The sequence below is a fragment of the Bacillus sp. N6 genome (genome assembly GCF_052805735.1).
Genome location: NZ_CM127843.1, coordinates 966,469 through 1,889,214 on the forward strand (window position 1 = coordinate 966,469; position 922,746 = coordinate 1,889,214).

932 protein-coding genes, 1 tRNA gene, 3 other RNA genes, 21 pseudogenes, 12 riboswitches and 11 other annotated features (2 of these 980 cut by a window edge) are annotated in these 922,746 nt (G+C 34.9%); of the genes and pseudogenes, 695 read left to right on the plus strand and 262 right to left on the minus strand.

Annotation, left to right across the window (positions count from 1 at the left end; genetic code table 11):
* Positions 1 to 319, plus strand: partial view of an alpha/beta fold hydrolase gene (locus ACUXVC_RS04975; RefSeq protein ID WP_048565187.1) — the final stretch only. The gene continues 590 nt to the left of window position 1, outside the view; 319 of the gene's 909 nt are visible here — the last part of the coding sequence; its start codon lies beyond the left edge, outside the window; the stop codon is at positions 317 to 319.
* A 331-nt stretch (positions 320 to 650) separates the two neighbouring features.
* On the opposite strand, the gene ACUXVC_RS04980 is transcribed toward ACUXVC_RS04975, so the two are convergent.
* Both ACUXVC_RS04980 and ACUXVC_RS04985 read right to left on the minus strand, forming a co-directional pair.
* Complete coding sequence (locus ACUXVC_RS04980) at positions 651 to 890, minus strand: DUF2798 domain-containing protein (protein WP_000700210.1); 240 nt, start codon at positions 888 to 890, stop codon at positions 651 to 653.
* 299 nt (positions 891 to 1,189) lie between these two features.
* Positions 1,190 to 1,297, minus strand: coding sequence for a YjcZ family sporulation protein (locus ACUXVC_RS04985; protein WP_000505670.1), 108 nt, complete (start codon positions 1,295 to 1,297; stop codon positions 1,190 to 1,192).
* Between the two features lie 356 nt (positions 1,298 to 1,653).
* Here ACUXVC_RS04985 and ACUXVC_RS04990 point away from each other — a divergent pair, with 356 nt between their 5' ends.
* Positions 1,654 to 2,067, plus strand: a complete 414-nt coding sequence (locus tag ACUXVC_RS04990; RefSeq protein WP_000120208.1) for a hypothetical protein — start codon at positions 1,654 to 1,656, stop codon at positions 2,065 to 2,067.
* 105 nt (positions 2,068 to 2,172) lie between these two features.
* Positions 2,173 to 3,527, plus strand: a protein-coding gene (locus tag ACUXVC_RS04995; protein WP_446025950.1) for an IS3 family transposase whose coding sequence is annotated in 2 segments (ribosomal slippage) — positions 2,173 to 2,626 and positions 2,626 to 3,527 — 1,356 coding nt in all. Because the reading frame shifts where the segments join, the coding sequence is not laid out codon by codon here.
* 71 nt (positions 3,528 to 3,598) lie between these two features.
* Here the strand turns inward: ACUXVC_RS04995 and ACUXVC_RS05000 are convergent.
* Positions 3,599 to 4,054: a hypothetical protein gene (locus ACUXVC_RS05000; RefSeq protein ID WP_053565104.1), complete on the minus strand. Its 456-nt coding sequence runs from the start codon at positions 4,052 to 4,054 to the stop codon at positions 3,599 to 3,601.
* Positions 4,055 to 4,267: 213 nt separating this feature from the next.
* On the opposite strand from ACUXVC_RS05000, the gene ACUXVC_RS05005 reads away from it, so the two are divergent.
* From ACUXVC_RS05005 to ACUXVC_RS05020, 4 genes are all read left to right on the plus strand, one after another.
* Entirely contained in the window at positions 4,268 to 4,657 is a 390-nt protein-coding gene (locus tag ACUXVC_RS05005; protein WP_053565103.1) for a general stress protein, read from the plus strand.
* 50 nt (positions 4,658 to 4,707) lie between these two features.
* Positions 4,708 to 4,908: a CsbD family protein gene (locus tag ACUXVC_RS05010; protein WP_053565102.1), complete on the plus strand. Its 201-nt coding sequence runs from the start codon at positions 4,708 to 4,710 to the stop codon at positions 4,906 to 4,908.
* Between the two features lie 75 nt (positions 4,909 to 4,983).
* Positions 4,984 to 5,235 carry a GlsB/YeaQ/YmgE family stress response membrane protein gene (locus tag ACUXVC_RS05015; protein WP_000522903.1) on the plus strand — a complete coding sequence of 84 codons (252 nt, stop codon included), beginning with the start codon at positions 4,984 to 4,986 and terminating at the stop codon, positions 5,233 to 5,235.
* A 316-nt stretch (positions 5,236 to 5,551) separates the two neighbouring features.
* Complete coding sequence (locus tag ACUXVC_RS05020; protein WP_446025951.1) at positions 5,552 to 7,021, plus strand: RNA-guided endonuclease InsQ/TnpB family protein; 1,470 nt, start codon at positions 5,552 to 5,554, stop codon at positions 7,019 to 7,021.
* A 33-nt stretch (positions 7,022 to 7,054) separates the two neighbouring features.
* On the opposite strand, the pseudogene ACUXVC_RS05025 reads toward ACUXVC_RS05020, so the two are convergent.
* Positions 7,055 to 7,192 (minus strand): annotated as a pseudogene (locus ACUXVC_RS05025) (methyltransferase); the annotation flags it as partial.
* Between the two features lie 348 nt (positions 7,193 to 7,540).
* Between ACUXVC_RS05025 and rsbV the strand changes: the two are divergent.
* The 5 genes from rsbV (at position 7,541) to ACUXVC_RS05050 (ending at position 10,936) form a co-directional block, all read left to right on the plus strand.
* Positions 7,541 to 7,879: an anti sigma b factor antagonist RsbV gene (rsbV, locus tag ACUXVC_RS05030; RefSeq protein WP_002182514.1), complete on the plus strand. Its 339-nt coding sequence runs from the start codon at positions 7,541 to 7,543 to the stop codon at positions 7,877 to 7,879.
* A 6-nt stretch (positions 7,880 to 7,885) separates the two neighbouring features.
* Entirely contained in the window at positions 7,886 to 8,368 is a 483-nt protein-coding gene (rsbW, locus tag ACUXVC_RS05035; RefSeq protein ID WP_000970576.1) for an anti-sigma B factor RsbW, read from the plus strand.
* Positions 8,331 to 9,107 carry an RNA polymerase sigma factor SigB gene (sigB, locus tag ACUXVC_RS05040; RefSeq protein WP_089170539.1) on the plus strand — a complete coding sequence of 259 codons (777 nt, stop codon included), beginning with the start codon at positions 8,331 to 8,333 and terminating at the stop codon, positions 9,105 to 9,107. The genes rsbW and sigB overlap by 38 nt, the downstream gene beginning before the upstream one ends.
* 70 nt (positions 9,108 to 9,177) lie before the next feature.
* Positions 9,178 to 9,618: a ferritin-like domain-containing protein gene (locus ACUXVC_RS05045; RefSeq protein ID WP_000017741.1), complete on the plus strand. Its 441-nt coding sequence runs from the start codon at positions 9,178 to 9,180 to the stop codon at positions 9,616 to 9,618.
* A 175-nt stretch (positions 9,619 to 9,793) separates the two neighbouring features.
* Positions 9,794 to 10,936: a fused response regulator/phosphatase gene (locus ACUXVC_RS05050; RefSeq protein ID WP_089170540.1), complete on the plus strand. Its 1,143-nt coding sequence runs from the start codon at positions 9,794 to 9,796 to the stop codon at positions 10,934 to 10,936.
* Positions 10,937 to 10,975: 39 nt separating this feature from the next.
* On the opposite strand, the gene ACUXVC_RS05055 is transcribed toward ACUXVC_RS05050, so the two are convergent.
* From ACUXVC_RS05055 to ACUXVC_RS05065, 3 genes are all read right to left on the minus strand, one after another.
* Positions 10,976 to 11,833, minus strand: a complete 858-nt coding sequence (locus tag ACUXVC_RS05055) for a CheR family methyltransferase (RefSeq protein WP_095691296.1) — start codon at positions 11,831 to 11,833, stop codon at positions 10,976 to 10,978.
* Between the two features lie 16 nt (positions 11,834 to 11,849).
* Positions 11,850 to 14,540: an ATP-binding protein gene (locus ACUXVC_RS05060; RefSeq protein ID WP_071739516.1), complete on the minus strand. Its 2,691-nt coding sequence runs from the start codon at positions 14,538 to 14,540 to the stop codon at positions 11,850 to 11,852.
* Positions 14,541 to 14,744: 204 nt separating this feature from the next.
* Positions 14,745 to 14,996, minus strand: a complete 252-nt coding sequence (locus tag ACUXVC_RS05065; RefSeq protein WP_000991356.1) for a hypothetical protein — start codon at positions 14,994 to 14,996, stop codon at positions 14,745 to 14,747.
* Positions 14,997 to 15,232: 236 nt separating this feature from the next.
* On the opposite strand from ACUXVC_RS05065, the gene ACUXVC_RS05070 reads away from it, so the two are divergent.
* The 5 genes from ACUXVC_RS05070 (at position 15,233) to ACUXVC_RS05090 (ending at position 17,236) form a co-directional block, all read left to right on the plus strand.
* Positions 15,233 to 15,373 carry a hypothetical protein gene (locus ACUXVC_RS05070; protein WP_001004567.1) on the plus strand — a complete coding sequence of 47 codons (141 nt, stop codon included), beginning with the start codon at positions 15,233 to 15,235 and terminating at the stop codon, positions 15,371 to 15,373.
* A 36-nt stretch (positions 15,374 to 15,409) separates the two neighbouring features.
* Positions 15,410 to 15,940: a general stress protein gene (locus tag ACUXVC_RS05075; RefSeq protein ID WP_001100102.1), complete on the plus strand. Its 531-nt coding sequence runs from the start codon at positions 15,410 to 15,412 to the stop codon at positions 15,938 to 15,940.
* Positions 15,941 to 16,079: 139 nt separating this feature from the next.
* On the plus strand, positions 16,080 to 16,283 hold the full coding sequence (locus tag ACUXVC_RS05080; protein WP_141543517.1) for a DUF4028 family protein: 204 nt from the start codon (positions 16,080 to 16,082) through the stop codon (positions 16,281 to 16,283).
* A 142-nt stretch (positions 16,284 to 16,425) separates the two neighbouring features.
* Positions 16,426 to 16,737: a YbjQ family protein gene (locus tag ACUXVC_RS05085; RefSeq protein WP_000637510.1), complete on the plus strand. Its 312-nt coding sequence runs from the start codon at positions 16,426 to 16,428 to the stop codon at positions 16,735 to 16,737.
* A gap of 352 nt (positions 16,738 to 17,089) precedes the next feature.
* Positions 17,090 to 17,236 (plus strand): hypothetical protein, encoded by a 147-nt coding sequence (locus tag ACUXVC_RS05090; RefSeq protein WP_000498632.1) that lies wholly within the window; start codon positions 17,090 to 17,092, stop codon positions 17,234 to 17,236.
* Between the two features lie 96 nt (positions 17,237 to 17,332).
* Here ACUXVC_RS05090 and ACUXVC_RS05095 read toward each other — a convergent pair whose 3' ends face one another.
* The gene (locus ACUXVC_RS05095) at positions 17,333 to 17,638 is read right to left on the minus strand and encodes a hypothetical protein (RefSeq protein ID WP_095691295.1); all 306 of its coding nucleotides are present in this window, start codon (positions 17,636 to 17,638) and stop codon (positions 17,333 to 17,335) included.
* 91 nt (positions 17,639 to 17,729) lie between these two features.
* Positions 17,730 to 18,722, minus strand: a complete 993-nt coding sequence (locus ACUXVC_RS05100) for a zinc-dependent alcohol dehydrogenase family protein (protein ID WP_098126488.1) — start codon at positions 18,720 to 18,722, stop codon at positions 17,730 to 17,732.
* 150 nt (positions 18,723 to 18,872) lie between these two features.
* On the opposite strand from ACUXVC_RS05100, the gene bsh reads away from it, so the two are divergent.
* Positions 18,873 to 19,859 (plus strand): choloylglycine hydrolase, encoded by a 987-nt coding sequence (gene bsh, locus ACUXVC_RS05105; RefSeq protein ID WP_446025952.1) that lies wholly within the window; start codon positions 18,873 to 18,875, stop codon positions 19,857 to 19,859.
* A gap of 59 nt (positions 19,860 to 19,918) precedes the next feature.
* On the opposite strand, the gene ACUXVC_RS05110 is transcribed toward bsh, so the two are convergent.
* Positions 19,919 to 20,059: a YflJ family protein gene (locus ACUXVC_RS05110; protein ID WP_000273536.1), complete on the minus strand. Its 141-nt coding sequence runs from the start codon at positions 20,057 to 20,059 to the stop codon at positions 19,919 to 19,921.
* A gap of 154 nt (positions 20,060 to 20,213) precedes the next feature.
* Here ACUXVC_RS05110 and ACUXVC_RS05115 point away from each other — a divergent pair, with 154 nt between their 5' ends.
* Positions 20,214 to 20,576, plus strand: a complete 363-nt coding sequence (locus ACUXVC_RS05115; RefSeq protein WP_000582776.1) for a hypothetical protein — start codon at positions 20,214 to 20,216, stop codon at positions 20,574 to 20,576.
* A gap of 26 nt (positions 20,577 to 20,602) precedes the next feature.
* Here ACUXVC_RS05115 and ACUXVC_RS05120 read toward each other — a convergent pair whose 3' ends face one another.
* Complete coding sequence (locus ACUXVC_RS05120) at positions 20,603 to 20,788, minus strand: YhzD family protein (protein WP_098126490.1); 186 nt, start codon at positions 20,786 to 20,788, stop codon at positions 20,603 to 20,605.
* Positions 20,789 to 20,996: 208 nt separating this feature from the next.
* On the opposite strand from ACUXVC_RS05120, the gene ACUXVC_RS05125 reads away from it, so the two are divergent.
* The 4 genes from ACUXVC_RS05125 to ACUXVC_RS05140 all read left to right on the plus strand — a co-directional run bounded on the left by ACUXVC_RS05125 (position 20,997) and on the right by ACUXVC_RS05140 (position 26,779).
* Positions 20,997 to 22,238 carry a metallophosphoesterase family protein gene (locus ACUXVC_RS05125; protein WP_095691293.1) on the plus strand — a complete coding sequence of 414 codons (1,242 nt, stop codon included), beginning with the start codon at positions 20,997 to 20,999 and terminating at the stop codon, positions 22,236 to 22,238.
* Positions 22,235 to 25,159 carry an AAA family ATPase gene (locus tag ACUXVC_RS05130; RefSeq protein WP_446025953.1) on the plus strand — a complete coding sequence of 975 codons (2,925 nt, stop codon included), beginning with the start codon at positions 22,235 to 22,237 and terminating at the stop codon, positions 25,157 to 25,159. Before ACUXVC_RS05125 ends, ACUXVC_RS05130 begins: the two co-directional genes overlap by 4 nt.
* Positions 25,160 to 25,200: 41 nt before the next feature.
* Positions 25,201 to 26,145: a 3'-5' exoribonuclease YhaM gene (gene yhaM, locus ACUXVC_RS05135; protein WP_000726652.1), complete on the plus strand. Its 945-nt coding sequence runs from the start codon at positions 25,201 to 25,203 to the stop codon at positions 26,143 to 26,145.
* Positions 26,146 to 26,446: 301 nt separating this feature from the next.
* Positions 26,447 to 26,779 (plus strand): DUF1904 family protein, encoded by a 333-nt coding sequence (locus tag ACUXVC_RS05140; RefSeq protein ID WP_001120259.1) that lies wholly within the window; start codon positions 26,447 to 26,449, stop codon positions 26,777 to 26,779.
* 308 nt (positions 26,780 to 27,087) lie between these two features.
* On the opposite strand, the gene ACUXVC_RS05145 is transcribed toward ACUXVC_RS05140, so the two are convergent.
* Positions 27,088 to 27,714, minus strand: coding sequence for a LysE family translocator (locus ACUXVC_RS05145; protein WP_000433006.1), 627 nt, complete (start codon positions 27,712 to 27,714; stop codon positions 27,088 to 27,090).
* Between the two features lie 946 nt (positions 27,715 to 28,660).
* Between ACUXVC_RS05145 and ACUXVC_RS05150 the strand changes: the two genes are divergently transcribed.
* From ACUXVC_RS05150 to ACUXVC_RS05225, 16 genes and pseudogenes are all read left to right on the plus strand, one after another.
* Positions 28,661 to 29,605, plus strand: a complete 945-nt coding sequence (locus tag ACUXVC_RS05150; protein WP_446025954.1) for a ring-cleaving dioxygenase — start codon at positions 28,661 to 28,663, stop codon at positions 29,603 to 29,605.
* A gap of 43 nt (positions 29,606 to 29,648) precedes the next feature.
* A complete protein-coding gene (locus ACUXVC_RS05155; RefSeq protein WP_001072581.1) occupies positions 29,649 to 30,626 on the plus strand; it encodes a ring-cleaving dioxygenase in 978 nt (325 codons plus the stop codon).
* Positions 30,627 to 30,881: 255 nt separating this feature from the next.
* Complete coding sequence (locus tag ACUXVC_RS05160) at positions 30,882 to 31,970, plus strand: response regulator aspartate phosphatase (RefSeq protein WP_446025955.1); 1,089 nt, start codon at positions 30,882 to 30,884, stop codon at positions 31,968 to 31,970.
* Positions 31,970 to 32,218, plus strand: coding sequence for a hypothetical protein (locus ACUXVC_RS05165; protein ID WP_098126494.1), 249 nt, complete (start codon positions 31,970 to 31,972; stop codon positions 32,216 to 32,218). Before ACUXVC_RS05160 ends, ACUXVC_RS05165 begins: the two co-directional genes overlap by 1 nt.
* Positions 32,219 to 32,458: 240 nt before the next feature.
* A complete protein-coding gene (locus ACUXVC_RS05170) occupies positions 32,459 to 33,331 on the plus strand; it encodes an alpha/beta fold hydrolase (protein ID WP_033695684.1) in 873 nt (290 codons plus the stop codon).
* A gap of 78 nt (positions 33,332 to 33,409) precedes the next feature.
* Positions 33,410 to 33,610 (plus strand): sporulation YhaL family protein, encoded by a 201-nt coding sequence (locus ACUXVC_RS05175; protein ID WP_000449223.1) that lies wholly within the window; start codon positions 33,410 to 33,412, stop codon positions 33,608 to 33,610.
* A gap of 215 nt (positions 33,611 to 33,825) precedes the next feature.
* Positions 33,826 to 34,056: a hypothetical protein gene (locus ACUXVC_RS05180; protein WP_001093032.1), complete on the plus strand. Its 231-nt coding sequence runs from the start codon at positions 33,826 to 33,828 to the stop codon at positions 34,054 to 34,056.
* Between the two features lie 364 nt (positions 34,057 to 34,420).
* Positions 34,421 to 35,617: an oxalate decarboxylase family bicupin gene (locus tag ACUXVC_RS05185; protein ID WP_161114069.1), complete on the plus strand. Its 1,197-nt coding sequence runs from the start codon at positions 34,421 to 34,423 to the stop codon at positions 35,615 to 35,617.
* A 263-nt stretch (positions 35,618 to 35,880) separates the two neighbouring features.
* Positions 35,881 to 36,354, plus strand: a complete 474-nt coding sequence (locus ACUXVC_RS05190) for a helix-turn-helix domain-containing protein (protein ID WP_446025956.1) — start codon at positions 35,881 to 35,883, stop codon at positions 36,352 to 36,354.
* Positions 36,355 to 37,042: 688 nt separating this feature from the next.
* Positions 37,043 to 38,172 (plus strand): annotated as a pseudogene (locus tag ACUXVC_RS05195) (RNA-guided endonuclease InsQ/TnpB family protein).
* A 153-nt stretch (positions 38,173 to 38,325) separates the two neighbouring features.
* Positions 38,326 to 38,886: a glycerol uptake operon antiterminator GlpP gene (glpP, locus tag ACUXVC_RS05200; RefSeq protein ID WP_000394286.1), complete on the plus strand. Its 561-nt coding sequence runs from the start codon at positions 38,326 to 38,328 to the stop codon at positions 38,884 to 38,886.
* 228 nt (positions 38,887 to 39,114) lie between these two features.
* On the plus strand, positions 39,115 to 39,936 hold the full coding sequence (glpF, locus tag ACUXVC_RS05205; RefSeq protein WP_095691286.1) for a glycerol uptake facilitator protein GlpF: 822 nt from the start codon (positions 39,115 to 39,117) through the stop codon (positions 39,934 to 39,936).
* A gap of 13 nt (positions 39,937 to 39,949) precedes the next feature.
* Positions 39,950 to 41,440 carry a glycerol kinase GlpK gene (glpK, locus tag ACUXVC_RS05210; RefSeq protein ID WP_446025957.1) on the plus strand — a complete coding sequence of 497 codons (1,491 nt, stop codon included), beginning with the start codon at positions 39,950 to 39,952 and terminating at the stop codon, positions 41,438 to 41,440.
* A gap of 133 nt (positions 41,441 to 41,573) precedes the next feature.
* The gene (gene glpD / locus ACUXVC_RS05215) at positions 41,574 to 43,256 is read left to right on the plus strand and encodes an aerobic glycerol-3-phosphate dehydrogenase (protein ID WP_000672829.1); all 1,683 of its coding nucleotides are present in this window, start codon (positions 41,574 to 41,576) and stop codon (positions 43,254 to 43,256) included.
* 121 nt (positions 43,257 to 43,377) lie between these two features.
* Positions 43,378 to 43,710 (plus strand): PadR family transcriptional regulator, encoded by a 333-nt coding sequence (locus ACUXVC_RS05220; RefSeq protein WP_000356630.1) that lies wholly within the window; start codon positions 43,378 to 43,380, stop codon positions 43,708 to 43,710.
* The gene (locus ACUXVC_RS05225; RefSeq protein ID WP_144465837.1) at positions 43,703 to 44,479 is read left to right on the plus strand and encodes a VanZ family protein; all 777 of its coding nucleotides are present in this window, start codon (positions 43,703 to 43,705) and stop codon (positions 44,477 to 44,479) included. Before ACUXVC_RS05220 ends, ACUXVC_RS05225 begins: the two co-directional genes overlap by 8 nt.
* A 442-nt stretch (positions 44,480 to 44,921) precedes the next feature.
* Here ACUXVC_RS05225 and ACUXVC_RS05230 read toward each other — a convergent pair whose 3' ends face one another.
* Positions 44,922 to 45,086 (minus strand): hypothetical protein, encoded by a 165-nt coding sequence (locus ACUXVC_RS05230; RefSeq protein WP_000561154.1) that lies wholly within the window; start codon positions 45,084 to 45,086, stop codon positions 44,922 to 44,924.
* A gap of 612 nt (positions 45,087 to 45,698) precedes the next feature.
* Between ACUXVC_RS05230 and ACUXVC_RS05235 the strand changes: the two genes are divergently transcribed.
* From ACUXVC_RS05235 to ACUXVC_RS05245, 3 genes are read left to right on the plus strand one after another with little or no spacing between them, the layout of a single operon-like run.
* Positions 45,699 to 46,232, plus strand: coding sequence for a sigma-70 family RNA polymerase sigma factor (locus ACUXVC_RS05235; protein ID WP_446025958.1), 534 nt, complete (start codon positions 45,699 to 45,701; stop codon positions 46,230 to 46,232).
* Between the two features lie 4 nt (positions 46,233 to 46,236).
* Complete coding sequence (locus tag ACUXVC_RS05240; RefSeq protein ID WP_000390160.1) at positions 46,237 to 46,644, plus strand: PadR family transcriptional regulator; 408 nt, start codon at positions 46,237 to 46,239, stop codon at positions 46,642 to 46,644.
* Positions 46,645 to 46,651: 7 nt separating this feature from the next.
* Complete coding sequence (locus tag ACUXVC_RS05245; protein ID WP_446025959.1) at positions 46,652 to 47,905, plus strand: FtsW/RodA/SpoVE family cell cycle protein; 1,254 nt, start codon at positions 46,652 to 46,654, stop codon at positions 47,903 to 47,905.
* Between the two features lie 4 nt (positions 47,906 to 47,909).
* On the opposite strand, the gene helD is transcribed toward ACUXVC_RS05245, so the two are convergent.
* On the minus strand, positions 47,910 to 50,246 hold the full coding sequence (gene helD, locus ACUXVC_RS05250; protein WP_043935327.1) for an RNA polymerase recycling motor HelD: 2,337 nt from the start codon (positions 50,244 to 50,246) through the stop codon (positions 47,910 to 47,912).
* A gap of 276 nt (positions 50,247 to 50,522) precedes the next feature.
* Between helD and ACUXVC_RS05255 the strand changes: the two genes are divergently transcribed.
* Positions 50,523 to 50,768, plus strand: a complete 246-nt coding sequence (locus tag ACUXVC_RS05255) for a cytoplasmic protein (RefSeq protein ID WP_144465835.1) — start codon at positions 50,523 to 50,525, stop codon at positions 50,766 to 50,768.
* Positions 50,769 to 50,971: 203 nt separating this feature from the next.
* Here the strand turns inward: ACUXVC_RS05255 and prsA (ACUXVC_RS05260) are convergent, their stop codons facing one another.
* Both prsA (ACUXVC_RS05260) and ACUXVC_RS05265 read right to left on the minus strand, forming a co-directional pair.
* Positions 50,972 to 51,844, minus strand: coding sequence for a peptidylprolyl isomerase PrsA (gene prsA, locus ACUXVC_RS05260; protein WP_016124241.1), 873 nt, complete (start codon positions 51,842 to 51,844; stop codon positions 50,972 to 50,974).
* Positions 51,845 to 52,267: 423 nt separating this feature from the next.
* A complete protein-coding gene (locus ACUXVC_RS05265) occupies positions 52,268 to 52,462 on the minus strand; it encodes a hypothetical protein (protein ID WP_000172690.1) in 195 nt (64 codons plus the stop codon).
* A gap of 115 nt (positions 52,463 to 52,577) precedes the next feature.
* On the opposite strand from ACUXVC_RS05265, the gene ACUXVC_RS05270 reads away from it, so the two are divergent.
* Positions 52,578 to 52,913 carry a DUF1878 family protein gene (locus ACUXVC_RS05270; protein ID WP_064532789.1) on the plus strand — a complete coding sequence of 112 codons (336 nt, stop codon included), beginning with the start codon at positions 52,578 to 52,580 and terminating at the stop codon, positions 52,911 to 52,913.
* Between the two features lie 5 nt (positions 52,914 to 52,918).
* Here the strand turns inward: ACUXVC_RS05270 and ACUXVC_RS05275 are convergent, their stop codons facing one another.
* From ACUXVC_RS05275 to ACUXVC_RS05285, 3 genes are all read right to left on the minus strand, one after another.
* Positions 52,919 to 53,476 (minus strand): HTH-type transcriptional regulator Hpr, encoded by a 558-nt coding sequence (locus ACUXVC_RS05275; protein WP_000834924.1) that lies wholly within the window; start codon positions 53,474 to 53,476, stop codon positions 52,919 to 52,921.
* Positions 53,477 to 53,774: 298 nt separating this feature from the next.
* On the minus strand, positions 53,775 to 54,137 hold the full coding sequence (locus ACUXVC_RS05280; protein ID WP_000030302.1) for a YtxH domain-containing protein: 363 nt from the start codon (positions 54,135 to 54,137) through the stop codon (positions 53,775 to 53,777).
* Between the two features lie 180 nt (positions 54,138 to 54,317).
* The gene (locus ACUXVC_RS05285; protein ID WP_001016835.1) at positions 54,318 to 54,752 is read right to left on the minus strand and encodes an HIT family protein; all 435 of its coding nucleotides are present in this window, start codon (positions 54,750 to 54,752) and stop codon (positions 54,318 to 54,320) included.
* 562 nt (positions 54,753 to 55,314) lie between these two features.
* Between ACUXVC_RS05285 and ecsA the strand changes: the two genes are divergently transcribed.
* Genes ecsA through ecsC form a run of 3 tightly spaced genes read left to right on the plus strand, consistent with a single transcriptional unit; the run spans position 55,315 to position 57,983 of the window.
* Positions 55,315 to 56,058 (plus strand): ABC transporter ATP-binding protein EcsA, encoded by a 744-nt coding sequence (ecsA, locus tag ACUXVC_RS05290; RefSeq protein ID WP_001292597.1) that lies wholly within the window; start codon positions 55,315 to 55,317, stop codon positions 56,056 to 56,058.
* Positions 56,051 to 57,262: an ABC transporter permease EcsB gene (gene ecsB, locus ACUXVC_RS05295; protein ID WP_446025960.1), complete on the plus strand. Its 1,212-nt coding sequence runs from the start codon at positions 56,051 to 56,053 to the stop codon at positions 57,260 to 57,262. Before ecsA ends, ecsB begins: the two co-directional genes overlap by 8 nt.
* Positions 57,263 to 57,275: 13 nt before the next feature.
* The gene (ecsC, locus tag ACUXVC_RS05300; RefSeq protein WP_000634126.1) at positions 57,276 to 57,983 is read left to right on the plus strand and encodes an ecs operon protein EcsC; all 708 of its coding nucleotides are present in this window, start codon (positions 57,276 to 57,278) and stop codon (positions 57,981 to 57,983) included.
* A 40-nt stretch (positions 57,984 to 58,023) separates the two neighbouring features.
* On the opposite strand, the gene ACUXVC_RS05305 is transcribed toward ecsC, so the two are convergent.
* On the minus strand, positions 58,024 to 58,149 hold the full coding sequence (locus tag ACUXVC_RS05305; RefSeq protein WP_144465833.1) for a YjcZ family sporulation protein: 126 nt from the start codon (positions 58,147 to 58,149) through the stop codon (positions 58,024 to 58,026).
* Positions 58,150 to 58,304: 155 nt separating this feature from the next.
* Here ACUXVC_RS05305 and ACUXVC_RS05310 point away from each other — a divergent pair, with 155 nt between their 5' ends.
* The 7 genes and pseudogenes from ACUXVC_RS05310 (at position 58,305) to ACUXVC_RS05340 (ending at position 62,799) form a co-directional block, all read left to right on the plus strand.
* Positions 58,305 to 58,886 carry a TetR/AcrR family transcriptional regulator gene (locus ACUXVC_RS05310; protein ID WP_016082590.1) on the plus strand — a complete coding sequence of 194 codons (582 nt, stop codon included), beginning with the start codon at positions 58,305 to 58,307 and terminating at the stop codon, positions 58,884 to 58,886.
* Positions 58,887 to 58,888: 2 nt separating this feature from the next.
* Positions 58,889 to 59,056: a hypothetical protein gene (locus tag ACUXVC_RS05315; RefSeq protein WP_000783815.1), complete on the plus strand. Its 168-nt coding sequence runs from the start codon at positions 58,889 to 58,891 to the stop codon at positions 59,054 to 59,056.
* Between the two features lie 79 nt (positions 59,057 to 59,135).
* Positions 59,136 to 59,612, plus strand: a complete 477-nt coding sequence (locus ACUXVC_RS05320) for a PH domain-containing protein (protein ID WP_144465832.1) — start codon at positions 59,136 to 59,138, stop codon at positions 59,610 to 59,612.
* Positions 59,605 to 61,056: a PH domain-containing protein gene (locus ACUXVC_RS05325; RefSeq protein WP_053565075.1), complete on the plus strand. Its 1,452-nt coding sequence runs from the start codon at positions 59,605 to 59,607 to the stop codon at positions 61,054 to 61,056. Before ACUXVC_RS05320 ends, ACUXVC_RS05325 begins: the two co-directional genes overlap by 8 nt.
* Before the next feature lie 199 nt (positions 61,057 to 61,255).
* A complete protein-coding gene (locus tag ACUXVC_RS05330; protein ID WP_098126587.1) occupies positions 61,256 to 61,909 on the plus strand; it encodes a DUF975 family protein in 654 nt (217 codons plus the stop codon).
* A 183-nt stretch (positions 61,910 to 62,092) separates the two neighbouring features.
* The gene (locus ACUXVC_RS05335; protein ID WP_078400421.1) at positions 62,093 to 62,536 is read left to right on the plus strand and encodes a hypothetical protein; all 444 of its coding nucleotides are present in this window, start codon (positions 62,093 to 62,095) and stop codon (positions 62,534 to 62,536) included.
* Positions 62,533 to 62,799, plus strand: a pseudogene (locus ACUXVC_RS05340) (CPCC family cysteine-rich protein). The gene ACUXVC_RS05335 and the pseudogene ACUXVC_RS05340 overlap by 4 nt, the downstream one beginning before the upstream one ends.
* Before the next feature lie 73 nt (positions 62,800 to 62,872).
* Here the strand turns inward: ACUXVC_RS05340 and ACUXVC_RS05345 are convergent.
* Positions 62,873 to 63,256 (minus strand): hypothetical protein, encoded by a 384-nt coding sequence (locus ACUXVC_RS05345; protein ID WP_000714567.1) that lies wholly within the window; start codon positions 63,254 to 63,256, stop codon positions 62,873 to 62,875.
* Positions 63,257 to 63,587: 331 nt separating this feature from the next.
* On the opposite strand from ACUXVC_RS05345, the gene ACUXVC_RS05350 reads away from it, so the two are divergent.
* The 8 genes from ACUXVC_RS05350 (at position 63,588) to ACUXVC_RS05385 (ending at position 78,657) form a co-directional block, all read left to right on the plus strand.
* Positions 63,588 to 64,124 carry a TetR/AcrR family transcriptional regulator gene (locus tag ACUXVC_RS05350; RefSeq protein ID WP_095691274.1) on the plus strand — a complete coding sequence of 179 codons (537 nt, stop codon included), beginning with the start codon at positions 63,588 to 63,590 and terminating at the stop codon, positions 64,122 to 64,124.
* A 172-nt stretch (positions 64,125 to 64,296) separates the two neighbouring features.
* A riboswitch (cyclic di-GMP riboswitch) is annotated at positions 64,297 to 64,389 on the plus strand.
* Between the two features lie 59 nt (positions 64,390 to 64,448).
* On the plus strand, positions 64,449 to 71,801 hold the full coding sequence (locus ACUXVC_RS05355; protein ID WP_446025961.1) for a SpaA isopeptide-forming pilin-related protein: 7,353 nt from the start codon (positions 64,449 to 64,451) through the stop codon (positions 71,799 to 71,801).
* Between the two features lie 785 nt (positions 71,802 to 72,586).
* Positions 72,587 to 73,555, plus strand: a complete 969-nt coding sequence (locus ACUXVC_RS05360) for a hypothetical protein (RefSeq protein WP_144465817.1) — start codon at positions 72,587 to 72,589, stop codon at positions 73,553 to 73,555.
* Positions 73,556 to 74,032: 477 nt separating this feature from the next.
* A complete protein-coding gene (locus ACUXVC_RS05365; protein ID WP_144465816.1) occupies positions 74,033 to 74,770 on the plus strand; it encodes a 2OG-Fe dioxygenase family protein in 738 nt (245 codons plus the stop codon).
* Positions 74,767 to 75,513: an SDR family NAD(P)-dependent oxidoreductase gene (locus ACUXVC_RS05370; RefSeq protein WP_001208939.1), complete on the plus strand. Its 747-nt coding sequence runs from the start codon at positions 74,767 to 74,769 to the stop codon at positions 75,511 to 75,513. Before ACUXVC_RS05365 ends, ACUXVC_RS05370 begins: the two co-directional genes overlap by 4 nt.
* Before the next feature lie 88 nt (positions 75,514 to 75,601).
* Positions 75,602 to 76,543, plus strand: coding sequence for a DMT family transporter (locus ACUXVC_RS05375; RefSeq protein ID WP_000939632.1), 942 nt, complete (start codon positions 75,602 to 75,604; stop codon positions 76,541 to 76,543).
* Between the two features lie 226 nt (positions 76,544 to 76,769).
* Positions 76,770 to 77,246 (plus strand): PH domain-containing protein, encoded by a 477-nt coding sequence (locus tag ACUXVC_RS05380; protein WP_001182719.1) that lies wholly within the window; start codon positions 76,770 to 76,772, stop codon positions 77,244 to 77,246.
* Positions 77,239 to 78,657: a PH domain-containing protein gene (locus tag ACUXVC_RS05385; protein ID WP_075720109.1), complete on the plus strand. Its 1,419-nt coding sequence runs from the start codon at positions 77,239 to 77,241 to the stop codon at positions 78,655 to 78,657. The genes ACUXVC_RS05380 and ACUXVC_RS05385 overlap by 8 nt, the downstream gene beginning before the upstream one ends.
* A gap of 211 nt (positions 78,658 to 78,868) precedes the next feature.
* On the opposite strand, the gene hmoB is transcribed toward ACUXVC_RS05385, so the two are convergent.
* Positions 78,869 to 79,366, minus strand: coding sequence for a heme-degrading monooxygenase HmoB (hmoB, locus tag ACUXVC_RS05390; protein WP_000644097.1), 498 nt, complete (start codon positions 79,364 to 79,366; stop codon positions 78,869 to 78,871).
* A 127-nt stretch (positions 79,367 to 79,493) separates the two neighbouring features.
* On the opposite strand from hmoB, the gene ACUXVC_RS05395 reads away from it, so the two are divergent.
* From ACUXVC_RS05395 to hemY, 4 genes are all read left to right on the plus strand, one after another.
* A complete protein-coding gene (locus tag ACUXVC_RS05395) occupies positions 79,494 to 81,611 on the plus strand; it encodes a transglycosylase domain-containing protein (protein WP_144465814.1) in 2,118 nt (705 codons plus the stop codon).
* 177 nt (positions 81,612 to 81,788) lie between these two features.
* Positions 81,789 to 82,835, plus strand: a complete 1,047-nt coding sequence (gene hemE / locus ACUXVC_RS05400) for a uroporphyrinogen decarboxylase (RefSeq protein ID WP_000252605.1) — start codon at positions 81,789 to 81,791, stop codon at positions 82,833 to 82,835.
* A 14-nt stretch (positions 82,836 to 82,849) separates the two neighbouring features.
* A complete protein-coding gene (gene hemH, locus ACUXVC_RS05405; RefSeq protein ID WP_089170562.1) occupies positions 82,850 to 83,785 on the plus strand; it encodes a ferrochelatase in 936 nt (311 codons plus the stop codon).
* Between the two features lie 19 nt (positions 83,786 to 83,804).
* Positions 83,805 to 85,226, plus strand: coding sequence for a protoporphyrinogen oxidase (gene hemY, locus ACUXVC_RS05410; protein WP_144465813.1), 1,422 nt, complete (start codon positions 83,805 to 83,807; stop codon positions 85,224 to 85,226).
* A 56-nt stretch (positions 85,227 to 85,282) separates the two neighbouring features.
* On the opposite strand, the gene ACUXVC_RS05415 is transcribed toward hemY, so the two are convergent.
* Positions 85,283 to 86,635, minus strand: coding sequence for a DUF4026 domain-containing protein (locus ACUXVC_RS05415; RefSeq protein WP_095691268.1), 1,353 nt, complete (start codon positions 86,633 to 86,635; stop codon positions 85,283 to 85,285).
* A gap of 241 nt (positions 86,636 to 86,876) precedes the next feature.
* Here ACUXVC_RS05415 and ACUXVC_RS05420 point away from each other — a divergent pair, with 241 nt between their 5' ends.
* The 3 genes from ACUXVC_RS05420 to ACUXVC_RS05430 all read left to right on the plus strand — a co-directional run bounded on the left by ACUXVC_RS05420 (position 86,877) and on the right by ACUXVC_RS05430 (position 90,528).
* Positions 86,877 to 89,243, plus strand: coding sequence for a DUF6359 domain-containing protein (locus ACUXVC_RS05420; protein WP_144465812.1), 2,367 nt, complete (start codon positions 86,877 to 86,879; stop codon positions 89,241 to 89,243).
* Between the two features lie 132 nt (positions 89,244 to 89,375).
* Positions 89,376 to 89,675 (plus strand): hypothetical protein, encoded by a 300-nt coding sequence (locus ACUXVC_RS05425; RefSeq protein WP_141241107.1) that lies wholly within the window; start codon positions 89,376 to 89,378, stop codon positions 89,673 to 89,675.
* A gap of 16 nt (positions 89,676 to 89,691) precedes the next feature.
* Positions 89,692 to 90,528 carry an alpha/beta fold hydrolase gene (locus ACUXVC_RS05430; protein WP_048656896.1) on the plus strand — a complete coding sequence of 279 codons (837 nt, stop codon included), beginning with the start codon at positions 89,692 to 89,694 and terminating at the stop codon, positions 90,526 to 90,528.
* Positions 90,529 to 90,587: 59 nt separating this feature from the next.
* Here the strand turns inward: ACUXVC_RS05430 and ACUXVC_RS05435 are convergent, their stop codons facing one another.
* Positions 90,588 to 91,442, minus strand: a complete 855-nt coding sequence (locus ACUXVC_RS05435; RefSeq protein WP_071739496.1) for a hypothetical protein — start codon at positions 91,440 to 91,442, stop codon at positions 90,588 to 90,590.
* Between the two features lie 229 nt (positions 91,443 to 91,671).
* Between ACUXVC_RS05435 and ACUXVC_RS05440 the strand changes: the two genes are divergently transcribed.
* From ACUXVC_RS05440 to ACUXVC_RS05465, 6 genes are all read left to right on the plus strand, one after another.
* Complete coding sequence (locus ACUXVC_RS05440; protein ID WP_000184509.1) at positions 91,672 to 92,073, plus strand: BlaI/MecI/CopY family transcriptional regulator; 402 nt, start codon at positions 91,672 to 91,674, stop codon at positions 92,071 to 92,073.
* A 2-nt stretch (positions 92,074 to 92,075) separates the two neighbouring features.
* Positions 92,076 to 93,974 (plus strand): M56 family metallopeptidase, encoded by a 1,899-nt coding sequence (locus ACUXVC_RS05445; RefSeq protein WP_144465811.1) that lies wholly within the window; start codon positions 92,076 to 92,078, stop codon positions 93,972 to 93,974.
* 213 nt (positions 93,975 to 94,187) lie between these two features.
* Complete coding sequence (locus ACUXVC_RS05450; protein ID WP_000963381.1) at positions 94,188 to 94,760, plus strand: TetR/AcrR family transcriptional regulator; 573 nt, start codon at positions 94,188 to 94,190, stop codon at positions 94,758 to 94,760.
* A 219-nt stretch (positions 94,761 to 94,979) separates the two neighbouring features.
* Entirely contained in the window at positions 94,980 to 97,751 is a 2,772-nt protein-coding gene (locus ACUXVC_RS05455; RefSeq protein WP_144465810.1) for a YhgE/Pip domain-containing protein, read from the plus strand.
* 146 nt (positions 97,752 to 97,897) lie between these two features.
* Positions 97,898 to 98,110, plus strand: a complete 213-nt coding sequence (locus ACUXVC_RS05460) for a hypothetical protein (RefSeq protein ID WP_001986098.1) — start codon at positions 97,898 to 97,900, stop codon at positions 98,108 to 98,110.
* A 4-nt stretch (positions 98,111 to 98,114) separates the two neighbouring features.
* Positions 98,115 to 98,420: a DUF2087 domain-containing protein gene (locus ACUXVC_RS05465; protein ID WP_141241106.1), complete on the plus strand. Its 306-nt coding sequence runs from the start codon at positions 98,115 to 98,117 to the stop codon at positions 98,418 to 98,420.
* Between the two features lie 26 nt (positions 98,421 to 98,446).
* Here the strand turns inward: ACUXVC_RS05465 and ACUXVC_RS05470 are convergent, their stop codons facing one another.
* The gene (locus ACUXVC_RS05470; protein ID WP_001068226.1) at positions 98,447 to 98,800 is read right to left on the minus strand and encodes a PH domain-containing protein; all 354 of its coding nucleotides are present in this window, start codon (positions 98,798 to 98,800) and stop codon (positions 98,447 to 98,449) included.
* A 133-nt stretch (positions 98,801 to 98,933) separates the two neighbouring features.
* Here ACUXVC_RS05470 and ACUXVC_RS05475 point away from each other — a divergent pair, with 133 nt between their 5' ends.
* Complete coding sequence (locus ACUXVC_RS05475; RefSeq protein WP_089170570.1) at positions 98,934 to 99,443, plus strand: GNAT family N-acetyltransferase; 510 nt, start codon at positions 98,934 to 98,936, stop codon at positions 99,441 to 99,443.
* A gap of 194 nt (positions 99,444 to 99,637) precedes the next feature.
* Complete coding sequence (locus tag ACUXVC_RS05480) at positions 99,638 to 100,651, plus strand: LacI family DNA-binding transcriptional regulator (RefSeq protein WP_000103715.1); 1,014 nt, start codon at positions 99,638 to 99,640, stop codon at positions 100,649 to 100,651.
* Positions 100,652 to 100,690: 39 nt separating this feature from the next.
* On the opposite strand, the gene yhfH is transcribed toward ACUXVC_RS05480, so the two are convergent.
* Positions 100,691 to 100,819 (minus strand): protein YhfH, encoded by a 129-nt coding sequence (gene yhfH / locus ACUXVC_RS05485; RefSeq protein ID WP_000567010.1) that lies wholly within the window; start codon positions 100,817 to 100,819, stop codon positions 100,691 to 100,693.
* A 203-nt stretch (positions 100,820 to 101,022) separates the two neighbouring features.
* Here yhfH and ACUXVC_RS05490 point away from each other — a divergent pair, with 203 nt between their 5' ends.
* From ACUXVC_RS05490 to ACUXVC_RS05530, 9 genes are all read left to right on the plus strand, one after another.
* Positions 101,023 to 101,757, plus strand: coding sequence for an MBL fold metallo-hydrolase (locus ACUXVC_RS05490; protein WP_095691263.1), 735 nt, complete (start codon positions 101,023 to 101,025; stop codon positions 101,755 to 101,757).
* A gap of 9 nt (positions 101,758 to 101,766) precedes the next feature.
* Positions 101,767 to 102,756, plus strand: a complete 990-nt coding sequence (locus tag ACUXVC_RS05495; protein WP_059304035.1) for a lipoate--protein ligase — start codon at positions 101,767 to 101,769, stop codon at positions 102,754 to 102,756.
* A gap of 260 nt (positions 102,757 to 103,016) precedes the next feature.
* Positions 103,017 to 103,445: a hypothetical protein gene (locus tag ACUXVC_RS05500; RefSeq protein ID WP_029442086.1), complete on the plus strand. Its 429-nt coding sequence runs from the start codon at positions 103,017 to 103,019 to the stop codon at positions 103,443 to 103,445.
* A gap of 161 nt (positions 103,446 to 103,606) precedes the next feature.
* The gene (locus tag ACUXVC_RS05505; RefSeq protein ID WP_053565058.1) at positions 103,607 to 105,139 is read left to right on the plus strand and encodes a fatty acid--CoA ligase family protein; all 1,533 of its coding nucleotides are present in this window, start codon (positions 103,607 to 103,609) and stop codon (positions 105,137 to 105,139) included.
* Between the two features lie 167 nt (positions 105,140 to 105,306).
* On the plus strand, positions 105,307 to 105,483 hold the full coding sequence (locus ACUXVC_RS05510; protein WP_002195255.1) for a hypothetical protein: 177 nt from the start codon (positions 105,307 to 105,309) through the stop codon (positions 105,481 to 105,483).
* Positions 105,484 to 105,657: 174 nt separating this feature from the next.
* Entirely contained in the window at positions 105,658 to 106,713 is a 1,056-nt protein-coding gene (locus ACUXVC_RS05515; RefSeq protein WP_029442088.1) for a sulfate ABC transporter substrate-binding protein, read from the plus strand.
* A gap of 32 nt (positions 106,714 to 106,745) precedes the next feature.
* Positions 106,746 to 107,573 carry a sulfate ABC transporter permease subunit CysT gene (cysT, locus tag ACUXVC_RS05520; RefSeq protein WP_001227879.1) on the plus strand — a complete coding sequence of 276 codons (828 nt, stop codon included), beginning with the start codon at positions 106,746 to 106,748 and terminating at the stop codon, positions 107,571 to 107,573.
* An 11-nt stretch (positions 107,574 to 107,584) separates the two neighbouring features.
* Positions 107,585 to 108,442 carry a sulfate ABC transporter permease subunit CysW gene (cysW, locus tag ACUXVC_RS05525; protein ID WP_144465809.1) on the plus strand — a complete coding sequence of 286 codons (858 nt, stop codon included), beginning with the start codon at positions 107,585 to 107,587 and terminating at the stop codon, positions 108,440 to 108,442.
* Positions 108,443 to 108,455: 13 nt separating this feature from the next.
* Positions 108,456 to 109,529, plus strand: coding sequence for a sulfate/molybdate ABC transporter ATP-binding protein (locus ACUXVC_RS05530; protein WP_095691260.1), 1,074 nt, complete (start codon positions 108,456 to 108,458; stop codon positions 109,527 to 109,529).
* Between the two features lie 209 nt (positions 109,530 to 109,738).
* Here ACUXVC_RS05530 and ACUXVC_RS05535 read toward each other — a convergent pair whose 3' ends face one another.
* On the minus strand, positions 109,739 to 110,326 hold the full coding sequence (locus ACUXVC_RS05535; protein WP_000566764.1) for a hypothetical protein: 588 nt from the start codon (positions 110,324 to 110,326) through the stop codon (positions 109,739 to 109,741).
* A gap of 339 nt (positions 110,327 to 110,665) precedes the next feature.
* Here ACUXVC_RS05535 and ACUXVC_RS05540 point away from each other — a divergent pair.
* The 8 genes and pseudogenes from ACUXVC_RS05540 to ACUXVC_RS05575 form a co-directional block, all read left to right on the plus strand.
* Positions 110,666 to 111,109, plus strand: a pseudogene (locus ACUXVC_RS05540) (RHS repeat-associated core domain-containing protein); the annotation flags it as partial.
* 484 nt (positions 111,110 to 111,593) lie between these two features.
* Entirely contained in the window at positions 111,594 to 111,812 is a 219-nt protein-coding gene (locus ACUXVC_RS05545; protein ID WP_043936595.1) for a hypothetical protein, read from the plus strand.
* A 49-nt stretch (positions 111,813 to 111,861) separates the two neighbouring features.
* Positions 111,862 to 112,341 (plus strand): hypothetical protein, encoded by a 480-nt coding sequence (locus ACUXVC_RS05550; RefSeq protein ID WP_016082555.1) that lies wholly within the window; start codon positions 111,862 to 111,864, stop codon positions 112,339 to 112,341.
* Between the two features lie 222 nt (positions 112,342 to 112,563).
* Positions 112,564 to 112,872 carry a ribonuclease E inhibitor RraB gene (locus ACUXVC_RS05555; protein WP_050842816.1) on the plus strand — a complete coding sequence of 103 codons (309 nt, stop codon included), beginning with the start codon at positions 112,564 to 112,566 and terminating at the stop codon, positions 112,870 to 112,872.
* Between the two features lie 260 nt (positions 112,873 to 113,132).
* A complete protein-coding gene (locus ACUXVC_RS05560; RefSeq protein ID WP_144465808.1) occupies positions 113,133 to 113,597 on the plus strand; it encodes a DUF6882 domain-containing protein in 465 nt (154 codons plus the stop codon).
* Positions 113,598 to 113,827: 230 nt separating this feature from the next.
* Positions 113,828 to 114,385: a hypothetical protein gene (locus tag ACUXVC_RS05565; RefSeq protein WP_094194604.1), complete on the plus strand. Its 558-nt coding sequence runs from the start codon at positions 113,828 to 113,830 to the stop codon at positions 114,383 to 114,385.
* Between the two features lie 40 nt (positions 114,386 to 114,425).
* Entirely contained in the window at positions 114,426 to 114,584 is a 159-nt protein-coding gene (locus tag ACUXVC_RS05570; RefSeq protein ID WP_162871155.1) for a hypothetical protein, read from the plus strand.
* Between the two features lie 10 nt (positions 114,585 to 114,594).
* Positions 114,595 to 115,077, plus strand: coding sequence for a hypothetical protein (locus ACUXVC_RS05575; RefSeq protein WP_001005735.1), 483 nt, complete (start codon positions 114,595 to 114,597; stop codon positions 115,075 to 115,077).
* Between the two features lie 345 nt (positions 115,078 to 115,422).
* Here the strand turns inward: ACUXVC_RS05575 and cytK2 are convergent, their stop codons facing one another.
* On the minus strand, positions 115,423 to 116,433 hold the full coding sequence (cytK2, locus tag ACUXVC_RS05580; RefSeq protein WP_000830627.1) for a beta-channel forming cytolysin CytK2: 1,011 nt from the start codon (positions 116,431 to 116,433) through the stop codon (positions 115,423 to 115,425).
* Positions 116,434 to 116,576: 143 nt separating this feature from the next.
* A pseudogene (locus ACUXVC_RS05585) lies at positions 116,577 to 116,690 on the minus strand (TetR family transcriptional regulator); the annotation flags it as partial.
* 34 nt (positions 116,691 to 116,724) lie between these two features.
* Here ACUXVC_RS05585 and ACUXVC_RS05590 point away from each other — a divergent pair.
* Together ACUXVC_RS05590 and ACUXVC_RS05595 are read left to right on the plus strand one after the other, a co-directional pair.
* Positions 116,725 to 117,831 carry a metallophosphoesterase gene (locus tag ACUXVC_RS05590; protein ID WP_446025962.1) on the plus strand — a complete coding sequence of 369 codons (1,107 nt, stop codon included), beginning with the start codon at positions 116,725 to 116,727 and terminating at the stop codon, positions 117,829 to 117,831.
* A 134-nt stretch (positions 117,832 to 117,965) separates the two neighbouring features.
* Positions 117,966 to 118,943: an HD domain-containing protein gene (locus ACUXVC_RS05595; protein WP_144465807.1), complete on the plus strand. Its 978-nt coding sequence runs from the start codon at positions 117,966 to 117,968 to the stop codon at positions 118,941 to 118,943.
* Between the two features lie 39 nt (positions 118,944 to 118,982).
* Here ACUXVC_RS05595 and ACUXVC_RS05600 read toward each other — a convergent pair whose 3' ends face one another.
* On the minus strand, positions 118,983 to 119,315 hold the full coding sequence (locus ACUXVC_RS05600; RefSeq protein ID WP_064532861.1) for a winged helix-turn-helix transcriptional regulator: 333 nt from the start codon (positions 119,313 to 119,315) through the stop codon (positions 118,983 to 118,985).
* 135 nt (positions 119,316 to 119,450) lie between these two features.
* Between ACUXVC_RS05600 and ACUXVC_RS05605 the strand changes: the two genes are divergently transcribed.
* Positions 119,451 to 120,830: an MFS transporter gene (locus ACUXVC_RS05605; protein ID WP_098127187.1), complete on the plus strand. Its 1,380-nt coding sequence runs from the start codon at positions 119,451 to 119,453 to the stop codon at positions 120,828 to 120,830.
* 42 nt (positions 120,831 to 120,872) lie between these two features.
* On the opposite strand, the gene ACUXVC_RS05610 is transcribed toward ACUXVC_RS05605, so the two are convergent.
* Both ACUXVC_RS05610 and ACUXVC_RS05615 read right to left on the minus strand, forming a co-directional pair.
* Positions 120,873 to 121,991 (minus strand): anti-sigma factor, encoded by a 1,119-nt coding sequence (locus ACUXVC_RS05610; RefSeq protein WP_098127188.1) that lies wholly within the window; start codon positions 121,989 to 121,991, stop codon positions 120,873 to 120,875.
* Between the two features lie 5 nt (positions 121,992 to 121,996).
* Positions 121,997 to 122,500 carry an RNA polymerase sigma factor gene (locus tag ACUXVC_RS05615; RefSeq protein WP_142947150.1) on the minus strand — a complete coding sequence of 168 codons (504 nt, stop codon included), beginning with the start codon at positions 122,498 to 122,500 and terminating at the stop codon, positions 121,997 to 121,999.
* A 118-nt stretch (positions 122,501 to 122,618) separates the two neighbouring features.
* Between ACUXVC_RS05615 and ACUXVC_RS05620 the strand changes: the two genes are divergently transcribed.
* Positions 122,619 to 123,521: an AraC family transcriptional regulator gene (locus ACUXVC_RS05620; RefSeq protein ID WP_000446842.1), complete on the plus strand. Its 903-nt coding sequence runs from the start codon at positions 122,619 to 122,621 to the stop codon at positions 123,519 to 123,521.
* Positions 123,522 to 123,581: 60 nt separating this feature from the next.
* Positions 123,582 to 123,947 carry a VOC family protein gene (locus ACUXVC_RS05625; protein WP_095691249.1) on the plus strand — a complete coding sequence of 122 codons (366 nt, stop codon included), beginning with the start codon at positions 123,582 to 123,584 and terminating at the stop codon, positions 123,945 to 123,947.
* A 263-nt stretch (positions 123,948 to 124,210) separates the two neighbouring features.
* On the opposite strand, the gene ACUXVC_RS05630 is transcribed toward ACUXVC_RS05625, so the two are convergent.
* Together ACUXVC_RS05630 and ACUXVC_RS05635 are read right to left on the minus strand one after the other, a co-directional pair.
* Complete coding sequence (locus ACUXVC_RS05630; RefSeq protein ID WP_001010445.1) at positions 124,211 to 125,953, minus strand: sensor histidine kinase; 1,743 nt, start codon at positions 125,951 to 125,953, stop codon at positions 124,211 to 124,213.
* Between the two features lie 9 nt (positions 125,954 to 125,962).
* Positions 125,963 to 126,667 carry a response regulator transcription factor gene (locus ACUXVC_RS05635; RefSeq protein ID WP_095691248.1) on the minus strand — a complete coding sequence of 235 codons (705 nt, stop codon included), beginning with the start codon at positions 126,665 to 126,667 and terminating at the stop codon, positions 125,963 to 125,965.
* 140 nt (positions 126,668 to 126,807) lie between these two features.
* Here ACUXVC_RS05635 and ACUXVC_RS05640 point away from each other — a divergent pair, with 140 nt between their 5' ends.
* The 11 genes and pseudogenes from ACUXVC_RS05640 (at position 126,808) to aceA (ending at position 137,010) form a co-directional block, all read left to right on the plus strand.
* On the plus strand, positions 126,808 to 127,656 hold the full coding sequence (locus ACUXVC_RS05640; RefSeq protein ID WP_141241105.1) for a CPBP family intramembrane glutamic endopeptidase: 849 nt from the start codon (positions 126,808 to 126,810) through the stop codon (positions 127,654 to 127,656).
* Between the two features lies 1 nt (position 127,657).
* Positions 127,658 to 128,014: pseudogene (locus tag ACUXVC_RS05645) on the plus strand (hypothetical protein).
* Positions 128,015 to 128,045: 31 nt separating this feature from the next.
* Positions 128,046 to 128,345: a DUF2101 family protein gene (locus ACUXVC_RS05650; RefSeq protein WP_016082517.1), complete on the plus strand. Its 300-nt coding sequence runs from the start codon at positions 128,046 to 128,048 to the stop codon at positions 128,343 to 128,345.
* 240 nt (positions 128,346 to 128,585) lie between these two features.
* On the plus strand, positions 128,586 to 129,854 hold the full coding sequence (locus tag ACUXVC_RS05655; RefSeq protein ID WP_001233315.1) for a M48 family metallopeptidase: 1,269 nt from the start codon (positions 128,586 to 128,588) through the stop codon (positions 129,852 to 129,854).
* Between the two features lie 134 nt (positions 129,855 to 129,988).
* Positions 129,989 to 130,768, plus strand: a pseudogene (locus tag ACUXVC_RS05660) (MCP four helix bundle domain-containing protein); the annotation flags it as partial.
* A gap of 156 nt (positions 130,769 to 130,924) precedes the next feature.
* Positions 130,925 to 131,716: a methyl-accepting chemotaxis protein gene (locus ACUXVC_RS05665; RefSeq protein WP_404978265.1), complete on the plus strand. Its 792-nt coding sequence runs from the start codon at positions 130,925 to 130,927 to the stop codon at positions 131,714 to 131,716.
* 59 nt (positions 131,717 to 131,775) lie between these two features.
* A pseudogene (locus tag ACUXVC_RS05670) lies at positions 131,776 to 132,056 on the plus strand (EamA family transporter); the annotation flags it as partial.
* 281 nt (positions 132,057 to 132,337) lie between these two features.
* On the plus strand, positions 132,338 to 132,994 hold the full coding sequence (locus ACUXVC_RS05675; protein WP_141241104.1) for an S-layer homology domain-containing protein: 657 nt from the start codon (positions 132,338 to 132,340) through the stop codon (positions 132,992 to 132,994).
* Between the two features lie 138 nt (positions 132,995 to 133,132).
* Entirely contained in the window at positions 133,133 to 133,900 is a 768-nt protein-coding gene (locus ACUXVC_RS05680) for an S-layer homology domain-containing protein (RefSeq protein ID WP_446025963.1), read from the plus strand.
* A gap of 219 nt (positions 133,901 to 134,119) precedes the next feature.
* Complete coding sequence (gene aceB, locus ACUXVC_RS05685) at positions 134,120 to 135,709, plus strand: malate synthase A (protein ID WP_144465806.1); 1,590 nt, start codon at positions 134,120 to 134,122, stop codon at positions 135,707 to 135,709.
* 23 nt (positions 135,710 to 135,732) lie between these two features.
* Entirely contained in the window at positions 135,733 to 137,010 is a 1,278-nt protein-coding gene (gene aceA, locus ACUXVC_RS05690) for an isocitrate lyase (protein ID WP_000787346.1), read from the plus strand.
* A gap of 108 nt (positions 137,011 to 137,118) precedes the next feature.
* On the opposite strand, the gene ACUXVC_RS05695 is transcribed toward aceA, so the two are convergent.
* Positions 137,119 to 137,910 carry a phosphotransferase gene (locus tag ACUXVC_RS05695; RefSeq protein ID WP_446025964.1) on the minus strand — a complete coding sequence of 264 codons (792 nt, stop codon included), beginning with the start codon at positions 137,908 to 137,910 and terminating at the stop codon, positions 137,119 to 137,121.
* Positions 137,911 to 137,929: 19 nt separating this feature from the next.
* On the minus strand, positions 137,930 to 138,424 hold the full coding sequence (locus ACUXVC_RS05700) for a DUF6584 family protein (RefSeq protein WP_095691243.1): 495 nt from the start codon (positions 138,422 to 138,424) through the stop codon (positions 137,930 to 137,932).
* Positions 138,425 to 138,706: 282 nt separating this feature from the next.
* Here ACUXVC_RS05700 and cspA point away from each other — a divergent pair, with 282 nt between their 5' ends.
* A complete protein-coding gene (cspA, locus tag ACUXVC_RS05705) occupies positions 138,707 to 138,910 on the plus strand; it encodes an RNA chaperone/antiterminator CspA (protein ID WP_000301522.1) in 204 nt (67 codons plus the stop codon).
* A 197-nt stretch (positions 138,911 to 139,107) separates the two neighbouring features.
* On the opposite strand, the gene ACUXVC_RS05710 is transcribed toward cspA, so the two are convergent.
* Both ACUXVC_RS05710 and ACUXVC_RS05715 read right to left on the minus strand, forming a co-directional pair.
* Complete coding sequence (locus tag ACUXVC_RS05710; protein WP_095691242.1) at positions 139,108 to 139,311, minus strand: hypothetical protein; 204 nt, start codon at positions 139,309 to 139,311, stop codon at positions 139,108 to 139,110.
* Positions 139,312 to 139,659: 348 nt separating this feature from the next.
* Positions 139,660 to 139,845, minus strand: coding sequence for a hypothetical protein (locus ACUXVC_RS05715; RefSeq protein WP_000391373.1), 186 nt, complete (start codon positions 139,843 to 139,845; stop codon positions 139,660 to 139,662).
* Between the two features lie 284 nt (positions 139,846 to 140,129).
* Here ACUXVC_RS05715 and ACUXVC_RS05720 point away from each other — a divergent pair, with 284 nt between their 5' ends.
* Positions 140,130 to 140,711, plus strand: a complete 582-nt coding sequence (locus tag ACUXVC_RS05720; RefSeq protein ID WP_095691241.1) for a competence protein ComK — start codon at positions 140,130 to 140,132, stop codon at positions 140,709 to 140,711.
* 70 nt (positions 140,712 to 140,781) lie between these two features.
* On the opposite strand, the gene ACUXVC_RS05725 is transcribed toward ACUXVC_RS05720, so the two are convergent.
* Positions 140,782 to 141,081: a hypothetical protein gene (locus tag ACUXVC_RS05725; RefSeq protein WP_000655757.1), complete on the minus strand. Its 300-nt coding sequence runs from the start codon at positions 141,079 to 141,081 to the stop codon at positions 140,782 to 140,784.
* Between the two features lie 352 nt (positions 141,082 to 141,433).
* On the opposite strand from ACUXVC_RS05725, the gene ACUXVC_RS05730 reads away from it, so the two are divergent.
* From ACUXVC_RS05730 to ACUXVC_RS05750, 5 genes are all read left to right on the plus strand, one after another.
* Positions 141,434 to 142,027: a TVP38/TMEM64 family protein gene (locus ACUXVC_RS05730; protein ID WP_095691240.1), complete on the plus strand. Its 594-nt coding sequence runs from the start codon at positions 141,434 to 141,436 to the stop codon at positions 142,025 to 142,027.
* Between the two features lie 56 nt (positions 142,028 to 142,083).
* Positions 142,084 to 142,647, plus strand: coding sequence for a signal peptidase I (gene lepB, locus ACUXVC_RS05735; RefSeq protein ID WP_000751897.1), 564 nt, complete (start codon positions 142,084 to 142,086; stop codon positions 142,645 to 142,647).
* Between the two features lie 116 nt (positions 142,648 to 142,763).
* Positions 142,764 to 146,279 (plus strand): helicase-exonuclease AddAB subunit AddB, encoded by a 3,516-nt coding sequence (gene addB / locus ACUXVC_RS05740; protein WP_446025965.1) that lies wholly within the window; start codon positions 142,764 to 142,766, stop codon positions 146,277 to 146,279.
* Positions 146,276 to 150,001, plus strand: a complete 3,726-nt coding sequence (addA, locus tag ACUXVC_RS05745) for a helicase-exonuclease AddAB subunit AddA (RefSeq protein WP_095691239.1) — start codon at positions 146,276 to 146,278, stop codon at positions 149,999 to 150,001. Before addB ends, addA begins: the two co-directional genes overlap by 4 nt.
* Before the next feature lie 23 nt (positions 150,002 to 150,024).
* Entirely contained in the window at positions 150,025 to 150,303 is a 279-nt protein-coding gene (locus ACUXVC_RS05750; protein WP_095691238.1) for an RNA polymerase alpha subunit C-terminal domain-containing protein, read from the plus strand.
* A gap of 136 nt (positions 150,304 to 150,439) precedes the next feature.
* On the opposite strand, the gene gerPF is transcribed toward ACUXVC_RS05750, so the two are convergent.
* The 7 genes from gerPF to ACUXVC_RS05785 form a co-directional block, all read right to left on the minus strand.
* The gene (gene gerPF / locus ACUXVC_RS05755; RefSeq protein WP_001141566.1) at positions 150,440 to 150,655 is read right to left on the minus strand and encodes a spore germination protein GerPF; all 216 of its coding nucleotides are present in this window, start codon (positions 150,653 to 150,655) and stop codon (positions 150,440 to 150,442) included.
* A 42-nt stretch (positions 150,656 to 150,697) separates the two neighbouring features.
* Entirely contained in the window at positions 150,698 to 151,084 is a 387-nt protein-coding gene (locus tag ACUXVC_RS05760) for a spore germination protein GerPE (protein WP_095691237.1), read from the minus strand.
* A 15-nt stretch (positions 151,085 to 151,099) separates the two neighbouring features.
* Complete coding sequence (gene gerPD, locus ACUXVC_RS05765; protein ID WP_001052807.1) at positions 151,100 to 151,294, minus strand: spore germination protein GerPD; 195 nt, start codon at positions 151,292 to 151,294, stop codon at positions 151,100 to 151,102.
* A 6-nt stretch (positions 151,295 to 151,300) separates the two neighbouring features.
* Complete coding sequence (gerPC, locus tag ACUXVC_RS05770) at positions 151,301 to 151,915, minus strand: spore germination protein GerPC (RefSeq protein ID WP_089170592.1); 615 nt, start codon at positions 151,913 to 151,915, stop codon at positions 151,301 to 151,303.
* A 67-nt stretch (positions 151,916 to 151,982) separates the two neighbouring features.
* On the minus strand, positions 151,983 to 152,189 hold the full coding sequence (gerPB, locus tag ACUXVC_RS05775) for a spore germination protein GerPB (RefSeq protein WP_001012508.1): 207 nt from the start codon (positions 152,187 to 152,189) through the stop codon (positions 151,983 to 151,985).
* 14 nt (positions 152,190 to 152,203) lie between these two features.
* Complete coding sequence (gene gerPA, locus ACUXVC_RS05780; RefSeq protein ID WP_001111187.1) at positions 152,204 to 152,425, minus strand: spore germination protein GerPA; 222 nt, start codon at positions 152,423 to 152,425, stop codon at positions 152,204 to 152,206.
* A gap of 96 nt (positions 152,426 to 152,521) precedes the next feature.
* A complete protein-coding gene (locus ACUXVC_RS05785; protein ID WP_000462857.1) occupies positions 152,522 to 152,701 on the minus strand; it encodes an aspartyl-phosphate phosphatase Spo0E family protein in 180 nt (59 codons plus the stop codon).
* 247 nt (positions 152,702 to 152,948) lie between these two features.
* Between ACUXVC_RS05785 and ACUXVC_RS05790 the strand changes: the two genes are divergently transcribed.
* Positions 152,949 to 153,848, plus strand: coding sequence for a fumarylacetoacetate hydrolase family protein (locus ACUXVC_RS05790; protein WP_064532885.1), 900 nt, complete (start codon positions 152,949 to 152,951; stop codon positions 153,846 to 153,848).
* Positions 153,849 to 153,882: 34 nt separating this feature from the next.
* On the opposite strand, the gene ACUXVC_RS05795 is transcribed toward ACUXVC_RS05790, so the two are convergent.
* Together ACUXVC_RS05795 and rocD are read right to left on the minus strand one after the other, a co-directional pair.
* Positions 153,883 to 154,164, minus strand: a complete 282-nt coding sequence (locus tag ACUXVC_RS05795) for a hypothetical protein (RefSeq protein ID WP_000926859.1) — start codon at positions 154,162 to 154,164, stop codon at positions 153,883 to 153,885.
* Between the two features lie 110 nt (positions 154,165 to 154,274).
* Entirely contained in the window at positions 154,275 to 155,465 is a 1,191-nt protein-coding gene (rocD, locus tag ACUXVC_RS05800) for an ornithine aminotransferase (protein WP_000616660.1), read from the minus strand.
* Between the two features lie 150 nt (positions 155,466 to 155,615).
* On the opposite strand from rocD, the gene ACUXVC_RS05805 reads away from it, so the two are divergent.
* Positions 155,616 to 155,981 (plus strand): YisL family protein, encoded by a 366-nt coding sequence (locus tag ACUXVC_RS05805; RefSeq protein WP_000233490.1) that lies wholly within the window; start codon positions 155,616 to 155,618, stop codon positions 155,979 to 155,981.
* Between the two features lie 61 nt (positions 155,982 to 156,042).
* Here ACUXVC_RS05805 and ACUXVC_RS05810 read toward each other — a convergent pair whose 3' ends face one another.
* The gene (locus ACUXVC_RS05810; RefSeq protein ID WP_000616066.1) at positions 156,043 to 156,597 is read right to left on the minus strand and encodes a DUF2777 domain-containing protein; all 555 of its coding nucleotides are present in this window, start codon (positions 156,595 to 156,597) and stop codon (positions 156,043 to 156,045) included.
* A 238-nt stretch (positions 156,598 to 156,835) separates the two neighbouring features.
* On the opposite strand from ACUXVC_RS05810, the gene asnB (ACUXVC_RS05815) reads away from it, so the two are divergent.
* The 3 genes from asnB (ACUXVC_RS05815) (at position 156,836) to katB (ending at position 161,355) form a co-directional block, all read left to right on the plus strand.
* Positions 156,836 to 158,683 (plus strand): asparagine synthase (glutamine-hydrolyzing), encoded by a 1,848-nt coding sequence (asnB, locus tag ACUXVC_RS05815; protein WP_000333991.1) that lies wholly within the window; start codon positions 156,836 to 156,838, stop codon positions 158,681 to 158,683.
* A gap of 186 nt (positions 158,684 to 158,869) precedes the next feature.
* Positions 158,870 to 159,829: a ferrochelatase gene (gene hemH, locus ACUXVC_RS05820; RefSeq protein ID WP_144465548.1), complete on the plus strand. Its 960-nt coding sequence runs from the start codon at positions 158,870 to 158,872 to the stop codon at positions 159,827 to 159,829.
* A gap of 59 nt (positions 159,830 to 159,888) precedes the next feature.
* A complete protein-coding gene (katB, locus tag ACUXVC_RS05825; RefSeq protein ID WP_001069184.1) occupies positions 159,889 to 161,355 on the plus strand; it encodes a catalase KatB in 1,467 nt (488 codons plus the stop codon).
* Positions 161,356 to 161,625: 270 nt separating this feature from the next.
* Here katB and ACUXVC_RS05830 read toward each other — a convergent pair whose 3' ends face one another.
* Positions 161,626 to 162,858 (minus strand): ammonium transporter, encoded by a 1,233-nt coding sequence (locus ACUXVC_RS05830; RefSeq protein ID WP_001055850.1) that lies wholly within the window; start codon positions 162,856 to 162,858, stop codon positions 161,626 to 161,628.
* Between the two features lie 213 nt (positions 162,859 to 163,071).
* On the opposite strand from ACUXVC_RS05830, the gene ACUXVC_RS05835 reads away from it, so the two are divergent.
* Together ACUXVC_RS05835 and ACUXVC_RS05840 are read left to right on the plus strand one after the other, a co-directional pair.
* Positions 163,072 to 164,373 (plus strand): alpha-amylase family glycosyl hydrolase, encoded by a 1,302-nt coding sequence (locus tag ACUXVC_RS05835; protein ID WP_078400954.1) that lies wholly within the window; start codon positions 163,072 to 163,074, stop codon positions 164,371 to 164,373.
* A gap of 226 nt (positions 164,374 to 164,599) precedes the next feature.
* Positions 164,600 to 165,496 (plus strand): helix-turn-helix domain-containing protein, encoded by an 897-nt coding sequence (locus ACUXVC_RS05840; RefSeq protein ID WP_000397875.1) that lies wholly within the window; start codon positions 164,600 to 164,602, stop codon positions 165,494 to 165,496.
* Between the two features lie 768 nt (positions 165,497 to 166,264).
* Here the strand turns inward: ACUXVC_RS05840 and ACUXVC_RS05845 are convergent.
* Entirely contained in the window at positions 166,265 to 166,756 is a 492-nt protein-coding gene (locus ACUXVC_RS05845; RefSeq protein ID WP_001040146.1) for a YajQ family cyclic di-GMP-binding protein, read from the minus strand.
* A 230-nt stretch (positions 166,757 to 166,986) separates the two neighbouring features.
* Between ACUXVC_RS05845 and ACUXVC_RS05850 the strand changes: the two genes are divergently transcribed.
* Complete coding sequence (locus tag ACUXVC_RS05850) at positions 166,987 to 167,841, plus strand: CvfB family protein (protein ID WP_144465547.1); 855 nt, start codon at positions 166,987 to 166,989, stop codon at positions 167,839 to 167,841.
* Positions 167,842 to 167,893: 52 nt separating this feature from the next.
* Here ACUXVC_RS05850 and prsA (ACUXVC_RS05855) read toward each other — a convergent pair whose 3' ends face one another.
* A complete protein-coding gene (gene prsA / locus ACUXVC_RS05855) occupies positions 167,894 to 168,751 on the minus strand; it encodes a peptidylprolyl isomerase PrsA (protein WP_063546784.1) in 858 nt (285 codons plus the stop codon).
* A 129-nt stretch (positions 168,752 to 168,880) separates the two neighbouring features.
* Positions 168,881 to 169,012, minus strand: a complete 132-nt coding sequence (locus ACUXVC_RS05860; RefSeq protein WP_001120851.1) for a DUF3941 domain-containing protein — start codon at positions 169,010 to 169,012, stop codon at positions 168,881 to 168,883.
* Between the two features lie 100 nt (positions 169,013 to 169,112).
* Between ACUXVC_RS05860 and ACUXVC_RS05865 the strand changes: the two genes are divergently transcribed.
* Complete coding sequence (locus tag ACUXVC_RS05865) at positions 169,113 to 169,970, plus strand: YitT family protein (RefSeq protein ID WP_000364431.1); 858 nt, start codon at positions 169,113 to 169,115, stop codon at positions 169,968 to 169,970.
* A 25-nt stretch (positions 169,971 to 169,995) separates the two neighbouring features.
* On the opposite strand, the gene ACUXVC_RS05870 is transcribed toward ACUXVC_RS05865, so the two are convergent.
* The 3 genes from ACUXVC_RS05870 to ACUXVC_RS05880 form a co-directional block, all read right to left on the minus strand.
* A complete protein-coding gene (locus ACUXVC_RS05870) occupies positions 169,996 to 170,193 on the minus strand; it encodes a DUF3813 domain-containing protein (RefSeq protein ID WP_144465546.1) in 198 nt (65 codons plus the stop codon).
* Positions 170,194 to 170,334 (minus strand): hypothetical protein, encoded by a 141-nt coding sequence (locus ACUXVC_RS05875; RefSeq protein WP_000516816.1) that lies wholly within the window; start codon positions 170,332 to 170,334, stop codon positions 170,194 to 170,196. It abuts the gene before it with no gap.
* A 105-nt stretch (positions 170,335 to 170,439) separates the two neighbouring features.
* Positions 170,440 to 171,249 (minus strand): Cof-type HAD-IIB family hydrolase, encoded by an 810-nt coding sequence (locus ACUXVC_RS05880; RefSeq protein ID WP_001041231.1) that lies wholly within the window; start codon positions 171,247 to 171,249, stop codon positions 170,440 to 170,442.
* 492 nt (positions 171,250 to 171,741) lie between these two features.
* Between ACUXVC_RS05880 and ACUXVC_RS05885 the strand changes: the two genes are divergently transcribed.
* A complete protein-coding gene (locus tag ACUXVC_RS05885; RefSeq protein ID WP_000531422.1) occupies positions 171,742 to 171,921 on the plus strand; it encodes a YjzC family protein in 180 nt (59 codons plus the stop codon).
* Between the two features lie 210 nt (positions 171,922 to 172,131).
* Positions 172,132 to 174,732, plus strand: coding sequence for an ATP-dependent chaperone ClpB (gene clpB / locus ACUXVC_RS05890; protein ID WP_064532900.1), 2,601 nt, complete (start codon positions 172,132 to 172,134; stop codon positions 174,730 to 174,732).
* A gap of 38 nt (positions 174,733 to 174,770) precedes the next feature.
* Here clpB and ACUXVC_RS05895 read toward each other — a convergent pair whose 3' ends face one another.
* Positions 174,771 to 174,953 (minus strand): YjzD family protein, encoded by a 183-nt coding sequence (locus ACUXVC_RS05895; protein ID WP_001211116.1) that lies wholly within the window; start codon positions 174,951 to 174,953, stop codon positions 174,771 to 174,773.
* A 156-nt stretch (positions 174,954 to 175,109) separates the two neighbouring features.
* Here ACUXVC_RS05895 and ACUXVC_RS05900 point away from each other — a divergent pair, with 156 nt between their 5' ends.
* The 7 genes from ACUXVC_RS05900 (at position 175,110) to ACUXVC_RS05930 (ending at position 181,355) form a co-directional block, all read left to right on the plus strand.
* Positions 175,110 to 175,844: a hydrolase gene (locus ACUXVC_RS05900; protein WP_000028690.1), complete on the plus strand. Its 735-nt coding sequence runs from the start codon at positions 175,110 to 175,112 to the stop codon at positions 175,842 to 175,844.
* A 29-nt stretch (positions 175,845 to 175,873) separates the two neighbouring features.
* Positions 175,874 to 176,746: an NAD-dependent epimerase/dehydratase family protein gene (locus ACUXVC_RS05905; protein WP_142947048.1), complete on the plus strand. Its 873-nt coding sequence runs from the start codon at positions 175,874 to 175,876 to the stop codon at positions 176,744 to 176,746.
* A gap of 54 nt (positions 176,747 to 176,800) precedes the next feature.
* On the plus strand, positions 176,801 to 176,977 hold the full coding sequence (locus ACUXVC_RS05910; RefSeq protein WP_001986215.1) for a ComZ family protein: 177 nt from the start codon (positions 176,801 to 176,803) through the stop codon (positions 176,975 to 176,977).
* Between the two features lie 390 nt (positions 176,978 to 177,367).
* The gene (gene fabH, locus ACUXVC_RS05915) at positions 177,368 to 178,300 is read left to right on the plus strand and encodes a beta-ketoacyl-ACP synthase III (RefSeq protein ID WP_001100533.1); all 933 of its coding nucleotides are present in this window, start codon (positions 177,368 to 177,370) and stop codon (positions 178,298 to 178,300) included.
* Positions 178,301 to 178,331: 31 nt separating this feature from the next.
* Positions 178,332 to 179,570 carry a beta-ketoacyl-ACP synthase II gene (fabF, locus tag ACUXVC_RS05920; RefSeq protein ID WP_000412656.1) on the plus strand — a complete coding sequence of 413 codons (1,239 nt, stop codon included), beginning with the start codon at positions 178,332 to 178,334 and terminating at the stop codon, positions 179,568 to 179,570.
* 106 nt (positions 179,571 to 179,676) lie between these two features.
* Positions 179,677 to 180,465: a DUF2268 domain-containing protein gene (locus ACUXVC_RS05925; protein WP_053565023.1), complete on the plus strand. Its 789-nt coding sequence runs from the start codon at positions 179,677 to 179,679 to the stop codon at positions 180,463 to 180,465.
* A 143-nt stretch (positions 180,466 to 180,608) separates the two neighbouring features.
* Positions 180,609 to 181,355: a YjbA family protein gene (locus ACUXVC_RS05930; RefSeq protein WP_000966129.1), complete on the plus strand. Its 747-nt coding sequence runs from the start codon at positions 180,609 to 180,611 to the stop codon at positions 181,353 to 181,355.
* Positions 181,356 to 181,458: 103 nt separating this feature from the next.
* On the opposite strand, the gene trpS is transcribed toward ACUXVC_RS05930, so the two are convergent.
* Positions 181,459 to 182,448, minus strand: coding sequence for a tryptophan--tRNA ligase (trpS, locus tag ACUXVC_RS05935; RefSeq protein WP_000110989.1), 990 nt, complete (start codon positions 182,446 to 182,448; stop codon positions 181,459 to 181,461).
* A 75-nt stretch (positions 182,449 to 182,523) separates the two neighbouring features.
* Positions 182,524 to 182,740 (minus strand) — a binding site (T-box leader).
* A gap of 105 nt (positions 182,741 to 182,845) precedes the next feature.
* Positions 182,846 to 183,226: a DUF3899 domain-containing protein gene (locus tag ACUXVC_RS05940; protein ID WP_071731608.1), complete on the minus strand. Its 381-nt coding sequence runs from the start codon at positions 183,224 to 183,226 to the stop codon at positions 182,846 to 182,848.
* Positions 183,227 to 183,545: 319 nt separating this feature from the next.
* Here ACUXVC_RS05940 and ACUXVC_RS05945 point away from each other — a divergent pair, with 319 nt between their 5' ends.
* The 5 genes from ACUXVC_RS05945 to ACUXVC_RS05965 all read left to right on the plus strand — a co-directional run bounded on the left by ACUXVC_RS05945 (position 183,546) and on the right by ACUXVC_RS05965 (position 189,261).
* On the plus strand, positions 183,546 to 185,201 hold the full coding sequence (locus ACUXVC_RS05945; protein ID WP_144465545.1) for a peptide ABC transporter substrate-binding protein: 1,656 nt from the start codon (positions 183,546 to 183,548) through the stop codon (positions 185,199 to 185,201).
* 127 nt (positions 185,202 to 185,328) lie between these two features.
* A complete protein-coding gene (opp3b, locus tag ACUXVC_RS05950; protein WP_000534166.1) occupies positions 185,329 to 186,258 on the plus strand; it encodes an oligopeptide ABC transporter permease in 930 nt (309 codons plus the stop codon).
* Positions 186,255 to 187,271 carry an oligopeptide ABC transporter permease gene (gene opp3C / locus ACUXVC_RS05955; protein WP_000974103.1) on the plus strand — a complete coding sequence of 339 codons (1,017 nt, stop codon included), beginning with the start codon at positions 186,255 to 186,257 and terminating at the stop codon, positions 187,269 to 187,271. Before opp3b ends, opp3C begins: the two co-directional genes overlap by 4 nt.
* Before the next feature lie 18 nt (positions 187,272 to 187,289).
* Positions 187,290 to 188,333: an ABC transporter ATP-binding protein gene (locus ACUXVC_RS05960; RefSeq protein WP_000854346.1), complete on the plus strand. Its 1,044-nt coding sequence runs from the start codon at positions 187,290 to 187,292 to the stop codon at positions 188,331 to 188,333.
* Positions 188,326 to 189,261: an ABC transporter ATP-binding protein gene (locus ACUXVC_RS05965; protein WP_016082471.1), complete on the plus strand. Its 936-nt coding sequence runs from the start codon at positions 188,326 to 188,328 to the stop codon at positions 189,259 to 189,261. The genes ACUXVC_RS05960 and ACUXVC_RS05965 overlap by 8 nt, the downstream gene beginning before the upstream one ends.
* Before the next feature lie 118 nt (positions 189,262 to 189,379).
* Here the strand turns inward: ACUXVC_RS05965 and ACUXVC_RS05970 are convergent, their stop codons facing one another.
* The gene (locus tag ACUXVC_RS05970; RefSeq protein ID WP_003291568.1) at positions 189,380 to 190,825 is read right to left on the minus strand and encodes an MATE family efflux transporter; all 1,446 of its coding nucleotides are present in this window, start codon (positions 190,823 to 190,825) and stop codon (positions 189,380 to 189,382) included.
* 353 nt (positions 190,826 to 191,178) lie between these two features.
* Between ACUXVC_RS05970 and ACUXVC_RS05975 the strand changes: the two genes are divergently transcribed.
* Positions 191,179 to 192,825 (plus strand): peptide ABC transporter substrate-binding protein, encoded by a 1,647-nt coding sequence (locus ACUXVC_RS05975; protein WP_144465544.1) that lies wholly within the window; start codon positions 191,179 to 191,181, stop codon positions 192,823 to 192,825.
* A 27-nt stretch (positions 192,826 to 192,852) separates the two neighbouring features.
* On the opposite strand, the gene ACUXVC_RS05980 is transcribed toward ACUXVC_RS05975, so the two are convergent.
* Complete coding sequence (locus ACUXVC_RS05980; protein ID WP_000559971.1) at positions 192,853 to 193,056, minus strand: hypothetical protein; 204 nt, start codon at positions 193,054 to 193,056, stop codon at positions 192,853 to 192,855.
* Between the two features lie 593 nt (positions 193,057 to 193,649).
* Here ACUXVC_RS05980 and spx point away from each other — a divergent pair.
* Complete coding sequence (gene spx / locus ACUXVC_RS05985) at positions 193,650 to 194,045, plus strand: transcriptional regulator Spx (RefSeq protein ID WP_000258267.1); 396 nt, start codon at positions 193,650 to 193,652, stop codon at positions 194,043 to 194,045.
* A gap of 49 nt (positions 194,046 to 194,094) precedes the next feature.
* Here the strand turns inward: spx and ACUXVC_RS05990 are convergent, their stop codons facing one another.
* Entirely contained in the window at positions 194,095 to 194,769 is a 675-nt protein-coding gene (locus ACUXVC_RS05990; protein ID WP_069355211.1) for a TerC family protein, read from the minus strand.
* Positions 194,770 to 195,114: 345 nt separating this feature from the next.
* On the opposite strand from ACUXVC_RS05990, the gene mecA reads away from it, so the two are divergent.
* From mecA to pepF, 4 genes are all read left to right on the plus strand, one after another.
* Complete coding sequence (mecA, locus tag ACUXVC_RS05995; RefSeq protein ID WP_000350715.1) at positions 195,115 to 195,798, plus strand: adaptor protein MecA; 684 nt, start codon at positions 195,115 to 195,117, stop codon at positions 195,796 to 195,798.
* A gap of 72 nt (positions 195,799 to 195,870) precedes the next feature.
* The gene (locus tag ACUXVC_RS06000) at positions 195,871 to 197,415 is read left to right on the plus strand and encodes a cardiolipin synthase (RefSeq protein ID WP_000799191.1); all 1,545 of its coding nucleotides are present in this window, start codon (positions 195,871 to 195,873) and stop codon (positions 197,413 to 197,415) included.
* An 80-nt stretch (positions 197,416 to 197,495) separates the two neighbouring features.
* A complete protein-coding gene (locus tag ACUXVC_RS06005) occupies positions 197,496 to 198,740 on the plus strand; it encodes a competence protein CoiA (RefSeq protein ID WP_098126001.1) in 1,245 nt (414 codons plus the stop codon).
* Positions 198,741 to 198,790: 50 nt separating this feature from the next.
* Positions 198,791 to 200,617, plus strand: coding sequence for an oligoendopeptidase F (pepF, locus tag ACUXVC_RS06010; RefSeq protein WP_089170608.1), 1,827 nt, complete (start codon positions 198,791 to 198,793; stop codon positions 200,615 to 200,617).
* Positions 200,618 to 200,747: 130 nt separating this feature from the next.
* Here the strand turns inward: pepF and ACUXVC_RS06015 are convergent, their stop codons facing one another.
* The 4 genes from ACUXVC_RS06015 to ACUXVC_RS06030 form a co-directional block, all read right to left on the minus strand.
* Positions 200,748 to 200,921 carry a hypothetical protein gene (locus tag ACUXVC_RS06015; protein ID WP_000750354.1) on the minus strand — a complete coding sequence of 58 codons (174 nt, stop codon included), beginning with the start codon at positions 200,919 to 200,921 and terminating at the stop codon, positions 200,748 to 200,750.
* Positions 200,922 to 201,150: 229 nt separating this feature from the next.
* Positions 201,151 to 202,044, minus strand: a complete 894-nt coding sequence (locus tag ACUXVC_RS06020) for a ClpXP adapter SpxH family protein (protein ID WP_053565015.1) — start codon at positions 202,042 to 202,044, stop codon at positions 201,151 to 201,153.
* Complete coding sequence (locus ACUXVC_RS06025; RefSeq protein ID WP_000043386.1) at positions 202,044 to 202,442, minus strand: globin domain-containing protein; 399 nt, start codon at positions 202,440 to 202,442, stop codon at positions 202,044 to 202,046. Before ACUXVC_RS06025 ends, ACUXVC_RS06020 begins: the two co-directional genes overlap by 1 nt.
* Before the next feature lie 168 nt (positions 202,443 to 202,610).
* Positions 202,611 to 203,189, minus strand: coding sequence for a CYTH domain-containing protein (locus ACUXVC_RS06030; RefSeq protein ID WP_000191118.1), 579 nt, complete (start codon positions 203,187 to 203,189; stop codon positions 202,611 to 202,613).
* A gap of 144 nt (positions 203,190 to 203,333) precedes the next feature.
* Here ACUXVC_RS06030 and ACUXVC_RS06035 point away from each other — a divergent pair, with 144 nt between their 5' ends.
* Genes ACUXVC_RS06035 through ACUXVC_RS06050 form a run of 4 tightly spaced genes read left to right on the plus strand, consistent with a single transcriptional unit; the run spans position 203,334 to position 206,098 of the window.
* Complete coding sequence (locus ACUXVC_RS06035; RefSeq protein ID WP_001180005.1) at positions 203,334 to 203,705, plus strand: UPF0738 family protein; 372 nt, start codon at positions 203,334 to 203,336, stop codon at positions 203,703 to 203,705.
* Between the two features lie 30 nt (positions 203,706 to 203,735).
* Complete coding sequence (locus tag ACUXVC_RS06040; RefSeq protein WP_001081482.1) at positions 203,736 to 204,374, plus strand: GTP pyrophosphokinase; 639 nt, start codon at positions 203,736 to 203,738, stop codon at positions 204,372 to 204,374.
* An 18-nt stretch (positions 204,375 to 204,392) separates the two neighbouring features.
* Entirely contained in the window at positions 204,393 to 205,190 is a 798-nt protein-coding gene (locus ACUXVC_RS06045; RefSeq protein WP_000673190.1) for an NAD kinase, read from the plus strand.
* A 14-nt stretch (positions 205,191 to 205,204) separates the two neighbouring features.
* Positions 205,205 to 206,098: an RluA family pseudouridine synthase gene (locus ACUXVC_RS06050; protein WP_095691228.1), complete on the plus strand. Its 894-nt coding sequence runs from the start codon at positions 205,205 to 205,207 to the stop codon at positions 206,096 to 206,098.
* Positions 206,099 to 206,146: 48 nt separating this feature from the next.
* On the opposite strand, the gene ACUXVC_RS06055 is transcribed toward ACUXVC_RS06050, so the two are convergent.
* The 7 genes from ACUXVC_RS06055 to ACUXVC_RS06085 all read right to left on the minus strand — a co-directional run bounded on the left by ACUXVC_RS06055 (position 206,147) and on the right by ACUXVC_RS06085 (position 213,459).
* Positions 206,147 to 207,535: a peptidase G2 autoproteolytic cleavage domain-containing protein gene (locus ACUXVC_RS06055; RefSeq protein ID WP_053565013.1), complete on the minus strand. Its 1,389-nt coding sequence runs from the start codon at positions 207,533 to 207,535 to the stop codon at positions 206,147 to 206,149.
* A 123-nt stretch (positions 207,536 to 207,658) separates the two neighbouring features.
* The gene (gene prpE, locus ACUXVC_RS06060) at positions 207,659 to 208,399 is read right to left on the minus strand and encodes a bis(5'-nucleosyl)-tetraphosphatase PrpE (RefSeq protein WP_000872701.1); all 741 of its coding nucleotides are present in this window, start codon (positions 208,397 to 208,399) and stop codon (positions 207,659 to 207,661) included.
* A 76-nt stretch (positions 208,400 to 208,475) separates the two neighbouring features.
* Positions 208,476 to 209,636, minus strand: a complete 1,161-nt coding sequence (locus tag ACUXVC_RS06065; RefSeq protein ID WP_095691225.1) for an FtsW/RodA/SpoVE family cell cycle protein — start codon at positions 209,634 to 209,636, stop codon at positions 208,476 to 208,478.
* 118 nt (positions 209,637 to 209,754) lie between these two features.
* On the minus strand, positions 209,755 to 210,681 hold the full coding sequence (locus ACUXVC_RS06070; protein ID WP_098126019.1) for a glycosyltransferase family 2 protein: 927 nt from the start codon (positions 210,679 to 210,681) through the stop codon (positions 209,755 to 209,757).
* Positions 210,682 to 210,694: 13 nt separating this feature from the next.
* Positions 210,695 to 211,447: a class I SAM-dependent methyltransferase gene (locus ACUXVC_RS06075; RefSeq protein ID WP_095691224.1), complete on the minus strand. Its 753-nt coding sequence runs from the start codon at positions 211,445 to 211,447 to the stop codon at positions 210,695 to 210,697.
* A 183-nt stretch (positions 211,448 to 211,630) separates the two neighbouring features.
* Positions 211,631 to 212,476, minus strand: a complete 846-nt coding sequence (locus ACUXVC_RS06080) for a TylF/MycF family methyltransferase (protein ID WP_098126002.1) — start codon at positions 212,474 to 212,476, stop codon at positions 211,631 to 211,633.
* A 122-nt stretch (positions 212,477 to 212,598) separates the two neighbouring features.
* Positions 212,599 to 213,459 carry a collagen-like protein gene (locus ACUXVC_RS06085; RefSeq protein WP_144465543.1) on the minus strand — a complete coding sequence of 287 codons (861 nt, stop codon included), beginning with the start codon at positions 213,457 to 213,459 and terminating at the stop codon, positions 212,599 to 212,601.
* Between the two features lie 165 nt (positions 213,460 to 213,624).
* Between ACUXVC_RS06085 and ACUXVC_RS06090 the strand changes: the two genes are divergently transcribed.
* The 10 genes from ACUXVC_RS06090 to ACUXVC_RS06135 all read left to right on the plus strand — a co-directional run bounded on the left by ACUXVC_RS06090 (position 213,625) and on the right by ACUXVC_RS06135 (position 221,727).
* Positions 213,625 to 214,722 (plus strand): glycosyltransferase, encoded by a 1,098-nt coding sequence (locus tag ACUXVC_RS06090; protein ID WP_078401509.1) that lies wholly within the window; start codon positions 213,625 to 213,627, stop codon positions 214,720 to 214,722.
* A gap of 211 nt (positions 214,723 to 214,933) precedes the next feature.
* A complete protein-coding gene (locus ACUXVC_RS06095) occupies positions 214,934 to 215,623 on the plus strand; it encodes a class I SAM-dependent methyltransferase (RefSeq protein ID WP_001078430.1) in 690 nt (229 codons plus the stop codon).
* Positions 215,620 to 216,306, plus strand: a complete 687-nt coding sequence (locus ACUXVC_RS06100; RefSeq protein WP_001271180.1) for a glycosyltransferase family protein — start codon at positions 215,620 to 215,622, stop codon at positions 216,304 to 216,306. The genes ACUXVC_RS06095 and ACUXVC_RS06100 overlap by 4 nt, the downstream gene beginning before the upstream one ends.
* A 14-nt stretch (positions 216,307 to 216,320) precedes the next feature.
* Positions 216,321 to 217,001, plus strand: a complete 681-nt coding sequence (locus ACUXVC_RS06105; protein WP_000651524.1) for a glycosyltransferase family protein — start codon at positions 216,321 to 216,323, stop codon at positions 216,999 to 217,001.
* Positions 217,002 to 217,015: 14 nt separating this feature from the next.
* The gene (locus ACUXVC_RS06110) at positions 217,016 to 217,753 is read left to right on the plus strand and encodes a sugar phosphate nucleotidyltransferase (RefSeq protein ID WP_000676160.1); all 738 of its coding nucleotides are present in this window, start codon (positions 217,016 to 217,018) and stop codon (positions 217,751 to 217,753) included.
* Positions 217,754 to 217,761: 8 nt separating this feature from the next.
* The gene (gene rfbC, locus ACUXVC_RS06115; RefSeq protein ID WP_088024967.1) at positions 217,762 to 218,307 is read left to right on the plus strand and encodes a dTDP-4-dehydrorhamnose 3,5-epimerase; all 546 of its coding nucleotides are present in this window, start codon (positions 217,762 to 217,764) and stop codon (positions 218,305 to 218,307) included.
* Between the two features lie 15 nt (positions 218,308 to 218,322).
* Entirely contained in the window at positions 218,323 to 219,294 is a 972-nt protein-coding gene (gene rfbB, locus ACUXVC_RS06120) for a dTDP-glucose 4,6-dehydratase (RefSeq protein ID WP_016082449.1), read from the plus strand.
* Positions 219,295 to 219,306: 12 nt separating this feature from the next.
* Entirely contained in the window at positions 219,307 to 220,161 is an 855-nt protein-coding gene (rfbD, locus tag ACUXVC_RS06125) for a dTDP-4-dehydrorhamnose reductase (protein WP_000664653.1), read from the plus strand.
* Positions 220,162 to 220,269: 108 nt separating this feature from the next.
* Positions 220,270 to 221,040, plus strand: a complete 771-nt coding sequence (gene fabI / locus ACUXVC_RS06130; RefSeq protein WP_098976215.1) for an enoyl-ACP reductase FabI — start codon at positions 220,270 to 220,272, stop codon at positions 221,038 to 221,040.
* Between the two features lie 141 nt (positions 221,041 to 221,181).
* Positions 221,182 to 221,727, plus strand: a complete 546-nt coding sequence (locus tag ACUXVC_RS06135) for a spore coat CotO family protein (RefSeq protein WP_080117245.1) — start codon at positions 221,182 to 221,184, stop codon at positions 221,725 to 221,727.
* A 48-nt stretch (positions 221,728 to 221,775) separates the two neighbouring features.
* Here ACUXVC_RS06135 and exsY read toward each other — a convergent pair whose 3' ends face one another.
* Positions 221,776 to 222,240 (minus strand): exosporium assembly protein ExsY, encoded by a 465-nt coding sequence (exsY, locus tag ACUXVC_RS06140; protein ID WP_001277739.1) that lies wholly within the window; start codon positions 222,238 to 222,240, stop codon positions 221,776 to 221,778.
* Between the two features lie 125 nt (positions 222,241 to 222,365).
* On the opposite strand from exsY, the gene ACUXVC_RS06145 reads away from it, so the two are divergent.
* Together ACUXVC_RS06145 and ACUXVC_RS06150 are read left to right on the plus strand one after the other, a co-directional pair.
* Positions 222,366 to 222,725, plus strand: coding sequence for a DUF1360 domain-containing protein (locus ACUXVC_RS06145; protein ID WP_000899664.1), 360 nt, complete (start codon positions 222,366 to 222,368; stop codon positions 222,723 to 222,725).
* Between the two features lie 101 nt (positions 222,726 to 222,826).
* Positions 222,827 to 223,012 carry a hypothetical protein gene (locus tag ACUXVC_RS06150; protein ID WP_029948404.1) on the plus strand — a complete coding sequence of 62 codons (186 nt, stop codon included), beginning with the start codon at positions 222,827 to 222,829 and terminating at the stop codon, positions 223,010 to 223,012.
* A 75-nt stretch (positions 223,013 to 223,087) separates the two neighbouring features.
* Here the strand turns inward: ACUXVC_RS06150 and exsF are convergent, their stop codons facing one another.
* From exsF to ACUXVC_RS06180, 6 genes are all read right to left on the minus strand, one after another.
* Complete coding sequence (gene exsF / locus ACUXVC_RS06155; RefSeq protein ID WP_000492943.1) at positions 223,088 to 223,591, minus strand: exosporium protein ExsF; 504 nt, start codon at positions 223,589 to 223,591, stop codon at positions 223,088 to 223,090.
* A 167-nt stretch (positions 223,592 to 223,758) separates the two neighbouring features.
* Positions 223,759 to 224,226, minus strand: coding sequence for a spore coat protein CotY (gene cotY / locus ACUXVC_RS06160; protein WP_001277719.1), 468 nt, complete (start codon positions 224,224 to 224,226; stop codon positions 223,759 to 223,761).
* A 142-nt stretch (positions 224,227 to 224,368) separates the two neighbouring features.
* Complete coding sequence (locus ACUXVC_RS06165) at positions 224,369 to 226,435, minus strand: ATP-dependent helicase (protein ID WP_000191194.1); 2,067 nt, start codon at positions 226,433 to 226,435, stop codon at positions 224,369 to 224,371.
* 99 nt (positions 226,436 to 226,534) lie between these two features.
* A complete protein-coding gene (locus ACUXVC_RS06170; protein ID WP_000543305.1) occupies positions 226,535 to 226,957 on the minus strand; it encodes a GNAT family N-acetyltransferase in 423 nt (140 codons plus the stop codon).
* Position 226,958: 1 nt separating this feature from the next.
* Positions 226,959 to 227,477: a YjcG family protein gene (locus tag ACUXVC_RS06175; protein ID WP_000765871.1), complete on the minus strand. Its 519-nt coding sequence runs from the start codon at positions 227,475 to 227,477 to the stop codon at positions 226,959 to 226,961.
* Positions 227,478 to 227,570: 93 nt separating this feature from the next.
* Positions 227,571 to 228,302 carry an alpha/beta hydrolase gene (locus tag ACUXVC_RS06180; protein ID WP_000084015.1) on the minus strand — a complete coding sequence of 244 codons (732 nt, stop codon included), beginning with the start codon at positions 228,300 to 228,302 and terminating at the stop codon, positions 227,571 to 227,573.
* A gap of 204 nt (positions 228,303 to 228,506) precedes the next feature.
* On the opposite strand from ACUXVC_RS06180, the gene ACUXVC_RS06185 reads away from it, so the two are divergent.
* Both ACUXVC_RS06185 and ACUXVC_RS06190 read left to right on the plus strand, forming a co-directional pair.
* Positions 228,507 to 229,418, plus strand: coding sequence for a DMT family transporter (locus ACUXVC_RS06185; protein ID WP_016082441.1), 912 nt, complete (start codon positions 228,507 to 228,509; stop codon positions 229,416 to 229,418).
* A gap of 74 nt (positions 229,419 to 229,492) precedes the next feature.
* A complete protein-coding gene (locus ACUXVC_RS06190) occupies positions 229,493 to 230,065 on the plus strand; it encodes a Crp/Fnr family transcriptional regulator (protein WP_075718259.1) in 573 nt (190 codons plus the stop codon).
* On the opposite strand, the gene ACUXVC_RS06195 is transcribed toward ACUXVC_RS06190, so the two are convergent.
* Entirely contained in the window at positions 230,058 to 230,726 is a 669-nt protein-coding gene (locus ACUXVC_RS06195) for a DUF4386 domain-containing protein (RefSeq protein ID WP_089170618.1), read from the minus strand. The genes ACUXVC_RS06190 and ACUXVC_RS06195 overlap by 8 nt on opposite strands.
* An 87-nt stretch (positions 230,727 to 230,813) precedes the next feature.
* On the opposite strand from ACUXVC_RS06195, the gene ACUXVC_RS06200 reads away from it, so the two are divergent.
* Positions 230,814 to 231,209, plus strand: coding sequence for a PH domain-containing protein (locus ACUXVC_RS06200; protein ID WP_075718263.1), 396 nt, complete (start codon positions 230,814 to 230,816; stop codon positions 231,207 to 231,209).
* Positions 231,210 to 231,233: 24 nt separating this feature from the next.
* On the opposite strand, the gene ACUXVC_RS06205 is transcribed toward ACUXVC_RS06200, so the two are convergent.
* Positions 231,234 to 231,632, minus strand: a complete 399-nt coding sequence (locus ACUXVC_RS06205; protein WP_075718265.1) for an Ig-like domain-containing protein — start codon at positions 231,630 to 231,632, stop codon at positions 231,234 to 231,236.
* Positions 231,633 to 231,788: 156 nt separating this feature from the next.
* Positions 231,789 to 233,267, minus strand: coding sequence for a sodium/proline symporter PutP (gene putP, locus ACUXVC_RS06210; protein ID WP_000107210.1), 1,479 nt, complete (start codon positions 233,265 to 233,267; stop codon positions 231,789 to 231,791).
* Positions 233,268 to 233,720: 453 nt separating this feature from the next.
* Positions 233,721 to 233,958, plus strand: a binding site (T-box leader).
* Between the two features lie 42 nt (positions 233,959 to 234,000).
* Positions 234,001 to 234,245: a binding site (T-box leader), on the plus strand.
* A gap of 52 nt (positions 234,246 to 234,297) precedes the next feature.
* Between putP and trpE the strand changes: the two genes are divergently transcribed.
* The 9 genes from trpE (at position 234,298) to ACUXVC_RS06255 (ending at position 242,713) form a co-directional block, all read left to right on the plus strand.
* Positions 234,298 to 235,716, plus strand: coding sequence for an anthranilate synthase component I (gene trpE, locus ACUXVC_RS06215; RefSeq protein WP_141558550.1), 1,419 nt, complete (start codon positions 234,298 to 234,300; stop codon positions 235,714 to 235,716).
* A complete protein-coding gene (locus ACUXVC_RS06220; protein WP_098976214.1) occupies positions 235,713 to 236,300 on the plus strand; it encodes an aminodeoxychorismate/anthranilate synthase component II in 588 nt (195 codons plus the stop codon). Before trpE ends, ACUXVC_RS06220 begins: the two co-directional genes overlap by 4 nt.
* Positions 236,297 to 237,322 carry an anthranilate phosphoribosyltransferase gene (trpD, locus tag ACUXVC_RS06225; protein ID WP_089170622.1) on the plus strand — a complete coding sequence of 342 codons (1,026 nt, stop codon included), beginning with the start codon at positions 236,297 to 236,299 and terminating at the stop codon, positions 237,320 to 237,322. The genes ACUXVC_RS06220 and trpD overlap by 4 nt, the downstream gene beginning before the upstream one ends.
* A 1-nt stretch (position 237,323) precedes the next feature.
* Entirely contained in the window at positions 237,324 to 238,085 is a 762-nt protein-coding gene (gene trpC / locus ACUXVC_RS06230; protein ID WP_089170623.1) for an indole-3-glycerol phosphate synthase TrpC, read from the plus strand.
* On the plus strand, positions 238,082 to 238,696 hold the full coding sequence (locus ACUXVC_RS06235; RefSeq protein ID WP_095691219.1) for a phosphoribosylanthranilate isomerase: 615 nt from the start codon (positions 238,082 to 238,084) through the stop codon (positions 238,694 to 238,696). Before trpC ends, ACUXVC_RS06235 begins: the two co-directional genes overlap by 4 nt.
* Entirely contained in the window at positions 238,693 to 239,886 is a 1,194-nt protein-coding gene (gene trpB, locus ACUXVC_RS06240) for a tryptophan synthase subunit beta (protein WP_095691218.1), read from the plus strand. Before ACUXVC_RS06235 ends, trpB begins: the two co-directional genes overlap by 4 nt.
* A gap of 3 nt (positions 239,887 to 239,889) precedes the next feature.
* Positions 239,890 to 240,666 carry a tryptophan synthase subunit alpha gene (gene trpA / locus ACUXVC_RS06245; RefSeq protein ID WP_095691217.1) on the plus strand — a complete coding sequence of 259 codons (777 nt, stop codon included), beginning with the start codon at positions 239,890 to 239,892 and terminating at the stop codon, positions 240,664 to 240,666.
* Positions 240,667 to 240,739: 73 nt separating this feature from the next.
* Positions 240,740 to 241,099, plus strand: a complete 360-nt coding sequence (locus tag ACUXVC_RS06250) for a DUF4029 domain-containing protein (RefSeq protein WP_000946131.1) — start codon at positions 240,740 to 240,742, stop codon at positions 241,097 to 241,099.
* Positions 241,100 to 241,213: 114 nt separating this feature from the next.
* Positions 241,214 to 242,713, plus strand: a complete 1,500-nt coding sequence (locus ACUXVC_RS06255; RefSeq protein ID WP_098976213.1) for an L-lactate permease — start codon at positions 241,214 to 241,216, stop codon at positions 242,711 to 242,713.
* A 263-nt stretch (positions 242,714 to 242,976) separates the two neighbouring features.
* On the opposite strand, the gene ACUXVC_RS06260 is transcribed toward ACUXVC_RS06255, so the two are convergent.
* Positions 242,977 to 244,092 carry an RNA-guided endonuclease InsQ/TnpB family protein gene (locus ACUXVC_RS06260; protein WP_001142359.1) on the minus strand — a complete coding sequence of 372 codons (1,116 nt, stop codon included), beginning with the start codon at positions 244,090 to 244,092 and terminating at the stop codon, positions 242,977 to 242,979.
* A gap of 248 nt (positions 244,093 to 244,340) precedes the next feature.
* Between ACUXVC_RS06260 and ACUXVC_RS06265 the strand changes: the two genes are divergently transcribed.
* Positions 244,341 to 245,024, plus strand: a complete 684-nt coding sequence (locus tag ACUXVC_RS06265; RefSeq protein ID WP_098976212.1) for a DUF2278 family protein — start codon at positions 244,341 to 244,343, stop codon at positions 245,022 to 245,024.
* 14 nt (positions 245,025 to 245,038) lie between these two features.
* On the opposite strand, the gene ACUXVC_RS06270 is transcribed toward ACUXVC_RS06265, so the two are convergent.
* Positions 245,039 to 245,872, minus strand: a complete 834-nt coding sequence (locus tag ACUXVC_RS06270) for a hypothetical protein (RefSeq protein ID WP_000424522.1) — start codon at positions 245,870 to 245,872, stop codon at positions 245,039 to 245,041.
* 196 nt (positions 245,873 to 246,068) lie between these two features.
* Between ACUXVC_RS06270 and ACUXVC_RS06275 the strand changes: the two genes are divergently transcribed.
* Complete coding sequence (locus tag ACUXVC_RS06275) at positions 246,069 to 246,854, plus strand: zinc ribbon domain-containing protein (RefSeq protein ID WP_000650084.1); 786 nt, start codon at positions 246,069 to 246,071, stop codon at positions 246,852 to 246,854.
* Between the two features lie 19 nt (positions 246,855 to 246,873).
* Complete coding sequence (locus tag ACUXVC_RS06280) at positions 246,874 to 248,109, plus strand: TcaA 3rd/4th domain-containing protein (RefSeq protein ID WP_095691213.1); 1,236 nt, start codon at positions 246,874 to 246,876, stop codon at positions 248,107 to 248,109.
* Between the two features lie 46 nt (positions 248,110 to 248,155).
* On the opposite strand, the gene ACUXVC_RS06285 is transcribed toward ACUXVC_RS06280, so the two are convergent.
* On the minus strand, positions 248,156 to 248,578 hold the full coding sequence (locus ACUXVC_RS06285; protein ID WP_095691212.1) for a hypothetical protein: 423 nt from the start codon (positions 248,576 to 248,578) through the stop codon (positions 248,156 to 248,158).
* A gap of 200 nt (positions 248,579 to 248,778) precedes the next feature.
* On the opposite strand from ACUXVC_RS06285, the gene ACUXVC_RS06290 reads away from it, so the two are divergent.
* From ACUXVC_RS06290 to ACUXVC_RS06300, 3 genes are all read left to right on the plus strand, one after another.
* Positions 248,779 to 250,113, plus strand: a complete 1,335-nt coding sequence (locus tag ACUXVC_RS06290; protein ID WP_095691211.1) for an FAD-dependent oxidoreductase — start codon at positions 248,779 to 248,781, stop codon at positions 250,111 to 250,113.
* Positions 250,114 to 250,213: 100 nt separating this feature from the next.
* Complete coding sequence (locus ACUXVC_RS06295; protein WP_095691210.1) at positions 250,214 to 250,702, plus strand: GNAT family N-acetyltransferase; 489 nt, start codon at positions 250,214 to 250,216, stop codon at positions 250,700 to 250,702.
* A gap of 296 nt (positions 250,703 to 250,998) precedes the next feature.
* A complete protein-coding gene (locus ACUXVC_RS06300; RefSeq protein ID WP_095691209.1) occupies positions 250,999 to 251,409 on the plus strand; it encodes a DUF3908 family protein in 411 nt (136 codons plus the stop codon).
* A 29-nt stretch (positions 251,410 to 251,438) separates the two neighbouring features.
* Here ACUXVC_RS06300 and ACUXVC_RS06305 read toward each other — a convergent pair whose 3' ends face one another.
* From ACUXVC_RS06305 to odhA, 6 genes are all read right to left on the minus strand, one after another.
* Positions 251,439 to 252,029 carry a class I SAM-dependent methyltransferase gene (locus ACUXVC_RS06305; protein ID WP_063546875.1) on the minus strand — a complete coding sequence of 197 codons (591 nt, stop codon included), beginning with the start codon at positions 252,027 to 252,029 and terminating at the stop codon, positions 251,439 to 251,441.
* Positions 252,030 to 252,121: 92 nt separating this feature from the next.
* Complete coding sequence (locus ACUXVC_RS06310; protein ID WP_340784495.1) at positions 252,122 to 253,663, minus strand: SagB family peptide dehydrogenase; 1,542 nt, start codon at positions 253,661 to 253,663, stop codon at positions 252,122 to 252,124.
* A gap of 15 nt (positions 253,664 to 253,678) precedes the next feature.
* Complete coding sequence (locus ACUXVC_RS06315; RefSeq protein WP_095691207.1) at positions 253,679 to 255,628, minus strand: TOMM precursor leader peptide-binding protein; 1,950 nt, start codon at positions 255,626 to 255,628, stop codon at positions 253,679 to 253,681.
* Positions 255,625 to 257,544: a putative thiazole-containing bacteriocin maturation protein gene (locus tag ACUXVC_RS06320; RefSeq protein WP_340784492.1), complete on the minus strand. Its 1,920-nt coding sequence runs from the start codon at positions 257,542 to 257,544 to the stop codon at positions 255,625 to 255,627. The genes ACUXVC_RS06315 and ACUXVC_RS06320 overlap by 4 nt, the downstream gene beginning before the upstream one ends.
* A 123-nt stretch (positions 257,545 to 257,667) precedes the next feature.
* Positions 257,668 to 258,927: a 2-oxoglutarate dehydrogenase complex dihydrolipoyllysine-residue succinyltransferase gene (odhB, locus tag ACUXVC_RS06325; RefSeq protein WP_098126014.1), complete on the minus strand. Its 1,260-nt coding sequence runs from the start codon at positions 258,925 to 258,927 to the stop codon at positions 257,668 to 257,670.
* Positions 258,928 to 259,060: 133 nt separating this feature from the next.
* Positions 259,061 to 261,928 (minus strand): 2-oxoglutarate dehydrogenase E1 component, encoded by a 2,868-nt coding sequence (odhA, locus tag ACUXVC_RS06330; protein WP_446025966.1) that lies wholly within the window; start codon positions 261,926 to 261,928, stop codon positions 259,061 to 259,063.
* Between the two features lie 823 nt (positions 261,929 to 262,751).
* Between odhA and ACUXVC_RS06335 the strand changes: the two genes are divergently transcribed.
* The 11 genes and pseudogenes from ACUXVC_RS06335 (at position 262,752) to ACUXVC_RS06385 (ending at position 270,497) form a co-directional block, all read left to right on the plus strand.
* Positions 262,752 to 262,961 (plus strand): helix-turn-helix transcriptional regulator, encoded by a 210-nt coding sequence (locus ACUXVC_RS06335; protein WP_000428506.1) that lies wholly within the window; start codon positions 262,752 to 262,754, stop codon positions 262,959 to 262,961.
* A gap of 2 nt (positions 262,962 to 262,963) precedes the next feature.
* Complete coding sequence (locus ACUXVC_RS06340) at positions 262,964 to 263,341, plus strand: hypothetical protein (RefSeq protein ID WP_048564894.1); 378 nt, start codon at positions 262,964 to 262,966, stop codon at positions 263,339 to 263,341.
* A gap of 28 nt (positions 263,342 to 263,369) precedes the next feature.
* A complete protein-coding gene (locus ACUXVC_RS06345) occupies positions 263,370 to 263,552 on the plus strand; it encodes a DUF3976 domain-containing protein (protein ID WP_001178303.1) in 183 nt (60 codons plus the stop codon).
* Positions 263,553 to 263,685: 133 nt separating this feature from the next.
* Positions 263,686 to 264,048: a hypothetical protein gene (locus ACUXVC_RS06350; RefSeq protein ID WP_446025967.1), complete on the plus strand. Its 363-nt coding sequence runs from the start codon at positions 263,686 to 263,688 to the stop codon at positions 264,046 to 264,048.
* A gap of 16 nt (positions 264,049 to 264,064) precedes the next feature.
* Positions 264,065 to 264,313, plus strand: a pseudogene (locus ACUXVC_RS06355) (hypothetical protein).
* A gap of 81 nt (positions 264,314 to 264,394) precedes the next feature.
* The gene (locus ACUXVC_RS06360) at positions 264,395 to 264,940 is read left to right on the plus strand and encodes a hypothetical protein (RefSeq protein ID WP_141241100.1); all 546 of its coding nucleotides are present in this window, start codon (positions 264,395 to 264,397) and stop codon (positions 264,938 to 264,940) included.
* Between the two features lie 158 nt (positions 264,941 to 265,098).
* Entirely contained in the window at positions 265,099 to 265,695 is a 597-nt protein-coding gene (locus tag ACUXVC_RS06365) for a DUF4878 domain-containing protein (protein ID WP_001169496.1), read from the plus strand.
* A 710-nt stretch (positions 265,696 to 266,405) separates the two neighbouring features.
* The gene (locus ACUXVC_RS06370) at positions 266,406 to 266,540 is read left to right on the plus strand and encodes an SDR family oxidoreductase (RefSeq protein ID WP_255300913.1); all 135 of its coding nucleotides are present in this window, start codon (positions 266,406 to 266,408) and stop codon (positions 266,538 to 266,540) included.
* 32 nt (positions 266,541 to 266,572) lie between these two features.
* Entirely contained in the window at positions 266,573 to 267,472 is a 900-nt protein-coding gene (locus ACUXVC_RS06375) for an ABC transporter ATP-binding protein (protein WP_095691200.1), read from the plus strand.
* Positions 267,465 to 268,706 carry an ABC transporter permease gene (locus ACUXVC_RS06380; RefSeq protein WP_446025968.1) on the plus strand — a complete coding sequence of 414 codons (1,242 nt, stop codon included), beginning with the start codon at positions 267,465 to 267,467 and terminating at the stop codon, positions 268,704 to 268,706. The genes ACUXVC_RS06375 and ACUXVC_RS06380 overlap by 8 nt, the downstream gene beginning before the upstream one ends.
* Positions 268,707 to 269,222: 516 nt before the next feature.
* Positions 269,223 to 270,497 (plus strand): HEPN domain-containing protein, encoded by a 1,275-nt coding sequence (locus ACUXVC_RS06385; protein WP_446025969.1) that lies wholly within the window; start codon positions 269,223 to 269,225, stop codon positions 270,495 to 270,497.
* 98 nt (positions 270,498 to 270,595) lie between these two features.
* Here the strand turns inward: ACUXVC_RS06385 and ACUXVC_RS06390 are convergent, their stop codons facing one another.
* Together ACUXVC_RS06390 and ACUXVC_RS06395 are read right to left on the minus strand one after the other, a co-directional pair.
* Positions 270,596 to 270,904, minus strand: a complete 309-nt coding sequence (locus ACUXVC_RS06390) for a hypothetical protein (RefSeq protein ID WP_446025970.1) — start codon at positions 270,902 to 270,904, stop codon at positions 270,596 to 270,598.
* Between the two features lie 170 nt (positions 270,905 to 271,074).
* Positions 271,075 to 271,434: a hypothetical protein gene (locus ACUXVC_RS06395; protein WP_446025971.1), complete on the minus strand. Its 360-nt coding sequence runs from the start codon at positions 271,432 to 271,434 to the stop codon at positions 271,075 to 271,077.
* A 186-nt stretch (positions 271,435 to 271,620) separates the two neighbouring features.
* Between ACUXVC_RS06395 and ACUXVC_RS06400 the strand changes: the two genes are divergently transcribed.
* A complete protein-coding gene (locus ACUXVC_RS06400; RefSeq protein ID WP_446025972.1) occupies positions 271,621 to 272,115 on the plus strand; it encodes a DUF6998 domain-containing protein in 495 nt (164 codons plus the stop codon).
* A 32-nt stretch (positions 272,116 to 272,147) separates the two neighbouring features.
* On the opposite strand, the gene ACUXVC_RS06405 is transcribed toward ACUXVC_RS06400, so the two are convergent.
* The 4 genes from ACUXVC_RS06405 to ACUXVC_RS06420 form a co-directional block, all read right to left on the minus strand.
* Complete coding sequence (locus ACUXVC_RS06405; RefSeq protein WP_446025973.1) at positions 272,148 to 272,624, minus strand: hypothetical protein; 477 nt, start codon at positions 272,622 to 272,624, stop codon at positions 272,148 to 272,150.
* Positions 272,625 to 272,712: 88 nt separating this feature from the next.
* Positions 272,713 to 272,907, minus strand: coding sequence for a hypothetical protein (locus ACUXVC_RS06410; protein WP_446025974.1), 195 nt, complete (start codon positions 272,905 to 272,907; stop codon positions 272,713 to 272,715).
* A complete protein-coding gene (locus ACUXVC_RS06415) occupies positions 272,882 to 273,094 on the minus strand; it encodes a hypothetical protein (RefSeq protein ID WP_446025975.1) in 213 nt (70 codons plus the stop codon). The genes ACUXVC_RS06410 and ACUXVC_RS06415 overlap by 26 nt, the downstream gene beginning before the upstream one ends.
* A gap of 160 nt (positions 273,095 to 273,254) precedes the next feature.
* Positions 273,255 to 273,500 carry a hypothetical protein gene (locus ACUXVC_RS06420; RefSeq protein ID WP_220778856.1) on the minus strand — a complete coding sequence of 82 codons (246 nt, stop codon included), beginning with the start codon at positions 273,498 to 273,500 and terminating at the stop codon, positions 273,255 to 273,257.
* 217 nt (positions 273,501 to 273,717) lie between these two features.
* Between ACUXVC_RS06420 and ACUXVC_RS06425 the strand changes: the two genes are divergently transcribed.
* From ACUXVC_RS06425 to ACUXVC_RS06465, 9 genes are all read left to right on the plus strand, one after another.
* The gene (locus ACUXVC_RS06425; RefSeq protein ID WP_446025976.1) at positions 273,718 to 275,505 is read left to right on the plus strand and encodes a DEAD/DEAH box helicase family protein; all 1,788 of its coding nucleotides are present in this window, start codon (positions 273,718 to 273,720) and stop codon (positions 275,503 to 275,505) included.
* A 109-nt stretch (positions 275,506 to 275,614) separates the two neighbouring features.
* A complete protein-coding gene (locus tag ACUXVC_RS06430) occupies positions 275,615 to 276,298 on the plus strand; it encodes a hypothetical protein (RefSeq protein ID WP_446025977.1) in 684 nt (227 codons plus the stop codon).
* A gap of 137 nt (positions 276,299 to 276,435) precedes the next feature.
* Entirely contained in the window at positions 276,436 to 276,612 is a 177-nt protein-coding gene (locus tag ACUXVC_RS06435; protein ID WP_446025978.1) for a hypothetical protein, read from the plus strand.
* A 258-nt stretch (positions 276,613 to 276,870) separates the two neighbouring features.
* Positions 276,871 to 277,365 (plus strand): hypothetical protein, encoded by a 495-nt coding sequence (locus ACUXVC_RS06440; RefSeq protein WP_446025979.1) that lies wholly within the window; start codon positions 276,871 to 276,873, stop codon positions 277,363 to 277,365.
* Between the two features lie 12 nt (positions 277,366 to 277,377).
* Positions 277,378 to 277,503: a hypothetical protein gene (locus ACUXVC_RS06445; protein ID WP_446025980.1), complete on the plus strand. Its 126-nt coding sequence runs from the start codon at positions 277,378 to 277,380 to the stop codon at positions 277,501 to 277,503.
* A 6-nt stretch (positions 277,504 to 277,509) separates the two neighbouring features.
* The gene (locus ACUXVC_RS06450) at positions 277,510 to 279,132 is read left to right on the plus strand and encodes a terminase TerL endonuclease subunit (protein ID WP_446025981.1); all 1,623 of its coding nucleotides are present in this window, start codon (positions 277,510 to 277,512) and stop codon (positions 279,130 to 279,132) included.
* A 1-nt stretch (position 279,133) separates the two neighbouring features.
* Entirely contained in the window at positions 279,134 to 279,508 is a 375-nt protein-coding gene (locus tag ACUXVC_RS06455; protein ID WP_446025982.1) for an HNH endonuclease, read from the plus strand.
* Positions 279,509 to 279,604: 96 nt separating this feature from the next.
* Positions 279,605 to 279,805 carry a hypothetical protein gene (locus ACUXVC_RS06460; RefSeq protein ID WP_446025983.1) on the plus strand — a complete coding sequence of 67 codons (201 nt, stop codon included), beginning with the start codon at positions 279,605 to 279,607 and terminating at the stop codon, positions 279,803 to 279,805.
* A 215-nt stretch (positions 279,806 to 280,020) separates the two neighbouring features.
* Entirely contained in the window at positions 280,021 to 281,334 is a 1,314-nt protein-coding gene (locus tag ACUXVC_RS06465) for a phage portal protein (RefSeq protein ID WP_446025984.1), read from the plus strand.
* A gap of 193 nt (positions 281,335 to 281,527) precedes the next feature.
* Here the strand turns inward: ACUXVC_RS06465 and ACUXVC_RS06470 are convergent, their stop codons facing one another.
* The 7 genes from ACUXVC_RS06470 to ACUXVC_RS06500 form a co-directional block, all read right to left on the minus strand.
* Complete coding sequence (locus ACUXVC_RS06470; RefSeq protein WP_446026150.1) at positions 281,528 to 282,379, minus strand: pentapeptide repeat-containing protein; 852 nt, start codon at positions 282,377 to 282,379, stop codon at positions 281,528 to 281,530.
* A 629-nt stretch (positions 282,380 to 283,008) separates the two neighbouring features.
* Positions 283,009 to 283,707: a hypothetical protein gene (locus tag ACUXVC_RS06475; RefSeq protein ID WP_446025985.1), complete on the minus strand. Its 699-nt coding sequence runs from the start codon at positions 283,705 to 283,707 to the stop codon at positions 283,009 to 283,011.
* A gap of 123 nt (positions 283,708 to 283,830) precedes the next feature.
* Complete coding sequence (locus tag ACUXVC_RS06480) at positions 283,831 to 284,916, minus strand: tyrosine-type recombinase/integrase (protein ID WP_446025986.1); 1,086 nt, start codon at positions 284,914 to 284,916, stop codon at positions 283,831 to 283,833.
* A gap of 119 nt (positions 284,917 to 285,035) precedes the next feature.
* Positions 285,036 to 285,108: transfer RNA gene (locus tag ACUXVC_RS06485), tRNA-Val, on the minus strand.
* A gap of 269 nt (positions 285,109 to 285,377) precedes the next feature.
* Positions 285,378 to 285,845 (minus strand): hypothetical protein, encoded by a 468-nt coding sequence (locus tag ACUXVC_RS06490; RefSeq protein WP_069355251.1) that lies wholly within the window; start codon positions 285,843 to 285,845, stop codon positions 285,378 to 285,380.
* Positions 285,846 to 286,434: 589 nt separating this feature from the next.
* A complete protein-coding gene (locus ACUXVC_RS06495) occupies positions 286,435 to 286,656 on the minus strand; it encodes a hypothetical protein (RefSeq protein WP_000090211.1) in 222 nt (73 codons plus the stop codon).
* Between the two features lie 167 nt (positions 286,657 to 286,823).
* Positions 286,824 to 287,579 (minus strand): class I SAM-dependent methyltransferase, encoded by a 756-nt coding sequence (locus tag ACUXVC_RS06500; protein WP_446025987.1) that lies wholly within the window; start codon positions 287,577 to 287,579, stop codon positions 286,824 to 286,826.
* 521 nt (positions 287,580 to 288,100) lie between these two features.
* On the opposite strand from ACUXVC_RS06500, the gene ACUXVC_RS06505 reads away from it, so the two are divergent.
* The 6 genes from ACUXVC_RS06505 to calY all read left to right on the plus strand — a co-directional run bounded on the left by ACUXVC_RS06505 (position 288,101) and on the right by calY (position 293,110).
* Positions 288,101 to 288,328, plus strand: a complete 228-nt coding sequence (locus ACUXVC_RS06505) for a hypothetical protein (protein WP_000251856.1) — start codon at positions 288,101 to 288,103, stop codon at positions 288,326 to 288,328.
* A 152-nt stretch (positions 288,329 to 288,480) separates the two neighbouring features.
* Complete coding sequence (locus ACUXVC_RS06510; RefSeq protein ID WP_088024907.1) at positions 288,481 to 289,767, plus strand: D-alanyl-D-alanine carboxypeptidase family protein; 1,287 nt, start codon at positions 288,481 to 288,483, stop codon at positions 289,765 to 289,767.
* A 202-nt stretch (positions 289,768 to 289,969) separates the two neighbouring features.
* The gene (gene sipW / locus ACUXVC_RS06515) at positions 289,970 to 290,539 is read left to right on the plus strand and encodes a signal peptidase I SipW (protein ID WP_000767792.1); all 570 of its coding nucleotides are present in this window, start codon (positions 289,970 to 289,972) and stop codon (positions 290,537 to 290,539) included.
* A gap of 62 nt (positions 290,540 to 290,601) precedes the next feature.
* Entirely contained in the window at positions 290,602 to 291,189 is a 588-nt protein-coding gene (locus ACUXVC_RS06520; protein ID WP_000172852.1) for a CalY family protein, read from the plus strand.
* A 119-nt stretch (positions 291,190 to 291,308) separates the two neighbouring features.
* The gene (locus ACUXVC_RS06525; protein WP_446025988.1) at positions 291,309 to 292,130 is read left to right on the plus strand and encodes a DUF4047 domain-containing protein; all 822 of its coding nucleotides are present in this window, start codon (positions 291,309 to 291,311) and stop codon (positions 292,128 to 292,130) included.
* Between the two features lie 386 nt (positions 292,131 to 292,516).
* A complete protein-coding gene (gene calY / locus ACUXVC_RS06530; RefSeq protein ID WP_000053714.1) occupies positions 292,517 to 293,110 on the plus strand; it encodes a biofilm matrix protein CalY in 594 nt (197 codons plus the stop codon).
* Between the two features lie 67 nt (positions 293,111 to 293,177).
* On the opposite strand, the gene ACUXVC_RS06535 is transcribed toward calY, so the two are convergent.
* Both ACUXVC_RS06535 and ACUXVC_RS06540 read right to left on the minus strand, forming a co-directional pair.
* Positions 293,178 to 293,501 carry a helix-turn-helix domain-containing protein gene (locus ACUXVC_RS06535; RefSeq protein ID WP_000578884.1) on the minus strand — a complete coding sequence of 108 codons (324 nt, stop codon included), beginning with the start codon at positions 293,499 to 293,501 and terminating at the stop codon, positions 293,178 to 293,180.
* 79 nt (positions 293,502 to 293,580) lie between these two features.
* The gene (locus ACUXVC_RS06540) at positions 293,581 to 293,715 is read right to left on the minus strand and encodes an anti-repressor SinI family protein (protein ID WP_000276219.1); all 135 of its coding nucleotides are present in this window, start codon (positions 293,713 to 293,715) and stop codon (positions 293,581 to 293,583) included.
* A gap of 342 nt (positions 293,716 to 294,057) precedes the next feature.
* Between ACUXVC_RS06540 and inhA1 the strand changes: the two genes are divergently transcribed.
* The 11 genes from inhA1 to ACUXVC_RS06595 all read left to right on the plus strand — a co-directional run bounded on the left by inhA1 (position 294,058) and on the right by ACUXVC_RS06595 (position 307,197).
* Positions 294,058 to 296,445 (plus strand): M6 family metalloprotease immune inhibitor InhA1, encoded by a 2,388-nt coding sequence (inhA1, locus tag ACUXVC_RS06545; RefSeq protein WP_446025989.1) that lies wholly within the window; start codon positions 294,058 to 294,060, stop codon positions 296,443 to 296,445.
* Positions 296,446 to 296,616: 171 nt separating this feature from the next.
* Positions 296,617 to 297,984 carry an aldehyde dehydrogenase gene (locus ACUXVC_RS06550; protein ID WP_089170656.1) on the plus strand — a complete coding sequence of 456 codons (1,368 nt, stop codon included), beginning with the start codon at positions 296,617 to 296,619 and terminating at the stop codon, positions 297,982 to 297,984.
* A gap of 239 nt (positions 297,985 to 298,223) precedes the next feature.
* Positions 298,224 to 299,207: a spermidine/putrescine ABC transporter ATP-binding protein PotA gene (gene potA / locus ACUXVC_RS06555; protein ID WP_000720333.1), complete on the plus strand. Its 984-nt coding sequence runs from the start codon at positions 298,224 to 298,226 to the stop codon at positions 299,205 to 299,207.
* On the plus strand, positions 299,204 to 300,052 hold the full coding sequence (potB, locus tag ACUXVC_RS06560; protein ID WP_000715500.1) for a spermidine/putrescine ABC transporter permease PotB: 849 nt from the start codon (positions 299,204 to 299,206) through the stop codon (positions 300,050 to 300,052). The genes potA and potB overlap by 4 nt, the downstream gene beginning before the upstream one ends.
* A 6-nt stretch (positions 300,053 to 300,058) precedes the next feature.
* Positions 300,059 to 300,859: a spermidine/putrescine ABC transporter permease PotC gene (gene potC / locus ACUXVC_RS06565; protein WP_000714190.1), complete on the plus strand. Its 801-nt coding sequence runs from the start codon at positions 300,059 to 300,061 to the stop codon at positions 300,857 to 300,859.
* Positions 300,860 to 300,897: 38 nt separating this feature from the next.
* Complete coding sequence (gene potD / locus ACUXVC_RS06570; protein WP_000772490.1) at positions 300,898 to 301,947, plus strand: spermidine/putrescine ABC transporter substrate-binding protein PotD; 1,050 nt, start codon at positions 300,898 to 300,900, stop codon at positions 301,945 to 301,947.
* 59 nt (positions 301,948 to 302,006) lie between these two features.
* Positions 302,007 to 302,654 (plus strand): phosphatase PAP2 family protein, encoded by a 648-nt coding sequence (locus ACUXVC_RS06575; RefSeq protein WP_446025990.1) that lies wholly within the window; start codon positions 302,007 to 302,009, stop codon positions 302,652 to 302,654.
* A 111-nt stretch (positions 302,655 to 302,765) separates the two neighbouring features.
* Positions 302,766 to 304,958 carry an MMPL family transporter gene (locus tag ACUXVC_RS06580; protein WP_446025991.1) on the plus strand — a complete coding sequence of 731 codons (2,193 nt, stop codon included), beginning with the start codon at positions 302,766 to 302,768 and terminating at the stop codon, positions 304,956 to 304,958.
* Positions 304,959 to 305,059: 101 nt separating this feature from the next.
* Entirely contained in the window at positions 305,060 to 305,476 is a 417-nt protein-coding gene (locus ACUXVC_RS06585) for a hypothetical protein (RefSeq protein WP_000490302.1), read from the plus strand.
* 100 nt (positions 305,477 to 305,576) lie between these two features.
* The gene (locus ACUXVC_RS06590; protein WP_088024900.1) at positions 305,577 to 306,500 is read left to right on the plus strand and encodes an RluA family pseudouridine synthase; all 924 of its coding nucleotides are present in this window, start codon (positions 305,577 to 305,579) and stop codon (positions 306,498 to 306,500) included.
* 91 nt (positions 306,501 to 306,591) lie between these two features.
* Positions 306,592 to 307,197: a DUF1648 domain-containing protein gene (locus ACUXVC_RS06595; RefSeq protein WP_000599010.1), complete on the plus strand. Its 606-nt coding sequence runs from the start codon at positions 306,592 to 306,594 to the stop codon at positions 307,195 to 307,197.
* 40 nt (positions 307,198 to 307,237) lie between these two features.
* On the opposite strand, the gene ACUXVC_RS06600 is transcribed toward ACUXVC_RS06595, so the two are convergent.
* The 4 genes from ACUXVC_RS06600 to ACUXVC_RS06615 form a co-directional block, all read right to left on the minus strand.
* Positions 307,238 to 308,065: a CAP domain-containing protein gene (locus ACUXVC_RS06600; protein ID WP_053564947.1), complete on the minus strand. Its 828-nt coding sequence runs from the start codon at positions 308,063 to 308,065 to the stop codon at positions 307,238 to 307,240.
* 465 nt (positions 308,066 to 308,530) lie between these two features.
* Positions 308,531 to 309,859 (minus strand): (Fe-S)-binding protein, encoded by a 1,329-nt coding sequence (locus ACUXVC_RS06605; protein WP_446025992.1) that lies wholly within the window; start codon positions 309,857 to 309,859, stop codon positions 308,531 to 308,533.
* On the minus strand, positions 309,856 to 311,268 hold the full coding sequence (gene glcD, locus ACUXVC_RS06610; RefSeq protein WP_098679401.1) for a glycolate oxidase subunit GlcD: 1,413 nt from the start codon (positions 311,266 to 311,268) through the stop codon (positions 309,856 to 309,858). Before glcD ends, ACUXVC_RS06605 begins: the two co-directional genes overlap by 4 nt.
* A gap of 117 nt (positions 311,269 to 311,385) precedes the next feature.
* Positions 311,386 to 312,501 (minus strand): CdaR family transcriptional regulator, encoded by a 1,116-nt coding sequence (locus tag ACUXVC_RS06615; RefSeq protein WP_095691193.1) that lies wholly within the window; start codon positions 312,499 to 312,501, stop codon positions 311,386 to 311,388.
* Between the two features lie 136 nt (positions 312,502 to 312,637).
* Here ACUXVC_RS06615 and ACUXVC_RS06620 point away from each other — a divergent pair, with 136 nt between their 5' ends.
* From ACUXVC_RS06620 to ACUXVC_RS06660, 9 genes are all read left to right on the plus strand, one after another.
* Positions 312,638 to 313,612 (plus strand): YncE family protein, encoded by a 975-nt coding sequence (locus ACUXVC_RS06620; protein ID WP_095691192.1) that lies wholly within the window; start codon positions 312,638 to 312,640, stop codon positions 313,610 to 313,612.
* Complete coding sequence (locus ACUXVC_RS06625) at positions 313,605 to 314,276, plus strand: response regulator transcription factor (RefSeq protein WP_016082390.1); 672 nt, start codon at positions 313,605 to 313,607, stop codon at positions 314,274 to 314,276. The genes ACUXVC_RS06620 and ACUXVC_RS06625 overlap by 8 nt, the downstream gene beginning before the upstream one ends.
* A 3-nt stretch (positions 314,277 to 314,279) precedes the next feature.
* A complete protein-coding gene (locus tag ACUXVC_RS06630) occupies positions 314,280 to 315,680 on the plus strand; it encodes a sensor histidine kinase (protein ID WP_053564942.1) in 1,401 nt (466 codons plus the stop codon).
* A 382-nt stretch (positions 315,681 to 316,062) separates the two neighbouring features.
* Positions 316,063 to 316,752 (plus strand): FadR/GntR family transcriptional regulator, encoded by a 690-nt coding sequence (locus tag ACUXVC_RS06635; protein WP_254904515.1) that lies wholly within the window; start codon positions 316,063 to 316,065, stop codon positions 316,750 to 316,752.
* A gap of 168 nt (positions 316,753 to 316,920) precedes the next feature.
* Entirely contained in the window at positions 316,921 to 317,640 is a 720-nt protein-coding gene (locus ACUXVC_RS06640; protein ID WP_000869147.1) for a (Fe-S)-binding protein, read from the plus strand.
* A 16-nt stretch (positions 317,641 to 317,656) separates the two neighbouring features.
* Positions 317,657 to 319,078 carry a LutB/LldF family L-lactate oxidation iron-sulfur protein gene (locus ACUXVC_RS06645; RefSeq protein WP_000061930.1) on the plus strand — a complete coding sequence of 474 codons (1,422 nt, stop codon included), beginning with the start codon at positions 317,657 to 317,659 and terminating at the stop codon, positions 319,076 to 319,078.
* A complete protein-coding gene (locus ACUXVC_RS06650) occupies positions 319,078 to 319,788 on the plus strand; it encodes a LutC/YkgG family protein (protein ID WP_000147182.1) in 711 nt (236 codons plus the stop codon). The genes ACUXVC_RS06645 and ACUXVC_RS06650 overlap by 1 nt, the downstream gene beginning before the upstream one ends.
* 112 nt (positions 319,789 to 319,900) lie before the next feature.
* Positions 319,901 to 320,623, plus strand: coding sequence for a prepilin peptidase (locus tag ACUXVC_RS06655; protein WP_000495719.1), 723 nt, complete (start codon positions 319,901 to 319,903; stop codon positions 320,621 to 320,623).
* 14 nt (positions 320,624 to 320,637) lie between these two features.
* On the plus strand, positions 320,638 to 320,949 hold the full coding sequence (locus tag ACUXVC_RS06660; RefSeq protein ID WP_001103762.1) for a cyclic-phosphate processing receiver domain-containing protein: 312 nt from the start codon (positions 320,638 to 320,640) through the stop codon (positions 320,947 to 320,949).
* Between the two features lie 27 nt (positions 320,950 to 320,976).
* Here the strand turns inward: ACUXVC_RS06660 and ACUXVC_RS06665 are convergent, their stop codons facing one another.
* The 7 genes from ACUXVC_RS06665 to phaQ all read right to left on the minus strand — a co-directional run bounded on the left by ACUXVC_RS06665 (position 320,977) and on the right by phaQ (position 326,452).
* A complete protein-coding gene (locus tag ACUXVC_RS06665; RefSeq protein WP_075718809.1) occupies positions 320,977 to 321,828 on the minus strand; it encodes a formate/nitrite transporter family protein in 852 nt (283 codons plus the stop codon).
* Positions 321,829 to 322,030: 202 nt separating this feature from the next.
* Complete coding sequence (locus ACUXVC_RS06670; protein ID WP_116366117.1) at positions 322,031 to 322,825, minus strand: TerC family protein; 795 nt, start codon at positions 322,823 to 322,825, stop codon at positions 322,031 to 322,033.
* Positions 322,826 to 322,915: 90 nt separating this feature from the next.
* A riboswitch (yybP-ykoY riboswitch) is annotated at positions 322,916 to 323,081 on the minus strand.
* A gap of 38 nt (positions 323,082 to 323,119) precedes the next feature.
* The gene (locus ACUXVC_RS06675) at positions 323,120 to 324,439 is read right to left on the minus strand and encodes a TrkH family potassium uptake protein (protein WP_098126043.1); all 1,320 of its coding nucleotides are present in this window, start codon (positions 324,437 to 324,439) and stop codon (positions 323,120 to 323,122) included.
* A 114-nt stretch (positions 324,440 to 324,553) separates the two neighbouring features.
* Positions 324,554 to 324,739: an alpha/beta-type small acid-soluble spore protein gene (locus ACUXVC_RS06680; RefSeq protein WP_000241212.1), complete on the minus strand. Its 186-nt coding sequence runs from the start codon at positions 324,737 to 324,739 to the stop codon at positions 324,554 to 324,556.
* A 148-nt stretch (positions 324,740 to 324,887) separates the two neighbouring features.
* The gene (locus ACUXVC_RS06685; RefSeq protein ID WP_001067916.1) at positions 324,888 to 325,331 is read right to left on the minus strand and encodes a MaoC family dehydratase; all 444 of its coding nucleotides are present in this window, start codon (positions 325,329 to 325,331) and stop codon (positions 324,888 to 324,890) included.
* Between the two features lie 101 nt (positions 325,332 to 325,432).
* A complete protein-coding gene (phaP, locus tag ACUXVC_RS06690) occupies positions 325,433 to 325,957 on the minus strand; it encodes a polyhydroxyalkanoic acid inclusion protein PhaP (protein ID WP_087965320.1) in 525 nt (174 codons plus the stop codon).
* Between the two features lie 42 nt (positions 325,958 to 325,999).
* Entirely contained in the window at positions 326,000 to 326,452 is a 453-nt protein-coding gene (gene phaQ, locus ACUXVC_RS06695) for a poly-beta-hydroxybutyrate-responsive repressor (protein ID WP_000939954.1), read from the minus strand.
* A 198-nt stretch (positions 326,453 to 326,650) separates the two neighbouring features.
* On the opposite strand from phaQ, the gene phaR reads away from it, so the two are divergent.
* From phaR to ACUXVC_RS06720, 5 genes are all read left to right on the plus strand, one after another.
* Positions 326,651 to 327,133 carry a polyhydroxyalkanoic acid synthase subunit PhaR gene (gene phaR / locus ACUXVC_RS06700; protein ID WP_000566942.1) on the plus strand — a complete coding sequence of 161 codons (483 nt, stop codon included), beginning with the start codon at positions 326,651 to 326,653 and terminating at the stop codon, positions 327,131 to 327,133.
* Between the two features lie 150 nt (positions 327,134 to 327,283).
* On the plus strand, positions 327,284 to 328,027 hold the full coding sequence (locus tag ACUXVC_RS06705; protein WP_000250407.1) for an acetoacetyl-CoA reductase: 744 nt from the start codon (positions 327,284 to 327,286) through the stop codon (positions 328,025 to 328,027).
* A gap of 83 nt (positions 328,028 to 328,110) precedes the next feature.
* Positions 328,111 to 329,196, plus strand: coding sequence for a class III poly(R)-hydroxyalkanoic acid synthase subunit PhaC (gene phaC, locus ACUXVC_RS06710; protein ID WP_000206336.1), 1,086 nt, complete (start codon positions 328,111 to 328,113; stop codon positions 329,194 to 329,196).
* 94 nt (positions 329,197 to 329,290) lie between these two features.
* Positions 329,291 to 330,484, plus strand: coding sequence for an NAD(P)/FAD-dependent oxidoreductase (locus ACUXVC_RS06715; protein WP_098126041.1), 1,194 nt, complete (start codon positions 329,291 to 329,293; stop codon positions 330,482 to 330,484).
* A gap of 23 nt (positions 330,485 to 330,507) precedes the next feature.
* Positions 330,508 to 331,857, plus strand: a complete 1,350-nt coding sequence (locus ACUXVC_RS06720) for a TrkH family potassium uptake protein (protein WP_001204706.1) — start codon at positions 330,508 to 330,510, stop codon at positions 331,855 to 331,857.
* A 38-nt stretch (positions 331,858 to 331,895) separates the two neighbouring features.
* Here the strand turns inward: ACUXVC_RS06720 and ACUXVC_RS06725 are convergent, their stop codons facing one another.
* Positions 331,896 to 332,231, minus strand: a complete 336-nt coding sequence (locus tag ACUXVC_RS06725) for a DUF3905 domain-containing protein (protein ID WP_000726028.1) — start codon at positions 332,229 to 332,231, stop codon at positions 331,896 to 331,898.
* 163 nt (positions 332,232 to 332,394) lie between these two features.
* Here ACUXVC_RS06725 and ACUXVC_RS06730 point away from each other — a divergent pair, with 163 nt between their 5' ends.
* The 11 genes from ACUXVC_RS06730 (at position 332,395) to cbpA (ending at position 344,948) form a co-directional block, all read left to right on the plus strand.
* A complete protein-coding gene (locus ACUXVC_RS06730; protein ID WP_162200384.1) occupies positions 332,395 to 332,532 on the plus strand; it encodes a hypothetical protein in 138 nt (45 codons plus the stop codon).
* 228 nt (positions 332,533 to 332,760) lie between these two features.
* Positions 332,761 to 333,837, plus strand: coding sequence for a putative 2-aminoethylphosphonate ABC transporter substrate-binding protein (locus tag ACUXVC_RS06735; protein ID WP_000750893.1), 1,077 nt, complete (start codon positions 332,761 to 332,763; stop codon positions 333,835 to 333,837).
* A gap of 19 nt (positions 333,838 to 333,856) precedes the next feature.
* The gene (locus tag ACUXVC_RS06740; protein ID WP_000006196.1) at positions 333,857 to 334,858 is read left to right on the plus strand and encodes a putative 2-aminoethylphosphonate ABC transporter ATP-binding protein; all 1,002 of its coding nucleotides are present in this window, start codon (positions 333,857 to 333,859) and stop codon (positions 334,856 to 334,858) included.
* The gene (locus ACUXVC_RS06745) at positions 334,859 to 336,616 is read left to right on the plus strand and encodes a putative 2-aminoethylphosphonate ABC transporter permease subunit (RefSeq protein ID WP_144465519.1); all 1,758 of its coding nucleotides are present in this window, start codon (positions 334,859 to 334,861) and stop codon (positions 336,614 to 336,616) included.
* A gap of 21 nt (positions 336,617 to 336,637) precedes the next feature.
* Positions 336,638 to 337,432 carry a phosphonoacetaldehyde hydrolase gene (gene phnX / locus ACUXVC_RS06750; RefSeq protein WP_095691189.1) on the plus strand — a complete coding sequence of 265 codons (795 nt, stop codon included), beginning with the start codon at positions 336,638 to 336,640 and terminating at the stop codon, positions 337,430 to 337,432.
* Positions 337,433 to 337,447: 15 nt separating this feature from the next.
* Positions 337,448 to 338,545, plus strand: a complete 1,098-nt coding sequence (phnW, locus tag ACUXVC_RS06755; RefSeq protein ID WP_095691188.1) for a 2-aminoethylphosphonate--pyruvate transaminase — start codon at positions 337,448 to 337,450, stop codon at positions 338,543 to 338,545.
* The gene (locus tag ACUXVC_RS06760) at positions 338,542 to 339,726 is read left to right on the plus strand and encodes a saccharopine dehydrogenase family protein (RefSeq protein WP_144465518.1); all 1,185 of its coding nucleotides are present in this window, start codon (positions 338,542 to 338,544) and stop codon (positions 339,724 to 339,726) included. Before phnW ends, ACUXVC_RS06760 begins: the two co-directional genes overlap by 4 nt.
* A gap of 40 nt (positions 339,727 to 339,766) precedes the next feature.
* A complete protein-coding gene (locus ACUXVC_RS06765) occupies positions 339,767 to 340,549 on the plus strand; it encodes a DeoR/GlpR family DNA-binding transcription regulator (RefSeq protein WP_000117666.1) in 783 nt (260 codons plus the stop codon).
* A 420-nt stretch (positions 340,550 to 340,969) separates the two neighbouring features.
* Positions 340,970 to 343,270: an NEAT domain-containing leucine-rich repeat protein gene (locus tag ACUXVC_RS06770; protein ID WP_144465517.1), complete on the plus strand. Its 2,301-nt coding sequence runs from the start codon at positions 340,970 to 340,972 to the stop codon at positions 343,268 to 343,270.
* Positions 343,271 to 343,568: 298 nt separating this feature from the next.
* Positions 343,569 to 344,198 carry a class II aldolase/adducin family protein gene (locus tag ACUXVC_RS06775; protein ID WP_000896010.1) on the plus strand — a complete coding sequence of 210 codons (630 nt, stop codon included), beginning with the start codon at positions 343,569 to 343,571 and terminating at the stop codon, positions 344,196 to 344,198.
* Between the two features lie 126 nt (positions 344,199 to 344,324).
* Positions 344,325 to 344,948: a cyclic di-AMP binding protein CbpA gene (cbpA, locus tag ACUXVC_RS06780; RefSeq protein ID WP_016082373.1), complete on the plus strand. Its 624-nt coding sequence runs from the start codon at positions 344,325 to 344,327 to the stop codon at positions 344,946 to 344,948.
* 155 nt (positions 344,949 to 345,103) lie between these two features.
* On the opposite strand, the gene ACUXVC_RS06785 is transcribed toward cbpA, so the two are convergent.
* Positions 345,104 to 345,874, minus strand: coding sequence for a divergent polysaccharide deacetylase family protein (locus ACUXVC_RS06785; protein WP_001234111.1), 771 nt, complete (start codon positions 345,872 to 345,874; stop codon positions 345,104 to 345,106).
* Positions 345,875 to 346,355: 481 nt separating this feature from the next.
* On the opposite strand from ACUXVC_RS06785, the gene ACUXVC_RS06790 reads away from it, so the two are divergent.
* Positions 346,356 to 346,637 carry an aspartyl-phosphate phosphatase Spo0E family protein gene (locus ACUXVC_RS06790; RefSeq protein ID WP_000495536.1) on the plus strand — a complete coding sequence of 94 codons (282 nt, stop codon included), beginning with the start codon at positions 346,356 to 346,358 and terminating at the stop codon, positions 346,635 to 346,637.
* A 29-nt stretch (positions 346,638 to 346,666) separates the two neighbouring features.
* Here the strand turns inward: ACUXVC_RS06790 and ACUXVC_RS06795 are convergent, their stop codons facing one another.
* A complete protein-coding gene (locus tag ACUXVC_RS06795) occupies positions 346,667 to 348,163 on the minus strand; it encodes a DUF3149 domain-containing protein (RefSeq protein WP_098975726.1) in 1,497 nt (498 codons plus the stop codon).
* A 195-nt stretch (positions 348,164 to 348,358) separates the two neighbouring features.
* Between ACUXVC_RS06795 and ACUXVC_RS06800 the strand changes: the two genes are divergently transcribed.
* The 4 genes from ACUXVC_RS06800 to ACUXVC_RS06815 all read left to right on the plus strand — a co-directional run bounded on the left by ACUXVC_RS06800 (position 348,359) and on the right by ACUXVC_RS06815 (position 351,551).
* The gene (locus ACUXVC_RS06800; protein ID WP_000203336.1) at positions 348,359 to 348,805 is read left to right on the plus strand and encodes a MarR family winged helix-turn-helix transcriptional regulator; all 447 of its coding nucleotides are present in this window, start codon (positions 348,359 to 348,361) and stop codon (positions 348,803 to 348,805) included.
* Between the two features lie 159 nt (positions 348,806 to 348,964).
* On the plus strand, positions 348,965 to 350,659 hold the full coding sequence (locus tag ACUXVC_RS06805) for a M3 family oligoendopeptidase (protein WP_063546912.1): 1,695 nt from the start codon (positions 348,965 to 348,967) through the stop codon (positions 350,657 to 350,659).
* 139 nt (positions 350,660 to 350,798) lie between these two features.
* Positions 350,799 to 351,332: a DinB family protein gene (locus tag ACUXVC_RS06810; protein WP_000941977.1), complete on the plus strand. Its 534-nt coding sequence runs from the start codon at positions 350,799 to 350,801 to the stop codon at positions 351,330 to 351,332.
* 102 nt (positions 351,333 to 351,434) lie between these two features.
* Positions 351,435 to 351,551 (plus strand): DUF6254 family protein, encoded by a 117-nt coding sequence (locus ACUXVC_RS06815; protein WP_000038355.1) that lies wholly within the window; start codon positions 351,435 to 351,437, stop codon positions 351,549 to 351,551.
* Between the two features lie 11 nt (positions 351,552 to 351,562).
* On the opposite strand, the gene kinB is transcribed toward ACUXVC_RS06815, so the two are convergent.
* A complete protein-coding gene (gene kinB, locus ACUXVC_RS06820) occupies positions 351,563 to 352,771 on the minus strand; it encodes a sporulation sensor histidine kinase KinB (RefSeq protein WP_000964151.1) in 1,209 nt (402 codons plus the stop codon).
* Positions 352,772 to 352,977: 206 nt separating this feature from the next.
* A riboswitch (PreQ1 riboswitch) is annotated at positions 352,978 to 353,021 on the plus strand.
* Positions 353,022 to 353,114: 93 nt separating this feature from the next.
* Between kinB and queC the strand changes: the two genes are divergently transcribed.
* The 4 genes from queC to queF are packed head-to-tail and all read left to right on the plus strand — an operon-like array spanning position 353,115 to position 355,493.
* Positions 353,115 to 353,777: a 7-cyano-7-deazaguanine synthase QueC gene (gene queC / locus ACUXVC_RS06825; protein ID WP_000711595.1), complete on the plus strand. Its 663-nt coding sequence runs from the start codon at positions 353,115 to 353,117 to the stop codon at positions 353,775 to 353,777.
* Positions 353,777 to 354,268: a 6-carboxytetrahydropterin synthase QueD gene (gene queD / locus ACUXVC_RS06830; protein WP_000368414.1), complete on the plus strand. Its 492-nt coding sequence runs from the start codon at positions 353,777 to 353,779 to the stop codon at positions 354,266 to 354,268. The genes queC and queD overlap by 1 nt, the downstream gene beginning before the upstream one ends.
* Positions 354,261 to 354,977 (plus strand): 7-carboxy-7-deazaguanine synthase QueE, encoded by a 717-nt coding sequence (gene queE, locus ACUXVC_RS06835; protein WP_000036299.1) that lies wholly within the window; start codon positions 354,261 to 354,263, stop codon positions 354,975 to 354,977. Before queD ends, queE begins: the two co-directional genes overlap by 8 nt.
* 18 nt (positions 354,978 to 354,995) lie before the next feature.
* Positions 354,996 to 355,493, plus strand: coding sequence for a preQ(1) synthase (gene queF, locus ACUXVC_RS06840; RefSeq protein ID WP_001986050.1), 498 nt, complete (start codon positions 354,996 to 354,998; stop codon positions 355,491 to 355,493).
* Between the two features lie 48 nt (positions 355,494 to 355,541).
* Here the strand turns inward: queF and ACUXVC_RS06845 are convergent, their stop codons facing one another.
* Complete coding sequence (locus ACUXVC_RS06845; RefSeq protein WP_001165082.1) at positions 355,542 to 355,727, minus strand: YkvS family protein; 186 nt, start codon at positions 355,725 to 355,727, stop codon at positions 355,542 to 355,544.
* 505 nt (positions 355,728 to 356,232) lie between these two features.
* On the opposite strand from ACUXVC_RS06845, the gene ACUXVC_RS06850 reads away from it, so the two are divergent.
* Positions 356,233 to 356,835 carry a hypothetical protein gene (locus ACUXVC_RS06850; protein ID WP_000703093.1) on the plus strand — a complete coding sequence of 201 codons (603 nt, stop codon included), beginning with the start codon at positions 356,233 to 356,235 and terminating at the stop codon, positions 356,833 to 356,835.
* A 35-nt stretch (positions 356,836 to 356,870) separates the two neighbouring features.
* On the opposite strand, the gene ACUXVC_RS06855 is transcribed toward ACUXVC_RS06850, so the two are convergent.
* On the minus strand, positions 356,871 to 357,449 hold the full coding sequence (locus ACUXVC_RS06855; protein ID WP_000619547.1) for a GNAT family N-acetyltransferase: 579 nt from the start codon (positions 357,447 to 357,449) through the stop codon (positions 356,871 to 356,873).
* A gap of 334 nt (positions 357,450 to 357,783) precedes the next feature.
* On the opposite strand from ACUXVC_RS06855, the gene ACUXVC_RS06860 reads away from it, so the two are divergent.
* The 11 genes from ACUXVC_RS06860 to ACUXVC_RS06910 all read left to right on the plus strand — a co-directional run bounded on the left by ACUXVC_RS06860 (position 357,784) and on the right by ACUXVC_RS06910 (position 367,377).
* Positions 357,784 to 357,978 carry a hypothetical protein gene (locus tag ACUXVC_RS06860; protein WP_000356686.1) on the plus strand — a complete coding sequence of 65 codons (195 nt, stop codon included), beginning with the start codon at positions 357,784 to 357,786 and terminating at the stop codon, positions 357,976 to 357,978.
* 99 nt (positions 357,979 to 358,077) lie between these two features.
* Positions 358,078 to 358,395: a hypothetical protein gene (locus tag ACUXVC_RS06865; protein WP_095691184.1), complete on the plus strand. Its 318-nt coding sequence runs from the start codon at positions 358,078 to 358,080 to the stop codon at positions 358,393 to 358,395.
* A gap of 477 nt (positions 358,396 to 358,872) precedes the next feature.
* Positions 358,873 to 359,232 (plus strand): class Ib ribonucleoside-diphosphate reductase assembly flavoprotein NrdI, encoded by a 360-nt coding sequence (gene nrdI, locus ACUXVC_RS06870; protein ID WP_000959447.1) that lies wholly within the window; start codon positions 358,873 to 358,875, stop codon positions 359,230 to 359,232.
* On the plus strand, positions 359,219 to 361,303 hold the full coding sequence (gene nrdE, locus ACUXVC_RS06875) for a class 1b ribonucleoside-diphosphate reductase subunit alpha (protein ID WP_001215839.1): 2,085 nt from the start codon (positions 359,219 to 359,221) through the stop codon (positions 361,301 to 361,303). The genes nrdI and nrdE overlap by 14 nt, the downstream gene beginning before the upstream one ends.
* A gap of 81 nt (positions 361,304 to 361,384) precedes the next feature.
* Complete coding sequence (nrdF, locus tag ACUXVC_RS06880) at positions 361,385 to 362,353, plus strand: class 1b ribonucleoside-diphosphate reductase subunit beta (RefSeq protein WP_001203025.1); 969 nt, start codon at positions 361,385 to 361,387, stop codon at positions 362,351 to 362,353.
* Positions 362,354 to 362,568: 215 nt separating this feature from the next.
* Positions 362,569 to 362,949, plus strand: coding sequence for a GntR family transcriptional regulator (locus tag ACUXVC_RS06885; RefSeq protein ID WP_000687503.1), 381 nt, complete (start codon positions 362,569 to 362,571; stop codon positions 362,947 to 362,949).
* On the plus strand, positions 362,946 to 363,644 hold the full coding sequence (locus ACUXVC_RS06890) for an ABC transporter ATP-binding protein (RefSeq protein ID WP_000137747.1): 699 nt from the start codon (positions 362,946 to 362,948) through the stop codon (positions 363,642 to 363,644). The genes ACUXVC_RS06885 and ACUXVC_RS06890 overlap by 4 nt, the downstream gene beginning before the upstream one ends.
* The gene (locus tag ACUXVC_RS06895) at positions 363,641 to 364,423 is read left to right on the plus strand and encodes an ABC transporter permease (protein ID WP_095691181.1); all 783 of its coding nucleotides are present in this window, start codon (positions 363,641 to 363,643) and stop codon (positions 364,421 to 364,423) included. Before ACUXVC_RS06890 ends, ACUXVC_RS06895 begins: the two co-directional genes overlap by 4 nt.
* 14 nt (positions 364,424 to 364,437) lie before the next feature.
* Entirely contained in the window at positions 364,438 to 365,340 is a 903-nt protein-coding gene (locus ACUXVC_RS06900; protein ID WP_000528788.1) for an ABC transporter ATP-binding protein, read from the plus strand.
* Positions 365,340 to 366,116 (plus strand): ABC transporter permease, encoded by a 777-nt coding sequence (locus tag ACUXVC_RS06905; protein ID WP_095691180.1) that lies wholly within the window; start codon positions 365,340 to 365,342, stop codon positions 366,114 to 366,116. The genes ACUXVC_RS06900 and ACUXVC_RS06905 overlap by 1 nt, the downstream gene beginning before the upstream one ends.
* A 247-nt stretch (positions 366,117 to 366,363) precedes the next feature.
* Entirely contained in the window at positions 366,364 to 367,377 is a 1,014-nt protein-coding gene (locus tag ACUXVC_RS06910; RefSeq protein WP_098975728.1) for a CPBP family intramembrane glutamic endopeptidase, read from the plus strand.
* Between the two features lie 28 nt (positions 367,378 to 367,405).
* Here ACUXVC_RS06910 and ACUXVC_RS06915 read toward each other — a convergent pair whose 3' ends face one another.
* Both ACUXVC_RS06915 and ACUXVC_RS06920 read right to left on the minus strand, forming a co-directional pair.
* Positions 367,406 to 367,588, minus strand: coding sequence for a DUF3913 family protein (locus tag ACUXVC_RS06915; RefSeq protein ID WP_000707107.1), 183 nt, complete (start codon positions 367,586 to 367,588; stop codon positions 367,406 to 367,408).
* Between the two features lie 100 nt (positions 367,589 to 367,688).
* Positions 367,689 to 368,141: an Lrp/AsnC family transcriptional regulator gene (locus tag ACUXVC_RS06920; protein WP_001175498.1), complete on the minus strand. Its 453-nt coding sequence runs from the start codon at positions 368,139 to 368,141 to the stop codon at positions 367,689 to 367,691.
* 126 nt (positions 368,142 to 368,267) lie between these two features.
* Between ACUXVC_RS06920 and ACUXVC_RS06925 the strand changes: the two genes are divergently transcribed.
* The 3 genes from ACUXVC_RS06925 to ACUXVC_RS06935 all read left to right on the plus strand — a co-directional run bounded on the left by ACUXVC_RS06925 (position 368,268) and on the right by ACUXVC_RS06935 (position 369,728).
* Positions 368,268 to 368,678: a carboxymuconolactone decarboxylase family protein gene (locus ACUXVC_RS06925; protein ID WP_016082359.1), complete on the plus strand. Its 411-nt coding sequence runs from the start codon at positions 368,268 to 368,270 to the stop codon at positions 368,676 to 368,678.
* A gap of 10 nt (positions 368,679 to 368,688) precedes the next feature.
* Entirely contained in the window at positions 368,689 to 369,243 is a 555-nt protein-coding gene (locus tag ACUXVC_RS06930; RefSeq protein WP_141558497.1) for a cysteine hydrolase family protein, read from the plus strand.
* 86 nt (positions 369,244 to 369,329) lie between these two features.
* Positions 369,330 to 369,728 (plus strand): SseB family protein, encoded by a 399-nt coding sequence (locus tag ACUXVC_RS06935; RefSeq protein WP_000435265.1) that lies wholly within the window; start codon positions 369,330 to 369,332, stop codon positions 369,726 to 369,728.
* 33 nt (positions 369,729 to 369,761) lie between these two features.
* Here the strand turns inward: ACUXVC_RS06935 and ACUXVC_RS06940 are convergent, their stop codons facing one another.
* Positions 369,762 to 370,682 carry a S66 peptidase family protein gene (locus ACUXVC_RS06940; protein WP_098680115.1) on the minus strand — a complete coding sequence of 307 codons (921 nt, stop codon included), beginning with the start codon at positions 370,680 to 370,682 and terminating at the stop codon, positions 369,762 to 369,764.
* Positions 370,683 to 370,797: 115 nt separating this feature from the next.
* Between ACUXVC_RS06940 and ACUXVC_RS06945 the strand changes: the two genes are divergently transcribed.
* Entirely contained in the window at positions 370,798 to 371,886 is a 1,089-nt protein-coding gene (locus ACUXVC_RS06945; RefSeq protein ID WP_144465514.1) for an NAD(P)H-dependent flavin oxidoreductase, read from the plus strand.
* 21 nt (positions 371,887 to 371,907) lie between these two features.
* On the opposite strand, the gene dltD is transcribed toward ACUXVC_RS06945, so the two are convergent.
* The 5 genes from dltD to ACUXVC_RS06970 form a co-directional block, all read right to left on the minus strand.
* Positions 371,908 to 373,083 carry a D-alanyl-lipoteichoic acid biosynthesis protein DltD gene (gene dltD, locus ACUXVC_RS06950; protein ID WP_001030287.1) on the minus strand — a complete coding sequence of 392 codons (1,176 nt, stop codon included), beginning with the start codon at positions 373,081 to 373,083 and terminating at the stop codon, positions 371,908 to 371,910.
* Entirely contained in the window at positions 373,080 to 373,319 is a 240-nt protein-coding gene (dltC, locus tag ACUXVC_RS06955; RefSeq protein ID WP_000807310.1) for a D-alanine--poly(phosphoribitol) ligase subunit DltC, read from the minus strand. Before dltC ends, dltD begins: the two co-directional genes overlap by 4 nt.
* A 68-nt stretch (positions 373,320 to 373,387) precedes the next feature.
* Positions 373,388 to 374,554, minus strand: a complete 1,167-nt coding sequence (gene dltB / locus ACUXVC_RS06960) for a D-alanyl-lipoteichoic acid biosynthesis protein DltB (protein WP_053564929.1) — start codon at positions 374,552 to 374,554, stop codon at positions 373,388 to 373,390.
* Positions 374,551 to 376,065 (minus strand): D-alanine--poly(phosphoribitol) ligase subunit DltA, encoded by a 1,515-nt coding sequence (gene dltA, locus ACUXVC_RS06965; RefSeq protein WP_000770502.1) that lies wholly within the window; start codon positions 376,063 to 376,065, stop codon positions 374,551 to 374,553. The genes dltB and dltA overlap by 4 nt, the downstream gene beginning before the upstream one ends.
* 12 nt (positions 376,066 to 376,077) lie before the next feature.
* Positions 376,078 to 376,224 carry a teichoic acid D-Ala incorporation-associated protein DltX gene (locus tag ACUXVC_RS06970; protein WP_000440293.1) on the minus strand — a complete coding sequence of 49 codons (147 nt, stop codon included), beginning with the start codon at positions 376,222 to 376,224 and terminating at the stop codon, positions 376,078 to 376,080.
* A 337-nt stretch (positions 376,225 to 376,561) separates the two neighbouring features.
* Here ACUXVC_RS06970 and ACUXVC_RS06975 point away from each other — a divergent pair, with 337 nt between their 5' ends.
* From ACUXVC_RS06975 to ACUXVC_RS06995, 5 genes are all read left to right on the plus strand, one after another.
* Positions 376,562 to 377,731 (plus strand): amidohydrolase, encoded by a 1,170-nt coding sequence (locus ACUXVC_RS06975; RefSeq protein ID WP_095691176.1) that lies wholly within the window; start codon positions 376,562 to 376,564, stop codon positions 377,729 to 377,731.
* A 224-nt stretch (positions 377,732 to 377,955) separates the two neighbouring features.
* Positions 377,956 to 378,132 (plus strand): hypothetical protein, encoded by a 177-nt coding sequence (locus ACUXVC_RS06980; protein WP_000929009.1) that lies wholly within the window; start codon positions 377,956 to 377,958, stop codon positions 378,130 to 378,132.
* On the plus strand, positions 378,125 to 378,571 hold the full coding sequence (locus ACUXVC_RS06985) for a flavodoxin (protein ID WP_000041153.1): 447 nt from the start codon (positions 378,125 to 378,127) through the stop codon (positions 378,569 to 378,571). Before ACUXVC_RS06980 ends, ACUXVC_RS06985 begins: the two co-directional genes overlap by 8 nt.
* 24 nt (positions 378,572 to 378,595) lie before the next feature.
* The gene (locus tag ACUXVC_RS06990) at positions 378,596 to 379,369 is read left to right on the plus strand and encodes a hypothetical protein (RefSeq protein ID WP_095691175.1); all 774 of its coding nucleotides are present in this window, start codon (positions 378,596 to 378,598) and stop codon (positions 379,367 to 379,369) included.
* Between the two features lie 152 nt (positions 379,370 to 379,521).
* Positions 379,522 to 379,683 (plus strand): hypothetical protein, encoded by a 162-nt coding sequence (locus tag ACUXVC_RS06995; protein ID WP_000651086.1) that lies wholly within the window; start codon positions 379,522 to 379,524, stop codon positions 379,681 to 379,683.
* Between the two features lie 2 nt (positions 379,684 to 379,685).
* Here the strand turns inward: ACUXVC_RS06995 and ACUXVC_RS07000 are convergent, their stop codons facing one another.
* Complete coding sequence (locus ACUXVC_RS07000) at positions 379,686 to 380,588, minus strand: aminoglycoside phosphotransferase family protein (protein ID WP_053564926.1); 903 nt, start codon at positions 380,586 to 380,588, stop codon at positions 379,686 to 379,688.
* An 83-nt stretch (positions 380,589 to 380,671) separates the two neighbouring features.
* Here ACUXVC_RS07000 and ACUXVC_RS07005 point away from each other — a divergent pair, with 83 nt between their 5' ends.
* Entirely contained in the window at positions 380,672 to 381,190 is a 519-nt protein-coding gene (locus tag ACUXVC_RS07005) for a biotin transporter BioY (RefSeq protein WP_095691174.1), read from the plus strand.
* Between the two features lie 81 nt (positions 381,191 to 381,271).
* On the opposite strand, the gene ACUXVC_RS07010 is transcribed toward ACUXVC_RS07005, so the two are convergent.
* The 3 genes from ACUXVC_RS07010 to ACUXVC_RS07020 all read right to left on the minus strand — a co-directional run bounded on the left by ACUXVC_RS07010 (position 381,272) and on the right by ACUXVC_RS07020 (position 383,048).
* Positions 381,272 to 381,421, minus strand: coding sequence for a hypothetical protein (locus ACUXVC_RS07010; RefSeq protein WP_000744623.1), 150 nt, complete (start codon positions 381,419 to 381,421; stop codon positions 381,272 to 381,274).
* Positions 381,422 to 381,439: 18 nt separating this feature from the next.
* Positions 381,440 to 381,613 carry a hypothetical protein gene (locus tag ACUXVC_RS07015; protein ID WP_000341062.1) on the minus strand — a complete coding sequence of 58 codons (174 nt, stop codon included), beginning with the start codon at positions 381,611 to 381,613 and terminating at the stop codon, positions 381,440 to 381,442.
* Positions 381,614 to 381,689: 76 nt separating this feature from the next.
* Complete coding sequence (locus ACUXVC_RS07020; RefSeq protein ID WP_029441800.1) at positions 381,690 to 383,048, minus strand: MATE family efflux transporter; 1,359 nt, start codon at positions 383,046 to 383,048, stop codon at positions 381,690 to 381,692.
* Between the two features lie 186 nt (positions 383,049 to 383,234).
* Between ACUXVC_RS07020 and uppP the strand changes: the two genes are divergently transcribed.
* The gene (gene uppP, locus ACUXVC_RS07025; protein WP_000796253.1) at positions 383,235 to 384,026 is read left to right on the plus strand and encodes a bacitracin resistance undecaprenyl-diphosphatase; all 792 of its coding nucleotides are present in this window, start codon (positions 383,235 to 383,237) and stop codon (positions 384,024 to 384,026) included.
* A gap of 32 nt (positions 384,027 to 384,058) precedes the next feature.
* Here uppP and ACUXVC_RS07030 read toward each other — a convergent pair whose 3' ends face one another.
* On the minus strand, positions 384,059 to 384,646 hold the full coding sequence (locus ACUXVC_RS07030; protein ID WP_002040836.1) for a thioredoxin family protein: 588 nt from the start codon (positions 384,644 to 384,646) through the stop codon (positions 384,059 to 384,061).
* Positions 384,647 to 384,679: 33 nt separating this feature from the next.
* Positions 384,680 to 385,110 (minus strand): annotated as a pseudogene (locus ACUXVC_RS07035) (YrvL family regulatory protein).
* Positions 385,111 to 385,271: 161 nt separating this feature from the next.
* Here ACUXVC_RS07035 and ACUXVC_RS07040 point away from each other — a divergent pair.
* Complete coding sequence (locus ACUXVC_RS07040; protein ID WP_000081434.1) at positions 385,272 to 385,691, plus strand: MarR family winged helix-turn-helix transcriptional regulator; 420 nt, start codon at positions 385,272 to 385,274, stop codon at positions 385,689 to 385,691.
* 155 nt (positions 385,692 to 385,846) lie between these two features.
* Positions 385,847 to 386,002, plus strand: coding sequence for an imidazoleglycerol-phosphate dehydratase (locus ACUXVC_RS07045; RefSeq protein ID WP_095691172.1), 156 nt, complete (start codon positions 385,847 to 385,849; stop codon positions 386,000 to 386,002).
* 22 nt (positions 386,003 to 386,024) lie between these two features.
* Here the strand turns inward: ACUXVC_RS07045 and ACUXVC_RS07050 are convergent, their stop codons facing one another.
* Positions 386,025 to 387,260 (minus strand): dicarboxylate/amino acid:cation symporter, encoded by a 1,236-nt coding sequence (locus ACUXVC_RS07050; protein WP_095691171.1) that lies wholly within the window; start codon positions 387,258 to 387,260, stop codon positions 386,025 to 386,027.
* A gap of 1,186 nt (positions 387,261 to 388,446) precedes the next feature.
* Here ACUXVC_RS07050 and ACUXVC_RS07055 point away from each other — a divergent pair.
* Complete coding sequence (locus ACUXVC_RS07055) at positions 388,447 to 389,790, plus strand: TrkH family potassium uptake protein (protein ID WP_090975918.1); 1,344 nt, start codon at positions 388,447 to 388,449, stop codon at positions 389,788 to 389,790.
* Positions 389,791 to 389,825: 35 nt separating this feature from the next.
* On the opposite strand, the gene ACUXVC_RS07060 is transcribed toward ACUXVC_RS07055, so the two are convergent.
* A complete protein-coding gene (locus tag ACUXVC_RS07060; RefSeq protein WP_000136546.1) occupies positions 389,826 to 390,200 on the minus strand; it encodes a hypothetical protein in 375 nt (124 codons plus the stop codon).
* A gap of 128 nt (positions 390,201 to 390,328) precedes the next feature.
* On the opposite strand from ACUXVC_RS07060, the gene ytfJ reads away from it, so the two are divergent.
* Together ytfJ and ACUXVC_RS07070 are read left to right on the plus strand one after the other, a co-directional pair.
* Positions 390,329 to 390,796: a GerW family sporulation protein gene (gene ytfJ, locus ACUXVC_RS07065; protein WP_002093915.1), complete on the plus strand. Its 468-nt coding sequence runs from the start codon at positions 390,329 to 390,331 to the stop codon at positions 390,794 to 390,796.
* 108 nt (positions 390,797 to 390,904) lie between these two features.
* On the plus strand, positions 390,905 to 390,994 hold the full coding sequence (locus tag ACUXVC_RS07070) for a hypothetical protein (protein ID WP_000608227.1): 90 nt from the start codon (positions 390,905 to 390,907) through the stop codon (positions 390,992 to 390,994).
* A gap of 352 nt (positions 390,995 to 391,346) precedes the next feature.
* Here ACUXVC_RS07070 and ACUXVC_RS07075 read toward each other — a convergent pair whose 3' ends face one another.
* Both ACUXVC_RS07075 and ACUXVC_RS07080 read right to left on the minus strand, forming a co-directional pair.
* Positions 391,347 to 391,586 carry a YkuS family protein gene (locus ACUXVC_RS07075; protein WP_000101021.1) on the minus strand — a complete coding sequence of 80 codons (240 nt, stop codon included), beginning with the start codon at positions 391,584 to 391,586 and terminating at the stop codon, positions 391,347 to 391,349.
* A gap of 82 nt (positions 391,587 to 391,668) precedes the next feature.
* The gene (locus ACUXVC_RS07080) at positions 391,669 to 391,908 is read right to left on the minus strand and encodes a DUF3911 family protein (protein ID WP_000752514.1); all 240 of its coding nucleotides are present in this window, start codon (positions 391,906 to 391,908) and stop codon (positions 391,669 to 391,671) included.
* A gap of 414 nt (positions 391,909 to 392,322) precedes the next feature.
* Between ACUXVC_RS07080 and ilvE (ACUXVC_RS07085) the strand changes: the two genes are divergently transcribed.
* From ilvE (ACUXVC_RS07085) to ACUXVC_RS07180, 20 genes are all read left to right on the plus strand, one after another.
* On the plus strand, positions 392,323 to 393,219 hold the full coding sequence (gene ilvE, locus ACUXVC_RS07085) for a branched-chain-amino-acid transaminase (protein ID WP_001005486.1): 897 nt from the start codon (positions 392,323 to 392,325) through the stop codon (positions 393,217 to 393,219).
* A 15-nt stretch (positions 393,220 to 393,234) separates the two neighbouring features.
* Positions 393,235 to 393,462 (plus strand) — a binding site (T-box leader).
* Between the two features lie 72 nt (positions 393,463 to 393,534).
* Entirely contained in the window at positions 393,535 to 395,235 is a 1,701-nt protein-coding gene (gene ilvB, locus ACUXVC_RS07090; protein ID WP_144465512.1) for an acetolactate synthase large subunit, read from the plus strand.
* Positions 395,232 to 395,741 (plus strand): acetolactate synthase small subunit, encoded by a 510-nt coding sequence (gene ilvN, locus ACUXVC_RS07095; protein WP_098975734.1) that lies wholly within the window; start codon positions 395,232 to 395,234, stop codon positions 395,739 to 395,741. The genes ilvB (ACUXVC_RS07090) and ilvN overlap by 4 nt, the downstream gene beginning before the upstream one ends.
* 26 nt (positions 395,742 to 395,767) lie before the next feature.
* The gene (gene ilvC / locus ACUXVC_RS07100) at positions 395,768 to 396,778 is read left to right on the plus strand and encodes a ketol-acid reductoisomerase (RefSeq protein ID WP_001151740.1); all 1,011 of its coding nucleotides are present in this window, start codon (positions 395,768 to 395,770) and stop codon (positions 396,776 to 396,778) included.
* Position 396,779: 1 nt separating this feature from the next.
* Positions 396,780 to 398,300: a 2-isopropylmalate synthase gene (gene leuA, locus ACUXVC_RS07105; RefSeq protein WP_000809593.1), complete on the plus strand. Its 1,521-nt coding sequence runs from the start codon at positions 396,780 to 396,782 to the stop codon at positions 398,298 to 398,300.
* Positions 398,301 to 398,377: 77 nt separating this feature from the next.
* On the plus strand, positions 398,378 to 399,442 hold the full coding sequence (gene leuB, locus ACUXVC_RS07110) for a 3-isopropylmalate dehydrogenase (RefSeq protein WP_144465511.1): 1,065 nt from the start codon (positions 398,378 to 398,380) through the stop codon (positions 399,440 to 399,442).
* On the plus strand, positions 399,442 to 400,836 hold the full coding sequence (gene leuC / locus ACUXVC_RS07115) for a 3-isopropylmalate dehydratase large subunit (RefSeq protein WP_144465510.1): 1,395 nt from the start codon (positions 399,442 to 399,444) through the stop codon (positions 400,834 to 400,836). Before leuB ends, leuC begins: the two co-directional genes overlap by 1 nt.
* A complete protein-coding gene (gene leuD / locus ACUXVC_RS07120; protein ID WP_000433187.1) occupies positions 400,814 to 401,395 on the plus strand; it encodes a 3-isopropylmalate dehydratase small subunit in 582 nt (193 codons plus the stop codon). The genes leuC and leuD overlap by 23 nt, the downstream gene beginning before the upstream one ends.
* Positions 401,396 to 401,705: 310 nt before the next feature.
* Positions 401,706 to 402,968 carry an ATP phosphoribosyltransferase regulatory subunit gene (locus ACUXVC_RS07125; protein WP_000170292.1) on the plus strand — a complete coding sequence of 421 codons (1,263 nt, stop codon included), beginning with the start codon at positions 401,706 to 401,708 and terminating at the stop codon, positions 402,966 to 402,968.
* Positions 402,944 to 403,579 carry an ATP phosphoribosyltransferase gene (gene hisG / locus ACUXVC_RS07130; protein WP_029441809.1) on the plus strand — a complete coding sequence of 212 codons (636 nt, stop codon included), beginning with the start codon at positions 402,944 to 402,946 and terminating at the stop codon, positions 403,577 to 403,579. The genes ACUXVC_RS07125 and hisG overlap by 25 nt, the downstream gene beginning before the upstream one ends.
* Before the next feature lie 11 nt (positions 403,580 to 403,590).
* Positions 403,591 to 404,880: a histidinol dehydrogenase gene (hisD, locus tag ACUXVC_RS07135; protein WP_144465509.1), complete on the plus strand. Its 1,290-nt coding sequence runs from the start codon at positions 403,591 to 403,593 to the stop codon at positions 404,878 to 404,880.
* Positions 404,880 to 405,464 carry an imidazoleglycerol-phosphate dehydratase HisB gene (hisB, locus tag ACUXVC_RS07140; protein ID WP_053564914.1) on the plus strand — a complete coding sequence of 195 codons (585 nt, stop codon included), beginning with the start codon at positions 404,880 to 404,882 and terminating at the stop codon, positions 405,462 to 405,464. Before hisD ends, hisB begins: the two co-directional genes overlap by 1 nt.
* Entirely contained in the window at positions 405,465 to 406,094 is a 630-nt protein-coding gene (hisH, locus tag ACUXVC_RS07145; RefSeq protein WP_053564913.1) for an imidazole glycerol phosphate synthase subunit HisH, read from the plus strand.
* Complete coding sequence (gene hisA, locus ACUXVC_RS07150) at positions 406,067 to 406,786, plus strand: 1-(5-phosphoribosyl)-5-[(5-phosphoribosylamino)methylideneamino]imidazole-4-carboxamide isomerase (RefSeq protein ID WP_000402295.1); 720 nt, start codon at positions 406,067 to 406,069, stop codon at positions 406,784 to 406,786. Before hisH ends, hisA begins: the two co-directional genes overlap by 28 nt.
* Positions 406,780 to 407,538, plus strand: coding sequence for an imidazoleglycerol phosphate synthase cyclase subunit (hisF, locus tag ACUXVC_RS07155; RefSeq protein ID WP_023521478.1), 759 nt, complete (start codon positions 406,780 to 406,782; stop codon positions 407,536 to 407,538). The genes hisA and hisF overlap by 7 nt, the downstream gene beginning before the upstream one ends.
* Positions 407,535 to 407,840: a phosphoribosyl-AMP cyclohydrolase gene (hisI, locus tag ACUXVC_RS07160; RefSeq protein WP_000803964.1), complete on the plus strand. Its 306-nt coding sequence runs from the start codon at positions 407,535 to 407,537 to the stop codon at positions 407,838 to 407,840. The genes hisF and hisI overlap by 4 nt, the downstream gene beginning before the upstream one ends.
* 10 nt (positions 407,841 to 407,850) lie before the next feature.
* Entirely contained in the window at positions 407,851 to 408,174 is a 324-nt protein-coding gene (gene hisE, locus ACUXVC_RS07165; protein WP_000426355.1) for a phosphoribosyl-ATP diphosphatase, read from the plus strand.
* A 12-nt stretch (positions 408,175 to 408,186) separates the two neighbouring features.
* Complete coding sequence (locus ACUXVC_RS07170) at positions 408,187 to 409,203, plus strand: histidinol phosphate phosphatase domain-containing protein (protein WP_098975739.1); 1,017 nt, start codon at positions 408,187 to 408,189, stop codon at positions 409,201 to 409,203.
* A gap of 68 nt (positions 409,204 to 409,271) precedes the next feature.
* Entirely contained in the window at positions 409,272 to 409,439 is a 168-nt protein-coding gene (locus ACUXVC_RS07175) for a DUF4025 domain-containing protein (protein WP_001118893.1), read from the plus strand.
* Positions 409,440 to 409,583: 144 nt separating this feature from the next.
* Positions 409,584 to 410,555, plus strand: coding sequence for an NAD(P)-dependent oxidoreductase (locus ACUXVC_RS07180; RefSeq protein WP_053564912.1), 972 nt, complete (start codon positions 409,584 to 409,586; stop codon positions 410,553 to 410,555).
* A gap of 30 nt (positions 410,556 to 410,585) precedes the next feature.
* Here ACUXVC_RS07180 and pssA read toward each other — a convergent pair whose 3' ends face one another.
* Positions 410,586 to 411,287 carry a CDP-diacylglycerol--serine O-phosphatidyltransferase gene (gene pssA / locus ACUXVC_RS07185; protein ID WP_000285417.1) on the minus strand — a complete coding sequence of 234 codons (702 nt, stop codon included), beginning with the start codon at positions 411,285 to 411,287 and terminating at the stop codon, positions 410,586 to 410,588.
* Between the two features lie 188 nt (positions 411,288 to 411,475).
* Positions 411,476 to 413,362 (minus strand): LTA synthase family protein, encoded by a 1,887-nt coding sequence (locus ACUXVC_RS07190; protein WP_000939084.1) that lies wholly within the window; start codon positions 413,360 to 413,362, stop codon positions 411,476 to 411,478.
* A 254-nt stretch (positions 413,363 to 413,616) separates the two neighbouring features.
* Between ACUXVC_RS07190 and ACUXVC_RS07195 the strand changes: the two genes are divergently transcribed.
* The 12 genes from ACUXVC_RS07195 to ACUXVC_RS07250 all read left to right on the plus strand — a co-directional run bounded on the left by ACUXVC_RS07195 (position 413,617) and on the right by ACUXVC_RS07250 (position 424,780).
* The gene (locus tag ACUXVC_RS07195; protein ID WP_064531938.1) at positions 413,617 to 414,012 is read left to right on the plus strand and encodes a DUF3888 domain-containing protein; all 396 of its coding nucleotides are present in this window, start codon (positions 413,617 to 413,619) and stop codon (positions 414,010 to 414,012) included.
* Between the two features lie 89 nt (positions 414,013 to 414,101).
* Positions 414,102 to 414,283, plus strand: a riboswitch (Lysine riboswitch).
* A 180-nt stretch (positions 414,284 to 414,463) separates the two neighbouring features.
* Entirely contained in the window at positions 414,464 to 415,780 is a 1,317-nt protein-coding gene (gene lysA, locus ACUXVC_RS07200) for a diaminopimelate decarboxylase (RefSeq protein WP_000280643.1), read from the plus strand.
* A 115-nt stretch (positions 415,781 to 415,895) separates the two neighbouring features.
* Positions 415,896 to 416,004: riboswitch (SAM riboswitch) on the plus strand.
* A gap of 72 nt (positions 416,005 to 416,076) precedes the next feature.
* A complete protein-coding gene (locus ACUXVC_RS07205) occupies positions 416,077 to 416,220 on the plus strand; it encodes a YezD family protein (RefSeq protein ID WP_000538896.1) in 144 nt (47 codons plus the stop codon).
* Positions 416,221 to 416,307: 87 nt separating this feature from the next.
* Positions 416,308 to 417,012, plus strand: coding sequence for a phosphoadenylyl-sulfate reductase (locus ACUXVC_RS07210; RefSeq protein WP_098852291.1), 705 nt, complete (start codon positions 416,308 to 416,310; stop codon positions 417,010 to 417,012).
* Between the two features lie 38 nt (positions 417,013 to 417,050).
* Positions 417,051 to 418,187, plus strand: a complete 1,137-nt coding sequence (gene sat / locus ACUXVC_RS07215) for a sulfate adenylyltransferase (RefSeq protein ID WP_064531921.1) — start codon at positions 417,051 to 417,053, stop codon at positions 418,185 to 418,187.
* Positions 418,188 to 418,199: 12 nt separating this feature from the next.
* Entirely contained in the window at positions 418,200 to 418,811 is a 612-nt protein-coding gene (gene cysC / locus ACUXVC_RS07220) for an adenylyl-sulfate kinase (protein WP_029441817.1), read from the plus strand.
* 148 nt (positions 418,812 to 418,959) lie between these two features.
* Positions 418,960 to 420,582, plus strand: coding sequence for a nitrite/sulfite reductase (locus tag ACUXVC_RS07225; RefSeq protein WP_000119611.1), 1,623 nt, complete (start codon positions 418,960 to 418,962; stop codon positions 420,580 to 420,582).
* Positions 420,583 to 420,592: 10 nt separating this feature from the next.
* Positions 420,593 to 420,793 carry a DUF3906 family protein gene (locus ACUXVC_RS07230; RefSeq protein ID WP_000366918.1) on the plus strand — a complete coding sequence of 67 codons (201 nt, stop codon included), beginning with the start codon at positions 420,593 to 420,595 and terminating at the stop codon, positions 420,791 to 420,793.
* A gap of 84 nt (positions 420,794 to 420,877) precedes the next feature.
* On the plus strand, positions 420,878 to 421,654 hold the full coding sequence (cobA, locus tag ACUXVC_RS07235) for a uroporphyrinogen-III C-methyltransferase (RefSeq protein WP_000521256.1): 777 nt from the start codon (positions 420,878 to 420,880) through the stop codon (positions 421,652 to 421,654).
* A 1-nt stretch (position 421,655) separates the two neighbouring features.
* Positions 421,656 to 422,411 (plus strand): sirohydrochlorin chelatase, encoded by a 756-nt coding sequence (locus ACUXVC_RS07240; protein WP_000648881.1) that lies wholly within the window; start codon positions 421,656 to 421,658, stop codon positions 422,409 to 422,411.
* Positions 422,386 to 423,000 (plus strand): NAD(P)-binding protein, encoded by a 615-nt coding sequence (locus ACUXVC_RS07245; protein WP_053564909.1) that lies wholly within the window; start codon positions 422,386 to 422,388, stop codon positions 422,998 to 423,000. The genes ACUXVC_RS07240 and ACUXVC_RS07245 overlap by 26 nt, the downstream gene beginning before the upstream one ends.
* A gap of 64 nt (positions 423,001 to 423,064) precedes the next feature.
* Positions 423,065 to 423,313, plus strand: a binding site (T-box leader).
* Between the two features lie 111 nt (positions 423,314 to 423,424).
* Complete coding sequence (locus ACUXVC_RS07250; RefSeq protein ID WP_053564908.1) at positions 423,425 to 424,780, plus strand: sodium-dependent transporter; 1,356 nt, start codon at positions 423,425 to 423,427, stop codon at positions 424,778 to 424,780.
* Between the two features lie 27 nt (positions 424,781 to 424,807).
* Here the strand turns inward: ACUXVC_RS07250 and ACUXVC_RS07255 are convergent, their stop codons facing one another.
* Both ACUXVC_RS07255 and ACUXVC_RS07260 read right to left on the minus strand, forming a co-directional pair.
* Positions 424,808 to 424,966, minus strand: coding sequence for a hypothetical protein (locus ACUXVC_RS07255; protein ID WP_176470994.1), 159 nt, complete (start codon positions 424,964 to 424,966; stop codon positions 424,808 to 424,810).
* A gap of 101 nt (positions 424,967 to 425,067) precedes the next feature.
* Positions 425,068 to 426,342 carry a murein hydrolase activator EnvC family protein gene (locus tag ACUXVC_RS07260; RefSeq protein WP_000726083.1) on the minus strand — a complete coding sequence of 425 codons (1,275 nt, stop codon included), beginning with the start codon at positions 426,340 to 426,342 and terminating at the stop codon, positions 425,068 to 425,070.
* A gap of 495 nt (positions 426,343 to 426,837) precedes the next feature.
* Between ACUXVC_RS07260 and gltP the strand changes: the two genes are divergently transcribed.
* The 9 genes from gltP (at position 426,838) to ACUXVC_RS07305 (ending at position 434,536) form a co-directional block, all read left to right on the plus strand.
* The gene (gene gltP, locus ACUXVC_RS07265) at positions 426,838 to 428,112 is read left to right on the plus strand and encodes a glutamate/aspartate:proton symporter GltP (protein ID WP_000821126.1); all 1,275 of its coding nucleotides are present in this window, start codon (positions 426,838 to 426,840) and stop codon (positions 428,110 to 428,112) included.
* Positions 428,113 to 428,180: 68 nt separating this feature from the next.
* Complete coding sequence (locus ACUXVC_RS07270; protein ID WP_144465508.1) at positions 428,181 to 428,699, plus strand: DUF402 domain-containing protein; 519 nt, start codon at positions 428,181 to 428,183, stop codon at positions 428,697 to 428,699.
* 120 nt (positions 428,700 to 428,819) lie between these two features.
* A riboswitch (SAM riboswitch) is annotated at positions 428,820 to 428,925 on the plus strand.
* A 94-nt stretch (positions 428,926 to 429,019) separates the two neighbouring features.
* A complete protein-coding gene (locus ACUXVC_RS07275; RefSeq protein WP_000665496.1) occupies positions 429,020 to 430,336 on the plus strand; it encodes a Na+/H+ antiporter NhaC family protein in 1,317 nt (438 codons plus the stop codon).
* A gap of 182 nt (positions 430,337 to 430,518) precedes the next feature.
* Positions 430,519 to 430,875 (plus strand): lmo0954 family membrane protein, encoded by a 357-nt coding sequence (locus ACUXVC_RS07280; RefSeq protein ID WP_000808640.1) that lies wholly within the window; start codon positions 430,519 to 430,521, stop codon positions 430,873 to 430,875.
* Positions 430,876 to 430,922: 47 nt separating this feature from the next.
* Complete coding sequence (locus tag ACUXVC_RS07285; RefSeq protein WP_000814127.1) at positions 430,923 to 431,585, plus strand: PspA/IM30 family protein; 663 nt, start codon at positions 430,923 to 430,925, stop codon at positions 431,583 to 431,585.
* A 106-nt stretch (positions 431,586 to 431,691) separates the two neighbouring features.
* Positions 431,692 to 432,432 (plus strand): cell wall-active antibiotics response protein LiaF, encoded by a 741-nt coding sequence (gene liaF, locus ACUXVC_RS07290; RefSeq protein ID WP_000716094.1) that lies wholly within the window; start codon positions 431,692 to 431,694, stop codon positions 432,430 to 432,432.
* The gene (locus ACUXVC_RS07295) at positions 432,432 to 433,487 is read left to right on the plus strand and encodes a sensor histidine kinase (RefSeq protein WP_000744326.1); all 1,056 of its coding nucleotides are present in this window, start codon (positions 432,432 to 432,434) and stop codon (positions 433,485 to 433,487) included. Before liaF ends, ACUXVC_RS07295 begins: the two co-directional genes overlap by 1 nt.
* Positions 433,484 to 434,116: a response regulator gene (locus ACUXVC_RS07300; protein ID WP_000598707.1), complete on the plus strand. Its 633-nt coding sequence runs from the start codon at positions 433,484 to 433,486 to the stop codon at positions 434,114 to 434,116. The genes ACUXVC_RS07295 and ACUXVC_RS07300 overlap by 4 nt, the downstream gene beginning before the upstream one ends.
* 81 nt (positions 434,117 to 434,197) lie before the next feature.
* On the plus strand, positions 434,198 to 434,536 hold the full coding sequence (locus ACUXVC_RS07305; RefSeq protein ID WP_072939635.1) for a DUF3922 domain-containing protein: 339 nt from the start codon (positions 434,198 to 434,200) through the stop codon (positions 434,534 to 434,536).
* Positions 434,537 to 434,560: 24 nt separating this feature from the next.
* Here ACUXVC_RS07305 and brnQ3 read toward each other — a convergent pair whose 3' ends face one another.
* Positions 434,561 to 435,916: a branched-chain amino acid transport system II carrier protein BrnQ3 gene (gene brnQ3 / locus ACUXVC_RS07310; protein ID WP_053564907.1), complete on the minus strand. Its 1,356-nt coding sequence runs from the start codon at positions 435,914 to 435,916 to the stop codon at positions 434,561 to 434,563.
* A gap of 56 nt (positions 435,917 to 435,972) precedes the next feature.
* Positions 435,973 to 436,231 (minus strand) — a binding site (T-box leader).
* 272 nt (positions 436,232 to 436,503) lie between these two features.
* On the opposite strand from brnQ3, the gene ACUXVC_RS07315 reads away from it, so the two are divergent.
* Positions 436,504 to 436,713 carry a hypothetical protein gene (locus tag ACUXVC_RS07315; RefSeq protein WP_000880630.1) on the plus strand — a complete coding sequence of 70 codons (210 nt, stop codon included), beginning with the start codon at positions 436,504 to 436,506 and terminating at the stop codon, positions 436,711 to 436,713.
* Positions 436,714 to 436,753: 40 nt separating this feature from the next.
* Here ACUXVC_RS07315 and ACUXVC_RS07320 read toward each other — a convergent pair whose 3' ends face one another.
* Positions 436,754 to 437,530 carry a class I SAM-dependent methyltransferase gene (locus ACUXVC_RS07320; RefSeq protein WP_095691167.1) on the minus strand — a complete coding sequence of 259 codons (777 nt, stop codon included), beginning with the start codon at positions 437,528 to 437,530 and terminating at the stop codon, positions 436,754 to 436,756.
* A 108-nt stretch (positions 437,531 to 437,638) separates the two neighbouring features.
* On the opposite strand from ACUXVC_RS07320, the gene ACUXVC_RS07325 reads away from it, so the two are divergent.
* Entirely contained in the window at positions 437,639 to 438,490 is an 852-nt protein-coding gene (locus ACUXVC_RS07325; RefSeq protein WP_141241097.1) for a hypothetical protein, read from the plus strand.
* Positions 438,491 to 438,687: 197 nt separating this feature from the next.
* On the opposite strand, the gene ACUXVC_RS07330 is transcribed toward ACUXVC_RS07325, so the two are convergent.
* Entirely contained in the window at positions 438,688 to 438,885 is a 198-nt protein-coding gene (locus tag ACUXVC_RS07330) for a hypothetical protein (RefSeq protein WP_001053359.1), read from the minus strand.
* A 150-nt stretch (positions 438,886 to 439,035) separates the two neighbouring features.
* Here ACUXVC_RS07330 and ACUXVC_RS07335 point away from each other — a divergent pair, with 150 nt between their 5' ends.
* From ACUXVC_RS07335 to hmpA, 3 genes are all read left to right on the plus strand, one after another.
* The gene (locus ACUXVC_RS07335; RefSeq protein WP_064531931.1) at positions 439,036 to 440,133 is read left to right on the plus strand and encodes a site-2 protease family protein; all 1,098 of its coding nucleotides are present in this window, start codon (positions 439,036 to 439,038) and stop codon (positions 440,131 to 440,133) included.
* 114 nt (positions 440,134 to 440,247) lie between these two features.
* Positions 440,248 to 440,766 carry a hypothetical protein gene (locus ACUXVC_RS07340; RefSeq protein WP_053564903.1) on the plus strand — a complete coding sequence of 173 codons (519 nt, stop codon included), beginning with the start codon at positions 440,248 to 440,250 and terminating at the stop codon, positions 440,764 to 440,766.
* Between the two features lie 159 nt (positions 440,767 to 440,925).
* Positions 440,926 to 442,134 carry an NO-inducible flavohemoprotein gene (gene hmpA / locus ACUXVC_RS07345; RefSeq protein WP_069355305.1) on the plus strand — a complete coding sequence of 403 codons (1,209 nt, stop codon included), beginning with the start codon at positions 440,926 to 440,928 and terminating at the stop codon, positions 442,132 to 442,134.
* 32 nt (positions 442,135 to 442,166) lie between these two features.
* On the opposite strand, the gene ACUXVC_RS07350 is transcribed toward hmpA, so the two are convergent.
* Positions 442,167 to 442,679 carry a Crp/Fnr family transcriptional regulator gene (locus tag ACUXVC_RS07350; RefSeq protein ID WP_000600585.1) on the minus strand — a complete coding sequence of 171 codons (513 nt, stop codon included), beginning with the start codon at positions 442,677 to 442,679 and terminating at the stop codon, positions 442,167 to 442,169.
* A 170-nt stretch (positions 442,680 to 442,849) separates the two neighbouring features.
* Here ACUXVC_RS07350 and ACUXVC_RS07355 point away from each other — a divergent pair, with 170 nt between their 5' ends.
* Positions 442,850 to 443,077: a hypothetical protein gene (locus tag ACUXVC_RS07355; RefSeq protein WP_000883009.1), complete on the plus strand. Its 228-nt coding sequence runs from the start codon at positions 442,850 to 442,852 to the stop codon at positions 443,075 to 443,077.
* Between the two features lie 293 nt (positions 443,078 to 443,370).
* Here ACUXVC_RS07355 and ACUXVC_RS07360 read toward each other — a convergent pair whose 3' ends face one another.
* The 3 genes from ACUXVC_RS07360 to ACUXVC_RS07370 form a co-directional block, all read right to left on the minus strand.
* Entirely contained in the window at positions 443,371 to 444,171 is an 801-nt protein-coding gene (locus ACUXVC_RS07360) for a sulfite exporter TauE/SafE family protein (protein ID WP_053564902.1), read from the minus strand.
* 117 nt (positions 444,172 to 444,288) lie between these two features.
* Complete coding sequence (locus tag ACUXVC_RS07365; RefSeq protein ID WP_000380276.1) at positions 444,289 to 445,287, minus strand: inorganic phosphate transporter; 999 nt, start codon at positions 445,285 to 445,287, stop codon at positions 444,289 to 444,291.
* 11 nt (positions 445,288 to 445,298) lie between these two features.
* Positions 445,299 to 445,919, minus strand: a complete 621-nt coding sequence (locus ACUXVC_RS07370; protein ID WP_000231445.1) for a DUF47 domain-containing protein — start codon at positions 445,917 to 445,919, stop codon at positions 445,299 to 445,301.
* Between the two features lie 311 nt (positions 445,920 to 446,230).
* Here ACUXVC_RS07370 and ACUXVC_RS07375 point away from each other — a divergent pair, with 311 nt between their 5' ends.
* A complete protein-coding gene (locus ACUXVC_RS07375) occupies positions 446,231 to 448,273 on the plus strand; it encodes a transglycosylase domain-containing protein (RefSeq protein WP_446025993.1) in 2,043 nt (680 codons plus the stop codon).
* Between the two features lie 79 nt (positions 448,274 to 448,352).
* Here the strand turns inward: ACUXVC_RS07375 and ACUXVC_RS07380 are convergent, their stop codons facing one another.
* From ACUXVC_RS07380 to ACUXVC_RS07390, 3 genes and pseudogenes are all read right to left on the minus strand, one after another.
* Entirely contained in the window at positions 448,353 to 448,781 is a 429-nt protein-coding gene (locus ACUXVC_RS07380; RefSeq protein WP_064531936.1) for a hypothetical protein, read from the minus strand.
* A gap of 195 nt (positions 448,782 to 448,976) precedes the next feature.
* Positions 448,977 to 450,210, minus strand: a pseudogene (locus ACUXVC_RS07385) (Gly-Xaa-Xaa repeat protein).
* A gap of 248 nt (positions 450,211 to 450,458) precedes the next feature.
* Entirely contained in the window at positions 450,459 to 451,724 is a 1,266-nt protein-coding gene (locus ACUXVC_RS07390; RefSeq protein ID WP_053564899.1) for an ATP-binding protein, read from the minus strand.
* A 139-nt stretch (positions 451,725 to 451,863) separates the two neighbouring features.
* Between ACUXVC_RS07390 and ACUXVC_RS07395 the strand changes: the two genes are divergently transcribed.
* Positions 451,864 to 452,709 (plus strand): DUF72 domain-containing protein, encoded by an 846-nt coding sequence (locus tag ACUXVC_RS07395; RefSeq protein ID WP_000897363.1) that lies wholly within the window; start codon positions 451,864 to 451,866, stop codon positions 452,707 to 452,709.
* Positions 452,710 to 452,922: 213 nt separating this feature from the next.
* Here ACUXVC_RS07395 and ACUXVC_RS07400 read toward each other — a convergent pair whose 3' ends face one another.
* From ACUXVC_RS07400 to deoD, 4 genes are all read right to left on the minus strand, one after another.
* A complete protein-coding gene (locus ACUXVC_RS07400; RefSeq protein WP_001094860.1) occupies positions 452,923 to 453,117 on the minus strand; it encodes a DUF3924 domain-containing protein in 195 nt (64 codons plus the stop codon).
* Positions 453,118 to 453,238: 121 nt separating this feature from the next.
* Complete coding sequence (locus ACUXVC_RS07405) at positions 453,239 to 453,769, minus strand: tyrosine-type recombinase/integrase (RefSeq protein WP_000806236.1); 531 nt, start codon at positions 453,767 to 453,769, stop codon at positions 453,239 to 453,241.
* Between the two features lie 107 nt (positions 453,770 to 453,876).
* On the minus strand, positions 453,877 to 455,691 hold the full coding sequence (locus ACUXVC_RS07410) for a sensor histidine kinase (RefSeq protein ID WP_069355308.1): 1,815 nt from the start codon (positions 455,689 to 455,691) through the stop codon (positions 453,877 to 453,879).
* A gap of 309 nt (positions 455,692 to 456,000) precedes the next feature.
* Positions 456,001 to 456,708: a purine-nucleoside phosphorylase gene (deoD, locus tag ACUXVC_RS07415; protein WP_000110707.1), complete on the minus strand. Its 708-nt coding sequence runs from the start codon at positions 456,706 to 456,708 to the stop codon at positions 456,001 to 456,003.
* Positions 456,709 to 456,884: 176 nt separating this feature from the next.
* Between deoD and ACUXVC_RS07420 the strand changes: the two genes are divergently transcribed.
* On the plus strand, positions 456,885 to 457,673 hold the full coding sequence (locus ACUXVC_RS07420) for a hypothetical protein (protein ID WP_000232602.1): 789 nt from the start codon (positions 456,885 to 456,887) through the stop codon (positions 457,671 to 457,673).
* A 4-nt stretch (positions 457,674 to 457,677) separates the two neighbouring features.
* Here the strand turns inward: ACUXVC_RS07420 and mprF are convergent, their stop codons facing one another.
* Complete coding sequence (gene mprF, locus ACUXVC_RS07425; RefSeq protein WP_000010853.1) at positions 457,678 to 460,257, minus strand: bifunctional lysylphosphatidylglycerol flippase/synthetase MprF; 2,580 nt, start codon at positions 460,255 to 460,257, stop codon at positions 457,678 to 457,680.
* 184 nt (positions 460,258 to 460,441) lie between these two features.
* On the opposite strand from mprF, the gene ACUXVC_RS07430 reads away from it, so the two are divergent.
* The 14 genes from ACUXVC_RS07430 (at position 460,442) to ACUXVC_RS07495 (ending at position 473,493) form a co-directional block, all read left to right on the plus strand.
* Positions 460,442 to 460,831, plus strand: a complete 390-nt coding sequence (locus ACUXVC_RS07430; RefSeq protein ID WP_053564895.1) for a hypothetical protein — start codon at positions 460,442 to 460,444, stop codon at positions 460,829 to 460,831.
* A 22-nt stretch (positions 460,832 to 460,853) separates the two neighbouring features.
* The gene (locus ACUXVC_RS07435) at positions 460,854 to 461,345 is read left to right on the plus strand and encodes a YpuI family protein (protein WP_000067551.1); all 492 of its coding nucleotides are present in this window, start codon (positions 460,854 to 460,856) and stop codon (positions 461,343 to 461,345) included.
* A gap of 105 nt (positions 461,346 to 461,450) precedes the next feature.
* Positions 461,451 to 462,365, plus strand: a complete 915-nt coding sequence (locus ACUXVC_RS07440) for a superoxide dismutase (RefSeq protein WP_001075742.1) — start codon at positions 461,451 to 461,453, stop codon at positions 462,363 to 462,365.
* A gap of 112 nt (positions 462,366 to 462,477) precedes the next feature.
* Positions 462,478 to 463,602 carry a D-alanyl-D-alanine carboxypeptidase family protein gene (locus ACUXVC_RS07445; RefSeq protein ID WP_001252626.1) on the plus strand — a complete coding sequence of 375 codons (1,125 nt, stop codon included), beginning with the start codon at positions 462,478 to 462,480 and terminating at the stop codon, positions 463,600 to 463,602.
* A complete protein-coding gene (gene spmA / locus ACUXVC_RS07450) occupies positions 463,595 to 464,191 on the plus strand; it encodes a spore maturation protein SpmA (RefSeq protein WP_000247810.1) in 597 nt (198 codons plus the stop codon). Before ACUXVC_RS07445 ends, spmA begins: the two co-directional genes overlap by 8 nt.
* A complete protein-coding gene (gene spmB, locus ACUXVC_RS07455) occupies positions 464,188 to 464,718 on the plus strand; it encodes a spore maturation protein SpmB (protein ID WP_000029514.1) in 531 nt (176 codons plus the stop codon). The genes spmA and spmB overlap by 4 nt, the downstream gene beginning before the upstream one ends.
* A 289-nt stretch (positions 464,719 to 465,007) precedes the next feature.
* Positions 465,008 to 465,736, plus strand: coding sequence for a 23S rRNA pseudouridine(2605) synthase RluB (rluB, locus tag ACUXVC_RS07460; protein ID WP_000440553.1), 729 nt, complete (start codon positions 465,008 to 465,010; stop codon positions 465,734 to 465,736).
* Between the two features lie 106 nt (positions 465,737 to 465,842).
* Positions 465,843 to 466,364 carry a thiol-disulfide oxidoreductase ResA gene (gene resA / locus ACUXVC_RS07465; RefSeq protein WP_000742194.1) on the plus strand — a complete coding sequence of 174 codons (522 nt, stop codon included), beginning with the start codon at positions 465,843 to 465,845 and terminating at the stop codon, positions 466,362 to 466,364.
* A gap of 121 nt (positions 466,365 to 466,485) precedes the next feature.
* Positions 466,486 to 468,111: a cytochrome c biogenesis protein ResB gene (gene resB / locus ACUXVC_RS07470; RefSeq protein ID WP_000910517.1), complete on the plus strand. Its 1,626-nt coding sequence runs from the start codon at positions 466,486 to 466,488 to the stop codon at positions 468,109 to 468,111.
* 14 nt (positions 468,112 to 468,125) lie between these two features.
* A complete protein-coding gene (resC, locus tag ACUXVC_RS07475) occupies positions 468,126 to 469,283 on the plus strand; it encodes a cytochrome c biogenesis protein ResC (RefSeq protein WP_000250087.1) in 1,158 nt (385 codons plus the stop codon).
* Between the two features lie 302 nt (positions 469,284 to 469,585).
* Positions 469,586 to 470,302, plus strand: coding sequence for a DNA-binding response regulator ResD (gene resD, locus ACUXVC_RS07480; protein WP_000426861.1), 717 nt, complete (start codon positions 469,586 to 469,588; stop codon positions 470,300 to 470,302).
* Entirely contained in the window at positions 470,302 to 472,077 is a 1,776-nt protein-coding gene (resE, locus tag ACUXVC_RS07485; RefSeq protein WP_000964683.1) for a sensor histidine kinase ResE, read from the plus strand. The genes resD and resE overlap by 1 nt, the downstream gene beginning before the upstream one ends.
* A gap of 136 nt (positions 472,078 to 472,213) precedes the next feature.
* Positions 472,214 to 472,795, plus strand: coding sequence for a cob(I)yrinic acid a,c-diamide adenosyltransferase (locus ACUXVC_RS07490; protein WP_053564894.1), 582 nt, complete (start codon positions 472,214 to 472,216; stop codon positions 472,793 to 472,795).
* Positions 472,796 to 472,878: 83 nt separating this feature from the next.
* The gene (locus ACUXVC_RS07495; RefSeq protein WP_095691163.1) at positions 472,879 to 473,493 is read left to right on the plus strand and encodes a peptidoglycan DD-metalloendopeptidase family protein; all 615 of its coding nucleotides are present in this window, start codon (positions 472,879 to 472,881) and stop codon (positions 473,491 to 473,493) included.
* Between the two features lie 153 nt (positions 473,494 to 473,646).
* Here the strand turns inward: ACUXVC_RS07495 and ACUXVC_RS07500 are convergent, their stop codons facing one another.
* Positions 473,647 to 474,333: a hypothetical protein gene (locus ACUXVC_RS07500; RefSeq protein ID WP_000711798.1), complete on the minus strand. Its 687-nt coding sequence runs from the start codon at positions 474,331 to 474,333 to the stop codon at positions 473,647 to 473,649.
* A gap of 248 nt (positions 474,334 to 474,581) precedes the next feature.
* A riboswitch (FMN riboswitch) is annotated at positions 474,582 to 474,721 on the plus strand.
* A 162-nt stretch (positions 474,722 to 474,883) separates the two neighbouring features.
* Here ACUXVC_RS07500 and ACUXVC_RS07505 point away from each other — a divergent pair.
* The gene (locus ACUXVC_RS07505) at positions 474,884 to 475,462 is read left to right on the plus strand and encodes an ECF transporter S component (protein WP_095691162.1); all 579 of its coding nucleotides are present in this window, start codon (positions 474,884 to 474,886) and stop codon (positions 475,460 to 475,462) included.
* 121 nt (positions 475,463 to 475,583) lie between these two features.
* Here the strand turns inward: ACUXVC_RS07505 and ACUXVC_RS07510 are convergent, their stop codons facing one another.
* The gene (locus ACUXVC_RS07510) at positions 475,584 to 475,832 is read right to left on the minus strand and encodes a ferredoxin (protein ID WP_001151993.1); all 249 of its coding nucleotides are present in this window, start codon (positions 475,830 to 475,832) and stop codon (positions 475,584 to 475,586) included.
* A 298-nt stretch (positions 475,833 to 476,130) separates the two neighbouring features.
* Here ACUXVC_RS07510 and ACUXVC_RS07515 point away from each other — a divergent pair, with 298 nt between their 5' ends.
* The 12 genes from ACUXVC_RS07515 to ACUXVC_RS07570 all read left to right on the plus strand — a co-directional run bounded on the left by ACUXVC_RS07515 (position 476,131) and on the right by ACUXVC_RS07570 (position 486,102).
* Positions 476,131 to 477,192, plus strand: a complete 1,062-nt coding sequence (locus ACUXVC_RS07515) for a helix-turn-helix domain-containing protein (RefSeq protein ID WP_446025994.1) — start codon at positions 476,131 to 476,133, stop codon at positions 477,190 to 477,192.
* Entirely contained in the window at positions 477,182 to 478,711 is a 1,530-nt protein-coding gene (gene recQ, locus ACUXVC_RS07520; protein WP_000762977.1) for an ATP-dependent DNA helicase RecQ, read from the plus strand. Before ACUXVC_RS07515 ends, recQ begins: the two co-directional genes overlap by 11 nt.
* Entirely contained in the window at positions 478,711 to 479,274 is a 564-nt protein-coding gene (locus ACUXVC_RS07525; protein WP_001025783.1) for a CPBP family intramembrane glutamic endopeptidase, read from the plus strand. Before recQ ends, ACUXVC_RS07525 begins: the two co-directional genes overlap by 1 nt.
* A 22-nt stretch (positions 479,275 to 479,296) precedes the next feature.
* A complete protein-coding gene (locus ACUXVC_RS07530; RefSeq protein ID WP_001231555.1) occupies positions 479,297 to 479,776 on the plus strand; it encodes a LysM peptidoglycan-binding domain-containing protein in 480 nt (159 codons plus the stop codon).
* A 67-nt stretch (positions 479,777 to 479,843) separates the two neighbouring features.
* Entirely contained in the window at positions 479,844 to 480,620 is a 777-nt protein-coding gene (locus ACUXVC_RS07535) for a metallophosphoesterase (RefSeq protein WP_000637796.1), read from the plus strand.
* On the plus strand, positions 480,620 to 481,495 hold the full coding sequence (locus tag ACUXVC_RS07540) for a MerR family transcriptional regulator (protein ID WP_446025995.1): 876 nt from the start codon (positions 480,620 to 480,622) through the stop codon (positions 481,493 to 481,495). The genes ACUXVC_RS07535 and ACUXVC_RS07540 overlap by 1 nt, the downstream gene beginning before the upstream one ends.
* A 77-nt stretch (positions 481,496 to 481,572) precedes the next feature.
* Complete coding sequence (locus ACUXVC_RS07545) at positions 481,573 to 482,181, plus strand: genetic competence negative regulator (protein WP_001235398.1); 609 nt, start codon at positions 481,573 to 481,575, stop codon at positions 482,179 to 482,181.
* Between the two features lie 311 nt (positions 482,182 to 482,492).
* Positions 482,493 to 483,779: an NAD-specific glutamate dehydrogenase gene (gene gudB, locus ACUXVC_RS07550; protein WP_000225172.1), complete on the plus strand. Its 1,287-nt coding sequence runs from the start codon at positions 482,493 to 482,495 to the stop codon at positions 483,777 to 483,779.
* An 80-nt stretch (positions 483,780 to 483,859) separates the two neighbouring features.
* Positions 483,860 to 484,069 carry a hypothetical protein gene (locus tag ACUXVC_RS07555; protein ID WP_000426766.1) on the plus strand — a complete coding sequence of 70 codons (210 nt, stop codon included), beginning with the start codon at positions 483,860 to 483,862 and terminating at the stop codon, positions 484,067 to 484,069.
* 97 nt (positions 484,070 to 484,166) lie between these two features.
* Positions 484,167 to 484,403: a DUF3961 domain-containing protein gene (locus tag ACUXVC_RS07560; protein WP_144465827.1), complete on the plus strand. Its 237-nt coding sequence runs from the start codon at positions 484,167 to 484,169 to the stop codon at positions 484,401 to 484,403.
* A 79-nt stretch (positions 484,404 to 484,482) separates the two neighbouring features.
* Positions 484,483 to 485,013 (plus strand): peptidoglycan recognition protein family protein, encoded by a 531-nt coding sequence (locus tag ACUXVC_RS07565; RefSeq protein ID WP_001240655.1) that lies wholly within the window; start codon positions 484,483 to 484,485, stop codon positions 485,011 to 485,013.
* Positions 485,014 to 485,121: 108 nt separating this feature from the next.
* Positions 485,122 to 486,102, plus strand: coding sequence for a YpdA family putative bacillithiol disulfide reductase (locus ACUXVC_RS07570; protein WP_001168518.1), 981 nt, complete (start codon positions 485,122 to 485,124; stop codon positions 486,100 to 486,102).
* Between the two features lie 35 nt (positions 486,103 to 486,137).
* Here ACUXVC_RS07570 and ansA read toward each other — a convergent pair whose 3' ends face one another.
* Positions 486,138 to 487,112 (minus strand): asparaginase, encoded by a 975-nt coding sequence (gene ansA / locus ACUXVC_RS07575; protein ID WP_144465826.1) that lies wholly within the window; start codon positions 487,110 to 487,112, stop codon positions 486,138 to 486,140.
* Positions 487,113 to 487,291: 179 nt separating this feature from the next.
* Here ansA and ACUXVC_RS07580 point away from each other — a divergent pair, with 179 nt between their 5' ends.
* The 4 genes from ACUXVC_RS07580 to ACUXVC_RS07595 all read left to right on the plus strand — a co-directional run bounded on the left by ACUXVC_RS07580 (position 487,292) and on the right by ACUXVC_RS07595 (position 490,818).
* Positions 487,292 to 487,465 carry a YpfB family protein gene (locus ACUXVC_RS07580; protein WP_023521499.1) on the plus strand — a complete coding sequence of 58 codons (174 nt, stop codon included), beginning with the start codon at positions 487,292 to 487,294 and terminating at the stop codon, positions 487,463 to 487,465.
* Positions 487,466 to 487,594: 129 nt separating this feature from the next.
* Positions 487,595 to 488,272 (plus strand): (d)CMP kinase, encoded by a 678-nt coding sequence (cmk, locus tag ACUXVC_RS07585; RefSeq protein ID WP_095691160.1) that lies wholly within the window; start codon positions 487,595 to 487,597, stop codon positions 488,270 to 488,272.
* A 335-nt stretch (positions 488,273 to 488,607) separates the two neighbouring features.
* On the plus strand, positions 488,608 to 489,756 hold the full coding sequence (gene rpsA / locus ACUXVC_RS07590; RefSeq protein WP_098975849.1) for a 30S ribosomal protein S1: 1,149 nt from the start codon (positions 488,608 to 488,610) through the stop codon (positions 489,754 to 489,756).
* A gap of 12 nt (positions 489,757 to 489,768) precedes the next feature.
* On the plus strand, positions 489,769 to 490,818 hold the full coding sequence (locus tag ACUXVC_RS07595) for a type 2 isopentenyl-diphosphate Delta-isomerase (RefSeq protein WP_095691159.1): 1,050 nt from the start codon (positions 489,769 to 489,771) through the stop codon (positions 490,816 to 490,818).
* A gap of 285 nt (positions 490,819 to 491,103) precedes the next feature.
* Here the strand turns inward: ACUXVC_RS07595 and ACUXVC_RS07600 are convergent, their stop codons facing one another.
* On the minus strand, positions 491,104 to 491,238 hold the full coding sequence (locus ACUXVC_RS07600; protein WP_000513900.1) for a YpzI family protein: 135 nt from the start codon (positions 491,236 to 491,238) through the stop codon (positions 491,104 to 491,106).
* Positions 491,239 to 491,355: 117 nt separating this feature from the next.
* Between ACUXVC_RS07600 and ACUXVC_RS07605 the strand changes: the two genes are divergently transcribed.
* From ACUXVC_RS07605 to ACUXVC_RS07745, 29 genes are all read left to right on the plus strand, one after another.
* The gene (locus tag ACUXVC_RS07605; protein WP_002093921.1) at positions 491,356 to 491,967 is read left to right on the plus strand and encodes a YphA family membrane protein; all 612 of its coding nucleotides are present in this window, start codon (positions 491,356 to 491,358) and stop codon (positions 491,965 to 491,967) included.
* Positions 491,960 to 492,853, plus strand: coding sequence for a YIEGIA family protein (locus ACUXVC_RS07610; RefSeq protein ID WP_000141599.1), 894 nt, complete (start codon positions 491,960 to 491,962; stop codon positions 492,851 to 492,853). Before ACUXVC_RS07605 ends, ACUXVC_RS07610 begins: the two co-directional genes overlap by 8 nt.
* A complete protein-coding gene (locus tag ACUXVC_RS07615) occupies positions 492,850 to 493,035 on the plus strand; it encodes a capping complex subunit for YIEGIA (protein ID WP_000979048.1) in 186 nt (61 codons plus the stop codon). The genes ACUXVC_RS07610 and ACUXVC_RS07615 overlap by 4 nt, the downstream gene beginning before the upstream one ends.
* A gap of 124 nt (positions 493,036 to 493,159) precedes the next feature.
* On the plus strand, positions 493,160 to 494,470 hold the full coding sequence (gene der / locus ACUXVC_RS07620) for a ribosome biogenesis GTPase Der (RefSeq protein ID WP_001125890.1): 1,311 nt from the start codon (positions 493,160 to 493,162) through the stop codon (positions 494,468 to 494,470).
* A gap of 18 nt (positions 494,471 to 494,488) precedes the next feature.
* A complete protein-coding gene (locus ACUXVC_RS07625; protein WP_000161783.1) occupies positions 494,489 to 495,511 on the plus strand; it encodes an NAD(P)H-dependent glycerol-3-phosphate dehydrogenase in 1,023 nt (340 codons plus the stop codon).
* A 115-nt stretch (positions 495,512 to 495,626) separates the two neighbouring features.
* On the plus strand, positions 495,627 to 495,878 hold the full coding sequence (locus tag ACUXVC_RS07630; protein ID WP_000369753.1) for a stage VI sporulation protein F: 252 nt from the start codon (positions 495,627 to 495,629) through the stop codon (positions 495,876 to 495,878).
* 267 nt (positions 495,879 to 496,145) lie between these two features.
* A complete protein-coding gene (locus ACUXVC_RS07635) occupies positions 496,146 to 496,349 on the plus strand; it encodes a DUF2768 domain-containing protein (protein ID WP_001289005.1) in 204 nt (67 codons plus the stop codon).
* A 63-nt stretch (positions 496,350 to 496,412) separates the two neighbouring features.
* Positions 496,413 to 497,126, plus strand: a complete 714-nt coding sequence (locus tag ACUXVC_RS07640; RefSeq protein WP_141241096.1) for a hypothetical protein — start codon at positions 496,413 to 496,415, stop codon at positions 497,124 to 497,126.
* Between the two features lie 242 nt (positions 497,127 to 497,368).
* Positions 497,369 to 498,847, plus strand: a complete 1,479-nt coding sequence (spoIVA, locus tag ACUXVC_RS07645; protein ID WP_000416519.1) for a stage IV sporulation protein A — start codon at positions 497,369 to 497,371, stop codon at positions 498,845 to 498,847.
* Between the two features lie 297 nt (positions 498,848 to 499,144).
* Positions 499,145 to 499,417 (plus strand): HU family DNA-binding protein, encoded by a 273-nt coding sequence (locus ACUXVC_RS07650; RefSeq protein WP_001043860.1) that lies wholly within the window; start codon positions 499,145 to 499,147, stop codon positions 499,415 to 499,417.
* A 120-nt stretch (positions 499,418 to 499,537) separates the two neighbouring features.
* Entirely contained in the window at positions 499,538 to 500,107 is a 570-nt protein-coding gene (gene folE, locus ACUXVC_RS07655) for a GTP cyclohydrolase I FolE (RefSeq protein WP_001151481.1), read from the plus strand.
* A gap of 183 nt (positions 500,108 to 500,290) precedes the next feature.
* The gene (locus ACUXVC_RS07660) at positions 500,291 to 501,025 is read left to right on the plus strand and encodes a heptaprenyl diphosphate synthase component 1 (protein ID WP_053564889.1); all 735 of its coding nucleotides are present in this window, start codon (positions 500,291 to 500,293) and stop codon (positions 501,023 to 501,025) included.
* A 38-nt stretch (positions 501,026 to 501,063) separates the two neighbouring features.
* Positions 501,064 to 501,777: a 2-heptaprenyl-1,4-naphthoquinone methyltransferase gene (gene menG, locus ACUXVC_RS07665; RefSeq protein ID WP_001187668.1), complete on the plus strand. Its 714-nt coding sequence runs from the start codon at positions 501,064 to 501,066 to the stop codon at positions 501,775 to 501,777.
* Between the two features lie 38 nt (positions 501,778 to 501,815).
* Positions 501,816 to 502,778, plus strand: coding sequence for a heptaprenyl diphosphate synthase component II (hepT, locus tag ACUXVC_RS07670; RefSeq protein ID WP_000776079.1), 963 nt, complete (start codon positions 501,816 to 501,818; stop codon positions 502,776 to 502,778).
* Between the two features lie 124 nt (positions 502,779 to 502,902).
* The gene (ndk, locus tag ACUXVC_RS07675; RefSeq protein ID WP_000415883.1) at positions 502,903 to 503,349 is read left to right on the plus strand and encodes a nucleoside-diphosphate kinase; all 447 of its coding nucleotides are present in this window, start codon (positions 502,903 to 502,905) and stop codon (positions 503,347 to 503,349) included.
* A gap of 264 nt (positions 503,350 to 503,613) precedes the next feature.
* A complete protein-coding gene (aroC, locus tag ACUXVC_RS07680; RefSeq protein WP_144465825.1) occupies positions 503,614 to 504,786 on the plus strand; it encodes a chorismate synthase in 1,173 nt (390 codons plus the stop codon).
* Positions 504,786 to 505,871: a 3-dehydroquinate synthase gene (aroB, locus tag ACUXVC_RS07685; protein ID WP_000526809.1), complete on the plus strand. Its 1,086-nt coding sequence runs from the start codon at positions 504,786 to 504,788 to the stop codon at positions 505,869 to 505,871. The genes aroC and aroB overlap by 1 nt, the downstream gene beginning before the upstream one ends.
* Positions 505,872 to 506,003: 132 nt before the next feature.
* A complete protein-coding gene (gene hisC / locus ACUXVC_RS07690; protein WP_089170704.1) occupies positions 506,004 to 507,116 on the plus strand; it encodes a histidinol-phosphate transaminase in 1,113 nt (370 codons plus the stop codon).
* Positions 507,117 to 507,444: 328 nt separating this feature from the next.
* On the plus strand, positions 507,445 to 508,707 hold the full coding sequence (locus tag ACUXVC_RS07695) for a tetratricopeptide repeat protein (RefSeq protein ID WP_001168673.1): 1,263 nt from the start codon (positions 507,445 to 507,447) through the stop codon (positions 508,705 to 508,707).
* A 73-nt stretch (positions 508,708 to 508,780) separates the two neighbouring features.
* Positions 508,781 to 509,317 carry a ReoY family proteolytic degradation factor gene (locus tag ACUXVC_RS07700; RefSeq protein WP_001095925.1) on the plus strand — a complete coding sequence of 179 codons (537 nt, stop codon included), beginning with the start codon at positions 508,781 to 508,783 and terminating at the stop codon, positions 509,315 to 509,317.
* A 154-nt stretch (positions 509,318 to 509,471) separates the two neighbouring features.
* Entirely contained in the window at positions 509,472 to 509,930 is a 459-nt protein-coding gene (locus tag ACUXVC_RS07705; protein WP_000872170.1) for a YpiF family protein, read from the plus strand.
* Positions 509,931 to 510,070: 140 nt separating this feature from the next.
* Positions 510,071 to 510,583 carry a menaquinol-cytochrome c reductase iron-sulfur subunit gene (gene qcrA / locus ACUXVC_RS07710; RefSeq protein ID WP_001290420.1) on the plus strand — a complete coding sequence of 171 codons (513 nt, stop codon included), beginning with the start codon at positions 510,071 to 510,073 and terminating at the stop codon, positions 510,581 to 510,583.
* Positions 510,584 to 511,258, plus strand: coding sequence for a menaquinol-cytochrome c reductase cytochrome b subunit (gene qcrB, locus ACUXVC_RS07715; RefSeq protein ID WP_000932700.1), 675 nt, complete (start codon positions 510,584 to 510,586; stop codon positions 511,256 to 511,258).
* Between the two features lie 43 nt (positions 511,259 to 511,301).
* Positions 511,302 to 512,069 carry a menaquinol-cytochrome c reductase cytochrome b/c subunit gene (gene qcrC, locus ACUXVC_RS07720; RefSeq protein ID WP_000554603.1) on the plus strand — a complete coding sequence of 256 codons (768 nt, stop codon included), beginning with the start codon at positions 511,302 to 511,304 and terminating at the stop codon, positions 512,067 to 512,069.
* A gap of 119 nt (positions 512,070 to 512,188) precedes the next feature.
* A complete protein-coding gene (locus ACUXVC_RS07725) occupies positions 512,189 to 512,779 on the plus strand; it encodes a DUF1405 domain-containing protein (protein ID WP_141241095.1) in 591 nt (196 codons plus the stop codon).
* 25 nt (positions 512,780 to 512,804) lie between these two features.
* Positions 512,805 to 513,491 carry a lipoprotein intramolecular transacylase Lit gene (gene lit / locus ACUXVC_RS07730; RefSeq protein WP_098975846.1) on the plus strand — a complete coding sequence of 229 codons (687 nt, stop codon included), beginning with the start codon at positions 512,805 to 512,807 and terminating at the stop codon, positions 513,489 to 513,491.
* A gap of 106 nt (positions 513,492 to 513,597) precedes the next feature.
* Positions 513,598 to 514,386 carry a sporulation protein YpjB gene (ypjB, locus tag ACUXVC_RS07735; RefSeq protein WP_000831589.1) on the plus strand — a complete coding sequence of 263 codons (789 nt, stop codon included), beginning with the start codon at positions 513,598 to 513,600 and terminating at the stop codon, positions 514,384 to 514,386.
* A gap of 101 nt (positions 514,387 to 514,487) precedes the next feature.
* On the plus strand, positions 514,488 to 515,171 hold the full coding sequence (locus ACUXVC_RS07740; protein WP_011109966.1) for a zinc metallopeptidase: 684 nt from the start codon (positions 514,488 to 514,490) through the stop codon (positions 515,169 to 515,171).
* Between the two features lie 101 nt (positions 515,172 to 515,272).
* The gene (locus tag ACUXVC_RS07745; RefSeq protein WP_000876861.1) at positions 515,273 to 515,914 is read left to right on the plus strand and encodes a uracil-DNA glycosylase; all 642 of its coding nucleotides are present in this window, start codon (positions 515,273 to 515,275) and stop codon (positions 515,912 to 515,914) included.
* A 28-nt stretch (positions 515,915 to 515,942) separates the two neighbouring features.
* On the opposite strand, the gene ACUXVC_RS07750 is transcribed toward ACUXVC_RS07745, so the two are convergent.
* Entirely contained in the window at positions 515,943 to 516,824 is an 882-nt protein-coding gene (locus tag ACUXVC_RS07750; protein ID WP_098975845.1) for a YitT family protein, read from the minus strand.
* A 263-nt stretch (positions 516,825 to 517,087) separates the two neighbouring features.
* On the opposite strand from ACUXVC_RS07750, the gene ACUXVC_RS07755 reads away from it, so the two are divergent.
* The 7 genes from ACUXVC_RS07755 to ACUXVC_RS07785 are packed head-to-tail and all read left to right on the plus strand — an operon-like array spanning position 517,088 to position 522,642.
* Positions 517,088 to 517,429: a nucleotide pyrophosphohydrolase gene (locus tag ACUXVC_RS07755; RefSeq protein WP_002108639.1), complete on the plus strand. Its 342-nt coding sequence runs from the start codon at positions 517,088 to 517,090 to the stop codon at positions 517,427 to 517,429.
* Positions 517,429 to 518,229 (plus strand): dihydrodipicolinate reductase, encoded by an 801-nt coding sequence (gene dapB, locus ACUXVC_RS07760; protein ID WP_000658808.1) that lies wholly within the window; start codon positions 517,429 to 517,431, stop codon positions 518,227 to 518,229. The genes ACUXVC_RS07755 and dapB overlap by 1 nt, the downstream gene beginning before the upstream one ends.
* 14 nt (positions 518,230 to 518,243) lie before the next feature.
* Positions 518,244 to 518,639: a methylglyoxal synthase gene (gene mgsA, locus ACUXVC_RS07765; RefSeq protein WP_000684765.1), complete on the plus strand. Its 396-nt coding sequence runs from the start codon at positions 518,244 to 518,246 to the stop codon at positions 518,637 to 518,639.
* A gap of 11 nt (positions 518,640 to 518,650) precedes the next feature.
* Complete coding sequence (gene bshB1 / locus ACUXVC_RS07770; protein WP_000015660.1) at positions 518,651 to 519,355, plus strand: bacillithiol biosynthesis deacetylase BshB1; 705 nt, start codon at positions 518,651 to 518,653, stop codon at positions 519,353 to 519,355.
* On the plus strand, positions 519,352 to 520,497 hold the full coding sequence (gene bshA, locus ACUXVC_RS07775; RefSeq protein ID WP_000768317.1) for an N-acetyl-alpha-D-glucosaminyl L-malate synthase BshA: 1,146 nt from the start codon (positions 519,352 to 519,354) through the stop codon (positions 520,495 to 520,497). The genes bshB1 and bshA overlap by 4 nt, the downstream gene beginning before the upstream one ends.
* Complete coding sequence (locus tag ACUXVC_RS07780; RefSeq protein WP_000439311.1) at positions 520,484 to 521,677, plus strand: CCA tRNA nucleotidyltransferase; 1,194 nt, start codon at positions 520,484 to 520,486, stop codon at positions 521,675 to 521,677. The genes bshA and ACUXVC_RS07780 overlap by 14 nt, the downstream gene beginning before the upstream one ends.
* Positions 521,662 to 522,642, plus strand: a complete 981-nt coding sequence (locus ACUXVC_RS07785) for a biotin--[acetyl-CoA-carboxylase] ligase (protein ID WP_001192056.1) — start codon at positions 521,662 to 521,664, stop codon at positions 522,640 to 522,642. The genes ACUXVC_RS07780 and ACUXVC_RS07785 overlap by 16 nt, the downstream gene beginning before the upstream one ends.
* Before the next feature lie 127 nt (positions 522,643 to 522,769).
* Here ACUXVC_RS07785 and ACUXVC_RS07790 read toward each other — a convergent pair whose 3' ends face one another.
* Positions 522,770 to 523,159: a cupredoxin domain-containing protein gene (locus tag ACUXVC_RS07790; RefSeq protein ID WP_000062382.1), complete on the minus strand. Its 390-nt coding sequence runs from the start codon at positions 523,157 to 523,159 to the stop codon at positions 522,770 to 522,772.
* Positions 523,160 to 523,736: 577 nt separating this feature from the next.
* Here ACUXVC_RS07790 and panB point away from each other — a divergent pair.
* The 10 genes from panB (at position 523,737) to ACUXVC_RS07840 (ending at position 532,904) form a co-directional block, all read left to right on the plus strand.
* Positions 523,737 to 524,573: a 3-methyl-2-oxobutanoate hydroxymethyltransferase gene (panB, locus tag ACUXVC_RS07795; protein ID WP_000851108.1), complete on the plus strand. Its 837-nt coding sequence runs from the start codon at positions 523,737 to 523,739 to the stop codon at positions 524,571 to 524,573.
* The gene (gene panC / locus ACUXVC_RS07800) at positions 524,573 to 525,421 is read left to right on the plus strand and encodes a pantoate--beta-alanine ligase (protein WP_098975843.1); all 849 of its coding nucleotides are present in this window, start codon (positions 524,573 to 524,575) and stop codon (positions 525,419 to 525,421) included. Before panB ends, panC begins: the two co-directional genes overlap by 1 nt.
* A gap of 12 nt (positions 525,422 to 525,433) precedes the next feature.
* The gene (panD, locus tag ACUXVC_RS07805; protein WP_000490186.1) at positions 525,434 to 525,817 is read left to right on the plus strand and encodes an aspartate 1-decarboxylase; all 384 of its coding nucleotides are present in this window, start codon (positions 525,434 to 525,436) and stop codon (positions 525,815 to 525,817) included.
* A 131-nt stretch (positions 525,818 to 525,948) separates the two neighbouring features.
* Complete coding sequence (gene dinG / locus ACUXVC_RS07810; protein ID WP_000044967.1) at positions 525,949 to 528,753, plus strand: ATP-dependent DNA helicase DinG; 2,805 nt, start codon at positions 525,949 to 525,951, stop codon at positions 528,751 to 528,753.
* Between the two features lie 250 nt (positions 528,754 to 529,003).
* Entirely contained in the window at positions 529,004 to 529,174 is a 171-nt protein-coding gene (locus tag ACUXVC_RS07815; RefSeq protein ID WP_000412179.1) for a YpmA family protein, read from the plus strand.
* A 7-nt stretch (positions 529,175 to 529,181) separates the two neighbouring features.
* Positions 529,182 to 529,685, plus strand: coding sequence for a cell wall elongation regulator TseB-like domain-containing protein (locus tag ACUXVC_RS07820; protein ID WP_000758740.1), 504 nt, complete (start codon positions 529,182 to 529,184; stop codon positions 529,683 to 529,685).
* An 18-nt stretch (positions 529,686 to 529,703) separates the two neighbouring features.
* Positions 529,704 to 530,891 (plus strand): aspartate transaminase AspB, encoded by a 1,188-nt coding sequence (gene aspB, locus ACUXVC_RS07825; RefSeq protein WP_000761571.1) that lies wholly within the window; start codon positions 529,704 to 529,706, stop codon positions 530,889 to 530,891.
* Positions 530,892 to 531,011: 120 nt separating this feature from the next.
* Entirely contained in the window at positions 531,012 to 531,719 is a 708-nt protein-coding gene (gene dnaD, locus ACUXVC_RS07830; RefSeq protein ID WP_000728542.1) for a DNA replication protein DnaD, read from the plus strand.
* Between the two features lie 15 nt (positions 531,720 to 531,734).
* Positions 531,735 to 532,382 (plus strand): endonuclease III, encoded by a 648-nt coding sequence (gene nth, locus ACUXVC_RS07835; protein WP_000933035.1) that lies wholly within the window; start codon positions 531,735 to 531,737, stop codon positions 532,380 to 532,382.
* 3 nt (positions 532,383 to 532,385) lie between these two features.
* The gene (locus ACUXVC_RS07840) at positions 532,386 to 532,904 is read left to right on the plus strand and encodes a YpoC family protein (RefSeq protein ID WP_029441862.1); all 519 of its coding nucleotides are present in this window, start codon (positions 532,386 to 532,388) and stop codon (positions 532,902 to 532,904) included.
* Between the two features lie 25 nt (positions 532,905 to 532,929).
* On the opposite strand, the gene ACUXVC_RS07845 is transcribed toward ACUXVC_RS07840, so the two are convergent.
* Positions 532,930 to 535,626 carry a PBP1A family penicillin-binding protein gene (locus tag ACUXVC_RS07845; protein ID WP_053564880.1) on the minus strand — a complete coding sequence of 899 codons (2,697 nt, stop codon included), beginning with the start codon at positions 535,624 to 535,626 and terminating at the stop codon, positions 532,930 to 532,932.
* Positions 535,627 to 535,692: 66 nt separating this feature from the next.
* On the minus strand, positions 535,693 to 536,295 hold the full coding sequence (gene recU, locus ACUXVC_RS07850; protein ID WP_000155599.1) for a Holliday junction resolvase RecU: 603 nt from the start codon (positions 536,293 to 536,295) through the stop codon (positions 535,693 to 535,695).
* 103 nt (positions 536,296 to 536,398) lie between these two features.
* Between recU and ACUXVC_RS07855 the strand changes: the two genes are divergently transcribed.
* Positions 536,399 to 537,424 (plus strand): DUF2515 domain-containing protein, encoded by a 1,026-nt coding sequence (locus tag ACUXVC_RS07855; RefSeq protein WP_089170712.1) that lies wholly within the window; start codon positions 536,399 to 536,401, stop codon positions 537,422 to 537,424.
* A gap of 151 nt (positions 537,425 to 537,575) precedes the next feature.
* On the opposite strand, the gene ACUXVC_RS07860 is transcribed toward ACUXVC_RS07855, so the two are convergent.
* Entirely contained in the window at positions 537,576 to 537,755 is a 180-nt protein-coding gene (locus tag ACUXVC_RS07860; RefSeq protein WP_001987054.1) for a hypothetical protein, read from the minus strand.
* Between the two features lie 85 nt (positions 537,756 to 537,840).
* On the opposite strand from ACUXVC_RS07860, the gene ACUXVC_RS07865 reads away from it, so the two are divergent.
* Positions 537,841 to 538,083, plus strand: a complete 243-nt coding sequence (locus tag ACUXVC_RS07865; protein ID WP_001252036.1) for a hypothetical protein — start codon at positions 537,841 to 537,843, stop codon at positions 538,081 to 538,083.
* A gap of 15 nt (positions 538,084 to 538,098) precedes the next feature.
* Positions 538,099 to 538,443: a YppE family protein gene (locus ACUXVC_RS07870; protein ID WP_000786937.1), complete on the plus strand. Its 345-nt coding sequence runs from the start codon at positions 538,099 to 538,101 to the stop codon at positions 538,441 to 538,443.
* Positions 538,444 to 538,469: 26 nt separating this feature from the next.
* Here the strand turns inward: ACUXVC_RS07870 and ACUXVC_RS07875 are convergent, their stop codons facing one another.
* A complete protein-coding gene (locus ACUXVC_RS07875) occupies positions 538,470 to 538,661 on the minus strand; it encodes a YppF family protein (protein ID WP_000242652.1) in 192 nt (63 codons plus the stop codon).
* 177 nt (positions 538,662 to 538,838) lie between these two features.
* Between ACUXVC_RS07875 and ACUXVC_RS07880 the strand changes: the two genes are divergently transcribed.
* The 13 genes from ACUXVC_RS07880 (at position 538,839) to pbuX (ending at position 550,456) form a co-directional block, all read left to right on the plus strand.
* The gene (locus ACUXVC_RS07880) at positions 538,839 to 539,396 is read left to right on the plus strand and encodes a YppG family protein (RefSeq protein ID WP_000487718.1); all 558 of its coding nucleotides are present in this window, start codon (positions 538,839 to 538,841) and stop codon (positions 539,394 to 539,396) included.
* A 156-nt stretch (positions 539,397 to 539,552) separates the two neighbouring features.
* On the plus strand, positions 539,553 to 540,002 hold the full coding sequence (locus ACUXVC_RS07885; RefSeq protein ID WP_060630213.1) for a spore coat protein: 450 nt from the start codon (positions 539,553 to 539,555) through the stop codon (positions 540,000 to 540,002).
* Positions 540,003 to 540,058: 56 nt separating this feature from the next.
* Entirely contained in the window at positions 540,059 to 540,613 is a 555-nt protein-coding gene (locus ACUXVC_RS07890) for a DUF1273 domain-containing protein (RefSeq protein ID WP_000862916.1), read from the plus strand.
* Positions 540,614 to 540,710: 97 nt separating this feature from the next.
* Positions 540,711 to 541,046, plus strand: a complete 336-nt coding sequence (gene gpsB / locus ACUXVC_RS07895; protein ID WP_000622431.1) for a cell division regulator GpsB — start codon at positions 540,711 to 540,713, stop codon at positions 541,044 to 541,046.
* An 86-nt stretch (positions 541,047 to 541,132) separates the two neighbouring features.
* Positions 541,133 to 541,523: RNase P RNA component class B (gene rnpB / locus ACUXVC_RS07900), an RNA gene on the plus strand.
* Positions 541,524 to 541,703: 180 nt separating this feature from the next.
* Entirely contained in the window at positions 541,704 to 542,843 is a 1,140-nt protein-coding gene (locus tag ACUXVC_RS07905; RefSeq protein WP_000521224.1) for a THUMP domain-containing class I SAM-dependent RNA methyltransferase, read from the plus strand.
* A gap of 61 nt (positions 542,844 to 542,904) precedes the next feature.
* On the plus strand, positions 542,905 to 543,087 hold the full coding sequence (locus ACUXVC_RS07910; RefSeq protein WP_000368570.1) for a DUF3921 domain-containing protein: 183 nt from the start codon (positions 542,905 to 542,907) through the stop codon (positions 543,085 to 543,087).
* A gap of 139 nt (positions 543,088 to 543,226) precedes the next feature.
* The gene (locus tag ACUXVC_RS07915; RefSeq protein ID WP_000493700.1) at positions 543,227 to 545,164 is read left to right on the plus strand and encodes an ATP-dependent DNA helicase; all 1,938 of its coding nucleotides are present in this window, start codon (positions 543,227 to 543,229) and stop codon (positions 545,162 to 545,164) included.
* A gap of 101 nt (positions 545,165 to 545,265) precedes the next feature.
* Entirely contained in the window at positions 545,266 to 546,783 is a 1,518-nt protein-coding gene (gene ypwA, locus ACUXVC_RS07920) for a carboxypeptidase (RefSeq protein ID WP_023521517.1), read from the plus strand.
* A 48-nt stretch (positions 546,784 to 546,831) separates the two neighbouring features.
* On the plus strand, positions 546,832 to 547,305 hold the full coding sequence (locus ACUXVC_RS07925) for a GNAT family N-acetyltransferase (RefSeq protein WP_044307512.1): 474 nt from the start codon (positions 546,832 to 546,834) through the stop codon (positions 547,303 to 547,305).
* Positions 547,306 to 547,464: 159 nt separating this feature from the next.
* Positions 547,465 to 548,211 (plus strand): type I methionyl aminopeptidase, encoded by a 747-nt coding sequence (locus ACUXVC_RS07930; RefSeq protein ID WP_098976751.1) that lies wholly within the window; start codon positions 547,465 to 547,467, stop codon positions 548,209 to 548,211.
* Between the two features lie 116 nt (positions 548,212 to 548,327).
* A riboswitch (purine riboswitch) is annotated at positions 548,328 to 548,429 on the plus strand.
* Positions 548,430 to 548,536: 107 nt separating this feature from the next.
* Positions 548,537 to 549,130 carry a xanthine phosphoribosyltransferase gene (locus ACUXVC_RS07935; protein ID WP_000866496.1) on the plus strand — a complete coding sequence of 198 codons (594 nt, stop codon included), beginning with the start codon at positions 548,537 to 548,539 and terminating at the stop codon, positions 549,128 to 549,130.
* A 3-nt stretch (positions 549,131 to 549,133) separates the two neighbouring features.
* Positions 549,134 to 550,456, plus strand: coding sequence for a xanthine permease PbuX (gene pbuX, locus ACUXVC_RS07940; protein ID WP_000809230.1), 1,323 nt, complete (start codon positions 549,134 to 549,136; stop codon positions 550,454 to 550,456).
* A gap of 15 nt (positions 550,457 to 550,471) precedes the next feature.
* Here the strand turns inward: pbuX and ACUXVC_RS07945 are convergent, their stop codons facing one another.
* On the minus strand, positions 550,472 to 551,635 hold the full coding sequence (locus ACUXVC_RS07945; protein WP_000193179.1) for a DUF418 domain-containing protein: 1,164 nt from the start codon (positions 551,633 to 551,635) through the stop codon (positions 550,472 to 550,474).
* A 549-nt stretch (positions 551,636 to 552,184) separates the two neighbouring features.
* On the opposite strand from ACUXVC_RS07945, the gene ACUXVC_RS07950 reads away from it, so the two are divergent.
* Positions 552,185 to 555,844: a dynamin family protein gene (locus ACUXVC_RS07950; RefSeq protein ID WP_340784368.1), complete on the plus strand. Its 3,660-nt coding sequence runs from the start codon at positions 552,185 to 552,187 to the stop codon at positions 555,842 to 555,844.
* A gap of 3 nt (positions 555,845 to 555,847) precedes the next feature.
* Here the strand turns inward: ACUXVC_RS07950 and ACUXVC_RS07955 are convergent, their stop codons facing one another.
* A complete protein-coding gene (locus ACUXVC_RS07955) occupies positions 555,848 to 556,102 on the minus strand; it encodes a DUF3931 domain-containing protein (RefSeq protein ID WP_000369740.1) in 255 nt (84 codons plus the stop codon).
* A 72-nt stretch (positions 556,103 to 556,174) separates the two neighbouring features.
* On the opposite strand from ACUXVC_RS07955, the gene ACUXVC_RS07960 reads away from it, so the two are divergent.
* The 5 genes from ACUXVC_RS07960 (at position 556,175) to ssrS (ACUXVC_RS07980) (ending at position 558,276) form a co-directional block, all read left to right on the plus strand.
* Complete coding sequence (locus tag ACUXVC_RS07960) at positions 556,175 to 556,633, plus strand: GNAT family N-acetyltransferase (protein ID WP_000011410.1); 459 nt, start codon at positions 556,175 to 556,177, stop codon at positions 556,631 to 556,633.
* Positions 556,634 to 556,663: 30 nt separating this feature from the next.
* Positions 556,664 to 556,936, plus strand: a complete 273-nt coding sequence (locus ACUXVC_RS07965; RefSeq protein WP_000451820.1) for a YpbS family protein — start codon at positions 556,664 to 556,666, stop codon at positions 556,934 to 556,936.
* Positions 556,937 to 556,938: 2 nt separating this feature from the next.
* Positions 556,939 to 557,772 carry a sulfurtransferase gene (locus ACUXVC_RS07970; RefSeq protein ID WP_053564871.1) on the plus strand — a complete coding sequence of 278 codons (834 nt, stop codon included), beginning with the start codon at positions 556,939 to 556,941 and terminating at the stop codon, positions 557,770 to 557,772.
* 116 nt (positions 557,773 to 557,888) lie between these two features.
* Positions 557,889 to 558,071: non-coding RNA, 6S RNA (ssrS, locus tag ACUXVC_RS07975), on the plus strand.
* Between the two features lie 21 nt (positions 558,072 to 558,092).
* Positions 558,093 to 558,276: non-coding RNA, 6S RNA (gene ssrS, locus ACUXVC_RS07980), on the plus strand.
* Positions 558,277 to 558,330: 54 nt separating this feature from the next.
* Here ssrS (ACUXVC_RS07980) and ACUXVC_RS07985 read toward each other — a convergent pair.
* Positions 558,331 to 558,780, minus strand: a complete 450-nt coding sequence (locus ACUXVC_RS07985) for a hypothetical protein (RefSeq protein ID WP_053564870.1) — start codon at positions 558,778 to 558,780, stop codon at positions 558,331 to 558,333.
* Between the two features lie 83 nt (positions 558,781 to 558,863).
* Between ACUXVC_RS07985 and ACUXVC_RS07990 the strand changes: the two genes are divergently transcribed.
* The 15 genes from ACUXVC_RS07990 (at position 558,864) to ACUXVC_RS08060 (ending at position 573,437) form a co-directional block, all read left to right on the plus strand.
* A complete protein-coding gene (locus ACUXVC_RS07990; RefSeq protein ID WP_000169030.1) occupies positions 558,864 to 559,175 on the plus strand; it encodes a hypothetical protein in 312 nt (103 codons plus the stop codon).
* Positions 559,176 to 559,178: 3 nt separating this feature from the next.
* Positions 559,179 to 560,417, plus strand: a complete 1,239-nt coding sequence (locus ACUXVC_RS07995) for a glutathionylspermidine synthase family protein (protein ID WP_095691148.1) — start codon at positions 559,179 to 559,181, stop codon at positions 560,415 to 560,417.
* Entirely contained in the window at positions 560,410 to 560,796 is a 387-nt protein-coding gene (locus ACUXVC_RS08000) for a DUF350 domain-containing protein (RefSeq protein ID WP_000606862.1), read from the plus strand. Before ACUXVC_RS07995 ends, ACUXVC_RS08000 begins: the two co-directional genes overlap by 8 nt.
* 213 nt (positions 560,797 to 561,009) lie before the next feature.
* A riboswitch (M-box (ykoK) riboswitch) is annotated at positions 561,010 to 561,175 on the plus strand.
* 335 nt (positions 561,176 to 561,510) lie between these two features.
* On the plus strand, positions 561,511 to 562,236 hold the full coding sequence (locus ACUXVC_RS08005; protein WP_000964944.1) for a P-type ATPase: 726 nt from the start codon (positions 561,511 to 561,513) through the stop codon (positions 562,234 to 562,236).
* A gap of 132 nt (positions 562,237 to 562,368) precedes the next feature.
* Positions 562,369 to 563,235 (plus strand): 5'-3' exonuclease, encoded by an 867-nt coding sequence (locus ACUXVC_RS08010; RefSeq protein WP_000757069.1) that lies wholly within the window; start codon positions 562,369 to 562,371, stop codon positions 563,233 to 563,235.
* A 355-nt stretch (positions 563,236 to 563,590) separates the two neighbouring features.
* Positions 563,591 to 563,731 carry an FbpB family small basic protein gene (locus ACUXVC_RS08015; protein ID WP_001228048.1) on the plus strand — a complete coding sequence of 47 codons (141 nt, stop codon included), beginning with the start codon at positions 563,591 to 563,593 and terminating at the stop codon, positions 563,729 to 563,731.
* Between the two features lie 328 nt (positions 563,732 to 564,059).
* Complete coding sequence (locus ACUXVC_RS08020; protein WP_340784363.1) at positions 564,060 to 565,253, plus strand: acyltransferase family protein; 1,194 nt, start codon at positions 564,060 to 564,062, stop codon at positions 565,251 to 565,253.
* Positions 565,254 to 565,997: a YveK family protein gene (locus ACUXVC_RS08025; RefSeq protein WP_000807062.1), complete on the plus strand. Its 744-nt coding sequence runs from the start codon at positions 565,254 to 565,256 to the stop codon at positions 565,995 to 565,997.
* The gene (locus ACUXVC_RS08030; RefSeq protein WP_049108365.1) at positions 565,984 to 566,604 is read left to right on the plus strand and encodes a CpsD/CapB family tyrosine-protein kinase; all 621 of its coding nucleotides are present in this window, start codon (positions 565,984 to 565,986) and stop codon (positions 566,602 to 566,604) included. The genes ACUXVC_RS08025 and ACUXVC_RS08030 overlap by 14 nt, the downstream gene beginning before the upstream one ends.
* 18 nt (positions 566,605 to 566,622) lie before the next feature.
* A complete protein-coding gene (locus tag ACUXVC_RS08035) occupies positions 566,623 to 567,261 on the plus strand; it encodes a sugar transferase (RefSeq protein ID WP_000617645.1) in 639 nt (212 codons plus the stop codon).
* Positions 567,262 to 567,317: 56 nt separating this feature from the next.
* Positions 567,318 to 568,754, plus strand: coding sequence for an oligosaccharide flippase family protein (locus ACUXVC_RS08040; RefSeq protein WP_141241093.1), 1,437 nt, complete (start codon positions 567,318 to 567,320; stop codon positions 568,752 to 568,754).
* 3 nt (positions 568,755 to 568,757) lie between these two features.
* Complete coding sequence (locus tag ACUXVC_RS08045) at positions 568,758 to 569,972, plus strand: O-antigen ligase family protein (protein ID WP_144465362.1); 1,215 nt, start codon at positions 568,758 to 568,760, stop codon at positions 569,970 to 569,972.
* Positions 569,947 to 570,747, plus strand: coding sequence for a glycosyltransferase family 2 protein (locus ACUXVC_RS08050; protein ID WP_144465363.1), 801 nt, complete (start codon positions 569,947 to 569,949; stop codon positions 570,745 to 570,747). Before ACUXVC_RS08045 ends, ACUXVC_RS08050 begins: the two co-directional genes overlap by 26 nt.
* Positions 570,744 to 571,796 (plus strand): glycosyltransferase family 4 protein, encoded by a 1,053-nt coding sequence (locus ACUXVC_RS08055; protein ID WP_098125850.1) that lies wholly within the window; start codon positions 570,744 to 570,746, stop codon positions 571,794 to 571,796. Before ACUXVC_RS08050 ends, ACUXVC_RS08055 begins: the two co-directional genes overlap by 4 nt.
* A gap of 93 nt (positions 571,797 to 571,889) precedes the next feature.
* On the plus strand, positions 571,890 to 573,437 hold the full coding sequence (locus tag ACUXVC_RS08060) for a hypothetical protein (protein ID WP_144465364.1): 1,548 nt from the start codon (positions 571,890 to 571,892) through the stop codon (positions 573,435 to 573,437).
* 112 nt (positions 573,438 to 573,549) lie between these two features.
* On the opposite strand, the gene ACUXVC_RS08065 is transcribed toward ACUXVC_RS08060, so the two are convergent.
* Entirely contained in the window at positions 573,550 to 588,582 is a 15,033-nt protein-coding gene (locus ACUXVC_RS08065; RefSeq protein ID WP_375852812.1) for a DUF7507 domain-containing protein, read from the minus strand.
* 122 nt (positions 588,583 to 588,704) lie between these two features.
* Between ACUXVC_RS08065 and ACUXVC_RS08070 the strand changes: the two genes are divergently transcribed.
* Positions 588,705 to 589,565 (plus strand): GNAT family N-acetyltransferase, encoded by an 861-nt coding sequence (locus ACUXVC_RS08070; protein WP_095691141.1) that lies wholly within the window; start codon positions 588,705 to 588,707, stop codon positions 589,563 to 589,565.
* A 43-nt stretch (positions 589,566 to 589,608) separates the two neighbouring features.
* On the opposite strand, the gene ACUXVC_RS08075 is transcribed toward ACUXVC_RS08070, so the two are convergent.
* Entirely contained in the window at positions 589,609 to 590,169 is a 561-nt protein-coding gene (locus tag ACUXVC_RS08075) for a cysteine hydrolase family protein (protein ID WP_095691140.1), read from the minus strand.
* 182 nt (positions 590,170 to 590,351) lie between these two features.
* Between ACUXVC_RS08075 and ACUXVC_RS08080 the strand changes: the two genes are divergently transcribed.
* Positions 590,352 to 590,612, plus strand: a complete 261-nt coding sequence (locus ACUXVC_RS08080; RefSeq protein WP_001195212.1) for a DUF6123 family protein — start codon at positions 590,352 to 590,354, stop codon at positions 590,610 to 590,612.
* A 2-nt stretch (positions 590,613 to 590,614) separates the two neighbouring features.
* Here the strand turns inward: ACUXVC_RS08080 and ACUXVC_RS08085 are convergent, their stop codons facing one another.
* The 3 genes from ACUXVC_RS08085 to ACUXVC_RS08095 form a co-directional block, all read right to left on the minus strand.
* Entirely contained in the window at positions 590,615 to 591,520 is a 906-nt protein-coding gene (locus ACUXVC_RS08085; RefSeq protein WP_000712599.1) for a DMT family transporter, read from the minus strand.
* A gap of 13 nt (positions 591,521 to 591,533) precedes the next feature.
* On the minus strand, positions 591,534 to 591,920 hold the full coding sequence (locus ACUXVC_RS08090; RefSeq protein ID WP_327888050.1) for a reverse transcriptase-like protein: 387 nt from the start codon (positions 591,918 to 591,920) through the stop codon (positions 591,534 to 591,536).
* Positions 591,921 to 591,988: 68 nt separating this feature from the next.
* The gene (locus ACUXVC_RS08095) at positions 591,989 to 592,861 is read right to left on the minus strand and encodes an aldose 1-epimerase family protein (RefSeq protein WP_053564860.1); all 873 of its coding nucleotides are present in this window, start codon (positions 592,859 to 592,861) and stop codon (positions 591,989 to 591,991) included.
* Between the two features lie 132 nt (positions 592,862 to 592,993).
* A riboswitch (PreQ1 riboswitch) is annotated at positions 592,994 to 593,038 on the plus strand.
* A 6-nt stretch (positions 593,039 to 593,044) separates the two neighbouring features.
* On the opposite strand from ACUXVC_RS08095, the gene ACUXVC_RS08100 reads away from it, so the two are divergent.
* From ACUXVC_RS08100 to ACUXVC_RS08110, 3 genes are all read left to right on the plus strand, one after another.
* Positions 593,045 to 593,530 (plus strand): QueT transporter family protein, encoded by a 486-nt coding sequence (locus ACUXVC_RS08100; RefSeq protein ID WP_001026480.1) that lies wholly within the window; start codon positions 593,045 to 593,047, stop codon positions 593,528 to 593,530.
* 151 nt (positions 593,531 to 593,681) lie between these two features.
* A complete protein-coding gene (locus ACUXVC_RS08105; protein ID WP_000875548.1) occupies positions 593,682 to 594,341 on the plus strand; it encodes a ribonuclease H family protein in 660 nt (219 codons plus the stop codon).
* A 12-nt stretch (positions 594,342 to 594,353) separates the two neighbouring features.
* Positions 594,354 to 594,530 carry a zinc-finger domain-containing protein gene (locus ACUXVC_RS08110; protein WP_000358801.1) on the plus strand — a complete coding sequence of 59 codons (177 nt, stop codon included), beginning with the start codon at positions 594,354 to 594,356 and terminating at the stop codon, positions 594,528 to 594,530.
* 34 nt (positions 594,531 to 594,564) lie between these two features.
* On the opposite strand, the gene ACUXVC_RS08115 is transcribed toward ACUXVC_RS08110, so the two are convergent.
* Together ACUXVC_RS08115 and cspB are read right to left on the minus strand one after the other, a co-directional pair.
* Positions 594,565 to 594,813, minus strand: a complete 249-nt coding sequence (locus ACUXVC_RS08115; protein ID WP_000534400.1) for a DUF2564 family protein — start codon at positions 594,811 to 594,813, stop codon at positions 594,565 to 594,567.
* Positions 594,814 to 594,932: 119 nt separating this feature from the next.
* The gene (gene cspB, locus ACUXVC_RS08120) at positions 594,933 to 595,130 is read right to left on the minus strand and encodes a cold shock-like protein CspB (protein ID WP_001161731.1); all 198 of its coding nucleotides are present in this window, start codon (positions 595,128 to 595,130) and stop codon (positions 594,933 to 594,935) included.
* A 262-nt stretch (positions 595,131 to 595,392) separates the two neighbouring features.
* Between cspB and ACUXVC_RS08125 the strand changes: the two genes are divergently transcribed.
* The 8 genes from ACUXVC_RS08125 to ACUXVC_RS08160 all read left to right on the plus strand — a co-directional run bounded on the left by ACUXVC_RS08125 (position 595,393) and on the right by ACUXVC_RS08160 (position 601,901).
* Entirely contained in the window at positions 595,393 to 596,121 is a 729-nt protein-coding gene (locus ACUXVC_RS08125) for a YqcI/YcgG family protein (RefSeq protein WP_016513074.1), read from the plus strand.
* A 14-nt stretch (positions 596,122 to 596,135) separates the two neighbouring features.
* Positions 596,136 to 596,879, plus strand: a complete 744-nt coding sequence (locus ACUXVC_RS08130; protein WP_016513073.1) for a LysE family transporter — start codon at positions 596,136 to 596,138, stop codon at positions 596,877 to 596,879.
* A gap of 19 nt (positions 596,880 to 596,898) precedes the next feature.
* Positions 596,899 to 597,192 carry a hypothetical protein gene (locus tag ACUXVC_RS08135; RefSeq protein WP_000286361.1) on the plus strand — a complete coding sequence of 98 codons (294 nt, stop codon included), beginning with the start codon at positions 596,899 to 596,901 and terminating at the stop codon, positions 597,190 to 597,192.
* 78 nt (positions 597,193 to 597,270) lie between these two features.
* Positions 597,271 to 597,900 (plus strand): sterol desaturase family protein, encoded by a 630-nt coding sequence (locus tag ACUXVC_RS08140; RefSeq protein WP_065228563.1) that lies wholly within the window; start codon positions 597,271 to 597,273, stop codon positions 597,898 to 597,900.
* A gap of 222 nt (positions 597,901 to 598,122) precedes the next feature.
* Complete coding sequence (locus ACUXVC_RS08145) at positions 598,123 to 598,464, plus strand: DUF485 domain-containing protein (protein ID WP_088021865.1); 342 nt, start codon at positions 598,123 to 598,125, stop codon at positions 598,462 to 598,464.
* 2 nt (positions 598,465 to 598,466) lie between these two features.
* Positions 598,467 to 600,017, plus strand: coding sequence for a solute symporter family protein (locus ACUXVC_RS08150; RefSeq protein WP_016082206.1), 1,551 nt, complete (start codon positions 598,467 to 598,469; stop codon positions 600,015 to 600,017).
* Between the two features lie 191 nt (positions 600,018 to 600,208).
* Entirely contained in the window at positions 600,209 to 601,558 is a 1,350-nt protein-coding gene (locus ACUXVC_RS08155; RefSeq protein ID WP_140155649.1) for an aspartate aminotransferase family protein, read from the plus strand.
* A gap of 64 nt (positions 601,559 to 601,622) precedes the next feature.
* Positions 601,623 to 601,901 carry a DUF3986 family protein gene (locus ACUXVC_RS08160; RefSeq protein WP_000417068.1) on the plus strand — a complete coding sequence of 93 codons (279 nt, stop codon included), beginning with the start codon at positions 601,623 to 601,625 and terminating at the stop codon, positions 601,899 to 601,901.
* 62 nt (positions 601,902 to 601,963) lie between these two features.
* Here the strand turns inward: ACUXVC_RS08160 and ACUXVC_RS08165 are convergent, their stop codons facing one another.
* A complete protein-coding gene (locus ACUXVC_RS08165) occupies positions 601,964 to 603,127 on the minus strand; it encodes a cation:proton antiporter (RefSeq protein WP_000393901.1) in 1,164 nt (387 codons plus the stop codon).
* 269 nt (positions 603,128 to 603,396) lie between these two features.
* On the opposite strand from ACUXVC_RS08165, the gene ACUXVC_RS08170 reads away from it, so the two are divergent.
* A complete protein-coding gene (locus tag ACUXVC_RS08170; RefSeq protein ID WP_053564856.1) occupies positions 603,397 to 604,227 on the plus strand; it encodes a MerR family transcriptional regulator in 831 nt (276 codons plus the stop codon).
* A 137-nt stretch (positions 604,228 to 604,364) separates the two neighbouring features.
* Positions 604,365 to 605,720, plus strand: a complete 1,356-nt coding sequence (locus ACUXVC_RS08175; protein WP_098126071.1) for an MATE family efflux transporter — start codon at positions 604,365 to 604,367, stop codon at positions 605,718 to 605,720.
* Between the two features lie 34 nt (positions 605,721 to 605,754).
* Here ACUXVC_RS08175 and ACUXVC_RS08180 read toward each other — a convergent pair whose 3' ends face one another.
* On the minus strand, positions 605,755 to 606,420 hold the full coding sequence (locus ACUXVC_RS08180) for a DUF421 domain-containing protein (RefSeq protein ID WP_000923922.1): 666 nt from the start codon (positions 606,418 to 606,420) through the stop codon (positions 605,755 to 605,757).
* A 161-nt stretch (positions 606,421 to 606,581) separates the two neighbouring features.
* On the opposite strand from ACUXVC_RS08180, the gene ACUXVC_RS08185 reads away from it, so the two are divergent.
* The 5 genes from ACUXVC_RS08185 (at position 606,582) to ACUXVC_RS08205 (ending at position 609,887) form a co-directional block, all read left to right on the plus strand.
* Entirely contained in the window at positions 606,582 to 607,160 is a 579-nt protein-coding gene (locus ACUXVC_RS08185) for a YdcF family protein (RefSeq protein WP_016082201.1), read from the plus strand.
* A 148-nt stretch (positions 607,161 to 607,308) separates the two neighbouring features.
* Positions 607,309 to 607,626: a DUF4870 domain-containing protein gene (locus ACUXVC_RS08190; RefSeq protein WP_000678056.1), complete on the plus strand. Its 318-nt coding sequence runs from the start codon at positions 607,309 to 607,311 to the stop codon at positions 607,624 to 607,626.
* Between the two features lie 152 nt (positions 607,627 to 607,778).
* Complete coding sequence (nfsA, locus tag ACUXVC_RS08195) at positions 607,779 to 608,513, plus strand: oxygen-insensitive NADPH nitroreductase (protein WP_088021862.1); 735 nt, start codon at positions 607,779 to 607,781, stop codon at positions 608,511 to 608,513.
* A 215-nt stretch (positions 608,514 to 608,728) separates the two neighbouring features.
* Complete coding sequence (locus ACUXVC_RS08200) at positions 608,729 to 609,274, plus strand: sigma-70 family RNA polymerase sigma factor (RefSeq protein WP_003274080.1); 546 nt, start codon at positions 608,729 to 608,731, stop codon at positions 609,272 to 609,274.
* A gap of 1 nt (position 609,275) precedes the next feature.
* Positions 609,276 to 609,887, plus strand: a complete 612-nt coding sequence (locus ACUXVC_RS08205) for a flagellar motor switch protein FliG (RefSeq protein WP_098126963.1) — start codon at positions 609,276 to 609,278, stop codon at positions 609,885 to 609,887.
* A 79-nt stretch (positions 609,888 to 609,966) separates the two neighbouring features.
* Here ACUXVC_RS08205 and ACUXVC_RS08210 read toward each other — a convergent pair whose 3' ends face one another.
* From ACUXVC_RS08210 to ACUXVC_RS08235, 6 genes are all read right to left on the minus strand, one after another.
* The gene (locus tag ACUXVC_RS08210) at positions 609,967 to 610,692 is read right to left on the minus strand and encodes a sulfite exporter TauE/SafE family protein (protein WP_098126965.1); all 726 of its coding nucleotides are present in this window, start codon (positions 610,690 to 610,692) and stop codon (positions 609,967 to 609,969) included.
* A gap of 106 nt (positions 610,693 to 610,798) precedes the next feature.
* The gene (locus ACUXVC_RS08215) at positions 610,799 to 612,019 is read right to left on the minus strand and encodes an MFS transporter (protein ID WP_098126967.1); all 1,221 of its coding nucleotides are present in this window, start codon (positions 612,017 to 612,019) and stop codon (positions 610,799 to 610,801) included.
* A 19-nt stretch (positions 612,020 to 612,038) separates the two neighbouring features.
* A complete protein-coding gene (locus ACUXVC_RS08220; protein WP_000459090.1) occupies positions 612,039 to 612,488 on the minus strand; it encodes an ArsR/SmtB family transcription factor in 450 nt (149 codons plus the stop codon).
* A gap of 128 nt (positions 612,489 to 612,616) precedes the next feature.
* A complete protein-coding gene (locus tag ACUXVC_RS08225) occupies positions 612,617 to 613,831 on the minus strand; it encodes an MFS transporter (protein ID WP_061660305.1) in 1,215 nt (404 codons plus the stop codon).
* A 7-nt stretch (positions 613,832 to 613,838) separates the two neighbouring features.
* Positions 613,839 to 614,306, minus strand: a complete 468-nt coding sequence (locus tag ACUXVC_RS08230; protein ID WP_375853507.1) for a VOC family protein — start codon at positions 614,304 to 614,306, stop codon at positions 613,839 to 613,841.
* 167 nt (positions 614,307 to 614,473) lie between these two features.
* Positions 614,474 to 614,593 carry a YjcZ family sporulation protein gene (locus ACUXVC_RS08235; RefSeq protein WP_000120179.1) on the minus strand — a complete coding sequence of 40 codons (120 nt, stop codon included), beginning with the start codon at positions 614,591 to 614,593 and terminating at the stop codon, positions 614,474 to 614,476.
* 233 nt (positions 614,594 to 614,826) lie between these two features.
* Between ACUXVC_RS08235 and ACUXVC_RS08240 the strand changes: the two genes are divergently transcribed.
* Both ACUXVC_RS08240 and hfq read left to right on the plus strand, forming a co-directional pair.
* Positions 614,827 to 615,045 (plus strand): aspartyl-phosphate phosphatase Spo0E family protein, encoded by a 219-nt coding sequence (locus tag ACUXVC_RS08240; RefSeq protein ID WP_000291691.1) that lies wholly within the window; start codon positions 614,827 to 614,829, stop codon positions 615,043 to 615,045.
* 53 nt (positions 615,046 to 615,098) lie between these two features.
* Positions 615,099 to 615,287, plus strand: coding sequence for an RNA chaperone Hfq (gene hfq, locus ACUXVC_RS08245; RefSeq protein ID WP_000400665.1), 189 nt, complete (start codon positions 615,099 to 615,101; stop codon positions 615,285 to 615,287).
* 27 nt (positions 615,288 to 615,314) lie between these two features.
* Here hfq and ACUXVC_RS08250 read toward each other — a convergent pair whose 3' ends face one another.
* The gene (locus ACUXVC_RS08250) at positions 615,315 to 615,917 is read right to left on the minus strand and encodes an HD domain-containing protein (RefSeq protein WP_000400762.1); all 603 of its coding nucleotides are present in this window, start codon (positions 615,915 to 615,917) and stop codon (positions 615,315 to 615,317) included.
* A 172-nt stretch (positions 615,918 to 616,089) separates the two neighbouring features.
* Here ACUXVC_RS08250 and ACUXVC_RS08255 point away from each other — a divergent pair, with 172 nt between their 5' ends.
* The 7 genes from ACUXVC_RS08255 to ACUXVC_RS08285 all read left to right on the plus strand — a co-directional run bounded on the left by ACUXVC_RS08255 (position 616,090) and on the right by ACUXVC_RS08285 (position 624,263).
* On the plus strand, positions 616,090 to 616,923 hold the full coding sequence (locus ACUXVC_RS08255; RefSeq protein WP_000504186.1) for a flagellar motor protein MotP: 834 nt from the start codon (positions 616,090 to 616,092) through the stop codon (positions 616,921 to 616,923).
* Between the two features lie 19 nt (positions 616,924 to 616,942).
* Entirely contained in the window at positions 616,943 to 617,620 is a 678-nt protein-coding gene (locus ACUXVC_RS08260) for an OmpA family protein (RefSeq protein WP_000033627.1), read from the plus strand.
* A gap of 150 nt (positions 617,621 to 617,770) precedes the next feature.
* Positions 617,771 to 618,139, plus strand: a complete 369-nt coding sequence (locus tag ACUXVC_RS08265) for a response regulator (RefSeq protein WP_000940568.1) — start codon at positions 617,771 to 617,773, stop codon at positions 618,137 to 618,139.
* Between the two features lie 129 nt (positions 618,140 to 618,268).
* Positions 618,269 to 620,287, plus strand: coding sequence for a chemotaxis protein CheA (locus ACUXVC_RS08270; RefSeq protein WP_069355332.1), 2,019 nt, complete (start codon positions 618,269 to 618,271; stop codon positions 620,285 to 620,287).
* A gap of 173 nt (positions 620,288 to 620,460) precedes the next feature.
* The gene (locus tag ACUXVC_RS08275; RefSeq protein ID WP_001115016.1) at positions 620,461 to 622,098 is read left to right on the plus strand and encodes a flagellar motor switch protein; all 1,638 of its coding nucleotides are present in this window, start codon (positions 620,461 to 620,463) and stop codon (positions 622,096 to 622,098) included.
* A 29-nt stretch (positions 622,099 to 622,127) separates the two neighbouring features.
* Positions 622,128 to 623,519, plus strand: a complete 1,392-nt coding sequence (locus tag ACUXVC_RS08280) for a transglycosylase (RefSeq protein WP_088021859.1) — start codon at positions 622,128 to 622,130, stop codon at positions 623,517 to 623,519.
* A gap of 27 nt (positions 623,520 to 623,546) precedes the next feature.
* A complete protein-coding gene (locus ACUXVC_RS08285; protein ID WP_016082186.1) occupies positions 623,547 to 624,263 on the plus strand; it encodes a hypothetical protein in 717 nt (238 codons plus the stop codon).
* A 31-nt stretch (positions 624,264 to 624,294) separates the two neighbouring features.
* Here the strand turns inward: ACUXVC_RS08285 and cheR are convergent, their stop codons facing one another.
* Complete coding sequence (gene cheR, locus ACUXVC_RS08290; protein WP_140163670.1) at positions 624,295 to 625,077, minus strand: protein-glutamate O-methyltransferase CheR; 783 nt, start codon at positions 625,075 to 625,077, stop codon at positions 624,295 to 624,297.
* A gap of 39 nt (positions 625,078 to 625,116) precedes the next feature.
* Positions 625,117 to 625,614 (minus strand): flagellar motor switch protein FliG, encoded by a 498-nt coding sequence (locus tag ACUXVC_RS08295; protein ID WP_001020110.1) that lies wholly within the window; start codon positions 625,612 to 625,614, stop codon positions 625,117 to 625,119.
* A 143-nt stretch (positions 625,615 to 625,757) separates the two neighbouring features.
* Here ACUXVC_RS08295 and ACUXVC_RS08300 point away from each other — a divergent pair, with 143 nt between their 5' ends.
* The 22 genes from ACUXVC_RS08300 (at position 625,758) to ACUXVC_RS08405 (ending at position 644,358) form a co-directional block, all read left to right on the plus strand.
* Positions 625,758 to 626,222, plus strand: a complete 465-nt coding sequence (locus tag ACUXVC_RS08300) for a YaaR family protein (protein ID WP_000946323.1) — start codon at positions 625,758 to 625,760, stop codon at positions 626,220 to 626,222.
* A 15-nt stretch (positions 626,223 to 626,237) separates the two neighbouring features.
* Positions 626,238 to 626,690: a hypothetical protein gene (locus ACUXVC_RS08305; protein ID WP_144465366.1), complete on the plus strand. Its 453-nt coding sequence runs from the start codon at positions 626,238 to 626,240 to the stop codon at positions 626,688 to 626,690.
* A 17-nt stretch (positions 626,691 to 626,707) separates the two neighbouring features.
* Positions 626,708 to 628,006 carry a flagellar hook-associated protein FlgK gene (gene flgK / locus ACUXVC_RS08310; RefSeq protein WP_016082184.1) on the plus strand — a complete coding sequence of 433 codons (1,299 nt, stop codon included), beginning with the start codon at positions 626,708 to 626,710 and terminating at the stop codon, positions 628,004 to 628,006.
* 41 nt (positions 628,007 to 628,047) lie between these two features.
* Positions 628,048 to 628,911: a flagellar hook-associated protein 3 gene (locus tag ACUXVC_RS08315; protein WP_001266403.1), complete on the plus strand. Its 864-nt coding sequence runs from the start codon at positions 628,048 to 628,050 to the stop codon at positions 628,909 to 628,911.
* A 19-nt stretch (positions 628,912 to 628,930) separates the two neighbouring features.
* Positions 628,931 to 630,310, plus strand: coding sequence for a flagellar hook-associated protein 2 (locus ACUXVC_RS08320; RefSeq protein ID WP_098126985.1), 1,380 nt, complete (start codon positions 628,931 to 628,933; stop codon positions 630,308 to 630,310).
* Positions 630,311 to 630,332: 22 nt separating this feature from the next.
* Complete coding sequence (locus ACUXVC_RS08325; RefSeq protein ID WP_001149516.1) at positions 630,333 to 630,701, plus strand: flagellar export chaperone FliS; 369 nt, start codon at positions 630,333 to 630,335, stop codon at positions 630,699 to 630,701.
* The gene (locus ACUXVC_RS08330; RefSeq protein ID WP_001058088.1) at positions 630,691 to 630,963 is read left to right on the plus strand and encodes a hypothetical protein; all 273 of its coding nucleotides are present in this window, start codon (positions 630,691 to 630,693) and stop codon (positions 630,961 to 630,963) included. Before ACUXVC_RS08325 ends, ACUXVC_RS08330 begins: the two co-directional genes overlap by 11 nt.
* Positions 630,964 to 631,236: 273 nt before the next feature.
* The gene (gene flgB, locus ACUXVC_RS08335; protein WP_375853494.1) at positions 631,237 to 631,740 is read left to right on the plus strand and encodes a flagellar basal body rod protein FlgB; all 504 of its coding nucleotides are present in this window, start codon (positions 631,237 to 631,239) and stop codon (positions 631,738 to 631,740) included.
* 21 nt (positions 631,741 to 631,761) lie between these two features.
* Complete coding sequence (flgC, locus tag ACUXVC_RS08340; RefSeq protein WP_000484680.1) at positions 631,762 to 632,175, plus strand: flagellar basal body rod protein FlgC; 414 nt, start codon at positions 631,762 to 631,764, stop codon at positions 632,173 to 632,175.
* A 16-nt stretch (positions 632,176 to 632,191) separates the two neighbouring features.
* Entirely contained in the window at positions 632,192 to 632,491 is a 300-nt protein-coding gene (gene fliE / locus ACUXVC_RS08345; protein WP_016082181.1) for a flagellar hook-basal body complex protein FliE, read from the plus strand.
* 22 nt (positions 632,492 to 632,513) lie between these two features.
* Entirely contained in the window at positions 632,514 to 634,091 is a 1,578-nt protein-coding gene (gene fliF, locus ACUXVC_RS08350) for a flagellar basal-body MS-ring/collar protein FliF (protein ID WP_095691130.1), read from the plus strand.
* A gap of 13 nt (positions 634,092 to 634,104) precedes the next feature.
* Positions 634,105 to 635,109: a flagellar motor switch protein FliG gene (fliG, locus tag ACUXVC_RS08355; RefSeq protein ID WP_000883364.1), complete on the plus strand. Its 1,005-nt coding sequence runs from the start codon at positions 634,105 to 634,107 to the stop codon at positions 635,107 to 635,109.
* On the plus strand, positions 635,096 to 635,785 hold the full coding sequence (locus ACUXVC_RS08360) for a FliH/SctL family protein (protein WP_144465367.1): 690 nt from the start codon (positions 635,096 to 635,098) through the stop codon (positions 635,783 to 635,785). Before fliG ends, ACUXVC_RS08360 begins: the two co-directional genes overlap by 14 nt.
* Complete coding sequence (gene fliI, locus ACUXVC_RS08365; RefSeq protein ID WP_000088687.1) at positions 635,782 to 637,086, plus strand: flagellar protein export ATPase FliI; 1,305 nt, start codon at positions 635,782 to 635,784, stop codon at positions 637,084 to 637,086. The genes ACUXVC_RS08360 and fliI overlap by 4 nt, the downstream gene beginning before the upstream one ends.
* Positions 637,087 to 637,202: 116 nt before the next feature.
* Positions 637,203 to 637,613 carry a hypothetical protein gene (locus ACUXVC_RS08370; RefSeq protein WP_000360860.1) on the plus strand — a complete coding sequence of 137 codons (411 nt, stop codon included), beginning with the start codon at positions 637,203 to 637,205 and terminating at the stop codon, positions 637,611 to 637,613.
* Between the two features lie 10 nt (positions 637,614 to 637,623).
* A complete protein-coding gene (locus tag ACUXVC_RS08375; protein ID WP_140155646.1) occupies positions 637,624 to 638,733 on the plus strand; it encodes a flagellar hook-length control protein FliK in 1,110 nt (369 codons plus the stop codon).
* 3 nt (positions 638,734 to 638,736) lie between these two features.
* Complete coding sequence (locus tag ACUXVC_RS08380) at positions 638,737 to 639,315, plus strand: flagellar hook assembly protein FlgD (RefSeq protein WP_001143462.1); 579 nt, start codon at positions 638,737 to 638,739, stop codon at positions 639,313 to 639,315.
* Positions 639,316 to 639,331: 16 nt separating this feature from the next.
* Positions 639,332 to 640,555 (plus strand): flagellar hook protein FlgE, encoded by a 1,224-nt coding sequence (locus ACUXVC_RS08385; RefSeq protein WP_000588324.1) that lies wholly within the window; start codon positions 639,332 to 639,334, stop codon positions 640,553 to 640,555.
* A 49-nt stretch (positions 640,556 to 640,604) separates the two neighbouring features.
* Positions 640,605 to 640,940, plus strand: a complete 336-nt coding sequence (locus tag ACUXVC_RS08390) for a DUF3964 family protein (RefSeq protein WP_000198166.1) — start codon at positions 640,605 to 640,607, stop codon at positions 640,938 to 640,940.
* A 214-nt stretch (positions 640,941 to 641,154) separates the two neighbouring features.
* Complete coding sequence (locus tag ACUXVC_RS08395) at positions 641,155 to 641,640, plus strand: hypothetical protein (protein WP_063546972.1); 486 nt, start codon at positions 641,155 to 641,157, stop codon at positions 641,638 to 641,640.
* 123 nt (positions 641,641 to 641,763) lie between these two features.
* Entirely contained in the window at positions 641,764 to 642,672 is a 909-nt protein-coding gene (locus ACUXVC_RS08400) for a chemotaxis protein (RefSeq protein WP_000075943.1), read from the plus strand.
* 738 nt (positions 642,673 to 643,410) lie between these two features.
* Positions 643,411 to 644,358 carry a DNA-binding domain-containing protein gene (locus tag ACUXVC_RS08405; protein ID WP_000274679.1) on the plus strand — a complete coding sequence of 316 codons (948 nt, stop codon included), beginning with the start codon at positions 643,411 to 643,413 and terminating at the stop codon, positions 644,356 to 644,358.
* 95 nt (positions 644,359 to 644,453) lie between these two features.
* On the opposite strand, the gene ACUXVC_RS08410 is transcribed toward ACUXVC_RS08405, so the two are convergent.
* Positions 644,454 to 645,254 carry a flagellin N-terminal helical domain-containing protein gene (locus ACUXVC_RS08410; protein ID WP_089170745.1) on the minus strand — a complete coding sequence of 267 codons (801 nt, stop codon included), beginning with the start codon at positions 645,252 to 645,254 and terminating at the stop codon, positions 644,454 to 644,456.
* A gap of 252 nt (positions 645,255 to 645,506) precedes the next feature.
* Positions 645,507 to 646,595, minus strand: a complete 1,089-nt coding sequence (locus ACUXVC_RS08415) for a flagellin N-terminal helical domain-containing protein (RefSeq protein ID WP_098447243.1) — start codon at positions 646,593 to 646,595, stop codon at positions 645,507 to 645,509.
* Between the two features lie 734 nt (positions 646,596 to 647,329).
* Here ACUXVC_RS08415 and ACUXVC_RS08420 point away from each other — a divergent pair.
* The 18 genes and pseudogenes from ACUXVC_RS08420 to ACUXVC_RS08505 form a co-directional block, all read left to right on the plus strand.
* Positions 647,330 to 647,617, plus strand: a pseudogene (locus tag ACUXVC_RS08420) (lytic transglycosylase domain-containing protein); the annotation flags it as partial.
* Between the two features lie 83 nt (positions 647,618 to 647,700).
* Positions 647,701 to 647,925: a flagellar motor switch protein FliN gene (locus ACUXVC_RS08425; protein ID WP_000775712.1), complete on the plus strand. Its 225-nt coding sequence runs from the start codon at positions 647,701 to 647,703 to the stop codon at positions 647,923 to 647,925.
* Between the two features lie 14 nt (positions 647,926 to 647,939).
* Positions 647,940 to 648,926, plus strand: a complete 987-nt coding sequence (fliM, locus tag ACUXVC_RS08430; protein WP_000012361.1) for a flagellar motor switch protein FliM — start codon at positions 647,940 to 647,942, stop codon at positions 648,924 to 648,926.
* Between the two features lie 10 nt (positions 648,927 to 648,936).
* Positions 648,937 to 649,296 (plus strand): flagellar motor switch protein FliN, encoded by a 360-nt coding sequence (gene fliN / locus ACUXVC_RS08435; RefSeq protein WP_000680010.1) that lies wholly within the window; start codon positions 648,937 to 648,939, stop codon positions 649,294 to 649,296.
* Positions 649,297 to 649,308: 12 nt separating this feature from the next.
* The gene (locus tag ACUXVC_RS08440) at positions 649,309 to 649,629 is read left to right on the plus strand and encodes a hypothetical protein (protein ID WP_000121178.1); all 321 of its coding nucleotides are present in this window, start codon (positions 649,309 to 649,311) and stop codon (positions 649,627 to 649,629) included.
* Positions 649,626 to 650,384 carry a flagellar type III secretion system pore protein FliP gene (locus ACUXVC_RS08445; protein ID WP_001220582.1) on the plus strand — a complete coding sequence of 253 codons (759 nt, stop codon included), beginning with the start codon at positions 649,626 to 649,628 and terminating at the stop codon, positions 650,382 to 650,384. Before ACUXVC_RS08440 ends, ACUXVC_RS08445 begins: the two co-directional genes overlap by 4 nt.
* A 33-nt stretch (positions 650,385 to 650,417) precedes the next feature.
* Complete coding sequence (locus ACUXVC_RS08450; RefSeq protein WP_001098080.1) at positions 650,418 to 650,693, plus strand: flagellar biosynthetic protein FliQ; 276 nt, start codon at positions 650,418 to 650,420, stop codon at positions 650,691 to 650,693.
* Positions 650,694 to 650,708: 15 nt separating this feature from the next.
* Positions 650,709 to 651,470 (plus strand): flagellar biosynthetic protein FliR, encoded by a 762-nt coding sequence (locus tag ACUXVC_RS08455; RefSeq protein WP_001055718.1) that lies wholly within the window; start codon positions 650,709 to 650,711, stop codon positions 651,468 to 651,470.
* Between the two features lie 10 nt (positions 651,471 to 651,480).
* Positions 651,481 to 652,527, plus strand: a complete 1,047-nt coding sequence (gene flhB / locus ACUXVC_RS08460; RefSeq protein WP_144465369.1) for a flagellar type III secretion system protein FlhB — start codon at positions 651,481 to 651,483, stop codon at positions 652,525 to 652,527.
* Between the two features lie 23 nt (positions 652,528 to 652,550).
* Entirely contained in the window at positions 652,551 to 654,617 is a 2,067-nt protein-coding gene (flhA, locus tag ACUXVC_RS08465; RefSeq protein WP_095691125.1) for a flagellar biosynthesis protein FlhA, read from the plus strand.
* Between the two features lie 14 nt (positions 654,618 to 654,631).
* Positions 654,632 to 655,942, plus strand: a complete 1,311-nt coding sequence (gene flhF / locus ACUXVC_RS08470; RefSeq protein WP_095691124.1) for a flagellar biosynthesis protein FlhF — start codon at positions 654,632 to 654,634, stop codon at positions 655,940 to 655,942.
* Between the two features lie 42 nt (positions 655,943 to 655,984).
* Complete coding sequence (locus ACUXVC_RS08475; protein WP_001013934.1) at positions 655,985 to 656,758, plus strand: flagellar basal-body rod protein FlgG; 774 nt, start codon at positions 655,985 to 655,987, stop codon at positions 656,756 to 656,758.
* Between the two features lie 153 nt (positions 656,759 to 656,911).
* Positions 656,912 to 658,210 (plus strand): NtaA/DmoA family FMN-dependent monooxygenase, encoded by a 1,299-nt coding sequence (locus ACUXVC_RS08480; protein WP_098126998.1) that lies wholly within the window; start codon positions 656,912 to 656,914, stop codon positions 658,208 to 658,210.
* A gap of 138 nt (positions 658,211 to 658,348) precedes the next feature.
* Positions 658,349 to 659,059, plus strand: coding sequence for an alanyl-tRNA editing protein (locus ACUXVC_RS08485; protein ID WP_000205375.1), 711 nt, complete (start codon positions 658,349 to 658,351; stop codon positions 659,057 to 659,059).
* 17 nt (positions 659,060 to 659,076) lie between these two features.
* Positions 659,077 to 659,913, plus strand: coding sequence for a TrmB family transcriptional regulator (locus ACUXVC_RS08490; protein ID WP_016513054.1), 837 nt, complete (start codon positions 659,077 to 659,079; stop codon positions 659,911 to 659,913).
* Complete coding sequence (locus tag ACUXVC_RS08495; RefSeq protein ID WP_048656975.1) at positions 659,906 to 660,631, plus strand: AzlC family ABC transporter permease; 726 nt, start codon at positions 659,906 to 659,908, stop codon at positions 660,629 to 660,631. Before ACUXVC_RS08490 ends, ACUXVC_RS08495 begins: the two co-directional genes overlap by 8 nt.
* On the plus strand, positions 660,622 to 660,933 hold the full coding sequence (locus ACUXVC_RS08500) for an AzlD domain-containing protein (RefSeq protein ID WP_023521614.1): 312 nt from the start codon (positions 660,622 to 660,624) through the stop codon (positions 660,931 to 660,933). Before ACUXVC_RS08495 ends, ACUXVC_RS08500 begins: the two co-directional genes overlap by 10 nt.
* Before the next feature lie 62 nt (positions 660,934 to 660,995).
* Positions 660,996 to 661,166 carry a DUF3951 domain-containing protein gene (locus ACUXVC_RS08505; RefSeq protein ID WP_000602245.1) on the plus strand — a complete coding sequence of 57 codons (171 nt, stop codon included), beginning with the start codon at positions 660,996 to 660,998 and terminating at the stop codon, positions 661,164 to 661,166.
* 25 nt (positions 661,167 to 661,191) lie between these two features.
* Here ACUXVC_RS08505 and ACUXVC_RS08510 read toward each other — a convergent pair whose 3' ends face one another.
* The 6 genes from ACUXVC_RS08510 to ACUXVC_RS08535 form a co-directional block, all read right to left on the minus strand.
* On the minus strand, positions 661,192 to 661,551 hold the full coding sequence (locus ACUXVC_RS08510) for a hypothetical protein (protein WP_095691121.1): 360 nt from the start codon (positions 661,549 to 661,551) through the stop codon (positions 661,192 to 661,194).
* Between the two features lie 118 nt (positions 661,552 to 661,669).
* A complete protein-coding gene (locus tag ACUXVC_RS08515) occupies positions 661,670 to 662,254 on the minus strand; it encodes a dienelactone hydrolase family protein (protein ID WP_078401707.1) in 585 nt (194 codons plus the stop codon).
* A 2-nt stretch (positions 662,255 to 662,256) separates the two neighbouring features.
* A complete protein-coding gene (locus tag ACUXVC_RS08520; RefSeq protein ID WP_000426496.1) occupies positions 662,257 to 662,592 on the minus strand; it encodes an antibiotic biosynthesis monooxygenase family protein in 336 nt (111 codons plus the stop codon).
* 70 nt (positions 662,593 to 662,662) lie between these two features.
* Complete coding sequence (locus ACUXVC_RS08525; RefSeq protein ID WP_144465370.1) at positions 662,663 to 664,888, minus strand: glycosyltransferase; 2,226 nt, start codon at positions 664,886 to 664,888, stop codon at positions 662,663 to 662,665.
* Between the two features lie 217 nt (positions 664,889 to 665,105).
* A complete protein-coding gene (locus ACUXVC_RS08530; RefSeq protein ID WP_001025734.1) occupies positions 665,106 to 665,285 on the minus strand; it encodes an H-type small acid-soluble spore protein in 180 nt (59 codons plus the stop codon).
* A 66-nt stretch (positions 665,286 to 665,351) separates the two neighbouring features.
* Positions 665,352 to 666,566 (minus strand): helix-turn-helix domain-containing protein, encoded by a 1,215-nt coding sequence (locus ACUXVC_RS08535; RefSeq protein ID WP_095691119.1) that lies wholly within the window; start codon positions 666,564 to 666,566, stop codon positions 665,352 to 665,354.
* A gap of 119 nt (positions 666,567 to 666,685) precedes the next feature.
* On the opposite strand from ACUXVC_RS08535, the gene ACUXVC_RS08540 reads away from it, so the two are divergent.
* Both ACUXVC_RS08540 and ACUXVC_RS08545 read left to right on the plus strand, forming a co-directional pair.
* Positions 666,686 to 667,954 carry an MFS transporter gene (locus ACUXVC_RS08540; RefSeq protein WP_029441922.1) on the plus strand — a complete coding sequence of 423 codons (1,269 nt, stop codon included), beginning with the start codon at positions 666,686 to 666,688 and terminating at the stop codon, positions 667,952 to 667,954.
* 126 nt (positions 667,955 to 668,080) lie between these two features.
* Positions 668,081 to 668,605: a DUF4398 domain-containing protein gene (locus ACUXVC_RS08545; RefSeq protein WP_000736436.1), complete on the plus strand. Its 525-nt coding sequence runs from the start codon at positions 668,081 to 668,083 to the stop codon at positions 668,603 to 668,605.
* Positions 668,606 to 668,645: 40 nt separating this feature from the next.
* Here the strand turns inward: ACUXVC_RS08545 and ACUXVC_RS08550 are convergent, their stop codons facing one another.
* Positions 668,646 to 669,539 carry a LysR family transcriptional regulator gene (locus tag ACUXVC_RS08550; protein WP_001050611.1) on the minus strand — a complete coding sequence of 298 codons (894 nt, stop codon included), beginning with the start codon at positions 669,537 to 669,539 and terminating at the stop codon, positions 668,646 to 668,648.
* Positions 669,540 to 669,701: 162 nt separating this feature from the next.
* Here ACUXVC_RS08550 and ACUXVC_RS08555 point away from each other — a divergent pair, with 162 nt between their 5' ends.
* Genes ACUXVC_RS08555 through ACUXVC_RS08575 form a run of 5 tightly spaced genes read left to right on the plus strand, consistent with a single transcriptional unit; the run spans position 669,702 to position 675,493 of the window.
* Complete coding sequence (locus ACUXVC_RS08555; protein WP_069355356.1) at positions 669,702 to 670,694, plus strand: ABC transporter ATP-binding protein; 993 nt, start codon at positions 669,702 to 669,704, stop codon at positions 670,692 to 670,694.
* On the plus strand, positions 670,672 to 671,697 hold the full coding sequence (locus ACUXVC_RS08560) for an ABC transporter substrate-binding protein (RefSeq protein ID WP_071714477.1): 1,026 nt from the start codon (positions 670,672 to 670,674) through the stop codon (positions 671,695 to 671,697). Before ACUXVC_RS08555 ends, ACUXVC_RS08560 begins: the two co-directional genes overlap by 23 nt.
* Positions 671,698 to 671,709: 12 nt before the next feature.
* On the plus strand, positions 671,710 to 673,380 hold the full coding sequence (locus ACUXVC_RS08565; RefSeq protein WP_069355358.1) for an ABC transporter permease: 1,671 nt from the start codon (positions 671,710 to 671,712) through the stop codon (positions 673,378 to 673,380).
* A complete protein-coding gene (locus ACUXVC_RS08570; protein WP_142238867.1) occupies positions 673,377 to 674,639 on the plus strand; it encodes an MBL fold metallo-hydrolase in 1,263 nt (420 codons plus the stop codon). The genes ACUXVC_RS08565 and ACUXVC_RS08570 overlap by 4 nt, the downstream gene beginning before the upstream one ends.
* Positions 674,640 to 674,659: 20 nt before the next feature.
* Positions 674,660 to 675,493, plus strand: a complete 834-nt coding sequence (locus tag ACUXVC_RS08575; RefSeq protein WP_000755327.1) for a hypothetical protein — start codon at positions 674,660 to 674,662, stop codon at positions 675,491 to 675,493.
* A gap of 49 nt (positions 675,494 to 675,542) precedes the next feature.
* Here ACUXVC_RS08575 and ACUXVC_RS08580 read toward each other — a convergent pair whose 3' ends face one another.
* Positions 675,543 to 675,965, minus strand: coding sequence for a YfmQ family protein (locus ACUXVC_RS08580; protein WP_000214586.1), 423 nt, complete (start codon positions 675,963 to 675,965; stop codon positions 675,543 to 675,545).
* A gap of 40 nt (positions 675,966 to 676,005) precedes the next feature.
* Here ACUXVC_RS08580 and ACUXVC_RS08585 point away from each other — a divergent pair, with 40 nt between their 5' ends.
* The 5 genes from ACUXVC_RS08585 to ACUXVC_RS08605 all read left to right on the plus strand — a co-directional run bounded on the left by ACUXVC_RS08585 (position 676,006) and on the right by ACUXVC_RS08605 (position 678,771).
* The gene (locus ACUXVC_RS08585) at positions 676,006 to 676,122 is read left to right on the plus strand and encodes a hypothetical protein (protein ID WP_001987133.1); all 117 of its coding nucleotides are present in this window, start codon (positions 676,006 to 676,008) and stop codon (positions 676,120 to 676,122) included.
* 65 nt (positions 676,123 to 676,187) lie between these two features.
* Complete coding sequence (locus tag ACUXVC_RS08590) at positions 676,188 to 676,349, plus strand: hypothetical protein (protein ID WP_000108701.1); 162 nt, start codon at positions 676,188 to 676,190, stop codon at positions 676,347 to 676,349.
* Between the two features lie 177 nt (positions 676,350 to 676,526).
* Complete coding sequence (locus tag ACUXVC_RS08595) at positions 676,527 to 677,618, plus strand: serine hydrolase (RefSeq protein WP_144465371.1); 1,092 nt, start codon at positions 676,527 to 676,529, stop codon at positions 677,616 to 677,618.
* A 116-nt stretch (positions 677,619 to 677,734) separates the two neighbouring features.
* Entirely contained in the window at positions 677,735 to 678,310 is a 576-nt protein-coding gene (locus ACUXVC_RS08600; protein ID WP_095691113.1) for a histidine phosphatase family protein, read from the plus strand.
* A gap of 89 nt (positions 678,311 to 678,399) precedes the next feature.
* Complete coding sequence (locus ACUXVC_RS08605; protein ID WP_000461779.1) at positions 678,400 to 678,771, plus strand: hypothetical protein; 372 nt, start codon at positions 678,400 to 678,402, stop codon at positions 678,769 to 678,771.
* An 18-nt stretch (positions 678,772 to 678,789) separates the two neighbouring features.
* Here ACUXVC_RS08605 and ACUXVC_RS08610 read toward each other — a convergent pair whose 3' ends face one another.
* Genes ACUXVC_RS08610 through ACUXVC_RS08620 form a run of 3 tightly spaced genes read right to left on the minus strand, consistent with a single transcriptional unit; the run spans position 678,790 to position 680,406 of the window.
* Positions 678,790 to 679,722, minus strand: a complete 933-nt coding sequence (locus ACUXVC_RS08610) for an alpha/beta fold hydrolase (protein ID WP_144465372.1) — start codon at positions 679,720 to 679,722, stop codon at positions 678,790 to 678,792.
* Positions 679,683 to 680,012: a DUF3147 family protein gene (locus ACUXVC_RS08615; RefSeq protein ID WP_000545616.1), complete on the minus strand. Its 330-nt coding sequence runs from the start codon at positions 680,010 to 680,012 to the stop codon at positions 679,683 to 679,685. Before ACUXVC_RS08615 ends, ACUXVC_RS08610 begins: the two co-directional genes overlap by 40 nt.
* The gene (locus ACUXVC_RS08620; protein WP_053564811.1) at positions 679,996 to 680,406 is read right to left on the minus strand and encodes a MarR family winged helix-turn-helix transcriptional regulator; all 411 of its coding nucleotides are present in this window, start codon (positions 680,404 to 680,406) and stop codon (positions 679,996 to 679,998) included. Before ACUXVC_RS08620 ends, ACUXVC_RS08615 begins: the two co-directional genes overlap by 17 nt.
* A 122-nt stretch (positions 680,407 to 680,528) precedes the next feature.
* Between ACUXVC_RS08620 and ACUXVC_RS08625 the strand changes: the two genes are divergently transcribed.
* On the plus strand, positions 680,529 to 681,356 hold the full coding sequence (locus tag ACUXVC_RS08625; RefSeq protein ID WP_002040904.1) for a protein phosphatase 2C domain-containing protein: 828 nt from the start codon (positions 680,529 to 680,531) through the stop codon (positions 681,354 to 681,356).
* A 42-nt stretch (positions 681,357 to 681,398) separates the two neighbouring features.
* On the opposite strand, the gene asnB (ACUXVC_RS08630) is transcribed toward ACUXVC_RS08625, so the two are convergent.
* Positions 681,399 to 683,222, minus strand: coding sequence for an asparagine synthase (glutamine-hydrolyzing) (gene asnB / locus ACUXVC_RS08630; RefSeq protein WP_144465373.1), 1,824 nt, complete (start codon positions 683,220 to 683,222; stop codon positions 681,399 to 681,401).
* Between the two features lie 262 nt (positions 683,223 to 683,484).
* Here asnB (ACUXVC_RS08630) and ACUXVC_RS08635 point away from each other — a divergent pair, with 262 nt between their 5' ends.
* Both ACUXVC_RS08635 and ACUXVC_RS08640 read left to right on the plus strand, forming a co-directional pair.
* Positions 683,485 to 684,051, plus strand: coding sequence for a sigma-70 family RNA polymerase sigma factor (locus ACUXVC_RS08635; RefSeq protein WP_000840007.1), 567 nt, complete (start codon positions 683,485 to 683,487; stop codon positions 684,049 to 684,051).
* Positions 684,048 to 685,154: a DUF4179 domain-containing protein gene (locus ACUXVC_RS08640; protein WP_144465374.1), complete on the plus strand. Its 1,107-nt coding sequence runs from the start codon at positions 684,048 to 684,050 to the stop codon at positions 685,152 to 685,154. The genes ACUXVC_RS08635 and ACUXVC_RS08640 overlap by 4 nt, the downstream gene beginning before the upstream one ends.
* A gap of 41 nt (positions 685,155 to 685,195) precedes the next feature.
* On the opposite strand, the gene ACUXVC_RS08645 is transcribed toward ACUXVC_RS08640, so the two are convergent.
* Positions 685,196 to 686,269 carry a WD40/YVTN/BNR-like repeat-containing protein gene (locus ACUXVC_RS08645; RefSeq protein ID WP_000825318.1) on the minus strand — a complete coding sequence of 358 codons (1,074 nt, stop codon included), beginning with the start codon at positions 686,267 to 686,269 and terminating at the stop codon, positions 685,196 to 685,198.
* Between the two features lie 210 nt (positions 686,270 to 686,479).
* On the opposite strand from ACUXVC_RS08645, the gene ACUXVC_RS08650 reads away from it, so the two are divergent.
* Positions 686,480 to 687,379 (plus strand): cation diffusion facilitator family transporter, encoded by a 900-nt coding sequence (locus tag ACUXVC_RS08650; protein ID WP_088022572.1) that lies wholly within the window; start codon positions 686,480 to 686,482, stop codon positions 687,377 to 687,379.
* A 193-nt stretch (positions 687,380 to 687,572) separates the two neighbouring features.
* Positions 687,573 to 687,743 (plus strand): Fur-regulated basic protein FbpA, encoded by a 171-nt coding sequence (fbpA, locus tag ACUXVC_RS08655; protein ID WP_000098302.1) that lies wholly within the window; start codon positions 687,573 to 687,575, stop codon positions 687,741 to 687,743.
* Positions 687,744 to 687,799: 56 nt separating this feature from the next.
* Here the strand turns inward: fbpA and ACUXVC_RS08660 are convergent, their stop codons facing one another.
* Together ACUXVC_RS08660 and ACUXVC_RS08665 are read right to left on the minus strand one after the other, a co-directional pair.
* Positions 687,800 to 688,471 (minus strand): GntR family transcriptional regulator, encoded by a 672-nt coding sequence (locus tag ACUXVC_RS08660; RefSeq protein ID WP_002023787.1) that lies wholly within the window; start codon positions 688,469 to 688,471, stop codon positions 687,800 to 687,802.
* Positions 688,472 to 688,487: 16 nt separating this feature from the next.
* Complete coding sequence (locus ACUXVC_RS08665) at positions 688,488 to 689,453, minus strand: DMT family transporter (RefSeq protein WP_144465375.1); 966 nt, start codon at positions 689,451 to 689,453, stop codon at positions 688,488 to 688,490.
* 135 nt (positions 689,454 to 689,588) lie between these two features.
* On the opposite strand from ACUXVC_RS08665, the gene ACUXVC_RS08670 reads away from it, so the two are divergent.
* Entirely contained in the window at positions 689,589 to 689,900 is a 312-nt protein-coding gene (locus ACUXVC_RS08670; RefSeq protein ID WP_061660317.1) for a DUF3784 domain-containing protein, read from the plus strand.
* 35 nt (positions 689,901 to 689,935) lie between these two features.
* On the opposite strand, the gene ACUXVC_RS08675 is transcribed toward ACUXVC_RS08670, so the two are convergent.
* Positions 689,936 to 691,123: a GTP-binding protein gene (locus ACUXVC_RS08675; RefSeq protein ID WP_000757668.1), complete on the minus strand. Its 1,188-nt coding sequence runs from the start codon at positions 691,121 to 691,123 to the stop codon at positions 689,936 to 689,938.
* A gap of 168 nt (positions 691,124 to 691,291) precedes the next feature.
* Between ACUXVC_RS08675 and ACUXVC_RS08680 the strand changes: the two genes are divergently transcribed.
* The 4 genes from ACUXVC_RS08680 (at position 691,292) to nhaC (ending at position 695,830) form a co-directional block, all read left to right on the plus strand.
* On the plus strand, positions 691,292 to 692,284 hold the full coding sequence (locus ACUXVC_RS08680; RefSeq protein ID WP_186313192.1) for a permease: 993 nt from the start codon (positions 691,292 to 691,294) through the stop codon (positions 692,282 to 692,284).
* A gap of 13 nt (positions 692,285 to 692,297) precedes the next feature.
* Positions 692,298 to 693,188: a TIGR03943 family putative permease subunit gene (locus ACUXVC_RS08685; RefSeq protein WP_098128012.1), complete on the plus strand. Its 891-nt coding sequence runs from the start codon at positions 692,298 to 692,300 to the stop codon at positions 693,186 to 693,188.
* Between the two features lie 115 nt (positions 693,189 to 693,303).
* The gene (locus ACUXVC_RS08690; protein WP_065224052.1) at positions 693,304 to 693,963 is read left to right on the plus strand and encodes a class I SAM-dependent methyltransferase; all 660 of its coding nucleotides are present in this window, start codon (positions 693,304 to 693,306) and stop codon (positions 693,961 to 693,963) included.
* 463 nt (positions 693,964 to 694,426) lie between these two features.
* Positions 694,427 to 695,830 (plus strand): Na+/H+ antiporter NhaC, encoded by a 1,404-nt coding sequence (gene nhaC / locus ACUXVC_RS08695; RefSeq protein WP_000843986.1) that lies wholly within the window; start codon positions 694,427 to 694,429, stop codon positions 695,828 to 695,830.
* A 38-nt stretch (positions 695,831 to 695,868) separates the two neighbouring features.
* On the opposite strand, the gene ACUXVC_RS08700 is transcribed toward nhaC, so the two are convergent.
* Positions 695,869 to 696,249: a MerR family transcriptional regulator gene (locus ACUXVC_RS08700; RefSeq protein WP_002153132.1), complete on the minus strand. Its 381-nt coding sequence runs from the start codon at positions 696,247 to 696,249 to the stop codon at positions 695,869 to 695,871.
* A gap of 16 nt (positions 696,250 to 696,265) precedes the next feature.
* Positions 696,266 to 696,976: an SDR family NAD(P)-dependent oxidoreductase gene (locus ACUXVC_RS08705; protein ID WP_000759552.1), complete on the minus strand. Its 711-nt coding sequence runs from the start codon at positions 696,974 to 696,976 to the stop codon at positions 696,266 to 696,268.
* A gap of 191 nt (positions 696,977 to 697,167) precedes the next feature.
* On the opposite strand from ACUXVC_RS08705, the gene fumC reads away from it, so the two are divergent.
* A complete protein-coding gene (fumC, locus tag ACUXVC_RS08710) occupies positions 697,168 to 698,556 on the plus strand; it encodes a class II fumarate hydratase (RefSeq protein WP_000456608.1) in 1,389 nt (462 codons plus the stop codon).
* Positions 698,557 to 698,651: 95 nt separating this feature from the next.
* Here fumC and ACUXVC_RS08715 read toward each other — a convergent pair whose 3' ends face one another.
* Complete coding sequence (locus tag ACUXVC_RS08715) at positions 698,652 to 699,074, minus strand: PH domain-containing protein (RefSeq protein ID WP_144465377.1); 423 nt, start codon at positions 699,072 to 699,074, stop codon at positions 698,652 to 698,654.
* A 163-nt stretch (positions 699,075 to 699,237) separates the two neighbouring features.
* On the opposite strand from ACUXVC_RS08715, the gene ACUXVC_RS08720 reads away from it, so the two are divergent.
* The 3 genes from ACUXVC_RS08720 (at position 699,238) to ACUXVC_RS08730 (ending at position 702,036) form a co-directional block, all read left to right on the plus strand.
* Positions 699,238 to 699,399, plus strand: coding sequence for a hypothetical protein (locus ACUXVC_RS08720; protein ID WP_000221432.1), 162 nt, complete (start codon positions 699,238 to 699,240; stop codon positions 699,397 to 699,399).
* Between the two features lie 365 nt (positions 699,400 to 699,764).
* Positions 699,765 to 700,529 (plus strand): DUF2087 domain-containing protein, encoded by a 765-nt coding sequence (locus tag ACUXVC_RS08725; protein ID WP_001280271.1) that lies wholly within the window; start codon positions 699,765 to 699,767, stop codon positions 700,527 to 700,529.
* A 97-nt stretch (positions 700,530 to 700,626) separates the two neighbouring features.
* Positions 700,627 to 702,036 (plus strand): MATE family efflux transporter, encoded by a 1,410-nt coding sequence (locus tag ACUXVC_RS08730; RefSeq protein WP_000804127.1) that lies wholly within the window; start codon positions 700,627 to 700,629, stop codon positions 702,034 to 702,036.
* A gap of 57 nt (positions 702,037 to 702,093) precedes the next feature.
* On the opposite strand, the gene ACUXVC_RS08735 is transcribed toward ACUXVC_RS08730, so the two are convergent.
* A complete protein-coding gene (locus tag ACUXVC_RS08735; protein ID WP_000762116.1) occupies positions 702,094 to 702,792 on the minus strand; it encodes a peptidase E in 699 nt (232 codons plus the stop codon).
* Between the two features lie 392 nt (positions 702,793 to 703,184).
* On the opposite strand from ACUXVC_RS08735, the gene ACUXVC_RS08740 reads away from it, so the two are divergent.
* The 6 genes from ACUXVC_RS08740 to ACUXVC_RS08765 all read left to right on the plus strand — a co-directional run bounded on the left by ACUXVC_RS08740 (position 703,185) and on the right by ACUXVC_RS08765 (position 706,959).
* Complete coding sequence (locus tag ACUXVC_RS08740) at positions 703,185 to 703,583, plus strand: DUF3942 family protein (protein WP_000347529.1); 399 nt, start codon at positions 703,185 to 703,187, stop codon at positions 703,581 to 703,583.
* 107 nt (positions 703,584 to 703,690) lie between these two features.
* Positions 703,691 to 704,104 (plus strand): BlaI/MecI/CopY family transcriptional regulator, encoded by a 414-nt coding sequence (locus ACUXVC_RS08745; RefSeq protein ID WP_000495053.1) that lies wholly within the window; start codon positions 703,691 to 703,693, stop codon positions 704,102 to 704,104.
* 4 nt (positions 704,105 to 704,108) lie between these two features.
* Entirely contained in the window at positions 704,109 to 704,921 is an 813-nt protein-coding gene (locus ACUXVC_RS08750) for a M56 family metallopeptidase (RefSeq protein ID WP_098127813.1), read from the plus strand.
* A gap of 53 nt (positions 704,922 to 704,974) precedes the next feature.
* Positions 704,975 to 705,688, plus strand: coding sequence for a cytochrome c-type biogenesis protein CcdA (gene ccdA / locus ACUXVC_RS08755; RefSeq protein ID WP_000990443.1), 714 nt, complete (start codon positions 704,975 to 704,977; stop codon positions 705,686 to 705,688).
* Between the two features lie 18 nt (positions 705,689 to 705,706).
* Positions 705,707 to 706,261, plus strand: a complete 555-nt coding sequence (locus ACUXVC_RS08760; RefSeq protein ID WP_000733187.1) for a TlpA family protein disulfide reductase — start codon at positions 705,707 to 705,709, stop codon at positions 706,259 to 706,261.
* A gap of 17 nt (positions 706,262 to 706,278) precedes the next feature.
* Positions 706,279 to 706,959 (plus strand): prolipoprotein diacylglyceryl transferase family protein, encoded by a 681-nt coding sequence (locus ACUXVC_RS08765; RefSeq protein WP_098127815.1) that lies wholly within the window; start codon positions 706,279 to 706,281, stop codon positions 706,957 to 706,959.
* Between the two features lie 117 nt (positions 706,960 to 707,076).
* On the opposite strand, the gene ACUXVC_RS08770 is transcribed toward ACUXVC_RS08765, so the two are convergent.
* The gene (locus ACUXVC_RS08770; protein WP_000724012.1) at positions 707,077 to 707,214 is read right to left on the minus strand and encodes a hypothetical protein; all 138 of its coding nucleotides are present in this window, start codon (positions 707,212 to 707,214) and stop codon (positions 707,077 to 707,079) included.
* A complete protein-coding gene (locus ACUXVC_RS08775; RefSeq protein WP_000114849.1) occupies positions 707,214 to 708,308 on the minus strand; it encodes a response regulator aspartate phosphatase in 1,095 nt (364 codons plus the stop codon). The genes ACUXVC_RS08770 and ACUXVC_RS08775 overlap by 1 nt, the downstream gene beginning before the upstream one ends.
* A gap of 143 nt (positions 708,309 to 708,451) precedes the next feature.
* Between ACUXVC_RS08775 and ACUXVC_RS08780 the strand changes: the two genes are divergently transcribed.
* On the plus strand, positions 708,452 to 708,628 hold the full coding sequence (locus tag ACUXVC_RS08780; RefSeq protein WP_002025592.1) for a hypothetical protein: 177 nt from the start codon (positions 708,452 to 708,454) through the stop codon (positions 708,626 to 708,628).
* 39 nt (positions 708,629 to 708,667) lie between these two features.
* Here the strand turns inward: ACUXVC_RS08780 and ACUXVC_RS08785 are convergent, their stop codons facing one another.
* Positions 708,668 to 709,213 carry a helix-turn-helix domain-containing protein gene (locus tag ACUXVC_RS08785; protein ID WP_098127817.1) on the minus strand — a complete coding sequence of 182 codons (546 nt, stop codon included), beginning with the start codon at positions 709,211 to 709,213 and terminating at the stop codon, positions 708,668 to 708,670.
* Between the two features lie 145 nt (positions 709,214 to 709,358).
* On the opposite strand from ACUXVC_RS08785, the gene ACUXVC_RS08790 reads away from it, so the two are divergent.
* Both ACUXVC_RS08790 and ACUXVC_RS08795 read left to right on the plus strand, forming a co-directional pair.
* Positions 709,359 to 710,690 carry a D-serine ammonia-lyase gene (locus tag ACUXVC_RS08790; protein ID WP_098127362.1) on the plus strand — a complete coding sequence of 444 codons (1,332 nt, stop codon included), beginning with the start codon at positions 709,359 to 709,361 and terminating at the stop codon, positions 710,688 to 710,690.
* A 154-nt stretch (positions 710,691 to 710,844) separates the two neighbouring features.
* Complete coding sequence (locus ACUXVC_RS08795; RefSeq protein WP_050843214.1) at positions 710,845 to 712,092, plus strand: DUF445 domain-containing protein; 1,248 nt, start codon at positions 710,845 to 710,847, stop codon at positions 712,090 to 712,092.
* A 32-nt stretch (positions 712,093 to 712,124) separates the two neighbouring features.
* Here ACUXVC_RS08795 and exsE read toward each other — a convergent pair whose 3' ends face one another.
* Genes exsE through ACUXVC_RS08815 form a run of 4 tightly spaced genes read right to left on the minus strand, consistent with a single transcriptional unit; the run spans position 712,125 to position 715,126 of the window.
* Entirely contained in the window at positions 712,125 to 713,081 is a 957-nt protein-coding gene (gene exsE, locus ACUXVC_RS08800) for an exosporium protein ExsE (protein WP_446025996.1), read from the minus strand.
* Positions 713,078 to 714,148 (minus strand): hypothetical protein, encoded by a 1,071-nt coding sequence (locus ACUXVC_RS08805; protein WP_446025997.1) that lies wholly within the window; start codon positions 714,146 to 714,148, stop codon positions 713,078 to 713,080. Before ACUXVC_RS08805 ends, exsE begins: the two co-directional genes overlap by 4 nt.
* Positions 714,141 to 714,584: a hypothetical protein gene (locus ACUXVC_RS08810; protein ID WP_016082116.1), complete on the minus strand. Its 444-nt coding sequence runs from the start codon at positions 714,582 to 714,584 to the stop codon at positions 714,141 to 714,143. Before ACUXVC_RS08810 ends, ACUXVC_RS08805 begins: the two co-directional genes overlap by 8 nt.
* Positions 714,581 to 715,126 carry an RNA polymerase sigma factor gene (locus ACUXVC_RS08815; RefSeq protein WP_306236426.1) on the minus strand — a complete coding sequence of 182 codons (546 nt, stop codon included), beginning with the start codon at positions 715,124 to 715,126 and terminating at the stop codon, positions 714,581 to 714,583. The genes ACUXVC_RS08810 and ACUXVC_RS08815 overlap by 4 nt, the downstream gene beginning before the upstream one ends.
* Positions 715,127 to 715,345: 219 nt before the next feature.
* Between ACUXVC_RS08815 and ACUXVC_RS08820 the strand changes: the two genes are divergently transcribed.
* The 5 genes from ACUXVC_RS08820 to ACUXVC_RS08840 all read left to right on the plus strand — a co-directional run bounded on the left by ACUXVC_RS08820 (position 715,346) and on the right by ACUXVC_RS08840 (position 720,460).
* Positions 715,346 to 715,984: a response regulator transcription factor gene (locus ACUXVC_RS08820; protein WP_000694106.1), complete on the plus strand. Its 639-nt coding sequence runs from the start codon at positions 715,346 to 715,348 to the stop codon at positions 715,982 to 715,984.
* A gap of 4 nt (positions 715,985 to 715,988) precedes the next feature.
* Positions 715,989 to 717,089 carry a sensor histidine kinase gene (locus tag ACUXVC_RS08825; protein WP_446025998.1) on the plus strand — a complete coding sequence of 367 codons (1,101 nt, stop codon included), beginning with the start codon at positions 715,989 to 715,991 and terminating at the stop codon, positions 717,087 to 717,089.
* A 138-nt stretch (positions 717,090 to 717,227) separates the two neighbouring features.
* Positions 717,228 to 718,166 (plus strand): ABC transporter ATP-binding protein, encoded by a 939-nt coding sequence (locus ACUXVC_RS08830; RefSeq protein ID WP_088023064.1) that lies wholly within the window; start codon positions 717,228 to 717,230, stop codon positions 718,164 to 718,166.
* Positions 718,167 to 718,203: 37 nt separating this feature from the next.
* Positions 718,204 to 719,313, plus strand: coding sequence for an ABC transporter permease (locus tag ACUXVC_RS08835; protein WP_340784237.1), 1,110 nt, complete (start codon positions 718,204 to 718,206; stop codon positions 719,311 to 719,313).
* Position 719,314: 1 nt separating this feature from the next.
* A complete protein-coding gene (locus ACUXVC_RS08840; RefSeq protein WP_000651881.1) occupies positions 719,315 to 720,460 on the plus strand; it encodes an ABC transporter permease in 1,146 nt (381 codons plus the stop codon).
* 44 nt (positions 720,461 to 720,504) lie between these two features.
* Here ACUXVC_RS08840 and ACUXVC_RS08845 read toward each other — a convergent pair whose 3' ends face one another.
* Complete coding sequence (locus tag ACUXVC_RS08845; RefSeq protein WP_446025999.1) at positions 720,505 to 721,443, minus strand: esterase/lipase family protein; 939 nt, start codon at positions 721,441 to 721,443, stop codon at positions 720,505 to 720,507.
* A 110-nt stretch (positions 721,444 to 721,553) separates the two neighbouring features.
* Here ACUXVC_RS08845 and cls point away from each other — a divergent pair, with 110 nt between their 5' ends.
* Positions 721,554 to 722,765 carry a cardiolipin synthase gene (gene cls, locus ACUXVC_RS08850; protein WP_340784232.1) on the plus strand — a complete coding sequence of 404 codons (1,212 nt, stop codon included), beginning with the start codon at positions 721,554 to 721,556 and terminating at the stop codon, positions 722,763 to 722,765.
* 53 nt (positions 722,766 to 722,818) lie between these two features.
* Here the strand turns inward: cls and pyrH are convergent, their stop codons facing one another.
* On the minus strand, positions 722,819 to 723,562 hold the full coding sequence (pyrH, locus tag ACUXVC_RS08855) for a UMP kinase (RefSeq protein WP_001248059.1): 744 nt from the start codon (positions 723,560 to 723,562) through the stop codon (positions 722,819 to 722,821).
* A gap of 376 nt (positions 723,563 to 723,938) precedes the next feature.
* Here pyrH and ACUXVC_RS08860 point away from each other — a divergent pair, with 376 nt between their 5' ends.
* The 6 genes from ACUXVC_RS08860 (at position 723,939) to ACUXVC_RS08885 (ending at position 734,073) form a co-directional block, all read left to right on the plus strand.
* Positions 723,939 to 725,210, plus strand: coding sequence for a cation:dicarboxylate symporter family transporter (locus tag ACUXVC_RS08860; RefSeq protein WP_446026000.1), 1,272 nt, complete (start codon positions 723,939 to 723,941; stop codon positions 725,208 to 725,210).
* Between the two features lie 24 nt (positions 725,211 to 725,234).
* Positions 725,235 to 726,674, plus strand: coding sequence for an aspartate ammonia-lyase (gene aspA, locus ACUXVC_RS08865; RefSeq protein WP_000224194.1), 1,440 nt, complete (start codon positions 725,235 to 725,237; stop codon positions 726,672 to 726,674).
* 75 nt (positions 726,675 to 726,749) lie between these two features.
* Entirely contained in the window at positions 726,750 to 728,462 is a 1,713-nt protein-coding gene (gene malS / locus ACUXVC_RS08870) for an oxaloacetate-decarboxylating malate dehydrogenase (RefSeq protein ID WP_053565517.1), read from the plus strand.
* Between the two features lie 64 nt (positions 728,463 to 728,526).
* A complete protein-coding gene (locus ACUXVC_RS08875) occupies positions 728,527 to 729,825 on the plus strand; it encodes a sensor histidine kinase (RefSeq protein WP_086409228.1) in 1,299 nt (432 codons plus the stop codon).
* Between the two features lie 2 nt (positions 729,826 to 729,827).
* A complete protein-coding gene (locus ACUXVC_RS08880; protein WP_340784225.1) occupies positions 729,828 to 730,760 on the plus strand; it encodes a response regulator in 933 nt (310 codons plus the stop codon).
* Between the two features lie 118 nt (positions 730,761 to 730,878).
* Positions 730,879 to 734,073, plus strand: a complete 3,195-nt coding sequence (locus tag ACUXVC_RS08885; protein ID WP_446026001.1) for an SNF2 helicase associated domain-containing protein — start codon at positions 730,879 to 730,881, stop codon at positions 734,071 to 734,073.
* A 101-nt stretch (positions 734,074 to 734,174) separates the two neighbouring features.
* Here ACUXVC_RS08885 and ACUXVC_RS08890 read toward each other — a convergent pair whose 3' ends face one another.
* Positions 734,175 to 734,309, minus strand: a complete 135-nt coding sequence (locus tag ACUXVC_RS08890; protein ID WP_000047588.1) for a DUF3934 domain-containing protein — start codon at positions 734,307 to 734,309, stop codon at positions 734,175 to 734,177.
* A gap of 406 nt (positions 734,310 to 734,715) precedes the next feature.
* Positions 734,716 to 734,974, plus strand: a binding site (T-box leader).
* Between the two features lie 70 nt (positions 734,975 to 735,044).
* Between ACUXVC_RS08890 and asnA the strand changes: the two genes are divergently transcribed.
* Positions 735,045 to 736,028 carry an aspartate--ammonia ligase gene (asnA, locus tag ACUXVC_RS08895; protein ID WP_098127355.1) on the plus strand — a complete coding sequence of 328 codons (984 nt, stop codon included), beginning with the start codon at positions 735,045 to 735,047 and terminating at the stop codon, positions 736,026 to 736,028.
* A 137-nt stretch (positions 736,029 to 736,165) separates the two neighbouring features.
* Complete coding sequence (locus ACUXVC_RS08900) at positions 736,166 to 736,615, plus strand: helix-turn-helix domain-containing protein (protein ID WP_089170779.1); 450 nt, start codon at positions 736,166 to 736,168, stop codon at positions 736,613 to 736,615.
* Between the two features lie 266 nt (positions 736,616 to 736,881).
* Here ACUXVC_RS08900 and ACUXVC_RS08905 read toward each other — a convergent pair whose 3' ends face one another.
* Positions 736,882 to 737,334, minus strand: coding sequence for a VOC family protein (locus ACUXVC_RS08905; RefSeq protein WP_088023022.1), 453 nt, complete (start codon positions 737,332 to 737,334; stop codon positions 736,882 to 736,884).
* Between the two features lie 228 nt (positions 737,335 to 737,562).
* Positions 737,563 to 738,792, minus strand: coding sequence for an aspartate kinase (locus tag ACUXVC_RS08910; RefSeq protein WP_446026002.1), 1,230 nt, complete (start codon positions 738,790 to 738,792; stop codon positions 737,563 to 737,565).
* Positions 738,793 to 738,994: 202 nt separating this feature from the next.
* Positions 738,995 to 739,181, minus strand: a riboswitch (Lysine riboswitch).
* Between the two features lie 192 nt (positions 739,182 to 739,373).
* On the opposite strand from ACUXVC_RS08910, the gene ACUXVC_RS08915 reads away from it, so the two are divergent.
* Genes ACUXVC_RS08915 through ACUXVC_RS08925 form a run of 3 tightly spaced genes read left to right on the plus strand, consistent with a single transcriptional unit; the run spans position 739,374 to position 742,529 of the window.
* Positions 739,374 to 740,282: a DoxX-like family protein gene (locus ACUXVC_RS08915; protein WP_089170781.1), complete on the plus strand. Its 909-nt coding sequence runs from the start codon at positions 739,374 to 739,376 to the stop codon at positions 740,280 to 740,282.
* 4 nt (positions 740,283 to 740,286) lie between these two features.
* Positions 740,287 to 740,898 carry a DUF4166 domain-containing protein gene (locus tag ACUXVC_RS08920; protein WP_098127353.1) on the plus strand — a complete coding sequence of 204 codons (612 nt, stop codon included), beginning with the start codon at positions 740,287 to 740,289 and terminating at the stop codon, positions 740,896 to 740,898.
* 5 nt (positions 740,899 to 740,903) lie between these two features.
* Entirely contained in the window at positions 740,904 to 742,529 is a 1,626-nt protein-coding gene (locus tag ACUXVC_RS08925; protein ID WP_098127352.1) for a YndJ family protein, read from the plus strand.
* A 29-nt stretch (positions 742,530 to 742,558) separates the two neighbouring features.
* Here the strand turns inward: ACUXVC_RS08925 and ACUXVC_RS08930 are convergent.
* A pseudogene (locus ACUXVC_RS08930) lies at positions 742,559 to 742,714 on the minus strand (DNA mismatch repair protein MutT); the annotation flags it as partial.
* A gap of 29 nt (positions 742,715 to 742,743) precedes the next feature.
* The gene (locus tag ACUXVC_RS08935; RefSeq protein WP_000823337.1) at positions 742,744 to 743,208 is read right to left on the minus strand and encodes a hypothetical protein; all 465 of its coding nucleotides are present in this window, start codon (positions 743,206 to 743,208) and stop codon (positions 742,744 to 742,746) included.
* A gap of 405 nt (positions 743,209 to 743,613) precedes the next feature.
* On the opposite strand from ACUXVC_RS08935, the gene ACUXVC_RS08940 reads away from it, so the two are divergent.
* The 3 genes from ACUXVC_RS08940 to ACUXVC_RS08950 all read left to right on the plus strand — a co-directional run bounded on the left by ACUXVC_RS08940 (position 743,614) and on the right by ACUXVC_RS08950 (position 746,894).
* Positions 743,614 to 744,417 (plus strand): polyphosphate kinase 2 family protein, encoded by an 804-nt coding sequence (locus ACUXVC_RS08940; protein ID WP_090976136.1) that lies wholly within the window; start codon positions 743,614 to 743,616, stop codon positions 744,415 to 744,417.
* Between the two features lie 152 nt (positions 744,418 to 744,569).
* Positions 744,570 to 745,109, plus strand: a complete 540-nt coding sequence (locus ACUXVC_RS08945; protein WP_000678346.1) for a PadR family transcriptional regulator — start codon at positions 744,570 to 744,572, stop codon at positions 745,107 to 745,109.
* Between the two features lie 36 nt (positions 745,110 to 745,145).
* Positions 745,146 to 746,894, plus strand: a complete 1,749-nt coding sequence (locus ACUXVC_RS08950; protein ID WP_446026003.1) for an MFS transporter — start codon at positions 745,146 to 745,148, stop codon at positions 746,892 to 746,894.
* A gap of 36 nt (positions 746,895 to 746,930) precedes the next feature.
* On the opposite strand, the gene ACUXVC_RS08955 is transcribed toward ACUXVC_RS08950, so the two are convergent.
* Positions 746,931 to 748,796 (minus strand): hypothetical protein, encoded by a 1,866-nt coding sequence (locus tag ACUXVC_RS08955; protein WP_095691092.1) that lies wholly within the window; start codon positions 748,794 to 748,796, stop codon positions 746,931 to 746,933.
* Positions 748,797 to 748,970: 174 nt separating this feature from the next.
* Between ACUXVC_RS08955 and ACUXVC_RS08960 the strand changes: the two genes are divergently transcribed.
* Positions 748,971 to 750,245, plus strand: a complete 1,275-nt coding sequence (locus ACUXVC_RS08960) for an MFS transporter (protein ID WP_016082095.1) — start codon at positions 748,971 to 748,973, stop codon at positions 750,243 to 750,245.
* Between the two features lie 46 nt (positions 750,246 to 750,291).
* Here the strand turns inward: ACUXVC_RS08960 and ACUXVC_RS08965 are convergent, their stop codons facing one another.
* A complete protein-coding gene (locus ACUXVC_RS08965) occupies positions 750,292 to 751,275 on the minus strand; it encodes a ketoacyl-ACP synthase III (protein ID WP_340784208.1) in 984 nt (327 codons plus the stop codon).
* A 200-nt stretch (positions 751,276 to 751,475) separates the two neighbouring features.
* Between ACUXVC_RS08965 and ACUXVC_RS08970 the strand changes: the two genes are divergently transcribed.
* The 7 genes from ACUXVC_RS08970 to ACUXVC_RS09000 all read left to right on the plus strand — a co-directional run bounded on the left by ACUXVC_RS08970 (position 751,476) and on the right by ACUXVC_RS09000 (position 759,619).
* Positions 751,476 to 752,012, plus strand: a complete 537-nt coding sequence (locus ACUXVC_RS08970; RefSeq protein ID WP_340785039.1) for a cobalamin biosynthesis protein CbiN — start codon at positions 751,476 to 751,478, stop codon at positions 752,010 to 752,012.
* A gap of 483 nt (positions 752,013 to 752,495) precedes the next feature.
* Positions 752,496 to 753,755 (plus strand): GTPase HflX, encoded by a 1,260-nt coding sequence (gene hflX, locus ACUXVC_RS08975; RefSeq protein ID WP_000393283.1) that lies wholly within the window; start codon positions 752,496 to 752,498, stop codon positions 753,753 to 753,755.
* Positions 753,756 to 753,968: 213 nt separating this feature from the next.
* Positions 753,969 to 755,180, plus strand: a complete 1,212-nt coding sequence (locus ACUXVC_RS08980; RefSeq protein WP_001149399.1) for an MFS transporter — start codon at positions 753,969 to 753,971, stop codon at positions 755,178 to 755,180.
* A gap of 10 nt (positions 755,181 to 755,190) precedes the next feature.
* Positions 755,191 to 756,108 (plus strand): cysteine synthase A, encoded by a 918-nt coding sequence (cysK, locus tag ACUXVC_RS08985; protein WP_098975773.1) that lies wholly within the window; start codon positions 755,191 to 755,193, stop codon positions 756,106 to 756,108.
* A gap of 77 nt (positions 756,109 to 756,185) precedes the next feature.
* Positions 756,186 to 756,698 (plus strand): GNAT family N-acetyltransferase, encoded by a 513-nt coding sequence (locus tag ACUXVC_RS08990; protein ID WP_098975772.1) that lies wholly within the window; start codon positions 756,186 to 756,188, stop codon positions 756,696 to 756,698.
* Positions 756,699 to 756,790: 92 nt separating this feature from the next.
* Positions 756,791 to 757,618 carry a DUF4037 domain-containing protein gene (locus ACUXVC_RS08995; RefSeq protein ID WP_053564775.1) on the plus strand — a complete coding sequence of 276 codons (828 nt, stop codon included), beginning with the start codon at positions 756,791 to 756,793 and terminating at the stop codon, positions 757,616 to 757,618.
* A gap of 144 nt (positions 757,619 to 757,762) precedes the next feature.
* Positions 757,763 to 757,985: a binding site (T-box leader), on the plus strand.
* A 296-nt stretch (positions 757,986 to 758,281) separates the two neighbouring features.
* A complete protein-coding gene (locus tag ACUXVC_RS09000) occupies positions 758,282 to 759,619 on the plus strand; it encodes a sodium-dependent transporter (RefSeq protein WP_001088187.1) in 1,338 nt (445 codons plus the stop codon).
* A gap of 39 nt (positions 759,620 to 759,658) precedes the next feature.
* Here ACUXVC_RS09000 and ACUXVC_RS09005 read toward each other — a convergent pair whose 3' ends face one another.
* The gene (locus ACUXVC_RS09005) at positions 759,659 to 760,363 is read right to left on the minus strand and encodes a polysaccharide deacetylase family protein (RefSeq protein ID WP_098975770.1); all 705 of its coding nucleotides are present in this window, start codon (positions 760,361 to 760,363) and stop codon (positions 759,659 to 759,661) included.
* A gap of 326 nt (positions 760,364 to 760,689) precedes the next feature.
* On the opposite strand from ACUXVC_RS09005, the gene ACUXVC_RS09010 reads away from it, so the two are divergent.
* From ACUXVC_RS09010 to ACUXVC_RS09030, 5 genes are all read left to right on the plus strand, one after another.
* On the plus strand, positions 760,690 to 760,953 hold the full coding sequence (locus ACUXVC_RS09010; RefSeq protein ID WP_000878325.1) for a CD3324 family protein: 264 nt from the start codon (positions 760,690 to 760,692) through the stop codon (positions 760,951 to 760,953).
* Positions 760,954 to 761,113: 160 nt separating this feature from the next.
* Entirely contained in the window at positions 761,114 to 761,800 is a 687-nt protein-coding gene (locus tag ACUXVC_RS09015) for a DUF421 domain-containing protein (protein ID WP_001015543.1), read from the plus strand.
* 110 nt (positions 761,801 to 761,910) lie between these two features.
* Positions 761,911 to 762,552, plus strand: a complete 642-nt coding sequence (locus ACUXVC_RS09020) for a FusB/FusC family EF-G-binding protein (RefSeq protein WP_000387074.1) — start codon at positions 761,911 to 761,913, stop codon at positions 762,550 to 762,552.
* A 142-nt stretch (positions 762,553 to 762,694) separates the two neighbouring features.
* Entirely contained in the window at positions 762,695 to 763,582 is an 888-nt protein-coding gene (locus tag ACUXVC_RS09025) for an RCC1 domain-containing protein (RefSeq protein WP_340784202.1), read from the plus strand.
* Between the two features lie 225 nt (positions 763,583 to 763,807).
* Positions 763,808 to 764,008: a hypothetical protein gene (locus ACUXVC_RS09030; RefSeq protein ID WP_340784200.1), complete on the plus strand. Its 201-nt coding sequence runs from the start codon at positions 763,808 to 763,810 to the stop codon at positions 764,006 to 764,008.
* A gap of 163 nt (positions 764,009 to 764,171) precedes the next feature.
* On the opposite strand, the gene msrA is transcribed toward ACUXVC_RS09030, so the two are convergent.
* Positions 764,172 to 764,708, minus strand: coding sequence for a peptide-methionine (S)-S-oxide reductase MsrA (gene msrA / locus ACUXVC_RS09035; protein ID WP_001291883.1), 537 nt, complete (start codon positions 764,706 to 764,708; stop codon positions 764,172 to 764,174).
* A 90-nt stretch (positions 764,709 to 764,798) separates the two neighbouring features.
* Positions 764,799 to 765,557, minus strand: a complete 759-nt coding sequence (locus ACUXVC_RS09040; RefSeq protein WP_340784198.1) for an SDR family oxidoreductase — start codon at positions 765,555 to 765,557, stop codon at positions 764,799 to 764,801.
* Between the two features lie 545 nt (positions 765,558 to 766,102).
* Positions 766,103 to 766,342: a binding site (T-box leader), on the plus strand.
* Between the two features lie 151 nt (positions 766,343 to 766,493).
* On the opposite strand from ACUXVC_RS09040, the gene ilvE (ACUXVC_RS09045) reads away from it, so the two are divergent.
* The 6 genes from ilvE (ACUXVC_RS09045) to ilvA are packed head-to-tail and all read left to right on the plus strand — an operon-like array spanning position 766,494 to position 773,394.
* Complete coding sequence (ilvE, locus tag ACUXVC_RS09045; protein WP_000528161.1) at positions 766,494 to 767,393, plus strand: branched-chain-amino-acid transaminase; 900 nt, start codon at positions 766,494 to 766,496, stop codon at positions 767,391 to 767,393.
* A gap of 22 nt (positions 767,394 to 767,415) precedes the next feature.
* Positions 767,416 to 769,131, plus strand: coding sequence for an acetolactate synthase large subunit (gene ilvB / locus ACUXVC_RS09050; RefSeq protein WP_340785036.1), 1,716 nt, complete (start codon positions 767,416 to 767,418; stop codon positions 769,129 to 769,131).
* Positions 769,128 to 769,358 (plus strand): ACT domain-containing protein, encoded by a 231-nt coding sequence (locus ACUXVC_RS09055; protein WP_000019909.1) that lies wholly within the window; start codon positions 769,128 to 769,130, stop codon positions 769,356 to 769,358. Before ilvB (ACUXVC_RS09050) ends, ACUXVC_RS09055 begins: the two co-directional genes overlap by 4 nt.
* A gap of 14 nt (positions 769,359 to 769,372) precedes the next feature.
* On the plus strand, positions 769,373 to 770,380 hold the full coding sequence (gene ilvC, locus ACUXVC_RS09060) for a ketol-acid reductoisomerase (protein WP_000861143.1): 1,008 nt from the start codon (positions 769,373 to 769,375) through the stop codon (positions 770,378 to 770,380).
* Between the two features lie 46 nt (positions 770,381 to 770,426).
* On the plus strand, positions 770,427 to 772,100 hold the full coding sequence (gene ilvD / locus ACUXVC_RS09065) for a dihydroxy-acid dehydratase (RefSeq protein ID WP_001255815.1): 1,674 nt from the start codon (positions 770,427 to 770,429) through the stop codon (positions 772,098 to 772,100).
* Between the two features lie 31 nt (positions 772,101 to 772,131).
* The gene (gene ilvA / locus ACUXVC_RS09070; RefSeq protein ID WP_098127342.1) at positions 772,132 to 773,394 is read left to right on the plus strand and encodes a threonine ammonia-lyase IlvA; all 1,263 of its coding nucleotides are present in this window, start codon (positions 772,132 to 772,134) and stop codon (positions 773,392 to 773,394) included.
* 80 nt (positions 773,395 to 773,474) lie between these two features.
* Here the strand turns inward: ilvA and ACUXVC_RS09075 are convergent, their stop codons facing one another.
* Positions 773,475 to 773,702 (minus strand): hypothetical protein, encoded by a 228-nt coding sequence (locus ACUXVC_RS09075; RefSeq protein ID WP_095691084.1) that lies wholly within the window; start codon positions 773,700 to 773,702, stop codon positions 773,475 to 773,477.
* Positions 773,703 to 773,754: 52 nt separating this feature from the next.
* On the minus strand, positions 773,755 to 774,858 hold the full coding sequence (locus ACUXVC_RS09080) for a CapA family protein (RefSeq protein WP_446026004.1): 1,104 nt from the start codon (positions 774,856 to 774,858) through the stop codon (positions 773,755 to 773,757).
* Between the two features lie 203 nt (positions 774,859 to 775,061).
* Here ACUXVC_RS09080 and ACUXVC_RS09085 point away from each other — a divergent pair, with 203 nt between their 5' ends.
* Positions 775,062 to 775,778 carry a DUF554 domain-containing protein gene (locus tag ACUXVC_RS09085; protein ID WP_078993440.1) on the plus strand — a complete coding sequence of 239 codons (717 nt, stop codon included), beginning with the start codon at positions 775,062 to 775,064 and terminating at the stop codon, positions 775,776 to 775,778.
* 168 nt (positions 775,779 to 775,946) lie between these two features.
* On the plus strand, positions 775,947 to 777,161 hold the full coding sequence (locus tag ACUXVC_RS09090) for a multidrug efflux MFS transporter (protein ID WP_000179302.1): 1,215 nt from the start codon (positions 775,947 to 775,949) through the stop codon (positions 777,159 to 777,161).
* Positions 777,162 to 777,215: 54 nt separating this feature from the next.
* Here ACUXVC_RS09090 and ACUXVC_RS09095 read toward each other — a convergent pair whose 3' ends face one another.
* Positions 777,216 to 777,977, minus strand: coding sequence for a DODA-type extradiol aromatic ring-opening family dioxygenase (locus tag ACUXVC_RS09095; RefSeq protein ID WP_016513025.1), 762 nt, complete (start codon positions 777,975 to 777,977; stop codon positions 777,216 to 777,218).
* Between the two features lie 211 nt (positions 777,978 to 778,188).
* Here ACUXVC_RS09095 and ACUXVC_RS09100 point away from each other — a divergent pair, with 211 nt between their 5' ends.
* The 8 genes from ACUXVC_RS09100 (at position 778,189) to ACUXVC_RS09135 (ending at position 786,640) form a co-directional block, all read left to right on the plus strand.
* Entirely contained in the window at positions 778,189 to 779,112 is a 924-nt protein-coding gene (locus ACUXVC_RS09100) for an alpha/beta hydrolase (RefSeq protein WP_001102583.1), read from the plus strand.
* 154 nt (positions 779,113 to 779,266) lie between these two features.
* Positions 779,267 to 779,956: a 5'-methylthioadenosine/adenosylhomocysteine nucleosidase gene (locus ACUXVC_RS09105; RefSeq protein WP_016082075.1), complete on the plus strand. Its 690-nt coding sequence runs from the start codon at positions 779,267 to 779,269 to the stop codon at positions 779,954 to 779,956.
* 168 nt (positions 779,957 to 780,124) lie between these two features.
* Positions 780,125 to 780,769, plus strand: a complete 645-nt coding sequence (locus ACUXVC_RS09110; protein WP_029441983.1) for a LytTR family DNA-binding domain-containing protein — start codon at positions 780,125 to 780,127, stop codon at positions 780,767 to 780,769.
* Positions 780,770 to 780,896: 127 nt separating this feature from the next.
* On the plus strand, positions 780,897 to 782,411 hold the full coding sequence (locus ACUXVC_RS09115) for an acetyl-CoA hydrolase/transferase family protein (protein ID WP_078993438.1): 1,515 nt from the start codon (positions 780,897 to 780,899) through the stop codon (positions 782,409 to 782,411).
* A 237-nt stretch (positions 782,412 to 782,648) separates the two neighbouring features.
* Positions 782,649 to 783,092, plus strand: a complete 444-nt coding sequence (locus ACUXVC_RS09120) for a GNAT family N-acetyltransferase (RefSeq protein WP_144465398.1) — start codon at positions 782,649 to 782,651, stop codon at positions 783,090 to 783,092.
* Between the two features lie 27 nt (positions 783,093 to 783,119).
* Entirely contained in the window at positions 783,120 to 783,479 is a 360-nt protein-coding gene (locus ACUXVC_RS09125) for a YunG family protein (RefSeq protein ID WP_048565312.1), read from the plus strand.
* 53 nt (positions 783,480 to 783,532) lie between these two features.
* The gene (locus tag ACUXVC_RS09130) at positions 783,533 to 784,858 is read left to right on the plus strand and encodes a bifunctional S-methyl-5'-thioadenosine deaminase/S-adenosylhomocysteine deaminase (protein ID WP_141558499.1); all 1,326 of its coding nucleotides are present in this window, start codon (positions 783,533 to 783,535) and stop codon (positions 784,856 to 784,858) included.
* Positions 784,859 to 785,011: 153 nt separating this feature from the next.
* Positions 785,012 to 786,640, plus strand: a complete 1,629-nt coding sequence (locus tag ACUXVC_RS09135; RefSeq protein ID WP_446026005.1) for a peptide ABC transporter substrate-binding protein — start codon at positions 785,012 to 785,014, stop codon at positions 786,638 to 786,640.
* 51 nt (positions 786,641 to 786,691) lie between these two features.
* Here the strand turns inward: ACUXVC_RS09135 and ACUXVC_RS09140 are convergent, their stop codons facing one another.
* The gene (locus ACUXVC_RS09140) at positions 786,692 to 787,222 is read right to left on the minus strand and encodes a GNAT family N-acetyltransferase (protein WP_446026006.1); all 531 of its coding nucleotides are present in this window, start codon (positions 787,220 to 787,222) and stop codon (positions 786,692 to 786,694) included.
* A 201-nt stretch (positions 787,223 to 787,423) separates the two neighbouring features.
* Positions 787,424 to 788,719, minus strand: coding sequence for an Nramp family divalent metal transporter (locus tag ACUXVC_RS09145; protein ID WP_097961192.1), 1,296 nt, complete (start codon positions 788,717 to 788,719; stop codon positions 787,424 to 787,426).
* Between the two features lie 478 nt (positions 788,720 to 789,197).
* Here ACUXVC_RS09145 and trhO point away from each other — a divergent pair, with 478 nt between their 5' ends.
* Entirely contained in the window at positions 789,198 to 790,157 is a 960-nt protein-coding gene (gene trhO / locus ACUXVC_RS09150) for an oxygen-dependent tRNA uridine(34) hydroxylase TrhO (protein ID WP_063547058.1), read from the plus strand.
* A gap of 210 nt (positions 790,158 to 790,367) precedes the next feature.
* On the opposite strand, the gene ACUXVC_RS09155 is transcribed toward trhO, so the two are convergent.
* Positions 790,368 to 791,843: a hypothetical protein gene (locus ACUXVC_RS09155; RefSeq protein WP_144465400.1), complete on the minus strand. Its 1,476-nt coding sequence runs from the start codon at positions 791,841 to 791,843 to the stop codon at positions 790,368 to 790,370.
* A gap of 175 nt (positions 791,844 to 792,018) precedes the next feature.
* On the opposite strand from ACUXVC_RS09155, the gene panE reads away from it, so the two are divergent.
* Positions 792,019 to 792,963: a 2-dehydropantoate 2-reductase gene (gene panE / locus ACUXVC_RS09160; RefSeq protein ID WP_001221912.1), complete on the plus strand. Its 945-nt coding sequence runs from the start codon at positions 792,019 to 792,021 to the stop codon at positions 792,961 to 792,963.
* A 63-nt stretch (positions 792,964 to 793,026) separates the two neighbouring features.
* On the opposite strand, the gene ACUXVC_RS09165 is transcribed toward panE, so the two are convergent.
* A complete protein-coding gene (locus ACUXVC_RS09165; protein WP_000031873.1) occupies positions 793,027 to 793,155 on the minus strand; it encodes a hypothetical protein in 129 nt (42 codons plus the stop codon).
* A gap of 139 nt (positions 793,156 to 793,294) precedes the next feature.
* A riboswitch (cyclic di-AMP (ydaO/yuaA leader) is annotated at positions 793,295 to 793,441 on the plus strand.
* A 144-nt stretch (positions 793,442 to 793,585) separates the two neighbouring features.
* On the opposite strand from ACUXVC_RS09165, the gene ACUXVC_RS09170 reads away from it, so the two are divergent.
* The 8 genes from ACUXVC_RS09170 (at position 793,586) to ACUXVC_RS09205 (ending at position 804,485) form a co-directional block, all read left to right on the plus strand.
* Positions 793,586 to 795,412 carry an APC family permease gene (locus tag ACUXVC_RS09170; protein ID WP_106822400.1) on the plus strand — a complete coding sequence of 609 codons (1,827 nt, stop codon included), beginning with the start codon at positions 793,586 to 793,588 and terminating at the stop codon, positions 795,410 to 795,412.
* 598 nt (positions 795,413 to 796,010) lie between these two features.
* Entirely contained in the window at positions 796,011 to 797,171 is a 1,161-nt protein-coding gene (gene nheA, locus ACUXVC_RS09175) for a non-hemolytic enterotoxin NHE subunit A (protein ID WP_000751827.1), read from the plus strand.
* A 37-nt stretch (positions 797,172 to 797,208) separates the two neighbouring features.
* Complete coding sequence (nheB, locus tag ACUXVC_RS09180; RefSeq protein ID WP_000162968.1) at positions 797,209 to 798,417, plus strand: non-hemolytic enterotoxin NHE subunit B; 1,209 nt, start codon at positions 797,209 to 797,211, stop codon at positions 798,415 to 798,417.
* A 107-nt stretch (positions 798,418 to 798,524) separates the two neighbouring features.
* The gene (nheC, locus tag ACUXVC_RS09185) at positions 798,525 to 799,604 is read left to right on the plus strand and encodes a non-hemolytic enterotoxin NHE subunit C (RefSeq protein ID WP_088025333.1); all 1,080 of its coding nucleotides are present in this window, start codon (positions 798,525 to 798,527) and stop codon (positions 799,602 to 799,604) included.
* Positions 799,605 to 800,203: 599 nt separating this feature from the next.
* Complete coding sequence (locus ACUXVC_RS09190) at positions 800,204 to 801,433, plus strand: aminopeptidase (protein WP_078401675.1); 1,230 nt, start codon at positions 800,204 to 800,206, stop codon at positions 801,431 to 801,433.
* 146 nt (positions 801,434 to 801,579) lie between these two features.
* Positions 801,580 to 802,950: an alpha/beta hydrolase family protein gene (locus ACUXVC_RS09195; RefSeq protein ID WP_088025331.1), complete on the plus strand. Its 1,371-nt coding sequence runs from the start codon at positions 801,580 to 801,582 to the stop codon at positions 802,948 to 802,950.
* A 263-nt stretch (positions 802,951 to 803,213) separates the two neighbouring features.
* Positions 803,214 to 803,798, plus strand: coding sequence for a TetR/AcrR family transcriptional regulator (locus tag ACUXVC_RS09200; protein ID WP_446026007.1), 585 nt, complete (start codon positions 803,214 to 803,216; stop codon positions 803,796 to 803,798).
* A 63-nt stretch (positions 803,799 to 803,861) separates the two neighbouring features.
* Positions 803,862 to 804,485 (plus strand): GNAT family N-acetyltransferase, encoded by a 624-nt coding sequence (locus ACUXVC_RS09205; RefSeq protein WP_001033856.1) that lies wholly within the window; start codon positions 803,862 to 803,864, stop codon positions 804,483 to 804,485.
* Between the two features lie 284 nt (positions 804,486 to 804,769).
* On the opposite strand, the gene ACUXVC_RS09210 is transcribed toward ACUXVC_RS09205, so the two are convergent.
* Positions 804,770 to 805,081, minus strand: a complete 312-nt coding sequence (locus ACUXVC_RS09210) for a heavy metal-binding domain-containing protein (protein WP_000637505.1) — start codon at positions 805,079 to 805,081, stop codon at positions 804,770 to 804,772.
* A gap of 139 nt (positions 805,082 to 805,220) precedes the next feature.
* Positions 805,221 to 805,886: a CPBP family intramembrane glutamic endopeptidase gene (locus tag ACUXVC_RS09215; RefSeq protein WP_016082056.1), complete on the minus strand. Its 666-nt coding sequence runs from the start codon at positions 805,884 to 805,886 to the stop codon at positions 805,221 to 805,223.
* 625 nt (positions 805,887 to 806,511) lie between these two features.
* Between ACUXVC_RS09215 and ACUXVC_RS09220 the strand changes: the two genes are divergently transcribed.
* The 8 genes from ACUXVC_RS09220 (at position 806,512) to ACUXVC_RS09255 (ending at position 814,583) form a co-directional block, all read left to right on the plus strand.
* Positions 806,512 to 807,102 (plus strand): TetR/AcrR family transcriptional regulator, encoded by a 591-nt coding sequence (locus tag ACUXVC_RS09220; protein ID WP_016082055.1) that lies wholly within the window; start codon positions 806,512 to 806,514, stop codon positions 807,100 to 807,102.
* 370 nt (positions 807,103 to 807,472) lie between these two features.
* The gene (locus ACUXVC_RS09225; protein ID WP_016082054.1) at positions 807,473 to 808,420 is read left to right on the plus strand and encodes a sugar-binding transcriptional regulator; all 948 of its coding nucleotides are present in this window, start codon (positions 807,473 to 807,475) and stop codon (positions 808,418 to 808,420) included.
* 304 nt (positions 808,421 to 808,724) lie between these two features.
* Positions 808,725 to 809,396 (plus strand): deoxyribose-phosphate aldolase, encoded by a 672-nt coding sequence (gene deoC, locus ACUXVC_RS09230; protein ID WP_001017440.1) that lies wholly within the window; start codon positions 808,725 to 808,727, stop codon positions 809,394 to 809,396.
* A gap of 99 nt (positions 809,397 to 809,495) precedes the next feature.
* Positions 809,496 to 810,677, plus strand: a complete 1,182-nt coding sequence (locus ACUXVC_RS09235; RefSeq protein WP_000876188.1) for a NupC/NupG family nucleoside CNT transporter — start codon at positions 809,496 to 809,498, stop codon at positions 810,675 to 810,677.
* A 36-nt stretch (positions 810,678 to 810,713) separates the two neighbouring features.
* The gene (locus ACUXVC_RS09240; protein WP_002093946.1) at positions 810,714 to 812,015 is read left to right on the plus strand and encodes a pyrimidine-nucleoside phosphorylase; all 1,302 of its coding nucleotides are present in this window, start codon (positions 810,714 to 810,716) and stop codon (positions 812,013 to 812,015) included.
* A gap of 33 nt (positions 812,016 to 812,048) precedes the next feature.
* The gene (locus ACUXVC_RS09245) at positions 812,049 to 812,444 is read left to right on the plus strand and encodes a cytidine deaminase (RefSeq protein ID WP_000358533.1); all 396 of its coding nucleotides are present in this window, start codon (positions 812,049 to 812,051) and stop codon (positions 812,442 to 812,444) included.
* 76 nt (positions 812,445 to 812,520) lie between these two features.
* A protein-coding gene (locus ACUXVC_RS09250; protein WP_097856517.1) for an IS3-like element ISBce18 family transposase occupies positions 812,521 to 813,878 on the plus strand; the annotation gives its coding sequence in 2 pieces (ribosomal slippage) (positions 812,521 to 812,977 and positions 812,977 to 813,878; 1,359 coding nt in all).
* A gap of 225 nt (positions 813,879 to 814,103) precedes the next feature.
* Positions 814,104 to 814,583 carry a CcdC family protein gene (locus ACUXVC_RS09255; RefSeq protein ID WP_000561074.1) on the plus strand — a complete coding sequence of 160 codons (480 nt, stop codon included), beginning with the start codon at positions 814,104 to 814,106 and terminating at the stop codon, positions 814,581 to 814,583.
* 47 nt (positions 814,584 to 814,630) lie between these two features.
* Here the strand turns inward: ACUXVC_RS09255 and ACUXVC_RS09260 are convergent, their stop codons facing one another.
* Complete coding sequence (locus ACUXVC_RS09260; RefSeq protein WP_000789783.1) at positions 814,631 to 814,861, minus strand: DUF896 domain-containing protein; 231 nt, start codon at positions 814,859 to 814,861, stop codon at positions 814,631 to 814,633.
* 239 nt (positions 814,862 to 815,100) lie between these two features.
* Here ACUXVC_RS09260 and ACUXVC_RS09265 point away from each other — a divergent pair.
* A pseudogene (locus ACUXVC_RS09265) lies at positions 815,101 to 816,019 on the plus strand (hypothetical protein).
* A gap of 72 nt (positions 816,020 to 816,091) precedes the next feature.
* Here the strand turns inward: ACUXVC_RS09265 and ACUXVC_RS09270 are convergent.
* Entirely contained in the window at positions 816,092 to 816,799 is a 708-nt protein-coding gene (locus ACUXVC_RS09270) for an alpha/beta fold hydrolase (protein ID WP_098127473.1), read from the minus strand.
* Between the two features lie 143 nt (positions 816,800 to 816,942).
* On the opposite strand from ACUXVC_RS09270, the gene ACUXVC_RS09275 reads away from it, so the two are divergent.
* A complete protein-coding gene (locus ACUXVC_RS09275) occupies positions 816,943 to 817,815 on the plus strand; it encodes a LysR family transcriptional regulator (protein ID WP_001100328.1) in 873 nt (290 codons plus the stop codon).
* Between the two features lie 54 nt (positions 817,816 to 817,869).
* Here ACUXVC_RS09275 and ACUXVC_RS09280 read toward each other — a convergent pair whose 3' ends face one another.
* Both ACUXVC_RS09280 and ACUXVC_RS09285 read right to left on the minus strand, forming a co-directional pair.
* Positions 817,870 to 818,586 carry a sulfite exporter TauE/SafE family protein gene (locus ACUXVC_RS09280; RefSeq protein WP_257143276.1) on the minus strand — a complete coding sequence of 239 codons (717 nt, stop codon included), beginning with the start codon at positions 818,584 to 818,586 and terminating at the stop codon, positions 817,870 to 817,872.
* Between the two features lie 15 nt (positions 818,587 to 818,601).
* The gene (locus ACUXVC_RS09285) at positions 818,602 to 819,585 is read right to left on the minus strand and encodes a F510_1955 family glycosylhydrolase (RefSeq protein ID WP_069355411.1); all 984 of its coding nucleotides are present in this window, start codon (positions 819,583 to 819,585) and stop codon (positions 818,602 to 818,604) included.
* Positions 819,586 to 819,805: 220 nt separating this feature from the next.
* On the opposite strand from ACUXVC_RS09285, the gene ACUXVC_RS09290 reads away from it, so the two are divergent.
* Positions 819,806 to 821,089, plus strand: a complete 1,284-nt coding sequence (locus ACUXVC_RS09290) for an aminopeptidase P family protein (RefSeq protein WP_446026008.1) — start codon at positions 819,806 to 819,808, stop codon at positions 821,087 to 821,089.
* A gap of 94 nt (positions 821,090 to 821,183) precedes the next feature.
* On the opposite strand, the gene ACUXVC_RS09295 is transcribed toward ACUXVC_RS09290, so the two are convergent.
* A complete protein-coding gene (locus ACUXVC_RS09295; protein ID WP_000687268.1) occupies positions 821,184 to 821,819 on the minus strand; it encodes a pentapeptide repeat-containing protein in 636 nt (211 codons plus the stop codon).
* Positions 821,820 to 822,181: 362 nt separating this feature from the next.
* Here ACUXVC_RS09295 and ACUXVC_RS09300 point away from each other — a divergent pair, with 362 nt between their 5' ends.
* Positions 822,182 to 823,822: a multicopper oxidase family protein gene (locus tag ACUXVC_RS09300; RefSeq protein ID WP_446026009.1), complete on the plus strand. Its 1,641-nt coding sequence runs from the start codon at positions 822,182 to 822,184 to the stop codon at positions 823,820 to 823,822.
* Positions 823,823 to 823,873: 51 nt separating this feature from the next.
* Here the strand turns inward: ACUXVC_RS09300 and ACUXVC_RS09305 are convergent, their stop codons facing one another.
* Complete coding sequence (locus ACUXVC_RS09305) at positions 823,874 to 824,413, minus strand: hypothetical protein (protein ID WP_075720165.1); 540 nt, start codon at positions 824,411 to 824,413, stop codon at positions 823,874 to 823,876.
* Between the two features lie 955 nt (positions 824,414 to 825,368).
* Here ACUXVC_RS09305 and ACUXVC_RS09310 point away from each other — a divergent pair.
* The 7 genes and pseudogenes from ACUXVC_RS09310 (at position 825,369) to ACUXVC_RS09340 (ending at position 835,482) form a co-directional block, all read left to right on the plus strand.
* Positions 825,369 to 825,686, plus strand: coding sequence for a hypothetical protein (locus tag ACUXVC_RS09310; RefSeq protein WP_000400341.1), 318 nt, complete (start codon positions 825,369 to 825,371; stop codon positions 825,684 to 825,686).
* A 724-nt stretch (positions 825,687 to 826,410) separates the two neighbouring features.
* A complete protein-coding gene (locus ACUXVC_RS09315) occupies positions 826,411 to 827,754 on the plus strand; it encodes a DUF262 domain-containing protein (protein WP_446026010.1) in 1,344 nt (447 codons plus the stop codon).
* 83 nt (positions 827,755 to 827,837) lie between these two features.
* A pseudogene (locus ACUXVC_RS09320) lies at positions 827,838 to 827,987 on the plus strand (type I restriction endonuclease); the annotation flags it as partial.
* 190 nt (positions 827,988 to 828,177) lie between these two features.
* Positions 828,178 to 828,645 carry a PIN-like domain-containing protein gene (locus tag ACUXVC_RS09325; RefSeq protein WP_002162854.1) on the plus strand — a complete coding sequence of 156 codons (468 nt, stop codon included), beginning with the start codon at positions 828,178 to 828,180 and terminating at the stop codon, positions 828,643 to 828,645.
* Positions 828,612 to 829,675, plus strand: a pseudogene (locus tag ACUXVC_RS09330) (PIN-like domain-containing protein). Before ACUXVC_RS09325 ends, ACUXVC_RS09330 begins: the two are co-directional and overlap by 34 nt.
* Before the next feature lie 62 nt (positions 829,676 to 829,737).
* Complete coding sequence (locus ACUXVC_RS09335) at positions 829,738 to 831,324, plus strand: protein kinase domain-containing protein (RefSeq protein ID WP_446026011.1); 1,587 nt, start codon at positions 829,738 to 829,740, stop codon at positions 831,322 to 831,324.
* Positions 831,325 to 831,663: 339 nt separating this feature from the next.
* Positions 831,664 to 835,482, plus strand: coding sequence for an SIR2 family NAD-dependent protein deacylase (locus ACUXVC_RS09340; RefSeq protein WP_446026012.1), 3,819 nt, complete (start codon positions 831,664 to 831,666; stop codon positions 835,480 to 835,482).
* A gap of 829 nt (positions 835,483 to 836,311) precedes the next feature.
* Here the strand turns inward: ACUXVC_RS09340 and ACUXVC_RS09345 are convergent.
* From ACUXVC_RS09345 to ACUXVC_RS09355, 3 genes and pseudogenes are all read right to left on the minus strand, one after another.
* A complete protein-coding gene (locus ACUXVC_RS09345) occupies positions 836,312 to 837,001 on the minus strand; it encodes a hypothetical protein (RefSeq protein ID WP_100650766.1) in 690 nt (229 codons plus the stop codon).
* 248 nt (positions 837,002 to 837,249) lie between these two features.
* Positions 837,250 to 838,056 (minus strand): alpha/beta fold hydrolase, encoded by an 807-nt coding sequence (locus tag ACUXVC_RS09350; RefSeq protein WP_446026013.1) that lies wholly within the window; start codon positions 838,054 to 838,056, stop codon positions 837,250 to 837,252.
* A gap of 321 nt (positions 838,057 to 838,377) precedes the next feature.
* Positions 838,378 to 838,536: pseudogene (locus ACUXVC_RS09355) on the minus strand (DUF6262 family protein); the annotation flags it as partial.
* A gap of 79 nt (positions 838,537 to 838,615) precedes the next feature.
* On the opposite strand from ACUXVC_RS09355, the gene ACUXVC_RS09360 reads away from it, so the two are divergent.
* The 4 genes from ACUXVC_RS09360 to ACUXVC_RS09375 all read left to right on the plus strand — a co-directional run bounded on the left by ACUXVC_RS09360 (position 838,616) and on the right by ACUXVC_RS09375 (position 842,489).
* Complete coding sequence (locus ACUXVC_RS09360) at positions 838,616 to 839,968, plus strand: phospholipase D-like domain-containing protein (protein WP_100650770.1); 1,353 nt, start codon at positions 838,616 to 838,618, stop codon at positions 839,966 to 839,968.
* Positions 839,969 to 840,360: 392 nt separating this feature from the next.
* A complete protein-coding gene (locus tag ACUXVC_RS09365; protein WP_100650773.1) occupies positions 840,361 to 841,500 on the plus strand; it encodes a hypothetical protein in 1,140 nt (379 codons plus the stop codon).
* A 42-nt stretch (positions 841,501 to 841,542) separates the two neighbouring features.
* The gene (locus tag ACUXVC_RS09370; protein WP_001021127.1) at positions 841,543 to 841,851 is read left to right on the plus strand and encodes a hypothetical protein; all 309 of its coding nucleotides are present in this window, start codon (positions 841,543 to 841,545) and stop codon (positions 841,849 to 841,851) included.
* Between the two features lie 278 nt (positions 841,852 to 842,129).
* Positions 842,130 to 842,489 (plus strand): hypothetical protein, encoded by a 360-nt coding sequence (locus ACUXVC_RS09375; RefSeq protein WP_100650777.1) that lies wholly within the window; start codon positions 842,130 to 842,132, stop codon positions 842,487 to 842,489.
* Positions 842,490 to 842,582: 93 nt separating this feature from the next.
* On the opposite strand, the gene ACUXVC_RS09380 is transcribed toward ACUXVC_RS09375, so the two are convergent.
* A complete protein-coding gene (locus ACUXVC_RS09380) occupies positions 842,583 to 843,029 on the minus strand; it encodes a hypothetical protein (protein WP_000097770.1) in 447 nt (148 codons plus the stop codon).
* Between the two features lie 485 nt (positions 843,030 to 843,514).
* Between ACUXVC_RS09380 and ACUXVC_RS09385 the strand changes: the two genes are divergently transcribed.
* The 4 genes from ACUXVC_RS09385 to ACUXVC_RS09400 all read left to right on the plus strand — a co-directional run bounded on the left by ACUXVC_RS09385 (position 843,515) and on the right by ACUXVC_RS09400 (position 850,239).
* Positions 843,515 to 843,829, plus strand: coding sequence for a hypothetical protein (locus ACUXVC_RS09385; protein WP_446026014.1), 315 nt, complete (start codon positions 843,515 to 843,517; stop codon positions 843,827 to 843,829).
* 156 nt (positions 843,830 to 843,985) lie between these two features.
* On the plus strand, positions 843,986 to 845,626 hold the full coding sequence (locus ACUXVC_RS09390; RefSeq protein ID WP_100650781.1) for a hypothetical protein: 1,641 nt from the start codon (positions 843,986 to 843,988) through the stop codon (positions 845,624 to 845,626).
* 1,014 nt (positions 845,627 to 846,640) lie between these two features.
* The gene (gene topB / locus ACUXVC_RS09395) at positions 846,641 to 848,785 is read left to right on the plus strand and encodes a DNA topoisomerase III (protein WP_000766771.1); all 2,145 of its coding nucleotides are present in this window, start codon (positions 846,641 to 846,643) and stop codon (positions 848,783 to 848,785) included.
* A 206-nt stretch (positions 848,786 to 848,991) separates the two neighbouring features.
* Positions 848,992 to 850,239, plus strand: a complete 1,248-nt coding sequence (locus tag ACUXVC_RS09400) for a DUF4153 domain-containing protein (RefSeq protein WP_446026015.1) — start codon at positions 848,992 to 848,994, stop codon at positions 850,237 to 850,239.
* Between the two features lie 204 nt (positions 850,240 to 850,443).
* On the opposite strand, the gene ACUXVC_RS09405 is transcribed toward ACUXVC_RS09400, so the two are convergent.
* Positions 850,444 to 851,409 (minus strand): arsenic resistance protein, encoded by a 966-nt coding sequence (locus ACUXVC_RS09405; protein WP_061660355.1) that lies wholly within the window; start codon positions 851,407 to 851,409, stop codon positions 850,444 to 850,446.
* Positions 851,410 to 851,701: 292 nt separating this feature from the next.
* Here ACUXVC_RS09405 and ACUXVC_RS09410 point away from each other — a divergent pair, with 292 nt between their 5' ends.
* From ACUXVC_RS09410 to ACUXVC_RS09430, 5 genes are all read left to right on the plus strand, one after another.
* Positions 851,702 to 852,394, plus strand: a complete 693-nt coding sequence (locus tag ACUXVC_RS09410) for an FMN-dependent NADH-azoreductase (RefSeq protein ID WP_000522528.1) — start codon at positions 851,702 to 851,704, stop codon at positions 852,392 to 852,394.
* A 238-nt stretch (positions 852,395 to 852,632) separates the two neighbouring features.
* Complete coding sequence (gene brnQ, locus ACUXVC_RS09415) at positions 852,633 to 853,988, plus strand: branched-chain amino acid transport system II carrier protein (RefSeq protein ID WP_001284784.1); 1,356 nt, start codon at positions 852,633 to 852,635, stop codon at positions 853,986 to 853,988.
* 85 nt (positions 853,989 to 854,073) lie between these two features.
* Positions 854,074 to 854,493: a VOC family protein gene (locus ACUXVC_RS09420; RefSeq protein WP_000750850.1), complete on the plus strand. Its 420-nt coding sequence runs from the start codon at positions 854,074 to 854,076 to the stop codon at positions 854,491 to 854,493.
* Between the two features lie 329 nt (positions 854,494 to 854,822).
* Positions 854,823 to 856,472 carry a copper resistance CopC/CopD family protein gene (locus ACUXVC_RS09425; protein WP_446026016.1) on the plus strand — a complete coding sequence of 550 codons (1,650 nt, stop codon included), beginning with the start codon at positions 854,823 to 854,825 and terminating at the stop codon, positions 856,470 to 856,472.
* A 34-nt stretch (positions 856,473 to 856,506) separates the two neighbouring features.
* Positions 856,507 to 857,127 (plus strand): YcnI family copper-binding membrane protein, encoded by a 621-nt coding sequence (locus tag ACUXVC_RS09430; RefSeq protein WP_065228652.1) that lies wholly within the window; start codon positions 856,507 to 856,509, stop codon positions 857,125 to 857,127.
* Between the two features lie 42 nt (positions 857,128 to 857,169).
* On the opposite strand, the gene ACUXVC_RS09435 is transcribed toward ACUXVC_RS09430, so the two are convergent.
* A complete protein-coding gene (locus ACUXVC_RS09435) occupies positions 857,170 to 858,075 on the minus strand; it encodes a DMT family transporter (protein WP_446026017.1) in 906 nt (301 codons plus the stop codon).
* A gap of 97 nt (positions 858,076 to 858,172) precedes the next feature.
* Between ACUXVC_RS09435 and ACUXVC_RS09440 the strand changes: the two genes are divergently transcribed.
* The 9 genes and pseudogenes from ACUXVC_RS09440 to ACUXVC_RS09480 all read left to right on the plus strand — a co-directional run bounded on the left by ACUXVC_RS09440 (position 858,173) and on the right by ACUXVC_RS09480 (position 864,891).
* Positions 858,173 to 859,042 (plus strand): LysR family transcriptional regulator, encoded by an 870-nt coding sequence (locus ACUXVC_RS09440; protein WP_016082033.1) that lies wholly within the window; start codon positions 858,173 to 858,175, stop codon positions 859,040 to 859,042.
* A 121-nt stretch (positions 859,043 to 859,163) separates the two neighbouring features.
* Positions 859,164 to 859,595, plus strand: coding sequence for an Rrf2 family transcriptional regulator (locus tag ACUXVC_RS09445; protein ID WP_016082032.1), 432 nt, complete (start codon positions 859,164 to 859,166; stop codon positions 859,593 to 859,595).
* A gap of 71 nt (positions 859,596 to 859,666) precedes the next feature.
* A complete protein-coding gene (locus ACUXVC_RS09450; RefSeq protein WP_000216673.1) occupies positions 859,667 to 860,317 on the plus strand; it encodes a DsbA family oxidoreductase in 651 nt (216 codons plus the stop codon).
* Between the two features lie 57 nt (positions 860,318 to 860,374).
* Positions 860,375 to 860,977 (plus strand): nitroreductase family protein, encoded by a 603-nt coding sequence (locus tag ACUXVC_RS09455; protein ID WP_144465411.1) that lies wholly within the window; start codon positions 860,375 to 860,377, stop codon positions 860,975 to 860,977.
* Between the two features lie 126 nt (positions 860,978 to 861,103).
* Positions 861,104 to 861,235 (plus strand): hypothetical protein, encoded by a 132-nt coding sequence (locus ACUXVC_RS09460; protein WP_000997344.1) that lies wholly within the window; start codon positions 861,104 to 861,106, stop codon positions 861,233 to 861,235.
* Between the two features lie 469 nt (positions 861,236 to 861,704).
* Positions 861,705 to 862,109: pseudogene (gene tnpA, locus ACUXVC_RS09465) on the plus strand (IS200/IS605 family transposase).
* Positions 862,110 to 862,112: 3 nt separating this feature from the next.
* On the plus strand, positions 862,113 to 863,201 hold the full coding sequence (tnpB, locus tag ACUXVC_RS09470) for an IS200/IS605 family element RNA-guided endonuclease TnpB (protein WP_069355419.1): 1,089 nt from the start codon (positions 862,113 to 862,115) through the stop codon (positions 863,199 to 863,201).
* Positions 863,202 to 863,327: 126 nt separating this feature from the next.
* Positions 863,328 to 863,696: pseudogene (locus tag ACUXVC_RS09475) on the plus strand (amidase family protein); the annotation flags it as partial.
* A gap of 181 nt (positions 863,697 to 863,877) precedes the next feature.
* Complete coding sequence (locus ACUXVC_RS09480) at positions 863,878 to 864,891, plus strand: AI-2E family transporter (protein WP_446026018.1); 1,014 nt, start codon at positions 863,878 to 863,880, stop codon at positions 864,889 to 864,891.
* Positions 864,892 to 864,980: 89 nt separating this feature from the next.
* Here the strand turns inward: ACUXVC_RS09480 and ACUXVC_RS09485 are convergent, their stop codons facing one another.
* Positions 864,981 to 865,925, minus strand: coding sequence for an L-lactate dehydrogenase (locus ACUXVC_RS09485; protein ID WP_000715327.1), 945 nt, complete (start codon positions 865,923 to 865,925; stop codon positions 864,981 to 864,983).
* Between the two features lie 200 nt (positions 865,926 to 866,125).
* Between ACUXVC_RS09485 and ACUXVC_RS09490 the strand changes: the two genes are divergently transcribed.
* From ACUXVC_RS09490 to ACUXVC_RS09520, 7 genes are all read left to right on the plus strand, one after another.
* Entirely contained in the window at positions 866,126 to 867,562 is a 1,437-nt protein-coding gene (locus ACUXVC_RS09490; protein ID WP_075719609.1) for a flavin monoamine oxidase family protein, read from the plus strand.
* 106 nt (positions 867,563 to 867,668) lie between these two features.
* A complete protein-coding gene (locus ACUXVC_RS09495; RefSeq protein ID WP_001044939.1) occupies positions 867,669 to 868,592 on the plus strand; it encodes a CobW family GTP-binding protein in 924 nt (307 codons plus the stop codon).
* A gap of 262 nt (positions 868,593 to 868,854) precedes the next feature.
* Positions 868,855 to 870,072 (plus strand): substrate-binding domain-containing protein, encoded by a 1,218-nt coding sequence (locus ACUXVC_RS09500; protein ID WP_098126087.1) that lies wholly within the window; start codon positions 868,855 to 868,857, stop codon positions 870,070 to 870,072.
* Positions 870,073 to 870,161: 89 nt separating this feature from the next.
* Positions 870,162 to 870,935, plus strand: coding sequence for an ABC transporter ATP-binding protein (locus ACUXVC_RS09505; protein ID WP_446026019.1), 774 nt, complete (start codon positions 870,162 to 870,164; stop codon positions 870,933 to 870,935).
* The gene (locus ACUXVC_RS09510) at positions 870,913 to 871,614 is read left to right on the plus strand and encodes a branched-chain amino acid ABC transporter ATP-binding protein (RefSeq protein ID WP_098126086.1); all 702 of its coding nucleotides are present in this window, start codon (positions 870,913 to 870,915) and stop codon (positions 871,612 to 871,614) included. The genes ACUXVC_RS09505 and ACUXVC_RS09510 overlap by 23 nt, the downstream gene beginning before the upstream one ends.
* Positions 871,615 to 871,635: 21 nt before the next feature.
* Positions 871,636 to 872,496 (plus strand): branched-chain amino acid ABC transporter permease, encoded by an 861-nt coding sequence (locus tag ACUXVC_RS09515; protein WP_089170816.1) that lies wholly within the window; start codon positions 871,636 to 871,638, stop codon positions 872,494 to 872,496.
* Between the two features lie 49 nt (positions 872,497 to 872,545).
* Entirely contained in the window at positions 872,546 to 873,499 is a 954-nt protein-coding gene (locus ACUXVC_RS09520; RefSeq protein WP_141558597.1) for a branched-chain amino acid ABC transporter permease, read from the plus strand.
* A gap of 93 nt (positions 873,500 to 873,592) precedes the next feature.
* On the opposite strand, the gene ACUXVC_RS09525 is transcribed toward ACUXVC_RS09520, so the two are convergent.
* The gene (locus ACUXVC_RS09525) at positions 873,593 to 874,381 is read right to left on the minus strand and encodes a LysR family transcriptional regulator (RefSeq protein ID WP_446026020.1); all 789 of its coding nucleotides are present in this window, start codon (positions 874,379 to 874,381) and stop codon (positions 873,593 to 873,595) included.
* 120 nt (positions 874,382 to 874,501) lie between these two features.
* On the opposite strand from ACUXVC_RS09525, the gene ACUXVC_RS09530 reads away from it, so the two are divergent.
* The 15 genes from ACUXVC_RS09530 (at position 874,502) to ACUXVC_RS09600 (ending at position 890,639) form a co-directional block, all read left to right on the plus strand.
* Positions 874,502 to 875,050, plus strand: coding sequence for a DUF4865 family protein (locus ACUXVC_RS09530; RefSeq protein WP_098126083.1), 549 nt, complete (start codon positions 874,502 to 874,504; stop codon positions 875,048 to 875,050).
* Between the two features lie 42 nt (positions 875,051 to 875,092).
* The gene (locus ACUXVC_RS09535) at positions 875,093 to 875,512 is read left to right on the plus strand and encodes a tautomerase family protein (RefSeq protein ID WP_023521709.1); all 420 of its coding nucleotides are present in this window, start codon (positions 875,093 to 875,095) and stop codon (positions 875,510 to 875,512) included.
* A complete protein-coding gene (locus ACUXVC_RS09540; RefSeq protein WP_000787201.1) occupies positions 875,502 to 875,825 on the plus strand; it encodes a carboxymuconolactone decarboxylase family protein in 324 nt (107 codons plus the stop codon). Before ACUXVC_RS09535 ends, ACUXVC_RS09540 begins: the two co-directional genes overlap by 11 nt.
* A gap of 153 nt (positions 875,826 to 875,978) precedes the next feature.
* Positions 875,979 to 876,422, plus strand: a complete 444-nt coding sequence (locus ACUXVC_RS09545) for a MarR family winged helix-turn-helix transcriptional regulator (RefSeq protein WP_098976642.1) — start codon at positions 875,979 to 875,981, stop codon at positions 876,420 to 876,422.
* Between the two features lie 120 nt (positions 876,423 to 876,542).
* Positions 876,543 to 877,598: an LLM class flavin-dependent oxidoreductase gene (locus ACUXVC_RS09550; RefSeq protein ID WP_098976643.1), complete on the plus strand. Its 1,056-nt coding sequence runs from the start codon at positions 876,543 to 876,545 to the stop codon at positions 877,596 to 877,598.
* Between the two features lie 591 nt (positions 877,599 to 878,189).
* Positions 878,190 to 879,593: a cytochrome ubiquinol oxidase subunit I gene (gene cydA, locus ACUXVC_RS09555; RefSeq protein ID WP_061660361.1), complete on the plus strand. Its 1,404-nt coding sequence runs from the start codon at positions 878,190 to 878,192 to the stop codon at positions 879,591 to 879,593.
* Positions 879,580 to 880,596 carry a cytochrome d ubiquinol oxidase subunit II gene (cydB, locus tag ACUXVC_RS09560; protein WP_144465415.1) on the plus strand — a complete coding sequence of 339 codons (1,017 nt, stop codon included), beginning with the start codon at positions 879,580 to 879,582 and terminating at the stop codon, positions 880,594 to 880,596. The genes cydA and cydB overlap by 14 nt, the downstream gene beginning before the upstream one ends.
* Entirely contained in the window at positions 880,596 to 882,317 is a 1,722-nt protein-coding gene (cydD, locus tag ACUXVC_RS09565) for a thiol reductant ABC exporter subunit CydD (RefSeq protein ID WP_144465416.1), read from the plus strand. The genes cydB and cydD overlap by 1 nt, the downstream gene beginning before the upstream one ends.
* A complete protein-coding gene (gene cydC, locus ACUXVC_RS09570; RefSeq protein WP_098126081.1) occupies positions 882,314 to 884,038 on the plus strand; it encodes a thiol reductant ABC exporter subunit CydC in 1,725 nt (574 codons plus the stop codon). The genes cydD and cydC overlap by 4 nt, the downstream gene beginning before the upstream one ends.
* Before the next feature lie 131 nt (positions 884,039 to 884,169).
* Positions 884,170 to 885,318, plus strand: a complete 1,149-nt coding sequence (locus ACUXVC_RS09575) for a hypothetical protein (RefSeq protein WP_098126080.1) — start codon at positions 884,170 to 884,172, stop codon at positions 885,316 to 885,318.
* 107 nt (positions 885,319 to 885,425) lie between these two features.
* Positions 885,426 to 887,987, plus strand: a complete 2,562-nt coding sequence (locus ACUXVC_RS09580) for a glycosyltransferase (RefSeq protein ID WP_098126079.1) — start codon at positions 885,426 to 885,428, stop codon at positions 887,985 to 887,987.
* A gap of 19 nt (positions 887,988 to 888,006) precedes the next feature.
* The gene (locus tag ACUXVC_RS09585) at positions 888,007 to 889,137 is read left to right on the plus strand and encodes a DegT/DnrJ/EryC1/StrS aminotransferase family protein (protein WP_078993415.1); all 1,131 of its coding nucleotides are present in this window, start codon (positions 888,007 to 888,009) and stop codon (positions 889,135 to 889,137) included.
* Positions 889,130 to 889,696 (plus strand): acyltransferase, encoded by a 567-nt coding sequence (locus ACUXVC_RS09590; RefSeq protein ID WP_001084185.1) that lies wholly within the window; start codon positions 889,130 to 889,132, stop codon positions 889,694 to 889,696. Before ACUXVC_RS09585 ends, ACUXVC_RS09590 begins: the two co-directional genes overlap by 8 nt.
* Positions 889,697 to 889,880: 184 nt before the next feature.
* The gene (locus tag ACUXVC_RS09595; RefSeq protein WP_000459099.1) at positions 889,881 to 890,102 is read left to right on the plus strand and encodes a hypothetical protein; all 222 of its coding nucleotides are present in this window, start codon (positions 889,881 to 889,883) and stop codon (positions 890,100 to 890,102) included.
* A 90-nt stretch (positions 890,103 to 890,192) separates the two neighbouring features.
* The gene (locus ACUXVC_RS09600; protein ID WP_000695203.1) at positions 890,193 to 890,639 is read left to right on the plus strand and encodes a DUF6376 family protein; all 447 of its coding nucleotides are present in this window, start codon (positions 890,193 to 890,195) and stop codon (positions 890,637 to 890,639) included.
* A gap of 101 nt (positions 890,640 to 890,740) precedes the next feature.
* Here the strand turns inward: ACUXVC_RS09600 and ACUXVC_RS09605 are convergent.
* Together ACUXVC_RS09605 and ACUXVC_RS09610 are read right to left on the minus strand one after the other, a co-directional pair.
* Positions 890,741 to 890,995, minus strand: a pseudogene (locus ACUXVC_RS09605) (hypothetical protein); the annotation flags it as partial.
* The gene (locus tag ACUXVC_RS09610; RefSeq protein WP_098126078.1) at positions 890,992 to 891,993 is read right to left on the minus strand and encodes a S66 family peptidase; all 1,002 of its coding nucleotides are present in this window, start codon (positions 891,991 to 891,993) and stop codon (positions 890,992 to 890,994) included. The gene ACUXVC_RS09610 and the pseudogene ACUXVC_RS09605, both read right to left, overlap by 4 nt.
* A 206-nt stretch (positions 891,994 to 892,199) precedes the next feature.
* Between ACUXVC_RS09610 and ACUXVC_RS09615 the strand changes: the two genes are divergently transcribed.
* Both ACUXVC_RS09615 and ACUXVC_RS09620 read left to right on the plus strand, forming a co-directional pair.
* On the plus strand, positions 892,200 to 893,153 hold the full coding sequence (locus ACUXVC_RS09615) for a D-alanyl-D-alanine carboxypeptidase family protein (RefSeq protein ID WP_446026021.1): 954 nt from the start codon (positions 892,200 to 892,202) through the stop codon (positions 893,151 to 893,153).
* 242 nt (positions 893,154 to 893,395) lie between these two features.
* The gene (locus tag ACUXVC_RS09620; RefSeq protein ID WP_002093949.1) at positions 893,396 to 893,998 is read left to right on the plus strand and encodes a nitroreductase family protein; all 603 of its coding nucleotides are present in this window, start codon (positions 893,396 to 893,398) and stop codon (positions 893,996 to 893,998) included.
* A gap of 46 nt (positions 893,999 to 894,044) precedes the next feature.
* Here ACUXVC_RS09620 and ACUXVC_RS09625 read toward each other — a convergent pair whose 3' ends face one another.
* The gene (locus tag ACUXVC_RS09625) at positions 894,045 to 894,215 is read right to left on the minus strand and encodes a hypothetical protein (RefSeq protein WP_063547083.1); all 171 of its coding nucleotides are present in this window, start codon (positions 894,213 to 894,215) and stop codon (positions 894,045 to 894,047) included.
* Between the two features lie 742 nt (positions 894,216 to 894,957).
* On the opposite strand from ACUXVC_RS09625, the gene entFM reads away from it, so the two are divergent.
* Positions 894,958 to 896,244 carry an enterotoxin EntFM gene (gene entFM, locus ACUXVC_RS09630; RefSeq protein ID WP_098360771.1) on the plus strand — a complete coding sequence of 429 codons (1,287 nt, stop codon included), beginning with the start codon at positions 894,958 to 894,960 and terminating at the stop codon, positions 896,242 to 896,244.
* Positions 896,245 to 896,343: 99 nt separating this feature from the next.
* On the opposite strand, the gene ACUXVC_RS09635 is transcribed toward entFM, so the two are convergent.
* Entirely contained in the window at positions 896,344 to 897,108 is a 765-nt protein-coding gene (locus tag ACUXVC_RS09635; RefSeq protein WP_078993412.1) for an alpha/beta fold hydrolase, read from the minus strand.
* A 240-nt stretch (positions 897,109 to 897,348) separates the two neighbouring features.
* On the opposite strand from ACUXVC_RS09635, the gene ACUXVC_RS09640 reads away from it, so the two are divergent.
* Genes ACUXVC_RS09640 through hitS form a run of 3 tightly spaced genes read left to right on the plus strand, consistent with a single transcriptional unit; the run spans position 897,349 to position 900,897 of the window.
* Positions 897,349 to 899,109, plus strand: a complete 1,761-nt coding sequence (locus ACUXVC_RS09640) for an ABC transporter ATP-binding protein (protein ID WP_446026022.1) — start codon at positions 897,349 to 897,351, stop codon at positions 899,107 to 899,109.
* A gap of 40 nt (positions 899,110 to 899,149) precedes the next feature.
* Positions 899,150 to 899,827: an envelope stress response regulator transcription factor HitR gene (gene hitR, locus ACUXVC_RS09645; RefSeq protein WP_000612415.1), complete on the plus strand. Its 678-nt coding sequence runs from the start codon at positions 899,150 to 899,152 to the stop codon at positions 899,825 to 899,827.
* Positions 899,824 to 900,897, plus strand: coding sequence for an envelope stress sensor histidine kinase HitS (gene hitS / locus ACUXVC_RS09650; RefSeq protein WP_141558596.1), 1,074 nt, complete (start codon positions 899,824 to 899,826; stop codon positions 900,895 to 900,897). The genes hitR and hitS overlap by 4 nt, the downstream gene beginning before the upstream one ends.
* A gap of 24 nt (positions 900,898 to 900,921) precedes the next feature.
* Here the strand turns inward: hitS and ACUXVC_RS09655 are convergent.
* Positions 900,922 to 900,990: pseudogene (locus tag ACUXVC_RS09655) on the minus strand (DUF3139 domain-containing protein); the annotation flags it as partial.
* 196 nt (positions 900,991 to 901,186) lie between these two features.
* Between ACUXVC_RS09655 and ACUXVC_RS09660 the strand changes: the two are divergent.
* The 5 genes from ACUXVC_RS09660 (at position 901,187) to ACUXVC_RS09680 (ending at position 905,087) form a co-directional block, all read left to right on the plus strand.
* Positions 901,187 to 901,906 carry a 3-ketoacyl-ACP reductase gene (locus ACUXVC_RS09660; RefSeq protein ID WP_000818985.1) on the plus strand — a complete coding sequence of 240 codons (720 nt, stop codon included), beginning with the start codon at positions 901,187 to 901,189 and terminating at the stop codon, positions 901,904 to 901,906.
* A gap of 147 nt (positions 901,907 to 902,053) precedes the next feature.
* Entirely contained in the window at positions 902,054 to 902,725 is a 672-nt protein-coding gene (locus ACUXVC_RS09665) for an O-methyltransferase (protein ID WP_098126076.1), read from the plus strand.
* A gap of 133 nt (positions 902,726 to 902,858) precedes the next feature.
* On the plus strand, positions 902,859 to 903,731 hold the full coding sequence (locus ACUXVC_RS09670) for an aminoglycoside 6-adenylyltransferase (RefSeq protein ID WP_098126075.1): 873 nt from the start codon (positions 902,859 to 902,861) through the stop codon (positions 903,729 to 903,731).
* Positions 903,732 to 903,849: 118 nt separating this feature from the next.
* On the plus strand, positions 903,850 to 904,677 hold the full coding sequence (locus ACUXVC_RS09675; protein WP_000291203.1) for a peptidoglycan-N-acetylglucosamine deacetylase: 828 nt from the start codon (positions 903,850 to 903,852) through the stop codon (positions 904,675 to 904,677).
* Between the two features lie 71 nt (positions 904,678 to 904,748).
* Positions 904,749 to 905,087 carry an SdpI family protein gene (locus tag ACUXVC_RS09680; protein ID WP_025118474.1) on the plus strand — a complete coding sequence of 113 codons (339 nt, stop codon included), beginning with the start codon at positions 904,749 to 904,751 and terminating at the stop codon, positions 905,085 to 905,087.
* Between the two features lie 51 nt (positions 905,088 to 905,138).
* On the opposite strand, the gene ACUXVC_RS09685 is transcribed toward ACUXVC_RS09680, so the two are convergent.
* A complete protein-coding gene (locus tag ACUXVC_RS09685; RefSeq protein ID WP_053564720.1) occupies positions 905,139 to 905,744 on the minus strand; it encodes an NUDIX hydrolase in 606 nt (201 codons plus the stop codon).
* 81 nt (positions 905,745 to 905,825) lie between these two features.
* Here ACUXVC_RS09685 and ACUXVC_RS09690 point away from each other — a divergent pair, with 81 nt between their 5' ends.
* From ACUXVC_RS09690 to ACUXVC_RS09755, 14 genes are all read left to right on the plus strand, one after another.
* Positions 905,826 to 906,464 carry a pyridoxamine 5'-phosphate oxidase family protein gene (locus tag ACUXVC_RS09690; protein WP_053564719.1) on the plus strand — a complete coding sequence of 213 codons (639 nt, stop codon included), beginning with the start codon at positions 905,826 to 905,828 and terminating at the stop codon, positions 906,462 to 906,464.
* 233 nt (positions 906,465 to 906,697) lie between these two features.
* Positions 906,698 to 906,929 (plus strand) — a binding site (T-box leader).
* A gap of 115 nt (positions 906,930 to 907,044) precedes the next feature.
* Positions 907,045 to 907,276 (plus strand) — a binding site (T-box leader).
* Between the two features lie 154 nt (positions 907,277 to 907,430).
* Entirely contained in the window at positions 907,431 to 908,726 is a 1,296-nt protein-coding gene (locus ACUXVC_RS09695) for a homoserine dehydrogenase (protein ID WP_001066894.1), read from the plus strand.
* On the plus strand, positions 908,719 to 909,777 hold the full coding sequence (gene thrC, locus ACUXVC_RS09700; protein ID WP_053564718.1) for a threonine synthase: 1,059 nt from the start codon (positions 908,719 to 908,721) through the stop codon (positions 909,775 to 909,777). Before ACUXVC_RS09695 ends, thrC begins: the two co-directional genes overlap by 8 nt.
* On the plus strand, positions 909,774 to 910,667 hold the full coding sequence (thrB, locus tag ACUXVC_RS09705) for a homoserine kinase (protein ID WP_000612682.1): 894 nt from the start codon (positions 909,774 to 909,776) through the stop codon (positions 910,665 to 910,667). The genes thrC and thrB overlap by 4 nt, the downstream gene beginning before the upstream one ends.
* Positions 910,668 to 910,800: 133 nt before the next feature.
* Complete coding sequence (locus ACUXVC_RS09710; RefSeq protein ID WP_088025281.1) at positions 910,801 to 911,010, plus strand: DUF6366 family protein; 210 nt, start codon at positions 910,801 to 910,803, stop codon at positions 911,008 to 911,010.
* 207 nt (positions 911,011 to 911,217) lie between these two features.
* Positions 911,218 to 913,521 carry a glycoside hydrolase gene (locus ACUXVC_RS09715; protein WP_098976649.1) on the plus strand — a complete coding sequence of 768 codons (2,304 nt, stop codon included), beginning with the start codon at positions 911,218 to 911,220 and terminating at the stop codon, positions 913,519 to 913,521.
* A 320-nt stretch (positions 913,522 to 913,841) separates the two neighbouring features.
* Positions 913,842 to 914,843 (plus strand): LCP family protein, encoded by a 1,002-nt coding sequence (locus tag ACUXVC_RS09720; RefSeq protein WP_002093954.1) that lies wholly within the window; start codon positions 913,842 to 913,844, stop codon positions 914,841 to 914,843.
* Between the two features lie 577 nt (positions 914,844 to 915,420).
* Positions 915,421 to 916,242: a peptidoglycan-N-acetylglucosamine deacetylase gene (locus tag ACUXVC_RS09725; RefSeq protein WP_000409482.1), complete on the plus strand. Its 822-nt coding sequence runs from the start codon at positions 915,421 to 915,423 to the stop codon at positions 916,240 to 916,242.
* Between the two features lie 14 nt (positions 916,243 to 916,256).
* Positions 916,257 to 916,913 carry a YkyA family protein gene (locus tag ACUXVC_RS09730; protein WP_089170829.1) on the plus strand — a complete coding sequence of 219 codons (657 nt, stop codon included), beginning with the start codon at positions 916,257 to 916,259 and terminating at the stop codon, positions 916,911 to 916,913.
* A 159-nt stretch (positions 916,914 to 917,072) separates the two neighbouring features.
* Entirely contained in the window at positions 917,073 to 917,753 is a 681-nt protein-coding gene (locus ACUXVC_RS09735) for an MgtC/SapB family protein (RefSeq protein ID WP_000119510.1), read from the plus strand.
* A 92-nt stretch (positions 917,754 to 917,845) separates the two neighbouring features.
* On the plus strand, positions 917,846 to 918,388 hold the full coding sequence (locus tag ACUXVC_RS09740) for a GNAT family N-acetyltransferase (RefSeq protein WP_061661211.1): 543 nt from the start codon (positions 917,846 to 917,848) through the stop codon (positions 918,386 to 918,388).
* A 315-nt stretch (positions 918,389 to 918,703) separates the two neighbouring features.
* Positions 918,704 to 920,512: an IucA/IucC family protein gene (locus ACUXVC_RS09745; protein WP_098127525.1), complete on the plus strand. Its 1,809-nt coding sequence runs from the start codon at positions 918,704 to 918,706 to the stop codon at positions 920,510 to 920,512.
* Positions 920,513 to 920,572: 60 nt separating this feature from the next.
* Positions 920,573 to 922,411: an IucA/IucC family protein gene (locus ACUXVC_RS09750; protein ID WP_144465423.1), complete on the plus strand. Its 1,839-nt coding sequence runs from the start codon at positions 920,573 to 920,575 to the stop codon at positions 922,409 to 922,411.
* Positions 922,398 to 922,746 carry the beginning of an AMP-binding protein gene (locus tag ACUXVC_RS09755; protein ID WP_098127526.1) on the plus strand. It continues 890 nt past the right edge of the window, so 349 of the gene's 1,239 nt are visible here — the first part of the coding sequence; it begins with the start codon at positions 922,398 to 922,400; its stop codon lies beyond the right edge, outside the window. Before ACUXVC_RS09750 ends, ACUXVC_RS09755 begins: the two co-directional genes overlap by 14 nt.

Here is a 922,746-nt window from a genome sequence, read left to right on the forward strand (position 1 = left end):
AGGAGCAGAAGCAAGTGACGATGAGCCTATCGCTAAGTTAATCGAGTCGGGTATGCGTAACTATAAACTGAAAACACCAGCGCCTGATTTATTTAGTAAAGAAGACTTAAAAAGTATTGATATTCCAGTGCTTGCACTTATGGCTGAAAAAAGTACAATGCACAATTCGGTAAAAGCAGTTGAAACTGGAAAAAAATACGTTAAAGATATTGATATAGTTAATTGGAAAAATGCATCTCACGCAATCAATGGTGAGTTCTCTAACGAGGTTAATGCTAGGATCCTTGATTTTGTAGAAAAGCATTCTAAGGATAACTAAGTTGAAAGTGGAAAATATGTTGTCATAACAACTTCATCTCTATATAGCTATTTAGGGGGTTTAGCCCATTTTTTATTTTGGCATAGTTTAATTCTTCTACTTTCATGAATATGTATAATTACATAAAATTTCAGTGAAAAAGAGAGTATAATTTCGTATTGTGTAATAAAGATAAAGCCCGCCTACGGAAATAGGTGGGCTTTTTTTACTTATAAAGAAAAGACAACCTATAAGATGTCTTCCTTCGATTTGAAACATTTTACTAGGTTAAGTTTTTGTGATAATAAACTCTTTTAATTGGAATGAACCGGAGTAGTACATCACTTTATTCTTAAGCATCATTCTCAACAAAAGTGAAGATTTTCATTATCTTTTTAACTACAAAGGGTAATAATTTAGAAGCTAAAAATGCAAGTACGAAAGCAATTCCCCATGTTTTCATCCATGATTTGAGAAATAAAGCTGTATATCCAACATTCATTGAAACCATGACGAAAGAGATAATACTAGATATACCTAAAATCATAAAGATATTAAAAATTATTGGTTCGAATTTTTTATTGATTTTCAAAATTAACACCTATTTTCTATATATGCTTTGCTGCCCAATTTCACCAACATCTAATCTTACAGTTTGAAATCTAGGTTGTCCAGTTTGTTTTACTTTTCTGCAATAGCAATATTATATGGAATAGAGTTTCACCATATTGCTATTAAACTAAAATTTTAAGATTGCACTTAAACGAAATTTATAGTATCGAAGTTCATTTTGGAGGGGGATGTAATACTACATCTTACACTTAAACTGCACATTGCGTATTTTTTATGAAGAAAAGACACTCATATAAAAGTGTCTTTTCCGATAGTTTTTTAGCAGAAGCAAGCAGCTCCAACGATGATTAATAAAATGAACAATACAACTAATAAAGCAAATCCTCCAGCGAAGCCACAGCCACCACAACTACCACCAAAGCCCATAACAGTTCCTCCTTTTAATAGGAAGGGAAAACCAAGGGGTCACTCATGTGTTTTAACGGATTCCATTTACTGTATGCTTTTACGAATGAATGGAGCAGGTCCTTTCCAAAATAGATTTATCCCGCTATTTGTCGGGGAGTAAGACCTCGATTGATGAGGGCAGAATATATTCTTAGAAGGAATTCAAAGGCAAAATAGGAGAGTCTATATCATTCTTTAAAAGCGAATAAATAAAAAACAAAATATCTAAAAATATAGATGGAAATCCGCTTTTATACCTTTCAATAAAAGAATACTAGCATTATATATTATAAGGAATACTTGTCCTTAATTGTAAATGAAAGGGGGGAATTGGTATGAGTTATGGCTATGGTCACCCTCCAAAAAAATGCTGTGAACATCATAATGAAACTTTATCAACGGGTATATTACGTAGACATTCCGCTACGTTATTTCTTACTGTGGATGCTATGAATGTTGATCCTGACGATACTCGTAGAGTAACTGTTGAAATGTTTGATTGGTCATCTGGTTCTCCGGTATTGTTACCATTAATAGACCCTTCAACGCAAACATTGCCACCTAATCGATATGTTACTTTTCGTTCAGCAGCTCTTCCTCCAGCACTTTTTGCTTATGAAGTAAGAATCATTCGTCCGAAAGATAGAGATGTTGTGACGAATGTTTTTGGTCTTAGTGCAATCGTATTTAACCCACAAGAAGGAAATAATGTTTTACAACATGATTTAGCAAAATTAGACCTTAAATAGCTTTTATAAAAGTCTATTTATTGGGCATGAGTAAAAAAAAGAGTAGGATGTTGAACTGCACCCCAATTGTTAGACACAGTCTAACAATTGGGGTGCAGTTTTTCTATGGCTAAATTTACAGCTGATGAAAAAATACAAATCGTTCTACGTTATTTGAACGGAAATGAAAGTTATCGAGAAATGGGTAGATCGCTCGGTATAAGTGACACAATCATTTTGAATTGGGTAAACCAATATAAACAGAATGGTCTGGAAGCTTTTCTAAAACGATGTACAAATTACACACAACAATTTAAACTAGACGTACTAAACTTTATGATTGAAAACGGTATGTCCTTATTTGAGACGGCAGCTATCTTTAATATTCCTGCCCCTTCAACGATTTCTGTTTGGAAAAAACAGCTCGAAACACAAGGAATTGATGCCCTTCAATCTAAGAAAAAGGGGCGTCCATCCATGAAAAAAGATTCAAATAAACAATTAAAACAACCTTTAGCTGAAGGGTCAGTCGAAGCACTTGAAGCACGCATTAAACAGCTTGAGATGGAAAATGAGTACTTAAAAAAGTTAAATGCCTTAGTTCAAAACAAGGAAAAATCACAAAACAAGACAAAGCGCAAGTAGTCTACGAATTAAGGCATAAATATTCGGTGAAGGCACTCGTGGAGCTAGCTACTATTCCTCGAAGCACGTATTATGATTTAGTAAAGAAAATGAATCGTCCAGATGTAGATGCCGATTTGAAAGCTGAGATTAAAGCGATTTATGAGGAAAATGAAGGTCGTTATGGTTACCGTCGCATTCGTGATGAATTAACGAATCGTGGCCAGAAAGTGAACCACAAGAAGGTTCAGCGCATTATGAAAGAGCTTGGGTTAAAGTGTGTTGTGCGTATGAAGAAATATAAATCCTATAAAGGAACAGTCGGTAGAATTGCACCTAATATTTTAGAGCGTAATTTTCATACAGATGCACCGAATCAAAAGTGGGTAACAGACATCACAGAGTTTAAATTGTTTGGAGAAAAACTGTATGTATCACCTGTATTAGATTTGTATAATGGTGAAATTATTACCTATACAATTGGTTCTAGACCGACGTATTCGCTTGTTTCAGGCATGTTAGAGAAAGCATTGGAACGTTTACCTGAAACCCACCAGCTACTGATACATTCGGATCAAGGATGGCATTATCAAATGAGACAGTACGTCCGGACACTTGAATCAAGAGCTATCGTCCAGAGTATGTCTCGAAAAGGCAACTGTTACGACAACGCAGTAATAGAAAATTTCTTTGGGATTATGAAGTCGGAGTTCCTCTACATAAAAGAATTTGAAAATGTAGAGCACTTTAAAATAGAATTAGAAAAATATATAGATTATTATAATACGAAACGGATTAAGGCAAAATTAAAAATGAGCCCGGTACAATACCGGACTCACTTTTATCAAGCTGCCTAATGAAATAACCGTGTCTAACTTTTAGGGGTCACTTCATGTAATCCTACTCTTTTTTTACGTTAACTAGAATTTTAAAAGAAATCCTTCATCATTTTAGCATCTTTAATATTCACTATCACACCTTCTACCTTATCCTTCTTCTCATTTTTAGCGATTGTAATTTGTTCCTTATTATCAACCCATACAAGAAATTCTTCTTTTGAGTCATCTTTATATGTAACGGTAATAGTAGAATGTGCAGATTCTCTCTTTTTTTGATCTAAAGTGATTGTTTTAGGTGTTCCATTTTGAACTGCTGAAACGATAGATTTTATCATTTCTTCGTTATCTGTTTGAGATTTGGAAGTAGTATGATTTGTTGTTTTTAGTATTTCAATGTCTGAAATATTTGCGGAGTTTAATTGAAAGGTATGTTGTGTGTGTTCTTGCTTAACTTGTGAAGCTTTATCTGTAGCCGAGGTGCTTGTACAACCTATTAAAGTGAAAGATAGAGCGGTTAGAGCGCATATAGATATGATTTTTTTCATAGTATCCCTCCTTGAATTTAATTATAACAATTTTCTGTTAATTTAGGTAGTTATTGTAAGGGGAAGATGTTTTAAATTGGTAAATGATGTTGTTCATTTTCTATTAAAATTAAAATTCACATAATTTTTTTCATATTTTATGTTTAACATTTCGAAAATAGGTGTACTACATATAATATAACAAATAATTCATTTTAAAGGAGGAAGTTAAAGATGGAAACGAAGTATAGTAAACCTTTTGTATATGAATTTATTACGGAGAAAGAGGTCATGAATGCGGCGAATGATCTAGTGAAGAAAGGAATAGAACAAAAAGATATTTACGTGTTAACACATGAGAAAGAGAGGACAGATAGAATCGCAGATAATGCAGACGTGAACACGATTGGAATAAAAGAGGAAGGACTTGGGACAAGCATTATTAACGTCTTTCAAAAAACGGGAGATCAGTTAAGAAATAAAATGCAAGAGTTAGGGCTTAATGAGGAAGAAGCGAACTTTTATGAAGAAAAGCTGGATGAAGGAAAAATCTTGTTATTCGTTAAGGATTTAGAAAGAGTCGGTGAATGGTTACAAGAAAGAAGATGCATGTATTCTATTTAATTTTGTACCCTTTACATCTATAAATCTATTACGAAAAGGAGATGGGAAATATGAGTGAGAGCGGGCTGAAAGAACAAATTACTGGTAAAGTTGAAAAGAAAAAAGGGCAATTAAAAGAAGGAATTGGTGAAGTTACAGAAGATAGAGAGTTGAAAAATGAAGGGAAGTGGGAGAAGACGAAGGGAACTATAAAAGAAAAAGTCGGAAAAGTGAAACAAAAGATAAGTGATGGATTGGATAATAAAGAATAATACATGTTTATCAAGCTTTGGTTACATACCAAAGCTTGATAAATCCAATATAAAACGAATATAGGAGGTTTAATTGTGGGACTTATTATTACGTGTATTGTAGGTGGACTTATTGGTGCGTTAGCTGGAATGATTACGGGAAAAGACTTTCCTTTAGGTATAGTTGGTAATGTGATTGCTGGTTTGATTGGATCTTGGGTAGGTAGTGCGTTATTTGGTCATTGGGGTCCTGAATGGGGAGGCATTTTTGTTCTTCCAGCGTTATTAGGTGCAATCGTCTTTATTTTAATCGTTACATTCTTCTCTAGAATGCTACGGAAAGCGTAAGTATGATAATGAATAGTAATCTTAAGTTTATTATATATAACTATAAAGTGAATGAACTGATAAATATACATAAAAAAGCATCCAATTAAACTAATTTGGATGCTTTTTTAATGTAATCTGCATAGGAATAAGCGGGAGATGAAGGCCCCGCTTATTAAAATTACACTTTCTATCATATGCCTTTCGAGAGGACTCCCACTTCTAAACGTAAGTGAAGGTGGTGAGGTGAATCGAAAGAAATATTTTATTTTCAAGAAAATAATAGAAACATACGTTCTGTTTTTGCTATAATATCCTTAACAAGGAGGTGAATAAAATGACAAAGGAAAATCCGTCAAACTATAAAACTCTTCAAATTTGGATTAAAAAAGGGCATCGTATGTATTCTTATTTTCAAGAATGTTGTCATAACGCTAAGAACATGTACAACACCACAAACTTTTATATACGCCAGGTGTACACTGGATTAACACAAGAAAAAGAGTTGCAGCCTTTGCAAAAAGAAGTTCTGGATCATATTCATAAAAATATTGGTAAGATGAATGACACACAACGTCTTGCCTATCGGAAGAAATTGGAAAAAGAGAAACTAAAGCCTAAAGAAGAACAGAAAGAGATTACATGTAATTTGTTTTCAGAACCTAATTTTGAAAAACCTTATGTAGATTACAACTTTCTAGATGCACTATTTAAGGCTATGATTCAAAATGATTATCGAGCTTTGCCTACGCAATGTAGCCAGTCAATCATGAAAGGTTTGTTCCAAAATTGGAAATCTTTTTTTGCTAGTTTAAAAGACTATAAAAAGAATCCAAACAAATATGCTGGAATGCCTAGGATTCCAAAGTATATTCGTTCTTCTGAAAAAGAGATTCTGTATACAAACCAAGATTGCATCATTAAAAACGATAGATTTTTAAAGTTTCCAAAGACGAAATTGCAATTAAATATTGGGAAATTAGGTTTCACTGAAGGTAAACTGAAACAAGTTCGTGTGATTCCAAAATACAATGAATATGTAGTGGAATTGGTAATTGATGTTCCTTCTGAACAACAAATGATTGAAGAGAATGCTCGTTATATGAGTATTGATTTAGGTATTGATAACCTTGCAACCATCGTAACAAACACAGGTATGAAACCTGTCCTTGTTAAGGGCAAACATATCAAAAGCATAAATCAATATTACAATAAAATGAAGAGTCATTTTACAAGCATTCTTAGAAATGGAAAACAAACGAATGAAGGACCTTTTACTTCTAAAAGGATAGAAAAACTTCATCAAAAACGTTACTTGAAAATAAAAGACGTCTTCCATAAAGTTAGTCACCGTATTGTAAAACTAGCTCAAGAAGAAGAAGTTTGTAAAATCGTTATTGGTCAAAACAAAAGCTGGAAACAAAAAACGAATATGGGAAAAAAAAATAACCAATCGTTTTGTCATATCCCACATAGTTTACTGATTCAAATGATTACATACAAAGCAAATGCTGTAGGCATTCAAGTTGTTGTAACTGAAGAATCATATACATCGAAAGCAAGTTTTCTGGATAACGACTTCATTCCAACGTATGGAGAAAATGACCAAAACACAACTTTTTCAGGAAAACGAATAAAGCGCGGCATATATCGTTCAGCAAATAAAACTTTAATTAATGCAGATGTAAATGCTGCGGCTAACATTTTACGAAAAGTAATCCCAAATGCATGGACAAATGGGATAGAGGGGTTAAGCGTGAAACAGCTCGCTAATGTGTTAACTCCCCTGACGTTAATCGTCCGTTAGGTCGAAACGTTAGAAACCCCCACTTCAAGCTTTGCTAAGTGGGGGAGTGTTCATATCAACTACAATTGTATTCGTTAGTATATTAATAATGGAACCAACTAATTTTGTAGCATGATCGTGTCGATAAGAAAATTGAACGAAATCTCCCTTTTTAAAGTTGTGCTCTTCCATAGATAGATCCCCCTAAAAATAATGTTTATAGATTATATATACACAAATTTATAAGGTTTAAACATTTGGTAGTATTTTTTTAGTGTTAAGCTGAGAAAGGTGTAGAAAATTTATCCCGCTTTAACGGGCAGTAAGACCCCCACCTCAAAATTTAGCAGAGCAAAGAAATTAGGTGGGGGATCAACTGCCCATAAAAGTCCGATTGGTTCAACTAATAATCAGTGGGGGATGAAGAAAACCCCCACTGATTAAAGTTTCACTTTATTTATAATAAAAATAAAAAAATATGTTTAAAACTAATTTTTATGGGTAATTAACATAGTAGTAGTTCGAGATAAGGGGGCGGAAATGATGAATTTGGCAATAAATATTTTGCAAAATAATGTAGGTTATACGGTACAACTTAATGGTGAAATTGATGCGTATACGGCATCAGATTTGAAAAATAAGATTATGCCTATTGCAAGCGAAAAAGAGGTTCAGATTGTAGTAGATTTTCATAACGTAGATTATATGGATAGCACCGGTTTAGGTGTTTTTATAGCGCTATTAAAAGCGGTTAAGAAAAATGATGGAAAACTAGAGTTTATTGGTGTATCTAAAAGGTTAAAAAGATTATTTGATATTACAGGGTTAACAGAAATATTAAATTTGAATTCCGATTTTGAAAAAGTAGAAAGAAGGTGACTAGGGATGATGGAGAGATTTGAAAAGATAGAAATGAAAATTCCTGCAAAGGCAGAATATGTGGCTATTATTCGTTTAACAATGGCTGGTGTTGCGAATCGAATGGGCTTTGCTTATGACGATATAGAAGATATGAAAATTGCTATTAGTGAAGCATGTACAAATATTGTACAACATGCATATAAAGAAGACGTTGGAGAAATTGCAATTGTCTTTGGACTATATGAAAATCGATTAGAAATTATGGTTGCGGATAATGGGGTTAGCTTTGATTTTAATAACTTAAAAAGGAAAGTTGGTCCGTATGATATTAGTAAACCAGTAGAACATTTGCCGGAAAATGGTTTAGGTTTATATTTAATTAATACGTTAATGGATGATATACAAATCATGCATGATGAGGGCATGACAGTTTTAATGACAAAATATATACAAAGAGAGCAGGTGGAGAATGATGGAAATCCAATCTCAACCTACGAATCTTACTAAAGAAGACGTTATTAAACTAATTGCAGACTTCCAACAAAACCAATGTGATGAAGCGCAGGAAAGGTTAGTTGAGCATTATAAAAATCTTGTCTATTCCATTGCATATCGCTATTCAAAAGGCGGACCGATGCATGAGGATATTATACAAGTAGGCATGTTAGGGCTCTTAGGCGCAATAAGAAGGTATGATTATTCGATAGGGAATGCCTTTGAGCCTTTTGCAATACCTACAATAGTAGGCGAAATAAAGAAGTATTTACGTGATAAAACTTGGGGCATTCACGTTCCAAGGCGAATTAAAGATTTGGGCGGGAAAATTAAGCTTGCGATAGAGGAGCTAACAGATCACCTACAACGTTCACCGAGGATAATAGAAATCGCAAATCATTTAGGACTATCGGAAGAGGAAGTTCTAGAGATTATGGATGCGAAAAATAATTATCGAGTATCTTCCTTAGATGATGTAGTTGAAAATGCATCTGATGGAAGTTCGGTAGCGAGAATTGAATCTGTAGGTGAAGTAGAGAAAGGATATGAAGAGACAGAAAGGCGTCTCGTTTTAAAGGATATTTTTAACGTATTAAATGACACGGAAAAGAGTGTTATTCATTATATATTTGGAGAAAATTTAAATCAAAAAGATACAGGGGAACGGTTAGGTATTTCACAAATGCACGTTTCTCGTATTAAAAGACAAGCGATAAGTAAATTGAAGCAAGCCGCATTTTTAGATACATAAAAAATTTAAAATAATGATGTTTAAAACATGAGAAAAGGGGTACTTATTAAGTATAGGAGGAGATATGAAAATGTCACACGATGTGAAAGAACTAATCGAAGGATTGAATGAAGATTTAGCAGGAGAATACGCAGCAATTATTATGTATAACCATAATGCAGCTACAGTTTCTGGTATATATAGACAAGTGTTAAAGCCTTTCTTTGAATCTGAAATTAGTGATGAACAAGGACATGCCCTATATTTAGCGGAGAAAATTAAGACGCTAGGTGGTACACCTACTACAATCCCTTTACCAGTGAAACAAGTAGAAGATGTTAGAGAAATGTTAGAATCCGCTAGACAATCAGAATATGAGACAATTAAGCGTTATGAAACGAGAAAAGAACAGGCAGCGAAATTAAATATGACAGAGTTAGTTGTAAAGTTAGAAGATATGATTGCAGATGAAACAAATCATATGGAAGAATTAGATCGTCTTTTAAATGACAAAGCAATGGTATTAAATTAATAGTGGAAATTTATAGAATGAAAGAACAAACTCTCATTTCTGGGGGTTTGTTCTTTTGCTGTATAAAAATTATGTTAGAGTAGGAAATTTTCATTTTGTAACTGAGTATGCAATACTAGAAAAATAGAAAATGATAATAGATTTACATTTTAAATAAGAAAAGGGGAAATAACTTGTGTCCATTTTAATTGTCGATGATAATCCGGTTAACATCTTTGTAATTGAAAAAATTTTAAAACAAGCCGGATATCAGGATCTTGTATCGCTGAATTCTGCACAAGAGCTTTTCGAATACATTCAATTTGGAGAAGATTCTTCCAGGTATAATGAAATTGATTTAATACTATTAGATATTATGATGCCTGAAATTGATGGACTTGAAGTTTGTAGGCGATTACAAAAAGAGGAGAAGTTTAAAGATATTCCTATTATTTTTGTTACAGCTTTAGAGGATGCAAATAAATTGGCCGAAGCTCTTGATATGGGGGCAATGGATTATATTACGAAACCTATAAATAAAGTTGAATTATTAGCACGTATGCGTGTAGCGTTACGCTTGAAATCAGAATTAAATTGGCATAAAGAACAAGAAGAAAATCTTCGGAATGAACTAGATTTAGCTACGCAAGTACAAAGAAACTTATTAAGTAGCCCATTAAGAGAAGATCATATAAAAATTGAAGCAAGTTACTTACCTTCATTTAAACTAGCTGGAGATATGTATTATTGGTATAAAATCGATGAAAATCGCTACGGTATTATATTATTAGATGTGATGGGACATGGTGTATCTGCTTCATTAGTTTGTATGTTTATTTCGTCTGTATTACGTGAAACAATTAAATGTTTAATTGATCCAGAACTCGTTATTAAAGAATTAAATAAATATATGACCCTTTTACATAATGAAAATGATAATATTCCTTATTATTTTACGGCGATATACTTAGTTGTTAATACAGAAGATAGAACAGTTGAATATGTAAATGCAGGGCATCCTTCTGGATATGTTTTAGTTGATGAAACAAATGTAGTTGAACTAGATCGCGGGAGTTGTGCCGTAGGATTTTTTGATGAAATAAAAGTTAAAAAGACAGTTATACCTTTTGAGAAGAGCGCTCAAATATTATTGTTTACAGATGGTGTTCTTGAAGCAATTGCAAATGATGAATTTGAGTCTGAAGAGAAATTACGTACTTTTACAGAAAGAAAATGGGGAGATTTAGAAGGCGAGATAGAAGGGTTTTACAAGGAAGAACAAAAGAAAGCGCAATCAGATGATATGTGTCTAATTATGATACAAACGAATGCGAAATAAAAAGCGTATGAAATCCAAACAGAGGATTTCATACGCTTTTTATTGTATTTTTTGATAAATTTGTTCACTAGGATTAAATTGGGTATAATGCGGCATTATATTTGAAAAACGAAGAGTTTCTTTATTTCCTAAACATAGAAATCCATTGTGACTTAAGCTTTCATAAAATAGTTGCTGCACTTGATTTTGAAGTTTACTTGTAAAGTAAATTAAAACGTTACGACAAAGTATAATATGAAACTCGTTAAAAGATTGATCGGTTACTAAATTATGCTGTGCAAAAATAATGTTTTGTAACAGTGAAGGATTAAAATAAGCAAAACGATTATCTGTTGAATAATAGTTAGAAAATGCTTGTGTACCGCCAGCTTGTAAATAGTTTTTCGTATAAGTTTGCATTTTATTTAACGGGAGGATGCCTTGTTTTGCTTTTTTTAACACATTTGTATTCATATCTGTTGCGTAAATAACCGACTTTTCACTTAATCCTTCTTCGTGAAGTAAGATGGACATCGATAATACTTCTTCACCAGTTGCGCATCCAGCATGCCAAATTCTAATTTCGGGATGCTTTTTTAATTCAGGAATAACATGCTCTCTAAGCGCTTTAAAAAAGGCAGGGTTACGGAACATCTCAGTTACATTAATCGAGAAATCATTTAATAACTGTTCTAAAACCCCTTCCTCGTGAATTACTTTTTCAATTAATTTTGAAATGGTTGGGATATTAGAGAGCTGCATTCGATTACAAATTCTTCTATAAATAGATGTGCGAGCATATTGGCGAAAATCAAATCCTGATAGTTTAAATACCGCTTCCAATAGTAATTCAATTTCTAAGTTCGTGCGCTCATCCGTATCTACTGATGGATCAAAATTATAATACTTATTTTCCACTCCAACTAAACCTCACTTATTTTATTAACCATACACTCATTACCGAATAGAGTTGATGTAGATTTAATGGTTTACTTATATAATCTGAAGCGCCAGCAGATAAACATTTTTCCTTATCATTTGGCATTGCTTTAGCAGTTAATGCGATAATAGGTATTTCATGTAACCCTAAGTTCATTCGGATATTTTCCATCGTTTCATAACCGTCCATATTAGGCATCATAATATCCATTAAAATAAGGTCAATATTTGTATTGCTTTGTAGTATTTCTAAACACTCTATGCCGTTTTGGGCAGTAATAATGTTGGCGTTTTGTTTTTTTAATGCATTTTGTAACGCAAATATATTTCGATGATCATCATCGACAATTAAAATTGTTTTCTCTTGGAAGACGTTATTTGTTTCTGGAGTAACGATGGTTTCTTCAACAACTTCAGCAGGAATAACATCTTCTATCGTTGCTGCGACTTCTAAATTGGATAACTGTATATCATGTAAACCATTTGGAAGGTTAGGAATATATACCGTGAAAGTACTACCTTCTCCTACATTACTCTCTAACGTAATCCAACCACCTAATAATCTCGCAAACTCTTTACAAATAGATAAACCTAATCCTGTACCACCATACTTTCGAATCGTTGCTCCATCTGCCTGTTGAAAGGCTTCGAAAATAAGTTGATGCTGTTCTTTAGCGATACCAATACCAGTATCTTTTACTGAAATTGTAATCCAATCTTTACTTATAGACTGCATATCATGACTCAAATTGGTTGTTTCTATCGAATCAAAATGTAAAGAAACGGATCCTTTTTCTGTGAATTTAAATGCATTGGATAATAAGTTTTTAATAATTTGCTCAATCCGTTTTGCATCTGTATAAAACAGATCAGGAATCGTATCACTGTCCTCAATAGTAAATTCGACATTTTTTTGTGCAGCTATATGTAAAAAGTTTTGATGCATATTGGCTGCCATGTCACTTATGTTCGTTGCCTCAAAAATGATGTCTAGTTTGCCTGCTTCTACTTTAGATAAATCTAGTATGTCATTAATTAAAGTAAGTAAGTCTTTCCCTGATGAATGAATGACAGTTGCTAATTCAATTTCATCGTCGGATAAATTGTTATCATGATTTTCTCTTAACATTTCAGATAATAGTAAAATACTATTTAACGGTGTGCGTAATTCATGTGACATATTTGCTAGGAACTCAGATTTGTATTTTGAGCTGCGTAACAACTCGCTTGCTTTTTCTTCTAATTCTGATTTGGTAATTTGTAAGTCAGCTGTCTTCTGCTCAGCCTCTTCAGTTCTAGACTCTAATTGTTCATTCGTTGTTCGTAATTCTTCTGCTTGCATTTGTAGTTCTTCCGCTTGCGTTTGCAATTCTTCTGATTGAACTTGCAACTCTTCTGTCATTGCTTGTGATTCATGTAAAAGAGTTTGAATTCGCATACGTCCCATAATGCTATGAATTGTTAAACCTAGATTATCAACGGTTTGTTGAATTAAATCTTGATGTAAATCTGAAATCTCAGTTACACTTACTAACTCCATTACTGCGATCACTTCATCCTCAAATAAGATAGGGATGACTAGTAGATTTTTAGGACGTATTTCTAATACTCCACTAGTGACATAACGAAACTCTTCGGGTATGTCACTGAGAATAAAACTTTTCTTTTCTAAGGCAGACTGTCCAATGAAACCTTCACCCATTTTAATGGATTGTTTTCCAATATCAGCACCTTGATCGGCGAAAGAAGCTTTTTTCACATAGTAGACAGTTTCTTCATATTCTTCACGTACATAAAATGCACCGCAAGAAGTTTGCGTTTTTTGTATGATGCCACTAAGAATTTTTTTACCTAACATCTCAATAGAAGATACACCTTGATACATTAAAATTAGTTCTGCAAGCTCAGTTTGTAACCACTCTCTTTTTGATATTTCGTCTAGTAGGTGATTTGTTGTATGAGCAAGATCTTTTATTTCATCATGTGTATTTACATGAATTCTTTCCGTAATTTTTTCTTTAGAAGAAATGGATTTAATAGCTTGAATTACATTTTTAATCGTTTTTGTAATGGCATTCGAAATATAGAGTGAAACGATAATAGAAATACAAGAAAGTAAGAACAATAAACTGTATAACCAAATCTCTAATTTATTATTTTCAGTATCTAATTGTGCAGCTCTTTTTTTCGTTAGTTGCTCCTCAGTGCTCCGGAAGTTAGTTACCTGCGATTGTAATGATTGAATTTGAGTCGTGTCGATTGTTTGTACATTATTACTATTATTATTTGTAATGAGTGGGTGAATCTCTTTATTAATCCAACTAGTAATGTTTTCGTTAATCTGTTTTAATTTTTCTTGCTGAGAGGGGTTATCCTCTAATAAAGCAAAAAGATCTTGATAATGTTTTTCGTAATCCTTTTCCGCAGAGTTAAGGGATTGCACGTAAGTAGGGTTATTAGAAATGATAAACCCTTTCGCTTTATTTTCAATTGTTAGTAACTCTTTCTCCACTTGATTCGTTAAATTGAGAACTTTAAAATCGTGATCAATAATAAAATTACGAGATTTTTGTAAGCTGGAAATCTCATTGTTTAACATAATGAAAGAAACAAGTAAGAACAAAATGATAACTAAATAACCAGCCATAATTTTGTAGCGAATACTAAATTTTGCTTTCGAGTTCATTAAAAATTCCTACCTTCAAGGTTATTAAAACTTTTCTATTTTAAAGAATGAAAAACGTAATATATATTATATCAGTTTTCATAAGGTCAAACTAGAAATCCCCCTATTGTATTAGGGGGTTCTTTTTTAATAGAGGAAATCATTTTGAAATATAAAAACATATATGAAAGGTAGTAGACGAGGGAATAGAGGATAACAAACATTCTAAGAAGGGAAGAGTGTTTTTAAAGCTCTTTTTGCATCTATTCCTTCAAAAATAAATAATACAAGATCTCTCTTTTTTACAGTAAGGAAAAAGGATACTAGAGTGCTTAAGTTTTTAATAGAAGTAAGTGTTCCGTGTTTACTTATAAATACATTCGTTTGAAATGTTGTCATTAAAGCATAAAAATGATGAATCTGAGTTATTGTAGGTGTTTCATTATAAGAAATAGTAGTAGAGTGAATGGCGTTCATCGTAATATTCCTTTCCATATAGTAAGCATAACAATATAAACATACCCGTTTAAAGAAATGTTAAACATATAAATAAGAAAAAATATAAGTATAGTTTTTTACGTTTAGAAAAGGTTAGGAAGGGTATACATATACTACAAAGAGATTGACTGAAGATGAATTGTAAGATGTCTATGTTTAGTAGATTAGTCTATCAAAATATAATTTTACTTTAAATAAAAAGGAGCCTGGTATACATGAATGAAATGATGATTGATATTACATTTGATTTAATTTACTTGTTAAGTAGTTCACTTGTAGTGCTTTTACTATTCGCTTTTTTCGTAAATGGTTATGTTAATAAGAAGATTAGTGTATACAGAAATGAAGAAAAATAAAGATACATTATATAAAACTTTAGGAGGTTAATAGTTATGAATGTAGATAGAAAAATAGTAGGTGTTTTTAGAACAATTGATGATGCGGCACTCGTTATTAATGAATTAAATGAAAAAGGATACTCAGCAGATAACATTTCAGCTATTGCGAAAGATCAAAAGGAAATTGAACATCTGGAAGAAAAATCGGGTGAAAAAGTGAATAGCGAAACTGCACATAAAGCAGATATCTTTTCAGCGACAGGGCTTGTAGCTGGAGGAGTAGCAGGCGGACTCGGTGGTTTATTAACAGGTCTTGGTATACTTGCCGTTTCTGGAATGGGTCCAATCGTAGCAGCGGGACCGATCGCAGCAGCTATTGGAGGAGCTGGTATTGGCGGAGGAGCTGGAAGTTTAATAGGAGCATTTATAGGATTAGGAATTCCAGAAGAACATGCTAAAAAGTATGAAGAATATATTTACGATGGAAATATATTAATTTTAGTAGATGCAAAATTAGATAATAAGTTAGAAATCTATAAAATCTTTGATAAGCATCATGCTTATAACTCTGATTTCTTTAAATAAAATGTAAACAAAGTAAATATCGTTTTTTGATCTTACAAATTTGGCGCGGCCGAGGAGTCGTATGACTATAAGAGAGGAAGGGCTTATAGTAAAAGATCAAGTTCTATCATGCTATTTAAAAGGGAAGAGGTGTCTTTTCGTGATTGTAAAAATATTAAAGGATAGCAGTAATAGTTTCCTTTGTACAGTTCAAAACAAAAATGGAGACCAGTATGTGAAAAAATGGTTTAGTAAACATGAAAATAACAAAGAATTAGGGCGACCAACTTTTAAAGAAGTAGAAAAGGATTGGAAAGAAAATAGAGAATCGTTTATGTATCCCAATAATAAAGCGCTTTATTAAAATTAAACATAATGCGCGCTTTATTATTACAAAACTGTCACATTCCTGTAAGGTAATTCAATGGATTAGATACTTTTTCCATGTCATAATAAAGACATAAGAAAGCTTATCAAAACTACAACTTATTAGGAGAGTGTCAGTCATGATTGTAACAACAACGTCTGGAATTCAAGGTAAAGAAATTATTGAGTATATCGATATTGTAAATGGTGAAGCTATTATGGGTGCAAATATTGTCCGCGATTTATTCGCTTCCGTTCGTGATGTTGTCGGTGGTCGTGCTGGTTCTTACGAAAGCAAGCTAAAAGAAGCTCGTGATATCGCAATGGATGAAATGAAAGAACTTGCAAAACAAAAAGGTGCGAACGCTATCGTTGGTATTGACGTAGATTACGAAGTTGTTCGTGATGGAATGTTAATGGTTGCTGTAAGTGGTACAGCTGTACGTATATAAGTAAATAAAAAACAGGCTCACCCCTTGAAGTTTATGCTTTGAGGGGGTTTTTTGTTTTTAAGTTGTAGAAGTAAACTCCAGTTGCAAGGGTAAAATGAAAAAGAGACAGTGATGCTACATATATGTAGTGTGAGTGCAAACTTTATAATAAATAATAAAGTTGTTATTTGAGATGATGGAAGAATTAGTGGTATAAATAACTTTATAGATAATAATCAAAATAGAGAAGACAGAATGTTCATGGATGGAATGGTTAAGGGAATTTTCCAATCTGTAATAAAAAACGGAGGTACTGAGAACGTTTTACAGATGTCTACTACATAAAATTTATAATGGATTGGGGGCAATTTTTATGTTTTGGTTAGGATGTTTTTTAGGATACATTGTAGGTTCTGTTATTACATGTGCGCTACTTTACTTTGGATATAGATCCAATGAAAATAAAAAAGCGGATATGCAAAAAGGGGAGGAGAGAAAAATCAATAAAAGAGGTGTATAGTAGGCGAAAGGTAAGGTGATAACATTGATGCAAAAATAAAGGACAGTTACATATTTCATATGATTACTATGTACTGTCCCGTTTATTCCTTTTGGATTAGGAAAAATTGTTCCCTGTCTTGCTATAAAATTCATAGGCAAAAAAACCAAATAAATAGCCTATTCCGGATCCTAAACTAACTGAAAGTAGTAATGAATCAGGAGAAAATATGCCAACAATAATACCGATCAAACACCCTAAAAGCATTCCTATTGGTATTAAACTATCTAATAAAACTTGAGCGTTTTTTGATTTTTTCTTACCTAAGTTACCGTTGTTATATTTATGTTTAAGACTTCTAATCACATATACTACAATTCCTCCGATTATTACAACAGGCGTAATTGCTGTGAGTAACCACATGTTAGAATCTCCTTTCGCTTTTTTAATTAAATTACATAAGCTACTTAAAATTCTATGCTACTAAATGGATTGATAGTTGAATGTACTCAATTTAATAACTCGTCAAAAAAACTTTCCCTTTCGTTTTCTCCGCAGATTGCACAACATCAACCGCCGTTTTCACATCCGCTAAGTCATATGTAGAATGGACTTTCATAAAACGTAATTGCTTATTTTCTACTAAGCGAATTAAATGACGAAACGTCTCCTGCCATTTATATGGCGGTACTTCTTTATTCCAATGTCGTAAATGAAATATGTTCGCGTGCACTTTTGCTTTCGTGACAATCTCTGCCCAGTTAACTTGTACACCTGATAGAAGCCCGATCGTTAAAAAGTGCCCGTTTGGATGTACTGAGAAAGCTAATTCATTTCCATCCGGTCCCCCGATAGAATCAATTGCAGCATCCGCGCCGAGCCCGTTCGTTAATTCCATAACGGTTTCATAAAGCGGGGTAGTGGAAGTATCGATTACATATGCAGCACCTAGGCGCAGTAACTCCTCTGTATGCTTATTATTTCTTGTCACGGCAATGAGTCGGAAGTTTAAAATTTGTGATAACTGCGCAAAAAGATGACCAATTGCGGATCCACAAGCATTCACTAATAAAACATCATTACGTTGTAAGTTTAGCGTTTCTGTACATGTAACCCACGCCGTAAGAGGATTAATATACATTTGTGCCGCTGTGAAATCATCGATGGAATCAGGAATAGGAACTACAAAGTCAGCTGATGTTTTCACATATTCTTGCCAAGTACCTTCCCCGCGTAACGGTAACACACGTTTACCGATAAGCTCTCTAGAAACAAAAGCTCCTACATCTTCTACAATACCAACACCTTCATAACCAGGTATGTTAGGTAACGGAATTCTATGAGCGTACGCTCCGGTTATTGGAATTAAGTCAGATGGATTAATCGGTCTAACTAGCATACGGACGAAAACTTCATTATCTTTCAGTGGTTCTATATTTTTATATTCAACTTGTAATACGTCTTTTGGATTGCCAAACTTATGAAATTGAATGCATGTTCCAAGCAAAGTAATTTGCCCCCTTAGTTTCATTGGGTTTATTATAGCATTTTTGGTTAGGGTGGTTATTTTGTTAGTGATAAATAGGGTTTTTAATTTACGTATTTATCAGAATTTTATAAAATGTGTATATAACTATGAAATGGGGGGGATTTCTTCATGTGTACTAGTTTGACGTTACAAACAAAAAATTTCCAGCATCTTTTTGGGAGAACAATGGATTTCACATTAGATATGAATCAAGAAGTAATAATCATTCCTCGGCGTTATCAGTGGAACAATATAACTGGTGAAACGATCCGAGCGAAAAAGGCTGTTGTCGGAATGGGAATTAATTTTGGAGGAAGGGTCATGATGGCGGACGGAGTAAATGAAGCTGGTATGACATGTGCAACTCTCTATTTCCCAGGATTCGCTACTTATAGTAATCATATAGATAGCAATAAAACGAATGTAGCACCATTTGATTTTGTGACTTGGAGCCTCACGCAGTTCAATTCTGTTGAAGAATTAAGAAAATCTATTGATAGCATTGCCTTTATAGATGTGCCATTACCAATTTTAGGAATTACGCCACCGCTACATTGGATTTTAGCAGATAAATCGGGAGAATGTATTGTACTTGAGCCGACAGCTGATGGAATAAAAGTGTATGACAATCCAATAGGAGTGATGACTAATAGTCCGGAGTTTAGTTGGCATTTACAAAATTTAAGACAATATATTGGTCTTAAATCGCAGCCATTTGCGCCAACGGAGTGGGGCGATGTACCATTAAGTGCTTTTGGCCAAGGTTCAGGATCGATGGGACTTCCTGGAGATTTCACACCGCCATCAAGATTTGTACGGGCAGCGTATGGCAAACAAAACATTCAAAGTATAGAGAACGAAGAAGAGGGGATATCGGCTATTTTTCATATTTTATCGAATTGTGAGGTTCCTAAGGGGGCAGTAATAACAGAAGACGGTATATTAGATAATACGATCTATACAAGTGCAATGTGTATGGAGTCTGGAACATATTATTACCATACTTACGATTGTAGACAAATTATAGCCATTCATTTATTCAATGAAGATTTAGATACAGCTGAGATTAAAACGTATCCGTTCCAGCGGAAGCAAAAAATCTTTTATGAAAACTGATAAAAACACCTCCATTGAATTTGCATACTTAGTATGCGAATTCGGGAGGTGTTTTTCTATTAAGCCGAAGCCTTCTTCATTCTCTCAAGTAAACTAGATAACACATGCGTACGATACGATTCTAGTTTTTTACCTTCATAAGTACGGATACCTAATTTTTTAAGTTCTTTTACATACCAACCTTTGCTTCCGAAATACATGTGATCGCTCCCCTTCAACTTTGTTTTTATTTGTTCTGATTGCATATGGAGGTACAGGTAATATAATGAAGGAAATGAATTTCGCGCGAAAATGGTTAACTTTGTTGCAAAAGACATATATACTAAAGATAGTATACAACGAGGTGGACAAGACGTGATTATAGAGAAGCACGAAATTCAAATTGACCAAATTACTAGCGGTAAAGTGAATATCTTTACTTTCTATAGAAATAGAAAGCAAATTGATGATCATTTTTTACGATTGCAAGAACCATCGCTTACAGCAAACTACTTCTTCCATTTTCATTTTGATGCAGAGAGCTTGCATCTACTGCAGGAAGAGTTTCCAGGCGTATATCCGTACGACGGTAGTGAAACGATTCACGACTGGACGGAAAAGATGAAAGCTGAATTGCAACATCAGATCCAAACAGGTAAATGGAATAAACGCGTACGTATTGGTAATCGCATTCTAGATGTGGTGTTTACGTGGTGTGACGAAGATATAGTAGAGTGAAAAAGAAGCGGATGACGCTTCTTTTTTTAGCGCTGGAATAAAACGAGCTTACCTGCAGTAGATGTACAACGATGTGTTTTTTCATGCAATCCTTTTTCTTGTAAAATAGATTCACCTTTTGCTTTCGCTTCTTTTTCAGTTGCCGCCTCGAATGATTCGTCTAATGCTTTTGAACCATCTTTTTCAAAGACTGTTAGAACGTATACTCCCATGAAAATTCCCTCCAATAATTAAAATCAGAATCTTATAATTATTTTGACATAAAACGCTACAATATGCAAAGAAATATATGACATTGCGTGGTAAAATAGAATGAAACTTTAATCATCGAGAATATTTTCATTCTCGATGATGATTAGTTTTCAGCGATATTAATTTTAATAAAATGAAACTTTTGAAAGATAGAAAGGATCGTTATTTGTGAAACAAGTAAAGTTTATACATGCGGCTGATTTGCATTTGGATAGTCCGTTTAAAGGGATGGAGATGAATGTGGCGCAGTCTGTTTGGGAGAGAATGAAGCAAAGTACGTTTGAATCATTTGAGCGTATTGTTGATAAAGCGATTCAAGAGCGCGTTGATTTCGTATTACTAGCTGGGGATTTGTATGATGCGGAGACGAGAAGTTTGAGGGCGCAAGTGTTTGTGCGTGAGCAAATGAAGAGACTTTCGCAGTACGATATCCCTGTTTTTATTATTCACGGTAACCATGATCATTTAGGGGGAAGCTGGGCAGCAATTGAGTTTCCGGAAAATGTTCATGTATTTACTGAGCCTTATGTAGAAGAGAAATCATTTTATAAAAATGGTGAGCTATTAGCTTCTATTTATGGGTTTAGTTATTTGCAGCAAGCGGTAACGGATAATATGACAGCGCAGTATACGAAAATGAGTGATGCGCCTTTTCATATTGGCATGCTTCACGGAAGTGTGGAAGGAGATGCAGAGCATAATCGCTATGCACCGTTTCAAATTCGTGAGTTGAAAGAAAAACAGTTTGATTATTGGGCTCTTGGCCATATACATAAACGTGAAATTTTATCAGAAGAGCCATACATTATTTATCCAGGGAACATACAAGGTCGTCATCGTAAGGAAACAGGTGAGAAGGGTGCGTACCTTATTGAACTTACGAAACAAGGAACGCATTGCTCATTTTTCCATACGGCAGATGTTGTATGGGATGAGATCGAAGTTTGTATTGATGGACTTGAAACTGTTGATGAACTTATGACGAGCATGTCAACTGCGATGAATGAGTGCCGAAGAGAAGAGGAAGGGACGCTTTTAACTGTCGTATTCACAGGGCAGGGCCCACTTTCTCCTTATTTGCGTGATGAAAAGCGTGTGGAAGAGATTTTTCACATTTTAGCATCTGGCGAAGAGCGAAAAGATTTCGTATATGCAATGAAGTGGAAAAATGAGACGGTTTCTTTTGCGGAAATCGAACGTTTGAAAGCGGAAAATCATTTCGTCGGTAGTGTGCTAAAGGAGCTAGAAGCTTTCACAAATATGGACGGCGTGTTGCGCACCATTTGGACATCTCCTGTAGCGCGTAATAGTATTGAATCTTTTACAGAAGACGAGAAGAAAGAGATTCAAAAGGAAGCAGAAAATATTATTTTAGAACAATTATTCCAGCAAGAGAGGGATAAAAAATGAGAATTGAAAAACTCCATATTTATGGGTACGGAAAATTAGAAAATGTGGAAATGGATCTTTCCTTGCTGACGGTACTATACGGTGAAAACGAAGCGGGGAAATCGACAATTCGCTCGTTTATGAAAAGTATTTTGTTCGGTTTTCCGACGAGAGGACAGCGCCGTTATGAGCCGAAAGAAGGCGGGAAGTATGGCGGTGCGCTGACTGTGCAAACAGAGCAGTACGGCCGTTTGAAAATTGAACGATTGCCAAAGACGGCAGCTGGCGAGGTAACCGTTTATTTTGAAGACGGGAAAACGGGCGGCGAGGAGATTTTAAACGATATATTAAGCGGGGTGAATGAAAGTTTATTTGAATCGGTCTTTTCATTTGATATGCATGGTCTTCAAAATATTCATCAGCTCGGCGAAGCGGATATTGGCAATTATTTATTTTCGGCAAGTGCAGTCGGAAGCGATGCGCTATTACAGTTAGATAAAAAGCTAGAAAAAGAAATGGATCAACGCTTTAAACCGAGTGGGCGTAAACCGGAAATTAACGTGTCACTGCAAGAGATGAAGAAGCTTGAAGAGAAGATGAAAGAGTGGCAAGGAAAAATTGGCACGTATGAAAAACAAGTGGAGCAGTTAAAAGAAAGTGAAGAGAAGCTTGCTTCTGTTCGCGTGGAAAAAGAGAATGCAGAAAAGCGAAAGCAAGATTATGAAATATTAGCAGCGCTTGAGCCACTCGTTATTGAAAAGCGTGCGCATGAGAAAGTGTTAGAAAATGAAAAAGGGCAGTTTCCTGTAAAAGGAACGGCGCGCTATGAAGCAATTAAGGCGAAGATGGAGCCGCTTAGGTTACAAGTTGATTCGCTCCATAAGAAAATAGAGACGGTGCAATCGGAAATTGACTCGATTCAAATAGATGAAGAGTTTTTACAAAAAGAAAGTTATGTAGAAGAACTTCGTATGCAGCATTTGTCGTATGAAAATGCACGCCAAGAAATGCGTGATATGACAGGAAGTATTGCGAATATAAAAGAAGAAATCGCAGAGCTAGAGCAACAAATCGGTGCTACTTTTGAAAAAGAAACAGTCCTTTCGTTTGATATGAGTTTGGCAACGAAAGAGCTGATTACGCAAACAGTGCAAAAGGCGCGCGAATTAGAAACGCAAAAAGCACAGCTTGATGATCGTTTTAAAGTAGCGCAAGAGCAATTAGAAGAACAAGAAGAAAATATAAGACAGATTCAGAAACAAATGTTAGTGGATGAAGAGCGAAATACGTTAGTTGAGAAAGAGAAATCGTTCCAAGATGCGGCGTTTATCGGTATGGGCGCAGAGAGAATGAAGCGCAAGTATGAGGAAAAAGCAGGAGCAGCTATGCAAAAGAAAAAGCAGTGGCAAAGAGTTTGTCTTCTGTTACTTCTTATTAACACGCTTGTTTTATTCACGAGTTTATTTATTGATAACCGCCCGCTCTTATTTATTAGTGTTATTGTTTTTGTAGGGATTGTTCTTGCCCTTGTTTTATATAAAGATCCGTCAAGTGGATTACAAGAAGAGCTTCTTACTCTTCAGCAAAGTGCTGGCGGGAGACAAAGTGAAGAAGCGCTGTCTGTGCGCTATCAGTTAGAAAAAGATGAAGAGGTTCGGAAGCTATTTGAGCGTGAGTCTTATAAATTGCAGCAAATGGAGCGAGCTTACGATAAAGTCGTTTCATCGTATGAGGAATGGGAGAGAGAAACGTTCCAGGCGGGAGAACAAGTAGATGCATATAAAACGCGCTATATGTTCCCAGAATTTTATACGTATGCACACATATTGCCAGCGTTTGAGCGTATTGAAAAAATGCAGCAATTATATCGTGAATTAGATAAGCAAGGTACGCGAAAATCTTCATTATATGAAATGATTTCGCATTTTGAACAGAAACTAGAAGCTGTTATCGGTAGTGCGGAGTATAGTAAGCTACACGGGGCACAAAGGCTTATGCAAAATGAGAAAGAGAAGAGACAAACTTGTAAGCAGCTGAAAGAGAAACTGGCGGAATGGCAAGAAGAATATGAGTTTATGCAAGAACAATTAAAGCAATTGCTAGTAGAACGAGACAGTTTATGGCATATTGCAGATGCTACAGATGAAGAGATGTTTTTAGAAGCAGGTAAACTAGCGGAAAAACGTGAAGATGCTGAGAAACAAGTAGTGCGTTTATTACCGCAAATTGATCTGTTAGAACAGCGTTTAAAGAGTTTATCATTAGCTGAACATTACGAAGCTGACGGTTATGAAGAGAAATTAAAGAGAGAAATTACAGTCGTACAAAACTGTCTGGCGCAAGAGAAAGAACTGACAGAGCGCATCGCGAAACATCGTATGGAAATTGCGAATTTAGAAGAAGGTAGTACGTACGGAGATTTAATGCATGAATGGGAAATGAAAAAAGCGCAATTGCGTGAACAAGTGAAGAAATGGGCTGCTTATGCGGCCGCAAAAACGGTGTTAACGAAAACGAAGCAATATTATCATGAAGTGCATCTGCCTCGTATTTTACAAAAATCAGAAGAGTATTTCGTCTATTTAACGGGCGGACGCTATAGTAAAATCTTTTCACCGTCAGAGGCGGAGCCGTTCATTGTTGAACGTAACGACGGTATACGTTTTTACAGTCATGAACTAAGCCAAGCGACAGCGGAGCAGTTATATTTAGCGCTGAGATTTGCACTTGCGAAAACATTTGAACATGATTACCCATTTATTATTGATGATAGTTTCGTGCACTTTGATGCGGTAAGGACGGATCGAACGATTGAACTAATAAAGGAAATCGCAAAAGATAGACAAGTCATCTTCTTTACATGTCATGCGCATTTACTCGCGTATTTTACAGAAAAACAGATTGTAAAATTAACGCATAAGCGTAAAGAAAATGAGTTGTGATATGCTATACTAAAAGTAACTGATTTGGTGGAGGAATTCGAATGAAAAAGAAAATTGCAGAATATGAAGTTGGTGAACAAGTCGATGTTTTCTTGTTAATTAAAACAGCGACAAAAGGTCTAGCAAGTAATGGAAAGCCATTTTTAACAGTAATCTTACAAGATCCAAGTGGAGATATTGAAGCGAAGCTATGGGACGTATCACCAGAAGTTGAGAAACAATATGTAGCAGAAACAATCGTTAAAGTAGCTGGTGATATTTTAAACTACAAAGGACGTATTCAATTACGTGTGAAACAAATCCGTGTTGCGAATGAAAATGAAGTAACAGACATCTCGGATTTCGTAGAAAAAGCACCAGTGAAAAAAGAAGATATGGTTGAGAAAATTACACAATACATATTTGAAATGAGAAATCCGAACATTCAACGTCTAACAAGACATTTGTTAAATAAGCATCAAAACGAATTTTTAGAATATCCAGCAGCGACAAAGAACCATCACGAGTTCGTATCTGGACTAGCTTATCACGTCGTATCGATGCTAGATTTAGCGAAAGCTATTTCAAATCTATACCCATCATTAGATAAAGACTTACTATATGCAGGCGTTATTTTACATGACCTTGGTAAAGTGATTGAACTATCTGGCCCAATTTCTACAACGTATACGTTAGAAGGAAACTTACTAGGACACATTTCTATCATGGTGAACGAAATCGGTAAAGCAGCAGACGAATTGCAAATCGATGCAGAAGAAGTATTAATTCTTCAACACATCGTCCTTTCTCATCACGGAAAAGCGGAATGGGGTAGCCCAAAACCACCATTAGTAAAAGAAGCAGAAATTCTGCATTACATCGATAACTTAGATGCAAAAATGAACATGATGGACCGCGCATTAGGACGTACAAAACCAGGTGAATACACAGAGCGTGTCTTCGCACTTGATAATCGTTCGTTCTATAAACCGACGTTCCATAATTAATAGTGTGAATAAAGTGGCCTCATTAAGTTTTAAAAGCTTAGTGAGGCTGTTTTCTTTATTAAAAATTAAATGAAATAGTTAAGAAGTACGCATGGGGTTAACGAAGAACGATTAAAACATATCTCACCACTAGAATGGGAGCATATCAACTTTAATATGGCAGATACTTAGAATCGCTTCAGCCTGTATAACAGGCCTAAAAATAAGAGTTGAAACTTGTTTAGCATCTATTTTTGTTAAAAGGTGGGAGAATTGTGCTATGATGTGGGCAAATATAAAACTATCTAAAGGAGGGATTTACATGCCGCATATTGTGTTTCGTGGAATTACTACTGAACAATTAAAACACATAAGCAAGCCATTAGTAGAAGAGCTCGCAGAGATTTGTGAGTGTGGTACGGATAATTTTACGTTGGAACTACCAAGTTCTACGTTTGTATTCAATGGAGAAGAAATAGAAGCGTTTCCTCTTATTGAAGTGAAATGGTTCGAGCGTGGACAGGAAATTCGTAATCGATTTGCCAAGGCCATTACTACATATGTAATGGATTTTGGACTTCCAGAAGTAGAGGTTGTATTTACGGTTTTCACAGAATCAGCGTATTATATTAACGGGAAGCATTGTGCAAGTTAGAGCTATTATAAATGTTTTTGTAACATTTATAAGGGATAGAACCACATCGCTATCAAGCTAACTAGACAAAATACCCTCTAAAAAGAGAAAGGCGTTATTCTTTCTGAGAAATCATAGGAAAGGATAACGCCTTTATATCAATTTTAATATAATCGATTCACTTCTTTATAAAAAGTTTGGTTATTTTATTGAAGCTTATTCCACAAACACACCCGTTTGTTCACTTTTTTACTGTTTGAAAGCCATACTTTTTATATTGATTCATTTATTGGAAAAACAGAAAGTTTTAAACTCTCTCTATTACATATTTATTTTTGGAAAAATAGCCTAACTCCAAATACTAATAATACTGTGCCAGTAATACCCTCTATTGTACGGTTCACCTTTTCTTTTCTTAAAAAAGTTCTTAATTGACGTATTAGAGAGATATAAAGTAAATACCATATTGCTGTCAAAGTCGTAAATGTGAATCCCAACAAAAGAAATTGGAAGAAATGACTTTGATTACTCACAATAAATTGGGGTAGAAAACTAAGGAAAAATACAGCCGTTTTTGGGTTTAAGATTGCCGTGGTAAATCCTTGTCTAAAACTTTTAACCGTTCCAATATCCTTAGAGTTTATTTCCACTGAACCTGACATATCTTCTTTTTTAGAAAAGGCACTTTTAATTGACTTTACAGCTAAATAAATTAAATAAAATGCCCCAGCATATTTTATTAATGTAAATAGCATAGCAAATTTCATTAAGATAGCAGAGAGCCCTAGTGTAGCCATTATTGTATGAATCATCATTCCAGATACCGTTCCTAAGACGGTCTTTATCCCACCATTTCTACCATGAGAGATAGTGTTTTTTGTAACTAAAGCAAAACCGGGACCAGGCATCATTATAATAAGGAGTGCTGTAAGGATAAATAGCATATAATTTTCCATGTTCTGGTATTTCCTTTCTGATTTTTAGTTTCGCTTATAGTATAGCTTTTTTCCTTAAAACATTAAATATAAAAAGTGTGATCAGGATAGTATCATAAACTTTCAAGGAGTTGTAATTGAATTATAGAGGGCTTCACTTGAATAATGTTCTTCTGTAAATGAGCGTTTTAATAGAATGTCAATTATATAAATAATCAGATTTTTGAATAAAATGATAACTCAATTAAATAAATTAAGAGCGTTTTTTAATTACTTTTTCTCGGAACACTCTTAATTTTCTTTCGTTTATCGAGGGTATTAGTATCAACTTGACCAAACATTATCCAAAAACTACATTTAACATTTACGAAAGCATATTCGAATAATCATTCATTAAATTTCTTATCAATCAACAAAAATTAATTATCATAAGGAAGAGGTACGTGAACTTCTATTTAAGAAATTACTTATTCTTGAAAAAAATGAATTAACTCCCCATAAATAATTGTAAAGATATAAAATTCTATAATTCCCTCGGAACAAAAAAGTTGTCTTTTATAGCAACGAAGTTCATTTTTATCGTTTTGGGGTAGTGTATTCTTGTTAGCTTGATGTGCATGGAGAGCTTTGAGTCTTTAGCTTGATAGTGATGTGACGCTATCCAGAAATTAATGATTTTACACCCTAAATGTTATTTAACAAAAAAATCTTGAATTCGAGACTTTTCACTTGCTTTTCAATCACTTGAGGTGTAAAGTGATAGTAACGAAAGCGATTGAGTCATATGAAAAACATACACTCAGTTGTTTTCGATTAAAAAACAAAGTAACTTATACAGTAAAAACTAAGATGAATTTACAAAAACATAATTAAGAATAAATTGAAAAGCTAAAAACCATATTAGTTGTGGGAAATGTTATTTTTTTAGTTATCACTTGACTAGTAAAACGAAACGGAGGAATAACCAATGTATAAAATTAAAGGGCATCATCACATTTCAATGGTTACGAAAAATGCAAATGAAAATAATCACTTTTATAAAAACGTGCTTGGCTTGCGTCGTGTGAAAATGACAGTAAACCAAGATGATCCGTCAATGTACCACTTATTTTATGGAGATAAAACAGGAAGTCCAGGTACGGAATTATCATTTTTTGAAATTCCATTAGTAGGAAGAACATATCGCGGTACGAATGCGATTACTCGAATTGGATTACTTGTTCCTTCAGAGGATAGCTTGCATTACTGGAAAGAACGCTTTGAAAAATTTGATGTGAAACATAGTGAAATGACAACATATGCAAATCGTCCTGCTTTGCAATTTGAGGATGCTGAAGGTCTTCGCTTAGTACTACTCGTTTCAAACGGGGAAAAAGTAGAGCACTGGGAAACTTGGGAGAAATCAGAAGTTCCTGCAAAGCATCAAATTCAAGGAATGGGTTCTGTGGAAATGACAGTTCGTAGACTTGATAAAATGGCGAGTACACTTACAGAAATGTTTGGTTATACAGAGGTTAGCCGTAGCGAAGAGGAAGCAATTTTTCAATCCATTAAAGGAGAGGCTTTTGGAGAAATCGTTGTGAAATATTTAGATGGACCTACTGAAAAGCCGGGCCGAGGGAGCATTCACCATTTAGCAATTCGCGTGAAAAACGATGCAGAGCTTGCCTATTGGGAAGAACAGGTGAAACAAAGAGGCTTCCAGTCTTCAGGAATCATCGACCGTTTCTACTTTAAAAGCTTATATTTCCGTGAATCAAACGGAATCCTTTTTGAAATTGCGACAGATGGACCAGGATTTACAGTTGATGGAGATGTGGAACATTTAGGAGAAAAACTTGATTTACCACCGTTCTTAGAAGATCAGCATGCAGAGATTGAAGCGAATTTAGCACCTATTGAAGAGAAGTAATAGGAGAGAAAATATAAATTAAAAACTATTGGAGGAATATAAAATGAACCAATTAAAAGGAATTCACCACGTTACAGCGATTACAAGTAGTGCAGAAAAGAACTATGAGTTTTTCACTCACGTTTTAGGAATGCGTTTAGTTAAGAAAACAGTAAACCAAGATGATATTCAAACGTATCATTTATTCTTTGCAGATGATAAAGGTAGTGCAGGAACAGATATGACATTCTTTGATTTCCCAGGTGTTCCGAAAGGAGTACACGGTACAAATGAAATTTCAAAAACTTCATTCCGTGTTCCGACTGATGCAGCATTAGAGTATTGGGTGAAACGCTTTGACCGTCTTGAAGTAGAACATACAGGAATTAAAGAGCAATTTGGTAAGAAAACTCTTTCTTTCGTTGACTTTGATGACCAACAATATCAATTAATCTCAGATGAACTTGATAAAGGAATCGAATCAGGTACACCGTGGCAAAACGGGCCAGTACCATTAGAATATGCAATCACTGGTTTAGGACCTGTATTTATCCGTATTGCAAACTTTAGCTTCTTCAAAGAAGTGTTAGAAAAAGTTCTATTATTTAAAGAGGTTGCGCAAGAAGGGGAATTCTATTTATTTGAAGTGAACAAAGGCGGAAACGGTGCATCTGTTATTGTAGAACATAATACAGTTCTTCCTGAAGCACAACAAGGTTTTGGTACAGTGCACCATGCGGCATTCCGCGTAGAAGATCGCGCTGTATTAGAAGAATGGATTGAGAGAATCAGTAGCGTAGGACTTCCTTCATCTGGCTATGTAAACCGTCACTTCTTCGAATCATTATATGCAAGAGTTGCACCACAAATTTTATTTGAATTCGCAACAGATGGCCCAGGATTTATGGGAGATGAGCCATACGAAACGCTTGGCGAAAAATTATCTTTACCTCCATTCCTAGAGCCAAAACGTGAAGAAATTGAAAAATTAGTTCGTCCAATTGATACAGTGAGAAGTACGAAGGAATTTATTAAAGAGTAAAAATAGAGATAATAAGTAGGAGAGCAAGTAGTTTTAGCGGAGTGCTGGAATTGCTTGCTTTTTATTTGTCTTGTTAAGTTTTCTGACAATTGTTTCTCAAGTTATTAAAAAGGAAAAGTTTGGTATAATTAATTAAAATATTTAATTTTCTGATAATTATTTTTCAATACATAGAAAAGGAGTGGTAATATACAATTTTGATAATTGTATAAAAATCCTAATTTTGTAATTTTGGAGAAAAGGGGATGCGAGTGTATGGGAGCAGATGTAGTAACGCGGGAGCAAATGAAACATTCTTTAGATGATTGGTATCGTGTAATGTTGCAGCAAAATATAGAGAAGGCTACGGAAATGAAAGAGGAGATTGAAAGTAAGATTAGTGGGTTGGATGTGGATCAGGATGTATTACTTTATCATGCGTTGTTGAATTTTAGATATGATGCATTAGTTGATTGGATTTCAGTTAGAGAAGATAGTTTTGATAAAGTGGAATCTTTCGAAATTCCAACAGAGGGCTTTTTAGCTTATTATTATCACTTTTTTAAAGGGTTTCATTGCACATTAATTTCAAATTATAACGAAGCGAAAGAACAGTATGAGCAAGCTGAGAAGTTATTGAAATATATTGCAGATCCGATAGAACATGCGGAGTTTAATTATCGGATGGGGAATTTCTATTATCATTCTTATCAACAAATCAATGCGATTGATTACTTGAAAAAGGCAAAAGAAGATTTTACGAAGCAATCAGGATATGAGATTAATTTGGCTTTATGTGAGAATATATTGGGGTTATGCTATGTTGATTTAAATCAATTTGAGTTAGCGGAGGAGATATTTAATCATTCACTAAATATTTTTCAACAAATTGACCATGAAAAATATATTTTAATGGTTAGAAATAACTTAGGGTTGCTATATGCAAATCAGAATTTATCAGAATTAGCAATTCGGCATTTATCCGAAGTAACAAAGAAAGCCCCTAATCATTTTAGAGCACTGTACTTGGAAGCTGATGAATATTTAAAAATAAATGAATTTGAAAAAGCTAGTGTCATAATAAGTAAAGGATTACATATTTGTAATCAGTTGAAGAATCAAGAATATCAATACCGATTCATGGTTTTAAATGTAATGAATACAAATGTTGATGCATTAGAGGAGGCTGTTATAGCGGGAGTTTCTTACTTTGAAAGAGAAGAATTGTTTGACTGTATTCAGGAATATACAGAACGCTTAGCAGATCAATTTTATAATATAAACAATCATGAAAAGGCTAGTAAATATTATCGCATGAGTAATGAATCAAGGAAAAAACAGGTGGCAAAAGGGGCGTTAAAATAATGAAAAAAATTGTATTAGCATTAATTGGATTTGCATTTACTTTTTCAGTTTTAGGTTCCCACGATTTTAATACTATTGCTCTTAATAAGGGAGACACAGGCGGAGCACCGGCAAGACTAAAATATGTTAGCTTTAATAAGGGAGACACGGGTGGAGCACCAGCAAGACCAGACTACGTTAACATTGGCGAAACAGGCGGAGCACCAGCAGATAATAGAGGCGACGGCGGCGGAGTAAGCCAACTATAATAACAAAGAAAGGGACTTCAACATGAAGTCCCTTTTTCTATTTTCAGGCCATGTATAGAAAAGAATTGACTTACTTTAAATATGTAACTATAATAGTTACAGAATAACCATTAGTAATAGAAATGAGTTATATTTTTTTAGTATAATTGTAACTGTTCCAGTTACAATTAAAAAGAGAACATAAAATAACCAAAAAATGTAAAAACTTTAAATAGCAACAAGAGAAAGGAGACGGGAACTTTGAAACGGTTTAAGTTTTATATGATTAGCGGTATTGTGCTCGTTTTGTTAATTGTTTGTAATTTCGTCGATAAGCCGATTGCGAAGGTTGGAGAAGTGAAAGATACTGTTATGATGAAGCTGAATACGAAAGAGAGTATGGCGCAAATTGATGGGCAGACGATTTATTTTAAACAAATTGGTGAGGGGAAACCTCCTTTACTTATGCTGCATGGGTTTGGTGGTTCTTCTGATGGGTTTAGTGATATTTATCCGGAACTAGCGCGAGACCATACGATTATTGCGGTTGATATTTTAGGGTTTGGACGTTCTTCTAAGCCAGTTGATTTTCAGTATTCGTTTCCTGCGCAAGTGAATTTATATTATAAGTTAATGAAGAAGCTCGGATACGATCAGTTTGCAGTGCTCGGCCATTCAATGGGCGGAGAGATGTCCCTTAATTTAGCGTATTTATATCCGGATGCAGTGACGCATCTCATCTTGGCGGATGCTACAGGGATAGAGTCTTTCCAGCAAAAAGAAAGTTATGAAGTACCACCACTATCGACGGACTTACAAACTGTAACTGAGATTGCGAAGTATAATAAAAATGAAGTGAAAAATAGTCGTGATGATAAAGAGCATTATGATCAGCTTACGAAAATGAGAGAGCGCCGCATTGCGATGGAAGCAGATAAAATTAAGGTACCGACTTTAATTATATGGGGACGACATGATAAGAGTGTTTCTTGGAAAAATGGTGAACTGTATCATGGGCTATTTGCGAATAGTACGTTTCATATTATTGAAAAAGGATACCACGCACCGTTTCGTCAGGAACCAATTGAGTTTATGGAATATGTACAAGCATTTTTCGCGAAGCATCCACAATAAAAATTTTAAGCATAAATCCACTTCCTTCCTCATAAAGTGAAACTAATAAGGCTTGTCTAAGGAAAGGAATGAAGTGATTTGGAAACATTACCATGGTGGGTGTATCTTGTGATTGTCGGGATTGTACTAAGTGGCTACATGGTTTTATATACTTCGAAAAAAGAGCAAGATATGGATAATGAGTTTATCGAAAAAGAAGGCGAAGTGTATATGAAGCGTTTAGAAGAAGAGCGCGAGAAACGTAATCAGGATAGTGATAAAGATTCGGTATTGCTTTAATAGATTACGTTTAAAGAAGAGAAATATATTGTATTTCTCTTCTTTTTTATTATGTTAAATATTTGTATAAGAGAAAAGTATAGGTTTCGTTTGTTAGCTGTCATTTTAAAATTGAAGACTTATTAAATGAAAAAATTGATATTTGCTTGAGGGTATTTTATATTTAAAATACTAAATATATAGTTTTATTGTTGTTGGAGGAGATAAGAACTAACATGAATACAAAAAAATTTCAAACCTATGTGGCGTTGTCAACAAAAGACTGGAGTGCTGAAACATTTGTAAGAACCTTAGAAGAGATTGTATCTTCGGCAAAAGAATATGAAAATGATTATATTGAAGTCCATCAAGTACTAGAAATGGTAGTAACAGAAGTTGAAGTTGAGTATGTAATCATTCTAAATCATACGAGAAACTTAGATGATTTGGGGAAATACCTTAAATAATAATTTTTAAATCCTTTTTATCGCTGTTAATAATATAAGGGATTTTGATATGGAATTTTAAAAAGAGAGTGTTAATATTGCCACTCTAAAAAAGGGTGTAATCAGAATAGTGATAAAGATTAAGGTAACATGTTGTTATCTATTTTTTATTTTCCGAAGTATATCAGCGATTCGAAATGAGATATCAATTTATCCCGTAAAAGCCCGATCGGTGAGGGCTGATTAAACCTTCACTTTATCAACACAAAACGATAATGATAGGCAGTTGATGTAACTCCATAGTAACTGTAACCATCTAAAGCCCAATTCATACACTATGGTGGAGGATTTTCACCTAATAACCGGATGAAAAAGGGGTGTAATCATGAAGAAACGTACTGTTAATGAAGCGGGAGGGAATGTGCCACAACCAATCCGCAGCGACGGAGCAGGTGCAATTGATTCTGGACCTCGTAATGTTATGCGAGATATTCAAAATCCGAATATGCTTGTTCCGCCTATAACGGATGCAGGATTAGTTCCTAACTTGAAATTTTCATTCTCGGACACTTCTATGATTTTGAAACACGGCGGGTGGTCTCGGGAGATTACTGCTCGGGAACTACCAGTTTCGACGACGATTGCTGGGGTAAATATGAGCTTAACGGCCGGTGGAATACGAGAACTTCATTGGCATAAAGAAGCGGAATGGGCGTATATGCTTTTAGGACGGGCACGCATAACGGCTGTTGATCAAAATGGACGGAATTTTATTGCTGATGTTGGACCAGGTGATCTTTGGTATTTTCCGCCTGGTATTCCGCATTCCATTCAAGGATTGGAACATTGTGAATTTCTACTTGTTTTCGATGATGGACATTTTTCTGATTTATCTACTTTAGCTATTTCTGATTGGTTTGCGCATACGCCAAAAGAAGTATTGTCGGCTAATTTTGGAGTACCTGAGAGTGCTTTTCATTCTATCCCTTCAGGTCAAGTTTATATTTATCAAGGAGAGGTGCCAGGTTCGCTTGAAAGTCAGGAAGTTCAATCACCGAAAGGGGAAGTTCCTTTAACATTTAAACATGAACTGTTAAAACAAAAGCCAATTAAGACTCCTGGTGGTAGCGTTCGAATTGTAGATTCTACAAATTTCCCTATTTCAAAAACAATCGCAGCAGCGCTCGTTGAGGTTGAGCCTGGTGGAATGAGAGAACTTCATTGGCACCCGAATAATGATGAATGGCAATATTATTTGACAGGGGAAGCGAGAATGACTGTGTTTCTTGGAAATGGTACCGCTCGTACATTTGATTATAGAGCTGGCGATGTCGGATATGTACCGTTTGCGACGGGGCATTATATTCAAAATACAGGTACCGAAACATTATGGTTTTTAGAGATGTTCAGAAGCAATCGTTTTGAAGATGTATCGTTAAATCAATGGATGGCACTGACTCCTAAAGAAATAGTGGAGAGTAATATACATGTTGGCCCGCAAGTAATGGATTCTCTGCGTAAGGAGAAGTGGCCTGTTGTGAAATATCCGGGGTTTTCATATAGTCCGAAAAGTGATGAGTAAAAATGAAAATTTGCGTTATTCTTTCTGGAGACTGATAAGAAGGAATGGCGTATTTTTTATGCCTAATCTAGTCTTTATTAGTATCCGTTCTTTGTATTATTGTTCGGGAAATTATTATTGGAGCATAGTATAGGGAAGATACATATAAAATAGCGCCATTATAAGCTGTAACGCATAAGTTGCGCAGGAAATGAAACGATAACTAGCTTTACTCTTCATCATTTATTTGAACATAGTGGGCATAGAGAGGTGATAAACACAGTATGATTTTTAGTGAGCGTTTAAAAGAAGAAAGGGAAAAAAGAAATTGGTCGCAAAATGATTTGGCTGAAAAACTTCATGTGAGTAGGCAATCTGTTTCGAAATGGGAGACGGGAAAGAACTATCCGAGCATTGAAATTATTATTCATTTAAGCGATTTATTCAGTATTACGATTGATGAATTGTTAAGGAGTAACGAAGAGTTGACGCAAAAAGTAATTGAAGATAGTAAACAATTAGCATATCCAAAATGGAAGGTGTTTTTCGATAGTCTATTCACGCTTGGAGTATTTTTGTTTCTTATCAAAATCGTTGTATGGATGCTAAATAAGTTTGCAGGAGCAAGTATTACAATTGTAGCAGATGCACCATATGTAATGAATCTTTTGCCCCTTGCATTCATGATTATAGGTGGTATGGGATCGGATAAGTTGAAGAAAATATATAGAATAGAGGAAATAATTTCTCTGCACTAGCTGTTCTTTCTACTCAAATTGTGTACTATAAAGGATAGATAGGAAGGGTAACTAACTGTTACGATTTATTTAACCATTTATAACCAAAGTTAATTAAATATATCAGTAAGCCCTGCTAGTCAAGTGATTGGCTAGTAGTGAGGGTTAACTGCGGGCAATCCCTAAAGCTGATTGAACTACAACGTGGCTAGAAATGGCGAGCGTGAATGTTGCGAAAGCAGAAAAAATCAATCAGATGGTGCAAGGTTAAATCCTAAACACTAGAACAATGGGTCTTCCGCCTCGAATCATCTAAGTCAAAATGGATAGGATGAACGTTCAACGACTATCTCGTATAACTGACGAGAGTACATCACAAGCCTATGGTGATGGAAAAATCCTCTATCTCTAAAGAGATAAACATATAGTCTGCGCTCATGTGAAAACATGAGAAGTTCATAAGAGAACTGGCTAAGGAATTGCGCCCTTAGTTGAACGAGATACATTTAATTAAATCTATCAAACCTCATTGAATCTATCGAACGTATGTGCCATGGTAGATTCAATGAGGTAAGAATAATAATGAAATTTTTACGAGTTAGTCAAGTATCAGAATTAACAGGTTTGCATCCGAGTAGTCTTACGAGAATGCTGGTGGAACACGCTACGATTCAGAAGAACAAATCTTTATTAAAGGAGTTACATTCTGATGATATTGGCGAAGAAAGTCAGACTAATTCCAACGCCTGAACAAGAACAAGTGCTAAAAAAACATGCCGGTGCTGCAAGATTCGCTTATAACTATTGTAAAAGAATGAGTGATAGATACTATAAGCTATTTGGAAAATCTGTTTCACAGTTAGCTTTACAGAAACGATTTACAAAGATCAAGAAGCGAAAGAAATATGAGTGGTTAAAAGACATTAATGCACAAGTTCCTAAACAGGCTTCAAGAGATTTTGATGCGGCGAGAAAACATTCGTTCAAAAAGTACAAAAATGGTTCTCACACTTCTTATAAATCCAAAAAAGATGTAATCCAAGGATTTTATGCTAATTATGAAAGACTGATTATAGGAAAGAAAGTAGTTCACATTCAGTCTATTGGAGAAGTGAAAACAAGCCAACAACTACCAAGAAATAAAAACCATCCAATCCAAGAGTTACCTTTGATGGTCGTCACTGGTGGATGAGTGTAGGGTTCCAAGAAGACTTTGAATTACAAGAACTAACGAATGAGTCGATTGGTGTGGATGTTGGTTTAAAAGAGCTTTTTGTAGCTTCTAATGGTATGAAAGAACGAAATATAAACAAAGATGCCAAGGTTAAAAAACTTTTGAAAAGGAAAAAGTCAGCACAAAGAGATATGTCTAGGAGATTTAAAAAAGGTGTGAAAATTCAATCTGCTGGATATGAAAAAGCGAAAGCTGAGCACCTGCGGTTATCTAGAAAAATTACGAATATCCGAAATAACCATATCCATCAAGCAACAGCTAAATTGGTGAAAACCAAACCAATGAGAATTGTTGTGGAAGACTTATCTATTTCAAACCTGTTTAAAAACAAAAAACTATCGAGAGCATTTTCATTTCAAAAATTAAACTTCTTCTTTCAATGTTTATCATACAAGTGCGAGAAGTATGGCATTGCGTATGTAAAAGCTGATAAATGGTTCGCTTCAAGCAAGATTTGTTCATGTTGCGGAGTTAAATACGACCATTCAGTTCAACCAGAAGGACAGTGGAGTTTAAAGATTCGTGAGTGGCGTTGTGCTTCATGTAATAGCCATCACGATAGGGATGTAAATGCTGCGATAAATTTATCAAGATGGGTAAAATAAATGCTTGATAATAGGAGGTAACGATACTGCCTCGTGTGGAGTGTTATACCCCTCGTCCCTTCGGGGTTGCGAGAACACGATGAAGCACTAACTCGTGTAAATTTGATTGAATTGTATAGATTTAGTTAAATTTATCGTATCGGGACATTTAGAATGGAATTTCATGAACAGAAGATTTTGCCGGCAGTGAGGCAAATTAAAGATTTGGAAAAGCTATTACATAGTTCGTATGAATATATCGTTATTTTAGATATTCATGTCGGCCAATTGAAGAGTGTTATATCACTTGCGAAGCAATATTGTAAAAAGGTGTTTTTACATGTGGATTTAATTCATGGCTTGCAGAGTGATGGGCATGCGACGGAATATTTATGTCAGGAGTTTAGACCGTACGGGTTACTTTCGACAAAGGCGAGCGTTATTATGAAGGCGAAGCAAAAAGGTGTTGTGGCAATACAACGCATCTTTTTAATCGATTCGAGTGCGATGGAGAAGAGCTGCAATCTTTTAGATAAGACGAAACCGGATTATATTGAGGTGCTTCCAGGAGCAATGACGGATATTATCGCTGAAGTGAAAGAGCGTACTGGTGTACCGATTTTAGCAGGTGGTTTTATTCGTACTGTAGAAGATGTGGAAAGAGCTTTAAACGCTGGTGCGACAGCGATTACGACGTCAAAACGCGAACTATGGAAACATTACCAAAAAAAGTGACGAAAATGTGAAAAAATTCTGTTGACACCGCTTTCATAAGAGGTTAACATTATAGACAAGTTAATAAACGTGACGGAGAAAAGAAGAGATCCACATTTCATTGTTTCTATATAAATTTATATAGAAGCGTGCAAAGCTGTGGGTCTTTTTCTTTTGACAAAAACGAATGGCCATTCATTTTACCTCTATCACATTTGGAAGCGTTTAAATTGATTGTGGAGGGATACTATGTCAGCATTTTTAGGAGAGTTAATAGGGACTGCGTTGTTAATCGTACTTGGTGGCGGCGTTTGTGCTGGTGTAAGTTTAAAGAAATCGTTTGCGAAAGATTCAGGTTGGATTGTTATTACAATGGGCTGGGGCTTAGCAGTAGCGGTTGCAGCGTATGCGGTTGGATCAATTAGTGGGGCACATTTGAATCCAGCTTTAACGATAGGACTAGCATTTAAGGGAGCGTTCCCATGGAGTGACGTACCAGGTTATATCGTAGCACAAATGATTGGGGCAATTATCGGGGCAGTTATCGTATATTTACATTACTTACCACACTGGAAAGAAACAGAAGACCCAGGAACAAAGTTAGGTGTATTTGCAACAGGTCCAGCAATTCCGAACACATTTGCAAACCTTTTAAGTGAAATGATTGGAACATTCGTTTTAGTATTTGGTATATTAGCAATTGGTGCAAATAAATTTGCAGATGGATTAAATCCATTTATCGTAGGTTTCTTAATTGTAAGTATTGGTTTATCATTAGGTGGGACAACAGGATACGCAATTAACCCAGCACGTGATTTAGGTCCGCGTATCGCACACTTCTTCCTTCCGATTGCAGGAAAAGGCGGTTCAAACTGGAAGTATGCATGGATTCCAGTAGTAGGTCCAATTTTAGGTGGATCACTTGCAGGTTTATTCCATCAAGTTGTATTTGAAGGAAAACAAAATTCAGCACTTATTTATGTGATTATCGCAACTGTGATTGTACTAGCAATCTCTTATATGACAAGTAAAAAAAGCGGAAGCAATAAAAATAGTAGAAAAGTAGCATAAGGGGGAAACCGATATGAAAAAATATATTCTTTCATTAGACCAAGGAACAACAAGCTCACGTGCAATTTTATTCAATAAAAAAGGTGAAATTGTTCATTCAGCTCAAAAAGAGTTTACACAACATTTTCCAAAGCCGGGCTGGGTAGAGCATAATGCACAAGAAATTTGGGGATCTATTTTAGCAGTTATCGCAACTTGCTTAAGCGAAGCAGATGTAAAACCAGAACAAATCGCTGGTATCGGTATTACGAACCAACGTGAAACAACGGTTGTATGGGATAAAACAACTAGTAAACCAATTTACAACGCAATCGTATGGCAATCTCGCCAAACAGCTGAAATTTGTGATGAGTTAAAAGAAAAAGGTTATAGCGAAATGGTTCGCGAAAAAACAGGTCTTTTAATTGATGCATACTTCTCTGGTACGAAAGTAAAGTGGATTTTAGATAACGTTGAAGGTGCAAGAGAGAAAGCAGAAAACGGCGATCTATTATTCGGAACAATTGATTCATGGCTTGTATGGAAACTATCTGGTGGTAAAGCACACGTAACAGATTACTCAAACGCATCACGTACGTTAATGTTTAACATTCACGACTTACAGTGGGATGATGAGCTTCTAGAAATGTTAACAATACCAAAGAGTATGCTTCCAGAAGTACGTCCATCATCTGAAATATATGGAGAAACAATTGATTACCACTTCTTCGGTCAAAATGTACCGATTGCAGGTGTAGCTGGTGACCAGCAAGCAGCATTATTTGGACAAGCTTGTTTCGGTGAAGGTATGGCGAAGAACACTTACGGAACTGGTTGCTTTATGTTAATGAACACAGGTGAAAAAGCAGTAGCTTCTGAGCACGGTCTATTAACAACAATTGCATGGGGAATAGATGGTAAAGTAAACTACGCATTAGAAGGAAGTATTTTCGTAGCAGGTTCTGCAATTCAGTGGTTACGCGACGGAATGCGCATGTTTAAAGATGCAAGTGAGAGTGAAGTATATGCTTCTCGCGTTGAATCAACTGACGGTGTATACATTGTACCAGCGTTCGTTGGACTAGGAACACCTTACTGGGATAGTGAAGTACGCGGCGCTATGTTTGGTGTAACACGCGGTACGACGAAAGAGCATTTCATTCGTGCAACGCTAGAATCTTTAGCTTACCAAACGAAAGATGTATTATGTGCAATGGAAGCAGATTCAGGTATTGAACTGAACACATTACGTGTTGATGGCGGAGCAGTTAAAAATAACTTCTTAATGAAGTTCCAAAGTGATATTCTAGATGTTCCTGTAGAGCGTCCAGTGATCAACGAAACAACGGCTCTAGGTGCAGCGTACTTAGCGGGTCTTGCGGTTGGATATTGGAAAAACCAAGATGAAATTAAATCACAGTGGCATATGGACAAACGCTTTGAACCAACGATGGAAGCGGAAACAAGCGAAGAGCTATATGCTGGATGGAAAAAGGCAATTGAAGCAACAAAAGCTTTCAAATAATCATAAACAGTGTTATAATGGTGACAAGTTAATAATTCGGTAGGAGATTTGGAGAGACCACAACGCGCTATAGAGGCGAAATCTATAGCGGAGTTTGTGGTCTCTTTTTTCGTTATCAAAGGGAGGAATTACCATGAAATTTTCAAGTAAACAACGTAAAGACGTATTAAACGGAGTAAATAAACAAGAGTTAGATGTGATCGTAATTGGTGGAGGTATTACTGGTTCTGGTATTGCATTAGATGGAGCAACACGCGGGTTATCAACAATTGTGTTTGAAATGCAGGACTTTGCAGCAGGTACATCAAGTCGTTCAACGAAGCTTGTACACGGTGGTCTACGTTATTTAAAACAACTTGAAGTGAAAATGGTAGCAGAGGTGGGTAAAGAGCGTGCGATCGTATATGAGAACGGTCCCCATGTAACAACACCAGAGTGGATGTTACTTCCGTTCCATACAGGCGGTACGTTCGGATCATTTAGTACATCAATTGGTCTTCGTGTATACGACTTCTTAGCAGGTGTAAAACGAAGCGAGCGCAGAAAGATGTTTAACCGTGAAGAAACATTAAATAAAGAGCCTCTTGTGAAAAAAGAAGGATTAAAAGGCGGCGGTTACTACGTAGAATATCGTACAGATGATGCGCGTCTTACAATTGAAGTAATGAAAGAAGCGATTGAGCATGGTGCGAAAGCTGTTAACTACGCAAAAGTAGACAGTTTCTTATATAAAGATGGAAAAGTATGCGGTGTACGTGTAATTGATTTACTAGACGGTGAAGTATATGAAGTTTACGGTAAGAAAATTGTAAACGCAGCTGGTCCTTGGGTAGATACACTTCGTGAAAAAGATAACTCGAAAAAAGGAAAAGTACTTCAGTTATCAAAAGGTGTTCACTTAGTAATTGATCAAAAACGTTTCCCACTCGGGCAAGCGATTTACTTCGATACACCAGATAAACGTATGGTGTTCGCGATTCCTCGCGGAGGAAAAACATACGTAGGTACAACAGATACGTTCTATGATAAAGACGCAGCTGTACCACAAATGACAACAGAAGATCGCACATACATCATTAATGCGATTAACTACATGTTCCCAAGCGTGAAAATTACAGAGAAAGACATTGAATCAAGCTGGGCTGGTGTACGTCCGTTAATTTATGAAGAAGGTAAGAATGCATCTGAAATTTCTCGTAAAGATGAAATTTGGACTTCTGAATCTGGTTTAATTACAATCGCAGGTGGTAAATTAACAGGATACCGTAAAATGGCTGAAATGGTAGTAGATTACGTAACGAACTTATTACAAAAAGAAGGTCATAGCGCATATCCGAAGAGCGATACGAAACATATGCCAATCTCTGGTGGACATGTAGATGGTTCACACGGATTCCCAGCATTTGTTGCGAAAAAAGCAGACGAAGGTACAAAATCTGGTTTAACGAAAGTACAAGCAGAAGAGTTCGCGAAATTCTACGGCTCTAACGTTGATGTACTGTTCGACTTAGCGAAAAAACATAAAGAAGAAGCGAAAGAATACAACATGCCGCTTGAAGTTCTAATCCCACTTGTATACGCAATGGATTACGAAATGACAGCAAAACCAGTTGACTTCTTCGTACGCCGCAGAGGCGCTGTATTCTTCAACATCCACTGGGTATACGAGTGGAAAGAAGCAGTAATCAACTACATGGCTGCGAAACTAGGCTGGAGCAAAGAAGAACAAATGAAATATACAGCTGAACTAGAAAAAGCACTAACAGACGCTGTAATTCCTGTAGATCAACAAGAACAGGCAGCTGCGTTAGCATAAAATAGAGAACCACCTGAAGGGAAGCCTTTAGGTGGTTTTTTCTTTTTTTATGGAATATTCTTCTAACTATATTGCGTAACGACATATGTTGTTATACGATGTATATAAGGTGGTGGTATTGTTGGATAAAGAAATCTTGAAGGGAAGTATAGATATTTTATTGCTTTCTATCATTGCAAAACGTGATACATACGGATACGAAATAGCTCAAAGTTTAAAGGATGCAAGTGAAGATTTGTATAGTATGGGACAGGGAACTTTGTATCCTGCTTTAAAGAGATTAGAGAAAAAGGAGTTTCTTGAATCTTATTGGAATGAATCTGAGAATGGGATGAAAAGGAAATTCTATACTATTACAGATAAAGGGAAAAAAGAATTGCAGAAGAAAGTGAACTCTTGGGAAAGTGTAACAGCATTAATTCAAGCTTGTCAGAAAGGAGTTATTTATGAGTGAATTTGATGAGTATATTAAGTCTATTTTAGCCTATTCAGAACTTAGTGATATTGAACAGGATGAGTTATTTCTAGAAATGTATGATCACTTGAACAGCTTGAAAGAAGAATATATGGAACAAGGTATGAATGAAAAAGAAGCGATTTATAAAGCGATTCAAAGTTTTGGAGAATCAAAAGTTATTGGCGTAGAGATTAATAAATCGGTATACGAAGTTCCTAGGCCATTAAAGGTGTTATCAAAAGTTTTATGTATTCCTTATATAATCATTTGTTTTATTGTCTTTTTAGGAACGTTTATTTCAACTTCTACATTTGACTCTGTTCGCAGTTTGACAGGTGGTGGGACTGTCTATCATCCCATTGAATTTTGGCAGCAATTTTTACATATATCTGATTTAGAAACGTTATTACAACTTTTTGGAATAACACTTTGGCAAGTTAAAGATTTTATTGCACATCCAGGTCCTTGGGGAAACTCAACTTATTGGTTAAGCGTTTTACAACATATAATATTAGTAGTTCCATTCGGATTTTTCGTTCCAGTGCTGATTAATAAAGTGACTAACTATAAGAAAGCTCGTAAGTGGTATGTTATGACCTTTCTTGTTTGGGAGATATTACATTTACTAACTTTGTCTGATGTTTTTGATGTGTGGCGGATTGCTATAAATATGTTCGGTGCGTCGGTAGGATATCTTTTATTTATAAGCATAATGCAACTGGATAATAAATTTAGGGTTATGCGAAAGAAGATATTTGAAAATTAGCTCGCTATTCTGTAGTTTAAATTATACAAATTTAATTTGATGGTAATAGAGTATCGCTGAAAACATAGGTACTATGTAGTGAGAGGATTTTTTATATTCGTAATAGGTGTTGTTCCTTGTTTAATCCTACTGTTATGAAGCGGGTCCATAATCCGTCTTTATTGGTGCTATAAATGATGAGAGCGGCACAGCTGAACTAGAAAAAGTCTAGATCAACAAGAGCAGGTAGCTGCGTTAGCGTAAAATAGAGAACCACCTGAAGGGGAGCCTTTTAGGTGATTTTTTCTCTTGACTAAAAATAAATAAAATGTGTTACAATGATGATAGAGTATTTAGTGTGAATTTTGCATAAAATAAAAAAGACAGAAGCCTGAGAAACTTCTGCCTTTGTAACCTAACTTGCTATTGTGGTGGTAGTAGGTGCGGTTATAAGACAATTACATTAACGTTTTAGCCGAGAACCGCCCTTACCTTTTCCACGAAGCAGGGTGGTTCTCGCTTTTTTGTATACAGAAATTAGCCATGGACCGACGTATCTTCTACCGATGACAACGCCAGCTCCGGTTAGGATACCATACACTAATTTAATTACAAACATCGCGATCATATTATCACCTCCCCCTTTTTTTCAAAATGGAAGAGATGATTGCCACACCTACTAGTTATAGCTTATTAAGTTACGTATTCATTGTATTATGTTTTAAAATAGGGAACAAGACATATGGATGAAAAGCCCTAGTTTTAAATGGTGGTTGTGTAAATTGTGGTTTATCATATATAACCTGTTTATGAGTTTCCTACAAGTTAAGGTTTTCATGCAATTGCGTTATGTATAGAAGTTTAAATACTACACTTGTATGAAGAATATATTAGTTTTGATATTTTCGATTCATCTTTGTATGGCCATGATATATTAGATTCTTTAAGTGAGCGTTAGAAAGAAGGAGGACTCGATTAAATCGGTTCTCTTTTTAATTTAGCGATGAGGGGAATCTTGATGATATAAAACTAAGACAAAATCCTTATTGTAAACTTAAAGAGCGCCTTGGGAGAAAGACGCTCTTTAGGTGAACGCATTGTAACGACTATTCGGTTTATTATATGTAATTTACTGAGGAAGTGCTTTATAAAAAATGTGATTGCCAATCGTATTTTTTTATACATTTATAAAACTTTTCCATACGGTGCGTCGTCTAATATATGGGAAGGAGGAAATGATGTGGATGAATTAACGATAGAAGCGTTTGAAATAGAAGATAAGGAGGACCTTATCGACGAAATAATGAACAAGTATGGACAAGAAGTCCTACAGCTTGTGTATTCGTATGTGAATAATAAAGAGGTTGCGGAGGATTTAACGCAAGATATATTTGTGAAATGCTATAAATATCTTCATACATATAAAGGGGATTCGAACTTAAAAACATGGTTATGGAGAATTGCAATCAATCATTGTAAGGACTATTTAAAAAGTTGGTATAACAAAAAAGTTATCGTGACAGAGGATGACTTTACGTATATGGAGAGTCAAAAAGAAAGTGTGGAACAAACTGTCATTCAAAATGCGGAGGATCGTGAACTGGCTTCTGCAGTAATGAGTTTACCGATAAAATATCGAGAAGTGATTTATCTATTTTATTATGAGGAATTATCAATTAAAGAGGTTGCTACGGTAATAGAAGTGAAGGAAAACACGATAAAAACGAGACTGAAAAAAGCGAAGGAGCTTTTGAAGAAAGGATTGGAGGAATAATCAAATGGAAGATCGATTAAAAGGTTTGCGAAAATCAATGGAGAACACAACGTTTAAACATTTGAGTTTTTCTGATCAGCACCAAAAGCGGGTGCGCGAAAAAATCAATCAATCGTCCGAAAAGGAAGAAGACATCCTTTTAGCAGTGTTGCAACTTCTTATGAATGAAAAAACAGGTTATGAATTGATGCAGTTACTGCGGGGGAGAGGAATTCAAAAATTCGAAGGTGATGAAGGATCTCTATACACTTTATTGCATCGTCTAGAACAGAATCGCTTTATCCAATCTAGCTGGGATCATGCGGGAGCTAAATATTATCAATTAAATGATAAAGGAAACAAGATGCTGCGAAAGGCAGAGAAGAATGCTACGAAGGCACGATTTATATTAAAAGGATTAGTACAGGAGTGAGGCGGAATTGAACAAAAAAGGGGAGCGTTTTTTAAAAGAAGTTACGAACCATATTAAATCAAAAGAAGCGATGGATTTGGTGGCGATGGAACTAGACTTTCACTTAAAACAGGCGAAGAATATGTGGATGGATAAAGGATTAAGTGAGGAAGTTGCTGAAGATAAGGCTGTTGAACAAATGGGAAGTCCAATTAAGCTTGGCCAGGAACTGAATAAATTACATAAGCCAAAGGTTGATTGGTTCTTAATTGGTTTATTAGTGGCTGCGATGGGGCTAGGATTTTTGCCAGTTTTAGCTCTTGGACATGCTGACTTATTAATGAATAAGGTGATATTTGTAATTCTTGGTGTTACAACAGCGATTGGGATGATGCTATTTGATTATCGGAAGTTAGAGAGACTCGGGTGGCTGTTTTATACAATTGGTGTACTTATCTTGTTAGCTATAAAATGTTTTCCGACTATTTCTGTGAATGGGGAAGCGTTAATAAAAATTGGTCCCATCAAAATTGACTGTTTAATGACAATACCATTCTTTTTTCTAGCCTGGGCTTCATTTTTTAATAACAGTAGATTAAAGTTTATACATCTTTTCATGCTGTACGTATTTTCTTTATATCTATTTTTAACTACATCAATTATGGTGCCGATTTATATTTATATTACGATGGTATTCGTTATGCTTTGGTGGAGTAAGCTAGGAAAGAAAACAGCATGGCTCATTACTATTTTACCAATTTTTCTCTTCATTATTAGGGATTTATTTTCCTGGCCTGCTGTAAAAGAATACCGGATAGCTAGAGTTTTAGGGTTTTTAAACCCAGAGCATGATCTATGGTATTTACGTTTAAAAGAGGCGATGTCGTCGGCAGGTTGGTTTGGTACATATGGAAATATAAAGTCTATCCCTGCTGCGCATACTGATTTTGTATTTGCAAGTTTGACTTACTATTATGGATATGTGCTTGCGCTAGTTCTTGTCATTATTCTTTCTCTTTTTGCAGTAAGAATAATGAACATAGCTTATAAAATAAATGACGGTTATGGTAAATTGCTGCTCGTTGGCGGAGTGACTCTTTTTGTAATCCATTTTATTTGTAACGTTGGCATGATTTTAGGATTATTACCGCGTGCTTCTATATCATTACCTTTTATTAGTTATGGATTAACACCGACTGTATTCCATGCGCTTTTAATGGGGATTGTGTTAAGTGTATATCGACGTAAAGATATTCCTTTTAGAATGAGAAAAACACCTTGAATCATCAAGGTGTTTTAGTTATTAGTTCAAAACTATCCGAATCAGCCCCAAGCACAAAAGGACTAACTTCGCCAACACTATAAAGTTGCAACTCATGCATCGCGCGCGTACAAGCGGTGTAGAACAATCTACGTACGCTCTCATCACTGTATACATCTTCAGAAGTATCATAAATAATAACAGCGTCAAATTCAATACCCTTTGCTAAATAAGCAGGTATCACGACGATGCCTTGCTCATACTCGGCTGAGTTACTCTTCACGAGTTTAATATTCTCGATATGATGGAGTGCTTCGTATGCAGCGGCGCTTTCAGTTGCGGATTTACATATAATTGCGATCGTGTTGTGATTTTGTTTTTGTAGTTCAGCAACTTTAGCAGTAATATGCTCATGAAGTTCGCTGTAATCAGCTACTTTCGTCACTATAGGTTTCTCGCCGTCACGTTCAAAGGCGTGAATGTCTTTTCCTTCTGGTACGAGATTTCGTGTAAATTCAATAATCGGTTTTGTTGAGCGATAGCTACGAGTTAAGTTAATGCCGTTCGTTTCATCTGGTCCGTATAAGCTAGTAAGTGTATTAAAATTCACTGTTTCACTCGCATGGGCAAATATTGCTTGGTTAAAGTCCCCGAGTACCGTCATTTTTGCGGCAGGGAAGAGACGTTTTAAAAACTCGAACTGGAACGGAGAGTAATCTTGTGCTTCATCTACGAGTACATGTTTAATCGATCTATTCGTTTGGAAGCCTTCAATTAATTCTTTTAAAAGTAAAAATGGAGTCGCATCCTCGTAATATAGATTTCCTTCATCGAGCATGTTCACTGTTAATGAGCAAATGTCATCCCATTCTTTCGGTTTTTCTCCAGTAACCCATGATGCATCTATGAAAAGTTGTTTATATATGCCTGTAAAATTGATAAAGCGCAATGTTTGAACGCCTTTACGAAGAGGCTTCAATTTTTTACGGACAATCATACGTCCGAGTACTTTCGTTTCTTTCTCATAATCATTAAAGGAGTTGTCGTCAAACTCGCCTTTTTTCTGCAAGTATTTATAAGCCTTTTGATATTCATCTTTACTAAGTAATTCAATTTCTTCTTCTACCCAAGGCTTTTTCAGTTCTGCTTTTTCAAGTGCATCTATTTGCTTATTTAGCCAATCCGTTAACTTCTCAATTCGACTATGGAAGCGGAGGGAGGAGTCGGTATTGTAAAATTGCTCTGTAATTTCTTTAGCAGAGGCAATCAGTTTTCCTCTAAATTTCATTCCTCTAAATAGCATGCCTGAAGTTTCAAGAGATTGTCTGTACGCTCTAATCATTTCGAAAAATTGAGTGGATGCTTTAAATCGGATGCTCGTATTTCTAATTTTGTAATTTGCGCTATTTGTTTCAGTTAGCATATATTCTAATTGTTCGTAAGGATCTTCCACATCAAATGACTTACTTAGTCTATGATTTAAATATTCTTGGAATGTTACTTGTTGCATATTTTCTTCACCGAGTTCAGGTAGTACGTTAGATACGTAGCTATTGAACATAGAGTTAGGGGAGAAGAGAATAATTTGATCCGCTTTTAGCCATTCGCGATATTTATATAGTAAGTAGGCGATTCGCTGCAGGGCAGCTGATGTTTTACCACTACCAGCAGCTCCTTGAACGATAAGGAGTCGGCCTTCATCGTGACGGATAATTTCATTTTGCTCACGCTGAATCGTAGCGACGATGCTCTGCATATGTTTGTTTGTACCTTTCCCGAGCGCTTGTTGCAGGATTTCATCACCGATTGTGAGGCTCGTATCGAACATGGAATCAATCTCGCCATTTTGAATAATGTATTGTAATTTTTTCTCCACATTACCGCGAATTACGCCGCCTGGTGTGTTGTATTCAGCCGGTCCTGGTGGATAGTCGTAATAAACACTTGAAATTGGGGCGCGCCAGTCATAAATAAGAAAGTTTTCTCCGCTTGCATCAGTAAGGGTAGAAACACCGATATAGATTTGTTCTGCGGCAGGTTCGCCTTCTTCAGTAAAATCGATGCGTCCGAAGTAAGGTGCTTTTTGCATACGTCGCAGCGCGGCAAGTCGATTAAAGGTGTGTTTATGGGTGATTTGTGTAACAGCTAGTGATTGAGCTTGTTGTCTTAAGTTGATAACTGTTTCAAGGTAATCATCAAAAGTATCTGTATTCACTTTAACGTCATCCCAGAAGTGTTTACGGATGTTGATTACTTCTGCCCGGCGTCTGCCAGTTTCGTTTTCCAGCTTATCAATTTGCTGCGTAATCGTTTCGATTACGGTATCCAATCGTTTTTGCTCTAGATCAAGTTTTTTGTTCATACGTAAGCACTCCTTTAAAAGTGAAAAATAGAGGTTGACTGAAGAAAGGTTTTGTTGTACAATTAAAATACGGATAAATACGTTCTGTGTATTTTAGAAAACGTGTTTCTGTACTAATTTAACATAGTTTCTTAATTTAATCAATAATGATGAGATAAACCCTTGGTTCCACGCGTTGTGAATCAAGGGTTTTTTGTTTTTCTGTAAGAAAGAATTGTGATTTTACCGAGGATGATCTAAGTAAAGCGTAGAAAAAATCAGGAATAGGGGATGCTGATGGAAAAATATTTTGAGGAAGCACATCGTTTTTGTTCTCGTAATAGAAAGCACTTAGAAAAGGATGTTATATGTGGTTGTTTCTATTGTTTAGAAATTTTCCATCCAGAAAAAATTACAGAGTGGTGGGATGATGATAACACAGCAGTTTGTCCGCATTGTGGGATTGACTCTATTATAGGGGAAAGTTCAGGATTTAGAATCACAGAAATGTTTTTAAATGAAATGCATAAAAGATGGTTTTAGTTAAACGAATGACAAAATAAACTTTCGGTAACGAAGATAGTGTAAAACTAACTAAGATTTTACACTATCCATAAAATGAAAAAGACGTTATCCTTTCTATAGAATAGAAGAGTCAATCATGTAATTTCATTTACCCAATCTGTACACAATTTCCCCCTGGAAGAGGGGACATAAAAAAGCTCGGGCTTAGCCCGAGCTTTTCATTATTTCTTTTCGTCTTTTTTATCGTCAGCTTTTGGCTCTTTGAAAAGATCTTTTAAATCTTTATCGTCAACTTTTACGTCAGCTTTTTTGATTTCTTTCATCATAAGGTCGTTCATGAATTGTCCATCTTGTACTTTTTCTTGAGCTAGTGATTTTTTAATATCAGCTTTTGCTTTATCGAAAGTTGCATCTGCGTGATTATCAGTTACTTTAATAATATGGTAACCAAATTGTGTTTTTACAGGTTCGCTTACTTCACCTTTTTTCAACTTTTGAGCTGCTTCTTCAAATTCTTTTACCATTTTCCCTGGTCCGAAGAATCCTAAGTCGCCACCTTTTTCTTTTGAACCTGTATCTTCAGAGTATTGTTTTGCTAATTCTTCGAAAGATTTACCTTGAGCAAGTTCATCTTTCACTTTTTTAGCAGTTTCTTCATCTTTTACAAGGATATGACTTGCTTTAATTTCTTTTTTATAATCCTCGAATTTTGCTTTTACATCTTTATCGGTAATTGCTTGTTCAATCGCTTTTTCTTGAGCTAATGAGGCACGGATAGTATTTTTAAATGTTTCTTCTTTCATGCCTTGTTGTTTTAATAGTGTATCGAATTGATCACCAACTTGTTTTTTCGTTTCATCAAACTTTTTGTCTACTTCTTTTTCATCTACTTTGTAGTTTTTAATAAGTACTTTTTCCATAACCATGTTATTTAGTGTTTGTTTACCAGTTGGTGAATTTTTCATTTGTTCATAGAACTCTTCTTTTGTAATGTCACCAGCTTTAGATGTAACGATTTTGTCTGATGATGATGTTCCACATGCTGATAATGCGATTACACTTGTTGCGGCTAAGGCAAGCATAGCTTTCTTCATTCGATAAACACTCCTACTATTATGTATTTTTAATTTATCCTACACCGATGAATTTTAAATTCATAAGAGCCCGATTAAGTCTCACTGATACTTTTGCTTTTTATATTGGTAAAGCGCGCTTAACAGGGCTTACCGTGGCTGAGGATAAAGTTTTGATGAATGTTTTGTTCTATAGTATAAGCAATATGTACAAAATTTAATATATCATATTTCGACGCGTTTTCATATTGATAAAGAAAAATTAACCAGTACGTGTCAGATTTTGAAAGTGTGCCATATTGGGCGTATGCCGCATATACAGAATAGAGGAGGGGATGGGGATGAATTCTCAACTTATTTTATTACTTGTACTGTTTATTTTATTGGTTATTGTAGGTATAATTTGCTTATAGAGGAAAAAAGTGAGGAAGGGGCTTTCCTTCCTCACTTTCCATGAAATATAATTTCTATATAACTAGAAATTAATAAAATTGTTATACATACATTAATAACCCGAAAGACACCGGGCTGGCGGCTCGCAGCTATTTGTTTTCGTTCACACAGTGTATGTGTCATGAAATTCGTGTAAAATATAACAAGAAGTGCGAATGCGACAAAAACAACTGTTATAAGTGTCATGAGGCGAGACCTCCTTTTGGCTAAAATACATATACATATATTGTATCACACGATATTTTGTTCGTGTTACAAAATTCAGAAATAGAAGACTTTGTGTTAGAAAGTGAGGGAGAAAATGGACGTTGTTAGAAGATTAGAACAAGCTGAATACTACGTAGACCTACTATTTAAAATGATTGATGAAGAGAAGTGTCCATTTTATTCTTTGATCATAAAGAAAAAAGCTCGTAAAAAAGATATTGAACGTATACTAAATCTTTGTGAAAAACTGAACGAGCAATATGTAGTGGAGAAAGCAGAAGGGCTTCTTTTGTTCGATGCGCTGTTAGATAAATTTGAAAAAGCGCTTCCACATCAGCTCGAAGTACACGAAACTGCGGAAGCGCTAGCAAAACAAGGTTTATTTAAGCCGCTTATGAATGAATTCTTAAGCATGATTGCGAAAAAATAAATAGATTATTTCTTAACTAACTTTTGATCGGATTCTGTAAAGTTCTCTTCAATATCTTCTAATGATTTCTCAAAAATATCGATAAAGTCTTGTCCGTAAATATTACGCAGGATTGCAATCAGTTCGATATTTTCTGGGAACTTCCCATAAAAATTACGAAGTGCAAGAGCCCCATTAAACACTGAATTATTTTCAGGATCATACTCCTCCATTAAGCGAAGTAGTAATTCTTCCCCTTTGTCTGTAATTTCAATGTACGTATTTCGTTTATCATCTTCCTTTTTTGAGAATACAAGATAGCCGCGTTCTTCCAGCTTTTTCGAGAAGTTAAACGCCGTTGATACGTGCATAACTCCAAACTTAGCAATCTCAGAAATAGAAGCCCCTTTTAAATGATAAGCGATTGTTAAAATATGATGTTCATTAATATTTAAATCGTAAGGTTTAATCCACTGCTGCCAATCTTTCTCTACACATTTCCATAACGCTTTCGATAATTGAGCAATGCGTTGGCTGAAAATCATCGCTTCTTTTACCGAGTAATCTTTTTCTCCACTTTTCATTTACTCACCCACTTTAACATTCTTTTTCATTACTATCTATTATGCCAGTAAAATAAAAATTAATAAAGTCTTTTTGTAAGAATTGTGAAAATTTTTTAACAAAATGACATTCTATACAAATCATGCATAACTATGGAAGCGTTTTATGAGTCATGAATACATGCGTTGTCCTTACATGTTAATTGATAACATATATTGTAAATGCATAAAAACACGGCATATCTATACGATATGCCGTGTCAAGGTCAATTTATATAAAAAATATTTGTTATATGCAAAAAACTAAGCAGGAATTTGTTTACGCTTTTTCTGGAACAGCTTCTTGCAGTTTCTCAATTGACTTTTGGATGTCCAAAATTTCTTTCTCAATATGGCGCTTGTTTTGAGAAATATCTTGTTTCCAGTTAGAAAGCGTGTCTTGCATGTCATCTTTTAATTCTTGGAACACTTCTTTACCTTCTGAAGCAGTTTCAACAATTTGACGCTTTAATAATTTCGTATCAGCTGTAATATCAGCTAAAGTCTTTTTAATATCATTTCCTTTTTCTTTTAACTTGCCGCGCATGTCTTTACCAGAAGAAGGAGTTGAGAAAAGAACGGCTAGTCCAGCAACTGCTCCCCCGCAAATAACACCTGTAATAAAGGATTTAGCTTTTGACATAAAAGGAGACCTCCTTATTTTTTGTTCGTATTCATGATGTAAAACAATATGCATATCTTTCTTATATGTGCTATGCACAAACAATCATCCCTGAGCATTTTAAGTGAAGAAACAAGCCATGCGGAATTTGATGACTTCAGGGAAGTGGCTTGTTATGTATTACGCCTTCTTATAGTGTCATTATTTCACACTATTTGCAATTGTACTTGCGATGTTTTGTAAATTTTCCATAGTGTATTCATTTTGGTGTGATTTCCAAACAGCACCGAAACCATCTTTTTCACCGTAGCGTGGAATTAAATGAAGGTGGAAGTGGAACACAGTTTGTCCAGCTTTTTCACCGTTATTGTTAAGTAGGTTAAAGCCAACTGGATTAAACTCTGCTTTAATCGCGTTTGCGATTTTTGGAACGACAGAAAAAATGTGTGATGCGATTTCTGGCGTTAACGCAAAAATGTCTTGTTTGTGAACTTTCGGAATAACAAGAGTATGTCCTTTTGTTACTTGACTAATATCTAAAAATGCAAGCACATGTTCATCTTCGTATACTTTTGAGCAAGGGATTTGCCCGTCAATGATTTTACAAAAAATACAATTGTCTGCTGTATGATTCATTGATCTCATCCTTTCAAATATCCTTAGCCGTATTTTACCATAATTACATAAGAGAACAAACACGAAAAACAGGAAGCTGACTCAGCTTCCTGTTTTCTGAAGAGGGATTGAAAAAGCATTATCGTAATTTACGTTTCGCAGACACCTCATTTATTTAAGAAATGCACGGTAAATCGGCTAAAGTTTCTGCCGTAGACACCCCATTTTCAAGTGAAATGAATTGCAATCTTTTTTAAAATGAAATTGTTTATTTTTTAAAACAGTATATGCTCTTTCAGAGACACCCCGTTTCGAAAATGAAACAAATAATCTGGTTATGTGTAAATTTCATTGTCCAACATGGACACCCCATTTCATGATGACTTCACTATGTTGTTGTACTCATCAATTGGTGGTTGCTTTTTCAATGTGTTCCTTCTTCACTAATTATGATGTCCGCTTTCGGGAAAATATATGCTAATAAATTTAAAATTTTTTTTTGAGTACATGGATACTATGTAGTACAGCATAATTTTTGGTAAGATGAATATAGAATGAATACTAATGAAGAAAGTGGTGTCGTATGAGCGAGTTATTGCGTGTAGAAAATGTTACAGGAGGATATACGAAACGACCTGTATTAAAAGATGTTTCGTTCTCTGTTAATAAAGGCGAACTTGTCGGCTTAATCGGTTTAAATGGAGCTGGTAAAAGTACGACGATTAAACATATTATCGGTTTAATGGAACCGAAAAAAGGAACTGTCACAATTAATGGGAAAACAATTCGTGATGATATGACAGCATACCGTTCTAGTTTTTCGTTCATCCCAGAAACACCTGTATTATATGATGAGCTAACGCTAGAAGAACATTTGAAGCTAACAGCGATGGCGTACGGTGTCGATGAAAAACAATATGAAGAACGTGTAGGACAACTATTACATGAATTTCGCATGAAAAATCGTTTAAAATGGTTTCCATCTCATTTCTCAAAAGGGATGAAACAAAAAGTAATGATTATGAGCGCGTTTTTAGTTGAGCCATCTCTTTACATAGTAGACGAACCTTTCGTTGGATTAGATCCATTAGCAATTCAATCACTTCTTCAAATGATGGATCAAATGAAAAAGAGTGGAGCCGGTATTTTAATGAGCACACATATTTTAGCGACGGCAGAGCGTTATTGTGATTCGTTCATTATTTTGCATCAAGGTGAAGTAAGAGCGAAGGGAACATTAGCTGAACTACAATCACAGTTTAATATGCCGGGTGCAACGTTAGATGATATTTATATTGCATTAACGAAGGAAGAAGACTATGAATAGCACAGCATTATGGAAAGAACGATTTCGTCACTTTCTAAAAGAAGTTCGTACATATAGTAAATACGTATTTAATGATCATTTGAAATTTATTTTTGTATTTATCATCGGCGCAGGAGCGTATTATTACCAGCAATGGTTACAAACGTTAACATCTTCGTTTCCAACTGCGCTCGTAATGGCAGTATTAATTGGACTCGTGTTAACAGCTGGATCCATTCAAACGTTATTAAAAGAAGCAGATCTCGTTTACTTACTGCCAGTAGAAGCAAAGTTAAAACCTTATTTCACAAAGGCATTTCTCTTTACATTTATGATTCAGTTATACATAATCGCGATCGTAGCAGCTGCGCTTGCTCCGTTATACTTCCAACAAATGAAGCAAACAGGTGCTGGCTACATATGGATTGTCCTCGCATTTGTCATTGTAAAAGCGTGGAATTTATTCGTCGTGTGGGAAAAATCATTTTTAACAGATCAAAATATACAAAGGGCTGATTGGTTTATTCGTTTTATCTTAAACGGTTTATTTGTATACTTCCTTGTAGAACGTACTTCCGTTATGTTTATTGGCGGAATCATACTTCTCATGGTGTTATACCTTGGGCTGCTACATCAAATGGTGAAGGGAAAGCCGCTAAACTGGGAGTATTTAATTTCTGAAGAAGGTAAGAAGATGATGCTGCTGTACCGCATCGCGAACATGTTCGTTGATGTACCAGCATTAAAAGAAAGAGTATCTCGCCGAAAATGGCTGGATTTCATTCTGTCGATAATCGGCGAAAAGCGTACATATTTATACTTATATACGAGAACATTTTTAAGATCAGGTAACTATTTTGGATTATATGTGCGTCTGCTCGCTCTTGGCGGAGTTATTCTTTACTTCATTCCATTTTTATATGGACGATTTATCGTAAGTTTTATTTTCCTATACTTAATCGGTTATCAGCTATTAACTTTATGGAAACATCACCGCATGAAAATTTGGCTTGATTTGTATCCAGTAAAGGTAGATGAAAAGAAGAAAGATTTTCTTACTTTATTAAATGCGATTCTAATCATCGGGAGTATAATCTTTACAGTTATATTTGCACTTGCGACGAAAGATTTCATGATGACGGGAATTTTACTAGTCGTAAGCATAGTATTTAGTATCGGTTTCGTTTATCAATACGGGGCAAAACGTATTGAGCGTTTAAATTGAAGGGAATGAACCTATGATTACATATGAAGAAAAGGTTATAAAAGAACTGGAGCAGTGGAAAGCTACATTCATGAAAGATTCTTCTATGATGACACGGTTCTCAAAGAAAGTGCAGACGAAAGTACAACAGCTTATTCCGGCGAAAGTGCAAAAAGTATTAACAGAAACGATTCGGATGATGGTACAAACAATTAGCGCCGGATCAAACTTTATAAAGCCGAAATTAAAAGAGACGAACTGGTCATTGCAAAGACGAGACGATGAAGTACGTAAAAAAATGGATGAGTACAAAAAAATAGCAGCGGCAGAAGGAGCAGGGACGGGAGCAGGCGGTATTCTCCTTGGCCTTGCTGACTTTCCGCTTTTACTCGGCATTAAAATTAAATTTTTATTCGATGCAGCAACATTGTACGGATTTGATACGAGCGACAAAGAAGAGCGCCTTTTTATCCTTCACGTTTTCCAGCTTGCCTTTTCAAGTGACGACCACCGAAAAGAAATATGGAAAGCCATCGAAACGTGGGATACAGAAGAAGAAAATCATATGGACTGGGAAAAGTTCCAAACAGAGTACCGAGACTATATCGATTTAGCAAAAATGCTTCAGCTCGTACCAATAATCGGTGCCCCGGTCGGCGCGTATGCGAACTATCAATTACTGCAAAGACTTGGGGAAGTAACGATGAATTGTTATCGTATGCGGTTGCTGAATAGGGATTAAAAAGAAGGCGTCCTACATGTGTAATGTAGGACGCCTTTTCTTAGAAGCTAAGTCCGATATAGCTAACTCCAACTATAATCAATACGATAAAAAGTACAATGATTAATGAAAATCCGCTCTTACCAGCTTTTCCCGCTTCACCGCCGCCATTACCACCAAGTCCCATATGATATCCTCCTTATTGCTATATATTGCTTTTACTTTATAACTTTCTGTATTTTCCAATAAACACCTTCTGTAGTGCTAACTAAATTGAAAATCATTTCGTTTTGTTTTATAATTTACTTACCGACCGGTAAGTAAAAATAAGTGAGGTACAGTATGACGAAGAATTTACAAACATCGCAGAACATTGTAGAGGCATCATTTAAACTTATGGCAGAACACGGCATTGAGAAGATGAGTCTTTCCATGATTGCGAAAGAGGTAGGTATTTCAAAACCGGCTATTTACTATCATTTTTCTTCTAAAGAAGCGTTAGTTGATTTTTTATTTGAAGAGATTTTTTCTGATTATCATTTTGCAAATTACTTCGATAAAGAGCAGTATACGAAAGAAAACTTTGCAGAAAAGCTAATCGCAGATGGTTTACATATGCTCTCTGAGTATGAAGGGCAAGAAGGAATACTACGCGTTATCAATGAATTTATCGTAACTGCATCGCGAAATGAAAAGTACCAGAAACGTTTATTTGAAATACAAGAGGATTTCTTACATGGTTTCCACGATTTATTAAAGAAAGGCGCGAGACTGGGCGTTGTGTCACAACATGAAACGGAAGAAAATGCTCATACGCTAGCGCTTGTGATCGATAATATGAGCAACTATATGCTCATGGGATTCCATTTAAAGTATAAAGAAATTTGGATTCGAAATGTGAAAAACGTCATGAAGGAGGAGTAAAGATGAAAATGCAAAAAAACTGGTGGCTCGGTTTTCTTGGATTCATTGGAGTGTATAAAATTCCAGGTATGATTGAAGCTTTTCAAGCGGATGGAAGTTGGATGAAGTTAATCGGTTTCATTTGGTTACTTTGGTTCGGATATTTTATTCCTGAGAAGAAAGAAGATTAAATTTCAAATTTCTGTAAAGTTATGTAAAATGTAGATTAAGAGTATTCATATATTAGATTACTAGATTTGGAGTGGTTACATGGATCCATTGAAAAATGAAATTCACCCTGACATGGCCAAGGTGTGGAAAGTTCGTGCTGTAATTGAAGAAGGGATCGGTATACTCGTCATTTTAGCTTACCTTTTCCTCATGATAAAGTTTGATTGGTGGGCGTGGATTTTGTATGTAATGATTGGGCTGACAGTTGTGTTCGCACCATTTTCGTACTTCTTATTCCCAAAACTACGTCAACGTTATTACAGCTACCAACTAAATGAAGAAGAGCTTGAAATTCAGCATGGTCTTTTTGTCGTAAAGCGCGTATTAGTACCGATGATTCGTGTGCAGCACGTAACGATTGAACAAGGACCAATTATGAGAAAATATGGCTTAGCAGAATTACACATTTCAACAGCAGCAACTTCTCATAGCATCCCAGGCTTAACGATGTATGAAGCGGAAATGTTGAAAACGAAAATCGCAGAATTAGCGAAAGTGAGTGATGAGGATGTATAAGAGGCAGCATCCAATCACGATGTTATTAGAATTAAAAATAACAGATTTTATACCACTCATTATTTTCATGTTTAGCTTAAACGGAAAATTCCCGTTTTGGTATTTAATTCCCGCAGCATTTGGTTTACTCACCGTTTTTTCAGCATTTGAAAAATGGTATTACACAACATATTGGGTTGAAAATAACGTATTACATGTGAAAAAAGGTCTCTTCGTGAAAAAGGAGAGCTACTTAAATAAAGAACGTGTTCAAACGATTAATACAAGTTCTAACGTACTATATCAAATGCTCGGTTTAAAAAAAATTCAGATTGAAACAGCTGGTGGGGGCGATGAAGCAGAAGTTAGCTTAGCTGGTATTACGGCAGAAGAAGCGGCGGAGCTTATTACTTTGCTAAATGAGCCAACTCCAGAAGTGAAAGCAGAAGGAACGTTAGACGAAGCAACAGAAAATGTAGTAGAAAAAGAAATTGTTACAGAAGAAAAACAAGCGACAGAGTATAAATTAACTTGGAAAGAGATTTTATTAGCATCTGTTACATCTGGTCAATTTGGACTATTATTCTCTTTAATCTTTTTCGTTTATCACCAAGTAGATGAGTACATTCCGAAATGGATAGAGAATGGCGTAAAGTCGTATGTAATGGAACATGATATATATGGCTGGATTTTCATGGTAGCCATGTTACTCGTTCTTTCTTGGATTATATCTACAATCGGTTACGCGTTAAAACATGGCGATTTCACAGTGAATCGAAGAAATGACGAAGTTCGCATTTCGCAAGGATTACTTGAGAAAAAAGAGCTCGTACTAAAATTGCATCGTATTCAAGGTATTACGATAAAAGAAAGTATTTTACGCCAACCATTCGGTTATTGTGCTGTGCAAGTAGAAGTGATTCAAAGTAAAGGAATGGGTGACGAAAAAGAAAAGGTTACACTGCACCCAATCATTCGAAAAGATCGAGTACAACAGTTACTCGCCCATTTACAATTACCATACGAACTGAATGCAAACATTATTGCATTACCAAAAGCAGCATTGCGCCGTTATCTCATTGATAGTTTTATCTTTTTCGCTATGCTCGCAATCCCGCTTACTGGAATAAGTATATACTCTGAAAAGCACTTCATCATGTGGGCATTAATTCCGCTCGCGATCCTCATCTTTACACTTGGATACGCAACATTTAAAACAAATGGTTACAGTGTTAACGGAGAACAAATTACACTTGTCTATCGTAGCGTCGGAAAATATACAGGACTTATTAGAAGAAGACATGTCCAATCAATGGAGAAGACACAATCATATTTCCAGCGCCGAGCGGATTTATGTACGTATAAGTTTTCTAGTGCATCATCTAGTTACAAATTAGAGCATACGAGAGTAGAAGATGCGGAGAGAATGCAGGATTGGTATAAGAAGAGAATCAGTGAGGAATAATTTGAGAAAGCTTGCCTATTCTGAAGGGCAAGCTTTTTTGTTATAGGGAAAAGAGTCGTTTAATCCATATATTAGTACAACTACAGCACACATGTATTAATACGTATGCAAAAAGGAGTATGCTTCTATTTCAGGGAAATCTGTGGAATTTTTGATATAAATGGTATACTAAAATATAAATAGTATTAGGAGGTTATATATGATAAGTCAGTTGAAAAGAGAAGCACTTGATGCATTAAAAGGAAGATGGGGATTAGCGGTAGGGGCAACTTTATTAATTGGAATCCTTATTGGAGCTGTTGAAATGCTAACAACAGGTATTTTCTCGGTATTTTGGGGTTGGGAAGAGGCAAGTGATTCACTTACAGTAAGTATTATAGTAATGCTTGTTATTGGTCCATTAACAATAGGTGCCTATTATCTTGTTTTAAATGCAATTCGTGGGACTGATGCTCGCATTGGTCATATATTTAGATGGTTTAGCGATGGAAGTAAGTTGATGAAGTCGTTTTTAACATATTTACTAATGTATGTATACTTGACTCTATGGACATTGCTTCTTATTATTCCAGGTATTATTAAATCATTTTCTTATTCTATGACATATTTTATTTTGAATGATCATCCAGAATATACAGCGAATCAAGCGATTACTGAGAGTCGTCATATGATGAATGGACATAAAATGGATTACTTTTTACTATGCTTAAGTTTCTTAGGCTGGTTCATATTAAGTATTCTTACTATAGGAATCGGTTTCTTATGGTTAGCACCGTATTTCTACGCGACATCAGCCGCATTTTATGAAGAGGTTTCAAAAGAATATTATAAAAAAGAAGGCACTACTTTCTAATAACCACTTATCCCCTAAAGAATATAGGGCACAGATAGTTTAGATGTTCTGTTTAGGGGGGATTTCAGGATAAGGTATAGGTTTTTATATAAAAATTATGCCCTCTATGTTTTAGCATAGAGGGCTATTTTTTTTTGGGTGAAAGTAATGAATAATATATGTGAAACAAAAAAAGTGAGGTGAATGAGAGTGAGCAAATTTTTAATACCGTATTCGTTTTCTATATTAAGTTTCTTTATTTCAGTAACGGCACTTGATTTATATGATAGGATGGGAAACAATAGTGAGCTGGTTTCGCCGAACATAATCGGTAAGATAATTCAATCTACTGCGCAAATGGGAGTCCTTACATTATATTTCGGAGTACCTATCATTTTAGGTGGCTGTCTACTTGGTGAGCTATTGTTTAGAGGTATCATTTTACGATTTAAACTAAGCTATATTCTATCTTTATTATTATATTTACTTTTAGCTTTTAGTATTGTTTCTGTAACGATTGGAATTCCAACTACATATGAGGATTCTAATACTACTTTCATGGTAATAACTATGATTTGCGCTGTTACATTCTTTATGGGCCGGAATATATGGGAGAAAAAAGAAATGAATAATGGAGTAACAGAATGAAATATACATGTCCGTGCTGCGGGTATAGAACAATAGAAGAAGAACCACCAGGTACATATGAAATTTGTAATATATGTTACTGGGAAGATGATGAGGTACAGTTTAACGATCCTGACTTTGAAGGCGGGGCAAATGAAGTCTCGTTAAGATAAGCACAGAAAAACTTCATTGCATTTGGTGCTTGCGAGGAATGTTTTGTGAAATCAGTTAGAAAGCCGACTAGCGAAGATATGAAGGATACTAGTTGGAAGCAAATTAGTTAAATAGATTTAAATAAAAATGTTATTACTCGATGTAACAAGAGTAATAACATTTTTTTATGTAATGATGAAAGAATTAACGGCGTCTTATAAGGTAAAATAATAAAGATGATAACGTAATAGGTAGGCCTGTTTCCAAAAAGGCTTCTAAATTAAAGGATAGAAAATATCGGTCGTTAAACAACATAAAGAAGAAATGATTGTAGGAAATACCTAACACTATAAATAAAGGAATACCGATTTTTAATTCGTGACTTCCTTTTATTTTTCTATAACAAAATTCGCCTATTAAACAACCGATAAGAACAGGAATACTTCCAAGAATTGAAAGCATAATAATAGATACCCAAATCGGCCCCCATGAATCCGCATAATTTGGAACGCTTGTATACTGTAAAACATTCACAATGATAGAAAAAAACAGTAAGCATATTAAATAACTAATAGAAAATTTTTTCAATGGAATCATCCTTATAAAATTTCACTTTATTTTTATGAAAATATAAACCTCTTTAAATTATAGATTAGATGTATAAGGATAATCAATTTTTATACATTTCGTGTTTATGGATATATTTTCAATGAATATAAAAGTATAGATGTATAGTCAACTTTGTATATTTAATGTTATCATATTGAATGATATGGAAATTTTTAATAGAATAAGTAACTAAAAATTCAAAGGTAATGAAGCTTTTGTTGTATAAAGAAAATACTTAGTAGTAATCAACAATATTAAAAATAAGATTCGTATTTATATAAATTTAGTAGAAATGGGGTTTTAAAAAGGAATGAGTATCAGCATAACGCGGCAAAAGATTTTGGCGGCCGCTTCTCAAATTGTGCAATGTAAAGGGGTTGCTAAATTAACCTTAGAAGCAGTGGCAAAAGAGGCGGGTGTAAGTAAAGGTGGATTATTGTATCACTTTGCAAATAAAGAAGCTTTAATAGAAGGTATGATAGTCAGAGGGATAGAGGATTATGAGGGCGCTATTTACAATAGAGTAGCGGAAGACTCAGAGAGGAAAGGGAGATGGGTTCGCTCTTTTGTAGAGGAAAGATTAAGTAATGAGAGAAGAACAGAAGAGTTGTCTAGTAGTATGATGGCAGCATTCATGTTAAAACCTGAATTACTTGAGCCATTACAACAATCATTTCAGCAACTGCAAAAGAATATAGAAAACGATGAGATAGATTCAGTTTGTGCAACAATTATTAGATTAGCAGCAGATGGATTATGGTATTCGGAATATTTAGGGGTTGGCAGACTAAGCCCCGAGTTAAGAGAAAAAGTGATTCAAGCTCTTATTAGTAATTCGTATAAATAGAATATACTAACTATATAATGTGAAAACAATTCACCATTACTTATTTAATGTAGTGGTGAATTGTTTTTTTTATTAGAAAAATAGAACAATTTTATAGAGTATTGAATTATAACCGTCCAGACGGTATAGTAATATTTGGTTTAAGAGGAAAATGAAACAAAAAAAGAATAAAGGATATTTTTAGCACACTATTCGAAAGGATAGGCCGCAAAGCTTAGAGTCTACGGTAATACATATTGGTTACTAAGATCGTCTGGTTGCACATTTTTGATGCAACCGGACGGTCTTTTTTTGTTATATAAATATAAAAAATAGGAGGGAACTATGCAAATGAAAAGTACTAAAAGGCATATTTCAATGGTTTCATTAGTTTTTCTAGTATTATTTTCAGTGCTGAATGTGTGGGCTCCAGTTATTCAAGCTGCTGTGATGAAAAGTCCAGTGGATGAAATTAATATTTCCCGTACTGATGGCACGACATCTGAACCGTATCAAGCCTCAGATGGTATGAAAGTAGAAGTGAAGTGGTCAGCTAAAGAAAAAATAAAAAGTGGAGATCAATTCACAATTGATATGCCAAAAGAGTTTCGAAAAGACCTTATGAATATGAGTTTTCCTTTAAAAGATGCTGAAGGAAAAACAGTTGGTACATGTGAGATGAAAAAGGGTCTATTAACGTGTACTATGGGTGATTACGTAGAAGGAAAGAATAACATTAAAGGTTCTTTATTCGTAGAATTCTACTTTGGTCTAGAAGCATATGATGGTGTTAAAGAAATTCCATTAGAATTTAACGTTGATGGTCAAATCGTCAATAAAGAAGTAAATGTAAGTAATACGACAGAGAGACCGAAGCCACAGCCCAATACAGATAATCTATTGAAATGGGGTTCTTATAATCAAGAAGATCCTTCGATTGCTGATTGGCTTGTATACGTAAATGCAACTGGAACAGAAATGCAAGATCTTAAATTAACAGATACATTAGGACCTGGGCATGAGTTAATTACAGACAGCGTAGTATTAGAAGAGGCTGTATTTGAAGATGGTTATGCACCAACAAATATTAAGCCAGCAGATTTATCTAACATTAAAATTAATGCAACAAAGGCTGGATTTACAATTGAGTTTCCAGACAGTTCAAAAGGTTATATTTTAAGATATAAAACAAAGATTACTAATCCTGCTGCAAAGCCTCATAAAAATACTGTGAAATTAGAAGGTAAAAATATTAAAACTGAAGAAAAAGTAGGACAAGTATTCGTAAGTGGTGGAGGGGGAACCGGTTCAGGTGACGATAATCCACCTAGTATTGAAAAAAATATAGTTGATGAGAATGGCAAGCTTGTAGAGAATGAGCAGCTAACACAAATGGATCAAGTGATTCAATACCAAGTTGGTACACATATACCGAACGATCCTCCTAAATACACATCAATGGTAATTAGTGATGATTTAGAAGATGTTTTAGAAGTATTAGAGGCAAAAGTGTATGATCAAAATGGCCAAGATATTACTTCTAAAGGGACGTTAAAGATAGATAAGCAAAGAAGTGAAGTAACATTTACGTTTGGTGAGAATTTTGACTATAAGTCATATGAAGACCAGATAATTAATCTTAGTATCAAGGCGAAAATTAAAAATAATGCAGACTTATCTTCTTACGTAGATAAGAAGATTCCTAATAAAGCGGAATTACATTTTGATGATAAAATATTAACATCAAAAGAAGTAACTATTACGCCGCCTGAAGCTCCAAAAGATGGTACAGTATCGCTTCATAAAATAGATTCTGAGAATCCGAACAAAGGGTTAAAAGGTGCCGAATTTGAAGTTCGAAATAGTGCAAATGAAGTTGTTGCAAAACTGAAAACGGACGAAAAAGGTTTTTCAGTACCTCAAACTTTAGCTCCTGGGACGTATAAAGTTTATGAAACAGTAGCGCCAGAAGGATATCAAAAATTAACAAGCCCAGTAGAGATTACACTTCAAGCTGGAGAAACAAAAACAATTGAAATTAAAAATACTATGCAAAAGGGTCAAATTGAAGTAAAGAAAATTGATTCGGAAAATGGTGAAAAACCATTAGCAAATGCAGAGTTTGATATAGTAAAAGACGGTGTAGTAGTCGAACATATTGTTACAGATAAAGATGGTAAGGCAATCTCTAAACCGTTAGCACCAGGGAAGTATATTTTAAAAGAAACGAAAGCGCCTGAAGGCTACCAATTAAAAGAAACAGAGTTCGAAGTAAATGTAACAGGGGACGGCATATTCCCAATACAAGTGGAAAATGCAATGGTTGACAAAGGTAATATAGAAATCACAAAACTGGACAAAGAAAACGGGGCAGTATTAGCGGGTGTCGAATTTGAAGTCCAAGATGAGAAAGATGGCGTAGTAAGAAAAGTAGTAACAGATAAAGATGGAAAAGCAAACGTTTCAGATCTATCAGTAGGAAAGTACAAATTAGTAGAGACGAAAAGCTTACCAGGTTACAAAAATCTAGCAGAACCAGTACTATTTGAAATTACAAAAGGTATGACAAAAGCTTTAGTAATAAAAGTAGAAAATGAGCAGTTAGACAAAGGCTCAGTAGAAATTACAAAAATAGATAAAGATAGTCAAAAAGTATTAGAAGGCGTAGTCTTCGAAGTGCAAGATGAGCAAGGCAAAGTAGTAACAGAAGTAAAAACAGATAAAGATGGTAAAGCAAAAATCTCAGATTTATCAGTAGGAAAGTACAAATTAGTAGAGACGAAAAGTTTACCTGGCTACAAAAAGCTAACAGAACCAGTATCATTCGAAATTACAAAAGGTATGACAACAGTCCTATCATTGAAAGTAGAAAATGAACAGTTAGATAAAGGTTCAGTAGAAATTACAAAAGTAGATAAAGACAACAAAAAAGCATTAAAAGGCGTAGTCTTTGAAGTGCAAGATGAAGCTGGAACAGTAGTAAAGGAAGTAAAAACAGATAAAGATGGTAAAGCAAAAATCTCAGATCTATCAGTAGGAAAGTACAAATTAGTAGAGAAAGAAAGTTTACTAGGCTATAAGAAACTAACAGATCCAGTATTATTTGAAATCAAAAAAGGCATGACTGAAGTTCTATCATTAAAAATAGAAAATGAAATGGTAGATACGGGAAATGTAGAGATAACAAAGATAGATAAAGATAATAAAGCACCGTTAGCGGGAGTAACATTCATCGTCCAAGATGAAAAGGGTAATGAAGTTACAAAAGTAACGACAGATAAAGATGGAAAAGCAAATGTTTCAGATTTACCTGTAGGAAAGTATGAATTAGTAGAGGTAGAAAGTTTACCTGGTTATAAAAAGCTAGAAAAACCAGTATCATTTGAAATCAAAAAAGGCATGACCGAGGTTCTATCATTAAAAGTAGAAAATGAAATGGTGGATACAGGGAATGTAGAGATAACAAAAATAGATAAAGATAGTAAAGCTCCATTAGAAAATGTTGTATTTGAAGTACGTGATTCAAAAGGAAAAGTAGTTGCGAAAGTAACGACGGATAAGGAAGGAAAAGCAAACGTTTCAGATTTACCTATTGGGAAGTATGAGTTGGTGGAAGTAGAAACACCGGCAGGATACAAACCACTAGAAAAGCCAGTTTCATTCGAAATTGAAAAGGGTAGAGTAACAGCGCTAAAGCTAACAGTAGAAAATGAATTAGTGGATACAGGAAATGTAGAAATTACAAAAGTAGATAAAGAAAATAAAGATGCTTTAGCTGATGCAGTATTTGAGATTCAAGATGCAGCAGGACAAGTAGTCGCTAAAATAACGACAGATAAAAAAGGACAAGCACAAGTTACTAATTTATCAGTCGGCACATACAAGTTAGTAGAAGTAAAGGCACCAAAAGGGTATAAACAATTAGTAAATCCGATTACTTTCCAAATTGAAAAAGGCATGACAAAATCTCTTGCTTTAACAGTAGAAAACGAAATGTTAGACAAGGGAAATGTGGAAGTAACAAAAGTAGATAAAGATAGTCAAAAAGTATTAGAAGGCGTAGTCTTCGAAGTTCAAGACGACAAAGGCAAAGTAGTAACAGAAGTAACGACAGATAAAGAAGGAAAAGCAAACGTTTCAGATCTATCAGTAGGAAAATACAAATTAGTAGAGACGAAGAGCTTACCAGGTTACAAGAAGTTAACGGAACCAGTATCATTCGAAATTAAAAAAGGTATGACGAAAGTTTTATCATTGAAAGTAGAGAACGAGCTGTTAGATAAAGGTTCAGTAGCGATTACAAAAGTAGACAAAGAAAGTGGCGCAGTATTAGCGGGCGTAACATTCGAAGTGCAAGATGAAAAAGATAAAGTAGTAACAAAAGTAACGACAGATAAAGAAGGAAAAGCAACAATTTCAGATTTATCAGTAGGAAAATATAAGCTAGTAGAGGTAGAGAGCTTACCAGGATATAAAAAACTAGCGAAACCAGTATCGTTTGAAATTAAAAAAGGCATGACAGAAGTCTTATCACTAAAAGTAGAGAATGAACAGTTAGATAAAGGTTCAGTAGAAATTACAAAAGTGGACAAAGACAGCCAGAAGGCATTAGAAGGCGTAACATTCGAAGTGCAAGATGAAAAAGGCAAAGTAGTAACGAAAGTAAAAACAGATAAAGAAGGAAAAGCGAAAATTTCAGATCTATCTGTAGGAAATTACAAACTAGTAGAAGTAGAAAGCTTACCAGGCTACAAAAAGCTAACAGAGCCAGTATCATTCGAAATTAAAAAGGGTATGACAGAAGTCTTATCATTAAAAGTAGAGAATGAACAGTTAGACAAAGGTTCAGTAGAAATTACAAAAGTAGATAAAGATAGCCAAAAAGTATTAGAAGGCGTAGTCTTCGAAGTTCAAGACGACAAAGGTAAAGTAGTAACAGAAGTAACGACAGATAAAGAAGGAAAAGCAAAAGTTTCAGATCTATCAGTAGGAAAATACAAATTAGTAGAGACGAAGAGCTTACCAGGTTATAAAAAATTAACGGAACCAGTATCATTCGAAATCAAAAAAGGTATGACGAAAGTTTTATCATTGAAAGTAGAGAACGAACAGTTAGATAAAGGTTCAGTAGAGATTACAAAAGTGGACAAAGAAAGTGGCGCAGTATTAGCGGGCGTAACATTCGAAGTGCAAGATGAAAAAGATAAAGTAGTAACAAAAGTAACGACAGATAAAGAAGGAAAAGCAAACGTTTCCGATTTATCAGTAGGGAAATATAAGCTAGTAGAGGTAGAAAGCTTACCAGGATATAAAAAATTAGCAAAACCAGTATCGTTTGAAATTAAAAAAGGCATGACAGAAGTCTTATCACTAAAAGTAGAGAATGAACAGTTAGATAAAGGTTCAGTAGAAATTACAAAAGTGGACAAAGACAGCCAGAAGGCATTAGAAGGCGTAACATTCGAAGTGCAAGATGAAAAAGGCAAAGTAGTAACGAAAGTAAAAACAGATAAAGAAGGAAAAGTAAAAATTTCAGATCTATCTGTAGGAAATTACAAACTAGTAGAAGTAGAAAGCTTACCAGGCTACAAAAAGCTAACAGAGCCAGTATCATTCGAAATTAAAAAGGGTATGACAGAAGTCTTATCATTAAAAGTAGAGAATGAACAGTTAGACAAAGGTTCAGTAGAAATTACAAAAGTAGATAAAGATAGTCAAAAAGTATTAGAAGGCGTAGTTTTCGAAGTACAAGACGAACAAGGTAAAGTAGTAACGGAAGTAAAAACAGATAAAAATGGTAAAGCAAAAATCTCAGACTTATCTGTAGGAAAGTACAAATTAGTAGAGAAAGAAAGCTTACCAGGTTATAAAAAATTAACAGAGCCAGTATCATTCGAAATCAAAAAAGGAATGACAGAAGTTCTATCATTAAAAATAGAAAATGAAATGGTAGATACGGGAAATGTAGAAATTACAAAAATAGATAAAGATAATAAGGCACCGTTAGCAGGTGTAGTCTTTGAAGTTCAAGACGACAAAGGCAAGGTGGTAACGAAAGTAACGACAGATAAAGCTGGAAAAGCAACAGTTTCAGATTTATCAGTAGGAAATTACAAGTTAGTAGAAGTAGAGAGTTTACCAGGCTACAAAAAATTAGAAAAGCCTGTACCATTTGAAATTAAAAAAGGTATGACAAAATCTTTAACGTTCACTGTAGAAAATGAAATGGTAGATACGGGGAATGTAGAAATTACAAAAATAGATAAAGACAGTAAAGCACCATTAGAAAATGTTGTATTTGAAGTACGTGATTCAAAAGGAAAAGTAGTTGCAAAAGTAACAACGGATAAAGAAGGAAAAGCAAACGTTTCAGATTTATCTATTGGAAAGTATGAGTTAGTAGAAGTAGAAACACCGGCAGGATACAAACCACTAGAAAAGCCAGTTTCATTCGAAATTGAAAAAGGTAGAGTTACAGCATTACAATTGACTGTAGAAAATGAATTAGTGGATGTAGGAAATGTAGAAATTACAAAAGTAGACAAAGAAACGAAAGATGCTTTAGCTGATGCTGTATTTGAGATTCAAGATGAAGCAGGGCAAGTAGTTGCTAAAATAACGACAGATAAAAAAGGACAAGTACAAGTTAATAATTTATCAGTTGGAACATACAAGTTAGTAGAAGTAAAAGCACCAAAAGGATATAAGCAATTGGTAGATCCGATTACTTTCCAAATTGAAAAAGGCATGACAAAATCTCTTGCTTTAACAGTAGAAAATGAAATGTTAGACAAGGGAAATGTAGAAGTAACAAAAGTAGATAAAGATAGCCAAAAAGTATTAGAAGGCGTAGTCTTCGAAGTACAAGATGAGCAAGGCAAAGTAGTAACAGAAGTAACGACAGATAAAGAAGGAAAAGCAAAAGTTTCAGATCTATCAGTAGGAAAATACAAATTAGTAGAGACGAAGAGCTTACCAGGTTACAAGAAGTTAACGGAACCAGTATCATTCGAAATTAAAAAAGGTATGACAAAAGTCTTATCATTGAAAGTAGAGAATGAAAAGTTAGACAAAGGTTCAGTGGAGATTACAAAAATGGCCGCTGAAAGCAAGGAAGTCTTATCAGGAGCTGTGTTTGAAGTCCATGATGACAAGGGAAAAGTAGTAGTGAAAGTAACAACAGATAAAGATGGAAAGGCAAAAATCGCAGATCTATCTGTAGGTAACTACACACTAGTAGAAGTAGAAGCACCAAAAGGATATGAAAAATTAACTAATCCAATTCCATTTGAAATTACAAATGGAATGATAAATGCAGTTCAATTAGAAGTATTAAACAAATTGAATCATTTAGCACCACCAGGTCCAGAAACACCAGATCCAGAAAAGCCTGGAACACCAGATCCGGAGAAACCTGGAACACCAGATCCAGAAAAACCTGGAACACCGAATCCAGAAAAGCCTGGAACACCGAATCCAGAAAAGCCTGGAACACCAAATCCAGAGAAACCTGGAACACCAAATCCAGAAAAGCCTGGAACACCAGATCCAGAGAAACCTGGAACACCAAATCCAGAAAAGCCTGAAAAAGAATTACCGAAGACAGGGCAGAAAATGCCTGTGGAACCATATATGGGAGCACTTCTTGTAATGATGAGTTTTGGGTTACTCGTATTAGGTAGAAAACAGCAGAGATAATAAAGGTGAAAAGGTATCCTCAAAGTATTTGAGGATACCTTTTTTATTTGACATAAAAAAGGTATTTAGCAAAAGAACTCGATACAAATAAAAACAAAAAGGAATACAAAGTTTACCCTATTTTCTTAATGTGGCTATATCAAAAAAGTTAGTTATATATATTTAATGTGAAAGTAAAAGATTAAAGGCCTTCTTAATGTTTGGATGAAAAAAGAGTTATCTTTGTAATTAATTTGAGTACTTTAGGAAAGAAGTCTATTTCCTAAAGTACTCAAAGGATGATAGTCCAATAGCAGGTGAGAGATGAAAATCGTTTTAGCACTGTAGTAGCACCTTAAAATGTAGATAGGGGAAAATAATGTAAAAAAAACTATTGTATGTTCAAAAACATTATGTTACATTTGTGTTACAGAAAGATTACTAACGATAACGTATGTTACAGTTTGTTTTCTTTTGTCTTTCGTTATGTTACAAAATGAGGTTCGTATCCGATCAATCGAGAATATGTAAAGTTAAAAAAATAGCAACCTAAAAATAGTTTTTCTATGTGTATAAGAGTGTGTGTAGTAAAGGGCCTGGTGAGATCTTTACGCACATTATTAAAAATCCTTTCTGTCTTAAAAGAAGAAGAAACCAACTATTTAGGGGTTTTAAGTAATGATAGTAAATGAAATGTACTTCCTTTCCCACACACAACGTAGTACATATTTACTTTCAGTCTAATTACTACACAGACTTTTATACATATGCTGTTATTGTTTTAGGGATATATAGGAGGAGAGAAAATGAAAAAGTTATTAATGGTAATTGGACTTACGTTTTTAATGTTAGCTGGATGTAGTAATGGTAATTTTGAAAAAGCAATGGATGAAGGAAAGACCGCGTTAACAAATAAAGAATATAAAAATGCCTTATCATCATTTGAACAAGCGCTAGATGAGAAAAAAGATGATTCAGATGCAAAAGTTCTAGTAGAACAAACGAAAGTAATGATTGAAGCTGTAAAGTTAAAAGAAGAAACAAAGATAGAAGAATCAATCAAGTCATTTGAAAAAGTAGAGAACATGAAGAATGGAAATACTACGCTTATAAAACAAGCAAAGGAAGAACGAACAGCATTACTAGCCATCTTAGAACAAAAAAAGAAGTATAGCGAGCAACTGACGAAAAGTGAAGAGTTAATAAGTAAGAAAAATTATGCAGAAGCAAAAGATATATTAAATAAGCTAGTTGCAGAAACAAAAGATAACAAGAAACTTGAAGAATATAATAAAAAAGCGGTAGGATTAGTTACTAAAATTAATGAAGAAGAAAAAAATGCAAAAAGTGAAGCACCAGCGAAGGCACAAAAAAACACTGCAGTAACGACTCAAAAGGTAGCAACAGAAAAGAATCAAAAAGCAGAGACAGAAAAAAATCAAAAGGTAGCGACTGAAAAGAATCAAAAAGCAGAGACAGAAAAAAATCAAAAGGTAGCGACTGAAAAGAACCAAAAAACTGAGACAGAAAAGAATCAGAAGGTAGAGGCAGAAAAAAATCAAAATGCATTTACTTTTGAGAAAGCTAAAGAATATATTAAAAATGAATATAAAGAAGACTATGATTACACGCTAGAGAATACGCAAGTAGAGAATGGAAAGAAATATTATCAAATTAGAGTGCGTACGACATATAAAATAGAAGGCGCAGCTGGACCAGGATTTACTGGAGTATTCAAAGTATTCGAAGATGGTACAATTATTGAACTGCACTAAATTGATGGAAAAGGTATCCTCAAAGTATTTGAGGATACCTTTTTTAGCATAAAAAAAGCATCTAGCAAAAGTACTAGATGCAAATAAAAACACAAGGGAAGACAAAATTCTTCCCTTTTCCCGTATGTAATTATATCAAAAAATTTATAAAAAACTAGCTATATTTAAAATATAATTTTTAAAAAAATTATATACATAAATAATTACAATACTCGAAGTTTTATCTTTCTGAAAAATCCATTTCTTTAATTTTGAATATTAAGACTAATGTTGATAAATCTTCAGATAATTAGAAAATATATCCAAAAGGATATATAATATTGCTTAAGAGATAGTGTTAATGGATTACATATATTTCATTTTGTGTATTAATTGAATATCATAATTTTTAATTTTATTAAGCAAGAATCTCGGTTACTTATTGCATTTCTAACATAGGGTGAGATAGAAAAATACAATAGTGTGGAGGTTTTTATAATGACGTTTGTTCTTAGTAAAATGAGTGGATTTAGCATAGAAGAAAAGGTACATGAATTTGAATCTAAAGGATTCCTTGAAATCTCAAATGAAATCTTTTTACAAGAGGAAGAGAATCATCGCTTATTAACACAAGCACAGTTAGATTATTATAATTTGGAAGATGATGCGTACGGTGAATGCCGTGCTAGATCTTATTCAAGGTATATAAAGTATGTTGATTCACCAGATTATATTTTAGATAATAGTAATGATTACTTCCAATCTAAAGAATATAACTATGATGATGGCGGGAAAGTTAGACAGTTTAATAGCATAAATGATAGCTTTTTATATAATCCTTTAATTCAAAATATGGTGCGTTTCGATACTGAATTTGCATTTAAAACAAATATAATAGATACAAGTAAAGACTTAATTATAGGTTTACATCAAGTAAGATATAAAGCTACTAAAGAAAGACCATCTTTTAGTTCACCTCTTTGGTTACATAAAGATGATGAACCAGTAGTGTTTTTACACCTTATGAATTTAAGTAATACAGCTATTGGTGGAGATAATTTAATAGCTAATTCTCCTCGGGAAATTAATCAGTTTATAAGTTTGAAGGAGCCGTTAGAAACTTTAGTATTTGGACAAAAGGTCTTCCATGCCGTAACGCCACTTGGAACAGAATGTAGTACGGAGGCTTTTCGTGATATTTTATTAGTAACATTTTCTTATAAGGAGACAAAATGAGAGAGAATAAAATAATTATGATTTCTGGAGCCAATAGCGGTATAGGTCATGCTTGTATAAAATATTTTTTAGAAAAATCATTTCATGTAATAGCTCTTGATATTAATAATAATAACTTAATAGATTATATGAAAACAGATATGCCTTTGAAAGTAGTGCAAATTGATTTAAGTAATAGCGAAGCGATTCATAATCTTTTTACTCAATTAGATTTAGAAAAGCTTTCTCCTGATATATTAATAAATGCAGCTGGTATTCGAGAGATAACACCTGTTTTACATTTATCCGATGATATGTTTAAAAAAGTAATTGATGTAAATTTAGTAGCCCCATTTATCCTTTCTAGGGAAGTAGCTAAGCGATGGTGTGAATCGAAAATAAAAGGTTGTATTGTGAATATAGCATCGGTTTCTGGATTAATGGCTGAACCAGAGCGAGCTGCTTATGTGGCATCAAAGCATGCCTTAATCGGATTGACTAAACAGATGGCTATGGAATTTGGGAAGCAAAATATAAGAGTAAATAGTATTTCTCCCGGTGTTATTAGAACTGAACTTACAGAAGAATACTTTAGTAATAAAGCCTTGATGTCTATGATAAAAAGTAATCAATCTTTAGATACTTGGGGGTTGCCGCAGGATATTGTTTCATGTATTGATTACTTGATTTCTGATCAGGCCCGCTTTATTACTGGTTCTAATTTTGTAATTGATGGTGGTTGGACTGCAGGGAAAAATTTGTAATTGAGTGTTTTTGAGGAAAAGCACCTGTCCTTTTTTAGGCTGGTGTTTTTCTCACTATAAACCGAGTTTTTATTGGAGGGGAATTAATTTGCTTCAAAAAAGTTTTAAGCAAGAGAAAACGGTACCGGCCTTAAAGATGATAGCATCAATGGTTATCTTTGGATCAGTTGGATTTTTTTCTGTTCAAACAAACTTACCTTCGTTTGAATTAGTGTTTGTAAGGTGTATTTTTGCGACAATATTTTTAAGTGTATGCTGGTTGCTTACAGGGCAATATAAACAAGATAAATGGGAACGAAAAGAAGTTATTCAAGTTTTAATATGTGGTTTTTTCTTAGTATTTAATTGGGTTTTCTTATTTAAAGCCTTTGAAAATATGTCAGTTACAATTGCTATCTCAGTTTATCATCTTGCACCAGTAATTGTACTGTTAATTGGAAGTATCGTCTTTAAAGAAAAATTAACATTAATATCTATCATTTCAATAGTTGTGTGTTTTGTGGGAGCTTTATTAATTGCTGGTATCGATGGAAGCTTCTCTTTCGGTTCATTAATGTCTTCAGGTATGATATGGGGATTTCTTGCAGCTCTCTTTTATGCATTTACAACTTTATTTGGTAAAGGGATTAACAAAATGAGTGCGTATGCAATGACATTTTTACAAACATTCTTGGGGATATTTCTTTTAATACCATTTATAGATTTAGATGCTTTTAGTGGCCTCACTCAAAGTAATTGGACATATATTATAGCTACTGGTTTTATTCACACAGGGATAGTGTATTATCTGTTTTTTGATAGTTTACGCCATTTATCTACAAAAACAATCTCAATATTAGTTTTTTTAGATCCGGCAGTGGCAATATTATTAGATACTGTACTTACTGGATTCCGTCCAACTTTAATGCAAATAACAGGAATTCTTTTTATTTTTATTGGCATGACTTTAACATTAAAAAAATCTAAAGATAAAAAACTGAGCCAAAAAGAAAAGCGAATTGAAAGCGATGCTAGTATATCTCAACAATAATGAAATATATTGAGTATAAAACGATAAACCTTGCATGAATCATGCAGGGTTTATTTGGTTCAATATAATTCATATTTATAATATGTAATTTTAAAAACTGAGGTATGTTTTTTAACATGCTTTTGATTCAACTATTTTTATTTGACTATAAATTTACAAAATTGTATATAAAACCTTATTTTTTGATAATATATAAGTAATAAATTCATAGAATTGGAGTGATGGGATGCAGCCGTTAGAAAGGGAGATTCATTCTAATATGCTGAAAGTGTGGAGGATTCACGCTTTAATTGGGGCGGCAGTTATACTAACAGTCGTAATTGCGTATTTCTTTTTTATGATTAACTTTAACTGGTGGGGCTGGTTGTTTGGACTATTAGTAACAGGAGCCATTATATTTATTCCACTTGATTATTTTGTGTTTCCAAATTTACGTCAGCGCTATTATAGTTACAGATTAAATGAAGAAGAGATTGAGATTCAAAAGGGAATGTTCGTTGTAAAACGCGTACTTATTCCGATGATCCGTGTGCAGCACGTAACGATTGAGCAAGGTCCGATTATGAGAAAGTATAATTTAGCAGAATTACACATTTCAACAGCCGCAACGTCTCATAGTATTCCAGGTTTAACGAAAGAAGAAGCAGAACAGCTGAAAAGACAAATTGGAGAACTTGCGAAAGTGAGTGATGAGGATGTATAAGAGGCAACATCCGATCACGATATTGTTAGGTATTAGGGTTGCGAGTTTGTTGCCTTTTATTTTGCTTGTTCTATTTCGCTCAGATGGTGAAGTGGAACCTTGGTATTTATTTCATCTTGTTCTCTTGGCCTTATTATTTATTATGGCTATTTTCTCAGCTATAAAATGGTATTTCAAGGTGTATTGGGTTGAAAATAATATTTTACACATAAAGCATGGTGTGTTTGTTAAGAAAGAAAGCTACTTAAATAAAGAACGTGTGCAAAATGTTAGTACATCTTCTAACATCATTTATCAAATACTTGGACTTACAAAATTAAATATAGAAGTTGCAGGCGGCGGTAGTGAGCCAGAAGTGATGTTAGCTGGTATTAAAGAAGATGAAGCGAAGGGACTAATTGCTTTATTACATAAAGAAAGAAGCGTTGTGGCTGAAGAGGTGCCTGCGGGAGAAGGTAGTAAGACAGTTTATCAGTTAACAGCGAAAGAAATTTTATTCGCATCTATTACATCTGGTAGATTTGGATTAGTGTTTTCTATGTTAGTAATCCTTTACACAGAGTTTAATCAATTTCTACCAGAATGGCTCATCAATAAAGTGGAAGCGTATGTGATGGATAACGGTGTATATGAATTAATCGTTATGGCCGCAATTTTAATGGCAATTTCTTGGATTATTTCAACAGCGGGCTATGCGTTAAAATATGCAAACTTTAAAATTGAGCGAAACGGAAATGAAATTCGAATCGTACAAGGGTTATTTGATAAGAAAGAGTTTGTGTTAAAATTACACCGCATTCAAGCAATTACTGTGAAAGAAGGAATACTTCGCCAGCCTATCGGGTATTGTTCTGTCGAAGTAGAAGTCATTCAAAGTATAGAATCCGCTGGGAATGAAGTGATGCTACATCCTTTTATGAAGAAAAAAAATGTGCAGCAGTTACTCGCATATTTACAGTTGCCGTATGAAATGGAGGAGGAAATCGTTCATTTACCGAAAGCGGCATTGCGCCGTTACATCATCATGGGCTGGATTACAAGTGCTGTGCTCGCTGTGCCAATTGCCGGTGCAAGTATATATTTTAAACAGCATATTGCATTGTTCACTCTTATCCCGCTATGTATCGCATTTACAATACTCGCATACGCTCGTTATACTAGCGGCGGTTATATGATGAAAGAAAACCAATTAACAATGGTATACAGAGGTCTTGCGAAATATACAGGAATCATGCGTAGAAGACATGTTCAAGCAGTGGGGTACAATCAATCGTATTTTCAAAAGAAAGACGAGTTATGTACAGCTGTCGTATCGGTAGCGGGGCATCGTTATAAAGTGAAGCACATGCGAAAAGAGGACACACTTCGTATATATAATTGGTACAAAGAAAAAGGAAACACCGGTGTGTAATGGTGTTTCCTTTTTGTTATTAAATGGATATCTTTAGTCGAATCGTTGATATATTTCAAGATGTGATAGATATATTCGAAAAATCGTTGATATATTTCAAGATGTGATAGATATATTCGAAAAATCGTTGATATATTTCAAGATGTGATAGATATATTCGAAAAATCGTTAATATAATTTCACGTACTGCTAGTGTTGTATTACTTTTTAATTAAACTAACACATCAAAAGTAGTCACAAAAGAAGGACGAGAGAAAATACTCTTTTGCTGTTCCGCATGTGGATGCGCTGGAGCTTGTCCTTCTGCTTGCGTGGGACGTTTTTTATGAGCATTTTCGAATGAACGTGATTCTGTCCAGTCTTTAAAGTTTTGCTCTGTTTCCCACATCGTTAAGATGACATATGTATCGTTACTTAATGGGCGTAGAACACGGATCGCTTGGAATCCTGGTTCGTTTTCAATAAGGCCTGCGCGGTTTTTAAAGCGGTTTTCAAATACTGGGCGACCTTCGTCTGTGACAGAAATGTTGTTACAAACGATATAGCCAGATTGTCCTTTAAATTCACCGACAGCATCTAGTACGTCATACTGAAGTGAGCCTTCTACAGATTCTTCTGTATTTTCTTTATAAAACATATTTTTCTCATCATTTTTTGCAGTGAAATGTGATTGTTCTAGAGGTGTTTCGTATGAAATAATCGCCTTCATTTTAATGCCCCCTTAATAGTTTGTTTCTATTATATCAACTCTCTTAAAAAACTTCGAAGATTATATACATAAAGATACTTCTTTTTCAAATAATAAATGTACCATCATTTGGAAAGAAGGACGATGTATGAAGAAAGTAAAGTGGACTTTATTAGGCGGCGTCGCAACGTTTGTAGTAGCAATTGTACTCTATAAACTTATCGTGTTAGCTGGTGGCTATATGATGGATGAAAAGCAGCTCGTTTTCCACTCTTCATCACGTATTGTTGACCAGAAAGGAAAAGAAATTACGAAATTATACGTAGAAAATAGGGAACTCGTACCAGTCGAGCAAATTCCGAAGTATGTGCAGCAAGCGTTTGTTGCGGTGGAAGATTCCCGTTTTTATGAGCATCAAGGAATTGATTATCCGTCTATATTCCGGGCTCTTTATAAAGATACGTTAGCTGGAGAAAAGGTAGAGGGCGGTAGTACCATTACGCAGCAACTTGCTAAAAATGTCTTTTTAACTCGTGAAAAAACATTTACGCGCAAATTGAAGGAAGTCGCAATTTCTCTTCAATTAGAGCAAAAATATACGAAGCAACAAATTCTTGAAATGTATATGAATCATATTTATTTTGGTCATGGGGCTTACGGTATTCAAGCGGCAGCAAAGTTGTATTTTAATAAAAATGTTGAGGATTTAACAGTAGAGGAAGGGGCAATGCTTGCAGGCCTTCCGAAGTCACCAAACGGATATTCACCGTACTACTCTGCAGAGAAGAGTAAGGAACGCCGCGATCTAGTGTTGTCACTTATGCATAAACAAGGCTATTTGACTGCAGAAGAAAGCGTTCGTTATCAAGGGAAGACAATTGCTCTATATAAAAATTTAGATGAGAATGAGCTTGCATATATGCCGTATATTGATATGGTCATAGATGAAGCCGCTCGTTTATACGGATTGTCTCATCAAGAAGTACTTCGCGGAGGATATACGTTTGTCGTACCTATGGATGAAAAAATTCAAAAGGTAGCATATAACCAGTTTCAAGATGCAAGGAATTTTCCTGGGAAAGAAGAAGGGGCGCAAGGTGCGTTTTTATTAATGGATAATCGCACGGGAGGGATTAAAGCGGCGATTGGGGGAAGAAAGTACGTCCCGAGAGGATTTAATCGTGTTTTTGCCAAAAGGCAGCCCGGATCTGTTTTAAAACCACTTATCGTTTATGCACCAGCACTAGAAACGAAAAAGTATAATCCGTATTCTTTATTAACAAATGAAAGAAATTCTTTTGAAGGGTATGAACCTCGAAATTATAATCATGAGTATTCAAAAGAAATGACGATGTATGATGCGATTTTAGAGTCGGCAAACGTACCAGCAGTTTCTTTATTAAATGAGTTAGGGGTAGAAGAAGGAAAGCAGTATTTAGAAAAAGGAAATGTCTATATTGCAGATGCTGGTTTAAGTACAGCGCTTGGCGGATTGAAAAATGGCGTTTCAACATTTGATCTTGTAAAAATGTACCGTTCATTTTTAGCAAATGGAAATATTATCGAGCCGCACGTTATTGATAAAGTATTAAATAGACACGGTGCAGTCATTGGGGAATCTCCAAAAGTAGAGACGAAAATCTTCTCGAAGCAGACAGCATGGTATATGACGAAAATGTTAGAAGGAGTTGTGAAGGAAGGAACAGCGAGAGTTGGTGTATATAACGGTGCGTTAGCTGGGAAAACAGGTACAACTTCATTGCCAAATGACGATAAGGGAGCAAGAGATATGTGGTTCGTCGGCTATACACCGAACTTAGTAGGCGCTGTTTGGATTGGTTATGACCGCACGGATAAGGAGCATCAGTTGCAAGGAGAAAGTGCATCTGCGACAAAATTATTTAAGAAAATTTTAACGAAGGCTAATGTAGAACATAAAGAGAAGTTTATGAAGCCTGAAGGTGTGGAAACAATCGGTGCTCCGATTCGGCTGCGAAGAATTGAAGATGTAAAAATGAAACTATCATTTAGTCCTTTCGGTTTATTTAAAGCAAAATTAAGCTGGACGCCACTTCCAGATAACAGAATTATGTACCGAATCTATAGAGTGGAGAATGGAATTCATACGCATGTTAGCACTGTAAACGGTGCTGGAGAATATGAGGAAAAGTTCGTTAACATATTTTCAAAACCGAGCTTTTACGTTGTACCATATAATACACAAACGAATCGCGAAGGAGAAAAGTCAAAAGTAGCTAAACCATAGTTTTTCTCTGTGTTATAATAAGAATGTTGTGAAAATAGTAAGCGTTTTTAAGAATGTTTGTGTCAATTTAATGAACAACGTACATAATATTATGCATTTTGTTTTTACAAGCTGTATAGTAAAAAAAGATAAATATCGAGCGTATTCGAAGCATTGGTAAGGAAGGGAGCAACGGTCTTGGTAAGAACTATAAATGAGACATTTTTAAAAGCATGTAGGGGGGAACGTACCGATTATGTACCAGCATGGTATATGCGTCAAGCAGGTCGTTCACAGCCGGAATATAGAAAGATTAAAGAAAAGTATTCTTTATTTGAAATTACACATAATCCAGAGTTATGTGCTTACGTTACAAAATTGCCGGTTGATCAATATAACGTAGACGCAGCAATTCTTTATAAAGATATTATGTCACCACTACCTGCAATTGGTGTGGACGTAGAAATTAAATCAGGTATTGGCCCAGTTATCGATAATCCAATCCGTTCTTTACAAGACGTAGAAAAACTAGGGGAAATCAATCCAGAAGATGACGTACCATACATACTAGATACAATTCGTTTATTAACGACAGAAATGTTAGACGTACCGTTAATCGGCTTTTCAGGAGCTCCATTTACATTAGCGAGCTATATGATTGAAGGCGGTCCATCTCGTAACTACCATAATACGAAAGCGTTCATGTATGCAGAGCCAAAAGCTTGGTTCGCTTTAATGGATAAACTAGCAGATATGGTTATTACATATTTAAAAGCGCAAATTAACGCAGGAGCAAAAGCAGTTCAAATTTTCGATTCTTGGGTTGGAACAGTAAATGTAGCAGATTATCGCGTATTTATTAAACCAGCAATGGAGCGTATTTTTGCAGAAGTTCGTAAGATGGGTGTACCGATGATTATGCACGGCGTAGGAGCTGCACACTTAGTGAATGAGTGGCACGACTTACCGCTTGATGTAGTCGGCTTAGACTGGCGCTTACCGATTGAAGAAGCACGTGCACGTGGCGTTCATAAGGCGGTACAAGGTAATATGGACCCTTCATTCTTACTTGCACCATGGTCTGTTATTGAAGAACATGTAAAAGGTATTTTAGATCAAGGGATGAAACAGCCGGGTTATATCTTTAACTTAGGTCACGGTGTATTCCCAGAAGTAAATCCGGATACATTAAAACGTTTAACTACATTTATTCATGAATACTCTAAAGGGCAGTTAGCGAAGTAAAGGAGAATTGCTGTATGAAAAAGAAAATTGGTTTGCTTGTAATGGCATACGGAACGCCATATAAAGAAGAAGATATTGAACGTTACTATACACATATTCGCAGAGGAAGAAAGCCAAGTCCTGAAATGCTGGAAGATTTAACAGAGCGTTACCGTGCAATTGGTGGTATTTCTCCTTTAGCTACTATTACATTAGAGCAAGCTAAGAAGTTAGAGAAGCGTTTAAATGAAGTACAAGATGAAGTAGAGTACCATATGTACCTTGGCTTAAAACATATTGAACCGTTTATTGAAGATGCGGTGAAAGATATGCATAACGACGGAATACAAGATGCAATCGCACTTGTTCTTGCACCTCACTATTCTACGTTTAGCGTGAAATCATACGTTGGACGAGCGCAAGAAGAAGCTGAGAAACTTGGAAACTTAACAATTCACGGCATTGATAGCTGGTATAAAGAGCCGAAATTCATCCAGTACTGGGTTGATGCAGTGAAGGGTATATATAACGGTATGTCAGATGCAGAGCGTGAAAAAGCAGTATTAATCGTATCTGCACATAGCTTACCAGAGAAAATTATTGCAATGGGCGATCCATATCCAAATCAATTAAATGAAACAGCGGACTATATCGCGCGCGGAGCTGAAGTAGCAAACTATGCAGTAGGCTGGCAAAGTGCAGGAAACACACCAGATCCTTGGATTGGTCCAGATGTACAAGATTTAACGAGAGAACTAAATGAAAAGCACGGTTATACTTCATTCGTATATGCACCAGTTGGATTTGTTGCGGAACATTTAGAAGTTTTATATGACAACGACTTTGAGTGTAAAGTTGTAACGGATGAAATTGGTGCGAAATATTATCGTCCAGAAATGCCAAATGCATCGGACGCATTTATTGATTGTTTAACAGATGTTGTATTAAAGAAAAAAGAATCTGTACTGTAAGAAGAAAGGGGGAGCCTGCTTGAGGAAAAAAGTTGTGATCGTCGGCGGAGGCATCACTGGATTAACAGCAATGTATAACTTACAAAAAAATCTTCATGAAAAAAACTTGCCGATTGATACATTACTTATAGAAGCATCGGGTAAACTAGGCGGAAAAATTCAAACCGTTCGAAAAGATGGATTTACAATTGAGCGCGGACCGGATTCTTTCTTAGCACGAAAAGAAAGTGCAGCTAGATTAGTGAAAGAATTAGGTCTCGGCGATGAACTTGTAAATAATCAAGCCGGTCAATCATTTATCCTTGTAAACAATCGGTTACATAAAATGCCGAATGGATCAATGATGGGAATTCCAACGCAAATTACGCCGTTTCTATTTTCCGGGCTGTTCTCCCCAATTGGTAAACTAAGAGCTGGCTTTGATCTATTAATGCCGAGGTCAAAGCCAGTATCTGACCAATCACTCGGACAATTTTTCAGACATCGTCTTGGAAATGAAGTGGTTGAAAACTTAATAGAACCGTTACTATCGGGTATTTATGCAGGGGATATTGATGAAATGAGCTTAATGTCAACATTCCCGCAAATGTATCAAATTGAGCAGAAACATCGCAGTATTTCACTCGGTATGCGTACGCTCGCTCCGAAAGAAGAGAAAGCTGAACCGAAAAAGGGAATGTTCCAAACAGTGAAAACAGGTTTAGAATCTATCGTAAAATCTCTCGAAGCAAAGATGCATGAAGGTACGATAATAAAGGGAACTCGCATTGAAAAAATTGCAAAACAGGGTGATGGTTATACGATTACTCTTAGTAACGGAAAAGAAATAGAAGCGGACGCCATCGTAGTGGCAACTTCGCATAAAGTATTGCCGTCCATGTTTGCTCAGTACAAGCAGTTTCGTTTCTTCCGTAATATTCCATCCACATCCGTTGCGAATGTCGCACTTGCTTTCCCAAAATCTGCAATCCAGCGCGATATTAATGGTACAGGATTTGTCGTATCACGAAATAGCGATTACACCATTACAGCATGTACGTGGACGCATAAAAAATGGCCACATACAACGCCAGAAGGAAAAATACTCCTTCGCTGTTACGTTGGACGTGCTGGTGATGAAGCGGTTGTAGAACAAACTGAAGAAGAACTCGTTCAGCTTGTACTAGAAGATTTAAGAAAGACGATGGATATTACAGAGGATCCAGAGTTTACAATCGTAAGTCGCTGGAAAGAAGCGATGCCCCAATATACAGTAGGTCATAACGAGCGAATGAAAAAGCTCACAACATTTATGGAGAAAGAGTTACCTGGTATATATTTGGCAGGTAGCTCCTATGCTGGTGCTGGACTTCCAGATTGTATTAATCAAGGTGAGGAAGCTGCAAAGCGTGTATTATCTCATTTGGAGAAAGTAATAGATGCTGAATTAATCGCACAATAAACTATAAGAAACGCCTTCAATCATATTGAAGGCGTTTCGTTTATTATATAAAATATTTATTCGCCAATAAACATATATAAGTTATTTGGCTTTATAACGGCATCTCCTGCATAAATAACCCACTCTGTTAAGTTATCAAAATCTAAATGATAACTATTTCCTTCACTCATATCTTTTATAAAATATGGTTCATTAATGAGTATTCCTTGAATGAAATCTTCCGTAATGTTTTGCATTTCAAACCACATATGTTCACTTTTTCCTTCTTCGTAGGAGACACCAAACTTAGCAAGGAAACGAAAATCTTCATTTGATTGTTCAATATGAAAAATGTTACTGAAATACCCGAAAGTATTTTTCGCATTGTAAGCCATACGAGCCGTTTCACTATTTGTTTTATAGAACATGAGCCCTGTAGCTTCCTCGTGTTCTTTGAAAAAACTTTCAATATATTCTTCTGAAGTATTAAATTTGAATAAGAGAACGGATGGAGATTGATGGTATTCATCTCGGGCATCCATTCCGCCTAAGAATGTATTTTGTGCATCTATTGGTTGTAGTTTCACTTCTTCATCCTCGATTGAAGATAATTGGTCCATACTCGTTTTATGCCCTATATAAGATAATCCTTTTTCCCACGGAACAGCGACTGTATGTATAGAACCTTGCTGACTATGCGCGATAACGATAGGCTCATTCATAGGGACTTGTCCATTCTCAACGGCATTATTAGCAAATGTTTGAAAGAGATCGCCAATGCCGTAGTAGGAAGAAATGCGATTTGGAATAATTAACTCTATTTCAGTTACGCCTGCTCTTAAAAGACCATGTGTATGAAACCAATATTGCGTAGGCTCATCATCTTTATCGTCTTCATAAACAGAATGAATAACGTACAAGTCAGGAATGTCAGGTAATAATTCATTTTCAACGTGATATTCAATATAGCTTCTAGATATCACTTTCATTGCTGCACTTGAATCGATTACAAATAACAAATCTGGGGCGAGATTCCATAAAAACTGTAACTGCTGGAAAAAGCAGTCCAGTACATCGCCTACAAATAGCGTACGAGTGAAAATTTCAGTGCCGAAAGCCACATCTTCAAAATTACGATCTACAATTGTAGAATCTTGTCTATTGTACATTTTATATTCTTCTGGGTCGTTCGCCTCATCAATATGCATTTCATACGGTATGACTGTTTCACCCGTATGTAATTCAACAATAAGGCTTGTCTCATCACTATAAACAATTTTTAACTCATCAACTTTAGTAGCGATAATTTCTAGTCGGTGTTTTAACTGCTCAATTGTAATTCTAGTTGGTATAACAGCAATCATATCTGAAAAATGACGTTCTAATGTTCCATTCATAGCTGCGCGGTATGTTTCTGTTTGTACTTCCATCCAATCACTCCTATTCAAATGAATCCATTTTACATGCCAATCAAATATCGATATTTTCTGTTTTCTCTCTCTAACATTATAGAGTGCATTTGTAGAAGGTGTAAAATTATTATTTTGTATTATAGTTTGAAAGCTTGTAAATTAAATAAATCTTTTGTAAAATTTGTCGAAATATAGTTCTATATAACGAATCATTTGTTATGATAGAAATGCTGAGAAAATATGAAATAGGGAGAGGAAAATGACTGTGAAGAAATTGTTAAGCGTCTTTTTATCATTCTTGCTATTGCTTTCATTTACTGGAACTTTAGCGCAAGCAGAAGAAACTGCTTCTATGTCAGTAGAAAAAGCAATTCAAGTATTTAAGCAGCAAGGGAAAACGAAGGGGATTGTGGAAGGATATATTGTTGGATATACGCAAAGTTCTTCTAAATATACGAAGGATCCAGCTAAGTTTGATGATACAAACGTAGCAATTGCAGATTCACCAAACGAAACGAATCCAGACAAAATCATGCCCGTTCAGTTGCCAAAAGGTGATGTGAGAACGGCAGTGAATGTAAAAGATCACCCTGAAAATATCGGGAAGAAAGTTAGTTTGATTGGGACTCTTGAATTATATTTTAGTAACCCAGGTCTAAAATCAGTAACAGCTTATAAGTTTCAAGGTGAAGGACAAAACCGTGTTAGCGATGTAGTAGCTTCACCGAACGGCGGAGAAGTTGCTAAAGGAACAGCGGTAACATTAACGACGAATACAGAAGGCGCAACAATCTACTATACGTTAGATGGCTCTAATCCTACTAATAAAAGCGTTCGTTATAATGGACAAATTATAGTGAATGAAAATAGTGTAGTGAAAGCAATCGCAGAAAAAGAAGGACTTACTTCTTCAGCAATTTCGACATTTTCATTTATTATCGTAAATAATGAACAGGTTCGTATTCATGACATTCAAGGAAAATCACATATGTCTCCTTACAACGGGAAGAAAGTAAACAATGTGGAAGGCGTTGTCACAGCGCTTGATAAAAACGGCTTTTATATAGAAGATAATCAGCCGGATAATGATCCAGCTACTTCAGAAGGTATTTACGTATATAAAAAAGATGCGAATGTAGCAGTAGGGGATCTTATTCAAGTTGATGGAGTAGTAGAAGAATATGTTGGACCAGGATATGCAGAGCGATTTGAAACAGACTTAACGACGACAGAAATTAAGGCGAGTCGCGTTGCTGTAATCGCAAAAAATCAAACTTTACCAGCACCGATTGTACTTGGAGAAAACGGTGTGAAAATCCCGGACCAGATTATTGATAATGATGCATTTGGTTTATTTGATCCAAATGAAGATGCAATCGACTTCTATGAAAGTATAGAAGGTATGCGTGTTACGATGCCAACACCAAAAATTATTACACCTCAGAAAAACGGGAATTTATATGTAACAGTAAAAAATGGTGGAGATAAAATAGTAACACAATATGGGACACCTCTATTAGATGAAAATCAATTAAACCCAGAGCGTCTTTCTGTAAAAGTACCTCGCGATTATGTAGCAAAAGTAGGAGATACTTTCACTGGAGATATAACAGGGGTAGTAGGATATGATTACGGTTCTTTCCGTATTTCGCCAATAACAGAACTGCCAGCTGTAGTGGATGGTGGATTTAAGCAAGTAGGCGCAAATATTCAGCCACGTCTTGATAAGTTAACGGTTGCTACATATAACATTGAAAACTTCTCAGCGAATAAAAAAGAAACAACAGATGAAAAAGTAAAAGCGTTAGCGTATTCTATTAAATACAACTTAAAAATGCCAGATATTATCGGTGTAGAGGAAATGCAAGATAATAACGGATCAATTAATGACGGTACAACAGATGCGTCATTAAGCGCAAAACGTATCATTGATGCAGTTCTAGAAATTCGTGGACCGAAGTATGAGTATGTAGAAATCGCTCCAAACAATAATCAAGACGGAGGAGCACCAGGAGCGAATATTCGCGTCGGCTTCTTCTATAATCCATCACGCGTGAAATTAGCGCCGGTACCGAAGTTACTTGATAAAAATGTTGTTCGTATTGGAGACGAAAATCCATTATTTGAAAGTACACGTAAACCGTTAGCGGCAGAATTTACGTTCCAAGGACAAAACATTGTTGTCGTTGCAAATCACTTAAACTCAAAACTAGGGGATGCAACGCCATTTGGAAAAGTGCAGCCGCTCGTATTAAAAAGTGAAGACAAACGAATTCAGTTAGCACAAGAAGTAAATCATTTCGTGCAAGGAATTCAGAAAAAGAATACGAATGCACCAGTTGTCGTGTTAGGTGATATGAACGATTTCGAGTTCTCTAAACCACTAAAAGCACTAGAGGGAACAATCTTAAAAGATATGTTAAACACAGTGCCGAAAGAGAATCGTTACACTTACATTCACGAAGGAAATGCACAAGTGTTAGATCATATTTTAGTAACAAACAACATCGCACCGCACACAATTGTAGATCCAGTGCACTTAAACTCAAACATAATGAAAGAGCACGGACGTGTAAGCGACCATGACCCAGTACTTGCTCAAATTGATTTGAAGAAAGCTTCTTAAAGAAAGGAACGCTTAGGTGACTAAGCGTTCTTTTTTTTCATTGTTATAGAATAGTATAAAGAGATGATTCCTTTTTTTGTAATCTAATGATAAAATTGATTGAATATTTAGTTTTTTAGAAGGGGGACATCAATGCAGTTACAAATAAATGGAAAGTTAATGAATCAGCTTGCAATTTTTTTTAGTACGATCGTCATGCTTCAGTTTGTAGCTGATGTAACAGGACTTACAAGCAATCTAAATATTACGTATAACTTAATTAATATAACAGCTTCTTATATAACATTTAGTTTGGCGGTTATTTTCACTTTAATAGGTGCAAGAAGAGAATTAAGTAAATATGCAATTGTTTCATTATGTTTAGTAGTAGCGATTAAAGCGATTTATTTTGTAGCGGTTGTTATTTTATGGGGATTGGCTGGTACACCGTAAAAGAGAGGATAATCATATGAATATTGAAAATATACGATTGATAAATGCAAACGGTACGAATCTTTATGTAAAAATGTTAGGAGAAGGTGAACCCATTATATTTCTTCATGGAGGCCCTGGAAGTGAACATCGATTTTTTCTTCCCTATATGGCGCCACTAGCAGAAAAATTCCAACTAGTTTTTTATGATCAAACAGGTTGTGGAGAATCGGAAGAAGCAAAGAATAATCAATATTCTATGAGGGGTGAGGTTGAAAACTTAGAAGCACTGCGTGTGCAATTAGGGTTTGAAAAAATAAATGTATTAGGTGAATCATGGGGATCAATGCTTGCATTATTGTATGCAACTACATATCCCGAACGAGTGAATAAGTTACTTTTAACAGCTGCGATAGGAGTTAATGTAAAAGGGTTAGAAAGATTTGGTGAAGAACTGCAGAAGAGGTTAACAGAAGAAGATAAAGTAATTATTTCTGAAGTAAGCGAGAAGATTAAAATAGGAGAGGCTTCTATATACGAGATGTTACAAGTGTTAGATCCATATTATGTGTTTGCTATGGAAACTTTAACTTATAAACAGAAAACAACTTTTAGTAATGAAGTTAACACAATACTGGGTGCAGATATGGTGAAAAATTATGATGTGACTAAACAAATAGAAAAGCTCTCGGAAATTCCAATATTAATTGCGCAAGGAAGTCATGATATTTTAACCCTTGCCACTATAAAAGAACATTTTATAGAATACATACCTCATATAGAATTTTTAGAGATTGAAAATTGTGGACATTGGACAGTAGTGGAGCAGCCAAAACAAATGTGCAATATCGCGTATAGTTTTTTTGAGAACTAACAATAAGAGCGTAATTCCCAATCTAACTTAGGGAATTACGCTCTTATTCGTTTAATTATTTAGTCTGAAATTGTTTGAAACGCTTTTCTACACCGCTCTCTTTTTTGCAACCTTCGTCTATATTTTTTTCTATCACGTTTTACTCCTTGTATATACATGATTAAGCTAACGAGGAGGAAGAAAGTGCATTGCATCGTTAAAATATACGGAGACATGCCATGCAACGGTTGTTTTGGGTCATATAAATGAAAAGGCGCTCCGCCTATTGTAGGGAATATCGTATTTAGCAGGACGTAAGGAATAGAGGCAACTGCAAATGGGAAAAGAATCGCCATATAGTCCTTTTGTGACCACGCAGATGCTGCAAGTCCTAAAAGGGCCATTAAACCTGCAAATAAAAAATTAATTCCGATATATACAGCAATGTAAGTGAGGGGAGATTCGTAATATAAGTTTGCAAACATCCCATTATCATTTATAATGCCTGAACCAGCAGTCGGTTCTCCGTCTGGAATGGTTAATTTGCAAAATAATAACGATAAGATGAATGGAAATGTATAAAGAAATCCGCCACAAAAGAATGTAACGATATATTTCGTTACTGAATAAGGGAACAAAGAAATCCCTTTACTTACAAACGGTTTAAAACCATCTGATTTATCCGAATTGTAACTTGTACTAAAGGGGAAACTAGCAATAACGGGCATTAATAATAAATAAACATCCATTTCATTGTCGCGAAATCCAATCCATTTAACAGCTGTTGTTACAAAGGCATCCGTTCCATCCCCAATGTAACGAATTACATAATAATAATGGTAAATAAAAATAAGAGCTAGTCCACTAAACATAATAATTAAAGAAACACGATTACAAAAAGCTTGCTTTATATTTAAACGAAGCGCACGCATCATGACTGAAAAAGCCTCCACTGTTTTGATAAACTTGTCTATTTTCTATATTACTATTAATTGTAAAGATTTTCTTGTTTTTTTATTTGATTATTTGAAAAAGAGGAATTTTGTTGTTGTGAAGTAAGGTTTAGCTGGAATTAATTTTTCTAAAATATGGTTGACAATTAAGTATTACATTTGTAATCTTGATTGTAGATTACAAATGTAATACTTAGGAGTGAAACATACGATGACAAATCAATTACCTAAAATATCTGAAGCGGAATTAGAAATTATGAAAGTACTTTGGTCGAGTTCTCCACAAACAGCGAATGAAATTATAGAAGAACTGGAAGATGCAATGGACTGGAAACCGAAAACAATCCGCACATTAATTAATCGATTAGTACAAAAGGAAGCCGTTTCTTACCATCAAGATAAAGGGCGAATGTATGCTTATTATCCGTTAGTATCACAAGATAATTATTTGCAAGTGGAAACGAAATCTTTACTAAAACGTTTTTGCGGTGCAGCGTTTAAACCATTACTTGTTAATTTCTTAAAAGAGGAGAAATTATCTTCAGAAGATATTAATGAATTAAAACGCATTTTAGATGAGAAGACAGAGGAGAATAAGAGGAAGGATCGATAAAAATGATAAACACGCTTATAAATGTATACCTTCCTCATTTTTTTGATTGGCTTATAGAAACGTCACTTATGGCTAGCATATTAGTGGGTTTTATTTTATGTATAAAAATTTTATTTAGAAATAAATTAACACCCCGGTGGCAATATATGCTGTGGATCGTATTAATGGTAAGACTCCTTTTACCGTGGTCGCCAGATAGCTCTTATAGCATTTACTCATTACTTTCCTATCGTTCTAGTGTATCGGAAGTTATTCCAAAAAATATGCCGGCTACTGAGAATATAGTGAACATAGAAAGCGACCGTAAAGTGGAATTGGAATCAAATCCTAAAATGGTGACAAAAACTAGCGAACCGGAAGTAGAAGTAAGTTCGGAACAACAGACTACATTTTCTTTATACAAAATTGCTTTGTATGTGTGGCTAGCTGGGGTCATCGTATTAGCATATATTACGTTTCGTACAAATAGACGGTTATATTCGTACATAAAGAAACAACCGGATATTACGAATGAACAGGTCGTTACAGTGTTTAATCGCTGTAAGCAGTCTATGAAAATAAAGAAGGCAGTTTCGTTACGTCTGGCGGGAAAGATTGCGAGCCCAACTGTGTTTAGTTTCTTTCGTCCGAAAGTATTACTATCAAAAAAACATATGAAAGTATTAAATGAACAACAATTACAATATGTCTTTTACCATGAGTTAGCTCATATTAAGAGAAACGATGTAGCTGTAAATTGGATTATGTACAGTTTAATCCTATTAAATTGGTTCAATCCGATTCTTTGGTACGCCTATTTTTGTATGCGAGAAGATCAAGAATTAGCCTGTGATGCATATGCACTTACTTTTATAGATAAAGAGGAACAAATTGCATACGGTCATACAATTATTACCCTTCTAGAACATTATTCCTATCAAGTACCAAGCCTAGCAAATTTAAGTAGAAATAAACGAACACTAAAAAGGAGAATCGTTATGATTAAAAAATTCCAAAAGAAATCGTATCGCCTTTCTTTACTTGGGATTATTGCTATAGTTGCTATAGCATCCCTTTCTTTATTCAACGCACGTACAACGGAAGGAAAAGAAAAGCAAGAGGATAAAGTAGAGCAGTCAAAGGATGCTTTCCAAAATGCTGTAGATATGCTGTATGGTACAGAAGAAAATGCGAAAAAAGAATATCATTATTCAGCAAGAGTGTATGAACAAAAGACAGATTATATATATTTAGCTGAAAAGGCTTTAACAAAAGATGAATTCCAGCAGTACATAAAATTATCTAAAGAAATTATTAATATACAGAAAAAAGGGGCTCCGAGAGATTCTGACTACGAGTCAACATTTTTTAGAGAAGAGCGTTTATCAAAAGCCGATCGTGACAAATTATATGCACTTTATGATCAAGCAAAACCATTTGATGACAAAGTGCATGAATCTTTAAATTATACGGTTAAGGAAGCGCAGGAACATGTTGATTTTCAAATTAAGAAGCCGACGTACACAATTGAAGGATACAATCTGAAGAATGAAAATGTAAGTTATTTTATTAAGAGAAGACCTGAATTAATTATTAATTTAGAATATACAAACAGGAAAGGGAATTATACAATTTCTCAATCGCAAGTTTTTGGGGAAAGCAAAGACCCATTTAGCCACCAGTTTATAGTGCCTGAAAATATAGAAAAGTACGAACTAGAAGGGAATCAAATATTCTATGCTACTCATCACTCGGATAGTAATTTACAAGGTATGAAGATGATTGTTCCAGCAAAAGGGAAAGATAGTGCATATCAAATTGTCATTATTAATCATAGTTTAGAGAAGCAAGGAGAAGCAGTATTTGATAAGAATGTAAATAAAGAAGAGCTAGAGAAGGTTATGCTTTCTATGTTGAAATAATAAAAAGGTGTTCTTAAGATGTATATCTCAAGAACACCTTTTCCTTTTCTCTTTTCTTCTGATAAACTATGGACAGTATGATATACACTGACTGGAATTTTTTTATACTGGAAATAATAAAAAGAGAACTTGTATAGAATGTAAGCGTGTGGTAATATCAAAGATGTACTGATTGACTATATTATCCAATTGGTCATTTTTGGAGGTGACAATGTGGCGATAGATCGAAAACGTTCTATTATTGAAGCTGCAACAAAGTCTTTTTCAGCGTTCGGTTATAAAGCAACAACGATGGATCAAGTAGCGAAGTTAGCGAATGTAGGAAAAGGAACGATTTATACTTTTTTCAAAAATAAAGAAGAGCTATTTGGTGAAATTATTTCTAATTTAATTACAGAAATGAAGCAAGTTGCAGAAAGTGCAATTCGTTCAGATGTTTCATTTTTTGAAAATGTACATAGAGCATTATATAGCATCTTGGAATTTAGAAAAGAACATCAGCTTATGATTAAATTAATTCAAGAAGAGCGCGATATGGGAACGAAAGAAGTACAAGAAGTTATGCAACAAGTTGATGTGGAAATCGTTTCTGTTATTCAATCGTATTTAAAGATTGCGATTGAAAAAGGTGAAATTAGCAAATGTGATCCAGAAATTACAGCATTTATTATGCTTCGTCTATATGTATCGCTTATTTTTGATTGGGAAAAAAATCATGAACCGCTAGAAAAAGAAAAAATTGCAGAGTTATTTGAACTTTATTTACTAAAAGGATTGTCAAACTAAGATAATCCTTTTAATTTTATAAAAAATGACCAAATGAACAATGTGGTCATATATTTAAGTTAAGGGGGGGGGATATAGAAAAATTATAATCATAATGAGAAAAAGTTGCATAGTAATAAATTCGGGGATAAGGCATATGTATGAACAAGTATAGCCTTTTTGTTTGGGTAAAAATGACTATATGAACATTTTGGTCATTTTATAAAAGGGGGAGAAATTATGAAAGGGAATCAGTTACTTCGGAAAGAGTTCACGGAAATTATAAAAAGTAAAAAAATATTAATTCCAATTATTGCGGTCTTATTCGTACCGATTTTATATGCAGGGATGTTTTTGTGGGCCTTTTGGGATCCGTATAAACAGTTAGATGACTTACCAGTTGCAGTAGTCAATTTAGATAAAGGCGCAGTATTTGATGGGAAACCAATTGAGGTCGGAAAAGGGCTCGTTGATAATTTAAAAGATAATAAAAGTTTTAAATGGGAGTTCGTAAGTGAAAAAGAAGCAAGGAAAGGAATGGAAGGTAGAAAGTATTACATGTTAGTGCGCATTCCAGATGACTTCTCAAGTAACGCTACAACGTTACTAAAAGACAATCCAAAGCCATTAAACTTAGAGTACATTCCAAACGAAAGTTTAAACTTCTTATCTTCACAAATTGGAGGAACAGCCATTGAAAAGATTAAAACTGAAGTATCAAGCACGTTAACGAAAACATATGCAGAGAAAATGTTCGATTCTATTAAAGACGTCTCAAAAGGATTAGCAGATGGAGCGGAAGGGGCAAATAAACTACATGACGGATCAAGTGAATTACATGATGGTTCAAGTAAAGTGACGGATGGCCTTCATACACTTCAAGGGAAATCTGGGGAGATACAGACAGGTGTAGGGAAACTATTTGATGGATCTGGGAAAGTAACAGCAGGTTTAAATACGTTAAATAGCAAAACAGGTGAAATGCAAATAGGTATTGGGAAATTAGTAGATGGGTCAGGAAAAGTAACGAACGGTTTAAATACGTTAAATAGTAAAACAAGTGAGATGCAAGCAGGTATCGGAAAATTAGTAGATGGATCAGGAAAAGTAACAGACGGTTTAAATACGTTAAATAGCAAAACGGGTGAAATGCAAAAAGGAATTGGTGAATTGCATGATGGATCTGAGAAAGTGACCGGTGGTTTGAACAAATTAGTAAGTAAATCCGGTGAATTAAAAACAGGAACAACTGATCTATCAAATGGTATGGGAAAACTTGTTGAAGGGCAAAGTCAATTAGAAAAAGGGTCTCGAGAAATTCAAAAGGGATTGCAAGATTTAAATAGTAACGTACAAAAGTCTGCTGCAGGCTTAGAGGAAATGCAGTCGAAAGTTCCTTCTATATTGAGTACAGTAAATGAGAAAATAGATGGAGCTGGGGCGAATGTAAATCAGTTAAATGAACTTACACAATCAACAGCAGGAGATGCCAAAAATGCAGCACAAGAGGTAGCGAATTTACAAAAGCAAATTGAAAGTTTACCGAAAGAATATCAAGAGCAGTTACAACCATTCATAACAAGTGCTGTAAAAAGTACAGCGACAGTTCAGCAAAAAGCTGCCGGAGTAGCAGGTGGAACAAATAAATTAAATGAAGCAGTAAAACAATTAAAAAGCGAAATAAATCAAAAAACAGGTGATGGACAAAGCAAACTGCCGAATGCAGCGGAATTACAATCCTTAACTGCTGGTATTGAGCAATTATCCAGTGCACAAAAAGGATTTGTTGAAAAATTCCAAGGGTTTGGTGCGAAGTTAAATACTGCTAAAGAAGGCGCAAATAAATTTAAAAACGAGTCTGGTCAATTAATAGATGCGATAAATCAATTAGCAGATGGCTCTGGTCAAGTAACAACAGGCTTAGACACATTATCTGCAGGAGCAAATCAAATGGCAGGTGGTGTAAATCAATTAGCAGATGGATCAAGCCAAGTAACAGGCGGCCTAGGTCAATTATCTGCAGGAGCAAACAAAATGGCAGGTGGAGTAAATCAATTAGCAGATGGATCAAACCAAGTAACAGGCGGTTTAGGTACATTATCTGTAGGAGCAAATCAAATGGCAGGTGGAGTAAATCAATTAGCAGATGGATCCGGTCAAGTAACAACAGGCTTAGGTACATTATCAAATGGCTCAACCCAGCTAATCGACGGCGTAAATAAACTAGCAGACGGCTCAGGAAAAGTAACTGATGGACTAGTGAAAGTAAACGATGGTTCAGGTGAACTTGCTGAGAAACTTGGGGAAGGGGCAGAGAAAACTGGGGAAGTAAAAGGGACAGATAAAACGTATGATATGTTTGCAAGTCCTGTAAAAGTGAAGACAGAGAAAATGGCGGAAGTTCCTAACTACGGAACTGGATTTACGCCGTATTTCTTATCACTCGGTTTATTCGTTGGGGCTCTACTATTATCAATCGTATACCCATTACGTGATACAGTAGGCGTTCCAAAATCAGGATTTAGTTGGTTTATTAGTAAGTTCGGTGTTTTACTATCAGTTGGTATTATTCAAGCGATAGTAGCAGATGTTATATTACTGTTCGGATTGGGTGTAGAAGTACAAAGCATTCCATACTTCATACTTTTTAGTATCATTACAAGTTTAGCATTTATCGTATTAATTCAATGTTTAGTAACAGCATTCGGTGATGCAGGCCGTTTTATTGCCATTATCACATTAATTATGCAGCTTACAACGAGTGCCGGAACATTCCCGCTAGAATTGATTCCGAAGTTTTTACAACCATTCAATGCTTGGTTACCGATGACATACTCTGTATCAGGATTGAAAGCAGTCGTATCGAGTGGAGACTTTGACTTCATGTGGCAAAACATAGGAATGCTCATGATCTTTATCGTTGTATTATCACTTGGAACGATCGCTTCCTTAACTTTGATGCACAAACGACAATTTAAAAATGTTTCGGAAAATCAATCGGTTGAAGCGTAGATAAAAGCACCTTTTTGGTGCTTTTTTTATTTTAATAGAGGGCACATCTTTTCCTTAGTTCATCTATAAATCTTTCTAAAAGCTATAGAAACGAAAGAAAAGGAATTACAACAATTTACAGAGAAACATAGGGTAGAGGAGTTGATATGATGAAAGGCAATCTTACTTATTATTTTATCGTAAATCCGCTAATAATCTTTCTTGTTTATGCCCTTTCACCTATATTGTTTGATAAAGAAGTATATACAAGTATGAAAGATGCATTTGGAATACTTACGTTCTATTATGTGTTAATGGGTGGATATTACTTTATTGATATTTTAAGTGAAAAGATAAAGAAAAAAAGTGATGGAGGATAACAAAATGACTGAAAGTGAAATGAAATTCCGGGATACGACCATTCGTAACTTTTTCGATAAAGAGGATCGTTTAAAATCGATTCCAGGTCAAAAGAAGAAAAAACTAGTATTGTTAGAGCATTTAATTAGCAAGTTAAATGCTGAAAATCAATATACAGAAAAAGAAATTAATACATTTATAAAACAATATCATGATGATTTTTGTACAATTAGACGTGAATTTATTGTACATAGGTTTATGGATAGAGAGGATAATATGTACCGTATAAACGGGAGAGAAGTTTGGACGAAGTGGGAGGAGTTAAAATAATGAATCAGCGAGGGGATCCCCGCTGATTATAAGCCTGTGCTAGTCTTGCTGTTTCTTTGTAGTAAGTCTATGAACGCTTCAACATTCGAACTTGTAATGTATCCAAGCGTTATATATTCATCTTCATAGTAAAATATTATTTTTTTGTCAAAGATTCTTCTCTTCGTTTCTATGGATAGAATTTTTTCATAATCAAATTCGGCAATGAATGTGTTTTTATATTGGCTAAAAAAGAGAAGTCTTTGATTAGTAGCAAGTAACATGCCAGGATACGGGACTTTATGCGTAATCATATAGCCAGTAAGTGAACATTTTAAAGTAGATAAAACCTTTTCTTCTTTATGTAATAGTTGTTTTGCAGCTGTTAAGATTGGATTCATTGCATACATTCCTTTTATTTTGATGTATGAATATTGTATCAAGAGTAAAAAGATTCTCAATATGTAATATTGCATATTGGGCGTTTTATAGTTGTAATATTATTTTTCAAAAGAAAAAGTACGAGGTGATTCAATGATACGGTTAGTAAAAGAGAGTGATGCAGAAGCAATTATGAATATTAGAAAAGAAATTATATTATCGGAAACTACTACAAAATTTTTCATAGTATCCCCAAAGAAGTTACCGAATGATATGAATGCAGAAAGAGAAAAGATACGGAAAAGTAATGAGAAAGGTAATCTTTATATCGTGTATGAAGTAGATGGGAAGGTAGTTGGATTTTTAATTTTCAACCGATATGAACTAGAACGGTTACAACACGCAGGCACAATGGGAATGGGGATTAAAGAGGCGTATTGTAATCAAGGCATAGGCACGAAATTAATTGAATTTCTTATTAGTTGGGCGAAAGGGCAGAAAGGTTTAGAAAAAATTTGTTTAGGTGTAGTTTCTGTTAATGATCGGGCAATTAAAGTGTACAAACGTATGGGCTTTGTAGAAGAAGGCAGACAACGAAAGCAAATTAAATATGAGGATGGATCATATGGAGATGACGTATTGATGGGGTTTTATATTGAATAAAGGATATATGGTATTAAGAAAAGGAATGTACATAACGTAAATTTCTAAAAGCAGTATATTGCCCCTGCATTAACAGACTTTTACCTATGTATAATATTAATATAGTAAAATCATAACAACCGATATTGCAGTTTCCAATAATATACTATATAATCAATTTAAGAAAACGTTTTCATGAAAAGGGGGAGAATTTCGTGTCGACTATAGAGGACGTGGCGAAATTAGCGGGGTTATCAAGGACAACGGTTTCTAGGGTGATTAATAATCATCCATATGTTTCAGATGAGAAGAAAAAAAGGGTTCAATTAGCAATGAAGCATTTAGGCTTCGTTCCTAATTCTGCGGCGAGAAGGCTTCGTAAACAAAAAACGGAAACAATTGCGGTGCTAGTTCCAAGGATTACAAATCCTTTCTTCAGTAGATTTATCGAAGCAATCGAGATTGCTGCTTCTGAACATAAATATAAACTGATTATTTGTCAAACAAGATATTTACCGGAAAAAGAGATGGAGTATTTACAATTATTATCTACGAAGCAAGTAGATGGGATTATTCTATGTTCACTAGAAAATCCGTGGGAAGATGTAGAGCCATACTTACAGCACGGTCCAATCGTGTTGTGTAATGAATATATTGAGGAAGCAAATATTCCAACAGTGAAGTTTGATCATGCGCAAGGAGCATACATAGCTGCGAAGCATGTGTTAGATCAAGGATATCGTAATCTTATTTTTTGCCGTGGTAACGAAACCAAAGTCGTTAGCCAGCAGCGAAAAATGGGCTTTTTACGTGCAATAACTGAGAAGAGCCGCCAAGTAGAAGCGATTGACTTTCTTGAAAACGCTTTCTCTTGGGAAGATGGAAAACGAATATTCCATGAAGTGTTAAAGGACAAAAAAAATCCTACCGCGATTTTGGCAGGAGGCGATGAGGTAGCAGCTGGAATTATCTCAGAGGCGAAACGCCATAACTGGAGCATTCCAGATGATCTCGCTGTTATCGGTTTTGATAATCAAATATTATCGCAGATTACAGAACCAGGTATTACGACAATTGAACAGCCAATTGATGAAATGGCCCGAAAAGTTGTCGACCTAATGATGGATAAAATCCATACGAAAAATTATCGAAAAAAAGAATTGTATGAGTTTGAACTGGAGCTCTTGGTGAAAGGTTCAACGATGAAGGATAAGATGTTATTAGCCTAGTAGACTATGTCTGCTAGGTTTTTTTATGTTCACAAACTACTATTCTTCGTGAACGCAATCGTCACATTTGTTATGGTATGCTTCGTGTTGCTCATCAATTTCTTTCCCACAGTGCGCACAAGTTTTCGTCGGTAAATTTCTGAAAAACTCCATTGGTTGATCAATCATGTCAATCCCTCCATTTCCATTTCTTACTATCATTGTATTAGTACAAAAAATAAAAGTCAACAACTGTTTTATAACAAAATTGAAAATTAATGAAAAAGTTTAGGAAATGGATTATAGTTAACAATGTAGGATGTAAGTAAAAAACTTTCTCAAGTACGGAGAAAAACTGCATTCCTACTCGGTTTTAGAAAGGATGGATACATATGAAAATGACTGTTGTCGGCTTTTGGGGCGGCTTTCCAGAAGCGGGAGAAGCAACGTCGGGGTATTTGTTTGAACACGATGGTTTTCGTTTACTTGTAGACTGTGGTAGTGGTGTACTAGCACAGCTTCAAAAATATATAACACCATCTCATATAGATGCAGTTGTACTGTCACACTATCATCACGATCATGTTGCGGACATTGGGGTATTGCAATATGCGAGATTAATTACGAGTGCGACAACAAGGCAACTACCGGAATTACCAATATACGGTCATACGTTTGACGAGAATGGATTCCATTCTTTAACACATGAACCACATACGAAAGGAATCGCGTACAATCCAGAAGAAACACTTCAAGTTGGACCGTTCTCGATTTCGTTCTTAAAAACTGTTCATCCTGTTACATGCTTTGCGATGCGTATTACAGCTGGAGATGATGCTGTAGTATACAGCGCTGATTCAAGTTATATTCCTGAATTCATTCCATTCACGAAAGATGCTAATCTTTTCATTTGTGAGTGTAATATGTATGCACATCAAGAGGCTGCAAAAGCAGGGCATATGAATAGTACAGAAGTAGCAAGTATTGCAAAAGATGCGAATGTAAAAGAACTTTTATTAACGCACTTACCGCATACAGGCAACCCATCTGATTTAGTAACAGAAGCAAAACAAATTTTCAGTGGCCATATTACGCTAGCGCATAGTGGCTACGTATGGAACTCATGAGGTGATACGATGTTATTTATTGATAATAAAGGAATTACAGATCCTAGAATAAACTTAGCGATTGAAGAATATTGTGTGAAGAATTTAGATATTAACGAAACATATTTACTGTTTTACATTAATGAGCCTTCGATTATCATTGGTAAAAACCAAAACACAGTAGAAGAAATTAATGCAGATTACGTAAAAGAAAAAGGTATTCATGTCGTTCGTCGTCTATCAGGCGGAGGCGCAGTATATCATGATTTAGGAAACTTAAACTTCAGCTTTATTACGAAAGATGATGGAGATAGTTTCAGTAACTTCAAAAAATTTACTGAGCCTGTAACGAAAGCGCTTGGTAAATTAGGCGTAAATGCAGAACTAAGTGGTCGTAACGACATTTTAGCTGAAGGTAGAAAAATTTCAGGTAACGCGCAGTTCTCAACGAAAGGTCGTATGTTCAGTCACGGTACGTTACTATTTGACTCTGAAATCGATCACGTCGTATCAGCGCTAAAAGTAAAAATGGATAAGATTCAATCAAAAGGAATTAAATCAATCCGTAGCCGTGTTGCGAACATTACAGAGTTTCTAAACGAAGAAATGACGACAGAGGAGTTTAGACAACTTCTTCTAGAAACAATTTTCGAAGGAGAAACAGAAATCCCAACGTATGAATTAACAGAAAATGATTGGAAAGAGATCCACAAACTTTCTGAAGAACGTTACCAAAATTGGGATTGGAACTACGGAAAATCACCGAAGTTCAACTTACAACATTCACACCGCTTCCCAGTTGGACAAGTTGATGTTCGTCTTGAAGTGAAAAAAGGAACAGTAACAGAATGTAAAATTTACGGCGACTTCTTCGGTTCACTAGATGTTCATGATATCGAAGAGCGTCTAACAGGTGTTCAGTTCGATAAAGATGCATTCACTGCAGCTTTAGAAGGCGTAGATATCGCACGCTACTTCGGTAACATTACAACAGAAGATTTCTTACATTTATTCTTCTAAAAATGAGGGAGGCTTCCATAACGGGCAGCCTCTTTCTTTTCGCGTAGATTGTCAGGTTTTGTCGGTAAGTCGATATAACTGAAAAATCGCCGATATAAATTGAGTTGCGCTGATATATTTGGAGAATCGCCGATATAAACCGAGTTGCGCTGATATAACTGAAAAATCGCTCATATAATTTCATTTACCACAAAACATAAAATCACAGGACATCTGCCTCTTATAAAGGAATATATATATTCAAAAGGAGGCGGATTGATATGAAAAGGGTGATGTACGTTGTATTATTACTCAGCTTCGTCATCGGAATGACAGCGTGTAACAGTGGATTGCCCTCAAGTCGTACAATTTTGTCTATCGGAAAACCGGCTGAGGATAATGTTATATATTTTACGCATACAGATAACAAACGAAAGATACATGATATACAAGACATGTTTCAAAATAAGAAGTGGAAAAGAAATGAAACATTCAGCACTGTTAATAAAAAGCCAGATGTCGTCTTATCAATAGATGAAAACAACAAAGGGTTACCGACGTTATATGTTACGGTGTATTTTCATGAAGATGGAGCGGACGCTCTTAACTTGCACGGCGAGCATACGACGTTAAATAAAGAGGAACTTAATAAACTTAGAGAAAAGATGAATGCATATTATCCTAAAATGATTTCTGGTCTAGTTTCATAAATTACTTGTAAATAAAATCCCCTTATTTTTCCAAAGTAAACTAAGAGAAGGTGATCTGTCTATATGCAGTTAATAGAATATCACTTGCTACTTTAATTTTCTTTTAATATAATTAATTTAGAATTTTTAAATATTCTAAATTTTATAAAGGTGGGGTTTTTGTGAATCTCGTTCAATCTTTGGCTGAAACGGCAAAAAAGAAGGGGGATAAACCGGCTTATATATTTATGGATCAGTCGGTCTCATATGACCAATTAAACAAAATGGTCACAAGGTTTTCTAGCAATTTAGCAGAAATGGGCATTGGAAAAGGGGACAATGTCGCATTAGTTGTTGGGAACTCACCACATTTTTTGGTCGGTTTATACGGAACAATGAAAGCTGGAGCAACTGTTATTCCAGTTAATCCAATTTATACAGCAGACGAAATGCATTACATTTTACAAAATGGAGATGTAAAAACAATCATCGTACTCGACGTCCTTCTACCTGTTATACAATCTCTTACAACAAGACTTCCTTCATTAGAAAACATCATCATATGCGAAACCTCATCAGATTTTAACCATACAGAAACCGAAAAAATGAAAACGTTTACTAGTTTTGTGGGGGCTGGAGACTTACAATACGAAGGCCCTGAACTAGATGAAGAAGATGTAGCGGTTATCCTATACACTTCAGGTACAACTGGAAAACCGAAAGGCGCTATGTTAACACATAAAAATTTATATAGTAATGCGAACGATGTTGCGTCTTATTTACAATTTACTGCTGACGATCGCGTCGTTGCGGCACTGCCAATGTTCCATGTGTTCTGTTTAACAGTTGCGGTAAATGCACCGATTGTGAACGGGGCAACAATTTTAATGTTACCGAAATTTAGTCCGAAAGAAGTATTCCGTATTTGTCGCACGTACGAACCAACGATTTTTGCTGGCGTACCGACGATGTACAATTATTTATATTTATTTGAAGAAGCAAGCGCAGAAGATGTGAAGACGCTTCGCCTTTGTATTTCCGGTGGCGCATCGATGCCTGTTGCTCTTCTGCAAAACTTTGAAAAACGTTTTAACGTTATTGTTTCAGAAGGATACGGTTTATCAGAGGCATCACCAGTTACTTGTTTCAACCCGCTAGATCGTCCTCGTAAACCAGGATCAATTGGCACAAATATTTGGCATGTAGAAAATAAAATTGTAAATGAACTTGGGGAAGAAGTACCTGTCGGCGCAGTCGGCGAATTAATCGTTCGCGGACCTAACGTTATGAAAGGATACTATAATGCACCAGAAGATACAGCTGCGACATTGAAAGACGGCTGGCTATATACAGGTGACTTAGCGAAAATGGATGAAGAAGGTTACTTCTATATCGTTGATCGTAAAAAAGATATCGTCTTAGTTGGCGGTTATAACGTATACCCTCGTGAAGTAGAAGAAGTATTATATACGCACGAATCAGTAGCGGAAGTTGTTGTAATCGGTGTTCCTGATGAAAACTTAGGAGAAGCAGTGCGAGCTTACGTCGTTCTGAAACAAACGAACGTAACAGAAGAAGAACTAATGCATTACTGTACGTTACATTTAGCGAAATATAAAGTGCCGAAAAGCATTGAGTTTTTAATAGAATTACCGAAGAATACGACTGGTAAGTTGTTAAGAAGAGCATTGAGAGAGAAAGCGATGCAAGTGTAAAAATGAGGCAACCATCTTTGAAGGTGGTTGCCTCATTTTTTTGTGCATTGATTAAGCTGTGGTGCCATATATTTAAAGCTTCATATGACCAACAAGGAGGAGATATACATAGAACAGAAGGGATTAACGCTTACGGCGAGTGCAATATCTTATTTGTGAAATTATGGATGAACTCTGAAAATGATAAGAACGGTAATTTTAATCAAAATGGAGTAATGAACCGTGAATCAATGGCTACGGTGTTAGTAAATGCATATAAATTAGAATGGAATGGAAATAGTAAGTTACCAAAAGAATTTGCTGATTTGAAAAATCATTGGGCTCGAAGTATGCCAATATTTTAGTTTAGTAAGAAAATCCAAATTCCAAGTTGACACATATGAATTACAGAATTAAAATGAAAAGAAATCGAATACAATACATTAGAAGCTAATCAGATAAACTGAAGGCGCACAATGTTCACGTTTGTGAATATATTGTGTGCCTTTTTCAATTGTATAAACTAAGGGGGCTTAACGATGAAAAAGTGGGGTAAGACAGCGTTTATGAAAAGTACAGGTGTTTTATTATCAGCAGTTGTACTTTTATCAGGGTGTGGTTCGGCAACATCCACTAGTAATTCTGAAGGAAGTGGAGATAAACAAACAGTTGAGCTTTTAAATGTTTCGTATGATCCAACGAGGGAGTTATATCAAGATTTCAATAAAGATTTTGCGAAGTATTGGAAAGAGAAGCATGGGCAAACAGTAAATGTAAAACAATCACACGGGGGATCTGGAAGTCAAGCGCGCTCTGTTATTGATGGCTTAGAAGCAGACGTTGTTACACTAGCACTTGCTTATGATATTGATGCGATTAGTAAGAAAAAACAATTAGCAGAAGATTGGCAGAAGCGACTTGCGAATAATTCCACTCCATACACGTCAACAATTGTATTTCTTGTTCGAAAAGGAAACCCGAAAGGCATTAAAGACTGGGATGACTTAACGAAAAAAGGTGTGTCTGTCATTACACCAAACCCAAAAACATCAGGCGGAGCACGTTGGAACTATTTAGCGGCGTGGGGATACGCATTGAAAAAATATAATAATAGTGAAGATAAGGCGAAAGAGTTTGTTAGCCAAATTTATAAAAACGTAGAAGTATTAGATTCAGGAGCGCGCGGAGCAACGACAACATTTGTTGAAAAAGGAATTGGTGACGTATTAATCGCATGGGAAAATGAAGCGTTATTATCTCAAAAAGAGCTTGGAAAAGATAAATTTGAAATTGTAACCCCTTCTATTAGTGTACTTGCAGAACCACCAGTAGCGGTTGTAGATAAAGTCGTTGATAAAAAAGGAACGAAAAAAGTAGCAGAAGGGTATCTTGAATATTTGTACTCAGAAAAAGGACAGGAAATTGCGGCGAAAAACTTTTATCGTCCGCGTAATGAAAAAGTAGCAGAAAAATATGCATCCCAATTTCCGAAAGTTCAATTATTTACAGTGGATGAACTATTTGGTGGCTGGAAAAAAGCACAGGAAAAACACTTTAATGACGGCGGCGTATTCGATAAAATTTATCAAAAATAATGCACTGCTAAAGGGGGATGAGGTGAAAGAGGATGAGGAAGAAGCGTGTTTTACCAGGGTTTGGATTATCGCTTGGATTTACAATGTTGTACATGAGTTTATTCGTACTTATACCACTTTCTATCGTATTTATTCAAACTTCACAGTTAGGTTGGAAGAAGTTCGCTGGGGTTATAACGAACGAGCGTGTGTTGCATTCCTATCAAGTTAGTTTTACAACTTCATTTGCAGCTGCTATTGTAAATGCCATTTTCGGTTTATTAATAGCTTGGGTGCTCGTACGCTACAAATTTCCAGGGAAACGACTATTAGACGGACTCATTGATTTACCGTTTGCACTTCCGACAGCTGTAGCTGGTATTACACTTACAACGCTTTATGCGGAAAATGGATGGATTGGGAAAATATTTAGTCTGTTTCACATAAAAGTAGCTTTTACACCACTCGGAATTATCGTTGCGCTTACTTTTATCGGTTTACCATTTGTCGTTCGAATGGTGCAACCAGTGCTGCAAAATATTGATAAAGAAGTAGAAGAGGCAGCTTCGAGTTTAGGTGCATCCCGCTTGCAAATATTTGTGAAAATCATTTTACCAGAGATCTTTCCCGCTCTTCTTGCAGGTTTTTCACTCGCATTTGCAAGAGCATTAGGAGAATACGGATCTGTCGTTTTCATCGCAGGTAATATGCCGATGAAAACAGAAATTGCGCCACTGATGATTATGACGAAACTAGAACAATATGATTATGCGGGGGCAACAGCTGTAGCGACCGTGATGCTTATTATTTCTCTCCTTTTCCTTCTTCTTATTAATATGATTCAAAGCTGGAGTAGAAGGCATGAACTAAAAAGTGAATAGGAGGAGAGAAAATGGAACCAACATTATTAGAAAAGAAAATAGTAAAAAGCGTATCAGCTAAAAAAGAATCTAAGCTTGTACCAGGCATATTAATTACGATTACAGTTTTATTTTTATCTCTCTTTCTATTACTGCCACTCATAACTATTTTTCTAAAAGCCTTTGAAAGAGGGATGGATGTATACATTGCCGCTATTACAGATCAAGAAGCATTTTCAGCAATTAGATTAACGCTTCTCGTTGCGTTAATCGTTTTGCCGCTTAATACGATATTTGGGGTAGCGGCCGCATGGCTTATTACAAAGTTTCAGTTTAAAGGAAAACAAGTATTACTCTCTCTTATTGAACTGCCGTTTGCTGTGTCACCAGTTATCGCAGGATTAGTATTCGTTTTACTTTTCACACCGAGGGGTGCTCTTGGCGAATGGTTACTTGAACATGGAGTGAAACTCATTTTCTCTGTACCAGGCATTATTATCGCAACAATCTTTGTAACCTTCCCGTTCGTTGCACGTGAACTAATTCCGATTATGCAGGCACACGGGAAAAGTGAAGAAGAAGCAGCTTTATCACTTGGCGCAAATGGCTGGAAAATGTTTTGGCGCGTTACGCTTCCAAATATAAAATGGGGTCTTTTGTACGGCATGATTCTATGTAATGCCCGTGCTATCGGTGAGTTTGGAGCCGTTTCTGTCGTATCAGGTCACGTGCGCGGTATTACGAACACGATGCCGCTCCATATTGAAATTTTGTACAATGAATATCAATTTTCAGCAGCATTTGCAGTAGCGACGTTAATGTCATTAATTGCAGTGTTTACACTCGTTATAAAAAACTGGATTGAATGGCGAATGGAAAAACGACAATAAGAGGGGGATTACGGTGAGTATTCAAATTCAAGGTGTATCAAAGCAATATGGTACATTTCAAGCACTAACAGACATTCATTTGGATATTCCAAAAGGCGAACTTGTTGCCTTATTAGGCCCGTCAGGTTCTGGGAAAACGACGTTATTACGCATTATTGCAGGATTAGAAGAAGCGGATGGAGGCTCTATTTCATTTGATGGAGAAGATTTAACAGACATTCATGTGAAAAACAGGCAAGTCGGTTTCGTCTTTCAGCACTATGCGCTCTTTAAGCATATGAATGTATTTGAGAATGTCGCTTTCGGTTTAAAAGTAAGAAAGAAAAGCTTAAGACCGTCAGCAGAAGCGATAGAAGAAAAGGTCACAGAATTATTAAAGCTCGTAAAAATGGATGGCTTTGCTAAACGTTATCCAGCGCAATTATCTGGTGGACAACGTCAACGTATTGCACTAGCCCGGGCACTTGCAGTCGAACCGAAAATTTTATTACTTGATGAACCGTTCGGTGCACTTGATGCAAAAGTGAGAAAAGAATTACGAAGATGGCTCCGGAAATTACATGACGAATTTCAAATTACGAGCGTATTCGTAACACATGATCAAGAAGAAGCGTTAGACGTTGCAGACCGCATCGTTGTAATGAATGAAGGCTGCATTGAACAAATGGGAACACCGGAAGAAGTATATGAAAACCCAGCAAGTCCGTTTGTATATGACTTTTTAGGAAATGTAAATTTATTTCACGGCCGCGTTCATAAAGGAAAGCTAAATGTAGGATCAATCGAACTAGAAGCACCAGAGCATAAGCACGTTTCCAACGTAGATGGAATAGCCTACGTAAGGCCGCATGACTTATCAATCTCTCGTACGAAACAAAGCGTAGATGCAATCCCGGCCAAAGTATCATACTCTCACGCAGTTGGACCTGTCGTATATGTAGAATTAAAACGAGATGGAACAGATGAGTACTTAGAAGCAGAAATAAGTAAAGAACAGTTCAAGCATCTCAGCATTCAAGCTGGTGATGTTGTATACGTACAGCCGAAAGAAGTGAAGGTGTTTATTCCGGAGGATTTTGTGATTTAAGAGTGTTCACTCTTAAATTACAAAATCTATTAATAAGAAAAGGTCTCCTAAAAGATATTTTAGGAGACCTTTTCTTTGTTTATCGTAATAACTTTTTCTCATATGAAATGTAGTCGGAAGTTTGTATATATAATAGCGGAGCGTGTTCAAACAACTATTTGATACGAGTAGTAATGAAGATATTCTTCCTACGTTCTTACATAAAATTTTTAATTTTGTATATTTGTATCATATGTTTCTGCGACAAACACAAAGTCTACATGCTCTTTATCAATAAAAATACTTGTTTTAGATGGAAGACCTGTTATGGTAGAAACAATATCAACCTCAACAAGGTCAAATCCTACACGATAAGCATCTTCAATTTCAATTCCACCAGTTAGAAAATGCAATCCATCCCCAAATGACTTAAATACAAATACATTTTCTTTCAAACTTTTATTATCCATTTCAATCCATTCTTCGTTAATATAAATCTTAAATGTCGTGCACTTTGGAACACACTCGATGTGATGTATCCCTTTATAACTATTAAGCGAAAACATATAGGTATGAGTTTCTTTAAAGTTAATATCTATCCCGTATTTAAAAGCAAAAGTTTTATATACCATCTCATAAAACAATGGCATTACAATATCATCCCATGCGTCATAGGCAAAAGCATGAATTGGTATTAGATGAGGATATAAACTTACAATCGCTTTTTGAAAATTAAGTAAGATGGTTGTATCTGTAATTTCTTTTAAAGAATCATCTATTTCATGATCATAATCTTTCGAAATTCTGTTATCAATCATATGACAAACTCCTTACATAGTCTTCTATATACTACGTTTTTCCGCATCATCAGTTACGTTCCTTCTTCAACTAAATTGCAAGTTTAACCGATGATTCCAAAAGGCCCTTGTCTTATTTTATCAATCGTTAAATGGGGTGGGGATACTACAAGCATTAATGAGATAAGAAATCGTCTTTTCTTTTTTATGATAGATTTATTTATCTTTAAACTTCAATTATATAATAAAAAAAGTATTCTGTGATTATGTTTAGGAAAATGTTGTTAAATTGTCGGATTTTGTACACGAAATATTCTGAATTTTAAAATTATATTTACTTTACTCTTTCTTTTATTTAAATTTGGATATGCGGGATACATGTATGATAAAGAAATTGGCATGTATTATCTGATTGCACGTTATTACAATCCAGACCATGGTGTGTCCTTATCGGTGAATCCTGATCCAGTGACGCAAAATGGATATACGTATGCAGAGTAGATCCAGATGGTCATTTAGCGTGGTTTGTTCCAGTAGCTAAGCTTGCTGTAAAGCAGCCATTAAAGTACAAATATAAGAAAACAGTAGCAGGTCAAATCACTGAATATACTTAAATATGCTATAAATTAATCAATTGGTCGTAATGGTATAGGAGTATCATCTAAGGCCATTTTAAATGCCGTTAAAACTGGCGAAAAAGTTATACAAAGTGGTGGTAGAACTAAATCTACTAGTAAACAGGCTGTAGTAGTTTTAAATAAAAAAGGTAAAGTAATTACAACTTTTGCTAAGGGTTCAAAATAAACTGGGAAAGGAGAAGATAAGGTTGTTTAAATTAAATAAAGAGATGCAGATTTTATTGAAACAGACATTAGAATCACAAAATAAACATTTACTATGGTTAAATGTTTATGAAGACTTAAGTATGATAGAAACTGAAAAAATAAATTGAGAGATATTATAGTAGATGAATTAATGGAAAAAGGTTTTGATGAACGAGACAATATAAACGATTTGGGAAGAGCATTAGAAGAGCTAATTGATATCTTAGGAAATTTAATACCCTAGAAAATGTTAAGCTGTATTGCAAAGTTTTTAGCAGATGGAAAGTTACGTTAATTACAGAATGAAAGATTATATAACTTTTAACAATGCGCTTAATACGAGTGTAGCTATGATTAGAGAGTTTTGCATGTGTAGAATAACTCCAAAAATATAAGGATATATTCTGAGGGCGTATGATTATATAGTATATTTATTGATTCGAATCTTTAAAAGGAGGGGAAACATGGGGAAAATAATAGGGATTATTCTGATTATAGGTGGTATGATTCCATTAATTTATGCAATGATACAAATCTATCGGCAATGGAAAGAAAAAGGACCTTCTTTTGCTCTTAAATCAATAATTTTCCTAGCCGTAAGCATTTTGCTAGATACTGCAACAACTATTATATTGTGTATGGTAACAGTATTCATTGGTATTTGTTTAATCATCTACACATAATAAGTTCAAGAAGGCTAATTTATCGATTGTTACTAATTGGAGGGATTGGATGAACTTCATTTTATATGGATCTAAACATACAGTTTTAGCTTCCGTTTTTGACTCATTTCAAGGTAGGGAAAAAGAGTTTAATTGGCTTATAACAGACATGGAGATTGTCGCACATCAGGAAGAGAAACTTATCCGAGATTATCCTAAAATGTCGCATCCAATAGTTTGGATAGCAGGTGAAGATCTTTCAAATATCGTAAATAAATATAATCCTCAATTTATTTGGGGCGTACTATCTGCGTTTGATAAATCTATAAACATTGATATTAATAATTTGCTTGTAGAGCCCTATGCAAATGGAAACGAAGGACTCTGGGTACCAAGTCCAAATATCCAGCACCCTCAAGCAAAACTTGAAATTGTTTGTTGGGATTCCAGTTTGATGTTGTTATTAAGTAACGATATAAATATTGATGATAAATTTAGAAATTACTTTAAAGAAGCTAGGGATTTAAATGCCTATAATTCGGAATTTTGATTTTAATGGAGACAACATTAATCCGTTATACGAAACAGATATGAAAAAGGGAACGGTATGCGTACTCTACAAGTAGCGTATTATAAGGTGAAAAGCGGATTCTCTATGAGGAGAATTAGATTATTATTGATTTATAAAAACAATTAGGAATAATAAACTTAATATTATTAAATGAGAATAGGATGGGAATAAATATAACTTTGAGAGAAAAGAAGGTGTATTATGGAGTTTACATTCGAAAAGGTTCAACGTATTGAAGATGCAAATATATATCGTGTTAGTAATGTAACTGATATTTATGAAACAGATTTATTTGATGATTATAATCGTAATGTTGATAATTTAAGTTTACTTGTTCAAGAGAGGATTAATCAGTTTATTGTACATAATGAAGAATTTGAAGATTGGACATGTACTTGTTCTAAAGAAATGTTCTTAATTTATGAGGATATCGTAGAGATGCAAAAGGAATTGAATAAACTGGGTGAAGAGTTTGGGGGATATACAGATGGTTGGGGTGCATTTGTGTAATATTGAATTTATTTATCGTGATAAAATAAATTGGACTGAGTAAAGAAACTATTTATGGAAACAAGAGCTTATATAAGCTCTTGTTTCTTTGTATATATTAAGATAGCTTAGTGGTAGAAACGTATATGATATGTGGGGGGCGGGCTGCCTGTAAAATCCCAATTGGTAAGGGCTGATTAAAGTTTCACTTTATATAGGTTTTGAGAGAGTAAGATATATTGTTTGTAGCGAGGATCTTGAAGGAAGGAAGCGTGTGATAATTGGCAATGACGGATGAACAATTCGAGAATTATCTTGTTATGTGTTATGACAAATTAGAAAGTAAACAGCAAAAATTCATTTCGGATTATAATATCTATAACTTTGATGAGTATTGGTATGATCAAGATCAATGTATATTACAGTTTAAAAAAAATGGTCAAGTGTTACTTGAATTTAGTGTTGTTTTTATAGGGTCCTGGTCTGGAAAGAGTAACAGTTGGATGTGGTCTTGGGCTAATGAGAATGTGGCTGATTATACAAGAAGTAAGTCTAACTGTTTGAAAGATTTACAAAAGATTACAGGAAGTGAGGTTTTTATAAATCCACTTTTTGAATGCGATCAAGAAATGGCGTATGAGCTAGCAGCCTTTTCCATTGAATATTTAGATGCAGAAGGAATGTATATGGCACCAGGTGAGAGAAGTGATGTATTTATGGCTGTTATGTCACCGCGTGCGTTGTGAGTAAGCATATTAAAAATATAGATAAGGTAGAATGAAAAAGGAGTACAGTTTAATAAATTAATAAAAGGTATTATAGTGACCGAATACCATGGTGATAAATGTAAGGGGGATTATATTGCTTGAAGTAAAGTTTTACGATTGGAAAAAAACGTCCTAAAAAACATTATTTGTTTGTACATGAAATTAGAATTTTTGAGCTAATTTTCTCAAAGAAAGTTAGCGAGTTTGAGATGGGATTAAGAGAGATTGAAAAAGTAACTGTCTTTTGTTTAGCTAATGAAAACACTGATATTTCATATGAAGTGAATAGAGCTTTGGGTGAAATTCGTATATATGTTCCATATGATTTTATGGACTTTTTAGCATTAAATTCAGTTGAAGAGAAATACAAAGAGTTTTGCAAATTAGTACGCCAATATGTTGTCCCTGGACTTGAAGAAAACTCTACTCTTTCATCATCTATTGTTAAAGGGTATATAGAGGAATCTTTAGATGAAATTGTGAAGCAAAACTATGAAGGAATATTTTTAGTTGGGAAGACACCTAAGAAAAGCCCAAGCCGTAAGAAGATAGCGATATTAAAAGGGATTCATCGTGTTAAAGGTTTCCAGCTACGATGTGAAGTGTATGATGAAAAGGGATTAAAGATTCGAGATCAACTATTGGTGGAAGAGGTAGGGAATGAAATGGTGTATGCAAGATTTTTGGGTACATTAAAATGGGAAAGTGAAAATCTAATAGTAGTTCAATCTAAATCCAGTAGTTGGAAAGAAGAAATCTATCTTTAATAACAAGGTTGTATAGTAGAAGGAGGGTTGTAGAGCATAAATGAATTTTTTTCGAAAAAATAAATTAAGTGACATTCAGAAAAAATACTATGAACATTTTGGAGAGCCGATTCAATTTGTTAATTATTATAGCCGCGGATCGGTTATGTATTTTCAAACGGATGATACGCTTTATTATGTTAATTTACTGAATGTATGAGGTGATAAATGTGAATGAACGTCTAAAGAAAATTGCAATGTTAAGAGAAAAGGTAGAGGAAAAGGCTACTAGAGAAAAGTTTTTAATGTTATGTCCGTCTATAAAAGAATTTGAGATTATTAGCGGGAAGAAAATTGCTTCATTAGTAAACTTTTTAATTGATGAAACACCGAATCCTATCAAAGTTATGAGTGAATTAAATGCTGAACAAGTTATCAATGAAATAAAAGAATTTGAACGTGAATTAACTAGTTTATTGTCTAAGAAGATTATTGTATGGTATGCACATGAAAATTGGGACTTTGGTGTGCAATTAGAATTAGAAGATTTCATGTTATATACAAAAGAAGTATTACATTTCATTGGATATGACGATGCTCAAAGAGGATTAATTTATTCTAGCCTTATTGTAGTAGATGAAGCAATGAGAAGTGCTTTTTCTTTTCTAAAGAATGAGTATAATGTCGAGATAGTACTATGGAAAGAAGGCTGAATGTATTAGAGTGTTTTGAAACAAATTGGATGAATGGTTGAATTTATTATTAGAAGAAGTGGTGCGTGGTTTAGTGTGATAGAAAGAAAAAGAGAGTCTTCAAGGGATATGTATAAGAGAGTAAAGGAGAGAAAATATGTCTTTTTATAAAGAGGAAATAAAAGGGGATAAATTGATTATAAGTGATGAAAGCATTGATATTTTAATGGATGCTTTTCAAAATAAAGGTGAAGAGATGCCTAAAAATATATCATAAAATTTCATAGCGACGATATTACTCGCGGGATCTTATTATGAATAAGTAAAAAACGAAGAGTCTAAATAGTCCCTTCGTTTTTTTTTACTTTATTTTTTCTCTACCAATTTCTTATTCTTCCAATCTAGTGTGAACAATTTATTAAATGTTTTTTGATCAACGTCTTTTACGTTGTTTCCAACCCAGTTTGCAGTTCCGAATGTGAAGCCTGGACGAAGTTGGTAGTCATCGGCGTGTTTTGTATAAGCGACTTGTAAGTTAGATTGATCTGTATTTTTTTCAGAGATAACAACAGCAATCATACCAGGAGAGAAACCGCTATTTGTTAATGCTGGAAGTTGATCCATCGGTATTAAATTACCTTTTGCATCAGATTCATATAGGTATGTGCGAGAGTACATGAAAAGTTGGTTTCCATATAAAGAATGATAGGAGTCACGTGTGTAAATACCCCAGTTTTGATTGTTATATCCGTTAAAGAATACGTTCCACTTTACGTTTTTGTTTGTTTGGTCAATTAAATTTGTTTTATAACTAGTTTGTTTATAGCTTACAGAGTCAGACCAAGTGACTTGACCAGTTGCACCAGCTTCACCGCTAGGGCCATTAGGCGTTACAGAAGCTTTAACAGAGCCACCAAGTTGATAAGATACGCTAGATGTTACAGTCGTTTCTTCTACAGCATTTGTAGGCGCTACGTTAAAGAAACGAGCGCTGTTATCTTGAAGGTTAAATGCAACATCATATTGTGAAGGATAACGTAATGTTGCACTAGCGCCAGGGATTGGGTAGTTATCAATAGGTGCATCACTTATAGTAGGATTTGCTTTTAGAAAACTACCAGTTGTATTAATAACGGCAATCTGTTTATCAGCGCTTGGGTCATCGATAAAAGTTACCTTTAAAGACATTGTCATATTATCAGCTTGATCATTATTAAATGTATTATAGCTCGTATGTGTTTTTGCGTTTTGTCCGATATCTGTTACAACTTGTGATGTTGTTTGAGCATAAGCAGCAGGTGTTGAAAGAGTTACAGCGCTACTAGCAAAAACAGCGGATAATGCTAAACATTTTAAATATGTTTTAGAACGTTTCATACAATCACTTCCTTTTATCTTTGTCGATATATGTCGTATTTCATTCATATCGTAACATAAAAATAAAACGGAATAGATGTATATGCATAATTGCATAGGTGAGTTTTGAAGGATAAAGATAATAGAATTTCATCCAACACTTAAGACTCTAAAATGCCCATTACAGCCGTTCCTAAAAATTTTAAGACGATATGTTTACCAATGTTTTTATTGGGAAGATTGAAGTGCTTAATATTTACGTTATAAGTGCATAACAAGTTATAATAGAAGAAATCAATAAGGAGGCTGGCTGTGAAGAATCTTCGTTATCTCAATATATTTACCATATTAATTATATACACACTACTTATGTTTTACATCGGCTGGAACGGATGGGTTTGGCTTCATGCAGTATTTGGCTGGGAATCCTGGGGATATTATGCTTTCATAGTCGCATTTATTTCATATGCGTACATCCTCGTGCAAGTGTTTAAGTTTCTGCCATTTCTGCGAACGATAGGTTCGATTTGGTTTGCGGTTATACAATATGCGCTTATGTTGTTCCCATTAGCTGATATTATGGTCTTTCTTTTACAGTTTTCAGTAGAGAAAGAAGCGGCAATTATTTGGACAGGGGCGGCTGTGATAGCTGTATTTATCTTTACCTTTGCGTATGGAGTATTTAATGCGTATAGTCCGGTAGTAAGAAAATACGAAGTGCACATACCGAAAAAGGTAAAGGGGCGTAAAAGTTTACGTATTGCGATGGCTTCTGATATGCATTTCGGTAAACTGTCTGGCGTTTCGCATTTGAAAAGACTTGTTCGTCATGTAAATGAGATGGAACCTGATATTATTTTGCTGCCAGGTGATATTATCGATGATCATCCAGGTGTGTTCATTCACAAGAATATGGGACCAATCATGAAACAAATGAAAGCGCCATTAGGTGTATATGGCGTATTAGGAAACCATGAATACTACGGCAGAGCGGTTCCAGAGTTTTTACAAGAGATGGATAAGATTGATATTCGTATTCTTTTAGATGAAGTGCTTACAATTGAAGATGACTTTTATCTCGTTGGAAGAAGAGATAAAACAGAGCGAGATCGCCAAAGCTTTGAAAAACTTATGAGTACAGTGGATAAATCCATGCCAGTTATCGCAATGGATCATCAGCCATTTGAGTTGAAACAGGCAGCGGATGCTGGTGTAGACTTATTATTATCCGGTCATACGCACCGCGGACAAATGGCTCCCAATCATATTGTAACGAGAAGAATGTACGAGCTAGACTGGGGATACGCACAAAAAGGCGCGTTCCACGCAATTGTTTCTTCTGGATTTGGATTTTGGGGACCACCGCTTAGACTTGGTAGTAGGTCGGAGATTGTGCAGGTAGAAGTTACGTTTGAATAGGGGTTATGAAATAGAGAGCTGATGGCTCTCTATTTTTTTCAATAAAAACAAATAACAATAAATATTTATGTTGGTGCTAATTTCATAAAAGAGATACGATTATAAGACTCGATTAAAATAAAGGGGGATTGTAAGTGATCATATCAGATGTACTATACGGAGAATTTGAAGTGGATCAAGTAGTAGAAGAATTAATTTCAAGTAAGTCTATGCAAAGACTAAAGGGAATTCATCAAGCAGGCGCAAGTTATTTAATGAACGAGAAATGGAATGTAACGCGCTTTGATCATTCAGTTGGTGTTATGTTATTAGTTAAAAAACTAGGTGGTTCAGTAGAAGAACAGATCGCTGGTTTACTGCATGACGTATCGCATACTGCTTTTTCCCACGTGATTGATTACGTTTTTGATAATGAAGATGAAAGTTACCATGAAGAGATATTTAGTTCTGTTGTGAAAAACTCAGAAATTCCAGCGATCCTTGCGAAGCATGGTTATAACTATGAAGATATTTTATTAGATGATTCGAAGTGGACATTACTAGAAAGGTCAGCACCAGAATTATGCGCAGACCGAGTGGATTATACATTACGAGATATGCATACATATGGGTATATTTCTTTAGAAGAAGTTCACAGTTTTTTAGAGGATGTGATCGCAGTAGAGGGGAAAATGGTTCTGCAAAATATCCAAATAGCGGAATGGTTTACAGAAACGTATTACAAAGAAATAATCGATTTCTTTATGGAACCAATGAATATTTACGGAAATGATATGTTAGCGAAAACGTTAAAGTTAGCTCTTCATAAAAAGGTCATTCATGCCGATGATTTTCTTCTTGAAGATGATGAGCTTATTTTGAAACTGCAGCAATGTAGTGAGCCAGAAGTGCATGCTTTATTAAGTAAAGTTCATCCGAATGTAATAGTAAAAGAAGATAGAAACGATTACAATCTGTATCAGAAAAATAAAGTTCGTCTCATTGATCCGCCGTTACTTCGAGAAGGTGAAGTTGTTCTATCGTCTGTTGTGTCAGAAAACATAAGGAAGATGAGTGGGGTCGCTTATGAAAAAGCGGTGAGAGGGATGTATGTGAAAGTGATTGCGGATTAGCAAAAAGAAGGTATCATCACATAAGATGATACCTTCTTTTTATTCATCTAATATTTTCCACTCATTTCCCCAGTCCTTCATCGCGTCAAAAATAGGACGGAGTGTTTCGCCTTTTTTTGTTAGTGAATATTCCACGTGAGGTGGCATAGTTGAATAGATTTTTCTCTTTATAATATTTTCTTGTTCAAGTTCTTTTAAGCGAAGAGAGAGTGTGCGTGGGCTAATGCCACTTAGACGTCTTTCAAGCTCAGCAAAACGTTTAGGACTATAGAACAAATCTCTTAAAATTAAGAAAGTCCACTTTCCACCTATTACAGACATTGTTTTTTCAATGGGACATTTCAATAAAATTTCATCGTTTTTATTTTCCACATAAACACTCCTTACTATATAAAAGTATAGGTACTATATAAAAAATCAGTACTTTTATAATTAAAGTACTTTCTTTATTATAGTTCTAAAGGAATATATAGGTAAATTACTAATTTTTGAAAGGGGAGTTAGCAAGTGGGTGGGGTGGCTAGTAGAAATTCAGATGTTCAAACAAAAGAGAAATCGGGTATTATCATTTTAATCGCTTTGGCAATGGGATTTATTATGGCAACGTTAGATGTAACAGTAGTAAATGTTGCAGTGGTGAATATTCAAGAAACATTAGGACTGGCATTGTATAGCTCGACATGGATTGTCGACGGATATATTTTATCTTTTGCGGCATTATTATTGGCTGGGGGGTCATTAGCCAATCGATTTGGAGCAAAAAAAATATATATGATTGGTTTAATTATTTTTGTGTTCGCATCTCTTTTATGTGCGATTGCTACAACTGGGAACATTCTTGTTATGGGGCGGGTAATTCAAGGTGTTGGAGCGGCTTTATTTATGCCAAGTTCACTTAGTTTATTAGTAGTATCATTCCCGGATGAAAAGAAGAGAGCTAAAATGTTTGGTATATGGTCGGCAATTGTATCCATTGCTTCTGGTACGGGTCCTTTTATTGGTGGCCTTTTAGTAAATACATTTGGCTGGCGAAGCATTTTTATTATAAACCTTCCAATCGGGATGATTGGTATTGTAGTGGCTTTTGTAATTATTCCAAATGTTTTACCGGAAAAGGAGAAAATAAATGTAGCGAATCATTTAATCGGTATAATTGCAATAACATTATTGGCGTTTACTCTAATTGAAGGTCCAAGTTATGGATGGTCCTCGTCTCAAATTTTAGGAGGAATAGTAGGGACGGTATTAACCGCTATTCTCTTTGTTTATGCAGAACGAAAGTCAAAAAACTCGGTTGTGCCAAGAGTGTTGTTCCAAAACGAGACGTTTACCTCAGCAAATATAGTTGGGTTTCTAATAAACTTTGCTTTATTTGGCGGAATATTTATGTTTGGACTCTTTTTACAAAAAGCATACGGAGCAAGTCCATTTGTAGCAGGATTACAACTATTGCCGATGATGAGTGTATTTGTTATTGGAAATTTATTATTTGCAAAAATGGTGACTAAGTTTGGCTCAAAATTGCTATTATTCATAGCGTTATTTATAGCTAGTATAGGATCTGTATTATTAATGTTTCTAGTGAAAAATGTGAGTTATATAGGAATTGCACTCATTTACAGTGTTGTTAATCTTGGAATCGGTATAGCAGTACCTGCCATGACTACAATTGTAATGAAATCTGCCGGTCGTGAAAATGGCAATATGGCTGGAGCAACTTTAAATGTAAATCGTCAAATTGGTGCATTAGTCGGTATAGCGATTATGGGAATCATTTTAAATGAATCATCGAATTGGTACAGAGGGGCAAGCTATAGTTTTTTAGTTATTGGGCTTTCCTATCTATGTGCAGCATTTTTAGTTTGGAAGTTTGTGGAGAGGGAATAAAACAAGTAGAGCATCACTTCTAGATGCTCTACTTGTTTCACATTACTGGTCAAACCAATTCCAAACCTCAATATCTCCAAGAGTCGCATAACGTACGTGCGGGGAGTTTTGTAGTTTTAATAATTCTTTTGACGGCCCAGTAATGACAATGCCGTATACTTTTACACCGTTATCTTTTACATACTGATAGCGTTTATCTAAGTTCAGCTCTTTTTCAGGAGTCTGAGTGGTTTTACTTACAGTTTCTTTATTTATAGAAAGAATACGCATCATTTCGATTACTTCATCTTCTTTTGTCTTTGGGCGTTTTGCTTCATTTTCAGGAAGATTTATATGTTCTCGAAATCCGATAATCTCTCCGCTATGCAAGATAAAATCGTCTTCATTTATTCTTTCTTGTCCTGTGTCTAAAGCGTACCATAAAGGAGTTGGAGGCATTTCTTGTGCTTCAAATGCGCTATATAGAATTGATTCGACTTCTTGTAAAGTGTAAGCTTTATCGAAAGATATCGCTACTTCTGCAACGGTCCCCTCATGTATCTTTCCAAGTGTATCCCAAACTTTTTTAGATGATTCTTTCAAAGAAGCTTCTTCCTTGATTTTTGGATGAACAAAGGAAAGTTTTTTTGAATAGGGTTTATTTTCCCAAGATGGATTTGAGACAGTTACAGACGACAAGAAACTACGCGTTGTTACTGTACCGATTGGAATTTCTTTTTTGCCGACCGTTTTATATAAATCCATTTCATTTTCTGTACGGAAAAAGGGTTTAATCTTTATACTGCCTCCAGCGGAACGACTATTTGGCATTGTTGCTTCTAGTGCGAGTGATGGAATCTCATCTACTTTAGTTAAGTTTTTCATATTATAGAAGTAAAGAGAAGATGAAAAATGACCGATAAAATAGATTGCTATACAAACCGCAAGGACAAAACTAACGGTTTGCCAACGTTGTTTCCATTTTATTTTCCAAAACGGGACTTTAAGGTTTTGTGGTGGTAGTCTTTTCTTTATTGGTTCACTCTTCGAAAGCAACTTATCTAAGTAAGATTCACACTCTTCACAGGTCTCAATATGATTTTCTAACTGTTCTTGTTCATTATGGGTGAGTGTCCCTTTTTCATATTTCTCCCACAGTTTTTTGAATTCTGCACAACCCATCTGTATCACTCCTCTATGTTTCTCGCTTCTTTCCGTCCGCGGTGTAATTCAATTTTCACTTTCGCTAATGAGAGACCAGTCATTTCTGCTATTTCCTTATAGGAGAATCCATAGTAATCTCGTAGTAGCAGGGCATTTCGTCTTTCGAGCGGAATAGAAGATAAACTTTCTAACCAACTAGCGATCTCAAATTTTACGAAATATTCATGTTCTGTACTTGGCACGTTTGGTAAATGGAATTCTTCCACTGTAGTTGTTTTATATTTTTTTTCTTTTCGATACCAATCGATAAAGGCGTTGTAGGCTATTGTAAATAACCACGGCCTAATTTCTTCACCTTTATAATAATCAATATGGACGAGCATGCGGTAAAAGGTTTCCTGCATGAGATCTTCAGCAAAATGAGAATCTCCGGTTAGGGAGAGAAGATAGCGAAATAAATCATGCATATGATCTGAATAAATGTCTTCTAATGATTGTTTGCGTTTCACTAATTTCCCTCCCTTCATACATAACAACGAAATACATATAAAAAAGTTACAATTTTTTATGGAATTATAGTAAAAAACGTCAAGAATTGGATTGCGTTCTCTTTTATCATAATACATATAAGGCGGGTGAACAGAGATGGAAAGCTATGAAACACAAATTCAAAGGTCAATTGATTATATTGAGGAAGATGTAATGGAAAAACAAACGCTGCGTAATTTAGCTCGCATTGCAGGTTTTTCTGAGTCGCATTTTCACCGTGTATTTCAGGCATTAGTAGGTGATACAGTAATGGAGTATGTTCGAAAGAGGAGGTTAGCCCGGGCAGCTTATCAACTTTCTCATACGGATGAAAAAGTTATTGATATCGCGTTTGAACATGGCTTTCAATCTCACGAAACGTTCACGAGAGCCTTTAAAAAATTATTTCAAATGACACCGAGTGAATATCGAAAACAAGAAATCGAAACACCGATGTATTACAGAGTGAATGTAAAGCAAAGAAAATTAAATCCGTATTTAGGGGGCATACAAATGGAATATCGTATTGTAAATAAACCAGAATTTTTAGTGGCGGGTTATGAATTGAAGACGACAAGTAAAGAAGGGAAAAACCATCAAGACATTCCAGTATTTTGGCAAGAATATTTACAAAAAGATCTTGGGACAACAATTCCCAATCGTAAAGATACGAGCCAATGGGTAGAGCTTGGATTATGTACTGATTTTAATTTAGAAACAGGGGACTTCACTTACATTATCGGAATGGAAGTTACAGACTTTGAAAATGTACCAAATGAAATTGCGAAGCGTACTTTCCCGGCAGCAACATATGCAGTATTTACAACGCCGAAAGTTCCTCATGAAGAAATGGTATCGTCTATTCACCAAACTTGGAATGCAGTATTCTCAGAATGGTTCCCGCATTCAGGATATGAACATTGCGGTGTTACGGAGTTTGAACTGTACGATGAGCGTTGCCACGAAGATAAGAGTGAGTTTGCACAAGTAGAGCTTTGGATACCGGTGAAGAAAAAATAATAGGGTAAGAGCGAATCGTTGGGAGATGGTTCGCTTTTTCATAAAAGGGGAAATGGGAAAATGTTCAAAAAACTAGAATGTGTATCTATACATGCGAAAGATATAGAAAGATCAGTTTCTTTCTATAAAGAAATGGGAATGAAGCAAAACTGGATGATAGAAAGAGAACTAGAAGAAGGGGTTATTTGGACGTTAATAGGATTGAAGTTTCCAGATGAGAAAAGTTCGGAGTTAGTAATAAGCAATCATCCGGATATTAATTTTACGGAAGTCGAAGTATTAGTAGAAGATGTACAACAAACGTATGAAAGTTTAAAAGATAATAAAGATGTAAAATGGATTCGCGAACCATTTCCAACAGAATCAGGACATGTTGCAGTAATGGAAGCACCTGAGGAGAATGTGTTTGTGTTAGTAGGGAAATAGCTGAAATATGGAGTGACCTTTCATAGTGAGTTATGAAGGGTTATTTTTAATTTGTATAGTAGTAGAGGAAGTAGGTTAGTATTGTCGGTAAGTCGATATATCTAGAAAATCGCTGATATAATTCGAGTTGCGCCGATATATTCAAAAAATCGCCGATATAATTTCATATACCGCTAAAACACCTCAAAAAAAACGATTCACATAATTTCAATTACCGAAAAATTCTCCCAGAAAAGAAAAAAAGACGCCACATAGCGTCTTTCCTACGAACGAAACGGAAATACAAGAATAATCGTCGTTCCTTTTCCGAGTGCACTATCAACGGAAATTGTCCCGTTATGAGCATGAACGAGCTGTTTTGTAATGGCTAGGCCAAGTCCAGTTCCGATGTTGCTTTCTTCTGTGTTTGTTCCGCGGTAATATCGTTCAAATAGAAGTTCTTTCGTTTTTTCATCCATTCCTTTTCCGTCATCTGAAATGGAGAGTGTAAAGGAATTAGCGTTTTGTGATAATTTTACGATGACAGTAGTTGTTTCGTTATTATGTTTTACAGCATTTACGAGTAAGTTTTCGATAATACGCTGGAACCATTTTTCTTCAATGAAATATTGAATTTTATTTGAGCTCGGTACGAATTCAATATTTTGATTTTGGAGTGTTGGATTGTTAATAAATTGCAATAATACTTTTTGAACGAACTGATTGATTTCAACGTTTACGTGTTGGGCAGGAAGGCTGTTATTTTTTAATTGATACGTTAAGCTTAAATCATCAATTAATGTCGTCATATATTGAGATTTCTCTTTCATAACACTACCAAATTGCTGAATATCACGATCAGTCCAGTTATATTGATTCGATTCGAGTAATAATGCGTAGCCATATATAGAGCTAAGTGGTGTTTTTAAATCATGCGTTAGACCGGTAATCCATTCTTCTCGTGTTTGCTGGAGTACTTGCCTCATCGCATCATTTTTTTTGAGTGTAATAGAAAGGTGTTCTAGTGAACTTGTTACATCTCTAAACAAACGAAATGACCATTTTTCTTTACCAGATCGCCGGAACCTGACAGGTTTTCCTTTTTTACTAATAGGTTCTTCATACTTTCCACCAGCGATATTTTTAAGCCAGCGCATCGCATGTAATAACGGTTTCCCGAATTTATTACCGTACCAAATAGAAAGAATGACTAAATAAACAAATACGATAAGAAGGATTAATCCGCATCCGATGAGAAACTTCTTAGTAAATACATCTTCAATTTCGTCATCTGGATAGTAGTGATCATTTTTCGCAGTCACAACGAGAAGGTTGCCACTATTTGCATCGTAAAAGCTAGACGTGTTTTCTTTATGATTCCACGGTTCTTTTTCATTAAGGGCGATTTGTATTGCTGAAAATGTTTTTTTCTTTCCAGCTGGATAGGCAAAAACCTCTTCGCCATTTTGATTAAATATTTGAAGTGCTGCTTTTTCTTTAGACAGTAACTGTTTTTCTTGATCTGTTAATGTAAACGAATCCATCGTTAAAGAGGAGTGATCCTTTTGAATTGCTGTCAGTAACGCATTGCTTTTTAACATACCACCATAAATAACAAGTACTTTCTTTTCTTCTAATTCAATTTCCCAATATGTAAATTTATAATTACTTTCGATATGATGTTGTATATATGCGACTAAAGATGTCTTCGTATAAGCATTCGGAACATCATTTGGTGTATTAAAGTGGTAGAGGATTTTTCCGTTTTCATCTACAACTTGGAGCCAATCATTTTTCTCCTTTATTAAATCTTGCACTTCAGATTGTAACGAAATATGCCCATCTTCTGAAGAGATGTATCTTGAAATTGTAAAACTATCAGAATCTGGAATATTAGGTTCGTATAAAGTACTAGTAAGAAGAAAAATTAAATAAGTAAAAGCAGCAACTACAGCGATAAGTAATGTAACTAAAACAAAAACGTGTTGCATGATAAATTGAATAATAAGTCGTTTATTAAAATTCATATCGTCACCCTACTTTGTAACGAACTTATAACCAAGCCCGCGAACGGTTTTTATATATTCTGGTTTACTTGGATCGTGTTCAATTTTTTCACGTAGTTTTCGAATGTGGACCATAACAGTGTTGTCATCGCCATTATAGGCAGGTGCTCCCCAAACTTTTTCGTATATTTCCTCTTTCGAAAATACGTAGTTCGGATTCTCGCAAAAGAAGAGTAGTAGTTGAAAGAGTTGAGCGGAACATTCGACAATGTGACCATCCACTGTCAGTTCTGCAGAGTGCTGATCAATTTCAAATCTGCCAAATGAAATCGAGTGTGATTTTTGTTCGTGTGGTACGGTTTGTTTCATATGTCTCCGAAGCTGTGCTTTCATACGTGCTACTACTTCTAATGGATTAAAGGGCTTCGTAATATAATCATCCGCACCGTATGAAAATCCGGATATTTTATCTAAATCAGATGCTTTTGCTGATAGGAAGAAAATTGGACAATCTGTTTGTTGGCGAATGATTGGACAAATATCAAAACCGGATTGTCCAGGAAGCATTACATCTAAAATAATTAAATCGTAATTGTTTTGCTTAGTTAGAGATAAAGCTAGTTCAGCTGATGTTGCAGTTGTAATATGAGAAAAACCTTCTTTTTCAAGAATGGTAGTTAGTAATTGTAAAATTGCTGTTTCATCATCAACAAGTAAAATATTTGCTTGGTACATAAAAATCCCTCCTAATTTTCTCGAATATCATATCATCATTTTGTAACTTATGGAATTTTTAAGGAAATTTTAAGGTTTTCTTTCGCAAAAAATTAAGAATCAAATGATATGATAAAAGTAACATAGGGGAGGAGATGAGTGTGAATCCGTTTCAAGTGATGCGAGCTAGATATTTTTTAATTGTATTTTCACTATTAATTTTAATAGCGAGAAGTAGTGGCGATTTGCTAACAAGTATATTTCATATACAAAATTCTTCTTTTATAAATATCCTTATATTCTATATCCTTCCGATCGTATGGATTTTTTATGAGTATAGAAAGCATCGCATTTCATTTTCATTGTTTGTTAATAAAAATGAAACATTTAACTTGGTGCAAGTTTTATACATTACGGTTATGTTGTGCATGTTTAGTTACGGGTATCTTATTTTGTATATGTATAGTTTTGCATGGATTACACCGGACTTTATTATGAATGCCCTGCATGAACCGATTATAGATAGTACTGGGGGATATGTATATCAAGTCATTAGGGTCGTATTCATCGCACCAATTATCGGGGAGTTTGTTTTTCGCGGATTTTTACTTCAACGTTTTGCAACAAAATGGGGAACGAGCATAGCGACCATCGTTGTAGCAATATTGTTTGCGTTGTTACATGTTGATTTCCTCGGTGCAGCCATATTCAGCATCGTATTATCAATCGTATATATTCGTACGAAAAGTTTACTCATGCCAATTGCAATACATATGTTAAACAATGCATTTGTAATGGGTGCGTCTTTTTTAATAAGTAGAGAAAAAATTATGAGTTTTGCTGATTTCTCAAATTACACGACATTCTTTCCTGGACTTATTATTTTTATAACAGGATTAAACTTAGTACTTATCTTTTTATTTGTTAATCGTAAATATTGGAGTAAAGAAGTGCCAGTTATATATGCAGAGCAGGAAAAGAGCTTTTCAGATATAGTGGGGAGTAAATGAGATGAAGAAGACGGTTGAAAAAATATTAAAAGACATTATAGATGCTACGTCTATTACAGATATGTGTGATAAAAGCGTTTGTCATTGGCTTCAACCTGTAGTAGATACGATTGTGTTTCCAGAGTAGTACTTATTTTCTAGTACTCATTTAAAAGAAAATATTATTTCTCTTCTTATTGTGTTCGGGGTTTTACTAATATTTGGTCTAATTGTAGAAGAAATGATGAAGCGCATCTTCAGAAAGAATGAAGAGAAGTATATGTGGATTCATAAAGTATTCGAGAAAGTAATGGTGGCTTTCCTTTTGTTTTATGGTATAAAAACAATCATTTACTTTATAGCTTTGAAACATCATTAATTCGAAATTTGAAAGGGATGTATAAAATTATATGAATGAAACGATATCATCAAATAAGTTTTTTTATTTGATTTTACTTAGTCTAGTGTTAATAACGACAGTGAATGTTATTTTGCGCTGGGAGGAAGCTTACTTTTTCATGTATTTAGCGCTTCATTTGCTAGGGATTTTATGTATAAGTGGTGGAGTGGTTACTGAAAAAAAGAATGAAGAAAGCGTTAATTATATGTGTGTTATCGGTCTTGTTTTACTTTTAGCTGTACAAGGTATTATGAAATATAGTTCTTTCTCTTTACAAGATTTTAATTTATTAATAGATGTACTTCCTTAAAGAGGCTTTTTATGTTATCTAAAAAGCAAGTAGGGTACGTGTGTTGGTTTGTACGTGCGATCCTTATTCCGGATTATGAACTAAAGAAAGTGTTTAAAGATAGGTAAAACTCTTCTTATGTAGAAGAGTTTTTTTATGTAAATAAAAGGATTTCGAGCAATTCACATAATAAGCTTGTTCTAATTTAGCGTGTACGAACTTACAATAATAATAGACAGGCAGCATAGAGGAGGGAATAGCGTGAGGAAGGTTATTGGTTGGTCGCTTTTTTTGTACGTTGGATTTGCGTTACTTATATATTGGTATTTATTTGGATGGAATCATGAACTTATTCCGGACATGTATAAAGGAACAAGTGCAGATCCAGAAACGTTTATGAGTGCGAGAGAGCTTACGCTAAGCCAAGATTATTCGCGCGTGAAAAATTTACTATACTTTTTAGCGACGCCTCTTGAATGGATTATTTTATTGTTTGTACTTGTGCTAGGTATTTCAAGAAAGTTTGAGAAATGGTCGAAGGAAACGACTAAAATAAGTGTCTTGCAAGTTGCGATTTATTTCTTTTATTTATCATTACTGACAACAGTGCTTGCCTTACCGATGCAATGGATTGGCCGGAAAGTGTCCGTTGATTACGGCATTTCAACGCAAAGCACACAAAGCTGGATTAAAGATCATGTTATCGGTTTTTGGGAAAGTTATGCGACTATGTTAATTGTAGTGACCGTTCTATTATGGCTTATCCGTAAATTTCCGAAGAGATGGTGGCTAGCAGGGTGGGCGCTCTCTGTTCCATTTACAATCTTTTTAACATTCATACAGCCTGTCGTTATTGACCCATTGTATAACGACTTTTCGACGCTGAAAAATAAAGAATTAGAAACGAAAATTTTAGCGATAGCAGACAAAGCGGACATTCCTGCTAAGCACGTATATGAAGTAAATATGTCAGAAAAAACGAATGCATTAAATGCTTACGTAACAGGAATTGGCCCTAACGCCCGTATTGTAATGTGGGATACAACGCTTAAGCAGTTAAAAGATAAAGAGATTTTATTTATCATGGCTCATGAAATGGGGCATTATGTTATGAAGCATATATATTTTGGCGTTGCAAGTTATGTATTGCTATCGTTTATAGGTATGTTTTTAATTAGTCGTATTATAAATATGTGTATTCGCAAATGGGGAGATACATTGCAAATTTCAAAAGTGGCATGTTTCTCCATTTTACCTTTATTTTTCTTAATTTCTTCTATACTCTCATTTGCAGTACAACCAGCAACAAACTATGTTTCACGTATAGAAGAAAGAGCGGCAGATCAATATGCTTTAAATATGACGAAGGATGGGAAATCTGGTGTGAAAACTTTTCAATATTTATCAAAAACAAGTTTAAGCCAAGTAAATCCGCCTGCGTTAGTGAAGTTTTTCTTATACACGCATCCACCAATTTTTGAAAGAATTCATGCATTTGAACAATATGAGAAACAAAGAAAAAAGGAGTAGCTATTATGCTACTTTTTTTTATAGAGATATAAGTTTCATATTGGGAATATTTATCATTGCTTTTTATTGCGATTTTGTAAATAATAAGCTATAAAATTCTAAAAATCTATATATAAAGGAATAAAGGTGAAAAAATGTATTTTTTACAAAATTTAAAAGTGAAATATAAATTATTAGCGCTTATTTCATTAGCAGTTTTAGGTATGGTAATTATGAGCAGTGTAGCAATTAATTCCATTAATAAGATTAAGCACGATACAGAGGTTGTAGTAGATGATTATCAAAATTCCGCAATTTTATTAGAAGGAATGCTTCGTACACAAAATTCACTAGAATATAACTTATTGGAGTTAATTACGGCATCACAAAATGAAGTGGCAAATAAAGAGGGAATAATTAATAATATTGAAAAGGATCTTAAAAAATATGATTCTTTATTAAAAGAATATGATGATGGTTTTAATTTAAGTAAGCAAGAGGATGAACTGTTTCAGAAGATGAAGAAATCTTTGCCAAGTTATATGGAGACATACAAGAAGTTGTTTGACAAAGCGAAGGTAACAAATGAATCTCAAATGGTAAACGAATTTCAAAAAGACTTAAAACCAAAGGGAGTAGAGTTAGCTGGTTATGCAGTGGATCTAGAATCGTATGTTTCAAACTTAGCTGATCAAGTGTTTAAAGATTCTCAAAAAATGATTGATCGATCCGTTATTACCTTTATCATTCTTGTAGTAGTTATTACAATCGTTATATGTATAGTAAGTTATATTATTAGCAAGCTTATAGTTGCTCCTTTACAAACGGTTAGTCGTATGATGGAAAGAGCGAAAGAAGGAGATTTAACTGTACATGGTGATTATACTGCTAAGGATGAATTAGGTGTATTAGTAAGTAATTTTAATGAGATGATTGCAGGGCTAAGAACAAATATGCAAGAAGTAGAGAATAATATTCAGCTTCTATTCCAATATACAGACGGAGTAGCATCTGCGTCAGAAGTATCTAGTAGTGCAGCAAAAAAAATCACTATGGATATTGAAGAAGTCGCAAATGGTGCAGAGAGTCAAATGCAAGCAATGGAACAAACTGCGGGTGCGATGGAAGAGTTGACACAAGGAATGCAGAGTATAGTCAATACATCATCCTCTGTAAATGAATTATCTGCTCAATCAGCATTAGATGCAGAGAGTGGTAACAAATTAATGAAACAAATGATTCAACAGATGGATACAATCCAAAATTCGGTACATAGCGGTGTGAAACAAGTAGAGACTATGAAAGAACAATCAGAAGAAATTGTTAAAATCATTGATGTAATGCAAGGTATTACATCTCAGATTAACTTATTAGCATTAAACGCCGCAATTGAGGCTGCACGTGCTGGTGAAAGTGGTAGAGGATTTGCAATTGTGGCAGATGAAGTGCGGAAATTAGCAGAACAATCTAGTGATTCTGCAAAACAAATTGAGAATCTTATTACTCAAGTTATGGGAACAACGAACCATACGGTACATATGATGGGGAAAGTAGATAATGAGGTACAGGCAGGTACACAAGTAGTAATGCACACAGAAAAAGTATTTGGAACAATTACAGAAAAAGTACAACAAGTATCTGAGCAAATTCAAACGGTATCTATGTCTACAGATGAAATTGCAGCGAGTAGTGAGGAAATCTCGGCTTCTGCAGAAGACATGGCTCAAATTTCCCAAAGATCATCTGACCGAACTGATAGGGTAAAAGAGTCTATTCAACAGCAGGAAAAATCTGTTCAAGAGATTTCGGTTTCAATTGAACATATGCATAACGCAGCAGGAAAACTAAAACAAATAGTTGCCCAATTTACTCTTCAAAAGTAGTAGCATATTTGAGTGTTAATAAATATAAAAAAAGCATCCTCTTTTAATAAAAAAGGATGCTTTTTTTATTGCTACTATTCATAGACTTCGGGCATTTTCAAGGCGATGATTTAGACATACTAGATTTGTATATTACTTATTTTTTGACAGTTTAAGAGATTTATCGACGAGACTCATTTCTGTATTAGTGTTTTTAGATCCTGCTGTTGCCAAACTATTAGACCGGATTTAGATGCAAGTAATAGGGATTATCCTTATATTTGTAGGGATGGCACTAACTTTTCGCAAGGGAAGAGAAGGCGAGTTATCAGTGAAGGGGAATGCTACCTCTGAAATATAAATTATGAATATAGCAATCGCCATTAGGTATCTCTTTTAGGTCCCAATAAAGAGAAGTTGTAAAGTGAAAAGGAGTTTATAAAGAAATTGTAGAATGTTTTAGTATATAACACCTTAGATGTGACAACTTCCTTTTTGAAAAAGAAAGAAGAAGGCATAAAGCAGAAAGGTAGTGGAAATATTTCTCCTAGAAGATTTGCATTTTATCTTACATTCACCAAAAAAGAGTACTCCTGAAACAATGAAATTCATTTTATTTGAATGAAATAGGGAGAGAGGATAATGAAGAAAAAAATATTGGGTGTAATGATGATTGCGACAATGGCAGGAGGTATATTTGCAGGGACGAATGTGACGCCTGTAAAAGCGGAAGAGTATCCACAAATGATTGTGTTTGAAGATGTTCCATACGGATTTTGGGCATATGATGCTATTATGGATTTAGCATATCATAAAATTATATTAGGGTATGGAAACGGGAAGTATGGTGTTGGTGATCTTATAACACGTGAACAAGTAGCTGGGACTATTTACAGAACACTTGAGATAAAAGAAGAAGGGCCAGCAGCGAATCCATATAAAGATGTTTCTGATAGTACAACAACTTTTAAAAAGGAAATTTTGGCGTTAACAAAACGTGGTGTTTTTTCAGGGGATGGCCAAGGGAATTTTAGGCCGAAAGCACCAATCTCTAGAGCGGAAATGGCTGTCATTTTAAAACGAGCATTTAATTTTGAAACGAAACAAAAACATACATTTAAAGATATTCCAAAAGGCCACTGGGCAGAAGAGGCAATTAGTGCGTTACAATCTAATAATGTTGTGAGAGGAACTGGGAATGGCATGTATGAATTAAATCGCCCTGTACCTAGAGAACAATATGCTCAGTTTATTAATAATGCGATTATTAATTATCATTTGAAAGAGGATTGGAAATAGAGTGAAATATGAAAGCACAAATAGAAATATTTGTGCTTTTTTGTTTGTTTAAAAAAGAATTATTATTCGTTTATTTGTATTTTTAATGTTATACATAAGCTTTATAATCAACCCCATAAAAAAGACATGATGTGTAATATGATTCACAAAACCGTCACGAAATGTGTCGAAAAATATATTGTCGCTATACCATTTATTCTGTATATTTTTAAAAAAACATATACATATTGGGGAGATAATTTGATGAGCAAAAAATTATTAAAAACAGCTACAGCATTAACAATTATGGGTGGGGTGTTATTCTCAGCAGAGAGTAACAGTGTAAAAGCGGAAAGTGCACCGTTGCAAAAAACAAATACAATTGTATTTAAAGATGTACCAAAAGGACATTGGGCATATGAGGCAATTCATGAATTAGCGGAACAAGAAATTATTTTGGGATATGGCGATGGAATATTCGGTTTTGGGGATAATGTAACACGTGAGCAAGTTGCAGCTTTAATTTACCGTGTGTTTGATATGGAAGAACAAGATGAATATGAAAACCCATATGGAGATATTGATGAAAATTCAACAAGCTTTATCGAGGAGATAGTGGCTTTAACGGAAATGGGAATTTTCCAGGGAGACGAGAATGGAAACTTTAGACCGAAGGCGACGTTAACGCGTGCGGAAATGGCACAAGTTCTTACGAATGCTTTTGACTTACAGGCCAAGGGATCTCATAACTTTAATGATGTTTCAGCAAATTCATGGGCAACGAATGCAATTAGTGCAGTACAAACAAATGGTATTACAATGGGAATCGGAGAAGGTAAATTCGGTCCGTCTATGAAGGTAACGAGAGAACAATACGCACAGTTTTTACATAGAGCAATATTGCATGATATGGAACAAGGGCAGTAATAAAGTTTAACTAGTCAAAGTGAAATTTAAAAATAATACAAAAAGGTCGTTGTTGTATAACAGCGGCCTTTTTTGTATGAAATAAAGCGCGAAAGAATGGCGTTTTGAAAAAAAACGAAATGAATTTTCAAAAAAAACTTCCTTTTCTGAAGATTTGTTATATAATATAAAACATGAAATCAAATCTGTTATAAAACAGTTTAAGAAGGGGATGCTAATATGTCGACGCAAACTTCACGGGTTACACTCGTTGGAGAAATGTTACCAGCGTACAACGAAATATTGACACCTGAGGTGCTTAGTTTTTTGAAGGAACTACATGAGAATTTTAATGAGCGCCGCATAGAACTTTTACAAAAACGTGTAGAAAAACAAAAAAGAATTGATGCAGGGGAGTTTCCGAAGTTTCTAGAAGAAACAAAACACATACGTGAAGCGGATTGGACAATTGCCAAGCTGCCAAAAGACTTAGAGGATCGCCGCGTAGAGATTACTGGACCGGTAGATAGAAAGATGGTCATTAACGCTTTAAATTCAGGAGCGCATCTTTTTATGGCGGATTTTGAAGATTCGAATTCACCAACTTGGGAAAATGCAGTTGAAGGTCAAATCAACTTACGGGATGCAGTAAAGGGAACGATTTCACATGAAAATGATAAAGGGAAAGAATATAGATTAAATGAGAAAACAGCTGTACTCATTGTACGTCCAAGAGGATGGCATTTAGAGGAAAAGCATATGCAAGTTGATGGGAAAAATATGTCGGGTAGCTTAGTAGATTTCGGCTTGTACTTTTTCCATAATGCGAAAGCTCTTTTAGCAAAAGGAAGCGGCCCATACTTTTACTTACCAAAAATGGAAAGTTATTTAGAAGCGAGATTATGGAATGATGTATTCGTATTTGCTCAAAAATATATCGGCATTCCAAATGGAACGATTAAAGCAACTGTGTTACTGGAAACGATTCACGCTTCGTTTGAAATGGATGAAATTTTATATGAGCTAAAAGATCATTCTGCTGGCTTAAACTGCGGAAGATGGGATTATATTTTTAGCTTTTTAAAGAGTTTCCGTAATCATAATAAATTCTTACTACCAGATAGAGCACAAGTCACGATGACGGCGCCATTTATGCGTTCGTATTCTTTGAAAGTAATTCAAACATGTCACCGCCGTAATGCACCAGCAATTGGAGGAATGGCGGCACAAATTCCGATTAAAAATAATCCAGAAGCAAATGAAGCAGCTTTTGAAAAAGTGCGTGCTGATAAGGAACGCGAAGCTTTAGACGGTCATGACGGGACTTGGGTTGCCCACCCTGGACTTGTACCGGTTGCAATGGAAGTGTTTAATCACATTATGAAAACACCAAATCAAATTTTTAGAAAACGTGAAGAAATATTTGTAACAGAAAACGATTTACTAGAGGTACCGGTGGGAACGATTACAGAAGAGGGCCTTCGTATGAATATTAGCGTAGGTATTCAATATATTGCATCTTGGTTAAGCGGACGGGGAGCAGCACCCATTTATAACTTAATGGAAGATGCGGCAACTGCTGAAATTTCAAGAGCACAAGTATGGCAATGGATTCGTCATGAAGGTGGAAAACTAAATGATGGTCGTAATATTACGCTTGAATTAATGGAAGAGCTAAAAGAAGAAGAATTAGCAAAAATAGAAAGAGAGATTAGTAAGGAAGCCTTTAAGAAAGGGAGATTCCAAGAGGCGACAACGTTGTTTACAGATCTCGTTCGAAATGATGAATTCGTACCATTTTTAACATTACCGGGTTATGAAATTTTATAAAAAATGAAAAGGGGATGGAACAAATGAAAAACGAAAGAATCGAGAAGTTACAAGAAAGCTGGGAATTAGATGAGCGTTGGAAAGGGATCACACGTCCATATTCGGCAGAAGATGTAATTCGCCTGCGTGGGTCAATTGATATTGAACATACGTTAGCGCGTCGCGGTGCTGAGAAGCTTTGGACATCGCTTCATACAGAAGACTATATTAACGCACTTGGCGCATTAACAGGAAACCAAGCGATGCAACAAGTAAAAGCTGGGTTAAAAGCGATTTACTTAAGTGGTTGGCAAGTAGCAGCTGATGCAAACCTTTCTGGACATATGTATCCAGACCAAAGTTTATATCCAGCGAACAGCGTACCTGCTGTAGTAAAACGAATTAATCAAACGCTTCAACGTGCGGATCAAATTCAGCATATGGAAGGAAGCGATGATACAGACTATTTCGTACCGATTGTAGCAGATGCAGAAGCTGGATTTGGTGGGCAATTAAACGTATTCGAACTGATGAAAGGTATGATTGAAGCAGGTGCATCAGGTGTGCATTTTGAAGATCAATTATCTTCAGAGAAAAAATGTGGCCATTTAGGCGGAAAAGTACTACTACCAACGCAAACAGCAGTACGCAATTTAATTTCTGCACGCCTTGCAGCAGATGTAATGGGAGTGCCGACAATTATCGTTGCAAGAACAGATGCGGATGCAGCTGATTTAATTACGAGCGATATCGATCCTGTTGATAAAGCATTTATTACAGGAGAAAGAACACCAGAAGGATTTTACCGTACGAATGCAGGTCTTGATCAAGCAATTGCGCGCGGTTTAGCGTATGCACCGTATGCAGACCTCGTTTGGTGTGAAACGTCGGAACCAAATTTAGAAGATGCAAAACGATTTGCGGACGCAATTCATAAGGAGCATCCAGGGAAGCTACTTGCATATAACTGCTCACCTTCATTCAACTGGAAACAAAAACTAGATGAAAAAACAATTGCAAGCTTCCAAAAGGAAATCGCATCTTACGGTTACAAGTTCCAATTCGTAACACTTGCTGGATTCCATTCATTAAATTACGGTATGTTTGAACTAGCACGTGGCTATAAAGAGCGCGGCATGGCAGCATACTCTGAACTACAACAAGCAGAATTCGCAGCTGAAAAACACGGCTACTCTGCAACACGTCATCAACGCGAAGTAGGAACAGGTTACTTTGATGAAGTTGCACAAGTGATTACAGGCGGAACTTCATCAACGACAGCGTTAAAAGGATCTACAGAAGAAGCACAGTTTACGAAATAAAAGGAAGGGGCACCTTTTTGAAAGGTGCCCCTTGTTAGTTTGTGAACGATTCGAAAAGAGATATCGATTTATCGGCAAAAATGATACTTCCTTTTCTTTATTACTAAATCAACTCCACTCAGCCCTATGATCACGAATAAACTTCATATCTTTCTCATAATGCTCTAGATGTCCTTCATCAATCATTCTTTGGAAATTCAAGTCGCCTTCTTGCGCTTTTCGTTTCATATATGTACATAACCCTTCTAATCGAAGTAACACCATTCCTAAGTAATCTTCATCCATATTTTTATCATAGGACTGAACGAACAAATTCATTCTCTCTTTAATACGATCTGCATGTTGCGATGAGTCATAATGAACGGCTTCACCGGATTCTGTATAATACATTCTACTTAAAGGCACACAAGTATAGAGTGTATAAGCTATATCCCATAGTCTTGGACCAGGAGCAGCAACATCGAAATCAATAATCACTACTGGCTTCTCATTATTAAAAATAATGTTATATATGGCAAAATCATTGTGACATAAAACCTCAATGTTATTTGGCGTGTGATCCATCGGTTTCCAATCATCTAATAACGGAAAATCACTTACAGCATCATGGTAAAGGCGGAGCATCTTTGCGATTTCTTTTAATACATCATTAGATCGCATATATTCTTTTAAAGGATAATTGCCAGCTTCTCCTTCAATAAAGGATAAAATCTCTCTATCTTTTTCATCTACACCTAAAAACTTTGGAGCATAATGAAATCCTTTGTTTTCTAAATGTTGCAATAGCTTATGAATCTTTTCACCGCCCGGCTTTAACTCTCGCCGAACAGTATTTTCAGAACGATATACGTTTGAAACGTTTCCCCCTGTTAGCCTTTCTTCTTTAGCGTAGTTTGACATGTGAAAATTCCCCCTGTGATTAAAAAATCCAATTCCAAATAGTAAATAGACCAACAATGGCAGAAAAGAGAAGGCAAGCAAGGAATGCTAGACAGCCAAAAGGAACTAGCTTATCTTGCCATGTTTCTTTATACTCATAAATTAACTCCTCTGCTACTTTCTTCTGCACTGAAGATAAAGGTTGATCTTTATACAAACCTTTTATATGGTTAGAATCGCCTTTAAACTTTAAAGCACGTGCAATATGATGAGGATTATTTCCCATTGATTTTTCAAATAATAAACATGATTCATGCATAATATCTGTTTTATGCTCCTCTAGATACCAGTAACGTCCAGCCATTTCTGGATATTGTAATGTATAATAAATATCTCCGAGTTGTTTTCGAAGATGTAATTCATTTGGGTATGTAAAGATGAGGCCATGCAATCTATCTCTTGCTTTTCCAAGATTATTATTTTCAATATCTTCTTCAATTCTTTTTAATGTTTTTCTAGGAATTTTATTGGTCATAAACTCCTCCTTATTTGGAATAGAGATAATTATATTTTATAAGAAATACTAAAAATTAGAAATTCTATTTTCGAAAAAGATTGTACATTTTATTTTAATGTGCTATGATGATGTCAGTTGAATAGTTAAATTAAGCAATCCATATGTTATCAAGTGCTGAAAACGAACGAGAAAAAGTATGTGAGAACTAGTTTATGTTTCGTATTTGATAATGTGTGGATTCTTTTTTTAGACAGGAAGACTAAAAAAATTAAATTTGTATTTTCTTAGGAGGAAATAATCATGGCAGTAACAGGACAAGTAAAATGGTTTAACAACGAAAAAGGCTTCGGTTTCATCGAAGTTCCAGGCGAAAACGACGTATTCGTACACTTCTCTGCAATCGAAACTGAAGGTTTCAAATCTCTAGAAGAAGGCCAAAAAGTTAGCTTCGAAATCGAAGAAGGTAACCGTGGACCTCAAGCTAAAAACGTAATCAAACTATAATTTTATAGTTGATGATGGAAAAAAGGATGGCTAATGCCATCCTTTTTTTGTTGTGGGGAAAGTTTTTTCAGAGCCTGTTTTTATATCTAAATCTCTTTTTCTATGTTACAACGGGTGAAAAATTATCTGGAATGCGTATTAGTTTCTGTAGAAGAATTAGTTCAGCAAGAGCATTTACTGCGTATGATAGTAAATAACTATAAATTTGTATTCTCTGTTGAAATGGGGAAATCTTTTCCAGATGGACCTTGAGTAACATCTTTTTTGTTAGCATTGTTGTTGGAATTTTGTACGTTTTGAGATGATGTTTCTAACAGTTGTTCTTGTTCCTTACTAGGGGTATTCAGAGCATCTGAGGGGATGCTATTAACCTGCTGGCTTAATAGGTTTTCTTTATCCATAGTATACAGCTCCTTTTTGGAATTCGATAAAAAGCAATGTAATTATAAATAGCCACTTATATATATTGTGTTTTTGAATGAAATTATATACAAAACTTATATTATAAAGTTAACTAATTAACGAATTGTTAGTGATGGATAAAGATGTACAAATTTGAAGTGTTTAATAAAAATTAAAAGCGAGTAACAAGTACAAATACTATTTCTCATGTTTTAGATAAGGATCATATACAAATTAAAAAAGATGTAGAGAACCTTGGAAGAAAATATAGTTGTTTTTTAGGGTGAAGAAGAATAAATAAAATGATACTACAAATGTAAAAAGGCATTCCATAAAGGAAGGCCTTTTTATTGTTCTTGCCCTGATTTTTTCTTCTCACGTTTTTTACATTCTGGACATTTTGATTTACGAAACGGTTTAGCAAAGAATAGCAGAATGAAAAATAAACCGAATATAATGCTAGCTGAGTTTTTCACGATAATGACGCTGCTATTTTTCATTTGAATCGATGGTTGGATTTCTTTTTCTTCCATAGTGGCCCTCCATATATTGGATTTATATTTTAATTATAGCAAAGTTAGTTGTTGTAATGATGTGAAAATAGGAAGGGATAATAAATATTTATAGGTATTATAAATGCTGTTTTTATAACTTTAAAATTAAATCATTACTATATCGTGATTTTATCATTTAACAAATGTTTGATAAATGATAAAAAAATGTAAAAAAGCGGAACTTGTAAGCTATTTCCTTTTCATAGATGCTAAAATTATATATGCAGCTGCTAATATAAATGGAAAAAAGGAGATAATGGAGTATGGAAAGTAAAGTGGAACGCTATGTCGAAAATTATGTTGTAACGAAAAATACGATGGCCTTACTTCCTGTTATTCTAAGTGAAAAGAAAATTGTTACGCGAGTCGTTGAAATGAATGATTCTTTTTTCGTATTTCAAAAACCTCTAGATATTATAGAAAGAAGTTGCCGCAAGCATGGCTCGAGTTTCTTAGGCAGAAAAGAAGGAACGAAAGAGTTAACTCATATTACACATAAAGCACCAATTGCGATTAGTCCTACAGATCAACTTTATTTTTTTCCTACCTATTCTTACTCTAGAAAAGAGTGCGCTTGGTTGTCTCATTTTTATATTGAAAGTAATAAAGAATTAAAAGATGGAAATCTTATTATTAGATTTATAAATGGCTTTGCTGTGAAATTAGAAATATCAAAAACTAGTTTTGAAAATCAACAAAATCGTACAGCGAAATTACGTACTGAATATGAAGATCGTAGGAAAAAACAAGGGAGCCCTTGTTTTAAAGAGGTTGATAAAAAAGAGGAATCAACATTAAGACCCGCTTATGAGAAGGTGTATGTTGTTAGAGAAGATGAAGTGTAATATAGAAAAAGCTGCCTCTAGAATGTTGCTTTAAGCGACATTCTAGGACAGCTTTTTTGCTATTTAAATATTAATAAGTTTCTTCCTTACGGGCAGCATCCATCATAATGAAGATAGCTGATAAAATATGCAAAATCATTCCTACAAACGGAATCCATGCAAGGCAAGAAGTTACAATTCCTAGCACATTACCGTTAGCACTCATATTAGCTTTTTTAGCCAATACTAAAGTAACGATATGTAATACTAGCATGAAAAGAAGTGGTAACCAAAGTAAAGAAACAACAATAGTTCCTCCGAGTACAGGTATTCCCAGTAAAGCCTCTAAGGCACCAGTAACCCATTTTAATAATTTTACTGTGTCTTTCAAAGTATTTCCTCCTAAAAACATAAAATAAATATATTGCGATATTAAGTATAGCAGATTTATGATGTTATTTTAATAAAAAATGTAAAAAATACTATTTTTTTATAGTTAAATAAATTATTTGCAATATACTATTTTTGAAGGGATATAAGAATATTGTTGGATAGGGTGTTATTAATATGTAATATCTTGTCAAATATTGATAGATTATCATAGCTAAATAATGAAGGAATTCTTATGAAAGATATGGAAACTTTAATAAATACATCTCCATATGTCGTATCTACCATTTCCTCTTTCATATAAGCGATGATACAGTAGGGATAGTATTTAGAGTAAAGGGGTAAAGTGTAGAATGGATTTTCAGACAATCAAAGAGTATTTTTCACCAGAAAATATGGATCATATTGTTGAGAGTTATAAAGCGTTCGGACCACTTCTTGGTATTGGTTTACCGATGATAGAGGCGTTGATTCCAGCATTACCGCTTATTGTATTTGTACTGGCGAATGCTGTTGCATTTGGCTTTTGGCTCGGTTTTCTTTATTCATGGATTGGATCAGTAATGGGTGCATTACTTGTCTTTTTCAGCATCCGCCATTTTGGCCGCAGCCGTTTCTTTTCGTTTGTAAATAAGCATGAGAGAGTACGAAAAGCAATGGGGTGGATTGAAAGGAAAGGATTCGCACCGATTTTTGTTATATTTTGTTTTCCGTTTACACCGTCAGCGCTAATAAATGTTGTCGCTGGTTTATCCCGAATTAGTGTAAAACAGTTTGGACTAGCGTTAGCATTCGGAAAACTTGTGATGATTTTTATTTTAACGTATATCGGTCATGATTTAATGTCATTTATCCATAATCCGGTGAAATCAGTCATTGTAGCGATTGGTATTTTTATTTTATGGTATGTCGGTAAGAAAATTGAAGTAAAATTAGAACTACATTAAGAATAGTCTTCTTTGTAAAGGAAAGCTTCAGTATTAAAGGATAAGGGGAGAAGCAGATGAAGAAAACTTTGAAAAAAGAAGGCATAGAGTGGATACGAACAATTTTAATTGGTGTATTATTAGCTGTATTTTTTCGAACGTTTTTCTTTTCAACGTATGTTGTAGAGGGGAAGTCAATGATGCCGACATTGCAAGATGGCAATATGCTCGTTGTAAATAAGGTGAGTTATCAAGTTGGGGACTTGAACAGATTTGACGTTGTGGTGTTTCATGCGAATAAAAAAGAGGACTATGTAAAGCGAATTATCGGTTTACCTGGAGATCATATTGAATATAAGCATGATAAGTTATATATAAATGGACAATTTATTGATGAGCCGTATTTAGAGAAGTATAAGAAAGAGATAAATGGAAGGCAACTAACAGGCGACTTTACATTAGAAGAGTTAACGAAAGAAAAGCTGGTGCCACCCGGGTTTATTTTTGTAGTAGGTGATAACCGGCTCGGGAGCTGGGATAGTAGACACTTTGGCTTTGTAAAAGCTGATACAGTCGTCGGTAAAGTTGATTTGCGATATTGGCCAATTCAAGAGGTGCAAACGAATTTTTCAAAAGGTTGATATAATGAAGTAGAAGTATAGAAAAGACAAACAACTCAGTTTGTCTTTTTTCGTGTACTATAATACAATTATAGTAGCAAACTAACGTTCGTTATGTAAGTGAAAGGTGGGGTTACATGTCACTTCGATTTGTGATTGGTAGAGCGGGAAGTGGAAAAAGTACACTTTGTTTACGCGAAGTGCAAGAAGAGTTAAAACAGCGCCCGAGAGGGAAAACAATATTATATCTTGTGCCAGAACAGATGACATTCCAGACGCAGCAGGCGTTAATTGGAAGTGAGGATGTAAGAGGTTCTATTCGGGCACAAGTTTTTAGTTTTTCACGATTAGCGTGGAAGGTGCTGCAAGAAGTTGGCGGAGCGAGTCGTCTTCATATTGATGAAGCTGGTGTACATATGTTACTCCGTAAAATTGTAGAGTCTCGTAAAGATGGATTATCGGTGTTCCAAAAAGCAGCGGAGCAAAATGGTTTCTTTGAACATCTTGGCAGTATGATCGCGGAGTTTAAACGTTACAATGTAACGCCATCTAACGTATATGAAATGTGGCAACAATTAGATGCGCATAGTAGCAGTGCCGAACAAAAGTTACTAGCGAATAAAGTGTATGATTTACAGTTACTATACGATGATTTTGAACGTGCTTTAATTGGAAAATACTTAGATTCAGAAGACTACCTGCAATTGCTAGTGGAAAAGCTTCCGCAGTCTGAATATGTAAATGGTGCGGAAATTTATATAGATGGATTTCATTCATTCTCCCCGCAAGAGTTAGAGATTGTAAGACAGCTCATGATTTGCGGAGCGAAAGTTACGATCACGTTAACGATAGATAAAAAAACGTTAGCACAGCCAGTAAATGAACTCGATTTATTTTATGAAACGACGTTAACGTATGAAAAAATAAAACAAGTAGCGCGTGAAGAGAAAATAGAAATTGAAAAAACAATTCCACTTATGGAGCAGCCGCGTTTTCATTCTCCAGCATTAGCGCATTTAGAAGCTCATTATGAAGCGCGTCCGAATGAAAAATTTAACGGTGAAGCGAGTGTAACGATTAGTACAGCTGCGAATTTACGAGCGGAGGTAGAAGGTGTTGCTCGTGAAATTCGTAAACTTGTTGCGGACGAAAAATATCGTTACCGAGATATTGCAGTGCTTCTTCGTAATGGGGAAAGTTATTACGATGTGATGCGAACGTTATTTACAGATTACAATATCCCGCACTTCATCGATGAAAAGCGCCCGATGTCACACCACCCATTGGTAGAATGTATTCGTTCTGCACTCGAGATTATTAGTGGGAATTGGCGTTATGATGCGGTGTTCCGTTGTGTGAAAACAGAGCTTTTATATCCATTAGACGTAAGAAAAGAAGCGATGCGTGAAGAAATGGATGAATTTGAAAATTACTGTTTAGCGTACGGTGTACAAGGAAAGAGATGGACTGCTGAAGATCCATGGATGTATCGCCGTTATCGTTCTCTTGATGATACGAACGGGATGATTACAGACAGTGAACGTGAAATGGAAGAGAAAATAAATAGGCTACGTGACGTTGTAAGAACACCTGTTATTCGCATGCAAAAAAGGTTAAAGCGTGCAGGAACAGTTATGCAAATGTGTGAAGCAGTTTACTTGTTTTTAGAAGAACTGGATGTTCCGAAGAAACTAGAAGAATTACGTATACGTGCAGAAGAAAGTGGAGATTTCTTATTTGCGACAGATCATGAACAAGTATGGGAAGAAGTAATGAGCCTTCTTGATACATTTGTAGAGATGCTTGGGGAAGAGAAAATGTCTCTTTCTATGTTTACTGACGTTATGTCGACAGGTCTTGAGGCACTTCAATTTGCTAACATTCCGCCTTCATTAGACCAAGTGTTAATTGCTAATATTGATCACTCCAGATTATCTGATGTGAGAGCAACGTTTATTATAGGTGTAAATGAGGGTGTCATTCCAGCAGCACCTATGGATGAAGGTATGCTTTCTGATGAGGAAAGAGAAGTTCTTGGTGCGGCAGGGATTGAATTAGCACCAACGACGAGACAAACTTTGTTAGAAGAACAGTTCGTTATGTATCAAATGGTAACGAGAGCATCTGAGAAGTTATACATTTCATGCCCGCTTGCAGATGAAGAAGGAAAGACGTTACTTGCGTCTAGCTTTATTAAGAAAATAAAAAGAATGTTCCCTAATGTGAAAGATTCATTTATTACGAATGACGTAAATGATTTATCACGTTCAGAACAAATTTCATATGTAGCAACGCCAGAAGTAACGTTATCTTACGTTATGCAGCAACTACAAACGTGGAAGCGATACGGATTTGAAGGGAATTTAGACTTTTGGTGGGACGTATATAATTTCTACGTAACTTCAGATGAATGGAAACAAAAAAGTAGCCGCGTCTTATCAAGTTTATTCTACCGAAATCGTGCGAAGAAACTAAGTACAGCAGTAAGTAGAGATTTATACGGAGATATAATTAAAGGAAGCGTCTCTCGTATGGAACTATTTAATCGTTGTGCATACGCTCATTTTGCGCAGCACGGTTTATCGCTTAGAGAGCGTGATATTTTCAAGCTTGATGCGCCAGACATCGGCGAATTATTCCATGCGGCATTAAAGAAAATTGCGGACAAGTTATTGCGTGAAAACCGTACTTGGGCGGATTTATCCATAAAAGAGTGTGAGCATCTTTCTGTTTTAGTAATAGAAGAAATTGCGCCGTTATTACAACGACAAATTTTATTAAGCTCAAACCGTCATTTCTATTTAAAACAAAAACTACAACAAATCATTTTCCGTACGTCAATCATTCTTCGTGAACATGCGAAGTCAAGCGGATTCGTACCAGTTGATTTAGAGGTGCCGTTCGGTATGGGAGGTACAGGGTCACTTCCGCCGATGGAATTCTCATTACCAAATGGTGTGAAGATGGAAGTAGTCGGCCGTATTGACCGTGTTGATAAGGCAGAAGATGAAAACGGGACGTTCTTACGTATTATTGATTATAAATCAAGTTCAAAAGCGTTAGATTTAACGGAAGTGTATTACGGATTAGCACTTCAAATGTTAACGTATTTAGATGTTGTTACTTCGAATGCACAGACGTGGATGAAAAAAGGCCACGCAGCATCACCAGCTGGTGTATTGTATTTCCATATTCATAACCCAATCGTTGAGATGAAAGGTGACGCATCTGAAGCTGAAATTGAAAAAGAAATTTTAAAGAAATTTAAAATGAAAGGACTCGTATTAGGAGATGCTGACGTTGTTCGTTTAATGGATAACAAACTTTCAACAGGAAGCTCAGATATTATTTCTGCTGGCCTGAAAAAAGACGGAAGCTTTAGTGCGCGTTCAAGTATTGCAAGTGAGCAAGAGTTTAACGTACTGCAAAAATATGTACACCATACGTTTGAAAATATCGGAAAAGATATTACAGAAGGTGTTATCGATATTGCTCCTTATAAAATGGGGAATAAAGCAGCATGTACGTTCTGTAACTTCAAATCTGTTTGTCAATTTGATGAGTCACTTGAAGATAATCAGTTCCGATCGTTAAAAGATATGAAAGATAGCGAAGCGATGGAGAAAATAAGAGAGGAGGTTGGCGGAGAATGATAGAAAATTGGCCTAAAAAACCAGAAGGTAGTCAATGGACAGATGACCAGTGGAAAGCTGTTGTAGCGAACGGACGTGATATTTTAGTTGCGGCTGCAGCTGGATCAGGTAAAACAGCAGTATTAGTTGAACGTATTATTAAAAAGATTATTAATGAAGAGAACCCAGTCGATGTCGACCGCCTGCTCGTTGTAACATTTACGAATGCAGCAGCACAAGAGATGAAAAACCGAATCGGAGAAGCGTTAGAAAAGGTATTAATTGATGAACCAGGCTCTCAACACGTAAGAAAGCAGCTGAGCCTATTAAATAAAGCTTCCATTTCAACAATTCACTCATTCTGTTTACAAGTAATTAGAGGATATTACTACATGCTTGATGTTGATCCTCGTTTCCGTATTGCGAATCAAACAGAAAATGAATTGTTAAAAGAAGAAGTGCTAGATGACATATTAGAAGAAGAGTATGGCATCGAAGATAATACGATATTCTTTGAACTCGTTGATCGTTATACGAGTGACCGTAGTGATGATGACTTACAACGTATGATTTTAGCGCTTCATACAGAATCAAGAGCGCATCCAAATCCGGAAAAATGGCTTGATAAATTAGTAGAAGCATATGACGTAGAAGGAAAGACAATTGAGGATTTAGTATATGCTTCTTATTTATTAGAAGATGTGAAATTCCAGCTTGAAACAGCGGAACAGCATATTCGTAAGGCAACTGAACTCGCAATGCTTCCTGACGGTCCAGCGCCTCGCATTGAAACCCTGCAAGCAGATGTAGCTTTACTTGGAACGCTATCATCAGCTGCTCGTGAGTCGTGGACAAGTTTGTATGAAGCGATGCAAAACGTATCATGGCAAACGTTAAAGCGTATTAAGAAAAGTGATTACAATGAAGAGGTTGTAAAACAAGTAGACTCTCTTCGTAATAAAGCGAAAGATGAAGTGAAGAAATTACAGGAAGAGTTATTTAGCCGCAAACCTGAAAGTTTTTTACGAGATTTTCAAGATATGCACCCAGTATTAGAAAAGCTTGTTCAACTTGTAAAAGTATTTACAGAACGTTTCCAAGCGATGAAGCGAGACAAAGGAATGGTCGATTTCACAGATTTAGAGCATTTCTGTTTACAAATTTTAAGTGAACAAAGTGAAAATGGTGAAATGAATCCTTCAGCAGTAGCGCTTCAATATCGTAATAAATTTGCTGAAGTGTTAGTCGATGAATATCAAGATACGAACTTTGTACAGGAATCCATTATTAAATTCGTAACGAAAGATTCTGAGAGTGAAGGAAACTTGTTCATGGTTGGCGACGTAAAGCAGTCAATTTATCGTTTCCGACTAGCCGAACCAGGCTTATTCCTAGGAAAGTATAAACGCTTTACGCAAGAAGGATCGGGCGGCGGAATGAAGATTGACTTAGCGAAAAATTTCCGTAGTCGTCATGAAGTGCTAGCAGGAACGAACTTCATCTTCAAACAAATTATGGGCGAAGAAGTTGGGGAAATCGATTACGATGCTGACGCTGAATTAAAGCTAGGTGCTAGCTATCCAGAAGGTGAAGATGTAGCGGCAGAGCTATTATGTATTCAGCAAACGGAAGAAGAAGTAATGGATGGAGAAGAAGGTGCAGAAGTCGAAAAAGCACAGCTAGAAGCTCGTCTTATGGCGCAGCGTATTAAAGCGATGGTTGATTCAGGTTATGAAGTGTATGATCGTAAAACGGATAGTATGCGCCCTGTACAATACCGTGATTTCGTTATTTTACTCCGCTCGATGCCGTGGGCGCCGCAAATTATGGAAGAGTTAAAATTGCAAGGAATTCCAGTATATGCTGACCTTGCGACTGGTTATTTTGAAGCGACAGAAGTAAATATTATGATGAACGTATTCCGCGTTATTGATAATCCGATGCAAGATATCCCGCTTGCAGCTGTACTTCGTTCACCGATTGTGGGACTAAATGATGAAGACCTTGCGACGCTTCGTGCTCATGGGAAGAAAGGGTCATTTTATGAAGTAATGAGCTCGTTCTTAAAAGGAGCACCGCTTGAAGAAGAGCAAGAACTTCATGATAAATTAGAGTGGTTTTATAATTTACTGCAAGGATGGCGTGAATTTGCCCGTCAACAATCCCTTTCTGATTTAATTTGGAAAGTGTACGGTGAGACAGGTTATTACGACTTCGTTGGCGGTTTACCAGCAGGAAAGCAAAGACAAGCAAACTTACGCGTACTATATGACCGTGCAAGACAATATGAAGCAACATCATTTAGAGGATTATTCCGCTTCTTGCGTTTTATTGAACGTATTTTAGAACGCGGTGATGATATGGGTACGGCAAGAGCTCTCGGTGAACAAGAAGACGTCGTTCGAATTATGACGATTCATAAAAGTAAAGGGCTAGAGTTCCCGGTGGTATTTGTAGCTGGACTCGGTCGTCGTTTTAATACACAAGACTTAATGAAGCGTTTCTTACTGCATAAAGATTTCGGTTTCGGTTCACAATTTATCGATCCGCGTAAACGAATTAAATATACTACATTATCGCAACTTGCAATTAAACGCAAAATGAAAATGGAATTAATCGCGGAAGAAATGCGTGTATTATATGTAGCATTAACGCGTGCGAAAGAGAAGTTAATTTTAATCGGAACAGTTAAGGATGCAAATAAGGAAATGGAAAAATGGCTTGATGCGAGGGAACATAATGAATGGTTATTACCAGATCACATACGTGCCGGAGCGTCTTGTTATTTAGACTGGATTGCACCTTCATTATATAGACATCGTGATAGTGAAATGCTTCTTGAATTAGGACAAGGAAGCATTCCGGATGAAATTTACGGGTATGACACTAGCTGGAAAGTAGAAGTTGTGGACGGTAACACGCTACTTGCACCAGAGCCAGTTCAAGAAGAGAAACAAGAATTGTTAGAAGCGCTTCGTGAGAAAAAGGCTGTTCCCCTGCAAAGTGAACGGAAAGAAGAAGTGTACGACAGATTAATGTGGAAGTACGGATATGAGGATGCGACATCTCATCGTGCGAAGCAATCTGTTACAGAAATAAAGAGAAATTATCAATCTGAAGAAGGTAGCGATAACGCCTTTATTAAAAAACTACGTGCACCAATTAAAACACGTCCGCGCTTTATGGAGAAAAAAGGGTTAACGTACGCAGAGCGTGGAACAGCAGTCCATGCCGTTATGCAGCATGTAGATTTGAAGAAACCGATTACGGCCGAAACGCTACAAGAACAAATCGCAGGAATGGTAAATAAGGAATTATTAACATTCGAGCAGGCGGAAGAAATAGCAATTGAAAAAGTAATTTCATTCTTTGACAGTGACTTAGGTAAAAGGGTATTAGCGGCAAAAAGTGTAGAGCGTGAAGTACCATTTACGATGATGCTTGCAGCAGAAGAAGCATATCAAGATTGGCAAGGGAAGAGTGAAGAAACGATTCTTGTCCAAGGGGTTATCGACTGCATGATTGAAGAGGAAGATGGCATTACGTTAATCGACTTCAAAACAGATACGATTGAAGGGAAATTCCCAGGCGGATTCGAACAAGCAAAACCAATTTTAGAAGATCGATATAAAGTGCAACTTTCGTTATATGCAAAAGCACTTGAGAAAAGCTTACAACATCCTGTCAAAGAGAAATGTTTATACTTCTTTGATGGGAATCACGTTGTAAATATTGAAGGATAGACGACAGAAAGGGGCTATAAAAAATGACAACGTTAAGAACTTGTGAACAGGGACACGAGTATTATAAAAGTAGCGATTGTCCAACTTGCCCAACCTGTGAGAAAGAGAGAAAACCAAAAGAAGGTTTTCTCTCTCTTCTTTCAGCACCAGCAAGAAGAGCATTAGAGCACCACGGAATTCAAACTGTAGAAGAACTCTCAAAATATAGTGAAAAAGAAATATTAAAACTGCATGGTATGGGACCTGCGTCTTTGCCGAAGCTTAGACAAGCTTTGGAGGAGAGCGGATTATCATTTAAATAAAATGAAATAGTGCCTCTTCACTCCTTACTTGTTTATACTACTATTTGTGAACAGTAAAGCTCTTGCTGATTAAAATTTCATTCTAATAATTTGAATTAGATAAAAGAAAAAAGTAGGAGAATATCTCCTACTTTTTTTACGCTGTTCCAATCTGATCTTGATCCGCCACATCAGAATCAAACGTATTTGTTGCACTAACACCGTTAAACGTATTCACGACAAACCCAACATTGGAAGCTCCAGATCCGTTATAGGCTTTCGTGTTTTCTTTCGGAGATACGTTATAAAAATCTCCTAAGTTGAAAGAGCCGTTACTGTTTTGCACGACGAGGTTTCCTACAACCGAAGGCATACCATCCACCTACTTTACTAAGCTTTTTAATTACTATATGAATTATTGTGCGGAAGGTTCATCCGTAATATATTGGCGGATTTGCATAATACGAGAGTTATTAAAACCATAATCAACATTTCCAATTTGAAAGCAACCAGAATTTAAAAGTGTCCGCAATTCAACGTTATTCACTTCAATAAAAGGGCATTCATTTACAACATTTAATTTTACATCTGTCGTTCGTTTTGGTATTGTAATGTGTTCATCTGTAAAGATTTCAAAAGCATCAAAGCGACCTTCTCCCCGTATATAACAAGGAATTTCACGGTGGACGGCAATAGCTCTACTTTTTAGTTCCATTTGGTTTGCATCTCCAACTTGAAATACGGCACTAATCCCTAAAGAAATAATAGAAACATTTTGTACAATGGACACATGATGCAACATAATTTCTCAGTCTCCTTAACCTGGAGTAGGAGGGACATCTGTTACTAATGGTACAAATGGCCCCTCTGTAACTGTTTCAAATGGTGTATCGAGAATAGAAGATAGAATGAGGAGATTTGCATCTCCAATTAAAAAGAGTGCGGACGATGATACACCGTTCATTTTAATCTGTCCGACTTTTAACTCACGGTTTACAACGTTAAGGTTCATACATACTTACTCCTTTCGGAAATTTCCAGGTATGTGCTGAATAAAGGAGAGAAAGGCTTTGTCAATATCTTGTTTCATTGCCTGAATAATGATATCTCGTAAATAATCTGGATCTGTTGAAATACCTTCATATGATTGAACTTGTGATAAATAATAAGGGAGTCGATGCTCCATCTGTTTTTTTATGTCATCCACCATCATTTGTCGATACATTTCATCAAGCGGTGTTCTCTCTTCTTGTTCAAAATGTAGAATACGATTATATGCTTCTTCATCTAAGTATCGATGCATTTCTTGAAGGATACCTTGATAAAAGTCTGGGTTTGTTTCGGTTTCAGGATTTACCTTCAATGTTTCTGTATCCACTTGAAAATCTTCAATTTGTTGTCCTTTTGCTGAAAATGGATTTAAACCAATATTTAAAGTACCATTTAAGTTTTCGACTTTTAATTGATCGAATTTGTATTCCACTTTTCCTACAGAAGAGGAGGGGCGATTTTTTAATTCGTTAAGCTCTTCTTGGAGTTGTCGCACTTGATTTTCTAAATTCAGGATGGCTGCTTGTTGTGTTTGAAGAGCTTGTTGAAGTTGGTGTAAGTAAGTATATATATCTTGATTCATTTGTGAAACCTCCTTTTCAATAGGGAGGGTAAAAATATTCCTGCTATATATTTATGACAAGGATGTCTTAAGAAGAACTAGTTGATGGTTTGATAGAAATAATTTGTCCTTTTGCCTGTAATGGGCGAAGTGGCTCCGTAAATCCGCCTGTATTTGAAAATTTAGATAGGGCTTTAATACTTCCGGCAGTACCAATTTGGAATACAGAAGAGGTTGTGATGCTATCAATTTTAATACTGTTGATGATGATACTTTGGTTTACATAAAAATTCAATTCAATTGCCTCCTTTAAGTTGAGCCAATTATCGCTTGATCGATTACATCTGAATCGTTGACAGTCGTTGCACTTTGATAATTGTAGACAGAAACATTATCTCCAACGTTGAAAGAGCCGGCCCCGGCGAAAGCACGTGAGTAACTAATAGGCCTAATCGCAAATACATCTCCAATATGAAAAATACCACTTGATCCAATATTGACGATACGAATATGTCCGACCATAGCTGGCATACAAAACACCCTTCGTTTTTAAAATTTTCTTTTCTACTATTGTATGGGCGTTTCCAATAAAATGTGTGTTTTTTTGAAATAAAAGAAACACACGCGTTATTGCGTGTGTGTGTTGAACGTTTGAGTAGGGTGTAAATCCGTATGTACATGACAAATTACATTTAAGAGCCTGTCCAGTTCTTGGCTACAATCCACTGTTCTTTGAGAAGTCATTCCATAGCGTTCAGCAAAATAGATCATTTTTTCACGTTTTTTTTCAATAGCTTGCTCAAACATTGAAATCGGCTCCATCTCTAAATGAAATTTTTAGTATATATGTAGTACATATTATACAAAAAATTCATAAAAAAGAAATGCCTTCGCTAAAAAAAGTAAAATTTCTACATTTTATGCTAAATAATGAATAAGTAACGAATAAGATGCGAGAAGAATATTGTAAAAATTAGCGTGCATGAGAAGGTTTTTTTCTTGCGGATGCGAATACAATTAAAGGGCATGAGTTTTAGGATGGAGAGTGGAAATATTGCGTTTTGTAACGGCGAAGAAAGAAGAAAAGGTATTTGTAGGTATTGTGGATGAAGAAGAAGAAAAGGTATTACACTTAAGAGAAGCGCAAAGACAAAAAGGGGAAAAGGTTACAATCCCTATTACAATGTTAGAGTGTATTGAAAGAGGGACTGAATGCTTTGAGAAAGTATGTGAAATTGTAAATTGGGCAAAAGAGAACGGGGAAGCGGCGTATTATCCGTTAACAGAGGTGAAAATATTAGCGCCGATTCCAAGGCCAAGAAAGAATATTTTGTGCGTTGGAAAAAACTATCGTGAGCATGCGGTAGAAATGGGCGGAGTAGAGTCTATTCCAGAAAATATAATGATCTTTACGAAAGCACCAACAACAGTTATTGGCATAAATGAGCAAATTAATGGTCACCCTCATGCAACGGACGAACTAGATTACGAAGGAGAACTAGCTATCATTATTGGTAAGCGAGGGAAGCAAATTAAAAAAGAAAAAGCGCTTGAGCATGTTTTTGGTTATACGATTATAAATGATGTAACAGCTCGAGACATTCAAAGAAAACATAAACAGTTTTTCCTTGGGAAAAGCTTCGATACATTTTGTCCGATGGGACCTTATTTAATTCATAAATCGGTGGTTGAAACGCCGAATGCATTACACATTGAAACGGTAGTAAATGGAGAAGTAAGGCAAACTTCCAACACAAATAAAATGATTTTTTCAATAGAAGAAATTATTTCAACGATAAGCAAAGGAATGACTTTAGAACCAGGCGATATTATCGCAACAGGAACGCCGGCTGGTGTCGGAAAAGGTTTTACACCACCGAGGTTTTTACATGCTGGTGATGAAGTGGTCATTACAGTGGAAAGAATTGGTACTTTGCGAAATGTAGTGAAATGAGAAAAGAGCTATCTTGTATAAAGATAGCTCTTTTCTATGGTCTCGGATTATAGAGATAATCTATAACGGCAAAAGTGTAAAGACCAATTAATGCAAGTGTACAAATGCCAAATAATATAACCGCAAGTGCGCTTTTTTCTCGTCCAAATCCAATAATAGTAAGAATAACAGCAGTCCAAAATGATGCTTTCAGTAGTGTGAGTGTAGTAGGAGTTGAGTAATGAAGCCATGTTGTGGAAAGTAGGAAACTAAAGAATGTAACTAAAATAAAAGCTGTAGCTAAATAGTTAATATGTTTACCATATCTTAGTAGCATATCGCAGCTCCTTTATGAATTTAAAATACAGAAAATTACAATTTCATCTTAATATAATTGAATATAAAAAGAAAGAGGTTGTCCCAACATGTTGGACAACCTCTCTATTATTACGATAATACAGCTTTAATTTTTTGGAATGCCCACTCTAAATCTTCTTCAGAGATTACTAGAGGTGGTGCGATACGAATTACGTTTTCGTGTGTTTCTTTACATAGTAGACCAGCTGCTTTTAGTTGTTCACAGTAAGGACGAGCTGGCTCGTTTAATTCGATACCGATGAATAAACCTTTACCGCGAACTTCAGTGATCATTGGGTTATCAATTTCTTTTAATTGCCCAACTAATTTTTCTCCTAATTGAAGAGAACGCTCTGTTAATTTTTCTTCTTCTAAAACTTCAAGAGCTGCGATAGAAACAGCACATGCAAGTGGGTTACCGCCGAATGTAGAACCATGAGAACCTGGCTCAAATACACCTAAAATGTCGCGGTTTGCTGCAACACAAGAGATCGGGAACACACCGCCACCAAGTGCTTTACCAAGTATGTACATGTCAGGAGTTACATCGTCCCAGTCACAAGCGAATACTTTACCAGTACGGCCTAAGCCTGTTTGGATTTCATCTGCTACGAATAAAACGTTTTCTTTTTTACATACTTCAAGAGCTTCTTTTAAGTAACCAGCTGGTGGGATGTTAATTCCTGCTTCACCTTGAATTGGCTCTAAAATGAATGCTGCTGTGTTTGGTGTAATTGCGGCTTTTAATGCTTCTAAATCACCGTAAGGAATTACAACGATGCCAGGAAGCATTGGACCAAATCCACGCTTGTACTCTTCATTTGAAGACATAGAAACAGAACCCATTGTACGTCCGTGGAAGTTATCTTCACAAACGATGATTTCAGCACGGTTTGCTTCTACTTTCTTCACATCATAAGCCCAGCGACGAACTGTTTTAATTGCAGTTTCAACAGCTTCAGCACCTGTATTCATTGGAAGTACCATTTCTTTATTAGTTAGTTTCGCAACTTTTTCGTACCAAGGACCTAATTGATCGCTATGGAAAGCACGAGAAGTTAACGTAACACGATTAGCTTGGTCAATTAAAGCGTTAATAATTTTCGGGTGACGATGACCTTGGTTTACTGCAGAATATGCACTTAATAAGTCCATATAGCGGTTTCCTTCAGGATCTTCTACCCAAACACCTTCTGCTTTAGAAATAACGATTGGAAGTGGGTGATAGTTATTTGCTCCATATGTGTCTGTAAGTTCGATAATATCCTTAGTTTGAATCATGATTGTTCCCCCTTTTGTTATTACAAGAAGTTTGTAAATACTCTAAATATTATAGCATTTAAATGTAAAAAAGCGAAACATTTCCTGAAAATAAATGAACATGTTATCATATAGAGTGAAAAAGTGTGAAAAGAGGAGGTAAGGGATACGATGGTACATATGCATATTACAGCATGGGCGTTAGGTTTAATTTTATTCTTCGTTGCGTATTCACTTTATTCAGCAGGAAGAAAAGGTAAAGGTGTACATATGGGGCTTCGTCTTATGTACATTATCATTATTGTGACAGGTTTCATGTTGTACATGGGGATTATGAAGACTGCAACAAGTAACATGCACATGTGGTATGGTTTAAAAATGATAGCTGGTATTTTAGTTATCGGTGGAATGGAAATGGTTCTTGTGAAAATGAGCAAGAACAAAGCAACAGGGGCAGTTTGGGGGCTATTTATTGTTGCATTAGTAGCAGTATTTTACCTTGGACTGAAATTACCGATTGGTTGGCAAGTATTCTAATAAAGAAAATAAAACCACCTTATAATCTCAAAGACTTGGGAGCTAAGGTGGTTTTTACTTTTTATGTCGCATCGATATGTAACTCTTCTCCATTTACTTTCGTAAAACGGAACATGTTTTTATTGGATGTAGTGTGACGGACGAAATGATGCTGTAGTGTACAGATCATCTCTTCGTTATCAAACAAAAGAATATTTACTCCTTCGCGTGACTCCTCTTTCGGTAAGAAAGATAAATAATTATGACAATACATGCAATCATATAAAGAGTAGTGAAGTGATTGCAATGATTCGGTTAATAATGTGAACACAGAGTCAGGTAATTCCTCGAGCCATTCATTATAGCTAAGAAGTAATTTTTTTCGAATACGTATCATTTCCCCGTTTTGCAGGTGGTGCTGTTCGTTGGCGATTTGTAATATATCTTGTTCATAGAAACGAGCTGGTAGCCAGTTGTTGTTATATAAAATCTCAAAACCATCTTCGGCAATATCTTCTAATAAAAATGCTTCATCATTTTCATCATCAAAGAATACCCATTCATTGTTTATATATTCTACATTACCGACTGTATGAGCGCGGGGCTGGTTATATAAAATATGGTTACGTTGTATCATACATGATTTCTCCTTTATAAAAAGTAGTTATTCCTGTTATAGACAGTTCGTGCATTCTTTATAACTAGACACATCTAGACATAGGTGGGCATACAATAAAACACGTTTTACTGAGTGAGAATGCTATTCCATATGTGGATAGTAGGTTATCGTCAAGTTTTCCATTTTTTGATCCGCACTCTTAGGGTGGGGATTACTGCACGTTCAAGAAAAGAAATAAGATGGAAGGATGATTTATATGTGCGGGATTACAGGATGGGTGGATTATAAACGCTCATTAGAAGGAGAAAGAGATGTCGTTACGAAGATGGCTGAGACGTTAGCCAAACGTGGGCCGGATGATAATAAAGTTTGGATTAAAGGCAATGTCGCATTTGGGCATAAACGTTTAATCGTTGTGGACCCTGAGGGCGGGAAACAACCGATGACTTGTTTAAAAGATGAAACGAATTACGCCATTTGCTATAACGGTGAACTTTATAACACAGAAGACATTCGAAAGGAATTATTAAGAAGAGGATATACGTTCAAAGGTCATTCTGATACAGAAGTATTATTAGCTTCTTATATTGAATGGAAAGAAGAATGTGTCGATCATTTAAACGGTATATATGCGTTTGCTGTATGGGATGAACAGAAAGAACAAGTATTTATTGCGCGAGATCGACTAGGTGTAAAACCGCTATTTTATAAATATGATAGTGGGCGATTACTATTTGGTTCAGAGTTAAAAGCGATACTGGCTCATCCAGATGTGAAGGCGGAAGTAACGTTAGAAGGGTTATCCGAAATATTCGGCCTCGGACCGTCAAGAACGCCTGGCCATGGTATTTATGCTGGTATAAAAGAATTACGTCCAGGTCATGCGATGACATTTTCAAAGAACGGTTTATGTATATGGAGATATTGGAATGTAGAAAGTAAAAAACATGAAGACTCTTTTGAAGAAACCGTAGAGAAAACGCGCTTTTTATTACAAGATGCCATTACAAGACAGCTTGTTTCTGATGTACCACTATGTACTTTTTTATCAGGTGGTGTAGATTCGAGCGCTATTACAGCTATCGCAGCGAAAGAATACGAGAGATCAGGAAAAGGGCAATTACACACGTATTCTATTGATTACGAAGATAATGACAAATACTTTAAAGCGAATGCGTTCCAGCCAAATTCAGATGCTCCGTTTATTAATTTAATGACTGAGACATTTCAAACAACCCATCATCGCTGCGTCATTTCGAATGAAAAATTAGCAGAGTATTTAACTGAAGCAGTACTCGTTCGTGATTTGCCTGGTATGGCAGATATCGATTCGTCATTATTATGGTTTTGTCGTGAAATTAAACAAGATTTTGTCGTCGGTTTATCTGGGGAATGTGCAGATGAAATATTTGGTGGATATCCGTGGTTTTATAGAGAAGATGATTTACAATCGAGTGCCTTTCCGTGGATGCGCTCTACAGAAGCACGTGAACAACTGCTAAAGAAAGAATGGAGAAATAAATTAAATTTACAACAATATGTACAAAGGCGCTATGAAGAGTCGATTCAAGAAGTTCCTATTTTAGAGGGAGAAAGTCCGCTAGAAGCAAAAAGACGCCAATTATTTTATTTAAATATGGTATGGTTTATGACAACATTATTAGACAGAAAAGACCGCATGAGTATGGGGGCAAGTTTAGAAGTACGTGTTCCATTTGCAGATCATCGTCTTGTCGAATATGCGTGGAATATTCCTTGGGAAATGAAAATGTATAAAAACCGCGAAAAAGGTCTATTACGTAAAGCGTTAGAAGATGTACTTCCACATGACATCTTATATAGAAAGAAGAGTCCTTATCCGAAAACGCACAATCCACACTATACAAAAGCAGTAACAGTATGGCTTCAAAATCTATTAACGGATAAAGGTTCAATTTTACACGAATTGTTTGATAAAGAGCAGTTGAACGGATTAATTCAGTCTGGTGGCAGTGCATTTCAAACACCATGGTTTGGTCAATTGATGACTGGGCCACAGCTTTTAGCTCATTTAGCACAAATTCACGTTTGGTTTAAAGAATATGGGGTAAATATTAAGGAATAAGGGAAAAGCGGCTTACAATTATGTAAGTCGCTTTTTATTAAAGAAATTGTCATATAAAATTCAAAATCACCTTATAAATAATACTTAATTAGAATTATTATTTTGACGTACTTATTATTGCTTGTTATAATTGGAAACAAACGTTCTGAAAAGGATTCTCATTTATAAAATTGAGGTGTTATATAGATGACAAAGAAAAAAATAGGTTTACTCGTAATGGCGTATGGAACACCAGAATCATTAGACGATGTAGAGGCATATTATACACATATCCGTCACGGGCGTAAGCCGTCAGAAGAAGCGCTTGAAGATTTAATTGGGCGCTATAAAGCGATTGGTGGAATTTCGCCGCTTGCAAAAATTACGAAAGAGCAGGCGCATAAATTAACAGATTCAATGAATAACATATTTACAGAGTATGAATTTACTTGTTACTTAGGTTTAAAACATACTGCGCCATTTATAGAAGATGCTGTAGAGGAAATGAAGCGAGATGGAATTGAGCAGGCGATTAGTATCGTATTAGCGCCGCACTATTCTACATTTAGCATTAAAGCGTATAATGACCGTGCTATTCGTCTTTCAAAAGAAATCGGTGGTCCTGTTATTGAACCAATTGAACAATGGTACGATGAGCCGAAGTTTATTTCGTATTGGGCAGACCAAATAAAAGAAACGTTTACAGAAATTGATGATAAAGAGAAAGCAGTCGTAATTTTCTCAGCGCATAGTTTGCCAGAAAAGATTATTGCAGCAGGAGACCCATATGTAGAACAACTAAAGCATACGGCAGATTTAATTGCAGAAGCTGCAAATATTCAAAACTATACAATCGGTTGGCAAAGTGCTGGGAATACTCCAGATCCGTGGATTGGTCCAGATGTGCAAGATTTAACGAAAGATTTATATGAAGAGCATGGGTACGAATCTTTCGTATATTGCCCAGTTGGTTTTGTAGCGGAGCATTTAGAAGTTTTATATGACAACGATTATGAATGTAAAGTTGTAACTGATGAATTAAATGCCAAATATTTCAGACCAAATATGCCGAATGCACAATCTGCATTTATCGACTGTTTGGCTGAAATTGTTTCCAAAAAAGTGAAGGAAATAGTTGACAAAGATTTAGTTTTGAATAATAATTAATTTATAATAATTTTAAATAAATAATAATTACTACGAAAGAAAGAGGAGGATCCCCCTAGATGAATCCAAATAATCGCTTAACAACAAACCAAGGTGCTCCAGTTGGAGACAACCAAAATTCTCGTACAGCTGGTCGTCGTGGACCAGTATTATTAGAAGACTATCATTTAGTAGAAAAACTTGCGCACTTTGATCGTGAACGTATTCCGGAGCGTGTTGTGCATGCACGTGGTGCAGGTGCTCACGGTGTATTCGTAACGAAAAATAGTATGAAGCAATATACGAAAGCGGCATTTTTACAAAATGAAGGAACTGAAACGCCTGTATTTGTTCGTTTTTCAACGGTTATTCATGGTCAAGGTTCTCCTGAAACAGCACGTGACCCACGTGGGTTCGCTGTTAAATTTTATACAGAAGAAGGAAACTACGATATCGTAGGTAATCATTTACCGGTTTTCTTCATTCGTGATGCAATTAAATTCCCTGATATGGTACATTCTTTAAAACCAGCACCTGATACGAATATTCAAACGCCAGATCGTTACTGGGATTTCATGACGTTAACTCCAGAATCTACACACATGATGACATGGGTATTTTCTGATTACGGTACACCAGCAAGTTATCGTGAAATGGAAGGTTTCGGCGTCCATTCATTTAAATGGATTAATGAAGAAGGTAAAATTGTTTACATTAAATACCACTGGAAACCACAGCAAGGTGTACGTAACTTAAATGCGAAAGAAGTGCAAGAAGTACAAGGGAAAGACTTCAATCATGCAACTCGTGACTTGTTCGACGCAATCGAAAAAGGAAATCACCCGAAATGGGATTTACACGTACAAGTTATGCAATTAGATGAAATGGACTCTTTAGACTTTGATCCATTAGATCCAACGAAAGTATGGCCAGAAGATCGCTTCCCATTAATGGAAGTAGGGACGATGACGTTAAATCGTAATCCGAAAAATTTCTTTGCAGAAGTAGAACAAGTAGCGTTCTCTCCAAGTGCAACTGTAAATGGTATTGAGCCATCGGAAGATAAATTATTACAAGGTCGTTTATTCTCTTACCCAGATACACAGCGTTATCGTCTTGGTGCAAATTACTTACAAATTCCTGTAAACTGCCCATACGCAGCTGTTCATAATCAACAACGTGATGGTGCGATGCAAGTAAATCAAAACCCATCTACAATCAACTACGAACCGAGCCGTCATGCAGAGAATCCGGTTGAAGACAAAGCTTACCGCGATTCAACTATGAAAGTAGAAGGCTATGTATCTCGTGAAAAAATCGAGAAACCAAATGACTTCAAACAAGCAGGTGAGCGTTACCGTTCATTCTCTAAAGAAGAGCAAGATAACTTAATTGCAAACTTAACAAATGATCTAAAAGACGTAAATGAACGCACAAAATTATTAGCTGTTTGTAACTTCTTCCGTGCAGATCAAGAATACGGTATGCGTTTAGCGCAGGCATTAAATGTTGATATTACGCAATATGTAGGAAATGCTCCGAAATAAATAGGAAAAGACGACTGTTATGAAACGGTCGTCTTTTTTATGTGTAAAGTTACACGCGGGTATTCTTCAGTTTCGTTATGTCGGAATTTGTTGGTAAATCGATATCTTGTGTCGAAACGTTGATATATTGAAAGAAACAATCGATATATTTGAAAAATCGTTGATATATCCAAAAAACCGTTAATATATTTCCGGTTATACTAGGTGGGGTATTTTGCCCGGTGCGCAAAAAAGAGATGCAATCTATTACTAATAGATTGCATCTCTTTTTTAGTTTGCTCGCTCTGCATGTTCATAAGCTTTCTCACCATGCATCGAAATATCAAGTCCCATATGTTCCTCGTGCTCATCTACCCGAACAGGGAGGAAGAAGTTAATAACTTTAATAATGGCATAAGTCATTATTATTGTGAATGCATATGTTGCTCCAATTGCTACCAGTTGTTTGAACAGTAAAGCGGCATTTCCATAAAATAATCCGTTTGCACCATCTCCGTTTATGGTAGTGGTTGCAAATAGTCCTGTTGCAATACCGCCCCAAGTTCCTCCGATGCCGTGGCATCCAAAGGCATCAAGTGTATCGTCATACCCGAATTTTGTTTTTAAGAAGAAAACGGCGCCAAAGCATAATATACCACCAATTGCTCCGATAAGAAGAGCGGAGAAAGGTGTAACGAACCCGCAAGCTGGTGTAATAGCGACTAGACCAGAAACAACTCCGCAAGCAGCTCCCATCGCAGTCGGTTTTGATTGGAAGAACCATTCAGAAAGCATCCAAGTTAGAGCGGAGGCAGCAGCGGCTATATTTGTATTAATAAATGCAGTTAAAGCTACGTCGTTTAAGGATAATGCGCTGCCGACGTTAAAACCGAACCAGCCAAACCATAATAAGCCTGCGCCTAACATTGTAAATGGCAAATGGTGAGGAGAAGAACCATTTATGTTTTTTCGTTTTCCAAGGAAAATAGCTAATACAAGACCAGCAACTCCGGAAGTGATGTGAACGACGTTTCCGCCAGCGAAGTCTAGTGCCCCAAGTTCCCTTAGCCACCCGCCGACGCCCCATACCCAATGAGCGACAGGATTGTAAACGATCGTTGTCCATAGAAGGATAAAAATAAGAAAGGCAGAAAATCGCATTCTTTCAGCGAATGCACCTGAAATTAAAGCTGGAGTTAAAATGGCGAACATGAGTTGAAACATCATGAATAAATTGTGAGGAATAGTAGATGAGTAGTCTGGATTTGGTGCGTAGGTAACTCCGTTTAGCCCGAACCAATCAAGTGTACCGATAATCCCGTGCCAATCTGGTCCGAATGATAAAGAATAGCCGATAACAATCCATTGAATCGAAACGATAGCCATTGCACTATAACTATGCATCGTTGTACTGAGTACATTTTTGCTGCGAACCATACCTCCATAAAAAAGTGCCAATCCTGGTGTCATTAACATGACCATTACTGTCGTTACAAACATAAAAACCGTATCTCCCATATTCATGATTTTCCCTCCTGTAATGTTAGAAAAAATAACATCATTTTGTTATGTTTCATATCATATTCGAAATTAAACTAAAAATCAACTAAAAATTCAGAAAATTATATACACGATGTTAGGAAATCTAACATGTATTATTTTGTGAGGGTTGAAATCGACATATGCGTTTCATTCAGAAAATTGGTATAATATTCTTACAATTAAAAAACTTGGGGGATGCGTGTGGGAAAAATACGGACTAGGAAACTATTCATTTGTTTTTGCTTAGCTGTTGTTTTGTTTGTACCAATACATACTTTTGCAGACGAAAAAAGAGAGTGGCGAGACGAAGTTATCTATTCCATTATGATTGATCGCTTCAATAATGGAGAACCGAAAAATGACAAACAGTTAGAAGTTGGTAATTTAGAAGGGTATCAAGGCGGGGATATAAGAGGAATTATAAAAAGGTTGGATTACATAAAAGAAATGGGTTTTACTACCGTTATGCTTTCGCCACTTTTTGAAAGTGGAAAGTACGATGGATTAGACGTGCGAAATTTTAAAAAGGTAAATGAACATTTCGGGACAGAAAATGATGTGAAAGAACTTGTAAAAGAAGCTCAGGCAAAAGGAATGAAAGTTGTATTTCAATTTCCGCTTGGAGAAAACGAACAACAGGTAATTGACGCAATGAAATGGTGGATAAAAGAAGTTGATTTAGACGGAAGCTATGTTATACATAGTGAAAAAAAGCCGCGTTCCTTTTGGGATAACGCGCAAAAAGATATGCAAGTGATAAAGAAAGATTTTCGTATTATGACAAAGGAGGATAGCGAATACAACGAAAAAATAGTAGAATCGTTTTCCAAAGCGGATGTATCGGTGAAATCGTTATACGATGTGAGTAAAAAAGAAGGGGAATTTGTTACGTTTTTAGATGATCAAGAAACAAAAAGATATGCGCGTATTGCAAAAGAAAATATGTATTATCCGCCATCACGTTTAAAACTGGCGCTTACATATTTGTTAACATCACCTGGGATTCCGAATTTTTATTACGGAACTGAAATTGCATTAGATGGAGGAAGTGTACCCGATAATAGACGATTAATGGATTTTAAGTCAGACGAAAAATTTATGCAGCACATAACAAAACTAGGTGAACTTAGGCAGGCGAGACCGTCTTTACGACGCGGTACGTTTGAGCTTCTGTATGATAAGAGCGGGATGAGCATACTAAAACGAAAATATAAAGATGAAGTAACTTTAGTAGCAATTAATAATACGAAAGAAACACAAAAAGTCTCCTTACCTGCAAGTGCAATTGGTGAAAAACAAGAGTTAAGAGGATTGTTGCAGGATGAAATTATAAGAGAGGAAAACGGAAAATTTTATCTCGTTTTAAAGCGTGAAGAATCAAACGTGTATAAAGTTAACAGAGAAACAGGTGTGAATTGGTTATTTATCTCCTTAATCGTTGGTGTGAATGTATTATTTATTGCGTTTTTAATTGCAGTTAAAAGGAAACGTAGATGAGATGAGAAGTTACGCACTCTATGTTCATGTCTTCTTATTGGATTTGTAAGTTTGTTCGGTGGGGCCAGGTTAGGGAGAAAGTCTTCTTCCTAGCCTGTTTTTGTGTCAATACGGATAGAGAAAGACCTTTGAAACAAACAATAATTGCAACTATATTAATTTTACATTACATTAAAAGTTAGAGAATACTCTTATACTAATATAGTACTAAATAGTAGGTGGGAAAATGGAATTTTACGATTTGGGTATTACCATTAAAGAGCTTAGAATTAAAAAAAATATATCACAATCCGAATTATGTCATGGAATATGTTCGCAAAGTCAAATTAGCAAAATAGAAAAAGGTATGATTTATCCATCTAGTATATTGTTATATCAATTATCAGAAAGACTTGGTATTGACCCAAATAATATATTTGCATTAACTCAAAACAAAAAGTTGAAATATGTAGAAAATGTAAAATGTGTAATAAAAGATTGCTTAAAGCAAAAACAATATAAAGAACTTTATGAAATCGTGAAAAAAGAGAAAGATGAAAAAAATTTTCAGGCAAAAGAAGATAAACAATTTCTCCTATGGCATGAAGCAATTGCTGTATTTGAGGTGAACAGATCCATAAAAACTGCTTTAAAGCTTTTAAATAATGCATTAAAACTAACTTTAACCAATGTTGATTTTTTATCAGAAAGAGAAATAGATATTATGCAGACAATGTCTATATTTTATGCGGAAAATAAAGAATATGATAAAAGTATTACTATATTAGGAAGATGTTTAACTAATTTTAATAAGTTAGATTTTCCGAGAGATAAAGCGATTAAATTAAAAATCATTTTTAATTTAGCGAAATGTTTAGGTATGACCTATCAATATGAAGAAGCGGTAAAATACATTGATAAGGGCATCAAATTAGCTATTAATCTAAATACTCTATACTTATTAGGTGAACTTTACTATTTAAAAGGATGGAATTTATTAAGATTTAAACAACAGAATGAAGAAGATATTGCAAATAACATGAAAAAAGCATTATTTATATTTGAACTAACAGAAAAAGAAAATCTGATAAAAATGGTTAAAGAAAAATATTTTGAAAACCAAACTGAAAAAAGCCACTCATAATACATTTGGAAATCACTTGAAATATAATAAAACCTACAGGGGAAATCCCTGTAGGTTTTACACTTATAAACTTGCTTCTAAAATATTAGTGTTTAATATAAATTTTTGAATAAGAGTTTACTTAGTGTACTTTTTATTTTGAAGTCTGCATCTTTATTAACAATTTATGCTTCTTTTTAATTACATCCAAATATTGTTAAGATTGAGATGATTCAAGTCGGAGGAAGGCACTTTGAGGTGTCTTTTTTTTATGACCTTTATCATTAACTATTTAATGTTTTTTTAAATGATTACATGACATATTTTTTTTGTACCAAGCTTTGTTGATACAGTTAGACTTATCCGTTAGTGTATTCGTATTATTAGAACATCCTACAGTATTTAGGGAGAATGTGGCCAATAAAAACCATAATATTAATTTCTTCAAATAACCACTTCTAACTCTTTTTTAATTAACATTTTTTAAAATACTTATTAATTTTACATTACATTAAAGGTTGGAAAATATTCTTATACTCATAAATTGTTACGTTTTGGCGAGGAGAGGAATTATGAGTTATAGCAATTTTTAAGATGACTTTGGCCTAGGATGTAATTACTAAGAAAAGTAATTCAAATCGAAGGGAAAACGTCTTAAGGTGTCTTTTCCTTATTTTCAATTTACTTAGTGATTTTTACCGCACATACCCTTTTTTCTATGGTTTGTTCTTGTAATATTGTCTCTACAAGACAAAAAGAAAACTCCTCTAATTAAGAGGAGTTTTCTTTTTAGCGGTAGTTAATGAACTGTACGTCGATTGGTAAATCAGCGCTACGAACAGCTGCGATTACGGCTTGTAAGTCATCACGGCTTTTCGCTGTAACACGTACTTGATCGTCTTGTACTTGTGTTTTTACTTTTAATTTCATTTCTTTAATGATGTTGTTAATTTTTTTAGCGTTATCTTTATCGATACCTTGTTGAAGTGTTGCACGTTGGCGAACAGTGTTGCCAGTTGCAGCTTCAACTTTTCCGTAATCTAAGTTCTTAATTGGAACGTTACGTTTTACAAGTTTAGAAATTAAAACGTCTTTTACTTGGTCTAATTTGAACTCGTCGTCAGAAGTTAAAACTAGTACTTCTTTTTCTAATTTAATATCACTTTTACTTCCTTTAAAGTCATATCGGTTTTGGATTTCTTTTAATGCGATATTAATTGCGTTTGTTACTTCAGGTAATTCTACTTTCGAAACGATGTCAAAAGAACTATCTTTTGCCATAGTTAGCACCTCCAAATAAATTTCTAATCTTGTTATGTACTGTACATACTAAAGTATAGCTGAAAACGAGTCTAGACTTAAGTGTTTTCGTACTTATATTCATGGAACCTCATTTTATTATAGTGAATTTTGGGCAGTTGGACAAATACAGGAAAAATCATGTTATAATTAACTTTTGTTTGGAATGATAAAAAAGATAATTTTATATATATAGAAGGGAATTAAAAAATATGTATTTGCAAATAGGATCGATTGAACAGGTAACTGTTTTACGCGAAACGGAAATCGGATATATGGTTGGGAATGAAGAAGAAGAAATTTTCCTACATAAAAACGAAGTAGCTGGAGAAATTGAAGAAGGCGATACGATTGATGTATTCTTATACCTTGATCACCAAAATCGTATTTCAGCAACAATGAAGGAACCGATTATTACAACTTATGATTGGAACTGGGTAAAGGTTGTAGAAGTTATTCCTAGTTTAGGTGTGTTTGTTGATATTGGTGTGTCAAAAGATATACTAATTCCAGCTGATGAGTTCCCAATTTATATGCCGGTATGGCCAGAAGTAGGCGACGAATTATATTGTACGTTAAAATTAACGAATCGTGATCGTTTAATTGCTCTTCCGGCAAGAGATAGTGATATGCAAGAAATCGTTGTAGATGCGACACCATCTATGCGTAATAAAAACGTAAATGGACGTGTATATCGTTCGCTTCAAGTTGGTTCATTCATACTAACTGATGAGCATTTCCGTGCTTTCTTACACCATACAGAAAGAAAAGAACAAGTTCGCATCGGTGAGCGTGTAACGGGCCGTATTATTGACGTGAAAGATGATGGTACAATTAACATTTCACTTCTTCCTCGTAAAGAAGAAGGAATGGAAGACGATGCGGCAGTAATTTATGCATATATGGAAGAACGAGGCGGAGCAATGCCGTTTTGGGATAAGAGCCATCCGGAAGATATTAAAGAACGCTTTAACATGAGTAAAGCTGCATTTAAGCGCGCACTTGGTAAATTGATGAAAGAAGAAAAAGTTTACCAAGAAGAAGGTTGGACTTACTTTAAGAAATAAGATAGAAGATTAAAAAGCACAACCTTATGTAAAAAGATAAGGTTGTGCTTTTTTAATTTCCTTGCGGTGAAACAAGAGTAAATGTATCTTTCAAATCACTATCGTTTATTTTAATATTCGCCTTTTTTAATTCCTCTTGTAACAATTTTTGGCTGAATGCAGGATCAGCAGTACGTTCTTCCTCTAAGTTTTTGCGAATAGAGTTTTTTACCTCATCGTAAGGTTTTAGATCTTTTTTATCAGTTAATTTAATAACGTGATAACCGTTTGATGATTTTACGGGATTGCTAATTTGTCCAACATTTAGTTTGTAGGCAGCGGTTTCGAATTCAGGAGCCATTGTACCTGAATTGAAGTATCCAAGGTCTCCACCTTTATCTTTTGATAGTAGATCTTGTGATTCTTGTTTTGCTAATTCTTCAAATGAAGCACCAGCATCTAGTTTACTCTTTATTTCTTTCGCTTCATTTTCGTCACTTACTAAAATGTGACTCGCTTTAATTTCTGGCTTATAGTGATCTTTTACGTCTTTTTCTGTAATGCTTTTCTTAATCGCTTCATTCATAGCAAGTTTGAACTTAATTTGATTTTTGAAATCCTCTTCATCTTTTAAACGATTATTTTCTAATACTTTTTTGAATTGATCTCCATATTGTTTTTTTACTTTTTCTACTTCTTTATTTACCTCTTCATCAGGTACTTTATATTTTTTTGTGATGACGTCTTGTGCCATCATTTCGTATAGCATGTCTTTTCCGTAACGATCTTTCAATTGTTTTTCGAAGTCGTCCTTCGTAACAGTCGAGTCTGTTGCTGTGGCGACTGTAGCTGATCCGTTTTTTTGTCCGCAAGCAGATAGCATCAATATACTTATTAGTGCAGTAATAATGAAAATATGTTTCCCTCTCATGCCAACACCTCATCCGAATATGTTATCGCTATTGTAGAATATAGAAGTGAACATGAAGTGAATTTTTAATGTTTTTTTCCTTTAAAATGTAAAAAAGTACATCAACATAATTGTTGATGTACGATGGAATCAAAGGTGATCGGTCTTTTTAGAGTATGCACGTTTACCTTGCTGAATATTTTTTTGCTCTTGCTCATTTTTTTGTGTGCGTTTTGCATTATTATCGCGTGCTTTTTTGTCGTTATCACTCGTATGTGGCATATGTATCAACTCCATTTCTAAACGTTGTACGTTTATCATTTCCTTTTTCGTAAAGACTATGTATAGCGGTGCATTTATGAAGGGTAAAGGTGGATTCGAAATGGATTTGAAGTTGAATTATACTGAACTTATAAAGAAGTTAATCGTTGTAATCATCGCAGGTTTATTAAACGCGATTGGGATGAATTTATTTTTAACGCCAGCGAAAGTGTATGCGAGCGGCTTTGCTGGATTGTCTCAATTATTATCACAAATATTAGGTGATTTTTTATCGATTCACATATCTACGGGAGTATTGTTTAGCTTATTTAATATTCCTGTCGTTATTTTAGCGTGGAAAAAGGTTGGAAAGGCCTTCACCTTTTTTAGTTTTCTTTGTGTTATATTTATGACTTTGTTTCTAGAAATCATCCCTGTTAGAGCGGTTTCGAATGATATCATATTAAATGCGATTTTTGGCGGGATTATTTCGGCAATTGGAGTAGGGATTGCTTTAAAGTGGGGTGCTTCTACAGGTGGATTAGATATTATCGCTATGATTTTATCAAAAATAAAAGATAAGCCTGTCGGTACATACTTTTTCTTTTTTAATGCAATTATCATTATCGCTGCTGGCTATGTATATGGATGGGAAAAAGCGTTATATACGTTAGTGACTTTATATGTATCGACGAGAATTATTGATGCAATTCATACTCGTCATGTAAAGATTACAGCATTAATTGTTACGAAGAATGGGGCGGACGTAAGAAAGGCGATTCACTCGCGATTAGTAAGAGGAATTACAACGATACCAGCAACAGGTGCTTATACGAATGAAAATAAAGAAATGTTAATGATGGTTATTACCCGTTACGAGTTATACGAATTGGAGAGGATTATTAAACAAGTGGACCCAGGTGCATTTACAAATATACTGCAAACAGTTGGGGTGTTCGGATTGTTTCGGAAAGATTAAAGAGGACCGAAGTTGGTCCTCTTTTTTAATGTACATTCGTAATGTTTTGCAATTGCTCTTGCATTTCACGGAGCTGAACTTTTTCAGTAGTTGAAGAGTTTGCGTAAGCGGATTGCAAAGCATTTTTTGCTCTATATACGAGATCTTGTTGCTCAGTACCGCTTGAACAAGATACGGCATTTTCAACAGCATCTCTAGCTTGTTGGAATAGTAAGTTCCCCATTTAAACCCCTCCAAAAGAAGAGTTACTTCTTGCCTTTTCTGCCTCAGCTAATGTACCTCTGTACGGGAATCTTGCATCATGCTTCATAACAGCATCGGCTCCTTGTTGGATAAAACGCTTTGATTTGTTCTTTTTACCCATTCGAAAAACCCCCTTTATTTAGCTGAAAACAATCGACGCGATGTCTCTTGCGTCTACTTATAGTATGGACATTTGGCAGGAAACTATAAGTAGGGAATTTTTAGATTACAACCCAAGAACCTCTTCTAAATATAAAGCGATACCATCTTCTTCGTTCGTTAGCGTCGTATGGTTTGCGAGTGATTTTAATTCAGGGATGGCATTCCCCATTGCGATGCCGTGACCAGCAAATTCAATCATTTCAAAATCATTATCTTCGTCACCGAAAGCGATAATTCGCTCTTGTGGAATGTTGTAATGACTAGAAATTTTTTGTAATCCAACCGCTTTATTTAATCCGCTTTTCACAATCTCAATAATCGGCCAAGGTGCGCCCCATTTTCTATGATCGATTACTTCCGCGTGCATATCCGTTAAATGTTGACGAATTGCAGTGGAATGCTCGTCATGTGCATCAATTAATAAGCAAGTTGGATGATCGTTTAAAATATTTAATAAGTCTCCCGTAAAAATCTTAGGAGAGCCGAATTCGAAAATATGTTTTTTATCTTCATCAATTTCACGAACATACACATCGTCCATTACTTCCGCGTATATATTTTTTACGCCGAAATCAAAGCAAGCTCGTACAATTTCTTGCGCTGTTGCTAGCTCAAGAGGAGAGTGATGTGTTCCCCAGCTTGAATCAAGAGGATGATGTACGTAAGCACCGTTAAAGTTTACGATAGGTGTGTTAAGAGCAAGTTCTTTATAGTAATCATAACTAGCACGGAATGGACGTCCTGTTGAAATAACAACAATATGTCCCTGTTCCTTTGCTTTTGCAATTGTATGTTTCGTTCGAGTGGAAATTATTTTGTTGTCTGTTAATAAAGTACCGTCTAAGTCTAATGCGATTAAATGTTGTTTGTTCATAATTTCACCTCTTATAATAATTTTTTTGTATCTATCTGTATTTCCGTTTTTAATATGCAGAAATAAGAGGTTAGACTCGGTGAAATCACCATAGATGGAAATTTCACTATATATCCATCTTACGTCTCAAAGTGCTGCGGTGTCTACTATTTATCGTTGGAAATTAAGAAAAGTCAACATCTTTTTAGAAAGTTCAAACAATGTTTCTTTCATTATGTACAAATTGTGAAAAGGGTTACATTGCTCGTGTGATGAGACTTATAATGAACATGTAATCTTCTCGTATATGTTTGACTCTCCTTTGAAACTAGCCTAGAGTAGGTTGGTTTCTTTTTTTTTCTACAAGTAGGAAAGAAATCCCTCCTTACGCTTGTATCATTCATATATATGTACAAGGACGAGATGTAGTACTGTTTCCTAAACATGACAGAAAACCTTTCTTTTAAAATGGATATACTAATGAGGCAAAGACGTCATGGAAGGAGAATGAAAATGGGACAAAATCGCAGGTTTCGTTCTGGACAAAAAGCGCCGAATGATGGTATTTATGTAGAAATTGGTGAAACGGGAAGTATGGTGAAAAATCCGCAAATGGTACAATTAACTGCCGGTGAAAAGTTTCCAGATAATACGAATCATAACCGTCAGTGGACATATAAAAGAAAACCGTAACAGAAGCCGCAATCGTTATTGCGGCTTTTTTGTCGTTACACATTATAATTTCATTTACCGTATTTTTAAAACAATATAATGAATGCTTCCTTTTTCTTTTTCCAATAATAAGTTTGAAAATACATAGGCAAAATTATTGTATAAAAAAGTCAGTTGGCGTATAATCAAATCAAAGGTCAAAGAAAGTCAAACTTTTGGAGGGCTGTAAAGATGGACTTAAATCAAATGACAACAAAAACACAAGAGGCGATTATGAGTGCCCAATCTTTAGCGGTATCTCATCATCACCAAGAGGTGGATACTGTTCATCTATTACTTGCATTATTAGAAGAGCAAGATGGATTAGCAGTACGTATATTTCAAAAAATGAATGTTGATATAGAAGCATTAAAGCAAAGCGCTGAAAGCTTAATTAAAAAGAAACCTTCTGTAACAGGGAGCGGTGCAGAGGTTGGAAAATTGTATGTAACGAGCGCTCTGCAACAATTGCTTGTAAGAGCAGGGAAAGAAGCAGAAAAATTGCAGGATGATTACATTTCAGTCGAACATGTATTGCTTGCTTTTTCCGAAGAAAAAGGCGATATAAATCAATTATTTGCAAGATTGCATATTACGAAAGATAACTTATTACAGTCTTTAATGACAGTTCGGGGGAATCAAAGAGTGACTAGTCAAAATCCAGAAGCAACTTATGAAGCGTTAGAAAAATATGGCCGTGATTTAGTGGCAGAAGTCAGAGCCGGGAAAATTGATCCTGTTATCGGCCGAGATAGTGAAATTCGACGCGTTATCCGCATTCTTTCACGTAAAACGAAAAACAATCCTGTTTTAATTGGTGAGCCAGGTGTTGGTAAAACAGCAATCGTTGAAGGATTAGCACAGCGTATTGTGAAAAAGGATGTACCTGAAGGATTGAAAGATAGAACGATTTTTGCGTTAGATATGAGTGCGCTCGTAGCAGGTGCGAAATTCCGTGGTGAGTTCGAAGAGCGTCTGCAAGCTGTATTAAATGAAATTAAAAAGAGTGAAGGACGCATTTTATTATTCATTGATGAACTTCATACAATCGTTGGAGCTGGTAAAACAGAAGGTGCGATGGATGCAGGAAATATGTTAAAACCGATGCTTGCTCGTGGTGAACTGCATTGTATCGGGGCGACAACATTAGATGAATATCGTAAATATATTGAAAAAGATCCAGCACTAGAAAGACGTTTCCAACAAGTATTAGCAGAAGAACCAACTGTTGAAGATACGATTTCCATATTACGTGGATTAAAAGAACGCTTTGAAATTTATCACGGTGTAAATATTCATGACCGTGCGATTGTAGCAGCGTCAGTTTTATCAGATCGATATATTTCAGATCGCTTCTTACCGGATAAAGCGATTGACCTTGTTGATGAAGCGTGCGCAACAATTCGTACAGAAATCGATTCTATGCCGACAGAATTAGATGAAGTAACGCGTCGTATTATGCAGCTGGAAATTGAAGAAGCGGCTCTTGGAAAAGAAACGGATCGTGGTAGCCAAGAGCGTCTAAAAACATTGCAACGTGAATTATCGGATTTAAAAGAAGTTGCAAGTGGTATGAGAGCGAAATGGGAGAAAGAAAAAGAAGACATTCACAAAGTTCGTGACTTACGTGAACATTTAGAACGTCTGCGCCGTGAATTAGAAGAAGCAGAAGGTAATTACGATTTAAATAAAGCAGCCGAACTTCGTCACGGGAAAATTCCTGCAATCGAAAAAGAATTAAAAGAAGCGGAAGAAATGGGCGCGCATAATAAAGAAGAAAATCGTTTATTACGTGAGGAAGTAAGTGAAGAAGAAATTGCAGATATTGTTTCACGCTGGACTGGTATTCCTGTTGCTAAACTTGTTGAAGGCGAACGTGAGAAATTACTACGCTTAGAGCAAATCTTATCAGAGCGTGTCATCGGACAAGAGGAAGCAGTAAGCCTAGTATCAGACGCGGTTCTTCGTGCACGCGCTGGTATTAAAGACCCGAATCGTCCAATTGGTTCCTTCATTTTCTTAGGCCCTACGGGTGTTGGTAAAACAGAACTTGCAAAAACGTTAGCGCAGTCTTTATTCGATAGTGAAGAGCAAATGATTCGTATTGACATGTCTGAGTATATGGAGAAACACGCTGTGTCACGCTTAATTGGTGCGCCTCCTGGATATGTAGGATATGAAGAGGGCGGTCAATTAACAGAAGCGGTAAGACGTAAACCATATTCAGTTATTTTGTTAGACGAAATCGAAAAAGCACATCCAGAAGTATTCAACATTTTATTACAAATGTTAGATGATGGACGCATTACAGATTCACAAGGAAGAACAGTAGACTTTAAAAACACAGTTATTATTATGACTTCAAATATTGGATCTGCTCATTTACTAGAGGGATTAGAAGAAGATGGTTCGATTAAAGAGGAATCAAGAGACCTTGTAATGGGGCAATTAAGAGGACATTTCCGCCCTGAATTTTTAAACCGTGTTGATGAAATTATTTTATTCAAACCTCTTACAACGAATGAAATTAAAGGCATTGTTGATAAAATTGTAAAAGAACTACAAGGCCGTCTAGCTGACCGTCACATTACAGTAGAATTAACAGATGCAGCAAAAGAATTTGTTGTAGAAGCTGGTTTCGACCCAATGTACGGAGCTCGTCCATTAAAACGATACGTACAACGTCAAGTGGAAACGAAATTAGCAAGAGAATTAATTGCAGGAACAATCACAGACAATAGTCACGTAGTTGTTGATGTAGAAAATAACGAATTAGTCGTTCATGTGAAATGAAAATAAAAAAGAGTTCGGATAAAATCCGGACTCTTTTTTTAGTGTTGTTCTACTGGCTCGTTTGGAATTGCAGCTGAAATTGCGAGTACTAATACAGCAAGAACAACTGAGAAAATAGACGCTTGGTTAAAATCGTATGTACCGCCAGTCATAGAGCCAATTACGTAGCTCATCATATGTACAAGTAAGAACGACCAAATTAATGCCCAAATGAAACGCATATTTTACACCTCTATTCGTTCAATCTGTCCTTATTGTAACACAATTGAAAAAAGAATATAGAAAAATATTTGTAGATTTTTCAACGCAAATTTGCATTCCGTTCATACATTATAAAAGAGTGGTTTTATATGTTTAGAAAATAAGGCGGGGGAAAAATGAGTATTACGGAACGTTTTTTTTACTTAGAAAAAGAACCATGTGTCATTTATTTACCGGAGAAGCCAAATGGATTTTCTGTTATGCTCCTCGGTGATTATAACTACTTTATTGAGAATGGTACAAGTTTATGGACACAACATGCGGGTAAATCTTATTTCTTACATGGTCTTATTGAGCAAGGCTACACGGTCTTTTCCTCTAATTTATACGGAAGACATTGGGGGAACGATCAATCTGTTCGTCTGGCAAAACGTTTATATGATGTTGTTTTGAGAAAAGAGACGTTAAATGCGAAGATGCACATTATGGCAGATGGTATGGGAGCGCTTGTGGCACTTGAAATGATGAACAAATATCCTGAATGTATTCGTTCTGTTGTTATGTTAAATCCGTGTTTAGATTTACCAGAATATGTGGGTTTTGAGAAAGAGCATAAGTTTTTTTACAAGAGACTCGTGAAGGAATTAAGTTTGGCGTATGATTCCAAAGAAGAAGAATTAGATTTAAAAATAAATAAGAAATCATTTACGCTTCTTCCATCTTGTGTACCTGTTAAAATTTTCGTATCAACACAAGAAAAAAGAGGAAGAAAACAGCAGTTGCGGAGATATGAGAAAATGAGGCAATTAAATCAATGTGATACTTCTGTCTTATTCCATCTGCAAGATGTGAAATATAAAATGGTTAGGCAAACGACCGATTTCTTTAAAAAATATGAAGAAGAATTGTGAAGCTCCCATATACATAAATGAGGAGCTATTTGTTTCAAAGGGAAAGGGTTGGTGGTATGGAACGCGTGCTGATAATAGGTGCACTTACGTTTGTAGGTTATCACCTTGTGAATAAAATGATCGCAGAAGAAGTAGAAGTGTATGGTCTTGATTTTGATGAATTCGATAGTGTGACCAAAATTAATGAAGAGAAGTTATTGTTAATTGGGCGAAATGCGTTATTTACGTATTATTCGATAAGAGATGAAGATGGATGGAGATCGGTAGAGGAAGAGAGATTCGATACTGTCTACTTTTGCTTATATGAGCCAAATCAGCAATGTGGATTTCGGAATGAAAGAGTCATATTACAATATTTAAAGCGAATTATAAGAATGTGTGAAGAACAAAAAGTGAAGTTAAATTTAATTTCTTCTATTGAAGTAAGTAGTACAGGTGAATCCGAAAATAAGCGCCTATTTTTGAAAGTAGAAGAAGGATTGAAAAAAGGGAATTTAAAATATAGTGTATTTCGAGTTCCTACATTATATGGACCGTGGCAACCATCCTTTATGATGTATCATCAGCTCATTTTATCAGAATTAGACGAGAAAGAGTGCCGTTGTACGAGTGAGGAAAAAGGAAGTGATTTGCTTTACATTGAAGATGTATGTGAATACTTATGGGAAAATGGAACGAACGGGGCGCATCTTGGTATATACAATTTACTTAGTGGTAAACAGTCATTATGGGAAAAAGGTATGAATCTTTTACGCGCGGATGATAAAGTAAATAAAAATAATAATGAAATAAGAGATGAGGCTATTGAAGTCATTTCGATAAAAAGAAATACTCCGTTAGAATACGGTTTAAATAAGCAACTGGCACACATGAAAAAATATAAAGAGTTATACGAAGAGTAGCACGCGTGTTACACTATTGTATGTGAAAGTTTTAATGGAGAGGAAGAGTATAATATGAACGAAAAAAGCATGCAGTTTTTACAAATCGCAATGAAGCATTTACCGGAAGCGAAGGCAATTTTAGATGATAACGGAATTGCACTTGATATGGAGAAAGCACAGCCGGTGTTAGAGTTGTTAATGAAAGTTATGAACGAAGCTTATGAGCTTGGGAAAGCAGATAAAGAATAAAAAGCATCTTTTTAAGATGGAAGAGAGGCCCGAACCGTGGATAGAAGCGGTCAGGGCCTTTTTTATTCTCGCCTGGGGGAAAACCAGAGATATGAATAGGATAAAGGAAAAGTAGTGAAGAGAACTCTCTAGTTTAGAAGAAAAGCAGATAAAGAATAAAATTCTTCTTTTTTGATGGAGGAGAGGCTCGAATCGTGAGTGGAAGCGGTTCGGGCCTTTTTATTTGGAATGAAACACGAAAAGGTATGATTCTGTTTCTTTTAATGAAAAATAAAGTGGATAATGCGTTAGCTTTCTGTTTTATGCGAAATATATTCTAGACAAAAATACATTTATGTTTTAAAATTAGTACCAAGTCATAATAATTGATATAAAACGGAGGGCTGCGATGTGAACGTGGGCATTTTAGGGATCGGAAGATATGTGCCAGAAAAAGTAGTCACAAATCACGATTTAGAGAAAATAATGGATACATCCGATGAATGGATTCGTACGAGAACGGGAATTGCAGAAAGACGCATTGCCGATGATACAATAGATACTTCATATATGGCCGTAGAGGCTGCGAAAAAAGCACTTGAAGATGCAGGGGTTAGCGGAGAAGATATCGATCTTATTTTAGTAGCGACAGTAACACCAGATCGTGCGTTTCCAGCAGTAGCTTGTGTCATTCAAGAAGCGATTGGAGCGAAACATGCAGCTGCAATGGATGTAGGTGCAGCATGCGCTGGTTTTATGTACGGAATGATTACAGCGCAGCAATTTATTCAAACTGGGACTTATAAAAACGTATTAGTAGTTGGTAGTGATAAGCTATCTAAAATTGTAGACTGGAATGATCGAAATACAGCGGTATTATTTGGAGACGGAGCCGGTGCTATCGTAATGGGAGCAGTTTCAGAAGGAAGAGGCGTTCTATCTTTCGAATTAGGAGCAGACGGAAGCGGCGGCAAGCATCTATATCAAGACGAGTATGTTATGATGAATGGCAGAGAAGTCTTTAAATTTGCCGTTCGTCAACTTGGTGAATCTTGTCTTCGTGTTTTAGATAAAGCTGGTCTTACGAAAGAAGATGTGGATTTCTTAGTACCGCATCAAGCAAACATTCGTATTATGGAATCTGCAAGAGAGAGGTTAAATTTACCACAAGAAAAAATGAGTATGACAATTGAGAAGTTCGGTAATACATCAGCTTCTTCAATTCCGATTGCAATGGTAGAGGAATTGCAAAACGGACGTATTCAAGACGGTGATTTAATTATACTTGTTGGTTTTGGCGGCGGATTAACATGGGGAGCAGTTGCTCTTCGTTGGGGTAAATAAGGACTGAGAGAAAAAAAGGAGTGTATTTTGTATGGAAAAAAAGAGGGTCGTAATTACAGGACTAGGAGCTGTTACACCGGTCGGAACAGATGTTGAAACAGCATGGGAAAACATTAAAAAGGGTGTATCTGGAATCGGGCGACTTACAAGAATTGATCCAGAACTATTTCCAGCAAAAGTAGCAGCGGAAATTAACGACTTTGAAGTCGAGAAATATATTGATAAAAAAGAAGCGCGCCGTATGGATCGCTTTACACAATATGCAGTAGCAGCAGCGAAAATGGCAGTTGCAGATGCAAAGCTTGAAATTACAGAAGAAAACGGACCTCGAATTGGTGTATGGATTGGATCTGGTATTGGCGGTATGGAAACATACGAAGAACAATTTAAGATTTTTACTGAGAAAGGCCCACGCCGCGTGAGCCCATTCTTCGTGCCGATGATGATTCCAGATATGGCAGCAGGTCAAGTATCAATCGCAACAGGAGCAAAAGGAATTAACACTTGTTCTGTAACGGCTTGTGCATCTGGTGCAAACTCAATTGGCGATGCATTTAAAGCAATTCAGCGTGGTGATGCTGACGCAATGATTACAGGTGGAGCAGAAGCACCGCTAACAAGTATGGCATTCGCAGGATTTAGCTCAGCGAAAGCATTAACATTTAATGAAGACCCAGCAACGGCTTGCCGTCCGTTTGATAAAAACCGTAGCGGTTTCGTAATGGGTGAAGGTTCAGGTATTTTAATTCTTGAAGAATTAGAACACGCATTAGCTCGTGGTGCTCACATTTACGCGGAAATCGCTGGTTACGGTGCAACTGGTGATGCATTCCATATTACAATGCCTGCTCCTGGTGGTGAAGGCGGAGTGCGTGCAATGCGTCAAGCTTTAGCTGATGCAGGCCTACAGCCAGAAGATATTGATTACATTAATGCGCATGGTACAAGTACGGATGCGAATGAAAAATATGAAACGATGGCAATTAAAGAAACTTTCGGTGAGCACGCGTATAAAGTAGCAATTAGCTCAACGAAATCAATGACAGGTCACTTATTAGGAGCAGCTGGTGCTGTTGAAGCGATTTTCTCTATTAAATCAATTACAGACGGAGTAATTCCTCCAACAATTAACTATGAGACACCAGATCCAGAATGTGACTTAGATTACGTACCGAATCAAGCGAGACATCAAGAAGTAAATGCAGTATTAAGTAACTCATTAGGATTCGGTGGTCATAACGCAGTGTTAGTATTTAAATCGTATAAATAATAGATAAAATAAGGAGTTTTTCCGCATTATATTGCGAAAAAACTCCTTATTTATTTTTACGTCTTTTTCTCCTGTAGCATATACATAAGAAAAAGGAGGGATAAAGATGGGGATTGTTGAAACAGCTGAATGGCTACATTTATATTATGGACGGCCAGAAAAACTTTGTGAGAAATTTACGAAGTATATTCCGTTGCCAAAAGAAAGGTTGTATCGCTTTTTAATTTCAAAAGGGATGTATCGCCCGATCATGCGTGGGGAAAAGGAAATTAAAGAATTAGAGGAAAAGGAAATTTGGAAAGAGTTGAGCCTGGAGTATGATAAATTGAAAAATTGGTTGAAAGGTCCGGATGTCCCTGTCTTTATTTTATTATCAGATTCCTATAATCGAACTGTGCAAGAAGAGTATAACGGTAGGGCTGGATTATCTATGCGTCATGTTATTTTCTTATTCGTATGTGGACGGAATTCGGTAGAAGAATTAAAAGTGTTATTGGCGCATGAATACCATCACATATGCAGGTTACATCAAATTGAGACGAAAGAAACAGAATATACATTACTTGATACAATGATTATGGAAGGGCTAGCTGAGCAAGCAGTGACGGAAAGATATTCAGAAAAAAACAATGCACCGTGGACGGCGTATCTTTCAAAAGAAGAGGCTATTTATTATTGGAAAAATGTTGTACATGAAAGAATAAGTATAAAACGAGGAACAAGGGAACATGACATCTTATTAAATGGCTTTCACTCTTATCCGAAGATGCTTGGCTATGCGCTTGGATTTCATATTGTCAAAGATTGTGTAACTTTGGAAGGAGAAGATACACTTTCTTTATTATCTATAGATGCAAAAGAAATATTGAATAAAGCAAATACATTTCATATATAAAAAAACAGGAATTCTATTTCCTGTTTTTTTAGTATTAATAGAAGAAAAAATAATAATTAGAATATATTTCCTCAAGTGGAATAAAGTTAAGCAAAAATGAACATAATGATTGGTACAAACAGTAGTGAAGTGAGGGGTAGTGAATGTTATATCTACATGATGTATGGGTAAATTGGTTTGAAGGTGAAGAAAATGGGTATAACGTTTGTCATTTTTACGAATGGCGGAAAGATGATACGATTGAGCTATTAGATCAAGTGCCATTATTAAAAGTAGATGCCACATTATATCATTACATCGAGAACGAATTGTTAGAGCTTCCGCAAAAAATGCTGGAAGACGTACATCATAAGGCTTATATTCGTAAAAATCATGAACGTTTGCAGCAAGAGTATTGCTTTGTTGTTACAGATGGGAAAGGCATTATTGCGATTGACACAATTGGTTACAATGTACCAATTCGCAAAAGCAGACTTATACCACGCCAAGAGCAGATGGTATATGAGATGGTAGAAAACGTACAAGCAGAAAAGTATGAGTTCCAAGTAGAAGAAACAGAAAAAGAACATCACATTTTATCACCATCGCCTTTCATTATGAATGGCTTGACTCGTAAAGAAAGACAGCTAAAACAATTATTATTTATGGCGTTAGATCAATTACATACAACGAAAAATACAGCAGAGATTCGCTATTGGTACACAGAGTGGGATCCATCAGCATATGGAACGGTTCAACATATGGAGTTCGAGGATATTTGGGCTAGACTGTATGATGAAGCGAAAGCGGGCTGGTCTGAGAAACATGAACAATTATGCGAGCGTCTCGTAAAAGGACAGCCATTTTTTGAAAAGTTATGGGAAATGGAAAATGAGCAAAAGGTAAATTAAAAAACCGCCAATTGGCGGTTTTTTAATTTTGTAGTAATCTAGTTCCAGCGGCAAGAATGTTCGGTGGCCTCGCATTCTAAACTAGCCGCCTCCGCTTTATATGTTACCTACGTTTTCTGCTTAGTCCCATTGCGTTTTCTACTTTGCGTAGTTGTTTGAATGCAACGCGGTTTGCTTTTTCGGCACCTTTGTCTAGAATTTCGTCTAGTTCTGGTGAGCTGATTAGTTCGTTGTATTTGTCTTGGATTGGACGAATTGCATCTACGACTACTTGTGCTAGGTCGCCTTTGAAGTCTCCGTATCCTTTTCCTTCGTACATTGCTTCGATTTCTTCTACTGTTTTTCCAGAGAATGAGGAGTAGATTGTTAATAAGTTAGAGATGCCAGGTTTGTTTTCTTTATCGAATTTCACAATACCTTCAGAATCAGTTACAGCACTCTTAATTTTCTTTTCAATTGTTTTTGGCTCATCAAGCATACTGATCATTGATTTTGGATTCGGATCAGATTTGCTCATTTTTTTCGTAGGTTCTGTTAATGACATAACGCGAGCTCCTACTTTTGGAATACGAATTTCAGGCATTGTGAAGATTTCACGGTAACGTTTGTTGAAACGCTCTGCTAGGTCACGTGTTAATTCGATATGTTGCTTTTGATCATCACCAACCGGCACGATTTCAGTATTGTAAAGTAAAATATCAGCAGCCATTAATGGTGGATACGTAAGTAATCCAGCTGGAACTGAATCTCTACCAGAAGCTTTATCTTTATATTGCGTCATACGCTCTAATTCTCCAACGTAAGCAACAGATTGCATGATCCAACCTAGTTGAGCGTGTGCTGGTACTTCTGATTGTACAAATAAAGTAGCTTTTTCAGGGTCAATGCCACATGCCACATAAAGTGCAGCAAGACTGCGGATGTTTTTACGAAGTTGTACGGGATCTTGAGGTACTGTAATCGCATGTTGGTTTACAATACAGAAATAACAGTCGTGTTCATTTTGAAGCTCTGTAAACTGCTTCATTGCTCCTAAATAGTTTCCAAGTGTAATCGTTCCACTTGGCTGAATACCAGAAAAGATAACTGACATAAGTAATTCCTCCTAAAATTGAATGCGTGATGGGGGAAGAGAAGGCAAACAAAAAAGCCCATTCATCCCAAAAACCATAGGGACGAATGGACCGCGGTACCACCCTAATTATTTCACTACTGTGAAATCTCTCTAATCCATAATAACGTTTGGATATAACGCCAAAGCCTACTACTCTCGGTTCGGTTTGGTGCTCAAAAGCCCATTCCATACTGTACAATTACTTGTTCACACCGACCACAAGCTCTCTGAAATTGCCTCAATATGTACTCTTCTTTATCATCGCATACATATAAATTTATTTATTGTTACTTGAGCTCTTTTAATATGAAAGAACTAAAGTTTTATAACAAAATGTTTTGCTGATTATTATATCATATGGGATAGTGTTTGCAAACTACATCAAAATAGTAAAGCTAATAAGGGTCGAGAACAACCCAAGAACGATACCTGTAATACAAATTGGATATGTCCATTTGAATGAATATGTTTTATAAATACGTTCTTTCTTATCTGTAGGTTCCTCGACTTCTTCAATTAAAGAGTCAATCTTTTTATTCGTACCAAATACTCTTTGGAATGCGTAAATGGTTACATTGAAAAAACCATTTTGAAATATGTATAAAAAACCGCCGATAAGAATAAAAAACAGTGCAATATAAAACGAGATGTTGACAAAATTCAACAAAAATTGCGATGAAATGAGGAATGCGCCAATACTAGAAGCGATTATCGCTATGAAAATTAGTATACAAGTATGAAAAAAAACTTTATTCAAAATGTTCCCCTCCGTCAAAATATTACTAGAATTATTATACTATAAAAGCTATAATATGTACTAGAATTAATTTTTTGAAAATTATACGCAATTAAAGGTCTGATTTCAAGATGATGGTATCAATGTTAACGTATCCCTTTACAAAAAAATAAAAATATAAACATTTTATTAAAAATTTTAACAAAAAAACAAAAAACTATATTCACAATTGTTATATTATATGTATAATGAAAATTGTAGAAACTTGGAGATTATTCTTTCAATTCTACTTTTTAACAAGTGAGGGTACAGGAAGTGCAAGTAGGGGAGGCAACACAACATGAAGAAAAAGATACCGTTATTAGTTGCATCGACTTTAACTGCAAGTATGTTGCTGGGTGCGTGTAGCTACCAAAAAGATGACGCAAAAGCAAAAGGGAAAGAAAACACTACGAGTAGTAGTAACGGAAAGCAGGTTCTTAATTTAACAGAGTTATCTGAAATTCCGTCAATGGATGCATCGCTAGCATCTGACGCTGCATCTTCTACAGCATTAAATAATACGATGGAAGGTTTATATCGTATCGGCAAAGATCAAAAGAGAGTGCCTGGAATTGCAGAAGATGTTCAAAAGCTAGATGACGGAAAGAAATACATATTTAAATTAAGAAAAGATGCAAAATGGTCGAATGGGGAGCCTGTAACAGCAAAAGACTTTGTGTATTCATGGAAAAGAGCAGTAAATCCAGATACAAAAGCGACGTATTCGTACATTATGTTTGATATTAAAAATGCAGAGAAAATTCATAAAAAAGAATTACCTGCTGACCAATTAGGTGTAAAAGCGATTGATGATTATACATTAGAAGTGGAATTAGACAATCCCGTTCCTTACTTTGTTGATTTAACAGTTTATCCGGTATTTTACCCACTAAATGAAAACTTTGTAAAAGCACAAGGTGATAAGTTTGGGTTAGAGGCAAATACAACATTATATAATGGGCCATTTGTTATGAGTGATTGGAAACATGAGCAAAGCTTCCAGTTTAAGAAGAACCCATCATATTGGGATAATAAAACGGTTAAAATCGAAGAGATTAACTTTAATATTGTAAAAAATACGTCAACTGATGTAAATTTATATGAGACAAACTCGATTGATCGTGCGGCTCTAACTTCAGAATTTGTTGATAAGTTTAGACAAAGCTCAGAATTCCACACAAGAAAAGAAGCAGGGGTTGCTTACCTAAGATTTAATCAAAGTAATCAATACTTAAGTAATAAAAACTTAAGAAAAGCAATTTCAATGTCCTTTGATCGTGATAACATTGCGAAAGTTATTTTAAATAATGGTGCGATTGGAGCTTATGGATTTGTTGGAAAAGATTTCGCTGAAGGTCCGAATAAAAAAGATTTCCGAGCTGAAAATGGAAAGCTAGTTGAAACGAATCCAAAAGAAGCGAAAAAGCTTTGGGAAACAGCGAAGAAAGAGCTTGGCACTGATAAAATCGAACTAGAATTCTTAAACTTTGATAATGAAGATGCAAAAAAGGTTGGTGAATTCTTAAAAGGTGAGATGGAAAAAAACTTACCTGGTTTATCAATTAAAATTAAACAGCAGCCATTTGCACAAAAAAATAAATTAGAAGATTCTCAGCAATATGATATTGCGTTTGGTATTTGGGGCCCAGATTTCCCAGATCCAATCTCATATTTAGATATGTTTGTTACAAATGGTTCTCAAAATAAAACAGGGTATTCTAATCAGAAATATGATGAGTTAATTCTAAAAGCTAAAACAGATACAAAAGATTTACAAGCACGCTGGAATAACCTTTTAGAAGTAGAGAAGATGTTAATTAAAGAGGATGCAGTTATCACTCCAATCTTCCAAAAAGGTTCAGCATATATAGTAAAAGATGCTGTAAAAGATATTATACCAATCAACTATGGTGGTAGATTAACTTACAAATGGGCATCTGTTGAACAAAAATAATCTTTTTTTCCATCGTTTACAGGGGTATATGCCTATGATGGGCATATGCTCTTATTTTAAAAAAATAAAAGTAAGAATATTTTAAACTATCTTATTGCTTTTGAGAAAAACGGGGAGGTGCTTGACTATGGGACGTTATGTATTAAAACGTTTCGTGTACATGGCTTTGACATTATTTTTAATTACTACGCTGACTTTCTTTTTGATGAAATTACTTCCGGGTTCTCCGCTTAAAAACCAGGAGAAGCTATCACCGGCACAAAAAGAAATCATTCTGGAAAAATATGGTTTAAATGATCCGGTACCAGTTCAATACGCACGTTACTTAGGTAACTTAGCAAAAGGTGATTTAGGGGTATCATTCCAATATGATAACCGTCCAGTAACAGATATGATTGTGGATCGCATTGGACCATCAGCACAGCTTGGTTTACAAGCGATTATATTAGGAACATTTATAGGTTTAATTTTAGGAATCGTTGCGGCACTTCGTAACAATACATGGGTCGATTATGGAGCGACAATTATTTCCGTACTCGGGATGTCGGTACCATCATTCGTATTCGCTGCTTTACTACAATATTTCGTAGGGGTAAAACTTGGTTGGTTCCCAGTAGCGTTCTGGAAAGGACCAGAGTTTACAGTAATGCCTACAATTGCTTTATCGATGGCAGTTATCGCAACAATCGCACGTTTCTCTCGTGCAGAATTAATTGAAGTTATGCAAGCCGATTACATTTTAACAGCAAAAGCGAAAGGAATTAGCCAAGGCGTTATCATTGTCAAACACGCACTTCGTAACGCATTAATTCCAGTAGTAACAATTTTAGGACCAATGGTTGCGGCATTAATTACAGGAACACTTGTTATCGAGCAAATTTATGCTGTACCAGGACTTGGGGAACAATTCGTTAAATCTATTACAGTGAATGACTATACAGTTATTATGGGAACTACGATTTTCTATAGTGCGATCTTCATTTTAGTTATTTTCATTGTTGATATTTTATACGGAATTATTGATCCTCGTATTCGTTTAGCGGGAGGGAAAAAATGATGAAAGATGTACAAAAATTATCTCCAGATTTATTTCAACAAGCCAATCAAAATAATGTTGATAATGAAGTCATTGCCCGTCCAAGCTTAACGTTTTGGCAAGATGTAAGAAGACGTTTGTTCCAACATAAAGGTGCGATGATTGGTTTCGTATTATTAAGCCTTATTATATTACTAGCGATTTTTGGACCGATGGTAAGTAAACACTCGTATAAAGAGCAAGATTTAGGTCGTGCGAAAATGCCACCGAAAATTCCTGTTATTGAAAATGTTCATTGGTTACCATTTGACGGTACAGATCAATATGGTGTTGACCAATATGAAAAACGTGATATTAAAGAGTACTTCTGGTTTGGTACAGATGATCTTGGTCGTGATTTATGGACAAGAACATGGGAAGGTACACGCGTATCATTATATATCGCTCTTTTAGCAGCAGCAATTGACTTAGTAATTGGGGTTGCATATGGAGGTATTTCAGCGTTTTATGGTGGCAGAGTAGATAATATTATGCAACGTATTATGGAGATTATTAACGGTATTCCATACTTAATCATCGTTATCTTAATGGTAATCATTATGGGATCTGGTATATGGTCAATTACACTCGCAATGGCAATTACAGGTTGGATAGGGATGTCGCGTATCGTTCGTGGACAAATCCTGAAATTAAAAAACCAAGAATATGTATTAGCATCTCGTACATTAGGTGCAACAAATACACAATTAATTGTAAAACACTTAATCCCGAACGTAATGGGACCTATTATCGTAATGACAATGTTTACAATTCCATCAGCGGTGTTTGGTGAAGCGTTCTTAAGTTTCATCGGTTTAGGAATTCAGCCACCATTTGCGTCACTAGGTTCTCTTGTAAATGATGGTTATAAATCTATTCAAACGTATCCGCATATGATGTTCATCCCTGCGGTTGTCATCAGTATATTAATTTTAGCGTTTAACTTAATGGCAGACGGATTACGCGACGCGTTAGATCCAAAAATGCGTAAGTAAAAGAGGGGAGAGGCAAAGATGAAAACATTGTTAGAGGTAAAAGATTTACAAGTCTCCTTTGATACACATGCAGGTGAAGTACAAGCTGTACGCGGCGTTACTTTTGATTTGAAAAAAGGAGAGACATTGGCGATTGTAGGAGAATCTGGTTCAGGGAAATCAGTTACTTCTAAAGCGTTAATGGGATTAATTCCGAATCCTCCTGGACGCATTAAAAATGGTGAGATCGTATTTGAAGGTCGTGACTTAACGAAATTAACAGAAAAAGAAATGCAGCAAGTACGTGGTAAAGATATCGCGATGATTTTCCAAGATCCAATGACATCATTAAACCCAACGATGACAATTGGAAATCAAATTATGGAAGGCCTTATTAAACACCAAGGGATGAGTAAAGCAGACGCACGTAAAGTTGCTTTAGAATTAATCGACCTTGTAGGTATTCCAAATCCAGAAGCTCGTTTAAAACAATATCCTCACCAATTCTCAGGTGGTATGAGACAGCGTGTAGTTATTGCGATGGCGTTAGCTTGTAACCCGAAATTATTAATTGCCGATGAGCCGACAACAGCGCTAGACGTTACGATTCAGGCACAAATTTTAGAACTTATGAAAGACATTCAGCAAAAAACAGAAGCGGCAATTATTTTCATTACGCATGACTTAGGTGTAGTAGCAAACGTTGCTGACCGAGTGGCAGTTATGTACGCTGGTAAAGTTGTTGAAATTGGAACTGTAGATGAAATTTTCTATAATCCGAAACATCCATATACTTGGGGCTTAATCGCATCTATGCCAAGTTTAGATGGCTCAGAGGAAGAGTTATACGCAATTCCTGGAACGCCTCCGGATTTATTGAAGCCGCCAAAGGGTGATGCTTTTGCACCACGTAATCCACAGGCACTAAAAATTGATTTTGAAATGGACCCACCTTTATTTAAAGTAAGTGATACACACTATGCGGCAACTTGGTTACTTCACGAGCAAGCTCCAGAAGTAAAACCGCCGGCAGTCGTTGAAAAACGTATTCTTCAAATGAAAGCAGGTGAACAACATGACTAAACAACGTGAGAAATTAATTGAAGTAAAAAATGTAAAGCAGCACTTCGACGTGAGTGGTGGTGTTGTCAAAGCGGTTAATGATATTTCATTTGATATTTACCGCGGAGAAACATTTGGTCTTGTAGGAGAATCAGGTTGTGGTAAATCAACTACTGGAAGAACGATTATTCGTTTATATGATGCAACTGCTGGTGAAGTATTGTTCGATGGTGAAAACGTACATGGTAAGAAATCACGCGCAGAATTGAAGAAATTCAACCGTAAAATGCAAATGATTTTCCAAGATCCATACGCATCATTAAATCCTCGTATGACAGTAGGGGATATTATCGCAGAAGGTATTGATATTCACGGATTAGCGAAAAGTAAAAAAGAGCGCATGGACCGTGTTCATGAACTATTAAACACAGTTGGTTTAAATAAAGAGCACGCGAACCGTTTCCCGCACGAATTCTCAGGTGGACAACGTCAGCGTATCGGTATCGCTCGAGCGCTTGCTGTAGAACCAGAATTTATCATTGCGGATGAGCCGATCTCAGCACTTGACGTATCGATTCAGGCGCAAGTTGTAAACTTATTGAAAAAGCTACAAAAAGAAAAAGGTCTAACATACTTATTTATTGCCCATGATTTATCAATGGTAAAATACATTAGTGACCGCATCGGTGTAATGTACCGTGGTCAAATCGTTGAGCTAACAACAAGTGAAGAGTTATATGCGAATCCAGTTCATCCATATACGAAATCACTATTATCAGCAATTCCGCTACCAGATCCAGATTATGAGCGCAATCGTAAACGTATCGTATACGATCCATCGCAGCATGATTACGGTAGCGAAGTGCCAACAATGCGTGAAATTCGCCCAGGACATTTCGTACTATGTTCTGAAGCAGAGTATAAGAAATATAAAGAGATTTATCAATAATAAAAAAAGCCATTCTTCCATTAAGGAAGGATGGCTTTTTTCTATACTATATAAATGAGTTGTCGGTAAGTCGATATAAATTGCATTTATTAATAACTACATCATGATCAAACAAGTACTACTGTGCCTGAACAGAACCAATCTCGTCTTGCTCTTCTGGTTTCACAAGTGCGTAACGTTCCCACGCCCTGCTTTTCCAGCGGAAGAACATAATAATGGCACGCGTCCATTCGTCGATGGCGATCGCTAGCCAAATACCAACGAGCCCCATATCTAAATGAAAGGCGAAAAAGTAACCTAGTGGTAAACTCATTAACACCATAGAGAATGCACCGATTAAAACAGGATATTTTGCATCACCAGCTGCACGAAGCGAATTAATGATGACGATATTCATCGTACGTCCCGTTTCAAGTAGTACACTTAGTAAAAGAACACTTGCGCCTAACCCGATAATGTGCGGATTATCTGTAAACAGTCCCATTAATTGTGTACGGAATGTAATAACGAGAGCGACCATACATAGAGTTACACCAATCGCCCATTTTACACTTTTCCATAAGCGTTCGTATGCTTCATCCTTTTCGCCACCACCAACAAGGCGGCCAATAATAATGGCTGTTCCCATACCAATCGCAATTGCAAATAAATAAGTGAACATGGAAATGTTAGTAGCGTATTGTCTAGCAGCTAATGATTCCGTTCCTAAGTACGTTGCGTAATAAAGGAAGACGATTTGACAAGCTTGATACATCACTTGTTCAAATGCAGATGGAATACCGATTTTTAAAATTTTCCCAATGTATTCTTTGGATAAAGTGAAGTAATATTGTAATTTCACGCGATATTCCATAACGCGGTATAGTAACCAGAAGAAAACAATAAGTGCGATCAATCGACTGATAGCGGAAGAAATTGCAGCCCCTTGTACACCGAGCTCAGGGAAACCAAATTTCCCGAAAATGAGTACGTAGTTTCCAGCGATATGAATAATATTCATTCCGAGTGAAATAAACATCGCTTGCTTTGTAAAACCGTGTACACGGATAATTGCGGCTAATGAGTTAATGATAGCTTGCAGGAAGATAGCTCCTCCGACGATAGATAAGTAGTTTTGCGCATACGTTAGTACATCGCCTTGTAAGTTCATTGCGAGCATCATATGTTTCGAAAATAAAAGAAAACCAGCGCTTATAACGAGCCCAACTATTAAATTTAATGTGACGGCTAATGCTGATATTTTAGATGCTTCCATAAAGCGTCTGGAACCGAGGTATTGAGATACAACGATAGCAGCGCCGTTCCCGATGACTTCTAATACCAAAATCGCAATATGGAGATATTGATTCGCTGCACCAACCCCAGATACAGCATCGTCTGATAATGCACTTAACATGAAAGTATCAGCGATCCCCATCAACATAAAAAGAAAAACTTCTAGAAAAATAGGCCATGTTAATAAGAATAAACTTAATTTCTCTGTCGGCCCATTTTTTTCCTGAATTGCTGTCATGTCCGTCCCCTCTTTACCGATATCTATTTTTAGCAAAATGTATCGTAACATACTTTCTTATCCTTTGCACTCATTTTAGCCTACATATTTTTAATATGAAGGGACTGCTATTTTATGTTAAAAAGGTTGGGATAATTATACATAAAGTATTATAAAATATAAAATTTATTTTTCTCTGATAATTTAGAAAAGTATAAAAAATATCGTTTTTAACACTTTAGTAAGAATAATCAGCAATATGAAACGTTTACAAAGATTTATTTTTTAACAGGAAATTTTAATGAAATAGAAATATAAATATACAAAAAATATATTTGTGTGTATAATATGAATTATTAGAACATATATATATTTCTTTCTGTTTGAAAATGAAAGGGCTAACATTTTTTTTGGAGGGTGGAAGTATGAAAAAAAAGATACCAGTTTTTGTAGCATCAACAGTAGCGATGAGCATGATGTTAGGGGCATGTAGCTATCAAAAAGATGAACCGCAAGCAAACGCAAAAGGGGATAGCGGGAAAAGCGGTGCGAAGCAAGTTATTAATCTAACAGAAGTGTCTGAAATTCCGACAATGGATACAACACTTGCCTCGGATGCTGCTTCTTCAAAAGTTATGAATAATACAATGGAAGGGCTGTATCGACTTGGAAAAGGCGATAAGTTAGTTCCAGGTGTGGCAAAATCTCATACAAAATCAGAAGATGGTAAAAAATATACGTTTAAATTGCGGGAAGACGCTAAATGGTCGAATGGTGACCCTGTAACAGCAAAAGATTTTGCCTATGCATGGCAAAGAGCTGTTAATCCTGATACGGCAGCAAAATCAGGATATATTATGTTAGATGTAAAAAATGCAGAAAAAATTAATAAAAGAGAGCTATCACCGGATCAATTAGGTGTTAAAGCAATAGATGATTATACATTAGAAGTTGAATTGGATAATCCAGTTCCATACTTTCTCGATTTAACTGTGTATCCACTATTTTTCCCATTAAATGAGAAATATATGAAAGAACAGGGAGAAAAATTTGGTTTGGAAGCAAATACAACTCTGTATAACGGTCCATTTGTATTAAATGAATGGAAACATGAACAAAGTTTCAAATTAAAGAAAAATCCAAATTATTGGGATCAAAAAGAAGTGAAGTTAGAAGAAGTTAACTTTAATGTTGTAAAAGATACAGGAGCAGCTGTTAATTTGTATAATACGAATGCGATTGACAGAGTTGGTTTATCAGCGGAGTTAGTTGATAAATATAAAGGACAAAAAGACTTTAAAACAATTAATGATCCAACTGTATTCTTCTTGCGTTTTAACCAAAAAAATCCATCATTAGCTAACAAAAATATTCGTAAGGCTATTTCTAGTGCATACGATCGAGATGGTATTGGAGAGGTTATTTTAAACAACGGTTCTAAGGGAGCTTATGGTTTAGTACCATCTGATTTTGTTAAGGGACCAGATAAGCAAGATTTCAGAAAAGAAAATGGAAAGCTTTCGAAAGTCGATGTGAAGGAAGCTAAAAAATTCTGGGAAGCAGGCAAGAAAGAATTAGGTAAGGATAAAATAGAACTAGAATTTTTAAACTTTGATAATGAAGAATCTAAGAAAATTGGTGAGTATGTAAAGGGAGAATTAGAAAAGAACTTACCAGGTCTAACAGTAACAATTAAGATGCAACCATTTGCGCAAAAATTAAAACTTGAAGATAGTGGACAGTTTGATATTTCATTTACTGGATGGGGACCTGATTTTCCTGATGCAATCACATTCCTTGATATGTTTATAACAGATGGTTCACAAAATAAAATGGCTTATTCTAATGCTCAGTATGATGACATTATTAAAAAGGCAAAGCAAGAAGGCTCAGATGTAAAAGGACGTTGGAATGAACTGTTAAAAGCAGAGAAAATTTTATTTGAGGATGCAGCAATTGCGCCAGTATTCCAACGCGGCAGATCTATATTAGAAAGAGAAACGATTAAAGATGTGTATATCCACAAATATGGCGGTGAATTAAGCTTTAAGTGGGCATCCGTAGAGAAATAAAAAAAGCAGGCTAACCACCTGCTTTTTTTAATACGTGCGTTTTTTATAAATGCCTTTTCCACCAACTTGGTTCCAGCCGGATTGTACATCCAAACTCTTGTTAACAAACTTCATTTTTTCTTTTCCACCAAAGAGCTTTTCACCGATGCTATTTGTAATGACACCAATCAATGCTGTTATTCCGATGATAAGGGCAGCAACCGTAATAAAATCAATAAAAAAAGCAATCATTTGCAAACTCCCCCTTTGCCTGTCTGTATGTTTATTGTATGAGATAAAAAATGAAAAAGAAAGAAATGTCAGAAAAATATTTAATTTACTTTAGAAATCGTGTAGACAGGAGGGAGAATGTTTGTTAAAATAAGAACAAACGTTCCTTTTTATTCTCATTTGTATAGTCTTACATTTCTTAATTGATTTATCAGGAAAAAGTAAGAAAACGTTCTCTTTTTCATAGGGAAGATTATAGATAAATAACTATATATTATATGAAAAATCTAGAGGAAATGAGTATTAAAAGGGTTGAAAGTTATTGTTCAAGTACAGCTAAATTGAGCGTAATCATGTTACATAGCAGTGGAATACACAGAAGAGTTTTCTCAACTAGCAGGAAATTTACTGTATATTTCTTGCAAAATCTATTGTATAATGATTATAGAAGTTACTTATTAAAAGTAATTGTTGTTTATTATAAGTTGTTGCTTACATGAAATGCGATTTTTGTACTTTTCAATAAGACAAGTTATCGCGAAAAATTGCTGAAGTTAGAAATTAAAACTGTATTTAGTACAGAATTTGTACTCTTTAAGGAGAGTGAGCTTTGTATGGTAACATTATATAGTTCTCCAAGCTGTACGTCTTGTAGAAAGGCGAAATTATGGCTAGAGGAAAATCATATTCCCTATACAGAACGTAATATTTTCTCAGATCCATTAACGATTGAGGAAATTAAAGAGATTTTACGTATGACAGAAAGCGGAACGGATGAGATTATTTCTACTCGTTCGAAAGTTTTCCAAGAATTGAATGTAAACTTAGAATCTTTACCACTTCAAGATTTATATAAGATGATTCGTGACTATCCGGGGATTTTACGTCGTCCAATTATGATTGACGAGAAACGCCTTCAAGTTGGTTATAACGAAGACGAAATTCGCCGTTTCTTACCACGTACAGTAAGAACGTTCCAATTACGTGAAGCACAACGTCTTGTAAATTAATTATAATAATATGAAAACCTTCTACCTATTATATAGTAGAAGGTTTTTTTTAATGTTTCACATTGCGTAATCGAACTTGTTTTACGATAAAGCCGATGCATAAAATAGTGAAAATGAACAAATAAGGAATGCTTGCAGTGAAACTTGGGTTGTTATGAAAAAAGATTGCAAGTCTGTCTTCATGTGTAACCATTTTCCCTGCAGTATAGGCAAGAATTGCTGCACCGCAATAAATGAGGAATGGAAATCGTTCCATAAGTATTAAAATAAGTTTACTGCCCCAAATAATAATAGGGATAGAAATGAGTAAGCCGATTATGACGAGTAAAAATCTCCCGTGAGCTGCACCTGCAATGGCAATAACATTATCAAACCCCATAACGAGATCCGCGAAAACAATTGTCCGCACAGCTTGAAATAAAGTTGTTTTTCCTTGAATGGCAGAAAGGTCGTTGCTATCATCAGTTAATAAATTGACTGCAATTAATGTAAGTAAAACCCCGCCAATCAATTGTAGAAATGGAATGTCGAGTAAATAGACAGCTAGTATAGTAAGGACAATTCTTAGTACGATTGCTAAAAGAGTACCGATCAAAATAGCTTTATTTCGTTTCGATTCAGGTAAATTTCGGCTAGCTAGTGCGATGACGATTGCATTGTCACCACCTAATACAACATCGATACCGACAATCATTAGTACGGATGTTAAAAACTCTAAGTCCATTCGTCTGCCTCCATTTATGATGTTTTAATAAGCGAACTGTATGTATGTGATGAAGAAAGTTGTTGTTAAATAATCTCTTCTAATAGAAGTTTCACCTTATTACAGTGTACGGGGGAATGTGGAAATGTATGTCCAAATTTTTTGTAAGTAAGAAATCGCTATAATAATATATTTATGTAGTTGATCGAGTAAAGATAGGCATATAACTATTTTTGTAAAATAAATCGATTTTATTTCCATTCTGGAGAATCTTATCATAAAATGAGAGTACAAGAATCTAATGATTTGTCATATGAGTGGGGAATCCCTTCATAACAATTCTAAGCAGGAAGGGAGAGTTGTATTTTGGATATTGAAAGAATTAATGATCATACGATGAAATTTTTTATTACGTACATTGATATAGAGGATAGAGGATTTAATCGTGAAGAAATTTGGTATGATCGCGAACGAAGTGAAGAGCTCTTTTGGGAGATGATGGACGAAGCTCGTGATCATGACGATTTCTTTATTGATGGGCCGTTATGGATCCAAGTGCAAGCAGTCGATAAAGGGATTGAAGTACTTGTCACGAAAGCAGAGCTTTCAAAGGATGGGCAAAAGCTGGAACTACCGATAGGGGTAGACAAAATTATAGATATTCCTCTAGATGAAGGCATTGAATCATTATTCCAACAAGAGTTAGTCGAAGAGGTAGAAGAACAAACAGGAACAAACTTTAATGAAGATGGTACGTTTGGCTTTTTAATTAAATTTAATGATTTTGAAGATGTCATTTCATTAAGTCATCGTCTTATCTTTGAAGATATAAAAGATGAGCTGTATTCATTTGAGGACCGCTATTATGTATATGTGGAATTCGATGAAGTGCTACATGATGAAGAAGAAATCGATCGTATTTTAAGTATTGTTTTAGAATATGGGGAAGAATCAACTTTAACAATTCATCGTGTAAGTGAGTATGGAAAACAAATTGTGAAAGAGCATGCGCTTGAAACGATTCGCAATAATTTTCCTGCTAAAACGTAGGCCGATTTCTGTAGTATGAAATCGGCTTTTTATATGAAGAATAGGAAAGCTTTCTTAGTTAGGAGGTAAGAGATGAAAAATACGTTAAAGCTGATTTTCTTTATCCTGCTATTGTTCGCATTATTTGTTTCGTTACGTATGTTTATTGATGTAGCATTTTATTCAGATGTGATTGGGATAAAAGATGTTTCGATTTTAGGTATTATTAGTATTTTATTTACAGTATCTGCGTTTTTAATTGGTTGCGTTATTTTCTTAGAAAATCGCCACCCATCTAAAACACTTACATGGTTAATTGTGTTAGGGATTTTTCCTGTGTTTGGCTTCTTTGCTTATTTATTATTTGGACAAAATTTTCGGAGAAAAAGAATGTTTCAAAAGAAGGCGTTACTTGATGAACAGGCGTTTTTACAATATAAAGGGCATGAAGATTACGAAGAACGAATTTTACGCAATCATAAGCATCAAGAACTGTTATTTCGTTTAGCGGATCGATTAGGTGCTTTAAATATTTCGTTTCAAACTGAAACGAGGACATTAACAAATGGAGATGAAACGTTTCAGGCCATTTTAAATGGGTTAAAACGAGCGAAACATCACATTCATATGGAATATTACATTGTGCGTGATGATAAATTAGGAACAGAAATTAAAGATATTTTAATACAAAAATCAAAAGAGGGCGTTGTTGTTCGCTTTTTATATGATGCGGTTGGAAGTTTTAAGTTATCGAAATCGTATATTGAAGAATTAAACGATGCAGGTGTAGAAATGATTCCGTTCTTTCCTGTGCGCTTTCCGATTTTAAACGATAAGATTAATTATCGAAATCATAGGAAAATTGTTGTGATTGATGGGAACGAAGGGTTTGTAGGCGGATTAAATATTGGTGATGAGTATTTAGGAAAAAGTAAATATTTTGGCTTTTGGCGAGACACTCATTTGTATTTACGTGGTGAAGCGGTTCAAAGTTTACAGCTTATTTTCCTTCAAGATTGGTTTTATATGACTGGAGAGGCTGTGCTAGCTCCTGAATATTTACAAGCAAAAGCAGTTGAGGGTGATCATTGGGGAGGAGTGCAGCTAGTTGCAGGCGGCCCCGATAATAAGTGGGAAACGATTAAGCATTTATATTTCGCAATGATCGCTTCTGCTCGGAAATCTATTTGGATTGCAACGCCGTATTTTATTCCGGATGATGATATTTTATCCGCATTAAAGGTTGCTGCACTTGCTGGTATTGATGTCCGTTTGTTGATGCCGAGTAAACCTGATAAGCGCACTGTCTTTTACGCATCGAGATCGTACTTCCCAGAGCTTTTAGACGCAGGAGTAAAGATATATGAATACGAAAAAGGTTTTCTTCATAGTAAAATTGTCATCGTTGATTCTGATTTAGCTTCAATTGGGACAGCTAATATGGATATGAGAAGTTTTCATTTGAATTTTGAAGTAAATGCCTTTTTATATGATACAGATAGCATTAAAAGACTTGTTCAAGACTTTAAAGACGATTTAGAAGAATCCAGTGAAATTCACGTCGATCGTTTTCATAAAAGGCGTCTGCATAGACGAATTGTTGAATCAACGTACCGGTTATTATCGCCATTATTATAAAAAGAGATGTCCGAAATTGGGACATCTCTTTTTTAAAAGGAATTTGTAATAAATTGTAGAATATAAGGAGCTGAAAGGGTGTGATTCCGATATTTATAGCTAAAAGAGAAAACGGAGAAAAAATTCATTTACTCTATAATTGTAATGAAGAGCTTTTGCGCCGTATGCGCCAACAGGAACGATTCTTTTGTGTAGCTTGTGGAAAGGAAGTGCAAATGAAATTAGGGAAACAAAAAAGTTGGCATTTTGCTCATAAAAAAGTGGATTCATGTCTTGCCTTTTATGAAGCGGAATCAACGTATCATATGCACGGTAAAGAATTGTTATATAGATGGTTCAAACGTCAAAACTTTCAGGTGGATATTGAGTACTACCTTCCGGAAATTAAGCAACGACCAGATATTTTTGTAGAGAGGGCGGGCAGAAAAATTGCAATTGAATACCAATGTGCAAACCTTGCTATAGAGCAGCTGTACAAAAGAACCTATTCATATTGGCGAGCTGGTATACAGGTCATTTGGATCGTTGGTGGAAATCAATTGAAAAAGCAATCGGCATATTGGATGAAATTCTCCTCACTTATGGCTTTCTCCTTACAATCTTATCCTCAACCATTTCTTATTTTCTTCTGTTCGAAAGAGAAATCATTTATGAAATGTGCATTTGTCACTCCATTTTCTACAAACATCTTTTTCGCGCATACTGTATATTTACCAATCGATAAAACTACTTTTGAAATGCTTTTTTCTCCCGTTCCTTTCGAGAAAGAGATACTAAGGGAAGAGTGGAAGAAGAGAAAGAACTACTTCCGCAAAAATGCCCTGCCGATTTGGAATTATAATTATAAGTCATTATTACGCCTCTTATATCAATTTAAATGTACCCCAGCGAGTTTTCCTTCTGAAATTGGTGTTCCACTCCCTTCTGGATTTGCTTTTCAAACAAACCCATTTATATGGCAAGCTTTTCTATATATGAAGTGTATAGGGGGGCTTGCAGTAGGAGAGTGTATTTCTCTTCAATATGTGTGTAGTTATGTAAAAAGGTATACGAAAAGGCGGATACTTCCGTACTTTTCACAGCACACATGGAAAGTGGCAGTTACTGAATATATGACATTTTTATGCTATATAGGTGTATTGCATAAAGCGGGAAGTTATACGTACCGAAAAATAAGGGATGTAGTGATGTTAAAAACAGAGGAGGAAATTATGAAATATGATGAGATTTGCTTAATACATGCGCTATCTTTATTTGAGGCAAATTTTAACATGAGAGGAGGAAAAGGGGATATAATAAAGAATGATTGTGAAGGAATTACATAAGAAAAAACGAATTGTACTTAAGTAGAGATATTTAAAGGAGGGCTTAAAGAATGTCTGAACAAAACAAAGCGAAAGCATTACCAGATCGCAACGAGATTGAAGAAGCAAGTACGTGGCGATTAGAAGATATTTTCCAAACGGATGCAGAATGGGAAAAAGAATTCCAGGCTATTAAAGAGCTATTACCGAAGTTAACTGAATTTAAAGGGAAACTTGGTGACTCTGCGGACAATTTACTTGAGGCATTGCAATATGAAGATGAAATTTCAATGCGATTAGGTAAGCTATATACATATGCTCATATGCGTTACGATCAAGATACAACAAACTCCGTATATCAAGCATTAAATGATCGCGCAACAAATTTATATTCACAAGTATCTAGTAGCACAGCGTATATTGTGCCTGAAATTTTATCGATTTCAGAAGATACAATGCAAACATTCTTGAAGGAAAATAGAGATTTAAGTGTATATGAACATGCATTAGAAGAAATTACACGTCAACGCCCGCACGTATTATCAGAAGCTGAGGAGGCTTTATTAGCGGAAGCATCTGAAGTAATGAGTTCATCAAGCAATACATTCGGTATGTTGAATAACGCGGATTTAAAATTCCCATCTATTAAAGGTGAAGACGGAGAAGAAATAGAAATTACACATGGCCGTTACATTCAGTTTTTAGAAAGTGATGATCCTCGTGTTCGCGAAGATGCATTTAAAGCTGTATATGAAACGTATGGGAAATTTAAAAATACATTCGCAAGTACGCTAAGTGGAGCAGTAAAACGTAATAATTTCAATGCGCGTGTTCGTAAATATGATTCTGCTCGCCAAGCTGCACTGAGCAATAATAATATTCCGGAAGCAGTATACGATCAACTCGTTGAAACGGTAAATGACAACTTACATTTATTACACCGTTACATCGATATTCGTAAGCGTGCATTAGGACTTGATGAGCTTCATATGTATGATTTATATACACCACTTGTACCAGAAGTGAAAATGAATGTGAAATACGAAGAAGCACAAGACCTTTTATTAAAATCTTTAAACGTACTTGGTGATGAATATGTTGATATTTTGAAAGAGGCATATGAAAATCGCTGGGTAGATGTGTATGAGAATAAAGGAAAACGAAGCGGGGCATACTCATCTGGTGCATATGGAACAAATCCGTATATTTTAATGAACTGGCATGATAATGTAAATAACTTATTTACACTTGCTCATGAGTTTGGTCATTCAGTGCATAGTTACTATACAAGAAAAACACAACCGCACGTATATGGTGATTATTCCATCTTTGTAGCAGAAGTGGCATCAACTTGTAATGAAGCGCTTCTAAATGATTATTTATTAAAAACGACAGAAGATAAGAAAGAGCGTCTATATTTATTAAATCATTATTTAGAAGGGTTCCGTGGTACTGTATTCCGTCAAACGATGTTTGCAGAGTTTGAACATATTATTCATAAGAAAGTACAAGAAGGACATGCTGTTACGCCAGATATGCTAACGGAAATCTACTATGATTTAAATAAGAAATATTTCGGTGACGCTTTAGTAATCGACGAAGAGATTGGTTTAGAATGGTCTCGTATTCCACACTTCTACTACAACTATTACGTATATCAATACGCAACAGGATTTAGTGCAGCGACAGCTCTATCTAAACAGATTTTAGAAGAAGGACAACCAGCAGTAGAACGTTATATTAACGAGTTCTTAAAAGCAGGAAGCTCTGATTATCCAATTGAAGTGCTGAAAAAAGCAGGAGTAGATATGGCATCTCCTGAACCAGTAAAAGAGGCACTACAAGTATTTGAAGAGAAATTAAATGAATTAGAAGCATTATTATTTGAAGAAAAGTAATGAAAAAAGACGAGGGATTGTATCCTCGTCTTTTTTTGAATAGATTAAATGTCGATATATGTCGAAAAAACAAGGTGAATTTCTTTGTTTTTTCTAACTGAAAGGATAGTTTTACGGCTGATTTTTGAAATTAAAACCCTTTGAATCGTTTTTTATGATTGAAATAAGAGAGAGTGATAACAATGATTCCGAATAAAAGAGGCAAGGCAATAATTTTAGGAAAAGCTTGTAGTAGAGAGAGGATGTACAAGAAAAAAGAAACGATGACAGCTAGAAAGAGAAGAGCAATATAAGATTTTTTCATAAATAAACCCCCTAAATGACCTTTTTTATAGCTTATTCAAAAATGAAAACGTTTAGAATGTGACAAAAGTGTGAAATTCGACAAAAGGGGTTGTCATCTGACGTCGAATCTTGTAATATAATAAGCGTGAACGAATTCACATACAAACATATACCCCTTTGTTTGAACGTGAAAATTTCTCCCATCCCCTTTAATATTTTTATAAGCCGTAAAGAAGAAGACCTGGTGTTTACACCAGGTCTTTTTCTTTTGCTATCCATTTCCAATAACGTTCGCATTTTACTTCTATCATTTGTACTTTTCGTTTCAGTTGTAACTTTTTAAGTTCGCGCTCAATTTCTTGTTGCGGACAGTCATAAATAAATGCTACTTCTTTTGAAGATATAAATTGTGTTGCTTCTAGTAGCACTTCTAAAGGTGGTAATGGTTCTGGCTCAATTTCACATTTTACAAGTTCTTTCAATAATTGTACGTATACATCGTAGGAATAATTTCCAGCGATTTTAATACCTTCTTCATCTGAGTTCGCATGAAAAAAGACGAGGGAGGGTATTTCTGTAATATGCATTTCATTCGTGAATTTCAAGTCACATTGGAAAGCTTTTTTTGCACTAGCAGAATGTAGATCTTTTTTAAATTCTTCTACATCAATATTGCTATCTTTCGCACATGCAAGTAATAGTTCGCAGTCAGGGCTTGATACATTTTCAAGGAAAATGTATTCTTGGAGTTTTCGCAAAAACTTCGAACCTGCTTTTCGGCCTTGCAACTCTGCTGCCTTAATTGCCATCGAAACTAAATATGGTGTTGACGATGCTTCTTGCATATGTACCTTTCCATCGCATGAAAAACCTTGTAAACTTGTTGTCTTTTCCCACACAAATCGAATATTAGCAGGTTTATTCCATTTGTGTGAGGAAGCGTTCGTTCCATCCACTTTTCCTGTTACGATATGACGAATAGAGAAGTATTTCCCGTATTCAAGCCATAGTTTAATAATAAAAGGCTCAATTTCCCAGCAATCTTTACAAAGTGGATCAATAAATAAATATGCTTCTACAGACTTATGCTCACATGCGGAAGGAGATGGCATATTTATATGCTTTGCTTCCTGCTTATCCATTACACTTCACCTGTTTCGTTTGGAGTATTAACCATATGCTGAGCGGTTAATGCTAAACGTTCAAAGACAAACTCTCTTATATGACCATGCACTCCAGTATCATCCATTGCTTGCTCCATGCATGATAGCCAAGCCTCTGCTCGTTTTGGAGTAATCTCAAACGGAAGATGGCGTGCTCTTAACATAGGATGACCATGTTCTTCAGTGTACAAATTAGGACCACCTAAATATTGTGTTAAAAATTGCTTCTGCTTCCTAGCGGTTTCTGTTAAATCTTCCGGGAAGATGGGAGATAAGTCAGGGTGTTTACTGACATAGGAATAAAATGTATCTACTAATATTGCAATGCATTGTTCACCGCCAATTGCTTCAAATGGTGTCATCGGTTGCTTGCTCATCCTTTATAAACTCCTTTTTCCATGAAATGTATATCTATTGTAGCAATGGAATGTTCGAGAGGGCAAATAAACAGCCTTCTCAAAGATTCTTTGCTTATTCTACGGGTGTAAACTTTTTTAGTGAGATGTATCCACTAGTGAAACATATTCACTAGTGGAATTTTCACTTTAGCGTGCTTTGTTTTGTTTGGCAAGGAAAAAGCGTTTTACTTTGTTATTTGTATGGCGAACAGGTATGTTATGTTGCGTTAATAAATGAATAAATGCAGCTTTTCCTGTTTCTTCATCTTGTACTTCAAATTCAATTTCATAATCATCGTGATTGTAATAGAAACTATGATCAAAGACAAGCGTTCCGCCTTTAAATAATGTTTCTGCTCTTTCTGTTGTTAAACTACCCATATATGTTAAAGCAGAAACAGGAATTTGTAATTTGTGTAATTGATCTACTACTGCTCCTTGAATGATTGTGTTTGATTCCATCATCATTTTTGCTTCGTCTTCTGTTACGACTTGATGCGTTTCTAATAAACCGATTTCTGCAGGTTGTTTCAACGTTAACGTATAAGTTTCTCCTTTATGACGAATACGAAGTGCAGAGCCAGCTTCTTTTAACGAGAAGTCAGGTGTTTCAAAGTAGTGATTCACTTGTTTCGTAAATGCTTCAATAGAAAACGATTTACATAATGTATCGAATTCTTCTTTTGTAACGATATTTTTGAATTCAATTTCAATTTCTTGTGTCATTGTATAATCTCCTTTTGAAAAATAATTCTTTACACATTATCGCTTTTTCATAAATTTGGTTCAATGTTTTATTTGTTTGCGTCCATGTTATGATACAATAATACTGTTAAGTAAGACAGGAAGTTGAGATGGAGGAGTTAGAGCATGCAAAATAAAATCCAAGTTAAGAGCGTAGAAAAGAGAGAGAATGCTCTTATTTTTTGTGCGGAAAATAGTGAAATAGAGGTAAAGGAGTTAAGTGCACGTAATCACGTACTTGTAGACTCAGACAATTTATCATTTTTATATATCTTAGAAAATGAATCATCTTTCATTTATGTAAGTATTCCGCATACATGCTGGGAAGCAATGCATGAAGCGATGAATAACGATGTGGTTATGTTCGTTAGCGTGAATGACATTGAAATGGAATTAGAAGGATTAAAAGAAGAAGTAGAATATTTAGTTGAAAATATTGAAGGTAATGCAAATTACGGAGAAGAATTAGTAACTGCTGTAGAAAAAGTATTTCTATAAGCAAATGGATTGATTTTGGTGGTGGTTGAAATGAATCGAAATTGGGAAGAATTTTTAGCACCTTACCACCAAGCGGTGGCAGAGCTGAAAGTGAAACTAAAAGGAATGCGTACTCAATTTGCAATGTTAACAGAGCATTCTCCAATTGAGTTTGTAACAGGAAGGGTAAAGTCGGTTGCAAGTATTATTGATAAAGCGGAGAAGAGAAATGTACCGCTAGACCGATTGAGAGAAGATATGCAGGATATTGCTGGGCTTAGAATGATGTGTCAATTTGTTGATGAGATTAAGCCTGTTGTAGAATATCTTCGAAAACGAAATGACTTTGAAATCGTGGAAGAACGTGATTATGTCACGCAAAAGAAAGATAGCGGTTATCGTTCTTATCATGTTGTCATTAGTTATCCTGTTCAAACGATTCAGGGTGAACAAAAAGTATTGGTAGAAATCCAAATACGCACGCTAGCAATGAACTTTTGGGCAACAATTGAGCATTCTTTAAATTATAAATATAGTGGACGTTTTCCTGAAGATATTAAAATACGCTTGCAACGTGCAGCTGAAGCGGCGTTTTTATTAGATGAAGAAATGTCTTCTATTCGTCTTGAAATTCAAGAAGCGCAAAAGGCTTTTTCAAGAAAGCAAGAAACGAAAGATTCCGAATCATAAACTAAAGGGTGTTGGGCGATGAAATTTACAATTATGTCAAAGGGAGATCAATCATCAGATACACTGGCAAGCACGATGAAAGAGTACTTGCTAGATTTTGGATTTATAATGGATGAAAAGGAACCCGATATTGTAATTTCTGTTGGGGGAGATGGAACGCTTTTGTATGCGTTTCATCGTTATTATAATCGATTGGATGAAACAGCATTTGTTGGTGTACATACAGGACATTTAGGTTTCTATGCAGATTGGTTACCGACAGAAGTAGAGAAATTAGTAATTGCGATTGCAAAAACACCATTCCAAGTGGTGGAATATCCGCTTTTAGAAGTTATTATTCGCTATGTGAATGGAAGTAAAGAGTCACAGTATTTAGCGATGAATGAGGCGACTGTAAAAAGTGCAGAAGGTACATTAGTAACAGAAGTAGAAATACGCGGAGAATATTTTGAAACATTCCGCGGGGACGGCCTTTGTATTTCTACTCCTTCAGGAAGTACTGCGTATAATAAAGCACTTGGCGGAGCAATTATTCACCCATCTATTGAAGCGATTCAAATTGCAGAAATGGCGTCCATTAACAATCGTGTGTTTCGTACTGTAGGATCGCCACTCGTATTGCCGAAGCATCATACATGTGTGTTAAAGCCGGCTGCAGGAATGAACTTACAAATTACAGTGGATCATTTAACAATGGTCCATCAAGATGTGAAATCAATCCAGTATCGTGTCGCAAACGAGAAAGTACGATTTGTTCGTTTCCGCCCGTTCCCGTTCTGGAAACGAGTTCGTGACTCGTTTGTTGCAGATAAATAGAAAGGGTTATATATTTGAACAGATTTACATTGAAATGGGATATAGGGCTGACTGAAGAGGGAACTTTAGTTAGGGAATTTTTGAAAACGAAAGGTATTTCTAAAGCCGCTTTAACGGATATAAAGTTTCACGGCGGGGCAATTGAAGTAAATAGTCAACATGCGAGTGTTCGTCATCAGTTGCGCGCTGGTGAAGAATTAAGTGTCTTTTTTCCAGTCGAGGAAAGAAGTGAAGGGATGATGGCAGAAGATATCCCTTTATGCATTGTATATGAAGATGATGCGATTCTTATCATTGATAAAGAGGCGAACATGTCAACGATTCCATCTAGAGAACATCCGACAGGGAGTGTTGCCAATGCGATTTTATCTCATTATGATAAGCAGCATCTTGCAAGTACAGTGCACATTGTAACACGGTTAGATCGTGATACTTCAGGGCTTATGCTTATTGCAAAAAATCGTTTTGTGCATCATCTTTTATCTAAGCAGCATCAACAAAAATCTGTGAAACGAACGTATGAAGCAATTGTTCACGGTGAGATGGTAGAACGAGAAGGAATGATTGATGCACCAATTGGTCGGAAATCTGATAGCATTATTGAGCGAACGGTTTGTGAGGATGGACAAAGGGCGGTTACTCATTTTAAAGTAATTGATAGTACATATGATAAGACACATGTAGCGCTGGAGCTTGAGACAGGAAGAACGCATCAAATTCGTGTGCATATGGCTCATATAGGACATCCATTACTTGGTGATAACTTATATGGAGGAAGAAGGGATGAAATGAAACGGCAAGCACTTCATAGTAAATCTTTGACGTTTTATCATCCTATTTTAGAGAAAGAAATGTCTTTCACTATAAAAATTCCAAGCGATATGCAAGAGCTACTTAGGAATGCTTAAAAAGGGAACAAAATTCTTATATTATAAAGAATTTTGTTCCCTTTTTTCTTAGCGGAATAATATTAAAATTTGGTTTTCACCCGTACGCTTTATAACGAAAAATCCACTTTCGGCTTTTGTAGCAATGCCATTGTCATTTGGACGACAATATCCATGAGTTTCGCAAGTGCTGTCATCACGTACTAACATTTGCCCAATTAATCCGACAGGAAGCCACTCGGTGCGATCTTTTCTTGCTACATATTTGCAAGCTGGATCCCATTCTGTATTTAAAAGAGGTTGTATTTCTTCTGTTTCCGTCCATACATATTGGCGTTTCCCAAAGTTATCTGTTTTATAGCGTTTTTGCCAACTTAAAGCCCCGCTATTTCCTATAAGTGCAGGGGTTGCACTAGATATTCCTAAAATGAACGAATCGTGTGAAGTAGCTATCCGAATTTTTTCTTCGCTACTAAATGTAACGAAATAACCGACATCAATAGGTTTATGACCTTCTGTTTCAAACATTTGTGCAAAATCCGTTCCGCTTGCATTGTAAGACGCGCCCTCAATGTACATTTCTCCATTATGGGCAAGCCATTTAGCACCGATATTATGGTCGGTGTCGTTTACACCATTTGCAATAAACCAAGAATAAGCTTCTTCTGCAGTGCCGAAGCGCCCCATAATATGGCTACCTGCAAAATGAGCTGTTGATGTATGATGACCTTCCGCATGAGAAGAGGATCCGTTAGCGATAGTTGCGGTTCCTTCTGCGTGTGCTGCTTCGCCTAAAGCAATCGTCTGTTTACCCTCCGCATGAGAATAAGCACCGCCTGCTGTCGTTTCACTTCCCTCACTATGCGAACTATGTCCAGTTGCTTTTGAGTTTGATCCTTCTGCATGAGAGAAAGAACCTTTTGCGTGCGTTAATAAGCCTTCCGCATGTGCTGCCATGCCTTCCGCATGAGAGTGAAGCCCCTCCGCATATGCATATCGGCCGCCCCTTTTAACTTTTGTATTTTCAGGTGTAGGTGTCTCAATTATGAGTGGTTTTTCAGTTTGTATATCATTCGATGAAGCTAATGCTTCTTTTATTTTTTTTACTTTGTTTATAATAGCAGCTGGAATTTCTGGTTCCACTTTTTTATTTATTGCTACAGAAATATTTTCTTCCGCCTTTTCTTCTGTTTGGTTAGAATGTAGTACCTGTTCATCTTGATTTGAGAGCTGTTTATTTTTTTGTTGCATCTTTATTTTTTTACGATCGATTATGCGGCTCATCACAGCATTTTCTAAAGAGACATATGTTGGTTTTACTTTGCTTTTTTTTGATGACTCTTGTTCTTCCAGTTCTTCTATCGCTGCAGCTCGAATACTACACCAGTTGTTAATTCCGTACATGGGCAGATATAAAGGGGGAAATTTTCTTTTTTGTTTAGAAGATTTTTTCTTCATTCTGTCACCTCCTGCGACATTATATGTAGGGTAATTAAAAAAAGATGCACTTTATTGCATCTTTTTTTAATTACTTTACCTAGTTTTATATGATATCTGCCTAAATAATGCTAAGTAAGGTAGTTATGAAATTGGACGGAATTTCTCAGCGACAAAAGGTAACGAAGAAGGGACAGAGATAGTCTCCATTTCAGGATAACGTAATCCGGTTAATTTGCCACCAAATACAGCACCAGTATCAATATTGACTGTCTGATTGACGAATCGAGGTTCTGCTACTGGTGTATGTCCATATACAATCCAAGCTTGCCCCTTGTATTCTTGCGCCCAATCACGACGGACAGGTGAGCCATCGGCATGCTTTTCTCCTGTAATATCGCCATATAATACAAAGGTTTGTACTTTTTTATCTCGTCTTCCTATGTAATCTTGCCGAATCCCAGCGTGACATACGATTACTCTTTTTTCATCTAGTATGTGGTAGAGCGGTGATTGTTCATAAAGAGTGGTAAACTTTTCTTTTATAATGTTTTGCTTACGAGAAGGAAGTGCTTCATATTCAGCAACAGTTGTTTCAAGTCCGTGAGCGACTGTTACATTACGTCCAAGGAAAAATCGATATAGTTTATTACAGTGATTTCCAGGAGCGTAATAAGCTTCTTTTTTATGTATGACAAGTTCCCATACAATTTCGATCATACGTAATGAATGAGGACCACGGTCTGTAATATCGCCAACGAATGCAAGTTTACGTTGGTCAGGGTGAACCGGTAGACCGCTACTCCAGTTATATCCTAGCTTCTCTGTTAAATTTTGAAACTCTTGGAAGCATCCATGAATATCTCCTATAATGTCATATTTCATATTTAAACCTCCATCGTATTTTTCATTAGTATATCTAAAAAAGGATAGAGATAAAAATATAGCGTTTTTTTGTTGTTCATTTAAACATAAAGATTTTCGTTCTTGAGCGAACATTTAAAATGAATCCAATCGCAATCATGTATGTAAGTAGTGAACTTCCTCCGTAGCTCATAAGAGGTAATGTTATCCCTGTAATGGGAAGTAATCCGATTGTCATCCCGATATTTTGGAATACTTGGAAAGTAAACATTCCGATTGTACCAGCGCAAATGTAACTACCGAAAGGGTCATTACTTTCTAAAGCGATATGAATCATTCGAAAAATGAGTAAGAAAAAAAGTGAAATAATGACACTTGCGCCTAGAAATCCAAATTGTTCAGCGACATTAGTGAAAATAAAATCTGTATGTGGTTCTGGAAAATATACTTGTCCATTTTCCCACCCTTTTCCTTGCATTTCTCCGGATCCAGTCGCTAAGAATGCTTGTCTTAATTGATAGCCTTGTGCATCATATTTGTAAGGTGCTAACCATCCGTAGAAGCGATTTAGTTGATATTCTTTTAAAATGTGTGCTTTAAAGAAATCTGTGTGAGTAAAAAAAATATATATTAATGTAGATCCAGCGACGAAAGTACCTGAAACTAATCCGAAAATAAAACGCCATCGTATGCCAGAAACTAGTATCATTGCTGCAAGCATCGCTGAAATGACCATTGTGTTTCCTAAATCTGGTTCTTTTGCAATAAGTAGTAGTGGTGGCAAACTTGTCGCAAATATTTTTCCAAGTAATAAAAAATCGTCACGCACTGTTCTGGAAAAATATTTCTCATTATGATTTGCTATAATTCGTCCAATGACGATAATTAAAAATAATTTCATAATTTCAGAAGGCTGAAAATTTCCGATGCCTGAGAGCCTGTACCAAGCAGTAGCGCCTTTAATTGTAACGGCACCTGGTACTTGAAGTTCTAGTCCTATAAGTAGTACCATTGCAAAGCTATACAAATACCAAGCAATTTTTTGATAACGATCGAAATCGATAATCATAATAACACCAATGGCTATAAATCCAATGAAGTACCATTGGATTTGCTTTAGTACAAAATTGACGTTTTGTAAAAATGGTGGTAAAGAGGTTTGCGCACTTGCAATAGCGCAGCAACTAACAATCCCAATGGCAAATAAAATAAATAGTAATACGTAGTCTATTTGATATTGAGAATTTGGATCTTTCAATGTAGGTATTCCTTTCTACTGCTCTTTATAGTAATGGATTTTATAGTATGAGAAAGAATGTATGAACTATACGAATGATTCGCATATAGCCCATACACTTTTGATTTTGCAGAGTAGTTTAATTGTTTAACTCTTTAATAATTATATCCAAACAATGGGAAAGACGTACATGTGCATCAGGAAAAATATCTAGTTGATGAAGATAGTATTTTAAAGAACTTTTACACCATTGGTAAGCACTAAGTAGAGCTGCTCTATAGTCCGTAGTATTTTGTAAAAAGCCATATTCTTTTGCTGTTATAACGAGGTGTGTGAAATCTTCACAACCTTGAAGGAGCTTATTGTGTATTTGTTGTCCAGCATGGTAGCGAAATTGACTTAAAGGCTCAGAAATGTATATTGCATTTCCTTTAGAAAGTAAAGAAATCCATGAGGCCATATCAACACTACAAGAATATTGTCGCTCTTTAAGGGTACCAAAAGGATCAGTGAGCAATTCTTTTCGGAACAAAGTAGTTGTAGGCTCACCGATAATGTTGTGCCCACCCTTTAACATCCAATTACCTAAAAATATCCCATTTAATGGAGTGTCTTCACTATATAACCTTTGTGTTGGATGGGAATCACCGATTAGATTTCCATGATCATCAATACGTACTCGATAAGAAGTAACAAGAGCAAGATTTTTATTGGGATCTTGCTCAAAATAGGCCATCATTTTTTGTATTTTATGCTTATAAAACACGTCATCGTCCATTAAAAAATTTATATACTCACCATTCGATTTTTCTATGAGCATAAGGTCATTGTGAAATTGTCCTAGAGTAGGGGTATTTCGAATGTATGTTATATTTTTATAATTTGGTAAGTATTGTTCGCGTATTAAAGTTGCTGTTTCATCATTTGTACTATCATCTCCGATGATGATTTCAATATTTGAATAAGTTTGTGCTAATGCACTTTCTAGAGCAATTTTGAAATAATGAGGCCGATTATAAGTGGGAATAAGGATGGAAACGAGAGGTGGATTTTTTTCATTCATCATACATAACTTCCTTTCAGAAGCTTTTTTTTGTAAGAACAATATCTTGGTAACTTGTATATTCATGTCTGCCGCACCATAAACCGTAATGCGGCTTATTGATTATTTCTAGGCCGTACTTATTCAATAGATTGCAAATATCTGTCTCAGGATAAGCAACTGCGAAATTCGGAATATCTTTATTTACAACGTAGCAATTTTCGATTCGATGATAAAAACCTAATGTACTTTGTCCTGCATTTAAATAATAGGACGATTCAGGGTTTATAAGAAAGAATGTAATGAAACATCTCCCGTCTTTTTTTAATACACGTACAATTTCAGATACGTAATGTTCTAATTCTTTTGGGAGAAGATGTGTAAATACAGAAGTTAAAAAGATAAAATCGAATGTTTCGTCTTCATAGGGAAAACGATATTGAGAGGCATCTTCTTTTCCTTCCGGATTATAGAATTGATTGTATATGTCAACATGTTCAAAGTGAAAATTATTACGCATAGTTGAAATGTTATTTTGACACCAAGTAATTCCATCTTTAAACAAATCAAATCCATAATACGCTCCATCATCATTTAAGTAATTCATTAATGGTACAGCCATTCGGCCGACGCCGCAGCCTACATCTAATACTTTTTCATTTGATTTTAAAGCGCCAATTTGAATAAAATGCTTTAGGAACTCTTTTCCAACTTTTTTGAAGTCGCCACCTACATATTGGACGAGTTCAGGAGGGGGGAGTAAAGTCATTTCTTTGTTAAGTTCGCTCATGAGTATACCCCTTTCTTGTATGAGAAGATGCAGTAAATCTATTAATAAAATTTTCAATTTGTAGTGAGAGAACACAGGAAAACAATTGTTATATGTAAGGAGATTCCGAAAAAGAATACTTAATTGGATTAGAAGTGAGAGAAGGATGAGTGAAAATAGAATCTCCTATAGATTAAATCTTTTTTATTCTTTTCTCCAATAAACGCCAAATACATCAATTTTAGTAATAGGGGCTTTTAAATTTCGTTGCTTTCTAAAGTCTGTGACAGCCTCAGCGCATGGTGGTAGCCCGTAGTCATCGATAATTATATAGCCACCTTTAGAAACTTTATCATATAAGTTCATGAGACCATCCATGGTGGATTCGTACATATCACCATCAAGCCGTGCAATTGCTATTTTTTCAATTGGTGCTGTTGGTAAAGTATCTTTAAACCAACCTTTTAAAAATTTCACTTGATCATTTAGTAAATCATATTTTTTGAAATTCTCTTGTACTTGTTCTAAAGAGACGCGTAAGTAATCGAATGTGTGTAAATAATCACCGTAATCTCTTGGATATTGTTCTAGATTCGGTGCTGGCAAACCTTCAAATGAATCTGCAACCCACACATTACGGTCCGTAATGTTGTTTGCTTGTAAAAAACCATTCATAAAAATGCATGATCCTCCGCGCCATACGCCTGTTTCAATAAAATCACCTTCTATATTTTCACGAACAACGGTTTCCATTGCCTCTTGTAATTGGTTCATACGTTCTCGACCAATCATGCTATGTGCTGCTCTTGGCCAATCCATTCCATCATGACGTTCACTTTTTGAGACATTTGGTTTTACAATTTTTAAGTTATGGTTTTCGGCATATTGCTTAATGAATAAAGGGAGAGGGACTGTAACTGGTTCGAATTCTAGTTCTTTCGAAATATGTAGAGATGCGGGTAAGTATGCCTCATATTCTAACCATATTTCAAATAAAATGGTCTTCTTTAGCAATTCGAGATAAAGCTGAACAGCAGATTTACTTTCCATATTTGTGCCTCCTGCAAAATGTCATACAACAATATGATTATGTAGATAGCGAATGTTTCATGATTGAATTTGAAATTGAAAAAGCAGTAAAACTGATATCAGTTTTACTGCTAAGTAAAAAATTAAGCGATTTTTTCAATAATAATAGATGCATTTGTACCAAGAGCTAATGATAGTCCAAGCCCTGTAACGATTACTTCAATTAATGATGGAGTTGTCGTAATTTGCGTAATTGCTTGAACAACGATAGGTGCTCCAACTGAGATTAAAGTGGCCCCAGTACCTGGAACAGATACCCCATTTACTTGGATTGTAAGTCCTCCTAATAGACTTACTGCTGCAGTGTATACGATAACAGTGATTTTATAGAATCCAGTTTGACTAATTACGAAAGTATCAGGATCTAATTGAGAAATTGCTGTACCAAACTGAGATCCAACAGTATTAAATGGTATTGGAGCATTAAGTCCAATATCCAAAGAAATCCCAGCGGAGTTAAATGCATACAATCCTGCTGGAAGCCCTAGTCCGGATGGTCCAGTAGGCCCCGTAGCCCCAGTGTTACCAGTAGGCCCCGTAGGTCCCGTAGCTCCAGTGTCACCAGTAGGCCCCGTAGGTCCAGTAGCTCCAGTGTCACCAGTAGGCCCCGTAGGTCCCGTAGCCCCAGTGTCACCAGTAGGCCCCGTAGGTCCAGTAGCTCCAGTGTCACCAGTAGGCCCCGTAGGTCCCGTAGTCCCAGTGCCACCAGTAGGCCCCGTAGGTCCAGTAGTCCCAGTGCCACCAGTAGGTCCAGTAGGCCCAGTAGGCCCCGTAGGTCCCGTAGGCCCAGTAGGCCCAGTCGGTCCGGTCGGTCCAGTAGGCCCAGTCGGAAGGGTAAACGGTGGTATCGGTGGTAATGTTGGTCCTACAAGATTAGGGTCAAATGCACTAGCTGATAAAGATTCATCGGGATTTAATCCATCTGAATAATTATTATTTGACATAAATTCACCTCCATAAAGCGTTCATTATATAGTAGATGCAAAACCGAAAGAAAATGACACGGACATTTGAATTATTGAAAAGAAATCTTAAACTACTTGAACAATTTAAAAAAATGGAAAGTTTAGTATATGTCTAACATATGATTGATTTGGAAGAGGGTGATTATGTTGAACAAGCAAGGAATTACAATCAGTTTATGTATGATTGTTCGAGATGAGGAGGAGACAATAGCCCGTTGTTTAGACACAGTTGAGAAAATTGTGGATGAAATTATAGTAGTTGATACAGGTTCCGTCGATCGAACGAAAGAAATCGTAGAGAAATACACTTCTAACATATATGATTTCCAGTGGATTGATGATTTTGCAGCAGCAAGAAATTTTTCTTTTTCAAAAGCGACGCAAGAGTATATATTGTGGCTAGATGCAGATGACGTATTATTAGAAGATGCTCAAGAAGCATTGAAACTTTTAAAAAGAGAATTAGATCCTAAAATTGATGCTGTTTCGATGCCTTATCATCTTGCAATGGATTCTAACGGGAAACCTTTATATTGTACAAAAAGAAATCGACTTGTAAAGCGTGAAAAACAATTTCAATGGTTTGGAAAGGTTCATGAGTATTTAGCTATTTCTGGTGAGGTTTTTAGTAGTAATGTTGCTATTACACATAAAAAAGAAAAAAAAGTAACAAATCGTAATTTGAAAATTTTTCAAAATACTGTAGCGGCAGGTGAAGAATTAAGTCCGAGAGATTTATTTTATTACGCAAATGAATCTACGGATAACCAAAAATATGATGATGCAGTTCTTCTATATGAAACATTTCTTAATCAAGACGAAGGATGGTATGAAGAGAAAATTTATGCATGTGGTAAGTTAGGAGATTGCTATGCAAAGCTCGGAATGTGGGAGAAGGCAATCGAATCCTGTGTGAAGTCGTTTCGGTATGACGTCCCTAGAGGAGAGAATTGTACAAGAATAGGATATATATATATGGAACAAGAAAAATATAATGAAGCGATATTTTGGTTTAAACTTGCTACGGAAGTACCAATGGCAACGGAAAGCCCTTTCCATAGTCCAGCTAGCTACACATGGCTACCCTATTTACAAATGTGTATTTGTTATAGCAGGTTAGGGGAGCAGGATAAAGCGTATTATTACAATGAATTAGCAGCTTCTTATGTTCCGAATAATGCTGCAATTGAATATAACCGTAAATATTTTCGGGGAGTTTTTGATAAACCATATAAAGTGTAATAGGTTTCGTTTTTTAGAAATGATTTATCGCTATTCTAACTCTAATAGATTGGTTATATATTAGAGTATCAGTAACGTAACCAATATAAATAAAAGATTTTATACTGCTATTTGCGGGCTAATAATCATTGGGGGATGAAAAAAATCTGCACTTTATAGAATTCATATGAGATTTATATTTCTAATTCAATTTGCATAAGGAGTGTGTGAAATGAATCGCGAAAAAAGTTCTTTATATGAAGAAAAATCCGAGCATTATTATAATGCAGCGAATCCGAATTTATTAAAGCATATAAAAAAGGAATGGAAAGAAGTTCTTGATATTGGTTGCTCGAGCGGTGCATTGGGAGCGGCTATTAAAGAAAATGGTACACGTGTATCAGGAATTGAGGCATTTCCAGAGGCGGCAGAAAAAGCGAAAGAAAGACTAGATCATGTTATTTTAGGGGATATAGAAAAAATAGATCTTCCTTATGAGGAGGGGCAATTTGATTGCGTCATATTTGGGGATGTATTAGAGCATTTATTTGATCCGTGGGCTGTAATAGAAAAAGTAAAGCCATATATAAAGCAAAATGGTGTGATTTTAGCAAGTATACCAAACGTTGCTCATATTTCAGTATTAGCTCCCTTACTTGCTGGAAATTGGACGTATACAGAATATGGTTTATTAGATAAAACACATATTCGTTTCTTTACATTCAATGAAATGCTAAGAATGTTTTTAAAAGCAGGATATTCAATTAGTAAAGTAGATCGTGTATATGTTGATCATAAAATGTATGAACCACTTATTGAGGAGTTATATGGAATTTGTAAAAAATATCGTCTTGGAAGTGGCTTCATGGCTGAGACAGTTGTATTTCAGTATATTATTGAAGCTGAAAAATCACAATTATGAGTGCTGCAGACAAAACAATATTATTTGTTACATGTATAAATGATCGGAAATTGTATGCAAACTGCGTGCGACATATATTGCAATTGTTAGTACCGCCAGGATATATTGTCCAATTTATGCCGATTCGAAATGCGAAAAGTATGACGAGTGGATACAATCAAGCCATTTCGCATCCAGCAAAGTATAAAGTGTATATACATCAAGATGTTTTTATTATAAATAGAGCCTTTTTATACGGATTACTTCAATTATTTGAGGAACATGAACATCTTGGTATGATTGGGATGGTTGGAGCGCAATATGTTCCTCCAACTGGTGTATGGAACGAAGGGCGTGGAATTGTAGGAAAGGTCATTGGTTATATGAATGATTTGTTTTATATGGCAAGTTTAGAACAACCGTATCATGAATCAAAAACATTTATTCCTGTAGAATGTATTGATGGTTTATTAATGGCGACACAATATGATGTTCCGTGGCGAGAAGACTTATTTGACGGATTTGATTTTTATGATGTATCTCAATCGTTTGAATTTAAAAAAGCAGGATATACAGTTGGTGTACCTGTACAGCGCGATGCTTGGTGTATCCATTATCATTTTGATGTGAATATGACGAACTATGAAAAGTATCGAAAAATATTTGTGGAACACTATATGTCAGATATAAATAAGGAAGAATAAAAGGGGGGACAAAAATGAAAGATCATACAATATTAGTCGTTGTTTGTGTAAATAATGAGGAGCTTTTCAAACAATGTGAGAGCCAAATAAGAAACATTTTTGTTCCCCCTGGTTATGTCGTACAAATTTTTCCGATACGAGATGCACAAAGTATGGCGAGTGCATACAACCGAGCCCTTTCATATCCAGCGAAATACAAAGTGTATATACATCAAGATACATATCTTATTAATCGAGACATGTTTTCTACACTTATATCTCTTTTTAAAGAAAATGAAAAGCTTGGTTTAATAGGAGTCGCTGGAGCTCAGTTTTTACCGAATAACGGGATATGGTGGGAAGGAAAAAATTTAGTAGGGAAAGTGATTGAGTATAGAAGACAGAATTATCAATTATTAAATTTAGATCAGGTTTTTTATGGTAATCAACCATTTTTGTCAGTTCAGGCAATTGATGGTTTATTCATGGCAACGCAGTATGATATTCCGTGGCGAGAAGATTTGTTTCAAGGGTTTCACTTTTATGATGTGTCACAGTCTTTAGAGTTTCAAAGGGCTGGTTATTTAATCGGTATCCCAAACCAAGCAAATTTATGGTGTATTCATTACAACGGGGATGAGTTTGATGCGGATACATATGAGAAGTACCGGAAAGTGTTTGTAGAACATTACAAAGATATATTATCTCCATCATAAAGGAGAGATGTAAAGTGAAAGGAATTATTTTAGCAGGTGGTACTGGATCGAGATTATATCCAATAACGAAAGTAACGAATAAACATTTACTTCCTGTTGGCCGGTATCCGATGATTTATCATGCGGTATATAAGCTAAAACAATGTGATATTACAGATATTATGATTATTACAGGTAAAGAGCATATGGGGGATGTTGTTAGCTTTTTAGGAAGTGGTCATGAATTTGGCGTGTCCTTTACGTATCGTGTGCAAGATAAAGCAGGCGGTATTGCACAGGCGTTAGGGCTTTGTGAAGATTTCGTCGGGAATGATCGTATGGTAGTTATATTAGGGGATAATATTTTTTCAGATGATATTCTTCCGTATGTTGAAGAGTTTGCAAATCAAAAAGAAGGTGCGAAAGTGCTATTGCAATCTGTAGAAGATCCCGAAAGATTTGGCGTAGCACATATTCAAAATCGAAAAATAGTTGAAATTGAAGAAAAGCCGAAAGAGCCGAAAAGTTCTTATGCGGTTACGGGAATTTATTTGTATGATTCGAAAGTCTTTTCTTATATTAAAGAATTAAAACCTTCTGCACGGGGAGAACTTGAAATTACAGATATAAATAATTGGTATTTAAAACGAGGGGTACTTACTTATAATGAAATGAGCGGCTGGTGGACTGATGCGGGAACTCATGCTTCGCTTCAAAAGGCGAATACGTTAGCGCGAGATATTAACTTTGGGAAACAGTTTAACGGAGAATAGGTGAGAATATGAAAGTTATAGAAACAAATTTTACCGATGCAAAATTGTTAGAACCGAGGTTATTTGGAGACGAGCGTGGTTTTTTTTCAGAGAGTTATAATAAGCAGGTGCTAGAAACATTAGGGATTACGTATTCATTTGTACAGGATAACGTATCTTATTCGGCTAAGGCTGGAACGATTCGAGGACTACACTTTCAAAAAAAACCGAAAGCACAAACGAAACTCATTCAAGTTATGCAAGGGGCAATTTATGATGTTATCGTTGATTTACGAAAAAAATCACCAACATTTAAACAATGGAAAGGGTATATTTTAAGTGCAGATAACCATCGGCAATTACTAGTGCCAAGAGGGTTTGCACATGGATTTTGCACGCTTGTCCCGCATACTATCGTTATGTATAAAGTAGATGAATATTATAGCGCAGAGCATGACTCTGGATTACTTTGGGAAGATAAAGATTTAGCAATTCCTTGGCCAGTAACCGATCCTATATTGTCTGGTAAGGATCAGATATTACCATTATTAGAGGAATATGAAGATAGTTTTTAAGTAGGAGCGTTGTTTATGAATATATTAGTAACAGGTGGGGCTGGATTTATTGGAAGTAATTTCGTTCATTACATGCTACAAAGTTATGAAACATATAAAATTATTAATTACGATGCATTAACATATAGTGGAAATTTAAATAACGTAAAATCTCTTCAAGATCACCCGAATTACTCTTTTGTAAAAGGAGAAATTCAAAATGGAGAGCTATTAGAACACGTTATAAAAGAGCGAGACGTACAAGTGATTGTAAATTTTGCAGCTGAATCACATGTGGACCGTAGTATTGAAAATCCGATTCCTTTTTATGATACAAATGTAATTGGGACGGTCACTTTATTAGAACTAGTTAAAAAATATTCGCATATAAAACTTGTGCAAGTATCAACGGATGAAGTGTATGGCTCTTTAGGGAAAACAGGGAAGTTCACAGAGATAACGCCGTTAGCTCCAAATAGTCCATATTCTTCCAGTAAGGCGAGCGCGGACATGATAGCTTTATCTTACTATAAAACCTATCAATTACCGGTTATAGTAACGCGTTGTTCTAACAATTATGGGCCGTACCAGTATCCAGAAAAATTAATTCCGTTAATGGTTACGAATGCACTGGAAGGAAAAAAACTACCGTTATATGGTGATGGTTTAAATGTAAGAGATTGGTTACATGTAACGGATCATTGCAGTGCGATTGACGTTGTTCTGCATAAGGGACGTGTAGGAGAAGTATATAATATAGGTGGAAATAATGAAAAAACAAATGTAGAAGTTGTGGAACAAATTATTACTCTTTTAGGAAAAACAAAAAAAGACATTGAATATGTTACAGATCGTTTAGGGCACGATCGTCGTTATGCGATTGATGCAGAGAAAATGAAGAATGAATTTGATTGGGAACCGAAATATACGTTTGAACAAGGATTACAAGAGACGGTGAAATGGTATGAAAAGAATAAGGAATGGTGGAAACCACTAAAAGACCAGTAAGGGGCATGTTAAATGAAAGAGAGGGTTATCATAACAGGAGCAAACGGTCAATTAGGAAAGCAACTATTTGAAGAGTTAGATTCTGAAGAATATGATATATATCCATTTGATAAAAAGTTATTAGATGTGACAAATATATCCCGAATACAACAAGTGGTACAAGAAATAAAACCACATATAATTATTCATTGTGCTGCTTATACGAAAGTAGATCATGCGGAGAAAGAACAGGATCTTGCATATAGAATAAATGCAATCGGAGCTCGAAATGTAGCGGTTGCTTCACAATTAGTAGGAGCGAAGCTAGTTTATATTAGTACTGATTATGTATTTCAAGGTGCCAGACCAGATGGATACGACGAATTTCATAGTCCAGCGCCGATAAATATATATGGAGCCTCTAAGTATGCAGGGGAGCAGTTCGTCAAAGAGTTACATAATAAATATTTTATCGTTCGCACATCGTGGCTATATGGTAAATATGGAAATAATTTTGTGAAAACGATGATGAGATTAGGAAAAGAAAGAGATGAAATATCTGTTGTAGCGGATCAAGTTGGCTCGCCTACGTATGTGGCGGATTTAAATATGGTTATTAATAAGCTCATTCATACTTCTTTATACGGTACATACCACGTATCAAACAGAGGCTCATGCTCTTGGTTTGAATTTGCACAAAAGATATTTTCGTATGCAAATATGAAAGTGAATGTATTACCTGTTTCAACGGAAGAATTCGGGGCTGCAGCTGCGAGGCCAAAATATTCTATCTTTCAACATAACATGCTACGATTAAATGGTTTTTCACAAATGCCTTCTTGGGAAGAAGGATTAGAGCGTTTTTTTATAGAAACCAAAAGTCATTAACAAATTTCTGTTAATGACTTTTTTGTTTGCCTTTAAGCGGTTTTATGGTACTATAATTATAGTATCAGGTACTAATAACAAGTATAAGTATTTCTGGGAGGATATATCATGGAACTATTACAAGGGAAAACATTTGTTGTTATGGGCGTTGCGAACCAAAGAAGTATTGCATGGGGAATTGCTCGCTCTTTGCATAATGCAGGTGCAAAATTAATATTCACATATGCAGGAGAACGTTTAGAAAGAAATGTTCGTGAATTAGCGGACACATTAAAAGGACAAGAATCACTTGTATTACCTTGTGATGTAACGAATGATGAGGAACTTACAGCTTGCTTTGAAACAATTAAACAAGAAGTAGGTACTATTCACGGTGTAGCACATTGTATTGCTTTTGCAAATCGCGATGACTTAAAAGGTGAATTTGTAGATACTTCTCGCGATGGATTTTTACTTGCACAAAATATTAGTGCATTCTCTTTAACAGCTGTAGCAAGAGAAGCGAAGAAAGTAATGACAGAAGGCGGAAATATTTTAACATTAACATACCTTGGCGGCGAGCGCGTTGTGAAAAATTATAACGTTATGGGTGTTGCGAAAGCTTCATTAGAAGCGAGCGTGAAATATTTAGCGAACGATTTAGGTCAACATGGTATTCGCGTCAACGCTATTTCTGCAGGACCAATTCGTACGTTATCTGCAAAAGGTGTAGGCGATTTCAACTCAATCTTAAGAGAAATTGAAGAGCGCGCACCACTTCGTCGTACAACAACTCCAGAAGAAGTTGGCGATACAGCAGTATTCCTATTCAGTGATTTAGCACGTGGAGTAACAGGAGAAAACATTCACGTTGATTCAGGGTATCATATCCTAGGATAAATATAATATTAATTTTTAAAGGACAATCTCTAAATGCTGAGATTGTCCTTTTTATTTGTTCTGAGAAAGAACGATTTTTAACGAAAGTTCTTACCACGTGATGAATATAACTATAATAGTACACGATTTATTCAGCTACGTATGGAAGTGGGAGGGACGAGTGTGAAGAATAAAAATAAAAGTTCAACAGTTGGAAAACCGTTGTTATATATTGCGCAAGTAAGTTTAGAACTTGCTGCACCGAAAATAAAAAGGATTATCCTGACAAACTTTGAAAATGAAGATCAAAAAGAGCAAAGTAATAGACAAGAAAATATTGTAAGCAGTGCTGTGGAAGAGGTATTAGAGCAAGAACAACAAGAAGAGCAGCAAGTGGAAGAAAAAATAGAAGAAGAGGAAAAAGAAGAACATGCAGAACAAGAAGAGCAAGAACCAGAACCAGTAAGAACTGTCCCGTATAATAAATCATTTAAGGATATGAATAATGATGAAAAAATTCATTTTTTACTAAACCGCCCTCATTACATTCCGAAAGTAAGGTGCAGAATAAAAACAGCTACAGTTTCTTATATTGGATCGATCATATCGTATCGTAATGGCATTGTATCTATTATGCCGCAAAATAGTATGAGAGATATTAGGTTGTCTATAGATGATATCCAATCGATTAGTATGGCCGGCTTTTAAATATGTAAAGGTGGTAGAAAGCTTCTACCACCCCAATAGTTTTTTAGTTTACTTTACGATAGAAACATCGCGTAAGCATTGAATCGCACAGAAACAGCTTAAATCAACAGTAAGGCAAGTAGTTGTCGATATTAATCTTGCATTTGGTACAGCTAAAAACGTACAAATTGGATCGTCACCAGGTGGTACCGGAGTACCGTCACCTAATACTACAGTTAATACACGTAGCACAGCACAGCTATCATCATCTACGCTTTCCACACGGAAAATTGGAGATCGGCAGCTAGTAAGGCTTGCTGATGGTGCAAATGCTTCAAAAGGTTCTCCAGTTTTTGTGTATAAAATAAAAGGGCGTGTATTTGCTACTGATGCAGTATTATGTGCACCTAAGAATGGGATTTCACAACCAGATCCACATGTTGTTGTAGAACAATCTTGTAATTCATTGATGAATTTTACAACGTCAACTACACAATGAGAAGAGCCATGGTGTTTATTTTCGTTACAACTCATTAATGTCACTCCTTATCTTCTTGTTTGTATTTACATTAATAAGATATTGGAGTCGAGGAGATTTGGTCACAATCTCAAGACCTTTTTTTTTAAATAGGCGAAAGAGGATAAGGGAAGGTGGAATTATGCTGTTTACAAGCTGGCTTTTATTTTTTATTTTTGCGTTAGCTGCTTTTAGGCTCACTCGTTTAATTGTATATGATAAAATAACAGCCTTTTTGCGAAGACCATTTATTGATGAATTAGAGATTACGGAGCCGGATGGAAGTGTATCAACGTTTACAAAAGTTAAAGGTAATGGATTAAGAAAGTGGATTGGCGAATTATTAAGCTGTTATTGGTGTACAGGTGTATGGGTTAGTGCTTTTTTATTAGTTTTATATAATTGGATTCCTATCGTTGCGGAGCCGTTACTTGCATTATTAGCCATTGCAGGAGCAGCAGCAATCATTGAAACAATTACAGGATATTTTATGGGAGAATAATATATTTTCATAATACGAGAAAAAGCGGAGTTTAAAAGAATGAGGGAACGGAAATAAAGAGTTGTTCATATAGTAAATAGACAGAATTGACAGTAGAGGAGATGTTTGCTGTGAGCAATAATCCAAGGCAAAATTCATATGACCTGCAGCAGTGGTATCATATACAGCAACAACACCAAGCACAACAACAGGCATATCAAGAACAATTACAACAACAAGGATTTGTGAAGAAAAAGGGCTGCAATTGTGGGAAAAAGAAGAATACAATAAAACAATATGAAGAATGAAACACTCATGCTACTGTGAGTGTTTTTTATTATATATAAAAAGCGGTATTTCTGTATTAGAAATACCGCTTTTTACTAACTAATTTGTGCAACTGTTAATGCTGCTGCGCGGATGTCTACAGTTCCAATTAACTGAACTGGCACAATTTGAATTAAGTCACCAGGATTTAAGTTAATAAGAATAACACCACTGGATACATCTACTTCACCAGTACCAATAACGTTAGAACGAACTGCTGTACCTGATCCAGGAATAATGTTAGCTGGCGTATTTAATGATAAGAAGAAACGACCAGCTTCTGGTGCAGTAGGTACGTTATCAAGACTAATTGTTAATGTATAACTGATTTGATAAATACCAGCTCGTAGAATTCGAATGCCATCTCCGACACTTACTGTATCGTTGATTACAGGAACAGTAATATTTGGATTTGGACTTACGCTAGGTAATAATAGTGGTGTAAATAGTGAAGCAAACTGAGGTGCAGAAGCATTGAAAGCAAAACCAAAGGCAGGTAGTGTACTAGCTGGCTTCGCCTCACAATCAATTTTAGTAAATTCGCAATCAGAAGAGAACATGTTTTTCACTCCTTTATCTGTTTCTACTTTCAGTTAATGAAAAGGACAGGTTCTATGTTCTAGACAAGTTCCCAATTTTAAGAAATTTACATAATAATACTCTTTAAGCATGGATTGGGTGGCAGATAATTCTGCCACCCAATCCATGCTTAAATCAGTATTTAGTTTTATATAGAAACATCGCGTAAGCATTGAATCGCGCAGAAGCAACTTAAATCAACAGTAATGCAAGTGGAGGTTGATATTAGTCTTGCATTTGGTACAGCTAAAAACGTACAGATTGGGTCGTCACCAGGTGGTACAGCGGTACCATCACCTAAAACTACAGTTAATACACGCAATACAGCACAGTCATCATCATCTATACTTTCTACGCGGAAAATAGGAGATCGGCAACTAGTAAGGCTTGAAGATGGTGCAAATGCTTCAAAAGGTTCTCCAGTTTTTGTGTATAAAATAAAAGGACGTGTATTAGCTACTGATGCATTGTTATGTGCACCTAAAAATGGAACTTCGCAACCAGATCCACATGTTGTCGTTGCACATTCTTGTAGTTCATGTATAAAACGAACAACATTCGATACACAGTTGAAATCACACTCATGTTGATGATCTTCATTACAATTGCAGCTCATTATGTTCACTCCTTCTCGTGAGTTCTGACATACACTATTACAATATGAGTGGGATATGGTTGATATTACGTTAATTCTTATGATAAAAATAAGGAATTTATATAGGAGGGATGTACATAACGCATTATAAAAAAAGACATCCTTATTTAGTGGATGTCTTTTCAGGTAAATCTTTTCGCACAGTATATAAAAAACGAGATATATCTAATTTCTTTCCTCTGAAAAATTGCGGAGAAGAAATGTAAAGTTCTTCTTTCGCACGTGTAATGGCGACATAAAGTAATCGGCGTTCTTCTTCTAATGCTTCAGAAGTTTCCGTAACACGATCATTTGCATCTTTTAAAGAAGAAGTATGCGGCAGGATCCCATCACTCGCTCCAAGTAAAAAGACACATGGAAATTCAAGGCCTTTTGCGTTATGAATTGACATAAGTGAAACTGCATCTTTTTGCGGCATTGTTTTTAATGCTTCCATTTCTTTTTGACCTTGAATCGCTTCGTCAATAAATTGTAAATAAGCTGGAATATCGGTGAAACGAGTTGCAGACTCCATTAATTCTTCCAACATTTCTTCTTGTATGTCTTTATGCATCGTAAAGGAAGAGCGATCGTTACTTTGTAAGTACTCTAAATATTTTCCTTTACCATGAATGATTTCTTTTAATGCTTTTTTCGGTTCTAATTCTTTAATAAATTTAATAAAATCAATACGCTCATTTACCTTTTTCACTTGAAAAGGTTTTAAGCTCGGATTTAATAATAAGAAATGAAGAAGAGAAGGAAAACGGCCTTCACCATATTTCCATTGTTCACGCTCAATAAATGAAATACAATCATCACGTCCGATATACATCGTCGGCAATATGTTTGAAAGTGATTCTAGTCGAAACGGCTCAATCACGAGTCTTAAATGATCTAATACAGGCTTAATTAAAGAATGTTCATAAAATGATTGGCTCGCCCCGTGTTTAATAAACGGGATTTTATGAATGGTAAGCTGATCAAGTAACGAACGGCTTACAGAATGTGTGCGATACAGTAAACAAAAATCTTTATAATTTCGTTCACCGCTATCCACTTTTTCTTGAATGAGCTGTAAAATTTGATTTGCTTCATCAAGAGTCGTAGCAGGTCTTGCATAAAAAGGTTGTACACCTTCCTCCCGAACGGAGTATAGCTCTTTATCAAAACGTTCTTGATTTAATTTTATAACTTCATTTCCAAGCCCGACGATAAAGGGATTGGATCGATAATTCGTATTTAGTGCAATAATTGTTGTGTTATCAAATTCTTTTGGAAAAGATAAAATAATTTGGTGACTTGCCCCTCGCCAGCCATAGATAGCTTGATCATCATCACCTGCGATGAACAAATTATTTCTTGGTGTGGCTAACAATTTTACAATTTCATATTGTGCATACGATGTATCTTGAAACTCATCTACTTCAATGTAGTGAAAACGTTGTTGTAATTGAGTTAGTAAAGGAGCATTATTTTCTAACATATAATATGTTTCCAATAAGATGTCATCGAAATCAATATAATTGTATCGTTGTTTTACTTCTTCAAAACGTTCATATACTTCTTTAAATTCTTGTTCCACTGGTGTTTTCGCTTTTACATCTTTCGGACGATTTAATTTGTTTTTCTCAAGTGAAATCATCGCGAGTATCGTTTCCGCATCGTAATCGTCTTTTAAACGCAATTCTTTTAAGATTTTCTTTATCATAATTTGTTTATGTTTTTCATTTGCTAAAATTTGCTGATTATACCCTTGACTACGAAGCAATTTTAAGAAAACAGAGTGGAATGTACCAGCAACAACATAGCTACTTGCTGCATGATTCATACCTGGTAACTTCGCAACACGACTTCGGATTTCTTCAGCTGCTTTTTGTGTAAATGTAAGTAATAAAATATTTCGTGGATGAACTTGTTTTACATTTACTAAATAACCAACGCGAGTTGTTAAAACAGATGTTTTCCCGCTTCCAGCACCAGCTAGTGTGAGAACAGGGCCTTCTGTTGTGCGCACGGCTTCTAATTGTTTTTCATTTAAAAAAACATTTTGTTGTTCGAGAGCGCGGAAATAAGCCGCATCTACATCTTCTTCCATAATTAAATGGGTAGATGTTTTCGGAATATGATATGTCGCACGCGGGATATCGGCGTGTGTTAACGATTTTTGTGAAAATTTTTCTTGTGTCATATGTTCACCTTCAAAACTATAGCATCAACATTTAACTTTAGCGGAAGAAAAAGAAAATAGCAATGTAAAAAACAGGAGGGGTCACCTCCTGCTTTCAAATTACAATTCTTTTATCATTACGACGTGCGGGATATTTGCTTCCATAAATACATCAGAACTCGTTACATAGCCAAGTTTTTTATAGAAATCTTCAGCATGTGTTTGAGCATGAAGTTTCAATTTTGGTAGCGAATTTTCTTTTGCATACGCTTCAAGCGCATCCATAACAATTTTTCCGATACCTTTTTTACGATGGGAACCTAGCACGCAAATGCGTTCCATTTTCCCTATACCATCAAGGGTGCGAAAACGTCCAGCACCAACTGGAACATCATTGTCATATATAACAACGTGTGTTGAAGTTTCTTCAAACTCATCGTACTCTTCTTCAGCAGAGACACGTTGTTCATTTACAAACACTTGTTTACGTACAGAGAATGCATCTCTTAGTTGTTCGTCCGTTTGTACAATCTGTGCGTGCAAATTAGTTGTTCCCCTTTCCAAGGTGGAATGTTTCGTGTACAGTCCATGTTCCATTTTCTAATTGATATAGAAGATGGAAACGATCAATTGGTTGTTCATAATAGAAATCTTTCATACGTAATCGACCCAATACATCAGCATGCTCTGCATCTGATAAGCCTTGTCCGATTGTTAAGTGAGGTACGAAAGCATATTCGCGTTCTTGTGTGAATAACCCGCCATGCATTTCTTCATTTAAGAAAGTAAGTTCAGGTGTTTTTTCTACTTTAAAATAAAGGACGTTATTAACAGGTGCGAATGAACCAACTTTCCCAACATGAAGGGTGAAAGGATTCGTTTTACCTGCGATTGTATGTAGCTCGTTTACAATCGATTCTAATTGTTCATCTTGCGTCTCAAAGGGTGTTTTCAATGTAATATGTGGCGGAACTAATGCGTAGTGCGGGTCATAACGCTTACGCAATCCGTTCGCTTTATCTTGAATCATTTTAGATGGAAAAATTACAATGCCTAATTTCATGTTCCAATTCCTCCCTTTGTAAGTCTAGTTAGATTTTGAGATAAATAAATCTCTTTATCTATTATATCAAATTATTCTGAATACTGCTCTCTATTATTTCATTGATAGAATATGAGAGAAGGCTTTCGGTAAATCAGTTTGCCAATATTTCCAAGTATGATTACCTTCAAACTCCTCGTAATGCGTAATGAAATTTCTATCTGTGAGAAGTGTATTTAACTCACGGTTTGGTTCTACGAAATCAGATACTTGTCCATCAGTACGCTTTACAGCCGTTTCTTCTGTACCAATGACGTGATACAGTTCTAATGCTTGTGGATCTTTGAAGTCTTTTGCTAAGTTCATCACTGTCTCATCCACAAATGGTGATTGCATAACGACTTTACCGAATGTATGCGGATACATAAGTGCAGTCATAAAGGAAACTGTTCCGCCAAGAGAATCACCAATTAAAACACGACCTTTTCCCATTTGGTACGTTGGATAATTTTCATCAATATATGGTGCAAGTTCATGAGCAAGGAAACGAATATATGCAGCATTTTTCACTTCACTTGGGAAATATTTTTCTTTACGATCCTGTACATTTTTATATGGAATACCGACAATAATTGTACGGTCAATTTCTTCAGTTTCACGAAGGCGCTCAATTACACGGTGCGCTTTACCAAGCTGAAAATAATCTCTACCATCTTGTGCAATTACAACTGTATGTTTGTGCAGTGGTGTGTAATTTACTGGCAAATAAACGAGAAGCGTAACGTCTTCTTGAAGTGATGCGCTATAAAATGAAATTTCTTCAATTCTCCCTATTGTTTGACTCATGTAGATCCCCCTAAATAAAAATTTACTGTAACGATTGTAAGAGCGACGCTTGTAGTGAAAAAGGAAATAAATATTCACTAATTGGTGCCTTAATTTCTATTTTACCATAATGGTACGAAGAATCTAAAAAATTAGTATTTAAGTTACGAAAGAAAACGGATATAATGAAGTGGGATTTTTGACAGGTGAGAGGGGAGACAGGATTTGAAACAAGAAAAATCAATCGCACTACCATTGGCTATTTCTATAATTGCTATTTCCTTTGCAGCAGTTTTTGTAAAGATGTCCTCAGCACCATCTTCAATATTAAGTATGTACCGCTTATGGATTATCGTACTTATTATGCTGCCTATCGTATGGAAAAAAAGAGAGGAATTTAATAGGATTCAAATGAAAGATTGGGGCTTTTTAATTGGATCTGGTTTCTTTTTAGCACTTCATTTTCTTTTATGGTTTGAATCTTTAAAGCATACAACAGTTGCTAGTTCAACAATTATTTTGGCACTTCAACCGATCGTATCTTTAGTTGGAGGTTTTTTTCTGTTCAAAGAAAGAACAACATATTCAGCCATTGCAACGATGGGAATCGCTATTCTAGGCGTAATGTGCATTGGTTGGGGAGATTTAGGTTTAAGTAAGCAAGCAATTTATGGAGACATATTATCCTTTCTAAGTGTAATAGCAGTTGTCGGTTATTTATTTATCGGGCAAACGACAGTAAAGAAAGTATCACACTGGATTTATAGCTTTACAGTCTTTGCATTCGCAGGTCTTTTTATGGGGATTTATAATGTCATATTGCAAGTACCCTTTACAGGTTATACGAAGTGGGATTGGACCGTTTTTCTTTTACTTGCGGTTGTGCCGACAGTGTCACATGTAATTAATAACTGGCTATTAAATTATGTAAATGCAACGACAATTTCAATGAGTATTTTAGGAGAACCTGTTGGAGCATCTATACTTGCGTTCTTCTTACTTGGAGAAAAATTAAATGCAATGCAAATTATCGGTAGCATGCTCGTATTGTTTGGTGTATCTGTTTTCTTACTGCAGCAACAAAAGCGAACATCAAAAAATGTCGTAAACGAGCCGGTGTATACACAGGAATTATAGTGTTAGGGGAGAAAAGAGAAGTTGTGATACTTCTCTTTTTTTTTTAGAAATACGGGCGTAGAAGGGGGAGGGAAATGGCAGAGATATTAAAGAAGTATATGAAGAATCTTACAACATTAAGTGAAGAAGAGCAGCAAATGATCCTCAGTGAATTACAAATTGAAGAATATAAAAAAGGAACAGTACTCCTAAGACAAGGAAATGTTCCGTTAAAATGTTATTTTGTATTAAAAGGATGTGTTAGGCAACATAGTATAGATGAAGCAGGGAAAGAAGTTACATCAAATTTTTATACAGAAGAACAGGCAATTTCGAATTTCAATCATCATAAACAAGATAAATCTTCATCATATACGTTAACGTGTTTAGAAGATTGTACTGTAGTTGTTGGTGATCTACATAGTGAAAAGGACATGTATAATAAGTATTCACAATTAGAAGAAATGACGCGTAAAATGATCGAGTACAATTTCGGTGAAGTACAAGATGAACTTGCTGTATTTATCTCATCGACACCAGAAGAGCGATATAAAACATTGTTACGGAAACGCCCGTATTTAATTAATCGCGTTCCACAATATCAGCTAGCAAGCTATCTTGGCATGACACCAGAATCATTAAGTAGAATTAAGAAACGGCTTAATTAGAGTGTTTACCACCTTTCAATAGTAGCCATATCGCAAGTCCTAATTCACCTGCAATCATAGGTAATTGGAATAGTGATTGTATGATTGAAATCATTGTATCGTATTGTGTAAACATTGTATTCATAACGTGAATTAGCATATAACCGGTAGCAGCAATGAACAGCAGTATACTAATAAACTTTGGTATCTGTTTAGAGAGAAAAGCTACATATCCTAAAACGAAAAGATGCAATCCAAAAATGATCAATCCTACAGACCAAATGTATTCGAATGCACTGAGAAACAACATCGTATATGTTTCTGGATTCGCAATTGTATTTTTTGAAAGCAACAATGCCAATATTAGATTGAATATTGCAATCCCAAGTATAGCTGTATACATAAGACGAAGCCAAGCTGCTAGTAATGAGAGGCTAGTATGAATTGGTTTTAGAAAGAAATAAAGAGCCCATGCGGCGACAATATCAGTAATAAAAATGGTAATCCATCCGAAGATTTCTGCTTTGAAAAGTGAATTTGAAGTTTGGATATTATGGAATGTTGTACTCGCATCTCCTTGTACAACGAGATTTCCATGAACAAAACCGTAAGAAAAAAATGCAATGAATGCCATAACAAGAAGAGAGGTGCCAGCAAATAAGGCGTACTTTCGTTCAGTCATAATACGTCCTCCTTTTCTAATATTGTTTTCATTGTAATAGGGAAGAGGAGGAGATTCATTGACTTAAATCAAGAGGGGGAAAGTTTAGTGGAATTTCCATCAAAAAAAGATGTATGGTTATATCCGATTTTTTTTGTTGTCATAGGAGCGTGTTTTGCTCCTATATTTGCAGAGAGAGAATATTTTCTTTTATTTTTTACGATTCCGTTAGCCATAGTATTTATTTTTGGGTGGTTTTCAACCAAATATATTGTGGAAGAGGAAATGATTATCATTAGGTCAGGTTTTATTAAAAAACGTATTTTTATACGAGATATAAAACAAATTTCAAATACGAAAAATCCAATAGCAGCCCATGCATTATCATTTGACCGACTTGAAATTGTTTACGATACATATAAAGCAGAAATTATTTCTCCAAGAAATAAAGAACAATTTATTAATCTTGTAAAAAGTAAAAACTCAAATATTGAAATCAAGTAAAAGAGTGGCTACAAAGCCACTCTTTTACTTTGGATTTGTCATATAAGGTTGTACATGAATGACACATAGGTCACGGAATTTGCCTTCAGCAGTTGTGACAATTACGACTGCTCTACCTGCGCTTTTTCCAGTAATTGTCACGGTGTCGCCTTTTGGATATATGGTGATGATATCAGAATTCATATTTGACCAAATAAGCTCTTTATGCGTTGCTTGTATTGGCAAAATGGAAGCTGATAACACAATGTTTTGTCCCGTTTTTATTTTTAATTTATGTTTTTCCATATGAACACCGATGACTGAAATAACAGAAGGAGCAATTGAAATTTTAGGCGGGTTAGGTTGCATGTTTAAACAAGACGCAGAAGTATTTGTGATAGGTGAAAATTTTCGTGTTTGTTGTTGCTGGAAAGCTGCTAACATGTTGGAGTCCCCTTTCTGTATAAGTGCTGATACTCATACTATAAAGGAGTAGTGTTATGTTAAATTTAACGAAACATAAAGAATTTGTTAAATTTGATAAGAAGATTGTCGAACTGTAAAAAATCTCTGCTGTTACGATAACAGCAGAGATTTTTTTTATAAATTATGACGATGTTGTTTTTCGAAATCCTCAAATTGCTCTTCAACTTCTTTTGAAGGTTGTGTTAGTAAACTAACAATTACGATGGCTAGTAAACTAATAGCGAAACCTGGAATCATTTCATATAAGAAATCTTTTAAGAATTTGAATTGAGTCCATATAATAACAGTAGCGGCACCAGAAATCATACCAGCAAGCGCGCCCCATTTCGTCATACGTTTCCAATATAAGCTTAATAAAATAGCAGGTCCAAATGAAGAACCAAAACCAGCCCAAGCGTACCCAACAAGAGCTAAAATCGTATCATTTTGTTTAAACGCTAAAGCGCACCCAACTAAGGCAATAACAAGCACAGCCATACGACCGACAAATACAAGTTCTTTATCAGATGCAGAACGTTTGAAGAATGTACGATATAAGTCTTCCGTTACGGCACTAGAAGTAACGAGTAACTGAGATGAGATTGTACTCATGATCGCTGCTAAAATAGCGGCTAATAAAAATCCAGTAATAAGTGGGTGGAATAAAATTTTTCCAAGTTCAAGGAAAATTGTTTCTGGATTAGATAATGTTAACTCTTGTTGTGAATAGTAAGCAATACCAATAAGACCAGTAAACATAGCTCCAACAACAGAGAAAATCATCCAGCTCATACCAATTCTTCGTGCACTTTTAAGTTCTTTTACAGAAGAAATTGCCATAAAGCGTACGATAATATGAGGTTGTCCGACATAACCAAGGCCCCATGCGAATAGAGAAATCATTCCTAAAGTAGAGGCACCTTTAAAAATATCTAGACGTGTTGGATCTACAGATCGAATTGTATCAAATGCAGGTCCAAGTCCGTTCGAATTCATAATTGTTACGATAGGAACAAGAATAAGAGCGACCACCATAATGATTCCTTGTACGAAGTCTGTCCAACTTACTGCTAAGAAACCACCAAATAATGTGTAAGCGACAACAACGCCTGCAACAATGAATAATCCAACATGATAGTTCATGCCAAATGAATTTTCAAATAATACAGCGCCTGAAACTAATCCTGAAGCTACATAAAAAGTAAAGAAAATCATAATAACAAGTCCGGATACTAAGCGTAGCATATGAGATTTGTCGTGGAAACGGTGTTCCAAAAATTCTGGAATAGTAATAGAGTTGTTTGCAATTTCTGAGTAGGTACGTAAGCGAGGAGCGACATAAAGCCAGTTTGCGTATGCGCCTAGTGTTAGGCCGATCGCAATCCAACTACTACTTAATCCAACGCTAAACATTGCACCGGGTAATCCCATTAAAAGCCAACCACTCATATCGGATGCTCCAGCACTTAATGCTGTTACTGCGGGGCCTAGTGTACGCCCGCCAAGCATATAATCTGTTAAGTTGGACGTTCGTTTGTAGGCGAAATAGCCGATTACTAACATCCCGAGCATGTAAATAGAGATAGAAGTTAAAGTTAACATCTGCGTACTCATGTAGTTCCCCTTTCTTTTGTCAGGTCTTTTGATGCGTTATGCATATTTATCCCGCATTAACAGGCAGTAAACCCCCCACCTTAAAATTGGCTGGGCAAGGAAGTTAGGTGGGAGATCAACTGTCCGTAAATGCCCGATTGGTTCAACTAATAATCAGTGGGGATGAACCCCCTCTACTGATTAAAGTTTCACTTTATAATCTATCATGATTATTCTGAAAAATCCATATAGAAATACGAATTTTCAGAAATGTAAGCGTTTTTTGATGTCATTTTACTTTTTTAATATATAATATTCATACAAAAAACCTTATTTTTAATAGAGTATTTATTATATTTACATAAAAAGAGGTTGTTTTGTCAATATAATATTGAAAGGAAAGAAAAATAAAATTTTTAAAAAAGTATTGACTTGTGAAAAAAGTCAGGTCTATAATGAGTGCAACTTAAAAAAATGCAAGCGTTGATGAAGAAGAGTACACATGATGAACATGTCAGAGAGCTGATGGTTGGTGCGAATCAGTATGGAATTGATGTGGAATGGGCTTCGGAGCTTCCAAACCGAAACGAAAGAAGTAGGCTTTGGCGACATGATCTCATCGATACAAGAGACACGTATTGTTTTTGATACGGTAAAGTGCGTTACATTTGTAACGAATTAAGGTGGCACCACGGGAGTACCCGTCCTTTCTATAGGATGAGTACTCCCTTTTTGTGTATAAAAAATTAAATAAATGAAATCGTTTAAGTAAGAAGAGTACGTATATTGGAGACGTTACAGAGAGCCGGGAATAGGTGGGAGCCCGGTACGGTGCCATATACGGAATGGGCTTACGAGAGGTATGCTGAACAATTATTTTTAGTAGGCAACCCGGGTTCCGCCGTTACAAGGATAAGGTATAAAATTTGTACCTGAACAAAGCGGGATGCTTTTGCATCCAACACGAGGTGGTACCGCGGTATATTTATCGTCCTCTACATATTTTCGATATGTAGGGGACTTTTTTATTTTTCAGAGTGAGGTGAAGGACATGATGACGAAAGAAGAATTTATAAAACAAAAAAAAGAGAGAAAGACATTTTTAGTAATTACTGAAGAAGAAGGAGATAGCATTACGCCAATTTCTTTATATAGACGTATGAAAGGAAAGAAGAAATTTTTATTAGAAAGTTCACAGCTTCATCAAGATAAAGGGCGTTATTCTTACTTAGGATGTAATCCTTATGGAGAAGTAAAAAGCGTTGGTACGGAAGTAGAACGAACGATTTTCGGCCGGGCAGAAAAGTTACAAGGTAACGTACTACAAGTGTTAGAAGAAATAATCGCACCATCACAAGTAGACAGCCCATTTCCATTTTGCGGAGGAGCAGTTGGTTATATTGGATATGATGTCATTCGGCAGTATGAAAACATTGGAGCGGATTTACACGACCCATTAAATATTCCGGAAGTACACCTCTTACTATATCGTGAGTTTATCGTTTACGATCATTTACGCCAAAGGTTGTCGTTTGTATATGTATGCAGGGAAGATGATTCAGCAGATTATGAGGAAGTATACGAAAGGCTACGAGTATACAAAGAGGAAGTGCTACAAGGAGAAGAAACTGAAGTAAATGCAATACAATCCACATTATCATTCACTTCTTCTATAACGGAAAAAGAGTTTTGTGAGATGGTAGAAATGGCGAAAGAACATATAAGAGCCGGAGACATATTCCAAGTCGTACTGTCACAGCGTTTACAAAGTGAATGTATTGGTGATCCATTCGCGTTATACCGAAAACTTCGAATTGCAAATCCATCACCATATATGTTCTATATCGATTTTCAAGATTATGTTGTACTCGGTTCTTCACCGGAAAGTTTGCTATCAGTAAGAGAGAATAAAGTGATGACGAATCCAATTGCTGGTACAAGACCGAGAGGGAAAACGAAGAGGGAAGATGAGGAAATCGCAAAAGAACTGTTAGACAATGAGAAAGAGCGAGCAGAGCATATGATGCTTGTAGATCTTGGGCGAAACGATATTGGTAGAGTGAGCGAAATCGGCTCGGTTACGATAGATAAATATATGAAAGTAGAAAAATACTCTCACGTTATGCACATTGTATCTGAAATTTACGGAACATTGCGAAAACAAATGAGTGGATTTGATGCGTTAGCGTATTGTCTACCAGCAGGAACAGTGTCGGGAGCTCCGAAAATTAGAGCGATGGAAATTATAAATGAGCTAGAGAATGAAAAAAGAAATGTATACGCCGGAGCAGTTGGATACGTTAGTTTTTCAGGAAAACTTGATATGGCGCTCGCCATTCGAACGATGGTCGTAAAGGATGAAAAAGCATACGTTCAAGCAGGAGCAGGAATTGTTTACGATTCAGATCCAGTAGCTGAATATGAAGAAACATTAAATAAAGCGAGAGCGCTTTTGGAGGTTATGAAATGATTGTACTTATCGATAATTACGATTCGTTCACATATAACTTGTACCAACTGTTAGGCGAACATGAAGAAGAAATTGTAGTTGTAAGAAATGATGAAATAACGGTAGAACAGTTAGAAGAGATGAATCCAAGAGGAATTGTACTTTCACCAGGACCAGGAAAACCAGAGGATGCTGGCATTTGTATCGACGTCATCCGCCATTTTTATAAGAACGTTCCCATATTAGGGATTTGTCTAGGCCACCAAGCGATCATAGCTGCATTTGGAGGAGACATTGTTAGAGCAGAACGTATTAAACACGGAAAAACATCGCGTGTGAAACATAACGGAACGTCAATCTTTTCATACGCTACACAGCCGCTAACGGCAATGCGCTATCATTCCCTTGTTGCAGAGCAAACGAGCTTGCCAAAGTGTTTTGACATATTAGCGACAGCGATGGACGACGGAGAAATAATGGCAGTCCGTCACAATTATTATCCGCTCTTCGGATTACAGTTTCATCCGGAATCAATCGCAACAGAAGAAGGCGGAAAGTTAATACGTGCCTTTTTAACAGAAGTAAAAGAGGAGGAAAGAGTATGAATAACTATCTTCGTAAATTAGTGGAGGGGCAACATTTAACAGAAGAGGAAATGTATAGAGCAGGACTACTTTTATTAAGTGAAAACATATTAGAAAGTGAAATTGCAGCTTTCTTAGTCTTACTGAAAGCGAAAGGTGAAACTGCAGAAGAAATATACGGCCTTGTTCGAGCTCTTCGCGAAAAGGCATTGCCGTTTTCGAACCATATACAAGGAGCAATGGACAATTGCGGAACGGGGGGTGACGGTGCCCAAACGTTTAATATTAGTACAACATCGGCATTTGTACTGGCAGGAGCTGGCGTAAAGGTTGCAAAACATGGTAATCGAGCTGTTTCTAGTAAAACAGGAAGTGCGGACTTATTAGAAGAATTAGGTGTAAATATTAGCAGTACGCCAAACGAAATTGATTATTTATTAGAGCATGTCGGCATCGCATTTTTATTCGCACCAGCGATGCACCCAGCATTAAGACGCATTATGAAAATAAGAAAAGAATTGAATGTGCCGACAATTTTTAACTTAATTGGTCCTTTAACAAATCCGGTAAATTTAGAAACACAATTTGTCGGCATTTATAAACGAGATATGTTACTACCAGTTGCGCAAGTATTACAGAAGCTGGGAAGAAAACAAGCGCTTGTCGTAAACGGAAGTGGATTTTTAGATGAAGCATCATTACAAGGAGAGAATCATGTTGTCATTTTAAAAGATAATGAAATAGTAGAAATGAGTATTGATCCAGAAAAGTATGGTTTTTCAAGAGTGAAAAATGAAGAGATTAGAGGAGGGAATTCAAAAGAAAATGCAAAGATTACGGTCGGCGTATTGAGCGGAGAAAAGAGTGTTTATCGCGATACCGTTTTATTAAATGCAGGTCTAGCTCTTTTTGCAAATGGAAAAACGGAAACGATTGAAGAAGGAATTAAACTCGCGGCACATAGCATTGACTCTGGAAAAGCATTAGCCAAATTAAACTTATTAATTGTAGCAAGCAACGAAAAATTAGAAAGGGTGAACTAAAGTGGGGACGATTTTAGATAAAATTGTAGAACAGAAGAAAAAGGAAGTTGCGGAGTTATATGAAATATATACACCAGTAAAAACAAAAAGAAAGACACATTCACTTGTAGAAGCGTTACAGCAGTTTACTGTCATTGCAGAAGTAAAGCGAGCATCACCATCAAAAGGAGATATCAATTTACACGTTGACGTACGAAAACAAGTGGGAAAATATGAGAAATGTGGTGCAGGAGCAGTATCTGTTTTAACAGATGGTCAATTTTTTAAAGGATCGTTTCACGATTTACAAACAGCAAGAGAAGAAAGTAACATTCCGCTTTTATGTAAAGATTTCATAATCGATAAGATTCAAATCGATAGAGCGTATGAAGCGGGAGCAGATATTATTTTACTAATCGTAGCAGCGTTAACGAAAGAGAAGTTAAAAGAGTTGTATAGCTACGTGTTAGAAAAAGGACTGGAAGCGATTGTTGAAGTTCATGATGAACAGGAATTAGAAACTGCGATTGTATTAAATCCGCACGTTATTGGCATTAATAATCGTAATTTAAAAACGTTCGAAGTAGATTTAAGCCAAACTGAAAAGCTTGGAAAAAGATTGAATGAGGAGAAACTACTTTGGATTAGTGAAAGTGGCATTCATTCAAAAGAAGATATTATTCGTGTTAAAAGAGCTGGAGCCAAAGGTGTATTAGTTGGAGAGGCGCTTATGACATCATCTTCTATTAGTAGTTTTTTTGAAGATTGTAAGGTGAATATATGAAAGTGAAAATTTGCGGCATCACTGATGTGGAAACAGCGAAAAGTGCGTGCGAATATGGCGCAGATGCACTCGGATTTGTTTTTGCAGAAAGTAAACGAAAAATCACTCCAAAGAGAGCGAAAGAAATCATTCAGGAGCTTCCAGCCAACGTGTTAAAAATCGGTGTTTTCGTAAATGAATCAGTAGAAGTGATCCAGAAAATTGCAGATGAGTGTGGGTTAACACATGTACAACTACATGGGGATGAAGACAATCATCAAATTAGAAGATTGAATATTCCGTCTGTAAAATCGCTAGGAGTAACTTCAGAGAGTGATATGAAAAACGCCCAAGGGTATGAAGCGGATTATATATTATTTGATAGCCCGAAAGAAAAGTTTCATGGAGGAAATGGAAAGACATTTTCATGGGAACTACTTGGGCATATACCAAAAGAATTGCGAAAGAAAACGATATTAGCTGGTGGATTAAACGCTCTTAATATAGAAGAAGCAATTCGAACTGTTCGGCCTTATATGGTCGATGTGAGCAGCGGAGTAGAGACAGAAGGAAAGAAAGATGTAGAGAAAATAAAACAATTTATTATAAAAGCGAAGGAGTGTTCCAAATGAACTACGCATATCCAGATGAAAAAGGACATTACGGTATATACGGAGGACGATACGTTCCAGAAACGTTAATGCAATCTGTACTAGAACTAGAAGAAGCATATAAAGAAGCGATGCAAGATGAGGCATTTCAAAAGGAATTAAATTATTATTTAAAAACGTACGTCGGAAGAGAAACACCGCTTTATTTCGCTGAAAATCTGACGAAGTATTGCGGAGGTGCAAAGATTTATTTAAAACGTGAAGATTTGAATCATACAGGAGCTCATAAAATTAACAATACAATTGGTCAGGCACTACTTGCGGTGCGAATGGGTAAGAAAAAAGTTGTCGCTGAAACAGGAGCTGGACAACACGGAGTTGCAACAGCTACTGTATGTGCTCTTCTCGGGTTAGAATGCGTCATTTTTATGGGAGAAGAAGATGTAAGACGTCAAAAATTAAATGTGTTCCGAATGGAATTACTCGGAGCGAAAGTAGAAAGTGTAGCGGCAGGTAGCGGTACATTAAAAGATGCAGTAAACGAGGCGCTTCGTTACTGGGTTTCACATGTGCATGATACGCACTACATTATGGGATCTGTTCTCGGACCACATCCATTCCCGCAAATTGTCCGTGATTTCCAAAGTGTAATTGGGAATGAGACGAAGAAACAATATGAAGAATTAGAGGGGAAATTACCAGAAGCAGTTGTTGCTTGCATTGGTGGTGGGAGTAACGCGATGGGAATGTTTTATCCATTTGTACATGATGAAGAAGTTGCTCTTTACGGCGTAGAAGCAGCTGGAAAAGGAGTTCATACAGAAAAGCATGCAGCAACTTTAACGAAAGGAAGCGTTGGAGTTTTACACGGATCAATGATGTATCTTCTGCAAAATGAAGAAGGGCAAATTCAAGAAGCACACTCTATTTCAGCAGGACTTGATTATCCAGGTGTTGGTCCAGAACATAGTTTGCTAAAAGATATTGGCCGCGTTTCTTATCAGTCGATAACAGACGAAGAAGCATTAGAAGCATTTCAATTATTAACGAAAAAAGAAGGCATTATCCCGGCGTTAGAAAGTTCACATGCTGTCGCATACGCATTAAAATTAGCGCCGCAAATGAAGACAGACGAAGGGCTCGTCATTTGTTTATCTGGCCGCGGGGATAAAGATGTAGAGAGTATAAAACGTTATATGGAAGAGGTGTAAAAAATGGGAGTAGAAAAAATTAAAGCAGCGTTTGAAAATGGTAAGAAAGCATTTATTCCGTACGTAATGGGCGGAGATGGTGGCTTTGAAAAATTAAAAGAAAGAATTCGTTTTTTAGATGAAGCAGGAGCGAGCATCGTTGAAATCGGCATTCCGTTTTCGGATCCAGTCGCAGACGGTCCAACGATTCAAAGAGCAGGGAAACGAGCGCTAGATAGCGGTGTAACAGTAAAAGGTATTTTTCAAGCATTAATAGAGGTAAGGAAAGAAGTGCAAATTCCGTTTGTACTCATGACATATTTAAATCCAGTACTCGCATTCGGAAAAGAACGATTTGTAGAGAAGTGCTTAGAGGCCGGTGTGGATGGTATTATCGTTCCAGACTTACCGTATGAAGAACAAAATATTATTGCGCCGTTACTTCGAGAGGCAAACATTGCGCTCATTCCACTCGTTACCGTAACGAGTCCTATTGAAAGAATTGAAAAAATCACGAGTGAATCAGAAGGGTTCGTTTATGCTGTTACAGTAGCGGGCGTAACGGGAGTACGTCAAAACTTTAAAGAGGAGATTCATAGTTACTTAGAAAAAGTAAAATCACACGTCAACTTACCAGTAGTCGCTGGATTCGGCATTTCAACAAAAGAACATGTAGAAGAAATGGCTACAATATGCGACGGAGTTGTCGTTGGAAGTAAGATCATTGAGCTTTTAGAAACTGAAAAGCGAGAAGAAATATGTGAATTAATATATGCAACAAAACAAAAAGAAGAGGCGTAGTCTCTTCTTTTTGTTTTGCGTAATAAATGTTAAAATATACAGAAAATACATATAATTCAGAGGGGGAGAAGGCATGCTAAGACGTAAATTACTATATCTATTTTTAACTGTACCATTATACGCTTGGCTCATTAGCATGACGAAAATAGAGTTAATGGCTCTATTTTTAGGATATGTATTCATCTTTTCCAACTTAAATCGCATTCAAGAACAGTCTATTTTAGAAATATGTCTATTTTCGATTAGTATAGAATTATTTAGTATCGTTTCGATTGTATTATTAAACGAATTATTTCTACGGATTCATTCATTTACATTAATGAAATTTTGGAATATTATATTGCAAGCAATATGTACTTACATTGTGTTTGTTGTGTTGAAAGAAATAGTCGGAAAGCAGACAGTTTTTCAGGATAATAGAAAATGGGAGTGAATGAAAAGGAGCCGTTTGGTTCCTTTTTTGAATCTGTTTTAAAAACAATTGAAAATTATAGCATCTGTTATATAATAGTTAAAAATTGTATTTTAAACGAAATGAGATGATAACATGGCCATATTGTTGGCACTTATCCCAATTATGATGATTTTCATTTGTTTATTTTTATTTAAACAAACGTCATTAAGGTCTTCGTTAATTTCTTATGCTGTATGTGTTGGAATCGTTTTACTCTCGCCAACGTTTCAATTAGGGATAAGTGAAACTGTGCACGCAACGATTAAAGGGTGGTTAATTTGTTTTATTGTCGGGTACGTTTTATTTTTCGGTATTTTTTTATTTCACCTCATGAACAAAATGGGGTACATCGATCAAGTAGCACGTTTTCTAGAAGAAGTTACTCAGGATCGCTTATTACAAATGCTGCTTATGTGTTTTGGCATTTGCCCGCTTATTGAATCAGTAAGTGGATTCGGTATCGGCTTCATGGTTGCAGCACCTATTTTTCTTTCACTAGGATATAAACCATTTCAAGCTGTACTACTCTCATTCATCGGCTTACTAGCTAGTTCATGGGGCGCAATGGCAACTGGTACGATTATCGGTTCGCAGCTAATAAATATGCCTCTTACAACACTTGGCACAAATACAGCGCTATTAAGTATTCCGATGTTTGCTTACTTCGTTATTCTTTCTTTACACGTTGTTGGCGGCTGGCAAGCGGTTATAGAAAAGTGGAAAGAAGGAGTAGGATTCTTTCTATTATTTTCTCTCGGAATCTATCTTTCTAATGCATACGTAAGTGTTGAACTAGCCGGGATATTAAGTTCTATCGTTACGATTACCTTTGGCTTTTTTATCATTAAATTAAAAGGAAAAAGTGGGCAAAATCTTATAACAGAGCATGCGGCTGCAACGGAGAGAGAAGTATCCATTATAAAAATTATTAGCCCTTATATATTTCTAACAGTTTGTATTTTACTTTCTCGCCTCGTTCCAGCATTACATGATTTGTTCAGATCATATGCGGTTCTTGATTTGAAATCATACTCTTACAAACTAGAGTTACTATATTCACCAGGATTTTGGCTCGGTATGACTTGCTTATTTACTATTATTTTCTTCCGCATCCCGTCTAATATTATTAAACAATCACTCTCACAAACGATCAAACAATGGATTCCTTTTGCGATTACGACGACAATGTTTATCGCCATTTCAGAACTAATGGGTGCATCAGGCATGCATTCATTACTCGCAAAGACAGCTGGTGATACATTTGGAACATTTTTCGTTTTCGTTGCGCCGTTTATTGGCGCTATTGGTGGATTTTTAACAGGTAGTAACGCAGGATCAAATGCAATGTTTATAAAACTACAAATGCAAACCGCACAAAACGTAGCACTCCCGTGGCAATATGTCACAACACTTCAAAACACCGCATCATCAGTAGCGACAATCGCTTGTCCATCACGGATTACACTAGGTGCTTACTTATGTAATATCCCTTACCGTGAAAATGAACTATTAAAGAAGACGACGTTAATGATTTTTGGTGCGGTTTTGCTTGTAGTGGTAGAGGTTATTGTTTGGTATATGTTGAGAAATTAAAAATCCTCCTAACATAGGAGGATTTTTTTTATGAATGGATAATGTTTTAAATATGAAAAGCTTCTACTAAGTCAACAACCCGCCACTTAACACCCTTACGGGTCGTTTGAAGTGGGGGCTTGCGTCTGTCGGAGTTCGACAGTGCTTCTACCCTCATAGAGAGCAACTACGCTTATTCCTACCCAGTAGTACGAACGAGCAATGCTCTCCTACCTTAGTATGGTGGAGCATAAGGACGGTTGACTTCGCCCCTACCACAAGAGCTATACTCCTGTGGTAACTACACTGATATGCTTAATTCCCTTACGGTGTAGATTCATCGCACCAATACGGTCATCATTTGATTGGTATTGGCAATTTTTACACTTAAAAGTGTGTAGCTTTTTATTACGATTCGCTTTTTCAATGTTTCCGCACTTAGGGCAAGTTTGGGAAGTATATTTGGGGTCTACCACAATTACCTTTTGTCCATTCAATTCAGCTTTATACTCAAGCATTTGACGGAACTGATAGAAAGCCCAAGATACAGAAACATAGCGGTTTTTCACTCGTACTTTCTCTGTCGCAGAACGAACCCCTGTTAAGTCTTCTAAAACAAACATAGTACCTCTAGGGTATGCCTCAACGAGTGCCTTTGTAATTTGATGGTTTACATCAGTTACATAACGGTTTTCTCTTGATCCAATTTGTTTTATTTTCTTACGAGAAGATGGTGTTTGTCGTGTTTGTAATTGCTTACGAGTAGCTTTAAATTTACCACGCTTATGTTTAACAATATTTCCGTTGTAGAAGGTTGTTTTGCCCTGACTATCATAAGTGGTTGCAAGGAAGTTGATTCCTAAATCAACACCAACGATATTGTTTACATCTGCGAAATCTAATGTTTGGTACTCTTTTGTCATCGGGATATGTAAGAACCACTTTTTGTACTTATGCACTAATTTAGCAGTACCAAATTTCCAAGTGCTGTTGAAGTATTTCTTCATAGCCTTACGCTCATAATTTAGTTTTAGGCGACCTTCAAGCGTGTTTACACTAAATTGGTTTTTGGTTAGTGAATAATCTCGATTCCAGACTAAATCATATTCTGCAAGTTTGAAGTCAATCAAAGACCATTCATGTCCATTTGATTTAGCCGACTTGTAACGAGCAATTACAGTTTTCATCACAGATTGAGCCATTTGACTTTTTAACCTAAATTGATTTCGCAAATCAGAATAATATAAGTTATTGAGATTTACTTGATTAAGGTTCTTTGTTTCAAATATGTGTTTTGATAACCAATTACAAGCCTTGCGGTAAGCGTTCGTTGTTATCTTTAGACTTTCAGCTTGATTATCGGAAACATGGATTTGTATTTTTGCAGTAATTGTAGGCATTATTTTCACCGCCTTTCACTAATTAAATTGTAACAGATTTTTAGTGAAAGCAAACAACTTAAGTAGAGAAAGTAGGAGGCAAGGTGGAAGTTTCAGATACTTGATATGGTACAGAATCTTAGGGTTTTTAACGTACCATACCGTATCTGCCGGCAATTCCTCCCCCACTTATCGTTGGGCTATCGCCCTTCACACGATTGAAGTAGGGGGGATCCTTGCCGATTTTAGATGAATAGGAGATGAAATGTATGCCCTTAAAAAATTACGGCGTGTTAAAAGGTACAGTTATACAATCAAAGATGGGAAAAGGGAAAACACCTCATTATCAAGTTCATTTACAGGGCGAGACTGGAGTAGATTATCGTATTGCTATTAACGTAAAGTCGCAAAGTTATCCGTCAGAAGTTTTATATTTTGCGAGTAACAATATTAGGTCAGAGGCGATTCATATTTTACCGACATTACCATTTGGTTTTACGGAAGTAAAAAATAATGAACCGAAAGTAGCTTTAGATTATGTAAGAGGAAATCTATTTGACTCAAAACAAATGATTCCTTTGCCTCCCGAAAAAGAAGGAGCAGATAATGATTTAAACGAAAAAATAGAACGTTATATAAAGCGAGCGATGGAAGAAAAAGCAATTATTTACGCGTTTGGCGAAAGATGGGGACCAGAAGAAAATACACCAGATTCCTATTTTCATTTCAAACCAGGAAACGGTATACATGATATTCACATGAATCAAGGGAATGTAGAAAAATGGCAAGGTGATGATGGCATATGGCAAGACGGAGGAATACTTATTCACTTTGAAAAGGAAGAAGAATGGATTGGTATCTTTCTTGCCTTCCAATCACAGTCATGGTGTACTGATGAAGAGGGGCATGCTCGTGTGCCTGTTGAGCATTGTGATTATAAGGGGAATAATTAATAAGAAGAGGGCGTTCAAAAAGAACGCCCTCTTCTTATTTTATAAAACGAAAAACTAACGAGTGTAGAAAGACAAGAGAACAGCAGTGCCACACTAGAAAACGCAATGAGATACATATTATATTTCATAACCTGTCCAATTAGCTGATTACTGTCGTATTGAAACAGTCCTGCTATTATGTTGAATAAAAATAACACGATAAACATGACGACAACACCGTCTATTGATCCTTTAATGTCTGGTTTACTTAAAGCGATATGTGCGGAAATGCAAATGGCGATAAATAAAAATAACCAAAAGGAAGGATTCAATAAATTGCCGATTGTAAATAAGCTTTTCAATAATACAAACGTCGACAAGAGCATGTTTTGAATCATTTCTACATTAATAGAAGTAGAAGCAATCGTTTTTTCGAGAGTTGTATTAAATAAAAAATATGATTCTGGTACGAAATAGCGCATTAAAAGGATTAATGCAGTAATACCAGAAATAATAGGCCCAATACCGATAAAGAAATTCCCAATTCGTTGATACACACTTTTTTGATTGTATTGATGTTGTATATAACCTAAAGCCCCTTGACTTGTATCTGTTGGGAAGAACTGAGTCGCCACAATTTTATGACGGAACAGTACGCACATAATGGCATGTCCAAGTTCGTGAATCGGAACACCGATCCAAGCCGTTAATAGGAATCCTTTTCTTCCAAAAGCTCTCGACCAATACATGCGTGTGAGAGATTCTAAATAGCCTAATAGAAATCCAATTACAATGATAACGCCAATTAAAGATAATAATTGGATTACGCTTGTAAGGAGTATTTGAAAAATTGAGTTTACCAATTCCATTTTCTTTCATCCAATCTGTTAAAAATATTATTTATTCTGTTTCATAATAGCATTTTTTTTCAAGATTGCTAGCACATATATTTTCTTTCGGAAGAAGGATTTCAGAATCTTTTTCTTGTAGTCATGTTTTATGTACAAATTCATATATTGAACTTGTAACACCCTATAAGGTATATGCTTAAGGAGGGATAAGAGAATGAAATGTCCGTCATGTCATACAGAACATGCAGTAGAGGCAAAGTTTTGCGGGAATTGTGGACATTCGTTAACGGAAGAAGTAGTGGCAAGTAGTGGCAAAGAAGAAGGGCAGGAACAAGCGCGCGCGGCACAAGAAAAGGAAACGCGTCCAAATGAAACGGTAGAACAAGCGAAGCGGTTTGCGAGCGGCTATTTTCAATTTTTTAAACATGCATTACAAGCACCGACAGCGATTATGAAAAGCGGCACTATTGAAGTGCGAAATGGAATTGTAAGTCTTGTTCTTATTTGTTTTTTAGGAGCATGTATTTTTTATAGAATGATGAGTGCAGCATCAGCAGTTACGAGAACATTTGCACCAGATATATCTACTCCCACGTTTTTTGGAGAATCTATAACGGTCTTTTTCTTTTTATTAATTTTAACTTTATTTGTCGGATTTATTATTTTTGTAAGTGGTAAGATGATGAAATCATCTTTTTCGTTTCTTGAAGTATTTGGTATATGGGGAACGATAGCGACGCCGGCTATTGTCATATTAGTTCTTTCTTTTCTTTTTAGTTTTTTATTAATCTTTTTCTTACCGATATTATTATCGGTAGTTGCAACTTATATAGGGATTAGTATAACTGTAGCCGTATTAAAACTAGACAATGGCGGATTAGATCTCGTTTACACACTTATTATTGCAAATGTTTTAATTGGAATTGCAACGTTCATTGTACTTTGGTCTTACATTAGCACGATAATTCAAGCCTTAACACAGGGAATAACTGGCTTCTAATGAAAAGGTGGTTGACTGAATGAATGTATGTACAAAGTGCGGAGTTCAGTTTGAAGATGGTGTGCAATTTTGTCAAAACTGTGGGACGAAGAGGGGAAGTCCTGTAGTAAAGAAGAACATGAGCGGTGGTACAAAAGTTGGCATTACACTGTTAGCACTATTTGTTATAGCGATTATTGGATTGTATTTGTACGGATCATCGTATTATACGCAGGTGGCACAAGTAGACCGGATGATTACGATTTTACAAGAGCGGGACGGAGAGAAATTAGCTGAGATCGTTACGACAGATGATCCATCGGTTACGATAACGAGAGAGAGTGTAAAGCCTCTATTTTCATATATAAAAGAAAATCCATCTTACGTAAATGAATTAAAAGAATATTTGAGACAAGGTGAAAAACAACGGGACGGAATAGAAAGAGCTGATTTTTCATTAACGAAAGACGGAAAGTATTTCTTTATATTTGATCGATATAAATTGAAAGCGAAGACGTACTATACAACTTTGCTTACAAATGAAAAAGGCGTATCGTTAAAAATGAACGGAAAAGAAATTGATAAGACAGATGACAAAAAGTTTGAGAAGCAATATGGGCCATTTCTTCCGGGAAATCAAGTGTTTCAATCAGAATATAAAAATGACTATGTAAAACTATCTCGTGAGGAAAAGGTTGTACTTATGAAACAAAGCCAAAATAACGTAACGATAGATTTAACGTTGCAAGGTCAATATATTACAGTTCAAACGAACGCGCCTGGTGCAACATTGTACGTAAATCAAAAACCAGTTACAGCGCTTGCAGGAGAAGAAATTACATGGGGGCCTGTAGCGACTGATGGAAGTGCGACGATTTATTTAGAACGAAATGGAGAAAGTGGACGGGAAACGACAAAAGTAGAGACGGTAACGGCACTTTCGTCTTATAATCTTCCATTTCAAAAGAAAAGTACAGAAAAACCAGTTGTTTATAATGTTACCCCGCCACCTACGACTGAGTATGTATATAATGGTTTCATCTTTCCTGATAGTGATATTCGAAAATTAACGAGCGCAGATTTAACATATTTATCGAAAGAGCAGTTGAAAATTGCTAGAAATGAAATATATGCAAGGCATGGACATATTTTTCAAACGAAAGATATGCAAGTGTATTTTGCAAAACAGTCTTGGTATAGAGAAAATCCTTATTTTACAGGAAAGTTAACAGATATCGAAACTTATAATATTGAACTAATCAAATCAAGAGAATAGAGCGCGTGAAAAAGGTACAGTGTATATTGCTGTACCTTTTCTATCGTTATTTGGCTGGACCAGGTTCCCTAGAGAAAAAGATATGAAAGAGAAATGTGACTTTACTTGCCCCTCCTGATGTACTGGCTTGCACATCAGATAAAGAACTAGACGTTAAAGCAGCTTCAGAATGAGGAGGGACGATTATTTTAAGAGCATCATCTGATTCTGAGGATGCAGTAACTGTTATTGTATCGTCAGAAAAATTTAAAATTTTAACAGTACCGACTGGAAAGATGGCCTTGCGAGCATGTGATGCAGAAGCGAAGCGGGTAGCTTTCCAAATAGTTTGTGAGAAAGTGTCATTGTCAGATAACCAAGCACGAGCACTGTATAAAGTTACACTAACGGTAAACTCCTGTTCAAGCGGGAGGGCGGGTTTCGGTTCTATCGGTTCCTCTGGAAGCTGGACGAGAAGGCCGGCGCACATGTATGTTTCACCTACTTTCAACTGGTTACTGTTATAGGATATTAAACATGTTGTTTATAAGACACGACAGGTACCTATTCATACATAAGTTTGTGCACAAAATTTGAAGATGAAATTCTCTTTCTTTACAATGGAAGTAGGTGTTATTTCTATAAAATATGGAAAACGTAAAGAGTATGTAAAAAAGAAGGAGTGGTAAAGTGAACTATGTCATTATTGGCGGAGATGCAGCTGGTATGAGTGCAGCTATGCAAATTATTAGAAACGATGAAACTGCAAATGTTGTGACGCTAGAAAAAGGTGAAATCTATTCATACGCTCAGTGCGGATTACCTTATGTTATTAGCGGTGCTATCGCTTCAACTGAAAAGTTAATCGCGCGCAACGTAAAGACGTTTCGTGAGAAATATGGAATTGATGCGAAAGTGCGTCATGAAGTAACGAAAGTAGATACGGAAAAGAAAATGGTGTACGCAGAGCATACGAAGACGAAGGATGTCTTTGAATTTCCGTATGATCGATTATTAATTGCGACTGGAGTGCGTCCTGTTATGCCAGAATGGGAAGGACGGGAATTACAAGGCGTTCATCTTTTAAAAACAATTCCTGATGCTGAGCGCATATTAAAAACGCTAGAAACGAATAAAGTTGAAGATGTAACGATTATTGGCGGTGGTGCCATTGGACTTGAGATGGCAGAAACATTCGTCGAACTTGGTAAGAAAGTAAGAATGATTGAGCGAAATGATCATATCGGTACGATTTATGATGCAGATATGGCAGAGTACATACATAAAGAAGCAGATAAGCATCATATTGAAATTTTAACGAATGAAAATGTAAAAGCATTTAAAGGAAATGAACGAGTAGAAGCAATCGAAACGGATAAAGGTACGTATAAAGCAGATCTTGTTTTAGTGTCGGTTGGAGTGAAGCCAAATACTGATTTTCTTGAAGGGACAAATATACGTAAGAATCATAAAGGAGCAATCGAAGTAAATGCATATATGCAAACAAATGTGCAAGACGTATATGCAGCCGGTGATTGCGCAACACATTACCACGTTATAAAGGAAATTCATGATCATATCCCACTCGGAACGACTGCCAATAAGCAAGGGCGACTTGCTGGACTGAATATGCTTGATAAACGAAGAGCTTTTAAAGGTACGTTAGGCACAGGCATTATTAAATTTATGGATTTGACACTCGCAAGAACAGGCTTAAATGAAAAAGAAGCAAAAGGGCTACACATTCCGTATAAAACGGTCAAAGTAGATTCTACAAATATGGCGGGCTATTATCCAAATGCAAAACCACTTTACTTGAAATTACTATATCGCTCCGATACGAAACAATTATTGGGCGGACAAGTAATTGGAGAAGAAGGCGTAGATAAACGTATTGATGTGATTGCAATGGCACTTTTCAATAAAATGAGCATTCACGATTTAGAAGATGTCGATTTAAGTTACGCACCACCATATAACAGCGTTTGGGATCCAATTCAGCAAGCGGCAAGGAGAGCAGAATAGCACTTTTTAAAGTGCTATTTTTTTGTTAAAGGGGAATTATCATTTTTGTCGAATGAAGAGGATCGGGAAATAGTTACATATGTGGAAGGGGAGTTTTTTTATGATTGTAGCACTTCAAAAAGTTCAAGAATCAGAAAAAGAAATATTACGTAATTTGTACGCTTTATATCTTCATGACCTTTCTAAGTTCACTATGAATATAACTATCGGAGCGAACGGATTTTTTGAATACGAAGATTTGCATATGTTTTGGAAAAATGACGGAATCACGCCGTATTTTATAAAAGTTAATCATAGTATTGTAGGATTCTTATTACTACTGGAACGTCCGTTTTTGAAGAAGGAAAATGATTTTGGTATTAATGATATTTTCATATTGAATCAATATAAAGGAAAAGGAATCGGTAAACAAGCTGTTGAAAATTTACTAGAAGAGAAAAGAGGACAATATTTCGTTATCGAACTTCTAAAAAATGTACCAGCAGTGTCGTTTTGGAAGAACGTATATAAAAAACTGAACATTGAATTTGATGAGAAAGAGCAGTTAATTGATGATGAAGAATGTCTCGTTCAAACGTTTAAAATTTAATGAAATTGGTGTTCCTTTTATATTACTTTGAAATTTAACCTTATCCCGCTATTTGCGGACAGTAAGACCCCTACCTCAAAATTCAGCGAAAGCAAAGAAGTTAGGTGGGGGATCAACTGCCCGTAAAAGCCCGATTGGTTCAACTAATAATCAGTGGGGATCAAGACCCCTATTGATTAAAGTTTCGCTTTATTTTGAATATACCGTTCCCCCTTGAAAACATATTACTAATCGCTTATATTTTCATATAGTATTTATTTTTTAAACGAAGCAATGAACGAACCAGGGGGCGCAGTATGGCAATTAATATGAAAACAATCGAAGAATGGATTGTTGAATCAAATGCAAGACATGAAGAAGACTTTGGACACGTTGTGGAAGAAATGAAAGAAGTATGTGTCGGACTTGATAACGCGACATTAATTTATACGAAAAATGTATTTTGTTTCGGTAAAAAGGTAGAAGTATTTTTCTTCTTCCAAGACCATGTCGTGATTGGACAAGAAAAAGACGAATATATTGAGATTGAAAAATTAAAGTATGATGACATTACAAATAATAATTTAAAAACAAATGACAAAAATACAACATTAGAATTAAAGTTTGCTAACGGACAATCTATTAATTTAGATAGTTTAAATGATAACTACGGTACGAAAAATTGGTTATTTGCTAGACAAATTAAGAGTATTTTTAAGTTAATCTAGTAAAAAGCAGACCTCAAAGGGTCTGCTTTTTACTTAATTCCTATTACACAAAGGCAACCTCTTTCTTCATAGCATTTCACACTTGTAAATCCTGTTTTATAAAATAGGTTTATTAATTCTTCATTCGTTTTCCATTTCTCCATATGATATTGAATTTTGAAAGTTTCAGCTACTAATAAAAAAGATCCATTCGGTTGTAAGACGCGAAATATTTCTTTTATATCTTGTTCCACATCGGGCCAAAAGTAGTGTGTTTGAAAAGCGGTTATGAGATCGAAGAAGTTTGTATTGTAAGGAATAGAGGAGACACTTGCCTGATGAATGATTACTTTTCCTTTTTTTACGTCCTGTATATTGGCTTTCTTTGAGTTTTCAACAGCTTGATCTGAATAATCAATTCCATATATTTTCCCAAATGGAATTCGTTTTGAAAGAGTATGTATTGTTTTGCCGCCGCCACAACCAATATCTAAAGTAATTGCATCTTTACGTATATGTATTTTTTGTAATCCCCAATTTGTTAGTCTCATATGTGCAGCGTTCATAATACAAAGCATGGAAGAACCAATTGTACCGCGAGGGTTTTTTGCTTGCTGAATTAATCGTTGTAAAATGTTCAAGTTACATTCTCCTTTTATGTAAGAATATATACTCATTTCGCTTTTTATAAATTAAGTCCTTTAAAAAAAGCACGCCGTCTACCGGCGTGCTTCTAATTATGCAAAGCCCCTTTTAACCAATTCCGCGCCCGATACGCCCCAACAGGAATTTGAATGAGAGACGTTTCATTTCCAGCATCAATTCCGTACAATTGATCACATGAATTTGTATCAAAACTTAGTAAAGGATGCCCGCCCATCCCCATAGCAGTTGCAGTAAAAACGAGTTTATGAACGAGGATACCAGCTTCCATTTGGTGAATACGGTATCCTCTATAACCTAATGCACGTGTATAGTAATCTTTCTTTCCGACTACATGTAAGCAAAGTGGTACTTGAAAAAGGTTTACGTTATCCATCGTCATACTAGATTGAAGGAGATAACGAAGGTCCCCATATCGAAGTGGTTGTATGGAATGTGTTTTACTGTTATAAGTGTAAGCACCGTTTTCTATATCTTTTACGTTATAGAAACATCCATATAATGAGACGCGTGCATTTTCATTTACATACTTACCATCAAGGTCGCTGTAATAGGGGAAGGAGAGGCTCGCTTCTTGTAGTAAAGTAGCGAGCTCAGCTGCATCCCATTTCGTTAAAATAAAGTCCGCATCAGGAGAATATCGTTTTTTACAAAGTTGTAGGAAATCATACGATAACCGTTCTACTTTCGGTAGCTGTACAGCGTACGTATTATGTTGATAGTGCTCTTCATGATGTAGTGTTTGGAAGTGTTCTGTCGATTCAATCATAGAAGCTTCATTTATTTTTGTTATCATCGGATGTTCATTTACATGTTTTGAGCGAACGAAATGTTCATGTGCGAGCGGCGGAATTTGTTGCAACAACTCATGAGAAGTAACTGTTTTATTTTCACGGTAATCATTGTGAAACCAATTAGTTTCTGGCTCCGTACTTAAAGGAATAACGGCATACACACTTTCTTCACCTTCTGACAATCCGAGTAAATGGTTCAGTGCACGGTCTAGAAATTGAAAGTATACGCCGTTCGTATAACCGAACTGTTTTGCACATTCTAGTAATTGTCCAATGAGAACCCCGCTATCTAATCCTTGAAGGCGATATGAAAAGTTATTGTATTTAAAGAAGTTTTTCCAAAACATAGTGGATACGAATGCGGCACCGAAACAATCATGTATATTACAGCGATTACCGAGTGCGTCTGCTAAATAAGAATCGAAATTTCCTTCGCGAAGTAAAATAAGTCGATGATGCGCGGCGTCATAATGGTAAATGCCGTCTGGATAATCGTCAATCTTTAAATAGATATACAATTCATTCGGATATAAAGCACCGCCTGAAGGAATGGATCTGCGTAATACATTTCTCTCGCTATTTAGCTGACATAATTGTGTTACACCAAATGAATACCAAAGGTAGTGACCAATCTCATTTAGAGTAGGTGTAGTAGAAGAGTTCGATAAAGATAATGGGATTTCTAAGGAGAGCGGGATGGTAGGTACATTTCGATATAATTTATAAGGAAGCGGTGCGTCTTTCCAGTCCACCTCATGATTCGGCATAATTTCATCAATAGAGAAATGGAGATGATGTAAAAAAGTATCTAGCTGCATGAAATCCCTCCTTTACTATGGAAACGGGTGCGGATGTGGATTTAATTGTTCATTTGTTAACGGTTCAGTGCTATATCCAAGTGTCATCGGTACGGTATAGACTCTATCTAATCCTGTAACACGAGTAAGGTGATGGCCGAATGTCATCGGTAACATGCCTGGAATAATGACTTTTACACAGTGTAGTCCGTTCTTTTCTATAAGGGGAACGGTTTGATCTACAACGATTATTTCAAGATTAGATTGATGCAAACGATTTAAAAGTTGGTGGAGATCGGATGTTAAATCCATATCAAATGACTGTGATACATTCATTTCTTGGAACGTTTGCACCGGTGCATCTTCTCGTAAAAGGAAGTGAAGACGTTCTTCCGTTTCTTTCAATCCGTACAGCATACTGTGGTCTTCCATTTTATTAACGAAATAAGGATCTTGTAAGCATTTTTCATAGTATTCTCTTTTGTGCTCGAGCTCATCGTCTGTTATAAGTAACATGCCTGCGATTTCTTGAATGGCACTTTTTAAAGCTCGAATAGGATCTAAATGAGCGCCTCCCGCACAAACAACGTTCATTCCATTTTCACGTGTATTTTTTGCAATTACCCATAAGCTCGGGATGCCGTGTTCCATCGTCGCATTAAAAGCGTGTAATTCATATCCGGTAATCGTACGTAACCGCTGAATCATTAATTGTAATTCTGTATCATTTGCTGAACTCAGATCAAGGCGGGGAAGAGGTAATTCGGCATACCAAGTGAGTAAGAAGGCATCACGCTCTACAATTTCTAAAATGCCGTGAAAAATCGCTTCTTCTAAACTACCGCCAATTGCACATCCATTTGATGTTTCATACACGAAAGCATCTCGATGACCGAGGCTATAATAAGCAATTGATTCAGGAACTAAAAGCGGTCTGTTTTGTGATAAAGAATATCCCCATACCCAGTTTTGCTCATAATCAGGATCAAACGGCTTAAATGGAAAATTATCACGATTGTAATGTTCATTTGTATGTACACCGAGTGTGAGGGGATTTAGTGCATGTTCCTCTAAATCATGAAAACTACCATGCACATTTGTCTTTTTCCCGCGAGGCGACATACCGCAATATCGTTCTAAACCTTCTAAAATAGCAGTTGCTTCACTCACTGCAAATGAATGAGTTCGGCCTGCAACACCTTCATTTCCAAACATTAATGGCATGTTTATAATGACGTCAGCGAATGGCAATAAAGAATGCTGCATTTTGCCGTTCAACATACCGATCCGATAATCTAAATAGTCTTTCGTTAAAAATGTGTTTAATTCATGAATGGAACGGCAGCGATACGTTTCGGTGCTTACTTTTAAACTCGGTTGTAAAGAAACTTCCGCCGCATCCGCAGTATCATCAGGTAAATTGCTACATACAGGACAGAGAGGATCTGGAAGAAAAGAATGCCGCGTACATTGTAATGTTTGTAAGTTTAGTAAAATAAGTTCATTTTCTAAAGAAGAATGGTTATGAGTTAATATTTTTTCTGTTTCTGCGCAAATAAGATGGCACATTTGTAACATTCCATTTTGGGTGGCACGTACATCACGCCTCGTTCCATTTTCGGCTTTAAAGGCATATTTCCGCTGTAGTTCCCACATTTCTTTTTGATCAAAGCCAGCGATAAAACGGCGTCCATCAGAACAATGGGAACATCCGGGCGTAAGAGGATGAATGTAAGGACCGATAATACCTTCGCCAAATGAAGTAAAACCACGTAGCCACGGAATATGATTTGACCGAAAAATTAGCTCAGCATCATGATGAATAGTAGAAGGAGATCCATCATGTAATACGAGAGCGAGATAAATATTTTCAGGGAGTTCTTCTGTAAGGGTATGCTGACGAATGATGGAATATTGTTTGCATAATTGATCATGTACATAGTCTGCAAGAAGGCCATCCCCTATAAGCAATATATTTTGAGTCATAGACCGTCCTCCTTTGCAATTAATACTCCGTACACACCGTCTAAGTTTTCTTTCAAAAATGGTTCAATCGCTAAATCAAATACGAATGGATAAAAATTATGTTCTTCTAAATGTTGTAAGGCGAGTTGTAAAGATTGTACGCTTGGAATTTCTTCTTCCGCTTGTATTTCCACCCTAAAAGAATCAGTGTCATATAAAATAATAGATGAGTCATACAAAATATTAGCTCTGTAAGGAATTTCTTCATTTTGAACGTGAAAGAGTGATAGTTGTAGTGCGTTTCGTAACGCTAACGTCATATTAATATTAGATGCACCGTACCATCTATCATTTATACCAACCCAAACGGCTGGGAAACTGAGAATCTCTTCACTCATTGCGATTTTAGGTGTTTCATGAATTGTAGAGAGAGCTTCGTAATAAAATCTACAATGTTTATCGTGAATATCAGTTAAATCAATCGTTGTAAGTTCTTCTAGCATATGTGAATGCCGCTCATACAGTTTATTGTTTAAATGTTGCTGTAGTGCCCGGTAAAATCCTTCTGTCATCGTTTCTCCAGCACCGATACCGATATCGTTATGTTCAGGAATAAGGCGGTGAATGATTTCTGCTACATATGTTTCAATTCCTGTTAAACCAGCTTCTCGGCGTGCTTCATTATGAGTCAATCCACTGCAAGTCATAAGAGGCAGAAGGGGAGCTGGGCCATCTGATAGTGGAGTGGCTACTTGAATATAGCATTGTGATAACGGTAATTGATATGAATCTTGTTCATCCCATACATGGAATATACCGGCTTCTTTAGAAGTTAATGAGTCAAAAAATCGGAATACATCAGTTGAAGTATGTTGGTTCGACCGATGCTCAAGTTTTTCAGAAAGATTTTCTATCGTATCAATTGTAAAACTTTCATCAGTTGCAAGAGGATGTTTTATAAAAGAATGCCACGTTCCTTCAAGTGTTTCATAGTTTAATAAAAAGAATTGTGCTTCTTTTTCCCGATGTGAATCATCTGCGACATGCTTAAATAATTCAAAAACGATTACATTTGTTAACATTGCAGATGTAATTGGTGAGAAGGAATCAGATGAATTTTCATTTTGTAAATTCGTTTCATGTAGTCGATGCCATGCGGATTCCCAGCATTCATCACGATTTTCCGTTACGACAGGCCCAGCTATACCGAGTGTAGATAAACAAATAGCTGGTATGAAATTCTTTTTCGTTTCTCTACAAATAGTGTGAACTGTTTGTAAACCATCAATGTCCCCATTTTGAGAAACATATAAAATCCAATCAAAAGGTTCGAATACTTCATGCAAGGGACGGTCAATTGTAGTATCGATTTCTTGAAGGAGTACATTGTTATCAACTTCATATGCACGTTCTATTAGCTCATGTATTCTGTCATAGTTTGTTTCATCCCGATCTGTAACGAGGTAATGAAATGTAGGTAAACCAGATTCTAACAAAGAAGAAACTAAGGAAGTAAGCATATCCCCAGAACCAAGTACAAGTACATTTGCCCCGCGGTACGTTTCGAATTTTAAAGCACCTGAATGAGAATCAGCTTCTAAAAATTCAATTTGTGAAGCATATCTGTCGAGTAATGTACTGTTTAATTCATGAGGTGCATCTTGATTTGCATCACGAACGAAACCATTTTCATATAAAACCTCTCCAATTTCAAATACACGATTTTGATAGGGGAGAGGGAGTCCATCAGTTATTTCTGCTAAAGAATAATTACCGTTAAACATGGGCATTAATTTTTCAATCCAGTCATAAATTCCATCACCGTCCATGCGAAATGAACTGGCGTTATTTCGAAAATAGACACCCCCGTTTGAATCGGGGAGGAAGAAAGTATCCTTATTTACTTTAAGTTTTGCATGAATTGGAAGGTTATTCATTTTAATCCTCCTTACGTTTAGGCATACATTATTACTTTATGTCATGAAATTTGTCCCGTATGAACACAATAAAAAAAGGCTGTAGAATGATTCATTCTACAGCCTTTAATAGATTTTAATCTATCAACCTTCTAATAATAATGACTTTGGATCTTCAAGCATATCTTTAACAGCAACAAGGAAGCTAACTGCTTCTTTACCATCAACAATACGGTGATCGTAAGATAAAGCAATGTACATCATTGGGCGGTTTTCCATACGCTCGTTATCAATTGCAACTGGGCGTACTTGGATTTTATGCATTCCTAAAATACCAACTTGAGGGCTATTTAGGATTGGTGTTGACATTAGAGAACCGAATACACCACCGTTTGTAATTGTAAATGTACCACCTTGTAGTTCTTTTAATGAAAGTTTGTTATCACGTGCTTTCATACCTAAATTACGAATTTCACTTTCGATTTCAGCGAAGTTTAATTGGTTAGCATCGCGTACAACTGGAACAACTAATCCATCTGGAGCTGCTACAGCAATACCGATATCATAGAATTTTTTGATGATAAGCTCGTCACCTTGAATTTCAGCATTTAATAATGGGAATTGTTTTAATGCTGCAACAACTGCTTTTGTGAAGAATGACATGAAGCCAAGACGTACATCATGTTTTTTCTCGAAAGCATCTTTGCGTTCTTTACGTAATTCCATGATCGCGCTCATATCAACTTCGTTAAATGTTGTTAACATTGCAGATGTTTGTTGAACTTCTACAAGACGTTTTGCAATTGTTTGACGGCGGCGGGACATTTTCACGCGCTCAACTGGTTTTTCGAATTCAGTTTTTGCAACTGGAGCAGGAGCTGGACTCTTTGGAGCAGCTGGTGCTTCTTTTGGTGCTGCAGCATGAGCTTGTACATCATGTGGTCTCACGCGTCCAAGTGGATCTGTGCTACGTACGTCGTTTAAGTCGATTCCTAATTCACGAGCCATTTTTCTAGCAGCTGGTGATGCGATAGGACGGTTCGTATTTGGTAAGCCTTGTAGACCCGTAGTTTGTTCAGCATTTGGAGCCGCAGTTTTCGGTGCTTCAGCTGTTTCTTGTTTTGGTTGCTCAGCAGCTGGAGCAGGTGTACTTACTGCAACTGGTGCTCCATTAGCATCTAAAATTGCGATAGTTGCGCCAACTTCAACTGTATCCCCAGGTTCGCCTAGTAACTTCGATACAATACCTGAATCTTCTGCAATGATTTCTACATTGACTTTATCAGTTTCAAGCTCAACAACGCTGCCACCTTTCTCAACTTTGTCGCCTACGTTGATAAGCCATTGTGAAATAGTTCCTTCGGTAATAGATTCTGCAAGCTCAGGTACTTTAATTTCGATCATTTTAAATGTCCTCCCCTTATTTGCCTAACGGTGTGTTTTTTCTTCTTTTGTCTTCGGTAATCTCCATTTGTTAGCCTGGCCTTGGGCAGATATTCTGCCCAAGAAACAAGCTAGAAACCTTCATTGTTACTTTTTAGTTGCTGTAAACTTCAATTTCTTGTTTATCTTGACGGAAGTTATACTTCACATCTAAAGCATGTGCAACAATTAGTTCTTGCTCAGCTTTGTGAGCGAATGGATCGCCTCCAGATGGACTAGAGCGATCAGGACGTCCAATGTAACCTGTTTTCACTTTATCTCCAGCAAGTTCGAACAGAATTGGAGCCATGTAATGCCATGCGCCCATATTACGAGGTTCTTCTTGAACCCAAATGATTTCTTCTAAGTTTTTAAAGCGTTTAATAATAGATTGAACTTTCTCAGCAGGGAATGGGTACAATTGCTCAATACGAACGACATGAACTTCGTCTAAGTTGTACTCATGTTTACCAGACTCGATTTCTGCTGCTAAGTCAATCGCCATTTTACCTGTACTTAAAACAAGACGTTTTACTTTATTTGGTTTCATACCAAGGTTTTCTTGTTCTAAAGCAGGTTGGAATCGTCCTTCGCTTAACTGATTAGCAGTTGAAAGCGTAAGTGGGTGACGTAATAAACTCTTCGGCGTCATCAGTACTAATGGTCGAACAGCTTCTGTTCCTAAGATAGATGCTTGACGACGCAGGATATGGAAGTATTGTGCCGCGCTCGTTAAGTTTGCAACTGTCCAGTTATTCTCAGCAGCTAACTGTAAGAAACGCTCTGGACGTGCACTAGAGTGCTCTGGTCCTTGACCTTCATAACCGTGTGGTAATAGAAGAACTAAACCAGATTTTTGACCCCATTTTGCTCTTCCAGCTGAAACATATTGATCAAATAATGCTTGCGCAGTATTTGAGAAGTCACCATATTGCGCTTCCCACATAACAAGAGTTTCTGGAGCGAATACGTTATAACCATATTCGTAACCAACAACAGCGGCCTCTGATAACGGACTGTTATGAACAGAGAACGAAGCATTAATGTTTGGTAAACGGTGTAACGGTGAATATGTTTCGTTTGTATCAGTATCGTGTAATACTATATGACGGTGTGCGAATGTACCACGCTGTGAATCTTGACCAGTTAAACGAATTGGCGTACCTTCTTGTAAAATAGAAGCGAATGCTAACGATTCAGCAAGTGCCCATTCAATTTTACCGTTCTCTTCAAGAGCATCTTTACGGCGCTCAAGAATTTTCTTCACTTTTGGATATACGTTAAATCCTTCTGGCCAAGATAGTAGACCTTCATTAATTGCACGAAGTGAGTCAATCTCAACACCAGTATCGATTGGTTGAATACCTTTTGCAACAACATCTGGCACTTTAACGTGAATTGTTGCATCACCCGTATCAGCTGGTGGTACTTGTGCATAGTCGGATTTTAATTGCTCTTGTATAAACTGTGTAATTGTTTCAACTTCATCTGCATTTAGAACACCAGCAGTTTGTAATTGATCTGCGTAAATTGCTCTTACAGTTGGGTGATTTTTAATTTTTTTGTACACTTGTGGTTGCGTAACTGCTGGGTCATCCATTTCGTTATGACCGTAGCGGCGGTAACCAATTAAATCGATTAAGAAGTCTTTTTTGAACAACATGCGATATTGAATCGCAAGGTTAGCAGCAGCAAGACAAGCTTCCGGATCATCAGCGTTTACGTGAACAATTGGAATATCGAAACCTTTTGCAAGGTCACTTGAATATTTCGTAGAACGAGAATCATAGCTATCAGTCGTAAAACCAACTGCATTGTTTGCGATAACATGAATCGTTCCGCCTGTTTGATACGCGTTCAATCTGCTTAAGTTCAACGTTTCAGATACAATACCTTGACCAGGGAATGCAGCATCACCATGAACTAAAATTACGAATGATTTTGAAGTATCTTGATCTGGAAGACCAGATTTTTTACGATTCTCTTGAGCGGCACGTGCGAAACCTTCTACTACAGGATTCACGAACTCAAGATGACTCGGGTTATTTGCTAATGTCACGCGAGTGCTAACTTCTTCGTTACTAACGACTTGTTCTCTACCTAGGTGGTATTTTACGTCGCCAGTCCAGCCAGAATTGGCTACTGCGCCTTCTATTTTTGCATGTTTGAACTCAGCAAACATGTGACTATATGGTTTTTCTAATACGTGAGCAAGTACGCTTAGACGACCGCGGTGAGCCATACCAATCATGACATCCTCTACGCCGTTCTTAGCACCTTCTAGAACAATTTCATCTAAAACAGGTACAAGCATATCAACGCCCTCGATAGAGAAACGTTTTTGCCCAACGAATGTTTTATGCAAGAATTGCTCGAAACCTTCAACAGCTGTTAAACGTTTTAAAAGAGCAGTTCGTTTTTTATTTGATAGTGGTTGACGCAATGAATTTGATTCCACCATTTGATGCAACCACGCGCGTTCTTCACTATCTTGTATATGAGAAAATTCATAAGCTAAAGATTTTGTATAAACGTCTTTTAATCTATGAATTACATCAAGTGCAGTGTGAATACCTTCTGGTGCATCTTGCCATACTGTTTTCGCTGGAATCGCTTTCAAGTCAGCATCGCTCAGTCCACTCATTGCTTTCTCAAGAAGTGATTGTCCATTTGCAGCATCTTCCATCGGATTAATGTGAGCCAACGTGTGCCCGAAAGAACGAATCTGCTCAACAAGTTGAACGACTTTAAGAATCTTTTCAATGTTACCTGTGTTTTGAGGAGAAAAATGTGTTGCTGTGTTGTCCCCTGTTACGACATCATCTTGAAACGAAGGAGCTCCAAAAATTTCAAAAAGCTCTTGTAATTCCGGATCAACAGAACCTGCTCCAGTTACGTAAAGATCATACTGCTCAATAACATAACCAAGGTTCGGACCGTGGAACTTGGCCCAAGGGTTTGTCGTTGTATTCTTCCTCGTCATTTGTTTAAACCTCCCAATGCATATAATCCTTTTCCATACAAAGGTGCATTTTGCTCTTTTTCAATAAGTAATGAATCAATAATCAATGTAAATGTTTTCTTTACTCTTATGTTATTACAATAATTTACATAATACCAAACACTATTACTTATCTGTTTTGTAAAAAAACATTCACAATAACTTATCACCCAAGTTAATCTTTCACTTTATAAAGTAATTTTACAGAAAAATGGGGTGGATATATTTGGTATGCCTATACTAATAGCTATAATTGTTGCATTTAAATATAGGTATAATAGTTAGAATGTTTTGATAAAATTTAGTTTGAATTATGTATATTGAAATAATAAGCGCTTTCATAGATATTATACAACAATATAACGGAATATAGTATAAAAAATAAAAAATTATGAATTTAGCGTAAACTTTATTTCGATAGTGTTAACTATCGAAAGGAAAATGAAGGATTTCTACAAAAAAAGTTGTTAAACATAAAAAATGGTTCATAACCCGTTAGTTTCTATAAATATGCCAAAAAACACCGTAAAACCAATAACACATTTCATCTAATAAAGAAGAGAATGAAATATTTTAAAAGGATAAAACAAATATGAAGATATTAAATTTAAAAAAAGGTGAGGAGGAAATATAGTAACGATTACATACAGTGTTCCATGTTTTATTACAAAATAGACGTGCTGAAATCGAACAAGTTTCTTCTATATAAATAGAGTGAAAAATGATTAGAATGAATGTAAAGGAACCTTGACGTAAAGTTTACTTTACATATATACTCGATATATGGGAGGAGGGAGAAATTTCCTTGGAAAATAAAATGGTCGAATACCGAAAGAAATTTGGACTATCTCAAGAAAAACTGGCTGAGAAACTCGGGGTTTCCAGACAAACCATTATCTCAATTGAAAAAGGGAAATACGATCCATCACTTCCGCTAGCATTTGAAATAGCGAAAACATTTCAGACAACGATAGAACATGTATTTATTTATGAAGGAAAAGAAGAGGGGGAATAGGGATGAATTATTCACAAAAGTACTTTGTAATTATGGGTGTTATTTTTCTATTTATGAGTGGATTTATGATATTAACAGGTATAATGACGCATTCTGCACCACCAGCTATAACGTATCCATTGCTTGGAATGATGATTATGAGTTTCTGTCTAAGCTACTTACACCCGCAATTTAAAGAAAAAGACGAGCGAATGAAACTTATTCGTTATAAAGGAATGTTTGTAACCTTTTTTGCATTAACAGCATATTATCTTCTTTTCTCTATCGGCTTAAACTTAAAAATACTTACACTATCTGCTACTGAATTATTGAATATACTTATGGCACTTACAATGAGTACCGTCTTTATCTCATTTGTTGTTTTGGCAAAAAGATATTAAGATGGAAGAGAGAAAGGAAGATTAATATATGCAAATGATGTATGCTTTTGGCATTGGGCTTGTATTATTTTTAGCTGTATTCTTATTTATTCGTAAAGACGTTCAAGGCGGGACGTTAACGAAACGAGGATTTTATAAAATGATCGGCTGTTTAGTTGTTATGTTTATTGCGATTATTGTAATGATTGTTTTAATAAGTCGGTCACTATAAAATTAAAAAATGGAACCTTACTTCGGTAAGGTTTTTTCTTTATTTTTCAACCTAAAAATTACCACTAAATCCATTTACTATAAATGACTTGTATTATATAATCCAATGAAATGATAGATAAGGAGTGTAGTATATGAATAAAAAAACTATCTTCTATTTATTAACTTGTCTACTACTTGTAGCTAGTACTACTTATATAATATGTAACAAACGAGAACAAGTGTCACCTATGTTAGTATGGGACGAACAAGAATACTATGTTACGAATGAATCTGCCAAAATAGAAGAAGTTGGGCAAAAACTTGGCGAAGTAACAAAGAAAATTAAAACAAGTAAAAACCCTACTAAAAATAAAGAATCTAATACATTACAAGAGAAAACAGAAGTATTCACAATGATTGAGGAAGAAAAAAGTGATTACCCGCCTTTAATCATAAAGGAAGCTTATAGTGATAAATATAGGGTAGTGAGGCCGATTTTGAAGCAAGTATTATGATGAAAAGGAGATTCATATGCAGACAGTAATTTCGTATCCGTGGGTGTTAAGAAAAATATTTGTCTTTTTCCTCCTATCGGTGCTGTTTACATTTTGATGAATAGAGGAGCGATACAAAAGAGAGATTTTATATTTATTATTTGCTGCTATGAATATATCACTTTGGTTATTGTTTATGATTTTTGATTGGAGTATGTGGATGGTAGTAGGGCATTATTTGTTTGGAGCAGTTGTTATTGTTTTTTCGAATATGAATAAGAGCTAAGCCAGCAACCTTAAAGTTGCTGGTTTTTATTTTGCTATTTATAATGAAGAAACAAATTTTTAATAGAGAGTAGTGGGCGTTATGAAATGGAAAGAGGGAACGTTTGAAAAAATAGACACGAATAACTCATCTGTTGAGCAACTTATAAACACGTTTAAGGAACAAAACTTAATTGGTGGAGCAATAATAAGCTGTTTTAAAGTGCATAACGAAAATTTTTTTAAAGAAATACCACATTCGAAAGATGGACATGAGCACTTCTTTAGAAGAATCTTCAACTCTTTAGATATAATCAATAACTTAGAAGAGTTAAAAATACATACATCAGACAAATATAAGTTTCGTTTTAAAGAGCAGCTGGCAGTTATGCTTGATGGTAGCATTGCTGCGCAAATTTTGTGGGGCGGAGCATATGAAGGGTTTAAGGAACGACCAGTTATCGCAAAACAATTAGCAGTCAATGTATGTCAATATATGTTCCAAGATCGATACGAAGATATTAAAGTGTTCGAAAGCTATCGCCCTTGGACAGATTGGTTTTACGATGTTGCGTGGGATGTTACTTGGATGGTGTTAGATAGTAGGGAACAGAAAATATGGTTCATTTGTGCTACGGATACAGATTGATAGAAGAGGGACCTTGTAGGAATGCTGCAAGGCCCTTTATCTTTTGGGAATTAATAGAAAACGAATCATATAAATGCTATACTAAAAAATGTTTGTAATGTCAGTTTCATAATATTGTATGATGCTGACTTACTAGAAAAGATAAGAGGAGAATGAGCGTGCAAAAGATAAAGAGATTATTGCTATTAATGATGGTAGTAGGATTAACAGCAGGTGTTTTAGCAGGGTGTGCAAATCCGAAAGATACTACAGAAGAATTTTTAACAGCGATACAAAAAGGTGATGTAGAAAAGGCTCGTACATTTGTTGAGAGTGACAAAGAATTTAATAAACTAAATGAAAAAACAGATGATGCTGAGGCAAAAGCAATGCTAAGTGCAATTACAAAGAACTTTAAATTTGAAAAGCTAGAAGAAGTATCGAAAAAGGATGACAAAGCAGAAGTGAAAGTAAAAATTACATCTGCTGATCTATCCGTTGCTGTAACAAAAGCAGTGGGAGAAGTTATGCCAATGGCGTTCGCTAGTGCCTTTAGTGAAGACAAAGAACAATCTGAAAAAGCTATCGAAAAAACAATGACCTCAACTATCGTCAAAAACTTAGCAGATAAAGATGCAGCAATGGCAACTCGCGAAGTTACATTGAACTTAAAGAAAGACAAAGATGGCGACTATAAAATCGTTGCTGACGATAACTTGAAAGAAGTATTGTTTGCCAATGCGAAGTCTTTGGAGAAGATGTTTGGTGGGAAGTAATTGAATGAGATAAAAAAGAGACACCATATCACGTAAAAGGTTGATATGGTGTCTCTTTTTTATGAACCTGGAGAGGTTTGAACTCACGGTATTAATTCTATAAATTTTATATTATGATTCTTTGATTTAATACATCAAGCTAGTTGTAACAGAGGAGGTACTGTATTCTATGTTTTCTTATGCGGATCCTATAGCGTAGAAAGGTAAAATTTCTGGACCAGATTTTAATTAGTTTTCCTTCAGTTTTAATGAGGAGGTGTGCGAAGATGTTGTGACTATGTCTGCTGAATACTATTAATTGTGAAGTTAAATAAGACAACAATTTATTAGAGGAAGATTAGTTAGTTTAAGTATCAGATTTAGGTGTTTAACAGGGGTACTAATTAATTTCAGTTCTTCCATGAAAAATTAAAGAAAAAGTATGGATAAACAAATTCTTGTTTTAAGTGAATTTTGTGAATGTGGGGGGCCGCTTTAAATAAAGATGGTCAACGCTATGTAAATAATTGAGAGTTTTAAAATATGTAAAATTGCATATTAAATATTTTAAATCTTATGCTAACCTTATAATGCGAAATATAACATTTGTTGGTAATAATTAATTTTTGAAAGATAAAAAATTAATCATTACAGTGGTATACAATTCACTGTCCTATAGCATAAACAATAATAACGAAAGTTATTTGAAGTCCTTTGAAGGAAATAAGTTATTGAAAAAAATTCCATATAGAAAATTTGTTGAAATTTCAGATGTAACAGATGTCATTTTATTTTTAATGTCTGATAAAAGCGATGCCATTAGAGGGCAAAATATTGTGGTTGACTATGGATATACAATTGTATAAATAAATCATCTTGGGAATTAAGGGTGTGGATAATGAGTTTACTAATTAAAGATTTAACAAAGAAATTTGACGAGCATGTTGCAGTGAATAATTTGAATATCGAGATACCAAAAGGTGAAATATTTGGATTCTTGGGCGGGAATGGAGCAGGTAAAACGACTACATTTCGAATGATACTTGGACTTTTATCGAAATCAAGTGGGACCATTTCATGGAATGGTAAACCTATAAATTATGGTGTTACAGATAAAATTGGGTATTTACCAGAAGAACGTGGTCTTTATGCGAAAATGACTGTCAAAGAACAAGTTAACTTTTTTGCAAAACTAAAGAACATGAAAAGTAAAGATGCAGAAAAAGAACTTCACTATTGGCTGGAGCGTTTTAATATTACTGAGCATCTGAACAAAAAGGTAGGAGAACTTTCTAAAGGGAATCAGCAAAAAATCCAGCTGATAACAGCGATTATACATAAGCCTGAACTCTTAATTTTAGATGAACCATTTAGTGGTTTAGACCCAGTAAATGTTGAAATGTTAAAAGACGCTGTTCTTGATATGCAAAAACAAGGGGCGTCAATTCTTTTTAGTTCACATCGTATGGAACATGTGGAAGAGTTATGCCAACACATTTGTATTATGCACAAAGGTGTACCTGTTGTTCAGGGTGACATTGCCAAAATTAAAAGTGATTTTGGTAAAAAGAACGTTGTAATCGTTGGCGATCATGACTTTGACCATTTGAAAGAAATAAAAGGTGTAGAAAGTATGAAGAAACGTAAAAATGCAGTTACTCTTAAAATTTCATATGAAGAAGTGTCACATGTTTTATTTAAAGAGATAACAAAATTAGGGTATGTTAAAAAGTTTGCAGTAGAAGAGCCTACATTAAATGATATCTTTATTGCGAAAGTAGGTGCACAAAATGAGTAGTTTCTGGACAATTTTTTTACAAAACTATAAATCTAAAGTGAAATCAAAATCATATTTTGCTATTACAATAATAGTTTCTATGTTAATTATAGGATTGATGAATTTTGACAAGATTTATAACTTGTTTGCAGGTAACGAGGACGATCAAGTTGTTGTTGTTACAGAAAAAGAAGAATTATATTCAACCATTCATCAAGTGTTTAAAAATGTCGATAGTAAGATACAAGTTAAACGTAGCACGGATAAACAAAAAGCAGAATCAGGTGTTAAAAATGGTGATTATACATATGCAATCGTTGTAGAGGAATTGAATAATAAACAATTAAAGGCTACGTATATAACTGAGACGGATGTAAATCAGCAAGATGTTAGCAAGGTTCAAACGATTTTATCTCAAATACAATCTTCTAACTTCGCCCAGCAATTGAATCTATCGCAAGATGAATTAAAGGTGTTAACAACGCCAGTAGAAATTCATACCAAAACGGTTTCAGATAAGGTTAAAGATGGAGAACATACTGAGGGTGTAGGGATTTTAATTAATGTCTTTATCATGCTAAATTATGTAATGATATTAATGTATGCTGCACAATTAGCGACAGATGTTGCAACAGAGAAATCTTCTCGTGTTATGGAGTTAGTTGTTTCAAGTATTTCGCCTACCAAACATTTATATGCGAAGCTATTCTCGACATTATCGGCTGGTATTACGCAAATCATAATTTGGGGCTTGGTCGCAACTGTTGGATATAAAACAGCAATTAATGATTCGAAAAATGATATTTTAAATAGTATTGATTTAAATTCTGTTGCTCCAACTCTAGTGTTTTATGGGATTCTATTCTTCACATTAGGATTCTTATTATATGGCTCATTATCTTGTCTATTTGGCTCTATCATTACGCGTATAGAGGAATCTTCTCAAGCTGTTATGCCGCTGATGTTTATGTTACTTGCTGCTTTGTATATCGCAATTTATGGAATGTCAAATCCAAGTAGCATGGTTGTTACCATTACTAGTTATGTACCTTTCTTTACTCCTATAGTTATGCTTGTACGAATTGGATTCCTTAATATCCCAGTATGGGAGATTGCGCTAGCATTAGGGATTCTAATCGCAACAATATGTATAATGATTGGTTTAACGAGTCGTGTTTACCGCGGTGGCGTATTAATATATGGTAAAGGTGCATTTAGTAATATCAAAAAGGCAATCAAGTTAGGGCAAAAATAGGATTGGTTTATTCATATTTAAAAAGACTACATAGTTAATCTATGTAGTTTTTTGTTGTTACGATAATTTTTATATATAAATTATTGTATTAAGCTATTTTTCAAAGAGAACTTTAAAAAGATCCCAAAAGAGAGTAAAGAATCGAGTTCTGGCGAACAACGCAGAGCGATGATTGATATAATTTATGTCTTTCTCCAAAATGAAGACAAGAAGTAGGGGGGGAATTTAGTTTTAATAATAATCATTTATTTGCTACATAAAGAAAACCCCTTGAATATCAAGGGGTTTTTCCTATGATCCCGACTGGCCTCGAACCAGCGACCTCCACCCTGTCAAGGTTTGACAGTGAATATAGGGTATTATTATATGTATAATTGTTGATAACTCAACTTTTCCGATAACTCTATTAACACAATTATACATATTTGATTGATACTCTACAAGAAATTTTAACAACAATGTTTGAAGTGATATAATTGAATAAAAATAAGTTAAATTTGATGGGGAGGAAGCTTATTGAAACCAGTTCGTCAAGTTGTAGAAATAACATATAAAGATGAAAGATTTATTGGATATTTAAATTTTGATGAAACAGAAAAATATTTAGAGTTTTTAGTTGAACCATTGAAGAATCGAGATGAGTTGTTAGATTGGGATTCTGTGAAAACATTTAATTGTACATTACATAATGGAAAAGTAATAAGTTGCTTTAAATGCAAATTAGTTAATACACAGAATGATAATCTGATACGTTATAATATATATATTTACGTTGAAGATAATTTTAAAAGATATGATGAATTGAAATTTAATACTATAGCTGCTATATTTCCGAAAGTAAATGTTTGGTTTGTAGGAAAAGAGTTTAAGTATAATTCGAGTTTAGAATATAAAGGACAACAAATTGATTTATCAGTTTATGAAGGGAGAAGTAGTCAGTTCAGTAAACATACTGAACTTTCGGAAAAATATCTGATAGTTCAATTAAAAAGTAATACTGAGATGGACCTAGAGTTGGTTGATGAAATATACTTCAAAATATCTGCTATATTTTCTTTCTTTATAGATAAATATGTTTCATATACTCATTATGTTGCAAGCCGTGAAAAGGTACGCACATATGAAATTTATCAGCGGGGGCAAAATCCAATTAATGACGTAAGATTAGGTCAAATGAATTATTGGATAAGTAAAAAAATGACCGATGAAGAATTTTTTAATATTTTTGTTAGACCGTTAACTCTAGCGCATTTTGATATTTGGTTTAATTATGTTGGTATCTTAAGGTCTAAACAGCTAGTAGAAGAACAATACCTGATTTATGCTCGATGCTTAGAAATAATTTCAAGAGATAATGTAGATACTAAAATATACAAAGATGCAGAACGACGTGCAAAAGGGAAAGTTTACAAAGAATTAATTGAAAGTATGGATTTAGATGAAAATTATAAAGCCAGTTTGATAGAAGCATTTAAATTTAGTAATACGAAAAGCTTTAAAGTACTTTTACTTCAGCTAATTCAAAATTCTTCATTTGCAGGGCAACTTGAACTGTTAATGAAAGGAGTAAAGTTGGATAAACTTGTGGGTAACATAGTAAATATGCGGAATCATCTTACACATGGTACACCATTTGAAAAAATAGATACGGAATCTTTGGTGTTTTATGAAGAATTAATTAAGCAGATGGTAACGTATTTTATTCTTCGAGAACATGGTATAAATGCTCCGTTAAAAATTGAACATTTATATAGTAATTTCGAAAGGTTGCCAGAGCCGTTGATTAAATAGCGGATGATTAATTGTTTGGAGGGCATGGAATGTATGGTTCAATGCCTTCTTTAGTTGAACATAAGACCGCCAACTCATAGAGTCAGCGGTCTTGTATTTTAGAAATCAGGTGTGTTGAATACTTCCGCCACCGAATCAATATATTGTTGAAATCCTTTATCGTATACTGGTTTGAAATTCACATAAAGATACCCTTCTTTTGTAACATGAATTTCTGGGTCAAATGCGATTAAATCAAATACCAAACCTTCAGCAGTTAAGTAATTTACTATGATTGCATCACCGTCAATTAAAAATGATGGCTCAAATTTTTCAGCATTCTCATCTAAATGTTGAATTAACATTCCCGCAAAATTTTCTACTACTTCTTCCACTGTTTTTTCGTTTGTTAAATATAAAATTGTCATTTTAAATATCTCCATTTCGTTTTTGTTTTTCATTACACGACTATTATATTGATTGGTTCAGTTTTGTAAGGTAGCGAAATGAACTTTTTATTTTCATGTCGTAAATTGCGATGAACTTGTGAACAAAAAGAAAACCACCAACTCCAATAAGTCAGTGGTATATTTATAGGTTAATTTAATTTTAATCCCAAGTGATGTGCAAAATGTAATGACTTGATACAATCAACAATTAATCGAGGGGTTTTACTTTCAGCAACTTTTACAACTTCAATCTTTTCGCCTTCCTCGGTATATTTCCCTAATCGCAACGTGAAGGAATCAGCAGTTGCACGCAAAGTTAAAGTGTTGTTCCACCCAAAGAAATCATCTTCGTCCATAAGAATTACTGGTGACGTTACATCATCATACACAAAACGATATTTAATACCTTCCGATTGTAATAACCAAATGATTACTTCATAGTGTTCCAATTGTTTTTCGTAATACCATTTTGTCATGTCCTTAAAATATTCATATGTTTTATTTTTCATTATTCCGTTCTCCCTTTTTTGTTTTAATCACTATACTATTATATTGATATTTAGCAATTTGTAAGGATAAATGACGGAATTTTTAAATATTTTTTAAAGTCGACTTTCTTTATATTACAAGAAAACGAATGACTTTTTTTATAAAATATGGTAATAATTAGATATATTGTGTTAGGGGTGATATGTATGTTATCTAAGGTAAATTATGAATGTATGACTTTCGCTGAAAGATTGGAACATTACAGCCGTTTAATGAAAGCTTTTAAGGATAAAAAAGATATAAGGACAAAAAACTTTGTTGGTGATATTGGCGAAACTGTGGCGATTGACTATTATAACAACACACCTTCATTACCCAATTTACGTTTTGTCGAAATTGGCGCTAAGGACATCGACGCTATTAGTGATACCAATGAGCGATATAGTATAAAAACATCAAGTGGAAGTGCTACGGGAGTATTTAAAGGATTGAACCCGCCAAATTCCAATTTGCCCGAAGAAAAGAAATTTGAATATGCAATTGTCGTGCTCTTCAATGATAATATGAAGCTGAGAGCCATTTACGAATTTGATTGGCAATCGTTTTTAGAAATTAAATTGTGGAGTAATACACATAAGGCGTGGTATATAAATATAAGCGAAAAATCAAAGCGTAAATCCAAAATAATATACGAACGATAACATACATAAAAATAAAAAACACCGTATTATTGTTACGGTGCTTTTTTAAAAGCTTTATCTTCAAATTTATTTAATTTTAACTTTTTCAGGATTGTCTGTTGAAATGCAATATTTAGGTCAACATCTTTTGTACCTATACAGTTAGATAATCCAATTAAAGAGCTACACACCACCATAATGTCCTTTTTCTTTGGGGCTCTGAATACTAAACGATAAAACCAATATGCTCCTTGTAAATTAAATGTAGCGGCTCTTAATTTTGTAGACATCCTCCTCAATTCATTGGATGTATCTTGATAGATTTTTTGTAAATCTTTATTCGAATTTTCAGTGAGTTCTAATGGATTAACAATTATATTTGTACGATAAATTAACCCATCATAAATTTCAGCAATAACCGTTTTATGTTCTTTCATTGGGTCAATAAAAAGCTTTTCAATAAACCTGCCTATTATAAATACAAAAACACCTGAGATTATTGTGATAAATGTTGGCATGAATGTTGTCATCATATGTCCCCCTTGTCTATCCATCATTTTACAAACGGTGACAATTTTCTGCAAGAAAAAAGATGTAAATAACCATATTTACATCTTTTCATTTTATATCCTTTATCATTTCTAAACGTTGTAGTCGATGTTCCTCACGTTCCTGTTCAATCCGTATAGTTTCATCGTCCTTATGAAATACGTCGCCCCACACGGTCATAGCGAACATTAGCATCATTATTATGACCGAAACGAACAACAATATCGTTTTTATTCGTTCAAAATCTACTGTTTTTTTCGCCATGAATATATCTTTCATTCGGATATTTGTCTAAAGCTTGGTCTAACCTTTCATCATGTAGGAACATGTAACATTGCCATTCTGGTTTAATTCGATTACGTGTGGAGTATAGGAACTGGCAATCATTTTTCACAAGATATTGAAACAACGAATATTTGTATACAACCTTCACAGGTTCTTTTCTCTTCATTTGTATTTCCCCTCTCATTGGTAAAACCAACTCCGACAATTTGTCCGAGTTGGAATTTTGTATTTGCGACACTTTGTTGCAGTTGAAATCTAACATCGCCAGTAACGATGTTGAAGGTCATCTCAAATGACCTTGGGATTTAAGGTAATTTCAAATTACCTTAAGATTTAACACCTCTCAAGATGTCCTCAATTCGTTCAGCAGCCAACGAGTCGAACAATTTTATTACACGCAATAAATCACAACTCTGTGTTTCTTCAAGAATTTCCGCTAGTAATCTCGTATCATTTAACAGTCCTAGTTCTACGTAATGTTCCATAGTTGCAATCCCTAAGTATGTATCTTGATGTACATAAAACAGTGTCGTAAGTGCGCCAATTGCAGAGTGAACATTTTGTCTTTTCATTTTTTAACCACCCTCCTAATTTATTCCATTTTATATATTATAATACATTTAGAATTATTCTTAAATAAGAATCGAAAAAATTTTCGTGGCTAAGTTTACATCGCAAAACTTCTCAATATAATAGCGGTGTTATGTAAAAACGAATCGAAAAAATTTTAAACAACACGGACATTAAACGCCCAAGAGTTCGACAACTAGTATATAAGTGCTCGATTACTTGCCGTTTGATGTCCCATACACAGAAAGGATATTTGAAATGAAAAGAAATTACATTACAGACGTTATCACTAAAGAAAATGTGGAAGATATTTTACAACCAGGGTTCAGCCTAATCGCATCACCCACAGGAACAGGCAAATCAACATTCATCATCAACCAATTAATCAAACCTATGTTTGAAAATAAAAAATATGGTTTCGGTCATGGTAAGTATCATAATCATGCGAGTGCAAATTCATTATTACTATCTAATCGGACAGCAGTAAGAATTAAAACCGAGGACGATGTAATACAGCTTTGTAAGCAAATCGAAGCATACGATTCCAAAAGCGTTGATGTAAGCAGTTATCAAAAGGTATCAACAACTAAAGATACAATCATGGCAATCGACGAAGCGGACGTTATTATATGTGATGAATCGCATTATTTTATTTCAGATGCTTGGAATCTTACTACGGTATTAATCATGACAAAACTTATTGAAGTAGCGAAGATAAAGCCTGTCATTCTGTTTACCGCAACACCACAATTGATTCTTGAGCACTTCAAATTTAGAAACATTAAACCGAGTCCATTCTTGGATTACCGAAAAGAATTAGGATGGGAACACAGGATGAATTTTATTTGTTCCAACAAACCATTAAAGGAAATCTTGAAAGACATTCCTGAAGATGAAAAATGGTTGGTATTTGTAGAAGATATGAAAGCACGTGGAATGATGGCAAATTTATGTGAAGAATTAAAAGAAGAAGGATATAACGTAGAATACTATCATTCTATGTGGATTCAACCACGTGATGGTATATTCCGTGGTCTGAAAGATGAAGAGATGCAAGGGAAAATCGGATTACTGGTACAGGACAAGCGTTTTAAAACTCAAGGAGCCCTTGCAAATAAAGCGATTGATAATGGCATTGATTTAAAGGACAAGGACTTGAAACATATCATCCTTTTGAATCAATTCGACCATATACAAATACAACAGATGGTAGGTCGCAAGCGCTTTGACGTAGATGACGAGGACGACAAATTAACAGTATGGTTCACGACAGAAAGCAAGTCGATTTTAAGCAAAATGTACAAAAAGTTAAACGATTCAATCGATATTTGCATTAAGTACAACAATTATCATGATGAAATGTTTGATATGTTCCGAGGTTCCACCATAAAGGAATTTGAAATAAATCAGGCATCATACACCGATGAAAAATTGGAAGAGATAACATTGGAGAAAGTGTACAAAATGTTCTTGGCAAGATATGAAGACGAGGAAATGTATGAAAGAATTGCAAAATTAAAATTGAATCGTCATTACCTACAGAATGAGCATTATGTGGGATTACTCATATTCCAACGAAAGTACATCATTCCATTACTGATAGAGAATCATGTGGAAGAAAAAGATATAACAGGCAATTGGGAAATTGTTAAGAAAAAAGACATTGTACGTAACTATCAAATTCTCGTGCGAGAACTGTTCGACCGTCCATCTAAAATTGAATGGTCGAGTAGTTACGATAACAAGAACCAAGAATTTACCAATCGTGTAGCAGATGAATTACAACCGTATTTGGAATCTCTCGAAGGTGTGCAACTTATGAATGAAACAAAGCGAGAATTTGAAACGCAAATCAGTTATTACTATGGTGCATCAAAGAAAAGTGACAGATTAGCAAGCTTTACAAATATCAACAAATTTATCGAAGAACATGGTTTCGTGGTTAACAAAACACGTAAAACGATTGATAAGGAAAAAACAACAATCTGGACGATTGAAAAAGTATAAATCACATCGGACACGAGACGGACAATAATTTATGCCATATTAATAAGTTGATTGACTTACGTCCGTTTACTGTCCGTAACAAATTATGAAAATCAAAGGAGAAATTACAATGAAAAATAATGAAAATAACATTTGGCACGGATTTGGCGAACCACATTTTGGATTTGAAACAACTTTTACAAAACAAGCGAGAGCAGAGTTTAATCCAGTTAGAGATATGTTTGAAGTTTTGGGAACTCTAGCGAAATATCCGCAGTTATTATTAAATCCGAGGATGACTTTATGCGAGGATGATTTCGTACAAACATTTCATCAAATGGTATTCAGCACAATCAAAAATATCGTTTGTAAAGACAATTCGATTAAAACGTTAACATATGTAGACATCGACAATCATCTATCGACTGATGATGAATTGTATGCACTGTGGGAAAATTGTAACGGTGTTTATTACATGCAAAACGCAATTGAATACTCCAATAAACACACATTCAAAATACATTATCGTGAACTGAAGAAACATACGTTAATGCGACAATTTGCAGATGCTGGTGTTGATATAAGCAGTGTACATGATTACTTGCAAACCGATTTACCGTTATTATCAAGAAGTGAAAAGCGTGTTAGAGCTTTAACTTATGAAGAATTGGAAAATGAATTGATACCATTGGGCAAAGGTAATGATGATATGCAACAGTTACTATCCGACCAACAACAGTTAATCGACACACACATTTCTATATTAATGAGACGCAAACAGGAGTTGCAGTCATTACAGGAAAGGTTGAAATAATTTCGTGGGATACACTTATTCCTCTTTCGTGAGTGTATATACTATATATATATACTATATAGGTACTAAATCAGTATCATATCAATACTATATACATACTATATATGTTCGGAATATTAAACGAGGGAGGATTGTTCATGGAACAGTTAGCAACAGAAGGAAAAGTAGAATCACCGCAAGATATTGTACCATTTAATATGCGTCCAAGACGGTGGATGAAAGATGAACTACAAAATGAAGCAGATAATATAAATGCGTCTCTTCATTCATTTATTCTTATGATTCTAGCAGATTATTTAAATAGGAAGAAATAGGAATTGAATATAAATATTCAATTTAATTATTAGTATATAGTAATTGTATATACCCCCTGTATAGGTGGTTTCTTGTAGAAATGAAGGACGAAAGGACGAGGTAGAGGTTTTGGTAAAAAATTTCCGTCCCCACATTTCAGAATTTTTGAATTTTATATCAAAAACACGTCATTTCTGACATCAAAATATCGTTCAAACATGCACCAGCTTTGGGTTTCTTTGCCCAAGTTGGTGTTTTTTTATGAAAGGAGAATGTACATGGGTGCAACTAAATCAGTACATCAAATGACACGGAAAATGAAAAAAGAAGACCGTGAACTACGTGAAGAAAATGAAGCGGAATTAGTAAAAAAGAAGACGAAACCGAAAATCACACTTCCGTTATCTGATGCAGCAAAAAAAATGTTCAACTCATTAAAAAAGCGTTACGTCCATCTCACTGTAGATGAATCTGACACATTAACTTTATTGGCATATGCGTTAAATGAAATAAGCAAAAACATGGAGGAACAACAACATCATCACATACTGTCTGAAGAATATCGTGACTTGAAAAAGAACATATCCGATTACAACAAACAAGTTATGCAGTATATGTCGGTACTGTCCATTCATTTGAAGGATAAATTACAGCTCTCGAATGAAATGACAAAGATTGCAATTGAGGAAAGAAAACTCGATGCAATGAATGAAACGAACCAACAAACGATTAATCCGAAGCAAGAAAAATTAATGCACATTTTAAATAAATAAGGAGGAACTACAATGAACAAATCTTATGAATATGCAATGCAAGTGGTAAATGGTGAAGTCGTGGCTCCTTCTCAGGTACGGAAACAATGCGAGAACTTCATTCATGAATTTGATACATTGCAACATCAAGATAATTAAAAGTACATGTGGAACACAACAATTGAAAAAACAATTAACGCAGTTATTGACTGTTTAAACTTTGCTCGAGGAGCTAAATCGAATGAGCCTATGTTTGAAAATCTAGCATTATCACAATGGTTCTTAATTCAAAATGCTTTCTGTTGGGTACATAAAAAATATCCTACAATCAGAAAACATCGTGAAGTTATATTCACTGTTGCACGTAAAAATTCTAAATCTGTAATTGCTTGTATTTTCCACATCTTAGGATTCTTCCTTGACGAGGACAACCAAACACATTACATAGGTTCAAATACAAAACAACAAGCAGGAATCATTTTTGATGAACTTGTAGCAATTATAAAAGCATCGCCTGATATATTGCCACTGTTCAACATCAAGAAAACGTATTTGGAGTTCATTCCAAAAAATTGCAAAATCATACCACTGTCAGGTGATGCGTCTAAATCAGATGGAACCATGGTGTATATGGCAAGCGTCGATGAGTTAGGGGCGGATTCAGAAATTTATAAAATGGTATCAAGTTTGGAAACTGGTATGTTCGGACCTAAATCACCATTAATTTTAAAAATCAGTACAAGTTACCCAATCGCAAATGATTACAACTATTGGAAATCAGTTGTTGACGATATGATTGAAAATACCATGTCTGGTAACACGAAAAAACCGCAAATGTTCGGTATGGCATATTTGATTGATGAACCATTCCAAGAAATCATATTAGACGGTAAAAAAGCACGACGTTGGCAAGACCCTACCGTGTGGCCTGAAGCAAATCCTTTATTCAATGACGTTCCATCGCTAAGTGAAAAACTTCATGAAGATTATGCAACAAAAACGCTTCCTAAAGACATTCACTTGTTCAAAACGAAAAACTTGAACATATGGCAATCCGAAAACATAGACGATGGTTCATTCTTTGTAGATAAGGAAACTATCAAAAAGTACAAAATGGTAGACATCGAGGATTGGGAATGGTGGCGTAATAAAAAACAAGTATTTATCGGTATCGACTTAGCACCATCTCGTGACAATTCTTCAATCACATTCGCATGGTACGATGTTAAACACCAAAAAGTATACATCAAAAATATGGTGTATTATGCAAAAAATATGGAAACAGAAAAAATTGAAAGAGAGAGGATTCCGTATGACCAATACAGTAAAAAAGGTTGGTGTAAACCCCTAGGAGAAGAATCAGTAGATTTCGTTGGTATCGGTAAAGATATTCACAAAATCATAACTGACTACAATATTAGCTTGGCAACCATCATGTATGACGTGGCACATAGTTTTGAATTGGTGAGATACATCAATGAAAATATCGAAATGGAAGTCAATGCAACGGTGGTAAAACAAAATTCCAGAGAACTAAGTCCTGTTATTGATACATTGCAAAAGGAAATTTATGACGGAAACGTATTTTATGCTCCAAATAAATTGCTTGTATCGGCATTCATTAATGGAGAGCTCGAGTTCCGACAAGGTAAGTCGTATATCAAGAAAAACTCCAAAGTTAAAAACAAGGTTGATTCACTGTTCGCAACATTTAACGCATACAAAGGCATCATGTTTTATATTCAGTTCAACAGATTCAAACCAAATTTTGACGTGGTAGTGTTTTAATATGAATAACAAACTCTGTGGTGTTTGCGGAGACATTGTTCCAATTAACGAGCAATGTCTTTGTAACAAACCAAATAAGAGTGAGGCCAGTAAAAAACATATCAGTGGTACAAGACGGTTTCAAAAATTACGTAAGTACATTTTAAACCGTGATAATTATACATGCCAACGATGTGTAATCAAGTTCGGCAGAACAGATGAAACGATACATCAAAAGTTACAAGTGCATCATATCAAATCTTGGCGTGACTTCCCTGAACTAGCATTCGAAGAAAGCAATCTGGTCACTTGTTGTAAATCATGCAACCTTGAGTTAGGTAACAAAAACAAATTGGATTTCCCATTGCAGCCACTCCAAAAAATAATTACATTTTAAACGGCATTTTTGCAAAAAAGACCTTTCCCACCTACCGTTTAGCGTATATATACTATGAACACGTCTTTTTCAAAGACGATTGGAAAGGTGGAATTTATGAATTTAACGTTAGAACTGTTAAAACAATTGGACTATCCAAAAGAATTGCTTATCGTATACAACCGTAACAAAATTCAAGAATACAAGAATGCAGGCATGAAACCGAAACAAGCAACTGATAAGCTGAATGACACACTTTCGGAACATGACTTGCCTTTAACAAAATTAACAACAACACGAAATTATTATTATATGTAATGTCGAATGTAGCATATATCATATCATTTTCCTCAAACCTTGCCAGTGATGTGATATATGGTGCATTTGACACTACTTTTCTTTTCGTAAAAGCTTTAATACCGTTTAGAACCCATGGGTTACTCTCTTTTCTCCGTGGGTTCAATAATGATATTAAATTACCGAATCCGTTCATGGCGAGCGGATTTTTGACTTTATACAAGGAGAGGTTTTATATGGGAATATTCGGAACATGGTTCGAAAAAAGAAGTGATAATGATAATTTAAATGCCATTCCACGTGCAGACGCATTTGGGAATTTGTTCGGCACAGAGGAAGTTACGGAAGATAAGCTTATGAAAATTCCAACCGCAAAAAAATGCGTGGATACAATTACAGAAACAATCGCATATTTGCCAGTGTATTTATACAAAGAAAATTCTGATGGCGAAATTGAAAAAGTACACGATAATCGTGTTCATTTGCTAAATCATGAGCCAAATGATTTTACACAAGGAATCAATTTGAAGCGTCATATGGCGAAGGATTTGCTCCTTTATGGACGTTCATACACACGTATTGTGGAAGCAGGAAATACAGTTTTAGCCTTGCATCCTGTTAATGCAACATCTGTTAATGTAACGCATCGTGTTAAATATGGTCATGAAATCATTGGGGCGGATATTATTTTAACCGTTTCCCAAAATGATTCTTTAGGAACAACAAAAGAATTGAAATATAAACCGTATGATTTCGTAATAGCCACACGAGAATCCACAGATGGTTTAACTGGCAAAGGCGTTATCAAACACGGGCAAGACATTTTCAAATTAGCACTTGCTGAAATGGAGTATATGACGAATTATTTTGAAACTGGAGCATTACCAATTGGTCTTTTATATACCGAGAATGGTGTTTTCCTAAATGAGGACCAACAAAATTCGTTAAAATCTGCTTGGCAGAAACTTTACGGTGGAGTTAAAAATGCGTTTAAAACTGTTTTATTACCAGCAGGTATTAAATATCAAGAGCTTTCTCAGCCGAAGCCAACAACACAAGATATGCGAAATTCTTTTGCTATTGATATATGTAAAATCTTCAACGTTCCATATGGGATGATTTCAACTGAAAGTAGCCAATATCAAAGCTTAGAACAGAACAATCGAGCGTTTTTAACAACTACATTATCACCATTCATTGCTTCTATCGAATCAGCACTCGATAAAGCGTTACTACTTGAATCAGAAAAAGAAGAAGGATACTTTTTCCGCTTTGATACAAGTGAATTGTTAAGAACAACAAAAAAAGAACAAGTTGAAATGGTCATCACTGGTATGAAAGGTGGAGTATTCACAATTAACGACGGTCGCAAAATTTTGGACTTGCCACCAATTGCTGAAGACATCCTCGCATTAGTACCTGGTGCACCATATCTAAACATTAACACTGGTAAAACGGAAGTATTCGGTTCGGATACTCCTACACCTTCCGAAAAAACGGAAACAACAAATGAAACAGATACTGAGCAGGACTTGTTATCCATGAACTAGCAAGTTCCTTTTTATTTTATGGGACTTCCATCAGTTATCAAGACCTAAATTGTAAAAAGTCATAAAAAATAAAGGGCGATACATATTAATCATGTCTAATATGTATCGCCCTTTAATTGAATAAGGGATTCCGTATCAATTGAACAGAGATAATCTTCAAAAATCTCCTTCAATACACAAATTATGGACAAAATCAGTTAATCCAATGAGAGGGTCGTTGTATATGAGAAGGTAATATTGTCTTTACATCACCTTTAGCTGAATTAATTTGCATTTGAGTTAAAAACATACTCGTAGATAAGTTTGCTCCCCTTAAATCCGCATCACGCAAATCAGCGCCAATAAAATCAACACCTCTTAAATCTGCATTCCTCATATCTGTAGCAATCAAATATGCTCCCCTTAAATCTATCGCCTTTAAATCTTTACCTCTTAATTTTTTGCCAATCCAGTCGGCTCTTTCATGATTATAATTCTTGGCATTTTTAGTGTCAGGTAACTTTGCAATTAAGCTTTCTCTAATATACTTGCTGGTTTCCGAAAGCAATTTATTCAACGGAAATCTATATATAACTATATCGAGATGTAATAATTTATCAGCATCGAATTTAGTTAAGTTCTGCAATTCTTTTAACTGCACACTCAATTTATCAGACAAAGCATGAGATATGTCATACGACAAGGCTTCTGCCGTGTACGCAATCATTTCATGTATTTGTTCCATAATCGGAAACACTCGGAACATTTTATCTCCAATTTCAGGATTATCTCGCCAACTTTGACCTTTAAAAGTAACTTGAGAAACGACTTGTCCAGCACCTAAACAATCAAACACTGTACAGCCCTTAAAACCTTTCTCTCGTAGGTTACTGTGAATTTGACAACCATAATCAGATTGTAAATTAACACAAGGTGTACCTGCTGGCTTGTTAATTGGAAAATCACTCGATGCTACAATATTAAGCGCTGTGCAACAAAGTCCAAAGCATTTCGTACAATCAGCCGTTAAACTTTCTCTAATATTTTTGGCTGTTTCATTATACATTTTTATAACCATTCCTTTCGCTTCACTCAAAGCATAAGACACTATGATGATTTATTTCAGATTTATTTCAGACTTATCTCCTCTTTAAATTTCTATTTTTTAGTTGAGGAAAAACTACCTGATTCTATTATACAGGATTCTTCAACAATCTGGCCCGCTTGTTGAACAAGTAAGAAACGACCTTGTCACATATGATAATTTACCACCAGGAACAGTAGGTAAATTATTAAGTGTTTCAATTTATGTTATAGGCTTAGGAGCAAGTGTAAATGGAACACAATTAGCATGTGTACTGGTTCATCCAAATGCTTACACTTTAGTCATGGGCGCCCTTGTTTTTTTCTAATAAAATCACTGTTTTACCAAGAAATTTCCCCACATTTTCTTTTTAGCCACGTCTTACAAAATACTAATTTACAATATAATAGTATTATGAAAGGCAGGTGAAAACACGCTCATTTTTCACATTCTCTTACAAACCCAATATTTTTCAAATTCCAAATTTAAAATTTAAAATATCTAAATTTCATTTTTCTCACGTATCGGACGGTTGGTACGTGAGATTTTTTGTATATACCACGGACAGCAAACGGACAGTATTTGAGCACAAGTTAATAAGTTGTCGAACTCTATACCGTTTCGTGTCCGTTATCATTCAACCAATCATAAAAGAATTGACTCATAGGATTCTCATATGTTCGTGTTCCATTACGGAACGATATGCGATTGATTATGTTATTAATTGCTCCACGGATATATGCTCCTATATTACTAATCCCCTTTTTACTTTTAACTTCATCAACCACCTTGGAGAACATTTTCTTACTGATGCCATTTTTACGTGCGAATACATATTCATTGTGTATTACATCATTGTTAACAGTATTATTTAATGTATTATGTTTATCGTTTTCTGTTTCTTTAGAAACAGTATTTTGATGTTCACAAGGGTGCTCTACAGGTTGTTCTTGTTGTGGTTCATCGCATTGTTGCTCCACGATATACACGTTAGCAGATTGTTGCTCGTTTTTACGTTTCGCTTCGTTGATTGATAATAGACCGATTTTCTCCATTAAAGCGAAGAAACGTCGAACAGTCGATAACGATATTTTCATATCAAAGCGTTGAGCAAACATCTTTTGAAATGTACTGTATGCAATGCTGAACACCCCACTTCCCTTTTTCGCTAAGTCGGATATTAAATACACACATCGTATCTGTAAATCACTGTATTCCCATAGTTCGTGTGCTTTCTGAATGAATAATTTTGCATCATATTTTAATTTCGAATAACGTGTTAATTCTTCTGGTTTACCATTTAACAACATGGCTCATTCTCCTTTTCATGGAGAAGAAACTTTGCTACAATTAAATAAGCAAGTCCTTCTCGGATTTGTGCTGAACCGTTTAATCCCAAACTTTGGTCGGTGGGGGAGTAGACGGTTTTATTTTTATTTCCTTCTATTATTACGTTTACGATTGATTACATTTTCACTTCCAAAGAATCCATGAGTAGCATGTTTTTCTTGCACGGTAGTATCCGCTAAATGGCTATAGATGAGCACTGTTCGTAAGTCAGCATGTCCAAGGATTTTCCGCAATGATTCAACGTCACCAGAAGATGATAGATAATGAGTGGCGGCTGAATGACGTATCAAATGTAAATAGAATCGCTTTTTAATTTTGGCTTCAATAGCGTATTTTCGCATATCACGTAATACATTGTTTTTACTTAGCATACGACCGCTTAATGATAGAAAAATTAAATCATCAACATCATCCTCAAACGCTTCATTTTCTTCGAGCAATTGTATTAGCAAACGATATGTTTTATTTGATAATGGTACAGTACGGGTTTTGCGTGATTTGGCATTAGTGGATTGAATAATTACCGCTCGATTTGTATGGTCAATATCTGATGGCGATAACAACAATGCTTCGGTAATACGAAACATGCCATCAACGAGAAGGTGTAACAATACGCAATCACGAAAATGTTTGAAACTCTTATTAGAATACGATTTCGCCACTTTCAATAAGTTGTTTAATTCATCAACTGAGAGAATATCAATTTGTGTGTTATCTTTACGAAATCCCTCGAATTTATTGAATGGATTTTTGCTGATAATTTCTTGGCGTAAACACCAATTTATAAATGTTTTCAAACGTTTAATCCTACTGGAAATCGTTTCATCCGCTAATCCAACAGTTTGAGCACTTTCAGGCACGTAAGCATGACCATCAAAGCGTACATATTCATTTTTTAACCAGTAAACCCAGTCGGAAATGAAGTTTGTTGTAATGTCGGTCATATAAAAGGTTTGAGCATTTTGTGTTTCATGAAATGTTTTAATGCTGTTAAACATAAGAAGGAATTGATTCAATGATTTGGGGCGTAAATTCTGTTTTACTTTGCTATCAACAAATCTTTCAAATACACGCTCAACAGAATTTTCTTTTGAAATTTTGCTAGTTTTTCGTTTGTGGGGTTGTCGTTTTTTTACGATTTCTTTTTCGGTGAAATATGTTAAAGACATAAAAAAACCTCCTTCAGTCTCATTTAGAGTTAAAGGAGGGTTTCAATCAAAACTTGAGCGGTACTCACCGTTAGTTTTGCTCAAAATATGAAATTATCAACAGTTGATACAAAAGGATATGACCCCGGAGAGGTTCGAACTCACGACCTCCACCCTGTCAAGGTGGCGCTCTCCCTGCTGAGCTACGGGATCCCAACTATAAATGTTACCATCAGCAATGTGTTTTCATTTCATTCGTGTAATTGAAGGATTTGTATAATCTGTTGAATATTGTAACATTTGATGTATTTCTATAATAGCAACAAACTTTAATAGTGTAAAGATTTAATTTTCCGAATACTATAATTCCAATTTGTATATAAAAAATAAGCCCCGAAGAGCTTATTTTAATAATAATATCACCGCGATTATCAATGATATTTTCAAAAATACAATCATAAATAATGGGGCTCGTTCATGAGTTATCGTCCTGTAACTGTCATTCCTGCTGTGTAAATTGTATCTACAGAACCGTCAGCACTTACAACTTCAACTTTATAGCGATATGTTCCATTGTCTGAAATGTTTTCGCCATATCCTGTGAAAGTAGAAATTTCATCATTACTTCCAGCTGGAACCCATTGATTTTGCCAATGGAAGAAAGTATCATATTCTCCCCAGTTATCGCCATATTTTTTCTCGATGCTGACATTGTAATGAATATCTTCAGCTCGTTCATTTGTAATTCTTGCAATTACGTTTTGACCGAAGCTATATTCTGTAGCGTGTACTTGAACTGTAACACCATTCAACGTTTCGCTAGGACCACAAATATAACGACAGAACTCGCTTGCTCCGTCAGCATTTGCCTTCGGTGTATCAATGTTCATAGCTGTTAAACCGCCTAAAGCTAAAGCTCCTGTTAATAATACTTTACCAAATGCTTTCACTTAAAATTCCCCCTAAGTATATTTTCAATTCGTTCCATAGATATCACATTAAGTAGTTTTATAACGTTAATCTAATCGAACACTTTTTTCCTCGAGTGCATTCGCTATGAATCTTTCATCTTGTAGTAATCTAATCTCTACATAAAATTTCATAGTTTTGATTCCATATATGTATCATGATTTACATAGAACAAATCTGTTAATACGTTTTGGTTAATTGCTTATCCCACTACTTTTTATTACCTTTTATTGGTAAAACATTGATTTTATTATATACCATTATTATCTATTTACAAGAGAAAATCATACTGTATGCAAAAGTGCATAATAAAAAACACTGCTTGTATTCTGAATTACAGAATACAAGCAGTGTTGAGTTTCAATTAATATTTGATTGGAACCTAATGCTTATACATATATCATCGTTTATTAAAGTCATAATTGATAAACCTTGTCCAGGGGACGCCCTTTCTGCTGAGCTACGGGATCTTCAAGAGGGAAAGTATAAGCGATTATGAGAGTAATGTATGAAGGGATAATGATGAGAAGCGAATTTAGTAGAAAGTAGTCTTTGGATGTAGAGGTTATATTATTTCCGATACCAATCCAAAGGACCTTCATCACTCAAATCAACAAGAAAAGGGAACAAGAAGTGTAAAGGTAAGCTTATAAGTTCTGGCATAGCGTTCACTGTTTTCTTTGATAGATATTGCCTCCCAAAACAATACGGACAATCTTTTTCAAATGCCAAGAGTATCGACCATACGTCTTTTACTTTCCATTTCGTTTTACAATACGTACAACGCGCCATTGAGTTCCTCCTCATTTTAAGGTGTTTTCTAATAGATTCTACTTTATTGTACGAAAGTCATTTGAATTTGATGTGGTAAAATACAAAACAAGCCTAACCCCGTTGTACATGTGGGAAGGGGCTAGGCTTGTTTTAATTTCGATCAAAGTCTCTTTGTATCAGGCTGTTTATACATTGCCTAGATAACTTCGCGTTAAATTCGGGAGAATAATTTTTCCATTTTTACTGTGTTTTTCGAATAGCTCTGATAGGAGAAAAATAAAATTTTTATACTGTTCGTCATTTTCTTTCGGAGCATAAGATGCTGATAAATTCCTTCCCAAAAACCCTCCATAATCAAAAAGTAAATCATTTTGATATTCTTTAAACTCATACTTTCCATCCTTAAAAAAGCTATTAAATACTTCTGGAGTTTCATCTATTCCACCGCTAAATCCTTTAAAGTTTGGACAGGTTTTCTGGCAAATTTCTGCGTTCTCTTTAATAAGTGGACTAGTTAAATCTCTACTATTCCAAACAAGAGCAACATTTGCTTTTTGTTTTAAAATTCGTTGGCATTCGATTTTGAAAGCCTCTTTATTAAACCAATGAAATGCTTGGGCAACAGTTACTAAATCTACACTATTTTCTTTTAAAGTGGTATGTTCAGCAGTTGCTTTTATGGATTGAAAACGAGAATATAGTTTTAACGATTGCTCAGCGATCTTCCTCATATCATCATTTGGTTCAACTCCAATAACATGTAAACCACTTTCAAGCAGCTGGTGGCTAAATATCCCCGTACCTGAACCAATATCAGCCACAATCCGATTCCCTTTCAGTTGGTTAGCTGAAAGCAAGTAATCAATATATTCATTAGGATAACTAGGGCGATATTTTGCATATATATCGGCCCTGTCAGTAAAATTTTCTGTTGTTTTCACAGTACTACCTTCTTTCTTACGATATTATGTACAGAAATAGAAATTAAATATGAATTCCGGCATCAGTCTCTAAGTCTACAATTTAAGAGTCCAGCTAAATAGAAAGCCTCAGTTTCTTTATTCAAATATCCTTTATCCGTTTAGTATACTATTTTAGATAATATCTTCCAAAAGACTAGAATGGCTTACTCAATTATGTTTTAAAGTGTATATTTTTATGGATTTATTTAATAATTTATGAGCGATTGTATGTCGTATTACGTTTACGTAGGTAAGAGATTTTCATTTTTGCTATTTAAATTGGCCAATATATCCTTTTTACAATTTACTGAAAATCATGTATAACAGAGATACATGATTATTTTATCTCGCTATTTGCGGGCAGTAAGATCCCTTACCTCGAAATTTAGCAAAAGTAAAGAAGTTAGGTTGGGGTCGGGATGGCCGTAAAAGTCCGATTGGTGAGGGTTGATTAAAGTTTCACTTTATAAATATTCAGAAGTAGAGGGAGAAAAGTTGTAATGGTAAGAAAAACATTCAAGATGCGCGTGTCTAAAAATAGAACGATTTCGATTAATGGCTCGATTCTTGATGTGGATGTTACACATGATGAATTTTTACAAGAGTTTGTTGAGTGGGTCGATTCTAAAGGTTGGTCGTTTATGGGGATAACGGATGAGATTACGCCCGAGGAAGCTAGTCAAAAGTTAATAGATTCGTTGATTGATGAGAAGGATAAGAAAGAGTAATTCCTTCTTATTTTTATTGTATATTTATGTTCTTTATCGTAAAAATATGATATAGTAAAAAATAGTGAAAATTCTTCCAGTTTAATACAAATTACATATGATTGGTAGATTTATTATTTTGTTAGAGGAGTAAATGGAAAAGGGAGAGTCATATGGTAAATTTTAAGAAAATTTTGGTTTTTATTACAGTTATTTGTTTGTTTTTGTTGACACCTATGACATTGCGTGCTGAGACGAATATTGGAGTAAATCCAGAACAAGTTGCACCACCACCTGCAGAAGGACCGAATGTTTTTAGTCAGTTTGCAACGACAATTGATGCGAAAACAGGAGATGTTTTGTATGACAAAAACGCATATCACCGAGCATATCCTGCTAGTACGACGAAGGTGTTAACAGCGATTTTACTCATGGAGCATACAAAGCCAGAGGATCAATTTACATTTTCACAATTAGCATTAGATCAAGAGAAGAGTAATTATCAAATTGAGTTTCAACCTGGAGAGACAATTAATAGAAATACTGCGCTTATGATTTTAATGGTGCTGAGTGCGAATGATGTGTCGTATGCGATTGCGGAGCGGATTGGCGGGAGTGTTGAGAATTTCGCTAATATGATGAATGAGAAAGCGAAGCAATTAGGGGCGAAAGATAGCCACTTTGTAACACCGAATGGACTGCATGATCCGAACCATTATACGACGCCGTATGATATGGCTATGATTACGAAGGGTGTGCAAAAGTATCCTGAAATTTTACAAGCGATGAATACGAAAAGAACGACAGTTACGACGTCTAGGCAGACGGTGTCTATTTTTAATAAATCTAATTTTTTTGAAAATCCATATAGCATTGGCGGTAAGACAGGGTTTACGAATGAAGCGCGTAATACACTTGTTTTATTAAATGAGAAAGATGGAAATCGTATTATAAGCGTAGTAATGGCTTCTCAAAGACCTGAAATTTATGAAGATTTGAAGCAGATGGCGGAATATTCTTTCGGTCAATTTACGAAGCAAATGGTGCTGGATAAACATAATTGGCATCAAAAAACAACATATTTAAATAAAGATGTTAATTCTGAGTTGGAACAAAGTGCGGAGCTTATGCTTAAGAAAGATGAAGGGAAAAATGTGAAAACTATTTTCCGGGCGGCTTCATTAGATAAAGAATCTTTATATCATAAAGGAATACATCGTGGTGAGGTAGTTGGTGCAGTTGATATTACGAAAAATAATCAAACAATTGCGACGGTAAACGTTCTTTCGACAGAAGATGTCACTTTTACGATGCCTAAAAAAGATACAATTGCATCTGAAGAAAAAGAGTTAGATGTGAAAGTAATAAGTGTTGGGATAGGCGCCCTTGTACTATTTGGAGCCATTTTATATGTAGTACTACGCCGAAATACAAAAGGAATGAAAACAGAAGAAAAATAACGTAGTAGTAAAAAGGCTGTGGAGAGATTTTGTCACAGTCTTTTTTATATGCTAAAAAGATATTTAACTAATAATTGTAAATTTTCTTATTGCAATAACTTAAAGTTCGTTATATCATTTACTTGTGTTCTTGTTAAAGAACGAGGGTAAATGAACATTGCATACTTCAAATAATATAAAACAACGGAGAGGGAGAGAGACGATGAAATTAATATGGAAGATAATTAGCAACGCGATCTCATTTGTTTTATTTGCATTGATGGTTTTTTTAGCTTTTGTAGTTATTTCTTCAAAAGCAAGCGGTGGTGATCCGACAGTGATGGGATATCAATTTAAGAGCGTTCTTTCAGGATCAATGGAGCCGACGTTTTTAACGGGATCAATCATTGCAATAGAACCAAACAAAGATGGTTCTAAATATCAAAAAGGTGATGTTATTACCTTTAAAGAGAAAGATCAAAAAATTATCACTCACCGTATTATCGGTGTGAAAGATACAAATGGAAAAGTAATGTATGAAACAAAAGGGGATAACAACAACGGACCAGATTTAGAGCCAGTACTTGCAGAAAATGTAGTTGGAAAGTATGCAGATATTACAGTTCCGTACGTTGGTTATTTACTGAATTATGCGAATTCAAAAGCGGGAGCAGCATTACTTCTTATTATTCCAGGAGTCTTTTTACTTGGATATTCCGCGATTTCTATTTTTGGGGCTATTCGTAGCATTGACGGAGAAAAGAAAGATAAAAAAGTAGAACAATCCGTCTAGTTCGTTTGGTTATACTTTCCGTTTAGGAAGTTAACAAATATATATATTAAGGGGATATGGACATGACTTTAAAGAAAAAATTAGGAATGGGTATTACATCAGCAGTACTAGGAGCAGCGTTAGTTGGTGGAGGAACATTTGCATTTTTCAGTGATAAAGAAGTGTCAAACAATACATTTGCGGCTGGGACACTGGATTTAGCATTAAATCCATCAACAGTTGTTAACGTATCGAATTTAAAACCTGGGGATACAATTGAAAAAGAATTTAAACTAGAAAATAAAGGCTCTTTAGATATTAAAAAGGTTCTACTGAAAACAGATTATAATGTAGAAGATGTAAAGAAAGATAATAAAGATGATTTTGGTAAACATATTAAAGTAACATTCTTAAAAAATGTAGATAAGCATGAGACAATTGTGAAACAAACTACTTTAGATAAATTAAAAGGTGACACACTTACAGCTGTAGATAATGATTTATCGGCTTGGTTCTGGGATGAAAAAGGTATTTCAGCAGGTAAATCTGATAAATTCAAAGTGAAATTTGAGTTCGTTGATAATGGAAAAGATCAAAATCAATTCCAAGGCGATAAGTTACAATTAAATTGGACGTTTGATGCACAACAAACAGCAGGTGAAGAAAGATAATAACAAAAAGGGCTATCACATGGATAGCCCTTTTTCTATTTTTCTAGTATTTGTCTATCAATTTTAATAGTTCTTTACTATAATATAGATAATGTTCTGTATAAAGAACGTAATGTTCGATGGGAGAGATTAAGATGCTGAAAAGATCGTGTAATTTTAAAAAGATGCTTATATTGCCGTGTATGTGTTCTATTACGTTTTATTTAGGATCTCAAATTATGACGCATACAGAAGCGGCGTTCATTCATGAAACGAAAGTAGAAGCGACGTTTTCTACAGCAATTATATTTCCGAAAACAGTTAATACGTTAAAAGAGCAATCTGAGAAACATAAACAGTTTATTGAGCGTGAGTATGGAACGATGAAGGGAAAATCGAAAGCAACTTCTATTGAAGAAATAAAACAGGCGATTTCTGTATGGCAACAAGGGCGTGAGAAAATTGTTGCTGAGAAGGAAGCTCTGCAAAATGTATATACTGAAATAGAAGCTCCTTACAATCAAATACAAGAAGAATTAAAGGTAAATAAAGATGAGTCGATGCAGCAAGTGTCCGTATATGTAAATGAAGGCTTTCGCAGTATCAAAGAGAAACGTGACTATATTGAGAAAGAAATTAGCTTGAAAGCTATTGATGAGCAAATTCAGGCTCTTCAGCAACAATTAAACATTGCAATTGAAGCGGAAGGACAAAAGAAAGCCGAAGAACAGAAGAAAGTAGAAGAACAGAAGAAAGCCGAAGAACAGAAGAAAGTAGAAGAACAGAAGAAAGCCGAAGAACAAAAGAAAGTAGAAGAACAGAAGAAAGCCGAAGAACAAAAGAAAGTAGAAGAACAGAAGAAAGTAGAAGAACAGAAGAAAGTAGAAGAACAAAAGAAAGCCGAAGAACAGAAGAAAGTAGAAGAACAGAAAAAAGTAGAAGAGCAAAAGAAAGCGGAGTAACTGCTTTAGTGAAACAGCCAGAAAACAAGAATGTGGTGTAAGAGAGAGTGAACGAATAAGCAAGACTAGTAATATTTATACGAGTGTGAGGGAACGTTAGCCCTCACCTCTTTGTTTTTCTTTTTTCTTATAGTATTAAATGATTTGAGTGTGAAAAAAGTTATAAATTATCATTATTTTTTCTGAAAAGTCTAAATAATATTGAGAAATAAAAATAACTGAAAATATTAATAAATATGTGTTGTGTTTATATAGGGTTGTTCGTTATAATGAACATAAGGTTTTTAAAAAAGAACGCATATTAGCTAAGCTAATATAGTTTTCTTTACATCTCTTATTGAAAAATAAGTGATAAAAATATAAAAAAAAGCTAGGGGGAATTGATTGTGAGTCTGAAAAAGAAATTAGGTATGGGAGTTGCATCAGCAGCATTGGGGTTAGCTTTAATTGGTGGAGGAACATTTGCATTCTTTAGCGATAAAGAAGTATCAAACAATACATTTGCAGCTGGGACGTTAGACCTTACATTAAACCCTAAGACGCTTGTAGATATTAAAGATTTAAAACCAGGGGATTCTGTTAAGAAAGAGTTCTTATTACAAAACAGCGGTTCGTTAACTATTAAAGACGTTAAATTAGCAACAAAGTATACTGTTAAAGATGCAAAAGGTGATAATGCTGGTGAAGACTTTGGTAAGCACGTTAAAGTAAAATTCCTTTGGAACTGGGATAAACAAAGTGAGCCTGTATACGAAACAACTTTAGCAGACTTACAAAAAGTTGATCCAGATCTTTTAGCTAAAGACATCTTTGCTCCTGAGTGGGGAGAAAAGGGTGGATTAGCAGCTGGTACAGAGGATTATCTATGGGTACAATTTGAATTTGTAGATAATGGAAAAGATCAAAATATCTTCCAAGGTGATACATTGAATTTAGAATGGACATTCAATGCTAACCAAGAAGCTGGGGAAGAAAAATAATAAAAAAAGCGGGTATCCCCCGCTTTTTTTATAAAGAAAAAGAAGTGCTACTTGTAAGCACTTCTTTCTATTTATTATTTTGCTTCCACTTTGTAAATTCAAGAAATTCACGAAATTGTTCTTTGGAGACACCAGAGTTCATTGCATCTTTAACGAGTTGTGTCCATTCGGAGTCTAGGTTAGTTTCCTTTGTTGTTTCATCATGAAGTAAAGTATCAACTGGAATTTGTAGAACTGCTGCGATCTTTTCAAGAAACTGAATGGAAGGGTTTTTTTGTAAATTTCGTTCTATAGAACTAATGTAAGATTTAGCAACGCCAGCTTTTTCGGCAAGTTCAGTTAATGAAATCCCTTTTTGTAAACGAAGGCGTTTTATACGTTCTCCAATCATATTTGCGCACCTTTCTATCAATATGTAGTTGTCTTATGATGTCATTATTATAACATAAACTTCGTTAAAAAGAACAAACCTATTGAGCCTGACTGGATGGCTTCATACGTTGGAAAAATTGCTCGATGTCTTGCATGGCGATACCAGCATCTAGAGCTTCAAGTATTAAATCAATCCATTCTTGATCCAGTGCGTCTGTCTTATCTTTGTACAAATGTAATTCCTCCCTAATTATCGGTCATAATTGCTGCTACAGAATACATGATAATGCAATCCGATTTTGTGTTTTATATAGTGAATTATCAAATATTGTGTAGATGAAACAAAGATAAAATCCCCATTAAACTCCCTCTATGGAAATTATAAATTGTTCGATAAAAACTTTCAATATTTTCAGAAAACATTGTTGAATTGTGATATATTCGTATGCTAACTATGAAATTTTTACAAATATATTAAAAAAATTACAGAATGTGACTAAATATTGAAAAAATATTGAATTTTTAATAAAATTCAATTTGTAATACATATTATTTATTAGGGGAGGAAATATGGGATGAACAAGAAACCGTTCAAAGTTTTGTCATCAATCGCTTTGACAGCTGTATTAGGCCTTTCATTCGGAGTTGGCACTCAATCTGCATATGCTGAAACGCCTGCGAATAAAACAGCTACGAGCCCAGTTGATGATCATTTAATTCCGGAAGAGCGTTTAGCAGATGCGCTAAAAAAACGTGGGGTAATTGATTCGAAGGCTTCAGAGACAGAAACAAAGAAAGCAGTCGAAAAGTATGTAGAGAACAAAAAGGGTGAAAATCCTGGAAAAGAAGCAGCAAATGGGGACCAGCTTACGAAAGATGCATCCGACTTTTTAAAGAAAGTAAAAGATGCGAAAGCAGACACGAAAGAAAAATTAAATGAACCAGCAACAGGGGCACCTGCAGCGTCAGGCCCAGTTAAAGGCGGACTAAATGGTAAAGTGCCAACTTCTCCAGCAAAACAAAAAGACTATAACGGTGAAGTTCGTAAAGACAAAGTACTCGTTTTACTTGTAGAGTACGCTGACTTTAAACATAATAATATCGACAAAGAGCCTGGATATATGTATTCTAACGATTTTAATAAAGAACATTATGAAAAAATGTTATTCGGTAATGAGCCATTCGCATTAGATGATGGAAGCAAAATCGAAACGTTTAAACAATATTACGAAGAGCAATCTGGCGGTAGTTATACAGTAGACGGAACAGTTACAAAATGGTTAACAGTTCCTGGTAAAGCTGCTGATTACGGTGCAGATGGTGCGACAGGTCATGATAATAAAGGACCAAAAGGACCACGTGATTTAGTAAAAGATGCATTAAAAGCAGCTGTAGATAGTGGTATTGATTTATCAGAGTTCGATCAATTTGATCAATACGATGTAAATGGTGATGGAAATAAAAATCAACCAGATGGTTTAATCGATCACTTAATGATTATTCATGCGGGTGTTGGACAAGAAGCAGGCGGTGGTAAATTAGGCGATGATGCAATTTGGTCGCACCGTTGGACAGTTGGACCAAAGCCATTCCCAATTGAAGGTACACAAGCGAAAGTTCCATATTGGGGCGGAAAGATGGCAGCATTCGACTACACAATTGAACCAGAAGATGGAGCGGTTGGTGTATTCGCACATGAATATGGTCACGATTTAGGTCTTCCAGATGAGTACGATACACAATATAGTGGTCAAGGTGAGCCGATTGAAGCTTGGTCTATTATGAGTGGCGGAAGCTGGGCTGGTAAAATCGCTGGAACGACGCCAACGAGTTTCTCACCACAAAATAAAGAGTTTTTCCAAAAAACAATTGGTGGTAACTGGGCAAATATCGTAGAAGTAGATTACGAGAAATTAAATAAAGGTATCGGTCTAGCGACATATTTGGATCAAAGTGTTACGAAATCAGATCGACCAGGTATGATTCGTGTTAACTTACCAGATAAAGATGTTAAAACAATTGATCCAGCATTTGGTAAACAATATTATTACAGCACAAAAGGTGACGATCTTCATACGAAGATGGAAACACCGTTGTTTGATTTAACGAATGCAACGAATGCAAAATTTGATTTCAAGTCATTATATGAGATTGAAGCAGGTTATGATTTCCTTGAAGTACACGCTGTAACAGAAGATGGTAAACAAACGTTAATTGAAAGACTTGGCGAGAAAGCAACTAGTGGAAATGCAGATTCGACAAATGGAAAATGGATTGACAAATCATATGATTTAAGTCAATTCAAAGGCAAGAAAGTAAAATTAACATTTGATTACATTACTGATGGTGGTTTAGCATTAAATGGATTCGCTCTTGATAATGCTTCATTAACAGTAGATGGTAAAGTAGTATTCTCTGATGATGCAGAAGGTACACCACAATTAAAATTAGATGGTTTCGTTGTATCTAACGGAACAGAAAAGAAAAAACATAACTACTATGTTGAGTGGAGAAACTATGCTGGGGCAGATAACGCGTTGAAATTTGCTCGCGGTCCAGTATTTAACACTGGTATGGTTGTATGGTATGCAGATTCAGCTTATACAGATAACTGGGTTGGTGTACATCCAGGACACGGTTTCCTTGGTGTTGTTGATTCTCATCCAGAAGCAATTGTTGGTACTTTAAATGGTAAACCAACAGTTAAGAGCAGTACACGATTCCAAATCGCTGATGCTGCGTTCTCATTCGACAAAACACCAGCTTGGAAAGTTGTATCTCCAACGCGTGGAACATTTACGTATGATGGCTTAGCAGGCGTACCGAAGTTTGATGATTCTAAAACGTATATTAATCAACAGATTCCAGATGCAGGACGTATTTTACCGAAGCTTGGTTTGAAATTTGAAGTAGTAGGACAAGCTGATGATAATTCTGCAGGTGCTGTTCGTTTATATCGTTAATACAGTAAAACTACCGAGAGATTTTCTTTCGGTAGTTTTTTTGTGAGCAATGAATTTTATATAGCTGAAAAAGTCATATATAATGTAACTTTAAGAATAGAAATTTGTTATATATGAAGTCTATATAAATAATGAAAGAATTGGATAAAAATAGTGGGAGAAGGTGAGTGAATGAGTATTTCCTCTATTGTAAGTAGGCAAAAGGAATATTTTTTAAAAGGGCATACGAGAAGCATCGAAATAAGAAAGAATAATTTGAAGAAGCTTTATGAAGGCATTCAGCATTTTGAAGAAGAAATATTTCAGGCGTTGAAATTAGATTTAAATAAGTCAGTTCACGAGTCGTTTACAACGGAAGTTGGATATGTATTAAAAGAAATTTCCTTTCAATTGAAACATATGTCATCATGGAGTAAACCGAAGCGAGTTCGAACAGCACTCACTCATTTTGGATCAAAAGGAAAAGTAGTGCCAGAACCGTATGGTGTGACGCTTATTATTGCACCGTGGAACTATCCTTTTCAATTAGCAATTGCACCACTTGTAGGGGCACTGGCAGCTGGAAATACAATCGTTTTAAAGCCGTCAGAGTTAACGCCAAGCGTTTCAAAAGTGCTTAAGAGAATGTTAGGTGAATTATTCCCAGAAGAGCTTGTAGCGGTAGTAGAAGGTGGCGTTGAAGAGAGTACATCTTTGCTGAGGGAACCAATTGATTATATTTTCTTTACTGGTAGTGTTGGCGTTGGAAAAGTTGTAATGGAAGCAGCAGCGAAACAGTTGACGCCGCTTACGTTAGAACTTGGCGGGAAAAGTCCTTGTATTGTACATAGAGATGCAAAGATAGAGATGACAGCAAGAAGAATTGTTTGGGGTAAGTTTTTAAATGCAGGGCAGACGTGTGTAGCGCCTGATTATATGTACGTGCATTCTTCCGTGAAAGAACAGCTAGTTGAGGCACTGCGACATGAAATTACAGAGCAGTATAGTAAAGAACCTTTGCAAAATGAAAATTATGTGCGTATTGTAAGTGAGCGTCATTTTGAACGATTATGTGGATTTTTACAAGATGGTCAAGTCGTAATTGGTGGAAACTATGAGAAAGATACATTACATATTGAACCGACAGTACTAGCGGATGTTACATGGCAAGATGCTGTTATGGAAGATGAAATTTTTGGTCCGATTTTACCAATCATAGAGTACGACAATATAGAAGATGTAATTGGCACAATCCAGCAACATCCGAAGCCGTTAGCGTTATATGTATTTTCGGAAGATAAAGAAGTACAAAAGAAAGTGACGAGTAATATTTCATATGGTGGAGGCTGTATTAATGATGTTGTCTACCATCTTGCCACGCCATATTTACCTTTTGGGGGTGTTGGAAGTAGTGGATTAGGGGGTTATCATGGGGAAGAAAGTTTTCGGACTTTTTCACATTATAAAAGCATTTTAGCCCAATCTACAGCATTCGACATGAAAATTCGTTACTCTTCTACAAAAAGTGCTTTAAAATTCATACGAAAGTTGTTAAAATGATGATGGTGTTTATCAGTAGGCGTAGCCGTATGATAATAGCCCCTTCGCAATGGAAGGGGTTTTTCTGTTCGACGTTATGTATCATGCGAAAATGAATCAAACATACTACATAAAGAATAGAAACGAACGCTTGCTAAATAACCATTTTTGTTTGGATCGAAACAAAAAATAGTCTATAGAACATAAATATTTATTCATGAATATAAAAATTTAAAATTTAAGGTAGATAGGACGGGAAAATGAAAAAGATTATTAAAGTTGAAGCAGTTGAAAAACATTTTGGAAATCAAGTGATTATCCCACCTCTTTCTTTAGATATTAAAGAGGGAGAGTTTTTAACAATTTTAGGGCCGAGTGGCTGCGGGAAAACGACTTTACTTCGTATGATCGCAGGATTTGAAACTCCAACTAAAGGGAATCTTTTATTAGATGATGAAAGAATTAACGATTTGCCGCCATATAAGCGTCATATGAACCTAGTGTTCCAACATTACGCACTATTCCCACATATGACAGTAGAGAAGAATATTTGTTTTGGTATGAAAATGCAGAAAGTATCAGCAGCAGAGCAGAAAGAGCGTGCTGAAGAGGCAATGCGTTTAACGCAGTTACTTGAGTTCCGTAATCGTAAACCTGCTAAGCTTTCTGGTGGACAACAGCAGCGTGTTGCAATTGCAAGAGCGATTGTAAATAATCCGCGTGTATTACTATTAGATGAGCCACTTGGAGCGCTTGACTTTAAGTTACGAAAAGACTTGCAACGTGAATTGAAAAACTTACAACGTAATTTAGGAATTACGTTTATATACGTAACGCACGATCAAGAAGAAGCAATGAGCATGAGCGATCGTATCGTCGTTATGAATAAAGGACATATCGAACAAATTGGAACGCCGAAAGAAATTTATAATAAGCCGAAAACATTGTTCGTTGCGACATTCATCGGTGAAAATAATATTGTGAAAAATGGGGAAGGCTATGTAGCAATTCGCCCTGAAAATGTGAAAGTACGTTCGGTTGAAGAACCAATTTTAAAAGAATACCATCTTGGACATATTGAAGATATCGAGTTTGTCGGAAATATGGAGAAGCTTTATGTACGTGATGAGAAAACATCAGAATTATTAATGGCATATCAAACTGCTGAAGAGGCAGCGCAGTGGAGCATTGGAGATAATGTATATGTAGGCTGGGAGCAAGAGGACGAGGTGACCTTAAATTGAAAAAAGGGAAATTACTCGCACTACCTACAGTCGCGTGGCTGTTAATTTTCTTCCTAATCCCGCTCGTATTCGTATTAGGATTCGCCTTCATGCAGCGCGGAGCTTACGGGACAGTAGAAATGCAATTTACGCTGGAGAATATATCCCGTGTGTTTGATCCATTGTACTTAGGAACGTTATGGGAAACTGTTAAGATTGCAGTTATTACTACAGTAATATGTTTATTAATTGGTTATCCATTTGCGTATACAATTACAATTGTTGACCGCAAATATCGTTCTATTCTTTTATTATTGGCAACGATCCCGTTTTGGATTAACTTTCTTGTTCGTTCATACGCATGGATTGTTATTTTACGTTCACAAGGTCTTGTGAATACGTTGTTATTAAAACTCGGCATTATTAGTGAACCGTTAAATTTATTATATAATACGCCTTCTGTAATACTCGGAATGGTCTATTCTTTATTACCATTTATGATTTTACCAGTGTATGCAGCAATTGAGCAGCTGGATAAGCGTAAGCTAGAAGCGGCTTATGATTTAGGAGCAACACCAATAAAGGCATTTTGGAATATAACAGTGCCGATGACAATGTCAGGAATTGCGACTGGTTCTATTTTAGTATTCGTTTCTTCTATCGGAATGTTTGTTGTATCAGACGTGATGGGCGGATCGAAAGTAGCATTAATCGGAAACGTTATTCAAAACCAATTCTTAGGTGCACGTGACTGGCCGTTTGGATCTGCGTTATCGATTATCGTTGTTCTATTCTCTGTTCTGTTAATTTACTTATATTATCGTGCAACGAAAGTATATAAATATAATGAGAACGGAGGGGAATAGGCAAAGATGAAGAAGTTTTTAGTTTCTTATTCTTGGTTAATTTTGTTATTCTTGTATTTTCCAATGATGGTTTTAATGGTCTATTCTTTCAACGACTCTCGCATTAATGCGGAGTGGGAAGGTTTTACATTCCATTGGTATACAGATTTATTTCAAAAACAAGATGTTATTGATGCATTTGTAAATAGTATTACGATTGCAGTTATAACAACGATTGTGACAACGGTACTTGGTGTATTCTTTGCGATTGCTTTACATCGTTATAAATATCGTTTCGAAGGGGCTATTAATGGCCTTGTATATTTACCAATTTTAATTCCTGATATTTTAATGGGATTATCTTTACTAATTCTTTTCAGTCAGCTAGGAATGGAACTTGGACAAACAACGATTATTATTGCACATATTACATTTAGTATTTCGTTTGTTGTTGTTATTTTAGCTGCGCGTCTTTCAAGTATGGGACGTGACTTAGAAGAAGCTGCAAATGATTTAGGAGCAACGCCTTGGCAAACGTTTCGTTTTGTAACGTTCCCAGCAATTGCACCGGGAGTTATTTCAGCAGCATTATTAACATTCACATTATCAATTGATGATTTTGTAATTAGTTTCTTCGTATCAGGACCAGGATCAACAACATTGCCATTATACATTTACAGTATGGTTAAGCGCGGAGTATCACCAGAAATTAATGCTCTTTCTACAATTTTAATTGTTGCTATCGTAGGATTAATGGTTCTATCTGAAATCTTCCGTAACAAAGGTGCAGATGGTGAAGAAAACTCTGGAGGACACCTTCCTTTATAATACGAACGATATAGAAAGTACGAGGGGGTAATAAACCGATGAAATTAATGAAAAGAATAGCTGGCGCAGCAATTAGCTTTAGCCTTGTTGCTGGTGTGCTTGCTGGTTGTGGTGAAAAGAAAGAAGAATTAAATATTTATAGCTGGGCTGACAATTTTGATGAGCAAGTGCTAAGAGATTTTGAAAAGAAGTATAATGTGAAAATTAACTATGATAAGTACGCAAGTAACGAAGAAATGCTTGCGAAATTACAAGCTGGTGGCGCAAAGTATGATTTAATTCAACCATCTGATTACATGGTTAAAACAATGGCAAAAATGGATTTATTAGCGCCGTTAGATAAAAAGAATATCCCAAATATCGAAAACATGGTTTCTAATTTCAAAACACCTGCGTTTGATCCAGAGAATAAATATTCTTTAGTGTACACTTGGGGTGTAACAGGGATTGCATACAATAAAAAGTATGTGAAAGAAGCACCTACAAGCTGGGCTGACTTATGGAATGAGAAATATAAAGGACATGTAACGTTATTAAACGATTCTCGTGAAGTATTAGGAGTGGGTCTTAAGAAGCACGGGTTCTCAAACAGTACAAAAGAAGATGCAGAGTTAAAGACAGCAGCAGATGATTTAAAGAAGCTACTTCCAAACTTATTAGCATTTGATACAGATAACATTAAACAAAAATTCATTACAGAAGATGCTTGGATCGGAACAGTTTGGTCTGGAGATGCAGCATTTATCGCAAAAGATAATAAAGATGTAGAATACGTTGTACCAAAAGAAGGTGGCACAATTTGGGCTGATACGTTAGCAATTCCAAAAGGTGCAAAACATAAAGAGCTTGCTGAGAAGTTTATGAACTACTTACTTGATGAAAAAGTAAGTGTGAAAAACTACGAGTCAATTGGTTACAGTAATCCAAATGAAAAAGCTCATCCTCTTCATAGTAAAGAATACCGTGATAATCACATGATTTTCTTAACGAAAGAAGAGTTAGATCGTACAGAATGGCTTGTTGATGTAGACGATAAGTTAAAAGACTATGATCGTTACTGGACAGAGCTAAAAACAAAAGGTAAATAAGTAAGGAAATGCGGTTTCTAAAGTAGAAATCGCATTTTTTCATAGTAGGAGGAAATCGTTTGAAGAAGAAGTTACATCAGTATGAGGTAATGTGTATCGGTTTGTTATTTGCTGTATTTGGTATTGTTGCTTGGCGCGTACATGCAGGTGGCGTTACAGTGATGGATACATATGTCCGTGGATTAGTAAGAGGGCTACAAACGGAAAGTTCTCTTACATTTTTCTCGTACTTTACAAAATTGGGATCAGCAATTGGGATAGTCGCTACGCTCGTTATAAGTTTGCTTGTTTTTTGGAAGAAGCGTTATTATGCTGCGATGATTGTATATCCAATGGGAATTTTAATAACACATCTTGTGAATAAAGGGATAAAAGAGATTGTAAAGAGAGAACGTCCGTCATTAAATGAAGCACTAGATGCACTTGGATATAGTTTTCCTAGTGGACATGCAATGCTATCGATTATGACATTTGGATTTCTTGCTTATATCATTGCTGCTAATTTGAAAAGCATAGCTGGGAAATGTGTCATAACGATTTTGATGGGGATAGTAATTCTATCGATTGGATTAAGTAGAGTCATTTTAAATGTACATTACCCAACTGATATTTTAGCTGGTTACTGCGTAGGTGGTATTTTGTTAGTTATCGCTATTTATTATCATCGTTTACTTACTGAGAGATTGGGGCTTAATAAAGAGAGATAGAAAAAACGCCTGGAAAAACTATCATTATAGTGTTCCTAGGCGTTTTTTGTTTGTATAAAGATATGATACAGTATAAGTGACAATTGAATTATTTAAAGTAGGTGAAAATGTGTGAAGACAAATGTTCATAAAGTTGATAAGTGGGGGAAGTTAGGAGCTTTTTTGTATCAATTTCGTTATACAGTAATTGTAGCGTTACTGTTGCTTGCAATCGCACTTGGGATTTTTGCTCCAAAGCTACCGGGAGTATTAGGTGGTGACGGTTTCCAAACGGAAGGAGACTATCAAAAAACAAAAGAAATTTTAGATAAAGATTTTAAGAAGTCTCAAGATACGCTTCTGCTCGTTTTTGAGAAAAATAAAGGTGCTTCGCATGAGGAATTTAAAAAGCGAATAGATGAAATTGTAAAGAATATTCAAGAGAAAGAGAACTATGAATCTTTCCATCACCCAATCCAAAATAAAGAAATGCTACAAGATGAAATCGGTTATGCGACAATTTTATTTTCCGGGAAAACAAATAAAGAAAGAATGGAAAAGACATTACAATTTGCTAATGAGATTGAGAAAGAAAGTAATGTAGCATTAAAAGTAACACCTACAGGATTTCCGAAAATTAATCAAGAGATTAATGAAAGAACGCAAAATGATTTAAAAGTAGCAGAAATGATTGGATTACCAATTGCGTTTCTTGTATTACTATTTTCGTTTGGTAGCCTTTTGGCATCAATTTTACCGATTTTGAATGGAGCGCTTAGTGTTATTAGCACGATGGGTATATTGTATTTCATCGGTGTGGATAAAGAACTATCTATTTTCGTGTTAAACGTTGCACCGATGATTGGACTTGCACTATCTATTGATTTTGCGCTATTATTTGTGAACCGTTTTCGAGAGGAAGTTGCTAAACGAACGGTAAAAGAAGCGATAGCAATTACATATCAGACGGCAGGACGTGCAATTGTATTTTCAGGATTATGCGTATTTGTTGGGTTATCCGGTTTGTTTTTCTTTAAGATAGATTATATTCAATCTGTCGCAATTAGCGGAATGATTGTTGTGATTATGAGTATTTTATTCTCACTCACACTTCTTCCAGCGTTATTATCGTTAATCGGTAAAAAAATATTAAAAAAGAATCAAGTAGCACATACGCCGGCAAAAGCATGGCGTAAATTTGCACAATTTGTGATGAAACATCCAATTGCAATGATTGTTGTTGTTACAACATTTATTGTTATTTGCTTATTACCGTTACGTACAGCTAATTTGCAGTTCCCTAGTGTTGAAGCTTTACCTGAAAAGAGTGATACAAGGATTGCATATGAAAAGTATGAAGAAGCATTTAATAAAACTGTCAAAACACACGCTGATGTTACGTTAGTTGTAGAGACGAAAAAAGATATGAAAGAAAAAGAAAGTCTACAAAAGATAGAAGAAGTCGTTCAAAAGTTAAAAGATGATAAAAAAGTACATGAAGTAAGAAGTTTATACGACGGGTTAACTGGAATGAAAGCAGATCAAGTTGCTGGAATATTGCAGTCGCCAGAAGCAGCAAAACTAACTCCTGTATTTGAAGCATACACAAAAGGGAATAAGACGACGATAGAAGTTTTTTTGAAAACAAAACCACGTACAGAGACTGCAAAACAGTGGGTGCGTGACTTTAAAAAGAACTATAAAGAAACGAATGTTACGTATTATCTAGGCGGAATGACGACGTTTCAACAAGAATTAGAAGATGAAATTAAAGATAAAGTTGTAATTGGTATGTCTGTTATATTTGGATCGACCTTTGTTATATTATTATTTGCATTCCGATCTATACTCATTCCAATTAAGGCAATTATTATGAATATACTTAGTTTGAGTGCAACCATTGGAATTGTTGTTTGGTTATTTGAAGGTGGTCATTTCGGTTTAGAAGCGAGTCCGGTTCTGTTTGTCTTACCAATCTTCATTTTTGGCCTCGTATTTGGGCTTAGTATGGATTATGAAGTATTTCTTATTTCACGTATTCACGAGCTCTATGAAGAAACAGGAGATAACGATCAAGCAACGTTAGAAGGGCTCGTTTCAACAAGTAGAATCATTACATCAGCTGCATTAATTATGATTGTTGTAACGGGTGCATTCGCATTTACTGATATTTTACCAGTAAAGCAGATGGGGCTTGGCGTGGCATTAGCAATATTTCTTGATGCAACAATTATTCGTCTTATGCTCGTTCCAAGCTTAATGAAGTTATTTGGAGACTGGAATTGGTGGTTACCATTTCGAAAAAAACGAGAAAAATCATCGTAAAAAAATGCTCATCATATTGATGAGCATTTTTTATGAATAGCAAGACCTACATTTTGCAAATAGTATGTGATAAGAACATTACATACAAGTAGGTGAAGGCAATGTTTCGTTATTTTAAGTTTAAGTTAAATGATACAGTACAGTTTGCAGAGAACGATGGGCATATGTATCGCATTGTCGGTTATCGGTTAGAAAAGGGATTTTATCCAAAAGATGAATGGACTCATATCATTTATGAACTACTTAGAGAATTTGACGGGTATACGATGGATGCAGAGGAGGAAGAACTTGTAAAGGTCGTTCAAGTAGAGGATGAGTATTACAAAATACAAGAAGTATCAGGTTATCGTTATCCAGTAAAAATGAAACAAAAACAACAAGTGATGAAAATAGAAAGGATGGATGATTTATTAGATGCTTACAATGACTATAAAAGGTTGGCGGATTTCTTTAAAGATTTATCGTATGAACAAAAAGCTGAAGAAGTATTGCTAGAAATGAAAAGACTTAGAGCTTGAGGGGCAGTCTATTATAAGACTGTCCTCTATTTTTGACGGTGCACCAAAGTGTGTTTTCCGTTACAATGAGAGAATCAATAGAAATAAGGTGATAAACAGTATGGAAACAAAGAAAAAGGGCGAATGGTGTGAAATTACCGTTCCAGCTAAATGGAATGGTATAAGTATTGAATCGGTATTAAAAGTAGAATGGGAAATACCGAAAAAGCTATTACATCAGCTTCGTATGGAAAAAGGTGTTACGGTTAACGGAGAACAAAGAAGATGGAATGAGCTTTTAAAAGAGAACGATAAGTTACAAGTTCATATGTTTGCGGAGGAAGAGTACGGTGTGGATCCAGAATATGGTGAATTGCATGTAGTATACGAAGATGATCACGTACTCATCGTAAATAAACCAGAGAAAATGGACACACATCCTGCTGAAAAAGGTGGAACCGGGACGCTTGCAAATCTTGTTGCTTTTCATTTTCAAATGCAAGGTTTAGAGACGAAGGTGCGTCATATTCATCGTTTAGATAAAGATACGACAGGTGGTGTCGTATTTGCTAAGCATAGAATTGCTGGTGCAATTATGGATCGTTTATTAATGGAACGAAAAATTAAAAGGACGTACGCAGCGCTCGTTGAAGGGAAAGTAAAGAAGAAACAAGGAACGATTGATGCTGCTATTGGAAGGGATCGCCATCATGCTACAAGGCGTCGTATTTCTCCAAAAGGTGACCAAGCTATCACATATTATAAAGTAGAAAAGTATTTTAAGAAGCAAAACACGACTTTCGTAACGTTACAATTAGAAACGGGTAGAACGCATCAAATTCGTGTTCATATGAGCCATAATGGTAATCCACTAGTTGGGGATGTATTATATGGTGGACAAACAAAATATATGTCCAGTCAAGCATTGCATGCGATGAAGATAAATTTCTTGCATCCAATTACGAAAGAAGCGATTGAAGTTGATGTGCCGTTTCCTACAAAGCTAGATAATAAAATAAGAGAATTTCAAAAAGAAAATGCGTAAAGTATAAGTTTTAATTTGAAAAAAGTAGATTTTTGCAGGGATTTCTCTAAAAGAAGCGAAGCCGTTAAGAGAAAAGAGAGGTGAGAATCACTTGATCAAATATAAGTATGTACTTGGAATATTTTTCGCTTGTCTTTTAGTTACTCTATGTCTCTATCCCTATTTACCAACTCGTATGGCAGTACATTGGAATGTAAATGGTGAGCCAAACGAGTTTATGAGTAAACAAGTTGTTGTAGCATTTATTCCTTGTTTTATTATTTTTTCATATGGATTTTTGTATATTATTTCACATAATATATTTAAGTTTAATGAAAGAGAGCATGGTATTATAGACGGATTTATAAAGAAAATTACGTTATTTATGTTGTTTATTCATATGCTTATCCTCTTTATTAATTTTGAGGATTTGATATCCTTTCAAACAGGATTAACGATTGGGATTAGTATGTTTCTTTTTATGCTGAGTAAAGAATTTAAGAAAATAAAAGGCAAAGAAAAAGACCCAATTAAATTACAAAAAATTCGTTTAGTAAGTAGACGGATTTTTCAAGTGATGGCATGTGGCATATTGTTTTCATTGTTTTTGAACTTAGAGTGGGGATTTTATGTATTGCTTAGTGTAATAAGCTGTGGATCTATGCTATTTATGTTATATATTTTCTATTCATACATAATAGAAAGTTATGAAACTTAAAAAAGAGTCTTCTCATTATGAGAAGACTCTTTTAATCTATTTACTTTGTAATAAATTGTTGTGTCCAGTAGTTGCCGCTTTCTACATAACCAACACCGATGTGAGTGAAGCCGTTATTTAAGATGTTTGCACGGTGTCCAGCGCTGTTCATCCAAGCTTGTACCACTTCTTCAGGTGTACGTTGGCCTTGAGCGATGTTTTCACCTGCAGATGTATAAGAAATACCAAATTTCTTCATCATGTCAAACGGAGACCCGTATGTAGGGCTGTTATGATCAAAGTAGTTGTTTTTTTGCATGTCTTCAGACTTAATACGTGCTACTTTGCTTAATTCAGTATCGATTTTTAGTGCTGGTAAACCTTGTTTTGCACGCTCAGCGTTTGTTAATTCAACAACACGTTGTTCGAACTCGCTTAAAGATTTTGCTTCTTCAGCAGGCTTTTGCTCAGCTGGTTTTTGTTCAGCAGGTTTTTGCGTATTGTTGTTTTCAGCAGGCTTTTGAGCTTCTGGTTTTTGAACTTCTTCAGCAGGCTTTTGCTCGGCAGGTTTTTGCTCAGCAGGCTTTTGAGTTTCTGGCTTAGCTGTTGGTTGCTCAGTTACAACATTTTCAGTAGGTTGTTGACCAGGAATGAAGCAGTTTGGTTGGAAGTTTCCTTGTTGCCATTGTGCTAATGATTCAACTCCCATAGATTGTAAGAATGCTTGTAGTTCTTGTTGGCTCATTTGCTTCATCATCATTTTTGAATGCTGAATATTTTGAACCTTTATGTTAGATGGTTGTACTGTTGCAGCTTGTGCATCTAGAGAAGATACTCCTAAAGTAAGAGCTGTTGCAGCAGCTACAGATAATAAAACACGCTTTTTCATGATGTGTGTCCCCCTATATAAAGTTTTAATTTGTTTTCACACGATTTGTTTTTGACAGCCTGTCTGACTGACAAATTCATCGTAGCATACAATTTGCGAGAAAAAAGATGGAAAAAAATTCATAGACTTTAAAATTACCTAATTTATCCTAAGAGAAGAAGGGAGCAAAAATAAGAGAAATATAGAGTATAAAAGGAATTTATAGTGTTTTTATACTTGGTTTTAAGAGGGGATTTTTGGATAAAGTTACCTAAATAGAAAATGAAGAATCCTATTGTATCAATGGTTTGAGCGATTTTTTGAGGAATATAATGGATTGATTTTTACAAAACTGTAATGTTTCTGTTGTTCTTTTTTATAATAAAGTAACATATTTTTAATGTTGTAGCAGACAAAAAAGCGGCTATCTCTTTACATAGACGAAGGAGATAGCCGTTTTCCTATTATTACGTATGTTACGAGTTATTACGAGTTAGTTTCAATTGCTTCTAATAATAAATCCACAATGTGAATTCCTCTCATTGTATGAGAAAGCCCTTCTCGCTCAATGCCCAATTTCATTTGTAATAAACAACCTGGATTTGCAGTAACAATGGTTGCTGCGTCTGTTTCATGCACACGGTCCATTTTGTAATCTAGAAATTCCATTGATAACTCTGAATGAACAATATTGTAAATACCAGCAGAGCCACAGCAGCGGTCGGCATCTTTCATTTCTCGATATGTTGCACCTTGGATAGCCTCTAGTAACATGCGAGGTTCAGAAGATGTGCGCATAACATTACGTAAATGACAAGAGTCTTGATACGTAATAACCTGCGGCGTGAGTCGTAAGTCAGTTCGCTTATGGAAGTCTAGTTCTACTAGTATAGCAGTAATATCTTTAATCTTAGAAACAAACTGCTTAGCACGTTCAGCCCAATCCGGATCATCCTTTAAAAGATAATCATAGTCTACGAGATAAGCCCCGCAACCACCTGCATTCGTAATAATATAGTCGATGTTTAAATCTTCGAATGCTTTTATATTTCGCTTTGCTAATTCTTTTGCGCCACTCTTTTCACCAGCATGTCCATGCAATGCACCGCAGCAACTTTGTGTTTTCGGAATAACGATATCACAACCAGCTAATTGAAGAAGTTTCATCGTTGCGTTATTTGTTTCTAAAAACATCGTATCCATTAAGCAGCCTGTGAAGAATGCAACTTGTTTTTTCTTTGTACTTTCTGCAGGTAAAAATGAAGGACGATCTTTCATGGCTTTCATTTTAGGGACTTTTGGTAAAACGAGATCCATCGTTGCAAGTGTTTCAGGGAATAACTTCATAATACCTGTTTTATGTGTTAGCGTTTGTAAACCAGAACGTTGATAAAATCCGATTAGTCCGGTTAATGTTCGCATTCGATTTTGATGGGGGAATAATCCTTCAAAAACGACTTTTCGAACAGCTTTCACTGGCATTGAGAATTTTTTATTTTGATTAATAATATCTCGAGCCTCTTCTAATAAATGTCCATAATTTACACCAGATGGACAAACAGGCTCACAAGCACGGCAACCAAGACAAACGTTTAATGTATTTTCAACATCTTCATCTGGTTCGATTAAACCATCAACGACTGCTTTCATTAATGCGATACGTCCGCGTGGTGAATGTGACTCTTTATATCCGGATTGAATGTAGGTAGGACAAGTAGGTAAACAAAAACCGCATCGCATACAGTTAAGTAGCTCATCTTCACTTAATCGTTCTTTAAATTCTTTTTGAATATTTTCTTTATTTAATGTGGTCATCGCTCAACCACCACTCTTTTTCGAGTGTCTTTCGCGAACATTTTTCCAGGGTTCATAATGTTGTTTGGATCGAAAGCTTGCTTTATTCCTTGCATAGCTGCAATACCTTCTTTACCTAATTTCATTTCTAAATATGGAGCTTTCATTGCACCAACACCATGTTCACCAGTAATTGTGCCACCAAGTTCAATTGCTTTCGCAAATATTTCAGCAAAAGCTTGTTCAGCTCGGTGCATTTCTTCTGCATTACGAGCATCTGTCATACAAGTTGGATGTAAGTTACCATCACCAGCGTGTCCAAACGTACAAATAGGAATATTATATTTTTTTGCAATGGCATTAATAGCTTCAACCATTGGAGCGATTTGTGAACGTGGTACAGTCGCATCTTCTAATATTGTAGTAGGTTTTAATCGTGCGAGCGCTGATAGAGCACTACGGCGAGCAGTACGAAGTGCATCTGCTTCTGTTTTATCTTTTGCAATGCGAACATCAACTGCATTCATAGAGCGGCAAACATTAGCCATGTTTTCAATATCTCGATTGACTACTTCGGGAGGGCCGTCTTGTTCAATTAATAAAATTGCTTTTACATCTGTAGGTAAACCGATTTGCGCAAACTCTTCTACTACTTCAATTGTCGGTTGGTCTAAAAACTCCAGTGTTGCTGGAATGATTTTATTTGCAATAATAGAAGAAACAGCACGTGCAGCTTCATTAATATCTTCATATAGTGCAAGCATTGTTTTCTTTGTTTCAGGCATAGGAACAAGTTTTAATATAGCTTCTGTTACCACGCCAAGTGTTCCTTCAGAACCGATAAATAAACGAGTTAAATCGTAACCAGCTACATCTTTTGCTAATTTACCACCAGTGCGAATAATATCGCCATTTGGTAAGACAAGTTCAAGCCCCATTACATAATCACGTGTTACGCCGTATTTCAAACCGCGTAATCCACCTGAGTTTTCATTAATATTACCGCCGATTGTAGAAATTTTCATCGAGCTTGGATCTGGTGGATAAAATAAACCTTTTTCTTCTACCGCTTTAATAATATCAAGTGTAATGACACCAGCTTGTACAGTAATTGTTAAGTTTTCTTCATCAATTTCTAAAATATTGTTCATATGGCGGAAAATAAGGACGATACCGCCTTCAAGTGGACATGTTCCTGCGCAAAGATTTGTTCCAGACCCGCGCACATACACAGGAATTTTGTGAGTGTTACATACTTTTAACACTTCAGCTACTTCATTTGTATTACGAGGAGCAATGACTGCATCAGGCATTGCTTGGAAGTTTGGAGTGGCATCATAACTATAAGTTAAACGCCCCATATTGGATGTATCTACATTATCTTCGCCAACAATAGATACGAATGAATGAATAATTTGTTTTTCTAACATTGGAAATCCCCCTCAAACTGTTAACGTGTTTAGTTATAATAAACAACGTGGTAACAGTGCTTTCATTATAATGATAAAAAAGTCGAGGGATTCTTTCTATGTATAATCATCTAAAGGTTAATCTGTTTTATCGTTCTTTTTTGTATGATCATCTAATAGGAGGAGTGCGAAGTATAAAACGTTTAAGTCTTTGAATTGTTTTGGATCAAGTCCTGTATGTTCTTCAATCTTTTTTAGCCTGTAATGTAATGTGTTAATGTGTATATGTAATTGTTTAGCCGCCTGTTTATAAGATTGGTTATAATCGATAAATAAGCGCAAAGTATGCATAAGCTCAGGAAATGATAATAAGTTTTCGATGGTACGCTCTAGAAATTGTTCACGCGTTTCGGCAGAAATATCTTGTAAACACATTTCTAAACGTAAATCTTCATTAAATACAATTTTTTTCGTTTCCAATGATACAGAAAGAGCGCGTAATGCTTGTTCGTAACATATGTTCATATTGTTTGAGGTAACTGTTTGGCCAATCCCGATATATAAAGGAATAGAAAATAAAGTTTCGCAGTCTTGTTTTAACCGTTTTAAAAATTGATAAGTTTGCTCTTTGGAGCTCGTTGCTGTAAATAAAATAAAACGATCATTTCCCCAACGAACAAATAGATGCTCTTTTGTTAAAATATTACGTATGTGTTGCCATATTTTACGCTGGAGCATCGTGTCATTTTTGCCAATAGAAAACAAAATAAGTTGTTTTTTCTTATATAAATCAATGCCAAGTGTTTTGGCGCGATCGAGAAAACTCGGGGACCACTCTGTATTTTGAAGCCAATCAAAGACGAAAGCTTCATAAGAACGGTGCTCAAGTTCTAGTTGCTCTAAAAAGTAGTTTTCATGAATTAATAATTCCGTCATCTTACGCAATATTTCGCCGTATCGTGAAATATTTTCAGGTTCTCCTGTAATTCCAATGACACCAATTACTTCATCATGAAATAATAAAGGAAGATTCATCCCAGCCTTTACACCTTGCAATTGCCTTTCATCTTCTTTTGTAATGATGACGGTTTTCTTTTGTTTGGCACAGCGGAGTGCACCTTCATGAAATTGACCAATTCTTTCTGTATCTGTACTTGCGATAATAACGCCTTCTATATTAATGATAATAATATTTTCTGTAATTAGTCTGCGTACTTCTCGTACAATTTTATTCGCTAAATCAGGAAATAGCATAATTGACACACCTCAAATTCTATTTGTTGTACATTATATATGTAAATTGAGTAAGAAAGGAAAATTTCACACTTTCCACACATTTATTTGTTATTTTACAATTATAACGAAATCATCCGAAGATGGAGGGAATCTTTTGAGAAAGTATGTTTTTCTTCTCTGTTTTTTATTTCTATTAGTAGGGTGTCAAGGAAGTGCATATACACCAATTGCTAAAGATAAAAATGTTATTATAACAACGAATATAAAAGAAGGCAGTATTAGTTTTATTGATAAAAAAGATAAAAAGTTAATCACGACATGGGAACTAAATGAGCCAATGGCTGGAATCACACTGCTTCCAAATGGTGAGGAAATACTTGTATACGGTAAGCAATTAGAATATATGTATGTATATTCACTAGCGGAAGGAAGGCAAGTGGGAAAATATAAAACTGGAAAGGGCATTGTAAATGTGGTCGTATCAGAAGATAAAAAACAATTATTTGCTGCCGATCAAAATGTTCAAAAGGTAAGGTTCTTTACGATAAATGGGAAAGAGACAGGAAATGTTTCAACAGGCAAAGGACCTATAACGATGGTAGAGTATCATAATCGGTTATCTGTATTAAACTTTTATGATACGAAACTAACGACAATTGATACGAAGAAAAAAGAGGTTGTTCAATCCTTTATGATTCCACCAGCATCAACAGGAGCAACGATTAGTCCTGATGGGAAAGAAATATGGATTGGCGGACATGGTGATGGAAATCAAGTAAATGAGAAAGTGTTAGTATATTCTTTGCAGGGTGGAGAAATGGTACGTTCTTTACATGCTCCATTTATGCCTGTGAATATAACGAAGGATAGTAAGTACGTATATGCATTAAGTCATGGGTCGAATACACTTAGAAAGTTTGATATTAGCACATATAAAGAAATAGCTTCTGTAGAAGTAGGGTCGAATCCATTTGCATTTTTGGAGAGCGGAGCAGAAGGATATGTAGCAAGTTATGATAGTGATGAAGTATGCGTTATGGATATGAAGAATTTGAAAATAAAACAAACAATTAAAGTCGGAAAAGGACCGTTTCAACTCATAGAGAGGGAAGGGAAGGACAATGAATAAATATAGAGTGCTAGTTGTAGATGATGAAAGTGATATGAGGCAGCTTGTTGGAATGTATTTGGATAACTTCGGATATGAGTGGGGAGAAGCTGAAAATGGAAAAGAGGCTCTTAAAAAAATAGAAACAGATCATTATGACTTCGTTGTATTAGATATTATGATGCCAGAAATGGATGGACTTTCAGTTTGTAAAGAAATTAGAAAAACGTCAGATGTACCGATTATATTTTTAACCGCAAAAGGTGAAGAGTGGAATAGGGTGAACGGTTTACGTATGGGAGCAGATGATTATATTGTAAAACCGTTTAGTCCTGGTGAATTGGTTGCCCGTATGGAAGCTGTGCTAAGAAGATATACAAAGCAAGAACAGCAAGAAGAGATTCAATTTGGACCAATTCTTATCAATGAAAAAAGTAGACGAATCGAGGCGGATGGTGAGTCGATTTCTCTTACTGTAAAAGAGTTTGATTTACTATATTTTCTTTGCCAACATACAGGACAAGTATTTAGCCGGGAGCAATTACTTGAAAAGGTATGGGGATATGATTATGCCGGAAGTACAAGAACAGTAGATACGCATGTGAAAACGATGCGCTTGAAGCTTGGAGAAAGTGGAAACTACATTCAAACTGTTTGGGGTGTAGGCTATAAATTCGAGGTGTAATGTATGTTTACAATGGTACAAAAACTTTGGCTTACAGTAGTATGTGCAGTATGTGTAACAGTGTCCTTTCTTTATTTCGTATCTTTATACTCGTATGAAAAATTATACGTTGATAATTTAAAAGGTTCATTAGTAATGGAAGGAAAAAATCTTGCTGCCCAATATGATAAGCACGAAGGAATATCAACTTTTGAAGAGAAAGTAAGATCGTTTGATCAAATATCTAGTTCAGACGTTATTTTCGTGTCTAATCCGCGTGATTTAAGTGCATGTTTGCCTTTTGATGTGCATCATCATTCCCTTATAAGTGAAGGAGATAGGCAAACGCTATTAGATGGGAAAACTGTGACAAAAATAGGATATGAAGAACATTTTGACCGTAATATTATGGGGGTTGTCATCCCTGTATTGGAAAATAAAAAATTAGTCGGAATTGTCTATTCGTATATTCCTTTAAAAAGTATAAAAGATTTAATCTATGATATGGGTCTTATTTTAGCACCGTTAGCAATTGCTATGATTTTAATTACTATATGGGTTGGAAGAAAAATTATAATTGCAATTACGAAGCCACTTTCGCAAATGGAACGGGTTGCAAATCATTTGGCTACGGGAGATTTCTCGGAGCGGATTACAGTTTCTTCAGAGGATGAGATTGGACGACTAGGAAAAGCATTTAATAAAATGGCCAATTCATTAGAAACAGAAGATGTAAAGCGTAAGGAATTTTTAGCAAATGTTTCGCATGAACTTAGAACACCACTTAGTTATATAAAAGGGTATAGCGAGGCTATTTTAGATGGCGTTGCTAAGGGACCGCAGCAGGAAAAAGTAACGCAGCTAATTCATAAAGAAGCAGGTCGTATGCAGCGTCTCGTTCATGACTTGTTAGACTTAGCACAATTAGAAGGTGAGCACTTTCCGTTAAAGAAGCAACCTATCGTTTTTTCACAGCTGATTGAAGACGTATTAGATACGTATGAGATTAAGTTTATAGAAAAGGAACTTCATATTTCAACCAATTTAAATCCAGAGATCATTGTCATGATTGATGAGGATCGTATGCAACAAGTGCTTCATAATGTGTTAGATAATGCGATACGGTATACAAATCAAAACGGAAATATCGTTATAACTTTAGAGCAAATCGATGATTACTGTGAATTGAAAATAAAAGATACAGGAATTGGCATTGATATAGAGCATTTGGAGAATCTTGGGGAACGCTTTTACCGAGTTGATAAAGCGAGAAGTCGTCAACACGGTGGAACAGGTTTAGGCCTTGCTATTGTGAAACAAATTGTTCATATACATGGTGGACAGTGGAAAATTGAAAGTGAAAAAGATAAGGGAACAACGGTTATTATTAAACTGAATGTACAGGATGAGGGGGGCATGTTCTAATTTTTAGGACATGTTCTTTATATTGAAGAAAATATTTATCCCGCTATTTGCCGGACAGTAAGACCCTCACCTCAAAATTCAACGGAAGCAAAGAAGTTAGGTGGAGGCCCTGCTGTCCGTAAAAGCCCGATTGGTGAGGGCTAATAATCAGTGGGGGATGAACAAAACCCCTACTGATTAAAGTTTCACTTTATACGTAAAAATATAAATTAATATGTAATAAATATCGAAAATTTGACTATTTTATGAACAAAACATTTGTACTTCTTATCAATTCGGTCTAAAATAGTTATGATGCAAAGTTCTTATAAATCGTTTCAATTGTTGTTTGGAAGATACTGAGGTGATTTAACTGGAGTACAAATCTATTAAACCGAAAAAAATTTACGAAGAAGTATCTGAAGCTATTTTAACAATGATTAAAAATGGTACGTTAAAACCTGGTGACAAACTACTCCCTGTGCATCAATTAGCTGAGCAGTTTCAAGTTGGTAGATCTGCTGTTCGTGAAGCGCTAAGTGCGCTAAGAGCGATGGGCTTAATTGAGATGAAACAAGGAGAAGGTACATATGTGAAGAACTTCGATTCTTCTTCATTAACGAAATCATTAAACAATAGATTATTAATGAAGAAAGAAGATATTTTGAATTTATTAGAAGTACGAAAGGTGCTTGAAGTGGGGGCAGTTCGAGTAGCGGCGGCAAAACGTACGGAAGATAATTTACAAAATATGAAACATTGGTTAGATGAAATGGCAAAGAGCATTGGAGATGAAAAGGCTGGCGAAAAAGCCGATTTTCAATTCCATATGGGAATTGCAGAGTCTTCGCATAATAACATTTTGCTTGAACTCATGAATCATGTTTCAGAGATGATTGCTGAAACGATTGGTGAATCAAGACGCATTATTTTATATGGTGAACAAACGACATCAGAACGACTTATAGAAGAGCATCAAGTTATATATGATGCGGTGTTAAAACAAGATGTAGAATTAGCGCAGCAAGCAATGCTAGATCATTTAACAAATGTAGAACATATTGTCACAGGTAAAAACGATATAAATTCGTAATTTAATCTTTTAAAAATTTAATTTTCTGATAAAATAGAGAAAGATTAAGTAAGCGTTTTCTTTAGAAGAGGGAGAGGATAGGCCATGGTTGAGCCTATTTCTTCTCTACTCAGTCATCTGATGACCATATGTTTGTTGGCGAAGTTGTAAAAAGGGGGAGTAATAGTTATGAAAGTTACTTTATTTGTTACTTGTTTAGTCGATATGTTCGAAACAAATGTCGGCAAAGCAACAGTTGAAGTGTTGGAGCGTTTAGGTTGTGAAATTGAATTTCCAGAAGCACAAGTTTGTTGTGGCCAGCCTGCTTATAATAGTGGCCATGTAGAAGCAGCAAAAGAGGCGATGAAACATATGATTGAAACTTTCGAAGATGCAGAATATATCGTTACGCCATCTGGTTCGTGTGCGACAATGTTTCATGAGTATCCGCATGTTTTCAAAGATGATCCAAAGTGGGCTAAACGTGCACAAAAAGTTGCTGATAAAACCTATGAATTTACACAGTTTATTGTAGATGTTTTAAAAGTTACAGATGTTGGTGCAAGTTTACCAGGGATAGCTACTATTCATAAATCATGTCATATGACACGTATGCTCGGAATAAAAGAAGCACCAGGAATTTTATTATCAAATGTAAAAGGATTAACTGTGAGAGATTTACCAAACGTGCAAAATTGTTGCGGGTTTGGGGGAACGTTTTCAGTTAAGATGACTCCAATTTCTGAGCAAATGGTAGACGAAAAAGTAGATAGTGTAATGGAAACAGGTGCAGATTATTTAATCGGTGCAGATTGTGGGTGTTTGTTAAACATTGGCGGACGTATTGAGCGTTTAGGAAAAGAAGTAAAAGTAATGCATATTGCTGAGGTACTGAATAGTCGCTCATGAAGGGGGAACATAAGCTATGTCTATGAAAATCAGTGAGAAAAAATTTAATGATCGCGTTGGTGATGGAATTCAAGATTCGTTTATGCGCGGAGCAGTTTCTTCTGCACAAACGCGTTTATATACGAATCGCTTAAAAGCCGCAGATGAATTAGGAAACTGGGAAGAGTGGCGAGAACTAGGTGAACAAATTCGTCAACATACGTTAGAAAATCTTGATTATTATTTAATGCAGTTAAGTGAAAATGTATCAAAAAGAGGCGGACACGTGTACTTTGCGAAGACGAAAGAGGAAGCAGCAAAGTATATTCAAGACGTTGCCAAAAAGAAACAAGCGAAAAAAGTAGTAAAATCAAAGTCGATGGTAACAGAAGAAATCAGTATGAATCATGCGCTTGAAGAGATTGGCTGTGAAGTGTTAGAGAGTGACTTAGGAGAGTATATCTTGCAAGTAGATAACGATCCACCTTCACATATTATTGCACCTGCACTTCATAAAAATAGAACGCAAATTCGCGATGTATTTAAAGAAAAGCTAGGCTATGAAAATTCTGATGACCCGTATGAAATGACAAAGTTTGTTCGTAAACAACTTCGTGAGAAATTTATGGATGCAGAAATTGGTGTAACTGGTTGTAATTTTGCTGTTGCAAATACTGGCTCTCTTTGTTTAGTAACGAATGAAGGTAATGCAGATCTTGTTATGTCAATTCCGAAAACACAAATTGCGGTAATGGGTATGGAACGTATGGTTCCGACAATGGAAGAATTAGATGTTTTAGTTGGTTTACTATGTCGTAGTGCAGTAGGTCAAAAATTAACAAGTTATGTAACAGTAGCAGGACCAATTCAAGAAGAGGAAGTTGATGGACCTGAAGAATTCCATTTAGTTGTTGTTGATAATGGTCGCTCTCAAATTCTGGGATCTGAATTCCGTTCAGTATTACAATGTATTCGTTGCGCTGCTTGTGTTAATGTATGTCCTGTATATCGTCACGTTGGTGGACATTCATATGGATCGATTTACTCAGGACCAATCGGCGCGGTATTAACACCGCTTCTAGGTGGATATGATGATTACAAAGAGCTTCCTTATGCATCTAGTTTATGCGGAGCATGTACAGAAGCTTGTCCAGTAAAAATTCCATTGCATGATTTATTATTAAAACATCGTCAAGTTATTGTTGAGCAAGAAGGTCGTGCACCACTTGCAGAAAAACTAGCGATGAAAATGTTTAGTATGGGTGCTTCTTCAGCTGCTTTATATAAAATGGGATCAAAAATGGCACCAGCGGCAATGAGTCCATTTACATCTGGTAATCGTGTATCAAAAGGTGTTGGACCACTTAAAAACTGGACGGATATTCGGGAATTCCCAGCTCCAAGTAAAGAGCGATTCCGTGATTGGTATAAAGATCATAAGAAAGGCGGGGATAAATAATGACAGGATTAATTCAAAACCGTGATGCCTTTCTAGATAACATTGCAAAAGAACTTGGGCGCGCGCGTAAAACAGAAGGTGTAGAGCGACCAGTATGGAAAAGTAATGTGAATATAGAAACGTTAAAAGATTGTTCACAAGAAGAATTACTAGAAGTGTTTAAAAAGCAATGTACAAACATTCATACAACTGTAGTAGAAACGACAAATGACCGATTAGGTGAAGACCTTCAAAAAGTAATCATGGAAAACGGCGGTGGACCTATTTTATTATCAGCAGATGAGCGTTTTGATGCATATGGTTTAACATCTTTATTTAAAGAAGAACTTCCAAAGCGAGACGTTGAAGTAAACGTATGGGATCCAGAGAGAAAAGACGAAAATATGCGTTTAGCTGAAAAAGCGAATATTGGTATTGCATTTAGTGATTATACATTAGCTGAATCTGGTACAATTGTTGTACAAAGTCATAAAGGGCAAGGACGTTCTTTACACTTTTTACCGACTGTATATTTTGCTATTATTCCACGTGAAACACTTGTGCCTCGTATTACACAAGCAGTTCAGGATATGAACTTACGCGTAGAAAATGGGGAGACAGCGGCATCTTGTATTAACTTTATTACAGGGCCAAGTAACTCGGCTGACATTGAGATGAATCTTGTTGTCGGAGTACATGGACCATTAAAAGCAGTATATTTCATCGTATAAAAGAGGGGAAAGCAGGCCAGAAAATGGCCTGCTTTTTAGTAGAATAAAGGATAATATGAAGTAGAAGTTCTCTCCTTTTTTTGCTATGTTTTTTGGGAAAGGAGAGGAAGGGATGTTCACTTATTTATATGCACTGTTAGCAGGGATGGTGTTTGGTTCTTTTTTTATGCTAGTTGCGATGAGGGTTCCATTAGGTGCGTCTATTATTACCCCGCGTTCACATTGTTATTATTGCAAATATGTGCTAAGGCCAAAAGAACTAATCCCCATCATTTCATTTTATATACAAAGAGGCTGTTGTACGAATTGTAAGAGGAAAATTCCAATTATGTATGTAGCATTTGAATGTATAACAGGAAGTATATTTCTTCTTACCGTGTATATGATTGGAATAGAACGAGAGCTTATTATCATTTTATCCCTTTTTTCGCTACTTCTTATTATTTCAGTTACAGATTACTTATATATGTTAATTCCTGATTGTATTTTAATTTCGTTTGCCGTGTTACTCATTCTTGAAAGTGTTTTTGTACAATTAGTTACTTGGACAGATAGTATAGTTGGTAGTGGTGTTATATTCATTTTGTTATATTGCATGCAAAAGATATATCCAGAAGGGCTTGGCGGAGGTGATATAAAACTACTTTCGTTACTTGGGTTTATAGTAGGAGTGAAAGGCGTTTTTATCATTTTATTTTTAGCATCTTGTTTCAGTCTTTGTTTCTTTGGGGTGGGTATCGTATTAAAACGTATAGAAGTACGAAAACCAATTCCATTTGGTCCTTTTATTAGTCTTGGGGCAATATGTTATGTATTGGCCGCATATTCAAATTAGAGAGGGAATAGAAAATGAACGTATATATGGATGATCAAAGAAGTTGCCCGTTCGGGTATGTGCCCGCAACTACAGTAGAATGTGCTTTGCAAATGGTTCGGGATTATGATGTGAATATTCTTTCCCTTGATTTTAATATGGGGTGGGGAGCAAAAAATGGACTGGATTTTGTAGAAGCTTTTTGTACAGAGGGGTTATATGTAAATGAAATTCACCTTCATACGAATGATGTCATCGGTATGCACAAGATGAAACAGAGAATGGATAAGGGAAAGGAAGAAGGAGAAATTAATCCTCACCTTGTTGTTAAATACGTGGGAAGCTAAAAACTCCAAAGTAAAACTTTGGAGTTTTTAATGTTTCATATGTGCTTGTAAAGGAATAATCTCTTCTTGTTGAGCTGCTGCGATTTCAGTTTCTTCCTGTTGAATTTCAGGTGTTTTTTTTGTTAAGTAGTGGTATACCATACCGACAAATACTGATCCGCCAATAATGTTACCGATTGTAACAGGAATTAAGTTATGAATAGCACCTGAAAAAGAAATTGTCTCAGGATGTGGTGAAACTAAAGATAAAGCAAAGAGTGACAAGTTTGCAATACTATGTTCGTAACCAGATAAGAAGAATGTGAAAACAAGTAGCATCATGACCATTATTTTTGCCGTGTCGCCTTTAACCTGAGATGGTAAGAAGCAAGCAAGACATACGAGCCAGTTACATAAAATGGCTTTAAAGAATAACTGCATTGTAGGTGTGTTCATCTTTCCTTCAACGACTTTATTCATTAAGTGACCGTGATCAATTGCTTCAAAAATTCCAGTTGCGTAAAATAGTAAGGCAAAGAATAACGCGCCGGCTAAGTTACCTGCATAACAAGCAACCCAGTTACGAAGTGTATCAGAAATCGTTGTTTCTTTTCTTAAAGTTGCTACAGTAAAGTACATTGTGTTTCCAGTAAACAATTCAGCACCGCCATATATAATAAGTACGAGAGCAATCCCGAAAAACATAGAAGTAGCTAAATAAGTTGCTGGTGAATCTGCAATGTGAAAAAAGTTACCTAATTTAAAACATAGTACAATAATAAAACCGATATAAATACCCGCAAGTGCAGCACGAATGAAATATTGCATTGGGTTTGTATCTAGCATTTTCTTTTTGCTTTTAGCCAGTTTGACAACATAATCTAGTCCTTGTTCTAGCATGAGTAATACGCTCCTTTAGTAAATCTTCTATAAATACTCCTTATATGAATAAAGTACATGGAATTGTTCTCACTTTCAATAAGTTTGTGCAATGTTTCACAAAAAGGACATACATACGTTAAGAAAACGTTTACAAAAGGTAGTATAATGGAATTTTTTCTGGACATTGAGAGGAAGAAAGGAAAAAGAAAAAGCGCTGTAATTACAGCGCTTTTTCGTCTAAATTCTTTTCTACTTTTACTTCTACTTCTTTTGAGAAGAACCAACCACCAACTGCGATTCCGACTAATACAATCCAGAATGTAAGCTTCCACGGAGTGGATTCTGGGAATGAATGTGGAATTACATTTAATGCAGGGTGTGCTAATGTATAAACTGCTAGCTTCACACCAACCCAACCTACAATTAAGAATGCTGCAGTTTCAAGTCCTGGTTTACGTTTTAAGATTTGTACGAATGCAGTTGCTGCAAATCGCATAATGATTAATCCGATAAGTCCACCTACAAAGATAACAACGAATTGCCCAGTATCTAGACTACCAATTGTACCTAATCCTGTTTTTGGTAAAGTCATTGCTAGTGCAACCGCAGCTAAAATTGAATCAACTGCGAAGGCGATATCAGCAATTTCAACTTTAAATACAGTCCACCAGAAGTTCTCTTGTTTTTTCTTTGCTTCTTTTTCTTCTGTTTCTTCATCTGTATTCTTTTTCACATATGTTTTAAATAAGTGATTACCAGCGATAAACATAAGGTAGATGGCACCGATTGCTTGCACTTGCCATACATCGACTAAGAACGAAATCATAAATAACGATCCAAATCGGAAAACAAATGCCCCCGCTAATCCGTAAAATAGTGCTTTCTTTCGTTTTTCTTCTGGTAAATGTTTTACCATAATTGCAAGAACAAGAGCGTTATCAGCCGCTAAAATCCCTTCAAGTGCAATTAGGATGAGTAATACCCAACCATACTCCAATAATAATGATACATCCATGTACATTCTCCTCTCATCTCTATAAGTTCTAAATAAGTGAAGAATTTCCCCACTATTTAGTTTCCCCATACTCCTGCCTATTAACTTTGGAAGAATTTGGAAATGAATACAAAAAAGACCTCTGCCGTTAATAGGCAAAGGTCTTGCTAGACATATGTAATAAAAATGCCAACAAAGCCGGAAGAACTAAGTTCTACGTAATGACGACTTTGTTTCCAAGAAATATTCTTGGACGCTACTCCCCTTTGGAGATATGTTATTGTATTCTCATTATATGGATAATTGATACGGTTGTCAACCTGTTAAAATATCTTCATTAGGATATTTTATTTTCCGGTTCTTTTTACGAGCAAATGAAAAAGCCAATGTTAAAGGACCCATTTTCCCAAAAAACATCATAAAGATAATAATAGCTTTTCCGATTATAGTTAAGTGGGGTGTTAAGTTCATACTGAGGCCAACAGTGCCGAATGCTGAAAATACTTCGAAAGCACTCATCAATAGAGGAACTCGCTCAGTAATACTCAAAATTAAAATAGCAAAAAAGATAAATGAAATGGAAATAATAGTAATGGTTAATGATTTGACAATGAGAGTATCTTTAATGGATTTTTTAAATACGACAATATCCTCTTGTTCTTGTAAAAATTTAAATACGCCAAAAAATATGATTAAAAATGTTGTTAACTTAATCCCACCACCCGTTGAAGCACTACCAGCACCAATAAACATAAGGAGCATCATTAATAGGAGGGAAGGTTTTGACAATGTAGAAATATCAACAGTATTAAACCCGGCAGTTCGTGTTGAAATTGCTTGAAAATAAGAGGCCATTCCTTCTTCAAATGGGGTAAAACCTCTCATAGAAAGGGAGTTATGGAACTCGAATATAAAAATAAAAAGGGTAGAAATAATGTTGACGATTAGAGTAGAAGTGAGCATAAGTTTTGAATGTAGTGTAAGGTTTTTAAAGTTTTTCTTTCTTTTTATGTCTACAATTACTGTAAAACCAATTCCACCTAAAATGATGAGAGAGGAAATGACGAAATTGACAAGAATGCTATGAGAATGGGACATTAAATTATCGTTCCACACAGAAAAACCAGCATTGTTAAAGGCTGAGATTGAATGGAAAAAACTATAATAGATCCCTTTGGCAACCCCATATTTGGGTACCCATTCAAAAGAAAGAATTAAAGTAGCGATACATTCGACTGTAAAAGAGAATAAAAATAATGCTTTGGCAAGACGGATAACGCCGCCGATATTCGTTTGATTTAATGCTTGTTGTAATAAAATACGGTTTTGAAGACCGATTTTTCTTCCGAGCATAATAGCAATTAAGACCGCAAAGCTCATAATGCCAAGCCCGCCAACTTGTATAAGCGTTAAAATGACACATTGTCCAAATAAAGTAAACACTTTTCCAGTATCCACAACACCAAGTCCAGTAACAGTACAAGCGGAAACGGTTGTAAATAAGGCATCGAGCCATGAAATGGACGTTGTCGTAGCAATTGGCAGTTTTAATAAGCATGTGCCGACAACTGATAATACAATAAAAGATAAAGTAAGAACGCGGGGAGGGCTCATGCTAATATTAATCCGTTTCATGTCACATATTGCTCCTTTCGTTTTGCTTTGATTAGTATGTGAAAAAGCACTATTATGTATGTTGAAAATAGAAAGAGGCAGATAATATCTGCCTCTAAGCCATATGTTATATTATTATCCACGTAATTGTTGTTGAGCTAAAGCAACAAGACGTTTTGTTACTTCACCGCCAACTGAACCGTTAGAACGAGATGCTGTATTAGAACCTAAGCTTACACCAAATTCTTGTGCAATTTCATATTTAAATTGTTCAAGCGCTTGTTCTGCACCTGGAACTAATAATTTGTTTGTTTTTACCATGTTGATACACATCCTTATGAGTAGTCCAGTTCAGCTAAGTTCTTATCTAAACTGGTAACGTTATTTTATGTGGAAATGACATACTCATACGCGGAAGTAATCGGTGCGATTAGAAGTTCTTGGATAGAAAAAAAGAGTAGCAAATTTGCTACTCTTTTTTCAGTATTGTCGCTGTACCTTCCACGACAATATCATCCGATTGATTATATATGTTTGTTTGCAACGTGATGATTTTTTTATCGTCACGCTTCTTAATAACCTCTGCCACAACGCGAAGTGTATCACCGATTTTGACAGGGGCACGGAATGAAACATTTTGGGATAAATAAATCGTATTTTTGCCTGGGAGTTTCGTTCCAAGGATGGTAGAAATAAAACTCGAAACGAGCATACCGTGAGCAATACGTTCTTTAAACATTGTCGTTTTTGCAAAAGAATCTAAAATGTGAATAGGATTCACATCTCCAGTCAATTTTGCAAAATTGATAACATCTTCATCTGTAATTGTTTTTGTAAGGGATGCTTGATCACCGACTTGAATCTCATCATAACGAAGCTCCGGAACAGTTTGTGCTTCTTGAAATGGATTCATTTTGTCCTCCTTCTTTTCCATATCGAAAAATGTTAGCCATCTTGATGTAGTAGGAGGAAGAAAGAGTTTTGTTTGTGCTGCAGTTAGCTCCCACATTTTTCTTATTTGATGGAAGTAAATAGATTTTTTGAGTTTTCCTCGAACTTTTTTGCGAGTTCCAACTGTTTTGACTTGAACTCTTCCAAAAAACCCTCTAACTGTTTTTGAGCCTCTTCACGTTGTAATTGTTGTTGCTCAATAAATTGTTTTGTTGTTTCTTCAAATTGACCGCTTGTTTGTGTAAGAATTGACAAAGATGTTTTTGTAGGAGAAACAGTAAGTTGCTGCATATGAGCAGAAAGTTCTTTCCACTTGTCTTGCCACTCGTTAATTTGATCATTTAAGGAGTTACCAGTTAATTGTTTCACGTAATCTGTATATTGGTTATTGAACTGAGCAGTGAATTGTTGTAGTTCTTTTTCTAGTTCATCTACTCCTGATGTTAATTTATGCAAAGCGTCTTGTTGTTGTTTTAATGTTTCTAAAGTAAGTTGCTCTAATTGTTTCCCAGCTGAAGAAAAAAGGGAAAGTGATTGAGACCAGTTTTTCCAAAATGCATCGACTAATTCGTATGGTTTAGTTTCCATTGTTTGACCCCCAAATGTTTTTTTGCATATTGTGAACGCAGATTACTCTGCTGTACCACCAGGTGAAGATGAAGAATCCTTTTCATCCTTTTCTGGAGAAGTAGAAAATGGAAAGAATGCATTGGTGTATAACGTGAAAAACGTCCGCAACATATTTTGATAATGTTCAAAAGAAGTCGCACATGTTGTTAAATATTGCTCTCCATATTCAGTTAAAGAATAAATTCTTTTTGCCGGCCCTCCATCGCTTGTATCCCAAGTAGAAGAAATAAGGTTTTCTTTTTCTAATTTGCGTAGTGTTCTATAAACATTACCTTGGTCAACAGAAGAAAAGCCGATATCCATTAGCATTTGAATAAGTTTGTAACCATGAAGACTCCAGTCTTTTAGACAGAGAAGTAAGAAGGGAACTAAGAAGTTTTTTGGCATGGAGTTTGGTTGTTTCGCTTGGTTGTTCTCCAAACTTTCGCGTTGTTCTGGTTCATTTTGTAGCATGATTGTGCATCACCTCATGAATCAGTTAGATGGAATTTTTTGCTTATAAGTGCAATTTACACCTATCTGTTTTTAAAGTCAACACATTTGTTAGAAAATAGAAAAAAATAAAATATAGACTTGAAGTTTTATTCAGAATATTAGAAAATAGTGAATAGGTTGAATTGTTTCAAAAACGAAAAAGGGAGTGTAGGTAAAGTGATTGATCAAAAATTCGATCCACTACAAGCATGGAAAAATGCTTATGAACAAACCGAAACATTTTGGGGAAAAGCGCTCAATGAAACAATTAAAACAGAAGAATATTCTGCTTGGATGGGCAGCGTTCTAGATTTGAATTTGTTTTATCAAAAAGCATTAAATGATACGACAAAAAACTATTTAGAACAAGTAAATGTGCCGACGAAAGAGGATATCGCAAGAGTAGCTACGCTTGTTATTAACTTAGAAAATAAAGTAGATAACATTGAGGAGTTTCTAGAGGAGAAAGTAGATTCTTTAGGACAAGCTCCTACATTAAAGCGTGATGTGACAAAAGTGAAACAAGATATTCGTACGCTTGAAACAAAAGTGGATCAAATTTTAGAATTGCTAGAAAAGCAAAATGCAGTACTAGCTAAACTACAAGTACCTGTAAAAGAAGAGGTAAAGCCTGCGAATAAGCCGGAAAATAAAAAATGATAAAAGCGCTTGTTTATAACAGGTAAAAGAGAGAGGGAGAATCTCTTTTCACGTGTAAACAGCGAAACATAATTATATAGGGACTCTACAGTATGAGTACCAAAATGATTCATAACAATCGTTCACAAATTCATTTAAGGGGGAAAAGAAATGGTTCAATTAAATGGAAAAGTAGCAATCGTAACAGGTGGAGCAAAAGGAATTGGAAAAGCAATTACAGTAGCATTAGCACAAGAGGGAGCGAAAGTAGTTATTAACTATAATAGCAGTAAAGAAGCAGCTGAAAACTTAGTAAATGAACTAGGAAAAGACGGACATGACGTTTATGCAGTGCAAGCGGATGTTTCTAAAGTAGAAGATGCAAACCGACTTGTAGAAGAAGCTGTGAATCATTTTGGTAAAGTTGATATTCTTGTTAATAATGCTGGTATTACAAGAGATCGTACATTCAAAAAGTTAAATCGTGAAGATTGGGAGCGCGTAATTGACGTGAATTTAAGTAGCGTATTTAATACGACAAGCGCGGTTCTTCCATACATAACGGAAGCGGAAGAAGGAAGAATTATTAGCATTTCTTCTATTATTGGTCAAGCAGGTGGATTTGGCCAAACAAACTACTCAGCAGCAAAAGCGGGTATGTTAGGATTTACAAAATCATTAGCGTTAGAACTTGCAAAAACAAATGTCACTGTAAATGCAATTTGCCCAGGATTTATTGATACTGAAATGGTAGCAGAAGTGCCAGAAGAAGTACGTCAAAAAATCGTTGCAAAAATCCCGAAAAAACGTTTTGGTCAAGCTGATGAAATTGCAAAAGGTGTAGTATACCTATGCCGTGACGGTGCGTATATCACAGGTCAGCAATTAAACATTAACGGCGGATTATATATGTAATGAAGTAAGAAAAAAGTGCATATCCATAGCAGGAATGCACTTCTTTTTTTAAGAAGGAAATCGACCAAAAAGGAGATAAAAAAATGACTACATTCGCAACAGAATGGGAAAAGCAATTAGAGCTATACCCAGAAGAGTACCGAAAAGCATACCGCCGAGTGAAAAGGGCGAGTGAAATTTTATTACGTGAACCAGAGCCACAAGTAGGATTAACGCCGAAAGAGGTTATTTGGACGAAGAATAAGACGAAGCTTTATCGCTACATTCCAAAACAAGAAAAAACACAAAGAGTTCCAATTCTGTTAATATATGCTCTTATTAATAAACCATATATTATGGATTTAACTCCTGGAAATAGTTTAGTGGAATATCTAGTGGATCGTGGTTTTGATGTGTATATGCTTGATTGGGGCACATTTGGTTTAGAAGATAGTCATTTGAAATTTGATGATTTCGTGTTTGATTATATTGCAAAAGCAGTAAAAAAAGTAATGCGAACTGCAAAATCGGACGAGATTTCTTTACTTGGTTATTGCATGGGTGGAACGCTAACTTCTATTTATGCAGCACTTCATCCGCACATGCCAATTCGTAATTTAATTTTCATGACAAGTCCTTTTGATTTCTCTGAAACAGGATTGTATGGTCCTTTGTTAGATGAGAAATACTTCAATTTAGATAAAGCGGTGGATACATTTGGAAATATTCCGCCAGAAATGATTGATTTCGGAAACAAAATGTTAAAACCAATTACAAACTTTGTCGGTCCATATGTTGCTTTAGTAGATCGTTCAGAGAATGAGCGCTTCGTCGAAAGCTGGAGATTGGTTCAAAAGTGGGTTGGTGATGGTATTCCGTTCCCAGGTGAATCATACAGACAGTGGATTCGTGATTTTTATCAAAATAATAAACTGGTTAAGGGTGAACTCGTTATTCGCGGACAAAAGGTAGACCTTGCAAATATTAAGGCGAATGTCTTAAATATTTCCGGGAAACGTGATCATATCGCTTTGCCATGTCAAGTAGAAGCATTACTAGATCATATTTCTAGTACAGATAAACAATATGTATGTTTACCGACAGGGCATATGTCTATCGTTTACGGTGGAACAGCTGTAAAACAAACATATCCGACGATTGGAAATTGGCTTGAAGAGCGTTCTAATTAAAAATAAAAAATCCAACTAGCCTATGTTAGTTGGATTTTTTTATGGGAAATAACAAAACATAGAAAGGAGAAACTTATATTTTAGGAGTATAATTATGAAACTTATGAACGGTAAGTTGTTTTGGAATACAGGAGTTTCTGTACCTTGTTATCCGCTGTTAGAAAATGATATGATATGTGATGTGCTCGTAGTCGGAAGCGGCGAAGCTGGTGCTCATATAGCGCATTCGTTAGCGAAAATTGGCATGAGTGTTACGCTTATTGAAAAAAGAGCAATTGGGTGTGGTAGCACAGCTGCTAATACAGGTTTACTACAATTCCTTCATGATAAATCGTTAACCTCCCTTATCCATACATTTGGTAAAGAAAAAGGGGTACGAGCATATAAGCTTTGTTATGAAGCGCTAAGAACAATGGAAGAGGTTATACCGACTCTTGATATTGATCCCCATTTTATTCCGCGAAATAGTTTATATTATGCAAGTAAAAGTGAGGATGTCTCATTTTTACAAGAGGAATATAATACGTTACAGAATTATGGATTTCCAGTTGAATATTTTACAGAAGCTGATATTAAGAAACGTTATTCTTTTGCAAAACAAGCAGCGTTATATACGCAAGGTGATGCTGAGGTGAATCCGTATTTATTAGCGCATAGTTTTTTGCATAAAGCAAACCAAATAGGAGCTAATATATATGAACATACAGAGGCAATACATATAAAAAAACGCCAAAATGATTTAATTTGTTACACGAAAACAGGAAATCAAATTGTAGCAAAGAATATTATTATGGCGACAGGTTATGAAGCGCTTTTTGGAAAGAAAGAAAAAAATACAACAGTAGAAACTTCTTATGCAATTGTAACAAATGAAATAGATCAGTTTGAAGGCTGGCATGAGCGATCGTTAATTTGGGAAACGGAACGGCCTTACTTATATTTTCGAACGTATCGAAACCGCATTATTGTAGGCGGATTAGATGAAGCGATGAAAATTCAAACAATCGGTGATACGAAATTATTGCATAAGCGTGATATCCTTATTAATATTGTAAAAGAGATGTTCCCGCAGTATAAAAATATACAGGCAGACTACTATTGGGCAGCAGCATTTGGTGGTACTCATGATGGTCTCCCCATTTTAAAAGAAGACGAAAAGATACATAATTTGTTTTACGCATTGCCGTATGGAGGTAATGGAACTGTATATGGAATGGTCTTTGCCAAATTATTTGAACAGTTATTTACAAATAAAGAAAGGGAAGATTTTTCTTTATTTAATCGATAGAAAAAAGGTAGCGAAGTGATGGAATGAGAGATATAAAAAAGTTTTTACAAAAATTACGTCCAGTACAACTCATTGTTTTATTTTATTTATTAGCAGTAGTTGTATCGGTAATCTTGCTTAGTTTACCGTTTGTTACGAAACCTGGTGTGAAATGGACATTTATAGATGCCCTTTTTACATCGGTTAGTGCGGTAAGTGTTACGGGGCTGTCTGTTATTACGATTTCAGATACGTTTACTACAGCAGGAATTATTGTTTTAGCCCTTATTTTACAATTAGGCGGCTTAGGAATTATGGCGCTTGGTACATTTGTTTGGATCATTACGGGGAAAAAGATTGGTTTGCAAAGAAGAAGATTAATTATGGCAGACCATAATCAAGGAAATTTATCGGGTCTTGTAGAATTGATGCGTTCTATTTTAATTGTAATTATTTCGATAGAACTTATTGGAGCAATCCTATTAGGTACAAGATTTTTACTTTACTTTCCGACTTGGCAAGAAGCTTATTTTCACGGTTTCTTTGCAGCAGTTAGTGCGACTACGAACGGTGGATTTGATTTAACAGGACAATCGTTAATTCCGTATAAAAAAGATTATATTGTTCAAATGATCCATATGTTACTAATTATTTTAGGAGCGATTGGTTTCCCTGTGCTAATGGAAGTGAAACAATTCCTTAGTAAAAGAGGACAACAATTATTTCGTTTTTCATTATTTACAAAATTGACGACAACAACATTTTTTGCACTCGTTGTTGTTGGTACAATTATGATTTTTTTACTGGAGAGAAATCACTTTTTAGTAGGAAAGTCATGGCATGAAACGGTATTTTATACATTATTCCAATCTGTGACGACGCGAAGTGGTGGACTTGCTACGATGGATATACGTGAATTGTCACAACCGACGCTTTTATTTATGAGTATATTAATGTTTATAGGGGCATCTCCCAGTTCGGTTGGGGGCGGAATACGTACAACTACATTTGCTGTTAGTATATTGTCACTATACACCTTTGCAAGGGGCGGTAGAACAGTTAGAGTCTTCAAACGTCAGCTACATGAAGAGGATGTACTAAAAGCATCTGTCGTTATGACGATGGGGATTTTGTTATGTGCTACTGCGCTATTCATTTTATCTATTACGGAAAATGTACCGCTTATGAGCTTAATTGTTGAAGTTTGTTCTGCTTTCGGAACGACGGGACTATCAACAGGTGTTACGCCTGATTTAACAACTGTTGGGAAACTTGTACTCATTGTGCTTATGTTTATCGGACGCGTTGGTATTTTAACATTTATTTTAGCTAGTGGTGGAAGGGAACAACCACCTCGCTATAAATACCCGAAAGAGCGGATTATTATTGGATAGTATGAAACCATTCTACCTACGTTAGGTAGAATGGTTTTTTAGTCGTTAATGCCAAATTGTGGATGCATAAAAGCTTCATTTTTATTATCCACTTCGTTTTTTAGTAACTCTTGATTTTCTTCTGAAATCCACCCAATATCATTTGTCGGATGGATCCACTCATCGCCAGCCATAATGGCAGGATCTACTTCATCACTCCAATTGTTAAGCGGACTGTTCTCGGAATTATATTTACTGTCTCCAATTACAACATTATATTGATTCACAAAAGGTTGTTGCATCGTTTTTCCTGTTCCTTTAAAAGATGGAAAATTCATTTGATGCGGGAGCGTTTCGTCTAAAATTGGTGATTGAATCTTTTCTTTTTTCTTCAAAATTATCGCTCCTTTTTATAATGATTTCTTCATATGTAGTATTTCCATCTAACGCCCCTTATGTACTTGTTAACACTTGCCAGTAATAATTATTTTAAGTTGTTTCAAACTAGAGTAGAAAGTGATTTCTTGAGAGCAGGTGAATGTATTGGTAAAAAGAAAAGTGAAACAAAATGCGGCAATCAATAATAATAAAACTCCGAAAGAAAGCTTACCAGATGCAGAATTTGCATTAGAGTATGAAGGAGAAAATAGCGCAAAGTATGCTAATCGTAATTCAAAAAAAGGGAAACAAAAATGAGGCGTTTTTTACAAACGCCTCATTTTTTTGTGGGATTATAAAGGTTTTTTTAATTATTTGTAAATTTAGTGTTTTCTATTAGCAGAAAAATGCGAAAAAACATAGAAGTAGCAACGTATTACACAAAAACAAACAACAAACAAAAGATTAATGTTGGTTTAATACTGCTTTTACACTAGTTGTTTATATTTGAGTTGTACATAAGATTTGTAAAAGGAGAGAGAAACAGTGAAAAAAACAATCTTTAAAGCTGTAGCGACTGGAATGGTATTTTCGTTATTAATGGGGTGTGGTGCAAAGAAGGAAGAAAGTGCTGGAGCGAAAGTGAAAGATGACAAATTATCTGGATCATTAACTGTTTACACAGCAATTGAAGAAGAGCTTGTACCAATTTATCTTGATTCCTTTAAAAAGAAATATCCTGATGTGAAATTGAACATTGTACGTGATTCAACAGGAGTTATTACTGCGAAATTGCTAGCTGAAGGGAAAAATACACAAGCAGATGTTGTATGGGGAACTGCGGCATCAAGTCTATTAGCTTTAGATAAAAAAGATATGTTAAAAGGATACTCTCCAAAAGGAGCAGATCGTGTTCTTCCACAATTTAAAGATGACAAGCAACCTGAAAAATGGGTAGGAAATACTGCATTTATGACGGGGATTGCTGTAAATAAAGAAGAGTTAAAGAAGAAAAATTTACCGATGCCAGAATCATATGAAGATTTAACGAAACCAGAGTATAAAGGAACACTTGTTATGCCACATCCAGCATCATCTGGAACAGGATTTTTAACAGTTTCTGCATGGCTACAAATCATGGGTGAAGATAAAGGCTGGGATTACATGAAGAAACTTCATGATAATATGGCAAGTTATACGCATTCAGGATCAAAACCAGCGAAATTAGCAGGAGCAGGTGAATATCCAGTCGGTGTATCAATGGTTTATAGTGCTTTAAAAGAGAAACAAAAAGGTGCACCAGTTGAAGTTGTACTGCCGAAAGAAGGATTAGGGTGGGAAGTAGAAGCGAACGCACTTATTAAGAAAGATAATGCGAAAAATGATAAATTAGCACAAGCATTTTTAGATTGGGCAATTACTGATGATGTAATGAAGTTATACTTTGAGAAAAATGGATTTGCGACAATTAAAAATGATTATAAACTTCCAGAGGGATTCCCGAAAGATGTTACTGAAAAATTATATAAAAAGAATGACTTTAAATGGGCAGCAGAAAATCGTGACAAAATTTTAGAAAAATGGGAAAAAGAGTTTGGCCAAAAAGCAGAACCGAAAAAGTAAGTGAGTGGGAGAGAGAAAAATGAGCGAATATTTATCAATTCAACACATTCAAAAACAGTTTGATGCATTTACAGCGTTAAAAGATATTTCTTTTACTGTGAACAAAAATGAGTTTGTTTGTTTATTAGGCCCGAGTGGCTGTGGGAAAACGACGTTGCTTCGCATTTTAGCGGGACTAGAGGAACCAACGACTGGCAGTATAGCTGTGAATGGAAAAGATATTACAGCATTGCCTCCTGGGAAGAGAAACTTCGGAATGGTTTTCCAATCGTATGCTTTATTTCCGAATTTAACAGCACTTGAAAATATTGAATACGGCTTAAAGACAAAAAAATATGGGAAAGCAGAAGTGAAAGAGAAAGCGCTAGATGCGTTAAAACTTGTAGATTTGCTGAATGTAAAAGATAAATATCCTGCTCAAATGTCTGGTGGACAACAGCAGCGAGTAGCACTTGCACGTGCGCTCGCTCTGTCTCCAGATATTTTGTTACTCGATGAGCCGTTATCAGCTTTAGATGCAAAAGTGCGTGAAAAATTACGTAGGGAAATGCGTGATTTGCAAGAGAAAATAGGAATAACGACGATTATGGTAACGCATGATCAAGAAGAGGCATTAACGATGGCTGATAAAATTGTTGTAATGAATCATGCGGAAATTATGCAGATTGGAACACCAGAGGAGATTTATCAAAGACCAGCCAATCCGTTTGTGGCAGATTTTATTGGTTCTATTAATTTCTTTTCGAAAAATAACGAAGAACATGCAATTCGTCCTGAACATGTAACAATTGTACAAAAGGACGGTATTAAAACAGTTGTGGAAAGTATGGAATTTCGCGGATCTGTATATCGGACGGAAGTGCGAGTCGTAGAAGAAAACACACACCTTTATAATGAGAAAATTGTAGTGGATATATTAGCATCAGAAGTAGAAGCAACGGCTATTAGAAAAGGAAAGCCGATTCAAATCTCTTTCTCAGAAAATCATATGTTGTCATATGGAAAGAAGGTCATTGTATAGATGGAGATGTTAGAAAACTATAAGGTAGAAAGTACGAAAAAAAAGATTAAGAGAAGTATAGGGAAAGAGGAATGGATCCAAAGGCTCGTAATTATCGGTATGATTCTTTCCTTCCTTATCATACTTGTATTACCGCTATTACAACTATTTACACAAGCTTTTTATAATAAAGATGGAGTTTTCATTGGTTTAGCGAATTTCAGTAAATATTTCACAACACCAACTTTAGTGCAGTCTTTACAAAATACAGTATGGATTTCGGGCGCAACAACAATTATTTCAGTTGCAATCGCATTCGTTTACGCATATGCAATTGCCCGTACGAATGTTTTTGGAAAGCGCGTATTTCAGTATGTAGCGTTATTACCATTGTTTGCACCAACGATGATGCACGGTATAGCACTTACATATTTATTTGGTAATCAAGGGCTAGTAACGAAAGGAATGTTTGGTTTATTTGAAGGTATACAAATCCCTTTATATGGACCAGTAGGAATTGTAATAGCTGAAGTTATGTATACATTTCCGCAAGCCTTTCTCATATTGCTAATTGCCTTTCAAGGATCTGATTATCGTTTATATGAAGCTTCTAATATGTTAGGAGCCAGTAAAACAAAGCAATTTTTCACGGTTACTTTACCTAGTGTAAAGTACGGATTAATTAGTGCAATGTTTGTTGTGTTTACACTTAGTTTTACTGATTTTGGGGCACCAAAAATTGTTGGTGGGCAATATAATGTGCTTGCTACTGACGTATACAAACAAGTAATTGGACAGCAAAATATGCCGATGGGTGCAACTGTCGGAATGATTTTATTAATCCCAGCTATATTCGCATTTGTAGTTGATCGTATTACGCAAAGAAAGCAGGCGAATTTCTTATCTTCAAAAGCAGTACCATACAGAATAATAGCTAATAAGAAAAGAGATGTAATCTCAATCATATATTGTAGTGTGATTACCCTTATGATCATTCTATTGTTTGTTGCAGTTGGTATTGCTGCAAGTGTGAAAGTATGGCCATATAATATGAGTTTTACATTTGAGCATTTTAATTTTTCAAGTTTAACAGGAGATGGACTTGAAGCATTTAAAAATAGCGTAATTGTTTCAGCAGTTACAGCAGTTATTGGGGCGATTTTAACATTTGTATTCGCATATGCAATTGAGAAAATAGACCAGCTACAATTTTTCAGAAAAACAGGTTACTTTTTCTCTATAGTGCCGTTAGCGATACCAGGTTTAGTACTCGGATTAGGATATGTCTTTTTCTTTAGTCAACCAACGATTCAAATTCTTGGACTATCAGTAACGAATCCGTTTCATTCTTTATACGGAACAATTGCTGTATTAGTACTAGTAAATATCATTCATTTTTATTCTGTAACATTTGTTACGGCAACGACTGCCTTAAAGAAATTAGACCGAGAGTTTGAGCTTGTTTCACAGTCGATGGGTATTCCGTTTTATAAAACATTCTTCCGAGTAACAGTACCAATGTGTTTACCAGCAATTTTAGAAATGGTAATGTACTACTTCGTAAATTCAATGGTAACTGTATCGGCAGTTGTGTTCCTATATGCAGCTGATTTTAAACTAGCTGCCGTATCAATCGTAAATATGGATGATGCAGGAAATGTAGCGCCAGCAGCTGCAATGAGTGTACTTATTGTTGTTACAAATATTGTAGTGAGAGTTGTATATGAATGGGGAACGAAAGCACTTCGTAACCGAACTTCACAATGGCAAAAAAGATAAGTAAGAAGGGTGATGGACAGAATGAAAATTGAAGCAGTTATTTTTGATTGGGCAGGTACGACGGTTGATTACGGATGCTTTGCACCACTAGAAGTATTCATGAAGATTTTTCATAAACGCGGCGTTGAAATTACAGCAGAAGAAGCACGTAAGCCAATGGGATTATTAAAAATAGATCATGTAAGGGCACTAACAGAAATGCCTCGTATTGCGGATGAGTGGAAGCATGTCTTTGGTCACTTACCAACAGAAGCAGACATTCATGAGATGTATGAAGAGTTTGAAGAAATTCTCTTTTCTATTTTGCCAAGTTATGCTACGCCGATTGATGGAATAAAAGAAGTAATCGCTTCTTTACGTGAGAGAGGCATTAAAATCGGTTCAACAACTGGTTATACGAGAGAAATGATGGATATTGTAGCAAAGGAAGCAGCTTTACAAGGATATAAACCTGATTTTCTTGTTACGCCAGATGATGTTCCAGCAGGCCGCCCATACCCATGGATGTGCTATAAAAATGCAATGGAACTTGGTGTGTATCCGATGAACCATATGATAAAAGTAGGGGACACAGTATCAGATATGAAAGAAGGTAGAAATGCTGGAATGTGGACAGTTGGTGTAATTCTTGGAAGTAGTGAGCTCGGTTTAACGGAAGAGGAAGTGGAGAGTATGGATTCGGTAGAGCTTCGTGAAAAAATAGAAATAGTTCGTAATCGGTTTGTTGAAAATGGGGCTCATTTTACGATTGAAACGATGCAGGAGCTCGAAAACGTAATGGAACATATCGAGAAACAAGAACTTATTATTTCATAAAAGGGGTACGGGATCATGAATGAAAATCACTACTTATTATTAACACCAGGACCATTAACGACAACAAAATCAGTAAAAGAAGTTATGCTATACGATTGGTGTACGTGGGATGTTGAATATAATACGATGGTGCAAGAAGTAAGAGCTAAACTTGTATCGTTAGCGACGAAGGAAGAAGAGAAATATACAACAGTGTTAATGCAAGGAAGCGGTACGTTTTCAGTTGAAGCAGTAATTGGCTCTGTTATTCCGGGAAATGGGAAGCTTCTCGTTTGTACAAATGGTGCGTACGGTAAGCGCATTGTACAAATGGCAGAGATGTTACAGATTGATGTAGTGGTCAGCCAAACAGAAGAGTGGGAACCTACTAATATTGTAGAAGTAGAAAAGTTATTGGAAGAAGATAAAGAGATTACGCATATTGCAGTTGTTCATTGTGAAACAACGACAGGCATTATAAATCCAATTGTAGATGTATGTAGATTAGGAAAGCAGTATGGAAAGGTTACAATTGTTGATGCGATGAGTAGTTTCGGCGGGATTGAAATAGAAATTGCTGATTTACAAATTGATTTTTTAATTAGTAGTGCGAATAAGTGTATTCAAGGGGTTCCTGGATTTGGATTTGTAATCGCAAAACGTGATGAATTATTGAAGTGTAAAGGGCAAGGACGCTCTTTATCTCTTGATTTATATGATCAATGGGAAACGATGGAAAAACAAAATGGGAAATGGCGTTTTACTTCACCTACACATGTTGTACATGCTTTTTATCAAGCACTACTTGAACTAGAAAAAGAGGGTGGAGTAAGAGCGCGTTACAATCGATATTACAACAATCAAAAACTACTAGTGAATAGAATGGGAGAAATCGGATTTAAGCCACTAGTAGATGAGAAATATCAATCTCCTATTATTACATCTTTCATTTATCCAAAAGGGGAGTTCGAGTTTCAACAGTTATATAACGAATTAAAATGCTATGGATTTGTTATTTACCCTGGGAAAATTTCGAAAGTAGATACGTTCCGGATTGGAAATATAGGTGATGTACATGAAGAAGATATTAATCGCTTAGTTGATAGTATTGCTAAAGGAGCTGTTATTGGGTGAAAGTATTTTGTTTAGGTGGAGCAGGTAAAATTTGTCGTGAAGCTATTTTGGATTTAGTTCAATTTTCATCTTTTGAGACGATTACTGTAGCCGATTTTAACGAGGAAGAGGGCTGTAAAGTAGTAGAATGGCTCAACGATCCTCGTGTTGATTTTGTAAAAGTAGATGTAACGAATCACGAGGATACGGTTGCAAAAATGAAAGGTTATGACATTGTATTGGACGGTACGACGATAAAGCTAAACGGATTGTCGACTCGCTGTATTGCAGAAGCAGGCTGCCACGGTGTGAACCTAAATGGATTTGGTGAAGAAAATGAATCGCATGCTATATTTGTTCAAAATGAAAAAACATGTTTGCCTGGGTTTGGCATGACGCCAGGTGTAACGCAAATGATGGCAATGCATGCAGCAAATCAACTGGATACTGTAGAGTCTGTCCGCGTAAGTCACGGTTCGTATCGTCCGATTGCTTTTTCTGCTTCAATTACAGAGACAACGACATATGAATATGATCCACATTTACCATCGCGTACAGTGTATGAAGATGGTGAATTTAAACAAGTACTTCCGTTTGCGCGTCCGAGAGAAATAGAATTGCCAGCGCCTTATGGTAAGGAAACGCAGTATATCATTCCGCATTCTGAAACGATTACGTTAGCAAAGGCACTAGAAAATAAAGGTGTCAAACTGATAGAGACGAGAGGAACTTGGCCGAAGCAAAATATGCAACTTGTACGTGCTTTATATGATTACGGCATATTGCGTAATGATCAGATTGAAATAAACGGGAAAGAAATAGGCATTATGGATTGTATTTCGCAGTATTTATTGCAATCGAAAGAAGGACAAGAAACAGAGCTTTATGGTTATGCACTTCATGTAGAAGTAATAGGTATGAAAAATAATGAGAAGCAAAGACATGTGTTATATCATACACATCCGTTATCTGATGGTTCTGTTGTAGGATGGGAAAAATTAAGGGCGTATACGAGAAACGTCGGTATTCCATTTGGGATTGCTGCAGAGTTAATTGCAACTGGAAATGTAAGTAGGGTGGGTGTTGTTACGCCTGAAGAAGCTTTTGAAAATCCACAATTAATTTTTGATGAACTAGCAAAGCGCGGTATTCATATTCATGAAGAAGTTTCTACTTACAAAGAAAATTATAACTTTGTATAAGCAAGGAAGCTTATGAGGGAGATATAAATGAGGTGAATCTATGTCTGTAGTAGGAGAAGAAAGAAAGCGAACCATTCTTGAAAAGGTAGAATTTAAAGGAAAAGTAAAGGTTTCAGAATTAGCGAGAGAATTTGCTGTATCAACAGAAACGATTCGTCGATATTTAGAAGAATTAGATCGTGAAAAGAAGCTGAAAAAAGTGTATGGTGGAGCTGTTCAACTTCCAGGCGCTGGGGTAGAGGCGCCAATGTTAGAAAGAGAAATGCTACATATAGAAGAGAAGAAAAGAATTGGTTATAAAGCAGCGACATTTGTAGAAGATGGTGATGTCATTGCAATTGATGATGGAAGTACACCGCTTCAAATGGTTCCATACCTTGTTCATCGTAAAAACTTAACGATTGTAACAAGTTCATTTCCAGTCGCAACACAATTAATTTCTTCTATTAATAAAAAGATGTTTCACGGTGAAGTTTTATTTATAGGTGGAAAAGTATCTCCAAAGCATTCGCGTGTATCAGGGTCTATTTCTCAGCAAGTAATACAGCAATTCCATTTTCATAAAGCGTTCGTTTCGATTGATGGGTTATTACCTAGTTTTGGAGTTTCCAGCTTTGAATTAGAGAAAGCGAAATTGTCAGAGGCGATGATGAAATTAGCTGAGAAGACATATATTTTATGTGATCATACGAAGGTAGGCGTGAAAGGGAATTATCGTATAGCAGCATTTTCACGTATTCAACATGTAATTTGTGATAAAAAAATGCCATATAGTTTTGAAGAAGAACTTATGAAGCATAATATTCAGTGGACAGTTTGTTAAATAAAGTGAAAGTACCTAAACTCCCGCCTAATTTTTAGGAGGGAGTTTTATTGTCTGCAAATCGTAAAATAAAAGATTTGCATTTATGCAAAAAGTGGACACATTTTCTCATCTCTTTCATATAATTTACCAATACAAAAAAAGTTGGCCGAAGGAAAGAAGGGAGAACATGTCAGAACGAATATATAATAAACTTGTATTGTACGCGAATATTTTGCAAAAAATTGGTGTCATCAATGAGAAGGAAAAAAGTGAAATTCTTCATACGATAGGTAAAAAAGCCCTTTGAATAAAGGGCTTTTTATTTTTTATCTTTAAAAATATAAATTTAATGTAATATTCTCATTGACAATGATAATGATATTCATTATCATTTATTTGTGGGTAATTGATAAGGGTTATCAATTATAAAAATTATATATGATAGGGGATATTATTTTGAAAAAAAATTATATGAAGGCGCTAGTAGTAGCGACAACATTAGCAATTCCATTTGCTACGTATTCTACTCCAGCATTAGCGGCATTAAAAGTTGAAGCAAATCAATCGGTAGCAGCAGCGAGTGATCGCACGTATGATACTGAAATTAAAATATATAAGGACCAAAAAGACGAGCCATCTATGGTTTCTCAATATATAAAAGATCCTAAAGTAACGATTGCAGCTGGTAAAAAAATTGTCACTGTAACAATGCAAGATAGCGATTATTTTCAATATCTTAGAATAGAAGATAGAAACCAGCCTGGTGTATTTCATGATGTGAAGGTTTTGTCAGAAGATAAGAGGAAGAACGGAACGAAAGTAGTCCAATTTGAAATTGGCGAGTTTGAGAAGAAGCACAATATGCAAATGCATATACTTATTCCAGCTATTGGATATGATCACAAATATCAAGTTCAATTTGAAATTAAAGATCCAACTGTAGGTAACAAAGAAACAGAGAAACTAGATGATAACTCTAATTCAGGCAATACGGAAACGGATAATCCAGTTGATAATCAAAATATGATAACAGATAACAAATTAAGAGAACTTGTGAATAAAAAAGTATTTAATAGAAAAGATTTAAATACACCAATTACGAAAGAAGAGTTATTACAAGTAAAGGATTTATTTTTAAATACAAATGAGATACTTGATTATAGTGCATTAAAATATATGCCAAATTTAAAATCTTTAACAGTTGCGAATGCGAAGATAAAAGACCCGTCGTTCTTTGCGAACTTAAAGCAATTAAATCATTTAGCTTTGCGTGGTAATGAATTTGCAGATGTAACGCCACTTGTTAAGATGGATAATTTAGAATCTCTTGATTTAAGTAATAATAAAATTACAAACGTTGCACCACTAACTGAAATGAAAAATGTAAAAAGTTTATATCTATCAGGCAACCAAATAGAAGATGTAACAGCATTAGCGAAAATGGAACAACTAGATTACTTGAATTTAGCAAATAATAAAATTACGAACGTTGCTCCATTAAGCGCTTTGAAAAATGTAACATACTTAACTTTAGCAGGTAATCAAATTGAAGATATTAAAGCGTTATATTCATTACCTTTAACAGATTTAGTATTAACACGTAATAAAGTTAAAGATTTATCCGGCATTGAGCAAATGAAGCAATTAGAAGAATTGTGGATCGGGAAAAATGAAATAAAAGATGTTACTCCTCTAAGTAAGATGACACAGTTAAAACAATTACACTTACCTAACAATGAGTTAAAGGATATTACGCCATTATCAAGTCTAGTAAACTTACAAAAGCTTGATTTAGAAGCGAATTATATTTCAGACTTATCACCAGTGAGCAATTTGAAAAAATTAGTATTTCTAAGTTTTGTTGCAAATGAAATCCGTGATGTCCGACCAGTTATAGAACTAAGTAAGACGGCTTATATTAATGTCCAAAATCAAAAAGTATTTTTAGAGGAAACAGAAGTAAATAAAGAAGTAAAAGTACCTATATATGAAAAAGATGGTGAGGTTTCTACGAAAATCCGTCTGAAGAGCGATAACGGTACGTATAGTAATGGTGTAGTGAAATGGAGTACACCAGGTGAGAAAGTATATGAATTTGGTGTGAAAGATCCATTCGCGGATACAGGAATCTTCTTTACAGGATCTGTTATTCAAAATGTAGTAGAAAGTAAAGACGGTAATACATCTAAAGAAGATGAGAAAACAGAAGTGGTAGAGTTTAAAGATGTGCTAAAAGGACATTGGTCAGAAGAAGCAATTAATTACTTAGCGAAAGAAAAGTTATTTATAGGCTATGGAAATGGTGAATTTGGATTTGGGGATAACATTACTCGTGGACAAGTAGCACTTCTAATACAAAGGTACTTAAAATTAGAAAATAATCTAAAACCAAAAACGACCTTTACAGATACGAAAGGAAATATGTATGAAACGGCTATTGATGCAGTAGTTCAAGCTGGGATTATGACAGGGTATGGAAATGATACATTCCGTCCAGATGGAGTATTAACTCGATATGAAATGTCAGTAGTACTACAAAGAGTATTTCAGTTAAAAGAAAATGAAAATAGTGCAGAGAATTTTAAAGATATACCAAATGGCCATTGGGCGAAAGGATATGTGAAAGCTTTAGTAGATAATAAAATATCAAAAGGTGACGGGGAAGGGAACTTTTTAGGAGATAATTTCGTAACACGTGAACAATACGCACAGTTTTTATATAATGCAATAAAGAAATAAAGTGAAACTTTAATCAGTGGGGGTCTTACTGCCCGGTAAATAGCGGGATAAAAAATGAGGAAAATACGCTATTCTTTAATTAAAGAATAGCGTATTTTTTTATGTGCAAAATGAAATAGGAAATAGATAGGAGTATAGACATATGAATAGCCTATTTTAAAGAAGAACCACGAAACTATATTGACAAAAAAGCGTTCTCATGTGATAATTCAATTAAATTTTTAGAATAATCAAAAAATATTCCTTTTACATAGAAAGGATTCGAACCTTATATGAATATTATGCCGGGGGTGACGAAATGTTATTTTTTCTGAAGAGATGGAATGAATTAAAAGATGTGAAATCTGAATTGGCACTTCGTGATTGGTTTTATGGTACCAAAATTAGTTTATCGCTATGTACGTCAAAAGAGCCGTTAACATTCTTAGTAAATGTTGAGGGAAGAGATAAAGGGCTATTTTCGGAAGAAGATTTTATTGTCGTAAATTGCATGTGCGAGTCAGTATTTGAAAATGAAGAAAAACCAGCTGCAGAGTCATTTATGCATGCAGATATTTATAAAAAAAGTAGTGCAGGATGTATTTTACAAGTGCAGACTGTAGATAGTCATTTAATATCAGAGTTATATGGAGAAGAAGGAGAAGTAACGTTCGATAAACGCAGTGTGGAGCGTGTTTTCGGAAAAGAAGGTATAACAGAAATGACAATTCCAATTGTAGAAGATGAAAAAAAATTCGCTGATTTATTAGAAAGTAATGTTCCGAATTTCATTGAAGGTGGAGGAGTAGTTCTTGTTCATAATTACGGCATGATTGTGTGGGGGAAAACGCCAGAAGAATCAAAAAAATGGCTAGAGGGTATAGAATATTTAATGAACTATCATGTAAAGTTATTAATGATTAAGGGCGCAAGGAGCTCTGTTATATAAAAATGTATGTGATATGGATACAAGTTAATAAATAAATGAAAGCGTTTTAAAAATAATTTCACTCATAAAATATAGGTCTCCTTATTATATATAGATTACATGTTGACATGTAAGGAGGAACATATTTTGCGAGTTAAATATCATTTTCTGCCAAAGCAGCAAGTAACATTTTGCAAAATAAATGATTCTGGTGAAGAGGCACTGCAAATGATGAACGAAACGGGATTTCGAGCCATCCCGGTATTAGCAGAAGATGAGAAGAAATTCACGGGGATTATTTATAAAGTAGATTTATTAGAAAAAAAATGCAATAGCGGATTAGATCATGTAAGTGCAGGAGATATGCTTGACAATTCTAATGCATTTATTTTTGAAAAGGATTCCTTCTTCAGAGCCTTTTATGTAATTCGTCGGCTTCCGTTTTTAGCCGTGCTAAATGATTATAATGAATTTGTCGGTATGTTAACGCATTCGAATATATTTGATGTTATTGAAGATTCATTTGGTATGCGAACAGGTGGTTATATATTAACAATTGCAACACAAGATTGTAAGGGGACGATTAAAGAGCTTGGGACATTGTTAAAAGCATATAATATCGGTGGTTTGTTTACACTCGATAACGGTGATCAATATATCCGTCGGGTTATTGTAAATATATCAGATGAGTTAGATGAAAGAAGATTAAAGCAATTAATCGGAAAAATAGAGAAAAAAGGATTCAGAGTGAGTCATGTAGATTATATTTAAGTTAAAAAAGTACCTATCTGTTATATACAGATAGGTACTTTTTTGTCCCGTTATTTGTGGGCGGTAAGATCCCCACCTCAAAATTCAGTGAAAGCAATGGGGGCTTCCCGTAAAAGCCCGATTGGTGAGGGCTGGTTATATGTGAGTAATAAACTTTATTTTGAAACAGGAGGCGGGGATAATGCTAGATCAGATAAAAAAATAAAGTCTGCATGCTCACGAATTTTAGGGATAGAAGTTTCAATAACGCGTGATGTAATTTCACCTGGGGGGCCCACATGCCCGATAGCTACCATAATAGGCTTTTCTTGAATTTTTTTGATGAGTAATTGGGCTTGTTTTGAAATATGTCCTGCTGTATACACATCATCAAAAAATAGTTGGTTTTCAATAATAGGAACTCCTAATTCTTTTCCGATTTTTGGGACGACACTCTTAGGATTCGTTTTACTATCTAAGTAAAATAAACCGTGTTTTTTACAAGCAGCAAGTATAAGGCGAACAATTCTTTCATCCGCTGTTACTTTTGACCCCATATGATTGTTCATTCCAATTGCATGCGGAACTTCTTGAATAGCTTGTTCAAGTCGGTTGTTTATTTCTTCATCGCTTAAATCGGTTGTAATGGCTTTCGGCCCAAGCCATTCTTTTTTACCTTTAATAGGTTCCATTGGCATATGTATAATAACTTCATGGCCTTTCTTATGGGCAGCTATTGCATCTTCTTTTGTGGAAGGAAGAAAAGGCATAACAGCAACAGTTAGTGGAATTGGAAGTGACAACATTTGATTAGTCCCCTTCATATTATTGCCGAAATCATCAATGACAATAGCAACTTTATTCGTATGAGCAGTTGCTTGAATAGGAAATAAGAAGGACGGTAAAAACAAAACAATGATGAATAATGCAATCGTATATTTTCGCATATAAATATTTCCTTTCTCTTGTTATCCCGCTATTTGTGGGTAGTAAGACTCCCACCTCAACATTGGGCTGGATAGGTGGGAGATTCACTGCCAATAAACGCCCGATTGATGAATGCTAATAATCAGTGGGGCTGAACAAAAAACACTGATGAAAGTTTCACTTTATCAATCATCATTATGTTTTGCTTTTTTATATAAATTAAACAAAAAATGTCGAAGAAAAGTAGGTGGAAAATTAAGAATCCCCGGTTTACGTAGAATTTATAAAAAAAGAAGATGAAAAAAATGTCTATTATTGCGAATGTATTTACAAAGATAGAATAATTTGTAATAATTCTCAAAGTGAGGGTAAAGATTTGTAAATTACAGGGAGAAAATGTTAAATTTTCTGATTCTTCAAATTTGCATATGATTAAGTAGTTAAAAAAATTCAATGGAGAAGTGAAGTTAAGAGCATGGAAGTATAATAAGGGGGATATGGATGTTTACTGTAAAAAGGAAGTACACATTAGAAAAGCTTTCACGTGATATTCATATGAAACGTGAAGAAATGATTCAACTAGGATTAACAAGTGGGCTAAATAGTAGGGAGACAATTCAAGTTAGTCAAGAATTGGACAAGCTTATTTTACAATATCAATGTTATAAAGAAAAACAAACACCGAAATGGTTTTCAATTATAAAAATACCTATTTTCCAAATCGGGTATGAAGGAAAATCAAATAATTTTTGGCGAATGCTTGTGGCTGGTTTTATGAAATAAGTATAATTACCCTTATAGGATAAGGATAATTATACTATGTGTAACGGAATTTCGATATGAACTGTCGTTCCTTCATTTTCTGTACTGTCGATAAAAATATGCCCATTATACATCTCTACAATTCGTTTACATATGACAAGTCCAAGACCTGTTCCAGTATCTTTATTAGTAAAGAACGGATGAAAGAGGTGTTTTTGAATATGTTGTGGAATCCCTTTCCCAGTATCTATAATCTGCAATTGTGCATGTGTTTCATTGTTTTTTACTACAATGGTTAGTGTATCACTAGAAGTCATAGCCTCAATTGCATTTTTTGTAATGTTTAAAACCACTTGTTTCATATGGTCTTTCGAACAACGGATATGAACAGGATGGTCTGGCAAATGTAAATGGAATACAATGTTATGTAAATTCGCCTCAGATTGAATAATTAATGCTACCTCATTTAGAATTGTTCTTACATCATATGTTTGTTCGATGATGGCGGTTGGCTTTCCGAGAATAAGAAATTCACTTACAATTTCATTGATTCGCTCTATTTCTTGTTCAATTACGGAAAAGTAGAACTGATCTTGTTCATCTTTATATTTCTCTTTTAATAGAGCGACGAGTCCTTTAATTCCAGTAAGAGGATTACGGATTTCGTGTGCTGTACTTGCTGCAAAAGTTCCAACTAATTCAATTTTCTGTAGTTCGTTTTGTTGTCTTTCAAGTTTTGTTTGACGTTTTAACAACATATATTGAGCAAGTAAAAATAAAATAGATATTAAAAATAAAGTAGCGATACACTCTATTGCAACCCACTGGTATAAGGTTTTCTGATGAATAGGTAATGGAGAAACAGAGACCTTCCAATTTAATCTTTGGAGTGGGGTAGTAAGCATATTAGAATGCGTATCACTTGTGTCGTTATTATCATCGGTTAGAAAAACTACATCATGTTTATCAGTTACCTCAAAATGGTATTGTGGTTTAATGGCATTTAAAGAAGATGAAATGTAATCAAAGCGTAAACTAGCTAATAATAATCCTGAGAGCTCTTTCTGTTTATTGAATATGGGGGTAGCAATCATAATAGCTTTATGTCCAAGAACGCGATCAGTAATGACTGATGATACAGTGGTTTTTTTAGTTTGTAGCACGTCTTGAATATATTTACGGTCTGAAACATCTATAGGCTTTGATTCATCTTCAGATGAGATTGTAATGACCCCTTCTGGTGTAGCGTAATATAAACCAGAGAAGCGTGCATCGTTCCCATCTGTATCATGTACAATTTGTTTAATGCCGTTTATATTACCAGTCTCGGTGCCTACAACTTTTGCAAGCATGTCTAAAGCAGAAATTGCTTCACCAAGATGATGATCTAAATAATCTCTATATAAAAAGAGAACTGTATGAGCGGATAATTTGTTTTCCTGTTTCATTTTATATGTATGATACGAATAAAATGTAGCACCAATCCCTATTGTCGGTAGGATAACAAGCAATATATATATAATTATGCTTTGGAATTTGACTTTCAAATGTGGTACTCCTTCTTTTTTTATTATCATTATATATAAACTATGTTAAAATTGTCATGTTTTTATTCAAGAATGATTCTTAATATATTAGGGGAGAGGAAATGGATGAGTGAATGCTCATTCGGAATTCACATGAAGTATGAAGTGGCATTTTCTTTTTATTGCTGAGAATTTAAGTGAAGGGTTGAAAGTTGTATGACATCAAATAATGAACGAGAAGATATTTCTCAATCTTTAAAAGTATTTATTGCATTATCTCGTGTACATCGTTCTGTTATGGATACTACAAATAAATCTATACAAAGTAACGGGTTAAATCCAACTGAATTTGCTGTATTAGAACTGCTATATCATAAAGGCGGTCAACCACTCCAGCAAATTGGTGAGCGCATTTTAATAGCCAGTGGCAGCATTACATATGTTGTAGATAAGCTGGAGAAAAAGGGATTAGTAAAGAGAATCCCATGTCCGAATGACAGACGTGTTATTTACGCGCAATTAACTGAGTCTGGCGAGAACTTTATTGCTTCTATTTTTCCGGGGCATGAGAAAGTTATACATCAGTCTTTTGAAATGTTAACGAAAGATGAAAAAGATGAATTACTTGATCTATTAAAAAAAATTGGGAAGTATGAAAAATAATAATATGTTCCAAAGGAGCTTTGGATAAATAAATCCAGGGCTTTTTTATTTGCAATGAACTCAGAGTAGTCACTGCCGAATTTTGTTGAAAATTAAGAGGGAATTCGAGAATACGTATTGAATTATAATAAAGGTATGTAATGGAGAGGAGGCTCGTTCATGTCATTTAAAGACTATGAATATAAACGCCCAAATATTGAAGAGTTAAAAGAGAAATTTACTGTTGCTTTAGAGAAGTTTGATAACGCAAAAACTGTAGAAGAACAAAAACAAGTCATTCATTCAATTAATGAAATTCGCAACGATTTTGGTACAATGGGAAACCTTTGTTACATTCGCCATTCTGTTGATACGACGGATACTTTTTATAAGGAGGAGCAGGATTTCTTTGATGAATTCTCTCCAGTTGTACAAGGATATGGTACAAAATATTATAAGGCACTTATTAATTCTCCATTTCGTGAAGAATTAGAGGCGTATTATGGAAAACAATTATTTGCTCTAGCAGAATGTGATTTAAAAACATATTCAGATGAAGTCGTGAAAGATTTACAATTAGAAAATAAATTATCGTCGCAATATACACAGTTATTAGCATCCGCAAAAATTGACTTTGCTGGAGAAGAAAGAACGTTATCGCAATTGATTCCGTTTATGCAAGGAAAAGAAAGAAGCGAACGTAAAGCAGCAAGTGAAGCATACTACGGATTTTTAGCTGGAAATGAGGAAGAACTAGATCGTATTTATGATGAGCTTGTTAAAGTGAGAACGAAAATCGCAAAATCTTTAGGTTTCAAAACCTTTGTTGAACTTGGATATGCAAGAATGTACCGTACAGATTATAATGCGGAGATGGTGGCTAATTACCGTCAGCAAGTGCTGGATTATATCGTTCCCGTTACAACGGAATTAAGAAAGCGACAACAAGCACGTATCGGTGTAGAGAAGTTAGCTTATTACGACGAAAACTTTGAGTTTGCTACAGGTAACCCAACTCCAAAAGGAGATGCGGATTGGATTGTTGATCATGGAAAGACGATGTATAAAGAGTTATCGGCTGAAACAGATGAATTTTTCAATTTCATGCTAGATAACGATTTATTAGATTTAGTTGCGAAAAAAGGAAAAGCTGGTGGCGGATATTGTACATATATTGAGAATTATAAAGCGCCGTTTATTTTCTCAAACTTCAATGGAACATCTGGTGACATTGATGTATTAACACATGAAGCAGGTCATGCTTTCCAAGTATATGAAAGTCGTAAATTTGAAATTCCAGAATATAATTGGCCAACATATGAGGCATGTGAAATCCACTCTATGAGTATGGAATTCTTTACATGGCCATGGATGAAGCTATTCTTTGAAGAAGATGCAGATAAATATTACTTCTCTCACTTAAGTTCAGCACTTCTGTTTTTACCTTATGGTGTATCTGTTGATGAATATCAACATTATGTATATGAAAATCCTGAAGCATCACCTGAAGAGCGTAAGACAGCGTGGCGTAACATAGAGAAGAAATATTTACCGCATCGTGATTATGAGGATAATGATTATTTAGAGCGCGGTGGTTTTTGGCAACGTCAAGGGCATATTTATAGCTCACCTTTCTATTATATTGATTACACGCTTGCTCAAATTTGTGCGCTACAATTTTGGAAACGTGCAAGAGATAATAGACAAGAGGCATGGGAAGATTATGTGAATCTGTGCCAACAAGGTGGAAGTAAATCGTTCTTAGAATTAGTAGAAGTTGCAAATTTAACATCACCATTTGCTGAAGGCTGTGTGAAAAGTGTTATTACAGAAATTGAAGCATGGTTACATGCGATTGACGACACAAAATTGTAAAAAACATGCGCTTTTTTTCACATGTTTAACATCGACATAATGGGAAAATGATGAGATAATAAAAGAAAATTCAGAATACTAAAGAGGTGTTTCTAATAAGGAGCACCTCTTTTCACCAACAAAAAGGGGGGAAAGAAGTATGCTTCAATCTAATATGGATGTGAGTTTAGAAAGTTTAGTAAGCTCATTACAGTCTACTCGAAGCACGCTATTATCAGAAATTGAAATGTTAAATGATACAGAAGTGAATGTAAAGCCACGCCGTGATAAATGGAGTATTATTCAAATTTTACACCACTTGCATTTAGTTGAACAATCTGTCACGTCTGCCCTTGTATATGCTTTACAAAAAAATGAAAGAAACATGACTCCATTTAAAGACCTCCAACTTACGCTTGATCGCACACATAAACGAGAAGCTCCTCAGCAAATGCAACCAACAGAAACTTTAATGAAAAAACAGCAAGGAATTCAATTACTAGAACATTCACGACAAGAACTATTACATGCGCTTCATAGTGTTATAGATGAAAAAGATCTATTTGAAAATGGATTAAAGCATCCTGTTTTTAATGATCTGAATTTGTATCAATGGGTTCAATTTCTTGATTTGCATGAACAAAGACATCTTACGCAATTAAAAGAGGCGAAACATGCAATTTTGCAGCGCTAAAGTGGAAGAAGTGGGAAACCACTTCTTTTTTTGATACGTGCATAGTTTTCTTTCTTATTTTGGAATACTACATGGAGAAAGAAAAGAAGGAGTTGAAAAAATATGTCTAAGAAGAAGCGAGAAGAAGAGCGCGCCTGGAAAGCGCGTAAAGAAAATCAACAACCGCACGGAAAAGTGAAAGCTTTTGCTGAATTAGTTGAAGGAACAGAAAAAACGTGATGATTATTTCATCACGTTTTTTGTATGAGTGGAAAAGTTAATAAAAAGGTTGTACCGATTCCTTTTTCACTTATAATATCAATTTTTCCATTCATAGCTTGAACAACACTGAATACGACCATCATTCCAAGTCCAGTGCCTTTTTCTTTCGTTGAATAGAAAGGCGAGCCAAGACGTTTTACTTGTTCTGAATCCATACCGACTCCTGTATCTTTTATATATAACTGAATATGCTTATGATCAGGAACTAATGTGAAATAAAGATCACCGCCTTTTGGCATAGCCTCAATGCAATTTTTTAAAATATTTAATAAACATTGATTTAGTTTTTGCTTTTCTCCAGCGATAAAAAAAGAAGTGCTTTGCTTTATATAATGAGTACGTACATTTGTTAAATTAGCAAGCGGTGTAATTAACGACAATGCATGTAGTAATTCTTCTTCTAACTGTAATGTTTGTTCTTTTTCAATGCTTGGTTTAGCAAAGGTTAAATAATCTGTAAGAACATGATTTGCTTGTTCAATGCCGTTAATGGCAATGTCGATATATAATTTTCGTTCCTGCTCAGTGCATGTATCTGATTGTAACAGTTGTAAAAACCCTTTTGTTGAAGTTAATGGATTGCGAATTTCATGAGAGATAGACGCTGCCATTTCACCAATTAAATGAAATTTTTCAGCATTTATAAGTTCGTTTTGGAGACGAACTTGAGTTTGTAATATGTGTAGTAAATATAAAATTAGAATCGTACCAAGCATTGAACATAACTCATACACAATAATATGCGGTATATAATCAGTCTTATTTGTAACCTTTGAAAGGAAGAAGGGTATCCAACTAAATCCGTATGTGAGACTGTAGATAATAGCAAGTGTTATTTTTATACGATTAGAAGTTCGATTGAAAAATTTATATGTTAATAGTAGAACAATAAATAGAAGAACAGAACCGATAAGAGATGGGAAAACACCGATCCCACCTAATAATAAGCGATATATGTTTAATACAACTAAGATAGAACCACCAGCAATAGGCCCTCCCGTTAATGTACCGACAATTAATACAATATGGCGCATATCAAATTGAAAACCATTATTTGTTTTTGCTGCAAATGTAATACAGAGTACGGTAGCGAGGCAACAGAGTACAATGAATATAGCTGAATTTAATTTAGGAGAGCGTTTCCCTTTTTGATTCCAAAATAAATGATATACGAGCATTGTAATCAGGATGAATAATATATTTAAAAAGAGATAAATAATAAAGGATTTCAGTGGGATGCCTCCTCTCTTCTTATATTAAATTAATCATACTATAAAATGAAAGAAATGAAATGATAAATAGCGGAAAAATCAGAAATTTTTACGCTAGTATACAATATGTTACAATAAGCTGTGTCAATGAAAGAAGAAATTCCGTGCACCGCGCGGGAGAGGTTCGCGAACTCCCTCTATAAAAAACTATGGAAACAACAATATCCTTAGGTATTGTTTTGTTTTTTTATTGTGACAGTTCAAGAACGTTCTTTCTTCTTATTTATAGTAGAGAAGGAGAATGAGTGAAATGAAAAAAGAAAAAGCAGTTGTTGTTTTTAGTGGAGGACAAGATAGTACGACATGTTTATTTTGGGCAATAGAGCAGTTTGCAGAGGTAGAAGCTGTAACATTTAATTACAATCAACGTCATAAGCTAGAAATTGATTGTGCAGCGGAAATTGCAAAAGAGCTAGGAATAAAGCATACGGTACTAGATATGAGTCTATTAAATCAACTTGCTCCAAATGCGTTAACGAGAACGGATATGGAGATTACACATGAAGAAGGTGAATTGCCATCGACATTTGTAGATGGACGAAATTTACTCTTCCTATCATTTGCTGCTGTATTAGCAAAACAAGTTGGAGCACGTCATATTGTAACAGGTGTATGTGAAACTGATTTCAGTGGTTATCCAGACTGCCGTGACGTGTTTGTGAAATCGTTAAACGTTACTTTAAATTTATCTATGGATTACCCGTTTGTCATTCACACGCCACTTATGTGGATTGATAAAGCTGAAACATGGAAATTATCAGATGAACTTGGAGCATTTGAGTTTGTTCGGGAAAAAACATTAACATGTTATAACGGAATCATTGGTGATGGTTGCGGTGAATGTCCAGCATGTCAACTTCGTAAAGCAGGATTAGATACGTACCTACAGGAACGCGAAGGAGCGAACAACTAATGGATAACTTTTTTGGATTTCGCATCGTAGAGAATTTGCAAAAAATGGACAAGGATATTCAGCGTAAACAACTCAAATACCATAATAAAAGAGTAATGGTCAGCAAGGAATTTACATTTGATGCAGCACACCATTTACACTGTTATGAAGGGAAATGTAAAAACTTACATGGTCACACATATAAAGTTGTATTTGGAATTAGTGGATATGTAAATGAAATAGGTCTTGCAATTGACTTTGGAGATATAAAAGAAATTTGGAAGAATGAAATCGAAATTTATTTAGATCATCGTTATTTAAACGAAACGTTACCTGCAATGAATACGACTGCTGAAAATATGGTCGTTTGGATTTATGAAAAGATGGCAGAAGCACTAACAAAAGAAAATCGAGTGAACGAATATAAAGGAGCTCGCGTTGAATTTGTTCGTCTATTTGAGACGCCGACTAGTTATGCGGAAGTAAGACGGGAGTGGATGCTTGATGAGTAAAATCCCTGTCTTAGAAATATTCGGTCCGACTATTCAAGGTGAAGGAATGGTTGTAGGGCAAAAGACAATGTTTATCCGTACAGCTGGTTGTGATTATAGCTGTGCTTGGTGTGATTCTGCTTTTACGTGGGATGGATCAGCTAAAGATCAAATTAGACAGATGACACCAGAAGATATTTGGGATGAGCTTGTTGCAATTGGAGGAGAAAATTTTTCTCATGTTACGATTTCAGGCGGAAATCCGGCATTACTGAAAAATATTGAGTTTCTTCTTTCAATATTAAAAGAAAATGGAATGCGAACGGCAATTGAAACGCAAGGGAGTAAATGGCAAGATTGGTTACTTCAAATTGATGAGGTAACAATTTCTCCAAAACCACCAAGTTCGACGATGAAAACAGATTTTCAGAAGTTAGATGCTATTATTCAGAAACTAGCAGGAAAAGATATTAGTTTAAAAGTAGTAGTATTCGATGATCATGATTTTGAATATGCAGTTAAGATGCACGAACGTTATCCAGGTGTACCATTTTTCCTGCAAGTAGGAAACGATGATACAAAAACAGTGGATGATGCGATGCTTATTAAAAAATTATTAGATAAGTATGAGTGGCTGATTGATAAAGCTGTAAATTGTAAAGAGATGAATGATGCAAAAGTATTGCCTCAGCTTCATGCGTTAGTATGGGGAAATAAACGCGGCGTATAACGAGAAGGGATGTTTAAAATGACTGGAAGATTAGATGAAGATTTAAAAGATGTAACATTATTAGGAAATCAAAATACAAAATATTTATTTGAATATAGCCCAGAAATATTAGAGGTATTTGATAATAATCATCCAAACCGTGATTATTTTGTAAAATTCAATTGTCCTGAATTTACAAGTTTATGTCCGAAAACAGGACAACCAGATTTTGCAACAATTTATATTAGCTATATTCCAGAGCAAAAAATGGTAGAGAGTAAATCTTTAAAGTTGTATTTATTTAGTTTCCGCAATCATGGTGATTTCCACGAAGATTGCATGAACGTTATTATGAACGATTTAATTAAATTAATGGATCCACGTTACATTGAGGTATGGGGGAAATTCACACCACGTGGTGGCATTTCAATTGATCCATACTGCAACTACGGTCGCCCAGGGACGAAGTATGAACAAATGGCTGACTACCGCATGATGAACCACGATCTATATCCGGAAACAATTGATAATCGTTAATAGAAAGAAAGGGCCTGTATACTATACAGGCCCTTTCTTTCTATTATATTATGCATTTTGATTAATGACAGTATAGTTTTTATGACTTACAACTGTAAGAGGTTCCATATCTAGTTCTCTAAAATTCTTCATAATTGTTATATCAACAATAACAGAGTTTTGATTTACTTTTTGAACACGGCCTTGCATTCCACCTTTAAATTCGATGATATCTCCAGTTTCTGCGATCTGCATAAGCAACTCTCCTTGTTACAGTTTTCCCAAAAAAAGAATAAATTTGGTTTTTTTTTATTTCCTCCTATTTTGAACCATATTTCCTACTTTGTAAATGTTTCCAAAGTAAAAATTCGAAAAATATTCACTTTTTGTAAGAAAATATGTAGAAAATCCATGTTATTTGAAAAAAATAGCAAAAATGCGGGAATCTTTATATCGAGGTATAATGAAAAAGTAGAATAACCTGCTGAAGTGGGAGAAATTAGAGGCGGTAAAATGATGTTTGAATTTGTGGGGAGTGTTATAGCTTTAATTTTATTTTTATTTTCTTATATGCATTTAAAAAAGATTCGTCAATATGATACGAGTACATATTTTGATGGGATGGATGGTATCCATGCTTCGATAACGCATGATAGTGGTGGGGAGATGTAAAGGTATATGACTTTCTTTTCTTGCGTGGTATGATGTTTAGAACTAGTGCATAATAGAGTTCGTAAGTGATGAATGGAGAGTGAAAAGAATGAAGATTTCTTTTATTCGTCATGGTTGTTTAGGTCGTATAAGAGAACCGATGACAATTAATTCATTTCACGAATGGATGAAACAGTATGATTCCGAGTCAATGATACAAAAAGCTAAAATGCCGATAGAAACAATAGAGGCAATTGAAGCAGCGAAATTTGTCTTAACAAGTGATCAAAGGCGTGCTGTACAATCAGCAGCTGAATTAACGGATTCTTTATCTTTTATGCAAAACTCTCTTTTTAGAGAAGCTGAAGTTCCTTCATACTTTTTTGCTCCGAAGTGGTTGAAATGCACAATTAAGGTATGGATGTTCATTGGGCGCACATTATGGATACTTGGCTACCATAAAGATGTTGAGTCTTATAAGGAAGTAAGAGAGAGGGCAAGGCAAGCGGCTTACCTGTTACATCGTTATGCTCTCGTACATGGAAGTATTGCTCTTGTAGGTCATAATTATTTTAATTCGATGATTGGAACGGAGCTGAGGGCAATGGGATGGTCTGGTTCTCCTATTTTGCATAGAAAGCCATGGGGATGTACAACATATACGTTTCACGAGGCGATGGATGGAAATATATTAAATACGAATTTAACATAAAAGCACACGATTTATATAAATCGTGTGCTTTCTTTTTAAGATATAGAAATTTTGACGTTTAATGGTTTTACGAGATGAGCATAAGGTTCGCCTACTAGCATAACAATTTCATCTTTTTTATAACCTAACTTTTCGTATAGTGAATAGGCGCGTGTGTTTTCTAAATTAACAAGTAAAGCGATTTTTTCATGCCCTTTTTCAGTTGCATAGATTTCGGCAGCTTCAATTAATTTAGAACCAATACCTTTTCCACCGTGTGCACTTGAAACTGATAATGTATCAATGTAATACTCATCAAGCTCAGCTTCTTTTTCTAACGTAATCGATTCATCTTTATGTAATTCTCTTAAGTGATGTACAATTGGTGCGTCAAGCTGTGTTGCTTCACTACCGTGATAAGCGACAATAATTCCAACTGCACTCTCGTCTTGTTCATAAATAAAACAGTTTTCGTAGCTCAGACGGTTATTTTCTTTTGAGAACCATGTCTCAAGTCCTAGTAATACTTCTGCTTCAACTGTGCTACCTGTGATTTTTTCAGCAATTTCATGCAGAGCATTATACAATAAAGGAGCTATTGCCATTGCATCTGTCTTTTTTGCTTTCCGAATCATAGTATCCCTCCTAGTTCTATTTGTATATTGTAGCATAGTGGTATGGAACTTTGCATAATTGAATGCCGAAATGTTTGATATAGAGAAGTAGCTATGTTAGTATATGATATTTAGTGGACATATAGTAAAACGATATTGTTTGCGAAATAACGAAAATAAAATCATGGCATAACAACAAGATAAAGTGAAATGTTAATCAGTAAGATTTTTTGTTTATTCCACGACTGATTAGTAGTCAACACCAATCGGACTACCCGCAAATAGCGGGATAATTTTACAGTTGTTGACCTATAGAATATACGATAGAATAAAATATTGCAGAGAGGTGAAATACATGGATAAAGAATTAGCAAATACAATTTTAGATCAGCTGAAAAATGGTGAAATAACGGAGTATGTTGTTACGAAAGATGTATTTTATACGTTCAGAGAAGTTGTTGTAAATAGAGAAGACTTTAAGCATTTCATTGGTAACGCACAGCGAGGCGGGCAAGTGATTTATACATATTCAGAAACGCCACGTTCATAAAGGGGAATTTTGATCAGCAGGGCATCCCTCACTGATTAGTAACCTTCACCAACTGGACGTTTAATGTGGGATAAATAAAAGATAAAGGAGAGGGGAATTATGGGCGATTTTAAACAAGGCATTTTACCACATTGGGATTATATGTGGAAAGATAGAGCCGGCAATAGATTTATGGGAATGGTTATGTATTCAGAGAAACGAAAATGTTCAGCAAAAATGCTTCAGAAAATAAAAAGAGCATATGAAGAAGCGATAGAAATTAAAGTAACTGTACAAGTTCAACATACATATCAGTATGTTGAAGGAATGATTGTATACTTTGATGAAGAGGCTCCTGTATGTACAATGCTTGATAAAGATGAAAATCCACATCATATATTTGTAAAAGATATTTTGCGTATTGAGCACTCTGAATAAACTTTTCATAAATAAATTGAAGTTCCATAATAATAATCTTTTTCTATAATAGTTATCTTTTAGTATGTAACGAGAGACGAAAGTATATGTATAATATATTTAATAAGGTAAATTTGATAAATGTAATCGTTTTTTAGAGCAGATTATCGTTTCATATCTGTTCTTTTTTGCGTGATGCTGGAGAAATATATTTCTTCAGCATCTACCGTTTTATGACAAAATATATTGTTAACTTTTTTAAAAATAAGGTTAAATTCGTTGACAACTTTTTTGAAAAGCACTTTATTGACATGAGTTTTAGAATGTTGTTTCATAGTCATTGTATTGAAAAAAAACGGCTATCATGTCGAAAAGTAAAAGTTAAAAAAAGAAAGAATTTATACATATATCTTGTGTCTTATTTTGAAACGTAATACAATATATAGAGAAATCAAGAACAACATATAGAGAATATAGATTTGAGAGGGAGGGTCGGAAATGTTAGTTGCATATGATTCTATGACAGGAAACGTGAAGCGTTTCATTCACAAATTAAATATGCCGGCCGTTCAAATTGATGAAGATCTAGTAATAGATGAAGACTTTATTCTTATTACGTATACAACAGGTTTTGGCAATGTACCAGAACGTGTTTTAGACTTTTTAGAGCGCAATAATGAAAAATTAAAAGGCGTATCTGCAAGCGGCAATCGTAACTGGGGAGACATGTTCGGTGCAAGTGCTGACAAGATTTCTACTAAATATGAAGTGCCTATTGTATCAAAATTTGAGTTATCTGGAACAAATAACGATGTAGAATATTTTAAGGAAAGGGTGCGGGAGATTGCGACACATTGAACTGAATAATGAAATCACGCAAATGCAGGACGGTTTTTATCAGCTTCATAAAGATAAAGAGGCATTAGAAGTCTTTATGGAAGAAGCTAGAGAGAATACCGTTCCTTTTAATAGCGTGGCAGAGCGAATGGAGTATATGAAAGAACATGATTACTATTACAACGTTCTGGACGAGTATAGCTTGGAGGAAGTAGAGGAAGTATATAACATCGCTTATGGTGAAAACTTCGAGTTCCAATCTTATATGGCAGCATCTAAGTTCTACAAAGATTATGCGTTAAAAACGAATGATCAAAAACAATACTTAGAAAGCTATGAAGATCGTGTAGCAATTGTTTCATTATACTTAGGACGCGGTGATGTTTCGAAGGCAAGACAATTCGCAAGCATGATTGTAAAACAAAACTACCAACCAGCGACACCAACCTTTTTAAATGCGGGAAGAAGCAGAAGAGGAGAAATGGTGTCTTGTTTCTTGTTAGAGATGGACGATAGCTTAAATTCGATCGGCTTTAACATTAATACTGCGATGCAATTATCGAAAATCGGCGGGGGAGTAGCTTTAAACTTATCTAAGCTACGCGCACGTGGTGAGCAAATTAAAGGTATCGACAACGCTGCAAGTGGTGTAGTACCTGTTATGAAATTGCTTGAAGATTCGTTTTCATATGCGAATCAACTTGGCCAACGAAAAGGTGCCGGTGCAGTATATTTAAACATTTTCCATTGGGATATTATTGAATTCCTTGATACAAAAAAAATAAATGCCGATGAGAAGAGCCGTATTCAGTCTCTATCAATCGGAATTATCGTTCCAAGTAAGTTCTTTGAGCTTGCTGAGAAAAATGAGCCTTTCCATGTTTTCGCACCTTATACGGTTTATAAAGAATATGGCAAGCACTTAGATGATATTGATATTGATGAAATGTACGATGAATTAATGAGCAATCCGAAAGTGAAGAAGAAGCCACTAGATATTAGTGCACGTGATATGCTTATTAAAATCGCTATGATTCAGCTTGAGTCTGGTTACCCATACTTAATGTTTAAATCAAATGCAAATAATCAACATCCATTGAAGGATATTGGAACTGTGAAGATGTCGAACTTATGTACAGAAATCTTCCAGCTTCAAGAAACTTCAGAAATAAATGATTACGGCACAGATGACATTATCCGTCGTGATATTAACTGTAACTTAGGATCGTTAAATATCGTAAACGTAATGGAAAATAAAGAAATTCGTGAAGCAGTTCATGCGGGAATGGAAGCTTTAACAGCTGTTTCTGATATGACGATCATTCCGAATGCACCAACTGTGAAAAAAGCAAATGATGAGCTTCATTCAGTTGGACTTGGAGCAATGAACTTACACGGATATTTAGCAAAAAATAAAATCGCTTATGAAAGTGCAGAAGCGAAAGAATTCGCTCGTACATTCTTTATGATGTTAAATTACTACTCTATTGAGAAAAGTATGGAAATCGCTACAGAAAAAGGCGAGACATTTAAAGACTTCGATAAATCTGATTATGCGAATGGCACATACTTTGAAAAGTATGAAACGACAGATTACAGCCCAGTAACTGAAAAAGTTCAGCAACTATTTGAAGGAATTCATATTCCAACAAAAGAAGATTGGACAAGTTTAAAAGAGCAAGTGCAAAAGAATGGTTTATACAACTCATATCGTCTTGCCATTGCTCCAACACAATCAATCAGTTACGTTCAAAATGCAACTTCAAGCGTAATGCCGATCGTAAGTCAAATCGAATCAAGAACATATGCGAACGCGACAACATATTATCCAATGCCATATTTATCAAAAGATACGTTCTGGTACTATAAATCTTCTTACGATATGAATCAGTTTAAATTAATTGATTTAATCGCAGAAATTCAAGAACATATTGACCAAGGAATTAGTACAATTCTTTACGTTAATAGTGATATTTCAACACGTGAATTAGCACGTTACTACATCTATGCACATAAAAAAGGCTTAAAGAGTCTGTATTATACGAGAACACGTAAATTAAGCGTGGAAGAGTGTGTGGCTTGTACCGTTTAATATAAAAAGTGAGACATGATGAGCAGGGTTTTCTGAACCCTGCTCATGCTTAGTTATCATATTTAGAGAAGGGGCGATTTAATGCGTGCGGTAAACTGGAACAAAAAAGAAGATGATTTTAGTTTAATGTTTTGGAAGCAAAACATCGCTCAGTTTTGGACAGAAGAAGAAATTGCGGTTTCGTCTGACAAAAATACTTGGGTGCAATTATCGAAAGAAGAGCAAATTGCTTATAAGCGTGTATTAGGTGGTTTAACACTTTTAGATACGAAACAAGGTGGCGAAGGAATGCCACTTGTACTTGTTCATCTTGAAAATTTACAAGCGAAAAGTGTATTAGCTTTCATGGGAGCTATGGAAGAAGTACATGCGAAGAGTTACAGTCATATCTTTACAACGTTAGCTACTGAAGAAGAAATTGATGATATTTTTGACTGGGTAGACAATCATCCGTTACTTGAGAAAAAGGCCGGTATTATTACTGGTTACTATCGTCGTTTGTTAAAGCCTGAAGTAACGAAAAAAGAGCTATATATGGCAATGGTAGCAAGTGTGTTCTTAGAAAGTTATTTATTCTATAGTGGATTCTTCTATCCGCTTTACTTAGCTGGTCAAGGAAAACTAACAGCAAGTGGTGAGATTATTAACTTGATAATTCGTGATGAGTCAATTCACGGCGTATTCGTCGGTATTTTAGCACAACAAATCTTCGCAGAACTTTCTGCAGAAGAGCAACAAGAAGTGCAAAAAGAAACACAAGAGTTATTAATGGAACTATATGAAATTGAAATGGCCTATACAGAAGAAATTTACACTTCTATCGGTCTTGTAGAAGATGTAAATCGTTTCGTTCGTTACAATGCAAATAAAGGGCTTATGAACTTAGGACTTGAGCCGAAGTTTGAAGAAGAAGAAATTAACCCAATCGTTTTAAATGGTTTACGTACAGATACGAAAAACCATGATTTCTTTTCTGTAAAAGGAAATGGTTACGTAAAAGCAACGAACGTTGAAAAGTTAGCTGACGATGACTTCGTGTTTAACTTTTAATATAGGATTATAAAGAAAAGCTGTCTTATTCATTGATAAGACAGCTTTTCTTTATAATTTTGTTTACATAACACTATTATTTCTGTATAGCGATTTACGTTTGGGAAGTTCTATTCGGTTAACGGATAGAACTTTTTGTAATTAAATGGGTATTTACAAACTTTTTGTATCGGTGTATTATTTAACTAGTACACCGATACAAAAGGAGGGAAGAAATGAAAATAGAGTTTTCTCCAAATATACCAATTTACATTCAGGTAATGGAATACATAAAAAAAGAGATCGTAACAGGACATTTATTGCCTGGTGATAAAATTCCCTCTGTCCGTGAATTAGCGAGTGAATTACAAGTGAATCCAAATACGATTCAGCGTACATTTCAAGAGCTAGAACGGGATGGAGTTGTTGTAACACGTAGAGGAATGGGACGGTATGTAACGAATGAAGGGGAGAAAATTATGGAGCTGCGAAAAGAGATGGCGAAAGAATTACTTCATTCTTTTATAGATGGAATGGACAATTTAGGTTTTTCAGAAGAAGAAATTCTTACAATTCTTCGTTCTTCATTACATGATAAGAGGGAGGAGAGCCAATGACAGAGCTATTAAAAATAGAAAACTTATGGAAGAGATACGGATTAAAAGCAGTGATCCGTGAATTAAACATAGAGATTACGGAAGGGAAAATAGTTGGGCTTGTTGGAGATAACGGGAGCGGGAAAACGACGTTATTGAAAATGATTGCAGGCTTGCAACACCCTTCTGAAGGTAGTATCACAATAGACGGTAAAAAGGTAGGATTACAGACGAAAGAAATCGTTTCATTCATGTCCGATAAGCCAGTCTTTGATGATTGGATGACTGTAAAAGACGCTTTATTTTTCTACCGGGATTTTTATAAAGACTTCGATATTCAAAAAGCGGTAGATACGATTGCAGAATTTAAAATACCGTTAGAAGAAAAAATTACAGCATTGTCAAAAGGTATGATAGAGAAGCTGCAAATCATTTTAACATTTTCTCGAAAAGCGAAGCTATACGTACTGGATGAGCCATTGGGCGGGATAGATCCTCTTTCTAGAGAACATGTATTGGATCTAATTCTACAGTTCTATAGAGAAGATTGTACGATATTAATTTCCACTCACTTAATAAATGAAATTGAAAATATTTTTGATGAAGTGATCTTTTTAAAAGATGGAGAAATGGTTCTATATGAAAATGTAGAAGAAATTCGTTTTCAGAGAGGAAAAGCAGTTCATGAATTGTTTAAGGAGGTGTTTAGTAAGTGAAGTCAGTACTTTCCTATTTATGGAATGTAAATAAGAAAAGATATATTGTTACTTTTTTATTCTTTGTGCTAATTGAAGCTGTGTTATTTTCACAAATGATTGTAAGAAAAAGTGATGCAGCTATCAGTAGACAAGAGGGTATATTTGGAATCATTATGATTATATTTTTCTTTTATATTGTTTATATGTTTATACAAACAATGAAATCATATTCACGCTTACTAACTAATCCAATGTTACGACTTACAGCAATATCTGGGAAACAATATGTAATTTCTATGCTTATTTTCTCATTTATCGCAATGGCTATATGGTATGGGATATGTGGAATTCTTTTCTACGTAAGTTATATATTAGCTTTTCCTACGACTTCTGTATATGTAGAGGCAAAAGAGATTATGCAAGTAGGCATAATTAATAATTTAATATATACGATAAGCGATTTATTTGATTTTTTGTTTAGTGTTTTACAAATCATATTAGTAATTACTCTAGTTAAGTTACTTACGAAAAAGAAAAAGGCGCAAAATATACTAATCGTTATTATTTTTCTAGTAATAAATATAGCGATTACTTTAGCGACAACCTTGCTAGGAAAATTAGCTCCAGCTTTCCAAGTATTGCGAAGAGTAGAATATCATAGTGAAAGCAAGAGTCTGTTTATTAATATGTTTCAAGAAAATGGATTTAACATTTTTAATATAAGTTTCATGGTAATGGTTAGTGCTCTAATAATATATGTAATTGCTTATATTATCGATAAAAAACTAGAAGTCTAAAGGAGGAATCAGCATTGGGAAACGTAGTAGTAAAGTTAGAGAATGTTCGAAAAAAGATTGGTGGAACGGAAATTATTCGTGGTTTATCATTTGAGGTTCGTGAAGGAGAAGTATACGGATTCCTTGGACCGAACGGTAGCGGTAAGACGACGACGATCCGTATGATGACAGGTCTTATTTCAATGACAGAGGGCGATATTACAATTTGTGGACATAGTATTCGCTCGGAGCGTGAAAAGGCACTAGAGCAAATTGGAGCGATTGTAGAAAATCCTGAACTATATGATTATATGACAGGCATGCAAAACTTAAAGCATTTTGCGAACATGGCCATTACTCCAATTAGTAAAGAGCGCATTGCTGAGATTGTAAAGCTTGTTGAGTTAGAGCATGCAATTCATAAAAAGGTGAAAACATATTCACTTGGTATGAAACAACGTTTAGGAATTGCACAAGCATTACTTCATCAGCCGAAAATCTTAATTTTAGATGAGCCGACAAATGGATTAGATCCAGCTGGTATTCGCCAAATTCGTGATTATTTACAACGTTTAGCGAAAGAAGAGAATATTGCTGTAATCGTATCAAGTCACTTATTGAGTGAAATTGAATTAATGTGTGATCGCGTTGTTATTATTAAACAAGGTGAGTTTGTACAAGAGTACAACTTACATGAAAAAGTGAAACATGATGAGGCAGTCGTTGTAGCGTTTGAAGTAGATGAAGTTCAGAAAGCGAATGAAATCATTAAAGGTAAAGCAAAAGGGAATGTAATTGTAGCATCTGTAACAAAAGACAACATTCCGCAACTTGTAAAAAAACTTGTTCATGCTGATGTGCTTGTATACGGAGTTACTGTTCAAAATAAAACGTTAGAGGATGAGTTCTTAGCGATTACTGGGGGAGTGAAAGCGTAATGTTTAAATTAATTCAAAATGAATTTTTAAAGTTGCATGCGAAAAAAGGTATGTATATTTTAATTGGTGTCATTGCGGCACTCGAAATTTTAGGTACTTTAGCAATGTTGAAGTGGGGAAAAGGTGATGAGTTTAAGGGATCATATTTAGATTATGCAAACTCAGAGATTGGCTTAATTGTTTTATTTACAACGATTTTTGGGATTACACTTGCTGCCCGTACTATTACTGATGAGTTCCAAAAAGGTACAATTAAACAATTGTTAATCCGTCCAAGAAAAAGACTTGCAGTTTTATTTTCTAAATATATTACAGTGTTATTAGCAATGTTATTTATCGTATTAGCTGGTATGCTAATTGCAATGATTATTGGCGGTATTGTAATGGATGGTAGTAAAACAGAATTAACGTTAGGAATCGTAATGAAGTCCACTTTATATCAACTACTTTCACCGTTCTTTTTTGCAACACTTGCATTTTTCCTAGCAAATGTCTTTAGAAAGTCTGTATTACCATTAATTATTACGATGTTCCTATTCTTCTTACAAGGTGCAATTAACATGGTATTAATAATGTTTGCAAAAGGTGTAGCGAAGTTTGTAGTATTCAACCATTTGGATTTAAGAGCTTACGATAGTAATAAATTAATCAATGGTGGAATAGAACCAACATTTACAGAATTTACGTTTACAACTTCATTATTACTTGTAGCTGCATACTTTGTTGTGTTACTTGTAGCATCAAGTGCATTATTCCAAAAACGTGACGTATTATAATAAAAGAAATCCCCGCTTGTAAAAACGGGGATTTTTATTACATAAATTTCACTTGGATTGCAACTTGAAGAACAGCGATATGGTATTTTAAGAGCTATGCTGTTTGAAATGATTTGAGAAAAATAGGAAGGATTTCAACTATATTCATATTATAATTTAGTTATCCTGCTATTTATAGGGAAAGGATTGCCTATAAAGTACTGATTAAAGTTTTATTTTATTTTTACTATCTTTGGGGGTGTTCTATATGCACTATGCATTTTCACGTATAAGGCTACGTAGCTTTTTTGGATGGATGATTATAGGGGTGTTCCTTATAATGATACCATTAGGTCTAGCAAATGTTTCTGAGAATACGATGGAGGTTATTTCACAAATAACTGTATTTTTTGTATTTCCGTTACTTTGGCTATACGTAAAAACAAATAAAAATAATGTTGTATTTAACAGTTTTTTTGATAAGCCAGGACGTTTATCTTGGGGATTAATTGTATTAGCAACGATAATGGGGATGATTTTTTCAGTTGGCATATCTCAGATTCAATTTTACATATTAGCACATACGTTACCGAATTTCTTAGTTACTATGCTAGAAGACGGAAATGTTATTAATACGAGTAACGTATATATGACGATATTTACTTTCATTTCAGCATGTGTGTTAGCACCTATTATGGAAGAGGTTATTTTTAGGGGATTTTTCTTACAGCGAATGGCTCATAAATGGGGAATTAAAAAAGCTGTAATTATATCTTCAATTATTTTTGGCCTAGGACATTTTGATGTTATTGGTGCGTTCATGTTTGGTGTCGTTATGTGTCTTTTATACATAAAGACAAAAAATATATGGACGAATATAGCTGTGCACGCTCTAAATAATTTGATTGCAACAAGTATGCAATTTTTCGGTGGAGAAGAAAGTGGTACAATCTCAATTACTGAATTACAAGCGCAAAGTAATTTATGGATTGGTATCGGTCTTACAGTTGTTGGATTACTATGGTTAATTCCGTATGTTTGGAAACAATGGCGTACAGTAAAAGAAGTTGGCGTGCCACCAGTACGTTTTATAAATGAGCCAAAAGTAGTGAATTCATCACAAGAAAATGAAGTGTATAGTCAAGTGATCGTAACCGATAGATTGATGGCCATAGAGTTACCAGATGAGGCTGTAAATAAGCTTCGGTTAGAAGAAAATGATTATGTAACAGTAGCTGTAGAAGAAGATAAAATCGTTATAAAGAAAGCACATAATAGATAATTAAAAAGTAGCTCTTAGGAGCTACTTTTTAATTTGTAATAATTTCTACACGAAAATTATTACCGTTCTTGACATATTTAATATCTGTAACAGTGCGGACTGTCTTTAAAATCTCCACTTTTTCACCAATTCGCGGGATGGTCGGAACATTGTCCCAAATACCAAGCAAGTCATCTAATTGTGCCGTTTTTTCATAAAACCAGATTTTCAATGTAAAGCCCCTTTCTCGAATTTTATGTATTTTAATACATAATATATTATTTTTATTCTTATTGTAAGGGGTTTTTTTATAATTTATGAATAAAAATAAATTAATCTTCTGGGAAGATATGTTCAATATCAGGAGTAAGAGATACTTCTGATAATACGATATGAGAAACTGTCGTTGCATATGAAGAAACATCATTGATAAATTCTTCAAGTTCAACGAGTGAAGGAACAGAAATTTTTACAATGTAGCATAAGCTTCCTGTTACTCGGTAACAAAAACTTGCAGATGGATAAGACTGAATAAACTGTTGCATACGTGTTGTATCACCATTTTTTAAAGTGATTTCTAAAATACAATCTAAAACTAGTCCTGCTTTTTTATAGTCGATATCGATTGTATATTTTTGAATAACGCCTTCACTTTCAAGTTTACGAACACGTTCTGCAGTAGACGGAGCAGATAAGTTTACTCGTTTCGCCAATTCACGCATAGAAAGGCGACTATCATTATATAATTCATTTAAAATTTTTCGATCAACACGGTCTAGTTGCATTTGTAAATATACCTCCAGTAAAATAATGATTTTTGTAAAGGAAAAATATAAATTAAGATTCATATGAAATGTAAAGTGAACGTTATTTATTTTACAATAAAACAGAAGGAAATAGGAGGGGAAATGATGGAGAGAATTTCATTATCAAATGTAGGAGATACAAAGTTTCAAAAGTTATTAGGGCATAATTCGGATATATTACACTCGTGGAGTAAGTTAGAAGATACACTGTACAATAAAGGAACTCTTTCAGCAGAGTTGAAGGAGCAAGTGAGAAGAACATTAGCGTATGGGAATGAATGTCCGTACTGTATGGCAAAGGGAAGACCTGATGATGTGCAAAAGGCAGAGGAGATTGGTGTAGCCGTTACTTTTGCGCATACATTTGTTCATGACCGAAAAGCAATAGATGATACTATGTTTCACGCTTTAAAACAATATTGGACAGAAAAAGAAATTGTAGAGCTTTGCGCCTATGTTTGCTTTATTACCGCGTCACAACAACTTGGTTTTCTATTTCAATTACAGCCAAATTAAGGGGGAAATGATGACAAATCAAATAGCACTTATCATAATCGATGTACAAAAGGCATTTCAATTACCCGATTGGGGTGAGAGAAATAATATTTTTGCTGAAGAAAACATGAGAATTTTGTTAGAAGAATGGAGAAAAAGGAAACGACCAGTTTTTCATATTCAACATGTAAATAAAGAAAATGCTCAGTCAATGTTTTATGAGAGAGCGGAAACGGTAAACTTTAAAGAAGAAGTGCAACCACTACTTGGTGAAGTGGTTATTCAGAAATTCGTTAACAGCGCGTTCATTGGGACAAATTTAGAAGAGCAATTAAGAAAGAACAAATGTAATGCAGTAGTGGTTGTAGGATTAACGACAAATCATTGCGTGGAAACTACGACACGAATGGCAGGGAATTTAGGATTTACAACATATTTAGTGAGTGATGCAACGGCTACTTTTAACCGTATAGGTTTAGATGGTAAAGAGTATAGTGCAGAAGATATTCACAATATGACACTTGTAAATTTACATGGAGAGTTTGCTACGATTGTGACGACAAAAGAAGTGTTAAAATTATTTTAAGAAAATAATTGCGAATTATGTAGAAAAAAATAAGAATATTTCGTATAATCTAAGTACAATCATTTTGAAAATAGGGGTGGCATCATATGGAGCAAATTTCAGTAAAGAAATTAGAAGAGGTACTTGTTGTAGCAGGGGATGATAAACAGAAGCAAAAGGAATTTTATGAATTGCTCTTATCTACTGAGTTTTATGTTGCTGGTTCACTAGAAGCAGAGGACGGGGCAACAGAAGGAATACTTCGTTTGCGTCATTTCCAAGGAGAAGGTAGATGGATCGTTCCGTTCTTTACACAAATGGAATTTGTAAAAGATGTGTTGCCAGAAGGAACGCCCCTTATTACGATACGTGGGAAAGAGTTATTTGGTAGCATTGAGAAAGATGCTACAGCTGTATTAAATGTTGGCACTGATATAAGTAAAACATTTATTCCAGAAGAAATTGCAGATATCGCATCTGGACGAATTTTTAATTATTATAAGTAAAAGGAAAAGCGTAATCGCTTTTCCTTTTACTTTTTAATTTGAATATGAAGTGGCTATACCAGAAGAAATAGAGACTGTTTTATTATTCGTGTTTATTGTCGCTGTAGCTCCAAGTGGAATACCGATGTTTGGACTTATATGTCCAATTGGTAAATCGAATAGGACAGGTATATGATATGGCGCGAAATATTCATATAATATTGTTTGCAATGATTGAGATGGCTTTGAAGGAGTGCAGTCGTGACAACTTGTGAAAATAACGCCCCTGCATTCATTAAACTTTCCAGATAAAAGTAGCTGATTTAACATACGGTCAATGCGGTACGGTTCTTCACCAATGTCTTCAAGTAATAAAAGTGTATTGTCCGTATTTATCTCGTAGGGCGAACCAATTATACTTGTTAACACAGCTAAATTTCCTCCTACTAACGTACTTGTAACTGTACTGTGAGAGCTAGGTACGATACATTCTGATGCAGATAAAATGGTTGAATACGGATGGAATAGCTGATTAAAAGAGGATAAAGATAGGGAATCAATACCTTTTCCTAGTTCTTCAATCATCGGACCATGAAATGTTATAAGCTTTGCATAACGTGAAAAAGCAGTATGTAAAGCTGTAATGTCGCTATATCCCCAAAAGATTTTTTGATTCTGCCTAATAACTTCATATTGAATGTGAGGAAGAAGACGAGCACTTCCATAACCACCTCGTGCACAAAAAATTGCCTTCACTTCATTATTTGTAAATGCTTCATGTATATCGTCAAGCCGAACTTGATCACTTCCGGCTAAAAATCCATATTTCTCGTAAACACTCTTCCCGATTATTACGGATAACCCCATCTCTTGTAATACATTCACACCTTTTAATACATTTTCGATTGTAGGTGGACCAGATGGTGCAATAATCATTACTGTATCACCTTGTTTTAATGCATTTGGATAAATCATTAAGCTCAGCCTCCTTCTCTTTCAATATATTCGCTTCATTTGAGGTCCAACCCTTGCAAAAGCAGGGGAAAGCTTATCAAATAAAGAAGATATAAAGGAAATAGGAGGGAAAATGATGTTTACAAGTCGAGTAACAGACATATTAAAAATTGAGTATCCCGTCGTTCAAGCCGGTATGGCAGGCACGATTACGACGCCAGAACTTGTTGCAGCAGTAAGTAATAGCGGAGGATTAGGGACGCTTGGAGCGGGCTATATGAGCCCAGAACAAATTCGTGAAGCGATTTATAGAATAAGAGAACTAACAGATAAGCCTTTCGGTGTTAATTTACTTGTAACGAAAGAGATACAAATAGAAGAAGAGAAGATAAATGAGGCGAAAGTATTACTAAGTGGAGTGAATAGAGAATTAGGTATAGAAGTAGAGGGGACGTTAAAGCTTCCAAAAAGCTATAAGGAACAATTACAAGTGCTATTAGATGAAAAAGTACCGGTCGTTAGTTTTGCATTTCAAACGTTAGAAAAAGAAGAAATAAATGATTTAAAAAGAAGTGGAATAAAAGTTATCGGAACAGCTACCCATGTGAAGGAAGCGAAAGTACTTGCTGAGCTAGGAGTAGATATTATTATCGGACAAGGTAGCGAAGCAGGAGGGCATAGAGGAACGTTTATTGGGAAAGAACGAGATGCTATGATTGGTACTTTTGCGTTAGTACCTCAGTTAGTAGAAGCTGTTCCGCATATCCCAATTGTCGCAGCAGGTGGTGTAATGAACGGACAAGGGCTTGTTGCGGCATTGGCACTAGGAGCAGAAGGTGTTCAAATGGGATCGGCCTTTTTAACAAGTGAAGAGAGTGTTACGCACGATGTGTATAAAGAAGCGGTTTTACATAGTACAGATACGAGCACAACGGTAACTCGTGCGTTTTCCGGGAAATATGCACGGGGTATCCGGAATGAATTTATAGAGAGACATGAAGGAAAAGAAGAAGGGCTTCCGATGTATCCAGTGCAAAACGTATTAACTTCTAAAATACGCCAAGAGGCAGCGAAGCAAAATAAGGAAGAATATATGTCACTTTGGGCAGGACAGGCAGCATCGTTGGCACGAATCGAATCAGCTCAGCATGTAGTGGAGCGAGTTATGAAAGAAGCGGGGAATACAATCGAGCAATTACAAAATATATACAAAAAGACCACTTGAGTAATTCAAGCGGTCTTTTCATTAGTTTGCTTTATAAAATTGTTGGATGGCTTCGTCGATGTAAACCCAGCCTTTCCAACCTAAGTGCATATGATCTTTTAAGAAGTATTTATCGTATTCATGATTTGAGAAGTCGGCAATTGGATAACCAGCTTTTTCAATTTGCTCATGAACTTTCTTATAGTATGCTTCGCGGCGTTCTTTCGGGAAGCCAGCGTAGTCGTACCAAGGACCTTTTACAGGAACAGAAATGAAGAGTGGTTTTGCACCAGATTGTTTTAATAAATCAAGTACAATTTGTAAATCTTCATATTCTGGCGATTGGTCATAAGCATCATTTTTTAAGTAACCTTCACGTTGCTTTAATTTTTTCTTAATTTTGCTATTGAAATAATCATCTTCAATACCGTATTCATTAGATCCAGATTCTACTGCACCTGTTTGATCCGCATGTTTACGAGCCTCTTCCCAGTTCATTTGTTTTAATGAAGGATCAAGCTTTTCTTTGTGCGGTTTAATATTAAACATAGCTGTAAATAAATCTTTACGATCTAAAATGTTACGATAAATATAAGCGAAAGGTTTAGCAGCAAGTGCTTTTACTTTATACTTCGTATCATCATAAGCAATGCCTTCAAGCGAAATTTTTAATAAAGTTTCTTTTTTTACAATCTCAAAGTTTAATAAACGCTTTGCAATTTGTTTTTTCATTTCAGGTTTTAAATCATTGTTGAAAATGAAATGGTAACCTTGTTGCTTTGAAAAGTTAGGTGCAAAGTGCGTTTCATCAATACCTTGTGGTACAAACCATTGCGGAGAAAGAACGAATACCATTTTCTTATCTTTCAATTGATCCATTGTAGATGCGAAGTTTAACACATGTACTAGGTCTTGTGTTCCGCCGCGTCCAAGAAGGAATGGTGTGAACCCTTCAGGCTTTACTTTAAAATAATTAGATGGATGGAAAGCATCCATACGTGCGAATTCCGATGAACCGTACATCGGAAGATATTTTGGATTTGCTAACATCTTTTGCTGTAAAATCATACTTTGAATTTTTTCTTCTTTTAAAGAAGTAGCAGCTTGTTCTACTTTTTCATCACTTAAAAGTGGAAGTAGGAAGCGCGTTGGAATAAGTAAGAATACAGCAAAAAGGGCCAATGCTAAAAGCATCGGACCAAATTTTGCTTTGTTCATCGGATTTCTTCCAACTTTTTAATAACCATGTTTGGTGTAGCCCACTCGTCACGGTCAAAATCAGAAATAGAAACTTCAATATCTAAACGCTCTTGGAATTCAACTAATAAAGATACTACAGCGAAAGAATCAAGAATACCTTCTTCAAATAATTGAACATCTAAGTTTTCTTTCACAATATCGTTTTCACATACTTCTTCTAAAATATCTAATACTTGCTCTTTGAATTCTGCCATTTTTAAAATCTCCTTTATATCCGAAATATATTATATGTGCAACTTCTTAATGGAATAAGAAGGGTGCATTAAAAGTATCTGTTAAGGTGTCCAGAGAAAATTAGGAAACCGAAACATACAACGTGGAACGTAATTACAATCGCAAGGACGTGTGTAAATTTATTGTTTGGCCAAAACTTATGCTTTTTGTTTTTTCGTTCGAAAATATCAAATAAAATAAACAGTGCGGCATGATATAGACCATAAATAACATACTGCGCAACAGCGCTTCCTTGGATGTGCCAAATTCCCATAATGAAGAAGTTTAAAAATGCACCGATATACGAAATTGTGTAACGGTTTTTAATTAACTTTTTCTTCGTTGCAAAAAAGACGAAACGCATGTAAATAAAATCACGGAACCAGAATGATAAACTCATGTGCCAGCGGTTCCAGAAGTCTTTAATATTACGACTAAGGAATGGCTTATTAAAGTTTTCTGGCGTTTTAATTCCCATCATATAACTGATACCAATTACGAACGCACTATAACCTGCAAAGTCAAAGAATAATTGCATGCTAGTAGCGTACATAAAAATCACATTAGATAAAAGTGTATCTTGATTGGCGAATACAGCCTTTACAAGATATGTTGTTATCAAGTGCGCGATTATAAATTTATACAGGAAACCTTGGAAAATACGGTTAAACCCTGTATATAGTAACTTTTGATATTCCTCAGCACTAGGCGGCTTTTGAATATCTTTTTGGAATCTACGGTAACGATCGATAGGTCCACTTGAAATCGCAGGGAAGAATAAAACGAATTCCCAGAAATTAAAGAAGGAAAGTTCTTTAATTAAATTATCACGAACTTCAAAGACCATTTGTACAGCTCTAAATGTTACATAAGACATACCTGCGAAAACAATAAAATGCAATTCAGGTACAAATGGTGCGACTTTTGCCAAAATAAGTGGCAAAATCGATAAAATAACAGCTACACAAAACATGAATGTACTATTATTTTGTTTTCTTAAAATTAAATAGCCTTTAATAAGGGCATATTGCCAAATAATAAATGCGGCTAACATAATCGCTTGCTTCGGTTTATCCGAGAAGATAATAGCAATCATGACTAATGTTAAAACGGCATTATATTTACGCAACATTTTACCTTTTAATCCAGCTATGATAGTAGGTATTAATAAAATGCCCACTATAGCGAAAAAATAAAATGATCCATATGCGGTCATGCTGTAACCTCACTCAATAATTTTTTGCGATCTACCTTTCCATTTGGTGTCATTGGAATAGAAGATTGATACATGAATTTACGTGGAATCATGTAGTTTGGTAATCGCTCATTGAGTTCTTTTTTGATTGCAGATGTTAATTTGAATTCTTTTTCAAACGAATGCTCCCCAGGAACAACAACCGCTAATAAATAATCGTATTTCTCACCTTTTTTAATTGGAACGATAACTGCTCCTTCTACGTAAGAACACGCACGAAGGTGATGCTCAATTTCTTCTAATTCCATTCGATAACCATGCAGCTTAATTTGGAAATCAAGACGACCATTATAGAATAGAAGACCATTTTCAACATAGCCAGCATCGCCTGTTTTATAGGCACGCTCACCGTCAATCATAGTAAATGCTTTTTCTGTTAATTCAGGGCTTCCTAAATATCCAACGCTTACGCTTGGACCGACAATTACGATTTCACCTTTTTCACCATCAGGTGCAATCGTGCCATCTTCTTTCATAATAAGAAGGCGACAGTCTGATTTACAATAGCCAACTGGAAGTGATTTGTATTGATCAAGCACTTCTTCTGTCACGTGAATACCTGTTACAGCGACAGTAGCTTCTGTTGGACCATACGTATTCATAATTGTTGCTTTCGGGAAACGCTCAATTAATTTTCTAGCTACTTCATTTGGTAACACTTCACCGCAGAATAAGAATGTTTTCATGTTCGGTAGCATATTCTCAGAGAAAGATGCTTCCATTAAACACATCTCTGCGAAAGAAGGTGTGGAAGTCCATACTTGTATATCCGATTGCTCTAAAGAAGCAAACAAGTCTTTTGGACGCGCAATCATATCTTTATCGATTGCCCAAAGCGTACCACCTGTTACTAATGATGGGTAAATATCCATAACAGATAAATCGAATGAGAAAGGTGCTTGGTTTAAGAATACTTGCCCTGTTTGTAAGTTGAAATCTTCTACAGCCCATTTTGTAAAGCTAACAAGGCAGTTATAAGTAATCTGAACCCCTTTCGGATTACCTGTGCTTCCTGATGTGTAAATAATGTAGAAGTTCTCATCACCTTTTACCGCATGTTCAGGATTTGGAGTGTTCCCTTTATGAGTAAAGAAAATATCTTTTAAGTTGTCTTCACTTACGATGCGAACTGGTAAATCAGTTACAGTTACTGCTGTTGCCGATAAAAGTAATTTCGCACCAGAATTTTCAGCAATACGTTGTACACGATCAGCTGGGATAGATAAATCTACAGGAATGTAAGCATGTCCAGCTTTTACACATCCTAAAAAGTTAATAATCATTTCAGGTTGCATATGGCCATACACCATAATTGGTGAACGATCGTCTGGATACTCAGAAGAAATCCAATGTGCTAACGCATCAGAATCTTCCTTTAATTGTTTGTACGTAATTTTCGCATCTCGCCAAACAAAAGCGGTTTGATCAGGCGTTTCTGCAGCCCACTTTTCAATTTGTTCTAATAACTTCATAACGTTCCCACCCTAGAATTCATTGTAAATAAATGTACTTGTGTTTGTATCATGGAATCCATACAACCAAAGTAATGCAAATAAAATTGCAAGATAATAAACCGTCTTTGCAACCCATTGTGTGAGTGGTCGAGACCATATCTCTTTTAATCTTTCCATGTCTTTCCCTCTCTTAATGAAATAATAGCTCTTTGTAGGTATCATGTCCTACATTATTGTGAAAAAAACAAAATCCCACATTTTAGGTAAAAATAAGTCAAAAGGCTCTTTTCTGATATTAGCACTAAATACTAAAAAAGAAAATCCCTAACTTAGCAATTATATTACATTCAGCATGAATTTGTAATGGGTTTGACATGTAAATAGAAAGTGGATTGTGTGAATACATAAAAGTGGACTATAAGAATACGTAAAAATGCAGTATTTGTTTTTATTAATCATTTAAGACGGAGTAAAATTTAAAATTTCTAGTTCTTTTGAAAAGGAGGAAATTATCATGAATAGAGTGTGGAAGAGTCTAATTTCGGAAGAAAATATCGTGAAATGGAGAAGGCATTTTCATAAGTATCCGGAATTATCATTTCATGAAAAAGAAACTTCGCAATTTATATATGATACATTATGCTCATTTTCTTCTTTTGAAGTAACGAGACCGACGAAGTATAGTGTACTAGCAATCAAAAGGGGTGTGAAGCAAGGGAAAGTAATTGCGATTCGAGCTGATATAGATGCTTTGCCAATTCAAGAGGAGACAAGTAAATCTTATACATCTGTGAATAAAGGAATGATGCATGCATGTGGGCACGATGCTCACGCAGCTATATTATTAAGTACTGCAGAGGTGCTTAATAATATGAAGGAAGAGTTTGTAGGAGAAATTCGTCTATTCTTTCAGCATGCAGAAGAAGTATACCCTGGTGGTGGACAAGAAATGGTCGAGGCGGGTGTTATGGACGGTGTTGATTATGTAATAGGTTTACATGTTATGTCTGGCTTGGAAAGTGGGAATGTAGGAATTGTATATGGACCGATGATGGCAGCACCAGACGTATTTACAGTTGAGATCCAAGGCAAAGGAGGGCATGCGGCGCGGCCAGAAGAAACGATAGATCCTATCGCTATCGGAGCGCAGATTATTACAAATCTACAACATATCGTATCTAGAAATACAAGTGCTTTCATGCAAAGAGTCCTTTCAGTTACGCAGTTTCATGGGGGAGTGGCTGACAATATTATTCCTAGTACAGCAACTTTAATGGGAACTGTTCGTTCATTTAATCAAGCATTGAGGGTGGAAGCAGAAGGGAAAATCGAAAAAATTGTGAAAGGAATTACAGAAGCACATGGAGGATCGTATACATATACGTATCGATATGGATATGATCCGGTTATTAATGATGAATATATTACGAAAATAGTAGAAGAAAGTGCACTACATTTGTTTGGGAATGAGCGTGTTGTGAAGCTTGAACCTTCTATGGGTGGGGAAGATTTTTCAGCATATTTAAGAAAAGCACCCGGTTGTTTCATTAAATTAGGAACAGGTAATGAAAATATATATACTTGTTATCCACATCATCATCCGAAATTTGACGTGGATGAAGCAGCATTAATTTGTGGAGTGGAGCTATTTTTAGAGACTACTATAAGATTACTAAAATCATAGAAAAACAAAAAAAGGCAACTGCGCTCTATCGCAGTTGCTTTTATTTCTTTCCGTCAGAGAGGGCTGAGAAAGAACTATGCTCATTTATAGTATATGAATAGCTAACGGACAAGCTTGTACATTTTAATCATTTTTTTAAAAATAGTTGTTGACATTGATAATCAATGTCAATTAATCTAAATATAGTTGAAATTGATAATTATTATCAATAGGATGGATGCGACATGTTAATGAGAAAAAAATTTCACCTTCTACGGAGGGGATTAAAAGATAAAAATAAAGATGTTGATCAGCATATGGAATGGCAACGAAATGTAATTCGGTCTGAATATGTAGATGAGAAGAAGAGCATTCAAACAGAAAAAGAGATACAAAGTAAAGGGAGAGGTTCAGTTGAGTAAGTTAGTAATGATTTTTGCAAGTATGAGTGGAAATACAGAGGAAATGGCTGACCATATTGCCGGCGTAATTCGTGAAACAGAAAATGAAATTGAAGTTATTGATATTATGGATTCACCAGAAGCTTCTATATTGGAACAGTATGATGGAATTATTTTAGGTGCATACACATGGGGAGATGGTGATCTTCCTGATGATTTCTTAGATTTTTATGATGCAATGGATTCTATTGATTTAACTGGGAAAAAAGCGGCAGTATTCGGATCATGTGATTCGGCTTATCCGAAATACGGAGTGGCGGTTGATATTTTAATAGAAAAGCTACAAGAGCGCGGAGCAGCAGTTGTGTTAGAAGGACTAAAAGTAGAATTAACGCCAGAAGATGAAGATGTAGAAAAATGTTTACAGTTTGGAGCTGAATTTGTAAAACACCTTTCTTAATGGCAGAAGGGAGCTGAAGAGCAAGTGCATGAGAAAATCTCAATCAAAACGATGACAGATTATCATTTGTATGATTTTATGCGGTGTCCGCATAAATTTTATTTTCGTCATATAAAAAGAAGAGAACCTTCTTCATTTGAATGGCAACAAATAGCGCAAATGATTGTGAATCAAATTATTAACGGGTATTACACGCTACCTGCGGGTCAACAAACGAAAATTGTACTTTTAATATTAATAGAAAAGTATTGGAAAAAAGTAAGGATTAATATGTTTGCTTCGAAGACGGAGTACTATATTGTATTAGCGAAGCTAACGGATCACTTATTACAGTTTGTTGAAAGGGATGATAGTCAGACACCACCATTGTTTTTATACGAGAAGTTTCAAACATATATGGAAGAGTTAGGTGTCCACATGTCATTGACATTTGAAGTTGGTGAGTGGAATGCTGAGTCGTTTGTAATTAAAAAGTATGTTGTCGATGCGGATGAGGAAATGCTTGCTCTTTGTCAGAAGCTAATGACAGTATTCAGTTATAAAGCTTTCGGCGTTCTTCCAGGAAAAATTGAAGTTATTAATTTAATAGAAGGAACTAAGTATGAGTACATTCCGAAACAGGAAGATATTATAACTGGAATGGCTGATTTATCTAGAATGAAAGAAATGTTACAGCAACCTGAGCACTATACAGAGCGTCATTTACGTTCTGAGTGTATAAGTTGTGCGTTTCGTAGTGAATGCCAAGGGGAAGAAGTAAAGAAAGAAGCGAAACAGAAGAAAAATATAGTTCATTAAAGGATGCAACTTTGCATCCTTTTTTGTTATTGACATGAAAAGCTTTTCATCATTTACGGTATATTTGTAGCAGATTTTAATAAAGTGAAACTTTAATCAGTGGGGGTCAATCGGGCTACCCGCAAATAGCGGGATAAAGGGAGGAATAATCAATGAAAGATGAAACGAAAGTATTTCAATGGTTAAAAGAACAAAATGCTCCTTTTGAAATTCAACTGCAAATCCTACAGGCATTTCAATTGTATAAAGTTATTGTTGAAATGGATAAAAAGTTAATGATGTATGAGGAGAGAGTATATAGGGAGAGAATGTAATCTCATCCCTGTAATATCGTTTTTAGTTGTTCTGTACTTGTAATGAATTCGAGTTCATTCTCTGATTCAAAGTTATAAATAATATTATGTAGTAAAGGACTATATTGATAAAAGGTAGTAATGCGGTGAATGAGTAATGGATCATGATGAGAAATAAGTGTACTGTACTGTTCATATACAGATGTAGTAAACTCATGTCCGAAATCATAATATAGTCCTGCAAAATCAAAAGCAGGATCGCCAATTTGCGCATCACCAAAATCGATAACACCTGAAATGCGTTTGTTCTGCTTGTTAAATAAAATGTGATGATGTGTAAAATCAGCGTGAATGATTGTATTTTGAAATTTAGATGTAGCTAGACAGGCAAAGAAATTCTCGAATAAACGATTTAAGGCTGATTTCTGGAACGAAGTAAGATTGTTAGTAACATACTGATTTAATTTAGTTTGTAGCTCTTTCCAGTAGGTAAGTGTTTTTTCAATAGGGAATCCTAACGCTGTAACACTTTTTAGAGGAATACTATGTAGAGCAGCAAGGAAAGTTGCTAATTGTGTAATAAGTGCTTTTCGTTCTTGTTTTTCTAGTGTAGTAACTATTTCTGTTTTTAAAGGTTCACCATGAATGAGAGTATAGTAACTACAAAGCGGAATAGCATCAGTCTCCTTTTTATAGAATAGGTGATACTTTGGAACTTTAATTTCATGTAGTGAACAAGAGAGAAGTGTGCATAGTTCTTTTTCTAACGGAATTCGCATTGCATATTCCTGTTTTCGCGGGAAACGAAACAGTAGCTCATCATTTACTATAATTGCTACATTATCCCAACCTTCTTCATTTTGTTTATATGAATGTATAGAAAGATTAGGCAAAGCTTCTTTTATATAATGTTTGTAAGAGTCCATAATTGTTCCTCGTTTCTGAGTTAAGTTATTCTACTTTATGATATCAGAATTTTCTTTCTATATGTTAAAATATAGCTATCATTATGAAGAAGGGCGGGAGTATTACGAAAAAAAGACTGTTAATCATTTCTCTATGTATCGCTTTTGTATTGTTTTGGTCATATAAAGAGGAGGTTTTTGCTACCTTTAAACCGATTGATCAGTACGAGTTAAATAAGGAATTAAAGAACAAAAGTATAGAAAATTTAACTCATAATGAAATGAAAAAGGTAGGAGAGCATTTTGTGACCGAGCAACTATCCGTGTTTGAGTTTAATAATAAAGAAGATGTGAAACGAAAAGGTGAAGAACTATTTTTAAATAGAGGGTATGAACAATTAATAGAAAATTATTATCCCAATCGTTTTCAAAATTTAGAGTATAAATTTACAAGCGAGGAGATACGTGAAGAGACAGATGAGAGTTTTCTCTATCAAGCTGTAGCGTACGTTGCGGGTACTGAAAATGGTAAGAGAAGCGAAATGAAATTGAATTATGAAGTGAAAATTGTAAAGGTTAATAATATATTTATGGTGCTAGAACAAAAGCAGCGCGTACAATAAAGGAAATTCATTGCTCAATAGATCATTTGGGGGTGTACTACTTAATGCGGAATAAAAAGGCCCTCAAGGAATCAAGGACCTTTAAAGATTTTCATTTTGTTGACCAAGTTCTTTTTGAGCAATATATAAATTTCCTTGCTCCACTTGTTTAAGTGTATGAACAGAATCGCCTGCATATCCTTTTTGTGTTTTAACAGTTCTTTTGGAACGATTGGAATTTTGTTTCTTCATATAATAGGCCACCTTTCATCAAAAATAAACGAAAATGATAAGTATGAGTAATACAGCGGCGAAAATGGTAATGCCCATTAAAAACGAAGTGTTTTTATATTTAGGTGGCTTATGTACATCTTGCCGATATCCAGGTGAAATTTCAGGGGCAAATTCTTCATCGAATGATTGCTTTTTTTCTTTGTCGTCCATATGTACCCACCTTTCTTTTTCATTATATTATACGTTACAAGAAAAAATATGCATAAAGAAAACAGCCGCTTTATTATTAGCGGCTGTTTTGTGTTGTATATTTTCGTTGTACTTGAAAGAGACGGATAAGGAGGAAGGCAGCGCCAAATGCTAGACCGATAATAAGACCGATCCAATAACCTTTTGCGGCCCATTCTGTATATGTTGCTAATATGTAACCTAGTGGTAGACCTATTATCCAATAAGCAATTAAAGTCATAATTAGAGCAACATTTACATCTTTATACCCACGCAGAGCTCCTTGTACAGGGGTTGCAATTGCATCTGAAATTTGAAATAAAATCGCAAAGATAAGAAATTCTTTTGCTAAATGATGAACTTTTGCATCTGTCGTATAAATAGAAGCAATTTGATTATCAAAGAAGTAGAGAAGAATTGAATATAATAAAGCAAAGGCAAGGGCTAATCCAATTCCAATCAGTCCGTATTGTTTTGCATTATCGTAACGTTTTGCTCCAACTTCGAATCCGACTGCAATAGTCATTGCCATTGCTAAACTTAGCGGAGTCATATATAACAAGGAAGCAAAGTTCATAGCTGCTTGGTGAGCTGCAATAGTTGTCGTACTAAAATTACTCATCATGAGCGTTACCGCAGCGAAAATACTCGTTTCAAAAAAAATAGCAAATCCGATAGGAACGCCAAGCTTTAAGAATGTTGTCCAACTCGAAAGAGAAGGGCGATATAATTGTTTGAAAATGTTGAAAGAGGCAAAAGGCTCTTTCGTCTGAATAATAATGACTGTAATAATTAAAATGCACCAATATGTTGCAGTGGAAGCAATTGCTGCTCCGACACCACCAAGCTTTGGGAAACCGAAGTTACCAAAAATTAATAGGTAATTTAATATTACGTTAATTGGTAATGATAGTAATGTAATAATCATCGTTGTGCGAGTTTTTCCTAATGCATCAATAAATCCACGTAAAACAGTGTAAGTGAATAAAGGTATAATTCCTATTGCGATAATACTTAAAAATTGAGCTGCAATTCGTTCCACAGGTTCTTCTAAGCGCATGCCGTTTAAAATAGGTGAAACGACGAAGAAACCGATGAGGATAACAACGAAGCTAGCACAAATTGCTAAATAAACTGCTTGTATGACAACGTGGGGAACGTCCTTTTTTTTCTTGGATCCGACGAGTTGTGCAACAATGGGAGTAGTAGCCATTAAAATTCCTGTTAATCCCGTACTAACTGGAAGCCATATACTTGTTCCAATTGCAACACCTGCTAAATCAGTTGGACTTGCATGTCCTGACATTGTTGTATCAAAAAAACTCATCGCAAATAATGACATTTGCGTTACGAAAATCGGAAAAAATAGTAATACAAATTGCTTTAACTTTTGTGAAAATGAAGTAGTTTCTTTCATAAAATCCCCTTTCCATATAAAAAAACAAACTCTTACTATCATACAATTTAATCAAAGATTAGAAAAGAAATACGCGCCTAAAACATATGAAACCAATAAAAAAAGGATGCACTTTGAAAAGGGATAAGGTATTATGATAAGGTGTGAAAAAATTACATATTATTTGTTATTAAGGAGGCACTACTTGTGGCTGATTGGTTAATTGGTTTAATCATGGGTGCTGTTGAAGGGTTAACAGAGTTTCTACCAGTATCATCAACAGGACATATGATTTTAACAGGACATTTAATTGGATTTGACGATGAGAGAGCGAAAGTTTTTGAAGTTGTTATCCAATTGGGATCGATTTTAGCAGTTGTTGTTATATTTTGGAAGCGTCTATGGTCGTTAGTTGGAATAGGTAAAGTAACAGACGGACCATCGTTAAATTTATTACATATTATTATCGGGATGATTCCTGCCGGGATACTTGGCGTATTATTCCATAGCACTATTAAAGAGGTTTTATTTGGTCCAGGACCAGTTGTTATTAGCTTAGTAGCCGGTGGTATTTTAATGATTGTTGCTGAGAAGTTTTCAAAACCAAGTACAGCAAGAACGTTAGATGAAATCACATATAAACAGGCATTTACAATTGGAATGTTTCAATGTTTAGCTCTTTGGCCAGGATTCTCTCGTTCTGGTTCTACAATCAGTGGTGGTTTATTAGCTCGCGTGTCGCATACAGCGGCAGCTGAATATACGTTCATTTTAGCGGTACCGATGATGGTAGCTGCAAGTGGATTAGATTTAATTAAAAGCTGGGATGTATTAAGCTCAGCAGATATAACGCTATTTGTAACAGGATTTGTAACTGCATTCGTTGTTGCGATGCTTGCAATTGTTTCATTCTTGAAATTATTATCTCGTGTGAAACTAACACCGTTCGCTTATTATCGTTTCATTTTAGCTGCGGTATTCTATTTCTTCATTATGTAATAAAAAAACCTGCCGAGCTCGGCAGGTTTTTTTTATTTTACTATTTTTTCCACCATATTTTCCATTACATGCTCCCAAAGAGAAGTATCATCAGCTAATGTAGCACGGAAATTAGCATACATTTCTTTTTGTTTTTCTTCGAATGTTGGATCTTCTTTTTCAGGTAATGTAGCGCGCATTGAAGTTACTAATTCTTGTACTTTTGGAGCGCGTGGTCCAAAGACGGCTTGTTCATTTCCATCTTTATCAATGAAAATAAAGATTGGAATCGCACGTGCTGTTCCATTTGTTAAATATTGATCCATTAATTCTAAGTTTTCGTCGCGAATTAATAAACTCATTTCAATATTTGCAACTTCAGAAATTCGTTTCATAACAGGTACGCATAAAAGAGCATCGCCACACCAATCAGCAGTTAATACGATAACACGCCAGCCGTCATTTTGACGTTCTTCTAATACAGGAAGTAATTCATTTGGAATTAAAAAGTTATTGTAAATGTGTAGTAGCTCGTATTGGTTTACTTGCATTTCATTCACATATGTATCAAAGGACATACCTTTATCAGCCCATTGTTGTAAGTTCATAATTAACACCTCTTTAGTAAGATTTGCTTTCATTGTACCAATTTTTATATAGAAAAGCTTGTATTCTTACTCTTTCTCGTCACTTAATAATTTATTTAAGAGGAAAAAGAATAGTACGACACATAATTCAGCTATGTTGGACATTTGTACGCTTTCTATCCAATCATCAGCAGTATGAATGACGAACCAATCTAGTGTAATTTCAATGAATGAGAAAAGAGTAATAGAAATCCAATTTGGCATGTTTTGTGTCAGTGGATATAGCAGCGCTTTGAAGAAACTGAAGATGAAAAATGTAATACTGTCTAAGAAAGTGATTAATAAAAAAAGAGAAGTAACGCAGTACGTGAACTATACTCTATACCTGTAATTTGAAAGATTCCTACATATATAAAAAATATAAATGCAAAAATTATAATGAGAAAAAGAGCGATAATACTAATGATAATCGTTTTATCTTTTAGGCTGAGATTTGAGAATTTCTCCTCCTCATGCATTAAAATACCCCCTTTTTCTGGAAGTTAACTTCATTTTATCATGAAATACATATTAAAAAACTACGAATTATGGGGAAATAAGGTGACAAAAAGTAAGATTTCATGTAAAATTATTAATAAGGTTTTTATTTAACTAAATGAAATAAAAGGAGCTGTCAAAGTTGTCTCAAAATCGAGAGCAATTAATGGAAGAACTATCGACAAATGTGTTTGCTATGTTTCGCACATTGCGTAATGATATCGGAAAAATATTCGGTGGTTACATACCGTGGAATGAATTCATCGTCCTGAGAATATTAAATCGTACGAATAAAGAAATGGTATCGCGTGTAGCAAATGAATTAAATGTGTCGAATAGTCATATTACAGCTGTTACAGAAAAATTAATTAATAAAGGTTTTGTAACTCGTTCACGTTCTACATCAGATCGCCGAGTTGTGTATTTAGAGATTACAGAACAAGGGAAAGATTTAGTTGCGAAAATGGAAGATGCGAAAAAACAATATTTACAAGAAAGATTCTCTACACTTTCAGAAGATGAAATGAATGTAATGATTTCGATTTCCAAAAAACTTATTTAAGTGATTATAAACAAGAAAACGCTTACGTGATGAAAAAGAAGATCTTCCTTATATATGGAAGGTCTTCTTTCGTGTGTAATAGATGTTAAAAAATAAAATGTGTATGAAAAAAGATAGAGCGCCATACTACTAATACAAGGAAGGGAGGGAGAAATATGACGAATCGTAACGGTAGTAAAGGGAGCGGTAATCAAGGATCACCAAAGTCCGGCCAGTTTAATCAGGAATTTAGCACTGAATTTGAAACTGGTAATGATAATAAAGGGGAAGAATATCGTTCTAAAAAAGGGAGTAAATCAAAAAAGGAGTGAATATATTCACTCCTTTTTTGATTTACGATGCTGCCGATTGATCAGTATTATATTTTTCTTCTGATTTTGCGACAATCATTGCGCAAATTGCATCCCCAGAAATGTTTACAGCTGTTCTAGACATATCTAGAATACGGTCAATGCCGATAATTAAAGCGATACCTTCTACTGGTAGATTTACTTGATTTAAAACCATTGTAAGCATTACAAGTCCAACAGCTGGTACACCAGCAGTACCGATACTAGCTAGTACAGCAGTTAATACGACCATAGCTAATTGCGGTAATGTAAGTTCAACTCCGTATACTTGAGCGATAAATACAGTTGCCACCCCTTGCATAATGGCAGTACCATCCATATTAATAGTTGCCCCTAGTGGTTGTACAAATGAGCTTATCGCTTTTGGAACGCCAAGCTTATCTTGTGCTGTTTTCATTGCAAATGGAAGTGATGCATTAGAGCTAGATGTACTAAATCCAATTGCCATTACTGGTCCGAAATGTTTAAAGAAACGAACAATACTTTCTTTTGCTAATACCTTTAATAAGCCACCATATACAAAGACCCCGTGAATAATGAGTACTAACATAACGACAATCATATACTTGAACATCGCAGCGACGCCTGCAAGCCCCATTTTACCAACGGATGAAGCGAGCAAACCGAATGTTCCAATTGGGGCTAATTTCATAACGAGATTAACGAGATACATCATTAATTCGTTGCCCTGTTCAAGTAATGAATGGATACCTTGAACTCGTTTTCCTAAAATAGCTATACCGAGTCCAATCAATACGGCAAAGGCAATGATTTGTAACATGTTTCCGTCAGCCATCGCTTTTGCTGGGTTATCTGGTACGATATTTAGCAATGTGTCGACGAAAGATGTTTCAGTTTTTGCACCTTCATACTTAAGACCTTCTGTTTTAAAATTACCGCCAGCTCCTGGTTTTATAATAAGTGCAAATGTAACCGCTATAGAGATGGCAACCGCAGTTGTTACGAGAAAGAATGAAATTGATTTTAAACCGATTCTTCCAAGTTGTTTCGGATCTCCAAGGCCGGCAGCACCAAGTACGATAGAAATGAACACAACAGGAACAACTAGCATTTTAATAAGTCGAATAAACAATTGACCAATTGGGTTGAACACATATTGATTTAGTGGCTCAAAGATAGATGGAGCGGCTAAATTTAGAGTGAGTCCAACAACTAGACCTAGAAATAATGCGATTAAGATTGCTTTTGTTTGTTTCAATAAAATCCCCCCTTTTGTTTTTGCGAAATTCCTTCCTAAAGTAATTATACCGAAAAAATCCCTAATTTGACATTTTTTTCTGAATTTTTAGGTTTTTATTTAAGTACAGATAGATTGATTTTGTGTTTGGAAAATAAAATAGACCATCACATAGGATGGTCAAGGGAAGGGGACAATTTATGTCAATTTAATTAGGGATGGAAGTTGCTTTAAGACACTGGGGAATGTCTTATAAATTAGGGAGGAACAACTTCGATACATATACTATAAAAGATAGGTGTGACTCTCATGTGAACATAGGGTGAAAGAGAGAGGGAGTTTTAAATAAAAGATAGAAAGACAAAAAAATAAGACCATCATTTATAAGATGGTCAAGGAAGGGGACAATTTATGTCAATTTAATTAGGGATGGAAGTTGCTTTAAGACACTGGGGAATGTCTTATAAATTAGGGAGGAACAACTTCGATACATATACTATAAAAGATAGGTGTGACTCTCATGTGAACATCGAGTGAAAGAGAGAGGAAGTTTTAAATAAAAGATAGAAAGACAAAAAAATAAGACCATCACATAAGATGGTCAAGGGAAGGGGACAATTTATGTCAATTTAATTAGGGATGGAAGCTATTCAAAGACACTGGGGAATGTCTTATAAATTAGGGAGGAACAGCTTCGATATATATACTATAAAAGGTGGATGTGACCTCTGTGTGAACATCGAGTGAAAGAGAGAGGAAGTTTTAAATAAAAGATAGAAAGACAAAAAAATAAGACCATCACATATAAGATGGTCAAGGGAAGGGGACAATTAATGTCAATTTAATTAGGGATGGAAGCTATTCAAAGACACTGGGGAATGTCTTATAAATTAGGGAGGAACAGCTTCGATACATATACTATAAAAGGTGAATGTGACCTCTATGTGAACATAGAGTGAAAGATATGGGGATTTGAAAAATAGTACATATGAAATTGTTATTGCTAGCAATATTGAGTTAGGATATATAGTTTTCCAGCATAAAAGAAAAAGAAGTCTGAATATAAATAAAAGTTGTAATCTATGAAAAAAAGGATTATGCTCAACTATATTATAAGAATATAAGGTTTGTCCCAATTCTTTAAGGGCTTTTAAAAAGCTTTTTATTTATGAGGGGAAAGCTTCACTTTAATAAGGGAGTTAGTGATATGGAAGTAACAAAAAAACAAGGGCTGTATAATCGTCTTATACGATTAAACCCACCACAAATATTAGCGTTAGGTTTTTTCTGCTTAATTGTGGTTGGCGGTTTGTTATTAAAGTTACCATTCGCAACGAAAGCACAAATTAGTTGGGTAGATGCTTTCTTTACAGCAACGTCAGCAGCGACCGTAACTGGTTTGGGAGTAGTGGATACAGCAAGTACATTTACGATGTTTGGCGAAATTGTTATTATGTTTTTAATTCAAACAGGTGGTCTAGGTCTTATGACAATTGCCATTTTAATTGTTTGGGTATTAGGCAAAAAAATCGGATTACGCCATCGTTTATTAATTGGAGAAGCGTTTAATCAAACAAATATAGGTGGTCTTGTAAAATTAGTAAAGCGTGTCTTTATATTTTCGATTTGTATTGAGCTTATTGGGGTCATCTTTTTATCGTTTCGCTTTATTCCAGAGTTTGGTTTTGGAAAAGGTTTATACTATAGTATTTTTCATGTGATTGCATCTTATAATAATGCAGGCTTTGCTTTATGGCCAGATAATTTAACAAGATATGTAGGAGATCCCATTATTAATATTGGGATTTGCTCTTTAATTGTAATAGGTGGACTCGGTTTTACCGTATTAATTGATATATGGTATAGTCGCAGTTTTCGAAAATTATCACTTCACTCAAAAATAATGATTATTGGAACAGTAGTGCTAAATGTTATAGCAATGATTGTAATTTTTGTATTGGAATATAATAATGTGAAGACGTTAGGGAATTTATCTTTAAATGAAAAACTATGGGCTTCCTTCTTTCAAGGTATTACCCCGCGGACAGCTGGATTTAATACGGTTGACTATGGAGGTATGGAAGAATCATCTATATTATTTACGATGATTTTAATGTTTATTGGTGCAGGAAGTGTATCAACAGGTGGAGGAATTAAATTAACAACGTTTGTTATCTTAATTACATCTGTCCTTTCTTTCTTTAGAAAAAAGGAGGAAATTGTTTTATTTCAGCGTACAATTAAAATGTCGACAGTAACGAGGGCCTTAGCGATTGCTGTTGCCAGTCAAATACTTATTTTTGCAGCGGTATTTATATTAATGCTTACAGAAAACTTCAGCTTTATTCAATTATTATTTGAGACAATATCAGCGTTTGGTACAGTCGGATTAACGATGGGAATTACTGCAAAGCTATCGGCATTCGGAAAATGTATTATTATGTTTGTTATGTTCTGCGGATTAATTGGACCATTAACACTTGTGTTCTCTTTAGCGCGACCAGCAAAACAAAAAATAAAATATCCATCGGAAGATGTGTTTACAGGATAAGGTATCCCGCGTTAAGCGAGATACCTTTTTCTTTTTTAGAAAAGGGAGAACAATAAACCAATAAGTGCTACTCGGAATAAAATTGCGATAAGTGCAGCAATCCCACCGACAACTGCAGCGATACCGCCAGTTACAGTAGCTCCGCGATTATAAGCGTAAATACCGAGTAAAACAGAAACAAGACCAAATAGTGTTGGGAATGTAAATAGCGATAAGATAGATAGCGCAAGAGCGATAAAACCAGCAGTTGATCCAGCAGCGGACGATTTTACAACATCTTTATCGTCTTTATCATCGTAATCATAATCAATGCGTTGTGGTGCAACCTCAGCGGCATACTCTTCTTTATAGTCACTATAATCACTATCTATTCTATCTCTTCTTTTATAATCATCAAATTTCTCAGTCAAAGTCATGGCTCCTTTCATAACAAGGTTCAATAGTAGTATGTATCTCTTTTTCTTTTTTATCCCGCATTAACGGGCAGTAATATCTATTAAAAGGAGGAAAATGTTTTCTTGAAATAGGAAAAGTTAGTATGACTTCCTCTATTTTGGAAAGTATAAAAAGGAATAATGAGGAAAGGGTGCAATACATAATGGAACATCCAATTGAAAATTTAATGAAAACGGCAATGACAAATTTAAAAGAGATGGTAGATGTAAATACAATTGTTGGGAGCCCGGTTTCAACAGCTGACGGAAATGTTGTATTAACAGTATCTCAAGTGGCTTTTGGTTTTGGAGCTGGTGGAAGTGATTTTAAAGGGGGTTTCATTACTGAAAAACATAACGGTGGGCAAAATCAGCATAAAGAGAACAAGCAAGGGCATCCATTTGGAGGAGGAAGCGGGGCTGGGGTTTCTATTAGTCCAGTAGCTTTTTTAGTAGTTGGTTCTAATGGGGTGCAAGTATTACATCTCAACAGCAGTACACATTTAATTGAAAAGGCTTTAAATACTGTACCAAGCACTGTAGATAAATTTGTGAATGGTCGTCAAAAGTGAACTTGCATTTTTTAGGAATTATGATATATTAGAAAAAGTGCGCTTTAGGATGATCGGAATAATTGAAATGTAAATATATATGATGTGTGGAATAAGGGAGAGGAATTTATGATTAATATCAAAAACTTAGTAGTTGGCTTATTTATGTTAGTAAGCGGCTTTGTTGTATATGTAATAAAAGAAAAAGCTCCATTCTAAAACAGACAAACCGTTAATGTCTGTTTTTAATTTGCGGAAAAATATTGACAAGCTATTGTATTGGTGTTAGAATTTTAATTCGTGTCTCGGTTACAGCTAGTGTAAAGTAAATATCTCTTATGAATGCAATACGAAAAGTTTGCGAAAGATCGGGTAATTTTATCAACAACTTTTGTGAACAAACCCTATAAATTGTATTTGTAAGCTATATATGTATACTAGTGAATCAAGGAGCGGTCAGTGGAACCGTAATGATGAGAGAGAGGTAGGGCTTTCATCCAGTATATGTTACTTTCCCGTTAGGTGAATATAAAAAAGAGGACTCCTTTTAAAAGGAGTCCTCTTTCATTTTTTAAGTGCGACTTTCAACTTGTTGACAAATTTCATCCGTTGTTAAACCGTGAGCTGTAATGACTGATCCTTTAATTGATGCATCTGCAATGCCCATCACATTAGAATCTTGCCCAGTTACAACGCAACAATCACACCCTTGTGCATCCTGTTCTGAGTTAAGTGTAACAACTTCATGACCTTGTTGCTGAAGAGCTTGTTGAACGTCTGTTAATGAGTTTTCAACGCCAATTCTAGCCATAATTCTCACCTCCTACCATCTAATTGCTAGTATGCTCAAGTTCACTGCATTTATGAAAAGACGGTAGGAAGTAAATCTTTGTTTAGTCGTTATATACGCCAGTAAGCATTTGACTAACGAATTGATCGTTTAATGTATCTTGGGCAGAAGAAGTATTTGAATGGATGTCGATTGAAGCAATAAAATGATTATGTTCTTGCGTATTTGGTTCTACCTCTACGTAATTATCGAATTTACAAAAACCTTTCGTATCCATTAGATCAAATAATTGCAGCATTTCTACTACCTCTTGTCTCGTTCCTTTAATTTGTACACACGCCATATTTATTTCCTCCTTCATTTTGACAAATTGTTTTTTAAAAATAGGATTATGATTACGAAATGAAAAATATGAATGTTATTTTTAGACAGCGCTATTTTTGTTATTTTCCCCCTTTTTCAGCAAAAGTCGTTATATATTCCCGGATTTATAAAATCGGACGTCCGTTTATTGAATACAATAGATTCGCATCAATTGATGAAAATCCTTCTTTTAAACAAATATTTTTTTAGTGGAAATTGGCGAAAAAAATTTTTTGACTTTTTGTAAACGTTAACAATGTTGTTAAATCAATATAAGTAAAGAAGTACGTACGATTAAAAATTATAAATTTTCTAAAAATTCACTTGATTTATTTAGAAAGGAGAGTAAACTAGGAAACAATAAAAAATTCATAGAACATAGGAGGCGCTTCTAGTGAATGAGCAATGGATTTTCTTAAATGGAGAATTTGTTCCAAAAGATGAGGCAAAAGTTTCAGTATATGATCATGGCTATTTATATGGCGATGGAGTGTTTGAAGGAATTAGAGTTTATAGCGGTAATGTTTTCCGTTTGAGAGAGCATCTTGTCCGGTTGTATGAATCAGCAAAATCAATCCTTTTAGAAATTCCATATTCATTAGATGAAGTAACAAATATTGTTGTTGAGACGATTCGACAAAATAAATTATCTAATGGATACATTCGCCTTGTTGTATCAAGAGGAGCAGGAAATCTTGGATTGGATCCCGATTCATGTAAGAAGCCGAATGTAGTAGTAATTGCAGAACAATTATCTTTATTCCCACAAGAATATTATGAGAAAGGGATTCCAGTTGTAACAGTTGCAACGCGCCGAAATCGTCCCGATGTTTTATCCCCTCAAGTAAAATCTTTAAATTACTTAAACAATATTTTAGTTCGTATTGAAGCGAAATTAGCTGGAGTACAAGAAGCACTTATGTTAAATGATCAAGGATATGTAGCTGAAGGCTCAGGAGATAACGTGTTTATTGTTAAAGGAAATAAATTAATTACACCACCAAGTTCTGCTGGAGCGTTAGAAGGTATTACACGAAACGCCATTTTAGAAATCGGCGAAAAACTTGGATATGACGTAAGAGAAGAGTTATTTACAAGACATGATGTATATGTAGCTGATGAAGTGTTTTTAACAGGAACAGCTGCTGAAGTTATTGCTGTTACGACAGTAGATGGTAGAACGATTGGCTTAGGGCAAACAGGTCCACATACGAACCGTTTATTAGAAGAGTTTCGTAAGTTAGTTGTAGAAGATGGAGAGAAAATTTACGAAGAAAATAAAGTTGGATAACAACTTTTTTAACATAAGAAAGCGTTGATAGGGAGGAGTAGTTGATTGTGAAGCCTCACAGAGAGTCGGTGGTTGCTGAAAACCGATGGTTCACGTCGACGAACATCGCCCTTGAGTGCTAAGCTAAAGCATTTGTCTAGGCTTAGACGGTAGCTCCGTTATTAGCTAGATCCATTTATGGATCACTGAGGCAAGAGTATTCTTGCAAAGAAGGGTGGTACCGCGAAATCTTTCGTCCCTTCAGCACATAGCTGGAGTGTGGACGTAGGATTTTTTTATTGTATAAAAGTTTAAAAAAGGGGGCTTATAAGAACAATGTCTTCAAAAACGGAAGAGAAACTGGCAACTGGTGCACAGCTATTGTTAGAAGCGCTAGAAAAGGAAGGCGTAAAAGTGATTTTCGGTTATCCGGGTGGTGCCGTTTTACCTCTCTATGATGCACTGTATGATTGTGAAATTCCGCATATTTTAACAAGGCATGAGCAAGGGGCAATTCACGCTGCTGAAGGGTATGCCAGAATTACAGGGAACCCAGGGGTTGTAATTGCAACAAGTGGACCAGGTGCTACAAATGTAATTACGGGTCTAGCGGATGCGATGATTGATTCATTGCCACTTGTTGTATTTACAGGCCAAGTAGCAACAACGTTAATTGGGAGCGATGCTTTTCAAGAGGCGGATATTATGGGACTTACGATGCCAGTGACAAAACATAACTATCAAGTGCGAAAGGCCTCAGATTTACCTCGAATTATTAAAGAAGCATTTCATATTGCTAAAACAGGAAGACCAGGACCAGTCGTTATTGACCTTCCGAAAGATATGGTAGTCGAGAAAGGTGAGCGATGTAGCAATGTACAAATGGATTTACCAGGATATAACCCTAATTATGAACCGAATCTACTTCAAATAAACAAATTACTACAAGCAATTGAAACCGCAAAAAAACCGTTAATTTTAGCTGGAGCAGGTATACTGCATGCGAAAGCTTCGAAAGAATTGACAAGTTTTGCCCGTAAATATGAAATCCCTGTTGTGCATACGTTACTTGGACTTGGTGGTTTTCCGCCAGATGATGGGCTATTTCTAGGGATGGGGGGAATGCACGGTTCTTACACAGCCAATATGGCGTTATATGAATGCGACTTACTCATTAATATAGGTGCGAGATTTGACGATCGTCTTACTGGGAATTTAGCTTTTTTTGCTAAAGGGGCGACTGTTGCACATATCGATATTGATCCAGCAGAAATCGGGAAAAATGTGCCAACAGAGATTCCTATTGTTGCAAGTGCTAAGCAGGCGTTAGAAGTATTGCTTCAATCAGAAGGAAAGAAAGAAAATCATCATGAATGGCTCTCTTTATTAAAGAGTAGAAAAGAAAAGTATCCATTCTCTTATAAACGAAATTCTGAAAGTATTAAACCTCAATACGCGATTGATATGCTATATGAAATCACGAAAGGAGAAGCGATTGTAACAACAGACGTTGGGCAACATCAAATGTGGGCAGCACAATACTATCCGTTGAAAAATCCAGATAAATGGGTAACTTCTGGCGGATTAGGAACGATGGGGTTCGGATTTCCAGCAGCAATCGGTGCGCAAATTGCAAAGCGAGATGAACTAGTTATTGCAATTGTTGGTGATGCTGGGTTTCAAATGACTCTGCAAGAATTAAGTGTATTAAAAGAACACGCTTTACCCGTTAAAGTATTTATTTTAAATAATGAAGCTTTAGGAATGGTAAGACAATGGCAAGATGAATTTTACAATCAAAGATATTCACATTCTTTATTGCCATGCCAACCAGATTTCGTCGCTCTTGCGAATGCGTATGGTATAAAAGGTGTTCGTATTGACGATCCACTTCTTGCAAAGAAGCAAATCCAGCATGCGATCAAATTACAAGAGCCAGTCGTAATCGATTGTCGTGTACTTCAATCAGAGAAGGTTATGCCGATGGTTGCACCAGGAAAAGGTGTTCACCAAATGGAGGGAGTGGAAAAAGGGTGAAGAGAATTGTTACAGCGACAGTTCGAAATCAAAGTGGTGTGTTAAACAGAATTACAGGGGTTATGACACGAAGACATTTTAATATTGAAAGTATTTCAGTAGGTCATACAGAATCATCAGATATATCGCGAATGACGATTGTTGTACACGTTGAAAGTGAACAGCAAGTTGAGCAGTTAATTAAACAACTTCATAAGCAAATCGATGTTCTGAAAGTATCAGATATTACAGAAAAAGCAATGATTGCTAGAGAGCTTGCTCTTATTAAAGTAGCAACTTCTGTAGCGAGGGCAGAATTATATAGTTTAATTGAACCATTTCGAGCCGCTGTAATAGATGTTGGGAAGGATTCCATAGTTGTGCAAGTAACAGGTACGCAAGATAAAGTAGAAGCGTTAATTGAATTACTTCGTCCATACGGTTTAAAAGAAATTGCTAGAACAGGTGTAACAGCATTTACACGTAGTATGAAAAAACAAGATAAGCAAGTTATGTTAATTCAATAATCATTTAAATATAGGGGGAAATGAAAATGGCAAAAGTTTATTATGAGAAAGATGTAACAGTAAATGTATTAAAGGAAAAGAAAGTAGCAATCATCGGATATGGCTCGCAAGGTCATGCACATGCGCAAAATTTACGTGATAACGGATTTGATGTAGTAGTAGGTTTAAGAAAAGGTAAGTCTTGGGATAAAGCGAATGAAGATGGGTTTTCTGTATATACAGTAGCAGAAGCAGCGGAAAAAGCTGATGTAGTAATGATTCTATTACCTGATGAATTACAACCAGAAGTATATGAAGCTGAAATTGCACCAAATTTACAGGCTGGAAACTCTCTCGTGTTCGCACATGGATTTAATGTTCACTTTGATCAAGTAAAACCACCAGCTAATGTAGATGTATTTCTAGTAGCGCCAAAAGGACCGGGGCATCTCGTACGCCGTACGTTCGCCGAGGGAGGGGCTGTTCCTGCATTATTTGCAGTATATCAAGATGCAACAGGAGTTGCGACTGAAAAAGCACTTTCTTATGCTGACGGAATTGGAGCAACGAGAGCTGGTGTATTAGAAACGACGTTTAAAGAAGAAACAGAAACAGATTTATTTGGAGAGCAAGCTGTACTCTGCGGCGGAGTAACTGCACTTGTAAAAGCAGGATTTGAAACGTTAGTTGATGCGGGATACCAGCCTGAACTTGCATATTTTGAATGTTTACATGAACTGAAGCTAATCGTTGACCTTATGTATGAAGGTGGACTTGAAAATATGAGATATTCAGTTTCAGATACAGCGCAGTGGGGAGACTTCGTATCAGGACCACGCGTTGTTACTGAAGATACGAAGAAAGCGATGGGGGCAGTATTAGCAGAAATTCAAGATGGTACATTTGCAAGAGGCTGGATTGCAGAGCATAAAGCAGGAAGACCAAATTTCCACGCGACAAATGAAAAAGAGAATGAACATGAAATTGAAGTAGTAGGACGTAAATTACGTGAAATGATGCCATTCGTACAGCCGCGAGTAAAGGTAGGGATTAAATAATATGAAGCAGATTTTGTTCATGGATACAACGCTTCGTGATGGCGAACAATCACCAGGAGTAAATTTAAATGAACAAGAGAAGTTACAAATTGCTAGACAATTAGAGAGGCTTGGTATTCATGTAATGGAAGCTGGATTCGCGGCAGCTTCCGAAGGTGACTTCCAATCGGTAAAACGCATCGCGAATACAATTCAAAATGCTACGGTTATGAGTTTAGCTAGAGCGAAAGAAAGTGACATTCGAAGAGCATATGAAGCTGTGAAAGGTGCTGTATCTCCTCGTCTACACGTATTTCTAGCTACGAGTGATATTCATATGAAATATAAACTTTGTATGTCAAAAGAAGATGTGTTAAATAGTATTCATCGTTCGGTTACGCTTGGAAAATCATTATTTCCGACAGTACAATTTTCTGCAGAAGATGCGACAAGAACATCGAGAGCATTTTTAGCTGAAGCAGTAGAAACTGCGATTCGCGCAGGAGCGAATGTAATTAATATTCCGGATACAGTTGGATATACGAATCCGGAAGAATATTATTCTCTTTTTAAATACTTACAAGAATCCGTTCCATCATATGAAAAAGCGATTTTTTCTTGTCATTGTCACGACGATCTTGGTATGGCAGTAGCAAATTCGTTAGCTGCGGTTGAAGGCGGAGCATTGCAAGTAGAAGGAACGATTAATGGCATTGGAGAAAGAGCAGGGAATGCAGCGTTAGAAGAAGTTGCGGTTGCTCTTCATATTAGAAAAGATTTTTATAAAGCAGAACCTTCGATGACTTTAAAAGAGATTAAGGCAACGAGTACATTAGTAAGCAGGTTAACGGGTATGGTTGTACCGAAAAATAAAGCAATCGTTGGAGCGAATGCATTTGCTCATGAATCAGGCATCCACCAAGATGGGGTTCTAAAAGAAGTAACAACTTATGAAATTATCGAACCAGCGCTTATAGGAGAATCTCAAAATCTCTTTGTACTTGGGAAACATTCTGGCCGTCATGCGTTTACGGAAAAAATGAAAGAGCTTGGTTATGAATTTACAAATGAAGAGCGAGATGCGGCATTCGAAGCATTTAAAAAATTGGCGGATCGTAAAAAGGAAATTACTGAGGAAGATTTACGCGCAATTATGCTTGGTGAAGCAGCATTTGCAGCCCAGCAATATAACATTACGCAATTACAAGTGCATTTCGTATCAAATAGTACACAATGCGCAACAGTTGTGCTGAAGGATGAGGAAGGAAATGTATATGAAGATGCAGCCACTGGTTCTGGTAGTATTGAAGCGATATACAATGCGATTCAAAGAATTTTAGGATTAGAATGTGAATTGGCAGATTATCGCATACAATCTATTACACAAGGTCAAGATGCACTTGCTCACGTTCATGTTGAATTAAAAGAAGGTAGTCACCAAATATCAGGTTTCGGAGTTGCGCAAGACGTATTGGAAGCGTCGGCGAGAGCTTATGTCCATGCAGCAGGGAAATTAAAATCTCTTATAGCGCTTGTGAAATAAATATTTGATAGGTGAGAGAAGCTTTCCTCACCTATCAAATCAAGGTTCTGAAAATTCAGTTAAAAGGAGTGTTAAAAATGGAAAAACGTATCGTTTGTTTAGCTGGTGATGGTGTTGGTCCAGAAGTTATGGAAAGTGCGAAGGAAGTATTGCATATGGTAGAAAGGCTATATGGACATCATTTTCATTTGCAAGATGAGTACTTTGGTGGTGTTGCTATCGATTTAACTGGGCAACCATTACCGCAGCGAACACTTGCCGCCTGTTTAGCGAGTGATGCGGTTTTACTTGGAGCAGTAGGTGGACCAAGGTGGGATAGTGCGAAAGAAAGGCCTGAGAAAGGATTATTAGCATTAAGAAAAGGACTCGGTGTATTTGCGAATGTTCGCCCTGTAACGGTAGAAAGTGCAACTGCACATTTATCACCATTAAAAAATGCTGATGAAATTGATTTCGTTGTCGTTCGTGAATTAACAGGCGGAATTTATTTTTCTTATCCGAAAGAGCGAACGGAAGAAGTGGCGACAGATACACTTACGTATCATCGACATGAAATTGAACGTATCGTTTCGTATGCCTTTCAATTAGCAAATAAGCGGAAGAAAAAAGTAACATCTATTGATAAAGCGAATGTTTTAGAGTCTAGTAAACTATGGAGAAATGTGACAGAAGAAGTAGCACTTCGCTACCCAAATGTGGAAGTAGAACACATTTTAGTAGATGCAGCGGCTATGGAATTAATTCGGAATCCAGGAAGATTTGACGTTATTGTAACGGAAAATTTATTTGGTGATATTTTAAGTGATGAGGCTTCAGTATTAGCTGGATCATTAGGAATGCTTCCATCAGCAAGTCACGCTGAAAAGGGGCCTTCATTATACGAGCCTATTCACGGATCAGCACCGGATATTGCGGGGAAAAATAAGGCGAATCCAATTGCGATGATGCGTTCTGTTGCAATGATGCTTGGGCAATCGTTCGGATTAACGAGAGAAGGATGTGCAATTGAAGAAGCAGTTTCTGCAGTCCTTAAATCTGGAAAATGTACAGCAGATATCAGGGGGACTGAAACGACAACTTCATTTACAAAGGCAGTTATTCAAGAAATGGAAGAGCAAGCGTTAGTAGGGAGAGGAAGATAATGGGGAAAAGGTTACTAGATAAGCTTTGGGAAAGACATGTAGTTGCGACAAATGAAAATGGATTGGATTTATTATATATTGATCTACATCTTGTTCATGAAGTAACGTCACCGCAAGCCTTTGAAGGCTTGCGGCTTACACATCGAACAGTCCGCAGACCAGATTTAACATTTGCAACGATGGATCATAATATTCCAACGAAAGATGTTTGGAATATTACCGACCGCATTGCGAAGCAGCAACTAGATACACTTCGGGAAAACTGTAAACAATTTCAGGTGCCATTAGCGGATATCGGAGATGAAGAGCAAGGGATCGTTCATGTTATAGGACCAGAACTTGGACTCACACAGCCAGGAAAAACGATTGTTTGTGGTGATAGTCATACAGCAACACACGGTGCTTTTGGCGCACTAGCGTTTGGTATTGGTACGAGTGAAGTGGAACATGTATTGGCAACGCAAACGTTATGGCAACGAAAGCCGAAAGCGATGGGCATTGAGTTAAAAGGAAAGTTACCGCAAGGTGTTTATGCGAAAGATATTATTTTACACCTTCTTTCAAAGTACGGAGTAGCAGTTGGAACAGGTTACGTAATGGAGTTTTACGGAGAGGCCATTCATGCTATGGATATGGAAGAGAGGATGACGCTTTGCAATATGGCAATTGAAGGGGGAGCAAAGGCTGGCATTATTGCACCAGATGAAAAAACGGTTGCTTACGTAAAAGGGCGTAAATATGCGCCGAAAGACTATGAATCTATTAAGGAAAAATGGTCAGAACTTTATACAGATTTAGATGCAACTTATGATTTACATATTCTAGTAGATGTTACGGATTTAGCGCCGTACGTTACGTGGGGAACAAATCCTAGTATGGGTGTTCGGATTGATGAGAAATTGCCAGAAAAGCATGATGCAAATGACGAAAGAGCGTTTTCTTATATGGGGTTGAGTCCCGGACAAAGTACGTATGACATTCCAGTTCAACATGTTTTCATTGGATCTTGTACGAATTCTAGGCTTTCTGATTTAGAAATTGCTGCATCTGTCGTGAAAGGTAAAAAAGTAAAAGAAGGTGTGCGAGCACTTGTTGTACCTGGATCTCAAAGGGTAAGAGAAGCAGCGATGCATAAAGGATTACATCGCATATTTGAAGAAGCTGGATTTGAATGGAGAGAGCCCGGATGCTCAATGTGTCTAGGTATGAATCCAGATCAAGTGCCTGAAGGAGAACATTGTGCCTCTACGTCAAATCGCAATTTTGAAGGAAGACAAGGAAAGGGAGCACGAACGCATTTAGTTAGCCCGGCAATGGCGGCAGCGGCTGCGTTACATGGTCATTTTGTTGATATTAGAAAGGAGAGTTATGATGGAGCCATTTCGTATTCATAAAGGTACTGCCGCAGTACTGATGAATGATAACATTGATACAGATCAAATTATTCCGAAGCAATATTTAAAGAGAATTGAAAGAACTGGGTTTGGGAAGTTTTTATTTGATGAGTGGCGATATGATAATAATCGCCAAGAAAACCCTAATTTCCCGCTTAATGCGCAAGAAAGAAAAGGAGCCAGCATATTAATTACAGGTGATAATTTTGGATGTGGCTCGTCTAGAGAACATGCTCCATGGGCGCTTGCTGATTATGGTTTCCGCGTTATTATCGCTGGAGGATTTGCCGATATCTTTTATATGAATTGTATGAAGAATGGCATGTTACCGATTGTAATGGACAAAGATATGCGTGAACAACTTGCAAAAACAGATGCGAGGGAACAAATCACAGTTGATTTAGAAAATGAAATAATTATAACGAATATGCACAGATTCCATTTTACAATCGAGAAAATGTGGAAAGAGAAGTTATTGAATGGTTTAGATGAAATTAGTATTACAATGCAATATGAACAAGAAATAAAAGAGTATGAAAGAAAAGTGGCTTTACATTAAAAAAAGTGACGGAATATTAAAAATGTATTTACATTCAAAATTAACTGTTATATACTATGTGAAAATCAGAGGAGAAAGGGAGTAAGTATTATGAATACAATAAAATCTATTACAATGCTTACACAACTACATCATCATACATGAAACCCTTGAACCTAGCGTGAAAACGTGTAGGTACAAGGGTTATTCCCGTTGTACCTACACTCTACTGAAGAGCCTTGTAGGTATTTTGTCTACAAGGCTCTTTTTATTTTCGGCTTAGGTGAATGAAATAGGCATACATTAGAAGGGGAAAGGTGTGAAAATTTAGATGACAAAATGGAAACGGGCGAACCCGAATGGAACGAGAGATTATTTATTCGAAGAATGTACGTTAATTGAAGAAGTGGAGCAAAAATTAAGGCTTACTTTTTTAGAGAGAGGTTATGAGGAAATAAGAACACCTACAATTGAATTTTATGATGTTTTTGCATTTCAAAATAGACCGATAGATGAAGAGAAGATGTATAAATTTTTTGATGAAAAGGGAAGGATTATCGTTTTACGTCCAGATATGACAATTCCTTTAGCAAGAGTGATTGGAACACAGAGATGGGATACGCCACTTAAAGTGACGTATAGCGGGAATGTATTTCGAGCGAATGAATCCCATTCTGGAAAATATAATGAAATCGTACAAAGTGGTATTGAAGTTATCGGGATTGATAATGTAAGAGCTGAAATTGAATGTGTAATAAGTGTCATTCAAGCACTTCAAAAGTTGAAGGTGCAATCTTTTACAATTGAGATTGGGCAAGTACAGTTATATAAATGTATTGTAAAAAAGCTCTCCATCCATGATGAAGAAGAAAGGGTACTTAGAACGTATATAGAAAGTAAAAATTATGCTGCCCTCTCAAATTTTATCGGAGAAAAGAAATTAGATCGATGCGATGAGACAGTAAGATTACTTGAGAAATTACCAAGGCTATTTGGAAATTTAGAAGTTATTGAGGAGGCAGAAAAGCTTGCTTCAAGTAATGAAATGAAAATGGCAATTGCAAGAGTAAAAGAAATGTATGAAACAATTGAAACGTTAGGATATGGTTCTTACATATCAATTGATTTGGGCATGATTCAACACTTAGATTACTATACGGGTGTTATTTTCAAAGGATATATATATGAAATTGGAGAAGAAATCGTTAGTGGCGGAAGATACGATGAGCTAATTGGGAATTTTGGAGAAATGCTGCCAGCTGTTGGACTCGCGGTACAAGTAAATCAAATTGTGAAGGCGCTGCAAGAGCAGCAAGAACCATATGAACGAAATCAAATTGATATTGTGATTCATTATGAGTTAAATAGATTAGCGGAAGCAGAAAGGTTACGAAATTTACTTCGAAAGGATGGGAAAAATGCTTGGTTATCTCTATTCTCTAATTTAAGCGATACCTTTCAATTTGCAAGAAAAAATAAAATAGGAACGGTCGTTGAGGCAAAGAATGAATATTTAGTGGAATATGTATGGAATGAGAAATGGGTAGTCCAGAAAGAAGGAGAGGCTTCATGCGTAACATTCAAATTGCGTTAACGAAAGGAAGGTTAGAAAAACATGTCATTCCACTTTTTGAGCAGATTGGAATTGATTGTTCCGATCTCAAAAATAAAGGTCGGAAGCTTGTATTTCAAAGTAAAAATACAAATGTTTCATTTATTTTAGTAAAAGCGGTTGATGTTGCTACTTATGTAGAACATGGGGTAGCTGATATTGGGATCGTTGGAAAAGATATTTTAATGGAAAACGAGAAAGATATTTATGAAATGCTGGATTTAGGAGTGGGGATTTGTAAGTTTTGTGTTGCTTCTATTCCTACGTATAATCCGAAGAGTTACCGGAAGAAAAGAATTGCTACGAAATACCCGCATATTACTTCTACTTATTTTCATGATAAGGGAGAGGATGTAGAAATTATTAAAATAGAAGGTTCTGTAGAAATCGCTCCTCTTCTTGGATTGGCAGATGCGATTGTAGATATTGTTGAAACAGGAAAAACATTACAAGAGAATGGACTTATTGTATTTGAGGAAATGCACTCTATATCGGCTCGGATGATTGTAAATAAGGCAGCCTTAAAAACTAAAAAAGACGAAATATTCAGTATTATAAATATGATGGAGCAAGAAATCTTATCAGGGAAATAGGAGGACTTAAAATGAAAGTCATTTATGAAGACTTTAAGGAGGCATTATCTAAAGTAAAAGTGCTAAGAGAAAACGCTAATATAATAGAAGAAACTGTTCAAAGAAGTGTAAGAGAAATCATTAGAAATGTAAGGGAAGGGAAAGATGAAGCTTTATCTTTCTATACAAAAAAGTTTGATGATGTAGAGATGAAAGATTTTCGTGTAAGTGAAGAAGAAATACAGCAAGCGAGTATGTTTGTAGAGAATTCATTTTTAGAAGCTTTAAAAGAGGCGAAGAAAAACATTGTTTCGTATCACGAAAAGCAAAAGAAGCACTCAATATTCGATTGTGAAAGTAAAGGCATAATTAGAGGGCAACTCATTCGGCCGTTAGAAAATGTAGGTGTATATGTACCGGGTGGGACAGCCTCATATCCTTCTTCAGTATTAATGAATGTATTGCCGGCGAAACTCGCAGGTGTGAAAAAGATTGTAATGGTAACACCGCCGAGGAAAGGAGGAATTGATCCGCATATATTAGTTGCTGCAAATCTTGCGGGAGTAGATGAAATTTATACGATAGGTGGCGCGCAAGCAATTGCTGCTTTAGCATACGGGACGGAATCGATTCCGAAAGTGGATAAAATAGTTGGACCGGGAAATTTGTATGTCGCTCTAGCGAAGCGAGAAGTATACGGAATAGTAAATATCGATATGATTGCTGGTCCATCAGAAATTGTAGTTGTCGCGGATGAAACAGGTAATGCAAAATATATCGCAGCGGATTTATTATCGCAAGCAGAGCATGATGAGAGAGCAACGGCGATTTGTATTACAACGAATATGGAACTAGCTAAAGAAGTAGAAAACGAGATAGAAAGACAGTTAGAAATGTTACCAAGAAGTGAAATTGCACGTGAATCAATAAATAGAAATGGAGCCATCTTTATCGTTCCTTCTTTAGAGGAGGCACTAAAGTTATCAAATGAAATTGCTCCAGAACATTTAGAGTTACATATAAAAGAACCGATGAATGCTCTAGATTATGTGAAACATGCAGGTTCTATTTTCCTTGGGTCATATGCACCTGAACCGCTCGGGGATTATTTAGCGGGACCGAATCATGTATTACCAACGAGCGGAACGGCAAGATTTTTTTCTCCGTTATCAGTCGATGATTTCGTGAAAAAATCAAGTTTTATTTCTTATACGGAGGAAGCATTAAAAAATGTACAGCATCACATTGTAGAGCTTGCAAATAAAGAAGGGTTACATGCACATGCGAGAGCAATCCAAATAAGGTTTGAGGAGGAAAAATAATGCGTCAGTCCAGTCAAGTACGTGAGACGACAGAAACAAAAATTAAATTAAATTTGCAGCTTGATGAAAGTACAAATGTATCTATTCAAACAGGGGTTGGTTTTTTCGATCATATGCTTACTTTATTTGCTAGACATGGAAGATTTGGATTGCAAGTTGAAGCAGAAGGGGATGCATTTGTCGATGCACATCACACCGTTGAAGATGTTGGAATTGTACTCGGAAATTGCTTGAAAGAAGCATTGCAAAACAAAGAGGGAATTAATCGTTACGGTTCAGCGTACGTACCGATGGATGAATCTTTAGGATTTGTCGCAATTGATATAAGTGGACGCTCATATTGTGTATTTCAAGGGGAATTAACAAATCCGAAGCTTGGGGATTTTGATACAGAATTGACGGAAGAATTTTTTAGAGCAGTTGCACATGCTGCCAATATTACATTACATGCGCGCGTTCTATACGGAAGTAATACGCATCACAAAATTGAAGCAGTATTTAAAGCTTTTGGTAGAGCGCTTAGAGAAGCGGTCGAAAAAAATGCCAACATTACTGGTGTAAATTCAACGAAAGGGATGTTGTAATTGATTGCCATTATAGATTATGGAATGGGGAATATTCGCAGTGTAGAGCAAGCGTTAAAATATATTGGGGCAGAGTACATTGTAACGAGTGATAAAGAAGAGATATTGAGAAGCGATGGCGTGATTTTACCGGGAGTAGGTGCATTTCCGAAAGCGATGGACGTATTAGAAGAAAGAGATTTAGTGTGTGTACTAAAAGAGGTTTGTGATATAGGAAAACCTCTCCTCGGTATATGTTTGGGCATGCAGCTTTTATTTGAACGAAGTGAGGAACTAAAAGATTGTAGCGGGTTAGGTTTACTACCAGGGGAAATTCGTAAGTTAAAAGTTTCGTATAAAATTCCTCATATGGGATGGAATGAATTAAGGAAGGAAAGAGAATTTCCGCTTTGGAATGGATTAGTGGATGGTTCTTTCGTTTATTATGTTCACTCATATTACGCGGATTGTCCAGATGAAATTGTATGCGGAGTAAGTGATTATGGAATGCAAGTACCAGGGTTTGTAGCGAAAGGAAATGTATTTGGTGCACAGTTTCATCCAGAAAAAAGTGGTGAAATTGGCATGCAAATATTAAAAAATTTTCAAGGGGTGGTAGAAGCATGGAAATCTTCCCAGCTATCGATTTAAAAGAAGGACGATGCGTTAGACTTTATCAAGGAGAGTTTAGTAAAGAAACGGTGATGAATGAAGATCCGGTAGCGCAGGCAATCATATTTGAAAAGCTTGGAGCGGAAATACTACACATTGTTGATTTAGACGGTGCAATTGCTGGCGAGTCGTTAAATTTGCCCGTCATTGAAAAAATCTGTAAGGCGGTACGTATTCCTGTGCAAGTGGGAGGAGGAATTCGTTCACTTGTAGCGGTGGAGAAGTTATTGTCAGTAGGTGTAGAAAAAGTGATTTTAGGAACAGCAGCTCTTTATGATAAGTCATTTTTAGAGGAAGCAGTTCGTCTATATAAAGAGAAAATCATTGTTGGAATTGATGCGAAAAATGGCTTCGTAGCAACGAGAGGTTGGCTTGATCTGTCTGAAATTTCTTATATTAGTTTAGCGAAACAAATGGAAAGTTTAGATGTTCAAACGATTGTGTTTACAGACATTTCGAAAGACGGGACGCTTGCAGGGCCAAATTTTGAACAATTGGCGTTACTTCAAAAAAGTGTGGGCATTCGTCTCATTGCCTCTGGAGGAGTGGCATCTATTCAAGATGTGAAAAAGTTAAATGATATGAATATATATGGTGTCATAATTGGAAAGGCGCTTTACGAGAAAACGATTGATTTAGAAGAAGTGTTACAGGTAACGAAGTTATGTTAGCGAAACGAATTATTCCATGTCTAGATGTGAAAGAAGGGCGAGTCGTAAAGGGTGTAAATTTTATAGGATTACAAGATGTCGGTGATCCGGTTGAAATAGCTGAAGCATATAACGTGGCAGGGGCAGATGAAATCGTATTTTTAGATATTACAGCGACTCATGAAGGAAGAAAAACGATTATAGATGTTGTAGAAAAAACAGCAGCTAAAGTATTTATTCCTCTTACGGTTGGCGGGGGGATTTCAAGTGTGAAAGATATGTACAATTTACTAAGAGCTGGAGCAGACAAAGTTTCAATAAACTCAGCGGCAGTGCGAAATCCGAAGCTAATCGAAGAGGGTGCAGAACACTTTGGATCACAATGTATTGTCGTGGCAATTGACGCTAGAAAAGTAGCAGAAGATAAATGGAACGTATACGTCAACGGCGGAAGAGTTGACACAGGAATGGATGCCATAGAATGGGCGAAGCGTGTTGTTAAGCTCGGGGCGGGTGAAATTTTGTTAACGAGTATGGATGCAGATGGAACGAAAAGTGGATATGATCTTCGTTTAACAGAAGAAATTTCAAAAAGTGTTTCCATTCCAGTCATCGCATCAGGAGGCTGTGGTCATACGGATCACATTATAGAAGTTTTTCAAAAGACAACAGTTGATGCAGCATTAGCGGCATCCATCTTTCATTATGGTGAGGCGACAGTGCAGAGTGTAAAGCGAAAATTAAGAGATGCAAATGTTGAGGTGCGGTTATGAAACCTAATTTTTCAAAAGGATTAATACCGGCAATTGTCATCGAAGAAGGTACGAAAGAAGTTTTAATGCTAGCTTATATGAATGAAGAAGCATATGAAAAAACGTTAGAGACGAAAAGAACATGGTTTTACTCTCGTTCGAGGCAGTCGTTATGGAATAAGGGAGAAACATCAGGGAATGTTCAATATGTGCAATCTCTATACTTAGATTGTGATCAAGATTCAATTGTTGTGAATGTGAAACAAGTAGGACCTGCTTGTCATACGGGGGAGAAGACATGTTTTCACTATCAAATTATATAGGGGGATACATATGGAAAATGCCTTTAAGTTGCTGTATAAAACAATTGAAGAACGAAAGGAAAGCCCACTTCCTGAATCGTATACAAATTATTTATTTTCAAAAGGAGAAGATAAAATTTTAAAGAAAATTGGTGAAGAGTGTGCTGAAGTAATTATCGCATGTAAAAATAATGATAAAGAAGAAGTAGTGAAAGAAATGGTTGATGTATTTTATCACTGTTTCGTTTTATTAGCTGAAAAAAATATCGCATTGGAAGATGTCATGCGAGAGGTGAAAGAACGAAATGGAAAGCTTTCGAGAGTTGGGGATAGAAGGGAAATAGATACATTATAAGGGGGAATGTATATGAAAGTAGATTATCATCTTCACTTAGAAGAAGGACCGTATTCAATAGGATGGCTTGCTAAAATAAATGAAGCGTTGGAATGTTATGAACCGCTTCAAGAAAGGCATTCTATGGATTGGCTTATGAAAACACAAGAGCGTTTGCAAAAACGTGTGAAGGAAGGGCCATTTACAACAGAATGGATAGATCTATATTTAGAAGAAGCTGTGCGAAAAGGAATAAAAGAAGTGGGAATTGTTGATCATCTATATCGTTTTCATGAAGCGAAAGGATATTATGAAAAATATGTAGATATTAGTGATTCTAAGCTCGGTCGTATACAGAAAGAATGGTTAGATCAAGTAAGGGTAGTTTCACTGTATGATTTTACAAAGGCAATTGAAGAGGCGAAAGAACGATGGAGTAAAAGAGGTGTCACACTTAAACTTGGAATTGAAGCGGATTATTTTATTGGTTGTGAAGGAGAGTTAAAAGAATTATTAGCGCTAGGAGACTTTGATTATATAATTGGCTCCGTTCATTTTCTAAATGGCTGGGGATTTGATAATCCAGATACGAAAGAATATTTTGAGGTGCATGACCTACGCGCATTATACGATACGTTTTTTAAAACAGTTGAGAGTGCGATTCGTACCGAGTTATTTGATATTATCGCTCATCTAGATAATATAAAGGTATTTAATTATCGATTGGATGAGAATGAACAGCTTTCTTATTATGAGGAAATTGCCTGTGCGTTAGTAGAAACGAATACGGCAACAGAAATAAATGCAGGATTGTACTATCGTTATCCTGTTCGTGAAATGTGCCCAAGTCCACTATATTTACAAGTATTAGCTAAGTATGGTGTTCCAATTACGATTTCTTCGGATGCCCATTATCCAAATGATTTAGGGAACTATGTACAAGAGAATGTACAAACATTACGAGCGCACGGTGTTACTCAGGTTGCAACATTTACGAAGCGAGCAAGAGTAATGAGGTCGCTTGAAGAAGAAGTAACAAATTCAAAATGAAACGCAATTTTTTGATGAAAACCACCCTTTTTGTTCAAAATAAGAAAGAATGAAAAGGAGGGTAAGAAATGGCGAAACAACAAAATAAACAAAATGTACAAGTTGCACAGCAACAAGCTTATACTTCTGAAACGAATGCTGCATCTCAATCGGTTATTGAGGAGCAAATTAGCGATACGGTTGCAGAAGGAACTATTGATGTGAAGCTCGGAAAAGAATCGCAGGAAAAAGCGTAAGAAGAGGGGAGAGTTGCATCTCCTCTTTTTTCATGGAAAAGTGTCGATTTTCAAAACTATAATCAAATTCCTTGGTTTTTATATGTGGATTTCTTACAATGAAATATAAGAGATATCTTATTTTCTATAGAAGAGGTGTTAGTAGTGGCAAAAATATTAGTAGCGGGAAAAATTCCGGAAATTGGATTAGAACTATTAAAAGATCATGATGTAGAAATGTACGATAAAGAGGAATTAATTTCTATAGATGAATTAACAGAGCGTGTAAAAGATAAAGATGCATTGTTAAGTTTACTTTCGACAAAGGTGCCAAAAGAAGTTATTGATGCAGCGTCTCATTTAAAGATTGTTGCAAACTATGGTGCTGGTTACGACAATATTGATTACACGTATGCGGGTGAAAAAGGAATTGCAGTTACGAATACACCGAAAGTATCAACGGAAGCGACTGCAGAATTAACATTTGCACTTCTTTTAGCAGCGGCGCGTAGAATTCCTGAAGGGGATACGTTATGTCGTACGACTGGATTTAACGGATGGGCACCGTTATTTTTCTTAGGACGAGAAGTCCACGGTAAGACAATCGGAATTATTGGTCTTGGAGAAATCGGGAAGGCTGTTGCAAAACGTGCGAAAGCATTTGGAATGGATGTTTTATATACAGGGCCAAATCGTAAGTTTGAAGCTGAAAGTGAACTGGGAGCAACGTATGTGACGTTGGAAAAATTATTACAAACAGCAGATTTTATTACAATTAACTGTGCTTATAATCCGAAATTACATCATATGATTGATGAAGAGCAGTTTAAAATGATGAAGAAAACAGCGTATATTGTAAATGCTTCACGTGGACCAATTATGAATGAAGCAGCACTTGCTTATGCATTAAAAACGAATGAAATTGAAGGGGCAGCTCTTGATGTGTTTGAATTTGAACCGAAAATTACAGAAGAGCTAAAAGAGTTAAAGAATGTAGTACTTGCTCCACACGTAGGGAATGCAACGTTTGAAACTCGTGATGCGATGGCTGAAATGGCTGTCAGAAATATTTTAGCTGTATTAAACGGCGAAGAGCCAGTAACACCTGTAAATCAAAAGGTATTAGTCACAAAATAAAAAGAAACCTTCCGGACTCGGAAGGTTTTCTTATTTTTCTTTATTCGCTTTTTTAGACGGTCTTTGTCTAATGAATTGAGATAACATGTACAAAATATATAGTGGAATGGCAATGAATAAGAAAACAGAAAAATTGCCAAATCCTGTTTGATACATTGTAATAATGATTCCAACTAAAAATAGTGTAATAATGATGCTATATCGTGGAATTGGTACATCTTTTAAACTTGGGATACGAATGCGGCTCACCATTAAAAATGCGAACGTTACAAATACGGTAATAAGAACGATTTTTGGAATGGTATGTGAAAATAATGTTAAGAAAGCAACAAGCCCTCCCGCTGCTGTAATCGGTACTCCAGTGAAATATTTCATTGAAGTAGAAGATGGTGTTACATTAAATCGTGCTAAACGATATGCTCCGAAAAGAGGGAATAATCCCGCTATGTATAATCCGATGATTCCGTAGTTTGAGAAAGATGTGTAATACATTAAAACAGCAGGTGCTGCACCAAATGTTACGACATCTGCAAGCGAGTCGAGCTCTTTTCCCATTTGTGAATCAACACGTAATAAACGAGCAACACGACCATCAAGACTATCTAACATCATCCCGATAAGTACTAAAATAGCAGCTGATTTATAATATCCTAAAGATGCATAGCCGATTGATAAAAATCCGCTATATAAATTTCCGAGCGTAAATAAGTTTGGAATAGCTGCTCTATACAAAATCTGATCCCTTGCTTTCTGTAATAAATTCTTAATTAGTGTATGAAAGTTTACTTATTTTATCATACCATAAATTTATTCCTCATACGAAAGAAATTACCAATTTGTGAAAGATTTCATAGAAGGATGATTTAAAAATTAAGTGAAAATAAAAAGAGGAAGCAACTTGTATAAAGTTGCTTCCTTTACTATTCAAATTTCGTTGTCATCGTTCCAGTTTTATATTGATTATTAGGATCGAAACGTAATAAATCTCCATAAATTAATTTATCGGAGAGTTTTAATTCTGTTTTTGCTTTTTCAATATACGGCTGACATAGCGTCATATCAGCTTCTTCACCCGTACTTCTTTTGTAGCACATATTTTTTGTATAAACATACTCTTCAGAAACAAAGCTACCATCACGCATTACCATAAGCGGGTCTTTTTCTTTAATAAATAAGTCAGTTCCAAATTCAACGGATTTATTTGTTTTAATACCAAGTAAATGAAGGAGCGTTGGTTTAATATCAATTTGACCAGATACTTTAGAAACAACTTTTCCTTCTTGACCAGGCACATGAATAATAAGAGGAACTCGTTGTAATTGCATAGAATCGAATGGTGTAATAGTATCTTTTCCTAGGAACTGTGCCATAGCTGCATTATGGTTTTCGGAAATACCATAATGATCACCATAAATGACAATAACGGAATTATCATACAGTCCTTCTTCTTTTAATTGTTTAATAAATAATTTAAGAGCTTCATCTGTGTAACGAACAGTTGGGAAGTAGCGGTTTACAACACCACTTTCTGAGTTGAATTCATCAACATATTGGTCTTCCGGATTTAGAAGAAACGGAAAATGATTTGTTAATGTAATAAATTTTGTATAGAACGGTTGCGGTAAAGATTTTAACTTTGGAATAGATTGTTCAAAGAACTGTTTATCTTTTAATCCCCAACCGACAGACATTTGTTCCGTTCCTGCGTAATCATTTAAATTAAAGTAACGATCATATCCAAGCGCAGGATACATTACATCCCGATTCCAAAACGTTTTATCATTTGAATGGAAGACGGCAGAAGAATATCCGTATTTCTTTAATTGTTCTGGTGTCGCTGTGTATTCGTTTGTTGCATGAGTAAAGAATACAGAACCACGATCTAGCGGATAAAGTGAGTTTTCAACGATAAATTCAGCATCAGAAGTTTTGCCTTGTCCAGTTTGATGATAGAAGTTATCGAAATAGAAACTATCCTTAATAAATTCATTTAAAAATGGGGTAATTTCTTTTCCATTTATTTTTTTATTAATAACAAAGCTTTGTGTAGATTCCATTGAAATTAAAATTACATTTTTACCTTTTGCAGCTCCAAATAAGTTTTTATCAACTTGTTTGTCTTTTGAGTCTGTATAGTTTTTGATTTCAGAAAATCCATCCCCACTTGCAAATACACGCTCAGCTGAAGACTTGGATTGAAGTGTAATATCAAATAGATGATATGTGTATAAACCTAAATTCTTTACGACAGTTTGACGGTCAAATGAGCGCGAGAACATTTGTGGTTTATAAATAACTGATACAACAATTTGTAGTGCTAATAAAGCTGTTACACCGCTAAAGAAAGTTCGCTTCTCTGAGCGGGAAAGTGGTGTTTTGTCGCCAAATGATGGGAATTTACGCGAAATAAACATTAAAATAATTGCATCTGCAAATAAAAGTAATGTTTTGTACGTAAAGAGTTCTTTTATACTTGTCCCTAAATCAGCCATATTGTTTGTTTGGAATAAAACCGGGAAAGTAACGAAATCGTTATAGAATCCATAAAACATTGCGTTTCCAAATAAAATAAATGACAGTATAAAACTGATTCCAATTATAATTCGGTTTCGGTGCTTAGATGCAAGTAAAGCTAAGCCGAAAAATAAAAGTAACGCAGCTAGTGGATTAATAAAAAGCATGAATTCTTCAAAGAAATTATCAATTTTAATATCAAATGCTAGCTTGTACACAATATATGTTTTAATCCATAGTAAAACGACTGCAACGAGTGCAAATCGCAGTTTTGGAAACAGATGTTGTAGCATAATATACTCCTCTCCTAAAAAGCATGACAGTTCTTGTGAGTCAGTTTGCTTAACGACTCATTTTATATATACGAACAGTCCTTTGTTATTATGATTATTATACTATGAGTATCATTATACGAAAATAAAAGAGAGTTGTGGGCTTTTTTATAATAATCGAGTAGAAAAAGAGTGGTGGGAGACAATAAAACAGAATTTCTATGTATGATAATTATCGTACGCAGAAAGAATCGCGTGATAATACGGAGGTTATAATGCGAAAATTATTATATTTTATAGCATGTAGTAGTGTTATACTTTTTACCTCACCGAGTGTGTCAATAGCTCAATATGATGCACCTCTTATGGAAGATGCACTTTATTCTGTTTTATTTCCAAAAATAAATAAAGCAATTGAAAAACAATATGGAAGTTTGAAACCGTATCAATGTCCTAAAATTATTAGTTTAAAAAAAGTGTATAGCGGTACATATTTATTTCAAGCAAGTATTGAAGTGACAAAGTATGAACGTGTTGCTGGGAAAATTGCTCCCCCATTTGAGAAGGTAACGATTACATTTAATAACGAAGAAGGCGAATGGGAAGTGAAAAAGATTTCAGTAAAGCGCTTACCAAATGATACAAAATTAAACTGTAAAAAAACAATATAAAAAATTGTTTGACAAATAAAATGGTCCTTTGGTATTGTTAATAGCAACAATTAGATGTTTGAAAATTAAATAGACTTACCTCATCTACTCTCAAAGGTAGAGGCCGCGATAGGAAAGAGTAAGCTATGGGAGATTTCATGGAATCTGTGATCATAGGCTGAAAGGGACTATTGCCGAAATATAAGAATAACCATCTTATTCATATATTGGGACTACATTGAATAAATGTAGTACTGTCATAAGATTTATTTTATGGAGAGCTATTTGGAGATGTTGATGCGGTTTCTTATTTTGAGGAGATAACAACTCGTTTATTTTTTCAATATATATTTTTCCTAATAAGAAACGCGTGTGAACATTGTTCCGCGCGTTTTTTGTCTATCTAAAAGCGTGCTGCAATGAATAGAAGATTGGGGTTATGAGTTTTAGAGGAAATAAGGGAGGAATTTAAATGTATTTACACGGCACAAGCCGAATTAATGGGCAAGGACACTTAGAAATTGGAGGGTGCGATACGACGCAGCTAGCAAAGCAATACGGAACACCACTTTATGTATACGATGAAGAGTCTATTCGAGGAAAATGCCGAGCATTTCATCGTGCTTTTAAAGAAAGTGGTTTCTCTTATCAAGTAGCATATGCAAGCAAGGCGTTCTTGTGCATGGAGATGTGCCGAGTAGCTCGTGAAGAGAATATGTCATTAGACGTTGTTTCTGGAGGAGAATTATATACTGCGCTCCAAGCAGGATTTCCAGCATCACGTATTCATTTTCATGGAAATAATAAAACAGAAGAAGAGATAGTGATGGCTCTTCAGGCGAATATCGGTTGTTTTGTCGTAGATAATTTCTTTGAATTAGAAGTTTTACACGATTTAGCGATGCAACATGGAAAGTTTGTGAACATATTAATTCGTGTAACGCCTGGAGTAGAGGCGCACACACATGAATATATTACAACAGGCCAAGATGATTCGAAATTTGGATTTGGCGTTTCAAACGGTCAAGCGATGCAGGCAATTGGATTTGCTTTACAAAAATCCAATTATAATGTGCTAGGGATTCATTCACATATCGGATCGCAAATATTTGAAACAGCTGGCTTTGTTCGAGCGATTGAAGTTCTTCGCCAATTTTTAGAAGAAGTGAGAGAGCAAACAAACTATGTAGTAAAAGTGTTAAATGTAGGCGGGGGATTTGGAATACGCTACACAGAGTCGGATACACCGTTAACTCTTGAGACATATGTGCGAGCTGTAACAAGTGCAGTGAGAGAACAATTTACTGTATGTGAATATCCATTGCCAGAAATATGGATTGAACCAGGCCGTAGCATTGTAGGTGATGCTGGGACAACAATTTATACAGTTGGATCTGTGAAAGATATTCCTGGTATTCGGAAATATGTATCAGTCGATGGTGGAATGACAGATAATTTAAGACCTGCTTTATATAGTGCGCGTTATGAAGCAATGTTAGCGAATCGAGGGAATGATGAGAATGAGGAACTCGTTTCGATTGCGGGGAAATGTTGTGAGAGCGGAGATATGTTGATTTGGGATATTCATTTACCGAAAGTCGCTTCTGCTGATTTACTAGCAGTTTCCTGTACAGGAGCCTACGGGTACTCGATGGCGAATAATTACAATCGGATTCGAAGACCAGCCGTTGTCTTTGCAAAAGGCGGAACATCGCAAGTAGTTGTGGAACGCGAAACATATGAAAATATTATTGGGAACGATCGCATACGTATTAAAGAGCTTGTTTAAATAGAAAAAGGAGTTGTTCGGATGGGCAATTCCTTTTTTGTAAAATAAAATAATTAAAATATATCGGAAAACTAGGATTGAAAAAAATCAGAATTGTGATAAAATACAAATACAAAGCTTATCAAGAGAAGCGGAGGGAACTGGCCCGAAGAAGCTCGGCAACCTGCTTATAGAAAGCAAGGTGCTAAATCCAGCAAAATGGAATCCATTTTGAAAGATAAGGTAAAATATATTACCGAACAGTCTTTTCGAAATGGGAAAGATTTTTTTTATGAATAAAAAGGGGGGCTGTTCGCGTGGGTGTACGGGAACATTTTGATGAAGTATCCGAGAAGATTGAAGCGATGCTTGCTGATATGAAATATGGCTCAATTACAATTGTTGTGCAAGATGGAAAAGTAATTCAGTTAGAGAAAAGTGAAAAAGTACGTTTAAAGTGAAAAGCGCTGACTAGAAAAACTAGAGGCGGTTTTAACCTATTTTCATTAGGTTAAAACCGTCTTTTTGCTTTTACAGGGGGAAAAAACATGTTGACGTATGAAACGTGGGAAGAAAATGTTGTTTCGTTTTCGGAAGAAGATGAAACAAAAGGCGCGTTATCAGTATTAAATTGGGCTTATGAAGAGTATAAAGATGAAATCGTCTACGCATGTAGCTTTGGGGTGGAAGGTATGGTATTGCTGCACCTTATAAACCAAGTAAATCCATCTGCTAAAGTTGTATTTTTGGATACAAATGTTCATTTTCAAGAAACATATGAATTAATTCAAAGAGTGAGGGAACGATTTCCTTCATTGAATATTATAGAAAAGCAGCCAGAACTTACACTTGATGAACAGGCGAAGTTGCATGGTGAAAAACTGTGGGAGAGCAATCCGAATCTTTGTTGTAAGATTAGAAAAATTTCACCTTTAGAAAAATCATTAGTCGTGGAAAAAGCATGGATATCGGGCTTAAGAAGGGAACAATCAGAAACACGTAAGCATACAAAGTTTATAAATCAAGATCATCGTTTTCAATCTATTAAAGTTTGTCCACTTATTCATTGGACGTGGAAAGAAGTTTGGCGATATGTATACAAACATAGCTTGCCGTATAACCCGTTGCATGATGTTGGCTATCCAAGTATTGGGTGTGAGAAATGTACTTTACCTGTAGGGGATGGTGGCGATTCAAGAGATGGTAGATGGGCTGGGAAAGTGAAAACCGAATGTGGTCTTCATTATCAATAAGATGAATCTTGAAATAAAGCTAAGAGGGGATATAGAAAATGAGCACAGTAAACGAATTAGTAAACCGTATAGATGAGACATATGATATATCACAAATTGAAAAAGAAATTAAATTAGACAACATTGCTTTAAGTGATTTAGAACTATTGGCGACAGGTGGATATAGCCCGCTTACTGGTTTTTTGGGGAAGGAAGATTATGATTCAGTCGTAGAAACGCTTCGTTTAGCAAATGGTAGTGTGTGGAGTATACCAATTACATTACCGGTAACAGAAGAAGTCGCAGAAAGCCTGAAGACCGGAGAGGAAGTAAAGCTTGTCAACAATGGAAATATATATGGTGCTATTAAAATAGAAGATATTTTCGTACCAGATAAAGAAAAAGAAGCGTTACTTGTATATAAAACAACTGATGAGGCTCATCCAGGAGTGAAAAAATTATATGAACGACCAAACGTTTACGTTGGAGGAACTATTATTCTAACAAAACGCTTTGAAAATAATCAATTTCCTTCTTATCATTTAGACCCAATTGAAACGAGAGAAGAATTTAAAAAACGTGGGTGGAAAACAGTAGTCGGATTTCAAACGAGAAACCCGGTACATCGTGCCCATGAGTATATTCAAAAATCTGCTCTTGAAATTGTAGATGGTCTCTTTTTAAATCCACTCGTTGGAGAAACGAAATCGGATGATATTCCTGCTGATGTAAGAATGGAAAGCTATGAAGTACTCCTTCAAAACTATTATCCGAAAAATCGTGTCTTTTTAAGTGTATTTCCTGCTGCAATGCGTTACGCAGGACCAAGAGAAGCGATATTTCACGCGTTAGTAAGAAAGAATTTTGGATGTACCCACTTTATTGTAGGACGTGATCATGCCGGAGTAGGAGATTATTACGGAACATACGAAGCGCAAGAAATCTTCACGAATTTTACGATAGAAGAGTTAGGCATTACACCACTATTCTTTGAACATAGTTTTTACTGCACGAAATGTGAAGCGATGGCTTCAACAAAAACATGTCCGCACGGAAAAGAAGATCATGTTATTTTATCAGGTACGAAAGTAAGAGAATTATTAAGAAACGGTGAGATTCCGCCAAGTACATTTAGTCGTAAAGAAGTAGTAGAAGTGCTAATTAAAGGTTTAAAAAAAGAAGTAGTAACAGAATAGGGAGAGAACGAGATGGATACGAATATTACTTGGCATACAGCTTCGGTTTCAAAAGATGAGAGAAGAGTGAAGAATGGACATCACAGTTTTGTAATTTGGTTTACTGGTTTATCAGCTTCGGGTAAATCTACAGTAGCGAATGCGGTCGCTCGTAAACTGTTTGAAAAGAATATTGGAAATTATGTGCTGGATGGGGATAACATTCGCCACGGTTTAAATAAAGACTTAGGATTTTCTGAAAGTGATCGCATGGAAAATATAAGACGTATTGGCGAAGTGGCAAAGTTATTTGTAGATCAAGGAACAGTTGTCCTTACAGCATTTATTTCACCATTTCGAGTAGACCGCAAACAAGTAAGAGATTTATTAGCGGCAGATGAATTTATTGAAATTTTTGTGAAGTGTCCGATTGAAGAGTGTGAGAAACGTGATCCGAAAGGGCTTTATAAAAAGGCAAGAAAAGGTGATATTAAGGATTTCACAGGTATTGATTCGCCTTATGAAGAGCCAGAGCAAGCAGAATTAATTGTAGAAACGCACAAATATTCTATTGAAGAATGTGCAGAACAAATCGTGAAGTACTTACAAGAGCGTAGTTTTATCCCGCTATTTGCCGGGAAGTAAAATTCCTACCTCAAAGTTCGATTGGGGCAAGGAAGTTAGGTGGGGGTCGGGCTGCCCGTAAATACCCGATTGGTTAAGGCTAATAATCAGCGTGGGATGAACAAAACTCTACTGATTAAAGTTTCACTTTATATAGGGGGATTTAAAAATGAGTTATGAAAAAGTATGGGCTAACAATGAAAAACTAAATCAAACGGAGAAAAATAAATTAGAAAAAGATGGCTTAGAAATTTTTAATGATATTCCTTACTATGCGGAAAATGGATTTGAATCTATTCCGAAAGAAGAGTGGGATGCCTTTAAATGGGCGGGATTGTATTTACAACGTCCAAAAGAAGCTGGTTATTTTATGATGCGGGTAAATATTCCGTCAGGGATTATTACAAATGCACAGGCAGAAGTACTTGCTTCTATCGCTGAGGATTATGGACGTGATGTAATAGATATTACTACGAGACAGGCGATTCAGTTTCACTGGTTAGAAATTCAGCAAATACCAGATATTTTTAAAAGATTAGCAAGAGTTGGATTATCTTCAGCGGGGGCTTGTGGTGATATAACGCGGAATATTACAGGTAATCCGCTTGCTGGAATTGATGCAAATGAACTATTTGATACGACACATATTGTGAAAGAGGTATATGACTATTTCCAACATAATGAAGAGTTTTCTAATTTGCCACGTAAATTTAAAATGTCTATTAGTTCTAATATTTATAACTCAGCAAACGCAGAGATTAACTGTGTTGCATTTACACCTGCTACGAAAGAAATAGATGGTGAGAAAAAAGTTGGTTTTCATATAAAAGTAGGCGGAGGATTATCAGCCCGTCCATATTTAGCTGATGAATTAGATGTGTTCGTTTTACCAGAAGAAGTGAAGGCAGTGGCAATTGCGATTGCTACTATATTCCGTGATTTTGGATATCGTGAGAAACGTCATTTAGCTCGGTTGAAATTTCTTGTTGCGGACTGGGGAGCAGAGAAATTTAAAGAGAAACTAATAGAGTATACAGGGCCTTTACAAAGTAAAGGGGAAAGTGCACTCAAAGGATGGAATGCAGGCTATTTTTATGGTGTTCAAGACCAAAAACAAGAGGGATTAAAATATGTAGGTTTTAATGTACCGGTAGGTCGTTTACATGCAGAAGAAATGTTTGAGATTGCAAGAATCGCAAAGCAATATGGAAATGGACAAATTCGTACATGTAATTCACAAAATTTCATTATTCCGAACGTTCCTCCGGAAAATGTAAAAGGATTACTTAGTGAACCGTTGTTTGAAGCGATATCTGCAAGCCCAAAATCATTTATTGGTCATGCGGTTTCATGTACCGGTATTGAATATTGTAATCTTGCATTAGTAGAAACGAAAGAAAGATTACGAAAAATTGCAGAATACTTAGATACACAAATTGCACTCGATGTTCCAGTTCGAATTCATATGGTAGGCTGCCCGAATTCATGTGGTCAACGTCAAATTGCTGACATTGGGTTACAAGGGGTGAAAATGAAAACGAAGGAAAAGGGAATTGTTGAAGCATTTGAGATATATGTAGGTGGAACGTTGTTAGATGGCGGTGCCTACAATCAAAAGTTAAAAGGAAAAATAGATGGCGAGGATTTACCTGATGTACTCGCATCATTTATAAGTTATTTCAAAGAGAATAAATTACCAGCCGAAACATTTTATGATTTTGTAGGTCGTGTTGGTGTAGACACATTACAAATAGCGTTAAATAACGTGTTAGAAGAAGTCATAGCGTCTTAGGGGGGACAATATGGATTTATATCGATTTGAAGCTGTATTAGTGAGTGATATTGTTCCGATTGTTGTTGTTGCTCAAAGTGAAGAACAGGCATTTAAGCTTGCGGAGATTGAGCTTGAAAAACATTTTTTACCGTTGCCAGAGGTAAAAGAGATTTCTTTGTTTGAAAAAAAGAAGATTCGAAAAGGTGCAGCATTTGTTATTCATGAGTAGAGATTAGTAATACGAAAAAATAAAAACTTCCATTCTTATATACGAATGGAAGTTTCATTTTAATAGTAGAAATGAGGAGAGATGATGGGGAAGGTTTATATTGTTGGAGCGGGTCCTGGCGATCCAGATTTAATTACTGTTAAAGGGTTGAAATGTATTGAGAAGGCAGATGTTATTTTATACGATCGCCTTGTGAATAAAGAGCTGCTTTCACACGCAAAGCCTGACGCGGATTTAATTTATTGCGGGAAACTCCCGAATTATCACACGATGAAGCAAGAAACAATTAATACATTTCTTATTAAGTATGCGAAAAAAGGGAAAGTAGTAACGAGGCTTAAGGGCGGCGATCCATTTGTATTTGGTAGAGGGGGAGAAGAAGCGGAAGCATTAGCAAAGCAAGGTGTACCATTTGAAATCGTCCCAGGTATTTCATCTGGAATAGCTGCACCTGCTTATGCTGGTATTCCAGTGACGCACCGTGATGCAAGTGCAAGTTTTGCTATTGTGACTGGGCATAGGAAAGAAGGTGCTGAAGAAGAAGTGAAATGGGAAAGTTTAGCGAAAGGTGTAGAGACTTTAGCGATATATATGGGGGTTAGTAATTTGCCCTACATATGTGAGCAACTTATGAAGCATGGAAAAGATAAAAGTACGCCAGCTGCTATTATTGAGCAGGGGACGACGTCTATGCAACGTACAGTTGTTGGGACATTAGGAACAATTGTAGATGTTGCGAAAAAAGAGCAAATTCAAAATCCGAGCATGATTGTAATTGGAGAAGTTGTCCGTTTTAGAGAAAAAATCCATTGGTTTGAGAAGCAAACGGAAAATGCTTATCAAGTAAGTGGAGTGTTGTAAAATGAAAGCCGTCTTATATATATGTCATGGAAGTCGTTTGAAGACAGCGAAAGAAGAGGCGATTCAATTTATTACATCGTGTATGAGTCGTATAGAAGCGAATATTCAAGAAGTTTGTTTTTTAGAGTTAGCGAATCCTTCTATTGAAGATGGTTTTCGTACATGTGTGAAGCGTGGGGCCACGGAGATTATTGCCATCCCTGTTTTTTTATTAGCGGCAGGTCATGTGAAGAAAGATATTCCATTTGAATTGGTAAAGCTCAAGAATCAATATCCGAATGTTAAAGTGACTTATGGTAATCCGTTTGGTGTATCAGAAACACTTATCAAATCAGTATATAACGGAAGTGGTATTGAAAAGGAAGGGAAGGCTGAAGTGACCCTTCTGCTCGTTGCAAGAGGAAGTAGTGATCCTGAAGTATTACAAGATATAAAATGGATCGCCTCTTTATTTCAAGCTGAGGAGAAAATTAAAAAAGTTGAGGTTTGTTATTTAGCGGCTGCGGAGCCGAAATTTGAGAGGAAATTGAAGGAAGTTGTAGAACGGGAAGTGGAGAACATCGTTGTGCTACCTTATTTGTTATTTACAGGTTTACTTATGAAACATATTGAGAAAGAAGTGCGCCAATATGCATTGGAAGAGATTAAAATCAGTCCATATTTAGGGAAGAATGAAGCGTTACAAGATATGTTAATTCAGAAAACGACGGAGTTATTGAAAGGAGATCAGTATGTATCCACTTACAGTGCGAGTTAATGAGAAACGCGTTGTTGTTATTGGTGGGGGAAAAGTTGCAGGATTTAAAATTATTCCTTTACTCAAACAAGGTGCGGATATAGTTGTGATCAGTCCAGAATTAGATGCGAATTTAGTAAAACTTGTGGAAGAAAAGAAAATTCGTTGGTATCAAAGAGAATATGAAAAAAGTGATATTAAAAATGCTTTTTTAGTTGTTGCAGCGAGTAGTGATTCAATATTAAATGAACAAGTTGCTGAAGATGCCGCAGAGAATCAATTAGTAAATGTTATTACAAATCCGGAAAGTGGTAATGTTCACTTTCCAGCAGCGATTCATCATGGTTTGCTTAATATAGCAGTTTCTACTGGGGGAGCGAGCCCAAAGCTCGCAAAAAAAATTCGAGATGAGATTGCAAATAAATATGATGAGACATATGAATCGTATTTAGATTTTTTATATGAAGTAAGGGTGAAGTTAAAAGATTTACAGTTAGAAAAGAGAGAACGAAATATATTACTCCAAGAAGTGTTGAAATCAGTATATGTGCAAAACGAGAGAGAAAGAGAAAGTTTTTTGCGAGAATTAGAGGGAAAGGTTTTAAAATAATAAAAGATAAAGTGCGCTTTACAAATATAAAAATATAATTTATAATCACAAGTAACTTCAATAGATGAAATCGATGAGCAAGAAGAGTACGTATATTTGATGCGTTCAGAGAGCTGGGGTTAGGTGGGAGCCCGGTACGATAAATTATACAGAATGGGCTTGCGAGAGGTATGTTGAACATTGTAGTAGGCAACCCGGGTTCCGCCGTTAAAAGGATAGAGTATCGGAATTATTCCTGTACTTGAACAAGTGGGATTTATCAATCCAATTGAGGTGGTACCACGGTATTTACATTACATATATCGTCCTCTACATGCATATTTGCGTGTAGGGGACTTTTTTATTTTCTAAAGGAGGTGTGCGAGTATGAAATGAAAGTGTATAATTAACAAAAGTTTAAATATTCAGAAAAGGAGAATTTATGATGAAAGAAACACAGCAATGGACGTCGAAAATAGGCTTTGTACTCGCAGCAGCCGGAGCCGCAGTAGGTCTTGGTGCGATATGGAAATTTCCATATGTTGCAGGTAATGGCGGGGGAGGCGCATTCTTCCTTGTATTTTTACTGTTAACTTTATTTATAGGTATGCCTCTTCTAATAGCGGAGTTTGTTATTGGACGTAGTACGCAAAAAGAGGCGGTTACAGCTTATAAAGTACTAGTGCCAAATAGCAAATTATATCCTTGGATTGGTCGTATGGGAGTTGTTACTTGTTTTAGTGTACTATCTTTTTATAGCGTTGTAGGTGGATGGATTTTACTTTATTTATATTATAGTGTGACAGGAAGTTTCTGGAATGGAGTAGCTGATTATGGACAATTGTTCGGTGAAACGATTTCAAATCCGTTAAGTGCGATTGGAGCGCAATTTATCTTTATGCTTTGTACGATTTTTGTTGTAAGTAAAGGTGTAGAGAAAGGTATAGAAAAGGCAAGTAAGTACATGATGCCGCTATTATTTATTTTATTTATTGCGATTATTGTTCGTGCGTTAACACTCGATGGTGCTTTTGCTGGAGTAGAGTTCTTCTTAAAACCAGATTTTTCAAAGCTTACAGCAGATACAATTTTATATGCGATGGGACAATCTTTCTTCTCGCTAACTGTAGGTGCCTCGGTAATGGTAACGTATAGTTCATATTTGAAGAAAGAGGAACATTTAGCGAAATCGGCAACATCTATTGTAAGTTTAACTGTTTTTGTTACAGTACTTGCAGGATTAGCAATTTTCCCAGCGATTTTCGCATTAGGAGTTAAACCGACTGAAGGACCGGGATTACTGTTTATCGTCCTTCCAGCAGTATTTGCAAAAATACCATTTGGTCAATTTTTCTTTATTATGTTTTTAATTTTATTCTTCTTTGCGACTTTAACATCAGCAATTTCAATGCTTGAAATTGTAGTAGCATCTGTTGCGAAAGGTAATGAGAAGAAGCGTCCGTCAGCATCATTATTAATTGGTATTCTTATTTTTGCAGTCGGTATTCCATCAGCGTTATCATTTGGGATTATGAGTGACGTGAAAATATTTGGGAAAACATTCTTTGATTTAGTCGACTTTTCGGTAAGTAACGTATTGCTGCCGTTAGGAGTACTAGCTATTTCATTATTTGTACCAAATAAAATGAGTAAAGAGTTGTTGATGAAAGAATTAGAAGTGACGGAAACGAAGGGGAAAACGTTATTTAACATTTGGTTCTTCTTACTTCGTTATGTCATTCCGGTAACTGTAATAATTGTATTTTTAAATGTGATAGGTGTATTTAAAATGTTTGCATAAAAAAAGGCGGGGATCTCCCGTCTTTTTTTATGTTGTTGAATGTAATAGACGATTATACGTTTTATAGGCTGTGGTGACTGCGAGGAATGAACCGATTAAAAATAAAACTGATCCGCCAAATGTAAATATCCGGCCGATAAATGTCGCTCTAGCTTCTTCTATTTTTTGTTGTAATTGCGTATTCATATTGATCACCTCGTAAACTATAGGCATTTAGTTATAGTCTATGTAGAATGCCTATATTGTGTGAAGTGTAAATAAAAAACCTCGGTAGGTACCGAGGTTTTTTATAATCCGATATAAGGAGATGGGTCGACTGCGTTTGTCTTGCCGACATTCCATTCTCCAAGATGAAGTTCGAAGTGTAAATGTTGTCCGTATGATTGGCCCGTGTTCCCCATAAATCCAAGCTGATCGCCTTGTTTTACAGTTTGTCCATTCGATACAGAACGGCTATTCATATGAGCATATACTGTCGTATATGTTTTTCCGTTTATACGGTGAGATAAATACACTACGTTTCCGTAACTAGATGATAATTCTGAGCGAATAACAACGCCATCTGCAGCAGCGATAATTGGAACCGTTCCCGAAGCGGCGATGTCAATTCCTTTATGGTTATCTAAAGAACGTACACCAAATCCGGAAGTTTTTGATCCAGCTGCTGGTTTGATAAAGCCACCGATGTTTGTATCATGTGGTGTTGGAGCTGCTTGAGTTGCTTGAGCAGATTTAGTAGCTTGTTGTTTGCGAGCCTCTTCTGCCTGGCGAGCTTCTTCCGCTTTACGAGCTTCTTCGGCCCGTTTTTCTTCTTCAATTGCTTTTTGCACAGCTTGACGTTGATTTTCTAAAATGCCTTTGGATTCTTCTAATCCTTCAATCTCTGAATCTACTTTTGCTACTTTCGTATGTAGATCGTTAATAAGAGTCTGTTGCTGCTGTTGGTTATTTTGTAATTCTTGTTGTTTTTGTTCTAGTTTTTGCTCAGATTCTTTCAGTTGTTGTTCTTTTTTCTCAACAGCTTCTTTTTCTGTAGTTACAGCATTTTGATCAGATGTTTGTTTTTTTACAATATCTGTATCGTTGTTTAATATTAAACTTACGGAGTACATATTATCAACAAGATCAGCAATGTTTGTAGAGTTTGTTAATACTTCTGTAATGATATTTGTACGCGGTTTTTCTTGCATAGATTGTAATCGTTGTTTAATAACTTCCTGACGTGTATCTATGTTTGTTTGTAATTGTTCTATATGTTTCTTTTTGTCAGTAATTACTTGTTGTGTTTTGCTAATTTCTTTTTTTGTATCGTTTAATTCAGCCTCGTTTTTATTAATAGAAGTAGTTAATTCATCGATTTTCTTCTGTAATTCTTGAATTTCTTTTTCTATTTGTTCTTTCTCGACTGATTTATTTTGTAAGTCACTTTGTTTGCCTTCTAATTCAGATTGAATGTTAGATAATTTATCTTGATTTGTTTCAGCGTATACGGGTGAAAGTAACGGGGAAGCAAAAATCGTTCCTGCTGCTAAAACACTAAACGCTGCAAATTTCTTTTTCATAGTTGTCTGACTCCTTTCCCTATGAATGTTATATATCATAAGAAGAAGAGTGTCTATCGTTGTAATCATAATGTAAAGAAAACTTTATAAAATTGCTAAGTTTTGTCGGAATTTATCATTTTTCAACTTTAATTGTCATAGTACTTACATTTTATTTATGGCTGTAATAAAGGTATATTTTGGGATTAATCTGTAAAATACAGGAGGAAAGTAATAGTTTTTATGGGGTGAAATAGTACTTAGAAAGCTAATAAAACACTAGTAAGGAATCGTTCTCATGTGAGGTTTTCTAACATGGGTTTATTTTTTGTCAAGAAAATTATTTGCATTCGGGCAAAGTTATTTTGTTGTCAGATTTTAAATTTTGATTTATGATTTTTAACAGGGACAAAATGTAGTGAATTGTCGAATAATATGTAATACTCTTAATTTCTTAGTTTTATAGAGATAGAATGAGAGATAGAGTGACACATCGAAGAGGGGGTTACAACAAATATGAAAAGAATAGGACTTGCATGGCAAATATTAATAGGGCTTGCGCTTGGTATTGCGGTTGGGGCGATTTTCTTTGATAATCCAGCTGTTGTGAAGTACTTACAACCAATTGGTGATATTTTCATCCGATTAATTAAAATGATCGTTGTACCGATTGTTGTAGCAAGTATTGTTGTTGGGGTTGCTGGTGTTGGCGATGTAAAAAAACTAGGTCGACTAGGCGGAAAAACAATTATTTACTTTGAAATTATTACAACAATTGCAATTATTGTTGGTCTATTAATAGCGAATATTTTCCAACCAGGAAAAGGCGTAAATATGGAGCAGTTAACAAAGACAGATATTTCGAAATATACACATACGACAGAGCAAGTACAAAGTCATTCATTTGCAGATACGTTTGTAAATATTGTTCCAACAAACATTATGAAGTCATTGGCTGACGGAGATATGCTTGCTATTATCTTCTTCTCTGTACTATTTGGTTTAGGTGTAGCAGCAATTGGTGAAAGAGGAAGACCAGTTCTTCAATTTTTCCAAGGTGTAGCTGACGCAATGTTTTATGTAACAAACCAAGTTATGAAATTTGCACCATTTGGTGTGTTTGCACTAATTGGTGTTACAGTTTCTACATTTGGTCTTGCTTCATTAATTCCATTAGGGAAATTGCTAATTGTCGTATATGGGGCAATGATCTTCTTCGTCGTAGTTGTCTTAGGACTTACAGCGAAAATATTTGGAATTAACATTTTCCAATTCTTTAAGATTTTAAAAGACGAGCTGATCTTAGCGTATTCTACAGCAAGCTCAGAAACAGTTTTACCAAAAATCATGGAGAAAATGGAGAAATTCGGTTGTCCGAAAGCAATTACATCTTTCGTTATTCCGACAGGTTATTCATTTAACTTAGATGGATCAACTTTATATCAAGCAATTGCGGCTATTTTCTTGGCGCAAATGTACGGTATTGATTTATCTATTACACAACAAATTACATTATTACTTGTATTAATGGTTACATCAAAAGGTATCGCAGGTGTACCGGGCGTATCATTCGTTGTATTATTAGCGACACTTGGTACAGTAGGTATTCCACCTGAAGGTTTAGCGTTCATTGCTGGTATTGACCGTATTTTAGATATGGCTCGTACAGCAGTTAACGTTGTAGGAAACTCTTTAGCAGCTGTAGTTATGTCTAAGTGGGAAGGTCAATATGACGCTGAAAAAGGACAAGCTTATTTAAAAGAGATTTCTGAAAAGGGTCAAGCTGCTTAATTATAATATGAACAAGCTCTCACATAATATGTGGGAGCTTTTCTGTATATAGAAGAGGAGTATACATAATGAAACGTAAATATGGTGACGGTTCTTCGTGGAAAAGACTAATAGAAAAGAGTTATAGGCTTAAGCAAGTGGAAGAGGGAATGCTCGGAATACTGGATATAAAAAAGGTGAGAGATCCTAGTTGTAAAGAATATGATGGTAAAGAAATTTGTATTGCAAGTGATGGGTATACGTGGGTTCAATATTTCATTAATGGAAAGAACTTTGCGATTACAGCTATGTTAGATGATAGGCACAATTTAGTGCAATATTATATTGATGTGACGAAAGAATATGAAATAGACGATCGTGGTTTACCGTATTTTGATGATTTATATTTAGATGTAGTATTATTACCTAGCGGTAAGGTGTATGTATTAGATGAAGAGGAGCTAGAGGATGCTTATAAAAGTGGCGATGTCACGAAGGAAGAGTATGAGTTAGCTTGGTACACTACGAAATGGATATTAGCAGCAATAAAAAATAGTGAATTTTATTGGATTTCAATATTGGAAGAAGAAATCGAAAAGTTAAAATGATTATTGTATTCAAATTTTTGTATAATTACCAAAAAAATCTATACAAAAAATAATTGACTTTTGTTTTGTAAGCGAGTAAAGTTAGGGAAGAAATTATTATTAAAAAATAAATATGAAACCTTCTTATAAAGAGAGGCGGAGGGACTGGCCCTACGATGCCTCGGCAGCGGACTCGATTTCAGAGTGCTGTGCCAAATCCAGCAAGCATGTGCTTGAAAGATGAGAAGAGCGTTTCTTATAGATGTATAAGACCTCTTCTCATCGGAAGAGGTCTTTTGTTATTCATTAGAAAAAGGTTGAAACTAGGGAGAGATGGTACTTTGAAAGAAACGAGAGGAAATGGTTTAGCTTTATTACCACTTGGGATATTTTTGGCGCTATTTATTGGTTCTGGAATTATTACAGGTGATTTCTATAAATTGCCGATACTTGTAGCAATTTCAATTGCTGTAGGAGTCGCTTTAGTGATGAATCGTAAAGAAAGTTTTAATGTGAAAGTCGAGCGGTTCGCTAAAGGTGCAGGAAATCCGGATATTATGATTATGGTATTAATTTTTGTGCTTGCAGGTGCATTTTCTGAAACGGCTAAAGGAATGGGCGGAGTAGACTCAACTGTTAATTTAGCGTTAACTATTTTACCGCCAGGATTTATCGTAGCTGGAATCTTTGTTATTGGTGCATTTATTTCATTAGCAATGGGAACTTCAATGGGAACAATTGCAGCATTAGCGCCGATTGCTGTAGGTATTAGTGGTCAAACTGATATCTCAATTGCGCTTGCAATGGCTACTGTTGTTGGGGGAGCGATGTTTGGTGATAATTTATCATTTATTTCAGATACAACAATCGCAGCTGTTCGTTCACAAGGAACAGAAATGAAAGATAAGTTTAAAACGAATTTTTTAATTGTGTTACCAGCGGCTATTATTACAATTGTACTATTAGTAATAGTTACTTCAGGAAGTGACACGCAAATTAAAGCACATAGCTTTGATTGGATAAAGATTTTACCGTACGCAGGAGTACTTATTACAGCGCTACTTGGCTGGAATGTACTTATTGTATTAACTGGTGGAACTGTATTATCTGGTGTTATCGGTCTTATAGATGGAAGTTACACGTTAGAAAGTTTCTTTAAAAGTGTAACGACTGGAATGGGCGGTATGATGGAGTTAGTATTACTTGCTATATTAATTGGCGGTATGGTTGAATTAATCCAATATAATGGTGGTATTCAATATTTAATGAATGTATTAACACGTAATATTCGTTCGAAAAAAGGTGCAGAATTTGGTATTGCTGGTTTAGTAAGTATGACGAATATGTGTACAGCGAATAATACGATTTCGATTATCTTTACAGGCCCGCTTGCAAAAAATATTGCAGATCAATATGAAATAGACCCTCGTAAATCAGCGAGTGTATTAGATCTTTTCTCATGTTGTGTACAAGGATTAATTCCGTACGGTGCCCAAATGTTAACGGCAGCAGGATTTGCAGCGTTATCTCCGGTTGAATTGTTGCCATATGCATTTTATCCAATCTTAGTTGGAGTATGTGGGATTGTTTCTATTTTAATTGGATTTCCAAGATTTTCGAAAGTAGCTGAGAAAAAAGAGTATCATAAAACAGCTTAATTTAATATGAATGTTAGTAATTAAAAAAACGTGCAGAGAATAAACTCTGCACGTTTTTTTGCGTAAAGGGCTGAATATGACTCGGTCTTAAGTCTGAGTTAAAAACGGTTCTTAAGCTCGTTATGGAAAGATGAAAAAATAGTTAAGATAAGAGTATCAAATCGAAGGGAGGCAAGCACAAGATGAAACAATTTCTAGCGTTTATCGCAGCCGGTATTTTGGCTTTAATTGCTCTTGGTAGTCTTGCTGGTATTGTAGGATTCGCAATCGGAGCAGGAGTTGTATATTGGAGCTATAAATCATTTGTGCGAGCTAAGTCATTTTTTGGAAAGTTAGCTTGGGGTATTGTTGGTTTAATCGGTTTATCCATTGCGCTTTCTCATTCACCAGCATTAATCGGTATCGCTGCTTTAGTGGTTTTATACTACGGATACCGTGAGTGGAAAAAAGAAAAAGATGTAGTTGTTGAATCTGCTCCAGAAAGTTCTAAACCATATAGCAACTTTGAAGATGAGTGGAACAAATTAATGAAAAACTAAAACAATAAATCAAATTATAAATAAAGTAGAAGAGAGGAAGATTTATAATGAAACAATCTTTATTCGGACGTGTACGCGATGCAATTTTAGCTGATTTTCATAACGTGTTAGATGAGAAGGAAAGAAAAAATCCAATTGCGATGTTAAACCAATATTTACGTGATAGTGAGCGTGAAATAACAAAAATTGAGAAGTTAATTGAACGTCATAAAACATTAAAATCTAACTTTGCTCGTGAGCTTGAGCAAGCACGTTATTTCGTTAACAAAAGATCAAAGCAAGCTATCATTGCTCAAGAAGCAGGCGAATTACAATTGCACGAACGTGCGTTAGAAGAGGTAGCTTATTATGAAGGGCAAGTAACTCGATTAGAAGAAATGTATGCAGGTGTTGTAGAGCAAATTGATGAGTTAGAGCGTCGTCTTTCTGAAATGAAAAATAAATTAAAAGAAATGCACGCAAAGCGTATGGAACTAATGGCACGTGAAAATATGGCACATGCAAATCGTCGTATGAATACTGCGATGCATAAAATGGATGAAAATAATCCGTTCTTACGATTTGAAGAAATTGAAGATCACATTCGTGACTTAGAAACTCGTATGAATGAAGAACATGAGCGTGACACATTTGATATGAAAATTGCAAAACTTGAGCGTGAAATGAAAGAAAAGAATGATGTATCGTTAACGAAAGAGTTAACAAAATAATAGTAGTATATTATAAAACAGGCTTATGATATAGTGATAGGAGAAAAGGTGTTGGAAAGCAATGCCTTTTCTTCTATGTATATGTGACAAGAAGGGGGGAGCTGAAATGAAGAAACATTTTTCAAAGACACAATTAATGGGGATGCTCCTCATCATATTTGGATTCGGTCTTTTTCTTGATATGATACTTGGACATTTTGAACCAGGTGGTCTCATTTTTGCATTTATTATGCTTATGTTTGGAAGGCATTATCGTAAAAAGAATCGTTATGTACGGGGAAATGTATTTTTATTTGTTGGTGGTATCGTATTTTTATTCTTCTTATTTTCATCAGCAGCATTTGTTCTTGTCGTATTTGCTTGTTTAGCTTTAATTGGTTATCAATTGATTCAACAAGGGCATCAGCAAAAAGCAATGAAGGTTGAAATTAAAGAAAAAGGGATTATAGACGAAGAGAAGCAAATATATCGTACAGAACCATATTTGAAAAATATGTTTGTAGGCAATGTACGAATGATGGATCATATTTATGAACTTGAGGATATTAATGTTCAATACGGTGCTTGTGATGTGGAAATAGATTTAACTACTGCTATGATTCCAGAAGGGGAAACGGTAATTGTTATTCGGGGTGTCGTTGGTAATATTCGTTTATATGTGCCATATGATATTGAACTTTCTTTAAATCATTCTGTTATTGTCGGACGTGTGCTCTTGCCAGGTCATGAAGAGACAGGGTTTAACCGCAATGTTACATTTAGAACAGAGCAGTATAAAGAGGCTCCTCGTCGTATTAAAATTATTTCTTCGCTTGTCGTAGGCGACACGGAAGTGAGGAAAGTATAATGAAGAAACAAAAAAATATTTCGTGGATGTATATTCGTTATTCTATGTTGTCTTCAGTTAGTATCGCACTCATTTGTACAATTGTATATGTATGGAAAAGCGAGCAACAAGTGTATGATTTATTATGGAAGGAATCCATCGCTTCTGTTCCAATTGGCTTGTTTATTATGACTACAAGTTTACTTATTGGGGGAATTGTAGGATATGCAATCGGTTACTATATAGAGCAGCGTATACAAGGATTAAATACGTTTCTATTTGAAGTAGAGCGAGGGAATTTTCCGAGCGATGTTTCGTTTACTGCAGATGATGAATTTCATGAAGTGGAACGAAAAGTGATCGTTCTGGCTCGTCGATTAGAGGAGCAAGCTGGACTCTTTCAAAAAGTAACGAATGAACGAGCTCATTGGAATGAAGAGATGAGACAAGAAGCAATTTCTCAAGAAAGGCATCGTTTAGCAAGGGAGTTGCATGATTCAGTAAGTCAGCAGCTTTTCGCAATGTCGATGATGATGTCAGCGATTAATGAACAAATAACTGAATTTCCAGATGTGACAAAAAAACAATTACAACTTGTTGAAAATATGGTTGTAAATGCTCAATCAGAAATGAGAGCATTGCTCCTTCATTTACGTCCTGTACAATTGGAAGGTAAGAAACTGACAGAAGGTATAGAGGAATTATTAACGGAATTATCGCGAAAACAACATATGAAAATTGAATGGCTTATTGAGCCAATAGAATTAAAAAAAGGTGTAGAAGATCATTTATTCCGTATTGTGCAAGAAGCGTTATCAAACACGTTGCGACACGCGAAGGCAAAGAAAACAGAAGTGCGCCTTCGAAAAATTGATCAATATGCGATTTTAAAAATTATTGATGACGGCGTTGGGTTTGAAGTAGGCGTTAATAAGGCAGGTTCATATGGCCTAAGATCGATGCAAGAGCGTGTTCATGAAATTGGTGGGACACTCAAGGTGCTTAGTTTCCCGGCCAAAGGTACACAAATAGAAGTAAAAGTACCGATTATGATTGAGAGAGGGGGAGAAGTATGATAAAAGTATTGCTTGTCGATGATCATGAAATGGTTCGTATGGGTGTATCGGCATATTTATCTACACAGCCAGATATTGAAGTAGTAGGGGAAGCTGAGAATGGACGAAAAGGATCAGAATTAGCATTGCAATTAAGACCGGATATTATTTTAATGGACCTTGTTATGGATGAGATGGATGGCGTCGAAGCAACACGTGCTATTATTCAAGAATGGCCAGAAGCAAAAATTGTAGTTGTAACAAGCTTTTTAGATGACGAAAAATTGTACCCTGTTATTGAGGCTGGTGCGACCAGTTACTTATTAAAAACATCAAGAGCAAGTGATATTGCCGATGCTGTACGAGCTACTTATGATGGAGAAACAGTATTAGAGCCGAAAGTTACCGGGAAAATGATGTCCCGTATGCGTCAAAAGAAAGAGCAACCTTTGCATGATGACTTAACGGAAAGAGAGTTTGAGATTTTGTTATTAATTGCAGAGGGAAAAAGTAATCAAGAGATTGCGGACGAGTTATTTATTGCACTGAAAACGGTAAAGACACATGTGAGTAACATATTAAATAAATTGAATGTAAGTGATCGTACTCAGGCAGTTATTTATGCATTTAGGCATCAATTAACGAAGTGATAAAGTGAAGCTTTAATTGGCGGGGAATTCCTCGCTGATTATTGGCTCGCTACAATATAGATTTGGCGTTAAAACCATCGAATGTTTTTATTGACGATAAATAATGTAAGCGTTATCATTAAGGTGTTAACAGTACATATAAAGGGGAGAATGTATATGTTAGTTCAAACTATATTCGGAATGGATAAGTCTAAAAAATTAGGGGAGTATGTGAACGCATTACAAGCACTTTGTGAACAATATAATGTTGAAACAGATAAAATTGCGATTATTGAGGCAACAGAGGAATACTATTTATTTTTAGTAAAGCAAGAAGAGCGCTATGATGTTGTCAAGGTAGAAACAGTTGATACAAATATTGAATATTATACGAAAGCTTATAAAATAAGCAGTTTTAATCATACTGCTTATCAAATGTAAAAAAACTCCCTTTTGGGAGTTTTTTTAGGAGGCTTTTACTTCGTTAGATTCGATTAGTAATGGAACTTTTTTCGTACCGCTTAACTTAGCGATTGTAAGGCCAAGAAGAGCTCCTGCTAATGCTGGTATTAGCCAACCGATTCCTTCATTATATAAAGGGATAAATTCAAAATATGGTGTGATGAATGAAACTGAAATACCACCTTGTTTTAATCCATCAAATACGCTCACTACAGCTGATCCGATTAAAGCACATACATAAACAGAGCGATATCCACCGAAGTATTTATGAAGTAACGATAGTAGTACGAGTACAATCGCAATTGGATACACAACAAGTAGAATTGGAACAGAGATTGCGATAATTTTCGTTAAACCTAAGTTGGCAACTAATAATCCTAATGCGCAAATGATACTCGCGAATGTTTTGTATGAAAATGTAGTCAATAATGTTGAAAAATATTGGCTGCACGCAGATACGAGTCCAACGCATGTCGTTAAACAAGCGAGTGTAACGATAAGAGATAATAGGAGCAAACCATACGGACCGAATAATTGTTGTACGATAACAGTAAGTAGCTGTCCACCATTTTTTGCATATCCGAGAGAGACACTAGTTGCCCCCAGCCAGCCGAGTGCACCATATACAAGTACGAGTCCTGTAGCGGCAATAAGCCCTGCTTTTGCTGTGGCGATGGCAATGGACTTACGATCATTCACACCTTTAGAGCGAATTGCATTTACAACGATAATTCCAAATGCAAGTGCTGAAATGGTGTCCATTGTTAAGTACCCTTCCATAAAGCCTTTGAAGATTGGAGAAGTTTGATACTCTTGCATAGCTGGTCCTGATTGCCCAAGTGGTGTAAAGACACTTTTAACAAACAATAAGAAAATTGAGATTAATAAAATAGGTGTTAATATATTTCCAATACGATCGACAAGTTTAGATGGATTTAAGCTCAGCCAAAATACGAAAGTAAAGAATATGATTGTATATACAAATAGCACTAGGCTGCTAGAGCGGATTGTTTCTGGTAAGAAAGAACTAACACCCATTTCATAAGCAACATTTGCAACACGTGGGATGCCCATGGATGGACCGATGGCAATGTATACAACTACTGTAAAGAAAATTCCGAATAATGGATGGACATGACTTGCAAGTTGCTGCATCCCATTTCCTGATAGAGAAATTGCGATAACAGTTAGTAGTGGTAAGCCAACTCCTGTTAGTAAAAATCCAATCATTGCTGGCCAAAAATTTTCACCTGCGTTTTGTCCAAGCATGGGAGGGAAAATTAAATTACCTGCCCCAAAAAATAAAGAAAATAGCATAAGACCCGTGAAAAAAATATGTTTTTTTGATACAGTGTTCATTGTTTTTCCTCCTTTTTTAAATTCATTTGTAAGAACACAAAAAACTCGTCCCTAAAGAAAGGGACGAGTTATATTTACCCGCGATACCACCCTAATTTACACATGTAGAAATAAATCTATATGTATACGGCTTTGCAACGTACAACATGATACGTGTTCCTTGTAACGGGGGACGGCCGGTAAGAACTTACTGTAACATTCGGTTCTACTTCTCGGAGATGATTTTCGGTTACGCACTGAACGTTGGCTTTCAGCAAATCGCCAACTCTCTGGGGAACAGTTCTATAACGTACTCGTTCTCGTCAATGAATTTTTATTCAAGTATTCTGACAGTATTGTTGCATGTTTTTTTTAGAAAGTCAATATGTTTTTTGAAAGATATATTTATATACGGAAATATCGAAAGTAATATTCGTTGTTGCAAAAGGAATAATGAATTGTAAAATGGGAGTAAAAATTTGTGGAGAATTGTAAAATTTATAGAGAAAGTTGATATTTATAGGAGTAAAGAAGGGATTATTTGAATTTACAGAGAATATTACAACAATCCACTTGCTGGAAAGAACAAACCAAAAGAGGTGACTGAAATGCTTGCGATGGGAGTATTATTTGGCATTATTGCTATAATTGGTTTTATGTGGTTATATTATTCGCGTTCGTTTAAACAAGCAGAAGTTTTACTCTTTCAAAAAGGTAGTTTGTTGACAAATCAGTCTAGATATTTAGTATGTCCGAAGTGTGGAAGTGCACAGGCCAGAAGTGGAGGATATCAAGAGTGTTGCAAAATTAGATTATGAAAGAAAGGAAGCCTCACATTATTTTGTGAGGCTTCCTTCCTTACAACTTCATGGCGCTCCAAATTGTCCATCGATCTCTTTCAATAATAGGAGAGACGTTTTGTAATGCGGTCTGTATATGTTGTAGAAGTTGAGAAAGTTCATCATCTGTTAACTCATATAGAATGGATCGACCTGTTCGAGGAGATAAATCTTGTAGCAATGCTTCTACAGAATCATGTATTTTTCGTACTTCCCATTGTGTTTGTGTGGGAAGCAGGTGAAGAGAATGTTTTTGTAATTCTTTCTGTATCGTGTTGGTTTTTGGACGTCTTTTTGACTCTATTTCAATGAGTTTTGGAAATATAGAGAAAAAATATCCACGAATGTGTTCGGGACTTCCTGGAACTGTACAATCTTCAATCGTTCGATCTTGTAAAATAAGTACACCGTTTTTATTTAATATACGAGAAGCTTCACATAAAAATGTAGGAATGTCTTGTAAATGATGAATAACTGCACGAGAAATAACTATGTCGAATGTTTCATTAGGGTATGGGATATTATGTGCATCACCGTGGATGAAAGAAATATTTGGAATGTTGCCGCAATTTTCTTTTGCAGCTTGTAATATTTCTTTTGAAAAATCAAGTCCCACAACATTTTTGGCTCCCATAAGAGCAAGTTCTTTCGTATAAATCCCGCCACCGCAGCCAATATCAATTATTTGCTTGTTTTGTATGTCTGTAATGTTTTTTACCATTTCAGCCCAAGAAATATGAGCGTTTCTTGTTGCGTATGTGTATTTATTATTTGGATCATGAAAATTAATGGACATGATAAAGACCTCCTTTCAATGATTAGTATAACTTATTTAATAGGATGTCACGTTTTTGTTTTATGTATGAAGATTATAAGAATTTCTTATCGTAAAAGGAGGATTAATTTGAAAGGGAAATATGTATTGTTGTTATTTGTTATGTTACTAGCAGCTTGTGGTCAAGCTGAGCAAAAAAAAGAAACAAAAAAAGTAGAAGAGACGGTGAATGAAGTGAAAGAAACAATTGGGGTAACCATTATACAAAAAAAACATAAAGAGAAAAAGTTGCAGGAATCAGAAGCGAAGTTAGTAATAGACATTTTGGATAAAGCTGAGAAACAAGAAATAACCGGAAGCTTCGGTGAACCTGAATATGAAATACAAATTAGTAGAGATGGGAAAAAAGAAACTTATTATGCATGGTTAAGGGGAGAAGATAGACGAGGATGGGTGCAATATAAGAAAGCTATGTATATGTTGAATGAAAAAGATACGGAAAAGCTTTTGGCTATATTTCCAAATGTTTCAGAACAAAAAGAAGATGAGATGCAGGTAGGTCCTTTAACGGAAGTAACAAAAAAAGATTTGCAGATTACTGCGTTTCATATTAAAGCGGGCGATCAAAACGTGAATTATATGGTACGGTATACGATTTCACAATCACTATATAACAAGTTAGTGAAGGAACGAGAGTATTATTTGCAACTCACTTTCCCAGAAAAAGTTCAAAAATTAATTGGAGCAAAAGAGAGTGAAATGATTTTAGGTGAAAAAGTAAAGGAAGGGTATAAGCAATATGAATTGCATGCTACTGTTCCGATAAAAGGTGCTTCAGAATCACAATTAAAATCATTAGAAACATATTACGAAAAGTATGATTTGAAAATATTAAACAGTGAAAAAGAAAAAATAGGCGTGTTTCAAAATATAATTCAAATCGTTAAAGAGTATGGTGAAAAAATGAATTTTCAAAGATAAAGTGAGACTTTAATCGGCAGAGGATGCTCATTTTTCGTTGATTAATAGTCTTTGCCAATTCGGCGTTGATTCCCGCTTAACTTCTTTGTTCCAACTGAATTTTGAGATAAGATCCTTATTGGCTGTAGCTGAATTGAAATTGTATGTAGCCTTTCCTAGGAAATGATAATAGAGAGGGGGGAAGAACACCCTCTCTATTATTTTGCTTTTGCAGATGGCTCATTCATTGATTTTCGTGTAATAAGAAATGAAATCATAAGAGCGGAAAGAATGATAAGAGTGATAAGTAAGTGATTTGGCAACCAATCTAATAATAATACATAGCTCACTGTATAAAAAATAAGAGTTGAAGCTAAAAATGATAAAACACTTATTATGAGAGATTGTAAATTCATTCGTATATACCTCCTTTATTTATATTTTTGGCTAAAAATGGATTAAATAAACATTATTTCTAACAATAGAAAAAAATATGTCATAATAGAGAAAAGAACAAGCTTTGATGAATGAATATGATTCATTAATGAGAGATAAAGGAGAGGAATATGAAAAATAATAAAAAAGGATTATGGGGAATTATTGTTGCGATAGGTCTATTTTTACTGTCTAAGTTAAAGTGGGTATTTGCAATTTTTAAATTAGCAAAGTTTTCAACGGTATTTAGTATGTTTCTATCGCTTGGCGCATACGCAGTTCTATATGGTTGGAAATTTGGAGTGGCGCTCATTTATTTGTTGTTTGTTCATGAAATGGGCCATTTATGGGCTGCGAAAAGAAAGGGGATCCCAACATCGCCAGCAATCTTTATTCCGTTTATGGGGGCCCTTATTGGAATGAAAGAGATGCCGAAAAATGCGAAAGATGAAGCTTACATCGCCTATATGGGGCCGCTTTTCGGACTTCTTTCATTTTTACCAGCGATCCCACTTTATATAATGACGCAAGAGCCGTTTTGGGCGCTTGTTATTTTGCTTGGAAGTATGATTAATTTCTTTAATTTAATTCCTGTTTCGCCGCTAGATGGTGGGCGAATTATTTCAGTTGTCAGTACTAAAATTTGGGGAGCAGGCCTTATTTTATTACTTGGCTATTCAATTTACTTTAAAAGTATTTTGGGAGGATTTATTGTTATTATCGGTTGTATGGAATTATACAGAGTGATAAAGAGAGATGAGCCGATTAAGGAATTAGGGCATAAAATTGATGGAATGAAAGAATATGTTGCTAGGCTTGAAGAGGAATTAAAAGAAACTGGAGCTGTACATCGGACTATATACATGATGCATCATGAGATGAATGCATTAAGACAAAGTGAACGGGAAAAAGAGTTACAAATAGGTGAACTTCAAAAAATGGAAGTGTTAGAGTATCTTTTACCGAAGTTTGAACCGTTAGATTATGTTCCATATGAAGATGAAATAGATGAGTATACTATTCACATAAGAGAAGCATTTGAAGCGTCAGAAAGAAAATTAAATGAATGGAAAACAGAAAAGGAACAACAAGAAAACTATTATAAAGTGGATACGAAAACGAAATGGACAGTATTTGCTTGTTATATCGGATTAATAGCTATACTTGGTTATACAGCTTATGAAGGTTATATTGTTTTACAGGAGCATTTGCCAAGACGAAATGTGTAGAAAAATATTGTCGAAATGATAGGAAGAATTAATACAGGAATTATATTTCTACGAGAGAATGTTACAAGTATAGTCATACATTGTAATATCTTTAGTAGAGAAGGAGTTCTGTATATGAAGAAATTGTTAAGTGTATTCGGGATTATTATCGTAATGATCATTGCGAGTTATAGTCTTATGAAAGTGCTGTTACATTATGCGAATAAGCCTGCTGAGGTAAATACAATAGCTCAAGTAGAAGATGTGCAAGAAGAGACAAAAGTGCTAGATTTTATTCGAATGACACATGAAAGCTATAATAATTTCTTAAATTATGGTAAAGCAGAGAATTATACAGACGGGGATTGGAAGCAATTTAAGCAATGGTTTCAACAACAAGAACCATCTTTAAAAAATATACATACGGAAATAAAGAATGAAAAAATAAAACGCGATGTAAATAGAAGTTATGAAATTGTAAAAAAAGGTGTGGAACTTCAAAATATTGAGTATGTAGTGTATGCCCACCGTGTATATCATGATTTGGATATTATCGTAAATAAATATAGAGGTGAAACGAATATCTGGGGGTATACGGAGTTTGGTGATGGGAAAGATAGAAAGGTAATTGAACAAGCTATACAAACAAAATAATAAGCTAGCTAGAATTCTAGTTAGCTTATTTTCTTTTGTAAATGCAATGTTCATATATTATTCACAAAAACAACGTGTTAATAGTGATTAAAATCACAATCTGCATTATAAGATTCAGTTAAACTAAAAACAGTTAAGGAAATAGAGGAGTGGGATACAATGTTAAGTGCAAAAACAATTGAAATCGTAAAGTCAACAGTACCATTATTACAAGAAAAAGGCGTTGAAATTACAACGAGATTTTATCAAATTTTATTTTCAGAACATCCGGAGTTATTGAATATTTTTAACCATACGAATCAGAAAAAGGGAAGACAACAACAAGCGTTAGCGAATGCTGTTTATGCAGCTGCAACGTACATTGATAATTTAGAAGCAATTATTCCAGTTGTAAAACAAATTGGTCATAAGCATAGAAGTTTAGGTATTAAAGCTGAGCATTATCCGATTGTAGGTACATGTTTACTACGTGCCATTAAAGAAGTCGCAGGTGCACCTGATGAAGTTTTAAATGCATGGGGAGAAGCATATGGTGTCATTGCTGATGCATTTATTAGCATTGAAGCAGAGATGTATGAAGAAGCTGCACATAAAGAAGGTGGATGGAAAGACTTCCGCAACTTTGTGATTGTTAAAAAAGTGAAGGAAAGCGATGTTATTACGTCATTTTATTTGAAACCTGAAGATGGAGGGAAAGTTTCTTCATTCATCCCAGGTCAATATGTAACGGTTCAAATCAATATTGAAGGTGAGACATATACACATAATCGTCAATACAGTTTATCCGATGCACCTGGGAAAGAATATTATCGTATTAGTGTAAAGAAAGAAAAAGGTGTAGATACACCAGACGGTAAAGTGTCTAATTACTTACATGAACATGTAAAAGAAGGAGATGTTTTACCAGTAAGTGCACCAGCGGGAGATTTCGTGTTAAATATGGATTCAACATTACCAGTTGTACTAATTAGTGGTGGAGTAGGGATTACACCGATGATGAGTATGTTAAATACGTTAATTGAACAAGATTCAAAACGTAATGTATATTTTGTTCATGCAGCAATAAATAGTAATACACATGCAATGAAAGAACACGTTAAGGCAGTAGAAAATGAATATGAACAAGTTAAAGCATATACTTGTTATTCTGCACCGACTGAAAAAGATATAGAAATGAAGAACTTTGATAAAGAAGGTTTCGTTGAAAGCGAATGGTTAAAAACTATTATTCCGACAACTGAAGCAGAATTTTATTTTTGTGGTCCAGTAGCATTTATGAAGCATATAAATGCTGCACTAACTGATTTAGGTGTGAAACAAGAGCATATTCATTATGAATTTTTCGGCCCAGCAACAAGCTTACAATAAGACGAATGAGAATAAACAAAAAAACGAGGTATTTATTTTACCTCGTTTTTTATTTGTTCTCGTAATAAACGGTTAACTGTTTCACGGCGTATGCCTATCAGTTGACCAATTTCAGTTTGTGTTAATATTTCATATATAGGAATGTCACCTAAATATAATGTGAACCATTCTTGTAAACGATGAAGACGTTCTTTCGGAGAGACGGTTGTCAATTGATCAATTCGTTGTTGCATCATTCTTAATTTAGATTGCAATTGCATAGCGATGTTGGCATATGATTCGGGATTTGCTTGAAGTCTCTCATACCATTCACTACTAGTGATCGGTTCAACTTCTGTTTTTATTAAAGCGATAGCTGTACCGTGATATTCTTTCGGTGAAATCAAAGAATGATGAGGTATCGTTTCACCTGGAACGATAATGTTGAATAAAAATGGTGTTCCGTCTTCCTCTAGCCGAACTACTTTTAATAAGCCTGTTTTTATAAAGTATAAAGGACCGTCCTCGCCTTGACGGAATAGTACATCTCCTTTGTGTAGAATCAATGTTAGCCCCCCATTAATATGTTTCTATTTCTTCTATTTTAGCGTATATGTATATAGACAATATGCTATTTCAACAGCAATTTCATTGACGAAATGTATGCTATTACAGTAGTATACTATTTAGTGTGTAATAGTACTAGCAATGAATACGCTGTAGGGGGTTTAGTATATTGTTAGATGCGATGAGAATGACGGATATGAGAATTCCGGCGAATGCTATCATTCATGTAGAAGAGATGAAAGGTGGAGTCGTTTTATCCGTTGAAGTAGACGGCCAAATTATTTATACGATGGCTTATGATGAAGAAACAGATAGTTATGCTGAATTATATGATCGAAATGATAAGAGGGCGTGCCAAGTACATGAAGACTTTATGGGATGGTCACTTCTTCACTAAAAAAGATGTCAATATGACATCTTTTTTTATTAAATCGATAGAATATACAAAGAAATGAAATATAAGGATAAAATTTGTAATAATTGATTTTGCATTGTTAGCACTCTGTAACTGCAAGTGAACTATTTTTTCGCTATCATAAAGATAACAGTCGCAGTTATAGGAGTGGTCAACTTGAAGAAAGTACATATTTCAAATTATATGTTATTATGTGTTTGTTTAATTTTATTTGTTCTCCTCGGAGGATTTTTATATTCATGTGTATAAGAAAAACGCATTCTAAAAAGAATACGTTATAAAAGGGAAATAATGATTAATCTAGTTCCAAGAATAATTAACGTAATACGTAATAAATTAATTACGGCGTTACCACTTAGTTTTGTATTAATGTAAGCCCCGATTTTTCCGCCGATCCATGCACCAGGAATAAGGATTAATGCATAAATCCAGCTGACATTTCCAAGTGAGATGTGAGTTGCAGAACTTACAATTGCTGATAGAAATACGATGAACATTGAAGTTGCTACTGCAATATGTGCTGGGAATGCAAAAAGAAGCATCATTGCTGGAACAAGTAAGGCACCGCCACCAATTCCAAATAACCCAGATATAAACCCAACTATAAAGGCAATAAAGATAGCAAGAAACGGTGGGAATTGGTAGTGTACAGTATTTCCATCATTATCTGTAAAAGAACGCTTAATTACAGACGTATTTGAGAGGGAAAGAGGTTTTAATTTGTCTCGAAGCATAAGTAGAATTGAGACGAATATAAGGAAAACCCCAAAGTATAAAGAAAATGTGTCTTGGTTTAAAAATTTATTTGCCCATGACCCGATAATACCACCAGGGCCGCTTCCGATAAATAAAATAAGTCCACTTTTATAATCTACTCGTTTATGCTTCATATAAGTAAGGGTGGAAGATAGCCCTGTAAAAACGACTGTTACCATAGAAGTCCCTACTGCAAGTTGTGGTGATAAACTGTGTAATCCAATTAATAACGGAACAATAATAATTCCGCCTCCAAGCCCAACTAGGCTGCCGACTGTCCCGGCGATTAGTCCGATGAAAAGTAACATGATGTATTCCAAAATTGCCAACTCCTCTAAATAACTTATCCACCAATTATTATACACGCTTTTTAATGAGAAATAGGCTTGTTCACAAAAAAGTCGTCTTCCTAGAAAAATAAGGAAGACGACTTTTGATTAGAAAACAAAATGTAATAGGTAGTAAAATAGAGCAGCTAAAGAAGCTGAAATAGGAAGTGTAATAACCCATGTAATTAACATACGTTTTGCAGTTCCCCATTTTACCCCTTTCACACGGTGAGAAGCACCAACCCCTAAAATAGAAGAAGAGATAACGTGCGTCGTACTAACCGGTAAGTGAATGAATGTTGCACCGAAAATAACAAGTGATGATGATAAATCGGCAGCTACACCATTTACAGGACGAATTTTCATAATTTGTCCACCGACAGTTTTAATAATTTTCCATCCACCGACAGAAGTACCAAGTCCCATTGCGATAGCACAAGATAATTGTACCCAGAACGGAATATCGCTAGAAGTATGATAGTTATTAGCCATAAGAGCCATCGTAATGATTCCCATTGCTTTTTGTGCATCATTCGTACCGTGTGTATAGGCTTGTAATGCTGCAGTGAAAATCTGGAATATACGGAAGTTTTTGTTCGTTTTCGTTAAGTTAAAGTTTTTAAAGACCACTTTAAAAATACTGTATACGATATAACCAATAACGAAAGCGATAATTGGTGAAATGATTAAAGCTTCAAGAATTTTAATGAATCCTTTAAGGTTTAATGAGCTAATACCAGCAGCAGCAATGGCTGCACCTGCGATTGAGCCAATAATTGCATGCGAAGAACTACTTGGGATACCGTAGTACCAAGTAATTAAGTTCCATGCTATCGCCGCAAGTAAAGCAGCTAAAATTACAAGAGAACCATTTTGTAAAGCAAATGGGTCAACGATATCTTTTGTAATCGTTTTTGCTACACCTGTAAATGTCATTGCACCTAAAAAGTTCATAATAGCTGCCATAATAATTGCATGTCTAGGCTTTAGAGCTTTCGTTGAAACAGCCGTTGCAATAGCGTTTGCTGTATCGTGAAATCCATTGATAAAGTCAAAAGCTAAAGCGCAAATGACTACTAAAACGGTCAGTATCAAGAGTGTATCCATGATCAAACTCCTTACGCGTTCTTCATAATAATTGTTTCTAATACGTTTGCAACGCTTTGACAGCTATCAGCTACTTCTTCAAGCTCTTCGTAAATCTCTTTAAATTGAATAATCTTAATCGGATCTTTCTCACGAGAGAATAAGTGCTTAATCGCATGACGACGAATATCATCGCATTGTGATTCGTAATCCTTAATCTTGATTGCGTTCGTACGAATGTCGACTAACTTCTTTTTAGACAGTAGTTCAACAGAATTTGCAATTTCAATTGCACATTGATTAATTGCTTCTACGAATTTAATCATGTATTCATCAGCTTCTGTAATAGAATACATTTCGAACAGACCAGCACTGTGATCTAATCCGTCTAATACATCATCCATACTCATTGCAAGTTGTAGGATGTCCTCACGTTCAATCGGAGTAATAAACGCTTTGTTTAACTCCATAATGATTTCGTGAATAAATGAGTCACCTTTTGACTCATACTCTTTCATGCGCATAGAAAACTCTTTTAAATCGCTAGCATTTTTAATTTTATACTCCACGAAAAATTGCGCGCCTTCTTTTAAATTTTCGGAAACATTCATTAACATTTCAGAAAATTTATCTTTTTTTGATTTAAAGACCATTATTGTTACCCCCACAAAAGTAATATATGTAAAATATATTGGCTAATCAATTCTAACAAAAAACTGTCGTTTTTTAAAACATTTTATCGAAAAGTTTACAAAAACTTAACATAACTCTCGTTGTTCTATTAATAATATTAATATCCAATAGTGAATATCTTACTTGTAGAATGTCCTTTTCTTGCAAAAAGTATGAATGTAAAAGAAAAGCTTTACACTATAGGAATGACTACGTTATTATAATAAATTTAAAAGGCGGTATATTCTTCCTTTTAAAAAGAAGAGTGTAAATAAATGAAGGAAGTGAACGAATGAAATTGAAGAACACTCATTTTAAAAAAATGCTTGAGTGGTTCAATAAGAGGAAGAAACTTCGTAATTCATTAATTGTATTTGGAAGTGTACTCGTTACTCTATTTATTGCTGTAAATATAATAATTTCCATTCAAGACATAACTGAATTAAAACAAGCTGTTCCACAACCGACTTTAATTTATGATGCAAATAATGAGGTCGCAACTAAATTAGCTTCTTCGAAAACAGAAGGTGTTAAAAGAAAAGATATTCCTGATATTATGGTTCAGGCAATTGTTGCAGTAGAAGATAAGGAATTTTTTAACCATCATGGTATTTATTATAGTGGAATTATAAGTGCAGTTTTTAAAAATATTACAGCAGGAGAAGTTGTAGCAGGGGGAAGTACAATTACACAGCAGCTTGCGAAGAATGTATTTCTGACACAAGATCGTACATTTTCTCGTAAAATAAAGGAATACTTTTTAACGAAAAAAATAGAACGTACTTATACAAAAGATGAAATTATTGAAATGTATATGAATCAAATTTATTTTGGGGAAGGTGCTTGGGGGATAAAGAGGGCAGCTAAATCTTATTTTGATAAAGAGGTAAAAGATTTATCAATTTCAGAAGCTGCAACGATCGCGGGCTTAATTAAAGCGCCGTCTGCGTATTCGCCTTATAAAAACTTTAATAAATCAATTGAACGACGTAATGTCGTATTAAGTTTAATGAAGGAACAAGGATATATTTCTGAAGAGCAATACAATAAAGAAAAAGAGTCAGGACTTGTATTAAAACGTGGGGTTGATGATAAATATAAAGGTAAATACTCCCAATATGTAGATTATATAGTTAGGGAAGCGATGGATAAGTATGAATTAACACAAAATGAAATTTTAGCAGGTGGTTATCGTATTTATACTGAGCTGGATCCGAAAAAACAACAAGCTGTAGAAGATGTTGTGAATAATGATAGTTATTTCAAAGATAGTGGCTCAGATCAACTTATGCAAACGGGTGTAGTCCTTATAAATCCCAAAACAGGCGGTGTTCCAGCTTTAGTTGGGGGGAGAGGACCATATCAGTTTTTACAATTTAATCATGCTACGCAATTAAAAAGACAGCCAGGTTCAACATTAAAGCCTCTAGCTGTATATGTACCCGCTTTAGAACAAGGGTATGAGGTATACGATATATTAAAGGATGAACCATTTCATATTAAAGAATATGAACCTAAAAATAGTGATCAGGCTTTTCATGGTAATGTGACAATGTATGAAGCGGTAGCAAAATCGTATAATGTTTCTGCTGTGTGGCTATTAGAACAAATAGGATTAGATAAAGGATTGAAATCTTTAGAGCGATTTGGTATTCCATTAGTACCAGAAGACCGTACGTATCCAATTGCTTTAGGTGGGATGCATGTAGGGACATCACCATTTGTAATGGCCCAAGCATATAGTACATTTGCTAATGATGGGGTTCAAGTAGAGGCTCATGCAATTAGAGAAGTTCAAAATGCTGAAGGGGAAATAATAGGGAAATGGTATAAGAAAGAGACACGAGTGACGAGTGAGAAAATCGCTCAAAAGATGACGTATTTATTAAAAGGTGTTGTAGAAAAGGGAACAGGTGGAAAAGCGAAAGTTAATAATGTTGATACAGCAGGAAAGACAGGGACGACTCAACTTGTAAATGGCCCGAGCGTAGGGGCAAAGGACTCGTGGTTTGTAGGATACACACCAGATTTAGTAGGTGCGATTTGGGTAGGATATGACAAAACAGATAGCGAGCATTATGTTCCGGGTGGTAGCCAAATTACAACGACGATGTTCCGGGATATCATGAAAAAAGCAAATGCAAACCCAGCCCAAAAAGCGTTCCAATTGTCGTTAATATCTGAGGCGGACTATAAAAAACAATTGCAAACAATTGAAGAAGAAAAGCGAAGAAAAGAAGAAGAAAAGAAAAGGCAAGAAGAAGAGCAACAAAGGAAAAAAGAACAGCAAGAGTGGTTTGATAAAGTGAAAGAGTGGATTCCATCATTATGGTAAAAAAAGAGGCGAATTTCATTATTCGCCTCTTTCTCGTGTGAAAAATAAAGTGAGCTCATAATGAGTGAGATAAATGCTACTATTCATTAAGAGTAATGTTCGTACTGCCAAAGGATTGAGAATCGTATGTGACGATTATTGTTCCTTTACTAATCGGTTCGTAAGGTAATTCTTCTTCATAACTACCATTATTTTCATTATGGATAGACAGCGTGATTTCATCAATTCCTTTATTTGTATACTGATCTTTAATCGTTTCAGCAATATGAAGTAGAGTTTCGTAATTAGAAGCTTTCGTAATAAGCATTCCTTTTATAACTTTTTTTTCATTATTTGTGGAATTGGAATAAGGGATGTCGTTTTGTTTCGTATACAAAAGTTTGTATGGAACTGTTTTTCTCTCTGCTTTTGAAATAGTGGAGTATTTTAGAGTTAAAAAAAATCCTACACATAAAATAATGCATACCATAAGAGCAATCCAAATGCGTATCAGTGACATAACTCTCATTTTTCATCCCTCTTTCATATCTTTGACTTCATTATTTATCATACAAAATGAGGATTAAGATAGAGTAAATTTGAGGTAAAGAAACGTAAAGAAGGAGCACTTATCCTCCCAAATAAGTGCTCCTTTTTATTAAAAGAGAGATTTAATAGACAATCAATTAAACATATAACTATAAATATGATTATTTGACGAAAATTAGTAAATTCGGAAGACGGTTAGTACTGCAGTTGTTTCACCTGTATTTGGAATAGAGATAGTATTTGCTGTAGGTTGTACAGAGATTGTTGTACCAGCTGTTAAAGTAATAATCGTTGAGAAAGAAACCGCACTACCGATAACGTTAGTTGAAAAATTACGACTAGGTGGTTGGCCATTAAATGAAAGACCGAAACCAAATGGTGAGGAGCCTGGGAATGTTGTAGATGCGGAGAAGTTAATATCGTATACACCAGTTTCTAAAACAGTTAGAGTATCAGAGCCGTTAAAGGAGAGGTTTGTTAATTCGAATGTTTCATTGAATTGTATATTGCTTCCTGGTGATACTGTTTGTGCATTTGTGTTACCTAAGACAGCTGTAGTTATAGGAATCGGAGTACCCTGCTGGTCCTGTTGCGCCAGTAGCACCTTGAGCGCCAGTAGCACCTTGAGCGCCAGCCGGACCTTGAGCGCCAGTAGCACCTTGAGCGCCCGCTGGACCTTGAGCGCCAGTAGCACCTTGAGCACCCGCTGGACCTTGAGCGCCAGTAGCACCTTGAGCACCCGCCGGACCTTGAATACCTTGAGCACCTTGAGGTCCAGTAGCACCTTGAGCACCTGCTGGTCCCTGAGCACCTTGAGGACCTTGAGCGCCAGTAGCGCCTTGAGCACCCGCCGGACCTTGAGCGCCAGTAGCGCCTTGAGCGCCCGCCGGTCCTTGAGGTCCAGTAGCGCCTTGAGGTCCAGTAGCCCCCGTAGCACCAGTAGTTCCTCCACCTAGGCAACCAGATCCATATTGAACTAAGATAGCTTGAATTTCTGAAATGAGTTTAACGAGATTATCGATAGCACAGCAATCAATTTTGAATAACTTAGCGATATACAATAAATAATTAAGCAGGCTTTGTAGTTCAACGTATAATGCCCCACATGAAAAAGGTGTTGTTCTTAAAATAGTTAACAGATTAGCGATAATAGAATTTGCAATTTGTTTTTGTGCAGGAGACAAATCTAAGCAATTGAGGAATCGTTGGAGATTATTTAAGACGTTAATCAGATTATCAATATTATTTTGAGAAGGGTTTTGGAAGACAGCTTGAATAGCTTGACCAAGAGCTTGAAGAAGTCTAACAAATTCTGTAAGTTCTGACTTAGAGATGTTAATATGGCTACATGCTCTTACTTCGCAACAATCATTACCATAAAATACTTTTCCTTTATTTTTATTGTTCATCTTTTCATTTCTTTCTTTCATAGAATAAATAGTCGTTACTATATATTAAAATGAAATTCAAATTAAATTCGTGATGGACAAACTACTATTTCTCAAAAAATAAGAAGTTTACCTACCTAACACGAATAATAAAAAAGTAGAGAAAAATCTATATGTTTTAAAGAGAATAAATTAGCATAAAAAAACTCCCTTTAATTGTTAGAGTTTGCTTAACAATTAAAGGGAGTTCATAGAACAGCATTATCATTTTATAAGTTAATTGCTTCACGATTTACTTTAGGTAAAATCGGAATAGAAATAGTGAAGGTTGTACCGTCTGGAGCACTAGTCATTTTGAGCGTACCGTTATGATTTTGGATGATTTTTTTTGTTACTGACAAGCCTAGTCCTGTTCCCGAATCCTTCGTTGAGAAGAATGGATCAAAGATATATTCTTGAATAGCTGGAGGAATACCAATTCCATTATCTGTGAAAGTAATCCGAACGAAGTTATCAAGGCGATAACTAGTGATTTGAATAGAAAGAGGTTTGTCGCCTTGAGCATCGACGGCATTTTGAAATAGATTTAAAAACACTTGAACAAGTTCATGTCGATCAATATTGACTAAAATATCATCTAATTCATTAGAGAAGTTATAATCAATTGAAATGTTATGCAAGGAGACTTCACTAGCTAGTAACTGTTGAATATAGTCACGTAAAAATGTATTGATCGGAAACGGTTCTCTTGTAAATTCCCGTGTTTTTGAAACAGCTAAAAATTTTGTAATAATATTATTTGCACGATCTAATTCAGGGATAAGCAAGTTTTTAAATAACTCTTGATTTGATGTAGAAACGCTTTCTTGTAAAAATTGTAAGTATCCTCGTACTGTTGTAAGAGGATTTCGTACTTCGTGTGCAATTCCAGCTGCGATTCGCCCTGCTAACGAAAACTTCTCTGCATCACGTTCTGTATTTAAATAATGAAAGACACTAATAACTCTAAAAATCTCACCGTTATAATCACGAATAATTCGGTTATTTATAATACCGTAATTTTTGTCTAAAACTTCTTCATTATATATTTCTGTTCCCGTTCTTAATGTTTCAATTGCTTTAATTTTTTCTTCCGGCAAGTTTAGTAATTGTTGAATTGGTTTTCCAATAATATCATTGCGTATTACACCGAAATCATCTGCGGCAACTTGATTACATAAAGTAATATTCCCTTTACTATCGACAAAGGTTACATGATGTGAAAAGGCATCAAAAATATGAACAAAGTGTTTTTCAAGTTGTTCAAATAAAAATAATGAATCACAAGTAAGTTGAAAATTAGCTTCTTTATTTTCTTTTGGTATTTCTTGAATGGAATGAGTTGTTCTGGTTTTCTTTATTCGTAAACCAATATGTGGATTTTTGTATGTGAAATGATGTGGTAATTGATTCACAAGTTCTTCATAAAAACGTACTTTATTTTCTAGTTCTTCAATTCGTTTTTCATGAGATACAGTAGCATCGTTTGGAAGCATAAATAAATAACCCCTCATTTTAAAAATTCTTCCATATAGTATATCATATTTTTATAAGGATACTCTTAAAGAAAAGGCTACATGATGCAAAGTGTTTGGAAAGTGAATAGAAGATGAAGTTAAAAAGGGAGGGATATATGTGCTGTTCATTGGAGTGACAGGATGGGGAGATCATAATTCTTTATACATAGATTCCTATGAAAATAGAAATAAATTACGAACATATAGCGAGTATTTTCCTATTGTGGAAGTGGATAGTTCATTTTACGCGATGCAACCTGCACGAAATTATATAAAATGGGCAATGGAAACGCCGAAAGATTTTTCTTTTGTCGTAAAAGCGTATCAAGGAATGACAGGACATATGAAAGGTGAAATTCCTTTTTCTACGTTCGATGAGATGTTTGATTTGTATAAACAGTCTATTCTTCCTTTATTAGAAGCTGATAAATTAAAAACAATTTTATTTCAATATCCACCATGGTTTGATTGCAAAAAGAAAAATGTAGATTTTCTTCGATATACGAAAGAAAAAATGGAAGGTTTACCATGTGCAATAGAATTTCGAAATCAAACATGGTTTTATCCAGAAATGAGAGATAAGACGTTACAGTTTCTAGAACAGGAGAAATGGGTTCATACAATTTGTGATGAACCACAGGCTGGGATAGGTTCTGTGCCACTCGTGTTAGAGGTTACGAATTCAGACATGGCATTAATACGTTTTCACGGTCGAAATGTTCATGGTTGGCTTGATAAAGGGGAAAATTGGAGAGCGGTTCGCTGTTTATATCGCTACAACAATAAAGAACTGGAAGAATGGGTTGAACGACTAGAGCAATTAAAAAAGAAAACAAAGGATATATACGTACTGTTTAACAACAATTCAGGTGGGGATGCAGCAGATAATGCGAAACAGCTTATGAAAATGATGAACATTACATATGGTGAGCCGAAGCCGGAGCAATTAAATTTTTTTGAATGATAATAAACAAGAAAGGCACTGTACAAACAGGGGGAATGTACAGTGCCTTTCTATATGAAAAAGAGGGTAACAATGTTACTGAGCGTTTGGTTGATTCATCAATTGTTGGCTTCATAATAAATGATAATGGTTATCATTATCATTGTCAATGGTTTTTCTAAAAATATATAAAAAACTTTGTATATTTTAAATAGAGATAAAAAAAGAACAGCATTAATGCTGTTCTTTTCCGTTGACAAATTGTTGTAAATCAAAAGGAGTTATCGCCTGGATAAATTCTTTTGAGATAAGTGTTTGAACGAGAGTGCTCTCAGAGATAGAAGCACCTGTTTTCTTTTCATAAGCTTGTTTTAATAAATCAAGTTTTTCAGCCGTTTCTTTTGGTAATTCAATTGTAAGTGTGTTCATAATTTCTCCCCCTTAGTATTAGAGTACCACTACAGTATAGGAGAGACAAGAAAAGAGAATATGAAATATAAAAAAGGTTACCAAATTTTCAAATGGTAACCTTTTTTATGTATAAGAGTTATTAAGCAATACCGATATACTTTAAAGTTTTTGATGGAGTACTGTGATCAAAGAAGTGTTGTAAAAATGCAATATCAACACCTGATTTGTATGCACAATAACCCCAAGTTTTTCGAAGTGTATGTGAGCTAATCCCTTCTAATCCAACTTCTTTTGCAGCTTTGTTTAAAATGTACCATGCATGTTGTCTCGTAATAGATTTTGTTCCTTTTTGAGATTTTAACAATGGTTCATTACGTTTCCAAGTTTTACGTTCTTTCATGTAGTCTTCGATTGCGTGCTGTAAGTCTTCATTTACAGCAAACCATTTATGTTTCTTCACTTTTTCATTGTAAAATAAAATGGAATGGCGAACATTTTCATTTTCATCGATTACATCACTAACTTTTAATTGTAAGATTTCACTTACTTTTAAGCCAGAATTTACAGCTAATACGAATAATAAGCCATCACGTTTCGAAGATTGTAAAAGTATATTTTTGATAGTTTCTAATTGTTTTTCATTTTGAATAGGTTGTCCTGCTTGTTTCATTTCACGCACTCTCCTCTTTTATATGTGTAAAGGAAAGGATTAACTTGTTTCTTACTATAAAGGGAGAGTGTGAATTTCATGTGAACTCCTAGTGAAATTAAGACAAATTATTTGACTTCTTTTACTTTTTGTAAATTGAAATAGAATACAACACTGTTAGTCGTATTATACACACCGTATTCGGCATGATGGAGGTCTAAAATGTTTTTTACAATAGATAATCCGAGACCGGTACCTCCAGTGTGACGGCTACGTGATGCATCTAGACGATAGAAGCGATCCCAAATTTTTTCAAGACTTTCTTCAGGGATAGGGTTTCCTGTATTTTCGATTTCGACTTTTACGGTATCTTCTGCTTCTATAATAGAGACTTGTATTTTTTCTCCATCTGGCGTATAACGGATTGCATTACTTAGTAAGTTCACAACTACTTGCTCAATACGGCTGCGATTTGCTTTAACAAGTATAGAAGGGTCTGCATCGACATTCACTTGTAAATGTTTTTCTTCCATGCTAAATAATAATTTTGTGTAGACTTGTTGCGTTAATTCACCGATTGAGAACGTCGTCATATCTAGTTTGTAAGTACCAGATTCCAACTTTGCTAATTCTAACATTTCAACAATCAGCCTGTTCATATTTTCTGTTTCTTCTAAAATAACATCAGTATAATACGAAGTATCCTTACTAACACCATCTTTAATTCCTTCTGCAAAACTTCTAATTACACTCAGTGGTGTTTTTAATTCGTGTGACACGCCAGAAATGAATTCTTTTCTTGTTTTTTCTAATTGACGTTCACGTTCAATATCTTGTTGTAACTTTGTATTAGCGACATTTAATCGATCGATTCGATCTTTTAAATTTACAGATAATGTATTGATACTGCCAGAAAGCCCGCCAATTTCATCGTCAGCTGTAACAGGTAATTTCTCGCTGAAATCAAAATTAGCCATTTTTTTTGTAACACGATTTATTTTAATTAATGGCTTAACAATGATTTTTGAGTAGTAGAAGGATAACAAAATAATAACGAGAAACACGATGATTAAGGCATAAACATAATAGTCTTTTAAAACGAGCATCGCTTCATTAACGGGCTGCAAAGATGCTATCGCAAAAGCATATTCTGTAATCTTTCCGTTTTCTATAATCGGTTTTACAAAGATACTATTTTTTATATTTTCTCCGCCATCTAATATGAACGTGTTTAATTGGTTCGAGTTAGAAGTGCCATCTCTAATAATATCTGCAAAATATTGAACGGCTTGTAATGTTTCAATATCATTTGCAAGACGAACCTCAGCTTTTGATGGGAGCTGTAACTTAGTTATAACACCTGTAAAGACGATGCGAGTTGTAGATTTGTATCGGCTTGTAAGTCTATTCTTGGAAGGATTACCATTAATTGACTGAAAATCCGAATAGAAATGTTCGTTTTGCCATTGATTATAATTCGTTCCTAATTTTTGTGGTGTGATTATATTATTCTCTTGTACGACTCCATCAACATTAATTATTACATCTTTTTTTAAACCTAAATTTTCGAATTTATTATATTCTTCTGGTGTTAAAAGATTATTGAGTGGAATGGAATACTGTTTATTATTGTTGGGATTAAATACATCGATATAGTAATTGTTATCACTTTTAATAATACCGTTAGAATCCAAAAACTGCATATCGGCATTTGTTTTATCATGAAATTCTTGTTTTAGTTTTCTAACTTTCTCATAACTTTTATCACTTTTGTCATAATTATCTACGAATTTTTCAAAAGCAGTTTGAACTGTTTTTACTTTTTTATTAATATAAAATTTCTCTAAAAATAGAGATTGTCCTAGGAAAAAAAGTAGGAATATTATTGTAAATAAAGTTGATGTTAATAAAAATAGTTTAAAGACGATACTTCTGTTTTTCACTGCGTCACCTCTTATGAGAAATACTGTAAATGATTTCTTTATCCCGCCTTAACAGGTAATAAGACTCCTACTTCAAAATTCGGCAAATACAAGGGAGTTAGGCGGGAGATCAACTGCCCGTAAAATCCTGATTGGTTCAACTAATAATCAATGGAGAATGGGAAAAATCCCCACTGATTAAAGTTTCACTTTATTATAACAAACGTTACAAGAAAGTAGAGGGGAGAAATCTGTCTCTTTATAAAATAGTTATTTATAAAAAGTTACATAAAAAGAACTCGCCAGACGTATGACAAGTTCTTTAGTGTATTATTGTTGAATTGCTGCATCTAAAGCGATTTCAATCATTTCGTTAAATGTAGTTTGACGCTCTTCAGATGTTGTTTCTTCGCCAGTGAAGATGTGATCGCTAACTGTTAATACAGATAATGCATTTACACCGTATTTCGCTGCTAATGTGTAAAGAGCAGTTGTTTCCATTTCTACTGCTAATACACCGTAATCTCCAAGTTTTTTAACCATGTCCATGCTTTCACGATAAAACACATCTGCTGTTAAAACGTTACCGACACGAACGTGTAATCCTTTTTCAGTTCCAGCATCGTAAGCTTTCTTTAAAAGATCAAAGTTTGCAGCTGGTGCAAAATCAAATCCTGGGAATGTTAAACGGTTCATATTAGAATCAGTACAAGCCGTCATTGCGATAATAACATCACGAACTTTTACATCTTTTTGAATTGCACCGCAAGTTCCAACGCGAATTAAATTTTTAACTCCGTAGCTTTGGATTAATTCGTTTACATAAATAGAAATAGAAGGAACACCCATACCTGTACCTTGAACAGATACACGTTTTCCTTTATAAGTTCCAGTGAAACCTAACATACCACGTACGTTATTATAGCAAGTAACATCCTCTAGAAATGTTTCAGCGATATATTTTGCACGTAATGGATCACCAGGTAATAGAATAGATTCAGCGATTTCGCCTTGTTTTGCTTCGATATGTACACTCATGAAAAGTCCTCCTTATAATGTATTGATAGAAATCAATATCATTTGCATTATACACTACGAATCCTTTCAATTAAAATCTTTTTATTATTTGTAATATGTGCAAAATAGGAGGATTTCATAAATCATAATCTAGAATATATACCTTAAGAAGTTTTGTATGAACAGAGACAATAAAAATGGTAGGTGATGTTTTGAAAAATCTTGTCATTGGACTTATTGCGTTAGTACTTATTGTGGCAGGAGGATTTTACATAAAAAAATATCAAGAAAACGAAGAGACTGTAGGAGATGTTCAGGAAGTAAAGTGGGATGTGTCAAATGGAAAGGGAAATGAGAAAGTAGATATTGTATTTCAGTTGTTAAACAAAAAGAATAATGAAATTCGTGGTGTAAATGATCAAATTCGGGCAGTGATTGTAGATGGACAGTTAAAACACATACAACAAATTAAACCTACATTTGCAGGGAACGGGTCATATAAGTTATCTTCCAAAATAGCGAAAGACGAAGAATATACAATATTTTTATACGAAGATAAAAATAAGTCCGTAGAGTCATTCGCTAGGAAAGATTTTGGTAGAACGAAAGAGGAGAACAATAAGAAAAAAGTGAAATTTCCAATCGACAGTGTACTTACAAAAAAAATAGGAGAGTATGAAGTTTCTCTTTTATTTGGTGCATTACATCCGAATGAACCAGTTACGTTAACATTTCAGTTTCAAGCGAAAAAGGGTGAAAAATTGAAATTACATTCAGAGAGAGGAGAAGTAGAGTCACTCTATATCGTGGATGAAACGAAGGAGAACTTTTTATACGCTATGCCTGTAGATACGGATGAGCAATTACAATACCGGATTACATTTCCTGCCGAGGGCACGTATAAAATGTGGGGGAATTTCTATATAAATGGTAAGAAGTATGAAAAAGAATTTATTGTACAAGTTCAAAAAAGAAAAAACAGCTAAGAATTTAGCTGTTTTTTCTTTTTCCTATTAATTTTGTTACAGAGAGCATTGTAATTGGTAAAGAATGATTCTTCCTAAATGCTAAATATTTACCGCTCCATGCTGGTTTATATTTTTCTTTAAAATGGCGTAATCCGCTGAAACTATACGTATAACGAACGTTATTAAAGATTGCAGCAGCCACTCGTTCAGACCAGAAAGACTGTGTGGATAAACCAACATTTGAAAGTGGTGCCATACCAATATTAAAGGAGTGGTATTCATTTTCTTTTGCCCACTGGAATAAGTGGATGAAAATTGCGTCCATAATGCCGCTAGGCGCATCTGGATAATATCGCATTAAATCGACAGATAATGATCCGTTTTGATATACGGGCATGAATGTTGTGAATGCAATAATTTTTCCATCTGCATCAGATAATGTTGCAATAGGAGCACGACTAATATATTCACGATCGAAGTATCCGAGTGAAAAACCTTTCTCTTTTTTTCCACCAAGCCATGCATCTGAAACTTTTCTTAACTCTTCATATAATTCGTCTGAGAAAGGTGGCTCGTGAATAGAGAATGTATAGCCTTCTCTTTCAAAACGGTTGAAAGTAGCTCGCATGCCAGCGCGTTTCTTTCCTGTTATTGTAAATGTATTTAAATCAACAACAGCTTCTTCACCGAGCTTAAAGAAGTTATAACCAAAATCGTGATATAAACTCATCCATTTACTTTCAATTTGGTAGAATACACAAATGTATCCAAATCGATCAGCCTCAGCTAAAAACTCTTGCAGTACAGTACGATAGGAGGAAGGGTCCCCAATTGGATCACCTAGTACAATAAGTCGTTTTCCAGTTATTGAGAAGAGAATGAGTGCTTTTCCATCACTACTGAAAAAGAACTGCTTATCTCCTAAAAAACCTAAATGACTAAGTACGTTTCCACCATGTTCATCTAAGAAGTTTTGTAATCTTTTATCATTAGCTGGTTGCCCGGGAAATTCATTTCGATAACGATTTGCAATGAGTGAACCAATTAGTAAAAAAGTAGGAACAAAAAAGGCAGCTGCTAATGCACTTCGTTTCACTTGTGTAATATTACGAACGACAAAATCAGGTTTGAAAGCTTCCTTTGCACCTGCAAATAAAATACCTAAGTTTTTATATAAATATAACGTTACAAGTAGGAATATAAAAACTTTTACGATATCGGAAAGTGAGACTTCCATTTTCTCACGTACAAACCTTTTACGAAGCATATACAATACAGCGAGTACGATTAATAAAATAAACGTTTCTTCAACATCAATTCCTTTTAGTGTATTAAAAATAGCCGCTCCAATTAAAGAAACAATCGTCATATAATAAGAACGTTTTGTTCCGTAATATATCCCCCGTGAAAGAATGAGTAGGAGAATACCGAATGTTAGCGATAAGCTAAAAGAAAATTGAATAAGGTGTTTTGGAGCTAGAATATGTAAGGCGTGTGCCCGATTTATACTTGTCGGTAGAATGGTTGATAAAATAACCATTAAGCCAGCAAATACTGTTAAAGCAGCAGATGCCCAAGAACCTAACTTTCCTAGAAAGTCACGCTGCAAAGTCCATATAACACCAGTTGTCTCTAATGCAGGCGCAATAAAAGGTTTATCTTCAAACTTTTTAATGGCTACTCCTGTCATTTCAAAAGCTGCAAAAATGAGACCAAGGCAGAATGGTAAGATGTAATAGACGAGACGATATAATAACATAGCAGGGAGTAAAACACCTGTATCGATGCCGTATTGCCCAAGCCCAGTTAAGAAGACAAGATCAAATGATCCAAGGCCACCAGGAACAAGACTAACGACACCAGCTAAAGCAGCAATGACATATACGCCTAAAAACTTTTGGAATTCGATTTCAATGCCAAATAATAATAATATGACGTACATAACAATACCAGCAGATACCCATTCGACTAATGAAACTAATGAGTATAAAACGGTTGGGTTTTTCTCCTCTTCTTCTTGTCCCTCTGTTTGCGTCGCTTTTCTATTTTTTAATTTAGAAAACCCGATATATATAGGAACGAAAAGAGCAAAGAAGATAAGAACAGGCCATAGCCATGGTTTTTCATGCAAAATAAATCTCGTGTCTAATATTCCGATAAGACCAAGAAATGAAAGAATGGCTAATCCATTAATAAAGGCAGTTGTCATCCAAGCGATACTTTTAATAAGTTTTCCATTTTCTTTTATGTATGGACGATAAAGCATTGTGCGTACGCCGGCTCCAACGAGACCACCAAACCCGATAAATCCATTTAAAGTATTAGCAATCCACGAGATACGGAAAATCTTTTGGACAGGAATATCAGCTTTTAAGTAACGAAGCATAACATAGTCATAAAAGAACATTGTTGATACAGCGAATGCACCAAGTGTAATTGCTAAAAAGACTCCTCCAGTTGGAATGTTTTTAATTGTATCAATCGCTTCTAAAAAAGAAATGCCCGCTAATTCTTTTTTTGCTTGAAAGAATACAATTGTTAATACAACAAATGGGAAGATAATTTTCCCGATTTGTAAGAAACGTTTCCATGAAAACGACATAAATACAACTCTCCTTGTGTAAGAAAACTGAGACAATAATATTATTATGACAAACTTCAAGAAAAATAAAAAGGTAAATTCCTGTATAGGGGAGCTATTTTTTATATAGGTATATTTAAAAGAATATTTTGTTTATCAGAAAATTAAGTTAGAATAAGATAAAAGAAGGAGGAGGGGGGAGTATATGATTATAAAAGGTTATGTAGGATATGAGTTAGAAAAAGCGAAACCTAATACATCAGAGGATTTTTTTAACAGATCTGAAGTGACATATATATTAAATGATAAAGAGAAAACTTTTTCGGTTTTATACGTTCGATATTTTGAAGAAGTTTTACAAGAAATTACTCCTTTTGAAGGAAATCCAGTGTATAAAGTAGAAGAACAAAACATATATTTGCGCGATATTGTAGCGATATGTTGTTTAGTGAAAGATAGGGAGCTTCGTGCGCAAAAACGTTTGTATTTAAATAATATGGAAGAATTTCAACAATATTTTGATGAGGGAACGGTGTTGAAAGTACAAGAAATATTGGCTGAATTACATAAAAATAAAAGAGTAGAAATAGCGTGAAATGGCAAAGGAGAGAGAAAAAATGTCTAATTTGATGGTTGAAAATCAAACAGAACAAGTTTCTATATTTTTAGAAGATGCTATTCATTTAATAACCAATTATGTAAATTATCATACGTTACCTTCTTTATTAGAGGAGACACCGGCAGGGAACGAGCAATATTATAAAGGGTTATTAGCATCAATGAGACGACTTCTCGTTTTTTGCGAAGAAGGACATGATGCATGTTTTGTTTTGTTGAATAGTCAGCCATTTCGAAAAACAGCAGCTGAAAAAATTTTATATAAGATTTACCATCAAGTAATTGCAGAGTTTTTTTCACCGAAGAGTGATTATTGGTATGAAAATAGTCGGTCTGCATATACAGGAAAAAATTCTATCGTTTTTCAACAAACACCACCTGCATCTTTGGGGCAAGTGATGAAGAGTTTAGAAGGTAAATTTCAATTGATGCGTGAAGAACTAGAATATTATGAGACGGATTATCAGACAAAGATGTTACACAAATATTGATTGCGGAAAAGAAGCTAAGGTGACTTAGCTTCTTTTCCTTTTGTACAGTTATATAAGGGATTTTCATTGAATATAGTTAAGTGGATAGCATTAGGGAGGTGCAACATGAATCAGCAAGGTGTATTTACAGATTACTTTCATGAAGTAGAAAATTGGTGTGAAAGTGTTCTTCACGTATTAGATAGCCGCGCAATGGAAGTGTATGATGTCCATATGCTTGCTTATAAAATTCAGACGTTGTTAGAGCGTATGAAAGAGCATGAGTATGAAACAGATGCAGAGTTTATGTATGAAATAAGTGATGATGTAGAACATATTCAGCATCACTTGCAGGAAGTATTTATGCAAGAAGAAGAGGAATATGAATTATATGAAAGAGGGGATAGCGAACGAGCTGTTCCAATTGGAGGACATACACTACCGCCATTACCTTATCCGTATAATGCGTTAGAACCGTATATTTCTAAAGAAATTATGATGTTACACCATGATAAACATCATCGGAGTTACGTGGAAGGGTTAAATAAAGCAGAGAAGATGATGGAAGAAGCGAGAAAAACAAATCAATTTGATTTAATTAAGCATTGGGAAAGAGAAGCGGCTTTTCATGGGTCAGGTCATTACTTACACACGATATTTTGGAATAACATGAAAAAAGACGGTGGTGGAAGTCCAAGAGGTGCTTTTTCACAACAAATCGAACAAGATTTTGGAAGCTTTTTACGTTTCCAAAAACATTTTACAGAAGCGGCCTCTAAAGTAGAAGGTTCAGGTTGGGCAATTCTCGTTTGGGTGCCCCGGTCTGGAAGGTTAGAAATTTTGCAAAGTACACTTCATCAATTATTTACACAATGGGATACGATACCACTCCTTGTACTAGATGTCTGGGAACATGCGTATTATTTACAATACCAAAATCGAAAAGATGAATATATTAAAAACTGGTGGAATGTTGTAAATTGGCCTGATGTAGAAAAAAGGTTTGAAACTGCGAAACAAATTGAATGGACACCATATTAGACGCAAATTCTCTGCGTCTTTTTTAATGGAAGCAGAAGGAAGATTTCGTTCATATTTTAAAAGGCCAAGCATACACTTGTACAAAAAGTGCCAAAAGGACGTGGGGGGAAATATGAGACGAATTTGTGTAATCATTACGCTTCTTATTATGTACGCAAGCGTTATGCCAATTCCTACATATGCAAAGATGAACAGCAATGTCAGTGCTCGAAATGCTGTATTAATGGAGCAACAGTCTGGTCGTGTATTATACGGAAAAGCAGAACATGAACCTCAAAAAATTGCTAGTATAACAAAAATTATGACTGCCTTGTTAGCTGCTGAATCAGGGAAGATGAAAGAAATGGTGTCAGTTAGCAATGAAGCGGTGAGGGTGGAAGGATCAGCAATCTATTTAAAGCCTGGACAAAAAGTGAAGTTAGAAGATTTAGTATACGGACTCATGCTTAGATCTGGTAATGACGCAGCGCAAGTAATTGCTGAAAGTGTGGGTGGGAGTATAGATGGATTCGTATATTTAATGAATGAAAAGGCGAAAGAAATTGGAATGAAAGATACTCACTTCTCAAACCCTCATGGTTTAGATGGAGATGGATCACATTATTCGTCGGCTTACGATATGGCGTTATTAACAAAGTATGCAATGGGAAACGAGTCATTTAAAAAAATCTTTGGAACAAAAACGTATAAATCCGATTCTTGGGATTACCCGTGGAAAAATAAACATAAGTTGGTAACGTCTTATTATGAATTTGCAACAGGAGGAAAAACTGGCTTTACGAAGAAAGCAGGAAGAACGCTTGTTACAACGGCATCAAAAGATGGACTAGATTTAATTGTCGTAACTTTGAGTGCTTCTAGTGATTGGGATGATCATATGAATTTGTTTGATAAAGGTTTTGAACGTTTCAAACAAACGAAAGTTTTAGGACAAGGAGCAATTGCTGAAATAAATGAAAAGAAGTATGCCAACCATGTTTATACAAAAAATAGTTTTTCCGTGCCGTTAACTGAAGAGGAAAGAAAGAACGTGTTATTAAAAGTTGAACTGGATAAAAGTATAACGCTTGAGGATGGAGTAAAGGTTGGAAAGACAGACGTTTATGTTGGCAATGAGAAAGTTGGAGAACGGAATTTATTTTATAGTAAACGGAAGTTAGTAGCTACAACGGGACTTTACTGGAATAATGTGAAAGAAATTTTTTCTTACATGATAGGTGTTGGGAACGATGGTTAATCTCGTATGGGTAGCGATGGCTGTCATTGGGATTGTATACGCCATGATAAATGGAACGATGGAAGAAGTGAATAAGGCTGTATTTGACGGAGCAAAAGATGCAGTAACGATTTGTATAGGACTTATTAGTGTTTTAGTATTTTGGCTTGGTTTAATGAAAATTGCAGAGGAAGCCGGATTGTTAAAAAAATTAGTTTCACTTTTTATGCCGATAGTAAAAAGGTTGTTTCCAGAAATACCAAAGGATCATCCGTCCATGGGATTTATTCTATCAAATATGATGGCAAACTTTTTTGGTCTAGGTAATGCAGCAACCCCTCTTGGTATTAAAGCGATGGAACAACTAAAAGAGTTAAATGGAGGAAAGGATTCGGCGAGCCGTTCTATGGTGACGTTTCTAGCATTAAATACATCAGCTATTACATTAATTCCTACGACAGTCATTTCAATTCGAATGACGTATGAATCAGCCAATCCTACTGAAATTGTTGGGGTAACATTTATTGCACAAGTACTTTCTATGATTGGAGCGATTTGGATTGACCGCTATTTTTACCGAAGAAGGAGTAGAAAGGGGCGGAAAAAATGAGTATTGTAAATACAATTTCCTTATGGGTAATCCCTTGTGTAATTGGTTTTATCCTTTTATATGGCACGATAAAGAAAGTGCCGACGTATGAATCGTTCGTTGAGGGAGGAAAAGAAGGGATTCAAATTGCAATTTCCATTTTACCGTTTATGGTTGGAATGCTTGTTTCTATTTCTATATTCCGATCTTCAGGTGCGCTAGATGCAATGATATCAGTAATGAAGCCAATGCTAGATTTAATTCATGTTCCAGCAGAAATCGTTCCATTAGCACTAATACGCCCTATTTCAGGTTCTGCTGGTCTAAGTATTACGACTGATTTAATTGCCACATATGGGCCAGACTCATTCATTGGGAGATTAGCTTCTACGATGCAAGGGAGTACAGATACGACTTTTTATATTTTAACAGTATACTTCGGAGCTGTTGGTATTAGAAAAATGGGAGATGCATTAAAAGTAGGTCTTTTTGCAGATTTAATCGGAATTATTTGCTCGATTGTCTTTGTTTCCCTATTGTTTCAGTAAAGCTATTCATTTTTTATGCTATTTCGCGTATAATACGTATACGACCACTATTAAGGTGTAGCTTAATAGTGGTTTTTTTATGTGATATTTTTGACAAAATGATGAACTTTTATTGTGAGAAATATGAAAAATATGGACAATAATAAAGGATAAAAACATGATTTGACCTTTATATGTTTAATATCATCGCTATGTTGTTTAAGTGAGACGGAGCGAATAACCGTAAAGCGTATGCGGTTGCCAAGTCTTTCTAATGTAAGGTAAGATAAATTCGAGGTGAAAAAAAGAAATGGAACGATTACAAAAAGTGATTGCGCAAGCAGGTATTGCATCGAGAAGAAAGGCTGAGGAATTAATTCAGCAAGGAAAAGTGAAAGTTAACGGAAAAATAGTGAAAGAGTTAGGAACAAAAGTAACTCCTCAAGATAAAGTAGAAGTAAATAACATCCCTCTTGAAAAAGAAGAACCTGTTTATTTTTTACTATATAAACCAACTGGTGTAATTTCAAGTGTATCAGATGATAAAGGTAGAAGTGTTGTAACAGACTTTTTCCCTGAAATTACACAACGTTTATTCCCAATCGGACGTCTAGATTATGATACGTCAGGAGTATTATTAATGACAAACGACGGGGACTTCGCAAATATATTAATGCATCCTAAATATAAAGTTGAAAAAACGTATGTTGCAAAAATAAAAGGCCCATTAACAGGTGAGAAAATTCGCATGTTAGAACGCGGTGTTGCACTAGAAGACGGTAAAACAGCACCAGCACATGTGAAAATTATTTCTTGGGACAAGCGTAAAGAAATGGCTATTGTACAATTAACAATTCATGAAGGACGTAACCGTCAAGTACGTCGTATGTTTGAAGCGTTAGACTGTAAAGTAGTGAAATTAAAACGTGAACGTTATGCTTTCTTAGAAGTAGGAAGCCTGCGACCTGGTGATGCGAGAGAATTGACACCACATGAGGTGAAACAATTACGCGCGCTTGCTTCTACAAAGCCAAGATAAGCTATAGAGTTAAAAATTCACCAGTGGAGTGCTCTGCTGGTGATTTATTCAATACAACATTTACAGAAGATAATACATAACATTTACCGAGGAGAGGAGAGGTAATATGAAGAAAAATCGCTTATTATTTCGCGTTATTATTCTACTCATTTTATGTGGTGCTGTAGGATTTACCCTTTATCAAGGATTCTTTGCTAATAAAGAGAAAATGCAAATCGGAAAAGAAGCACCTAACTTTGTTGTGACGGATTTAGAAGGGAAGAAAATTGAACTAAAAGATTTAAAGGGAAAAGGTGTATTTTTAAACTTTTGGGGTACGTGGTGTAAACCTTGTGAAAAAGAAATGCCTTATATGAATGAATTATATCCAAAGTATAAAGAAAAAGGCGTTGAAATCATAGCGTTAGATGCAGATGAAACGGATATTGCAGTAAAGAACTTTGTGAACCAATATGGTTTGAAATTCCCAGTTGCTATTGATAAAGGACAAAAGATTATAGGAACATATGGAGTAGGTCCATTACCGACAAGCTTTTTGATTGATAAAGATGGAAAAGTAGTGGAGCAAATTATAGGTGAACAAACGAAAGAACAGTTAGAAGGGTATTTAAAGAAAATTACTCCGTAATAAAGAAAGCCTTTACATAAGAGGTGCGTGTCTATAGTGCCTCTGGTTTAAAAATTCTGAGTATTGCGGTAACTCGAGGTTAGAATATACAATAGTACATATAGAGACAGGGGCGGTGAGAGTGTTGAAAGAAATTAAATGTGAATGTGGACATGTTAATCCGATAGGAACCGTTTTTTGTGAAGCTTGCGGGAAACCATTTGAAAGCAATGAAAATGCAAAACTATTGGATATGCGCTATGAGGGGAGTGCACGGAGATCTCTCACGCAAACAAAAACGATAGTCGATAAAATTTGGAGCTTTTTCTCTTCTGTAAAAGTGGGTGTATGGCTAATCGTAATAACTTTAGCTGCATCAGCGATAGGAACTATTTTTCCGCAAGAAATGTACATAACTCCAGGGATTGCACCAGCTGAATATTATAAACAAGAATACGGATTTTTAGGGCAATTATACTATCAATTAGGATTTAATAATTTATACGGTTCATGGTGGTATATGATTTTGATTGCTTCTATCGGTATTTCACTTGTGATATGTAGTTTAGACCGCGTTATTCCACTTTATAAAGCTTTAAAAAAGCAAGGCGTAAAAAGACATCCTAGCTTTTTAAAGAGACAGAGATTATATGGGACTGGTACACCGAAAGATGGTGACCTGGAAAGAGTGCAAAAGAATTTAAAGAAAAGAAACTATAACGTGAAAGTGGAAGACGGAAACGTTTTAGCAGAAAAGGGACGCTTCTCGCGTTGGGGTCCATATGTAAATCATATCGGTCTTATTATCTTTTTATTCGGTGCGATGCTTCGTTTTTTACCGAGTATGTACGTAGACGAAGCACTTTGGTTACGTGATGGTGAAACGAAAGAAATACCAGGGACGGATGGACAATACTACTTAAAAAACGAGAAATTTATAAAAGAAGTTTATGATAAAAGTAAGGACAAGGAAGTTTTTGAGGAAGCGATTGATCGTGTAGGCGATAAAATGATTGCGAAAAACTTCCAAACGAATGCTGTATTATATAAAGCTGTGGGCGAAAATATAGCAGGGCAAAAACCAAAGTTGGAAAAAGTAAAAGAAGCGGAAATTCGAGTAAATGAACCACTGAAATTTGATCAATTTGCAGTGTATCAAGTGGATTATAAAGAAAGTGAATTTAAAAGTATGTCCTTCAACTTGCAAAATAAAGAAAATAATCAAAAATGGGGACCGATTAAAGTAGATTTAACGAATCCTAAGGAAAAATATGATTTAGGAAATGGTTATTCTCTAGAACTATTAAGCTATTTTCCTGATTTTTATTTTGATGAGAATGGAAAACCAAATACAAAAACGAAATTACCGAACAATCCTGCATTTGTATTTAAAATGTTTACACCTGAAACACCAGATGGTGAAGTGAGTTTTGTTGGTATTCAGCAAAATATAGAACCTGATGGAAACAACAAATATAAAATGTCGTTTGCAGGTGTTGAAATGCAAAATGCAACAGCACTTACTGTAAGAAAAGATTTAACGCTTTGGATTCTCGGTATTGGAGGGTTTATATTTATGGTTGGTGTCATTCAAGGTATGTATTGGAATCATCGCCGTATTTGGATACAACGTGTTAATGATGAATGGTGGATTGCAGGGCATACGAATAAAAATTGGTTCGGTTTAAAGAAAGATATTGAAAGAGTAATAGAAGGTACAGCAATTCCACAGCCAAATGATAAAGTAATCGATAAAAAAATTAGTTAAGGTGGGGAAACGATATGGTGCAAATAAGTAGTAACTTTCTCTTTACCGCATTTATTTTATATTTAATTGCGACTCTATTTTTTGGTGGAGCCATTAAAGAAAAGGGTCATAAATGGGCAAATGTAGGAATAACAATTACAATTTTAGGGTTTATAGCACAAACAGTATATTTTGTTACAAGGTGGATCGCATCAGGGCATGCACCAGTTAGTAACTTTTTTGAATTCGGTACATTTTTCGGCATGATGCTTGTAGGAGCATTTATTGTAATGTATTTTATGTACCGTGTAAGTATAATTGGACTATTTGCATTACCAGTTGCGCTTTTATTAATTGCCTATGCAAGTATGTTTCCGAGGGAAATATCTCCGCTTATTCCATCTTTAAAAAGTAATTGGTTACATATTCACGTGACGACTGCAGCAGCAGGACAAGCAATTTTAGCGATTAGTTTTATTACGGGCGTTATGTATTTATTAAAAAATGTAGATCAATCAACGAGAAGTAAACGGACATTTTGGCTAGAGACGGTAGTATTTACACTTGTTTGTACAGTTGGATTTATTGGAGTAACAACGGTATTTTCTAGTATGAAATATGAAGCGAAGTTTCAATGGGTTGATAAAAATGAACAGCAACTGGAAATGAAGTACAATCTTCCGGCTTTAGTTGGACCGCATGAAGGGAAGTTACTGACAGAAAATAAATTAGAACCGGCAGTTGAAGTTCCAGCGATTGTAAATGCGAAGAAATTAAATACTGTTATTTGGTCAGTGTTAGTTGGAACATTACTTTATATTGTATTAAGACTTGTTTTACGGAAGCGAGTATCGGCAGCACTTCAGCCGTTAGTAAAGAATACGAATAGTGATTTACTAGATGAAATCGGATATCGATCTATTGCAATTGGATTCCCAGTTTTCACATTAGGAGCGTTAATTTTTGCAATGATTTGGGCTCAAATAGCGTGGACGCGTTTTTGGGGCTGGGATCCGAAAGAGGTTTGGGCACTTATAACGTGGCTCTTTTATGCTGCAGTACTACATTTACGATTATCTAAAGGGTGGCATGGAGAGAAATCAGCTTGGCTTGCAGTAATTGGTTTTGCAATTATTATGTTTAACTTTATTGTAGTAAACTTAATTATTGCCGGTTTACATTCATATGCATAGAGAAATAAAATAGGAGAGTGCATGTCACTTTCCTATTTTATTTTTGTCAACTTTTCTTCTTTTTTGAGAAAAACATGACAAAGTAGCGGTTGATTTTGTAAAATGATGTCGAGGACATTATATACTGTTCAAAAAAAATACATAGTTTTGGAAAAAAATTGAACAAAATTTATTATTCTTGTGAAGCATAATATGGGAAGTGAAACATTTAGAAGATTGCTTAAATAAACGAGAATAGCGCAACATAATAGTAAAGAAGGGTAGGTGTGAACCGCTGAAGTGAGAGTACGCAGCGGGTAGAGATGGAAAATGAATCAAGAATTTTAATTGTAGATGATGAGGATCGTATTCGTCGTTTATTGAAAATGTACTTAGAAAGAGAACAATACACAATTGAAGAAGCAGATAATGGTGATACAGCTTTAGAAATGGCGTTACAAAATGATTACGATTTAATCTTATTAGATCTTATGATGCCTGGTAAAGATGGCATTGAAGTATGTAAAGGGGTTCGTGAGAAGAAAGCGACACCAATTATTATGCTGACAGCAAAAGGTGAAGAAGTAAATAGAGTACAAGGATTTGAAGTTGGAACAGATGATTATATTGTAAAGCCATTTAGTCCACGTGAGGTCGTGCTACGTGTGAAAGCGGTATTACGTCGTGCTGTACCAACAACATTCTTTACACAAGATACAACGACAAAAGATGTTACTGTATTCCCGCACTTAACAATTGACAACGATGCACACCGTGTTACTGCAGATGGTAATGAAGTAAACTTAACGCCGAAAGAATATGAGTTACTATTATTTTTAGCGAAAGCTCCTGATAAAGTATTCGATCGTGAGCAACTGTTAAAAGAAGTATGGCAATATGAATTCTTCGGAGATTTACGTACAGTTGATACACATGTAAAGCGTTTACGTGAGAAGTTAAGCAAAAAATCACCAGATGCAGCGAAAATGATTGTTACTGTTTGGGGTGTAGGTTACAAATTTGAGGTTGTGAACGACTGATGCTTTGGAGAAGTGTAGTAGGGAAGTTATGGATGACCATATTACTTCTCGTTTCGTTTGTTCTTGGATTTGTTGCGATTTTACTTTCACAGTTTTTTAGAACGTATTATGTTGATATGAGTGAAGCTAGGCTTCAAAAAGTCGCAACAAGTGTTTCAGAGTTAATTGAAGAAGGTGCCGATGTAAAAACGATTGAGAATATCGCTTACAAATTCTCTGATCCACTTTCAAGGATTATTATTGTAGAAGATGGTAAAGAAATCTCTTCTTCACCGAAACAAGAAGGCTTAGTCACTCTTACAATGGATGACTTAAAAGAAGATAAAGAATTAGCGGCTGTGTTTACAGACAAAAAAGAAATTAAGAATAACATTAGAAAAGCCTCTAATAGTAGAAAGAATAAAAATACTGAAAATGATATTATGATTGTCGGAAAACCAGTGCAATCAAAAAATCAAAGTGCAGTGTTTGTGTACGAATCTTTACAAGTGCCGATACAAGGTATGGAAAGAACGACTGATTTTATATTCTTATCAGCAGGGATTGCGATTATATTAACAACTTTCTTTGCATTCTTCTTATCTACTCGAATTACAGCACCACTTCGTAAAATGCGTGAGGTTGCTTTTGAAGTGTCGCGTGGGAAGTTTGATGCGAAAGCTCCTATGGTATCTCAGGACGAGATTGGTGAGCTTGCAACGGCCTTAAATCAAATGGGGAAACAGTTGAAGTTTAATATGAATGCCCTGCAGCAAGAGAAAGAACAGTTAGCAAGTATTTTGAGTAGTATGGCAGATGGGGTTATTACATTAAATCAAGAAGGTGAAGTTGTAGTAATCAATCCGCCGGCTGAACATTTCTTACAAGTTTGGCAAGAAGAAAAAGAGATAGAGCTCAGTAAAAAACTGCCTTCTGAACTTGTTGAACTATTCCATCTCGTTGTAGAAAGCGAACAACAACAAGTTGTTGAAATTAATTTACAAAAAGGGAACTATGTAGTTCTTATGACGCCGCTCTACAATCAAACGAAAATTCGCGGGGCTGTAGCAGTACTGCGAGATATGACGGAAGAACGTCGTCTTGAAAAGATGCGTCAAGACTTTATTGCGAATGTATCGCATGAACTTCGTACACCGATGGTCATGCTGCAAGGGTATAGTGAAGCAATTTTAGATGATATTGTGCAAACGAAAGAAGAAATTAATGAGTTTGTTCAAATCATTTATGATGAATCCGTTCGTTTAGGTAAACTTGTAAATGAATTATTAGATTTAGCACGCATGGAAAGTGGTAATGTAGAGTTACATATAGGTGAAGTGGACATACATCCGTTTGTTGAAAAAATTGGTCGTAAATTCCAAGGGATCGCAAAGGATAAAGAAGTTGAACTAACAGTTGATTTCAAAAATCCAATTGAACAATACCCGTTTGATGCAGATCGTATGGAACAAGTATTGACGAATTTAATTGATAACGCAATACGTCATACGAACGCAGGCGGACATGTAACACTTGTAATTGATACGAAAAATAATGGTCTCATTTTTGAAGTACAAGATTCGGGCGTTGGTATTCCAGAAGAAGATATTCCATTTTTATTTGATCGTTTCTATAAAGCTGATAAAGCAAGAACACGTGGGAAAAAAGGTGGAACAGGACTCGGGCTTGCGATTGCGAAAAATATTGTTCAAGGCCATGATGGTAAAATTTCTGTATCAAGTGTTGTTGGAGAAGGAACTACATTCTCTGTCTATTTACCGAATCGTATAATTTAGATATACGTTTTTAAAGTTGATAATGAATAAAGTTCTGCTGTTTTTTATTTTTTTGTAAACTCAATTAAATAAAGAATGGTAGAACTTTTTTCTATGTTGCTCGAATAAAGAATAACAAGAGAGGTGCTGTGAAGAAATGAAATTATATACAAAAACAGGAGATAAAGGAACGACAAGTGTAATAGGTGGTAGGGTTGATAAAGATGATATCCGTGTGGAAGCGTATGGAACAATAGATGAGGCGAATTCTCATATCGGATATGCAATGACTAAACTACAAGGCGGGCCTTTCGGAGATATTTACAATGAACTTGAAACGATTCAACATGAACTATTTGATTGCGGGGGAGACTTGGCGATAGTAGGCGAGAAGATACCTTATAAAGTAAAAATTGAAATGGTCGAAAACTTAGAAAGTAGGATTGATTCGTATATAGAAGAAGCACCGCCGCTAGAGCGCTTTATTTTACCAGGTGGAAGCGAGTCGGCAGCTACTATTCATATTGCACGTACAGTTGTAAGGCGAGCAGAACGATGTATCGTGTCCTTACAAAAAGAAGGAAAAATAAATGAAGTTGTTCTAAAGTATGTAAATAGATTATCTGACTATTTATTTGCAGTAGCTAGAGTAATAAACGCTCGATTACAAGTAAAAGATGTAGAGTATAATCGCAGTGCAATCGTTTTTCGTGATAAGAAAGAGAAGGAAGTGGAGTGATTCACTTTCTTTTTTGTATACTTTTTTCTGTAATATACCAAAATAGAGAAGGTATGGTGGTAATTAGAAAACGGAGGATGTATATGAAAGTTTTAAAATACGGCGTTATGTTATTGACAGTACTGCTTTTATCTCAATTACATGTGTACGCAGAGGGAAATCAATGGGCATGGCCTGTTGAAGGACAGATAAGTGATTATTTTGGGACAAGACACGGAAAACACTACGGTATAGATATAGCGGCACCGATCGGCACGCCTGTGTCAGCTATTCAAGAAGGGAAGGTAACAAAGTCTTATTATTCAAGTAGTTATGGAAACGTTATATTTATTAAACATGGAGAATATGAGGCTGTGTATGCACATTTAAATAAGAGATATGTAGTTCAAGGGGATTATATTTCAAAAGGAGAAAAAATTGGAGAAGTAGGGAACACGGGAGAATCGCGAGGTGCACACTTACATCTAGAACTTCATCAAGGAAGATGGACGATGGCGAAAAAGAATGCGATGAACCCATTGCTTGTTTTAAGTGAACAAAGAAATGAAGTTGTTTCTTCATCATTATATGTCGTACAAAAAGGGGATACTTTAGTTAGTATTGCACGGAAATTTAGTATGACACTTAAGGAAATTAAAGAAAAAAATGGATTGCAGCAAGAGCTAATTTATCCTAATCAACAATTATATGTTAAGTAAAGGCAACGTCTCAAAAATTAAACTTTGAATATTCTTAAATAAGGTTCAATGTAAATGAAATTATATGGGCGCTTCTCCTAGAAGTATTGAGTGAATTAGAGTATCTATATTTAAAAGAAAACCGTCCCAAAATTTATTTTGGGACGGTTTCTTTTACCAAAAAATAAAGACACATATAAATCCAGAAATAGCTAAATAGCTATATAAGTAAAAAACTTTTGTTCTTGTTTTCTCTTTTGTTCGAAACAGTACGATAGTCGGTTCAATTAAACCGATTGTCAAACAAAGTAGGCCAAGAAGCATACAACCAATCGAAATAGAATACAGGGCGATTTGTGGTGCTTGAAATGGAATCATCCATTTTAATAAAAATGCAATAAGTGCAGTGTAACAAATGCTACCGATGTATTTATTCAGTGGTGTATTAGAACGAAAGCCAGGAAGTTTTTTTAAGAAAGAGCGGGAAACAACTTCTGTTTGTAAAGATGTATGCTCTTCAATAATTTTTTGAGCTTCTTTTCCTTTTTGAAAAAGAGATAAGATCCAATTTCGCTCACCCTGAAAAATAAATTGAGAAGTTGTCAAATAGTGATCAATCTTCACTTTACTCCAACTCTTCCACGGATGACGCTCACACAATTTTAATTTACTTTCTGTTTTCTTATCATACTGATAAATACTGATGCCATCTTCATCGAAAGTAGCATAGTATGTCTCGTTTGAGAATGTGCCTAAATCAATTGGGCAGTAGAAAAGTAATTCTTTTTTTAAGTAAAAGTATTCTTTTCTTAAGTTTTTTTTCATTGCTTCTCGAATAGAATGTCTCTTTTCTTTTTTCATGACATTTCCTCCATAACTCAGAAAATGTTCTTATCTTAACAATTCAATATCTTATCACTTTTAATTATATATGACTAGGTAATTCAAAAGAGAAATGCCGAATAATAAAAAATATGGATTGTATTGTAAAATATTTCGCAATTCATTTGTTGTTACGAAAAATAAATAACTAATTTTAAATAAGTTACAATTTTTTAGTTCACAATGTTATGAGGTTGTTGTATAATGAAGGGGAAAATAGAATATCGGTCTATCTTCGGGGCAGGGTGAAAATCCCGACCGGCGGTGATGAACTATTTATGATTTTGTTCTAAGCCCGCGAGCCGTTAAGGCAGGATTTGGTGTGATTCCAAAGCCGACAGTATAGTCTGGATGGGAGAAGATGGAGGTTCAAGCGTTCAAAAAAGATATGGATTTGAACGTCTGTTTGATGTGCCTTAAATTCTCCCTTTGTGTAAAACGCAAAGGGTTTTTTCGTTCTATGAAAAAATAGGCATAGCAGAACCTTTCCACTTTCCATGAGATGATCGATGGAAAAGGAGAGAGAAAGATGAAACAAAAAAACAGTGTAGTGCAGATGGTGAGTGTAGCGATGCTAAGTAGTATTGCATATTTACTAATGATGTTGGATTTCCCGTTCCCAGGGCTTCCGCCATTTTTGAAAATTGATTTTAGTGATGTACCAGCTCTAATTGCAGCAATTATCTTTGGACCATTAGCAGGAGTGATTGTAGAGGCGATAAAGAACATTTTACATTACGGGATTCAAGGAAGTTTAACAGGAGTACCAGTTGGAGAAATTGCAAACTTTATTGCAGGATGTTTATTTATTGGACCAGCAGCTTTCTTATTTAGAAAGTATCGTACTGTGAAGAGTTTAACGACAGGATTAATGCTAGGGACAATTACAATGGCACTTATTATGAGTGTATTAAACTACATCATCATATTCCCGGCTTACACTTGGTTTTTAAATTCACCGGCTATGTCTAGCGAAGCTATCAGAACAACGGTTGTAACGGCAATCTTACCATTTAATTTAATTAAAGGAATTGTTGTAACAATTGTATTTGTAGCATTATTCTCACGCCTGAAAGTATGGGTGTTTGCAAAAATGAAAAATGCATAATATATATTAAAACCATTAGTAGTGTGGAACTACTAATGGTTTTTTATTAAGGAAAATAAAATTTAGATACAAAAAACGCCCCTCATCAATATGAGGGGCGTTTTTTGAAGTTAATAAAAGACTATTCGAATTTTAAAGCGTCTCCGTCGAATGATTCGTCAGCAACTTTAATTGAGTCAGTTGGACAGCCTTCGAATGCATCCATCATATCTTCAATTAATACATCTGGAATTTCAACGATACCTTGGTTATCGTCTAATGTTACAAATGCAATACCTTCATCATCATAGTCATAAATGTCGGGTGCAGCAGCGCCACAAGCACCACATGCAATACAAGTATCTTTATCAACGATTGTATATTTTGCCATCTTTTTTCCCTCCTGATAATATGTATGTGAAAAGCTCGCCATAAAAATTATAACCTTATTGTAAAACGGTTTGTGAAACTTTTCAACATAAAATTATAATGATAATGCTTATCAATTAGAGTGTCAACTTATTTTTGAATTATGTCATAAGATTTTCAAAATACGTAAATGTGATTTCGTTTGATACAATAGAATATATACAAGTATATAGTTCTTATATGATAAGTTTAATGAGCGACAGTAGATAGTGTAATTGTACTGAAAAGAATGAAGTTAAGATTGGAAGGTGGAAGCGGTCATGCAAATACAATATACTTTGTTGCATTGTTTAAAACAATTGAATGGTGAAAGAACCGTTTCTTCTATTTATTATTTACTAAAGGGCAAACGTTCTTCGCAAACTTTACAAGATGGAAATATGTTCCGGATTTCTTTTTTATTCGGAATATATAAATCATTAAATAGAAATGACTATGATGGTGAAGTTGTAAAGTTGTTGCAAGCGGATTTTATTCAAGAAATACATGAAAATACATATGTGTTAACACCTACGGGTAAAATGCAGTTACATAAATGGGAGGAAGTTTATGCTTTTCCAGCACATTTGCATGGTTTACATTATGGTGAATTAGGTGAAACATTTTGGAAAAGATTATCATTGATTATTCAAACCATATCAAATTTACAACAGAATAATACGAAGTTTATCCCAATTCAACAAGATACAGAAATAATGATGTGGGTAAAACGTTTTCTAACAGGAAGGCCATATAAAAGAAGTGAGTTGGCGAGGAAACTATGGACGGAAGTACATAATCTTTTGGAAAAGAGTAATGCGATAGAAGCGACGATTGTAACATATCGACTAACGGGCTATGAACGTATTGGTTGTACATTGCAACAATTAGCAGAAATTACGAAACAAGATATATTCAGGGTGTATTTTTTATTTTGGGGTACAATGCATTTCTTTATACAAGAAGTTCGTGATAAAGAAAATGAATTTCCACTATTAGCTGAAATTATATCTTATCCAAATGAGAGAGCTGAATTATTTAGTTTATCCACGAAAAAAACATATAATTTTTGGAGACAAGGGCGTTCTTTAGAAGAAATAGCGACGATTCGGAATTTAAAGGTTGCAACGATAGAAGATCATTTTGTTGAAATTGCTTTGCGAGAAAAAGATTTTTCTATTGAAATGTTTATGGAAAAAGAAAAGGTAGACAAAGTAATAAGAGTAATTGAGGCATTACAAACGCGGAAGTTACGTGTTTTGAAACAAGCGGTTGGAGAAGATATCTCTTATTTTGAAGTTCGTCTTGTATTAGCGCGGATGGAGGGTGTAAATGAAACTTGAAGAATATTTATATAAGTGGTTTGGATATTCTGAATTTCGTCCAGGTCAAAAAGGAGTTATTACAGATTTATTAGAAGGAAAAGATGTGATAGCAATGCTTCCGACTGGAAGAGGGAAATCTATGTGCTATCAGTTTCCGGGGCTTATGCGAGAAGGAACAGTGCTTGTTGTATCACCGTTATTATCTTTAATGGAAGATCAAGTGACACAATTAAAGTATGTTGTGAAAAACCGAGTGATAGCATTTAATAGTTTTCGGACATTAAATGAAAAAAGAGAAGCGATGAAAAAATTATCTTCATATAAATTTATTTTTGTTTCACCAGAGATGTTACAGTCGGAGTTATTAATTAGGGAATTGAAGAAAATTCATATTTCATTATTTGTTGTTGATGAGGCTCATTGTATTTCTCAATGGGGTTATGATTTTAGACCGGACTATAAGAAACTAAATGTAGTTATTGAAAATATTGGTTCTCCTACAGTATTAGCATTGACAGCCACAGCGACAAAAGGGGTACTACAAGATATCGCAGACAGTTTAAATTTAAAGGGTGCCGCGGAACATGTATACTCTATTGACCGTCCTAATATTGCAATGGAGGTGCAATTTGTAGAGACGATAGAAGAAAAGAAAGAGGCGCTTTTGGAGCAGGTGATGTATTTACAAGGGCCGGGAATTGTATATTGTTCAAGTAGAGCGTGGACAGAAAGGTTAACGGAATACTTGAGAGGAAAAGGTGTTACTGGTGTAGCTTTTTATCATGGTGGTATGGAACATGAAGAGCGTATGTTAATTCAACAACAGTTTATGAACGATCAATTGCAGCTTGTAATATGTACAAGTGCATTTGGTATGGGGGTAAATAAGGCGAATACGCAATATATTATTCATTTTCATTATCCAACTAATATAGCTTCTTACTTACAAGAAATCGGAAGAGCTGGAAGAGATGGCGAACCGAGTATAGCTATTTTATTGTGTAGTCCGTTGGATCATGATTTACCAATTTCAATCATTGAGGATGAATTGCCAAGTAAGTCGCAAATACAATTTTTATTTTCTTTACTACAAGAAAGAATGTTTCAAACGAAAGAATTACCAATAGAAGATGTAGAAGAAATTTGTTATAATGCAGCAAGATTTAATGAGCAATATTGGCGTTTCGTTCGTTATCATCTCGAACAGGTTGGAATTATACAACAACGAAGATTATTATTAGAGAGTTTGTCAGATGAAATTATGAACCGATTAATAGCTGAAGTAGAAATAAGGTTGCGTAATAAATATAGTGAGCTAGAAAATATGAAGTCATGGATACGAGTTAAAGGATGTAGACGTGAATATGTGTTGCAACAGTTCGGTTATAGGAAAGAGAAAGAGTTAAATAATTGCTGTGATTATTGTGGTATTACAAAAGAAGATTATAAAAAAAGACGAGCGCAACAATCGGATTTCGACTATAATTGGGAAACAGAGTTACAAAAGCTTTTCGGCCTAGAAAAGATGGGGGAATGATGAACATTCAAAGGCATAATGTTGAAGATATGAGTCCGCAGGAAATAAGGCTGAATCTATATATAACACAGTTAATTATTATCGGTATTGGCTGTTTACTAGCATATATATTATTTCAAGATGTAAAAGAAGTGTTTAATTTATGGAGATGGGAACCAGTATCTATACTTATTATAGGTGGTTTGTTAGCGATTGGTATTGTGTTATTAGATTATGTTGCAATGCGAGTGTTTCCAGAGTCTTGGTTTGATGATGGTGGTATTAACGATAAGATGTTTCGAGGAATGTCGGTTCTGCATTTACTCATTATTACGTTCGTAATCGGTTTTGCAGAAGAATTTTTATTTAGAGGTGTAGTGCAGACTCATTTTGGAATTGTAATTGCGAGTTTCGTATTTGCAGTGTTACATATTCGTTATATAACAAAGCCATTTTTGTTTTGTTTCGTCTGTTTCATTAGTTTTGTCTTTGGTTATGTATTTGAATGGACAGGGAATTTGTTTATAACAATCTTTGCACACTTTCTTGTTGATTTTATAATGGGACTCCAATTAAGAAAATAAATGGAAGGTGGTGGTGAACAACATGAGGAAACGAATTCCTGATTTTGAAGAGGAATTAGAAGTTGAGCGAGTAGAAGAAAAAGAAAGTTTACCGCCGCGTAGTGAAATTCATAGAAATAAAGAGAAAAAACAAAAGTTTAAAATAAATCATATTTTCGTCCGGGTTTTAACATTTCTATTCATTCTGCTGCCGATTAGTATTTTGTGGTATACGGATAAATATATTCAGGTGAAGGGCGATAGTAATAATGCCGGGAAAAGTGCGTTTGAAGTAATCTTCTTTGATTCAGCTAAATCTGAGTCGCAGAAACAGTCTGAAAAAGCGATAACGCATACTGTGAAAGAGGGAGAAACTTTAGAAAGTATAGCGAAGCAATATTTTTCAGATGAAAATGGGGTTGAAGTAATTAAAAAGTATAATAACTTGCAAGAAGATGAAGTGAGTGCAGGTCAAGAATTAAAAATTCCGATAAAAGATAAGTCCACAAAGCAAGAGAGCTAGTGAATTAGGCGAACGCAGTTTGTTATAAAAGCCTAGGGTTATCTTTATGATGAGGGGAGTAAAAAATATGATATGGATTATATTATTCAGTACTCTCATAGGAATGGGGATTTTATTACTTCTTGTGATGTATAAAGAAGCGATGCGTAATACAGTGTTGGAACATACTTTAGTATTTAAAGAATTTCCGAAAAGTTTTCAAAAAGTAAATGTGTTTTTTATTTCTGATATTCATAGAAGAGTCATTTCGAATTTGTTAATTGAACAAGTAAAAGGAAAAGTAGATCTCGTAATTATCGGAGGAGATTTAGCAGAGAAAGGAGTCTCTTTATCAAAAATCTCTGCCAATATTCAAAAGTTAAGAGAGATAGCTCCTGTATATTTTGTGTGGGGAAACAATGATTATGAGATAGAATATCATGAATTAGATGCTTTATTATTAGAAAATAACGTAAAAGTTTTAGATAATACAAGAGTGGTATTTGAGTCTGAATTAGGCGAGAAAATTTGTTTGCTCGGTATAGATGATGTTGGATTGCACCGTGATCGTTTAGATTTGGCATTGGCGGATTGTAAAGAAGATGGTTTTCGTATCTTAGTTAGTCACAACCCTGATATAATAAAAAAGATGTCTGGAAATGAACAGATTTCACTTGTATTAAGTGGACATACGCATGGAGGACAAATCCGATTATTCCCATCTAAAAAATATTTAAAAGGTGGCGTATATAACCATTTGAATACGATTCTCTTTGTTAGTAATGGGTACGGAACAACATTGATACCACTTCGTTTCCGAGCGCCTGCTCAAACACATATTATTACATTGTGCGGAGGGAAATGATGCCAACTCTTAGTGGAAAATATAATATAAAAGCTGTTTCAAATATAATTGGAGTTCAGCCGAGTACGCTTCGCGCATGGGAAAGACGATATCAAATTATTGCCCCAAAGCGGAATCAAGCTGGGCATCGTTTATGTACAGAAGAGCATATTCAAATTTTAAAATGGTTAATGGAAAAAGTTTCTTCCGGTATGATGATTGGACAAGCAGTTCAGTTATTAGAAGAGAATCGTTTGCAGAGTACAGTTCAAAAAGAGATACATTTCGATAAAGAAGTTGTTTTAGTGGACGATTTGCTACAAGCTTTGTTAAAATTTGATGAAATTACAATTGCTGCATTATTAAACGAAGCTTTTAGTATATATTCAACAGAAAAGGTTGTTGCCAGTATCGTTCTTCGAGTGACAGACAAATTATTAACGTCAAAAAATAATAATGAGATTTCAATGGTGCAATTTCAATATGCACTATCATTTTTACAAATGCGTCTAGGGATGGTGTATCACAATGCCTCAATGTTTTCTTCTTTACACAAAGTTATTGTGTTAGAAAAGAATGCATTGAAAGGATTTATTTTTTCAACTTATTTACGCTTAAAAGGATATGAGGCGATATATATTAGGACAAGCTTAGCTGAAGATGGTATGTTGTCAGCGGTAGAGGAAATACAGCCGAAATATGTATTTGTATCTTTTGCTGACGAACTAGAAATGAAAAAGACGATGAACTTTATAAATGTATTACAAGAAAAAAGGGAATCTCTTTCTGTTGGATTTATCGGAAAGCTAGGCGTTCTAAACCAGTTGGACATTGAAACAATCTTAATTGGTGATACGAAAGAAGAATGGGATGAATGGTTAAAAATGTCGGAATAGTTGTTCGAAAAGAACCATCTATTTTCTATTTCATATAATAAAAATTAGATGCATTGGTTACGTAGGGAGGGTATGAGATGAGGCTGGAACGATTAAATTACAATAAGATAAAAATTTTTCTAACATTTGATGATTTATCTGAAAGAGGATTAACGAAAGAAGATTTATGGAGAAATGCGCCGAAAGTACAGCAATTATTTCGTGATATGATGCAAGAAGCAAATAAGGAATTAGGATTTGAAGCAGATGGTCCGATTGCAGTTGAAGTGTTTTCTCTACAAGCACAAGGGATGGTTGTAATTGTAACGAAAGAAAATCAAGAAATGGATACGGATGATGAGTTCCGTGACGAGTTTATTGAAATGCAAGTGACTCTAGATGAAAGTGAACATATATTATATGAGTTTGCTACGCTAGATGACATAATTAACCTGTCGAATCGCTTATATAACCTTGGTGTAACTGGCGGAAAGCTATATACGTGGGATGAGCGCTTCTATCTTTGGGTGGAAGAAGAGGAACAAATTCAATTGTTAAAAGCGGATTTTATAGCTATTTTAGCGGAATACGGCAATCCGTCTACAGCAACTATTTATCGCATCATGGAGTACGGTAAAGAATTAATGGATTTTAACGCGATAGAACAAATACACAATTACTTTGTGAAAAAACAAAACCTCAGCTAATACAACATAGCTGAGGTTTTGTTTTTATTTGGATAAGGGAAGGGATGATAGTAAATACGCGAACATACTTTTTGAAAATAAAATATGCAGTTTTATGGGAGCGTCGCTGAGGAAAATAAAAAATATTTAAATATTTAAGTATTTTACTTTTCTAAAAGTAATAAAAGGACTATAATAATAGTGAAAACGCTTGCAACAGAAAATAGTTTGTATATATTTGTTAGCGTTTTCTATTGCATTCCAAATTTAAGGGTGTATACTAGGCAATGAAGGTTTACTAAACAAGTGAAATTACAGGGGGTTTACTTACTATGGTAGCCGAAAAGGGAACTCAAACAAAAACACAACAACAAAGGGAACAACATTTTGAACTATTGAATTCAACACAAATTGTTATTAGTGAAGCGTTAGAAAAATTGGGTTATCCAAACGAAGTATATGAATTATTAAAAGAACCAATTCGTATGATGACAGTGAAAATACCAGTTCGTATGGATGACGGGACTGTTAAAATATTTACAGGATATCGTGCACAACATAATGATGCTGTTGGTCCAACGAAAGGTGGAATTCGCTTCCATCCGAATGTAACAGAAAATGAAGTGAAAGCACTTTCAATCTGGATGAGTTTAAAATGTGGTATTGTTGATTTACCATATGGTGGAGGTAAGGGTGGAATTATCTGTGATCCACGTGAAATGTCATTCCGTGAGTTAGAAAGATTAAGCCGCGGTTATGTACGAGCAATTAGCCAAATCGTAGGTCCGACGAAAGATATTCCAGCTCCAGATGTATTCACAAACTCTCAAATTATGGCATGGATGATGGATGAGTATAGCCGTATTGATGAATTTAATTCACCAGGATTTATTACAGGTAAACCGCTTGTATTAGGTGGATCACATGGACGTGAAACAGCAACTGCGAAAGGTGTAACAATTTGTATTCGCGAAGCTGCGAAAAAACGTGGCATTGATATTAAGGGTGCACGCGTTGTTGTTCAAGGGTTCGGTAATGCTGGTAGCTTCTTAGCTAAATTTATGCATGATGCAGGTGCGAAAGTTATTGCAATCTCAGATGCTTACGGCGCTTTACATGATCCAAACGGATTAGATATTGATTATTTATTAGACCGTCGTGATAGCTTCGGTACAGTAACAAAGCTATTTAACAATACAATTTCAAACAAAGAATTGTTAGAGCTTGATTGCGATATTTTAGTTCCAGCTGCAATTGAGAACCAAATTACAGAAGAAAATGCTAATGATATTAAAGCGAAAATCGTTGTTGAAGCTGCAAATGGTCCAACAACATTAGAAGCGACTAAAATTTTAACAGATCGCGGAATTTTACTTGTTCCAGACGTATTAGCAAGTGCTGGTGGTGTAACGGTATCTTACTTTGAGTGGGTACAAAATAACCAAGGTTACTACTGGACTGAAGAAGAAGTAGAACAACGTTTAGAAAAAGTAATGGTAAAATCATTTGATTCTATTTATGAAACAGCACAAGTTCGTAAAGTGAACATGCGCTTAGCGGCGTACATGATTGGTGTTCGTAAAATGGCTGAAGCAAGCCGCTTCAGAGGTTGGGTATAAAATATTATATCTTGAGAAAACGTGATTTCCTTTCGAGGGAATCACGTTTTTTTGTTGAAGTATTAAATGAGGTGTTGTATATGGAGAATGAAATGCTGGAACGAGTAGAACAATTAGAAGAAAAGGTTAAGAGGTTAGAGGGAGAACTTGCAAGAACGGTGAAAGCTCGAAAAATAAGTACTGTTCGGATATTCGGGGAAGGGCTACTGTTTTTGATATTTGGTATGGTTGTAGTAGGGCCGATTATTGCCGTTGTAATCTCAATTTTTACTTGGCTTGCTGAAAAATAAAATAAAATAAAAATAAAAAGAACGCTTGTTCTATGCGAACAAACGTGCTATACTCTCCTTAGATAAACAAAACGGAAATGATTTTAAGGAGAGATAAATGATGAAAATGACAGTAGACCAAAGATTTATGATGCCAGCAGATGTTGTAGAGCGAGTGGAAGTATTACGAAACAAACAAAGCAAGCGTGGCACATTATTACAATCGATAAACAAATTTTTCGGTTTAGATACGAAAGAAGATTGTGTTTGGTTTTACGGTTTTTATGGAGTGGCTGTAAGTATCTTGTTGTTTATGGTGTTCACTTCAAATATTTTCGATTTTCTCTTCGCGTAAGAAATATGCGATAAGGACATTGCTACCGAATACATATATAAGGAAGTAAGGTAATCTTCTAGAGCGGGAGTTGGTAGCAATGGCGATGTTTCCTATAGAGCGCAACTATATAGGATATGGAAGTTCACGACCGGGGATTCCTCTAACTAAAGTGAGATTTATTGTAAGTCATGATACGGGGAATCCTGGAAGCAATGCGATAGGAAATCGAGATTACTTTAATGAATTACAACCGAAAGCTTCGGCGCATACATTTATAGATGATAAAACAATATTGGAGATTATTCCTATAAATGAAGTTGCATATCATGTTCGATATGGTGTGCCGACGGATAATGACTTATACGGCTATGACGCGAATAAGGCGGCCATTGGAGTGGAACTTTGTTATGGCGGTGATGTTAACTTTTGGGAAGCATATAATCGTTTTACATGGTATCATGCGTATTTATGCCAAAATTTTGGCTTAAATCCGAAAAAAGATATCGTGTCACATAAAACGCTTGATCCAGCTAGAAAGATTGATCCTGAGAATGTATTAGGGAAACAAGGTATTAAATTTCAGCAGTTTTTAGCAGATGTCTATCGGATGTACGTTTCGTTTAGATGACAAATATATGAAAAATGAATACAATAAAGATAGGTGCCTACTGCTGTAAGTAGGTTTTTTCTTGTTTTTATAAATAGTGTATTGGTAGAAGACTAGGAGTGGACGAGTATGCAGAAAGAAACAGTTATTATAATCGGAGGCGGTCCGTGCGGATTAGCGGCAGCGATTTCGTTGCAAAAGGTAGGGATAAATCCGTTAGTAATTGAAAAAGGAAACATTGTAAATGCCATTTATAATTATCCAACTCATCAAACATTTTTCTCTTCTAGTGAAAAATTAGAAATTGGTGATGTAGCTTTTATTACAGAAAATCGTAAGCCAGTTCGAAATCAAGCGCTTGCGTATTATCGTGAAGTAGTAAAACGTAAATCTGTACGTGTAAATGCTTTTGAGCGAGTGGAGAAAGTTCAAAACGATGGAGAAGTTTTTCAGGTTGAGACGACAAAGCGTGACGGAAGTAAAGAAATATATATAGCGAAATATATTGTTGTAGCAACTGGATATTATGATAATCCAAATTATATGAATGTTCCAGGTGAGGAATTGAAGAAAGTAGCTCACTATTTTAAAGAGGGGCATCCTTATTTTGATCGAGATGTAGTAGTTATAGGTGGGAAAAACTCGAGTGTAGATGCCGCGTTAGAACTTGTTAAAGCTGGTGCGCGTGTAACGGTACTGTATCGTGGAAGTGAGTATTCACCAAGCATAAAGCCTTGGATTTTGCCGGAATTTGAGGCGTTAGTACGAAATGACACAATTCAAATGCATTTCGGGGCTCATGTGAAAGAAATTACTGAGCATACATTAACGTTTACAGTTGATGGTGAAGATTTTACAATCCAAAATGATTTTGTATTTGCGATGACTGGTTATCATCCTGATCATAGCTTCTTAACAAAGATGGGTGTTAAGATTGATGAAGAAACAGGACGTCCAATTTATACAGAGGATAGAATGGAAACGAATGCTGAAAATATTTTCATTGCAGGTGTCATAGCTGCTGGAAATAATGCAAATGAAATATTTATCGAGAACGGTAGATTTCATGGAGATGCGATTGCACAAACTATTGCATCAAGAGAAAAATAAAAAGGAGCTGTCGGGAAAACCTCGACAGCTCCTTTTTATTCGTGCATAAACATATTTTGAATGGATTCATGAGAATTTGTATTCTCTAATGCGACAAGTAATTTAATGCGTGCTTTTTGTGCATTTAAGCCGTATGTGAATACAATGCCCATATCTTTTAAGTGTTTACCGCCACCTTCATACGAATATACGTCTTGAACGATACCGTTGAAACAGCGAGAAACTAATACGACAGGAATACCTTTATTTAATAATCGTTCTAGACTAGAAAGTGTTCTTGGAGGTAGATTACCTTGTCCAAGCGCTTCGATAACAATACCGTCTACAGGAAGATTTTCGATTGCTGCTAATAATGTATCATCCATGCCGGCATATGCTTTTAGAACAACTACATTTTTAGATACTTTGTTTATCGTATATGTTTCGTGATGTACTAAAGCGTGATGGAAGACAACACCGCGTTTTGTTACCATTCCAATTGGTCCATATTGTGGGCTTTGGAATGTTGCGACATTACTTGTATGTGTTTTCGTTACATTTGTAGCGCAATGAATTTCGTCGTTTAATACGACTAAAACACCTTTTTCTGCAGCTTCATCACAACTAGCAACTTTTACAGCTGATAAGAAGTTATATAGACCATCAGCACCTAACTCATTGCTAGAGCGCATTGCACCTGTCACAACAATCGGAATGGTTGCTTGTACTGTTAAATCTAAGAAATAAGCTGTTTCTTCTAATGTATCCGTACCATGCGTAATGACTACGCCATGAATGTTGTCTTGTTTTACTCTTTCATCAATGATGACTTGTAATTGTAACATTTCGCTCGGTGTCATATGAGGAGATGGTAGATGGAACACATCTTCAACGATTAAATCAACATCGCCTTCTAAATCAGGAATGAATTTTAAAAGAGGATTTTTTTCACCTGGTTGTACGACCCCAGTTTCTTTATCTTCCTCCATTGCAATTGTTCCACCTGTGTGTAAAACTAGGATTCTTTTCAATGCTTATACCCCTTTCAAGTAAAAAAATACATTTAGAACATAACATGTTTTGAGTAAATTCGACAATGGAAATGTATAAAAGTATGCCTCGAAAATGACAATAAAATTAACTGCTATATGTACGATGTATAAAATCACGAAACGAAATGTGCAAATATAGTATAGGAGGGGCAATTATGTTGAAAAAGATGGAGAGAATTTTTATTCGTATATTAATAATACAATTCATTTGTCTTTCTGTTGTACAATTGTTATTTATACATAAGTCATCAGTGAAATATTTATCTAAAATTGTTTATTACGAAGGTGTCATGGTAAAAAATAAAGCAGAAATCTTGCAGGTGAATAGGTAGTTTTCATTTTCTTCTATGAAGGATTATGCTACAATAATTGAGGATTTAATGACGTGAAGCAAATGAGAAGAAGCAGGGTGAACACCTGCTTTTCGTTTTGTTTTATAAGTGAAAAAATGAGGTGTTACAATGGATAAACGAATTTCAATTGCTATAGATGGTCCAGCAGCTGCTGGGAAAAGTACAGTGGCAAAAGTTGTTGCGAAGGAACTTTCTTACGTTTATATTGATACAGGCGCGATGTACCGTACGCTTACATATGCAGCCCTTGAACAAAAAGTAGATATTGAAAATGAAGAACAGTTAATGGAAGTTGTAAAGAATGTAAATATTGAATTTCAGCAAGGAGAAAATACGCAGCTTGTATTTTTGAATGGACAAGATGTTTCTGAAGTAATCCGTACACCTGATGTGACGAATCGAGTATCTATTGTAGCGAAGCATCGCCTTGTTCGTGAAGAAATGGTACGTCGTCAGCAAGAGTTAGCGAAAAAAGGCGGCGTTGTAATGGACGGCCGTGATATTGGTACACATGTATTACCGGATGCTGAAGTGAAAATCTTTATGCTTGCTTCTGTTGAAGAAAGAGCGGAAAGAAGGCATTTAGAAAATTTAAATAAAGGTTTCGCTTCTAATTTAGAGCAGCTAAAAGAAGAAATTGCTCAGCGTGATAAATTAGATTCAGAACGCGAAGTTTCTCCACTAAAAAAGGCTGATGATGCATTGGAATTAGATACGACTTCTTTATCAATTGAAGAAGTTGTCCAAAAAATTATGAGTATTGTTTCAGGAGTGTTTGCGAAATAAAGAAAGGGGATAATCCTCTTTCTTTTTTTGTTGAAATAGAAATGTAAAGGATACGTGAATTGTGAGTCTCTTTCCTTGACAAATGAGCTGATTTGTAAGAAGTTAGTTAAAGAGGAATAAAACTGTCAGAATATATTCGCTATTATATTTCAAAACATACTTTTTTCAAGCTGGTTTTGCTGTATACTATTTATATAGGTTTAATATATTTTCTTGTGAATGGTATTGAAAAAGAGTATGTGATGAGAAATTCTTAAACATGCAAATGAAAACTTTGTTTTCATTTCGTATATACATAAAAAAATGCTTTGTCAATTCTGTAGGGAGGTATTTCCATGGTAGAGAAAATGAATGAAGAAGTTATGGATTCAAAAGAATTACAAGTTGGTGACGTTGTTACAGGTTCTGTAACGAAAGTTGAAGAGAAACAAGTGCTTGTAAATGTTGGATACAAAACAGATGGCGTAATTCCAATTAGTGAATTAGCTAACGTTCATATTGAAAAAGCAAGCGATGTTGTAGAATTAGATCAAACACTAGAGTTGAAAATTATTAAATTAGAAGAAGATGATCTTGTCTTATCTAAACGTGCTGTTGATGCAGAAAAAGCATGGGTAGAATTACAAGAGAAATTTACTTCTGGTTATGTATTTGATGTTACTGTAAAAGATATTGTGAATGGCGGATTAGTTGTGGACCTTGGTGTTCGCGGTTTTATTCCAGCTTCACTTGTAGAAGTACATTATGTAGAAGACTTTACTGACTATAAAGGTAAAACATTAGCGGTGAAAATTGTTGAATTAGACCGTGAAAAAAATCGTGTAATCCTTTCGCATAAAGCGGTAGTAGAATTAGAACTAGATTCTAAGAAAAAAGAAGCAATTTCTTCATTAAAAGAAGGTGACGTTGTTGAAGGAACAGTGCAACGATTAACTGACTTTGGTGCTTTCGTTAACGTTGGTGGCGTGGACGGTTTAGTTCACATTTCACAAATTTCACACGAACGTGTAGAGCAACCTTCTGAAGTATTAGAGCAAGGTCAAAAGGTTAAGGTAAAGGTGTTATCTGTTGATGCTGATACACAACGTATTTCTTTATCAATTAAAGCGGCTCAACCAGGACCTTGGGAAAACGTTGCTGGCGAAATAAAAGCTGGAGATATTCGTGAGGGAGTAGTAAAACGCCTTGTTACATTTGGTGCATTCGTTGAGATTTTACCTGGCGTTGAAGGACTTGTACACGTATCTCAAATTGCAAATCGTCACGTGAAAAACCCGAATGAAGTATTGGAAATGGGACAAGAAGTAAAAGTGAAAGTACTTGAAGTTCACGTAGCAGAGAAACGTATTTCTTTAAGTATAAAAGAAGCGCTTGAGGAAAATAATGTAATTGAAGATTATAGTCAGTATGAGCCAAATGCTGATTCTGCTACTTTCCAATTAAGTGATATTATTGGTGAACAACTGAAAAAATTAAAGAAATAATGAGGGGTACAAGTGGTAAGGGCAAAACGTAAATTAGATCATATTGAATACGCTCTTTCTACTGGTCAGTCTCGTACGCATGGCTTTCATGATATTGATTTTGTGCATCAAAGCTTGCCAAATTCAAATTATGACACAATAACATGTGAAACAAAAATCGGCGAACTTTCACTAAGTTCGCCGATTTTTATCAATGCGATGACTGGTGGTGGAGGAGAGAAAACGTTACATATTAATGAGCAATTAGCATATGTAGCGAAACAGCATAACCTTGCTATGGCTGTAGGGTCGCAAATGGCGGCGTTAAAAGATGAAAATGAGGCTGCTTCTTATAAGGTGATTAGAAAGGTAAATCCGAATGGTATTTTCTTTGCTAATTTAGGTAGTGAGGCAACTATCGAGCAGGCAGAGCGTGCCGTTGATATGATTGAAGCGAATGCATTGCAAATTCATTTAAATGTCATACAAGAGTTAACGATGCCAGAAGGAGACCGTGACTTTACTGGTGTACTTCAGCGCATAGAGAAAATTGTTTTAAATAGTAAAGTTCCTGTCATTGTAAAAGAAGTTGGATTTGGGATGAGTAAGGAAACAATGCAACAGTTAGCGAACGTAGGTGTAACGGCAATTGATATTGGTGGGCAAGGTGGTACGAATTTTGCTGCTGTTGAAAATGAAAGAAGACAGCGAATGCTTTCTTATTTTAATAACTGGGGCATACAAACAGCAACCTCGATTATTGAAGCAACCTCTACAAATAATAACCTCTCTTTTATTGCATCAGGGGGTATACAGACAGCGCTTGACGTAGCGAAAGCAATCGCATTAGGGGCGAATACAACTGCGTTTGCTGGTTACTTTTTACGTATTTTAATGCAAGATGGTATCGAGAAATTAGTGGATGAAATTGAGCTTCTACATACAGATTTGAAATTTATTATGACAGCTCTTGGTGCGAAGACGATAGAAGAGTTGCAATCTGTACCTCTTGTTGTAAAAGGTGAAACATATCATTGGTTAATGCAGCGTGGTATTGATACTGCGCATTATAGTAGGAGATAAAAAATCAACCGTTCGGTTGATTTTTTTGTTTTGTTTTCTTTCTCGTAATATAAAATGGAATTGGTATTTTATAAAAATTGTAATTGAAAAAAGGTTAAAAAATGAAGATGATTAGTTACTAGATTTTTGGAGAGGGCTTGATTTTCTAAAGGAAATAGGTGGAGGTAAAAAGAAGTGATAGGAGGATATAGTACACAAAATATTATTTCGATATAAATAAAAATCATTAAAATGATTATGTAAAAGACGGTTTCGTACAATATCGAAACCGTCTTTTTGTATTCATTAGTGCTGGTTTTGTTTTCGAGCCTGCTCTGGTGTATCAAGTCCAGTTGCACCTGGATATTGTAGTGATTGATCACGATCAGATTCAACGCGGCGTGATTCTCGTAGTTTTCGTTCTTGGCGATCTTTACCCATAATGAATAACACCTCCTTGTTAAAAGTGTTGCTGTTATAAGAAAAAACTATGCGTAAATAAAGTGGATTAACTTTCATAAAAAATTCCCATAATGGAAAACATAGGAGGTGAAGTAGATGGATGGAAGTACTTTTTATTTTATAGCTTGGATAGGGTGGGTTGTCGTAACCTTTTTTATGAAAAAGGACCATATTCGGTGGAAGTTAGGCGCTTGTATATTGATTTTTATAATTTGCTCTCCGTTACATGTAACGATCGCCTCATTCATGGTATCAGTAAATGCTCTTTTACTTTGTATTATTTCTTTTATAGGGATCGCGCTGTATTCTGTTTGGAAAAAATTATATAGCTTACTTTCGGCACTTATTATTGCGATGTTATATACAAGTTTTCATCTGTTAGAGATATATGATCCGATTTGGATTGTGGTGGATAGAGTGTTTCTGCTAAGTAGTGCTCTTGTGTATGCATCGGTGTTATTGCATGGGGATCGCATATTACGATTATGTTCCCTATATGTAGGGATGTTACAAGGAGAGTTGCTAGTGACATTTATTTTTCGGAAATTGAATTTTCCATATGATTACGGTAGTTTAGCATTTTTTGATATCGTCGCCGTTTCTACATTATTCATGGCAGTATTGTTTTGGATTGCAAAAGCATCAGTATACATGGAACAGTTTAAGAGAAAAACACGTAAAAGAAAGGCGAGGGTAATACATGACTGAATATACACCAGCCATTTTATGCGGCGTAATAGCGGGGACAGTTACAAGGGTGTTAATGCTTCGGACGGATACACGGCAATATCCGACGAGACTACATGGAAAGATTATTCATATTGCAATGGGGTTAATTGCAGCAGCTTTAGGAGCGATTGCAATCCCATCTATTTTGAAAAAAGATTTTTCTGCCATTACATTTCTTACGTTAGCAGCGACACAATTTCGTGATGTACGTAATATGGAAAGAAATACACTTCAACAATTAGATGGATATGAGCTCGTACCGCGTGGAAATACGTACATTGAAGGGATTGCATTGGTTTTTGAAAGTCGCAACTATTTGGCGATGTTAACGTCGTTTGCAACGACGTTTGCGTATATAGGGTTCCGTTCATGGATTGCTGGAGTAATTATGGCTATAATCGCATTTTTTATTGCGAAAAAATTAATGTCTGGTAGAAGACTCCATGACCTTGTAGATATTGAGCATGTTCCGCTGCGTTTTGAAGGAGCAGGGCTTTATATCGATAATATTTATATTATGAATATTGGATTGCCGGTGAGGCAAGAAGAGATTATGAAATATGGCATGGGGTTTATATTAAAACCGAAATCAATTGATGCGATGGTGACAATCTCAAATTTAGGGCAACGGCAAGCTATTTTACACGATGTTTCGGTGGCGTTAGGCATTTATAGAGATTCTGGTACACCAGCGCTTGTACCGTTAGCAAAGCGTGATTTAGAGGATGGCAGGGTTGGGATTTTTGTCTTACCGCAAGATCAAGATGCAGAGAAAGCGATAAGTGTCATAGGAAATGTACCAACGTTAGAAAGTGCTGTCCATATGTCATCGGAAGCCCCGAAAGGAAGGGGAGATAAGAGATGATGTTAGAAAGCGTTATCCTGGCAGTTATTACAACAGCGCCAGAAAAATTTGCAGGTGGTGCTCCTTTATTTGTTTGTGAGTCGATGGAGGAACTAGAATTTGTTGCAAATAATTTAGAGGCAATTTTAGATGGTATTGCGCATCGCTTACAAGAGAATGTATATATTATTGTGAAACATTAGGAACGTGTGTTATAATGTGAGGTGTTTTGATACGTTGAGAAATATTCTGGAATGCAAATCCCTTCTTGCACAAAGAAGGGTTTTTTACATAATAAACAGAAGCAAGTTGAAAGGATGAAAGTATATGCCGAAACCAGTAATAGCAATAGTAGGCCGCCCGAACGTAGGAAAATCTACTATTTTCAATAGAATAGTTGGAGAAAGAGTTTCAATCGTAGAAGATATCCCAGGTATAACTCGAGACCGTATTTATAGTGCGGGAGAATGGTTAAATCATGAGTTTAACATTATTGATACAGGTGGAATTGATATTGGAGACGAGCCGTTCTTGACACAAATTCGTCAACAGGCGGAAGTTGCGATTGATGAAGCAGATGTTATCATTTTTATGACGAATGGTCGCGATGGTGTAACTGCAGCGGATGAAGAAGTTGCTAAAATTTTGTATCGTTCTAAAAAACCAATTGTACTTGCGGTAAATAAAGTTGATAATCCAGAAATGCGTAGTGATATTTATGATTTTTATTCATTAGGATTTGGCGAGCCATTCCCGATTTCAGGTACACACGGTTTAGGACTTGGTGATTTGTTAGATGAAGCTGCAAATCATTTTCCAAAGATTGAAGAAGAAGCGTATGACGATGAAACAATCCGTTTCTCTTTAATTGGACGTCCAAACGTAGGGAAATCATCGCTTGTAAATGCACTTCTTGGTCAAGAACGTGTAATTGTAAGTAATATCGCAGGAACGACGCGTGATGCTGTCGATACACCATATAGTAAAGATGATCAAGATTATGTAATCATCGATACAGCTGGTATGCGTAAAAAAGGAAAAGTATATGAAAGTACAGAAAAGTATAGTGTACTTCGTGCACTTAGAGCGATTGAACGTTCTGACGTTGTTTTAGTTGTTTTAGACGGAGAAGAAGGAATTATTGAGCAAGATAAAAAAATCGCTGGATATGCTCATGATTCAGGACGAGCTGTTATTATCGTTGTAAACAAATGGGATGCAGTGAAAAAAGATGAAAAAACAATGAAAGCATTTGAAGAAAACATTCGTGCTCATTTCCAATTCTTGGATTATGCGCCGATTGTATTCTTATCTGCAAAAACGAAAAAACGTACACAAACGTTATTACCGGTTATCAATGAGGTAAATGAAAGCCATAGTATCCGTGTACAAACAAACGTATTAAACGATGTAATTATGGATGCGGTAGCGATGAATCCAACACCGACTCATAATGGTAGCCGTCTGAAAATCTTCTATGCGACACAGGTTGCGGTAAAACCACCGACATTTGTTGTGTTTGTAAACGATACAGAATTAATGCACTTTTCATATGAGCGCTTCTTAAAGAATCGTTTACGTGAAGCGTTCGGTTTTGTAGGAACGCCGATTCACATTATTGCTCGAGCAAGAGACTAATGGAGAGGATGTGATTTTATGACAAAAATCACAGTAGTAGGAGCAGGTAGCTGGGGAACAGCGTTAGCGATGGTATTAGCTGACAATGGACATGATGTACGTATTTGGGGAAATCGCTCAGAACTTATGGATGAAATGAATACGAAACATGAGAATAGTCGATATCTCCCAGGCATTACATTGCCAAGCACAATCGTAGCCTACTCTTCTTTAGAAGAAGCATTAGTAGATGTAAATACAGTACTGCTAGTAGTACCGACGAAAGCGTACAGAGATGTATTACAAGAGATGAAAGAAATTGTTACAGAACCGATTACTTGGATTCATGCGAGTAAAGGGATTGAACCTGGTACGTCAAAACGTATTTCGGAAGTAATCGAGGAAGAAATTCCAGAGAACTTAATTAAAGATGTTGTTGTATTGTCTGGACCGAGTCATGCTGAAGAAGTTGGTTTACGACAAGCGACAACAGTTACGTCTGCAGCAAAGCGTATGGAAGCGGCTGAGGAAGTACAAGATTTATTCATGAATAGTTATTTCCGTGTATACACAAATCCAGATATCGTTGGAGTTGAACTTGGTGGTGCGTTAAAAAATATTATCGCATTAGCTGCTGGTATAACTGATGGTCTTGGATTAGGTGATAATGCAAAAGCGGCATTGATGACACGTGGTTTAACAGAGATTGCTCGTTTAGGAAGAAAAATGGGCGGGAATCCGTTAACGTTTGCTGGTCTAACTGGTATGGGAGACTTAATTGTAACTTGTACAAGTGTTCATAGCCGAAATTGGCGCGCTGGAAATATGCTTGGAAAAGGACATTCTTTAGAAGAAGTGTTAGAAAGCATGGGTATGGTTGTGGAAGGTGTAAGAACAACGAAAGCTGCTCATGAATTGGCAGAGAAAATGGAAGTTGAAATGCCGATTACAGCTGCTTTATATGACGTACTGTTCAATGGGAATAACGTAAAAGATGCGGTAGGCTCATTAATGGGACGTGTTCGAAAACATGAAGTGGAAGCTATACCTGACTTACTGTAAAGAAAAGCGACAGAAGTACATTTGTACTTCTGTCGCTTTTTTATTTTATGGGTCTTTTCACCATTTATTTATTTTTGCATAGGATGAAGAGTAACTTGAGGAGAGGGTGAAAAGAATGGATAATAACATTTTTAATAATATTGAGAAGGAAGCGAAAGTAAATAAAGAGGATATTTTTAAATTAGCATCATCCGTGCAAAATGCGAATTTACGTGATGAAACTGTACTTCGTCAATTGATTCATCAAGTGGCTCTTATGGCGGGACGTGAAGTGCCGAAAGAGCAAGAGGATCAAATTGTAAAAGCGATTATTAATAATAATATGCCAGCGGATTTTGGCTCGTTAAGCAAAATGTTTAAAAAATAAATTATGAGAAACAAAGAGTTTGTAGATTGCATATGATAGCCATGAAAGAATGGGAATAGAGCTGTTTTTGGGCATATTTGGTCAACCGAAGCGAGAGATATAATCGCTTCGGTTTTATTTTTATCTAGATTGGTGGAAGATGCTGAAAAACCTATTGATTAAAGTTACATATTTGCGATTTGTAGTAAAATGTTCTTTTTGTATTTGTTTAAAGATTTTAATTTGTTAAAATAGTATAAAAATAGATTAATAAAAAGGGGTGTGTATATGTCAGAAGGGCTTATGAAAATGTGGTTGGCTTTAGGGGCAATTGGATTTATGTTTTTTGCAGTAAGTTTTATTTTATTAAGTAGACATAAAATAAAGAATAAATTTTTGAAAGGGATTACAGCGTTAGTAGCGTACACCCTTATGGTTGTGTCAGGAATTGTTATTTTTCTTGTTGTATTTAGTGGACCTGTACAGCAGTAAATGGAATGGTCTCGAAAATACTACATACAGAGCAAGTTATATTAGTATGAAAAGGTGATGCTAGTGAAAAAAGTCCATATTATTTTAATATTTTGTTGTATGAGCCTTTTAACGGGGTGTCTGTATCCGAAAGAAAATATGAAGCAAAATGCGGTTCCTTATGAAGATCAGCTACAGGTTGTTCAAAAAGCTGTTGTGACATTTAAGGAGCAAAATGATGGGATATTGCCAATTAAGACGAGGGATATGAGTACACCTATTTATCAAAAGTATCCAATCGATTTTCAACAGATTACTCCGCGTTACATACAAGAAGCGCCAGGGAATGCATATGAAAGTGGAGGAGTATATCAATACGTATTAATAGACGTTGAAACAAATCCAACAGTAAAGTTAATTGATGTTAGGATGGCTGAACAAATTCAGGAATTATCTTTAAAACTTAGGATGTATCGTGATGAACATCAATATCCACCTTTTAAAAAAGTAATTTCAGATGGTGTATATGAATTGGATTTCAAAAAACTGGGATATAAAGATGTGCCACAAGTGACAAGTCCATATTCTGGTAAAGGGCTTCCTTTTGTAATTAATGAAAAAGGAGAAGTTTTTGTTGATTATAGAATCGACTTATATGACGCTTTGAAAAAAAATGAAGGGCAGTTTACGGAGGGAGAAGATATTCGAAATATACTTTCGAAAGGTTCCCCGTTTGTACCAGCTTATTCTTTACCGTACACAGTAAAGAACGGAGAACCAATTTTTTTAAAATCATAAGTCATGAACCTTTCTTTTAGTGAATAAGTTCTAGAAGAAAGGTTTTTTATGTTATACAACTTACGATGCAAACAAAAGATATTTTTTAATAGTCATATGAAATTGGACAAAATTATATGATATATTGTCCGAACTTCTAGAATACCATTATATTATATCAGATATTATAGGCAACGTTAGAGAAGGTATTAGTTGACTATAAACGCGGAATTATTCCCAAAAATTTTGAGGGAGGGAATCACTTGGAAAAGGTAGATATTTTTAAAGATATTGCAGAACGAACAGGCGGTGATATTTATTTTGGAGTTGTAGGAGCTGTTCGAACAGGGAAATCAACATTCATTAAAAAATTTATGGAACTTGTAGTTATTCCAAATATTGAGAATGAGTCTGACCGTCAAAGAGCGCAGGATGAATTGCCTCAAAGTGCTGCTGGTCGTACAATTATGACGACGGAACCGAAGTTTGTTCCAAACCAAGCGGTTTCTATCGAAGTAGATGAAGGACTTGAAGTGAACATTCGATTAGTAGATTGTGTTGGATATACGGTTCCAGGAGCGAAGGGCTATGAAGATGAGAATGGCCCGCGCATGATTAATACCCCTTGGTATGAAGAACCTATTCCATTCCATGAAGCTGCAGAAATCGGCACGCGTAAAGTAATTCAAGAACATTCAACAATTGGTGTTGTAATTACAACAGATGGAACAATTGGTGAAATTCCAAGAAGAGATTATATAGAGGCAGAAGAACGCGTTGTAAATGAGTTGAAAGAAGTAGGAAAACCTTTCATTATGATAATTAATACGGTACAGCCGTATCATCCAGATACAGAGCAATTACGCCAAAGTTTATCAGAAGAATATGATATCCCGGTTATTGCAATGAGTGTGGAGAGTTTAAGAGAAACAGATGTATATAATGTACTTCGTGAAGCGCTATTTGAATTCCCTGTATTAGAAGTGAATGTGAACCTTCCGAGCTGGGTAATGGTGCTAAATGAAGGGCATTGGTTGCGTCAAAGTTATCAAGAAGCAGTTCAAGAAACTGTGAAGGATATAAAACGTCTTCGTGATGTGGATCGCGTTGTTTGGCAGTTTAGTCAATATGAATTTATTGATCGAGCGAGCCTAGCTGGCATTGATATGGGGCAAGGTGTGGCGGAGATTGATTTATATGCGCCAGATGAATTATATGATCAGATTTTAAAAGAAGTAGTAGGAGTAGAAATTCGAGGGAAAGATCATTTATTGAAGCTTATGCTCGATTTATCTCATGCGAAAATAGAATATGACCAAGTGGCAGATGCATTGCGTATGGTTAAGCAAACAGGATATGGTGTAGCAGCCCCTGCGCTAGCGGATATGAGCTTAGATGAGCCAGAAATTATTCGTCACGGTTCAAGGTTTGGTGTGAAGTTAAAAGCGGTAGCGCCATCTATTCATATGATTAAAGTAGATGTAGAGTCAACGTTTGAGCCGATCATTGGTACTGAAAAGCAAAGTGAAGAATTAGTTCGTTATTTAATGCAAGATTTTGAAGATGACCCGTTATCAATTTGGAATTCTGATATATTTGGACGTTCGCTTAGCTCGATTGTTCGAGAAGGAATTCAGGCGAAATTATCTTTAATGCCAGAAAATGCTAGATATAAATTAAAAGAAACGCTAGAAAGAATTATTAATGAAGGATCTGGCGGATTAATTGCGATTATACTATAAGAAAAATCCCTCTCACTGTAGAGGGATTTTTTGTTTTTCCGATTATAAAATAGAAAAATAAACAGTCATTATCTAATACATTGTTGTAAATTGTCAAGTTTCATCAGATTTTCACATTTTCAGAGTAACAATTTCCTTAAAAATATTGAATTATAAAGGAGAATCGTATAATATAGGCGTTGATAATGATTTATCTACATCTTTGTAGTATAGAATTTGTAAAAATTGCCTACAAATGAAAGTAAGACTCATTTTATGATCATTATACAGTCTTATCTTTGGGAGGAGGTGAATGGCATGAACAAGACAGATTTAATCAATGCTGTTGCAGAAGCAAGTTCCCTTTCTAAAAAGGACGCAACAAAAGCAGTAGACGCTGTTTTTGATTCTATCTTAGAAGCTTTAAAACAAGGTGATAAAGTACAACTGATCGGATTCGGTAACTTCGAAGTTCGTGAGCGTGCGGCTCGTAAAGGTCGTAACCCACAAACAGGTGAGGAGATTGAAATCGCTGCAAGTAAAGTACCTGCATTCAAACCTGGTAAAGCGTTAAAAGATGCGGTTAAATAATCCTTACATATTAACAGGGAAGAAGAGTTTCCTTTTTGGGAACTCTTCTTTTTGCTTTTAAAAACATAAATATGCTAGAATGTGTTCGTATCACTTTTAGGTTTTCGGGAGGGCTAGCGGATGGCAAAAGTTAATTTAGAACAAATTGAACATGCAGTACGCCTTATTTTAGAGGCGATTGGGGATGATCCAAATCGTGAGGGAGTACTTGATACGCCAAAGCGTGTTGCAAAAATGTACGCAGAAGTGTTCTCAGGTATGCATGAAGATCCGAAAGAGCATTTGCATAAAGTATTCGGAGAAGATCACGAAGAGCTTGTACTAGTAAAAGATATACCATTTTATTCGATGTGTGAGCATCATTTAGTTCCATTCTATGGAGTTGCTCACGTTGCATATATTCCGCAAGGTGGAAAGGTGACAGGGTTAAGTAAATTAGCTCGTACTGTAGATACAATTGCACGTCGTCCACAACTGCAAGAACGTATTACATCAACAGTAGCGAACTCTATTATGGAAGTACTAGAGCCTCATGGTGTAATGGTAGTAGTAGAAGCAGAACATATGTGTATGACGATGCGTGGTGTGAAAAAACCAGGTGCGAAAACAGTAACGACAGCAGTGCGTGGTGTGCTTGAAAATGATGCTGCAGCGCGCAGTGAAATTTTATCGTTTATTAAAGCGAAGTAAAGAAAAGCGGGAAACTGCTTTTCTTTTTTTTTTTAGTAAATAAATGATATAGTTTTAGCTAGACAGAGTGAGATTAGAAAGATTGCTTACATGAATGGTAGGTGTAGCCAAGTTTTGGTTATAGAAAATAGAGTGTATGTGTTATAATAAGTTTTATGAATTAGAAAACAAGGGTGATTTTTTGTGTGTGACATCTACGGAGGGTATGCGGGTATAAAAGAGAAATTGATGGAGAAATTACGCCATCCTTATTTTATAAACTATATTGAAGAACCATTTATTGATGAAGAAAAGATAGCATTGTTATATGGTGCTTTAAAGAGTGCAAACTTACATATAGAACAAATTGAGCATTACGTAGTAACAATTATGCTTGTACAAATTGCGCTTGATACGCATGAAAGGGTATCAAATAAAGCAGGCGAGGAAGAGATTGAATTCCATAAATGTCGTCAATTAACAGTACTTGCAGGCGATTACTATAGTGGACTATATTATTATTTATTGTCTATGAATCGTGATATTGTTTTAATTCGTGCACTTGCTGAAGGAATTAAAGAGATAAATGAACACAAAATTATGTTATACCAAAAAGCGCATGAAACGACGGATGACATAATGAAAAGCGTAGTAACGATTGAGTCTGCGCTCCTTCAAAAAACATGTGATCATTTTCATTTATCACATTGGAAGCCATTTATCACATACGTATTAGGTGGAAATCGCCTTCAAAAAGAAATTCAATTGTATGCTGATAAACAACATTCACCTGTTTTTCAAGCGGTGCAAGATGCTTTAGGGGATAAAGCAGAAGTAGTGATTAATGGTTGGATGATGGAATTGAGAAAGAAAGAAAAACAATTTTTAGAAAATCACACAGACGTAAATGAAATAAATTCTGTGTTAAGGGATAAATAGAAGACATAAGCAATTTTACATTGGAAGAAGGTACGAGCATGCAACAATCAAAAGAAGAAAGAGTACATGACGTATTTGAAAAGATTTCTGATAAATACGATGTGATGAATTCTGTAATTAGTTTTCAAAGACATAAAGCGTGGCGTAAAGAAACGATGCGAATTATGGATGTACAACCTGGCAGTAAAGCGCTTGATGTATGCTGCGGAACCGCAGATTGGACAATTGCGCTAGCTGGAGCGGTAGGTGAGCAAGGAAAGGTTGTTGGCTTAGACTTCAGTGAAAATATGTTATCTGTCGGTAAGCAAAAGGTAGAGGCGTTACAATTAAAACAAGTAGAACTTCTACATGGGAATGCAATGGAGCTTCCATTTGAAGATAATACGTTTGATTATGTAACAATTGGGTTTGGTTTACGTAACGTACCGGATTATATGCACGTATTAAAAGAAATGACGCGTGTAGTAAAACCAGGTGGAAAAGTAATCTGTTTAGAAACATCTCAACCAACAATGATTGGTTTTCGACAAGGGTATATTTTATACTTTAAATATATCATGCCGTTATTTGGAAAGATGTTTGCGAAAAGTTATAAAGAATATTCATGGCTTCAAGAATCTGCTAGTGCATTCCCAGGGATGAAAGAATTGGCCCAAATGTTTGAGCAAGCTGGACTTGAACGTGTGCAAGTGAAACCATTTACTTTTGGGGTAGCAGCGATGCATTTAGGTATTAAACCAGAATCAAAATAGAAAAAAGAAAAAAGAAGTTTTAGGTTAAGGTGAACAATATGAAGTTACAACTTATGTACTCTTTTTTACGATCGGATATTAATGTGATAGAAAAAGAATTAAAAAAGACAGTTGCTTCTGAACAGCCATTAGTAGAAGAGGCAGCATTACAACTTATTGAAGCTGGTGGGAAGCGAATTCGTCCTGTATTTGTGTTGCTTGCAGGGAAATTTGGAGATTATAAGTTAGATGCGATTAAGCATGTTGCTGTTGCGTTAGAGCTTATTCATATGGCTTCTCTTGTTCACGATGATGTTATTGATGCTGCATTTTTACGACGCGGCAGTGCGACTGTGAATGCGAAATGGGGAGATCGTATTGCGATGTATACAGGGGACTATTTGTTCGCTAAGTCTCTTGAATGTATAACAAATATCGAAATCCCAGAGGCGCATCAAGCGTTATCACATACTATTTTAGAAGTCTGTAAAGGTGAAATTGAACAAATTAAAGATAAATACAATTATGACCAAAATTTAAGAACGTATTTAAGAAGAATAAAGCGAAAAACAGCATTATTAATTGCCGCGAGTTGTCAATTGGGAGCGATTGCTGCTGGTGCTAATCGTGATACAGTAAATCGTCTATTTTGGTATGGGTATTTTGTAGGAATGTCTTATCAAATTATTGATGACATTTTAGACTTCGTTTCCACAGAAGAGAAACTTGGAAAACCTGCTGGTGGAGATTTATTACAAGGAAACATAACGCTCCCTGCTTTATATGCGATGGAAGATCCAGTACTTCGTCAAAAAATCACATCTGTACATGAAAATACAACAGCAAGTGAAATGCAAGAAATTATTGATGCTGTAAAAAATAGTCCAGCAATTGATCAAGCATTTGCGTTTAGTGAACGTTATTTACATAAAGCTTTAGAAATAATAAAACCACTCCCACGTGGAAAAGCAAAGTATGCATTACAAAATGTTGCAAAGTATATTGGAAAACGAAAATTTTAATGTTTATTCTAAAAAATAAAATAATCTCTCTATTTCAAAACTATTGCACAATTGTGATAAGGGTGATAATATGTGTGTGGGGATATACAATTACATACATAATTCAGAAGTGGAGAGATTTTTTATGGAAAAAACATTTCTAATGGTAAAACCAGACGGTGTACAACGTGCCTTCATTGGGGAAATTGTAGCTCGTTTTGAGAAAAAAGGATTTCAATTAGTTGGTGCAAAATTAATGCAAGTCACTCCGGAAATTGCTGGACAACACTACGCTGAGCATAAGGAAAAACCTTTCTTTGGTGAGTTAGTAGACTTTATTACATCTGGACCTGTATTCGCAATGGTATGGCAAGGTGAAGGTGTAGTAGATACAGCGCGTAACATGATGGGGAAAACAAGACCACATGAAGCAGCTCCTGGAACAATTCGTGGAGATTTCGGTGTAACTGTTGCGAAAAATATTATTCATGGTTCTGATTCTTTAGAAAGCGCAGAGCGCGAGATTGCTATTTTCTTTAAAGAAGAAGAATTAGTTGACTACTCAAAATTAATGAATGAATGGATTTACTAATTATTTTGAAATAATTTGTAAACGCTTTAATCACTGTGATAATAGTAAAAAGTGCAAGGAGAATAGGGGTATTCTTCTTGCACTTTTTTTATTTTCAATTAGTTACGAAGTTTGAGCTGTTATGATATATTGATATTTAAATTAGGCCTATCGGAAATATAGAATAAGAAAATGGTCGATTTATGATATAATTTCTTTAATATTTTTAGAATGATAAAAGTTAATATAGTGAGATAAATACATATACGAAAAGAGGAATAACGTATGCGATATATTACGGCTGGTGAATCTCATGGTCCGCAACTTACAACGATTATAGAAGGTGTTCCAGCAGGATTGTCTTTAGTAGCGGATGATATAAACGAAGAGTTAGCTAGAAGGCAAAAGGGATATGGGCGTGGTAGACGCATGCAAATTGAAACGGATCAAGTGCAAATTTTAAGTGGTGTTAGACATGGAGAAACATTAGGTTCCCCTATTGCACTCGTTGTTGAAAATCGTGATTTTGCCCATTGGACAAAAATTATGGGGGCAGAGCCTTTAACTGAGCAGGAAGAAAAAGAGATAAAAAGGAAAGTGACAAAACCAAGGCCTGGGCATGCTGATTTAAATGGTGCAATTAAATATGGTCATAGAGATATGAGGAATGTACTGGAACGTTCGTCAGCGCGCGAAACGACGGTGCGTGTTGCTGCTGGTGCGGTTGCTAAAAAGGTGTTAGCAGAACTTGGTATTAAAGTGGCGGGCCATGTAATTGAAATTGGCGGTGTACAAGCTAAGGAGGTTACGTATAGTTCAATTGAAGAATTAAAGAGTAGTACAGAAGCATCTCCTGTACGTTGCTTAGATGACGAAGCTGGTAACCAAATGATGAAAGCGATTGATGATGCGAAAGCAAATGGTGATTCAATCGGTGGAATCGTTGAAGTAATTGTGGAAGGAATGCCAATTGGAGTAGGTAGCTACGTGCATTATGATCGAAAACTGGATGCGAAATTAGCAGCTGCAATTATGAGTATTAATGCTTTTAAAGGTGTCGAGATTGGAATTGGTTTTGAAGCAGCGCATAGACCGGGAAGTGAAGTTCATGATGAAATTCTATGGAATGAGGAGCATGGATATACAAGAAGAACAAATAATGCAGGTGGATTAGAAGGCGGTATGACGACTGGAATGCCAATTGTTGTGCGCGGTGTGATGAAACCGATACCTACACTTTATAAACCTCTTCAAAGTGTAGATATTGATACGAAAGAGCCTTTTACAGCGAGCATTGAACGTTCAGATAGTTGTGCAGTGCCAGCAGCTAGTGTCGTTGCAGAAGCGGTTGTGGCTTGGGAATTAGCAACAGCTTTAATAGAACAATTCGGATTAGATCGTATGGAACTAATTCGTGAAAATATTGAGAAACATAATGAATATGCGAGGGGATTTTAATGGGAAACATACATATTCAAACGAAATCAAAAGAATATGATGTACATGTTGGTAAAGAAGCGTTGTCAAACTTAACAATGATCGTTCAAAATATGCAGCCAGCTGTATCTAACGTAATGATCATTTCAGATGAAGCTGTTGCATCACTACATTTACAGACAGTTATCGATGCATTACAAGTGGAGCAGGACGTGTTTTCGTTTGTTGTACCAAGTGGCGAAAAAGAGAAGTCTTTCGAAAATTTCTATGCGGCTCATACGTCAGCTCTTGAAAATAAATTAGATAGAAATTCTTTAATTCTTGCACTTGGAGGCGGAATGATTGGAGATTTAGCTGGTTTTGTTGCTGCATCTTTTATGCGGGGTATTCGCTTTGTGCAGGTTCCGACGACTTTATTAGCGCACGATAGCGCAGTAGGTGGGAAAGTAGCGATTAATCATCCGTTAGGTAAAAATATGATTGGTGCATTCCATCAGCCAGAAGCGGTTGTATATCATACACCGTTTTTACAGTCTCTTCCTGAAAAAGAGTGGCGTTCAGGTTATGCAGAGGTGATAAAGCATGCTCTTATTGGTGATGTGGAGCTATATCATTGGTTAAAAGAAGAAGTGCAAACATTAGCGGATCTTCGTGATGAGAAGTTAATCCATATATTAACGAAGGCGATTCCTGTAAAGGCAAATGTTGTGTCACAAGATGAAACAGAGAAGGGTGTACGTGCCCATTTGAACTTTGGACATACGTTAGGACATGCTCTTGAAAAAGAGCTAGGGTATGGGAATATTACTCACGGTGACGGCGTAGCGGTTGGAATGTTATTCGCCATATTTTTAAGTGAGCAAGTGTACAAGGTTGATCTTGCTTATGAAGATATGAAGCAGTGGTTCTTGAAATACGGCTATCCAAAAATGCCAAGAGATTTGAATGTAGAGCGCCTCGTTCAATTGATGAAACAAGATAAGAAAGCAAATGCAGGAGCAATTCATATGGTGCTTATGCAGGAATATGGGGTAGTGAATGTCGTATCTATTTCAGATGAGACTGTTCATATTGCGTTAGAGGCATTTCAAAAAGATATGGTTTAAAATGATAGCGAAGTGTTGTGAAGTGCTCATTTAGAGGTATTCTCGTAATAGTGACGGTTATGATAAAAGATTACAGTAAGGGGCTATAACTGTATTGTAATCAAATTGAATGAAATGACTGGGGGAAGAAAAATGAGAGTGAAAGAGCAATTGTTAACTTTGAGAGCGTATGTGCCTGGGAAAAACATTGAAGAAGTAAAAAGGGAATATGGATTATCGAAAATTGTGAAATTAGCATCGAACGAAAATCCATTCGGTTGCTCAGCGCGTGTGACAGAAGCATTAACTTCTTTAGCGAGCCAATATGCCCTTTATCCAGATGGATATGCCTTTGAACTTCGGACAAAAGCAGCGGAACATTTAGGTGTAAAAGCAGAACAACTACTATTTGGTAGTGGATTAGATGAAGTCATTCAAATGATTAGCCGAGCGTTACTACATGAAGGAACAAACGTTGTAATGGCGAATCCTACGTTTTCACAATATCATCACCATGCTGTTATTGAAGGAGCAGAAGTTCGTGAAGTATCACTTAAAGACGGTATTCACGATTTAGATGCAATGCTAGAGCAAGTAGATGATAAAACGAAAATTGTATGGATTTGTAATCCGAATAATCCGACAGGTACATATGTTGAGAAACAAAAATTACTTTCATTTTTAGAATCAGTTCCTAAGTCGGCTCTCGTTATTATGGACGAAGCATATTATGAATACGCGGAAGCAGAAGACTATCCGCAAACATTGCCACTTCTTGAAAAGTATGAAAATCTTATGGTTTTACGCACGTTTTCAAAAGCATATGGTTTAGCTGCTTTTCGTATCGGATATGCGATTGGGGATGCGAAGTTAATCGGACAGCTAGAAGTAGCGAGGTTACCATTCAATACATCAACTGTAGCGCAATCTGTAGCACTCGCTGCATTAGAAGATCAAGCCTTTTTACAAGATTGTGTGAAAAAGAATGCTGAAGGTCTAAATCAGTATTATGCATTTTGTAAAGAATATAACGTATTCTATTATCCATCTCAAACAAATTTCATTTTCTTAAAACTTGGTATACCAGGTAATGAAGCTTTCGAACGATTAATGAAAAAAGGATATATCGTTCGTTCTGGTGCTGCATTTGGTATCGATGATGGTATTCGTATTACTGTCGGTTTGAAAGAAGAAAATGATGAAATTATAGAGTTGCTGAAAGAGCTTGTAAATGAGCAAGTACAGAAAGAAGAAACATATTCTTAAGAGATTGTGAAGGCTCCTATTATAGGAGCCTTTTTTATCGTATTAAAAATAAAGGTTGAAGACTGGTAATTAAGTTGTTCTGTAAATCACGGTTTGTATGGCTTGATAATTAGTGAGAGAAGTTATTTGCACGGTCATAAAAGAAAGCGGTACAATAGAAGATGATGATAAGGTATCGGTGTCATATCCGAACCTTTTGAACAATTACCTACTCTGTAAGAAGAAGTATAAGAAGAAGCATGCTCATTCTAAAGGTTGCGTTCTAACAGTGAGTTGCTTATGATAAATGAACAGAAGAGAATATTTTTTAGAATTAAAGGAGACGTTTATGCAAAAGTTTGAACAAGCTGTTTCATATATTGAAAATGGTGAAGCGGAAAAAGGATTACAATTATTAAAAGAACAATTAAAAATTGCAAATGATGAAGAGAAGTATGATATCGCTCGTTACTATCATACACTTGGATTTACAGATGAGGCATTAGCGATTACTGAAGACTTACGTTTACTGTATCCGGAAGAAAGTGAATTCACTGTATTTTTAGCAGAATTATATATTGATCTAGATAAAGAAGATGAAGCGATTGAAGTACTTCATGATATTCCAGAAAATGACGATTTATATGTTCAATCTTTATTACTTGTTGCAGATTTATTCCAAATGCAAGGTTTTGATGATGTAGCAGAGCAAAAACTATTAAAGGCGAAAGAAATGATGCCTGATGAACCTGTTATTACGTTTGGGTTAGCAGAATTATATAGTAGTAAAGGTGAAGAACAAAAGGCAATTACTTATTATGAATCGCTATTAGCTGAACATAAAGTAATGGGTGGTGTTGTGATCGCACTTCGCCTTGCAGAAACGTTAAGTGCGATTGGAAACTGGGAAGAGGCGATTTCTTATTATGAAGCAGGCCTAGAGGAACAAAAAGATATTCACTCATTATTTGGATATGCCTTCACATTATACCAAGGTGAAGAATATCAGAGAGCAATCGGTGCTTGGCAAGAACTAAAAGAATTAGACCCTGAGTACGCATCACTGTACATGTATTTAGCGAAAAGCTATGAAAAAGAAGGAATGCTTCAAGAAAGCTATGAAACGCTTCATGAAGGAATTAAAGTAGATGAGCTTTCAGTTCCGTTTTATGTAGAGTTAGCGAACATTGCGGCGAAATTAGGAAAAATAGTAGAAGCAGAGGAAGTTCTTCAAAAAGCACTTGAGTTAGACCCAGGGCATTTAGGCGCAACATTAAAATATGCGTATATCTTAAAAGGACAAGAAAAGTACGAAGAGTTAATTGCAATTGTAGAGCGTGCTATTGATAGTGGAGAACCAGATACACAACTACTTTGGGACCTTGCGTATGCAAAAAAACAATTAGAAATGTATTCGGATGCATTAAAACACTATGAAAGTGCATATACTTCTTTTAAGAATCATCCAGACTTCTTAGAAGAATACGGTTATTTCTTATTGGAAGAAGGAAAGCGAAAAGAGGCGAAAGAAGTATTTACCCAGTTATTACAACTAGACCCGACACAAATTCATATTGAAGAGTTGTTATATAATTTAGAGGATTTTTCATAAGTTGGAAGGAAACTGAATGCCGCTTCTTGAATCTAAAAAGAAAAGAGAAAGACAGAGGAGGGACTTAATTGCTATGAATACCCCTGTTTCTGTAAACGAGAAGAAGGATTTTGTAAAATGGTTTTTGAATAATTACCAACTGAAACAGCGTGAATGTGTATGGATTCTGAATTATTTAATGAGTCACGACCAATTGATGCATAAAGTCCACTTCGTAGAGCATGCAAAATATTGTCCGCGTGGCTTAGTGATGTCAGCGAATTGTGTGAAAGACACACCGTTTCACTTTTTTAAACAAAATGTTATGACAACAGATGCTGAAAAATCGTTTCATGATATTCGTTTAAATCGAGATGAGGATATTTATATTCAACTCAACTTTAAATCATCGTTTCAAAATGCGAATTATGTAGCTGTATTAGAAGAAAACCCATATCTACCAAAGCATATTGAAGTAAATGAAAAAGATCGTTTACTTGCAGAAAGGTTTTTGGAAGAAAGTGTATTTTCATTTAGGAGAGAACGCCTTTTGAAACAAATTGATGAAGCGTTAGATAAGCAAGATAAGGAAGCGTTTCATAGATTAACGGCCGAGTTAAAGACTTTATAGAATTTATTTGGATTAATAAATTTTTACAAATTTCAGACTTTCACCAAGAAAAACTACCTATATTGGGTAGTTTTTCTTTTTTTACCTCTTTTAGTATGGTTTAATATATATAAAGTGAAAGTTCTGTCATTTGCAAGTGAAGGAGGGAAGGAATTTGAAGTGGAGTGTAAAAGATGTGGAACAGTTTGAACAAGCAAGAGAGTATGTTGATACAGGAGTAATACCGCTTTTATCAATTTCGGCAGCACAAGAAATGAAAATGGTTGTAGAACAAGGTGAATTTATCGAATTGTTGAGCACGGAATTGGAAAGAGAGTATAAAGGAAGAGTGCTTTTACTACCCGCGTTTACGTATTTGGTAGAAAGTCAAAAGAATGAAAAAGGTCGTTTGCAAGAATGGACAAATCATTTACGAAGCGAAGGTTTTAAGCATATTGCTTATGTTACAAGTGATTTTTCATGGAAAGAGGATATGCAAGAGTTACAGGGAGATTTATTTTGGTTTCCTTCATTAGCATTAGAACAATTTAGTGATCAAGCAAAAAGAGAAGTTATTCATGCGCATATAAAAAATATAATGGTGATGTTGGAAGAGAAGTGGGGAAACTCATAATAAACAGAAAGTTCTTATTATTATGAGTAGTATGATATTGACCTGTGCATGAGCGTATTATATCATGATAGTGTCCTAGTTTTTATTTTTTATATAATTTATCACGAGGGGACAATTTCTGATAGAGGGGGGAAATTTTCGTGAGCGAGAAAGAACATCGCGTGTCAAGAAGACAATTTTTAAATTACACACTCACAGGGGTAGGAGGCTTTATGGCTGCCGGTATTTTAATGCCGATGACGCGATTTGCGCTTGATCCGGTGTTAAGAAAAGAAGCCGGAACAGATATGGTTGCTGTTGCGCAAGTAAAGGATATTACAACAGAGCCGAAGCGTTTCGATTTTAAAGTGAAACAGGTTGATGGTTGGTACAAGTCTGAAGAACCAAAATCGGCGTGGGTTCATAAAGATGAAAGCGGAGACATTGTTGCGTTCTCTCCAGTATGTAAACATTTAGGATGTACAGTTAACTGGAATTCGGACAAAGCACATCCGAATCAATTCTTTTGTCCATGTCACGGGGGTCGTTATACAAAAGATGGGATGAACATTAAAGGTACGCCACCCCTTGCTCCGCTGGATGTGTACGAGTCTAAAGTGAAAGATGGAACGCTGTATCTAGGAAAAGCGAAGCCAAGAGGGGGTGCAAAGTAGATGTTAAATAAAATTTATGATTGGGTAGATGAAAGATTAGATATTACACCGATATGGCGTGATATCGCTGATCATGAAGTACCTGAACATGTAAACCCGGCACATCACTTTTCTGCATTCGTCTATTGCTTTGGAGGACTTACCTTTTTCGTTACTGTAATTCAAATTTTATCTGGAATGTTTTTGACGATGTATTATGTGCCTGATATTAAAAATGCTTGGGAATCAGTTTACTATTTACAAAATGAAGTTGCTTATGGGCAAATTGTTCGTGGTATGCACCACTGGGGTGCTAGTCTCGTAATTGTAATGATGTTTTTACATACACTCAGAGTTTTCTTCCAAGGTGCGTATAAAAAGCCCCGTGAGTTAAACTGGATTGTTGGTGTTCTTATTTTCTTTGTTATGTTAGGTCTTGGTTTTACCGGATATTTATTACCGTGGGATATGAAAGCTTTATTTGCTACAAAAGTAGGGATTCAAATTGCAGAGCAAACACCGCTCATTGGTCCTTATATTAAAACATTACTCGCTGGTCATTCCGAAATTGTTGGCGCTCAAACATTAACTCGATTCTTTGCTATTCACGTCTTCTTCTTACCAGCAGCACTTCTAGGTTTAATGGCCTTCCACTTCATCATGATTCGCAAACAAGGTATTTCCGGTCCACTATAAGAGATTGCTAAATTAAAGGGGAAAGAACTAAAGGAGGGAGATTATGCATCGCGGCAAAGGGATGAAGTTTGTAGGAGATTCTCGGGTACCAGTAGCTCGGAAACCAAATATTCCAAAAGACTATTCTGAATACCCAGGGAAAACAGAAGCATTTTGGCCGAACTTCTTGTTAAAAGAATGGATGGTTGGTGCAGTTTTTTTAATCGGTTATTTATGTTTAACAGTGGCGCATCCGTCGCCGCTTGAGAGAATGGCGGACCCAACAGATGCTGGATATATACCACTTCCAGATTGGTATTTCTTATTCTTGTATCAGTTATTAAAGTATTCGTATGCTTCCGGTTCATTTACTGTAATTGGAGCATTTATTATGCCAGGGATTGCGTTTGGAGCATTACTGTTAGCTCCATTTCTTGATCGAGGTCCAGAAAGACGTCCATTGAAGCGTCCTGTGGCAACTGGATTTATGCTTTTAGCAATTGCATCGATTATCTTTTTAACTTGGGAATCTGTAGCACACCACGACTGGGAAGCTGCAAAAAAACAAGGAGCAATTGTAAAAACAGCGCCAGTTGATAAAAATGATGATGGCTATAAATTAATGCAAAAAAATACTTGTTTAACATGTCATGGTGACAATTTACAAGGCGGGGCAGCAGCACCGGCACTGCAAAACTTAACTTTAAAGCCAGAAGAAATTGCTAAAATTGCGAAAGAGGGAAAAGGTTCAATGCCTAAAGGTGTATTTAAAGGTACGGATGAGGAACTGAAGAAGCTTTCGGAATTCGTTGCAAAGTATAATAAAAAATAATAAAAAAGCTGACTACAAAATTTGTAGTCAGCTTTTTTATTTAGTTGGATGAAGTTTGTTATAATAGAGTAGGATTTAGTGAATGAATTACTTTGCTTGAAAGGTGTTGGACATACGGATTGGTGTACTTGTATGCAATGTTAAGACAACGCTCGGTATTATTATTTTTATTAATTGTTAACTTATTAGGTACAATTTATGGATTTATATGGTACGGAAATCAATTGAAAGAAACGTCACCTATATTTTGGCCGTTTGTACCAGATAGTCCTATGGCGAGTCTCTTTTTTGTCTTTGTTTTAATTGCTTTTTTGACAAAGAGAAACTGGGGATTAATAGAAGCGCTAGCGATTGTTACTTTAATAAAATATGGTATTTGGGCTGTTGTTGTAAATGCGATTATGATTTACGTAAAAGGTCCTATTGGCCTTATGGGCTACATGTTAATGCTTTCGCACTTCGCGATGGCAGTGCAAGGTGTTTTATATGCTCCATTTTACCGTATAAAAAAATGGCATTTTATAGTAGCGGGTGTATGGACGTTGCATAACGATGCAATTGATTATTTATTTTGGCAAATGCCACGATATGGAATTATGCATTTGTTTGTAGAGGAAATTGGTTATTTTACGTTTTGGTTAAGCGTTGCTGTACTATGTATTACATATTATTGTTGCTTACGTGAGCACAGGAAACAATTTTCTTTATGATGGTTAGAACATTTAGGGGGAGAACATGGAGAAAAATAAGAGTGGTACAAAAATATTGGATCGATTGATTACTTTAGTTGTTTCATATAGCATAGCATTTTCTATTTTTGCACTCGCAACAACGGCAGTTGTGTATGGAAAATGGCTGTATTATTTTGAAATTGATTTTTTAAATATTCCTGATTTAGCGGATATGACGAAGGATGAAATTAAAAGAAATTACGATGTGCTTATTACATATTTATCCCCGTTTTATGACGGAGCATTACATTTGCCAACATTAGATATGTCTACAAATGGCCGTATTCATTTTGTAGATGTTAAAAATATTTTAGTAAAGATTCAATATGTGATGTATGCGACAATTATGATTGCAGTGATAGGGGGAATTTATTTATTAAAAAAGAAAAATGAAAAGTTTTTACTGCACGGATCAATTTTAACAATTATTTTTCCGATAGCGCTTATGTTACCAATCGCTATTAATTTTGAAAAGAGCTTTGTATTATTCCATAAGCTTTTATTCAGTAATGATTATTGGATGTTTGATATTGAAACGGATCCAGTTATATTAATGCTACCAGAGGAGTTCTTTATGCATGCTGCGTGTGCTATTTTATTATTCATTTTAGGTGGTAGTATACTTTGTTATAGCTTATATAGATATTTCATAAAAAAGAAAAGGATGTCAAAGAAAAAATTCTCTGCTTAAAGAGAATTTTTTCTTTGTAAAACGATAATATATTTTTCGGTTTAGTTCTGTTCTATTCTTGTCCCAATTAACATATTTTGTACTAGTAGTTATAGGGGGGACCGGGATGAAGAGAACATTAATTGGATTGATAGCATTTCTAATTATAATGTTTCCGTTACGTATATATGCTGAAGAGTGGAATGAGCTAACAGGGTTGTTAGACGACTCGTTACAGTTAGTGAAGCGTAATGAAGATGAAAAAGCGGTACAAGTATTACAACTTTTCTCAGAGCAATTTTTAATGAAGGGGAATGAAAAGAAGCATGAAGTAACACCAGATCAAGTTAGAGTTATTTCTTTAGCTTACGACAAGGCGCAGCAATCGCTCTCTGAAGAAGGTTTAGGTAAGCAAGCTAAAATGGATAATGTGTTGGCATTACAACTTGCTGTTGATGCACAAGTATCGAAATATCAACCACTTTGGATGGAAAGAGAAAGGAAAGTAATGGATGCCTTTTCTCAAATGGAAAAAGCGATGGAAAAAGAAGATGCTGGGCAGTTTCAACAAACATTAAATACATTTTTAAATGAATTCAATATTATTTATCCAAGTTTAATGATTGCTTTGCCAGAAAACGAGGTACAGCGTGTAAATGTTCATTTATCTTATTTGGATGAATTTCGTAACGTTATGTTAAAAACGAAAGGTGGCCAAATGCAATTAGGGATTATTAAAGGGGATTTGCAAAAGATATTTCACACAGTAAAAAAGGATGAAATTGCACCTTCTCTCATTTGGTTTATGACAATTACTGGGGGACTTATTTTATTCACATTAACTTATGTTGGATGGAGAAAGTATAAAGGAGAGAGAGAAAAAAGAAAAAGTAATGTGCATTCTAAAAATAGATAATGTAATAAGTAAAGATATGGATTGTAAGGTTTATTCATTGACAATAGTGGCAGAAGAAAATAGAATGAGAAGTACTATAATTAAAACTTCAATGGAGGTTCATGATGTTTTATTTAATTTACTTCGCGATCATAATGATCATACCGTTGTATGCACAGTCAAGAGTACGAAGTGCCTATAGCAAGTATTCACAAGTTTATTCAACATCAGGTATGACAGGAGCGGAAGTGGCTCGAAAAATTTTAGATGAAAATGGATTATACAATGTAGCTGTGGAAGAAACACCAGGTCATTTATCAGACCATTATGATCCAACGGCCAAGACGGTTCGATTATCAACAGATAACTATTATGGACATTCAGTTGCTGGTACAGCAGTGGCAGCACATGAAGTAGGACACGCAATTCAAGATGCGCAAGATTATAACTTTATGCGTATTCGTCATTCGTTAGTTCCTGTGGCGAATTTTGGATCGAATATATCATGGGTATTTATTATGATTGGTATATTTGCGACAATGTCGAAACTATTGTTATTAGGAATTATTTTAATGGCTGCAGGTGTTGTGTTCCAACTTGTTACATTACCAGTTGAGTTCGATGCTTCAAAGCGTGCAATGCAACAAATTGAAGCGTTAGGTATCGTATCAACAGATGAATATGGCCAAGCTCGTAAAGTATTAAATGCAGCAGCATTAACATATGTAGCAGCTGCAGCTGTAGCGGTATTTGAATTATTACGTCTCGTATTAATGTATACTGGTATGCAGCGTAGCGACGACTAAAGACTATCGATTTTGATAGTCTTTTTTTGTTGTGTGGATTGAATTATATAATGTATTACAAATAGAAATAATAGAAGTAATGCGGAAAGGCGGTGGGGGAAATGAAATATCCAGACCATTTAGTAAAACAAGTGAAAGAGCGTAGTGCTCCTTATCAACTAGAAGGTTTTTTAAGTGGACAAGGTCCTGAAAATCCCAAATTTATGTTGTTAGGAGAAGCGCCTGGTGAAACAGAAATTCATAATGGGATTCCGTTTAGCGGGAGGTCGGGAAAACAATTAATGGGTTTTTTAGAGCGTATTCACGTTACGAGGGAAGAAGTATATATTACGAGCGCTGTTCGGAGTAGACCTTATAAATGGCGAGAGAAAAAAGAACGAAATGGTGAAAGCATACAAAAAAAGTATAATAGAACGCCAAATCAAGGAGAAATAGTTGCCCATGCGCCTTTGTTAGATTATGAATTAGAGAAAATAAATCCGAGGCTTATCGTCACACTTGGAAATATTGGTCTTCAACGTTTAACAGGAAAAAATAAAAAAATCACAGATGTACACGGGCAATTATTAAAACAGCCCATTCAAAAATTAAAGGATATGCAAAGTGCAGAGTTTACATGGTCAGAGAATGAATATCATGTTTTTCCAACTTTTCATCCAGCTTCCATTTTTTATAATCGGAGTTTATTGGAGCTTATTTATGAGGATTTGGAGAAGCTTAAAAGACTTGTAATAAAAAACTAGAAAAGCTAAGGCGCTTTTCTAGTTACATTTAATTATGTAAAGGGTTTTTATTTTCATCTAACGTAAATCCTTCACCAACTACATCATGTACGTCACTTACTGCAACAAATGCATGAGGATCTACAGAAGTAATAATATTTTTTAATTTCACGATTTCATTTTTAGCAACAACGCAATACAGTACGTTACGTTCCACTTTTGTATACGATCCAACAGCCTTTAAAAAGGTTGCTCCGCGCTCCATTTCAGATAAAATTTTGGCAGCAATTTCATTGTTTTTCTCTGAGATAATAGTCGCTCCTTTGGCGGCATAGGCTCCTTCTTGCATAAAATCAATGACTTTAGCCCCGATAAAAACAGCAACTAACGTATACATACCCTCGCGGTATGATAAATAGGTAAGAATAGAGACGACGATAACGACAGCATCGAACATAAACATCGTTTTACCCATACTCCAGCCAACATATTTGTGAGCTAGTCGTGCGATAATATCTACACCGCCAGTAGTCCCGCCATATTTAAATATTATCCCAAGGCCGATACCGATAAATGCCCCGGCGAATAAAGCTGCGAGTGTCATATCATTTTGCAAGTTTAAATGTAAGTTGAGCACTTCGTAACGCTGGAAAATCCATAGAAATAAAGATACGCTAAATGTGCCGATTAATGTATATAAAAATGTCGTTCTGCCAAGTAACCTCCAACCAATAAAAAATATAGGGATATTTAAAATTAAGTTTGAGTAGGAAGGATCAAACTTGAATAAAAAATACAATAATAGTGTAATACCAGTAAACCCACCTTCTGCAAGGTGGTTTTCAATATTGATATTGACAATACCGAAAGAAAATATAGCGGAACCGATTAAAATAAAAATAATATTTCGCATCTTCAATTTTGATGTCATATAGAAATCCCCCTAATTATGTAATGATTACATTGCTCCGCTGAAACGGTAAAACATAATAATAAGTAATTTCTAGTTGCTAGTGAAAATAGTAAGAACTCGATTAGTATGGGCTAATCTTTTGCAAAAAGCGCAAAAGAAAGTTTCACTTTATTATAGTCTATCCAAAAAAGGGTCGCAAATAGGTGTTTGGCGGGGAATAATATTTGTCAAATCGCGATGAATTGGCTAACATGAAAGAGGAAGGATTAGAGGTGAATAGTATGGAAGCAAAAACGATGAAAGATATGCAGAAAGAAGTAGATGCATATATTGGTCAGTTTAAAGAAGGTTATTTCAGTCCGCTTGCAATGATGGCTCGTTTAACGGAAGAAATGGGAGAGCTTGCGAGAGAGGTAAATCATTATTATGGTGAGAAACCGAAGAAAACAACTGAAAAAGAAAGAAGTATTGAAGAAGAGCTTGGAGATGTATTATTTGTTATGATTTGTATGGCAAATAGTTTAAATATTGATTTAGAGACAGCACATAACATTGTAATGAATAAATTTAATACACGTGATAAAGATCGCTGGACACGTATTGATGAGGGAGAGAAAGAATAATGAAAGAAATTAAAGTAATTATCGCCGGACCAAGAGGACGTATGGGACATGAAGCAGTCCTTCTTATGGAAAGAACGGAACATTTTAATTTAGTAGCAGCAGTGGATTATAAGCATGGTGGTGAGAAGATTTCTGATTTACCTGGCATGCCAGCATTACATGCACCGATTTACGCTGATTTACATACTTGTTTAGATGAAGTAGAAGCAGATGTGTTGTTAGATTTAACAACACCAGAAGTTGGGAAACAACACGTTACACTTGCAGTTGAGCGTGGACTTCGTTCTGTTATTGGTACAACTGGATTTACAGAAGAAGAATTGGCACATTTAACAGAGAATGCAAAAGAAAAAGCAGTAGGAACAATTATTGCTCCAAACTTTGCAATTGGTGCAGTTCTTATGATGAAATTCTCACAAATGGCAGCGAAATATTTCCAAGATGTTGAGGTAATTGAATTACATCATGATCAAAAATTAGATGCACCGTCTGGTACAGCTGTAAAAACGGTAGAATTAATTCGTCAAAATCGTGAATCAAAGCAGCAAGGTCATCCAAATGAAGTAGAGCAACTAGCAGGTGCACGTGGTGCAAATGTAGACGGTATTCACATTCATAGTGTACGTTTGCCAGGGCTTATTGCACACCAAGAAGTAATGTTCGGTGGAGATGGACAAATGTTAACAGTTCGTCATGATTCATTCAATCGTGCATCATTTATGTCAGGTGTAAAACTATCAATTGAGACAGTAATGAACCTTGATCATCTTGTGTACGGTTTAGAAAATATTATCGACTAAAGGGGAGACAACGGATGAAAATTGCCTTAATCGCACATGACAAAAAGAAAAATGATATGGTTTCGTTTGCATACGCATATAAACCAATTTTTGAGCAACATGAATTATTTGCAACAGGAACGACAGGGCTTCGTATTATGGAAGCGACTGGATTAGTTGTAACAAGATATCAATCTGGCCCTCTTGGTGGAGATCAAGAAATTGGTGCAATGATTGCAAAAAACGATTTAGATATGGTGATTTTCTTCCGCGATCCATTAACAGCACAGCCGCATGAACCGGATGTGAATGCATTGCTTCGTTTATGTGATGTATATGCGATTCCACTTGCAACGAATATGGCAAGTGCTGAAATGTTGATGCACGCATTAGAGCGAGGAGATTTAGATTATCGTAAGTTAAGAAAATGAGGGGAACAATTATGAGTGGATTACATATATTAGCGTTTGGTGCTCATGCCGATGATGTTGAAATCGGCATGGCTGGTACCATCGCTAAATATACAAAGCAAGGGTATGAAGTAGGTATTTGTGATTTAACAGAAGCTGATCTTTCTTCCAATGGAACGATAGAGTTGAGAAAAGAAGAAGCAGAGGTCGCAGCTCGTATAATGGGAGTAAAAACGAGGCTGAATTTAGCGATGCCAGACCGTGGTTTGTATATGAAAGAAGAGTATATACGTGAAATTGTCAAGGTGATCCGTACATATAAACCAAAACTAGTTTTTGCGCCATACTATGAAGATCGTCATCCAGATCATGCAAATTGTGCAAAGCTTGTGGAAGAGGCTATTTTTTCAGCAGGAATCCGTAAATATATGCCGGAACTTTCACCACATCGTGTGGAGTCTTTTTATAATTATATGATTAATGGTTTTCATAAACCGAATTTTTGTATAGATATAAGTGAGTACCTCTCTATAAAGGTGGAAGCATTAGAAGCATATGAAAGTCAATTTTCAACAGGAAGTGATGGTGTTAAGACACCGTTAACAGAAGGATACGTTGAAACTGTGATTGCTCGTGAGAAGATGTTTGGAAAAGAAGTTGGAGTCTTGTATGCCGAGGGATTTATGAGTAAGAAACCGGTTTTATTACATGCTGATTTATTAGGGGGATGTAAATGAAATTAAAAATAGGTATTACATGTTATCCTTCTGTAGGTGGTTCTGGAGTTGTTGGAACAGAATTAGGAAAGCAATTGGCGGAACGCGGGCATGAAATTCACTTTATTACATCGGGTTTACCATTCCGGTTAAATAAAGTATATCCAAACATATATTTTCATGAAGTGACGGTAAGCCAGTACTCTGTATTTCAATATCCACCATACGATTTAGCGTTAGCAAGTAAAATGGCAGAGGTTGCACAAAGAGAAAACTTAGACATTTTACATGTGCATTACGCAATACCACATGCAATTTGTGCATATTTAGCAAAACAAATGATCGGAGAGCGTATTAAAATTGTTACAACCTTGCATGGAACAGATATTACTGTGTTAGGTTCCGACCCTTCGTTAAATAATTTAATTCGTTTTGGTATTGAGCAATCGGATGTTGTTACTGCTGTCTCGCACTCATTAATTAACGAAACGCATGAGCTTGTAAAACCAAGTAAAGAAATTCAAACGGTATATAACTTTATAGACGAACGTGTATATTTCAAACGTAATATGTCTCAATTAAAGAAAGAATACGGTATAAGTGAGAGTGAAAAAGTACTTATTCATATTTCGAATTTCCGTAAAGTGAAACGTGTGCAGGATGTTGTTGAGGCATTTGCTAAAATTGTTAAAGAAGTAGATGCGAAGTTGCTTCTTGTTGGAGACGGACCAGAATTCTGTACGATTTTACAGATAGTGAAGAATTTACATATTGAAGATCGTGTTTTATTCCTAGGGAAGCAAGATAATGTTGCAGAACTACTTGCGATGAGTGATTTAATGTTGCTTCTATCAGAGAAGGAAAGTTTTGGTCTTGTTTTATTAGAAGCAATGGCGTGTGGTGTACCTTGTATCGGAACACGGGTTGGAGGTATTCCAGAGGTTATTCAACACGGGGAAACAGGATATTTATGTGAAGTTGGCGATACAACAGGAGTGGCAAATCAAGCTACTCAGCTATTAAAGGACGAGGAACTTCACCGTAATATGGGAGAACGAGCAAGAGAAAGTGTTTATGAGCAATTTCGCTCAGAAAAAATTGTTTCACAATATGAAACGATTTACTATGACGTACTAAGGGATGACAAAAATGGAAAGATTTAAAAAAGCTAGTTCTATTATTGAGACATTAAAACAACAAGGACATGAGGCTTACTTTGTTGGTGGGAGCGTACGAGATCTTATTATCGATAGGCCGATTGGAGATATTGATATTGCGACATCTGCTTTACCAGAAGAAGTGATGGCTATATTCCCAAGAAATGTTCCTGTTGGTCTTGAGCATGGAACTGTAATTGTTTTAGAAAATGGTGAGCCTTATGAGGTAACTACTTTTCGAACAGAAAGCGAATATGAAGATTTTCGAAGACCTAGTAGTGTTCAATTTGTTCGTTCATTAGAAGAGGATTTAAAACGTCGTGATTTCACGATGAATGCAATTGCTATGACAGAAGAAGGCGAAATGGTTGATTTATTTGCTGGACAGGAAGCCATTCAACAGAGAGAAATTGTGACAGTTGGAAATGCTGCGGATCGTTTTCAAGAAGATGCCCTGCGAATGATGCGTGGTATTCGGTTTGTAAGCGCGTTAGGTTTTTCATTAGAAACGAAAACGAAGCAAGCGATTGAAACGTATGGACATTTGCTAGAACATATAGCAATTGAGCGCATTACAGTAGAGTTTGAGAAATTGTTAACTGGTACATATTGTGTGAAAGGTCTCAAAGAATTAGTAGAGACGAAGCTATTTTCTCATTTGCCATATTTACAAATGTCAGAAGAGAGACTGTTAAAAGCTACGCAGTATAAATGGGATTCTTTCGAAACGGATATTGAGGCGTGGGCATTTTTCTTATATTGTATCGGAGAAGAACATCCATCTGTCTTTTTACGTCAATGGAAGTTTTCGAATAAAAAAATAAAAGATATTGTTGCAGTTTTATTGGCAATCCGTACTAGAAAGGAGAAGGATTGGGATACAGTCCTTCTTTATAAAACGGGAATTTATATCGCTGAAATGGCAGAGAGAGTATATGAAGCGATGATTGAAAGCTATGATCCTACATCTGTTAAACGAGTACAATCAATGTTTCATGCATTGCCAATCCAGGGGCGTCAAGAAATGAATGTGACTGGTAATGATTTATTAAACTGGGCAAACAAAAAGCCTGGTCCGTGGGTTGCTGACATGCTTCAGAAAATCGAGGAAGCAATTGTAAAAGGAAACGTAGTTAATGAGAAAGAGCGTATAAGGGAGTGGCTGCAAGGATGCAATCTACTATAAGAAAGCAGTTATTACAAGTTTTTTCTGAAGCGGATGGCGAGTTTGTATCCGGCCAAACGATTAGTGATAAACTTGGTTGTTCAAGAACTGCTGTATGGAAACATATGGAAGATCTCCGGAGTGAGGGATATGAACTTGAAGCTGTGCGCCGATTAGGTTACCGAATTGCAAGTAAGCCAGACAAAGTGACTGCTAATGAAATTCAGTTAGGGCTACAAACGAAGCGAATTGGTAGAACAGTGTATTTTGAAGAAACTGTTGAATCAACGCAGCACATTGCAGCAAAACTTGCTTATGAAGGTGCAGAAGAAGGAACTATCGTTGTAGCAGAAGAACAAACAGCGGGAAGAGGTCGTTTAAGCAGAAAATGGCATTCACCAAAAGGAACAGGAATTTGGATGAGTATTATTTTACGCCCATCGATTCCAGTTCATCATGCACCGCAACTTACTTTGTTAGCGGCTGTTAGTGTTGCACAGGCAATTGAAAAATGTACAGGTGTAGACGTGGGAATAAAATGGCCAAATGACATTTTAATTCAAGGTAAAAAGGCTGTAGGTATATTAACAGAAATGCAAGCGGATCCTGATAAAATTAATGCTGTCATTATGGGCATCGGTATTAATGCGAATCAAAAGCAAGAACATTTTGATGAAGAAATTCAGCACATTGCTACTTCATTAGCGATTGAATCAGGTAAGCCGATTGTTCGTGCAGAACTTATGCAACAAATCTATTTACAACTAGAAAAATTATATGAAGAGTATTTACAAAATGGTTTCTCTGTCATTAAAATTCTTTGGGAAAGTTACGCTGTGAGCATCGGGAAAGAAATTACCGCTCGAACGATGAGAGAGACGATTACGGGGTTAGCAAAAGGAATCACAGAGGATGGTGTATTACTTCTGGAGGATCATGAGGGGAAAGTACATCATATTCATTCTGCAGATATCGAAATTAAGTAAAAGAAGTTCCTCTTTTGGAACTTCTTTTTATTTCAATATTTTTGAGTTAAATTTGTAATATGATAATAAATCCTTTTCATATTTAAAGTTCATTTCAAGATATCTTCCGTCTAGTTGGCCTGGCGTGTTATTTGACGATTACTTTGCCTTCCATTCCTTTAAGGAGATGGTATCGACAAATTAATTCATATGTACCAGTATTTTTAGGTTTCACGGTAATATTCTTTTCTTTTCCTGACTCAACTACGACGTCAATGCCGAGTTTTTTCACTGTAAAGGTGTGCTCGTTTTTACCTTTATTTTTCAATAGTAATGTTGTTGATCCTTCAAGCGGAATCGTGATGACATTTGGATTAAAGTAATCATCATTTAGTTCAACCTCAATCACGTTCGTTACATCGGTGGGTTGTGTTACGACATTAACTGAGGCAAATACATGAAAGGATCCTAAAGACATCCACCATACAATCATTACAAGCAAACTGCTGAATCGAAATAACCACCTGTTCATAGACATCTGCAATTCTCCTTTGTTAAGTACTTTTCCTCAATTAACCTGCATCATTAGTTTAAGAGTTATACTATACAGTTAAATTGATTACAGAAGAAATTAACTTGGAATTTTTTAACATTCGTTGAAAAAACATGTATCTTTTCAGGATTGAATTATCTATAAAAACTTTATCCCGCTATTTACTGGGCAATAAGACCTCCACCTCAAAATTCAGCGGAAGCAAAGAAGTTAGGTGGGGATCGGGCTGATTAAAGTTTCACTTTCTAGCATATATACTCTCTTATTAAATTTCATATACCGTAATAAGAATAAAAAATTATTTTTTCAAAAAAATGTAGTAATTCCCTTTTGTAGTTTGCTATAATTAGTTCGAATGTGGGCAGTATCAGAGCGAACTGCACCATGATTCGAAGTAATACGAAAAATAATAACTTGGATTCTGCCTTGATCCAATAACGGACTGGGACAGAGGGATGAATAATGCCGACTAACACACAACCCTTCTGCCCTTTTATGGCCAGAGGGGTTTTTTATATGATTGCGGCCATCTCCTCTCTCCTGCATAAAGGAGGAGTAGTTTTTGAAAACAAAAACAGATTTTTTGAAGATGAAAGAGCAAGGTGAGCCGATTACAATGCTAACGGCGTATGATTATCCATCTGCTAAATTAGCAGAAGAAGCTGAAGTTGATATGATTTTAGTTGGAGATTCTCTTGGAATGGTTGTACTCGGATACGATTCAACAGTACCTGTAACAGTAGAGGATATGATTCATCATACGAAAGCTGTACGCCGCGGAGCGAAAGAGACGTTTATTGTAACTGATATGCCATTTATGTCGTATCACGTATCATTACAAGAAACGATGGTGAATGCACGCCGCATCGTTCAAGAGAGCGGGGCGCATGCACTGAAGGTAGAAGGTGCTGGAGAAGTTATATCAACGATTCAATATTTGACGAACGCAGGAATTCCTGTTGTAGCGCATTTAGGTTTAACCCCTCAATCTGTAGGAGTGTTGGGTGGGTATAAAGTGCAAGGAAAAGATGCGGAGAGTGCAAAGAAATTAATAGAAGATGCAAAGAAATGTGAAGAAGCTGGTGCAATAGCGCTTGTGTTAGAATGTGTACCAATGCAGTTAGCAGAACTTATTTCAGAGCAACTAACAATACCGACAATTGGGATTGGTGCAGGACAAAAAGTAGATGGGCAAGTGCTTGTTTATCATGATCTTATCTCATACGGCGTGAATCGTGTGCCGAAATTTGTGAAGCAATATACATCTGTTCAAGAGGAGATTGTGCGTGGGATTTCACAATATGTTACTGAAGTAAAGACAAGGCAATTTCCTGAAGAAAAACATTCGTTCACAATGAAAGAGGAAGAATGCTTAGCGTTATACGGAGGAAAACAATAATGAAAATCGTAACTACAGTGCAAGAGATGCAGCAAATTACAAACGAACTTCGTGCAAGTGGAAAGAGTATTGGTTTTGTTCCAACGATGGGTTATTTACATGAAGGGCATGCTACCTTATTACGTAAGGCAAGAGAAGAAAATGAAATTGTAGTTTTAAGTGTATTTGTAAACCCGCTGCAATTTGGCCCAAATGAAGATTTAGATCGATATCCTCGTGATATTAATAGAGATGAAAATGTAGCAAAAGAAAACGGTGTAGATTATTTATTTTATCCGAGTGTAGAAGAAATGTATCCAGCAGAACAAACAACAACAGTAGAAGTTGTGAAGCGCACGAACGTATTATGCGGTCAACAAAGACCCGGTCATTTTGCTGGTGTTGCAACTGTACTAATGAAACTATTTAATATTACGCTGCCAACGCGTGCTTATTTCGGTATGAAAGATGCTCAACAAGTTGCAGTAATTGAAGGATTTGTAACTGATTTCAATATTCCGGTTACAATCGTACCAGTTGATATTGTAAGGGAAGAAGATGGATTAGCGAAAAGTTCTCGTAACGTGTACCTATCACAAGATGAACGTGAAGAGGCTCTTCATTTATACCGCAGCCTATGTATAGCGAAAGAAAGAATTGAGGTAGGTGAACGTAATCCGGAAATCATTACAAATCTTGTGAAAGAGTATATTGAGACGCATACGAAAGGCACTGTAGATTATGCGGATTTATATGTATATCCGTCATTAACAATGGTAGAGAAAGTCGAAGGACGAATCATTTTAGCTATTGCAGTTAAGTTTGAAAATGTAAGATTAATTGACAATATAACATTAACGGTTAAATAAGGGGGAGCACCTATGTTTCGCACAATGATGAGAGCAAAGTTACATCGTGCAACTGTAACGGAGGCAAATTTAAATTATGTAGGTAGTATTACAATTGATGAAGATTTAATGGATGCAGTAAATATTGTAGAAAACGAAAAAGTCCAAATTGTAAATAATAATAATGGTGCTCGTTTAGAGACATACGTCATTAAAGGGGAACGCGGTAGTGGTGTTGTTTGTTTAAACGGTGCTGCGGCAAGGCTTGTACAACCAGGGGACAAAGTAATTATTATTTGTTATGGGCTAGTTACGGAAGAAGAGGTTCATAAACAAGAACCCAAAATTGCAGTACTAGACGATAATAATCAAATTATTGAAATGTTAGGTGCTGAAAAAGCGGGTACGATATTATAAGTAGAAAGGCTATCTCCATTGCGGAGATAGCTTTTTTGTGCATCTTTTCATTAAGATGAGATAAAACGTGGTATAGTAACATTATATAAATTATTGTTGTTTGAAAGGTAAGAAATTGAGGTGTTACATATATGAGTAAGCGTTATGTCGTTGTTGATTTAGAGACGACAGGGAACTCCTGGAAAGATGGGAAGGATAAAATTACCCAAATTGCAGCTGTTGTAGTAGAAGATGGAGAGATATTGGAGATTTTTTCGTCTTTTGTTAACCCAAAGAGAGAGATCCCACCATTTATTACAGAATTAACAGGGATTGATGAAAGTCTTGTAAAACAAGCCCCGTTATTTCAAGATGTAGCCCCGATGATTGTTGAGCTATTACAAGGTGCGGCTTTCGTTGCGCATAATGTTCACTTTGATTGGAATTTTTTAAATGAAGAATTAAGACAGGCTGGATATACAGAAATACATTGTCCTAAAATCGACACGGTTGAATTGGCTCAAATTCTTTTGCCGACAGCTGATAGTTATAAATTACGTGATTTAGCTAAGAAGCATGAACTAGAACATGATCAACCACATCGTGCGGATAGTGATGCTCTTGCAACAGCGGAATTATTTTTACAATTTTTAAATGAAATTGAAAAGTTACCACTTGTCACGTTGCAATCGCTTTATGAATTAAGCGATGTGTTCCAAAGTGATATAGCTGATGTGCTTTCTGAAAATATTTTAAAGAAAGTAATGAATGGTAAAGAAGATATAGCGGAGTATGAAATACATCGAAATATTGCGCTGAAAAAGCGGAACTATTCCTTAAACCTTGGAGAAACGTGTTCATCAAAGTTTGATGCTTTCTTGAATAAAACGATGGATAAATTGGAATCACATATGCCAAAGTTTGAAAGAAGAGAAAGTCAACAACTGATGATGAAAGAGATATATACGGCGTTAAGAGATTCTCGTTTTTCACTAATTGAAGCCGGTACAGGAACAGGAAAGACTCTTGCATATTTGCTTCCTAGTCTTTATTTTGCAAAGAGAAAAGAAGAACCTGTCATTATAAGTACACAAACGGTACAACTCCAACAACAAATATTAGAAAAAGAAATACCGTTATTACAAAAAATAATGCCATTTTCATTTGAGGTAGCTCTTCTTAAAGGAAGAAAGCATTATCTTTGCTTACACAAATTTGAGTATGCTTTACAAGAGGAAGAAAAAAATTATGATATGGCACTTACGAAGGCGAAGATTTTAGTTTGGCTATTGCAAACTGAAACGGGTGATCAAGACGAATTAAATATTCCTGAGGGCGGAAAGTTACTTTGGAATCGTATTTGTAGTGATGCGTATAGTCCAGGCGGTATGCAAAGTAATTGGTTTAGTCGTTGTTTTTACCAGCGAGCGAAGAATAAAGCTTTATTTGCAGATATCGTTATCACAAATCATGCGTTATTATTTCAAGATTTTTCAAGTGAAGAACCGCTGTTTGCTTCATGCGAACATATTATTTTTGATGAAGCTCACCATATTGAAGAAGCTGCGAGTAGAACATTGGGTGAACAGTTCTCTTGTATGTATTTTCAATTGGTTATATCTCGTCTTGGGACGCTAGAAACAGAAGATGTACTCTCCAAAGTATATAAAATGATGAAAAAATCAGAGCAAGCATCTCGTTCAACTTTCCGTATGATAAGTTATAGTTTGAAGGAACTTAAGTTTGATGCGGATGAACTCTTCCAAATGTTACGTACTTTTATTTTTAAACAAACAAAGCAAGAACAAGGAACGAATAATATGCCGCTCATCTATAGGTATAACGCAGAACTAGAAAAAGGTAAGTTGTGGGATAGTATCGTTGAATTAACAAATCGTTTTATATATGAATTAAGAAGGGTAGTAACTGCTCTTGAGAAGCAAGTGGATATATTGCAAAGTAAGTTAGAATGGGAGATGCATGTTGTAACAGGTGAATTTATGCATTTAATTGAGTTGCTGAGAAAGATGGCAGAATCATTACAGTTACTCGTATTAGAAAAGAATTCGTATGTAACTTGGATGGAGACTGAAACGAAAGGGACGATTCATTCAACAGTTCTATATGCACAGCCTGTTCATATTGGTGAAAGATTTGCTGATGAATTTTTAACAGAAAAAAAGAGTGTTATTTTTACATCCGCAACACTAACAGTTAACGATACGTTTGATTATATAAAAGAGGAACTTGGTTTACATGATTTCGCTCCAAATACTTTAAAGGTTCCATCGCCATTTCGTTATGATGAACAAATGAAATTAATGGTTTCAACGGATGTACCTTTTATTAAGCAAGTAAGTAATGAGCGATATATTGAATCTGTATCGGAACATATTGCAAAGATAGCGAAAGCCACAAAGGGCAGAATGCTTGTTTTATTCACTTCGTATGAAATGTTAAAAGAAGCGTATGCGAATTTAAAAAATAATGATGAATTAGAGGGTTATTTATTACTCACACAAAGTGTGAATAATAGAAGTCGAAGCCGTTTAATTCGAAAGTTTCAAGAGTTCGACAAATCAATTTTATTAGGGACGAGCAGTTTCTGGGAAGGGATAGATATTCCAGGAGATGCCTTAAGTTGTCTTGTTATTGTCCGTCTACCATTTACGCCGCCTCATCAGCCGATGATGGAAGCGAAAGGTGAGTGGCTAAAAAATCAAGGTGAGGATGTATTCGCTAAATTAGCGCTGCCACAAGCAATATTACGTTTCAAACAAGGATTCGGCCGCTTAATTCGAACGAATACAGATACAGGAACGGTAGTAGTGTTAGATCGTCGTTTGACAAGTTCTTCCTATGGAAAACGATTTCTACAATCGATCCCTAACGTACCTCTTTATGAAGGACCATTAGAAGAATTATTAGTACAATTAGAAGAACCATCAAATGAATAAAAATGGAAGAAAAATACGCCTGAAGTACTTATAAACTTCAGGCGTAAAAAATGTGGGTAGGAGGAATTTTATTTTTCTTACTTCTTGTATACAAAATGTGTTGGTTTTCGACTTGAAACCTTTTTTTGCTGTACATGTCCTGCTATAATAGATGGGTGATGAAGCAGGGGTTGTAAAGAATGTACTCTTATTGTAACCGCATTGCGTTCTTCTATAATTAGAAATTTTTGTGTAACGGAGGAGTTTTTTCATGGAGAAGAAAATCGAAGTACTATCAACGACGCGTATTAAATATTCGTCTGATTTGTATAAAATTGTTGATAGTTTGAATCGTACGTTAAAAGAGCAGGACCTCATGTTCGGACTAGCATTAGACGAAAAAGATAAAGAAACAGCTGTATTTACGATTTACAGAACGTAGTGATACAATGAAAAAGTGGATCTTTGCAATCATTATTGTTATCGTTGCTAGCGGAATATATGGGGCGTATGTTTATAATAAAGCAATGGGGAAGAAAATTCCAAAAGAGTCGAAATTTGTAGAAATTGCTAAAGAAAAAGCAAAGCTTACAAAGGTGAAATCTGTTGATTATTACAACGGAAAATCTGCATATATAGTCGTGCAAGGTACAGATGAAAAGGGAGAACAACTTATCGTTTGGGTGCCGGAGAAAAAAGGGGATACTGTAGTAAGGAAAAAGAGCGAAGGTATTTCTGAAAAAGAGGCTATACAAAGAACATTAGAACAAGTCGGCAATGAAAGTAAGGAATCAAAAAGTAAGCCGAAAGAGATTATGAAAGTGAAATTAGGCTTTGAAAATGATGTACCACTATGGGAAGTTACATATATTGATGATGACAATCGTTATAGTTATTACTATCTTGAATTTAAAGATGGAAAATTTTTAAGACGATATAGCATTGAAAAATAGATGTAGGGGGAACTACAAATGAAATTAGCAAAGCGAGTAGCTGCTTTAACACCGTCTTCAACTTTAGAAATTACAGCAAAGGCACAAGCATTAAAAGCAGAGGGTCATGATGTAATTGGATTAGGGGCAGGGGAACCTGACTTTAATACACCAGAGCATATTATGGATGCTGCACATAAAGCGATGTTAGAAGGGCATACGAAGTATACACCAACAGGTGGATTACAATCGTTAAAACAAGAAATTGTGAAGAAATTTACTCGCGATCAAGGTATTGCGTATGATCCATCTGAAATTATTGTATGTAATGGCGCAAAGCATGCATTATATACATTATTCCAAGTATTACTTGATGAGGGAGATGAAGTTATCATTCCAACTCCTTACTGGGTAAGCTATCCAGAGCAAGTAAAGCTTGCTGGCGGTAAGCCGGTTTATGTAGAAGGTTTAGAAGACAATGAGTACAAAATTACAGCAAAGCAGCTGCGTGAGGCAATTACAGAGAAAACGAAAGCAGTTATTATTAATTCACCGAGCAATCCAACAGGAATGATTTATAGCAAAGAAGAATTACAACAGCTTGGAGAAGTATGTTTAGAACATGATATTTTAATCGTTTCTGATGAAATTTATGAAAAATTAATTTATGGTGGCGTAGAATATACTTCAATTGCCCAGCTTTCTAATGCATTAAAAGAACAAACACTTATTATTAATGGTGTATCTAAATCTCATTCTATGACAGGATGGCGTATTGGATATGCAGCAGGAAATAAGCAGCTTATTAAAGCGATGACGAACTTAGCGAGTCATAGTACGTCAAACCCTACTTCAATCGCTCAATACGGCGCAATTGCGGCATATGCAGGCTCACAAGAACCTGTGGAAACAATGCGTCAAGCCTTTGAAGAGAGATTAAACATCATTTATGATAAATTAATTCAAATCCCTGGCTTTACTTGTATTAAACCGCAAGGTGCATTTTACTTATTCCCTAACGTAAAAGAAGCTGTAGCTTTATCAGGATATGCAACAGTTGATGATTGGGCAAAGGCTCTATTAGAAGAGGAAAAAGTGGCTCTTGTACCAGGTACAGGATTTGGTGCTCCAAATAATGTTCGTTTATCATATGCGACATCTCTTGAACAAGTAGAGAAAGCATTAGAACGTATCCATACATTTATGAAAAGTAAAGTGCAAGCTTAATTTTATATTTCATTCATGTAATATAAAAAACCTCCCTATTGATGGGGAGGTTTTTTTGACGAATTGTGGCAAAAAGAAATAGCTAAAGGTGTGTTATACTAGAGAGCGAGGTGTTTGGTGATGAAAAAGAAAATGATGCTACAGTGGTTTGAGCAGGGAAGCATTGCAATTCCAAAATTGCTTATGATGCATTATAAAAAATTAGGTTTAAATGAGACGGAATTTATGGTTGTACTTCATGTACACACATTTTTAGAATCAGGTAATTCGTTTCCGACTCCTTCAGAGATTTCTGAACGGATGACGATAACGGAAATGAAATGTATGGAAGTAATTCAAGCGTTGATTCAAAAAGGTTTTTTATCACTAGAAGGTGGACAAAGATCAGAAGCGATGATGTGCGAAAGTTATTCTTTACAACCGTTATGGGAAAAAATATTACATTTCTTAATGGATGAATCAATAGAGGAAGAGCAAAAAGAAAAAAAACAGCTGCAAGTAAATTTATATACAGTATTTGAAAAAGAATTTGGAAGACCACTTTCGCCGTTCGAATGTGAAACGTTAGGAATGTGGGAGGACCAAGATCAACATCATCCAAATTTAATTCAAGCAGCTCTTAGAGAAGCTGTAATGAGTGGGAAACTAAATTTCCGATATATTGATCGTATTTTATTTGAGTGGAAAAAGAATGGAATTAAAACGGTAGATCAGGCTCAAAATCAAGGTCAAAAATTTAGAGCGAATCAACAAAGAGCACAACAAATGACAAAACAAGAGACGAAATTTACTGGAAAAGTGCCTTTTTATAATTGGTTGGAGCAGTAATATAGGAGGAGAAATATGCTTAACAAAACGCAAATCCGTTATTGTTTAGACACAATGGCGGATATGTATCCAGAAGCGCATTGTGAATTGGTTCATGATAATCCATTTGAACTTGTAATCGCGGTGGCGTTATCTGCACAATGTACAGATGTACTTGTAAATAAAGTGACAAGAAATTTATTTCAAAAATATAAAACACCAGAAGATTATTTAAGTGTTTCTCTAGAAGAATTACAACAAGATATACGCTCTATCGGATTGTATAGAAATAAAGCAAAAAACATTCAAAAATTATGCCGAATGTTATTAGATGACTATAATGGGGAGGTACCGAGCGATCGAGATGAACTTACGAAATTACCCGGTGTAGGAAGGAAAACAGCGAATGTTGTAGTTTCCGTAGCGTTTGGGATTCCTGCAATTGCTGTTGATACACATGTGGAGCGAGTGAGTAAACGATTAGCGATTTGTAGATGGAAAGATTCTGTGTTAGAAGTAGAAAAAACGTTAATGAAGAAAGTACCGATGGATGAGTGGGGGGTCACGCATCATCGTATGATTTTCTTTGGACGTTATCATTGTAAAGCACAACGACCGCAATGTGAGGAGTGCAGACTGTTAGAAGTATGTCGTGAAGGAAAGAAGCGAATGAAGGTGAAATAAGGGATGGAGCGAGTTATAGAAATACCGAAAGAATTTCACTGCTTACCATTTTTTAAAGAAAGCGTAAATTCAATTGAGTATCATACAGACGAGTCTTTTGAAGAAATAATACAAAATACTTACTTTATATTTGATATTGAAAGACAGTATGAGCCATGGAAGGAAATTGAAAACAGTATTCCAGCGATGTTGAATGTATGGAAAAATAAGCATGAAGACATTGCTATACTGTTTCGAAATAGAAATAAGCAAGAGGCTGAGGGGCCAATGATTCTTTTTGCAGCTCACTTGTTATCGGTTGTCTATTGGCTAAATGAGCAACCTGTTCATAGTTTGAATGAAATGCAAATAAATACGAATAAATTAAAAGTGCAACCTGTTAATTTTATGGAAAGATATTCATTCATAATAAAGAAACCGAGTAATTATCATTCTTATATTCAATTAGCGCAGTTGTATATCGAAATAGAAAAGCTATATGTAAAGAAAATGATAACAAAAAAGAAGTCCGCTTCTCGTTAAGAGAAACGGACTTCTTTTTTGTTTATTAGGACTCTGTTGTAATAACAGTACCGTCTGCGTGAGGTGTATCTCCTCCGGTATTTTGATGTTGCTGTTCTTGTTGTTTCTTAGCTTCTTCTTCAGCTTTTTTCTTGGCCTCTTCTTCAGCTTTCTTCTTAGCTTCTTCTTCAGCTTTTTTCTTAGCTTCTTCTTCAGCTTTTCTTCTAGCTTCCTCATCAGCTTTCTTTTGAGCTTCTTCTTGCTGTTTACGTTGTTGTTCTTGTTGCTGTTCTTGTTGTTTCTTAGCCTCTTCATCAGCTTTTTTCTTAGCTTCGTCTTGTTTTACTTTATCTTCATTAGCCTTTTTCTGGGCTTCCTCATCAGCTTTTTTCTTAGCTTCTTCATCGGCCTTTTTCTTAGCATCTTCTTCAGCTTTTTTCGCATCTGGAGTTCCGCCAGGCGCAGTGAAGGATGCACCAACTGCTGGGCTTGTTCCAGTGCCTTTTTTCGCTACTACAGAGAAGCTGTAAGTAACACCTGGTTTAATACCACCAAGAGTAGCTGTCGTACCACTTATTGATAGGCTACCACTTGAACCGTCAGTTGCTTTATAGCTGGCTGCATATGCATCAACTTCTGCTGGTCCAGACCAGTTTAGTGTAACTGTGCTAGCGCCATCAAAAGTGACATTCAGACCACTAGGAGCATCTACTTTAATTTCTTTAATTGCATCTTTTTTCGCACCTTTTACGTATAGTTCTCCGTTTATTTCTTGTACAGAAGAAGGACGTTCAAAGCGTGATTTATCTGTAGCGAATTTGCTCATCATTACTTGGAACATTTGCTGTGCAATTCTAGTGGAGCGATCGCTAACATAATTTTTTGGACCATCTTTTTCGTAACCGGTCCAAACAGCCATTGTGTATTGTGGCGTATATCCAGCAAACCAGCTATCTCTGTTTGCATCAGCTGGGATGTCATATTTTTGAAGAACTGATTCATCAAAGTTTTGTGTTCCTGTTTTACCTGCTACGTCAACACCTGAAACGTATGCTGTTGGACCTGTACCACCAGAACCAGGTTTTACTACGTCACGAAGAACGTCAGTAACCATATAAGCTGTATAGTCTTGCATTGCGCGATGTTCTTTCGGTTTAAAGCTTTTCTTTTTCCCGTCCGGGAAGGTTACTTCTTTTACGAAGTGTGGTTTATTATAGTTACCACTATTACCAAAGGTTGCATATGCACCTGCTACTTCTAATGGAGAACTATCGTTACTACCGATTGCTGTTGATTCGTAGACTTTTCCTTCTTTAAAGGTCATGCCTAAACCTTCAGCAAATTCTTTTGACTTATTAAGACCAACTGTTTGTGCTGTCTTTAAAGCTGGAATGTTTAATGACTTTTTCAAAGCTTCACGTAGTGAAACGTCACCTTTGTAACTCTTTGTTGCATTTTGTATTTTCTTACCATTGGAATACGTATACTCTGAGTCGTTTAATTGATGGTATGTAGACCATTGTAAATTTTCAATTGCCGGACCGTAGTCGAAAATTGGTTTCATTGTTGAACCAACTTGGCGTTTTAAATCAGTTGCCATATTATGACCTTTGAAAGTAGACTTACTTTCTTTACGTCCAGCACCAATTGCTCGAACTTCTCCAGACTGTGTATCCATAAATACGAATGACCCTTGGAATTGATCGTCCGGATACTTAATAAGATTGCCATCCATAATTTTGTCGGCGTAATCTTGAGCATCTTGATCAAGTGTTGTATGAATCGTTAAACCATCTGAACCGATATTTACATCAGGATATTCTTTTTCAACTTCTTTTACAACCGCATCTAAAAATGCTTGATACTTCATCTCAGTTACTTCTGAAGACGGTTGAAGGCCCTCAGTTACTGGAATCTTAACGGCGTTATTCATTTCTTCTTTTGTTATATAACCATGTCGATTCATTAATGATAATACGACATTACGACGATTTGTTGCTCGTTCAACATTTTCCTTTTTTGTTGGATCATAAATGTTTGGACCTTGGGGTAAACCAGCGAGCATAGCAGCTTCATGTAATTGCAAGTCTTTTAAATCTTTACCATAATATTTTTGCGCTGCTGTCGCAATACCATATGAACGGTTACCTAAATTAATCTTATTTAAGTACATTTCTAAAATCTCATGTTTAGAGTATTGTTGCTCTAATTTATAAGATAAGTACCATTCTTGTACTTTTCTCTTAGCGGTTTTATCCATCGTTAGAAAATAGTTCTTAACGACTTGCTGTGTAATCGTACTACCACCTTGAGAACCGAAACCACCAGTGACATTTTCCATAACTGCTTTTGTAGTTCGTTTAAAGTCAATTCCATTATGATCATAGAAACGCGAATCCTCAGTTGCAAGGAATGCATTTTCAACTACTTTTGGAATTTGATCATAAGTAACATGCGTTCGTTTTTCAGCACCGTATTCATAGAAGAAATTTCCGTTTTTATCAAGAAACTTTGTTGATAAAGGATTAACAAGTTTGGATTTATCTAATTTTGGAGCGTCCTTTACCATAACAAAGAAAGCGGAAACGCCGGCTACAAGACCAACGATACCAAGAAGTAGACAACCTATAAGGAATTTCTTGAAAAAGGAGCCTTTTTTCTTTGGTTTTTCTTCTTTATTTGTTTTTTTCTCTTGATTTTTTACATGATTTCGTTCTGTACGAGAACGATAATTATCTGACATTATACTTTCTCCTACCTTTCATTCTCTCCCCCAAAAGTCGAAAAAAGAGCCTTAGTGATGACTCTATCACGAAAAATAAACCGTGTCTAGTACACGGATATAGTCAATCCGAGGGTGATAACCGCATGATAATAAGGATCCATGCTCTTCTATTTCTTCTTTCGTAATCGACTTGCGTCCACCTGTATTTTGACGATTCCAAAATGCAATAATATGTTTTGCATCTAATAAATAAAATTCATCAAAAAGTGTAAATTTAATAATGACAAATGCAATTCCATTATGAGCAACCACTTGCTTCATATGTTCTATTTGATGAAGGTGGAAGTTTTGAAGTGGGAAACTAGTTTTATTTTTTGTTTCCTTTGCTTCAAAATCGATGTATTTCCCTTTGTATACACCGTTGTAATCTGTCGTAGAAGGTTGTTTAAAATACGCTTCTTTTACCACTGCAGCACTTCGAGCGGGGTAATCTACTTTTACAATTTGAAGAGGTGTAGGCTTTTTATGTACACATGCAATATTATGGGTTAAGTAATATTGATTTGTTTCATTCAATTCCTCTTCAAGGGACATACCTCTATTACTATAAGTATGTGTTTTTATAGGTGTTTTTTGAGGTTGTGAAGCTTGATTATACCTTTTTCCATTTGGGTAACGAATGGTCATAGTGTGTCCACTCCCAACTTGCTAAGAATTACTTACAAAGGTGATTATATCAAAAAATGAAAAAAGATGTGACCTTTTTGATGAAAGGTATGATGACTTATTTATGTTTACATGGAATGATTATATGAAAATTAAACAAAATCGAGAAAAAAATTTTTGTACAGAGAAAGAAAAAGCGATCATTCGCAATATTAAAAAGAAAACAGAAATAGCTAATGTGGACAATATTTCTCGGACACAATCTTATCAAGAATATTATTTAAGAAATAGTGAAATCAGGTGGGCCTTTTTAGCGAGTATGGTTTCGAGAAATGCGGGATGGAATATGACTGATTTAGAAGGGAGATATTATGCCACTGTATTACCTGAAACGGTAAAAAAACATTTATTTCTTCTGTACGAACAAGCTAATTGGATTATTTTCTTAGATGCATTTCCTCAGCTATTATTGTATGAGGAAAGTAAGAAGAGACGGGCACCTCTCTTTCATTTGTTGCAATATTTCAGCGTATCAATTTTTATGGAAAAAGAATGGTTACTTTTCTGGGAAAGAAGAGATATGAATAGGCTTATGACAGCGCTTATTATAAATGAACAAAATAAAATTCAAAAACCAGTCATTGAGAACACATATTTTAAAAAACATGTATTCCATACTGCACTTTTTAAAGTACAAGAAAGATTTCATATTAGTGCAGTTATCTTCCCAACAATTGAAGGGAGGATGTATGGATTTTCGGTTTATCAATTTGAAACGTTACAACAGCGTATAGAACTAGGAAAAAAATTAGCATGGTTATTGTTTCATCCAATTTATAATGGTTCGTTTTATAAGTTTGCATTGCAAACTACACATACTGGGTCTAGAGAAGATTATGAAGTTTACGCACAGGAAACTCGAAAGTCTTATACGCCAACACTTAGAGATATTTATCCTGTTATTTTACATGAAGAAATAAAAATGAGAGATTGGTTTTGTGCAAATATGAAAATGAATGTGCTATTTGTACTTGAAGAACCTAAAGAGGAAGTTAATATAACAGAATGGTATAGAAGAAAGAGAGAACAAATCTATAGGCTATCTATCGTAAATCGTTTTGCTAAAAGGATGGATGAGTTCATGATATAATAAAAAAGAAGTCCCGTCTTCCATTTTGAAGACGGGACTTCTTAATTTGAAACAATCCTGCTATGCGTGCTACAACTTTAATTTCAAAACGTAATGCTAGTAGGAGATTAAGGATGATTTGAAATTTACCTGTTCGTAATAAAGTCTCGCTTTATGTAGCAGGGAAGTTTGGACCATCTAGCTTTGGATTGCCAGTCTCAGGTTTATTTTGTTGTTTGTTTTGGTTTTTCTTTTTTTCATTTTTGTTCTTTGCCATTGTAATACACCTCCTTTTTGTATTGTTACCATTTCTATAAATGACATACGAAATGATTTCTTTGACGAATAACAACTAGTTTTGTCATGTGGGCAGGAGTGGTGAATCATTCGGCGAAATTACATGACAAAGGAAAAGCAAAGAAGGAGGCGTTTTGTATATGGCGATGGTTCAGAAGGAAGATGTAATGAAAAAAATGGATCAAATGTTAAGTTCTCTCGATTTGCTGGAAATGAATATAGGGATTAGAATGAATCATGCATTAAAGGATGCGAGTGAAAAAATATGCAATAAGATAGAAATAACAGAAATGCATATTGAACATATGGAAAATAAATTAGTGCATCACGAAGAAAAAGGGAATTGGGTAAAGACATTTCAAAACGTCGTAGTGAGTGCATAATAAGGTGGGAAAGAAATGAAGAATGAAGCATTAATACAGTCTTCAGAAAAACTCATGCAGTATAATAATGAAGCGAATGTAAAAAAAAGAGAACTGATTGAATACGATTTTTATAAGGATATGAAACCGTTTGTAGATATGGTAGATGAGGAATTAGAGAAGTGGAAAGAATTAGCTTATACGTGGATTAAAGAAGAAAAGCCAAAGTATATACATGTACAGCAAATTGATCAAGTATACGATAATTTACAAACGAATGTGTTACAATGCTTTGTAAATAAAGGTAAAGGTAAACGATTCTTTGAAACACACCAAGCCGTTTCGTATACTTTGCAAAATATAGTTGAGCAATGTAAATAACAAGAGGGAGAACCCTCTTGTTATTTTTATGCTTCTGTCATTGTTGTAGGTTTTGTTGCGCCGTTTATTTCTAATTCTTTTATTAATGTTCGATAATCTGATATGCATATTTTTCCTTCGAGATACCAATGTCTCGCAAAGTCTAATAATTCATTTGCATTCTCTGTGCAATACCCCTTTTTTTGAGAAAACGCTTGTTTTAAATCCCCTAATACCATGTTGATTCCTCCCCCATGAGAATCTTCTTCTTAATTATCATAGCATGGAAGGGTTTTCTTTTTTAATTTTTTAAAAATTTAAACTTCCGACAAAAATAGACAGATACTCCATCACACATATTATTTTATAGATACATATTATATATGTAGAAACTTATGTAAAGGAGGAGAGAATGCATGTTTCAACAATCTAACGTATATCAGCAAACGTATCCATATGCACAGCAAAATATGTACCAATATAATACGGATACATATTTACGGTATAATATGTATCCTTTCGAGCCTTATTATGGAAATCAAAATTATTATCAACCGTTTGAAGTGTCATTTATGAATCAAGCTCAACAACAGCAGCAACCTTATGTAAATCAGGCCCAACAACCACAACAGCAGCAACCTTATGTGAATCAAGCTCAACAATCACAAGCTCAGCAACCATACATGAATCAACAACAGCAACAGCCTTATATGAATTCACAATATTATATGCCACCACAAGCGCCCTATGCTAATCAACAAGGGATGTTTTATCCACCAAAACAACCGTATCCGACGCAGAGTAAACAAAAGCAACAACAGCCAAGTCAGTTTTCTAGTTTTGTTTCTCAATTTAAAACATCAGATGGTAACTATGATGTAAATAAAATGATGAACACAGCTGGCCAGATGATGAATGCGATGAATCAGGTGACAGGTATTGTAAAGCAAGTTGGAGGCTTCTTTGGTAAGTAATGTTGAAGGGTTGTCTATGAAAGTATTGTATATGAAATAAAGGACTAGACAAATTTCCTTGTAATAAATGGGTATATATAACAAACGGCTTTCTCTCTTTTCTCATACTGTAAAGTGTAATCAGATTTTTTTAACGAGAGAGGAGAGAAAAAAACTATGCATCATTGTCATCCTTGTTTTGGAGGGCATAAGCCTGTAGGACCTATTTGTACAACTGCTCCTGTCGTTCATCCGACGAAACAATGCGTAACACACTCTTTTTCAACAACGGTGGTGCCACACATTTTCCCAACACATACAACACATGTACATCATCAACAAATTAAAAACCAAAACTTCTTCCCACAAACAAATTCAAATGTAAATGTTGTGGACCCAATCGACCCAGGATTCGGCGGTGGATGTGGACCGTGTGGCCATGGTCATCATCACCACGGTCATCAAATATCTCCATTTGGGCCAGGACCGAATGTATCACCGTTTGGACCAGGACCGAATGTATCACCGTTTGGACCAGGACCAAATGTATCACCGTTTTTACCAAACAATGTATCACCAGTAGGTCCAAATATCGGACCAAACGTTGGTGGAATATTTAAAAAGTAAATGATATGTTAGAACTAGCGAAATGCTAGTTCTTTTTTTGTAATTGGAGTGTTGATATGAAAGTTATTGCAGTAACAGGATATAAGCCATTTGAACTTGGAATATTTAAAAATGATCATCCAGGGGTGGAGTGTATAAAAAAGGCATTACACCGCAAATTAACCACTTTTGTAGAAGATGGTTTAGAGTGGGTTATAATAAGCGGCCAGTTAGGTGTAGAATTATGGGCTGCTGAAGTTGTTTTTGAAATTCAAGTAGAATATCCAGACTTAAAATTAGCGGTATTTACTCCGTTTTTAGAACAAGAAGAAAATTGGAAAGAAGATAATCGTGAATATTACGAATTTATTCTTTCTCAAGCAGACCATGTTGATAGTATCACAAAACGGAAGTATGAAAGCCCAGAACAATTTAAATTAAAAAATCAATTTTTTATTGAAAAAAGTGATGCGCTTTTAGCGGTATATGATGAAGAAAAACCAGGAAGTCCCAAATATATTGTAGAAGCAGCAAAGAAAAAAGGGGAAATAGAAAATTATCACAGTTATTTCATTCTTTTTTCTGATTTACAAGATATAATAGAAGAGGAACAGTGGAATAATGCAGAGTAATATGTAATATAGTACTCGTATATATGATTGACAAAAAGCATTGTTTCTGAAAAAATTTAGTTAATGAAAGTTTTGGTAAAAATTTGAGGTGAAGAAAATGATTTCGGATAAAATTAAATTAACAGCGAAAGATATTTTAGAAAAAGAATTTAAAACAGGTATGAGAGGTTATCAGCAAGAAGAAGTAGACAAGTTTCTTGATATGATCATTAAAGACTATGAAGCTTTCCACAAAGAGTTTGAGCAATTAAAGCAACAAAATGCTCGTTTAAAGCGTGAATTAGAGGAACAAAAACTAGCAGTAACGCAAGTTCCACAACAACCTGTACAAACACCAGTTGCACAACCGGTTTATAACAACACGAATACGGATATTTTAAAACGCTTATCTAACTTAGAAAAAGCTGTATTTGGAAGTAAGTTATACGAATGATGTAAGGTGGGAAAAGGTTTAAGCGTTTTACATAGAAAAAAACGTTGCAAAATCTTTTTGTTTCCACTATACTAATGGATGTCATAACGTTTGGGTAATCGCTGCAACGCCAACGTTGTAGAGGAAAGTCCATGCTCGCACGGCCTGAGATGGCTGTAGTGTTCGTGCCTAGCCAATTCATAAGCTAGGGTATTCTGGCTGTAAGGCTGGTTTAACGGCAGGGAAAAAACCTAAGTCCTTTCGGATATGGTTTGACTACCTTTAAAGTGCCACAGTGACGAAGTCCTTGAAGAAATGATAGGAGTGGAACGAGGTAAACCCCACGAGCGAGAAACCCAAATAATGGTAGGGGAATCTTTTCCAAGGAAATGAACGACGGGAAAGGACAGGTTTTATAACCTGTAGATAGATGATTGCCACCGGAGTACGAGGCGTGGGCCGTTTGTAGTACAAAGGAACAGAACATGGCTTACAGAACGTTATGAACCAACTATGAAATAACTCAGCTCTCCTTTGTTAGAGGAGGGCTTTTTATTTGTATGAAGTTATAAAGTATGAGTTAAAATGGTTAATGAGAAAATTTTTCGTAAAATGTAATGATTAATAGGACCAATTGCTATTAATTATTGTTTGAATATACATAAGAGGTGAATGCAAATGGGAAAAGTTACTTTAATTGCAACAGCGGCAATGGGTATTGAAGCGTTAGTTGCCCGAGAAGTTCGCGATCTTGGTTATGAATGTCAAGTAGAAAACAGCAAAGTAACATTTGAAGCAGATGAAAAGGCGATTTGTCGCACGAATTTATGGTTACGCACTGCGGACCGTGTAAAAATTAAAGTTGGCGAATTTAAAGCAACAACATTTGATGAGCTATTTGAAAAAACGAAAGCATTAAACTGGGGAGATTATATTCCAGAGAATGGCGAGTTCCCTGTTATCGGTAAATCTTTAAAATCTGAATTATTCAGTGTTTCGGATTGCCAACGTATCGTTAAAAAAGCTGTCGTTGAAAAATTAAAAACAACATATAAACGTACAACTTGGTTTGAAGAAGATGGTCCGTTATTCCGTATCGAGATTGCAATGCTCAAGGATATTGCAACATTAACAATTGATGCGAGTGGTGTTGGACTTCATAAACGTGGATACCGTATGGATCAAGGGGAAGCTCCGTTAAAAGAAACATTAGCTGCGTCTTTAATTAAATTAACAAACTGGAAGCCAGATCGTCCATTTGTTGATCCATTCTGTGGATCAGGTACAATTCCAATTGAAGCAGCATTAATTGGACAAAACATTGCACCAGGATTTAACCGTGGTTTCGCATCTGACGAGTGGGGCTGGGTAGGTAAACAAAACTGGCGTGAAGCTCGTCAAGAAGCTGAAGATTTAGCGAACTATGATCAACGATTACAAATCATTGGATCAGATATTGATCATCGTATGATTCGAGTTGCTCAAGATAACGCAGAAGAAGTGGGCTTAGGCGATTTAATTACATTTAAACAAATGCAAGTAAAAGATTTCACAACAAAAGAGGATTATGGCTACGTTGTAACGAATCCTCCATACGGAGAACGTTTAAGTGAAAAAGCACTCGTTGAACAACTGTATAAAGAAATGGGACAAGTATTCCGCCCGTTAGATACATGGTCAGCGTATGTATTAACAAGCTACGAAGCATTTGAGAAGTGTTACGGAAAAGATGCGTCGAAGAAGCGTAAACTGTTTAACGGATTTATCCGTACAGATTACTACCAATACTTCGGAAAACGTCCACCGCGTAATTCATAGTATAAAACTCCTCCAGCGCGCATATACTGGCTATTATGTAATGCGTAAAGGAGGAAGTGATATGGATAATTTCCAATTATCAATGATTCAAAAAGCTATTCACCGTACGTATGATGAGCTCGGAAAAGAAGTGGATAGTCAAGGTGCGATTGTAGATGAAATACAAAAAGCACAAGAAGAATATTTGTCAGCTCTTTCACATGAAACAGCGATTGATAAACGGTATTTAAAGTCATTAATATAGAAGAAAATTTTCCTTTTTCGAAAGGAAAATTTTTTTTCGTGAATTTCTATGTATTGTAACAGGGGAAAGCAAATGCATACATATGCGTAGCAGTTGCTATTATCTTTTTATAGAAAAACTTTTTGGTTGGAGGCTAAGGATGTTTACTGAGAAGAGATTACCATTTGAAGTAGGAAAACAAGATAATTTTTATGATAAGTTGAATGAGTGGATTGGAGATGTGTTTTACGACATCCTTCCGGAAAAAGGCTTTGAAGAGCGTGATGAACAAATTTTTATGGCGTTTCAGTTAGAACGCGCTTTCCAAGAAAAGAAAGTTATGTTCGCAGAAGCTGGTGTAGGAACCGGGAAAACAATTGTATATCTTCTATATGCAATTTGTTACGCGCGTTATACTGGGAAACCAGCTATTATTGCTTGTGCAGATGAAACGTTAATTGAGCAGCTTGTAAAAGAAGAAGGGGACATCGCTAAGTTATCTGAAGCATTAGGGCTATCTGTTGATGTAAGGCTTGCAAAATCAATGGATAATTATTTATGCTTACGTAAACTTGAAGATGTTATGAGTGGACGAGCTCCAGAAGTAATTGAAGACGTATATTACGAGTTACCACAGTTTGTATTCGATCATGGTACGATGCAAAACTTTACTCACTATGGTGACAGAAAAGAATTTCCACTTTTAAATGACGAAGAATGGTCAAAAGTAAATTGGGATTACTTCCAAGATTGCTTTACTTGTGATTCTCGTCATCGTTGTGGACAAACTCTTTCTCGTGAACATTATCGTAAAGCAGCAGATTTAATTATTTGTTCTCAAGATTTCTATATGGATCATATTTGGACGTACGATGCTCGTAAGCGTGAAGGACAAATTCCATTATTACCAGAAAGTAGCTGCGTTGTATTCGATGAAGGACATCTTGTAGAATATGCAGCTCAAAAAGCTTTAACATATCGTTTAAAGCAAACGATGATGGAGCAACTTTTAACGAGATTGCTACAAAACGATATTCGTGAGGAGTTTGCACATTTAGTAGAAGAAACAATTTGGCAAACAGAGCGATTCTTTGATGTGTTACAAGAAAACAAAAAAGAAATTGCCGGTTCTGATCGTTTAGAAATTACTGTGACAGAAAAAGTAACAGCTGAAGCGAAACGACTTTATGCAAAAATCGGTGAAGTTGGAGATGCATTAGTATTCGAAAGTGAAATGCATACAGTAAACACATATGATTTAAATATTGTTGATGAGCATTTAGATGTATTAGAACATTCACTTCGTCTGTTCATGCACGAGAAAAATGTAATTACTTGGGGTGAAGAAGGTGATGGTGCCTTCACGTTAGTGATTATGCCGCGTGCAGTTGAAGAAGTATTACAAGAGAAAGTGTTCTCGAAGAAAATACCGTATATTTTCTCTTCTGCGACATTATCGAACAATGATTCATTCGCGTTTACAGCTAATAGCCTAGGGGTAAAAGATTACTTATCATTCTCAGTTGCTTCACCGTTTGATTACGAAGAGCAAATGGCAGTAAACTTACTATCGCATACGAAAGAAAATGAATGGGAAAGAAAGTGTCAATATACACTTGAAAATATACAAAAAACAAATGGACGTACGCTTGTATTATTCCGTACAACGCAAGAGCTTGCAGCGTTCAAAGAGTATGTAAGTAAGGAGCAAATGTCGGTTCCGTTCTTATATGAGGGAGATCAGGAAATTAGCCAGCTCGTTTCTCGTTTCCAAAATGAAGAAGAGACTGTACTTTGTGCGGTTCATTTATGGGAAGGTTTAGATATTCCTGGTTCATCATTATCACACGTTATTATTTGGTCATTACCATTCCCTCCAAACGATCCTGTGTTTGAAGCGAAACGTAAGCACGTAAATGATCCATTCTGGGATGTAGATGTACCATATATGATTTTACGACTTCGTCAAGGAATTGGGCGTTTAATTCGTACAAGTGAAGATAAAGGTGCTATATCAATCTTCTTATCTGATTCAGAAGATGAGAAAGTAGTTGCAGCTGTGAAAAATGTACTGCCAGTAGAAGGTAAAGAATTATAAGGAGAAGGCTTGGCGCTTGCCAAGCTTTTTTTCTATTATAAAAGGAATTTATGTTTCCGTGTCGAATTAAGTTTGAGGTAGAAAAAGGAGGCTTTTATACGATGACAGTTGCTACATATGAGGTAGAAAAACAATTTTTAACATACGTGAAGAAGATACAGAATTACGGAGAAGCATTAAGTTTAATGTTTTGGGATTTAAGAACAGGTGCACCAAAAAAAGGTGTAGATCAGCGTTCAGAAGTAATTGGTATGCTTTCGTCAGAAGTGTTTGCTATGTCGACTTCAGATGAGATGGGAAACTATTTAACAGAACTTGAAGCTTTAATACGTGAAGATAAACTTTCTGAAACGACAAAGAAAATGGTTGAAGAGTGTCGGAAAGAATATGATAGAAATAAAAAAATTCCACAAGCTGAATATGAGGCTTATGTGAAATTAGAAGCGAAAGCAGAGAGTGTGTGGGAAGAAGCTCGCGAAAAATCTGATTTCGAAATGTTCCGCCCGTACTTAGAAAAAATTGTTGAATTTAAAAAGAAATTTATTACATATTGGGGTTATGAAACATATAAATACAATACATTATTAGACATGTATGAGCCAGGTATTACAGTAGAAGTTTTAGATCACGTATTTGGTCAACTTCGTGAGCGTATCGTGCCGCTTGTAAAAGAAATCTCTGAGTCTAAAAAAGGATTAAAAACAAGTGCTTTATCGGAACAGTTTTCAAAAGAAAAACAAAAGAACTTTACATTAGAACTATTAAAGCAATTGAATTATGACTTTGAAGCAGGTCGTCTTGATGAAACAGTACATCCTTTCGAAATTACATTAAATAGAGGGGATGTTCGTATTACGACACGCTATGATGAAAAAGATTTCCGTATGGCTGTATTTGGAACAATTCATGAATGTGGTCATGCAGTATATGAACAAAACATTGCAGAACAATTTGAAGGTACACCACTTTGCAGTGGTACATCTATGGGTATTCACGAATCACAATCATTATTCTTTGAGAACTTTATCGGCCGTAATAAATCATTCTGGAAGAAAAATTATGATTTATTAAAAGAGTATAGCGATGGTCAATTTGATGATATGTCAGTCGATGAGTTTTATGATGCAATTAACGAATCGAAGCCGTCATTCATTCGTATAGAAGCAGATGAGCTTACATACCCGCTTCATGTTATGGTGCGTTATGAATTAGAGAAAGAATTATTTGATGGTACATTACAAGTGAAGGACTTACCAGCAGCTTGGAATGATAAGATGGAAGCATATTTAGGAATTCGTCCGGAAAATGATGCGCAAGGTGTATTGCAAGATGTTCACTGGGCTGGTGGCTCATTTGGATACTTCCCATCTTATGCGCTTGGTTACATGTATGCAGCGCAATTTAAGCAAAGAATGTTAAAAGACATTCCGAACTTTGATGCATTATTAGAAGAAGGAAACGTAACACCGATTCGTGAATGGTTAACAGAACATATTCACCAATATGGTAAAACGAAAAAGCCGCTTGAAATTTTAGAAGATGTAACAGGTGAAGGCTTAAATGCAAACTACTTAGCCGATTATTTAGAAGCGAAATATAGAGCGATTTATGAGTTGTAAAAAAAGAGCTGCTTAATTGCAGCTCTTTTTATTAAAGGGGATGATAGAATGGGTTATACATATACAGTAATGAAGCAAGAAGAAGCGGAGGAAATTGCGTATAACTGGCATTATGAAGGGAAATATTCTTTTTATGATATAGAGGCAGATGAAGAAGATTTAGCTGAATTTTTACATGGTGAGAGTAGAGGAAATCATACATTTTCTGTGAAGCAAAATGGCATTCTCATTGGTTTTTTTACTGTTTGTAAAATGAATGATGGAACGGTTGATATAGGACTTGGAATGAGACCTGATATAACTGGCAATGGATTTGGTTTACAGTTCGTGAATGCTGGACTAGCTTTTAGCAAAGAAAAATACGGATGCAAATATATAACACTATCAGTAGCGACATTTAATGAGAGAGCGATAAAAGTGTATAAAAGGGCGGGATTTGAAGTGGTTGGAACGTTTATACAGAAAACAAATGGTAGTTGTTTTGAGTTTTTGAAAATGAACTACATATGTAAACGTGATTAAAAAACAGAGGGATCTTCTGTTTTTTTATTTTGATTTAGAAATATATGATACATATTTTTTTACTTGTTGTAATTGAGGGTTTTGAAATTTTGGTAAAGGATGTGTATGATAGAAGTTTAGTAGCGAATAGTAGGTTTAGCAAGGAAAGGTAGAGGTAGTATGATTACAATTAAAACGAAAAACGAAATAGATTTGATGCATGAATCTGGAAAATTACTTGCTTCATGTCATAAAGAAATTGCGAAAATGATAAAGCCAGGTATAACGACGCAAGAGATTAATACGTTTGTTGAAATGTATTTAAAAAAGCATGGTGCCACATCTGAACAGAAAGATTACAATGGTTATCCATATGCGATATGTGCATCTGTAAACGATGAAATGTGTCATGCGTTTCCGGCCGATGTTCCTTTAACTGAGGGTGATATTGTAACAATTGACATGGTAGTAAACTTAAATGGGGGTCTTTCAGATTCTGCTTGGACGTATAGAGTTGGAAAAGTTTCTGATGAAGCAGAAAAGTTGTTGCTAGTAGCAGAGAATGCTTTATATAAAGGGGTTGATCAGGCGGTAATCGGTAATCATGTAGGAGACATTGGCTATGCAATTGAAAGTTATGTAACAAATGAAGGTTTTTCTGTCGCAAGAGACTTTACGGGACATGGAATCGGTAAAGAGATTCATGAAGAACCAGCAATTTTTCATTTTGGGAAACAAGGACAAGGGCCTCAGTTACAAGAAGGGATGGTGATTACGATTGAGCCGATTGTCAATGTAGGTATGCGATATTCGAAAGTAGATTTAAATGGGTGGATTGCACGAACGATGGATGGGAAATTATCAGCTCAATATGAGCATACACTTGCGATTACAAAAGATGGGCCAATCATTTTAACGAAGTTGTAATTGGGAATGAAAGAGTTTACAAAACTCGAACGAAAATAGTAGTTTTTAAAAATTCGTACGTGTTTTTTCGATAAATGCTTTTCAAAGTATAAAAAGTGCGTTATAATCCTTCTATAAAATAAATAGTTAGCTACACTCATATAATCGCGGGGATATGGCCTGCAAGTTTCTACCGAAGTACCGTAAATACTTTGACTATGAGTGAGGACGAATATAATTGCTTGTTTGGCATTCTTTTTTGCGAAACTCCAAAAGCGCGTCTCTCACTTGTAACGAGTGGTGGCGGCTTTTGGAGTTTTTTTATTGCATAAGAGGGGGAACAAACATGAAAGTATTACAAGAAAAGATTTTGAATGAAGGAAAGGTTTTATCTGGTGACGTATTAAAGGTGGATGCATTTTTAAATCACCAAATTGATCCAGTACTTATGCAAGAAATCGGAAAAGAATTTGCTAAACGTTTTAAAGAAGAGAACATTACAAAAATCGTGACGATTGAATCTTCAGGCATTGCACCATCTGTTATGGCTGCATTAGAGCTTGGTGTAAAAGTAATCTTTGCAAGAAAACGTAAATCGTTAACGTTACAAGATAATATGTACGTTGCAAACGTATATTCATTTACAAAACAAGAAACAAATGAAATTTCATTATCTCGAAATCATATTGATGAAAATGATCGCGTGCTAATCATCGATGACTTTTTAGCAAACGGTCAGGCTGCTTTAGGTTTAATGAGTTTGGTAGAGCAAGCAGGAGCAAGTATTGCAGGAATTGGAATTGTTATTGAAAAAGCATTTCAAGATGGAGGAAAGAAGCTTCGTGAACAAGGCGTTCGTGTTGAATCACTAGCAGAAATTGCATCACTTGATAACGGCACAGTTACATTTGTACAGCAAGAAACTGCGGAGGTGAAATAAACGATGAAGCAGCATCCATTTAAAATTGCATCGCTTGGTATGCAACATATGCTTGCAATGTATGCTGGAGCAATTATCGTTCCGCTTATTGTGGGCGGTGGACTTGGTTTAAATCAAAAAGAATTAACATATTTAGTCTCAATTGATTTATTAATGTGCGGCGTTGCAACAATTTTACAAGCATTATCAAATCGCTTTTTCGGTATTGGACTTCCCGTTGTACTCGGTTGTACATTTACAGCCGTTGGACCGATGATTGCGATTGGAAAACAATACGGTGTGTCTTCTATTTATGGAGCAATTATTGCTGCTGGGTTATTCGTTGTTATTTTTGCGAAATTATTTGGAAAGCTTGTAAAACTATTTCCACCTGTTGTAACAGGATCTGTTGTTACTGTAATTGGAGTTACACTTGTTCCAGCAGCAATTAATGATATGGCTGGAGGAGTAGGAAGTAAGGATTTCGGTAGTCTTGAAAATTTAGCATTAGCATTTGGTGTGTTACTATTTATCATCATTATGTATCGTTTCTTTGATGGATTTATTCGTTCAATCTCTATTTTACTAGGTCTATTGTTCGGTACAATCGTTGCAGCGTTTATGGGGAAAGTAAGCTTGCAAGCGGTTGGAGAGGCTGATTGGTTCCATGGTATTCAACCATTTTACTTTGGTACACCAACATTTGAATTAACACCAGTTATTACGATGATTCTCGTCGCTTGTGTAGGGATTGTAGAAGCAACGGGTGTATACTTTGCATTATCTGATATTTGCAATAAAAAAATCGGTGAAAAAGAATTAACAAAGGGCTATCGAGCAGAAGGATTAGCGATGGTGTTAGGTGGCATTTTCAACGCGTTCCCATATACAACTTACTCTCAAAACGTAGGACTTGTTCAATTAACTGGAGTAAGAAATCGCGTTATTATTTATACTTGCGGTGGTATGTTAATCGTTCTTGGATTCATTCCTAAAATCGCAGCTATTACAACAATCATTCCGAAATCAGTACTTGGCGGTGCTATGCTCGCAATGTTCGGTATGGTAATGGCATATGGTATTAAAATGTTAAGTAGCGTTGATTTTGGCAAACAAGAAAACTTATTAATTGTTGCATGTTCTGTCGGAATTGGGCTTGGGGTTACAGTTGTTCCTACATTATTCTCACAACTTCCTGAAAACATTCGTATTTTAACAGATAACGGAATTGTACTTGGAAGTGCGTCAGCAGTACTTTTAAATATCGTATTTAATATGGTGCCGCAGCGTAAAGTGAAAGTAAAAGAAGAGCCGGTGTCTATGCAAAGTGCAGTAAGAGAAGCGTAAAAAAGCAAGGTCTCGTTATGAGACCTTGCTTTTCTTTTTAAGTGGCATCATTTTCCCGTAAGTACCAAGACGCCAAATGTACTCAAGTGGTCCGTATTGGTAATGTGAAAGCCACCAGCGGCTAATAAAGATTTGTAACGTGTAGAAACTAATGCAGAATAGTGGTCCAACCCATAGTGGAGCCAGATAATCATTTTTAAACAATAGCCCGAATACGAGTAATGTAACAATTGTATGCGAGATGTAATTTGTTAATGCCATTCGTCCAACGTATTGGAATGGACGTAATAACGTTTGCCATTTTTCTTTTTGTAATAAACGCATTAACGTGACAATGTAGAAGATGAACAATGTCTTTCCGCTTATCATCGTAATGCCCATAAGTGAAAATGGTGTGTATGGTTGATTGTTCATAAAGAAGTAAACCATAATAAACCACATCGGTAATGTTAAAATGAACATAATGATTTGCCATTTTTTAAGTTTTGGATCTAATTCCTTAGCACGGCGGAAAATGTCTTTTTTACCGGCATATAATCCGAGTAAAAACAATCCTAGTGTTTCAGGAAGCATAATAAGACTGTTACTTATTGCTTCAGAATAGAATGAATAGAATCTGTCTGTAATTTGTAAGCCCCAGTTTTCTAACGGCATAATGGCTATGGAAAGGCCTAGTTCATCTACCGGCACTAATAACATGACAAGAGAACCTAATAATGTGAACAATTGCATGAAACTTAATAGTACAATTGACCATATTAAAATAGTACGTGTCTTTCTTTTGTAAAATAAAAATAAGAAAAACCCGGTAATTGCATAAGTATGTAAAATGTCACCGTCCCATAAAAGAACGTAATGTAAGAACCCGAATAATAATAAGATAAGTAAGCGGCGAACAAACAAAGTTTTTGGACGATCGGTCTTCGCCTCAGCACGATTCATAAAAATATAAAAACCTAATCCGAATAAAAACGAAAAAATTGTATAAAATTTCGTTTGAATAAACATATCGTAAAATAGGCGAATATAGCTGTCTATCCCTTCGTAAATTCCTGTAATATCACGTGAGTCAACCCCGGCAATAATTGGCCAGTTAACAAGAAAAATACCTAATACAGCTATTCCTCTAATAATATCAATGGAGTGTATCCTCTCGCCTTGTGTGAGATTTTGTGTCATTTTTTTCCTCCTTGTTAAGTAATTCCCTTTTAGTATACAAAATGTAAGATGGAGGGGATAGGGGATATTTCCATTTTTTTAAACTGTTAAGTTATGTAGGATGAGATATAATAAGAGTGCACAACAAGTTTTAACCTTTTTCAAAACAGGCAGTAAAGCTCCTTCTTATAAGGAGCTTTCTTTATGAAAAGTGTTGATAATGATTCTCTTTAATGATAAAATGTATTCAAAAGTGATAATCATTATCAAAAAAGGTTGGTGCATGAGTATGGTATATGCATTAGTAGCAGGTACAGTTGCTGTATATGCAGTTATTGCAAAGTATGTTTTAAATGGAGTAGGAACAGCAAAATGAGTGATATGACATAAAATCCCTTTCATTTGTAAAAAGAATGAAAGGGATTTTTTATTTTTAATGAGAATATGCTGAAAATTTAGTATGATAGTAAAGTGAAACTGTAATCAATGGGTAGGTGTAACTCTCACTGGTTATGAGCTCGCAATTAGCGGGGAAAAGTATATACATCTTGGATAAAGGGGAACAAGGGGATGACAAACATAGTACAGACAAACGGTATGAAAAAACTTGTTTGTTTTTATGAAGAGTGGCAAAAACACGGCGATGCAGAGAATAGCTTAAAGTTGTTTGAAGTAATTCAAAAATATAAACGAGAGCAGCTTATGATAGCGTTCTGCGGTCACTTCTCAGCAGGGAAATCAACGATGATGAATCATCTATATAAAGCGCAGTTGTTACCAACAAGTCCAATTCCGACAAGCGCTAACGTCGTTAAAATTGAAAAGGGATTTGATCGTGTTGTTGTAACGATTAAATCTGGAGAACAGTACGAATATGACGGTGCATATTCAGCAGAAGAATTAAAGCAAATTTGTAAAGATGGCGATGAGGTAATTGGTGTTCATATTTATCGGAATGATGCACCAATTCCTGAGGGGGTTATGTTAGTTGATACACCAGGGATTGACTCAACAGATGATGCCCATCAACTAGCGACAGAATCAACGCTACATCTAGCAGACGTAATTTTTTATATGATGGATTATAATCACGTCCAATCGGAAGTGAATTTGCAATTTGTTAAAGAATTGAAACAACGTAATAAAACGGTTTATCTCGTTGTAAATCAAATAGATAAACATAAAGAAAATGAATTATCATTTGAGGATTATAAAGATAGTGTGAAACAATCGTTCTCTAACTGGGATATTGAAGTAGATGGAGTTTATTATACGTCATTACGAATGATGAACCATCCACATAATGAAATTGGAAGCTTAGAAACATTAATTACTTCTATTATGAAAGAAAAAGAGCAGTATGTAAGAGAGGGAATGGAGCGAGAAACAGAACATTTAATGGGAGAACATTTCTCGTTTATTGTTTCTGAAAATGAAAAAGCTCTTTTGACATATGAGGAAGAGTTAGCATCACCGCTTTTGATTTCAGAAATAGTTGAAAAGAAAGAAGAGCTAACGGAAACTAAACATCGCGAGGCTAGTAAAGAATCTCATGTGAGAAACGAATTTATAAAAGGTTTACAAGCTATATTAGATAACGCGTATTTAATGCCATTTGAAATGAGAGAATTGGCAAATGCATATTTAGAAACGAAATTAACAAAGTTTAAAGTTGGTTTGCTATTTGCGAAAGGAAAGACGGAGCAAGAAAAACAAAGACGTGTAGAGGCGTTTTATTCTGCCCTTCAAAAGACTGTTGAAACGCAACTTGATTTTCATGTGAAAGAATTTATTGTAGCCTTCTTAAAAGAAGAAGGATTGTTCACGGAGGAAATTGGGAAAGACATATATGCTTTAGAAATCGCTTTTGGACCAGAAATGTTAGCTGAAGTCATTAAACAAGGTGCAGGTTTCACAGGTGATTACTTACTTCTTTATACAGCGGATGTAGCGAATGAACTGAAGAAACGTTATTTTACAAAAGCACAGCAAATTTTTGATAAAAGTGCAGTTGTTTTAAAGCAAAAAGTGAAGGAAGCAGTTGCTCGTATGGAAGAAGAGATTGAAAAATATACGATGTTGCAAACGGCAAAAGAGACGGAATTACAATACAGTAACAATTTAGAGACATATGAAAGTTATTTACAAAATGTTTGGCACGAGCGTGTTGCTACACCAGAAGGATTGCAAATAGAGGAGATATTGCAACGTGAAAAACAAATTGTTAGTGAGAAATTCACACTACAAGAGCAGGAAATGGTAAATGATAACGTAGCGGCTCATGAAGAAGAGATAAAAGGAACGGCAGCTTTAAATATTCAGCGTATATTAGAGGAAGTGAAGAAAGCTGAAATGATATTAGAGCCATTGCCAGCGCTGAAACATGTACAGCAAGAGGTGATAGAAAAAAGGCGTCGTGTGGAAACGAAACAATTTACAGTAGCGTTATTCGGAGCTTTTAGTGCTGGGAAATCATCATTTGCCAATGCCTTACTTGGTGAGAAGGTACTTCCTGTATCACCAAATCCGACGACGGCAACGATTAATCAAATATTGCCGGTTACAGAGGAAAAACCACACGGAACAGTAATGGTTCAATTCAAATCAAAGCAAGCTCTATTAGAAGATATGAAAGCTGTTTATAAGCTGTTTCATTATGAGATTACTACGTTAGATGAGGCGTTAGCACAAATTGATAAAGTTATGAAATATCCTTCACCGACTGGGAAGCAAAAAACAACATTTAGCTTTTTACGAGCGGTACAAAAAGGGTATGATGCAGTTTCTACTTATTTAGGAGAACAAGTACAAGTCACATTAGAAGAGTTCTCTGATTATGTAGCGAATGAAGAAAAATCATGCTTCGTTGAGTATATGGAGCTTTATTATGATTGTGCTTTAACAAGGCAGGGAGTAGCGCTTGTAGACACACCTGGAGCGGATTCTATTAATGCTCGCCATACGGATGTTGCATTCCAGTATATTAAAAATGCAGATGCTATTTTATTTGTAACATATTATAACCATGTATTCTCTCGTGCTGATCGTGAATTTTTAATTCAGCTTGGGCGTGTAAAGGATACTTTTGCCCTTGATAAAATGTTCTTCTTAATTAATGCGGCGGATTTAGCAGAGTCTGAAGAAGAACTTGAAATGGTAAAAGGTTATATCGCAGATCAGCTACTGCAATACGGTATTAGAAATCCGCGTTTATTTGCAATTTCAAGTTTATGTGCGCTTGAAGAGAAACAAGGAAAGAATGTTGAAAAAGAGAAGTATGGTATTTTACAAAACTCTGGAATTACTAAGTTTGAGGAATCATTTACGTCCTTTATGATGAGAGATTTAATGCTTGTTTCTGTGCATGCTCTATATGGTGCGTTGCAAGGGGCAAATCAGCTTTTAGTAAACATGATAAATGGTGCAAAGCAGGGGAATGAAGAGAAAGAGAAGCAAACGAAAAAATATGAAGCAGAGCGTGATCAACTACTTCATATTATTTCATCATATAGTGTACTTGCTGAAGAACAGGCGATGCAAAATGAAGTGAAAGAGTTGCTTTATTACGTGCAACAGCGTCTATTCCTACGTTATAACGATGTGTTTACTGAATTTATTAATCCGGCGTCACTTCGAACGGATGGAAATGTGAAAACACAATTGCAACAGTGTGTTATGGAATTAGTAGCATTTATTCAGCATGATTTATTACAAGAAATGCGTGCGACATCATTACGTCTTGAAAAATGGATAGACGAAGCGATGAAGCGTGCAAAGGACGAAATTGTAGTGAACTGTAAAGTAGAAAATCAATCAATTTCTATGAATGGAACAGTTGAGTATGAATATAAAGATATTACACATAAAGAACCGTTCCCTTCAGTTGAAATAAAAGATTTCAAAAAAGCACTGGCACATTTTAAAAATGAGAAAAGCTTTTTTGAAAAGAATGACAAAGCTTTTATGCAAGAAGACGCTAAATTTGTATTAGAACCGCTTGTATCAAACTATGTAGCCGATGAAAAAGATTTATTTGTCCATCATTATAAGCAAGAATGGGATATGAAGTGGAACTTATTCCAAAAAGTGATGCAACAAGATGTAATGAACTATTATGAAAGTATATTGTTTGCATTGGCTGAAACGATCGATGTATCTCTATATGAACAAAGTAAAGAACAATTGCACAATCAGTTAGTAGAGATTGAAAAAGAAATTTATGTTATATAGTCGTTATGAGAAAAAGATTCGTTCAATTTTCTTTTGCAGTACAGTATCTAAAGATTTGACAAATCCAGCAAATTCATCGGTAGAAATCATATGAGTAAGAACGAGTCGTCTGCCATCTGGTGTTTCACCGCATAAGACGAATGAAGAAAATTCGTATGTTTTATTTTCAACTACTAATTTTGGATAGGAATACGTGTCGCTTTTCTTCTTCTTTCCATCAATAGAGATGACGTTGCATTTTTTCTCATTGTTGTCCATGGTGAATCCCTCCTTTCTATTATTTATGGTAGACAAGGAGGGTTTAGAACAATAGAGATGGGGGGATTTTTTATGTCTTTTGTAATAGAACGTATTTTAAAAGAGGCTATACCGAAGTCTTTATTGCTACTTGCTGATCCAAGTGAACGGCAAATAGCTATATATGTACAAAGAGGGTTAACATACGTAGCAAAGCAAGGGGGCAGCATCATCGGTGTGTATGTTCTTTTGGAAACAAGGCCGAAGACGATGGAAATCATGAATATTGCGGTTGCAGAGCATTTGCAAGGAAAAGGGATTGGGAAGAAGCTATTAAGGCATGCCGTAGAAACTGCTAAAGGATATGGTATGTCAAAACTTGAAATTGGTACAGGAAATTCTAGTGTTTCACAACTTGCTTTATATCAAAAATGTGGATTTCGTATTTTTTCTATTGATTTTGATTACTTTTCGAAGCATTATGAAGAAGAGATTATTGAAAATGGCATTGTATGCCGTGATATGATTCGGCTTGCAATGGAATTGAATTAGAACGTATAACTTATTTAGGGGGAAGAGAAGATGGAAGTACATAAAGCAATTACAGCACATTCTCGTAAACAAAATGAAAGTGTAAAAGCATGTTTACAATTAGATGCGCAGCGTGAAGCAGCTATTGAAGCAGCCGTATCTCTTGCGTCAAATGGGAAAGAATTTTCGGTTGATGTCATTAATGTTGTAACAAAGCAAATTAATGATCTTGCAAAAAATGGTGTTACCTTGCAGCGTAAATATGTTACAGAAGAAATGGTTATGGAGTATGTAAGTCGTTTACAAGAGAAAGAAGGTCGTTAAAGATGATAGTTACAGTCGAATGGTTACGTGAGCATATAGAAGATGAGAACGTCCGTGTAATCGATTGTCGTTTTGATTTAGCGAATCCTAATTGGGGTAGAGAAAAGTATGAAGAAGAACATATTCCTCATGCGTTATATTTTGATTTGAATTTAGATTTATCAAGTCCTATAGCAGAACATGGTGGCCGCCATCCGTTGCCAAGCATTGAAGAGTTTGCGGACAAGCTTTCGGAGGTTGGTATTGATGAACATACGACAGTAATTGCGTATGACAGTCAAGCTGGTGCAAATGCTGCTCGTTTATGGTGGTTATGTAACTATGTAGGACATGAGAAAGTATATATATTAGATGGTGGTTTCCCGGTTTGGAAAGAGAATGGACTACCGACAACAACGGAAATTCCTGTTGTTATACGAAAAACATTTAAAACAAACATACAAGATCATATGCTTGTATCGATGGAAACAGTAAGAGAGAATATCCAGGCAGGTGCAGATGTTACGTTAATTGATTCAAGAGAGCCAAAACGTTATGCTGGTGTAGAGGAACTTGTCGATCATAAAGCAGGACATATTCCGACAGCAACAAACTATTTTTGGAAGGATGGAATATTGCAATCAGGACAATTTAAGAATGAAGCTGAGCAACAAGAACGATTCCAAAATCTGTCGAAAGATAAGGAAACCATTGTATATTGTGGTTCTGGTGTTACGGCATGTCCAAATATCATTGCGTTAAAATTGGCTGGATTCCAAAATGTTAAATTGTATGCAGGTAGCTGGAGTGATTGGATTTCTTATCCAGAAAATCAAATTGCAAAAGAAGAAGATTAATCACTTGCATGCAAAAATAATTTGTATTAAAATAAGGTCACAAGCAAGAGATTGCTCGAAAAACTTTGTATTTTACACATTGGAAACAATGTGATAATATAACGACAAGTAAATAATACATCCTGCGGTGTACGTAACTTATTTATGTCTAAAACCGATGTTAGTTATACGGAAGCTCAATATTTAGCGACCATCATCAAGCCTTCCTTGTGGAGGAAGATGTACGGTAACTGTGAGGGCATCCACCTGCGAGTAGCGGGTTTTTGGACATTTACGAGGAGCGGCACGTGCGGGGGTCTTATTTCAACTAACCTTATATAAAATTCCTACGGTGTACGTAGCTTATGCATGTCTTAAACCAATAAGTTTAATATGGAAGTTCAATATTTAAATGTAGCTAACATGCCATCTTTTTAAGAAGGAAGTTACAAACATTTGTGAGAGCATCCACCTGTGAGAGCAGGTTTATGGACATCTAGAGAGAACGGCATATGTGGGGCTATATAAAAACCTTACGTTTTATACGTAAGGTTTTTTTGTTGCATAGATATATCAATATTATCTTGATTCACCTGTGAAGTTTCCGTAATAAATGTAGCACTTTCTGTCTTCATCAATCTCTCTTGAATCCAAGGAGAATTCCATAGACATGCCGTCTCGCTGAATATATATAATATCTGAATGAAGAGATGGTAAAATTTCTTCGTAGTTCCATACATCTTGACTATCTACTAAGCTTGAACTCGTTTCACTTAGTTCTCTAATTTCAAAACCGATGTGGGAGTATGTAGGGTCTGAAGGGTCATTGACGAAAACTTCTTTTTGAATATAAATAACCGCTGTTCCGTCTGGATCAACCGAAGTTGCAGTAACAACATAAGTATTTTTCTCTTTAATAAAATATTCACAAGTCATGCGTGCGATAATTTCAGAATTAGAAATATTGGCGTAGTTCCATAAAGCAGGATACCCTTTCGTTTCATCATTAAGTCGATATTCTAAGCGCATTTAATCCCTCTTCTTCCTTTTTCTTCTACTTTATCATGCCATCCTATATAATAGGAATAGAATTTAAAAAGGGGAGTGCGAAGGTGACAAAAACGAAATGGCTAGTAGGTGGTGTCGTAACATCTTTAATGACTGGCACTTTATTTGGCTGCGCACAAGATCTTCCCCCAAAACCGAATGATAATAGTTGTTCTGATTGGGATTGGGATGATGAACTTGGGGTATGGCAGTGTGATGATAGTAGTTCAGGTTATCGTGGGCATTATTTCTATGGTGGGCGATACTATCAAAATAAGTCCACCTTTAAAAATTCATCGGCGTTTAAATCGTATCAATCGTCTGCTGAATTTAAAGGTGGAATTGGAAGCGGTTCAAAGGGAGGATTTGGGGGCTAAAATATGTCGCAATACATAAGAAATCGAAAAGAATTTTATTTAAAATATCCGAATTTTTGGTCGGATTTATATGAATGTGAGTATAGTTTGTTTCATGTTTTTTCTATAACAAATCAGACTTTGGACCAATTACACTTAGCGACTGAACGAATGGGGAAAATATTTTTTAAGACTGCTAGACTGCTGCGTAATTTAAGTGACGAACAGCTTCTAGATCTTGGCTTTCCATCCGCGAGTTTATCATTCATTAGAATGAAAGGGCTTTATCCTGAATCTGTAATTTCGCGATTTGATTTTGCTGTAACAGAGGATAATAAAATCAAAATGCTTGAGTTTAATAGTGATACACCAACTTTTATTGTGGAATGTTTTCGAATGAATGGGAAAGTATGTGAAAATCTAGGCTATGATGATCCAAACTCGGATCAAGAACGATTGCTATCTTCTGGTGTAACGAAAGCAGTAATGGAAGCGACAAAGGGATTAGATAATCCAAATGTTGTTTTTACAGCGCATCATGAACATATCGAGGATTGGAATACCACTATGTATTTAAGTCAGCTATGCCATGTTGAAAATAAAGTAGTGCCAATGTCAGAACTTAGAATTACAAAGGATGCTCTAGTCGATAAAGATGGGGCGAAGATTGATGTTTTATATCGCCAAACATATCCGATAGAAGATTTAATTGAGGATCAAGATCCTGAAACAGGAGATTTGGTAGGTGTGGAACTGTTACAACTTGTAAAAGCCGGAAAGCTTTTTATAATAAATCCTTTGTCAGCATTTTTACTTCAGCCAAAATCAATTCAGTGTCTTATTTGGGGGTTAGCAGAAGAAGAGGTCTTTTATACAAATGAGGAACAACAGTGGATTAAAGAATATATGTTACCTACATATTTAGAACCAGATTTATTTTTAGGAAAAGGTTCTTTCGTTCAAAAACCTTCATTTGGGAGAGAAGGAGATACAATTACGATTCGCGATAAAGACGAAAATATTATGCTTCAAAATGCATACGAAACGTATAAAGCGTCACTGCCGATATTTCAAAAGTATACCGAACTGCCAGTCGTATCCTTGGAAACAGAAAAAGGGATCGAGAAACTGTCATATGTGTTTGGTTCGTTTTTAATTGCTGGAAAAGCGAGTAGTATCGGTATTCGTGCGGGAGAAAAGATTACAGGAAATGAATCGTACTATTTACCGGTAGGTATAAAAAGGAGGGGGAAAAATGATTAATTTTTTATTATATTTAGCAGTAACACTCGGCCTTTTATGTATAGGTCTGTTCTTGATGGAAGTGACAACGAAAGTAAAGGAATTTAAGTTAATGGCTCAAGGAAATAAGGCGGTAAGCTATGTGCTTGGAGGACGATTACTTGGGTTAGCTGTTGTTTTATATTCGACAGCAGCTAATTCAATTTCACTTCTTGATATGATTTCGTGGGGAGCAGTTGGGATTTTGGCTCAAATTATCGTCTTTTATTTAGCTGAGTGGCTTACACCACGCTTTAATATAAACAAAAGTCTCGAAGAAGATAATCAAGCAGTCGGTCTTTTTCTTATGTTTTTATCGCTTTCGATTGGGATTGTAATCGCTGGTTGTATAACTTATTAAAAACTTTACGTTTAAACGTAAAGTTTTTAATTTTATCCCGCTATTTGCCGGGCAGCCCGATTGGTGAGGGCTAATAATCAGTGGGGGATGAACAAAACCCCCACTGATTAAAGTTTCACTTTATATACGTTAGTTTGCCATACCTTTTGAAAAAATTGTAGGCTACGGTTGACATCTATTTTAAATAAGAGTAACATTTTCAATGTAATGAAAATAAGTCTCTGTTAGGTGAGGCTCCTGTATAGAGAAATGCTACTGCCCAAAAATGTCGAGAGACGCCAATGGGTCAACAGGAATGATCGAATTAAGGTTTTTCTTAACGTAGCTGGTAATGTACCTATGCTATACAGTGCTAAAACTCGGCGAGGGAGAGGTCCGTAGATTTCTAATTATATTAGAAATCGTTTATTTGTGTATGTAATGGCCACTACTCTCTTAAGGGTAGGGGTCTTTTTTGTTACCAAGCTATGAGTAATTTCATAGTATAAACTATAAAATTAAACGAGGAGGTGAGGAGCATGTCAAATTCTGACTCGGTTCCGTTACCCATATACTTCAAATCAAAAATATATGATGTAGGCAGGAAACGATTTGTTCCTCCCTCTATATTTATCACAATGTAGCGTTTATAAAGCGCTAGACACTTTCACAGTAAAGTGGATAAATTGAGAAACAAAGCGTTTCTTCCTATGTTGTAAAGGAGGAGACGATAATATGTTATATGCAAACAAAACTGTGGGTAACACGTCATATAAACTAAATAAAAAATCAATAAAAGAACAAACAATGCTCCAAAAAAATAAAGATTTATTAATTGAAATTGCAACAAGAGATGTAAAATCTGTATTTGCATATTTTAAAACAACAAGAGACGGACTATCAATGAAAGAGGCGCAAAAACGTATTCAAGTATATGGCCGAAATGAACTAACTTCAAAAAGAGCAATTCTTGCAGAAGTAATGATGAAGCTTGGTGGCATGATTCCAGGTTTTTCAAAACAACGTGTGTGTGATGAATTACAACGTGAAACGATTACTGTATCTAGAGTAGAATGTTCTAGTAGTACAGGGCTAAATAGTGAACTGAAAATGATGGAGATACCAGTGCAAGAACTTGTACCTGGAGATATGATTTTTCTTTCGGCTGGAGATGCTGTGCCAGCTGATGTACGTATTATTTATGCAGATGATTTATTAGTGAATGAGTCTGTGTTAACGGGAAACGAAGCGAGTATAGAGAAGTTTGAAAGCTGCTATCACCTTGAACGTAAACGATTTATTCCATTAAAACGGATGAAAGATTATAATCCACTTGAGCTTGAAAATGTATGTTTTAAAGGTTCACATATCGTTAGTGGAAGTGCAAAGGCTGTCGTTGTTTCTACTGGAAAAAATACGTATTCAGGCATATTGCATACTTGTTGTAGTAGAACGTCTTAATGTGTTAATGGTGCTAAATATACAAAAACAATGTATAATAGACAAAGTTGAGCAAAAACGTAGAATGGTAATCTATTTATATAACCTTACGTGATAACGTGAGGTTATTATTTTTTTAATAGGAGAGGAATTATGAAAAAAGTATTATTAGTTGATGGTATGGCACTATTATTTCGTGCTTTTTACGCAACAAGTGTCTACGGACAATTTATGAAACGACAAGATGGAACCCCTACGAATGGGATTCATGGTTATATGAAACACTTGTTAACAGCTACGCAAGCGATTGAACCAACACATATCGTTACATGCTGGGATATGGGAAGTACGACATTTAGAACAGAATCGTTCTCGAATTATAAAGCAAATCGTGCAGCGCCACCAGAAGAATTAATTCCTCAATTTGATTTAGTGCAAGAAATGACTGCGAAATTATCCATTCCAGTTATCGGTATGAAAGGCTACGAAGCGGACGATTGTATCGGTACGCTTGCAAAACAATACTGCAATGAAGCTGAAGTTTATATTTTAACTGGTGATACAGATTTACTTCAACTTGTTGATAAGAACGTTACAGTTATGCTTCTGCGTAAAGGAATTGGAAATTACGAATATTACACACCGGAGAAAATCATGGAAGAAAAAGGTGTAGAGCCGTGGCAAATCGTCCATGCAAAAGCTTTCATGGGAGATACAAGTGATAATTATCCAGGTGTAAAAGGTATCGGTGAAAAAACAGCGTATAAGCTTATTCAAGAGCACGGAACAGTATCCGCTGTACTAGAAAATGTAGAATCATTAACAAAAGCGCAGCGTACGAAGATTGAAAGTGATTTAGAGAACTTAAATATTTCGTTGCAATTAGCACAAATTCACTGTGAAGTTCCAATTTCATGTTTACTAGAAGAGGGATTACACACAATGGATGAAGAAAAACTTAGATTTGTTTGTGAAGAAATGAATTGGGGAAGACCTGAAATATTAATAAATATGCTATAAATAATTTGGAAAGAGGGATGTTGCATAAGTCGAAATTTGACTTGGTGACACCTTCTTTTTGTTTTTGTAAACAGTATTATAGTAAATAAAATTATGTCGAACTCAATTTTAAATATATAAATGTTTCGACAAGATATAATGATAAAAGTTGATGGGAATAGTAATTTTTATAATGAAGTGAATTAATTTCAACATAGTTTTAGAGAGTCTTTTTTTCGTGTTCACAAAGTTGTCAGAAAATAAACGGAATTTTCATATGAAGTTCAAATAGAATTCACAACAATCAATTATTATAAGGACACACAGATAATTCTTTATCTTTTATATAAACCATCCCCCAAGGAGGACAATGAAAATGAGAAAAAAAGTGAGAAAATCTTTTAAACAATTATTAATTGAAAATAAACAATCACTATTAAATAATAAAGAAAATATGAAAGAAATTGAAGAGAGAATTGAGAAACGACATGTAGCATATAGTGGTGCCAGTAATTAAATAAAATAAAAAAGATAGCCTATGTAGGCTATCTTTTTTATTTTATATTGAAAAAACGCTATTCATCTCTTTAATTTTGTAAATATGCAAGAAATTTTTATAGTGTTTTTCTATCAATATTACTCATTTTTCGAGGTTGAAATTGGTATATACCAATTTTTGAGATTCGCTATTCATAATATTACAAAAAATGTTACAATACACTCAAATTTATACTATAAAATCATTTTAATATGAAAAATTGGAATGAAAAGAAAGGAGAGGAATATGAATAAAGATGTCGCTTTGAAATGATTATTATCATTTCATTAGGAGTTGATGTAAAAAGATGAAGAGATACGAAGAATTGGATTCTATAAGAGGGATTTCTTCATTAATAGTAATGATCGGTCATCATTTAATGATTTTTTCAGCATTTCAAAATTACAGTTATGAAGATAATAAACCATTTGTTGTGTATCTATTAAAAGAAACGCCTGCTCGTCTTATTTTTAGTAGTGGTAACGAATCTGTTATTATCTTTTTTGTTTTGAGCGGATTTGTTTTGTATGAATCTATTCAAAAAAACTATAGTAGCTATGGGTCATACCTTTTAAAACGTATATGCAGAATATATATTCCCTATATTGTGGCAATAATTATAGCTATTATATGCCAGGCTGCAATTAGTGAATATGGTATTTCTTATTTAAGTGAATGGTTTAATCGCTCATGGACGATTGAAAGTTCTCCAAGCTTAATAGCGCAACATATTTTATTGGTTGGGAAATATAATACAGATGCATATAACGGTGTGATTTGGTCACTTGTCCATGAAATGCGAATATCAATAATTTTTCCGTTAATTTTGATGATTTGTTTACGAAAAACGTTAAGGTGTTCATTACTATTATTGTTTAGTTTTAGTATATGTTCTGTCGTAATATTATTTTTGTTTCGCTCGGGCTTAACATTAACAAGCTATGCATTAACGTTGCATTATACGGTGCTGTTTTTATTGGGGGCACTAGTTGCGAAGTATAAAAATAATTTAATAGTTTTTTATAGTAATTGTACTAAAAACACGAAAATTGCATGGTTTTTATTTGCGATTTTACTTTTTATGTATGAAGGACTTATTGGAGAAATTAAAGTACTCAATAATTTTATATTTCGAGACTACGTAGTGGCGATAAGTGCAAGTCTATTTGTCATATTAAGTTTGTCAATATCAACTTTGTCATCCTTGCTACGCAATAAATACTTGTTATATTTGGGGAAGATTTCTTACAGTCTTTATTTATACCATATTATATCGTTGTTTTCCCTTATATACATGTTCCATGAAATATTACCGTTGCCTATTATTTTAATTTTTTCACTTATATTTTCGTTTATACTTGCAATACTTTCGTATATATATGTAGAAAAATTTGCATTCAGAGTCGGAAAGTATGTAACAAAACAAGTGGATAGAAAGAAGAGAGGGGTATCTGTAAAGAGTGACTTGCAGGATGTTATTCAGAAAAGGGCGGTGAAATAATTGAAGCAAGAAATGAGTATAAAAGATTTTCAACAATTATTGAAAAGAAGATTCGTAACGATTATTTTAACGATGTGTTGTTTAACCGCTTCTTTAGTTCTTATCTCTATGTATGTTTTAAAGCCGTCATATCAATATTCAACGCAAATTCTTGTTGGAAATTTAGATGAGTTTAATAAGGAAAATTCAACAAATAAAACACAAGAAAATAAGCAACTAGTAACATCGTATGTTGATATTTTAAAAAGCCCATTAATTATTTCAACAGTCAAAAAAACTTTGAAATTAGAGCAATCAAGTTATGAATTAGCACAAAAAATCTCGGTAGTGAATACGGACAATTCACAAATTGTAACTGTTACAGTAAAAGATTCCAATCCGAAAGTCGTGAAAGACATTGTAAAGACATTGGCAGAGCAATCACAACAAAGTTTTCAACAGTACACAAATGTACAAGGTGTGAAAGTGTTGACGGATCCTGAGTTACAGGAACAGGCTGAAAAATTGTTTCCGAAATTTCAACTGATCATTCCTATTTCTTTAATTGTTAGTTTTTTTGTTGGGATAGGTTTAGCTGTATTTCGAGATTATTTTGATGAACGTATATACACGGAACAAGATTTAGAGAAAATAACAACAGTCTCTGTTATTGGTCACATAAATGTGAAACCGAATAGAAAACAGAAATCTACAGAGATTGATAAACAATCATCTATATATCGAGGTGAACATGTCGATGTTTAGGACAAAGAAACAGCTGCCATTCGATTTGCATGATGATCTGATGAAAGAGCAGTTTTATACGGTGTATCACGAGCTGAGAAAATCTGGAAAACAACTATTCACAGTTAGTTCAACGAAGGACAGAGGGGTTGTTGCCTCACTTATAGTAAATATGGGTCTAGTGTTTGCAGAAATGAAGAAAAAGGTGTTACTTATTGATGTGAATTTTTCTGACCCTAAATTACATGTATTATTACAAAGTGATCACATGATAACCGTAAACGATATAATAAGCTCTTTCCCCTGCAATTATGAATCTTTTTCTAGTAATTTGTCTAAATACTTATATTGTATTCCTGCAAAAAAAACAGTACACACAGGGACGCCCTTAGTTGCTATGGATGAATTTGATAATGCGATTGCTAAGTGGAAAGAAGATTTTGATTACATTTTCTTTTATTCTTCTGAAGTATTTGATCTTCCTGCTACGCACATTATTGCAGAGAAATGCGATGGAATGGTCTTAGCAGTTAAAAAGCGAAAAGATTCACTACGTACAGTGCAAAAAGTAATAGCGGATATAAATAGGAAAGAATGTGAATTAATAGGTATAATTTTATATTCTTGAATGTGGGGGTAACGATCCATGATTCGTGAAACAAATCAAGCCAAGTTGTATACGATTCCGGCTCAAGAAAAGCCTAGCATATTGAATCGAAGTGTAAAACGCTTGTTTGATATTATATTTTCAATCATATTGTTACTATTAACGATACCAATTATGTTGTTCTTTTGTATTATGATTACTTTAGAAACATCAGGGGCTCCAATTTACTTTCAAGAACGTTTAGGTATAAACGGGAAGAAGTTTAATGTATTTAAATTAAGATCAATGGTAAAGGATGCTGAAATAAATGGCCCACAATGGGCAAAAGAACATGATTCAAGAATTACAAAAGTTGGATTGTTTATAAGAAAAACGAGAATTGATGAATTACCACAACTTTTAAATATTTTAAGAGGAGATATGTCTTTTGTAGGCCCTAGACCAGAGAGAGAGTTTTTTTATAATGAGTTTGATACGTTTATTCCAGAATTTAAGGATCGTTTAATGGTAAAACCAGGATTAACAGGATGGGCACAAATAAATGGAGGATATAATCTTGATCCAAAGGAAAAGTTGAGGCTGGACATGGAGTATATTGAAATGAAAACATTTCGGCTGGACATCCGTATTTTATGTAAAACCGTTTTAATTGTATTGAACGGTAATGGTGCAAGATAAATATATATGTAAACAAACAACATATGTAAGTAGGTTACTTGCAAAGGAGAACTTGTATGGGTAGATCTATTCTAAACAATATTATCCATCTATTTTATAGTACGATTTTAGCTAACCTTCTTCAGGCCGTCAGTTTAATTGTTTTAGCAAACTTTTTTAACGCACAACATTATGGGATGTTTAGTGTTGCCATAGCAGTGACGTTTGTTATGTTATTTTTTACAGACTTAGGACTTAGTAATACGTTTCTTCGAGAAGGGGCAAAGGATGGAGCAGATTTAGAGAAGATTTTATCATCGTATATAAAAATAAGGATGATTCTACTTATTCTTATTTCTATAATCGGTTATATTGTTATTCATTATATGTATGCGGATAAAAATTTAATTTATATGATGATAAACGTAATGTTTTTCATGTTAATAGGATTAACTTGGCAAAACATAGGAATTGCCTATTTTCAACTGACGGAACGTATGAAGTATATAGCGCTCATTAAAGTTGTATCAGCATCGGTTGTCATTATAATTACATGTTTTTGTATTTTCGGAGAGTTACCGGTGTATGTAACGGCTCGCTTATATGCTTTTGGGTATATGATCGGTGGTTTATTCAGTATATATATCATGAGAAGAAAGACGAAAATGAATATGAAAGTCGTAATTCATAAAGCTTTATTTTGGCAATTAACTCCCTTTATTATTAGCGGTTTTTTAATAATGAGTACGCCACAATTAGCACCTATCTTGCTTAACTATACATTGCCATTAAGTATGGTAGGTGTTTTTGCAGTGGCGTACCGAATGCCGGCAGCTTTATATCAAGTACCAGGGGTAATTGCAGGTGCATTTTTTCCAGTGCTCTTTAAGCATTATAACCAGAATAATATAGAAGAGCATACGAAATTAAATTTGCTTCAAATTAAATCAATGGCGATTGTAGGAATATGTATGACGATCGGTTTATATCATTTAGCACCATACTTTATTTCTATATTTTTTCATGAAGAATGGCGCAATGCAGTAGAACCACTCCAAATATTATCATTTCTTATTGTGCTACAAAGTTTAAATATTGCTATTGCTGACGGTTTAACGACGAGTGGATGTCAAAATAAGAGGACTGTTGTGCAGTGTGTAGCATTGGTGATCGGTGGAGTTATGCTTTATAGCTTTAGTAGTATTGGTGGAGTGATAGGAGCGGCATACGCTATGGTTTTATTTGAAATAGTCGCTTTAGTGGGATATATAGCGGTGAGTGTAGTGAAGAAAAAAATTGTATTCCAAATTGTAATACCGTATACAATTTATTTTGGTGTAACCTTTATTGGAGTGCAATATATATTACATACATATCATTTAATTGCGCTTGTTCTTAATATACTAATTGTAGTAGCTGCCATATTCCTATATGATTATGAGCTAAAAAAACTTCTTCTTTCTTTTATAAGAAAAATACGCAAAAAGGATTATATTACGAAACAGGGGATATAGCCTATGGAAAATAATATGAAAGTATCGATGGGATGGATTATTCTTCTAATATTATTTGTTATGTTAAGTAAATACAATTTATATATTGGATTTTCATTGAAAATATATATGATTTTTTTAGTCATATATTTTTGTTTAACAATTAAAGACTTTCATATTCAAAAGTTATATTTTCATGAAGTTATATTTTTACTGTTTTATTTCATTTATTGTTCGAGTGGAATTCTTTCTATGTATTTAAATGCTAGTATTCGTATGATTTTTGGCGTGCTACTCGTTTTAGGATGCTATTTTATAATGAGGAATTTATTGGGGAATACTGAAATAGTGGTACTTGAATCATCTATTGCTTATGTAGGAGTAGTATTTAATGTTGTAAGTCTAATACTCTATATAATCGGTTTACAATACTTTAGTTTATACGGTGGAGAAGAGAGAGAAATTTTTGCTGGGTTATTAGTGGATAGAGGATATCCACGGTTAATTGGATTGCTAGATGATCCTAACATTTTTATTTTCTATAATACAATATTTTTTATGTACTATATGACGAATTTACAAAATATCACTAACATCCTAGGGTTAATTTTATGTGTTACGACGAGTCTATTAACCTTTTCAAGGGGTGGTATATTAGCGCTTGTGCTTGTCGTTTTTGTATATATATGTATGTCTAGTTTCGCCAAAAAAATAAAAATAATTATGAGTTTAGTATTGTTTAGTGTAGTTATTTTTAGTTTATCGAATAGTGTAATGGGGGGCCAATTAGATGACATATTAAATAAACGAATTTCTGATTTTTCCCATGATAATGGAAGTGGTAGATTTACATTATGGGAAGCTGCTTTTAAATATTATTTATCCAATCCATATATCGGAATCGGTGCTTTTAACTTTTCGAATTATTATGAGTATCAATTTAATGAAAAATTATATGTACACAATACATTTTTAGAAATTTTGTCTGAATCGGGTACAATTGGTTTTCTTCTATATAGCGCGTTTTTATTCATATTAATGTTCAAGCTAGCGCAGCATACTTTGTTTCGTGAAAAACCATATCTTCTATTGACTATGATTGCATTTTTATTTCAGATGATGTCATTGTCACTCATTATTAACGAAGCGTTCTTTTTATTTTTAGCAGTTGTTGTGAAGTATATTTCAATATATGAAGGAAGGGGAAAGATAGATGGTAAAATGTCTATCAGTACATAACGAGCCGCCTTATGTTTCTGTAATAACACCTTCTTATAATAGTATACGATTTATAGGTGAGACAATTTCATCTGTACAGAATCAATCGTATGAAAACTGGGAAATGATTATCGTTGATGACGGTTCAACCGACCAATCTGCCGCAAAAATTAAAGAGATAATAGAAGGAGACTCACGAATTAGGTTATTATCATTAAAAGAAAATGTTGGTGCTGCTAAAGCTCGGAATTTAGCGATCCAAGAGGCAAGAGGAAGGTATATTGCCTTTTTAGATAGTGATGATATATGGTTGCCGCATAAATTGAAGACACAATTGTTATTTATGGAAGAAATGAATATAGCTTTTTCATATGCGTCGTATAGTTTAATTGATGAAAATGGTAATGAACTAAATTGCGAAGTGAGTGTACCAAAATCTGTTGACTATCATTATTTAGTAGGAAATACAATTATCGGTTGTTTAACAGTGATGATTGATCGTAAAAAAATTCCGTATGTCGAAATGCCTAGTATACAGCCGGAAGATACAGCGTTATGGCTGAACTTATTACATGAAGGGTATGAAGCAAAAGGGATACAGCAAGTGTTAGCAAAATATAGAATTGTTACAAATTCTGTTTCTAGAAATAAAATTAGAGCAGCTTTCCGGTATTGGAAATTGTTAAGGGAACAAGAACGACTGAATTCGGTGCAAATTTTTTACTATTTTAGTAAGTATGCTTATCATGCTTATAAAAAAAATAAAATTAATGTAGTTGGGAAGACGCAATTATGAATATACTATTGATGACAGATAAATTGATAACTGGCGGAGCCGAGAGCTATTTCTGTAAATTGGAAAGTAATTTGCGTTATGATGATTTTAAGATTTATACAGCTGCAGGTGATGGAGAACTATATGAATCTCTTACTAGAAAAGAAAATTTTATATTAATTAGTCGATGGAATCATTTGAGAAATATTTATTATTTACGAAACGAAATTTGTAAACGAAAGATAGAACTTATTCATGCAAATAGTTTGCGAATGGTATTATATGCTTTTCTACTTCAAAAGTTTATTAAAAAAAAGATAAAAATTGTTTATACGAAACATAATGTAACGATATTAGAAAAGAAAATGCCAACTCTTTTTCGTTATTTCATGAATAAATATGTGAACAATATTATTACAGTAAGTGAGTTTGAAAAGAATAATTTAATTTCAATTCATGTAGCAGAAGAAAAAATAAATACAATTTATAACGGCGTCGATATTGAAAAGTTTTTATTCCAGCAGAAAAAGAAAGAATCTACATATAAAATAGGGATATTAGCTAGATTATCCAAAGAGAAAAACCATCAACTATTTGTCAAAATTGCAAATGTGTTGAAAAAGAGAAATGATTTTATGTTTTATATTGCTGGTGATGGACCAGAGAAAGAATCGATTATGAAAGAAATAGAAAAATATGGGTTGCAACAGAGTGTAAAGATGTTAGGGAATATTTCAGAACCACATGAGTTTATAGGGAATATGGATGCCTTGCTTTTATTATCTTTTCGTGAAGTGTTTCCAATGGTAGTAATCGAAGCGATGGCTACAGGGACACCAATTGTTTCAATAGATGTTGGCGGAATACATGAAGCGGTAATAGATGGAGAATCAGGTGTTTTGATATCTGAATATTGCGAATCCGAATTCGCAAGTGCACTTGAAGAACTACAAGGGAATGAAGAAAGGGTAAATGATATTAGATTGAAAGCACGAGAGAAAGCAGTGAGGTATTTCTCGTTAACTAAAATGATAGAAGAAACGAAAAATATATATGAGTTAAACAAATGACGGGGTAGGTCGTTTGTTTTTTTTATTATAGAAACTTTTAAGAGAGAACTCACATATTATATGAAAAAAGGTAATATGAGGAGTGAATTTATTTTGTCAGAATATATTTCTTCCCAAGAAGATTGTGCGCCAGAAAGTAGCGTTCACATTGATTGTTTTGGCGCAGTTCCAAACTCGGGAAATGATAGCTCATTAGCAATTCAGCAAGCTATTGATTATTGTGTAGCGAATCGAATTTTGACGGTTAGAATTACAGGGGTAAATACGTACAAAATTGTAAAGCCGATTGTTATTAAATCAAACGTAAGATTAGAGTTAGATCCTACCGTAACGCTGCAAATTGATGGGGATTTTAATGCATTTGAGCTACAAAGTAACGCTTCGATAGTTGGTGGTACTATTCAAGTTATAAATTCATTGTTTCAATCTGCTGTTATTTATGTTTCTGGTTCACAACAAATCGAAGTACCTAATCAATCTGTTATATCAAATATAAATATAATAAATACAACTCCATCGTATAAAGGAAAAGCTATACATTTTTATTGTCAAAAGGCATGGGATTATATTAGTTTCTTTCAAGTTAAATTTATTCAAATTAAAAACTTTCAAACTGCAATATATTTGAAAACAGAGTATATAGATGATATCAATACACCTTGCTGGATTAACGCCAATGTATTTCAATCTATATTTATTGATGGATGTGTGTATGGGATTGAAGTCGATGGAAATAGTGATTTGCCAAATGAAAGTTCAGGAAATACGTTTCATGATATTCAAGTGCAATGTAGACAACAAACGAAAAAAGCAATTCGTTGCTCAGGTGCATATAATACATTTGATTGTATGATTTGGGATACGTACCGGATGAGTAGTGAACAAATTGTTATTGAATTTTCTTCCAATTCTCATCGTAACTACCTTTTTTCAAATCTGCTTTCGACAACTATTGTAGATAAAGGACAATACAATGTTTGTAAGTCTACTTATGAAGAATCCCTACGAATTCAGTTACCGTTGACGTTAAATAGACCTCATTTAATAGGAAACCAAGATGATATTTTAGTAAATGCTCAGCAGAAATATAATGTTAAGCAAGTAAGTGGGAAAGTGCCGTACGGGGGGAATCTCACAAATTGCTTTAATTTAATAGATGAACAAAGTGTAAACTATATTGACGTTCCAGATAGTAATCCAGTTGTAATTGAACTGGATTTTACGAAAAAACCAATACAAATGTTAAATTGTTTTGGAATGTATTTTGGGTGGGGAGAGAGTCCAAAGAAAATTAAAATTGAATATGCATTAAGTGCAACTGGAAGTTGGGTTATCGCGTTGGATGTTCCATTAAACGTTGGTGATACAATTATATCGAATATGAAGGCGAGTCAGTTATATAAAGTTAGAATTACATTAAGTGGTTATTCCCAAGATCATAAACGTTTTCGAATTAATCGTATCTTTGCAAGATCTTCTATGGAAAATGGGAGTGCTTGGTTAGCGACAACTGGCGGAAGAATGTTTGGAGATATTGAAATAGAGGCAAGTAAAGGTATAATCATGAAGACTGCTAGTGGAGTGAAGTGGAAAGTTACTATTAATGAAGCTGGCCAACTTATTACGACTAAGGTAACTTAAGATGATATTTAATTATATATCCTTGGACGAGTTCCATTGTAGTGTGATAAAGGTAATGAAAAAGAGATTGTAATTTGGTTTCAACCAAACTACAATCTCTTTTTTGTTTAAATTACTTCCACAAAATCCAAGTCCAAAGGTAATTTCGTACATTTCGAGGAGTAATGCGAATGAAGCGTTCACCGTCAAAGAAGCAATTTAAATTTGGAAGTGTTTCATCTGGATTTTCTGGAACAAAGGTGACGATGTTTTCGTTACTTGTAACGGTTACTGTAATTGGTGGATCGGTAGGCGAGACTTGAAGTTGTAACGAAATATTGGCCGTATTTTTAAATTGATTATTAACAGGTGGACTTATTACTTGTACTGTGAATAACACGATAATTGTTTCGTTTGGCTCTAAATTAGTGGCAACTAGGAAACCGATATTCGGATTCGCTAGTGGAGAGCGTTCACCGTTAATAAAGACAGTGCCGTTTATAAATTGTAAACCTGCTGGAATGGTATCTTGTAAAGAAATATTTGAGAGTGAAATTTCGGAAGTATTTGTAATACGCACCGTGTAATCAAAATATTGATTTAAATAAGCTGAGCTGACGGAAGCATTTTTCGTGACTGTTGTAGTTATAAATTGAACTGGTATACGAACGATATTTGAATTAACAATGAAAGTAATAATTGGATCCTGTGGTGTCAATTGAAAGGCAGCGGTAACTGTTGCAGAATTTATAATTGTACTATTTGAAGGAATAGAAGTTACGAGAACTTGGAATGTTATAGTTGCTACTGAATCTGCAGGTAAAGAGCCGATATTAATACCAGTGTCTGGACGAACATTTGGAACGGGAGTACCGTTAATTGTTACGCTGTTTTCTATAAATGTTGTACCAGCTGGAATTGTGTCTATAACAGAAGTGCTGATTGTCGGAATTGGGGAGTGATTAAATACCGCTAATGTGAATGTAATGATATCCCCTATAACGACAATAGATTTGTCAGTTGTTTTTTCAATACGAACCATCGGATCAATGACTGTCGTTGTAACGGTATTTGTTTGCTTTGTAATTGTAATAGGTGGTTTTGTTGGATCAATGATAACGGTATAGGAAACAGAAGCATCGTTATTAATTGTAGGTTGAAGAGTAGAAGAAGATATTGTCACTTGGAACGTAATAATAGCAGAGTCATTAGGAGCAAGATTTCCTAACGTAATACCATTTTCAGGATTCTCATTAGGCTGATTGATTCCGTTAATTGTAACACTACCAGCAACAAAAGTCGTATCTATTGGTATGGTGTCTATAGCAAGAAGGTCTTCAATCGTTACATTACCGCTATTCATAATCGTAATTGTATACGTTAAAGTTTGAGCAGGTAAGGCATTCGTTACATCAACAGATTTTATGGCAATGACATTATCATTTTGGACAGTAGTTGTGACGGTATTTGTTGTAGTCGTATTTGTAACGGGTACGTTATTTGGGTTGACTATATAGTTAAAAGTAGTAATTGCGTTGTTGTTTAGTTCATTTGGTGTTGGAATAGTAGTCACAGTTACTTGGAATGAAACGATAGCATCTCCATCTACAATTATAGTACCAATTGGTATGCCGCTTACTGGATTCACTCCTGGAAGAGTTTCTCTGTTTACAATGACGCTATTTTCTATAAACGTAGTACCTTGAGGAATAATATCTTGAATGATTACATCATTTACTGCAACATTACCGGTTTGATTTAGTGTAATCGTATACGTTAACGTATCACCAACCGTTGCAAATGTAAGGTCAACAGCTTTATTACTATTCAAATTTGCGTGATTAATTTCTGTTGCGGCAGCTGATGAAATAATAGTTTCGGTAATAGGTGGTCGATCTGGTACCGTGTATTCATATTCAATTGTACTCGTGTTAGAGATTGGATTTGTTTGTGGAATCGAAGTAACCCGTACTTGGAATAGAATGGTTGCTGTCGTATTAGGTGGAATGTTATCAATTTGTATACCGTTAAGAGGGTTGTCATTTGGCCGAGCGTTGCCGTTCACGATAACACTATTCTCTATAAAGCTCGTATTTGCCGGGATAATATCTGTAACAATAATGTTTTCGACTTGTATATTTCCGTTATTTATGATGGAAATTGTATAAGGGATGATAGTTTGTAAGTCAGCATATTGGATAGGTGTTGTTTTTGTCGCAATTACATTAGCGGAAATAACTTCAGTGAAGGTAATATTGCTAGTCGATATTTGTTCTTCCACGTTTATTGTATAACGAGAAGTTGATTGATTTTGAACATGACCGCTAGCAGGAAGAGCTACGACGGTAACAGAAAATGTGACTGGGATAGAAATGTTAGGAGCAATCGTTCCCACAAGTATACCTACACTTGGGTTGGCGTTAAGCTGAGGAATGTTATTTACTAAAACGCTACCGTCAATAAAGGTTGTTCCATCAGGTATATTGTCTGTAAATACAACAGCAGTGGCATCCGTATTCCCTGTATTCGTTAAAGTTGTTGTATAAGTTAAAATGTCACCAATCGTTACAGAGGTTAAATCAACAGTTTTAAGTGAAACGATATCAGCATCATTAATTTGAACGAAAGTAGTATTGGAAGTAGTAGATTTTTGAATTGGTGCAAAGTCAGGATTGAAAATAAAGTCGTAGACGATGTTTGCAGTATTAGGTGTTGGATTTACAGTAGGTAAATTTGTAACGGAAACTTGGAATGTTATTGTAGCCATTTGACCTGCTGCGACATTAGGAATGGAAAAGCCAATATTCGGATCTGCTGCAGGAAGTACAGTATTATTAACTATTACACTTCCTGGAATAAATACTGTTCCATCTGCTATAGTATCTGTAAAAAAGATGGAGTTAGTTGTAGCCGATCCATTATTTTGAATGAATACTGTATATTCAATGGTTTCATCAATAGTAGCTAATACAGTATTAGCAGATTTTGTAGCAATAAGAATAGCATCAATAAATTGTATGTTTGTAGCATTGGAAGAGGTCGTTTCTGAAATTGGTGGTGTGCTTGGGTCTGGTCGATACTCATAGTGAATGACGGCGATATTATTAATGTTATTTTGTGGCGGTATAGAAACTACGCTTACTTGGAACGTAACAATAATCGTATTATTTGGAAGAATTATATCAAGATTGATACCGGTAATTGGATTTTCGTTAGGTCTTGGTACGCCATCTACAAGAATGCTATTTGGAACGAATGTGGTGCCAGAAGCAATTGCGTCAAGTAGGAGAGTGTTTGTAATAGGTATTGTACCGGCGTTTGTAACTGCGACTGTATATGTGATGATTTGACCGATACGTGTAATGGATCTGTTAGCAGATTTAATTGCATTAACATTTGCCGTTCGCACTTCAGTATTTACTGCATTTGATAACGATCTACGCTGAATAATTGGAGAACTAGGGTCAAATTGGTATTCGTACGAAGTGTCTGAAATATTAATGACTGTATTGCCCTCTGGTATATTTGTAAGTTGTACTTGGAATGAAATAGTGACTGTTTCATTTGGTTGTATCGTGCCGAGAGTTACTCCGTTTTCAGGATTCACGCCAGGCTGAATTACATTATTTATTGCTAAGCTATCTTCAATGAATATAGTACCTTCTGGAATGTTATCAATGAACACGGTATTGTTAGCTGGAACGGTTCCTATATTTTGTAGTGTATTTGTGTAGGTAATCATTTGCCCGATTGATATGAAATTTACATCCGCGCTTTTAACAGAAATAATATTTGCATTTTGAAGTGATGTTGTAACAATGTTAGAATTTGCAGAGCGATTTACTGGTGGGGCTGTAGGAATACTTACATATTGGTAAGTTGCTGAAGATTGATTTACAATTTCAGTTTCATTCGGTGGATTATTTGTTTGCACTTGAAATAGTATCGTTTTGGAACTGTTTGCTGGAATTGTTCCAATCGGTATTCCGTTTTCAGGATTTACACCTGGCTGAAGGACACCGTTAATTGTGACACTATCGGGAACGAATGTAGTCCCAGCTGGGATAGAATCTGTGAAATTAATATTTATTGCGTCAACATTACCGATATTTTTCACTTCAGAAATATAAAGTATAGTTCCACCGATATCTACAGTTGTTGGATTGGATGTTTTTGTAATTGTCAATTGTGCTTGCACGAAATTTGTAATGACGATATTACTAGTAGATGTTTCAGTAATAGGCGGTTGCCCTGGGTCTGGTTGGATTGTATATGTTGTATTGGATTGATTTGTAATCGATTCTTGCGAGAATGAATCGTTAATAAGAATTTGGAACGAAATAAGGTGAGTAGCGTTTGCTGCTAAGGTAGGTAAAGTAACACCTACATTTGGATTGGCATCAAGTATAGTTGTTCCGTTAAGTGTAAAACTATTTTCTACGAATGTAGTATCTTGGGGGATCGTATCTGAAAATATGAGATTCGTAGCTGGAATATTTCCTGTATTTTCTAGTGTTATTGTGTAAGTCAAAATATCACCTGTTGTTGCTTGCTGTGCATTGACTGCTTTTAAAGAAAGGATAGTCGCATCCGAAATTTGTGTGAAAGCAGGATTAGACGTAATTGTTCGGGAGATGATAGGAGCAGTTGGATCGGCGATAAAAGTATAGTCAATACGGGCTGTATTAGAAATTGGGTTCACGCTTGGAATAGATTGAACGATAACCTGGAATGTTACAGTGACGATTTCTGACGGTGTGATGGAGTTTAATGGTATTCCTACGTTAGGATCAGCATCTGGAACGGAAATGCTATTAATAGTTACGCTATTCGGAATAAAGGTAGTTCCTTCGGGGACCAAATCTGTTAAAGTAACTGTGTTTGCAGTAGTATTTCCGTTATTTTGAACGACTACTGTGTAAGTGATTGTACCGTCAGTAGATTGTACGAGAGAATCTGTACTTTTAATTACGGATAACGATGCATCAACAACAGCTGTATTAACCGTATTAGACGAGGATGTTGCTGTAACAGGAGGTTGACTTGGATTGACAATATACGTGTAACTTGTAAGTGCTTGATTTATAATTGCTCCTTGTGGTGGAATAGAACTTGCAAGAAATTGGAATGTAATAGTAGCGGAATCACCTGGTGCGATAATACCAACGGGAATACCGAGAGTTGGACTTGCATCTGGAAGTGAAATCCCGTTGAGCGTAACACTATTTGGAACAAATAATGCTCCTTCAGGAACTCCGTTAATGAGTAAAACAGAGTTTGCAGGGAAGTTTCCAGTATTCGTTAATGTTGCTGTATACGTAATTACATCCCCGATAGACACAATTGAACGATTTGCTTGTAAAACAGTTGTAACAGTCGCGTTATTAATTTGTGTTGAAGCGCTATTAGAATTTATCGTGCCTGTAACAGGAGGAGAGGCCGGATCAACGATGAATGCGTATTGAATGGATGCTACGTTTGTAATCGGATTTGAAGGTGGAGTTGATGTAACTATGACTTGGAAAGTAACGGTTAAGGAACTACCTGCGCTAACTGTTCCGATATTCACTCCGTTATTTGGATTTGCACCTGGAAGGGTATTTCCATTTACAGCAAAACTACTTTCAACAAAGATTGTTCCTGCTGGAACTGGGTCTGAGAAATTTACATTCGTAGCGTTTGTATTGCCGTTATTTTGAATCGAAACTGTATAAGTGATCGTATCTCCAATATTTGCAAAGGCTGTATTAGCAGTTTTTACAGCTGAAAGTATTGCTGTATTAATAGAAGTAACGAAGACATTCGTTTCCACATTGCCAGGCTGAGCCAGTAATGCATTGCCTACGTTATATTGGAAGTTAACAAATCCTAAGTTTTGGAGTTCAGGTGTGAACGTTGTTGGATTACTTACGATTTGTACTTGGAATATGATTGTAACAGTTTGATTTGGATTGATTGTATTTATGCCAACACCGTCAATGATAGAAGCCGATGGTAATGGAGTGCCATCAACAATAACTGATCCTGCAACAAATTGTGTCCACGATGGTAAAGGGTCTGAGAATATAGCGTTGTTAGCAGGAATATTGCCTGTGTTCGTAATAGTCGTTGTATACGTAATTGTATCACCAATCGTTGCAAAAGTTTTATCTCCTATTTTAATAGTATTTAAAATAGCACTTTCAATTTTTGTTGTAACGTTGTTAGAAATAATATTTTTTGAAACTGGAGGATTAGCTGGATTAACGATATGTTGAAAGCTAACGCTAGCTTGATTAGTAATTGGATTTATAGGCGGAATTCCATTGGCGATAATGTGAAATGCTACGATGACAGATTCGTTTGGCGCGATATCACCGATTGGAACGCCTGTAATAATATCTGCATTTGGGATGCTAGTTCCGTTCAGTGTAAAGCTATTCGGTTCAAAGGAAGTTCCGTCTGGAATAAGGTCGGTAAAAATAACATTCGTTGCACTCACATTTCCGCTATTTGTAATTGTAACGGTGTAGGTAATATCCTGCCCGATATCTACCGTAGATACATTTGAATTTTTTTGTGCAGTAAGGATAGCGCTATTAATTTGTGTTCTCGTTGTATTAGATTGATTGGAAGTTGTAATAGGTGGCTGGCTAGGATCAACGACATAATGATATGTGGTAGAAGCAGAATTAGAAATGGGATTAAGTGTTGGAAGTGTAATAACAGTTGCTTGGAATGTAACGATTGCCGTATTACCACCATTAATGGAACCAATATTTACACCAGTTGATAAATCGGCGTTTGGAATGGTTTGCCCATTAACTGTGAAACTATTTGGAACGAAACTTAAATTGCTATCAAGAATATCGATAATAGTTACATCAGTTGCGGTCACATTTCCGGTATTAGGAAGGTTAAGTGTAAATGTTATTGTATTACCAACATCCGCAAAAGTAAGGTTTGCTGTTTTGGTACTAATAATAGTTGCGTTGTTTATTTGAAGGAGTGTAGTGCTGGAAGTAGCTGCACTTGAAACGGGAGGATTAACAGGATCAACAGTAAATTCATACGTCGTTGATGCTGTATTTGGTGCTGGGTTACTAGGGGGAATATTGTTTACTGTAACTTGAAAGACGATACTATATATTTCATTTGGTGGAAGTGTTGCAAGTAATACACCTGTATTTGGATCCGCGTTAGGTTGTAAAACGCCATCGACAGTTAATGTGTTAGGAACAAATGTGAGTCCACTTGGTAATGCATCTGTGAATACAATATTAGTTGCATCGGTATTGCCTACATTGGTAATAGAAGTAGTATAAAAAGCAGTTTGCCCGATATCTGCAAAGGATACACTTTCATTTTTCGTCATAGACAATATTGCTTCGTTAATTTGTGTTGAAACAGGATTACTAATTGAAGTTTCTGTATCAGGCGGTGAGACTAATTGATACGATGTTGATGAGAAATTTACAATTGGGTTTTGGTTTGGTAATGATGTTACAGTAACTTGGAACGAAACTGTTACTGTAGTCCCGGCTGTTATTGTCCCAATATTCACACCGTTCGATGGATCCGCCCCACTTTGAGGAACTCCATTAATAGAAAATGTGTTTGCAATAAATGTAGTGACGCTTGGCACTGTATCTGTAAATATAACATTTTGTGCAGATGAGTTTCCATTGTTTGTTAAAACGACAGTATAAGTGAGTGTGTCTCCAATACGACTAAAGGATTTATCGACTTGTTTTAATGAAAGAATGTTAGCTGTATTAATCGTAGTAAACACTGTGTTTGAAGTAACGTTTCTTGAAACGATCGGTGCATTTGGATCAGCGATAAATGTGTAAGACGCAGTAGCGGAATTGGCTACAGGATTTTGGTTTGGTGTAGTAGTAGCAGTAACTTGAAATGCGATAGATATTGAGTTGTTAGGAGCAATTGATCCGATTGTTATACCTGTATTAGGATCGAGTCCGATGTGTGTACTGCCATTGATTGTGACACTATTCGGAATGAAAGTTGTGCCGTCTGGAATAAGATCAGTGAAAGTAATATTCGTTGCATTTGTATTGCCATTATTCGTTAAAATGGTTGTATAGGTAATAGTATCACTTAGTGTAACAATTGTTTGATCGACCGATTTTACCATCGTTAACATAGCATCTAGTACCGGGTTTGTAACGATATTCGTTGAAGTAGAAGTTGTAATAGGAGCGGCACTTGGATCAACAGTATAAGAGTATAAAATTGTATCGTTATCCATAATTGAACTTGAAGGAGGCACAGAAATAACATTTACTTGGAAAGTAACGGTTACTGTTTTACCAGGAGCGATATTTGGTATAGTTACTCCGAGCGCTGGCCGTGCACCAAATTGCGGTATACCATTGATTGTGAAAGAATTTGGTATAAATGTAGTGTTAGCTGGAATAGCGCTTGTGAAAGTAATATTCGTTGCTGTTGTATTTCCTGTATTTGTAATAGTAGATGTATACGTAATCGTATCGCCAACAGAAATAATGGATTTATCAGCATTTTTTGTGGTAGTTAATATTGCGCTATTTATTGTCGTAGTAACGGTATTCGATGAAGCAGTTTGAGTTATAACTGGTTGATTTGGATCGACAATATGCTGAAATTGTACAGAACTAAAATTAGAAATTGGGTTTATACTTGGAATGTTTGTAACAAGTACATTGAGAGTAATAATGGCCGTTCCACTCGGATTTATATTTCCAATCTGAATCCCGTTAGTTGGATTTCCGATTTGCTGTGTACCAGAATCGTTTGTAAGAGTGCCAGATATGAATGTCGTTCCATCAGGTAAAGTATCCGTAAAAATTATATTTTGTGAAGTGACATTTCCAGGGTTACTTAATGTAATCGTATAAGAAATTGTATCGCCAATTGTAGCGAAAGTTTTATCTACAGATTTGATTGCCACAATTTCCCCAGAATTTATTTGTGTCGAAACCGGATTGGATGTCGTACTTCTTGAAACGAGTGGCAAGTTTGGACCTGTCATAAATTGATAATTAATGGAAGCGCCGTTTACAACCGGTGAGTTTGGTCCGCCTGGTCCAATTGTGAAAATTGGATTTGGAATGCTAACTACTTGCACACGGAAGGTAACGTTTATAAAATCTCCTGCAATAATATCCCCAATTGGTATCCCATTCGCTGGATTTACTCCAGGTAATAAAACTCCACCTACTCGAACGCTATCTTCTATAAATACTGCGTTATTTGGAATCGGATCTGTAAAAATGATATTCGTAGCAGTTGTGTTTCCTACATTTTCTAATAAAACTGTATACGTTAAAAATGAATTTCCAGGTGCTATGTCAGAAAATAGCCGATCCACACTTTTCGTTGCTTGAATAATCGCTTCGTTAATTTGAACTAAAGTTGGATTACTTGTAGCTGTTTCTGTCACCGGCGGCTGGGTAGGATCAACAATGATCGAGTATGTCGTGCTAGACTGGTTCAAAGTTGGGTTTGTAACTGGTATTGAGCCAACGATAGCTTGAAAGCTAATTGTTGTCGTTCCTCCAACTGGAATTGAGTCTAAAGAAATCCCGCTATCTGGTCTAAATCCAAGTTGTGGGATGGTATTAATTTGTACGCTATCGGGAATGAATGAAAGTTCAGGTGGTAATATATCGATAAAAACAGGTGTGTTTGCGGTAGTATTTCCGCTATTAGTGAGGGTAGTTGTATACGTAATTGTATCTCCGACAGCAGCAAAAGCACTGCTTGCAGTTTTTGTTGCGATAACAGAAGCAGTATTTACTTGTGTAAAAGTTTTATTAGATTTAATTGTTCGTGAAACTGGCGGTTCATTTATATCTACAATAAAGCTATATTGAAGCGATGATTTGTTCGGGATTGGATTAGGGTTTGGAAGTGTTGTAATGTTTACTTGAAAACTGAGTGTAGCAGATGCATTTGAATTCAAGTTACCAATATTGATACCGTTTTGTGGATTTGCATTCGGAACGGTTACACCATTTATCTTAAAGCTATTTGGGATAAAGGTAGTACCGTTTGGAATTGTATCAGTAAAAATAATGTTGTTCGCAATAGTATTTCCGGTGTTTGTAATAGATGAAGTGAATGTAATTGTATCACCAATTGTAGCGAAAGTTGTACTAGCGCTTTTATTTATTACTAAAGTAGCGTCAATAATTGGTGTAACTGTTGTATTTGTTACGGTGCTACCAACAGCAGGAGATTGGTTTGGATTCACGGTATATTCATAATTTACAAGAGCATTATTTGTTAATGTGCCACTAGGTGGTATAGCTAAAATTTGTGCTTGAAAAGTAATGAATACAGTATCTCCTGGCGAAATATCTGCCAAGTGAACACCAAGTGACGGATCTAATCCTGGTTGTGGAACATTATTGATAGTTACGGAGTTTTGGATAAATGAAGCTCCTGCGCCAAGCCCATCTGTTAAAACAGTTGCACTAGCAGGGATATTACCCGTATTTGTTACTGCAATCGTATAGGTAACAATATCACCAATTGCAGCTGTCGGTGTATTCACAGACTTAGTAGCGACAATAGTAGCGTTATTAATTTGAGTTGTTAATACGTTACTTAACGTATTGGCGGATGCTGGAGGTAAGTTAGGATCTACGACATACTGGTACGTTGTATTGCTTTGGTTCGGGATTGGATTTGGATTCGGGATAGAATTTACTTGTACTTGGAATGAGATAATCGTATTTGCATTCGGATTTATTGGGTCGATTGCAATTCCGCTTGCTGGATTGACATTAGGCAGTGTATTCCCGTTTACAGTAACACTATTAGGGATGAACGATGTCCCGTTTGGAATTACATCTGTAAATATTACATTTGATGCAAGTGTGTTCCCGTTATTCGTTAAAGTAGTCGTGTACGTAATAATATCATTTACGTTAGCAAACTGTTTATCTGCCGATTTAGTAGCGGCAATTGAGGCGTTATTAATAGTTGTCTGTACAGTGTTAGAAGCAACCATCTGCATTACAGCTGGTTTGGATGGATCATACGTATATTGGAATGTTGTGCCGGATTGATTTGTAATTGGGTTTACAGCAGGGATAGTTGGTACAAAAACTTGGAATGCAACGGTGCTTGATGAACTCGCTCCTATCGTACCAATTGAAATACCGTTAGCAGGATTTGCATTAGCTATAGGGACATTATTAATCGTTACAGTATTAGGAATGAAGAGGGTACCCGCTGGAATGATATCTGTAAATGTTACATTAGCAGCAGGGGTATTCCCGTTATTCGTTAAAATAGTCGCATATAGTATTACATCACCAATATCAGCGAAGTTTGTACTCGTTAGTTTTGTAGCAACGATATTAGCAGTATTAATTTGTGTAGTTACTATATTGCTAGCAGTGTTTCTAACAAGAGCAGGTAAGTTTGGATCAGCGATAAAGCTATATTGAAGTACAGCGCTGTTTTGAATTGGGTTTGGTGAAGGTAGCCCATTTGTACTTATTTGAAAAACAATCGTTGTAAAACCACCCGAAGGAATGGAGCCCACTTGGAGACCGGTACTAGGGTCTGCACCTAGTTGTAAAGTACCACCTATAAAAATACTATTTGGTACGATAGTGGAGCCATTAGGGATTATATCGGTAACAATAACATTATTTGCTGTAGTATTGCCAAGATTAGCTAAAGAAATTGTATATGTGATTGGTTGCCCGACATCGGCGATAGTTAAATCTACTTCTTTGACAATCACTACATTTGCTAAATTAATTTGTGTACTTACAGTGCTACTTACAGATGTTTCTATAGTTGGTGGATCGCCCGGATCTAGAATAAAGCTATACTGTGTACTAGATGAATTTAATGTTGGGTTTTGTGTTGGTAAAGAGTTGACGGTTACTTGATAAGAGACAGTAAGTGAGCCATTAGCAGCAATGGAAGGTAGCGGAACACCTATATTTGGATCTGCGTTATTTTGAAGTACACCATTAATAAGAAAAGTATTTGGAATAAAGGTAGTACCGTCTGGATTCGTATCTACGAAAGTAGGGCTATCAGCAGAAACACTTCCTGCATTCGTCAAAGTAACAGTATAAGTTAATATATCCCCTACGGTAGCGAACTCTCGATCCACTGTTTTGGCTGAAATGACATTTGCATCGTTTACTTGAGTAAATGTAGTGGTTGAAGTAGTGTTCTTACTTACAGGTGAAGTGTTTGGATCAACGATAAAGTTATAGGAGATGGAAGCGCTATTTGAAATAGGGTTTGGATTTGGAATGCTAGTTATTACTACTTGGAATGAAGCTGTAATTGTAGTATTAGCATTGATGCTACCAATATTGATGCTAGCTGGTGTAACGCCTGGCTGAGTAACACTGTTAACTATAACGCTGTTTGGGACAAAGGCGGTTCCATTCGCAATTGAATCAGATAGTAATATATTGTTCGCTGCAACATTTCCATCGTTAGTAAGAGCAAAGGTGTAAGTTAATACATCGCCAACTTCCGCAAACGTTTTATCTACAGATTTATTAACATGGAGATTTGCTAGTCTAATTGTTGATGTAACAGAATTAGAATTTGCTGTTTTTGAAGTCGGTGGCAAACTTGGATTTACAGTGTAAATATAAGAGGCGAAAGCGTTATTAATAATAGGGTTTTGGGCAGTAATGTTAATGACTGTTACTTGAAAGGATAAGGTAAAAGTAGCTCCACCAGGAATTGTGCCGATAGGTAAAGCAACGAGAGAATCTACATTTTGTAAAACTCCGTTTAGTGTTACAGTACCAGGAGTCAATATCGTTCCGTTTGGAAGTGGATCAGTTAGTTGCACGTTATTAGCGGCTGCATTTCCACTGTTTGTAATAAGGATTGTATAACTTATCGTTTCGCCAATTGTGGCAAATTGTTTGTTAGTTGATTTTGTTAATGTTACATTCGCATTGTTAATTTGAGTGGAAACGAGATTCGAAGAAATATTTTTTGTAACAGGTGATTGGCTAGGATTGACAGTATATTGATAAGAAGCGCTTGATCCATTAGATACGACATTTGACGTGGGTATTGTGTTTACTACTACTTGAAATGCAACATTTTTTGTTGTGCCGCTTGTTATGGATCCGATGTTCACGCCGGTAGCGGGATTTGCGCCCACTTGTGTCGTGCCATCTATTGTTAAACTGTTTAGAACAAAAGTTGTTCCAGTAGGGATGACATCTGTAAAAATAACATTGTTCGCATTTGTATTACCTATACCTGTAAAGGAAACAGTGTACGTTAGTGTATCACCAATATCTGCAAAATTTTTATCTACTGCTTTCGTCATTGTTACAGTAGCATTATTCACTTGAGTGGAGACAATATTTGTCGTATCAGTCCCACTTACTGCTGGTTGATTAGGTACAGGAATGTATTGATATGTTGTTGTTCCACTATTTAATATTGGGTTTGTTTGAGGGATAGAAGGAACGAGCACTTGGAATGAAATAGTAGTAGTGGAATTTGCGGCAATTGAACCAATTGGTATACCATTAGCAGGATTTGCGCCAGCTTGAGTAACTCCGTTCACAGTTACACTCCCTGGAATGAAAGTAGTCCCGCTAGGAATCGGATCCGTATATATAACATTTGTTGCAGCGATATTTCCTATATTAGCTAAGGCTATACTGTAAGTTAATGTTTCACCAATATCGGTAAAAAGTTTGTTGACTGATTTTGTTCCATTAATATCTGCGAGATTAATTTGTGTTCCAGCAGAGTTACTTGTTGCAAGACCATTAAAAGTTGTTCCTCCGGCGATTGGTGTATATTGAAATGTAATATTAGCAGTGTTAGAGATAGGATTTTGACTTGGAAGAGAAACGACAGTAGCTTGGAAAGTTACTATACGAGAAGCACCATTATTAATTGTTCCAAGAGATATACCAGCCGCAGGATTTGCATTTGTTTGTGGTACGTTATCTACTGTTACAGTGCCGGGTATAAAAGAAGTACCGTTAGGGAGACTATCTATAAAAATAGCGTTATTGGCAGGAAGAAGCCCGGTGTTAGGGATAGTAACTGTATAAGTGAGAATATCTCCAATTGCAGCAACACTTTTATTCACGCTTTTCGTCGCTTGTATATTTGGTGAGTTTATATTAATTTGTAAGCCTACTGTATTTAACATATATGCGTCTCCGTTAGTAGTTAAACGGATTGCGGCGGATACTTGTGAGTTTGTTAAATAAGGAGAAATATCAATGGAAGTAATGTCCCAGCCCTGTCTTCCTGCGGAGATGTTTGTACTTGTAGAAGCACTTTGATTTCGCGTTCCAAATGTCCCTGTTGTATCTAAGTTTCCTGCAGCATTATTAACTTGAGAACCGAAGAAATTATTTATAGCATTGTTTGGTCCAGATAAAGCATTTAATGAACTGAAATTTGGTCCAAATAAAGCTTGATCCCCGGTTAAATCTGCATCTCCTTCAGTAGAACTTAAAAATAATCTCCCGCTTACTGGTCCACCTGAAGGTGTTAAAAATCCAGAAACAGATACATCAGCACTACCAGTTTCTGCAGAAACACGGTTACCAGCTACATAAATGGTTAAGTTTCTTGCTGGCAATGTCCCGTTTTGATAAGCGACGATAAGCGTCCATCCAGCCGAATTAATTGTTCCATTAGAAGCATCTATAGGATCTACAAGTCCAGGAACCGCTCCTGTAGTATAGGAACCAGAACCTCCCGCTTGAATAAGAGTTGTTACGTCTGCTGAACGAGTGTAAAAGCCAAATGTAATAGAGTTTGAAACGAATGTTTGATTTGAAGCTGTAACAGCTGAAGGAGTAATCGAGTATGTTGAAACAGGTGTTGTAAAAGAAACTGGGTTTCCTAATACACTCGTAATGTTTTGATCACGAGATAAATAGTTTCCACCCCAAACGAGTTCTGCGTAAAGAATAGTACTACCAGCAGGGATATTTAAAATAGCGGTAGAACTATTTTGTGTATAGTTTAACGTTGTACCAGCAGGAAAAGTAGTTACTTGTAAAGCAGTATTCGTAGTTACGAATGCACCAATTGCCCCGATTGTACCAGCACGGTTTTGATTACTAATTTTACTTAAGCCTAAAGTATTGCCTGTAATAGCGAGTGCGCCGTTAGTGGTGGTAGAAAATCGATTCGTAATGGGCATGTTGTCACCTCATTTACAATATAGTCTTGGTCAAAATAACATATGTGTGTGACAAATAAAGGGAAACATGTACAAGTTGATTTCGTAATAATGATTTAAATGTCTAGATAAGGGGATGGAGTATGGTTGAATTAGAAATTAGGGTGGAGTGTCTTAGGAAAGAACAAATAGGCGATATTGTAGCGTTATCTTCTTATATTGGATGGGATTATAACAGAGAAGAAGTTGAAACAATTTTCAACTCAGGTATTGTATACGGTGTATGGAATGAGAGAAAAGAACTTATTGCTAGCGCAGCAATAATATTATATGGGGAGGCGTTAGCATCTATCGGAATGGTAATTGTACATCCAGATTATAAGGGAAGAGGAATTGGAAAGGTGATAACGAATTCATGCATGAATAGCGTATCAGCTCAAACTCCAATTATGCTTATTGCTACGGATGAAGGGAAGCCCTTATATGAAAAATTAGGATTTAGGGTAGTAAGCTATGTTTCTAAATATATTTGTAACTCGTACAATGCCAATCATAAATGTGCAGAAAATGAAGAATATATGATGGTTTATAGAGAGAGTGATTTAGAAGGAATAATAAAAATAGATGAAGGCGCATTTGGGACAAGCCGAAACGGGTTTTTAAAACAAAGAATTATGCAAAGTGAGCGGTGTGTCGTTGTAAAGGATACGAAAGAAGATGTAGTAGGATACGGTATAAGTATACAAACGTCGGAAAATAAAATAATAGGACCAGTCGTTGCTAAAAATAATGCGATGGCAATGAGAATAGTACATGATTTAGCAAGAGGGCATAATGGAAAATTAAGAATGGATGTACCAGAAGGAAAAAACGGTTTCATGAAAGAATTAGAGATTGCTGGTTTTAAAAAGGTGAATACACCGCCAATTATGATGAAAAATAGCGATAAATTATTAAAAAGGAGTAATGAACTGTATAGCATTGCAGCACAAGTTTTTGGGTGAAAAAAGAATCCTTTCGTGAAAAGGATTCTTTTTTATAGCCAACTTAATCACGATATTGGTCATGAGTTGGCTGAAAGAGGTCTTCCTCGATATCTCTCACCATAGAAAAATTATCAACGTTATAATGACCGTGTAAAGTTTTATTGTGATGACCAATAATTTGTTCTGCAGACAATACGTTAGAATCAGTTGTTGAATGCCCGTTTTTAATTAATGTAACGTCAAATCCTTGTACAGTTGCTGTCCTAACGGCAGTGTCAATACAATGTTCTGTTTTACATCCGCCTATAACAATATGATTAATGTTTTCTTCTTTTAAAAGCTCAAGTAAAGAAGTGCCGTAGAATGAATTGGTTGCTGCTTTATTAATAAGGATTGCAGACTGGGGTACTTGAATTTGATTATGTACTTCAAATCCTTCGCCACTACCAGAAGCAACATCGATATCTCTTACGAAAACAATAAGAGCATTTGAATCTATTGCGTTCTGCAGTGCTATATTTAGTGTAGATAATAGCTCGGTTTTACGAAAAACTTCATTTTCTTGCTCATTTCCATCAATTAATTCTTGTTGAGCGTCGATAATTAATAGTGCTTGTTTCATCGTGTCTCCCCTTTAATATGAAATAAGTTCCACTTTACATATTCCTTCAGATTGTTAGAAAATCCTCCATTGTAAGCGAAGTAGAAGATTGATTTACAAAGTTGTCAAAGAAATTTCATTCTCATAGCGTGTAAAAACATGTATGATAGGAGATGGAGAATTTTTGAGTAGGTGGGAATAACATGCAAACAGTAGAAGATTATCTTTCATTCTTACATACGAAAGGATTTAAATTATCAGAGGAAGCACAGGGGTTTATTATGTTTGGACAAGGATATACTGGTGCGTCTGATGGGATTGTGAACGCAGCAATAGAAGCGACAATTAAACATCAATTGCAGTTTGATGGTAGTTATTTCGTTGCGTTATTAGAACGATTGAAAGAGGAAGAAATTACAGATAAAAAAAGCGCTAAGGCTTTTATGCGGAAGTTACAAGCGTAACTTCACGCAGCCTGCGCTTCTTTTTTTGTTTTGGAAGGTAATTCAACAAAAATCATGCCTAGAAAAATACATAGACATCCGATAATAGCAGAAATAGAAAGTTGTTCATTTGCAACGAGAACGCCTGTTAAGGCAGCAAAAACGGGCTCCATTGCGAAAATAATTGCTACTCTCGTTGGAGAAGTGTGTTTTTGTGCCGATGTTTGAATGAAAAAAGCAATAGATGTTGCAAACAGGGCAGTTAGAAAGAGTGCGAATAAAAAGGATTGATTCGTCCATAGTGATACTGAAAATAACTTTTCCCAATCTTCAAACAAGAAAGCGCAAATAGAAGAAAATATACCAACAGCTAATACTTGAGATGTGCTTAATAATAAAGGTGATATTTTTTTAGAAAAGAAGCCGTTAATAAGAATATGGGCAGCGAAAGCGACTGCACAACCGAGAACAAGTATATCTCCTATATTTAATTGGAAAGAATCAGCAGCTGTTAATAAGTACAAACCTGTTGTAGCTACAGCAATACCAAGTACGATGAAAATGGTAGCTTTTTGTTTTAAAAAGATAAATGATAAGATTGGGACCATAACAATGCTTAGCCCAGTTAAGAAACCTGCTTTTGAAGATGTTGTATAGAGTAAGCCAAATGTTTGCAATAAATAACCGACAAATAAGAAAAAACCAACGATTATCCCTGCCGTGCTACTATGTTTTATATCTTGTTTTGAAGTTTTTTGTGAGAAAATAATTTGAACGAATAATAAAATAATTCCAGCGAATAAAAAGCGAATACCATTAAACGTAAATGGACCAACGAAAGACATAGCGTTTTGAACGACAACAAACGTAGCTCCCCAAATAAAAGAGACAAATAATAAAGCAAGAGGAGCAATCCACTCTTTTTTCACACTCATACCCCCGTTAATTTTGTAAGATAGCTTTTCTAGCTAATTCATCAGCTACTTTATTTTGATTACTTGGAATCCACTTAATAAAAAAGAGATCGAAGTTTTTTATGTACTGCAGCGCTTCATCTAAAAGAGGTGCAAATATTTTATTTTTTGCGTATTCCTTTTCAACAGCCCGTTCGACAAGCTGGGAATCTGTACGAAAAGAGACAGTGCTATAATTATGCTCGATGCAATATTTTAATGCTAGAAGTAAAGCGCGGTATTCTGCTTCATGATTGGACATTGTTCCAAGTGGTAATGATAATTGTACAGGCGGCTGAACGCCTTTAATAAACACTCCTGCACCAGAAGGACCAGGATTTCCTTTTGATGCACCATCAATATATACTTCAATCAAAATGAGAAACCTCCAAATTATAAGATTATCCCCTACTTAAATGCTTTTTGAAGTAGGGGATAGAGTAGTTATCCGATTGTGATGCTATAACGACATGTAAATGTTTCATTCGCTTGTAACGATTGAATTCCCTTTTTGTCCTTGAAATCTTTTGCTGGATTTATTTCATCAGCGATTCCATACCAAGGTTCAATACATAAGAAAGGTGCGTTATCCCCTGGTGTCCATACGCCGACAAATGGGAAGCCATCAAATTCTACTTTTACAAATTTATTATGTTTATGAGAACGAATCGAAATTTCATTCGTATTCATATTTTCAAAAATAAGCGCATCATTTTTGAATAAATCATATGTAAGTGGCAATTCAGTTGTATTTTCAGCGATTAATTGCTTTTTGTTTGAAAGATAAGGTCCTTCTAATACGCTTGTTTCTAAGCGTTCCGAACCATTAAACGATAAATGATAATCTGTAAATGATTCACCATCCAATAAAGGGAAGTTGAAGCCAGGATGTGCTCCGATTGAGAAGAACATCTCTTTTGAAGTAGGATTGTTTACTTCATATGTTACATGAACGATTTGTCCATCTAGCTCATAAGAAACGAGTAGTTCGAATTCGTATGGGTATTTTTTTAATGTTTCTTCATTACTAGTAACGATATAAGTGATTTTTGTTTCGCTTTGTTCTTTCACAGAGAAAGTAAGATCACGAGCGAAACCGTGTTGTGTTAATGAATATGATTTACCGTCTACGTAGTATGTATTATCTACTAATCGGCCGACAATTGGGAACAAAATTGGTGCACGGCGTCCCCAATAAGTAGAATCACCTTGCCATAAATATTCTGTGTTGTCTTCTTTTAAGCGAACGCTCTGTAATTCTGCACCTTTGTCAGAAATGGAAACGATCACTTTTTCATTTTGAATTGTTGCTGTCATGAAGTGAAACCTCCTAAATCTTTCATATGTTTCATTATACGTTGTCTAAAAGGAAAAAGGTAGTTTATGATAGGAATCTATTGACGAAAGAGGGGCTAAGACGTAAAATATAATCTTGTTGCTTAAAAAACGAATAACGTGGTTCGAAACCATCCCACGTAAAAAAACTAAGGAGATTTTGTCATGAATATTAGAACTTTAGTCGGTAATGGTATTTTAGCGGCATTATATATTGCTGTTTCTATGCTTATTCAGCCATTTGGCTTTACGAATGTACAATTTCGTATTTCAGAGATGTTTAATCATCTCGTTGTATTTAACAAGAAAGCAATTTACGGAATTGTATTAGGTGTATTTTTAACGAATCTCTTGTTCTCACCTATGATCGCTTATGATTTAGTATTTGGAGTAGGTCAATCTATTCTTGCATTAGTTGCAACGATTATTTCTATGCGATTTATTAAAGGTGTTTGGGCTCGTATGATTTTTAATACAGTTATCTTTACGATTACAATGTTTATGATTGCAATTGAACTTCATCTTGCATTGGGTTTACCATTTATGTTGTCTTGGTTAACTTGTGCAATCGGTGAATTTGTTGTCATGGCGATCGGTATGCCTGTAATGTACTGGATTAATAAGCGAGTACAATTTGAAAGATTTATGTAATAGATGAAAGAGCTATTCCTATAGGGATAGCTCTTTTTGTATGTAATCATATTGAATATAATGCTGTGACTCTAGATAAAATATAATAAAATAAAGTGAGGCTTCAATTAGCCGGATATATATAAGAAGTCTTACATAAGGGGAATGTAGTATGAAATATAAAATTCATTGGTTGTATAAAACGAAGCGTGGATTGCAGACGGAATTAACAACAGAGTATATGAACATAGAAGAAGTACTTCAATTTGCAGAGGATTTTGAGAAAACAGGAAGAGCTAAGGAACTTTTATTTTACGATGAAATGGACGCAGAATGGTCATTAAAAGAGATGAAAAAGTTAAGTAAGCAAGTAGAGGAAGAGCCCCAAGAAATACTCGTTTATTTTGATGGGGGGTATGATGTGCAAACGAAAGAAGCTGGCGTTGGTATATGTGTGTATTATAAAAAAGGAAATACAAACTACCGCATTCGCCGCAATGCATATATAGAAGGTATATATGATAATAATGAAGCGGAATATGCATCATTATTATACGGTATGAATATACTCGAGGAACTAGGGATTAAGTATGAAGCAGTTACACTTCGCGGAGACTCACAAGTGGTACTGCAGCAATTAGCCGGAGAATGGCCTTGTTACGATGAACATTTAAATCATTATTTAGATCAAATTGAACAAAAGGCGAAGCAAATGAAATTAAAACTTGTATGTGAGCCGATATCTAGAAAACAAAATAAAGAAGCACATCAATTAGCAACGCAAGCATTAGAAGGAACAGTTATTGATAGTCATAAAGAAATAACCGAATAGAGAGGTGCAAAGGTGGATAAAAAGCAACTCATTACAGAGGTAAATGACTTATTAGAAACGTATTGTGAAGGATGTTTCTTGCGAGAACATAATCGAAAGACAAATAGTAAGTATTATGCTCATTCATTTTGTATAAGGCAATGTACAGTTGGAGAAACATTGAAAAAGTATGGAGAACAGTTGTCATAAAAAAACATCCAGAGAAAATTCTCTGGATGTTTTTTTAGTGCTTTGCTTCGTTTAATTGCTGCTCGCATTTGCTTAGTTTCTTTTCCTCGTTCATTAAAAAGGGTTCATCTAAATCTACTGCAACAGATTTCATAATTTCAAGCTGTGAGCGAGCTGCTTCTACTGCAGTAGTAGCATGCTCTAATGTGTCTGGATCCATTGAAATTGTTGCTGATCCTACCATTTTTTGTGCTGTTTCTACACGGAATTTTACTTCTTCAAAATCATTTACTTCCGATCCCATTGATACTGCCTCCTTTGTATATTGCGCATTTCACATAGTTTTTGCTCTGTAAAACGGAAATATACAAAGGAATAATAAAGGAGGTTACCAAGTATGGTAACCTCCTGTTATATGTTGGATTAAAGTTTTACTACGTTAGCAGCTTGAGGTCCGCGGTTACCTTCAGTAATGTCGAAAGATACTTCTTGACCTTCTTCTAAAGCTTTGTAGCCGTCTCCTTGAATAGCAGAGAAATGTACGAATACATCGTCAGCGCCTTCCATTTCGATAAATCCAAAACCTTTTTCGTTGTTAAACCATTTTACTTTTCCTTGCATGTTATAATTCCTCCTAAAAGCGTTTACTATTTTTCATTTAGTGAAATTCATTTAAAAAATAATATAAACTAAAAATGCTATATTCTTGAATATTCTGCTAAATGATTAATTTAAATATACACGAATTGGGAGAATTTAGTCAAGTAAGCGATTTTATTTTTTGTATTTTTAAATAATTTTTCAGTCGAATTTTTAAATAGGTATAGGACAGGCCGAGTATGTAATATTCTTAATTGAATGCTATACATAATGAGGTGAAAGAATGAATAAGTCTTATTTATTAGATAATGAAGGAATAAGAACGAGAACCGACATACCGGATTGGGTTGCAAAAGAATTTGAGATTTTTTCAAGTGTCGTGTTAGAACCAACTTTTCCATGTTATTTCGGTTTAACAGCTTTGAAAAAGAATGAACTTCGTTATTCATTTCTTTCTCATAATGATTGGAGTCATTTGCCGCATACAATGTTATCTTTTTTAGAGTTAATGAAAGAGAGGCCGATTGTAAGAAGGGGCTTTTTTCTTTTTGTAGAACCGGAATGTGAAGAACAATCACTCGAATATTACCGCGATTCTTTTTGGAAAGTGCTACAGTATTTGCATGAAAACGATGAGCAAGCATGGCCAAAGCAAATTCCTGAAGATCCAGACCATTATTTATGGGAATTTTCATTTGGTGGTGAACCAATATTTGCATTTGGAAATGCGCCAGCTTATAAACAACGAAAAACTAGACATTTAGGGAATGCTCTCGTTATTGGATTTCAGCCACGCACTATTTTTGATGGATTAGAGGGAGATCGTCCTAAAGGAGCATATTCAAGACAAATGGTCCGTGAGCGAGTTGAAAAGTGGGATCAATTGCCGAAACATCCTAACATTAGTCATTATGGTGACCCAGAGCATCGTGAATGGAAACAATATTTCATAGGAGACGATGTAGAACCAATAAAAGGGAAATGCCCTTTTCTTCATAAGATAAAAAAGTAAGAGCCATCACCTAGATGGCTCTTTTGTATATTTTGGATAAAAAAGGGTATTTTATTACGAAAGCTAGTCTATTTTTTCAAATTATATCATTAACTAGTAATAAAGAGAGTAGAAAGGATAGAGCGATGTTTGGAGCAATTATACAGCAAATCGTATTAGGTATTTCATTAGCTGCACCAGTAGGGCCGATTAATATTGAAATGTTAAAACGAGGAATTGAACGTGGGTTTTGGCATGCTTGGGTTGTTGGAATTGGTGGAATGACTGCAGATGTTTTATTTATGTTACTCATTTATTTCGGTTTATCTTCTGTGTTTATGTATACATATGTACAAGCCTTCATGTATTGCACGGGTTTTTTCTTGTTATTTTATTTAGGATTTCAAAGTGTAAAACAAGGAATTTTCCACTCGAATATGGAATATAAAAAAGAAGAGGTAGGTGGCCTTAAGCAATCGTTTATGGCAGGATTTTTAATTGCGATATCCAATCCATTAAATCTTGTTTTTTGGTTTGGTATATACGGAAGTACACTTAGCTCATTACTTACGAAGGTAACGAAACAAGAAGCTTTTTTGTACAGTCTTTGCATTATTGCAGGTATTATTTTATGGAATTTAAATATTGCTTTTTCTGTACATTTTGGAAGAACTTTATTAAAACCAAAAGCACTTGGCTACATAACAGCCGGAGCAGGTATTATTTTAGTAGGTTACTCTATACATTTTGCATACAAAGCTTTACAGTTGTTCACATAAGATTGAAGGGGAGATTTTTATGTATCGAACCACTATTGACGGAAAAGAAATTATCATTACGTTAGCGCCAAAAATCCGAAAAGAAATTACTGATAGAAATCCACTATATGAAGCGGTATTTCATAATGCTGCAAGATTGCTACAAACAAAGCAACCGACGTTTGCAGTAAATCATGAAATATTTGGTCTCATTATTGGAGAAGTGCAAAGAGGAGAAGTAACAGTGTTTGCAGTGGAACATATTATTCCGAAGCAAAATATATTTGGACCAAATAATTTTTTCTCGACAATAGAACAGCAGGCAAATTTGTAAAGTGAATAGAATAAGAATAGAAAAGAAATAGTCGTAACGATATGTTGCGGCTGTTTTTTTGGAAAAGGGGGAAACAAGATGAAGAAAGTGGGGAAAGAGTTCTTTTTACAACATGATATCGTTATTATGTATAGCATTCTATTTATTTTCATTATTATTTTAAAAATGCAATTTTTTACGTGGTTTGGGATGTTAGCATGTATGTTTGGGATTGTTTTCTATACACTTAATGAATATATGACACATCGTTTTTTATTCCATATAAAGCCACCTAAAAACACATTTCTATTAAAAATGTTAAGAAGATTGCATTATGATCACCACGTATATCCAGATGATTTAAAACTTTTGTTTTTACCAGTATGGTTTAGTATACCTAGTTTTACTATATATTTACTTGTAGCATATGGTATTACAAAAAGTGTTACTATTACACTTTCATTTGGAATCGGAATGATTATTATGCTGCTCGTTTACGAATGGAAACATTATATTGCCCATAGACCGATTCGTCCCGTCACTAAGTTTGGAAGATGGCTAAAAAAACAACATATATTACACCATTATAAAAACGAAAAGTTTTGGTTTGGTGTTTCAAATCCAGTATTCGATTTTATATTTGGAACACTTAAAGACGGAAAAGATGTTGAGCTAAGCGAAACGGCTCGTAATTTAGAAAAGGAAAAAAAGACAAAAGTAGTGCGTTAAGCACTGCTTTTGTCTTAATGAGGATAAATAAGTAAGGTGTCACTTTATTTTGAAAAAGTATATTAAAAATTTAGGGGAAATTGCCGAAAAATGTCTATCAAAAAATCTTTGCATGAATGCATGGATTGTCTAAAATGAATATAAGTTTCTGAATATTTATAAAATTTAGTCTTTAGGTATGCAAGGGGGAAGTGTATTTCAAGTAAGAGAGGGGATCGGTTAATGAAACGAGACGATACGTCAGCACGTAAGTTGCAAAATGAGGTAAATTATACAGAGGTCGTTCAGTCGGAAGAATTTCAATTGTTATTAAATACGAAAAAGAAGTTTATCATTCCAATGAGTATTTTCTTTTTTAGTTTTTTTATCGCATTACCTATTTTAACGTCGTATTCAAAGGTGCTTAATACACCTGCATTTGGTGACGTTACATGGGCGTGGATATTTGCTTTTTCCCAATTTCTTATGACATGGGCACTATGTATGATTTATAGCAAAAAAGCAGAGTCATTTGATGAAATCTCCCAAAAAATTCTGCAAGATATGCAAAAAGGGAGGGGCTGAACTTGAATACTACTGCGTTTGCACTATTTTTAATTATCGTTCTTGGTACGCTCGTCATAACCTATTTTGCATCGAAAAAAACGAAAAATGCGAGTGAATTTTATACGGCTGGAGGGGGATTAACTGGTTGGCAAAATGGTTTGGCCATCGCTGGAGATTACATGTCTGCTGCTTCATTTCTTGGTATAGCCGGAGCAATCGCATTAACTGGGTTTGATGGATTCTTTTATAGTATCGGTTTTTTAGTTGCTTATTTAGTTGTACTGTATCTTGTTGCAGAACCGCTTAGAAATTTAGGAAAGTACACTTTGGCGGATATGATTGCAGCACGCTTTGATGCGAAAAAAGTTCGCGGAGTTGCAGCTCTTAATACGATGACGATTTCTATCTTTTATATGATTGCACAATTAGTTGGCGCGGGTGCACTTATTAAATTATTATTAGGGATTGAATATACGACATCTGTATTAATCGTTGGAACACTTATGACGGTGTATGTTATTTTTGGAGGGATGACAGCAACAAGCTGGGTACAAATTGTTAAAGCGGTACTACTAATGGCTGGTACGTTTATTATTTCTGTTATCGTTTTCGCAAAGTTTAATTTTAGTGTGACTGAAATGTTTGCACAAATGAAAACAGCTACGCCATTAAAAGATTCGTTTTTAAATCCAGGAGTAAAGTATAAAGTTGGCCTTGATACACTTTCTTTAAATTTAGGACTAGTTCTCGGTACAGCGGGATTACCACATATACTTGTCCGCTTTTTTACAGTACGTGATGCAAAAACAGCACGTCAATCTGTTGTATATGCGACGTGGTTAATTGGTGCGTTTTATATTATGACGATTTTCTTAGGGTTTGGAGCAGCAGCGTTTGTAGGAAATGAGGCAATTATTAAAGCGAATCCAGCGGGTAATATGGCAGCACCTTTATTAGCTAAAGCGTTAGGTGGGGACTTCTTATTTGCTTTCGTATCAGCAATTGCTTTTGCAACGATTTTGGCTGTAGTGGCAGGTCTTGTATTAACAGCAGCATCAGCATTCGCTCATGATTTTTATAATGAAATCATTCGTAAAGGAAAATCAACGGAAAAAGAGCAAGTATCTATGGCTCGTTATGCATCTATTGGAGTAGCGATACTATCTATCATACTTGCATTATTTGCCCAAACATTAAACGTAGCATTTTTAGTATCATTAGCATTTGCAGTTGCAGCGAGTGCAAATCTACCAGTAATTTTATTTACAATATATTGGAAGCGTTTTAATACAACGGGTGCTATTTCGGGTATGATTGTAGGTCTCGTATCAGCAATTGTTCTCGTAGCGTTGAGTCCGAATGTTTGGAACCCTGTAGCTGGAAAAGCTATTTTTGTTGGGGAAGCGTTATTCCCATATACGACACCAGGAATTATTTCAATTCCACTCGGATTTCTTGCAGCATATTTAGGAACGGTTTTATCTAGTAAGAAAGAAGATGCAGCGAAATTTGATGAAATTCTCGTGAAATCTAATACTGGTCATGGCATTAGCGATGCGTCTTCACATTAAATAAAAGAGGAGCTTTTCGATAGATAAGAAAAGCTCTTTTTTCTTTTGTCATTTTCTTGTAAATATTACTGATTTGTAAGTAGGATTTGTCTTAATTTTGTGGAATGAAAATAGCAGGGAGAAATTTAAGTCATCATGGCACCAGCGCAGCTTTTGTGAAAAATAAGTTGTTATGGAAGGTGGAAGTAATGATGAAAACGAAGCAAACTGATGAATTATTAGCAAAAGATGAGCAATATGTTTGGCACGGAATGCGTCCCTTTAGTCCAAATAGTACAATGGTAGGGGCAAAAGCTGAAGGGTGCTGGGTTGAAGACATACAAGGAAAAAGATATTTAGATGGTATGAGTGGCCTTTGGTGTGTGAATAGTGGATATGGAAGAAAAGAGCTCGCAGAAGCGGCTTATAAGCAATTACAAACATTATCATACTTTCCAATGTCACAATCCCATGAGCCAGCTATAAAGCTTGCTGAAAAGTTAAATGAGTGGCTTGGGGGAGAGTATGTTATTTTCTTCTCAAATAGTGGTTCAGAAGCGAACGAAACAGCTTTTAAAATAGCAAGACAATACTATGCTCAAAAAGGTGAACCACATCGTTATAAATTTATGTCACGTTACCGTGGGTATCACGGGAATACAATGGCGACAATGGCAGCGACGGGACAAGCGCAGCGTAGATATCAATATGAGCCGTTTGCTTCAGGTTTTTTACATGTAACACCACCGGATTGTTACCGTATGCCTGAAATTGAAGGGCAGCATATTTATGATGTAGAATGTGTGAAAGAAGTCGATCGTGTTATGACGTGGGAATTAAGTGAAACAATTGCTGCGTTTATTATGGAACCTATTATTACAGGCGGGGGCATATTAATGCCACCACAAGACTATATGAAAGCTGTTCATGAGACGTGTCAAAAACACGGTGCCTTGCTTATTAGTGATGAAGTGATTTGCGGTTTTGGACGTACAGGAAAAGCATTCGGATTTATGAATTATGATGTGAAGCCAGATATTATTACAATGGCAAAAGGTATTACGAGCGCATATTTACCATTATCTGCAACAGCTGTGAAAAAAGAAATATATGAGGCTTTTAAAGGTAAAGGAGAATATGAATTTTTCCGCCATATTAATACATTTGGTGGGAATCCAGCAGCTTGTGCATTAGCACTTAAAAATTTAGAGATTATGGAAAATGAAAATTTAATTGAGCGATCTGCACAAATGGGTTCCCTTTTATTAGAGCAACTAAAAGATGAAATTGGGGAACATCCACTTGTTGGGAATATTAGAGGAAAAGGTCTATTAGTTGGGATTGAATTAGTAAATGATAAAGAGACGAAAGAGCCAATTGATAATGATAAAATAGCAAGTGTTGTAAATGTTTGTAAAGAAAAGGGCTTAATTATAGGACGAAACGGTATGACAACAGCAGGATATAATAACGTTTTAACATTAGCGCCGCCTCTTGTTATTTCAAGTGAAGAGATTGCTTTCGTTGTTGGAACGTTGAAGACAGCGATGGAGCGTATTTAATAAATAGAGAGAGGAGCGAGCTGTAATATAAGGCTCGCTCTTGTTTAGTAGGAGGGGACTTTTAATGGAGAAATATGATCCTAACAAACATTATCACATCGGATATTATGAAGACGGATATGATTTAGAAGTGACGGCGTACAAAAGAATAAATGAACCAGTTTGGGATGCTTATATTCCGCACTATGAGGCAGACGATTTTTATAAGAAAGTGGAGGGAATGAAGCTAGGTAAATATATAGATGATTATGGCATTATGGTGTATTCATTTGGGAATGATATTGATGATGATGAAGCACGAATTATTTTTGAAAAATGGTTAAAAAAGAACGGGATTGTTTAAAGATAAAACAAAAAGGAGATTGCTATCTTATAAAATAGCAATCTCCTTTTATTATAGTAAATTTATTTACTTGCTTTCATTGCTTTATCTTTTGCACCAAAAGTGTATTTTAACATTGGTGGTGTAATCATTGTAGTTAAAATAACGACAATAACGATTGCTGTAAAGTAATCTTGTGCCAATAGACCTGAAGAAAGTCCTGTTCCTGCGATGATAAGTGCAACTTCACCACGAGAAACCATTCCAGCACCGATAATTGCAGAAGACTTAGCGTCAAATCCAGTCATTCGAGCACCGAATCCACAGCCGATTAATTTCGTTAATACAGCGATAACAGTTAATGCTAAGATGAACCAAATTTGATTGCCGATACCGTCAAATGTAATATTCATACCGATACTAACGAAGAATACGGGAACGAACATAGCGTAAGCAATTGGTTCTACTTTCTTTTCTACTTCATGTTTGTAGTTTGTTTGAGAAATTGCAATACCAGCAGCGAAAGCACCGATAATACCAGCAATTCCTAATAATTCGCCGAAATATGCGAATGAGAAACAGATGATAAGAGCCGCGCTCACGATAGACTCAGATACGCGCAGTGGTGATAACCAGCGCATAATCGCAGGAACACCTTTCCATCCGATTAAAATAATAGAAGCGAAGAATACTACTTTCTTCAAGATAACCATTGTTAAGTTAACATCATCAGTACCTAAGAAGCTCATTGCAAATGCTAATAAAATAACAACAAGAATGTCATCAAATACAGCGGCTCCAAGCATCGTCGTACTTTCACGTGTTTTCATTTTACCTAAATCACGAAGTGTTTGTACGGAAATACTAACACTTGTCGCACATAGAAGTAATCCTAAGAATACAGCGTTTCCTTGTTCCATTCCCATCACAAGACCGGAAACGTAACCACCTACGAATGGAAGAATGATACCTCCGAGTGCAACTGCTAAAGAAGAATTACGATTTGCGTTTAATTCTTCTAAGTCTGTTTCAAGTCCAGCCATAAACATTAAAAGAATAACTCCGACATTACTTAATTGAGTTAGAAGCTCTGAATTTTCAATCCAACCTAATACAGCTGGACCGATAACGATACCGACAATTAATTTACCTAGTACAGAAGGTTGACCTAATCTAACACTAAGATCACCAGCAAGCTTTGTACTTAATAAAATAAGTGCAATTTGAAAGAAAAATTCGAATTCCATCTGATCCTCTCCTCGTCATTTTTAATTTTATCATACGATTTCTCGGAATTTGCCTAATGAAAATATGTAAAACCCATTAAACAAAAGGGTCTGATTACAAGTTCTTTTGAACTCGTAATTTGAACCTGTAATTAATATATAATAAAATTTATTAAAAATCAATGAAAAAATAGCAGATTTTCATGATGGAATTTGATTTAGGTATGAAGGGAATGGCTATATAATAAGAAGAAATAAGGCAATATTTTTAATGAATTGGAGAAGGAAACATGTTATTAAATAAACGCTTTACAATTGGAGAAATGGCAAAAATGCATAATATTGCAGAATCTACATTGAGGTATTATGATGAAAAAGGAATTTTTCATCCGTCCATTGTTGATCCTCAAACGAATTATCGTTATTATACAATCGATCAATTTTCACTGTTAGATACGATTAAATTTTTACGCCAGTTAAATATTCCGTTAAAGGAAATTAAGAAATATATTGATGAAAGAAATCCAACATACGCACTCAATTTACTGGAAAAACAACAAGAAATGATGCTGAAGAAACAAAGAGAAATTGAATATGCTTTAGCAAAAATGGAACATAGAATTCATTTAATAAAGAAGGCGACGAAAGCGGAAACCGATCGAATACTTATTAAAAAAATACCAAAAAGAAAAATAACAGCGATTGCAGTGGCGCCGAATACGACAGATGATATGTTTGATTATTATATCCATTCGCTTCAAAAAAATATGAAGCAAATGGATGATAGTCTATTTTCAGGAGATATAGGTGTGACAATTTCCAAAAAAGCATTCATGCAAAAGGAGTTTCAAGCATATAGCAGCGTATTTATTCTTTTGGATTATATGCCTTATCAAGTATATAGTTCAGATTCAATTAAAGCTGGTATGTTTGCGTGCGCTTATCATCATGGATCATATGAAGAAACAGGTGAAACATATAAGAAATTAATGGAATACATTGATCAAGAAGGATACGAAATAAGTGGAGATTCGATTGAGATTGGATTAATTGATTGGTCTGTAACAGAAAATCCAGAGGAGCAAGTAACAGAAATTCAAATTCCAGTAATGAAAAAATAGAGTGTAGGACTTCTATTAATTACAAACCTGCATCAATTCCGATAATTAAATTTCCTATTTTTTTAATTCTCTCTTGACCTTCAAGTTACTTGAAGGTTTAAACTGTGAACAGAGCGTTGAAAAAGGAGCATAATAGTATGGAAGCAACAGAAAAATTAAGAGAAAAACCAGTTAAAAGTTTATTTATTTCTTATTTAATACCAGCCGTTCTAGGAATGGTATTAATGTCAGTGAATATTGTAATTGATGCGATTATGATTAGTAGAGGAGTTGGGGCGAACGGTTTAGCAGGAGTAAACGTGGCTATTCCAGCGTTTTCGATTTTCTTCTCTATTTCATTATGGATCGGGATGGGCGGGGCAACGTTATATTCCATTGCATTAGGTGAAAATAAACGAGAAAGAGCAAGGTCTATTTTTACTCAATCCATGACGGTAGCAGTTGTTATCGTAGGTGTTTTAGCGGCTATTTGTTTATGGAGAATAGAAGATTTAGCGTACTTATTTGGTGCAAATGAAGTGATTTTACCATATGCGTTAGACTATTTACACGTATTACTAACATTTGGAATGATATACGTTTTAGAAAATATTTTAAGTACATTTATACGAAATGATGGAAATCCTAATTTAGCAATGGCTGGTCTTGTTGTAACAGCTGTATTAAATATACTGTTTGACTATATCTTTATTTTTATCTTTGGATGGGGCGTAACAGGTGCTGCTTCAGCGACTATTCTTTCAGCAGCGATTGGTTTCCTTGTATTATTAACTCATTTCTTTAGAAAAAGTAGCATTTTAAAATGGACGAAATTCCATTTTGAATGGGATACTGTCAAACAAATTATGGTGATTGGTTTCCCAAGTTTTACAGCAGAAAGCACAGTTGCAATCGTAACGATTGGTTTTAATATCGCATTTGTTCAATATGCAGGAGAAGTAGGAGTAGCTTCCTATGCGATGGTGAATAGTATTCATGCAATGACATTACTATTATTCTTCGGTGTTGGAGCAGCATTGCAACCAATTGCTAGTTTTCATTACGGGGCAAATTTATCAGAGAGACTTCGTGAAGGATTACAGTTTGCTGTGAAAATTGCAGTTGTCCTCGGAGGCGTTGCGATAATTGTCGGATTATTCTTCGGGAAATATATCATTGATTTATTTGATGTTCAATCTCCAGAATTATTGGAGTTAACCTTAACAGGTATTAGTTTATTCTTTATCCAATACGTATTTTTAGGTTATAACATTGTGTATGGAGAGTACTTCCAATCAGTGCGACAAACGAAGAAATCAGTACTTATTATAATGAGCCGTGGATTACTATTTATCATTCCATTGTTATGGATTATGCCGAAATTATTTGGTATAAATGGGATTTGGCTCGTTATGCCAGTTGCTGAAGTAATGACAGCAATTATCGTATTTACAATGAATCGTATGAAACATCCTGTTCCATTAAATATGGCAGGAGAGAAAGAAGCGATATGATAAAAAATCCCCTTAAGCAATTAAGGGGATTTTCTTATTCTTTTAAACTAATCGCAAAAGATCCATCCGTTTCTTGAACAGAAGCAAAGGCAACGTTTTTAATATTTGTAATTCCTTTTTCTTTTAATTCTTTATATAACCATTTTTCATCTTTATGTATTAACTTTAAGTTATCATATTGAATTTGTGAATCGACGATAAGTGCAATTGGTAATCCAGCATACTTAACATCTATGTTTAAATCTTTTGGAGTTAATGGTACAAGTTCTCTTTTTGGTAAAATACTAATAGCTCCGTTCGCTTCTAAAATGGCGTATTCAATTTCATGAACACTTGGATATCCTGCAACGCGAAGATTAGAAAGTAGTTCGGCAATGGGATATCTACTTTTTTGTAAGTTCTCAAAAATAATATCACCATGTTTAATTAAAATGATAGGGTGTCCGAGAATAAAACGATTTAGTTTGTTGAATAGGCTTAATTTTGTAAGGAGTAAATGTAAACATGTAATAACAACCATACCGAGAAATGCTTGTAAAGCACCAGAGACGGGGATGGCCTGGAAAGCTAAATAAGATAAAAAAATTATAGCCCCAAAATCATGAGGAGTTAGTTGCGCTAACGCGGATTTACCGAGTAACTTAAGCGATAGTAAAAATAAGATGAAAAAGAACGACACGTTACATAAAAAGAGAAGCAATAGAGACACTCCTTCGTGTAAAGTTGTACTTACTATTCCCGAAAGTAATATAAATATTACCTTTCAGAGGATAAATTAGGGTTTATTGGAATTTGTCTGTATACAAACAAATAAATGGATATTATCATGAAGGAAGTAAAAGAAAATAGGAGTATATGAGTATGAGAAAGAAGAGAATAATAAAGTGCATTTTAGTTGTTATAATGATTTGCGCCGTATATGCGGGGTTTTTACAATATCACATTTATAAGCATGGACATATGAATGCAAGTGACGATGCTGAGTACATAATTGTACTAGGATCGAAAGTAAATGGAACGAAACCATCTTATTCATTGCAATATCGTATTGATAAAGCAGCTGAATATTTAAAATCACATGAGAAAACAATCGCTATTGTATCTGGAGGACAAGGAAAAGGTGAAGACATTTCAGAAGCATTAGCAATGAAACAAGGACTAATAAAACAAAACATCGCAGAAGACCGTATTATAATGGAGGACAAATCTACGAGTACAGATGAGAATATTACATTCTCAAAACCGTTAATTCCAGCCGATATGAAAAAAGGTATGATCGTAACAAACGATTTTCATATGTTTAGAGCGAAAAAAATAGCGGCCAAACAAGGCTTACAATTAGAAGGTCTTCCGGCAAAAACACCGAAACCAATCATCATTCCATCGAATGTACGAGAATATTTAGCAATTACACAGTATTGGTTTATGAATCGAATATAGTGAAAGTGATCCCGCCTGAAAATTCAGACGGGATTTAATTTGAGGAAAATCTTACAAATATGTCACGTTAGTGAAAGGTAAAGCGATAGTTTCTAGAATGGTTTCCTGACATAATGAAGGTAACAAAAACTATTTAGAGGTGAATCGGATGAAAGGAAATAATATTTTATCTTCGTTATGTTACTTTAGTATCTTTTTTGCACCATTTTTACTACCAATTATCGTGTACTTTGTTGCAGAAGATGAAGTGAAATATCACGCGAAAAAAGCATTTTGGTCACATGTTTTCCCATACGCAATCTTATTTGGAGGACTAGCAGTATCAGGCATGTACGGTTTAGGTTTTAATCAATCTGACGGTGCTGGAATAGGAATGATTATCACATATGCAGTGTTCATTCTTGTAGGAATTTACTATTTCATTTGGAATATCGTAAAAGGTATTAAAGTGTTGAAAACGGCGTAATAAGACAATGAAAAATTTCATTTACCGTATTCATAGACGTTTTAAAAAAAGAGCAATTCAAAAAAAGAATTGCTCTTTTTGTGCTTATAAGTTGTGAATATTAAAAAAGATGTGTTAATTTTTCATTATGAAGAGAAAAAGGAGTGATTTTCATGAATGAGATAATACATAAGATAGAGCAACACGTTTCAGTTCGTAAATATAAAGAAGAAGCAATTCCGAAAGATGTAGTAGAAAAGATGGTGCACGCTGCGCAACATGCGGCTTCATCACATTTTGTACAGGCGTATTCTGTTATATATGTAACAGATCAAGACCTAAAGGCTAAACTAGCAGAGCTATCCGGAAATCGCCATGTGAAAGACTGCGCAGCATTTTTTGTTTGTTGTGCAGATTTAAAACGACTTGAAATGGCATGTGAAAAACATGGTACAGAAATAAAGCATGAAGGAGTGGAAGACTTTATCGTTGCGACGGTAGATGCTTCACTTTTTGCGCAAAACTTAGCGTTAGCAGCAGAGTCATTAGGATACGGAATTTGCTATATTGGTGGAATTCGTAATAATCCGAGAGAAGTGAGCGAATTGCTTCATTTACCAGATAAAGTATATCCTGTATTCGGAATGACAGTCGGTGTACCAGATGAAGAACATGGAGTTAAACCACGCTTACCGGTAGCAGCGGTTCTTCATGAAAATGGATATGATGAACAAAAATATGATGAATTATTAAACGAATATGATGAAACGATGAGCGCGTATTACAAAGAAAGATCATCAAATCAAAAAAAAGTAACATGGACGGAATCCATGAGTTCGTTTATGTCTAAAGAAAAAAGAATGCATATGAAAGAGTTTTTAAGTGAAAAAGGATTAAATAAGAAGTGAGTAAAGAGGCAAACCTGTGATGCGGGTTTGCCTTTTTTGAAAGGAGAAATACCTAAGATCAGAAAGTTGTCTATTCTTTCTGATCTTAGGTATTTCGTTTGTTATCATATATATAGAAATAAAAGTTAATAAATTTTTACAAAAGTGATAGAAAATGAGAATGAAATACCAATAGTAAGTAAAGGCAGCTGCTAAAGGGGAACTGAGGAAGGAAGATGCATATGATTTTCGATTCTGAAGAGGATTTAATTATAGCTATGAAAAAACATGATCAAGATGCTTTGAAAGAAGTGATTGATCAATATGGAAAATTAATTTTGTACATTATTCATAAATCATTAAGTACCCCTACTGAAAAACAATATGTGGATGATTGTTATAACGATGTATTTACTGTTATTTGGTTTAATATCGACCAATTTGATACAGAAAAGGGAAACTTAAAATCTTGGATGATTGGTATTACTAAATTGAAGGCATTGGAATATAAAAAGAAAGTATATAAAGAGAATAAAATCGATAAGGACGTAGAAATAGATACAAGTGTCCATGATAGGTATGAAATAGAACAAGAAGAAGAGATTATGGAAATTGTTCAAGATTTAAATAAGAAAGATCGATATATCTTTTTAAAGAGGTATATTGATGGATATTCCATTGACGATATTGCAAAAGAATTAAAAGTAACGGCAGATTATATATACAATCGAATTTCTCGTGGGAAGAAAAAACTTCAAAAACTGTGGAAAGGGAGTGTGTAATATGGATAAAAGATTATTATCGATGTTAAATGAGCTCCAATATTCAGAGGAAGAAATTACACGTTTAGAGAAAGAAGCAAATGAGTCTATCAATATAGATAAGTATTATGTGAAAAACGGGGAGTTATTGAAGAAATTAACGGTGCAAATGTTAGAAGAATCAGTTCGGAAAGAGTTGCAAGAAGGAGAGGAAATACAATGCGAAATATTAGTGGAAGAAGGAAGTCTTGTAAATTCTAAAGTTATACCTAATATATTAACCACAGGTGCTACATTTTATTATTACATTGTTTTAACTAATACAAGGTTACAAATTATAGCGTTAGATTGTTATTTTAAAAAGTTAAATGAATACAGTGTATTAGTAAACTCAATTCAAGCAGTTTCGCAACATAAAAAAATGAAAAATGTATATGGAATTAAAATAAATAACAATTATATACAATTAGGAAGTAAGGAGTATAATCAAGAATTAACAGTTTTAATTGGAAAGCTAAAACAATGTGGAGTGAAAGAAGAGAGATATAAAGATTTCGAAAAAAGTTGGATGACTTTTTTCAATGTGTTTGTAATAGCGATAGCTGGGCTTCTAGTTTTAAAATATTTAATGTGAAAATAAAAAGCGGCATAATAGCCGCTTTTTATCGTTTGGTTAGTATTTTATTTATGATTTTGTATTTTGAAAAACTTACTTATAATAAATGCAAACTTTCAATAAGAAGATACATACCCGTGCAACTTAAAAGGATGTACGTAAATATTTTGAAAATCCGTTGATTAAGCCATTTGAAAATAATTTGCCCTATATACAAACCTAGAAATACAATTGGAATAGCGTAAAAACTTGATTCCCAAATTGTTTTGTTTGTGCCAGTAAAGAGTATTTGAGTTAGTAGGCTAATGAAATATATAAACAGATAAAAAGCTAATGTAGTTGCTCTTAACTTCTCTTTTTCAGTATCAGTTCCTGTAAAATAAAGTAATAGGGGAGGACCTGGCATGCCGATACTTGTCGTTAAAAGACCGGATAATCCGCCCACTAAGAAATCTCTAGATTTTGTTGATTTAATCTTAAAGTTGCATATTAGCATCAACGTTAATAGTAAAAGCAGGATGCTAATTGCTAATTTAAAAGTGTTGATGTTAATGGAAGTGAAAATGAAAATGCCAAAAGGAACACCAACTATACTTCCAAAAATAAACCTTTTCAGTAGTATAAAATCAATATCCATTCTTATTTTCCAAATGAGTGATATGGAAATAATTAATGATAAAATGATATTTATTTGTATAGCTTCTTGTGGTAGAAATAACATGAGTAAGAAAGGTGTTGCCATAATAGAAAAGCCAAAACCTGTACTTGTTTGTAAAATAGAAGCTACTAATATAATACATATGAAAATGAATATAATTTCCAAAATAGCCCCCCTACATAATCAAATTTAATAAATATTTTAACATAAAGTGAAACTTTAATCAGTGGGGGGCTTACTGCACGGCAAATAGCCGCTTTTTATGTTGCATTTAATATTCTAATGATGATCCTGTAGTTTTAAAGTATTTTTCTCGTGAAGGAGTCATTACCCGGATTGCTAATAAACAGGAAAGGAAAAGAATGAGTAACGAGCTACTTATTACAGTAAATTGAACGGAAAGAAATTGTGCGGATGCCCCAATTGCTAAAACGAAAAAGATTTGGATGAAATTTTTTATGGAATCAAACACGCTATCGATACGTCCTATCATATATATAGGGATGTTATTTTGATAAAATGTTATAAAGCCAGTACCAGCAAATGATGAAGAAATACCAAGTAAAATGAAACCACCTGCTGCGACTATAAATGAATTTGAAAAGGCGAAAATTACATAGCCTATTGCTGTGAAAATCATACCTAATCCGATACAATATTGAATTGGTAATCGTTTGGCAAAGAGAGAGACGAGAAATGAACCGGAAACGTAAGCAGCGCCAGTTATACTAACAAGCATACTGTATTCTATATCGGTTAAAAACAGTACTTGCCTCGTAAAAACAACTTCTTGTGAATCGAGTGCCATAGAAACAAGCATAGTCGCTTGAAATAAAACGAATATGAGAATAATGTACGTTTCTGTTCGAGCGAACGAAAAAACTTGTTTCCAATCACTTCGTAATGTTTGTACGAAAGTATTTGCAACTTCTTCGTTTTGCTTTGTTTGTAATGTAATGTTTGGCAAGAAGTAAATGAGAATGGTAGAAAGTAGAAATGAAAGTGAGTTGCAGTAAATAACAAAGGCTGCTGAGTACGTGGTGAGAAGTATTCCAGCAAGAGCTGGACCGATAATAAAAGCCCCGTTTGTACATAGGCTATTCCATGCATTAAATTGAGCGCGCTCTTCAGCTCGTATGAGCATTGTTTTATAAGTAAATGAAGCTGGATCGAAAAATGATGTAGCGATGCGAGTTAAAAAGATGAACATATAAATGGCCCAAATAGAATCAAATAATGGAATACAGCCAATGAGAGCTGCTCGAATTATATCTGTGATGAGCATAATGGACCGTTTGTTTAATCGATCTACTATACTACCAGACCATATTTTTGTAACAACAGTGGCGATTGGACCAACAATCCATAATCCTGCTACAGCAGCAGGTGAGTTTGTGCTATTTAACACCATTAAGTTTAGAGCGATGAGATACATAAAATCACCTAAACGAGAAATTCCTGTTCCCGACAATAATAATAATTTATTTTTCATGAATAAATGGCCCTTTCTTTCATTGTTTTTTAATCCTGCAGGAAATAGCGTATTCCTTTTCAGAGTTTGATTGACGAGCGGTTTTGTTTTCCCAGCGTAATAAAACTTGTGTAATCTCCCAAGTAAGCTGTTGTAATTCCTCTGGAGTTAAAAATAAATGAGATACAATATGACTACCTGTATTCGTTCCTTCTGTGCCGCTTTCTTCAATATAGAAATGAGCAGCTTTTGCTTTATAATATTTTTCAATAATCCCTCGTTTTTCCTTCGTTTCTACTAATTCAAGCAACCCTCCATCATATAAAATTTGAACGTGATAATGTACGCTTCCAGCAGATTTATTTAGTTTAGTAGCAACTTGTTTTGCAGTAAGTGCTTCATCTTTTAAAAGGTGAAGAATTTGAATGCGAGTTGCATTGGAAATGAGCTTCTGCTGCTCAGCTGAAATAGTAAGTCTATCGTCAAACATTATGGCACCCCTTTTCTTATAATCTAAATTTATTGTACATTCTAAAAAATTAGAACGTAAGGAAAATAAATCGTCTTTTTCCTCTGTATTTCGACATAAATAAAAATAGCATGTTTATAAACATGCTATTAAGTAGAAGGAGATTCTTCATTAAATTCCCCGCGATAAAACAAGAACAGCCATATAAAACTTACAAAAATACAACATATAGCTAATAAACTGCCAATCATTTGAGGAGAAAGAATTTCTAACAGCCCTCCTGTAAAAAACATCGATAACTGAATAAGAGATCCGTAAATAGAATAATGGAATGAAAAAACTTTACCTATCATATTTTCGTGTGTGTAAGTTTGAAGTAATGTCGTATCAAGTGGAACGATAATTCCTCCTGCTATACGCATACAGAATAAAGTAATGATACCGATAATAAGTTGATCGGATAGAATGAATCCGAGAAAGAAAATTCCTTGTAATAAGTAGGCCCAACCGAATACTTTTTTCATTTTTTCTTTATTATGGGATATATAAAGATTAACGAGAAGGCTTCCTATCATAAGTCCAGCCCCTTGAACCGTATATAAAATCCCAATGTTCGTATGGAAAATTTTTTCGGCATAGATCGTTAGAAGTAGTTGATAAGCGCCTCCAATAATCCCCCATGAAATGCCGACAAGAATTAATGTTAAAATGATTTTTGTTTGTAATATGTATGTATAACCACCTTTTATATCAGTGAAAAATGCTTTGTTCTTGTTACAAGTATCATGAGCAGGAATACTCATATTATAAATAAAATAGGCTGAAAGAAAGTATGATAGGCTATTTACTAAAAAAGCGAACTCAATATGTAAAGATTGTGCAATTACTCCGCCCAAAGAAGCCCCCATAATAGACATAAAACCATTAATTGTACTAGAAAGAGAGTTAGCAGTTACGAAATGATTTTGGTGTACGATATTTTTTAGGGTTGCTTGTTTAGCCGGTTCAAATAAACAAGCAAGTACAGATAAACATATATTAGCAATGAAAATAATCTCAATTTTATAGCCTGCGAGTAAGTATGTAAGGACTAGAATTCCCCGTGTAATATCGGTAAAAATCATAATATTCTTTTTAGAGAAACAATCTACAATTCCGCCTATGAATGGACTAAGAAGAAGCTGTGGTAAACTTTTACTTATAAAAGTAAGTGCGATCATAAACGGCGATTCCGTTATGCTGTAGACAAATGTTAATAAAGCTACCGTATGGAACCAATCCCCAAGTACACTTAATGTTTGCCCATAAAATAGTTTATTGAAGTTTTTATTTGTTTTAAGAAGTGTGGAATAAGAAACCGACATAAATAGATTACTCCTTATGTAATGACGATGTTTGAATTTGTTCTTTCCACTTACTTAAATACACTTTTTCCGCTGTAGGAAGTCCAACAGGTAATTGTGCAATCAATTCTAAACTATTTCCATCAGGGTCGTTAAAGTATACGGCTGCATGTGCTAATTCCGGAAAAACAATCGGTTCAATTGGTTCCATTCCAAAGTCTTTTCGTGCTGAAATTCCTTTTTGATTTAGCCAATGAATCGCATTTTCTAAATCATGTAAACTTACTCGAAAAGCGATATGTCGTAAAGAGGGGTGATAATTCACTTTGTATTCTGTGCCTTCCCAAAGGCCGAGCCAACTCTCATTTTCTTTAATCCAAAAGAAAGCAATATTATCTCCTCGTTTATATAATTTTAGCCCTAGTGATTCATAAAAAGGTATTGATACTTTTAAGTTGCGGACAGGTAAATGTGCTTCGTAAAGACCTCTAATCATTGTAATCCCCCTTAGTAAAAATGTTTCTTATTCCATAGTAAACAATATGTTGCTAGTTGAAATCGCAAATAAGAGGGATATAAATTCATACGAAAGTATGAAAAAAACAGCTCAAATATGAGCTGTTTTTCTATAGTTTTTAGTTCATTTGTCAAGGATAGGATATATTAATATCCGTATCCGCCGCCACCCCAACAGCTACATCCGATGATGATTAGAAGGATGAATAGTACGATAAGCAAAGCAAATCCACCGCCGAAACCAGCGCAACTTCCACCATAACTCATATGTTTTCCTCCTTTTTAGTAAGTTAATCTATATGGTTCATGGACTACTATATACAGTATGTTTTTTGTATAGAAAACGAGCCAGTCTCATTTATAATTAGACAAATGCCTGTAGATTCATTAGGATTGTATGTTAGTGATTTGTAAATAAACCTTTACATGATTCGTAATTTAGGCATAGAAAAATAAAAAATTGTAAAAAAAACCATTTTTTTATTTTTTTATGAGAGAATATGTACTATAATTTTACAAGTAATATTATGGGAAAAGGGAGTTTTAGTATAGAGATGGAGATGGGACAATTACAAAATAAAATAGAAAACAAAAAGAAAGAATTAATTCAACTTGTTGCGAGACACGGATTGGATCATGATAAAGTTTTGTTATTTAGTCGTGATTTAGATATACTAATTAATAAGTTTATGAATATAAAAGACAAAGTGCATAAATAAAAAATTTATAGTTTTTTATATTAAGATGTTTCACAGAAAGGAGAGGACAGTAATTGGAACATTTACAGGAAGAATTGTATAAACAAATAAAAGAAGAAAAAGGTACAGTTACAATTTTCTTAAAGAGTGGCGTTAGAATAGTAGGAGAAGTTGTTGGAGTAGATAAATTTACAGTTTTAATTTTAGTGGATGGAAAACAACAGCTTATTTATAAGCAGGCTATATCAACAATAATGAAATAAGACACTCTTGTTGAGTGTCTTATTTCATTATTGCTTGCATGCCTCAACATCAATGCCGGCAGCAATTAACTTCTTTTCTCCATCTTGTTCAATAATTTTTTGTAATTTAGATAGGAAAGAATCAAAGTTTGTATGCTTTGCTACTTGGAATGTCATTTTATGTTCAATTGGTAGCCACGTATCAATATCAGCTTCGTTATGCTGGATTTTCACCTCAAGTTTATCGAGTGCATTAGCAACTTTTGCTTCGTAAGTTTCTTTTGCTTCAAACTCCATCCATAAGTCATATAATTCCTCACCGAGAGAACCTTTTAACGTTTGTTTAATATTTAAAATAGCTTCTAGTTCATTTTTTTGTTTTTGTAGCTGTAATTCGTGACTATTCATCGTATCAAATGCAGGGATATCACCAGCTTCGGCTTCGACTAGGTCGTGAATAATAACCATTTTAAGTAATTTCTCAATATTTACTTTTTGATCCAAATAAGGTTCAACTAAAATGGCCATTAGAGACATACGCCATGTATGTTCGGCAACACTTTCTTGACGTCCGTTGGAAAGCCAGCTATGTCGCATTTCATATTTTAGTTTTTCTGCTAATGCAATGACTTGTAAAATGTTGTGTTCCATCGTGAGCCTCCTCATGTTTTTATACCATAATTCTAATATAGAAATGAAATGTGTCAATTTCATGAGTATATTGCGATAAACAGATGATAAGCGTATAATACATGTTATATGTGAAAACGTATTATTAAAATAAAAAAATGTTATATGAAAATGGAAAGGAAAGGGCAGAAATATGGGAGAAAAAAATCAAGTATTAGCTAGACCACAAAGAAGAAAAAGGAAGTTTGATATTTCTAGCCCAGTGGGCATTATAGTAGGTTTCATCATAGTGATAGCGGCGATTATGCTTGGCGGCGGTGGAATAAAAGCTTTCAAAAACTTTTTAGATATTTCATCTATTTTAATTGTCATAGGGGGAACAACAGCGACAATTGTTGTGGCATATCGATTTGGAGAAATAAAAAAATATACGAAAAGTATTTTCACTGTTTTACATAGAAGAGAAGAAGATTTAGAACAGTTAACGGATTTGTTTGTTGATTTTTCAAAAAAGTCTAAAAAGAACGGTTTGCTTTCTTTAGAGGTTGATGGAGAGCAAGTAGACAATCCTTTTATTCAAAAAGGAATTCGATTAATGTTAAGCGGTTACGATGAAGATGAATTAAAAGAAGTGTTATTGAAAGATATTGAAACGGAAGTGTATGAGTTAAGAAAAGGAGCGGCATTATTAGATAAAATTGGTGATTTTGCTCCAGCTTGGGGAATGATTGGTACGTTAATCGGTCTTATCATTATGCTCCAAAACTTACAAGATACATCGCAAATTGGTACAGGGATGGCAGTTGCGATGTTAACGACATTATATGGGTCTGTACTTGCGAATATGATTGCAATCCCTCTGTCGGAAAAAGTATACCGTGGTATTGAAGATTTATATACAGAGAAGAAGTTTGTAATAGAAGCAATTTCAGAATTGTATCGCGGACAAATCCCTTCTAAATTAAAGTTGAAACTGGATACATACGTATACGAAACAAAGGTAAAAAAGGTAAAAGGAGCAGCCTAATATTTCAAGGAGTGGTATGATGAGTAAAGGACCGCAAAAGGGATCGCCTCGTTGGATGACGACTTTTACAGATTTAACGATGTTATTATTAACTTTCTTCGTGTTACTAGTTGCTACATCAAAGCAAGATGCAGTAAAATTGTCAAAGATGCTTGAAAAGTTTAGTGATACGGGGCAAGTAGATGCAAAAGTAATGGAAAATACAATACCAGATATTTCACATGAAAAAAATGATGAAAAAATGATCTCAAAAAAGAGAATGGATGAATTATATAAGAAGTTGAAAGCGTATGTAGATAATAACGGTATTAGTCAAGTGAATGTATATCGAGAGGATACAGGGGTAAGCGTCGTTATAGTAGATAATTTAATATTTGATACAGGCGATGCGAACGTTAAGCCCGAAGCGAAAGGGATAATAAGTCAATTAGTTGGATTTTTCCAATCCGTACCTAACCCAATTGTTGTAGAGGGACATACAGATAGTAGACCTATTCATAACGAGAAATTCCCTTCTAATTGGGAGTTATCTTCAGCACGAGCGGCAAATATGATTCACCATTTAATTGAAGTGTATAATGTGGATGATAAAAGGCTAGCTGCGGTAGGATATGCAGACACAAAGCCAATTGTACCAAATGATTCACCGCAAAACTGGGAAAAAAACCGTCGCGTTGTTATTTATATAAAAGAGTAGTATATTATTATTTTAATAATAAAATAATAAAAATACGAAAATTCTTTTAAAAAAATATTAAATTTTATCATTTTATTTTGTATAATGAGTGAGAATGATAAGGTGAAATATTAAGATATATTTATACATAGAAGGAGAGAATTAAAAAGAATGGCACATAAAATTTTAGTAGTAGACGATGCGATGTTTATGCGAACGATGATTAAAAACTTATTAAAAAGTAATGCTGAATTTGAAGTTATCGGCGAAGCAGAGAATGGGGTAGAAGCAATTCAAAAATATAAAGAACTTCAACCTGATATTGTAACATTAGATATTACTATGCCAGAAATGGACGGGCTTGAAGCATTAAAAGAAATTATTAAAATTGATTCAAGTGCAAAGGTTGTTATTTGTTCTGCAATGGGACAACAAGGTATGGTATTAGATGCAATTAAGGGCGGGGCAAAAGACTTTATTGTAAAGCCATTCCAAGCGGATCGTGTAATTGAAGCTTTAACAAAAGTAGCAAATAGTTAATATAGAAGGGGTGCCACAAGGAATCAAAACAGTGATAGCGGATCGACGTGTGGCCCCCTTTTTTCTCATTATAAAACACTAAATTGTTATACATAAATGAAATGTTTGTTAGACAGGTAGGGGATAAAAATGCAAACAGATCTATTAAATATATTTTTCGAAGAGTCAGAAGAACATTTACAGTCGCTAAATGAAAATGTGCTAGTGTTAGAGCAAAATCCTGCTGATATGGATGTTGTAGGAGAAATATTCCGCTCCGCTCATACATTCAAAGGTATGTCTGCGAGTATGGAATTTACAGAGATGGCTGATTTAACGCATAAGATGGAAAATGTGTTAGATGAAATTCGTCATGGAAATATAGTTGTAAATGCGGATATTATTGATGTGATTTTTGAGTGCATTGATAATTTGGAGAAGATGGTTGCAGATGTGCAACAAGGTGGAATGGGCAATATTGATGTGGTCTCAACTAAACAGAAATTAGAAGCATTATTGAACGGAAATGTAGAAACTCCTACGGAACATGTAGAGCAAAATCATATAGACAACGATGATGCAGTTTCACATGAAGTGCATATAACAGTTGAACAGCAAGCAATTTTAAAAGCAGTACGTGCCATTATGTGTATTGAAGCATTGCAGAATGTAGGGAATATACAAAAAACAGCTCCGAGTATTGAAGAAATTGAAGCAGATGCTTTCGGATTTGAATTTACAGTATTTATGGATACTGATTGTAGTATAGAAGAATTGAAACAAGTAGTACTTCATGTTTCTGAAATTGAGAAAGTGGAAGTAAAGCAAGGAGAACCTATATCGAGGGAAGTAGCTTCTAAAAAAGTTGTTACACAAGAAGTTGTGCAAGTAGAAGAAATGCTACAACCAGCTGTGGCTACGCAGGTAGAATCACCGATAGTGGCAACGAATCAACCTACAAGTGCTATGCCAGCTAAAAGTACTACAAAAACGAAAAATGCTAAAGTGGAGAATCGTTCAATTCGTGTTCAATTAGAGAAAATCGAAAGATTAATGAATATGTTTGAAGAAAGTGTAATTGAACGTGGGCGCATTGATGAATTGGCTCAAACGATTCAAAACAAGGAGTTAATTGAACATTTAAATCGATTAGGCGATATTTCAAAAGATATTCAAAACGTACTATTAAATATGCGTATGGTGCCGATTGAAACTGTGTTCAATCGTTTCCCACGTATGGTACGTATGTTAGCGAAAGATTTAGGGAAAAAAATCGATTTACAAATTACAGGTGAAGATACTGAAGTAGATAAAATTGTTATTGATGAAATCGGTGATCCGCTCGTTCATTTAATTCGAAATGCAATCGATCATGGTGTTGAAACTGTTGAAAAACGACGTGATGCAGGTAAAAATGAGACAGGTACTATTAAATTAGAAGCCTTTCATAGTGGAAATCATGTCGTTATTCAAATTACGGATGATGGAAACGGTATTAATAAAGGGAAAGTATTAGAAAAAGCGATTAAAAATGGCGTTGTAACTGAAGCAGATGCAAATAGATTAACAGATCGTGAAGTGTTTGATCTTATTTTCCAACCAGGATTTAGTACAGCTGAAGTTGTATCAGATCTTTCTGGACGCGGTGTCGGATTAGATGTTGTAAAACATACGATTCATAGTTTAGGTGGACATTTAATCATTGATTCTGAGGAAGGAAAGGGAAGTACATTTAGAATTGAACTTCCGTTAACGTTGTCTATTATTCAATCTATGCTTGTTCAAACGAATGATAAGCGCTATGCTTTACCTCTTGGAAATATCGTTGAAGCAATTCGAATTAAGAGAGAAGACATCCAATCCTTACAAGGAAAAGATGTGTTAAATTATCGTAATCAAATTATTGAAGTGAAACATTTAAGTACTGTATTTGGTGAAAAAACAGTAGATGAGGCGTTTGCGTCATATGATGGTCAAATGGTTCCTGTGTTAATTGTTCGTAATACACATCGCAGCTATGGACTTATTGTAAACACAATTATCGGTCAAAGAGAAATAGTCTTAAAGTCATTAGGTGACTTCTTTGCAGAGAGTTCTAACTATTTCTCTGGTGCGACGATTCTCGGTGATGGACGAGTGGTCCTCATTTTAAACCCAGAAGGTTTATAATAGGAATGAAGGAAAGCTCCCCACTTGTATACAATTGGGGAGCTTTTTGGCTAATCGTTACCAATCTAATAATGGGAATACATACATATTAACGTTTTATATAATAAGTTTGCTAAAATCAAATGAGAGTTTATATTATTTGATAGAAAAACAGAAATGAGGAGGCAGGGAAAATGCCTGAGCAACACACAAAAGGGGATACGAGCACGATTGTGCTAGAAAAAGAAAATGAGCATTTAACGCCTCAAGAATGCGATATTCTTGGCGAAATTGCAAATATATCATTTGGTTCAGCTTCGACTGTATTATCAACGATTTTAAATAGGCAAGTAAGCATTACTGCTCCTCGCATAGAGTTGGTAGATTTATATGATTCAAGAGATGTCGAAGTTCCACATGTTGTATTAAACATTCATTTTACAAAAGGATTAGATATGGAAAACCTTCTTGTTCTTAAACAAGATGTTGCATTGTCCATTGCTGATTTAATGATGATGGGAACAGGTGAAGTGGAGGATGGAAAAGAACTTGGTGAATTAGAACTAAGTGCTGTACAAGAAGCGATGAATCAAATGATGGGATTCGCAGCTACATCTATGTCGGAATTCTTCCAAGATACAGTAGATATGTCTCCGCCGACGATTAATGTTGTAAAGTTATCAGAAGAAATGGAGAAAATCTCTGAAATCGATGGGAATCATACGATTGTTAAAGTGTCGTTTGATTTAAAGATAGATAATCTTGTAAACTCTAAACTTGTACAAATTGTTTCAGTTGAGCATGCGAAACAAATGGTAAATAAATTAATGCAATTATCTGGTGGAGTAGAAGAAAAAGACGAGCCAGCAGAAGTAGTGGAAACTGAGATTGTAGAAGAAGTTGAAAAAGAGCATTTAACACAAGAAGAGAAAGATGTGCTTGGTGAAATTGCAAATATTTCAATTGGTTCCGCTTCAACAGTATTGTCAACGCTTTTAAATCAGCCAGTTACAATTAGTACACCAAATGTGGAAGCAATCAATGTTCGTCATTATGATGGAGTACCAGTGCCATTTGTTATTTTAAATGTTGACTTTGTTGAAGGGCTAAAGAATGAGAATGTATTCGTATTTACGAAAGATGTCGCCTTAACAATGGTAGATTTAATGATGATGGGAACAGGGGAAGTTGATCCGGAAAAAGAGCTTACTGAATTAGAACTGAGCGGTATTAAAGAAATTATGAACCAAATGATGGGTCACGCTGCTACGGCGATGTCAGAAATGTTCCAAGAAAAAATGGACATGACGCCGCCAAATGTTAAATTTGTAACGTTAAAAGAAGAAATGGAGTATTTGGGAGAGTCAATGGAAGTGGACGAACTCGTTCAAATTACGTTCAATCTTGAAATTGGCGATCTGCTTCAATCGAAAATGTATCAAATTTTGCCGATTTCTGAAGCGAAAGAAATGGTAAGGCGACTTCTGTATCCGATGGTGGAAGAAGAAGAGATTGCAACAGAAGAAATTGAAGAAGAAAAAATTGTAGAACCAGTTGTGCAACCAATTGAATTTAAAGAAGTAAAACAAATGGAACCAGTATATATGGACACGTCCATTCTACAAAATGTAGAAATGAACGTGAAATTTGTATTTGGAAGTACAGTGAAAACAATTCAAGATATATTAAGTTTACAAGAAAATGAAGCAGTTGTACTAGATGAGGATATTGATGAACCGATTCGTATTTATGTAAATGATGTATTAGTGGCGTATGGTGAACTTGTAAATGTAGATGGATTTTTCGGAGTAAAAGTGACGAAATCACTATAAGGCATTGAAATAGGAGTTTGAACTAGTAGATGAAAAACGTAAAGTTTTTTCTAATGAGTTGGCTATGCATACATGTGTGCTTGTTCTTCCCCTTGCAAAGTCAGGCTGAGGAACAAATTGAGCCAGATCAAAAAATAAATGAAGTGAATGTACAAGAAGAAAATAAGGAATCTCAAGAACCGCCAGAGCAAGTGGAAACGAAACAAGATGAAGAGAAACAAAAAGAAGAGAAACAAAAAGAAGCGGAACAACAAGAAGTAGCAAATAAACAATTGAGTGAAAGAAAGATAGAAACGGAACAGGGAATTATTACGATAAATAAGCCGGAGCTTAAAGTTGGCGAAGAAGTGCGGATTGCTGTAGAACCAAATGGGAAAAACATTCAAAGTATGAAAGGTATATTGCAGTTACAAAAAAATGGCGAGCAATATGCGCAAGAAAGAATGTTATCTTTTGAGTATGATGAAGAAACGAAGAGCTGGGTTGCTAACTATAAAGCAGGGGATTTTGATTTGCAAGGTGATTGGAATCTTCAGCTTGTTCAAAGTTACAAAGAGAATGAGAAAGAAGAGCTCGTAAAAAATGAAGTAAAAGTCCCACTCATTCGGATTAAAAATGAAACGCCAACTATAGATAAAGAATTGCCAAAGTTACAGAAAGTTACTATTGATGAAGTAAAAGAGAACTTAGTTGAACGAAAACAGGGAGATTCTATACATCTACGAGTAAAAGCGTCAGATATAGAATCGGTTGTAAAAGAAGTGCGCGTTACATTAAAAGGGAAAGAAAATAAAGAGCTTTCGTTTTTATTAGATTACAACAAGCATGATATGGATTGGCAAAAAGTATTTGAAATAACAGAAGCATTGCCGGCTGGTCCATATGAATTACTTGTAGAGATAATAGATGCAGCAGGTAATAAACTTGTTGAGAAAAGTGAATATATCATTTCTGTTTTGGCACCAAAAAACGAAGATGATAAAAAGATAGAAGAGAAAGAGAAAGAAGATAAATTAGATAATAAACTAGAAAATGAATTAGAAGATAAGAAAGAAAATGAGAAACAAGAAGATTCGAAAGTCAAAAACCCGCTTCCAGAAGAAAATTTGCCAGTTGTTCAAATTCCGAAGCAAGATGAGATAGTAAATAAGTTTATAAAAGAACCGTTGAAAGAGAAAGAGGAATTTACTTACGTTATAAAAGAGCCGTTCGAAGACAACAAGGAAGTACATAAGGGGAAGGACCAAAAAGAGAAAAATAACAAACAAGTTGCCTCTAAAAAGAAAGAACAAAAAGAAGAACCGAAAGACAAGAAAGAAGAAAAAGGTGAACAGGGAGTGCAAGCTTCTGATGTGTTTACTATCATGTCAGGTTTATTCGTACTGTTTTTAGTTTTAAAGAGTAATAAAGAATGGGGCTAATTATTTCATAGTAGTGGAGGCACTTAAATGGAGATTAAACGTACGACAATTGAAGATAAGGCGTTACAACCATTAAAACAGCCTGCAGCTATTTCGGAGCATGAAATCCAGAAAGAACGAAAGCGTAGCAATTTAGTGTTTACTGGACAGTCTAAAATTATTTCGAAAAATAATGAAATAGGTATTTTACTTGCCAGTTTAAGTGATGGAAAGATTATGAAGGAAATGCTTTCTAAAGAGATGGATACAGTGTTACAACTTTTTAAAAAGTTACACACGTTATCTGGAGAAGGTAAGCAAACAGAAAAAATATTTGAACAAGTAATTAGAAGCCTACAAGGGCTTGTTAAGCAGGCGCATATAAAAGAACTTCCTTTGTTAGATGGAACATATGATTTCGCTGAAGTACAACTATCATTTGGTAGAAAAGTACATATTCCGTTACTAGATGTGAGTGCACTTATCTCTAGAGTGGAAAGTGATTCTTCAGAAGGAAATATAAATTTGATGGTAACGGTTATTACTGCTTATATAACGAAACTGTCTAACGAAACAATTTTAATTAGCGTTACAGACCGTATTGCTAAAGATCGGGATGTAAGTGTATGGAGAGCGCTTGCGGAAATGAACATGACACAATTGTCACAGGCGTTGAAACATACGGTGCAAGAACATAAATGGTCTATGACGTTTCTTTTTCTATTTATATGGATTGTCGGTATTATTTTAATTCGAGTTATGTAAAAAGGTCGTCACTCCATTGTGACGACCTCTTTTATATTTTTTCGTAGAAGAATGTATCAAATCGCTGAAGATTGTAACGTTCGGGTGTTAAAATTTGTTCCGTACTACCAACAAATAGTACACCGCCTTTTCGTAAAGAACGACTAAATTTTTCATAAAGTTTTACTCTTGCTTCTTCTGTAAAATAAATCATTACGTTACGACAAATAATCAAATCATAATTTGTATCGAACGACTGCATTAAAAGGTCGTGCTGTTTGAACGTAACGTTTTGTTTAATGTTTTGATGCAATGAATATATATCATTCTCTTTTGTGAAATGACGTTCTTTCAAATCATTAGGTAATTCCTTCAGAGAACGTTCTGTATATTGACCGCGTTTTGCGGTTTCTAAAATATGAAAATCAAGATCTGTTGCTTGAATTTCAAAACGAAATGGAGCTAGATGCTTTGATAAAATTAAAGAGAGTGTGTACGGTTCTTCACCAGCAGCGCAAGCGGCACTCCATACCTTTAATTTTCCGCTATTTTGTTCGAGTAATTTTGGTAGTGCTTTCGACTCTAAAGTTTGCCAGCGTTCTTTATTTCTAAAAAACTCTGAAACGTTAATTGTAATATAGTCAATAAAATTTAAAAATAAATTTTGATCAGCGCGTAATTTGTTTGAAAAATTAGTGTAGTTTTCGAAGCCTTTTCTCGAAATGAAAGCATCGATTCTACGGCGCATTCTATCTTGTTTATAAGAAGCGATATCCATATTGAATTGTTGTTTAAAACTCGCGATAAAATGATCATAATCTTGTTCAATTATCATATTTACAATGGGCACAATAATGATATTGTGCCTCCCCCTTTACATCATACGAATTTTTTGTTCAAAGCTTTTTTTCATTTGCTTTTCATGTAATCCTGGTAAATCATAAATGACAGCATCAATACCTGCTTCTTTTGCAACATCGACAGGGATGACAGATGTATGTTTGTCCCCATTATAAAAACAGAGAACTAAATCAGTGTCTTCAATAATTTGTTTAACAAAAAACATATAATCTGATCGGTAAATGGAGTCAGAAGGATGATCAAAAGCAACATATTCGGCTCCGTGTTTTTTTAAGTAATCAACGACTTCTTGAAATTCATCTGTTATTGCTTGCAATGGTTGCAGTGTGTAAAGGCATAAATTTTGAGCGAGTCTTTCATTCTCAACGAAAAAACGAAGAACCTCATTTTCAATAGATTTATAACATAATATGTAAATTTTATGTTTGTGAGCATAGTCAGTTAAAAATTTTTTAATTTCTTCTTGATCTAATGCTGTTAATTGATTTGAACCACAAAGGAAAATATTCATAGAATTGTGCCACCTCATGCTAAATTGTAACATATCTTTTATAAAAAATAACTGCAAAATATTACTGTTCAGAGTATAATTATAAATAACTGGATTTTACGATTAAGTTTAGGAAGAAATAAAAAAATAAATAGGTGATATATATGCTACGTTCTATCTCGCATAATCCAATTTTATCGCATATACCGCCTGCTACTCAAATGCCGAAAGAAGCAAATGTCAGGACAGGACTTGCATTTTCGGATAATTTGCATGCAGATCCGAAAAAAGATAAATTACTAGAACAAATGGAAGCGTTTGTCGATAATATTGGAGAAATTAAAGAGAAAATTGAAATGGAATTAACGCTTGATAATGTAATGGAATACAAAAATACAGTAAAATCATTTTTGAATTTTTACGTTGATAATGTATTGCAGTATAAAGATGTCATGTCTCGTCACCCACGTTACGGATATTCACAGAAAATGACGATTGTGAAACAGGCAGAAATGGGATTGAATGAATTAGAAGATGTGATGAATTTAATTAATACGAAAACAGGACATTTAGAAATGTTAAATCAAATTGGAGAAATCCATGGTTTAATTGTGAATTTAGTCTTGTAAAAGGAAGGAAGCTATATGTACATACAATTATATGAAAAACTCGTTATTATTCAAAAATCGTATGAAAATATTCAAGCGCTTGGAGAGCAAATATATGAGAATTTAAAAAATAAAAATGTAAATGCAGTTCAAAAGTTGCAAGTAGAGCAATTGCAGTACATTGATGGTTTAAAAGGGTTATCAAGCTCATTTGAAGAAATGGTTGTTCAGTTCTGTAAAGAACAAGGAGTTGAATCGTTTCGTGTAAGTGCGTTATTTTCGTATTTTTCTCAAGAAGAAATTGAAAAAATGGAAGAATTACAAAAAAACGTAACTGAATTAGAAGAGAATGTAAAAATGATTCTTTTGAAAAATCAATATTACTTAAACGTACTATTAAAAACTACAGAAAGTATTGTGGATTCTGTTTCTGAATATAACTTAGAGCGAAACAATAATTCGCAAATCTTTATGAACGAACTATTGTAAAGGAGAAGTGAAGCTTTATGAGATTATCTGATTATAATACACCGCTATCGGGTATGTTAGCGGCTCAAATGGGGTTACAAACAACGAAACAAAACTTGTCTAACATTCATACACCGGGGTATGTTCGTCAAATGGTGAATTACGGATCTGTTGGAGCAAGTAATGGTCATACGCCAGAACAGAGAATTGGTTACGGTGTACAAACGCTAGGTGTTGACCGTATTACTGATGAGGTAAAAACGAAGCAGTTTAATGATCAATTATCTCAGCTCTCTTACTATAACTACATGAATTCGACTTTATCACGTGTAGAGTCTATGGTTGGAACGACAGGAAAGAATTCGTTATCTAGTTTAATGGACGGTTTCTTTAATGCCTTTCGTGAAGTGGCGAAAAATCCAGAACAACCAAACTACTACGATACATTAATTTCTGAAACTGGGAAGTTCACAAGTCAAGTGAATCGTCTTGCGAAAAACTTAGATACAGTGGAGGCACAGACGGCAGAAGATATTGAAGCGCATGTTAATGAATTTAATCGTCTTGCTGCTAGTTTAGCAGAAGCGAATCATAAAATTGGACAAGCAGGTACACAAGTGCCAAATCAACTTTTAGACGAACGAGATCGCATCGTTACAGAGATGTCTAAGTATGCAAATATAGAAGTATCTTATGAATCTATGAATCCTAATATCGCGAGTGTTAGAATGAATGGTATTTTAACAGTAAATGGACAAGATACATATCCACTTCAATTAAATAAAGAAAAAGACCCAATGTCAGTTGAGATTTACGGTTCAGAAATCAATGTAACTAGCGGAGCGATAAAATCAGCGATTGACACGAAAGCGAAGATAGTTGATTATAAAAAAAATCTTGAAGACTTAATGAGTTCGATGAAAAATCAAGTGAATACAGTGATGGGAAAAGATTTCTTCGTTGGAGATCATGCGAAAGATATGAAGTTAAATCCAGAATTCCAAAAAGATATTTCGAAAATGAAAATATCTGCTGAAACAGCAAATAAACTAGCAGCAGTTACAGAGGACGATTATAAAGAAGGTCTTTCTTATAAACAAGCATTAGATCAATTTATAGTTCGTGTTGCATCTGATAAAAGTGCAGTAAATGGTTATCAAAAAATTCATGGCGACTTACTAGAAGGTATTCAACAAGAAAAAATGAGCGTTGAAGGTGTAAATATGGAAGAGGAAATGGTAAATTTAATGGCCTTCCAAAAATATTTCGTCGCAAACTCTAAAGCTATTACTACAATGAATGAAGTGTTTGATAGTCTATTTTCGATTATTCGATAAGTGATAATAATTGATTGGAAATATATAAGGAGGAGATAGAAATGAGAGTATCTACATTTCAAAATGCAAACTGGGCAAAGAATCAGTTAATGGATTTGAATGTGCAACAACAATACCATAGAAACCAAGTAACTTCAGGGAAGAAAAATCTTCTTATGAGTGAAGATCCACTAGCAGCGAGTAAATCATTTGCGATTCAACATTCATTGGCGAATATTGAACAAATGCAGAAAGATTTAGCTGACTCAAAAAATGTATTAACACAAACTGAAAATACTTTACAAGGTATTTTTAAATCTTTAACGAGAGCAGATCAATTAACGGTACAGGCATTAAATGAGCCAAATGGTGAAAAAGAATTGAAAGCCATTGGTGCAGAGATTGATCAAATTTTAAAACAAGTTGTATATTTAGCGAATACGAAAGAGCAAGGTCGTTATATTTTCGGTGGTGATAGTGCAGAAAAGTCACCATTTACAGAAGATGGTACGTACCAGGGCGGAAAAAATGATGTGAACTGGCAATTAAATGATGGTTATGAATTAAAGGCATTTCGTAACGGAGAAGCATTATTATCACCGGTTATAAAAACGTTAAAACAGATGAGCGAAGCGATGCAAAAAGGTGACCAAAAAGCGTTACAACCGTTATTAGGAGAAAATAAGAAAAACTTAGATGGCATCATTAACCGTACAACTGAAGTTGGTTCAACAATGAACACAATGGAGACGTTTAAAACAATTTTAAGTGAGCAAAATTTAGCGCTTCAAGAAAACCGTAAAGAAATTGAGGATGTTGATTTAGCGGTCGCAATTTCTGACTTGGCATATATAAATGCAACGTATGAAGCGACGCTTAAAGCGGTTAGTACGATGAGTAAAACGAGTATTTTAGACTACATGTAATCTATAAGGAGTGAGAAAAATGGCAGGAACAACGATGACAGGTATTGGTGGTAGACAACAAATTTGGAACCTCGGAAATAATATGATCGATACTTCTAACTTCGTCGAATTAGAAATGAATGCTTTAGATATGAGAAAAACACCATATACGAAAGAAAAGAATGACCTTACAAATGATAAACTACTATATACAAGTTTAAAATCAGAATTTAGTTCTTTTACACAAACTTTTAAAAACTTAGCGGCTTTTAAAGGAAATGAGAAAAAAGTAACGACAACACAAGACGGTTATATTAATGTAAAAGCTGATGGTGGTGCGATTGCAGGAACTTTTAATATGACGATTACACAGCTTGCACAGCGTCATCAAATAGCTTCAAATGACATTAATGATATAAATGCGAAGCTTCCTAAAGATGAAACATTAAAACTAGGTGGTAAAGAACTAAAAGTAACAACTGATATGACATATAAAGATTTAATTAATAAGATTAATGATGGAGATTATGGCGTATCAGCTTATACACTTGGAAATAAAATTTTCATGACCTCGAAAAAAGAAGGAACAGATGGAGTAATTAAGTTTGAGGGGAACACATCTACACTATTTCAAGATATTGGTTTAGCTAATGCGGATGGCGTAGCGCTTAATACAATCAATGAAGCGCAAAATGCTATGTATACTATTAATGGTATCAAAGGGGAAGGTTCTACTAATACAATCGAAGCTCTTCCTGGTGTGAAAATTGAATTGTTAAAGGTAACTGAGCCGAAAGTAGAAGGAGCGCCAGATGCTGGTACAACAGATCCAAAAGCAAAAGGTATAGATCTAAAATTTACAGTAAGTGATTCAAACGTAACAGATGCATCGAATGTTATTAAAAAAATGGTAGCTGATTATAATAAAGCTGTTTCTACAGTAGATATCTTTGCCGGAAAAGGTGGAGCTTTCCAAGGTCAAGCTATTATGCAAAGTGTACGTCAGGCAATGAACAATGTCGTAACATTTTCTCAAGATGGTAATTATTTATTCACATTCGGTATTCAATTAAAGCAAGATGGAACGATGGAAGTTAATGATGAAAAATTAACACAAGCATTAAAAGAAAAACCCGATGCAGCGAAGCAATTTTTCTTTAGTTCTAACGGTTTAGGAAAAATGATGGAAGAACCACTTGATAAACTATTCGGTGATAAAGGTGTAGTCGGCGAGAGAGTTAAAAACATTGACTCACGTGTAAGTGATTTAGATAAAAAGATTAAAGATATTGAGACGCAAAACTTGCAAAAGCAAGATGAAATTGTGAAGAAGTATCAAAAGCTAGAGAGTACATTAGCAGCGCTTGATAGCCAACTAAAAACAATTAAAGCAATGACAAAACAAAAAAGTGATGATTAATGAAAGTTGAGGAAGTGATCGTATGCAAGCATGGCAACGTTATATGCAAAATGATATTATGACGAGTAATCCGATTAAAAATACAATTTTTATTTATGAAAGATGTATTGTAGAGTTTCGTAATTTAGAAGAACTTTTACATACTTTTAAACTACAAGAAGGGGACGCACTTCTTGAAAAATTAGAACGTATTTTTGAAGAACTAAAGCTTCAATTAAATCCTGAGATTACGAAAGATTTATATGATAGTCTATATGGTTTATATGACTGGATTAGCATTCAAATTCAAACGATGAAAGTAACGCGTGAAGCGAAAGATATTGATGCAATTGTGAAAGTGTTACAAGATTTAATAGACGGTTACCGCGGAGCACTTGAAAATGAACAATGATATTTATCGGACGTTTGTCAGCTGTTTTAATGAAATCGGTGAATTGCAAGTGTCAGACAGAGAGTTTGCTGAGAAGAGTGAGATGTTAAATCGCTGGATGATGACATTGGATGAAGAAACGCGTGCGCAAGTTGCAGCAGAAGTAAGCCCATTCATTATTAAGGCAGCTCAGCATATTCGAGATAAGCAAAAGATTTTGGAAGAAATGATTATGACAAATGATGGGCGAATGAAGGCTAATTCATTTTACGGTAAATATTAATAATAACGTCTGGAAGCAGATCCCCCTTTTAAAAGGGGATCTATTCCTTCGTTTACATAAAGAAATCCGCTGATTGAGGTTTCATTTTATGACTGTGATGAAAAAATAATAGTAATCTAAATAATAGAAAAATGGACTTTAGTTTGTAGTTTATATATTGAAATGTTCTATAGATTACTATGTGTATACAGTTTTTTTGCATTCTTTTTTATATTTTTGTATTTTTCTAAAGACAATAATGAAAAAATGGAATAAAATATGTAAGGGTACATAATGGTAAATATTTTAATAAACGCATATAAGAAAATAAATAATGAAGTGAAACTTCTATCAGTGGATCATTACGTTAGAAAAGGAAGGGTGTGGAATATGCCAGATTTAGTGAGTGATGTAAGCCATTATATGAATTATTTAGTGACGAAACGAAATACTGTTTCTAGTAATATTGCAAATGCGAATACACCTGGCTATAAAGCACAAGATGTAACATTTGCTGAGCAGATGAATAAAAGTAGTGCATTATATAAAAACAATGCGGCTGATTTAAAGAGCAATCCAGATTTATATCAAACGAATGAAATGCACTTGCCGACAGTAAATACGAAAAATACATATGCAAAGATTCAAACAAAATCAATGCAAACGAATAAAGACGGAAATAGTGTGGATGTAACGACAGAAATGCTAGATTTAATGAAAACAAATCAGTTATACGGTATTTCAGTTAACGCAATTAATACACAATATGCAATTAACCAAGCGGCACGCGGACGTTAAAAGTAGAAGGAGAGACAGCGGATGTTTCAGGCAATTAATGCAAGTGGCTCAGGGCTAACGACAGCGAGAAAGTGGATGGAAGTTACTTCTAACAATATTGTAAATGCAAATACGACGGCGGCTCCGGGGGCAGATTTATATGAGCGTCGTAGTGTGGTGCTAGAATCAAACAATAGTTTTGCAAGTATGCTAGATGGGGCTCCTACTAACGGAGTAAAGATAAAAAGTATTGAAGCAGACAAAACGGAAAATTTAGTGTATGATCCGACGCATCCGCACGCAAATGAAGAAGGATATGTACGTTATCCAAATATTGATGTAACTGCTGAAATGACGAATGTTATGGTTGCTCAAAAAATGTATGAAGCGAATACGAGTGTATTAAATGCAAATAAAAAAATGCTTGATAAAGATTTAGAAATCGGCCGAGGATAAGGGGGAAGATAGTAATATGAAAATCCAACCAATGTTAAATACACAACCATTTGGAGCAATTCAGTCAATTGGTGCACCGAAAACTTCTGAAACATCTGTAGCTCCGGGGAAAAAGTTTATTGATTTATTGGAAGATATGAATCAAACACAAAACAATGCACAAACAGCAGTATATGATTTACTAACTAAAGGGGTAGGAGAAACACATGACGTTTTAATTCAGCAAAAGAAAGCTGAGTCTCAAATGAAAACGGCTGCTCTCGTACGTGATAATCTTATTGAAAATTATAAGTCACTAATTAATATGCAAATTTAGGAAAGTGGACGGGTGTGTTTAAATGGAAAAGATGAAAAATGTTATCAAATCATTAAAAACGTGGCATAAGTTAGTAATTGGTGCTGCGCTTTTAGCGATTGTAACAGGAGCACTTTTATACTTCACCTTGCCAGATAAATATGTTGTTGTATATCAAAATTTAAATGATACAGATAAACAAGAGATTACAGCAGAATTATCGAAGTTAGGTGTCGATTATCAATTAGCGGCCGATGGTTCGATTCGTGTGCAAAAGAATGATGCTCCATGGGTTCGAAAAGAAATGAATGGGATGGGCTTACCGTTTAATTCTAAAAGTGGTGAGGAAATTTTATTAGAAAGCTCGCTCGGTTCAAGTGAGCAAGATAAAAAAATGAAGCAAATTGTCGGTACGAAGAAGCAATTGGAGCAAGATATTGTAAGAAACTTTGCGACAGTTGAAACGGCAAATGTTCAAATTACATTGCCTGAAAAAGAGACAATTTTTGATGAAGAAAAAGCAAAAGGAACAGCGGCGATTACGGTTGGAGTGAAACGTGGACAATTGTTAACAGCTGATCAAGTTGCAGGTATACAGCAAATGATAAGTGCAGCAGTTCCTGGTGTAAAGGCAGAAGAAGTAAGCGTTATTGATAGTAAAAAAGGTGTTATCTCAAAAGGGACAGATGAAGCACATTCTAGTAGTTCTTCTTCTTATGAGAAAGAAGTAGAGATGCAGCATCAACTTGAAGGTAAATTAAAGCAAGATATTGATGCAACGTTAATGACGATGTTTAAACCGAATGAATATAAAGTGAATACGAAAGTATCTGTAAACTACGATGAAGTTACACGTCAGTCAGAAAAGTATGGTGATAAAGGTGTACTTCGTAGTAAACAAGAGCAAGAGGAAAGCTCTACTGCGCAAGAAGGGGCAGATACGAAGCAAGGTGCTGGTATTACAGCGAACGGTGAAGTGCCAAACTACGGTACGAACAATAATCAAAATGGTAAAGTTGTTTATGATAATAAAAATGGTAACAAAATCGAAAACTATGAAATAGATAAAACAGTTGAAACAATTAAGAAACACCCAGAATTAACGAAAACAAATGTTGTTGTATGGGTAGATAATGATACGCTAGTAAAACGTAGAATTGATATGACAACTTTTAAAGAAGCAATTGGAACAGCGGCAGGACTTCAAGCTGATCCGAACGGTAACTTTATAAATGGTCAAGTTAACGTTGTAACTGTTCAGTTCGATCAGCCGAAAGCCGAAAAAGAGAAAGAGCCAGAAAAAAGTGGTATGAACTGGTGGTTATTCGGTGGAATTACAGCTGGCTTATTAGCAATCGGTGGTCTAGTATGGTTCTTATTAGCAAGACGTAAGAGAAAGAAAGAAGAAGAAGAGGAATATGAAGAATACTTAGCAGAAGAGGAAGTGGCTGCAAGTAATGAAAGTATCTTGGAAATTCCTGAAGAAAAAATAGTGCCAGAGCCAAAACCTGAACCAGAAGAACCGAAAGAACCAACGTTAGATGAACAAGTGCAGGATGCTACGAAAGAACATGTAGAAGGAACTGCAAAAGTAATTAAAAAATGGTTAAACGGACAGTAAGGGAGGAACAACGATGTTAGATGAAATCTCCTCCAAAGAAAAAGCTGCCATCCTTATTCGTACATTAGAAGAAGGGGTGGCAGCAAAAGTCATTGAATATATGACAGCTGAGGAAAAAGAAGTATTACTTCGTGAAATCGCAAAGTTTCGTGTATACAAACCAGAAACGTTAGAAAATGTACTAGGAGAGTTCTTATATGAACTAAATGTAAAAGAATTGAACTTAGTCACTCCAGATAAAGAATACATTCGTCGCATATTTAAAAACATGCCAGAAGACGAACTGGAAAAATTATTGGAAGATCTTTGGTATAACAAAGATAATCCATTTGAATTCTTAAATTCACTTACAGATTTAGAACCACTTCTTACAGTGCTTAATGATGAGTCACCACAAACAATTGCAATTATCGCTTCTTATATTAAACCGCAACTTGCGTCTCAATTAATTGAGAGATTGCCAGATCATAAACGAGTAGAGACGGTAATGGGTATTGCGAAGTTAGAACAAGTTGATGGTGAATTAATTAATCAAATTGGCGAGTTGTTAAAATCGAAATTAAATAATATGGCATTCAGTGCAATTAATAAAACTGATGGCTTGAAAACAATCGTAAACATTTTAAATAATGTTTCACGTGGTGTTGAAAAAACAGTCTTTCAAAAGCTGGATGAAGTCGATTATGAGTTATCTGAGAAAATTAAAGAAAATATGTTTGTCTTTGAAGACTTACTTGGTCTTGAAGATCTTGCGCTTCGCCGTGTATTAGAAGAAATTACAGATAACGGTGTTCTTGCGAAAGCACTTAAAATTGCAAAAGAAGAAATTAAAGAGAAATTATTTACATGTATGTCTTCAAACCGTAAAGAGATGATTCTAGAAGAATTAGATGGCTTAGGACCGCTTAAGATGACGGATGCTGAAAAAGCGCAGCAAACGATCACTGGTACAGTGAAAAAGCTAGAGAAAGAAGGAAGAATTATCGTTCAAAGAGGTGAAGAGGATGTCCTTATTTAAAAACAGAATTCCGAAGAATTCTGTTTCTTTTTCTGAAGAAACGTATGAATTACAATTTCCAAAACCAGCTTCAGTTCAAATAGAAGAGGAAGAATTACAAGCTGATCATGCAGAACTTCGCGCCCAGCAAGAATCATTACATATGGAAATGAATCAGCTAAGGCAAGAGAAGCAAATGCTAGAACGAGAGCAGCAGCAGTTATTACAAGATAAAGAAAAATTTCAAATGCATATTCATGAACAAATGGAACAGATGGAAGCAGCGCGTGTGCAGTTTCAAAAAGAACAACAAGAAACAGCATATGAATGGACAGAGTTATTATGGGATCAATCTTTTCATCTAGCAGAAAAAATCGTGAATCAAGCGGTAGATTCACGATCGCTTGATGTGTTACCTATTTTAACTGGCATCGTGCAAACATTGCCAACTTCGTTTGAAAAATTAATCATTACAGTACATCCAGAAACGTTTGAACGTATTCAAGAAGAGAAGGAGAATACGAAAGAATATTGGTTACTACAATTAGTAGAATGGAAATATGATTTCTCCCTGCAGTTTGGTGAATTTGTTCTGGAAGAAGAGAAAGAGTTCTTTGAATTTAAATTTGCACCTATATTTGCGAAACTTCGTCAGAAATGGGAAGAAGAGAAGTTATTTGAGGAGCAAAATGTATGAGCCGCCTGTTAATGAATGAGAACGAAAAATGGAATAAGTTCATTGAAACACCGCTGTATACGAAAGTAGGCAAAGTTCATAGTGTACAAGAACAGTTTTTCGTAGCAAAAGGGCCGAAAGCGAAGATTGGAGATGTTTGCTTCGTTGGAGAACATAACGTCTTATGTGAAGTGATTGCTATTGAAAAAGAAAATAATATGCTACTTCCATTTGAACAGACAGAAAAAGTATGTTATGGAGATTCAGTGACATTAGTTTCAGAAGATGTTGTTGTACCACGTGGTAATCACTTGCTCGGAAAAGTGTTAAGTGCAAATGGTGAAGTGTTAAATGAGGAAGCTGAAAACATTCCATTACAGAAAATTAAACTAGATGCACCGCCTATACATGCATTTGAACGTGAAGAGATTACCGATGTATTTGAAACAGGAATAAAATCAATTGATTCTATGCTAACAATTGGTATCGGTCAAAAGATTGGTATTTTTGCTGGGTCAGGTGTTGGTAAATCTACTTTACTTGGAATGATAGCAAAAAACGCAAAAGCTGATATAAACGTTATTAGTTTAGTAGGAGAACGTGGCCGGGAAGTAAAAGACTTTATTCGAAAAGAGTTAGGCGAGGAAGGTATGCAAAAAAGCGTCGTTGTTGTAGCGACGTCAGATGAAAGTCATCTTATGCAACTTCGTGCAGCGAAACTTGCAACGTCTATTGCTGAATACTTCCGTGATCAAGGCAATAATGTATTACTTATGATGGACTCTGTTACTCGTTTTGCCGATGCACGAAGAAGTGTTGATATTGCTGTTAAAGAGTTACCGATTGGTGGTAAAACACTGTTAATGGAAAGTTATATGAAGAAGCTGTTAGAGCGGTCCGGAAAAACACAAAAGGGATCTATAACAGGTATTTATACGGTGCTTGTTGATGGGGACGATTTAAATGGTCCTGTACCCGATTTAGCACGTGGTATTTTAGATGGACATATTGTATTAAAGCGTGAGCTTGCAACGCTTAGTCATTATCCTGCAATTTCAGTATTAGATTCAGTAAGTAGGATTATGGAAGAAATCGTGTCGCCACATCATTGGCAACTTGCAAATGAAATGAGAAAAATTTTATCAATTTATAAAGAAAATGAATTGTATTTTAAGTTAGGAACGATTCAAGAAAATGAAGAAAATGCTTATATTTTTGAATGTAAAAATAAAGTAGAAGGTATAAATACATTTTTAAAGCAAGGTCGATCGGATAGTTTCCAATTTGATGATATCGTTGAAGCGATACACCATATAGTATAAGGCCTCTGCCCAAGAGGTCTTATTTTTTTGTTTTTTAATATTTCACAGATTTTTTTGGAAAAAAACTATATAATAGAAAAAGAGAACGTTATAATAGGAAGGGGCTATGAAAACAGGTGGATAAACAGCAGTACGACACAATAAAATTGCAAATAAATCAAGAAAAAGAACATATTTTAAAAGAAGTGTATGAATTAACAGCTGAAAAAAGAAAAATAGAACAAAAAAAAGAATATGATTTATATGTTGTGAAATCGCGTAGTAAAGTCGTACAAACTGGGCAACGTATTATGGCGGGCATGCTTTCTTCACATACGTTTTCACCTGAAAGAATAGAAGAATGGAATCGAAAAATTAAAAAAACGGAAGGTTTTATTCAAAAAAATGAAAGCCTTTTAGAGCAAGTAAAAGAAAAAGAACGTGTCATTGATGAGATGTATCAAGAAAATTGTAAAAAGCTTGCGAAAGCACAAGAAAAGCTGGAAGAAAAAATGCTTCTGGATTTGAAAATGTGTATGAATGGATGAGGTGAATGTAGTGATACAGTCTGTATTACCGGTGCAACAAAGTTTACCTCCGCAAAAAGAAAAAGGGCTAGAAGTACAATCAAAAAATGAAGATTCTTCATTCGATCGTACGATGAGAATGGAAAATAAAAAACAGCCGCAAACGGAGAAAACGAAACGAGAAGAAGCACCACCAGAAGAGAAAAAAGATTATATTCTTTCTAAAAAATCGGTAACGAAAGAAGAACCAAATGTAAAGAAAGAAGAAAAAAAAGAGACAGAACAGTTGTTATTAGCTGTATCTGAGCAAATGGTTGCAATTGAGCAATTACATGTGCAGCCGGAATTGTTATATCAATACATACAAAAAATACAAGAGCTATATAAAGAATATGGCAATATTAAACTTAATGAATTACCTGCAGCTGAATTACAACAATTACAAGAACTTCTTTCAAATATGAATATCAAAAATGCTATATGTTTAGAAGATACAATGCAAATGGTATTAGACAAAATGAAGATGCCAGAGCAAACTATGCAAGCATTGAAAGTTGTAGAAACAGAAACTTGTAATATTGCAAAGGAACAAGAAGAGTCTAAAGAGGTAGATCTTCCAAAACTTGAGAGCGATGACGCAAAGGTAGAGTTGCCAGAAGTTGATGCATTAAACGATTCGAGCTCTGCAGGTGCAGAGTTATTAAATAAAACGACGAGTACCGAACAAGTAGGGAAATCAAATAGTGGTGCTGAGAAAGTTTCATTACCTGACTTAGGAAAGAAAATGGAAGCACAAGTAGAAGCGCTGCAAAAATTTGTAGTGAAACAAGAACGTGTTTTATTTCAGTTAAATCCAGAAAAACTTGGTACATTAACAGTGTTTATGAAAAAACACGGAGATCAAATTGATGTTCACGTAGAAATGGAAAAACACGATGCGAAAAAACGTGTTGAAATCATTTTTGATGAATTGAAATTAAAATTAAAAGAAAAAGAAATCAATATTCAAATTAGCTATTCAGATAAAGATGAAAATCGAAAAGAACAGCGAGAACAAGAGCAAAGGCAAAAACAGAAATTAGCAAATACAAATCATGAAAAACAACAATCAACAGAATTTGCGGGATTATTGGAGGAATAAAGCGTGCCAACAGTTGGATTAAATACAACGAGTACAAATCATATTCCGTTACAAGCAGGAGCGCAAAAAAGTAATGTACCTGTTAATGGTGTACAATCGCCAGTGCAACAAAGTAATGGAGTTTCGGCAGGAGCGCAAAAGACTCCTGGGGTAATGGGGAAAGATGATTTCCTAAAATTGTTTTTATCAAGTTTCCAACATCAAGATCCATTTAATGCGATGGATATGAATCAAATGATGAATCAGACAGCACAGTTATCTCTTATGGAACAAGTACAGAATATGACGAAAGCAGTAGATAAGCTGCAATCAACGATGTATTCAACAGCACTTGATGGTGGAATGAAGTTTTTAGGTAAATACGTAAGAGGTGTTGACGGTGACGGAAACAAAGTAACCGGTCAAGTAGAAACAGTTCGCCTTGCGGAAAATAACGATGTACAGCTCGTTATTAATAATAAGGTTGTATCTCTTCGTTTCGTTGAGAGAGTGTCTGATAAACCGATTGGGGAAACGAACCCAGAAGACGCAAAGAAAGACGATCAAAAAGTAACTGAAGAAGTAAAAACTACAAATTCATAAGGAGTGTCCATACGTTATGATTAAAGCGTTATATACAAGTATTACAGGGATGAATGCAACACAAAATGCATTAAGTGTAACTTCAAATAATATTGCCAATGCACAAACAGTAGGTTATAAAAAACAAAAAGCAATGTTTGATGATTTACTATATAACAATTCGATTGGTGCAAAAGGTGACGGTAAATACGCAGGAACGAATCCGAAAAGTATTGGTAACGGTGTGAAAATGAGTGGTACTGTTACGGATTATAGTGATGGTACAATTACGTTAACAGGTGGCAAAACACAAGCCGCAATGGAAGGTAATGGTTTCTTCGTTGTAGGTGATTCAAAAGGCGGAAATATGGAATTTACTCGTAAAGGTACGTTTGGGATATCTTCAGATTACTATATTACGAATACTGAAGGTCAATACGTGTTTGCATACCCTGCGAATGAGGCAACTGGTGAAGTTGATTTATCTGGAATTCCAGGACCGTTGCAAATTCCAATGGGAACAGCAATTGGTGGTATTCGAACATCGAAAGGGACAATTAAAGGGAATATTCCAACTGGTGAAAAACAAATTACACAAGATTTACCTGTATATGATAATGCAGGGAATACATGGACAATGCGTGTAGAGTTTAAACAAACGAGTGAACATAATTATACATATAAAGTACAAATGCGTAATGACTCGAAAAAAGAAACAGAGTTTAAGGATGTTCAAGGTGCAGGTGGTAATATGACATTTGATGCTGTTGGAAATCCAAATCCGAAAGAGCAAGGAGCCAATATTCCATTTGATGGCGGCTCTATAAAATTAGACTTAAGTCATTTAACAAACCATCCAACAGATAAAACATTATCAGTAACAGACGTAGATGGTAGAGCAGCAGCGACGGTTAAAGATTGCTTCATTGCTGACGGTGGATATGTGATGGTAAAATATTCTGATGGAAGTATGAAATCTGCAGGTCAATTAGCTGTTGCGATGTTCCCGAACGAAGGCGGACTAATGAAAACAGGTAATGGCAACTATACAGCGACGAATACAACAGGTATTTTAGCTCTTGGTGCATCTGGTCAAAACGGTGCGGGTAAAGTACGTGGTGGTGCACAAGAAGGTGCAAACGTAGATTTATCTGTAGAGTTCGTTGACTTAATGTTATACCAACGCGGATTCCAAGGAAATGCGAAAGTAATTAAAGTTTCAGATGAAGTATTAAATGAAGTTGTAAACTTAATTCGATAATATATCGTAAAGAAAAAATGTAATGGAGTAGAAAGGGTTTTTTATTCGTATGACAAGACAAGAGCGAATTTTACAATTGCCTTTTTTCGAAAATAAACGTGAACTTGCCGAGCAAGTATTAAAAATAGAACGAGAAGAGCATGTATATTTACCAGATCAATTTGAAATTAAGCAAGTGCCTCCGTATTCATTTGGTGAAAAACAAGCAATCATTGGCCGTATCCATGAGTTTTATTTCATAAGTGTTGGTAGCGATAGCGTTTGGAAGTATCAACTGTTTAAGGATGAGATGAAGTGTCGTGAGTTTTTTGTTATGTTGCCAAATATTACGGATCAGCAGATAGCGTTTTGGTTTAATAACATAGAGTTATTGAAAGGTTCTTAAAAGCACTTTTTAGGTTTTGAGAGAGGACCTGGCGATGCTTTGGAGCGGTTAGTGCCTAATAGAGTCCCGACCGATGTGTAAGACCAGAGATATGTAGCGTTACTAGAGTAGTGTGGTAGTGTAAGAAGTGGTAATATAAAATAGTTTTAAGTTAATTTAAGATAGTTGTAGTATACAATTAGACTGAATTTCTATAAAAGGAGAGGTGAGGAGGATGGCGCAAAATAAGTATCGCGTTACATTCATTTCGCCGAGTGAGATTGAGCAGCGGACTGTAATGGCGGCGAATAGTTTGCCAGATTTAATTCGTAAAGTAGAAAGTATTATTGCAGATCCAAACGGTTATTTTGTAAATGATAAAAAAAATAATTGTTATTTTAAAGTGATTAAAGAAAATGTTACATTTATTCAATATGAGTTACTATTTTCGGATAAGGAAATTCATATTGAAAAATTAAAACATATAGCACCGGTAGTATTAAAACGATTATTCGAAAAAATAAATGACCCGGAATTATATGCACTTGCGCTACTTGATGTTGATATAGCAACGAAAGAATATGTGCTAGCAGAAATGAATTCTGAGCTGAGAATAAGAGTAGAGACCGAGCTTTCGAAAAAATGGGAAGCAATGCCGACGGAAGTTGTAGGAGCACAAGAAGTGTTATTAGAGGCACTTGCTTCGTTTATACAAGATTAATTGTTTTTTTATAAAATGAATCGTTCGACTATCTATATTTTTTATATAGGTAGTTGACTTTTTCGCTTTTATAAAGCTTAATAATTAGATATACGGAATTAATGGAAGGGGAGCGACACCTTTATGTCACAAGCACAAAGTATTTTATTAGAAAGCGGAACAAATGAATTAGAGATTGTTACGTACACTGTTGGTGAAAACCTATTTAGTATTAATGTAATGAAAGTACGTGAAATCATTAATCCATTCCCTGTTACAACTGTGCCAGAATCTCACCATGCAGTTGAAGGTGTTGTTCAAGTACGTGGTGAAATTTTACCTGTTATTAACTTGGCAATGGCTCTTAATTTAAAGTCAACAAAGCCACTTGATCAAACGAAATTTATCATCTCAGAATTAAACCAAATGAAAGTTATTTTCCGCGTTGATGAAGTGCATCGTATTCAACGTATTTCGTGGGAACAAATTGATGAACCAGCTTCATTATCTATGGGACTAGAAGAAACGACATCTGGTATTGTAAAACTAGATGGCAAAATCATCTTACTATTAGATTATGAAAAAATTGTATGTGAAATTAGCGGCACTGGTTATGACAATAAATCAATTGCAGGGTTAGAACAAAAAACAGATCGAGCTGAAAAAGTAATTTATATTGCAGAAGATTCAGCGATGCTTCGCCAAATATTAGAAGAAACATTATCATCAGCTGGATATACAAAAATGAACTTCTTCAGCAATGGTGCAGAAGCGTTAGCACAAATTGAAAAATTAGCGAAAGAGCAAGGCGAAAAAATGTTTGAACATATTCACCTGCTAATTACGGATATTGAAATGCCAAAAATGGATGGACATCATTTAACGAAAGTGGTTAAGGATAGTGAAGTAATGAATCGTTTACCAGTCATTATTTTCTCTTCATTAATTACAAATGAATTATTCCATAAAGGTGAAGCTGTAGGAGCAAATGCCCAAGTAAGTAAGCCAGATATTCAAGAGCTAATTGGTTTAGTTGATAAGTTAGTGCTTTAAAAGCTTCTATTTAGCCAGAATAGAAGCTCTAGCTAAGTGTTGAGCGGTCAGTGCTTAATAGAGCCCTATGCGATGTTGAGACCAGAGATATGGAGTGGTTATAGGTAAGCAGAAGAGCTGGTGTATAACATTTTTCTATTTAGTAGGAATAGAGGAACTACTTATGTAAGTAAGTTTTTAGTGATTAATAGAGTCTCATGCGATGTGAGTTCAGAGGTATGAAGTTTAGGTAAGAAGAAGTGAGACTTTGATTGAGGATCTGAAGACTGGATTTATAACTCTATTCTGTTAGAGAGGGGAAGGAATTAGCCATGTGTAGCATTGGCTAATTCCTTTTTGGTATTCTATACTCTAACCTGGCAGAAAAATGAAAGGTTTCTAAGATGTTTGGCGCTGTATGTACGAAAAAATCTTCAAATGAAGATTTTTGATTTAAAAATATAAGCAAACGTATTTTCGAGGGTTATTTTAGTAACATTTCGTGGTAACGCAAATTTTTTCGGTGAAAAAATATTCAAAATACCATATAATATAATTAAATGTAATTAATATGCAATTTTACATATTAATAAAAAAACATTTTCCAAATTTTTATACTTTCTATACATTTTTGTATGTTAATTATTTGACAGATAATTTCGAACTGTTATAATATGGATATGTAAAAATTGCTATTTTCTTAAAAGACATGGGAGTCAGATGAGAATTGTGAAAGGATGAGGGGGAGTGGCACAGATTATGTATCACCACACAGCAATTAATGTATTAGGTCTTTTACAAAACATGTCAAATAATAAAATGAACGATATGCAACTAGAGGTGGAATTTAAAAAAATAGAAAAAGAATTCCAAGTAAAGTATGAAGAATTACTTGATTTACATAATAGAATGGTATTATTTCAAATAGATATAGAAAAAAATGGCGGAATGCGAGCGTACGAAAAATCAGCAATTACATGGCTGAAATCTGAACTAGAGCTACTGTATGAAGTGTATCAATTTTGTCAGCGTCACGGTTTAAACATTTTAAATATTTCAAAATACGTAAGTAAAAATGAACTAAATCTTTTTCCAAAAACAGAAAGTCAATTGCAAAATACGTATTATAAATTGAAAAAACGTGAAATACCGTTTGAAAATATTGAAAAACAAAAACCAGGACGAAAGCGAAAATATATACCAGTAAAAGAGACAATCGTTGCAAGAAAACAAGAAAACGAGTACGAATTAAAAGAAGAAATCCAGCATAAAGAGGATGAAAAAAATCTTGTAACAGTTATATCTGGTATCGTTGATAATTTTGAAACAATTAATCAATGTAGTGAAAGGAAAGAAGACGAACTACATCAGTTTATGGAAGGTATTTATAAGCTTTCTAGCATGGCAGCAGGGCGTTCTAGGGAAGCGAAGAATACACGTAGTCTAGAAGGTGAATTGCAGTCGTTACAACTAGAAAATGAAAGGCTAAAACGAGAGAAAGAAGAGCTTGTACAAGATATTAAAGGCATGACGCAGCTTTTAATTCATTTCATTACAAGTTCTGATATCGATCAAATTCGTAAATTACCAACTTTCGTACAAGATTGTAAAATGGAATTACATAAACTAGGGCTATATAATGCACAAGACGGTAAAATGAAAATTATGGTTGATCGTAGCGGACAAGTTATGACCGTAACACAGTAATAAAAATTGGGTACAAAATAAAAGGGAGATACATAGTTTATATGTATTTCCCTTTTATTTTGTATGGAATCGTTCCAAAGATGGAAGATGAACTTTTACGATTGTAGTAGTTTAGAAACCATTTGCGGTATTTGATTAGCTTGTGAAACCATACTAAGTGCAACTTCAGTTAACAATTTAAACTTTAAAAAATCGCTCATTTCCTGCGCCATATCCGCATCTTCAATTCGAGATGCAGCATCTGTTAGGGCCATACTTTGGCTATTTAAATTTTCAATATTAAACTGTAAACGATTCATCATAGCACCGAGATCAGCACGATGAAGTGATACATTTTGTAAAGCCTCTTCAATTTTACGAATTGCAGCTCTTGCTTCTTGTTCTGTTGAAATCTTGATGTCGTGTTGTGTAGGGGAAGGGGGAATAGAGTTTGATATATGTACCGTATGACCGATATCGTCTAATGTAACAGGGCGGTTTTGACCACCAAATACGGATAAATCATTAAACTCAGTCGTCTCGCCAATATAGCCAATTTGTTCTGTTAAAGACTGAAACTCTTTATTCAGCGAATCACGATTTGCATTTGAATTTGTACCGTTCGCAGATTGAACGGCTAAATCACGCATACGCTGTAAAATATTCGTCACAGTTTGAAGGGCAGCTTCTGCCGTGCGAAGCATCGATATCGCATCCTCATTATTACGAATCGCCACACGCATACCACTTGCTCTCGCATACATACGAGTCACAATCGCAACATTCGCTGGATTATCAGAAGCAGTATTTAACTTCTTACCAGTCGCCAAATGCTCCATTGCCACATTCATACGTTTCTCATTCTCATACAACGACTGCCTAGCATTCATACTTAAAACATTCGTACCAATACGCATAATAGACACTCCTTATAGATTGATATAGTTAGTGTTCTAAAGCTAATAAACGGTTATGAAGAGAAAAAGAGACTTATGCTCACTTTATCTTTTTGTTTTCATACACGGAACGAGAATAAAATAGGCCCTGACCGCTACTAAATATGGCTAGAGCTTCTCTTTAAGCTAAAAAAATCTTTCAATCTATCTATATAGAAAAAATAAACCTCTCCGTAAGCAGAGAGGTTTATTCAGGAAACTAGCTCAAATGGCTTATTGTAATAATTTAGAAACCATTTGTGGAGTTTGGTTTGCTTGAGAAAGCATGCTGATTCCAGCTTCGTTCAAGATTTTGAACTTAGTCATTTCAGACATTTCTTTCGCCATATCAGCGTCTTCGATTTGAGAAGCAGCTGAAGCCATAGAAGAAGATTGGCTCTTAAGGTTGTTTACGTTAAAGTCTAGACGGTTTAATGTAGCACCTAGAGTTGCACGGTTGTCAGCAACTTTTGTAAGGGCAGCGTCAATTGCTGCAATTGCACTAGATGCATTTGAAGTTTCAAGTTTTGCACCAGCAGCAGGTGCTGTGAATGCAGCTCCAATTGCTTTAGCATTGTCTACAGTTTTGTCGTTTTCAAAAGTTGTAATTTTTTCGTTAATAGCCTTAACGTCATCACTTGACATGAAATCTTTTACTTTTTCAAATGCTTTTTTAAATTCTCCTACTTTAGTTTCGGCATCTGTTGCATCGTCTGCCAATCCAGTTAGGTTTCCTTTAGCAGTATTTGCACCTGTACGGTCTAAATCAGCAAGTGTTTTTTCAGTTTTTCCGTTAATTTGTAAATTATTAAGTTTTAATTCGTTAGTAGAAACATCTGATAATTTGATATTAATTTGTTTTCCAGTATCAGCATCATCTAATGTTTGAATTGCGATAGATTCTTTAGAACCATCTAGTAATTTTTGATCGTTGAATTCAGTATTTTTAGAAATGTAGTCAATTTGATCTTTTAATGCAGTAAATTCTTTGTCTAGTGCTGCTTGGTTTCCATCAGTATTCGTACCATTCGCAGATTGGTTAGCAAGGTCACGCATACGAAGTAAGATGTTAGATACTGAGTTCATTGCTGAGTCAGCTGTACGGATTAAAGACATACCGTCTTGTGTGTTGTTAGCTGCAACACCTAATCCGCTTTCACGAGCACGCATACGAGTTGCGATTGCAAGACCTGCTGCATCGTCAGAAGCGTTGTTGATACGTTTACCGCTTGATAAACGGTCCATAGCGTTGCTCATTTTTGCTTGGTTTTGGCGCATGTACTCTTGAGTACGCATGCTGTTAATGTTTGTATTAATTCTCATGTTAAGAAACCCCCATTTTTTTATATTGACTTTTCTGCAAATTGAAAAACGGTAATATGCGAAAAAATCAATTTCGAGATTTATTGTAATCCTTGCCACAACGGGTGTCAACTAAAAATTCGAATTAATAAATATAAAAAAATAACAGTTTAACAATATATTCATTTTTTTATTACATAATTATTAAAAGGATTATTGCAAACTTTAAAAAAAAACTCTAATATTAGATTATCTTTGTTTACCGAAAAGGTGATATTATGATAGTTGGAAATATAGTAAAAGAAGTGCTTGCATATAAGAAAGGACAAATTCAGCAAAAGCTAAGTAGTCCACAAGCATTCGTTAGTAGTCGTTTTCAAGAAAAATTGCAGAGTGAACCTGCGAAGGAGACGAAAGGTACTACGCAGCCGGCAAAGGTAGAGGATATGAGTCAGCCGGTACAATCTACGAAAATAGAAACGGCCGTAAATAAACCGGAACAATCTATTAATAAAGTAGAGGAAGCGAGTAAGCTTGAAGAAAAGACTGAAACGAAGAACGTAGATGAAGTGCAAGTCGCACAAAAAGAGTTTGAACGACGTTTCCCGGAAACGAAAAATGAGGCTGCTGATACGTGGGAATTAACGAAGAAGTATAATATTCAAAAAATACGTTCTTCCAATGAAGGGAAGTATGAGGATATTATTGATCGGGTAAGTCGTACATACGGAATTCCGAAAACGTTAATTCAAAAAATGATTGAAGTAGAATCAGATTTTAATCCGAAAACGGTGTCACATGCAGGTGCGAAGGGGCTAATGCAGCTTATGCCAGCGAATGTGAAAGAGATGGGTATAAAAGATCCATTTTCACCAGCTGAAAGTATTGAGGGTGGTGTGAAAGAGTTAAGCGGTTATTTAAAGAAAAATAACGGCGACTTAGTATTGGCACTTGCTTCTTATAATGCTGGACCTGGTAATGTGAGAAAGTACGGAGGCGTACCGCCATTTAAAGAAACGCAAGGATATATTAAAAAAATATTAAATATCGACGTTTCAAAATAAGAAGTTTCATATATAGAGAGAACATGAAATTTTCGTGAACATGATATGGGAGTTGGCTAGATTTGAAATTACAAGATGATATTCCGTTAACAATTTATTTTGAAATCGGAAATACGAAAAAGAAAATTGAAGATCTGCTTCATATTACGAAAGGTACATTGTATCGTCTTGAAAATTCAACGAAAAATACGGTGCGTCTTATGCTTGAGAATGAAGAGATTGGAACCGGAAAGATTTTGACGAAGAATGGAAAGATGTACGTTGAAATCGTTGAATTGAAAAGGTAGGGAAGGGGATTGTCATGAGTGGCGAAAAATTAAGCCAAGAGCAAATTGATGCCCTGCTGAAGGCGGTAAATGAAGGCGAGGAAATGCCAGCTTTCGCACAAGAAGCAGGAAAGCAAGAGAAATTTCAAGAGTATGATTTTAATAGACCAGAGAAGTTCGGTGTTGAGCATTTACGTAGTTTGCAAGCGATTGCTTCTACGTTTGGGAAACAGACGTCACAGACGTTATCAGCGCGTATGCGTATTCCAATTGAACTAGAGCCTTCAACAGTTGAACAAGTTCCATTTACGAGTGAGTATGTGGAGAAAATGCCGAAAGATTATTATTTATATTGCGTGATTGATCTCGGTTTACCAGAGCTTGGAGAAATTGTTATTGAGATTGATTTAGCATTCGTTATTTATATTCATGAATGTTGGCTTGGCGGAGATAGTAAGCGTAACTTTACGATGCGCAGACCGTTAACAGCATTTGAGTTTTTAACGCTTGATAATATATTCTTGCTTCTTTGTAAAAATTTAGAGCAATCATTTGAAAGTGTTGTTGCGATTGAACCGAAATTTGTAACGACGGAAACAGATCCGAATGCATTAAAGATTACGACAGCGAGCGATATCATTTCATTACTTAACGTAAATATGAAAACAGATTTTTGGAATACGACGGTGCGTATCGGGATTCCGTTCTTATCTGTTGAAGAAATTATGGATAAGTTAACGTCTGAAAATATTGTCGAACATTCTTCGGACAAACGTAGGAAGTATACGTCTGAAGTGGAAGTGAAAGTAAATCAAGTGTACAAACCTGTTCACGTTGCGATTGGTGAGCAGAAAATGACAATGAGTGAGATTGAACAAATTGAAGAAGGCGATATTATTCCGCTTCATACGAAAGTTTCGGATGAATTACTTGGTTATGTAGATGGAAAGCATAAATTTAATTGTTTTATTGGAAAAGATGGAACGCGTAAGGCGCTCCTATTTAAAAGTTTTGTAGAGTAGGAGGATCCATATGAAGCATGAAGTATCTCCTGTGTCATTAATGGGATTAGAAGATTTTGCAGGAAAGCGAAATGAAGCAGGCAAAGCACATATCGATACTGTTTCAGATATTTCGATTGAACTTGGTGTAAAGCTTGGAAAGTCATCTATTACGCTTGGTGATGTAAAGCAGTTAAAAGTTGGCGATGTTCTTGAAGTAGAGAAAAACTTAGGACATAAAGTAGATGTGTATTTAAGTAATATGAAAGTCGGCATCGGTGAAGCAATCGTAATGGACGAGAAATTCGGTATTATCATTTCTGAAATTGAAGCTGACAAGAAACAAGCGGCGCTTATGAAAGCGCAAAGTCAAATGCAAGATAAAGAGTAGAGGAGGAGTCATATGTCGTATATGACGACCTTATTTCAAGTCGTTTTACTGTTTGGTGCGCTCGGTTACGGTGCATATTATATGACGAAAAAGACGCGCAAACAGCAGTTTTTTAAGCAGGGTGAAAATGGCCATATTCAAGTAAAAGACGGCGTGTATTTAAATCATCAAACGAGTGCCTTTTTATTTGAAGTGGACGGAAAGCAAGTGTTCACTGTTATTAGTAATAACGGTGTGCAGTCTGTGCAATTAACCGGAACAGGAAATCAGTTTCAACAAGCACTAGAAGACGCGGTGAAGACTGAAACGAAAAAAGTAGAGGATCCATCATGAGAATAAAGAAACAGTTATCATTATTAGCCGTTATTTTCGTATTTTCTATCGTTTTTTCAATTATTTTTGTAAATCCAGCGTATGCGGCCCCGAACGGTTTTATTAATTTCGAAAATGGAAAAGAGTTTACGAGTAATTCAAGTGTACAACTATTTGCACTCGTTACCCTTTTATCATTATCTTCTTCTATCGTTCTATTATTTACACATTTTACTTATTTTATGATCGTTCTTGGGATTACACGTCAAGGACTTGGGGTAATGAATTTACCACCAAACCAAGTGCTTGTTGGACTTGCATTATTTTTATCACTCTTTACGATGCAGCCTGTACTCGGGCAACTGAAGAGCGATGTGTGGGATCCGATGACGAAAGAGAAAATAACAGTAAGCCAAGCTGCGGAAACGACAGCTCCTATTATGAAAGAGTATATGTCAAAGCATACGTATAAGCATGATTTGAAAATGATGCTGAAAGTACGCGGTGAAGAGTTGCCGAAAGATTTGAAAGATCTATCCTTATTTACACTCGTACCATCCTTTACGTTAACGCAAATTCAAAAAGGGTTACTTACAGGGATGTTCATTTATTTAGCGTTTGTATTTATAGATTTGATTATTAGTACACTTTTAATGTACCTCGGGATGATGATGGTACCGCCGATGATTTTAAGTTTACCATTTAAAATACTCGTTTTCGTATATTTAGGTGGATATACAAAAATCGTCGATATTATGTTTAAGACGGTCGCCTGAAGCGTTTGATGCTATGTGATAGGAGTCATATAAATGAATACGTCACCAATTATAGATATTTTCCAAACCTTTTTTTATAAAGGGGTTATGATTTTAATGCCGATTGCCGTTGTAAGTCTGATTGTCGTTATTATTATCGCGGTTATTATGGCAATGATGCAAATTCAAGAGCAAACGCTGACGTTTTTACCGAAAATGGCGAGTATTGTGCTCGTTATTATCATTTTAGGTCCGTGGATGTTCCAAGAGTTAACGATGCTTATTTTAGATTTATTTGATAAAATCCCATCGCTATTGCGTTCGTACTAAGATAGGTGAACTGAAATGAATATGGAATTATGGGCGGCAACGTTTTTTGCGTTTTGTCGCATTACTTCATTTTTATATTTTTTACCGTTTTTCTCAGGCCGATCCATTCCAGCAATGGCGAAGGTTACAGTTGGACTTGCTCTTTCAATTACAGTGGCCGATCAAGTGGATGTCTCTCACATCAAGACAGTTTGGGACGTTGCAGCTTATGCAGGAACGCAAATTGTAATTGGATTATCACTTTCAAAAATTGTAGAAATGCTGTGGAACATTCCGAAAATGGCAGGGCATATTTTAGACTTTGATATTGGTTTATCACAAGCAAGTTTGTTTGATGTAAATGCAGGGTCACAGTCCACTTTGCTATCAACAATTTTTGATATATTTTTTCTTATTATTTTTATTTCACTTGGCGGCATTAACTATTTCGTTGCCACTATTTTAAAGTCGTTTCAATATACAGAGGCGATTTCAAAATTGTTGACGACTAGTTTTTTAGATAGTCTACTCGCAACGTTATTATTTGCGATCACATCAGCGGTTGAAATTGCTCTGCCGCTTATGGGAAGTTTATTCATCATTAACTTTGTTTTAATTTTAATCGCAAAAAACGCTCCGCAATTAAACGTTTTTATGAATGCATACGTAATTAAAATTACATGTGGGATTTTGTTTATTGCGATGAGTGTACCGATGCTCGGTTATGTGTTTAAAAATATGACGGATGTATTACTTGAAGAGTATACGAAACTATTTAACTTTTTCTTAACGAAGTAGGGGGACGCGCATGGCAAAGGATAATAAAACAGAAAAGGCCACCCCGCAGAAGCGTAAAAAATCGCGTGAAGAAGGGAATATTGCCCGGAGTAAAGATTTAAATAATTTATTTTCCATTCTCGTATTAGCAGTTGTCGTTTATTTCTTCGGAGATTGGCTAGGTTATGAGATTGCAAATTCCGTAGCGGTGCTGTTTGATCAAATTGGAAAAAATACAGATTCAACCGAGTATTTTTATTTAATGGGGATTTTATTACTGAAAGTATCGGCTCCGATATTAATACTCGTATATGCTTTTCATTTATTCAATTATATGATTCAGGTCGGCTTCCTATTTTCTTCTAAAGTCATTAAACCGAAAGCGTCACGTATTAATCCGAAAAACTATTTTACGAGATTGTTTAGTCGTAAAAGTTTAGTAGATATTTTGAAATCACTGTTTTATATGGGATTAATCGGTTACGTTTCGTATGTTCTCTTTAAAAAGAATTTAGAGAAGATTGTTAGTATGATTGGATTTAACTGGACAGCGTCACTTACTGAAATTATTAGCCAAATTAAAATTATCTTTTTAGCCATTTTAATTATTTTAATCATTCTTTCTATTATTGATTTCATTTATCAAAAATGGGAGTACGAACAAGATATTAAGATGAAAAAAGAAGAAGTAAAAAGGGAGCATAAAGATAATGAAGGGGACCCGCAAGTAAAAGGGAAACGAAAAAACTTTATGCATGCGATCTTGCAAGGAACAATTGCGAAGAAGATGGATGGCGCAACGTTTATTGTAAACAACCCGACCCATATTTCAGTTGTACTCAGGTACAATAAACACGTTGATGCAGCACCAATTGTCGTTGCAAAAGGGGAAGATGAGCTCGCATTATATATACGAACACTTGCCCGTGAACAAGAAATACCAATGGTGGAAAACCGTCCACTTGCTCGTTCTTTATATTATCAAGTCGAGGAAGATGAGACGATTCCAGAAGATTTATACGTAGCTGTAATTGAAGTTATGCGCTATTTAATTCAGACGAATGAACTTGAAGTATAATAGCGCGTTTGGAGGAGATCTCTTTGTTTAAGATAGATTCTGCAAGAACCTATTTTTCTATCTTTTTAGCAGCGTCATTCGTAGTGGCGCTCTTAATTCCACTTCCACCATTTATACTTGATATCATTATCGTTTTTCTACTAAGTATGTCAGTACTTATTTATATGCGAGCGACAAGTATTAACGAGTGGGATGAATTAAAGTCATTTCCGACGATGTTGTTATTAATCGGGATTTTCCGCGTATCGATTAACGTTTCGACGACGCGAGCGATTTTAACAGACGGAAATGCGGGTCATGTTATTGAAGAGTTTGGCCAGTTCGTAATTGGCGGGAACTTATTAATTGGTATCGTTATTTTTATAGTTTTAATCATATTCCAGTTTATCGTTGCAAACGGTGCGTCTCGTACAGCTGAAGTAGCAGCTCGTTTTACACTTGATTCTTTACCAGGGAAACAAATGTCTATCGATGCTGATTTAAACCAGCGTATTATTTCAGAAAAAGATGCACAAGCAAAACGAAAAAAATTAAATATGGAAACAGAGTTTTACGGAGCGATGGATGGTGCCGGAAAGTTCATTAAAGGGGACGTTATTTTCGGGATTGTCATTTTATTCGTAAACATTATCTTCGGTTTAATTGTCGGAATGATGCAGCAAGGAATGAGCTTTGCAGATGCAGCTCTTCATTATACACAGTTAACTGTCGGTGACGGAATCGTAAACCAAATCGGTTCGTTAATGCTTGCAATTTCAACAGGTATTATCGTAACGCGTGTATTTGACGGCTCACCGGATACAGTAACAGAAGGTATCTTTAAAGAGCTATTAGCACATGAAGTCGTTGTATATGCACTTGGTGGTTTATTTATTGCAATGGGTATTTTTACTCCGCTACCGTTTTTACCATTCGCACTCGTTGGTGGAACGATTATCTTCTTAGGCATTCGTAATAAAAATCGAATAAAGAAAGAAAAAGAAGACGAGCTTCAAAAAGAATTAGAAATGATTCAAGGTGAAGATGAGCAATTGCAACAAGTGGAAGATTCATTCGGAGTATTTACGGATAAATATCCGATTATTGTAGAACTCGGTTTAGATTTAGCAGCACTTGTAAAGCAGAAAATTAACGGGGAAACAGCTCGTGATAAAGTTGTTCTTATGCGGAAGTCGATTATTACTGACCTCGGTATTAACGTTCCTGGAATTAACTTTAAAGATAATACGAGCTTTAGACCACGTGGTCGTTACATTATTCGTATTAAAGGTGCGAAGGCGGCTGAAGGTGTTTTAAAATCAGGTTATTTATTAGCACTAAAAACACCGAACGTAATGGCTGATTTAGATGCAGAACCAGCGAAAGATCCAATTTTCGGCGAAGATGGATATTGGATTTTAGAGCATATGGTGCAAGATGCACAAATGAAAGGCTATCAAGTGTTAGAGCCACTTAGCATATTAATTACACATTTAGATGTTGTCGTAAGACGTAATCTGCATGAATTAATTCAGCGCCAACATGTAAAAGACTTAATTAACTCGCTTGAAAATGATAATGGCGTTCTATTAGAAGAGATTAAGAAGAAAGAAATTGATTTATCACTCGTTCAAAATGTTATTAAACAACTTCTAAAAGAAGGTATTTCTATTCGTGATTTACCAACAATTATTGAAGGTATTATTGACGGAAAAGAAGTGTATCAAAATCACGTTGATGGTGTGACATCATTTGTTCGTGAATGTATTTCAAAAGTTATTTGTGAAAATGCGAAAAATCCGGACGGAAAAATTTATGCAGCGCTCTTCTCTGATTCAATTGAGTTAGATGCGGATGTTGTGAATAATTCATATCAAGGTTACTTATTAAACTGGGATCTAGATTTAGAAACACGTGTCGTTGAGCAAGTGCAACGCGTCTTTAAGCAAGCACGTTTAATGGGAAGAGAACCAGTGTTATTAACACGTAGAAAAGATTTTAGATTTGCGATTGTAAGACTGCTAGAACGTTATCAAGTGGAAGCACAAGTACTTTGTATTAGCGAATTAGCACCAGAAATTGTTGTGGATCAAATTGCCTATATTGAATAGTAGGGGGTGAAGTAATGGAAAGTACAGAAAAGAAAGAAGCGTTAATGCGAATAAAAGCAGCTTCGAAAAATGAATTGTATCGAAAGTTATTTGACCAATATGGTACAGATTATTATTACGTTGTCGATGAAAGTGTAAAACGAAATATACCGTTTTTCTGGAAAAAGGATTATGAAATGTTAGTTGCTTTTCCAGAAGAAAAACAGGAAGAAGTGAATGAAGGTACAGCACAATTTCATGAACAGTTAATGGATGTCGTGAATGATCCTTCAGAACAAATTGTGAAGGCGAATGGAATTCAATCAGTACTGCACAATTTAGAAAACGTAACGACTTCTATGTCATACGCGGCAATGCAAACAGGAAATAGTGAAGAATGGGCAAGAAAAAAAGAAAAACTATTAAAGCTGTTTGAAAAAGGAATTGTCGTGGTGAAACAGACGAAAGAAACGGAAGTACCGAAAAAGAAAAAAGTTGTGAAACAAGTCGTTCCGGTAAAGAAAGAAGAAGTAGTTCCAAAGAAAGAAAGTCAAGAATCTGTACCGTTTATTATTCAAAAGGTAATTCGGATGCTAGAACAAAACGATGTGGAACAATATTTCATTTATGCATATGCTGAAAAGTTAAAAATAAAGTTTGAAAATGCAACGATGATTACGGAAGAAGAAGTTATTAGGTACATATTGGAAGATATGAAATCTCATTTCAATACGGAAAACGTCTTTGAAAAAGAAGTACAAACAATTGCATTAATCGGTCCAACTGGTGTTGGTAAAACGACGACGCTTGCGAAAATGGCATGGCAATTTCACGGTAAGAAAAAAACAGTTGGTTTTATAACGACAGATCATTCGCGCATAGGGACAGTGCAGCAATTGCAAGATAACGTAAAGACAATTGGATCGGAAGTAATTGCTGTGCGTGATGAAGCTGCAATGACAAGAGCGCTTACGTATTTTAAAGAAGAAGCGCGCGTCGATTATATTTTAATTGATACAGCCGGAAAAAATTATCGTACGACAGAAACAGTAGAAGAAATGATTGAAACGATGGGACAAGTAGAGCCAGATTATATTTGTTTAACGTTATCAGCTTCGATGAAAAGTAAAGATATGATTGAAATCATTACAAACTTTAAAGATATTCATATAGATGGTATTGTGTTTACAAAATTTGATGAAACAGCAAGTAGTGGTGAATTGTTGAAAATTCCAGCAGTATCATCAGCTCCTATTGTATTAATGACAGACGGCCAAGACATAAGGAAAAATATACATATCGCTACAGCTGAACATTTAGCGAAACAAATGTTACAAACATCGTAGAAAAGAGGTGAAGAATAAGGCGCTTGCCTTATTCAAACGAATATGAACGGTCTTTATATAGGTTCTATGGGTATGATGAACTACATGCAGCGAATTAATGTTCATTCGAATAACGTTGCAAATGCTCAAACGACAGGATTTAAAGCAGAAAATATGACGTCTAAAGTATTTGATGTACAAGACACATATCGCCGCGGAGATGGGGCAGTAACAAATATAGGTTCGGTCGATTACGCTGTAGTACCAGCCGCAACACATGTGAATTTAGTACAAGGAAATATACAAATGACAAATAGCGCTACAGATTTCTTTTTAGATGACGGCGCGGCCGGCACAACATCATTTTTTGTTACTTCTAAAAATGATGAAACGTTTTTAACGAGAGATGGTAGTTTCACATTAAATAGTGATCGTTATTTACAAACATCTTCAGGTGCTTTCGTAATGGGAGAGAATAATGAGCGTATTCGTATTCCAGAAGGAGCAAAGGTTGCTGTACAAGCAGACGGTACATTATATGATGAAGTAACACAAAATAATATTGCTCGTTTGCAAACAAAAACAGTAGATGCAGAAACGAATGCTCGTCTCGTACAACGTGAAAATAAAAGCTTTACACTAGCAGAAGGAAACATTGCTAATTTACCGAACGGAACAGGAATAGTAAAAAATCATATGCTAGAAAATTCAAATGTAGATATGACGAAAGAGATGGCCGATCTTATGACGGATCAAAAGATGATTCAAGCATCACAGCGCGTTATGACATCATTTGATAAAATTTATGAAAAAGAAGCGAATGAAATATTGAGATAAAGGACTTCCAAAAGTGGGAGTCTTTTTTGTTATTGCTTTTATTACAGTTACATCATAAAATGATAATGATTATCAATATCATTTTATTTATTTTCATAATGACAGCAACATTTGTTTAACTAAGTGAATTAAAAACAAGGGGATGGTGTATATATGTTTACAAAGAATCAACTTTGCATTGGATTATGTTTAATTTCTAGAAAGAAAGAAGATGGGAATGAGTTTAATTCCGGAATTGATGAACAAGTAGAGTTGGCACTACAGGCAGAAAAGGCTAAGTTAGATTTTGTTTTTAAAGCCGATTATTTAGTGGCGCACCCAGATTTAATTGCTCGTAATAAAGGGAGTGTCATTTTAGACCCGACGTTACTGTTTACTGCTATTGCTTATGCGACAGAAAAAATTGGAGTCGTTACAACTGCTTCAACTTCGTTTTATCCACCATATATATTAGCAAGGCAATTACAATCGTTACACTGGATTAGTAACGGCCGAGTAGGGTGGAATATTGTTACATCCATTGACGGTGCTGAAAACTTTGGTGAGGAAGGGATGCCATCATCTGAGGAACGATACGCGAAAGCGGCAGAATGTACAGAGTTAGTAAGAAAACTTTGGAGGAGTCACCCTAATGAAGTATTGAAAGTAGATAATCCTGATGTTATTAGAGAGATGGTAAAGCCTATTGAGCATAATGGTGAGTACTTTAAGGTAAAAGGTCCACTTAATATTCCGCAGCATATATCAGGAGAAATGCCATTATTTCAAGCCGGTGCTTCAGAGTCTGGTCGGAATTTTGCTGCTTCTGTTGCTGATGCAATTTTTGCCGCAACGCCTGATATAGAGTCAGGAATTGAACTTCGTCAAGATTTAAGAAGAAGAGCAGAACAGCATGGCCGCAAGCAAGATGCTATACGTGTATTACCTGGATTATATTTCTTTATAGGTGATACATATGAAGAAGCGTTAGAAATGCATAGGCAAGCTCATCAACATCTCACAAAAGAGAAGAGATATACGTTACTTGAAATGGTTCTCGGATTAGATGCGAGAGGGATTCCGCTAGAAAGTAAAATTACGGAAGAGATGCTGCCAAGTCGGGATCAAACTGTACGTAGTAAAACTCATGCCGAGTTATTACGGAACTTCATTATTAAAAATGAACCAACAGTTGAACAAATACTAGAACGACCAGAAGTTGTTGGATCGGCTCATTGGGTTGCGGTTGGTACACCAAAAGACGTTGCGAAGCAAATTATGGATAGGTTTGAGGCAGGGGCGTTAGATGGATTTATTGCTATTCCAGGAGGACCTCCAAAGTCACTAGATCTATTCTTTAGTGAAGTCATTCCTTTATTTGTGAAGGCGGGTGTATTTAGGGAAGAGTATACAGGTTGTACTTTACGGGAGCATTTGGCGGGGAACATATTAAATACTTTACAGTTAAAATAAATAATAGTATGTAGAAAAAAGCCTTATTGTAAAAGGCTTTTTTTGTTTAAAATTAAAAATTCTGAAATATAAGTTGACTGTATGAATGTTATTTTTTATATTAGTAGGTATAACTATAACTACTAAAGAGGTGAGAGTATGACAACGGCATTATATTTAGAAGATGCATACAAAACGAGTTGCGAAACAGAAGTGATAAAAGTAGAAGGGAATAAAGTATTTCTAAAAGAAACAGTTTTTTATCCAACTGGTGGAGGGCAGGAATGTGATACGGGTGTCATTGTACAAGATGGGTCTGTATTTGAAGTTGAAAAAGTAAAGAGGGAGCAGGGAGAAATAGTTCACTATATAAAAGATGAAGCTCAAGTAAAATTAGGTCCAGTTAAATTAGAGATTAATTGGGAAAGACGTCATAATTTAATGCGTCATCACTCTTTACTGCATCTTATCGGAGCTGTTGTTTATGAAAAGTATGGAGCACTATGCACCGGAAACCAAATTTATCCTGATAAAGCCCGTATCGATTTTAATGAGTTACAAGAGTTATCGAGCGTGGAAGTAGAAGAAATTGTTGAGGAAGTGAATAAACTTATTGAGCAAAATAAAGAAATTTCCACTCGCTATATGAGCCGCGAAGAAGCAGAAAATGCTGTAGGAATGATTAAAACAGCAATAAATCTCCTGCCAACTACTATCCAAGAAATCCGCATTGTTACAATTGAAAATTTAGACGAACAAGCTTGTGGAGGTACACATGTGAAAAATACGAGTGAAATAGGAACACTTGTTATTGATAAAGTAAAAAGTAAAGGGAAGCAAAATCGTCGTTTTGAAGTAAGGGCGATTTAGATTGTGAGGGGTTACCGATGGATGAAATTATAAAGGAATTACAAAAGTTAGGATTTTCCCAGTATGAATGTAAAGCGTATATTGGATTGTTAAAACACTCCCCAGTAACAGGCTATGAAGTGAGTAAACAAACAGGAGTACCTCGTTCTATGATTTACGAGGTACTCGGTAAGTTAATGGATAAAGGAGCGGTGCATATTGTACCTTCTGAACCAGTTAAATATGTACCAGTACCAGCTACCGAATTAATGAATCGAATGCGAAAAGACTTTGAAAAGTCCTTTGAATTTTTAGATGAGAAACTAAATTGTTTAGAACAAGAGCGACAAATAGATGTAATTTCGCATATTCGCTCAAATGATCGTGTTTTAAAAGAAATATGCAATATAATTAATAGGGCAAAGGAAGAATTATGGATTTCTGTATGGGAAGATCAAGTGCATGAAATTGAGCCATACATTCATCAAAAGGAAGAGGAAGGCGTACATATATTTTCAATCTTATTTGGAGCTCCAGAAACAAAAATAGGAGCCACGTTTCATCATAATTATATGACGCCCCACGTTGTTGAAAAGAGAATGGGTGGTCATTTAACTGTTATTGCTCGTGATGGAGAGGAAGTATTAATTGCGAACTTCTCAAATGATAGCACTTCATGGGCTGTTACAACGTATGACCCAGCGCTAGTTCTCGTTGCTACAGAGTATGTGCGCCACGATATTATGGTTGAGGAAATCACAAAGGAATTTGGAGCTGATAAGTTAGATACGTTATGGCGTGAAAATATAGATTTAGTTCATGTCGTAACAGGAAAACGAACTTTAGAAGGAATGGAGGATGATAGAGATGAGTAAAGCTCAGGCACATGTAGCTTTGCAGAGCGATGATACATTTCAGCAAGGAGTAAAAGATTGTTTACCAACTGTATTTGGTTACTTGAGCATCGGTATAGCAGCTGGTGTAATTGCAAAAACAGCAGGTTTTTCTATCATTGAAATTGCATTTATGTCCACTTTAATTTATGCAGGTTCTGCCCAATTTATATTAGCTGGTATGTATGCAGCCGGTGCTCCTGCTTCCGCAATTATTTTTACTGTATTTTTTGTTAATTTACGCCATTTATTAATGAGTGCTGCGCTTGCACCGTACTTTACGAAAATTCCTCTATTTAAAAACTTAATCATCGGTTCGCAAATTACAGATGAAACTTTCGGCGTTGCAGTGCAGCATGCAGCGCAAAAAGGATATTTAGGTGAAAGATGGATGATTGGGCTTAACGTAACAGCGTATTTAAATTGGATACTTGCTACCATTATTGGTGGGCTATTTGGTGAGTGGATACCAGATCCACATACATACGGGATGGATTATGCATTACCAGCGATGTTTATCGGATTATTTGTTCTTCAGCTCATAAGTAGTAAACCAAAACTAGTAATTCATTTAAGTGTTGCAATTGTATCGATTATTATCGCATACGTTTCACACCTATTTATGCCAGATAGTATAGCGGTTATTATCGCAACATTACTAGCTGCGACGATTGGAGTGGTGATTGAAAAATGGAAATGAGATTAGATGTATTATTACTTTTACTAGCAGCAGGAGCTGTTACACTCGTGCCACGTATTTTACCTCTACTCGTATTTAGCAAACTACAAATTCCTGACTGGGGTTTAAAATGGTTAAATTACATACCAATTGCGATATTAGCAGCGCTTTTAGCACAAGTTTTATTTATGCATGAGACGATGCAGTGGGATTATCTTATTACAGCAATTCCAACATTTCTTGTTGCAATATATACTCGTAGTTTATTAGGTACAGTATTAACGGGAGTGGTTGTGATTATTTTGTTACGTTTCTTTTTCTAAAAAGGATTACGCTCATATAATAGCGAAAAGTGTAATAACATGAAAAATATAGGGGTGGTGTTATGATACTTTTAACGATAGGAGCAATTTTGTTAACGTTGTTTATTTTCTTTATTCTCGGTTTTATTACATTTATGATGTTTGTTGATAAGGCGACGCCTCAAATATATTATACACCTTGTGAATCAGTGACAGTGAAAGCTAAAGGTAAACATAGAAGGAAGAAAAGTTAAAAATTGGCTTTTCTTCCTTCTTCTATTACATCCCCGAAAGAACTAACAACAACAGCCCAAATAGAAAACTAATAAAGGAAAGAAAACCAATACATATCGAGAACACACGATTATTTCTCCATTCGTGCCAAAAAGCGATAAATCCTAAAATACAAAGGAAAAACCAAATGGGCAGGAATATGAACTCGCTAACTTTCTCGGGGAGTAACGAATAAAAAGTTGTTACATATAAGATCCAATTAGTAAAAAATAAAATGCAAAGGATAATAGATTGTAAGTAGGGGCGGTTGAAAAATCTCCCTTTTTTTACGGTTTTAAAAATGATAGTTAGCGCTGAGATAAAGGCAATGAGTATGAAAATAAGTAAGAGTAATGTCAGCGTCATTTTGAGTCTCCTTTATAAGATTGTTTTTATCACGCATGGGCAGTAAGACCCACACCTTAAAACTCAACGTAAGAAAAGAGATTAGGTGGGGGATGAACATCCCCCATTGATTGAAGTTTTACTTTACAAGAAATGAATCTATTAAATTGTATGCTTGTTTTGTAGAGTGCCTGTTATATTTTTCAGTGTACGGATTTAGAAATCCATGTTCACCGTGTAGTTGTTTTATTTCTAATAAAGGATTTTTTTGTTGCTGCAATGTTTGAATTAAAGAGGATACTGAAAAACTAGCTTCTTTTTCAGGAAATATAAGTAGTGTAGCGCATGTAGGCTTTATGTGAACATAGTCGCGTATACGAGAACCGTAACATCCGATAATAAAATCTATTTTCGGATTGTTACTACATAGCCATGAGACGGTAGCTCCAACGCTAAAGCCGATAAGACCAATATGTGTATAACTACTAGAAAGATGAGAAATGAATTCTTCAATTTGCTTTTTTCCATAATCAAACCCAATATGATTTACAAAATGTTCATATGCTTTTTCTTCATCACTATAATGAAATGCATGTTGCGATTGTAGAAGATTAGGACAGAATACGTCTATATGAGATGAAGTAAAGTGGTTGGTAACGTGATGCATATGGTCGTTCACACCATATATTTCATGAACAATAACGAGAGCTACTTTTTTCTTCATAGTTATATTGTGCCTCTTTGAAACTTAAATTCTTTCTCAACAAGGCAGATACGCAGGTGGAAGTTTTCATACCATTGCTCACGACCTCTTTTTTTCGCTTCTTTATGTAAGGCGTTCTTTTTCCAATTTTCAATCGCATCAAGTGATTCCCAATAAGAAATTGTTATTCCGAGTCCAGAATTACCTCGTGCACTTTCTACACTTAAAAATCCAGGTTGTTGCTTTGCAAGTTCCTCCATTTTTCCGGCAACGGTATTATAGTCTGTTGTATCATTTGATAAATTAGAAGTGAATATCACCGCATAATAATGATTCGCCTTTTGTGAAGCATTTTCCATATAAATTCCCCCTTTAATAAGTATTTTAGCATGTAAAAAAGAAAAGAAGCAGTACGCTTCTTTTCTCTTTTTACGCTGTGAATTTTAATCCAGCATATATTTTACGACCCTTTTTTTGAATCCAACATACTTGTGCATTTCTCTTTTGAATATTACGTTCTTCCATTGTTACTTGTATAATTTGGTCAATCACAAGAGGGGTGTTCGTTTGTACTTGGCACCCACCTGTACTATAGTCGACAATGGTCGCTTCAATCGGCATCCCATTCATATGCAATGTTCCAGAAGACATCAGTTGCTCACGTATATGTTGCCTGCGAAATTGTCTTGGTGCTTTTTTGGTATTTTTTATGAAAGATGCAATTGCTAGTGTAAGAAATGTTTTATCGTACACCTTTTCCACCCGGTCATTAACCGGTTTACTAAATAGATGAAGAATGAGTTTACAATATTGCTCATGGGATACATCATCAAATGATACACCAACTTGTACAGAATTTTCTTGTCTCCGAATCCATTTTTTTGTACTATGAATCTTTTCTACCTCGCCAAAAGATAGCGTATAGGAAGATAGACTTGATAAAGTTTCAAATGGAATGGAGGGATCTAATTCAAAACGTGCCCCCGTTTCACTAATATCAAGGACATGGCAAGAAATGATCATATCTTCGGCATATAAAGTACCTGGTAAATTTACTACGAAACGTTCTGAATTTCGAAAACGCGGTCTTTCAAATGCTACAAATAGTGAAGTGACAATAGCTATCCCGTTGTATAGTACCCAGAAAATATTAATATATAAGCTCTCTCTTTCAATATGATATTGCTCAGGATATAAGAGCATAAGTGTTGCCCGAATCAGTGCAATAATTGTTAAAATGAGTAATACGAGGTGAGGGACGCTTGCAATCCATAAAAAATGCCTTGTATTATTTTGAACTCCCTTTCTTGTCACATGAAATTGAAATTTTTTACGTAAGAAAGTTTCTGATAAAATAGCAAATCCCATATAAGGAGCCATAGCAACTTCGTACACATGACTCCACGTAGTTGTTCGTTTTTTATTAGAAACAGCTTTGAAAATAAGCTGTGATGTTAAAAAAGCAGGTGCCCAGAACATAAATAAGTGCATAAAATTAATTTCTAAACTATAAATATCAAATATTAAAAATAATAGCGGTGCTAGTAAAAATATCATTTTATAAACACCGAAAAACCAATAATGAATTCCATCTGCATATAAAAGACGCTGCATAAAAGATAATCCTTTTATAGTGAAAGGATTCCACTTTTTTACGACTTGAATATTCCCTCTACACCAGCGGTCCCGTTGTTTTAATAAATCACTAAATGTTTCTGGGGATAATCCAACAGCAAGTGTTTCATTGACAAATATAGTTTCCCATTTGTTAGCTTGTAGTAGCATACCAGTTGCCATATCCTCAGTAATAACTCCAGTCGCAAATCCTCCAATTTCTTCAAGAGCGGTGCGGCGAAATAGAGCGTTACTACCAACATACATCGTAGCATTAAAGCGATCTTTTCCTTCTTCTAACTGGCGCATAAAGAAATCTTGTTCATTGGCGATGTTATCTTCAAAAAACAAATTATATTGGAAAGGATCAGCATTGTAAAAAACTTGTGGTGCTTGAACGAATACAACATTATTTTTAGAAAAATAACCAATCGTTCGCTCTAAAAAGTTAGCTCGTGGTATCATATCAGCATCCATTGTTACGATAATATCACCTTTTGAATGAAGCATCGCATGATTTAAATTTCCAGCTTTTGCATGCTTATTTTCGGTGCGAGTTATGTGATGAACAGAAAACTCTGCCGCAAGTTGCTTTACACTTTCACGGCGCCCGTCGTCACAAATATAAATGTTTAGTAACTCTTTCGGATAAGTAATCAACGTACAACCAGCTACAGTACGTTTTAATAAATCGATCGGTTCATTGTAAGTTGCAATAAATATGTCGACAGTGGGTAGTTTTTCGAAAGTGGATAATGGTACTTCTTTCCGTTTATATGGCTTCCATGAAACAATGCTGAAAACGATAGATTGTAAGTAACCAGCCCATTCTGTAATTAACAATATAATACCAGCGATAATACTTATGAGATTAATAGTTGGTAACGAATAAAAAGTTCGCCAAATAAGATAAATAGCATTACAAATGAGAAATAGAATAATAAGTAATTTTTTTGACCATAAATATTTGTGTGCAAGGGCGTAAGTCATAATGATTACGAAAAAAATAATACCTAAACCTTCGTATATAGAAAGGCTCATACAATTCCTCCTTTATGTGTAGAGTGGGAAACAGGAAAAACTTTATATTATTCATTTATAAAGATTTAGTTATTTCCAAATCATACATTATCACAAAATATAGGTTTAGAGTATAAATTTTACATTTTCTTATTATAAGTTTAAAAAATTAGAAGAAATAATAGTTATATTTTTGATTCATAAGAAAAATGCCACTTCAAAAGAGAAGTGGCATTTCTTATATTTCCTCTAAGCTATTAACTGGAACAGTTAATTCGCGTCCTGGGTTTTTTACTTCATATATGCGGGCGGTTTCATTGCTTTCATCGACGTGTTGAATCATAACAGGCATGCCTTGAAAACTGACATTGGCTTGTTCCGCTGACACAGAAAGCTCTATTGCACGTTGTATATTCATTTATATTCCTCCCATCATTATTATCTTTGCTAAAAAAGAGGAATAATATACCATTTAGAGACATTCTTAAAGTTTTTGTATTATTTGTAATGTTTCTTTAATAAATGAAGTGAAGATGGAATCAGGATAACCATCTATCGTTTGAACTGCTTCTTTTGCTTCTTTCAGAGCAGCTGGTTTATCTTGAAGTTTTATATGACACAGGGCACGATAAGACCCGGCTGTTAATACCCACGATTGATCAAGTGGATGAGTCATATAATCTGGTATGGTAGCGTGTTTTAATATTGCCAAAGCTTCCTTATAACGTTTTAAGCCATACAAAGATTTTCCTTTTTCAAGATAATATAATCCATCGTCTTGAAAGATTGGTTCATCTTTTAGTTTTTCTCGGAATTGTTCTAGATGTTCTAATGCGATTGTATATTCATTAGTAATTGTGTTGTAGTAGTAAGCTTTTAAAATATCAATAATCGCAATGGATAGAATATCTTCTGTAAAAATGGCAAATTGCTCCGATTTTTTTATGTAATATAAATACTGTTCTTTATCAGCTGTAATGACTTTTTGGTAAGATAAAATGCGATAAAATTCATCTGTTTTATAATACACTTGATGTTTTTTTGAAAATGCAAGTGCATCTAAAATGACTTTTTCACATTTTTTATAATTGCCGTATGCGAGTAAAATAATGGCTTCTTTTAAGTATAGTTGTATATGTGTAATAAGATCCATTTCTAAATTCTTCGTTTTATATTCATCGCGAATTCTGCTAATCAACTGTAAACATTCTTTATATTTTTTCCGTTTGTAGAGCATATAGTAAAACAGTAGTTTCGTTTCAGTACTTTCACGATACAAAGTATATTTTTCAAATATAGAAACAGCTGTTTCAACGTAATATTCAATATTGTAATCGTTCATAATGGCCGCTCCAGTTATGAACTGTTTATATAAACGTGCTGTGTTTAAAGTAAGGGGTAGTTCTTTTTGAACGATAGGTAGTAAAGTCTTGTATACTTCATCGCATTTATTTGATTTTATTAATGGCTCCATTTTTTGAATGAGTTCCACAATTTCTTCTTCATCTTCTTCTAATAAAAAGCTCGTTTCACATTCAAGTTTTTCCGCAATATATTGTAATGTTTTCATAGAAGGTGTAGCTTTTCCATTTTCAATTTGACTAAGCATACTTTTTGTCAGTTCCGAACCTGCCAGTGCTGTTTGCGTAAGCTTTTTATCTTTTCGTAATGCTTTAATTTTTTCACCGAGAGTTGCCATATTATTGCTCCTTTATATTTAAAAAGTTTAATTGTATTTAACTTTTTGTTGTAAAAATTGGAAAGTTGATTATATAATAAGTTTAACACAATTTAACTTTTAAGGGGAGAGAGTCAAAAATGGGAGATATAAGTATAGGACAACATGATTCAAGAATGAAGATTGCAACTAGAAATATCATTTTAATGATGATTGGAAAAATGACGTCTTTATTAGGCGCAGGTATTTATACGTTCGCAATGGGGTTATATGTATTAAAGACTACTGGTTCAGGGATGGGTTTTGCAATTACGCTCGTTTGCGGATCACTTCCAAGGATGATCTGTGGCCCAATTGCTGGTGCTGTAGCAGACCGTGTGAATCGAAAATGGCTTGTCATTGGTACTGATTTATTAAGTAGTTTAACGATGCTTAGTATGTTTATTCTTGCTACTATATTTGGGCCATCACTTCTTTTTATTTATATTTCAGCAGCATTATTATCAATTTGTGCAAGTTTTTATTCTGTTGCATTAACTTCGTCTATTCCGAGTTTAGTAGATGAAGGACGTATTCAAAAAGCGAGTGCTTTAAATCAAACGGCGGCTTCTTTATCAAATATTTTAGGACCGATTATTGGCGGAGTTGTATATGGTTTCTTTTCAATTAAATCGTTTTTCCTATTAAATAGCATTACGTTCTTTTTAGCGGTTATTTTGCAATTATTTATCGTATTTGATTTATATAAAAAAGAAGTGGCTGAAAGTACAGAGCATTTCTTGACGAGTATAAAAGAAGGTTTTTTATATGTAAAAAGACAACGTGAAATATATGGTTTAATGAAAATAGCATTGTGGGTAAACTTTTTTGCGTGTGGTCTAACAGTTGCACTTCCGTACATTATCGTCCATACATTGCATTTATCTTCAAAGCAACTCGGTACTGTAGAGGGAATGTTAGCAGTCGGGATGCTAATGGGAGCGATTGCTTTATCAGTGCGTAAAGAAGTGAATAATCCGTTTCGTTCTATTTATACTGGACTGTTTTTGTTTGCAGGTTTAAGTTTATGTACAGTCTTTCCGTTGTTAGTTATCATTCCAAAAGTAGCAAGTTTTATTTACTATATTGCTTTTATGATGTTAACTGGTATAGCAATTATGATTGTAAACATTCCAATGCAAGTACATATGCAAAAAACGACAGATCCGAGCTACCTAGGGCGTGTGTTTGGCCTACTTGAAACAATTGCGACTGCCATCGCACCACTTGGTATGATTGTATATGGACTACTATTAGATATGTTGCCAACTAGCATTGTTATGATGACAATAGGCGGAGGGTTATTGTTAGTTGTATTAGTTGGAGTAAAGCAACATATGGCGAAAAAACAAGTAGATGTGTCCGCTTAAAAATAAGAAAATAATAAAAATTTGACTTATCATTATAAAAATGACTAAATTAGTATTTTAGTTTTTGAAACTCTTTTTCATGTATGTTAAAGTAAAGTGAGCTTGCAAAGAAAAGGAGACAACAGCATGAAAAAATTAAGTTTTGTTATGCTTTTTCTATTAGTCGTAATGGCTGGATGTAGCAATTATGACACATATATTGAAACAGGTATGCAATCATTGAAAGATGAAAAGTATAGTGATGCAACAATGTGGTTCGAAAAAGCAGAAAAAGAGAAATCAGGAAATGAAGCGAAATCATATAAAGAAGTTGCTGAGAAAATGGATCACGGAGCAACAGCATTAAAAGATGGTAAGTATTTAGAAGCGAAAGACATTGCAAATGAAGTGTTACAAAAGAAAAAAGATGCTGAACTTGAAAAAGCTGTAACATCAAATGCAGAGAATATGCTTCAAAAAGCAAAAGATGTGGAAGAGAAAGTAAATGAAAGAGTGGCAAAGCGTAGAAAGGTAGAAGAAGAAGGAATCGATAAAATTATTAAAGCTGTCGATAGTATAGATGAAGTGAAAGAAAAAGAGAAGAAAGTATCAGAAGCATTAGATAAGGCTGAAGAGGCGCAAGCAAAAATTGAGGCAAAGAAAAATAAATAGATTTATAGTTTGAAAGGCTGTCGTGCATAACGACAGCCTTTTAATTTTTTGTTGCAAATGAAGTGATGCTCTGTAGTAAAAAAGAAATGATTTTAGAATTCCATCTGTCCTCATGATGAATCGTATAAATGTTACGCTGAAATTCAAATTCAGGGATTGGTATATAGCATAGCTCATTTCGTTGTATTTCTTGCTCGATAGCAAGTTTAGAAATAAAGGCAATTCCATTACCATATTTTAAAATTTGTTTCATCGTTTCTAATGAGTCTAATTCAATTTCAGATTGGAATGTAATGTTGTGCGCCAACGTCCATTGTGTAAGTAAATCTCTCGTTGTAGATGGATTACGATGCAATAGTATGCGTTCCTTTTCGATATTTTGTAACGATACATTGTCTTTCTTTGAAAAATGATGTTCTTTGGAAAAGGCAAGAACAAGTGTATCGGGCATTATATTCGTTTGTTTTAAAAGTGGTTCATCAAATGGAGCAGCGGAAATTATCCCAAGATCGATTTCGTGATTTTGTAGCATCATTCGAATTTCAGGGGCTGTTTTCACTAGTAGCGTTATTTTTATATTGGGAAATTCACATTGAAATTGATGAACGACTTCTGGTAAAAGATAAGTCGCTGGTACATAACTAGCGCCGATTGTTATAGCACCTTTATGAAAATCTTTAAACTCTTGCGTGACACGTCTAGCTTCTTTCATAAGTGCATCTATTTTACAAGCATAATGGTGCAAAGCCTCACCAGCCTCTGTTAAGAAATACCTTCCAGAACGTAATTCGAATAGAGATACACCGAGTTCTTCTTCTAAGCTTTTTATATGAAATGTAATAGTTGGTTGTTTAACGCCAAGTTTTTCTGCAACGATTGTAAGCTTTTTGTATTTCTTAATAAGTACTACAATTTCTAATTTTAAGAGATTCATTATGAATTGCCGCCTTTTTTATTTTAACTATAGAAAAAATCTATAGAAATAAATAGTTTATTAGAAGTTTTTTAATTTAATCTTTACAGTACATTAACATTCAGTATAAATCTTCCATATAGAATGAAAGCAGGTTAAGAATGAGGGGAGAGAGGTGAAGCAATGGATATTACAATTAGTGGATTAGAAAAGGCATTTGGAAAAATACAGGCGTTAAAGACGTTGCAGATTGTAATGAAACAAGGGGAATTCACTACACTTTTAGGGCCTTCGGGGTGTGGGAAAACGACTTTACTTAGAATGATAGCAGGGCTTGAAGAACCGGATAAGGGAGAAATATATTTTGGAGAACAGTGCATGTATTCTGCTACAAAAAAGATAAAGACATCTCCTCATGAACGGAATATCGGTATGGTATTTCAAGATTTTGCTTTATGGCCGCACATGACTGTTTTTGAAAATGTTGCATTTGGTTTAAGAGCTACAAAGCAAACGAATCAATTGCGAGAAAAAGTAGAAGATGCGATAAAGCGAGTTCGCCTGCAAGGTATGGAGAAAAGGTATCCACACGAACTTTCTGGTGGACAGCAACAACGTGTCGCATTCGCTAGAGCAATTGTAACAAAACCTCATTTTATTTTGTTTGATGAACCGCTAAGTGCACTCGATGCAATTTTGCGAGAAGAAATGAGAATAGAGCTTATGGATATCGTTCATTCCATTGGTTTAACTGCACTGTATGTCACTCACGACCAAACAGAAGCAATGTCAATGTCAGACCAAATTATTGTCATGAAGCAAGGAGAAGTATTACAAAAAGGAACACCGGAAGATATTTATGTGAAACCGTCTCATGAATTTGTTGCCAAATTTGTTGGTAAGGCGAATTGGCTTGTAGAGGGTAAAAAAATGGTTCGTCCAGAGCATGTGAGCTGGACGAAAAATGAAGTGTGCGAAATGTATACAGGTGAAATTAAGCACGTTACATATGTAGGAGAACGGTATGAAATAAAAGTAAACATGGGGGCACTCGGAATATGGACAGCTTATCACAATAGTAAATTAAGCATCGGTAAACCAGTATCGTTATATGTGCCAAAAAAATGTATTCATCATATAGGGGGAGAATCATATGAAGAAATTCAGTTCGCTTAAGTCTTTATTTGTATGTACTTTATTATTTTCGGCTGTAGTAACAGGGTGTAGTTCAAAGACAGGCAATGCAGATGCAAAAAGTAAAAATACGACTGAAAAGAAAATTGTTGTATATAGTGCAGGGCCAAAAGGGTTAGCAGAAAAAATTCAAAAAGACTTTGAAAAGAAAACTGGTATAAAGGTGGAAATGTTTCAAGGGACAACTGGTAAAATTTTAGCGAGAATGGAAGCTGAAAAGAAAAATCCAGTCGTTGATGTAGTCGTACTTGCATCATTACCAGCGATGGAAGGATTAAAGGAAGAGGGTCAAACGTTAGCTTATAAAGAAGCGAAACAAGCTGATAAGCTGCGTTCTGAATGGTCAGATGATAAAGGACATTATTTCGGGTATAGTGCTTCAGCATTAGGGATTGTGTACAATACAAAAAATGTGAAGACAGCGCCTGAAGATTGGAGCGATATAACGAAAGGGGAATGGAAAGGAAAAGTGAATCTTCCAGATCCAGCACTTTCAGGTTCAGCTCTAGACTTTGTAACTGGATATGTGAAAAAGAATGGAAAAGATGGATGGAATTTATTTGAACAACTTAAGAAAAATGAAGTTACAGTAGCAGGAGCAAATCAGGAAGCGTTAGACCCAGTTGTAACAGGTGCGAAAGATATGGTAATTGCGGGTGTTGATTATATGACGTACAGCGCAAAAGCAAAGGGTGAACCTGTTGATATCGTATATCCAAAAAGCGGAACAGTTATTAGTCCACGCGCAGCGGGGATTATGAAGGATAGTAAAAATGTAGAAGGCGCAAAAGAGTTTATTGATTATTTATTATCCGATGATGTACAAAAACAAGTTTCTAAAGCGTATTTATTGCCTGGTAGAACAGATATAAAAGCTGAAAATAGACCAAATGTAGAAGAGATTCCAGTATTAAATATTGATTGGAAAACAGTTGAGAAAGAGCAAGATGAAATAGGAAAACAATTTAAGAAAGTATTTCAATAAGATGGTGATTCCATGGTAAATCGATTCGTATCAGTAAGACAAGTTGGAATGACGGTAGCGTTATTGCTTGTGGCGATGTTAATCGTCATTCCCCTTTTTCTTATTTTATTTTCTAGTATATATGAAAATAGCAGTTGGAACTTTTTAAAGCCTTTTGAAGTGATGCAGAGTGGTGGATTAGCTGGGATTTTTCTGAATTCGCTGCTTCTAGGTGTACTCGTTGTAATAGGAGCTACAATATTTGCATTTCCATTGGCGTTTATTATGAGCAAAACAGATGTAGGAAAGTATAGTAAGTTAGATATTGTTTTTATGATTCCATTTATGACACCGCCGTATATTGGATCAATGGGCTGGATTTTGTTCATGCAACCTAACGGCTATTTTGAACAATTTTTTCCGATGCTAAAGACAGTTTCATCATCGTTTTTTAGTTTAGGAGGTATGGTCTTAATTATGAGTCTGCATTTATTCCCATTCCTTTATTTCATGCTGAAAAACACGTTACTTCAGATTGGGAGTAGTAAAGAAGAAGCTGCAGCAGTTCATGGCGGAAGTTTTTTCTATCGTTTAAGAAAAATAATATTGCCGTTATTAGTATCAAGTTATGTAATGGGTGCTTTACTCATTTTCGTAAAGACGATTGCTGAATTTGGAACACCGGCTACATTCGGACGTAGAATAGGATTCCACGTGTTAACATCAGAAATCCATAAATTTATTTCGAGTTGGCCAATTGATTTTAGTAGTGCAACAGCATTATCTTCTTTATTACTTAGTGCTTGTATGCTTATTTGGTATATGCAAAATGTATTGAATCGAAAGTATTCATATGCAATGGTTAGTGGAAAAGGTGTGAAATCTAAAAGATATACTTTGTCTATATTTACGCGCGTTGTAGCATGGATGTATGTAATTGGTTTATTAATAGTATCAATTGGAATTCCATACTTTTCTATACTTATTGCTTCTTTGTCAAAATTAAGAGGCGGAGGTTTACATGTAAATAACTTTACAACAAGCCATTATGAGGCATTGTTTACAATAGGATCTCCGGGATTAGAGGCTTTATGGAATAGTTTTCTTTTTTCACTCGTAACAGCGATTATCGCGGTAATGATTGGAGTCTTTTTGGCACTTATGATTCGAAAGGGGAAAAAAACCTCTGAAAAATGGCTTGATATGTGCGGTATGTTACCGAATATGGTACCAGGAATCGTTATGGTTGTAGGTCTTATTCTATTTTGGAATTCACCATATATGCCCCTGTCAATTTACAATACACCGGTCATGGTTATCGTAACGTATGTTGTTCTTTTTTTACCTTACACAGTGCAGTATGTAAAATCATCACTTGGACAAATTGATGATTCCCTTGTACAGGCCGGAAGTATTTTTTCTGGAAATTATATTTATATTTTTAGAAAAATAATATTGCCTCTTATTATCCCGGGTATTCTTGCTGGATGGGCGATGACATTTACAATTTCGATAAGAGAGTTAGTAGCATCGCTTCTCGTATTACCTCCATCAGTAGAAACGTCAGCAACGTTTATTTTTGCTCAATTTGAACAGGGTGAAGTATCTATAGGCATGGCGATGGCCGTTGTTTCTGTTGGACTTACAACAATGTGCTTATTACTGCTGCAACATATGGAGCAAAAACGAAAAGGGGTAGCATGATGAGAGTAGAAGTATGGGGAGGAGCTGGAGAGTACGGTCGCTCCTGCTATTTTGTAAAAAATAAAGAGACGAAAATAGTATTTGATTGTGGTATTAATCGATCTTATGAGGATAGTTATCCAAAAATAGAGAGAGAAGCTGTTCCATTTCTAGATGCGGTATTTTTATCACATATTCATGAAGATCATACGATGGGTTTACCTTTATTAGCGAAGTATGGCTATAAGAAAAAAATTTGGACGACTCGTTATACGAAGGAGCAACTGCCGTTATATTATGAAAAATGGAGAAACTATAATGTGATGCAAGGGTGGGATTTACCTTATAGCGACCAACACATAAAAGATTTAAATTATGTATGTATTGATGAGATTAGTAATCCAAATGAATGGGTACAAATTACTCCTACATTGCGGTTTCAATGGGGATATAGTGGGCATGTATTGGGAGCTGTTTGGTTTTTAGTTGATATGTGTAATACATACGTATTTTATTCAGGCGACTATTCAGCAGAGTCTAATATACTACGAGCTAATTTACCTGAGAAATTGGGCCATAATATAAAAGTCGCAATTGTGGATGCCGCTTATCACACAGATGATGTTTCGCAAAATGAAAGATTAGACGATCTATGTGCAGAAATTGAACGAGTTATGCAAAATAAAGGAATAGCATTATTACCGCTGCCACAACTTGGTAGGGCGCAAGATATAGTATTGTATTTATATGAACGATATAAAGAATTTCCGCTTATAGTAGATAAAGAAATCTTGGCTGGATTTGAAGAGATGTTCGTATATAAAGATTGGATAAAAAATAATGAAGAATTTAAATGGATTATGGAGAGTTTAAAAAGAAACATAATAGTGATGGATAATGATATTAGTATGCAAAATAGTTACGGAATAGTTGTAATGAGTGATGCGAATATGCAAACGAAACGAGCGCAGTTATATTATGAACAACTTCGGAATGAAAAACGGAATGCCGTTATTTTTACTGGGCATATTGCGAAAGGGAGTTTTGCAGAAAAAGTTATGAAAGAACCTGTAAGGAGTACATGTAGGGTGAATCGAGTTGCGTATAAAGTTCATCAAAGTATAAGAGACGTTAAAGAGATGTTAAATACATTATTACCAGAACATACGGTGCTAGTGCACGCTTTGAAAGAGGATACAGATCGATTACAACAAAAGCTAAGTACAGCAGGATATGAAAATGTATATTCACTTGCAATGGAACGTATAGAAGTCATTTAAAATACAAAGGGGATAGGTATATGAAAAAAGTATTTGTATTCGTAAGCATTTTCTTTTGTTGTTTCCTTTATAACGTTAAGGAAGGGTTTACTGCTAGTCCAATGAAACCTAGTTTTGAAGTGAAGTTATTATTAAAGCCAGAACAAGTATTAGGTTATAACAAAGAGATGAAGCAAGAGGTGCTAGAACATTTCCAGGCTGGTACAAAATATGAAAGAATACAAGTGCAATTTTTAGATACTGCAAATAAAAGTTTAAGTGATGAAGGTTGGTTTGCTAGAATTCGAAAGAAAGAATTTAGTAAAGATTTTGAACTAACATATAAAAAAAGATATCCTATTCAAAATGGTGTAATTCAAGATGCACTAGAAGTAGCTAAAAAAGAAGGATTCGATAGTAATACGGATAGTTATGAGGCGGAAATAGATTGGGGATTTGAGAAGAAAACATTAAGCATTTCAAATAAGAAAAGTTACAGTGCTAAAGGATATGGGATACTTGATTTACCAAATGAACAAGCTGCTCAAAACATGTTAATAGAAAAATTACCAGGGAAAATGAACAAATGGTTGTATACAAATTGGGGAGAAGAGATGTTAAAGAATTCCCGTATTTACGGTCCTGTATTAATGAAGCGATATACAGGAGAGTTTGAAAACATAAAAGCAAATATTGAAATTTGGCCATTAAGTAATACTGGGAAATTAGAAGATGACTTCGTAATAGAAGTGTCATTTAAAACAAATGAAGAAAGTATTGCGACAAAACAAAGGGAATTATTAATGGCGAGTTTAGAGAAAAAAGGCTGGTTGTTACCGAAAGATAGTTTGAAGACAGAGCTTATTTTTCAGTAAATAGTAAAAAGGAATCCATATGCCATGGATTCCTTTTTATATATGAGTATTAAGCTAAATCAGCTGACACGAACATATCACTATTTTGAAGATTTTTAGAGCGTAAACTATAAGCAACTACCTTCTTTTTATATTGTTTTACAACATCAACATGCTCTTCATGACTGTAAATATAAAATGTGAAATCTTTTTTACCACGTTTTGCATGGATAATTAAAGGAGTGCCTTCATTATGGGGTGGTGCATAATAGCGATCTAAAAATAAACCTTCGTTAAAATCATGAATAATTTTTGATTTCTGTTCGCCTTCTACGTTATTTCCGTGAATTGTAATAGTCACATTCTCTTCTTCAAGTTTTGGATGTGTTTCGTACTTGCTAATAATGGATTCAATAACAGTGTTAGGAAGGCTAGAAACGATAATTTTAAATGCTCCAAATACAACTAACATTACAATAAACCAAGTCGTCATAGTAATCATCCCCTTTATTCTATTTAATAATATAACTCATATGGTAATAGTACATATGGTGAAGTTTTGTATAATTTGTGAAAAATATGCCATTTTTACGAACGAAATGTTAGAAAAATCAATTTTGTTACAAAAAGTTGAAATTGAAGTATTTTAAAAGAAAAAGGTTTATAATAAAAATATAACTAATAACCACATTACTAATTATAAGGAAGTGTAACTATGAGTACTGTAGCAATCGTATATGGTATTATTCTTTCCACAATTATTGTTTTGTTTTTCGTTGGGGTTTCACGTTATATTCATAAATGGAAAGAAGGCGTTGCGAAATTAAATCACATTGAAGAAGAACTTAGTGATTTAATGTTACATCATGGTAAGTAAACATTTATTTTTTAACTAAAAAATGTGAAGGATATCACAAAGCATGCTTTCCTAATGAAGGCATGTTTTTTTGTTGTTTAAGAAAAGAAGTGTTTTTGTATAAATAATCTAATTATTACTTAAAAAGGGAAATTTATTTAGTATAATATATAATATGTTTATTTTAGGGGGAGTATCATGAGGGGATTAAAAGTTGTTGGAATTATAGCTGGAATTACTATAGTAGGCTGTATAGCTTTCTTTTCAGTGAAGGAATATGTCAATTCCAAAGAAGACTCTAATTATGTGCTAAATTACATAAAAGAACATAAGGATGATAAAACAACTTCTTTAATTGTTAAAAGAAATGGTGAAACATTGACATCAATAAATGAAAAAGAAAAACTACCGCTAGCAAGTATGTCGAAAATCGTTATAGCAATTGAATATGCTAAGCAAGTAGTTGAAGGGAAAATAAGAAAAGACGAGCAAATTTCATTGAAAGAATTAGAAAAATACTATGTGAAAAATACTGATGGTGGTGCACACCCTGCATGGCTAGATGATGTAAAAGTTAAAGAGTTAGTGAAGGGTGGTCAAACTTCTTTAGAAGAAGTAGTGAAAGGAATGATCCATTATAGTTCGAATGCGAATACATCATATTTATTGGACAAGCTTGGAGCAGCGCGGATAAATGAAAGTTTGAAAGAGTTAGGCTTAAATAGTCACGATGAATTTTATCCAACGTATACAGGGGCATTATATATGAGGGGCTATGTTGAAAAAGAACTGCATATTCCTCAAAATAAAGCATTGGACAAGCTACGTAATATGTCTAATGATGAATATGTTAAGCATGTATGGCAAATACATGAATGGATGAAAGACGAGAAAGAATGGACAAAACGCGAGATATCGTTAAAAGCCGATATGGACTTTCAGCGTATTTGGTCAGATCGGTTTATAGGTGCAAATGCGAAGGATTACATGAGTTTACTGGAAAAGATAAATAGCAGAAATTATTTTACACCACAAATGCAAGGTGAGATTGAGAATATATTTAAAGGAACCGTAGGAGAGGGTATGTTCGAATTTGCTGGACAGAAAGGTGGTTCTACGGCATTTGTATTAACAAATAGTTTCTATGGTACTGATAAAAAAGGGAATAAGATTGAGATTGTCTTTATGATGAACAATTTGAGTGAAAAAGCATTTGAAAAACTTCTAAGTAATATGGATTACTTTATTCGAGACATTGCCATAAGTGAGGAATTCAGAAATAAATTATAATGAAATAATTTTATTATGTAAACAAAAGAGCGCTTATGCAAAGCGCTCTTTTTTAATACAGGATTTTCCAATCTTGTTATTGAATATAAATTGAAAATAAGAAAGGAGGTTGAAAAATGACAACAATATATTTCGTTCGCCATGCCCATTCTACCTATACAAAAGAAGAACGGGAGCGACCTTTATCTGAAAAAGGGTACTTAGATGCAGAGAATGTAACACGCTTATTAAAAGATAAACATATTGAGGTTGTGATTTCTAGCCCGTATAAAAGAGCAATCCAAACTGTACAAGGAATTGCGAATACATATAAATTATCAATACAAACAGAAGAAGATTTGCGTGAAAGATTATTGAGCACAGAGCCGGTATCAAATTTTAATGATGCTATGCAGAATGTGTGGGAAGATTGGAGTTTTGCATACGAAGGCGGAGAATCGAATGATGTCGCACAAAGGCGCGCTGTAATATGTATGCAAAATATATTAAAACAATATGAAGGTAAGAATATTGTAATAGGTACGCATGGAAATATTATGGTATTACTCATGAATTATTTTAATTCGAAATATGATTTTGAGTTTTGGAAAACACTTCATATGCCTGATGTGTATAAATTAAATTTTGATAAAAATCGTTTCATTTCTGCTGAAAGAATAGAGAAAACAGGTCATCGGTTAAATATTTTGTAAAAGTTTATCAAAAAAAGAGGAAAGAGAGAAGTTATTGTAGAAGTATGACTTTGTAACATAAAAAATATATGTTAAAGGAGGCTGTTTACATGTTTGAGAAAGAGAAAGAAGGGCTTATTGAAGTTCAAAACGTATATGAAATTGCACCAGAAGATGGAACAATTATTGGTATGGCAACGGAAGAAGAAATGGAAATTGCTGCTGAACTAGAGTTACAGTACTATGCCCATTCTCGTTTGTTAGAAGCAAATATTCAGTTAGACGGTTCCTCCTACAAAGAGTTACTTCAGGAGTTCCAGGAGTACGAAAGAAAATCAATGAGCTTTTGGCGAGCGATACATAAACGTTTAGCTGTGCCATGGGCGTGGGTACTACGTATTGATGTTGCGAATGGCCCTATATATGTAAGTAATGGAAGTTCATATTACGAAGAAATCGATGATGAAGAAGATTATGAATAGATAAGTAAGGAAGCAGCTTTAGTTGCTTCCTTTTTTTATTTGTAAGAAATGAATCGCCTCAATAATAATATCTGGTCGATCATTTTCTATACCGTGACTCGCATGTTCGGCAAGCATATATTGGTTGTTAGTTGAGAGGTGTAATTGTTCGTGAATTAGTTCTTGCCACATTGCTTCAAGTTGTGTTGCTTCCTCTTTAGGCATGCCGCCATTAGTCAATTGAGTAATAGAATATTGAGGATCTCTACCGATAACGATTAATGGTATTTCTAATGTTTTACATAGCTCTTTTAGTGAGAGAGCACAGTTTTTCCACTCCGATAGTTCAGAAGCTGTCGCTTTATATAATGAAGGCGAGGTAGAGAATTCAATTTGCTGTTTTGATTGATCGGTGAGCATAGGTTTTAGTTCATTATAAAGTGTGTCTACATCCATTTTGGAATATATATTATATTTTTGAAACCAAACATCATCAGAATCAGTTTGATCAGAAATTGGTAAATGAAGTTCATCTAAACGGTGTAAGTTCATCGAAGTAGAATCAACTAAAATAAGTGCTTGCAGCTTATCTCCATGTAACATCGCAAAATGTTGTGCACATAATCCTCCATAGGAATGACCGATTAGAATAAATGGCTCTTGAATAGCTAGTTTGTTTAGTAACATATGTAGCTCTTTTGTAACTTGCCTTATTGTACGCGGCTGATTGCCTAAATCACTTTTTCCGTAACCTGGGCGATGGTATGAAACGACTGTAAAGTGCTCTGAAAGCTTTTCTATAATAGGAAACCAATCATAAAATGAGCAAGTCATTCCGGTTTGAATGACTACAGTTTGTTTACCACCTCCTTTTATATGTACTTCTATATTTTGCCCCATTATTTCTACAAATTTATGAATGTTAATTCCTCCTAAGCTTGAAATAATTTTTGACAAGCAAAAACGATACACCAAACACCTATACCAAGTAGGACAGATGTACTAAGTGTAAATGAATTTTTTAAACCAATATAGACGATAAATAATAGTAGTGCTGATGCGGGGAATCCATATAATACCCCTAAAGCAAATTGACTCAATTCTTGTTTATTTCCGCCTTCGAATGAAATCCAAAATAAACTAAGTAAACTCACGAGAGGAAGGGCAGCAATAAAGCCACCTATCGTACTGTAATGTTTAGCGACTTCAGTGATAATGCCGATAATAAGTGCCGAAACGATTACTTTAACGAGGAAATGCATATTTTGCCTCCTTCGCTAATAACGAAAATGCTTTTTCAATTAATTGTTGTTCTTCTTTTGATAACTGTAATTCTAATATTTTTATCTTTTCTTTATCTAGTAAAGTATGTTTTTCTAATACTTCAATTCCTTCAATTGTTAATGTAAGATTTACAACTCTTTCATCTTTTTTATTTCGCTCTTTAATGATGAAGCCCTTTTGAATAAGGCGCTTTATGTGTTCAGACGCTGTGTTATGAGAAAGACTAAGCTCAGTAGCGACTTTTCCAATTGTTATACCTTTCTCACGAGAAACGATTTGTAAAATACGAATTGCTTGGTGGGAAAGGTTGTCCTCGTATTCGTATCGTAAGTGATAATAAATGCTCTCCCAATGTTGATTAATGTTGTTCATAATAATAAATCCCCTTTTTTATATCGTATAGTAAGATATATTCGTTGTTTTAGAAATAAAATCCTTTTATTTGGATAAAAAATGTTGAAAAAGTTTATTTTTATTGAAATATAAGGTAATCTATGTGTAAAGGTATACATTTAGCAAGAGAGAGGATGATAGCTGTGAATACATTCAAATGGATTAGTCATGAACAGATGTATGTAGATGAAATACATGTTGAAAAATGTGGTCCTCTTTCAGTCGGCGTATATGGGGGAAATCAAGAGAGTGATGCATATGAACGAGGAGATGCGGTGCTGGCTTGGTGGGATCCTGAATTACAATTTGAATTTGTTATGATTTTTGATACACATCACAAAACAAAAAATATAGATTATATAATAGAAGCGATTTCGGAAAGAAAAGAAAAACTAAAAGAGTTATTCTCATATCCAATACATTTAGCTTTCCATCATACACATATGTACCTATTAGCGTTATTTACAGATGAGTTATTTATTAAAAAGTGTGACCAAGATGATGAGGAACTCGCTTGCTTAATTTGTTTACGAAAAGGCGAATTTTTATATTGGTTATCAGTTGGTGATTGTTTCGCGTATTTATTCCATTCTGAGAAAACGAAAAATGGAAAAGGACGATTAAATAAACGGAAAAATTACGAATATATTGGCAGGAAAAATATTTTTGCAGCAAATACACCTTGCTTTACGTCAGGTGTAAGAGGATTAGAAAAAGGAATGAATCACATTGTAATGGCAACGGACGGTATTTTAGAGTGTGACAAACGAAGGTTTGATGATGATCAATCTTTAGTAGAAATATTACACGACGGAAATAGCTTGCAGATTGAGCCCGTATTAACAAATGTACTGCAGTGGAAAGGTAGAGACTGTGCCACGATTATTGGATGGTCTATTGATACTGATAATAAACAATGTGCTAATTAATATAAAAGGAGTTCAAGGTTTTTATCCTTGAACTCCTTTTTGTTAAGCAATATGGATGTGATATGTTTTCAACCATTCATTTACTTGTAGCATATACTCCATGGCACTTCTTGCCTCAAAATTGTTAATCTCTTTATTACTTTGATCAGCAATTGAAAGTAAGATGGAATGGTTAATAAGTGAGAAAATAGGATTGTTTTTATTGTTACACATATCAAGTGTTAAATTACGGATTGTTTGTAAGTAGAGTGGATCTTGTGAAGTTGGATAAGCGCTTTTTCTTCTATTGCGTACATCGTCAGGTAAAGCTGGTTGTAGTGCTCTACGTAAAATGCCTTTTTCAATATTATCAATACTTTTTATGTTGAAAGGAACATTCCATAAATATTCAACTAATCTATAATCACAAAACGGTACACGAACTTCAAATCCAACAGCCATACTCATGCGATCTTTACGGTCAAGTAAGAAAGGAAGGAATCGTGTTAAAAATAAATAAAACATTTGGCGTTGTTTCGCGGATTTTTTACTTTCGCCTTCAAGAGTAGGTACTTCAAGTATCGCCTCTTGGAATCGTGTATCAATATAGTCTTCTAGATTACATTGGTTACTTACCTCATTTAGTAGAAGAGGAGATGTATTTTTCCAATTTGTTAGCCAAGGAAACTTATCTACATATAGTAGTTCTTCTTGATGAAACCAAGGATATCCACCGAATACTTCATCAGCCGATTCGCCGGATAAAGCTACGGTCGCATCTTTTTTCATTTCGCAAAATAGTAAATATAGTGAAGTTTCCATTTCACCAGCACTCGGTAAATCTTTTGCATGAAGGGGAACGAATAATTGATTTGCTAATTCTTCAGCATTCACAATAATATCATGATGCGCTGTCCCGACATGTTCAGAAACGCGTTTTACCCAAGGGGCATCTAAACCAGTGCGAGCAAATGTCAGTTCGAAGTCTTTTGCGCTATTTACAAAGTCAACAGAATACGTATGAAGTGTTTTATTTTCAGCAGCAAATTCTTTACCCGCAAGTGCAGTAATACCGCTAGAGTCTAATCCGCCTGATAACATACAAACGAGAGGAACATCGGCAATTAATTGTCTTTTTACTGTATCTTGTAAAATAGATAAAATATGCGAAGATGTATCTTCTATAGAGTCTGTATGGAACTTACTTTCTAAATTCCAATACTTCGTAACTACTTTTTTATGACGTGTAAATGTTATAGAATGTCCAGCACGTACTTCTTGAATATTTTTAAAGACGCCACATCCTGGAGTGCGAAATAAGCCTAATCCAAATATTTCATTAATTCCATCCGCATCAATTTCAGCAGGGACAGATGGATGCGCTAATAATGCTTTAATTTCAGAGCCGAAAATAATACTGCCATTTCTTTCTGTAAAAAAGAGTGGTTTTACACCTAAATGATCTCGTGCTAAAAACAATTGTTGCTTCTGATCATCCCATAAGGCAAAAGCGAAAATTCCGTTTAAATGTCGTACGCAGTCTTCTTTCCATTCTAAATAAGCATGTAGTAATACTTCTGTATCTGAATGGGTTTCAAATGCATGCCCACATTTTTGAAGCTGCTCTCTAAGTTCACGGAAATTATAAATTTCTCCATTATAAGTAAGAGCATACGTATAATCACCAGCACGAAATGTTTTTGGCTGCGTTCCTCCTTTAGGATCTATTACGATTAATCGGCGGTGTGCAAAAGCTGCGCGAGGTGAAAACCAAAATCCTTCAGCATCCGGACCACGATGCTGAATACTATTTGCCATCTTTTTTAAAATAACATGTTGATTTGAAAGGTCTTCTTTCCAATCTACCCAACCTGTAATTCCACACATACATATCTCATCTCCTAATTTAAAATAGTAGATTAACGAAATAAAATATACACCAAGTTAAAGAATGACTATATAAATAGTGTACTACATGAACCAAATTGTAGACTTGAGAAAATTTTCTTTGAACGCATAGTTATGTGAGACAATGGCTAAGGAAAAGTATTCCATTACATACAAAAAATAAAAAAGATGAGAGAAAAAATTTTCTCAGACGTTATATAGGGTGTAAAAGCTTTTACAAAACAATAAGGGGAATCGCTACATGAAATCAAATGAGAAAAATTTTATAAAAAGATTACAGCGGCAAAAAGAAGACGCGTTAGAATTTGTTGTCGATACATACTTACCACTCATAAAGGGAATCACGCATAAAGTTCTACTTCCAATTCAAAATGATGGACTCATAGAGGAATGTATAAACGATATATTTCTTTCCATTTGGAATAACGCAAATAAATTTCATGGAGAGCCGAGCGATTTTAAAAAGTGGATTGCAGCGATTGCGAAGTTTAAAGCAATTGATTATTACCGGAAATCGACTAAAACAGTAGAAATCATTTCAGATGAGTTTCATATCAGTACAGAAAAATCAGCAGAAGACGAATTAATCGTTATGGAAGATAGGGAAGAATTATTGAAGCTCATTAATCAATTAGAACCGCTAGATCAAAAGGTGTTCATTATGAAATATTTACTTGGTATGAAGACAGAGGAAATAGGTGACAAGTTAGGATTAACTCGGGCAGCAATTGATAATCGAGTGTACCGGGGGAAAAAGAAACTACAACAAAATGCTACGAATATTAGTTTTGGAGGTAGTGCGATATGAAAGACATTTATGAACTATTAAATGATATTGATATAGATGAAAAAGAACTAGAAGAAATCGAGGCTTCTGAAATTGAAAAGGAAAAAGTAAAACGAAATGTAAAACAATCGATACGTACGAAGAAAAAGATGAAAAGTTGGAAAAAAGGTGTCGCTGCTGCATCTATTTTAGTAGGATTATCAGTTGTAACACTCGGTATCGGATTTCCTACATATGCGGGGGGATTGCCAATTGTCGGTGACATATTCCGATTTTTAGATAATGGTAGAACAGGGTTATATGAAAATTATAAAGAATTTTCGACTGAGTTGAATATGACGAGAGAGAGTAATGGAGTTAAGGTTACCATTAATGATGCTGTGTTTGATGGTAGAACAATTACAATCACATATTCTATTGAAAGCGAAAAAGATTTAGGAGAGAAACCGTTCCCATTTGGAAGTCCGCAAGTTAGGGGCTTTAATGGCGGAGGAGGTAGTTCGAACGTTACAAAAGTTGGAGAGGGAAAATATGTAGGTATGACTACGATGAGTGGTCATGGTAGTGAAAGGTTAGATGTTGCAAATGTTTGGTGGGATATAGAGGCAATTGAGTTGGATTATGAAGGTAAGGCAATAAAGGGGAACTGGAATTTCGCGCTTAGTTTAAAAGCAATGGATAGTAAGGAATTAAAAGTTAATAAGGTGTCTGAAAATGAATTAATAAAAGTAAATATAGACAAAATGGAAGTAACCCCGATGTCATATATCGTTTTTTTCAATCAGGAAGAATCTAAGGCATTAAGAAATATATGGGATAGTGCGGATGTTGAGTTAGAAATAAAAGATGATTTAGGAAATCATTATGCTGGTGAAGGAAATGGCGGAAGTGGTACAGTAGCGGAGCCACATAAAAGTAGTTGGAGTGCTACATTCAAAAAGTTAAACGAAAATGCAACAAAGCTTATCGTTACACCTCGCGTGCACTTGCGAGTACATACACCTGAAAATCATGGTGGAGTAGAGTATGTGAATGGGAAAGAGAAGAAAATAGAAGTGCCGAAAAAAGAAGCGAAGAGTAAAGGTATTGTGTTAGATGATATTGTCATTGATTTAAAGAAATAAAAGAGAGACTGCCTAAAACCATTTAGGCAGTCTTTTTTTCGTTAAGAACTAGTAACGAGCAATGCATGCGGATGCTGCGTTTTATATTCATCTTTCCACGGAATATTTAGTTGTTCCCACGATTCGCCGCTATCATTGGATTGAAAGACGCCATTGTTATTTAACGTGTAAAACGTATGTGGTTCAGCCTTGTTTGTCGCAAACATCGAAATGACTGTACCGATTGCAGATGGTAGTCCTTGTTGTACTTGCTGGAACGGAGTATCTTTCGTTTTTCGATAAATATAAGATTCATAAGGGATACGGTGATGAGCCAGATCAGCACTTGGCGCGGCAGAAACTAGAATCGTATTACAATCAGCTGGATCAATTGCCATGCTGTATAAATAATGATGTTCAAGTCCTTCACTACATGAGATCCAGCTGTTTCCATTGTTATAACTTTCAAGATAAGCACGATCAGGTCCGCCCATAAATCCGTCACCACATGATGCATAAAGACGATTTGGTGCTTCAGGGTGCATAAGTAATTGATGAGCATCGATAGGAGCACCGAATTTTTTATCAATCCATGTATGCCCTTTATCATTACTTTGAATAACAGCACCAGCTTCGATTGAAACGTGTATTGTATTAGGGTTGTTTGGATCAACTGTAATCCAGCGTACGTGATGGGTAAAAGGTCTAGGCGGGAAAGCCCACGTATAAGAAGATAATAATGATTTCATATTTTTAAGTTCAGTCCACGTTTCACCACCATTTTCAGAGCGAAATAAAGCGCTCGGTTCTGTGCCGACATAAACGACCCCATATCCGTTCACTTGTTCATTTGAGCTTATTGTTATGGAAGTGATAGAGGAGTGTAAAATACCATCTTCTTTAGGGAAATCAAAGTAACGATAAGAATCTCCAATTGGTCTCCATGAATCCCCGCTATCGTCACTTAACCATAGACCTCGTCCAAATGTTCCGCAATATACACGGTTTGGGTGGAACGGATCAACAGCGATACAGGTAGGTTGCATATTTTGTAAGTGGTAAGTCGTTTCATAATTATCATATTGTTCTTTCACTACAACAAGTTCACGTTCCATACAGAGAAATAAACGTTTCATTTAAGTAACCTCCTTAAAATTCTTTCATTAGTAAACAATATGAAAATAAAAAAGAAGTAGTCTTGTTTTATTTGAGAAAAAGGGATTGTCTAAAAAATAGCGAAGTGTGTATACAGAGGAAGCGGGCGTTTACAATCAGTCGATTCGGGATAAAGATGGGGAGTTTGTTTCATACTAACATACAGATATTGTACTTAAAGGAGTATAAGTATGGGACATTCGCATGATCATGGTCATTCAAAAAATAAAAAGGCGTTACTAATTGCCTTCCTACTAACAACAAGTTTTATGATTGCAGAAGTTATTGGTGGATTTGTAACAAATAGCTTAGCACTACTATCTGACGCGGGGCATATGCTAAGTGATGCAGTATCTTTAGCCTTAAGTTTACTTGCGTTTAAGCTCGGAGAAAAAACAGCAACAACTGTGAAAACATATGGATATAAGCGAGTCGAAATGTTAGCAGCATTATGTAACGGTGTCGTTCTTATTGTCATTTCGGTATACATTTTTATTGAAGCAATCCGTCGTTTTAAAGAACCAGTTGAGATTGCTAGTAATGGGATGCTCATTATTGCAGTCCTTGGTCTGCTTATTAATATTTTATCAGCTTGGATATTAATGAGAGGCGGAGATGTGAAAGGTAATTTGAATTTAAGAAGTGCTTTCTTACACGTACTAGGCGATCTATTGGGTTCCGTCGGAGCGATTATTGCTGCGTTACTTATTAAATTTTTCGGATGGACTGCTGCAGATGCGATCGCTAGTATTCTTGTGTCTATTTTAGTCATTATTAGTGGATGGCGTGTAACACGTGATACGGTCCATATATTAATGGAAGGTGCACCACAGCACATAAATGTTGAAGAGGTAAAAAGTACATTATTAAATATTACGGTTGTAAAAGAAGTTCATGATTTGCATATATGGTCTGTCACATCTGATTTTCAAGTATTAACTTGCCATTTGATTATTAAAGATAATGAAACGCAAAGTGTATTAAAAGAGGCTACGGATGTATTAAAGGAAAAGTTTCATGTAGAACATGTCACCATTCAAGTAGAAATAGATGGTGCATTTAATCATGGTGAGACAACTTGCAAAGTATGAAAGAAAAAGGGTAAGAAAATGTGTCATAACATTTTTCGCACGGCATACATATATATAATGTGGCCACAAATACTTTGCAAGGTAAATATTTCATGAAATTACTTTACTTATAAAGAGTCATCTTTTATAATCAAAAGTGGTAATTGATAAAGATTATCATTTTCAATGATCGTAGAAAGGAGTTTTTTAAAAGATGAGTAGTCAACTCCGTTTTGCTGTTGAAAATCGTAAGAGGCATTTAATTGATGAGTTAATCGGAGCAGGTGTGTTTAAGATTCGCGACCGACAATTATACGAGCTGTCTTTAGAGGAATTGGAAAAAGAGTACGAAGATATGGAAGATTATGCAAATATTCAGGCGTAGCTATATAGATTAGTAAAAGGAGAGCTGGTTACGATTTTGTGTAACCAGCTCTCTTTTTATTTCGTAGAAATTATTTTTTGTATTTCTTTCATGGGACGGAGCCAGTTTTGAGTCATTATTTGTTCCATTTGTTTTTCGTCCTGCTTCTGCAATGCTTGAATGATAGAGTGATGTTCTTCAATAGATTGACTTGCTGGAACAAAGTTTTGGAAAAACAAATATTCAAGACGTAAAACGTGAAGTTGCATATTTTCTAGAAAGGGTTCAATATATTGATTTTTAGCAATAGAAGAAATTGTATTGTGGAATTGTATATCTAATTCTAAAGCTTGTTTTGCGTTTTTTTTCTCTATAGAGTGCTGAAAATGATCATTTATTTCAGAAAGTAGTTGAATATCAGCGTCTGTAATGTTTTGAAGAGCTTGCTTTCCTATAATAGAGTGAAGACCAGCCATCGTTTCATAAATGATAGATACGTCGTCTAACTTAATAGGAGCAATTTTCGTTTTTTGCCCTGGTACCATTTCCACTAATCCAGAAAGCTCTAATATTTGAAGTGCTTCCCTTACAGGTGTTCTGCTTACTCCTAGTGCCTCAGCCAATTCCCCATCATTAATTTTTTCATTGGGCTTCAGTACACCTTCAATAATCCAATTCTGTAGTTGATTTAAAACGAGTGATTTTGCTGAAATTCTTCCTGGTTTTTTATAATTTTGAGGGACAGGCATAGTGAATTCAATCCTTTCATTGTATATTTTCGTTTTTTGCATGAACAAGCTTTAATTTTTCTTTCCCTTCATCCGGCTTTTGGCTTAAGATGAGCACCATTACAATGACACAAAAAGCGCCTAATAACTGAAAAGATTGAAATGGCACGTGCAATATAAGTACAGAAGAAATAATAGCTGCGAGTGGTTCTGTGCAACCAAATAATGTTGTTTCTTTCGGAGTCAGGTATCTTATGCTGTCTAAGTATAAATAAAAGGCAATAAGTGTTCCGAAAATGACGACAAATGTGATGAGCGGTAGGGTACTTAGTTTTACATATTTCATAGTTGATAATAAAATGAATTCGTTTGTAGAAATAAAGTGTACAATCGTTACACCAATACCCCCAATAATCATGCCCCATCCAACGATAACGGAGGAAGACCATTTTTCTAACAATTCCTTTGAATATAAACTATAAAAAGCGAGAGATAATCCAGATAAAATACCCCAAATAATAGCTGGTGTAGAAACAGCCAAGTTATGAACAGACCCGTTTGTTAGTAAGAGAAAAGTGCCTACTAATGAAAGGGTAATTGAAATGAAATCAATTTTTGATGGACGAACGTTCCATTTGAAAAGTAAGTATACAGTGATGAATATAGGAGCTAAATATTGTAATAATGTTGCCACGGCAGCATTTCCTTCTTTAATTGAAGCGAAATACGTATACTGTACAGCAAGCATACCGAATAGACCAAACAAAATCATTTTAATAGCATCAGATTTTTGTTTCCAAATGCCAAATATCTCTTTTTTTCTCGTTCCGAATGAGGAAATAATGAGCAAAATAATTCCAGATATAAGTAAACGGATCGTAACTAACCATTCGGTTGAAACATTGTCATATTGAAAAAGTTGTTGTGCAGCTGTACCAGACAAGCCCCATAAACAAGCACCGATTATGACCATTATAATTCCTTTTAATCGATTTGAATCCATATGATCTAAAATTCTCCTTTCTAAAAATATAAATTGAATACAATATGCAATATATCACAGAATGACTCGTTAATAAACTGAAATTTCTAATTTGTTTTTTGTGTATAGTAAAATATTGTAGAGGAGGGGGAGTATATGTTAGCTGGATTTTTAGTTTGTTTATTTGTTGGGTTACTTATCATTTTTTTAGTGTATCAAATACATGTGAAAAAGAGGTTGTTTTTGTTAGCAGGATATCAAGAAGAAACGTTTGTTGGAGATAAAAATAAATTAGCGAAGCTTTCAGGAGCATTTTCTTATATAGTCGGAGTTGCTACTATAATATTACCGCTTAGCTTAGAAAAAATAGGTGATGTAGTTGGTATCATATATGCTATATTAATTGTTTTAGGTACAGTTGTATTTATAATTAAAGCAAACCTATTAAATAAGAGTGCTATAAAATAAAAAGGCTTCATTCTACTGAAGCCTTTTATTAATTATTATGAAGTATAAGTAAAAGCCGGAATAGGATCAATAAATGTATTCCACTTTTGTCCCATTTCCTTTTCTGTTAATAGACAATCATCTAATGATTGTTCAATCACAGAACGATTCATATCAATACCGATAAATACGAGCTCAGTTATTCGATCTCCATATCGCTCGTCCCAGTTTTTTAATACTTCTGGTTCTTCTGCAATCATTTGATTTCTTTCAGTTTCAGGTAATGCGGCTATCCATTCACCGGCTCCTTGAATTGTAATAGAGGAACCTGCTTGAGATAGAAGCCCTATCATATTATTACGAGATGCGAGCCAGAAGAATCCTTTCGCTCTTACAACATCTAAAGGCCATTTTTCTAGCCAATTCATAAGGCGCTCGGGATGGAAAGGATATTTGCGACGGTAAACAAAGGAATTGATACTGTATTCTTCCGTTTCCGGTGTATGATGTTCACTATTTAATTCTTGTATCCAGCCGGCCGATTGACTAGCTTCTTCATAATTAAATAGATTTGTGTTTAAAATTTCTTGTAATGGTACTTTGCTAAACGAAGCTTCAAGAATTTTTGCATTAGGATTTAATTTTTTTAGTAAATGATGAAGCTCTATCACATCTTCTTTTTCTAGCAAATCTATTTTATTAAGAATAATTACGTTTGCAAACTCAATTTGATCTATTAATAAATCAATAACTTCCCGGGTATCATTCTCATCGATTGCTTGTTTTCGGTCTAATAAACTTTCTCCGTCTGCAAAATCATCCCAAAACCTATTTGCATCTACAACTGTAACCATCGTATCGAGGCGACAATTTTTCGTTAAATCAATGTTAAGAACTTCGTCTGTATAAGTAAATGTTTGAGCAACTGGAATAGGCTCACTTATACCAGAAGATTCAATAATAATATAGTCAATATCACCATTTTCAACAAGACGATTCACTTCTATCATTAAATCTTCTCGTAGTGTACAACAAATACAGCCATTTTGAATTTCTACTAGTTTTTCCTCCGTACGTGAAAAACCACCCTTTTTTATAAGAGATGCATCAATGTTTACTTCGCTCATGTCATTAACGATGACAGCTACTTTTAAGTTATTCTTATTAGTCAAAATGTGATGTAGTAAGGTAGTTTTTCCGGATCCTAAAAAACCACTTAATACAGTGATAGGTACTTTTTTCATGAAATGATCTCTCCTTTAAATCGTAATGATTACGTTTTATGTTAAACGATGGGAAAAGAAAAAGCAAGAATAAATCATAATGATTACGATTTAAGAATAGAAATAGACTATAAAATTTGTGCTGTAGTATGGAGCATTTGGACAAGCACATGTTTACATATAAATAAAATGGAGGCGAGAAGCTTGGTCTTTAATAGAGTTTCAAAAGAATTAGTAGGCATAGCTCTTATCGCTATGTTTCTCTTTTTATTATTTTTTGTAGATTTTACAAGTCTAGCAAATTTGCACAAAAATATGCCACAGGAATGGTTGAATGTGAATACAGTATTTTTAAGTATCATTTTTGAAGCAATACCCTTTATTTTATTAGGGGTAATTGTTTCTTCATGTATTCAAGTGTTTGTGACGGAAGATATGATTCAAAAAGTAATGCCGAAATCTCCGATTGTTGCAATGATTCCGGCAGTATTTGTGGGAGTTCTTTTTCCAATGTGTGAATGTGTCATTATACCAATTGTAAGAAGGCTCATTCAAAAGGGGTTACCACTTCATGTAGGCATTGTTATTTTACTGAGTGCACCCATTATGAATCCAGTTGTTCTTTTATCTACTGTATATGCGTTTCAAAAAAATGATTACGTTGTATATGCACGCTTTGGGATAACAATTTTAGTTGCTCTATTCATAGGTCTAATTGTGTATTATTGCTATCGCGAAAGAAATGTTTTAAAAAATGTAGAGGTTTCAGTTCAAACAAGCAAAAAAAAGAGTTGGAAAGATGTTATGAATCATATTGTAGATGAGTTTTTTGATACTGGTAAGTATTTATTGATTGGTGCTTTTTTAGCAAGTGTATTTCAAACGTTTTTTGATCGGAATGTACTGGATGCAGTAGCACATAACGAAGTAATTGCCCCCTTTATTATGATGGGATTTGGTTATGTTTTATCAATTTGCTCTGCAGCCGATGCTTTTATAGCGGCATCTTTTGGACATGTTTTCTCGGTAAAGGCACTTCTCGCATTTCTTGTATTTGGGCCTATGCTTGATATGAAAAATACGTTAATGCTATTTGCATATTTTCAAAAGAGATTTGTATTCTTTTTGATAGGAATTGTGATTGTATCTGTGTATACCATCCTGCAAATCATAATGTTATAGGAGGTGAGAAAGAATGGAGAAAGAGGAGCAGAAGGCGTATCATCGCTATATACGTGGCATTATTTTAATTGGTTTAGCAATGCTCTTATTTAAGCTACTTGTAACAGGGAATATTTATAATTTTATCGCTCCAAAAATGATCAAATTTACGTATATAGCTTTTGTAGTAATTTTAATTGTTGGTACTGTGCAAGTTTTGGGAGATGGAAGAGAAAAACAGTATGATTGTAATTGTTGTAAACATCATACAACATCAAAATCAGGGATAAAAAGTTTCTTTGTATATGTTGTATATGTTTTATTTGTTGTTCCGATAGTTAGTGCTTTTCTCTTTGGAAGTGTAACAATAGATGGAAGTTTAGCAGGAAAAAGGGGTATGAATCAAAGTGTACAGGCGAGAAGTCTAGAAAGGAACGAAAAAGAGGGGGAACAGGTTAAGTTTGATGGGCGAGAAGTATCCGTTGATCCAGAAGAAACATCAAATTTATCAACGACTTATAAAACGGAAGAGCAAGTAGTAAAAAGTATGTTAGGACAGCGTAAACTACAAGTAAAGGATAAGGACTATGTTCAAACAATGAATGTAATTGGTCAAAATGTTAATTGGTTTAAAGGGAAAGAAATTACATTCTTAGGGTTTATATATAAGGATAAAGATGTGACGGGTAATAAAGCAGTAGTGGCTCGATATGGTATAACTTGTTGTATTGCGGATGCATCAGTCTGGGGGATGATTGTTACCGGGAAAAATATTGAAAAAACTCCAGAAGAAACATGGGTGAAAATAACAGGATTATTAGATGAAACGACATATAAAGGAACAGTCTTTCCACTTGTAAAAGTAAACAAAATCGAGAAAATTAATAAGCCAACTGACCCATATGTATATGATGCTTTACCTTAATAGAAAAGAATAAATTCTTCATATTTTCATGAAATAGAATCATAATCAAGGCGATAAAAAAATAAAGATAAGAGTAATTTGGTTTGTTAAAAATATGTGCAGAAGGAGTTATGCGATGAACTGGGTTACTCATAAACCATCATTTGAATTTGAAACATTTAGTCCTATTATTCGGTCACAATCTGCGTGGAGTGGACATTTAGATTTTGCATATGACTTAGTACGATTTGAAAAACCAGAAACTTTAGTTGAGTTAGGTACACATCTAGGTGCTTCTTTCTTCAGTTTTTGTCAAGGAGTAAAAGATGGAGGGTTATCGACTAAATGCTTTGCAGTAGATACTTGGGCTGGAGATGGGCATACAGGTCCATATGGAGAAGGGGTTTTTCAAATAGTAGAAAAAGTAGTGAGTGATAACTACCTTAATATAGGAAATTTAATTCGATCTACTTTTGATGATGCTGTAGAGCGGTTTCAAGATGAAACGATAAATCTTTTGCATATTGATGGCTATCATACGTATGAAGCTGTTTCTCACGATTATAATACATGGCTACCGAAAGTCGCGAAAAACGGTATTGTATTATTTCATGATATTGAAGTTAGAAGTGGTGATTTCGGCGTATATAAGTTTTGGGATGAGGTAAAAGCGAAGTACCCTCATTTTCAATTTGCACATTCATATGGACTGGGAGTGTTATTTCCGAAGGGTTGTAGTGATAAGTTTGAGGAAATACTTAAAAATAAAGAAAAAATACAAAATATGTATAAATAAAGATAGGGCATGCATCATTTTAATGATGTGTGCCCTATTTTTTATGTGGAAAATAATGGTGTGAATTAAAAAGTGAAGATAGTTGTAAAAAGTTTTGTTGCAGCAAATATTAAAAAAGTTAGTATGGGATTGTTCCTTGTAAATAAAGTGAAGCTTTAATACGTTCATATCAATCCGGGATTTTACAGTAGTTAATTTCTTAACTAGGTACTTTGCACTTACTAAATTTTGATACAAGGGTCTTATTGACCGAAAATATCGGGATAAATAAAAATACAACATTTTTTATATTTTTCATTGCGAAAAACGTAATCTACTTTTACAATAGAAAGGGTTGTGAATATATTATACTGGAAAAATAAATCGAAATAATATGAAAATTTTGTTTTGTCTTCGCTAATTGTATATTACATACATGTAAGACGACATACGTCATGTTATCGACTTGTAAGGAGAGAAAAAAATGAAAAGTGTAAGATTACCATCGATGCTAGAAATCATAGTTCTTTTATTACTATTTCTTGCTGTTGTCTTTTCCTTCCAAACGATTTTTGATCTCCCAATTCAATTAGCGCTATTTATTTCATGGTTTTTAGTAATTGCGCTTGGATTAAGATTAGGATTTCGTTATCAAGAATTGCAAGATGCAATTACGAAAGGGATTTCTAACGGATTAGAAGCAATACTGATTTTAGTTGCAGTAGGTGCTTTAATTGGAACGTGGATTGCTGGTGGGGTAGTACCAACATTAATCTATTATGGATTAGAATTTATTCACCCTAGCATATTCCTATTAGCAACATTAATTATTTGTTCTATAACTTCTATCGCAACAGGAACGTCTTGGGGAACAGTGGGAACAGCAGGTATTGCTATGATGGCGATTGGTGAAGGACTTGGTTTACCACTTCCGCTTGTTGCTGGTGCAGTTCTTTCAGGAGCTTATTTCGGCGACAAATTATCACCACTTTCTGATAGCACAGTTCTTGCAGCTTCTATGGCGAAAGTAGATGTTATTGCTCACGTTCGAGCTATGCTCGTATTAGATGTTCCGGCTTATATTATTACTAGTATTATGTTTACTGTAGCTGGTTGGATGTATGGCGGCGATAATGTAGATTTGAATCGAGTAGAATTTTTAAAAGAAGCTTTATTAAAGCAATTTGATATTAAAATATGGATGCTTATTCCAGCGGTCATTGTTATCGTTCTATTAGCGATGAAGAAACCGTCTATGCCAACAATTGCAATGGGAGCTTTAATTGGTGCAATTTGGGCAACTCTTTTCCAAGGGATGAACTTTGGAGAGGCGATTGGAACAGCTTATAACGGATTCTCAATTCAATCTGGTGTTGAGTTTGTTGACAAGTTATTAAACCGTGGTGGAATTAACGGCATGCTTGGCTCAGTAGCCGTTATTATTTTCGGTTTAGGATTTGGTGGATTACTTGAAAAACTAGGTGTTTTAAAAGTAATCGTATCAAAATTTGAGAAGAAATTAAATTCTGCAGGTAATGTAACATTGTCTACATTAATCGTGGCATTCTTAGCTAATATATTTGGTTGTGCGATGTATGTATCACTAATTTTAACACCAAAAATTATGGAAGATAGCTATGATAAATTAAAAATAGACCGTCGTGTATTAGCGCGTAACTCAGAAGTAGGTGGAACGTTAACTTCAGGTATGGTTCCATGGTCTGATAATGGTATTTTTATGGCTGGTATTTTGGGTGTAGCAACGTTTTCATACGTTCCGTTTATGTGGTTAAGCTTCGTATCGTTAATTTTAGCAGTTATTTATGGATATACAGGCAAATTCATCTGGTATGTAGATGATGCAGATAAAGGAAAGCAAGCATCATAAAATAAAAATCACCTTCTACAATATGTAGAAGGTGATTTTTATTTTTTAATAGCATTTTCTGAAGTTATTTCATTCTCATATTTAGCAATTTTTTGTTGTATCTTTTTTAAGTTTTTTTCAGTGTCTTGAATGAGCTGTAAGACATTGGTCTCCTGTTGTTTCATTAATTCTAACCTTTGAAGGATGGTAGATTCTCCTTCCATAGACCAGTCGATAAATTGTTTTATTTTTTGAATTGGCATACCAGTGTTTTTTAAACACAAAATCATCTCTAAATATTTCAGTGCTTCTTCATCAAAAACTCGATCTCCTTTTTCGTTTCTTTGCAGAAAAGGAAACAGTCCTTGTTTATCGTAATAACGTATTTGAGAAATAGTTAAGTGTTGCATTTTGGCGACTTGCCCAATTGTATAATACATATCATTCATCCTTTTATTACCAAGGTATAATGCCATCTTTGTTAAATATTTTACCATTATAGTTTGTTTCACTTAATGCATATTTAATAATAATTTTAGCACTTTCAGTGGTTGTATGGCCACCGGGGGAATTTCCATTAAGATCCGTAGTTGTAAAACCAGGAGTTACTCCAAATACTTCTGGACCGTTAGTGGCAAATTCTTTACTAAAAGCTAATGTTAAAGCATTAATAGCTGTTTTGGAAGAATTATATCCTAGTGTATTAATTGGATGTGTTTCACCATTAGCAAACATTGTTAGTGAGGCCATGTCAGTTGTTACATTTATGATTTTACTGTTGCTTGATTTCTTTAATAATGGTAAAAAGGCTTGCATCATTTGGAAAGTTCCAAAAAAGTTAACTTCAAATCCTTGGCGTAAAGTTTCAATATTTAATTCACTAGGTAGCGTATTGAAGTCTAGCGCTATGCCTGCGTTATTAATTAATAAATGTAAGTGGTCAGTCGTTTCGTAAATTTTCTTTGTTGCTTCTTGAATGGATTGTGAATTTGAAATATCTACTTGAATATAGGAAACGTTTGAAACATTTAAAGATTCTACGGCTTGTTGTCCAAGTTGTTCATTACGAGCACCTAAAAATACGTGATAATCTTTTTCTGCTAATTGACGAACAAGTTCATATCCAATTCCTTTATTCGCACCTGTTATAAAAGCATATTTTTTCATATTGAATTCCTCCAGTAGTGTTATAGTAGGTTACAATGGAAAGGATACAGCCTAAACTTAAGTTTAGGTCAAGAGGAATTTTTTAAAATAAATATAGAATATCTATATATAAGAGTGAGAATTCTTATCATTTAAGAGAAAGTCTGTTATTATAAGAGATGTAGGTATTATATTTTCAAGGGGATGAAAACATGGAGTACAGAATTGAAAGAGATACATTAGGAGAAATAAAAGTTCCAGCTGATAAATTATGGGCAGCACAAACACAACGTAGTAAAGAAAACTTTCCAATTGGAACAGAGCAAATGCCGCTTGAAATTGTAAAAGCATTTGCAATTTTAAAGAAGAGTGCAGCGCTTAGCAATCAAAAATTAGGAAAGCTATCAGAAGAAAAAGCAGAAGCAATTGTAGAAGCTGCGGATGAAGTGATTGCAGGGAAATGGAATGAACATTTTCCGCTTGTCGTATGGCAAACAGGTAGTGGTACACAGTCAAACATGAATGTGAATGAAGTAATTGCAAATCGTGGGAATCAAATTTTGAAAGAGAAGGGATCTGACGTACATATTCATCCGAATGATGATGTGAACATGTCACAAAGTTCAAATGATACATTTCCAACGGCGCTTCATGTAGCTTGTGTAATCGCAGTAGAAAATCACGTATTACCAGCAATTACGAAATTAAAAGAAACTTTAGCAGAAAAAGTAACTGCATTTGAACATATTATAAAAATTGGTCGTACACATTTACAAGATGCAACGCCGTTAACTTTAGGGCAAGAAATTAGCGGATGGCACCGTATGCTTGAAAAAACAGAGCGTATGATTGCAGAGAGCAATACATATATGAAAGAGTTAGCAATTGGTGGAACTGCGGTTGGAACAGGTATTAATGCTCATCCTAAATTTGGTGAGATGGTATCAGAGGAAATTAGTCAATTTACAGGTAAACAATTTGTTTCTGCACCAAATAAGTTCCATGCATTAACGAGCCATGATGAAGTTGTATATACTCACGGTGCATTAAAAGCATTAGCTGCGGATCTAATGAAGATCGCTAACGATGTACGTTGGCTTGCAAGTGGTCCACGTAGTGGTCTTGGAGAAATTATTATTCCAGCAAATGAACCGGGAAGCTCTATTATGCCAGGTAAAGTAAATCCAACGCAAAGTGAAGCGTTAACGATGGTTGTAGCGCAAGTAATGGGGAATGATGCAACAATCGGATTTGCTGCGAGCCAAGGTAACTTTGAGTTAAATGTATTTAAACCTGTTATTGCTTATAACTTCTTACAATCAGCTCACTTATTAGCGGATGCAATTGTTTCGTTTAATGACAATTGTGCAGTTGGTATTGAAGCAGATGAAGAAGTAATTAATGAAAATGTGAATCGTTCACTAATGCTTGTAACAGCGCTAAACCCACATATCGGATATGAAAATGCAGCGAAAATTGCGAAGCATGCTCATAAAGAAGGATTAACTTTAAAAGAAGCAGCATTGCAATCTGGGCTACTAACAGAAGAGCAATTTGATGAAATTGTAGATCCAAAGAAAATGATTGCTCCAAAAGAGTAATAGAAAAAGCCAAGATTTTTAGTATAGAATCTTGGCTTTTTTGATGTTCATTTTTAAGTTTCATCTACTTACAATAATGCAAGCTTCAAAATATATTATTTGTTAGCAGGCGTATTCATTACTTTCATCTGTGGGCAGTTCTCTTTTAAGAGTGAAATGAATTTTTCTTCTTCTTGTGGTACGAAAGTGGTCACTGAGTCAAATAAATTATAATTAATTTCTAATTGTTGCCTCGTCCATTTTTTTGAACGAAGTTTTTTGCCAGAGTACTTAATATGACGAATGTCTTTAAATGGGATTTCAGTACGAATTATGAAACCGTGTTTTACAACAAGAGATGATTCCGTTACGTTGTAGTGAGAGAAATAGAATGAAGAAAGATTCACGATATTTAATAGCATCATGAGAGTGAAAAAAATAGAATTTTCATTTTGGAAGAATAACGAAACGAAAAAAATAATTATAAATAATGTAATGAAAATGACGTGGAATGGATTTTTTTTCGCTTTAAACTTCAAGTTAGTCACCTCGGTATACTTGTTCTTTAACTAAATTAAATCATAACATTGTGATAAAACGTGTGAATATGCAGAATTGCATATTCGCACGTTTTATTATTCATGTAAAATTTCTTGATGGGATAAATTCAAAAGAAGTTTTGTAATAGTGGAGTGGCATGAAGTGACTTACAAGAATAGAAAGATAGCGTTAGTCATAATTAGTTGTATGATGATTATGAGTAGTTGTGCTAATAAATTTGTTGAAGATAGAAATCGAAAGCATACATTTGTACAAGCAAGTAAGGTTTTAGTAGAGACTGTAAATAGAATATATAAAAAGTAAAGGATGTTTTCTTATACGAAAACATCTTTTTTGTAGTTAAAATTGAATACTGAAGTTTTGGAATGAGTGAATACCAGTTCCATATTCACTAATCGCATATGTATTCTGTGCAATTTGTTTATCGGTAAACTAAGGGTCTTGAAGAATATTTATGTTCTATTTCACATCCTATAAAATGAATTTGTATAAACATATTCGCTTTTCTTTGTATTAAACCCTTTTGTTAGATGTTTTTATAAAAGTTTATAAAATGGGTAAACGAAACATTGAAATGTTTGTTTGCGTTGTGATAAGATGGTGAAGTGATAGTAAACGTTATACTGATTTGTTTGGTTTTAAATAAACATTTTAAAGGAGTGTTTAGTATGAGCGATATTTCAGAGAAGTTTTGGGATGCGTCAATAGAGGAATTAAAGAAAGGGTATGTGTTTGATGAAGAAAAAGAGGAGTACATTTGCTTAGCTTGTGGTGAAACATTTATTAAAGGTGTTATTTATCAAGATAACCAAATTTTGTATGAAGCAGAGAAGTTCGTCCAATTGCATATTCAAAATGAGCATACGTCTATGTTTGATTATTTGTTAAATATGGATAAGAAATTTACTGGTTTAACGGATTTACAAAAGAAAATGGTTCAGTTTTTCCATATGGGACTGAATGATAAAGAAATTGTAAAAGAAATGGATGGCGGAAGTACATCAACAATTCGTAATCATCGATTTACACTGCGAGAGAAAATGAAGCAAGCAAAAGTATTTTTAGCGCTAATGGAATTATCAGAAGAAAAATCAAAAGTACAAACGAAATTTGTGCCAATTCATAGAACAGCAACGATGGTGGATGATCGATACAATATTACGGAAGAAGAAAATGATGAAGTATTAAAAGCTCATTTTACAGAAGGATTAGATGGACCTCTCTCTAAATTTCCGAAGAAACAAAAGCGTAAATTAATTATATTGCGCCATTTAGTGAAGAAGTTTGATAGTAATAAAAAGTATACTGAAAAAGAAGTAAATACAGTGATAGAAAATGTATACCCTGATTTTGTAACATTAAGAAGATATTTAATCGAATATGGATTTTTAGATCGAACAGCCGATGGAAGTCAATATTGGGTGAAGTTATAATCATACGAAAAGAAAATGAATAGAAGCACAGTATTATAACAACTATACAAAGAGATAGAGATTGAAAATAGATGTTTAATAAAAGGAGAAATGAAATTTGAAACCACCTGCAGATAACAATAAAGAAGGTGCGGAGTCACATAAGTTGGAAAGTGAGAGTAAACCGATTTGGAAATCGATGTCGATGTTTTTAGTACCGTTATTATTAAGTAATGTACTACAATCAGTTGGACAATTATTTGGTATGGTAGTAGTAGGAAGATGGCTTGGAGTTAATGATTTAGCGGCTATATCAGCATTCTTCCCATTATTTTTCTTGCTCGTTTCATTTGTAATTGGTATCGGTTCAGGAAGCTCTATTTTAATTGGTCAGGCGTTTGGTGCTAAAAACGAAGATCGTTTAAAAGCTATCGTTGGTACGACGTTGACGTTTACCTTTATTATTGGAGTTGTGTTGGCGATAATAGGCAGTATTTTTGCGATGGATATTATGCGTCTAATGGGAACGCCAGAAAATATTATTGAAATAAGTGTACATTATGCACGGATTTTATTTATATCGATGCCAGTATTATTTTTATATTTCGCATATACAACATTTATGAGAGGTACAGGAGATTCTAAAACGCCATTTTACTTTTTAATTGTAAGTACAGCGCTAAATATGATTTTATTACCAGTTCTTATTTTTGGATGGTTAGGAGCTCCGAAATTAGATGTGTATGGAGCGGCCTATGCATCTGTTATATCTACAGTTATTACGTTTATTGTCATGCTTGTGTATTTAAAGAAGAAAAATCACCCATTACAACTAGATGGCACGGTTAGAAAATACCTTCGAATGGATGGGGAGTTATTAAAGCTATTGCTAAGGCTCGGTATACCAGCAAGTATAAATATGATATTAGTATCATTATCTGAGATTGCCGTAATCGCATTTGTAAATCGTTACGGTTCGGATGCAACAGCTGCTTACGGCGTTGTGAATCAAGTTGCAAGTTATGTACAAATGCCAGCAGTTAGCCTTGGTATTACAGTTTCCATTTTTGCAGCACAATCGATTGGTGCGAATCAATTTGATCGATTGCAAAAAGTTGTGAAGGCCGGAATTATTATGAACTACGTCATCGGTGGTGTGTTAATATCTCTTATTTACTTATTCTCAAGAGACATCTTATCACTATTTTTAACGAGTCAAACTACAATTGAAATTGCTCATAGCTTAGTTATGATTACGTTATGGAGTTATTTAATTTTCGGTCATGCACAAATTATTAGTGCGACAATGCGAGCGAGCGGTACAGTACTTTGGCCAACTGTTATTGGAGTTGTTTCAATTTGGCTTGTAGAAGTACCCGTAGCATATTATCTTTCTTACCATACAAGTCTTGGAATAGAAGGCATCTGGATCGGGTATCCAGCAGCATTTATTGTCAGCTTAATATTACAGTATGCATATTATAAGCTTTCATGGCAAAAGAAACGAATTACACGATTAGTTAGTTAAATAGAAAAAATGTCCCTAAGTTATTAGACTTAGGGACATTTTTTCGTAAGTGCAGGTTTACAAATAGCTTTTTAAAGTGATATCAAAATGTTGTCTAATGAGTGTTTTATCACTCATATAAAACTCCCACGCTTTTTCCGGTTCACCGATAATCTCAAAGGATTCTTCTGTAATATATAAAGCGCAATTATCCTCGAGTGCAATTCCTTCTATATTCCCTTGATGATTTTGTAAAAAGGAATGGAAGGCGTTCATTCTGTTTAATTGATTATAATGTGGACAAAATCTTTTATTAACAATACCCCATCCGTTACTTTCTATATAACCAGAACCTTCATAATCTGATCGGATACTAGACGTGAACCAACACATAGCACCAGCGCTATAACCAGCAATAAGTGTTCCTTGTTGCAGAGCCAATAATAATTTTTCATCGAGTCTATGTTCTTTCCATTGCGTAAGCATGTGAATATAGTTCCCGCCACCTAGATAAATTAAATCGGCTGAATGAATCATCTCGTCTATTTCATACTTAGAAGGTGAATCTGTTGTAGTACGTAAAATTTGTACTTCACAATGTAATTGTTTTTCAAACGTGTCTAAAAATAATTTTATATAGCTTTCATCATCATGACTAGCCGTTGGAATAAACAATATTTTTGGGTACTGTTTATTTGTTAATTCTATAAGGCGTTCATTAATAGGCAAGTGATTTGAATCTTGTAAATCACCGCCACCAATGACAGCTAATTTCATAGTAAAGCACCACCTAATCATTTTTGTTATATAAAAATTCGATAGAAGAGAGTTACATTCCTTCCGTAATGTAATCAATAATTAGAAAATATAGCTTAAGTATATCGGAATAGTAAAGAAACTACTGACTATATATAACAATGCATTAGAAACCATTCATTGATATATAATATTTCATACTAATGTTTCAAAATATGGAAAAAATATGTTTAAATAGATATAATGACGCATTCATTCATATTGAATTTATACTTATATTTTAAAAGGGTATCGGAAATAATAGCGATTTTCTAAAACAGTTTTTACTTTTAATAGGAAGTTTTATTACAATATGGTAAAATTATTTCAATATATTTATTTAATATGAAATACAAAGAAGGAGCGTGAAAAAAGTGGATTTTCGATTTGAATTTACAACGAAGCTGAAAGAATACTTAGACGATGAGAAGGATGAAAAAATAATAAAAGATGGACATAGAGATGTAATTTTTCACTATTTATATGCGTTAGAGACTGAAATTGGCGTTGTTAAAAATCCTAATTTTACTTTTTTTGCATCAGGAAGACGTTCACATATAGTGTTAGAAAACGTTGAATTTAAAACAGAAGTGAATGTGAAAAGTAATATAATCGAAATTGTAAAAATAGTGGATAATGTAGTTATTCCGTTAGATACTATCGTAGCGAAAGATCGGGAATTATTTGCCCTTGGGCGTAATGAGAAGTTTAGTGTACAAATATTAGAGCAGTACCTTTTTGATACATTTGGAGAAAAATTAGGTTTAAAATGAATGGAATAGCCTATGTATTTATAGGTAGTTAATTTTCGTATATATCATTTACGTTTGACCTTTCATTTAATTTATACTACAATTCGTAGTGTGAAAGGAGTTGTACAATGTTTACTCAAAACTATAAGTTAAATGAGCACGGGTTAAATCATTTCTTTGGACCGCTTGAAGCAAAAATTATGGAGATTGTTTGGTCTAGCGATGGTATTACGATTAAAGAAGTGCAGCAGAAATTAAGTGAAGAATCACCTGTGAATTTTAACACTGTTATGACAGTTATGAACAGGTTAGTAGAGAAATTACACTTAGAAAAACAGACTGTGAAAAGAAGTGGCATATATCGTGCTGTACAAACGAAAGAAGAATTCTTATCCAATCAAACGAAGAAAATGACACAGGAATTGATGGGGGAATTTGGAGATTTAGTTGTAAATCATATGTTAGATGAGTTAGAGCAGGCTGATCCGACTTTAATAAAAAAGTTAGAAGACAAATTGAGTCAGTTAAAAAGAGAGGATTAATGAAATGAAATGGCAAATGCGTAAAATCGTATTGTTAGCAGTAATTGTTAGTACCCTCTTTTTCAGCTTGTTACTGTATTACGTTACATATCCATTTCTGTTTCAAAATAAGATGTTCCTTCTTTCAAAATTTTGCTTGTTCCAGTTAGAAAAACATATGAAAGAATTATCGCTGATTCGTATAATAATCGCTGGATTATTATTACTTACTGTATTAATCGTGTGCAAAAGAATTTGGCGACAATTTTTCTATAGTAAAAAATTACAAAAAGTACTTATCCCTTTCGTCCGAAAAGGAAAACAAATATATATATTGCCGACTACGGAAGTTGCGGCATTTACAATTGGGCTATTTCGTCCGAAAGTTGTCATGTCAGAAGGGATGCTTCAAACATTTTCAGATGAAGAAATGGATGCAATTATTTTCCATGAAGAATATCATCAAAAGAATTGGGATCCGCTAAAATTATTTTGTTTTACGCTATTAGCAGAAGGAATGATGTACATACCGATATTAAAAGGGTTGTTACAGCGATATCATACGTATCAGGAACTAGCTGCTGATAAATATGCGATGCAAAAAATGGAATCCTCACTTGAGTTAGGTAGCGCGTTATTAAAATTAATTAAAATAAAGACAATGGAAAATCGATGTGTTACAGCTTTATTTGCAAAAATAGCAATAAATTTACGAATCGAGCAAGTGTTAAATGAAAAGGTTGTTAAGCTTACTATTCCGTTACATACGAATTCGGGATATGTAACAGTAGGTTTATTCTGTATGTCGGTTGTACTTATTGTCGGAGAGTGCATATAGCCTCTTTTTTTAAGAATAAACACTACTCATTGTAGTGTTTTAGGGGGAATAAAATGAATGCAGCAGATTTAACAATTTGGCTTGTGGCTGGGGCGGGAGTATTGTCATTTATATCACCGTGCTCTTTACCGCTATATCCATCTTATTTATCTTATATTACAGGTGTGTCTATCCAAGATTTAAAAGAAAATCGTGGGATTATGCAAAAATCAGCGATTATACATACAGTATTTTTTATGATCGGATTTTCGGTTATATTTTACGCGTTAGGTTTATCGGTAAGCTGGATTGGAATAACATTTTCATCTAACCAAAAATTGATTCAACAAATTGGTGGGATTTTTATTGTTTTAATGGGGCTATTTATGACGGGCTTGTTTCAGCCTAAGTGGCTTATGGCAGAGAAAAAGGTGCAGTATAGAAGTAAATCGACTGGATATATTCGCTCGATTTTAGTCGGTATGACATATGCAGCAGGTTGGACGCCATGTGTTGGACCGATATTTTCAGCTGTACTCATGCTTGGCGCGACGAATCCTGAAGGGGCGCTTCTTTATATTACAGCGTATACTCTTGGGTTTGCGGTTCCATTTTTCGTGATGGCATTCTTTATTGGGAAGGTAAAATGGATTGTTACATATGCCAATGTCATGATGAAAATTGGCGGTGGAATGATGATTGTAACAGGTATTTTATTGTATACAAATCAAATGACGAAAATTACAGCATTCTTTATTCGTCTATTCGGTGGATTTACAGGTTTTTAAAAATGAGGAGGAAGAAAAGTGAAGAAACTAATTGCTATTATATTAGTAGGGGCACTCGTTTGGGCGGGGGTTAACTTTTATAATTCAAAGAAAGAAGAGAAGGAAAGAAAAGCAAAGCAAGCAGAGTTACAGGAGAAAGAAGTATTACCACAAGTCGGTTTTAAAGCACCTAGCATCACATTAAAAGGATTAGACGGAAAGTTACAGTCGTTAAATGATGCAAAGGGAAAACCGTATATTATTAATTTTTGGGCATCATGGTGTGGGCCGTGTGAAATGGAGGCACCTGACTTAGTTCATATGTATGATAAATATAAAAAGGATGTTGAAATTTTTGCGGTGAATGCAACTGTTAGTGACCCAGTACAAGAAGCAAGCGCATTTGCTAATCGTTATGGTTTTGAGTTTCCTGTTCTACTAGATATGGACGGAGTAGCTGGACTAGATTATAAAGTATTCTCTTTACCGACGACATTTTTTGTTAATAAAGATGGAATTATAGTAGATCATGTACGAGGTGTATTACCACCAGATCAATTAGAAAAGAAATTTAAGAAATTGATTGAGAATTAAAAGGAGATTTGGTGACGATGGAGTGGATCGTGAGGTTACAACCCATATCTCTTATAATTGGAAGTCTATTTGGATTTATGTTGATGAAACGAAAGATGAGGCATCAAAATGTATCATATGAAAAAATGATGGATGCCGTAACAAATGCTTTTCTTATCATCGTATTTGTATGGAAGTTTGCACCAGCAATTTTAAATCCTGTATGGGCCTTTGGGGCGCCAGTGCAAGCAATATTAGCTGTTGGAAGTATGCAACATATTGTAGTAGGATGCGTAATTGCGAGTGTATACATTGTTTGGAAAAGTAAAAAGGAGCAATTTTCGCTTCGTATTTTACTTGATGCATTGCCTTTTGGTCTGTGTGTGAGTATTATCTTTTATTTTCTATTACATCATGAAGTAGGTGCACAAACGACACTACCATGGGGAATGAAAATATATGAATCTAAACTTTTATATCACCCTATATTCGTATACGAGATCATCCTTGCTCTTTGTATAATGGGCTTGTTATGGATGAAAAATGAAAGGCTCGGAAATGGAAAGAATATAAGTGTTTTTCTAATTATTGAGGGGTTTGCTCATATTATTATTTCGCTTGTTAGTGAACAAAATTCGGTTCTGTTTGGTCTATCAGCAGAGCAAATAATGAGCTTTTGTATTATTAGTTTAGGGATTTTGTTGGTGCCGAAAAAATAAAAGATAGCCATGTACAGAGAGTATATGGCTATCTTTTATAAGCATATTTCTTCATCATATGCTAAATCATTATATTGTAGAAACCTAAAAACCCCTTTATTAGGGGTTTTTAGGTTTCTATAGGTCTGCATGTGTTTCTTGTTTATCTGTATCCCATTTTGGAAGTTGTTTTGCTTGTTGACTTTCAGTAAAATTATTAAATCCAAAAGCAAGTATGCATGTAAAGGTTAAAATAGCTAAACTAATCTTTTTCATTATCTTAGTGCCTCCTTAGTTAATAATTTTTGTTTTGCTTCGTAAGTTTTGAAAAAATATTTTTGAGATTTCTCTATTTTATTCACTTTATGAAATTCTACTGCTAATAATTCGTAATATTCTTGTACATAATCGTATAATTCTTTACTGTTAAAATATGTAGTGCCTGCAATGATTGCGTTTTCTAAGTCGTCTAGAATACCAGTGTGTTGTGTTTTTAAGATAGTGAAATGGTGTTTATATTCTTGATTATTTAATTCATTACAAATTTCTAAGCCTTTTTGAACCCAATCGTTTGCAAGTTCTTTTTCATTTAAACTAAAATGTTCTTTGGCTTGTAGAAAATTGGCTTTTAGGTGTTTAGGTAATTTGTTTGTAACTATTGTAAGATGTCTAATAGCAAGGGTTGATAGATTTTGAGAAGAGTAGAGCCAACCTAAGTTATTTCGAACTTTTAAGATTAGTGTATCGTCTTTCAGCTTTTGTAAAATATTGATTGCTGAATTATAGTTCTCTTCGGCTTGTTCGAATTGTTTTAAATAAACAGAACATGAGCCTAAAATGTTTTCGCATAGAGCTATTTTAATTTCATAACGTGGATATTTTGAGAAAATCTCTTTAGCTTGATTTGCATAATTGATTGCTGTAAGTGGTTTGTTTGTATGGTGATTAAATATAGCAAATTTATATTTATATTCAGCTTCTTCTAGTTCGCCTGGTACATGTTTTAAAAGGGATTCAGCTTTTTCGTATTCTTTTTTTGCTTCATCATAATTTCCAATAATGGTAGCATGTTCAGCTTTAAAAAAGTGATAATAATAAGTAATAAAGTCTTCAGTTATTGGATTGTCTAAACGAACAATTTGACTAAAAGTATCATACTTAATGTTTGTCCAATCGGTTAGGACCTTATATTTAAAGTTTAGTAGGGAGTAGTAAAGCGATAGAGTTTGATCAGCTTCAATTTTATTAATCTGTTTCTCTATTTTTTCTTTTAATTGTTTCGCTTCAATTAATTGCTCCGCTACCATTACTTGATATAAAATGTTTAATTCGTTGACAATCTGTTCATGCCCTTTTAATAACACACTCATTATATATTCCCCCATTCGATAAAAGTATCCTAATTTAATTATTTCTATAATAGCAAAATAGAAGAAGTATAAGAGTGATTTTACCATATTTTTCAACAAAATTCTGAAAAATTAATTAATTTTTACATATTTCTTATTTTTATGTGAATATTACAAGTGCCTCTGGTAGTGGTGGGATGAATCTGACTCATGATACGTTAGCATCAATGGGAGGGATAGTTTTACTTGTAAATATGTTTTTAGGAGGATTGTTCGGATTGGGTCCAACTGTTAAGTTTTTAACAAAAATTTCACTTTCTTATTTAATAAAAACAGGATAATCCTCACTTTATAAGAATCATCCTGTTTTTATTGATATATTAAAAAATCGGCGGAGTAACAGAAAATAAGACTATCGCGTTTTTTTCAAAATGATTCACCCATTTATGCTTTAAATAAGCAGGTATTTTTACACTGTCGCCAGTTTCTAATACGTATTCTTCCGCATTTAAATATAATGTGATTTTCCCATCTAATACAAATGCTAATTCTTCTCCTTTATGTTCTAGCACATTTTCTGATGAAGCTGTATTAGGCGGGACGGTCATAATTGCTGTTGCTAAATTTCCAGTGAAATCAGGTGAAAGCATTTCATATGATAAATTATCAATAATCATTTTCTTTCGTTTATGGGAACGTACAATTAAATCGTCTGTATTTGTATCTTCAAGTAAAAAGCTAAATGTTGGCACATCAAGAGCTTTAGCAAGCACTTTTAATGTTTGGATAGAAGGGTTAGCGGACCCGCGCTCAATTTGACTTAACATTGATGGTGTAATATCGGCCATCTTTGCTAGTTCTTTACTAGTTAAACCTTTTTCTTTTCTTTGTTTTTCAATTTTTTTACCAATATCTATATTTTCCATAATGAAAATCTCCTTAATAATTATTAAATTATATTTAAATAAATTAAATTAAAATTAACTTAATTGGATTATTTGTGTTAAACTATATTAAAATTAATTATAATTTATTGTATGGTGAGCTACAAGGATATAAGGAGGAAACAAAATGAAAGAAATAGGGGCATTACAAGCAGAATATCCATTAGTGAATAAGCTTATTGCAACAGAAGAAGTATTTTGGATAAATCCAAACATAGAAAAGTATGAAACAGCAATAAAAGATTCACCACTTAATGAAGAGAATGTAAAAGATGCGGAAGAGAGATTAAAGCGTTTTGCACCATATATTGCGAAAGTTTTTCCTGAAACGAAAGAGACGAACGGCATAATTGAATCACCTTTAGTGAAAATACCTTCTATGAAAGAAGCTTTAGAGAAAAATTACGAGCAACCTATTTTAGGGGAATTATTATTAAAATGTGATAGTCATCTTCCGATATCAGGATCAATAAAAGCTAGGGGCGGCATTTATGAAGTATTGAAACATGCTGAACAACTAGCATTGCAGCATGGAATGTTAACAGAAGAAGATGATTATTCTATTTTAGATAGTGATACATGTAGGGAGTTTTTCGCGAAATATTCAATTGCGGTAGGTTCTACAGGTAATTTAGGATTGAGTATTGGGATTATGAGTGCAAAACTAGGTTTTAATGTCACTGTTCATATGTCAGCAGATGCGAAACAATGGAAAAAAGATTTATTAAGAAGTAAAGGTGTAAATGTTATTGAATATGAAGATGATTATAGTAAAGCTGTAGAAGAAGGAAGAAGGCAAGCTGATGCTGATCCTAGCTGTTATTTTGTAGATGATGAAAATTCACATGATTTATTTTTAGGATACGCAGTAGCGGCATCACGATTACAAAAGCAATTAGAAAAGTTAGAGATTGTAGTAGATGAAGAACATCCTCTATTCGTTTATTTACCATGTGGTGTCGGGGGCGGACCTGGCGGAGTAGCATTTGGTTTAAAGTTATTGTATAAAGACAACGTTCATTGTTTCTTTGCAGAGCCAACACATTCTCCATGTATGTTACTCGGCTTAATGACAGGCCTTCATGACAAAATTGCTGTTCAAGATATCGGAATTGATAATGTAACAGATGCGGATGGACTTGCGGTAGGAAGACCGTCTGGATTTGTTGGGAAAACGATGGAACCATTTTTAAGTGGAAATTATACAGTAAGCGATGAAGAGTTATATAGATTGTTAAAAGAACTGGCTGATACGGAGAATATTTATTTAGAGCCTTCTGCACTAGCAGGTATGATAGGGCCAGTGAAAGTATGTAAAGAAGATGAGTATTTACAAAAGCAACAGTTAACAGAGAAGGTGACAAAAGGTACTCATATTGTGTGGGGAACGGGTGGAAGTATGGTTCCACAAGATGTAATGAGTGATTATTATAAGAAAGGTTTAGAATTAACAATATAAGAAAAATGAGGCTAGTTGTAGCCTCATTTTTTTCATGTACATAAAAATCTTTGTTATTTTCATAATAGTTCTTTATAGTATATATAAAGGATAACTAATATTGAATAAATACAACAAAAAGCTTTATTTTACATAATAAGAGGATGTGTATACGATGTCATTACAGACTAAATATATAGCGGGTATTTCGCTTGGGGTTATGGGTGTCGGTTTTGCGGCTTCTATCCCTTTTCAAGGAACGGTAGCAGGGGAGATTATACAAGGGGGATTTGAAGCTGGATTGGTTGGTGGACTTGCGGATTGGTTCGCGGTTACAGCATTGTTCCGTCATCCGATGGGGATCCCAATTCCGCATACCGCATTGCTACCTAAAAATCGTAAACGGGTAACGAAAGGGCTTATTCATACGTTAGAAAATGAATGGCTGACGAAAGAAAGTATTACGAATAAAGTAAAAGAGATGCAGTTAGCACAAATGGTGCTGCAAATTGCTGAAAGAGAAATACAGTCTGATGCTGTGAAAAAAGGGATTGTAACGATTGCAGAGAAAGCGATTGTAACAATAGATACAGAAAAGCTAGCTGTTATTATTGAAAAAGAATTAAAAACATATTTACATACAATTAATACAAGTAACATTTTACAAGTGCTTGTTGATCAATTAGTTGTGCAAGAATATGATGAAAAGACACTTGATCACATATTAGTAAAAGTGAAAGATTGGACAGCGCAAGATGAAGCTCGTTACCAACTCGGAAGCTTAGGTATGAAGGCAATGGAAAATATAAAAGTAGATGGGTTCTTGCAGTTTACTTTGAAATCATTTATGAATATTGTAGATGAAGATAAAATTGGTGGCATTTTGCAGAAGTTTATCATTAGTAATATTAACAGCTTACAAGATGCGGATAATAGCACAAGACAACTTATATTGGCGAAGATTCGTCAAGAAATTATAAATGTAAAAGAAAATGAAGCTTTATTACAGGAATTAGAAAATTGGAAAGAAAAGTGGATTGCGAATTGGAATGCTACTGACAAAATAAAAGAGATGCTGGAGCAAGTGCAACAAAGAGCAGTTACTTTTGTAAAAAATGAAGAATTTGCTGATAAATATGTTATTCCATTTTTACAAAAACAAATGAATCAAATAAAAGAAGACGAAATGACTGTTCAAAAAATAGAAGATTGGTTACAAAAACAAGTTGTGAATCTTGTTGAGAAGAACCATTCGAAAATCGGTAAGCTTGTACAAGAAAACCTGGATAAGTTAGATGATAAAACATTAATCGAAATGATTGAAAATAATGTCGGTAAAGATTTGCAGTGGATCCGTGTGAACGGTGCTGTGTGTGGATTTATGATTGGATTAATTTTAGAAGGAATTAAAGCGATTATATAAGAAAAACCTTCCACAATTGTGGAAGGTTTTTCTTATTTTTCGATAACGCTCATATTCAAATTATAAGCTTTCTCAATATTTAACTTGTACGTCCCATTTCCAGTTTTAATCGAATTTTTATACCAATGTTCTTGCTCGTTTAATTCTGGATGTTCTTCTGAAGAATTATTTTCTTTTTTCGTTAAATCTTCTACTTGCTCCCAAGGTGTGTTTCCGTGTGTTTCTTTTTGATTTGTTATTGCTGTTAAAGAAACATCACTTTCTTTAGCTAAATGAACAGATACACTTGAGTTGTTTTGTACAAACCAATTATTTTGTAATTGGCCAGGATAAAGAGATAGCTCGTTATTTGAAGCGCGAATTTCCACATTTTTATTTTGCGGAAGAACAAGCGTTGGTTTCACCTGTGGTGCTGAGTTAAATAACGTATGCTGAACAGGTAATGATTTTAAAGCGATGTACATCGTTTCTCCAGCCGTTTGAACCGAAAGGAAATCATCTCGTTTTAAATTGAGTTTTTCATTTGCTTGCGTCGTCATTTCATAAGTTCCCAAAAGGTGAATTTGATTTGTATTATTTCCCTCTATCGTTAGAGGCTGATGTCCTGCATCTACTACGATTTTTTTGATAGATTCAGGTATATCAAATTGTCCGTCTGGAATATTACTCGTTTGCCTCGTTGTGTTAATAGAGTGACGAACTTCTTCTAGTAATCCAGTTGATAATAAACAGTAAAAAGCAATTCCAACGCTTCCTAAAACACCGATAAAGAAAATACTAAAAATATCATATTTAATAAATGATTGTTCCTTCTTAGAAAATAGAAGGTATAGTAAAACTTCAGCTCCAAGTATGATAAGTAAAACTGGCCACCATGCAGTTAGTGTATCTAATACTTGAATTCCTTTTATGACTGAAAATAGTAAAAAGCATCCTAACGATATAATAGAAAGCCCCATTGAGAATGTTCCAACACGCCAAGTCCTCATTCGCTTGTCCCACCTTTGTTTTCTTTATTTCCAAGTAACAATTTAAAGCCGCCACCAATTAAAAGGAGCGCAACGATAGATGTCTGGAAATAGCGATAATATAGTTCACTAAGATGAATATTAAATATAGTTACAAAATAATCATTCAAAATAGGAAGGACTGTTTGATTTAATAAATAATAACCACCGAGTGTAATTAATCCGATACCAATCCATCTTTGATGATTTATAAAATAATCGATAATGGGTTCGTCTTGTACTCGTTCTTTTCCGTATTTTGCTGTTTGCTGTAACGCATCAAAAAAGCTATAGAACCAAATGATTGGTACTAAAAATAAAAACGCAGAAAGTCTTAATAAGTCGAGTAAATAAATAGATAGTAAAAAGGCTGCCATAAGCTGAAGACCACGGCGTTGTAAACCTAAATACATATGACCTGCTCCAGGGAACATCGCTAAAATAGAAGCAAATGTTTTACTTTTCTTTCCTTGCTCTCGATGTTCTTCAAAATCTTCGAAAATAGTACGGTCAATTAATTGCTCGTCGCGTTCTTTTTTCTGTAGTTGCTGAACAACGTCAAAGAAATTATAAATCCATAAAACAGGTAACGTAATAAGAAAGATAAGGAAACTTCCTTGAGATGTTAATAATGTTACAAATATAATCATGCTGCCTAAGCCAGCGCAAGCGACTAAAAACGTAAGACCGCGTTGCATAAGTCCTAATTGGAAATGGCCAAGTCCAGGGATGATGGATAGGAGAATGATATAAAATCGTTCGCTCTCTTTAGAAGAATTTATCAATTCTCCAGCTTCTTGTTTTTTCGTTTGTTTTATAATGGTGATAACTAAATCTAGTAAGTTAATTACCCATAGAACAGCTAGTAAAAATAGAGAAAGAAAAGCGATATCACGTCCTCTTACTCCTATGGTACAAAATACTGCAAAGGAGAATAGAAATAAAGATCCTCCGCTATATAGAATAAACCGTCCTAGCTTTTTTAAGTATAAATGTCCAAGCCCAGGAATTAGCCCTAATACAAGTGCTAAAAAGGGGTTTTTATTCATGCTTTAAACCTCCGTCCTTTTTTGATGTATCTACCGATTTGTTTACAATTTGTTGTGAGATAGAAGACTCGTTATGTTTTGAAGATTTCTCGAAATTTGATGTCGCTGTAAAAATATATTGGAATAAACCACTTACCATAAAAATAATTGTAGCTGCAGTCGCAATTATGTAGTGAATAATTGTGCGTTTTAGTGAGTTTGTTTTTATATTTTCATTAGGTTGTAGCGTTTCAAAATTAATTTGCGTCATAACTTCGTTCGTAAATGAATCATCATTTATCATTGGAAGGTTTTCATGTTGTTCATCAATACTTTCCATATAAAGTGCTAAACAATGATCACATTCATAAAGATGTTCTTCCATAGATTCACGTTCATTGTTTTCTATAAAATCTAATGTATAATTGCGCCAATCTTCTTTTGAATAATGCATCATAGAAACTCTTCCTCCTTCCAATGTTTTTTTATCCATTTTCTTGCCCGATACAGTTTCATTTCTACTGTTTTCACTTCGATGTTTTCTTGGAAAGCAATTTCTTGATAACTTTTTTCCTCCAAGTAATGCGCGAGAACAACGTCACGGTAATTTTCCGGAAGTTCTCTCAGTTTTTGAGCAATAAGTAATTTTTGCTCTTTCGTCAATAGTAAAGCTTCAATGTTATGAGAGGATTTTATATTTTCCTCTGTTTCTTTACATAAGGAGAGTTCTTCGTGTTCTCTAGCTTTCTTTCTCTTATAATCAATAGCGTGATTGGTGGCAATACGTGCCATCCACGTTTTTAATCCGCGAAATTGATAATTTGGGAGAGAGGTATGAATTTTTACGAATACTTCTTGTGTAACATCTTTAGCATCTTCTTCATGTCTTAAAATAGAAAAGATAACTTGAAAAATATAATGACGATATGTTTGTACAAGGATACGAAAAGCATGCTCGCTTCCTTGCTGTGCTTTTTCAATTAATTGTTTTTCCTCAATCGGTCTCTCCCTCCTTTTTGACGCATTCTATTATATAGACGTAAAGAATGATAAGTCACCCTACACATTTTATAAAAAAAGAATAATATATTTTTTGCAGGAGAGCTAGATGAAAAAAGGTGTGAAAAAATGGTAAAGAGAAGTATATAATGAGCAAGTAGGAAATGTTACGGGAAGAAAGGATGTGAATGTTAGTACGGATGGTCCATACTAACAAACATGAAAATTAAAATATTAATAGCAGATGATAACTCTTTTATTAGAGAAGGCATGAAAATTATTTTAAATACATATGAAGAGTTTGAAGTTGTAGATACAGTAAATGATGGAAAAGAAGCAGTGGAGTATTGCAAAAAGAACGATGTTGATATCGCTCTATTAGATGTTCGCATGCCAAATATGAACGGGGTAGAGGCGACGAAGTTCATTTGTGAAGAGACGAAAACAAAACCGCTTATTTTGACGACGTTTGATGATGATGAATATATTTTGGATGCAGTAAAAAACGGAGCGAAAGGTTATTTATTAAAAAATAACGATCCGGAGCGGATTCGTGATGCGATAAAAGGAGTATATAACGGTCAAACTGTTATGCAAGATGTTGTCCTCGATAAAATTAAGTCTAATTTAATGGAAAGTAAAGAGGAAGAATGTAAAATTGATAAGAGCCTTTTCACAGAAAGGGAGCTTAGTATTATCGCATTAATTGCAAAAGGCTTCTCAAATAAAGAAATTTCGAAACAGCTTTTTATATCTGAAGGAACAATTGCAAATTATATTACGTCAGTTTTAGGGAAAACTGGACTGGAACATCGCACACAAATTGCGATTTATTACTTAACAGGGAAAGTAGATTAATGATATGGAATTTTGGTTAACTGTAAGTAAATTAATTGTCTTTTTATATATTGTGTTTAGTTATATTTACGCAAATGTAGCAAATTTATCGTGGGTTATATTTACTTTACTTATTTACCTCTCTGTAAACGTAATGATTTCTATATTTAAAAAAGATACGTATAAAAAAATATTAATCTGTATGTCAATTGGTGTAGTTATGTTATTTACATGGAGGGTTCATCCATTTTTTATTTTGTTTTTACCTTTGAATTTATACGAAATTACATTCTATTACATAGAAAAGAATTGGCCACGCTTTGTCATTATGATGCTCCCAATTACGATTTCAGATGAAAGTATTCGAATGACATACGGATTAATTGTTGCATTTTCTTTCCTCGTATTAATTATGGCAGAACGGTATATATCGCGCTTATTAAAGCTTGAATCACAAAATGATAAGATGCGAAAAGATATGCAGCGATTGACGAAAAGCTTACATGAAAATAAAGAGTACATAAGGCAATCAGAATACACATTTAAGTTAGAAGAGAGAAATCGACTTTCTCAAGAAATTCATGATAAAATTGGCCACTCGATGACAGGTGCACTTATTCAAATGGAAGCAGCAAAGAGGTTAATGGAGATAGATAAAGAAAAATCAGCCGAGTTATTACAAAATGCAATTCACATTTCAAAAGATGGTATTGAAAGCATTCGGATTACATTAAAAAATATGAAACCACCAACTGAGCAAATTGGCATTCATCGTATGAAATTATTCATAGAGGAATTTGCCGGTAAGAATGATGTGAATATTCCTTTTGTGTACAAAGGGAACTTAGATATGATTTCTCCCATTCAGTGGAAAATTATCGGTGAGAATGTTACAGAAGCACTAACAAATGCAATGAAATATGCTGATGCGACAGTCATTTCTATAGATATTCATGTACTTAACAAGATGGTAAAGGTACAAGTGAAGGATAACGGCAAAGGTGCAGTACTTGTTAAAAAAGGTCTCGGTATTATGGGGATGGAGGAGCGAACGGCGTCTGTAAACGGAAAAATTATTGTAGATGGGACAAGTGGTTTTTCAGTAACGATGTTGTTGCCAATATAAAGAGAATGGGACGAGGATGAACCATCTCATATGAAAAAAGTGAATATTCTCATGTGAAAAGAATGAACTTCTGCACTGAGCAGGTTCATTCTTTTTGTTTATACTAATAGCAGAGAAACCGAAATAGGGGTGAAAATGATGAATACATTAGAAATTAAAAATTTAACGAAAAAATTTGGTGATTTCATCGCAGTTGATAATATGTCTTTATCTATTAAAGAAGGAGAAATATTTGGCTTTTTAGGATCAAATGGTGCTGGTAAGAGTACAACGATAAATATGATTGCTGGTTTGTTAAGAAGTAATGAAGGTGAAATTAGCATACTAGGAAAAAATATAAAGAAACATAATCGATTTGCGAAAATGAATATCGGTATTGTTCCACAAGATATTGCGATTTATGAAGAGCTAACTGCCTATGAAAATGTGAAATTCTTTGCTGGATTGTACGGATTACGTGGAACCGAATTAAAAGCTAGGGTAGAGGAAGCTCTTCAATTTGTAGGACTTAGTGATAAACAGAAAAGCTATCCGAAGAACTTTTCTGGTGGGATGAAGCGAAGACTGAATATCGCTTGTGCAATTGCTCATAGACCGAAGTTAATTATTATGGATGAGCCGACAGTTGGAATTGATCCACAGTCAAGAAACTACATTTTGCAGTCAGTACGTAAATTAAATGAAATGGGAAGTACAATTATTTATACGAGTCACTACATGGAAGAGGTAGAAGAGATTTGTACGAAAATAGCAATAGTAGATCACGGTAAAGTAATTGCAGAAGGTACGAAAGAACAACTAAAATCGATTATTACTGATACGAAAGATATTTGGATTGAAGTGAAGTCGGTGGAAAATTTAGACGTGGAAAAATTAAAAGAGATAAACGGTGTGAAAGCAGTTCAAATTGAAGAAAACGTAATTAAAGTGAATTCTGATGCGGGATTAAATAATTTAAATAAAATCATTCAACACTGTATCAATCATGATATTGAAATTCGTTCATTAGAGGAGCAGGCTCCCAACTTAGAAACAGTATTTCTTACATTGACGGGAAGAAACTTACGAGATAAATAAAAGGTAAATGAAGAAAAGGTAAAGGGAGGTTCATCAATTGAACATCTTCAATATTGCAATTATGCATATTAAAAGAGATTTCAGAGACGTAAGGACTTTAGTTTTTATGTTAGCATTTCCGATTGTGCTTATGCTTGTGTTAGGAACAGCGTTAACCAACGCATTTAATAGTGATAGTCATTCGATTAAAGATATACAAGTGCTATATAAAGATGAAGCGAGTAGCACGTTTTCTCAATCATTTGAAGCATTTACGAAAGAAGTGGATAAATTAGGTATTCATTTTAAAAAAGCTTCCGGCAGTATAGATGGGAAAGAAGAAGTGAAGCAAAATAAATATGCCGCTTATGTAGAGTTAAATAAAGATGGTGCAAAATTTTATGGAAGTGACAAAAGTAGTATTGAGGGAAGTATTGTGGAAGGAATGCTTACAACATTTGTTGATAAGTACAATGTAGCGGTCGAAGTTGCAAAAGTAGATCCTACTAAGGTTAGTACGGTTATTTCAAACGGAAATCATAATGATTATATAAAAGAAACATCTTTACAAGCTGCGAAAAAACCAGGTTCTATGGATTACTATGCGGTTGTAATGACAACGATGATTGCACTATATGCTGCGATGGGAGCGAGTTCTTTAATTCGAGGAGAACGAATACGTAAAACAGGAGATCGTCTCATTGCTGCACCTATAAGTAAAGCTGAAATATTCATTGGAAAAGTACTTGGTAGCATAGTAGCGAATGCCCTGTGCATATTACTCGTCATGTTATTTAGTAAATTTGTTTTTCAAGCGAATTGGGGCGACCATCTTGGAATCATATTTCTTATTTTATTAACAGAAGTCTTTCTAGCAATTAGCTTCGGTTTAGGAATCGGATATATTACGAAAACAGCTGAAGCGTCTAGGGCAATTATTATGGTTGTTGTGCAATTAGCTTCTATTTTTGGAGGTGCATATTTCGTAATAGAAGAAAATTTCATTACGAATTTATCACCATTAACTTGGGCAAATACAGCTGTTATGAAAATTATTTATGCAAATGATGTAGGGGCAGCATTACCAGTCATTTCTTTAAACCTTGGAATTTCAGCACTCTTTTTATTAATTGCAATTATTGCATTACGTAGACGGGAGGGGCTATAGTATGAAGGATATTTTATGGCTCATACAAAAAACGTTATCTGTGCTTTTGAAAAATAAAAAAAGTTTACTCATTATAATTAGCTTGCCGATAATAGGGACGCTCATTTCCTTCTCGATATACGGAAATGCAGGGCAAGGAACGTTAAATATCGGGATTGTAAATAAAGAAAATGAGCCGATAGCAAATGATACGATAAAGTTTTTAGAAGGATTAAATCATGTGAATGTGAGTAAGGTTAAGGAGTCTGAAGTAGAAGATAAACTCACTTCCAAAAAACTTGATGGAGTTATTACATTAGATTCTGGTTTTTCAAAAAGTGTTCGAGAAGGGAAACCAGAGCATATTGAAATTTCATCGATTAAAGGTGATCAAGTAACAGGATTTATAAAATCATATTTATATAATTATATTGATAATATAGCAGCTATTAGTAAAGTAGCAGGAACAGATCAAAGTACATTCGACAATATGTACGCAGGGTATCAAAAAAGTTCATTTAAAATGAAAACTGAGACGCTAGAAGATACTTCGAAAAATAAAGATATGACAAATCAAACGATGGGTTACCTTATTATGTTTATGCTGTTTTCAGCAGCGAACTTATCAGGTCATATTTTAAAAGAAAAAGAGAATAGAACGTACTTTAGACTATTATCAACGCCGATAGATGGGAAGAAGTTCATATTATCTAATGTCGGGGTAAATATGATAATACTAACAGTACAAATTTTGATTACAATCCTATTCCTAACGAATGTTTTTCATACGAATATCAATATGCCTTTTATAGTGATGATGGGCGTACTAATGCTATTTGCATTAATCGCAATTGGAATATCATTAGTCCTTGTAGCTTTTTCGAAAAACTCAGCATCGGCAAATGCGATGCAAAACATGGTCATTGTACCAACATGCTTACTTGCTGGATGTTATTTCCCATATGACATTATGCCAAGTGCAGTACAAAAAGTAGCTAATTTTCTTCCACAGCGCTGGTTGTTAGATACAGTATCGAAACTACAACAAGGAATACCATTCTCGGAGTTGTATTTAAACATTTTAATTTTATTTGCTTTCGCAATTGCATTCTTCTTAATTGCGATTTATAAGTTTGGAAGAAATAATGATGCGAGGAATTTTGTTTAATGTGAAAAGGTGTGGCTTAATGCCATACCTTTTTTGTTTGTAATTTAGAGTATCTTTTGTAATATAGGAATGCTTTTGTAGAGCACTTCGTTATGTGAAGCATGCACAACATATTTATTTCCCTCTAGAAGAAAAACGCTATGTAAAACAGCGTTGCCGTCACCATGTTTTGTAAGTAAATCACCGACGACTTTGCCGTCTGTCCATTTCAGTTTGGAGTGTGAAGGGACAACTTGTAAATATTGAATTGTTTCCTCTCCATCTCCGGCAATGAGTGTAGTTTCAATATTTCTTTTTTGTATAATAAATCTATTTTCATTTAATGTATCGAGGAAAGGGTTTTTCGTTTGCATATTACTATAAGGAAGAAATGTAAGAGAAGAGTCAGATCTTATAAATAAATAATTTCCGTAATCTTTACAAGGAATAACATCTTGTAATCCTGGAAAGTAAAGATGTATCGCCTCAACCTTATTCAGTTTATGTAAGATGCTTAAGTAACGAATATATTGTTCCATATGAAAATGAACGATATTTATTTTAGAAGAGGCATGGATAGGGAGACTACCTCCAGTCCAATAACTATAATTTGGTGGAGATCCAGCGTTTGGTGTGCAGAGTATTATAAGTTGATTCACATCATTTTTATATGTTTCACTTTGAACGTAAGAACGTCCAAGAAGCCCGCCCATACTATGACACATTAGATTTAGCTTATCGCACCCTGTAATTTTTTTAGCATAGGCAATTGTTTGTAATAAATATTTTTGTGTAGAAAAAACAATGCGCTGCCGCCAGTCATAAAAACAGATGAACAAGTTTTTATTTCGTTCGTACCCCATACTTTCTAACATCATGATGAATGGTTCGTAAACAAATGCAGAAAGTCCAAAACTCCAATTACCAGTACCTGGAATGATAATGTTACTCATTGAACCGAAAAGACCTGGGATAAAAACAATAGGGATTTTTCCTCTTTTCATATTTCTCTCTCCTTTAATCGTTTGGTATCAATAGAAATACATTTCGTATGAAAACATATTTAAATGAAACACTACAGAGTAGAAAGTAATTTGATCGGAAGGAAATCAAAATGATTAAAAAAATATTACGAGTTACTTCTATTATTATTGCTATTTTTGTTTTTATTTTAATTTGGATGCATATCGATGTTACCTTAGGTAGGAAAATGGAAGCTGGGAAAAACATGCCGACAGAGTATGCATCTCATTATAGTGACTTTCAATTATATGTAGAAGGGAAGTCTTTTTATAAACAATTATTTACTGATATAAGAGAAGCGAAAAGCTCCATCTACACTTATTTCTTCATTTTGTCGGATGATAAAAGTAGCCATACTTTTTTAAACTTATTAAAAGAGAAGGCAAAAGAAGGAGTAAACGTCTATTTATCAGTTGATCGCATTAATGATTTATCATTTGAAAGAAAGGTGATAAATGAATTGCGGGAAAGTGGTGTACATTTTACATATAGTAGAAAACCTTCATTACCATTCGGATTTTATTCACTTCACCATCGTAATCATCGCCGTATTACGACGATTGATGGGGAGATTGGCTATACAGGCGGATTTAACATAGGAGATGAGTACTTAGGGAAAGATAAGCGATTTGGATATTGGCGTGATTATCATGTACGTCTTAAAGGAGAAGGGGCAAAAGATTTAGAACAGCAATTCGCTTTAGATTGGAAACGAGATACGAAAGAAGAGATAAAGAGAAGTACGAATAAAGCTAGTAAAGGGAATACTTTACATACTATGACTAGTTACAATGGGCATTACGTCGCTGAAACATATATACAGCTAATAAAGCAAGCGCAGCATTCAATCGTCATTACAACACCTTATTTTATAGCGAAAAATAAAGAATTAATGAATGCTTTAATTGAAGCGCAAAAACGTGGTGTTACAGTAAAAATACTTTGGTCATATAAACCAGATATCCCCCTTATTAAAGAGGCGGCATATCCGTATATACGTCAAGCTGTTAATAACGGGATTACGGTATATGGTTATAAAAAAGGGATGTTTCATGGAAAGTTAATGCTAATTGATAATGAGTTAACTGTTATAGGTACAACAAACTTTACTTCGCGTAGCTTCAATATAAATGATGAAATGAATTTTTATATTTATGGTGGTCCTATTGTAGGACAAGTTAATAAGGCGTTAACAGAGGATTTTCATGATTCGAAAGAAATGACGAAAGAGTTTTTTGAAAAGTTATCTTTTTGGGAGCGTTGTAAGGAGAAAGTGGCAGGATTGGTTGACTTCTATTTGTGATGATGAATTAGGAAAGGGTGCCTACAAAAGGCACCCTTTTTGGTGGGGAATTATTATTTTTCATGCACCAGCATCGTAACATCATCATTGATCAACGTCCCCACATGTTCGCCTAAACATATTTTCTTCATGACACCAGGCTCATCAAAGTTAAAGACGTGTGCTGGTAAATTGTAGTCCCGGGCAAGCAGTAATGCCGCTTGATCCATGACTTGTATATTTTGTCTAACGACATCATTATAGTTTAGTTTGCTGTACATTTTTGCTGATTTATTATGCTTTGGATCACTTGTAAAGACGCCATCGACCCCTTGTTTTGCGACTAATATGGCATCACTATTCATCTCGATGGCTCTTTGTACACTTGGATAATCTGTCGTCACGAACGGTTGGCCGTTACCGCCTCCAAAGATAACGATATAACCGTTATCTAAATGGTGGACTGCACGCAAGCGAATGTATGGTTCAGCTACTGCATTAAATGGAATGGAAGTCATAACGCGTACTTCTCTATTTGTTTTACTTGTTAAAACACCGCGAAGCATTAAGCTGTTAATGATTGTACCTAACGTACCGATATTATCAGCTTCTACGCGATCAATTCCCCACTCTTCAGCTAGATGTCCCCTAAAAATGTTACCGCCACCGATGACGATGGATACTTCGATACCTAAATCAACAATGGATAAAATTTCGTTTGCGATATGTTCTAATCGTTTGGAGTTAAAGCTATTTCCAGTTTGATCGGCAAGTGCACCGCCGCTTAATTTAATTAAGACACGTTTATATGGTCTCATAACAATTCCCCCTATATAGATCGCAATAAAAAAGGAACAAAGGCGAATGCCTTTGTTCCTTTTTAAGAAAATGAAAAAGAAAAGAAGAAGATAGGACGAATTGCTTTGTATAGTTTTTCATAACATCCACTCCTTTTCATTTTGATTTGTTTTAAGTATATATCTTTTTGATTATACGAAACAATCTGATTACTTATCAAGTTTATTTTATCGTTTTTTAACAAAATGGTGTCAATGAAAAAAATAAGAAAAATATTTGAATTTTTTGTGACGAACTTGTAGGTTTTTGTATGATTTTGTAGGTTCGCTTATAAGATGTGTGAGTAGCTTTTATAAATTCAAATTGAAAGCGTTCGCATGAAGGGGATGAACATAAATGAAAAAATTCGGATTGGCAACACAAATTTTTGTCGCGCTTGTTTTAGGGATTGTAGTAGGGGCAGTCTTTTATGGCAATAAAACGGCGATTTCTTATATCACACCAATTGGGGATATATTTATTCACTTAATTAAAATGATTGTAGTACCAATTGTTATTTCAGCATTAATTGTTGCAGTAGCTGGTGTAGGAGATATGAAAAAGCTTGGGAAACTAGGCGGTAAGACAATTCTTTATTTCGAAATTATTACGACGATTGCTATTTTAATGGGATTACTTGCAGCGAATATATTCCAACCAGGTACTGGCGTTGATATGAGTAATCTACAGCAAAGTGATATTTCTTCTTATAAACAAACTGCAGATGCAACAGAGAAGAAAGGTTTTGCTGATACAATTGTTCACATTGTACCGAAAAACGTATTTGAATCGATTGCACAAGGTGACCTATTACCGATTATATTCTTCTCAGTACTATTCGGCTTAGGAGTTGCAGCAATTGGGGAAAAAGGAAAGCCTGTTTTTAACTTCTTTGAAGGTGTACTCGAAGCGATGTTTTGGGTTACAAATCAAGTTATGAAATTTGCACCATTTGGTGTATTCGCATTAATTGCCGTTACGGTTGTAAAATTTGGTGTAGCAACACTACTTCCTTTAGGAAAACTAGTGCTAGCTGTATACGTAACTGTTATACTATTCGTTGTGATTGTATTAGGTATTAATGCAAGAATGGTTGGCGTAAACATTTTTACATTAATGAAAATTTTAAAAGAAGAACTTATTCTTTCATTTACGACAGCAAGTTCAGAAGCTGTTTTACCTAATATAATGAGAAAAATGGAAGAGTTCGGTTGTCCAAAGGCAGTTGCCTCTTTCGTAATTCCGACAGGTTATACATTTAACTTGACTGGATCGGCTATTTATCAAGCGTTAGCGGCATTATTTGTTGCACAAATGTACGGTGTGCACATGTCACTGACAGAGCAAATAACGTTATTATTCGTTCTCATGTTAACATCCAAAGGTATGGCGGGAGTTCCAGGTGCATCGTTCGTTGTTGTATTAGCAACGTTAGGTTCAATGGGGCTACCACTAGAAGGTATCGCGTTAATTGCGGGAATTGACCGCATTTTAGATATGATTCGCTCATCTGTCAATGTATTAGGAAATGCATTAGCGGCCATTGTTATGTCGAAGTGGGAAGGCGAATTCGATAATGAGAAAGCAAAACAATATGTAGAAACAGTCAAAGAAACAAAAGCAGCATAAGAAATCGTTAAGGAGTGAATAATCATGGCAACATTAACTGAAGTTAAAAATGGTGTTCGAATTGAAAAAGATTTTTTAGGTGAAAAAGAAGTACCAAACTATGCATACTACGGCGTACAAACGATGCGTGCAGTTGAAAACTTCCCGATTACAGGATACAAAATCCATGAAGGCTTAATTAGAGCGTTCGCAATTGTAAAAAAAGCAGCAGCGCTTGCTAATACAGATGTAGGAAGATTGGAATTGAACAAGGGTGGCGCAATCGCAGAGGCTGCTCAAGAAATTCTTGATGGAAAATGGCATGATCATTTCATCGTAGATCCAATTCAAGGCGGAGCAGGTACTTCAATGAACATGAATGCAAATGAAGTCATTGCCAATCGTGCTCTTGAATTATTAGGAATGGAAAAGGGAGACTATCACTATATTAGTCCAAATAGTCATGTAAACATGGCGCAATCAACAAACGATGCATTCCCAACGGCGATTCATATCGCAACATTAAATGCATTAGAAGGCTTATTACAAACGATGGGTTATATGCATGATGTATTTGAATTAAAAGCAGAACAGTTCGATCATGTGATTAAAATGGGTCGTACACATTTACAAGATGCTGTGCCAATTCGTCTTGGACAAGAGTTTAAAGCATACTCTCGCGTACTTGAACGTGATATGAAACGAATTCAACAATCACGTCAACACTTATATGAAGTGAACATGGGAGCAACTGCAGTTGGTACAGGCTTAAATGCAGACCCAGAATATATTGAAGCAGTTGTAAAACATTTAGCTGCAATTAGTGAACTACCACTAGTTGGTGCAGAAGACTTAGTAGATGCAACGCAAAATACAGATGCATACACAGAAGTATCTGCAGCACTTAAAGTATGTATGATGAATATGTCTAAAATTGCGAATGACCTTCGCTTAATGGCATCAGGTCCACGTGTTGGTTTAGCAGAAATTATGTTACCAGCTCGTCAGCCAGGTTCATCTATTATGCCAGGGAAAGTAAACCCTGTTATGCCAGAAGTTATTAACCAAATTGCGTTCCAAGTAATTGGTAATGATCATACAATTTGCCTTGCTTCAGAAGCAGGACAATTAGAATTAAACGTTATGGAACCAGTACTTGTTTTCAACTTACTGCAATCGATTAGCATTATGAATAACGGTTTCCGTGCCTTTACAGATAATTGCTTAAAAGGAATTGAAGCGAATGAAGATCGCTTAAAAGAGTATGTTGAGAAGAGTGTAGGAATTATTACAGCCGTGAACCCTCATATCGGTTATGAAGCAGCAGCTCGCGTTGCGAAAGAAGCAATCGCGACAGGGCAATCCGTTCGAGAACTTTGTGTGAAAAATGGTGTACTGTCACAAGAAGACTTAGAGTTAATTCTAGATCCATTCGAAATGACGCACCCAGGGATTGCAGGAGCAACTCTTTTAAAGAAAAATTAAAAGAAGAGGGGGGACAAGCCCCTCTTTTTTGTTTACAATATAGAAATGCTATATATGAATAGAGGTAGGGATGTTATGAGCAAGTTTACAGTAGCTTCTAATGGCGCATTAGAAACAACATTAAGAGGAGCAGAAGTATTATCAACACCACTTTTAAATAAAGGGGTAGCTTTCACACAAAATGAAAGAGAAGAGTTAGGTTTAAAAGGGTTATTACCGCCAGCGGTTTTAACGTTAGAAGAACAGGCACGCCGAGCATACGAACAATTTAGTTCGCAGCCGGATGATTTATTAAAGAATGTATACTTAACTGCGTTACATGATCGAAATGAAGTATTATTTTATCGTATATTAACAGATCATTTACGTGAAATGTTACCGATTGTATATACACCAACTGTCGGTGTAGCAATTCAAAGATATAGTCATGAATATCGTAAACCACGTGGTGTTTATTTATCGATTAACGATCCATCAGGTATTGAAGAAGCATTCACCAATATTGGTGCAACAGCTGAGAACATTGATTTAGTCGTTGTAACAGATGGAGAAGGCATATTAGGAATTGGTGACTGGGGCGTTGGTGGTATTAACATTGCAATCGGAAAGCTAGCAGTTTATACGGCCGCAGTTGGAATCGATCCTAGCCGCGTATTACCGGTAATTTTAGATGTAGGTACAAACCGTGAGGAACTATTAAACAATCCATTTTATATTGGAAATCGTCACCCTCGTATAACAGGTGAAGCTTACGATGAATTTATTGATACGTTTGTACAAGCGGTAAATAAACAATTCCCGAAAGCACTTTTACATTGGGAAGACTTTAGCTCTCGTAACGCACGAAAAATTTTAGATAAATACCGTCATGACGTTTGTACGTTTAATGATGATATTCAAGGTACAGGTGCAGTTTCACTTGCGGCAGTATTATCGGCAGTGAAAGCTTCTGGTGTACCGCTAAGTGAACACCGCGTTGTTGTATTTGGCGCTGGTACAGCTGGAATCGGTATCGCAGATCAAGTAAGAGATGCAATGGTCCGTGCTGGCTTATCAGAAGAAGAGTCACATAATCGTTTCTGGTGTATTGACCGAAACGGATTAGTTACAGATAACATGGAAGATCTTCTTGATTTCCAAATTCCGTACGCAAGAAAAGAAGCAGAAGTAAGTGAGTGGAAGCAAAATGATGTGATCGGACTTGCAGAAGTTGTGAAACATGTAAAACCGACAATTTTAATTGGTACATCTACTGTTGCAGGTGCATTTAAAGAAGAGATTATTAAAGAAATGGCTTCTCACGTAGAAAGACCAATCATTTTACCAATGTCGAATCCGACGCCACTTGCTGAAGCAAAACCAGCAGATTTAATCGAGTGGACAGAAGGAAGAGCGTTAGTTGCAACAGGAAGTCCATTTGAACCAGTTACATATAACGGTGTAACGTATGTGATTGGACAATCAAATAATGCACTTATTTTCCCAGGGCTTGGTCTTGGAACAATTGTAGTACGAGCAAGCGTCATGACGGATGGAATGTTCGCAGCGGCTGCTGAAGCAGTTGCAAGTATGGTAGATACAAGTCAGCCAGGAGCACCTATTTTACCAGAGGTCGAAGAATTACGTAATATCTCAGAAATGGTTGCAATTGAAGTAGCGAAAGTTGCAGTTGCAGAAGGTGTTGCAAGAGTGAACTTAAGTGATAACGATATCAAGATGGCAGTGCAAGAAGCAATGTGGAAGCCAGAGTATCGCCAAATAAAAGCGGTAGAAAAGGTTAGAATATAGAAAAAAAGCCCGTTTATAACAATAAGCGGGCTTTCGCTTTTACTACTGAATAAAAGTATAGGAAGTGTCACCTTTGAATTGGAATCAATTATGGAAGAAAGATATGTCCCTTTTAATTATATTAATGGTCGTTGTGCCGATTGCTGGGGAGCTGAACTTTCATCCCTTTAATGATACGTTTCGAGTTAGCTTCGGTACACCGCTATTCTTCTTTTTATTATTATTTTTAAGAAGAGTACCAGCAGGAGTTGCAGGTATTCTTGTTGGTATATCTGTAGTCTTATTCCGAGTATGTCTTGACTGGATCATGCAAGGTTCATTTCATATGACAGAATCATTTTATTTGCGTTATCCTGTGTTCTTCTATTATTTTATTTATGGCAGTTTTTTTTCGCTTTGTAGGGTAAATAAGTTCCATCAGAAACCAATCATTATTGGATGCCTTGGAATTTCAATTGAAATTGTTGCAAGTATGTCAGAACTTGCGTTTTATCACATGTTAGTACTAGGTACAACAATAACGATTTCTGAAGTAAATAAACTCATCATTATTGCTATTTTTCGTAGTTTCTTTGCACTTGGTTTTTTAAATATGATGAATTTATATGAAACGAAATTAAAAGAATCGCAAGTTCGAAAAGAAAATGAAAATATGTTAATGCATCTTTCTAATTTATATGTGGAATCTGTTCATTTGAAAAAGACGTTACAAAATGCGGAGTTAATTACACAAGAAGCATATCAACTATATCGAAATTTACAAGTAAGCGCTGATTCAAGTAGTAAAACAGCATTGAAAATAGCGGGGGAAGTGCATGAAATAAAAAAGGATAATCAAAGGATATTTGCAGGATTATCTAAACTGTTATTAGATAAAAATGTGGCTGAATATGTAGAAGGACATGAGTTAGCAGAAATGATTGTTAGAATAAACGAGAAGTATGCTGAAATGCTAGAAAAGGATATACGTTTTTCTAAACATATAGAAGGTGAGCATGCTGCATACCACGTGTATACAGTTCTATCAATTTTTAATAACCTCGCTGCAAATGCAGTTGAAGCAATTGAAGATAAAGGTGTCGTTATTATTAAGCTATATAAAAGAGATCAACATATATTTTTTGAAGTAATTGACGATGGACCTGGTATTGCACAAAAGTATAAGAAATTAGTATTTAAGCCAGGATTTACTTCCAAGTATGATCAAACGGGAACACCGTCAACTGGTATTGGGCTTTCTTACATAAATGAAATGGTAACAGAGCTAGGCGGAGAAGTGAGATTAGAAGGCCGAGAAAATAAAAGAGGATGTAAGTTTATCGTTTGTTTACCGGAGGATAGTTTAAAGCGGGAAGGGGAATAGATTTGTTTTATTATATCGTAGACGATGATGAAGTTTTCCGTTCGATGCTTTCGCAAATTATTGAAGATGGAGATCTTGGCGAAGTAATTGGTGAGGCGGATGACGGAGCTTTTATTGAGGCGGATCAACTAAATTTTAAAAAAGTAGATATTTTATTTATTGATTTGTTGATGCCGATGAGGGACGGAATTGAAACAGTTCGTCACATTGCGTCAACTTTCACGGGGAAAATCATTATGATTTCTCAAGTGGAATCGAAGCAGCTTATAGGTGAGGCATATACACTTGGTGTAGAATATTATATTACAAAACCATTAAATAAAATCGAAGTTGTATCTGTTGTACGCAAAGTGATGGAGCGTATTAGATTGGAGCGTTCTATACACGATATTCAAAAATCATTGAATAACGTGTTTCAGTGGGAAAAACCGCAATTGCGCACTGAACCAGTGCAAGAAGGAAAAAAGATAGGGGATTTAGGGCGCTTTTTACTATCAGAACTCGGTATTGCGGGAGAGAATGGAAGTCAAGATTTACTTAGTATGCTGGAATATTTATATGGTCAAGAAAAGGCGCAGACATTTGAGTTTGGCTTTCCTGCGTTAAAAGAAATTTTTCATCATATTACGATAAGGAAATTAGGGGATCTAGCTTTAGAGGCGGATATTGATAAAGAGAAAAAAGCGTCTGAACAAAGAGTACGTCGAGCTATTTATCAGTCGTTAAATCATTTGGCTTCTTTAGGATTAACAGACTTTTCAAATCCAAAATTTGAAAGCTATGCTCCAAAATTTTTCGATTTTACCGTAGTTAGAAAACGGATGACAGAAATGACGAAAGATGAACTCGCATCTTCTGGTCATACGCGAATTAATACGAAGAAGTTTATTCAAGTGTTGTATTTTGAGGCGAAGAGGTTGATGGAGATAGAGTGAAGAAGATGCTTATAAATAAGCATCTTCTTTTGTTAAATCAACATTTTATATTTTCTCGTGGAGCATGTAAAATGTTAAGTAAGAGAAAATGGTTTTATATTAAGGAAGTGTCAAAGCGATGAGTTTCACATTGAATAAATCGATTATTAAAGAAGTGTGCGGAGAGACCTCATATAAAAGAGGTGAAACCTATTATAAATCAAATAAAGTGATAATAGATCATTACGATGAAAATAAAGAAATTTGTGAGGCGACAGTAAAAGGGAACGAGGATTTCCATGTTACAGTAGCAAAAGCCAAAAAGGGTGATGTTGTTGCAAAATGTAGTTGTCCTTCATTAGCGTCTTTTCAAACGTACTGTCAACATGTTGCAGCAGTATTAATACAAATAAACTATAATCAACAAACAGGTGGAATGAGCTCCACTAGTAACAGAAATGATCAATTGACAAGTGGTATGTTTCAGTTGTTTGCAGACAAACCACTGAGGCCAAAAAGTAAACAACACCGTTTTGATACACGTGAAATATTAGATGTTGAGTTTATATGTACACCAGTAGCTACGAGAAGTGGTGGTGCTCTTCTTGGAATTCAATTGAAACTTGCCAAAGTGTATTTCATAAATCATCTTAGAGAATTTCTTTCTAAGGTGGAGAAAAGAGAGTCTTTTCATTGTTCAAATGAATTTACATATATACCAGATGTACATAGTTTTAAACAAGAAACGGATGCAATTATTCAGCAGCTCATTAAAATGTATCATAACGAAAAAATGTATGAGGATGCGCTAGAAGTACATGCGAAACAAGATGAAAGTATGATATTTATACCACCAGCTTCATGGAAAGATATGCTCTCTTCACTTTCTAAAGTTGAATATGTACAGCTGAAACAAAATAAACAACTGTTTCAGGGATTACAAGTTTCAAAAGGTTTGTTGCCGTTACACTTTGAATTTACGAAGGGAAATAATGGCGGATTTACACTTCATATAGATGGTCTAAATCGTGTACAAGTTATGGATATGTATAACAATGCACTTTATGGTGGGAAATTATATCACTTACACATTGAAGATTGTATGCGACTTATTGAATTACAAAAGATGATGAGTCGCTCAAATAGTAATCAGTTTTATATTCCAGAAAGTAAGATGGAACATTTCGTCGCGAAAGTTGTACCAGGATTAATGAAGCTCGGAACTGTACACATTGATGAAGTAATATCGGATCGTGTTGAAACACCTTCGCTAAAAGCGAAATTGTATTTAGACCGTGTGAAAAATCGCTTATTAGCAGGTCTTGAATTTCACTATGGGAACGTCATGATTAATCCGCTAGAAGAGGATGGACAGCCGTCTGTTTTTAATCGTGATGAGAAAAAAGAAAAAGAGATTTTAGACATTATGAGTGAAAGTGCCTTTGCAAAAACAGAAGGCGGTTACTTTATGCATAATGAAGAAGCTGAGTATAACTTTTTATATCACGTCGTGCCAACATTAAAAGGTTTAGTTGATATTTATGCGACGACAGCAATCAAATTGCGAATTAGTAAAGGGGATGCAGTTCCTCTTATTAGAGTGAGAAGAAAAGAAAGAATTGATTGGTTGTCATTTCGTTTTGATATAAAAGGAATACCAGAAGCAGACATTAAAGGTGTATTAGCGGCCCTTGAAGAGAAACGTAAATATTATCGATTGGCGAACGGTTCGTTTTTGTCGCTAGAGAGTAAAGAGTTTAATGAAATTAATCAGTTTATAAAAGAATCAGGTATTCGGAAAGAATTTTTACATGGAGAAGAGGTAAATGTTCCTCTTATTCGGAGTGTAAAATGGATAAACGGACTTCACGAAGGCAATGTTTTAAGTTTGGATGATTCAGTTCAAGAGTTAGTAGAAAACATTCAAAACCCGAAAAAATTAAAGTTTGCTGTGCCAAATACTTTAAATGCAGAAATGAGAAAGTATCAAGTATATGGGTTCGAATGGATGAAAACACTTGCTCATTACCGTTTTGGCGGTATTTTAGCAGATGATATGGGACTTGGAAAAACGTTGCAAAGCATTGCTTTTATAGATTCTGTTTTGACTGAGATTCGAGAAAAGAAACTGCCAATATTAGTCGTTTCACCATCATCTCTTGTTTATAATTGGTTTAGTGAATTGAAAAAATTCGCCCCGCATATTAGAGCAGTTATTGCAGATGGAAACCAAGCAGAGCGCCGGAAAATTTTGAAAGATATAACGGAATTTGATGTCGTAATCACGTCATATCCATTACTGAGAAGAGATATAAGATTATATGCAAGACCATTTCATACACTATTTCTTGATGAAGCACAGGCGTTTAAAAACCCTACAACGCAAACGGCAAGAGCTGTGAAAACAATTCAAGCTGAATACCGTTTCGGACTAACTGGTACACCTGTAGAAAATTCATTAGAAGAGCTATGGTCTATCTTCCATGTCGTCTTCCCGGAATTATTACCAGGAAGAAAAGAGTTCGGTGATTTAAGGCGTGAAGATATAGCGAAGCGAGTGAAACCATTCGTATTAAGACGATTAAAAGGGGACGTATTAAATGAGTTGCCAGAGAAAATAGAGCACTTACAATCATCGGAGTTATTACCCGATCAAAAGAGTCTCTATGCTGCTTATTTAGCGAAGTTAAGGGAAGAAACGTTAAAGCATTTAGACAAAGACACGTTACGTAAAAATAAAATTAGAATTTTAGCTGGTTTAACGAGATTGCGACAAATTTGTTGTCATCCCGCTTTATTTGTTGATGATTACAAAGGAAGTTCAGCTAAATTTGAACAACTGTTAGAGATTTTAGAGGAATGTAGAAGTACAGGGAAGAGAATATTAATTTTTTCTCAATTTACGAAGATGCTTTCCATTATTGGTCGTGAGTTAAATCGACAAGCAATTCCATACTTTTATTTAGACGGGAGTACACCAGCGCAGGATCGTGTAGAGCTGTGCGATCGGTTTAACGAAGGAGAAGGAGATCTATTTCTCATTTCTTTAAAAGCTGGTGGTACCGGACTTAATTTAACTGGTGCAGATACAGTAATATTATATGATTTATGGTGGAATCCAGCTGTTGAACAACAAGCGGCCGATAGGGCGTATCGAATGGGACAAAAAAATACAGTGCAAGTTATAAAGCTAGTAGCTCAGGGAACAATTGAGGAGAAAATGCATGAACTGCAAGAAAGTAAGAAAAATTTAATCGCTGAAGTGATTGAGCCGGGAGAAGAGAAATTGTCCTCAATCACAGAGGAAGAAATTCGAGATATTTTAATGATTTAATATAAAAAAGCTATGCCTTCAAATTTATGAGGGCATAGCTTTTTTGTTGTAATAATTATATTTTGTTTTGTACAAAGTAAAGAAATCAAATGTTATTTAAATTACTTCTTTGTACCTTTACTTTTGTATGGTTTGGCAGCTGCCTTTTTCTTTGCACTTGATTGCCAACGGTTCCATCCTTTACTTCCTGTACCTTGTCCTACACCTTTTTTCGGTTTTGCTTTCGTTTTACTCATATGATCACTCCGTTATATAAAAATCTTATTTGATAATAGTCAATGATTTAGAAAATACTCTTTATAAATGACTATGATTGCTTTAAGTAAAAATAAACTGCTTGAATGCTATAGTATAACATGAATTTGCAAGTAAACTGAAAGGAATTATAAAGAAAATGAAAATAATAAGAAATACTGCAGATTCTATATTCCGAACGATCACATTAATTGTTGTGTATACGTTAGTTTCGGTCAGTGAAACATTTTTTGGATTGACGAGGCAGAAAAAGTAAAGATGTTAAATTAACAACAATCAATAAAGCCGTAAAATAAAGAATTGAAAAACATTTTAAAACTTTTTGTTGACTTTCTTTATTTTTTGTATAGAATAATCATTAATAAAATGTTTCAGAGATGTGACAACAAAACGACTATGAAAGGACGAGTAGTAGTAGGACGTAGTTTAAGCGAGTCAGGGGTGGTGTGAGCCTGATACGAAGCCTATTATGAAGAACCTCCTGGAGTTGCTAACCGAAATCCTTTATAGGAAAGTAGACTTAGCCGGGAACTTCGCCGTTACAAGAAGAACAGTATCGAGATATTTCATCTCCGTATTGTATAAGTGAGCAACCTCTGTTGCTAATTTGGGTGGTACCGCGGAACCAAAGTCTTTCGTCCCAGTTTTTTGGGAAAGAAGGGCTTTTTTTGTTGGCTTCTTTTCACAACATCCAAACATTTTAGGAGGAAACCACCATGTATCAATCATTAATGACAGTAAGAGAGACTCAAATCGCAATTAAGGAAGTTAAAACATTTTTCGAGGACCAATTAGCAAAACGCCTTGAACTATTCCGCGTATCTGCACCATTATTCGTAACGAAAAAATCAGGATTAAACGATCACCTAAACGGTGTAGAACGTCCAATTGAATTTGATATGTTACATTCAGGAGAAGAATTAGAAATTGTTCATTCACTAGCGAAATGGAAACGATTTGCATTACATGAATACGGATATGAAGCTGGTGAAGGTTTATATACAAACATGAACGCGATTCGTCGTGATGAAGAACTTGATGCAACGCATTCCATTTATGTTGACCAATGGGATTGGGAAAAAATCGTTCAAAAAGAATGGCGTACTGTTGAATACTTACAAAAAACAGTACAAACAATTTATGGAATATTCAAAGATTTAGAAGATCATTTATTTGAAAAATATCCGTTCCTTGGAAAGTATTTACCAGAAGAGATTGTTTTCATTACTTCCCAAGAACTAGAAGATAAATATCCAGAATTAACACCGAAAGATCGTGAACACGCAATTGCAAAAGAACACGGTGCAGTCTTTATTATTGGAATTGGTGATGCACTTCGTTCAGGTGAAAAGCATGACGGACGCGCGGCTGATTATGACGATTGGAAATTAAACGGGGACATTTTATTCTGGCACCCAGTACTACAATCTTCATTTGAATTATCATCAATGGGAATTCGTGTTGATAGTAAATCGCTTGATGAGCAGTTAACGAAAACTGGTGAAGACTTCAAACGTGAGTATGATTTCCATAAAGGTATACTAGAAGACGTACTACCATTAACAATCGGCGGTGGCATTGGACAATCAAGAATGTGCATGTACTTCTTACGTAAAGCTCATATCGGTGAAGTTCAATCTTCTGTATGGCCTGACGATTTACGTGCAGCTTGCAAGAAAGAAAACATTCATTTGTTTTAATAGAAGTAAGAGAGGGTAGCTCAAAGAGTTATCCTCTCTTTTTATTGTGTAAACGAATGGTTTACAGTGAATTTTACTAATGGTTTCTTTCTATTACATCTCTTTTTATGTAATAATTTGTTAAAGGAGGGGACGTTATGAGCATAGGAGAGCAGCTAAAAAAACTACGAGAATCAAAGGGGTTTTCGCAAGAGGATGTTGCTAAAAAGATTGGTGTGACGAGGCAAGCAGTGTACAAATGGGAAAATGATAAAAGTTATCCTGATATTGATAATCTAATTTTACTAAGCGAAATGTACAATGTTACGCTTGATGAGTTAATAAAAGGGAAACAGAATATTAAAGAAAAAATACATATTGATGAAGAAGATGAGGATTTTGAGAAAGAGAATGATTTTGGTTTTTATATTGGGTTTGGATTGCTAATTATGAGTGCATGCATTGATTATGAAGGAATACAAGTATTTGTATTAGGAGTTGCACTATTCATGATGGTTTTTTATTCGAATGTGAAGAAAGTTATTTTGAATGAATATAAATCGTTTTTTCAAGAGAAAGAGCGAAAAGATATATGTGATAAAAAGTGAGAAGAGTTAGTTATATTTCCTAGGAAAGGGTATAACGAATATTTTTATTGTATTATAATGACTTTAGGATATTTGTAATATGAAAGCTATTTGGGTAGATCCTTGAAATCTATATGTAAAATGATAATAAAGTTATTTAATTTTAAAAGCTCAAACAAGCATAACCCCGTTCTAAATTTAGGACGGGGTTGAAAATATAATAATAAAATCGCTTAAGAGTCTACGTTTTATTCAATGATAGTGCCTTTTTACAAAACTTCACTTGCTTATTTATTACCGAGTTCTTCCGCTAAACCGATTAAAATTCCTTCCACTCCACGAATGTAGCAGAGACGATACGAGTTCTCGTACTGAACTACTTCACCAACGAGCTCTGCACCATGCTTAGTGAGTCTGGATACCATTTCGTCAATATCTTGAACGGTGAACATGACGCGTAGATAACCGAGGGCGTTTACAGGAGCATTTCGGTGATCTGCTATAGTAGGAGGGGTGAGAAATCGCGAAAGTTCAATTCGGTTGTGGCCATCTGGAGTGACCATCATAGCAATCTCTACGCACTGAGAGCCGAGTCCAGTTACGCGACCAGCCCATTCACCTTCGACATTGGCTCGCCCTTCGAGGTTCAAGCCAATTTCCTCGAAGAAAGAGATTGCGTTATCAAGAGATTCTACAACGATGCTGACATTGTCCATTCGTAGTAATTTGTTTTTTGCCATAGTCTTATCTCCTTATGTATAAAAGTTCATTATTTAATCATCCTCATAATTATACTACTAAGTAGTCACAAATTCCTTTCAGTCAAAAGCACCTTGTCACAGTATAGGAAAAATTGACAAGGTGTTTTTTTATATGTCATATAGCATCTTGTTAACGAACAGCCTTTATTTAATAGGAAGGAAGTAGATTAATATGATTTTTTTATAAGTGTTACTGAGCATATCAAATTAGCTCATTTGCACTAAAGGCTCAATTTTCGCCATAAATGATTGATGCAGTGCCTCAACACCTGTTACTAAATGAAGGCGGTCAATAACGACAGACACTTTAATTTCTGATGTACTTACCATTTTAATATGAATATCTTCTTCTTTTAAAGTAGTAAACATATTTGCAGCGACACCAGGGTTAGATACCATGCCAGATCCTACGATTGATACTTTTGCTAAGTGATTTTCATGTTCTACAGATTCGTAGTGAAGAGTTTCTTGATTTTGTTCCAAAACTTTTAAAGTTTCTCTTAAATCATTCGAGTGAATGGAGAAAGAGAGATGTACAGTTCCTTCATTTGTAATACTTTGAATGATGATATCTACATTAATATGTGCCGCTGCTAATGTAGAGAAAACTGTTGAAAGCGAGCCTTGTTCTAGTCCTTTAATTGTGACACGTGTAATGTTATCCTCAAATGCAATACCTTTAACGATTGATTGTTGTTCCATGTTACATTCTCCTTTTACAATTGTTCCGTTTTCTTGTTCCATACTTGAGCGAACTTCTAAAATGACATTATGATTTTTAGCAAACTCAACAGCACGCGGGTGTAATACACCAGCACCGAGGTTTGCAAGTTCTAACATTTCGTCATAAGAAATTTCATCTAATTTATAAGCATCTTTTACAACTCGTGGATCCGTCGTATATACGCCGGTCACATCTGTGTAAATATCACATTTTTTTGCGTTTAGTGCAGCAGCTAATGCGACAGCAGTTGTATCAGAACCGCCTCGTCCAAGCGTTGTAATTTCAAAATCTTCACTGACTCCTTGGAAACCAGCTACAATAACAATCGTGCCTTTAGTAAGATAAGACTGAATTCGATCTGTATTAATTTCAGTAATCCGTGCACTACTATGTACAGATTCTGTCGTAATACCAGCTTGCCATCCTGTTAATGAAATCGCGTTATACCCTTTTACTTGTAGTGCCATCGTTAATAATGAAATAGTTACTTGCTCTCCTGTCGATAGAAGCATATTCATTTCGCGTTTACTTGGATTTTCTGTAATTGCGTTAGCGAGTGCGACAAGTTCATCCGTGCTTTTTCCCATTGCTGAAACGACAGAGACAACGCTATGACCTCGTTCATATTCTTCAATAATTAAATTTGCTACATGTTGAATGCGCTCGACGCTTCCGACAGAAGTGCCACCAAATTTTTGAACAATTGTTTCCATTACAAATTCCTTCTTTCGTCTATTTTTAAGAATAGATTAGGAAATATATAAATCCCAATACTCCTGTAGTTACCATAAAGACAAACAAAAAACACCATCTCAAATAAGTGAGGATGGTGCTGTTACAGGAAAAGGGAAACAGAAAACGGAGCTAATAAAAAAACCGCCAAAAAAGGAATATCATAAAAAATGATATCTCTTTTTTGTAGATAGCTCTTCATACGTACACGTCTGTACATATGACAGTTCTGTTTCTATTCGAAAACAGCCCCAATTGATAAATGCAGAGAAACTTATCAATTTCGGCAATACTTCCTTTCATCTAAGTTCATAGACATCTCTGTGTCTCCATTAGAATACTCATAAGTATCGCAACCTCTATCTCACGTTTTAGGCGAGAGTGTTTGATTTATGAAGTTGTTGGTAACATTTGTTTTATAATAATTTAAATTTTTCGGGGAATCAAGTGTTTTATATATATTTTAAAAATTCTTTCTTTTTTCTGAGGAAGTTTGTGAAAAATGTAGCAAAATAAATTCATTGCATGTACATTAAACTTATAGTGCATAGGAGGTGGGAGAATGAAAAGGAAACAGCCTATTTATGTTGCGACAAAAATGAACACGACGATGGGAAAATTATGGGAATATACGCAAGAACCAGATATACATACGGAGTGGGATGCTCGCTTTACTGAAATTTCGTATTTAGAGAAAAAAGAAGGAGAACCACAGAAGTTTTTGTATAAAACAAAGATTGGATTTGGGCTTGAAATAGCTGGAGAAGGGGAATCAATAGGTGAAATAAGAAAAGAAACTGGTGAAAGAATTTCTTCTTTAAAATTTTGGACGGATAATACATTATCTCTTATTCAAATAGGACGTGGTTATTGGAAGTATACGCCGAATAAAGAATACATCCATTTTGAGACACAATATGATTATGATACAAGATTTGGTCGTATAGGAAATGTGATAGATTCCTATATTTTTCGTCCGTTATTAGGTTGGGCGACTGCTTGGAGTTTTGATGCCTTAAAATTATGGTTAGAAAAGGGGCTTCATCCTAGGTTACTAATTAGAAGAACAATGACGTATTGGCTCGTATGTTTTTTATTTGCTTTTGTATGGATATATCAAGGGATAGTGCCAAAACTACTTTTTACTCATTTAGAAGAAGTAAAGATGCTTTCTGTATTAATCGGTTCAAATGAAAATAGTGTATATATACTTAAAATAATTGGGGTGTTAGAAATAATTTTCGGTGTTGTATGGCTGTTGCCAATAACAAAACGAAAATTATTTATACTGCATATTATTGTATTACTAGTTTTAACATTAGCGGCAGGATTTACGAATATTGCAAGCTTTACAGGGCCGTTTAATCCGATTACATTAAATGTTCTTCTAATGGGGTTATCAATTGTCGGTTATATAAATAGTTTCGATTTACCAAGAGCGAAAAATTGCAATAGGGCGAGAAAGGGATAAGTGTATGGCTAATATATATGAACGATTATTAGGGGATACCTATAAAAATCTTCATCCTGAATTGCAGAAGCGTTATGCGATTACAGAAGAGAATAGTTTTACAGGTGAAGGAAAGATGGATGAAATTTACGGTGGCTCTTTTTTCGTGAAATTTATATTAAAAATTGCATCGAAGTTTCGAATGTTTTTCTCGGAACGAGGAGAGGAAATTCCATTTACGATACAAAACATAGCTGAGCGAGATGAATATGGACAAGAATTAGTAAGGTGGAACCGTACTTTTTATTTTCATAATAAGAAAAGATATTTTAACGCAGTTATGCAATTGGATGGAAACGAAAATGAAATTGTAGATTATTTTGGCGAACCACATATACTCGTTTCTACACTGCATTTTCATATCGATGAGTTAGGGGCAATGCATATTTCTTCAAAGAAACAATGGTTTTATATGTTTGGAAGAAAAATGCCGTTACCAAAATTTTTGTATGGTGAAGCAAAAATTGTTGAAAGTTATGATGCAACACTACAGTGTTTTCGAATTCATGTACAAGTACGAAACCCGTTAATTGGCTCGCTTTTTTCATATAAGGGAACATTTGTGGAAAGGAAATAAACGATATGAAAAATATAATATTTGGGCTTGCTTGTTATGTTGTTTTTCTAATATATGAGTGGTCGAATATAAATCCTGTTGAAGCAATTATATTATTATCTGTTTTATTATTTATACCAATGTCACTTTGTATTATTGATAAAAGAAAAAGAGATGAATCGTATTTATTATTTTATAAATTCGTATCGTTTTTATATCCAATCGCAGCAATTTGTGCAATGCTAGCTTTCGTCACAAATTACAATGTATTTGCGCTAGTTTGGTTTGTATATACAGGAATTGTTGCGTTATTTGGTGTAAGTAGATTGCTAGAAAGAGGATGGAAGCCGTTAGAAGAGATCGCCATAGATAGTGCGTTTATTTATTTGTTTTTAGGTGGTTTTTGGTTTTTTGCTTCAGTAGCAACACTTTCAATTATGCATTTTAGCTCTGACATTGTTTTACTCACAGCAGCGCATTTTCATTATTCGGCGTTTCTATTGCCATTATCAGCTGGTTTAATAGGGAGAAAAAGAGAAAAGAGAAGTAAAGTATATGATGCTATTATGTTTATCATCATGATTTCACCTATGACAGTTGCAATAGGAATTACATACTCAAGAGTATTTGAATTTTTTGCAGTGTTCCTATATTTATGTGCGATTTATGGGTATGGATTTTACGTTTGGAGAGTAAAATTTAATGCTATCAGTGCAAAGATTCTTTTAATCGTTTCGTCTAGTACACTCATGGTTACAATTATGTTCTCACTTATATACTCATACGGGAATTTGAAGCATGTAATGACGATTACAATTGCTCAAATGGTTTGGATTCACGGTGTTGTCAACGGAATTGGAGTAGCGTTACCGGCATTTGTCGGCTGGATGATCGAAAAGAGTGTTCCGAATTATAAATACTATGGGAAACCAATGAGTAAATTAAGAGGAAGTGTGGCAATTGGTGAGGCTTTTTTATATAGCGGCAATTTAGTAGGCAGTAAGGAATACAACGGTTTAGTTGATCAAATAACTGATTTTCATAGTGAGTCATTTGACGTGACGAAGGTACCTTTAAGTATTATTCGTTTTTATGAAAATACAACAGAGTATGAGTTGCAATCAAATATTAAATGGGCTCGTTGGTTCCGCCTATTTGCATTTTGTTATGAGAAAATGAGCAAGCATGTAGGACAAATACATTTAGGAATGGGCGACAAGTGGGAAACGATGCATGGCTCTATCATTGGTGTAATGGATGAGGAAGATGGAAGAGAGAATGTAAGGGCTTGGCTAAGGAAAAATGAAGCAGGTGAATCTATTTTTGTAGCTCTTTATTCAAAGCATACAGATAAGGATGAGACATATATGAATATCGCCTTGCCTTTACCTTATTCGAATATGACTGGTATTTTGAGGCTATGTAATGATAATCATGATTTAATCATTACTAGTAAGTTAAGAGAAAATGGCCAGGGAGATGAGGGGATTTATTTACATACTCGGTTCTTAACAATCCGTTTACCGTTAGCAGAGACTTTCATCATTACAGAGGGTAAGGATAAAATGTTAACAGCTCATCATAGCATGTGGCTATTTGGACTTGAATTTTTACATATTCATTATAAGATTGAAAAAATTGCACAGAAGTAAGAAAGGCTTGGAGGGGTTTCCAAGCTTTTTTATGTATGGGTAATTGTCATAGAAATTTGTTTATTTAGCTCATTATCCCAAACACGTTGAATTTCAAAAGTGCCTGTTTCAAAAAATAATGGGAATCTTTCTTTAAACCAAGTTTGCATAGGTAGCTTTAGTGCTGTATCGATTGGTATCCATAAGAAAGAATAAGCCCTAAAGGAATTAGGACTTATTCTTCATTAAATACAAATGTTTGTTTCATTTTTTTACCTTCATTTACCGGATGGCCGTTATAAGAGAAATTCTTTTCTTCCCAAGTGATCACAACTTTAAAATTATGACTATTAAAGTCTAATGGGAATACCATGTAGTCAAAGCTTGTATGACTTTTAGAAATATTTTCATTAGGTGTAGTAGGTTTAAAGGTAGCTTTAGAGGTAGGATTGTTATCAAGTATTTCCACAGATACATTTGATACATCATGACCGATGTTTTTTACGAGTAAACTATACGTATCAAATACACCTTGTTTTGGCTGGATTGCTTGCTTGTTTGAGTTATGAGATTTATCAATTTCGACATACCATTGTTTAGACTTTGACGCAATCGGCAGTGACTGAAATGTGTAAGCACTAGCTTGCATTGGTAGTGCTAAACATATAAGTGTAAAGAGAGTTAATATTTTTCGTTTCATTTTTTTTAGAGCTCCCATTCTTTAATGGATTTACTTGTTATTATCTTCTTTTTACGAGTTAATATACCATATAATGTAAAGTGGTTATTGTGAGTAGTGAATCAATATCTTATTCACTACTCTTATAGCTAGCATAATTACGTATGAAGTAAGAAAGAATAAATTTGTTTTTTCTATACTTAGATTACTGCCCTTTTTAAAAGGGCTATTTTTACGTTTTAATAAAAAGAATATACTAAGAATTCCGTATAAATTATTTATTTTAATGTAGTTAAATGTGCTTGTATATGTGAAATTAGAGAGGGAAGCTGTGTAGAGATGTTTCTACAAAGCTATTTAGGATATGAAAAAATTACCAAAAATATGTTAAAATAACATTGTCATACAACAAGGGGGCTTTGTTTTATGGAAAATGTACATCTTGCTAAAGTAGATTTAACGAAAAAAATTGAATCAAAATCTAAGTACAACAAGAAACTCGAAAAATATCAAAGGCGCTTATTAGCATTACAACAAATTTTGAAAGAAGAAAAAATCGCGGTTATGCTTGTTATGGAAGGATGGGATGCGGCTGGTAAAGGTGGGGCAATTAAGCGGGTGACGGAACATCTTGACCCACGTGGGTTCCAAGTAGATCCAATTGGAGCGCCTGCACCTCATGAAAAACGTTACCATTATTTGCAACGTTTCTGGCGCAAAATTCCACAGTACGGGCAAATTACTATTTTTGATCGCTCATGGTACGGTCGTGTGTTAGTTGAGCGTGTTGAAGGTTTTGCTACAAAGGAAGAGTGGATGAGAGCATATGATGAGATTAATGATTTTGAAAAACTACTAACAGATGACCATTACATAATAGGGAAGTTCTTCTATCATATAAGTAAAGAGGAACAGTTAAAGAGATTTAAAGATAGAGAGAAAAATCCTTTGAAAAGATGGAAAATTACAGACGAAGATTGGCGTAATCGTGAAAAATGGGATGAGTATGTTGAAGCGATGGAAGACATGTTTGAAAAAACAAGTAAGCCAAATGCGAAGTGGCATATTATTGAAAGTAACGATAAATTGTATGCCCGTGTGAAAACGTTAAAAATCATTATTTCATTCATTGAGGATTATTTCTTAGAACATGGTATAGAATTGCCTTCTTATTATTATGAAATGAAAGAGGATATTGAAGTTTTGCAAGATGTAGGTGTTAAAGAGTAAAAAAGAAAATGGTCCTGTGAATTGGTGAAACCAAATTATGGGGCTTTTTTATTTAGAAACATTTTACAATTAACAGAATAAGGTATATAATCAATAATCATATTAACAATGTTAATATGATTATTGATTATATAATATGTGGGGGGTTTACTTTGAAGGGAAGAGATGTTGTTTTAGGTTTATTAATGCAAAAGGAATTGTCTGGTTACGATATTAAAATTGTGTTTGAAGACGTATTTACTCATTTTTTTGATGGAAGTTTTGGAATGATTTATCCAACGTTACGACAATTGGAGAATGAAGGGAAAATAAAAAAAGAGGTTGTCATGCAAGAGGGAAAACCGAATAAGAAAATGTACTTTATTACAGATGAGGGGCGTGAAGAATTTTATCAATACATGCAGACACCTGTAGAGAAGGATGTTTTACGTTCGGATTTTTTAATGAGAATGTATTTTGGTAACTATAGTGATGATGTAACAATAAAAAAATGGATTAAAGATGAAATTGAAAGAAAAGAAGCGTACATTGCAGATCTTCGATTGAAATATGAAAAGTGGAGAGTAGGTATTACTTTCGTCGAAGAAATTTCACTAGATGTAGGTATTGCATCGTATAGTGCACAAGTGGAGACTTTGAAGAAAAAATTAGAAGAGTTAGAGGCGAAAGAAAACAATAAAACAGAAGAATGAAAAACGCGTTCACAATAAATAAAGGGGTATATAAAGATGGAGCAATCAAAGGGTATTAAGATTGTCTTTTTAATGTGTCTAGGTATCTTTCTTTGTATGATTGATACGACAATTATGAATATAGCTTTACCGGCAATACAATCGAGTGTAAATACTTCGTTAGAAAAGATGTCTTGGGTATTAAATGTTTATACAATGACGATTGCAGTACTTGCCATTCCGTTAGGGCGGATAGCTGATATCTTTGGAAAAGCAAAGATGTATATTCTTGGTCTGGTGATTTTTGGTGGTGGATCGGTACTTTGCGCTTTTGCTAATACAGGTGATTTTCTTATTTTTTCTCGTTTTATACAAAGTATTGGGGCAGCGATTTTATTTCCAACAAGTATGGTAATTGGTGTATCAGCTATGCCATTAGCTAAAAGGCATGTTGCGCTTGCGATTTTAGGAGTAACACAAGGATTGTCAGCTGCTATGGGACCAGTAATAGGTGGAATTATTACGCAAAATTTAGGATGGAGATGGGTGTTCTTCGTTAATGTTCCGGTTTGTATAATAGGAATCGTTTTATGTTGCATCATGCTACAAATAAAAAATGAAGAACGGATTATCTCAAAAATAGATTGGATAGGACTACTATTAAGTAGCACAGCAATTTTTTCATTTACTCTCATATTAGTAAAAGGTAATACATGGGGATGGCAAAGTAATATTGCTTTGTCTTGTTATGCAATTAGCACTATTTCTCTTATTCTATTTGTTTTAGTAGAACGAAAGATTCATAATCCAATGGTGAATTTAAAGTTATTTCAAGATCGAATGTTTGTCGGAGCGTCTATCGTTGTTATATTAAGTAATTTATTTTTAATTGGAGTTACTGTATTGCTTCCAACGTTCTTGACGAAACTACAAGGTCGAACGGAAATTGAAGCGGCTTTTTTAGTGACACCTATTTCAGCAATGATATTTTTTGTCTCACCAGTTGCAGCAACTTTAATTAAAAAACTCGGAAAAGTAACTATTATTTTGTCAGGATTTCTTATTATGGGGCTTTCCTACTATTGGTTGCAAATGATTGATGTTCATTCAACAAATATAGAAATTATTATTCCATGTATGATATTAGGTGTTGGATATGGTTTAGTAGTGGGGCCAATTACAGTTTTAAGTGCGTCTTCGTTTGAAGGAGAATTGTTAACTGCTTCTCAAAGTGTTGTATCAATGTTACGACAAGTCGGAATTGTATTGGCAGTCGCAATATTTGTCTCTAACTTAACTCACAATTTAACTGTAAATAAAGAAAAAGTATATCGTTATGCAGAAGAAAAGGTGAGTACTATTCATGTGAATAGTACTGAGCAAACTGAAATTTTACAAATGACTAAAGAAAAAATAGAGAATCAAAGTTTAGAGTCGAATATAAATAAGAAACAAAATGCAATGACAATGGGATTAAGTAAAGAGAAAAAGGAAGAATTGATTCGCGACAAGACGGATGAAATATTAAGAAAAGTTCCAGTAGAATATAGAGATGTAAAAAGAGAAGAAGTTATGAGGCAAGTGACAAAAGAAGTTGAAAAACAAGAGGAAAGTATAAAGGAAGAAGTACTCACATTTTCAAATGATGTGAATCATTATGCCAAGAATCAGATGGCTATGAGTTTTACAGATTTATATAAAGCAAGTGTGCCAATTATTTTAATTTGTGCTTTCGTAAGTTTGTTGTTTTGGGAAGGGAAAGCTTTGAGTAAAAAGAGAAAGGGAAGGATAGTAGAAGAAGCGTAAAGGAAAACAGGCTGCTATTAGCCTGTTTTCCTTACGTTAGTATGAAAAATCTGGATTTAATTCTTTAAATTTATGACTATAATGCCTTTTATTATTAAAACCAACAAAATCAATTCCGACGCAAGATTCTAAATTTCCGTCTACAATCGTAGAATCCACGAAGCTTAAATGTTTTAATTTTTGTAGTTCTTTAATGAATTGTAGATTTCGTATGTTACCACAACTTGATAAGATGAGAGTTTCTAATTCCGTTAAATAGCGCAAATATTCGTGGTTTTTAAGCTTACTGCAATGGTCGAATTCGATGTGTTTTAAAGTTGAAGCATTGTTTTCAATTTCATCAATATGCTCTAAATTTCTTAAATAATTGAGTTCTAAATGCTTTAATTTAGGTAATGACCTACATCCTTTTAATGAATTAATGTTCCCTTGTGTAATGCTTAGTTTTTCAATTTTTTGTAAAGACATTAATTCTTCAAGGTTCTTTTGTTTCGGTTTGTATTTCCAAATGTATAGTTCTTTTAAGTTAGGACAAGATTCGAAGCCTTTAATGTTTTTATTACACTTTATGTGAAGTTCCTCTAAATTTGTAAAGCTTTCTAGCTCTGTTAAGTTTAGTGGAACTTGTGGTTCTTCTAGTGATAAAGATTTTAAGTTTTTTAATTTATATAGGGATGAATAATCAGTAATATATATACTACTAATGTGTAAGCTTTCAATTTGCGGGCAGTGTTCAAGAAAATTAATATGGTGCAAATTATACCTAAGATCATTAATGTAAACATCAGTAAAGTTGTTTGTATTAATGAAGTCTACGTATTCATCCAGTCTGTTTTCATGGATTTGTACTGTGCCATCCATAACTAAAAAGTTTTGTGGTTTCTTTTTGATAGATATTTGTAAAGGATTCATGTATTGAAATATTTCTGTCTTGTTTTCTAAAATAGTTTTAACACTTCTTTTGACAGTTGGAACATTGTCTCTTTGTTTGTAAGCTATTAAGGTTGACTTTATTTCTGACGGATCTGCTAATAAAATTTTTGGATCCATTTCATGTAGTACATCTTCATTTGCAGGTATACAGCTAACCATTGCATCAAGTGCTATTAAACTTAAAGGGTGTCCTTTTGTTAGCCAAGACTTAATTCGTCTCCAAGTTAGTTGTGATACTGCAGCTAATCGCGCCCAATCGTTATGAAATGATACTGCATGTTCCTCTATCCAATCTAATGTTTCTGATGATTGAAAAGAATGCAGACAAATGAAGGAAGTGGTCGGAAGCTCACTTTTTAATACTGTTTTTAGCCTTTCTATTACTAAAGGAAAGGCTTCTTCAAATGGTAAACAATAAGCTGCAGCGTGAGAAAGAGGTGCAAGTAAATCTTCATCAAATGCCTTCCACAGTTTTCTTATCCAATCTGAGGCGAATTCTCCTAGTATACATATAATAATCTCAAGTAATCTAGTTTTAATTACACCATTCATTGTGTTTGAAAAGCGGTTTATAACAGCATCTAGTACTTCGTTTTGATCGTACCTATTAAGAGCTTCAATTTCTGCTTCTTGAAGAAACCATCTAGTCATGGTGTAATCAAGTAATTCCTCTAAACTAGAGCGAACTTCTTCTAAAGTGGGCACGGGTGTAAGTTTGTGCTCATTCATCTCTAATTTTGGTTGCTTCGCTTTACCATCTTCTTCATAAAAACTATCATGCAAATAATATTTATAAGGTGAGTGAATCATTACAAGGTGGTACCATTCTTTAGGATGTAAAGATAACGAAATAAGACGCTCATGACATTGGTTACATAATTTATAAGGTTGATTTGCTTGATCGGATTCTTCTATTTTATATACTGGATCATGTTTGCAAGCTTCACATAATTCTACTGTTTTTTTCATTGTTTTCTCCTTGCATATTGTGAATAGTAGTATTTTTAATATAGCATGGGATAAGTCGAGTATGATTAGAAAGTTTTTTAGAATGAAAGGAAGGAATGGAAAATGCCATTGAATATGTAACGTTACACATAGTACATTAACAAGAGGGATTAATTTTAAAAGGAGGATGGGGAATTGCTAGATAAGGCAGGGGCTTTAATAGATAATCATGTGTACACAGAAGAAGAGCAACAAAAACTATACAAACGAACGTTAATAATCGTCAGCATTTCACAAATGTTTGGCGGTGCAGGACTAGCTGCTGGTATTACAGTGGGAGCACTTCTTGCGCAGCAAATGCTTGGAACAGATGCATTTGCAGGATTACCAACTGCTATGTTTACATTAGGATCGGCATTAGCAGCTTTCATAGTAGGGAAGCTTTCGCAACGATATGGACGCCGGATAGGTCTTGCAACAGGGTTTATAGTAGGCGGATTTGGAGCAATTGGTGTTGTAATGGCAGCTTTAACAAATAGCATTATTCTTTTACTTATTTCTTTACTCATATATGGTGCCGGTACAGCTACGAATTTACAAGCTCGTTATGCAGGTACAGATTTAGCAGATAAGAAGCAGAGAGCAACGGCTGTTAGTATTACGATGGTAATGACGACTTTCGGTGCAGTTGCAGGACCAAATTTAGTAGGAGTAATGGGTAGTTTTGCTCAATCAATTGGAGTTCCTAAACTTGCAGGTCCGTTCATACTATCGGCAGCAGCATTTATACTGGCGGGTCTAGTTCTTTTTGTTATGCTTCGTCCAGATCCTTTGATTATTGCTAACATAATAGAAAGATATAAACAGGAACATACATATAAAGGACAACCAATAACAGAAGAAGCGAAAGAAAATAAACGAGGTATTACAGTTGGAGCAATCGTAATGATACTTACGCAAATAGTGATGGTTGCGATTATGACGATGACGCCAGTTCATATGGGACACCACGGTCACGGTTTAAGTGCAGTAGGACTTGTGATAGGTTTTCATGTAGGTGCAATGTATCTTCCATCTCTCGTTACAGGAATGTTAATTGATAAAATTGGCCGAACTACAATGAGCATAGCTGGTGGAGTGATTTTACTTGCAGCGGGTGTCATAGCTGCGATAGCGCCAAGTGATTCTTTATTATTATTAATCGTTGCTCTGTCTTTACTTGGGCTAGGATGGAACCTCGGATTGATAAGTGGTACAGCACAAATCGTTGATTCCACAACACCGTCTACACGTGCTAAAACACAAGGGAAAATAGATGTTTTTATTGCGCTAGCTGGGGCTTCTGGTGGAGCAATGTCAGGTATGGTAGTAGCGAATTCAAGTTATGCGGCATTGTCATTGGCTGGAGGCGTGTTAGCGTTATTACTTATTCCTGTTGTGATATGGTCTCGAAAAGGGGCAAGAAATTAAATGAAAAAGAGGTTCTAGTTACTGACTAGAGCCTCTTTTTATACACTTAAATTAAATTCCACTCTACAATAAGCCCTAAATGCGTAAGTCCGCCACCAAATCCGTATAGTAAAAGTGTGTCTCCGTTATTTAATTTCCCTTCTTTTATAGCTAAATTTAAAGCGAGTGGAATGGTGACTGAAGAGGTATTCCCCATATATTCCACGCTCGTTAATGTTTTTTGTATTGGAATTTGAGATTTTTCGCAAATAGATTCGATCATTCGTAAGTTAGCGCTGTGGGGTATGAACCAGTCTATATCATCTACTTGCATATTTACGGTATGTAATAAATCTTTTATGCCTTTTGGTACTGTGCGTGTTGCCCATTTATATACTTCTCTTCCATTTTGAACGATTTTTTCATTTGTTTGCAGTGGTGTGCCATTCATAGTAGTAGATAAGTTTGTTCTATATAGATGAATGCCGCCATCACCGTTTGTTCCCATGTGAGCAGCGATAAAGCTTTGGGTGTTTTCATCTCTTTCTAATAAAATAGCTCCAGCACCATCACCGAATAAAATACAGGTCGTTCTATCGGTATAATCAGTAACTTTAGATAATGTCTCTGTCGCTACGACAAGTACTTTTTCATGTGAACCAGAAGTGATTAAGCTATTACCGACGTGTAGTCCATATGTAAAACCAGCACAAGTTGCATTTAAATCAAAAGCTAGTGTATGAGGTATGTTGAAGTATTGTTGTATTTGGCAAGCAACACTAGGGAAAACGTAATCAGCAGTAGTAGTAGCGACAATGATACAGTCGACATCTTCTAAGTTTTCCTTATATGTTGTACATAAATTTTCAATTGCTTTAATGGCTAAGTTTGAGGAGTATTCTTCGTCGCTAGCGATTCTTCTTTCCTTCATTCCTGTTCTTTGTACAATCCATTCATCATTCGTATGGACCATCTTTTCTAAATCGTTATTAGACAATATTTGATCTGGAACATAAGTACCAATTGCAGTAATACGAGATTTAGAATGCATAGGAACATCTCCTAACTTTTATTTTTATAACCTGATACTAATATCAGGTTATAAAAATGTCAATAAAGATTTTTGTTGTATTAAAACGATAATACTTAACTTACTATGAAGGAATTTGGCGAGTGCTGTAAAAATAATATACGAGAAGTTTCTAAAATTGATAATGAAGGGAGTTAAGCTCCTTGAAAAGGATTTTACACATGTTTCCTGTCATCATCATTTGTAGCTTTATTCTTATTATTTTTCCTGAGAAATCTTATGCTTGTGATTGTATTAAAGTATCAACAGAAGATGCATTTCAAAAAAACGATGTAGTGTTTGAGGGAAAAGTAATTGAGGTTGGAAGGAAAGAAGAGGTTGGAACTGAAGTGTTATTTGAAGTGAAGAAAATTTGGAAAGGGACAACTTCTTCGCAAATTATCGTATATACAAAGGGTGGTGATTGTATGTTTCGCTTTGTAGAAGGAGGAGGGTACTTAGTATTTTCTACTCAAAGAGGATCAGAAAAACAATTACACACAAATAGTTGTAGTGGAACGAAGAGATTGGATGAGGCAGGGGCGGACAAAGCGGCTTTAAGTCAAATTGCAAAAGAGTCTGTTCCGACGAAGAAAGTGGATTTAAAAGGTGAGATGGTGAGCGGTTTAAATTGGCGGCAAGTTGCTATTATTTCCATTGGTTTGTTATTGATGATTGTTTTTGTTATTTTTATTGTGAGAAAAACTCGCAAAAAATGACGATTAAAGTAAAAATATAAAGATTTTCTTTAGTGTGATATAGGTTGTTAAACCTTGTGAAAGCGAATTACTTATGCTACACTTTATGTAACTTAAAATGAACGGAGGGGCTTCCTTTGATCTTAATCAGATTACGTCTCAATACTTTGTGCCAATAATTGAATAGCGCTCAAAGGCTCTGTCTGTGTACAGAGTGAACGGGATTGGTCTGCCTATTTTAAAGGAACCCTTTATTAAGCTTATATGTGAAAAAGAGGGAGGGACGAATACGCCCTCTTTTTGTTTTGCCTTTATAAATAGAATGGGATTGTATAAGTGAACACTTACTGTGGATACGTATACAATCTTGGGACTTTTTGACTATAAAATAGGATGAAAGCATAGCTTTCTTCTATTTCTTTGGTGAACCCTTATCCGTTTACGAAAACACAGGCAGCGACCTGTGTTTTTTATTTTACGTAATCGAAATGGAGGAATAAATATATGGAAGAAGTATTACAAAGAGCAGTTTTAGTTGGAGTAAATGTAGGTAATGAAGATGATTTTGCATATTCGATGGAAGAGTTAACAAATCTTGCGGAAGCTTGTGATGTAGAGGTAATTGGGCAAGTAACGCAAAATTTACAACGAGTAAATCCATCGCATTATATCGGAAAAGGAAAGATTGAAGAAGTTGCAGCGTATGTACAAGAAATAGATGCGAATATGGTTATCTTTAATGATGAATTATCTCCTTCACAAATTCGAAATTTAGAAGAGGATTTAGATTGTAAGGTAATTGATCGTACCATTTTAATTTTAGATATTTTTGCGCAACGTGCGAAAACGAAAGAAGCACAGCTACAAGTAGAAGTAGCACATCTTCAGTATATGATGCCTCGTTTAATCGGTCTTCGTGAATCGTTAGGGAGACAGAGCGGCGGCGTTGGTACGAAAAATAAAGGTGTCGGTGAAAAGAAGTTAGAGTTAGACCGTCGTAAAATTGAAGAACAAATTTCAGTTTTGAATAAAGATTTAGAAGCGCTCGTTGCCCAGCGTCAAACGCAGCGAAAGCAGCGTAAGAAAAATGAAATACCTGTTGTAGCATTAGTAGGTTATACGAATGCAGGAAAGTCAACGACGATGAATGCAATGCTTGAAATTTATAATGGTACAGAAGAAAAACAAGTATTTGAAAAAGATATGTTATTCGCGACGTTAGAAACATCTGTACGAAATATTGATTTGCCAGATAATAAATCATTTTTATTAACAGATACAGTTGGATTTGTAAGTAAATTACCACATCATCTTGTGAAGGCGTTCCGTTCAACGTTAGAAGAAGTAGCGGAAGCAGACCTACTTATTCACGTTGTAGATTACGCAAATCCAAATTATGAACAATTAATTGATATTACAAATGAAACGTTAAAGAAAATTGGAGTAGAAAATATTCCAACGATCTATGCTTATAATAAATCAGATATGGTAGATGTTGAAATTCCGAAAGTGCAAGAAGATCGCGTTTATTTATCAGCGAAGAAACATGTTGGAATTGAAGAACTTGTAGAAATGATTCGCTCACACATCTATAAAGAATATACGAAGTGTGAAATGTTAATTCCATATGATCAAGGACAGGTAGTTTCGTATTTCAATAATCATGCACACGTTTTATCTACGAGTTACGAAAACGAAGGTACCAAATTACAAATAGAATGTAAGACAAGTGATTACGAGAAGTATAAGCATTTTGCAATTTAATGTAAGAGGCAACCCAGTATGTGATTGGGTTGTCTTTTTTTTTGTACTGTTTTACCGCTGAAAGTTACAAGGATGCAAGCCAATGACGGGAGTTAAGTTATATTTCTGGAAAAAGAAATGAAAGCAGTATAGAATAGAAATGTTTCAAAAGTCAGAATTTATTACACCTACTGTAATAAATATATATTTTGTACAGAAAGGGGAGATTCACATATGCAGGCAGTTTCACACAAAAAAACTGTAGAAACACCGACAATATATCGAATTTTATTTGCGATTAGCTTTGGGCATTTTTTAAATGATTCGATGCAAGCAGTTGTGCCGGCGTTGTTTCCTATTTTGGAAAAAACGATGAATTTATCCTATATGCAAGTAGGGTGGATTGCGTTTGCATTAAATATGACGTCATCGATTATGCAACCGGTGTTTGGTATGTATTCAGATAAGAAGCCGTCACCATTTTTATTACCACTCGGCATGTTTTCAAGTATGCTTGGAATGATTGGACTCGCGTTTGCACCAAACTTTATTATTGTTATTATTTCTGTTTTATTTATTGGTTTAGGTTCCGCGGTCTTTCATCCAGAAGGCGCTCGTGTTGCGTATATGGCGGCAGGTGCAAAACGAGGGTTAGCGCAAGCAATTTATCAAGTTGGGGGAAACACGGGGAATTCTCTAGCTCCTATTTTTACAGCGCTAATTTTCGTTCCACTCGGTCAAATTGGTTCATTAGGTTTTACAGCATTTGCAGCAGTAGGAATTGTATTATTAATTTTCGTATCGAATTGGTACAAAAATGAATTAGCAACCGGTGCTGTAAGAAGGAAAAAGAGGGCTGCACTTGAGGCGGAAAATGCAATTGTAAGTACACACATTAAATTCGTTATTATACTTCTTGTTTTTCTTACTTTTGTACGCTCTTGGTACGGTGCTGGTATCGGGAATTTCTATCAATTTTACTTAATAGAGCATTACGGTTTATCTATAAAAAATGCCCAGTATTTCGTATTCGCATTTATGATTGCTGGTGTGTTAGGAACTTTCTTCGGAGGACCGTTAGCAGATCGATTTGGTAAGAAAAATATCATCGTATTTTCAATGTTAGGTTCAGCGCCACTTGCACTGTTATTACCACATGTCTCACTTGTGTGGGTCGTACCGTTATTTTTATGTATCGGTTTTATTAGTTCAAGTAGTTTTAGTGTAATTGTTGTATATGCACAAGAGCTTGTACCTGGAAAAGTGGGAATGGTGTCAGGATTAATCGTAGGTCTTGCGTTTGGACTTGGAGCATTAGGTGCTGTAGTTCTTGGGAAATTAGCAGATATATATAGCCTGCAATTTATTATGCTATTATGTAGTTGTCTACCATTAATTGGACTCACTTCATGGTTACTGCCAAGTGATAAGAAAACGATAGAATAGGGGATGCGCTATGAAATTGTGTGAAAACGTTACGGAATTAATAGGAGATACACCTGTCGTCCGATTATCTAAATTTATTCCGGAAGACGCAGCAGATGTGTATGTGAAACTAGAAATGTTTAATCCATCGCGCAGTGTGAAAGACCGTGCTGCTTATAATTTACTTCACGTTGCAGAAGAAAATGGTCTCATCAAACCAGGAGATACAATTATTGAACCGACAAGCGGGAATACAGGGATTGGTTTAGCGATGAATGCAGCAGCTAAAGGGTATAAAGCGATTTTAATTATGCCAGATAATATGTCAAAAGAGCGTATTAATTTATTGAAAGCATACGGAGCAGAAGTAGTTTTAACACCAGCAGAACAAAGAATGCCAGGAGCAATTGCGAAGGCGTTAGAACTGCAAAAACAAATACCGAATAGTTTTATCCCGCAACAATTTGAAAATCCAGCTAATCCGAATATTCACCGTTATACGACTGCGCTTGAAATTTACGCACAAATGGATGGAGAGCTGGACGCTTTTATTGCAACGGCAGGAACAGGCGGAACGATTACAGGGACTGGTGAAACGTTAAAAGAGAAATTACCAAACTTATATATTGCAGTAGTGGAACCGAAAGGATCTCCCGTTTTATCAGGTGGTGTACCAGGTCCTCATAAACTAGTAGGAACAAGCCCAGGGTTTATCCCGAAAAACTTAAATACAGAAGTGTATAACGAAATTATTCAAATTGCAGACGAAGAGGCTTTAACGACAATGAGAAACTTAGCTAGACAAGAGGGATTATTAGTTGGGCCGTCTTCCGGAGCATCTGTTTACGCTGCAATCATGATAGCGAAACGTCTAGGCGCTGGTAAAAAAGTTTTATGTATTGCGCCTGATACAGGTGAACGTTATTTGAGCATGGGGTTATTTGAATAAAAAGGATAGAAACACCTTAATAGTGAATAGCTACTATTAAGGTGTTTGTTTTATGGAATGAAGAGGGGAGAAGAACAATGAAACTATTAAAACCAACCCATGAATATAGTGAGCATATTAAAGCGTATAGACACGCGTTTTTAAACTCAGGGGAACAACCACATGGAAGTAGTTCTTTACAAAACTTTGATTCTCTTGATGAATGGTTTGAAAAAGTGAGTAAACAAGAACTAGGAGAAAATTTACTAGCTAATCGAGTGCCATCTAGTCAGTTTTTAAGTTTTGAAAAAGGGGAACTTATAGGTTTTGTGAATATTAGACATAGATTAAATCCAGAATTATTACGGGAAAGCGGTCATATTGGATATAGTGTCCATCCAAATAAACGTCGCCACGGTTACGCTACGAAACAACTACAACTTGCATTAGCTGAAGCGCAAAAATTAGGATTGCAGAAAGTATTAATAACTTGTGATGAATCCAATATCGGTTCTGCTAAAACGATTCAAAAGGTTGGCGGTGTGTTAGAAAATGAAGTAGTTTCTTCTCGTACTGGTGAAGTTATTCAGCGCTTTTGGATAGAAATATGATGTAGTAGGAATTTGAAAAGGTAATGCAAGCTATAATATCGAAATAGATAAATGCAGTATAGGGGATTACTGCAATTTTAGGGGGAAATGAAATGGGATTAAAAGAGAAAGCAATAGAGATGTCAGAGATCTATAGGCAAAATCCGAAAGTAGAAGCCATTATTTTAGCGGGTTCAGTAGCTAGAAAGCTTGAAGATGAACATTCAGATATAGAATTACATATTTTATGGTCAACACCGCCAGAAGATGAGGATCGTAGGGCCCCTATTCATCATATTGATGGGACAATATTATCGTATCATCCGTATGAGGAAGAAGAATGGTCGGAAACGTATTTAACGAAAGAGGGAATTAAATTAGAGATTAGTAACTTTTTAACAGAGACGGTAGAGAAAGTGATTTCGGATGTGGTGGATCAATATGATATAAGTTATGAAAAACAATGTATTGTATCATCCGTTCATGATGGTGTTAGTTTGTATGGAGAAGGGAAAGTGAATGAATTAAAAGATAGAGTAGTGGTATATCCAGATGAACTAGTAAAACGAATGATTTCAGAAAATCTATGGTTAAGTAATCGTTGGCACAATCGAAAGGCGCTTTTAAAACGGAAAGATTGGCTTATGCTTTATGATGTTATTTGCGAAGTACAAAGGAACGTATTCGGTGTTTTATTTGGTTTGAATAAAATGTATGTACATCATCCAGCGTTTAAATGGATGCCTAATAATGTGGAACGAATGACTATTAAACCTGAAAATTTATATGAACGTATGGCGGACACATTAATAGGGAGTCCAGAAAATAGTGTGCAGGAGTTAGAGTTGCTAATAGAAGAAGTGTTGCAACAAGTTCATACATACGCGCCAGGAGTAAATGTGGATGAGCAAGAAAAATCTATTTTTTATTTTGTGAAATAGAAAATAGATTTTTATCGATTGTTCCTAAAAGAAAACTCACATTTTGAATTTTGAAATAGATTGTAATACATAAAAATTCGAAATATAAGTTGACACTATTTTTAATGTGTGATAAAAATGATAGTAATCAATTCGGAAAATAATATTTGGGCAATGAAAGGGTATAGTAGTGAATATCTCCCTATTTCAGAGAGCTGATGGTTGGTGTGAATCAGTATATAGATTATTCATGAAGTTCGTCCTGGAGCATCTTTCATAAATCTCGCATTATGAGGAAATGAAAGACGGTAGTTTATACCGTTATCAAATAAAGTGGTGAAGATTTTTTCACAACTAGGGTGGTACCGCGATATTTATCGTCCCTACGTATTTACGTAGGGACGTTTTTTATTTAGGTCCTAACTTTGGTGTGTCTTCATAACTAGGGTGGTACCGCGATATTTTATCGTCCCTACGTTTTTGCGTAGGGGCGTTTTTATTTAGGTGGTTTCTTAGTGTTCTTCACAACTAGGGTGGTACCGCGATATTTTTGTCGTCCCTACGTATTTACGTAGGGACGTTTTTTTATTAGGGAGGAAGTGAACGTATTAGAAAAGAGTATTGATAGAACAATATAAATACCGAATTGTAACAAAGAAAAAGAGATAGAGAGGAGATTAACAAATGAATTCACAGCAATGGACATCGAAATTAGGTTTCGTATTAGCTGCAGCAGGTTCGGCAATTGGTCTTGGGGCGATTTGGAAATTCCCATATATGGCCGGCATTGGAGGAGGCGGAGCGTTCTTCCTAATTTTCATCGGTTTCACATTATTAATTGGTTTACCGCTATTATTAGCTGAATTTGTTATTGGAAGAAGTACACAAAAAGAGGCTGTCGATGCATATAGAGAGATTGCTCCTAAAACGTTATGGCCTTGGTTAGGTAAATTAGGAATTGTAACATGTTTCATATTACTTTCTTTCTACAGTGTTGTAGGAGGCTGGATTTTATTATATTTATGGAATGCAATTACAGGTAGACTATGGGAAGGAAATGGAGCATACGAAGCTACGTTTGGTGAAATCATTTCCAATCCATATTTAGCAGTTGGATCACAGCTATTATTCATCCTTATTACTATTTTTATCGTAAGTAAAGGTGTACAAAATGGTGTTGAAAAAGTAAATAAATATTTCATGCCAGCATTATTCGTTTTATTCTTTGTATTAATCGTTCGTGCACTTACATTAGATGGTGCTGGAGAAGGCGTTCGTTTCTTCTTACAACCTGATTTCTCACATGTAACATCAGAAGTTATATTATACGCAATGGGGCAATCGTTCTTCTCATTATCTGTCGGGGTAGCCGTTATGGTAACGTATAGCTCATACTTACCGAAAGAAGAAAGCTTACCACGTTCAGCATTTTCTATCGTAGCCTTAACTCTTGTTATTACATTACTTGCAGGACTTGCAATTTTCCCAGTTGTGTTCGCATTTGGAATGGAACCATCTCAAGGGCCGGGACTATTATTTATCGTTTTGCCAGCTATTTTCAGTAAAATGGCGTTCGGAAAATTATTCTTCATTGTTTTCTTATTACTATTCTTCTTCGCTACGATTACATCAGCAATTTCGATGTTAGAAATTAGTGTTGCATCGTTAACATCAAAAGGTAAAGGGAAACGTGAAAAAATGGCCTTAATCGTAGGGTTATTAATCTTCGTTGTTGGGGTACCATCAGCATTATCATTCGGTATATTAAGTGATCTGAAGATTTTCGGAAAGACAGTCTTTGATTTAGCGGACTATGCAGTAAGTAACGTTTTAATGCCACTTGGTGTATTATTAGTTTCTATCTTTGTTCCTTTAAAAATGAAGAAAGATGTATTAATGAAAGAGCTAGGTGTAAGTAAAAATAAAGGTTATAAACTATTCGTATTATGGTTATTCTTACTTCGTTATATCGCACCAATTGCGATTATTATCGTATTCTTAAATGTACTTGGCATTATATAAAAAGAAAGGTAGCGTATCATACATAGATACGCTACCTTTTTATTTTGCTCTTTTTTGCAATTCATTTACTGTTACGAACTGATAGCCCTTCTTAGATAAAGAATCTAAAATACCTTCAATCGTTTGTAAATTTTCATTAGACTCATCATACATAGAATGCAGTAAAATGATAGAACCTGGTTTTACATTTTTATTAACATATTCAATTTTATCAGCTGCAGATTTATAAAAAGTATCGGGCTCAAGATCCCATATAATCGTTTCGATATTATTTTTATTTAAATAATAGGGTAGTCCAATTAATTTTTTTCCGTTAGGGGGCCTAAAATCAATTTCGTCTGTAAATCCTGTTTGGCGGATTAATGAATTCGTTTTTTCTATTTCATCTTTAATAAAAGAAGGTGTTTTGAAAACCATTCTATTATGAGAATATGTATGGTTTCCAAGTTGGTGCCCAGATTGCGCGATAGCTTCTCCTAACGATAAATTTTGCTCTAATTCATTTCCAATTAAAAAGAAAGTAGCTTTAGCGTTGTATTTATCTAGTAGCGGTAATATTTGTTTTACATTGTTAGTAGGGCCATCATCAAAAGTTAAAGCAATCACTTTTTCATTTGTTTCTACGCGTTGTGTTAAATCTCCAAATAATTGAAAGCTTCTTGCGTTCATCAATTTGTATGTTCCGAATAATGCCGTGATAATAAAGAATAGTGTAACGATTGTAATAATAATTTTTTTCTTCATAATGTAACCTCACAATGATTTTTAATTCAGTTAAAAAGTATTATATCAAACTAAGTAATTTCGTGCTTTAAGAAGGGTGTGGATGCAAGGAGAAGGAATTTATCATATAATAAAATGCAAAAGGTATATTAGGAGGTGTTTATATGGCGATTATAATTCAATTGCCAGACACTGCAACGTCTCATGCAAAGCCAAGTATGGAAATGGCGATACTTTGCGTGAGGTAGACAAGTAATATACAATCGCCTATATGAGCTCGTATCATTTTTTATATTTGGCTTTGCACCTTATTGAAATGGACCATAAAAAATAAGGGGCGAGCAGAAATGAAATACGTAAAAGCTAATGCTGTTTTACCAGAGAGTTTAATTACTGAAATTCAAAAGTATATACAAGGTGAAACAATTTACATTCCGAAACAAGAAACGAAACATTATAAATGGGGTACACGATCTGGCGGAAGAAAACAACTAGATGAAAGAAATAAAGCAATTAAAGAAGCGTTTAAAAGTGGGATCGCTATTCATCAACTTGCAGAAGAATATTTTCTTTCTGGGGAAACGATTAAAAAGATTGTGTATTCTAAATAAGAGGAAAAGAGTCTGATTCATATATTACTTTGAATCAGACTCTTTTTGTTTTATGTGTATTGGATATATGAGGTGTGAACGGGCATGATAATAGAAAAAATGTGCCGTTTTTTTATTAAATGGTATACAGAGCACTTGAAAAGTAGAAAGGTGAACATATATGAATCATATTGGACAAATAACGATAGAGCTTTTAGTTGGTTTTTTTGTTCTATTAATTGCTACAAAAATATTAGGGAAAACACAAATATCTCAGCTAACGCCATTTGATTTTATTTCTGCAATCGTCCTAGGTGAGCTCGTTGGAAATTCAATATATGATCCTAAAATTAAAGTATGGTCTATTTTATATTCAGTATTTGTTTGGGTAATTTTAATTTATACTATAGAAGTGATAACACAAAAAGTAAGAGGAACAAGAAGGTTTTTTGAAGGGTATCCTTCAATTATTATTCGTAACGGAAAGATTGATCGTGAACAATTAAGCGTAAATCATTTGGATATAAACCAATTACAACAAATGCTTAGGCAACAAAAAGATATATTTTCAATCCGAGAAGTTGAATATATGATATTGGAACCGAACGGAAACATAAGCGTTCTGAAAAAAAGTAAATACGAATCTCCTACTATAAATGATTTAAGTTTAAAACATAAGCCTGTATACTTACCAATTTCATTAATTAGTGATGGAAAAGTAGTTAAGGATAATTTGAGGGAAGCGGGATTTGATGAAGGATGGCTTTATAAACAAATAAAGCAAAAAGGAATTACTAAATTTGAAGACGTATTATATGCGGAATGGAAAACAGATGATGGCTTCTTTTGTCAGGAAATGCAGCGGTAGAGAATAAGTGATATATGTAATGTTTGTTTCTAAGTTATCTTTTACATATCAAAAAACGTAATCATTGTATACAATAAAACTAGATCAACAATTTGTATGGAGTGATAAAGATGGAAGCGTTTATTAGAAGTGATCAATATAATTTTATAAAATCACAAGCTTATATTTTAGCAAACGGGCATGCAACGGCAAATGATAGAGGTGTAATTCAAGCGTTAAAATCGCTTGCGATTGAAAAGATAATACATGTATTTGAGAATTTAACGGATGAACAGAAAGAGTTAATTGATACGGTATTAACAGTTCAAAATAGAGAAGATGCAGAATCATTTTTAATGAAAATAAATCCGTATGTAATTCCGTTTCAAGAAGTTACAGCACAAACATTAAAAAAATTATTTCCTAAAGCGAAAAAGTTAAAACTTCCTGATATGGAAGAAATGGATATGAAAGAAATATCTTATTTAAGCTGGATTGATAAGGGGTCAAGCAGGAAATTTATTATAGCGAAAAATGATAAAAATAAATTTGTTGGTCTGCAAGGAACGTTCCAAAGTTTAAATAAAAAAAGCATTTGTTCGTTATGTCATGGACATGAAGAAGTAGGAATGTTTTTAGTTGAAATTAAAGGCGATGTACCAGGAACTTTCGTTAAAAAGGGAAACTACATTTGCAAAGATGGTGTAGCTTGCAATCAGAATATGAAATCGCTAGATAAATTGAACGATTTTATTGAACGCTTGAAGAAATAACGAGAAAACCTCTAGTATTTAAACTGGAGGTTTTTATTTTTTGAAGAAGTAAAATAAGCTTTCTTTGTAAATGTAGATTTATAATGAAATTTGATAAAAATATCTATTATGATACAGTTGCTTATATGCAAGGAGGTAAAACATGGATTACCTTTTATCGAAAGAAAAAGTGAAGCGATGGACCAAAGATATGATAGCGGCGGGGCGTTGTCATACAGTTGGCCTGAAATCGGATGGCACGGTAGTAGCGGTGGGCCGGAATAAAGAAGGGGAATGTAATGTAAGTGGCTGGCGAGATATTGAAGCAGTCGCAGTGGGCAATGTTCATATGGCAACGAACACGGGTAATGCTCATACAATCGGTCTTACATGTGACAGTACTGCGGTAGCAGTGGGTTGGAATAAGCATGAACAATGTGATGTAAACGATTGGCATAATATTGTAGCGGTTGCGGCAGGGTGGCGTCGTACTATTGGCCTGAAATCGGATGGCACGGTAGTAGCGGTGGGCCGAAATAAAGAAGGAGAATGCAATGTAAGCAGTTGGCAAGGTATTGTGGCAGTCACAGCGGGTGACTGGCATACAGTCGGTCTTAAATTGGACGGCACATTGACGACTGTGGGGAATAATCGATATGGTCAATGCAATGTGAGTAGCTGGCGAGGTATTGTAGCGGTCAAGGCTGGGTATCTTCATACTGTTGGTCTTAAACGAGACGGTACGGTGACAGCAGTGGGGAATGATAAACATAACCAGTGTGATGTAAGTGGCTGGCGAGATATTGTAGCAATAGCGGCTGGTACGAATCATACAATCGGACTTAAATCAAACGGTACCGTGGTGGCAGTGGGGTGGAATGAGTATGGTCAATGTAATGTAAGTGATTGGAGAGATATTGTAGCGATAGCGGCTGGTTGTGCACATACAGTCGGACTAAAATCAGACGGCACGGTGATCGCGGTAGGTAATAATGAATTTGGGCAATGCGATGTAGGTAGCTGGCGCGACATTCGGTTGCCTGGCAAATAGTCAATTTACAATAAATCATTAGTAATATTATTCTATTTTAGGAGTAATTATGGAATAGGATATGTAGAAAATAATTAAACTTAAATCTGCTGAATAAGAATCTCTTTTGAAAAGGGATTCTTATTATTTTTCATAAAATGAGGGTGTAAATGGAATTTTTGAACAAATTTTATTTCAAAATTACAGTAGAAGATATAAATTAAAAAGTATAGAGGAGATAAAGGAATGCTTAAAAGGTTTTTACTTTCTTTATCGGATGTTTTACTTATATGTATCGTTCTCTACATAATGTACACAAATTCTTTTAGTTTTGGACAGACGCTAGTAATTTCCATTGCAATCGGAATTATTGGTGGTCTTGCTATTAGAATTTGTAAGGATGTATTCACGTATATAAGATGGACAATTAAACAAAGAAAAAATTGAATATGTTTAATAGTTATTAGGAGGGAATGAAATGACTAAGAAAAAGAATAGAGTGAAAAACGAGATAGTACTTTGGTCACTAACAGCAATTGTTCTATTAATTGTATGGTACTTTTATCAAAAATAAAAACGCATCGTACTCAAAAAGCACGATGCGTTTTTATTATTTTTTTTGCCAATTTTCTTTTATAAAGTCTTCACGACCAGATTCCTTTTGCTCAGTAGCATATTTCTCTGGATTCTTTTTATAGAAATGTTGGTGGTATTCCTCTGCTTCGTAAAAAGGTGCAGCAGGACGAATTTCAGTCACGATTGGATCTTTAAACATACCGCTTTCTGCAAGAGCTTGTTTTGATTTTTCAGCAAGCCCTTTTTGTGTTTCGTTATGATAAAAAATAGCGGTACGATAAGATGGACCACGGTCAAAAAATTGTCCGCCATCATCAGTTGGATCGATTTGTGGCCAATATAAGTCTAGTAATTTCTGATAAGGAAAAATAGAAGGATCGAATGTAATTTGAACAACTTCTAAATGTCCAGATGTTCCAGCTTTTACTTGTTCATATGTTGGGTTTTCTACATGACCTCCTGCATAGCCAGAAAGTACTTTATGAATACCAGGAAGTTCATCAAATGGTTTTACCATGCACCAAAAGCAACCGCCTGCGAAGGTTGCGAGTTCGTATGTTTTTTCGGACATTGCTGTAATCCTCCTAAATGTATATGTTTTATATAGTATTATATAAATTGTTTTATTGCGCAATAAAAAAGATTTGAAAATATATGTTTTTTATAAACAAGATCCTCCGCTCACATCAATTAATTGTCCAGTAACCCAGCGGCTGTCTGGAGAAGCAAGGAATGCAGCAGTATCGGCAATGTCTTCTACTTCACCTAAGCGATTGAAAGCGGAAATAGTAGTAGCGTACTGCTTCATCATCGGGTCGCTCAAGAGTTCTGCATTCATATCTGTTTTAATAAATCCTGGAAGTATTGCATTCACCGTTATTCCTCGTGCTCCAAGCTGTTTTGCTAGCGTAAAAGTCATTGTATTAATAGCGCCTTTCGTCATACTATATGCAACAAAATCAGGTAAAGAAATGCGGGTGGCAGCGGATGAAATATTAATAATTCGGCTATTGTCACGTAAACGTGGCAGTGCTTGTTGAATGATAAAGAATGGTGCTTTTGCATTTACTGAAAACATTCTATCAAAAAATTGTTCAGTCGTTTTTTCAATAAAAGCACCAGGACCAATGCCAGCATTGTTTATTAAAATATCAAATTGTGTTTCACCAGTGCGCTTTTGTAATTCAGTATCTAAAGCTTTATAAAGTTTTTCTACACCGTGTAAGGATTCTAAATTTGCGCCGATAGAAAAAGCTTGGCCACCATTTGATTGAATTTCATGAACAGTTTCTTCAGCGTCATCTTTTCGATTACCGTAATGAACAGCAACCAATGCACCGTCATTTGCTAAACGTTTAGCGATTGCTCGTCCAATTCCTCGGCTTGCTCCTGTAACTAACGCTACTTTCCCTTTTAACATAGTTTCCTCATCTCCTCATAAACTTTATAAGTTTTTCTTTATGTAGTAATGCAAACATACTTAAGTAATATATGAGTGTATGTAAGTAATGCATTCCAATTTTGATTTGAGAAAAAATAAATAGAATGAATTTTGATTTTTTTGAAAAAACATGTTGACAAGGAAAAGAACAACGTCCTATAATACGTGTAACAAATAAAAGTTAATTAAGAATTTTCTAACTTTATATGTTGTATATGCAAAGAAGAGGAAAGTAGATGATTATGATCGTTTCAGAGAGCTACTCCAAGGCTGTGAGGGTAGTAACAATCGAATCATTGAAGATCACCTCGGAGCATCGCTTACGAAAGGGAAACTGAGTAGAGGGCGGCGGCATCGTCTCCGGTAAAAGGACGGAGGTCTGATTGGACCTACAAAGCTTATATTTCGTGAGAAGTATAAGGAAGCTGAGTGGTAACGCGAAACTCTCGCCTCAGCAATCAAAGCTACTAAATTGTAGTAGTTGATTGCTGAGGCGAGAGTTTTTATTTTAAAAAATAGAATAAGAGAATGCGTGGAAGAGGAGAGTAAATGATAAAGATTGTTTCAGAGAGCTGCCCCAAGGCTGTGAGGGTGGTAACAATGCACTCATTGAAAATCACCTTGGAGCACTACTTTTGAAAACTAGTAAAAAGTAGCGGGGTTGTTCCCGATAGAAAAACAAAAGTCTAATTGGACTTGCAGAGCTTATATTTCGTGAGAAGTATAAGGAAGCTGAGTGGTACCACGATTCCCTCGTCTCAGCAATGGATTGCTACAAGTATGTAAGTAATCGATTGTTGAGACGAGTATATTTTTAAGGTTTATATACTGAATATTCTGTTAAAAATACTCATCTCAGCAATCGATGTAGAAATAGATTGCAAAAAATAGAGAAAAAAAGAGGAGCGATGTGAGATGGGAAACCAGTACATTTACATGAATGGGGAATTTGTAGAAAAAGAAAAGGCAGTTGTTTCAGTATATGATCACGGTTTTTTATACGGAGACGGTGTATTTGAAGGGATTCGTAGTTACGGAGGAAATGTATTTTGTTTAAAAGAACATGTGAAACGATTGTATGAATCAGCGAAATCTATTTTACTAACAATTCCAATGACGGTAGAAGAAATGGAAGAAGCAGTTTTACATACACTCCAAAAAAACGAATATACTGATGCTTACATTCGCTTAATTGTCTCAAGAGGAAAAGGTGACTTAGGGCTCGATCCGAGAAGTTGTGTGAAGCCGAGCGTAATTATCATTGCAGAACAATTAAAGTTATTCCCACAAGAATTTTATGATAATGGGCTAAGCGTTGTATCTGTTGCATCAAGACGTAATACGCCAGATGCGTTAGATCCACGTATTAAGTCAATGAATTATTTAAATAACGTACTTGTAAAAATTGAAGCAGCACAAGCAGGAGTGTTAGAGGCTCTTATGTTAAATCAACAAGGATATGTTTGTGAAGGTTCTGGTGATAATGTTTTCGTTGTGAAAGATGGAAAAGTATTAACCCCGCCATCCTATTTAGGAGCATTAGAAGGTATTACGAGAAATAGTGTTATCGAGCTATGTGAGCGACTGAGTATTCCGTGTGAGGAAAGACCGTTCACTCGCCATGATGTATATGTAGCGGATGAAGTATTTTTAACAGGAACAGCAGCGGAGTTAATTCCAGTTGTAAAAGTTGATTCCAGAGAAATTGGAGATGGGAAACCAGGAAGTGTAACGAAACAATTGACCGAAGAATTTAAAAAATTAACGAGAGAAAGAGGAGTACGTGTTCCCGGGCTGACGGAAAGCTTAGCGTAAATAAGGAGAGGAGTTAATGGAAATGAAGCAGCAGTATACAGCGTATGAGAAATTACAGTATGAAGAAATGACAGGCGCTGGGCACGTGATTCAGTGTTTGAAGAAATTGGGTGTAACGACCGTTTTCGGCTATCCAGGCGGAGCGATTTTACCAGTATACGATGCGTTATACGAAAGTGGTTTGAAACATGTTTTAACTCGTCATGAACAAGCTGCCATTCATGCGGCTGAAGGATATGCGAGAGCTTCTGGAAAGGTTGGGGTAGTCTTTGCTACCTCTGGCCCAGGGGCGACAAATTTAGTTACGGGTTTAGCAGACGCTTATATGGATTCGATTCCTTTAGTTGTCATTACCGGGCAAGTTGCAACGCCTTTAATTGGTAAAGATGGATTTCAAGAAGCGGATGTTGTCGGAATTACAGTACCTGTTACGAAGCATAATTACCAGGTTCGTGATGTGAATCATGTATCACGAATTGTGCAAGAAGCTTTTTATATCGCCAAAAGCGGGCGCACGGGACCAGTATTAATTGATATTCCAAAAGATGTTCAAAATGCAAAAGTCACCAGTTTCTTTAATGAAGAAGTTGATATTCCGGGGTACAAACCAGAACTTGTACCAGACAGCATGAAACTTAGAGAGGTGGCTAAAGCAATTTCAAAATCTAAGCGTCCACTTCTTTATATTGGAGGAGGTGTCATTCATTCAGGTGGATCCGATGAACTCTTCGAATTCGCAAGGGAGAACCGGATTCCAGTCGTTTCAACTTTAATGGGACTTGGTGCATATCCACCGGATGATCCATTGTTTCTAGGGATGCTTGGTATGCATGGGACATACGCTGCTAATATGGCGGTAACAGAATGTGATTTACTACTTGCATTAGGTGTTCGCTTCGATGATCGTGTAACAGGAAAATTAGAACTTTTTTCTCCAAACTCGAAAAAAGTACATATTGATATTGATTCTTCTGAGTTTCATAAAAATGTAACTGTAGAACATCCGATTGTTGGTGATGTAAAAAAAGCGTTACACATGCTGTTACATATGTCTATTTATACACAAACAGACGAATGGCTTCAGAAAGTAAAGACATGGAAAGAAGAATATCCACTTTCTTATAAGCAAAAAGAATCTGAGTTAAAACCACAGCATGTGATCAACTTAGTAAGTGAATTAACGAATGGTGAAGCGATTGTCACAACAGAAGTAGGTCAGCATCAAATGTGGGCTGCTCACTTCTATAAAGCAAGAAAACCTCGGACGTTCCTTACCTCTGGAGGATTAGGAACAATGGGGTTTGGTTTTCCAGCAGCAATTGGTGCTCAGCTAGCTAAAAAAGAAGAACTTGTCATTTGTATTGCAGGTGACGCTTCTTTTCAAATGAACATTCAAGAACTACAAACAATTGCTGAAAATAACATCCCTGTAAAAGTATTTATCATAAATAACAAATTTTTAGGGATGGTAAGGCAATGGCAAGAAATGTTTTATGAAAATCGTTTATCAGAATCAAAAATTGGATCACCAGATTTTGTGAAAGTAGCAGAAGCTTATGGAGTAAAGGGATTAAGAGCAACAAATTCAACCGAGGCAAAACAAGTGATGTTAGAAGCATTTGCTCACGAAGGTCCTGTCGTAGTTGATTTTTGTGTAGAAGAAGGTGAAAACGTATTTCCGATGGTTCCGCCAAACAAAGGGAATAACGAAATGATTATGAAGAGGTGGGAAGAATGAGTCATACTTTTTCACTCGTTATTCATAACGAGCCAAGCGTCTTATTACGTATAAGTGGGATTTTTGCTCGGCGTGGTTATTATATTTCTTCTTTACATTTAAAAGAAAGAGATACTAGTGGTGTTTCTGAAATGAAACTCACAGCAGTTTGTACTGAAAATGAAGCGACATTACTTGTTAGTCAGTTGAAAAAATTAATTGATGTTCTGCAAGTAAATAAATTATAAGGAGTGTATGGAATATGAAAACATATTATGAAAAAGATGCAAATGTAGAGTTGTTACAAGGAAAAACTGTTGCAGTAGTTGGTTATGGATCACAAGGTCATGCGCAAGCACAAAATTTACGTGATTCTGGTGTAGAGGTTGTAGTTGGTGTTCGTCCTGGTAAGTCGTATGAAGTAGCGAAAGCGGATGGATTTGAAGTAATGTCTGTTTCAGAAGCGGTTCGAACCGCACAAGTTGTACAAATGTTATTGCCAGATGAACAGCAAGCTCATGTGTATAAAGCAGAGGTAGAAGAGAATCTTCGTGAAGGACAAATGTTACTTTTCTCACATGGATTTAACATTCACTTCGGACAAATTAATCCGCCAAGTTACGTAGATGTAGCGATGGTCGCGCCAAAAAGTCCAGGTCATCTCGTTCGCCGTGTATTTCAAGAAGGAAATGGTGTTCCAGCATTAGTCGCAGTGCATCAAGATGCGACGGGAACAGCGCTACATGTAGCACTGGCGTATGCAAAAGGTGTAGGGTGTACACGTGCGGGGGTAATTGAAACGACATTCCAAGAAGAAACCGAAACGGATTTATTCGGTGAGCAAGCTGTACTTTGCGGCGGGGTAACTGCACTTGTGAAGGCCGGGTTCGAAACGTTAACGGAAGGTGGATATCGTCCTGAAATTGCATACTTTGAATGTTTGCATGAATTAAAGCTGATTGTTGACTTAATGTACGAAGGTGGATTAACGACTATGCGCCATTCTATTTCAGATACGGCAGAGTTTGGAGATTATGTAACAGGATCGAGAATTGTTACAGATGAAACGAAGAAAGAAATGAAGCGTGTTCTGACAGAAATTCAGCAAGGTGAATTTGCGAAGAAATGGATTTTAGAAAATCAAGCAGGGCGTCCGACGTATAACGCAATGAAAAAAGCAGAACAAAATCATCAATTAGAAAAAGTGGGAGCAGAGCTTCGTGAAATGATGAGCTGGATTCATGCACCGAAAGAATTAGTAAAGAAATAGAGTAAGAGAGTATAAATGAAAAATATGTAAGAGGGGATTTGACAAGATGAGAAGTGACATGATTAAAAAAGGTTTTGATAAAGCACCGCACCGTAGTTTATTAAAAGCAACTGGTTTGAAAGATGAAGATTTTGATAAACCTTTCATAGCGATTTGTAATTCTTTTATTGAAATTATTCCAGGGCATAAACACTTGAACGAGTTTGGGAAACTTGTAAAAGAGGCAGTTCGCGCGGCAGGTATGGTACCATTCGAATTCAATACAATTGGAGTTGACGATGGTATTGCGATGGGACATATCGGTATGCGTTATTCTCTTCCGAGTCGTGAAATTATTGCAGATTCAGTAGAAACGGTTGTAAATGCACACTGGTTTGACGGCATGATTTGTATCCCAAACTGTGACAAAATTACACCAGGTATGATGATGGCTGCACTACGTATTAATATTCCGACTGTGTTTGTTTCAGGCGGCCCGATGGCAGCAGGAAAAACATCTAAAGGGGAAGTTGTTGATCTGAGTTCCGTTTTTGAAGGAGTAGGAGCTTATCAATCTGGGAAAATTTCAGAAGAAGAATTAAAAGATATTGAAGATCATGGCTGTCCATCTTGTGGCTCTTGTTCGGGTATGTTTACCGCGAACTCTATGAATTGTTTATGTGAAGTGTTAGGTTTAGCTCTTCCTGGTAACGGGAGTATTTTAGCAATTGATCCAAGACGCGAAGAGTTAATTAAACAAGCAGCAGAGAAATTGAAAATTTTAATTGAAAGAGATATTAAGCCGCGTGATATTGTAACAGAAGAAGCAATTGACGATGCTTTTGCACTTGATATGGCGATGGGCGGATCAACGAATACAGTATTACATACGCTAGCACTCGCACAAGAGGCAGGACTAGATTATGATATGAACCGTATTGATGCAGTTTCAAGACGTGTACCTCATTTATGTAAAGTAAGTCCAGCTTCAAATTGGCATATGGAAGATATTGATCGTGCGGGCGGGATTAGTGCAATTTTGAAAGAGATGAGCCGGAAAGAAGGAGTACTTCATCTTGATCGAATAACTGCTACTGGGCAAACATTAAGAGAAAATATTGCTGAGGCAGAGATTAAAGATAAGGAAGTTATTCACTCTCTCGAAAACCCTCATAGTGAGGAAGGAGGATTGCGTATATTAAAAGGCAACCTTGCGAAAGATGGAGCAGTTATTAAAAGCGGTGCAACAGAAGTAAAGCGTTTTGAAGGACCTTGCGTTATTTTTAATTCACAAGATGAGGCACTTGCTGGCATAATGCTTGGGAAAGTGAAAAAAGGAGATGTAGTTGTCATTCGTTATGAAGGACCAAGAGGTGGCCCTGGTATGCCAGAAATGTTAGCACCAACATCAGCAATTGCTGGAATGGGATTAGGTGCTGAGGTTGCATTATTAACAGATGGACGTTTTTCTGGAGCTTCACGTGGAATTTCAGTAGGACATATTTCACCAGAAGCAGCAGCGGGCGGGATGATTGCACTTCTTGAACAAGGGGATATTGTATGTATTGATGTTGAAGAACGCTTGCTAGAAGTAAGGGTGAGTGATGAGGAATTAGAAAAGCGTAAAAAAGAATGGAAACGACCAGAACCGAAAGTGAAAACTGGCTGGCTTGGACGTTATGCACAAATGGTAACATCGGCGAATACAGGGGCTGTTCTGAAAATCCCGAATTTTGATTGAGCCAATTTAAAAGAGATAAGGATGATATATAATGGTGCAAAAGGTAAAGGAGAGAGTGAAAATTGAAGATATCTTAATGGCCCATAATTGCATGAAAGATATCGTTATTAAAACACCGTTACAACGTGATACAGTTTTATCTGAGAAATATGATTGTGACGTTTATGTAAAACGAGAAGACTTACAATTAATTCGCTCTTTCAAAATTCGTGGTGCATACAATTTGATTCAAAGTTTACCGAAAGAAAAGTTACAAAACGGTGTTGTTTGTGCAAGTGCTGGTAATCATGCGCAAGGAGTTGCTTATACGTGTAATTTATTGAAGATTCCGTCAAAAATATTTATGCCCACAACAACACCGAAACAAAAAGTATCACAAGTACAATTTTTCGGTGGTGATTTCGCAGAGATTGTATTAGTTGGTGATACATTCGATAGCTCTTTCCAAGAAGCACAGTGTTATTGTGAAGAAAATAGAATGACATTTGTTCATCCGTTTGATGATCCGTATGTAGTTGCTGGTCAAGGGACAGTGGCAGTTGAAATTATGCATGATATGGAGAAACCGGTTGATTATATCTTTACAGCAATCGGTGGTGGTGGATTAGCATCAGGAGTTGGTACATATGTAAAAGGTGTTAGTCCTACTACAAAGGTTATTGGTGTAGAGCCAATGGGAGCTGCATCTATGAAAGAGGCTTTTCTTCAAAATGAAAATGTAGCATTGGAGAAAATAGATAGCTTTGTTGATGGGGCAGCTGTTAAAAAAGTAGGAAAGTTAACATTTGAAACTTGTAAAGATGTAATTGACGATATTATTTTAGTACCAGAGGGGAAAGTTTGTACGACGATTTTAGAACTGTATAAGAAAAATGCGATTGTAGCTGAACCGGCTGGTGCACTCTCTATTGCAGCGCTTGATTTATATAGAGATGAAATAAAAGGTAAAACAGTTGTATGTACGCTAAGTGGTGGAAATAATGATATTGATAGAATGCAAGAAATGAAAGAGCGTTCGCTCATGTATGAAGGACTGAAACATTACTTTATCATTGAATTTCCGCAGCGTTCAGGTGCGCTAAGAGAATTTCTTGATAAAGGATTAGGACCAGAAGATGACATTACGCGCTTTGAGTATATTAAGAAACATAATAAAGAAAATGGTCCAGCATTAGTCGGCGTAGAATTAAAACATAAAGAAGATTATGAGCAATTAATTACTCGCTTTAAAGAAAATAATATTCAATTTATGGAACTTAATAAAAACCCTGTTTTGTTTGATTTGCTTATTTAATAGAAGGAAAGAGTTAGAATATAAATAAAAAAGATAGATACAAGCGAGGGAATATAGTGCTTGTTCTATCTTTTTTATAGTTAAACTAGGTACTCATTAAATTCAAGAAGAATAAAGCTAGCTAACCAAAAGAGTATCGCAATACGAATGATTACATGCATTGTAAATTCAAAAGGAGTAAGATTTCTCTCTCGCTTTATTTTTTTAAATAGTCTCACAGAATAAAAGGAACATAAAAGTAGAACTGCTATAGAAATTTTATAAACGTTCTCTAACAAACTTACATTTTCTAATAAGTCTTTCAGCATGTTTATCACCTATTCTGTAAAGTATATTACAGAGAAATAGATCTTGAGCTGTCTAGTTTCGTTTGTTTTTTATTTTCCCTGTATCATCAATTTCTACATCAGTTGAAATTGTTTGTAAATATTGAAGAGCTTTTTTCTTTTCTCCCTCATTTACAGGGGAAACTTGGTTGTTGCGAATGATATAAGGATTGAATGACATTTGGACATCCTTTCCTTTAAAAGTTAAAGTTAATACGCCAGTTTCAGCGCTTTTCCCATTCACATAACTCGGGAATAAAAAGTTACCTAATGAGTAAGCGATAGGAACTTTATTATAATACTCAAACCCTTGTAACCAATGTGGATGGCTTCCGACAATTGCGTTAGCTCCTGCTTCAACCATTTTAGGTACATATTGCTTTTGGTATTCTACCGGACGATTTGATTTTTCAACGCCCCAATGCATATAGACGATTAAATAGTCTGCATCTTGTTTTTGTTCTTTAATTGTTTTTGTTACAAGATTTAAATCATAGCCATTCGCAACGCCAGGTTTATTCTCACCAGCTCCCCAATTAGAATCAGGCATAAATCGAACGAAGGAAAGAAATTTAAACTTTTTCCCTTTTACGGTCATTTCTCGTGCTGTATATGCATCTTTCGCATTTTTTCCGGCTCCAATGTAAGGGAACTTTAATTTTTCTACGTGAGAAATCGTATCTAATAATCCATCTTGCCCATAATCAAGTGTGTGGTTATTCCCAATATTTACGATGTCATATCCAGTGTTTTTAATAGCTTGTAGTGTAGATGGATCACTTTTAATCCAAAACAGTTGCCCAGGTGCTTTCTTTTCTTTCGTTGTAAATGCCGACTCTAAATTCACAAAAGAAATATCAGCTTTTTTTATTTCTTCTTTTACATGTTGGAATGGGTAATCAGCCCCATTCTTTTCGATTATAGGACGTAATTGCCAATCAAACATTGTATCACCAGAGAAGGTGAGTGTGATTTCTTGGTCTTCTATTTTCTTTTCGCTTTTTGAAGCGGTTTTACTAGATTTGTTTTGCAAATCGGGTTTGTCTTTTGCTTTTGAAATAAAAGAGTAATTGATTAATAAAACAATCGGTGTAATGAAAAAGGCTATTAACAAAAATCGTTTTAGTAAAGTTTTCATATATACCTTCCCTTTTAATATTATCCCGCAATTAAATTAACACTGAATCTATTAAAGGTAATTAAAGTTACAAAAAATAGCGGGTTATGTAGTGGAAAACATTTGTTAATATTCTCAATATTAAGTTAACATATAGATAACCTGTAAATCAATGTATAAACCAAAATATAGAAATAAAGAATTCGAAGGGTGAAGAATGAGAAATGGTTATATTAGGAGCAGTTGTAAATGGGATTTGTATTATATTTGGTACTTTACTTGGTAAATTATTTAGTAGGATTCCAGAAAGTATGAAAGGGACGATAATGCACGCAATCGGTTTAGCGGTTACTGTGCTTGGGCTTCAAATGGCATTAAAAAGTGAAAACTTTCTTGTTGTCATACTGAGTTTAGTGATTGGTACGGTAATTGGAGAATGGTTACAATTAGAAGAAAAGTTAAAACATTTAGGGGATTGGCTAGAAAATAAAGTTGGATCGAAAGGGAAAGGTAGCATATCCGAAGGTTTTGTAACAGCTACTTTAATTTTTGCAATTGGCGCGATGGGGATACTTGGTGCACTTGACAGTGGGATTCGCGGAAATCATGATGTTTTATTTACAAAGGCGATTATCGATGGATTTATTTCTATTATATTAACGACAACTCTAGGAATTGGCGTAGTATTTTCGGCGATTCCAGTTGTTTTATATGAAGGTGGTATTGCAGTTTTTGCAACACAAATTAATAGTTTTGTCCCGAAAGAATTAATGAACCAATTTATAGTGGAGATGACGGCTACGGGCGGCATTATGATATCTGCTATTGGATTGAACTTGCTTAGTATTATTAAAATCAAGGTGGCAAATTTACTTCCAGGTATATTGGTAGTGGGTGTAATTGTTTCAATTATTTATGGTTACGGTTTAATGGATTATTAACCAACTTCATTTAGTGGGAGTTGGTTTTATTATGAAAAAAATGTGGGATTGTAGTGATTTTCACTAGAAAATAGCGGGTTTTGTAGTAAATCTTACATATAAAGCAAATTACTAAACTTTTTACAAGAAAGGGTGTAGAATGGGTATCTAAAGAAAGAAGGTGTGAAAATGGCCAGCTGGAAACGGAATTTAATGATTTGTTGGCTAGGTTGTTTTACCACTGCAGCCGGTATGAGTTTAGTAATTCCTTTCTTATCTTTTTATATTGAGGAATTAGGAGTAACTGGCACTTCAAGCATTGCACAGTGGTCGGGACTTGCATTTGGTGTAACATTTTTAATGGGTGCGATTGTATCGCCAATATGGGGAAAGCTTGGTGATATACATGGCCGGAAATTGATGCTTATTCGTGCTAGCCTCGGTATGGCGATTATTATGACGCTTATGGGGTTTGTAACGGATGTGTATCAACTAGTCGCACTAAGATTTTTAATGGGAGCAGTATCTGGTTTCCTTTCAACAGCGATGACATTTATTGCAGCAGAAACTCCGAAAGAACATTCAGGTTGGGCGATTTCCACAATTTCAACTGGTGGTGTGAGCGGTTCGTTACTTGGCCCGTTACTTGGAGGTTATTTGTCTGAGTTAATTGGAATGCGTCATGTCTTTCTTGTTACAGGAGCTTTTTTATTCCTTTCCTTTCTCATCGTTTTTTTCTTCCTGCATGAAGAAAATCACTCTGCTCAAGCAAAAAAAACACAGCCGAAAAAAGTATGGACGATGGTCCCAGCGAAGCATTTAATTATTAGTTTATTTGTAACAACATTTATTATTCAACTTGCTAATATGTCAGTTCAACCAATTGTTACATTGTACGTGAAAAATTTAGTAGGTCCTCATACTGCACATATTGAAACAATTGCGGGTGCAGTTATGTCAGCGACAGGATTAGCAGTTATTTTGGCAGCACCAAGACTAGGGAGATTATCAGATCATATCGGTCCTCAAAAAACGTTAGTTGTAGCGTTATTTGCAGCAGGAATTATTTTTATCCCGCAAGCATTTGTAACCTCAGCTTGGCAACTATTAATTCTTCGATTTTTATTAGGTATCGCACAAGCAGGATTATTGCCTTCCGTACAAACTCTACTAAAACAACATACACCAACCCATGTTACGGGACGAATATTTGGATATAATCAGTCGTTTCAGTTTTTAGGAAATATGATTGGGCCAGTGCTCGGGGGACAAATTGCAGCGCATGCAGGCTTCCAATATGTTTTCCTCTCTACATCATCACTATTATTTATTGCGTGTATTTGGGTTTATTTTCACAATAAGAACGAAGAAGTATCAGAGAAACAACGTTTGGAAGTTAGTTAACTAAGTGAATGAAAAAGAAAAAGGATGAAGCAACATGTGCTTCATCCTTTTTCTTTAAAATCGAAGACAGAGATAACTTAATGTACCAAGCTCATAACTACGGTGAATGACTTCACCGCTATTCTCGCCACTTCCCATTGCAATAAACAAAGGAACAAAATGCTCTGCTCTTGGTACGGCTAATTGTGCATGAGGAGCATTATTCTCCCAATTAAACAATGCATCTTTATCGTTATTCTGCATATGTTTAATAATCCAATCATCAAATTCAATTGCCCATTTTTCAGGTGTAGTTTGATTCCATTTCAGTGCTCGTAAATTATGAACGGTAACGCCACTACCGATTACTAAAATATCTTCTTGTCCGAGTCCTTTAAGTGCTTCTCCAATTTCAAATTGTTCTTTTGCAGAAAGGAATGGATTTACTGATATTTGCACGACAGGAATATTTGCTTCTGGATACATGCGGTGCAGGAGTGTCCATGAACCATGATCTAAACCTCTCGTCATATTATGATGGACTGGAATACCTTTGTTTCTAAATTTTGTTTCTAACATAGATGCAATGCTAGAAGAGCCTTTCGCACGATATTTGATTTCGTATAACTCAGGGGGGAAACCTCCAAAATCATAAATTGTTTCATATTCGTTATCTGATGAGGAAATCGTTAATACTTCAGTTTCCCAGTGAGCAGTGAAAATAACAATTGCTTTCGGTTTATATGTTTCTCCAAGTGTTTTTAAAAATCGTGTATAGTCTGTATCTTGAATAGCGAGCATAGGCGAACCATGTGCTAAAAATAGTGATGGCATCATAATAGTAGAAACCTCCTAAAAATTATATAATTACTTTATGTAAGTAACTATATAATTTTATTTTTAATTCGTCAAGAAATTAGTTTAAAAGCAAGTCTGAAAAATACATCATTTGTCATAATGAAAGCAATTACATATAATATAAAATAAGAAAAGTGAATGGATATTCATTTTCTTAAAGCTATACATAATAGAGTTGGGGGCTGACGAAATGAATGTACAGGAAAGTTTCGTTACGGCATTGGATGGATCGGAAATTTATTTGCGTAAGTGGTTACCAGAAGGAGATCCGAGAGGAATTATTCAAATTGCACATGGCATGACAGAGCATGCAGGGGTGTATACAGAATTTGTAGATGCTTTATTGGAAGCAGGGTATGGTGTTTATGCGCATGATCATAAAGGACATGGGAAAACAGTAAAAAAAGAAGAAGATTATGGTCATTTTGAACCAAATATAGGGTGGAATCAAGTTGTATCGGATGTTATCTTTGTTTCAGAAAGGATAAAAGAAGAGCAGTCAAGTCCTTTGTTTTTACTTGGACATAGTATGGGTTCTTTTTTATCAAGACGTGCTGTACAACTTAGAGGCGAATTATATGATGGATTTCTAATTTCAGGAACAGGTGGAAATCCAGGGCTTTTAGGAGCTATTGGTCATAAAGTAGCAACAATCGAAATGAAATTGCGCGGGGCAAAAACGAAAAGTCCAATGTTAAACTTTTTATCTTTCGGAAACTTCAATTCGAACTTTAAGCCAAATCGTACAAAATTTGATTGGTTATCTTCAGATAATAATCAAGTTGATAAATATATTGCGGATCCGTTATGTGGTTTCATTTGTACGACGAGTTTTTACCGAGAATTATTTTCTGGAGTATTAGAAGTAAATAAACTAGAAGAATACAAGAAGACGCCAAAGAATCTTCCAATACATATATTCTCTGGTGATCGTGATCCTGTTGGCGATATGGGGAAAGGTGTAAAAGAAGTATATGAAAACTATAAAAAATGTGGTGTGAAAGACGTGACACTACGTTTATATGAAAATGGTAGACATGAAATGTTTCATGAAGTAAATAAGGATGAAGTATTTAAAGATTTAATTTCGTGGTTAGATGCGCATAATAAATGAGAAAGATAATCCCAAACTGTTTGTAGTTTGGGATTATTTATTATACAGAAATAGGGGCAATAAATTCTTAAATTCACTTTACTTAATAAAAAATAAATCTTATTCTATATAATTAAACAGATAGCAAGCTCTGTGTAAGTAAGGAGATGAATGTATGAGATTTGGAATTATCGGTCCATCAGAAGATGAAATTACGCCTTTTATTGAAGAAATGTCTAATAAGGAAATAACGAATCTTGCGATGTTAACATTTCACAGTGGGAAATATGAGAATGTAGAAGTTGTTGCCTTATATTGTGGTGTATGTAAAGTTAATGCAGCTATTGCAACTCAAATATTAATCGATAAATTCAATGTAACGCATATTATTGTCACAGGTGTTGCAGGAGCAATCGACAAAGTATTGAAAATTGGAGATACAGTAATTTCAACAGAAATAGCATATCATGATGTTGATGAAGGGATATTAACTGAATATCATCCTTGGATGGAAAGTGTATATTTTAGAACGGATAGAAACCTGCTTGAATTAAGCAGAGAAGTGGTTGAGAACAATCAATTCGCTCAAAATGTTTATTTTGGAAAAGTTGTTACTGGAGAAGCGTTTATTAGTGAGAGTGGTCGTACAGAAATAATCTCTAAATACAATCCACTTTGTGTAGATATGGAAACTGCAAGTATAGCCCACGTCTGCTATGCAAATACGATTCCGTTTTTAGCAGTGAGATCAATAACAGATACAGAAGAAGCGTCTGGCATAGAAGTGTTCGAAGATAATTGTGTATCTGCTTCGCATAATTCAATTTATTTTGTTAAAAAGTTACTAGAGTCTCTAAAAAAATAAAGAAATATTGTATGAGAGGAAACCTCACTTTTCTGAAGTGAGGTTTTTGTAGTAACGAAGTAATAGTGAATAAAACTAATTTTAAAAGTAACTTAAAATCAAACTTTTTATAAAGCAACAGATGCCTGTTCATAATAGTAGTATAATAGTGAATGAGGTGTTAATAGAATGGAAGATAGAACGTTAGGTTTATTACTAGATGTTGTTGGTGAATTATTTTCAGATGAAATTTCAATTGCTGTTTCGAATACGAAAGAATATATTTACTATCGGCCAAGTAAACGAATTGATTTAAAGATTAGTGTCGGGGATCCTATAAAGGAAGGAACGATTGCTCATAAATCGATGGTGATGAATCAAAAAACATCTGAGTTTATTAATCGGGATGTTTTTGGTATTCCTTATCATGGAATGGCTGTACCATTTTCAAACAATGGAAAGCTTGAAGGGTGCGTAACGGCAATTTATCCAGCTTTAACGGATGGAAAGTCAGTTGTTACTTTAAAAACAACAGACGGCTGGATTCCGGTTCCTTTTTCAAAGGTTATGTATTTAGAGGCTAAAGATAAAAAGACGTATGTGAATTCAGAAGAGTTATCAGGAACACATAAATACTCTCTGCAAGAATTCGAATACTTGCTTCCGAAAGATTCATTTATTAGATGTCACCGTTCGTTTATTGTAAATGTTAATCATATTAAAGCGATTTATCCTGATACCCATTCTACTTTTGTACTTTCGATGGATAATGGTGAGAGAGTACCAGTTAGTCAATCATACGCTAGTTATTTCCGTAAACTTCTAGGATTCTAAATTTTTCTGCTTTAGAACCTAGATTTGCTGTTCTGTCTGAATTTTCGGCATTGTATACTAAAATCCCTATTTTGATAGTGTTAATGTGTAAAATAATTATGAATATTCAATGAGAGAGGGATTACATATGGAGAACAATTTAGATAGAATCAGAGATCAACGTCTAAAAGATCGGGTAGTTACACCTGAAGAAGCAGCTTCCTGGATTCAAAGTGGAATGACTTTAGGCTTAAGTGGGTTTACACGTGCAGGTGATGTAAAAGCAGTCCCATTTGCGCTTGTAAACCGAGTTAAGAATGATGAATCTTTTAAAGTAAATGTTTATACTGGGGCTTCTTTAGGATCGGATGTAGACAAATTATTTGCTGAGGCAGGAATTTTAGGGAAACGATTGCCTTTCCAAGCTGATGCGACAATGCGAAAAGGAATTAATAACGGAGACTTTTTATTTGTAGATCAGCACTTATCTCATACAGCAGAGTTACTTCGTGCTGACGTTCTAGATATAGATTTCGCTATTTTGGAAGCGGTTGCGATTACAGAGGACGGAATGATTATTCCAACCACTTCAATTGGAAATTCCTTAGCGTTTTCCTTAAATGCTAAGTCCATTATTATTGAAATGAATATGGCTCAATCCGCGCAATTAGAGGGGCTACATGATCTATATGAACCAGGTAAACAAGGAGAGAGGCTTCCAATTCCGCTTGTGAAAACGGATGACCGAATTGGAACAATCGGTATTCCAATTGATCCTGAAAAAGTAAAGGGAATTGTGTTTACGAATCAATTGGATTCGCCATCGACAATTGTTCCTCCGGATGAAGAAACTGTTATTATGGCACAGCATTTAATAGAATTCCTTCGAGAAGAAGTCAAAGTAGGCCGATTAACAAATCGTTTAGCGCCGTTACAATCAGGAATTGGTTCAGTTGCTAACGCAGTATTGCACGGAATGTTAGGTTCAGAATTTGAAGATTTAGAAGTATATTCCGAGGTTTTACAAGATGCAGTTTTTGATCTTATGGATGCTGGAAAAGTCAATTTTGCTTCTTGTTGTTCTATCACGCTTTCTGAAGAGAAAATGCAACAAGTATTTTCTAACTTTGAAAAATATCGTGACAAATTAATGATGCGTCCACAAGAGATTTCCAATCATCCTGAAATCATTCGTCGCCTTGGATTAATCTCAATTAATACTGCTTTAGAATTGGATATATATGGTAATGTTAACTCTACTCACGTTTTAGGTACAAAAATGATGAATGGTATTGGTGGGTCTGGTGATTTTGCAAGAAATGCCCGCCTAGCTATCTTTGTTACTAAATCGATTGCGAAGGGTGGGAACATTTCAAGCATCGTTCCTTTCGTTTCACATGTAGATCATACAGAACATGATGTAGATGTTATCGTCACTGAACAGGGGTATGCTGACTTAAGAGGGCTTGCGCCAAGAGAAAGAGTGGAACTTATTATTGAGAATTGCGCACATCCAATGTATCGTGATCAACTACGTGCTTATTACGAAGAAGCAAAAACAAGAGGTGGACAAACTCCTCATATTTTAGAAAAAGCTTTTTCTTGGCATACGAATTATGCTAAAAATGGAACAATGCTTGAAGCGGTAGTAGAAACTGTATAGGTTTGTATCGTACGAAATAGTAAAACGAATGAGTGAGTTTGAAGATTAAATTTTAGAAAAAGAGAACGCCAATTTTTAGGGATGGCGTTCTTTTTCTTTAAAAAATTTGTTGAAAATCGTACTGATTATAATAAAGAATTATAAAAGTAAGCTCTAATTTATGAAAATAAAAGGTTTTTTGAAGTGCTTTCCGAATCAATTTAGTAGTTTACATATCGAAAGTGAGGAGAAAGAATCATGAAGATAAGAGAAGCGTTATTAAGTGAAGCAAATGAATTAAGTGAACTCGCACTACAATCAAAAGCAACGTGGAATTATAGTGAAGAATTCATACTTGCTTGTAAGGAAGATTTAACAATTACAGAAGAATACATAAAAAATAATTTTGTATATGTTTTAGAAAACGATAATGCGAAGATTGGTTTTTTCTCATTTTTACGTAATGATAAAGCTCTCGATTTCTTGTACATTCATCCTGATTACAAAGGAAAAGGTTACGGGAAAATACTTTGGGAGTATGTAATAGAAAAAGCAAATGAACTAGGATTAAAAAGTTTTACAATTGATAGTGATCCGGATGCAAAAGGATATTACTTGAAAATGGGAGCACAGTTAATAGGAGAGACACCATCAACTGTCTTTAAGGGTCGTGTACTGCCTCTTTTGAAATATGATGTGTAAAACTATTAATAGTAGGGGAAGATTAGAATGGATGATGTAAAGGAAAAAAGAATATATGAAGCACTAATAAAATCGTGGTCAATTGAAACAAGTTCAAAGTGGACAATTGAAAATCCAGCAAAGGGACAATGTGGTGTTACAGCTCTTGTCGTTCAAGACATATACGGAGGAGAAATTAAAAAGACAAAAGTAAGAGAGGTATGGCACTTTTATAACTTTATAGATGGGCAGAGATTTGATTTTACAGAGACTCAATTCAATGGGAAATTGAATTATATGGATGAAAAGTCAAATCGGGAAGAAGCATTTGCAGATACAAATGAAAAGCAATATAACATTTTGAAGGAAAAAATAACGAAAGAATTCAAATTATCTTTTGACTCTTAATCTTTAATAAGTTACTATAATGGTGGTAACTTATTAAAGGGAACTTCATAGAGTTGAAAGGGGAAATACTTTTGAAAACAACTTATGTAAACGCTACAATCGTAACGATGAATGAACAAAACGAAGTGATAGAAAATGGATATATCATTGTAGAAAATGATCAAATTATAGATGTAAAGAGCGGAGAATTCGCTAATGATTTTGAAGTAGATAAAGTAATTGACATGAAAGGAAAGTGGGTTTTACCAGGGCTTGTAAACACACATACACACGTTGTAATGAGTCTCTTAAGAGGTATTGGCGATGATATGTTATTACAACCATGGCTGGAGACGAGAATTTGGCCACTTGAAAGTCAGTTTACTCCAGAGCTTGCGGTTGCTAGTACGGAATTAGGATTACTTGAAATGGTGAAAAGTGGTACAACATCATTTTCTGACATGTTTAATCCAATTGGAGTAGATCAAGATGCAATTATGGAAACGGTATCAAGGAGTGGAATGCGAGCTGCTGTTTCAAGAACTTTATTTAGCTTCGGAACGAAAGACGATGAAAAGAAAGCGATTGAAGAAGCTGAGAAATATGTGAAGCGTTACTATAAAGAAAGTGGCATGTTAACTACGATGGTTGCACCGCATAGTCCATATACATGTAGTACAGAATTGTTAGAAGAGTGTGCTCGTATTGCAGTAGAGAATCAAACAATGGTTCATATCCACCTTTCTGAAACAGAGCGTGAAGTACGTGATATTGAAGCACAGTACGGAAAACGTCCAGTAGAATATGCAGCAAGTTGCGGGTTGTTTAAACGCCCAACAGTTATTGCACACGGTGTAGTATTAAATGAAAATGAGCGTGCATTTTTAGCAGAACATGATGTTCGAGTAGCACATAACCCAAATAGTAATTTAAAACTAGGTTCTGGTATAGCGAATGTAAAAGCGATGCTAGAAGCAGGAATAAAAGTAGGAATTGCAACAGATAGTGTTGCGTCTAACAATAATTTAGACATGTTTGAAGAACTGCGTATAGCAACTTTATTGCAAAAAGGTATACACCAAGATGCAACAGCATTACCAGTTGAAACAGCTCTTTCTCTTGCGACAAAAGGAGCTGCGGAAGTCATTGGGATGAAACAAACAGGGTCACTAGAAGCTGGTAAGTGTGCTGATTTTATTACGATTGACCCGTCTAATAAGCCGCATCTACAACCAGCGGATGAAGTGTTATCACACCTTGTATATGCTGCGAGTGGTAAAGATATAAGCGATGTAATTATTAACGGAAAACGTGTCGTTTGGAATGGTGAATGTAAAACGTTAGATGAAGAGCGTATTATATTTGAAGCAAGTCGATATAAACGAGGTCTGCAAAGATAGATAATTATGTGGCAGTTGAAAAAGCTATCCTTTTAAAAGGATAGCTTTTTTCTTGAACGAATAAATATTCAAAAGAATGTCGCATCTTTCTGTTAGTATTTCTGCTATAATATATTACGCTTTATAATATTTTATATTTAAGGAGAACAACTCATGAAGCGAAAAAAGAGCCATTTAATGGTAATGGCACTTGTTACATCTTTATTATTAACAGCTTGTAATAATAAAGCGGATAAAAGTGACATAGAGGTTAAAAAACAAGTGTTAAATGTAACAGTATCAGAAGAAATTCCTTCTCTGGACACTGTGAAAACAACAGATGGTACATCAGCACACATTATGCAGAATATATTTGAAGGGTTATATGTATTAAACGATCAAGATCAGCCTACTCCAGCCATAGCAAAATTGTTTAAAAGAAGTGAAGATGGTAAGAAATATACATTTGACTTGCGTAAAGATGCAAAATGGTCAAATGGGGATAATGTAACAGCAAATGATTTTATATTTGCTTGGAAACGTGCAATTAACCCTGAAACAGCCTCTCAATATGCGTCCATGCTCTTTTATGTAAAAAATGCGAAAGAGATCAATAAGGGAACAATGCCTCTTGATGCACTTGGGGTTAAAGCGATAAATAATTATACGTTAGAAGTTGAACTCGAACAGCCAGTTCCGTATTTTTTACAGTTGTTAGCACTACCTATATACTTACCACAGCATGAATCATTTTTGAAAGAACAAGGAAACAATTATGCATTGGAACCTAGTAATCTCATATATAACGGTCCATTTGTATTAGAAAAATGGAAGCATGAACAAGAGTTTCAATTAAAGAAAAATACTACATATTGGGATCGAAAGAAAGTGAAATTAGATGAAATAAACTTTCATATCCTAAAGGATACAATGACAGCTGTAAATTTATATGAAGCCGGAGATTTGGATCGAGTACCTATTAATTCGCAAGTTGTAGACAAGTATAAAGGGAATAAGGAATTACATATGTCGAGTGATCCTGGAATTGCTATGCTTCGTTTTAATGAAAAAAATAACGCGTTAGCAAATAAAAAGGTGCGTCAATCTATTTCATTAGCGTTAAATAAAGATGGTTTCGTTGCTCACTTTATTAATAACGGAGCAAAACCTGCAAGTGGACTTGTACCAGTTGGTCATGTAAATGAAGTGACTGGTAAAGATTTTAGAAAAGAAAATGGAGATATTTCCTCATATGATTTGCAAAATGCGAAAAAACTTTGGGAAGAAGCGAAAAAAGAGCTTGGGGTAGAACAAGTAAACCTAGAGTTCTTAACGTTCGAACAAGATAACGCAATACGTATGGCAGAATATATAAAAGGTGATTTAGAGAAGAATTTGCAAGGGTTAACGATACAAATTAAACAACAGCCATTTAAGCAAAAATTACAGTTAGAACAAATAGGTGATTACGATATAACTATGGCAAATTGGGGACCTGACTATAAAGACCCAATTAGTTATTTAGAGTTATTTACGACAGGGAATCCGAATAATAAAATGAATTATTCTAATGTTCGTTACGATGAATTAATAAAGAAAGCGAAAACGGATTTTGTACTAGATACGGAAAAACGATGGGAAGCGTTGCGAGAAGCCGAGCAGGTATTATTAGAAGATGCAGCTGTGGCACCGCTTTATCATATTGGCTCAGCGTATGTACAAAAGGATTATGTAAAAGGGATTGAAAAACATCAATTTGGTGGTATTTATACTTATAAGAATGCTTATATTGCTAATGAATAAATACAAAAAACCTTACTTTTTAAAAGTAAGGTTTTTTACACATAAATTCTATTAAACTGATTTTAATAAAGCGTAAAAATTCGTATCATATGGGATATCATCTTGATACATATAATTTTTTAGAACGCCTTCTTTTTCAAAGCCTAATTTTAATAGTACTTTATTGGAAGCTTCATTTTCAAGAAATACAATTGCTCCAATCCGCTTTAAATGAATCGTATGGAAACCGTATGATATAACCTCAGAAACAGCTTCAGTCGCATATCCTTTTCCCCAGTGTTCAGGCAAAAAGGCATAACTTATATTGGCTCGTTTATGCTCAGAAGACCAATCGTGAAAACCAATGGTACCTATGAGTTCTTTCTTGTCTTTTAATTCGATTCCCCATTTTATACCGTTTCTTGCATTGTAAATCAACTTAAAGTTATGAATGATTTGTTTCACTTGATCAACATCTTGTAACGGTTTTTGGCCATAATAGCGCAGTACATTAGTATTAGAAAAGCATTGTAGTATACGCGGTGCATCTTCTTCGGTAAGTTCTCTTAAAATAAGTCTTTCAGTTTTTAATAAAGGAAACATATTTTCGCTCCTTTTCACATGAAAATAGAATGTATTTGTTATTATATAATTTAATCTGAAAATAAAGATTATTCAAGGCGTAAGGGAATTATTGTCTGGAAATAGATTATATAATTTATCTTAAAAAGAGTTTATAGGATTAATACAAATAATGAATTGAAAAAGGGTATTCCAAATAAAAATTGGAATACCCTTTTTTCATTACCCTACAAATGTTTGATACAATAAGAAAATATTTAAAATGATAACAAGTGCAGCAATGATCCAAGCGATAAAGGTTGTTATGCGGTGATTAACGAGCGCACCCATAATTTTTTTATTGCTTGTAAACATAATAAGTGGTACTAATGCAAAAGCAATACCGAATGATAAGACGACTTGGCTCATGACTAGAGCGTATGTTGGATTTACACCTAAAGCGATAATTACTAGTGGTGGAATCATTGTAATAAATCGGCGTAAATATAACGGAATATGCATGCGAATGAAACCTTGCATAATAATATCACCCGACATTGTACCGACAGAAGAGCTAGATAGTCCTGCTGATAAAAGTCCAATTCCAAATAATGCAGCCGATACAGGACCTACTAAATTGGTAAATTGAGTGTAAGCAACATCTAAATCTTCAACGTGCAAGCCATTTTTAAAGAATAGTGCAGCTGCTACAATTAACATACTTGCATTAATTGCTCCAGCAATAACCATTGCAATAATAATATCGATAAATTCGAAACGAAAAATCTTTTTCTTTTGTTCGTCAGTTGTTCCGACCACGCGGCGTTGTGTTAATGCAGAATGCAAGTATATTGCATGCGGCATAACTGTTGCACCTAAAATCCCTGCTGCAAGTAATATACTGTCTACACCTTGGAATTTTGGAATAAATAGTCCTGAAAGAAGGGGACTTAATTCTGGTTTTGCATAAAAAACTTGAATCCCAAAAGCGATTACTACAATGAAAATCATTCCTGTAATAATAGCTTCTAGTGGACGAAATCCTCTACGTTGAAATTCAAGGATAATAAATGATCCGGCTGCTGTAATTAAAGCGGCAGGTAGCATCGGGATTCCAAATAGTAAGTAAAGCCCCAATGCAGCTCCAATAAATTCCGCTAAATCTGTAGCCATAATAACTAGTTCACCTTGTATCCATAAGCCGATAGACACAGGCTTTGGAAAGTTTTCACGAGCTATTTCGGGTAAATTGTTTCCTGTAGCAATTCCTAATTTAGCCGATAAAGTTTGGATTAATACAGCCATTAAGTTAGAAGCGAGTATAACCCATAATAGTAAATATCCATATTGTGAACCAGCTGCGATATTTGTAGCAAAGTTGCCAGGATCAATATAAGCAACGGACGCGATAAAAGCGGGTCCTAAAAATGGTAACAGTCTTTTCCAGCCTTTTGTTTCTCCACTTAAAGCTAAGTGAGCTGATTGTACAGTTGTACTTTCAGAAGGGAGATGTTTATCTTTTGTTATATCTTTATTCATAGTAGTTTTCCCCTTTAAAATGTTAACTTGATGAAATTATTGTATTTATTCTTACTCATTATTTCAATACATTTAAATATGTTATGTGATAATTTCATTTGAACACGAAAGTTTCCTTAATGCAAATTATATGCCTTTATGCAATGGATGGTGTGATAATGTAAAATGAATTGGGAGTTTATGGTGTGGTGACATGGGGAAACATAGTGAATTAAAGGGCTGTTTTTGAAATTTATGTGAACATAAAGCTGATAATACAGCATATTAATTGATGGAATTGCAATTGTATGATATATAATATATTGGGATTACAACATAACCATAGTGTTATGATGTGTAATCTTGTTTTTTATTTTTGTTAACTGATAGAAAATAGTATAAAGAAAAGAAAATGGGATTCATTTTCTTATTATATATGTTTTGATATGAACGTTAACTTATACATGATTTTAAAAATTAGATAGGTGGTAGAAATACATTGGCAACTACAAAACCATATAGAGTATTACTATATTACATGTACACAACAATTGAAAACCCAGAAGAATTTGCTGCAGAGCATTTAGAATTTTGTAATTCACTTGAATTAAAAGGAAGAATTCTTGTAGCAAAAGAAGGTATTAACGGAACTTGTTCTGGAACTGTAGAGCAAACAGAGAAATACATGGAAGCAATGAATAATGATCCACGTTTTGATGGTATCGTATTTAAAATAGATGAAGAAGAAGGGCATGCATTCAAGAAAATGCACGTACGTCCTCGTCCAGAATTAGTTACACTTCGTCTAGAAGATGACATTAACCCACATGAAATAACTGGGAAGTATTTAGAGCCAAAAGATTTTTATGAGGCAATGAAACAAGAAGATACAGTTATCATTGATGCACGAAATGATTATGAGTTTGATTTAGGACACTTCAAAGGTGCGATTAAACCTGATATCGAATCATTCCGTGAATTACCAGATTGGATTAGAGAAAACAAAGAAACACTTGAAGGTAAAAAGATTTTAACTTACTGTACAGGTGGAATTCGTTGTGAGAAATTCTCTGGTTGGTTAGTTCGTGAAGGTTTTGAAGATGTAAGTCAGCTTCACGGCGGAATTGTAACGTACGGAAAAGATCCAGAAGTACAAGGTGAGCTTTGGGATGGACAATGTTACGTGTTTGATGAGCGTATCGCTGTTCCAGTAAACCAAAAAGAACATGTTATCGTTGGTAAAGATCACTTTACAGGTGAACCATGTGAGCGCTATGTAAACTGTTCAAATCCAGAATGTAATAAGAAAATTTTATGTTCTGAAGAAAACGAAGCGAAATATTTACGTGCATGTTCTCATGAATGTCGTGTAAGTCCACGTAACCGCTACGTAATACAACATGAATTAACGGAAGAGCAAGTAGCTGCTGCATTAGAGAAAATCGAAGCAGGGAAGTAAGCTGAATTCGTATAATAAAAAGGGTACTCCAAGTTTTATTTTGGAGCACCCTTTTTTTATTATACAGTCCTGTCATTTGTCGTTTTTTGTCGGTAAGTCGATATATTTAAAAAATCGCTGATATATTTCGAGTTGCGCTGATATAATCGGAAAATCGCTGATAAAAATTTCACTTACTGCAGCACACCAAGAATTTGAAAATAACCTTCTTTAGTTTTTATCCTCTTTCTCTTTAACGGCAGAAAGTACCGTTTGTTTTACCCAAGCTTTTCTTTGTTTATGCTGTAGACCCCATTGATATAAACTTTGGGCTCCTAAAATAAGTGAAATGACAATGCCGCTAATCGCAATTAATAGAGCGAAAAATTCAAGAGGGGACGATATTTTGTTTGAATCGGTGTTTCTTAAAAGGTCAATCATAGTAAACCCTAACATTTGGCCCACTACAGAGTAGAGCGTTAAAATTAATAATAAAAGGCTATCTTTTTTAGAGGCGACATTTTCTTGATATTTAAACAAACTATCAAGATTTTGTTTCGCGTTCGAGTATAGAACCTCAATATTAAAAAGTTTTCTTAAGCGGAAGAAAATATCTTCACTTTGTGATTGGGATACTAATTCTAAAGAAAAATAATTAGCAGTGAACGAATTGATCGAATAAATTAATTTCTCTATTTCATTAGTATCTTGTTCAATGTTTAGCTCAGCATAGGCGTTTGCCATTTTTAATAAAACAATTTTATGAAATAGGTTTAATAATAAAGCGTAATAAAATTCTCCGAACATTTGACTAGCAAGTTTAGAGATTTCGCGTTCGCCTTCATTTGTTACACATGTAAAAATATGTTCTTCCATTATGAAATAACGATTTGGAGCCCATCTCTGATAAGCGTGTTTTTTTAAATAGTCATGAATGTAAGGAATGTTATTTGCACTTACATATGGTTTACCATCACTTGTTAATCCGGAAAGACTGGAAGTACGATAAACATCCACTTCATTAAGTTCCATACCTTCTTTTAGTGACAATAAAGTTTGAACGTACATTCTTTGGTCTTCAAAGAAAGGGAAGGTTTGAAAGTATGAACTTCTTAATCTCTTCTTTTCAAAGAAATCAGTTACGCCATGAAATAAATAACCAAAAATGAATTTTTCAACTTGGGAATACTTTTTTCCGTTACATTCAATACAAATAGACTCATTTGTATCAGTTTTAGTTTCAAGTACACGGAAGCGAGCAGCGAATTCGATTGCTTCAGATAAAGTCATGTTTGGAGCAGTGTTTACTTCTGTTCGAATTGTTAAGAAGCCAAGTTCATAAGGACAAAGTGTGACATCAATAGAGTGTATCTTGAATGGAATTGAAATAAGGTTTGTTGTTAAATGTCCAGTTAAGTTAAGGTCCTTTGAATAACGTTGCAAGCCCTTTTGATGCTCTGAATGAGGAAAGAGAATTTTATTTGTAAATGAAAGATAGTATGCTTCCATATTTTGATGTGAAACTTTAAACTCCCCATAATATGTATTTTCATCATCGAGATGATCGAGCCGAAAAGGACGAAAATCGTTTTTTTGTAAGAAAGGGAACATATTTTGTTCATATCCAGCTTTAAACGAAAACGGGAATATAAATTGGAATATAGCTGTTGCTACACCTTTTTCCTCAATTGCTTGTATTGCCTCCATCTACATTGTGTCCTTTCCATATATGCTATAGAAACAACATGCCCAAATTTATTTGAAAATAACCACTCTTTTATACTCAATTGAGAGTGAAAATTCAGCTTATTTAGTAGGGAACATGTATAATGTTATGTATACTAAAAGTTATAAAATTGTATTTTGAAAAGGGGGATGCTGTATGCGGATTTTAGTATTAGGCGCTGGTGGAGTCGGAGGATTTTTTGGTGGCAGATTAGTCGAGAAGGGAGAAGATGTCACGTTTCTTGTTCGTAGTAAACGGAAAAAACAATTAGAGGAAAGAGGACTTGTAATCCGAAGTGTTAACGGGGATTTTTCCTTCCGACCGAAATTAATAACGAAAGAAGAGCGAACTTCTCCATTTGATGTCATTTTATTTTCAACAAAAGCGTATCACTTAAACGAGGCAATTCAAGATTTGAAGCCGTTTGTTGGCGAAAATACTGTAATCATTCCATTGTTAAATGGTATCGCTCATTTATCGCTATTACAAAAAGAATTCGGCGAAGAAAAAGTAATTGGCGGTTTATGCTTTATCGAGACGACGTTAAACGATCAAGGAGAAATTGTACAAACTAGCGCTGCCAACAGACTTGTGTTTGGAGAAATTAAGTCTCAAAATTCAGAGAGAGTAAAGCATATTTCTAAAGCATTTTCAGGTACGAAATCTAGTTTTGTTTTAAGTGAAAATATTACGCAAGATATGTGGCATAAATATTTATTTATTACTGTAATGTCAGGTGTGACAACGTTAATGCGTGCACCAATTGGACCAATCCGTGAAAGTGAAGGCGGCCGTGATTTTATCCGTAATGTGTTTGAGGAATCTGTACAAATCATGAGAGTATTAGGAGCTCCAGTAAAGGCTAATATTGCCCAGGAACATATGAAAACGATTGATAAAATTTCGTATGATATGAAGTCATCAATGCAACGTGATATGGAAAAGGGTTCGTTTATTGAAGGGAAGCACTTGCAAGGATATTTACTGGATGTAGCAGAGAAATTTTCTATAGCGGCACCATTATTAGAATCTATATATCAAAATTTAAAGGTGTATGAAGAGATGACCTTTAACAAATCTGTAATAGAATTAGATGTATGAAAAAATAAAAAAGATAGCAATATATAAGTGTATTGCTATCTTTTTTATTTTTTGTATGACAAATTATTTATTTCTTTTCGTTCTATCTGTCAAATTTATTTCCTGTTCACGTTTACCATATAACTGATTAATTTCATTTGCTACTGCATCTAAATATGAATCGGAAAAAATAGGCTTCTTTTCTTTAGACATATGGGTCTCCTTTGCGGATTTTTAATATTCATTATGTATATTTCTCAGCGGATTATGCGCAATCATTTTAATTTTTTTCTTATTAAAAATTTTTGTTTACTTTTTGAAAATAAAGGAGTATTATAATCCACAGTTTCAATTTTCTAAATCGCTGAAACCGCATGGTACGGGGGACCCGTTTTTACGGATTAGTACATAATCCGATGGGGTGAATCCTTGAAAAAGGTAGGGCTACTCATAGGCCCGAATCCGACAGCTAACCTCGTAAGCGTTATATTGAGAAGGAAGGTGGAGCTTGTGCGACAAAAAAAATAATGTCTACAAGTCTATTTCGCTATGGCTTGTAGACATTTTTTGTTTTCTGAAGAAATCGTTTACTGGCTGTAACAAGCAGAAAAGTTCGTACAAAATTATTGGAGAGTGGACAGCATTGGTTTCATCTATTAAAAGATTTTTAATTGGAAGACCGTTAAAATCAACAGAGCTTGGAGAACAAAAGCTTAATAAAACGAAAGCTTTAGCTATTTTATCTTCTGATGCATTGTCATCAGTTGCTTACGGTCCAGAGCAAATTTTAATTGCTTTAGCAGGTGTGGGAGCGATCGCTTATTGGTATTCCATTCCGATCGCTGTTGGGGTATTAGTATTATTGACAGCCCTTATTTTATCTTATCGTCAAATTATTTTTGCTTATCCGCATGGCGGGGGAGCGTATGTTGTATCAAAAGAAAATTTAGGGATGAATCCAGGCTTAATTGCTGGAGGATCTTTATTAGTCGACTATATTTTAACTGTTGCGGTAAGTGTATCTGCAGGTACAGATGCGCTAACATCTGCTTTTCCTAGTTTACATGCACATAATGTAATCATTGCGATTATATTTGTTATATTTATTACGATCTTAAATTTAAGAGGAGTAACGGAATCAGCTTCTGTTTTAGCATATCCTGTTTATTTATTTGTTTTAGCCCTATTTATATTAATTGGTGTAGGCATATATAATATTTTGACTGGTCACGTTTCGCAGGCTTTACACACGCCGATCGGAACGCCGGTTGCGGGTATTAGTTTGTTTTTACTGTTAAGAGCATTTGCATCAGGTAGTTCTGCTTTAACAGGTGTTGAAGCAATTTCAAATGCAATTCCGAACTTTAAAGATCCTGCGCCAAACAATGCTGCAAAAACATTGCTTGCAATGGGTGCATTACTTGCTGTGTTATTTTCAGGAATTGTATTTTTAGCTTATTATTACGGAGTGACGCCGAGTAAAGAAGTAACAGTTGTTTCTCAAATTGCTGAACAAACATTTGGACGTAATTTCATGTACTATTTCATACAAGGTACAACAGCTTTAATATTAATTCTCGCAGCTAATACAGGCTATTCTGCATTTCCTTTATTAGCGGTTAACCTCGCAAAAGATAAATTCATACCGAGAATGTTTACGATTAGAGGAGACCGTCTAGGTTACTCAAACGGTATTATAATACTTGGAGTTGCTTCGATTATTTTAATTGTAGCTTTCCAAGGACAAACAGAACATTTAATTCCGTTATATGCAGTAGGTGTATTTATTCCATTTACACTTTCTCAAACAGGGATGGTATTAAAGTGGCTTCGTGAAAAACCTGAAGGATGGGCTTTAAAATTAACGGTTAATTTAATTGGTGCAGTTATTAGTTTTATCGTAATGAGCATGTTCTTTTTAACTAAATTTGCACAAGTTTGGTCGATTCTTATTTTCTTACCAGTTATTATCTTCTTATTCCATCGAATTAAGAAGCATTATGATGCAGTGGGTGATCAATTAAGTTTAAAAACTTGCGAGCCTCTTATTCCAATTGAGGGGAATGTAATTGTCGTTCCTGTAGCAGGTATGACGCATGTAGTAGAAAATTCATTGAACTATGCGAAATCTCTTTCTGCAGATCAAGTTATCGCTGTATATGTTGCTTTTGACAGAGAAGAGGAAAAGAAATTTGAAGAGAAATGGAAGGTGTGGCAACCTGAAGTAAGGCTTGTTACATTACATTCTCATTATAGAAGTATTATTCAGCCGTTAACGAAGTTCATTGATACAGTGCAATATAAGGCAAGTGAATCGAATTACCGCGTTACGGTCGTTATACCACAGTTCATTCCGAAAAAAGGTTGGCATAACATTCTTCATAATCAATCCAGTTTACTCATACGTGCGTATTTACTTTATAAAAGAAATGTTGTTATTACGACAGTTCCATATCATTTAAAAAAATAAGAAGATTTTTGAAGGATAGCTTCGTGAAAATGAAGCTATCCTTTTTGTGTATATGCTATGCATAATTGCATATGGGTTTAAAAGTTATATGGATATAATTTTATTAGTTATTTATAAGTAGTGTTTTCTGTTGTGATATATAGATATTTCAATCGATAAAGTGAATCGGATTATATTTTGAAATAAGGACATGAAAGCTTGGAAATAAAGGGAATGAAAATACTTCTTTACGTTATATAAACAGCTGTGTTTAAATGACCTTACAGTACAAAACATATATGAAAACAAAACGAAATTTCATATTTACGCATGTTTTTTAGTTTAAAATGAATAATATTTTTACGTAATATATTCACTATGTGAATGTGGGAATTTCGATGAAATAGAAAATTTATACAATATTATTCATACTAAACACATATGAAAAATAATAAAATGTTTTGTGGCGATAAGTAAGTACTGTAGCAATATGAGAGAGGTGGTTCATACATGGATCGTGGTGAGGACGTTCTCTATTTTAACCATCTCAAGTTATGGGCAAAAAAATAGAATAATAAAATGCGATAGTAATAGTTGCTAATACATAGGAGGAGTTAAAGTGAAAAAGACTTTAATTACAGGGTTATTGGTTACAGCAGTATCTACGAGTTGCTTCATTCCTGTAAGCGCTTACGCTAAGGAGGGGCAAACGGAAGTGAAAACAGTATATGCGCAAAATGTAATTGCTCCAAATACATTATCCAATTCAATTAGAATGTTAGGATCACAATCACCGCTTATTCAAGCATACGGATTAATTATTTTGCAACAGCCAGACATTAAGGTAAATGCGATGAGTAGCTTAACGAATCATCAAAAGTTCGCAAAGGCGAATGTGCGAGAGTGGATTGATGAATATAATCCGAAGCTAATTGACTTAAATCAAGAAATGATGAGATACAGCACTAGATTTAATAGCTATTATAGTAAGCTCTATGAACTAGCAGGAAACGTAAATGAAGATCAGCAAGCAAAAGCAGATTTTATGAGTGCATATGGAAAATTACAATTGCAAGTACAAAGCATCCAAGAGAGTATGGAGCAAGATTTATTAGAGTTAAATCGATTTAAAACAGTATTAGACAAAGATAGTAACAACTTATCAATTAAAGCCGATGAAGCAATAAAAACACTGCAAGGATCAAGTGGAGATATTGTGAAATTAAGAGAAGATATTAAAAGAATTCAAGGGGAAATTCAAGCTGAACTAACTACTATTTTGAATAGACCTCAAGAAATCATTAAAGGTTCTATTAATATCGGTAAACAAGTATTTACAATCACAAATCAAACTGCACAAACGAAAACAATCGATTTTGTTTCTATCGGTACTTTAAGTAATGAAATTGTAAATGCTGCAGATAGTCAAACGAGAGAAGCAGCTCTTCGCATTCAACAAAAGCAAAAAGAGTTATTACCACTTATTCAAAAGTTATCACAAACTGAAGCAGAGGCGACTCAAATTACATTCGTTGAAGATCAAGTAAATAGCTTTACAGAATTAATTGATCGTCAAATTACAACTTTAGAAACGTTATTAACGGATTGGAAAGTTTTAAATAATAATATGATTCAAATTCAAAAGAATGTTGAAGAAGGCACGTATACAGACAGTAGTTTACTTCAAAAACATTTCAATCAAATTAAAAAAGTAAGTGATGAAATGAATAAACAAACAAATCAATTTGAAGATTACGTTACAAACGTTGAAGTACATTAAGCAGAAAAATAATTAGCGATATAGGGAGAGAAGAAAAATGACAAAAAAACCATATAAAGTAATGGCTCTATCAGCACTTATGGCAGTATTTGCAGCAGGAAACATTATGCCAGCCCATACGTATGCAGCTGAAAGCACAGTGAAACAAGCTCCAGTTCATGCGGTAGCAAAAGCTTATAATGACTATGAAGAATACTCATTAGGACCAGAAGGCTTAAAAGATGCAATGGAAAGAACAGGTTCAAATGCTTTAGTAATGGATCTGTACGCTTTAACAATTATTAAACAAGGTAATGTTAACTTTGGGAATGTATCATCTGTTGATGCGGCTTTAAAAGGAAAAGTCATTCAGCATCAAGATACAGCGAGAGGAAATGCGAAGCAATGGTTAGATGTATTAAAACCACAGCTTATTTCAACGAATCAAAATATCATTAACTACAATACGAAATTCCAAAACTATTATGATACTTTAGTTGCTGCAGTTGATGCAAAGGATAAAGCAACTCTTACGAAAGGCTTAACTAGATTATCAAGTAGTATTAATGAAAATAAAGCGCAAGTGGATCAGTTAGTAGAAGACTTGAAGAAATTCCGAAATAAAATGACTTCGGATACGCAAAACTTCAAGGGTGATGCAAATCAAATTACATCTATATTAGCTAGTCAAGATGCAGGAATTCCACTATTACAAAATCAAATTACAACGTACAATGAAGCAATTAGTAAATATAATGCAATTATTATCGGTTCATCTGTTGCGACAGCTCTAGGACCAATTGCAATTATCGGTGGTGCAGTAGTTATTGCTACGGGCGCAGGAACACCGCTAGGAGTAGCATTAATTGCAGGTGGCGCAGCAGCTGTAGGCGGTGGTACAGCTGGAATCGTATTAGCGAAGAAAGAGCTTGATAATGCACAAGCAGAAATTCAAAAGATAACAGGACAAGTTACAACTGCGCAATTAGAAGTAGCAGGATTAACGAACATTAAAACACAAACAGAGTATTTAACAAATACAATTGATACTGCAATTACAGCGTTACAAAATATTTCAAACCAATGGTACACAATGGGATCAAAATACAATTCTTTACTTCAAAATGTAGATTCTATTAGTCCAAATGACCTAGTTTTCATTAAAGAAGATTTAAACATTGCGAAAGATAGCTGGAAAAACATTAAAGACTATGCAGAAAAGATTTATGCGGAAGATATTAAAGTAGTAGATACGAAAAAAGCATAATCGAATACGAATCGTTAGAGCGTTAAGTGTTGATGAATGGTTTGAAGCTCCTGTTCAGTTGTGAGCAGGAGCTTTTTATACTTTTATAAAGAAAATAGGTGAAAAGTATGCAGAAAAGATTTTATAAAAAATGCCTTTTAACGTTAATGATTGCTGGAGTGGCAACGAGTAACGCATTTCCTTTACATCCTTTTGCAGCAGAACAAAACGTAAAAACATTGCAAGAAAGTGCGAAAAATTATTCTCTAGGGCCAGCTGGATTCCAAGACGTTATGGCGCAAACGACATCGAGCATATTTGCAATGGATTCATATGCAAAATTAATTCAAAATCAGCAAGAGACAGATTTAAGTAAAATAAGTTCGATTAATAGTGAATTTAAAGGGAATATGATTCAGCATCAAAGAGATGCAAAAGTTAATGCAGCATATTGGTTAAATAATATGAAGCCTCAAATTATGAAAACGGATCAAAATATTATAAATTACAATAATACTTTTCAATCGTATTATAACGACATGTTAATAGCGATTGATCAAAAGGATAGCGGAAAATTAAAAGCGGATTTAGAAAAGTTGTATGCGGATATTGTAAAGAATCAAAATGAGGTAGATGGATTATTAGGGAATTTGAAAGCTTTTCGCGATAGAATGGCGAAAGATACAAATAGTTTCAAAGAGGATACAAATCAGTTAACAGCGATATTGGCAAGTACGAATGCTGGTATTCCAGCTCTAGAGCAACAAATAAATACATATAACGATTCGATTAAAAAGAGTAATGATATGGTCATTGCTGGTGGCGTACTTTGCGTAGCTCTAATAACATGTCTTGCTGGTGGGCCGATGATTGCGGTTGCGAAAAAAGATATCGCAAATGCAGAAAGAGAAATCGCCAATTTAAAAGATAGAATTTCAGGAGCACAAGCAGAAGTCTTAATTTTGACTGATGTAAAAAATAAAACAACAAACATGACAGAAACAATTGATGCAGCAATTACAGCACTACAAAACATATCAAATCAATGGTATACAGTAGGTGCAAAATATAATAATTTATTACAAAACGTAAAAGGAATTTCTCCAGAAGAGTTTACGTTTATAAAAGAAGATTTACATACAGCGAAAGATAGCTGGAAAGATGTAAAGGATTATACAGAAAAATTACATGAAGGTGTGGCAAAGTAAACAGTGGACTAGTTCTGCTGTTTATTTTTTTATCCTGTTTTTTGTGAGAGTTGAACTTGCAATTATATATAAGTTTGTCATGTGTTTTATCCATGTGTGTATAAAAATCTTTCCGTTATCGCTCCCTTTGATAGAATCCATTTTCATATGAGTTTTTTACTGAATTTTTTAAAAATTAAATTTTACGGCTTGATAATTCATTCAAAATGATTTAATCTTATGTCAAATGATATGTTTATCTATCAAAAATGCTTTTATAAAGATAAAGGAGTGATTGAGAATGTTAATCGTCCCATTGATGGTAAGTCTTTAGGTGCAGTAGCATTGAAAAGATTGGGAAGAACTGAGTGAGCTTTCACAATAAAGAACTCTATAACTTTATGTAGTGTTTGATACCCTTCGATTAGATTTTTTGAAAAACAAATCAATATTAATTGAATCAAAGTTTAGAAATTAAATATATGAGTAGTAGAAAAAATCCATTAGTTGTTATCATGTTCTAATAAAAAATGGGAAATGGAAATTCTGAGAAAACCTGTTCAGAAAGTAAGTTAGTGAGGGGAATTCAAAACCAATTTAATAAAAGCGAGGTAAATAATATGACTTTTGAAGAAAAATTACAAGCATATGCAGAACTTACGGTGAAAATCGGTGTCAATATTCAACCAGGGCAATACTTATTAGTCAATACATCAGTGGATGCATTGGATTTCGCCCGTATAATTGTGAAAGAGGCTTATAAGGCTGGGGCAGGGCGTGTTCATGTTAATTTTTCGGATGAAGAAATGGAACGTGCTTACTTTGATTATGCCTCAGATGAAGAATTTAATCGCTTCCCAGAGTGGATAGTCAAAATGAATGATGAGCTGATCGAACGTAAAGGAGCACTATTAATGATAGATGCTACAGATCCTGATAAATTTACAGGTATTTCATCTGATCGTCTAGCTACCTATCAAAAGGTAGCAGGAGCTGCTCTGAGAAACAATCGCAACGCCGTAATGAAGGATTCAATAGCTTGGTCGATGGTAGCAGTTCCTTCACCAAAGTGGGCATCGAAGGTGTTCCCAGGTTTAGCAACTGAGGATCAAGTACCAGCATTATGGGAGGCTATTTTTAAAGCTGTTCGTATTGGTGACGGCAGTGCTATTGAAAAATGGCGTGAACATGTAACAAATTTAGAATCTCGTGCGGTCCTACTGAACGATAAAAAATATATGAAGCTTCACTATACAGCGCCAGGTACTGATTTAACAATTGCATTAGCACCACAGCATAAATGGGTTACTGGAGGTGGTAAAACTCCTGATGATACTATCTTTATGGCTAATATGCCGACAGAAGAGGTTTATACGTTACCGATGAAACAAGGTGTAAATGGCTATGTAAGCAATACAAAACCATTAGTTTATCAAGGGAATATTATCGATGGCTTTAAACTGACATTTGAAGAAGGAAAAATTGTTAAAGCTGAAGCACAGGTAGGACATGATTTATTACAAGAGCTTATTAATGTGGATGAAGGCTCTTGCTATTTAGGTGAAGTAGCACTTGTACCACATGAATCACCAATTTCAGCATCGGGAATTTTATATTTTAATACATTGTTTGATGAAAATGCATCGAACCATTTAGCGATTGGTAAAGCTTATCCAACTTGCTTAGAGGATGGAAGAGATTTAGAAAACGATCAGCTTGAAACGTTAGGGGCAAATATTTCTGTAACACATGAGGACTTTATGATTGGTAGCAGTGAGATGGACATTGACGGTATTCTACCAGATGGAACTGTAGAACCAATTTTCCGTAAAGGTAGCTGGGCATTTTAAGTTTTTAATTTGAATAAAGGAGTAGAGTGGATGAAACGGTTACTAAGCATAATTAGTGCAACTATATAGGTGTTTCATCTGCTTTTGCTTAGGCTGAAAACTACCTCTTTAATTAGAAGTAAAATGCATGCAAAGGAGATAGGCCAATGAATTTCTGGGAAGTTGTTTTGATAGTAGTGAATTTTAGTCTATTGAGTTGGATACTGTTAATAGGCAGAGAAACGAAAAAGTGGTCTAAATTAGCTACTTTGATTGCCGTTGTAATGGTTACAGTTCAGTTATTGGCAGAAGGTTTTAGGTGGCAGATGATTCCGGCATATGTATCCCCAGTTATCTTAATTTTATGCTATTTATTAGCTGGGCGGAAAAAGGGCTTTAGAAGTTCGGGTGTATTCATAGTTAAGACTTCGTTACTATGTATCTATTTGTCTGTAGCAGTTGCGCTACCCTTACTTATGCCAGTATTTTCATTTGAAGAACCAACTGGTCCACATAGGGTCGGTACGAAGCTATATCATTGGGTTGATCATCAGAGAAATGAACCATATTCAAAAAATCCAAACGATCGGCGCGAACTGATGGTGCAAATTTGGTATCCTGCAGCTGAAAAAAGCAAGGGGGATCCAGAACCTTATATTCGTAACATAAATGAGCTCTCCAAGGGATTGGAAAAAACATTGTCTATTCCTGCATTTGCATTCAGCCACATGGAATTGGTAAAGTCTCATTCGTTTATAGATTTACAACTCTCAGACTCAGAGAATCACTATCCCATATTACTCTTCTCTCATGGTTTTAATGGTTTTCGTAATCAAAACACGTTTCAAGTTGAGGAGTTGGCTAGTCAAGGATATATTGTTCTAAGTATCGATCATACCTTTGATGCTGCAGCTACCGTCTTTCCAGGTGGTCGAACTGCTTACGTACAGCCCATCAATTTAACTGATGAAGGAGATAGCCACATAAAATTATGGGAGGAAGATGTCAGCTTTGTCCTTAATCAGATAGAGAAACTTAACGAAAACGATGAGACCGGTTTCTTTACAGGAAGACTGGATACCTCGCGAATTGGAATGTTTGGCCACTCTTACGGTGGAGCTACCGCAGCACAAATACTTGCAAAAGATTCTCGTGTCAAAGCAGCTATCAATATGGATGGTACATTGTATGGTGAAATCTTGCCTGAAAGTGGCATTGGAAAACCATTTCTGCTCATGAATGCAGAAGAGCCTGATGAAGCAGATCCCTTTGAAGTGAGGGAGCGATACGGACGCGGGTTAGCTGGCGGTGGTATGTCAATGGTCATTCCTCATACGGATCATACAAGCTTTACCGATTTACATTTGTTCTCACCTCTGTTGCAGAGCCCAGGTGAAAATCCAAAGGAAGTTCATCGTATTATTAACGAATTCAGCCTGGCATTTTTTGACCAGTATGTAAAACAGAAGGATGACGGCTCAACCCTTAAAAGGCTGATAAGCAAATACCCGGAAGTGAATTTTAAAATAAACCGATAACTTTATGCAGAAAGTAACTCGTACCATTTCCTTTGGCTCTTGTATTTATTACATTAAAGAATTTAATTTCTTCATCGTTATCTAAATAATGAAATGCTAAAAATGAAACATTCAAAGTACTATCAGTTTCAGGAATATAATTCTTTTTGAAAAGCTACATTCAGCAGCTGGACACTTTATTTGAGATTGTTTATTATAATATCAAATGATATATTTATCTATCAAAAATGACGACTTTATACAGAAAAAGGGAGAGATTGACGATGAAGAAAGACTTGTCAGCGTTGAAGGAAGCGAGATTTAATGCAATTCTTGATTCAGCTACTATATTGCTTGTTGAAAATCCTACTGCTTCGATGAATGAAATTGCGGAATATGCGGGAATTGGAATTGCTACACTCCATCGCTACGTCGAAAGCAGGGAGAAATTGATGCTGTTCTTGGGCCATCGGGCTATACAACTGGTAAGTGATACTGTAAACCAGATTCCACTGGATGAGGAAAGAAGCGAAAACTATATCCCGGAACTCATTGAAGCGTTAATCCCTTTAGGTGACAAAATCTATTTTCTAGGTCATGATGCATCTGTATTTAACAACAAAGAATTAGGTGAAGCAGAAGAGAAGCTGAGGGAACCCTTAAGACGCGTTATTGAATTGCTACAACAAAGAGGTTACTTTCAGCAAACAGTTAGCAGTGAATGGATTTTGAATACGCTTTATGCTCTGCTTTTCCATACCTGGGAACAGGTAAATGAAGGAAATGTGGCTAAAAAATCTGCTGCAGAGCTTGTTTTAAATACATTTTATTATGGTTTCAAAGCTAAGGATGAATTGAGAGGGAAGTGAACTGATTCAAATCCATGATAATTAATATTAATAATATAGAAAGTGAAAAGGAGCAATAGGATAATGAATAAAATCTCTATTGTAAAGGCTGTTCATCAATCCATGGTCGGCGCCCAGCTAAATGTAATGGCATTGGAATACATGGCGTTTCCACTTGCAGGATCTGAGGAGAAGAACACAGTCGATTGGACATTTTGTAAGCTATGGCGGCAGGAGAACAACCGTTTTAGTCATCAATACGCCTATGAAGCTCAAATGGACGGGAAAACTTTAGGGATGATTACTTGCTATCCCATACCCGTTTTAAATCGTCTTGCCTGGCCCACTTTTAAACAGCTGCTTTCGTTCCGAAAGCTGGGTTTTGTTGTTTATAACATTCTGAATATTAAAATGCTTTATTCCATGTTTACCTTGAAGGAGGGAGAAGATGACGAGTTTCACATCGGAACAATTGCCTTACTGCCCGAAAGTCGAGGACTAGGGATAGGTACCAGATTAATTGAGTTTGCTGAGGAACAAGCTTCGCTGCAAGGCTTTGCCAAATGCTCTCTGACGGTAAAGAAAGAGAACCAACTTGCCATTAAATTGTATCAGAGGATAGGCTACCAGATTACAGGTGAAATCAATAAACCAAAGTTATCGTTGTACAGAATGGTCAAAAACGTAGAACCTTACAACCATTTATAAAAAATTTGTACAGTATTAGAGGGTACCAGCACATGCCCATAAGCTTAAGGATTCAAAATTACCCCAAAGTAAAAAATGTACATTTTTTACAAGTTAACACAAAATTTTAGCTTGATAGTGATGGGATGAGGCTTCTATATAAAAAAACACAGTTTACACTCAAACTGTGTTTTTTCGACGTATAATGCTTTATCAACATCTCTTTTTATTCTTTAAAATCTGCAACAGAACCAGGCCTCTCCTCAAAGTATAAATTCCAAGGGAGGAACCGTTTTTTTATTTACTTATATACGTACAGCTGTACCACTGACAGCAACCATTAACATTCCATCACGTACAACTTCGTAATCTACGTCAATACCAACGATAGCGTTCGCACCTTTTTGTTTTGCAAGTTCTTTCATTTCGTCCATTGCAATATCACGAGCGTCTTTTAGCTTACTTTCATAAGCACCAGCACGGCCACCGACAACATCACGAACTGAAGCGAATAAATCGCGGACAATGTTTGCACCCATAATAGCTTCACCATTTACAATATCAATATACTCAATAATTTCTTTACCTTGAATTCCAGAAGTTGTTGTTACAATCATGACCGACACTCTCCTAATAAGTTGTAGTTTTGATAAGATTTCTTATGCCTTAGAAAAAGTGGTTCTGGTGCCAAAAATACTCGATAGAAACATAGAGTATTTTTGCATCAAAACCTGCAATTGTTTAACATATGTATCGCTATGACATATGCAATTGAATGAAAGTGATGCAATTGTTTAACATATGTATCGCCATAACATATGCAATGGATCTCTTAGAAATAAGATAAGCTACAGTAAGTATCACCGAGCCAGGTAAATAAATAGCAATATCCGAAAGCTGATTCGTATGAAGAACTGTAAAAATTATAATCGAGATGATAGATGCAATAGCAGTACCAATATAATGTGAAAAACGATTTAATATTATATGACGAAACACAATTTCTTCAAGCAATGGCCCTAGAATACCAAATACTAGCAATGTAAAAATAAGAGGTATCCCCGTACCTGTTTCAAGGAGCTGTTCTTGGTTCTCTGGCTGGGCAGTTGCTAGAAAACGCATAACAGATTGTTCTACAATTACCGTAAATAAAACCACCAGAGGAACACTTACTATTTTCAAAATTGTTTTCTCTTTAAAATAAGTAAAACTTTCAATAATTTCTTTCCTAAAGAAAATTATTCCTACAATAGCAGGTACAGTCAAACCGATGGCACTAAGAGCAAATTCTGATTCAACTAAATTGCTGTTAGTTAAAAGTGATAGGCCAAATAATATGAACAAGCCAATTTGAAGTAGTGCAAACATTGTATAAACGATTAGCATAATAATTTCTTTTTTATTCATTTTTATAAAGTTCACTTTATTGCCCCCGTAATTAAATTACCTATAATCTTTGATTTTTCTTTCTGCATAACGTTCTCCTTCTAAATATATTTATGTTAAAAACCGGACGGTTCGGTCTGAATCGAAATCTAATGATACTACAAGTTTCTAGTTTTTTAAACCCTTTTAACGAAATCAAAATGGTAAAAAGCAAATATATTTATATCTCAGTTGCTTTGTTACAATTTAATTCCAATAATCATTAATGATTAATCTTTTATAGAATGAAGTGAGAGTGGGGTGGTTCAAACACTTTAGCTAAACATATTAATAAAAATTATATATAATAATCATAGTCTATACGTTAAAATTAACTATATATTTTTACACCTTCTACGATTGTAGGTGAAATTAGTTGTATAACAGGACTGAATTAAATAATTGGACATGTTAATTTTGACAGAAAATTCATTTGAGTGATATAGATAATACAATTTGATTAACCTCTTTTCAAACCGTATTGTTTGAGGTTCAGATAATATAGGGGTTGATAAGATATTTTTGTTCCAAACTTCTTTATACTTACAAAAAAATTCAAGAAAATAGATGGTAAATATCACCTGAAATATTAAGCTCGTTTTTATTAGGAGGATTACAAAGCATGACTAAAGTTGATAAGGTTAAAGAAAAAATTATTGAAACATCTTTATATTTATTTAATACTAATGGGATAACTCGCACATCCATCCAGGATATAATGACAGCTACTGAACTACCTAAAGGATCTATTTATCGTAGATTCAAAAGTAAAGAAGAAATTGTCCTTGCTGCCTATGACAAAAGTGGTGAGATTATGTGGAGTCATTTTCATAAAGCAATGGAAAATAAAAAGACAGCAATCGATAAAATCCTTGCAATTTTCCTTGTATATCAAGATGCAGCTAATAATCCTCCTATTGCTGGAGGCTGTCCATTACTTAATAGCGCAATTGAAAGTACTGGAGTATTTCCAGAATTACAAAAAGCAGCAGCAAAAGGTTATGATGATACAGTAATGTTAATGGCTTCTCTCATAAAAGAAGGAATAGAGAAACAAGAACTTAAAGAAGATATAGATATTATATCGCTCGCTTCTTTTCTTGCATCTTCAATGGAGGGAGCTATTATGGCAAGTCGCGTATCTAACGATAATATACACCATCATTATTTTATTGAACAAATAAAACATCATCTTTTCTCTTATTCTAAATAAGTGAGAACTTGCAGTGTTTCCATCCGATTTTTATAAACTTAAATTGAATACATACCCCTTATGAACAGTATCTTTTGTTTATGAGGGGTATTTGAATAGCTTTTAGACGATGTTTCATGTTTCTTATTGAACGGCTTTGTTATCGTTACTACAGGAAAAGCAATAAAGAATGAATTACATATAAACTGATTTATATGTTGTAAGTGTTTCTATATTGAGTTTGTAAATCTACACAATAAGGTTTCATTATATATAATACGTAGAATAGAAGTTCAGTTAGATAAAATTCGGTAGTCGAATTTTTTTGCATAAAGCTGTATAATGCTTGTAACGAAAGGGAAATACAGGAAGGGATTTGTAATGAGTTACTATGGAAAAAGATAAACAACAATTAAGCGTTGAAGTTGCAAGATTATATTATCAATCAGATTATAGTCAGCAAGAAATTGCTAACAAATTAAATATTTCAAGACCGACGATTTCTAGATTGTTAAAGTACGCGAAAGAAAAAGGGTTTGTTCAAATTAGCATCGCCGATCCATTTGCGGATTTAGATAACGTTGGGAATTTACTGAAAGAAAAGTACAACTTGTTAGAGGCACATGTTGTATTTTCTCCAGTACCGGAATATGCAACGATTACAGAGTATATAAGTAAATATGCTGCTGAGTATATGGAAAAGACGGTTAAAAACGGTGATATTGTTGGTGTAAGCTGGGGAATGACGATGTATGAAATCGCTAGAAAAATCGTACCGCAACATGTAAAAGGGGTAGAGGTTGTCCAGTTAAAAGGCGGTATTAGTCATTCGAGTGTAAATACATATGCGAATGAGACGATAGCTTTATTTGCAGATGCTTTTCAAACGACGCCAAGAAATCTACCTCTTCCAGTTATATTTGATAATGCAGTGACAAAAGAATTAGTAGAGCAGGATCGACATATTCATCACATTATTGAAATGGGGAAACAAGCGAATATTGCAGTTTTCACTGTAGGAACAGTGCGAGACGAAGCGCTATTATTCCGATTAGGTTATTTCGATAAGGATGAAACAAGTTTACTCAAAAAACAATCGGTCGGTGACATTTGTTCACGTTTCTTTGATGGAGACGGAAATATTAGTAGCGAAGAGATTAATCAGCGTACAATTGGAATTGAGTTAGAGGAACTGAAATTAAAGAAACGCTCTATTTTAGTTGCAGGTGGTAATAGAAAAATAAAAGCAATTGATGGTGCGTTACGTGGCGGGTATGCAAATGTATTAATTATCGATCAGCATACAGCAAAAGAACTGTTACATTATGAAAAAGGTTAGAAATAAAAGGAGTTCTCAAAATTAACATATTGAGAACTCCTTTTATTTTGTTATGTATGAATGATAGGAGTCTTTTTTGAACACAAATTGCCTTTTTAAAAATAATTATGGATATGGAGATACATACTACCATTGTTAACATAGAAAATTTGATTATATAGGAAGTGTTCTTTGTTAGAATGCGCTTTATTTACTACAAGAAAATTCCTTTTAAAAAAGAATGAACAAAATTTCAAAAGTGTATTTACATTTGTTCAACTAAGAGTTAGAATGAAGTTGTTAAAAGATATGAGGAGTGAAGATAATGAACATTGCAAAGTTAATTGACCATACAATTTTAAAAGCTAATACTACTAAAGAAGATGTTATGAAAGTAATCGAAGAAGCAAAGGAATATAAATTCGCTTCTGTTTGTATTAACCCAACATGGGTAAAATTAGCGGCTGATGAACTAGCTGGACATGATGTAGACGTTTGTACTGTAATCGGTTTCCCATTAGGAGCAAGCACTACTGAAACAAAAGCATTTGAAACAAAAGATGCTATCGCAAAAGGTGCAACTGAAGTTGATATGGTAATCAACGTAGGCGCTTTAAAAGATGGCGATAACGAATTTGTTGAAAAAGACATTTATGAAGTAGTACAAGCAGCAAAAGGAAAAGCTCTTGTAAAAGTAATCATTGAAACTTGCCTATTAACAGATGAAGAGAAAGTACGTGCTTGTGAATTATCAGTAAAAGCTGGTGCTGATTTCGTAAAAACTTCAACTGGATTCTCAACTGGCGGAGCAACTGCTGAAGATATCGCATTAATGCGTAAAACAGTAGGACCAAACGTTGGTGTAAAAGCATCTGGCGGTGTTCGTACACGTGAAGATGCAGACAAAATGGTAGCTGCTGGAGCTTCTCGCGTTGGAGCAAGTGCTAGTGTTGCAATCGTATTAAATGATGCAAAAGGTGCTACAGATAACTACTAATCGATAAAAGCTTAAAGCAATAGATATACGTTTAAAGTATATCTATTGCTTTAATAATTGAAAAAAATGTAAGCGGATACGAATGGGAGGAAACGGCTTATGAAATACTTAATCGGTGTTTTTGGCCTCGTATTGATTTTAGGTATCGCTTGGCTTGCTAGTAATGATAGAAAGAAAGTCAAATATCGTCCAATCATAACGATGGTTATATTACAATTCATTTTGGGGTTTCTATTATTAAATACAAGTGTAGGGAATATATTAATTAGCGGAATAGCAGATGGTTTTGGAGAGCTATTAAAATATGCCGCTGACGGTGTGAATTTCGTATTTGGTGGATTAGTAAATCAAAAAGAGTTTTCGTTCTTTTTAAGTGTATTAATGCCAATCGTATTTATATCAGCCTTAATAGGTATTTTGCAACATATTAAAGTATTACCTATTATTGTAAAATCTATCGGTCTAGCATTAAGTAAAGTAAATGGAATGGGGAAACTAGAATCATATAACGCTGTTGCATCTGCGATTTTAGGACAATCTGAAGTATTTATTTCAGTTAAGAAACAACTAGGGTTATTGCCAGAGAAAAGAATGTATACATTATGTGCATCAGCAATGTCTACAGTTTCTATGTCTATCGTTGGATCATATATGGTGTTATTAAAACCACAATATGTTGTAACCGCTTTAGTGCTTAACTTATTCGGTGGTTTCATCATTGCTTCTATCATTAACCCATATGAAGTTACTGAGGAAGAAGATATGTTAGAAGTACAAGAAGAAGAGAAGAAGACCTTCTTTGAAGTATTAGGGGAATACATTATTGATGGATTTAAAGTTGCGATTACAGTAGCAGCTATGTTAGTCGGTTTCGTTGCTCTTATCGCATTCATTAATGCAGTATTTAAAGGTGTAATCGGTATTTCATTCCAAGAAATTCTTGGTTATGCATTTGCACCATTTGCATTTATTATGGGTGTACCTTGGCATGAAGCAGTTAATGCCGGAAATATTATGGCAACAAAATTAGTATCAAATGAATTTGTCGCTATGACAGATTTAGCACAAGGAAACTTTAATTTCTCAGATAGAACGACAGCGATTATCTCTGTATTCTTAGTTTCATTTGCAAACTTCTCTTCAATTGGGATTATTGCAGGGGCAGTTAAGAGCTTAAATGAAAAGCAAGGGAATGTAGTCGCAAGATTTGGTTTGAAATTACTATTCGGTGCAACATTAGTAAGTTTCTTATCAGCAACAATCGTTGGCTTATTATTTTAATAGATTTATATAATATAAAAAGGAATGGTGATTGTAATGAGAATGGTAGATATTATTGCAAAAAAACGTGACGGCAAAGAATTAACGACTGAAGAAATCAAATTCTTTATTAATGGATATACAGACGGAAGTATTCCTGATTATCAAGTGAGTGCGCTTGCAATGGCAATCTTCTTTAAAGATATGACAGATCGCGAACGTGCAGATTTAACGATGGCGATGGTTGAGTCTGGAGAAACGATCGACTTATCAGCAATTGAAGGAATTAAAGTAGACAAACATTCAACTGGCGGTGTTGGTGATACAACAACATTAGTATTAGGACCGTTAGTAGCTGCTTTAGATGTACCAGTAGCAAAAATGTCTGGTCGTGGTTTAGGACATACAGGCGGAACAATTGATAAATTAGAAGCGGTAGAAGGATTCCACGTTGAAATTACGAAAGAACAATTCATTGATATTGTAAACCGTGACAAAGTAGCTGTTATTGGACAAACAGGAAACTTAACACCTGCAGATAAAAAGATTTATGCATTACGCGACGTAACAGGAACTGTTAACTCAATTCCTTTAATCGCAAGTTCAATTATGAGTAAAAAAATTGCAGCTGGTGCTGACGCAATCGTACTTGATGTGAAAACAGGTGCTGGTGCATTTATGAAAACAGAAGAAGATGCAAAAGAATTAGCACATGCAATGGTACGTATCGGAAATAACGTAGGACGTCAAACAATGGCAGTTATTTCAGATATGTCACAACCTCTTGGATTTGCGATTGGTAATGCTCTAGAAGTGAAAGAAGCGATTGATACGTTAAAAGGTGAAGGTCCAGAAGATTTAACAGAATTAGTACTTGTATTAGGAAGTCAAATGGTCGTACTTGCGAAAAAAGCAAATACGTTAGAAGAAGCTCGTGAAATGCTAATTGAAGTGATGAAAAACGGAAAAGCAACTGCGAAATTTAAAGAGTTCTTAAGCAATCAAGGCGGAGATAGCTCAATTGTAGACAATCCAGAAAAAATGCCACAAGCGAAGTATGTAATTGATGTACCTGCAAAAACTTCAGGTGTTATTTCTAACATTGTTGCAGATGAGATTGGTATTGCAGCTATGTTACTTGGTGCAGGTCGTGCAACGAAGGAAGATGAAATCGATTTAGCAGTAGGATTAATGTTACGTAAAAAAGTTGGCGATGCAGTAAAAGAAGGCGAGCCGTTCGTAACAATCTACGCAAATCGTGAAAATGTAGAAGATGTAAAAGCAAAAATTTATGAGAACATCTCTATCGCTGAAACAGCAGTGGCTCCTAAATTAGTTCATACAGTTATTACTGACTAATGATCATTTCATTTACTTTGAGGGGGAAATAATATGGATAAGAAAAAATATATTGAAGAAGCAAACAAGATGTTATCGAAAGCGTATATTCCGTATTCTAAATTTCCTGTTGGCGCAGCGTTAGTTACGAAAGAAGGGAAAATCTATACTGGTTGTAATATAGAAAATGCTTCTTATGGTTTATGTAACTGTGCAGAAAGAACAGCAATATTTAAAGCGGTATCAGAAGGGGAGCGCGATTTTAGTTACTTAGTTATTACAGGAGAAACTGATGGACCGATTTCACCATGTGGTGCGTGTAGACAAGTAATTGCTGAATTCTGTGATCCGAAAATGCCTGTATTACTAACGAATGTAAAAGGTGATGAAAAAGAAGTGACTGTTGAGCAATTACTTCCAGGTGCTTTCACAATTGACGATTTAAAATAAGTTAAAAAGCCATTTTGCAATGAACTGCACCCCAATTGTTAGACACAGTCTAACAATTGGAGGTGCAGTTTTTTGTATGACAAAATTTACGAAGGATTTAAAGTTAACGCTCGTTCAAGGATTTAATCCGAAAATAATTTCTCAAGCAGAATATGCAAAACAGATGCATATTACAAAGGCACAATTTCAATACTGGTTACGCTTATACGAACTCCATGGAGAAGAAGGTTTACACGAGGTCTATACAAATTACACCGCAGAGTTTAAACTAGACGTACTAAATTTTATGGCTCAATCGGGTATATCGTTAATGGATACAGCGGCTATCTTCATGATTCCTTCTTTTACAACGGTTTATCAATGGAAGAAGCAATTTGAAGTAGGTGGCTTAGATGCCCTTGAACCAAAGAAAAAGGGGCGTCCATCCATGAAAAATAAAAACACAAAACATGATACTAAAAAGATTCCGGCAGAAGGTTCAGTTGAAGCGTTACAAGCTGAATTAGAACGCTTACGTATGGAAAATGCGTATTTAAAAAAGTTGAATGCCTTAGTTCAAAACAAGGAAAAATCACCAAACAAGACAAGGCACAAGTAGTCTATGAATTAAGGCATGAGTTTCAAGTGAAAGAATTAGTAAAGTTAGCGGATATCCCTCGAAGCACCTATTATTTTTATGTAAAACAAATGGATAGAATCGATCCAGATGCCGATTTAAAAGTAGAAATTAAAGCGATTTATGATGAACACGAAGGTCGTTATGGATATCGTCGTATTCGTGATGAGTTAGCCAATCGTAATCAAATAGTGAATCATAAAAAAGTGCAACGAATTATGAAAGAGTTAGGTTTAAAATGTCTTGTACGTATGAAAAAATATAAATCTTATAAAGGAACAGTTGGTAAAATCGCACCTCATATTTTAGAGCGTAAATTTACGGCAGATACGCCAAATGAAAAATGGGTAACCGATATTACAGAATTTAAATTATTCGGTGAGAAACTTTATTTATCACCTGTATTAGACTTGTATAATGGTGAAATCATTACCTATACAATTGGCTCTAGACCGACGTATTCACTTGTTTCAGAAATGTTAGAGACAGCATTAGAAGGTTTACCTGAAAATCACCAACTAATGATGCATTCAGATCAAGGGTGGCATTATCAAATGAAACAGTACCGTCACGCATTACAAAAAAGAGGTATCGTACAAAGTATGTCTCGTAAAGGCAACTGTTATGACAACGCAGTAATGGAGAATTTCTTTGGAATCATGAAGTCTGAGTTTCTCTACATAAAAGAGTTTGAAAGTGTAGAGCACTTCAAAATAGAATTAGAAAAATATATAGATTATTACAATACAAAACGGATAAAAGCAAAATTAAAAATGAGCCCGGTGCAATACCGGACTCATTTTTATCAAGCTGCCTAATGAAATAACCGTGTCTAACTTTTAGGGGTCACTTCACAATTATTAATTGCAGAATGGCTTTTTTGTTCATATTCCGTTCATAAACTTTGCGTAAAATGATTGCAGCGAATATGGAAAGTTTACAGCAGGAGGAATATAATGAAGAAATTCTATAATGCGGCATGTAGTTACTTATGGTTTATGATTTTGCTAAAAAAGTCATTTAAATAGATAGGAGTGGAAAGTATGATAGCACTTTTATCAAGTGTCGTAGCAGTTTGTATGGCTGTTGGGGTAATGTTTCTACGTTTTAAAGCAGCGAAAAAGCCGGTAACGAAAAAGAAAATTATATTGCCGCCAATTTTTATGAGTACAGGCGCGATGATGTACTTTTTACCAGAGTTTCGATTAACATCGTTAGAAATAGTCGAGGCAATTAGTATAGGGCTTATTTTCTCTATTTTTCTTATTAAAACAACTAAGTTCGAAATAAAAGGCGAACATATATTTATGAAACCGTCAAAAGCATTCATATTTATTTTAGTAGGCTTATTAGCTGTACGCGTGGCATTAAAGTCATATTTAAGCCAATCAATTGATTTGGCAGAGTTAAGCGGAATGTTTTTCTTACTTGCATTTGCGATGATTGTGTCGTGGAGAATTGCGATGTATCGCTCGTTTACTAAATTAGAAAAGACAATAAACAGAGCTGGAATTTCTATATAGGAAATCCAGCTCTGTTTATGTTTTATTAAAATTCTTTAGCGCGGAACTCATTTGCTTAATTTTAAACGTATTTGAGCATCTTGTAATGCGGCTGGTGTAACGTTAAGACCATTTTGATCAACAATTTTTGTGTTTAATAAAATGGAATCTAAGCTTCCACGAAATGTTTGTGTATAGTTTTGACGCAACATTTGTTGTTCTTGTTTTTCATCAACTGTTAATCCAGTTGCTTTTTCTTTTTTGGACAATTCGTTAATACGGAATAAAATATTTTTCATTTGTTTCACCTCTAGTTAGATTTAATTACATTAGCTACTTACTAATGTATAGTTATTTTAACCTATCTTTTAATAAGTGTCAATGTCTATAAAATGCCTTGTTTTGTAAGTGTATGGGGTGAGAGAGAATGTAAATGACTACTAATACTTGAAATAGAAAAGATGTTAACATACAATACTGTGGTAGGGTATATTAAGTTGTTGTTTTACATTATGAAAGCAATAAGGAGTATGTAATAATGAATGCAGTAATTTCAAAGAAAGAAAGAAACAATCATCTCATATACGATTGCTATTTTATTTATTTTAGCCATGGTAACAGCGGGTGTGTTATTAAATGATCCGGAAGTTATTCTGCCGGAAATAGCAGCGATGGCAATTGCTTTATGGGCGTATCGTGAGCCAGGATGGTTAAGGCAACCAGAAAAAATCTTCATTGCACCTTCAATAACAGCTGTGATTGGTTTTATGGTGAATCAAATGGATATTGCTTATTTAGGGAAAGTAAGTTTAACGCTTGTATTCATGATGCTTTTTTTACGTGTAATTCAATCCAATTTAGCACCATCTATTGCGACAGGTTTATTACCATTAGTAACAAATGCGACGGAATGGTCATTTGTTATCGCGGTATTCGCTTTAACATTTATTTTAATGGTTGGTGTTCTTATATTTAAATTGAATAACGGTATTAAGCGAAAAGTGCAAATACAGTATAAATATATGACTGTATTTCTCATACTAAATTTCGTATGGATTAGTTTATGTTGGATAACTGGTTATGAACAATTAGCAGTTATTCCACCAATATTAGTTGTTGTATATGAATCACTTCAAAAGCCGATGTACAATGAAAAAATGGCTTTTAAACAAATAGTAGTATTAACTACATCTGCAACTGTTGGAACAATATTGTACTTTGCGATTGATTCATGGATTGTAGTCACTTTATTAAATATGATATTAATGCTTATTTTATTAAAAATTGTTGGTGTACGTATTCCAGCAGTGTATGCATTTCCATTATTGCCGCTCGTATTTCCAGATGGAATGATAAAGATGTTACCAGTAGCTTCATTTGTTGCGGGAGTATTTTTATTTGGTGCAGTACTACTGTATAAAAAGTGGGAGATGAAGCAAAAGGGCATGGCAATGTAGATAGAGTAAAGATAGCTTTTAATTAGTAAAATAAATAGACACCTGTGAGTGTCTATTTATTTTATGAAAAATTTAGTTTAATTCATTTAAGTAATGAACAAGTTCCGATGCTTTAGAGAAAAATGGAGAATGATCAGCTTCTAAAGTAATAATTTTCTTGCAAGGTGTTTCTGTATTCATTCGGCGCTGAAAATAAATTGGAATCGCTCTATCTAGAGTCGTTTCAATATAAATGCGATCTATGGCTCCAAAGTTTTCTTCAGATATTTTCAGCTCTTGTTGGAAGGGTCCTAGTGGTTGAGGACGCATTTGATTAAAAGATGCTTCTTTAATAGAACCGTCTTCTGTAGCATTTAAAAATGTTTGTTCAATTAGATTAGGTATAAGTTCAGCAGTCAAGTCATTTTCATTTATAGTGAATTGCGGGCCATCTTCTCCGTCTAATTTACTACCAAGACTTTCTCCATTTCGTGGTAAGAAAGCACAAAGATATACTAATTTATCGATTTTATTTGGTATAAGTTCAGCAGTTTGAGTAATAACGATTCCACCCATACTATGTCCAACAAGAATAACCTTTTCATTTTGTTGATTTATATTAGCTGTTACTGCATCAACATAGGAATCTAACGTTATATTTTGTGAAGGAGTTGTATCTTTCCCACTTCCAGGTAAGTCTAGTGTAATAACAGTGTGACCTAAAGCCTCTAGTTGAGGTTTTACTAATTCCCATGCCCATTCACCTTGCCATGCTCCATGTACTAAAATGTAAGTACTCATTTAATCAACACTCCTCTAGGGTATATAAGTTTCATCTATTTGTAATATTGATGATGTATACTCAGTGTAAATGAAGTGGTTTCATAAATATAATGAAGGTTATTTATAGATGATATAAATATATTTTATATAAGGAGAACAGAATGAATGTTTTTGATTTTAAAGTCTTTACATATGTGGCTCGTTTAAATAGTATTAGTCTGGCAGCAAAGGAATTACATATGACACAGCCAGCAATAACCCATATTATTAACAAATTAGAGAAACGATATGCTATAACTTTATTTGATCGCTCTAGACAAGGAACGATTCTAACTGAAAATGGTAAAGAATTTTTAGTTGGTGTGAATCGACTTCTAATGGAGTATGAAAAACTTGAGGAAACAGCTTTCCAGTTGAAGAATAAAAGCTTGTATAAAATTGTACTAGCTACGTATCCTTCCGTTACTGTATATTGTTTGGCGGAGTGTATTCAACTAGGGAATATTGATCATAGTCAATATGTACTTGCAGTTCGAGAAGGAAGCTATCAAGAAGTGTTAGATTGGCTATCATCAGGTAGTGCAGATTTTTCTATTTCTATAAAAGAAAATTTAATACAAGGATTTCATTATGATGTCATTGGTGAAGATCCGTATGTTATGGTTTCTTCAAAAAAAGTTCCGCCTAACCTTACTATTAATGATATAAAAAATTATCCTTTTATTATGCCACTTTCTGGTTGCAAAGAAGTGCTCGAACCGTATTTGATGAAAAATGAAATAACAGTTAATAAAGTGATGGAGTCAGAATCAATTAGTTCAGCATTAGCACTTACTATACAAGTTAATGGCATAACAATCGTTCCGTTATCAGGACTACATAAGCAAATTATTCATGACTTCATTGTACAGCCGATAGAAATTACAATTCCACGACAACTTATTATGCAATGGTCACCTAAAAAAGAGAATGACCCGCTGTTTCTCGCGTTTGTTAAGAATTTATTAGCTCAACTACAGCAAAAGAAAAAATGAATATAATATTACAAAAGATAAGCTCATTTCACTAGAGCTTATCTTTTGTATGTATTACCAATAAAGAGCAGTATCATAAAATCCGATTAAAATAAGGAGAAAACCAGCTATACGCTGAATGCTATTTCCTATTTTCCTGCTCTTCTTTAGTAATGCCCCGTTTAATCCCAGATAGGAGATGAAGGACATTAATACGACGATAGGAAGAGCAGTTCCTATCGAAAAGAACGTTGGAAACAAGTACCCGTAATTAAATGAGAAAGATAAAGGGATTAACGTTCCAAAAAATAGAACGAACATAGTCGGACAAAAAGCTAAGGAAAAGAAGAATCCGAGTAAAAATGAACCAACTTCATTTTGATTTCGTATAAATTTAATCGAGAAGAAATATCTTCTTTTTATAATACCGGACAACAGTAGCCCCATTAAAATTAATAGGGGTCCCATCATTTTTCGTAACCATGGAAAATACAAAGTCAATATTTGCTGAATCTCTTTTCCTAAAAACCATACTAATAGTCCAAGCGTCGTAAAAGCCATTATTTTTCCTAAAATGAATAAAAGTATATGTTTCCATACATGTCCCTTTTGTAAAGATTGGTTGCTATAAAGTGTAATAGCACTAATGTTTCCTGTTAATTGGCAAGGAGCAAGGATACCTACTATTCCTAATAAAAACGAAAATAAAAGAGGTACAGATTTCGTAGCATTCGCGGCATCCATTAAAGGAGACATGAGTTGATAGCTCCATTCACTTATTGTTGAAAACACGTTATATTCACCCTTCTACTTAAATTGGAATGTTCCTTCATTAGCAATCTGCTTCCACGTATTACCCTCATCTGTAGAGAGGAATACATTTGATTTCATTGTAGCAAATACGATTTCGGCTGAATTTTGAGGGTTTTGTGAAATATACATAATTGCATCTTTAGAATCTAAAGGTGGAATTTGTATGTTTGTTTCTTCATTTGTAGCAATTGATTTCTTCGTTACGATTTGCTTATTAATAGGGGCGTAAATAACATCTTCATTACTTAATGTAATTGCGGTCGATTCAAGTGATTTAGCGAATAGTTCAAATGTATTTCCGTAATCTGTAGATAAGTAAACACCGTCTTTAGCACTTACCGCGACTACACTAGATTGATTCGGATGTACTGAAAAGGAATGAATCGTACTTGAAAGACCTTTTAACTTACTATTTTTCCATTCTTGTCCGTTGTTCGTACTGAAATAAAAACCTTGTTGTAATTCAGAATTAGGGCGTTCGTTGTATAAATAAATTGCTTCCGTATTATATCCGACAGCAAGGTTATGAAAATCGGATTCTCCATAAAACGCTAGCTTTTCAAGGGTATTACCGCCATCAGAACTTTTCAATAATCCTAAAGGATTTTTTAAATTTGCACCTGGTTCAGGATGACCGCTGGCAAAGAACCCGTTCTTCGTTGCCTGAAAGCCCATATAATCATGTAGTCCAGTTTTAGTTTCAAGCCATTTTCCATTTTGATAAACTTTTATCCCGCTATGAGTGGCGATAGAAACCCCAGACATATTTCCTGCATAGCCAATTCCGTGAATGTGCTCGATTTTTCCAGATGTAATTTCTTTATAGAAGTCTTGCGGACTCGTATTTGCTGTTTCTATATTTTTTGGCTGAGATTGCACCGTTTCTTTTTTCACTGGTGCTGTTTCGACGTTGCTAGAACATCCTGAAATTATTAATAAAGAAGTAATTGCTAACCCTGTTGCTACATAATGTTTCAAAGTTATGGCTCCTTTCCTATATATGAGATTTTAAGTATATGGAATAAATATCAAGAAATTGTGGAGTGGTATGCATAATTTAGCGTGGAAGAGGCCCTAGTAATGAAAATTCTCCTTTTGCTATGAGTATAATTAATTGACGAAAAATTATAACAATAATAGAATGTATTGTATTGATGATTAGTTTTACAAGCATACATAGAACACTAGGGGGATTATTATGAAATCAACATTTTTTGCTCAAAATAGAGAAAGACTAAGGAAAACATTACCTGATGAATCCGTTACGATTTTATTTGCGGGACAAGCACCGCATATGTCAGCTGATGCACATTATAAATTTGTACCGAATCGTAATTTTTACTACTTAACGGGAATCGATGAACCAAATGTTATTTTTATGCTGAAAAAGTTTGGGAATAGTGTAGAAGAGACACTTTTCATTGAAAAATCAGATCCAGTAATGGAAAAATGGGTTGGGAAGACAGTTTCTAGCGAAGAAGCAGAGGGAATTTCAGGTATAAAGAAAGTTTTATATTTAGATAGCTTTGAAAAAGCAGTATCAAATATACTCTTTACAGAAAATGCGAAGCATCTATATTTAGATATAGAACGTCGCGAGTGGAATGGTACGGAGACAAAAACATTAGCATTTGCTAAACATGTAAGAGAAAAATATCCACACGTAACAATTGGTAATGTATATCCGAACATTTGTGAATTACGAGTTTTTAAAACCGAGGAAGAAATTGAAATTATTAAAGAAGCGATTGCTATAACGAAAGACGGTATTTACAACGTACTTAAGCATGCAAAAGCAGACATGATGGAGTATGAATTAGAAGCTCAATTTGATTTTACACTGAAATCATCTGGCATTAAGCATCATGCGTTCAATACAATTTTGGCAAGTGGTAAAAATGCTACAGTTCTTCATTATGAAGATAATGATGCACAAATTCAAAATGGTGATTTAGTATTGCTAGATTTAGGTGCTCAAAAAGACTACTATAACGCTGATATTAGTTATACATTCCCGGCAAATGGAATATTCTCTAGTCGTCAAAAACAAATTTATAATATTGTATTAAAAGCATTAAAAGAAACAACAGAGATTATTAAGCCGGGATTAAAGTTCGCTGCATTAAATGAGCATACAAAAAAGGTACTGGCAGAAGAGTGTAAAGCAATTGGTTTAATTCAAGAAGATGAAGAGTTATCAAAATACTATTATCATGGTGTCAGCCATTTCCTTGGTTTAGATACACATGATGTAGGAACATATAAAGATAGAATGTTAGAAGAAGGTATGGTTATAACAATTGAACCTGGTCTTTATATTGAAGAAGAATCAATTGGAATTCGTATTGAAGATGACATTCTTGTAACGAAAGACGGGTATGAAAACTTGTCAAAAGATATCATTAGAGAAGTTGAAGAAATTGAAGAATTTATGAGTGTAAATAATGAACATGTAAAAGGAAACCAAGCTGTAGTTAAATAATAAAAGAGTCATCACTAATTTATTTGAACTTTATCTCGAATCGTGGACAATTAAAAAATCCATGATTCGGGATAGGGTTCTTTTCTTCGAAATACTAATCTTTAATTATTAATCCTAATAAAGTAGCAAACTGAACAGCTTGATATGTTGATACTTTACATCCTCTTAAATCGTTCACTGAAACTGTAAGTGTATCAAAGGTAGAAGAACTAATATCTATCCCCTTCAGTGATGTCTGATCAAAATTAGCTTCATCAAGACTACATAATTGGAATTCAACTTTTTTAAGTTTACAGTCAAAAAAATCTGCATTATTTAATGAAGTTTCATTAAATATAATTTTTTCTAGTTTAGAATTTCCAAATGCTGCTAAATTCAAAATTGAATTCTCAAATTTAACATTTCCTAAGCTAGATTCTGCAAAATTAACCCCGATTAATTTACTGTTTTTAAATTCGACTCTATGAACAGAAGAATTGCTTAAATTAACATTTGATAAATCGCAGTTTTCAAAACAAACATCTGTAATATCAATATTGCTAAAGTCTGTATTAGTGAATTTACAATTCTTTATCACTGCATCATACAATCGCACTCTATCTACAGATTCATTTTCGAAAGTGGAGTCTATAATTTCACACACTTCTAATGTTGGATCTTCTTCATAAAAAATATCTTGAAAATTCTTTGAAGATAACTCTGGTGAAATTTTTGGTCTATCAATTTTCATCGTATATCAATCCTCTTCTATTTGATATATTTGTGTAATTTGAGTCCATTGTCTGTAAAGAACATTAGTTCTTATTATACAAAAATGTAAGTTCTTTTGTGAAGAGCATTTTAGCTACATTTTTCTTATTTAATAATAGCAGTGTTATTGTTTCTTAAGAAATAACGTCAAAACAAATACGAGAACGGCTAATATAGTCGCTACAAGGAAAGCATTTTGTATTCCTAAAATATTCGCCTCTTGTAATGTCTCCGCTTTTAGTAATCTTCCAATTAGCTTACGTAAGATCTAATTACATCTCCTTATTTTCTTGAAAATCAACTTCTATAATGATTTTGAAAAAGAAAAAGGGGGGATTTTCCATGAAGCGATTTGTATTAGCAGCCATTACAGTCTCTGTAATATTTTTAATTGCTGCCTGTTCTGTGACGACAAATACAACAAATGATCATAAAAATATGAATGATAAAAAAACACTACAGACTGAAACAGCTACAACACCATTGAAGGTTGAAAAAGGACCAGAAGTTACTTTAATAGCGAAAGAAGAAAAGCAAAAATTAAGTAACGGTGTTATTGTTCCAGTCTGGACATTTAATGGCTCATCTCCTGGTTCAGAAATTCGGGTGAAAAAAGGTGAAAAGGTGAAAGTGACATTAAAAAATGAATTATCTGCACCAGTATCTATTCATTGGCATGGATATCCTGTCCCAAATAACATGGATGGAATTCCAGGCGTGACACAAGATGCAGTTGAACCAGGAAAAAGTTTCACTTACGAATTTGAAGCGAACGTACCAGGAACGTACTGGTATCACTCGCATCAAGATTCTGTAAATCAATTAGATAGAGGTTTGTATGGAGCGCTCATTGTAGAAGATACAAAGGAAAAATATGATAAAGATTACACATTAATGTTGGATGAATGGGTTACAGATAAAGAAGAAATGAATAAGCAGTTAAAAGAAATGACAAAAGGGCAAATAGGTAATAAATCTAAAGGTAATGAAAATGGGGAAAAGAATGATGATAAGAACGGCATGGATCATTCTGATATGAACATGGGCAGTGATAAAAAAGACTCTAGTAATATGGAAGGAATGGACCATGGAAATATGAAGATGGAAGGTCATGATATGAGTATGTACGATTTATTCACAATCAATGGAAAAAGCGGTGATTTAGTAGCGCCATTAAAAGTGAATAAGGGAGATAACGTTCGTCTTAGACTCGTCAATGCTGGTTATCTATCACATGATATACATGTTCATGGCCATGATATAAAAGTAATTGCGACAGATGGTCAACCAATAAACGATCCAAAAGTTATAAAGGATAAAGTAATTTCAATCGCACCGGGTGAACGTTATGATATTGAATTTACTGCTAATAATCCTGGGAAATGGTATGTTGAAGACCATTCAAAAAATAAAGGTGCAAAAGGAATGAAAGCTGTTATTGAGTATGATGGCAGCAAAGAGATGAAAGATAAAGCAGACGAAAACGAAAAATTACCGAAAGTAGATATAATGAAATATGGTACTAAAAAATTAGGTAGTTTCACATTAAATCAAGAGTATACTGCCACATATAATATGGACTTAAATACGCAAATGAATGGAAATGAAATGGTATATACAATTAACGGAAAGGTATTTCCGGATATTGACCCAATTCAAGTGAAAAAGGGTGATTTAGTAAAAGTGAAGTTGGTAAATCGTTCTAAAATGGATGATCACCCAATGCATTTACACGGACACTTTTTCCAGGTGTTGAGTAAAGATGGAAAACCGATAGAAGGTTCTCCAATTGTAAAAGATACATTGAACTTAAAACCGGGTGAAGAATATGAAGTAGCCTTTGTAGCAGACAATCCGGGTAAGTGGATGTTCCATTGTCACGATTTACACCATGCTTCAGCAGGGATGGTAACGGAAGTGAACTATACAGATTATAAATCTGACTATGTTCCAAACCAAAACATTCCTAATAAGCCAGAATAATAGGAAGCAGTTATCCTTTGGATAGCTGCTTATTCATTTTTGTTGCAAGTACTAATGTATATGTTGATTATGCCCAGGTGAAGGAGTATGATCTGGGAATGTCGCGAATACGGCAACGATAATTACTACACTAATTGAAAGTAATAACAAAAAACGCTGTTGGATAAAAGTAGAAAAGTTCTCCGATAATAATTGAATCACACAGGACATAGTAATCGTTATAGTAAGTAAAAGGCTAATGAACAATATACTATGAGCTTGTTGAGCGTTTAACATTTCTGTAATCATTGCTCCCATCATACTTGCCATTAATCCAGAGAACATTCCTTCTAAAGCAGTATATAGGTGAAAACGTAGACCGATTAAGAAACCGATAAAACCACTAATTAAAATAGCAAGCAAAGTAGAATATAGTAATTCCCCCTTAAAGAGAATGCCTAAGTAAAAACCAATACTTAAACCGATACTCATACTAAAAGACATAATAAATACCATATACTCCATTAGGGTACCCTTACGTTTAGAAATATAGGATGTAATAAGAATCGAGGTACAGCAAAGTGTTAAGGTAGTTAACGTATAAGCAAACATTATGATACCTCCTTGTCCTATCGTTCATTTCATCATATGTTTATATGTAGGGTACTTATGCTTATTAATATCTGCATATTATCTGCACAATTTCATAGATGTAAGCAAAGGAACGCTTGATTTTTTAGGGCGTCTTTTTTAATTGTAAGCATGTGAAAGAAATTGTTATATTATGAGTTTCTATTGTGAAGCCATAAAGAATAAGCGTATAATATTATAGGTCTCACATTTGCGAGACAAACTGCGAATGATAAATAAGATTGTTGTTTTATCATCGCTTCTAAACATATAGACAATGAAAGTAACACTGGAATACAGATAGGGAGTTATAAAATGAAATTAATTATTTTATATGGATAAGGATGGACAAACAATCATAAATACACTTTATATAGTCTTCTTAATCCTTGTCACATAAAGGGTTAAGAAGACTATATTTGTTTGACTATTATTATGGAATAGTTCAAATAACAGTAGTGAGTAAATATACAATAAAGTAATTATGTTATTTGTAATGAAATAGCAAAGGAATAGAGATATATTTAACTAGTTTATCTAATATATTCAAATTATGAAAAGGGACGTGAGGAATGAGAAGAGTAGTTGTGGATTTGAAGTAAAGTCACGAGGTTTCCGTAGTCGTTTAAGACTAAATTAATGAAAAATAAAAAATTATATACTTATATACGAAAGAGCATAAAAATGGGGGATTTATGGTAAGAGGTTTAATCAGGCAATAGATAATAATTAGTTATCTAGACAATAAGCTAGTTATCGGTATAGTATAAATATATTATTGTATCTCTTTGTATAATGTGGCTGCGCCCTTGGATAAGTAACCCGTATTCAGATTTTGGAGCACTAGTATATATAAGTAAGAAGAACTCATAGTAAGAGGGCTTTTCTATGCTTATTTTTCAGTAGAAATAAAATATGATTAGTGGGGGATAGAATTTTGGAACACAAAATTTGGGAAGTGGATACAAATAATCCTAGAGCTTTTATAGTACGTGGTTATACTTATGATCAGCAAGGACGACGTGTTTGTAAATGGGAGTATGAAACAACAATTGATGGAAAATATGTGAACCATTTGTTCTTTCAAATTGATTGGGGCATAAGGAAATATGGAAACGCGCAGGTCTTTTACACCGAACTTTTAGATTATAAAGGGAGAATAAGCAGTTACTTAAGACCCTTCCATAGGCTTCAAATGATTTTAAATGGTAGTAATCCACAAAGACCTACAAAGCAGAAGCCACACATATTATAGCTGCCGAGAGAGTAAAGTGTGATATAAGAAAAGTCTTGAACCATAAAAAGTAAATGACAGTAATCCTTGCACTTGTTAAAAGCGTTAATAAATAGGCGATAGAATTATAAGTTGCGGTATAAGTATTATGTCGGTGTATCCGTATTTGTAATATGAATACACTTTTAAAGCTGTAATTCTTGCAATCTTTTAGAGGAATTGGCATACATAAAAAAAGCTCCGTACCAAAGCCTTTTGCTAATCTCTTGTGTATGAAAAAATACGTTCACTTATAATGAATAGGGATAGAGGTTTTTATTAGAAAAAACCTCTATCAAAGGAAGTTATTTAAGGTGTGCAGAGTTTGTACTACAAATAGTGGAGTGCATCATTCTATTATAATAGGTTTAAGAATTAATGTTATCCCAATTTAATCATAATCAGATGATGGTAAGCGTTTTGAAAGGTTGCTGCACATTCCTAATCCATTTAGTATTCTTTGTATAAAATTTTTGATATTGCGACCTTACAATAAATACCATGAGATAAAAATATATAATGGTTATAATATTTCATTCGTTTCATTTATAAAAAGGTCTGAAAAAGTAAGCAGACCTTTTTATTTGTTTGAATCATTAACAGTATAATATTTTCAATGCGATATATATAGATGTTTCTCGAGGGGGATTATGTAAGAAAGAGGATTATTTTCATCAGTTTAAAAAATGTAGAATGGAGAAAATAAATGAATAGTGTAAATTTAGATTTTTTAATTGAAAAGGAAGAAGTAGGGATAGAGGATAGAAGTTCAATAAAAATAAATGAAAAAAATAACGATTTAATTTCTCTTAATAATTTATTGAGTGGATCAGCATTCTTATCAAGTATAAGAAAACCAATATATCAAAGAAAGATTTCTTGGGGAATGTCAACTATTATGAAGTATTTAGAAGGTGTGATAGAAGGGGATACAGTGGTAATAGTTAACGTTTTGAAATTAAATGATGATAAAGTCTTAATAATTGATGGGGCTCATAGATTAAGTACTTTAATAGGATGGGTAAATGATGATTATGGTGATGGTACTCTATCAATAGAATACAATAATATAACAGAAGAGGATAAACAAAATGCTGAACAGATTCGTTCATATATAAATGATAGAATTGGTTCATATGAAGAAAAAAAGCATACCAAAAAAATAAAGGAAATTAAAATACACTTAAATTATATAGATAAATTGAATGAATCTGAACTAAGCCGAATATTTAGAGGAATTAATCAAGGAAGTATTGTGAAAGTTGAAGAAGTTAAAGAGAAAGAAGTATTTTTTGCATTTTTAGATATATTAGGATTCAAAGATTTGGTAAATAATAATAGTAATAAGGATTTAATAGATCTATATTCTAAGATTATTGACGGAAGTGTAGAAAATGCTCTTTCAAAGGGACAGATAAATATTGACGAAAATGGTAATGCTAATCCAAATTTAGAGTACGCTTCAGTAAATACGCTGGTTATTTCGGACAGTATACTATTATGGACTAATCATGATCATCCTTGGGATTTTATGGATTTAATACTTGTAGTTAGAGAGGTCTTATATAATAGTATGAAAGCTGGAATTCCATTAAGAGGTGCGATTGCAAAAGGGCCCCTTGTGACACAAAAACATGATAAATCTAAGGGGGATATTTTAATCCATAGGTTTACAGTTGTAGGAAAAGCATTAGTAGAAGCATATAAAAAAGAAGCTATTCAAGAATGGTCAGGTTGTCTAATAGATGAAGAGTGTATTAATTCACTATCGAATAGTGTGATTAGTAATAATTTAGATATACTACTGAATAAGAATATACTAATTAAGTATAAGGTACCTTATAAATTAGGAAATATAAAAGAGGAATACGTCTTAAACTGGGTTGGTGAAAAAATGACTACTAAAACAGTTCGTGAGTCTTTTTCAAAGTATAACAAAGGTGTAAATAACTGGGCTGTTGAATCTAAAATAAAAAATACACTTGAGTTTTTAACCTATGTTCAGAGTTTACAGAAATCTATGAGTTCCAAAAATAATAAATTAGTATAGGGATAAAAAAGCAATATAAATTTATAGTCATAAAAAAGGAGATTTTATTTCAATTAACAACATAGGCAACAGTTGTAGGAAAATATGAGAACCGCTATGATGTGACAGTTTTAATCAATGGATTTCCAATCGTTCAACTTGAATTTAAGCGTAGAGGACTAGATTTTAAAGAGGTCTTTAATCAAATTCAACATTGTCGCAGGTATTCATTCCAAAAATTATTTCACGAATAAAGATAAAGAAAACTAATAATACCTATTATTAGTTTCAAAAAACAAAAAGTGCTTTACAGAGTGAAAGATTATTCATCGAACATGGTGAGAAAAAGCTTGGTGATAGGATGTCCTACAAAATAAGAGGTTACAAGTTGTATAAAAGAACAAAACATACAAACTTAGATTCAGTTCAGGAAGGAGACTATAAGTGTCTAATAAATATCCATTCAAAGATTTTCAAAAAATATGGAGTAAGAATCCCATTATAGTTATTGATACTAATATATTTCTAAATCTTTATAAATGCTCTTCAGATACTACAGAGGATATATTAAGAGTAATGAATTCTATCCCATTAGACCAATTTTGGATTCCCGCACAAATTTTAGAAGAATTTGATAAAAATAAAGAACAAGTAAAAAGTGGACAATACAATAAATACAAAGATGTACCTGCAAAAGTTGAATCGACAATGACAAAAGCACGCAATGAAATTTCGAAGAGTTTTGCTCAGTATACTAAATTTAAATTCCCACATGTCACCACATTAGAAAATAAAATTAATAAGATGATTTCGTTGATATGTGATGAAGCAAAAAAATATGAGGAAGATATTAAAGAAGAAATTAAACAAAATAAAAAATGCTTAGTAAAGATAAAATTCAATTATTTATAGATACAATTAAAGAACATGGAAATGTGGGTAGTCCGTTCAATATTTCTACATTATTAAAATTGTATACAGAGGGAGAGCAAAGGTATAAATATAAAATTCCACCTGGATATGAGGATTTACAAAAAGATCAGAAAGATGAAACTAAGAGACAAAAATTTGGTGATTTAATTCTTTGGAAACAGATTTTAAAAAAGCTAGCTCCACCACAAATCCAGTAATACTTGTTACTCAAGATGTTAAAGAAGATTGGTGGGTTTTAGAAAAAAATAAAGTACCTTTAAAACCAAGAGAAGAATTAACTATAGAATTCTCTGAATATAGTAATGAACAATTTGTTTTGATGAGTCGTAATAATTTTATAGATTATATTTCAGAAATAAATCAAATTATTATAAAGAATAAAACTCAAATAGAGATGAATGCCAATGAAATCATACTAAATTTAATATCAGAATTGGATTGGAAAAATATATTACATGAAAGTGGTCTTTCTTTTTACCTAAATCATAGTGGTGACGTTGAAAATTTAATAGAACATTTACTTTCAAATGTTGTAATTACATCATATCGCATGCCAGAAATTGAAATAAATACAATAGATCTTAAGAACAAGGAAGCAATTATAGAGGCTAGTTTTGAAACTTATATTGGTACTATAATTTATGAGCTTGTTACAAAGGACTATGAACATTCATACGAGGCATTACTAAAGCTCGCAGGTCTAATAACTATTGAATTTGCTATAACTTTAGATGAAGTTAATTTTATAGATCATAATACACTCAAAATTATCGTCAATGGATTTGATGTTCAAGATATCCAAAGAAAAACTAGGTTAGTTGATTGGGAAACAGGGGAAGAAATTTGTGAAGATTGTAACAGAAATCCAGCTGAATATCTCACCCACAAAGGTAAAAACATTTGTAATAATTGTTCTCTAAAATATGAAGGATGTCCAGATTGCGGGAACTTCTTTGAAATAGGTGAGCTTGCTGGTGCTTATTGTACGGATTGTGAGAAAAACCACTAATTTTAAGACTTAATTAAATAAGCAATAAGCCAAAGAAATATTATTATAAAGGAGACTAATGAATGCGGTACTCTAATTATAAAAGAATTGAACAACTTGGTGAAGGCGGGAATGGTCGAGTTTTTCTAATGGAGAATGATTCCAAAGAGGAATTTGCTATCAAAATTTCGAAAATAAAGGAAGTTACGGGGCACTATACAAGATCAAAATTAGAAAGATTTAAAACTGAAGCAATTAAAGTCCATAAGCTCTATGAAGAGGGGCAAAGGGGAATAATTCCTGTATTTGATTATAAATTACCTTGCGAAGAAACAGGTGATTATTATTTTGTAATGCCCATAGCAATTCCTTTAGAAGAAAAGATTAAGGATTACAATAATATTTATGATTTAATAAATATTTTCAAAAGCTTGGCAAAAACATTAGGCGAGCTGCATTCCAAAACAATTTCGCATCGAGACATAAAGCCGGAAAATATCCTTTATTATCAAGATGAGTATTGTTTTGGAGATTTTGGTCTAATCGATTTCCCTGAAAAAGAAGAGTTAACTAGAGGGAATGAACCTATAGGGAACCGAAAAACAATGGCTCCTGAAATGAGAACGCCTTCTTTAGTTCAAGATTCAAGGCCAGCAGACGTTTATTCCTTTGCAAAAACACTTTGGATTATACTTACTGGAGAGGAATTTGCATTTGATGGTCAGTTTAATTGTTTTGAAAATCAGAAAATGCAAAATAAATATAAAGAAATACATTTTGTAGAATTATATCAATTGCTAATGGATTCAACAGCTGAAATTCCGGAGAAAAGGCCCACAATTGAGGAGTTTTTAAGTAGATTAATAGAGTGGGAAGAAATATCTAAAGATAGTGCTAAAGTTGATATGAGCCGTTGGCGATTCATAGAACAAAATATTATTCATCAAAAATATCCAAGTACAGTAATTTGGAGAGACAAAAGTCAAGTAGTAGAAATTCTTAAGCAATTATCTATTGTAAACTTCAATCATACTTTTATCCATGATGGCGGGGGAATGGATTCAATAGGTATCGAAATGTTTGATGATATAGAAAAAGATATGGTTATGCTTAAATTTGGTCCTAACATGTCACAGATTTTTAAAATAAAAAAATTAATATGGGAGTTACCAAACGAGGATCCGGAATTTGGTTATTTTCGTTTAGAGTTTGAAAGATTAAGTCCTATATATCCCGAGATAGTTGCAGAAAATGAAAAAATGATGAAAGAATACTTAAATGATTTTGGAGTATTATCTTCAGAAGATTTAATCGTCAATGAAAATAAAGAGTATGAGCCATATAGAGAAAATGATGAACGAGCATTATTTAGTATTAAACGTTGGTTTAATGGTTCATTTTTAATTGTTCCTAAAGGATCTATATATAATCATATCAGTACTACTTATGATGGAAGGCATTCCAAATTTAATGCAGATGATTTCAGAGAATACATGGTATTATTGCGATATGTATATAAACATGAAATATTAAAACCATACTTTTGGGATATTGCTCATCATAATCCTCTGGAAGATGACCTATTTGAAAAACTTAAAAAAATTCGAGTTATGACAGATGAAGAATTAAAGAGTAATATACAAGTTGATGGTGTTTTCCGAATGTCATAAAACTGACTAATAGCCTAAAGTATCAAATGTTTTACCTTAAAATATTTGATACTTTTTAATATCGACCTATATAATTATTAAAACTTAATTAAATAATATAAGTGTTACTGTAACTTTAACTTTTGAATCCATATCTACAGACACATATAGGACCTTACTTTAAATGAATCTGTATATTAAATACATCTATTTTCACAGGTACTCATTGTGAGAATGTTTGTTCGTTGTTATAATGAAATTAGAAAAAACTACCTATTTTTACAACGGGTGCATTGTATGATTTACCATCATTATGGTAGTGGTAATAATAAAATTATTACTTAAGGAGGAGGGAGAATTATGGAAGATATAATTTATTTACCTGATCAACATCATATTGAAAAAATACGAGAGAATCTTTGGTGTGAAAGAGAATATGGGAATGTTTCAATAATGGTAGGGGCAGGTTTTAGTATGAATGCTGATAAATTGTCTGATAATTCAGGTTCTTTTTTACTCTGGAATCAACTAGGAGAAAAAATGAAAGCTGGATTATATCCTTATAGTAGCAGTTATAATCAAGATGTCCTGAAACTTGCGAGTGAATATGAAGAGGTTTTTGGAAGACAAGCTCTTGACGAATTAATTATAAGTTCTCTACCGGATGAAAATTATGTACCGGGTAGCCTACATAAAGTGTTGTTGTCTTTGCCATGGGCAGATGTTTATACCACAAATTATGACACTCTTTTAGAAAGAACCACAAAATACATATATGATAGAAAATATAATTTAGTTTTAAATACCTCAGATATTCCAAATCGTATGAAACCTAGGATAGTAAAATTACATGGAAGTTTCCCTTCGCATCGCCCTTTTATTTTTAGTGAAGAGGACTATCGAACTTACCCAATAAATTATGCTCCGTTTGTTAATATGGTACAACAAACAATTATGGAGAACGTATTATGTTTGATTGGCTTTTCGGGAGATGATCCGAATTTCTTAAATTGGATAGGTTGGGTAAGAGATAATTTAGGTAAAAATACTCCGCCTATTTACTTTTGTGGATTTGTTTCTTCTACCCAAAGAAGAATGTTAGAGGCAAGAGGAATTACCCCGATTGATTTTTCGCCGTTATTTCCAGACTATAAATATCCTGGGATATTAAAGCATAAAAAAGCGTTAGAATGGTTTTTATTAAATCTAAAATATGGTAGAAAAGCAGACGTGTTAAGGTGGCCTAATGTAGAAAACGTTATTCATAGTAAGCATGAGGATTTGCCATATATACCTGTGCAAAATCTTGATATTCCAAATATTGAAATGGATTTTGGTTTTGGTAAAAAAGTCGAAGAAAAGGATCTATTAAAAATTTTAAAGGATTGGAAGCATATACATATGTTACATCCCGGTTGGATAATTACTCCTAAAAACAATCGAGATAGCCTTTGGAGAGAAACTGATAGAGCAATCAATCCTATACTAAATAATCTTGATAAGTTAACTTATGTAGATGCACTAATGCTTCTATATGAGTTGAATTGGAGAATTGAGACTTCACTAGTACCGTTATACACTGAAAATATTAGTAAAATGGTTGTAATCATAGAGAAATTTAATGCAATCTTTCAAACTAAAAATATATATAGAAATCAGGAAAAATTAAAAGATTTCAAGTCAAATTTGACATCAACTATTGATTGGCAATTTTTACAAAAGTGTTGGGTGGAATTAATATTTGCGATTATAAGAGAAGTTAGAGGGGATCACAAAGTAGCGGAATTCGATTATTGGATGGATACCATTGAGGATGTTGTGAAGCAAAGTCCTGAGTGGACTTCAAGGTGGTACTATGAAAAAGCGCTCTTTAATTTGTTCAAATTGGATCAGGAAGGTATTCAGCGTGTTCTCAAAGAGTGGCCAAGAAATAAAAACTTTCCTTTTTGGCAGGTTAAAAGGGCATCTATACTTGCTGAATTAGGTGAGATGAGGGAAGCTGAAAGAGAGTGTGAAGAAGCTTTAGAAGATATTCGTATACGATTACAGGCCAATAGAGTAGATGTTTCTTTACTTTCTCAAGAAGGATGGACAATGGTTTTATTAAGGAGTATTAAGAATAATGGTGATTTTGAAAATGATTTTGGGGAGTATCGTGATAGATGGACAAAACTTTCGCAATACAAATGTAACCCATTTCAAGAAGTGGAAGTAATGGATTCTTTATTAAAAGACTCTGTTCCTAGATGGAAAGGAAATGTTAGTATTACGCAAGGGTTCGATCCAGGAATAATAAAGCGCCATTATTCCTATGGAAGCGTTTTTGCAGAAGAAATACGTTTATCTTTTGCTTTTTTACGTTTGTTTGAAGAAGTAGCTATGCCTAAAAGATGTGGAATAGTAACGATGTATAAAAAATCTGTTATAAATGCAACAAAATGGATAGAACATTCTGCACCTTTGCTAGCAATGAGTGCTTTAATTAGGACAGGAGATACCAAAGAAATTGAGAAAATATTTACAAGGGAATTTATTGTTTCTTTAACAAAAGAACAAGTTGAAATTTTTTATGAATTATTTGTTCCATCGCTTGTGCAAGCGATGAGTAGGATTTCTCAAGAGGAGGATATTGCTAGTTTTTCTAGTAGGCTCTTACCTAACTTAATAGAAATTATATCTAGGATATATTTTCGGTTTTCAAAAGAGAAAAAGAAAGAAGTTTTTAATTTAATGATAAAAATGTATAAGTCAAAGGAAATTCAACAATTCCATCTTGTGCACTCTCAATTGAATTCCATGTTTAAAAGGGTATTATATGACATGAGTGATGAGGAAATATATCAACAATTAAATACGTTGTTGGAACTCCCGATAATTGGAGAAAAAGGGTTTGATTTAGAGAAAAAGCCAAGGTGGTTTGAGCCTTTTGGACACATAAAATGGAGCGGAAATTATAAGGTTAATCGAACGGATGAAGCTTGGGATAATGCCATTACAAGGTTAATAAAATTGGTTAGAGATTTCAACAATTCTGCTAGAGATAATGCAATAGTAAGGTTAAATAGTTTATTTGAAATTTGTGGGTTAACAAAAGGACAGTGTGGGGAATTTGCTGAGGCCTTATACAGTCGAATTGACAAGCAGACGGGGTTACCATGTACTTTTAAATTTTTTAACAGTTTCTTTTTACGTTTGCCTAAAAAAGATGAGGAACAGGTTAAACAGAATTATTATAATTGGATAGTGAAGCAAGATATACCAGGAGTTTTCACGGAAATTGGTGGATATAGTGGTGGTATTGAATTCGCTGAATTTGTAACTGAATGGATTAATAGCGCTCCTTCCTTATTCCCAGACCTAAAGAGTGAGACGGATATAAATTACAGTGAAGAAGATTGTATAATATTGTTAAAGAAAGTGCTGGCTTGGTGGGAGAAGGAAAAGGAGAAATTTAATATATTAGGTGAAGGGGATTTTCATGAAAATCCTGAAACTCACATGTATAATCTTGCGTATTTAATGGTTACCGTAATATTTTTAAAATTAAAGAGTATTGATGATAAAATCAAAATGGAGATAAAGGAATTACTTGAAGGTCTTAAAAGAAAGGGAATTCAAATCTCTCATGTTCTGCCGGCAACCTTACATTTGAAGATTTACGATATAGATTATGTATATCAAATGTTAAAAAAAGATTTAGAGTCAAGTGATAAAAATAGAGTAAAGTACTCAAGTAAAGGTTGCTTGCACTGGATTATATACGAGCAAATAGGGATTGCACCAGAAATTCCAAATATTCTTGTTGACAATTGGATAAATAAAGTTTATAGTCGTCGTCAACCTAAATTAGATAACTTATTAGGAGACATAGGGGATTGTATACTGTATGTCCCTAATGTACTAAATGAGATGCACTGGAATTATGTGTTAGAAGGTTTGGAGTACCTTATCGAAGAAGTAGATATAAAGGTTTTAACAAAAGAGAGTGAATTTCAACTGTTTCCTAAATCATCATATGCAATATATAGAGAACTATGTGTGAGGCTGGCTGGTGTAGCCTATAAAGTGTTTCAAGAGAAGAAAAAAGGTACGCCAGATATATTAATTAAGTGGCAAAAGATATGTGAAACTGATAGGTTACCAGAAGTAAGAAGGCATTTACATTTATTTTCAAACTAAACACAATAACAATAGTTTTCCCCCTTTAGATATGATATATCTAAAGGGGTGTCTTGTATTAATATTTTTTTGTTTTTTCTGCAGCGTATAAAGTAATCCTTGTACCAGGATTTATAGATAAGTTATTACCATCACTATTATTTCAAGGTGGTTTCTGTTTGTTTCTTACTAAATAAAATCCCAAAAAATATTTCTGATTAAACTTTATAAAATAAATAGTTAATCTTGGCTTTTTACATTTAATTAAAGACAGAAAACAGGTCAATAGTGCTTATATATATAAAGTCGAATTTGGTAAATTATACGCTTGTTGTATTTCAAAAGAGACGTTTCTACAAGTAAGGATTCTTTAAGTTATTTTGAAAGTAAAACTTAGAAACAGTATAATACATTATAGACATTCGAGATTTGTGAATTATCGGGGGGAACCCCGCTGGGAGTGTGCTTAACCCAGGACCTTGAAATTATACTTACAGCCTTAATCGTTTTAACTTTAATTAGATATGTTAGTTATTTGCTGGTTTCAACGTTTAAGGGAGAGATGTGTATGAGAAATATTACTTATCACGTAAGTTTAACTTCTGCATCAGTACTAGAGACAATATGGGCTGTAGGAGTAAGTTACTTGGTCGGGACGAGCTTGTCCCCGATAGTTCATAAATGGATACAGGAAATATAGATGACGAGAGTCACAAAATTACTAAATTTAAAGTAGCTGCGTACAGAATTTTTTAGTAGTTTGTGTCACTCGTCATATGAGGTATTTCCAGAGAAGAGGTTCTTTACATTGACTATTCGTATAATAAAATTTTCACGAATTTTATTGTTGTTAGTTACCCGTTTGAAGTTTTTTTATATCAAGTTCCAGTTTCTGAATATCTAATTTATGTTTCTCAACTTCTCTGCCTAACTTTTCCTTTTCAAGATTATATTTAATATCATCGTATTTTGTCTGGTAAAGAGTTAAATAGTCTTGAGCGTTTTTATATTTGTTGTAATTATTCATCAGAATCATAAAGTAAATAACCAATATTATTACGGAAAATATTACATAAACAAACCTTAAGGAATCACTCATATTAAAATGAGTTATATATTGTTCTACTTTTTGAATTGATTTGAAATTATCATTATTTACTAGAATAGTTAATAACAAAACAATAACCGGTAATGGTGAAAAAGATTTATAGATATCTACTTTTAATTTGAAACGATCTGAAATCATTTTTGTTTTATTAATGCTAGAGAGTAAGACATCATCAGAACTATTCTTTATTTTTTCTACTTTTTCTTGATGATTATAAAGATCATAAACAAGATATATGTATCTGAATATAATGAAAATAATTGAAAGGATAGATAGGTTAATGAGTCGGTGTAAGGTAAATATACTTTTAATATTACTTACAGTAAAAAAGAGAATGAAACCAATTATTAGAAGAACAGCAATCAACTTAAGAACTTCCTTCGAGATTTCCTTTAGAGCGGTAATAGATGCAGCACTTAATTTTTCAGTCATACAGGTTCTCCAATCATTTATGAGTAAGTTTGTGTTTAAAAAGGGTTCTTTTCTCTTTAAACAAGATTAGCTTTTATACGAATACCTCCATATATTATTTTTATGTGTGAATTATACCAAAAATAGATTCTTTAAGTCTAATAGTATTCGTAAAAATAAAGGTACTCTAACAGGTGTTTTTTTCAATTAAGAAGTTTTTTTTCCTTATTCAAAAGAAAGTTTATACTTAAATTATCAGGTACTTTACTTTAATAAGTGTCGTCGAAATGTAGATTTGAAATAAAGTTATGATGTTTATAAAAGAGGATACGATACGTTGATTCTTTCAATACATTGAGGGGATCGAATGTATCTTGGAATAAAGCAAGTGTGCTATTTGGGATATACTGGTGAATTGTTTTAGCTGCTTTTCCTTCATCAACACCTGTTACAACTTTACCTGCTCCAGATAGAATTAGAGTAGGGGATTGAATGAGATGTAGTAAAGAAGTATGAACAGGAAATTTTGCTTTTTTCATCATTAATAACATTTTTTTGTCTATTGAAAATGAATCGCGTAGTATTTGTTGCGTGTACGGTTCGTGTTTGTAAAATTTCATCATTAAATCAATAATTGTTGAATAGGGCAGCAAACTAAAGATGAAATTGGAAAATTGAAGTACCCATTTAGAAGTTTTAGTTGGGAATTCACTATAGCTATTAGAAATGACCAATTTTTTTACATAGGAAGGATGATGAATGGCTACTAATGTCGCAAGAATTGCTCCTTGTGAAACGCCGATTACATGAAGAGGTGTGTGGCCTAGTGTATCTAAAAATGAAATGATATCAGATACGATTAAGTCGTAATCATATACATTACCGGGAAAGGTTTTTCTCGATTCTCCATGACCACGATAATCGAGAAGAATCATTTGATATTCTTTAGAAAATGATTCGATTTGTGGTTTCCATATCTTCCAAGATGCCCCGCTTCCGTGTAAAAAAAGGATTGGTTCCCCTTGTCCAAAAGACTCGTAGTGAAATTCACCGTTTTTTGTTTTAATAATTGGCATGAATAAGCCCCCCTTTTTTTCAGTTTGCAAAAGTAAGATTACTTTTAAAATACAATATATGGAATGTATAATCAATATAATTTTGAAATATTTACTTTGTTTCATTTCAAAATTATAAAGTACGTCCACTTTAATCCTGAAATGCGTTTTCATACGTTTGATAGAATAAACCCTACTATCTAGTCTAATACTTTATTTTAATAAAATTTCTTTTCTCTAAATATAAACTATTCATTAGTCTAAATCCTTATTTAATTAATAGAGAAAAATAAAAATAAAGGAATCCTATTAAACCAGCGATACTCAGTCTAGAACATTTTTTTAATCAAACATTTTACGCAATTTATCAATATGTAGAAAGATATCTTCATTTTGATAGAGATACGATTTAGAAATACCAGAATGCACAGAAACGGCATGGAAATTTACAGCCCTATTTTCCCGAATTAGTTCTTGGATTGCATGATGAACGCGGGCGGCAGCTTTTTCTTTCTTTTAGAATGTTAACTGTCGTAGTATCATAATTTATAGGAGTAAAAATTGAACTAGGGGTGAAGAGATGGAGGATATTCGTTTTTTATGGGATGGCTATGACTTACAACAAGACATTAATAAAAAAGTAACGGAAGTGACAGAATTACAGATTGCAACGGCATACTATTCTACATACGGACTTGAATTATTAAATGAATGGTCGAAAAAGTGGGGGCTCTCAAAACAACATATAAAGCTATATCTCTCACAGGAATTTTCGATGAATCAACCAGGAGAACTCCTGAAAAAAACAATGGAGATTGCTGAGGTGTACCTTGTAGAAGACCTATTCTTGCATGCAAAGGTCTATTATTTCAAAGGGAGGAATCCATATGTGTGTCACGGTAGTAGTAATTTAACAAGGGGAGGGTATGAAAGTAACGCTGAATTCAATAGCCTACAAACTGTGACCGAGACTATGGGGACTTCACTTGGCACGTACTTTAAACAGCTTCACGCTTATAGTGAGAAAGTGACAGAAGACACTGTTATGCATTATGAAGAATTAGAAAGTGCTTTTGCAGAATGGAAAGAAGCAAAGAAAAGGTTAACCCGAAGCATACGTCCAAAAAAAATGCAACAAGATCCGTTTGATAGCGAGACTTACGAATTACAAGACTATTATTTTCAGTATGAAGATTTCGCAGTGTTTTTTAACCGTAATATGAGATTAGGATCTAATCACCCTATTCACAAGCAACGGATACGGGTAAAAACAAAACTGTTACATATCCATTCAATTATAGAAAAGCGAATGAAGAAACTAAATCTGCATTCGCATCGTCATCCAAACTTTATTCTATCTTCGATTGTACCGAATAAAAGTAATCGTGAACGTGTTTCTTGGTTAGGGATCCGATACGGAAAAAGTCCAAATGTTCTTTCAAGCTATAATGTAAAAGGCGTATATTGGGATAAAACCAAAGAAGCAGATTCCATGTATCAACATGCTAATATACAAGTTGGAATCCGTGGAGAAGGTGTCAATGTCACCATTTTTCATTCTATTGCAAATGGGGCAATGGATCGCGAATATTTCCATAAGAAATTGCATCACCCTGAAGTAGAAGAGGTGATTGTTACTTGCTTCAATTTGCTAAAAGGGGATGGTTTCGAATGGCGAATTTATGACCCTGAAGCAAATCGTGTAAAAGAGGTGTTTTCAATCGACAAGAGAGACCCGAAAGATTTTATTTCCTTTTATGAAAATTATGATAGAGAGGGACTTGAATCATACTTTCTTTGCAGCTTTTCTCCAAATGATCCGCGTATTAAAACAGCAGAGAGTATAGCGGATACATCATTTGAAATTGCTAAAGTTTTGGCACCACTTTATCATATCATCAGTGAAACAAAGGGACTTGGTGTCACTAAATAACAAATAGAAAAACACCGTTGCATACTTGTATCGGTGTTTTTTGCTTTACTTTCTATTTTTACCAATCAAATTGAGGCAATTTATCAAGGGAGTCGCCATCATGGTTCAAACATAACCATAGACAGTCGTAGTTCAATACAAGATGTACGAGACTAATGCTATTTTATATGAGCGAATCAAACTCGTAAATAATAGATAAAACGTGATGAATTGTACCTTATAACAAGTTGTTATGAGGTATTTTTTTATTTATATGTTGACTCTATAAGAGTGATAGCTAATTGGTAATCAGTCGAGTAATACAAAAAATGTATAAAGTCTCTCTGTTAAATCTAAATTTTAAGTAGTGTATAATAGGTGATGGATATATTTTCTAAAAAGGAGATGGAATCATGAAAGTTTTCAGTGATGTTGAAGTTTTTCAGTGTTTAAAAGAGTATTATAATAGTTTCATTGATGAAGGAATTATTAAAATTGTAAAAGATGATAACGATATCCTTGTTTGGGAAGAGCAAAAATCAGGCTATAAGATTGCGATTAGTCGTGAGAAATTTATTTCACCCAAACAAGTGAGGAGACCTTGGAAAATGTATTGGGTGAGTCGTCTTTTTCAAGAATATAATTATAAATTGGATAACCCCAAAATAGAGTTTTTTAAAGACAAAGGTTTTTACATCAAAAATACTGCAGAATTTCTTTTTCATTACACTCTCATTGAAAGTGAATATCCAGATCATCCGATGCTCAAGTTTAACATTGATGATGTAGAATTCGAAATTGGTGAACCGAGTGACATGTTTAAAGTAATGTTTCATCATATATCAGATGATGACAATTTTGAGTGGGAAAATATTCACACGATAAAATTGAAGAATGTAGATAAAAAAATGTTGGAAAGTTATCTCCAACATGCAATATATATTATACATAAGTTTGCTCCATCAGATTTGGTGGGCGATTACCCACAAGTCTATCAGTATTTGTACACTCATGACTATTTTACTGAACCCGAAGAAATAATAGAGGGTGAAGTTAGTAATAATTTTAGAATGGGAAAATATACTGATCCAATATCCTTCTATAACGAAGGGAAACAGAAAAAAGATTTTTTAAGCTTTTATAAAGTATTAGAATACTTCTTTATTATTAATAGGAAAGATGATTTTGAGGCTCATATTACGACTTATATCAAAGATAAAGATCTAGATGAAATGATAAGAGGTATTTCAGACGTATACAATGATAAAGAGCGTAACTTAATAGAAATATTAATTAATAAAATTGAGCATATAGAACCAATACTAGAGTTAGCTTTTTCAAAGGGATTGATTAGTAATCAAGATGATAAGAAAGAATTTGCAAATAATTTATATGAATATCGAAATAGTAGGGTTCACGGTAAGGGAGGTGCAAATTTTGAATTATTAGTTCCTGCTATACTAAACTCCGATGATAGTAATGAATGGGAAATTATTATAGAAAATCTGGCTGAATTGGTAATATTACAATTTTGTTACTCACAATCAGAATAGTAGCTCTGGAATAGAAAAGAATAGCAAGCTATTTGCTATCTTTTGAATATAATTGATATAGAAAACTCCAATGATTTTCAAAAAGAGTTTTATGAGTACTCAAGGCAATTTAATTTAGCTGGGAATGAATTGGTAGAATATATGATAGACACCGCTGAAATACATAAATTAGATATGAATTTTTTCGCTGTTGTTTATCTATACAGACAATGTTTAGAACTTATTTTAAAATCTATCGCTTTTAAATATATCTCCGATGAACATCAGAGAAAATCTTTTATTACCACTGTTAGACATAATTTAATAAATTGTTTTGAGGAAATTATAAATTTAAATGGGGGAGGTTTTTGACAAGAGTAAAGAAGAGATTGAATGGTTGTACAATTATCCAACATATATTTCCAATATTGGTGCTCAAAGCGATTTATTTAGATATTCATTTAATAATAAAATGGAGATTTGTTTTAATAAACAAACACATATTAACTTAATTGCTCTTTATGAAAATATGAATACCGCTTATAGTATTTTAACTCATGCATTAAATAATGTTATGCTCGAAATTGGTACTATAAATAACGAGTCAAAATTAATAATCGAGGGTGGAGAATACTGCGTTCAGATTGTTGTTGGCTGCAAATATAATTAGAAAGAAAAAGTACAGTATCTTGGGGTTATGGAACTCCATAAAAGATAAAATTTCTATAAATTCAAATGCTTCTGATGATAACACCTTACAGAATGTTGAAGTGTATATAAATCAGCTACACGTTTTAGACCAAATATCAGATAAGTTCAGATATCCAATAGATAAAAATTTAAAATTACATTTTCAAAATCGTAAGAAGTTTGACATTACTAATATATCATTATGTTATAAAGGATTATTTGCATTTTTAGATGCTGTTGATGGTATGCTGTCTCAAATAAGAGAATATGGGGCTGATATGGTGGCGGAAATGATGGATAACTATTCTGACTATTGTTAAAGATAGTTAATAAAAATTAAAAAGTGGACTTTTAAAATGAAATGATAACTCCTACCTAAAGAACTACTTTAAGTAGGAGCTACTCTTAATAATTTATTCTTTAAAATTAATTGCTGCTTCAATAAGGTTATTTAGTTGGACAACCCTCATCCTATTTCTGATTAAATTACCAACCAGAATACAAACAGCGACAAATGCAACTATTACAAGTATCAGAGCGATTATTAAAAAATTATACTTGAAGCTTCCGGTGGCAAAGTTTGTTATTATTCCTGAAGTTATAAAAGTTAAGACGAAAACCAGCAACCCAATAATAATAGCAATAGAGTTCCTTGGATCTAGACTTTCTTCAAAAGATTTTCCTAAAGCAAGCCATGTATAAAGATTGTCTTTTTCAACTGTACGTAAGTTTTTAAAATTTTGCACGGAATCTTGATTATCATGAAACATATTTGCAGAAATCGATACAAAATCTTTACTAGAAGAAATTTTTTTGAATTTTTCTTTGATTTGTCCTTCACTAAAAGAATTACTAGACACAATAAAAACCTCCAACAAATTTAGTCGGCTGTATAAATTCAACAAAGAAGTGTAAAATTCCTCTTTTTTAATGACTATATTTTATTATATCAAGTATGATGAGTTGTAATATTTCATTCATGTTCATAAAATATTTAGTTCACCAGCACCCCATATGTTGCCACATACACTCTGCACATTTCCACTGTTTAAAAGCGATGCATTAGGAAGAAAAGAGACGAATTTCCTGATGAGTTTTCGTTAGTGGCGTTTGAGGAATGGTTCGAGCAACAAGAAGAAAAAATTAGCATTGTTAGTGGTGATGAAGATCTCAAGAATTCTGTGAAAAGAGTCAAATCCCAATTTATGAGCCATCATTAGAGGCATTTTTTGATAGGCTAACTAAGAATAAAACATATAAACATCAATTTATTGTATCTGTTTATGATGCTAATATAAACGAAATTGAATCAAGTTTATTAAATTTTATAGAGGAACACTGGTTTATGTTAATAGGTGAGGATGGAGAGGTCGAAAATATTGATTTGGATGAAGAACAATCCGCTATGTTAGCCTTTAAGGCAAGTGTGAATATCGTGGCGAATGTTTCTTATATGGACTCTGTAAGTTCTTATTACGATATAGAAGAAGGAAAGTACTTGTATACTGAGTATGTTGATAGCGTGATAGATGATGTTATTGAGGTGCCTGTACTAATGAAAATTAAATTCGAACACTATAACAAAGAAGAAATGGACATCATTAGTACTTCGCTAAATAAAGGTGAACCCATTCAGATTTCTATCCAAGAGAAGTACTAAGCGATGATAATGTTAGACAAGGAATTTCTCCCATTTTTTATGGTGCTATAAAACTATTTCAGAACGTAAACTTTTAGTCTTTCGGATTCTTTTAATTAAGTTTTTGAGGTGAAGTGTTTTAAATTTATAGGTTTAAGCTTATTTGGAGGTAAATATATGGTTGAATATGAGGTTCGTGCGCTAACAAAAGATTATATTTTCAAACAAATTGAAGGCTATATTGATGAATATGTAACAACTTATAAGGAGAATATTGGATATCTATTGTATTATCCTTTAATAGCTATTGAATATCGATTTCATGAGGTTGACCCAAATCATCAACAGGCAATAATTGATAGGTTTGCGCTTAGTTGGTTTATCGGTGAGCTATTTAAGAGGGGAATAAACTGGGAGCTAAGGTTTGAATATAATGAGAAAGAACTGAAACACTTTTTGGCTGCTTATTTAGGTAAGATAAAAGATTTATATAGAGATTTCAATATATGTGACCAAATAATGGATATGAATTCCATTGCGAAAAGTGAATGTAAAGAAATTGAGAAGAATAAATACCTATTTACCACAGCAATCATTGAGGGAGGATTCAGAAAAGAATATATCTATTTTCATGGGTTAGATAACCAAAATTTTGGGATGGAAAGAGAAATAAAGATGAGACTTCCCCAAAAAATAGTGGAGAAATTTTCTCATTTTGGACCCAGGGTTTATCAAAAGATAAAAAGACTATTGGTTGATAGGGATAGGGAACTACTCGAATTATGTTATGAATGTGTAAAAGTAGATTTGGATTATTTAGGTGGTAATGTTAAAAGTACTGTGGTTAAAAATATTCGTGAACTAAATTCAATCATATCATTCTTTTATTACTATAGTATAGTTGTTCGTGCTGCTTATACAATGGGTAGTAACTTTAATAAAACGACCTCTTTAGATTTACTTTTTTTCAAAGATAAAGAGTGGTTTTTAAGTAAGGCTGTTCAATTTACAGGTCTGTCTATTGGTAAAGTTGAGAAGTATTTCAATTACTTCTTATTTGATGGAAGAGGGAGCCTCTTGGAGTTCCCGTTCATTCTTCATAATGAAAAGTTAATATTTGTTCCATCGTCATGGATGCTAAATGATCTTCAATTTTGTGTAGTAAATGGTCATTTTTATAAAGGTGAAAGATTTAGAAACCGTGATAAAACTATTTCTCATAGTGTGGTAAATAGTATAACTCGCCGAGTTGAAACATTCAAAAATATTGTTTTTGGTCAGGAAGTATACTATGAATTCCAAGGGGATATGGGTAAAATTAATAGCGATATTGATGTGGCATTGTATGACAAGCTCTCCAATACATTTATTATTATTGAATCCAAATGGAAGGAAAACCATTATACAACAGCAGGTGAAGAGAATTATAAAAAGATACATCAATCACTAAACGAAATTTATAATGAGCAAATTAGTAAACACAAGGATTTTATAAAAAATGATAAAGAAAAATTGAGTTACATATTGGAAGGGAAAGTTTCTCCTGACGAAATTTCTGATGATCTAGATATCCTCTATATAGCAGTTGATAAAAGAAGTCAGCTGTTCATTGAAGATCGGCTACTTGTACCTTTAAATGGAATGTTGGCGTTAATAAATGTGAATTCTCAAGATGGAGTATTGAATTTAGATAAAATCGTTAAAAGTTTAAGAGAACAAAAATCAAGAGGGCTTTACATTAACACTGAGGATGATTTTAGTGAATTTAAAGTTTCAGAGGATATTACAATTGTAACCCAGGATTTATATTCAATTTAATTGTTACGACCATCAAAAATGGATTCTTCAAAATAAAGTTATTAATGATTACAATGGATCTTCTCAAACAGAATGATTTCTGTTTGATGAGAGGTGCCATACCGCAACTAATTAACTGGTGCTACTCAATTTTTGATATCACACTTGAATGTAGAGGAGTTTTATGGAAGAATTCCTCTATAAGAAGGACGACAAGAATTCCGTTAGCTGTATATTCTCTAATTGAAATGATGATATCTTTTTTGATAGTGTTTTATTTTTTATGTTTATTTAATCAGATAAATCCGAGTGGGATTTTTCCTGTAAATAATGAAATTGTGAGTACGATTAATTATAGAGATTATGTACTTAGACTTTCAAAAGGGCATAATTCAATGTTAATAAGTAATACGATGATTTTTGAGTAATATCCTCATATATTACTACATAGTATTGAAGTTTCATTTTTAAATACTTCTTTTATTAAATCGACTTTAATTCATGCATGTAGCCACATGTGGCAAGTTCTAATGAGTATAATATTAATTAGTATTTCGATTGTATCTTATCTGGGTTCAGATGATAATGTTAGTGAGCGAGAAGCAGTTTATTTTTCAAGAATTGAAGATAGGTTCCGTGTAGAATAAACTATCGAATCATTTTTGAGATTTGTATTTGTTACTTATATGTTCCATTTTAAAACGCTATTTAGGTTTACTTATATCATTGATTGTAAAATACGTTAGTACTATATAATCAATTATCGATAGTACTTCCGATTATAGAGAAGATATTAAAGAAAATAGTACATGTAAAAGGCGCTCAATTTTTGGGCGTCTTTTATATATAACTGTGTTAAAGAATTTGCTGTATTATGAGTTTCTATTGTGAAGCCATAAAGAATAAGCGTATAATATTATAGGTCTCACATTTGCGAGACAAACCGCGAATGATAAATAAGATTGTTGTTTTATCATCGCTTCTAAACATATAGACAATGAAAGTAACACTGGAATACAGATAGGGAGTTATAAAATGAAATTAATTATTGCCGAGAAACCAGATCAAGGGTTGGCTCTTGTTTCACAGTTTAAATATCGCCGGAAAGATGGATATTTAGAGGTAGAAGCGAATGAGTTATTTCCAAATGGAGCGTACTGTACATGGGCAATTGGTCATTTGACGCAGTTATGTAATCCAGAGCATTATCACGCAGAGTGGAAAAAATGGTCACTTAATACATTACCGATGATTCCAGAACGTTTTCAATTTGAAGTAACAAAGTCAAAGTATAAGCAATTTAACGTTGTGAAACAGCTGTTACATAATCCACAGGTAACAGAAATTATTCACGCAGGCGATGCTGGGCGTGAAGGGGAACTGATCGTACGAAATATTATTAATCTTTGTAACGTGCAAAAGCCGATGAAGCGTCTATGGATTTCGTCTTTAACGAAGCAAGCTATTTATCAGGGGTTTAAAAATTTACTTGATGAATCAGATACAATTAATACGTATTACGAAGCATATACAAGATCTTGCGCTGACTGGGTTGTTGGTATGAATGCATCACGTGTCTTTAGTATTTTGCTAAAGAAAAAAGGAATGAATGATGTATTTTCTGCTGGTCGTGTCCAGACACCAACGTTAGCATTGATTGTAAAGCGAGAGAAAGAAATTGAAAACTTTAAGTCAGAGCCGTTTTGGGAAGTGTTCGCAACCTTTAATATAGAAGGAAAGAAATATGACGGAAAATGGGAAAAGGATAATGAATCCCGCTTAAAAGACCCTGATATGGCGAATAAAATTGCGGCATTTTGCCAAGGGAAACCGGCTGTTGTGAAGGAAATGAAAACGGAGCGTAAAGAGTTTCAGCCGCCGCTTTTATTTAACTTATCATCACTGCAAGCAACGGCAAATAAAGCCTTTAAGTTTTCACCGAAAAAGACGCTTGATATAACGCAAGCACTCTATCAAAAAGGGATTGTTTCTTATCCACGTTCAGATTCTAACTATGTTACACAAGGAGAAGCAGCGACGTTCCCTGATATTTTACAGAAGTTAAGTCAGTTTGATGAATATAAAGGCTTATTACCGGCTCCGGTTGAATCCATTATGAATAACAAGCGTTATGTAAATGAAAAGAAAGTAACAGATCACTACGCAATTATTCCGACAGAGCAAGTTACAAACCCAAGCAGACTATCAGGTGATGAAAAGAAAATATACGATATGATCGTAAGAAGGCTTATTGCAGCTCATTATGAAGTTGCAATCTTTGACTATACAACGATTGTAACGCTTGTAGATGAACGTGCTGAATTCATTTCAAAAGGAAAACAGCAAATTCAAGAAGGTTGGCGTAAGGTTATTTTCCAAGACGATAAAGATGACGAAACCATTCTTCCAATTGTAGCTGAAGGCGAAGAAGGAAAAGTTGTAAAGGTGAAAGTGAAAGAAGGAAAAACACAGCCACCGAAGCGCTATACAGAAGGACAACTTATTACGTTAATGAAAACAGCTGGTAAGTATTTAGAGAATGAAGAGCTGGAGAAAGTATTAAAGAAAACAGAAGGTTTAGGTACGGAAGCGACTCGCGCAGGTATTATTACGATGCTGAAAGACCGTAAGTATATAGATGTAAAGAAAAACCAAGTGTATGCGACTGATAAAGGAAAAGTATTAATTACCGCAATTGGTGATAAAATACTAGCTTCACCGGAAATGACTGCGAAATGGGAACAACGTCTTGCGGAAATTGGTGAAGGTACAGCTTCACCAGCTACATTTATGGAACAGACGAAAAAGCTATCAGCTAAAATTATTGAAGACGCAGTGGAAATGTCTGAGAAGTGGGATTTCACGGGACTACATGTTGAATCGATTGAACGGAAAGGATCGAAATTTACAACGGGTAAAAAGGTTGGTAGCTGTAAAAAATGTGATGGTGATGTAATTGATAAGTCAACGTTTTACGGTTGTTCTAACTATAATACAACGCAATGTGATTTCACCATTTCAAAGAAGATATTAAGTAAAACAATTTCGCAAAAGAATATGACAAAGCTCTTAAAAGGTGAAAAGACTGATTTAATTAAAGGTTTTAAAAAGGGCGAGAAAACGTTTGATGCGAAATTAGAGTGGAAAGATAATAAGATTAATTTTGTATTTGAGAATTAATTTGTTAAAAGAGCATGACATAAAACTGTCATGCTCTTTTGTTTTTTTCTTTTATTTAAAATTTAACGATAAAAAAAATCCTTTAAATAATAATTTTTTATTGTAAAGCGATAAATTTCGTATTAAAATCAAAATCATAATAAATGAGTGAGGTGCTTTTGTTAAAAGGTAACAACCTTATTTTTAAAATTAGAGGAGGTATAACTATGAACATTAACAATTTGATTGTTAAAAATATGGATAACCCCCATGAGTTGGAGAAGATGTATAGAAAAGATCCGAAAGCTTTTAAAAAAGCATTCTCACAGGCATGGGACCAAAACCCTGATTCTCAGGTTCTAGGTGCTTGGTATGAAAGGTTGCATTTCAAGGAGAAAGTAAATAAAGAAAAAACATCTTTGTTTCAAAAAGGTTTCTTATTCATGGGCCTTTTAGCTATTCTGGCCGGCATAAGCACCAGAATCATTTTCCACTTTGTTGAGCAGGAAGCAATTGCTCCAATTAACTTGGCTTTTGGTGTAATTCCCTTTATTGCTGCTTATTTTGTTTACAATAATACTCCCAAAAAAAGTATTATTTATTCCCTTGCAGCGTTGTTCCTAATTTCCGGGATGTATCTTAATACGTTGCCAGTAAATTATAAAGACAGTACCATCCTTGCTTATTTACATCTTCCTATATTTTTATGGGTCTTAGTAGGGCTTGCGTTTACAGGGAATGAATATTTAAAAGGCAGTACAAGATTAGCCTATATTAAATTTAATTTAGAATATTGTCTTCTCTACGGGAGCATGGCAGTGAGCGGAATGATACTAGCAGTATTCACCATGCGTTTATTTAGCTTTGTTGACTTAGATATAGGAGAATTCTATTTTAGTAATGTTGTTTTATTTGGAGCAGCGGCTCTCGCTATTGTGGCTGCATACTTAGTATCAATGAATCTTAAGTTTGCTAAAAATATTACACCATACATATCTAAAATTTTTAGTCCTCTCGTCCTGATCACGTTGCTTATCTATCTTATAACGGTAATTTGGGTCGGGAAAAATCCGTTCTTGGATCGCAATTTCCTAATGGCCTTCAACGGAATCCTCCTTGGTGTATTGGCTGTTACCATATTTTCTATCGTTGAAAGTGACTCGGACGAGAAAAAGAATATTTCAGATTATATAAATTTTTCCTTAATTGTTCTGGCGCTTATTATTGACACTGTCGCATTGTCAGCCATAGTATTTAGACTTTCTTCTTACGGGATTACGCCTAATAGACTTGCTGTTTTAGGTGTAAACATAGTGATTTGGGCAAATCTCATTTGGATTATGTTTGCCTATATGCGTTTCTTGCAAAATAAATCAGGACCAAAAGCTATCCAAGATGCCGTTACGAAGTATTTGCCAATATACGGACTTTGGGCAGCTTTCGTTATATTTACGTTTCCTATCATTTTTAATTAGAAAGGATCTGTTAATGCGGGAGTGGTGAGGGCTAATAATCATTGGGGGATGAACAAAACCCCCAATGATTAAAGTTTCACTTTATTACAATTGGTATTATTACGTTTGTAGTTTCGGTAATTTCATTTGTATTGATAAATAAGAAATAAGTGTTGTATGTAATCTTTCCATAATAAAAAACGTCCCAAAATGGGACGTTTTTTATTATGCGTATTGCCGTTTTTTCTTAATAAGCAACAAAACTTGTGAAACACAAGCTAGTACCGGTAACTCAATCAACGGTCCAATAACGAGTGCAAGTGCGATAAGAGGCTCGTCTGGAAAAGCTGTTACAGCGATAGCGAGTGCAACAGGTGAGTTTCTTGCTAACGTTGTTAAGCTTAGACTTACTGTATCTTTGTAAGATAAATGCATGATGCGCCCGATAAATTGTCCTAGTAAAAAATTAATGATGAAGAACAATAGAACAGGAACGAGTAATAATAAAACGACATTCATATTTTGCAGTAAATATTTACCTTGTGATGCAAACATCGCTACTATTGCTAAACTTAAAAATACAATTTGAGCAGAGCTGAAAAACGGAATGAGTTTATTCTCGAGAGTTTCAGCTTTTTTCATTTTATTCATAATGAATTTTGTAGCGTGTGCAAGTATAAATGGTAAGACGATTACGATAACAATACTTTCTACTAAAACAGAAACCGCTACAGTTTTCATGACACCAGCAAATAAAAATAAATAAATTGGAAGGAGTAGTACTTGCAAAATTAAATTTACAGGTAAAATTGCAGTAGAAAGTGCTACATTTCCTTTCGCTATTTCAGTAAAGATTAAGTACCAATCTGTGCATGGAGTAACCATTAACATTATAAATCCAACCCAAAGTGCTGGATGATCTGAAAGAAATAGTGCTCCTAATCCCCAAGCGAGTAAAGGTGTCCATAAGAAGTTAATAGTAAGACTTGTTCCAGCAAATTTTAAATTACGAAATCCGTTTTTTATTTCTTTTAATGGGATGCTGAGGAATAATCCATATAGCATGAAAAATAAGAAGGGGACAATAAACTGGTCTGAATACGTATGTATCATATTAAATTGTCCGAGTACGATGCCGCATGTAACAGCAAAAAGAATAATAAAAGTTTGAATCTTTTCTATAGTGCTCATGAATAAATCCTTTCTATATATGAATTTTCCTCTCTAAGTTTATTATACAAGTAATAAAGATGTATTTGGTGTTCAATTGTATTTTAGTTAATATTTTTAAAATGAGATTTTATTTTTTATTAAAAGTTACTTGACTAAAGTAAGTGACTATATTACAATCACTTACATAAGGTAATTAAATAACAAAAAGTTTTGATAGCTTAACTTAAGGTATCTATTGGAACTTTTTCTTAGAATAAGAATTTTTATGATGATGAATAATGAATATGAAAAGAAAGATTAGGTGAAGAAAATGGGACTATTTAGCTCATTATTTGGTAAAAAAGAAGAAAATACGAATGTAGAGGGGAATAAAAAAATGTCAAAAGTATTATTTGTAAAAGCAAACGATCGTCCAGCGGAGCAAGCAGTTAGTTCAAAAATGTATGAAACATTTGTAAGTACTTATAAAGAAGCAAATCCAAATACAGAAATTACGGAATTAGATTTATTTGCATTAGATCTTCCTTATTACGGAAATATCGCGATTTCAGGTGGATATAAACGTAGCCAAGGCATGGAGTTAACAGCTGAAGAAGAGAAGGCAGTTGCTACAGTAGATCAATATTTAAATCAGTTTTTAGAAGCTGATAAGGTTGTATTTGCATTCCCATTATGGAACTTTACAGTACCAGCACCATTAATCACATATATTTCATACTTATCTCAAGCTGGAAAAACGTTTAAATATACAGCAAATGGCCCAGAAGGTTTAGTTGGTGGTAAGAAAGTAGTTGTGTTAGGTGCTCGTGGTTCAGATTACTCTTCAGAGCAAATGGCTCCTATGGAAATGGCAGTTAATTACGTAACAACTGTACTTGGATTCTGGGGAATTACAAATCCAGAGACAGTTGTAATTGAAGGACACAATCAATATCCAGATCGTTCACAACAAATTGTTGAAGAAGGTCTAGAAAACGTTAAAAAAGTAGCAGCGAAATTTTAATTTATGATAGTAAATGGAAAAACCAACATGGATGACCGTGTTGGTTTTTTAGTCTATTTTTCATGTTAAAAAATGTATATTTATAAAATAAAAGAAAAGTTCGAAAATAGTATTGCAAAATATTATATAGCAAACTATAATGAGTTCAAGAATAGTTGATACTTAAATTAAATATTCAGAAAATTCAATTAGTTAAAATTGGAAAATGAGATAAGGAAATTTGAATGGGGGTTATATTATGGCGAATAAAGTACCGTTTTCGTTCATAGTAGTTATTGGATTAATGTTATTTGCACTATTTTTTGGAGCAGGAAATTTAATTTTCCCAGCGATGCTTGGTCAATCAGCAGGAGAGAATGTATGGATTGCTAACGCTGGATTTTTAGTAACTGGTGTTGGATTACCATTACTAGGTGTACTAGCATTTGGTTTTTCAGGTAAAGATGATTTACAGTCATTAGCAAGTCGTGCTCACCCAGTGTTCGGGATTGTATTTACAACAGTTTTATACTTAGCGATCGGTCCGTTATTTGCAATACCGAGAACAGGAAATGTATCTTATGAAATTGGTCTTAAGCCGTTTATGCCAGAAGGAGTAGGTTCTACACCTTTAATTCTTTTCACAATTATATTCTTTAGTATCACTTGTTTTTTTTCGCTAAATCCCGCGAAAATTGTCGATATTGTTGGAAAAATCTTAACGCCAATTAAGTTGACTTTCATCGGTATTTTAGTAATCGTTGCTTTTATACATCCGATTGGAGATATGCAAGCACCAGTGGAAGCTTATACATCACATGCATTCTTTAAAGGATTCCAAGAAGGATACTTAACGATGGATACGCTTGCATCATTCGTATTCGGGATTATCATTATCAATGCTATTAAAGAAAAAGGTGCGAAAACGAAAACACAAATTATGGTCGTTTGTGCAAAAGCGACAATAATTGCAGCATCTATTTTAGCAATTATCTATACAGCTCTTTCTTATATGGGTGCTTCAAGTGTTGCAAAGCTTGGACATTTAGAAAACGGCGGAGAAGTATTAGCGAAAGTTTCTAACTACTATTTCGGATCATATGGCGGAGTATTATTAGGATTAATGATTACAGTAGCTTGTTTAACAACTAGTGTGGGACTTGTATCAGCATGTTCTTCATTCTTCCATAAGTTATTCCCAAATGTTCCTTACAAAGCAATTGCAATCACACTATGTGTATTTAGTGCAATTGTTGCAAACGTAGGATTAACACAGTTAATCGCAGTTTCTGTTCCAGTATTAACAGCAATTTATCCACTAGCAATCGTATTGATTTTCTTAACATTCTTCCATTCATTATTCAAAGGAAGAGCTGAAGTTTATCAAGTGAGCTTAATCGTAACATTTATCATCAGCTTATTCGATGGATTAAGTGCAGCTGGAGTTAACATTGAAGTAGTAAGCCAAGTGTTCACTAAATTCCTTCCGATGCAGGAAGTAGGATTAGGCTGGATCTTCCCAGCGATTATCGGTGGATTTATCGGATATGGCATTAGTGTTGTAAAAGCAAAAAATCAAGTTCAACCAGCTAGTGCGAATAAGAAAATAGGTTAAATAAAAAAGTTATAGAACTTGTTTCTATAACTTTTTTTGTTACTATTGATAAGGATAGAAAAAATAAAGTAGTAGGGGAAATAAAATGAAAAAAACAATTGATCATATCGGCATCGCAGTTCGAGATATAGATAGTACGATACGTTTTTATGAAAATGTGTTACTAGGAACTTTAATAGATCGTTACGTAAGTGAAGCTCCTGGTGTGGAAAGCGAAGTAGCCATTCTTGAAGTGGATGGAGATAGAATTGAATTACTTGCACCGACGAATAATACGACATCTCCAATTGCCCGTTTTATTAAACAAAAAGGTAAAGGTGTTCATCACGTTGCGTATCGTGTCGATGATTTAGATGTGGCTCTAGAAGAGTTAAAAGAACAAGGTATTCGGACATTAGAGCATACACTACGCATTAATAAGCACGGTAGAAGGTTAATTTATCTTAACCCAGCGGATACTGAAGGAACGATTATCGAGTATTGTGATTATCCGGAAGAGAAATAGAAGAGGGATATTTTTTTAAAGGTGTTACGTAATAACGTAATACCTTTTTATTTATGTATTTCACATTTTCTTCACAAATGATTCACGATAACTTTTCTTCTTTGATAACTTACATAAATATATTTTATGATATAATAACAATCGACTTTAAAAATGTAAGTTGTTTCTATCATAATAGTTACTATTATATTAGAAGTTTAGAGGTGGAAGAGAAATAAAGAGTTATACTTTCTAGAAGTTTATATTTAATCAGGTTAATATTTCGCCGGAGAATCAAACTTCGGAAGTTAAAGTAATGAAAATAGAGCGATGAGGAAGAAAGAAGTGAAATGAGTGTGAAAGTAATGAGAAGATTAGGGACATGGTTATTACTTGCGTGTGTGCTTATTATATTGATACCGAAAAGTGCATTTGCTCATGCGTATGTTGTGAAATCAAACCCTACGGAAAATGAAACGTTGAAGAGAGCACCATCTGTTGTGAAAATTGAATTCGATGAGGACATACAAGTTTCACGTTTTAATACATTGTATGTGAGAGATACATCAGGTAAAAGAGTCGATTTAAAAGATGCTCATATTGATAAAAAAAATAAAAAACTATTAGAAGCCGGATTAAAAGAAAATCTCAAAACTGGTCTCTACTCTATTCAGTGGAAAGCTATTTCAGCTGATGGGCATCCAATTCAAGGGGTTATTCCATTCCGTATTGGATTAGCGGAAGCGGGAACAGACGATGTACAAGTGGAAGAGATGGGGTATGTCCCGCAAATCGATATGATTATGGAACGTGGGATTCTATATACGAGTTTCTCGCTATTTTTAGGAGTTCTCTTCTTTAATCTTATTATGTATAAAGGGAATGCAACCTCGGTTCGATTAAGGAGTAAGAACATAATATGGATCTCTTTATTTGGGATATTGATTAGCTTGTTATTCAATCTACCACTGCAAGCGAAAATAAATGCTGATGTTTCATGGCTAGAAGCATTCAACCCTTTACTATTAAAAGAAACATTACAGCTTTCTGTTTTTGGTTATGTATGGATTACTCAAATGGTTCTCATTAGTACGCTTATAATTGTTACGTATTTTGCGGTGAAGCATGAGAAGTTTTCGTCGTTTAAAGTATGGAGTATTCCAATACTATTGTTTATAGGGTTACTTGTTATGAAGGCCTTTAATAGTCACGCATACGGTTTAAAGTTTAAAGACATTGCTGTCGTTATGGATTTTCTACATTTATTCGCAGCTTCATTATGGGTGGGTGGTTTATCATCTATTATTCTTCTTTTACGTAATGAGGATAACAAGTGGCATATGTATTGGGATATGATTAAGCGTTTTTCACCGTGGGCAACAGGTGCTGTCATCGTGATTTTAATAACAGGCCTTTTTAACAGTACATTTTTTATTCCAACAATCCACTCGTTATTTGATACGAAGTATGGATTGGCTTTATTAACAAAGATACTTTTATTCATTTTCATGGGGATATTGGGAATTATTCATTATGTGAAAGGGAGAATGCGAGCGCAGCAAGGATTAGGAGCTACGGTGAAAGTAGAGTTTATCATTGGAATTATCATTTTCGTCATCGTAGCTTTTATGACAAACGTACAAACACCACCGATGCCTCCTACTGGACCTTTTACAGAGAGTAAGCAATTAGATAATGGATATGAACTTACGCTAAATGTAAGTCCGAATAAGGTAGGACAAAATAAATTCCATATTACACTAAAGGATGAAAAGGGACAGCCTATTACTGATATGGAACAAATGATATTGACGACTCAATCATTAGATATGAACATGGGAAAAAGTTCATTTAAAGTTTCAGTAGTTTCACCGGGAGAATATGAAGCAGAAGGTATGTATATTAACATGACAGGAAACTGGAATATACATGTTCATGGATTAACAAAATCTCTTGATAGTTTCGATACAGATTTTAAATTTATTGTCGGTGGCAGATAAAAAGAAGCTATGTATGAAAAGGAGCTAATAGAAAATGAAACGTATAAAAAAATTAGGAACAACAATGATCGCAACAATTATTGCAATGGGAATTTTTTCGTTACCTGTTAGTGCGCACGTCACTGTAAAACCAGCAACTTCTGATATTGGTTCTTGGGAGACTTATACGATAAAAGTACCAGTTGAAAAAAATGAAGCAACGACGAAAGTTACACTGAAAATACCGTCTGGAGTAGAGTTCCAACAGTATGAACCAGTCCCAGGATGGAAAGTTGAGGAGCAAAAAGATACAGCCGGAAAAGTTAAAACTGTAGTATGGGAAGCGACAGGAGAAGGGATTTTAACCGGCCAGTTCCAGCGATTTACTTTCGTCGCTAAAAATCCGGATAAAGAGCAAAAAATAGCTTGGGACGCATATCAACAATATAAAGACGGAGAAATTGTTGAATGGACAGGTGATGAAAAAGCTGAAAAACCGCATTCACTTACTACAATTGCAAAAGGTACGTCATTAACAGGAGAACATGGTGAAGTGTCTAGTGTAGAAAAGAATGAAGGTACTAGTAATATGCAATTGATAGCAATTGTCTTATCTATTTTGGCGATAGTATCGTCGGTAAGTGCGTGTGTTCTTGTAGTACGTCGTAAAAAGTAAGACGTAAGAAAGAGCCTACAAACAGTAGGCTCTTTCTTACGTTTATTTCACTTCAACCCGCTGCCTTACAGCAAATGCTTTCGGTTTTATATTTACAAAACAAATGCTCACAACAATAAATAATAGCCCAATAAATAAGCTCATTGTAATGGCCTCATGTAAGAAAATTGAACTTACAATAATAGCAATTAGTGGAATGAGGAATGTATAAGCCCCAACTTTACTTGCTTCACCAGCTCCAACAAGTGTGAAGTATGCAAGCCACCCCATTGCAATAACAAAGAATGAAATAAAGAGTAGTACACTAACAAATGGCATACTCCAAGCAATACTAGACCAACTTTCAAATTCTGAGCCAAATCCGATTAAACAAAGACCACCGATAAGAAGCTGAATTGTTACCATCCAAATGGCATTCACACGGTGACCAGTCTTCTTAATGAATACTGTGCCAAGTGCCCAGCCAATAGCGCATCCTAACGCGAGAAGGATTCCAATAACAGAAATATGTCCTGTTAAACTGCTTGAGCTAATAACACCTACACCAATAAATCCGAGAACAAGCCCGAAAATTTTCAAGCCGTACATTGATTCTTCAAGCCATATCCACGAGAAAATACCGAGTAAAACTGGTTGTAGAAATACAATGGCGGAAAATAACCCAGCAGGCATATATTGAAGACCAACAGTTTGTAACCCGTAAAATATAATGATGTTAAGTAAAGAAGAAATAACGTATAAATGCCACGTTTCTTTTAAATGTAATTCTTTATATTTGGGTAGAGCGAAAAGGAGTAAAATGAATCCTCCAATTAAAGTTCGAACGCCTGCAAATAAAACGGGTGGTGTATAATGCAGGGCAAACTTAGATAAAGGCCAATTGATTCCCCACATGAAAACGAGAAAGGTAAGGATTATGGCCGTCTTAGTTCGAGAAAGCTGTGTCACGGTAAGACCTCCTTGTTGTTATTCATTTCACTATGATATGATATCGACTGTAATAAATAAAATGAATCTTTTTTATAAGGAGTATAAGTGATTAGTTATGACCATTACACAACTGCAAGTATTAATAAAAACTGTTGAGTTAGGTAGTTTTACGAAGGCCGCCAGGGTATTAAATATGACGCAGCCCGCTGTTAGTCATGCGATTTCAAGTATTGAGTCAGAGTTAGGCGTTACTATTCTTATACGTGATAAACGAAAAGGGCTCCTCATTACGGATGTAGGAAACAGGATTCTTGTACATATTAGAGAGATTTTGAACGGTGTAGAGAAGATTGAACAAGAAGTTGCGATGGAGAAAGGACATGAAGTTGGGACGATTCGAATTGGTAGTTTTCCGAGTGCCTCTGCACATTTCTTACCGAAAATGATAAACCTTTTTAAGGAGAAGTATCCGAACTTAGAAGTAGTTCTTTGTGAAGGAACGATTAAAGAAGTTGAAGATTGGTTAGTATCGAGGGTTATTGATATAGGAATTGTTATTTTGCCTAATAAAGATATGGAGATTGTTCCATTAACGAAGGGGAAAATGGTTGCTATCTTAAGAGAGGATCATCCTCTCTGTAAGAAGGACTCTATTACCATTAGTGATTTAGAGAATGAACCAATCATATTATGTAAGGGCGGATACGAACCACCTATTATTGACATGTTTAAACAAGCAAACGTACCACTTCGGGCTGAGTATGTAATTTCGACAGTTACTACAGCTTTAAATATGATTCAAGAAGGATTAGGCATTGCAATATTAGCTGAATTATCTTTAACAAATTTACCAAAAAATGTGCAAACGAGAGAATTGGAACCACAAGTATGGAGAGAAATTGCATTAGCTGTTCCTTCATTAAAGGATTCTTCAATCGCTGTGCAGCTATTTATTGAAGAATTTCAAGCGCTATTTGCAGAATAAAAAGGGGTGTCTCATATATTATAATGGGACACTTTTTAATTTACTTATAAAAAAATCTATGAAAAGGATTGACTTATCTTTTTGTTGTAACTATAATGATTACATCAAGGTGGTGATTACGATGAAAATTAGTAGCCGCTTTTCTATAGCTGTTCATATTTTATCTATTTTAAAAAACAATCCATCTTCACTATGCACTTCAGACTATATGGCTGAGAGTGTGAATACAAATCCAGTAGTCATTCGTAAAATTATGTCGTATTTGAAACAAGCTGGCTTTGTTTATGTAAATCGTGGACCAGGTGGCGCGGGATTACTAAAAGATTTACATGAAATCACATTGTTAGATGTGTATCATGCAGTGAATGTAGTAGAAGAAGACAAGCTATTTCACATTCACGAGCAACCAAATCCAGATTGTCCAATTGGGGCGAATATTCAAGCGGTGTTAGAAATTATTTTAATTCAAGCGCAATCCGCGATGGAAGAAGTTTTGAGAACTATTACGATGGGGCAATTGTTTGAAACTTTGCAAGAAAAAATGAATGCTTAAATAATATTTATATTTTTTTGCTATTAATGTAACCGATTCAATTACAACGATGAAGGTAAGGTGTAAAAGTTATGACTGTAAAAATGAAAGTATACTCAGATTTTATATGTCCGTTTTGTTTTTTAGCGAAAGGTCCATTAGATGAGGTAGCGAAAGAGAAAGATGTAGAGATTGAATGGATGCCATTTGAATTACGTCCAAGTCCATATTCAAAAATAGATCCATGGAATGAGCCAGAAAAATTAGGTTCATGGGATGCTTTCATTCTTCCGACAGCGAAGAAGTTAGGAATTGATATGCGCTTGCCACGTGTTTCACCACATCCATATACACATTTAGCTTTCGAAGGATGTCAATTTGCGAAAGAACGTGGACTAGGTAATGAGTATCATCACCGCGTATTCACAGCATTTTTCCAAGAAGAGCAAAACATTGAAGATATTGATGTGTTAACAAAATTAGCGGTAGAAGTAGGACTTCCTGAAGCAGAATTTAAAGATGCTTTAGTAACTCGTAAATATAAAGAAAAGCATCAAGAAGCAATTCAACACGCATATGATGAAGCGAATATTATGGCTGTTCCAACTGTCATGATTGGAGATGAAGTCATTCAAGGGCTTGCTAGTAAAGAAACACTAGAAAGGGTCATTGATAAAGAAATTGAAAAGGATAAAACAAATTCATTTGAAGGTATGCAATGTAATACCGATGGATATTGCTAATTCGCTTGTTATGAAATAACAAAATAAATTATAAAACAAACATTTGGAGGAATTAAAATGTCAGCAACTACAACAAACTTAAAAGAAGCAATCGTGAACCGCCGTTCAATTCGTAAAGTAACAAAAAACGATGCAATTACGAAAGAAAGAATTGAAGAAGTGTTAAAAACAGCTTTACACGCACCAACATCTTTCAATATGCAAAGTGGTCGTATGGTTGTATTAATGGATGGAGAGCATGAAAAGTTTTGGGATATTGTTAAAGAAACACTAAGAGCTCGCGTACCAGCAGAAAACTTTGAAGCGACTGTAGAAAGACTAAAAGGCTTCCATGCAGGTGTAGGAACAGTTCTATTCTTTGAAGATCAAGCAACTGTAGAAAAAATGCAAGAAAATGCACCATTATATAAAGATCAGTTCCCATTCTGGTCTCATCAAGGAAATGCGATGTTACAACACACTGTGTGGATGCTATTATCTGCTGAAGGAATTGGGGCGTCATTACAACATTACAACCCAATCGTAGATGCTGAAGTGAAAGAAACTTGGAACATTCCGGCAGAGTGGAGCTTAATAGGTCAAATGCCATTTGGTGAACCAAACGAACAACCAGCAGAAAGAACGTTCTTGCCTACTGAAGATGTAGTGAAATTTTATTAAGAAATACAATATGTAACGAGAAGGAAGCTGTGCTTAAAAACAGCTTCCTTTTTTGTAGTGGTGTTAATTTATGTGCATTTAGGGAAGAAATATAAGAAATAATACGGTGAGAAGGGAATTAGAAAAATGAATGATGAGAAAAAATATACAGTGGTAGGTACTGATGTTGAGGAAGTAAAGCGTTTAAATAAAAATTCAGGATTAACGTATAATCAAGTGAAAGAAATGTTAGCAAAGCAAATGCAAAAAAAGAAGTAATTAGATTGAAATCTTTCATTTTTTCATTTAGCATTTTGATTGGAGAGAGTTAAGTAAAAGGTAACTCTCTTTTTTGTATAGCTAAGCATCTTATAGAGTGGAGGAAGCAACATGAAGAAATGGGTAAAGGTAACGCTGTCTATCACTGGAGGCATTGTCTTATTAGCGTGTGCCGGCGGATATCACGTATATAAAAACTATTTTTCAAAGAACCTGAGTGTATCTTATACTCTAAAAATAGAGTGTTAACGATTATCTTTCGCAGCAAAAAACGTACCGGTAAAATCGTTAGAAGAGATTATGGCGTTTAACGAATTTCCCGAAAGAATTCTCCTTCCTGGGGCGTGTGAAGGGCATAGCCCAACGATATGTGGGAGATGAATTTCGGTTTTGCGCAGCCAAAAGGCTTTGCCTTTTATTTTCATCCCCCGATATAATCAGTCTTATAGAGGGGAAGGTTGGTATATCAATGAAGTTAGATAGCAATAATCATTCAGTGTTCTTGTTGTATTATCACCTTGTATTGGTCGTGAAATACAGAAGAAATGTATTTGATGATGATATGTCAGACTATGCAAAAGACATGTTTGTCCGATTATCTGAAAACTATAACATCACATTAGTTGAATGGAATCATGATGTAGACCATGTGCATATCTTATTCAAGGCACATCCGAATACAGAAATGACAAAGTTCATTAATGCTTATAAAAGTGCAAGTTCTTGACTCATCAAGAGAGACTTTCCCCATGTGAGAAAGAAACTTTGGAAAGAAATGTTTTGGTCAAGAAGCTTTTGCTTGATTACTACGGGTGCTCCACCGATAGATGTAGTAAAGAAATATATTGAAAATCAAGGGAAAAGTGAGGTGTAGGAAATGTTAAAATCATACAAATATCGTATCTATCCAAATAAAGAACAACAAATGTTTTTCTCAAAAACATTTGGATGTGTTCGATTTGTATACAACAAGATGCTTGCAGATAGAATCAAATCTTATCAAGAATCACAGGATACACTTGATAGATCTGTTACATATCCTACGCCCGCACAATATAAGGCTGAATTTCCATTCCTAAAGGAAGTTGATAGTCTTGCGTTAGCGAATGCTCAAATGAATTTGAATAAAGCATACGCTAACTTTTTCCGGGATAAATCTATTGGATTCCCGAAATTCAAAAGTAAGAAAGATAACCACCGTAGTTATACAACAAATAACCAAAAAGGCACGGTTTACATTGAGAGTGGTTATATCAAGCTGCCCAAACTAAAGACCTTGGTAAAGATTAAACAGCACAGACAATTCTTTGGATTAATTAAGTCTACTACAGTGTCTCAAACACCTACTGGTAAATACTTTGTATCGATTTTAGTAGAAGAAAATGAGCAATTGTTTCCTAAAGTTGATGCAAAAGTTGGTATTGATGTTGGGCTAAAAGACTTTGCAATATTGTCTAATGGCAAGAAATATGAGAACCCTAAATGGTTGAGAAAAGCCGAAAGAAGATTAGCTCTTCTGCAGCGCTCTTTGTCGCGTAAAAAGAAAGGTTCAAACAATAGAAACAAGGCCAGGTTACAAGTTGCAAGACTTCATGAGAAGATTGCGAATCAACGCAATGATTTTCTTCACAAGATAAGCAATGAAATCACAAACGAAAACCAAGTAATTGTGATTGAGGACTTGAAAGTGAAGAACATGCAAAAGAATTACAAATTAGCAAAAGCAATCAGTGAAGTATCTTGGGCTACATTCAGAGAGCTCCTTGACTATAAAGCAATATGGAAAGGTCGCGATTTGATAGTCGCACCTAAGAATTATGCGAGTAGTCAATTGTGTTCTTGCTGTGGTTATAAAAATAAGGAAGTCAAGAATCTAAGCCTTAGAGAGTGGACTTGCCCTGAATGCAATAGCCATCATGATAGAGATGTAAACGCAAGTATAAACTTACTAAAATTAGCCACGTAATTGGTATTTTCTTTAGGGGTAGGTACTACCCTTATAGCTTGGTAAATATAGATAGCTAATAAAAGTATCTACTTCCCAAGAAGCTCCCACTTCAAACAGCCCGTAAGGACGTTAAGTGGTGAGTAGTTCACTAAAAAGGATAGTAAAAGACGAATAAAATACGGACAAACATTAATTGAGGGGTCTGAAAAATCTGCTATAACGAAAGAAGAGTTCGAAAACGTAGTGCAAACGAGTCGAGAAAACGCAAGAAAAGAGCTAGATAGGTATTTAGTAGAAAAAGGTTTGGATGCTCTAGTTATGATTAATAACGATGAAGTCCTTCTATCAGCTGTAGCTGGTTATCCGGAATTAGCGGTTCCTGCTGGATATGATAAAAATGGAGAACCAATCGGTGTAGTGTTTGTAGGGAAACAGTTTGGTGAAAAAGAGCTTTTCAATATTGGATATGCGTATGAACAGCAGTCTAAAAATAGAAAATCACCTAGTTTATAAAAAATTATATGAAAAATAACTGTAATCCACCGAAATATGTTGGTAGATCTCAGTTAAACGAATCTAACAATATGAAAAGAAAAAAAGGATTCTTCTTAATTAGTAAGAAAGATTGTCTATAGGAGTTCATAAAATGTAATATATTCAATTTCCATCCATTGAAGGGGGAGGTTAATTCTTAATGAATGAAGTAAAGAGTTTTTTTCGAAGTAGAGGGTTTCAACGGTTTCTCGTTTTAATAATAGTAGCGCTTGTATTATATGCATTAAAAAGTATGATCAATTTAATATTAATTACGTTTATACTGACGTTTTTAATGGATCGATTTCAACGTTTTATTTCAAGAAAATTGAAAGTAAACCGGAAAATTGTTATTGCATGTTTGTATATAATACTAGTTTCCTTTATTGGCACAACATTATATAAATATTTACCTGTGCTGACGATACAAATTTCACAATTAATTTATCAATTTAAAATATTTTTTCAAAATCCACCTGATAATGAAATCGTTAAATATGCACTTTCGACAATTAATGGGATGGAAGTATCAAAATATATAGAACAAGGTGTAGATGTCATATATCAATCAATAGCAAATATAGGGAAGGTAAGTTTACAAATATTATTATCTCTAATTTTAAGCTTATTTTTCTTATTAGAAAAAGAGCGTATTATTACATTTACATCTAAGTTTAAAGACAGTAAGCTAAAGATCTTTTATGAGGAAATTGCATATTTTGGTGAAAGATTTGCAAGATCGTTCGGTAAAGTAATTGAAGCTCAGTTTTTAATTGCCGTTGTAAATTGTATTCTTACTGTCATTGCATTAATCGTTTTAGGATTTCCACAGCTACTCGTATTAGCTGTTATGATTTTCTTACTAGGGTTGATTCCTGTTGCAGGTGTGATTATTTCTTTGTTTCCACTTTGTATCATTGCTTACAACGTAGGCGGGGTTATGTACGTAGTATACATAATCGTGTTCATAACAGTAATCCACGCTCTTGAAAGTTATTTTTTAAATCCGAAGTTTATGTCTGCAAAAACAAATTTACCAATCTTTTATACATTTATGATTCTCATCTTCTCAGAGCATTTCCTCGGAATATGGGGGCTTATTATCGGCATACCAATCTTTATTTTTTTATTAGATGTGTTTGATATAAATAATGAGGATACGACTGGAAAATAACAAATGATAGAAAATCATTAAAAAGTCATAGGGGATAATGAAAATAAAAAAAGCAATCCAAAATAAATTGGATTGCTTTTTTATCTTAATTAAAGAACTGGAGCCATTGTTTCTTTCAATACTTGAACAGAGTGATCGAATTTTAATTCTTCTTCTTCACTTAGTTCAACTTCTAAAATTTCACGAACACCGCCGCGATTTAAAACAGCAGGTACCCCGATGTAAACATCTTTTTGACCATATTGACCTTCTAAGTAAGCTGATACAGTTAATACACTATTTTCATCGTTTAAAATTGCTTTTGTAACACGTAGAAGTGACATACCGATACCATAATAAGTTGCGCCTTTACGCTCAATAATATGGTAAGCTGCATCACGGACGTTTATGAAAATTTTGTCTAAATCTTCTTGATTATACGTGTTGTCTTTTTCAAGCAGTGTTTGTAGTTTTTGGATACCAACGGAAACATGACTCCAAACAGGAAGTTCAGTATCGCCGTGTTCTCCGATAATATAAGCGTGAATGTTGTGTGGACCAATATTGAAGTACTCACCTAACATATAGCGGAAACGAGCAGAATCAAGTGTTGTACCAGAACCAATTACACGTTCTTTCGGTAAACCAGATTCTTTCCAAGTTACGTAAGTTAAAATATCTACAGGGTTTGTTGCGATTAAGAAGATGCCATCAAATCCGCTATCCATAATACTGCGAACGATTTGTTTAAAGATTTTAGCGTTTTTCTCTACTAAATCTAAACGTGTTTCGCCTGGCTTTTGTGGTAATCCAGCTGTAATAACTACAAGGTCAGCATCTTTACAATCTTCGTAGCTGCCTTTCCATACTCTAGTTGGAGCTGGTGCGAATGGAACAGCATGACTTAAATCCATTGCTTCCCCTTCAGCTTTTGCCTCATTTACATCGACTAAAACAAATTCTTCAGCTACGGCTTGGTTAATCATGCAGTAAGCATAACTACATCCAACTGCTCCTGTTCCTACTAATACAACACGGTTAATACCTTTTTTCATTTCAAAATTCCTCGCAATTTCATTGATTTTATTATGTAAGATAATACGTCTTACTTCTATAGAGTCATATCTAGTTTATTACATTTTATAAAAGATATTCAAGTATTTGAAAATGTATCCGTGCAAATCCGCGAACAAAACATAGGAATTCAGTGAACCGAATATAATTCAGTAAAATCCTTTGTAAAAGGGGAAATGGCATGGGGAACCCATTAGCAATGGAAGAAATGCTTCATATTATTCATGCAGGGCTTGTTAAAAAGAATAACCCAAAACGGATTACGATTGCAGGTGCAGGGATTTCTGGATTAGTTGCAGGTTCTTTATTAAAAGAGGCTGGGCACGAAGTAACGATTATAGAAGCAAATAACAGAATAGGTGGCAGGGTGTATACGATTCGGGAACCATTTAGTGTGGGTTTATATTTTAATGCGGGACCGATGAGAATCCCTGACACCCATAAGTTAACCTTAGCGTATATTCATAAATTTAAACTACCTTTAAACCTTTTTATAAATAAAACTTTTGCAGATATCATTTATACGAATAACATTCAAACGAGATTGAATGTGTTTGAAAATGATCCAAGTGTACTTGAATATCCGGTTTTGGATAAAGAAAAAGGAAAAACGGCAGAAGAGCTAATGATTGAGGTATTAGAACCAATACTAAATTATATTAAGAAGGATCCTGATAAAAACTGGCTTATTGTTGAAAAAAAGTATAAAACGTATTCGCTTGGTTCATTATTAATGGAGTATTATTCAGATGGTGCAATAGATATGATTGGGGTACTTCTTGATATGGAAGCTTATATGGGAATGTCCTTAATTGAAGTATTACGTGAAATGATTTTCTTTACTTCAACAACGAAATATTATGAAATAACTGGTGGAATGGATAAGTTATCGAATGCATTCTTACCACAATTAAGAGAACATATTTTAATGCCGTATAAGGTTGATAAAATCATACAAGAAGATAATAAAGTAATGTTACAAGGAAATCATGAACAAACGTTAGAGCAATTTACAATAACAAGTGATTTTGCTATTATTACAATTCCATTTTCAGCGTTAAGATTTGTAGAAGTTCAGCCATACTATTTATTCTCTTATTTTAAAAAAAGAGCAATTCGTGAATTAAATTATATTGCTGCAACTAAAATTGCAATAGAGTTTAAAAGTAGATTTTGGGAGAAAGCGGGACAGTGTGGCGGTAAATCTATTACTGATTTACCGATACGGTTTACATACTATCCGAGTTATGGCATTCATACTCCAGGACCAGCTATCGTAATAGCAAGTTATACGTGGGCAGATGAGGCGTTAACATGGGATAGTCTCCCGCAAAGAGATCGTATTCGTTACGCATTAAAAAATTTAGCGGAAATATACGGTGACATCGTCTATAGTGAGTTTGTCACTGGAACATCTTTTAGCTGGAGTAAAAATCCGTATTCTTGCGGTGCATTTACAGCTTTCGAACCAGGCCAAGAGCTCGAGTTATTTCCGTATATTACACCACCATCTGGAAAAGTACATTTTGCAGGAGAGCATACGACATTAACACATGGATGGATGCAAGGGGCAATTGAGTCTGGAGTTAGAGTTGCATATGAAGTAAATGAACAGTGAATCTCTTATATTTACAAATGGTCATTCTTTTAATAAAATGATAAATATAAATCGTAATTATTACGCTTTGAATACATTTGAAGTAAAGAAATGGATGGTCGGTTGAATGAATAAAGTGGAGATTCATATATTAGGTGGTTTTTTAGGTAGTGGAAAATCAACATTATTACAAAATTTATTGTTAGCAGAGAAAAAGAAGAATAGAAAAGTTGCAGTATTAATGAATGAAATTGGTGAATACTCGGTAGATACAGATATTATTGGAAAAGAGAATGTTTTAAGAGAACTTCTTAAAGGATGTATTTGTTGTACATTAAAAGAAGAGCTTGAAATACAATTACATTCGTTATACCAACAAGAAAGACCAGATGTAATTTATATAGAAACGACAGGTGTTGCGCATCCAATTGAAGTGTTAGACGCGTGTGTCTCGCCAATTTTAGCTCCTTTTCTGGAAGTGAAATCAATTGTAGTCGTTTTAGATGCAGTAAGGTGGTTAAATCGAAGTATATTAAGTGCAAATGTACAACAGCTATTGCATGAGCAACTGAAATTTGGTAGTCACATTCTTGTTAATAAAGCAGATTTACTAACAGATGAAGATAAGAATACAGTATTTGAAGAAGTAAAGGCAATAAATGATCATGCGAAAATGTATGAGACAAAGTATTGTAATATATCTTTAAAAGATATAGAAGAAGCAGAATTTCCAAATGATGAGGAACACGAGACACTACATGTCAAACAGCATTTACATATACAAACGATGACGTATCAATTTACGAAACCGATTGATCAAGACAAATTATATGAATGGCTTTCGAATTTACCAGATAGTATTTATCGAGTAAAAGGTTTTGTGAAATTCCATGGAGATAAATACCCTCACCTATTCCAATATTCGTTCGGAGTACCAACTTTATTAGAACAAGACTTCGGTTTCCCGACAAACTTAGTAGTAATAGGAGAAGGACTAGATAAGAAACAATTGGCTGAAGGGTTAGAGAAAGTAGAACTTAACTCTAATTAAGGGGAAAAGACTAACTTAAAAATAAGTTAGTCTTTTTGTATGGTCATTACTGAAATGAAACAGTATTTTCAATTGGATTGCAGAATATATATTGATTGTATGTCCGTTTCCATTACATAGGAAGGTGATTATATATTTGTGCCGAATGTAGAGGGTACTACAAGAGTTTTCCATTATCTATCGAATTAGTTAGTCATGATTACGGACAGGGGATTTTGGCGTGTTTGATTCTATCAGAAAGTAAAGTATGGGGAGGATCACAATGTCGATGAAAAAACGTAAGTGGCTAAAGACGATGTTTACTGGTTGTGTTCTAGGTTCATTATTAATAACGGCAGCTTGTTCAGGAAAGAAAACAAGTACAGAGGATGAAAAAACGATTAAGGTAGGGGTCCTTGCTTCTTTAACAGGACCGCTAGAATCGTATGGAAAACAAACAGTGAACGGATTTGAATTAGGGTTAGATTATGCAACTGGTGGAACTGGGAAAGTAGATGGGAAAAAGATTAAGTTTGTTGTAGAAGATACAGAAACGAAAGCGGATGTAGCAGTTAAAAAAGCTACGAAGTTATTAGAAGAAGAGAAAGTTGATTTTTTAGTTGGATCGTCTAGTTCAAGTGATACGTTAGCGGTTTTACCACTGGCCGAAGAATATGAAAAGATTATGGTTGTAGAACCGGCAGTTGCGGATAGTATTACCGGGAAGAACTGGAATAAATATATTTTTAGAACTGGAAGAAGTTCCTCACAAGATGCGATTGCAGGAGCAGCAGCAATTGCGAAAAAAGATGTAAAGATTGCAACATTTGCCCCAGATAACGCTTTTGGTCGTGAAGGGATTGCTGCATTTAAAGCGGGTGCGAAAAAATTAGGTGCGAGCATTGTGAATGAGCAATACGCGGATACAAATTCAACAGATTTTACAGCGAATATTCAAAATATCATTAGTTCAAAACCAGATTATTTATTTATCGTTTGGGCAGGGGCAAATTCTCCTTGGAAACAGTTGAAAGATATGAATGTGGAAGCGCAAGGTATTAAAATTTCTACAGGTGCGCCAGATATACCAGCATTAAAAACAATGGATGCATTAGTAGGTATGCAAGGTTTTTCTGTATATTATCACACACTTCCAAAAAATAAAGTGAATGATTGGCTAGTTGAAGAGCATAAAAAACGTTTTAATGGTGTAGTGCCAGATTTGTTTACAGCGGGAGGAATGTCAGCAGCAATTTCTATTGTAGAAGCTTTAAAGAAAACAAAAGGTGATACAGATGTAGATACCTTGATTAAGAAAATGGAAGGAATGGAATTTGATACACCGAAAGGAAAGATGAAGTTTAGAGAGAAGGACCACCAAGCGATGCAGACGCTGTATTCTATCACATTGAAAAAGCAAGATGGTGTTGATTATCCGGTGCCAGTGTTAGAGCGAGAATTAACGATGAAAGAAACAGAACCACCAGTTCAAAATAAATAGACTGAATTTTCTGTTGTTTTTGTATAAAGAGGGGGGACCCTCTTTATACATATTTCCTTCATACTCACGGCTTTAAAGGGAGGGATTTCGTGACACATTTGCTAGAGACGAAAAATCTTAGTGTATCTTTTGGTGAACATCAAGTTATTAAAGATGTAAATTTAACTGTCCAAAAAGGAAAGCTCATTTCTATTATCGGGCCAAATGGTGCGGGGAAGACAACGTTATTTAATTTACTAAGTGGACAGATTTCACCCACAACAGGTGAAGTGTATTTTAAAGGGCAAGATATTACAAAACTATCGATTTCAGATCGAACACGCTTAGGAATCGGTCGCTCTTTTCAGCTTACAAACATATTCCCAGAATTAACGGTACTTGAAAATGTCCGTTTAAGTGTTCAATCATTCGTACAAGATTACTATAGTTTTTTCCCGAGCCCAGCAAAATTAAAGCAACAAGTTGGAGAGGCGAGACGTTTCTTAAAAACAGTATTACTTCATGAGAAAGAGAACGTATTAGCGAAAGATTTGGCACATGGAGAGAAAAGAAAGCTAGAACTTGCGATGTTATTAGCTTTAAAAACGGATGTGTTATTACTTGATGAGCCGACGGCAGGTATTTCGGTTGAGGAAGCCCCTGCTATATTACAAGTGATTGAAAATATTAAGAAACATCCAGAGAGCACAATTGTACTTATCGAACACAAAATGGATATGATACTAGGTTTGTCAGATCATCTTATCGTTTTATTTCATGGAGAGTTATTGGCTGAAGGATTGCCTGAAGAAATTATGAAAGATGAGCGTGTACAAAGTGCTTATTTAGGGGGATTATATAGTGGAACTATTACAAGTGAATAATATAGAAACGTATTTAGATCAGTTTCATATTTTGCAAGGAGTATCTCTTGCTGTTGAGAAAGGGACGATTACTGTACTGTTTGGTAGAAATGGGGCAGGGAAAACAACGACATTACGTTCAGTGATGGGGTTTCACCGCATTGCAGATGGTGAAATTTATTATGATAGTGCAAAAGTAAGTGGATTACCTACACATTTAATTTCAAGGAAAGGAATAGGGTATGTACCAGAAAATCAAGGTATTTTTCATGATTTGACAGTAGAAGAAACATTCGCTCTTGCTAGGGGGAAAGGTGAAGAAGTAGAAGGGAAAATAGAGTGGATGCTGGAACTATTTCCGGATTTAAAGCAGTTTTGGAATAAGAAAAGTGGGCTCTTGAGCGGAGGGCAAAAGCAAATGTTGGCTATTTCAAGAGCGTTTATTAATAGTGATGGATTATTACTTATTGATGAACCGAGCAAAGGACTATCCCCGATAATGGTGGAGAAATTAATGGTAGCTATTTTGAAGATGAAAGAGAAAACAACAGTTTTACTTGTTGAGCAAAATTTTATGATGGCTAGTCAAATTGGCGATTATTTTTACATTATGGATAACGGACGAATTGTTCATAACGGTTTTATGAATGAATTAAAAAAGGATAAGGAAATGTGTCATAAATATTTAGGAATCTCTTAACATGAATCCGAGGTGAAAAGGATGGATGTGTTAATCAATTTATTTGTAAATGGGATTTCAACAGGGATGCTCATTTTTTTGTTAGCATCAGGTCTTTCACTTATTTTCGGTCTAATGAGCGTTTTAAACTTTGCACACGGTGGTTTATTTGCGTGGGGAGCATTTACAGGTGTTTGGTTATTTAATATGACAGGAAGTTATATATTAGCTTTAGTTGGAGCAGTAGCTATGGGAATGTTCCTAGGATTTATTTTAGAAAGGTTTCTTATTAGACCAGTATATGGAAATCATGTTCGACAGCTGCTCGTTACGCTTGGGGGAATGCTCGTTCTTAGTGAGTGTATTAAAATATTTTGGGGGCCAAACCCTATTAGTGCAAAATTACCGTTATGGTTACAAGGAAGTTTTACATCCGGAGGTATTATATTAATTAAATATCGTCTATTTGTTATTTTGATTGGGGTAATTATTTACATTGCACTACTATTATTACTCAAAAAGACGAAGATAGGTCTTATGATCCGTGCAGGTGTAATGGATAAAGAAATGGTTCAAGCGCTTGGCATTAATGTAAAAGCGATATTTTCTTTCGTCTTTTTATTAGGAGCAGGGATGGCAGCTTTGGGAGGTTTCTTATTAGCACCGTATTCGGGCGTTATTTTCGCCGAGATGGGCATGCAGTATGCAATTTTAGCTTTTATAGTAGTAATTATCGGAGGATTAGGAAGCGTACAAGGTTCAGCTATTGCTTCTTTAATTGTCGGATTAGCTGGTGCTTTTACAGCGTATTTTATACCAGATTTATCACTTGCAATTAATATGTTAATGTTACTATTTTTCTTAATAGTAAAGCCAACTGGGCTTGTTGGTGAAAAGGGGTGAAATGGTGAACAACACATTGGACCGAATTAAAGTATACTTCGGAGTATGTATGCTCATTTGTTTAAGTGTATTTCCGTTCGTAAATGATTCACGGAGCCTGTTAATTTTGTTCACTCAAATCTTCATCTTTGCTATTTTTGCAATGAGTTTTGATGTATTGCTTGGGTATACAGGAATTGTATCGTTCGGTCATTGTATGTTCTTTGGTATAGGAGCATATGGGGTAGCGCTTTTATTTGATCGACAAGGCGTATCAATAACGAACTTTTTAATTGGAATAGTAGCTGCAATTATCATTTCAGCAATCGTTAGTTATATAATTGGTTTACTTTCTTTACGATTGAAAAGTCATTTTTATGCAATGTTAACACTTGCTATTTCACAGTTGTTTTTCGTACTTGCTGAAAAATGGCGTGGGCTTACTCACGGAGGAGATGGTTTTACATTTGGGGTACCAGAAATATTCCGTGATCGTTTTACTTTTTATTATGTATCACTTGTATGTTTATGCTTCATTTTTATTCTATTACGTCTTTTTACAAAGTCTTCTATTGGGAAAGTATTAAAGGCAATTTCACAAAATGAACAACGTGTTGAAGCACTTGGATATAAAGTCCTCCATTATAAAATAATCGCAAGTGTAGTCGCAGGAATAGTAGCTGCAATTAGCGGTGGTTTATTTGTTATTACATTGCGCTTTGTCAATACGACTGTATTTTCAATTGAAATGACACTAAATGCACTCTTAATGACAATGATTGGAGGAGTCGGAACATTAATTGGAGCTATTGCTGGGTCTGGGATTATTGAATCACTAAAATATTATTTATCAGAACTAGCGACGGAATATCCGATTTTTGAAAGATGGACGATTATTCTAGGTTTATTGTATATTATCGTGCTACTCGTTTTTCCGAAAGGATTGGTTGGGACGGTTAAGAAATTGAAGAGTTTTAAAAGGAATAAAAAGGAGAAAAGTACAGAAGTGGAGCAAAACGTGTGAAAAATCAATTGTATACAAAATAAAAATCCCTCTTTTATATTCGTTAAAGAGGGATTTTTATTTTGAAAAAAGTTTGTAATCAAAGTCATTTTATTAATCAAATAGTTCATCAGGGATATGCTTTATAAAGGTTTGATTCGTAAAAAAATGAACAGCTAAATTCTCAAGGGGAACATCTTCAATTATAACTAATGTATCATTTTTAATCGGTAAAAAAGCTATTCCTTTTCCATCATTAATAAACTCTTCCATAAGCGAATAAGAATCCAACTGTTGAAGTTGTCGCAGAGATAGATTGTTTTCTTTTAGAAATTGTATTGTCTTATTCCTAAAAGGGCACTTTTTGTCATTGCTAACGAAGAAAATTTCTTTTGAATAATCAATGGTACATTTTTCTTTCGCTTTTAATAAGCCTACAGAAATTGAGGTTGTGAACACTTTTTTAAACGATGCGTCAGGATAATCCTCATAAGTTAAGACCATATCAACTTTTTGTTGCTGCAGTAATTTTTGCAAATGACTACTACTTTCTACATATATTTGATAATTTCTGAAATTTACTTTAATACGCTTACTTAAATAATTTGTCAAAATAGATTGTGACGTCGCTATTATATAAGAAGAACCACTCGTTTTAATTTCATCTTTTACTTCTTCTAATAGAGTTAATATTTTATTCGTGTAATCTAATAAAATGTCACCAGCAGGTAACAAGGAAACACCTTTGTTATCTCTATGTAGTAAAGGCGTTTCTAATTCTTGTTCTAATTTTTTGATTCGCTCAGTTACGTTCGGTTGAACATATCCTAACTCTTTAGCAGCTTTACTAATAGAACCCTCACTGGCCACAGTTTTGAATATAATAAGATCATTTATTTCCATGTATCTCAGCCCCTTATGCACTATCATTATAAATGATACCAAACATAATTTATACCTATTTTACGTTAGCCACTTATCGATTTATCATAATGTATATAAGATTGAAAGCGAGTGATAAACATGATTGGAATGCAATATAAGGTCATTCTTCCAAAGGATTATGACATGGAAATTATTAAGAAAAGGGTAAAGGATAATGGCTATAAAACTGATGGTTTCCAAGAACTAAATTTTAAAGCTTATTTAATTACGGAAACGGAGAAAGACGGGAATTTTTATAACTGCTATGCACCTTTATATATTTGGAATGGTCATGAAGGGATGAATAAATTTATCTTTGAAGGGTATTACGATAACATTTTACAATCTTTTGGATGGCAACAAATACATATAGGTGTTCCATTAGTGGTTAATCTAAGTGATGGATTTAAGAAAAGTAGATATGTTGTTGAATATGCAGGAAGTATTTCTCAAAGTCAAACACTGATTGGGACTCAATTAAGCACTATGAATGAAGATGTACAAAACAACGAAAAGTGTTTAGGGAATGTAATCGTTTATAATCCGGATAAATGGGGGTATAGTAGGTTTGAGTTTTATGAAGAGAAGCCTGATATTGTAGTGAATAAGGGTGTTACAGTATATGAGATTTTACACATTTCACGATGAAATTTTGTTGTATATTAAAAATAAGAAAAGGAATGAAAGTCTATGCCTTTTGTGAAGATTTATTATTCTGAAAACATATTAAATGAAGAAGAGTTGGAAAAAATGGGTGAATGTATCCATCTTTCATTAATTGAACATTTTAACATCCCTGAAAATGATTATTTTCAAATGTTCTTACCTTACCAACAAAACAAATTTTTATATAATCCATATTATTTGTTGGAAAGAGGAGAAAAGAGAACAGAGAATATGATTTATGTTTCTATTACATGTGGACCGGGAAGAACGGTGCAACAGAAAAAAGATTTGTATCAATCGGTATCCTTGAAAATTACGGAATATTCCGACGTTAAAACTTCGGATATTTTTATTACACTAAATGAGACAGCTGCTGAAAACTGGTCATTTGGTCAAGGAATAGCACAAATGGTGAAAATAAAGGGAGAAAAAAATGAAAAATGAACTTATTGAAGTACATATTAAAAAGAAAATGAGAGAAATGTCACCTGCATTTGCTCATTATAGTGAAAAGATATTATTTGAGGAAGTGTGGCGGGATGCCACTTTAACATTAAGAGAAAGAAGTTTGTGTACTGTGTCAGCACTAATCAGTCTCGGTAATACAGAACAATTACAATTTCATCTGAAGCTAGCTAAACAAAATGGGGTTATGGAGAATGAATTGGTTGCATTAATAACACATATGGCTTTTTACGTTGGTTGGCCAAAAGCTATGGCAGCTTTAAATATAGTAATGAATGAAATGAAAAGTTAAGAATAATGATAAGTAAGAATTCATGTTTATATGAATTCTTACTTATCATTATTTATGCAATACTCTATCTCTATATTTATTACATTTTATCTTGCTTTTTTATCACTTGCGTAGTAAAGTGATAGTAAGATGAACGCTAGGAAGTGATGAAACATGCGTGATAATACGATAGGATCATTAATATGGTTACGTTTAATACGATTTACGAACCAAAGTAATCAAATGTCAAATGAGTTTTTAAAACGTTTTGATTTAACGACAGCTCAATTTGATGTGCTTTTGCAAATACGTACGTATCAACCACTCACACAAATGGAGTTAGCTGAAAAGGTAACTGTTACACAAGGTGGCATTTCTCGAATGTTAACTCGTCTTGAAAAAGAAGGATATATTGTACGAAAACAAGATTGGAAAACGAAAACAATTAGTCTTACAGAGCAAGGAGAAGCAGTTTTAGAGAGAGCATTGCCAGAGCAACTTGCATTTCAATCTTCGTTTTTTGATGATGTATTAAATGAAGAAGAGCAGAAAATATTATACGAGCTGATGACGAAAGTTCATAAGCATAGCGAAAAAAAAGAATTACCGCAAGAGTAATTTTTTTTACATCATCAATTGACTAATCAAGTGATGGGATAGGTAATACGGAGATATACTTGACTTACCAACGTTTTTAGAAGAAAAGTTAATACTACTTTATTAAAGGGGAGAGTAACTATGGAAAAATACCGTATCGATACAAAAAAAGGAATTGAGTTTGGGTTATATTCAATTGGCGATCATGTTTTAAATCCACATAATGGGGAGAAAATTACGCCAGAAAAAAGAATTCACGAACTAATTGAAACAGCTAAGTTAGCAGATGAGGCAGGGCTTGATGTGTTTGCTGTAGGTGAAAGTCATCAAACGCATTTTACAACGCAAGCTCATACAGTAATTTTAGGTGCGGTCGCGCAAGCTACGAAAAATATAAAAATTGCAAGTTCCGCAACGGTATTAAGTACATCTGACCCAGTTCGAGTATATGAGGATTTCGCTACCATTGACTTGATTTCTAATGGTCGTGCTGAAATCGTAGCTGGTCGTGGATCTCGTATTGGAGGATATAGTTTACTTGGTTATGACGTGAATGATTATGAAGAATTATTTGAAGAGAAGATGGATCTTTTATTAAAAATTAATAACGAGGAACATGTAACATGGAATGGACAGTTCAGAGCACCGCTCGCACATGCATCGGTTATTCCAAGAGCGAAAAATAATAACTTACCAATTTGGCGTGCAGTTGGAGGTCCACCAGCTAGTGCAATTAAAGCAGGACGTGCAGGTGTGCCAATGATGATAACAACACTTGGTGGTCCAGCAATTAACTTTAAAGTGTCAGTAGATGCTTACCGCGAGGCTGCTCAGCAAAGTGGATTTGATCCAGCTAGTTTACCAGTTGCGACAACGAGTTTATTTTATACGGCAAAAAATTCACAAGATGCACTTAGTGAATATTACCCTCACATTAATGCTGGTATGCTTACACTGCGCGGTGGTGGGTATCCGAAACAGCAATTTACAAATGCAATAGATTACCGCGATGCTTTAATGATTGGTAGCCCACAACAAATCATTGAGAAAATGCTTTACCAATATGAATTGTTTGGCCAACAACGCTTTATGGCACAAATTGATTTTGGCGGTGTACCATTTGATAAAATTGAGAAAAATATTGAATTAATTGCTACTGAAATATTACCAGCCGTTAGAAAACATACAGCAAAATAAATAAAAAAACTGGGAGTCTAGTTGACTCTCAGTTTTTTATTTGTTATGGAAAAATGACAAAAAAATGAACTTTTAGTCGAGGGAGAGGGAAGTTATTTTCTATTTTTGAATAACATTATTTCGAGTTTGAATTTTGAAAATACATTTTTCTCTTGACAAAAAATAAGCATTTATCGAGGGTAGTTTCGAGGACATTTTTTCGGTTGAAAGTCAAGTGTATGAAGAAAAAACGATTGTTTTATAGATATAAAAGTAAGAAGTATATTGAAAAAACACATTTTGCTAATGAAAAAAATCTGATTCAAAAAAATGACAAAAGACATATTTCAGACAAAATGATGTCAATAATACGTCAAAAATAACCTGAATTTACTATGCAGGTATATTATACAATTCGATTAACGAATAAAACACTACAGAAATAGTGAAAAGGTAAAAATTAGCATTGCAATAGTTTGAAAAACTGAAACTTCATATTTTTCGACAATACATACAAAATGTTTTTGTCTTTTCGTATTTCTTAATAATTGAGTTTGATAAGATTGCTCAATTAACTTTTATTATAAAAACTATGAAGGAAGTGATTTTAGTATGGAAACGCTCGAATTGGCACGAATACAGTTCGCATCAACAACGATTTTCCATTACTTTTTTGTTCCGCTGTCAATTGGTTTAGCTTTTATTATTGCGATCATGCAAACGTTGTATGTGGTAAAAGGGCAAGAAGTATATAAGAAGATGGCAAAGTTTTGGACGCAATTATTCCTTATTAACTTTGCAGTAGGTGTAGTAACAGGTATTTTACAAGAATTTCAGTTTGGTATGAACTGGTCAACGTATTCACGTTTTGTAGGTGATGTATTTGGTCCCTCGCTTGCAATTGAAGGATTACTGGCATTTTTCATTGAGTCTACATTCCTAGGTTTATGGGTATTCGGTGAGGATAAATTACCGAAGCGAATTCACTTAATGTGTATTTGGCTCCTTTCAATTGGAACGATGTTATCAGCATTCTGGATTTTAACTGCAAGTGCATTTATGCAGTCACCTGTCGGGTATGAAATGGCAGCTGATGGTCGTGCACAAATGAATGATTTCTTAGCCATTATTCAAAACCCACAACTATGGGTACAATTCCCGCATACAATTACAGCAGCAATTGCAACAGGTGCATTCTTTATTGCGGGTGTAAGTGCATGGAAAATTACAAAAGGACAAGAAACTGTAGTATTTAAAAAATCTTTCCGCATTTCTATCATTGTTGGAACAATTACAACGGCGCTTGTATTATTCTTCGGTCATGCACAAGCGCAACAATTAATTAAGACACATCCAATGAAGATGGCGGCAGCTGAAGCGCTATGGAATACAAGTGAGGATCCAGCGCCATTTACAGTATTTTCGAAAATTGATACAGAGAAGAAAGAAAATTCGTTTGAAATTCAAATCCCTTATATGCTAAGTCTATTATCGTATGATAAGTTTAGCGGTCAAGTTGAAGGGATGAATCAAATTCAAAAACAATATGAAGAAAAATATGGACCTGGAGATTATATTCCTCCAGTGCATACAATGTTTTGGAGTTTTAGAGCGATGGTAATGAGTGGAACATTCATGCTTCTTCTAGGAGCTTACGGATGGTTCTTATCAAGAAAAGATCGTTTAGCTGAAAAAACGTGGTATTTAAAATTAATGGTGTATGCAATTTCTCTTCCATTCATCGGTAATACAGTAGGGTGGATTATGACTGAAATGGGTCGTCAACCTTGGGTTGTATTTGGTGTAATGAAAACAGAAGATGCTGTATCACCAAATGTAACATTCGGTGAAGTATTATTCTCACTTATTTCATTCACATCAATGTATTTAATTATGGGTGGAATTTGTGTGTACTTATTTATTCGTACCATTAAGGGCCACAAGAATAAGAAAACGAAAAAGGATTATCAAAGCCATGATCCATTTGATAAGGAGGAAGAGTATGTTATCTCTTAATGAGTTATGGTTTTTAGTTATTGCAATCTTATTTGTTGGATTCTTCGTACTGGAAGGTTTCGACTTTGGGGTAGGGATGGTTTCGAGGTTTTTAGGAAAGAATGATTTTGAAAAACGAGTTTACTTAAATACAATAGGACCGTTCTGGCACGCGAATGAAGTATGGCTTGTTTGTGCTGGTGGAGCCATGTTTGCGGCATTTCCGCACTGGTATGCAACTTTATTTAGTGGTTTTTATATTCCGTTTGTATTTATGCTTCTTGCTTTAATTTTAAGAGGTGTTTCCTTTAAATTTCGTGCGAAAATAGATAATCATAAATGGAAGAGTGCGTGGGATTGGGGGATGTTTATTGGAAGTATGTTACCTCCTATCCTTTGGGGAGTTGCGATTGCAAACTTTATGGTAGGTGTACCTATTGATGAGAGTAAAAATGTTGTAGGTGGATTCCTGCAATTACTTCATCCATTTGCTTTACTTGGGGGAGTAATGTTTCTCCTACTATGTATTGTTCACGGATTACAATTTCTTACGTTACGTACAACTGGTAAATTGAGAGAACGTGCACGAATTGCTGCAATAAAAATTGCACCATTTTCATTAATTACACTTCTCGTTTTTGCTGGTGTGGGGTTATGGAAAACCGACATTTTCACTGCTCATGGAACAGAATGGATTATGGTACCAATCGGAGCTTTTGTAGCACTATTAGTGTCCACTTTATTAAATAAAAGAAGAAGAGATGGTTGGGCTTTCTTTATGACGAGTTTAACAATCATTTTACTAAGTGCGAGTGTATTTATCGGTATGTTCCCACGTGTTATGATTAGCTCTTTAGGAGCAATGAATGATTTGACAATTTACAACGCAGCATCAGGAGCTTATGCATTAAAACTTATGACTTACTTTGCGATTGCTATTTTGCCTTTCGTTATCGGAAGTCAAATATGGAGTTATTATGTATTTAGACAACCTGTTAAGTCAGACAACGATTTGGAGTACTAATGAAAAGAAAAAGAGGACTTCCGTCTTATCCCGGTAGCCGTATTTTATATGTAGCGTTAACGATTATTAGTATTTTAGAAGCTTTTAGTATTATTGCGCAAACAATCTTTTTAGCACGAGCTATTACGTTTTTATTTCATGGAGAGACAGTACAAACAATATTAAGTGAAATTGTTTATTTTGGTATCGCGTTTGCAGCGCGTAACATAGTAGTTCGAACATCACAAATATTAGTGGAACGTTTTGCCGAAAAAACAGGGTCGTTATTAAGAAAACAATTGATAGAGGCATATTTCACATTAGGTCCAAGGTATGTTCAAACTGTTGGAACGGGTCATCTGGTTACCTTATCAATCGAGGGGATTGAGAAATTTAAAACATATATTGAATTAACGATTCCTAAAATGATTAGAAGTAGTATCGTTCCAGGTCTAATTGTACTATATGTTTTTACGCTAGATATTGAGTCTGGAATCATTTTAGTTGTAACGATTCCTATCGTGATTATATTTATGATTCTTCTCGGATTAGCAGCGCAAAAAATGGCAGATAGTCAGTATGAGATATATCGTGTACTTTCGAACCATTTTGTAGATACGTTAAAAGGTTTAGAAACATTAAAGTATTTAGGGAAAAGTGAACAGCACGAAGGGAAGATTGAAAAAGTAAGTAAAAGATATAGAAAAGCAACGATGCGTACTTTGCGAGTTGCTTTTCTTTCTTCTTTTGCATTAGATTTCTTTACGAGTTTATCAATCGCGTTTGTGGCAGTTGGATTAGGGATACGTTTAATAGATGGAACGATTATACTATTACCAGCCCTTACAATTTTGATTTTAGCTCCGGAATATTTTCTGCCGATTAAACAAGTGGGAGCAAATTATCATGCGACATTAGATGGACAAATTGCGATGGAGCAAATAGAAGAGATTTTGCAACAACAAAAAGGAATACAAAAGAAAGATTTAAATGAAGATATAGTATGGAATGCCTCTAGTAGCTTGAAATTACAAGATATCAAAGTTAATAATGCTGAATCTGAAAAGGCTATATTAGAAGGGATTAATTTTACTTGGGAAGGTAACGGTGCTATTGGTGTTATTGGTGAAAGTGGTGCAGGGAAATCGACGTTAATCGACGTATTAGCAGGTTTTTTATCTCCTTCGAGTGGAAAGATTTTAGTAAATGGTATAGAAGTTGATGGATCTACTCGTGAAGATTGGCAAAAAAATATTGCTTATATTCCGCAGCAACCTTATATTTTTCCGCTTTCATTAAAGGATAATATTCGTTTTTATGAAACAAATGCAACAGATGAAGAAGTTGAAAGAGTTATTAATGAAGTCGGCCTTTGTTCACTCGTTACATCACTTCCAAATGGGATGCACGAAAGAATTGGAGAAGGTGGACGTATGCTAAGTGGCGGGCAAGAACAGCGTGTTGCTATGGCGCGTGCGCTTTTAAGTAAAAAACCAATCATTTTATTAGATGAGCCTACGGCACATCTTGATATTGAAACCGAATTTGAAATAAAGCAAGCGATGTTACGTCTATTTAATGGAAAGTTAGTATTTTTAGCAACTCACCGTCTACATTGGATGAAACATATGGACCATATCCTTATTTTAAATAAAGGGGAAATGAAAGAAAGTGGGACGTATGAAGAACTTTTAGAGAATGAGACATTACATTTTCATAGGGAAGAGAGGGGAGAGAAATGAGTAACTGGGTTAAACCTTATATAAAACAAAATAAAGGTAGAATGACTTTAACTATTTTCCTTGGTCTTCTTGGAGTTAGTTCAGGAGCGATGTTACTTTTTATTTCAGGTTATTTAATCTCAAAATCTGCCCTTAGACCAGAAAATGTAATGGCTGTATATGTTCCTATTGTTGCAACAAGAGCGTTTAGTATAGGGCAAGCTGTGTTTCATTATATAGAGCGCTTAGTCGGACATGATGTCGTACTACGTATATTAGAAAAAATGAGAACGAAGCTATATAGAATCGTAGAACCACAGGCGTTATTTTTCCGTTCTCGATTTCAAACTGGTGATATGTTAGGAGTGTTATCCGAAGATATAGAGCATTTGCAAAACCTATATTTACGTACAATATTTCCTAGTATATTAGCGCTAGTTGTTTATAGTATCTTCGTACTTGTTATCGGTGCATTTGATTTTGTTTTTGCACTTATTGTAGGTTGTATGTTAGCTATTATCGTGTTTCTTCTTCCATTTGTATCATTACTTTTGATGAAGAAACACCATGTTACTTTAAAGCAAGGCAGAAGCCGTTTGTATCAACAACTGACAGATGCTGTTTTTGGATTATCTGATTGGCAAGCAAGTGGTCGTAAAGATGAATTTATTAATGAGTATGTAAAACAAAATGATCAGTTGTTAAAAATCGAAAAGAGAGTGAAACGCTGGTATCATATTCGGGAAAGTATCATTCAATTAGTAGTAGGTATTGTAGTTATTTCGATGATCATATGGACTGGGAATGGAGCGGCAAGTGAACAAATTGCTCCTACAGTTATCGCAGCTTTCGTATTAATGACTTTATCTGTAACGAACGCGCTTATTCCTATTGCAGATGCCATCGATCGAATCCCGTCGTATGTAGAATCTACCCATCGTCTTAATGGCGTAGAAAGTCATAGTGTTTTACATGATGAAATGGATTTGCATGGAGAGAAAGATTATATTGAACCAAAACATGTAGATATTGAACTGAATCACGTATCGTATAGTTATCCAGATAGTAATGAAATTGTATTAAAAGATGTATCATTACAAATAAAAGCAGGGAAGAAAATTGCTATTTTAGGGAGAAGTGGGACAGGAAAATCTACTTTACTAAAATTGTTAACAGGGGCGTTAAGCCCAGTAAATGGCCAAGTTGTATTGAATGGTGAACGAGCTCATACGAATCTTTTATCTAAATATATTTCTGTATTAAATCAAAAGCCGCATTTGTTTGATACGACAATTGGAAATAATGTACGAATTGGCAAACCGGAGGCGACGGATGAAGAGATATGGAAAGCTTTAGAGAAAGCACAACTAGCTTCACATGTTACTTCTCTTCCAGACGGATTACAAACAAAAATGCATGAAATGGGAAAGCGGTTTTCTGGTGGGGAAAGACAAAGGGTTGCTTTTGCTAGAACTCTTATGCAAGAAACACCCATCATTGTACTTGATGAACCGACTATCGGTTTAGATCCGAAAACAGAATTATCTTTAATTGAAACAATGTTTTCTGCAACGGAAGAAAAGACGGTTATTTGGATTACGCACCATCTTGTAGGAATAGAACATGTAGACGAAGTTATATTCCTTGATCGTGGCCAAATTGTCATGCAAGGTAGTCATAAACAACTTCTGAAAGAAAATGAAAAGTATCGTAAACTTTATGAGTTAGATAAAGGAATATAATTTGAATAAGCAATAATTGTAAAAATAGCTACGCCTAATGGTGAAGCTATTTTTTTGTTAGATTGCAGGTGTATATGATTGTTACGAATTAAAAATGAATTTCATATTATACATATAATGGAGGGATGTGCATGAAGGAGCAATATAAAATCATTGTTTTAAGTGATGAATTATCAGGGGATAGGATTCGAAATACATTAGACAAAAATAAATGTAAAACAATAGTTCATGTTGTAGACGTTTCAAATGTTGTTCGAATAGAAAATTCTTTTCAATATATAGTCATTTGGAGAGTGGACGCAGAAAAACTTACAAATGACTTGATAAATAGGGGCGTGCAAAGTTCAAAAATTATTAATTTAACAAAATACATGTATGAATGGAAGGACAAATTAATTTCTATCTATCAAATAAATCCGGATCTTATGTCTTTATACATTTCTATGGAAAAAGCAAAGAGTGATCCGACGTATGAATTGTTTGCTACCGGTTTGTCTTATCCACATTGTGGCATAAGTACGGAGCTCCTCTCAAAAAAGTCAATAAAATTAACACTTCCATCTCAAGATCTATACTATGATTATTTAATAGCGTCACAACTTCTTTCAAACACTCATTCATTTCAATATTGTTTAATAGGAATAGCCTATTTCTCGTTTTTCTTTGATATGTCGTTATCATCTGAATCGTATAGAATTCACAAAGTATATTATCCATTGTTTCAAGATGGTCATCATACTGTAGTTCATTCTCCTCTACCCACTGATGGATTCTTACATCTAAATACTCCGAAACCACTTCTTTCTATTTTTAATTTGCATTTTGAATATATTTTATTAGATGAACTAAAAGATGAATCATTGATACTGCCTTGGATAAATGCTGAATGGAATATCATTCCACTTCACATTCCTTTTGAAGAACACGGGAAAATAAGAGCAGCTTCACATGCTAAATTGGCGTATCCTCATACTTTAGTTGAAAATAAAATGATTTTTAAGAAATATTTAGAATTACTGTTAAAAAACGATATAAAGCCATTAATTGTTGTATTCCCTGTTACTTCACATTATTTCAATTGTAGTAGTAAGAAATTAAAAGAAGATTTTTATAAAGTTATAAATGAGTTTCAAACTCAATATTCTTTTCAAATTATAGATCTATTTGATTCGCCATTATTTTGTGAGGATGATTTTTATGATAGTGATCATATGAATAAAAAAGGTGCAAATAAAATGTCCGCGTTATTAAATATGTTTATTCAGGAACGAAAAGTATGATATTTTGTTTCATGTTTGCATAAATGTATATAGGCTCCATACAGTTAAAGTAATGTGATTTTTGTGTCGCGTATATAAATAATATGCGAAGAGGTGAGAGAGTTAAAATGAGAACTCGTATTGAAAGAACTGAAGAGGTGGTAGAGCAACTTCCGTTGGTAAGTGTATTAATTCCTACGTATAATCGTCCTCGTTACTTTGAAAAGGCGTTATGTAGTGTATTAGAACAAACATACCCTAATATAGAAATTATAGTTGGAGATGACAGCACGAATGATGAAACAGAAAAAGTGTTACAAAAATACTTATGTGATCATTCAAATATTATTTATATAAAAAATAGATCAACTCTCGGACAATTTGAAAATGCGTTAATGTTATTTCATGAAGCGAACGGTGAGTATATAAATTTTTTAATGGATGATGATGTATTTCATGTAAATAAAATTGAAAAAATGATGAAGTATTTTTTCCATGATTTAGATAATGAAATTAAGCTTGTAACATCTCATCGTCAAGTAATTGATGATAAAGGGAAAGAACTGCGACATATTTATTCAACTGTCCGTTTATTTGATGAAGATACGATTATAGAGGGAACAGAATTAGGAAATAAGGTAATAGTGGATCAAAAAAATTATATTGGAGAACCGACAACAGTTTTATTTCGTAAAAATGATTTACAAGAACCATATGGGATTTTTGATAAGAGGCGGTATTTATGTAACGTAGATATAGCTTCATGGTTAGCTTTATTAAGTAAAGGAAAAGCAGTATATATAGCAGAAACACTTAGTTACTTTCGATTACATCCAGATCAACAGTTAAATGAATCTAATAAAATGATGGATGGGTTAGAAGATTTTTCACACAGTATTATAGCAGGAGAACAATATGGTTTCTTATCCACCGAAAAAGAGTTAGACAAAGCGATAACTAATTTTCTAGATTATGCAAGAAGGATAGTTCCATCATCCATATTATATACATTAGACTATTACCAAAAAATTAGAGAGAAGAAAATAAACATAGAAAAGAAAAAACAACATATAAATAATAATTCTTCTTTACCGAAAGTAAGTATACTTATTCCTGCGTACAATAGACCTTATTACTTAGAATTAGCGCTCAACAGTGCTCTGAATCAAACATATGAAAATATAGAAATTATTATTTCTGACGACAGTACAAATAATGAAGTCAATGCTATGATTCAACCGTACTTACGTGAATATGAGTGTATTACATATGTTAAAAATGAAACGCCGTTAGTTGCCGAAAACTTTAATAAGTGTGTAGAACTTGCGGATGGGGACTATATAAACTTTTTATTAGATGATGATTTATTTCATCATGAAAAGATCGAGAGAATGATGCAATACTTTTTGACGTTAGAAAATATTTCATTTGTGACGTCATATCGTGAACTGATTGATGAGAATGGAGAGATATTACCACCTTCAACATTGAATATGAAAATCGCGAAAGAAACTACACTTTTTGAAGGAAAAGAATTAGGGAATTATATGTTAAAAAACTTAAAAAATGTAGTTGGTGAGCCGACAACTGTTTTATTTAATCGTGATTTGTTTGACGGGAAGTTTGGGTATTTTAAAGGAAAGGCTTATTCTGCTATTAATGACATTGCAACTTGGCTAGATATGATGAGGAAAGGAAAAGTAGTTTATATACAAGAACCTCTTAGTTATTTTAGACAACATAGTGGCCAAAATCAAAAACAAATGCATTTTATTTTAATGACAATTGAAGAGTGGATTGAATTAATTATAGATGCATATAATAGTGGATTTTTAAGCTCCGAAAGTGAGTATAAAGAGAGTTTATCTTATTGTTTAGAAAATGCGGGATTTATAGTTAAGGATGCAGTAAGAAATGGCGAACTAGATCAAATTTATAATGAAAAGATAAAAAAAGGGTTAAACAAGTTAGTTGCTCATATGTTCGAGAAAGAATCTTGTTATTGTCAATATTGCAATAAACAATTTGAAAAATTTTCACCTTGGCCAGCACATTATGATTTTCCGAAATATAAATTTGAGATGTGGAATAAAGATACAGGGATATGTCCAGTTTGTAATTCGATGGATCGTGAAAGATTGTATCGTGCGTACATTGAAACGGAAACGGACTTGTTAAATAGAAACTATACAATGCTTCATATTGCACCTGAAGCGAAGTTAAGAGATTGGTTTAACGAGTATAAAAATATTACGTATGTATGTGGTGACTTAGAACCAAAGGATCCATTAATGAAGGAAATTGATGTTACAAGGATTACATATGATAGTAATACTTTTGATGTAATATTGTGTAGTCATGTGTTAGAACACGTTCCTGATGATGACAAAGCAATGCGAGAGTTATATAGAGTGTTAAAGCCAAATGGATGGGGAATTATTCAAGTACCAATCGTAATGAATGTAGATTTTATTGTAGAGAATGAATTAATTGTAACACCACAATTGAGGAAACTAGCTTTTGGTCAAGAAGATCATGTGAGAATTTATAATCAATCGGGATTTATTCAACGATTAATGAATGCAGGATTTAAGGTAGAATTATATAACATAGCAGAAAAACAAGGAATGAAAAGTGCTAGGAAATTTGGATTATCTGAAACAGATATGCTCTATATTGTCCGAAAATGATAGGAAGGAATAGATAGATATGGAGAATATTCCTTTTTTACGTGCTTCAACTGTACCTGTAAGTGAGTATTTGGACGAATTGAAGGAAATTGATACATCTCACATATATACGAATTATGGACCTATAAATCAACGTTTTGAGGAAACAATTATGTCGTCATTTTTTCAAAACAGGGGAGCTGTTACAACAGTAGCAAACGCAACGTTAGGGTTAATGGCGGCTATTCAACTAAAGAAAAGAAGAAAGGGAAAGTATGCTCTCATGCCTAGCTTTACATTCCCTGCGACTGCCTTAGCCGCTATTTGGTGTGGACTGGAACCTTACTTTATTGATATTTCAATAGATGATTGGTATATGGATAAAACGGTACTTTTGGATAAGATAGAAGAATTAAAAGAAGAGGTTGCGATTGTTGTCCCGTACGCCACCTTTGGATCATGGATGAACTTAGAAGAATATGAAGAATTAGAGAAGAAGGGGATTCCGGTTGTCGTAGATGCGGCGCCGGGATTTGGATTAATGAATGGAGGGATGCATTACGGTCAAGATTTTAGTGGAATGATCGTATATAGCTTTCATGCAACAAAGCCGTTCGGAATTGGTGAAGGAGGGCTCATATATAGTAAAAACGAAGAAGATATACAACGTATTAAAAGAATGGGGAATTTCGGATTTGATAAAAATCGTGAATGCACGATGATGGGGTTTAATTGTAAAATGTCTGAATACGCAGCAGCTATTGGGATTGCGACTATAAAAAAGTGGGATCAAAAATTAAAAGAACGCACCCGTATTTCTGAATGGTATAAACAGTTGTTACAAAATACTGGGCTAATGAAAAAAGGATGGAATGTCCAAAAGACAGAAGCAGTTATTCACCAATTTATGCCTATCATTTGTCCAGAAGAAGTTCGCAACATACAAGTAATAGAAGAACTGAAAAAACAGAAAATAGAAGCTAGATTATACTTTTCACCATCTTGCCACCAACAAGTTCTTTTTAAAAACTATAAGTCTACAGATTTAACAAAAACGAATAAAATAGCAAAACGAATCGTAAGTTTACCTTTATGGGAAGGAATGACGAAAGAACTAGTAGAGCAAATTGTAATCTGTTTAGAGCAGAAGGTGGTGTCGGTAGATGAATAGTTTTTATAGTCAAGAAGAACTAAAGAAAATTGGATTTTTATCTGTTGGGAAAAATGTATTGGTTAGTAAAAAAGCAAGTATATATAATCCGAGTGCTATATCAGTTGGCAATCATGTAAGAATTGATGATTTTTGCATTTTAAGTGGTAAAATCACAATTGGAAGTTATTCGCACATATCAGCGTATACAGCGTTATATGGAGGGGAAGTTGGGATTGAAATGCATGATTTTGCAAACATCTCAGCTAAAACAATCGTATATGCAGTACTTGATGATTTCAGTGGAAATACATTAATGGGGCCAACCGTCCCGAATCAATATAGGAATGTGAAAGCAGAAAAAGTTATTTTAAAAAAACATGTGATTATTGGTGCTAATTCTATTATTTTTCCAAATGTAACGGTAGGAGAAGGAACGGCAGTCGGCGCGATGAGTATGGTAAAAGAGAGTTTAGATGATTGGTATATTTACGCTGGAGTTCCCGTAAGGAAAGTAAAACCTCGTCAAAAAAAGATGCTAGAGTTAGAAATTGATTTTTTAAAAAGCATTCATTCTTAACAAAAAAGAATGAATGCTTTTTATTTTTATCCCGCTATTTGCTGGTAAAGATTCGACTGGTGAGGGCTAATTAAAGTTTCACTTTATGATAGAGCGGAGTGTATCTTAACTTATTATGTTTTAAATTTTGCTGACCAAGGCAATACTGAGCCATAGTGAATGTAAAGTTGGAGGGCGAGCGTATATGTTTGATGAGGATGGGATTGTTTTAATTATGGAACCAGCTGATGAAAGAAACTTGAGGAGATTTATTTTTTCAGTGCCAAAGTCAGTGTATGAAAAGAAGGGGCTTACATTACACTATGGAACAGCTATAGGACAAGGATATATGGATATAATTGAAGATATTATAAGCGTACATATAGAAATAGATGTTGTAACGATAATAGGGCATGTAAGAGGATAAATAGCTATTTGAAAAAGGTTATAAACAATTTAGCTAGAAGTTATGTATAGAGAAAATTACAGACAATGATAAAGACGAAGGGAGTCTAAAATGAAAATAAAATCAATTTTATTAGTATTTATAGTTTCAATTGGTTTAATGGGATGTTCAATAGTGGAAGAAGGAAAGAACTCCATAGATTATGCTCAAAAGGCGACAGACTATGTAAATGAAATAAGTGCATTTGCAAACGATGCACCAGCATTAGCAGAAAAGGCCGTTAATGATAGCGAGGCTCGAAAAGAATTAGAAACGAAGCTTAGTGAAATTAAACAAGATATACCCGCATTCAATGAATTAACGCCACCTGATGTAGCAAAGGATCTTCATCAACAAATCGTCGGATATAACGAAAAGTTAAATACGTTAATTGATACGGCGATGACAAAGATAGAAGAAGGAAAAGTGGATGTAGAGCAATTTAAAAACTCAGAGCTTATGCAGACGGTAGATCAAGTTCGAGATTTGAAAGATAAGGTGCAAAATTTAGGTCAATAGTAAAAAGCTCCGTTTGTGATAAACGGAGCTTTTTATTATTGGATACAATAAACGATTACACCAACGATAATAATAGCTGCACCAAGTAAATGATTCCACTAAATCGTATCTCCAAATAGAAATACTGACCAAAGCATTGACCAAAGCATTGACCAAAGCATTGACCATAGTATAATAATCCCGCGATGTGAATATGCTTTTGAAATTTCGAAATGTTTAATTACTTGTTGCCATAAAATTGCATATCCGAATAAAAGTACAACTAGTCCGAAATAAGCAACAAAAAATGAGATGGAAGCAATGGGAAACTTAGCTGCATGGCTTTTATTGTAAAACAATAGAAGCCATGCATTCATTTTTTCCAAGGTTCTACAATATGTATCGTTTTATTTGTTGCATCCAACTCTACTTGAACACCGATAGGTATAGTAATCATTGGATGTGTATGACAACAATCGAAGTCAGCTAGAAAAGGAATTTTTTGATTTTGAAGTACTTCTAACAGTATTTCAAAAGGTTTTCGATTTGTACCACAATCATCAAATTGCTCATGTTTTCCAAGAATGATAGCTGAAATTTTATCGAATACACCGTTAATTTTAAGGAATGAAAAGCTTCTTTCGATAGTAGCTGCATCTTTTGAACTGTCCTCAATAAAGAGAATATCGCCTTCTTGAATATGTGGCATATAGGGGCTAGCCCAAATTCCTTGTATCGTGTTTAAATTCCCGCCAATAATACGACCAGTAGCTTTTCCGTCAATTACTGAAATCCAATTGTTTGGTCGAAGTTCTTTCTCCTTAGTCTTTTCTTCCCAATTAATAAATTCATCTGACCAAAATAATGGTTGTTTTATATGATAAGGAAGAGATTGATGATGTAGTAAAGTTTCTGCAAAATATTTGTATGTACAATTAACAAAAGGTTCAAATTCGCCAAAGGAAGGGACGAGAGCTGGCCCATAAAATGTAGGGATTCCTGTTTTAGCATAAATTCCTAGTAATAAAGCAGTTGCATCTGAATATCCAATCATTATTTTAGGGTTATTTAGAAAAGCATCATAATCAATATAAGGTAATATTGAATTTGAATTCATCCCACCAATTGTTGACATAATACAAGAAATATTAGGGTTTCTTATCAAGGCATTTAGTTCATCAGCACGCTCTTGTATACTACCAGAACGATAAAAATCATATCGACCTGTTAATGAACCTTCTAATATATGAAACCCTTTCTGTTGTAAGTAAGATTTTGCTCGTCCAAATCTATTTGGGGAAGTGTAGGTTACTGGTGAAGAAGGGGAGTAGATCCCAATTGTGTCTCCATATTTTAATGATTTTGGAAGTAGCATTTGTATGAATCCCTTCTATTAAATAGTTTATTTACAAGATTTTATTGTTGAATATTCTTATATTTCAGTATTATTAGTGTAACATAAATAAATTAAAATAATAATTACTGTATATGAATAAATATACTTTTTACCTTGACTGTATAAAGGAATTGTTGTTAAGGTTAAATGTGAGTGTATAAAAGGTTTGCTAAAGGAGTTTTGAAATGAATCGGTTAAAATGGGGAAGGATGACAGTCCTATTAGTCATTATTTTAGGGATATGTTGGTTCTTATTCCAAGGAAATCAAAAGAGCGTAGCGAATGTAGAAGGACAACCTTTGCAAGTGGCAGAACTACCTAAAGCAGGATTTACTGAAAAAGTAGTCCCGCCAAAGTACATCCCACCAGAAATTAACGCAAAAGCGGCTATGATTATCGATGCGAGTGATGGAGATATTATTTATCAATATAATGAAAATGAAGCTTTTGCACCGGCTAGTATGTCTAAGATGATGACAGCGTATCTCCTACTAGAGAGTATACATAACGGGAAAGTTCGCTGGGAAGATCCAGTTAAAATGAGTGCGAAGGCGGCACAAACAGAGGGAGCGAGAATCCCAGTACAAGTTAATGACACATTAACTGTTAAAGATTTATATCATGCATTAATGATTGAGTCAGCTAATAATTCAGCTGTGGCTTTAGCAGAACATATGGCAAAATCGGAGAAAGATTTCGTTCAGCTTATGGATGCAAAAGCGAAACAGTTAAAAATGTCGGAACATGCTAAATTTGCAAATGCTTCTGGATTACAAGAGCCAGATGGAAGTGAAACAAAAATGACGGCTGGTGATGTAGCACAATTGGCGTATCATCTTATAAAAGATTATCCGGAAATATTAGAAGTGACTCACTTACGTCAAAGTCAGCTAGCATTTAATAATATTAATGTTATAAGCACAAACGACATGTTAAATAAAAATAATAAAAGTTTATATATAGAAGGAATGGACGGACTAAAGACTGGATTTACAGATAGCGCAGGATACTGTTTTACGGGGACTGCAAAGCAAGGTGATAATCGATTTATTACAGTGGTCATGGGGACATCAAGTAAAACAAAACGTTTTACAGAGACAAATAAGTTAATGTCGTATGCATTTGGATTAGTTAATTAAGTAAAATACGAATCTAGATCGCTACATAAGTAAGACTGTTTGTTGTTACTAATTTTAGATAACAACAAACGGTCTTTTTATTTTAACTTTAAAAAGGAAAAAGATTCTAAATACAAGTGTTATCATTTGAGTTTATTTGTTGCTGTGATATTATAAAGTTATAAGCTTATTAATAATAAGTTTGAGGGGCGTAATATGACATATACATATGAAATAGCCTCAATTGAAAATTGGAGGGAATTATGATGGCAAAAGATTTTTACTCAGCAATTGAAGACAGAAGATCTATTTATGCAATTAGTAAAGAGCAAGTAGTTTCTGATGAAAAAATTCAAGAAGTGATTTATCATGCTGTAAAACATACACCTTCAGCTTTTAATTCTCAAAGTGCTCGCGTTGTTGTTTTATTAGGAGAACAACATGATAAATTATGGGATATTACGAAAGAAACATTAAGAAAAATTGTACCTGAAAATAACTTTGCACCTACTGAAGAAAAAATGAATGCATTTAAAAGTGGTTATGGAACGGTTTTATATTTTGAAGACAGTGAAGTTGTGGAAGGCCTTCAAGCAAACTTTGCATTATATAAAGATAATTTCCCAACTTGGTCTCAGCAATCATCAGGAATGTTACAATTTGCAATTTGGACAGCTTTAGAAATTGAAGGGTTTGGTGCTACGTTGCAGCATTACAATCCGCTAATTGATGAAGAAGTGAGAAAAGAGTGGGATGTTCCAGCAAATTGGAAGCTCACTGCGCAAATGCCATTTGGTAAACCGGTAGTACATGCTGGTGAAAAAGAATTCCAACCGTTAGAAAACCGTGTGAAAATTTATAAATAAAATAATTTGATAAAAGGTGAACAGGAATATAACCTGTTCACCTTTTTTATACGTAATAAGGGTTTTTTTGTCCAGCATTTTTCATCTGATTTTTTAATTCATTTTTACGTATTTCAATAGCTGATACTTTTTGTAATGTTATCATTGAAACGAATTGAATAAAAGCATAGTATAGCTCTATATTTTTTTGTATTGGATCATCTATTATATTTCTCACAAATATGCCTCCTCTTTTTATTTCAATAAAACTCGACATGAATGGGAAGTCCGAGTGGTGAGGGCTCTAATAATCATTGGGGATGGATAAAAGCCCTATTGGTTAAAGTTTTACTTTATAAGGGAATGAAAAAATATCAGTTCGCTAAAATTTCAATTTATTTAGATGTGTATATAATACTATGAATATCCTATAAATTCCATGGTTAGAAAAATAGAACAGTTGGTATGATGTGTGTTTTCTTTAAAGGAGAAATGGTTTTTATGAAATAAATCTTACAATTCGTCAAATTATTTCAAAATTGAAGATAGTATAGAAATTTAGTTTTCTAAAAATATTATACTATTGATAAATAGAGTGATTTTTGTCATGATGAAAGTATACTTCATGTAAGGAGCTTTATAAGGAAATACATAATGTGGTTTGTATTAGGTTAATAGAATTTTTTATAGAAGATAGAAAAGCGATGTTTTATATTGAGATATTAAATGAAATGTCGAATTTTCATGCGATATATAAGAAATTTGAAAAAATCATTGCAAAAACACTATAATTAATGATAAAGTTCACATGAAGTTCACACGGATTTCACTTTGTTCATTTAAAATGAACTCTGTGTGAAAAATAAAACTCTTGCTAAAAAATGGAACTGGATGAATATTTTACTTTGATAATATTGTAAAGTATTAAAGTTTTAAGTTTTTTTTAAGAGGATAGTAGGGAAAGGAAGTAAAGACAACTTATGAAAAAAGTAATTGCAGGTTTAGCAGCAGCTTCTGTAGCTGGCGTTGCAGTTCCAGGAATGGATTCTGCTCATGCACAAGTTTCAAATGAAGCGCTAAAAGAAATTAATGGACAAACTCAAACTCAAACGACTGTAACTGAAACAAAAACTGTAGAAACAACTTCTGAATTAAAATACACAGTAACTGCTGATGTATTAAATGTTCGTTCAGGTGCTGGTACAGGACATAACGTTATTTCTAAAGTGAAATCAGGTCAAGTGCTACAAGTAGTTGGACAAGAAAACGGTTGGTTCAAAGTAAACGTAAATGGTCAAACAGGTTATGTAAGTGGTGACTTCGTAACGACTGGTGGCAAAACAGGAACGACTGTTCAACAAGGAACAGGTACTTACACAGTAAACGTTTCTTCACTTAACGTACGTACAGGCCCAAGTACATCTCATACAGTATTAGGTTCTGTAAACAAAGGTAAAACAGTACAAGTTGTAGGTGAAGTACAAGATTGGTTTAAAATCAACTTCAATGGTGGAACTGGATACGTAAGCAAAGACTTCGTAACAAAAGGTGGTTCTGCTGTATCTAACCAAACACAACAACCAACTACAAACAACAATACTACAACAGTTCAAACTGGTGGTTCATATGTTGTTAACACTGGTGCTTTAAAAGTACGTACAGGCCCAGCTACATACAACGCTGTAATCGGTGGAGTAACAAATGGTAAAGTACTAAACGTTACTGGCGCTGAAAATGGCTGGTACAAAATTAACCATAACGGCCGCACGGGTTACGTAAGTGCAGACTTCGTTAAGTTTGTAAAAGGCGGAGTAAACAACGTTACAAATAACAATAACAATAACGTTACAAATAACGTTCAACAACCAGGTAAAGACGTACAAAAACCAACAACAGGTGGAGATACATCTTCAATCGCTGGATTCGCTAGATCTTTAAATGGTTCACCATACAGAACTACTGGTACAACACCTGCTGGTTTTGACTGCAGTGGATTCATTCACTACGTATTAAATCAAACTGGTCATAAAGGCGCTCGTCAAACAGTTGCTGGATACTGGAGCTCTAAAACAAAAACTAGCAATCCACAACCAGGTGATTTAGTATACTTCCAAAATACTTATAAATCAGGTCCTTCTCACATGGGTGTTTACTTAGGAAACGGTCAGTTCATTAGTGCAGAAACAGATGCAACTGGTGTACGTATTAGTTCTGTAAGTAACTCTTACTGGAGCAAGCACCTATTAGGTTACACAAAAGCATACTAAGAAAAAGTAGTTTTATATACTTTTCGTATAGAGAAAAGGCTTTCCAAGGAAACTTGGGAAGCCTTTTTATAGTTGTATAAATTGGAAGTTTAATAGTTTTTATTTTAAATTTCCATTTAAAAATCGATCATATAAGTCATGGAAATAGTTAGGACGAAATAAGTTCGCTGCATGTCCTGCTAAAGGTATTTCCTTATATAGAACGTTAGGTAAAATAGATTTCAAATCAAATAGACAAGATTTATAGAGATGATCATGCTCTCCCATTACCCATAGTATAGGGTGAGGAAGTGATTTTAATTTAGACTTTAAATCGAATTCTAACCGATGCCGTAATGACTGGGCAATAATGGATGAATGTAATTGTAATCCGAAACGGTAGTAAATATTTCTTGAAATGACTGCAAACGGATTTGCTTTTAGTATACCACTTGGAAAAATAGTATTTGCGTATTGAGAGAGCCATTTAGAGTATTCATCCCCTCGCTTCTCCCAAAAATTTTGGAATACGCTATATAAGCGAGAAGGGTTATTGTAATGTCCTCCAATATGACAAATACTTAATACTTTTTCTGGATGTATTTGTGCAAAAATTGTAGAGATGTAACAGCCGTAACTTAGCGCACAAATATGAGCTTTTTTAATACCTTCTTGTTCATATAAGTTTAATAATTGATCTACGAGACGCTGTAATGAAAAGTCGATTGCTTCTCCTTTATCATCACCGTGACCTAATAAGTCATAAGTTATAATGTTGTAGGAGGCAGAAAATCGTTTTTGCTCCTTTTTGAAGGCACGACGATTGCCAACTAATCCATGAATAAAAATAATTGTTTCCTTTTCAGAATGTATATTTGTTTGCAAAAAGGATACTCCTTTCACTAACTGGAGATTTATATCGTGTTTTAAATTATTTATCTATAATTTACATAGAATAATATTAAGTACCAGGTAATAATATCAGATATTTATATCTGTTGTAAAGATGAGTTTTTATGTATATTTTGTAAAAATAGAAAAAGTGTGTTTACATTCAGTTTACATTTGTATCGTATTCTAATTTTAGAAAGAATAGTTTGGTTTAACATGAGGAGATGAACAGGAATGGAAGTTAGAAATGAAATGAAGAAAAAAGGGAGCTGGAGGCAGTTTTTACGCCTTATTCAAGATACAAATCCTCCGAAAGGAATTTTAATTTTTGCGTTATTAATGAGTTTGCTTTCTACGGGAGCGAGTTTATTTATTCCTATGCTAACAAAAGGATTAGTAGATAATTTTTCGCTTTCTTCAATTAGTGCAGGAGAAATTGTTGGGTTAGTTGCTTTCTTTGTAATGCAAACTATTGCGGCAGGGTTGTCTATATATTTACTAAATTATATTGGGCAGAAGATTGTAGCGGGACTAAGAGAACGTTTGTGGAAAAAGGTACTTATCTTGCCGGTATCTTATTACGATCAAAATAGAACAGGTGATACCATTAGCCGTATGACGAATGATACAGGTGTTGTGAAAACGTTAATTTCTGAGCATTTGTCAAACTTATTAACAGGTGGTATTTCAATTGTTGGATCGTTAATTGTATTATTTGTGTTAGATTGGAAAATGACTGCGTTACTTTTAACGGTTATTCCGTTGTCTGTATTAATTTTAGTTCCACTTGGACGAAAAATGTATAAGATTTCAAAAGCGCTTCAAGATGAAACGGCATCTTTTACAAGTGTGTTAACGCAAGTGTTATCAGAAATTCGTTTAGTGAAATCTTCAAATACAGAAAAAAGAGAATATGAAACGGGTAATACAGGCATACAAAAGTTATTACAATTTGGTTTGAAAGAAGGAAAAGTGCAAGCATTAATTTCGCCAGTTATGTCGTTTGTTTTAATGGCACTACTTGTTATTATCGTAGGATATGGCGGGATGAGAGTTTCTAGCGGTGCATTAACAACTGGTGAACTTGTAGCGTTTATTTTGTATTTAGTTCAAATTGTAATGCCGATGAGTCAATTATCTATGTTCTTTACACAATTCCAAAAGGCAATTGGTGCAACGGAAAGAATTAGTACGATTATAGAATATAAAGTAGAAGATCATGAAACTGGTGTGAAAGTGACAAATGCTAAGCAACCGATCGTTCTTGAAAATGTACATTTTGAGTATAACGAAGAAGAGCAAGTTTTGAAAAATATTAATTTCACAATTGAATCTGGAAAAGTGACAGCGATTGTAGGACCAAGTGGTAGTGGGAAAACAACGTTATTCTCATTACTGGAACGTTTTTATGAGCCAACTAGTGGTGCCATTAAATTAGGAAAAGAATCAATTACGAGTTATTCATTACAGTCATGGCGACGTCAAATCGGTTACGTATCACAAGATAGTCCGTTAATCGATGGAACGATTCGTGATAATATTTGTTACGGCGTTGAAGGTGAAGTAACGGATGAAGAAATTGAAAAAGTAGCAGCAATGGCATATGTTGATGCATTTATTCATGACTTACCAAACGGTTATGCAACAGAAGTTGGAGAACGCGGTGTGAAGCTTTCTGGTGGACAAAGACAGCGAATTGCCATTGCCCGAGCGTTACTTCGAAATCCGCAAATTCTTATGCTCGATGAGGCAACTTCAAGCTTAGATAGTAAATCTGAGTCTGTCGTTCAAAAAGCGTTAAATAACTTAATGAAAGGCAGAACAACGTTAGTGATTGCGCATAGACTTTCTACTGTTGTAGATGCAGATAAAATTATCTTTATTGAAAAAGGGAATCTTACAGGTAGTGGTACGCATGATGAATTATTACAGACGCATGATATGTATCGTGAGTTTGCAACGCAACAATTGAAAATTAAAGAGGGTGCATTTTAAAAAAATATATTAGATGCTAAGTAGAAAGGAAATGGTTCCTTTGATACCTAAAATTTTAATAGTAGACGACGATCCACACATTAGGGAACTCGTTTCTGTATTTTTAGAACGAGAAGGTTTTCAAACATATGAGGCAATTGATGGAGTAGATGCACTTCGGAAAATGGATGACGTAAAAGTCGATATGGTTATTCTTGATATCATGATGCCAAATATGGATGGATTTGATGTATGTTTTGAATTAAGAAAATACTATGATATCCCGGTTCTGATGCTAACTGCCAAAGGGGAAACATCACAAAAAGTAAAAGGATTTCACCTTGGAACAGATGATTATCTTGTAAAGCCATTTGACCCTATAGAACTAGTAGTGAGAGTAAAGGCATTATTGAAACGTTACCAAATTACAGTTTCACAATCGATTCAAGTTGGAAATGTATTATTAAATCGTAAAACATTCGAAGTTACATCTGGAGAACAAACGGTTACGTTACCGTTAAAAGAATTTGAGTTGCTCTTTACTTTAGGGTCTAAATCGGGAAGAACTTGTTCGAGAGAGCAATTAATTGAGGAAATATGGGGATATGATTTTGAAGGGAATGAACGTACACTAGACGTTCATATTAATCGGTTACGTGAGAAGTTTCAAGAAGAGCAGTCGAAATTTAGTATTAAAACAATAAGAGGATTAGGGTATCGCTTAGAGGTAAGTAAATGAGAAAAAGAAAACGAATGAGTAAGTTGAAGATGCTGAAAGTATTTGGAGCGGTATTAGCGCTCTTTTCTTTTCTTACTATCATTTGGTCTATCGCATTTTATGTAGCAACTAGTATATTGAATGCTTTTGACGTAAACGTATCGCCATTTGTTGCCTTTCTAATTAGTGATATGGTCGGTTTTGTATTTATTATTCTTATTTGGACATTAATTGGAATATTAATGAGGCCAAAACGAGAGGCAATGATTTGGACTATTATTGAACCGATACAAAAAATTGCAAAAGGAGACTTCTCCGTAAAAATACGAAATGAAGAAAAGTATGATGGAGAAATTGGTGTGCTCGTAAAAAGTATAAATGATATGACAGATGAACTGAATACGATGGAGAAAATGAGACAAGAATTTGTATCGAATGTTTCTCATGAAATACAGTCACCATTAACTTCTATAAAAGGGTTTGCTAGAGCACTACAAGACGATAATCTTTCTGAGGAAAAAAGAAAACATTATCTTACCATTATTGAAACTGAAACAACGAGATTATCTAAACTAAGTCAAAACTTATTGAAGCTAACTCTTTTAGAATCAGAAGAGTATATACCAGAAAGAGTGAGTTATCGATTAGATCAGCAGTTAAAGCAAATTGTGTTAAATAGTGAACCGCTCTGGGCTAAAAAAGAAATCGAGTTAGAACTAGATTTAGAAAAAGTACATGTTATTGCTGACCAAGAAAGTATGAGTCAAGTGTGGATTAATTTAATTCATAATAGTATTAAATTTACTCCAAGCGGTGGCACGATTACTATTCAGTTAAAGGAACATGAAACAGTAGTGGAAGTGCGCATCCGTGATTCGGGAATCGGTATATCAGAAGAACAGAAACAACATATTTTTGAGCGTTTTTATAAAGCGGATTCTTCACGAAATCGTGCCTATGGAGGAAGTGGCTTAGGTTTAGCTATTGTAAAGAAAGTACTCGACCTTCATCAAGGAGAGATAAAAGTGGAGAGTGAGGAAGGAAAAGGTACTGAATTTATTGTGCGTATGCCGAATCATGAAGAGAAATAGTGTTAGAAGGAGAACCTTCTAACACTATTTCTCTTTAAAAATGCATTTACCGTTACTGCAATTATATTGAAAAGCTTTTCCTTCGCTTTTCATACTCATACACTCCCCTATGCTGGATTTGTTTTTATTTTACATGAATAATGGTAAAAAAATGAAACTTATAAATAAAAACTTTCTATAGTTACCTACAAGTAACCTACGCACATGAAAGTGCATCATTGCCTTTTTACATAAACATAGATACAATTTTAATATAATACATAACTGAGATGATTAAGGAGTGTTATACTTGGCAGAATTATTACAAGGCAAAAATGCTTTAATTACAGGAGCAGGTAGAGGGATTGGTCGCGCTGTCGCAATCGCATTAGCGAAAGAAGGCGTAAATGTAGGACTATTAGCTCGTTCAGAAGAAAACTTAAAAGCTGTAGCGAAAGAAGTAGAAGCAGAAGGTGTAAAAGCTGTTATTGCAACTGCTGATGTTTCTTCATACGAAGAAGTGACTACTGCGATTGAAACGTTAAAAAATGGTTTAGGATCTATCGATATTTTAATTAATAACGCTGGTATTTCTAAATTCGGTAAGTTTTTAGAACTAGACGTTGCTGATTGGGAAAAAATCATTCAAGTAAACTTAATGGGTGTATATTATGCAACTCGTGCAGCTTTACCAAGCATGATTGAACAACAATCTGGTGATATCATTAACATTTCATCTACAGCAGGGCAAAAAGGTGCACCTGTAACAAGTGCATATAGTGCTTCTAAATTTGGTGTCCTTGGCCTAACAGAATCGTTAGCGATGGAAGTTCGCAAACATAACATTCGTGTAACAGCTTTAACTCCAAGTACAGTAGCAACTGATATGGCTGTTGATTTAGGATTAACTGATGGAAACCCTGATAAAGTAATGCAAGCAGAAGATATTGCAGAATTTATCGTAGCGCAGCTGAAATTAAATAAACGTACATTCATTAAATCTGCTGGGCTTTGGTCTACTAATCCATAGGAAGTAAATTTAACTTTAAAAGAAGGGATATCTATTCTGTAAGGGGTAGATGTCCCTTCTTTATTTTTTGTATTCGAGACAGAATTTTCGGTATAATCAAAAGTGAATGGTAGAAAGTATTGGAAAATTGAAAGGGGTGGTATTTGCATGAGTGGAATTGAGAAATGGACGGCTGTTGATCAATATATGAGTGATGTATTAATACCGAAAGATTCTACATTAGAAGGGGTTCTTCAAACTAATTCTGCAGCTAATTTGCCAGCACATGATGTATCACCAACGCAAGGGAAGTTTTTACAACTGTTAGTACAAATTCAAGGGGCTCGTAATGTTTTAGAAATTGGCACGCTAGGCGGGTATAGCACGATATGGCTTGCTAGAGCATTGCCATCTGGAGGCCGAGTTGTTACATTGGAAGCAAGTGAAAAACATGCTGAAATTGCACGTAGCAATATTGAGCGTGCTAATTTGACTGATAAAATTGAAATACGAACAGGATTAGCGTTAGATTCTTTACAACAAATAGAAAACGAGAAGTATGAACCGTTTGATTTTATTTTTATAGATGCTGATAAACAAAATAACCCTGCTTATTTTGAATGGGCACTAAAACTATCACGACCGGGTACTGTAATTATTGGGGATAACGTAGTACGTGAAGGAGAAGTTATTGACAATACTAGTACCGATCCTCGTGTACAAGGGATACGTCGTTTCTATGAATTAATAGCTGCTGAGCCACGTGTTAGTGCTACAGCGCTTCAAACTGTCGGAAGTAAGGGATACGATGGATTTGTAATGGCAATCGTAAAAGAATGAGGTGAGGAGATAGATAGAATGAAAAAGATGTTTGAAAAATTATAACATGTATCTTGTATAACGAGATTAGCTCGTGGGCCTCCGACATACATAACACTATATTATATATCAAAAAATTGGAGGCTATAAGTAGATGAGAACTGAAAAAGAAATGCTAGACTTAATTATTAATACAGCAAAAGAGGATGGAAGAATTCGAGCAGTTATCATGAATGGATCGCGTGTAAATCCAAATGTGAAAAGAGATTGTTTTCAAGACTATGATATTATGTATGTTGTAAATGATATACAATCTTTTACGTCTAATCATAATTGGGTTCATAGATTTGGAGAAATAATGATAGTACAAATGCCAGAAGAAATGTCGTTAGTTCAACCAGATGAAGATGGGAAGTTTCCGTATTTAATGCAGTTCATGGATGGGAATCGGATTGATTTAACGCTAGTTCCAGTTGAGTTAATAAAAAAGTTCGTTGGACAAGATAGTTTAAGTAAATTACTTCTCGATAAAGATAATTGTATGGAAGGATTCCCGCCAGCAAGCGATAAAGATTACTTAATAAAAAAGCCTACAGAAAAAGAGTTTTTGGATTGTTGTAATGAATTTTGGTGGTGTAGTACGAATGTGGCAAAAGGGCTATGGAGAGAAGAGCTTTCTTATGCAAAAGGAATGCTTGAGGGACCAGTGCGAGATATGTTCATCGTAATGCTAGAATGGTATATTGGTATGAAAACAGATTTTACAGTTAATGCAGGGAAGTTTGGAAAGCATTTCGAGCAATATATTGAAAAAGATATGTGGGTGCAATTTAAAAGAACATTTTCTAATGCAGAATATGAAAACATATGGGAGTCTTTCTTTGTCATGGGTGATTTATTTAGGGAAGTGGCGAACGAAATCGCTAACAAATATGAATATCAATATCCGCAAGATGATGATGATAAAGTGACGAACTATTTAAAATATGTGAAAGCTTTGCCAAAAGATAGTACATCGATTTATTAATAATAGTAAGCAGTAAGACTGTCCTAATTAAGGACAGTCTTATTTTTGTTTATGAATAACAATTTCTCTAACAAAGTGCAGATGAATCACATATGAAAATTTAGGGAGGTTTTTTATCATGTATTATTTTTATTCGCCAGAAATGTTTGCTCCATATCAATGGGGACTAGAACGAGATGTTTCGTATGCTTATATGCCATATAACTCATTTTATTATGGAGACTATATAAGCGCATTGCCATACGCATATATCCCTCAAAGCTATGAAGTACAAATGAAAGCAGATGATCGTGGATCGTGGACACCATTTACATGGGTTGAAAAATATGCGTACGCATTTTCAGGACCGTATAATAAAGCGGAAGTAGCTCTTACATTTGATGATGGACCAGATTCAGAATTCACGCCAAAAATATTAGATAAGTTAAAACAACATAATGTAAAAGCTACTTTTTTCTTACTTGGTGAAAACGCAGAAAAATTTCCGAATGTAGTAAAGCGTATTGCAAATGAAGGGCATGTAATTGGTAATCATACGTACAGTCATCCGAATTTAGCGAAAGTAAATGACGCTGAGTACCGTAATCAAATTATAAAAACGGAAGAAATATTAAAACGTTTAGCCGGCTATGCTCCTAAATTTATACGTCCACCGTATGGTGAAATACTTGAAAATCAATTGAATTGGGCAACTGAGCAAAATTTTATGATTGTACAGTGGAGTGTTGATACAGTTGATTGGAAAGGTGTAAGTGCCGATACGATTACAAATAATGTGTTAGGGAATTCATTTCCAGGTAGTGTCATACTGCAGCATTCTACTCCAGGTGGGCATTTACAAGGATCTGTTGATGCACTAGACAAAATTATTCCGCAGTTAAAAACGAAAGGGGCACGTTTTGTAACACTTCCAAGTATGTTCCAGACATCGAAAGAAAGAAAGTGAACGTGTTATAAATTGGAAAAATAAGGGTTGTGTCGTATAATGAAAGTGTAAGTTAGGGGGGGATATAATTGATTGATGCACTAGTAAACATAGGAATAAGCATATTGATTGGTATTATTTTTATACTTGCGGCAATTATTCTTCAAAAAAATCCACCGACCGATATTAATGCGGCATATGGTTATCGTACGAAACGATCTATGAAAAATAAGGAATTATGGGATGCGGGTAACAGGTATAGTGCAGAAGTGATGAAGCAAAACGGATTTATCATGATGTTAATTGGAAGTGTTATTAGTATACTGTTTAGATATCCACATACAATAATAGCGATTATAGTGGTTATGCTGTTATTAATCATTCGTTTATTTATACAAGTAGAGAGTAGATTAAAAATACTTGAACAATAATAAAAAAATAGGACTCTACGCAATATTTTGCTAGGAGTCCTATTTTATTTATTAACTATTATTTTTTAATAATTCTTTTCCTTGCTCTATAACAAATTCATAGTATGCAAGATCATACGGATAAATATCTTCAAATGTTATCGTAATCGGTGTATTGTTTAAGACTGAAATAGTCGTTAAAGATGAAATCTCTCCTTTTAATAGTTGTAGAAAAGAAGTTGCATGTACTTTCATCACATCGTCTACTTCTTCACCTGGTGCGAATGGAAGTGGATTGATGACGTTGTGAAAATACATATGACAAAACTCGCGATCAGTAAGATTTGAAATTTCATAATCTATTTTAAAGATTCCCTTGTATGTTAAATCATTAGTTTGAAAGGAAAGCCCTAATTCTTCCTCAATTTCACGAAGACCACCAATTTGTACATCTTCATCATGCATAATATGTCCAGCTGAAGTAATATCCCATATACATGGAGCTTCTTTTTTATTTTTAGAGCGTAATTGGAAATATAAAAACATATCTTCATTATCTTTTTCTACAAACCAGCAATGAAATGTTTCGTGCCAATCGCCGTCACGATGCACTTCATCACGTAATTTCTTCCCAAGTGTATTTCTTTCAGGATCAAATATTGTTAACCACTCTGTCATTTTAATTCCCCTTTCCTCAAATTTTATTATACAATATTTGTATTGAATTTTGGGAAAATAAAGAAAAAGGAGTGGTTATAAGTGGGGATAGAGCGTACGGAAATAAAATCGATTATTTCAACAGAGGAAGAGTTACGGAAAATATTGGGGCAACCAAGTGAGCGAGCATTGAAAAAAGTTATTTCATCATTAGACCACCATTGTGTAGATTTCCTTTCTAAATCTCCTTTTCTAGTATTATCTACTGCAAATAAGTTAGGGGAGTGTGACGCCTCGCCGCGAGGAGACGCACCTGGATTTGTATACGTACTCAATAATAATAAAATTATCATTCCAGAAAGACCAGGAAATCGTCGTATAGACTCCATTTTGAATATTATTTCAAATCCACGTGTAGGACTAATCTTTTTTATTCCAGGTCTTGGGGAGACACTCAGAATAAATGGCCGAGCGTATATTATAAACGACGAAGAAATTTTGAAAGAAATGCAGGCGAATGGACGCAATCCGTTGCTTGGAATTGTTGTTGAAATAGAAGAGTGTTATATTCATTGTGCAAAAGCTTTTATTCGTTCTAAGATGTGGGATCCAGAATCTTGGTTAAATAAAAAAGAGTTACCTTCAGCAGCAAAAATGTTGCTGGAGCATGCGAAAGTGAATACTTCAGAAGAAGATGTTGCACGTTCTTTAGAAGAAAGTTATACAAAAAGATTGTATTAGAAATTTTATTAATATAGTTTTGTAGAGCGGATATGTACGGGTTTTAGAATGGGGAATTTATATATGAACCGTTGATTTATAAAATGGAGAAATAACAAAATAGGTAAATTGAGTGGCGGTTGCATAATGCTATTGTAAAATATTATAAAAAAAATTCTTGAAAATAGTTAGTAAAAATAGGCTTGCTTTTTAAAAAGTTGATAACTATAATAAGTTAACAAATAGACATGAACGAAAAAGTAACGATAAGGACAAGAAATCATTTTTACGGTTTACAGAGAGGGAAGTCTAGGGTGTGAGCTTCCTAACACGAGAAATGGTTTTACCACCTTTGAACTTCAATAGTGAACGAGTAATCTAGTAATTATTGACGGTATCAGCCGTTATCTGAACTTGAGCAATCTAGGAAGAAATACGTCTAGGTTGGAACAAGGGTGGAACCACGAAAACACATTCGTCCCTTTCCTAGGGATGAGTGTGTTTTTTTACGGTTTTAGAGATTGAAAATTTAAAATAATTAAAAAATAGTGTTGATTTTGTTTTTTATGCGAGTATAATGAGTTAACAAATAAACATGAACGAAAAAGTAACGATAAGGACAAGAAATCATTTTTACGGTTTACAGAGAGGGAAGCCAAGGGTGTGAGCTTCCTAACACGAGAAATGATTTTACCACCTTTGAACTTCAATAGTGAACGAGTAATCTAGTAATTATTGACGGTATCAGCCGTTATCTGAACTTGAGCAATCTAGGGAGAAATACGTCTAGATTGGAACAAGGGTGGAACCACGAAAACACATTCGTCCCTTTCCTAGGGATGGGTGTGTTTTTTTATTACTTTGAAGGGAGGTGCGGTAACATGAAACTATTTATAAGTACGGAAATAACCACCACCTGCATGACAAAAAAGCAGAGTAAGGTGATTTATAGGTGTAACAATTAAACTTTTAGGAGGAGATTAGAAGATGAATAACGTTATAAATGTTGGGGTATTAGGTTTAGGCACGGTCGGAAGTGGTGTTGTTCATATTTTGAAAGAACATTATAAAAAAATCGCTCTTGATACAGGATACGAAGTGAAAGTGAAAACAGTCGTTGTACGTGATTTGGAAAAAGAACGCGATGTTTGTATTGACGGAATTGCAGTCACAAGTCATGCAGATGAAGTTCTAAATGATTCAAATATTGATATTGTAGTAGAGGTAATGGGCGGAATTGAAGAAGCAAAACAGCATATTGTTAAGGCTTTAGAAAATAAAAAACATGTCGTAACAGCAAATAAAGATTTAATGGCTGTATATGGTGCAGAGCTTCTTCAACTGGCAAACGATAATGATTGTGATTTATGTTATGAAGCGAGCGTAGCAGGCGGTATTCCAGTGTTAAGAGGACTAACTGACGGGCTAGCATCAGATCAAATTGAAAAAATAATGGGAATTGTAAATGGTACAACAAATTATATGTTAACAAAAATGAGTCAAAATGGGTGGTCTTATGAAGAGGCTTTACAGGAAGCGCAAAAATTAGGTTTTGCAGAATCGGATCCGACAGCAGATGTAGATGGACTAGATGCGGCGCGAAAGGTAGCAATTCTTGCAAACTTAGGTTTTTCGATGAATGTTTCATTAGATGATGTGCAAGTAAGAGGGATTCGAAAGGTTGAAAAAGAAGATTTACAAATGGCTGAAAAGTTAGGATTTACTATGAAGTTAATTGGGAAAGCAGAAAAACAAGGATCAGCCATTCATTTAAGTGTAGAACCGACACTTTTACCAAGTCGTCATCCATTATCGAATGTAAATAATGAATTTAATGCAGTATATGTTCACGGTCAAGCGGTAGGAGAAGTAATGTTTTACGGACCTGGAGCTGGAAAGTTGCCAACTGGTTCTGCTGTAGTAAGTGATATTATTTCCATCGTTAAAAATATGAATCAAGTGCCGAAAAATAAAAGTGCGTTAAAAGAACCAGTTCCTTATGAATTACAAGGTGATGAAGAAGTAGTTTCGAAATATTTCTTGCGTATTTCATTACGAGATGAGCCTGGGATGTTACAAAAAATAACAGAATGTTTCGTTAATTACTCTGTAAGTTTAAAAGAAGTTATTCAATTACCTTTAAACCGTGAACTGGCAGAAGTTGTTGTTGTGACACATCGAACTTCCAAGTATCAATTCGAACGAGTTTTAGGAGCGATAGAAGCTGTCGCAAGTGAAATAAACAGTTACTACATTATTGAGGAGGAAAAACAATATGTATAAAGGACTATTAAAACAATATGCTTCTTATTTACCGGTGAATGAAAACACACCTGATGTCAGTTTAATGGAAGGAAACACACCTCTTATTCCGTTATTAAATATATCAAAGCAATTAGGGATTCAGCTATATGGTAAGTACGAAGGAGCGAATCCGACAGGTTCTTTTAAAGATCGTGGTATGGTGATGGCAGTTGCTAAGGCGAAAGAAGAAGGTTCAGAAGCAATCATTTGTGCATCAACAGGTAATACATCAGCATCAGCTGCAGCATATGCGGCACGTCTTGGGATGAAATGTATAATCGTAATCCCTGAAGGAAAGATTGCGCATGGAAAATTAGCGCAAGCGGTCGCTTATGGAGCTGAAATTATTTCAATAGAAGGGAATTTCGATGATGCACTTAAGGCTGTAAGAAATATTGCTGCAGAAGAGCCGATTACATTAGTAAATTCAGTGAATCCTTATCGAATTGAAGGACAAAAAACAGCAGCATTTGAAATTTGTGACCAATTGCAAAATGCACCAGATGTTCTAGCTATCCCTGTTGGGAACGCAGGGAATATTACAGCATATTGGAAAGGCTTCTGTGAATATGAGAAAGAAAAAGGTTATAAGAAGCCAAGAATTCATGGCTTTGAAGCAGAAGGAGCAGCGGCAATTGTAAAAGGGCATGTAATTGAAGAGCCTGAAACAATTGCAACAGCAATTCGCATTGGTAACCCAGCAAGTTGGTCGTATGCAGTAGAGGCTGCCGAGCAGTCTTGTGGTGAAATAGATATGGTATCAGATGAAGAAATTTTACATGCGTATAGGTTATTGGCAAAAACTGAAGGAGTTTTCGCTGAACCAGGATCAAATGCTTCATTAGCCGGCGTAATTAAACATGTTAAATCTGGAAAAATCAAAAAGGGAGAAACAGTTGTTGCAGTATTAACTGGAAATGGTTTGAAGGATCCTGATATCGCTATTTCTTCAAATCAACTAGACATCGCAAGTGTGTCAAATGATATAGAACAAATTAAAGATCATATTAAAGGGGTGATTATGTCGTGATACCATTAAGTGTTCGTGTCCCTGCTAGTACGGCGAATGTTGGTCCTGGATTTGATTCAGTTGGAATAGCTTTGTCATTGTATTTAGATGTGGTGGTTAAAGAAAAAGCTGATAAATGGCAAGTAATCCATTCCTTTGAAGAATCAATTCCGACAGACGATAAAAATTTAATCGTTAGCACGGCATGTAAAGTATGTCCTTCTATATCACCCCATATAATAGAAGTTACTAGTAATATCCCATTAACAAGAGGGCTAGGAAGTAGTGCATCAGCGATTGTAGCTGGGATAGAGCTTGCGAATCAACTAGGCAATTTGAACTTAACTGCTGATCAAAAAGTTCAAATTGCTACAAATTTTGAAGGACATCCTGATAATGTTGCTGCTTCTATATTAGGTGGAACTGTAATCGGAGCACTTGATGGAAAGGATATTTCCGTCGTAAGAATTGAGAGCAAGGAATTAGGGGTAATTTCTCTTATTCCGAATGAAGAATTAAATACAGATGAAAGTCGCTCTGTATTACCAAAGATGTTTCCGTTTCATGAGGCAGTTAAAGCTAGTGCGATAAGTAACGTATTAGTAGCTGCATTATGTCAAAAGCGGTGGGAAGTTGTAGGTGAAATGATGGAGAGAGACCATTTTCACGAGCCATATCGTTTAGAACTCGTACCGTTATTACCATCTATTCGTAAATGCGCAAAAGAATTTGGTGCGTACGGCACAGCACTTAGCGGTGCGGGACCATCTATTTTTATATTAACGCCATATGAGAAACGTCAAGAAATCGCTGAGCAATTAGCGAGAGTATTTACAGATATGAAAGTATGTGAGCTTGAAATCGACCATAAAGGTATTATTGTAAATAAGGAAGAGCATATTGGATCGTAAAGAAAGCTGGCATGGCTAGCTTTCTTTACGTTGCAAACCTATTTTAAATTAGGTTTTTTCGGAAAAAAATATAAAACAAATGTTGATTTTGAATAATGTAAGTAAAGAGTGTATTCATTTTGGAGGTGATTAAATGAATAAAGAGTCACCAGAAGAAAAAAGAGAGCGTATGAGACAAAGTGAATTAAAAAGTAATCCTACGGGTTCTTTACATGACGGACTCAATAGAGCGGAAACAGGTAGTCCAGTTGATATAGCAGGCGGTATGAATTGGAAAGCTACAGGGATAATCATTTTAGTACTACTTTTAGGATACATTGTATACACTTATTTTTTCAGTTAAAGAATGCTTGTTAAAATTTTGATTTGTTTAGTTTCATAATTGTTGAGAAAAAATGCAGTTACTGTATTACATATCTTCTAAGCAAATTATAGTTGTTCATATCAACTTTTAATACTCCAAATAGAGCTAGCAAAATGCTAGCTCTATTATTTTTTGCCACATTCCTGTAACAAACCACCTGTATATTCATTGGTGGAGGTGCAGAGGATGAAAAAAATGATAGCGATATGTCTTCTAACAACTATGCCATTTTCGACTTTAGTCGGTTGTGACGTAAAAGGTAGTAATGCTGTACAAGAGTCTAAAATAAAGAAATCGACGTATAAAGATTTTACTTATGATGTAAATCCAGAAACATTCACATTAACTGTAGAACATGAGGGGGTAAAGGAACAGGCATCACAACCCCTACCGAAAATGAAGGTATCGAATGTAAAAAAAGAAAAGGATCGTACATCGTGGGAATATCCAGATCAAAAAGTGAAAATAAAATTAGAAAAGAAAAAAGACCACTTAAACATTGAAGTGGAATCGACTGGTGCAGAAAGCTTTACATGGCCGAAAGTAGAAGCTGAAAATTATACACTTCCGTTATGGGAGGGTAAGCAAATTCCGAGCAATGATGAGAATTGGAAGAAGTTTTTAAAGGATGATGCATATTCATTTGCTGAATCATTTTCTATGAAGTTTTTCGCATTAAATGGTTCGAAATATTCAATTGTATATATTGCAAACAATATGTTTAATAATGAATTGAAATTTCATTCGGATCCGAAAATAGGATTTGATTTTACACATGAATTTCCGAGCATAAATAAAAATAAAACATATGGATTTCAATTATATGTGACAAATAATGATGCGGTAAGCATTGCTAAACTGTATAAGGATGATATTGTTCGAAAAGGTGAATTTAAAACATTACAAGAAAAGGCTAGAAAAAATAAAGAAATCGAAAAGTTATATGGAGCGGCGCATTTTTATTTTTGGAATCAAAATGGTTTATCAGAAAGTAATATAAATTGGCCAAAACTAAGGGAACAAATAAATAGCTCGCTGTTTAGTCATTTAAAAGAACTTATTCAAAAGAATAGTTCAGAGCCTGGGGAACTGAATGTATTAGATCAAGTAAGTAAACAAGATTTCATTGATAAGTATCAAAAAAATGTTATTTTACGTTATACAAACGAAGTATTATCCATGAAGGAATTTTATAAAGAGGATATTTTTCAAAACGTTGATCAGGAAGCTAGTGTGCTATTAAAGAAAGGTGTAGGTCACTTAACGAACACAGAATTGTATAGCTTAAATAAGCATTTATTAAAGTCGCTACTTGGTGATGCGGTTGAAGAGGTAAGTAAATGGGGTAATGCAGATGGAACGGACATACTAAAGGAAATGAAAGAGGTAGGAATAGAAAATGCGTGGATTGGTCTGCCGAACTGGGAACAAGGATTTATGCAACCTAATTTCGTGACAAAAGCTAAGGAAATGGGGTATTTAGTTGGTCCGTATGATTCATATCATTCCATTCACGAAAAAAGTGATAAAAATTGGAACACAGCATCCTTTAATGACCCATCACTATATGATGAGGCTACTGTAACGAAGAAAAACGGAGAAAAGGTGCAAGGCTTTTTAGGCAGAGGTCGCAAGTTAAACCCGACTTTATCACTGCCTAGTGTAAAGGAACGCATGAATGATATATTACAAAATGGTCCTAAATATAATTCATGGTTTATTGATTGTGATGCGACAGGTGAAATTTACGATGACTATTCAGCGAAACATATAACGACACAAGAACAAGATTTAAAAGCACGTTTAAAACGAATGGACTACATTGCGCAAGAAAAGGGTATGGTCGTTGGTTCTGAAGGTGGAAATGATTTTGCTAGTAGTACGATTGCATTTGCACACGGAATTGAAACACCTGTTATTAAATGGGACGATGAAGATATGCGGAAAAATAAAACAAGTCCGTATTATGTCGGTGGATATTGGTCACCAAATCAAAATGTTCCCGAAAAATATGCAAAACAAGTACCATTGAAAGAAGAATATAAACAAGTATATTTAAACCCAGTATATTCGGTACCATTATATAAATTAGTATACAATGATTCCGTTATTACAACGCACCATTGGGAATGGGGAAGTTTAAAGGTAAAAGGTGAAGTTGGAAATCGAATGCTGTCTGAATTATTGTATAATGTTCCTCCGTTGTACCATTTAGATGAAGTAGAGTGGAATAAACATAAAAAAGAAATTACAGAGCATCTAAAAGTTTGGAATGAAGTTCATGAAAAAGCAGTAAAAGAAGAGATGACGAATTTTGCGTATTTGTCAGAAGATAAGCTAGTACAATCTGTTTCTTATGGAAAAAATATTAAAATCATTGTGAACTTCTCAAATGAAGACATGGAAGTAGAAAAAACGAAAATAAAAGCAAAGTCGGCTTTTATTGATAATCAGGGGAAGAAAAGCATGTATACGCCGCTTGAGAAATAATAACGTGAAATATACTGTATTCATAGAGGTTTTATCATTAGCTGGACTCTTTATTCATATCGTTTATCTGGAAAAAGATATCCTAATTTAAAATGAAAGAGTTAATGAATTTATAAATTTGCATGTTGCGAAGTGTTAAATTTTTGAAATTGGTAAATAGTGACTTGCCAAAAATAAGTACGAGAGTATAATGTGAAATGGAATACATATTGGGTTTAAGTAGTAACCTTACAAAATTGTAAGGTTAATGAAAGGAAATTCAATATGAAGATAAATAGACTTACATTATACTTGGTAAAGAGAAAGAGAGGCGAATGGGTATGAGCTCTGAATTAGAACAAAATACTAGAAGTAATAAAAAGCGTTCTAAAAGAAAGTCAATAAAATGGTTCATATTAATTCCATTTTTCCTACTTATTTTTGGAGGAGTAGGATATGGTTCGTTTATATATAATAAAGCAAAAGCTGTTGTAAATGATGCGTATGCGAAAATTGAAAAGTCATCAAAGCGTGATAAAGAAGTTGAACCTTTAAAGGATAATATTTCAATATTAATCATGGGTGTAGATGGAAGTGAAATGAGAAAAAGCCAATATGGCGAAGCAGTTCGAACAGATGCACTTTTATTAGCAACAATTAATAAAGATGATAAGTCTGTTAAGCTAGTAAGTATTCCACGTGATTCACGTGTTTATATTCCAACTAGAAAAAAATTAGATAAAATTACTCATGCTCACGTATTTGGTGGCGTAGAAAGCACACGCGATACAGTGGAAAGATTTTTAAATGTCCCTGTTGATTATTATGTGAAGTTTAACTTTGAATCATTCGTACAAATTGTCGATTCAATTGGTGGTATTGATATTGATGTACCAGTTACTTTCACTGAACAAGATAGTAAAGACCAAGCTGGTATGATCCATTTAGAAAAAGGTTACCAACATTTAAATGGAGAACAAGCACTTGCACTTGCAAGAACGCGTAAAATTGATAGTGACGCAATGCGTGGACAGAGACAGCAACTTGTAATAGAAGCAATTGCTAAAAAAGCAATGTCTGTTCAATCAATTAGCAAAATGGGCTCTTTACTAGATGCGGTTGATAAAAACATGAAAACGAACTTAACATTTGACGATATGCTTGCCATTACAAAAAATATGGCAGGATCTAATTTGGAAATGGAAAAAATGCAAATAGAAGGTACAGATAAACGTATCGGTGGTATTTATTATTACATTCCAAATGAAAAAAATGTAAAAGATATTTCAAAAAAATTAAATGATCATTTAGGTGTAACGCCAAAACCAGTTCGAAACGAATAATAAAAAAAGATTGGCTTTTGCCAATCTTTTTTTTGAAGTGGATTAGCAACTTTTTAATAACGTTTTTTTGTTGCGGAAAAATTATACTAAAATCATTTTAATTTATATAAACAAAAGGTGTAATTATACGATATACTAGAGGGGACTATTTGGAAATTAGCTCCTAAAGTTGAAGGGAAGGAAATTCAATTTATCACTATTTATAGAACAATTGAATTGGTGGAAATTGAAACAGGTTAAAGAAAGACTGTTCAAAATGCAATTACATATTCATACACAATGAAGCGATTAAGGTGAAAGACGAAGAGATAGTAATTGCGAAAGATCATGTATCATATATTGACCAGCTATTTTACCAGATTAATAATCAAACAATAGGTGCTTAGCTATCGTCAAAAAAAATGGTGGACCTTCATGGAGATACGTTTAGTCGTATAAACACATGGAACAATACTTTTGATAAAACTCCCATTATAATACAAAAAAATCTGTTTACATGGTGAAATAAAAATAAATAGATGTATAATTATATTGGGCGATTTATATATAAGATTAATAGGGAGAGGAATTCGATAGAATGGAAAAAGCTTTAAAAATTAAACAAATAGTAGTCGTTTTAATAGCGATTGCCGCAGTAGCTATTGGGTATTACATGTTTCAATCAATTACTTCACCAGCAAAAGCTGTTGCGAAACAAGAAAATGTAGTGCAGCTTGCAAGTGAACAGCCGAAAGTTGAAATGAATAAAACGGCACCAAGTCGTTTTAATGGAAAAGAAAGAAAAGTTGCTTATCTTACATTTGACGATGGGCCAGGGAAATATACGGCTGAATTATTAAATACGCTAAAACAACATGATGCGAAGGCGACGTTCTTTTTAATTGGAGCGAATGTCAAAGAATTTCCTGATTTAGTGAAACGTGAAAATGCTGAGGGTCATTATGTAGGCATGCATAGTATGACACATAATTTCGCAAAGTTATATAAAAATGGCGAGTATGTAAATGAGATGAAAGAAGATCAAGGTTTAATCGCTAATATTATTGGGAAATCACCTAAATTAACACGTCCTCCATATGGTTCGATGCCTGGATTGAATGAAGGTCTTCGAAATAAAGTGGTAGAAGGCGGATTTAAAGTATGGGATTGGACAATTGATTCATTAGATTGGAAATACAATAAAATGCCAGTTGATGCAGCTGCAGCACAAATTGCTCAAAACGTATTAACAAACGCAACAAAACCGCAGGAAGTAATTTTAATGCATGATATTCACCCGCAATCAGTTGCTGCTGTGCCAGCAATTTTAAAGGGGCTAAAAGAAAAGGGTTATGAGTTTGAAGCTTATCATGAAGAGAGTCACTTCCCAGTGAACTTCTGGCATGATAACCGTATGTAATGGAGGAATGAACGTTGAAGTATGGAAAAGTAGCAGTAGTTGGAGCATTATCAGTAGGACTTTTAACAGGTTGTTTCGGTGAAAAACCAGAAGAAAATTTATATACAGCTTTTGAAACAGCAGCAACACAAGAAAAATCTTTAGTGGATGAAGCAAAAAAATTAGAGCAGTTAGAGAAACAAGGGCAAGAATTATATGCTCAAATTTTGCAAGAAGGTAAAGATCATAATGAAGCAGTTGTGAAGAAAATAGAGCAAGCTACTGCAAATGTAGATGATCGTGAAAAAGTATTGAAAAGTGAAAAAGAAATGTTAGAAAAAGCACAGAAGGAAACGAAATCTGTTCAAAGTAATATAGAGAAGATTGAAGATAAGAAGTTACAAAAACAAGCAAAAGCAGTAGAAGAGTCGTATAAAAATCGTTATGATGCATTCAAAAAGATGCATGAAAATTACACGAAAGTGTTAGCGACTGAAAAAGAACTGTATGAAAAATTAAAAGTAAAAGAAACGAAATTAAAAGAAATCGGTGAAAAAGTTAAAACTGTTAATGAATTAAATGTGGAAGCACAAAAGTCGAAAGAGCAGTTTAACAAATTTACAAAAGAGTATAATGACAGTAAATTAGCATTCTACAAAGATGCAGAAATTAAGATTAAAGATCAGAAATAAAGAAGAATCTAAAGTGTAATAAAAAGCCGGAGAAACATCGTTATAAATGTTTTTTCGGTTTTTTACGTTAAATGAATAGAAAAGACTGGAATTGATATCATAAAAGAGTTATAGTGAGTTATTCTAAGGGAAACATTGTAAAGTAAGGAGAATGGAAATATGTCATATGAATTTTTACTCAAATTAGGTTTAGCACTCTTTTTAGGATTATTCATCGGGATAGATAGGCAGCTAAAGAATAAACCACTTGGTGTGAAAACAAGTATGGTTATTTCTGTAGCAAGTTGTTTAATTACGATGGTTTCAATTGAATCTGTGCATGTATATTCTGTTCCAGGACATACAAATATGGATCCGATGCGACTGGCCGCTCAAATTGTTAGTGGAATTGGTTTTCTTGGCGCAGGTGTCATTTTACGAAGAAGTAATGATGTTATTTCTGGATTAACAACAGCTTCTATGGTGTGGGCTGCTTCAGCTTTAGGGATCGCAATTGGTGCGGGATTTTATTTACAAGCGACAGTTGCTATGGTTTTAATTATTTTAGCGATTAATGTACTTCCGCAACTTGTGAAAATTGCAGGACCGTATTCATTAAGACAAAAGGATTTATCTATAAAAATTACTGTTAAAGAGCATCATGAGTTAGATGGTATATTTAAGCAAATTAAAAATTTAGGCATGCATGTGAAACGCGTGAAAATTAAAGATATAGATAGTGGAGCATTTCAGCAACTGGAGATGGTTATTTTAGCTCCAGAAGATTTATATACAACAGAGTTATATAGTTCCCTGAAAGAGATTGATCGAGTAGTTTCAGTTGAAGTGGAAAGTAGATAATTGTGATAAAAAAGAGTGAAGTGAATTCACTCTTTTTTATTTGGATTTTTAAGGAATGAAATTGATATAATGATGAGTAACAAGGGGGAGAAATGATGGGAATACATATTAGAAGAGCAATAAAGGATGATATACCAGGTATAGCGAAGGTGCATGTTGATAGTTGGAAAACAACGTATAAAGGGATATTTGCTGACGAAATTCTAGATAATGTAGCATATGAGAAACGAGAAAAACAATGGGAAGATATTTTTCAAAAAGAAGGTAATCATCAATTTAGATTTGTAGCAGAGAATTTAAATGGAGACATAGTTGGATTCGTCGATGGGGGAGTAGAAAGAACTGGTACATATAATTGTGATGGAGAATTATATGCAATCTACCTTTTACAAGAGTATCAAGGAATGAAAATAGGACAAAAGTTATTTCAAGCTTTATTATCGGATTGTATAAACAATGATATGCAATCACTTTTAGTTTGGGTTGTTACGAATAATCCTTCTAAAAAGTTTTATGAAAAATTTAACCCTGAAAAAATTGATACGAAATTTTTAGAGAGAGTAAGGGTAGAAGAAACAGCGTATTGTTGGAGAGATTTGAATTTGTTATACAAAAAGTTATATAGATTTGCTTAAATAATATTATTATGTAAACTTTATGTTTGAAAGAGGTATACCAATTAAGGTATACCTCTTTTGTTTAACCATTTTGGATAGATTACTAATGAAAAATAGTAAGTATGTAGTATGAAACTGAGTATTTTTTTCGTGTATTTTTAACTAGATTAAAGAAAAGAGAGAAAACAAGAAAAATTAAATCAGATAAAAAAATTCTGAAATATACTCTTGAATTGAATATCATTATCAATTAGAATCGTAATTGATAACGACATTCAATTATCGTTTATTATATAAAATTTCGATAGCTTTAATATAAAGAGGAGGACCAACATGCAGCATGCGAAACAAATCGCAGAACATGCAACATTACAAAGCTTTTTAAACTGTTATTTAAGAGAAACAGGGAGTGGAGAATGGATTACAGAGGATGAAAGAATGAAGATTATCTTCAGTAATACGTTGAATAGAGATACAGTCCCCACATATTTATGTTGTCGGCTATCGGCACAGAACGTTACTTTGTATGGAGAAGTTATATATAAATCATCAACAGATCGTCATTTGTTTGGAGAACAATTTTATTATCAAATTGGAGATAGTAATTCTGTTATTAAAGCAGATTACGTTACAGTTATTACATTTTTAATAAAAGAGATGTCTATCAACTACGGAGAAGGGACGAATCCTGCGGAACTTATGCTTCGAGTTATCCATAGTTGTCAAAATATTGAGGAATTTACAAAAGAGAGAATAGAAGATACGTCCGCATTATACGGTTTCCATACAACTTTTATAGAAGCGGAGCAGTCTTTATTATTTGGGCATTTAACTCATCCTACACCAAAGAGTAGACAGGGGATATTGGATTGGAAAAATGCAATGTATTCTCCAGAATTAAAAGGAGAATGTCAGCTTCATTATTTTCGGGCCCATAAAAGTATAGTAAATGAAAAATCATTATTATCAGATTCTACAACAACGATTATAAAAGAAGAATTAAGTAATGATGAGATGGTTAGTAAGGAATTTATAGAGAAGTACTGTAAGGAAGATCAATATGCATTAATTCCAATTCATCCGCTTCAGTCAGAATGGCTCTTGCATCAAACTTACGTACAAGATTGGATAGTTCAAGAATTGCTTGAGTATATTGGACCTGTAGGTAAGTATTATATGGCAACATCATCACTAAGGACACTGTATCATCCCGATTCGAAGTATATGCTTAAGTTTTCATTTCCGGTGAAAGTAACGAATTCAATGCGTATTAATAAACTGAAAGAACTTGAGAGTGGTCTTGAAGGGAAGGAAATGTTAAAGACGGCTATTGGTGAAGTACGAGAAAGATTTCCAGGCTTTGATTTTATTTGTGATCCAGCCTATATTACATTAAATTATGGAACACAAGAATCTGGATTTGAAGTGATTATTCGCGAGAACCCTTTTTATAGTGAACATGCAAACGACGCAACATTAATTGCTGGGCTAGTTCAAGACGCTATACCTGGGGAGCGTACGCGGTTATCGAATATTATTCATCGCCTAGCAGATTTAGAAAGTAAAAGCTGTGAAGAAGTAAGCTTAGAGTGGTTTAGACGATATATGAATATTTCTTTAAAGCCAATGGTATGGATGTATTTACAGTATGGTGTTGCATTAGAAGCTCATCAGCAAAATAGCGTTGTTCAACTAAAAGATGGTTATCCGGTCAAATATTATTTCCGTGATAATCAAGGATTTTATTTCTGTAATTCAATGAAAGAGATGCTTAATAATGAATTAGTTGGTATTGGAGAACGTACTGGAAATTTATATGACGACTATATTGTGGATGAGAGATTTCGTTACTACTTAATTTTCAATCATATGTTTGGCCTCATTAATGGTTTTGGCACAGCAGGATTAATTAAGGAGGAAATTCTTCTCTTGGAATTAAGGTCTGTACTTGAATCATTCCTTCCGTATAACCGGGAACCTTCAACATTTTTAAGAGAATTATTGGACGAAGATAAGTTAGCGTGTAAAGCAAATTTACTAACGAGATTTTTCGATGTCGATGAGTTAAGTAATCCATTAGAGCAAGCAATTTATGTGCAAGTACATAATCCGCTCGTTAGAGAAGTGATTGTTCGTTCATAAATAGCGTTAAAATTTCACGTAATACAAATAATGGTATTTTGTCATAAGGTGGAGGGTTTTATGAGAGTGGACATGTATCATACGAAAGTATTGAAGGCGCTCGAATCAGAAGATTACATTTCAGTACGAAGAAGAGTGCTACGTCAATTAGTAGAATCGTTAATTTATGAGGGGATTATTACACCGGTTCGCATAGAAAAAGAAGAACAAATTCTTTTTATAATACAAGGACTTGATGAAGAAGACAAAAGTGTCACGTACAAATGCTATGGCAGGGAACGGATGACATTTGGACGTATTTCGTTAGACTCATTAATAGTAAGAGTCCAAGATGAACAGCAAGAAATACAATCTGTCTCGCAATTTCTAGAAGAAGTTTTTCGGGTTGCTAGTATAGAACAAGCTAAATTAGATTCTTTTATGCACGAATTAGAACAAACAATATTTAAAGACACGATTGCACAATATGAAAGAAATAATAAGAAAGAATATACTCAAAAATCTTACGATGAGTTTGAAAGCCATTTAATAGACGGCCATCCATATCACCCTAGTTATAAAGCACGTGTTGGATTTCAATATCGTGACAATTTTCAATATGGATATGAATTTATGCAGCCAATAAAACTCATATGGATTGCAGCGCATAAGAATTATGCGACTGTAGGTTATGAGAATGAAGTGATGTATAACGACCTTTTAAAAGAGGAGATTGGCGATCGTAAATTAGAAGAGTTTATGGAACGAATTCGTAATAGGGGATGTTATCCAAAACAGTACGTGTTTATACCTGTTCACCCATGGCAGTGGGAGAATTTCATCATTTCAAATTATGGGGATCATATACAGGGTAATTTTATTATTTATTTAGGAACATCAGAGGACGATTATTGCGCGCAACAGTCAATGAGAACGTTAAGAAATATTACGAGTCCAAAGAAACCGTACGTTAAATTATCGATGAATTTACTCAACACTTCAACACTCCGTACACTGAAACCATACTCTGTTGTGAGTGCACCAGCAATATCAAATTGGTTAAATGATGTTGTAAGTAATGACGCTTATTTAATGGATGAAGCACGTTTAATCTTGTTAAGCGAGTTTTCAAGTGTAACTTATGACACGAATAAGAAAGCTATATATGGTTCATTAGGATGTATTTGGCGCGAAAGCATTCATAAGTATTTAGATGCACAAGAGGATGCAATTCCTTTTAATGGTTTATACGCTAAAGAGAAAGGTGGTACACCAATTATTGATGCGTGGTTGAACAAATATGGAATGAAGGATTGGCTACAATTACTTATTCAAAAAGCGATAATACCAGTTATACATCTTGTTGTAGAGCATGGTATCGCAATGGAATCACATGGACAAAATATGATTCTAGTCCATAAAGAAGGGGTGCCTGTTCGTATTGCGTTAAAGGATTTTCATGAAGGGCTTGAGTTTTATCGTCCATATTTGAAAGAAGTTGACAAATGTCCCGACTTTACTAAAATGCATAAAACATATGCGAATGGAAAAATGAATGATTTCTTTGAAATGGATCGCATCGAATGTTTGCAAGAGATGGTGTTAGATGCACTTTTCCTGTTTAATTTAGGAGAATTAGCATTCGTACTTGCGGATGAGTATGGATTGAAAGAAGAACATTTTTGGATGATGGTTGTTGAAGAAATTGAAGATCATTTAAGAATATATCCACATTTGAAAGGTAGATTTGAAAATATTCAATTATATGCACCTACATTCTATGCTGAACAATTAACGAAACGTCGATTATATATGGATGTGGAATCGCTTGTTCATGAAGTTCCAAATCCATTGTATAGAGTAAGACAACTTATGAAACAAAAATCAGTTGTTACAGGAGGAAATTATGCTAATTGTTAATAAACAAGAGTATAGCAAAAGTGATTTTGAATTGAGATTACAAGTTTATGAGGAAATGGAACAATTTCAAAAAGCAGAAGGAAATAGATTTGCACTTTGTCTGAAAGATCCATTCGATATTATTACGCTTGTGTTTTTCTTAAAAGAAAAGAAATCATCAGTATTACTTATACATGAAGATACGCCAAAAGAAACGGCTATTGAAATGGCAAAGCGTGCAAATTGTGTAGGGATTTTATATGGAGAATATGGCGATTTTACAAAATTAGAAGTAGGGAACTTTTTACTAGAAGAGCCTTCTTTATTGCAATATAGTTCGGGAACTACGGGAGAAC

Excerpts from the sequence above, each read along its gene's own strand:
- ACUXVC_RS08770 (WP_000724012.1), bottom strand. The coding sequence starts at position 707,214 with ATGAAAAAGATTAGTTTAGCTATTTTAACCTTTACATGCATACTTGCT.
- ACUXVC_RS05795 (WP_000926859.1), bottom strand. The coding sequence starts at position 154,164 with ATGCTACTAAGATATGGTAAACATATTAACTATTTAGCTACAGCTTTT.
- ACUXVC_RS07545 (WP_001235398.1), top strand. The coding sequence starts at position 481,573 with ATGAGGCTGGAACGATTAAATTACAATAAGATAAAAATTTTTCTAACA.
- ACUXVC_RS06855 (WP_000619547.1), bottom strand. The coding sequence starts at position 357,449 with ATGATTCGGAAAGCAAAAAAGACAGATGCAATGGCAATAGCTCCTTTA.
- ACUXVC_RS07565 (WP_001240655.1), top strand. The coding sequence starts at position 484,483 with ATGGCGATGTTTCCTATAGAGCGCAACTATATAGGATATGGAAGTTCA.
- ACUXVC_RS08535 (WP_095691119.1), bottom strand. The coding sequence starts at position 666,566 with ATGGCAACTCTCGGTGAAAAAATTAAAGCATTACGAAAAGATAAAAAG.
- ACUXVC_RS07875 (WP_000242652.1), bottom strand. The coding sequence starts at position 538,661 with ATGGTATTAGGGGATTTAAAACAAGCGTTTTCTCAAAAAAAGGGGTAT.
- rfbD (WP_000664653.1), top strand. The coding sequence starts at position 219,307 with ATGAAAGAGAGGGTTATCATAACAGGAGCAAACGGTCAATTAGGAAAG.
- ACUXVC_RS06095 (WP_001078430.1), top strand. The coding sequence starts at position 214,934 with ATGAATCGCGAAAAAAGTTCTTTATATGAAGAAAAATCCGAGCATTAT.
- ACUXVC_RS08675 (WP_000757668.1), bottom strand. The coding sequence starts at position 691,123 with ATGAAAAAAGTACCTATCACTGTATTAAGTGGTTTTTTAGGATCCGGA.
- ACUXVC_RS09590 (WP_001084185.1), top strand. The coding sequence starts at position 889,130 with ATGAATAGTTTTTATAGTCAAGAAGAACTAAAGAAAATTGGATTTTTA.
- ACUXVC_RS09155 (WP_144465400.1), bottom strand. The coding sequence starts at position 791,843 with ATGGAGGCAATACAAGCAATTGAGGAAAAAGGTGTAGCAACAGCTATA.
- fliE (WP_016082181.1), top strand. The coding sequence starts at position 632,192 with ATGAAAATCCAACCAATGTTAAATACACAACCATTTGGAGCAATTCAG.
- potC (WP_000714190.1), top strand. The coding sequence starts at position 300,059 with ATGAAGAAGTTTTTAGTTTCTTATTCTTGGTTAATTTTGTTATTCTTG.
- ACUXVC_RS09075 (WP_095691084.1), bottom strand. The coding sequence starts at position 773,702 with ATGCTGAAAGACTTATTAGAAAATGTAAGTTTGTTAGAGAACGTTTAT.
- deoC (WP_001017440.1), top strand. The coding sequence starts at position 808,725 with ATGAACATTGCAAAGTTAATTGACCATACAATTTTAAAAGCTAATACT.
- ACUXVC_RS05140 (WP_001120259.1), top strand. The coding sequence starts at position 26,447 with ATGCCGCATATTGTGTTTCGTGGAATTACTACTGAACAATTAAAACAC.
- ACUXVC_RS06450 (WP_446025981.1), top strand. The coding sequence starts at position 277,510 with ATGTGGAACACAACAATTGAAAAAACAATTAACGCAGTTATTGACTGT.
- ACUXVC_RS08900 (WP_089170779.1), top strand. The coding sequence starts at position 736,166 with ATGAGCATAGGAGAGCAGCTAAAAAAACTACGAGAATCAAAGGGGTTT.
- ACUXVC_RS05870 (WP_144465546.1), bottom strand. The coding sequence starts at position 170,193 with ATGGGGAACTTACTATTCCAACAAGCTAGAGATGCTGTTGAAAATGCC.
- potD (WP_000772490.1), top strand. The coding sequence starts at position 300,898 with ATGAAATTAATGAAAAGAATAGCTGGCGCAGCAATTAGCTTTAGCCTT.
- ACUXVC_RS08165 (WP_000393901.1), bottom strand. The coding sequence starts at position 603,127 with ATGGAATTCGAATTTTTCTTTCAAATTGCACTTATTTTATTAAGTACA.
- ACUXVC_RS07490 (WP_053564894.1), top strand. The coding sequence starts at position 472,214 with ATGAAATTATATACAAAAACAGGAGATAAAGGAACGACAAGTGTAATA.
- ACUXVC_RS05945 (WP_144465545.1), top strand. The coding sequence starts at position 183,546 with ATGAAGAAAAAGATACCGTTATTAGTTGCATCGACTTTAACTGCAAGT.
- ACUXVC_RS08830 (WP_088023064.1), top strand. The coding sequence starts at position 717,228 with ATGAATACATTAGAAATTAAAAATTTAACGAAAAAATTTGGTGATTTC.
- ACUXVC_RS08795 (WP_050843214.1), top strand. The coding sequence starts at position 710,845 with ATGTCATTACAGACTAAATATATAGCGGGTATTTCGCTTGGGGTTATG.
- ACUXVC_RS08905 (WP_088023022.1), bottom strand. The coding sequence starts at position 737,334 with ATGGCAAAAAACAAATTACTACGAATGGACAATGTCAGCATCGTTGTA.
- ACUXVC_RS06285 (WP_095691212.1), bottom strand. The coding sequence starts at position 248,578 with ATGTGCGCCGGCCTTCTCGTCCAGCTTCCAGAGGAACCGATAGAACCG.
- ACUXVC_RS08950 (WP_446026003.1), top strand. The coding sequence starts at position 745,146 with ATGGAGCAATCAAAGGGTATTAAGATTGTCTTTTTAATGTGTCTAGGT.
- ACUXVC_RS07865 (WP_001252036.1), top strand. The coding sequence starts at position 537,841 with ATGGCGATGGTTCAGAAGGAAGATGTAATGAAAAAAATGGATCAAATG.
- ACUXVC_RS05625 (WP_095691249.1), top strand. The coding sequence starts at position 123,582 with ATGTTCAAAAAACTAGAATGTGTATCTATACATGCGAAAGATATAGAA.
- cydB (WP_144465415.1), top strand. The coding sequence starts at position 879,580 with ATGTTATCTCTTAATGAGTTATGGTTTTTAGTTATTGCAATCTTATTT.
- ACUXVC_RS07925 (WP_044307512.1), top strand. The coding sequence starts at position 546,832 with ATGGGTTATACATATACAGTAATGAAGCAAGAAGAAGCGGAGGAAATT.
- ACUXVC_RS06845 (WP_001165082.1), bottom strand. The coding sequence starts at position 355,727 with ATGCAGATCGCAGAAACTGGAGATATCATCGAATTTAAAGGTGGAATG.
- ACUXVC_RS09520 (WP_141558597.1), top strand. The coding sequence starts at position 872,546 with ATGCTCATTTGTTTAAGTGTATTTCCGTTCGTAAATGATTCACGGAGC.
- ACUXVC_RS05445 (WP_144465811.1), top strand. The coding sequence starts at position 92,076 with ATGATAAACACGCTTATAAATGTATACCTTCCTCATTTTTTTGATTGG.
- ACUXVC_RS08040 (WP_141241093.1), top strand. The coding sequence starts at position 567,318 with ATGGGTAGATCTATTCTAAACAATATTATCCATCTATTTTATAGTACG.
- ACUXVC_RS09095 (WP_016513025.1), bottom strand. The coding sequence starts at position 777,977 with ATGATGCCATCACTATTTTTAGCACATGGTTCGCCTATGCTCGCTATT.
- phaC (WP_000206336.1), top strand. The coding sequence starts at position 328,111 with ATGACTACATTCGCAACAGAATGGGAAAAGCAATTAGAGCTATACCCA.
- ACUXVC_RS08505 (WP_000602245.1), top strand. The coding sequence starts at position 660,996 with ATGATACTTTTAACGATAGGAGCAATTTTGTTAACGTTGTTTATTTTC.
- ACUXVC_RS05360 (WP_144465817.1), top strand. The coding sequence starts at position 72,587 with ATGAAAAAGTTATTAATGGTAATTGGACTTACGTTTTTAATGTTAGCT.
- ACUXVC_RS08530 (WP_001025734.1), bottom strand. The coding sequence starts at position 665,285 with ATGAATATACAACGTGCAATAGAGCTTTCTGTGTCAGCGGAACAAGCC.
- ACUXVC_RS06495 (WP_000090211.1), bottom strand. The coding sequence starts at position 286,656 with ATGGCGCGTTGTACGTATTGTAAAACGAAATGGAAAGTAAAAGACGTA.
- fliG (WP_000883364.1), top strand. The coding sequence starts at position 634,105 with ATGTTAGATGAAATCTCCTCCAAAGAAAAAGCTGCCATCCTTATTCGT.
- ACUXVC_RS09010 (WP_000878325.1), top strand. The coding sequence starts at position 760,690 with ATGAAATACGTAAAAGCTAATGCTGTTTTACCAGAGAGTTTAATTACT.
- ACUXVC_RS06800 (WP_000203336.1), top strand. The coding sequence starts at position 348,359 with ATGACATCAAATAATGAACGAGAAGATATTTCTCAATCTTTAAAAGTA.
- ACUXVC_RS08305 (WP_144465366.1), top strand. The coding sequence starts at position 626,238 with ATGTACATACAATTATATGAAAAACTCGTTATTATTCAAAAATCGTAT.
- ACUXVC_RS09515 (WP_089170816.1), top strand. The coding sequence starts at position 871,636 with ATGGATGTGTTAATCAATTTATTTGTAAATGGGATTTCAACAGGGATG.
- ACUXVC_RS07880 (WP_000487718.1), top strand. The coding sequence starts at position 538,839 with ATGTTTCAACAATCTAACGTATATCAGCAAACGTATCCATATGCACAG.
- ACUXVC_RS07995 (WP_095691148.1), top strand. The coding sequence starts at position 559,179 with ATGTCGCAATACATAAGAAATCGAAAAGAATTTTATTTAAAATATCCG.
- ACUXVC_RS05515 (WP_029442088.1), top strand. The coding sequence starts at position 105,658 with ATGAAAAAGTGGGGTAAGACAGCGTTTATGAAAAGTACAGGTGTTTTA.
- ACUXVC_RS06665 (WP_075718809.1), bottom strand. The coding sequence starts at position 321,828 with ATGCTAGAACAAGGACTAGATTATGTTGTCAAACTGGCTAAAAGCAAA.
- ACUXVC_RS09365 (WP_100650773.1), top strand. The coding sequence starts at position 840,361 with ATGAAAGTTTTCAGTGATGTTGAAGTTTTTCAGTGTTTAAAAGAGTAT.
- sat (WP_064531921.1), top strand. The coding sequence starts at position 417,051 with ATGAGCACAGTAAACGAATTAGTAAACCGTATAGATGAGACATATGAT.
- asnB (WP_000333991.1), top strand. The coding sequence starts at position 156,836 with ATGTGCGGGATTACAGGATGGGTGGATTATAAACGCTCATTAGAAGGA.
- rfbC (WP_088024967.1), top strand. The coding sequence starts at position 217,762 with ATGAAAGTTATAGAAACAAATTTTACCGATGCAAAATTGTTAGAACCG.
- ACUXVC_RS08775 (WP_000114849.1), bottom strand. The coding sequence starts at position 708,308 with ATGAGTGTGTTATTAAAAGGGCATGAACAGATTGTCAACGAATTAAAC.
- ACUXVC_RS09410 (WP_000522528.1), top strand. The coding sequence starts at position 851,702 with ATGGGACTATTTAGCTCATTATTTGGTAAAAAAGAAGAAAATACGAAT.
- ACUXVC_RS06480 (WP_446025986.1), bottom strand. The coding sequence starts at position 284,916 with ATGTCTTTAACATATTTCACCGAAAAAGAAATCGTAAAAAAACGACAA.
- ACUXVC_RS07515 (WP_446025994.1), top strand. The coding sequence starts at position 476,131 with ATGCAAATACAATATACTTTGTTGCATTGTTTAAAACAATTGAATGGT.
- ACUXVC_RS08295 (WP_001020110.1), bottom strand. The coding sequence starts at position 625,614 with ATGAATATTTTCCTTTGTGGTTCAAATCAATTAACAGCATTAGATCAA.
- ACUXVC_RS06465 (WP_446025984.1), top strand. The coding sequence starts at position 280,021 with ATGGGAATATTCGGAACATGGTTCGAAAAAAGAAGTGATAATGATAAT.
- ACUXVC_RS09135 (WP_446026005.1), top strand. The coding sequence starts at position 785,012 with ATGAAGCGAAAAAAGAGCCATTTAATGGTAATGGCACTTGTTACATCT.
- ACUXVC_RS07250 (WP_053564908.1), top strand. The coding sequence starts at position 423,425 with ATGAAAGAAACACAGCAATGGACGTCGAAAATAGGCTTTGTACTCGCA.
- qcrC (WP_000554603.1), top strand. The coding sequence starts at position 511,302 with ATGCATCGCGGCAAAGGGATGAAGTTTGTAGGAGATTCTCGGGTACCA.
- gpsB (WP_000622431.1), top strand. The coding sequence starts at position 540,711 with ATGATTTCGGATAAAATTAAATTAACAGCGAAAGATATTTTAGAAAAA.
- ACUXVC_RS06865 (WP_095691184.1), top strand. The coding sequence starts at position 358,078 with ATGGGCGATTTTAAACAAGGCATTTTACCACATTGGGATTATATGTGG.
- ACUXVC_RS08280 (WP_088021859.1), top strand. The coding sequence starts at position 622,128 with ATGAAAAACGTAAAGTTTTTTCTAATGAGTTGGCTATGCATACATGTG.
- ACUXVC_RS08670 (WP_061660317.1), top strand. The coding sequence starts at position 689,589 with ATGTTAGCTGGATTTTTAGTTTGTTTATTTGTTGGGTTACTTATCATT.
- ACUXVC_RS07870 (WP_000786937.1), top strand. The coding sequence starts at position 538,099 with ATGAAGAATGAAGCATTAATACAGTCTTCAGAAAAACTCATGCAGTAT.
- ACUXVC_RS05355 (WP_446025961.1), top strand. The coding sequence starts at position 64,449 with ATGCAAATGAAAAGTACTAAAAGGCATATTTCAATGGTTTCATTAGTT.
- ACUXVC_RS09235 (WP_000876188.1), top strand. The coding sequence starts at position 809,496 with ATGAAATACTTAATCGGTGTTTTTGGCCTCGTATTGATTTTAGGTATC.
- ACUXVC_RS06930 (WP_141558497.1), top strand. The coding sequence starts at position 368,689 with ATGACAAATCAAATAGCACTTATCATAATCGATGTACAAAAGGCATTT.
- ACUXVC_RS08515 (WP_078401707.1), bottom strand. The coding sequence starts at position 662,254 with ATGAAGAAAAAAGTAGCTCTCGTTATTGTTCATGAAATATATGGTGTG.
- ACUXVC_RS08820 (WP_000694106.1), top strand. The coding sequence starts at position 715,346 with ATGAAAATTAAAATATTAATAGCAGATGATAACTCTTTTATTAGAGAA.
- ACUXVC_RS06205 (WP_075718265.1), bottom strand. The coding sequence starts at position 231,632 with ATGTTAGCAGCTTTCCAGCAACAACAAACACGAAAATTTTCACCTATC.
- aspB (WP_000761571.1), top strand. The coding sequence starts at position 529,704 with ATGAAATTAGCAAAGCGAGTAGCTGCTTTAACACCGTCTTCAACTTTA.
- ACUXVC_RS07635 (WP_001289005.1), top strand. The coding sequence starts at position 496,146 with ATGTCAGAAGGGCTTATGAAAATGTGGTTGGCTTTAGGGGCAATTGGA.
- ACUXVC_RS05285 (WP_001016835.1), bottom strand. The coding sequence starts at position 54,752 with ATGAATCATACAGCAGACAATTGTATTTTTTGTAAAATCATTGACGGG.
- ACUXVC_RS07440 (WP_001075742.1), top strand. The coding sequence starts at position 461,451 with ATGAATCAGCAAGGTGTATTTACAGATTACTTTCATGAAGTAGAAAAT.
- ACUXVC_RS06550 (WP_089170656.1), top strand. The coding sequence starts at position 296,617 with ATGAGTATTTCCTCTATTGTAAGTAGGCAAAAGGAATATTTTTTAAAA.
- ccdA (WP_000990443.1), top strand. The coding sequence starts at position 704,975 with ATGAATGCAGCAGATTTAACAATTTGGCTTGTGGCTGGGGCGGGAGTA.
- ACUXVC_RS09715 (WP_098976649.1), top strand. The coding sequence starts at position 911,218 with ATGAAAAAAATGATAGCGATATGTCTTCTAACAACTATGCCATTTTCG.
- ACUXVC_RS05425 (WP_141241107.1), top strand. The coding sequence starts at position 89,376 with ATGCAGTTACAAATAAATGGAAAGTTAATGAATCAGCTTGCAATTTTT.
- ACUXVC_RS06280 (WP_095691213.1), top strand. The coding sequence starts at position 246,874 with ATGAATGTATGTACAAAGTGCGGAGTTCAGTTTGAAGATGGTGTGCAA.
- ACUXVC_RS08385 (WP_000588324.1), top strand. The coding sequence starts at position 639,332 with ATGATTAAAGCGTTATATACAAGTATTACAGGGATGAATGCAACACAA.
- aroC (WP_144465825.1), top strand. The coding sequence starts at position 503,614 with ATGCGATATATTACGGCTGGTGAATCTCATGGTCCGCAACTTACAACG.
- ACUXVC_RS08745 (WP_000495053.1), top strand. The coding sequence starts at position 703,691 with ATGTTTACTCAAAACTATAAGTTAAATGAGCACGGGTTAAATCATTTC.
- ACUXVC_RS08510 (WP_095691121.1), bottom strand. The coding sequence starts at position 661,551 with ATGACGCTGACATTACTCTTACTTATTTTCATACTCATTGCCTTTATC.
- ACUXVC_RS05415 (WP_095691268.1), bottom strand. The coding sequence starts at position 86,635 with ATGGAAGTACAAACAGAAACATACCGCGCAGCTATGAATGGAACATTA.
- rsbW (WP_000970576.1), top strand. The coding sequence starts at position 7,886 with ATGATGGAGAGATTTGAAAAGATAGAAATGAAAATTCCTGCAAAGGCA.
- ACUXVC_RS08575 (WP_000755327.1), top strand. The coding sequence starts at position 674,660 with ATGAAAAAAGTATTTGTATTCGTAAGCATTTTCTTTTGTTGTTTCCTT.
- trpE (WP_141558550.1), top strand. The coding sequence starts at position 234,298 with ATGATGACGAAAGAAGAATTTATAAAACAAAAAAAAGAGAGAAAGACA.
- ACUXVC_RS08260 (WP_000033627.1), top strand. The coding sequence starts at position 616,943 with ATGAGTAAAGGACCGCAAAAGGGATCGCCTCGTTGGATGACGACTTTT.
- ACUXVC_RS07305 (WP_072939635.1), top strand. The coding sequence starts at position 434,198 with ATGTTTTTATTGACGATAAATAATGTAAGCGTTATCATTAAGGTGTTA.
- prsA (WP_063546784.1), bottom strand. The coding sequence starts at position 168,751 with ATGAGAGGGAAACATATTTTCATTATTACTGCACTAATAAGTATATTG.
- ACUXVC_RS08140 (WP_065228563.1), top strand. The coding sequence starts at position 597,271 with ATGAAGAAAGTGGGGAAAGAGTTCTTTTTACAACATGATATCGTTATT.
- panD (WP_000490186.1), top strand. The coding sequence starts at position 525,434 with ATGTTTCGCACAATGATGAGAGCAAAGTTACATCGTGCAACTGTAACG.
- ACUXVC_RS09620 (WP_002093949.1), top strand. The coding sequence starts at position 893,396 with ATGATGGCAAAAGATTTTTACTCAGCAATTGAAGACAGAAGATCTATT.
- ACUXVC_RS06315 (WP_095691207.1), bottom strand. The coding sequence starts at position 255,628 with ATGACTCAAAATATATTGCTTATAGGGGATGGCCTTCTTGCAGACTAT.
- ACUXVC_RS06265 (WP_098976212.1), top strand. The coding sequence starts at position 244,341 with ATGCCCTTAAAAAATTACGGCGTGTTAAAAGGTACAGTTATACAATCA.
- dapB (WP_000658808.1), top strand. The coding sequence starts at position 517,429 with ATGAAAGAAATTAAAGTAATTATCGCCGGACCAAGAGGACGTATGGGA.
- ACUXVC_RS06775 (WP_000896010.1), top strand. The coding sequence starts at position 343,569 with ATGTTATTTTTTCTGAAGAGATGGAATGAATTAAAAGATGTGAAATCT.
- ACUXVC_RS08030 (WP_049108365.1), top strand. The coding sequence starts at position 565,984 with ATGTCGATGTTTAGGACAAAGAAACAGCTGCCATTCGATTTGCATGAT.
- ACUXVC_RS06645 (WP_000061930.1), top strand. The coding sequence starts at position 317,657 with ATGTCTATGAAAATCAGTGAGAAAAAATTTAATGATCGCGTTGGTGAT.
- fliI (WP_000088687.1), top strand. The coding sequence starts at position 635,782 with ATGAGCCGCCTGTTAATGAATGAGAACGAAAAATGGAATAAGTTCATT.
- ACUXVC_RS09580 (WP_098126079.1), top strand. The coding sequence starts at position 885,426 with ATGAGAACTCGTATTGAAAGAACTGAAGAGGTGGTAGAGCAACTTCCG.
- ACUXVC_RS08845 (WP_446025999.1), bottom strand. The coding sequence starts at position 721,443 with ATGAAAAGAGGAAAAATCCCTATTGTTTTTATCCCAGGTCTTTTCGGT.
- ytfJ (WP_002093915.1), top strand. The coding sequence starts at position 390,329 with ATGACTTCCTCTATTTTGGAAAGTATAAAAAGGAATAATGAGGAAAGG.
- ACUXVC_RS08915 (WP_089170781.1), top strand. The coding sequence starts at position 739,374 with ATGAAAAGGAAACAGCCTATTTATGTTGCGACAAAAATGAACACGACG.
- ACUXVC_RS06935 (WP_000435265.1), top strand. The coding sequence starts at position 369,330 with ATGGAGCAAATTTCAGTAAAGAAATTAGAAGAGGTACTTGTTGTAGCA.
- ACUXVC_RS08200 (WP_003274080.1), top strand. The coding sequence starts at position 608,729 with ATGCATATGATTTTCGATTCTGAAGAGGATTTAATTATAGCTATGAAA.
- ACUXVC_RS08910 (WP_446026002.1), bottom strand. The coding sequence starts at position 738,792 with ATGGAAACAATTGTTCAAAAATTTGGTGGCACTTCTGTCGGAAGCGTC.
- fliM (WP_000012361.1), top strand. The coding sequence starts at position 647,940 with ATGAGTGGCGAAAAATTAAGCCAAGAGCAAATTGATGCCCTGCTGAAG.
- ACUXVC_RS06860 (WP_000356686.1), top strand. The coding sequence starts at position 357,784 with ATGGATAAAGAATTAGCAAATACAATTTTAGATCAGCTGAAAAATGGT.
- thrC (WP_053564718.1), top strand. The coding sequence starts at position 908,719 with ATGTATAAAGGACTATTAAAACAATATGCTTCTTATTTACCGGTGAAT.
- ACUXVC_RS06920 (WP_001175498.1), bottom strand. The coding sequence starts at position 368,141 with ATGCAACTAGACCGTGTTGATCGAAAAATTTTAAATGAATTATATAAT.
- ACUXVC_RS08255 (WP_000504186.1), top strand. The coding sequence starts at position 616,090 with ATGGGAGAAAAAAATCAAGTATTAGCTAGACCACAAAGAAGAAAAAGG.
- ACUXVC_RS09340 (WP_446026012.1), top strand. The coding sequence starts at position 831,664 with ATGGAAGATATAATTTATTTACCTGATCAACATCATATTGAAAAAATA.
- ACUXVC_RS08395 (WP_063546972.1), top strand. The coding sequence starts at position 641,155 with ATGGCGCAAAATAAGTATCGCGTTACATTCATTTCGCCGAGTGAGATT.
- ACUXVC_RS05970 (WP_003291568.1), bottom strand. The coding sequence starts at position 190,825 with ATGTTACGATACATTTTGCTAAAAATAGATATCGGTAAAGAGGGGACG.
- ACUXVC_RS08525 (WP_144465370.1), bottom strand. The coding sequence starts at position 664,888 with ATGAGCCTTTCTATATACGAAGGTTTAGGTATTATTTTTTTCGTAATC.
- ACUXVC_RS05990 (WP_069355211.1), bottom strand. The coding sequence starts at position 194,769 with ATGGACTTAGAGTTTTTAACATCCGTACTAATGATTGTCGGTATCGAT.
- glpP (WP_000394286.1), top strand. The coding sequence starts at position 38,326 with ATGGAATTTCATGAACAGAAGATTTTGCCGGCAGTGAGGCAAATTAAA.
- ACUXVC_RS09400 (WP_446026015.1), top strand. The coding sequence starts at position 848,992 with ATGAACATTAACAATTTGATTGTTAAAAATATGGATAACCCCCATGAG.
- hmpA (WP_069355305.1), top strand. The coding sequence starts at position 440,926 with ATGTTAAGTGCAAAAACAATTGAAATCGTAAAGTCAACAGTACCATTA.
- ACUXVC_RS05070 (WP_001004567.1), top strand. The coding sequence starts at position 15,233 with ATGAATGAAATGATGATTGATATTACATTTGATTTAATTTACTTGTTA.
- ACUXVC_RS06720 (WP_001204706.1), top strand. The coding sequence starts at position 330,508 with ATGAGAGATATAAAAAAGTTTTTACAAAAATTACGTCCAGTACAACTC.
- ACUXVC_RS09080 (WP_446026004.1), bottom strand. The coding sequence starts at position 774,858 with ATGAAAACTTTACTAAAACGATTTTTGTTAATAGCCTTTTTCATTACA.
- aspA (WP_000224194.1), top strand. The coding sequence starts at position 725,235 with ATGGCAACATTAACTGAAGTTAAAAATGGTGTTCGAATTGAAAAAGAT.
- ACUXVC_RS09595 (WP_000459099.1), top strand. The coding sequence starts at position 889,881 with ATGTTTGATGAGGATGGGATTGTTTTAATTATGGAACCAGCTGATGAA.
- ACUXVC_RS07610 (WP_000141599.1), top strand. The coding sequence starts at position 491,960 with ATGACTGAATATACACCAGCCATTTTATGCGGCGTAATAGCGGGGACA.
- ACUXVC_RS09545 (WP_098976642.1), top strand. The coding sequence starts at position 875,979 with ATGCGTGATAATACGATAGGATCATTAATATGGTTACGTTTAATACGA.
- ACUXVC_RS07535 (WP_000637796.1), top strand. The coding sequence starts at position 479,844 with ATGATATGGATTATATTATTCAGTACTCTCATAGGAATGGGGATTTTA.
- ACUXVC_RS07000 (WP_053564926.1), bottom strand. The coding sequence starts at position 380,588 with ATGGACTCTTACAAACATTATATAAAAGAAGCTTTGCCTAATCTTTCT.
- ACUXVC_RS09540 (WP_000787201.1), top strand. The coding sequence starts at position 875,502 with ATGAAAAATGAACTTATTGAAGTACATATTAAAAAGAAAATGAGAGAA.
- ACUXVC_RS07855 (WP_089170712.1), top strand. The coding sequence starts at position 536,399 with ATGTTTACATGGAATGATTATATGAAAATTAAACAAAATCGAGAAAAA.
- ACUXVC_RS05965 (WP_016082471.1), top strand. The coding sequence starts at position 188,326 with ATGACTAAACAACGTGAGAAATTAATTGAAGTAAAAAATGTAAAGCAG.
- ACUXVC_RS07315 (WP_000880630.1), top strand. The coding sequence starts at position 436,504 with ATGCTTGCGATGGGAGTATTATTTGGCATTATTGCTATAATTGGTTTT.
- pyrH (WP_001248059.1), bottom strand. The coding sequence starts at position 723,562 with ATGAGACCATATAAACGTGTCTTAATTAAATTAAGCGGCGGTGCACTT.
- deoD (WP_000110707.1), bottom strand. The coding sequence starts at position 456,708 with ATGAGTGTACATATCGAAGCAAAACAAGGCGAAATCGCTGAATCTATT.
- ACUXVC_RS07905 (WP_000521224.1), top strand. The coding sequence starts at position 541,704 with ATGGGAAAAGTTACTTTAATTGCAACAGCGGCAATGGGTATTGAAGCG.
- ACUXVC_RS06190 (WP_075718259.1), top strand. The coding sequence starts at position 229,493 with ATGGCAGAGATATTAAAGAAGTATATGAAGAATCTTACAACATTAAGT.
- ACUXVC_RS05730 (WP_095691240.1), top strand. The coding sequence starts at position 141,434 with ATGGATTTTCAGACAATCAAAGAGTATTTTTCACCAGAAAATATGGAT.
- ACUXVC_RS06300 (WP_095691209.1), top strand. The coding sequence starts at position 250,999 with ATGGCAATTAATATGAAAACAATCGAAGAATGGATTGTTGAATCAAAT.
- ACUXVC_RS06910 (WP_098975728.1), top strand. The coding sequence starts at position 366,364 with ATGCACTATGCATTTTCACGTATAAGGCTACGTAGCTTTTTTGGATGG.
- ACUXVC_RS09490 (WP_075719609.1), top strand. The coding sequence starts at position 866,126 with ATGGGGAACCCATTAGCAATGGAAGAAATGCTTCATATTATTCATGCA.
- ACUXVC_RS06235 (WP_095691219.1), top strand. The coding sequence starts at position 238,082 with ATGAAAGTGAAAATTTGCGGCATCACTGATGTGGAAACAGCGAAAAGT.
- ACUXVC_RS05275 (WP_000834924.1), bottom strand. The coding sequence starts at position 53,476 with ATGAAAAGTGGAGAAAAAGATTACTCGGTAAAAGAAGCGATGATTTTC.
- ACUXVC_RS05240 (WP_000390160.1), top strand. The coding sequence starts at position 46,237 with ATGGAAGATCGATTAAAAGGTTTGCGAAAATCAATGGAGAACACAACG.
- ACUXVC_RS05435 (WP_071739496.1), bottom strand. The coding sequence starts at position 91,442 with ATGATGCGTGCGCTTCGTTTAAATATAAAGCAAGCTTTTTGTAATCGT.
- ACUXVC_RS06220 (WP_098976214.1), top strand. The coding sequence starts at position 235,713 with ATGATTGTACTTATCGATAATTACGATTCGTTCACATATAACTTGTAC.
- ACUXVC_RS05960 (WP_000854346.1), top strand. The coding sequence starts at position 187,290 with ATGAAAACATTGTTAGAGGTAAAAGATTTACAAGTCTCCTTTGATACA.
- ACUXVC_RS05335 (WP_078400421.1), top strand. The coding sequence starts at position 62,093 with ATGAGAGTGAGCAAATTTTTAATACCGTATTCGTTTTCTATATTAAGT.
- ACUXVC_RS05880 (WP_001041231.1), bottom strand. The coding sequence starts at position 171,249 with ATGAACAAACAACATTTAATCGCATTAGACTTAGACGGTACTTTATTA.
- ACUXVC_RS08520 (WP_000426496.1), bottom strand. The coding sequence starts at position 662,592 with ATGGAAAATGCTTCACAAAAGGCGAATCATTATTATGCGGTGATATTC.
- ACUXVC_RS06180 (WP_000084015.1), bottom strand. The coding sequence starts at position 228,302 with ATGAGTCAAACAATAGGGAGAATTGAAGAAATTTCATTTTATAGCGCA.
- ACUXVC_RS06505 (WP_000251856.1), top strand. The coding sequence starts at position 288,101 with ATGGTAAGAAAAACATTCAAGATGCGCGTGTCTAAAAATAGAACGATT.
- ACUXVC_RS09455 (WP_144465411.1), top strand. The coding sequence starts at position 860,375 with ATGTCAGCAACTACAACAAACTTAAAAGAAGCAATCGTGAACCGCCGT.
- ACUXVC_RS05975 (WP_144465544.1), top strand. The coding sequence starts at position 191,179 with ATGAAAAAAAAGATACCAGTTTTTGTAGCATCAACAGTAGCGATGAGC.
- lepB (WP_000751897.1), top strand. The coding sequence starts at position 142,084 with ATGAAGAAAACTTTGAAAAAAGAAGGCATAGAGTGGATACGAACAATT.
- cytK2 (WP_000830627.1), bottom strand. The coding sequence starts at position 116,433 with ATGAAACGTTCTAAAACATATTTAAAATGTTTAGCATTATCCGCTGTT.
- ACUXVC_RS06250 (WP_000946131.1), top strand. The coding sequence starts at position 240,740 with ATGCTAAGACGTAAATTACTATATCTATTTTTAACTGTACCATTATAC.
- ACUXVC_RS04985 (WP_000505670.1), bottom strand. The coding sequence starts at position 1,297 with ATGGGCTTTGGTGGTAGTTGTGGTGGCTGTGGCTTCGCTGGAGGATTT.
- exsF (WP_000492943.1), bottom strand. The coding sequence starts at position 223,591 with ATGTTCTCTTCTGATTGCGAATTTACTAAAATTGATTGTGAGGCGAAG.
- ACUXVC_RS07785 (WP_001192056.1), top strand. The coding sequence starts at position 521,662 with ATGCAATCTACTATAAGAAAGCAGTTATTACAAGTTTTTTCTGAAGCG.
- queF (WP_001986050.1), top strand. The coding sequence starts at position 354,996 with ATGACTGGAAGATTAGATGAAGATTTAAAAGATGTAACATTATTAGGA.
- ACUXVC_RS09120 (WP_144465398.1), top strand. The coding sequence starts at position 782,649 with ATGAAGATAAGAGAAGCGTTATTAAGTGAAGCAAATGAATTAAGTGAA.
- ACUXVC_RS08205 (WP_098126963.1), top strand. The coding sequence starts at position 609,276 with ATGGATAAAAGATTATTATCGATGTTAAATGAGCTCCAATATTCAGAG.
- ACUXVC_RS06405 (WP_446025973.1), bottom strand. The coding sequence starts at position 272,624 with ATGACAACATTCATGCCAACATTTATCACAATAATCTCAGGTGTTTTT.
- ACUXVC_RS09720 (WP_002093954.1), top strand. The coding sequence starts at position 913,842 with ATGAGCTCTGAATTAGAACAAAATACTAGAAGTAATAAAAAGCGTTCT.
- ACUXVC_RS08095 (WP_053564860.1), bottom strand. The coding sequence starts at position 592,861 with ATGACAGCAACAATTCAAAATGAAAAAGTGATCGTTTCCATTTCTGAC.
- ACUXVC_RS08065 (WP_375852812.1), bottom strand. The coding sequence starts at position 588,582 with ATGCCCATTACGAATCGATTTTCTACCACCACTAACGGCGCACTCGCT.
- ACUXVC_RS09610 (WP_098126078.1), bottom strand. The coding sequence starts at position 891,993 with ATGCTACTTCCAAAATCATTAAAATATGGAGACACAATTGGGATCTAC.
- ACUXVC_RS08410 (WP_089170745.1), bottom strand. The coding sequence starts at position 645,254 with ATGCGTATTGGTACGAATGTTTTAAGTATGAATGCTAGGCAGTCGTTG.
- fbpA (WP_000098302.1), top strand. The coding sequence starts at position 687,573 with ATGAGTAGTCAACTCCGTTTTGCTGTTGAAAATCGTAAGAGGCATTTA.
- ACUXVC_RS06415 (WP_446025975.1), bottom strand. The coding sequence starts at position 273,094 with ATGAAGAGAAAAGAACCTGTGAAGGTTGTATACAAATATTCGTTGTTT.
- ACUXVC_RS07560 (WP_144465827.1), top strand. The coding sequence starts at position 484,167 with ATGATGAAAATGACAGTAGACCAAAGATTTATGATGCCAGCAGATGTT.
- ACUXVC_RS08545 (WP_000736436.1), top strand. The coding sequence starts at position 668,081 with ATGAAAAAATTAAGTTTTGTTATGCTTTTTCTATTAGTCGTAATGGCT.
- ACUXVC_RS07695 (WP_001168673.1), top strand. The coding sequence starts at position 507,445 with ATGCAAAAGTTTGAACAAGCTGTTTCATATATTGAAAATGGTGAAGCG.
- ACUXVC_RS05555 (WP_050842816.1), top strand. The coding sequence starts at position 112,564 with ATGGAGTTTACATTCGAAAAGGTTCAACGTATTGAAGATGCAAATATA.
- ACUXVC_RS06510 (WP_088024907.1), top strand. The coding sequence starts at position 288,481 with ATGGTAAATTTTAAGAAAATTTTGGTTTTTATTACAGTTATTTGTTTG.
- ACUXVC_RS05110 (WP_000273536.1), bottom strand. The coding sequence starts at position 20,059 with ATGTATTTCGGAAGCAAAGGTTGGTATGTAAAAGAACTTAAAAAATTA.
- ACUXVC_RS08360 (WP_144465367.1), top strand. The coding sequence starts at position 635,096 with ATGTCCTTATTTAAAAACAGAATTCCGAAGAATTCTGTTTCTTTTTCT.
- ACUXVC_RS07530 (WP_001231555.1), top strand. The coding sequence starts at position 479,297 with ATGAGGAAACGAATTCCTGATTTTGAAGAGGAATTAGAAGTTGAGCGA.
- ACUXVC_RS08035 (WP_000617645.1), top strand. The coding sequence starts at position 566,623 with ATGATTCGTGAAACAAATCAAGCCAAGTTGTATACGATTCCGGCTCAA.
- ACUXVC_RS05500 (WP_029442086.1), top strand. The coding sequence starts at position 103,017 with ATGAAAAGGGTGATGTACGTTGTATTATTACTCAGCTTCGTCATCGGA.
- ACUXVC_RS07745 (WP_000876861.1), top strand. The coding sequence starts at position 515,273 with ATGAAATATCCAGACCATTTAGTAAAACAAGTGAAAGAGCGTAGTGCT.
- hisI (WP_000803964.1), top strand. The coding sequence starts at position 407,535 with ATGAAACCTAATTTTTCAAAAGGATTAATACCGGCAATTGTCATCGAA.
- ACUXVC_RS05420 (WP_144465812.1), top strand. The coding sequence starts at position 86,877 with ATGACTGTGAAGAAATTGTTAAGCGTCTTTTTATCATTCTTGCTATTG.
- ACUXVC_RS06815 (WP_000038355.1), top strand. The coding sequence starts at position 351,435 with ATGTCTAAGAAGAAGCGAGAAGAAGAGCGCGCCTGGAAAGCGCGTAAA.
- ACUXVC_RS08285 (WP_016082186.1), top strand. The coding sequence starts at position 623,547 with ATGGAGATTAAACGTACGACAATTGAAGATAAGGCGTTACAACCATTA.
- ACUXVC_RS08990 (WP_098975772.1), top strand. The coding sequence starts at position 756,186 with ATGAAACTATTAAAACCAACCCATGAATATAGTGAGCATATTAAAGCG.
- ACUXVC_RS08415 (WP_098447243.1), bottom strand. The coding sequence starts at position 646,595 with ATGAGAATTAATACAAACATTAACAGCATGCGTACTCAAGAGTACATG.
- spx (WP_000258267.1), top strand. The coding sequence starts at position 193,650 with ATGGTAACATTATATAGTTCTCCAAGCTGTACGTCTTGTAGAAAGGCG.
- ACUXVC_RS09675 (WP_000291203.1), top strand. The coding sequence starts at position 903,850 with ATGTATTATTTTTATTCGCCAGAAATGTTTGCTCCATATCAATGGGGA.
- ACUXVC_RS08405 (WP_000274679.1), top strand. The coding sequence starts at position 643,411 with ATGTATCACCACACAGCAATTAATGTATTAGGTCTTTTACAAAACATG.
- ACUXVC_RS09020 (WP_000387074.1), top strand. The coding sequence starts at position 761,911 with ATGGAAGCGTTTATTAGAAGTGATCAATATAATTTTATAAAATCACAA.
- gerPA (WP_001111187.1), bottom strand. The coding sequence starts at position 152,425 with ATGCCAGCTATGGTCGGACATATTCGTATCGTCAATATTGGATCAAGT.
- trpB (WP_095691218.1), top strand. The coding sequence starts at position 238,693 with ATGAACTACGCATATCCAGATGAAAAAGGACATTACGGTATATACGGA.
- ACUXVC_RS09425 (WP_446026016.1), top strand. The coding sequence starts at position 854,823 with ATGAGTGTGAAAGTAATGAGAAGATTAGGGACATGGTTATTACTTGCG.
- ACUXVC_RS06475 (WP_446025985.1), bottom strand. The coding sequence starts at position 283,707 with ATGTTGTTAAATGGTAAACCAGAAGAATTAACACGTTATTCGAAATTA.
- ACUXVC_RS05085 (WP_000637510.1), top strand. The coding sequence starts at position 16,426 with ATGATTGTAACAACAACGTCTGGAATTCAAGGTAAAGAAATTATTGAG.
- ACUXVC_RS08015 (WP_001228048.1), top strand. The coding sequence starts at position 563,591 with ATGAGAAAAAAAGTGAGAAAATCTTTTAAACAATTATTAATTGAAAAT.
- ACUXVC_RS09585 (WP_078993415.1), top strand. The coding sequence starts at position 888,007 with ATGGAGAATATTCCTTTTTTACGTGCTTCAACTGTACCTGTAAGTGAG.
- ACUXVC_RS07790 (WP_000062382.1), bottom strand. The coding sequence starts at position 523,159 with ATGTCTATGAACAGGTGGTTATTTCGATTCAGCAGTTTGCTTGTAATG.
- ACUXVC_RS05695 (WP_446025964.1), bottom strand. The coding sequence starts at position 137,910 with ATGTCAAACTACGCTAAAGAAGAAAGGCTAACAGGGGGAAACGTTTCA.
- ACUXVC_RS09670 (WP_098126075.1), top strand. The coding sequence starts at position 902,859 with ATGAGAACTGAAAAAGAAATGCTAGACTTAATTATTAATACAGCAAAA.
- ypjB (WP_000831589.1), top strand. The coding sequence starts at position 513,598 with ATGAAGAGAACATTAATTGGATTGATAGCATTTCTAATTATAATGTTT.
- mprF (WP_000010853.1), bottom strand. The coding sequence starts at position 460,257 with ATGTCGTTTTCATGGAAACGTTTCTTACAAATCGGGAAAATTATCTTC.
- ilvB (WP_340785036.1), top strand. The coding sequence starts at position 767,416 with ATGAAGCAGCAGTATACAGCGTATGAGAAATTACAGTATGAAGAAATG.
- resC (WP_000250087.1), top strand. The coding sequence starts at position 468,126 with ATGGTGCAAATAAGTAGTAACTTTCTCTTTACCGCATTTATTTTATAT.
- ACUXVC_RS06675 (WP_098126043.1), bottom strand. The coding sequence starts at position 324,439 with ATGAAACGGATTAATATTAGCATGAGCCCTCCCCGCGTTCTTACTTTA.
- ACUXVC_RS05320 (WP_144465832.1), top strand. The coding sequence starts at position 59,136 with ATGGATCCATTGAAAAATGAAATTCACCCTGACATGGCCAAGGTGTGG.
- ACUXVC_RS06470 (WP_446026150.1), bottom strand. The coding sequence starts at position 282,379 with ATGTATAATGAAACAGCCAAAAATATTAGAGAAAGTTTAACGGCTGAT.
- ACUXVC_RS06810 (WP_000941977.1), top strand. The coding sequence starts at position 350,799 with ATGCTTCAATCTAATATGGATGTGAGTTTAGAAAGTTTAGTAAGCTCA.
- ACUXVC_RS08555 (WP_069355356.1), top strand. The coding sequence starts at position 669,702 with ATGGATATTACAATTAGTGGATTAGAAAAGGCATTTGGAAAAATACAG.
- recQ (WP_000762977.1), top strand. The coding sequence starts at position 477,182 with ATGAAACTTGAAGAATATTTATATAAGTGGTTTGGATATTCTGAATTT.
- ACUXVC_RS05860 (WP_001120851.1), bottom strand. The coding sequence starts at position 169,012 with ATGCCACATACGAGTGATAACGACAAAAAAGCACGCGATAATAATGCA.
- ACUXVC_RS07625 (WP_000161783.1), top strand. The coding sequence starts at position 494,489 with ATGACAAAAATCACAGTAGTAGGAGCAGGTAGCTGGGGAACAGCGTTA.
- ACUXVC_RS08185 (WP_016082201.1), top strand. The coding sequence starts at position 606,582 with ATGAGAAAGAAGAGAATAATAAAGTGCATTTTAGTTGTTATAATGATT.
- ACUXVC_RS07650 (WP_001043860.1), top strand. The coding sequence starts at position 499,145 with ATGAACAAGACAGATTTAATCAATGCTGTTGCAGAAGCAAGTTCCCTT.
- ACUXVC_RS09275 (WP_001100328.1), top strand. The coding sequence starts at position 816,943 with ATGAATGTTTTTGATTTTAAAGTCTTTACATATGTGGCTCGTTTAAAT.
- ACUXVC_RS06785 (WP_001234111.1), bottom strand. The coding sequence starts at position 345,874 with ATGCGAAAATATACGATTGCATTATTCATCATTGTTTTGTTTTTACCG.
- ACUXVC_RS06770 (WP_144465517.1), top strand. The coding sequence starts at position 340,970 with ATGATAGGGGATATTATTTTGAAAAAAAATTATATGAAGGCGCTAGTA.
- ACUXVC_RS05980 (WP_000559971.1), bottom strand. The coding sequence starts at position 193,056 with ATGATTGCTTTTTTTATTGATTTTATTACGGTTGCTGCCCTTATCATC.
- ACUXVC_RS09260 (WP_000789783.1), bottom strand. The coding sequence starts at position 814,861 with ATGAAAAATATTTTATTCCGTATTAACGAATTGTCCAAAAAAGAAAAA.
- fumC (WP_000456608.1), top strand. The coding sequence starts at position 697,168 with ATGGAGTACAGAATTGAAAGAGATACATTAGGAGAAATAAAAGTTCCA.
- ACUXVC_RS09195 (WP_088025331.1), top strand. The coding sequence starts at position 801,580 with ATGAATTTCTGGGAAGTTGTTTTGATAGTAGTGAATTTTAGTCTATTG.
- ilvB (WP_144465512.1), top strand. The coding sequence starts at position 393,535 with ATGTCTTCAAAAACGGAAGAGAAACTGGCAACTGGTGCACAGCTATTG.
- ndk (WP_000415883.1), top strand. The coding sequence starts at position 502,903 with ATGGAAAAAACATTTCTAATGGTAAAACCAGACGGTGTACAACGTGCC.
- ACUXVC_RS09145 (WP_097961192.1), bottom strand. The coding sequence starts at position 788,719 with ATGAATAAAGATATAACAAAAGATAAACATCTCCCTTCTGAAAGTACA.
- ACUXVC_RS08925 (WP_098127352.1), top strand. The coding sequence starts at position 740,904 with ATGAAAAATATAATATTTGGGCTTGCTTGTTATGTTGTTTTTCTAATA.
- ACUXVC_RS08175 (WP_098126071.1), top strand. The coding sequence starts at position 604,365 with ATGGAAGCAACAGAAAAATTAAGAGAAAAACCAGTTAAAAGTTTATTT.
- malS (WP_053565517.1), top strand. The coding sequence starts at position 726,750 with ATGAGCAAGTTTACAGTAGCTTCTAATGGCGCATTAGAAACAACATTA.
- gerPD (WP_001052807.1), bottom strand. The coding sequence starts at position 151,294 with ATGAACCTTAACGTTGTAAACCGTGAGTTAAAAGTCGGACAGATTAAA.
- ACUXVC_RS07045 (WP_095691172.1), top strand. The coding sequence starts at position 385,847 with ATGACGAATCGTAACGGTAGTAAAGGGAGCGGTAATCAAGGATCACCA.
- ACUXVC_RS09055 (WP_000019909.1), top strand. The coding sequence starts at position 769,128 with ATGAGTCATACTTTTTCACTCGTTATTCATAACGAGCCAAGCGTCTTA.
- ACUXVC_RS05020 (WP_446025951.1), top strand. The coding sequence starts at position 5,552 with ATGACAAAGGAAAATCCGTCAAACTATAAAACTCTTCAAATTTGGATT.
- ACUXVC_RS08940 (WP_090976136.1), top strand. The coding sequence starts at position 743,614 with ATGGAAAATGTACATCTTGCTAAAGTAGATTTAACGAAAAAAATTGAA.
- ACUXVC_RS08810 (WP_016082116.1), bottom strand. The coding sequence starts at position 714,584 with ATGATGCATTATTCAAAAGAAGATTGGCGCAATTATACATTAGATTTT.
- ACUXVC_RS08600 (WP_095691113.1), top strand. The coding sequence starts at position 677,735 with ATGACAACAATATATTTCGTTCGCCATGCCCATTCTACCTATACAAAA.
- katB (WP_001069184.1), top strand. The coding sequence starts at position 159,889 with ATGAATCCAAATAATCGCTTAACAACAAACCAAGGTGCTCCAGTTGGA.
- queE (WP_000036299.1), top strand. The coding sequence starts at position 354,261 with ATGAGTAAAATCCCTGTCTTAGAAATATTCGGTCCGACTATTCAAGGT.
- ACUXVC_RS05845 (WP_001040146.1), bottom strand. The coding sequence starts at position 166,756 with ATGGCAAAAGATAGTTCTTTTGACATCGTTTCGAAAGTAGAATTACCT.
- cls (WP_340784232.1), top strand. The coding sequence starts at position 721,554 with ATGATTAAAAAAATATTACGAGTTACTTCTATTATTATTGCTATTTTT.
- ACUXVC_RS09350 (WP_446026013.1), bottom strand. The coding sequence starts at position 838,056 with ATGCCAATTATTAAAACAAAAAACGGTGAATTTCACTACGAGTCTTTT.
- potA (WP_000720333.1), top strand. The coding sequence starts at position 298,224 with ATGAAAAAGATTATTAAAGTTGAAGCAGTTGAAAAACATTTTGGAAAT.
- odhB (WP_098126014.1), bottom strand. The coding sequence starts at position 258,927 with ATGATCGAAATTAAAGTACCTGAGCTTGCAGAATCTATTACCGAAGGA.
- ACUXVC_RS05830 (WP_001055850.1), bottom strand. The coding sequence starts at position 162,858 with ATGAATATGGGAGATACGGTTTTTATGTTTGTAACGACAGTAATGGTC.
- ACUXVC_RS08080 (WP_001195212.1), top strand. The coding sequence starts at position 590,352 with ATGCAAACAGTAGAAGATTATCTTTCATTCTTACATACGAAAGGATTT.
- ACUXVC_RS09440 (WP_016082033.1), top strand. The coding sequence starts at position 858,173 with ATGACCATTACACAACTGCAAGTATTAATAAAAACTGTTGAGTTAGGT.
- ACUXVC_RS06885 (WP_000687503.1), top strand. The coding sequence starts at position 362,569 with ATGAAAATAGAGTTTTCTCCAAATATACCAATTTACATTCAGGTAATG.
- ACUXVC_RS06590 (WP_088024900.1), top strand. The coding sequence starts at position 305,577 with ATGGAAACAAAGAAAAAGGGCGAATGGTGTGAAATTACCGTTCCAGCT.
- leuB (WP_144465511.1), top strand. The coding sequence starts at position 398,378 with ATGGAAAAACGTATCGTTTGTTTAGCTGGTGATGGTGTTGGTCCAGAA.
- ACUXVC_RS07630 (WP_000369753.1), top strand. The coding sequence starts at position 495,627 with ATGGATAATAACATTTTTAATAATATTGAGAAGGAAGCGAAAGTAAAT.
- glcD (WP_098679401.1), bottom strand. The coding sequence starts at position 311,268 with ATGTTAGAAAAACAAATTATTCATTCATTCGTATCTATTGTTGGCGAA.
- ACUXVC_RS08765 (WP_098127815.1), top strand. The coding sequence starts at position 706,279 with ATGGAGTGGATCGTGAGGTTACAACCCATATCTCTTATAATTGGAAGT.
- ACUXVC_RS08250 (WP_000400762.1), bottom strand. The coding sequence starts at position 615,917 with ATGGAACACAACATTTTACAAGTCATTGCATTAGCAGAAAAACTAAAA.
- cotY (WP_001277719.1), bottom strand. The coding sequence starts at position 224,226 with ATGAGCTGCAATTGTAATGAAGATCATCAACATGAGTGTGATTTCAAC.
- ACUXVC_RS05875 (WP_000516816.1), bottom strand. The coding sequence starts at position 170,334 with ATGGGTAAAAAGAACAAATCAAAGCGTTTTATCCAACAAGGAGCCGAT.
- ACUXVC_RS08480 (WP_098126998.1), top strand. The coding sequence starts at position 656,912 with ATGTTTACAAAGAATCAACTTTGCATTGGATTATGTTTAATTTCTAGA.
- ACUXVC_RS08320 (WP_098126985.1), top strand. The coding sequence starts at position 628,931 with ATGGCAGGAACAACGATGACAGGTATTGGTGGTAGACAACAAATTTGG.
- recU (WP_000155599.1), bottom strand. The coding sequence starts at position 536,295 with ATGACCATTCGTTACCCAAATGGAAAAAGGTATAATCAAGCTTCACAA.
- nhaC (WP_000843986.1), top strand. The coding sequence starts at position 694,427 with ATGAAAAGTGTAAGATTACCATCGATGCTAGAAATCATAGTTCTTTTA.
- gltP (WP_000821126.1), top strand. The coding sequence starts at position 426,838 with ATGAAAAGAATAGGACTTGCATGGCAAATATTAATAGGGCTTGCGCTT.
- ACUXVC_RS08935 (WP_000823337.1), bottom strand. The coding sequence starts at position 743,208 with ATGAAACGAAAAATATTAACTCTCTTTACACTTATATGTTTAGCACTA.
- ACUXVC_RS06765 (WP_000117666.1), top strand. The coding sequence starts at position 339,767 with ATGTCTGTAGTAGGAGAAGAAAGAAAGCGAACCATTCTTGAAAAGGTA.
- ACUXVC_RS07500 (WP_000711798.1), bottom strand. The coding sequence starts at position 474,333 with ATGAAAAAAGAAAAGAGACATTCTATTCGAGAAGCAATGAAAAAAAAC.
- ACUXVC_RS07750 (WP_098975845.1), bottom strand. The coding sequence starts at position 516,824 with ATGACATCAAAATTGAAGATGCGAAATATTATTTTTATTTTAATCGGT.
- ACUXVC_RS07495 (WP_095691163.1), top strand. The coding sequence starts at position 472,879 with ATGAAAGTTTTAAAATACGGCGTTATGTTATTGACAGTACTGCTTTTA.
- ACUXVC_RS06420 (WP_220778856.1), bottom strand. The coding sequence starts at position 273,500 with ATGAAAAGACAAAATGTTCACTCTGCAATTGGCGCACTTACGACACTG.
- ACUXVC_RS07935 (WP_000866496.1), top strand. The coding sequence starts at position 548,537 with ATGAAAGTATTACAAGAAAAGATTTTGAATGAAGGAAAGGTTTTATCT.
- ACUXVC_RS07340 (WP_053564903.1), top strand. The coding sequence starts at position 440,248 with ATGAAGAAATTGTTAAGTGTATTCGGGATTATTATCGTAATGATCATT.
- ACUXVC_RS09040 (WP_340784198.1), bottom strand. The coding sequence starts at position 765,557 with ATGTTAAAAGGGAAAGTAGCGTTAGTTACAGGAGCAAGCCGAGGAATT.
- ACUXVC_RS05310 (WP_016082590.1), top strand. The coding sequence starts at position 58,305 with ATGACGAAGAATTTACAAACATCGCAGAACATTGTAGAGGCATCATTT.
- resA (WP_000742194.1), top strand. The coding sequence starts at position 465,843 with ATGAAGAAAAATCGCTTATTATTTCGCGTTATTATTCTACTCATTTTA.
- ACUXVC_RS09535 (WP_023521709.1), top strand. The coding sequence starts at position 875,093 with ATGCCTTTTGTGAAGATTTATTATTCTGAAAACATATTAAATGAAGAA.
- ACUXVC_RS05475 (WP_089170570.1), top strand. The coding sequence starts at position 98,934 with ATGATACGGTTAGTAAAAGAGAGTGATGCAGAAGCAATTATGAATATT.
- helD (WP_043935327.1), bottom strand. The coding sequence starts at position 50,246 with ATGAACAAAAAACTTGATCTAGAGCAAAAACGATTGGATACCGTAATC.
- ACUXVC_RS06625 (WP_016082390.1), top strand. The coding sequence starts at position 313,605 with ATGAATAAATATAGAGTGCTAGTTGTAGATGATGAAAGTGATATGAGG.
- ACUXVC_RS06905 (WP_095691180.1), top strand. The coding sequence starts at position 365,340 with ATGTTTAAATTAATTCAAAATGAATTTTTAAAGTTGCATGCGAAAAAA.
- nfsA (WP_088021862.1), top strand. The coding sequence starts at position 607,779 with ATGAATGAGATAATACATAAGATAGAGCAACACGTTTCAGTTCGTAAA.
- trpD (WP_089170622.1), top strand. The coding sequence starts at position 236,297 with ATGAATAACTATCTTCGTAAATTAGTGGAGGGGCAACATTTAACAGAA.
- cydC (WP_098126081.1), top strand. The coding sequence starts at position 882,314 with ATGAGTAACTGGGTTAAACCTTATATAAAACAAAATAAAGGTAGAATG.
- dltB (WP_053564929.1), bottom strand. The coding sequence starts at position 374,554 with ATGACCGCATATGGATCATTTTATTTTTTCGCTATAGTGGGCATTTTA.
- fliF (WP_095691130.1), top strand. The coding sequence starts at position 632,514 with ATGGAAAAGATGAAAAATGTTATCAAATCATTAAAAACGTGGCATAAG.
- ACUXVC_RS05610 (WP_098127188.1), bottom strand. The coding sequence starts at position 121,991 with ATGGGTTGTGCAGAATTCAAAAAACTGTGGGAGAAATATGAAAAAGGG.
- ACUXVC_RS06685 (WP_001067916.1), bottom strand. The coding sequence starts at position 325,331 with ATGAATCCATTTCAAGAAGCACAAACTGTTCCGGAGCTTCGTTATGAT.
- ACUXVC_RS09025 (WP_340784202.1), top strand. The coding sequence starts at position 762,695 with ATGGATTACCTTTTATCGAAAGAAAAAGTGAAGCGATGGACCAAAGAT.
- cysK (WP_098975773.1), top strand. The coding sequence starts at position 755,191 with ATGAAATTGTGTGAAAACGTTACGGAATTAATAGGAGATACACCTGTC.
- ACUXVC_RS09245 (WP_000358533.1), top strand. The coding sequence starts at position 812,049 with ATGGATAAGAAAAAATATATTGAAGAAGCAAACAAGATGTTATCGAAA.
- ACUXVC_RS05615 (WP_142947150.1), bottom strand. The coding sequence starts at position 122,500 with ATGAAGGGAGGGAAATTAGTGAAACGCAAACAATCATTAGAAGACATT.
- entFM (WP_098360771.1), top strand. The coding sequence starts at position 894,958 with ATGAAAAAAGTAATTGCAGGTTTAGCAGCAGCTTCTGTAGCTGGCGTT.
- ACUXVC_RS07380 (WP_064531936.1), bottom strand. The coding sequence starts at position 448,781 with ATGAGAGTTATGTCACTGATACGCATTTGGATTGCTCTTATGGTATGC.
- ACUXVC_RS08265 (WP_000940568.1), top strand. The coding sequence starts at position 617,771 with ATGGCACATAAAATTTTAGTAGTAGACGATGCGATGTTTATGCGAACG.
- ACUXVC_RS06655 (WP_000495719.1), top strand. The coding sequence starts at position 319,901 with ATGTTCACTTATTTATATGCACTGTTAGCAGGGATGGTGTTTGGTTCT.
- ACUXVC_RS09430 (WP_065228652.1), top strand. The coding sequence starts at position 856,507 with ATGAAACGTATAAAAAAATTAGGAACAACAATGATCGCAACAATTATT.
- yhfH (WP_000567010.1), bottom strand. The coding sequence starts at position 100,819 with ATGATTGATCAACCAATGGAGTTTTTCAGAAATTTACCGACGAAAACT.
- ACUXVC_RS09290 (WP_446026008.1), top strand. The coding sequence starts at position 819,806 with ATGAAATCAACATTTTTTGCTCAAAATAGAGAAAGACTAAGGAAAACA.
- aroB (WP_000526809.1), top strand. The coding sequence starts at position 504,786 with ATGGGAAACATACATATTCAAACGAAATCAAAAGAATATGATGTACAT.
- addA (WP_095691239.1), top strand. The coding sequence starts at position 146,276 with ATGATAGAAAATTGGCCTAAAAAACCAGAAGGTAGTCAATGGACAGAT.
- ACUXVC_RS06380 (WP_446025968.1), top strand. The coding sequence starts at position 267,465 with ATGAGTAGTTTCTGGACAATTTTTTTACAAAACTATAAATCTAAAGTG.
- ACUXVC_RS07070 (WP_000608227.1), top strand. The coding sequence starts at position 390,905 with ATGATTAATATCAAAAACTTAGTAGTTGGCTTATTTATGTTAGTAAGC.
- ACUXVC_RS06925 (WP_016082359.1), top strand. The coding sequence starts at position 368,268 with ATGGAGAGAATTTCATTATCAAATGTAGGAGATACAAAGTTTCAAAAG.
- ACUXVC_RS05620 (WP_000446842.1), top strand. The coding sequence starts at position 122,619 with ATGGAAAGCTATGAAACACAAATTCAAAGGTCAATTGATTATATTGAG.
- ACUXVC_RS07740 (WP_011109966.1), top strand. The coding sequence starts at position 514,488 with ATGATGTTTTATTTAATTTACTTCGCGATCATAATGATCATACCGTTG.
- ACUXVC_RS07820 (WP_000758740.1), top strand. The coding sequence starts at position 529,182 with ATGAAAAAGTGGATCTTTGCAATCATTATTGTTATCGTTGCTAGCGGA.
- ACUXVC_RS05330 (WP_098126587.1), top strand. The coding sequence starts at position 61,256 with ATGATAAGTCAGTTGAAAAGAGAAGCACTTGATGCATTAAAAGGAAGA.
- ACUXVC_RS07885 (WP_060630213.1), top strand. The coding sequence starts at position 539,553 with ATGCATCATTGTCATCCTTGTTTTGGAGGGCATAAGCCTGTAGGACCT.
- yhaM (WP_000726652.1), top strand. The coding sequence starts at position 25,201 with ATGAAAAAGAAAATTGCAGAATATGAAGTTGGTGAACAAGTCGATGTT.
- ACUXVC_RS08570 (WP_142238867.1), top strand. The coding sequence starts at position 673,377 with ATGATGAGAGTAGAAGTATGGGGAGGAGCTGGAGAGTACGGTCGCTCC.
- ACUXVC_RS06075 (WP_095691224.1), bottom strand. The coding sequence starts at position 211,447 with ATGAGCGAACTTAACAAAGAAATGACTTTACTCCCCCCTCCTGAACTC.
- ACUXVC_RS07330 (WP_001053359.1), bottom strand. The coding sequence starts at position 438,885 with ATGAATTTACAATCTCTCATAATAAGTGTTTTATCATTTTTAGCTTCA.
- ACUXVC_RS08965 (WP_340784208.1), bottom strand. The coding sequence starts at position 751,275 with ATGCATTCTAAATCTCGTATTACTGCAATTGGTACTTATGTTCCAGAT.
- ACUXVC_RS07270 (WP_144465508.1), top strand. The coding sequence starts at position 428,181 with ATGAAACGTAAATATGGTGACGGTTCTTCGTGGAAAAGACTAATAGAA.
- hmoB (WP_000644097.1), bottom strand. The coding sequence starts at position 79,366 with ATGAAGGCGATTATTTCATACGAAACACCTCTAGAACAATCACATTTC.
- fabI (WP_098976215.1), top strand. The coding sequence starts at position 220,270 with ATGGAACTATTACAAGGGAAAACATTTGTTGTTATGGGCGTTGCGAAC.
- ACUXVC_RS08690 (WP_065224052.1), top strand. The coding sequence starts at position 693,304 with ATGAACTGGGTTACTCATAAACCATCATTTGAATTTGAAACATTTAGT.
- ACUXVC_RS06535 (WP_000578884.1), bottom strand. The coding sequence starts at position 293,501 with ATGATTGGAGAACGTATAAAACGCCTTCGTTTACAAAAAGGGATTTCA.
- ACUXVC_RS07195 (WP_064531938.1), top strand. The coding sequence starts at position 413,617 with ATGCGAAAATTATTATATTTTATAGCATGTAGTAGTGTTATACTTTTT.
- leuC (WP_144465510.1), top strand. The coding sequence starts at position 399,442 with ATGGGGAAAAGGTTACTAGATAAGCTTTGGGAAAGACATGTAGTTGCG.
- ACUXVC_RS07295 (WP_000744326.1), top strand. The coding sequence starts at position 432,432 with ATGAAGAAACAAAAAAATATTTCGTGGATGTATATTCGTTATTCTATG.
- ACUXVC_RS06940 (WP_098680115.1), bottom strand. The coding sequence starts at position 370,682 with ATGATTTATCCAAATGCATTAAAACAAGGTGATACAGTAATGATTATT.
- ACUXVC_RS08825 (WP_446025998.1), top strand. The coding sequence starts at position 715,989 with ATGGAATTTTGGTTAACTGTAAGTAAATTAATTGTCTTTTTATATATT.
- rluB (WP_000440553.1), top strand. The coding sequence starts at position 465,008 with ATGGAACGATTACAAAAAGTGATTGCGCAAGCAGGTATTGCATCGAGA.
- ACUXVC_RS07950 (WP_340784368.1), top strand. The coding sequence starts at position 552,185 with ATGACAAACATAGTACAGACAAACGGTATGAAAAAACTTGTTTGTTTT.
- der (WP_001125890.1), top strand. The coding sequence starts at position 493,160 with ATGCCGAAACCAGTAATAGCAATAGTAGGCCGCCCGAACGTAGGAAAA.
- ACUXVC_RS09750 (WP_144465423.1), top strand. The coding sequence starts at position 920,573 with ATGAGAGTGGACATGTATCATACGAAAGTATTGAAGGCGCTCGAATCA.
- ACUXVC_RS09110 (WP_029441983.1), top strand. The coding sequence starts at position 780,125 with ATGGAAGATAGAACGTTAGGTTTATTACTAGATGTTGTTGGTGAATTA.
- ACUXVC_RS09225 (WP_016082054.1), top strand. The coding sequence starts at position 807,473 with ATGGAAAAAGATAAACAACAATTAAGCGTTGAAGTTGCAAGATTATAT.
- rsbV (WP_002182514.1), top strand. The coding sequence starts at position 7,541 with ATGATGAATTTGGCAATAAATATTTTGCAAAATAATGTAGGTTATACG.
- ACUXVC_RS08565 (WP_069355358.1), top strand. The coding sequence starts at position 671,710 with ATGGTAAATCGATTCGTATCAGTAAGACAAGTTGGAATGACGGTAGCG.
- ACUXVC_RS09165 (WP_000031873.1), bottom strand. The coding sequence starts at position 793,155 with ATGTCTAAAGAAAAGAAGCCTATTTTTTCCGATTCATATTTAGATGCA.
- ilvA (WP_098127342.1), top strand. The coding sequence starts at position 772,132 with ATGGTGCAAAAGGTAAAGGAGAGAGTGAAAATTGAAGATATCTTAATG.
- ACUXVC_RS07420 (WP_000232602.1), top strand. The coding sequence starts at position 456,885 with ATGGTAGGTGATGTTTTGAAAAATCTTGTCATTGGACTTATTGCGTTA.
- ACUXVC_RS09495 (WP_001044939.1), top strand. The coding sequence starts at position 867,669 with ATGAATAAAGTGGAGATTCATATATTAGGTGGTTTTTTAGGTAGTGGA.
- phaQ (WP_000939954.1), bottom strand. The coding sequence starts at position 326,452 with ATGCTACAAAATGAACCAGAACAACGCGAAAGTTTGGAGAACAACCAA.
- ACUXVC_RS06660 (WP_001103762.1), top strand. The coding sequence starts at position 320,638 with ATGAACGTATATATGGATGATCAAAGAAGTTGCCCGTTCGGGTATGTG.
- ACUXVC_RS06600 (WP_053564947.1), bottom strand. The coding sequence starts at position 308,065 with ATGAAAAAGCGTGTTTTATTATCTGTAGCTGCTGCAACAGCTCTTACT.
- ACUXVC_RS08700 (WP_002153132.1), bottom strand. The coding sequence starts at position 696,249 with ATGTATTATACAATTGGGCAAGTCGCCAAAATGCAACACTTAACTATT.
- ACUXVC_RS05665 (WP_404978265.1), top strand. The coding sequence starts at position 130,925 with ATGCAAGCAATGGAACAAACTGCGGGTGCGATGGAAGAGTTGACACAA.
- prpE (WP_000872701.1), bottom strand. The coding sequence starts at position 208,399 with ATGAAATATGACATTATAGGAGATATTCATGGATGCTTCCAAGAGTTT.
- ACUXVC_RS06350 (WP_446025967.1), top strand. The coding sequence starts at position 263,686 with ATGAATAAAAAAACTATCTTCTATTTATTAACTTGTCTACTACTTGTA.
- kinB (WP_000964151.1), bottom strand. The coding sequence starts at position 352,771 with ATGCTCGTATATCATTTATTTTGGAATCAAAAAGGGAAACGCTCTCCT.
- ACUXVC_RS08660 (WP_002023787.1), bottom strand. The coding sequence starts at position 688,471 with ATGCCTGTCCCTCAAAATTATAAAAAACCAGGAAGAATTTCAGCAAAA.
- ACUXVC_RS05840 (WP_000397875.1), top strand. The coding sequence starts at position 164,600 with ATGGAATTTTACGATTTGGGTATTACCATTAAAGAGCTTAGAATTAAA.
- ACUXVC_RS09255 (WP_000561074.1), top strand. The coding sequence starts at position 814,104 with ATGATAGCACTTTTATCAAGTGTCGTAGCAGTTTGTATGGCTGTTGGG.
- ACUXVC_RS08390 (WP_000198166.1), top strand. The coding sequence starts at position 640,605 with ATGACAAGACAAGAGCGAATTTTACAATTGCCTTTTTTCGAAAATAAA.
- cobA (WP_000521256.1), top strand. The coding sequence starts at position 420,878 with ATGGGGAAGGTTTATATTGTTGGAGCGGGTCCTGGCGATCCAGATTTA.
- cysC (WP_029441817.1), top strand. The coding sequence starts at position 418,200 with ATGGATACGAATATTACTTGGCATACAGCTTCGGTTTCAAAAGATGAG.
- ACUXVC_RS05265 (WP_000172690.1), bottom strand. The coding sequence starts at position 52,462 with ATGACACTTATAACAGTTGTTTTTGTCGCATTCGCACTTCTTGTTATA.
- ACUXVC_RS06525 (WP_446025988.1), top strand. The coding sequence starts at position 291,309 with ATGGGAGAGATTAAGATGCTGAAAAGATCGTGTAATTTTAAAAAGATG.
- ACUXVC_RS08055 (WP_098125850.1), top strand. The coding sequence starts at position 570,744 with ATGAATATACTATTGATGACAGATAAATTGATAACTGGCGGAGCCGAG.
- ACUXVC_RS07945 (WP_000193179.1), bottom strand. The coding sequence starts at position 551,635 with ATGACACAAAATCTCACACAAGGCGAGAGGATACACTCCATTGATATT.
- cspA (WP_000301522.1), top strand. The coding sequence starts at position 138,707 with ATGGCAGTAACAGGACAAGTAAAATGGTTTAACAACGAAAAAGGCTTC.
- ACUXVC_RS05900 (WP_000028690.1), top strand. The coding sequence starts at position 175,110 with ATGAGTATTACGGAACGTTTTTTTTACTTAGAAAAAGAACCATGTGTC.
- qcrB (WP_000932700.1), top strand. The coding sequence starts at position 510,584 with ATGTTAAATAAAATTTATGATTGGGTAGATGAAAGATTAGATATTACA.
- ACUXVC_RS06105 (WP_000651524.1), top strand. The coding sequence starts at position 216,321 with ATGAAAGATCATACAATATTAGTCGTTGTTTGTGTAAATAATGAGGAG.
- ACUXVC_RS08640 (WP_144465374.1), top strand. The coding sequence starts at position 684,048 with ATGAAAGACATTTATGAACTATTAAATGATATTGATATAGATGAAAAA.
- leuD (WP_000433187.1), top strand. The coding sequence starts at position 400,814 with ATGGAGCCATTTCGTATTCATAAAGGTACTGCCGCAGTACTGATGAAT.
- ACUXVC_RS05120 (WP_098126490.1), bottom strand. The coding sequence starts at position 20,788 with ATGGGAGTATACGTTCTAACAGTCTTTGAAAAAGATGGTTCAAAAGCA.
- odhA (WP_446025966.1), bottom strand. The coding sequence starts at position 261,928 with ATGACGAGGAAGAATACAACGACAAACCCTTGGGCCAAGTTCCACGGT.
- ACUXVC_RS07985 (WP_053564870.1), bottom strand. The coding sequence starts at position 558,780 with ATGCGCTTAGAATATCGACTTAATGATGAAACGAAAGGGTATCCTGCT.
- bshB1 (WP_000015660.1), top strand. The coding sequence starts at position 518,651 with ATGAGTGGATTACATATATTAGCGTTTGGTGCTCATGCCGATGATGTT.
- ACUXVC_RS05805 (WP_000233490.1), top strand. The coding sequence starts at position 155,616 with ATGGTACATATGCATATTACAGCATGGGCGTTAGGTTTAATTTTATTC.
- ACUXVC_RS06360 (WP_141241100.1), top strand. The coding sequence starts at position 264,395 with ATGAAATGGAAAGAGGGAACGTTTGAAAAAATAGACACGAATAACTCA.
- ACUXVC_RS06630 (WP_053564942.1), top strand. The coding sequence starts at position 314,280 with ATGTTTACAATGGTACAAAAACTTTGGCTTACAGTAGTATGTGCAGTA.
- ACUXVC_RS08920 (WP_098127353.1), top strand. The coding sequence starts at position 740,287 with ATGGCTAATATATATGAACGATTATTAGGGGATACCTATAAAAATCTT.
- ACUXVC_RS05005 (WP_053565103.1), top strand. The coding sequence starts at position 4,268 with ATGGAAACGAAGTATAGTAAACCTTTTGTATATGAATTTATTACGGAG.
- ACUXVC_RS07755 (WP_002108639.1), top strand. The coding sequence starts at position 517,088 with ATGGAAGCAAAAACGATGAAAGATATGCAGAAAGAAGTAGATGCATAT.
- brnQ (WP_001284784.1), top strand. The coding sequence starts at position 852,633 with ATGGCGAATAAAGTACCGTTTTCGTTCATAGTAGTTATTGGATTAATG.
- ACUXVC_RS06400 (WP_446025972.1), top strand. The coding sequence starts at position 271,621 with ATGTTATCTAAGGTAAATTATGAATGTATGACTTTCGCTGAAAGATTG.
- ACUXVC_RS08155 (WP_140155649.1), top strand. The coding sequence starts at position 600,209 with ATGAAAACGAAGCAAACTGATGAATTATTAGCAAAAGATGAGCAATAT.
- ACUXVC_RS05385 (WP_075720109.1), top strand. The coding sequence starts at position 77,239 with ATGTATAAGAGGCAACATCCGATCACGATATTGTTAGGTATTAGGGTT.
- ACUXVC_RS07540 (WP_446025995.1), top strand. The coding sequence starts at position 480,620 with ATGCCAACTCTTAGTGGAAAATATAATATAAAAGCTGTTTCAAATATA.
- ACUXVC_RS07015 (WP_000341062.1), bottom strand. The coding sequence starts at position 381,613 with ATGGACGACAAAGAAAAAAAGCAATCATTCGATGAAGAATTTGCCCCT.
- ACUXVC_RS05680 (WP_446025963.1), top strand. The coding sequence starts at position 133,133 with ATGATTCACAAAACCGTCACGAAATGTGTCGAAAAATATATTGTCGCT.
- ACUXVC_RS07930 (WP_098976751.1), top strand. The coding sequence starts at position 547,465 with ATGATTACAATTAAAACGAAAAACGAAATAGATTTGATGCATGAATCT.
- asnA (WP_098127355.1), top strand. The coding sequence starts at position 735,045 with ATGTATCAATCATTAATGACAGTAAGAGAGACTCAAATCGCAATTAAG.
- ACUXVC_RS06020 (WP_053565015.1), bottom strand. The coding sequence starts at position 202,044 with ATGGATAAGCAGGAAGCAAAGCATATAAATATGCCATCTCCTTCCGCA.
- ACUXVC_RS07285 (WP_000814127.1), top strand. The coding sequence starts at position 430,923 with ATGAAACAATCTTTATTCGGACGTGTACGCGATGCAATTTTAGCTGAT.
- ACUXVC_RS08240 (WP_000291691.1), top strand. The coding sequence starts at position 614,827 with ATGTACTATAATTTTACAAGTAATATTATGGGAAAAGGGAGTTTTAGT.
- ACUXVC_RS08785 (WP_098127817.1), bottom strand. The coding sequence starts at position 709,213 with ATGGAAAATATAGATATTGGTAAAAAAATTGAAAAACAAAGAAAAGAA.
- ACUXVC_RS07075 (WP_000101021.1), bottom strand. The coding sequence starts at position 391,586 with ATGGCTAGAATTGGCGTTGAAAACTCATTAACAGACGTTCAACAAGCT.
- ACUXVC_RS09220 (WP_016082055.1), top strand. The coding sequence starts at position 806,512 with ATGACTAAAGTTGATAAGGTTAAAGAAAAAATTATTGAAACATCTTTA.
- ACUXVC_RS05380 (WP_001182719.1), top strand. The coding sequence starts at position 76,770 with ATGCAGCCGTTAGAAAGGGAGATTCATTCTAATATGCTGAAAGTGTGG.
- ACUXVC_RS07400 (WP_001094860.1), bottom strand. The coding sequence starts at position 453,117 with ATGAACACACTTACAATTGAATTACCAAAAGAAACGGCTGAAAAACTT.
- ACUXVC_RS08625 (WP_002040904.1), top strand. The coding sequence starts at position 680,529 with ATGTGTAAAGGTATACATTTAGCAAGAGAGAGGATGATAGCTGTGAAT.
- ACUXVC_RS08485 (WP_000205375.1), top strand. The coding sequence starts at position 658,349 with ATGACAACGGCATTATATTTAGAAGATGCATACAAAACGAGTTGCGAA.
- ACUXVC_RS05635 (WP_095691248.1), bottom strand. The coding sequence starts at position 126,667 with ATGTACCAAGCAAATATTTTACTTGTTGATGATGAAACAGCAATTTTA.
- ACUXVC_RS09600 (WP_000695203.1), top strand. The coding sequence starts at position 890,193 with ATGAAAATAAAATCAATTTTATTAGTATTTATAGTTTCAATTGGTTTA.
- hisD (WP_144465509.1), top strand. The coding sequence starts at position 403,591 with ATGAAAGTCATTTATGAAGACTTTAAGGAGGCATTATCTAAAGTAAAA.
- spmB (WP_000029514.1), top strand. The coding sequence starts at position 464,188 with ATGAGTATTGTAAATACAATTTCCTTATGGGTAATCCCTTGTGTAATT.
- ACUXVC_RS07020 (WP_029441800.1), bottom strand. The coding sequence starts at position 383,048 with ATGAAAGAAACTACTTCATTTTCACAAAAGTTAAAGCAATTTGTATTA.
- ACUXVC_RS07010 (WP_000744623.1), bottom strand. The coding sequence starts at position 381,421 with ATGAAGAAACAAAATTCCAATCGTTCCAAAAGAACTGTTAAAACACAA.
- ACUXVC_RS09205 (WP_001033856.1), top strand. The coding sequence starts at position 803,862 with ATGAATAAAATCTCTATTGTAAAGGCTGTTCATCAATCCATGGTCGGC.
- ACUXVC_RS08980 (WP_001149399.1), top strand. The coding sequence starts at position 753,969 with ATGCAGGCAGTTTCACACAAAAAAACTGTAGAAACACCGACAATATAT.
- ACUXVC_RS08400 (WP_000075943.1), top strand. The coding sequence starts at position 641,764 with ATGTCACAAGCACAAAGTATTTTATTAGAAAGCGGAACAAATGAATTA.
- ACUXVC_RS06165 (WP_000191194.1), bottom strand. The coding sequence starts at position 226,435 with ATGACACAAGAAAAATTTTCACAAAAATCGTTAACACACGCCGATATC.
- ACUXVC_RS06715 (WP_098126041.1), top strand. The coding sequence starts at position 329,291 with ATGAAACTTATGAACGGTAAGTTGTTTTGGAATACAGGAGTTTCTGTA.
- dltD (WP_001030287.1), bottom strand. The coding sequence starts at position 373,083 with ATGAACAAAGCAAAATTTGGTCCGATGCTTTTAGCATTGGCCCTTTTT.
- ACUXVC_RS09550 (WP_098976643.1), top strand. The coding sequence starts at position 876,543 with ATGGAAAAATACCGTATCGATACAAAAAAAGGAATTGAGTTTGGGTTA.
- ACUXVC_RS05760 (WP_095691237.1), bottom strand. The coding sequence starts at position 151,084 with ATGTTGCATCATGTGTCCATTGTACAAAATGTTTCTATTATTTCTTTA.
- ACUXVC_RS07210 (WP_098852291.1), top strand. The coding sequence starts at position 416,308 with ATGTTGACGTATGAAACGTGGGAAGAAAATGTTGTTTCGTTTTCGGAA.
- ACUXVC_RS09295 (WP_000687268.1), bottom strand. The coding sequence starts at position 821,819 with ATGAAAATTGATAGACCAAAAATTTCACCAGAGTTATCTTCAAAGAAT.
- ACUXVC_RS07430 (WP_053564895.1), top strand. The coding sequence starts at position 460,442 with ATGATTATAAAAGGTTATGTAGGATATGAGTTAGAAAAAGCGAAACCT.
- exsE (WP_446025996.1), bottom strand. The coding sequence starts at position 713,081 with ATGAGGACTTGGCGTGTTGGAACATTCTCAATGGGGCTTTCTATTATA.
- ACUXVC_RS06175 (WP_000765871.1), bottom strand. The coding sequence starts at position 227,477 with ATGAAATTAGGCATTGTAATTTTTCCATCTAAAATGATTCAAGATAAA.
- ACUXVC_RS05165 (WP_098126494.1), top strand. The coding sequence starts at position 31,970 with ATGAAAAAAATTGTATTAGCATTAATTGGATTTGCATTTACTTTTTCA.
- ACUXVC_RS08235 (WP_000120179.1), bottom strand. The coding sequence starts at position 614,593 with ATGAGTTATGGTGGAAGTTGCGCTGGTTTCGGCGGTGGATTTGCTTTG.
- hitS (WP_141558596.1), top strand. The coding sequence starts at position 899,824 with ATGAGAAAAAGAAAACGAATGAGTAAGTTGAAGATGCTGAAAGTATTT.
- ACUXVC_RS09460 (WP_000997344.1), top strand. The coding sequence starts at position 861,104 with ATGAATGATGAGAAAAAATATACAGTGGTAGGTACTGATGTTGAGGAA.
- ACUXVC_RS07780 (WP_000439311.1), top strand. The coding sequence starts at position 520,484 with ATGGAAAGATTTAAAAAAGCTAGTTCTATTATTGAGACATTAAAACAA.
- ACUXVC_RS06410 (WP_446025974.1), bottom strand. The coding sequence starts at position 272,907 with ATGGCGAAAAAAACAGTAGATTTTGAACGAATAAAAACGATATTGTTG.
- ACUXVC_RS09115 (WP_078993438.1), top strand. The coding sequence starts at position 780,897 with ATGGAGAACAATTTAGATAGAATCAGAGATCAACGTCTAAAAGATCGG.
- ACUXVC_RS08650 (WP_088022572.1), top strand. The coding sequence starts at position 686,480 with ATGGGACATTCGCATGATCATGGTCATTCAAAAAATAAAAAGGCGTTA.
- msrA (WP_001291883.1), bottom strand. The coding sequence starts at position 764,708 with ATGTCCGAAAAAACATACGAACTCGCAACCTTCGCAGGCGGTTGCTTT.
- panE (WP_001221912.1), top strand. The coding sequence starts at position 792,019 with ATGCGGATTTTAGTATTAGGCGCTGGTGGAGTCGGAGGATTTTTTGGT.
- ACUXVC_RS09030 (WP_340784200.1), top strand. The coding sequence starts at position 763,808 with ATGCTTAAAAGGTTTTTACTTTCTTTATCGGATGTTTTACTTATATGT.
- glpF (WP_095691286.1), top strand. The coding sequence starts at position 39,115 with ATGTCAGCATTTTTAGGAGAGTTAATAGGGACTGCGTTGTTAATCGTA.
- ACUXVC_RS07225 (WP_000119611.1), top strand. The coding sequence starts at position 418,960 with ATGAGTTATGAAAAAGTATGGGCTAACAATGAAAAACTAAATCAAACG.
- ACUXVC_RS06395 (WP_446025971.1), bottom strand. The coding sequence starts at position 271,434 with ATGAAAAATAAAACATATGAATATTTTAAGGACATGACAAAATGGTAT.
- ACUXVC_RS05510 (WP_002195255.1), top strand. The coding sequence starts at position 105,307 with ATGAACTCTGAAAATGATAAGAACGGTAATTTTAATCAAAATGGAGTA.
- ACUXVC_RS08995 (WP_053564775.1), top strand. The coding sequence starts at position 756,791 with ATGGGATTAAAAGAGAAAGCAATAGAGATGTCAGAGATCTATAGGCAA.
- ACUXVC_RS08315 (WP_001266403.1), top strand. The coding sequence starts at position 628,048 with ATGAGAGTATCTACATTTCAAAATGCAAACTGGGCAAAGAATCAGTTA.
- ACUXVC_RS09200 (WP_446026007.1), top strand. The coding sequence starts at position 803,214 with ATGAAGAAAGACTTGTCAGCGTTGAAGGAAGCGAGATTTAATGCAATT.
- ACUXVC_RS05565 (WP_094194604.1), top strand. The coding sequence starts at position 113,828 with ATGGGATTAAGAGAGATTGAAAAAGTAACTGTCTTTTGTTTAGCTAAT.
- ACUXVC_RS08160 (WP_000417068.1), top strand. The coding sequence starts at position 601,623 with ATGGAGAAATATGATCCTAACAAACATTATCACATCGGATATTATGAA.
- ACUXVC_RS06275 (WP_000650084.1), top strand. The coding sequence starts at position 246,069 with ATGAAATGTCCGTCATGTCATACAGAACATGCAGTAGAGGCAAAGTTT.
- ACUXVC_RS09270 (WP_098127473.1), bottom strand. The coding sequence starts at position 816,799 with ATGAGTACTTACATTTTAGTACATGGAGCATGGCAAGGTGAATGGGCA.
- ACUXVC_RS05545 (WP_043936595.1), top strand. The coding sequence starts at position 111,594 with ATGGGGAAAATAATAGGGATTATTCTGATTATAGGTGGTATGATTCCA.
- ACUXVC_RS05010 (WP_053565102.1), top strand. The coding sequence starts at position 4,708 with ATGAGTGAGAGCGGGCTGAAAGAACAAATTACTGGTAAAGTTGAAAAG.
- phnW (WP_095691188.1), top strand. The coding sequence starts at position 337,448 with ATGAATGAAAATCACTACTTATTATTAACACCAGGACCATTAACGACA.
- ACUXVC_RS06345 (WP_001178303.1), top strand. The coding sequence starts at position 263,370 with ATGCAAATGATGTATGCTTTTGGCATTGGGCTTGTATTATTTTTAGCT.
- ACUXVC_RS08560 (WP_071714477.1), top strand. The coding sequence starts at position 670,672 with ATGAAGAAATTCAGTTCGCTTAAGTCTTTATTTGTATGTACTTTATTA.
- ACUXVC_RS09420 (WP_000750850.1), top strand. The coding sequence starts at position 854,074 with ATGAAAAAAACAATTGATCATATCGGCATCGCAGTTCGAGATATAGAT.
- ACUXVC_RS04990 (WP_000120208.1), top strand. The coding sequence starts at position 1,654 with ATGAGTTATGGCTATGGTCACCCTCCAAAAAAATGCTGTGAACATCAT.
- ACUXVC_RS09615 (WP_446026021.1), top strand. The coding sequence starts at position 892,200 with ATGAATCGGTTAAAATGGGGAAGGATGACAGTCCTATTAGTCATTATT.
- ACUXVC_RS06980 (WP_000929009.1), top strand. The coding sequence starts at position 377,956 with ATGTTAATGAGAAAAAAATTTCACCTTCTACGGAGGGGATTAAAAGAT.
- ACUXVC_RS09315 (WP_446026010.1), top strand. The coding sequence starts at position 826,411 with ATGAATAGTGTAAATTTAGATTTTTTAATTGAAAAGGAAGAAGTAGGG.
- menG (WP_001187668.1), top strand. The coding sequence starts at position 501,064 with ATGCAACAATCAAAAGAAGAAAGAGTACATGACGTATTTGAAAAGATT.
- ACUXVC_RS06025 (WP_000043386.1), bottom strand. The coding sequence starts at position 202,442 with ATGAGCAAGCAACCGATGACACCATTTGAAGCAATTGGCGGTGAACAA.
- ACUXVC_RS07190 (WP_000939084.1), bottom strand. The coding sequence starts at position 413,362 with ATGCTACAACATCTGTTTCCAAAACTGCGATTTGCACTCGTTGCAGTC.
- cmk (WP_095691160.1), top strand. The coding sequence starts at position 487,595 with ATGGATAAACGAATTTCAATTGCTATAGATGGTCCAGCAGCTGCTGGG.
- ACUXVC_RS05700 (WP_095691243.1), bottom strand. The coding sequence starts at position 138,424 with ATGACCAATAAAATTCCTAGAAAAACATTAAAAAGAATTGAAGAAGAT.
- ACUXVC_RS09485 (WP_000715327.1), bottom strand. The coding sequence starts at position 865,925 with ATGAAAAAAGGTATTAACCGTGTTGTATTAGTAGGAACAGGAGCAGTT.
- ACUXVC_RS07600 (WP_000513900.1), bottom strand. The coding sequence starts at position 491,238 with ATGGGTAAAGATCGCCAAGAACGAAAACTACGAGAATCACGCCGCGTT.
- sipW (WP_000767792.1), top strand. The coding sequence starts at position 289,970 with ATGAAATTAATATGGAAGATAATTAGCAACGCGATCTCATTTGTTTTA.
- ACUXVC_RS06390 (WP_446025970.1), bottom strand. The coding sequence starts at position 270,904 with ATGACAATTTTATATTTAACAAACGAAAAAACAGTGGAAGAAGTAGTA.
- hisA (WP_000402295.1), top strand. The coding sequence starts at position 406,067 with ATGGAAATCTTCCCAGCTATCGATTTAAAAGAAGGACGATGCGTTAGA.
- glpK (WP_446025957.1), top strand. The coding sequence starts at position 39,950 with ATGAAAAAATATATTCTTTCATTAGACCAAGGAACAACAAGCTCACGT.
- ACUXVC_RS05145 (WP_000433006.1), bottom strand. The coding sequence starts at position 27,714 with ATGGAAAATTATATGCTATTTATCCTTACAGCACTCCTTATTATAATG.
- phaP (WP_087965320.1), bottom strand. The coding sequence starts at position 325,957 with ATGGAAACTAAACCATACGAATTAGTCGATGCATTTTGGAAAAACTGG.
- ACUXVC_RS08595 (WP_144465371.1), top strand. The coding sequence starts at position 676,527 with ATGAGGGGATTAAAAGTTGTTGGAATTATAGCTGGAATTACTATAGTA.
- mgsA (WP_000684765.1), top strand. The coding sequence starts at position 518,244 with ATGAAAATTGCCTTAATCGCACATGACAAAAAGAAAAATGATATGGTT.
- ACUXVC_RS06850 (WP_000703093.1), top strand. The coding sequence starts at position 356,233 with ATGAAGATTTCTTTTATTCGTCATGGTTGTTTAGGTCGTATAAGAGAA.
- gerPC (WP_089170592.1), bottom strand. The coding sequence starts at position 151,915 with ATGAATCAAGATATATATACTTACTTACACCAACTTCAACAAGCTCTT.
- ACUXVC_RS07175 (WP_001118893.1), top strand. The coding sequence starts at position 409,272 with ATGGCGAAACAACAAAATAAACAAAATGTACAAGTTGCACAGCAACAA.
- ACUXVC_RS05570 (WP_162871155.1), top strand. The coding sequence starts at position 114,426 with ATGAATTTTTTTCGAAAAAATAAATTAAGTGACATTCAGAAAAAATAC.
- ACUXVC_RS05155 (WP_001072581.1), top strand. The coding sequence starts at position 29,649 with ATGAACCAATTAAAAGGAATTCACCACGTTACAGCGATTACAAGTAGT.
- ACUXVC_RS05850 (WP_144465547.1), top strand. The coding sequence starts at position 166,987 with ATGTATTTGCAAATAGGATCGATTGAACAGGTAACTGTTTTACGCGAA.
- ACUXVC_RS09665 (WP_098126076.1), top strand. The coding sequence starts at position 902,054 with ATGAGTGGAATTGAGAAATGGACGGCTGTTGATCAATATATGAGTGAT.
- ACUXVC_RS08490 (WP_016513054.1), top strand. The coding sequence starts at position 659,077 with ATGGATGAAATTATAAAGGAATTACAAAAGTTAGGATTTTCCCAGTAT.
- dltA (WP_000770502.1), bottom strand. The coding sequence starts at position 376,065 with ATGAAGTTATTAGAACAAATTGAAAAGTGGGCTGCAGAAACGCCTGAT.
- ACUXVC_RS06460 (WP_446025983.1), top strand. The coding sequence starts at position 279,605 with ATGAATTTAACGTTAGAACTGTTAAAACAATTGGACTATCCAAAAGAA.
- ACUXVC_RS06680 (WP_000241212.1), bottom strand. The coding sequence starts at position 324,739 with ATGGTAAAAACAAACAAATTATTAGTTCCAGGTGCAGAACAAGCGCTT.
- ACUXVC_RS09450 (WP_000216673.1), top strand. The coding sequence starts at position 859,667 with ATGACTGTAAAAATGAAAGTATACTCAGATTTTATATGTCCGTTTTGT.
- ypwA (WP_023521517.1), top strand. The coding sequence starts at position 545,266 with ATGACAGTTGCTACATATGAGGTAGAAAAACAATTTTTAACATACGTG.
- ACUXVC_RS05440 (WP_000184509.1), top strand. The coding sequence starts at position 91,672 with ATGACAAATCAATTACCTAAAATATCTGAAGCGGAATTAGAAATTATG.
- ACUXVC_RS05895 (WP_001211116.1), bottom strand. The coding sequence starts at position 174,953 with ATGCGTTTCATTTGGGCATTAATTTGGTCGTTCTTACTTGTACATATG.
- ACUXVC_RS08190 (WP_000678056.1), top strand. The coding sequence starts at position 607,309 with ATGAAAGGAAATAATATTTTATCTTCGTTATGTTACTTTAGTATCTTT.
- ACUXVC_RS08885 (WP_446026001.1), top strand. The coding sequence starts at position 730,879 with ATGAGTTTCACATTGAATAAATCGATTATTAAAGAAGTGTGCGGAGAG.
- ACUXVC_RS06090 (WP_078401509.1), top strand. The coding sequence starts at position 213,625 with ATGTTGAACAAGCAAGGAATTACAATCAGTTTATGTATGATTGTTCGA.
- ilvC (WP_000861143.1), top strand. The coding sequence starts at position 769,373 with ATGAAAACATATTATGAAAAAGATGCAAATGTAGAGTTGTTACAAGGA.
- clpB (WP_064532900.1), top strand. The coding sequence starts at position 172,132 with ATGGACTTAAATCAAATGACAACAAAAACACAAGAGGCGATTATGAGT.
- ACUXVC_RS07230 (WP_000366918.1), top strand. The coding sequence starts at position 420,593 with ATGGATTTATATCGATTTGAAGCTGTATTAGTGAGTGATATTGTTCCG.
- ACUXVC_RS08045 (WP_144465362.1), top strand. The coding sequence starts at position 568,758 with ATGGAAAATAATATGAAAGTATCGATGGGATGGATTATTCTTCTAATA.
- ACUXVC_RS08615 (WP_000545616.1), bottom strand. The coding sequence starts at position 680,012 with ATGCATTTCCTCGTTAAAGTAATCGTTTCGGCACTTATTATCGGCATT.
- trpS (WP_000110989.1), bottom strand. The coding sequence starts at position 182,448 with ATGTCAGTTATCTTTTCTGGTATTCAGCCAAGTGGAACGATTACACTT.
- cysW (WP_144465809.1), top strand. The coding sequence starts at position 107,585 with ATGGAACCAACATTATTAGAAAAGAAAATAGTAAAAAGCGTATCAGCT.
- ACUXVC_RS07910 (WP_000368570.1), top strand. The coding sequence starts at position 542,905 with ATGGATAATTTCCAATTATCAATGATTCAAAAAGCTATTCACCGTACG.
- ACUXVC_RS05395 (WP_144465814.1), top strand. The coding sequence starts at position 79,494 with ATGAAGAAAGTAAAGTGGACTTTATTAGGCGGCGTCGCAACGTTTGTA.
- hisB (WP_053564914.1), top strand. The coding sequence starts at position 404,880 with ATGCGTCAGTCCAGTCAAGTACGTGAGACGACAGAAACAAAAATTAAA.
- ACUXVC_RS08145 (WP_088021865.1), top strand. The coding sequence starts at position 598,123 with ATGAAACGAGACGATACGTCAGCACGTAAGTTGCAAAATGAGGTAAAT.
- ACUXVC_RS09500 (WP_098126087.1), top strand. The coding sequence starts at position 868,855 with ATGTCGATGAAAAAACGTAAGTGGCTAAAGACGATGTTTACTGGTTGT.
- ACUXVC_RS05325 (WP_053565075.1), top strand. The coding sequence starts at position 59,605 with ATGTATAAGAGGCAGCATCCAATCACGATGTTATTAGAATTAAAAATA.
- ACUXVC_RS07335 (WP_064531931.1), top strand. The coding sequence starts at position 439,036 with ATGAAAAATAATAAAAAAGGATTATGGGGAATTATTGTTGCGATAGGT.
- ACUXVC_RS08550 (WP_001050611.1), bottom strand. The coding sequence starts at position 669,539 with ATGAATCTCTTAAAATTAGAAATTGTAGTACTTATTAAGAAATACAAA.
- ACUXVC_RS05430 (WP_048656896.1), top strand. The coding sequence starts at position 89,692 with ATGAATATTGAAAATATACGATTGATAAATGCAAACGGTACGAATCTT.
- ACUXVC_RS05365 (WP_144465816.1), top strand. The coding sequence starts at position 74,033 with ATGACGTTTGTTCTTAGTAAAATGAGTGGATTTAGCATAGAAGAAAAG.
- ACUXVC_RS08620 (WP_053564811.1), bottom strand. The coding sequence starts at position 680,406 with ATGAACAACATTAATCAACATTGGGAGAGCATTTATTATCACTTACGA.
- ACUXVC_RS07125 (WP_000170292.1), top strand. The coding sequence starts at position 401,706 with ATGACAAAATGGAAACGGGCGAACCCGAATGGAACGAGAGATTATTTA.
- ACUXVC_RS08635 (WP_000840007.1), top strand. The coding sequence starts at position 683,485 with ATGAAATCAAATGAGAAAAATTTTATAAAAAGATTACAGCGGCAAAAA.
- ACUXVC_RS05095 (WP_095691295.1), bottom strand. The coding sequence starts at position 17,638 with ATGTGGTTACTCACAGCAATTACGCCTGTTGTAATAATCGGAGGAATT.
- ACUXVC_RS07970 (WP_053564871.1), top strand. The coding sequence starts at position 556,939 with ATGATAGTTACAGTCGAATGGTTACGTGAGCATATAGAAGATGAGAAC.
- ACUXVC_RS09385 (WP_446026014.1), top strand. The coding sequence starts at position 843,515 with ATGTTAATAGGTGAGGATGGAGAGGTCGAAAATATTGATTTGGATGAA.
- ACUXVC_RS09735 (WP_000119510.1), top strand. The coding sequence starts at position 917,073 with ATGTCATATGAATTTTTACTCAAATTAGGTTTAGCACTCTTTTTAGGA.
- ACUXVC_RS05865 (WP_000364431.1), top strand. The coding sequence starts at position 169,113 with ATGGATTTGAAGTTGAATTATACTGAACTTATAAAGAAGTTAATCGTT.
- ACUXVC_RS06030 (WP_000191118.1), bottom strand. The coding sequence starts at position 203,189 with ATGACACAAGAAATTGAAATTGAATTCAAAAATATCGTTACAAAAGAA.
- ACUXVC_RS07700 (WP_001095925.1), top strand. The coding sequence starts at position 508,781 with ATGAATACCCCTGTTTCTGTAAACGAGAAGAAGGATTTTGTAAAATGG.
- ACUXVC_RS06150 (WP_029948404.1), top strand. The coding sequence starts at position 222,827 with ATGTTTGCTGTGAGCAATAATCCAAGGCAAAATTCATATGACCTGCAG.
- ACUXVC_RS07365 (WP_000380276.1), bottom strand. The coding sequence starts at position 445,287 with ATGGATACACTCTTGATACTGACCGTTTTAGTAGTCATTTGCGCTTTA.
- ACUXVC_RS05185 (WP_161114069.1), top strand. The coding sequence starts at position 34,421 with ATGAAGAAACGTACTGTTAATGAAGCGGGAGGGAATGTGCCACAACCA.
- ACUXVC_RS06100 (WP_001271180.1), top strand. The coding sequence starts at position 215,620 with ATGAGTGCTGCAGACAAAACAATATTATTTGTTACATGTATAAATGAT.
- ilvE (WP_000528161.1), top strand. The coding sequence starts at position 766,494 with ATGGGAAACCAGTACATTTACATGAATGGGGAATTTGTAGAAAAAGAA.
- opp3b (WP_000534166.1), top strand. The coding sequence starts at position 185,329 with ATGGGACGTTATGTATTAAAACGTTTCGTGTACATGGCTTTGACATTA.
- ACUXVC_RS07955 (WP_000369740.1), bottom strand. The coding sequence starts at position 556,102 with ATGGACAACAATGAGAAAAAATGCAACGTCATCTCTATTGATGGAAAG.
- opp3C (WP_000974103.1), top strand. The coding sequence starts at position 186,255 with ATGATGAAAGATGTACAAAAATTATCTCCAGATTTATTTCAACAAGCC.
- flgK (WP_016082184.1), top strand. The coding sequence starts at position 626,708 with ATGAGATTATCTGATTATAATACACCGCTATCGGGTATGTTAGCGGCT.
- ACUXVC_RS07055 (WP_090975918.1), top strand. The coding sequence starts at position 388,447 with ATGGAAGTAACAAAAAAACAAGGGCTGTATAATCGTCTTATACGATTA.
- hepT (WP_000776079.1), top strand. The coding sequence starts at position 501,816 with ATGAAGTTACAACTTATGTACTCTTTTTTACGATCGGATATTAATGTG.
- ACUXVC_RS07320 (WP_095691167.1), bottom strand. The coding sequence starts at position 437,530 with ATGTCCATTAATTTTCATGATCCAAATAATAAATACACATACGCAACA.
- ACUXVC_RS05490 (WP_095691263.1), top strand. The coding sequence starts at position 101,023 with ATGAAAATGACTGTTGTCGGCTTTTGGGGCGGCTTTCCAGAAGCGGGA.
- ACUXVC_RS09745 (WP_098127525.1), top strand. The coding sequence starts at position 918,704 with ATGCAGCATGCGAAACAAATCGCAGAACATGCAACATTACAAAGCTTT.
- ACUXVC_RS09125 (WP_048565312.1), top strand. The coding sequence starts at position 783,120 with ATGGATGATGTAAAGGAAAAAAGAATATATGAAGCACTAATAAAATCG.
- queD (WP_000368414.1), top strand. The coding sequence starts at position 353,777 with ATGGATAACTTTTTTGGATTTCGCATCGTAGAGAATTTGCAAAAAATG.
- ACUXVC_RS07390 (WP_053564899.1), bottom strand. The coding sequence starts at position 451,724 with ATGCTTCCAAACGATGCTACTGTATCTCATGAAAAACGAATTGAAGAA.
- ACUXVC_RS06375 (WP_095691200.1), top strand. The coding sequence starts at position 266,573 with ATGAGTTTACTAATTAAAGATTTAACAAAGAAATTTGACGAGCATGTT.
- ACUXVC_RS09525 (WP_446026020.1), bottom strand. The coding sequence starts at position 874,381 with ATGGAAATAAATGATCTTATTATATTCAAAACTGTGGCCAGTGAGGGT.
- aceB (WP_144465806.1), top strand. The coding sequence starts at position 134,120 with ATGTCGACGCAAACTTCACGGGTTACACTCGTTGGAGAAATGTTACCA.
- nheB (WP_000162968.1), top strand. The coding sequence starts at position 797,209 with ATGACAAAAAAACCATATAAAGTAATGGCTCTATCAGCACTTATGGCA.
- rfbB (WP_016082449.1), top strand. The coding sequence starts at position 218,323 with ATGAATATATTAGTAACAGGTGGGGCTGGATTTATTGGAAGTAATTTC.
- ACUXVC_RS07505 (WP_095691162.1), top strand. The coding sequence starts at position 474,884 with ATGAAACAAAAAAACAGTGTAGTGCAGATGGTGAGTGTAGCGATGCTA.
- ACUXVC_RS05465 (WP_141241106.1), top strand. The coding sequence starts at position 98,115 with ATGACTGAAAGTGAAATGAAATTCCGGGATACGACCATTCGTAACTTT.
- flgB (WP_375853494.1), top strand. The coding sequence starts at position 631,237 with ATGGTAAATATTTTAATAAACGCATATAAGAAAATAAATAATGAAGTG.
- cydD (WP_144465416.1), top strand. The coding sequence starts at position 880,596 with ATGAAAAGAAAAAGAGGACTTCCGTCTTATCCCGGTAGCCGTATTTTA.
- ACUXVC_RS05150 (WP_446025954.1), top strand. The coding sequence starts at position 28,661 with ATGTATAAAATTAAAGGGCATCATCACATTTCAATGGTTACGAAAAAT.
- ACUXVC_RS07405 (WP_000806236.1), bottom strand. The coding sequence starts at position 453,769 with ATGAAACAAGCAGGACAACCTATTCAAAATGAAAAACAATTAGAAACT.
- ACUXVC_RS09390 (WP_100650781.1), top strand. The coding sequence starts at position 843,986 with ATGGTTGAATATGAGGTTCGTGCGCTAACAAAAGATTATATTTTCAAA.
- ACUXVC_RS06040 (WP_001081482.1), top strand. The coding sequence starts at position 203,736 with ATGAATCGAAATTGGGAAGAATTTTTAGCACCTTACCACCAAGCGGTG.
- ACUXVC_RS06520 (WP_000172852.1), top strand. The coding sequence starts at position 290,602 with ATGACTTTAAAGAAAAAATTAGGAATGGGTATTACATCAGCAGTACTA.
- ACUXVC_RS05225 (WP_144465837.1), top strand. The coding sequence starts at position 43,703 with ATGAGTGAATTTGATGAGTATATTAAGTCTATTTTAGCCTATTCAGAA.
- ACUXVC_RS07255 (WP_176470994.1), bottom strand. The coding sequence starts at position 424,966 with ATGAATACGCAATTACAACAAAAAATAGAAGAAGCTAGAGCGACATTT.
- ACUXVC_RS05075 (WP_001100102.1), top strand. The coding sequence starts at position 15,410 with ATGAATGTAGATAGAAAAATAGTAGGTGTTTTTAGAACAATTGATGAT.
- nheC (WP_088025333.1), top strand. The coding sequence starts at position 798,525 with ATGCAGAAAAGATTTTATAAAAAATGCCTTTTAACGTTAATGATTGCT.
- ACUXVC_RS09090 (WP_000179302.1), top strand. The coding sequence starts at position 775,947 with ATGGCCAGCTGGAAACGGAATTTAATGATTTGTTGGCTAGGTTGTTTT.
- ACUXVC_RS08325 (WP_001149516.1), top strand. The coding sequence starts at position 630,333 with ATGCAAGCATGGCAACGTTATATGCAAAATGATATTATGACGAGTAAT.
- ACUXVC_RS08230 (WP_375853507.1), bottom strand. The coding sequence starts at position 614,306 with ATGATTAGAGGTCTTTACGAAGCACATTTACCTGTCCGCAACTTAAAA.
- ACUXVC_RS07840 (WP_029441862.1), top strand. The coding sequence starts at position 532,386 with ATGGAGCGAGTTATAGAAATACCGAAAGAATTTCACTGCTTACCATTT.
- ACUXVC_RS07570 (WP_001168518.1), top strand. The coding sequence starts at position 485,122 with ATGCAGAAAGAAACAGTTATTATAATCGGAGGCGGTCCGTGCGGATTA.
- ACUXVC_RS07030 (WP_002040836.1), bottom strand. The coding sequence starts at position 384,646 with ATGAAAGCAAATCTTACTAAAGAGGTGTTAATTATGAACTTACAACAA.
- ACUXVC_RS07170 (WP_098975739.1), top strand. The coding sequence starts at position 408,187 with ATGAAAGTAGATTATCATCTTCACTTAGAAGAAGGACCGTATTCAATA.
- ecsC (WP_000634126.1), top strand. The coding sequence starts at position 57,276 with ATGATTACATATGAAGAAAAGGTTATAAAAGAACTGGAGCAGTGGAAA.
- queC (WP_000711595.1), top strand. The coding sequence starts at position 353,115 with ATGAAAAAAGAAAAAGCAGTTGTTGTTTTTAGTGGAGGACAAGATAGT.
- ACUXVC_RS09085 (WP_078993440.1), top strand. The coding sequence starts at position 775,062 with ATGGTTATATTAGGAGCAGTTGTAAATGGGATTTGTATTATATTTGGT.
- ACUXVC_RS09210 (WP_000637505.1), bottom strand. The coding sequence starts at position 805,081 with ATGATTGTAACAACAACTTCTGGAATTCAAGGTAAAGAAATTATTGAG.
- trpA (WP_095691217.1), top strand. The coding sequence starts at position 239,890 with ATGGGAGTAGAAAAAATTAAAGCAGCGTTTGAAAATGGTAAGAAAGCA.
- cheR (WP_140163670.1), bottom strand. The coding sequence starts at position 625,077 with ATGATAATTGAACAAGATTATGATCATTTTATCGCGAGTTTTAAACAA.
- ACUXVC_RS08130 (WP_016513073.1), top strand. The coding sequence starts at position 596,136 with ATGGCTCTTTTGTATATTTTGGATAAAAAAGGGTATTTTATTACGAAA.
- ACUXVC_RS07245 (WP_053564909.1), top strand. The coding sequence starts at position 422,386 with ATGTATCCACTTACAGTGCGAGTTAATGAGAAACGCGTTGTTGTTATT.
- ACUXVC_RS09140 (WP_446026006.1), bottom strand. The coding sequence starts at position 787,222 with ATGTTTCCTTTATTAAAAACTGAAAGACTTATTTTAAGAGAACTTACC.
- ACUXVC_RS07300 (WP_000598707.1), top strand. The coding sequence starts at position 433,484 with ATGATAAAAGTATTGCTTGTCGATGATCATGAAATGGTTCGTATGGGT.
- ACUXVC_RS05270 (WP_064532789.1), top strand. The coding sequence starts at position 52,578 with ATGGACGTTGTTAGAAGATTAGAACAAGCTGAATACTACGTAGACCTA.
- ACUXVC_RS08750 (WP_098127813.1), top strand. The coding sequence starts at position 704,109 with ATGAAATGGCAAATGCGTAAAATCGTATTGTTAGCAGTAATTGTTAGT.
- ACUXVC_RS06585 (WP_000490302.1), top strand. The coding sequence starts at position 305,060 with ATGTTTCGTTATTTTAAGTTTAAGTTAAATGATACAGTACAGTTTGCA.
- tnpB (WP_069355419.1), top strand. The coding sequence starts at position 862,113 with ATGTTAAAATCATACAAATATCGTATCTATCCAAATAAAGAACAACAA.
- ACUXVC_RS05180 (WP_001093032.1), top strand. The coding sequence starts at position 33,826 with ATGAATACAAAAAAATTTCAAACCTATGTGGCGTTGTCAACAAAAGAC.
- ACUXVC_RS09405 (WP_061660355.1), bottom strand. The coding sequence starts at position 851,409 with ATGAGCACTATAGAAAAGATTCAAACTTTTATTATTCTTTTTGCTGTT.
- phnX (WP_095691189.1), top strand. The coding sequence starts at position 336,638 with ATGAAAATTGAAGCAGTTATTTTTGATTGGGCAGGTACGACGGTTGAT.
- resE (WP_000964683.1), top strand. The coding sequence starts at position 470,302 with ATGCTTTGGAGAAGTGTAGTAGGGAAGTTATGGATGACCATATTACTT.
- ACUXVC_RS06455 (WP_446025982.1), top strand. The coding sequence starts at position 279,134 with ATGAATAACAAACTCTGTGGTGTTTGCGGAGACATTGTTCCAATTAAC.
- ACUXVC_RS05650 (WP_016082517.1), top strand. The coding sequence starts at position 128,046 with ATGAATGAAACGATATCATCAAATAAGTTTTTTTATTTGATTTTACTT.
- ACUXVC_RS07080 (WP_000752514.1), bottom strand. The coding sequence starts at position 391,908 with ATGGCGTGTGTACAAATTAAAGGAACGAGACAAGAGGTAGTAGAAATG.
- ecsB (WP_446025960.1), top strand. The coding sequence starts at position 56,051 with ATGAATAGCACAGCATTATGGAAAGAACGATTTCGTCACTTTCTAAAA.
- ACUXVC_RS09710 (WP_088025281.1), top strand. The coding sequence starts at position 910,801 with ATGAATAAAGAGTCACCAGAAGAAAAAAGAGAGCGTATGAGACAAAGT.
- ACUXVC_RS08010 (WP_000757069.1), top strand. The coding sequence starts at position 562,369 with ATGAAAAAAGTATTATTAGTTGATGGTATGGCACTATTATTTCGTGCT.
- glpD (WP_000672829.1), top strand. The coding sequence starts at position 41,574 with ATGAAATTTTCAAGTAAACAACGTAAAGACGTATTAAACGGAGTAAAT.
- ACUXVC_RS08500 (WP_023521614.1), top strand. The coding sequence starts at position 660,622 with ATGGAAATGAGATTAGATGTATTATTACTTTTACTAGCAGCAGGAGCT.
- ACUXVC_RS05255 (WP_144465835.1), top strand. The coding sequence starts at position 50,523 with ATGGAAAAATATTTTGAGGAAGCACATCGTTTTTGTTCTCGTAATAGA.
- ACUXVC_RS09685 (WP_053564720.1), bottom strand. The coding sequence starts at position 905,744 with ATGACAGAGTGGTTAACAATATTTGATCCTGAAAGAAATACACTTGGG.
- flhB (WP_144465369.1), top strand. The coding sequence starts at position 651,481 with ATGGCAAAGGATAATAAAACAGAAAAGGCCACCCCGCAGAAGCGTAAA.
- ACUXVC_RS08735 (WP_000762116.1), bottom strand. The coding sequence starts at position 702,792 with ATGAAATTAGCTGTCATTGGTGGCGGTGATTTACAAGATTCAAATCAC.
- cysT (WP_001227879.1), top strand. The coding sequence starts at position 106,746 with ATGAGGAAGAAGCGTGTTTTACCAGGGTTTGGATTATCGCTTGGATTT.
- ACUXVC_RS06805 (WP_063546912.1), top strand. The coding sequence starts at position 348,965 with ATGTCATTTAAAGACTATGAATATAAACGCCCAAATATTGAAGAGTTA.
- ACUXVC_RS05550 (WP_016082555.1), top strand. The coding sequence starts at position 111,862 with ATGAACTTCATTTTATATGGATCTAAACATACAGTTTTAGCTTCCGTT.
- ACUXVC_RS09480 (WP_446026018.1), top strand. The coding sequence starts at position 863,878 with ATGAATGAAGTAAAGAGTTTTTTTCGAAGTAGAGGGTTTCAACGGTTT.
- ACUXVC_RS05090 (WP_000498632.1), top strand. The coding sequence starts at position 17,090 with ATGTTTTGGTTAGGATGTTTTTTAGGATACATTGTAGGTTCTGTTATT.
- ACUXVC_RS07965 (WP_000451820.1), top strand. The coding sequence starts at position 556,664 with ATGGAAGTACATAAAGCAATTACAGCACATTCTCGTAAACAAAATGAA.
- lysA (WP_000280643.1), top strand. The coding sequence starts at position 414,464 with ATGTATTTACACGGCACAAGCCGAATTAATGGGCAAGGACACTTAGAA.
- ACUXVC_RS05190 (WP_446025956.1), top strand. The coding sequence starts at position 35,881 with ATGATTTTTAGTGAGCGTTTAAAAGAAGAAAGGGAAAAAAGAAATTGG.
- ACUXVC_RS05045 (WP_000017741.1), top strand. The coding sequence starts at position 9,178 with ATGTCACACGATGTGAAAGAACTAATCGAAGGATTGAATGAAGATTTA.
- ACUXVC_RS06260 (WP_001142359.1), bottom strand. The coding sequence starts at position 244,092 with ATGCCTACAATTACTGCAAAAATACAAATCCATGTTTCCGATAATCAA.
- ACUXVC_RS07280 (WP_000808640.1), top strand. The coding sequence starts at position 430,519 with ATGAAACAATTTCTAGCGTTTATCGCAGCCGGTATTTTGGCTTTAATT.
- ACUXVC_RS08680 (WP_186313192.1), top strand. The coding sequence starts at position 691,292 with ATGGAGGCGAGAAGCTTGGTCTTTAATAGAGTTTCAAAAGAATTAGTA.
- ACUXVC_RS05130 (WP_446025953.1), top strand. The coding sequence starts at position 22,235 with ATGAGAATTGAAAAACTCCATATTTATGGGTACGGAAAATTAGAAAAT.
- ACUXVC_RS08495 (WP_048656975.1), top strand. The coding sequence starts at position 659,906 with ATGAGTAAAGCTCAGGCACATGTAGCTTTGCAGAGCGATGATACATTT.
- ACUXVC_RS06975 (WP_095691176.1), top strand. The coding sequence starts at position 376,562 with ATGAATAGAGTGTGGAAGAGTCTAATTTCGGAAGAAAATATCGTGAAA.
- ACUXVC_RS08955 (WP_095691092.1), bottom strand. The coding sequence starts at position 748,796 with ATGAAAAAAACAGTAGAATTATGTGAAGCTTGCAAACATGATCCAGTA.
- leuA (WP_000809593.1), top strand. The coding sequence starts at position 396,780 with ATGAAGCAGATTTTGTTCATGGATACAACGCTTCGTGATGGCGAACAA.
- ACUXVC_RS05315 (WP_000783815.1), top strand. The coding sequence starts at position 58,889 with ATGAAAATGCAAAAAAACTGGTGGCTCGGTTTTCTTGGATTCATTGGA.
- ACUXVC_RS08725 (WP_001280271.1), top strand. The coding sequence starts at position 699,765 with ATGAGCGATATTTCAGAGAAGTTTTGGGATGCGTCAATAGAGGAATTA.
- ACUXVC_RS06445 (WP_446025980.1), top strand. The coding sequence starts at position 277,378 with ATGAACAAATCTTATGAATATGCAATGCAAGTGGTAAATGGTGAAGTC.
- ACUXVC_RS09530 (WP_098126083.1), top strand. The coding sequence starts at position 874,502 with ATGATTGGAATGCAATATAAGGTCATTCTTCCAAAGGATTATGACATG.
- ACUXVC_RS06650 (WP_000147182.1), top strand. The coding sequence starts at position 319,078 with ATGACAGGATTAATTCAAAACCGTGATGCCTTTCTAGATAACATTGCA.
- ACUXVC_RS09105 (WP_016082075.1), top strand. The coding sequence starts at position 779,267 with ATGAGATTTGGAATTATCGGTCCATCAGAAGATGAAATTACGCCTTTT.
- hemH (WP_089170562.1), top strand. The coding sequence starts at position 82,850 with ATGAAAAAGAAAATTGGTTTGCTTGTAATGGCATACGGAACGCCATAT.
- ACUXVC_RS05160 (WP_446025955.1), top strand. The coding sequence starts at position 30,882 with ATGGGAGCAGATGTAGTAACGCGGGAGCAAATGAAACATTCTTTAGAT.
- panC (WP_098975843.1), top strand. The coding sequence starts at position 524,573 with ATGAAAATCGTAACTACAGTGCAAGAGATGCAGCAAATTACAAACGAA.
- ACUXVC_RS05910 (WP_001986215.1), top strand. The coding sequence starts at position 176,801 with ATGAACGAAAAAAGCATGCAGTTTTTACAAATCGCAATGAAGCATTTA.
- ACUXVC_RS09740 (WP_061661211.1), top strand. The coding sequence starts at position 917,846 with ATGATGGGAATACATATTAGAAGAGCAATAAAGGATGATATACCAGGT.
- ACUXVC_RS08125 (WP_016513074.1), top strand. The coding sequence starts at position 595,393 with ATGAATAAGTCTTATTTATTAGATAATGAAGGAATAAGAACGAGAACC.
- ACUXVC_RS05750 (WP_095691238.1), top strand. The coding sequence starts at position 150,025 with ATGACAACGTTAAGAACTTGTGAACAGGGACACGAGTATTATAAAAGT.
- ACUXVC_RS09345 (WP_100650766.1), bottom strand. The coding sequence starts at position 837,001 with ATGACTGAAAAATTAAGTGCTGCATCTATTACCGCTCTAAAGGAAATC.
- ACUXVC_RS06615 (WP_095691193.1), bottom strand. The coding sequence starts at position 312,501 with ATGCTATTTCCTGATTTAGCGAATAAAATTGTACGAGAAGTACGCAGA.
- ACUXVC_RS08970 (WP_340785039.1), top strand. The coding sequence starts at position 751,476 with ATGTTTCCTGTCATCATCATTTGTAGCTTTATTCTTATTATTTTTCCT.
- ACUXVC_RS05370 (WP_001208939.1), top strand. The coding sequence starts at position 74,767 with ATGAGAGAGAATAAAATAATTATGATTTCTGGAGCCAATAGCGGTATA.
- ACUXVC_RS05495 (WP_059304035.1), top strand. The coding sequence starts at position 101,767 with ATGTTATTTATTGATAATAAAGGAATTACAGATCCTAGAATAAACTTA.
- ACUXVC_RS07555 (WP_000426766.1), top strand. The coding sequence starts at position 483,860 with ATGGAGAATGAAATGCTGGAACGAGTAGAACAATTAGAAGAAAAGGTT.
- ACUXVC_RS08105 (WP_000875548.1), top strand. The coding sequence starts at position 593,682 with ATGAAATATAAAATTCATTGGTTGTATAAAACGAAGCGTGGATTGCAG.
- ACUXVC_RS07815 (WP_000412179.1), top strand. The coding sequence starts at position 529,004 with ATGGAGAAGAAAATCGAAGTACTATCAACGACGCGTATTAAATATTCG.
- ACUXVC_RS08220 (WP_000459090.1), bottom strand. The coding sequence starts at position 612,488 with ATGTTTGACGATAGACTTACTATTTCAGCTGAGCAGCAGAAGCTCATT.
- ACUXVC_RS05885 (WP_000531422.1), top strand. The coding sequence starts at position 171,742 with ATGGGACAAAATCGCAGGTTTCGTTCTGGACAAAAAGCGCCGAATGAT.
- dinG (WP_000044967.1), top strand. The coding sequence starts at position 525,949 with ATGAGTAAGCGTTATGTCGTTGTTGATTTAGAGACGACAGGGAACTCC.
- ACUXVC_RS09725 (WP_000409482.1), top strand. The coding sequence starts at position 915,421 with ATGGAAAAAGCTTTAAAAATTAAACAAATAGTAGTCGTTTTAATAGCG.
- ACUXVC_RS06070 (WP_098126019.1), bottom strand. The coding sequence starts at position 210,681 with ATGATGAATGAAAAAAATCCACCTCTCGTTTCCATCCTTATTCCCACT.
- ACUXVC_RS05305 (WP_144465833.1), bottom strand. The coding sequence starts at position 58,149 with ATGGGACTTGGTGGTAATGGCGGCGGTGAAGCGGGAAAAGCTGGTAAG.
- pbuX (WP_000809230.1), top strand. The coding sequence starts at position 549,134 with ATGAAGCAGCATCCATTTAAAATTGCATCGCTTGGTATGCAACATATG.
- ACUXVC_RS08580 (WP_000214586.1), bottom strand. The coding sequence starts at position 675,965 with ATGACGACTTGGTTTATTGTAATGTTAGTTGTATTTGGAGCATTTAAA.
- ACUXVC_RS08020 (WP_340784363.1), top strand. The coding sequence starts at position 564,060 with ATGAAGAGATACGAAGAATTGGATTCTATAAGAGGGATTTCTTCATTA.
- ACUXVC_RS09300 (WP_446026009.1), top strand. The coding sequence starts at position 822,182 with ATGAAGCGATTTGTATTAGCAGCCATTACAGTCTCTGTAATATTTTTA.
- ACUXVC_RS09640 (WP_446026022.1), top strand. The coding sequence starts at position 897,349 with ATGGAAGTTAGAAATGAAATGAAGAAAAAAGGGAGCTGGAGGCAGTTT.
- flhF (WP_095691124.1), top strand. The coding sequence starts at position 654,632 with ATGGAAAGTACAGAAAAGAAAGAAGCGTTAATGCGAATAAAAGCAGCT.
- hisF (WP_023521478.1), top strand. The coding sequence starts at position 406,780 with ATGTTAGCGAAACGAATTATTCCATGTCTAGATGTGAAAGAAGGGCGA.
- ACUXVC_RS08275 (WP_001115016.1), top strand. The coding sequence starts at position 620,461 with ATGCCTGAGCAACACACAAAAGGGGATACGAGCACGATTGTGCTAGAA.
- fabF (WP_000412656.1), top strand. The coding sequence starts at position 178,332 with ATGGAAAAAAAGAGGGTCGTAATTACAGGACTAGGAGCTGTTACACCG.
- ACUXVC_RS08000 (WP_000606862.1), top strand. The coding sequence starts at position 560,410 with ATGATTAATTTTTTATTATATTTAGCAGTAACACTCGGCCTTTTATGT.
- ACUXVC_RS07605 (WP_002093921.1), top strand. The coding sequence starts at position 491,356 with ATGGATGGAAGTACTTTTTATTTTATAGCTTGGATAGGGTGGGTTGTC.
- ACUXVC_RS09445 (WP_016082032.1), top strand. The coding sequence starts at position 859,164 with ATGAAAATTAGTAGCCGCTTTTCTATAGCTGTTCATATTTTATCTATT.
- ACUXVC_RS05810 (WP_000616066.1), bottom strand. The coding sequence starts at position 156,597 with ATGATACAACGTAACCATATTTTATATAACCAGCCCCGCGCTCATACA.
- ACUXVC_RS06000 (WP_000799191.1), top strand. The coding sequence starts at position 195,871 with ATGAAAAATACGTTAAAGCTGATTTTCTTTATCCTGCTATTGTTCGCA.
- inhA1 (WP_446025989.1), top strand. The coding sequence starts at position 294,058 with ATGAACAAGAAACCGTTCAAAGTTTTGTCATCAATCGCTTTGACAGCT.
- ACUXVC_RS06085 (WP_144465543.1), bottom strand. The coding sequence starts at position 213,459 with ATGTCAAATAATAATTATTCAGATGGATTAAATCCCGATGAATCTTTA.
- ACUXVC_RS09015 (WP_001015543.1), top strand. The coding sequence starts at position 761,114 with ATGAATCATATTGGACAAATAACGATAGAGCTTTTAGTTGGTTTTTTT.
- hemH (WP_144465548.1), top strand. The coding sequence starts at position 158,870 with ATGACAAAGAAAAAAATAGGTTTACTCGTAATGGCGTATGGAACACCA.
- exsY (WP_001277739.1), bottom strand. The coding sequence starts at position 222,240 with ATGAGTTGTAACGAAAATAAACACCATGGCTCTTCTCATTGTGTAGTT.
- rpsA (WP_098975849.1), top strand. The coding sequence starts at position 488,608 with ATGGTAGAGAAAATGAATGAAGAAGTTATGGATTCAAAAGAATTACAA.
- asnB (WP_144465373.1), bottom strand. The coding sequence starts at position 683,222 with ATGTGTGGAATTACAGGTTGGGTAGATTGGAAAGAAGACCTTTCAAAT.
- ACUXVC_RS08475 (WP_001013934.1), top strand. The coding sequence starts at position 655,985 with ATGAACGGTCTTTATATAGGTTCTATGGGTATGATGAACTACATGCAG.
- ACUXVC_RS05930 (WP_000966129.1), top strand. The coding sequence starts at position 180,609 with ATGTTATATCTACATGATGTATGGGTAAATTGGTTTGAAGGTGAAGAA.
- ACUXVC_RS06195 (WP_089170618.1), bottom strand. The coding sequence starts at position 230,726 with ATGACTGAACGAAAGTACGCCTTATTTGCTGGCACCTCTCTTCTTGTT.
- ACUXVC_RS07375 (WP_446025993.1), top strand. The coding sequence starts at position 446,231 with ATGAAATTGAAGAACACTCATTTTAAAAAAATGCTTGAGTGGTTCAAT.
- lit (WP_098975846.1), top strand. The coding sequence starts at position 512,805 with ATGGAGAAAAATAAGAGTGGTACAAAAATATTGGATCGATTGATTACT.
- prsA (WP_016124241.1), bottom strand. The coding sequence starts at position 51,844 with ATGAAGAAAGCTATGCTTGCCTTAGCCGCAACAAGTGTAATCGCATTA.
- nrdI (WP_000959447.1), top strand. The coding sequence starts at position 358,873 with ATGTTAGTTGCATATGATTCTATGACAGGAAACGTGAAGCGTTTCATT.
- ACUXVC_RS06310 (WP_340784495.1), bottom strand. The coding sequence starts at position 253,663 with ATGCAGCTAGATACTTTTTTACATCATCTCCATTTCTCTATTGATGAA.
- fliN (WP_000680010.1), top strand. The coding sequence starts at position 648,937 with ATGAAGCATGAAGTATCTCCTGTGTCATTAATGGGATTAGAAGATTTT.
- ACUXVC_RS08445 (WP_001220582.1), top strand. The coding sequence starts at position 649,626 with ATGAGAATAAAGAAACAGTTATCATTATTAGCCGTTATTTTCGTATTT.
- ACUXVC_RS08270 (WP_069355332.1), top strand. The coding sequence starts at position 618,269 with ATGCAAACAGATCTATTAAATATATTTTTCGAAGAGTCAGAAGAACAT.
- ACUXVC_RS06740 (WP_000006196.1), top strand. The coding sequence starts at position 333,857 with ATGAGCGAATATTTATCAATTCAACACATTCAAAAACAGTTTGATGCA.
- ACUXVC_RS06035 (WP_001180005.1), top strand. The coding sequence starts at position 203,334 with ATGCAAAATAAAATCCAAGTTAAGAGCGTAGAAAAGAGAGAGAATGCT.
- ACUXVC_RS06015 (WP_000750354.1), bottom strand. The coding sequence starts at position 200,921 with ATGAAAAAATCTTATATTGCTCTTCTCTTTCTAGCTGTCATCGTTTCT.
- ACUXVC_RS08540 (WP_029441922.1), top strand. The coding sequence starts at position 666,686 with ATGGGAGATATAAGTATAGGACAACATGATTCAAGAATGAAGATTGCA.
- ACUXVC_RS06640 (WP_000869147.1), top strand. The coding sequence starts at position 316,921 with ATGAAAGTTACTTTATTTGTTACTTGTTTAGTCGATATGTTCGAAACA.
- ACUXVC_RS06705 (WP_000250407.1), top strand. The coding sequence starts at position 327,284 with ATGGTTCAATTAAATGGAAAAGTAGCAATCGTAACAGGTGGAGCAAAA.
- ACUXVC_RS06670 (WP_116366117.1), bottom strand. The coding sequence starts at position 322,825 with ATGGATGTATCATTATTATTGGAGTATGGTTGGGTATTACTCATCCTA.
- ACUXVC_RS08215 (WP_098126967.1), bottom strand. The coding sequence starts at position 612,019 with ATGAAAAATAAATTATTATTATTGTCGGGAACAGGAATTTCTCGTTTA.
- ACUXVC_RS07890 (WP_000862916.1), top strand. The coding sequence starts at position 540,059 with ATGAAAGTTATTGCAGTAACAGGATATAAGCCATTTGAACTTGGAATA.
- ACUXVC_RS06135 (WP_080117245.1), top strand. The coding sequence starts at position 221,182 with ATGGAAGTGGGAGGGACGAGTGTGAAGAATAAAAATAAAAGTTCAACA.
- ACUXVC_RS08100 (WP_001026480.1), top strand. The coding sequence starts at position 593,045 with ATGAATATTAGAACTTTAGTCGGTAATGGTATTTTAGCGGCATTATAT.
- ACUXVC_RS08605 (WP_000461779.1), top strand. The coding sequence starts at position 678,400 with ATGTTTGAGAAAGAGAAAGAAGGGCTTATTGAAGTTCAAAACGTATAT.
- pepF (WP_089170608.1), top strand. The coding sequence starts at position 198,791 with ATGTCTGAACAAAACAAAGCGAAAGCATTACCAGATCGCAACGAGATT.
- addB (WP_446025965.1), top strand. The coding sequence starts at position 142,764 with ATGTCACTTCGATTTGTGATTGGTAGAGCGGGAAGTGGAAAAAGTACA.
- ACUXVC_RS08330 (WP_001058088.1), top strand. The coding sequence starts at position 630,691 with ATGAACAATGATATTTATCGGACGTTTGTCAGCTGTTTTAATGAAATC.
- ACUXVC_RS06605 (WP_446025992.1), bottom strand. The coding sequence starts at position 309,859 with ATGACCACATTAAATAAAGAAAATATTCAAAAAGAATTTAAAGAACGA.
- ACUXVC_RS06890 (WP_000137747.1), top strand. The coding sequence starts at position 362,946 with ATGACAGAGCTATTAAAAATAGAAAACTTATGGAAGAGATACGGATTA.
- ACUXVC_RS07510 (WP_001151993.1), bottom strand. The coding sequence starts at position 475,832 with ATGGCAAAATATACAATCGTTGATAAAGATACTTGTATTGCATGTGGT.
- ACUXVC_RS08705 (WP_000759552.1), bottom strand. The coding sequence starts at position 696,976 with ATGAAAAAATATGCTTTTATAACAGGTGCGAATAAAGGAATTGGATAT.
- ACUXVC_RS08585 (WP_001987133.1), top strand. The coding sequence starts at position 676,006 with ATGGTAATAGTACATATGGTGAAGTTTTGTATAATTTGTGAAAAATAT.
- folE (WP_001151481.1), top strand. The coding sequence starts at position 499,538 with ATGGCAAAAGTTAATTTAGAACAAATTGAACATGCAGTACGCCTTATT.
- ACUXVC_RS06340 (WP_048564894.1), top strand. The coding sequence starts at position 262,964 with ATGAATTATTCACAAAAGTACTTTGTAATTATGGGTGTTATTTTTCTA.
- resD (WP_000426861.1), top strand. The coding sequence starts at position 469,586 with ATGGAAAATGAATCAAGAATTTTAATTGTAGATGATGAGGATCGTATT.
- ilvC (WP_001151740.1), top strand. The coding sequence starts at position 395,768 with ATGGCAAAAGTTTATTATGAGAAAGATGTAACAGTAAATGTATTAAAG.
- ACUXVC_RS08890 (WP_000047588.1), bottom strand. The coding sequence starts at position 734,309 with ATGAGTAAAACGAAAGCAAAACCGAAAAAAGGTGTAGGACAAGGTACA.
- ACUXVC_RS09190 (WP_078401675.1), top strand. The coding sequence starts at position 800,204 with ATGACTTTTGAAGAAAAATTACAAGCATATGCAGAACTTACGGTGAAA.
- ACUXVC_RS08685 (WP_098128012.1), top strand. The coding sequence starts at position 692,298 with ATGGAGAAAGAGGAGCAGAAGGCGTATCATCGCTATATACGTGGCATT.
- ACUXVC_RS05535 (WP_000566764.1), bottom strand. The coding sequence starts at position 110,326 with ATGATTGATAACAGAATTTCGAAAGATTATGATCATGAAATAGATGAT.
- sigB (WP_089170539.1), top strand. The coding sequence starts at position 8,331 with ATGATGGAAATCCAATCTCAACCTACGAATCTTACTAAAGAAGACGTT.
- ACUXVC_RS07915 (WP_000493700.1), top strand. The coding sequence starts at position 543,227 with ATGTTTACTGAGAAGAGATTACCATTTGAAGTAGGAAAACAAGATAAT.
- bsh (WP_446025952.1), top strand. The coding sequence starts at position 18,873 with ATGTGTACTAGTTTGACGTTACAAACAAAAAATTTCCAGCATCTTTTT.
- ACUXVC_RS08050 (WP_144465363.1), top strand. The coding sequence starts at position 569,947 with ATGGTAAAATGTCTATCAGTACATAACGAGCCGCCTTATGTTTCTGTA.
- ilvD (WP_001255815.1), top strand. The coding sequence starts at position 770,427 with ATGAGAAGTGACATGATTAAAAAAGGTTTTGATAAAGCACCGCACCGT.
- ACUXVC_RS05720 (WP_095691241.1), top strand. The coding sequence starts at position 140,130 with ATGGAAAGTAAAGTGGAACGCTATGTCGAAAATTATGTTGTAACGAAA.
- flgC (WP_000484680.1), top strand. The coding sequence starts at position 631,762 with ATGTTTCAGGCAATTAATGCAAGTGGCTCAGGGCTAACGACAGCGAGA.
- hflX (WP_000393283.1), top strand. The coding sequence starts at position 752,496 with ATGGAAGAAGTATTACAAAGAGCAGTTTTAGTTGGAGTAAATGTAGGT.
- rocD (WP_000616660.1), bottom strand. The coding sequence starts at position 155,465 with ATGATTCAAACTAAGGATATTATCGAACTTACAGACACATATGGAGCA.
- ACUXVC_RS05715 (WP_000391373.1), bottom strand. The coding sequence starts at position 139,845 with ATGGAAGAAAAAGAAATCCAACCATCGATTCAAATGAAAAATAGCAGC.
- putP (WP_000107210.1), bottom strand. The coding sequence starts at position 233,267 with ATGAGTACGCAGATGTTAACTTTAACTTCTATCTCTATTTACATGCTC.
- ACUXVC_RS07435 (WP_000067551.1), top strand. The coding sequence starts at position 460,854 with ATGTCTAATTTGATGGTTGAAAATCAAACAGAACAAGTTTCTATATTT.
- hisG (WP_029441809.1), top strand. The coding sequence starts at position 402,944 with ATGCGTAACATTCAAATTGCGTTAACGAAAGGAAGGTTAGAAAAACAT.
- ACUXVC_RS07005 (WP_095691174.1), top strand. The coding sequence starts at position 380,672 with ATGAAGAAGGGCGGGAGTATTACGAAAAAAAGACTGTTAATCATTTCT.
- ACUXVC_RS09575 (WP_098126080.1), top strand. The coding sequence starts at position 884,170 with ATGAAGGAGCAATATAAAATCATTGTTTTAAGTGATGAATTATCAGGG.
- ACUXVC_RS06320 (WP_340784492.1), bottom strand. The coding sequence starts at position 257,544 with ATGAATAACCTTCCAATTCATGCAAAACTTAAAGTAAATAAGGATACT.
- ACUXVC_RS09000 (WP_001088187.1), top strand. The coding sequence starts at position 758,282 with ATGAATTCACAGCAATGGACATCGAAATTAGGTTTCGTATTAGCTGCA.
- ACUXVC_RS05710 (WP_095691242.1), bottom strand. The coding sequence starts at position 139,311 with ATGGATAAAGAAAACCTATTAAGCCAGCAGGTTAATAGCATCCCCTCA.
- ACUXVC_RS08860 (WP_446026000.1), top strand. The coding sequence starts at position 723,939 with ATGAAAAAATTCGGATTGGCAACACAAATTTTTGTCGCGCTTGTTTTA.
- ACUXVC_RS05785 (WP_000462857.1), bottom strand. The coding sequence starts at position 152,701 with ATGTTTGAGCAAGCTATTGAAAAAAAACGTGAAAAAATGATCTATTTT.
- ACUXVC_RS06295 (WP_095691210.1), top strand. The coding sequence starts at position 250,214 with ATGATTGTAGCACTTCAAAAAGTTCAAGAATCAGAAAAAGAAATATTA.
- gudB (WP_000225172.1), top strand. The coding sequence starts at position 482,493 with ATGGTAGCCGAAAAGGGAACTCAAACAAAAACACAACAACAAAGGGAA.
- ACUXVC_RS05060 (WP_071739516.1), bottom strand. The coding sequence starts at position 14,540 with ATGAACTCGAAAGCAAAATTTAGTATTCGCTACAAAATTATGGCTGGT.
- ACUXVC_RS06945 (WP_144465514.1), top strand. The coding sequence starts at position 370,798 with ATGTTTACAAGTCGAGTAACAGACATATTAAAAATTGAGTATCCCGTC.
- ACUXVC_RS08790 (WP_098127362.1), top strand. The coding sequence starts at position 709,359 with ATGAAAGAAATAGGGGCATTACAAGCAGAATATCCATTAGTGAATAAG.
- ACUXVC_RS06435 (WP_446025978.1), top strand. The coding sequence starts at position 276,436 with ATGGAACAGTTAGCAACAGAAGGAAAAGTAGAATCACCGCAAGATATT.
- ACUXVC_RS09240 (WP_002093946.1), top strand. The coding sequence starts at position 810,714 with ATGAGAATGGTAGATATTATTGCAAAAAAACGTGACGGCAAAGAATTA.
- ACUXVC_RS08665 (WP_144465375.1), bottom strand. The coding sequence starts at position 689,453 with ATGGATTCAAATCGATTAAAAGGAATTATAATGGTCATAATCGGTGCT.
- nrdF (WP_001203025.1), top strand. The coding sequence starts at position 361,385 with ATGCGTGCGGTAAACTGGAACAAAAAAGAAGATGATTTTAGTTTAATG.
- ACUXVC_RS06745 (WP_144465519.1), top strand. The coding sequence starts at position 334,859 with ATGGAGATGTTAGAAAACTATAAGGTAGAAAGTACGAAAAAAAAGATT.
- ACUXVC_RS05835 (WP_078400954.1), top strand. The coding sequence starts at position 163,072 with ATGCGTGTGGGAAAAATACGGACTAGGAAACTATTCATTTGTTTTTGC.
- ACUXVC_RS06080 (WP_098126002.1), bottom strand. The coding sequence starts at position 212,476 with ATGGAAAGTAAATCTGCTGTTCAGCTTTATCTCGAATTGCTAAAGAAG.
- ACUXVC_RS06145 (WP_000899664.1), top strand. The coding sequence starts at position 222,366 with ATGCTGTTTACAAGCTGGCTTTTATTTTTTATTTTTGCGTTAGCTGCT.
- ACUXVC_RS08840 (WP_000651881.1), top strand. The coding sequence starts at position 719,315 with ATGAAGGATATTTTATGGCTCATACAAAAAACGTTATCTGTGCTTTTG.
- ACUXVC_RS08590 (WP_000108701.1), top strand. The coding sequence starts at position 676,188 with ATGAGTACTGTAGCAATCGTATATGGTATTATTCTTTCCACAATTATT.
- ACUXVC_RS08225 (WP_061660305.1), bottom strand. The coding sequence starts at position 613,831 with ATGTCGGTTTCTTATTCCACACTTCTTAAAACAAATAAAAACTTCAAT.
- ACUXVC_RS07615 (WP_000979048.1), top strand. The coding sequence starts at position 492,850 with ATGATGTTAGAAAGCGTTATCCTGGCAGTTATTACAACAGCGCCAGAA.
- ACUXVC_RS06995 (WP_000651086.1), top strand. The coding sequence starts at position 379,522 with ATGAAAGATGAAACGAAAGTATTTCAATGGTTAAAAGAACAAAATGCT.
- ACUXVC_RS05460 (WP_001986098.1), top strand. The coding sequence starts at position 97,898 with ATGATGAAAGGCAATCTTACTTATTATTTTATCGTAAATCCGCTAATA.
- ACUXVC_RS09005 (WP_098975770.1), bottom strand. The coding sequence starts at position 760,363 with ATGAAGAAAAAAATTATTATTACAATCGTTACACTATTCTTTATTATC.
- ACUXVC_RS05230 (WP_000561154.1), bottom strand. The coding sequence starts at position 45,086 with ATGATCGCGATGTTTGTAATTAAATTAGTGTATGGTATCCTAACCGGA.
- ACUXVC_RS09335 (WP_446026011.1), top strand. The coding sequence starts at position 829,738 with ATGCGGTACTCTAATTATAAAAGAATTGAACAACTTGGTGAAGGCGGG.
- ACUXVC_RS06430 (WP_446025977.1), top strand. The coding sequence starts at position 275,615 with ATGAAAAATAATGAAAATAACATTTGGCACGGATTTGGCGAACCACAT.
- dnaD (WP_000728542.1), top strand. The coding sequence starts at position 531,012 with ATGAAAAAGAAAATGATGCTACAGTGGTTTGAGCAGGGAAGCATTGCA.
- ACUXVC_RS09360 (WP_100650770.1), top strand. The coding sequence starts at position 838,616 with ATGGAGGATATTCGTTTTTTATGGGATGGCTATGACTTACAACAAGAC.
- ACUXVC_RS07370 (WP_000231445.1), bottom strand. The coding sequence starts at position 445,919 with ATGGTCTTTAAATCAAAAAAAGATAAATTTTCTGAAATGTTAATGAAT.
- ACUXVC_RS05350 (WP_095691274.1), top strand. The coding sequence starts at position 63,588 with ATGAGTATCAGCATAACGCGGCAAAAGATTTTGGCGGCCGCTTCTCAA.
- spmA (WP_000247810.1), top strand. The coding sequence starts at position 463,595 with ATGGTTAATCTCGTATGGGTAGCGATGGCTGTCATTGGGATTGTATAC.
- ACUXVC_RS05675 (WP_141241104.1), top strand. The coding sequence starts at position 132,338 with ATGAAGAAAAAAATATTGGGTGTAATGATGATTGCGACAATGGCAGGA.
- ACUXVC_RS05280 (WP_000030302.1), bottom strand. The coding sequence starts at position 54,137 with ATGTCAAAAGCTAAATCCTTTATTACAGGTGTTATTTGCGGGGGAGCA.
- ACUXVC_RS08115 (WP_000534400.1), bottom strand. The coding sequence starts at position 594,813 with ATGGGATCGGAAGTAAATGATTTTGAAGAAGTAAAATTCCGTGTAGAA.
- ACUXVC_RS08300 (WP_000946323.1), top strand. The coding sequence starts at position 625,758 with ATGCTACGTTCTATCTCGCATAATCCAATTTTATCGCATATACCGCCT.
- ACUXVC_RS06055 (WP_053565013.1), bottom strand. The coding sequence starts at position 207,535 with ATGAAGAAAAAATCTTCTAAACAAAAAAGAAAATTTCCCCCTTTATAT.
- ACUXVC_RS06270 (WP_000424522.1), bottom strand. The coding sequence starts at position 245,872 with ATGGAATTGGTAAACTCAATTTTTCAAATACTCCTTACAAGCGTAATC.
- ACUXVC_RS06970 (WP_000440293.1), bottom strand. The coding sequence starts at position 376,224 with ATGGAAAGATTAAAAGAGATATGGTCTCGACCACTCACACAATGGGTT.
- ACUXVC_RS07260 (WP_000726083.1), bottom strand. The coding sequence starts at position 426,342 with ATGAAAAAGAAATTTGCAGCGTTTAGTGTTTTAGCAGCAGGAACGATT.
- ACUXVC_RS09305 (WP_075720165.1), bottom strand. The coding sequence starts at position 824,413 with ATGTTTGCTTATACGTTAACTACCTTAACACTTTGCTGTACCTCGATT.
- ACUXVC_RS08645 (WP_000825318.1), bottom strand. The coding sequence starts at position 686,269 with ATGAAACGTTTATTTCTCTGTATGGAACGTGAACTTGTTGTAGTGAAA.
- nth (WP_000933035.1), top strand. The coding sequence starts at position 531,735 with ATGCTTAACAAAACGCAAATCCGTTATTGTTTAGACACAATGGCGGAT.
- ACUXVC_RS08805 (WP_446025997.1), bottom strand. The coding sequence starts at position 714,148 with ATGAATAAAAACCCCTTTTTAGCACTTGTATTAGGGCTAATTCCTGGG.
- cydA (WP_061660361.1), top strand. The coding sequence starts at position 878,190 with ATGGAAACGCTCGAATTGGCACGAATACAGTTCGCATCAACAACGATT.
- ACUXVC_RS06045 (WP_000673190.1), top strand. The coding sequence starts at position 204,393 with ATGAAATTTACAATTATGTCAAAGGGAGATCAATCATCAGATACACTG.
- ACUXVC_RS07240 (WP_000648881.1), top strand. The coding sequence starts at position 421,656 with ATGAAAGCCGTCTTATATATATGTCATGGAAGTCGTTTGAAGACAGCG.
- ACUXVC_RS08075 (WP_095691140.1), bottom strand. The coding sequence starts at position 590,169 with ATGAAACAAGCACTATTAATTATCGACGCTCAACAAGAATTAATTGAT.
- ACUXVC_RS05925 (WP_053565023.1), top strand. The coding sequence starts at position 179,677 with ATGGGGATTGTTGAAACAGCTGAATGGCTACATTTATATTATGGACGG.
- hisE (WP_000426355.1), top strand. The coding sequence starts at position 407,851 with ATGGAAAATGCCTTTAAGTTGCTGTATAAAACAATTGAAGAACGAAAG.
- ACUXVC_RS07960 (WP_000011410.1), top strand. The coding sequence starts at position 556,175 with ATGTCTTTTGTAATAGAACGTATTTTAAAAGAGGCTATACCGAAGTCT.
- ACUXVC_RS05630 (WP_001010445.1), bottom strand. The coding sequence starts at position 125,953 with ATGAATTTTAATAAACGACTTATTATTCAATTTATCATGCAACACGTT.
- ACUXVC_RS05470 (WP_001068226.1), bottom strand. The coding sequence starts at position 98,800 with ATGAATCCAATCTTAACAGCTGCAAAACAACTATTACATAAAGAAGAA.
- ecsA (WP_001292597.1), top strand. The coding sequence starts at position 55,315 with ATGAGCGAGTTATTGCGTGTAGAAAATGTTACAGGAGGATATACGAAA.
- ACUXVC_RS08455 (WP_001055718.1), top strand. The coding sequence starts at position 650,709 with ATGAATATGGAATTATGGGCGGCAACGTTTTTTGCGTTTTGTCGCATT.
- dltC (WP_000807310.1), bottom strand. The coding sequence starts at position 373,319 with ATGGCAGAATTCAAAGAGCAAGTATTAGATATTTTAGAAGAAGTATGT.
- ACUXVC_RS06440 (WP_446025979.1), top strand. The coding sequence starts at position 276,871 with ATGGGTGCAACTAAATCAGTACATCAAATGACACGGAAAATGAAAAAA.
- aceA (WP_000787346.1), top strand. The coding sequence starts at position 135,733 with ATGAAAAACGAAAGAATCGAGAAGTTACAAGAAAGCTGGGAATTAGAT.
- ACUXVC_RS08450 (WP_001098080.1), top strand. The coding sequence starts at position 650,418 with ATGAATACGTCACCAATTATAGATATTTTCCAAACCTTTTTTTATAAA.
- cspB (WP_001161731.1), bottom strand. The coding sequence starts at position 595,130 with ATGCAAGGAAAAGTAAAATGGTTTAACAACGAAAAAGGTTTTGGATTT.
- topB (WP_000766771.1), top strand. The coding sequence starts at position 846,641 with ATGAAATTAATTATTGCCGAGAAACCAGATCAAGGGTTGGCTCTTGTT.
- ACUXVC_RS08440 (WP_000121178.1), top strand. The coding sequence starts at position 649,309 with ATGTCGTATATGACGACCTTATTTCAAGTCGTTTTACTGTTTGGTGCG.
- ACUXVC_RS05065 (WP_000991356.1), bottom strand. The coding sequence starts at position 14,996 with ATGAACGCCATTCACTCTACTACTATTTCTTATAATGAAACACCTACA.
- liaF (WP_000716094.1), top strand. The coding sequence starts at position 431,692 with ATGAAGAAACATTTTTCAAAGACACAATTAATGGGGATGCTCCTCATC.
- ACUXVC_RS05455 (WP_144465810.1), top strand. The coding sequence starts at position 94,980 with ATGAAAGGGAATCAGTTACTTCGGAAAGAGTTCACGGAAATTATAAAA.
- hisC (WP_089170704.1), top strand. The coding sequence starts at position 506,004 with ATGAGAGTGAAAGAGCAATTGTTAACTTTGAGAGCGTATGTGCCTGGG.
- bshA (WP_000768317.1), top strand. The coding sequence starts at position 519,352 with ATGAAATTAAAAATAGGTATTACATGTTATCCTTCTGTAGGTGGTTCT.
- ACUXVC_RS08005 (WP_000964944.1), top strand. The coding sequence starts at position 561,511 with ATGTTATATGCAAACAAAACTGTGGGTAACACGTCATATAAACTAAAT.
- ACUXVC_RS09100 (WP_001102583.1), top strand. The coding sequence starts at position 778,189 with ATGAATGTACAGGAAAGTTTCGTTACGGCATTGGATGGATCGGAAATT.
- ACUXVC_RS06790 (WP_000495536.1), top strand. The coding sequence starts at position 346,356 with ATGTTTACTGTAAAAAGGAAGTACACATTAGAAAAGCTTTCACGTGAT.
- ACUXVC_RS08070 (WP_095691141.1), top strand. The coding sequence starts at position 588,705 with ATGGTTGAATTAGAAATTAGGGTGGAGTGTCTTAGGAAAGAACAAATA.
- ACUXVC_RS05000 (WP_053565104.1), bottom strand. The coding sequence starts at position 4,054 with ATGAAAAAAATCATATCTATATGCGCTCTAACCGCTCTATCTTTCACT.
- ACUXVC_RS07445 (WP_001252626.1), top strand. The coding sequence starts at position 462,478 with ATGAGACGAATTTGTGTAATCATTACGCTTCTTATTATGTACGCAAGC.
- ACUXVC_RS06255 (WP_098976213.1), top strand. The coding sequence starts at position 241,214 with ATGGCCATATTGTTGGCACTTATCCCAATTATGATGATTTTCATTTGT.
- ACUXVC_RS08170 (WP_053564856.1), top strand. The coding sequence starts at position 603,397 with ATGTTATTAAATAAACGCTTTACAATTGGAGAAATGGCAAAAATGCAT.
- ACUXVC_RS08135 (WP_000286361.1), top strand. The coding sequence starts at position 596,899 with ATGTATCGAACCACTATTGACGGAAAAGAAATTATCATTACGTTAGCG.
- ACUXVC_RS07525 (WP_001025783.1), top strand. The coding sequence starts at position 478,711 with ATGAACATTCAAAGGCATAATGTTGAAGATATGAGTCCGCAGGAAATA.
- ACUXVC_RS07845 (WP_053564880.1), bottom strand. The coding sequence starts at position 535,626 with ATGTCAGATAATTATCGTTCTCGTACAGAACGAAATCATGTAAAAAAT.
- gerPF (WP_001141566.1), bottom strand. The coding sequence starts at position 150,655 with ATGCCTTCGGTTGTAGGAAACCTCGTCGTGCAAAACAGTAACGGCTCT.
- ACUXVC_RS09695 (WP_001066894.1), top strand. The coding sequence starts at position 907,431 with ATGAATAACGTTATAAATGTTGGGGTATTAGGTTTAGGCACGGTCGGA.
- brnQ3 (WP_053564907.1), bottom strand. The coding sequence starts at position 435,916 with ATGAACACTGTATCAAAAAAACATATTTTTTTCACGGGTCTTATGCTA.